This window comes from Hyphomonas sp. (genome assembly GCF_017792385.1).
Classification (GTDB): domain Bacteria; phylum Pseudomonadota; class Alphaproteobacteria; order Caulobacterales; family Hyphomonadaceae; genus Hyphomonas.
Genome location: NZ_CP051230.1, coordinates 1,012,588 through 1,923,062, shown reverse-complemented (window position 1 = coordinate 1,923,062; position 910,475 = coordinate 1,012,588). Strand labels below are relative to the sequence as shown.

Here is a 910,475-nt window from a genome sequence, read left to right as displayed (position 1 = left end):
GACCCGGTCCTTGAATACGGCCAGGACGGGGTCCATCGAGGCGGCGGCCCGGTCCATCTTCTCGACCAGAACGGCATAGCGGTCGCGGGTCGCTTCCAATTGCTCGGCCGAGGCGCGGCGCAGGCTCGGATCGGAATATTCCTCCAACTCCTTGCGCCATTCCACGAACAGGTCCCGCGAGACGTTCTTCATGTCCTTGATCCGGTCGCGCACGCGGTCTGCCTTTTCCTCGGATCGTTCATAGGCGCGGTTCAGCGAGTCATAGGAGGCTTCCAGTTCGCCGCCATCGAAATTCACCACCGAACGGAACGCTTCCAGGGCGGTTGTGAATTCCTGTTTCGCATCGGCCTGCGCATCGGCCGCATCATTGACCCGCGAAACCAGCAGGTCGCGCTTCTGATAGCCGAACTGTTCCATGGCGCCGTAATAGGCGGTCGAACAGGCCGTCAGGGACGTGGTGGCGAAAGCCGCGGCAAGCATCACCGCGCGAATGCGACTGGACATGATGGACAAAGACCCCTTCCCGTGAGTTCCAACCGCCCCTCTTTGCCGTGCGTCGCCCGATCCGTCCAGAGCAAGGCCGGAAAGCTGAAAATTTACCCGGTCAGCACGCCCAGCAGCGCGTCCACCTCCTCCGGCTGCGTGGCCCAGGAACAAACGAGCCGCTGGCTGCCGCCCATCCAAGGATAGAACACCGCGCCTGCCGCGCGCAGGGCCGTAACCTGATCGTCCGACAGCAGCGCGAACACTTCATTGCCCTGCGGCGCAAAGGCCAGCGATATGCCCCGCGCCTCCAGCCCGCCGGCCAACTTCTGCGCCATCGCATTCGCCTGCGCGGCCAGCTCCAGCCACAAATCCTCCGCCAGCATCGCCTCGGCCTGCGCCGCCAGATAACGCATCTTGGGCGGCATGTGGCCGGACCGTTTGGCCCGCGCCTCCAACTCGCGCCGCTTCTCCCGCGCCGGGCCGAACAGCAGGATGATCTCGCATCCCATCGCACCTGTCTTGGTCAGGCCGAAGGTCAGCACATCCACACCGGCCTGCCAGCTCATCTCCGCCGGGCTCGCCCCGGTCGCCACCAGCGCATTGCCCAGCCGCGCCCCGTCCAGATGCACCACCAAATCCGACGCATGGGCCTTTGCGGCATACTCCGTGATCTCGGCCACGCTGTAGGCTGTGCCGTTCTCGGTGAGATTTGTCAGGGAGAGGACATGTGCCGGTGTCTCGTGAACGAAATCATGATTGATCCGCGCCAGCGCCTCATCCAGCTGGGCCGGGCCGATCTTGCCGTCCGGTCCGCGCAGCAGGTGCAGCTTGCCGCCGCCGGAGAAGAATTCCGGCGCACCGCGCTCATCCACGGCGATGTGCGCCCCGGCATGGCACAGCACGGCACCCGTCGGCGGGCAGAAGCAGGACAATGCCAGCGCATTCGATGCGGTACCCGATGCCGTCATCCAGTAATCGAAATCGTCCGTGCCGAACGCCTCTGCCAGATGGCCACGCAGGCGCTGCGTGACGCTGTCATTGCCATAGCTCGCTTCGAGCCCCGCATTGGCCGCCAGGACGGCCTCCAGAACGCGCGGATGGGCGGGGGCAGACGTGTCGGACGAAAAATTCATCAGACCTGCGTATCCGGTGTCTGCCACATCAGATGCTGCCCGCCATCGCTGGCGATCATCTGCCCCGTCACGCTGCTGGCAGACACCAGGTATCGCAGCGCATTGACGATCTCGTCCGGGCTCGACCCCTCCCCCGTCAGCGTCGCCTCTGTCTCGGCGGCAAATTCGTCATCGCTCTGATGTTTCGATTTCAAGGTCGGCCCCGGCCCGATGGCATTAACCCGGACATGCGGGGCCAATGCCTGCGCCAGCGTCTTCGTGGCCTGCCACAGCGCGGCCTTGGACAGCGTATAGGTGAAGAAGTTCGGCGTCAGCTTCCAGACGCGCTGGTCGATCATGTTGACGACCAGCCCCTTCTCGCCCCGGGGCAAGGCCTCGGCAAAGGCCTGCGCCAGATGAATCGGCGCGCGCAGATTGGCATTCATGTGCAGGTCCCAGCTTTCCCGCGTATGGTCGAGGGCGCTGTCTTCCTCGAACACGGAGGCGGAATTCACCAGCAGCGTCACCGGCTGGCCGGCTTTCTCCGCTGCGTGCAGGATCAAGTCGCCGGTGGCCGCCTCGTCCGAAAGGTCCGCCTGCAGCGTGATCGCCTGTCCGCCGGCCGCACGGATGGCGCCAGCAGTTTGCTCTGCGCCTTCGGACGACGAATTGTAGTGGACGACCACCAGCCAGCCATCCTTGCCCAGCGCTTCGGCCATGGCCCGGCCCAGCCGCGCTCCGGCCCCGGTAACCAGCGCCGCGCCCGGCCTCATGCCGGGGCGCTCTGGAACAGGCCGAGAAAATTCAGCCCGCTCACGAGGCCATAGATATAGACAGCATAGATCAGCAGCATCAGCACTCCCATCAGGCGGCCCAGCCGGGCGCGCGTCAGGATGAATCCACCAATCAGCAGCGCCGCGAAAGCCATGACCCAATGATCATATTGCGTGAATGTGGGCGCAATCTCAATCGGCCCGAAGAGGGAGATGATGCCGCCGGCCCCCAGAATGTTGAACACATTGGAGCCGAGCACATTGCCGATGGCCACTTCACCATGCCGGCGCAGGGCAGCGGCAATGGCTGCGCCGATTTCCGGCAGGGAGGTCCCGAAGGCCAGCAGGGTCAGGCCGATCCATTCCTGCGGCACATGGTAGAATTCGGCGATGCCGACACCGCCCGCAATGATGAGGTGTGCGCCCAGCACCAGGCCGCCAATGCCCAGCACGATATAGGCGAGCGAACGGCCGAGGCTCAGCCCGTCGGGCATGTCATCAAGGTCCACGCCCGGATCCTCTCCGGTCGCGACGGCTTGCCGGGCCATGTAGAATGTGACGATGCAATAGGCCACGAGGATGGCCAGGAACAGGATACCGCCGAGCACGGTCAGCGGCCCCATGGCGGTGAGCAGGATCCAGACACTGGTGGCCACCAGCATGGCGGTCAGTGCCCGGCCCTGCCCATGGCCGCCAGCCACGAATGGCATGATCAGCGCAGGCACACCCAGCACCAGAAAGATGTTGGCGATGTTGGAGCCGACAATATTGCCGAGAGCCAGCCCGGCCCGATCCTCCAGCGCCGCGTTCAGCGAGACGACCATTTCGGGGGCAGATGTGCCGAAACCGACAATGAAAATGCCCGCAATCAGCTTGGACACGCCGAGCCGCCGGGCAATCGCGACGGCGCCGCTTACCAGGAAATCCCCCGCAAACGCCAATATGACAAGCCCCCCGATCAGGGCGGCAATCAGGGCCAAATCAGGCATGCGCCGGGGTCGCTCCTAGTCGAGGCGCTTGTATTCAATCAGGTTCAGAATGCCGAACACGACCACAATGGCGCCGATAGCAAGCAGTGAAGGATGGATCATGGTGCCGTCTCGCTGTTGTTTTCTTGAGCATTTCCATGCTTTCGCACCGCTCATAACGCGCGTTGCCCCGCTTGGCGAGCCCGAATTCTCAGGAAGTTTGCCCGCCCTTTGCAGAAAGTTTCACATTGTCCGGACGCCATGCCCCGCGCTAGGGAACGCCATGCCTTCACTGCGAACCCGGCTTTTCCATGTCTATGCGCGCCTGCGCCGGCCCATGACGCTGGGCGTGCGCGGACTGGTCGAGAATGCCGAGGGGCACATCCTTCTCGTGCGCCACACCTATATCGGCGGCTGGCACATGCCCGGCGGCGGCGTGGAGCGGGGCGAACCCTGTATCGAAGCACTGCGCCGGGAGATGGCGGAGGAAGCCGGCATTCTCCTGCAGGGGCGCCCGGCCCTGTCCGGCATCTTTTCCAACCACGCCACTTTTCCGAATGACCACGTCCTGCTCTATCATGTACCGGCTCCCATCTGGACGCAGGGAAAGGCGACAGCCGTGGCCGAGATTGCAGAAATCCGCTGGTGCCCCCCGTCCGACCTGCCCGACGGCACGACGGCCGGGACCCGGCTCAGACTGTCGGAATTCTACGGGGATGCGGCGCCGACACCCTTCTGGTCAGGTCGCGCGTGATGAGGTCAGGCCCCGGCCAGGGCCAGGAAGGCCGGAAGACACAGGAACATCATGGCCGCCAGGGCCACAATGACCAATCGGGTCGTGGGGGAGGTGCGCGATCTCATGGGCCTGTTGTCGACGCGGATTGAGTCGCAATGCAGGCCGATTGCCGAAATCTTCGTGGAAATGATGCCCCATTCGGGCCGCAAGTCTTAACGGAACTTTTGCCGGTCCGGGCGATTGTGTTTCCGTGGTGGGTGAGCGTGCTTCTGGATCCTGCTGCAAGACTGTCTGTTCCGGCCGACGGGTTTTCCCCTCTTCCCGCGGCAGGAGATGAAATGCGGAATGCCGGCTCTTTCCCCTTGGAGCCGGCATTCTTTTCAGCGGGACTCCGTTCCGGCCGCTTTCATGTATTGGCCGGCGGTCAGCCAGGACAGCGCTGCCGCCACCCACAACAGGCCCACCACCGCCACCGTTGCGACAATCGCCAGCACCGGGGAGCCGTCTGTGAGAGGTTCGCCCGCATCCATCCGCAATACGGCCAAAGGCAGGATCAGGCCGATGATGGCCGCCATTTCAAATCCGGTTTTCCATTTGGCCAGGCTGGAGGGCACAACGACGCTGCGCCCGCGCGGCGTGGCGCGAAACCAGGTCATGAACACGTCCCGGGCGATGATCATCGCCGCCGGTATGTAGATCAGCCAGGTCCGGAACTCGAGCGCCAGTCCAAGCAGGGCCGCCGCGATCAGAAGCTTGTCGGCAATCGGGTCCAGCCAGACCCCGAAGCGGCTGTGCGCGTCCAGCCGCCGTGCCAGCCAGCCATCCAGAAAGTCGGTCAGGGCTCCGGCCAGAAAGGCAAAGAACGCAAACTGGTACCAGAGCTGCTGCAGGGTTGCCCGGCGGGACAATTCCTCTGGCGACAGGCCGGTCAGGGTCAGGTCCAGCGACATTGCCTGCCAGAAGCCGACAAGGACGAAGCCCGCAAACAGGCAGCGGGCGATCGTCAATGCATTGGGAAGCCATTTGAAATTCATGGCTGCCACCTGTGCCAGTGCCCGCCCGATGGCGCAATCACGAAACTGTGGAGGTGCCTAGTTCACATCCCCGGTCACATCGGCCACGAGGATGTCGTAGTGACGATTGCAGAACTGGCAATCGATGCCCAGCGTGCCGTCTGCCTCAGCCATTTCGCGCAGAGATTCGTCCGGCATCTGCTTCAGCGTCTCGACCAGCCGCTCCTGATTGCAGGTGCATCGGTCATCCAGCGCCTGAGGCGTTTCCATCGTCACGCCCTGCTCGTGGAACAGGCGGTACAGAAGCTGCTCCATGGGCAGATCCGCATCAGCCAGTTCGCCATCGGTCAGTGTGGCAAACAGGGCTTCGGCTTCACGCCAGGGCTCCTCTGTCTCGCCGCGCGTCTCGTCGGCGGCGATCCGCTGCACCATCATCCCGCCGGACACCCAGACCGGATGACCATCCTTCCGGTCCAGCTCCGCGACCGACAGTTTCAGCCGCGTCGGCACTTGCTCCGACATAGCAAAATAGTCTTCCGCACATTCGCTCAAAGTGCCCTTCGAAAGCGGCACAATGCCCTGATAGGGCTGGATGGCCGGATTGTCCTGGATGATGATCAGGCCCAGCCGCCCGTTCGGGCCGAACAGTTGCGGCATGTGGGGCGCTGCGCCCTTGTTCACCTTGTCCAGTTGCGCCCACGCCTCGGCATCGAACCGGGCATAGCCGCGCACCCCGCCATCGGACCGGTATTCACCGACCAGCATCGAGACCGGCCCGTCACCTTCGGCCTGCACCAGAAGGCGGCCCTCGAATTTGAGGGAGGCACCGACCAGCGTGGCCAGTGTCACGGCCTCGCCGAGGATGCGGGCCAGATTCTTGGGATAGTCATGTCGCTGGAGAATGCCCGACAGGCTGCCCTCGCCCATACGAACGGCGCGCCCGCGAATGGGGCGGTCGACGATCTGGAAGTTCGTGACAAAATCGGTGACGGCATAGGCGGCGTCGGTCATGGGAGGTTACCTCGAATTGGTGCCCCCATGTGGCAGCGCCCTGCCCCCACCGCAAGAGGCGCGCCTGCCAGCCGCCTCTTCAGGCCGAGCAGCTGCCCCCGCCAAGCACGCAGAAGCTGGCGCACCAGGGATGATTCAGCTTCACGGGATCTGCCGTTGCTTCTTCAAGCGTGCCGCCAAGTTCGAAGGCCGGATCGTCGACCAGCAACGTGCAGGCGGTCACCGTTGCCTTGCCCGCGCCTTTGCGGCGGATCACCATGCGCTGATTGGCACACATGATGTCGTCAGGTGACTTGTTCAGAATTCCCCAGCACGCCGTCGTGATCTCGGGCGGATCATCACGGGCGACCATTTCGGGAAACAGGACGAGTTGTCTTGTGTCGGACGGGTCGAGGCCCAGCCCCAGGGATGCCACCAATGCGCCATACGCCGTGCGGGCGGTCGCATCATCCTCGGTCAGCGTCTGGCGTCCCGCGATTGCCACTTGTACGCCGCGTTCGCCCAGCCAGCGCAATCCCTTGCAGGCCTCTTCGAACGCGCCCGCACCCCGCTCTTCGTCATGGATGCGCCGGTCATGCGAATCCAGAGAGACACGCAGGACCATCCGGTCTCCATATGTCGCGGCCAGCCGCTCGATACCCTGCTGGATGCGCGGCCGCATCATCGGTCGCATGGCATTGGTGAGCAGCAACAGGCTGTGCCCGCGCGAGAGAACATCCTCCATGATGGCCAGGATGTCCGGGCACATGAAGGGCTCCCCGCCTGTGATGCCGACTTCTATGGGCCGGTCAATTTCTTCCAGAAACGGGCGAACGTCGTCCTGGCTGAGATAGACAAGCCGGTCATTGCGCGGCGAGCTTTCGATATAGCAATTGACACATTCGATATTGCACAGCGTGCCGGTGTTCAGCCACAGCGTCTTAAGCCCCGTCCAGCCGACGCTGGCGCGTGTCTCGCCCTTGGCGGTCACATCGGGATCGGAGAATTTGGCGGGAAGAAATTCACTGTCGGGCATATTCCCATGTGTAACGCGATCTGCGCGCCCTTCCAGCTGTTTTGTCGGAACACACTCAAACGTGAATATTGCCAGCCGGCAGGGCCGCGCTATTTTGCGCTTCATGGCTGAAAACACTCAGGAACTTGTCTTTGAAATGCTCACCTCTGGAGATGAGGGGCGCGTTTGCATGGATATCCCTGACAGTGCCTGCAAAGAAGAAGCGGGCAATTTTTTCACGCATGTCACCAGCCTGTCGACCAGCAAGGTCTCTGACGGGCTGATAGATCCCAAACTCGTGCTCAGCTGGCTGCTGACCACCATTGGCGCCCCCACCTGGCTGATTGGCCTGCTCGTGCCGGTGCGGGAGGCAGGCGCCTTGCTGCCGCAACTGTTCACCGCTGCCGCGCTTCGGGAACTGCCCCAGCGCAAATGGGCCTGGGCCGCAGGTTCCGCCATTCAGGGCCTGGCCGCCGCGAGCATGGGCCTCGCCGCCTTCTTTCTGGACGGCGCCGCTGCAGGCTATGCCGTTCTGATCGCGCTGGCCGTTCTCGCGCTCGCCCGCTCAGTCTGCTCGGTGACCTACAAGGATGTACTTGGAAAGACCGTCTCGAAATCGCGTCGGGGCACGGCCACGGGTACGGCAAGTACGGTCGGGGCCGCAGCCGTCCTGATCTACGGCGCCTTGCTGACCGTTGGATGGATCGACCGGATGAGCCTCGTCATTGGCGGTCTGCTGCTGGCCGGAGGTCTGTGGATGACCGGCGCTGTCCTGTTCACAACGCTGAAGGAGGAACCAGGCTCCACTGAGGGCGGCGGCAATCCGTTCAAATCCTTCCGGGACAATTTCGGGCTGCTTGCCGACGACAAGCAGCTGCGCCGGTTCATCCTGACGCGCGGCCTCCTGATTTCGACCGCCCTTGCCCCGCCCTTCATGGTGGCGCTCGGCACGAATACCGACGAGGCAAGCCAGATGTTCGGCGGGCTTGGCCTTCTGGTCATTGCCTCTGCCGGGGCCGGCCTGCTCAGCTCTTATGTCTGGGGACGGCTGGCCGACCGGTCGAGCCGGAAAGTACTGATCCTGACGGCAGCCGCAGCCACCCTCGCCCTGCTCGCGACACTCGGCCTGAACGCCGCAGGATTGCTGCAGGATGTCTGGGCACTGCCGCTCGTTCTGTTCGTCCTGATGATTGCCTATCAGGGCGTACGGCTGGGCCGTTCCACACATCTGGTCGACATGGCCAGCCAGGACAATCGCGCGGCCTATACGGCGCTTTCCAACACAATCATCGGCACATTGCTGATCCTCGGCGGCGGCTTCAGCCTGGTGGCCCACCTGGCGGGTGAGATGGTCGTGATCGGCCTGCTGGCGCTGATGAGCGCGCTGGCCGTCCCGGTCGCCTTCGGGCTCGAGGAAGTGCAGGCCAGCTAGGCCGGGCCTATTTTCCGAGGCACCAGCGCAGCACGGCCTTCTGGGCATGGAGTCGATTCTCGGCCTCATCGAAGACAAGGCTCTGCGGGCCATCAATGACCTCGGCGTCCACTTCCTCGCCGCGGTGCGCTGGCAGGCAGTGCAGGAATTTGGCGCCCGGACTGGCAAGGTCCATCAGATCTTCTGTCACGGCGTAGGGTTCGAGGATTTCCAGTCGGCGTTCAGCGTCTGCATCTCCCATCGATACAAACGTGTCCGCGATGACCACATCAGCCCCGGCGACGGCTTCTTCGGCCGTCTCGAACAGGTCAATCCGTCCCTGCAGGTCCCGGGCGATTTCAATATCCTCGTCATCCGGCGCAAAACGCGCAGGGGTGCCCACGGCCAGGGAAAAGCCGAACTTGGCTGCGGCATGAATGAAGCTGGCGCACACATTGTTACCATCGCCGACCCAGGCAAGCCGGGCGCCGTTCAGGGTCAGGCCGTGTTCTTCGAGCGTCTGCAGGTCCGCCATGATCTGGCAGGGATGAGAGCGGTCGGTCAGGCCGTTGATGACCGGCACGCTGGCATTCTCGGCAAAGGCCTCGACATCGGAATGGTCATTGGCGCGGATCATTACCGCGTCCACAAAGCGCGACAGGACGCGCGCAGTGTCTTCCACCGTTTCCCCTCGTCCCAGTTGCATGTCATTCGAGGTCGCCGTGATCGATGACCCGCCAAGTTGGCGCATGGCCATGTCAAACGAGAACCGGGTCCGGGTGGACGATTTCTCGAAGATCATTGCCAGTGTGTGCCCTTCGAGCGGCGCCCCGGTATCGACCCGCCCTTTCGGCCAGCCGGCACGTGCCTTCTTCATCGCATGGGCCATGTCGAGAATCTCGCGCAGGTCGGCGGATTCCAGATGCCAGAGGTCGATGAAATGGCGCGGGGCGGCTGAAGAGGTCATCCGGAGGCACTCCTGAGGCGAACACGAAAGCGGGGCAGATAGCCTGTTTTCGCCAATAATTCCAGTGAAGGCCATTGGAAACGAAGGCGGTGCCGGGCAGATGGACAAATTCTAATTGAGAATGACTTGCAAGTTGCCCTGGCCTATGAGACAAAGGCTTGAGAATGAGTCGCAAAACAGAGGGATTTGCCCATGTGTCTGCCGATTGATGATGCCGCCATGCTGTGCTGGCTGAAGAGCCAGAAAAGCGTTCTGGAAGCGTGGCGGAACGAGTTGACCTGTCGGCCGGATACGACCGACAGCCTGATCGACCGCGTGGAACAGCACTATAACTGGCTGAGCGACGAAATTCAGCGGCTCGACATGCCCCGGCGCGCCGCCTGATACAGTTTTGCCGCAGCGCAGGGCGAGGTTTTGCCCACCTCGTTTCCTCCCACACGCTCACCTGCGCTGCGGCAATTCCCTCTCCGGGCCTGCCCTCATATCCGCTCTGGCGAAGGCTGCATGATTGCCCTATGTGACGGGCAAGTCAGTGCCCATCCAGCCACGGAGCTTCATCACTCATGGACAATGTTCTCATCATCGGTGCCGGTGCCGCCGGATCCGTCGTCGCCCAGAAATGCGCGATGGACCGCGACACGTTCAAACATATCCATCTTGCCTCCCGTCGGCTGGAAAGCTGCGAGAAAGTGGCAAGGCTCTGCAAGACGCCGATCGAGATCAGCCAGGTCGATGCCGACAATGTTGAAGAGGTTGTCGCACTGATCAACAAGGTGAAGCCAGATCTGCTGATCAACATGGCCCTGCCCTATCAGGACCTGCCGATCATGGATGCCTGCCTCGAAGCAGGCTGCAACTATATGGACACGGCAAACTATGAACCGCGCGATGTCGCCAAATTCGAATACTCCTGGCAATGGGCCTATCAGGACCGGTTCAAGGAAGCCGGCCTGACCGCCATTCTCGGCTGCGGGTTCGATCCGGGCGTGACCAATATCTACTGCGCCTATGCCCAGCAGGAAGGCCTGTTCGACGAGATCGAATTCATCGACATCGTGGACTGCAATGCCGGCGACCACGGCAAGACCTTCGCCACGAACTTCAATCCGGAGATCAATCTCCGAGAAGTCACGCAGGACGGCAAATACTGGAAAGATGGCGAGTGGATCGAGATCCCGGCCCTGTCGATCAAGACGATGATCGACTATCCGGAAGTCGGCCCGAAGGCCTCCTACCTGATCTATCACGAGGAAGAGGAAAGCCTGGTCAAGCATATCAAGGGCCTGAAGCAGATCCGCTTCTGGATGACCTTTGGCGAGGCCTATATCAAGCACCTCGAAGTGTTCAAATCCATCGGCCTGATCGGTCTGGAGCCGATCAAGCACAAGGGGATGGACATCATTCCGATGGAGTTCCTCAAAGACCTGCTGCCGCCGCCCTCCTCGCTGGCCGAAAACTACACCGGCAAGACGTCGATCGGCGTCATCCTGCGCGGCACGAAGGATGGCCAGCCAGTCTCCAAGATGATCTACAACGTGTCCGACCACGCCAAGACGAATGAGGAAGTCTCGGCGCAGGCCGTATCCTACACGACGGGCGTGCCGCCGGTTTCCGGCGCAGCCATGTTCTTCCGCGGCGAATGGTCCGGACACGGCGTTTTCAATGTCGAGCAGTTCCCGGCCAAACCCTTCCTGGAAGATGTCGCCCAGCGTGGCCTGCCGTGGCACGTCATCGACGTCGATGGCGGCGATCAGGAAGACCTGTTCGCAGTGGAGACGTAAGTCCGATGCAGCTTCCCGAACACATTCCCACGCCTGTCTTCGTACTGGATGCAGCGCGCCTGCGCGCGAACCTTGAAACGGCGAAACGTGTTCGGGAGGAAGCCGGCTGCAAGATCCTGCTGGCAACCAAGGCATTTTCCCTGCCTGCCGCCTTTCCGATGATGACGGACTATCTGGACGGCACCACGGCCAGCGGCGAGCATGAGGCCATCATGGGACATGAGAGCTTTGGCAAGGAAGTGCATGTATACTCGCCCGCCTACACACAGGCCGAGGTGGAACGCCTGACCGAAGTGGCCGAGCACATCTATTTCAACTCCATCGAACAACTGGACCGGTTTGCGGACATTGCCCGCAATGCCGGCGCCAAGGTCGGCCTGCGGGTCAATCCTGGCTACTCCAATGCGACGCTGGGCGGAGACCTGTACAATCCGTGCGCGCCGGGCAGCCGGTTTGGCGAAGTGCCGTCGAAACTGGATCAGGTGAACTGGTCCGGCATCGACATCTTCCACGTCCACGCCCTGTGCGAGAGCCTGCACGAAGGGTCTGTCGGCCTGATCGAATTCGTAGCCGACAATTTCGGGCAATACATCGAACAGGTCAGTACCGTGAATTTCGGCGGCGGGCACTTCCTGAACAAGGAAGGTTACGATGTCGACGCGCTGATCGCGGCCATCAAGGCGTTCAAGGCGCGATTTGGCGTGAAGGTTGTTCTGGAGCCCGGCGCGGGCCTTGTTGTGAATACGGGCGAGCTTTACGCCACCGTCCTCGCCCTGCACTGGAATGAGGTGGATCTGGCGATCCTCGACGCCTCGGCCTCCACCCATATGCCCGACGTGCTGGAAGTGCCCTACCGGCCGGACGTGATCGGCGCCGGCCAGCCCGGCCAGAAGGCCCACACCTATCGCTTCGGCGGCAAGACCTGCATGACGGGTGACGTGATCGGCGACTACTCCTTTGACGCACCCCTCAAGCCCGGCGATACGATCATCTTCACAGACCAGATGCATTATTCCTTCGTCAAGACTAACACGTTCAATGGCACGCCGCTGGCAAATCTGGCGGTGCGCTGGGAGGATGGCATCATCGAAAGCCTGTCCGATTTCGGCTACGAGGAATTTCGGCGCCGCCTGGGGCGCTGATTGATCAGTTTTCGAACTTGATCATCTGATCATTCCCGAGCGAAGGAATGCGCCCTCGCGCCTTCGCCACGGCGTCCAGGTCAAGGTCGGCCAGGATCACACCGGGTGCATCGTCCGCCTTTTCCGCCAGCACATCTCCCCAGGGCGAGACGATCAGGGAATGGCCGAAGGTCTCCCGGCCATCTTCATGGCGCCCGCCCTGCGCGGGGGCAATGACGAAACTGCCGGTCTCGATGGCACGGGCCCGGACGAGGACATGCCAGTGTGCCTGACCCGTCACCCGCGTGAAGGCCGCCGGAATGGTCAGGATGTCGGCGCCCGCCTGCGCCAGTCTGCGATACAGGTGCGGGAAGCGGACATCATAGCAGATCGTCATCCCTAGCGTGCCGAACTCGGTCTCCGCCAGCACAGCGCGCTCCCCCGGCCGATAGGACCGGCTTTCGCGATAGCTTTGCCCGTCGCCTACTTCGACATCGAACATGTGGATCTTGTCATAGCGCGCGCGGATGGAGCCATCGGACGCGATCAGGAAGGAGCGGTTTGCGAGGCGGTCCTCGCCCTCCAGCGTCACCGCGAGGGAGCCGATGAGGAGCCAGATGCCAAGCTCCGCCGCCAGCGCACGCAGTGCGGCCAAGGTCTGATCGTCCGCCTCCGCAACAATCTTCGGCCGCGCCATGCCGGGGCGGATGTCCAGCAAATTGGTCATTTCCGGTGTTGCAACCAGCTGCGCCCCCTTCCCCGCCGCCTCACGGATGAGGGCAGATGTCGCCTCGATGTTCGGGGCCACTTCCACACCGGAGCGCAACTGGACACAGGCAATTCGAAGCTGGGTCATGGCGCAACCCTATCGCAGAACGCCCGGTCTGACAGCTGGATTCGCAAACTCCGCGAACCAGTCCAGCGCCGCTTGCAAGGCAAGGTCTGGCCCATCGCCATTGTCTGCCAGAACAATGTGAGGCGGCGACCAGACATGGCGCGGCGTGCCGTCCAGATGCGCCAGATCATAAGTGGGAATGCGGATGGGGTACCCTGTCCGGCTGAGCGTGAAGGTTTCGACGCCGCCAGCCAACCGTGCCATGTCGCTGCCGAAAACGTCTCCCCGCCCGGCGCCGTCGAACCCGACCGCAAGGCCTTCCCCCATGCTGCCGGTCCACCGCCCGACCAGCACGGCAACCGGCCCTTCGGCCGTCCAGGCACCATGGGGTTCGGCGACCTTGACCCATTCAGGACCATCCGTGGGCCGAATGCGCTGATAGGCGGCTGAATCTGACAGAAACCGGCCAAGAATGGGTTCAGCGATATCCGTGCTGCCCCCGCCGGGCGTATCCCGGAGATCCAGAATCCAGAACCGCGCTCCCCGCAGCGAGTCCATGGCCGCATCGAATGCAACAACCGTCGAGGTCTCGCCGAGGGAATCATTGAGGCGAATGTATCCGACTGCCCCGTCGATCATGCGAGCCGTGAGCGGCGATTCAGGTGGGACGACCGCACGACCTTCCAGGGTCAACTCATGGGACTGGCCATCACGCAGAATGGTTACGGATCTGGGCTCATCCCGATAGCCGGCCGCCGCAGCGTTGAGGGCCCAGTTCCGCTGCGCTTCGGAGGCGGCAGTGTCCGGGGGCTGAAGGCGGGATCGCAAGGCATCGCCCAGCGTGCGGCCGTTCACGGAGACAATCTGATCCCCCACCGCCAGCCCTGCCTGCGCGGCAGCGCTGCCTGCGCGCACAGCGATGACCCGATCCTCCTCCAGCCAGTAATCTGCCCCGGACGGCACAAGACGTGGTGAAATCGATGAATTGGTCCCGAACGTAATGTGCGGATCATGCAGCGCGTCGGTCAGGGTCTCCAGAACGCGCAATTGCTCCGGCCGGGTCGACACGTGACCCGCTTGATCCGGCAGGTGGCGGCAGGTTGCATCCCAGCCCGGTTGCCGCTTGTCCAGATAGACATAGTTCGCGCGGACCAGGTCACACAGTTCCTGTCCGTCCGCCAGTGTGTCCTGCTGAATGTCCGTCAAGGGCGCAACATGTGCGCACCCTGACAGAATTGCCGTCAGCAGGCAGAGCCCAAGCCTCATCCTTCCCAGTCGCTGAGCGCGGCGTCCAGGATCCCCGTCGCCTCACGGACATTCTCATCCGTGATCACCAGCGGGGGGGCCATGCGCAACACATTGGCGCCTGCGACCCCGACCAGAAGATTCTTCTCGCGGCAGACACCCTGAAGGCTTTTCGGATCGGACTTCATCTTGAGGCCGGTCAGCAGGCCCTTGCCGGTGACCGAGTCCACCTTGTCCGGATGGCTGTCGGCGAGGCTTTTCAGTCCCTGCGCCAGCGTGCCGGACACGCGGCGCACTTCGGCAAGAAATTCCTCGCTGGCGATGATATCCCAGACGACATTGCCGACGGCCATGGCCAGCGGATTGCCGCCATAGGTGGAGCCGTGGCTGCCGGGCTGCATGTGCTCACCGACTGCTTCAGTGGTCAGGCATGCGCCGAACGGGAAGCCGCCGCCGATCCCCTTTGCCGAGCAGAGAATGTCCGGCGCGGCCCCGTCCACCCATTCGTGGGCGAACAGTTTGCCGGTCCGGCCCATGCCGCACTGGACCTCGTCATAGATCAGCAGGATGCCGTGCTCGTCGCAAAGCTCGCGCAGTCCTTTCAGACAGGCATCGGGCATGGCACGCACACCGCCCTCTCCCTGCACGGGCTCGACAAAGACCGCCGCCGTCGTCGGCTGCGCCGCGGCCGCCTTCAGCGCGTCATGGTCACCCCATTCAAGATGCACGAAGCCCGGCAGTTTCGGGCCGAAGCCTTCCAGGTATTTCGGATTGCCGCCGGCATTGATGGCGCCGAGCGAGCGGCCATGGAACGCGCCGGTGAAGGTGATGATGTCGATGCGCTCTTCATTGCCATTGGCCCAATGATATTTCCGGGCCGACTTGATGGCGCATTCGACAGCCTCAGTGCCGGAATTTGTGAAGAAGACCCGGTCGGCAAACGTGTCGCGGCAGATCTTGTCGGACAATTCCTCGGCGCCCCGCACACGGAACATGTTGGATGTGTGCCAGAGCTTGCCGGCCTGGTCCTGAAGGGCTTCGACCATGGCCGGGTGGGCATGGCCGAGCGCGTTCACCGCGATGCCGGCAATGAAGTCGAGATATCGCGTGCCGTCCTCGGTGAAGAGGTAGACGCCCTCCCCCTTCTCGAAAACCTGTTCCGGCGGCCGGTAGACCGGCATGATGTGCTGGCGCGGATCGCTCATGATAACTCCCTTGCGTGCGCAATACCTTGTTTGGCTCCACGCTTGGCCGCGCCGCTGGGGGAAGTCAACTCACGGGCTGGCAGCCGCAGGGGGCGCGATGGCCCTTGAGCAAGGCTAATGAATTGCATGAAAAAAATTTAATCGAAAAACGATAATAATGATTGACGTTTTTCGATAAGGTCTTATTGATAATCAAGAAGCCAAGACGGGCCGGGGTGATGTCCAAAAACGCCCCCTACCTCACCTGAGCCGTTGCTCCGGAACGTCTTGGTGGACCCCAGCCCGCCCGCGCGATGAAAAAAGGCGCGGAGAGCTTCCACCAGCTTCCGCGCCTTCCACCGTTTGCAGCGTTTCCTCCCAGAAACTTGCCGTGTCATATGGCCGCGCTTTAACGCGTGTGTCAAGATTGTGAATTCAAATTTTTCAATCCGAGCAGTTCTTCAACTTTTGCTGCAGTGCGCAATAAAGACAGGGACTTGCGCGCCGCCGGATTCCAGTCGGCATGGGCAGAGGCGGCGAGCACCGCCTCGCTTTTCAGGATTATTCCATCTGAAACTATTTTGAGCCCGTTTGCCTTCAGCGTGGCCCCGGTAGACGTGATGTCCACGATCACGTCCGCGGCGCCTGTGGCGGGGGCCGCTTCGGTTGCCCCGGCGCTTTCCACGAGGCGGTATTCCCCCACGGACTTGGCCGCAAAGAAGCGCCGCGTCAGGCGCATATATTTGGTTGCCACCCTCAAACGCCGGTGATGCGCTTTCCGGAAGGCCGCGCCGGCCGCTTCAAGGTCTGCCATCGTGTCCACATCGAGCCAGGCCTGGGGCACTGCCACAATTACATCCGCGCCGCCGAAGCCGAGTCGCTCCAAAACGTGGAAATCCTCCGGCCCGGTCGGGGCAAGGTCATGCAGCAAGTCTTCACCGGTCACACCGGCATGTATGCTTCCATCGACCAGCCCCTGCGCAATCTCGCGGGCGGACAGGAGACGCATGTCCACCTCGCCCAGTCCGGTGATCTCGGCCTGATAGCCTCGCTCCCCGCCGATCTGGCGAACTTCGAACCCCTGCGCGCGCAGCCAGGCCTCGGACTTTTCCTTCAGCCGCCCCTTGGACGGAATTGCCAGCGACAGGATGCTCATGCCGTCTCTCCTTTTGCACGCAGGATCCGGTCGGGACGCACCACGCCGCCAATGCCGGACGCGGCGGCCCTGGACCGGGACAGGCCCTCGATCAGGCCGTCATACCGCCCGCCCGACGCGAAGGGCTGGCGGGAGCTGAGATTCTGGCCGAATGTCTCGAAGACGAAGCCGTCATAATAGGTGAACCGGCGGCCGAAGCCTGACCGGAACCGGGCTTCCGTTGTCAGTTCGGGGGCTGCGGCGAGCATGGCATCCATGCGCCGGGCGACACGCTCGATCGCATCATGCATCCGGTCAAGGCCATGCCGGCCAGCAATGGCGCCCAGAACATCTGCCGCCTCACCCGCCGGGCAGTTGACGCCTGCCAGGTCAGAAAGCGCTGCCCGCGCGGCCTCCGGGATGCCGCCAGCGGCGTGGACTGCCGCCTGGCCACGCAGGCCGGCGACGATTTCGGCCACGCTTCGCGTGCCGATCATGGGAATGCCGCGTGCGGCGATCACGGTCAGAAAGGCTGCCTCGGCCTCTTTCGCGCTTGCCGCGTCCAGCACGGGCTGCAGATCCTCTGCCGGGGCCTGCGGCGCTGCGGCCAACAAATCGCTGACCCCGCCTTCCTGCCGAAAGGCCCGCTTCAGCAGGTCTGTCGTGATCCGCGCCAGGCCGAGCGCATCGACAAAGGCCGGAAAGATCGAGAGATCGCCCATCTCGGTCGCGGCGGGAGTCACGTCACAGGCCGCGACGGCCTCCCGCACCAGCGCAAACGCCTCGGCATCACACGCGGCGCTGCTGTCCTTGCCGAACCATTCGAAGCCGACCTGAGTGAACTCCATCGGATCGCCCCCGGCAGCCGGCAGGCGGAAGGCCCGGGCCGCATAGGTGTAGGCCTTTGCGCCGTCGCCGCCTGCGGCCCGGCGGTCCGCTTCCAGTCCCGCCACCGGCAGAGTCAGGTCGGGCCGCATGACCATTTCACTTCCGCGATGATCGGAAAACACACAAAGGCGGGCGCGCACTGCCTCCCCCGACAATTCCAGCGGGATGTCGGACGGCAGGATGTAGGCCGGGTCGACCGGCTCGGCGCCTGTCGCCTCGAAAACGCCGCGGGCCGCCGCGACGAGGGCGTCATGTGTCATTTCTGGGCCTCGACGATCTTGCGGATGGCCTCGACCATGTCTGCACGCGGCACCTCGAACTGGCCGGGGCGCGCTTCGCGATACTCTTCATTGGACTTGATGGCCTTGGCCTTCAAAGCGCCCATCTCAAGATCCTTGATCGTGACCGTGCCCTTGGCGAGTTCATCTTCGCCCACCATGATGGCGGCGGGAGACGATCTGCGGTCGGCATATTTCATCTGCGGCCGCATGCCGGACGATCCCATATAGGCTTCGGCCCGAATGCCCGCGCGGCGCAGCTCGGTTGCGATCTGCAAAGCGATTGACGGGTCTTCCTTGTCGAAATTCAGGACAACGACCGGGCCATCCAGCTTCTCGGTCTCTCCCATGATGTGCATCGCAGCAGCAAGCCGCGAGATGCCGATGGAGAAGCCGGTCGCCGGCACGGTTTCTCCGGTGAAGCGGGCGACCAGGTCATCATAGCGACCGCCGCCGCCGATCGAGCCGATGCGATAGGTCTTGCCATCCTCACCGGTCACTTCGCGCAGCAGCTCGGCTTCATAAACAGGGCCGGTATAGTATTCGAGGCCGCGCACGACCGACGGGTCGATCACGACGTCCCCTTCAGGCGCACCAAGCGCTTCCAGCGCCTTTGCGATGGCTGCGAGTTCCGCAAGTCCGGTCTTGCCTTCTTCGGTGTCACCGGTGGCCTTGGCCAGATTCTCGAGCGTTTCGGCCCGTGTGTCCGCGCCCGCCTGCGCGAAGGCAAGCACGCGCTTGACTTCCGCCGCGCCGAGCCCTGCGCCTTTTGTATAGTCGCCGCTTTCATCCATGCGGCCATCGCCGAGCAGGTCCGCGACGCCGTCAACGCCCAACCGGTCCAGCTTGTCGAGGGCCCGCAGGATCGCGAGGCGCGTTTCGGCCTTCGCCGCACCCACGCCATCCAGCACCCCGTTCAACAGGCGGCGCGTGTTCACACGGATCACGAACTCGCCCGTCTCCATACCGACTGCGCGCAGCGCCTCGGCGCCCATCGCGATCATTTCTGCATCGGCGTGAAAGCCCGGCGCGCCAATCGTATCGGCATCGCATTGCCAGAACTCGCGGAAGCGGCCCGGTCCGGGCTTCTCGTTGCGCCAGACCGGCCCGGCAGCATACCGGCGGAACGGTTTGCCCAGCGACTGGCCCGCCTCCGCCACGAAGCGCGCGAGCGGCGCCGTCAGATCATAGCGCAGCGCCATCCATTGCTCGTCATCATCCTGAATGGCGAAGACGCCTGCATTCGGGCGATCATCATCCGGCAGGAATTTGCCGAGCGCATCGGCATATTCGAATGCGCCCGTCTCCAGCGCCTCGAACCCCCATTGGCGGTAGACGCCCGTGATGGTCTCGACCAGTCCGGCCTGCGCGTGAATTAGGCTTTCACGCTTGTCCGGGAAGCCTCGCGGCTTGCGGGCGAGGTCCTTGCCTGTGAGGGGCGGTGTGTCCTTGTCGCTCATGGTCGTCTCTGGTCCTGGTTGCCGACGCGCCCCGCATAGACGGAGACGCCCCGATTGGAAAGGCAACACGACGGCGCGGCACGGACCGGGGCGCAGCCTGCCTCATCTGATCTGGTTCCGGGAAATGAACACTTGCAGGAGACGCAGCCGAACCGGTTCGCGCCTCATCGGCGCGTCACGAATGGTGATGATGGTGGTGCAGTGCAATGTTCATTGCGTTGGCGGATACTGACGCCCTTGGCCGGAGTCAAGCTTGGTCGCGGGCCTCAAGCCTTGTCGCCCGGACGGACAAAGGGTTTCTGTGCACCATCGCGGCGCTCGATCACCTTGAAGATGCCGGTGCCGCGCATCAGCAGCTTGTCGCCGGTCCAGATGCGGCCTTCCACGGTGAAGACATCATCCTGACGGCCCACAACTTCGCCCTTGCCCTCGACAAAGCTGCCCATCGGCGCGCCGGACAGAAAGTCACACAGAAGGCGAACCGTGACCCACCAGGTGTCTTCATCCTTCTCCACCGCGGCGCCCCAGGCCATGTCCGCAAAGGTCATGACCATTCCACCATGCGCATTCATCATGCCGTTCGTGTGGTATTCTTCCACTCGGAAGGCGCGATAGACGCCGGTCTCGTCCCGCTTTTCGAACAGCGGCCCGATCTGTCGGCCGAAGCCGCGATGCCATGGCAGGATGGAATAGCCCTCGGGCGTTTCGAAAGTCTGGTTTCGGGTCAGGTCATCGCTCATGCGAAGCGGATTAGCGCCAAGTTTGCGCGAGGGCCAGAACTAACCATGCGTCAGTCGAGACCAACCGCCGCCTTGGCGCTCGCCTGGCGTTTGGCAACTGCCGCGACATCGAACCCTTCCAGGCTTTCATTGAACAGGCGATAGAAATTGAGCTCCGCCCCCAGGCGCAGGTACGCCGCGCCGAGTCCGATGGCGGCCCGGTCCATGAAGACGAACTCCCGCGGGATCTTCACCGGCCCCTTTTCCTTGAGCAGCCTGCGCACCTCAAAGGCTTCCTTGCGGCCATACTCGCCGGGACTGACGCCATCGGCGACGGACCGCACGCGATCATCCAGCAGAGGGCCATAGATGAAGCGCGCCCAGATATTGAGCACTTCCACCAGCTCCTTCGACAGGCCGCTGAACCCCCATTTTTCGTAGGCTGCATAGGCCGCGTCGAAATCATCCGCCAGGATGGCGCGGTAGAGGTCCACAACGCCGCTGACGAATTGCGGGGGGAAGATGCGGATGCAGCCGAAGTCCAGCAGGTTTAGGCCGGTGCCCTCCCCCGTCACCTGATAATTGCCGAGATGCGGGTCGCCATGAATGACGGCATGGGCGTTGAACGGCCCCCACCATGTCCAGAACAGCATTTCTGCGATCCGGTTGCGCACCTCCTGTGGTGCATCCTCGAACGCGTCGAGCCGCTGACCCGACACCCAGCTCATGGTCAGGAGCCGGTCCGTCGACAGGTCTTCCACCGGATCGGGAACCGTCACGAAATCCCGCTCCGAAAGCATATGGGCATAAAGCGCCATATGCTTTGCCTCGCGCGCATAGTCGAGTTCCTCGCGAAGCCGGTCAGTGATCTCGTCCACCATCTCGCTGGGGTCGATCGAGCCATCCATCCGCCGGAACAGGCCCAGCATGGTCTTCAACTGGCCGACATCGGATTCCACCGCGCTGGCCATGTCCGGATATTGCAGCTTGCAGGCGACCTGACGCCCGTCATGCAGCGTGGCGCGATGAACCTGCCCCAGGGAGGCGGCGTGCGCGGCCTCCTTTTCAAACCCTGCGAACTTCTCCTGCCAGCCTGGCCCCAGTTCGGCGCGCATGCGGCGCTTCACGAACGGCCAGCCCATGGCCGGCGCTTCGGCCTGCAGCTGGCTCAGTTCGGCGGCGTATTCCGGCGGCAGGAAATCCGGAATGGTCGAAACCATCTGGGCCACTTTCATCAGGGGCCCTTTCGACTTGCCAAGCGCCGCCGCCAGGGCACGTGCGATCTTCTCGTCGCCCTGATCGCCGCCAAACAGGCTCTGGGTGGCAAATGTCAGGCCCGCTCCGGACAGATTTGCACCAACCCGGGCCGTTCGGGCTATGCGTCCGGCAAGGCGATTGCGTTCCGGGTCTCGAAATGTTTGGCTGTCATCACTCATGGGCGGGATATAGGTCGCCGCCCGCCGAACAGCCACTGGGGAATGAATGGGGGCCATGCGGCATATGACTCACGCCAGATGACAAACCCGTCATGTTTGGAGTATAGGCCCGCCTTCGCGATTTCCCGCGACAAGAACACTGACCGCCCAGAGAGTCTCCGGCCCGGGCACCGGACGTTAGAGTGTCCCGAATTCAAACGGCAGCGGCATGCAGAGTGCCAGCGCCAAACCGCGACCAGCAGGATTATCCGAATGTCTTACAAAACGCCCCTCACCGAGATTGACGAAGAGGCCGGCTTTGCCGTCGTCACGCTCAATCGCGCCGAGAGCCTGAATGCCTTGTGCGAAGAGATGATGAACGAACTGACCCATGCGCTGGACCGGTTCGAGGCGGACGAGAATATCGGCTGCATCATCCTGACCGGCTCGAAGAAAGCCTTTTCCGGCGGGGCGGACATCAAGGAGATCCAGGAAAAGACCTATCCGGAATCCTATTATGAGGATTTCATCAGCCGCAACTGGGAACGGGCTGCGCGCGCCCGCAAACCGGTCATCGCTGCGGTGGCGGGCTATGCCATCGGGGGGGGCTGCGAACTGGCGCTGATGTGCGACATCATCCTGGCGGCCGACAATGCCCGGTTCGGGCAGCCTGAAGTGCGCCTCGGCGTGATGCCCGGGGCGGGCGGCACGCAGCGCCTTGCACGTGTCATCGGCAAGTCAAAGACAATGGAATTGTGCCTTACCGGCCGGATGATGGATGCCGACGAAGCCGAACGCTGCGGCCTGGTCAGCCGCGTGGTGCCTGCCGACGAATTGCTGGACGCCGCCCGGGACATGGCGCGCACCATCGCTTCCATGCCGCTGGCCGCGGCCATGATGACGAAGGAAGCGGTCAAGATCGCCTATGAAACGCCCCTTTCCCAGGGCATCCAGTTCGAACGCCGTCTCTTCCAGTCCCTCTTCTCGACCGATGACCAGAAAGAAGGCATGGCGGCCTATGTCGAAAAGCGTTCAGCGCACTTCAAAGACAAGTGATGTAGAAAGCCCCGTCACACCTGCTATTTCCTGCCATCAGGCCCAATTGCGCTGTTGACGCCTCCGCGCCGTTTATGTATTCCCCCGCCTTCAGCCCGAAGGGACCCCTTCGGGCCACAGGAGTTTGTTATGGCTAATACTCGTTCTGCCAAGAAAATGGTCCGCAAGATTGCGCGCCGCACTGAAGTGAACAAGGCCCGCCGCTCGCGCGTGCGCACCTTCGTTCGCAAGGTCGAGGAAGCAATCGAGGCTGGCGACAAGTCGGCAGCCCAGGAAGCCCTGCGCAATGCGCAGCCGGAACTGATGCGCGCCGTCACCAAGGGTGTGATGCACAAGAACACGTCATCCCGGAAAGTTTCCCGCCTGTCCGCCCGCGTCAAGGCAATGGGCTGAGCTGACCGTTTCACGGCTTTAAAGTTGAAACCCGCCTGATTGGTCAGGCGGGTTTTTTCGTGTCAAGATTGCCAATCCAGAAATCTGGACGTCTGCTCCGCCAGCCTCCTTGCTCATGGACATTTGATGGAAGGATTGCGAATTTGATCTTACTGGCAGGCTCCGCGATGCAGTAATGTGAGTGGTTTGCATTTTTGCATTTTCAACGGTGTCTTTTTTCTGGAAATCCACAGGCTTGTACGCTTGCCCCCTGTTGACAGAACAGTTGCGAACAAAAGTGCGAATCGACTCACTCACAAAAAAAGAGCAGGGCTCAACCTCCTGATTTATATGCGGTTTGAGGTACACGAAAAAGAGTCAACCAGCCAAAACCCGCTGTCAAAAAAAAGTAGCACTTGTCAGCAAAACACCGGTTGAGTAACTTCAATTTACCAACAGAAAAGTTCTCCCGACACGGAGTATTTGTGTGTCCGGATCCAGGTTCGGAACGGGAACTGTGTGCCAGTTGGTCAGGGTGAAATATAATTAGAAAATGGGGCTCGGCATGGACGGGAACAGACTCTTTGATTCAAAAACTGGCGTAGACTTCAACGACAACAAGAACAACAAGAACGCTCCGGGCAAAGAGATTTGGCTCTCCGTCAAGGCGCACCTCGCAACGATCCTGAACAAGGCGGACTATGACCGCTGGATCGACGGACTCCGGCTGGTGGCCGAGTTCAATGGCGAAATGGTGATTGCCGCGCGCGACCCGCTGGATTTCGACCGGGTGGACGGCACACACCGGCATGCGATCCAGCGCATCTGGCGCGAGCATGATCCGGCCCGGCGCGCCGTCAAGCTGGTTTGCTGGCGCAATGCTCCGGCCGACCTGGTGGAAAATGTCGAGGACCCCTGGGCCCGTGACGAGACACCTGTGGTCGAAACTACCGAAGCTGCCTCGACCGGCGTCGCCACCGGTGCCCCGGTGATGAGCTTCGACACGCTGGTCACCGGCGAGGCCAATGAACTGGCCGTGCAGATGGCCAGACGCATTGCGGGCGGATTGCCGGTCGGGACGCTGACAACCTTGTTCTACGGGCTTCAGGGCACCGGCAAGACGCATATTCTTCACGCGCTGAAAGCCGCCGCCGAGCGTCGCAGCGATGACTGCCATGTCGTCTACCTGACGGCAGAGGAATTCCTGTCATCCTATACCGACGGGGTGAAGGTGAAGGATACGAGCGCGCTGAAGAAGCGGCTGCGGGCCGCCACGATCCTGATGATCGATGACCTGCACCGCATCAGCGGCAAGCCGGGCACGGAAACCGAGCTGTTCCAGAACATCCGCGAAGTCACCGCAAATGGCGGGCATGTCGTGCTGGCCGGTGACAAGGCGCCCGGGGACGTGACCGGCTTCAGCCCCCGCATGATCAGTGAGCTGAAAGGGGCCACCACTGTCGAGGTCGGCGCTCCCGATGCCGGCATGCGCCAGCAGATCATGCGGAGCCTGGCCGACCATATCCAGGCTGGCCATCCGGACTTTGTGGTGAGCGACGAGATGATCGCCGAGTTCAATGCCGGCATTCGCGGACAGGCCCGCGAAATGACGGGCGCCATCTGGAACCTCTACACAGAGGCCGCCTTCGGCATCCGCACGCCCACGCTGGACATGGTCCGCAAGATCATCCGCCGGACCGAAGGCGATGTCCGCCAACCCTCGATCGAACTGGTCAAGAAGGCCGCCATGAAGGTCTTCGACGTGACCAAGGCCGACATGGAAAGCCCCAGCAAGGCGCGCGCCGTGGTGTATCCACGCCAGATCGCCATGTATCTGTGCCGCGAACTGACCGGGAAATCCTTCCCGCAGATCGGCTACAGCTTCGGCAAGCGCGATCACACGACAATCCTCTACGCCCACCGCAAGGTGACCAAGGCGCTGAAGTCGGACACGGAACTGGCGACCGACATCAAGGCCGTCAGCGAAACCATTCTGGAGCTCCAGGCTGCGGGCATGAATTAGGGCATCTGCTGCCATTCCCACAGAAATGGTGATCGGCGCTTGGCTTTTACACGCGTTTGAGTAAGTGTGCTCGGCCCGCTCTTCCTTGAGAGCGGGCCGATTCCGCACCGGACAGTCAGGTTCGGGCGAAACCGGCTGGATTGGCGAACACTTCCGGGCCGCGTCCTGACGGCCCTCGACGAACGGAACGGACGATGAAACTGACGATTGAACGCGGCGACCTGCTCAACGCGCTGTCCCATGTGCAGAATGTGGTCGAGCGCCGCAACACGATTCCGATCCTCTCCAACGTCCTGCTGCAGGCAGGCAATGGCGAGCTGAAGCTGACGGCAACCGATCTCGACATCGAGGCCGTCGACAGCGCCGACGCCACTGTTGCCCGAGACGGCGCGATCACTGCGCCGGCCGGAACGCTGTTCGACGTCGTCCGGAAACTGCCGGCCGGGTCCGAGGTGGAACTGGAAGTCCAGCCGGAAGGCCAGCGCCTCATGATCACGGCCGGGCGTTCGCACTTCGAGCTGCCCACCCTGCCCGCCTCCGACTTCCAGACCATGAGTTCGGACGACACGGCCACGAAATTCTCACTGGGCGGCAAGGAGTTCGCCCGCCTGATCGACAAGACCCGTTTCGCCATCTCCACCGAAGAGACCCGGTATTATCTCAATGGCGTGTACCTGCATGGCGCCAAGGCCGATGACGGCAATGCCGTGCTGCGCACCGTGGCCACGGATGGTCACCGCCTGGCCCTGGCGGAACTGCCCGCACCCGCCGGATCGGAAAACCTTGAAGGCATCATCGTGCCGCGCAAGGCGATTGCCGAAGCCCGCCGCCTGGTGGATGGCGTCGAGGACGATGTCGAGATCGAGGTGTCCGACACCAAGATCGTCGTGCGCGCCGGACGTGCCGTGCTGACCTCGAAACTGATCGATGGCTCGTTCCCGGACTATGGCCGCGTCATTCCGAAAGGCAATGACAAGCGCCTGACCATCGACAACAAGGCCTTCGAAGCTGCGGTCGACCGTGTGTCCACCGTGTCGGCAGAGCGCTCGCGGTCGGTGAAGATGTCCCTGTCGGATGGCAAACTGGTTCTGGCCGTGAACCATGCCGAAACCGGCGTCGGCAATGAAGAGCTGGAAGCCGAGTATGGGTCGGACGCAATGGAGATCGGCTTCAATGCGAAATACCTGCTCGACATTGCCGGCCAGATTGAAGCGGTCGAAGCGGAATTCATGTTCAGCGATCCGGCCTCGCCGGCCCTCGTGCTCGACCCGTCGGATGACAGCGCCCGCTATGTTCTGATGCCGCTGCGCGTCTAGCCTGCCAATGGCCGGGCCTGCCCGGCATGGGCTGCCCGGACGAATGGAATGACCGCGCTCACCCGCCTGACCTTGACCGATTTCCGCAATTATGCGTCGCTCAGCCTGCCCCTCGACGGGCGGCATGTCTGCCTCTACGGCGCGAACGGGGCGGGCAAGACCAATCTGCTCGAGGCCGTCAGCCAGTTGGGCCCGGGCCGGGGCCTGCGCTCTGCCACGCTGCAGGACATGACGCGCAAGGATGCGCCCGCCGGATGGGCCGTGTCTGCCCGCCTTGCATCCGACCAACGGATTGGCGTGGGTCTCGAGACCAGCCCGAGCACGAAACGGACGGTCCGCATAGATGGGGCACCGGCCACCGCGTCCGACCTCGCCGAACTTGTCCGCATTGTCTGGCTGACCCCCGCCATGGACGGCGTGTTCCGGGGCAGTACGTCTGACCGCCGGCGCTTCTTCGACCGGCAGGTGATGGCACACATGCCCACGCATGGTGCGGCGGCGGCGCGATACGAAAAGGCCATGCGCGAGCGCAATGCATTGCTGGAACGTGGCCATGTCGACCCGGCATGGGCTGACGCGATCGAGGCGCGCATGGCAGAGGCGGGCGCCGAGATGGCAATCAACCGTGCGCATGTGCTGGAAGCGCTGCAGGCAGCCATCAATGCACGGCCGGAAGGCTATTTTCCGAAAGCAGACCTCGCCCTGGAGGGCAGGTCCGAAGCGGCTGCAGGCGCAGGGGATGATTTCAAATCCATTTTCGAAGCGCTGGCAGACACGTTCCGCACGACCCGGCGCCGTGACATGGCCGCCGGCCGCACGATAGACGGGCCGCACCGCTCCGACCTGTCCGTGATTCACAGGCCAACCGGGGCCCCCGCAAAGGACGCCTCAACCGGCCAGCAGAAGGCGTTGCTGATCGGTCTGATCCTCGCATCTGCCGCCGCCTTGCGGGCAGAGGGAGACGGACCCTCTCCCCTGCTCCTGCTGGATGAGGCCGCAGCCCATCTGGATGCGGATCGCCGAGCAGCCCTGTTCGATGAACTGACCGCACTTGGCGGCCAGGCCTGGCTGACCGGAACGGAGGCCTTCCTGTTCGAAGCCTTTGGCGACCGGGCGCAGACCATCCGGATCGAGGATGGCCACGCCGCCAGCGATGCCTAGCTCTTGATGCGCAGGTCCGAAATCGACTTGGCGATCTCGCGATAGACTTCCTTCAGCTCTTCGCCATTGGAGGCGTCGAAGGCAAAGGCCGGGCTGGTCGCGCAATATTCCATGATGGTCCGGCCATCCGATGTCTTCTGGACATAGTCCGGCACCTGGAAACCTACCGTGTAGACCTGAACATTCGACGGCTCCGATTTCATCGCGTCACACAGATCCTTGGCCTGCTGGAACGAATTCTTGCTCGCGGTGGGATGGGTCACATTGAAATCGCCGTCCGTCATCAGGATGACGGCCTTCGTGACATTCACCTCATCATACTCCCAGGGCGTGGCGGTTTCCGGCCAGATGTCCTTCCAGTTCGGGGAAACGAGATACCAGCCCCAGGCCACGCCCAGATGGCCCGCCGTGCCGCCATTGGCCGTCATGCTGTTCACATGGGCGGTCAGGGCCGCCTTGTCCTCGGTCAGCGGAACAGGTCCGGTCTGGCGGCAGGTGGCATAGTAGAAATCAAGCGCTCCGGTGGACCCGTTCGCCCCGCCATTCTCGATTTCATTCTCGCCGCGATACTTGTCCCGGTCTCTGTCATAGAAATTCCAGCGCGGATTGCCGGCCCCGATCCAGGCGAAGCTTCCGGGTGCGGCATCGCTGTCTGCCTGAGATCCGGTCCGCTCATAGACGCATGTGTCGCGCGCCGACGAGTCTTCCCAGAACCAGCGCGCCACGTCCCAGTCATAGTCGCCATGCTGGTTGCAATCATCCGGATCGGATTCGGTACAGGTCCCGGTCTCGTAATACATGAATCGCTTGCCGGTGGCCTGATCATACATCCGGGCACCATTGTAGGAATTGTAGTTGCTGATGCCATTGCTGTTCGACGTGTCCGCCGGGATGGTGACGCCGCGCGTCACATCATCGAACCAGGCCCCGGCATTGACCGCATTGTTGTAGGTGACAATCCCCAGCCGGACGCTTCCATCGCGCACCTGATCGTCGGGCAACAATTCGTCAAAGGCCGTCACCGCCGCCGTCTTGAGGGATGACAGCCGGTTGTTGCTGTTCATCGACCCCGAAACATCGAACACGAAGGCCACATCGATCTTGCCGACCGAAAAGGTCGATGTGGACGACACGTTGAAGCTCATATCGTCATTTCCGAACAAGGTGGAAATGAAAGTCGGCTGGGTGCAGCGCATCTTGCCAAGAATGTCTTCGCTGTCCTCGGAGAAGGTGACGGAGACGGCCGTACAGTTCATGCCGCCGCCGGCTGAGTCGATCAGGGGCGACATGTAGGTACGGATGTCCGCGATCACTTCCTCGTCGGTTGCGCCCGCCTGGCGGGACAACGCCCCGGCCAGTACCGCCGAATCCATCGCATACTGGACCCGGGCCTGCTGGCGGAAGATGAATTCCAGATCAACGGCCAGCCCCACCAATGCGACGAGGGACGCCAGGATGAAGGCTGTCAGCATGGTGATATTGCCCCGGACGTCCCGGGCCAGCAGCTGCACGTTCCGAATGACGGCGCGAATGGACACGATGCGGACTCCCCTGTTTCCGGCTTTCCCGACAGCCGCCGGATTGTCCGACTTTCCGGTTTCGCGCCCCTTCACCCGATCCGGTAAAATCCCGGCCGGCGCGAAAGCACGCATTTACCAAGCGGATGCCCGGTCCGCCTTGGCCAAATGGACTGCGGGCGCTTGCCCTCGGGGCGGCATTCCGTGATATCGTGACCTCCGGATACCGATTCCCAGCCGAGGCAGACATGCAGCAATATCTCGATCTCCTGCAGGACATTCTGGACAATGGCCATGATCGCGCCGACCGCACCGGAACCGGCACGCGCGCCGTATTCGGACGCCAGATGCGCTTTGACCTGGCCGACGGCTTTCCGATGGTGACGACGAAGAAGCTGCATCTGCGGTCCATCATCATCGAACTGCTCTGGTTCCTGAAGGGCGACACCAACATCAGGTATCTGAAGGACAACAAGGTCTCGATCTGGGATGAATGGGCCGACGAGAATGGCGACCTTGGCCCGGTCTATGGCAAACAATGGCGCAGCTGGGCCGCGCCGGATGGCCGTGTGATCGACCAGATCCAGTGGGTATTGGACGAAATCCGCACCAATCCCAATTCCCGGCGCCTGATTGTGTCAGCCTGGAACCCGGCCGACGTGAATGACATGGCCCTGCCCCCCTGCCACTGCCTGTTCCAGTTCAACGTGATGGACGGCAAGCTGAACTGCCAGCTCTATCAGCGCTCAGCCGACGTCTTTCTGGGCGTACCGTTCAACATCGCGTCCTATGCGTTGCTGACAATGATGATGGCGCGGGCCACGGGGCTGGAGCCAGGCGAGTTTGTGCACACATTCGGCGACGCGCATCTATACCTGAACCATATGGAACAGGCACAGTTGCAGCTGACCCGTGCGCCGCGCGCATTGCCCCGGATGATCCTGAACCCGGACAAGACCGATTTGTTCGGATGGGAGTATGAGGATTTCACCGTCGAGGGCTACGAGCCCCACGCCCACATCAAGGCCCCGGTGGCCGTCTAGGCGTCTTTCAGCGCTTCCCATGCCGTCCAGGCGTCACCTGCATACATCAGGTTCGGGCCACCGCCCATATACACCGTCATGCCAAGCGTTTCGGCGACTTCCTCATCGGTTGCGCCAAGGCGCTTCAGGGCCTTGGTATGGAATCCGATGCAGCCATCGCATTGTTTCGCGACGCCGATGGCCAGAGCAATCAGTTCCTTGGTCTTGGTGTCCAATGCCCCTTCAGCCAGAGCCGCCTTGGCCATGGCGTTGAACTGATTGATCGTCTCCTTGGCGCCCGTGCCGCGCAGCCCGGAAATACCGGCACTGATCGCTCCGGTAATCGCGTCATAATCCTTTTTGCCGTCTGCCATGATCGACTCCTTATTTGCATATTTGCGCAAATATGCATGTTATTGGAGCATCAGCAATATGGAGAATTCCGGATTTCGCAGTCAGGCGGCCGCCGGATCGACCTTTCCCAAATCCTCCCGCCGCCGAATGATGGCCGACACGATCACCGCCCCCACCATCTTGCCGATCACGAAGACGATCCAGTTCCAGACATGCAGGGAATTGCCCGGGTCCATGCCGAGTTCCATCTGTTTGGCCAGATCCGCGCCATAGAGAAACACGGTTGTATCCACCGGGGCGGCGAGCGCGCTGGACAGGAGGATCCGCGTTGACAGGCGGTATTTGGTGAAAGTGAACAACAGCCAATCGACGCCCTCGGAGATCGCAAACGCCACGCCGCTTGCCAGCGCGATCACCGGCCAGGCGTAGTAGAACGACCAGGCAATCGCCAGGGCCATCACGATCAGCACCCGGTGCCCCATTTCCCGTTGCACGAAGTCACGGATCACGAACACCATGCCGGTCACCATGGTCATCGGGTGAAGGGACACGCCTTGCGCGGTCAGGCCGGTGCCTGTCGGAGCGACCACCTGAAACTCGGGAATGACGCCGAACGACCAGTTCAGGAAGGGAATCAGCGCCACATAGACAAGCGCCCAGCCACGTCCTCTCAACAGCCAGATCGCCAGGAACGACAACAGGAGGGCGGGCATGGCCCAGCCAATCTGGGCCGGGTTTCCATTCGTCAGGATGTCTACAAACGTTTTCATAACACCGAACTCCTGCCGAACTGCGTTTCCTGTTGTAAAAACTGAAGAAAGAAGGTTGCCTTCCCCCTGCGAAACCGTCTCTCCATGTATCACCACAGTCTCACGGGGTCACAAGGGCCTGCGGTGAATTCGATTAGTTTGTAGATTGGATCGGTCAGTATGCCGGCACATGTGAAACTCTGCCTCATCGCCGCCCGGGCCCGCAACAATGTGATTGGGGCGGCAGGTGATCTGCCCTGGCGCCTCAAGGGCGACCTGGCCTTCTTCAAGTCGGCCACGCTGGGCTGTCCCATCATCATGGGCCGCAAGACCTGGGAAAGCCTGCCGGTGCGCCCGCTGAAGGGCCGCGAGAACATCGTGATGACCCGCGACTGGGCCTATGATGCCGAAGGCGCGCGCGTCTATTCCAGTTTTCCCGCCGCGATCAACTCCGCGCGCGCCATCGCCGCCCGGACGGATGCCGACAAGGTGTTCGTGATTGGCGGGGAAACGCTCTACCGGATGGCCCTGCCCCTTGCCGACCGCCTCTATCTCACCGAAGTCGATGCCGAGCCCGAAGGGGATGCCTACTTCCCGGAGGTGGACACCAGCCTCTGGAAGGAAACCGGCGCCGAACGATATGAGGCCGACGAAGGCAATGATTTTGGCTTTACCATCCGCCAGTTGGACCGGGTCGGAGCGTTCACTTCTCCCTAGGATATCTGTTGTCGCGCTGAAGATCGCCGCCTAACCTCCTGTCAAAAACGGCAGGAGGAAACACGCCGATGGACTTCGAGATCATCACAACCGGATTGCGCTTTCCGGAAGGCCCGGTCGTCATGGCCGATGGCAGCATCATTGTTGTCGAGATCGAAAAGAAATGCATCACCCGGTGCTGGGGCGACGGCAAGACGGAAGTGATCGCCACACCGGGCGGCGGCCCGAACGGCCTCGCCATCGGACCTGATGGCGCGCTCTGGGTCTGCAATAATGGCGGATTCATCTACACCGAAATGGACGGGCTGCTGATCCCGGGGAACTGCCCGGACGACTATGATGGTGGTCGCATCGAGCGGATCGACCTGTCGACGGGCAAGGTCGAGCGCGTGCTCGACACGGTCGAGGGCCACAAGCTTAAAGGCCCGAACGATCTTGTCTTCGACAAGGCCGGAAACCTCTATTTCACCGATCACGGCAAGACCTATTCCCGCCATCGCGATTTCGGTGGCCTGTTCTTCCTGGCCAATGGCGCCAGCGAGGCCAGCGAACTCGACTTCCACTATACCAGCCCCAACGGCGTCGGCCTCTCGCCGGACGAACAGACCGTCTACATGGCCGATACGATGACCGGCCGGATGTGGGCCTTCGATCTGGAAAGCCCCGGTGTGATCAAGCCGGCCTCCCCGTTCAATGGCGGCCGCGTCGTCGCCACCATGCCCGGCCTGCAATATTTCGATAGCCTGGCCATGACAGCTGCCGGAAATGTCTGCGTCGCCACCATCCTGAATGGCGGCATCACGACCATCACCCCCGGCGGCGACTTCCACCATACGGCCTTCCCGGACCTGATCGTCACCAATATCGCCTTTGGCGGGGATGACATGCAGGATGCCTACATCACCCTGTCCAGCACGGGCCAGCTCGCCCGGTGCCGCTGGCCCGAACCCGGCCTGAAGCTGAACTTCAACGCCTGATACGGAACGGGTAAAATGGCGTGACTTGCAAACGGTCCAACGGTTCCGGCGAGATGGCTCGGAAACGACTGGACGGGTCGATAACCTCCAACCAGGTGCCTCTGTCATGAAGAACAAGATCATCGCAGCGCTGGCCGCGCTCCCGCTTCTGGCGACTGGCTGTGCAGCTGGCTCATCGCCTACAGCCCCGGTCGCTGCTTCAAAAGAATCCTCCGATTCTGGCGCGGACAATTTGACAACCCTGCTGGACGAGTTGGCGTTCTCAGGCACGCTCCTCGTCAGTAAGGGTGACGACATCCTGCTGCGCGAAGCGGTGAATGCGGCCCCGACCGAGGATGCTGCAGACGTCACCCTCGACACCCGCTTTCCCGTCGCCTCCATGACAAAGAGCTTCACGGCGGCATTGGTGCTGAAGCTGGTCGATGAGAAAAAGCTGGGACTGGACCAGACGCTGACCGAATTGTTGCCGGACTTTGATGCGCCCTATGCCGGCGAAGTCACGGTCCGCCACCTGCTGCAGAACCGGTCCGGCATTCCGCACTACATCGATATTCCCGGCTGGTTCAACAATGATGTGAAGCGCGCCTTCACGAACGAAACCTTCATCGAGGCGCTTGAGGGATTGGAACTGAAGTTCACCCCCGGCCGCGATTATCTGTACTCGAATGTCAATTACTTCCTGCTGGCGCTCATCATCGATCGCCATTCGGGAATGGATTACGAGACCCGTCTACAGACGCAGATCCTGGATCCGCTGGGCATGACCGAGACCCGTCAGCTCTACCAGGACAAGGGCGGCCTCGCCGTGAACTACCTGAAGAATGATGATGGCGTCTACGAAATCATCCCCGTCGTGAACCCGGTCCTGTTTCGCGGCACGGCCTCCATGGTGTCAACTGCGGACGATCTGAACATCTGGGGACATGCCGTCATGGATGGCGCTATCTATTCGGAGGCGGCCGCAGCAGAGGCCTTCCATACCGATACGCCCATGGCATGGAGCGTTTCGGAACTCCCTGTCTCGGACGACCGGAACGTCAGCGTCACCTACTATAATGGCCGCCTGATCGGCTATCTCAGCCTGATCATGCTGGTGCCGGAGGAGGATGGCGTGATCGTCATCCTCAACAACAATACGGTCGGCTATGACAACATGATCGGCCTTGCTGCGACGCTGGCCGCGGACCATTTCGGCGGCGAGGACTAATCCTCGAACACGATTTCCGGTGTCGGCCGCGAGGTCAGGCCGTCCAGTTCGATCGCCACGCGGTGGGCCAGTTCGTGAAACAGCTGTCCCGCGGCAGCGTCTGACAGAGCCGCAGGCTTGCCGGCATCGCCGCCTTCCCGGATGGCCTGCAACATCGGCAATTCGGCCAGCAGAGGCAGGCCCAGCGCAGCGGCAGTCGCGGCGCCGCCACCCTGCCCCATCAGGTAATGACGGGTGCCGGCCGGATCCTCGAACCAACTCATCGTCTCGACCACACCCAGCACAGGCACTTCAGTCTTGGCGAACATGGCCGCACCACGCCGCACATCCGCTAGCGCGACTTCCTGCGGCGTCGTCACGATCAGCGCCGCCGTCACCGGCACGCGCTGCGCAATCGTCAGCTGGGCATCACCGGTGCCCGGCGGCGTGTCGATGATCAGCACATCCAGCGGGGCGTCCTGTGTGCCCCAGTCAGCATCGTTCAGCATCTGCGTGATCGCGGACATCACGATCGGCCCGCGCCAGATCATCGGCGCATCCGGGTCGGACAGGTATCCGATGGACAGGGATTTCACCCCGCACGCCTCGACCGGTTGCAGCTTGCCGGTCTCCGGCGAGGTTTTCGGTTCGGCCGACACCGTCCCCAACATGGTCGGGATGGACGGCCCATAGATGTCGGCATCCATCAGGCCGACTTTCATGCCTGCCTTAGCCATGGCAATGGCCAGATTGACCGACACGGTGGACTTGCCGACCCCGCCCTTTGCGCTGGCGACCACGAGGATGCGCGAAATGCCCGGAAGGGATGATTTCGGCACGCTCGACGGTACGCGCCCCTGTTGCAACGCCTCGTCCGACAGCCGGGCGCCCTTCCCGACCCGCCGGGACGCAGGCGCAGGCGAGAGATTTACCTGTTTCTGCGGCGCTGCCGGCGCATGGGAGGAATGAGACGCATGCGCCGCGCGCTCGGCCGTGAGCACGCTGGTCACGGATTTCACGCCCGGGATCAGCTCCACCTTGCCCTCGGTCTCGATGCGGCGGGCCTCGGCGGCTTCCGGCGCTGCCGGATCGGCCTGGATGACCAGCACGGCGCGGCCATCCTCGCCAACCGAAACCGATTCGAGCCAGCCCGGCCGCCCGAGCACCTCGGCGATCTTTTCCTCGAGCTTTCGGCGTGATTTATCCTTCGATCCGAACAAACTGTGCGACTCCACTGCTCTTGATGCCTGCAAACAGGCATGCACTTATCATCAAAGCGCCTATATAGAACCCATGCACAGCAATACAGGGAGGGCTCATGCCCTGGGATGACAAGACGAAATCCAGCGGCCCATGGGGCGGCGAGGGTGGCAACAATGGAGGCGGCAAGGATGGCGGCTCTCCGTGGAACCGGCCCGGCGGCTCCGGGGGAAGCGGGGGCAATGACCTCGAAGACCAGATGCGGCGCATGCAGGAACGCTTCCGCCAGCGCGGAGGCGGCGGTGGCCGTCGCCGGGGTGGCGGCGGTGGCGGCGGGACCAATTTCGGCCCGCTCGGCTTCCTGGTCATCGCAGGTATCGCCCTGCTCGCCTGGCTCTCGACCAGCGTCGTGATGGTGGATCCGGGCCAGCAGGCCTCGGTGTTCCGGTTCGGCAAATGGCAGACCAATTTCGGCCCCGGCCTTCACTTCCACCTGCCTGCCCCCTTCGAGGAGCATGAACTGGTCGAGGTTGAAGCCCGCCGGACGACACAGATCGGCCAGACCATGGATGAAAGCCTCATGCTGACCGAAGACGAAAACATCGTCGACATCCAGTTTTCTGTGTTCTGGCGCGTGAAATCGGAAGCGCCGCAGGACTATATCCTGAACGTCAAACAGCCCGACATCGCCGTCGAGATGGTGGCGGAATCGGTGATGCGCGAAGTGGTCGGCAAGACCAAGCTGCAAAGCGTGATCACCACGGAACGGGACGTCGTGCAGACAGAAGTGGCCGAACAGGTCCAGACCCTGCTGAATGATTACCGCGCCGGCATCCGGATCCTGAGTGTCCAGATCGACAAGGCCGACCCGCCGCAACAGGTGATCGAGGCCTTCAACGATGTGAACGTGGCCGAACAGGACGCCGAGACCAACATCAACCGCGCCACGCAATATGCCAACCAGGTGGTCCCGCAGGCGCGTGGTACAGCCCAGCGCCTGCTGCAGGAAGCGGAAGGTTATCGTGACCAGATCGTCGCGGACGCACAGGGTGAAGCCTCGCGTTTCGAACAGATCTATGAGGAATACCGCAAGGCACCGCGTGTAACGCGGGAGCGCATGTATCTCGAAACGATGGAGCGCGTGCTCGAGCGGACTGACAAGACAATCCTGGACAACCGGGCCGGCGCAGTTCCCTACCTGCCGCTTGACCGCGTCCAGCCCGCAAACCGCGGAGGGCAGAACTGATGCGTAATCTGAGCTGGCTGGCACTGGCCGTCGGGGCGATCGTCCTCGTCGCCATTTTCAACTCCTTCTATGTCGTTCGCCAGGACGAGCAGGCCCTGATCCTGCAAGTTGGTGAACCCCGCGCCGTGATCAACGCGCCGGGCACGGACGAAGCAGGCCTGTATTTCAAGATTCCGGTCATCCAGACCGTCGAGAAACTGGACCGGAAGAATCTCGGGCTCGACATCGAGAACATCCAGGTCCTGGCGTCCGACCAGCGGCGCCTGGCGGTGGACGCCTTTGTACGGTGGCGCATCAGCGATCCGCTGAAATTCTATCAGAGCCTCCGCAACATCCGCGCGGCCGGCGACCAGCTGAACGATGTGACCAAGGCGTCCATCCGTGAAGTCATGGGTGACGTGCCGGTGCCGGAAATCATTTCCGGACAGCGCGCCATCCTGATGGACAGCATTCGCGAAAAGGTTGCCGCAGAACTGGCAGATGACGGCATTTCCATCATCGATGTGCGCATCCGCCAGGCCGACCTGCCGCGTGAAGTGGCGGACGGCGTCTACAGCCGGATGCAGACCGCCCGTAAGCAGGAAGCCGAACGGATCCGCGCTGAGGGTGAGGAACGCGCCCGCCTGATCCGGGCCCAGGCCGAACGGGAAAAGACCGTGATCGAGGCCCAGGCCCGTGAACAGTCAGAGATCATCCGCGGTGAAGGCGATGCCCGCTCCACGGAAATCTATGCCAATGCCTACAACAAGGATCCGGAATTCTTCCGCTTCCAGCGCGCGCTGATCGCCTGCGAGAATTCGATCAAGGATGACACGCGCATCATTGTCGGCCCGGATGCGCTTGGCCTTTGCGACGAGTTCATCGACCGGGCCCGCGCCAATGGCGGCTCGCGCTAGGGCGCGCCTGGCATGTCACTTCAACTGATCCTCATCGGGATCGGCATGTGGCTCTTGATTGAGGGGGTGGTCTATGCGGCCGCCCCCGATTTCATGCAGCGTCTGGCGGAGTATCTGTCGCGTATGCCGCCGCGCGAAATTGCCCTTGCCGGCATTGGGTCGGCGGCAATCGGCGCAATCTTCATCGTCATTGCAGTTCGGTTTCTCTGAACCGGTTGCAAGACGCCCGCAAAGCGCCATAGTTTACCCTGAATAGTGTACATTGTGCTTCGAAAGGAGGCTCAGCGGCCCATGCGCATTTCGGCCCTTGCTGCCTTGCTCCTCATCGGTTCGGCCTCCGCCGGACTGCCCGCCCACGCTCAGGAGAGCCTGTCGCAGCGTGTGGATGGCATCGACCAGAAGGTCCAGCCGCAAAGCTTCCGGGAATTGTCGAAGCGCCTGATGCCTGCCGTCGTCAACATCTCGACCTCGCAGACCATCGCCCCGGACGGCATGCCCACCTTTCCGGAGGGCTCGCCCATGGAACGGTTCAACGAGTTTTTCGGCCGGGACGAGGATGGCTTCCGCCGTGAAGGTTCGCTCGGGTCCGGGTTCGTGATTTCGGCAGACGGATACATCATCACCAACAATCACGTGATCGAGAATGCCGACGAGATCGACATCAATTTCTCGAATGGCCGCGTGCTGAAGGCCGACCTGATCGGCCGCGACCGCGACACGGATCTGGCTGTCCTGAAAGTCCGCTCCGACACGCCCCTGCCCTATGTGGACCTGGCCGACAGCGACCGGGCGGAAGTCGGCGACTGGGTGATCGCCATTGGCAACCCGTTCGGGTTTGGCGGCTCTGTCTCTGCCGGCATCATTTCCGCGCGCAACCGCGACCTGAATGCAGGCCGGTCGGACGATTTCATCCAGACTGACGCCGCCATCAATCGCGGCAATTCCGGCGGCCCGCTGTTCAATCTCGGCGGCGAGGTCGTTGGCGTGAACACGGCCATCATCTCGCCCACCGGCGGCTCGGTCGGCATCGGCTTTTCGGTACCCGCAAATCTGGTCAAGCGAATTTCGGACCAGCTCATCAAGGAAGGCCGGGTGCGCCGCGCCTGGCTGGGCGTCAATGTACAGGATGCGGACGAGGCGCTGGTCCGCGCCTACAAGGCCACCGGCAAGGGCGGCGTCATCATCACCCGCATCTCCGATGACGGCCCGGCCGCAAAATCCGACATGGAGGTGGGGGACCTCGTGCTGCGCTTTGATGGCGAGACCGTCACCAGCGTGCGTGAGCTGACCCGCATGATCAACGACACGCCGATTGGCCGCACCGTGCCTATCTCCCTGGTGCGCGACGGCAAGGCCCGCACCGTCAATGTCACGCTTGGCGAACTGGAAGACGAGGATGACACGCCGGCCGCCAATGCGGCGCTGGATGCTCCGGCGAGTTCCAACGATCTGGGCGCGGAACTGACCAGTCTCGATGATGATGTCCGCCGCCGCTACGGCATCCCGAAGGATGTCGATGGCGTGGTCGTCACCACCGTGTCGGCCCGTGGCCGCACCTTCGGAAAGCTCCAGCGGGGTGACGTGATCATCGAGGTGAACTTCGAACGCGTCTCGACGGTCACGGACACGATCAGCAATGTGGAGACCGCGATGACCACGCCGCGTCAGCCCCTATTGCTGCGCGTGAAGCGGCGTGGCGAAGCCGGCTGGTTCGATCAGTTCATTTCGGTCGACCTGACCAATTCCTGATCAGTCTGCGTCCACCAGTTTCAGGCTCACCCCTTCGACAAAGCCGGCATCATAGGCCGCGTCCCGGATCAGGGCGATGATTCCGACACGCGTCTTCGGCCGGACCTCCAGAACAATCATGGCGTCCGGCATTTCTGCCTTTACGCGTTCGATATTGGCGCCAACCGCCCCGATATCCGCATAGCGGCCATTGATCGAAATCAGCCCCTCTTCCGTGACCTGGATCAGCATCGCGCTGGACGGGTTTCCCCCGTCGGTCGGCGCAGGCGCCTCGATACCGATCGTCTCCTCGGCGGCAAATGTCGTGGTGACAATAAAGAAGATCAGCAGGATGAAGACGATGTCCAGCATCGGCGTCATCGCGACCTCTGCTGCACCATGCTGATGGCGACGAATGGATCTCATATTGGCCTCCCTCCGGTGTTGTCTGGGGGCAAGCCTAACACAAATGTAATTACATTACTAATTGTTCGCGAGCCCTTCGGGCCACTCCTGTCATGCGCCCGATCAGCCCGTGACGAAATCGTCCGCGCAGTAACCCTGGAAGAACAGGGCGGCATGCAGGTCGGTATGGTTGATCGCGGCATGCGCTTCTGCGGCGACAATCGGCTTGGCCTTGTAGGCAATGCCGAGACCGGCCGCCTGGATCATGGCAAGATCATTGGCCCCATCGCCCAGCGCCAGCGCGTCGTTGCGGCCCAGTCCTGCAGCGGCCGAGAACTCGTCCAGTGCCGACAATTTCGCCTCACGCCCGAGGATCGGCATCCCGACCTCTCCAGTCAGCGCAGCGCCATCATCGATCAGCGTGTTGCCGCGATGCGCGACGAAACCAGCCTCCTCGGCAACCCGCCCGGTGAAGAAGGTGAAGCCACCCGAGACCAGCACGGTCGTCGCGCCCTGCGCCTTCATCGTCTCCACAAGTGTCCGGGCGCCGGTGTTCAGGGAGATGCGGGCGTCATAGGCCTGCTGCAGCGCAGTCAGCGCCAGGCCTTTCAGCATGGCGACGCGCGTCGTCAACGCGCCCTCGAAATCCAGTTCGCCCCGCATGGCGCGTTCCGTGATCGCGGACACTTCCGCCTTCAGCCCGGCAAAATCGGCCAGTTCATCCAGGCATTCCTGTCCGATGATCGTGGAATCCATGTCGGAGATCAGCAGCCGCTTGCGCCGGTTTGCCACCGGCAGAAGGGCCGCGTCCATCTCCTCTGCATCCAGAGCCGACAGGATCTGTCCGGCCAGCGGCACGCCCGTTTCCGGCAGCGCAACCTCGACGGCGCCCACCTCCCCCGCCCGTCCGAGACGCCGTATCGGCGGCAGGCTTTCTGCCAGGCCCAGATCGCCCAGCAGCATGCCCAGACGCGAGGCAATATTGTTTTCCGGCGCGTTTGCGGCGGCCACGAGGATCATCGGGGTTTCTGCTTTCTCAACCATTCCCGCCTCATCACGGGTTTCCTCGCCGCTGACAAGCCCTTACCTCTATAAGCATGACACCTGCTATTCTCATTCACGGACCCACGGCCAGCGGAAAGACCGCCCTGGCCATAGAAGTGGCGCGCCGTCTGGGCGGGGAAGTGATCAATGCCGACTCCATGCAGGTCTATCGTGACCTGCGCGTGATTTCGGCCCGCCCCAGCGCCGCGGAAATGGACGGCGTCCCCCATCACCTGTTCGGTCATGTTGATGCGGCCCGGCGCTATTCCACCGGCGACTGGCTGGAAGATGTCCGCGCCACGATCCGCGCACTGGAACTGAAGGGCAAGCGCGCCATCGTTGTGGGCGGCACCGGCCTCTACCTGCTGGCGATGACAGAGGGCCTGTCCAACATTCCCCCCGTGCCGGATGACATCCGCGCCGATGTCCGCGCCATTGCCGATGCCGAAGGGGCCGAGGGCCTGCGCGCCCGGCTGGCCCCGGTCGATCCGGACACCGCCGACCGGCTCGGCACCGGCGACCGCCAGCGTCTCGCCCGCGCCTATGAGGTCTATCTCGCCACCGGCAAGCCGATCACCGATTTCCAGAAGGACCGGCAACCCCCTGTCCTGAAGCCCGGCGAATGGATCGGATTCGCCCTCACCCCGCCGCGTGCAAAACTCTATCAGAAGATCGACCGCCGATTCGAGGGCATGCTCATGCAGGGGGCCATGGAAGAGGCCCGCCAGCTGATCAGCCGCAATCTCGATCCCGAACTTCCTGCGATGAAAGCACATGGCATGCCCTGGCTGGCGGCCTTCGCACGCGGAGAGATCACGGCAGAATTTGCCGCAGAAAACGCGAAACGCGACACAAGACGCTACGCAAAGCGGCAATTCACGTGGATTGGTCGCCAGTTTCCGTTCTGGCCGCGCATTCCTTCACCTGATCCGGAGGACCGCTTGAGGGTTATTCTTGCCTTGTACAGGGAGATTGACACGGTGGTTGAGGCAGATTATTCCTGATCGCGACGTTGGAGGAAACGCACCGTGCGCAAATACGTAGTACTCGTTATTAAGCATCCGTAGCTGGCTTGTCTAAGCCGGTTGCGGATGCGCGCACATCAAGGGGCTCCGTTGGGGCCCTTTTTCTTTTTCGCTCCAGTCCAGACCCAGCCCGATCAGAGACCCTTCCATGACCACCGAGACAAAGACCAAGCCTGCCGCGGATGCAAAGACCATGACCGGCGCAGAAATCGTCATCAAGGCACTGAAGGAACAGGGTGTGGACACCATGTTCGGCTATCCCGGCGGTGCGGTCCTGCCGATCTATGACGCGCTCTACAATTCCGACGGCATCCGTCACATCCTGGTGCGCCACGAACAGGGCGCGGGCCACGCTGCCGAAGGCTATGCCCGCTCGACCGGCAAGCCGGGCGTCTGCCTCGTCACATCCGGACCGGGCGCCACCAACATGGTCACGCCGATCGCCGATGCGATGATGGATTCCATCCCGATGGTGGTCCTGACCGGCCAGGTCCCGACGCACCTGATCGGCACCGATGCCTTCCAGGAATGCGACACGACCGGCATCACGCGCACCTGCGCCAAGCACAATTATCTCGTCACCGATGTGAACCAGCTGGCCCGCACCATTCACGAGGCCTTTCTCATCGCCCGGTCCGGACGCCCCGGCCCGGTGGTCATCGACATTCCGAAGGACATCCAGTTCGCGACCGGCGCCTATATCGGCAAGGACGGGGTGCACAAGCCGACCTACCACCCGAACACGGCGGCCCATCCGGACGCCATCGCGGCCACGGTCGACTTGATGCTGCATGCCCGGCGCCCGGTCTTCTATACCGGCGGCGGCGTCATCAATTCCGGCCCGGAGGCCACACGCCTGCTGCGCGAGCTGCAGAAGGCGACCGGTTATCCGGTCACGTCCACCCTGATGGGGCTCGGCGCCTTCCCGGCCGGGCATCCGGACTGGCTGGGCATGGTCGGCATGCATGGCAGTTTCGAAGCCAATAATGCGATGCATGATTGCGACCTGATGATCTGTGTCGGCGCCCGGTTCGACGACCGCGTCACCGGCCGGATCGATGCCTTCTCCCCAAATTCCAAGAAGGTGCACATCGACATCGACCCCTCCTCCATCAACAAGATCGTGCGGGTCGACATTCCGGTCATCGCCGATTGCGCCGAAGCGCTGGGCGCCCTGTTGAAGGAATTCAAGAGCCGCAAGGGCAAGAAGCCGGACCTGAAACCCTGGAAACAGGAAATCGACATCTGGCGCGCGCGCAATTGCTTCGCCTATACGAACTCCGAATCCGTCATCAAGCCGCAATATGCGGTTCAGCGCCTCTACGAGCTGACGCGCGATCGCGACACCTACATCACGACCGAAGTCGGCCAGCACCAGATGTGGGCCGCGCAATTCTATCATTTCGACGAGCCGAACCGGTGGATGACGTCCGGCGGTCTCGGCACGATGGGATATGGCCTGCCGGCCGCCGTGGGCGTTCAGGCAGCCCATCCTGGCGCGCTGGTCATCGACATTGCCGGCGAAGCCTCGATCCAGATGATGATGCAGGAATTGTCGACCGCCGTGCAGCACAAGCTGCCCGTGAAAGTGTTCATCCTGAACAATGAATGGATGGGCATGGTGCGCCAGTGGCAGGAATTGCTGCATGGCGAGCGCTACTCCCACTCCTATTCCGACAGCCTGCCCGATTTCGTGAAACTTGCCGAGGCCTTGGGCGGCCATGGCATTCGCTGCGACAATCCAGTGGAACTGGACGACAAGATCCGCGAGATGATTGACCATCCGGGCCCCGTCCTGTTCGATTGCTGCGTTGAGAAGGCCGAGAACTGCCTGCCGATGATCCCGTCAGGTGCCGCGCACAATGAAATGATCCTGGGCGAGATCCGGGGAGATGAAATCGACGACGCGGGCAAGAAGCTGGTCTAGGGTGAGCGGGCCGGCCTGACAGGACAGGCCGGGGCGAAGGGGAAGTGTCGCGGAATGGAAAACGCGCTCGATCTTGAGGAAATGTTCCGTCGTCTCGGGCGGGCCGACTGGATCGCCATCGTCTCGGCGGTGGTCGCTGTCGCCTCCTTCCTGGCGAACTGGCGGATCGTGTCCCGCCAGTCCCGCATGCAGGCCGAAAATCTGCGCCTGGCCCATGATTCCGACGTCATCGCCTGGTTCCACGAAACGGTGAATGAGTTGTCGGACGCGCAGGAAACCCTGCGCGAAGCCGGCCGCAGCTTTCCCGCCGAGGACTTCGAGGCGCGCCGCTCGCGCGCCCGCACGCGCATCTCCGCCATGCTGGATCGCGGCCGCCTGTTCTTCCCGAATGTCGATCGCGGCGATGGCCATGGCGCGCAGCGCGAAGCCGGGTATCAGGGCTATCGACAGCCCTGCCTCGATCATCTCTATGCGTGTTACCGTCTCGTCTCCGACTGGCCCGCCCCGCTTCCCGTGGCAGCCATGAGCGATGCGCAGACACAGGAAAAATCGGAACGGATCAGCCAGCTGGTCACGGCCCGCCGGGCCTTTGTTTCAGAAGTGTTCAAGGCCATTGATCCGCGTCGCCGCGGACAAGTGCTGCAGGAGTTTTCATCATGAGCCCACAGGACCTCACAAAGGCGCAGGACCGCAGCGAGCCCGCATCCGCCTATGACATGTCCCATGCCGAGGAAACGGTCGAGCGGCGTACACTGGCCGTCATGGTCGACAATGAGCCCGGCGTGCTGGCCCGCGTCGTCGGCCTGTTCTCGGGCCGGGGCTACAATATCGACAGCCTCACCGTGGCCGAGGTCGATGCCAATGAACACCGGTCGCGCATCACGATCGTGACCCAGGGCACGCCTCATATCCTGGAACAGATCGAAGCCCAGCTTCTGCGCATCGTGCCGGTCGACAAGGTGATCGACATCACGAAGTCGAAGCGGGGCATCGAACGCGAACTCGCCCTGGTGAAAGTCGCGGGAAAAGGCGAGGCACGGGTCGAGGCACTGCGGATCTCTCAGATTTTCCGGGCAAATGTGATAGACACCACCAATGAGAGCTTCATTTTCGAACTGACGGGTGCGTCCGAAAAGATTACGCAATTTGTCGACCTGATGCGGCCTCTGGGCCTTGTCGAGGTCAGCCGTACGGGCGTCCTGTCGATCAAGAGGGGAAAGGAAAAGGGATGACACGCACCAGCCTTGCCGCACTTGGCGCCCTTTTTCTGGCCGCGAGCGCACACGCGCTCGAAGACCTGCCGGACAGCTGCGCAAGCGACCTGTCGAGCGCCGTCTACACGTCGCGCGACGAGGCCGACCAGGCCGAACTCCAGTGCGACATTGACCGCGCCGACCTGCTCGTGCGCCGCGCCGACACGATCTTTGTCACCGCCAAGACACCGCTGATGCGGATCGTGGATACGGCTGCGCCGAGCGGCGCTGCCTATGTCTATGACGTGGTCGATGCCTCGGGCACAATGATGCTGGACGCACGTACCGTGCCGGTTGGCGACGATGTGAAAGTGCCGATGTGCCGTCTGCAGACGCAGTTGCCGACAGCCGTGGCCAGCAAGGTCGCCCTGTCCCTGCTGACCGCCGGAGGCACCGATGTTCCGGCCTATGGCAACCGGCAGAAAATGGTCACCAATGCCGATGGCTCGCGCAGTTTCGAACTGCTCCTGTCGTCGCATGACGTGGTCACCCTGATCGAGACGACCAACGGACCAAGACATTTCTCGCGTCATGCCGAGGCAACCGACTCCATCGCCGAATTGAACCGCAGCGTCATCGGCGTGGCCAATTTTTCAGATGGCTGGGTGTGCAACACCAACTGATCTGAAGACCCTACCCCCAACAATCAAACCTCCAGCGGAGCAAGTAGAGGCCCATGAAAATCTATTACGAACAGGATGCGGATATCTCCCTCATCCAGAGCAAGAAAGTCGCCGTGATCGGCTATGGCAGCCAGGGGCATGCCCACATCCTCAACATGCGCGACAGCGGTGTGAAGAATGTGAAGGTCGGCCTGTATGAAGGCTCGCCCAGCCGCAAGAAGGCAGAGGCCGAGGGCCTTGAAGTGGTCACGCCCGCTGAAGCCGCCCAATGGGCTGACGTGATCATGATCCTGATCCCGGACGAGAAACAGGCCGTTCTCTACGCAAACGAGATCGAGCCGCACCTGCGCGCGGGCCAGCACCTGATGTTCGGCCATGGCTTCAACGTGCACTACAATCTGATCCGTCCGCGCCCGGATGTCGACGTGTCCCTGTCGGCCCCGAAAGGCCCCGGCCACACGCTGCGCGCCCAGTACCAGATGGGCTTCGGCCTGCCGGGCCTCGTGGCCATCCATCAGGACGCCACCGGCACGGCGAAAGACGTGGCCCTGTCCTATTCGAAAGCCATCGGCAATACGCGCGCCGGCGTCATCGAAACCTCCTTCCGCGAAGAGACCGAGACCGACCTGTTCGGCGAGCAGGCTGTGCTCTGCGGCGGCATCGTGGAACTGATCAAGGCTGGCTACGAAACGCTGGTTGAAGCCGGGTATGCGCCGGAAATGGCCTATTTCGAGTGCCTGCACGAGACCAAGCTGATCGTGGACCTGATCTATGAAGGCGGCATCGCCAACATGAACTACTCGATCTCCAACACGGCCGAGTATGGCGAATATGTTTCCGGCCCGCGCGTCGTGAACGCCGAAGCCAAGGCCAACATGAAGAAGGTTCTGGAAGACATCCAGAACGGCACGTTCGCGCGCAACTGGGTGCTGGAAAACCAGGCCGGCGCCCCCGGCTTCAACGCCATGCGCCAGCGCATGAACAGCCACGAGATCGAGGAAGTCGGCGAAAAACTGCGCGGCATGATGCACTGGGCGCAGAACGACCGCCTGGTCGACAAGGCCCGCAACTAGTCCTTATCCGGGTGGGCCGTCCGGCACGCGGTTCAGGTCCACCCGTCCCTCAATGCCCGGCACGCGGCCGGACATGGTGTATTGCCAGATGTCCGGCACGCGGCCGCTGCCCGTGCGTGGCAGGGTCTCGCCCAGACCGCGCAGCCAGAGCGGGTACGTATCGTACCGCTCTCCCAGCCAGTCGGCATGGAATTCCGGCGTTGTGTAGATCACGGGCCGCTGTCCGTACTCCGTCTCGAGCATGTCCAGAAATGTTTCGAGCTCCGCCAGCGTATCCGCCGGATTGCCGCGCGGTTTACAATTGTGGGCATATTCGAGATCCACAGCCGGCGGCAGCGTCCCTGCCCTGACTTCAACGGACTGGATGAAATTCTGCGCTTGTTCCGCTCCTGGCCGGCACAGGCGATAAAAATGATAGGCGCCGATCTTCCAGCCGCGGGCCTTGGCCTCGCGCCAATGGTCCAGGAAGCGCGGATCCTTCCAGCCGCTGCCTTCGGTGGCCTTGAAATAGATGAAGTCGACCGGCGCGGCCTCGAAGGCGTCCCAGTCGATGCGGCCATTATGGTGAGACAGGTCGAGACCGTTTGAACCGGGCTGCAACAAATTGAACGGATCTGAAACGGATTGGGACGATCTGGAACAGGCTGAAACAGGCAGGAATGACAGGAGAAGGAGCAGGCAGAGCAGGCGCATGCCGCAGTTCAACACGCGATCATGGCCACTTGGCGAGCAGAATTTGCCCGGATCTTGCAGGGGATTCTTCGCTCCGGCGCTGTGCGAAACCGGTTTTGCGCGCTATAAGGGCAATAAAATCAAATATCTGGCTCTGGATCAGAAGGATCTTGCCGCGTATCGGCAATCAGGGCGAGTGCATGGGAAAGTGTGGGCAATGGGTAAAAACGAGACGGATTTCGGGTCCAGCAAGGGCCAGTCCCGGTCCGGCCAGGGCAGTTTCATCGGCGCCGATTGCGCCCTGGAAGGCCAGTTCGACTTTTCCGGCCCCATCACCATTGCCGGCCATCTGAAGGGGCCGGTAAAATCCGACGGCATGGTGCTGATCGAGTCGTCAGGACATGTCGAAGGCTCGCTCGAGGCAGCCGTCATTGTCGTTCATGGCAGACTGACCGGAAATGTCACCGCGCATGAGAGCCTGGAAATCTGGAACGAGGCCCAGGTGACCGGAAAGGTCTTCGCCCGCAGCATTCGCGTCGATGCCGGCTCCCTGCTGACGGCGGATCTGAAAGTCTCCACCGACGGCCCTGTGCCGGCTCATGATGCGGCTGCGCCTGCTGATACGTCCACGCCGTCCAGTGGCCCCCAACCGGCCATTGATCCGAACCGGCCTGCCAGCCCGCTGCCGGGGTCAAACCTTGCGCGGAAACTGTCTGAAATGAACGACCGTCAGTAGCGCGACTTCGCGTCGTTCAGGCGGTCCCAGACGTCATTGTCCGACTGATAGGCACCCAGCCGGGTCAGGCGTTCGCACGCCCATTCATAGTCGCGGTCGCAGGCCTGCTGCAGCAGGCGCGTGCCCTCGCTGACATTCTTCGGTCCGCCCTGCCCGGTATAGACCATGTTGCCGTACGCCGCACAGCCGCTGACGTCGCCATAATCGCACGCCTTGTCATAAAGCTGCCGGGCCTGCACCAGATCGGCCTCCATGCCGCGTCCCTGCACGGTCAGATAGGCCAGTCCGGAACAGGCTTCCGCATGACGGCCATCGCAGGCCTTGCGATAGCTTTCTGCGGCCTTCTCATAGTCCTGGAGCCCGCCTATCCCGCGGCGGTACATGTCGCCCAGCTCGAAACAGGCCTCGTAATCCCGGACGCCACAGGCCCGGATGGCGTCGGCACGCGCGGCGCGGGTCTCCTTCAGGCTCGCGGCCGCTTCCTCAAGCGCGATTTCGGCCTGGGTACGTTCGACCTGGCCGTACTGGGCATGGGCCGGAAGCGCGGCCAGGGAGAGTGTGGCAAGGGACAGGATGGCGGCGAGGCTTCGCATGCGGTTTCTCCATTGGGATCATTCAGGATATAAGACCCCGAAAGGAAGGCGTCCATGTGACCGGCTGCTTACGAATCCGTAAGATCGGGCACGGGGTTCTTGCTGACCGCACACCAAAGTCCGCATAAGAGACATATCAGAAGGGGAAACACATGGCCGCACAAGATCAGGTACCGACCGGATCCGGATTTCACGCCAAATCCACCGCCAGCGAGGTCTTGGAGGGAATCGACCTTGCCGGTCGCAACGCCATCGTGACGGGCGGATATTCCGGCATCGGCCTCGAAACCGTCCGCGCCCTGGCCGCCGCAGGCGCCCGCGTGACTGTGCCGGCCCGCCGGGTCGATGCTGCCGAGGCCGCCCTGGCCAATGTGCCGGGCGAAATCGAGATTGCCGCCATGGATCTCGAAGACCTGCCCAGCGTGAAGAAGTTCGCTGCCGATTTCGACGAGACCGGACGCCCGCTCGACATCCTGATCAACAATGCCGGCATCATGGCTTGTCCGGAAACGCGCGTTGGCCCCGGCTGGGAGCGCCAGCTGGGCGTGAACCATCTGGCCCATATGGCGATGAGCCTCGCACTCGCGCCAGCTCTGGAGCGTGCTGACGGCGCGCGCCTGGTCGCACTGTCCTCGACCGCCCATGTCCGCTCCGACGTGATCTGGGACGATCCCAACTATGAGAGCCATCCTTATGACAAATGGGAGGCCTATGGACAGTCCAAGTCCGCCTGTGCGCTGTTTGCGCTCGGCGTGGACCGGCGCGGCCGCGATATTGGTGTGCGGGCCTTCTCAGTCCATCCCGGCGGGATTTTCACGCCGCTGCAGCGCCATCTGACCGATGAGGAGATGGCTGAACTTGGCTGGAAAAACCCGGACGGCACCATCCCGCCCATGGTACAGGCCATGTTCAAGACCCCGGAACAGGGCGCTTCGACCAGTGTCTGGGCCGCGACCTCCCCTGCACTGGACGGAAAGGGCGGCGTTTACTGCGAGGATTGCGATATCGCAAAACTTGCGACGGAAGACAGTCAGAGATGGGAACATGCCCGTCCCTGGATCTGCGACGACGAAAAGGCCGAACGCCTCTGGGACATCAGTGAGACCATGCTCAGCAAGGCCTGAGCCCCATCCAGGATAGATCCGTATGAGACCCATTTTCCTGCTTGCCCTCACCCTCGGCCTGACGGCCTGCAGTCCGCTTTCGACGCGGCAACAGGCCGTACCCGCAGGTTCCGCCCCCATTGCGGCGACCTTCGACTATGACACGGTCTTCGTGGAAGATGGCCGACCGGCGGATGATTTCGAGCAGTACCGGATCCGGAAATCCCGTGAAATCCTCGAATTCACCGGAGTCCTGCCCGGCATGACTGTCCTGGACATGGAAGCCGGGACCGGAATCTACACCGAACTTTTCTCGCTGGTCGTGGGAGAGGAAGGGAAGGTCTATCTGCAGAACCCGCCGGAATTCGAGACATTCCTCGGCGATGCGGTGGAAAAGCGCATGGATGGCCGTTTGAGAAACGTGACCCATATCCAGACCGCCTTCGATGATTTCGAGCCTATCGGGGACGCGGAAGTCGATCTCGTCACCTGGTTCCTCGGCCCGCACGAACTCTGGTACACGCCCGAAGGCTCCGCCCCCGGCGCGCTAGGCGATCCGGAAACATGTTTTGCGGAAATCGCCCGCGTCCTGAAGCGTGGCGGGCACTTCGTCGTGATCGACCATCGTGCTCCCGAGGGCGCGCCTCCGACAACGGGGGGCGACACCCATCGCCTCGCGCAGGACACGCTGATGGAGATGATGGCGGATGTCGGTCTCAGACTGGTCGCGGAAAGCGATTTGCTCGCCAATCCGGCAGATGATGGAACCGTCAACGTATTCGATCCGTCCATCCGGAGACAGACGGATCGCTACATTCTCAAATTCGAGAAGCCCTGACCATCCGGAGCGCTAGCTCGAGCCTTTGGGCTCCAGCTTGTCCTGCGTCCGGGTCTCGAAATCACTGGCATCATGCCGCTCACGCAATTGCGAGGCGGGGTCTCCGAATGTGCGGTTCACCATGCGGCCGCGCTGGACCGGCGTGCGGGCTGCCAATTGGTCCGTCCAGCGGATGACATTCGTGTATTCGTGGACCTGCAGGAATTCTCCGGCCTCATAGACAAGGCCCTTCACCAGCGCGCCATACCACGGCCAGATTGCCATATCGGCGATCGTGTATTCGTCACCGGCCATGAATTCGCGTTCGGCCAGATTGCGGTCCAGAACATCCAGCTGCCGCTTCACCTCCATGGCAAACCGGTTGATCGGATACTCGAATTTTTCCGGCGCATAAGCGTAGAAATGGCCAAAGCCCCCGCCCAGATAGGGCGCCGAGCCCATTTGCCAGAACAGCCAGTTCAGCGTTTCCGTCCGCTTGTTGTGGTCTGTCGGCAGGAACGCACCGAACTTCTCGGCAAGATAAAGAAGGATGGAACCGCTTTCGAACACGCGGGTCTTCGTGGTCGTATCGAACATGACCGGAATCTTGGAATTCGGGTTCAGGTCAACATAACCAGACCCGAACTGGTCCCCTTCCCCGATATTGATCAGCCAGGCATCATACTCGGCGTCGGAATGGCCGGCTGCGAGCAATTCCTCGAGCATGACCGTCACCTTCACCCCATTGGGTGTACCAAGTGAATAGAGCTGGAGAGGATGCTTGCCGACCGGCAATTCCTTGTCATGCGTCGGCCCGGCAATCGGACGGTTGATATTGGCAAACCGGCCCCCACTGGCCTTGTCCCAGGTCCAGACCTTTGGCGGTGTGTACGTCTTGTCAGCCATGTGGCGCGTCCTTCCTTCTGCGTGTCACGCAAACATGTAGGAGCCGATAGCCGATTGTCAGCAAACTTCTTTGTGAGAAATCCTAAACAGCGCTGAAGCCACACAAAGCATCACGCTCAGGCCGGCACGCTCTCCGTGAGCAGCAGATCCTGCGGCTGGGCCGATTTCGTGACCTTCACGGGAAGCCAGCACGTCACTTCCAGTCCGCCCCCCTCGACCGGCTTCATGCCGACCGTGCCGCCATGCAGGTCGATGAAGTGCTTGACCAGCGCCAGTCCGAGACCGGCCCCTCTCTGATCACCCGACACGAAACTGTCGAAACTGGTTGCGCGCTTGTCGGCGGCCAGCCCGCGGCCATTGTCGCGCACTGACAAGGTGACCATGTCGCCGACACGTTGCGAGGACACCACGATTTCGCCACCGGAATCGGTGAAGCGCAGGGAGTTTGAGATCAGATTGAACAGGACCTGCCGGATGCGGCGCTCGTCCGCACGGATCGTGCCCAGATCGCCCGTGATGTCGGCGCGCACGGCAATCTGCGTGTCCTCGGCTTTCGATACGACCATGTCGATGCTTTCCTCGATCACATGGCCAAGGTCGACATCCTTCACATCCAGATCCATTCGCCCGGCTTCAATCATGGCCAGGTCCAGAATGTTCTCGATCAGCTTGGACAGGTGATCGGACGCAGACAGGATCGCGCTGACATAGTCAGACTGGCGCTCGGTCAGATCGCCATTGCGCTGGGTTTCCAGCAATTCCGCATAGCCGAAGATGACGGTCAGTGGGGAGCGCAACTGATAGGACACGTTGCGGACAAACTCTGTCTTCAGCCGGTCCGCTGCCTCGAACGCTTCGGCCCGGTCCCGCAGGGCTGACTCCACACGGCGTGTCGCGGTCACGTCTGCAAAGGCAATCAGCGTGTTTCCATCCGGCAGGGGGTGGGTGAGATAAGTCAGGATGGAGCCATCGGACCGGCGCATCTCACCGGTGGTCGACTGGCGTGCCCGGGCGGACGGATCGGTGATGTGGCGCTTGATGGCATCCCACACATCGAGATCGTGAAACAGTGGCACGCAATCCTCGATGACCGCGCTGTAGTCCGGCTGGTCCTTCAGCTTGTCATGGTCCAGCGTCCACAGGCGCTCGAAGGCCTTGTTGAACAGCTTCAACCGGCCATCTCCCCCGAACACGGCCACAGCCTCGTGCAGATTGTCCAGCGTCGAGGCCTGCGTTTTCACAATGGCATTGAACTTGGTCTTCAGGTCCAGTTCGCCGGTAATGTCCTTGAACAGGAGCAGAAGCCCCCCCATCGGGTGGCGCTGACGCGTCACGGACAGGGTCCGGTCATCTGGAAGCGACCAGGTGTCTTCCTTGACGCCGTCAATATCGAGATAATAGGACAATTCTTCGGCGCGCCATTCGGCATAATTCGTCCGCGCCGGCAGCTTGCGACGTTCACGCAGGCGGTCCAGCAACTGGCCATGGTTCGGGCGATCCAGCAGGAAGCTCTCATCAAGGTCCCACATGTCGCGGAATGCCTTGTTGTAGAAGGTCAGCTTGCGGTCGGCCCCGAAAATCGCCACCGCATCGGCGACATGGTTCAGCGTCTCATCATGGGCCCGGACGTGGCGGTTCAATTCTTCGCGGGCATTTTCCTGCGCGGTGACGTCAAAGGCCATGGCCCCTGCCCCGCCGGACAGAGGGAAGGTCAGCACCCGCATCGCGCGGCGCTCCCCATTCACCACCATGTGGCGAGTCTCGTCGATGTCGGCGCCTTCGGAAATCGTCTTGCGTGCCTGATCCGCCGAGGCCTGATCCAGCATGAGCTGGCGGTCCAGGACGCGGTCCAGATTCACGCCGTCCACCGCATCGATATAGGACGGGTTCACCCATTGCAGCTTGCCCATGCCCGAGACGCGCCAGGCCGGGAATGGTGCCTTGCCCAGCATGTCCAGAAATGCCGTGGGGTCGCGTGCAATGACCTGCCGGGCCTCTTCCAGCTTGCCGCGGGCCGAGCTTTCCTCCAGCCCCTTGATGGTCGTATCGGTTACCCAGACCACGGCGCGGGCCCCGGCTGTGCGGCCGTCCGCCTCCAGGAATCGGCCGGATGGGCCGATAATGGTCAAAGAGAATGCCTGTCCGGTATCGCGCAGTTCGCGCAGACGAATGCGCAGTGTCGTGTCTTGTCCGGAACTGTCGCGGGCTTCGAGATCGGCCAGGCCTTCGATGATCCGTACCGCCGGATCCGGCGAGATGGCGTCATCCGTAAAGCTGAGCAGACCGGCAAGCGCGACGGGTGATCCATACAGTTCCGGCGGCGTCATCTCATCGCTGTCTGGCTCGAGCGCGTCGCCCTGCCAGACGAGAATCACGCCCGGATGGGCCCCGAGAATGGACCGGTGTTCAGCCAGAAGCGTTTCGAGATCGGACGACCTGTCCTTGTATTTCCGGGCCGCACCGCGTGCCCCGTCGGACACGCGCAAGGCCCAGAGCAAGGCGGCGAGACCCAGCGCCGTTGCGCCGGCAGACATGATGATAGGTACCTGGTCCGCCGTGATTGCCATAATCTCTTCAATCCAAATCGCACGAATCGGACGCCGGGCGGCGACCGCAACTGGTTAACGGATTGCTCCCTTTGCGTTAAGGCGGCGTTAACGAGACGCTAATGCCGGACGCCCGCGCGGGCAAGATAACTGAAACGTCATGTTGCAAAAACGCCACACACGCATACTCTCCCCAATCGAACCGTCCCGGAGTGTGTTCATGCGCCACCTTTTGATTGTCCTGTCCGCAGCTGCCCTTGTCGGCCTCGCTGCTCCCGCCGCTGCCGGCTCGGGGGATGAAGGCGACGAACTGGTGCGCCTGCCCGGACAATCCTATCCCGGACCGGGGCAGCGCAAGGCACCGAAGAACCGTCATGCTCCGGAAAAGCTGGTCGCCGGCGGCGGCCTGATTGTCAGTTTCGACACTGATCTCGACGGCAAGGTGACGCCTGAGGAATTGGCCACCGGAATCCAGACTGCGTTTTCAGAGGCGGATACCAATCAGGACGGCTATCTCAGCCCGCTGGAACAATTGGCGTGGGCCGAACGCCAGCCGGTGCGGGATGACACGCTCGGCAATCCAGCGCGGTTCGATCCCAATCTGGACCGCAGGGCGAGCTATGATGAGTTCCAGACGGTAATCTCCAGCCTCGCGGACGATTACGCATCTGAATCCGGTGTGATCCAGGTTTCGGACCTGAAGGCTCCGAGACGCGAGAAACGGGAACTGGCCGAGAATGATCGGCCCGTGCGGCCGATGCCGCGAAACTAGGTCAGGATGTCATACAGGTCCGTCCGGCGATCCCGGAAGAACCCCCACGCCGCGCGCTCACGGTCGATTTCATCCAGATCGAATTCCGCCACCAGCACGCCCTGCTCTGTCCGGCCGAAATCGATCACGATCTCGCCGGTCTGGTCTGCAATGAAGCTCGTACCGTAAAACACCTGGCCCTCTTCATCACCGACGCGATTGGCGGCCACGACCGGGATGGTGTTGGACACGGCATGCCCCTGCATCGCCCGGCGCCAGCGTCCGGCAGTGTCCAGTGTGGAGTCCTGGGGCTCGGCCCCGATAGCAGTGGGATACAGCAGGGCGTCAGCGCCCATCAGCGCCATCGCGCGCGCAGCTTCCGGGAACCACTGATCCCAGCAGATGCCCACGCCGATACGGCCCTTCATCGTGTCCCAGACCCGGAATCCGGTGTCGCCCGGCCGGAAATAGAATTTTTCCTGATAGCCCGGCCCGTCGGGAATATGGCTCTTGCGATAGACGCCCAGCGCTGTTCCGTCTGCGTCGATCATGACGAGGGAATTGTAATAGAGCGGCCCGTCCTTTTCGTAGATCGAGACCGGGATCACCACGCCCAGTTCAGCTGCCAGGCCCGATAGCTGTTCGACCGCCGGGTGTTCGCGCCAGGGATATGCCCGGGCAAAATGCTCTTCTTCCTGCGTCTTGCAGAAATAGAAGCCGGTAAAGAGTTCCGGCGGCAGGATGACATCGGCCCCCTTCTCCGCAGCTTCCCGGACATGGCCGGCCACGCGGTCGATATTGTCCTGAATATCATCCGAGGGTGTAAACTGGATCGCGGCGAGCGTCAGGGATCGGGTCATGGTCGGGCTCCTGCGGGATCAGGCTGGAATTTCGCGGGTCATGCAATGGAAACTGCCCCCGCCATTGAGAATGTGACGTGCTGGCAGGCCGATCACCTTGCGGCCCTCGAACAGGGCGCTCAGTTCGGCCAGCGCCACCAGGCTGTAGCGATCCTCGTACACAGGGACCAGCACAACCCCGTTCGTGATGGTGAAGTTCATATGGCTCGCCGGCACGGGGTTGCCATCCTCATCCTTCACAAGACCGGGGGACGGTATCGTTGTCACTTCAAGGCCCGCCCGGCGCAGCGTGGTTTCGATCTGCTGCAGGGTCTCGGCATTCGGATCATCCGAACCCGAAGGATGCTGGCAGATCGCATGGCCGGGGGCGATGAAACGGGCGACATTGTCGACATGGCCGTCGGTATGATCGTTCAGGAGGCCGTCGCCAAGCCAGACATATTCTGAGATACCGAGCGCCTCTGTAATGGCGGCTTCGATTCCGGCCTGGTCGAGTTCCGGGTTCCGGTTAGGGTTCAACAGGCATTGTCCGGTCGTCAGGAGCCGTCCGGTGCCGTCCGCATCAATGCCACCGCCTTCCAGAATGATGTCATTCCGTTTCACGGCGATGCCTTCATGTGCCGCAATGGCGCCGGCCGTTTCAGTATCGCCCGGCATGAGATACTTCCCGCCCCAGCCATTGAACCGGAACACTTGCGCCCGGCGACCCTCGCCCGACCCTGTGATGATCGGGCCGGTGTCGCGCAGCCAGATGTCCCCGGTCGGAATGCGACAGATTTCTGCGCAATCGCCGACCGCGGCGCGGGCCGACGCTTCCGCCTCGTCGGACCCGGCCGCGACACGCACCGGGACGAAGCCGGAAGCCGCCCGGATGAAGCCGGCAATATCGGCGCGCGGCCCCTCAAGACTGCCGCCCCATTCCTCGACAAGGCGGGGCCAGCCGACCCAGAGGGCAGCATGCGGGGCCCATTCGGGCAGGAGGTGAGGTTTCATGTCAGACATTGAGCGCGCCATGCCACAGCTTGTTCCAAAGGAAAAGGGCGGCCCTTCGCAGAGCCGCCCTTCCCGATTTCATATCACGAAGTTCCGGAGACTAGAACTCGTAACGCAGGCCGAAGCGGATCTCGTAGCGCGATGCATCGCCCTGACGGGATTCACAATTCTGCGTCGGCGTGCCGGATGCATCGACGGTGCAGACGGACGGGAAGCCCGGCTCACGCAGGATGCCCCACTCGTCGTTCAGCAGGTTGGTGAAGTTGTCGACCACGATGAAGCCCGACGCCTTGTGGTCCAGGAAGCCCGGGAACTCCTGCTCCAGCTTGATGTCAACCTTGCCCCACCAGGAGCCTTCTTCACCGTTGCGCTCTGCGCCAGCCGCCAGGAAGGGGCTGCCTTCGAGGTAAGGCGTGAAGCCGGTGATGCTGTTCGGGTCGACGTCAGCAACGAGGCTGTACGGACGGCCCGACACGGCCTGGCCGAAGGCCGAGAACGTGGTCAGGTTGTCGCCGAAGAAGGCACGCTCATAATTGGCGAGCGCCGTGAAGCGGTGCTTCGTGTTGTAGTCAGACGTTGCTGCGCTGACATCCTGCGGATCACCGAAGGCACGGTTCACATAGTTGGAGAAGGCCACCGAAGAGGTCATCGGGTGGACGTCTTCCGCATCCGTGTACGCGTAGCCCAGGGACCAGTCGAGACCGAAGTCATAGGACTTCGAGATCGAGCCGGACACGAGCAGCGACTTGGCATCAGCCTTGGAGTTGGTCAGCACGAAGGCCGGCTCGCGAACGCTGCTGTAGGTCGGGTAGACGCGGCCGTCGACCGTGGTCGTGCCGGTCTGCTCGAGGTCGCCGCGGATCCAGACAGCGCTGTCCTGGCCGACCGTGTAGAGCACGTCGCCGGAGAGGACGTACTCGCCGCCAAGCGCCGGAGCGTCAGCATAGTACGTACCGCCGAAGGCGAACTTCCATTCGGACGGGATTTCGAAGTTCGGGTCGAGATAGTTGATCTCGAAGTTCGAACCTTCGCCAGCCGCCACAGCGTCGATCATGGCCTGCGGGACACAGTAGCCCGGTCCGGTCGGAACGCCGTCTTCACACATGCCGTAGTCGATGTCGAAGATGGACGGGCCACCATTCTGCTCCAGGCCGAACGCGCCACCGTCAGCACCGAACTGCAGCACATTGTTGCCGGAGTAGGTGTTGGACAGCCACACATTCGGGTTGCCGCCGGAGTAGAGGCCAACACCACCGCGCAGGTCGAGATTGTCGGAGAAGTCCCACTCGAAGCCGAGGCGCGGCTGAAGCAGGCCTTCACCGTCCAGCGTCTGGTTGTTGGAGAAGCCGTAGTCGGCGAGGAAGTCCGGGTTGGTTTCCGGAGCATCATCGGTCGTGTACCAGTCGTAACGCAGACCACCGATCACAACAACGCCATTGCCGAAGTCGATTTCGTCCTGGGCGTAGAGCGTGTTGATCTCGTAACCCCAGTCAGCTGCCGCATTGTTCGGGTCGCCGGTCGGGGAGTTGTTGTAGTTGATGTTGTCGGCATAACCGAAGCGGAAGTTCTCGATCGCCGGATCGAAGACGCCCGGCAGCGTGCCAGCATTCGCTGCGCCGCTGAATGCGTCGAAGTCGATTTCGGTTTCGACGTGCTGGACGAACATGTTGAACACGTCGAGGGCTTCACGCTCATAGCCGAAGCTGAAATTGTGGTTGCCCGTCGAGTAGTAACCTTTCAGCGCGAGGCTGAGGGTCTCGTAGTACAGCTTGTTGGCCTGACGGGAGTCATCGCCACCCAGGTAGACGTCAACATCGTCGGTTTCGATCGTGATCTCGCCGAAGTCAGTGCCGCCGACAGAGATCTGACGGTTGTCCAGTTCGGAATAGGCAACGCGGATCTCGGTGGAGAAATTGTCGGTCCAGTCGGAGTAGAGCGAACCGGCATAGGAGGTCAGCTCGGCGCCACGCTCATAGAGGTGGTTGGAGAATTCGAGCTCGTCGGAGTCACCGTCGGACTGGGCGATGTTGAAGCCATCATTCCAGTTGTAGGTGAAGGACGCGCGGTGATCATTGCTGATGTTCCAGTCGAGCTTGACCAGGATCTTCTCGTCGGAATTGTCAGCGCTGGTCGGGATCGTGCCCGGATCATAGCCATAGAGTTCCATGGCGATGTTGCGGATTTCGTCGACTTCAGCCTGCGTGATGTTGACTTCGTTGACGGCGCCGGAACCGAGCGGTCCGCGGTCGAACAGGTTCACGCCTTCAAGCTTCTCATAGGCCGCGAAGAAGAACAGCTTGTCCTTGATGATCGGGCCGCCGACGCCGAAACCGTAGCGGTATTCGTCATACTCGCCGGTGGTGATGTCGTCGCCTTCGAGGCTGTCGGCGCGCAGGCCGTCATTGGTGTAGTCGCCGAAGAGGTAGCCGTGGAATTCGTTGGTACCGGACTTCGTGACAGCGTTGATGTTACAAGCGGAGAAACCGCCATACTGAACGTCAAACGGGGCCAGTTCGACAGCAACCTGCTCGATGGCGTCGTAGGAGAACGGGATACGCTCGGTCGGGTAGCCGTTCGAATTCAGGCCGAAATTGTCGTTCATGCGAACGCCGTCAACGGTCAGCGAGTTGAAGCGGGAGTTTTTGCCGCCACACTGAACTGCGTTGATGTCGCCGCGGGATTCGTCGACATAGATACGCGGGTCGAGGCGCAGCACGTCGGTGATGTTGCGGTTGATGGCCGGCGCTTTCTGCAGCGTTTCCAGGCCGAAGGAGGCCGACGGGCCAGTTGCGGTCGGTGCGAGATCAGCGGCCGATGCGGTCACGACGATCGTTTCCTGACGCGCTTCGGAATCCGTGGAGAGGGTGAAGTTCACCTGGGTGGCGTCGCCGAGGCTGAGGCCAACGTCTTCAAGGTACTGGCCCTGCAGGTCGTCGGACGTGACGGACACGACATAGTCGCTGGAGATCGGCAGGCTGCGGATCGTGTACTGGCCAACATTGTTGGTGGTGGCGGTACGGGTCAGTCCGGTCGTCGGATCCGTAACAGTCACCAAGGCGCCGGCAACAGCCTGACCTTCATCATTCGTGACCTGTCCGCGAATGGACGAGGTCGTGACCTGCGCCATCGCGACGCCGGCCATGCTGAGCGCAACAGCAGATACAGCTGCTCCGCGCCCAAAAGTGGTCCAATTTTTCATGACTTTTCCCCTAGTCGGTGATGCGCCAGCAACCGCCCCTTGCGGGTCGCCGGTACTGCGGGTCGGATAACGACTCCGGATGACAGATTAGTGACAAGATCTTGAAGGTTCAGCACTAAAGTCTGCGATCACAGCCAATCCGTTTGCTGCGATGCAAAAAAGACACGGTTTGAGGGCAATACTGCTCGGAATGCGTGCGCTGCCGGGTGTATTGTGCCTTATGAGCCCGGCATAGGTCTCAAGTTGAGAAGGAACCCATGCCGATGACGGCCCATTCGCACGAATCGCCCGGTCCCTGGCAAACCGCAACGCTCGCCAGTCTCGCCGCCTTGCTTGTACTGCGCGTCGGCTTCAATCTCGTCTCCCCGCTGGATCTCTATGCGGACGAAGCGCAATACTGGCGCTGGGGCGATACGCTCGACTGGGGATACTATTCAAAACCCCCGATGATTGCCTGGGTGATCCATGGGGTCACCTCCATATTCGGCACGGCCGAATGGGCGGTCCGGCTGCCCGCAGCTTTCCTGCACACGATCGGCGCGGTCTTCATCTTCCATCTCGGACGGGACATGTACGGTCCACGCACAGGCATGTTCGCCAGTATCGGCTACGCCCTCATGCCGGCTGTCATTCTGTCTTCAGTGGTAATCTCGACAGACGGCGTGCTGATGCCGTTCTGGTGCGCGGCGCTGTGGAGCTTGTGGCGCATGCGCGACGGCACCGGCGGATGGGCCAGCGCGCTGGGACTGGGCGCCGCAATCGGGCTGGGTTTCCTTTCGAAATACGCGATGCTCTACTTCCTCATCGGGATTGCCCTTCTCCTGCTCATCGATGTGCAGACCCGGCGCGCGCTGCTCGGCTGGAAAGGGCTTGCCGCCCTGTGCGTCGGCACCGCCATATTCGCCCCGCACCTGTTGTGGAACGCAGCCAACGACTTCAAAACGGTCAGCCACACGGTCGACAATGCCAATCTTGGCGGCGAGCTGATCCATCCCGGGAACGCCCTCACCTTTCTCGTTGACCAATTGGGCGTGTTTGGCCCGATCAGCTTTCTGGCATTGTTGTGCGGCCTGGTGGTGATGCGCAGCGAAGATCAGGGCATTCTCGGGCGCGACCGCTGGCTGCTCTGCTTTATCCTGCCGGTGCTGCTGATCATCCTCGGTCAGGCCATACTGTCACGCGCCAACGCGAACTGGGCTGCCACCGCCTATCCGGCGGCAAGCGTTCTGGTTGCGGCCTGGCTGGTCCGGGCCCGTCCGAACCGGATGCTGTGGTATGTGATTGCAGGCATCTGCCTGATCGCCTTTCTGCTGGCACCGGACATGGCCCTGTCGGTACGCCTCGGCATCGGCCTCGTTGTGGCCGGTGCCCTGCTCGGCTTCGGGCATCTCATACGCCATGCCCCCTCCGGCCTGTTGTGGACGAGTTTTGCCCTGCACACGGTCCTGATGCTGGCCTTCATGACGATCGCCTTGTTGCCGGCATCGACCTCGTCCGCACTAGGCTTCGACAATGCGCTGAAACGGACCCGCGGCTGGGATGCGGCCGCCGAGCAAGTGTTCGCCCACGCCGAGGCGCTGGGCGCGACATCTGTTCTGGTGGATGAGCGGGAGGCCTGGCACGGTCTCGACTATTATGCCCGCGACCGTGACCTGCCATTGATCTCATGGCGCAGATATGCCGGCCCGAAAAGCTTCTCCGAATCCGTGCCGCTCGAGGGAGACTTGGCAGATCGCGTGCTTGTGGCCTCCCTGCATCCGGGCATGCGCCCGAGACTGCGCAGTGATTTCACAGACTTCGAACATGTTGGCACCGTGTCCATCCCGCTCGGCCATCGCAGCAATGGCTGCCCGATCGTACGGGAGTTCCAGCTCTATGTCGGCACGGGCCATGACCGGCAGGATCGCACGGCGGCATGGGAAGCGCGGTTCGACGGGCAGAGCGAGTTCAAGCCAGCCCCCTGCCCTGCACCCAAGGACTAGTGATCGCCGGCATTGCCCCAGAGCGCCTTGACCCGACCATCGCGGCCACATGCCGTACGGTAGTAGCGATACTTGATCGGGTTCTTCTTGTAATAATTCTGATGGTAGCCTTCGGCAGGCCAGAACGTATCGGCATCGATGATCCGGGTCATGACCGGGTCCTTCAGCACGCCCGACTCCTCGATGTCGGCAATCTCGGCTTCGGCCACGGCGCGCTCTTGCGGGCTGCCGACGAAAATCGCGGTACGATAGCTGTCGCCCTTGTCGCAGAACTGCCCGTAGGGATCGGTGGGGTCGACGTGCCGGAAGAAATAGTCGACCAGCGTTTCATAGCTGACCACTTCCGGGTCATACGTAACCTTCACGGCTTCATAATGCCCGGTATTCTCACGCGAGACCTGTTCATAGGTCGGGTTGGCCAGATCGCCGCCCGTATACCCCGAGATCGTGTCCACCACGCCATCGACCTTGTCGAAGTCTGCCTCGACGCACCAGAAACATCCTCCGGCAAACACCGCCGAAGAGAGGCGTTTGCCCTGGGTCTCCAGTGTGGGCTGGTCTTCAGCGCCCGCATTCGAAAAGAAGGCAAGCGCCATGGCCGCAAGGCCGGCGGCAATGGTCAGTGTGGGGGCAGACGGTGTACGCATGACGGGTCCGGTTACTCTAATACAATACAGCGGCAGACACACGCCGCTTCAGCTCCCCTCATATGGCGGTCCACCGCCCGCCGTGAAGGTCGCGTGGACAGTGTTGACACAATTGTGTTGTCGGCGTGTTGCCGAACTGCGTCAGCAATGGGGCGAAAGCTCCCTCAGGATGGCCCTGTGAGCACACGGACCCGGACCTGGCAGGACCGCCCCTGCGGGTCCACCGCCGTGATTGTGTAGAAGCCGGCCTGGCCCGGTCGCCAAACCGGCGCGCCCGCCCCGTCGGTGTCACTCGGCTGACCGTCTATGTACCAGGCAAGCCGCCCCTCGCCCCGGCCCGCCAGCACGAAGGGCCGGGCCGGACTGCCATCGACGCTGCCGGCCCACAATTCGGCATTGGCGGGCGGGAACAGGATTTCAGGCGGTGCATCCGGCAGGAAAGCCTGAAGGGCCTGTTGCGGATCGCGCCGGCGCTGAGTGGTCAGGCGTGTCCGGCCCTCGCCCTCGTCGCGCAAATGATGGGCGGTTCGGTCCGCAATTTCGAACAGCAGGGGCAATGCGGTCACCCGGCCGGTCTTGCCCGGGCGCGGGGCGCCATCGGCACGGCCCACCCAGACCACGATCGCATGCTGGCCGGATACGCCCGCCGCCCAGCTGTCGCGAAAGCCATAGGACGTTCCGGTCTTGAACGCGATCTGCGGCGCGCCCCGGGTCAGGCGGCCCGGCATGCGCCCCTCGGGCGTGGGGGCATTCTGCAGGATACGAATGATATCGGCGGCGCTTTCCTCGCTGACCAGACGACGGCCCATCCGCTCATGGCTGGCAGGCTCCTCGCCGGCACGCCAGACCAGCGGCTTGGCCACACCGCCATCGCCGAGCGCGGCATACAGCACTGCCAGTTCCCGCGCTGTCAGGCCTGCACCGCCGAGGGCCAGGGCAAGCCCCGCCTCATGACTGGCACCGCCCTGGATGCGCGGCCGGGCGCCGGCGAGCGCGAGCTGGGCGGCGAACCGTTCAGGTCCCACCCTGTCCAGCATCAGGACCGCTGGCACGTTCAGGGAATGCTGCAGCGCGTCCGACACGCGCACATCGCCCCGGAACATGCGGTCAAAATTCTCGGGCTGGTAGGACGCAAACCGTTTGGGCAGATCGGAGATGCGCGTATGGGGCGCGGCCTGTCCGTCATCGAAGGCCATGGCATAGATGAACGGTTTGAGCGTGGAACCGGGAGAGCGGGCCTGCGCCGTGAGGTCGAGCCAGCCGCCTGCCCGGTCGCGCGACGCGGATCCGGCGAGCGCCCGCACGCCGCGCGTCGGGATGTGGACGATCAGGGCCGCAACCTGTACCTCCGCGCCCTCGGCTTCTGCGGCGCGCAAGGCGATGGCCTCAAGCTCTGCCTGAAGACCGGCATCGAGCGTCGAGCGGACATCCTCGCGCGGACCGCTGGCCAGCGCCTTGGCGGTGCCATGCCAGGCCCGCATGGGAAAGTCACGCCGCCGGTCCGGCACCGGCAGCGAGGCAACGTCCTCGACATCGGCCGCGCTGAACACGCCGTACCGGCCGAGCTTGGTGGCCACCCAGTCACGCGCTTTTCGGGCCTGACCGGGACGGCGATCCGGGCGGCGGACTTCCGGCGATTGGGGCAGCGCGATCAGGAGGGCGATCTCGTCATCGGACAGGCGGTCCGCCTCATGCCCGAAATAGCTCCAGCTGGCCGCGCGCACACCTTCGAGATTGCCGCCATAGGGCGTCAGCGTCAGGTACAGCGCCAGGATCTCGTCCTTGGACAGGCGCCGCTCGATCTGCCAGGCGCGCGCGATCTCGATCAGTTTCGAGCCGACCGTGCGATCACGCGGTTCCAGCATCCGCGCCGTCTGCATGGTGATCGTCGATCCGCCGGACACGACTCGGCCAGCGCGGACCGAGTCGATCAGGGCACGTCCGAGACCGGCCCAGTCGGTCCCGCGATGGGCACGGAACCGCTTGTCTTCGACACGGATCAGCGCCTCGATGAATTCCGGGTCGATCTTGTCCAGGTCGCCATGAAACCGCCAGCGGCCGTCCGACGTCGGAAAGGCCCGCAGGGGTTTGCCTTCGCGGTCGGTCACGAGCGCGGAAATCTCTCCGGCCCGGTCCAGCGGCGGGGGCAGCAACATGTCAGCCAGGACGACCGCGAAGATCAGCGCGGTCATCCCGATGACGATACGCCGAGGCGTCAGCATGGCTTACTGGCCACCGCCCATCGTACCGGGCTGTGCGGTGATCGTGACCCGGCCTGCGCGAGAGCGGGCGAACACGTCCGGCCGATACATGTCTTCGGCGACAACGCCCGGCATCGCGAACTCACCCGGCGTGACCGCGCGCACGACATAGGCCAGCGTCACCGGCTCGGCATAGACGTCCACGGCGGCGACGAACCGGTCATCCTGAGCCTGTGCCGTCTGCGCGCTGGCGATCTTGCCGAGATAGGCAAACGCGCCCGATCCGCCATACTCCCGGCGGCCATCTGCCGGGGTCAGCACGGACTCGATCTCGAAGCCGGCCGGCAGCAGGTCGGCCACAATCACCGGATTGAGCCGGCGCTCGTGCGGAGACACGGTCAGGCGCACCACCAACTGGTCGCCCTGCCGGACGCGGGACAGGTCCACACGTCCCCCCGTCAGGGTAAAGTAGGTCTTGTCCGCCCCCAGCTTCGAAGAGGCCGAGGATGGCGGCGTTTCCGGTGCGCCGCTGACCAGAACCGTCCGGAACATTGGCGCCTTGCCTTCGAGCGTAAAGGTCACGCCGTCTTCGGCCTGCGCCTCTGTCAGGGCGTATTGGCGGTCATTGTTATTGCCACGGCCCAGTCCCTCGACTTTCAGGCGGAAACCTTCCGCGCCCCTGTTCAGGGAATCCACGGCCAGGAGCGCGAACGCCTTTTCCTGCGTGGTCAGACCGCTCGGGTCCGGCGCATCTTCCCCGAGCCGGGTTGCCAGGCGTTCCACGACTTCCAAGAGCCCGGCCTCTGACGCCAGCGCCAGTATGGCCGCCTCGTCCCGCAAGGGTGTCTGGTAGTAGTCGCCGGTATTGTTGTAGCCGAGCGCTTTCTCAGCTGCCTCAAAGGCAGAGGCGGCCCGCGCGCGATCGCCGAGCATCGCCAGGCCCGCACCGATGTGTGCCCGGGCCAGCGGACTGTCGATCGCATTCAGCTCCCGATCATGCAGATAGCGCAGGCGCGAAATATCGGCCTTGCCTGCCTTGGCCAGCACGTAGAGCGCATAGGCGGAGGACCGCTGCATCAGCTTTTCAGCCGTATCGTTGGAATACCGGCTTTCATACACATCCGTGTCATAGCCATAGACACGCCAGGCATCTCCGGTGGAGACAGCCCGCAGGGCGCCATAGGCGCGATCGAGCGACTCATCCGGCACGGCATAGCCCGCCTGCTTCGCGCGATACATGAAATCCGTCACATAGGCCCCCAGCCAGGGAGACGCATAGCCATCCCCTTCCCGCCACAGGCCGAAGGCACCATCAGAGCCCTGACGGTTCAATAGCGTGTTGACCGCCGTCTGGATACGGGTCTTCGGATCATCCCGGCTCTCGGGCGCGCCCATCGCGATCAGCTGCTCGGAATAGAGCAAGGGAATCGCCCGGCTGGTCGTCTGTTCGGTGCACCCATAGGGATACCGATCCAGGGACGCGTAGAGCGTTGCGGGGTCCATCGGAAGTGTCGAATACCCCACGCTGATCGAGGCGGATCCCGGCACAAGCCCGTCCAGGAGGTCTGCCGTGACAGAGTACGTATCGCTGGGCTGCATCATCTGACGGCTGATCTTTGTGACCGGCAGATAGGGAGACCGCGTCTGGATCTGGTAGGAACGCTCGGTTTCGAAATCATTCGGACCGGCGACTTCCAGCTTGACGGTCGCAATGCCTTCGGACGTCGCGTCCACCCGGACGGGCACATCCGCCCGCGCACCGGTGGCCAGAGACCGGGTCAACCGGCCATCGGCCACGTCGACAGGTCCTTGCGCCGATATCTCCGCGGTGAACTCCCCCGGACCTGCCTCGACATTGTCGATGCTGGCCGTGATCTGGGCTTCATCTCCCGGAGCCAGGAAACGCGGCATGATGAGATCAGACGGCGCTTTCTCCCGTACGATCATGCTGGCTTCGGCAGAGCCGAGGCCTGATTTCGACCATGCGACCGCCATCAGGCGTAATTCCCCATTGAACTCCGGCAGGTCGAACCGGACCTTTGCCTTTCCGGACCGGCCGACATCAACAAGCCCAGAGAACAGGGCAACGGATTTCACGGGGACCACAGACAGACCTTCGCCGCCCAATTGGTCGCCGCCGGTGCGCACTTCCGCCGGCAAGCCCATATTGGGATCCAGGAGCCGACCATAATCATCGTACATTTCGACCCCGAGGGCCTTCTTGCCATAATAGTAGCTGACCGGATCCGGGCTCTGGAATTTCGTGAGACGCAGGATGCCTTCATCGACAGCGGCCAGCGTCAGGAACACCGGTTCACGTGGGCCATTGTCTATCTCGACCTCGATCACCTGCTCGCCGACCGGGCGGGCCACATCTGGCGCATTGAGCGACATGTCGAATGTCCGCGAGCCAAGATCGACAGGCACATGAATCACACCGACGGCACGGCGCGGCTTGGCTCGCAGGATCGGGTCCCGTTCGGTATAGACCGACACCATCACATAGGCGCCTTCACCCCAATCATCCGTGACCGGCAGGGTGACATTGGTGCCCTGTGCACTGACGGAAAGATTCTGGACAGACAGGACGCGGTCGGTGGCGACAACAATCTGTGCCTGCCCCTCATAGGGCGGCACGATGGTTATGTCGGCGCTCTGGCCGGCCGAAGGCGCCTTGTCCGGCCCGATGACACGCACCCGGTCCGGGGCCTCGGCCCCATCTTCGGACACACCGCCGCCCCAACCGACATAGAAATCATCGCTGGCGGCCGCAGACGCATTCGCATCCGTGCCTTCCACAACAAGTTCGTGGCTGCCCCAGTCCAGTCCGGACACACGGATTTCCGCGCTGCCGCCCTCAGGTGTCGTGACGATGCCTTCATTGACTTTTGTGACTGTGCGGGAACGCCGCCAGCGCCACTGATCTCCGTCGCGATACCAGTCATAGTGATAGTCGATGGCCAGAAGCTTCCAGTTCAGCCTCTGGGCAATTGCCTGGCCGGCCTCATTGATGGCCACCACTTCATAGGCGGCGTCCTGGCCTTCTTCGACCGAATACTCAAATCCGGGCTTCATTCCCAGATAGAGGCGTTCCGGACGATACGGGACACGCACGCTTTCGGTGACGGCGCGCCCACCTGGTTCCAGAACGCTGACCACGGCATTGATGCGCAAGGGACGCCCGGCATTGCTGCCCGCATTTCCGGGGGCCAGATTGACAGTGGCCACCCCTGCCCCGTCTGTCGTCACATCATCCATTTCCAGAATGCGTTCGCGGAAGCTTTCGTCATGACGACCGAAGTGAAATCCGTCAAACGCCGGGAACGGGTTCGGCGCGGCCTCGATGCGCGCTTCGGATTTGACCGTCAGGCCAGCGCCCGGCGCACCGTAGAGGAAACGGGACGCGACCTCGACCTGCCGGGTCTCACCCAACAGGACCGGCGTGTCGGAATCCGTGCTCAGATCGACCGCAATGCGCTGCGGCACGAAATCCTCGACCGCGAAGCTGACACTGCCCGCCGCTTCGGAAACGCCATCGATTTCGACCGTGGCACGCCATTGCCCGCGCGAGGCGCCTTGCGCCAGTTCATACGCCTCGATGACGGCAGAAGCGTCCGGATCGTCGAAACGAATGCGGTCCGCCACCAGCCCGTTCGGGCGATAGATCACGAGATTGCCTGCACGATCCTCAATCGCCCGGCCGGCACGGTCACGCAGCATCGCGGTCAGATGAACCGTCTCGCCGGGACGGTAAATGCCCCGCTCGGTGTACATGAAGGCGTCAATGTCACCTGAGGTGCGCCGTCCACCCACCGCATATTCCGACAGATCAACCGGTGCGCGGGTCAGGTCCAGCACGGCCAGTTCGCCCTTCGCGCTGTAGGCGAGGATGAGCTTGGGTTCCATATTGCCCTGGCCATTGGTGATCGGCGCATCGAACGCGATGCGGCCCACCTCATTGGTTCGCCCTTCCGCCAGCACATCATTGTTGCGCGCCACCAGTTGAACCGTCGTGTCCGGAACGGGGCGGCCATCCTGAAGGGACCGCAGGGTGACATCCAGGCCATTGCCGCCCTCATAGGCGGTGATGGCGAGATCCGTCATCATGATCCAGCGGCTGGAGGATGCCGGAGGCTGCTCCGCGCTGCTCAGATCGGCCGCATCCTTGACGGTGACGTAATATGCGCCCGGCTCCAGCGGTCCGACGACATCCTGAAGCGGAAAGACGGACACGATGGGCGCGTTCTGCTCATTTGCGATGGCCATGCGGCCGTTGAACAGCACTTCCTGGACATCGTCCGGATTGTCCTCGCCCCATGTATAGCCGTAGCGGCCCTGAGCATTGGTCTGTCCCTGGGAGATCGACTTGAAGGCCAGCGCCCGGTCGTTGACCCGAGACACGGTGACTTCAACTTCGTCGACATTGACCGTTTCGATCGGCAGGCCATCGGCGTTCTCGCGTGGCAGGATAACACCCGCTCCCTTGAACCCGACATAGGGCGGGCGGTCAGCGAAATCGATCGGGACGGTTTCGCTATTCTTCAGCGTGCGCCCGTCCGCAGATGGCAGACCGGACAAAAGGGTCGCGGACCGTTCCGATCCGAATGTCAGGCCGCCAACGCACAATTCCCTTCCCTCCACGCTGAGGGCCGGACGGAACGCAGGGCGGAATTCGACATAGGGCGAATAATCGGTTTCCGGGTCCAGCGGCGCGGAAAAGACGAAACAGGCAAGCGGCTGTTCCGTACCGGTGTCGATGCGATACCGGAAATAGGTGAAATCCTGTTCGGCTTCGGCCTGGGCGGCCTGCCGTCGGCGCTCCCGCTGACGGGCGGCCACATTGTCGGACGGGGAACGCGTCACGATGGTGCCTTCATCGCTGGGCGTGTCCGACGTCCGGGTTTCCTTGTCGCCTCCGCACGCCGCAAGCGCGGCGATCAAGACGGCTGCGACCAAGGTCCGGCCAATTCCCCGCCCGCCCGATACGAAGTACGACATGAATCCCTCTCCTTTGAGCTTTCCTGCAACTCTTACACATCTTCGCGGCGGCGCGAACAGGGCGCGAATGGGTCAAATCAAAGAAATTTCTACAAATTCCAGCCGCATTCGACGGAAGCTTCCCCTGCAGGGGTTGCCAGTTGCCCGCGAGCGGGGAATGGGTTTTCCATGTGGTTCTGGCGCATAATCGGCAGTGTGGCGTTCGTGCTCGGGGCAATCGGGCTGGCCCTTCCCGTATGGCCAACGACGATATTCTGGATTGTTGCCGCCCTCGCCTTCGCCCGCTCCAATCCGCACTGGGCCGACTGGATCTATCGACAGCCGGGCGTCGGGGAACCCATACGGCAATTTTTGGAAACCGGCGCCATGGCGCGCCAAGCAAAGGTCGCCGCCCTTGGCGGCATGACCCTCGCCGCCGGGATCATCATCGTTTTCTGGCACCGTCATTCCTGGGTCATCGGACCGGGTCTGGGCCTGATTGTAGTCGGTGCCATCTTTGTCATCACCCGAAAGCGGCTGCCAGACGGGTGATCTCCTGAACCCGCCAGTACCAGCGCGCCTCCCCGGCCGAACAAGAAAGTGATTATTTTCTCACTTGCCTCATTTTCGCCCCGTTTCGACAGCAAACGCTCACTTACTGACTTCAGCAAGACCGTTTTCGACAGCAAGAAGGAGCTGACCCATGCCGGTCACCATTGTCGTAACTGCCCTCAAATCCGCCGCCTCTATCTTGGGCGGCCTGTTCCTCGCCGATTTCATTTCCGGCCTCATACACTGGTTCGAGGACCGATACGGAAATCCCAAATGGCCTGTCCTGGGTCATACCATCCGGGCGAACCAGGAGCACCATTTCCGGCCGCGCGCCTTCCTTGGAGGCTCGTTCCTGTCGCGGAACAGGGAAGTGTTCGTGCTCGGCACCCTGTTCCTGGCTGGTTTCTGGGTCACCGGAACGCTCAACCTGTTCACCGGATCGGCCGTGTTGTTCGGCATGTTCGCCAATGAATTTCATCGCGCCGCCCACCGCAGCCCCAAGGAAAACGGCCGCCTGATCACGGCTCTCCAGAAGACCGGGCTTGCCCAATCCTTCCAGCATCATGCCGCCCATCACCGTCAGGGCAAGGACACGCACTATTGCGTCGTCACGAACTACGCCAACCCGATTCTGGAACGCATCGGCTTCTTTCCGGCACTGGAGCGCATCGTCAAGGCGACAACCGGACGGGTGCCCCGGCTTGATGAAAGCGTGAATGCGCGGTTCCGCAAGGTCGCCTGACCTTTGCCTGATCGATCTTTTTCTCCCCGCCCTTCCTCAAGGGCGGGGATTTTCTTTGCCCCGCGCGCAGCTAGTCTGCCTTGCAAAAGCAAACAGGGAGACACGCTCATGGATCTGGGTCTGAAGGGAAAAACCGTCTTTGTCGCCGGTGCGAGCCGGGGCATCGGACTTGGCATTGCGGAAGCCTGCCTGGCAGAGGGCGCAAAGGTCGCGCTGGCCGCGCGCGGCGAGGACAGGCTGGAACAGGAGCGGGCGCGTCTCGCGGGTGAATTCGGGGACGACAATGTCTGGGCCCGGGCCGGAGACCTGCGCGACTCGCGAACCGTCGACACGATGATCGACACGATCGAGAACGAACTCGGCGAATTGTGGGGCGCAGTCGCCAATGTCGGCCTGCACCCCTGCCCGCCCGGGTTCGAGGTGGATGACGAGACTTGGGATGGCGGGATTTCCCAGAATCTCGACTCGGCCTTTTACCTGGCACGCTCTGCCTTGCGCCGGATGCATCCGCGCGGCGAAGGCGCCATTCTGATGATCTCGTCGATTGCCGGTCTTGGCGCGCTCGGCACGCCGCTGACCTATGGCACGTCCAAGGCGGCGATGAACCATCTGGCGAAGGAGATGGCGCGCATTGCCGGGGCTTCCGGCGTGCGCGTCAACGCGATTGCGCCCGGGAACATCATTTTTCCGGGCGGAGACTGGCAGCAGCGCATGGACGGGCCGCGCAGCGAAGCCTGGGGACGCTGGATCCAGAGGGAAGTGCCGATGCAACGCTATGGCAAACCCGAGGAAATCGGGGCCGCTGCTGCCTTCCTGCTCAGCGAGAAGGCGAGTTTCGTGACCGGCGCGGTCCTGCCAGTCGATGGCGGACAGACCCGGTAGGCATCAGCCGCCGATCAGTGTGGTGCGTCGCGCCGGGGCCTCCATTTCTTCCCGGCCGGCCGCTTCCAGGCCCATCTGGCCCATCAGGGCGTCGTCTTCGTCGATTTCCGGATTGTCCGTAGTCAGGAGACGGTCGCCGACGAAGATGGAATTGGCCCCGGCCAGCAGGCAGAGCGCCTGACCTTCCTCGGTCATGCCCTCGCGGCCGGCCGACAGGCGCACCCAGCTCTGCGGGAACACGATGCGGCAGACCGCAATGGCGCGGGCCATCTCGATGACCGAAATCGCCGGGCTTTCGCCCAAGGGCGTGCCGGCGATCGGGACCAGCATGTTTACGGGGACACTTTCAGGATGCGGCGTCAGTCTTGAAAGCTCGTGAATGAGTCCGATCCGATCCTCGCGGCTTTCCCCCATGCCAAGAATGCCGCCGCAGCACAGTTTCAGGCCGGCCGTGCGCGCCCGACCCAGCGTTTCCAGCCGGTCATCATAGGTGCGCGTCGAAACGACCTGGCCGTAGTATTCCGGCGAGGTATCGAGGTTGTGATTGTAGTAGTCCAGACCTGCAGCCTTCAGCGTTTCGGCCTGCCCCGGTTCCAGCATGCCGAGCGTCACACAGGTTTCGAGCCCTTCGGCCTTCACAGCTTCGATCATCGCCGCGACCTTCGGGACGTCGCGATCCTTCAGGCTGCGCCAGGCCGCGCCCATGCAGAACCGGTCTGCGCCATTGTCCTTTGCGCGGCGCGCGGCGGTTACCACCTCGTCCAGCGGCATCAGTTTCGAAGCATCAAGACCGGTATCGAAATGGGCCGACTGACTGCAATAGCCGCAGTCTTCCGCGCAGCCGCCCGTCTTGATGGACAGCAATTGGGATTTCTGGACCTTGCCGTCCGGCCAGTTGGCCTGCTTCACCGTCAGGGCCTGCGCCATGAGTGTGTCGAGCGGGAGTGTGTAGAGGCTGGCAATTTCCTCCCGGGTCCAGTCATGGCGAGGGGACAGGTCTGTCATGGGCGAGGATCCTTCCGGCAGTTCTCAATCGGCGGACTTCGTATCCGGGGGGCCGGGATCGATCAAGCGTTGCTGAATTTCACTTTGCCGCAGGCACCGGATTGCCGTAAATCGCCGGGACCCCGAAAGGCCGCTTATGGACACCCAGCCCGCCCCGAAAAAGATCCTCGATGCGAATGCCCGGCGCGGCGCGATCATCGGCGGCATCGCCCTGGCGGTGATCCTGGTGCTGTTCCTCATCGGCAAGACGACCAATCTGACCGATCTGGAAGCGGTTCAGACTGTCATGCAGGACATTGCGTCCAGCCCGTGGGCGCTTCCGGCACTGATCCTGCTGTTCGTCATCGGTGCCTTCATCGGCATTCCGCAATTTGCGCTTCTGGCGATCTCGGTTGCAGCCTTCGGACCGTGGCTGGGCGCCCTATTCGGCTGGATCGCGAACATGGCATCGGGCGCTGCCACGTTCTATGCGGGCCGGCTTGCCGGCGAGAAGACATTCCGGCGCTATGCCGGCGAAACGGCCAACAAGCTGTCCGGCTTTGTCGGGCGCAATGCCATGATGACCAGTGCCATTGTTCGCAACGTTCCAGCCGGCCCTGCCCTTCTCGTGAACATGGCCTTCGGGGTGAGCCACGCGAAATTCCTGCACTACTGGGCCGGTATGGGAGTCGGGATCATTCCGAAGATCGCGCTCATTGCCTTTGCCGGGCAGAGCCTGTTCGCGGCCCTGAAGGGCAATCCTCTGGCAGCCATCGGCGCGGCGGCCGCCGCGATCGGCGTCTATATCGCGATTGCCGCCTATGCACGGGCCCGCATGCGGAAATCCGGGCAATCTGTTGCGCTGATCGGGCAAAACGAGGTTGACAGGGCCGCGACATCGGACGATGTAACTTCGCATGTGGAATAAATTGCCTCTCACGCTACTGCTTACCGGCCCCTGGCCGGAGACGACTGCTCAGGAATAGCCAGGGCAGGCGCGCGGTCAGGGGTCCCTCACAGCCTCATTTTTCAGTCCCAGACCCGGTAGTTCCAACATGTCCACATCTGCGAAACCGCATATCCGTATTTTCGACACCACCTTGCGCGACGGCGAGCAATCGCCCGGCGCGTCCATGACGCACAATGAAAAGCTCGAGCTTGCCGAACTGATGGAGACCATGGGTGTCGACGTCATCGAGGCGGGTTTCCCGGCCGCTTCCGAAGGAGACTTCGCCGCCGTCAGTGCAATTGCCGAACAATCGAAATCGGCCATCATCTGCGGCCTTGCCCGCTCGACCCCGAATGATATCGACCGCTGCGCCGAAGCCGTGAAAAAATCCGCCCGGCCGCGCATTCACACTTTCATTTCCACCAGCCCGGTGCACATGAAGCACAAGCTGAAAATGGGTCCCAATGCTGTGCTCGAGGCCGTGGGACGTTCGGTTGCGCAGGCCCGCAATCATACTGACGACGTCGAATGGTCCGCCGAGGACGCGACACGGACTGAGTTCGATTTCCTGTGCAAATGCATCGACACGGCCATTGCCAGCGGTGCCACAACCATCAACCTGCCCGACACGGTCGGCTATTCCCATCCGGACGAATATGGTGCGCTGTTCCGGCGCGTGATTGAGACGATCCCGAATTCCGACAAGGTCATCTGGTCGGCACACTGTCACAATGATCTCGGCCTGGCGGTCGCGAACTCGATCAATGCTGTGGCAAATGGCGCGCGCCAGGTAGAGTGCGCCATCAATGGGCTCGGCGAGCGTGCGGGGAATGCTGCGCTGGAAGAGATCGTCATGGCGATGCGGGTGCGCGGCGATACGCTGCCTTTCGAGACCAATATCAAGCCGGCCTATTTGTCCCGCGCTTCGGCCATGGTGAGTCGCATCACCGGCTTCCCGGTTCAATACAACAAGGCCATCGTCGGCAAGAACGCGTTCGCGCATGAAAGCGGCATCCATCAGGATGGCATGCTGAAGAATGCCGAGACATATGAAATCATGCGACCGGAAGATGTCGGCGTCGCCAAGACGTCCCTGGTCATGGGCAAGCATTCCGGCCGTCACGCGTTCCGCGACAAGCTGGAAGCGCTTGGATACACGCTGGAAGGCGATGCACTGAATGATGCCTTCAAGCGGTTCAAGGATCTGGCAGACCGCAAGAAGCACGTCTTCGACGATGACATCATCGCCCTGGTAGACGATCAACTGGCCGCCGAAGGCGAACGGATCGCGTTCAAGCGGCTGCGCGTTGTGGCCGGAACGGACGGGCCCCAGACGGCCGAAATCGATCTGGTCGTGGACGGCGAGGACAAGTTCGCAATCGCCCGCGGCAATGGCCCGGTAGACGCCGTGTTCAATGCCATTCGCGAGATCATTCCGCATGACGGCAAGCTGGAACTCTACCAGGTGCATGCCGTGACCGGCGGAACGGATGCGCAGGCGACCGTGTCGGTCCGTCTCAACTGGGATGGCATCATGTCCACCGGACGGTCTTCCGATCCGGACACGCTGGTGGCGAGCGCAAAAGCCTATCTGCACGCGGTCAACAAGCTGGAAGCCCGCAAGGCGAAACGGTCTCAGGCCGCCTAGACCCGAACAGATTTCCCGGAATTCCGGATAAATGCCTGACTGGGTCCTGGCGACACTGGCGGCTGCGTTCTGCCAGAATTTGCGGTCTGCGTTTCAAAAACAGCTGAAACGCAGACTCAGCACTTGGGGCGCGACCGCCACACGATTTGTTTATGCCGCCCCGCTGGCAGCGGGCCTGTTGCTCATGTTGATTTGGGGGCGCGGAACGCCCCTGCCCGACGGGCCACCGCATTTCTTCGTCTATGCGGGAATCGGCGCCGTGGCCCAGATGATTGCGACGGGCCTGCTGGTGCACCTGTTCTCGCGCGCGAATTTCGCAACGGCGACCGCCTTCACCAAGACCGAGCCGATCCAGGCAGCCCTCATCGGTGCCCTGCTGCTGGGAGATACTCTCACACTGCCCGTGATGCTGGCCATCATTACGGGTATTTTCGGGGTCATCCTCATGTCCTTGCCGAAAACACCAGGTCATCCGGGCTGGCGGCTGGATGGTGCTGTATGGACCGGCCTGCTGTCAGGCGCCTGCTTCGCCGTATCGTCGGTCTCCCTGAGGGGGGCGTCGCTCTCTCTTGAGGGCGCGGACCTGTTGCTGGGCACGGCCACCACACTCGCCTTCGTGACGCTGCTCCAGTCAGCCCTGTTGCTGGGGTGGCTGGCCTGGCGCGAGCCCGGTCAGATCCGGAAACTGTTTGCCGCCTGGCGGCAAGCCGGCTGGGTAGGCGTGATCGGATTTGCCGGCTCCATGGCCTGGATCGCCGCCTTTACCCTGCAAGATGCGGCCAGTGTGAAGGCGGTCGGTCAGATCGAGATCGTGTTTACGCTGATCGCGTCTCGCCTGGTGTTTCGGGAACGCCTGCGAGCGGCCGAACTGGTCGGCATAACGCTGTTGGCGTCAGGCGTGGTCGGCATTGTCCTGCTGAACCGCTAGCGCGTCAGATCGCGGCATCCAGCAAGAGATAGGCAGCGAGGCGGGCACTGGCGTTGCGTCCGGTCTTCTGCGTCTGCTCCAGTGCGTGAAGGGCATCTTCGGATTCCATGTCCAGAAAGTCCCGTGCCAGATCCATGAGGTCGCGATCATTGCGCAGGCGCTGGGTGACCCGTTCGACCTGACGGCCAGCCTGGGCGAGAATGGCGGATTTACGCTCCTTCTCGCCACGGCGGGCGGCCTCGGCAATCTTGCGTTTGGCTTTCGGACGGAAGGTCTCCGGCAGGACGATGCCGGACGTCTGCAGGCGGTCGATGAGTTCCTCGGCCACATCTTCGCGGTCGCGAACCGGTCGCTCTTCGCGGCTCATGTCGGAGATGATGTCGCGCCACCCCATCTCGACGCCGGTTGCAGCAGGCGACGGGCGGACGGGCACGAGTGGTGCAGCCTGTTCGGTCGTCTCCTCCTCCCGTGCCTCGGGGAGAGGCTGCGGGAAGTCCGTGGAGCGCCGGCGCGGCGTATCCGGAAGCGATGGCGCCTCAAGCGGCGGGTCATCATGACGGCGGCGCAGCATGAGCGGATCCGGCTCCTCCCGGGCGGGCTCGTCCGGCAGGATGATTTCCGGCTCGTCCTCGAATACGGGATCTTCCGGTGTGTCGGTCAGGGCAGCGCTTGCCAGCGCATCTGCTGCCGCATCGAACAGCTCGTCTTCCATGCTGGGACGTGCCTCACGGCGCGGTGGCGTCGGGGGTGCCGGTTCCGGACGGGGCGTATCGCCTCCGTTCAGGCCATGCGCGTGCACGCCATGGGCGTGACCGTTTCCATTGCCGTTCCGCAGCGGCGGGTGTGGGGGCGTTTCCTCATCCAGACGTTCAGGCTCATCAAACACATCAGGCGCGGTATCGAAGACAGGCTGCGCGGCGTTCGACTCAACAGGAGCCGGCGTTTCCCTGGCGGGAGTTTGGCGCGGTTCGGCGGCCGGGGCCGGAACCTCTTCCGGCGCGGTCCGCGTCGCGGCCTGACGGACCTTGTTCTCGAGCCGGACCGTGTCGGCCTTGGCGGCATATTCGGCCGAGCGGATTGCGGAAGCGGCCTCGTCCCCGGCTTCCCGCAGACGGGCCAGCGCGCGGGCGGCATTTTCCGCTGCTTCGCGGGTGGAGGTGTTGATCTCGTGATTGGCGCGGCGGGCACCGTCCAGCGCGGAGGAGACGGCATCCTTGAGCGCGTCGCCCGTGGTCATTGCGGCCGCAGCGGCAATCTCGCCGGCCCGCACGGCGGCATCCACCGTGCGTCGGGACTGGTCAAGCTTTTCCTCAACGCGGCTGACCGCGAAGGTCAGCGTTTCAGTACGTGTCGCTGCGTCCCGTGCGAGTGCATCCAGTTCCACCAGTTTTTCCGACAGGGACCTGCCGGCCAGTTGCATGGACTCCAGACGCTGTTCCAATACCTCGTCGGCGCGCGAGACTTCTTCACTGGCATCCCGGGCCGCCTTCACCATCATCTGGGCCTGCCGGGGGATGGCCTCGTTCAAAGACTGCATGTGCGTGCGCAAGTCCCGGGCGAGACCTTCCAGCGCCTGGCGTTCCTGCGACAGTCGCTCTGTCAGGTCGCGGGCATTGTCGGCGCTGGCATAGGCGACCGATTCCAGGCGCAGGCGTTCATCTCCGATCTCGCCGGCCATGGCCTTCATGGCAGACAGCGCGTGCGCCATGGCGCGGTCCACTTCTGCGGCAGCCTGCTTCATCTGTTCGGCAAAGGTGATGCCTTCGGTGCCCGCTTCGCGCGCCGGCGCCATCAGGCGGACGGCAGCTTCCATGACGAGGGCGTTCGATGCGGCAGAGCGGCGATTGGTGCGGCCCATATAGCCCGCCATGATCATCAGCAGCGCCGGAACGATGGTGGCCATGGCCCCGCCGGCCAGAATCAAGGGGGGCAATTGCTTGAGCCCCTCCACGCCCCACAGGCCAATGGCCATGGCGGCGGCGCCGAAAATCCAGAAAAACGCGACGAGAAAACCGGTGATCACCATCCAGCTGCCCCCATGACGGGCAAGCTCGAAGTTTTCAGACGCCTCTTGCCTGACAAGCAGATCGCGGCCAGACGGGCGAGCGGCGGGCGTTTCGGTCATGGCAGCAGTATACCGCGACAATTCGCCCGGCGCGAGACCAGAATGTGTGCATTTCTGGGCCGTAATATTAAGGTCTTAGCGGCCGAGAAGCGCCGTCACCACGGTGTCCTGACGGGCCGTTTCCTGCTGGTCATCCTGATCGGGCGCAAATTCCAGCCCGAGCCAAGCCAGAGCGGCTGCCAGCACAAGATTACGAACCAGAACGATGAAACCCAACATCGTGAATCCCCAGAGACATAGAAATCGCCACGCGAAACTGCGTGCCGATGAACAATAGTTCAAAATTGTCTTTTCGACAATCGATAAATTCATGAATCCTGAAAAGTGAATGTGGTCTAGGGCGGCGTTAATGATTGATCAGGCGTCTCATGCAAACCTGCGCGTATCGGAGCGTTTATCCATGACCCAGACCCTTGCCCTGCTTGACCGCAACCATCTCAAGGCAATGACCGGCGGCGACACTGCACTGGCCATGGAAGTCATCGATATCTTCCGGGAACAGGCCGAAGTCTGGTCCCGCATGCTGGACCCGCTCGCTGAACCATCTCAATGGGCCGATGCGGCGCACACGCTGAAAGGCGCCAGCCTGGGCATTGGCGCGATTCGGCTGGCGGCGAGCTGCGAAAAGGCCGAAAAGGCGGGCCGGGCCGATGCGCCGCCCAGCCGAACCGGGGCGGCCGTGCTGATCGGCGATATCAAGGATGTGCTGGGAGAGACCCTCGAAGAGGCCGCGCAAGTGCTTTACGAATTTACGTCTCCACCCCCGCGACGCGCATCATAGCTGCGGAATTCATAGGCGATGCAGCGGTCAATCAGGGTGCGCCAGACAGGTTCGGCAATAGCGGGGGACAGGCCCGCCCCTTCGCATGCGGCCTTCACCTTGGAGACGACGTCCTCGATCCGGTCGGCATCATGCACCTTTGACCGGTCTGCCTTGATCCGGGCAGCGGCATCCATGAAGGACTGGCGCTCGGCGAGGATTTCCACGAGAAGCCGATCGATCCGGTCGATCTCATAGCGCACATCGGCCATGGATTCGGCGGTTTCGAACGTGTGGCGGCGCGGATCGGACGTGTAAGTGGTCATGCGGATACTGCCCCATTGCGAAGTGGCTTCGCGCTTACATGGCCCTCGGCCCGGCGGCAACAAAGCAGCTGCGACGAAGCGCCCCCGATTGTCGCTGCCGAACTGAAAAGGGCCGCCTGCGAGGGCGGCCCTTTCGGATTGAAGCTCTGAAACTTCCTAGCGCGTGCTGCGCCAGGATTCGAGGATCCTGGCCGCCCAGTCGCGACCGCCCCATCCAAAGGCGATGGCGAAGGCACCGGCAGCTCCGATCACCATCCATTTTGCAACGTCCAGAATGAACACGCCGCCTGTCGGGTCGAGGCCCATGCGGGAGATGCCGAGGATCACGGACAGGATGATGATGATCCATTTCATCACGCGCGCGGCGACATCCGTCGCCCCTGCCCCGGCCGAGTCCATGGCAGAGCTGACCAATCGCGCGATAAACACACCGGCGAAGATGATCAGCGCGCCAAAGATGATCTGCACGCCCATGTCGAGCACCACATTCATCGCATAGGTCAGGGATTCGATGCCCAGCACGTTCAGCGCCGCAACAAGCCCCAGAAGCACGATCAGGAACATGCTGACGCGGGAGATCACCGCGCTGGCGGTCAGGCCGGAATCGGCGCCCTTGAGCAGGCCAAGCTCGGACACAGCCGAATCCACCCCTGTCCCCGGGAGCGTTTTCATCACCAGATTCGACACGAACCGGCCGATCAGGACGAAGATGGCGAGGATCACGCCCGCCGCCAGGACGTTCGGAATGATGCCGATGATATCGGTCAACAAGGCGTTGGCCGGCGATGAGATCGCCTCGATGGCCAGCACGTCGAAGGCCATGATGGCCCCAATGATGATCAGCACGGCGAACGCGACGGACGCGACAATGCCGGAGATGTTGACGGGGCCGGTGGCCAGGCCGAACCGTTCCGGCATGCCATCACAGAATACGAGAACAGCCTTCAGCGTCTCGCGCACGACATTGGCAATGATCAGGAAAATGCCGAACAGGAGCGCTGCGCCGATGACCTTCGGCAGATAGGCCAGGATGGGATCGATCACGCCGTGCAAGGCACTCGAGATCTGGGTCGCGCCCGCAATGGCAAGCGCCTGCATCAGGCCAATCAGGATGGTCACCCAGAAGGCAGCCTGCGCGAGGCTGGCGCCGAGCGACTTGCTGTCGCTGGTCGCGGTGGAGGCATTGGCCTTCTTGGCAAGGCCGGTGCGGTCGATGGCGGCGGCAATCAGCCAGCGCACGATATAGGCGCCGATGATGAAAGCGATCATCACGAGCGCCGCCTTGATCAGTTGCGGACCATAGGTCTGCGCCTGGTCGACGGTATTTCGCCAGAATTCTTCCATGAGTTGTAGTCCCCTTTCCAGTGTTGCGCCAATTACGGCTCAATCAGATACGCACCGGGGGAGTTCGGGTTGCGCGCAGTTGCGCGAATCTGGACAGAAGTCTCGGTTCATCACAGGCCCACCCCACCGTTTGTGTGCGCTCACACACGGACGAAGCTGAAACCAATTTCGCCCTTTGAGCGCATCAAAGCGTACTGCTTTTGGTACGCTGGATCAAATGAACCTGAAATAACAACGCATTGGGGAAACGTTCAATCGCCTGCCCCTATGACTGCAACCTGTGTTGTGTCGCGTAACATTTGCAACACATCGCGGGCGGTGGGGACCTGCCGCAAGGCGGCCCGCGACAAGGGGACGACGCGACAGGGCGGGTGCAGCGATGCGCCCGCCCTCTTTGTGTTTCCAGTTGCAAGCGCAGCAAGCCACCCATAGAGTTATATTATAACTTTTTGGAGCCTGTTTCCCAATGTCCACTGATTTTGACGCGCTCGCCACGTTCGGCCCGGAGAATGCTGCGACCTATGATGACCGGTTCAAGGCGCTGCATGGCATCAAGGACATGATGCACCTGGCATTGGAATCCGCATTCGCACAGCTGCCTTCAGACGCCCGCATCCTGATCGCAGGCGCCGGGACCGGCGCCGAAGTGCGCCATCTGGCCCCCCTCTTCCCCACTTGGCATTTCACACTGGTGGACCCCGCACCGGCCATGCTGGAAATCGCCAGACGCCATGCCCAGGCCGAGGGATTCGCGGACCGGTGCACGTTCCACCCAACCTATGTGTCGGACGTCGAGGCGGATGGATTCGATGCCGCGACCAGCCTGCTCGTATCGCACTTCGTGCAGGACGAGGAGGCGCGAACAGACTATTTCCGCTCCATCGCCGAACGGCTGAAACCGGGCGCGCCGCTGTTCAATGCAGATCTCTGCGCGGATCCGTCAGGACCGGATTTCCAGTCACTGATGAGCTTCTGGCAGGGCATGATGGCCAAGGCCGGAATGACGCCGGAAGGCCGGGAACAATATGCCAGGAGTTTCGGAACCCTGTTTGCCTGTCACGGCCCGGCTGAAGTGGAAGCCATGATAGAGGCCGCAGGGTTCATCCCGCCTGTACACTGCGTACAGGCGGGACTGATCAAGGGCTGGTTGACCGCGAAAGCCTAGACTTCGAGGAGCATGCGCTCCGGATCTTCAAGGGCTTCCTTGACGCGGACCAGGAAGGTCACGGCTTCCTTGCCGTCAACGATCCGGTGGTCATAGGACAGCGCCAGGTACATCATCGGGCGGATCTTCACTTCGCCATTGATGGCCACCGGACGCTGTTCGATCCGGTGCATGCCGAGCACGCCGGATTGCGGGGGGTTCAGGATCGGCGTCGACATCAGCGACCCATAAATGCCGCCATTGGAGATGGTGAACGTGCCGCCCTGCATGTCGCCAATGGTCAGCGAGCCATCGCGGGCGCGCTTGCCGAGATCCGCGATGGATTTCTCGATGCCGGCGAGAGAGAGATCGTCAGAGTCCCGAACAACCGGAACCACGAGCCCCTTGTCCGTACCGACGGCAACGCCAATGTCGTAATAGTTCTTGTAGATGATGTCCTGACCATCAATCTCGGCATTGACCGCCGGGACTTCGCGCAGCGCGTTCACGCAGGCCTTCACGAAGAAGCTCATGAAGCCCAGCTTGATGCCGTGCTTTGCGACGAAGGCTTCCTGATGCTTCTTGCGCAGCGCCATGATGGCCGTCATGTCCACATCATTGAAGGTCGTCAGCATGGCCGCTGTGTCCTGTGCCTCTTTCAGGCGACGGGCGATGGTCTGACGCAGACGGGTCATGCGCACGCGCTCCTCGCGCGGACCGATGTCGCGCGGGGCTTTGGCTTCTGCCGGAGCGGCAGCGGCCTTCGGCGCCGAATTCACATAGTCGAGCGCATCGGCCTTGGTGGCCCGGCCATCGCGGCCCGTGCCCGGAATGTCGGCCGGGTTCACACCGGCTTCCGCAGAGATACGACGAACCGACGGTGCCACAGGACGCTCACCCGTTGCAGCGGGGGCAGATGCCGAGGCGGCCGGAGCAGCGGCTGCAGGAGCAGCTGCCGGCGCAGATCCGCCTGCGCTGATACGTGCAATGACGGAACCCGGCGTGACGGAGTCGCCTTCACCCACCAGCAATTCGGCCACGACGCCATCGGCCGGGGACGGGACTTCCAGGGCGACCTTGTCGGTCTCGATCTCGGCGATGGTTTCATCCTTCTTCACCGCGTCACCCGGTGCCTTGAGGAAAGTCGACAGAGTCCCCTCAGAGACGCTCTCCCCCATGGTCGGCACCTGAACATCGGTCAGTTCGCCCTTGTCCGCCTTGCCCGGGACGCCGCCCGGATCCTTTGGTCCGCCATGTTCCGGCAGTGCAGCCGCAGCGGTTTCCGCCTTCGCGCCACCCGCCCCTGCAGAGAGCTTGCCCAACAAAGCGCCGATCTCGACGGTGTCGCCTTCCTTGGCAATGATCTCGGACAGGACGCCGTCTTCGGTAGCGGAAACTTCGACAGACACCTTGTCTGTTTCGAGTTCGACCAGAACGTCGTCCTTTTTCACGGCATCGCCTGTGGCTTTCAGCCACTGGCCGACGGTGGCTTCGGTGATGCTCTCGCCGAGCGTAGGCACTGTGATATCGGTCATGAAATCAGTCCGTTTGCAAAAATCAAAATCAGGTGGCGACGATGTTGTCGTCGACCGGGTCCTTTCCAAGGGCGGTCGTGATCAGGGCGTTCTGCTCATCCTTGTGCTTCGACAGGAGGCCGGTGGCCGTGGCAGCCGAAGGCGGACGCCCGGCATAGGCAGGACGCGTGTGCTCCAGCCCGGCCTGGTTGGCGCACCATTCCAGCTCGTCACGGATGAAGGTCCAGCCGCCCATATTGCGCGGCTCTTCCTGGCACCAGACGATCTCGGCCTGCGGGAAACGTTTCAGTTCGTGGATCAGCGACTTGCGCGGCACGGGGTAGAATTGCTCGACGCGCAGCAGGTAGACATCATCCTCATCGCTCTCTTCGCGCGCTTCGAACAGGTCGTAGTAAACCTTGCCTGAACACAGCACGACGCGCCGGATCTTGTTGTCCTTGACCAGCTTCACCTTGCCTTCACGGCCCGGCGTCTCGGCGTCGTCCCACAGGATGCGGTGGAAGGATGACTTCGTGCTCATGTCATCCAGGCTGGACGTGGCCAGCTTGTGACGCAGAAGCGACTTCGGCGTCATGATGATCAGCGGCTTGCGGAAATCCCGGTGGATCTGGCGGCGCAGGGCGTGGAAATAATTCGCTGGCGTCGTCAGGTTGCACACTTGCCAATTGTCTTCCGCGCACATCTGCAGGAAGCGCTCAAGGCGGGCGGAGGAGTGCTCCGGACCCTGACCTTCATAGCCGTGCGGCAGGAGCACGACCAGGCCCGACATGCGCAGCCACTTGCGTTCTGCCGACGAAATGAACTGGTCGAAGAAGACCTGCGCGCCGTTCGAGAAGTCACCGAACTGGGCTTCCCACATGGTCAGCGTGTTCGGATCCGCCAGCGAATATCCGTACTCGTATCCAAGCACGGCCTCCTCTGACAGAAGCGAATCGATCACTTCATAATGGGCCTGTGTATCGCTGACATGGTTCAGCGGCGTGTAGCGTTCGCCCGTGGTCTGGTCGATGATGTGGCTGTGGCGCTGCGAGAAAGTCCCGCGGCCGCAATCCTGGCCGGACAGGCGGACCGGGAAGCCCTCGTCAAGCAGGGTCGCAAAGGCGAGGTGTTCTGCGGTAGCCCAGTCCAGACCCTTCCCTTTCGAGATCGCCGTCGCCCGTGCATCAATCACGCGGGCCAGCGTCTTGTGAATGTCCACGCCTTCCGGGATCGTCGTGATGGACTGGCCGATGGCCTGCATGCGCTTCTTAGCGACGCCGGTCTTGCCGCGGCGCTCGTCATCATCCGGCAGGCCGAGGCCTTTCCATTCGCCGTCCAGCCAGTCAGCTTTCTTGGCTTCGAACGTCTTGCCGGCCTCAAATTCGCGGTCGAGATAGGCCTCGAAATCGGCGACCTGCTGCTCGACCTGCTCGGCAGAGAGGATGCCTTCCTTCACCAGACGATCGGCATAGATTTCGCGCGTGGAGGCGTGCCCCTTGATCTTGGTGTACATCACCGGCTGGGTGAACATGGGCTCGTCGCCCTCATTGTGCCCGAAGCGGCGATAGCAGAACATGTCGATCACGACGTCCTTGCCGAATTTCTGGCGGTATTCCGTGGCCACCTTGGCCGCATAAGTGACCGCTTCCGGATCATCGCCATTCACGTGGAAGATGGGCGTCTGCACCATCAGGGCCACATCGGTCGGATAGGGCGAGGAGCGTGAGTAGATCGGGCTGGTCGTGAAGCCGATCTGGTTGTTCACGATGAAATGGATGGTGCCGCCGGTCCGGTATCCCTGCAGGCCGGAGAGGGCAAAACATTCCGCCACAACCCCCTGCCCGGCAAAGGCAGCATCACCGTGCAGCAGAAGTGGCAGGACCGCCGACCGATCCAGCGTGCCGCTTTCCCGGTGCAGCATTTCCTGCTTCGAGCGGGACTTGCCGAGGACCACGGGATCGACCGCTTCGAGGTGGGACGGGTTGGCGTTCATGGACAGGTGTACTTCATTGCCGTCGAACTCGCGATCGGACGACGCACCGAGATGGTATTTCACATCGCCGGACCCGAACTCGCCGGCGCCTTGCGTGTTGCCGCCCTGGAATTCATGGAAGATCTGCTCGTACGGCTTGCCCATGACGGCCGCGAGCATGTTGAGGCGGCCCCGGTGCGGCATGCCGACGACGATCTCGCGCACACCCAGCGCGCCACCGCGCTTGATGATCTGCTCCAGCGCCGGAACTGCGGCTTCTCCGCCGTCGAGACCGAAGCGTTTGGTGCCTGGATAGCGCTTGTGCAGGAAGCGTTCGAAGGTTTCCGCCTCGATCAGCTTGGCGAGAATTGCCTTCTTGCCCTGCTCGGTAAAGGCCACGCCCTTGTCCGGGCCTTCGATGCGTTCCTGCAGCCAGGCTTTCTCTTCCGGATCGGAAATGTGCATGAACTCGATGCCGATGGTCGAGCAGTAGGTCCGCTTCAGGATGTCCAGCATCTCGCGAACGGTCGCATGATCCAGGCCAAGATAGCCATCGATGAAGATCTTGCGATCCATGTCTTCGGCGCCGAATCCGTAGCTGACAGGATCGAGTTCCGGCTGCGCTTCCGGCGTATCGAGCGACAGGGGATCGAGCTGGGCCGCCAGATGTCCGCGCATGCGATAGGCGCGGATCATCATGATGGCGCGGATCGAATCCTTGACGTTCTGGGCGATTTCCTCTGCCGAGGCGCCGGGCTTGGCCGATTTGAGCTTCTTTTCCAGCTTCGGCTCGACCAGCGCCCAGTTGCCGTCAAAGGCGGCAACCTGCTCGTCGCTGACCGGACGGGGCCAGTCGCCCCGCTTCCAACTGGCGCCGTCGGCATTTTTCGCCGCATCGCCCGAATCATCATTCAGCTCAGCAAAGAAGGCGCGCCAGCTCTCGGGAACTGACGCGGGATTGCGCGCATAGGCCGCCTGCATCTGTTCCAGCCACATGGCTGAACCCCCATACAGGAATGCTGTTTCCAGCATGGCGCTGTTGCCTGCGCTGCGTGAGCCGTCTACCGGGCTGCCGTCATCTGCCATTTTTCTCATCCGTCCTTTGGGACCTGTTCCCTGACATTAAGGAACAAAAATCTTGCCCGGTTCCTACCGGGACTGAGGTTCTCCAGGACGGCCTGTGCGGGGACAGATGCTGGCCTCGCCAGACTGGCCCGGACGGGCCGTCCTGGCTTTAATGTGTATTGAAGGATTAACCCTTCAACACTTCGACCATGGTCGTACCGAGACGCGCTGGCGACGGGGAGACCTTGATACCGGCCTCTTCCATTGCGGCGATCTTGCTCTCGGCATCACCCTGGCCACCTGAAACGATAGCACCGGCATGGCCCATCGTGCGCCCCTTCGGTGCAGTCCGGCCCGCAATAAAGCCGACCATCGGCTTTTTCCGGCCCTTCTTCGCCTCGTCGATCAGGAATTGCGCAGCTTCCTCTTCGGCGCTGCCGCCAATTTCGCCGATCATGATGATCGACTGGGTCTCGTCATCGGACAGGAACATGTCCAGCACGTCGATGAATTCAGTGCCTTTGACCGGGTCGCCGCCGATACCGACAGCCGATGTCTGGCCGAGACCGGCCTGAGAGGTCTGGTAGACAGCCTCATAGGTCAGCGTACCGGAGCGCGAAACAACGCCGACGGAGCCCTTCTGGAAGATCTTGCCCGGCATGATGCCGATCTTGCACTGTTCCGGCGTCAGCAGGCCGGGGCAGTTCGGACCGATCAGGCGGGAGCTGGATTTGTCCAGCTTGGCCTTCACGCGCACCATATCGAGGACCGGAACGCCCTCGGTGATGCAGACGATCAGCGGGATTTCAGCGTCAATGGCCTCTTCAATGGCGGCCGCAGCGCCGGCAGGCGGCACATAGATCACGGACGCATTGGCGCCGGTGGCTTCCTTGGCTTCACCGGCATTGGCGAAGATCGGCAGCTCGGTGCCATTGTCGGCGACCCATTTCTGGCCAGCCTTCTTGGGATGCGTGCCCGCCACCATCTGGGTGCCGAAATATTCCAGCGCCTGATTGGTGTGGAACGAGCCCGTATTGCCGGTCAGGCCCTGGACGATGACTTTGGTATTCTTGTCGATGAGAATGGACATGTTTCCTTAGGCCTCTTTAACAGCGGCAACAATTTTCTGGGCGGCGTCGTCGAGGTCATCGGCCGGGATGACGTTCAGGCCGGAATTCTTGATGATTTCCTTGCCCATTTCGACGTTTGTACCTTCGAGACGGACAACCAGCGGCACAGCGAGGTTGGTTTCCTTGACGGCCGCGATCACGCCTTCGGCGATGACGTCGCATTTCATGATGCCGCCGAAGATGTTCACGAGGATGCCCTTCACGTTCGGGTCCTTCATGATGATCTTGAAGGCCGCTGCCACTTTCTCGGCATTGGCACCGCCGCCAACGTCACAGAAGTTTGCCGGCTCTTCGCCATACAGCTTGATGATGTCCATCGTCGCCATGGCGAGGCCAGCGCCGTTGACCATGCAGCCAATCGTGCCGTCGAGGGCGATATAGGCGAGATCCCACTCGGAGGCCTCGATCTCTTTCTCGTCTTCCTCGGTCGTGTCGCGCAGTTCAACGATGTCCGGGTGGCGGAACAGGGCGTTGCCGTCGAAGCTGACCTTGGCGTCGAGCACGCGCAGATGGCCATTCTCCATGACGATCAGCGGGTTGATCTCCAGCATGGCCATGTCCTTCTCGGTGAAGGCCTTGTAGAGGATCGGGAACAGTTTCATGCCGTCTTCGCGGGCGGCGCCGTCAAGCTTGAGCGCGTCGCACAGCTGCGCCGCATCCGCGTCGGTCACGCCCGTGGTCGGGTCGATTGGAAGCGTCAGGATTTTCTCTGGCGTCTCGTGCGCGACTTCCTCGATGTCCATGCCGCCTTCGGTGGAGGCCACGAAGGCCGGGCGGCCCGTGGCGCGGTCAACGAGAAGCGAGAGGTAGAGTTCGCGGGCAATGTCGGCGCCGTCTTCGATGTAGAGACGGTTGACCTGCTTGCCTTCCGCGCTGGTTTGCGCCGTGACGAGGTGATTGCCGAGCATCGCCTTGGCATGTTCCAGAACTTCCTCTTTCGAGAAAGCGAGGCGAACACCGCCCTTTTCGCCGGCGGCGGCTTCGATGAACTTGCCCTTGCCGCGACCACCTGCGTGGATTTGGGATTTCACAACCCAGAGCGGACCCGGAAGCGTGTCGACGGCCTTTTGCACGTCATCGAGAGAAAGAACGGGGACGCCGTCTGCCACCGGTGCGCCGAAGGATTTCAGCACGGCCTTGGCCTGGTATTCGTGTATGTTCATGGAAACTCGCCTTGTCTGCCCTGGCTTGCGGAAAGAGCCGGCAGCGCCGACCCGGTAAAACGTCCGGGCTATATAACAGGCTTGTCAGCCCCCGCAACTGGCTGGGTACGCAATGCCGTACTCAGCTTTCGCTTTCGCGTTCCGGATTGCGGGGATCCAGTTCCACACTGGCCAGGGGCGTGGGCAGGATCGGGCTCCAGTCTTCCTGCTCGTGCTCTTCCGGCGCGGCCCGCGCGGACACGCGCCAGACCATGATGAATGCCAACAGGATCAACAGGATTCCGGCCAGGCCGAACAGGCCCATGGCCCCTGCCCCGCGCATGGCCAGGCCCGACAGGAGCGGGCCGACAATCGATCCCCCCGCCCAGATGAACAGCAGACCCGACATGACCTGCGGAATCTTTCCTTTCGGCGTCCGGTCGATGGCGTGCGCCACGCAGAGTCCATAGAATGTCAGCGCCCCGCCGCCCCAGAGTACCAGCACCCCGATCACGCCCATTTCCCCGAAGCTGCGGCCGAATATCGCGATCACGAGCGCAGCCAGACCCGACACAGCCGCCAGAATGGCGATGACCAGACGGCGTTCGATTCGGTCCGACAAGCGTCCGGCGGGCCACTGGATAACGAGGCCACCAAGCCAGGCCGCCGCCAGCGCAACGGCGGCCGCGGCGGTCCCTCCCCCCACAATGGCGAAGCTTTCGAAATAGATGGGCAACAGCGCCAGCGTGCCGGTGTTCACCACGCCGGCAATCGCGACACCGATCACGGCGGCGGGTGCAAGCCGGTACAGGCGTCCGATCGGCATGGCGGTGCGGTCAGGGGTTTCCGGCTGTTCCTGCTGGGTCAGGCAGATCGGCACCAGGGCGAGGCTGAGAAACAGCGCCGCCCAGCTATAGGCCCGGCTATCCAGCGGCGACAGGCCGGCCACGAAAAAAGGCCCGATCATCAGGGAGAGTTTGGCGCCGGTATGATAGATGCCCATGACGCTGCCGCGCGACTTGTCCGGCACGGCCTGTCCCAGCCAGCTTTCGACACTGGTGAACATGTAGGCGAAGCTGACGCCCTGCACGATCCGGACGAGCGCCCAATAGCCGGGCTGGTACCAGAGCGACAGGCTGATCGACCCGGCTGCCGTGACGGCGGCCGCTGCGGCGAAGAGCCGGATGTTCCCGAAGCTTGCCAGCGCCGCCGGAGCACTCCACGCGCCCAGCATGAAGCCGGTGGCATAGAGCGCCGCAATGCCGCCAATCGCCTGAGGAGATGTTCCGAGCGCTTCCAGTCCGAGCGGCGTAAGCATCCCGAGAAGCCCGCCGGCGATCTGGAGGATCATTACCGCCAGAATGATGGCAGAGACATTACGTGTATCGGTCATGGTCTATTTGGGCCTCGTGATGGCCCGCGTCTTTGCCTACCGGAATTGGGCCTTAGTTTGGCGAACCGTTTCACCTGCGGCATTTTTGATTTCGAGATCCACGCTTCCTGCCTCCCAGTCGATGCCGATGGCTCCATAGTTCTCCGGCGGAAACCCGTCCCCGATCTGGGCGGAATCCCTTTCATCCGTCGTTTCCGCGAATGACACATTGAAAGAGGATGCGGTCAGTTCATGGACCGGATAGGGCAAGGCCGTCTCGCTGCGATAGAGAAACGCCGTGTGGCGATCACCGGACACGAACACGACTCCCTCGGCATTCGTGTCCCGGATCAGGTCGTAGAGGCGCTGCTGTTCTGCGGGCAAGCGCGACCAGGCCTCCCAACCATGCGCATCTGTGGGCAGGACCTGAATCGACGACACGATCAGGCGCAGGTCGGCCGGCTTCTGCAGCTGGTTTTCCAGCCAGGTCCACTGGTCATTGCCCAGCATGTTCTGGTTCGGGTCATCAGACGGGATGTAGCGTTCCTTGCCCGTTTCGCCATAGGCGTCGGTCGGTGTCAGCGCCGAACGGAAGAAGCGCGTGTCGAGCATGATGATCTGTGTCCGCTGGCCTGCCGGACCGAAGCTGCGGGCATAATAGGTTCCCGGCCAGGCGCCGACATCCTTGTTCTCAAGCCCCCAGAACCGTTCATGAATGCGCTCTGCCAGCCTGCGGAACGGAAACTCACGACCGGCATCATTCGCGCCGTAATCATGATCGTCCCACGCCACCATCATCGGGTGCGCGGCCCGGACCGCCTGAAAATCGCTGCGAGCAGCAAGTTCGGCGAAACTCTCGCGCAATTCGGTCAGGTCGGCCTGGTTGTTGACATAGGCCATGCCGTCGCGGTCACCGTAGACATTATCGCCCAGCATCAGGAACAGGTCGGCCTCCTCTGCCGCGACACGCATCAGGGCGCCCGTATCGCCGGGTACTTCCTCATCATGGCAGGAGCCGACGAGCACGCGCGACAGCGGGGCATCCGAGGGCGGGAGCGGCAGACCGGCAGGTGCGCGTGGATAGAACTCATCCGGCAGGGACTGGTAATAGGGTTCGAGAGCTTCCTCGGCGCTTTGCGGCGCTCGCGTGATCCCTGGAATGGAAATCGGCCCCGGTGCCTGACACGCGGCCAGACCTGCAACCAGCACTCCACAGACAAGTCGTTTCATGAACACCCCTCCAAACTACCGCCACACCGGATATCTGTAGCGGGCTTTGGAGGGGGCGATAAGGGCAAATGCGGGTCAGGCCACGAAGAAAATCGACCACATCATCCGGCCCGGCAGGAAGCTGAACAGCCCGGCCACCAGCATGCCGCCTGTGAACATGTTGGTCATATCCTTGCGGTGCTTGGCGATATCCTTCCGGCGCGCCGCCGCGATGGCCATGGGCAGGCCGATCAGCGTCCACGCTGACAGGCCATGGATCCAGCTGAACTGGTTGCCGTTCAGGCCGGTCAGGAAGAACGAGCTGATGGCCGTGACCGCCATGGCCGCCACCCAGGCGTAGCCAAGGCGCTTGTGGAGCGCCCTGCCCTTCACGCCCGCCATCAGCGCCGTGCCGATGCCGAAGGCCGCCAGCGCGCCGCCCACATGCAGTTTCAGCACGATGGAGGCTTCAACGAACCGCGCCGGATCGAACCGGAACCGTATCGGCGGCGTGTCAGCGGATTTCAAAATCATCCAGCTGACGGCCAGATAGGCCGCAACGGCGATCAGCAGCACGGCGCGCGGTGACGGGCGACCGGGTATGACGTGGCGCATCCGGGCCGGCAGGGCTTGAACAAAGCGGGTCATGGCGGCTCTCCTTTCCGGTCCCGATCAGCGCAGCGTGATGGTTTGCGACGCGCCGGTCTCGGTCAGTTCGAATCCGGCATCGGAGAATCTCGGCGGGCCGAACCGCACAGGGGCGTCATTGGAAAAGCCGTAGGGTTCACTCGGGATACCAAAATTGCCGAGGGCAAGTTCACCGTCACCGTTCAGGTCCTGAAACAGCTTGACGCCATAGGTGCCGGGGGCAAGGCCGTCGAACTGCGCGCTCGGGGCGGCGTCGGTCACGTCAATGCGGGCTGTTCCGACAGCCGAGTTGGTAGACCAGCCCGCCTCGTCGAACAGGGCGACATAGATGGTTCCGGAGGCTTCCTCCAGGCCGGTGACCTGCACGGTCAGATCGGCGGCCGATGCAAAAGCAGGCGTCAGGGTGCAGGCGGCGGCAAGTGCGGCAAGGGTGCGGTTGAAGTTCATGGACTGTCTCCTTAGGGTCTGGGCTGTCGCCCGGTTGCGGGTGATGGAGACAGGGTGTGGCGGACGCCTGGACGGCGCCACGGCATTTGCGCGGACAGGCTGGAATCCTTCGCCAAATACCGGCACATCCATTCACGAAGCGCGAAATGCAACGGATCAGACGGGATGGGATCAGCTCTCAGGGACACCGCAAAGACGCTTGGCATCGTGACCGTCCTGGCGGCCGGCTTCACCTGGTTCGGAGTGTATGGAACGGGCGGCCCGGTCTGGCTGAGATTCACGATGTGGTTCGTCACCATGCTCGTCGGGGCGGTGGCGTCCTATTGGGTGGTGCCTTTCGTGTTCCACACGCATCTCAAGACCGCGCATCCCGCGGTGCGCATCCTGGCCGCATCGATCCTGCTGGCCATCCCGGTCACGATCACGCTGGAAGTCTTTTTCGCCCTGATCGACGCGAATGCGGCGCTGCCCTTCCTGCCGATCCAGTTCGCCTATGTCTGGGCGGTCTGTCTGGTGATGACCATTGGCGGTTTCATCGTCGACCGGGCAAGGCGCCTGGCTGAACTCGAGGATGCCGAACCGGAAGACCGGATCGCCGGATTCCTTCAGCGGCTGCCGGTGAAGTATCGCGGCGCTGACCTGCTGGCTGTCTCCTCGGAGGACCATTATCTGCGGGTCCACACCGACCGGGGCGAGGAACTGATCCTGATGCGCCTGGCCGATGCCATGCGGGAACTGGGCGAGGACAATGGCCTGCAGACGCACCGGTCCTGGTGGGTGGCGCATCAGGGCGTGGCCGACTCCCGCCGGGAGAATGGCAAGCTGCTGTTGGTGCTGAAGTCAGGACGGGAAGCCCCAGTTTCCCGGACCTATCAGTCCAGTGTGAAGGCGGCGGGGCTGGTCTAGGCCCGGCGGGTGCCGCGCCGCTTGTTGCACAGGGCGTGGGTCAGCCGGAGATTGTCCAGATCGTCGGATCCGTGATGCGCACGTGGAATGATATGATCGAAAGTCGGCCGCCATTTCTTCCAGAGCGTGGCATGGGCCAGGTCGGCGCGGGAGCGCGGCATGGACCTGCCGCACAAGGCGCACACGCCCTGTTGCTGCTGCCAGAGCTGCCGGAATTCCGGCGTGTCCGGCGGCGCAAAGGACTGGCTCACAGGCCTTCCGGAACGTCCCAGCCGCGACGGGCACAGGCGGCCAGAACCGTGTTGCGCAGCAGGCAGGCAATGGTCATCGGGCCTACGCCACCGGGCACGGGCGTGATGTGACCGGCAACTTCCGCGCTGCCGGCATAGTCGGCATCGCCGACAAGTTTCGTCTTGCCTTCGCCCTTTTCCGGAGCGTCCACACGGTTGATCCCGACGTCTATGATTGTTGCACCTGGTTTCACCCAGTCCCGTTTCACCATCTCCGGACGTCCCACAGCAGGCACCAGAATGTCAGCTTCGCGACAGACCGCCGGCAAATCCCGCGTGCGGCTGTGCGCGATGGTGACGGTGCAGTTCTCGGCCAGGAACAGAAGCGCGGCCGGCTTGCCGACCAGGATGGAGCGGCCGATGACCACGACATGCTTTCCGGACAAATCATCCCCCAGCGCTCGTTTGGCGAGGATGACACAGCCCGCAGGTGTGCAGGGGCGCAGTCCGGGCTTGCCCAGGACGAGCCGGCCGGCAGACGTTTCGGTCAAGCCGTCCACATCCTTGTCCGGGGCGATCTTCTCAATGGCCGCACCCGCATTCAGCCCCTTTGGCAGGGGAAGCTGCAGCAGGATTCCATCCACACGATCATCCGCATTCAGGCGGGCGATCAGGTCTTCGACATCCGTCTGGCTGGCCGTATCCGGCAAATGGTGGTGCATCGAGACCATGCCGGCCGCTTCTGTCTGGCGCACCTTGTTGCGGACATAGACCTGGCTGGCCGGGTCTTCGCCCACAAGCACCACCGCCAGCGCGGGCTGGCCGGGCAACTGGCCGACGGCCCTAGCCACATTCGCGCGGACATCCGCCGCCACCGCTTTTCCGTCAATTACCTGCGCGCTCATCGCCCTGATCCCCGGCCAGTTTCGCCGCCAGTTCCGGCGGCCCATCAATGTCGAGGCCTTTTAGCCGGTTCTTTGCGCCCGTCACCACCCTGACCGCAGACTTTGGCAGGCCGAGCCATTTCGCGACGAGCTTCTCCACCGCTGCATTGGCCCTCCCGCCTTCCGGCACGGCGCGCACGCGCACCTTGAGATACGTGCGCCCGGCTGCATCCGTTTCCCACTGCTCGATCCGGTCAGCCGAAGCGTTCGGCTGGACGCGGATGGTCAGGCGGTGCACCGGATCAGGTCAGCGCGACGGGATACAGATTGTGGATGATGATCCGCTGCAGGAAGTAGATGATGAGCAGGACGACCATGGGCGTCAGATCCAGTCCGCCCATGGGCGGAAGAATGTTCCGGATCGGCCGGTAGACCGGCTCCGTGATGTTCTGGAGGCCTGACCAGATGCTGCGCATGGTCGGGTTCTGCAGGCTCAGCACATTGAAGGCGATCAGCCAGGACAGAATGGCCTGGATGACGATCACATAGAATGCGATCTGCAAAACAGCCATGACGAGATCAAGAATGGCGGCCATGAGGCATCGCTCCGAATTTATTCACGTATTGCCTTCACTTAGGGTGATGCCCCTACCCTGTGCAAGACGTTCTCTCTAGCTTTGGTGTGCAGCACTGATTCTGCGCGGCGCGGCGAGTGACTACGAAACATAAGAATTATAAGGGGAGAACGCGCATTGACGAAACATCAGGACAAGCCCCTGTTGCCGCTGACCGGCATGCAGAAAGCCATGATCGGTATCGCCATGGTGGCAATGGGCGCCGGCATGAGCATCAATTTCGTCGTCGTGGCGCCACTCGCCCGCAAGGCCGGCCTGACGGAGATCCAGGTGGCTGGCATCCTGACCCTGTCCGCAGCCATCTACGCCCTGATGATTCCGGCCTGGGGCCGGTGGGCGGACCAATTCGGGCGCAAGCGCATCATGATCTTCTCGCTCACCGCCATGGGCCTGACCAATATGGCGTTCCTGTTCGCGCTCAGCGCGGCACTCGCCGGACTGATCACGGGGCTGGTGGCGTTCTTCACCTTGGTCTTTGTCAGGCTGTGGTTCGGCCTGCTCTCCCCCGGGCTTCAACCCGCAGCCATGGCCGCCATGACCGATGCCACAACGCCGCTCGACCGCGCCGGCGGGCTCGGCATGCTGGGCGCCTGCATGAGCATCGGGTCGATCATCGGACCGGCCGGCGCTTCGGTGCTCGCGCCGTTCGGGGCGCTGATGCCGATCTGGGGCACGATCATCTTCAATCTCTCCGTGGCGGTATTGCTGGCGGTCACCCTGCCGCCGACGCGCAAGCGGGCAAAAACCGCCTCGCGGCCAAAACCGCTGGCCGTGCGGGACCCGCGCGTCTTCCCTCACCTGTCTTTCCTGTTCTGCTACTTTGTCGGCATCGGCATCGTGCAGCAGACAATCAGCTGGTTCATCGAGGACCGTTACCAGTTTGAGGACACGGCTGTGCGGACCGCCGACGAAGCCATCGTCCTGTATTCCGGTATCGCCTTCGCCTGTATCGCCGCAGGAATGATCCTGGTTCAATTCGGATACGTCCAGCCCCGGCGGCCTGATCCGCGCAGGATCCTGCCCCTGGGCCTGTCGATCGTGGCGCTTGGCTATGTCGCAGCAGACGTGTTCCATCCGTTCTGGATGCTGGCGCTGGCCTTCTTCGCTGTGGGCTGTGGCGCGGCCCTGGCGGTTCCGGCCGCAAATGCGCTGGGCAGCCTGTCGGTCTCGCGCGAGGAACAGGGCGCCGCCGCCGCGCTTCTGGCCGCTGCGCCGCCTGCCGGCTTCATCTTCGGCCCGCTGATCGGGGCAATGCTGTACTCATTCATGCCGGAACTTCCGCTCTACGTGTCCGCCGCCCTGGTCGGGACGCTGGCCATCTATGCCATCCTGGTGACGTCCAAGCGTCCGCTTACGCCATCGTGAAGGCGTTCAGCTTGTTGCCGTCCGGGTCCCGGAAATAAGCGGCATAGAAACCGTCTTCCCCGCGCGGGCCGGGGGCGCCCTCATCGCTGCCACCATGAGCCAGCGCAATCTCGTACAATTTGTGCACCTGATTCCGGTCCTTTGCCTGCAGGGCCACCATTGTGCCATTGCCGACCGTAGCCGGGTGGCCGTCAAAGGGCAGTGTCGCAGCGATGCCGGCAGGCCCGTCAGGCGTGCCCCACGCAATGAATGTGTCGAATTCCATCATCCGGCCCGTGCCAAGTTCAGCCGCAATGGCATCATAGAATTTTGCCGCGCGCGGTAAATCCGCCGTGCCGAGCGTTACGTAGCCAATCATCCTGTCCCTCCCATGATATGGATGAAAAGAACATAACAAGAACATGCTTCAGGTGCAAGCGGGCAGAGACGCCCTATTTCGTGAACGCGCCATGACAGGCTTCCGCTGCCGAGCGGGGCGTGCCGAGGGACACACCGTCAAACACGAGTCGCCCGTCCGACACGGTCGCTATCCCCGACGGCATCACATCCTCCGGCAGCTGGTTGCCGGACTCGACCGTCAGGGAAATAGCGCCGGTTTGGGCATCGAACGTGTAGCTGCCCCAATAATCCTTGTAGACTTCGAACGGCGTCCAGGTGACGGAGAAATCCCCGCCGCCGGTGAACACCAGTTCCTGAACGGCGCTGCCGGAAACGCAATCCCGGCCTTCCTGACGCCAGGTGCCCACAAGCGGATTGTCCGCCGCGCGAAACACTTCAACCAACCCGGTCAGCCCATGCCCGTTATACGCTCCGTCCAGACGCAGGCGCGTGCCGGCTTGGACGTCCGGGCCGATGGTCGCGATGGCGAGACCATCCTCCTGTCGGCTGAAAGCGGCCGTGCCTTCGGGGTAGACGCCGAGATCGCCCAGACAGCCTGGCGGCAGGCGATTGTAGCCACCCGGCATGTCCGTCCAGTAGGGGAACAATGCGACCGCATCGCCCGGCTCGACCGAGCGCGGCTCCATCCAGAAGAAATACGCCTTCTGACCCATGTCCGGGCAAGCGTCGCCGGACAGCGTGGCCTTGAGCGGATCCGGCGTGCTGGCATTGCCCGATGCCGGCGCGCCGCTCTGGCAACCGGCAACGCCCAGCAGCACGGCCATGCTGATGAATGGATACTTCATGCGGTCGTCCCCCCTCTTCCAAGGGGGCAGCCTACATCGCGGAAATCCCGCCATCCACCTTCAATTCGATGCCGGTGACGAGTTTCGATTCATCCGAGGCCAGATAAAGCACGGCATAGGCGATATCGTCCGGCTCACCGACCTTGCCGAGCGGAATCTGGCGGCCAAGTTTGGACAGGGCCTCTTCCTCGCCGAACATTTCCTTCGTGCGGTCGAGGATTGGCGTGTTGATGAAGACCGGATGCACCGAGTTGCAGCGGATCTGCCCCCCGGTCTTGGCACAATGGAGCGCAATCGACTTCGAGATGTGCCGCACCGCCGCCTTGGCGGTGTTGTAGGACACATAATTGCCGCTGGCGATGATGCCGGCAATGGAGGAGATGTTGATGATGGAGCCGAGCCCGTGGTCCCGCATCAGCGGGATGGCATATTTGCAGCCGAGAAAGATGGAATCGACGTCGACCGTCTGGACCTTCTTGAAGGTTTCGTAATTCTCGTCTTCGACCGAGCCGAGCGAGCCAATCCCGGCATTGTTCACGAGCACGTTGAGGCCACCCATGGCATCATGGGCCAATTTCAGAACCTCCTGCCAGCGCGCTTCATCTGTCACATCATGCTGCCAGGCAAAGGCCGTTCCGGCGCCATGGGCTTCGTTGATGGAGGCGGCGACAGATTCGGCACCGGCCCCGTTCACATCGGTTACGGTCACCTTGGCCCCTTCGCGCGCCATCATGCGCGCCGTGGCTTCGCCCAGCCCCTGCGCGCCGCCCGTGATGAATGCTTTTTTTCCGTCTACCCGGCCCATGCCTTATTTCCTCCATTTGGTTCTGGTCTGCCTAGCGACATTGAATGCCCGCGCCAAGCGATGTGTTTATCCTGATCTCGAAGATTGCCGCCGGGGAACGGCAAGGCGGGATCATTTGCAAGAAGGGGAACATCATGAAGCACTCAAATGTCATGCTGGCCGGTTTGTCGGCCCTTCTTCTGGCCGCCTGCAGCGCAAACACGCCCGAGACCGCGCCGCCCGAACCGGTCGAGTCAGATGAACCGGCACCCCCGGCGGAGGAGACGCTGGCCGGTCCCTTCGCCGCCGCCTTTCCAGCCTGGTACGAGCCCGCCGAGCCGTTCCGGGTGATCGGCAATATCTACCATGTCGGCCCCAAGGGGCTCGGCATCTTTTTCATCCCGACCGAGGACGGGCATATCCTGATCGATGGCGGCCTGCCGGAAAATGCCGATGGTGTCCTGAACAACATCCGGGCGCTGGGCCATGATCCGCGCGATGTGAAGTATTTGCTGAATACGCATGCGCATTTCGACCATTCCGGCGGCCTGGCACGCCTGAAAGCAGCGACCGGTGCGGCGCTCATATCCAGCGAAGGCGACCGATCCGCCCTGGAAGGCGGTTTCTATCTCGGCTTCGAGGACCGGCCGGAATTCAATGCCCCGCCCGTGAAAGTGGATGCGACGCTCGGCGATCGCGGCACGGTGGGCGTGGGCGGTACGGTGCTGACCGCCCTGCTCACGCCTGGTCATACGAGGGGATGCACATCCTGGCGGTTGACGGTGGAGGAGGCCGGAACCCCGTATGAGGTGCTGATCTTCTGCTCGGCATCGGTCGCGGCCAACCGGCTGGCTCCCGACCCGCAATATGAGGGCATCATTGCCGATTATGAATCGACCTTCGAGCGGGCGCGCGGCTGGCAGCCGGACGTTTTCCTCGCCAACCATCCCGAATTCTCGGGCCTGTGGCAGAAGCGGGCGGCACAGCTGGATGGCGATGCGCTCGCCTTTGTCGATCGCGATGCCTTTCCGGCCTACATGTCGAGAATGGAACAGGGGTTCCGCGAGCAATTGGCGAAGCAGACCAGCGAAGAATGAGGGTCAGCCCAGACGGTCTGCCAGCGCATCCATGAACCGGGCAAGCTCGACATCCTTTTCGGAGACCCCGTCGACATCATGGGTTGTCAGCGTGACGTCGACCTTGTTGTAGACATTGAACCATTCGGGATGGTGGTCCATCTGTTCGGCCTTCAGCGCCACCGAGCTCATGAAGCCCCAGGCTGTCTTGAAGTCCGCGAACTTGTAGGTCTTCACGATCGTGTCGCGCTCGCCGGGCCCCTTCTCCCATCCGCCGAGTTTCGCAAGCGCTGCATCTGCGCCAATCCTGCCTGACATGGCTTACTCCTCTTCCTCGCCCATGACGAAATAGACCCAGCGTCCATTCCCGGCGATCGCCGTGCGCATGCCGGGATAGCCTTCGCCTTGCCTTATGCGTTCTATGCCTTCCTCTCCGATCAGTTCCATCAGGCGCCGGCGGTCCTGGAAGGACAGTTTCTCGGGGATCAGATCCTGTGGATCGCGGGCCGCCAGATCCGGCCAGACGAACCAGACCTCGCCATCGATCTCGCGCATGCCGGGCTGCAGGTCGAACAATTCGCGCAGGCGACGGTTCGGGTCGGCGCCGATGCGGCGCATCAGGTCCCAATATTGCCGATGCGGCGCACCGCCGAGATTGGAGACGAAGCCGTCATTCGCATTGGCCACGCGCGACAGCCGTGTCAGGCTGCCCGCACGCGCATGCGACAGGAGTTCATCGCGCGTCTCTTCGGCTTCCGGGGTCAGCACAACCGGCCGGGGCGCTTGAGGCGGCTGGGTCAGGGACTCGTCGGGAATCGGCGGACCGGCCGGTTCGGCCGCAGGCGAGCACGCCACCAGCAGGACGCCGGCCAGCGCTGCAGACAGCGCGCTAGGCCAGCGCATATCCCGTGACGGCCTGAAGATCTGACAGCAACTGGTCTTCACCGAGCACCTTGATCGTTGTCATGCCCATGTCGCGGGCGGGTTTCAGATTGTGCCCGATATCATCCAGATAGACACAGTCTGCCGGATCGACATCAAGCGCCTCGCACATGAGAGCATAGATGCGGGGATCCGGCTTGCGGATACCGAGCTTCGAGCTTTCGATCACATGGTCGAACATGGCAAAGACTTCAGCCACCTGCTGCGCCTTTGCCTCGTCATTGGTCATTGAGGCGCCCTTCCCGACCGGCGCATTGTTGGTGATGCAGCCGACCCGGCCATGCCCCTTGCAGACGGTCAGGGCATTGACGACGCGCGGACGCAGGGACCCCGACAGGAGCGTCAGCACTTCTGCGCCTGACACTTCATGCCCCAGGGCCCTGGATTCTTCCCGAAACAACCCGTCAAATTCGGCGGCGGTCACCTGGCTCTGTTCCAGCTTGGCCCAGGCATTGTCCAGCGGGTTGGTGGCGTTGACGGTGCGGATGAAATCCTTCGGCAGGCCGCGCTCGGCCTCGTAGCGGGTGAAGGCGTCGAAGGGCGAGGTCGTGAACACGCCCCCGAAGTCCCAGATCACGGCTTTGAATGTCTTTGTCATGGCAGCACGTCTACCCGTCCCGGCGACAATTTCAAACCTTGAACATTACGGGCCGGGTTCTAGGGTGGCGGCGAATGCAACATAAAGGGAGTTTCGTCTGATGGGCGTACTGGAAGGAAAAGTGGTCCTGGTGACCGGCGGCGGCAATGGAATCGGAAAAGAGACCGCCCTGCTGGCAGCGCGCGAAGGCGCCAAAGTCGTCGTCAACGACCTCGGCGGCAGCCTGACCGGCGCCGATGAAGGCAGCGCCGGCCCAGCCGAAACCGTCGCCCAGGAAATCCGCGCAGCCGGTGGTGAAGCCGTGTCGAATTCCGACAGCGTCACCGACATGAAGGCGGTCGAGGGCATGATCGAGCAGGCCAAGGACGAGTTCGGCGACCTGCACTCGATCATCAACCCGGCCGGCATCCTCCGGGACGGCATGTTCCACAAGATGAGCGAAGACGATTGGGACAGCGTCATCGATGTGCATTTGCGCGGCAGCTTCAACGTCACCCGCGCGGCGATCGAAATGTTCCGCGAGCGCGAGGACGGCAATTTCGTGCTGTTCACCTCCACCTCCGGCCTGATCGGCAATATCGGCCAGGCCAATTACGCCGCCGCCAAGATGGGCATTGTCGGCCTGTCGCGGATCATTGCCATGGAGGGCGCGCGCAAGAATGTCCGCTCAAATGTCATCGCCCCCTTCGCCTGGACACGCATGATCGCCTCCATTCCGGTCAAGGACGAGGCAGGTGCAGAGCGCGTCGAGCGGATGAAGAATGGCATGCGCGCAGACCAGGTTGCCCAGCTGGCGGTGGCCCTGTGCGCCGACAAGGCAAAGGACACGTCCGGCCAGATTTTCGCCGTGCGCGGCAATGAAGTCGTGCTGTTCGACCAGCCTCGTCCGGTCAAGTCGCTGGCCCGTCTGGAGGGCTGGACGCCGGAAAGCCTGCTCGACCAGGCCCTGCCGGCCATGAAGGCGAATTTCTTCGATATGGGCGCCTCGGCCAGCGTCTTCCCCTACGACCCGGTCTAGACGGGGACCTGTTTGGCGGAAGACAGCATCACCTATCAGAAATGCATCACCGGCAGTGACGGCGAGACCTATTGCCGGCCGGTTGATGCGGCGGAAGCCACGGGCCAGACCAGTCAGCCCTCTGATGAGATCATTCCGCCGGTGGAGGACATCGTCAATCCACTGCTCAAATGGCTGGAGCCAGCCCGCCCGTTCCTTGACGATCCGGCGGGCTGGCTTTCGGCCAAGGCGCAGCAGCCCGAATTTCTTTACCCGATCGCAATCCAGCTGGCCTGCATCATCGTGGCGCTGGCATTGGGCGCGCTGCTCACCCCGCCCTTCAAGCGCCTGATCACGGTTACGCTGAGACGGTTTGTCGAGCCGCCCCGGCGCGAGGGGCTGGACATTCTGCACAAGGCCGTCCGCCCAGCGCTCTGGTCCATCCTTCTGGCCATAGCCGTTTCCTCGCTCGGCGCGATCGATCAGCCGGTCATCCTTGTGCGGACAGCCCTGTCGCTCGCCATTGCGTGGCTTGTGATCCGGGTGAGCCTCAGCTTCCTGCCGGAAGAATTGCGGGGCCTCGCCTCCTTCCTCACCTGGACCTTTGCGATCTTCTTCGCCCTGGGGGTTCTGCCGGATGTGATGGCCTGGCTGTCCAGTCTCGGTCCATCCTTTGGCAACCGCCGGATCAGTCCGGTGTTCATCTTTCAGGCCATCCTGACCGCCGCCGTCCTCCTGTTCATTGCCAATCGCGCGGCGAAATCCATGAAGCGGCGGGTCAATCACCTGCCGAAAGTGGAACCGTCCATCCGGATCCTGATCGGCAATGCGATCCAGATCGTGTTCCTCGTCGCAGCGGCGCTGCTGACACTGGCCGGGCTGGGCATCCCGCTGGGCGCGCTGACAGTGATCTCCGGTGCCATCGGCCTCGGTTTCGCATTCGGCATGCAGAAGGTTGTCTCGAACTTCGTGTCCGGGATCGTGCTTCTGTCGGAACGCTCGATCAAGCCGCAGGACGTGATCGAAGTGGGGGAAACCTTTGGCGTCGTGGAGTCGCTCGGCCTGCGCTACACATCGATCACGACCCAGGAAGGCAAGGAATTCCTGATACCAAACGAGAAGCTCATGACCGACACGGTCATCAATTGGAGCTTTTCCAACAAGCGGGTGCGCGTCCACAAGGAGTTGCGCATCGACTATACATCCGATCTGGAAGAAGCGATTGCCATAGTGATCGAAGCTGCAAAAGCGACCGATCGGGTGATCAGCTGGCCTCAGCCCAATTGCCTCGTGAAGGAGTTCACGGACGAATGCATTGTTCTGGAAGTGAGGTTCTGGATCGTGGACCCTCAGAATGGCACGGCCAATGTCGCCTCGAACATTCTGCGCGAAGTCTGGAAACGCTTCACTGAAAACGGCATGTCCGTGCCGCTGCGCCGCAAGGAGCTGTTCATTGAACCGGATTCGGCGCTCAAGGTGGAAATTTCCCGGCCAAAGCGGATGCCGGAGCCGGTCGCCCCCGAGGGCGCCGGCGAGCCAGGCGATGGATCGTCAGAACCGCCCTCCCCCGGGAAACCGCAGGCCGATTAGTCTTCCGGAAGATCCTCGACCGGTGTCTCCTCAACCGGCTCCAGCGGCTGGGGCCTCAGATCGGTGGGTCCGCCCTCACGGGCTTCCGAACGGCTGGCAGCAGCCTCCGGTTCGAGCGGTTCAGGCTCCTCGTCAATTGCCGGGGACTGGCCTGCGGCTTCGCCAAACCGTTCCTGCGCGCCCTCGAGAAACGCATCGAACTCGTCATCCGCAGGCTTTTCCGGCGGGATTTCAGCCTCAATGGCTTCCGGCCCGATTTCGGGTTCGGCCGGAAGGTCCGGCAGGGGCTGAGGTTGGGGAGCAGGCTGGCCTTGGGACGGCTGAGGCCGTGGCGGAGGCGGCGTGCCACCCAGCACGCAGGCGGCCAGTCCCTGACTGTGCACCACGCGCATGCGGGCCTGCAAAGTGCCTGCGCGCTTGCTGACATAGGGCCCGGGCGGATCAACACGCCACTTGTTGGGACTCGGAAGAACTGCCGCGAGCAACGCGGCTTCGCGCTCTGTGAGGTCGGCGGCAGACTTGCCAAACCGTGCCTGTGATGCGGCCTCGGCGCCAAACAGGCCATCGCCCCATTCCGCGACATTCAGATACGCCTCCATGACCCGTTCCTTGCCCCAGAACTGGTCAATGAAAACACCCATCCACATATCTCCCAGCTTCCGGGGAACACCGCCGCCATTCCAGAGGAAAACATTCTTGGCGGTCTGCTGGGTGATGGTGGAGGCGCCGCGGGTTCCCTTGCCCTGGCGCCGTTCCTCCAGCGCCTTTTCGATGGCCTCACGGTCGATGCCCTCATGCTCGCAGAAACGGGTATCTTCGGCCGCGATCACGGCGCGGACGAGGTGAGGTGAGATGTCCGACAGTGGCACGGCGTCGCGACGGACGTCTTGTCCTTGCAAGGCGCGCTGCATCATCAGGACCGTGCCCGGAACGGGCAGCCAGATCAGCGCCAGCGCATACAGGTGAAAGGCCACGAACAGTCCCGCAAGAATGCGTACCGCCCATTTCAGTACCGCCCAGAAACCGTTCATTCGCCAGCCATCCATTCTGCCAGAACGCCCGGATCGGTCTCGGGCTCCATACGGACGGCCTTTTCTTCGGCAAATCGGGCATGATCAAGGCGGCCAAGCGCCCAGATGGCTGCACCACGCACAACAGGTGACGGATCATCCAGAAGCGGCAATAGGCTGGAGACCAGCGTCTCCTCCCCCGAATTTCCGATGGCGATGCACACATTGCGGACGAACCGGTTCCGTCCGATGCGCTTGATGGGAGACCCGGAGAACACTTCCCGAAAGCCGGCGTCCTCGAGTGCGGCCAGTTCGTCCAGACCGGGTGTCTTGAGTTCCGCGCGCGCATGGAACGCGCTTTCCTGCGCGGCCTCTGCAAACTTGTTCCAGGGACAGATCGCTAGGCAATCGTCACAGCCATAGATGCGGTTTCCCATCGCCGCGCGAAACTCTTCCGGGATCGGGCCGGCATGCTCGATGGTCAGATAGGAGATGCAGCGACGCGCATCGAGTTGGTACGGCGCGGGGAATGCATTGGTGGGGCAAATGTCCTGGCATGCCCGGCACGAGCCGCAATGATCGGTTTCCGGCGTGTCGGGGTCCAGCTCCGCAGCGGTCAGCATCACGCCAAGAAAAAACCAGGAACCGAGGTCCCGGCTGACCAGATTGGTGTGCTTGCCCTGCCAGCCGAGCCCGGCCTTGTGGGCCAGAGGCTTTTCCATCAGCGGCGCGGTGTCCACGAACACCTTAACCTCCGCGCCGGTCTCTGCGACGAAGGCACGAGCGAGTTGCTTCAGGCGCTTCTTCAACGTGTCGTGATAATCCCGTCCCCGGGCATAGACCGAGATGTTGCCAAGCGTCTTGTGCGCGAGAGTCTCGAGCGGGTCATGGTCCGGGCCGTAATTCATCGCCACGACTACCGCCGACCTTGCCTCCGGCCACATGGCGGTCGGCGCCTTGCGTCGCTCAAGCGTCGTCTCCATCCATTCCATGCTGCCATGATGGCCTGCCTCGACGAAGGCTTCGAGCCGGTCTCCGGCCGTCCAGGCCTCGTCCACCCGCGCGATTGTCACGCCATCAAAGCCAAGCGACCGGGCGAGGTGCTTGACGCGGAGGTGAAGGGCATCGGGCAAGGTCTAGAAATCCAAATCCGTATAATGCGCGACTGGCCGGACAGCTTCGAGCCGGTCCGCCAGCAGGGGCCGGAAACTCGGCCGCGACTTGATCCGCGCATACCAATCCTTCAGTTCGGGCACGGCATTCCACTCGACATCGCCGAAATAGTCATAGGCCGACAAGTGGGCGGCTGCAGCCAGATCTGCCAGGGACAGGTCCCGGCACGCAAGATATCCGTTTACTTCAAGCAGGCCGTTCAGGAAGGTCAGCCGGCCGCGCAGCGCATGGGCGCCCCGGCGCAGACGGGCCGAGTCCGGGTGACGGTCCCGACGCACCCATTGCATCACGCGTTCAGTCAGCAGCGTGTCCGTGACCTCTTCGCACGCCGCCTCGACCCAGGCCCAGAGCCGACGGGCCTCAGCCCGGGCACCCGAATCGGCAGGCAGGAGCGCCCTGCCCTGCGAGGTTTCTTCAAGATGTTCGCAAATGGCCCGTGTGCCGCAGGCGAACATGCGCGGCTCACTACCGATTTCCACCAGGGCGGGTGCAACGGCCCCGTGCGCCAGGCGTGACACATCCGGATGCGCGGACCATGGCGGCGACTCCAGCACCTCGAATCCCTCGCCCTTCTCGCCGAGGGCGAGGCGGACCAGCCGGCCGGCCGGATCAAGGGGCCAGTGATAAAGCCGTTTCATGCCTGCCACTTTTCATAGCATGCCTGAAAAGGTTGTTAAATTCCGCTGCGATAGGTCGCTTTTGCAGAGGAACCGGATGTGGTTCCTTTCCCACCAAACTGTCTAGTGAATTACAGGACCAGCCTATCATGACACGATCCAGATTGCGCCTTGCCCTTGCCGGCGCGGCATCCCTCATTGCCCTGTACGCCTGCGGAAATCCGGGTGCCGGGCCTGACGGGACAGCCCATTCGGATGTGGAGCCGGTGCAGATCCAGATCCCTCCGGCAGGCCAGTTGCCGGACGGTGTGACGCCCATCGCCTACGACCTGGATCTGACGACCGACCCGGACGCGGGCGGCTTTTCCGGTGAAGTGCGAATCCAGGTGGCACTGAGCGCGCCGCATGCCCGCATCTGGCTGCACTCGATCGACCAGGACATTCTGTCGGCGCGGGCCATCCTGCCGAACGGCACGGCGATTCCGGCGACATTTACCGGCGACCAGGCCCCCGGGGGTGTGTCTCGCCTTGATTTTGAAAGCCCGGTTCCGGCTGGCAATGCCACGCTCGAACTCAGCTATACGGCCCCCTATAATTTCGGCCTCGCCGGCCTCTACAAGGCCGTCCAGTCGGATACCGACTACCTGGCCACGCAGATGGAGCCGATCGATGCCCGCCGGATGATGCCGTCTTTTGACGAGCCCCGCTTCAAGACTCCCTGGAGCGTGACAGTGACGGCGCCCTCGGGCATGGCCGTCGTGGCGAATGGTGCGGAAACCGGCAGTGCGCCGGCGGAAGAAGGCTGGACCCGGCATACGTTCCAGACCACACGCCCGATCCAGTCCTATCTCGTCGCCCTCGCGGTTGGGCCCTACGACATGCGGGTGGCTGCCGATATCCCGGCGACGGCCTTGCGGGCCGATCCGGTTTCGTTGCGCGGGTTCGCGGCCCGGGGCAAGGGTGACCAGCTGGCGGAGGCGCTGGACATCACCGACGAGATGCTGATCTGGCAGGAAAGCTATTTCGACTATCCGTACCCCTACGGAAAACTCGATCTCGTTGCAGCACCCGAATTTGCCTATGGTGCAATGGAAAATGCCGGCGCGATCATCTATCGCGAAGCTGCCCTTCTGATGAATGAGCAGACCAGCCTGCCCCGGCGGCGCGCGATCCTGACCACGCATGCCCACGAACTCGGCCACCAATGGTTCGGCAATCTGGTGACGCCGGAATGGTGGAACGATATCTGGCTGAACGAGGCCTTTGCGACCTGGATCAGCTACAAGACGATGGATGGCGTCGATCCGGACGGCGAATGGAACCTCAGCCCCATTCTGGCGGGCCTGTCGGCGATGGGGTCCGACAGCCTCGTGGCGGCGCGCCAGATCCGCAATCCGATCAATGCGAATGGCGACATCCTGGACGCCTTCGACGCGATCACCTATCGCAAGGGCGGCAGCGTGCTGAACATGTTCGAGACCTATCTCGGCGAGGCAGCCTTCCGGGACGGTATCCGCCTGCACATGCGCCGCTTCGAGGATGGCGTGGCGGATGCGGACGATTTCATGCAGAGCCTGGCAGACGGGTCCGGCCAGCCGGACGTCGTGTCAGCCTTCACGAGCTATATCAGCCAGCCCGGCATCCCCGGCCTTGATGTGGCCGTTTCGTGCCCCGCGCCGGATGTCGGCCTGATCACCATCACCCAGAAACGTTATGCGCCGCTCGGTTCGGACATCGATCCGGATGCGCAGCTTTGGGAAATTCCCTTTGCCGCTCGGCTCAAGGGGCCCTCCGGTGACCGTGTTATCCGGCAGATGCTCAAGGACCGCGTGACCGAGATCCCACTCGATGGCGACTGTCCGGACTGGGTCATGCCGAATGCCGACGGCGCCGGATACTGGCGCTTCGACACCGGGGCTGAAAACCTGTCCGCCCTCGCCGCGAATTTCGACAGCCTGTCCGCAGGCGAACAGATCATGCTGGCAGATGCCCTGACGTCCGGCTTCAAGGCCGGACGGATCAGCACAGACACGCTGCTGACCGGTCTGAAGGCCACGACAAGCGGCCATCCGCGCGCGGTTTCCGAAGGCGCGACGATCATTCCGGCGCTCTACAGGATGCTTGATGCGTCTGAACAACCGCAGATGCGGGCCTGGGTGCAGCGCACCTACGGGCCGCTGGCAGAGTATCTCGAATCCCGTCCCGCCACCGCGCTGAGCCAGCAGGAATTGCTGCTGCGCGACAAGATCTACAGCCTGTTGCTGGAATATGGGAACCGGCCGGATGACCGGAAGGCCCTGCTCTCGCGAGCGCAGCGCTATGTCGGCGCATCAGGCGCCGCCGACGCAACCGCCTTGCCGCCGGAGGATCTCTCCACGGCGATGAAGATCGGCGTCGAGGATGGCGGGCAGGACTTCCATGAGGCGGCAATGGCCTATCTGGAGACGACAAACAACCAGAATGAACGCGGCACGATCCTGGGCGTTCTGGCCGGACGGGGTGATGAATCCATCGTGACCGACCTGCTGACGCGCGTCATGAATGGCGACTATTCGACCGATGAATCCTATCGCGTCGTGGCAAGCGCCCTCGGCAATCCGTCCACACAGGACAAGGCATGGGACATGATCTCAGCCGACTTCGAAACACTCCTGTCGCGCCTGCCGGAAATCCGCAAGCCGCAGCTTGCCGGCACAACCGGGTATTTCTGCAGCATCCGGAAGGCTGCCGACGCCGAAGCCTTTTTCCAGGAGAACGCCACCCTCATTCCGGGCTATGAGCGATCCCTGGCGCAAGGCGTTGAGCGGGCCAGCCTGTGCAGCGCCCTGCGTGCGCAGCGGGCGCTTGACGTAAAGAACGTGTTCAAGAAGTGATCGCCACATCCTGACATTCCACAGTCAGACGGCGCCTGCAGACATGCGGGCGCCGTTTTTTCATTGACGGGATCAGTGACGCATGAACTGACGCAGCGCATCGGCAGCCAGCACGAACCGGGCAAAGGCCCAGTTCCGGTCCTTGCCGAGCGTGTGCAGCTCTGACAGCAACGCCAGCCGGGCATCATTGCGCGCGGCCAGCCAGGCTTCCGCCCCATTCCCGGACAGGGCCTTTTCCGTTGCATCGGCCTGCATGCGCACCAATTCGTTCAGCAGGCGCCGGCCGGCCACACGGTCCCAATAATCCGCATTCAACAGATTGTCGCGGGCAGTTGCCCGCAAACGGTCAATCCGCAACTGGTCGCCGATCGTGTAGAAAGCCTTCCCGGCCTCATGCACACCGATCTCCAGCTTGCCCGCAAGATCAACGATCAGCAGGCCTTGGGCAAAATGGCCCATTGCCGCAGCCCAGCGAGCCAGTTCTTCCGGCGCACCCCGTTTCATCAGGCTGCGGGCCTCGCGCTCAATGCGCGCGGCCGGGAATGGCGAATGAATGCTGGCCAGGATCGCCTTGAACTCGTTCAGGGGCGTTTGTGTATGCTTGACGGCGTCGCCGACATGCAGGTCCGGATGGGTTTCAATGAACCAGAGTGCAGCATCCACCATGGCCGTCGCAGCCAGCAGGCGCAAATCCGTCTGGACTTCTGCGGAAACCTGATTGTCCAGCTGGTCCACTTCCCGCTGGAATTCATCAAACTTCAGCACTGCGCGGGCCGCCTCCAGACCTCGGGCGACCTGGGCATTGTCCCCTCCGGTCACTTCCCGCAGACGCAACAATGCCACCGGGCCGGACATGTCCAGCACACGATTGGCTATGATCGTGGCAATGATTTCCCGCTTCAGCCGGTGATTGGCCATCGCCGTTGAATACGTATTGATCGGGCTCGGGAAATAGTTCGTCAGGAGACCTTCGAAATAGGGATCATCCGGAATGTCGGATTTCACGATATCGTCAAACAGCGTGATCTTGGACCAGGCCAGCAGGACGGCCAGTTCGGGACGCGTCAGGGGTTGTCCGCGTTCGGCCCGTACTTTCATCTCGCCGGTTTCCGGCAGCGTTTCGAGCGCGCGATTGAGGACACCGCGATCTTCCAGATACTCCATCAGGCGCTCAAGTGCGTCGTGATCGTCCCGCGCGGTCGCTTCTGCGAGAGTCAGCGCAAAGGTCTGCGTGTAATTGTGGCGCAGCACCAGAGCCGCAACTTCGTCGGTCATGTCCGCGAGCAGCGCATTTCTCTGGCTGGAATCGAGTGCCCCTTCGCGGATCGCTTCGGCTGCCAGAATCTTGATGTTCACTTCATGGTCGGACGAGTCGACACCGGCTGAATTGTCGATGGCGTCGGTGTTGATCCGGCCACCCCGCAATGCGAATTCAATCCGTCCCGCCTGGGTTACGCCCAGATTGGCCCCTTCCCCGATCACCTTGACGCGGAGCTGGTCTGCGTCGACCCGGATCGTGTCATTGGCCCGGTCCCCGGCAGAGGCATGGGTCTCATGGGCCGCCTTCACATAGGTGCCGATGCCGCCGAACCAGAGCAGGTCCGCCTGCGCCTTCAGCAGGGCATGAATGAGCTCGTCTGGTGTCACCGCGTCCCGGGACAATCCGGTCAGGGCCTTGATCTCGTCGCTCAGCGTGATCGCTTTCGCAGACCGCTCGAATATGCCGCCCCCGGAAGAGAGGATGCCCTTGTTGTAGTCGGCCCAGCTGGATTGCGGCTTGTCGAACAGGCGCTGGCGTTCAGCGAGGTTCTTGCCGGCATCCTGGGGATCGGGATCCACGAAGATGTGCATGTGGTTGAAGGCTGCCACGAGCCGGATTTCCGGCGACAGAAGCATGCCATTGCCGAACACGTCGCCGCTCATGTCGCCGACACCGATCACGGTGAACGGCTCGGACTGGATGTCCTTGCCGATTTCGCGGAAGTGCCGCTTGACCGCTTCCCAGCCGCCACGGGCCGTGATGCCCATTTTCTTGTGATCATAGCCGGCCGATCCGCCCGAGGCGAAGGCATCGCCGAGCCAGTGCCCCATGTCTTCACTGATCGCGTTCGCCGTGTCCGAGAATGTGGCCGTACCCTTGTCGGCCGCCACGACCAGATAGGGGTCTTCCCCGTCCCAGACGATCGTGTTCGCCGGATGGGTCACCTCCCCTTCCACAAGATTGTCCGTCACGCCCAGCAGGGCCCGAATGAATTCCTTGTACGCATCGCGTCCGGCTTCGAACCAGGCGTTGCGGTCCGACCGGTCGGGCAATTGCTTGGGCAGGAAACCGCCTTTCGATCCGACCGGCACGATCACCGCATTCTTGACCTGCTGCGCCTTCACAAGACCCAGAACTTCGGTGCGGTAATCCGATGCCCGGTCAGACCAGCGCAGACCGCCACGGGCCACCGGGCCGAACCGAAGGTGCACCCCCTCAACCCGTGGACTCGACATGTAGATTTCACGAAACGGTTTCGGTTCGGGCAGGTCTTCGAGTTCGCGGCTGGCAATCTTCAGGCTGATAAAGGCCTGCGGCTGGCCGTCGGAGGCGATTTGATAGAAGTTGGTCCGCTGGACCGACATGACGAGATCTGCGAGGCGCCGCAGGACCTGGTCGTCTGCCAGGGCAGACACATCGCGCAACGCAGTTTCGATCTCGGCCCGGACGTCGCGCGCCGCCGCCGCACGGTCTTCAAGAGTCCCTTGCCGGGCCGGGTCGAACCGGATTGCGAACAATTGGAGCAGGAGGCGCGCAATCGCCGGATAGGCCGACAGCGCCGTTTCCTGAACATATTGAGGCTGGTCCATGCCGCTCTGCCGACGATACCCTGCAAGCGCGCGGATCAGGGCAGCTTCCCGCCATGTGGCGTTGGCACTGAGGACAAGGCGGTTGAAGCCGTCATTCTCCGCAAGGCCGCTCCACACGGCCACAAACGTGTCTTCCAATTGGGTCCGTACGCTGTCCAGGTCGATGGCGCTGCCATCCGTGGTGCACATTGCCACGTCGTGGATCCAGTAGGTTTCCGGTGCATCCTCCGCCGGAGGCTCGGACGGGCGGACCGGATACCCGGTTTCGAAATCCACGAACAGGCCCATGCGTTCAAAGATCGGCACACAGGCCGACAAAGGGATGGACCCGCTGCGGGAATAGATCTTCACCCGTATCTTGTCGTCGCCATCAGACTCCATTCGATAGGCGCGGGCAAGCACCTGTCTCGCCGAGGACAGATGCGCCATCGCCGCCACGTCGCGCATCGCTTCATCCGGCGAAAAGGATTCCCGGTAGGCCGCGTTGAAGGCTCCGATGAAGCAACGCGCATTCTCCTGATGCCCCTGCTCCAGGCCGGACTCCACCAGCGCTGCGCGGAAAGCCTGCTCCCAGGTCCGCGCGATCTCCATGATGCGCGCCTCCAGCGCAGCAAGGTCCGGCATCGGATGCCCCTGGTCCAGCCAGATCTCGAAATGGACGCGGACCAGGGTTTCTGAATCAAAATAGGGCCGGAACCGGGTCAGGCGGCCCTTGTAGGCGCTGGTCAGTTCCTGCGTGATCCGCTGACGCAGCGCCGTGTCATAGGCTTCGCGCGGGACATAGACGATGGCGGTGACAAACCGGTCGAACTGATCCTGACGGATGAACAGACGCGTACGCGGTCGCCCGATGAGGTGGAGCGCGCCCATGATGATCGGGCGAAGCACTCGGGACGGTGTCTGGAACAATTCGTCGCGCGGCCACGTCTCCAGCAGATTGGCCAGCGCCTTTTCGGTGTGACCGCCAGGCGTGGCATCCGCCGCATCCATGATCTTCCGGACCCGTCGCCGGATGAACGGAATCGAGCGTGCGGTCTCGTCATAGGCTTCAGCCGTCAACAGGCCGAGAAAACGGACTTCGCCATTCACGCGGCCATTGTCGTCATATTTTTTCACGCCGACATAATCGCAGGCCACGCGGCGATGGACCCGGCTGGTCAGTGTGGACTTGGCCACGATCAGCGGGAAAGGCTCCGACAGGAGCGCGCCGATTTCCGGTGTCAGGACAAGCGGCTCGGCCTCTCGCGACAGAACGTTGAGTTGCTCGTCTTTCAGCAAGCCCAGATTGGAGCCGCCAACCATGATCGGTTCTTCCGGCAGCACCTGACCATCGCCATCGGTCTCGAATTCATATTCCCGGCAGCCGAGGAAAACGAAATGTTCCTTCGAAAGCCATTTCAGGAAGGCCACGGCCTCGTCCCGGTCGGCGTTCTTTAGATGCGGACTGCGCTGCAGCCGCTCGATCTCCTGCTGCATGCGGCCGCGCATCGCTTCGAAGTCGGCAACCGCCATTGCGTTGTCGGACAGGGCCCGGCGTACGCCGGCCTCGACCCGTTTGGCTTCTTCATGCGTCAGGACGGGAAGATGAACCTGAATGATCGAAATCTTGCGGCCATCCTGCATGGCCACGACCGGGTGGAACAGCGTCGCCACCTCGAATCCCTGTCCGCCACATTCCCCCAGCACCGAATCCACCAGAAACGGCATGTCGGGACTGACCGTTTCGACAATCGTCCGTGAGAGCATCCCGCCATCCTCGCCCTCGGCATCCAGGAGGACGCGGACGTCCTGCGCGCCCGGCGCGGCATTCTCCGCCCAGTGCCAGTGTCTCTGGGCCAGGAACTTTAGATCGCGTTCCGTCAAACCCGTGAGGTCTTCGTGCCCGGATTCACGCTGAATCTGGTCAAAAACCTGCTCCAACGGCTCAGAAGAAGCAGAAATTACTGTCATGGGGGGAGTCTCGCGAAAGAACCTAACAATGACCCCATCTAGACTGCGCCGCAGCCGGGCACAACATGTGCGCCGGAAGGAATTTCCGTAACGTCAGGCCATAATGCGCATGACAACGACAGTCCCGGACAGGTCAATTTGGAAACCGGTACGCCAGATAAGGCGGACCCGCCGAACGGGGACGTGTCCGGCGGGTCCTACAGGCCGATTCCGCAGGCTGGGTGGGGGGACGCACGCGGAGGGCCTGATCTGGTTAAATTTGCAATCGCGATGCCAAATACAAGTCGTCGTCAGCAGCGGTTTACATTACGAATATGTGAGTATGGCGTCTCTGTGGAATTCGCAATTATTAACTTTGACACCGCATGCCACACTTTATCGATTTTCACCATAGGCTCAGCTCTGTCCGACTGTTTCAGGCGTGTCTTTTTTTGCAGTTTTTCCCTGCGGGTTGCCGTCCGCCGAAAGCAGGATCGCGATCCACCGCGTACTTTCCGACTGGGCGAAGAAAATCATCATGAGCACGGTCAGTGGCGCGGACAGGAACATGCCGGGAATGCCCCAGATCGCCCCCCAGATTGCCAGCGACAGCAAGACGATCAGCGCCGACAGGTTCAGCGATTCCCCCATCATTCGGGGCTGCACGAAATTTCCGATCGAGAACTGCCAGAAACTTACGGCCACAAACACGATGGCTGCATAGATATAGCTGTCCTCCGGCGGCGTACCGGGAACCCAGGCTGGCAGTTCCGGCTGCACGATGGCAAACAGGGGCGGCACCAGCGCAGCGACAATCGACCCCACGGTCGGGATATAGTTGAGCACAAAGATCAGCGCCGACAGGAACAAGGCGTTCTTCACGCCCAGTGCCAGCAGGGAAAAATAGGTCAGCGACGTGATCAGCGCGGAAATCACGGTCTGTGTCCACAGATAGGTCTCGATGCTGCGCCGCGCCTGGTCACCGATCTGTCGAACCTGCGCACGGCGTTCGAAACTGGGGAAGATGTTGTCCAGTTTGCGGGTCCAGCTGGACTGGGCCAGAAACAGGAAGGCGACATAGATCAGAATCAAAACGAGATCCCCGGACAAGTCCCCGGTCTCATTCGCGATGATCGCAAAGAAACGCTGCCCAGTCTCATTGAACAGCAATTGCTGCAGCGTCGGCGCGCCTGACATGCCGACAACGTCATAGGCGTCGCCGATCAGCGCATTGATACGAGTCTCGTAATCGCCGGCGTCGCGTCCAAACTCGGCGATCCCGTTGGCGAGCAGCGCCATGAATCCGAAGAATCCGCCGAGTACGATCAGGATGGCAATCACCCGTGCCGGTCCGATTTTCAGCGTGCGGGACCAATTGTCGATCATCGTGGCAAAGCCCTCGATGATGAGGAAGAGGAAGACCGCCAGCGCAAAGGGCGCGAGGATGCTGCGCCCATAATGCAGAAAGGTCAGGATGACGCCGGTGGCGATGATCCAGATACCTGTCTTGGTTGCGCGATCCATGGTCTCCCCCCGGGACAGTCCAGTGACACGGTGAGGAGCGCCACGGCCAGCGTCAAGGCCCTGCACCCCTGCCCTTGCCGAATCTGTCGAATTCTCTAGCGTCGCACAAGGTCTGGAACGAAGGGGACAGAGGCGATGGACTCCATTTTTATCGGTGGCGCGGACGCGGACGGCTCGGGTACGCCGGATGTGGCGCAATCCCTGCTGCTGAAAATTGCCAATCGGCATGGATTGATCGCTGGCGCGACCGGTACCGGCAAGACCGTCACGCTGCAGAACCTGGCGCAAGGCTTCTCCGATGCGGGGGTGCCGGTGTTCTGCGCCGATGTGAAAGGCGATCTGTCGGGAATCTGCATGCCCGGCAGCACCGATCACAAGCTGCACGAAAAATTCCTTTCCCGCGCCAGAAAGATCGGCATGGAGTCCCTCGAATACGATTCCGCCCCGACCATCTTCTGGGATGTTTTTGGCGAGAATGGACATCCAATCCGTACGACGATCTCCGAAATGGGGCCCCTGCTCCTGTCCCGGCTGATGGGCCTGACCGACGCTCAGGAAGGCGTGCTGAACATCGCGTTCGAATATGCCGACGACAACGGCCTGCTGCTCCTGGACCTGAAGGATCTGCGCAAGCTTCTGGTCCATATGAGCGACAAGGACGTGCGGGATGCGCTCAGCCAGGAGTACGGCAACATCGCATCGGCGTCGCTCGGCGCCGTTCAGCGCAATCTGCTGGTCATGGAACGCGAAGGCGCCGATCTGTTCTTTGGCGAACCGGCGCTGGAATTGTCCGACATGATGCGCACCGCCACCAATGGCCGCGGCATCGTGAATGTCCTGGATGCGACACGGCTGATCAACAGTCCGAAACTCTACTCCACTTTCCTCTTGTGGCTTCTGTCGGAACTGTTCGAACAGCTTCCGGAAGTCGGCGACCCCGACAAGCCGCGTCTCGTCTTCTTCTTCGACGAGGCCCATCTTCTGTTCGACGATGCGCCTTCTGCCCTGCTCCAGAAGATCGAGCAAGTGGTCCGCCTGATCCGCTCGAAGGGAGTCGGCGTCTATTTCGTCACGCAGAATCCGCGCGACCTGCCGGAAAGCGTTCTGGCCCAGCTCGGCAACCGGCTGCAGCATGCGCTGCGCGCCTATACGCCGGCGGAGCGCAAGGGAGTCCGCGCGGCTGCCCAATCCTTCCGCGAAAACGAGGCGTTCGACACCGAAGAGGTGATCACGCAGCTCGGCGTGGGTGAAGCGCTCGTCTCGACGCTTGATGCCAAGGGCGCCCCCGGCATCGTGCAATGGACAGTGATCCGTCCGCCGGCGTCACGCCTCGGCCCGGCAACCGAGGCCGAGCGCCGCAAGGTGCAGACCTCCAGCCCGGTGGCCGGGAAGTATGAAAAGGCCATCGACCGCGAGTCGGCCTATGAAGTTCTGGAAGCCCGCGAGGCGAAAGCCGCCAGGGACGCCGAGGAACTGGCCAAGCGGGAAGCCAAGGCAAAGGCGGAGCTCGAGAAAAAGAAGAAGAAATCGTCCACGCGGCGCAGCTCGCGGCGGATGAGTTCGCTGGAAAAGGCCGGCAACCAGGCCGCCCGGACGGCGAGCCGCGAGATTGTCCGCTATATCCTGCGCGGCATCATGGGCACGTTCAAACGCTAGCGCTGGTGGTCAGTTCGGCAGACGGTTCGCGTCGGAGTCCTCATCGGAGAATGCATCCTCCTCATCCGGCAGATCGTCATCCATGGCCTCGATCTCTGCCAGGGCCGCATCAACTTCTTCCGACGGCGTGGGTGAATCGCCATAGACCGCCTCCTCGAAGCCGCTGTCCATGTCGTCTTCCATGAAGTCGGCAGCCTCATCGGCGACCGCCACGGACATGACTTCCTCGGATTTCGGCTTGCGCTTCCAGAAGGGTGCCCGCGGATCGGCCTTCCGGTCATACTGCATGCTGTAATATTCATGGGCCGTATGGGTCAGCGGACGCGGCGTGAGGTGCAGGCCGTACTGACGCAGGCGCTCTACCACTTCATCCCGCAGATGCATGCCCGGAAAGGATGAGGCGGCAAACCCATGGGCCTTCATCCAGTCGCGCACATGCCAGCTGCGCACGGTGCCCGCCTCCGCAGGACGCACGCCGGCATGCTCTTCCCACATATAGAGCGTGGCGATGCCGTTGATCGTGGCGTCCATGGCATCGTCCAGAGAGGGCGTCAGGTCCCGTTTCTGGGCCAAGGCCGCCCGCAAGGCCATCTTGCGCGCCTCAAGCTCCTGATAGGTCGCGCCAATCACGGCGATGGCGTTGCGATTGGTCTTGATCAGCGAGGCATTGACCCCGTCCAGCTGAGGGTGCTGGACCGGCAGCAGCACATCCGGCCCGGCTTCCCGGGTCTCTACCAGTTGGGCGATCTCGTTGACGAAACGCTGCAGATTGATGCGCATTTCATGGCTGACCCCGTCCAGCGCCGAGATGGCGCCATCGCGTTCCTCGTCGCGGATTCTCCAGAGTTGCCAGGCGATCATCAGGGCCGCCGCAATCAGCAGTCCCAGTCCGCCCGTGAAGAATGTGTAGAATTGCGCTTCACTCATTCTGAGTTCCCCTCGACGCAGCCATTAACCCGGCCACCCCACATGGCTGTTGGTTAAGTGTGCGGAAACCTTAGCCGGTGAGGACGCGTCCTGCAATCACCTGAAGCTTGCGCAGGAATTCGGGGTCGCGCGCATCCGGCGCCGTGATCAGCGCATGGTCGAGGCAGGTATCGGTGCCATTCGGGTCCGGCGTCCGGTCTGTCCCGGACAGGCTCTCTGCCAGACGGACGACGGCCTTGCGCGCCAGGGCGCTGTTGTGGCCCATGACTTCCAGAACATTGGTGACCGACACCGCATCGGTTTCCTCGCGCCAGCAATCATAATCGGTCACCATGCACAGGATGGCATAGGGCAGCTCCGCTTCGCGGGCCAGCTTGGCCTCCGGCATCGCGGTCATGCCGATTACATCGCATCCCCATTGCCGGTACAGCCGGGACTCCGCGAGAGAGGAGAATTGCGGGCCTTCCATGGCGAGATAGGTGCCCCCGCGATGCATCTTTGCGCCGGCCGCTTCGGCGGCAGTCGCGGCCAGGCCGGACAGACGCGGACAAACCGGGTGGGCCATCGAGACATGGGCCACCATGCCCGTCCCGAAGAACGTCTTGTCCCGGGCGAATGTGCGATCGATGAACTGGTCGGCGGCCACGAACTGGCCGGGCGCATAGGCTTCCTGCAGGCTGCCGCAGGCGGAAATGGACAGGATGTCCGTCACGCCGGCGGCCTTCAGCGCCGCAATGTTGGCACGATACGGAACCTCGGTCGGTGTGATCCGGTGCCCCCTGCCATGACGTGGCAGGAAGACCAGGTCCACCTCCCCTATCCGGCCCCGCACCAGCGTGTCGGACGGCTTGCCCCAGCCTGTTTCCACCGCTTCCTCGCGGCGGTCTTCCAGACCATCAATCTCGTACAGGCCAGAGCCGCCGATAATGCCGAGGGTCCATTTGCTCATATGTTCGTCCTGAATTCCTTGCGCATGCCAATGGGCGGCGGAGAGCGCGGGTTGGGCGTGGTCAGTTCCACATCATCTGCCAGCACGTAGCCAAGCTCTGCATAGAAGTCGACAAGCCTCACCTGATCGTGACGTACCGCCAATTGGGCGCCCAACGCACCGGCTTCGCGTCCGGCCTCTTCCAGGGCGAACAGGATGCGCTCTCCAAAGCCACGCCCACGATAGGCTTTCAGCACACCAATCCGCTTCACTTCCATCCAGAGCCCCTGCCCGGAAGGGCCTGGAACCGGCACCCAGCGCCCTGACCCGATCGGCGCAGTTCCATCGAGCAGGATCGCGCCGCCGCCCTTTTCAAGCTGGGCGGCGACAGATTGAGGAGTTTCGCGGAAGACCGTCGATTCCTCTGAGACGCGCCCGGTCCAGATCTGGCGAGTCAGGCCCTCAACGAGAAAGCCATCCGCCGGGCTTGCCCTGCGGATGGCTATCAATTCAGTCAATGTACTGGTCCGCGCCTAGTGCTCTACGTTGCGCCAGATACGCTTGTAGGAGAACCAGAGCAGGATCGCGAGAATGCCGAGATAGACCATCACGGCGAGGCCCAGCGACCGGCGGTTGCCCTGCTTCGGCTCACCGGCCCAGGCCAGGAATTGCGCAACGTCGTAGGACATCTGTTCGATCGTGGCTTCGGTGCCGTCGCTATACTCGACGCGGCCCGGAACCAGCTGCGGTGGCATGGCCAGGAAGCCGCCCGGAGGCGCGTGGCGTGGGTCGCCTTCGAATTGTGGCACCGTGTCGCCCGGCATGTACGGGTTGTAGTACTGGCCGACATTCTGGATCAGGTAGCCTTCATAGTGATGATCATCGCCGTGGCCAATGTGCAGCTTGGACGTATCGATCACGGTCTGGACTTCAGCCGGGGCGTCGTCGGTCGCCTCGGTGACCACGCGCTCCTTGAAGACTTCGTCGTCCGGATATCCAGCCAGCAGGCTGTAGACATAGGACGCACCGCCATGACGGGCTTTCGTGATGACAGAAAGATCCGGCGGAACTGCGCCGCCATTGGCTGCACGGGCCGCATTGTCGTTCGGGTACGGGCTGCGGAACCGGTCAGCGGGGGTTGCCGGGCGGAAATCATAATCGCCGGCCTCATTCGGGGTCGGGCTGAGGATTTCGTTCTGCGCGGCGAGTGCCTTCACATACGGGTTGTCGTTCGGGTTCGGATAGTCCGGGTCGTAGAACGGGCCGCCGGGATCGCCGAGATTGCGATAGCTGAGCAGCTTCATCGAGTGACAGGACGAGCAGACTTCCTGATAGACCTGATACCCGCGCTGGAGAGACGCCTGGTCGAACTGACCGGTCACGCCTTCAAAGGGCCAGCCCTCTTCCGGAGCGTGCGGGTGAGCGGCACCACCGGCAGCGTGAGCTGATGCGGCGATCATGAGGCCGGCAAGACCGGCGGTGAGAATGCGGAACGCTTTCATGATTATCCCCAAAGCTCCCTATTCAGCCGGCACGGCCGACGCCGACGCTTTTTCGCGTTTCAGCACGGATTTATGGATGGATTCCGGCAGTTCCTTCGGCTTCTCGGTCAGGCCGAGGAAGAACAGAAGGAAGAAGAAGCCGAAATAGCAGAAGGTCAGGATCAGCGAGAAGTGGCGGAACAGGAAGGTCGGCGCCGGCACAGCGGCGAGCGACGGGCTCGCGCCTTCCGGCAGGCTTTCCATGAACCGTTTCGCGTCGACATAGGCTTCGCCGCCGCCCTTGTATTCGCTGGTCGCTTCCTGGCCATCTGCCGTGTAGCTCACCACCAGTTTCGGATCGCCCTGCAGCGCCGGGATCACCGGATCATCCGGGTTGGCCGCGCCACACCAGCCGAGCAGCAGGCAGACGGCGACAAAACCGAAGAAGAACTGCTTGGCCACCGGACGGTAGCGCATGGACTTCACTTTCGACGTGTCGAGCCAAGGCAGGATGAACAGGACCGCGATGGCCGCAAACATGAAGATCACGCCGAGCAGCTTGGCCGGGATCGGGCCGAGGTCGAAGGTGATGGCGCGCAGGATGGCGTAGAATGGCAGCAGGTACCATTCCGGCACGATGTGCGCAGGCGTCACCAGCGGGTTGGCTTCGATATAGTTGTCGGCATGGCCCAGAACGTTCGGGGCGTAGAAGACGAAGACAGCAAACATGATCAGGAAGATCACGATCGCGAAGGCGTCCTTCACCGTATAGTACGGGTGGAACGGCACGGTGTCTTTCGCAACATCCTGAACCTCGACACCGGTCGGGTTGTTGTTGCCCGGCACGTGCAGCGCCCAGACGTGCAGGATGACGGCGCCGGCAATCATGAAGGGCAGCAGATAGTGCAGCGAGAAGAAGCGCTGCAGCGTCTGGTTGCCGATGGACGGTCCGCCGAGAATCCAGGTCTGGAGGCTTTCACCCACCAGCGGGATGGCGCCGAACAGCGACGTGATCACGTTGGCGCCGTGATAGGACATCTGGCCCCAGGGCAGCATGTAGCCGAGGAAGGCCGTCGCCATCATCAGCAGATAGATGACGCAGCCCAGGATCCACAGGATCTCGCGCGGCGCCTTGTAGGAACCGTAATAGAGCCCGCGGAACATGTGCAGATAGACCGCCAGGAAGAACATCGAGGCGCCGTTCGCGTGGATGTAACGCAGCAGCCAGCCATAGGGCACGTCGCGCATGATGCGCTCGACCGAGGCAAAGGCGCCGTCGACGCTTGCCTCATAGTGCATGGCAAGAATGACACCGGTCAGGATCTGAACGACCAGGCAGACGGCCAGAATGCCGCCGAACGTGTACCAGTAGTTCAGATTTTTCGGGGTCGGGAAATTGATCGCCGTATCCTGCGCGAAGCGGACAATCGGCAGACGCGTATCAAGCCATTTCGTGAAGGCGTTGGTGGGCGTGTAGGTGGATTCGTGGCCACTCATCTACGGTATCCTTCCCTTAAAGCGAGATATTGATCACGGAATCGGACACGTATTTGTAATCCGGAACCGGGAGGTTTGTGGGAGCGGGGCCTTTGCGGATGCGGCCGGACGTGTCGTAGTGCGACCCGTGGCACGGGCAGTACCAGCCGCCAAAGTCACCGGTGTTACCCTGGGCCGGGCCAACCGGGACACAGCCAAGGTGCGTACAGGAGCCGGACGTCACCAGAATGGCCGGGTTCAGCGACCCGTCGCCCTTGGGACGCAGGCGCTCATCATCGGTCTGCGGGTCGCGCAGGGTTGCCACATTCACCGAGTCCGCTGCAGCAATCTCGGCGGCGGTGCGGTGGCGCACGAAGAACGGCTTGCCGCCGATCAGAACGCGAATCTCGCCGCCCAGCGGAATCTTGGACACGTCGACATCAAGTGCCGAAGCGGCCTTGGTGTCAGCGGCCGGGTTCCACTGGTCGACAGCGGCCCAGGCGAACATGGCCGCGCCGCCGAAAGCGGCCGCACCGGTGGCGATATGGATGAAATTGCGGCGATCCTCGTCGATCGTCTCGCCATGATCGTGTGCAGGTGTATCAGTCACGCTTGTCCCGTCCCTTGCGAAGGCAGAAATCTGGCCCCGTAATACAGGAGCCCGCCCCCCTGCACATTGCGGCAAGTGGGCGCGGGTGCCTCCCCGTAAACTACTATTCGCAGCGCGTTATCCTGACTTGGCGCCTGTGACAACAGGGCGCTTGCAAGTGTCGCACTCCTGGCGGCATGTGTCGCGCCATGAAGGATGCCGATCTGAAGATGCAGAAATCCCGTGCGCGGGAGTGGTTTCGCTCGCTGCAAGCGGATATTTGCGCCCGTTTCGAAGCCCTGGAAGACGCCGCAGACCGCCCACTCTACTCCGGCGCACCCGGCCGGTTCGAGCTGACCGAATGGAAGCGCGGCGATGGCAGCGAGGATCTCGGAGGCGGCCGGATGGGCCTCATGCGGGGCAAGGTATTTGAAAAGGTCGGTGTCCATTTCTCCGAAGTGTATGGCACCTTTTCCGAAGCCTTTGCGGCGCAGATCCCGGGGGCGGACCAATCGGATGGCCGGTTCTGGGCCTCCGGCATTTCCCTGATCGCTCATCCGCGCAATCCCAAGGTGCCGGCCGCGCACATGAACACGCGCATGCTGGTGACCAGCCAGTCCTGGTTCGGCGGCGGCGGAGACCTCAATCCCCTGCTCGATTACCAGCGCGATCAGGCCTTTGAAGACAGTGTCGACTTTCACGCCGCCATGAAAGCCGCGTGCGATACGCATCCGGGCGCCGACCATGCCCAGATGAAGGCGACCTGCGACACCTATTTCCATCTCCCTCATCGAGACGAACCCCGCGGGACGGGCGGCATATTCTATGACCGCTTCAACACGGGCGACTGGGAGGCTGATTTCGCCTTCACACAACAGGTCGGCTCACAATTCGCGGACATTTATCCGCAATTGGTCGCCCGCCGCATGAACGAAACCTGGAGCGAGGCCCAGCGAGAGGAACAGCTAGTCCAGCGCGGGCGGTATGTGGAGTTCAATCTGCTCTATGATCGCGGCACGACCTTCGGCCTCAAGACGGGCGGCAATGTGACGAGCATCCTCTCCTCCATGCCCCCTGTCGTGAAATGGCCCTAGCGCCTCAGCCGGTTTGGCAATAGCGCGCGTCGCCGTCCGGTAGCTCGATCGGAACAGACCGTTCCTTCACGAGGGTGAAATAATCGTCTTCCCGTGTCGGACGCAAATAGATGGCGATGCGCGGATCCTTGAACGGGTTTGCGCCCGGCTTCAGGCACGGTCTTGTCGTCACGCTGACGGAGAGGCTCTTCTGCCCCGGCGTATCCTTCAGGCTGAGCATATGGGCGCGGAACTCGTCCATGCGCGGGGCGTCTTTCGGATCGATCCGCAACCGGTGAAACGCAAACCCGGCCTTCGAACGCTTGGTGAGAAACGCCGTGAGACCCCCGGGAACCGGCTTGAGATGAAACAGCTCCTCTCGTGTGCGATCCCCCTCCTCCTGCCAAACGGTCAGGACAAGCGTGGCCCCGTCTTCCGGCAGGTCGTAATCGTCCGGCGCGCGTACGGCGACCTCAATCTGGCTGGCATCCATCGCAACCGGGTCCAGCGCGGCGAGCTTCGGCAAGCTCGCGACCGGCACACTGGTACAGGCGACCAGAGCGGCCAAGCCCAACGAGATGAGAAAACCTCTTGCGGTCGACACGATCATGAGAATACCTTTTGTTCGATAATAAATTCATGTAAAACATGAATTTTCTAATGACAAGAGTGAACATGACTCCTTCCATTCGCCTTCCGGGCCGCACCCGCCTGATCTGCCGCTCCATGAAATGGCTGGCCTTGGCAGCCACCGGCCTGATCATCATTTTCTATTTCACGACCGACGCCGTATCCGCGATCCTCGATGCGGTCTGGGCCGGCCTGCAACCGCAGGTGCGGGAAGATGTGGCCTATTCGGCGGGCAAGAAACTCCTGCTTCAGACGCTGGCAACCATCAGCTATTTCAGTCTTGTCCTGATCCTGCTGGGCGCGGCCCGAGTGTTCAGCGTGTTCCAGACCGGAAAGGTGTTTGGCCCCATTGCCGTGCGCGCCGTCCGGTTTCTTGGCCTGATGATTTTCCTGTTCGCCGCCATACAGCTGGTCATGCCGACCTTGATGGTGCTGGGTCTCACATTCGACAATGGCGAGGATCGCCGGGCGCTGACCATTGCGGTCAATTCCATGCAGGTCGTGCTTTTGCTGATCGGCGCCATCATCCTGATCATCGGACAGATCCTGACGCAGGCAACCGATATTGCCCTTGAGAACGAGCAGTTCGTCTGATGGCGATCATTGTCCGCCTCGATGTCATGCTTGCATTGCGCAAGATGAAGTCCAAGGAACTCGCCGCCGCGATCGGCATCTCGGAGCAGAACCTGTCGCAATTGCGACAGGGCCGGGTGAAAGGCGTGCGGTTCGAAACCCTGGACAAGATCTGCGCGGTGCTCGACTGCAAGCCCGGCGACATTCTCGACCGCGACGAGGACTGACACCGAACGTGCGTCCGGAAATTGGGCAGTCTCCCGAAAAAACGATGACGAACAGGGCAGTGAGCCCCGGATTAACGTTTCGGAAATGACGAAAACTTCATTCAGAGGTATAAGCATGGTCGATGGTCGCAAACGCGAAAGCCTTTCCCTGGGGGGCAGGGATACTGCTCCTGCTCGCGACGGTGACAGCCGCCGCAGCAGGAGCAGTGATATCCGGCGGCAGCGCCGATCCCTGGTATGCCGCACTCCACAAGCCCTTTCTGACGCCGCCAGACATCCTGTTTGCCCTGGTCTGGCCAATCCTGTTTGTCCTGATGGCGGCCGGCGCCATGCTGGTGCTGGAACGGGCGGGCTCCTTTGAACGGGCGATCAGCCCGCTGGGGCTCTACTATACGATGCTGGCTTTCAATGCCGGCTGGAGCCTTGCCTTTTTCGGCCTGCAGGACGTGTCGCTGGCCCTCGGCATCCTGGTCGCCCTGTGGCTGCTGATCATCGCGATGATGCAGGATTTCTGGCGCTATTCGCATCTCGCCGCATTGCTCCAGCTGCCCTATCTCGCCTGGATCAGTTTCGCCGGGTATCTGAACGCCTTCATTCTGTTCGCGAACTGAGCCGCGCCAGCAATTCACCGCGCCCGAGCGTGAAATCCGAGGCGATCCAGTCCTCTTCCAGTGCGCGCAATCGGTCTCCGATGCCCGGACCCTTGAGCCCCGCCGCCAGCGCATCCTCGCCGCCGATCGGAAATGATGGCCGCTGCCAGTCCTCCGCCGCGCGAAGGACGGCCTCGAACGCGTCCGCTCCGGGCCCCTGGGCCGCCTCGATCAGCGCGCGATCCAGAACAGCCTCTGCGCCGTGGCGGTAGAACAGACCGCGCAAGGCCTTTTCCGGCAGTCCGAGAACATGCGTCAGCGCAGGCGCAGCCCACTGGGCGAGCCGTCCGGCTTCGGCATTGGACAGCCGCAGATGCGCTGTCATGTACTGCACATCCCTTGGCCGGCGGGGCACCATGGCCATCAGCCGCCGCAGCGGGTCCGGTGCGAGACCGGCCCCCTGCTCTATGGCGACCAGAGATGGCAGTTCCGACGCGCTCGCCCCCGGCAGGACGGCCGTCATCACACCAGTGTCTTCCATCGCCATCAGGGCTTCGGACGGGTCTGGCGCTTCCATCAGGCGTTTCAATTCCTTCCAGATTCGTTCTGCTGCGATCTTCGCGAGCCCGTCCTTCTGGCGCTCGCAGGCTGCCAGACCTTCGCCATCCAAGCCTGCGCCATACCAGGCATTGAAACGGAAGAAGCGCAGAATGCGCAGATAATCCTCGCGCAGACGCTGATCGGCATCCCCGATGAAGATCACCCGGCCTTCAATGGCATCCTCGATCGAGCCGGGCACGATTTCATGCAACCGGCCATCCGGCGCGGCATAGATGGCGTTCAGGCGGAAATCCCGGCGCTGGGCGTCCTCGGCCCAATCCTCGGTGAAGGCGACCACGGCGCGGCGCCCGTCGGTCTCGACATCCCGGCGCAGACTGGTGATCTCGAACGGGCGGCTGTCGACAATGGCCGTGATCGTGCCGTGCTCGATCCCGGTGGGAATGGCGCGAATGCCCGCATCAGACAGGGCTGAAAGCGTTTCATCCGGTTTCAGTTGCGTCGCAATGTCGATGTCATCCGTTTCCACACCGCGCAGCGGGTTTCGCACGCATCCGCCGACGAAGCGCGCCCCGCCTGGCCGCGCCGCCTCCAGCGCGGCCATGACCGCACGCGTGCCGGGCCAGTCCAGCCAGGGCGCGGAAATGCGGTCAGTTCGAGTCATCGTCCGGCGCCGCAGTGTCTGGCGCATCAGGGTCCGGGTCCGCCTCCTCCGTGCGGCCGGCGCCGCTGGTGTCCGGCGCGGTTGCCCGGATCTCGCGGGAATCATGAATCTCGGTGCCCGGCCCGGTGGCCCCGCGGGCAGAGCGCACGCTGTCGCGCTCGCGCGGGACGCCGACATTGGTGACATCATGTTCGCAGGGATAGTCCCGCGCCGGGATCAGCTTGCCATTCTCCAGCCGGGCCGGTTCGTGGCAGATGTCGCGCTCCTTCGGCTCCATCAGGATCAGAATGAACCAGGCCAGAGTGGCCAGCGCGATGCCGCACAGGAACAGGATGTTGATCGGCCATTTGCGCCGACCTTCCTGCTCCGCGCTGGAGGTTGCCAGCAGGTAGAGACCGAACACGATGAACGGAATCGAGAAGATGAAAATCTCAAAGGCGATACGTCCGGCCAAAACGGCAATCCCTCCTGTTGCTACACCCTAGATAAGGCGCCGACCCGTCGAACAAAGCCCGAAAACCCGCCCGGATCAATCATCGTAGAGTGTGTGGTACAGTTTCCGGATGATGCCGGCGGTCACGCCCCAGATGCGAAAGCCGCCATGCGGCATCTCGTAGAATTTCCGCTCCCGTCCCTTGTAGACCGCACTGCCGACCTGGTGGTTGGCAATGTTCATCAGGAAATCGAGCGGGGTTTCGAACACATCGGCCACTTCGGTCGGGTCCGGCGACGGCTCGAAATCTGCCGGCAACAGGCCAACCACCGGTATGATCCGGAACATCGTGCCCGTGACATAGGGGGCGCCGCAGCCGAGCACATCAACCTCTGACGGGCACACGCCAACCTCCTCCTCGGCCTCCCGCAGGGCAGCGGCCACGGCGTCCACATCTTCCGGATCGACTTTCCCGCCCGGGAACGCGACCTGTCCGGCATGGGTTGCCATCGTATCCGGGCGCAGGGTGAGCAAGGCGGTCGGGCCTGACTTGCGGGGAATGACGCCGATCAGAACGGCCGCGGCGCGGATTGCCGCCATGTCCTGAGGCGTCAGGAAATCGAGATCGCCATATTCTTCCAGCCGCCCCGGCCCCTTGGGCGGGTCAAGCCGGTCGGTGACCCGCTGCACGAAATCTTCAAGCCCGTTCCAGCTCATGCCGTATCAGGCCGCCGGGCCGAGCGGAAAGAAACACCCCTGGCTCCATACGCCCAGCATGTCGGACCCGTCCGGCGCGGGTTCGGCAAGGTCAGCCAGTTCGTAGAAGACCGGCCGTGCAAGTTTGGCATCCAGCTGTCCGCGCACACGCACATAGGGGGCAGGCTCTCCGGTGTCAGGATCGGTTTCGACGCGCAGCGGCGCGTCCGGCCCTGCCAGGGTCACATCGCCCAGATTGGTCACGAAGGCCAGCGTCTGTTGCGGCCCGGGCTCCCCTGCCCGCTCGACCCGCACGGCAAGGAAGGGCGCATCCTCGACATGGACGATCACCTTCTCATAAGGCGTGACCAGCCAGGTCGAACCGTCCGGATCCTGTCTCAGGATGCGAGAGAACAGCTTGACCAGCTTTTCCCGGTTTATGCGCCCGCCTTCATGCCACCAGCTGCCATCGGCGCGGATTTCCATGTCGATATCGGCCGACCTGTCAGGATTCCACAAATGCACGGGCGGCAAGCTGCCCTCCACCTTGCCATCGGGAAGGATCGCTTTAAGCGTTTCCTCAAGACTGATTGTGGTTGGGGCACTGGAATTCACATTTTGCTCCGCCATGATCCGGCCTTAGACATAGGTTTGTTTATTCAGGACGAAAAGCCGGAGGCGCCCTTTTGATGGCCGATACTGACCAGGTAAGTGATGCAATCGTGGCCGAAGCCGAAGCCGCCGCCGAGACGCTGGCACAGGTAAAGACCGAGATCGCCAAGGCGGTGTTCGGCCAGGACCGTGTGGTGGAACTGTCCCTGGCGGCCGTTCTGGCCGGGGGACATGCGCTGCTGATCGGCGCGCCCGGCCTCGCCAAGACACGCCTGGTCGAAGCGATGGGCACGGCGCTGGGCCTGGCCAATCAACGCATCCAGTTCACACCGGATCTGATGCCGTCGGATATCATCGGGTCTGAAGTGCTGGACGAAAGCCCGAGCGGCCAACGCACCTTCCGCTTCCTGAAAGGGCCGATCTTCACCCAGCTGCTGATGGCCGACGAGATCAACCGTGCCAGCCCGCGCACCCAGTCTGCCCTGCTTCAGGCCATGCAGGAACGGCATGTGACCGTTGCCGGCGTGCGCCATGATCTGCCCGCCCCCTTCCATGTTCTGGCAACCCAGAACCCGATCGAGCAGGAAGGCACCTACCCTCTGCCGGAAGCGCAGCTGGACCGGTTCCTGCTGAAAGTGGACGTGAATTATCCTGATCTCGACACCGAGCGTCGCATCCTGATCGAGACCACGACCGGGGATGACAACACCGTTCGCCCCGCGCTGGATGCCGAGCGGCTGATCGCGCTGCAGGGGCTCGTGCGGCGGATGCCGGTGGGCGAGAAGATCGTCTCGGCGATCCTTGGCCTTGTGCGCGAGGCACGGCCGGAGCAGACGAGCGACGAGCGCGTGAAGCGGCTGGTGGATTGGGGCCCTTCCCCGCGCGCGGGCCAGGCCCTGATGCTGGCCGCGCGGAGCCGTGCGCTGTTGCGCGGTCGTCTTGCACCCAGCATCGAGGATGTCGAGGCACTGGCCGAACCGTGCCTCGGCCACCGTATGGCGATGCGCTATGACCCGACGGGCGAGGCGCCCGGCCTGACCGATCTGATCAATGACCTTGCCCGGAAGGTTGGCTAGCGTTCCCGGAATGACACTCGCCCGCGAACTTCAACACGTATCCAGCCTCGCCGTCACCGCCGCATGCCTTGTGGCCTGTTCGCAGCAAGCACCGTCGGCTGCATCTACGAATTTCGATTCTTGCCTGGTCACACACATGGCAGCAATCGCGATGCTGGAAGATGCTGACGATGAAGGCAGCACCGAACTGCGGAAAGCCGTGATAGCCAGTCACAATGAATTGCTGCGAGATGATACGATAGATGAAGACGAACTTGCCCAGCGTACATCCGCGCTCATGCGGGCCTATTCGGGCGCGGCCGACACCGCACTTGCTGAAGCCGATGCCAATGGCACACCAATGCGCACGCTCGCCATTGACGCAATTGCGTGCGGGAAAGCGGTATCTGCATGACACCTTCCTCTGATCTCCGCGCTGAGGCCGAGAGCCTTGCCCGGCAATTGCCCGGTCTGAACTCCAAGGCCGAGGCCAGCGAAGCTGCGCATATCGGTTCGGCCGGGCGCAGGCGTCCTGAAACCGGTACGATTTTCATGCAACGATCACACCTCACCGCATTGCTGCTCGCGGTCGCGGCATTCGCCATTTGCACGCCCCAGTCTGGTGCAGATGAAGTCGAGTTGAGATCTCAGAGCTGCAACGTTCTGCAACTCGCTGCGGCGTCGTCTCTCGCGAACAATATCCGTCCGCATAAAACCTTTCTGGAGACACCCGGTCTCGGCGACAACCTCGAAAGTGCATTACAGGAAGAGATTGCCTGGAAGGAGGGGCTCATTGCCAGGTTCGAGGATGCAAACTCACGTGCGACAACCGCAGAAAAACGCGCCGCAAAGAAGCTCATCAAGACCGAGGCAGACCTATTTGAAATCGTTGATGCCGCCGCCGAATGTTCACTGTCAGTGACGCAATTGCCAGGGATGTTTCAAGATCTCTCCTGCCGCCAGAAATTCCTGTATGCGAGTGAAATCTCGAAGAGATATATTTATCGGCGCGCGGATGGCCAGCCTATCTACCAAACCTCATCAAACTGCATCGCACCCGGATTGACGACAGCCGAATGTCAAGAAGTCATGTCGCTCCAAGTCGGCAGCAGCATGTTTTATGGTCTCTATGGGAAGCGTGAAGAGGAAGCCGATGAGGACGATCTATTCTCAATGGAGGCGTTCGACCGCGAACAGGAGGAGCTCCGGTTCATAAACGAGCTTGAATCCGCAGAACCCCTCCCCATTCCCTTTATCCGGTCAGCTCGGCAATGCTTGAGGGACGCGCTGGATGAATAGCTCCGCCGACCTTCGCGCTGAGGCGGAGAGCCTTGCCCGGCAATTGCCCGGCCTGAACTTCAAGGCCGAGGCCAGCGAAGCTGCGCATATCGGCTCTGCCGGGCGCAGGCGGCCCGGGACCGGCGAGCATTTCTGGCAGTATCGCCGCTATGCACAGGAAGATGCCGCAGACCGGGTCGACTGGCGCCGCTCTGCCAAGGGCAATGACTTGTTCGTACGCGAAACAGAACTGGAAACCGCGCGCACGGTGCTGTTCTGGTGCGATGATGCGGCGGGCTTCCGCTGGAAGGGCGAAGGCGATCTGCGGACCAAGGCCAAGGAAGCACAACTGCTGATGCTGGCGCTGGGCATTCTGATGTCAAAGGATGGCGAGCGGATCGGCATGCTGGGCGCGGGCCGGTCAGCCAGCTTTGGCAAGAAGGCCGTTGCGCGACTTGCGGAAGATCTTGAGCGCGGCACGAATGGGCATTTCCCCTCTCCGCCTCGCTCCGCCGCAACTCTGGTGCTCGCATCGGATTTCTATGCTCCGCTGGCGGAATGGCAGGCAAGGCTTGCGCCGTTGGCGGCCAAATGCCCTGAAGGGGTTCTGCTGGCCGTGGCCGCGCCGATTGAAGAAGACTTCCCCTTTGAGGGCCGCACGAAACTGAGCCGGCCGGGCACAGGCATCGACCGCATTCTGGGCCGCGCTGAAACCATGCGCGACGCCTATCTACGCCGCTTCGCCGAACAGCGCGACGGGCTGAGGAAACTGGCCACCCAGTTCGGCTGGCGGCTGGTGACACACACAGTCGGGCAATCCTCGCTGGAAGGCGCCGCGCGGCTGAAGGCCCAGATCGAAACCTTCGGGGCCAAGGCATGACGGCGCTGGGCCCCTTCCTGCTTGGCGCGCCGTGGGCGCTGGCCGCGCTGGCGGCGCTGCCGGTGATCTGGTGGATCCTGCGGGCGACGCCGCCCACCCCGCGCCATGCCGAACTGCCATCGCTGCAATTGCTGGACGGGATCGAACCGCAGGAGGAAACCCCGGCGCGCACGCCCTGGTGGGTCTGGCTGATCCGTACGCTGGCGATTGCCGCCGCGATCCTCGGCCTGTCGCAACCGGTCTACGCGCCGGGGGCGCAGACCGAAACAGTGGAAGGCACCGGCAGCCTGTTGATCGTGGTGGACAATGGCTGGCCGTCGGCGCCGCGCTGGCCGGACCTGATCAATGCCGCAACCGCGACGCTGGACACCGGCAATCGCGACGCGCCGGTGCATTTGCTGCTGACAGCGCCGCAGCAATTCAATCCGGACCCGGCTGAACGCCAGTCCCGCGCAGACATGGCCAAGCGCCTGACCTCCCTGCGTCCGCAGGCCTGGGCGCCGGATCGGGCCGATGCGCTGGCGCGGCTGAACGCGTCCGGCTTCACGCCCGACCGCATCTTCTGGGCCAGTGACGGGCTGGCCGGGACCGATGGCGAAGCCTTTGCGCGCGAATTGGCAAACCTTGCCCCGCTGACCGTCTATGCTGCTGCGCCGACCGGACCGGTGGTCATTTCCGGCATCCGCTCGCAGACCGATTCCGTGACCGTGACAGCTAGACGCGCCCAGAGGCGCGGCATTGCGACCGGCTATGTCTCGGCCATGACGATTGACGGATCGGCGCTGGCAACCGCCCCGCTGGACTTTGCCGATGGCGCACCCGAAGCGACCGCCGAGTTCACCATTCCCGCCGCCGCGCTTGCGCGGGTGGCCCGCTTCAGTGTCACCGGACAACAGGGCGCCGGAACGGTCTGGCTGTGGGATTCCGCCGACCGGTCGCGGCGTGTGGGCCTGGTCGATGCCGGCGCCGCTGCGCAGCCGCTCCTGTCGGACATGCATTATATCCGCAAGGCGCTGGAACCCTTCGCGACCATTTCCGAAGGCAGTATCGAGAATCTCGTCGCGGCTTCGCCCGATGCGATCATATTGAGCGATGTGGGACAGATCCTGCCGCAGGATGCAGACTTGCTGAACGCCTGGGTGGAGCAAGGCGGCGCGCTGATCCGGTTCGCCGGGCCGCGTCTTGCCGCGCAGGGGGATGATCTCTTGCCGGTGGCGCTGCGCCGATCCTCGCGCGCACTGGGCGGCGCGCTGGCCTGGGACGAGCCACAGGCCATGGCGCCCTTCCCCGACACCTCGCCCTTTGCCGGACTTTCCGTGCCGCAGGATGTGCGAATCCGCCAGCAGGTTCTGGCCCGGCCGGGACCGGATCTTGCCGCGCGGACCTGGGCCCGGCTGGCCGACGGCTCTCCGCTGGTGACGGCCGACATGCGCGGCGATGGTACGCTGATCCTGTTCCACACGACCGCCGGGCCGGACTGGGCTGACCTTGCCTATTCCGGCACCTTCTCGCAGATGCTGCGCCGGTCCATTGCCGCCGGGCGCGGCGAATCCGTGACGGATGGAGACGCCGCCTACATGCCGTATCTGACGCTGGACGGATATGGCCGCCTGTCGGCCGCCGAGGCCAATGCCGCGCCGCTCAAGGCGACGGACTTTGCCGGCACCGAGCCATCCGAAGCGCATCCGCCGGGCCTGTATCGCGGGCCGGCCGGCACCCGCGCGCTGAATGCCGGCGCCGGGAAGCGGCCGCAGCTGATCGACACCTGGCCGGTTTCGGCGCGATTGCTGGGCGATGCCGAAGCGCGATCCCTGCGGCTGGCCGGGCCATTGCTGGCGCTGGCCGCGCTGTTGCTGGCGCTGGACTTGTTCATTGCGCTGTTCGTGGCCGGACGGCTGCGCCGGTTCGGCAAGGGCGCAGCGAGCACGGCCTGCCTGCTGGCCGCGGGCATGCTGGCCGGGCTTCCTGCACCGGAGGCCAGCGCGCAGCCCTTCCAGTATGAATTGCTGCCGGACGGCACCTATCGCCGCATCGATTCCAATCCGGACGTCATCCGCCTGCCGGCCAGCGGCGACGCGACGCAGAAGGAGATTGACGCGGCGCTGGAGATGCGGCTGGCCTATATCGAAACGCCGGACCGGGCCCTGGACCAGCGCACGCGGGCGGGCCTGTTCGGCCTGTCCAATATCCTCCGCCTGCGCACATCGGTCGAGCCAGCCGACCCGCATGGCGTGAATCTGGAAACCGATGCGCTGGAGCTCTACCCGCTGCTCTATTTCAATGTGCCGGAGACGATGCGGCCCCTGTCGGAAACGGCGATTGCGCGGCTGAACGCCTATCTCCGATCCGGCGGCGCGCTGGTGATCGACACGCGCGCGGGCGGAACGATTGGCACACAGACCGATGTCTCCCGGCTGGAGGACCTGCTGGAAGGACTGGATGCGCCGCCGCTGCAGACTGTGGGCGAAAGCCATGTGCTGAGCCGCACCTTTTACCTGCTGGACGATTTTCCCGGCCGGTATGCCGAGCGCAATCTGTGGATCGAACAGGCCGGGGATGCGAGCGCGCCGCGCGGGGACGGCGTTTCGCGCTTGATCATCGGCGATGCCGACTGGGCCTCGGCCTGGGCAGTGGATGAACAGGGCCGCGACCTGTATTCCGTCGATGGCGGCGAGACCCAGCGCGAAATGGCGCGGCGGTTCGGGGTCAATCTCGTCATGTATGTGCTGACCGGCAACTACAAGGATGACCAGGTGCACTTGCCGGCCCTGCTGGAACGACTGGGCGATGGCGAGGCAGCGGAGGAAGCGCCTGTGCGCCTGCCCGGAAACATCCTGGATGGAGGGCCGCGATGATCGATGCGACGCGGATCGGGTTCGAGCCCTTTCTCGGCTGGCCGGCCCTGTGGGCGGTGGCCGTGCTGGCGGCGCTGGCCTGGCTGGCCTATGCGGCCTTGCGCGGGCGGGCCTGGCTGACGCGCGGCCTGGCGCTGACCCTGCTGGCGGCGGCGCTGTCCAATCCGTCGCTGGTGCGGGAAGAGCGCGAGCCCCTGCCCTCTGTCGCGGCCGTGATCCTGGACCGGTCCGAGAGCATGAAGTTCGGCGCGCGCGAAGCCGCCGCCTCCGCCGCCTATGCCGCGCTGACAGCCGAGCTGGAGGCCGATCCGAGCCTGGAAGTGCGCGTCATGGAAAGCGATCCGGGGGCAGACGGCACGAACCTTTATGGCGCGCTGGAAGGCCTGATGGCCGATGTTCCGCGCGAGCGCATTGCCGGGGCCGTGCTGATCACGGACGGCCAGGTGCATGACCTTCCGGACCCGGAAACCGATGAGCGCCATATCGGCCCGCTGCACGGCCTGATCGTGGGCGATCCGAACCGGGGCGACCGGCGCATTTCCATCATCGACGCGCCCGATTTCGGGATTGTCGGCGAGACGGCGGAACTGGTCATCCGGGTGGATGATCCGGGCCTGGCCGAAGGCCGCGCCGTGGAGATCGACCTGTCGGTGAATGGCGGCACGCCGCGCCGGATGGAGGTGATCCCGGGCGAGGACACGACGGTGCCGATCGAGATCGAGCGGCGCGGCGAGAATGTCATCGTGGTGGAAACCCCGCCGGGCCGGGAAGAACTGACCCTGGCCAACAATCGCACGGCGACGACGCTGTCCGGCGTGCGCGACCGGCTGCGGGTTCTGCTGGTGACGGGCAAGCCGAACCAGGCCGGGCGGGTCTGGCGAGACCTGCTGAAATCCGATCCGTCGGTGGACCTTGTTCACTTCACCATTCTCCGCCCGCCCTACAAGCTGGACTATACGCCGACAGAGGAACTGGCGCTGATCGCCTTCCCGACCGAGGAATTGTTCGAGGAGAAACTGGAAGAATTCGACCTGATCATCTTCGACCAGTATGAGCGGCGCGGCGTGATCACCCAATCCTATCTGGCCAACATGGCGCGCTATGTGACCGATGGCGGCGCGCTGCTGATTGCGGCGGGCGAGCCGTTTGCCGGGCCCGGAAGCCTGGCGCGCTCGCCGCTGGCCTCGGTGCTTCCGGCCTCCCCCACCGGAGACATCTATACCGGCGAATACACGCCGCAGCTGACCGAGCCGGGCAAGCGCCATGCCGTGACGATGCCGCTGACGGGCCGCGAATGGGGCGGCTGGATGCGCTATATCGATGCCGAGGCCCAGGCCGGAGACGTGCTGATGAACGGGCCGAATGGCAAGCCGGTGCTGATTGTCGACCGGGTTGGCGATGGCCGTGTCGGCATGCTGATGACGGACCAGATCTGGCTGTGGGCGCGCGGGCATGACGGCGGCGGGCCGTTTGCCGAACTGATCCGCCGCATTGTCCACTGGATGATGAAGGAGCCGGAACTGGAGGAGCGCAAGCTGAGCCTGGTGGCCGAAGGCGACACGGCGCGGGTGGAGCTGCGCACCCTGCTGGACACCGCGCCGCCGCTGAGCGTGGAGACGCCGGAAGGCAGCTATCTGGAGCCGCAATGGCGCGCCGACGGGCCGGGCCGTTTCGTGGCCGAGGCGCCGATTGACCAGTTGGGCCTTTACCGCGCCGAGGCCGGCGGGCTGGAAGCCGTGGCGCTGAACGGGCCGGCCAATCCGAAGGAATATGCCGACCTCCAATCCTCGACAGACATACTGGCCCCGATGGCGGAGGCGACCGATGGCGGCGTCTTCCGCCTGAATGACAGCGGCACAAATCTGCCGGACATTCGCCGCACCGGCGCGCGGGGCAATGCGGCCGGCAGTACCTGGCTGGGCCTGAGAGAACGCGGCGCCTATGCCGTGCGCTCGTCGAGCAGCCAGCCGCTGCTTCCGGGGCTGATCGCGGCGGCGTTCCTGATCGGCCTGTTGCTGCTGGCCTGGCGGCGCGAGGGACGGTAGGCACACGCCGGATCACACGGAAACAACAAGGGGAGCGCCAAGATGGCCGAGCTGACGCTGGAACAGAAGATCGAGGAATTATGGGCGCGCGAGGCGATCCGCGATTGCCTCTTCCGCTATGCGCGCGGCATTGACCGGGCCGACGAGACGATGCTCCGCTCTGCCTATTGGCCCGATGGCACGGACCATCATGGGCCATATCAGGGCAGCGCCTCCGGCTTTGTTGACTGGGCGATGAAGACCCTTCCCCATATCGAACGCGGCATTCACCAGATCCACAACATATTGATCGAATTCCGCGAGGGCGGCGCGGCGGTGGAGAGCTATTTCTCTGCCTTCCAGCGCCAGCCGGGCGCGGACCGGCAGATGCAGCAATGGGACATGAAGGGCCGCTATCTCGACTGGTTCGTGAAGCGCGACGGCGAATGGCGCATCCTGAACCGGCTGGTCGTGTTCGACTGGACCGAGGAAATGCCGCTGCCGCCGGGCAGCGAGGCCGAGCGCTTCGGCCCGCGCACGCCGATTGGCGCGAGCCATCCGGAAGATGCGGTCTATTCCTTCTTTGAGGGGAAGTAGGGTCTCTGATTTCCTGGCCGCTTCATCCTGAGCGAAGTCGAAGGAGAGCGGAGCCCGCCGCCAGCGCCAGCGGCCGGAGACGCGGATAGCGCCCCGGCAGTCAGATACAATTCAGGGACGGCTCAGGACGTGTCCGGCCAGTCGGCCAGGGCGCGGGTGATGAGGCCCGGCAGGGCGGTGGAGACGGTGCCCAGTTCCGCGCCGAGGCGGAAATCCCCGGCGCTGGGCGGGCAGATCGGGCGCGGCTGGCGGCTGGCCTTCAGCCCGGCCAGATGCCGCGCCAGCCGTCTGGCCGCAGGCTCGGGATCCTTCAGCACGCGGTGCAGCGCCACGATCTGCGCCAGCAGCGGCGCGGCCGACACCGGCCCGGTGGCGAGCGCCGAGGCGCTGCCTGACCCGGCAAGCATCTGGTGCCAGTCGGCCAGACCGCGCACCGGGCGCGCCGTGAGGCGCAGATGATAGGCCGGGCCCTGCAGGGCGGCGAAGCTCTGCGTCACGTCTTCGGCGCCGTCCGGCTGTGCGGTGGGGGCTGCGGCCCGGCCGGTTGCCCCTGCCCTGCCTGCGGGCACCGTTTCCAGCGCGGCGGCCATCAGGGTGATCAGTCGCCGGACAATGGTCTCGATGGCTTTCAGGCGGCTGCGCACACGGGCGCGCAGGCGTTTGGTGACGTGTTTCGGCGCCAGATGCAGCCCGGCCTCCGCCCGCACCCCCAGCAAGGCCCGCCCCGCCGCCGCCAATCCCTGTTCGATGAATGCATCCAGTCCAATCATGCGGGAGAGTTTACGGGCAGGAGCTATCAGACGGATTGGGGAGTAAAAATTGTCTAGGCAACACTCTCCAAGAGAGGAGCGCGAGCTCTCAACATAAGCTCAGTGCATTGAAACATAAGAGAATCGGCGCACACCTTTTGGAGATATGAAAGCTCCTTAAGGTTGCCGCGCTAGAGGAATTCTATGACGAGAACTGAACTGCTTAGCTCAAAAGACTTTCAAGGTGCCGAAATTCCTGGTGCTTCTTTCACACTTCCCTCTGCCTCTATAGCGATCGGAACAAAAACACTAGAAAAAGTAAGCTTGATCGGTCGATACGACTCCCACGGGCAGGTCTACTTAGAAGCAGATAACCCCAACGGTCTCCAAGGGTTTATCGAAGCTTCTCAACAAAATGCCCGTTGCAGTTCGCCATGTTTTCCAAAACCCGTCGAACTAATCCCAATCGAAGTAAACATGGAAAAATTTACATTTTTTCCAACTCGACAGCCCATGCAACTAAATTTTGGAAACTCGGCCACGAAAGTTGAAGCAGCTCTACTGAATGGTCCTGACTTGAGTCACGCTGGAGGGGAAATACTTATTGAACGCGGCTCAAAATCACTCCGCTTACATGACAATCCAGAAGTTCAATCGATGAGTAAAAATCGGTCTACTGATAAATCTCACCGCTATCAAAGACTTGTGACAAACTTTGTTACTATTGAGGGAGACAACATTTCCAGCGAAGAAGCACTGTTGTTTCTAACTCAATTGAGCAATGTCCTCACATTAGTTCGCGGCGGATACTCTGGATTTGGCAACATTTGTGGCTATGACCACAATGAAAATTTGACGTTCGCGCATTTGGGCTTCTTTTCGAGCGATCACTTCGCAATTCCCAACGGATGGTGTTCAGGAAAGATTGTTCGAGAACTACCCACCATCTTTAACCTTTATCATGGATTAGAGAATCTCGCCGACCGACAGGTTCTAAAACGAACTGTCGAATTCTACCGCGCGTCAAATGTCAGTAGAGAGCATAGTCTAGAGGTAGCCCTTGTTGCCTCATTTGCAGGTCTAGAAGCCATTGTTCCTCACCTATTACGAACACAAGGTGGGTGGTCAGAACAATTACTAAGATCGAAAATTCCATTTTCTGATTTGCTCAGAGCGGCAATCGCGCTGATAGGGTTGGATGGCAACCCAATGGAACACTTAAATGATTTCGAAAAGCGCGCAGCATCCGACGCAAACAAGGATGCCTGCACCATGCTATCGAAATTCCGAAACAACACTATTCACTACAAAAGCGGATTCGATAGGACTGGACGGGAAGTGCTCGAGGCGTGGGAGCTGGCTCAGTGGCTCTGTGAACTCATGATGATCTATTTAATCAATTATCGATCTGTTATGACGGATCGAAGAAAGTACAGCGGTTGGATAGGGGACAACGAAGTAGACGTACCAATCCGAAACTCCCCTATTGGCCACTAAAACCCCCGAAATACCGCTGCTTCGTCTACGGATTTTCTTTTTGAGACGACGGCATTGGCCGGGAAGGTGTCGTCGGGCCAGCCCATGGCGACACAGGTCTGGATGACCTGATCGTCCGGGATGCCGGCCTCTTCGCGCACGACGGGGCTCTGCATGATGCCCTGAGAATTGATCACACAGCCGAGCCCGCGCGACCAGGCCGTGTTGACGATGCAATTGACGACACCGCCGCAATCGAAGGGCGGGATGTCTCCGCCCGCCAGCGCCTTGTCATAGGTGATGACGATGGAGACCGGCGCATCGAACTGGCGGAAGCCGCGCAGCACCCAGTCCATCCGCTTTTCCTTGTCGCCGCGCTCAATGCCCATGGCCTGGAACAGCTGGACGGCGATCTCCACCTGACGGTCCCGGTGGACGCCCTGATAGGGCGGGCCCATGCGAAACTCGCGGCTGTCGGGCACGCCGGCGACATTGCGCTCCACATTGCCCTTGCGGATCCGGTCCAGCACTTCGCCGGCGACGACATAGAAATTCCAGGGCTGGGAATTCATCGAGGTGGGGGCGCGCATGGCGATTTCGAGGATTTCGCGGATCAGCTCCTTCGGCACCGGCTTGTCGAGATATCCGCGAATGCTGCGCCGTGTCTTGATGACCTCATCGAATTCCATGGCCAATGGCCCTCCCGTGATCTTGTGAATCTTGTCTGGCCGGACGCTAGCCCCCCTGCCCCGGCGTCAGAGAAGCGGCCCGCCCCGCCGGGGGACGATATTCCTGCTGAAATCCTCGTGAAAGGGGCTAACCTGTTCCGCAACAGAATGGGAGGGTTCCAAAATGACATCAATCGCGGCGGCTACGCTGTATGTGGGCCTGTTTGCCCTTTGGATGCTGTGCCTGAAGGCCAATGTCGGCCGGGTTCGGGTGCGGGAGAAGATCGCCTTTGGCGATGGCGGGAATGCGGCGCTGCAGCGGGCGATCCGCGTGCAGGGCAACGCCGTGGAGGATGTGCCGGTCGTGCTGGCGGGGCTGATCGCGCTGGGCGTGATGGGCGCGCCGGTCCTGTGGGTGCACGGCCTGGGGGCGGCCTTCCTTGTGGGGCGGGTGCTGCATGCGGTGGGCCTGAGCGGGTCGGCCGGGGGCAGCCCGGGGCGCAGCCTCGGCACGCTGCTCAGCGCGCTGGTGCAGCTGGGCATCGCGGGCGCCTGTGTCTGGATGGCGCTGTCGGCCTGAGCCGGTTCAGCCGGCCGTGACGAGGCCGGACAGCCGGCTGGCGTCTCCGGCGAGGTCTTTCACCATGACACGGGCCTGGTCCTGCGGGCCGGGGAAGAGAAGCTGGTTCTTCGGCGTGACGGTGAAGCCGATCTCGCCGAAATAGCTGGGCGCGCCGATCAGCACGGCGGCGGGCCAGCCGGCGGCCTTGCCGGCCTCCAGCGCCTCGCCCGTGACGGTCAGGCCCAGCCGGCTGCCCCGATGGGAGGGGCCGACGGCGACGGGGCCATAGAACAGGGCGCGATCCTTCGCGGGGCCGACTTTCAGGGGCCAGACGCGGCAGACGGCGATCACCTTGCCGTCCAGCACGGCGACGCGGTTGATCTCCGGCAGGGAGCGGGAATATTCCCGCAGCCGCTCGGCCGTCTTGGCGAAATGGCCCGAGCCGAAGGTGCGCGCGAAGAGGTCTTCGATCGCATCGGCATGGAGGTCTGGCGTTTCGGGCACAATCTGAAGCATGGCGAGCGCGTCTAGGGCGCATTGCCGCCGAGTTCAAGCGGCGTTTTCGGCTTGGGGTTGGGGATGACAAATTCAAGGTCCGCCTCCCCGGTGCAGGCCGGGGTCTCCTGCGGGGGCGATGCAGAGCCAGCCGAGGGGGCCCCGGCGTTCGCCGGGGATGCGGGGTTGGGGGGAGTAGTTTCGATTTGTCATCCCGGAATTTGCGCCAGCAAATGTCCGGGACCCAGTGGAGGGGGCCAATACGCTTCCGGGTCCCGGATAAATCCTGTCGGATTTTCCGGGATTACAGGAATTGGGCCATCAAGCTTCCGTCTCCCCGGCGTTCGCCGGGGTGAGCGGAAAAGAGGGGGAAGGCAAACGCAGTTCGTTTGCTGTGTCCCTCTTTGCCCTGCGCTTACGCTTGGGTCTGCCTCGGGGCAAACGCAGTGCGTTTGCTGTGTCCCTCGTCAGTACTTCACCGAGCAGCCATAGGGTTTGGAGCTGGCGACTTCGACGGGTTCGCCGGCGGCGACGCTGTCGAGCGCGGCGGAGACGTAATTGGTCGAGGTTTCGATGTCGGAGACGCGAGCCGAGGGGGTATCGTCGATCGCGCCCTGATAGGCGATCTCGCCTTCGGCGGTGATGACGAACATGTGCGGCGTGGTCTTGGCCTTGTAGAGGCGGCCAATGTCGCCGCTTTCATCGATAATGACATGGGCGGGGGTGGCGCCGCGCCCTTCATTCATGTCGAGCAGTTCCGCGCCGGTGCGGTGGCCCTGCTTGCCGGGGGCAGACGAGACGATGGACAGCCAGACCACGTCGCTTTCGGACGCATCGGTCTGCAGGCCCTGCATCTTGGCGGGGGGCACGGCATAATGTTTCTGCACGAACGGACAGCCATCATTGGTCCATTCCAGCACGACCGTCTGGCCGGCAAAATCTGACAGGGACACGGTGTCGCCCGTGGCGGTCACGCCGGTGAAGTCCGGCGCGCGCGTGTCGGTATCGTTCGGCGCGGCCTGGGCGGTCGAGGCGATCAGGGCGCCTGCGGTCAGGGCCACGGCAGCGGCCATGCCGGCGGCGAGAGAAAAATTGCGTCGGCTCATCATGATGGAAGTCCTCCGTTCGGGTGGGTCGGCGGGATCATGCTCATTCTGCCGTGACAAGTCCAATCACAAGCTTTTGAGACAGGATTTCGGGCAGGATTTCCGGCTCGGTCGCGCCGGCGGCATACCAGAGATACATCGGCACCCCGGCGCGCTGGCGGCGCTTCAGCTCCTCGGCAATGACCGGATCCTTGCGGGTGAAGTCCGCCACGAGGAAGGCGACGTCATGGTCGGCAAAGGCCTGTTGCACGGCAGCCGATTTCAGCGTGGTGGCCTTGTTGAGCTGGCAGGTGGCGCACCAGGTGGCGGTGAAGTCCACAAAGACGGGGCGGCCCTCTACGGTGAGTTCGGCAACGCGTTCGGGGCTCCAGGCTTCGGTTTCGTACTTTTCGGCATATTGGGCGGTGCCCTGCCCCGTGGCGGTGGAGGAGTTCGCGGTCAGCGCCGGATAGGCGAGGCCGGTGAGGATGGCGAGCGTGGCCAGGGCCTTGCCGATGGCGCCGCCGCCGCGCCGGGCGAGCCAGATGCCGAAGGCGATCAGCGTGCCGCCGGCCACGGTCCAGGCGACGGCGGCCGGGCCGGCCACTGCGCCCAGCGTCCACAGCAGCGCTGCGGCGGTCAGGAACATCGGGAAGGCGAAGAATTGTTTCAGCGTCTCCATCCAGCGGCCCGGCTTTGGCAGCAGGCGCGACAGGCCCGGCACGAAGCTGAGCACGAGATAGGGCAGCGCCAGGCCGAAACCCATGGCGAGGAAGACGACCATCACGGCCAGCGGGGGCCGGTCCAGCACGGCGCCCAGCGCGGCGCCGAGGAAGGGGCCGATACAGGGCGCGCCGACCACCGCCGCCAGCACGCCGGTGAAGAAGGCGCCCATCGCGCCGCTGCGCGCGGCCAGGCCGCTGCCGGTGTTCTGGATGGAGGTGCCCAGTTCGAACATGCCGAGCAGCCAGAGGCCGATGACGAACATGACCAGGGCAAGCACGGCGACGGTGGGCCCGTGCTGCAGCTGGAAGCCGAGATTGGCCGTGCCGGTGGCCTGGCGGATGGCGATGATCGCAGCGGCCAGCGCGGCAAAGGAGAGCAGCACGCCGCCCGTATACCAGAGGCCGTGGCTGCGCACGTCGCCTTCATGGCCGGAGGCAACGGCGTGCACCATGCCCATCGCCTTGATGGACAGGACCGGCAGGACGCAGGGCATGAGATTCAGGATCAGGCCGCCAATGATGGCCGCAATGGCGAGGGCGATCAGGCTCTTCCCGCCGCCACCGGCAGGAGATGCCGGACGGGCCGCGATGCCAGCTGTGTTCTCGAACACGTCCCCCTGCCCGGCCGAGACGGTGTAGCCGGTGCGTGTGCCATCCGGGGTCTCGACCACGACCACGCCGTCGAGCGGGCCGTCCAGCGCGCCACCGGCGGGCGTCAGGCTGAGCGTGGCCCCGGCGCTGCCGAAACTGGCAGGCTGGTCGGCGGGATGGCTGATCTCGTGATCAAAGGGATAGAAGCGCAGATCGCTGGCAGGATCGAACCCGGCCTCGGTCTTCAGGCTGAGCCGCCACGGGTCGGCAGAGGCATCGATGCGGGCCTCGCCGTCGAACGGGCGCGGGGCACGGGCCATCCACTCTCCGATCAGCGTGCCATTCACCGTGTCGGGCTGGCTCTCGCCCACGGGCACGGTCAGCTGGACCTCGGCGGTTTCGGGAATGCAGATTTCCTCGCAGATCAGATAATCGGCCAGAAGGCTGATCCGGACGGCGCCGACCGCATCATCCGGCAGGGTGACCCGGAATGGCAGGATCACGCGGTCATCATAGCCATAATCCATGATCTCGCCCGGAACGACCGGCAGCAGGTGCGGGATCGGCCAGACGAACGCGCCGATGGCGTCGTCGGTGACGTCGGAATCGTCCAGCGCCAGGACCTGCGGCGGCAGGCCGGCATCGCCCGCATTGCGCCAATAGACATGCCAGCCTTCATCCAGATCCATCTTCAGGGCGGCATAGAAGGTTTCGCCGGGCCGGGCGGAGTCGCGCTCGGAAATCAGTTCCACCACGGCGCGGCCGCCATCGACCGGCTGGGCCTGTGCCAGCGGAACGGCCATCCAGATGGCCAGACAGAACAGGTAAAACGCTCTCAACATTCAGGAATCCCGGACAAGACTTGCAGTACAAGGCGCCCATATGCCCGGGAATGCAGGCAGATAGAAGGGCCTCGCTCAAACGTGATCACATGGTGAGCCTCGCCTCTCCCGGGAAACAGCGCGCACGAAAAAGGCGGCCCCGGGATGGAGCCGCCTTGTTCAGACCCGAAACCGGGGGACTAGTTGACCGGTGCAGCGGCCGGCTGGGCGCCGGCCGGGTTCTGCGCGCGAACCGCACGCTGAATGACAGTCTGCCAGTTCATCAGCGAGATCAGGTGCGCATAAATCGCGCCAAGCGCGCCATTGTCGCGCAATTCCATGAATTTCTCGGCTGGCAGGGCGTTCAACTTCTCTTCGGAAACGGCCCAATAGTCGGCAATCTTCTGCTGCTCACCCGTGGAATTGCCCTGCATGTCGCGCGGCTGGAAGGAGACGGTCTTCTGCTCGAACAGGTCCATGTCGCGCAGGATCTTGCCGAATTCGGTCGTCGCCTGGCGCTGGCGCTCGAATTCCTTGCAGAATTCGATGGCGTCATTGGTGAACTTGCTCGGCTGGCCATTCTCGAAGAAGGGCACTTCCGGCTGGTTGGTGACCATCGGCGCAGACCGGTCCACGCACAGGACCAGACGATCGGACCCTTCATCGGCGGCGAACACGAAAGGATAGCGGCGCACAAAGGCCGGGACATAATGATCGTCGGCCACGAAACCGCGATCATCGACATACAGGTTCTGGCCCTGACGGATGCCCATGACGGCGACCGGGGTGCGGTCATCGCCAACGAAGATCAGCGGGTAGAAGCTGGCGGCGCGGCCGAATTCCGACACGGTCACCGGCACAGCGTGGGATTCCCGCAGGAACGCAAAGGGCTGCTCGATCTGTTTCACGCCGAGACCGGCATGCGCTTCTGCTGACAGCGGTTGCGGCTGCTTGTAGAACATCACATTGCCCGAAAGGGCCGGTTGTCCGCCCGCTGGCGGGGTTGCAGGTGTTGTGTTCACGTTGGAGACTCCCGAATTGTTGACGGATCGTTACCGGAAATAACCCTGGGTCACAACACCCGAATCAGGGCGAGATACAGTCAGGAAAAGGTCACATAGCTGTAATGATTCCGCGCCTCCCGGCCCCGCTGAGAACTGTTGCCCTCACGGCGATTTCCGGCATCGCCATCGTCTCGTTCCTGGCGGCATGCGCACCTGCGGTCGACGATGCCGGCACCCCGCGCCGGATTGCACGCGAGGTGGACGAGTTGCTGACCTCCATCGCGGTCAATGAACTGGCCGACGATCCGGAACTTGCCACGCGGCTGGGGCTGACCGAGGAATTGGCGGGATACCGGTTCAACACCTATCTGACCGACCGGTCGCAGGCAGCCTATGAACGCAGCCGGGTCAAGCGGCTCGAGACGCTGGAGGCGCTGCTGTCCGCCCCGCGACCGGCCGAAGGCGGCCGGCAGGCCGGGCATCTCGATACGGTGATCCGCGCCTATGAAACCGCCGAGTCGCTGTTCGTCACAGGTCATGGCCAGACCGGGCTGGGCCGCGCCTATCCCTATGTCGCAGACCATATGCGCGGGGCCTATATCGATGTGCCGGACCTTTTGACCGGCGCCCATCCGTTCAACACGGCCGCGGATGCACGGGACTATGTCGCGCGATTGTCCCAGTTTGCCGGGGCGCTGCAGGATGAGCGCCGCCGCCTGCAGGCAGATGCCCGCGCGGGCATTGTTCCGCCTGCAATGGTTCTGGAGCGGATGCAGGCGCTGGCCGGACAGATCGGCGCTCCGCCCGCCGAGACACATGTCCTGGTGACCACATTCGACAATCTCGTATCCGGTGCGGACGGTCTTGCGCCGGACGAGGAAGCCGAACTGAGAGGACGCGTGCTGGATCTGGTGCAGACAGACATCCTGCCGGCCTATGCAGAATTCTCGGCAGCCCTGGAAGGCCTGAAAGCGGACGCGCCGGAGGATCCGGGTGTGTGGCAATTGCCCGGTGGCAATGCCTATTATGACTCGGTGCTGGCGGCCTATACCGATGAGGGGCTGAGCGCCGAGACCCTGCATGCGCAGGGCCTGGCGGAAGTCGAGCAGCTGACGCATTCCCTGCTGGCGGCCCTGGAAGCTGAAGGGTTCACAGAGGGAACACTGGCCGAGCGCCTTGCGGCGCTGGCCGCTGTCGAAGGCCAATTGTACGAGGACACGCCAGAGGGCCGCGAGGCCCTGCTTGCCCGCATGCGCACGCACCTGGCCCGCGCGGAAGCCGCCCTGGCGGACATCATGCCCGCCATGCCGCGCACCGGCGTCACCATTCGCGCGGTTCCGGATTTCCTGCAGGCTTCTGCGCCATCGGCCTATTACAGTGCCGCCCCGGCCAATGGGTCCGCCCCGGCGCAATTCGAGATCAATCTGGCGCAGATGACCGATTGGCCCGATTTTGCCCTGGCGACGCTGGTGTTTCACGAGACGGTCCCCGGCCATCACCTCGAAAGCGCTCTGACGGCGGAGCGGTCCAACCTGCCCCTGATCCGGCAAATGGTCTGGAATGTTGCCTATGGCGAAGGATGGGCGGTCTATGGCGAAATCCTCGCCCATGATGCCGGCCTGTATGCGGACGATCCATTGGGCCGCATCGGATTCCTGCAATCGCTCCTGTTCCGCGCGGCGCGACTGGTCGCCGATACGGGAATCCATCGGGACCAGTGGACCCGGCAGGAAGCCATCGATTATCTGGTCGAGACGACCGGACAGTCTCCTGAATCGATGGCGCAGGAAGTTGACCGGTACGCGGTCTGGCCCGGCCAGGCGGCGGCTTATTGGGTGGGTGCAAGGAAGATCATGGATTTGCGTGAACGATCCCGGCGCGTGCTGGGACCGGATTTCGACCTCGCGGAATTCCATGATGTGATCCTGGAACGCGGCCCTCGCCCCCTCGCCCTTCTGGAGGAGGATGTGGAGCGCTGGTACATTTCGAAGCTCGATCCCGATAATTAGGAAATTGCCCCAATCAATCCGGGCTTCGCCTTATTGATGCCATGAGCGAATTACCATCCTGTCATTTCCGAGGACGAAATGAGGAGGGACGATCATGAATTTCAAGGGACTGGTTCTGACAGGGGTCGCGGCCGCCGCCATGCTGGCTGCCTGCCAATCGAACGACACGGCCACCGGGGGAGAGGCCAGTCAGGACACGATTGTTGTAACCGGCAACAAGACGGACGGGACCGCGCCACCACCGCCTCCGCCGCCGCCCCCCTCCCCCGTCATGGCCATGGAAGCCCCTGCGGGATATGCGAAAGCCTCGCCGCGGCACATGCAGGGCCCCGTCATGCAGCCGCCGGCCCCTGAATTCCGCGATCAGTATGAGGATGTTGACCAGAACCCGGTCAAACTGGTCAGCGAGGAGCCGGTCTCGACCTTTTCGATCGATGTGGACACGGCCTCCTACGCCAATGTCCGCCGCTTTCTCGAAGACGGTGTGCTGCCCCCGAAGGATGCGGTCCGTATCGAGGAATTGATCAATTATTTCGACTATACCTATCCGCAACCTGCAGAAGATGGGCCCCCCTTCTCCACGCAGGTGAATTTGATGCCGTCTCCCTTTGCCGACGGACGCGAGCTGATGCAGATCGGCATTCAGGGCCGCGATATTGATGAGACCGCCCGCCCGCCGATCAATCTGACCCTGCTCATGGATGTGTCCGGGTCCATGTTCTCTGACGACAAGCTGCCGCTGGCCAAACAGGCCATCAAGCTGATGCTGGAAGAGATGGAGCCAACCGACACAATTGCCATCGTTGTCTATGCGGGCGCAGCCGGGGAAATCCTGGCGCCGACCCCTGTGAGCGAGAAGCGCAAGATCGTGGCGGCGCTGGAAGAATTGCGCGCCGGCGGATCAACGGCAGGCGGGGAAGGCCTGCGCCTGGCCTACTCGCTGGCCGAACAGGGCCTCAAGGAAGACGCGGTCAACCGGGTGATGCTGTTGACGGATGGCGATTTCAATGTCGGCATTTCCGACCCGGAACAACTGGAAGATTTCGTCTCCCGCAAGCGTGAGACCGGCATTTATCTCTCCGTGCTCGGTTTCGGCCGTGGCAATTACAATGATGCCATGATGCAGAAGATTGCCCAGACCGGAAACGGCACGGCAGCCTATGTGGATACGCTGAGCGAAGCCCGAAAGGTTCTGGCCGATGATCTGGCCGGGAACATCTTTCCGATTGCGGATGATGTGAAGATCCAGGTGGAATTCAATCCGGCGCGCGTCGCGGAATACCGCCTGATCGGATACGAAACGCGGCTTCTGGACCGCGAGGATTTCAACAATGACAAGGTGGATGCCGGAGATATCGGTGCGGGCACCAGCGTGACGGCGATCTACGAAATCACACCGGTCGGATCGAACGCGACGCAGATCGACCCGCTGCGTTATGGCGACACGGATACCCGCAGGGATGATCCATCCGGCGAGTACGCCTATGTGAAGCTGCGCTACAAGGCACCGGGGGAAGACACATCGACCCTGCTGGAACGCGCCGTGACCCTGGCGGACCGTGTGGACAGTATGGACCAGGCCCCGCAATGGGCGCGCTTTGCCACCGCCGTGGCCGGCTATGGCGAAATGCTGAAAGGGGGTGAAGCCCTCGGCACCGGTTTCGGCTGGGAGGAAATCCGAAATCTGGCGAATGGCGCCAAGGGCCCTGATGAATTCGGCTATCGTGCCGAATTCGTGAACCTGACCCGGCTGGCCGAGACGGCCGAAGCGCAGGCTGCCCTGCGCCGGCAGGGACAGGAAGAATAGGTCAGGCCGCGATCGGCGCGTCTTCGGCCCGGCTGCGATCCGACATGCAGACCGGGCTGAAGCCGGCTTCGATATCATCCACCATCAAGCGGCGCGTGCGGGCATCAAACTCGGTGGCGAGGAACACGGCGCGCGCACCATAGCGTTCCGCGTCGGCCAGCGCCCAGATGGGCTGGATGTCGTTCGGCTTGCCGGACAATTCGATGGTGCGGATGATGCGCCAGCCATATGTGTCTGGCGCTGCGAACAATGCCACGCCGGCCGTGCGCGCCCAGGGCGCATCCAGAGGGACCCGCTTGAAATCCCAGGCCTTGCCTGACCGTCCCCGAAATCTTACGTCGATACCCATGTTCATGCTCCGTTCCAATGAGCATGTTCCTATAATGTTCCATATCGTTCCGCAAGAAGTTTTTGGTTAACAGCGAGTTAACTGATTTGATCGAATTTACTCGACCACGCGGAAGCGGCTGCGGTCGAACACGCGCAGGACCTGCGCCAGTTCCCGGCCCCGCCGCAGGACCTGACCCGCCTGCCCATAGACCACATACTGGCCCTGCATATTGGCGAGATGGGGCTGTTTCTCGATCCGCCAGGTCGGGTTTTCGGCGTGTCGTCGGAAAATGGCAAAGATCGCGACATCCTTGTGCATGCCGATGGCGTAATCCCTGGCCTCACCGGCCATGACCAGCCGACCATAGACATCGAGAATCGGCTGGAGCTCAGTCTTGTGGAATGCGATTCGCGGTTCCGGGGACGTTATCCGGTGCGTGTTTTCTGCCATTTTTCCCTTTCTGGTTTCTCCTGAGACGCGAAAAGGTGGCCCTTAAGCTCGCCTAAACGCAATTTAATGCAAAACCGGGTCAATTGGGGCGATTTTGCCATGTTTACGCCTTGCGCCCGCCCCCGACGACAATCATCTTCTAATTGTCGGGCGGAGGTGTTCAGCAGACACCCCGGACCCATCAGCCCCCCCAGCCCCCTGGGGCGTTTGTTCAGCCTCTGTCCGACATCTTCCCTCATGCGACACCCGAATTATGTTTTCGTGGCTCCATTGGGCCGCGTCACCGGCAGGGCGTCAAGCAATGGCTTGGCGAACCGGCCAATATTGCGCCCGATGCCCGAAGCCAGTTTCAGCCGGCGATCGATATAGGCGTCGAGGTCCTCCCCGTCGGGGGCGTCCAGCCAATACATCACAATCGGGGGAATCACCGCCGCCAGCAGGCCGCGCTTGGAATAGCGATTGTAATCGTCCGACGTGTCCCCGGCCGCATCCCAGACCATGTCGGCGACGCGCCAGGTGCGCTGTACAGCCGGGCCCGTGCCCCAGGGCAGCAGGCCCCGGATGGCCGCACGGCGCACCGCTTCCCGGTCCGGCTCCAGCACGGAGAGCCAGGCCAGTAGGCCGGCCTTGACCCGGCCGGGCGTGTTCAGGCCCGCGAGATCCTGTTGTGACAAATGCTCCAGCGCGGCCTGCCCGGCCCGGTCGAAGAAGGCGTCGATCAGGTCTGAAATGCCATTTGGTGCGGCCAGGGCCTGCTCGCCCGGCGTCAGGCCGGCCCGGTCTGCCGCCACCGCCGCCGCGGCCTCGGTCCAGCCATCGAACGGCACATCCGGCAGGAGGGCGTCCAGCCAGCGGAACCTCAGGGTTTCTGACGGCGTAGATGACATGACTGAACCTCATGGCTTTAAGGGCTTGGCCAACAGGCCGGACCCGTGATATAGGCGCCGCTTCCGAGGTCTCCAGGCCTCAACGCTATGCATCGGGGCGACGCCCCCAACGAATGGAGAAGAACAATCGTACAGATCGTCGTCCGCGATAACAATGTCGAGCAAGCCCTGCGCGCGCTGAAGAAGAAAATGCAGCGCGAAGGCCTGTTCCGGGAAATGAAGGCCCGTCAGTACTTCGAAAAGCCGTCCGAGAAGAAAGCCCGTCAGCGCGCTGAAGCGGTTCGCCGCGCTCGCAAGCTGGCGCGCAAGCGCGCCCAGCGCGAAGGTCTGGTCTAGACCCGCTTCCGGATAACCGGTTTCCAAAAAAGCCCTGCCAGTTCGCACTGGCAGGGCTTTTTTTCATTGGGGGAGGACTAAGCCGCCTTCCCTTTCAGGCCGATCATCCGCTTCAGCATGCCGCCCATGTCGCCGATGCCGGCGCCGTGGACCGCGCCGGCGCGGTAGACCTTGGTCGACAGCCAGAGGATCAGCAGCGCAAAGGCCGCCATCAGGCCCATCTGGGCAAGGACTTCCCAGAGCGGCGGGTCCTGCGGCATGCGCAGGATCAGCAGGAAGGGTGTGAAGAACGGGATCCAGGACGCGATGTCCACCAACGGTGAGCCCGGGTCCTGGAACGTGATGAAGATGGCGAACATGGGCAGCATCAGCAGGATCATCATCGGGCTGAGCAGGGTCTGCGCCTCCTGGATCGTGTCGCAGAGCGAGCCGAGCGCCATGAAGGTCATGCCGTACATGATATAGCCCAGCAGGAAACTGATCAGGCCCGGCACGATGATGGCCGGATTGGCAAGCGCCGCCATGAAGGGCGCGATCGCATTGCCGACGCCGGGAATCTGGGTCGACACGATTGTGCCGCCCGCAAAGGCAAACAGGCCCCAGGACAGCATCATGGTGGAGGTGACCGCGAACACGGCCAGCAGCTTGCCCGCCAGCAATTCCGGCAGTTTCACCGAAGTCAGAAGCGTATCGAAAATCTTGTTCGAACGTTCCTCGATCGTGCCCATCAACAAGTACTGAATGATCGAGAACACCATCAGCCAGAGGAAATAGGCCAGACCACCTGCCACAAACATCGGCGCCCGGTCTGCCATCGTGACTTCCGCGCCGGTGGTGTCCTGTTCCTCCACAGTGCGAATGCGGCGCGCGGGAACATCGAACGCGCCGGCGTCCACGGTCTTCAGGAAATCCTCGCCGAGACCGGCGTCTGCCAACGCCTCCCGGCGGGCCAGACGCAGCATGGCGGATTTGGCAACATAACGCAGCTGGTCGACATTGACGTCGTCGCTCCAGTATTCCAGCTCGCCGCCACCCTCGGACAGGATAAAGGCCGCGAACAATGGCTTGTCGCCGAGCGGCCCGGAGACGGTGCGCTCCCCCAGCAGGTAGGGTCGCAGCCCATCAATCGTTGTGGCCGGGGCCGGGACCTGGATGAATTTGCGGCTCGCCGGGTCAACTGGATCCGTGTCCGGGGCAGACTCTTCCGGCACGGGCAGGTCCAGTTGTTCGACAAGCTCGCTGGCGCGTTCGGCATCGGCCTGTTCGCGGCGCTGGAACTCTGCCTCGATGGCTTCGGCGTATATGCTGCCGGGTTCGACCACCGCAAAATAGCGCACCGGGGAAGACTGGGCCGCAAAGGTTGCGAGCGCCGCGCCGATGATCATGAAAAGCGGCACGGCGGCGAGGCTGAGCCAGAAGCCCCACGCCTTCACATAGCCCAGATAGTCACGGCGAAAGATCAAGAGAATATTGCGCATCAGGCAGCCTCGTCTTCGGCAAGGGACGCTTCGAGCGCGGCGGCGTCGGCCTCGCTGACCAGGGAAACGAACACGTCACGCAGGCGGGCCTCTTCGGGCGCAAACCCGGTGATCGGAGCCCCCGCCTCCAGCGCGGCGCGCAGGGCATCCTGAGCCTCCCGGCCCGGCGGAAGATCTATCCGCCAGGTATCGCCATGCCCGGAATCGGCCGTGCGCGTGGCATTGAAGCCCTTTGGCGTCAGGGCGGCGGCGAGATCGAAGCCGGCTTCCACAGAGATCCGCGCGCCCTGCCCCAGCGTGGCAAAGGCTTCCTTCAAGGTGCCGTCCAGCACCTTGCGGCCCCGGGCCATCATCACGATGCGGTCACACAGGCGTTCGGCATGTTCCATGACATGCGTTGAAAACAGGATCGTGGCCCCGCGCGCATGTTCGGCCCGGATCAGGTCTTCCAGCGCCTGCTGGTTGACCGGGTCCAGCCCCGAAAACGGCTCGTCGAGGATCAGGAAGTCCGGACGGTGCGCCAGCGTGGAAAGGATCTGGACCTTCTGCGCCATGCCCTTGGACAGTTTCGAAATGCGGGCCCGGCTGAACTCGCCAAGCCCGGTCGCCTCCAGCAATTCGTCGGCGCGGGCGCGGGCGTCCGGCGCGCTGAGCCCTTTCAGCCGGGCGAAATGCGTGATCGTGTCCCGGGCGGTCATCTTCTTGTAGAGGCCCCGCTCTTCCGGCAGGAACCCAACGCGCTGCAGCGCGCGGACATTCGGGCGATCGCCGAACAGGCGCACGTCCCCGGAATCCGGCTCCATGATGCCCAGCCCCATGCGCAGACTTGTCGACTTGCCCGCGCCATTCGGGCCGAGAAAGCCGATGATCTGGCCTTCCGGCACTTCGAGGGACAGGCGGTCCACCGCGGTGAACGCGCCGAAACGTTTCGTCACGGCCGACATGACCAGCGGGGGTGAAACCATGTTTTCGGCGTCCTTTCACGCGGAGGGCGTCGGTGCGTTAGCGATTCTCGATATGGATCACCCTCAATTGTCCGAAACGCCTTGCCAAGCCCTTAAAGGAGTCGCAGCATCCTCATGGATGAAGACGATGCCTCCCCTTTCAGGAACGGATCGCCTGATCGCAGATGCAGGCGCTGACGGCGTGCAGCGGCCTTCGATATCATTGGAAAAATATGCGCAGCAACTCGCCCGCATCGAGTCGGCGCTGGCCCGGATGGAGTCCGGACGCTACGGGTTTTGCACCGGGTGTGACAGCCGCATACCGCTGACCCGCCTGCGGGCGGATCCGGCGACAGAGACCTGCGCGGACTGCAAGGAGCCCGCGACTCTTACAGTCTGAGGAGTGTCAGAGTACCAGGCCGAACAGGGCAATGAAGAGCTGGACGACCAGAGCCAGGATCACCATCAGCACGACGGTTGCCATCCAGCGGCCGCCCAGATTCATGACCAGTCCGGCCACGACGCCGAAGATGGCCATCAGGCCGAGCGACACCATCCAGTTCATGCCGATGGCAATTGCCAGTGTGGCATAGCCAACCGTGAGGATGACCAAGAGGCTGCCCCAGATGCTTCCGATGATGAAGCCGTCCCAGGTCGCTTTCTGGTCGGTGATGTCCATTTCTCCGCGATGATATTCGCTGGCAGCCATTTAGGGCACTCCCCGTCAAAATCCTTGAACCCTGCGTATTATATGAGGGTATGGCAGGGTCAAGCGCGTCAAAGCGATCCAGTTCAGTTTACCTGCTTGTCGGTCTTGGGTGGACGCGGTGTCAGGGCACGCGGCAATGGCGCAGCCGGCACCCCCTCTTCCCGCAAGGCCTGCGATTCCTCCGGCGTGGTTTCACCCCAGATCGGACGAGTGTCCTGTTCGCCATAGAACATGGAACGGGCTTCGTCGGCGAAACTGTCCCCGACATAGTCGAAATTGCGCGCGACATGGTCCCGCGCCTTGCTGAGGAATTCCCGCGCAGCCGCCGCTTCGTCGGAATCGCCGCGCGGCGCACCCGAGGTCGAGACAGACGGCGCCATGATCTGCTTGGCGACATGTGTGCCGCCGCATTCCGCACAGCTGATCAGACCCTTGCCGGACAAATCGTCAAATGCCGCTGATGATGCAAACCAGGATTCGAAATCATGGTGGCAATCAGAACAGGTGAGCGCGTACCGGATCATGGGCGTATCGCATCAGGCCTCGAGCAGGGAGTCCAGCTTGCCGGAGCGCTCCAGGGCCATCATGTCATCGCAGCCGCCAATATGCGTCTCGCCGATGAAGATTTGCGGAAACGTCCGGCCGCCGCCCGACCGCTCGACCATCTCCGCCTTTTTTGCGGCGTCCATGCCGGCGTCGATTTCGTTGAACTTCACATTCTTGGATTTCAGCAGGGAAACGGCGCGCGTGCAGTAGGGACAGAACTGGCGCGTATAGATCGTGACGTCAGACATGAAATGGGGGCTCCTGAACAGGTTTCTTCCCGATCTATATGGTGAGATCGGTTTCGCGTACAACGCGCGCAAGCACCAGCACGTCCACTTGTCGCGCTCCTGCCTGTTTCAGGGCACGGGCGCACGCTGAGACGGTGGCCCCGGTGGTGAGGACATCATCAACAAGCAGGACGCGCCGATCCCGCACCAGGGCAGCGGCCCGTTTGGAGATGGCAAAGGCCCCGGCCACATTCCGCCGACGGGCCCGCGCGCTCAGCCCCCCTTGAGTGGGCGTACGCCGGCGGCGCTTGACGAGGTGCACATGGCACGCCACTCCGGCGCGACGCGCAATGCCCTGCGCCAGCCATGCCGACTGGTTGAACCCGCGCCGGACGAGCCGAGTGTAATGCAGGGGCACGGGCACAATGAGGTCGGCTTGCGCAATGAGGGGCGCGCCGGCCCGGTGCATCCATCCCGTCATGGTGGACAATCCATCCCGCCGTCCGGAGCGCTTGAGGTCAAGGATGATGCGGCGGCTGGCGGCGTCATAGATGATGGCGGCGCGGGCCCGGTCCCAACGCGGCGGGCGGGCAATGCAGGCGGCGCAATGGGTGTCCGGGCCGAGATCGATCTCCATCGGCCGGCCGCAGGCATCGCAAACGGGGTCTGACAGGAAGCCGATGGCCGCGAATTCCGCCGCCGACAGCGGCCCCTTGCCTGCCCCCCTCTGGCCGCTCACCAGGGATCGCTGGGGCCAGAGAAAATCAGCCGCACCGCGCAAAAGCCCCTTTGCCATACGTGCCGGCGGGTCCATATCGCTGCTCATGCCGTCCCAGCCCCCTCCAGATCCGACGCCCCCGCGCCTGTTCGATCGTGACCGCGTGGCCCGCAACCGAAACCGGGCCGCCGCGCAGTTCGAAAACTATGACTTCCTCAAGGCCCGCGTGTCGAGTGATATCGCCGACCGGCTGGCGGACACGTCCCATGTCTTCCCGCGCGCCCTGGATCTCGGCGCTCATGACGGCCAGCTGGCCGGGCTGATTCGGGCGGGCAAACAGGTCGAAACCGTGGAGGCCGGAGACCTGTCGGAACGGATGGTGGCCCTTGCGGAGGCCGGAGGCTTGCACGCACGTCTCATGGATGAAGAAAATCCGGGGCTCGCTGCAGGCAGCTATGACCTGATCGTTTCCGCGCTGTCATTGCACTGGGTGAATGATCTGCCCGGCACGCTGATACAGATCCGGAACGCCCTGAAACCGGATGGGCTGTTTCTGGGCGCCCTGTTCGGCGCTGGCACGCTGGCGGAATTGCGATCCTGCCTGATGGAAGCGGAGACCGAATTGCGCGGGGGAGTCGCCCCGAGGGTCTCTCCCCTGCCGGGCCTGCGGGACATGGCCAGCCTGATGCAACGTGCCGGATATGCCCTGCCCGTGGTCGACCGGGACACGGTCGTGGTGCGGTATGCCGACCCGATGACCCTGCTGGAGGACCTGAAGGGCATGGGCGAACGGGCCGCCTTTTCAGCCGGGACCATGCGGCCCCTGACCCGCTCGGTGCTGCATCGCGCCCTGAAGCTCTACCGGGAAGGGTTCAGCGATGCGGATGGAAAGGTCCGGGCAACGTTCGAAATCGTCCATCTGTCAGGCTGGCACCCGGCAGACAGCCAGCCCAAACCCCTGAAACCCGGAAGTGCGCGCGCCAGCCTGGCCGACGCCGTGAAAGGCCATCGCCAATCCTGACACCCGGCCTGATGCGGCACGTCGTGTCAGTTGATTTCCGTTCTGACCGTCGTGAGCGTGTTGTTCACCGATGATCCCATGGCGACAAGGCCGCCCATGATGGCAACGGCGATCAGCCCGACAAGCAGACCGTATTCGACAGCCGATGCGCCTGCCTGATCGCTCGTGAAGCGGCGAAAGATGGTCCGGGATGCAGTCATGAACACTCCGCGTTCGATGCCCGGCCTGCAAGAACGTCAAACAGGGGAATGTCTGCCGCCGGCGCCGGGTAGTTGTGCAGGTCCGAAGATTTGACCCATGCGAAGGTCTGACCCTCCCGTGGCACCACGTCTCCATCCCAACTTTTCGTTGCATAAAGTGGCATTAAAAGGTGAAAATCCTGATAACCATGGCTTGCAAATGTGACAGGTTCCAAAGAGGCCTCGTCCACCATGATGGAAAGCTCCTCGCGCAATTCCCGCACCAGCGCCTGCTCCGGGGTCTCGCCAGCCTCTACCTTGCCCCCCGGAAACTCCCACAGGCCGGCCATTGCCTTGCCTTCGGGCCGTTGCGCGAGAAGGATGCGCCCATCTGAATCATAGAGCGCCGCGGCCACCACAAGCACCATGCGGCGCGTCATGTGCGATAGGCCCCGTTGATGTCGACATAGGCATGGGTAAGGTCGCAGGTCCACACTGTGTGCGACTGGTCGCCCACGCCGGCATCGACGCAGATGGTGAATTCCGGCTGGGCAAACACGGCGCTGGCGGCCGCTTCGGAGTAGTTTTCGGCCCGGGAGCCGTTTTCCGCCACCAGGACATCATCAAACCAGATCGACAGCTGGTCCATGCGGATCGGCTCCAGCGACTTTCCGACCGCCATGACCACGCGTCCCCAATTGGCGTCGCCTGCCGCCATCGCCGTCTTGATGAGGGGGGAATTGGCGATCTCGCTGGCGATCACCTTGGCGGACTGGCTGGATACGGCCCCCTTCACGGTGATGGTGACAAACTTGCTGGCCCCTTCCCCATCCTTGACGATGAGGTGCGACAGATCCTGGCAGACCGCGTGCAGTGCGTCCGCTAATGCCTCGAACCGAGGATCTTCCGGCGTCCGGATCGGTGCCATGCCGCTGGCCCCTGTCGCGAACACCATCAACGTGTCGGACGTCGATGTATCGCCATCCACGGTGATGCTGTTGAAGGTCTGGTTGGTGATGTCGGCCAGCAGGGCCTGTAACAGGCCCGGCTCGATCGCGGCATCCGTGAAGACGTAGGAGAGCATGGTCGCCATGTTCGGCGCAATCATGCCGGACCCTTTCGCGATGCCCGCGAAGTGTACCGGCGTGCCGTCCAGGTCCAGCGTGCTGCCGGCGCCTTTCGGGAACGTATCGGTTGTCATGAAGGCGCGCGCCGCCGCTTCCCAATCCGGCGGGGCCAGTTTGCCAGCCAGTTCGGGAACCATCATGCCGACATAGTTGGGATCGGAAAGGGGCTCGCCAATGACCCCCGTGGCGGCGAGGAAACATGTCTCTTTCGGGACGCCCAGCGTTTCGGTCATGGCCTTGAGCGTCGCCTCGTTCTTGAGAACACCCTTTGGACCGGTGAAGGCATTGGAATTGCCCGCATTGACGACCAGCGCGCGAGCCGCCCCTGCCCCCTGTTCGAGCGCCTCGCGGCACCAGAGCACGTCCGCCGATGCCGTGTTGGACACCGTATAGACGCCGGCACAGGCCGTGCCCTCATCAAGAACGAACAGGAACATGTCGTCGCGTTCCATGCCGCGCCGGGCGTAGAATCCTCGCGACCCGGTGGCGGCGCGAACGCCGTTGACGACTGGCAGATCCGGAAAGCGGGCCGGGGCGAAGGGCGAAGGTGTCAGATTCAAAGCTCACGTCCTTGTGGTTCGGATGCGGGCTGCTCTTTGATGAGATCGCCTTCACTTTCAAGCGAAAGTGCAGAATCGGGCACGATATGGGTCGATTTCTCGCCCTTTTCGATCTTGGCCTCGGTCCGCAGGCGCCGAAGAATCTTGCTGACCTGGTTGAGCGTCAGGAAGGTGACGATCTCCGGACGCATCTCGTCGCGCGTCTTGGGCGGGCTGGTCCGGCGGTCCTTTACTTTCAGAATGTGCCAGCCATCGGCCGACAGGAAAGGTTCGGACACTTCGCCCACTTTCGTGTTGGCGATCACGACCGGGAAGGGATCTGCCATATTGTTCGGCGAGACATAGCCGAGGTCCCCATTTTCCATGCGCGTTGTGGAATCGAGAGAATTCGCGACGACAAGACTTTCGAATGTCGCCCCTTCCTCGATCTGCTGATAAAGCGCGCGGGCTTCCGCCTCGGTCTCCACAAGGATGTGTGCAATCGAAACCTCGTCATCTTCCTGCTGCAGGGCGACCTGTTCCTTGTACATGGCCTCGATGCTGTCCTCGTTCACTTCCGACGCCACGAGGCTCTCCACCAGGAGATTGCCGAGAATGCGCTCCCGCGCGACCTCGAGACGACGTTCGGCGGTCGGCCCCTTGTCGAGGCCCCGCGCAAGCGCCTCCTGCGCCATCAGTTTCTGGTCGATGAGCTGATCGAGCACGAGATCGTAATTCTCGTCGCCCGGACCGAATTCCTGTCCCGGGGAAATGAGCCCGCGGGCCACTGCCTCGAGTTCGACCTCGCTGACATGGATCGGGTCTCCATTGACCGAGACTGCCGTGGCCGCCTCCACCTGGATGACCGGTTCTTCCTCAACCGGGCGGCCACATGCGGTAGCGAGCAGCGCGAGCGCCACGGACATCGAGATCAGGATATTTCGCGAAAAGGGCTTCAGAAGCAGCACGGTAAAGTCTCCTCTAGGCTGAGGGCGCTGCATTGACACCCCAATGCGGCGTTCTTAAGTCTGACCCGCACGCTGGTCGAGGGGTTTCAGCCAGCGCGTGCGCGGTGGGAGAACCCACAAGAATTCTGCCGGTTCCGCTGTCAGGATTAGAGTTTTGTCGCCCCAGATCAATTGGTGCTGCCTGATATGCTTTCCGTTGCCCGCAAGATTTTCGGTTCCGTCAATGATCGCAAGCTGAAGCCGCTTCGCGCGCGCGTCAATCGGATCAACGCCCTGGAGCCGATGATGGAGGCGCTCTCGGATGAGGCGCTGAGAGGCAAGACGGAAGAGTTTCGCAAGCGCCTGGCAGATGGCGCGACCCTCGACAGCCTGCTGGAAGAAGCGTTTGCCGTGGTGCGCGAAGGCGCGCGCCGCTCACTCGGCATGCGGCATTTCGACGTCCAGTTGATGGGCGGCATGGTGCTGCATTCGGGCAATATTGCCGAGATGCGCACCGGTGAAGGCAAGACGCTGGTGGCTACCCTGCCCGTCTATCTGAATGCGCTGGAAGGCAAGGGCGTGCACGTCGTGACCGTGAACGACTATCTGGCCAAGCGCGATGCCGAATGGATGAGCCAGGTCTACAGCTTCCTGGGCATGACGACCGGCATCATCGTGCATGGCATCTCCGACGAGGAACGCCGCAAGGCCTACGCGTCCGACATCACCTATGGCACGAACAACGAATTCGGCTTCGACTATCTGCGCGACAACATGAAATACTCGCTGGACCAGATGGCCCAGCGCGGTCACCATTTCGCCATCGTCGACGAAGTCGACTCCATCCTGATCGATGAGGCGCGCACGCCACTGATCATTTCCGGCCCTACGGATGACCGGTCTGAACTCTACATGGCGCTCGATGCCCTGATGCCGCGCCTGGTGGAGGAAGACTACGAACTCGACGAGAAACAGCGCTCCGTCACCTATACCGAAACCGGTACCGAGAAGATCGAGCAATGGCTGACTGAATCGGGCACGCTGGAAGGCTCGATGTGGGAACCGGCCAACATCTCCATCGTCCATCATGCCAACCAGGCGCTGCGGGCCCACAAGCTCTACACCCGCGACAAGGACTATATCGTCAAGGATGATCAGGTGATGCTGATCGACGAGTTCACCGGCCGGATGATGGAAGGCCGCCGCCTGTCCGAAGGCCTGCACCAGGCCATCGAGGCGAAGGAACGGGTCGATATCAAGCCAGAGAACCAGACGCTGGCGTCGATCACCTTCCAGAACTATTTCCGCCTCTACAACAAGCTGGCCGGCATGACCGGTACGGCGCTGACCGAAGCCGACGAATTCGCTGACATCTACAGTCTTGGCGTCGTGGACCTGCCGACCAACAAGCCGATCCAGCGCATTGACGAAGACGACGTCGTCTACCGCACGGCCAAGGCGAAATATGCCGAGATCGTCAAGGATGTCCGCGAATGCCACGCCAAGGGCCAGCCGGTCCTGCTCGGCACGGCGTCCATCGAGAAGTCGGAAATTCTCTCCAACCTGCTGATGGCCGCGAACATTCCGCACAAGGTGCTGAATGCCCGCCACCACGAGCAGGAAGCCCAGATTGTCGCCAATGCCGGTGTGCCGGGTGCGATCACCGTGGCCACCAATATGGCTGGCCGCGGCACCGACATCCAGCTGGGCGGCAATTTCGAAATGCGGCTGGAACAGGAAAAGGCCGAACAGGAAGCCAAGCTGGGACGGCAGCTGACCGAGAGCGAACTGGCCCTGCTGACCAGCCAGATCAAGGCCGACATCGAGGTCAAGAAAAAGCGCGCCCTGGATGCTGGCGGCCTCTATGTGCTCGGCACTGAACGCCATGAAAGCCGCCGCATCGACAACCAGCTGCGCGGCCGGACGGGTCGTCAGGGGGATCCGGGCAAGTCCAAATTCTACATCTCCATCGAAGATGACCTGATGCGCATCTTCGCTGCCGAGCGCATGGACAATGTGATGCGGCGGCTGGGCATCAAGGAAGATGAGGGCATTACCCATCCCTGGATGAACAAGGCGATGGAGACGTCCCAGAAAAAGATCGAGCAGCGCAATTTCGAGATCCGCAAGAACGTCCTGAAATATGACGATGTGATCAATGACCAGCGCAAGGCAATCTTCGAGCAGCGCATGGAGTTCATGCGCGCCGAGAATGTCTCCGACACCATCCTCGACATGCGCGAAGATGTCGTCAACAACCTTGTCTCCCGCACCATGCCGGAAAAGGCGTATGCGGAGCAGTGGGACATTGAAGGCCTCGCCGAAGCGCTGCGTCAGGATTTTGCCATCGACATGCCGGTGAAGGAATGGGCCGCGGAGGAAGGCGTTGCCAACCAAGAGATCGCCGAGCGGATCATGACCGGCGTGAACAAGGTGTATGAGGCAATCAGCGAACAGGTCGGCCTTGAGCAGATGCAACGCATCGAGAAGCAGATCCTGCTTCAGGTCCTGGACATGCGCTGGCGCGAACACCTACAGATGATCGACCAGCTGCGCTCGGTCATTCACCTTCGCTCCTACGGCCAGCGCGACCCGCTGAACGAGTTCAAGGAAGAAGCCTTCAACCTGTTCTACAATCTGCTGAACGAGCTGCGTGCCACCGTGACCCGCTCGCTGATGCATATCCGCGTACAGCCCCCGGCCGATCAGCAACAGCGCCCGGCGCCGCAACCGGCCCCTGCCCCGCAGATGCGCGAGACGCATCTTGATCCGGATACGGGCGAAAACGAGATGTCGGACGACGATACGCCGCCGCCCGGACCGGCCCTGCAACAGGCAGAGGAAAGCTGGGCCAACACGCCGCGCAACGCCCCCTGCCCGTGCGGATCCGGCAAGAAGTTCAAACACTGCCATGGCGCGCTGATCGGCCAGAAGGTCTGATCCGGAACAAGCCGGCCCGGTCCGCGTTTGCCTGATGAACACCCACAAGGAGTTTCATCATGGGCCGGACCTTAACCGCCATTCTCGCCTTTCTGTGCGTCGCCTTCGTTTTGGCGCTCGGCTGGTTCTACCTGCAGGAAGGCTCGTTTGAAGGCGCAGGCGCACGCATGGATGCGACGCTTGAACGCTTGCCGGAAGAGACCTCTGAATTTGCAGATGAGGTATCCGATGCGGCCGACGAAATATCTGACGAGCTGGATCAGGACGGCTCCCCGAACCGGTAACCACGTCACATCATGACCGCAATGTAACCTTGGACTGGTCCCGGCCGCGCCCAGTCCCCGCCGCACATGGTTGGTCATAAGTCATGTCTCCAATCCTTTTTTGGGGACACCAAACATGACTGAGATACCTTCACCGAAATCACCCTTTGCGAGCCTGGTGCCGCAACGGTCCGTCGGCCTGAAACTGCTGCTTGTCTGCGCACTGGCCCTCTTGATGGCCATTCCAGCCCTCTTCATTCATTCTGTTGTGCAGGACCGCCGCATGGGCGCAGACCGAGCCCTGGCAGATGTCAGCGAGATGGTTGGCGGGCAACAATCCGTTCTCGGACCGGTAGTATCCGTACCCTACTCACGAACATTCGGTTCAAGGCATGAGGAAACGATCTATGGCTATGCCGTAGCCTATGCTGAAATGGGCACAGCTTCGGCGAATGTGAACGTGGACATGCGAACCAGAGGCATCCACACCATCCCCGTTTTCGATGCCTCGATCAAGATGGACGCCGTATTCGATCCGGACGTGCTGCGCGCGGCTCTGCCTGAAGATGCCACGCCCGTCTGGTCGGACGCGCGAATCTATCTCGGGGTCTCGGACACTCGCGGCATTCGCGATGCCATTACTGTCAAGGCAAATGGAAAAGATGTGTCCATCGAACCGACCCCCTACCTCTCGCGCAACAAAGGCGATTACAATCCCGTGCCTGCGTCGGGCGTTACGCTTGCGGGCGGCCATATCCCCGACCTTGAAACCGCAATCGACCCGATCGTACTGACAGCGAATATACGTCTCTCGGGGGCAGAACGCCTGTCGATCGCGCCATTTGCGAAGGACACGCGTGTGGACCTGATCAGCAATTGGGACTCGCCCAGTTTCCAGGGCGGTGTTCTGCCGGAAAGCCATACGGCCGGCGCGGGCCAGACCGAGGGCTTCGAAGCCCATTGGCGTGTACCATATCTCGCTCGCGGCATTGCCGGATCAGGGACAAACATGGATCTTGGCGAACTGACCGAATGGAACCGCCGCGACATGGCCGTGCGTTTCATGAAGGAAGGCAACCCCTACCAAAGCGTCGAACGCGCATTGAAATACGCCGTCATGTTTGTCGGCTTTGTCTTCCTCGCCTATTTCCTGTTCGAAGTGACCAGCGCGGCGCGTGCCCACCCTGCACAATATGTGCTGGTCGGACTGGCGCAGACGATTTTCTACATCCTGCTGCTCGCCCTGTCGGAACGGGTCGGATTTGATGCGGCCTTCATGATCGCCGCCTCCATGACGGTCATGCTGACAGCGGCCTATGCGGCGAGCGTGTTCAGATCCCGGCTGTATGGCCTGCGTGCACTGGCGATCCTGTCCGGCATCTACACGCTGATCTATGTGCTGATGCGGGCCGAGAGCCACGCCTTGCTGGCCGGCGCGTTGGCAAGCTTCACCGCGATTGCGCTGACCATGTACATGACCCGCAACATTGACTGGTATGGAGAGCGGACGTCCGCGCCAGCAACTTGACATGGAGGGGGAAGTGCCCGAACGCCTTGGCCTCATGATGACGACACTTCCCCCTGTTCGCGGCAAGCTGATCAAGGATGCCAATCTCGCGCCCTATACCTGGTTTCGTGTGGGCGGCCCGGCAGACTGGCTTTTCCTGCCTGAGGATGAGGCCGATCTTGCCGGCTTCCTGAAGACGCTCGATCCGGCAATCCCCGTGACAGTGCTCGGCGTGGGGTCCAACGTCATCGTGCGGGATGGCGGCATCGCTGGCGTCGTCGTGCGCCTGATGGGGAAATACTGGGGCAGCGTTGAGGCGGATGACGGCCTGACCCTCACAGCGCGGCCCGGCGCACTGGACCTGTCCGTGGCCAAATCGGCCGCCCGGGCCGGCATCACGGGACTGGAATTCCTGTCGGGTATTCCCGGCTCGCTCGGCGGCGCGACGCGCACCAATGCCGGTTGCTACGGACGGGAATTGCGCGATGTGCTGGTGGGACTCGAGGGCTATCTGCGGGATGGCACCCATGTCGCCTATCGCGGCCCGGGGCAGCCCGGCAATCTGCCGGAGGCGCATTTCGCCTATCGCCACACGGACCTGCCGGATGATCTGATCGTGACCAGACTGACGCTGCAGGGCACCGGCACCGGCGTTCCCGAGGACATTCTTGCCGAGATCGAGGCCCTTCAGGCCCGGCGGGCAGAGACTCAGCCGATCAAGGAGAAGACGTCCGGGTCGACGTTCGCCAATCCGGATCCTCCGGGCACGCCGGATCAGCGTTCGGCCTGGAAGCTGATCGATGCGGCCGGGTGCCGCGGCCTGAAAGTGGGCGGTGCGCAGGTCTCACCGAAACACTGCAACTTCCTGATCAATACAGGTGACGCCACGGCGGCGGACCTTGAGGCCCTTGGCGAACTTGTCAGGGCACAGGTGCGGGCCACACAGGGTGTCGAGCTGCGCTGGGAAGTTCGCCGGATCGGACGGATCAAACCGCCCCTGCCGGTGGCCGTATCCTGATACCTAGAACGTGCCTTCCAGCTGGACGGTGAGAATTGGGCCGAAATCCCGAGCGCGACGCTCTACACGGATGATGTTGCCCGTGCGGTTCGTGTCGTAGAATTGCCGTCGAAATTCATCGTTCTGGTTCGCGAAGTTTCCAAACGTGGCCTGGCCCGTCATTCCCCACATATTCTTGTGTTCGACATATGCGAAGCCAAACCCCGGCGATGCGGCTTCCTGACCGGTTTCGGACAAGCGATAATAAGGATTTCGTTCCCAGCGTTCGAACCCGACACCCCAAGCCCAGTCCGTAGCAGGAATATCGTGGCGCAGTTCCACCATCATCCAGTATTTCGAACTGTCATTGATCGGGCGGATTTCGCCGGTCAGGGGATCTGTCACTTCCGACTCGTAGTAATTCCCTTCATAGGACAGTTCGGCGCCAGCAAGACCGGCCTTGTCCATTTTCAGCGTCGCGTCCCATTCTGCCCCGACCTGCCAGGCTGAATCGAGATTGCCCGGTCCGTCTCCTGTACCGATCGGAATGCGGTCCACAATGTCCTCGATGTCGGAATAGAAGACTTCCATGGTCGCTGCGCCCCAGGCCTGAAAACTCTTCTCGGCCTGCATGCTGAGTTTCCAGCTCTGTTCCGGAACGATTTCCGGATTGCCGTTCTGACCATTTCCGGAATTGAGGTTCACGGATGAGACAAAATCATAGAAATCGAGCTGGCCCACATCCCGCTCCAGCCGCGTCACCAATTTGAGGGTCGGGTCAGCCTGCCAGGACAGGCTCGCAAATCCCTTCGGCCGGGTGAAAGTGCGCACATTCGAGGCATCGCCGGACTGTGACAGTTCCGACATTTCCGCACCGACGGAGACCTGACCAGTCAGATTCGGCGCAAGGCGCCGGCCATGGGTCAGCGATATTTCACCGCGCTGTTCCTCCACGCGTGAATTGGCATTCGGCAGGTCCTGGGGTTCCAGCGGCCCGCCATCGCGCGACAGGGTCAGGGTGGATTGCTGGTCCAGATAGTTGAAGGCCCCTTCGAGAGCGATCTGCCAGTCGCTGCCATCGGACATGCCCAATGCGTATTCGGACCGGAGAATGTATTCCCCTTCCTCGATGTCACGCGTGAATCGGTCTTCCGCCTGGCCCGTGCCGTCAAGGTTGCCGCGTATGACCCGGTCGACAATCGGGCTGTCCTCGCGCCGGACCAGACCTATGGTCTTGAGCCGCCCCGGCCCGAGACCGAATTCGTAATCCCCGCCGACCTCCACGAAGACTTCGTCCTCGGCGCCCTGGAACAGGCGGCGACCTTCCGGCCCGGAAACCGGGAACAGCTTCGCCGTTTCCTTGAAATCCGGCTGGAACGCCTGCGCCTTGGCATTGAGGTTCCCGATGACGCCGGATGGCGGAGTCCAGCCAATCGAGCCCGAAAGGGACACAATCTCGGCGGCGTAGGTGAAATCTTCTTCGCGCCGCTGGATCGGATTGCCTGCACCATCGGTCACGAATTCCGGACCGTTGGAGGCCCCGCGCTCGGGATCGCTTTCAGCCTCGAAAGACCAGGAGATGTCTCCACGCCCGCCGGACAGGGTCAAATTCAGACCATTGTAGAAGGGCGGGAGATTATCGCGGAAACGGGCCCGCCAGCGCCAGGTGCCGGAAATGCCCCCTTCCCCGTTTGTCACGACATTGACGACATGGCCCGTCAGGCCGGGGATCTCGAATGCTGCTCCATCAACCAGCTCGATCCGGATCACGCTGGAAGCCGCGATCCGGTCGAGGGAGTCGGTCGCGCCATTGGATTTGCCTGACACGCGCTGGCCATTGATCAGCACATTTCCTTCGGCCTGCCCGAATCCGCGCGCACCATCATCATCGCCCCGGATCGCGAAGCCCGGAATGCGGGAGACCATTTCCAGCGCCGTGCGCGGGGCATATTGGCGGAAATCGTCCAGCGTGAAGATCCGTGCCCCGGCGGTGGTTTCCGGTGCCATGTCGGCATGGACAGGCATTGTGGCCGTCAGGCAGAGACAAGAGCTGGCAATTAGTCGAGTCAAAGGGTTCACGCTGCGTATCCTCCCCCGCAGTTGTGTAATGTTTGCGACACAAACGCCTAATTTTTCCCTACGCCTCGAAACGTTGACTACGATTGTAGTCAAAATAAGGCAACCGACCAAACCTAATAATTTTGTCATGTCGTCGGCAAAACGCGGGATGTCTGCCACGCTAAGGCCGTTTTAACCGGGCAGACGCGAAGGATAAGTCCACTCATGCTGAACAGGAACATCCGATGAAGCGCGTTGCCGTAATCTATGGAGGCTGGTCGTCCGAACGCGAAGTCTCCCTCACCTCGGGCCGCAAGATGGCTGAAGCGGCCCGCGCCGGCGGCTATGACGTGGTCGAGATCGATGCCGGGCGAAACCTGGCGACGCAACTGGCCGAGGCGGAACCGGATGTGGTGCTGAACGGCCTGCACGGCCCGTGGGGCGAGGATGGCTGCGTGCAGGGCGTGATGGAAGTGATGGGGCTGCCCTATTCCCATTCCGGCGTCCTGTCGTCGGCCCTGGCCATGGACAAGCTGAAATCGAAAGCCGTGTTCCGGCAGGCCGGCTTGCCCGTGGCCGAAGACCGGAAGGTGACGCGGGCCGAAGCGGCCGCCGCCCATCCGCTGAAACCACCTTATGTGATCAAGCCGGTGGCCGAGGGGTCCAGCTTCGGTGTGCTGATCGTGCGTGAAGGTGCCAATGGACCGGCAAAGGAACTGACCGGGCCGAACTGGCGCTATGGCGACCATCTGATGGCCGAGGAATTCATCCCCGGCCGGGAACTCACCGTGGCCGTGCTGGGCGACCGGGCGCTGGCTGTCACCGAGATCACGACCTTAAGAGACTATTACGATTTTGATGCAAAATATGAAGCTGGTGGATCGCAGCATGTGATCCCGGCAGACCTGCCTGCCCATGTGACGGAAGCGGCAATGGAATTTGCGCTGAAAGCACACCAGGCGCTCGGATGCCGGGGCGCGACGCGATCCGACTTTCGCTATGACGACAAGAGAGACCGGCTCGTGATCCTGGAAACCAATACCCAGCCTGGCATGACGCCCACCTCGCTTGTCCCCGAACAGGCCGCCTTCGTGGGCATGTCCTTCGAAGACCTGGTCGCCTGGATGATCGAGGATGCTTCATGCCAAAGGTAAGCCGCAATCAGACTGTCCCCAAGAAACAGCGCAAGCCCGCCGTCATCGTGGATGAGGTGACGGGCGAGGAAGTGCGCGTTTCCTCAGTCGTTTTCGGCTTCGTGATGCTGGTCGCCATCGTGGTCGCCACGGCCGCCTGGATGGGCGGGTCGATGTCCCAGATGGAAAACCGGTTCGCCAGCTTCATGGACAATACGGCCCGTACGGTGGGCATTTCGGTCAATGACGTGTCCGTGATCGGCCTGGAACAGGACCCCGCCCTCGCCCGTGACATTCGCGCCGCGGCGATGATTGAACCGGGCGAAAACATGTTTCGGGCAGACCCGCATGTCATCCGTCGCCGCGTCGAAGGCACACACAAGGTGCTGAATGTCCGCGTTCATCGCCTGTGGCCGGACCAGGTCGTGATCATCGCCGATGCGGCCGAACCGGTGGCCCTCTGGCATGACGGCCAGGACTGGACCGTTGTGGACGGACTGGGACGGGTCATGCCGGATGCGCATCCCGAAGATCACCGGGAACTGGTTCGCCTGGCCGGGCGTGGCGCGGCGAAGGCGGCGCCGGCTCTGGTCGAGGCGCTGAAGGCCGAGCCTGACGTTGCCCCGCGTGTCGCAATCGCCACCCGCATCAATGACCGCCGCTGGGACATGCGACTCGTATCCGGGGCAACGGTGCGCATGCCGGAAGACCATGGCCTGGTGACTGCGCTCGACAGCCTGTCGACCCTGCAGGTGCGCACAGCCCTGATGCAGCGCCCGCTGGACACGATCGACCTGCGCAATCCGGGCCGGGTTTACCTGGCACCGCTGACCACACCTGATTTTGATGCACGCGAAGAGGCCGCCCGCAGCTGATGGCAAACGTACAGGCCCGCCGCAAACCACTTGGAACGTCCCGGGGATCCCATCCCGTGGCCGTGCTGGACATCGGGTGCTCGAAGATCACCTGCCTGATCGGCCGGAATGATGGCACAGGCCCGCGCAGCTTCCAGATCCTCGGCGCCGGACGCCAGCAGTCCCGCGGGTTTTCCGGTGGCACAATTACCGACATGGAAGGGCTGGAACGCTCGATCCGGCTTGCCGTGGAAGATGCCGAACGGGAAGCTGGCGAGCAGATCGACACGATCACGCTGGGCATCACCGGCGCGAAACTCAATTGCCAGCTCGTCACGACGGAAATCGACATCGGCGCCCGCGAAATCACCGCGCGGGATGTCCGGCGCGTCCAGGCCCAGGCCATGGCGAAGATCTCCACCAAGGGCGCTGACATTCTGGCGGCCTGGCCCGTGGCTTATCGCGTCGATGCCCAGGAAGGCGTGCGCGAGCCTGCCGGCATGTATGCCGATACGCTCGGCCTGTTGCTGTCCGTCGTCACCGCGCCAAAAGCCATGGTTCGGAACCTGGTCGAATGTGTTGGACGGGCCCATCTCAGCGTCGGCGCACTGATCCCCTCTTCCATCGCAAGCGGTGCCGGCACGCTGATCGATGACGAAATCGAAAACGGCGCGATCTGTATCGACATGGGCGCCGGCGTGACGGCTGTTTCCGTCTATCTCAACGGCTCTCCGGCCTGGCTGGGTCTGGTGCCGGCTGGCGGCGCACATGTCACGTCTGACATTGCTCAGGGCATCGGCACCACATTCGCTGCGGCAGAACGGCTGAAAAGCGTGTATGGAACGGCCAATCTCGACGGGCCCGGCCTCGCTGAACGGATTGAGGCGCCGCGGCTGGGCGATGATGGCCGTCTGCAGGCAACCCGTATGGAGCGGGGCAAGTTGGCAGAGATCATTGCGCCGCGCATCGAAGAGACATTCGAGTTCGTTCAGCAGGCCCTGCAGGCCAGTGGTGTACGCAGCGTACTGCCGCGCCGGGTTGTCCTGACAGGCGGCGCCAGCCAGTTGCCGGGCGTGAGGGACGTCGCCACGCGCATCCTGGGGGCACCGGTTCGGCTGGGCCGTCCGACAAATGCTGATTTCCTCGGCGAAACACTGGGAACACCAGCTTTTTCCACAGCATCAGGTCTGCTACTGTATCCGGAGTTGGGGTTCGCGGACGCCGTGCGGGCTGGCATTGCGTCGAAGGAATACGGAGCCGAAGCCCGAAGCGGAGCAGTGAACAAGGCGTTCCATTGGCTGAAAGAGAATTTCTGACGCCAATCGCGAATCACTTAACCGCTTCTTAGCTGCAACGCGTCATTTTGGCGCCTCGGCATGGCACAGGCGGTAAGGTGAGGACGACGAATGACACATGAGCTCAAGCCCAGGATCCTGGTCTTTGGAGTTGGCGGCGCCGGAGGCAATGCTGTCGACAACATGATCGAGGCGAACCTGCAGGGGGTCGAGTTCATCGTCGCCAACACGGACGCCCAGGCGCTGTCCCGCTCGAAAACGGAAAACCGCATCCAGCTGGGCCCTGAAACCACGTCCGGCCTCGGCGCCGGCGCGCGGCCCGATGTGGGCGCAAAGGCGGCAGAAGAATCCCTCGAAGACATTCGCGCCCGTCTCGACGGGGCCCATATGGTGTTCATTGCCGCCGGGATGGGCGGCGGTACGGGCACAGGCGCCGCGCCGGTGATCGCCCGCGCAGCCCAGGAAATGGGTGTGCTGACCGTGGCCGTTGTAACCAAGCCGTTCAGCTTTGAAGGCACGCGGCGGATGGCGTTTGCCGAGGAAGGTCTGGCCAGCATCCAGAACTATGTCGACACGATGATCGTCGTGCCGAACCAGAACCTGTTCCGCATTGCCAATGACCGCACCACATTCGCGGAAGCCTTCCGCATGGCCGATGATGTGCTCTATTCCGGCGTGCGCGGCATCACCGATCTGATGGTCATGCCCGGCCTGATCAATCTCGACTTCGCCGATGTCAGCTCGATCATGCGCGGCATGGGTGCCGCCATGATGGGCATGGGCGAGGCGGAAGGCGAGAACCGCGCCCTGGAGGCGGCCCGCCTGGCCATCGACAATCCGCTGCTGGACGATATCTCGATGAAGGGCGCCAAGGGCGTCCTGATCAACATCACCGGCGGCTATGACATGACGCTGTTCGAACTCGACGAGGCTGCCAATGAGGTGCGCCGCGAAGTCGACCCGGATGCGAACATCATTCTCGGATCCGCGTTCGACACCGAACTGGAAGGCAAGATCCGCGTTTCGGTCGTTGCGGCCGGTGTCGACGCCATCATGGCCGCCGTGAAACCGGCCCCGCCGGTTGCCGAGACCGTTCGCCAGCCGATTGCAGAGCCGATCGAGGACGAAGCTGTGGTCGAAACGGAGGCCGAGGCCGAAGAGGACGCCGTCGCGCCCGAAACCGTGGATGAGGACCGTCCGAAAGTGATCCTGCATCACTCCCCTGCCCTCCGGTCGGAGGAAACCGATCCACGCAGCGATTTCCCGGGACAATCCCTGCCTGCCGAACATTTCGAAGGCAGCGAAGGGGAAGACCAGGTGCAGGCCGATGCGATCTTCAGCAAGAAAACGGATGTACCCGCCGAAGATGAAGGCCGCCACGGCTCATCCGGCTTCTCCAACCTGTTCGGCTGGCGCCGCAACACCCAGGGCGAGAATGACGATCATCCCGCCCCGGAATCCGGCTCCAATATCGTGTCTTCTCCCGATGATCATCCCGAGCCGGCTCCCTTTGATGATGCCGATCTGGAGATTCCAGCCTTCCTGCGCCGGTCAGCCAATCACTGATGGCAACATTGTGCAGGTGCACAAAGAGGCCTTGTTACAGAAAAAATTCAATTAATTCAGGGCCGGAACACTGTTTCCGGCCCATTTTGTAACACGTGGAAACAAGCCGTGTTTTGAATGTCGCGCCCCGACCCCCCAAAATCCCTGTTGAAACTGGAGGTTGGTGTGTTGTCCGGTAGTGTAGAATTTCAGCAGACGATTGCTCGTCCCGCCGTCTGCGCGGGTGTTGGCGTGCACAGTGGAGAGAAGGCCCGGCTTGTCCTGAAGCCGGCCCCGGCTGGCACGGGCGTCGTGTTTCGCCGCACGGACCTGGCCGGGTCCGACACGTCCATTCCGGCCGACGCCGAACATGTTACCGACACACAGCTGGGCACGACGCTGACCAATGACGCCGGCGTGTCCGTCGCGGTTGTGGAACACCTGATGGCCGCGCTGGCAGGCGTCGGCATCGACAATCTGCTGGTGGAGATTGATGGTCCGGAAGTTCCGATCATGGACGGATCTTCGGCCGTGTATTGCGAATTGCTTCTGCAGGCCGGCCTGAAACAGCAATCAGCGCCCCGGCGCCGCATCCGCATCCTGGAGCGGATCGAGATCGAGGACGGCCCCAAACGCGCCAGCCTCTCCCCCGCCCCGGACACATTCCTGACGCTGAATGCGCGGATCGAATATGATGACTCCGTGATTGGCGTTCAGGAAATGACGCTGCAACTAGCACCGGGCATGTTTGCCCGCGATCTGGCGTTCGCGCGCACCTACGGATTTGCCCGCGACGTAGACATGCTGCGGTCGATGGGCCTGGCGCGTGGCGGGTCGCTCGAAAATGCCGTCGTGGTCGACAATGGTGAAATCATGAATCCCGAAGGCCTGCGGTCCGAGGATGAATTCGTGCGTCACAAGATGCTCGACGCGGTGGGCGACCTGATGCTGGCAGGCGCGCCGATTGCCGGTCGGTACGACGCGGTTCAACCGGGTCATTCGATCAACAATCTTCTGGTGCGCAAGCTGCTGGAGACGCCATCGGCCTGGTGCTGGGAGACGGATGTCGAAGCGTCCGCCGTGGTGGCGGCACGCCGGTCTGCGGCCGTTTGACAACTCTAGCGGACATGGCCTGAGAAACCTGCTTGGAAAACCCTGCAGGTTCGCGCTAAGCAGTTAGCCTGATCTTCACAGCAGAAAGCGCCTGCCCTGCCATGCGAGTCTTCCCGAAACTTCCGATTGTCCTGATTGCGACGTCCGCAATCGCCCTGACCGCGTGCCAGTCGCGCGACCAGCGCCGCCAGGAACTGGCCTATGTCGAGCGCCCGGTGGAGCAGCTCTACAATCAGGCGGCTTCGGAACTGGACAAGCGGGACTATGATCAGGCCGTGCTGCTGTTCAACGAGGTGGAGCGCCAGCACCCCTATTCGGAATGGGCGCGCCGCTCGATGGTCATGACGGCATTCGCGCATTACCAGTCCCGCAACTATGACGAAGCGATCTCTGGCGCGCAGCGCTATCTGGCGCTGCATCCGGGCGGCTCGGAGGCGGAGTATGCCTACTACCTGATCGCGGCGAGCCATTTTGACCAAATTACCGATGTGGGCCGCGACCAGGGCACGACCGAGCGCGCGCGCGACGCTCTGGTGGATGTCATCCGCCGCTTCCCGGACAGCCAGTATGCGCGGGACTCCCAGGTGAAACTGGACATGGTTCGCGACCAGCTGGCGGGCAAGGAAATGACCGTTGGCCGCTGGTATCTGCGCAACAACCAGACCCTGTCGGCAATCAACCGTTTCCGCACAGTGGTCAAAACCTATGACACGACCTCCCACGCGCCTGAGGCGCTGCACCGGCTGGTCGAAGCCTATCTGACGCTTGGCCTGCGTGATCAGGCGCTCGCGGTCGGTTCCACGCTGGGATACAATTATCCGGACAGCGACTGGTACCGGATGAGCTATCGCCTCCTGACCAATGAAGGGCTCGACCCGGAAGCGCTGGACGGTGAGACCCGCCGCACGCTGCTGCAGCGGATTATCCCGGGCGGCAAATAGGGCACCGCGCCGCGGCCTACTCCGCCCCGGCCTGGCCGCCGATCAGGTCAAACCACTCATCTTCCGTCAGCGTCTGGACGCCGAGGGTTTCGGCTTTCTTCAGCTTCGACCCGGCGCCGGGACCGGCGACGAGAATGTCCGTCTTGGCAGAGACCGAGCCGGAAACCTTTGCGCCAAGCGCGCTGGCCCGCGCCTTTGCTTCGTCCCGCGTCATGCGTTCCAGCGTGCCTGTGAACACGATGGTCTTGCCCGCGACGGGGCTGTCCGAGGCGACCGCCTCCTCGTCCTGTATGGTGACTTCCGACAGCAGGGCGGCGAGCATGTCGCGATTGTGCGGCTCGGCATCGAAGTCGACCAGCGCTCCGGCGGCCGCCTGCCCGATCCCGTCAATGCCCGTCAGCTCTGCGAAGGCCTCGGAGTCCGCGCCGCCTTCCGCCGCGCGCTCAACCGTCTGCCAGAAGGCCTGCCAGGTCAGGAAATGGCGCGCATAGAGCTGGGACGTGGTCTGGCCTACGTGACGGATGCCGAGGCCGTTGAGGAAGCGGGCGAAGGGCACGTTCCGGCGGGCGTCGATGGCGTCGAACAGCTTGCGTGCGGACGCCTTGCCGAACCCGTCCCATTCCTCGAGCGGAGGCAGGCCTTCCGCGGCAATCCGGTCCGCCAGGCGGAAGATGTCCTGCGGGGCTCTGACGACCCCTTTCTCATGGAAGAGCTGCACCTGTTTCGCGCCGAGCCCGTCAATGTCCAGGGCCTTGCGGGAGACAAAATGCTTCAATCTTTCAACGGCCTGTGCAGGACAGACGAGGCCGCCCGTGCAGCGCCGGCGGACATCGGCCTCCCCCTTGTCGTCGATCTCGCGCACGGCGGCAGACCCGCACACCGGACAGGTCTCCGGCATGTGCCAGGGCGCACCGCCGCCATCCTTCACCACACGCAGAACCTGGGGGATCACATCCCCTGCCCGCTGTATTTCAACCGTGTCACCCGGTTTCACACCGAGCCGTTCGATTTCATCTTCATTGTGCAGCGTTGCATTCGATACCACCACGCCGCCAACCGTGACCGGTGTCAGCCGCGCAACCGGCGTCAGCGACCCGGTGCGGCCGACCTGGATGTCGATGGCCTCCAGCCGGGTGGTGGCCTTCTCGGCCGGGAATTTGTGGGCAATGGCCCAGCGCGGGGCGCGGCTGACAAAGCCGAGGCGCTGCTGCCAGTCGAGCCGGTTCACCTTGTAGACGACGCCATCGATGTCATAGCCCAGCGTTGCACGCTGTTTCTCTATGTCCCGATAAGTTTCAATCAGTCTCGCGACACCGTCACTGCAAGCCATCAGCGGGTTGGTTTTGAAGCCCCAGTCTGACAGCGCGGCCACCGCCGCCATCTGGGTGTCGGCAAAGGACGCGCTTTCGGCCGCGAAGGCATAGGCGAAGAAATTGAGCGGACGGGATTTGGTGATCTCGGTGTCGAGCTGGCGCAGGCTGCCGGCGGCGGCATTGCGCGGATTGGCGAAGACCTTGCGGCCGGCGGCCTCCTCGCGCGCATTGAGCGCCGCAAAATCGGCATGGCTCATATAGACCTCGCCGCGGATCTCGATGAATTCCGGCCAGCCCTGCCCTGCAAGTTTGGCCGGAATGTCCTTCAGCGTCTTCGCGTTGGCGGTGACATCTTCGCCGACCTGGCCGTTTCCCCGTGTTGCAGCGCGTTTCAGCAGACCCTTCTCATAGGTCAGGCTGAGCGACAGGCCATCAATCTTGGGCTCGGCTGTGATGTCCAGTGTCTCGTCCGCGCCAAGGCCGAGAAACCGGCGGATACGTCCGGCGAATTCCTCGACATCCTCATCCGAGAACGCATTGTCGAGCGAGAGCATGGGCGCAGCATGTGCGGCCTTGGTGAAGCCGTCCTGCGCCGCGGCGCCGACGCGGTCGGACGGACTGTCTTCCCGCTTGAGATCCGGGAAGCGGGCCTCGATGGCGAGGTTGCGCTGGCGGGCTGCATCATATTCCGCATCGGTGAGGACCGGTGCATCTTCCTGGTAATAGGCCGCATCGGCTTCGGCGATCAGCGCGGCGAGGCGCGCAAGTTCAGCGGCCGCCTCTTCCGGGGTGAGGGTCTCGACCGGAATTGCCTCGCTCATGCATCCTCCAACAACCTCCCGGCTGCTGCGCGGGCCTCTGCGGTGACTTCGGCGCCGGACAACATTCGGGCAATTTCTTCCTGCCTGCTGCTGTCATCTAGCCCGCGTATGCGTGAGCCGCCAGCCCCCTTCTCCACGAGCCATTGGGTGGCTGCAGAGGCGGCGACCTGTGGGCTGTGCGTGATGGCGAAGACCTGGCGGGACTGGCCAAGCGAGACCAGGCGTTCGCCAATGGCCGCCGCCACGGCGCCGCCTACTCCCTGATCGGCCTCATCGAAGATCAGTGTCGGCGCGGTGCCAGCTTCGGCGAGGGCGCATTTCAGCGCCAGCGACACCCGTGCCAGTTCCCCGCCGGACGCGATCTTGCGAAGCGGTCCGAAGCCGGCCCCGGGATTGGTCTCGGCATCGAACTCGATCCGGTCGGTGCCGTGCGGCCCGCCCTCGCCGTCCGGCAGGGGCGCGATCGCCACGCGGATGACAGAGCGGCCAAGCTTCAGGGGCTTCAACTCCCGCGCAATGGCCTTTTCGAGTCGTGTGGCCGCCGCCTTGCGAGCCTCCGACAGCTTGCCGGCGGCCTGGTGCCAGTCAGCGCGCGCAGCCGCCTCGGCCTTTCGGGCGGCCTTAAGGGCATCTTCCCCCGCTTCGACCAGGTCAAGACGCTGGCTGAGCGAGTCCAGCATGTCCGGCAGGAGGTCGGGATCGCAGCCATGCTTTCGGGCGGCCGCACGCAAGGCAAACAGGCGAGCCTCAGCACTGTCCAGTTCAGCCGAGTCGTGATCGACCAGGCGTTCCAGCTGGCCAATCGCGCTGGCCGCTTCACGTGCCTCGATCAGGGCCCGTTCGACCGCCTCTGCAGCTGCGCGTGCCGCGACGGGCAGAGCCTCGTCAGACGCCTCGAAACCGGGCAGACGGCAGATGCGATCCGTCGCCCGCGCGGCCCGGGCCAGCGCATCCTCCACTCCGGAATCCTCAAGCACCGTTTCCGCTTCCCGGACCGCTTCGGTGACCCGCTCGGACTGCATCAGCAGGGTTCGGCGTTCGGTCAGCTGGGCAGCCTCCCCGGCCCGCGGCCCGAGCCCGGACAATTCGTCCACCGCCTCACTCAGCCAGTCGCGCTGCTCGATGGCCTTTGCATGCGCCGCCTCCAGGGCTTCCCGTTTCCCGACGGCCTCTGCCATCAGGGCATGGGCCTCCGCGCACGCCTTCAACAGGGACTCATTGCCGGCAAACTGGTCCAGCAAGCGTCTGTGCGATGACGGCTTCATCAGGGAAGAGGCCGCATGCTGACCATGAATCTCGACCAGAAGGTCCCCGATCTCCGACAGAAGCGCAGCGCTGACCGGCTGGTCATTCAGGAAGGCCCGGGCCGGACCCGCCCGGCGCAGCACGCGCTTCAGGGTCAGGGTCTCGTCCGGCGTGGCGTCAATTCCGCTTTCGGCAAGCGCCGCCCAGACAGGGTGATCGACAGGAGGAGAAAACTCCACCGCCACGGATGACTGGTCCTGCCCTGCCCGGATCATGGCGCGGTCGGACCCGTGCCCCATCGCCACGGACAAGGCATCTAGAATGATGGATTTGCCCGCCCCGGTTTCGCCCGTCAGCGCGGTGAAGCCGTTGCCGGGTTCGATGTCCAGGCGGTCAATCAGGACAAAATCACGTATCGAAAGTGAAAGGATCATGGCCAGTCTCCACAGAGTCTACTGGCCATGATCTACCACTGGAACAAAACAGGAACAAGCCTGTTTTTCGTTAACGCGCTAGAGCGGCAGGCAGGCCGCACGCAGCCAGTCCTTTACCGGGCCATCGAGCTTGTCGGCCAGCAATTCATAGACTTTCGCATGATAGGCATCGACCCAGTCGCGCTCGTCCCGGGTCAGGTGGGCCAGATCGATCAGGTCCCGCGCAAGCGGGGCGAATGTCAGGCATTCGAAGCCATACATGTCGATCTCGCCGCCCTCGATGGGCGCCGGTGCGGTGACAAATTGCAGATTTTCGATCCGGATGCCGTACTGGCCTTCCCTGTAATAGCCCGGCTCGTTCGAAACGATCATGCCGGTCTCCAGCGGCACCGGGCTCCAACCCTTGGCGATGCGCTGAGGGCCTTCATGCACCCCGAGATAGACGCCGACACCATGGCCGGTGCCGTGCTGGTAGTCGAGCCCGGCCTGCCACAGCGCGTGACGGGCCAGCACATCCAGATGGGTGCCTGTGGTACCTTTCGGAAAGCGGACCACGGCAAGGGCAATATGCCCCTTCAGGACCTGGGTATAGTGACGGCGCATGTCCGCACTCGGATCACCGATCGGGACGGTACGGGTCACATCCGTCGTGCCGTCCAGATACTGGCCGCCGCTGTCCACGAGATACAGGCTGCCGCGTTCGAGCTTGCGGTTCGACGCAGTGGACACGCGATAATGCGGCAACGCGCCATTCGGTCCGGCCCCGGAAATGGTCGGGAAGGACAGATCGTTCAGACCGCCCAGCTCGTCGCGGAATTCTTCCAGCTTGATGGCCGCCTCGATTTCGGTGATCTCGCCGCTCTGGGCGTCGGTGTCGAGCCAGTGCAGGAACCGGGTCAGGGCCACGCCATCCCGGATGTGCGCGGCGGCCGAACCGGCAAGTTCCGCTTCATTCTTGCGGGCCTTGGGCAGGGCCACTGGGTCGCGCTGGCGCACGGGCTTCGCACCCGCCTGCTCCAACTGGTCGAAGAACCAGGCCGAGGCGACATCCGGGTCGATGCTGACCGACTTGCCCTTCAGGTCTGCAAGGCCTTTTTCGAGATCCGCCAGCGGGCGCAGCGTGACGCTGTTGCCCAGATGTTGGCGCAGTTCATCCGAGACTTTCACCTCGTCCAGGAACAGATCTGCCGACCCGTCTGCAAACAGGATGGCACGTCCGAGCGGCAGCGGCGTGCAGCTGACATCCCCGCCACGGATATTGAAGGCCCAGGCGATGGAGGCCGGCGACGTGATCACCGCCGCGTCCAGCTTGTCTGCCTTCAGCGTCCGGCCGATTTCAGCGCGCTTGGTGTCATGCGCCTTGCCGGCAAATTTCACGTCATGTGGCACGACGGGCGCTGCAGGCTGGTCGGGGCGGTCTGCCCAGGCAAGATCGATCGGATTGTCGGCCACCGCCACGAGGTCCGCCCCTGCGGCCTTGGCCGCCGTTTCCATGGCGGCCACATCATTCGGGCTCATCAGTTTCGGATCATAGCCGATCCGCTTGCCCGCCATGTCCTGCGCCTTCAGCCATCCGAAGGGGCCAGGCTCCGGCACGGACTGAACCTGCCAGAGGTCCGGATCGGTCTGGTCAGCCACCTGAAGCGTGTAGCGACCGTCAGCGAAGATCACGGCGCGGTCGGTGAACACGAAGGCGGACCCGAACGAACCGGTAAAGCCGCTGACCCAGGCCAGACGCTCATTCGCGTCGGGCAGGTATTCGTTCTGGTATTCATCATCATGCGGAACATAAAGGCCATCGAGGCCCGCCTTGGAAAGCTGTTCGCGAACGAGGGGCAAATGGGCGCGTCCGTCCTGCGGGCCGCCCTTGATGTCGAAAGTCTGTCTCATGCCCCCTACTTAAGCGCAAAGCCCCCATTTGACCACCAAAACCCGCATCACAGTTATGCAAAAATACATGCATATTTCACGAATTCCATGCTTTTTTGTTTAGGCTTTTTCGCTACATGGGCCCCACGCAAAAGAAATTGTGCACCGCACAATACAGAAAAAGGGATTTCCCATGAAACGTCATACGACAATCGCTTCCGCAAACATGTCGGTCATGGCCGGCCAGGACCGTGCATTGATGGTCAATGAAGTGGCCGAGCCTGCCTTTGCCCAGTCGCTGAAATCAGCAGACAGCCAGCGCCCGCAAATCCTTGCGCGCCGTTCGGCTCGCTGGGCCCGCCGCGCAGCCTACTGATCAGCGCTTCCGGGCGTCGCGGCGGCACCGTTCGGAACAGTATTTCACATCGTCCCAGACCCGCGCCCATTTCTTCCGCCATGCAAATGGGCGATTGCAGACGGCACAAGGTTTCTGCGGCAGGTCAGCCTTGCTGACACGCTTCGGTCTGCTGGCGGGTCTGGACATGTCTCGAGCGCCTCCACAGCGCTCCACCTAGTGCGGATGCCGCGATTGGCAAACGCCTCAGCCCGGCTTGCGGAACACCAGCGTTGACCAGCCATCCTCCCGGATGCGGCCCTGGAAATCCAGCCCGCGCGAGGCGAACGCGTTGCGCACCGGCGGCGCCTGATGGTGCAGCAATCCGGACAGGATGATCGTCCCGCCCGGCGCGGTGAGCGCTGCGATATCCGGCGCCAGACCGATCAGCGGGCGCATCAATATGTTGGCGAATACCGTGTCGTATGGCCCGCCCTGGCGGATGCGGGGCGTGTTGGCGCCCGTCACATGCAGCGCGGTGAAGCCGTTGACCTGATTTTTCCGGGCATTCTCATTGGCCACAAGAACGCTATCGAGGTCTATGTCGGTTCCGATGGCCGAGGACGCGCCTGCCTTGAGGGCGGCAATCGCCAGCACGCCGGAGCCAGTTCCCAGATCCAGCACCTTGCCGACCTTGCGCCGTCGACGCACCGCGTCCAGCGCCTTCAGGCAGCCCAGAGTTGTGCCGTGATGGCCGGTGCCGAAAGCCGGGCCTGCCTCGATCAGCACGGAAATCTTGCCCGGCGACTGGCGCGCCAGCGCGTGGCTGCCGGCGACGATGAACGGACCAGCCACGACCGGCGGCAAACCTTCGAGGGACAGGGTGACCCAATCCTGCTCGATGACCTGTTCGATGCGGGCGGTCAGTTCCGGCGCGGCCTCTTCGATGATTGCGACGCAGGCTCGGGCCTCGTCCTCGGTTTCGGCAAAGGCATCGAGCCGCCAGCTTCCCCGGCCATCTTCCTTGGCATCGACTGCTCCGGCCGGAGAGGGATCCGCCCAGGCCAGCGCATCCCACGCCGTTTCGACTGGCGCCCGCGCGCCCTTTGCACTTATCTGATACATAAGCGGCGATTAGCAGGCGGACGTTTGATTGGGAAGGAGACAAAGATGGTGCGCAGATCCCTTATGGCAGTGATGGTCGGCGTCGGGGCACTGGCCGCATGCCAGACGACGCCTGTTCCGGACCCGGCACCGGCCGCCGTCCCGGCACACCCCCCTGCCCCGGAGGCGCCCTGGCGGGAGGTGGCGGCCGAGAATCTGGTCATCCTGCAGACCGTGACGGGCGCAATCGTCATCGAACTCGCCCCCGAGGCGGCGCCCGCCCATGTCGCGCAGTTCCGGAACGCCATCCGAGCCAATCTCTACAATGGTGAGTATTTCTATCGCGTGATCGATGGCCATGTCGCGCAGGCCGGGTTGGAATTCGAACACCGTCTCGATGCGTGGGATACAGTACCGCTGGAGGCCGACCGCACCGTCGAGGCCGCCGGGTTTGCCCCCCTGGGCAATGCCGACCTGTTTGCGCCCGAAGCTGGCCACCGGGATGGCTTCGCCGTGGGCCGGGATGGCAATACGGAGTGGCTGTTGCACTGCCCCGGCGCGCTGGGCATGGCGCGGGACACGCCACCGGATTCCGGAGCGACCGAGTTCTTCGTCCCCATCGGCCAGCGCCGCTATCTCGACCGGAACTACACGATCTTCGGCCGGGTGATTTCGGGCATGGAACATGTCAACCGGCTGGAACGCGTCGCGCCCGCCGGCGAAGCGGAGATCCCGGCCTTCACCGATCCGGCGACGGCAGAGGCGGCCTTTGCCGCCCGCGCGCAGGCACTGTCGGCCAACCGGATCCTTTCCATCGGCCTCGCCGCCGACATGCCCGAAGACCTGCGCCCGCGCTGGGAAGTGATGGCGACGCCGGGCGCGGAATGGGAGGCGCTGAAGACCTCCAAGCGCGATTACGGCATCTATGACGCCTTTGTCGTCACCCCGCCAAAGCGGCTCGACATCTGCACGCTGCCTGTCCCGGCGAGACCCGTGCACGCCGATTGACGATGCCCCGCACATCCCCCAAACAGGGGAAAATAACGGGGAGTGAAATGCTGAAACCTATACAATGCGCAACACGCGCAGGCCTGCTTGTGGCCGCAATCGGGGCACTGGCCCTGCCTGCACATGCCGACACCGGAGACACGGCCTGGATCCTGACCGCCACGGCGCTGGTCCTGTTCATGACGCTGCCGGGGCTTGCCCTGTTCTATGGTGGACTGGTGCAGGCGAAGAATCTTCTGTCGGTGCTGATGCATTGTTTCGCCATCGCCTGCCTGATGAGCCTGGTCTGGCTGGTCTGCGGATATTCCATCGCCTTCGGCCCGGAGAGTGGCGGCCTTTTTGGCGGGTTCGCAAAAAGCATGGCCGCCGGCATGACCGGCGCGCCACTGGACGGGCAGACCATTCCCGAGCCCCTGTTCTTCATGTTCCAGATGACGTTCGCGATCATCACGCCGGCGCTGATCGTCGGGGCGTTCGTTGAACGGGTGAATTTCGCTGCCGTGCTGATCTTTTGTGCGCTCTGGCTGGTGGCCTGCTATGCGCCCGTCGCTCATTGGGTCTGGGGCGGTGGCTGGCTGGCCGAACGCGGCGTGGTGGATTTTGCCGGCGGCATTGTCGTGCACACAACAGCGGGCATCTCGGCCCTCGTGTTCGCGCTGATGCTGGGCCGGCGCAGCCATTTTCCCAAGGACATGCGCCCTCCTCACAGCCCCGGCTTCGTGATGCTGGGCGCCGCCATGCTGTGGGTCGGCTGGTTCGGGTTCAATGCCGGATCCGCCCTCGGCGCAAACAGCGATGCAGCGCGGGCCATGCTGGTGACGCATGTCTCGGCAGCCACGGCCTCGCTGGTCTGGATGCTGATCGAGTGGATCAGTTTCCGCAAACCGACACTGGTCGGCATTGCCACCGGCATGGTGGCTGGCCTGGCCACGATCACGCCAGCGGCCGGATCGGTCGGGCCGATAGGCGCGATTCTCATCGGCGTGCTGGCGGCGATCATCTGTTACGCCGCAGTCGGCCTGATCCGCCAGCGCCTGAAGATTGATGACAGCCTCGACGTGTTCGCGGTGCATGGCGTCGGCGGCATGCTGGGCAGCCTGATGATCCCCTTCCTGGCATCTGCGGGCCCCCTCGCCCCGGGGATCGGCCTGCCGATCGGGGAACAGTTTGGCGTTCAGCTGCTGGGCGTCGTGACTGTCGCCATCTTCTCGGCGCTCGTGACGGCGGTCCTGCTGTTCGGGATCAAACTGTTTATCCCGCTGCGCGTTTCTGCCGAGGATGAGGAAACGGGGCTGGACTCCGCAACGCATGGCGAGTCGGCCTATCACATGTAGCCATGATCTGCGGCGCGCTTGACAGGGGCGCCGCAGCGACCCACGGCTAGGGGCATGAGCGACCTGCCCCCTTTCGTCACATCCGACACGCTGACCGGCCTGCCGGATGTGCGGCACGGCTTTTTCGGACGTCGGGGCGGTGTGTCGGGCGGCCTCTATGCCAGCCTCAATGTCGGGGAAGGCTCGGGCGATGCACCGGACGCGGTTGCCGCCAACCGCGAACGGGTGCGCGCTGCGCTGTCGGCACGTGCCCTGCTCTCCTGTTATCAGATCCACTCGGCCGATGTGGTGCATGTCACCATGCCCTGGATCGTGCGGCCGGAAGCCGATGCCATGGTAACGACCGAGCCGGGCCTGGCGCTCTGCATCCTGACGGCGGACTGCACGCCGATCCTGTTCGCGGATCCGGAGGCCGGCGTGATCGGCGCGGCGCACGCGGGATGGAAGGGCGCACTGGGAGGTGTGATGGACACGACCGTGGCTGCCATGCAGGAACTGGGCGCACAGACCGACCGCATCCGGGTGGCCATCGGGCCGACCATCCAGCAGGCCAGTTATGAAGTCGGCCCGGATTTCCGCGAGACCTTTCTGGCCGAGTCGCCGGACAGCGCGGCGCTGTTCATTCCCGGCCGGGACGACCGGTATCAGTTCGACCTGCCGGGCTATTGCCGCCAGCGCCTCGACCGACTGGGCGTGCATTCCATTCACGATACCGGGCTGGACACGTGCGCGCTGGAAGAGACGTATTTCTCCAACCGCCGGCGCAACCATCGCGGCGAGCCGGACTATGGCCGAAATGCCTCAGTCATCATGCTGAGTCTGTAATTTTCTGCAAAACTCGGCAGAGTCCGGTTGCGACTCACGGCCCTATGTTACAAAAGCGACACCAAATCGGGCATCACGGGCGCGCCATCATGAAACTGCTTTCCTGCAATGCGAACCGGCCATTGGCAGAAGCCATCGCCGATTATCTCGACACGCGCCTGACGCGCTCTGAGGTCAAGACCTTCTCGGATCAGGAAATATTTGTTCGCATCGACGAGAATGTCCGCGGCGAAGACGTCTTCGTGATCCAGTCCACCTCCTACCCCGCCAATGACAATCTCATGCAACTCTTGATCTGCATGGATGCGCTGAAGCGCGCCTCGGCCCGTCGCATCACGGCCGTCATTCCCTATTTCGGCTATGCCCGCCAGGACCGGAAGACCGACGGGCGCACACCGATCTCTGCCAAGCTGGTGGCGAACCTGATCTGCAGCGCCGGGGCGGACCGGGTCCTGACCGTCGACCTCCATGCCGGCCAGATCCAAGGCTTTTTCGACATCCCGACCGACAACCTCTTCGGCAGCCCGGTCATGGTGGACGATATCAAGGAACGCTATGGCAAAAAGGGCCTGATCGTTGTGTCCCCGGACGTTGGCGGCGTGGTGCGGGCGCGGTCTCTTGCCAAACGCCTGGAAGCCGACCTCGCCATCGTCGACAAGCGCCGCCCGGAAGCCGGGAAATCCGAAGTCATGAACATCATCGGCGATGTGTCCGGCAAGAGCTGTATCATGCTGGATGATATGTGTGATTCCGGCGGAACGCTGGCCAATGCCGCCGCCGCCCTCAAGGAGCATGGCGCCAAATCCGTCTCCGCCTATGTCACGCATGGCGTGCTGTCGAACAATGCCGTCCAGCGCATCGAGAAATCCGTCCTGGACGAATTGGTGATGACCGACACGATCCAGCCATCGGAAGATGCGATCAAGTCCAAATCCATCCGCATTCTGCCCATTTCGCCCCTGATCGGGGAAGCCATTCGCCGTATCGCGAATGAAGAGAGCGTCTCGAAACTGTTCGACCGCTAGGACGCCGCAACGTTCAGGCCGAACAAAAGCCCGCACCGGATGGATGCGGGCTTTTCCTGATAATCGCCGTGGAACTCAGCCGATGCAGAAATCGAGCGGATAGGTCACGCCTTTCACTTCCACAGGTTGACCTGCATCATTCGTCACGGGCTCGAATCTTGCCCCGTTCAGTTTGACGCCTGCGGCGCAGCAGCTGGCTGCGGCGCAGATTGAGCCTCGGGAACCTCGGGCGCAGCCGGCGGAGGGGGGATTTTTGCGCCGGAACCTGCAGCGATGAAGAGACTCTTCGCCAGCTCCAGACCTTCTTCCGCCATCGGATCAACTGCAACGCCATCCCGCCAGACTTCAAGGTGCAGGTGCGGCCCGGTAGCCTGTCCCGACTTGCCGAGTGTGCCCAGGATCGTGCCTGCCGAGACCGTATCGCCGACCCCCACATTGATGTCTTTAATCTGCCCGAACCGCAGGCTGGTGCGGCCGGCGGAAATCTCCACCAGATTGCCATAGCCCTTGACCATCTCCGCGCGGGTTACCGTTGCGGCGGCCGGTGCGTAGATCGGCTTGCCTTCCTCTTCGGCGAGATCAATGCCGCGATGAAATTTCTCCTCGCCCGTGAGGGGGTGCGTGCGCATGCCGAACGCGCTGGTCAGTTTGGCCTTGTCGAGAACCGGATGCGTGTAGACAGGCATCGCGGACGGCAACGCGGCGACACCGCGGATCAGGGAACCTTGCGCCAGTGCGAGCGGTGTCGCCAGCGCGAGCGCGGCGGCCATGGCGAGCCCGAGCCGACCGGGCCGGCGCGGCGTTTCTGTCAGGAGCTGGGTCAGACGCATTTTCAGGGTTCCTTCCTTCTTGAGCGTGAATGCTGCCACCGGCAGGATCATGGGCGGCCGGGCATGACGGGCGACCTGGGTCAGCGCGCGGGCATAGGCGATCCGGTCTCCGGTCAGGTCTGCTGTCTCCTCGTCCACAATGGCTTCGCGCCAATAGTCGAGCCGCTCGCGCATGGCCCAGGCGAAAGGAGAGAACCAGAAAACATCGGCCACAAACCGGTCAAACGGCCGGGTTATCAGGTCCCCGCGTTTCAGATGCACCATTTCGTGCACGATGATCTGGGGCGTGTGGGATTTCGAGACGAGTGCCGCCGGAACATAGATCACGGGACGGAGGATTCCTGCCAGGAAGGGTGCCCCGCGCGGGATGACGCGGACATCTGGCACACGGCGCAGGCCCACAGCGTCCGCCCAATGCCCCACTGGCCGGGTTACAAGGCGCGCACATTGCTTGAGGCGCTGGAGGCGATACTGCCCAATTCCCCAGCAGACACCCCGGATCATCCAGCCGAACACCAAGGTCCACAGAACAAGCTTGGAGACTTGCGGCATACGGAATGAAGACGCGGCGGCTTCCTGGAACTCTGCTCCCGGCTGGACGGTGAGGGCTTCCATTACCGGCAAATCCGGCAAGGCCTCGACAGCGGTTTGCGTAAAGCCCGGCATGAAGGCGGAGGCAAGGAAAGGCGCGAACATCAAGGCGGCGGCGCCGCGCCAGATTGCCTGCGCCGCCTTGGGCGAGGGGTGCAAGGATGACAGGGCTGTCGCCAGCCCCCACAAGGCCGCGCTCCAGATCAGGGCGAGACAGACCAGTCCGAACACGCTCATGCCTTCCCCTCCGAATCATTTTCGGCCGCATTTATGATCGCGTCGAGCTCATCGAGTTCCGCATCGGAGAGATGCGGGCTTTCCGCGAACAGCGCCGCCGGAAGCGGGCCGTCCATGTCCAGCACCTGACGGGCAAGATGGCGGACCAGTCCGCCCAGCGTGGCGGTCCGGTCGATGGCAGCTGTGAAGACGGTGATCCCGTGCACGTCCTGGCGGGTCACCCACCCCTTCTCTTCCATGCGCGCAATCACGGTGCGCGTGGTGGATGGTTTCCACCCCTGCCCCGGCCCGATGGCATCATGCACTTCGCGGGCGCTCTGGCGCCCATGCGCCCAGAGATGTTTCAATACGCTGAGTTCCGACGGATTTGGCTGGGTCACAACACACCTCGCTAGACAAGTCACAAGCACGCTACATTTGTAGCGAGTTCGTGTCAAGCGTATACAATCCCGCGACGCGGGCGCAATTCAGTCGGAATGATTGTTGAGGGAGCCGGGACCTATTCGACCGTCCAGCCGCGCGGCGTGCGCCGGGCTTCCAGCGTCAATGGCGCATCCGGTCCGGACGCCGACCGGGCATGCGCCCGGCGACGACCGGCAAACCGCATGACCAGGGCCGCAGCGCCCAACAGGACGCCGGCAAAAGCCGTCATCACGGCCAGCATCCCGGCAAACAGCACCAGGAGAAGACCGATGCAAAGCTGGGCCGTCAGGCTGATCGCACCTGCCAAGGCATCTGGAATCTGGAAACGGCCGGAACTGGAAGCGGTTTGGGTCATGAATATCTCGTTTGCACATCAAACATGGCGTCAGCCATGCCCGCCGTCAATGCGATGCAATGTTGATACCGTGCGAAATCCCTGAATTGCCTCAATCCGGGCGGATCAGCATGCCACGTTCGGTGCGGATCTGCGCATAGGCCGCGGTGATCGACGCCGCCTTGGCATGCGCCGCGTCCTCGAATTCCCGGGGGGCGCCCATCTGGACGACGCGGTCCGGGTGATTGTCGGCCATCAATTGGCGATAGGCAGCGCGGATGTCCGGGAAGGCGGCATCATGGGCAACGCCGAGAATGTGATAGGGGTCATCCGCGTCTGGCCCCAGATGGCTGGCCTTGATGCGCCGGAACGTAGCCTCATCAAAGCCGAAGGCGTCGGACACTGTGCGCAGATACGCCATTTCATCGGCCGTCACGACCCCATCTGCGCCCGCAATCTGGAACAGGCCGTCCATCACACCTTCCAGAAGGCAGGGACGATCATGATACCTGCGGCCGATCTTGCGGGCATAGCCTTCATATCCCCGCACCGTCTGGCGCGCGATGTTGAACACACGCCGTACGCTGTCGGCATCCTCCGGCGCAGAGCGGAAAACCCGTGAGAACACCATGACTTCCTGATCCGAAACCGTACCATCGGCCGCCGCCAGTTTGGCCCCGAGACCGACAACTGCGGCCGTGAAGCCGACATCATTGGGATCCGGCGCGCACGCAAAATCCTCCCCGCCGGCGGAATCGCCGTCGGAGTGATCCAGGTCGAACAAGCGCCGTCCACCCTCAAGAAGTCGCGTCCACAATGACATTCAAGGGAATCCTATACCTCATTTTGGCGATTTTGGGAGCGCGGCATGCTGACAGAACCGTGAAGTACTGCTCACAATTGCGTTCGTGAAATCTTGTTAAGAATCCAATCCTCTTTGCAGGAGCGTCGTAGAGAGGGGGCCGGTGGATATGGTTCCGTCGGCGAATTCCTGAACCGGGGTACCCCTCTCATGAAACGTCTAGTGACCCTTTCCGCCGCCATCGCCCTCTTCTCGGCACCGGCCCTTGCCGAGACCTGTCAGTATGCGAAGGCGAAAACCGCCAGCCATGTCGAAGCCGAACTTGTCAAAGGCGACTGGGCCGAGGCAGACATCGTGGACACCGCTGCAGACGCCGGCCAGTTCAATACATTGCTGGCCGCTGCCGAGGCCGCAGGCCTGGTCGAGGCCCTGAAGGGCGATGGTCCGCTGACCGTCTTTGCGCCAACCGATGAAGCCTTTGCAGCCCTGCCGGCCGGCACGGTGGAAACCCTGCTGCTGCCGGAAAACAAGGATACGCTGGCCGGAATCCTGAAGCTGCACGTCATCGCCGGCAGCAAGATCAAATCCGATCAACTGGCCGGCAAGACCCTCACTGCCGAGACGCTGAACGGCACCGTCGCCATCGATGGAACGGATGGCGTGACGGTGAATGGTGCAAGCGTTGTGGCGGCCGATGTGATGGCCTCCAATGGCGTGATCCATGTCATCGACGCCGTGCTGCTTCCGGAAGGCTGATCACGGCCCGTCGCATGCCTGTCAGGCTGGTCCGGCGCGTCCGGACCAGTCCTGTCAGGAGCGCGACTCCACGATGGCCCGAAGCGCGGCCACTTCCTTGCGCATTTCCTGAATGGCATTCAGCACCGCTGCCCGCTCCTTCTCGGCAGAGACCATCTCCCCTTCCAGTTCCTCTTCCAGTTCGTCCAGCCCCTCCTCGATGATGGCCTGCTGCTCGGCGGCAAGCGAGTCCACGATCAGAGCGATGAACAGGTTGAGAATGGCGAAGCTGGCGATGAAGATGAAGATCAGGAAAAACAGCCAGGCAAACGGGTTGCCGTCATCGATCACCTTCTGGACGACCTCGAACCGCCAACCATCCATCGTCATCACCTGAAAAAGGGAATAGGCCGACCGTGGCAGATCGCCGAACAGTTCGGTGACTTCCTCATTTTCCGTATTGCCATACATGTTGGTCGCCATCACGGCGGCGACATAGGTGATCAGGGCGAGCACGGCGAAGATCGCCCCCATGCCGGGCAGCGCCTTCATCAGCGCTTCGGTGATCCGCCGCATCATCGGCACAACGTGCAGCAGGCGCAGCACCCGCAGGACCCGCAAGGCCCGCAGCACGCCGAACGGAGTCGAGCCGGGCACGAGCGAGATGCCGATCACGATGAAATCGAACCAGTTCCAGCCAGACCTGAAGAACTGGAACCGGTAGACGAGCAGCTTCAGGAAGATCTCGACCACGAACAGATAGGTGATCGCCTGGTCCAGACTCTCCAGCGCGATGACCAGATTCAGCGGCAGGGTCTCGCGATAGGTCAGCACGCCAAGCACGATGGCGTTGATGATGATCAGCCAGATAATGAGACTTCGCACCCAAGGACGTTCAATGAACCGCTCCAGCGCGAAATTGTGCGTGTCCGTGTCCAGTGTTGCGCGTTTCATGATGAATCCGGCGTCCCCCGTCTGTCATTCGGCCAAGCGCGGTTTTGCCCGGATCGCCGCCGAAAGCCAAGGCTTCACACCATTGCCGACAGGCCTCAATCCGCTGACGTCGTGGTATCTGAAACGATCAGCCAGTCACCTTCGATCTTGCGCAGGACGAGTGTGTAGAGGCCGGACGGATTTTCCCCTGCCACATCCAGCATCCAGCGGCCATGAGCGATCGCGGCATCCTCCGACACGACATTGATTTCGTACTCCGATGTCACCAGCGTGCCCATCTTCTCCGGCGTGTCATAGCGCGTTTCATAGCGTTCCAGAGTCGCATCCCAGCCGCGGGCAATGGTGCCGCCGGAGGCGAAGCGCAATTCCGGCGAGCGCCAGTACCCCGCCATGAAGCCCGGAATGTCACCGCGATTCCAGGCCGCGTCCTGGGCTTCGAGCATGGCGGTGATGGCTGCCGCTTCCCCCGCTTCGTCGAGAGCGGCAGGCCCGCCAGCGGGCGTCGTGGTACATGCGGCCAACATGAATGCCGTCAATGCGGCCGGGATCAGGGCTTTCATAGGCGTTCCTCCTGCCGGGGCAGACTAAACGCGTTCCGTTGTCTTGGCCAAGTGGGCCTGACGCACCCATTCAATGGCGCTGAGCACGACGGCAATGCCGCCCAGCCAGAAAGTCATGATGAAGACATGATAGAATCCGCGCGTTTCCATCAGTTCTCCCAGCCAGGGCTTGCCAAGTGTGCCGATCAGCATGGTGAGCGATGCCAGGAGTGCGTATTGCACAGCAGCGAAGCGCGGATTCACGACGCTGGTCAGATAGGCCGTCACCGCCACGAGCGCGAGACCGCCGGCAATATTCTCGGCGAAGATGGTCACCATCAGGCGCGCCATGCGCTGGCCCTGATCCGGGGGAATGACAATGTCCTTCGGCTGGATTTCCGCCGCCCAGTTGGCGAAGGCCACGAGCGGCACATCCAGATGCGTGACGGCCAGGAAGGCGTCGACATGCGCGCCGCCGACGGCAAGGTCTGCATAGAGGAGATTGGTCACGGCGGCGAGAATGCCGCCGACAAAGAAGACCGGCATGCGCCCGACCACGGTGATGGCAATCACACCGACGAGGGACCCGAGAATGGTGGCAATGACCCCGAAGAATTTTGACGCAATGGCGACATCATCCGGGCTGTGGCCGAGGGCGCCGAAATTCTGGCCCATATAGAAGGCATAGGCAAAGCTGCCCCACACTGCGTCGGTAAACCTGTAGGTCAGGGCCAAAGCGAGCACGAGGATCACGCCCCAGCGCAGGCGGTAGATCAGGTCCATCAGCGGATCGAAAATCGCGCGGAACAGCGTGTTTGTCAGCGCGTCGCCCGGCTTGTGCGGCACCTCTGCGAGGTCGACCATGCGCGCCTCGGCCTTCTGCGAAAACAGGAGATAGGCCGCCACCAGCGCCGGAACCAGCACAGTCAACGCGACAATGACCGGCCCCTGATGGCTGACGAATGTGTGTCCTTTCACGCCTGTATCAAGGATCAGCGACCCGACGACGAAGTTTCCGATCATCAGGAAGGCGGCGAGCCAGCAGAGCGACACGAAGGCGATGGCGCCGCGCGCGAGGTTTCCTGGAATGGCCGGCTGGAAACTCGGCCGCTCGCGGCGGCCGGTCACCGATTCCTCGGTCTCCGGCTCCGGCGCCAGAAGGCTGCCGACGACGCTGAGCAGCATGAAGGCTGCGAGCATGATGTAGACGGCCACCCAGCCGATGCGCGCCGCCATCATGAGGGCCACGAAGCCGCTGATCAGACCGCCAAACTTGTATCCGAACTGGTAGAGGGCAGACATCAGGTCCTTGTCTTCTTCCGAACGGGCCACCTCGATCCGCCAGGCATCGAGCACAATGTCGTGTGTGGGCGAAAGAATGGTGATCGCAAAGGCGATGACCGCCACGACACCGATGTTCTGGGCCGGATTCGAGAAGGCGAGCACGGCGAGCAGGACCGCGATCAGGATCTGCAACAGGACCAGCCAGGACCGGCGCCCGCCGAGCCGGAACAAAGGAATGTCCCGCGCGCGCTGGAAGGCCGGGGCCCAGAGATATTTGAAGGCATAGCCGATCGTGGCAAGGGACAGGGCCCCGATGACCGCAGGACCGACATTCTCCTCGGTCAGCCAGGCGGTCAGGACTCCCAGCACGGCCCCGTAGGGCAGGCTGGCCGCGAATGACAAAAGCAGCATTGCCGCCATGCGGCGGTCCTTCAACGCCTTGAGGGCGCGAATGACCCGCGAGGGCTGGCGCCCGCCATCCGCTTCGGTCGTGACAGCCTCGGTCATGCAGCGCCTTCCTGCTGCGCCGGACGGCTCGTCCACTGGATTGCCAGCGTGCGCAGGGCCTCGGCATCAAGCGGTTTGGCTGCAACGCCGCTGGCGCCTGCAGACCGGGCCTGTCGCTCGATATTGGCATTCATCTCTGCGGAGATGGCGATCATCGGCACGTCAGAACCATGCTGGCGAATGCGGCGCATGGCCTCGAACCCGTCCATGACGGGCATGCGAAGGTCCATGAGGATCAGGGCGGGATTCATCTGGGTGGCGGTCTCCACGGCTTCGCTTCCTGTGGACGCCACAGTGACGGTAAAACCCGCCGATTCCAAGGCGCGCCGTGCGATCAAAGCGTTCACCGGGTTATCATCGGCGATCAGCACATGCCCTGCCCCGGTCTTTTGTTCAGGCTCGTCGACCGGCTGGGCCCCGGCACGCACCATGAAGACCCGCTCGGCAATCGAGGAGGCTCGCAGCGGGCGGACCAGCCAGCCATCGCATCCGAGGCCGCGGAAGCGCTCGATCGCGCCGCGATCCTCCGGCCGCAGCACCACCAGGGACGGGCGCTGCCCGGCAAAGACCCGCACGAGGCGTTCCCGCAAATCCGCGCCAATCAGCAAGACGTCAACATCAACCGGCACATATTCCGAGGCAGGATTGAGCATGATGGCACGAGCCTCAGCCCCGATCAGCGCATTGGCCGCCGCCAGTGTTGTCGCCGCCGGAAGGCCGACCAGGCCCACCGTCATGTCAAGCCGCGGCAGGTCGTGCGTAGACGGCATATCCGCCCGCTGCAGCGGAAGCCGGACGATAAAGGCCGTGCCCAGACCGGGCGCCCCGTCAATCTCGACCCGTCCGCCCAGCAATTCGGTCAGCCGTTTGACAATGGCGAGCCCCAGACCGACCCCGCCATCCTTGTAGGCGTCCTGAGTGGCGGTTTGGGTAAAGGCGCTGAACAGTTTGCGCCGGTCAGCTTCTGCAATGCCCGGCCCCGTATCGATGACCCGGAATTCCAGCCCGTCCCCGAGATCCGAGATATCCAGCAGAACCGAGCCCTGCCGCGTGAATTTCAGCGCATTGCCAACCAGGTTGAACAGAATCTGCCGGATCCGGCCGGCATCGCCGACATAGGTCGGCATGGGCAAAGGCCGGGCCCGGACGGCCAGGTCCAGACCGGCCGCATGGGCCCGGGGGCTGAGCAGTTCAATGACTTCCCGGCCGAGCCGGATCGGACAGAAATGCTCTGATTCAATGTCCACCGCGGACGCATCCAGGCGGGCATAGTCCAGCACATTGTTCAACAGGTCGAGCAGCCGCGAGCCGCTCATGCGAATGGCTTCGGCATATTCGCGCTGTGCCGGGGCCAGATCGGTTTCCAGCAACAGCGAGACCGTGCCGAGAATCCCGTTCAGCGGCGTGCGAATTTCATGGCTGGCGGTGGCCAGGAAAGTATCTTCCGGCTTGCCGGCCTGTGCGGGGGGCTTTGGCGTATCTGTCATCGGGCATCAGCCATACCCCAAAGCCTTTAGGATTGGTTTAACCGACCAAACCGCCCTGTGCCGCGCCAGCAACAGCACCGGCCCCGCCGGGAGGGCGGTGCCGGTAGGAAAGCGCTTCGGCCACATGCACCCGGCGTACGGCCTCTGCGCCTTCAAGATCCGCAATGGTTCGCGAGACCTTGAGCACCCGGCTATAGCCCCGCGCCGTCAATTGCAGACGGGTCGCCGCATCCGCCAGCAAGGCTGCCCCGGCCTCGTCCGGCGCGGCAGATGTCTCCAGTTCCGGCAGAGGCGTATCGGCATTCACGGGCCGGCAGGTATCACTGGCCAGGTGTGCCAGACGCTCTGTCTGGATATCCCGGGCGCGGGCCACGCGCTGACGCACCTCCTCCGATCCTTCTTGTGGCGGCGGCAAGGCCAGGTCGACCGCCGTCACTGGCGGCGTGTCGTAATAAAGATCGATCCGGTCGAGAAACGGGCCAGACAGGCGGGCCTGGTATTGCTGGGCACAGCGCGGACCGCGCTGGCACGCAGCCGCGCCCGGCCCCCCGCCGCAGCGACAGGGATTCATGGCGGCAATCAGCTGGAACCGGGCGGGATAGCGAACATGACGGTTGGCCCTTGAAACGACCGCCTCCCCCGCCTCGAGCGGCTGGCGGAGACTGTCCAGCACGGTCGCGGGGAATTCAGGCAACTCGTCAAGAAACAGGACGCCGTGATGGGCCAGAGACACTTCACCGGGCCGTGCCTTGATGCCGCCTCCGACCAGGGCTGCCATCGAGGCCGAATGGTGCGGCGCCCGGAACGGCCGGCGCCGAGACAGGCGGCCACGCTCCAGCAGTCCGGCGACGGACTGGATCTGCGAGACTTCCAGCAACTCCCGGGCAGACAGGGGCGGCAGAATGCCGGGCAGTCGCTGGGCCAGCATGGACTTGCCAGACCCCGGCGGCCCGCAGAACAGGAGGTTGTGACCGCCCGCCGCCGCAATCTCGAGTGCCCGCTTGGCCCCTTCCTGTCCTTTCACGTCGCGCAAATCCGGCCCGGCAGGCGGCGTGGCGAGTTCACCAGGCTGTGGCGGCGCGATCATGGCCCGCCCGGTAAAATGGTTGATCAGGGCGATCAGGCCGGATGCTCCGATGACGCTGCCCCCGGCCCAGGCTGCTTCTGACCCGCAAATCTGTGGACAGATGAGTTGAAGATCCATGGCTTCCGCCGCCATCGCCGCCGGCAGCACACCGATGGTTTCACCAAGAGAGCCGTCCAGGGAGAGTTCGCCAATCGCCGCATAGGATTCGAGCTGATCCGGTGGGATGACCCCGATCATGGCCAGTATGGCCAGCGCGATGGCGAGGTCATAATGGCTGCCTTCCTTGGGCAGGTCGGCCGGGGCCAGATTCACGATGACCCGCTTCGGTGGCAGGGCAAGCCCGAGCGACACGAAGGCCGCGCGAACCCGTTCGCGGCTTTCTGCAACCGCCTTGTCCGGCAGGCCGACCACATGAAAGGCCGGTTGACCGCCAGCCATCTGGACCTGCACATCGACCGGCTGCGCCTCTACCCCTTCAAACGCGAATGTTGTTACCCGGCAAACCATCAGCACCCCTCTTGCGCAGGAAGAAAGGGTTAACAGATGGTGCAGAACAAATAAAGAACCAATGCGCCAATAAGTGGAATTATTTTCATCTAGGCGGGATTCATCACGGCGCCGAGCGCCTCATCAAGCACATCCAGACCCGCGCCCTTGCGAACCGCTTTCTCCGAAAGGGTCCGCCGCCACTGCCGGGCGCCGGGCCGCCCATTGAACAGGCCCAGCATGTGGCGGGTCATGCCATGCAGGCCCACACCCTCCTTCAGGCGGTCCGCCATATATGGCCGGTAGGCTTCAATGGCTTCGAACGGCGAGACCGGTCCCCCTTCCCCGAACAGGCGCGCATCGACGTCGCCGAGCAGGGCCGGCGTCTGATAGGCGGCGCGCCCCAGCATCATTCCGTCAAACGTGGTCAGATGGGACTGGCAGGCGTCGAGCGTGGTGATGCCGCCATTGAGCACGATGGTAAGGTCTGGCCGGGCCACCTTCAGGCGCGCCACAAGATCATAATCCAGAGGCGGGATGTCCCGGTTCTCCTTCGGGCTGAGCCCCTTGAGCCAGGCCTTGCGCGCATGCACGGTAAACACATTGCACCCGGCGGCGCTGACCGTCTCGACAAAGTTGAACAGGGTTTCCTCTGCCGGCAGATCGTCAATGGCGATACGGCATTTCACCGTAACCGGGATCGACACCCTGGCCTGCATCGCGCTGACGCAATCGGCCACTTCCCGGGGCCGGGCCATGAGACATGCACCAAACGCCCCGGACTGGACCCGGTCGGACGGGCATCCGCAATTGATGTTCACTTCATCATAGCCGAACTGTTCGGCTATGGCGGCCGCCTCGGCAAGCTTGGCAGGCTCGTTGCCGCCCAGTTGCAGGACAATCGGATGCTCGGCGTCCGCATAGCCGATCAGGCGGTCACGATCGCCATGGATCACCGCATCCGCCGTCACCATTTCCGACCAGAGCAGCGCCCGCTTCGACAGGCAGCGATGAAACATGCGGCAGTGCCGGTCCGTCCAGTCCATCATAGGGGCAACCGAAAATCTATAGACTTGATTTTTCATGCTTTTTTCAGTAGTTTCTGAGGACTAAAACAAGAACGTGTGCACTTTTTTGGATGAATTTGCACACGATTGTACCGGTTTTGATCTGTCACTGCACACGGAGCGCACACGAAATGGCGTCGATCACGAAACTTCCCTCCGGCAGCTGGCGGGCTCAAGTCAGACGAAATGGACGCTATGTCTCTAAGACCTTCAAGCGGCGCCGCGATGCGGATGAATGGACGGTCGATATGGAGCGCCGCATTGATCGCGGCGAAAGCGTTTCCAAATCCCGTCCCAAGCATCTCAATACCCTCATCGACCTCGTCGATCTGCACATTGCAGACATGCATGAGTCCCGAAAGCCCCTGCGCCGCTCGAAGTCCTACTCGCTGAACAAGCTGAAGCAAGACATTGGCCACACGAGGATCAATCAGATTGACCGTGAAACTATCGTAGAATTCGGCCGCATGCGCGCGGCTGAAGGGGCCGGACCCGCGACGATCGCCATGGATATCTCCTACCTGAAGACGATTATGCTACACGCCAAAGCCGTGCATGGCGTCCACACGCCTGTCGAAGAAGTGAAGCTTGCCCGTATCGCTCTCAATCGGCTTGGCCTGATCGGCAAGAGCAAGGAGCGTGACCGGCGGCCAACCCAAGAAGAACTCGATCAGCTTTTCGCCTTCTTCGACGCCAATGACCGCTACTGGGCGCCCATGACAAGGATCATCCAGTTCGCAATCGCGACAGCCATGCGCCAATCAGAAATCTGCAAGATCGAATGGGACGATGTCGACATGCGCCGACGTATCGTGACCGTTAGGGATCGAAAGGATCCTCGGCAGAAGGATGGCAATCACCAGGAGGTCCCGCTTGTCGGCCTTACCGGGTATGATGCCTGGGCGCTGATAAACGACCAGCGCAGAGCCAGCAACTCGACGGGGCGCGTTTTCCCACACAATCCCCGAACCATCGGCACCGCGTTCCGCCGTGCCTGCATCGATCTCGGCATCGAAGACCTGCACTTCCATGACCTTCGCCACGAAGGCACGAGCCGCCTGTTCGAGGCAGGTCTCAAAATCCAGCAAGTGGCATTGGTCACGGGACACAAGGACTGGAAGATGCTCAAGCGCTACACACACCTGAACGCGGCTTCTATCGTCGCTTTAGCTTCTGGCGGATGAGTAAGTCCGTTTATCCCACATAATCCAAACCGGACGATTTGTGGGATAATCAAAATCAATTCAGCGATCTAGACGTCATCCTCCAAGGGAAGCCCAATCCTCGTGGTAACCGAACCCTCATTGGCCAGCTTCGACGCCACCTGCTCAATAAAATAATCAAACCGTCTCTGCCCAAGCGCCTGGGCCGCATCCCGCTCGCCCTCCGGCAAGGGATCAGTCCGGCACAGCCAGTAGAAAACGAAATGGGCGAGCGTCTCCATGGTGAGCGCCACATCCCGCTCGATCGCGCCCTGGCGCAGGTCGAACGCATCCAGCCGCGACAGCAAGCGGCTTTCCAGATCCTTGTCCTTATCAGGGAAAAGATACTGTTCCAGCGCAGCTTCCAAAATGGCCGTCTTGGTCACGCCGGGGCTTTCTGCCGCCCGGCAGAGTGCATCGTACAATTTCGTAGATAGGCGGAGATTGGCGCGAGGTTTCGACATGATCAGAAATCCGGCAATAAGTCCTGGTCGCCGCGATCCATTGCCGCCGCCCGGCGGGCGAGATCCATTGGTTTGCGCTCTTCGGGTACTGCTGCCTCATCCTCAACCTCACCCACCTCCAAGTCCGGCTTACATTCCGGCACCAGCGGCAGTTCAGGCTGAAGCGCTGGATCGCGCCCGTCCATGTCACCAGTCTCCGCCTGGTGCCGGTCACGGTCGCCGCCTTCTGACGACCCCGCCTCCTCGACGAGACCCTCAACACGCTCAAGAGCGGGCAGCACACGCCGGGTAAAGTTCCGGTCCGCATAGTAGCGAAGCTTCTGCGCTTTCAGTGGCGGGCGCCCCGATACAAGCACCAGCTCCTCCGACGGAGACAGCTGCATCACCTCGCCGGGCGTCAGGAGCGGTCGGCTCGTTTCCTGATGCGACATCATCATGTGCGAGAGCCAAGGCGCGAGCCTGTGGCCGGCATAATTCTTCTGGGCGCGCAGTTCCGTCGCTGTTCCGAGTGCCTCTGACACACGCTTGGCGGTGCGCTCATCATTCGTCGCGAACGCCACCCGGACATGACAATTGTCGAGGATAGAATTGTTCGGACCATAGGCCTTCTCAATCTGGTTGAGCGACTGGGCAATGAGAAAGGCCCTGATGCCATAGCCCGCCATGAAGGCGAGCGCCTGCTCGAAGAAATCCAGCCGCCCCAGCGCCGGAAATTCGTCCAGCATCAGCAGGAGTTTCCGCCTACCCTGCCCCGGCAGCTCTTCGGTGAGCCGCCGCGCAATCTGGTTCAGCACCAGCCGCATCAGCGGTTTGGTCCGCGACAGATCGGATGGCGGACAGGCGAGATACAAAGACACAGGCCGGTCACCAGCGACAAGATCCCCGATGACCCAGTCACTCCCACCGGTCACCCGAGCCACCACAGGATCGCGATAAAGCTCCAGGAAGCTCAATGCCGTCGAGAGCACACCGGAGCGCTCATTCTCTGACTTGTTCAGAAGAGAGCGCGCCGTCTCGGCCACCGTGGGATGCACTGTCTTCCCGAGGTGGCGCATATTCATCATCAGGGTGAGCGTCGCCTCGAACCGCCGGCGCGGGTCCGCCAGGAACCGCGCGCACCCTGCAAGCGTCTTGTCAGGTTCGGCATAGAGAACATGCAGGATGGTCCCGACCAGCAAAGCATGGCCCGTCTTTTCCCAGTGATTGCGCCGCTCGAGGCTACCTTCCGGATCGACCAGGATATCGGCAATGTTCTGGACATCGCGCACCTCGTTTGGCCCAAGCCGGACATCCGCCAATGGATTGTAACGCGGCGAGCCGGCATCGGTCGGATCGAACCGGATGCACCGACTGAATGAAGAGCGCCAGCCGGATGTCAGCTCCCAGTTCTCTCCCTTGATGTCATGAATGACGCAGCTGTCGGTCCAGGAGAGCAACGTCGGCACAACCAGCCCCACGCCCTTGCCAGACCGCGTCGGCGCAAAGGCCATGACATGGTCCGGACCATCGTGGCGTAGATATCGCCCCTTCCAGCGTCCGAGGAACACCCCGCGACGAGACAAAAGGCCAGCCACTTTCAAATCCCCAAGCCTCGCCCATCGCGCAGACCCATAGGTCGTGACATTCTGGTCATAGCGGCTTCGCCACACAGAGCCCGCCACCGCCACGGCAATTCCGAGCACCCCGCCGCTTACAGCAATCAGCCCTGCCCGGTTGAACACATCCGGCGCATAGGCCTCATAGGCATACCACCACTGGAAAATGCGCCACGGCAAATAGACCGGCCATCCCGACCAGACAAACCAGGGCTCGCCCAGAGCCGGCTGGTAGCCAAGTTCGCCCGCCGCCCACTGCGTGGCCACCCAGCACGCCCCAAGCACGCACGCAAACACTACAACAATCTGTCCAAAAAGTATCTTGGTGGGCGACAAAGCTGGCTCCCGAAGCTTCGAGAGATAACTTACTCGGGTTAGTTGGTGCGATCAGTCCAATCGTCGGCCAAATTCGACAAGCAGGAGCAAAGTCGGCGCGGCCGAACAACCTCGACAGCAGACGTTAGCGGCGCGGCAGGCCGACCTCCGTACCGAACATTGGACGAAAAGTTCGCCTCCCCCTGAAAGAGATGCCCGAAGCTTTCTTGCGTCGAATAGCACATACAATTCAAAGATTTATCGTCAAAAAAACCCTCAGCCGGCGGGAGCAGTATTTCGACTATTGCGAATATTTCGAATATCGACTATTTAGAGAGCTGTTATACCGAAGAGAGGAAGACCGCACAGAAGAAGGCGGGTTCACCGAACAAGGAGAAGCCCATGACCACCCCAGGTGCCTATGCGTTTGAGTTGGGAGACACCATTCCAACAGAGGATATGCGAACCTCAGCAGCACACCTGCGCGAGATTCTATTAACACACGAAGCAGAGCCGATTACCGTCGTTGATGATAAGCGAGAACGACAAACCCTTGTGCTTGCACCAGCTCTTTCAAAGTTGCTGCGCGATATCCTTGCTCATATCGAGCGCGGAGAAGGCGTCACCTTTGTGCCAAACTCGAAATTGCTCACAACACAACAGGCTGCGGATATCCTGAATGTTTCTCGGCCGTTTCTCATAAAGTTGCTCCAAGAGAAAAAGTTACCGTTCACGAAGACCGGGCGACACCGGCGCATTGAAGCGAGAGATGTGTTCGCATTTAAACGAGAACGCGATGCGCAGCGACAACGCCAGCTCGATGACATCATCGGTATGGATCAGGATCTCTACTAAGCATCATGTTTGCCAACCGCTACACCGCTCTCATTGATGCCAACGTGCTGGTAAGCGCGCCGAAGCGCGATCTGATCTTCACGTTGGCGCAGGCGGAAATGTATCGGTTTCGTTGGAGCGAGCGCATTTTGAAGGAAACCGAGGCCGCTCTGGCCTTGGTTTTCAACAAGCATGGAAAACCCAATGCCGAAGATCGCGCGAAAGCATCGTGCGGCGGGATGCGATCCTTGTTCCCGGAAGCCATGATCGACGCGGATTTTAGCGCAACGCCTGCCTACCCCGGGCTTCCCGATGCCAACGATCACCATGTCGTACACGCCGCTATTCTCTGCAAGGCATCCATGATCGTCACAGAAAACCTGGCTGATTTTCCGAGCGAGGCCCTCCAGCCCTTCGAACTGGAAGCGAAGTCAGCGGACAGTTTCATCGCGGATGCAATCGATCTAGACCAGATTCGCACCGCTGAAGCGGTAAAGCAGCTTCGGACCCGTCTGCGAAATCCCGCTTACAGCGCTGAAGAGCTTCTGGATACGTGGGAGCAACGCCATGGGCTGACCGAAACCGTCGCACTTTTGCGGCCCTATCAGGGGTTGATTTGACCATGGAAAAGCCCGCTGACGAATTCCGCACCAGTCCTGTCCCCGTGCTTCAAGCGGTCAACCAAACAGACGGCACGAGATACTATCGACCGGCTCCAATAGAAGCAGCTATCCAGGTGGCGAAAGAGCTTTCGCGGGAAACTGTGTTGGCCAGGGCTAAAATCCGAAACACCGATGCGCCCGGATACGTTCCCTCGGAAGTGTTGGTGCATCTACTTCGAGCAAGTACGGACGACAAGTCGGACACGTTTTTCGATGCGCTGTATCAACTGATCATTCAGCGCATCGAGGCCTTGTGCCCCGTGCCTAGTCGACGCACGCAGGATGGCGGCGACAGTGCAGCTTCAACTGCGTTATTCGTCCGAGAAACCGTGGTGGGCCAAGTCAACGAGTACATCGCAAGAGATCGAGAAGGCTATTGCGAAAAACTCGATTTTTTTGAAGTCCGGTTCAACCAAGCCATCGCCCGTCGCAGATCTACCGCGAAGCGTACAATTGCCCGGAGAGAGGCGCGTACAGATTCGATGGACGCGCCAAGCCTTTCGAGAGGGATGGACGAGAAGTTTGAGAGAGCGTTGGCGGCGGCTTATCAAGCGCGAAGTGCCAAAGCTGACACTGATTTTTTCCGGTTTAAGGTCGCACCGGCGATTGATCAACTCCCGGAGAAGGAACGTATCGTGATCAATCTCATGCTCCAAGGTATTCAATCAGAGACCAAAGACCTCACTAAGCCCTCGATCTCAAAGATGTTGGGATTAACGGACAGAGCGGTCCGTTATCGGCATTCCAGTGCGATCAAAAAGCTAAAAGCACTCATCGCCGATCAGGGTGCGTCATGAAGCGCGGCGTCGCCCTCGAAGACGTGTTGGATGCTTTTTCTATGGAAGAAGACGTATCGACCCAAACCCTAGAACGATACCTGCGCGTCTATCCGCAATATGTGGAAGCGCTGTCCGATCTGTTCCATGAGCTCAACCTCGTCAGGTTCGAGGCTGAAGCCACGAGTGACGCGGAGGTCAAGGCTGCATTCCAAGACTTTGAAACCGATGCGGTTGGAGATAGGGGCCAGGACGAAGAGTCACTTTTTTCCAAGGATAGTATAAAGCGAGCGGCGAAGAATCTGGGAGTCAGCAGAGCGTTCTTGGCAGGCTTCAGGGATCGCCTCGTTATTGCTGCGACCGTACCTCCACGCATTTTGAAGCAGCTCGCAAAGGCTCTTGGCCAATCCGAGAAGACACTTGAGACCTATCTGCGAGGAGAGGCATCGATCGGAACGGCAGTCGCTTTCAAGTCTGATGGACAACCGCGGCCCCCAGACCAGATATCTTTTGAGGCCTATCTGAAAAGCTTTCCAGACGAGGCGGATCAGCTGGCCAGACTGATGGATTCTGATGGACGCGATTGAGGCCACGCGACAGCGCGCCGCGTCTCTTTTTTGCGAAGCCGTGGCGGCTGGCGCGCCGGAAAATGATCTGTTCGAACGAGTAGTCTGGGAGGCTCGCCGCCGCGACCTGGAAGTCAAGAGTTTTCCTAAAGGTCACGACATGCTGCGAGGCGGTCGCGCGTTGTTTGACGCCGATGCGGATCTCATATTGCACGAGGAAACCGGATCGCGATTTGAGGACGCATTTCTCATCGCACACGAGATTGCCCATCATGTCTTTGGTGGCCTCGTCCGATCTGTCCCAACCGTTGAGGTCGACCCTATGCGGCAAGCTGGCGGGTCAACGCGCTCTGAGGGCCATGTCGTCGACTATCATCGACGAGATCGGCGCGAAGTCCAAATGGACATGTTTGCGCGTGAGTTTCTTCTCCCTCGGTTTGTCGTTCGCAAAATGCACTTGGAAGACGGCTTGAGCGCACCTGACATCGCGGCGAGGTTCGACGCGCCTGTGGAGATAGTTACCGTTCAGCTGTTCGATGGGCTTTTTCTGCCTGAGGTAACGCAACGAGATCAACCTGTGCAGGCGCCCAAGCCGCTCAATCCGGAACAAGCAAGTGCCGCAAGTCATACCGGTGCGGCTTTCTTGCTTGAGGCCGGACCAGGCACAGGGAAAACCCAAACCCTGGTCGGACGCGTCTTGGCCCTCAGGGATCGAGGCGTTGACCCAGAAAGCATCCTTGTCCTGACCTTTTCAAACAAGGCGGCTGGGGAAATGCTGGACAGGATCACGGGCCGCTGGCCCGAAGCCGCTGGAACGCTTTGGGCCGGGACATTTCATTCGTTTGGATATGATCTCATCAAGAGGTTTCACAAGAAGCTCGGATTGGGCGGTGAACCGCGCCTGATCGATCAGGCCGAAGCCGTTGCCTTGCTCGAAGACGAATTCCCTCGATTGGACCTCCATCATTTCAAGGATGTATGGGATCCGACACAAACGATCCGCGATCTGCTGAGCGCGATCTCACGAGCGAATGATGAAGTGATTAGCCCGGATGAGTTCATGCACCTGGCTGAAAAGATGTTGGCCGAAGCCCCGGGTACTGAAGCCTGTGAGCGAGCACAGAAAACCTTGGAGTGCGCCAAGGTATACGCAGCCTACACAGCGCTAAAAAAGGAGCGCGATGTCTTGGATTTCGGCGACCTCGTCCAACTCCCTGTCCGGTTGCTTGAGGCGCATGAGGATGTCAGGGCGTATCTTGCAGACCGATACGCGCACATACTTGTTGACGAGTATCAGGATGTGAACCGGGCAAGCGTCCGTCTGCTCAAGGGGTTGAAGCCGGCCGGAGAAGGTTTGTGGGTCGTTGGAGATCCAAAGCAGTCGATCTACAGATTCCGGGGCGCGTCGTCATTGAATGTGTCACGTTTCAGCGCCGATTTCCCGGGTGCCAAGATAGGTCAACTCTCTAGAAACTATCGCTCATCGACTGAAATCTGCGTGACCGTAAAGTCGTTCGCTACGGCGCAAATGGGCGCTGCCGGTGAGCGGTTTGAGTTTGTTGCTCAGCGAGACACATTTGGCACAAAACCTGTTTTCAGTCTCGCAGCCTCGAAAGACCATGAGATTGATCTAATCGCACAGCAGATTGCGGCTGACCTTGAAAAGGGCATCTCGCTGCGCGACCAAGCTGTGCTCTGCAAAGGTAACGATAGACTTGCAGAGATTGCCAAGGGTCTTGCCGCCCGAGGTGTCTCCATCCTGTATCTCGGGCCTCTTTTCGACCGTCCCGAAGTGAAAGACATGCTTTCGCTCCTGTCGCTGGTCGTCGACCCCCTTGCGATGGGGATTGTGAGAGCGGCCCAATTGCCGGAATTCCAGATGCCCCTTGGGGATGTTGATCGCATCCTAGACCATTTGAAGCAGGCCGACCAACCAGGCCCGCTTCACTGGTCCCGGATCCAACCGTCCGAGCTCGGGCTAAGTGATCATGGTCTAAGCGGTTTTACAGCGCTTCAAAAGGTGTTTGCCGAGTTTTGTCCCGATGCCAGTGCGTGGGATGTTCTCCGCGAGCTACTTTTCGAACACACGAGCTACGGTGCTCGCCTCGCCTTTGGTTTGCTCCAGGGGCAACCAAATCCAGCCATAGCGATCTGGCAGTTGCAGAATTTCATTCGCGCAGTGCGCCCCGGCGGCAAAGGTTTTCCGATCAAGCGGCTTCTGGACCACATATGCCGACTGGTGGCCCTGTCGGATGAAAGAGACCTTCGCGAGCTTCCCCCAGCTGCGAGCGAAATTGACGCGGTTCGCATGATGACCATACACGCGAGCAAGGGTTTGGAATTCGGATCTGTCCATTTGCCGAGCCTTGCAAACGGCGTGTTGCCCCGCGCATTTCAGACCAGCAAAGCGCCGCCTTTGCCTGACGGCATGATTGAGGCGTTCGATGGGACGATCACGCAGTACATGGCGGATGGACACAAAGAAGAGCAGGCGTGCATATTCTTTGTCGCGCTGTCTCGAGCGGAGAGCAGACTGTGGCTCTATTCGCCTGGATTCCAAGGCCCAAACCGTAGGCGATCACCCTCACCATACATCGACCAACTCGAAGGCATCGAACACGTCGATTTGAGCGGCAATGCATCGCGAACAGAAAGCAATGAGACGCCAAGCGCGTTGCCAGTGCGTTTTGACGATCACATTCAAATGAGCCTCAGTCAGTTGGGCTTGTTTGAACGTTGCCCCCGACGGTTTTTCTACACTCACGTGTTGCGCATTGGCGGTCGACGCCGGGAAACGCCGTTCATGCAAATGCATAACGCGGTCCAAGAAGTGGTAAGCGAGATCAACGCCATCACTGATGGTCCAATAGACTACGAAACCGCAATGACCATGCTTGATGCAGCTTGGAAAGACAGCGGCCCCATAGATCATGGGTATGCGGCGGACTACAAAAGAATTGCTATCGGCTTAGTGGAAACCCTGCTCAACCTTAGATCTGGTCACCAGGTACAGACCGGTGCACCTATTCACTATGATATGGGTGGGCTCACAGTCGTTGTAACGGCTGATGCGAGTGAGATCTCCCCAACTGGCCAGAAGCGCTTGCGGCGCGTGAGGACCGGCAAATCATCAAAGTCAGTGGGTGAGGGATTGGAAGCCGCGGTTTTCCAATCTGTCGCTGCTCGAGAAGGCGTCGATGCCGAGATTGTCTTTCTTGCGAATGCCGACGTGGTGCCCCTGGAGATGACGACACGCAAGCTCAGCAATAGGCTTGAGGCGCTCAAAGGCTTTGGCGAATCTATTGCCTCCGGACAATTTCCACCAAGGCCTGGGCGGACCTGTCCGCAGTGTCCGGCCTTTTTCATCTGCGGTGAGCTCCCGACGGGTGAGCTCAAGAGAAAAAATCTGAACTGACTTTTCCGGTTCTTCCGCGCTGCGGCGATTGACCCAGTGACAGGGCGCCAATCCCGGCGCTCTCGAAGAATAGGAATACCGAATATGACCCAACCACATCCAGAAAAAGGCGAGCCTGATGACCTCCGTGCTGCCATCGAACAGGGCCGTCCGTTGCGCACTGATCGTGGATACCGCGTGCTGATCGGTGACGAGAAGCTGGATTTCCAGCCACTCGTGCTGCACGATCCAAAGCCGCTTGCCCGCCAGCTTGCCGAAGCAAAAGGTGCCAGAATTGCAGAAGACTATGTCGTCGCTGCGATCCTCACCAACGGCGATATCGAAACTCTGCGACCCGACGAGCCCTATGATCTGCGCGCACGCGGTGCGGAGAAGTTCCTCGTGGTGCGTTCAGATCGCACATTTCGCTTTATGATCGACAATGCAGACCTGGAATGGCCTCTGCCGGTTATCAGTGGGCTCGTGGTGAAGTCTCTCGCCAAGCTACCCGATGGGTACGATTTGTATCAAGAAGTGCGCGGCGGGAAGGGCCACGACATCAAGATTGATGATTGCATTTTGATCAATCTCGATGATCCGGGCCTTGAGCGTTTCATCAGCATTGAGGCCGAGACGACCGAAGGCTTGGCGTCGTTGCCTGAGGCTGACGAAGCTTATTTGACCCAGCAAGGCATCGAGTTCGACGTTGTAGGCGATCGAGCGGGCGCGGGCGTGATCCTCAAAGGCTTCCCGCTTGCAGACGGTGTGTTTGACCAGTCTCATGTCGACTTGTTGATCATGTTACCGCTTGGCTATCCGGATGCTTGCCCAGACATGTTTTACGTTCTGCCATGGGTGCGGTCGTTGAAAACGGGTCAGTATCCGCACGCTGCCGATGTGTCTCATCAATTCGCCAATCAGACATGGCAGCGCTGGTCTCGCCATAGTCAGATCTGGCGTCCTGGTGTTGACGGGATCCATACGATGGTCGCCCGTGCCCGCAGCGCCTTCGAGAAGTGTGCGAAGTGATGACGGCCCTCGACCTGTCATTGCTTGGCGCACATGCGCAAGCCGCCCGGTCTCTCCTTACAGAAGGGACCGGGCACGAAGTCCCAGCGTACATGCTGTTCGGACAATCGAGCATCGCGTCCGACCCGTGGACACTAGAACCGAGGCGGCGCTTCGTGTCGCATCTGTTCAGACCAATACCGACTGAGGAATTGATCAGTGCTTCCGCTCGCCATGTCTCCTGGAAAACCGAAGGATTTATTAGACTTCTTACGGACGCGAGAAATTCCGGGACGGTTCCGGCGATTGTCCACACCCACCCTGGGGGCGTAGCGGCGTTCTCCGACCAAGACGACGAGAACGAGGCAAAGCTTGCCCGAACAGTTACCTTGAAAGGACTTCCTGGCCTTATCAGCCTAGTTGTAGGCGGGGACGGTCAGATCGCGGCCAGGTTCTGGTTCGATCAGAGCCGCTTCGAGCTGATAGACGAGGTTTCAGAGATTGGCGCTCGATTGCGGTTCAGACAGACTCCTGGTGCTTCTGCTGTTACCCAAGACGCCCTTGATCGCCAGGCGAGGCTCTTCGGCGACGATTTCAATCGCATCCTCAGTGGGCTGAGAATTGGCATCGTTGGCGCAGGTGCGACAGGCAGCGCCGTCAATTGTCTTTTGACCCGACTAGGTGTCGGGCACCTTCTAATGGTTGATCGTGATCGGCTCGAGGCGACGAACCTTAACCGCGTCCATGGCACCGGGCGGAGTGATGTTGGTACCCAGAAAGTCAAACTGGCAGAACGTGAAACAATCCGTGCAGGGCTGGGTGTTGAGTTTATCGGTTTGGAAGCCTGGTGCGGAGAGCCGGAAACGCGAGATGCATTGAAGAGCTGTGATGTCATATTCGGGTGCACGGATGATCATAGTGGTCGTCTGTTCCTGAACCGACTGGCCACCTACTATGGCATTCCCCTGATCGATGTGGGACTGCGCATGCGTAACAGGGGCGGCGAGCGTGTCGATGTCACTGGACGCGTATCGACACTTGTTACCGGACATCAGTGCCTCTTGTGTCAGGGTGTGGTCGACCCAAAAATCGCGGGCGAAGACGCTCTGAGGCAGCGAGACCCAGAAGCCTACGCACGGCTCAAAGACGAGGCTTACATCAAAGGCGGCGGTGATCCTGCCCCAGCGGTTGTCACGTTCACCACCGAAATGGCTTGTGTCGCGGTGAATTCACTCATCGATGCGCTGACGGGTTATCAGGGCGGTCAGGGCATGGTTGCCAGGCGGATCAGGCGTTTTCACCAAAATGACGACAGGGTCATTGAAGGGGCTACTCCAATGCATTGTCCGCTCTGCGGAACCGGCGAGAACCGAGGGCTGGCTGACCAAATACCCTTCCTAGGAATGGTGAGATAAAATGTTGTCACGACTGCTACGCATATTTGCTTCACTTGGCTTCATAAAGGCTGACTTCATCGCAAGCTGGAAAGACCGGTTTCCCAAGGGTCAGCCAGAAGCGAAGCGAGAACTGGTCATCGTTGGGGATCAAGAGATCCAGAAATGGGCATGTATGACCTGCCCAGGAGGGTGCGGGGAGCGAATAGCACTTTCGCTGAACCCTAATCGACGTCCCCGCTGGAAAGTCACCCTAGACAAAGTGCGCCGACCGACAATCACGCCTTCTGTTCATCAGACCAACAGTTGCGGGTGTCACTTTTGGGTAAAGAAGGGAAAAATCGAATGGTGCAAAGATGGGAAGCCGCGTAGGCGCGGTTAGGGATATTTAGCGATCATCCTTGATTTTGGTTTTGTTAGCCGCGGACATAACGTCGTCGCACCAGTCGACGCATAGCAAATGTTTGATCGCGTTCGGTGCCAGTATCCGACCCGTGAGGTGCCATGTGCGATGCTCGAAAACTAAATCTGGACGTCCGTCTCGAAAGCTCAAGTGTAACGTGATGAGCCTCCTGTGAACCATATATACATCGTTGGGGCATTCGAAGTTTCCAACAACTCCACGTTACTGCATTTTCGGAATAAAGAAATCTTCATAGCAAGCGGCGATTTTTTCCACCAGTTTATCGCAAGTTCTGATGTCCACTTTTACACCCAAAGCAGCCATAGTAATTCAAATCTCCAGCCCTCTGGCTCTGCCTGAAGCCAGCCGCCAAGATAGGCCGTCAGCGGCTCGCCGAACGACCAGGTCACGCTGCATATATCGCCCCATCTCATTTCTCCACGGTACAAGCGCAAACTGCTTTCCATTCTGCACAATTGCAAACCGCCCCGCCGCTAGGTCGGTGGTACCAATCAATTGGCCATGTAACGAGCTCGCCGCATCGAGCTTCCAAAACTGAGCTCCCAACTTTTTCCCAATACTAGCCGCAGCTTCCCTCATCTCGGCTGACTGGAGCGCCTTCTTCGATACCTCAGACAGGCGTTCGTTGTCGTCGCCTAACCAGCCGGCACGCATCAGAAACTCCCGCCGCTTTGTATGGAGCTCCCGCAGTCGCCGACTTTCTGCGACTTTCGGTTCTTCCGCCTCTTCGCTATCCAGCCAGCTATCAGCCTCCCGCTCAACTGCTGCCTCCAATCCAAGCCACGACTTCACGCCAACGCGTACTCCCCGTCCCTTTGCTGCCTCAAACTCGGCCGCCCGCTCAAGATAATTCGCCGGCACCTGCCAACTCCCATCATGAACCCGTTCAACAATCCCACCCCGCCGCAGCGCCTCAAGGCGCCGTTTATGCGCCAGCCTGTAAGCCTCCGATGACCCCGGATCTTCTAGCTTGTGAAGCGCGTCGGAATACACCCCACCCGACCGCTCAGCGACCTCGAAGATCGTCCTGTCCGCCGCCAGCGGTTTCACCTTCGCCCGAGTGACCTCCACTACTGCTCCGTCCGGCGGCATCGACCCCGGCTCGATCCCGCTTGCATCGACATGCCAGACTTCGCCTTCAAAGCTTCGCACCAGAAGGAACCGCCGGTCCCGCAATTCATCCTCCGGACCGCTCGACAGAACCTCCCCCAGAACAGGCTGGGCGTTGGAAGGCCTGCCCGAGAAGAAATGCACGTCAGGCACTCTGCCCTGCATATGCTCGGCAGACAGCGTCCGGATGATATCGCCCTTGCGCCCCATGGCCTGAAGCGTCTCACCCAGTCTGGGCGAAAGCTTCCAAGTCGATGCGTCCAGCTTTTCAGCCAGGCGCAACGCTTCCAGATGCTTCAATCTCGACAGCCTCAGCGAACGCTTGAACCGATCGCCAGACGTCCCTGCCGACCCGATCTCGATCAGACCCTCGACCGCATCCGCCTCGAGCCCTTTATCAATCAACGTATAACGGTCCTGCCCCACCTCCCGCTTCTGCAACTGGAGGATTTCGACATCCCGCCTCGGTCCAAGCGTCAGCGTGGCAAGGTCTTCTGCCTGCCGCCTCAGCCCCTTGGTCAGATATTCCCGCGCAATGACGAGATCCTTGCCGTTCTGGTCCTTTCCCCGGATGACGACATGCGTATGCGGATGACCGGTATTGTGGTGATCGACCGCGACCCAGTCGAGCCGCGTGCCGAGATCCTTTTCCATCTGCGCCATCAGGGCACGAGTGTTCTCTTTCAGGTCGCCCAACGCATCCCCGTCTTCCGGTGCCACAATAATCCGGAATTGGTGACGATCCTTTTCGCTACGCTCGACGAAGTCCCGGTCACCCACATTCTCGCGGTCTTTTGAATAGAGCTCGCCGCCCTTTCCATCGCGGTCCACGCCGTCCCGCTGGAGGTATTTGAGGTGCGCCCTGAACAGCCCCTTGCCGCCAACCTTTCCAGCCCGCGCAATGTGCACCTTCACGACCACGCGACGCATACGCATCCGGGCGAGGCTCTGACTATGCCAGGAGGCCATTCGACCGGCGGCTGTCCCACGTCCAATCCGCGCTCCTGTGAAGGCGGGTTTGCGAGCCGTGCGATTGAGCTTCGCGCCAGCCTTCAACAAGCGCTGGCGGAACCTTTTCCCGCCAGACCTGCCCTGATCGCCAAGCCGGCCAAGCCGCGGCCTGAAGCCATCTTCGCCGCTCATGCTGAATGCACCAGGCAATTGCCCGTACCAACTGGGCATTCCTCATTAGGTGTGCACCACAACTGCGTGCAAATGGCACCACAAAAAAGATGTGCAGACAGGGCGCTAGCTGCAGGCTGGTGCCACACCTTTAATCTTGCCCTAACCGCCATACGCTGTTCCACATCTTACTTCGTTGCATCCGCATCGATGCGCTGGCCCTTGTCTTTGCCCTGACTGCGCCAGACCAGATGAGCCCGGCCATCCAGGTCCTGCCTGTGCACCTGCCCGAAATACCGCCCGTCCAGGCTGTTCTCATGATCGCCAAGCAGGAAAACTTCTTCGTCTCCAAGCGCCCGGCAGCCCTGCCAAACGGGTAGATCGAGGCCAGCCGCCGTCATGCTTTTGGCGATTGCGACGGGCATTCCATCGATTGAAACTGTCTCTTGCTCGCGGCAGATTTTAGCATCTTTTAACGCTGCCACGCGCTTGATCACGGGCCAGTCCGGCCCGATAAAACCATGATCCGCGATCCAAAGAACGGGTTCGCTTTCCGGTGAAACCACGACCCAGTCTCCGACAGAAATGTCAGCATCCTTCACCCAATAAAGGCCTCGCGGCGCGCTGTCGGTCCGGTTCCAGATAAGGTTCGGTTTCAGTGAAAATCCGAGACTTCCAAGACAGAGGACCGACAGGCCAATGGTGAACGCGAAAGGTGCTTTCCTCACCGCGTCGACCGCAGTCTTTCAGAGGTCGAAGCATAGGCATTACGCTCTGACCAGGCGATGAGATTGGTCTTCGGATAAAAGACCCGAGCGCCATGTTTACGGTAGACTGGCCCTCTTCCCTGGCAACGATAATGATCAAGCGTCGAGCGCTTCAGCCGGAGGAAAGCGGCCGCCTCCTCGACTGTCATCAGGTCCGGCCATTCCTTGCGCTCAGCGGCAGTGTCATTCGCTATCGTCATCGTCTGTCTCCTTTTCTTTTCCTTGCAGACGAGATGAGATTGCCGGGACACTCTTCTGAAAACAGACGAAAAAAGCTCAATCCTTCTTTTCCAGACGCATGCTAACCAAACCAAGAAGACGACAAAAGCCGCACCGGGGCGAGACCCGGTGCGGCCAGTTTAAGGCCTGAATTGCCTGCCCTAGTCGCGGGCGTTCCAGAGGATGACGTGGCGGCCTTTCTTGCCCTTGACCGGGGCGAGGTTGGCGAAGATCCGCCGGGGACCGATCTGCGGGTCTGCCAGCGTCAGCGAAACATAATCGCGTCCCGATGCCTTCGACTTGCGCATCCAGCCGCCGCCGATTTCGGTCGAGGTCTCACCGGCATAGATGCGGTAGTCCGGATGGCCGTCTTCAGTCTTTTCCGCATTCTTCTCGATGCGGATTGCAGCTGAGAGGTTCATCATTGCGAGGGTGCCTTCGAAGCCGGACTTGGTTTCGCTGACATATCCGAGTGCGTTTGCCATGGGGGTCTCCTTTTCTTTCCTTGGCGTGTCTCCGGGGACCCCTTGTCCCCGTCGACGCCGGACCGCCCGGACGGGGACTGAGCGGCCAGAACCCGTATGGGGCGAAGCGCATGCGGAGCACCGACTGAGGCGATGAAATTTGCTGCGCGAGGAGCCGCGCAGCGGCGGGGAAATTTCTTCGCCTCAGTCGGTTTCATGGCCGCTTAGTCAGCGTCCAGGTCTTCAAGGCAAAGACGGAAACAAGGGGTCAGTGACACGCTTTTCGGGAAGAGATCAGTCCCCTCATCACACGCGTCTCGATTGTCAATCGAGCACTCAAGACGCGCGATTTTTTTGAAGGCATTTTCATGGGTCGCCCAGGTATCGGAGCCACAATCCCCAGCCCCAGAAAGCGGAAAGCCGCCCGGTGACAGGCACCGGACGGCTCCTTAAGCTGGCTGAACAGGAGACGATCATTCAGGCAGCGTCCTGTCGCGTCTCAGGTGTCTCATCGGGCGTGGCTTCTGCCTCCGCTTCGAACAGTCCCGCGATCCGTGTCCATGCATCGGCAGGCGGTGACCCGGCCCCCTCGACAAGGCGTGTCGGCGGCACCTGCATCCAGCCCGGTCGCCAGTCAGGATTGGCCTCGCAACCCTCCCCGCTGATCCGGTTCGCAAGCACCTGCTTCTGCGCCTTACCCGTCTCGGCGCGGCACGATTCTGCGAGCGACAGGGTCGCAATATCGCCAATCATCGCATTGATGGCGCGCTTGTCCTTGGTGAGATCGAAGAAGGCCTCGTCTGGTTTCCAAGCCGCCGAAAGATCGGTGCCGCAGACATGCAGCACTGCCTCAACAATGCCGTTCCCGGCATCGAGCGTCCGGGCCATGACACTCGCCACCACCGCCAAAACTTCCTCATCGGACATGGCGAGCAGCGCGGAGAAAAGCTCGCACAAGCGGTAGTCATCGCCGTTCCGGCGAAGCGCTGGACTGACGTTGAGCGCCTTGAACAGAGCGTCGGTCTGCGCCGTCGCTTGAGCGACCGCCGCCACAGATGCCCCACCTTCCACACTCGCCTGCGTCTCATCCTTGCGGGCGCGAAGCTCGTGAGGACGCACGTCCCAGAGCGCGCTCCCCGCCATGGCATGCGCCACCATCAAGCGGAGGGCAATCGCGGGCGAAGCGGCAAGGCTCGCCTGTGCGGCGGCATGTCGGTGCAGCAGGACATACTCCGCCAGAGGGCCGGACATTTCTGGCCGGATTGCTGCCGGAACGGCGTCGCTATCACCCTTCAAACCTTGTTGCTGCTTACGGGCCTCGGCGGAGGTCAGCTGTCCTTCATGGAACTGGACCGTGCCGTCCTGTCGGACTTCGATGAAGACCTTCCCGCCATCTTCCATGGCGCACTGGACATGGTCCCAGCGATGAAAGTACGCCCCGCGTTCAAGGCAGATGACATCGGCCCAGTCTTCTGCCTTGTAAGCCTCGATCCGCTCGGCAATTGCCGCCGATTGCGCGTCCCAGAACTGGTCCGCATCGGCGAATACGCCATGCTCCCCGAAGAGGTCAGCAGTGATTTAACCGTCATAGGTGTTGAGATCAAACAGCGCCTTGTCGGTCGTGATCGTCGTCCCGCCCGTGATCCAAGCTTTACAGGACCGTCCCATGGGGGCGCGTTCGGTCTCGCTCTCGAAGAGGCGAAGCCATTCGGCCTGCTGGTCGGGCGTGGCGAGCGTCAGCGCGCGGATCGTCTCGCGGTCCAGTCCGTCGGCGGCGTAGAGCCTGCGGATCGGCTCTGCCAGCGAAGCAAGCGCGAGGACGCGCCGGACCAGAAGCTCAGTCACCCCGAAGAAGGTCGCAATGTCTTCGACCACCTTGCCTTCATCATGCAGGCGTTTGAACGCCTCGTACTGCTCCATCTCTGTTGCGGGCAGGCGTCCGACATTCTCGATGACGGACGCGGCAATCGCAGACGCCGCATCCTTCTCGGCCATGATCGCGCATGGCACCAGCGGCGTCTCGCCTGCCTCTTTCGCAATCTCTTTCAGCGCGAAGAAGCGGCGGCGCCCGGCGATGACGCCATAATACTTGCCCTCGGGGCGAACCAGCAAAGTCTGGCGGAGGCCGCTCTCGCGGATCGACGGCAATATGTCCGACACGTCCGGCTTTTTGCGTCCATGCCGCATATTGAGTTTTGAAATCCGAAGCTCGTCGAGCGGGATGTGTTTGAGGTCGGGCTGTGCCATGGAGGTCTCCTTTTCTGGCGGGTAAAGCGAGAGACCCAGCGCCCATGCGGGGCCTCTCCAATTGATCTTGGTGAAGGGAAAGCCGTCGCCGTCTCGGCTCGGCTCAGGGTCGGTTTCGCCCCAGTCATAGTCGCGGATCGTGATCAGCGGCGCGCGGCCCTCGACCCAGATTTCGGCGACCTGGGCCTCGGCAATGACGAGCGTCATGCGCGGCCTTGGGCCAAGCAATTCAGTGACGGTGCGGGCAACGCTCATGTCGAAGCCCAGCCCGTCACGGTCGCAGCAAGCCGGGCCGCAGCGGCGCGGCCTGCGTCCAGCGCCTCGGATAACAGCTCGTTCGCAAGAGTGGTGAGGTAGCTATTGTCGGCACCGGGATAATTGCATTCGACGCCCCAGAGGCTCGCGGCGTGGCAGTCGAGGTCTATCCCGTCCCGCTCCACAGAGAGGACAATCCCGCAATAGAACCAGTCGCCCTTGCGCCATGCCTCCATGACGGCTTCGGCCTTGGCCTGCGCCTCAGCGAAGCGCTGGCGGAAACCATTGCCGGGTCCGATAAATCCCGGCGCGTCCTTGTAGAGCGAGGGCCAGAATCCGTCCTGCCGCTGGTCGGGCGCATCGGGGCTGTCATCGGCAACAATCCGGGCCGTGACCGTGAAGCCCTCGGCTTCGCAGCTGATCGTATCGCCTTCGCAGGCGTAGGTGTTGAAGTGCTGGGAGAAGGTCATGGCGTTCAACGCGTCCAGAAGACGTGAACGTCTTCGAACCCTGTCTCGAACACCATAATGTCGCCGTTCAGCTCCATGTCGCGGGCGAGCGCTGACCAGTCGATATAGTATTCGAGGGCTGCGGGGATTTCGGTCCCGGTGTCGCGGTGCAATTCCTCAGCGAAGTCTGCCCGGCTCGAATAGGTGCCCGCATAGTCGTCGAAGGCCGCTTCGGCCTGCTCAAGGTCATCGCCGAAATGGCGATGGACCAGCGCACCGAGCCGACCACGCTCTGCAATGAAATCAGCCAAATCACAGACTGTCTCGAAGCTCGCATATTCGGAAAGCTGCGCGCCTTCGAAGCCTTCATAGTCATGGATTGCCCGCTCTTCGGCGTCCGGCAGCGGCGACGCCGCCAACATAGCGCGAACCTCGGCCATCACCTCATCAGGCGTCGTCGCGTCGATCCAGCGCCCGTGCAGGCAGCCATCATTGTAGGCGGCAAGGCAGGCCACATAGATACGGGGCCGGTCTGGAGATGTGGGTGCAGCGTCTGCCGCAAGGGGGGCTGAAGGTTGCGGTGTGGTCATGGCGTCAGTCTCGTCTCCCCGCCCAAATGTCCCTCCCGCATCAGGCGGGGGTGGGCGGCGAGAAGGCCGGCAGGCCGGACCCGTTAGCCGATTGGGCAAGGCGGAAAGGTAGGACGCTGAGACCGCTTCAAGACGCCCTCAGTCCCGTCGCCTTGCGCAAGCGGCGGGTCCGGGCAGACCGGTCGTCCGCCCACCTCCGTCTGATTGGGGGACTGTCCTGGACGCCGGGAAGACGAACGCGGGCCAGGCCGCAATGCGCTGCAGCTTTGACCGTCAGACGCTCATCGAAAACGTCATAGGTCCGCTTTCAGAGGCCAGGCAGCCTGTGACCCCTCTGCCCTGCAGTGGGAAGCGCAGGCTGGCGCGATCACCGGCGAGACACCCGCATGCCGCTGGGCTGCCCGGCAAGGGCAGACCAGTGGTCCGGAGACGAGCCGGGCCGCTGGCGGCGGGCCGCCAGCGAAACAGCCCGCTCGCTACGCGAGCGGTGATCGCCGGATCAAGGCCTGATGCCGGGTATCGACTAGAACAATCTCCAGAGACCCGTCATAGCCAGAAAGCCCATCACCATTATCGCGAGGAAACTCAGGATGCCTGCCAGCCTGCCAGCCTGCCAGCAAATGCCCACCAACCACCTTCAGGGAATTCAGGCTTGTCCAACTTATCGACCCAGTCATCCTGATGTCCGCAAAGTGTGCAAAAAGAGACATTTGCACCCAAGCGCCTCATGGCCGCCATTGGCCCCATATGGACATGCAATTCTTAGGAGGCGAATGACGGGTTAACCCCAATTATCGAACGTCACCTGGCCCAGAAACATCAGTACAAAATTTTGGTAGAAGAGTATTGGCTGCATTGGAGTCCCGCAGTCGACTTCGAGCACCAAAATGGTCACTTACCGTACTATGTGTGGCTAGTGGTTGGCACGTGCTCTTCGTCGCCCGTTGAAAACGCTGTCATTTGTGAATCTTCACCGTCCTTACGGTTGAGCCGATTGAATGGCCATAAAGGCCGGCTCCTGAGCCGTGCCAAGATACTGTCGACATCGCTGAGCATCATGAAGAAGGCCGGAACAACGATCAATGTAAGGAGAGTTGATGACGTCAAACCTCCGATGAGCAGCGCGCCTAGAGCGTTGCGCCACTCCGCACCGTCTGATGTCGCAAATGCTACCGGCATCATTCCAAATATTGCTGAAAATGCTGTCATCAGAACCGGGCGCAAGCGTTCCGGGCAGGCCTGGAGGATCGCGGTACGGGGCGACATCCCATCTTCAGTCAGTTGGTTCGCCCGGTCGACCAGTAGGATGCCGTTTTTCATAACGATCCCCATCAAACCAATGAGGCCAATCTGCGCAAAGAGCGAAGACTCCAAGCCGAAATAGTATAGCCCGGCGAACGCGCCGGAAAAGCTGAGCGGTGCCGTTACCATGATCACGAGCGGCTGAACGAATGAGTTAAACTGGCTGGCCAACACCATGTAGAGCGCCAGCAAGGCGAGACCGAGCGCAAATCCGATTGCGCCAGCTGTCTCCTGCATTCGTTCAGCCATTCCGCCCATTGAGTATACGATACCCGGGGGCGGTGGATGGGCATCCAGAACTGCAAGCAGCTCATCAGTAGCCTCGCCCAGCGACACACCGGTCGCAGAACTGCCAAGCACAGATATTTTTCGCGCCCGGTCAGACCGATCAATCTGTGACGGCCCCGATGCGAACTGCACTTGTGAAACCGCGCCGATGTCCACGAGACGGCCATCAGCTCCGCGCACCTGTATACGGTCGAAGTCCCTTACGCTTTCTCTCTGGTCTTCTTCGAGGCGTAGACGGATGTCGTAGCGTTTTCCGTCCTCTTCAAATGTGCCCACATCAACCCCGCCGAGCGCGATCCGGGCAGTTGAGGCAAGCGACCTCGCTGATACGCCTTGGTCACCTGCGCGCCTTCGGTCAAACAATATCTGGGCCTCAGGCCGCCCGCTCTCAAAACTCGTCCTGACATCGGCGAAAGCAGAACGCGAGCGCATCTCCTGCACCAACCTGTCAGCATACTGCGAAAGAGAAACCAGATCACTTCCCTTTAGCAACAAATCGAGATCGGAGCTGCCGGATGTTGTGCCGCTGACCCAGGGCACTTCAAGAACTGATACTTTGACCGCATCGGGCGCTGCTCCGCGTATAGCTTCGCGCGCTTCATCCATGATCTCGAACTGGCCTTTCGAGCGTTCCTGCTTCGGTGTCAGAGAAGCATAGAGTTCTATAATGTGGACATCGGTTTGCGAGCCAGATCCAATGGACAGGAATACATCCTCAATGTGGTCAATCTTGCGGAGCCCTTGGTCGGCTTCTTGTGCCGTCCGCAGCGCTGCCGCAATCCCGGTACCCAGCGGTAGCTCGATTGAACCCTGAAACTCGCTCCGGTCTGCACGGGATGTGAACCCGGACGGAACTTGAGCGGCATACCATGCCCCACCAAATACGGACGAGACTGCGATAAGCATAACGATCAATCGAAATCGCACGGCGAGCGTCACGATTGACGCGTAAACACGTTCAACGCCGTCCCAGAACGCATCCAGCGGGCGAAAAACAAAGAAAACACGACCCGACCTGAGAAAGCGCGATGCGAGCATTGGGGTTAGCGTAAGCGCAACGAGCAATGAGACCGACACAGAAAAGACGATCGCCAATCCATATTGGTAAAAAAACCGCCCGACGATCCCATCCATAAAGGCGATGGGTACAAATACAGCGAGTGTCGCGGCAGTACCTGCAAACACTGCCAAGCCAACCTTGCGCGTCCCCTCGCGGGCTGCTTGGAGAGGGGGCTTGCCCTCCTCCAGCTCCTTCATGATCGCTTCGACGACGACTATGGCGTCATCGACAAGAAGACCGATCGCGACAGTCAATGCCAACAGAGTGAGGACATTGATCGTAAATCCCAGCAGGTAGAATCCAAAAAAGGTCGCCACCAAGGATGTTGGGATCGCGGCGGCAACAGTTAGCGTAGCTCTGACGTTCAGGAGGAAAGTGAATGTCACAGCGATCACGAGGCCAATTGCTATCGCCACATCGTGGGTAACATCCTCAATTGAGCTCTCGATGAATTTGGAAACATCGCGGGTCGCAATGACAGTTACACCGGCAGGGGCAATTTTCCGAAGACGCTCTGTCGCTTCCTTCACATTGCGTGCGACTTCCACAGTGTTACGGCCCGACTGTTTTCGAATATCGAGCGATATGCCCCGCCTGCCATTCAGCAAGGCAGCTGAGCGTTCATCCTCCAACCCATCTTCGACACGCGCGATATCGGAGATGCGGATGGTGACGCCATTCTCTCGATAGGCGACCGGCAGTTCGGCAAAGCCATCCGCACTGGCGACTTCAGCGACTGTCTTGACGCCGAACTCCTTTGTGCCGGCAGCATTTTCCAGCCGCCCGCCCGGAAGCTCCGCATGCTCACTCTGAATCGCTTGGCGGACATCATCTGCCGTGACGCCAAAGGCGCGCAGGCGTTCATTGTCGAGCCATATCCGGACGTCCCGTTCACGCCCTCCAACCATGCTGACCGAGCCAACTCCGTCAATTCGCTGAAGGCGCTCCTTGGCGACGTCATCGGCAAACGCTGTGAGGTCGGCAATTGGCAGGTCTCCAGCGATCATCACGGAGATTATCGGTGCAGCGTCCGGATCCACCTTATCAACAATGGGCGGGTCCATGTCTGGAGGTAGTTCCGCGCGGGCAAGCTGTACCTTGTCTCGAACATCCTGGACCTTCTCGCGGGCATCGGACCTCAAATCGAACTCGATAAGAATTTGAGACCGCCCTTCGCTGGAAAAGGATTGCAGTGTCTCAATGCCATCAATTGTATTGATGTATTCCTCCAGAATATCGGTGATTTCGGACTCGACTGTTTCTGGGGAAGCACCGTCCAGTGTGGCCGTGACATTCACGTACGGAAATTCGACATCGGGGAAGAGGTCGACGCCCAGTCGCCCCATCGACATGTAACCAAGCCCCACGAGTGACGCGATAATCATGACCGCAAAGACCGCTCGCCGTATCGATAGATCGACGAGCCACATCATGACGCTGCTGGCTCGACGACGGCTCCATCATAAAGCGGTTGGGATGAGCTCAGGATCACCTTTTCACCGATCGACAACCCGTCAAGAACCTCGGTCCGGCCTGCGTCCAGGTCTGAAATTTTGACGACGCGTCGCTGCACTTTTCCACCTGAGACGACATAGATGTAGCGGTCGTCACCTGTGCCACGCACAGCTATTCGCGGCACAACTATGGCGGGGCGTTGATCGACATTCACTTCGGCGCGAACCGATTGCCCAGCCTTTACACGGCAGTCCGGATTGGCAAACGCCATGCGAAATTCAACCATTCGTGAGACAGGGTCCACCCGGTCGTTCAAAATCAGAATCTCGGATTGAATCGCATCGCCGCGGCCATCGACATAAAGACGACCCGTCAAGCCGAGGCGCAGACGCGCAAGCTCAGACTCTGGCGCAAATAATATTCCCGCGGCAATTTCGCATTCCTGGATTTGAACGACCGCTGAATTGCCCATCCCGGAAAAGCTGTTTGACATGAACACACCTTCATCGATGTAACGTGCTGTGACAGAGCCGTTGAAGGGAGCGCGCACGATCGTATCGGTGAGCGCTTGCTCGGCGGTTTCTACTTCCGTCTCGCTGAGCCGCAAATTGGCACGAGCGACTTCCAGAGCAGTTTTGGCGTCATCAAAGACCACACCTGAGACCACACCATCAGGTGCCAGTGGCGTATAACGATCTACAAGGGTGTTCGCACGGGCCACCTCAGCCTGCGCGACGTCTCGCATTGCTTCAGCTTCGATAAGTCTACGCTGATAGTCGATCTGCCGGGTACGGAATAGCGGGTCGCCTTTTTGAACTCGGTCACCGACCCGGACGAAAATACGTTCGACGACGCCCTCTGCCAATGCACCAATATTGCTGGTTTGCTTTGCGGCGATAGTACCTGAAGCGATGAGAGGTTCGGCGAGTAGTGTCTCTTCAGCGGATATCGTCTCAACCCGTATGATGGACGCTTCAGACTCGGCAATGATGTCGGTTTGCGGTGCAACAGATTGATCTTCGCGTCCGCCCTCGGTGCATGCGCCGATCAGAGAGCACAAAAGGCAAAGTAATACTGTCAGGCGAATCATTGCGAATGCCTCGGCATCTGGTAGGCACCGCGTCCGCTCGAAAGCAGGTCGCCATCAGCGTTGGTAATTGATGCTTCGGCGACTGATAGTGTCGACCCCAGTCGGACGATTCTTCCCGTTATGGTAAGCCGACCGGGTGTGGCGGGCTTATGATAGTCGACGCGCAAGTCCGCGGTAGCGACCGGCACGCTGCCAGCGGCCAACAAGGCATAAAATCCTGTGAGATCAATCAAGGCAGCGAGAATTCCGCCATGCGCAGATTGGGTGTGCGGGTTGGAGACAATTTCATCCCGCCAGGGCATCTCAAGTCTGATCGCTTCTTCGCCTGCGCTGATTACCTCGAGCCCAAGCCATCGATGAAAGGGGGCAGCTTCAAGCGCAAGCTGCATGTCCCTGAGACCTGGAGTTGAGGCGCTCATACCGGGGCCTCCTCGCCCACCTGACGCAAAAAAGCGGCAACGGCATCCGTGAACACATCATTGCGGTCTCCCGCCACCATGTGGCGTGCCCCAGCGACATCGGTAAAATGCGCATTTGGGGCGAGCGCCCGGAAGGCGGTAACGGAGTCCTCTGAGACGAGCTCACTCATGCGCCCGCGAATGAGATGAAGCGGCACACAAATGTCCCTTACCGCCTGTTCGAGATCGCCAGTGCGTGTAACTGCCGATCGCTGCATTACGCCCGTAATGAAGGCCGGGTCCCAATGCCAGCGCCAGCGCCCATCCTCCCCTTGGCGCAAATTCTTCCGCAAACCTTCAAGGTCATCTGGGCGGGGGCGATGCGGAAGATATTTTGCGATGACATCGGCGGCCTGTTCCAGGGATTCGAAACCTTCCTCGATGTGAGCGCCCATAAAACCGACCACTTTGGCAACCCCGGCCGCATCCATATTCGGCGCAATGTCAACAAGAGTAACTGACATAAACGCGTCACGTGCCAGCATGCCAGCTGCGACGATTGCAGCAAGCCCGCCAAGAGAGGCCCCAACGAGGTGTGGCCGGGTGCCCGCGCCCGACAGTTGCCCTGCAACATCAATCAAGTCACTCGCAAAGGCTTCTAGTGAGTAGTCTCCGTCAGCTGCCCAATCGCTATCGCCATGTCCGCGAAGGTCCAGCACCGTCGAGAAATAGCCCTCATATGCGAGCGTTTTCGCAGCGGCCTTCCAGGCGTGCCGGGTTTGCCCGCCGCCATGCGCGAAAATTACCGGGGGCGCTGCAGGATCACCAAACGAGCTCATGGCTAATGAGAGCCCCTGTGCATTCATTCGTCCGACAGCCTTGTTCACAGAACGCCTCCGGGGTAGGATCTTGTAAGCATCCTATTTGTAAGTCTCCTTACAATGAGTGTAAATGGGGAAAATTATGGCGCTTTCGACGCGGTCACTTGGCTTTGATCTCAAGGGAGACCCCAGAATTGACTTCAGTTTTCTTCTCGGGGAAGTCACCCGTCTGTTGCGCATAGCATTTGACAGGGAAATGGAGGCCATTGGCCTTACGAGATCACAATGGCATGTGCTGGTTTATGTATTGAGACTGGATAGCCCCACGCAAACAGCGCTTGCAGAGGCGCTCGACATCGCCCGTCCTTCCGTCGGCGCGCTGATCGACCAGCTGGAAAACTCTGGCTATGTCTCACGCGAGAGGGACGCAGCCGACCGACGGGTCTGGCGCATTGTTCCAACGCGATTGGCCCGCCAGCGCGCCGAAGATTTTGCAAAATCTGCGGAGCGCGTTGCAGCGCGAGCATTTGCTTCGGTAGAGGCGGATGATCTGGCTGAGTCCGCGAGCGTACTTTCGGCCATACGTGATGCATTGAAGTCTCAAGAGACCGCCCCTTAGGAGTGACTTGAGATGTCCAGCCGTGTTCGTGAGGGATGATATTGGGATCAAAGGGTTTCTAAGTATCAAATTGCGCTGGTATATGACGTTCGCAACACACTTTGCTCTGCCCGCTTGTTACCCGTCTTGGCGACACGACTTTAATTTTCGTCCGTCTCATATTGCGCCGATTGCGGTCATCCAGACCATGTAGTCAAGTATCTGCCTTTGGCGATATTCTGTCTTTCAGGCCCCCGATCGCCCGATGGCTGCTTTCGGGAGTGGCTGTGTGAAAACGCCAAATCAGTTCAGACTGCGAGCATCCACGTAGGAGGCTGGGCATTGGACGGTTCGTCGAGGGTCATGATCGGGCGCAGGCAATGCTATTACCGGCAAGCCTGGAAGACTATCTCGACGAGGACAACCCGGTTCGCGTGATCGATGTCTATATTGATCAGCTGGATCTCATGGCACTTGGTTTTGCACGGGCACAGCCGAAGGCGACAGGCCGTCCGGCCTATCATCCGGCAACGCTATTGAAGCTGTATGTGTATGGTTATCTCAATCGCATCCAGTCGAGCCGCGGGCCTGAGCGGGAAGCGAACCGCAACATTGAGCTGATGTGGCTGACGGGACGGCTGGCACCCGACTTCAAGACCATTGATTGATCAGCTGGATCTCATGGCACTTGGTTTTGCACGGGCACAGCCGAAGGCGACAGGCCGTCCGGCCTATCATCCGGCAACGCTATTGAAGCTGTATGTGTATGGTTATCTCAATCGCATCCAGTCGAGCCGCGGGCCTGAGCGGGAAGCGAACCGCAACATTGAGCTGATGTGGCTGACGGGACGGCTGGCACCCGACTTCAAGACCATTGCCGACTTCAGGAAGGATAATGGGCCGGCGATCCAGGCTGTCTGTGCACAGTTCATAGTCCTTTGCCGGGAGATCGGCCTGTTTGCCAAGGCGGTGGCAGCTATCGATGGCGCGAAGTTCAAGGCAGTGAATGCCCGGGAGAAGAATTATACGTGCGGCAAGCTGAAGCGCCGGATCGGACAGGTCGAGCAGAGCATCGAGCGCTATCTTCAGTCGCTGGACATCGCCGATGCCCAGAACGGTGATGTCGCGGAGGAGAAGGCTGACAAACTGCGAGACAAGGTCTCCGCCATGAAAGCGAAGCTCAAAGAGCTTCAGGCTCTGGAGGCTGAAGTCACCGCATCACCCGATAACCAGGTTTCGCTCACCGATCCCGATGCCAGCGCCATGTCGACCAGTCTCAAGGCCTCCGGCGTCGTCGGCTACAATGTCCAGACGGCCGTCGATACCGAACATCATCTGATCATCGCCCATGATGTTACGAACGATGTGCACGACCGTAGTCATCTGGCGAGGCTGGCAAAGAAGACGAAGGTCGCGCTGGGTGCTGAGACGATGACCGTCTTTGCCGATCGCGGCTACTTTAGCGGCGAGCACGTGAAGGCCTGCGAAAACGACGGAATCACGTCTTATGTCCCGAAGCCCTACACGTCCGGGTCCCGGGCAGCTGGCAGATACGGCAAGAATGACTTCACCTTCAATTCGGACGAAAATGCTTATCGCTGTCCAGCCAGCGAAACGCAAACCTATCGCTTCACCAGTGTCGAAAAGGGTCAGACGCTTCATTCCTACTGGACCACGAAGTATGGAATGTGTGCCTTGAAACCGCGCTGTACGACCGGGCCGTTCCGGCGGATCAAGCGCTGGGAGCATGAGGACAACATTGATGCCATGCTGGCGCGACTCGACGCGATGCCTGAGGCGATGAGTATCCGAAGGCGCACGGTCGAACACCCATTCGGTACGCTCAAATCATGGATGGGACCGTGTCATCTCCTGACAAAAGGCCTCAAAAACGTGAAAACGGAGATGAGCCTGTCTGTGCTCGCCTATAATCTGAAGCGCATGATCGCAATTATCGGCGTGAAGCCGCTCATCGCCGCGATCCGGGCATAATGGAGACGCTCGACTAAAATCGTGTCGGCCCGCGGTCTCAACCAAATGGGTTTTTAGACAGCCACGGGATTAAGCCGCCACTCGATCCGGTCCCAATTGCGCGCCTAGCAGCTCCATCAAATACCCGCCATCCCGCAGGCCTTCAGCCTTGTTGATCAGATAGCGAAGGCTGTCCTTCATATTGGAGGCCCCTGTTGACCAGCCCTCCTCGACAGCCTCAGCACCATAAAGTACCCGCGCAATTTCCTTGCGGCTGAAGCCAAGCGCCTGGCAATCCAGGGCCACAAGCCCGTCACGCAGCATTTGCGTTCGTTTGCTCCAGAGCGGCTCCTGGGTATCCGGCGCCGGCCCGTAAATGGCGAGCGCTTCCTTGTACGCCTTGAGCTGGCGTTCATAGGCATCGACGTCCGACAGCTGGAGCTTCATCCGAACCGGCTCGAGGCTGAGTAGGGAAAGCCCGCTGCAACGAATCTGGACCACACACCCATTGCCACGAAGCAGGAGGAATTCCCGCCCCTGCCGATCAGTGAAAAGCGTCACCTTGCAGATCGGTACTGTGCGCTCGAAAATATCACACACTTCATCAGGTGCCCGCGGGCTGACATGGACTTCGAACTGATCGGGAAACACGTCGCGCTGCCAGATCACGTCAGCGTCGATTCCATTGGCCCGTGGATCCGGCATCATCGCGAGGCCCCAGCGATGAGCAAGGTTCTGTGGCACGCGCGACTTGATGATGCGCGTATTGTTGCAGGCGATACGATCAGAGACATGGTCGGGCGACCAGGTCTCGGCATCTTCGAGAAAATCATCATTCCGGCGCAGATATTCCCAGGCCCAGCGATCAGCCGACAGACGCCAGAGATAATCATAGTGCTTCAGCACACCATCGCTTTTCAGAGCATATGTCTTCATCATCAACTCCCCAGTCTGGGGAATTCGCGCAAGGCGTGTGCCAAGTTTCACAAAACCTCACGATAAAAAATTTCAATGAAAAACGGCACTTTGGCGCCCGACGACCTTCGCAGAACGACCTCTAAGGTAGAGAAATTTGCCTACTAGCATCTTTAGAATCCTCAATACCCATAAGCGATTTCGCCTGACACGCGACTCGCCGCTCAGCCGCGGGCCTAGCTTTGCAGCTCTCTGAATCTCCCTGAATCGCGATGGCCGGATTGGCCCCGCCTCGAACTCCCCGGCAGCGTCACTCGCAGGCAATCTTCGCCTTAGAGTTTGAGATCGGAGAGCGGGCAAGTGACCCAGACCGGAACACACCAAGAAACACGCGACCGCCAGGTCGCGATGCTCCGCACCGCCTTCAGTCCTGCCATTCGACGGGCGCTTGAAGCCCCCGATGTCATGGAAGTCCTCGTCAATCCGGACGGCCGCCTCTGGCTCGAACAGGCAGGCATCGGTCTCACTCTCACGGATACTGTGCTGTCGCCGGAAGACCGCGAACGCGTCATCCGGATCGTCGCCTCAAGCCTCGGAAATAAGGATGCCTACAACCACTCCATCGTGTCGGCGGAGCTTCCGGAGACGGGCGAACGGTTTGAGGGGCTCCTCCCCCCGATCGCAACCGCGCCCTGTTTTGCCATCCGGAAGCCCTCCGCCACGCCAATCACCCTGTCGGATTATGTTGCCGCCGGCACACTCCCGGCGGCCCTCGCCGCAGCGCTTCGCGCCGCCATTGAAACCCGCGCCAATATCCTCATCGCGGGCGGCACATCGTCCGGTAAAACCACCTTTGCCAACGCGCTGCTGGCTGAGCCAGGCTTTACCGATGACCGGATCATCCTGCTGGAAGACACACGAGAACTTCGGGTCACAGGCCCCGATCATGTCGCCCTGCGTACCGACAAGGCCGGCGCGGATCTGCGAACCCTGGTGCGCTCAACCCTTAGATTGAGGCCGGACCGTATCATTGTCGGCGAGGTGCGCGGGCCAGAAGCGCTCGATCTTCTCAAGGCCTGGAACACCGGCCATCCGGGCGGCCTCACCACCCTGCACGCAAACTCTGCCCATGGCGCGCTCACAAGGCTCGAACAGCTCATCGGCGAAGCCAGCCCGAGCATTCCACGCGCGCTGATAGCAGAAGCGATCGACATCGTCGTTTACCTGTCGCGTGCGAGCGGCACCCGCCGCGTCGAGGACGCCATCCGCATCACCGGTTTCGATGGCGAGACCTACACAACTGAACCTCTCGCCGCGCCCAGATTTTCCATTGTCCAGCAAGGAGCCATACAATGATACGCACAAGGACAAACATGTTCGGAAAGGTGCTGCCGCTTGCGGTCGGCCTGACCCTGACCGCCACGCTCTCTGCGCCAGCCTATGCCGCCGGCTCAGGTATGCCCTGGGAAGGCCCGCTCGACCAAATCCTCGCCTCAATCGAGGGACCGGTCGCCCGCATCGTCTCGGTGATCATCATCACGCTCACCGGCCTCGCCCTCGCTTTCGGGGAGACGTCCGGCGGCATGCGCAAGCTGATCCAGATCGTGTTCGGGCTGTCGATCGCCTTTGCGGCCACGAGCTTTTTCCTCACCTTCTTCTCCTTCGGCGGCGGAGCCAACTTCTGATGGCCGAGGGCTATGAAATCCCCCTGCACCGCTCGCTCACCGAGCCGATCCTGATGGCGGGAGCGCCGCGCGCGGCTGCCATCGCCATCGGCACGCTGGCGGCCGCCCTTGCCCTTGGCCTTCGCCTCTGGCTGCCAGGCCTGATCCTCTGGATTGTCGGCCATAGCGCCGCCGTAATGGTCGCGCGACAGGACCCGGATTTCATAGCTGTCGCTAGCCGCTCGGCCCGCCATGCGGAGCATCTCTCATGCTGAACCTTTCCGAATACCGCCCGCGCGCCAAGCATCTCGCAGATTACCTCCCCTGGGCCTGCCTCGTGAGTCCCGGCGTGGTGCTCAACAAGGATGGCAGCTTCCAGACCAGCTTTCGCTATCGCGGCCCCGACCTTGAAAGCTCGACCGAAGAGGAACTCGTCGCGGTGACCGCGCGCGTCAACAATGTGCTGCGCCGGTTCGGGGGCGGCTGGGCGCTTTTCTTTGAGGCCGTCCGGCGTCCACAATCAGACTATGCCATCTCGGAATTCCCGGATGCCGCCTCCTGGCTGGTCGACGAGGAACGCGCGCTGGCCGCGGAACAGTCAGGAATGCGGTTTGAGAGCCAGTTCTATCTCACCCTGCTCTGGCTCCCCCCTGCCGATGCGGTTGGTCGGGCCGAGAAGGCGCTGATTGAGCGGGCCGAAGCCGAAGGCATGACGGACTGGCGCGCCAGGCTCGCCGCCTTTGAACGGCAGGCTGAGCGAACCTTCGACCTCCTTGCAACCTGCCTCACCGAGATCGAACGCCTCGGCGATGAAGACACGCTCACCTATATTCACGCCACCATCTCGACAAAACACCACCCCGTCGCGGTCCCCGAACTCCCCGTCTTTCTTGATGCGGTGCTTGCCGACAGCCCGTTTAGCGGCGGCCTCGAACCCAAGCTCGGCGAGGCGCATCTCCGCACGCTCACCATTCTAGGCTTCCCCGCAACAACCCTGCCCGGCATTCTCGATGAACTGAACCGCCAGGGCTTTTCCTATCGCTGGACCACGCGCTTCATCGCGATGGACAAGACAGAGGCAGAAAAGCTGCTTGGCAAGAAGCGCCGCCACTGGTTTGCGAAGCGCAAATCCATTGGGGCAGTTCTGCGCGAGACCATGTTCAACGAACAGGCTGCGCTCGTTGACAATGATGCCGACAACAAGGCCGCCGATGCCGACGCCGCTCTGCAGGAACTCGGCAGCGATCTTGTCTCCTATGGCTATGTCACGACCAGCCTGACCGTGTGGGACGAGGACCCTGCAATTGTCGAACAAAAGCTCCGCCTCGCCGAACGCATCATTACAGGCCGCGGTTTTACGGTCATTCGCGAGACGCTGAACGCCGTCGATGCCTGGCTCGGCAGCCTGCCGGGCCATGCCTATGCCAATGTCCGCCAGCCCATCCTGCACACATTGAACCTCGCCCACATGGTGCCGATTTCAGCGGTCTGGGCCGGCGAGGCCGAGAATCGCCATCTCAAGGCGCCCGCGCTCATCGATGCGCAGACCGATGGCACCACGCCGTTCCGCCTGAACCTTCATCATGGTGATGTCGGCCACACGCTCATCGTCGGCCCGACAGGGGCCGGCAAATCTGTTCTCCTGTCCCTTATCGCCATGCAGTGGCGCCGCTATGACGGCGCCCAGGTCTTCATCTTCGACAAGGGGCGTTCGGCCCGCGCGGCCACGCTTGCCATGGGCGGCGCCCATATCGAGCTCGGCGGCGCGGCCCAGCCCAGCCTGCAACCCCTCCGGGACATAAGCCATGAACAAGACGCCCGCTTTGCCGCCGACTGGCTCGCCGGCCTTGCTGAAGCTGAGGGTCTGACCCTGACGCCCGATCTCAAGGCGCGCCTTTGGAAAGCCGTCCAGTCGCTCGCCAGCGCACCGGCCGAGGAGCGAACGCTGACCGGTCTCAGCCTCCTCCTCCAGGACGACGCCCTTCGCTCGGCCCTCCACCCCTTCACGCTGGAAGGCCCGCATGGGCGTTTGCTCGACGGCGATCATGACGCGCTGTCGCTATCGGATCTTGCCTGTTTCGAAATGGAAGACCTGATGGCAAGCCCGCAGGCCGCCCCGCCTGTTATTTCCTACATCTTCCATCGCCTGGAAGCCCGCTTCACCGGGGCTCCGACCCTTGTCATTCTCGATGAAGCCTGGCTCTTCCTCGATCATCCGCTGTTTGCAAAGCGCCTGCGCGAATGGCTGAAGACACTTCGCAAGAAGAATGTTGCGGTCATCTTCGCCACCCAAAGCCTTGCCGACATTGAGCGCTCCAGCATCGCACCAGCCCTGATCGAAAGCTGCCCGACCCGTATCTTCCTGCCAAATGAACGGGCCCGCGAACCGCTCCAGAAACAGGTCTATGAGCGGTTCGGCCTCAATCGCAGGCAGATCAATCTCATCGCCGAGGCCACGCCCAAGCGGGACTATTACTTCCAGTCGCCGGACGGTGCGCGTGTCTTCGATCTCGGTCTCGGTCCGATTGGCCTTGCCTTTTGTGGGTCGTCGGATCCCGAATCTCAAGCGCTGATCGACGAGCTGCGCAGCGAGACGCCGGCTCCCGATTTCGCAGAGGCCTTCCTCACCAGACGTGGTCAGGGCTGGGCTGCGGAGCTCCTCGCCCGGTGGCCGGGCCATGGGTTTCACGTCCCGCTTGCCGCCGAATGACCTCGCACAATAAACATGTCGCCCAGAGGTCGGTCGCTGCATTGCCTCACCCAGCAAAAGATAGCTCTTGAACATTTACCGGCATTTCTCTATTTTGCCGGTAAATGCCGATTTCAGAACTGCCTCTTATCATCCAGACCAGCTATGCGGAGCTGATCGATCAGCTGCGAGTCCAGGCTGCGTCCGATTTCCCGGAAGGCTCCACTTTCAGGAAGCGGACGATTTCAGGCAAGGTCTATTGGTACGTGCAGGAACCAACCGGCCCGACCGGAAGGCCGGCTGAACGCTATCTCGGTGTCGATACACCCGAACGCCGCAAGGCGATTGAAAATGGCCAAAGGGCCAAAGCCGATGCCGACAGTCGCAGAGCTATCGTAAGAGCCTTAAAAGGGGCCGGCCTGCCCGAACCGGACGGCCTGACAAGCGCTGTGATAGAAGCGCTCGCAGCGGCCGGCGTCTTTCGGCTGCGCGGCGTTCTTGTCGGCACTGTCGCATTTCAAACCTATGCCGGATTGCTCGGCATCAAGCTTCCCGGCGCTGCGATCCGCACGGGCGATGTCGATCTTGCCCAGGACTATGGCGTGTCGGTGGCGATCAACGAATCTATCGACGCGCCGCTGATCGAGGTCCTGAAGACTGTCGATCAGGACTTTCGGCCTGTCCCCTCGATCGCCGGACCGAATGTCGTCTCAGCCTATACGCGACCGGGTGGCTACCGGGTCGATGTCCTGACGACCAATCGGGGTGCTGATCGCGATGAGCCAGTCAACCTGCCAAGCCTGAAAACAGACGCCGTCGCCCTCCGCTTCCTCGACTTCCTTTTGCGCGATACGGTCGAAACAGCGGTACTCTCCCGCTTCGGCACGCTGGTCAATGTGCCGGCGCCGGAGCGGTATGCTGTCCACAAGCTCATCGTTTCGACCCTTCGCAAGGAAACCGGGGAGAGCGCCGCAAAAGCAGACAAGGATGTGGTCCAGGCCGGCCTCCTGATCGATGCGCTGTTCGCCAAGCGCCGCAATTCAGATCTGGAGGATGCGCTACGAGAAGCCGCCGGGCGCGGACCAGGCTGGCGCGAACGCCTCGAAGCGGCATCGGAAAGACTGGACAATGAACAAAAAGATCCATTTGCGGAACTGCTGAGCAAGAGCGCTCCGGGATAAAGCCAATCCATTGGACGGGACGCCTGATTGATCAGGCGCCGCGTGGTCTGACGGATCCATCGCTGGCTGTGCAGACGTCCCACTCAAACGGCAAGCGTGTTTCGCTTTTTCGCTCCTGTCTGCATCGGCCTGCCTCAATTGCGACAGCGTCGAACTTCTGCGGCAAGGCATATGACCTGAAACTGAGAAGCAGGCAGCGAAGGCGAGTTCGTCTCAACCTTCGCAACTCAGATCAATGGTCCGGCTCATGAAACCCCTTCTCGCATCAACCGCCCTTGCCCTTCTCGTCATCGCTCCGATCAGCACGCCCTTGGTCCAGACGGCAGAGGCCCAGTTCGGCGGGGTCGTTTATGACCCCGCCAATCACGCCCAGAATATCCTGCAGGCCGTGCGCGCCCTTCAGGAAATCCAGAACCAGGTCCAGCAGCTCACCCATGAAATCGAGATGCTGGAGAACATGGCCCGCAATCTCGAAACCCTGCCCATCAACGTTGCCGAAGCCCTGATCCGCGACAGGATCACACAGATCGAGGCGGTCATCGCAAACGCCGAAGGCGTCAGCCAGGAGGTCGGCGAGGTCGAGCGCGACTATAATGAGCTCTATCCGGAGACCTATGGAACCGCCCCGCCGCCAAATGCCGAACTCGTCGAGGAAGCCCGCGATCAGTGGCGCCAGTCGAGATCGGCCTACCGCCACACGCTGAGCGTCTCTGCCGCGGCCCTCCAGGACAATGAAACCAAGGCCGAGGCGATCACAAGGCTCGTTGCAGAAAGCCAGGGCGCGGCCGGAAGCCTGCAGGCGGCCCAGGCCGGCAACCAGCTGGACGCCCTTCAGGTCGAACAGCTCATCCAGATCGAATCCATGATGGCCGTCCATTACCGCGCCGAGGCGCTCGACCGGGCGCGCGAGCTCCAGGAAGAGGAACGCGCAAAGGCGCGCCTTTCCCGCTTCTTCGGACGGGTGGAATAGCGTCCGATGGAAGAGATGGACATCATCGACCGGTTCCTGGCGACCTTTATCGCCTATGTGGATTCAGGGTTCGGGCTGCTGGCAGGAGATGTCGGCTATCTCACCTCGACCCTGATCGTGATCGACATCACGCTGGCAGGACTGTTCTGGGCGCTCGCCCAGAACCATGACCTCATGGCGTCCCTGATCAAGAAAGTCCTCTATGTCGGGGCCTTCGCGTTCATCATCGGTAACTTCGCCCTCCTCTCCAATGTCGTCTTCGAGAGTTTTGCCGGTCTTGGCGTCAAGGCGACCGGCGGTGAGATCGAAGCGGGCGATCTGATGCGGCCGGGCTTTGTGGCGGGTATCGGGTTCGAGGCCGCCCAGCCGCTGCTCGAAGAGATCGGCGACCTGACAGGCCCGATCCGCTTCTTCCATAATTTCATCCTGATCGTCGTCCTGTTCCTCGGCTGGGTCGTGATCCTCGCGGCCTTCTTTATCCTCGCCATCCAGCTCTTCGTCACCATCATCGAGTTCAAGCTCACGACACTCGCCGGCTTTGTGCTGGTACCCTTTGCCCTCTGGAACAAGACAAGCTTCCTCGCCGAACGCGTGCTCGGACATGTCATCACCTCCGGCATCAAGCTGATGGTACTCGCCATCGTGATCGGAATTGGATCAACGCTTTTTTCGGCGATCACCGATGCCTTTGCGACACCGGACCGGATCACGCTCGCCGATGTGATGGGCACGATGCTTGGCGCGCTCGTCTTCCTCTGGATGGGCATCTTTGCCCCCGGCATGGCCTCCGGCCTCATCACAGGCGCGCCGCAGCTCGGCGCAGGCTCCGTCGTCGGAACCACAGCCGGCGTCGCAGCCGGCAGCTATGTGGCCGCCGCAGGCGCAGGGGCCGCCGCGCGCGGCGCGGTGTCGACGACGATGAGTGCCGTCCGGGCCGGCGCCTCGGTCACGGGCAGCGCGCGCACCTCCTATTCCATGGGCCGCGTCGCCTCAGGCCAGTCCGGCGTCCGGGGCGCAGCCGCTGGCATGGGCGGCGTTGCCATGGCGGCCGGCGGAGCCGTGAAACGGGCCGCGAGCGCCCCGTTCCGGTCTATTGGCGAGGCCCGTAGGCAAGGCGCAGACCGCGCCTGGCGCGCGAGCGGCGGCAGCCGGACTGCGCCCGCACCCGATACGCAATCACAATCCGATAACAGCCAGGCCTGGGCCCGCCGGTTCCAGACCGAGCAACGCTTCAGCCAGGCGGGCGGCATGGCCGCCCATGCGGTACGCGATGGCGACCGCGGCAGTGCGGGTGCCCAGCCAAGCCTCTCCAGCAATGACAGGGATGACTGATGTTCAAGAGATCGACACTCCATTATGGCCAGAGCCCCGAACCGGTGACGCCTTATCAGAAAGCCGGACAGGTCTGGGATGACCGGATCGGGTCAGCCCGCGCTCAGGCCCGCAACTGGCGGCTTATGGCGCTCGGAACACTGGCCGTCAGCGCGGCGGTCTCCGGCGCGCTTATCTGGCGGAGCCTTCAGGCAGACATCATCCCCTATGTGGTTGAGGTCGGCGAGTTCGGAGAGGTCCGCGCGATCGGTCCGGCAAGCGAGGCCTATGTGCCGAGTGATGCCCAGATTGCCCATCACCTTGCAGGATTCATCGGCAATATCCGGTCCCTTTCGGTCGATCCCGTCATCGTACGCGAGAACTGGCTCAAAGCCTATGATTTCGCGACCGCGCAGGCCGCCGTCACGCTCAGCCAGTATGCGCAGGAGAATGATCCTTTCGCCCATATCGGCAAGCGGTCACGCACGACCGATGTGGTGAGCGTGGTGCGCGTCTCACCGGAGAGCTTCCAGGCCCGGTGGTTGGAGAAGACCTATGACAATGGCGTCCTGACAGACACGCGACGCTTTACCGGGCTCTTTTCGATCCTGCTCGATCCCCCGCGCGACGCCGAAACGCTGCGCGCAAATCCCCTCGGCCTTTACATCAGCAGCCTCAACTGGGGCGAAGACCTCGTCACAGGAGACTAGACATGAAATCCATCCTTCTTGCCGGATCGGCGCTAACCCTGATCACAGCCTGCGCCAGCAGGCCGGACCCGGCTCCCACACCCGAACCGCAATTCTTTGAAGCCGCCTTTGTGGCAGAAACCTCCGAGCCCGTCATCGAGGTGGTCGAAACGGTCACGCCGCTTCCCTTGCCCGGCCAGATGAAACCGATCTCGGCGACCGCCCCACCCCGGACCATGCCACCAGGCGAAACCATACAGCGCGGCCGTGAAGCGGCCCGCATCGAACCCTCCGCCGACGGATTTGTGAATGCCATCCAGGTCTATCCGTACACCGAGGGCGCGCTCTACCGGCTTTATACAAGCCCGGGACAGGTCACAGACATCGCGCTTCAGCCCGGCGAGACGCTGGTCTCGGTGTCGGCGGGCGACACCGCCCGCTGGGTGGTTGGTGATACGCAGTCTGGGTCAGGTCCAAGCGCCCGCTCGCACGTCCTCGTCAAACCGGTCCAGCACGGCATCAAGACAAATCTCATGATCGCCACCGACCGGCGGACCTATTATCTCGAGCTCGACAGCGTCTATGACGGCTACATGGCAGCCCTCTCCTGGCGCTATCCTCGGGACGAGCTCACCCAGGCCAAATCTCGCGCAAATCAGCAACTATCGGATGCTGCCGCTTCTATCTCGCGGTCGCTCAATGTCGCCGATCTCAATTTCGACTACCGCATTGAAGGCGATCGGCCCAAATGGACCCCGCTTCGCGCCTTCGATGATGGCCGCCAGGTCTTCATCCAGATGCCGCCCGCCATGCAGACAAGCGACGCCCCGCCACTCTTCATCCTTGGCGAGACGGGCGATGCCGAACTCGTCAATTACCGGGTGCGCGGCGGCTACTACATCGTCGACCGTCTGTTCGAGACCGCCGAGCTTCGCCTCGGGGAGAAAGACCAGACCGTGGTGCGCATCCATCGTGGCCAGAAGCGGTCCGGCCTTGCCGCCCTGTTTGGAGGCGGGCGATGAGCGAGGCAAAGACCTTCAACGAGCACACGGCCGACCTCGAACTAAGATCCCGTCCGAAGCCGGTCACCCGGATCAACCGAAAGGTCCTGCTGGCGGGGGCGGGCCTCGGCGCTCTTGCGCTCTACACAGCCGCCAATCTCGCGCTGAAGCCCTCAGCTCCAGCAGAGGCTGAGCCTGCAAAGCCGGTCTACACCAAGCAGGCCAAGCGCACACCGGAAGGCCTGTCGCTGCTCCCATCGAGCTATGACGCGCCGGCCTATCGTCCCGCCGAGCCGGTCATCCCGCTCGGGGCCCCGCTGCCCGGCGACCTCGGCTCGACCATCCTCGCAAGCGAGCAGGCCGCGGGTATCCCGGTCATCCCGGCGACGGAATTCGAAACGAGCTTCAAACCGAACGAGGAAGACGAGGCCGCCCGTGCCCGGCGTCTGCGTGAGGCCAAACTCCAGGAAGAAGCAACGCGCGCGCCGCTCTTCTTCCAACTAACGGCCAGCCAGGCACCCGCCGCGCAAGCAAACTCGCAAAGCCCTATGGATAGCCTAAATTCCGAACTCCTCGCCCTGGCAGCGGGTGGTCTCGGATCACCACCCGGCCTTGCGCCACCCCGCGATCCAAATCTCCAGGACGCGAAGCTCGGCTTCTCGGAAAGCCGGTCGGGCGCAAGCACAACGAATCCCGATCCGCTCCAAGACGCGCCGTCTCCCTATGCCGTGATGGCCGGCACACTCATCCCGGCAAGCCTCGTCACAGGAATCAATTCTGATCTGCCCGGGACAGTGATCGCGCAGGTGACACAGCCGGTTTATGACACCGCCACCGGGACAGAGCTCCTAATTCCTCAAGGGTCGCGGCTGTTTGGCCGCTACCAGTCTCAGGTCTCCTTCGGACAGGACAGGGCGCTGGTCACTTGGGACCGGATCCTGTTCCCGGATGCGAGCTCCATCCTGATTTCAGCGCCTGGAACAGACAGGCTCGGCTATGCAGGACTGAAAGACCGCACCGACCACCACTGGGACCGGGTCTTCCTCGCGGCAGGCCTGGCAACCATTCTCGGCATTGGGGCGGAGGTCGGCCGCAGCGACGAGGATGAAATTGTCCGAGCCATACGAGATGGCACCTCCGACACGGTGAACGAAGCCGGCGAGCGCATCGTCGATCGCAATCTCGATATCCAGCCAACCATCAAAGTTCGCCCAGGCTGGCCAGTCCGCGTGATCGCCACACAGGATCTCCTCCTCAAACCCTACAGGGAGACCCTCAATGTCACTCCGCCTCCATAAGCTGCCAGATAGAACGCCGGTCCGCATGAGCGTTGCCGTCGAACCTGCACTTGCAGAAGCCCTCAACGACTATGCCGAAATCTATCGCCAGACCTACGGCGAAGAACAAAAGCCTGAAGCGCTTATCCCGGCGATGCTCGAGCAATTCCTGAACTCAGACACTGGGTTCAAGCGGGCTCGAAAACTGTTATAGCAATGTCTCCCACTTCACCAGTCGACGACGACATTCAGCCGCTCGCGTAGCGGACACAGGACACAATGGGCTCCTGCCTTTGATAGACTTGTTCCCTTTAAACATAGCTACTAATGAGGCGACTCAATTTAGCGCTCTGAGCTTTAAATTGCACTGCACTTAAAAATCTCGAACGGTGTCTGTCTTTAACGGGCGTCAGTTGCTCTTAAAATCGGATTGGTCGTGTCTCGTGGCGCGCTGAGGGATAAACTACAAATACTATTTCGAATTCGGTAGGCTTTTTAGGCTTGACCGAAGCTTTGGAAGCTTGTTCCTCGCATCTGTGCCACCTCAATGATGTTGACGGCTTCAAAGATCTTTCACGTCACTTGTCTTCATATGCGCCATGGCCGAACAGCAACGCATTTCGACAAGCTCGATCCGTAGTTTCGAGCTCAAGTGTCGAATGAGCAATACCAAAGCCATCCTCGAGCGCCTGTTTGATACGGCACCTGATAATTTCGAAATCTTCGATCCCGGCAGCGAGCACAATCACATGCGCATTCATTGCCGTCTGGTGCTCCTGCATCTGCCAGAGATGGATATGATGAACGTCCTCAACGCCCGGAAGTCTCCGGATATTCTCCACCAGACTCTCGCCGTCTATATCCGGAGGACTACCGAGCATTAGCGTCCGAATGGGCTGGCCGATTTCGCGGAACGACAGATAGAGAATGTATACTGCGATACCGATCGTCACGAGCGGATCGACCAGTCTCCAGTCATAAAGAAGGATGAGCGTACCGCCCGCCACAACGGCAATCGATGCAAGTGCATCAGACAGATTGTGCAGAAATAGTGCCCGGATATTCACGCTCCCTTTCTGCATAGAATAGGTCAGAAGCGCTGTCAGCGAATCAATGACCAGCGCTACACCCCCGAGAATAATCACAGTCCATCCGCCGACGGCCGGCGGATCAATGATCCGCATGACACCCTCATAGACCAGATAGAAGCCGATAATGATCAAGGAGGTATAATTGATCAGGGCTGCGACGATCTCGATGCGGCCGTACCCAAAGGTCATCCTCTCGTCAGCCGGTCGCCGCGCAATCTTGCGCGCAGCGAACGCGATGACGAGCGACGCCATGTCAGAGAAATTGTGCAGAGCATCGGCGATGAGCGCGAGGCTACCGGAGAAAACCCCTCCGACAACCTGCCCAATAGTGAGTAGTGCGTTTGCCCAGATAGCAATGGACACCCGACGATCACCGCTCTCGGGATCAAGACCGTCATGATCATGGACGTGGCTGATGATCGGCCTCCTCTTCCAGCACGTTGCGCTTGCACTCGAGATAGGCACGTCGCCGCGGGTCTACCGCGTTTTTGACACGGCTCTTGGACGGTATCAGGCCGCATTCTTCCCGCACCTTGGCCGCCTGCTCACTCGAAAGGAACGTCATTGCGTTGCCGAGACTCCCGCAGCCCGCGAGAGCTGTGAGAGAAACGGACATGACCGCAATGCGAAGGTCACGATGGATGAACATGTTCGGCCTCCAGCAAGGAATGGTGGGCATCTGGTTGTGGCGCGAACCAGCGGTGAAGGGCCGGCAGGACCAGAAGGGTCAACACGGTCGATGAGACGAGCCCGCCCATAACGACCGTTGCTAGCGGCCGCTGGACTTCCGCCCCGACACCGGTTGCGAAGAGTAACGGCGCCAGCCCGAGTGCTGTTGTCAGTGCCGTCATCATCACCGGACGTGCCCGTAAGCCTGCCGCCTCGACCGCGAGCGCATCGCGGTCCCGGCCTTCCCGGGCAAAATCGTCCATGAAACTGACAAGCACCATTCCATTGCCAAGCGCGATGCCGAACAGGGCAATGAAGCCGACCGTCGCGGGCACGGAGATGGGCAGACCGGCAATCCAGAGCGCCATCGCCCCGCCGGTCAATGCCAGCGGAATGTTGAGCAGGATCAGTATGGCCGACTTCATGCGCCCGAAGGTCAGAAGCAGGATCAGGAACACGATGCCGAGCGTGATCGGGATCACGACCGCAAAGCGCTCATTGGCCTCCTGCTGCAGCTCGAACTGCCCGCCCCATTCGACCCGGTAGCCGGCTGGAAGGTCGAGCTGGTCGGCGACGACCTCCTGCGCATCGGCGACATAACTGCCAATATCGCGCCCCCGCACATTGAGCTGCACGGTAATGAAGCGCTCACCATTTTCGCGGGTGATCTGCCGGGGACCAACGATTTCCCGGATATCGGCCACGCTTTCGAGCGGAATGCGCGCGCCGCTGGCCGATTCCAGAATGATCCGTCCAATGGCCTCGGGCGTATCCCGGTCCGCCTCGGCATAGCGCACGATGACCGGGAACTGGCGCACGCCTTCGAAAACGGCCCCCGCCTCGGCCCCGCCTACACCGGAACGCAATGCATCAAGGGCATCCTCCACACTTAGGCCGTATCGGCCAAGCGCCGGACGATTGAGCGAGACCACAAGCTGCGGTGCGCCGGTGATCTGGTCGGCCTGGACATCGGTTGCCCCCGGCACGTCCTGGAGGATCGCCTGCAGCGCCTGTGATCCCTCAAGCAGAACCTTCGTATCAGGCCCGAAAATCTTGACCGCCAGTTGCGCCTTCGTGCCGGTGAGAAGTTCATCGACCGACATCGCGATCGGCTGACCGACATTGACCCGGACACCGGGGAAGCTGCCGAGATTGTCGGATATGGAGGCGCGAAGGTCATCCGGAGTGATCCCTTCTCGCCAGTCACTTCGCGGTTTAAGTGCCACGAAGGCTTCGATGCTGTTGACGGGGTCGGCATGCGCACCGACTTCCCCGCGTCCGATACGGCTGACGACCGAGCTGATTTCCGGGAATGTCTCAAGCAGACGGTTCTCGATCCGGGTCGAGGTCTCCTTCGCTTCGGTGAGCGATATGGATGGCGCCATTGTCACCCTGAGCAGGACGTCACCTTCTTCCAGCGCCGGTGTAAACTCCGAGCCAAGCCGGGTTGCCGATAAGCCCCCAACGAGAAGCAGGACGCCCGCGAGCCCGATGGCCGCAACGCGCCGCGTGACAAAAAAGGCCGCCACCGGCTTGATGGTACGGGTCAGGCGGCTTTCGCCCCGTTTTACATCACGCTTGGGCGGACGCATCAGACCGAGCGCCATGGCTGGCGCAATGAGCGCTGCATAGATCAGTGAGCCTGTCATAGCGAGCGCTGCCGATGCGGCCAGCGGCCGGAACGTCTTGCCTTCAGTGCCCTGCAGAGAAAACAGCGGCAGGAAGACGATAATAACCACCGCAACAGCGGCAATCAGTGGTGCGATCACTTCAGCGCTCGCACGTGCGACAGTGGTACGGATATCTTCGCCGCTACGCCTTTCACGAAAAGCGCGATCGACATTTTCGGCGATCACGATCGCCCCGTCCACCATCATGCCGATCGCGATCGCAACCCCGCCAAGCGTCATCAGATTGGCACCGATACCTAGGGCATTCATCGCGACGAAGGCAAAGCCGACAGAAAACGGAATCGACATCACCACGACCAGGCTCGGCCGCCAGCCCCCGAGGAACAGGAAGACAATGACGGCGACCAGAAGTGCGCCTTGCCAGAGCGCGTTCGTCACGGTGGCCGCTGCCTTTTTCACCAGGGTGCCCTGGTCATAATACGGAACGGCTTTAACCCCGTCCGGAAGCGACCGGTTGATTTCGTCGAAACGCGCCTGTGCGTTTTCGATAACCTCTGAGGTATTGGTACCATAGAGTTTCAGTACCAGGCCGGCCACCGTCTCCCCGTTGCCATTGGCGGTCGCAAGGCCCTGCCGGACGCCCCCGCCGATCGCAACTTCACCGAGATCACCCACGCGAACCGGACGTCCGTCCACCGTCTTCACGGGCGTCTCGCGCAGATCATCAATGGTTCTGGCGAGACCAACACCGCGTACTGTGTACTGCTCTGCGCCGATCTCTATGAACTGAGCTCCGGCGGTCCTGTTTGCGCTCTCCAGCGCATCGATCACTTCGCTGACGCTCAGATCGTAAGAGATCAGCTGATCGGGATCCAGGCGAACCTGGTATTGTTTCTCGAAGCCACCGAGCGACAGAACCTCGGTCACGCCTTCGACAGACTGGAGCGGATACTTGATCATCCAGTCGGCAATCTCGCGCAATTCGACGAGAGACCGCTCAGCTGTCTCGTCCACGAGACGGTAATACATGATGATACCGAGACCGGTCGAAATCGGCCCCATCTTTGGCGTCCCGAACCCCTCGGGTATGGCTTCGCCCGCTTCGCCGAGGCGTTCGCCAACCACCTGCCGGGCAAAATAGACGTCAGTGCCATCCTCGAAATAGATGTTGATAACGGATAGGCCAAAATTCGAAGTGGAGCGGATTTCCTCGACCTTTGGCAGGCCGGACATCGCCGTTTCAATCGGATAGGTCACATAGCGTTCAACCTCTTCCGGCGAGAGGCCTTCGGTTTCGGTGAAGACCTGAACCAGCGAGGGGGATGGATCTGGAAAAGCGTCAACGGGCAGGCTGCGAAAGGCAAACAGGCCGCCGATGGAAAGGGCGAGTGCGGCGATGGCGGCCAGCAGCCGGCCACCCGCAAGGCGGTGCATCAGATTGATCATTTGCAGGTCTCCTAGTGTGCGTGGCCGTCGCCGAAAGCGTCTTTTTCAAGCTGTGCTTTCAGCGTGAAGGCACCCTCGATGACGAAGGCTTCGCCCGCCTCAAGCCCGGAGACGATCTCGGTATAGCCCCCAGCGCTGTCGCCTGTACGCACCTCGCGCGGTTGGAAACCGTCATCTGTTGGAACGAAGACCGAGATCCTATCCTCGACACTGACAAGCGCATCGGAGGGTACGCGCACCACAGACCGCGCCTCTCCCGTCTCGATCCGGGCGGTCACGAACTGACCGGGTTTCAATCTCTGTTCGGCATTGTCGACGATGACACGTGCCGTCGCGGTACGGGACGTCTCAGCGATAACCGGCAGGACGGTCGAAATCTTTCCTTCGGCCAGCCTTTGGCCGTCCTCCCGCTGAAGGACCACGGTCTGATCTTCCTCGACTCGTCCGAGATCTTCCTTGTAAACTGCGATATCGGCCCAGACGACGCTATCATCGATGATCACAAATATGGGCTTGCCACCGGCCGACACGGTTTCACCAAGCGAGATCCTCCGCTCTATGATCTCACCGGTTATCGGCGCGGTGACATAGGCCTGTGCCAGGGCGCCATCCGCAGCTTCATCCAAACTGTCCAGCACACCATGACCAATGCCTACGGCATGGAGCCTGCTTTCGGCCGCCTCCCGGGCGGCATTCGCCGCCGAAAACGACGCACGCGCCGACTGCACATCTGCTTCAGAGGTGATTTTCTGTTCCCAGAGGTTTTCCTCACGCGCAAGTTCCGCCTGCGCGAGGCGTTCGGCGCTCAGCGCATTCAGATAATCGGCCTTGAGCCCGGCAAGCTCACGGCTGGTCAGGCGGGCCAGCGTTGTTCCGGCTTTCACCGTATCGCCTTCGCCTGCATGGAGCTGAACGACAATGCCTTCCACCTGGGGCGAGACCCTGGCGACACGGTCTGCATCGAAACGAATCTCTGCAGGCAGTTCCAGCTGGCCCGAAACCGTTCCGGTTTCGGCGACCGCAGCCCGGATTCCGGCAGCTTCAGCCTCCTCAGCACTCAGCTCGACATGATCGCCATCTTCTTCATGACCTGCATGTTCGCCGCCGGCTTCTTCATGCTCATCATTGGTTTCGAGGGCCCGCTGGTTTGCGTCAGACGAAGCTGGCGCGCCATTGCCACAGGCCGCGAGATATAAAAACGCCGGCGAAAGCATTGCCGCGTAGAAAAGGTTCTTTTTCATTGGATTTCTCCTTCGAACGGTGCAGCGCCGATAAGGGCGCGCAACCGCAGGGTTTGTGTCTGGAGCGCCAGTCGGGCATCTATCACCTTTGCGCGGATTTCGATCAGGCTACGCCGTGCATCGAGCGTGGCGGTGAGGTCGAACTTGCCGACCCGATAGCCTTCGGCGGCTGAAGCGTAGGCATCTTCGGCCAGTGGAAGGGCTTCACCCTCAAGACGTTGTAAGCGGGATTTTGCGGCCCGCACCTGCGCGGCGAGGCTCGCCTGCTCGGCTCTCAGCCTGGCCTCGACCGCCCGTGCATTGAGTTGCGCCCCTTCGGTGCGAATCCGGGCGGCCCGGGTAGCGTCCTGGTTGCGATCGAAAACAGGCAGCGGCAGGCTCACGCCTGCCAGGAAAGCACTGTCTCCAGTGTCCTCGAAGCGCCGGACGCCGGCAGAGACGGTGACATCCGGCCAAGCGCCCGCCCGTGCACGGTCTGTCGCTGCCGCTCTGGCATCGGCACCGGCTTGCGCGGCCTGCAATCTGGGATGTGTGCCGGGGACGGAGTCTGGCTCCGCCGTATCTATCCCCAGTCCGGATGTCTCCGGCTCGGGCAGGACAAAATCCACCTCGGCACTACCCCAGACCGACGCGAGCGCGAGCGCACGCGCCTCGGCCTCGCCACGGGCAGCATCTGCGGCGGCCTTAAGACTTGCCGCTTCGGCCCTTGCCCGGGATAGCTCCGGCGGGGCGGCAGCGCCAGCATCGACGCGACGCTCTACGACACTGGCAAACTCCTCGGCCAGTTTGGCCGATGCGTCCGCCACGTCCGCCATTTGGATGGCTGCCTGCAAATCCAGAAAGAGTTCGCCCGCGAGCCTCTGGGCTTCCAGCCGCTGAAGGTCGCACTCTGCGCTTGCAAGCGCGGCCTCGGCTCTTGCGGCCCTCTCGGAAAGGCGACGCTTGCCGCCGAGCCGGAAGGTCTGCTCCAGCGCCAGCGTCGTCTCATAGGCTTCGAAGCCTTCGAGACCGCCGGTGCCTGCGAAATTCTCCGTCTCCACAGAGATCGACGGATTGAGCCACCGGCCCGCCTGATCGGCATCCGCCGAAGCGGCTCTGGCCTCCAGCGCGGCCGTCATGACTTCCGGTGCGGCATGGCCCGCACGGGCAACCGCACGTTCCAGCGTTAATGGCCGGGTCTGATCATATTCAATTGTTCCTACGGGTACAGGTGCGCACCCCTGGGCATGGGCCGCCCCGACCATGGCCGACAGGGCCATAGCGGCGACAGCACCGCATAGCAAATTCCTCATTTCGGATAAATTCCTCGTCTAGAGTCAACGACAGTGCAGCCGGAGCAGCACAGAGTTTTGGTGTCGTTGGTCTAGGCGCGGGGAGGACGGTAAAGACCGTCGGGACCGAGGCTCGCATGGGCTGCCTGTCCCGGATAGAGCCGCTTTGTCTGAATTTCAGGCTGAATGGCGGCGCCGAAATCGCCGCCGCCTATCATGTGGACATGACAGCTGCCGCAATGATGGGCCTTGTGTTCGTGTCCATCATGCGAGGGTTCCTCGCCGAATCCGTCCTGCGAAAGCTCGGCATCGGCGCATATCAATGTATCGTTGTCACCAGCATGCATCGAATCCGCCGCGGCACTCATGGGCGCAACAACGAAAGCGACCGTCATCACCATGACGATCAATGTACGCATGTGCCTTATGATCCTGGACAGATTCATATTATGAACTCAGCAGCTTTCCGTGATAAGCGAGTTAATTACTACAAGGTCAATCCCTATAACCTCTCTAGTCACTGTAGGGTCAAGCCCTATATTGACGGCGGTTTCGCAAGAACCTCTTGTCCGCCATGTTCGTCATGCAGGCATCCCTCATGATGGCCCAGCGCCGCGAGCACCGAGCAGGATGCGATTTTTCCGGCTTCGCATGAAGACAGCATACGTTTGAGTTCCGTCTCAAGGGACTTGAGTTGCGCGATGCGGCGCTGAACCTCTCCAAGCTGGTGCCGGGCGATCTCATCGACGCGCTCGCAGTCCTGCCCAGGGTCGATCTGAAGCGCGATCAGTTCGCGGATCGTCTCGACCGGGAAACCGAGATCGCGGGCGTGCCGTATGAAGGCGAGCCGTTCGACCGCGTCTTCGGTATACAGACGCTGTCCAGACTCGCTGCGATCCGGTTCGTCCAGCAGGCCGATAGACTCGTAGTAGCGAATTGTCGTGACCAGCACGTCCGTCGCCTTCGCCAGTTTTCCAATCGTGAAGCGCATAATACATCCTTGACCCTACAGTCGCTGTAGACTGTAGACTCTCACCTCAGAAATTGGAAGAGCAGGTTTTACCCATGTCCAACTGTTGCGAGAGCAAGACCTTTGACGGCACATCCCGCGCCTACAGACGCGCGCTCTTTGCCGTCATCGCCATTAACGCCATCATGTTCGTTGTCGAAATCTCAGCCGGTTATCTCGCGCGTTCGCAGGCGCTGAAGGCAGACGCCCTCGACTTTGGCGGAGACGCGGCGACTTATGCGATTAGCCTTGCAGTCATCGGAATGAGCGCGTCCGTGCGCGCAAAGGCGTCCTTGTTCAAGGCAGGTTCCCTGGCGCTGATCGCGCTGTTTATCCTCGGCTCGACACTCGCCCGCATCTTTGCAGATGGTGCGCCGGAGACCGTCACGATGAGCCTCATTGGCGCCATGGCGCTTGTCGCAAATCTGGTGAGTGTGCTGATCCTGCTGCGCTGGCGCGACGGGGACAGCAATGTCCGCTCGGTCTGGCTCTGCTCGCGCAATGACGCGATCGGCAATGTCGGCGTGATCGGGGCTGCTGGGCTTGTCGCGCTGACCGGTTCGCCCTGGCCCGACCTTGTCGTCGCCGGCGTCCTCGCCGGGCTGTTCCTGCGCTCCTCCTGGACGATTACGCTTCAGGCGCTGGGCGAGCTGAAATCAACCCCCGAGAGCGAAGGCCGCTCTCTGGAGCCCGGGCGTTGAACCTTCGCATCCCGCCGGTCCTGCAACTTGCGGCTTTCGGCCTGGCCGCGTGGGCTGCAGCAAAGCTGTTACCCGGTCTGTCTTTCCGGATCGGAATGGTAGGCACTGTTGCCGTTGTAATGCTTGCGACCATTGGCGCAGCGATCCTGCTTGCGTCCCTTGGCGCATTCCGCAAGGCAGCAACAACTGTGAACCCCATCCATCCAGAGGCCGCATCGACTTTGGTTACCGGCGGGCTCTACCGCTACACCCGCAATCCAATGTATCTCGGCTTTGCAATACTACTTACTGCGGCCGCGTTTTCCTTCCAGAACTATGCCGCGGCGTTGATGCCGGCGCTGTTCATCATCTCCATGACAATCCTGCAGATAAAGCCTGAAGAGCGGGCTCTCCATGCGCGGTTCGGTCCAGCGTACGAAGTCTATCGCGATCAGACCCCTCGGTGGCTGTAACGACGTCGGGCGCGAGCCGCAACGGATCGCCAGAGCAAGGCTGGGGCAAAGCCCGAACCAAATGGTATTCTTGATTATACCCCACTGGGGTATTATTTGTTGCTAACACTAGCCCTCCTACCTGGAGAGATTGCCATGTCATCCGACCATACATCCCCCCACGGCCATTCATGCCATCATGAGCATGCCGCGCCGGACAAGCCGGACGGCGCGTACGACAATATCCCGGAGGGCTATTCCGGAACGGTCTGGACCTGTCCGATGCATCCGCAGGTCCGCGAAACCTCCAATACCGGCTGCCCGATCTGCGGCATGGCGCTGGAACCGGAAACGGTCACAGCCGAACAGGATACGAGCGAACTCGATGACATGACGCGCCGCTTCTGGGTGGCGCTCGTCTTTTCGGCGCCGCTGCTCGTCTATGTGATGGGTGAGATGATTCCCGGCAGCCCGCTCATGTACTGGGTCGGCCCGAAAGTGAGCGTCTGGATGCAGTTTGCGCTCGCCACGCCAGTCGTGCTCTGGGCCGGCCTGCCCTTCTTCCAGCGCGGCTGGCAATCGGTGAAGCGCAAGAGCCTCAATATGTTTACGCTGATCGCGATGGGCGTAGGGGTCGCTTATGTCTACTCGCTCGTCGCGACCATCGCGCCGGGCATATTCCCGGATTCCTTCAGGGGGCATGGCGGCAATGTTGCGGTCTATTATGAGGCGGCTGCGGTGATCGTGACGCTGGTCCTGCTTGGCCAGGTGCTGGAGCTGCGCGCCCGGAACGCGACCTCGGGCGCCATCCGCGCGCTGCTAGAGCTTGCCCCGCCGACGGCCCGGCGCATTGCCGAGGATGGCAGTGAGGAAGAGATCGACCTGGCCCATGTGACGGCCGGCGACCGGCTGCGCGTGCGGCCCGGCGAGAAGGTGCCCGTAGATGGTGAGGTGATCGAGGGCCATGGCACTGTCGATGAATCCATGGTGACCGGCGAACCTGTCCCCGTGGAAAAATCAGCGGGCGACCGCGTCACAGGCGGGACCGTCAACGGCACCGGCTCGCTCGTCATGCAGGCGACGCATGTCGGCGAGGACACGCTGCTCTCGCAGATCGTGCAGATGGTCGCGGCCGCGCAGCGCTCGCGTGCGCCGATCCAGCGGCTTGCCGATGTCGTCTCGTCGATCTTCGTGCCGGCGGTGATCGGCGTCGCCATTGTAACCTTCATCGTCTGGGCCTTGTTCGGACCGGATCCGGCGATGGCCTTTGCGATCGTGAATGCCGTCGCCGTGCTGATCATTGCGTGTCCGTGTGCGCTCGGCCTGGCGACGCCGATGTCCATCATGGTCGGCACGGGCAAGGGCGCCTCGAACGGCATCCTGATCAAGAATGCAGAGGCGCTGGAGACCTTCGAGAAGGTCGACACGGTGGTGGTCGACAAGACCGGCACGCTGACGCTTGGCCGTCCGGAGCTGATCCATGTGGATCCGGCAGACGGTTTCGATCAGGCGAAGCTGCTCGGCCTGGTCGCCGCCGTCGAACGCTCGAGCGAACACCCGCTGGCAGAAGCCATTGTGCGCGGGGCCGAAGCGAAGGATGCGCCGCGTAAGGAGGCGAACGACTTTGAGTCGGTCACCGGCGAAGGCGCGCACGCCTCCGTCGATGGCAAGACTGTCGCGATCGGCAATCGGAAGATGATGGACCGTATCGGCGGCTGGTCCGACACGCTCGGCGCAAGCGCCGACCAGTACCGCGCCGAGGGTCAGACCGTCATGTTCGTCGCCGTCGACGGAAAGCCTGCGGGCCTCGTCTCCGTCGCCGACCCGATCAAGGACACGACGCCGGAAGCCATCCGCCGCCTTCACGCCGAGGGCCTCAAGATCGTCATGCTGACGGGCGACAATGAAACCACTGCCCGCGCGGTCGCGGACAAGGTCGGCATCGACGCGGTTCATGCCGACGTCTCGCCCGAGGACAAGCACCGCATTGTGTCGGAACTGCAGCAGGCCGGCGCGCGCGTCGCCATGTGCGGCGACGGCATCAATGACGCCCCCGCGCTTGCCCAGGCCGATGTGGGCATCGCCATGGGGACCGGGACCGACGTCGCCATGGAAAGCGCCGGCGTGACGCTGGTGAAGGGCGACCTGATTGGCGTTGCCAAAGCCCGCGAGCTCAGCCACGCGACGATGAGGAACATTCGCCAGAACCTGTTCTTCGCCTTTATCTACAATGCGCTTGGCGTGCCGGTGGCGGCGGGTGTCCTGTACCCCTTCTTCGGACTGTTGCTCAGTCCTATGATTGCAGCGGGCGCCATGAGCCTCAGCTCTGTTTCCGTAATCGGAAACGCGCTGCGCCTGAGAACACTGAAACTTTGACCTGACGGAGAAATGACATGTCCAGAATCCTTTTCGCAGGCGCCGGCGGCATGCTGGTCATGGCAGCCGCTATTGTCGGATGGATGCTCTTTTCAACGCCGGCCCCGGCGAGTGCGCAGACAGTGACCGTTCACAAGACGCCTTGGTGCGGCTGCTGCACGGCCTGGATCGATCATCTTCGTGACAATGGCTTCGATGTCGTGGTCAAGGAAGAGGAAGACCTGAGGCCGGTGCGAGCACGCCTGGGCGTTCCGGATCCGCTGATGAGCTGCCATACAGGTGAAGTCGATGGCTATGCGGTCGAAGGTCATGTCCCGGCCCGCGAAATCCGTCGCCTCCTGAGCGAACGGCCCGAGGCGGACGGCCTGTCCGTGCCCGGCATGCCGCAAGGCTCCCCGGGCATGGAAACACCCAATCCGCCGGACCGTTATGACGTGCTTCTATTCTCCGGGGACAGCACCCGGACCTACGCGACTTATGAAGGTCCTACGCGACTGGCTAGTCCGGACGGCCAATGAGGTCCGGTCAGTACCGCAAGGGGTCACTCACCCTCGCCGGGACAGTCGCGATGGGGACCGGCGTCATGATTGGCGCCGGTATCTTCGCGCTCACCGGTCAGGTGGCGGAGTTCGCGGGTGACCTGTTTCCGCTCGCTTTCCTGCTCGCTGCCATCATCAGCGGGTTCAGCGCCTATTCCTATATCAAGGTCTCGAACAAGTATCCGAACGCCGGCGGCATCGCGATGATCCTGGAGCGCGCCTATGGCCCATCGACGGTGACGGGCGGAGCGGCGCTGCTCATGGCGTTCTCGATGATCATCAATGAGAGCCTGGTGGCGCGCACTTTCGGCACCTACACGCTGCAGCTCTTCGGAATTGAGGGCGGCGTCCTCGTGCCGCTGCTTGCCATCGGGCTGATCGTCATCGCCTTCGGTATCAACATTGCAGACAATGAGTTTATCAGTAGCGTCTCCAAGGTCACCGCCGTCCTGAAGATCGGGGGCATCCTCGCCTTTGCGCTGGTTGCCTTGTGGGCAGGCGGGTTCGCCTTCCGACCGGTGACCGACGGTTTCGCCAATACGACATCGGGAGGCGGCTTTTTCGCCGGAGTGGCCATCGCCATCCTTGCCTATAAGGGCTTTACCACCATCACCAATAGCGGTGACGAGGTGAAGCAGCCGGAGAAGAATGTCGGCCGGGCGATCATGATCTCGCTGGCTATCTGTACGGTCATCTACCTGCTCGTCTGCTATGCCGTCGGCTCAACGCTGACCGTGCCTGAAATCGTTGCGGCCAAGGACTATTCGCTGGCCGAAGCCGCCCGCCCGGCGCTCGGGGACTATGGGCTCTGGTTCACCGTGGCGATTGCCATCATCGCAACCGCCTCGGGGCTGCTGGCCAGCCTGTTCGCCGTGTCGCGCATGCTCGCCATGCTGACCGACATGCACCTCATCCCCCACCGCCATTTCGGTATGCCGGGCACGATCCAGAAACATACGCTGGTCTACACCGTGGTGGCAGCCGGCCTGCTCGCCGCCTTCTTCGATCTCAGCCGGATCGCCTCACTCGGCGCAATTTTCTATCTCGTCATGGACATGATCATCCACTGGGGCGTCTTCCGCCAACTCAGGCAAGATGTCGGAGCCGCGCCAGCGATACTGCTTTGCGCCATTCTGCTTGATGCGCTGGCGCTTTCGGCTTTTCTCATCCTGAAATGGCAGGCGGACCCCTCCATCATCATCATCGCACTCACAGGCATGCTGGCCATTTTTGCCTTCGAACGTTTCTTCCTGCAGCGAATGCGGGAAACCGCAGGCGGGCACCATTCTGGCCGTGGGTAATTAGGCAACCCATGGCTAATTACCCGAAAGTAATGCGGAACCCCGCCCCCTAATTTTCCGTTGGCCTCAGATACCCCATACCAGTATCCGGAGGATCAAATGGACATGAAGACCAGCTACTGGCGCTTTGCCGCCATGATCGCGACATCGACGGCCGTAATGCTCGGCCTGATGTATCTCAACACCTATGCGTGGGAGCATGTTCGCTGGAGCGAGACCCGCTTCTACATGGCCTTCATCATGGGCGCAGCGATGGCCGTGGTGATGCTGAGCTTTATGCTGGGGATGTATAAGAACAGCCGCATCAATCTCGGCATCTATGCCGGCGCGGCGATCGTCTTCGTGCTGGCCCTCTGGCTGGTGCGCAGCCAGGCCACGGTGGAAGACCGGTCCTACATGAAAGCGATGATCCCGCACCACTCCATTGCCATCATGACAAGTGAACGCGCCGGCATCGACGATGTGCGGGTGCGCGAACTTGCTGATGAGATCATCACGGCCCAGCGCCGGGAGATCAAGGAAATGGAATGGCTGATCTCCGACATCGCGGCGAACGGCTTGGCAGCTACGGAAAGCGCTGCTGAGGCCCGCCCGGTTCCACCTTTCGAAGGTACCCTCAACCCTGATGAAGCTGCTGGCGCGTCGGTCGCTGAGGACTAGCGCGTCTTCCATCTACAGTCAGACCCAATCGATCCCATAAAGGAGCCAACAGGATGCGACTCGAAAAGATCAAGACAGAAGGTCTTGCCCACCTCTCCTACTTCCTGAGCGCCGATGGTGAAGCGGCCGTCATCGACCCCCGCCGTGACATCGACCTCTATCTGGACCTCGCCCGCGAGGAAGGCGCCGTCATCAGGCACGTCTTCGAAACCCACCGCAATGAGGATCTTCTCTCAGGCGCCCCTGTCCTGAAGGAGGAGACCGGCGCGCAGGTCTGGCATGGGCCGAACCCGGAGAAACCGGTCCAGTATGCAGCCGAGACAAGAGAAGGCGACACGTTCGAGATCGGCGGTGCCCTCCTGAAGGTGCTGGAAACGCCCGGCCATACCGACGACAGCCTGTCCTATGTTCTCTACGACAGGAGCTTCGAGGACGGGCCTGTGGGCGTATTCACGGGCGATGCCCTGTTCATCGGTGATGTCGGCCGGACCGACTTCTATCCCGATCGCAAACGCGAAGTCGCCGGCCTTCTCTATGACAGCCTGAAAAAGCTGACGGGACTTGGCGAGCAGTGCCTGGTCTATCCCGCACACGGGGCCGGGTCGGTCTGCGGCTCTGGCATGGCCGACCGGGAGTTCTCATCCATCGGGCACGAAAAGCGCAACAATCCGCGCCTGCAGATCGAAGACCGCGAGGCCTTCATCGACGCCAAGGTGGCCGAGAACCATTATATTCCGCCGTATTTCCGGCGCATGGAAGAAGGCAACATTGAAGGCACCGAAGCCGCTCCGCCTGCGCCCATGCCGGCTTCCCCCGCCCAGCTGCTCGACCCGGGCGATGCGGTCTGCCTTGATGTTCGCGGCATTTTCGATTTTGCCGGCGGTCACCGCACGGGCGCCCTCTGTATCCCGCACGACATGCTGGCCGCGTTTGCCGGCTGGCTGCTGCCCGCTGACAAGCCGGTGCTGCTGGTCACCCGCGATGAAGACCAGGCCATCGAGGCGGCCACGACGCTTCAGAGGATCGGCTTCGACAATGTGAGCGGATTTGTCGGCGGGGCCATGCCACTGGCGGTCAAGAACGGCCCGCTCGAGGTACTCGACTTCGTCGATACGGAAACGGTCGCCGCACGCGTGGACAATCCGCCGGCTGGCTGGACCCTGCTCGATGTCCGGTCCCTCGATGAGTATGAAAGCGGCCACATCAAGAACAGCATGCACGCCTATGCCGGCAAGCTGCCCGGCGCCGCCAATGACCTCGACCCGGACAAGCCGGTTACAGTCATGTGCGGCAGTGGCGCCCGCGCCACAATTGCTGCCTCGCAGCTCATGCGGAGCGGCTTTTCCCGAGTCGATGTCTATATCGGATCAATGAAAGCGTGGACTGAGGCTAATATGCACACCATCCACTGATGGAGACTCGCTTTTGCCGAAAATCGCACTAACTATAATACCCGGTATGGGGTATATTCGATGAAAACGGAGACGAAGGACGCCGCGATAAGAAGACTGGCCCGGATCGAGGGCCAAGTGCGCGGCATATCAAAGATGGTAGCCGAAGACCGGTACTGCATTGATGTGATCCGCCAAGTTCAGGCGGTCAAAGCCGCTCTGGTTGGCCTGGAAACGGTAGTTCTCAACGATCACATCAACACATGCGTCGATCAGGCCCTTACCTCAAGCAGCGTCGAGGATCGCCGCGAAAAAGTTGAAGAGCTGGTCGCTGTACTTGGAGGCCGCAAGAAATGACGTTTTCTACGGGCTGCTCGCAAGCAAATGTCAAGAGCTACAATCTAGGCTGCTTTTGATGACACTCTGGACACGCCTTGTGATGATCGCTGCTGCCGCCTTCCTGGCGGGGCAGCCAGTCATGGCATGTCCAATGATGTTGGGCGATGACGAGGTATGGTCCGTATCTGAAAGTCAGATCCATCCTTGCCCCGAAATGGCGCCTGCTCCTGCCATGGATCATGGGCCAGGGAAGCGTTCTTCCTCCTCAGACTGTCCTGCTGGTTTTGACTGTCCGCCTATGCTGATGCAGGCGCAAGCCGATGCTAACCCACCGGTTACGATCGGGCATCCCGACCAGGTGTTCGTGGCTGTCGCAAATGAGGCGCCCGTCACCTTCCCTCCCGAAAGATCGATTCTCAAAACTGGTCCTCCCGAGACTCCCGATCTCCCGCCCCTCACGCCTATAAGCTTGAAACAGCGTCTCCTGAATTGAGAGCGATGATCTGAGGCTGCCTGAGCCGCCCATGATCGTCGTGCTTTCACTGTCAGGAAAACCTGTTTTATCATGCCTACCACAATCAGAATTTTGCAAGCTGCAGCGCTTGTAGCCATCACGCTTCTGCCAGCGGCCCACGCCCAGAGCTTCGACGAGCTCGAAATCCGTCTCGCAGACCATCCAACTCTGTCAGCTCTTGGATATGACGCCGAAGCGAGCCGGGAACGCGCCCGCGCTGCAACGGCCCTGCCCGATCCTGTTGTCTCCATCGGGATCAACAATTTCCCCATCTATGATCCGTCCTTCACAAGCTATCTGCCGACCAACAAAGCGATTGGTGTCCGCCAGCAATTTCCTAGCCTCGCTGGTCGCGAAGCCCGCGCCGGCGAAGCGCGCGCCATATCCTTGCAGACAGATGCCGCCCGCGACGCCCGGTTCGCAATATTGCGGGCTGAACTCATCGCACTTCTGGCAGAGAAGCAGCGTATCGAGTCGCAACGCATTCTGGCCGACGCCCGCGACGCCAAATATGACGAGCTGACCGGGGTCGTCGAGGCTGAAATCGATGCAGGCCGCCCCGCGGTCTATCGTTTGGCCGAAATCGAAGGCGAGCGCGCCGAAGTTTCAAGAACGCTCGTCGATCTCGAACGGCAGGATGCAGAAATCGATGCCCAGCTTATGGATCTTGTTGGGCTTGTGCCAAATACGCCCATCCCGCCGCTTCAAATGAAGGAATGGTCAGGCGCGGCACTCGATTTCTATGCAGTGCGCGTCGCTGATGCTGCTGTCAGGGTGACTGAGTTCGGCATCGATGAAGCGAGGTCGGAATGGAAACCAGAATGGGGCGCGCAACTCACTTATCAGCAGCGCGATGCCGGCCAGACCTTTGCGGGCGATGACTGGGTGTCCGGCACAATTACTTTTACAGTCCCGCTCTGGGCAAAACAGAAGCAGGAGCCGCGCCTTCGCGCAGCCCGAGCCGAGAGGGCTGGTGCCGAACAACGCTACCAGGCCGCTGCTCGAAGTGCCTTCGCCCGCTACACATCCTTGGCAGCAGCGATCAAATCCTCCGAGACCAGTCTCGACATTCTTGAGAGAGAGATTGGTGCCGTCGAAGACGAGATCGATGCACAGCTCAATATCTATGAATCAGGCGTCGGCGGATATGCGCCCATCATTGATGGCGAGATCGCCGTTCTCAAACTCCGCGCTCAGATCGAAACCGAAAAAGCCCTCAAGGCTGCCTCGATCGCGCGCCTCAACGCGCTTCTGGTGACCTCATGAGACATGTTTATCTGTTCATCGCCATCACACTTGGCGGCCTTGCACTCGGCGGATGCGGTGCCCCCACCGCGCGCCAGACGGCCATCCCCGAAGCGGCAGTCGAGGAGCAGCAATACACTTGCCCGATGCATCCTCACTACATCTCTACAGATCCGAATGGCACTTGCCCGATCTGCGGGATGGACCTTGTACCAGCCGATAAACAGGAAAGTAGTGCCAGCGGCGAGCGCGAAACCCTCTACTACAAGCATCCGATGGGTAAGCCGGATACCTCGCCCGTTCCGAAGAAAGATTCCATGGGTATGGATTACATCCCCGTTTACGCCGGCGAGGCTGGAGCCGGCGTCACGGTGTCACCCGAAATGATCCAGACCATGGGCATCCGGACAGCGCCCGCACAGGTTCGCGATTTCAGCCGCGTGCTGAGAGCCTTTGGAACGGTCGAGGCCAATGAGCGACTGGAATACGCGACGGTCTCAAGACTAGAAGGCTGGATCGATAATCTGGCGGTCAATGCCGAAGGTGACTCGGTCAGGCCGGGTAGCCTGCTGTATCGGGTCTACAGCCCTGACCTCATTGCAGCGCAAAAGGACTATCTGAACTCAATCGACATCGGGAACGAGACGCGTATTTCAGCGGTCCGCCAACGCCTGCAGTCGCTTGGCATGCAGGAGGCTGCCATCAGGCAGCTGAAAGAGTCCGGAAAGGTAATTGAACGCGTGCCTGTCTATGCAGAGGCGGGCGGTACGGTGGCCGACCTTCAGGTGCGCGATGGCGACTACGTCAAACCGGGCACACCCATCCTCCGCCTGCAGTCCTATTCGGGCGTCTGGATCATTGCATCCATACCGGAAAGCGACCTTCCATTGGTGGACACTGGTGTTCCAGTCCGTCTTAGTTTTCCCAGTGCGCCGGAAGCGCCTGACGAGGGCCGGATAGATTATATTTATCCGACGATAGACCCGAAGACGCGAACAGCTGATGTCCGGATAGAAGTCGACAATGCCTCAGGCTATCTGCGCCCTGGCGCGTATGCCGATATTAGGCTCAATGTCGGAGGCCAGCCACGCCTGTCTGTCCCCAGCGAAGCCATACTCGTTGGAAGCGAAGGCGCCCGCGTCATCATTGCGGAGGGCGATGGCAGGTTCTCTGGACGCGCTGTAAAAGCCGGCGTTTCCTCCAATGGCCGCACAGAGATCCTCGAAGGTCTTCAGCGCGGCGAAATGGTGGTTGCAAGCGGACAGTTCCTGCTCGATAGCGAAGCCAATCTGAGGGAAGGCCTGTCCAAGCTTGAAGCTCCGGCGGACACACTGACAGACCCGGATGCGCCGCTTTCCGAAATTCCGGTCAATGCGCAAACCCTCGCCGAAATCGACCATTTCACGGACATGGCGCTCTACTTCCATGAAGCACTGACCGACGGCTATGAAATTGATCCCCTCTTCGTAGAGCCGGCGATCGGTCTCGCCGCGAAGTTGAGGCCGCAATATGCGAATACCAGGCTGGAGCCAATTATCGATAGCTCCGAGGATGCGCTACAGAGTGCCCAGGAGGCAGACGACACCGAAGAGCTTCGTATCGCACTCTCCCGCCTCATGCAGGCGCTACGTCCCTGGCTGCTGGAGGGGGCACCAAGCCATTACCGGGATGCCGGGCTGTCGCTCTACCGGGATGAAGCCAGCGGCCATTATTGGCTGGAGCAAGGCAACTCGCCCAGCAATCCTTACGGCGGTGAAACGGCGGAACTGATCAATTGGCCAGACCCGATGGCGGCCATGTCGATGAATTCTGAAAGCGACAATTCTGCCGACGCGCAGAAGCCGCAGGGCCGGGACCGCTGATATGACAGAGCTGGAAAGAGACGAACTCGCCGGGCGCGATCCTTCCAAGTCATGGGTCGCCAAGCTGATTTCCTGGTCTGTGTCCAATCAGCTCATCGTGCTGATGCTGGCCGCCACACTCGCTGTAACCGGATGGATGGCAGTGCAGCGTACGCCGTTAGATGCCGTACCAGATCTCACCGATACCCAGGTCATCATCCGCACTGACTTTCCCGGTCAGAGCCCTCAGATCGTTGAGGATCTCGTCACCTATCCCCTGTCGACCAACCTGCTCGGTCTGCCGCGAACGAAGGACGTGCGCGGCTCGTCCATGTTTGGCACCAGCTTCGTCTACGTCATTTTCGACGACGATGTAGATCTCTACTGGGCTCGGTCGCGGGTGCTCGAGGCCCTGTCCAGGCTTGGTTCAGAGCTTCCGGAAGGCGCCGTGCCTCAAATCGGGCCGGATGCGACGGGCGTGGGCTGGGTCTATCAATACGCCCTTGTCGACAAGACTGGAAACACTGACCTCGCCGAACTGCGGTCACTGCAGGACTGGTTTCTGAAACTCGAACTCGCAGGCGTTGAGGGGGTCGCAGAAGTCGCATCTGTCGGAGGCTTCGTGCGTGAGTACCAGATCCTCATCGACCCAAATCGCCTACGCAGCTACGACCTCTCAATCGCCCGCATCCGCGATGCCGTTCGCGCGGCATCGAGCGAGGTCGGCGGCCGGGTCCTCGAACAGGGTGAGACAGAGTTCGTGATCCGTTCATCGGGTTATGTCGATGAGAAACCCGACCTCGAACAGGTCGTCGTTAAGGCCGAGGATGGCACACCCGTTCAACTCAGTGATGTCGCCCGGATTGTGGAAGGCCCGGCCCTGCGCCGCGGTATCGTCGAGTTAAACGGCGAAGGCGAGACGGTGTCTGGCATTGTCGTGATGCGTGACGGCGAAAACGCCCTGACCGTCATCAAAGCGGTGAAAGAAAAGCTGGCAAGCCTGCAGCGCGGACTGCCCGAAGGGGTCGAAATTGTCACCGTCTATGATCGCGCTCCACTCATCGAAGGGTCTGTCGACTATCTCACCCACAAGCTCATCGAGGAAGGTATCGCGGTTGCGCTCGTCATCCTCATCTTCCTGCTCCATGTGCGCTCATCGCTTGTGGCGATCATTACGCTGCCGCTTGGTGTTCTGGGCGCGTTTCTCATCATGTCGTGGCAGGGCGTCACCGCAAACATCATGTCGCTTGGAGGCATCGCCATCGCGATTGGGGCGATGGTCGATGCCTCGATTGTTCTCGTCGAGAATGCAAGCCGGAAACTGGCTGATCTCGGGGGCAAACCCCACCCGAAAGCTCGCCGTCAGGCTCTGGAGGAGGCTGCCCGGGAAGTCGGCCCTGGCATCTTCTTCTCGCTCCTGATCATCACTGTTTCTTTCCTGCCAGTCTTTGCGCTCACAGGGCAAAGTTTCAGGCTGTTCAGCCCGCTCGCTTACACAAAAACCTACGCCATGGCTTTCGCGGCGATCCTGTCGGTGACCCTCGTTCCGGTCCTGATGCTCTATCTGATGCGGGGTCGGTTTCGCCGCGAGGAAGCCAATCCGGTCAATGCCTTCTTCGTCTGGGCTTACATGCCTGTTCTACACATCGCCTTGCGCTTCAAGTGGATAACCATTGCGATCGCCCTCGCGCTTACCGCAAGCGTTATTGTACCCATTCAACGCATTGGTTCCGAATTCATGCCGGCCCTCTACGAAGGCGAACTGCTGTATATGCCAACCACCCTGCCCGGCGTGTCGGCGACCAAGATGCGAGAGATTCTCGGACAGACAAATCGGGTTATTCAGACGGTCCCGGAAGTGGACCGGGTCTTCGGCAAGGCAGGCCGGGCCGATACCGCAACGGACCCGGCGCCGCTGACCATGATCGAGACCTGGATCAAACTGAAGCCAAAGGAAGAATGGCGGCCAGGGATTAACGTCGATGACATCACCGATGAACTCGATGCGAAACTGCAAATGCCAGGGCTCGTCAATTCTTGGGGCTATCCGATCAAGATCCGGATGGACATGGTTTCAACAGGGGTCAGAACCCCGATCGGCGTCAAAGTCACGGGCGACGACCTGACAGAGATCGAGGCCATCGCCCGCGAGATCGAGGCGGCGGTCTCAAACGTACCCGGAACCAGATCTGCATTCGCCGATCGCGTGATGGGCGGGAAATATCTCGAAATCACGCCCGACCGAAGTGAACTCGCGAGACGCAACATCGACATGGCTGCCTTTCAGTCGGTCGTCCAGACTGCACTCGGCGGCATGGCGCTCAGCCAGTCGGTTGAAGGCCGTGAGCGCTATGACATCATGCTGCGATACGACCGTCCCTTCCGCGACAGCGCCGATGATCTTGAAGAGATACTCGTCCCAACACCTTCAGGCGCGCACATACCGCTCAGTGAGCTCGCAGACATCTCCTACATGGAGGGCCCGCCAATGATCCGCTCGGAGAATGCCCGCCTGACCGGCTGGGTATTCATCGACATCGCGGACCGGGACATCGGAAGCTATGTAGCAGAAGCACAGCAGGTGATCGCCGAGACTATAGAGCTTCCAGCCGGATATGCCGTCGAGTTCTCCGGTCAGTTCGAGCAGATGCAGGAGGCGAATAAGCGCCTGCAGATCGCCATCCCCGCCGCAATCGCCCTGATATTCCTGCTCCTCATGCTGCACTTCGGCCGGCTGGATCGAACTCTGATCATCATGGCAAGCCTGCCTTTTGGTCTGATTGGAGGCATGTGGGCGGTCTGGCTTGCCGGTTACAACCTGTCGGTTGCCGTAGCCGTTGGCTTTATCGCGCTCGGTGGCATTGCCGTCGAAACAGCCGTGGTCATGCTTCTCTACATCGATAGCGAGGTTCGCAGGACACGCCCGCAAAACCGGGAAGAGCTGCTGGCTGCCGTCAGCAGGGGCGCCGCAATGCGTGTCCGCCCGAAGTTGATGACCGTCACAACTATATTTGCCGGTCTTGCGCCGATCTTTCTGACGGATGGTCTGGGATCCGATGTGATGCGCCGGATCGCTCTGCCGATGCTCGGCGGCATGGCATCAACCCTGCTCCTCACACTGGTCGTGATTCCGGCCATCTACTACATCCGCGTCGGGCTTCAGCTTGCAGCGCGAAACGAGCGCCGTGCTCATCCAACATACCTACAAAACGAAGGAGAAAAATCGTGAAGAGTTTCGTCCCCCTCTTAGCTTCAACAGTGTTAGCTGTGGCCACTGCTGCGTGTGAACCCGCCGATACACAAGGTTCGCAGCCAGAGACGCAGACTATGCCCATGGATATGGACGATGCAGCCCAGATGCCCGCTCATAGTCCAAGAGGAATGAACCAGGACATAGGCCGTGCAATGGGCAACATCGTATCGATCGATTCAGACGGCGGCTCCGTCACGATTGATCACGGACCGTTTGAAGGTATTGGCATGGGAGCCATGACCATGAATTTCGCCCTGATGGGCGAAGCGGACCTGGTAGGCTTTTCCGAAGGGGACCGGGTGTCCTTCGAAGTCAAACGTGGCCGCGATGGCTCCTATCGGATCATGAACATCTGTAATGCCGACGAGAGCGATACCGATTGCTTCGCTGACTAAGTCAAGAGCTCATTAGCCCAAGAGCTACTTCCAACCTCATCGTCGTCACAAAGTCCGTTTGAAACCTTCCTTACTGTGCGCCGATTTCACACTGGGTATTACAAAGTGCCGTCGGGTTTAGCGATTTTATCGGCCTCTAATTCGTTAAGTAAGCTCTTCTTGCACATCCGGTAGCTGATCTTGCGCGGTGACTCGGCTGCTTTGATGCGGGACGAGCCTGGAATTTGTCCGCACGTCTCCACTAGTGCTGATCTTTGGTCCTCCGAAAGCGGCGCAAATGGACCGCCGTTTGCGCAGGCACCAAGCAGCAGAATCGATGCGAGGCCGGTCATTAGCTTCTGCATTCTTAAGCCCCTTAGAGTCGCTTCTGCAACTGTCCCGATCATGGCACGACATTGATGGTGAATGGCACGCTGGCTTCTTCGCCGTTTGCCCTGGTCTGCAGGAACAGGCGATGGGGGCCGGGCGTCTCGAATGTGGTCTCGAATTGAAGATCAGGTCCGCTACGCGAGTTCGTCCCGTGCGGATGCGCGCCGGTTGGGTGCGCATGGATCATCTGCGTGGCACTCTGATTGAAACCGACGAGATGCCCGAAAGAGTCCATGAGCGGCTCGAGGGCCTCGAATGGCGCTCCATCAGCCTCTGACACGGATACGGTGAGTGTGACCGGCTGACCCGCCTGGATGTCGCCAGGAAGGTTCAATGCGTATTGCAGGTCGCCCTCAGTGGCGGTCAGGAGGGCGTCGGCCGCCAGATCGGGAGCATCCTCTTCGCCGATGATGAGCGCATCAGAAAGTACGACTTCGCCAGCCGCTGCGTCTTCCTCATCATCATGATGGTGATGGTCATCCTTGTGGTCGTGGCCGTGCGCGTCTTCGCCAGTTGCGAGGGCATAGCGGGTCCAGACGCGATAAGTACGTGCGTATTCCGGCGTGAAGGTAATATCGAAATTGCCATCCGCGCCAGGTGCCGGGTGGAGGCGGATAAAGTCTTCCAGTCCTTCATCAACGATAATGACGTGCAGCTTTTCCCCGTGCGTCGCCGTCATGTCGTCAGCCGTGACCGCTTGCCCATCGGGTCCATTGAGGATCAGAGAGACGGTGAGTGGCTCGCCTGCGGCTGGCATCTGCGTCAGTGAGAACCCCAAAGTCGGTTCGCCCGTGCTGGCAGCGTGCTGATGTTCGCCAGCACCGTCCCCGCGCTCGTGTCCATGATCATCGCCTTCATGAGCGTGATCATCTTTGCCATCACGTGCGTGATCGTCACCTTCATGCTCGTGGGCTTCACCATTCTCGTGCGCGTGACCATGATCGTCATCGTCCGCCTGTCCTTGTGAGCATCCAGCAGCGGCAAGAGCAAGAACACCGAGCGACGCGAGAAGCGCCTGGCGCGAGGAAGAAGCGAGTTTCATTGGTATCTCCAGACGTGTTCAGTAATCGGTTGCTTGTGTCTATTCAGCCGGTTGCGGGACAGCGGCATCCTCATCAACGGGTCCGTGCCGCGCATGGCGTTCGCCAAAGCGCGCATAGAGCGCGGGCAGGACGATCATGTTGAGTATGGTCGAGGTTGTCAGGCCGCACAGGATCACCATCGCCATGGGCGACTGGATTTCGCTTCCCGGCTCGCCTGCGCGAAGTGCTAACGGCACGAGCGCAAGTGCTGTAGCAAGCGCCGTCATGAGGATCGGCACCAGCCGCTCCATCGCCCCCTGGCGGACGGCAGACAGAAAGTCAGGCACTTTGCCGGAATCGACCAGATGCCGGATATGGGCAACGAGCATCACGCCGTTCCGCGTTGCGATCCCGAAAAGCGTAATAAAGCCAATGATCGAGGCGACCGACAGCACACCACCTGAGAGGTAGACTCCCGCGACGCCGCCAATGAGCGCGAGCGGCAGGTTCACCATGACGAGTGTCGCATCGCGCGCGGAGTTGAACGCCATATAAAGCAGGACGAACACCCCGATCACAACACCGATCGAGAGGATTGTCAGCCGGCTCGTCGCCGCATTGGCGCTTTCGAACTGGCCGCCATACTCGACATAATAGCCAGAGGGCAGATCGACCTGGTTCTCAATGTTTTCGCGAATATCGTTCACCGTGCTCAGCAGGTCGCGGCCTGCCACATTGGCCATGATGACAATCTTCCTTGCCCCATTTTCGCGGCTGATCGTGTTCGGCCCACGGTCCCGGCGAATGTCGGCGAGGGCTTTCAGGGGAACCTCGGCACCCGTGGGCGTAACGAAGCGGGTTTCGCGCACGGCATCAAGGTTCGCCTTGGCGTTGTGGTCATAGCGCACGACAAGATCGAAGGCGGCGCTTCCCTCCAGCACACGGCTCACTTCAGCGCCCGCAAAGGCCGCTTCAATCATCTCGGAGACTTCGCCCGTCGTCAGGCCGTACTGACCAATGACCTGGCGCTGAAAGTCGACCGTCAGTGTCGGCACGTCGGCTTGCTGTTCGACAGAGAGATCGACAACGCCCGGCACATCTTCCATTGAGGCGCGGATGGTTTCTGCCTGACGGCGAAGCTCGTACAGGTCCTCACCGAACAGCTTCACCGCAATATTGGCCCGCGTCCCCGACAACATATGGTCGATCCGGTGCGAGATCGGCTGTCCAATCGTGATGTTCATGCCTGGAACGCTGGTGAACGACGCTCTGAGGTCTTCAAGGAACCGTTCCTTCGAACGGTCGCCCATTCGGAGCGCCACTTCGATCTCCGACGCGCTCACCGCCTGGGCGTGCTCGTCCAGCTCGGCGCGGCCCGTACGGCGGACGGTCGAGACCACTTCCGGTTGCTCAAGAATGATCTGCTCGACCAGCTGGCCGAGTTCATCGGACTGCGACAGCGACGTGCCTGGCAGGGTGACGGCACTGACCGTCAGACTGCCTTCATTGAAGTCTGGCAGGAAGGAGCGACCGGCCATGCCGAGGAAAGCCGTGGCGGCAATCAATCCACCAATGGAGAACGCACTCAGGATCTTCCAGCGTTGCACCGTGCCAGCAAGCACCGGACCATAGGCTTCCTTCACCTTGCGAGACAACCATGGATCGTGGGCCGCTTTTACGCCGCCATCCTTCGGCATAAGGATCGCCGACAAAGCCGGCGTAACCGTTACGGCGACCAGCAGAGACGCTGCAAGAGCGATCACGTAAGCGAGGCCAAGCGGCTGCAACAGGCGGCCTTCGACGCCCGACAGGAAGAAGAGCGGCAGGAAGACGAGCATTATGATCAGCGTCGCGAATACAATTGACCCCTGAATCTCTCGCGTGGCTTCGGCGACCACAGGCAGGATCGCGCGGCGTTCTCCATTCGCCCGGTTCTCGCGAAGGCGTCTGGTGACGTTCTCGACAACAATGATCGCGTCATCGACAAGCGCACCGAGCGCGATGGCCATGCCGCCGAGCGTCATGGTGTTTATGCTCGCACCCATAGCCTGAAGGATCAGGATTGTGACCACCAGCGAAAGCGGAATAGCTAGCAGCGAGATCAGTGTTGCTCGCCAGCTCATCAGGAACGCAAACACAATCACGATAACCAGGATCGCTCCATCACGCAGGGCATGCGCCACATTTTCGACGGCGACCGAGATGAAGTTGGACTGACGGAATGTGTTGGTCTCGATCCGCATGCCTTCCGGAAGGCTCGCTTCTGTCTCAGCAAGAACGCGGTCGATTTCTTCGGTGAGACTAAGCGTGTTTGTATCTGGCTGCTTCTGGATGCCGAGCACGACGGCATCTTCCCCGTTGTGCGAGCCGGTGCCGCGTTTCAGAGCCGGACCAATTTCGACGGTGGCCACGTCTCTCACGAGCACAGACACACCGTTGCGAACAGCAACAGACGTCGCTGCAATATCGTCAACGCGTTCGGCGCGGCCGATGCCGGTGATGAGGTATTCCTGCCCGCCCTGATCAACGAAGCCGGCAGACGAATTCTGGTTCGTCGTGCTGACGGCTTCGGTTACTTCCTCAAGCGTGAGGCCGTAGGCAGACAGGCGCGCAGGATCGACAGTGACCTGATACTGCTTCGTATCCCCACCAATTGGAATGACCTGGGCTACACCCGGGACGGCGAGCAGCCGGCGGCGCAGCGTCCAGTCCGCAGCGGTCTTCAGCTCCATGGCATCATGCCGGTCCGACTTCAGCGCGATGAACATGATCTCGCCCATGATCGAGGACACAGGCGCGAGAACCGGCGGGGGCACGTCTGGTGGCAGGCTGTCCTGCACCAGTTGGAGCTTCTCGGAGACAATCTGGCGGGCGCGATAAATGTCGGTGCCCCACTCGAAATCGACCCAGACAATGGCACTACCGACTGAAGTGGATGACCGCACGCGGCGCACGCCTGATGAGCCATTGAGCGCCGTCTCCACAGGGAATGTGATCAGCGTTTCGACTTCTTCCGGCGCCATGCCGTGGGCTTCTGCGACGACAGCGACTGTCGGCGCTGTCAGGTCGGGGAACACATCGACGGGCATACGCATCGTCTGATAAGCGCCCCAGACCAGGAGGCCGGCGGCGGCAATCAGCACGAACAGCCGATGGGTGAGCGAAGCCTTGACGGTTTGGGTAATCATGGGCTCGTCCTAGTGCGCGTGGCCGTGACCGGCTTCGGCAGGCCCCGAAGCGGCGAGATGTACGAGATACGCGCCGCGCGATACCACGCGATCGCCGACCTCAAGACCAGACGAAATCCCAACCCGATCGCCATCACGAAGCGCGATGCGAACAACCCTGCGTTCCCAGTTTTCGCCATCCGCCATGACGTAAACCACATCCTGACCCGCATCATCGACGATGGCCGACGCTGGGATGACAGGGCCGAGGAAGACATCGCCCGTTCGCACACCTGCAGTGACGGACGCGCCGGCTCTCAATGTTTCGCCTGGATTGTCGAATTCGAAGGTGACAGGTGCTGTGCGAGTGACAGGGTCGATGCTGGCACGGGCTGAGACCAGACGCCCATTCAGCTCATCGAGATCACGGACCATGTCCGATCCGGCGATGCGAAACCAGGCGCCCTTCGGCGTCCCGATGGACGCCATGTCGGCCTCGGCGACCCGGGCAACAAGGCGGAGCGTCTCGTCATTGACGATATGGAACAGAGCTTCTCCTGACGTCGCATAGGCACCTGGCGTGACGTTCACTTCGACCACGCCTCCATCGATGGGCGCGCGGACTGAAACGCCGCCCGATCCACCTGCAGCATTTGCCCTGCTACGAGCTGCATTGAAGCGGGCTTCAGCTTGGCGCTCGGCCGCGCGGGCTTCATCGACACGCCGCTGAGGCACTGCTCCATCTTCAAGCAGACCTTCGACGCGCTGGGTTTCTGATTGCGCCGCTTCCAGCGCCGCCTCCGCGCTTTCCAGCTCGGCATAAAGCGATGCACGGTCGAGATCGCCGCCGAGGCGCGGCGTGATCCGCACGAGCACATCGCCCTCTTCCACGATTTGTCCAAGTTCTGGAAAGCCGCCCTGCGGCGCGCTCACCAGTCCGTCTGCTGGCGCAGCCACACGAGCCTCGGCGTTGGGTGAAACCGTAAGACTACCGGGCGCCGTCACGGAACGTGACAAGGACCGTTCGAGTACAGGCGCGGTCGCAAAATCGACCTTCCACTGCTGCTCTTTCAAGAAGGGAACGAGCGTCTCGCCCTCCTCCTCTTCTGGAAGAGATGCGTCGGCTTCACTGGCAGTTGTGTAGACCTGATATTCACCGAGGTCGTGAATGGATACGAGATCACCGCTCCGCAGCTCGACCGTGACGCGCCGCAGCGTCGCATGGCGCGGCACTGCGACGGGGCGGAATATGCCGGCTGTAGCGGATGGCTCAGCCCGGAAGACTTCCTCGGCGGCCCCGCCACCAGTGAGCCTGACGATGGCCTCACCTGTGCTCACAGGTTCGAAGGAGTCGAGACGGGTGAAATGCGCCGCAAAGGGCGACTCCCGGCCGACGGCGAAAGGCGGAAACTCGACAAACAGCTCTGCCGTGTCAGTGAAGTCCGTAACGACTACACCCCCTCCATGGCCGTGGCCATGATCGTCACCTTCGCCATGACCGCCATGATCATCATGCGCATGATCGCCGCCATCGGCGTGGTCGTGACCTTGATCCTGGCTCGCACCACAGGCGCAGAGGCCGAAAGTCAGCAGCGCTGCAGCAAGAATATTCAGACGGCTCATTGGTCAGTCTCCGGGAGAAGTTCGGCAAGGTCGAGAGCGGCCTTGCGGGCATTGTGTTTCAGGGCGATGGTTCGAAGTTCGGCCTCTCGAGCTGATTGCAGGGCATCGATGACTTCGAAAACGGCTATTTCACCGCCATTGAACGAAGCGAGCGCGATCTCGCGCAGCTCCGTCGCCGATGACAGAGCGCCCGCTTCATAGCGCGTTGCAGCTTCTGTCAGCGTTTCCAGCCGGTTGCGAAGGGATGCCACTTCTGAAGCGAGGCGCATCTCTGTCAGACGCAAGCGTGCTTCGGCTTCACTCACATCAGCGGTGCGGGCGCGGTAATCGCCCTGGTTCCGGTCAAACAGCGGAAGCGGCACGCTCAAGCTGAACAATATGCCTGTTGAATCCGAAAGCCCTTCAGTCTGGCGCACGCCAGCACCCACGGTTACGTCCGGGACGTACTTGGAGGCCGACTGCCTACGCCACCTGGCACTTTCGGCTTGGGCTTCCAGCGCGTCGATCACTGGCGAACGGACCGCGTCAAAGTTTGCCTGCGGCAGGTCTGCCGGCAGAAGGTCATCTGTGAGGATAACACTGCCTGAAAGTGGTTCGCTTCCGATCAGCGCGGCCAGATATTGCTCTGCCGAGTACGTATCAGTCTCGGCTTCTGTCAGCGCAATACCGGCAGCCAGCGCTTCCTGGCGGACACGCTCCACGTCATAACGGGCAGCGTCGCCAGCCTGCTCGCGGCGTGTCGTCTGGGCCAGAAGCTCATCAACTTCCTGCCCATACCGCTGGGCGACCGCCAGCTGCTCACGCGCGGCGAGCAAGTCGAAATAACGCCGCCTGGCCTCCACGCCCAGCATCGCGGTTTCTGCCAGCGAATTGAAGCGGGCTGCCCTGATATCGGCTTCAGCACCGCGCTGGTTGAGCGAACGACGGCCTGAGAAATCGAAGGTTTGCTCAAGCGTCAGAATTGTCTCGGCGCCGTCGCCACCAAAACCATCAGCCCCCTCGCGCGCTCGCCACCGGATTCGGAAGCGTGCGAGCCGTCTGCAAATTGCCCTCAGCCCGCTCAATTGGTGCCTCCAATAACTGTGCCGCCTCGGGCCGCTCTGTTGCAAGGCGCGCAGCCTCATCTGCCGAAAGCGTCTGTGCCGCAGCGGGCAATCCCAGAAGAAAGACTAAGGGAAATATAAAAAGCCGATTTAGGGTCGGTTTTTTGGTCGCAAGAAGAGATTTGAATTCGGTCATGGGCCGTCAGTGATTGTGAGAAAGAAACAGGGATTCGAGCTCGTGATGGATCGGCTCTGAAATGATGAAGAGCGAAAGCGCAGACACAACAACGGTCAGTGCGAAGCCGGTTGCGCTTAGCCTTGGCTTCAGAAAGTGCGGTGCGAGCAAGGCCCTCGCCCGCAATTCGATATCTGCAGCGCCGAACGCCCTGCACGCCTCCGGAGTCTCGCGCCCAAAAACCTGCTTCAGACGCTCGACGGCCAGCAGCGTTTCAGCTGTGCGGATCGCCCCATGCGTCTTTGCTGCAGTCGCATCGCAGGCTTGCTCCTGAGCCAGCTCCAGCTCACGCAGGAACAGGCTTTGCGGCCACGGCAGATGGCCGACGCTAAGAAGGTTTGCCAGCAGCCGCACCAGACCGTCGCGGCGCTCGGCATGAGCACTTTCGTGGGCCTTGACGACGGCAATCTGCTCAGCCTCCAACGCCCTCACAAGGCCATCGCTGACATAGGTTTCGGATCGCAGCAGGCCTGCCGAAACGGCGACCGGCTTACGAGTCTGAAGAACACGCGTACCATCGGAGGCCGGTTTCGAGGCAAGGCGCAAAAGGCGCTGGCTCTGACTTGAGCGACTGACGAGATCGAACAGCGACAGGCCGAGCCAAACGAGGATCGCGCCAAGACTGCCCCCGCCAAGGGCTGTGAGGAGCAAGGTTTCTTCGGCGCGTGCATGCGAGACGCAGGCCGCGCTATCGGTATGACAATGATGACTGACCAGATCGAACGGCAGAGCGTGCGTCGAGAAAGCGACCAGCACAGCAATAACAATCCCCGAGAAGATCGGCACTGCCAACAAGCCTAAAAGGACTGTTGCTCTCACGCCCGGCGAGAACCAGCGAAGCAGGCGCACCAGCAACGGTGCGGCCAAAGCCAGAAGCAGGCTGGCCGCCAGTGCGATAATGATCCCGCACAAGACGGCGATCCAGAAGTCGGCGAGCGCGATCATGCCGTCTTGTCCTTCGCCTGTCGCGCATCGCGGACAAGTTGCTCAAGGGCTTCCAGCGTTTCTGCGCTTGCGGTTGCCGTAATGCCCGCAAAAGCGGCGAGCAGGCCATCATTACTCTTGGCTCGAAAACGTCCAAGCGCCTCATCGACCAGCCGCGCCATCACAGCTTCGCGTGTCTCCGCAGGCGAATAGACGTAAGCATGGGAAACCTTGCCGCGCAAAAGAAGCCCCTTGCGATGTAGCCGCTCCAGTGTCGACTGCACCGTGGAAAGCGAAATACCGCGCGCCTCGCCAATCTGATGATGAAGCGCACGCGCATCGGTTTCGCCGCGAGACCAGATGGCCTCAAGCGTCGCGACTTCCAGATCCCCAAGCTTCAAAGGCGTCGGCACGCAAACTCTCCGGTTTCATCTGCAGACCTAGTGCTAGCCGATAAAAAACCGATTAACAATCGGTCTTTCATTTGCGATCAGTTGGAAACTCCGATCAGCCCTGCTCAATTCATGAGGACGCGCCATGCTCTACCTGCTCATCAAGGCCGTGATTTCAGCGGCCATCATCGTAGCGATCTCCGAGATCGGAAAGCGCAGCCCTGGCTTTGCCGCCCTGGTGGCATCTCTGCCGCTCGTTTCTGTCCTTGGCATGGTCTGGCTCTGGCGCGACACGAAAGATACCGCGCGCCTCTCTGAACACTCCGCCGCCACCTTCTGGTACGTCTTGCCAAGCCTGCCGATGTTCCTCGTCATCCCATGGCTGCTCGGAAAAGGCGTACCATTCTACGGCGCCTTGGCGCTCGGCTCCGGCCTCACGATCGCACTCTACTTCCTGATGGCATTCGTCGCGCCGAAGCTTGGTGTAAATCTCGGCAATTAGACAACTCGCCAGTCCTGCGACAAGCACGACATCCAACACGAAGTTCGGTCGTCCGGTCCTAATTTCCCGACGTAGAATATTGAACTTTCACTGCACACGGAGCGCACACGAAGGCCTGTAAGTCTTTGTATTCAATTATGTTTCAAACCGCTCCATCATGGGCGCCGTAGAAAATCGGCGATTTAATACACTGTTTTTATTCAATTTATTTTCTTTGGCTTTTCAGATTCATTGATGTCGTGTGCAAAATGAAAATTTACTAGCACACTGATTTAACTTCATATTTTTCAAGAGACCTTGAGCAGAATTGCACATGTGCAGCTGTAATCCTTTGTTTTATTGGCCGTTTGCGTCCAGTCAAATATCGACGCGACTGGAACGACTGTTCGCGGTCACAATGAGTCAGCGCACTTTCGGAACTGTGGCAAGTCTGCGCTCGACGTTAGCGATATCGGATATTTCCGGTCACCGATCTTCTGACAGACAGGATCGCGTCTTGGCGTGCCGGACGCCTGAGGTCCGGGTGTTCGCTTGTTACGAGCCAATATCAGTTTCCCCGTGCGGTGGACAGCCATTCGGTAGCCGATTAGCCTTCCCTTACTGCGCAGGAAGAACGCAAACCGCGAGCGACACCAGCTTTATTGCAATGGCGTGAGCGGGTCCCCAGCGCCAGGGCTTCATCTGGACCTTGTGGCTTTCCCTGGCCACGTAAATCTGCTTGGTAGGCGCAAATAGATTGATCAGAACCATGATGATCGTGGTCAGCCCTCGATTAAGATATCGTGGCAGGAAGAGAGCGCTGTCAGTACCAGGGCCAGTGCGGTGGTAGTTACCCCCATGACGGCAACGGTGTGACTGAAGGCGTCTGCGCTCAGCCCGATCAAATGCTCGGTAGAGAGATTTGTGAGGATGAGCGAGCCAGCAATACCCCATGCCGTCAGGCCCCCCCCCCCAGAAAGTAGTCGTCCAGACTGGATTGCGGGTCTTTGCGCACCATGGCGTAGACCACCACCGCAACGAGCACTGTGAAAAACAGGAACGAACCCAGCGTCCAGACCATTGTCGGTTGCCTCCCCGACATCCCCCTTTCAAAGGTTCGTGAAGCGAGCCACAGGCAGGACGCCGAGCGAGATCTGATATGAAGCGGCTGCGGAAGTATCGCCGACACGCATATTCAAGCGCCGGGGTCAAACGCTGGAGGCAATGAAGCTGTAGCCAGTCCGGGCAGCTTCGCATTTGCGCTGACACTTCTGCGTTATGCAAATTTCACCATCAGCGCCTGTGATGTCGGCTATCAATAGCTGTTACATAAAGAACCGATTGAGCGAAAGCCGAGACGAGTTTGCACTGGCCTGAAGGCGCCACTTTGGCCGATGTCGAGCCTAGCGGCGCAAGCGTCCAAACGCTGTTGTGCCTGCCAGGCGGGTAACTTCGCCAACCATGACCTCGTTTACATCGCCAGCAATCGAGTGCTTGAGGCAGTTGGCAGCCGCGCCGAAATTGACGGCGTCCTGCGGGGGCTGTCTCTCCAGCAGGGCATAGATCAGGCCAGCGCAGAAGGCGTCACCCGTGCCGACCCGGTCAACGACGTGCTTCATCGTATATAATTTCGAAAAGACCTGTGTTTCTCTCGTGTCCAGAAAGGCTTGCCAGTCATGTTCGTCTGCGGAAGCCGAAGCACGTATCGTCAGCGCGAAACGCTCAAGGTTAGGGTAGGCGGCGAGCACCTTCTGCGAGAGCGATGCGGCCCATTCGGGCGACCCGTTCTCGCCCTTCCCGTCCATATCAAGACAGGCAAGGCAGTCCCCCCGGCCCGCGATCAGGGTATCGGCCCTGGCAATGATGGCTGGCATGACATCACACGCCCCGATTCCGTAAGACCAGAGGCGTTCGCGGTGGTTAAGGTCGATGGAGATGCGGATGCCGCGCCTGCGCGCCTCATTGATGGCTGTTTCAGCCAGTATCCTGGTGCCATTACAGAGGGCGGGCGTGATGCCGCTCATGTGAAACCAGTCGGCATTCTCGAAGGCTTCATCCCAGTCGATGTCCTCCGCGGCCATGCCTGCAAACACGCTACCGGCGCGATCATAGATGACACAGCCGGACCGGTAGTCCGCCCCTTCCTCCATGAAGTACAGCCCGAGCCGGCCCGGCCGCCGCTGTATGCTGGCAGTATCGACCCCGTGAGTTCTCAGGAACCGCAAGGCCTGGGTGCCCAGCTCACCTTCGGGCAGCGTCGTAACGAAGCGCGAATGCACCCCCAAGTGCGCCAGCGAGACCGCAACATTTGCTTCCGCGCCGCCATGACAAATCTCGAAGCCCTGCGCCTGACGCAGCCGCAATTTACCGGGCGGCTTCAGGCGCATCATGAGTTCACCAAGCGTGACGACTGTTCTCGCCATCAGGGTCGACCTTTCGGGACAGCCAAGATTGCAGCCTACTTCTTCAGGTCGACGAAATAGTCGAAGATTTCAGGGACGTTGCCCTCGCCCATGCCGGCTTCCACGGCTGCCTGGAGGTTCTGCGAGGTGCCTTCCGCGATGACTGACCGCGAACCAAGATCAGAGACCATCTGGTTGAAGTATCGAAGGTCCTTGTATGCATTATTGATCGAGAAGCCGAGATCGCTGACGCCATCAACTGCGTAGTTCTTGCAGAATTTCATGAAGGGCGAGTTCGACGGGCCTGCGGACATGATGTCATAGAGCTGGCCGCGATCGAGCCCTGCAAGTTCTGCGGCGGCGAAAGCCTGTGACATGGTACAGACCGTGGTCATGCCCATGAAATTGTTGATCAGCTTGACTGTGTGACCGGCCCCGAGCTGGCCAAGATAGAAGACGTTTTCGCCCTGTTCCCTGAGCACGTGTTCGTACTTGTCAAAAACGGCCCTGTCGCCCCCAGCCATGATGTTGAGCAGCCCGTCTTTAGCATGCGCCGGGGTGCGCCCGAGGGGCGCGTCAATCATGCCCACGCCCTTGCGGGCGAGGTCTGCCCCGATCTTGCGGGTGGAGGCTGGAATCGACGTTCCGAAATCGATCAGGACGGAGCCTTCCCTGATGCCTTCGAGAATGCCGTTCTCGCCGTAGACAAGCTTTTCAACAACGTCCGATGTGGTGACGCAAAGTTCGACAATATCGCTTTTCGCAGCGAGTTCTTTCGGTGTGGCGGCTTCCGTGGCGTTTCCCCGTGCGAGGACCGTACGAACGGCATCCTTGTTGATGTCCATCACGACGACTTCGAACCCCCGCTTTTGCAGGTTCTCGACCATATTGCCGCCCATCAGTCCGAGACCGATAAAACCAATCACTGGTTTTGACATGTGCATGACTCCGTTTCGTAAGTTCCGTGTTCGTTACTTGGCTTGGGCGCTGCGGGGGCTGAGCGGTTCGATCCGTCCGCAAAGGACCCAGACCGAAAAGAGCGCAAGCAGGGCGAGACCGGCGCCGATAACAAAGACCGGGGCGTAATTGTCGCCCTGTGTGATCACCGGGACGAGAAAGGTGAGCCCCGCGGCGCCGAGTTTGGCCGCCATGCCGGCAAAGCCTGCGAGTGTTCCAACGGACTTCCCGCTATAGAAGTCGCTCGGCAGGGTCTGCACATTGCCGATTGCGGTCTGAAAGCCGAACAGGATGATGGCCATGACAATGACGGCAATTGTGGCCAGCGTCGTTGTTGCCGGGTCCGGCATGCCAAGAACGGTTGCGATCAGGGACGGGTCTGCCAGCAATAACAGGGCGGGCAACATGATGAGGCAGCCCAGCGAGATCACCATCTTGCGTGTGGCATTGACCGACCAGCCCGCCTTCATACGGTTCTGCGCCAGAAGTCCGCCAAACCAGGCCCCGAGCATCGCGCCGAAATATGGTACCCAGGCATAGAGAGCGAGCTCCTTGACCTCCATGTCGTAGACACGGTTCAGGTAAAGCGGAATCCAGACAATGAAGAGCCACCAGATCGGATCGATCGCTGCCGACGCGATGATGACGCCCCAGCTCTGCTTACGGCTCAGTATCTCTGTCGTGCCCGGCGCATAGCCGTCATCGGGTTCACCGTCGCGGTCGATATCCTGGTTGAGCTGACCGGAGAGGATGTAGGTCCGCTCGCTCTCACTCAGCCACTGGTGGGTTTTTGGTGGGGATTTTACCAGCACCCACCACGGCACCAGCCACAGAAAACCGAGCAGGCCGACAAGGATGAAGATCATGTGCCAGCTGAAGTGGATGGAAAGAAAGCCGATAATCGGGATCGAGACCAGTCCGCCGATAGCCGCACCAGAATTGAAGATACCCTGCGCGAAGGCACGCTCCCTGGTCGGGAACCACTCGGCATTGGCCTTGGCGGCGCCCGGCCAGTTACCGGCTTCGGCGATCCCAAGGATCGAACGGAACAGGCTGAAGGAAACAACACCGCGTGCAAAGGCATGCAGGATCGTGGCGACGGACCAGACGCCAATTGACAGCGCAAAGCCGATACGGGTGCCGATCCAGTCAAAAATCTTGCCGAAGATGGCTTGTCCGAAAGCATAGGAGAAGATGAAGACGACGGAGATGAAGCCGTAGATCTGGTCGACCTGCGCGGCCGACTTGTCCGGGTAGAGTTCAGCGGAAATGTCCGGCCACAGAACGCTTAGCGTCTGTCGGTCGATATAATTGATGACCGTTGCAAGCGCGACGAGGCTGACGACCCACCATCTGAGACCCTTGATCTGCATCTACCAGCCCTCATCCTGGCCGAGAAAATCCATCCGGGCGGGGGTGAAGATGTCGAGCAGGATGCCCTCTTCCAGACAAACAGCTCCATGCTCGGCACCGGACGGTACGAAGAAGCAGCCACCGGCTTCCAGCACCTCTGTCCTGCCATCGACATAGACTTCGAACTTGCCTTCGACGACATAGGCGGTCTGTGTGTGCGGATGGGCGTGAACTTCGCCGACAGCGCCCTTGTCGAACCAGACTTTCACCAGCATGAGATCACTGTCATAGCCAAGAAGCTTGCGGTGAATGCCCGGTGCGACTTTCTCAGCATCCTGGCGAGGGCTGTGCATGAACAGATCCGAGCGGACCAGCGTGTTCGACATCTCGTTTCTCCTCTTGACCCTTCCGGCTCAGTTTTCCGGACGCCAGACCAGGACAGGTCCGGTCCAACCGACAGTCTCGCCATCGAGCATGATTGAGTGATTGGCTTGCGGGGCCGGGTCGTCGGCCCAGATGATGAATGTCTGGCCGCCGGACATGTCGTTAATCGTGTAAACGGTCGTCCCACCCTCAACACGCTGCGTGATGTCGGTGATCGAGCCTCCGGAGAAGACCGTGATCTCCTCGTCATTGTCATAGCGCCCATGCCGCTCATAAACCGACACAAAGTCGGCATCGGCGGCATTGGCGCGCAGGATGAGGGCCTGCTCACGCCGGAGATTGTCGTTCGGGTCGTTCGCACCAAGTTGGGTGAGATAGGCTGTGACAGGTGCGTTCGCGGCGAAGGTCAGCGTATAGAACTGGTCCTCGATCAGCCATGACATGTTGGAAACTGCGTCCAGTGGCTGGGAGACGGCCCGCTGCCACAAATGCTGGTATCCATTCCCTGTACCGATCGGGATCAGCTTTTCCGTGGCATGGTCCAGGTCGAAACCTGTCTCGATCAGCTGTCCCTTGAAATGAACCGGGAGATCATAGCTGCGATGGGCATCGCTGCGTGCCCGCATCACATCGATCACATACTGGCCGCCCCTCGGACGCGGCACCATCGCCACAAGCCGCTGAAGCGACACGCCATCATAGGCGGTATCGAAACATGCGGCGGTGAACTGAACGTTCCCACCTGCTTCGAAGGCGAGCATGCGCGGCGCATGGTCCTGTGCGACCTTCCAGTCGCCGCCAAACTGGCTCTGCTGATCAACAACGAGAACATTGTGCGCGATGGACTGCTTCGCCCAACTCTCGTTCTCAGGAAGGTAGCGACCTCCATTCTTGGGTTCGACATTCAGGAAGCGCGCGGCACCATAATCGGCCACCACTTCATGCCCGTCATCATAATAGATAAGGCCGAGCCGGTCGAAATGGCCGTGGCCCAAACCCTGGGAGGTTGGTTTGAAAACCACGGCCGCTGCATCGCGCTCGTCTCCTGAGCGCAGGACAGCCAGAGCCCCCTGGGCTCCTGACGGGCCATCCCGAAGCAGAACAGATTTAAAATTGAACGGCGTCGCCATGCCGGCAGCCATATCGTGTGCGAGCACCCTGCCTTCCGGGGTCGGAACCACGCCATCCTGCATCGCCGCGACATCCAGCAGTGAGGTGTCACTGGTCAGGTCGTAGGCAATCGCAAGCGCGTATTTCAGTTCTACAGTGTTGAGCCCCTTTTCCCTGATGGCATCATTGATCGGGAAGAACCGGCCCGCATAGCTCTGCTGGACCGTTGCATAGACCGCTTTCAGCAAGACGCCGTCGCGATACTTGAAGATGCCGCGTTCGGGCTCATTCTTCTCAATCGCCTGCGCAAACAGGACGAAGGGCATCAGGGCATAGCGCTGATAGTATGGGCCTTCGGCGTAGTAACCGTCCGGTGAGAACAACTCGTCCAGCTGGCGCAGGAATCCGGCTTCTCCCGATTGGTCGAGCCCCAGAAGTGCCTGTTCCACCCAGTCTTGTTCGTTCAGGACATAGCCCGCCATACCGACAGCGGCGGTGGCCCATGTGCCGTGATTATGTATCTTGTTGAAGGTTTCAGGCTGGCCTTCGGACAGGAACTGCACCATCGGGCGGATCACACCTATCTCGATTTCAGCCTGCGTTGCGGCATCGATATCCGGTTTGATCGCGTCATAGCCCTGGATGGCATACACCAGCCAGACAGCCTCATTCAGGCTTTGCCAGAAAAGCCGTCCTGGCGACTGTTCCTTCTGTTGCGGATGAAGCCCGAGCCCGGGATACAAGCTGGCATAGTCCATCAGGATTGAAGCGGCGAAGTCCCGATACTGCGGATCACCGGTCAATTCATAGAGCATACCGGCTTCGTAGATGGTCTTGCCGTTCTGCTTGTGCTGTTCATGAGTGTACCCGCCGCCTGCATCGACGGGAGCAGGAACTGGAACGCCAGCTTTCATGCGGGCCCGCAACTGACGCTCAATGTCATTTACCGACTGCTCGAAGATGGGGGCATCAGACAGGCTGGTCTGCACCTGCGCACCGGGTGATGCAGACGAAGTACAGCCTGATAATGCAGGAACCGCCGCACATAGGATGAGGCTCGCGCAAGTCGCTCCCAGAGATAGATGTTTCATCATGAGCGTCTCTCAGATCTGCGGTCTTCACGGCTCACGGGGCTGGCTCCACTATGCCCTGGTCGCGAAGAAAATGCAGGGCATCGTCGAAGACCGACGCCTTCTCACTGTCATCAAATTTTCCATGTCCGCCGCCCGACACCACACTCAGCTTGTGACGTATTCCCGCCTTCTCCAGCTCAGTGGCCAGCCTGTGCGACTGGTCGATCGGCACGACCGGGTCAGACGTTCCGTGGACCATGAAGATCGGTGGGCTGTCGGCCGTAATGTGAAAGATGGGAGACACCAGCTTCTCGATCTGTTCGCCCTCCTCGCCGTCGCCCGTGAACGCCACAACCGTCGGGTGGCGCTGACCTGATCTGGACTTCAGAACGGTCAGGTCCGTCGGGCCATAAAAATCAAGAATTGCAGCCGCACGCGGCGGGTTTGCACACGCCGGTGCATCTATTGCGTTCTCATCGTCCAGGAGACCGGCCATAAGCGCGATATGCCCACCGGCAGAGGTTCCATAGAGGACGATCCGGGACGGGTCTACGCCAAGCCTTGCCGCGTTACCGCCGAGCCAGTGAAGGGCGCACCGGGCATCCTGCACTGCCGCAGGTGCACGGGCTTCACCGCTGAGCCTGTACTCGACCGTCGCAACCGAGAAGCCTGCATTCAGATAGCGCCTGAAACCGGTCCAGGTCTCAGGCGGTGCACCGCGTGCCCAGCCTCCCCCGTGAAAATAGACCAGTAAGGGGACGGGCTCTTCATGCGCTTTGGGATGAAGATAGATGTCGAGATGCAGGGCACGCTGCGGCGTACGCAGATACTCGACATCCTGGAAAATGTCAGACGGCTCGACCGACTGCGACACGGAGCGGGGTTGTTGCGGCTCGCTTGCGGCTTGTTGCGGGGGTACGGCCTCGCACGCCGTCAGGCTCGCCATAGAGATGCAAAGTCCTGCAAAGGCCAAACATTTCATCATGGGGCTGCCCCTTTCAATCATTCGGTGACAGGACACCGGATGAAACACCAGGCGCCCTGCTTATCACTTGCTAGAACCTGTGCTTCACACCTAGGAAATAGCTTTTCCCGTATCCTTCATAGGCTTGGATATTGCCGGATATGGGCATGTCCGCCAGGCGTGGCTCATCGGTCAGGTTGAGCGCCTCGAACGAGATACGGGTGCGCGGCGTGAGGATGTAGCTTGCTCGCAGGTCGACCACTTCAGCATCCCGTATCAGGCGGTTTTGCCGACCGCCCCCGACAAATTTCTGGAAGTACTCGGAACGAAACTTGTAGATGCCCTGCACTTCGAACGGCCCGAACTCGTAAAGCAGAGAGGCAGACAGGACGTGGTCGGACTGGCCATTCAGGCTGACAGGCTCGACGATTGCCGGCTCGACCTCGCCGGTCTGGGCGTTCAGGGCGGCACCGAGCCGGATGTCCTGGGTTTCAAAGTCAGTGGTCGTGTAGTTGTAGCTGACCTTGCCGCTGAGTCCGCCAAAGGATTCAGGTATGGCGGTGAACCGGTACTGAGCCGTGGCTTCGAGACCGTAAATCTCGCTCGTTTCATCCGTGCTTTGCGAAACTGTCACGGGGACGGTGAAGGAGACACCATCCACGGTGAACGTCTCGTTCTTAACGACGGGAATCGTGTTTCCTTCAAACACCTTGTAGTACAAGGCCAGAGCGAACAGCGAATCCCGGTTGGGATAGTATTCGAATGAAATATCGTAGTTCCACGCCATCAGCGGATCGAGCGTCGGGCTGCCATTGGCCGTCACTTCGGAAATGGCAGACTGAGCATCCGTAAAGTCACCGGCCTCCAGGAGAATATCCCGGCCAGCCCCAAGATCACTTGGGTCAGCGCGGACCATCGCCCTGTAAATCGCCGCCCGCAAGAAGAAATCATCGCTGAGCTCCAGCGTAGTATTTATGCTTGGAAGCACATACGTGTAATCATGCGCGAATGCCTGGGACTCGAAACCACCAGTTTCCTCAAGACGAATTGTCCCGTCACCATTGTCTACAACTGCGAAGGCGCTGCGCACGCCGACGGAGGTCACTTCCGTGTCGACGACGCGCACACCGAAGTTGCCGGTAAATGGCAAGTCAGCGAGCGATGTCTCGAATTCCCCCATCGCATAGAGCGCAATTGTGTCTTCGGTGACATCGACGTTTCCGGTGTCCTTGAAACTGCCGTCACGCAGACGCAGCGGATTTTCACCGAGATATTCGCGGATCTGGCATGCCGGGTCGAACGCCGCCCAGCTCTTGATCGTATTGGTGTCGGATGATGCGAGGAAATTATCCTGCGGGAACTCGATCCGGCAGGCCAGGTTGACCGCCTGATCGACGGCACGGTCGGTCTGTGTTGTCCTGAAATCATCATTCAGCTGCTCGTAGCTGAGCTCAGACACGCGCACGCCCGCTTTCAGGCCGCTGAGCCAGCCCATATCCAGATCATAATCGGCATCCAGCCGCGTGGCCGTGATCGTGTTCTTGTTGATCAGGTCGCCGCGGGCAATGATCAGGTCATCGCTGAACAGATCATGATTGTTCATGTCGAAGCGAGGGTCGAACGTCACAGTCGGAACTTCGCCACCGCTGGCATCATAGGTGTATGGAATACGCTGGTTCGCAACAGGCGTCACATTGCCGTAAATGTCGAGCGCATCGGTTCTCAGACGGGTCTGGAACTGCTCATCGACGCGTTCCGTATCGGAGTAGGAAAAGTCTGCGGCCAGTTCGAGCCTGTCTGTCGCCTGCCAGGCAACATTCAGACCGCCACCCCAATATGTCTCTTCGCGATCCCGCATTGCGGAGTAGGAATCAACGGAGGATATGCCGTTATAAGAGCGTAGAATTCCACGATCCGTTACATCCCTGTCGGTTACAAAGGCATGCGCTTCGGTAATACCGAAATCATGCCTGATTTCGCCAAAGCTGGCGAGCGACCATTGCCCGTCGACATTGAACTCCAGGCGATCATTGGGCTGCCATTGCGCGGCCGCGAAAACAGCGTCGCGGCTATCATCCGTTTCGGTCTGACGGAACAGACGCGACGTGGTGCTGAGATAGAACGGGGTTCCATTGGCGACGTCGGTGCGCGAGACTTGCTCACAGACTGTTACATCGACCGTATCGTCACAGGCCAACTGGGTGGTATTCGTTCCATAAGTATCAATCGGATTGTTGATCCGGTTGACCTGTGCACCCAGGGAAATACCCAACCTGCCAAAACCAGCGCCTTCGAACTGATCGACATAGCTCGCCGTACCGCGCCAGCCGGGATCGCTGCCCTCAATACCATCCTGTATCGAGTTGTAATTCCCCTTCAGCTCCACCTGGACAGCGCGTCTTGCAGCCTCCAGCGGACGCAGGGTTTCAAGCTCGACAACGCCCGATACACCGCCTTCGATCTGGTTGGCCTGCTGGGACTTGTAGACCCTCACCGTGTTGATCAGTTCGGATGGGAACTGGGAGAAATTCACCGAACGGTCGCCGCTGCCATTGGAGGCCTCACGTCCGTTGAAAGCCGTTGCACCAAAGAATGGCCCCAGTCCACGAAGCGCAAACTCGGTCGCGCCGACCCGGCTGCGGTTCGCGCCTGCGCCAGGAATCGTTTCCAGCACTTCACCGATCGACAGGGCCGGCAGGCTTCCGATCTCATCTGACGTTATGACGTCAGTAATTGATGTCGCTTCACGTTTGTCCTCAATCGAGTTCTGCAGGGTGCGGCGAATGCCGGTAACGACGACCGTGTCCTGAACCGCGTCGGCCTCCGCCTCGCCATCCGCGCCAGATTGAACGAGTTGCGTCTCTTCTTCAGCAGAGGACGAGGCTGCATCCTGGGCAATGGCTGGCAGAATCGTGAACATGCCTGCGAGGGCCGTCGTCAGCAGCAGGCGCTGATAAGTGCGCGCACCAGGCGAATTTCCATGCATGAGACAGGCGTTATCGAACTTCATGGCTGTTTTCCTCCCCGGAAGTCTTTGTATATGCCGCTCCTGTTGACCACTCGCACCAAATTGTCAACAAAAATCTCATACCAATTTTACATTTTTGGTTTTCCTTTGGATATGCGGACCAGCCGTTCTACACACAAAAATGAGATGCCTCTTTAAATCGATTTTCTGTTATCTCACTGTAATTTAAGTGTTTTCCCACCCCTCTAGTCGATAGACGCGACGTCGGAAGTGAACACGAAGGACCATATTGGTAAACCAATTTTGATCAGCATTGGTTTGAGCGTACTGCGCATAATCTCAGATCGCCCTTACGGCTTGTCTGAAAACAGTCAGGATTGGTAAAGGCGGGAAGACGTCCGGACGCGCCGTGTGATCCGGCTGCTGACGCAACACTTGCTCTAGGGGTTAACCTGCTCCAGACCGCGCAGGAAACGGTCGCGATTGGCGCGGGAGCGCTCCATGGCTTCCTCGATAGCGAGACGTTCGGACTGTTCGAGCAGGGCTTCCAGGAGCCTGGTAAAATGTTGCCTCATGGCAGCACGGGCACCTTCCGGGTCCCTGTTCCGGATTGCCTCCAGTATCAGTGAATGCTCATCCACACGAGCCGACGCGTCTTTCTCGCAGACACCCGAATATACTTTGCGGACTTCATCGACCTGGCTGCGAATCTGCCACATCTGCTCCACGAAGTATTCGATCGCGCTATTGCCGGTAGAGCGGGCGATGGAGAGGTGGAAGTCACGATCAGCCTCTTCGGCCGCCTGCTGATCGTCTGCGCACTCGACCATGCGCTCAACTGTCGCTTCCAGCCGCTTGAGATCCTGCTCACTAATGGCCGTGGCCGCAAGCGCCGCGCATTCAGGCTCAAACAAAAGGCGAAACTGGGTCAGTTCGAATGCGCTGACGGCCGGCGGGCTTGCTTCACGGGAGTTCTTCGGTTTCAGAACATAGGCACCTGACCCTACCCTGATCTCGATATATCCAAGCGCCTCCAGGGCGATTTCCGCCTCCCTGATGATAACCCGGCTGACCCCAAATTTTTCTGCCAGTTCACGCTCCCCCGGCAGCCTGTTGCCCGGCGGATATGCTCCTGACGAGATCATGCCTCTGATCTGGTCAGCGATATTCTGGTACATGCGGCGGTTTGGCATAGGGGATCCAGTAATTGCTTTTGCCTTATTGGTATACCACATCTCCCTTCCAATTCAATATATGCAAGGGATTATCAGATGACCTGCGCTAGAGGGTGTTGCGAGGGCGACTGGGCCTTAACTGGCGCGTCCTTTTAGTCCACGCTGCAGGCCGGGCTGACAACGCGATCGACCTTTCGCGGCAATAGAGAGCGAAATACCAGAAGCAACAACGCGTTCCTCTCGCCAACCACAACTGGCGTTGTGTCAGGGCTTGAACGAACAGACCGCGACCGGGGAATTTTCGTAAACCTCTCGGTTGAGTGTCAGTTCTGGCCGATTCCAAAATTCGAGTGTGGGTCCCGTAATTCTGATTCTGTTGAATTTCTTGCTGCACACGGAGCGCACACGAAGGCCCGTAAGTCTTTGTAATAATTTATCTTTCGACCCGGTCCATCATGGGCGCGACAGAGAAAGTGTAGTTCAGGGGCGAAGGCATGACAAAAAGGTTCCGGCGAGCATCAGGGGGTCAGCCGGTCTTCTAGCGGAAACGACCGGCCTGTGCATATTCTTCGCTGCAAATAGGCGGTTTCCCACCCGGATTCACCCTCCGGGACATGACGGCCCGAACTCGGCATACCCTCCAAAAGAAACAGCCCGGCCATGCAGCCGGGCTGTTCGGGTCATGTCATGATCTGTCAGTCGACGTTTTCGAACTGGTTCATCGTATTGTGGACGCCGCCCGCCTTCAGGGCGCGCTCGCCGGCAACCATTTCCTTGAACGTGTCGCCAAGGTCCGAGCCCACTTCGTGCTGGTGCTTCACGGCAGAGACGCCATTGCGGATCTCGCGACGCTGGATGGTCTGCACATAGGCGGCCATCTTGTTCTCGCCGAAATATCCTTTCGACAACTCGTCCATGGCGAAGGCCGTCATGTGGAAGGTCGGCAGCGTGATCAGATTATGGAACACGCCGGCGCGTTCGCTGATGTCATACTGGAAGCGTTGCAGGCGCGCGTCAGCTTCCTTGCCGAGGTCGGTATCATCAAACCGGGCCGACATGAGTTCGGCTTCCGGGTACTCGTCATCAGAAATCTTGCCTGCCGCGATCCAGTCGGCCCGCACCTGCTTGCGCAGATTGAGGGTCCAGTTGAAGCTCGGGCTGTTATTGTAGGTCAGCTTCGCATTCGGCACGACTTCCTTGATACGGTTCACCATGCCGGCAATGATGTCGACATTCGGCGTATCGGTTTCGATCCAGAGAAGATCAGCACCGCCCAGCGTGAGGTTCGCAATACAGTCCTCGATCACACGCTCCGTGCCCGTCCCTTCGCGGAAACGATAAAGACCGTTCGGCAGACGCACCGGCTTGACCAGCTTGCCGTCCTTCTGCAGGGCCAGTTCGCCATCCTGAAGCGGATTGGAGTCGGAGATCTCCTCGGTTTCCAGCCATTTGATGTATTCCGAAGCAAGGTCGCCTGCCCCTTGGGACACGGGAACCTTCTGGGTCAGGCCGGCGCCGAGGCTGTCTGTCCGCGCCACGATGACGCCATCGTCCACGCCGAGTTCTTCAAAGGCCAGACGGCAGGCGCGCAGCTTCTCGATGAAGTCTTCGCGGGGAACCGTCACCTTGCCGTCCTGGTGTCCACACTGTTTCGCATCGGAAACCTGGTTCTCAATCTGCAGGCAGCATGCACCCGCCTTGATCAGTTCCTTGGCCAGCAGATAGGTCGCGTGCTCATTGCCGAAGCCGGCATCAATGTCGGCGATGATCGGAACGACGTGCGTCTCGAATGTGTCGATGCGGTAGATGATCTCGTCCAGCACATCCTGGCTCGCGCCGGATTCGCGGGCCGCCGACAGCTCACGAAACAAATCATTCAGCGCCACTTCATCCGCCTGACGGAGCGAGACATAGATTTCCTCGATCAGATCAGCGACGGCTGTTTTCTCGTGCATCGACTGGTCCGGCAAATGGCCCCAGGTATTGCGCAGGCCGGCCACCATCCAGCCGGACAGGTAGACATAGGTACCCTTCGCCGTGCCGCGCATGCGCTTGACTGACTTGATCATCTGTTGCGCGTGAAAGCCGGACCAGCAGCCCAGAGACTGGGTGAACTTGGAATGGTCGGCGTCATAGGCCGCCATGTCGGCCCGCATCACACCGGCCATTTCACGGGCGATGTCGAGATGCGTGGAGTAAGTGTTCTGGATTTTCAGCTGGACGATGTCGTCTATGCTGATCCCGGCACGCGTCACGCCATCCGGATAACGCTTGAGCGCCTCGGCGCGAAGTTCAGAATAGGTTGGGCGATTGGACATGATCTTGTCTCCTTGAATGCAAGTAAATCCGTATGGGGATCAGGCGAGCTTGCGCAGCGCCTCATAGGCTGGGGTTGTCAGGAAGTCCGGCAGGTCTTCGCCGGTCGCCGTCTCGGTGAAGATATCTGCCGCAAGTCCATAGCGGCCTTGTTCATAGGCCTCCTCGCCAATGGCTTCGCGGATCTTGGCAAGCTCCTCGCCGAGGATTTCCGTGAACCATTCCCGGGAGAAGGACCGGGCCTCACCATTCTGCGCGACGACCTGCGCCGTGTGGTGGAGCCACTGCCAGATCTGGCTACGGGAAATTTCGGCCGTCGCCGCATCTTCCATCAGGTTGTGGATGGGCACCGCGCCGCGACCATTGAGCCAGGCGGCCGTATATTCGATCCCGACGGAGATATTGGTCCGGACCCCCGCTTCGGTGACCTGACCCGTGTGCGGACGCAGAAGGTCATCCCGGCGGATTGGCGGGAATGTCCGCTGGCTGCGCACCTGGTTGCAGGCGGGCATGTGCTCGTTGAAGACGTCCATCGCCACCGGCACCAGCGCGGGGTGCGCCACCCAGGTGCCATCATGGCCAGCCCTTACTTCGCGCAGCTTGTCAGCCCGCACCTTGTCGAAGGCAGCCGCGTTTGCGGCCTCGTCATTCTTGACCGGGATCTGCGCGGCCATGCCGCCCATCGCATGGGCCCGGCGATTGTGGCAGGTCTTGATCAGCAGCAGCGAATAGGCATTCAGGAAGGCCCGGTCCATGCCGACCTGCGCCCGGTCCGGCAGCACATAGGCCGGGTTCTTCCGAAGCGTCTTGATGTAGGAGAAAATGTAATCCCACCGGCCGCAGTTCAGGCCGGCAATGTGGCGGCGGAGCTCATACAGGATTTCATCCATTTCGAACGCAGCCGGAAGCGTTTCAATCAGGACGGTCGCCTTGATGGAGCCGACCGGAATGCCGAGCGTTTCCTGCGCGAATTCAAAGACGTCATCCCACAGGCGGGCTTCAAGGTGGCTCTCCATCTTCGGGAGATAGTAGAAGGGGCCGAGGCCGGCGGCGTGCAGTTTTGCCCCATTGTGGAAGATGTGGAGCCCGAAATCGAACAGGCTCGCCGACATGGGCTGGCCATCCACAAGAAGATGCGCTTCCTGCATGTGCCAGCCGCGCGGCCGGACGATCATGACGGCGGTCTCTTCGCCCAGCGCGTAGGATTTGCCGGACTTGGGGTCCGTATAGTCCAGGTTGCCACGGGCATAATCCTGCATGTTGACCTGACCGTCGATCATGTTCGCGAAGGTCGGCGAAGACGCGTCCTCGAAATCGGCCATGAACATCCTGGCACCGGAATTCAGCGCGTTGATCATCATCTTGCGGTCCACCGGGCCCGTGATTTCCGCGCGGCGATCCTGAAGCACAGCGGGAATCGGATCCACTTCCCAAACGCCGTCACGGATGGATTTCGTCTCCGGCAGGAAGTCCGGCAACTCGCCGGCGTCGAAGCGTACCTGACGCGCGCGGCGCGCGGCCAGAAGCTCCATGCGCCGCGTCCCGAAACGGCGCTCAAGGCGAACCAGGAAGTCGAGCGCCCCCTCGGTCAGTACCCGGTCAACGCCCTCTACCTGTTTCCCGATCTCGATATGATCAGCTTCCCGGGGGGCGCGCTCCAACGCTTCGACAAATGTCATGATGTGCCTCGTCAATCACTATTGAATTGACACAACACTATTTACAATATCGCGAGAATTCGAGTACGTATTTGTTTCTATTGGGTTTTCTTGTTTACGATGTAACGCGCCGGGCGTGCTTCTTGTAACTTTTGTAAATTTCGGATCGGTTCATGGGTCAGCGCAAAGAGAAACTTCTGATTGGAGCAAAGCTGCGACGCCTGCGCCGCACGCTGGGCCTGACCCAGGCCCAGATGGCTGACGATCTCGACGTCTCTGCAAGCTATATCAACCTGATCGAAAGCAATCAGCGACCGGTCAGTGCAAAACTGCTCGTTGCACTCGCCCAAGTATATGATTTCGACCTGAGCGATGTTGGCGGCGCCTCTGATGCGCGTCTCGCATCCGAATTGATGGAGGCGTTGCGGGATCCTGTCTTCGACGCGGGCCCTGTCGGAAAGAATGATGTGGAGGATGTGGTCAACGCCAACCCGGACATCGCCAAAGCATTTCTGCGACTCTATTCCCGCCATCGCGAAATGAGCATTCGGCTTTATTCCGACGCAAACCCGCTGGCTGACCGCGAAAAGGTCGAAGTCCTTGAACAGACTGACCGCAGCGTCGACTCGGTGCGGGAATATTTTCATGAGAACCGGAACTTCTTTCCTGAAATCGACGAGGCAGCCGAAGCGCTCTCTGCCGAGCTTTTTCTGACCACGGATGAACCCCACACAACACTGACGGATCGCCTCAAGACGCGGCACAATTATCAGGTCCGGATTGTCCCGGCCCATGTGATGCCGGATCAGCTTCGCTATTTCGACCGCCACCATCGCAGAATTGACCTGTCAGAGCTTCTGCATCAGTCCGGACGCAGATTTCAGCTGGCCGTTCAGATCGCCCTGCTCGAATATTCGGATCTCATTTCCGATCATGTTGACCGGGCCGGACTGCCCGATCGCAGCGCCCGCAACCTGGCCAGCGTCAGCCTCGCCAACTATTTTGCCGCCGCCCTTCTGATGCCCTATTCCCGTTTCCTGAAGGAGTGCGAAACCACGAAGTATGATATCGAATTGTTGAGCCACCGGTTCGGCGCCAGTTATGAACAGGTTGCGCATCGGCTGACCACGCTGCAAAAGCCGGATGCGCGCGGTATCCCGTTCTTCTTCGTTCGCATGGACAGTGCCGGCAATGTGTCGAAGCGATTCAGCGCAGGCCGATTTCACTTCTCCAAGTTTGGCGGCGCCTGCCCGCTCTGGAACATCCATGATTGCTTCGCCACACCAGACCAGGTTCGGACACAGATCATTCAGATGCCGGACAGCACAACCTATTTCTCCATTGCGCGCACAATGTCCCGGTCTGAAGGGGCGTTTGACCGCCCCCCGACGAAATATGCCATCGGCCTCGGGTGTGACATCGCCTATGCGCCACGCCTGATCTATGCGCAGACCCTCAATCTGGAGGCCATTCCCGTGACATCGATCGGCGTGAACTGCTATATGTGCGAGCGCGAGAATTGCCCCTCAAGGGCGCACGCGCCCCTGAACAAGCGTTTGGTATTCGACACCCGGTCGCGCGGCGTTTCTGTCTTCCGGTTTCAGGACGGCTAGAAAGACATCGGGAGACCACAGGCCCGCAAATGCGACTTGCCCCCCGTTTCGCGGGCACATAGACCGGGTATCCATGACGTGTCTTGAGCCCTTCACCTCGACGGACAGCGGCGGCCTTCCTGCCGGAATCATTGCCCGCATGGTGGAGCATGTCTCCGCGGATTTCGATGGCACGCCGCTCAGCCCGGAAGATGCCGTCCGGGTTTCACGCATCAAGGCACCGGACAGGCGGCAGGAACTCGACCGATCGCTGAGGGCAGTGCAGCAGGTCCTGCCCGACTGGCTCGACCGCCCAGCTGCCGATTGCATGATCACCCGGGATTCGAAAGGGGCGCCGACCCTGCCGTCGATGCCGGGCACACGGATCTCCCTCTCCCGTACGGAAGGCTGGACCGCGGTGGCACTCTCGCCTTCCGGTGCCATCGGTATTGATGTCGAACGCATCCGCCCCCTCGAATGGCAGCCCATGCTCAGCATGGTGTGCGCCCCGGAGGAGGCGCGCCTGCTGCTCGGCCTCGACCATGGCGTGCTGGACGCCTTCTATCGACTGTGGACCGCGAAGGAAGCGGTGATGAAGGCAGCCGGAGAAGGGTTCCGGATGGGCGCGCCCAAACTGCGACTGCCCGATGCATTCCTGACGGGGGACGCTTGCGCAGCCAGCCTGTCCAGCGCGCATGGAACGTACGACGTGCGTTGCGCGCAGCAGGGAGACCTCATGGTCAGCCTTGCCATGGCCGCAGACTAGCCCCGGTCGACAAGCGCCAGGCTGAACGGGTCAACTTCATAGACCCGGAGTCCATCACGCCACAGACTCCCCCGCGCGGTAATAAGATACCCGTCGCCCCGTTCCTCGATCGCGGTGATCTCCATGACCGTCACAACCTCGCGCTTGTCAGGCGTGACCTGACCACGATAGCTCCACTTCATCGGCGCACCGGTGGCAATGGTCTCGACATGCGGCTCTGCCATGCCCTTGTCCAGCCCCTTGAGAAGGATGGCCCGCGCAAGCAATTGGGCCAGCGCATCCAGCCCGAGCGATCCCGGCTGGACAGGGTCCTGATAGAAATGCGCCTTGAAGTACCAGGCATGCGGATCGACGGTCTGTCGCCCCCGGATCAGGCCGAGGCCCGCTTCGCCCCCTTCCGGATCGAAATAGTCGACAGCATCCAGCATGCGAAGGCGCCCGCCCGGCAGGCGCGTCTCGATCTTTCCTGTCTTCACCTTCTGTCCCGGCAGATCAAATGCCGCCGAAAAATGCGGCTTGTCGGAAAGGCCGGCCTGCCTTGCCAGTGCCGCGGCCGGGAAGAAGCCGAATTGCGTGGTCAGGTCCAGCACCGGCGCACCGTCCTTCAACGTCACTTTCACGGCGAAGGTGACAATCGTCATCGGACCCACGCGCGAAAAGGACGTCAGCTCACTGTCGATAGTCAGCGTCCCATCCTCCGGGCCGAGTTCGCGGTGCAGGACGCCGTCGCCCTCCAGATTGCGGAATTTGAGGTCCCCCGACAGGGCAAAGCCGCAATGGCTGGCAAGCCAGCCGCAAGGCTGCAGCGCGATCTCCGACAAGACCGCAAACGGCATGGCGCCGTTGCGATTGTCGTCGAAATACCAGGCATCCGGCGGGATATCATATTCCGCACGGACCCTGGCCCCCTGTTCCGGAATGCCGGGCCGGGTCGACACGTCCAGCACGCGCGTCATCATGTGATACGGTACCTGCGGCAGGCGGGGGACAATCCCTTCCCGGTCGAACCGGTCATACATCTCACCGAATGCCGCAGACGGGGCGCCATTTGCGCAGTCCAGCAGCGCGGCATGGTCTCCCCGGCTTTCCCCCTGAGGTCCGGTCCGGATCGGCTGTTGCGCAACGCGCGGAGCCGGCCAGTCCCGGCGCAACCGCAGTCCGAAGCGCGGGCAATGGAATACCTTCTTGCCGTCTGAACTGGCCAGAAGCGAGGCATAGATTTCCGGCGTCTCGCCATCGACAATCTCGTCGATGAATACCTCATAGGTCACATCGTGATCCGCATCCGGAATGACCTGCCCCCGACAGACGAACTGCGCCATATGGCCGGGCACAGGTTCGAAAACATACCCGTCGCGTTCCGTCAGCAGTCCAGCGGCCGCCGCATAGAATTCGAGCGTCTGGACCGCTGCTTCAGCCATCAGCGTGCCCGGCATGCAGGGATCATTGTGGAAGTGGCCGTCATAGAACCAGGACTCCACCGGCACATGCGCACGTGCCTTGAGGTATCCCCTGCCCCACGGCCCGCCTTCGGGATCGAAGGCTTCGACATCATCAAACAGGGCGAGGCGGTCCTGCGGCAGGCGGTGCGGACGGGACCGCGCGGCGGCCAGTTCGAACCCGTCGCCGAAACACGCCCATGCATCGCCGGCCCGATAGGCATCGACATCCTCTGCGGTGAAAGCCCGCTTCCGGCTGGCCCCTTCTGCCTCGAAGGGGGCGGGATGCGCGGTGGGCGGCGCATCCTTTGCGGCATCCCACATGACCCCCTTGCCCGAGGCGAGTTCCTCGTCACTGAAGAAGCCGGCCTGACCATTGCGAACCGAGAAGACACGGCGGTCACCCGCCATGCAATCATACTGGAAGAAGAACATGCGCACGCCGGCCAGTGTGGCATGACCCGTGATTTCGATCTGGAAGCGCAGCGTTTCGCCAGGCTCCGGCAAGCCGCCTTCATGGAACGTGATCTCGCATCCAAGCAGTCGGTAGACGCGGTCATCCTGATTGCGGAAATCCGCGCCCATCCAGCCGATCAGGGTCAAATCGGCCTGACCACTTTCAATCAGCGGCCCGGGCCGGATGCGGCCATCATGGATGAACCACTGATCTTCGGTCAGATCAGTCTCGGTCCAGATGACCCCCGTGCTCTCCACGCCGGCTTCCGCATCGATCCCCGTGATACGATCCACCAGTAGGAGCGGCGGTGCCGGCAGGCGCACCTGACGGGCATATTTATCCTGCTTTTTGAACGCCTTCCCAAAGAATGCGGACATCTTGCCACGGGCAGACTTCTCGATCTCTGGATAGTCCCAGTTCGGTCCCGTGGGTGCGCGCGGCAGGAGCGGTTCAGTGCCGGCAATAACCTTGCGGGGCGCTGGCAATGGACGATCCGGCGGGGGCGGCGCAAAGCGGGTCGCTCCTTCCGGAACAGCCGGCGCGCGCGACTTGGGATAGGCAATCGCGGACAGCACAGGCGCCACCGGCATGCGGCCAACCCTGGCAAGCGGCGGTACCACCGGAATGGCATATGGCACCGGGCGCGTGAGCGGCCAGGGCGAAGGGCGCGCCGACCGATTGCGGCGGGCCGCGTCCAGCGCTTCGGCAACCGGCTTCATCCGGATTGCGCGCCCATCGGCAAACAGGAAGGCCGCAAGTTCCGCGACCTGTGACAGGTCGGCCGCTTCAATCCGATCGGTCGCGGCGGCCCGATACGGTTTTTCTCTCAGAATATTGCCCAGCGCCGATGTCAGCGTATCGCGCGGGCCCAGCTCCACAAATGTGCGCACGCCATCCTTCCAGGCCTGCTCTACCGTAGGCGGAAAATCCACCGTGTCGACAGCCTGCCGGGTCAGCATGTCGGCCGCGCGTTCGCTTGTCGGCTCGTAGGCGGCATTGATGGCATTGGCATAGAGACGGACCTTTGCGCCCTCATGCATCTTGCGCGTGTGCAGACGACGCCACGTGTCCGCAAATGGCCGCATGGCCCTGGCATGCACGATGAGGTGCTGATGCATCTTGGCGCCGCTGCCGGGTCCAAGCGCTGCGCAGACCCGTCGGCACGCTTCAGCCGGGCCACCGATCATGCAATCGTTTCGCGAATAGATGATGGTGATCTCGACGCCGTCATGTTTCGCGATCTCGGCCTTCACCGCCTCGACCGGTGCCTGGATCCGCCAGTTCGTCCAGTCGGCCGGAACGTTTGGCCCCCAGGCCTCCTTCGCGGTTTCGAAGTCGCCGCCAATATGGCGCTCATACATGGCGGCGTCGGAAATCTCGTCCAGAAGCGCGCCGGGATCCCGCCAGAACCCGAACGCAAACAGCGCATTGCTTTCACCGAGGGAGAGCCCGAGCGCGGCATCCGGCTTCACGCCCAGAATGTCCTGCAGCAGGATGGCGTGTGCCTGACTCAGCAATGTGCCCGCACACAATTGCTCGAATTCGCTCAAACTAGCCCGGGCGAGCAAGGGAGCAATCTCTACCGCCTTGTCGAGTTTGGCCAGTCGCTGTCGCAATTCCGGGAAGGCCGACAATAGGCCGCGTCCCATACGCGGATAGACTGCGGCAGACCCGGTAAACATGAAGGCCAGTTCGCCCTCGGCTTTGCCTTCGCCAAACCGGATGCCCTCGCCTTCCGGCACCCTGCCCTGCGCCAGGTCTGCCTGCGCCAACTCCTTACGGATCTGGAACTCTTCCTCGGTTGCGGCCACAATGGCGACGCGGCACTTGCCGCGTCCCCCGGTCCTCCCGAAAGTGATGCGGGCGGCTAGCGCCGCCTTGTCCTTTGCCGATGCCCAGAACAGGAAGGGCGTCGGGCGCAAGGCGTCCGGCACCGGCACGGCCGATGCGGGTCGGAACATAACCGATCCGGCGCGGTTGGCAGAACTCGCGCCAACCGCGATCGCGTCGCGGCCCGTGTCTGTTCCCAGATCCGGCACAGCCCCGTCCGGGGTGAGAACCTGACCGCGCGCCGCCAATTGGGATCGCAGAGCCAATTCGAAGAGTGTCGACGCGCAGGGAGCGACCCCGAAGACCGTATCGAGAACGTGTGTCTCGTCCGACGGGGCCTTGGTCTTCGTCCAGTCTGTCTGGCCGACCGTCCCGAACCTCCGGTCCCCTGCTGCATCCGCATCCTCTGACCGTTTGAGCACGAGCGCGGCGGCCTGATCCCCGGGTCGGGCAGTCATGCCGAGGGCTGACAGGGCAGCCGCACGCACAGGCTCGGCCGCAAAGTCCGCCGCCGCAACAACCGCCATGTCGAGACGTCCAGCCTGCAGGGCTTCGCAGGCGAGGTCCAGCGCGGCCAGGCCGGAGGCCGCCTCTGCAGACACTGAAAAGCCCATACCCTGAAAATCACGCGCATAGGTCACGCGGTTGGCGGTCATGTTGGCCATTGCGCCGAGCACGGTGGCCGCCTGCAAGGGCGGTGCAATGGCCGACTGACTCGTGACGTACGCATCCGCACCGGGAGAAAGGGCGCTCAGCGCCGACAGGCGTTCCCGCAAAAGCCAGCGCGCCGAATCCGATGCACATCCCATGGCAGTAAAGATACCGACCCGACGGGGATCGACGGGCGCAGTGTCTCTCAGGGCTTCCTCGACCGTGTCGAGAATGGCCAATTGCTGCGGCTCGGCTTCCATCAGGTCCGTTGGCGGAGTCCGCGCCGATTTCGGATCTGCACCGATATTCGTGCAGGCAGGTGCAGGTTTCAGCGGATAATTCATGATCCGGCGCACGACGGCGTCGGCACCGCGATCTCCACCGGCCATGAGGCCGGTTCCGCAGACCACGATGTCGGGTATGGACGCTTCTTCCTCGGGAGCGCCCGTCGCTTCAGCCTCGGGCACGTACTGGTCCAGAATCAGGTGCGCATTGTTGCCGCCGAATCCGAAATTGCTGATCGCTGCGCGACGGACCCCATTGCGGGGCTCCCAGCTGGCGGCCTCCTGGATAACGCGAACTCCGTTGCCCTGCGCTGGCGCGATCAAATCACCGTCAATCGGCGTGGGCGGAAGGCTCTCCCGTTTGAAGGCTTCTGTCAGCTTCAGCAGGCTGGCCAGTCCGGCGCAAGTGATGAGATGGCCCGTATTCGCCTTCAGAGACCCGATGGCGAGGTCTTCGTTTCCGGCGAACATGTCGACGGAGGCCCGCACCTCGACCCCGTCACCAGTGGGCGTGCCGGTCGCATGGCATTCAAGGTAGGACACGCTGGCCGGCTCGAGGCCCGACATGTCATAGGCCCGCTGCATGGCTTCCGCCTGCCCCTCTGCCGAGGGAGCGAGCAGCCCCTTGCGTCGGCCATCATTCGACAGGCCGATCCCGCGAATGATGCCGTGCACGCGATCCTTCTTGCGGACATCGGAGAGGCGTTTGAGGACAACGGCCACGGCACCCTCGGATGGCACAAGTCCGTCCGCCCCCTGCACAAAGGGCCGGGACCGTCCGGTCGGGCTCAAGGCCTTCAAGGCGTCAAATCCGATATGCAGGATCAGATTGTCTGCAGCATTGACCCCTGCAACAAGCGCGCAATCGATCGCCCGCGACTGAAGACGACGACACGCAATCTCCAGGGCATAGAGCGAGGACGCACAGGCCGCGTCCAGAGAGAAGGCCGGACCGGACAGGCCCAGCACGCCTGCAATCAGGTGCGGCGGCAGGGACGCATTCAGCGTTTCGCGCGGATCACCGGCGGCCTGCCCCGCCCAATGGCTGGCCGCGTGCCGGGCGTGTGCTGCAGTCGGGTAGGACAGGTTTGCAACGAAAACACCCCCGCGGCCCTTGCGGATTTTCGGCGTGCGGGCGTCCGCCCATGCCTCCATGGCAGCATGAAGCGACCAGCTGCATACGGGGTCCAGCGCGGCTGCCGACTGCCATGCCTCTGGTATCCTGTCCGGATCGAACACAGCGTCGAACCCATTGACCGTCCCGGAAACATAGCCGCGTTCCCCGGCATCCATTGAGGACAAGCCCAGCCGCTCTGGCGCGACGGGTCCGTACACGACGCGTTTGTCAAAGACAATGTCCCCCAGTTCCGCCGGACTCATGGCGCCGGGAAGGACAGATCCCTGTCCGACAATCGCGATGGGCTCAAATCGGCTCGACTTGCTCATCCTGCCCACTCGTCCCCGATCAGCAGTTCCACCTCGGACCGGTCGCCCTGCAGGATCTGGTCTGCAAAAATCCGCGAGCCATCCTTGAGGCCGATCAGGGAGATGCCGCGAGCGGCGAAATGGCCGGCCAGCGAAGAATCGACCATGCCGCCCGCCCACGGGCCCCAACAAAAACTCTTCACAGTGGCGTCCGGAAGATCGGCCGCAAGTTTCCGGGCCACGGCCCCGAGCCAGGCGTTCGCCATTGCATAATCACTTTGCCCGGTATTACCGAACACGGCAGACGCTGACGAGAACAGGCCAATATGCCGCAAGCGGGAGGGATCGAGCACATCCAGCAGCATGGCGAGGCCTTCAACCTTTGGCCCGAATACATGCGCGACATCCTCACGGGTCTTTTTCAGCGCGAGGCCGTCTGCCAGAACCCCTGCTCCGTGCACCAGGCCGGTAATGGGACCGTATTGCTGTGTGATGGCATCCACGGCCGACACGATACTGTTGCGATCCGACATGTCCGCCTGAAGATAGACTGCCTGCGCCCCGGATGCCGTGATGGCGTCCAGGGTCGCGCGGATTTCCTGTCCAGCGAGCAGTATCCGGGCCTCCCGGTCGATGTCCGGCAGGGAGGGCTTTTGCCCGCTGGCCCGTGCGGCGGCGATCAAGGCGCCGCGCAATTGTTTCGTATCCGTAGTGACCTCGATCCCTGCCGGCCATGGCGCAATAGCTGACCGGCCCACGAGAACGAACACGCTGCCGGGCTGCCGTCGGGCGAGTTCCATCACGCATGCCGAAGTGACCCCCCGCGCGCCGCCGGGCGCAAACCAGACATTGCGGGTCGAAGGCACCGAAGGAGTAAGTCGCGGCGCGCCGGCAATCTGTTGGACCGAAGCGCCATCGACCGTCAGGTCGGCATCCTGCACGCCCGCAGCGAGCGCGCGCAGGATGAGCGCGGCTTTCTCATCTACTGGGGCAGCCGCAGGGAGCGACCAGGTGTCAATCTGTTGCCCCGGCCATTCCTGTCGCAGGGTGCGGGACAGTCCGCCAAGCCCGGACAGGCGGTCGAAATCGCCGGCCCCTGCAGGCTGCAGCAGCACGATCCGGCCGCCGCGCTGGTGAAGTGTGCGGCATTGATCCAGCACTTGCCAATGGCGTTCGGTGACCGGCAGGCCGGAAAGTCCTTCCGTCAGAATAACGGTACGCGCGCCGGACCCCATCGCATCCAGCAGGCCCGCACTGGCACCTGCCCCGTTCAGGACACCGACAAGTGCACGCGCCATGTCCGGGTCTGCTCCCGATATGGCAAAAGGCCCTTGCGATGCCAGATCCTCGCGCACGTCGAAGGGGTGCGGCGCTCCCATGGAAACCACGCGTACCGAGCTTTCATAGTCCGGGACCGGGCCGGCCTGAGGGCCGGGACGGGAGAGCGCTGCGGGCGCTCCGCCGTCCCCTATCCAAAAAAATCCGCGATGGCCCGGATCGTGCGCAGATCAGCCAGCACTTCCGGGTCGACTTCAGGCAGCTCCGGATGCTGGTCGCGCAAAGCTGACAGGATTTCCACCTGCTTGATCGAATCGACACCCAGTTCGCCTTCGAGGTCCATATCGTCCTCCAGCATGTCCTCCGGATATCCGGTCTTTTCTGCAATCAGGGCCCGGACCGTATCGGCGGAGATCGCCCCATCGGGCACAGCCGCCATGGGTGCTGGAGCAGGTGCTGCAGACGCGGCCGTCTGCGGTGTGCCCGCGTTCGAGGCATCGATCATTGCCGCGATGGCAGAGATGGTGCGCAACTCGACCAATTGTTCCGGGTCGATCTCAGGCAGGTCCGGCATGCGTTCGCGCAGTGTGGAGAGGATTTCCACCTGTTTGATCGAGTCGACGCCAAGTTCGCCTTCAAGGTCCATGTCAGGTTCGAGCATGTCTTCCGGATAACCGGTCTTCTCCGCGATGATGCTGCGCACGAGGCTGATGGCATTCCCGCTCCCCGGCGCCAGGGCTGCGGGGGCGGCCGGTTCGGCAACGGGCTGCGTCTGAACCGGTGCGGCAGCCGGCTTGGGTGCAGGTGGCGGCGCTGCAGCTGGCGGAGCCGCCTGCGTAGCGATATCGGGCTGCGCGGACATGGCAGGCGGCGGCGACGCCACCGGGGCCGGCAAGGCCACCGGAACTTCACTGCGAACCGGCTCACTCGGCACATGACCGGCCAGTTGGGCCGCGACGTTCAGGAAGGCTGAGTGCGCGGTAGACATGGCCGCCATATAGTCCGCATGGCGCTGTGAAACTTCCTGCATGATCCGTTCAGTCGTGGACGCCGGAGCGGCGACCCCTGAACTTCGTTGTGGGGCGGAGTGCGAACCGGCGGAAGATTTGTCTTGGGTCATGGGAGTGCCTGTCTGTTCTGGAAGGTCTTGAACACTCGGGCGTGGCATGGACTCTGCCTGAGCGGGAGGAGGGCTGAACGCTGCCGCTGCTGCGGCTGGTTCCTGGACGGATGGTTTTTCCGGATTGGGCGGTGCCCGTCCGGCCGCGCCATTGGCGGGCGGATAGGGCTTGTTGTAATTGCCCCCGGTGATCTTCACTGCATGCTTCGACGGCGCAGGCCGGGGCGGCTGCGCCGGCACGCCGTCGAACAGGGCGGCATAATCGAGATCGAGACCGGACACGCCCAGTGTCGCAACCGCCAGCAGGAACTGGTTCACGCCATTGCGGCGTTTGTGATCCAGCGACACGGCAAGGTGTGGCCGCTCGCCCAGAATATGCCCGACAAGGCCGGTCACGACCCCGCCTGGGCCGACTTCAACAAATACCCGCGCCCCGTCCGCATACATGGCCTCGACCTGGTCCCGGAAGCGGACCGGCTGGATCAGCTGGTCGGCGATGAAGGCCGGCAGATCTGCGACCTTGGCCTTGTATTTGCCCGCCGTGGCATTGGCATAGACATCCAGTTTCGGCGCGCGCAGCTTCTGTTTGCCCAGCACCTTCTCGAAGGGCGGAACGGCTTCGGCCACGATCTCGGAATGGAAGGCCGTGGCCACCGGCAGCAGGCGGGCCTTCAGGCCCCGCGCATCGCATTCGGCTTTCGCCGCCTCCACCGCGGCCTGCCCGCCGGACAGGACGACCTGATCCGGCCCATTGTCATTGGCCAGAACCAGCCCCTGCCCCACCGTCTTCAGCACTGACGCAATCGTCTCGGCGTCGGTCTGGACAGCGAGCATGGCCCCCTTCGTGTTGCCCGCAGCCTTTGCCATCAGCGCGCCGCGCTCTGCCGCCGCGGTGAGCGCGGTGTCGGCATCCATCACCCCGGCCAGGTGCAGGGCCATGATCTCGCCGAAACTGTGCCCGGCCGCCATGTCCGCCGCCAGGCCGAGCCGTGACAGCAGGCCGAGTTGCGACAGCGCAACCGCGGCAATGGCCGGCTGGGCATGCTGCATCTCGGTCAGGGTCTGGGTCTGCGCTCCGAAATCGACCTGATCAAAGGCCGCTGGCGGGAAGGACAGCCTGTCCAGCCGCAGCTTGCCGGTCCGCTTGTGGCTGGCCGCCCGGTCCCAAGCCTCGCGCGCTGCCGGGAAGGCCATGGCGAGGTCTGATCCCATGCCGACATACTGGCTGCCCTGCCCCGAGAACATGAAGGCGATCTTGCCCTCGACCGGCGCGTCAAGCGATGCGAAACAATCCACCTTGAACGGACGAACGCCGATCTCTCCCGCCCGCACCTGTGCGGACAAGTTCGCAGCCTTTGCCTCCAGGTCGGACACGGATTCCGCGATGATCGCCGCGCGCGCCACAGCCCCCGGATCAAATCCGGCATGGCTCTGCGAAGCGGCATGCGCGAGCGCGACATCCTCCAGGCCGTCAGCTACGCCCGCAATGGCCGATGCAAGCGCCTCGGCGGAATCGGCGCTGAACAGGAACAATTCTGCCGGAAGCACCCGGTAGGGCCGGACCGCCGTCTTGCCGGTATATTCCTCCAGCGTGACATGGAAATTGCTGCCCCCAAATCCGAAGGAACTGACCGAGGCACGGCGCGGACGTTTCTTCGGTGCGATCCACGGACGCGCCTCTGTGTTCAGATAGAAGGCGTTGCTGTCCTTGATGACATCGGCCGGCTCCTCGATCTTGATCGTGGGCGGAAGGATTTTCCGGCTGAGCGCATTCACGACCTTGACGAGACTCGCCGCACCTGCGGCCGCTTTCGTATGACCGATCTGGGACTTGATCGACCCCAGCGCACACCAGGGCGCGTCAGTCTCGACCTCGCCGAACACAAGATGCAGACCGTCCAGCTCAGCCTTGTCCCCGGCCTTGGTGCCTGTGCCATGCCCCTCCACCAGGTCCACGGCGTCCGGACCGTAACCTGCCTGCGCATAGGCCCGCTTCAGCGCGCGGGCCTGGCCTTCCGGGACCGGCGCATAGATTGCCGTACCCTTGCCGTCAGAGCCGCCACCGAGCCCCCGGATCACGGCATGGATCGTGTTGCCATCCCGCTCGGCATCCTCTAGGCGCCGCAAGGCCAGCATGCCGATCCCCTCTCCCAGCATGGTGCCGTCTGCCGCGTTCGAAAACGGCCGGCAATCCCCGGTCGGAGACAGGGCCGGTGTTTTCGAGAAGCACATATACATCAGAATGTCGTTCAGCGCGTCGACCCCGCCGGTGAGCACCGTATCGCTGTCGCCCGAGCGAAGCTCGTGCAGGGCAATGCTCAGCGCGGACAGGCTGGATGCACAGGCCGCATCCGTCACCATGTTGCTACCGCCAAGATCGAACCGGTTGGCAATTCGTCCGGCCACGACGTTTCCGAGCAGTCCGGGAAAGGTTGCTTCCTGCCATTCGACATAATGGCTTTCGATCCGCTCGGCGAGCGCCGCGACCTCGCTTTCCGGCAAGCCGGCCTCACGCATGGCGTTGACCCAGACAGGCCGCTGCAGCCGTCCGGCCATGTGGGCGGTGAGTTCGGTGGCAGACGCCACACCGAGAACGACACTGGTGCGGGATTTGTCGATGCGCCCTTCACTGTCTCGCTCGATGTCCTGCAGTGTTGCATAGGCTGCGACAAGGGCCAGCAATTGCGCCGTATCCGTTCCTTCCATCGCCTTTGGCGGAATGCCGAATGTCAGCGGGTCGAACGCGACGGGATCGATGAACCCTCCGCGGCGGCCATAGGTCTTGTCCTTCGCGCGCGGGTCTGCGTCGTAATAATCCTCGGTCAACCAGTGACTCGGCGGCACATCCGACAGCAGATCGCGTCCTTCGAACACGTCGCGCCAGAAGCCGGTGACATCTCCCCTGCCCGGGAAGATGGCACCCATGCCGACAATGGCGACCGGTTCAGCGGGGCCTTTGGTCATGATGGAAGGACCTTCTGTCTTGTCATCTCAGAGAAACTTTCTCGGCAGGTAGGAAAAGGCGCTGGGGGGCACGGCGATGCCGCTCGCCCGCATCTGGCCGGCCCGCGCCAGCCGAGCAGCGCCCTCCATCAGGTTCAGGGCAATCTGGCGCACGGTCCGGTTCTCGATCGGCTCAAGGAACGTCCCTGCAACCCATTCATTGAACGCTCCCTGCGCGGGGCCACACCAGATCTGGTAGTCAGACACGCGGTCAGGATTCCCGTCGCGCGCCCATTGCGCGCCCATGAACAGGTAACGCCGCGCCACCAGTGCCAGGCGCTTGTTGCCGTCCGCCTCGGCCCGCGCCGCTTCTTTCGGATTGGATTGCGTGATGAAGGCCCGCGTCTGCTCCCAGGCTGTCTCGAAGGGCTCACCAAGAACATCTTCCAGCCAGTCACGGTCCTTGCCGTCCAGGGTCTCGAACGACGCGCCGGACTTGTACAGCGCATGCAGCTTGCGCGCCCGCATGGCGAACAGGGTCCCCCGCTTCAATACCTGAACTTCGACGCCCTGTTCGAACATGTCCGCCGCCGGGGCCATGCCGACATCAGCCGGGCCGGCCCTGGCCAGCAATTGGCGGGCAGGCTCTGACAATCCGGACTCGACCGCGGACTGGTTGACCGAACCCGTCAGCACATAGGCGGCGCCCATCTGGAACGCTGCCGCAATCCCATGCGGTGTGGCCATGCCGCCCCCGAGCCCGATCCGGATCGCGTTGCCATCAATGCCGGTTTCTGCCGCCACCCGGTCCCGCGCCAGAGACAGGGAGGAGAACAGCGGCGCAGCAGACCGGTTGTCGGTGTGGCCGCCACTGTCGGCTTCAGCTGTAATATCCAGCGCCACCGGGACTTGCGCGGCAAGCTCCGCCTGGTCTTCCGTCAGGTGGCCCGCGGCGACGAGGTCTTTCAGAATCCGATCCGGCGCAGGCCGCATGAATTGCGTGGCCACTTCGGCCCGGGAGACTTTCGCGAAGACATGATTGGCGCGCCGGATCGCTCCGGTCGCATCTCGCGACAGGCCCACCGCCGTGTAGCGCACGATATCCGGTGACAGGCGCATATAGGCCGATGCCGAGACACGGCGCACGCCCATGGACAGGAACAGGTCAACGACCCGCGTCTCATAGCCCGGCTGCTGCGGGGAATGGATAAGGTTGGCCCCCCAGGCTGTCTGCCCCGGGGCGATACCCGCCTTGATCTCGCGGACCCCGGCCTCAATCGCCTCAGGCTTCAGGCCGGCGCTGCCATAGAAACCAACACATCCTGCGCGCACGGCCTCGATGACCATTTTGGGTGTGGCGATGCCGCGCGCCATTTCACCGACGACATAATTGAATCGCGCGCCGTGCGCCTGCGCAAAGGCCGCGTCTCCAAGCCATTCCGGATAGATCGCGCCCAGCCGGATTTGCCGGGCGTCCTCCGGGCCGGACTGCAGGGCGCCATGCCGCACGAACACGTCCACGTCTTCGCGAACATGTTCCAGCAGCTGATCCAGCAATCGACCCATAGCCATCCTGCTCACTCACCCCGCATTCTGCGGGGCCCCTGCGCGACTCAGCCGCGCGCACAATTGAGGGAAGCGCACCTCCGGAAAGGTGTCAAAAGCCCTCAGCAGCGTTACCGAGACAGCCGAAGCTCTCTCCCTCCGAAGATTACTCTATTGTCAGGAATTCAGAACGCAACTTGAAATAGATATTTTTTTTATTTCTATTCTTGGTTAATTTTCGACCGGTACTGGAACAGCCGCTGCGCACCACCTTATCGCGTTGCAAGGCCCGGGCCACAGACGATCCCCGCCATGACCACAGAATTGCCATGAAATCAGGTTTTTGACACGCAAACGAGCGAATGAGGGAACTATCAGGGCACCCTTGCGTCCCAATCTGGGACCACCTAGTGATCCATATCAAAGTTCGGGCATTCGCCATCTGCCAGGCGTCCATCGGCGCCAAGCTCAGGCTAGAGGAATATACCAGCGTGAAATATCTGAGACATGTCGTAGCCGCGGCGGCGATTCTCGCACTGCCTGCCGTCTCCGCCACCGCAGACAGCCGCGATCGGACCGACGACATTGCCGTCATGGGCTATGTCGAGGACGTCTTTGTCGGCAAGCTCGGACTGGAAATGAAGGGCAAGCTGGATACGGGGGCCGATTCCAGCTCTGTCTTCGCGCGCGATGTCCATATCTACAACAAGTCCGGCAAGGATGACTGGGTTCGCTTCCGGCTGGTCGGGAAGAATGGCCGCACCGTCCGGTACGACCAGAATGTCCGCCGCTTTGCACTGATCAAGCTGAAGACCGGCGGCACGATCCGCCGCCCGGTTATTCACCTCCCGCTATGCATCGGGGGAGTCAGTGGTCTGGCCGAAGTTAATCTGGCCGACCGGGAAGAATTCGAATACGACTTCCTTGTGGGGCGTGAATTCATGGCATCCAGAGTGCTGGTCGATTCCTCGTCGACATTCATCGCCGAAGGCAGCTGCGAAAACGACGACCGTGAATAGTTTTACACATACCAGACTTCTGGCGCTGATCCTCGCCGCCATCGGGCTTGGAATCTTTGCTACAAAAGTGTTCCAACTGGATTATCCGCTCGCCCCCGGCGCGCAGACAACGACTTGGGATTTCGAGATCTATCTGGATTTCGACACAAGCAACCAGCCTGTGCGGCTGGAGGCCTACATCCCGTCCAACAGCGAAAACCGCCGGGTCTCGCAGGAGCAATTCTACAATGGTGCCTTCGGCCTGCGCCTGAATTCGCGCGAGGAAGAAGGCCGGACGGCCATCTGGACCTACCGGTACCCGAATGACCGCAAGGTGTTGCGCTATCGCGCCCGCCTGCTGGGAGAGACAACGGCCAGCCCATTGCCGGAAAGCATGCGCCGCAAGCTGCGCCGCGCGGCGCCGGAAACCGAGAATGATCTTGAACGCCAGGCGTTCCTCGTCTGGTCCACCGATTTGCGCCGCCGCTCTGCCGACGATGAATCCCTGGCGGACCTTGTTCTGGAGGAAATCTTCGTGGATGGCGATGTGGACGAGGTGGAAGCCCTCCTGTCCCCCGCCCTGCCACGCCAGATCGCACGCCTTGCGCTGGCCCGCGACGTCCTCACCAGCCAGGGCATTCCTGCCCGCGTCGCCAATGGCGTTTACCTTGACCAGTCCCGCCGCCGCGCGGAAATCCGGCACTGGCTGGAATACCATGCCGATGGCAGCGACCGCCGATACTTCCCCGGACCGGACCCGAACGAGTTCTTCACCATCTGGCACGGCACCAAGGATTTCATTCGCGCCGAGGGCATCTCCGATCTGGAACTTCAGGTAAGCCTTCAACCCGTAAATGCCGCCGTGGCGGATGTCGTTCAGCGTGTGGCCAAGGATGAAGGCTCGGCCATGCAATGGTTCTCGTTCAACCGCCTGCCGATCACGACCCAACTGGTCTATCAGGTGCTCGTGACCATTCCGGTCGGCATCCTGATGCTGGTCTTCCTCAGACAATTCATCGGGCTGCAGACCCTTGGCACGTTCATGCCGGTGCTCATCGGCATCGCCTTCCGCGAAACCGCCCTGGTGAATGGCGTCATCCTGTTCACTGCCCTCATCGTTCTGGGGCTGGCCGTTCGCTTCTATCTGGAGAAGCTCAAACTGCTGCTTGTGCCGAGGCTGGCCACCGTCGTTGTCTTCATCGTCATCTGCATGGCAGTCATCGCACAGATCATGGCCAATAATGGTCAACGGATCGGCCTGTCGATCTCCCTGTTCCCGATGGTCATCCTGACCATGACCATTGAGCGCATGTCGATCGCCTGGGAGGAATACTCCCCGACCGAAGCCATCAAGCAGGGCATTGGCAGCCTTCTCGTGGCCGCCGCAGCCTATCTGGTGATGACCAACCGGCATGTTGAATATCTGATGTTCAACTTCCCCGAACTGCTCCTCGTCATCATGGCCATCTGCCTGATGATGGGCAAATACACCGGTCTGCGGCTCAGCGAGCTGATCCGTTTCCGGGAACTGGACACGCGGAAATGATCGGACGCTATCGGGCTTTGCGGCGCGCCGGACTGCTCGGCATCAACGAGCGGAACCTGCGGCTCGTCAACGAGCTCAATCCGCGCAAGCTGATCCGGCTGGTTGATGACAAGCGCGAAACCAAGCGGCTGGCCATCGCCGCCGGCATTCCCACGCCGGAACTGTATGGAGTGATCGCCAATCCGTTTCACATGCGCCACCTCGAATCCTATCTCGACAAGCCGGATGGTGTGGTGATCAAGCCGGCCAATGGCTCGCAGGGGAACGGAATCCAGGTTCTGATGGAGCCGATGCGGGGCGGTTGGCGCCGCTCCAATGGCCAGCGGGCACTGCTCGAGGACATCCGCTTCCACGTCAACAATATCCTGTCAGGCATGTACAGCCTCAGCGGCCAGCCGGACGTGGCCATGTTCGAGTATCGCGTGAAGTTCGACGAAATCTTCAACCCGATCTCGTTTGGCGGAGTGCCGGACATCCGCATCATCGTCGTGCGGGGCATCCCCGCCGTCGCCATGGTCCGCCTGCCGACGGCCGAGTCGGACGGCAAGGCCAATCTGCACAAGGGCGGCGTCGGCGTAGGCCTGGATCTTGTCAGCGGCAAGACACTAAGCGGCATGCAGAACGGCAAGACCACGGACATTCACCCGGACACGGCAAACCCGCTGCGGAATTTCTCGGTCCCCCATTGGGACACGATGCTGGAAATGGCCGCCAAGGCCTATGACGTGACCGGCCTCGGCTATCTCGGCGCAGACATCGTTCTGGACAAGACCAAGGGGCCGCTGCTGCTGGAACTCAATGCACGTCCGGGCCTGGCTATCCAGGTTGCCAACCGGATGGGCATCCGCCCCTTGCTGAAGGCCACGCTGGAAGCCGATACCGAAGGCATGGACGCACTTGCCCGGGTGGACCTCGCGCGCAAGCTTTATCGCAACCATGTTCCCGAACCCGTCTGAGCGGGCTCAGGCGGCGTCAGAACTCATAGTCCGGCAGGGAATCGAAGGCGAGCTTCAGCGCATCGCCCCAGCGTGAGGACACCGTCAGGAAATAGGGATCGTCCTCATTGATCCGGCGCGACTGGCCCACCTGGAACGATCCCTCCTCCAGCGTCTGCAGGTCCAGCGGCATGCCGACCGACAGGTTCGCCTTGAGGGTCGAGTCGAAGGACACATAGAGCAGCTTGACCGCTTCCTCGAACGTCATGTCCGGGCGGAAGGCCCGCAGCAGAATCGGTCGGCCATATTTTGTCTCGCCGATCTGGAAGAAGGGCGTCTCGTCGCTCGCCTCGATGAAATTGCCTTCCGGATAGACCATGAACAGCCGTGGCTCCATGCCGGCGATCTGGCCGCCCACGATCAGGGTCGCGCCGAATTTTGCTTCCGCATCCGGCCCGTCATTGCCCTGGGTGCGGATGACTTCCTTCAGCGTGTCGCCGACCAAGCGCGCCACCTGGAACATCGTATCGGCCGCCATGATGCTCGGATTGCGCTCTTCAGGGGCTTTCATCCGTTCTTCCAGCAGGCTGATCACCGCCTGCGTCGTGGCCAGATTGCCCGCCGTCAGGATGGTGATGACGCGCTCGCCCGGAACCTCCCAAGTGAACATCTTCCGGAACCGGGAGATATTGTCGATCCCGGCATTGGTCCGGGTGTCCGACATGAAGATGAGCCCCCGGTCCAGCCGCAGCGCCACGCAATATGTCACCTGAAATGTCTCCGTTCGCGCCTGACACCGACCCTATTGCTGAACCTGTATGGAGACGACGAGATTCTCGTCCCCCGCCCCATAGACCAGCCCCCGGATCGGCGCGGCATCATCATAGTCCAGCCCGGTTGCGATCTGAATATAGCGTGCGTCGGGACAGATGCCATTGGAGACATCAAACCCGGTCCAGCCGAGCCCGTCCACCCAGGCTTCCGCCCAGGCATGTCCGGCTTCCTGCTCGATGCGGTCCGTCATCATCAGATACCCGCTGACATAGCGCGCCGGATATCCCAGAAGCCGCGCCGCCGCGATGAAGACATGCGCATGATCCTGGCAGACCCCCTGCCCGGCCTCCAGTGCCTGTTCGGCCGTTGTGCGGGAATCGGTCTGGTCCTTCTCATAGCGGATGCGGGCGGCAATCTCGGCCATCAGCTCGTGCAGCACGCCGACATCGGCGGTCTCGCTCGCGCCAATGCCGGAGACCAGCGCGCGCAGATTCTTCGCCGGCGCCGTCAGCGGGGTCGGCCGCCGATACAGCCACAGCGGCACCAATTGCCGGTGCCCGCCCGTCACCCCGGATGTGTCATGCGTCTCGACCTCCCCGCGCACGCTCACGGACACGCTCGGCGTGTCGGACTCGACCAGGATCAAATCCACCAGGTTTCCGTGATGGTCGGTATAGCCCGTTTCCCGGCGCGCGCCCTCCAGCACGAGATCCCAGGACAGGATCGACTGTGACGCCAGATTGAGCGGCCGCTTGCGCACCTGTTGCAAGGCATAACCTACGCCGCTTTCGTAGGTATAGGTCGAAGTGTGATCGACAGTCAGACGCATGCCCTACTCCGTGAACCGGTAATCTTTTTCGATCTGTTGCGAGAGCGCTGCATTGCGCCGCAGGAAATCGGACAGGAATTCGTGCAGGCCCTCGTCGAACACATTCTGGATCGTCGTGGCGGTGAGGCTTGCCTCCAGCGAGGCGGCAAGATCGTGAGCCGGCAGGCGCTGGCCATATTGCCGGAAGAGGCATTCGAGCTGGAAGCTGATCGTGTCATAGCAATAGGCCAGCGAGCGCGGCATCCGCTTGTCGAAGATCAGGAAGTCCGCAATCGTCCGTGGCGTGATGTTTCCGCCGTTCAGCCAGTGGAATGACCGCTGTGCGGAGGCGGACCGCAGGATCATCTCCCATTGCACATTGTCGAGCGACGACCCGACCGAGGCGCTGGACGGCAGAAGGACATAATACTTGGTATCCAGGATCCGCGCCGTATTGTCTGCCCGCTCGCTCATGATGCCCAGCATCACGAAATTGTAGATGTCATTGCGCAGCATCGTGCCCGTGGTCGCACCGCGCACTTGCGCGCCCTGCTGCCGGATCATGGCCAGGATGTCCGGCAGGTCCGCCTCCGAGGGGGTCCGCTTCAAGGCGGCCTGAACGGCCAGCCAGAAATCATTGATCGCTTCCCACATTTCGCGGGTCAGCGCGGTACGGGTCATGCGGGCATTCTCGCGCGCAGCATGCAGCGCCGACATGACACTCGACGGATTGCTCCGGTCCCGGAGCACGAAATCGGCCACCTTGCCACCGGAGATGGATTCGTGCCGGGCCAGATAGGAATCGCAACAGCCTGCCGTGACGATCACCGATCGCCATTCCTCCTCGCCTGGCTGCGACCGTGTCAGGGCCATGCGAAACCCCGCCTCCACCAGTCGGCTGGCATTCTCCGCGCGCTCCAGAAGGCGGGCCATCCAGAACAGGCCCGATGCGGTCCGTCCCAGCATGCCTATCCCTCCTTCAGGACCCAGGTGTCCTTGGTGCCGCCGCCCTGGCTGGAATTCACCACGAGAGATCCCTTCTTCATCGCCACGCGCGTCAGCCCGCCCGGTGTGACGTCCACCCCGTCGGCCGAAACCAGCACAAACGGGCGCAGGTCCACATGGCGCGGCGACAGCCCGCCCCGTGTCAGGACGGGCACGGTCGACAGGGCCAGGGTCGGCTGCGCGATATAGTTTCCCGGCCGCGCTTCCAGCTTCTTGCGGAAAGCCGCGATCTCCTTCTTGCTGGCTGCGGGCCCCACCAGCATGCCATACCCGCCGGACCCGTGCACTTCCTTGACGACAAGATCCTCCAGATGGTCCAGCACATAGGCCAGCGCGTCCGGCTCCGCGCAGCGCCAGGTCGGCACATTCTTCAGAAGCGGCGCCTGGCCGGTATAGAATTCGACGATGTCCGGCATATAGGAATAGATCGCCTTGTCGTCTGCAATGCCGGTGCCCGGCGCATTCGCAATCGTGATGCCCCCGGCCCGGTACACATCAAAGATGCCCGCAACGCCCAGCATGGAATCCGGCCGGAAATTCAAGGGATCAAGAAAATCGTCATCCACTCGGCGATAAAGCACATCGATTGGCTCATACCCCTGCGTCGTGCGCATTGCCACGCGGCCGTCCACAACGCGCAGATCATGGCCTTCAACCAGTTCCACGCCCATCTGGTCTGCCAGGAAGGCATGTTCGAAATAGGCCGAATTGTGAATGCCGGGCGTCAGGATGGCCACGGTGGGACGGCTGCCGGCACTTTGCACCGGGGCTGACCGTTCCAGCGACCGGCGCAGCGCCATCGGATAGCCCGAAACCCGCTGCACCGGAATCTGGGCGAAGAGTTCCGGGAACATGTTCAGCATGGTTTCGCGGTTTTCCAGCATGTAGGAAACACCTGACGGGGTGCGGGCATTGTCTTCCAGAACAAAGAATTCGTTCGGACCGGTCCGCACCAGGTCGATGCCGACAATATGGGTATAGATGCCGCCGGGCGGGTCAAAGCCGATCATCTTCGGAAGGAAGGCATCATTGTCCCGGATCAGGTGTTCCGGAAGGCGGCCGGCCCGTACAATCTCCTGACGGTGATAGATGTCATACAGGAAGGCATTGATCGCGCGGACCCGTTGCTCGATCCCCCGCACCAGCAACGCCCATTCACTGGCGCCGATGATCCGTGGCACCAGATCGAACGGGATCAGCCGCTCATCCGCTTCCGTTTCGCCATAGACATTGAATGTGATGCCCGTGCGCCGGAACACGGCTTGCGCATCGCGTGACTTCTTCAGCAGGGCGGAGGGCGTGGTCCGGTCGAACCAGCCGCTATAGCCCGCATAAGGCGGCCTGACCTCGTCCCCGAAGCCATGCATTTCATCGAAGATACCATCGCTTCCAGCCATGCATCGAGCAACGCACAGGACCGCTCAGGCATCAACCGGGCGCTTCAGGCGGACCCGCGCCGGTATGGGAACGTCAATTTCCGTGCAGGCTCAGGTCACGGCTGCCCAAGGCTTGCTCAGAAGCGCCGCGGAATTGATGATTCCGACCATGCAATAGGTTTGCGGGAAATTACCCCAGAGCTCCCCGGTCTCCGGATCGACATCCTCGGACATGAGACCGAGATGATTGCGCGTGGCCAGAACCGCTTCGAACATCTCCCGCGCCTCGTCGATGCGGCCGACCCGGTAGAGCGCATCGATGAACCAGAACGTACAGGCCGTGAAGGCGGTCTTCGGTTTGCCGAAATCATCCTCGACCTTGTAGCGGTAGACATGGTTGCCTTCCCGCAGGTCGCGGTCGACGGCGTCGACTGTTCCCACATAGCGGGGATCGTCGGCCGGGATGAACCCGATTTCGGCCATCAGCAGAACCGAGGCGTCCAGATCGGTGCCGCCAAAGGCGGCGGTGAACGCTCCCACATCCGGATTCCATGCCTTGTCGAGAATGGTCGCACGGATGATGTCAGCCCGTTCCCGCCAATAGGTTGTCCGATTGTCCAGGCCCAGCCGGTCGGCAATCCGGGAGAGCCGGTCGCACGCCGCCCAGCACATGATGGCGGAAGACGTGTGGACATGTGCAATGGTACGGAATTCCCAGATGCCGGCATCCGGTGTGTCATAAACGGCAAAGGCGCGTTCGCCGACAGGCTCAAGCTGTTCGAATTCTGCAATGCCGGGTCGCGCCAGCAGGCGATGGTCGAAGAAGGATTGCGCCACCCCGAGCACGACTTGCCCATACACGTCATGCTGGACATGTTCGGCGGCCTGGTTGCCGCGTCGCACCGGTCCGCTGTCGCGGAAGCCCGGCAGGTGTTCGGCAATGTCCTCGGTCAGGTCTGCCTCCAGGCCAATGCCGTAGACAGGCTGGATATGCCCCCCCTTGGAGTGCGCCACAATGTTCCGTACCCACCGCATGTAATGTTCGAGTGTTCCCATGCCGGACAGCCGGTTCAGCGCCGTTACCGTGAAGTAGGCATCGCGGATCCAGCAGAAACGATAGTCCCAGTTGCGGGATGATCCTTCATGTTCCGGAACCGACGTCGTCAAGGCCGCGACAATGCCGCCGGTCTCCTCGAAGACACACAGTTTCAGCGTGATGGCTGCGCGGATCACCTCATCCTGCCACTCGAACGGTACCGCCAGGCTGCGCGCCCATTTGGCCCAGTATTGCCGGGTGCGTTCTTCCCAGTCTCGTCCGATGACGCCCGGTGAGTCTGTCAGGGACTCGTCCGCCCCCAGGATGAAGGTCACATCCTTGTCGAGAATAAAGCTGGTCTGGCCCAGAATGTAGGAAACCGGTGCATCCGTTGTCACGCGGAACGAAAATTCCTCATCGGCAAACCGGACATGGTTCACCCCCCGAATGGGTCTCAGCTTTCGTTCGCCCCAACCGGTTTCCGGTGTCAGCGAGATGGTCAGTTGCGGCGCACCAGCCAGCACTTCAAACCGGCGCACCAGGCTTGCGGGCCGGAAGGTCCGGCCCTTGTTCTGGAAGCGCGGCGCAAAATCGACGATCTCGAGAATGGAACCGTCCTCCGCCTCCATCCGTGTTCGCAGGATGGCCGTGTTGCGGTCATAGGTCTGGCTGCGCTTGGCAAGGCCCTCCATCCACACGCTGAACGTGCCACCGCCCCCCAGCAGCTTGTTGAAAACCGGTTCGCCGTCAAAGCGCGGCAGGCAGAACCATTCATAATCGCCGCGCGCATTGATCAGGCCTGCAATGGTTCCGTTTCCGACAACGCCAAGATCGAGACTCATGATGTTTCCAATGCCTGTTTGAGGAATGCCGCAACATCGCGATGCGATTCCAGCCGATATCCTGCCTGCGTCTCGCCCGGGCCCACTTTCACGGCCCAGCCTCCCAGCTGCCGGGCCATGCCGAACGCGTCCTCGTCTGTCCGGTCGTCACCGATCATGACCGGCGTGCGCCCGGCAAAGGGCTCCGTCTCCATCGCACGGCGCAGGCAGACGCCCTTGTTTGCGCCGCTCGGCTTTGCCTCCAGCACCATCTTGCCGGACTGCAGCGAATAATCTGTATACCTACTTATGACGTCGCCAAGCTTCTCTGTCAGCATCGCGCCGCGGTCCGGGGCCGCCCGGTAGTGCACGGCAAGCACAGGCCCTTTCTCTTCGAGTCGAACCCCATCATATGCCGTGACAATGGCCATCATGTCCGCCAGAAGGTCTGCCGGCGCAGGCGCTGCGACCTCCCCTGCCGGCGTGCCCGGCGACGCTGCACGAAGGCCATGATTGCCAAATCGCCAGAGCGATTGCGGCACCCGTTTCGACAAGTCTGAAAGATCCCGGCCCGACAGGATCGCCACAGCGCCGTCAAGAATGCTGGAGAGGCGCGCCAGAACAGTGTCCATGCCGGGCTCCAGGAAGACGGCGTCCGGATCATCCTGAAGCGGTGACAGGGTACCGTCGAAATCCAGGAACAGGGCGACTGAGCGATCAAGCTGCGGTGGGGTCGACAGCAGCTGGGTCATGCGGGCACCTCGTCAAAGGCCGTCAGGAAGCGTGTCCGCCACCAGTGGATGTCTTGCGACATGATGTTCTCATACAGGCTCTGCCAACGCATGCAGCGCTCTTCTCGGGACATTTCAATGGCCTGCTTGACCGCTTCCGCAATTGCCGAACTGTCATAGGGATTGATGATGATCGCCTCCTTCATCTGTTCCGCGGCACCGGCGAATTGCGACAGGATCAGAACACCCGGATCTTCCGGGTCCTGCGCCGCAACGAATTCCTTCGCAACAAGATTCATGCCGTCCTGCAATGGCGTGACGAGACAGGCCTTGGCGCGGCGGTAGAGACCGGCAATTTCCTCGCGATCATATCCCCGCGCCAGATACCGGATAGGCATCCAGTCCAGGTCACCATAATCGCCATTGATCCGTCCGGAGAGCGCGTCGAGCTGTTCGCGCAATTGGGCATACTCCTCCACCACGGACCGCGAAGGTGGCGCGATCTGCGTGAACGAGATGCGTCCGTGCAGGTCCGGATACCGGTCGAACAGTTTGGCCATGCCTTCGAACCGCTGCGGCAGGCCCTTGGAATAATCCATCCGGTCTACACCGATGACCAGGTCCCGATCCCCCAGGAAGCGCGACAGGCGCGCCGCGGCAAGCGTGGCTGGTTCCGCCGTGGCCGCCTCGGCAAAGCTCCGGCTGTCGATGCCGATGGGGCAGTGCAGCAGGTGCACGATCCGGTCTTCGACCCTGAACCGGCCGTCCGGCAATTCCTCGGCCCCGAATTCCTCTTCCAGGTATTGGGCAAGGTTTGCGAGATCCTTGCCGCATTGCAGGCCCACCACATCATAGGCGAACAGGCCACGCGCCAGCTTGCGGTGCTGCGGGATGGCACGGAACACTTCCGGCGCGGGAAACGGAATGTGCAGGAAGAAACCGCACTTCCCGGTCCAGCCATCTTCGCGCAGCATGTCGCCCAGCAACAGGAAATGATAGTCATGCACCCAGACGATGTCTGACGGCGTGGCCTGCTGCTGCACGATGTCGGCAAACTTCTCATTGATCTCGACATAGTAGCGATAGAAGGCGGAATCGAAGACGGCGAGATCGATCCGGTTGTGCATCACTGGCCACAGCACGCTGTTCGCATAGCCGAGATAGAAGCCGTCATACTGGTCACGGGAATAGTCGGTCAGCGCGAACTCGACCCCGTCTTCCTCGCTTCGTTTTGCGCGGCTGCTGGGAAAGTCCAGGATGCGGCCGCTCCAGCCGATCCACAGTCCCCGTGTGTCTGCCAGCGTGTCCCAGAGGGCCACGGCCAGTCCACCAGCCCGGCTTTCCTGCCCGGCAGCCGTCCGGTTCGACACGGCGATCAATCGCGATGCTTGTGACGATGTCTGGTCTGTCATTGCCCTTCCTGTCCGGCCCGGTCTAGCGCGGCGCCACTCCCTTCCCAATGCCGGGGCCCGGCTTGCCCCTGCAGAAACCATGGCCCTGCCTGCTTTGCAGGCACCTTGTCAAATACGGCGCCGCGCCAGGCGGTTCCGTCATTTTATCAGTCTTCGCCCCGGCCGCCTGCCCTGCACAGGTTCAGGACTGGCCCGCCGGCGCGAAGCTGTGGGCCTGCGCCAGGCGCCATTCATCGGCCAGCTGCGTCTCCTGCGGCGCGCGCAGCAATTGTTCATGCTGCACCAGCTGATAGGCCCGCTCGGCCGTGTAGGCGATGTCCTCGGTCACCCGGTGCATGACATGCCGGGGTGTCAGCTCTGCCGGATGGTCACAGCCCGCAGCGCCCACCACCTCCATCAGCGCCTTGACCGTGTTGTGGTGGAAATTCCTGACGCGGACCGCCTTGTCCGCCACGACCAGACCGCGCTGGCGTCCCCTGTCGGAGGTCGCGATGCCGGTCGGGCAGGTATTGTTGTGGCAATTCAGCGACTGGATGCATCCCAGCGCGAACATGAAGCCGCGCGCCGTGTTCACCCAGTCCGCCCCGAGCGCCATGGAGGAGGCGATTGCGAACGCGCTGATCTGCTTGCCCGAGCACGCCAGGCGCACATCCTGCTTCAGGCCGGTGCCCACCAGCGCGTTGCGGGTCAGCACCAGCGCCTGGCGCAGTGGCGCGCCGACATGATCCAGGAATTCCGACGGCGCTGCGCCGGTACCCCCTTCCCCGCCATCCACCACCATGAAGTCCACCCGCATGCCGGTCTCCAGCATCGCCTTGCAGACCGCCAGCGTCTCCCAGCGATTGCCGACGGCGAACTTGATGCCGACCGGTTTGCCGCCGGACAGGTCGCGCAGGGTGGACACGAATTCCAGCAATCCGACCGGTGTGGAGAAACTCGTATGCGCCGGCGGCGACACGCAGGTTTCTCCAATCGCAATGCCGCGCGCTTCGGCAATCTCGCGCGTGACCTTCTCCCCCGGCAGCACGCCGCCATGGCCAGGCTTCGCGCCCTGGCTCAGCTTCACCTCGATCATCTTGATCTGCGGGTCCCGGGCCGTCTCCGCAAACTTCGCCGCATCAAACGAGCCATCCGCCGCGCGGCAGCCGAAATAGCCCGACCCGATCTCCCAGACGAGATCCCCCCCGCCGGCGCGGTGATAGCGCGACACGCCGCCTTCGCCCGTATCGTGATAGAAACCGCCAAGGCGCGCGCCGGTCGACAGCGCCTCGATCGCATGCGCCCCGAGCGATCCGAAACTCATTGCAGAGATGTTGAACACACTCGCCGCATAGGGTTGCGCGGTGCCCGGAGCCCCCACCCTCACACGCGGATCGGTTTCCTCCGGATGCCGCGCCGCAATGGAATGCGCCAGCCATTCATAAGGCGGCTTGTCGACATCGAGATGGCTGCCGAACGGTTCCACCGAAGAAACATCCTTCGCCCGGCGATACACCATGGCGCGGTCTTCATGGTTGAAGGGCCGCCCTTCGGTCTCGCTCTCGACGATATAGGCGCGCAGGAACGGGCGCAGCTCTTCCGCAATCCACCGGATACGCGCCATCAGCGGATAGTTGCGCCACAGAGTGTGCCGACGCTGAAACACATCATACAGACCGGTCAGCGCAAACGGCGCCAGGATCATCGCAACATAGGCCAGCCAGCCATGCTGTTGCATCAGGGCAAGGCTCGCCCCCAGAAGCAGAACGGTCGCGAGCCATGGTAGATATCTGAGCATGCAGCCCTCTTTTCTCAGCCAGTCTTCTATCCAGATGTCTTCTACTTGCTGCAAGGCGTCAATCAAACAAGTCTGCTGCCTGCATTACGAACAAGGGCGCGCCGGCGACATCGGAATACCTGTATTCAGGATACGGATGACACGGGAATACTACGCAAAAGGGGTTGGCAGGCTGTGGAAAAACGGGTCAGTGTTCGAACTGCGTTTCAAACTGATTCGTGTTGTTAGCTGCGTAAAGTCAAAAACGCCCGTTCGGCGGGCCCATTGAGGAGACACTCCCATGGCAAAAGCAACCAAAGCCAAGAAAGCCGCGGCGCCCAAGAAAGCTGCTGCACCGAAAACGACCAAGCCTGCCAAGGCACCTTCTCCGAAGGAAGTGCTGATGGAGAAATACACCACGGACCTGAAGGAGAAGGTGGGTGAAACCCGCTCCGACATGGCTCTGCTGGAAGCCGCCGTGAAAGCGTGCGGACCAACCATCTACAAGGCAGACTCCGCAACGGTTGCGGCATCGGACAAGGAAGAACTCGGCCGCATCAAGAAAGGCTTCATTGCAAAGAAGCTGGGCGTGACCGACGAAGCCAAGGCCGACGCCGCCATTGCGGATGCCGTTGCCAAGTACGGAAAATCCGTGCGCGCAAAGCATCGCCCGGTCATGTACTACCTGATCGCCAAGGCGCTGAAGAAAGGCTCTGTCCTGAAGGGCTAGCCAGGCGACCTGCAAAATTGAAAAAGCCGGGAAGGTCAGACCTTCCCGGCTTTTCTCGTTTCAGGGCAGACCGGATCAGAAACCGGCAAGACGGGCATACCGGTCGCGATGCCAGCTGGCCGACCCGAACAGTGCTTCCTGCACACGCGCGCGCTTCATGTAGAGGCCCGGATCTGCATCATCGGTCATGCCGATCCCGCCATGCATCTGCACACATTCATTCGAGACAAGGTGAACCAGGTCGCTGGCACGCGCCTTGGCCAGGCTTGCCAGTTCCGGAACCGTGTCCTTGCCGGCATCGACGGCGGCCAGGGCTGCGGCCACGCAGGAGCGGGTCAGTTCCAGTTCCGTGAACATCTTCGCGGCGCGATGCTGCAGCGCCTGGAACGACCCGATGAGCTGGCCGAACTGCTTGCGGCTGTTCAGGTATTCCAGGGTCATGTCGAAGGCGGCCTGCGCACTGCCCAGCATTTCGGCGGCCTGGCCGATTGCCGCGCGGTCCAGCACCGGCTCCAGAATGTCGGCACCCTTGTCGACGGCCCCGATCACGGCGCTGTCCGGCACGATGACATCTTCCAGCGTGACATGCGCGGCGCCATGGGAATCAACCGAGTTCAGCGTCTGGATCGACACACCTTTCGCATCCCTCGGAACCAGGAACAGGGTCAGGCCGTGCCGGTCGCCGGCTTCACCGAAAGTGCGCGCCACCACGATCAGCATGTCGGCATGGTGCGCATCCGGCACGAACCGCTTCATGCCGTTCAGCGTATAGCCCTGCCCGTTGCGCTCGGCTTCCGTGGCCACGCCCAGCGGATTGAAATGCGCAGTCTCGTCCAGGGCGAGCGCGAAGCTCGTCTCGCCGCCGGCAATTTTCGGCAACCATTCGGATTGCTGTTCGGCGCTGCCTCCCAATTGCAGGGCGCTGGCAGCGATCAGGGCGGTCTGCAGCACGGGCGTCGCCGCCAGGGTGCGGCCCTGCGCTTCCAGGATCTGGCCCAGGCCGACCAGGCCGAAATGTTCGCCGCCCGGCTCATCCGGAATGATCACGCCGAAGAAGCCGAGTTCGGCCAGTTTCTGGCGCGTCTCGGGGTCGACGCCATTGGCGCCCGAATCCCGCAGGGACCGCAGCCGGGTCACCGGCAGTTCATCGCGGGCGAAAGCCATGGCGGTGTCCCGCAGCATTTCCTGGTCTTCCGTCAAAAGGAATGTCATCTGAATATCTCCGAAGCCTTGCGTTTGTCCCTGGTGTTTCTGGCAACGCGCCGCACATTTTCCGCCTCACGCCCCACGAGCAGGCCAGCCAGGCCGGATGTGCTCCACAGGGCGCTGGCCGCGAGCGCCAGCCTTATATTTGTCAATTCAAATCGCGCTGCTTCCATGCCGGCCCAGATATAGACAACAATCAGGGTCGACAGCAGCGCAAGCATCCACACAGCCGCCTGCACCGGCCAGCGTCCCCGAAAGAAGGGAGCCAGGACTCCCGCCAGAAAGGGCGTGCCGAGAAACAGGAGGATGACCTGTGTGGATGTCATGCCTATTGGTGGTCCTTCAGGCCAAGCACACGCTTGGAGATCACATTGAGGTTGATCTCACTGGTGCCGCCTTCAATGGAATTGCCCTTGGACCGCAGCCATTGCCGCGTGACCTTCTTCGCGGAAGGATCAAAGCCCTCCCCTTGCCATCCGAGGCCTTCCGTGCCGAGCGCTTCGACCAGCAATTCGTGCCGGTCCTGGTTCATCTTCGCTGCACCATATTTCAGGATGGATGCCGTATGGCCCACCTGCTGGCCCGCCTTGGCCTGTTCGGCCTGACGCTGAACCGTCAGATTGAACGCCTTGGCATACATCTTGTGGTCTGCAATCCGTCCACGGAGGTCCCCGTCAATCAGGCGGCCCTCGCCATCGGTGCCGATATGCATCTTGGCATATTCTTCCGGTCCCAGAATGCCGGAGCCTCCCGTGCCGCCAAATCCGCCGGCAGAGATGGAGGAGCGCTCGAACTGCAACAGGCGTTTGGCAATCTTCCAGCCGCCATTCACATCGCCGACCAATTGGTCCTTCGGCACTTTCACATCCGTGAAGAAGGTTTCGCAGAATGGGCTCTCGCCGGAGATCAGCAGGATGGGGCGGGCCTCGACGCCTTCGCTTTCCATGTCGAACAGGATGAAGCTGATGCCTTCATGCTTCACGCTCGTATCGGTGCGCACGAGGCAGAAGATCCAGTCGGCCTTGTCCGCATAGGAGGTCCAGACCTTCTGGCCATTGATCAGATAATGATCGCCCTTGTCCTCGCACCGCGTCTGAAGGTCTGCGAGGTCAGAGCCCGCACCCGGTTCGGAATAGCCCTGGCACCAGCGTGTCTTTCCTTTCACGATGTCCGGAATGAAGCGCAGCTTCTGTTCTTCATTGCCGAATTCCAGCAGGGCCGGACCAAACATCCAGAGCCCGAAGGAGAACAGGGCCGGGCGGGCCTTGATGCGGCGCAGTTCTTCCTGCAGCACGCGGTTCTGGGCCCGGCTCAGGCCGCCGCCGCCATACTTCGCGGGCCATTCCGGGGCGGTCCAGCCCTTCTCGCCCATCCGCTCCAGCCAAACCTTGGCCTCGGGGTTCTTGAAGGTCTCGCGCTTTCCGCCCCAGACAATCTCGTCATCCTTCATCGGCGTGCGCATGGACGGCGGACAATTCTCCTCCAGCCATTCGCGCGTTTCTGCGCGAAACTGTTCGAGATCAACAGATTCATCATACGCCATATCGGACTCCTGCGGGGCAACGGTAGATGGGCCGACCTTATGCCTATCAGCAGGCAGCGCCAAGCTCTGACCTTGCGTTAGAAGGCGCCCCCCTGCCCGGCCGGGCCCCGGCTTCGGTCAGGGAAAAGACGGGGCTTCATGCGGGGTCTTCACCCAGTAATGCGGCCGCCGCGCCAGGCTGTAGAGCGCGCGCAGCACCGCCACGGACTGGAGCGGCCAATAGAACGGAACGGACAGCAGATCCCGCAGCCGCGCCCCGAACGCGCTGCGCGGTACACTCAGCGCCGTGGCCATGCCCAGCGTCCAGGACAATCCCAGTGCGCTCCAGCTGAACAGGCTCACCTCCGCCTCGGGGCTCAGCAGGCAGACAAGGCACCAGACCAGCCAGGGCAGATGCACCAGCGCCGACAGGATGGTTCCCCCCAGCATCAATTGCATGGACAGGAAGCCTGACACGCCCATGGAGCTGATGGCCCCTTGAGGATCGCGCATCAGGACCAGCCAGGTCTGCAGGAAGCCCTTCAGCCAGCGCGACCTCTGCCCGATCCACACATCCAGCTTTCCGGGCGGCACTTCCACCGTCGCCGGCGCGATCACGCCGATCCTTCGGCCGAGCCGGGCAAGCCGCAGGCCGAGATCTGCGTCCTCGGTGACGTTCCAGGCATCCCATCCTCCGACCGCCATGAGGTCTGCCTTGCGGAAATGATTGCTCGTCCCGCCCAGCGCGATCGGCAGGCCGAGCCGCGCCAGCGCCGGCATCAACCGGTTGAACTGGATGGCATATTCAAGCGCCCAGTGCCGCGCCAGCCAGCCGGCGCCCCGGACATTGCCGACAAGGGGCGCCTGGATACAGGCAAGCTGTGGATTCCACGCAAAATGCCGCGCCGCGTCCAGCAACTGGCCCGGATTGGGCCTGTCCTCGGCATCATAGACGGTGACGAAAGCCCCGCGGGCGCGCAACAGGCCGTAATTGAGGGCGCGCGGCTTGGTCTGCGGACAGCCGGGCGGCAGCACCAGGACTTCCGTGCCTTCGGGCCAGATCTGGGAATGAATGGCGGCCTTGGTGTCCGCATCCCCGGTTTCGAGCAGCAGCTTCACATCCAGAAGGTGACGCGGATAGTCGAGCGACATCAGGGCACGCGACAATTGCGGCATGCAGGCCGCCTCGTCCTTCAGGGCGATCAGGATCGTGTAGCGCGGCAGCAGCAGGGATACCGACACCGGATCGGTCAGAAGATGGGTCCGGCTTCCCCCCAGCATCGTCAGACCGAAGCGGAATGCCATGACCAGCGCAAACAGGACGAACCCCGCCCAGGCCAGAGCCGTCACCGTCCAGCCGGTCGCCACCAGTCCGGCAATGCCCAGCACCGTGAGGGCCCGTCCGACAAGGCGGGCCTGACCACGCACCAGGCCGGTCTTGGCAGACAGGCCGACAAAGCGCGACGGGAAGCCTTCCGCGGCCCGGTTCGCCAGCGCCGGATCAGGCGGCGGCTCAGCCAGCGTATCGAACAAGTGTTGCGGGAAGCGATCCCGCGCCCAGACCCCATCTGCACCCATGGCCGCATAAAACGCGAACAGGATGCATGTGCCAGAAACCATAAGTTGAATCCGTTTCGAATTCGCAATGAATGTGAATGTGGTGGGAAGGGACTGGACATTTTCACCTAATGTTCTATCTTTGTTCCATGAGTGATCTTCATGTCGTCTGGTTCCGCAGAGATCTCCGCGTGCACGATCATGCCGCGCTCGCCGCTGCCTGTGCGTCGGCAGGGGATGTCGTGCCCCTGTATGTGATCGATCCGGAGGACTGGCACGCGCCGGAAGCATCTGTCCGGCAATTCGACTTCCTCATCGAGGCGCTGGCTGATCTGGATCATGCGCTACGTCGGCGCGGCAGCCAGCTATGCCTGCGCATCGGTCCCAGCTGTGAAATCCTGTCCGGTCTTCATGCCCGTCACGGCATCGCCGCCCTCTACATGAATGGCGCCCCCTCGCCGGCCGGCAGTGCTGGCCGTGATCGGGATATCCGCAATTGGGCGATGCGCGCGGGCGTCCCCTTGCGGGAGATGGGCGGCGGGCATCCTGTATCGCCGGAATTCACCCTGGAAGCCTGGCAGGATGACATGAAGCGCAGCCGGCTGGCAGCGCCGGACAGATTGCCGCCCATGTCCCTGCCCTCGGACCCCTGGCCCTGTGCCTCCGATTTCGGGCTTGAGGACACGCCCTGCGCTGACCGCCAGACCGGGGGACGTACCCGGGCGATCCTCAATCTGCGCCGGTTTCTGGGCGGCGCAGGCCGAGACGCTGCCAAGGCCGGCCTGTCGATAAGCGCCCGGCATGCCTCGGCATCCGCCCTGTCCCCCTATCTGGCGCTCGGCTGCCTGTCGGAGCGCGAAGCCTGGCAAGGTGCCATGAAGGCCCGTGCTGCACTGCTCGCAGATGGGGACACGACCTTTGCCGCCGCCCTGGATCGGTTCGCCGGGAACCTCGAGCGCCGGGCCCGCATGCGCGCCTCCGCGGCCGGCCTGCCGCTTCGCCGGCTGACCACCCGGCTGGAAGACGATCCGCATGACCGGCCTGCCGTGGCCGGGTCTGATCCCCGCCTTGCGGTCTGGGCCACCGGCATGACGGGCTTCCCGATCCTGGATGCCGGCATGCGGTGCCTGCGCGAGACCGGATCGCTGGATGCGGGACTGAGAGAACTGCTCCTGTCCTTTGCAACCTGTCATCTCTGGCTGCGGCCGGATGCACCATGCCGGACAATGGCCCGGCTGAGCCTTGATTATGATACTGCCCTGTTTGAGGTGAATGCCCGGCAGGTCATCGGCATTTCCGGCGGACGTCCAGCCTATATCCCGAATCCCGTCCGCCAGGGACTTGCCCGTGATCCTGACGGGGCCTTTATCCGGAAATGGGTGCCCGAACTCGCAGCCCTGCCGGACTCCTGGCTTCATGCGCCGTGGGAGGCGCCGAAATCCGTACTGGCCCGGCACGGAATCATATTCGGCCAGACCTATCCGATGCGCATGGTTGATCACATGGCGGCGGCGCGGGAAGCCCGTCACAGATTGTGTCCGGTCGAGGAACTGCCGGATCTGCCCTATCGGAACGTTGCGCCCCGGCCGGCCATGCGGTCCGCATCCGTCCGCCGGAAAACTGCGCGGGCGGCGCGTCCGGCGCTCGGGCCGGTCCAGCTCAGTTTCGATCTGCAGGGGCATGCCTGATCCCGGTGGCCAGCCGGATCGGGCGGCTGCCTGCCGGAACGGGCTGAACCGGTGTGATGAAGCGCGGGGACGCCGGGGGACATGGATGGAGACAGGCTGAAACGGTGTGACCCGGTTTGAGCACGCCTGAAACGGTCTGAAATGGCCTGACATGAATTCGGTGTAAGGCGATGTCATCGATCTTGACTTCGCTCCGGACCATAATTATCGATAATCAACAAATCTTAGCGCCTTGAAATTGCTCTGATTTATTATTTTTCGATAAAAACTTATTGATTTTCGATAATTCCTTCCCTAGATTGAGGATGTCGGCGGCGGGATGGTCCCGCCAAGGACACCCAAACCAAGCCAGAAGGAATTGAAAACATGACCCCCCGCGCCCGTCAGAGCGACATCGCCGCAACCGCCGAGCAAGGCATGATGGCCCTCTCCATCATGACCGGAGAGGCAACTCACCGGACCCGGCCGGCCAATGATGTCAAAGCGGAGGGTCGTCAGAATCTCCTGGTCCGCCGCCGCCGCCGCTTCGCCCGCCGCGAAGCTCGCTAGGCCTGCCCGGCCGGTGCCGCGATCCCCGGTTTCCCCTGACCGGATGCGGCGCCGGCCACCTGCCCCCCCTCAACCGCACGTCACTCACCCCTTGAAAGGACACCTGTCATGATCCGCTCTCTCTCCGCCATCGCCCTTGCCGCTTCCCTCGCTGTCGCACCGGCCTTTGCCGCCTCGGACGACTTCCAGATGGAAATCGACCTGAACCGCACCCAGCTGGAAACCGTGGAAGGCGCCCGTGCAGAATACAGCCGCGTCCGCGACGAAGTGCACACACGCTGCGTTGCCGAGCATGAAGACTTCCACTTCGCCAAGACCTATGTGGTCGGCCAGTGCGAGCGCCAGACGATGAAGAAAATCGTCGCTCATGTCGGCGATGCGAACTTCACCGAAGCGCACTTCACCTACAGCTGATCCCTCCGGACCGGCAGGTATCCCGCCTCTCCAGAACCGCCTGCCGCCCCGGATCTGCGCCCTGCCCCTCTGGCAGGGCGTTTTTTTACATAGAGCTTGCGTCAGCTTCCCGGAAGTCCTTTGCCCGCAGGATCTGGGACAGTCTGAAATGGACTGGCACGAACGCACCATCCTCGTCGCTCTCGAACAACGCACAGCAGCTTGTGGGAAACTTTTCGATCAGGCGGATCGACTGCTGGTGGTCCAGGCTGCCGGCCTCCCGCAGGATCTCCATGGAGAAATCGTGCAGGCCCGGATTGTGCCCGATCACCATCAGCGTGCCGGCCCCGTCATTCTGACAGACCGCCTCGGTCAGGCCGCGCACGCCGGACAGGTACAGCGATTCCATCGGCCGGACCTTTTCGCCTTCAACCACTTTGGCCACTTCCGAACAGGTCTCCCGGGCGCGGCGCGCGCTGGACACCAGGATGCGTTCCGGGCTCCAGCCCATGGCCACCAGTTCCTCCGCCATGCGCTGGGCATCCTCTTTGCCGCGCGGCGTCAGTGCCCGGCTGAAATCATCAACGCCTTCGGCCCAAGGTTCGGTCTTCGCATGCCGCATCAGGATCAGGCGTTTCATTCCAATTCCTTCTTCCCGCACGGGGTATTAGAAAAACTCATCGACGGCTTCAGGCACCACGCATTGGCCAGCTTCTTCTTAGGCACCATTTTCCAGTCACAAATCAAGAGACAGGAGTATGGTAATATGAGCCTTCTGATTGGCGATGTTGCACCGGATTTTGAAGCCGACACGACAGAAGGCCGCATTCGCTTCCACGAATGGGCCGGCGATGACTGGGTCGTGTTCTTTTCCCACCCGGCCGATTTCACCCCGGTCTGCACCACCGAGCTCGGCTATACAGCCAATCTGAAGGATGAGTTCGCCCGCCGGGGCGCGAAAGCCCTCGTCATTTCGGTCGACAGCCTGGACGATCACCGGAAATGGATCTCCGATATCGAGGAAACCCAGAATGCGACCGTCACCTTCCCGCTGATCGCCGATCCTGACCGGAGCGTGGCAACACTGTACAACATGATCCACCCGAATGCGGACGCGAAGGTCACCGTGCGGGCGGTTTACGTGATCGATCCCAACAAACGCATTCGCGCCTCGATCATCTACCCACCGAGCGCCGGGCGGAACTTCGACGAGATCCTTCGCCTGATCGACAGCCTCCAGCTGACGGACGGCCACAAGGTGGCAACCCCCGTGAACTGGACTGATGGCGAGGATGTGATCATTGTCCCGTCTCTGACAGACCCGGACGAGATCGCGCGCCTGTTCCCGAAGGGGTACAAGGCAGTAAAGCCGTATCTCAGATACACGCCGCAACCAGGCAAATAGCGATTTCAGGCGGCCCTGTCAGTCTGGCAGGGCCGCCGCGATCGACGCGATATCGAACGGCTTCTTGACGACCGGCACGTCCGGATACCGTTTGGCCAGATCGATTGAATCTCCATAACCTGTCGCAAAGGCGAACGGTATTCCCCGCGCATGCAAACGCTCGGCAATCGGCTCGCTCGTTTCCGATCCGAGATTCACGTCCAACAAGGCGAAATGCAGCGTCTCAGCTTCGATAAATGCCACCGCCTCGCTGACATTCGAGGCAACGAAGACCTCACTGGCCCCCAGGGAGCGGATCATGTCTTCTGCATCCAGAGCAATGATCAGATTGTCCTCGACCACCATGGCCTGGCCGTTGAGATGAGACTTCTTCGACTTTCCCGGCACGGGAGCAATCGCCTCAGCTTGCGCACCTTCAAAGGCCTCGACATGTGCTGAGGGAATCTCGAACCGGGCCGAAACACCGGTTACCTCGAACCGTAAATCTGCCCGGCCGTTGAGTTCATAGGGAATGGACCGCTCGATGATCGTAGACCCAAAGCCCCGCCGGCTCGGAGGGGCCTGAATCGGTGGCCCACCGGTTTCCAGCCAAGTCAGCTCCAGACCACCATCGGCCATGGGAACAAATCCGATGCGAACCTCGCCGCTCGGCTCGCTCAGCGCCCCGTACTTTGCAGAATTGGTCAGCAGTTCGTGCACAACCAGAGAGACCGACGTGAATGCCTTGGGTTGGAGGCGTACATCATGCCCGTCGATCCTCACTTTCTCTGCATTTGATCCGAGATAGGCCTCAGACTCGATCTGTATCAGTTCGCGCGCGGATGCCGGCGCCCATTGCTGCCGGGTGATCAGGTCGTGCGCCCGGCTGAGCGCATGAATCCGGCCGCCAACGACTTGCGTGAATTCGGCAATCGACCGGGCGTCCGATCCGCTCTGCTCCACCAGGCCTCCAATCAGGCCGAGTATGTTCCGGACCCGGTGGTTCAGTTCGGCAATCAGAAGCTCCTGATGCTCCTGCGCCTTCGTGCGTTCACGCAGCGCTGCGTCAGACATGCGCAGGATCACCTCCAGAAGGGTCAGGCGCAGCGCTTCGGCGGCACGGATCTCGGCCGGCTGCCACGGCGAAGACGTGTCGCGCACAATCTGCTGCCAAGCCTCGAAACTTTTTCTCGGAGTCAGCCTGGCACCGTGCTGGCCCACCGTAACCGGCTTGTCGGGATTGCCGGCCCAGGTCACCGATTTCGCGATCTCGCGCCGGAACAGGACAATGTAATCCCTTGGGGCACGCGACACCGGCAGGGCCAGCATGCCGGCTGCGCGACCTGCATATCCTTCCGCAGCCGGATAAACCTTCTTCAGGCTTTCAGTGTGATAGATACGACTTGCCGCTGTCGTGTTCAGAAAATTGACGAGTCCCAGAAATTCGTCACGAGACGGCGTTTGTCCGATGGACTGGTATTCACCATCCACCCAGCCAATGGCTCCGTCATAGGGAATAACTGTCGCAATCGCGTCGATGATCGCTTCGAAATTCTCCGAAATGGAGGCGTCTTCCGCCAATTGTGCCATCAATTGGTCGTGCAGCACCTGGGCGCGGTCAGATTCCTCACGGCCCTCATCCGTCTCTTTCTGATCGAGCACGAACGAGAACAATTGCCCAAACAATTCTGCGGCAGTCCTCAATTCGTAGGACAGGATCTTTGGCGACTCATGGTGGCATGCAAACAGGCCCCACAATTTCCCCCGTTTCAGAATGGAGATGGAAAGAGAGGCTCTGACACCCATGTTCTCCAGGTATTCGAGATGGATCGGAGAAACCGCCCGCACGCCGCTCATCGAAAGATCCAGCGGCGTGCCTTCCGGGCTTGTATGCGGAATGATCTCGGCCCCTTGGTCGGACACGTCCGCAATGATGCGCAACAGGTTGCGCGCGTACAGGGCGCGCGCCTGTTTGGGAATGTCCGAGGCCGGATAGCGCAACCCCTTGAAACTCTCCATGCCCGGCTTGAGGGCTTCGGCGATCACCTCACCGGTTCCGTCGTCCCCGAAACGGTAAACCATGATCCGGTCAAATCCGATCAGACTGCGCATCTGACGGGCGGCATCCTCGCACAATTGCCGGGATGATGTGGCCCGCGATATCCGCTCCACCATGGGCCGCACATAGTTCACGTAATTGGTGTCACGGCTCGTATCGTGCGCCTCGAACTCCAGAATGATCGACCGGCCGGACAGGTGGATCGACAGGTCGAAGAGCCGCCCGTCTCCGGTCAGGTCCAGACCAAACACACGCTCGACTGCGTCGGGAGACGTCAGCATCGGCAAGCGGGAGCGGATGATGGACAAGGCCGGTTCAGCCAGAGCGTCAGCCACGCGGCGGCCGATCAGGTCCTGTGCCGGCTTGCCCAGGAAGCGGTCCATATTGACGGACGCGTGGTTGATAATCCAGTCGGATGACATGGATATCAGCGCCCCGAAAGACTGCACGCGGCCTATGACGTGGATGGGCTCACGATCGCAATTCGTCAGATCGACTGCGGTGTCAGAACCAAGCGTGTCAGGGCCGATTTGCGCCATGGGCAGTCTCTTTCATCACATACCTGCACGCAGTCTCGTATAGTGAGAAACAGGCCTTTGCCGATTCAACTACATGATTGCGTTCCATTTGGCCAATATTCACGCTCGGCAGAAAACGGAGGAATTCGGACCAGCAGGCCCGGTCCGACAGGAAGGTGAGAAATCGCCCTGCGCCCTTCACCCGCTCGTCGTCACTGGCCCGCCATCTTTGGTGCAGGATGGTACCGCCCAGATGGCTGCCTGCGATAACATAGATTACTCCCAGAGGATGGATCCCCGACAGGCTGGGCCTCTGCAGCCAGTCCGGCCGCGGCCGACCGAGGCTGGACAGGTCGGCCAAAATGTCCTCCAGCGGCGGTGCCGGCGGAACCAAACCGTCATAGGGCTGAAGAACTTCGCCAAGGCAATCATAGGCAAGATAACTGACTGACAGAAACTCCCCCAGCCCGACCGGGCCGGTCAGGTCGAATTGACTGAACAATCCGTCCACGCGGGCATGGTCCGCCGCAGTCTCCAGCCGCAATCGCTGGCGAAGAGTGATTTCGTCCGTCATTTCCTGTTCCCGGACATGGCGCTGAGTGTCCTTGCCGTCAGGACGGAATCCGTTCGCTCAGCTTGCCGCCGACCCTTATGGGATCAATCCGGATTGCCAGGCCTGTCTGGTCGTCCGTTTCAACGAATGTGCCGCAGAGCGTCCCCTCCCCCAGCGCCGGCTGGTAACGTTCGCCGGGCAATTGCGTCTGAAACCGATAGAGCGAGATCTGCTTCTGCATGCCGATGATGCTGTCATAGTCTCCGCACATGCCGGCGTCGGTCTGATAGGCGGTGCCGGCCTCCAGGATCATCGTGTCCGCAGTGGGAACATGGGTGTGGCTGCCCACAACCAGGCTGGCACGTCCATCACAATGATGTCCCATGGCCATTTTCTCACTCGTGGCCTCGCAATGCATGTCCACAATGATGGCGTCGGCCACGGCGCCCATCGGCATGGAATCGAGAGCCGCATCAACCGCCGCAAACGGGCAAGGCAGGCTCTGACGCATGAACACATTGCCCTGAACCTGAACAACGCCCACCCGGCGGCCGTCCGGCAGACTGAACAGGTTTGCCCCCTTCCCCGGGGCCTGTGCCGCCGGAGGATAGTTCGCGGGGCGCAACAGACGTGGTTCCCGTTCGATATAGGTGAGGGCTTCGCGCTGGTCCCAGGCATGATCGCCAAGGGTCAGGCAATCGGCCCCGGCTGCAAAGAATTCTTCCGCTATGGTGCTGGTGAGACCGAAGCCGCCAGCAGAGTTTTCCGCGTTCACGACCACGAAATCGAGACGCAATTGAGCCTTCAGGCCCGGCAGGTGATCCAGCACCGCCTGCCGACCGGGTTTGCCGACCACGTCTCCGAAAAATGCGAGTTTCATGACCGACAGTCTATGCCTTGCCCATCGCGCAAAGAAAAGCGCGCGTACCCAGCGAGAGCACGCGCGCCTTCAGACGTAACGGGTTTACTCGTTTGTCGCCGAGAACCCGAGCGCCGATTTCGTCAGTGCCGACGGATCTTCCATCTCCGCAAGTTCGGACACTTTCAGCGGCGATGCCGGATTCAGGGAAATCGTCAGCGTCTTCGGATCCGTGATGAAGCTGGACAGGGCGGTCGAGGCCTCGGTGACCAGTTCCATATCGACACCCGATCCACCGAGCATCATCGGCGCCATGGCCATCATGCCGGCTGTCTGATTGCGAAGCTGCTGCGGGTCTTCCCCGCTCTGGGCGGCGTACGCATTGAACGCGCGATCCACAATGCCATTGTCATCCAGCTTGAGGTCGAGCGAGTGCAGGGTCAGCTTTCCCATGACCTCGTTCATCATGGCAGCCGGATCAGCCGGGTCGATATCCTGCTCGGCCTGTGCGGCAGCCATGGCGCTGGCGCCTTCATACTTGGCGCCGAAATCGAGCCGGAACCCGTCTTTCAGTTCCCAGTAGTTCTTGTTGGCTGCAAGCGTAACGATATCCAAATCGGGATCGTAGCTCTGTTCACCGGCCATGGTCAGTTCCAGCTTCTCATAGCCGAGAAGCGCAAGCTGGCCACTCAATTGCTCGCCGAGTTCACCCGTGCCGGTATTGAGGGTCATCTTGGTCGGCTCGGTGACGACCTTGACGGCACGCCCCTGCGAGTCATGGCTGACCTTAGACACGAGGGAAGGCATGTCGAAATTCACGCCGGAGACGTCGAAGCTCATATCCTTCATCGAGATCGAGTCATATCCAGGATTGGCCGGGTCTTTCGGGTTCAGGCCCGTCATGATGCCGGATTGCAGGCTGTCTTCCAGATCTTCACCTTCCTCGCCGAACACGGAGAAGTCGAAGCCGCGAATATCGATGTTGCCGAGATTGGCCTTGACGGTCATGTCGTCCTCGGGATCGAACATGTCCAGTTTCAGGTCCTTCAGGGCCATCTGGGCGGCCTTGCGGTCTTTCAGGCCCGAGACGGAGATGGCGTCGACCAGGAATGTGCCGGTGGTGCCATCTTCCTCGTCCAGTTTCATGTTCACATCGCTGACATTCCACAGATCGAAGGACAGTTCGGCTCCCTGCGGCAGGTCGCCGGGTTCATCGGACGAGAAGGCGCTTGCCACCCACGCCGCCAGCGCCGGCGATGGGTTCACGAGTTCGACCGACCCGATGGTTGCGCTGCCCTCTGCAGCCTCTTCCGGATCGTTCGGGACGAAGGAGACATCGGACATAACCATTTTCGAGAACGATGCCTGGCCATCGACCATGGCGAGACCGTCAAATTCCAGTTTCTTGGCCTTCAGGTCGGTGCCCGACAGGTGCATGCCGTCCTCATCATCCTCGTCGGCTTCCCCGCCAAACAGGGTGACATCGGTGAACACGGCCTTGTCACCATTGAGCTTGCTGTCGGCAAAACTGATGCGGTCTCCGGTGGACTGATCGAGCGCGAATGCGGCCAATGCCTGAGGCGCTGTAGCCGGGTCACCCTTGCGGGCCTTGATGTCCTTTGCGGCATCAACAGCATATTCAGAGGCGGCGGTGTCGGCCGACTTGTCTTTGTCCCCGCAAGCCGTCAGCATGGCGATGGCAGCAACGCCTGTGAGCAGATATTTCATGTTTGGTCCCTTTAATGATTGATGCCAGCGTTCCAATTGCGCCCGTCACCTAGAGCGAGATTATTAACATGGCATACAACAATGGCCAGACCGTGACACTGAATGGGCCGGACGGACACGAAATCCGCGTGCGACTGGAGGTCAACTCCAAGGCCCGCCGCCTGATTTTGAGGCTGGACGAGCGCAAGCGCGAAGCTGTGGCAATTGCGCCGTCGCGTCGGCAGATCAAGGATGCCGCCGCGTTCGCAGCCGAACGCATCGACTGGATTTCGACACGCCTGCAGCACCTGCCGGACGTGGTCAGCTTCGAGGAAGGCAGCGTGATTTCCTTCCGCGGCATGCCGTGCCGGCTCACCGCGCAAGGCGAGGGCCGCGTGGCGCGCATGGTCCTGGGACAGCCGAACACGCTGTGCGCGCCAGGCGATCCGGAAACCCTGCACCTGCGCACGACGCGCTATCTGAAGAAACAGGCCCGGGCAGACATCACCCGCGCAGTGAAACGTCATTCGGCCAGGCTGGGCGTGACCTACAAGGATATCTCGGTCAAGGATACGCGTTCGCGCTGGGGCTCGTGCACAGCGGACGGCAAGCTGTCCTTTTCATGGCGTCTGGTCATGGCACCACCAGCCGTGCTGGATTATGTCGCCGCGCACGAATGTGCTCATCTGCTGGAAATGAACCATTCGCCTCGCTTCTGGGCACATGTTGCAACCTGTTGCAGCGACTGGAAACACCAGCGCGCATGGCTGCGCGAGCATGGCGCCTCGCTGCAGGCCGCCGGTACCTGAAGGCAGGACCTAGTCGGTCACGATCTCTTCGGGCTCGCGGGCAACTTCCATCTCGCGGGCCGGCCCGAAGCTGATCAGTGTCACACCGTCGCCGCCCTTCGCTTCGCGGTTCGGCCCCAGGAAGATCAATGTGCCGTCCGCGCGGATTTCCGCGATCAGGTCCGCTTTCGGCCGGTCCTTCCGATAATCCTCCAGATCATATTCCTCGGTCAGCTTCGTCTTGCCAAACGACCAGCCGCGATAATGATCACGAATGAGGCTGTCATATCCCCTGCCCCGGCGGATCAGGGTGCGTCCGCGCGTTCCCATTCCAATGGCGCGCGGATCTTCCTCTTCGGTGTCCTGCGCTGACAATTGGTAAACCCGGTGTCGGCCGAGTTCCGGTGCGAAATGGCCTGAAACGAGCGCATTGTAGGGCTCATTGGCCGACAGGCCGACCACCTGATCGAATGCCGCGTGGTCGAGGCGCACTTCAGCCTCCTCGGAGAGGACTTCCCCGAAAAATGTATTCAGCCCCGCCTCCCGGGCGGGCCGCAACCGGCGCCAGTTATTGTCGGCAAGGATTGGCTCGATCCCGACATCCTTCAGCACCTTGGCAAGGTCGATGCTCCACGGGTTTACCCCGACCAGCAGCACGCCCGGACGCTCCTTGCGCGCGAGTCCCAGCCGCCGAGCGAGCGGGCCGATGGTGAAACCGTGCAGGACGACCGTCACGAACACCATCGCAAAGGCGAGCGGTGTGATCTGCTCAGCGCCGGAGAAATAGAAACGCGAATCCCCACGCCGACCCAGATCTTCCAGAAGGGTGGCAAACAGGCTGGACACGGCAACGGCGACGATACCGCGCGGGGCGATCCAGCCCAGCAGGATGGCTTCATTACGCTTCAACGTGCCGAAGGTGGCGATCCAGACTGAAAGCGGCCGCACGATGAACAGCATGGCAAACAGGAAGGCCAGCGTGTTCCAGGTCAGTGCGCGGCGAATGACGTCGGGCGTCAGATTCGCCGTCAGGATCACGAACACGCCGGACACGAGCAGAACAGCAATGTCTTCCTTGAATTTCCGCAACTCCGCGAGGCCTGCGAGGCGGGAATTGGCCAGCGTCATGCCATAGGCCGTCACGGCAACGAGGCCGATTTCCTTCTCGATCATCTCAGCCAGCGCATAGCATAGGATGATCGAGGCAAAGATGATGGGCGCTTTCAGGTATTCGGGGGTCCAGCCCTGGCGGAATGCGCGGACAATGGCCCAGCCGAACGCGAAGCCGAGTCCGACGCCCAGCGCGGCAGCGACGATGATCATGGCCCCCTTGCCGAGGACGGATTCGCCAGTCGCCGCCACGCGGATGATCTCGAACGCCGCAACCGCGAACAGTGCGCCGACAGGATCGTTCACGATGCCTTCCCATTTCAGGAACTGGCCCGTGCGCCCGCCCAGCTTGGACTGGCGCAGCAATGGCATGATCACGGTCGGTCCGGTAACCACCAGCACACCCGCAAACACGACAGAACTGCCCCAGTCGAGACCGGCTGCATAATGCGCGGCGAATGTGCCGAGCAGCCAGGCCAGCGGCCCGCCGACGAACACCATCCGGCGCACGGCAGCACCCGCGTCACGCAAATTCTCGAATTTCAGGACAAGGCCGCCTTCAAACAGGATGACAGCAACCGCCAGCGACACGATCGGACGCAGCAGCTCACTGCTGCCACTGTTGAAGACCTTTTCCGGATTGAGCAGCGGCTCCCCGAAAATCACCGTCCAGAGCGGACCGACCGCCAATCCGGCCAGCGCCATCAGCACGATGGCCGGCGCCTGGATGCGCCAGGCCACCCATTGGGCACCGATCCCGAGCGCGCCGATCAGGGCGCAGGCAAAGATCAGCTCGCTGGAACCGGCGGCTGCCAGTACAAAATCAAATTGGTCCATGAAAGCCCCGTCTTCTGGTGCAACCAGCCCTGTCAAACCCTAGGCCTGGACCGCGTTTATGTCATCTGCGAAGTCGAATCCGATCTCGCGGGACCCGTAATCGCCTTCCTTGTAGCGCTCGACATGATCCGAGAACCAAAGAAGGATATGCTGATAGAGATGTTCGTAGAAAGGCTCGGGATCAGCTTCCTTCAGCGGCAGGCTGAATTCGTATTCCGAACCGTCTTCGATCTGGATGATGAATTTCTCACCAATCTTGCGGCATTGCATGGCGAGGCGTAGCCAGTCCGTGTCACGGGTCACTCGGACGGCAAGTCCGAACGCAATCGGTCCCAGCAGTCGGAACCCGCGCGGCGGCACAGAGAACGCATTGTCTCCATAGGCTTTCGGCTTGAACTGTCCGGTCGGCGGCACAAGGTGAACGCACACCCCATCGCTGGCGCCGAGATAGTCGCAAAATCCGCTGCGAATCTCTTCAGCCAAGGCACGGATTCGATTGTAGTTTTCCGCCGCCAGCGCCTGATAGGCCTCTACGGTCTCTATCAGATTGTCAAAACGTGACACAGGCTTTCGCCCCCCATGATTGCCAAATCCAGAAACAAGTTAGGGTGCCGCAACGCGACCTTCAAACTTTAAAGTCGTTACCATCGGACAATGGTCGGATGCTTTGGGTTCGATCCAGCCGACACCCGGAAAGCGGATTCCATCATATCGTTCTGCCCGATACGGGGCCCCTGCCCGCACGATTTCGACCTCAGCCGAAGGATTCAGGGCGGCCAGGCGCGGTGACAGGAAAATATGGTCCAGAGCGCCATAGGTGTCATCTCCACTATAGTGATGGGTCCATCGGTCGTACGGGTCCGAGATTGCCCGGCTGGCGAGATCCACGGCAAACCCATCCGCGATCAGCGGCTCGAGTCCATGCGGACGGGTCGACCGTCCATCCACTTCCCAATAATCGTTGAAGTCACCCAGAATGACCCATTCAGCCTCCTGCGGCCGGTCGAATCGGCGCCGGATGATTTCCCGCACTGCCACCGCCTCCGCATGGCGAACGGCGGCGGTGCGCCGGCGTCCCCCGTGCATGGATTTGAAGTGGCAGATGAACAGGGTCAGCCGCCGCCCCTCTTTCTGCACGTCCACTTCAAGGCAATCCCTGCGGAACACATAGTCATTGACGGTTGCCCCCCGAACCGGAGCTATACCCAGACTGCCAAACGTCGCGCGGGCGTGGCTGCGCTGGAACACGACCGGCAGGGCGGACAGCAGCCCGACATCGATTCCCCGGCTGTCATTGCCCTCATGCAGCACACGCTCCCCGAATGGCCGACCGGCCCATCGGGAGACATACCGATTGTCAAATGCGGTAAGGGTAACCAGGTTTTCAACTTCCTGCAGGGCGCAGACTTCCGCGTGGGTCGCGGCCAAGGCTTGCGCGGTCAATGTGCGATCATCTTCCGACAGGACATCGAAAACCGCGTCGACCTGCTCGGCAACCGTCGCGCTGTCCACATCCGTCAGGCGGCTGCGCGCATTGGCGAGACCGGATCGGGCGAAATCGCACCGCATCATCAGGTTTTCGCAATTGAACGTGGCCAGTCGGATTTCAGGCATAACAGGGTGATGCGGTCTGTTTCAGACCGGGTCAACGCGCAATCACCGTCGGCGTCAGGCCACAGCGCGGTGCACAAAGCGGGCGCTGGTCTGCGCGCGTTCGACCGAATCCGCATCCGGCCGCTGGTCAGCCGGTATGGCCGTGCGTCCCAGTTCCACGGCGATTCCGGGCTGAACACCGCTTCCGAAGGCTGAGAGAACCGTGCGGATCACGTCGAGCGGCTGGGCCTCGTCCTCGACAATCTGTCCGAAGCGGGCCGCCACGGGCCCGACGACCCCATAGGCCAGAAACACGCCCAGAAACGTTCCGAGGAGCGCAGAGCCGATCATCATTCCAAGAATGGCTGGCGATTCATCAATCGAGCCCATCGTCTTGATGATCCCGAGCACAGCCGCGACAATGCCAAGGGCCGGCAGCGCATCGGCAACCGTGTTCAAGGCGTTGACCGCTTTCATGCGCTGGTCGACATGAGTCGCCACCGATTGCTCCATATGCGCCTCTGCGCGCGCCGGGTCGGACAGGTCCAGCGCCATGAGACGGAAGGAATCGCAGATCATGTCGCGAACGGCTACGTCTGCCATCACCGCCGGTGCCGCCGCGAAAGCAGCAGAGTTTTCCGGGTGTTCAATGTCGGTCTCGATGGCAACGAAGCCCCCTTGCCGCGCCTGCCGCATCAGTGTGGCCAGAAGCACCAGCAATTCACGATGCTGCGCTCTCTGCCAGCGGCTGCCGCGAAACGAGCGTACAAATCCGGAAAAGGCCTCGCGCGCCACTTTGGGGGAGTTCCCGAGAAGCAACGTGCCGATGGCCGCGCCGCCGATCAGCGCCATTTCGAACGGCAAGGCCTGCAACGCGCCCTTCCCACCGGTCAGGATCAGGCCGCCCATGACAAGCACGACGATCAGGACAAGTCCGATAAGTTGAGGCAAGGTCTGCAGGCTCCGGCAATCTTCCAGCCTGCACCATGGCACAACCGTCTTAAGCCAAGCTTACAGCGGCAACGGGCGGCTGATCGGATCAGTTGGCCAGCAGCCCCTCGCCACCCATGACCGGGTCATGCTCGGCCACCAGATGTCCCGGGCTGACCTCAACCAGTTTCGGCCGGTATTGTTCGGCGTCGGCATCATTGACCAGCTTCGATTTCAGGAAGCGGAGCGCGGCGCGGCTGTCGAGCGGGCTGGGCAGGTCTCCGGTCAGACGCAGGCGTTCACGGGACCGTTCGCCTGTCGGATCGGCGTTCGGCACCGCCGCAATCAGGGCTTTTGTGTAGGGATGGCGGGCATCGGTATAGATCGCATCACGCCCGGCCAGTTCCACCACCCTGCCGAGATAGAGCACCATGACACGGTGACTGATCTGGCGCACGACCGCGAGGTCGTGACTGATGAAGATCATGGCAAGGCCGAACTCCTTCTGCAGCTCGATCAGCAGATCCACGACCTGTGCCTGAACCGAGACATCAAGTGCCGATACGGCCTCATCGCAGATGACCAGTTTGGGCTGCAGGATCATGGCACGGGCAATGCCGACCCGCTGGTTCTGGCCGCCGGACAATTCGTGCGGGTAGCGGTTGATCAGATTCGGGTCGAGGCCAACGCGCGGCAGGATTTCACGAACTTTCGCTTCACGCTGGGCTCTGGACAGGCGCGGCTGGTGCACCTGCAGCGGCTCGGCGATCGACGCGCCAATTGTCATGCGGGGGTCGAGACTGGCGAGCGGATCCTGGAACACGATCTGCAGATCGTCCCGCAGGCCGTCCATCTCCTTGCGCCCTGCCTTGCTGATATCGCGCCCGAGCCACGCCACAGTTCCGTCCGTCGGCGGGATGAGGTTCAGCACGCCGCGCGCCAAAGTCGACTTGCCGCAACCGGACTCTCCGACGACGCCGAGGGTTTCACCCGGTTTCAAATCGAATGACACGCCATCCACAGCCCGCAAGGGCCGGGTCTTGCCGAACAGGCCACCCTTCACCTGGATCGGGAAGTGGATTTTCATGTCCTCCACAGACAGCACAGGCGCCGTCTCTGCTGCTGGCGGTTCCGACAGGATCGAGCGGCCCGGCCGGTCCGGCTCGTCAATGCGCGGCACGGCGTTCAGAAGCATCTTCGTGTAGTCGGCCTGTGGGCGGTAGAAGATGTCGTCGACACTCCCCTGCTCCACAATCTGTCCGTGACGCATGACAATGACACGATCGCACATGCGGGCCACGACGCCCATATTGTGGGTAATCAGCGCAATGCCCGTGCCGGTCTCCCGTTTCAACTCGTCCATCAATTCCAGGACTTGCGCCTGCACCGTCACGTCCAGCGCAGTCGTCGGCTCGTCAGCCAGCAGGAGTTCCGGATTGCACAGCATCGCAATGGCGATCATGACGCGCTGACGCATGCCACCGGACAGTTCATGCGGAAACTGGTTCATGCGCCGGGCCGCTTCCGGAATGCGTACGTTTTCCAGCCATTCGATGCACAGCCGATCGGCGGCTTCGCCCTTCAGGCCTTTGTGCAGGGCAAGCACTTCCCGCATCTGGGCCCCAACCGTCATGTGCGGCGTCAGGCTGGTCAGCGGGTCCTGGAAGATCATCGACATGCGTGCGCCGCGAATGGTGCGCAACGTCGCGTCGGGTGCATCCAGCATGTTGATGCCGTCAAACTCGATCCGCCCGGTGGCGGTACCATTTCCGGCCAGCAGGCCGAGGGCAGACAGCGCCGACTGGCTTTTGCCAGAGCCGCTTTCGCCGACAATTCCAAGGCATTCTCCCTTGGCGACATCGAAGCTGATGCCTTTGACCGCCTCGACGACACCGTCGGGCGTGTCGAAGGAAACGCGAAGATCTTTGACAGACAGAATAGACATGAGCGCAATCTGTATACGCGCGGCGGCGGTGCGCAACGACCGGGATGCAGAAAACGAAAAAAGGCCGCGCCTTTGGGCAGGACGCGGCCAAGGAGGAGAATGCGGGGGCGGGGTGCAATGGGAAACCCGCCCCCTCCAGCGGAACTCAGAACTTGTATCCGAGCCCCAGTCCCACCACGAGTGGATTGATGTCCACGTCAGCATCCACTGTTGCGCCAAGCGCCGTGGTGAAATCGACTGTCACGTCCGGATTGATCCAGATCTTCTTGACGTCTGCGTTGATGGCCCAGCCGCCGGGCTCGCCATCGAGATCGTAATCGACACCCGCCTGAAGGGCGAGGCCGACGCTGGTGTCATAATCGATGCCGTCAGCGACCGGTCCTTGATCCTCATCAAAGAAGAAGGTCGCGTTTATACCGGCCCCGACATAGGGCTTCCACTGGCTGTCATTCACGAAGTGATACTGAACCGTCAGTGTCGGCGGCAGCAAGGTGACATCGCCCAGATCAATCGTGGCATTATCAAGCGCGCCGGGCACGGTCACACCGGTTGCCTTCACATCATGCGGTGTGACGCCGAGAATGAGTTCGGCGGCGATGTTCTTCGTGAAGAAATAGGTGATGTCCAGTTCGGGCACATACTGGTCCGAAATGTCGACATCCCCCGCAAGCCGGGCGCCGGCCACGGAAAGGTCTCCGGACTCATCCGGCAGCACGCCGATCACACGGCCGCGCACCATCCAGGGATTCTCGTCTGCCGAGGCGGCAGGCGCCGTTCCAAGCCAGGTTGCCCCGGCAACCAATGAGGCGAGGAGAAGCTGTTTCATGTCTGGTCACTCCTGTTTCGGCGCACCAATCTGCGCCGGATGGAGATGACCTACGCCCATGTTTTCATGCAGGTAATTGCCCGTTTTGACGCGCGGGTGCGTGTCGCGCGGCATGGCATCGCGAATAGGTATTCTTCCCGATTGCGCGGCAGAAGCGCGCCTGAGATATCTGGGCGGTGCGCGCCGTCTCCACAGGCGTATCGGCACCTGTTTGCCGGCAGAATGGCGGTTCTCCCACGGTCAGGCTTGAACTTCGCACTGCCGCTGGGGCACATGGGCGGTGAGGAAACAAACCGAGCGAGGAACACGGCATGCCCGTCATCAATTATCTTACCACCTGCATCTTCGATTCCGGCGCGCTGAAGCAACTTGCCGGCACGGCGAAGAAGCTCGGCATGTCCCGGCCCTTCATCGTGACCGATCCCGGCATCAAGGCGGCGGGCATCCTTGCCAAGGTGGAAGATGCGCTGGGTGTCGCGCCGGCGGGCGTGTTTGCCGAAACCGTTCCGAACCCGACCGAGCAGCAGACCAAGCAGGCCGCTGAAGCCTACAAGGCGTGCGGCGCTGACGGGCTGATCGCTCTTGGCGGCGGCTCATCCATGGACCATGCCAAGGGCATCGGCCTCCTGGTCAGCCATGACGAGCCACTGGAAACCTATGCAGCCATCACGGGTGGCGCGAAGAAGATCGGCAAGATCCCGCCCCTGATCGCCATTCCCACCACGTCCGGCACCGGCTCTGAAGTGTCTGTTGGCATGGTCATCGTGCTGGAGAATGGCCGCAAGGAAACGATCGTCTCGCCGAACCTGATCCCGGCCACGGCTATCTGTGATCCGGACCTGACCCTCGGCCTGCCGGCCGGCCTGACCGCTGCGACGGGCATGGACGCCGTCACGCATTGTATCGAATCCGTGCTCTCCCCTTCCGTGAACCCGCCTGCCGAAGGCATCGCCTATGAGGGCGTGTTCCGCTCGGTCGGAAATGGATGGCTGAAGAAGGCCGTGCTTGACGGGTCTGATGCAGATGCCCGCTGGCACATGATGATGGCCAGCTATGAAGGCGCCCTGGCGTTTGTGAAGGGTCTGGGCGGCGTGCACGCGCTGTCACATGCCGCTGGCCGCCTGCATGAGAAGAAGCTGCACCACGGCACGCTGAACGCGATCTTCCTGCCGCACATCCTGCGCTTCCATGAGGGATCGGCCGACGAGAAATATGCTCGCCTGCGCCAGGCCATGGGGCTCAAGCCCGGCGCAGATCTCGGCGATGCCATTGCCGAACTGAATGCCGACATCGGCATCCCGGCCCGGCTGTCCGATATCGGCCTGACGGCGGAGGATGCGCCGGGCGTGGTGGAGTACGCGCTGAAGGACCTCGCCCATTACGGCAATCCGAAGCCAATGAGCGCAGACGATTACGCGGCAGTGTACGAAGCGGCGCTGTAGGCTGCGGGGAGCGTCGCCTCGCCGTCAGTCAATCCGGATGAAGTTGCCATGGAACCCCGGCGGCATGCGCTGCGGGATGTGCACACTGGCAACCGGCGGCTGTGTGAACCGCGCCGCATCCAGAATGACCAGTTCCGAGGTCGACGAGTTGGTGTCGGTCACATAGCCCATCATCCAGCCTTCGTCCTCTGCCGCCGTCGCGTGGGCGGGGATGAAGATGAATTCGCCGGGCACCCTGCCGGGACCGAAATCATGGCATTCCCGCGTGCCGGTGGCGAGATCATGCTTGAAGATGCGGGTCTCGGTCAGGAAACCAGCCTCCCCCTCTTCCGACACGGCGGTCGTGTAGGCATAGCGATAGGGTTTCCCGGTCAGGCGTTCATCATAGCGCGGGAACTCCTGTGACTGGGCATCCACCAGGGTCCGGGTCACCTTCCAGGCAGCGGGATCCATGGTGAGGGTCTCGAATTTCGGCACCGCATCGGGGCCGGTATTGTCCGGGGCGAACATGTGGTCATACACACAGGCCTGCATGACCACCTTGCCGTCCGCGGTCTCGTACGCATTGGCGGGATGGAAGATGTAGCAGGGATCGATGTCACACCAGATGATGTCGTCTGCCGTCCCCTGTCGCGGCAAAAGGCCGATCCGGGCTGGATGTGCGGGGTTCCAGCGGTAGGGAAAGCTGACGCCGCTGAGCACGGCGCTCATGGAAAAGGTCACCGGCAAATCCATCACGATCACATAGTGCGGTGTGATCATGCAGTCGTGCACCATCGGTCCATGGCGTACCGGAATCGGTTCATCCCGTTTCACCTTGCCGTCCGCACCGACCACTTTGTGCCACAGCGTGTCAGGATGCATCGCTTCGTAGCAGATGGCATGCATCTCGCCGGTCTCCGGATCAAGATGCGGGTGCGCCGAATAGGATTCTCCCAGCGTGCCGTCAAAATCCGAATGCGCTCGCGTCTCCAGTTCATCTGAAACCTCGACCGGATATCCACCCGCCTCGACAATGGCCCATATCTTTCCGGCATGGCCGACAATGTTGGTATTTGCGACATCGGTTCGCGGATTGCGGGGCCCCGGCACCGGCGGCTCGTCCAGCGCGGCGCTCACACTGTTCGAGCGCACCCAGCGATTGCGATACCATTTGGCGTCCCCGTCCTGCAGCCGCACCCCGTGCAGCATCGCGTCTCCGACGAACCAGTGATGGGCGGCCGGATTGACGGGACCGACCGGATTGGGCCCGTTGCGGACATAGAGCCCGTTCAGCGTTGCCGGGATCTGCCCGGTCACCCTGGGCTGCATCACGGTCATTTCCTCGGTCAGAGGGGCATGGATTCCCTCCAGGAACAGGTTGGGCTTTCTGGTCTTGCGGCGATCGCGATTGAACCCGGCAACCGCCAGGACCCCTTTCGTGACCACGCCGCGAATGGCGGTCTCGACTGGACTTGTCATGCTGGCTACTCCTCCCGGCTTGTGGTCTGCGCCACAATGTTTACAGTGATAACATGACCGCGAATGATAACACTGTCAACATTAAGCCGCGCTCGGCGCGCTACCATCATGGCGACCTGCGCGCAGCCTTGATCGAGGAAGGCCTGTCCCAGATCGCGCAACTGCCGGCCGAAAAGGTCAGCCTGCGGGAAATCGCCCGGCAGGCCGGCGTGTCTGCGACAGCGGTCTACCGGCACTTCCCGGACAAGGCCGCCCTGTTCGGGGCCTTGTGCGAAGCGGGCGATGAGAAACTGTCTGCCGCCTTCCGCACAGCGATGGACGAAACCGATGGCGGGGTCGAAGCATTCGAAGCCATGGGACGGGCTTATGTCCGCTTTGCCCTGACGAACCCCTCCCTCTTCCGCCTGATGATGACAAACGCCCCGCAGGCGCATGTCATGGATCCGGATGAAAGCATGGACGGCGGGGCCTTCGCCATGCTGGCCGAGACACTGCGCGACCTGATGCCGGAGGACACCCCCCAGGACTTGCGCCTGACCCGCCGCATCCAGGCCTGGTCGGTGGTGCATGGGCTGGCCATGCTGATGCTGGATGGTCAGGTGCCGGCAGACGACGCGCTGATCTCCCGAATTGTCTGCTCAAGCTTTCTCTAGGCCGGACCGCGAATCCGGCGCATAGTGCCGGGATGTTCGAAGGTCTTTCCGCCACCGCCACCAATCTTGGTCTCCTGTCCGGAGCCATGGCCATCGGAGCATCTTGGGTGGCCGCAATCGCGTCGCCGAATTGCAGTTTTGACAAGCTCGACGGATCACGCGCAGACCGGCATGTCCGGGAATTGCTGTTGCAGACCTCGACACCGATTGCCGGCATGATGCTGGCTTCGGCGGCCTTCTACCTGTTGGCCACCAGTTGGGCAGCGGCGATCACGGCGCTTCTGGCGGCGTTCGGGTTTTTCTCGAACCGCTGGATGCTGGCGCCCGGCAAAAAGCCAAAAGGCGTGCGCACCAGCCGCAAGGATCAGCGTGCCGTGTCGGTCAGCTTCTCGCTGATGTTCACGCTGGTGGCGATCGTGTCAGCCGTGCTGGGCATGATCCGCATCTGAGGCGGCGTCAGGCAAACACCAGCCAGAGACAGCCCATTTCATGCAGTTTGCGGAAATCGTCGGCAGACTTTCGGGCGGCGCGCAGGGCAATCTCGCCGGCCGCCTTGCGGTTCACCGCCAGCATCATCGCGCAGATCGCCACACCCGGCAGGAACATCCACCAGACATAGGCCAGAGACGCCAGCGCGCCTGCGAGGCAAATGAAGTAGGCCAGAGCATCCAGAATCCGGAATCGCGCATGCATGTAGCGACCGAACACGTTCAGCATTTCCGGCTGCTTGTGGAGGATTTCGGCATCGATGGCGAAACGCTGGCCGGGCGCCTGTTCATAGACGATCGCCCGCGTCATGCGGCCTCCGCGATGGGGATTCGGCTGGCATCTGAGGAACATGGTGATCACTCCCTTGCGAGGGGAATTTACGCGCGGCGCATTAATCATACTCTGCCTTGATCCTGAAATTTTCATGGAAATTTCACTTTGATTACAGGCATCGAATGGCGCCCGTCTGGCGAATCTGTTTGCCCTTTTCCAAGGGCGCCCGTATGTTGCAGTGCAGCATGAAAGGCATGACGACATGCTCTATTCACTTGTGGAAATAAACCGCGCCGCCATGGCACCCGTCCGCATTGCGGCACGGGCCAGCCGCGCCGCGCTGAGTTCGCCGCTCAATCCGCTGGGCCAGACAGAATATGGCAGGTCGCTGGCCGCGATGGCAGACGTGTTCGAGAGCGCCACGCGCTATTATGGCAAGCCCGAATGGCGGATCGACAGCGTGCGCGTGAACAGTGCGCCGATCAAGGTCACACCGACCGTGGCGTGGCGGACGCCGTGGTGCAGCCTGGTCCATTTCCGGAAGGACCCGGAAGCCCTGGCCGCTGCGCGCGACGGTGCGAAGTTGGGCCCCCAGCCGCGCCTGCTGATCGCAGCCCCCTTGTCCGGCCACTATGCAACACTGCTGCGCGGCACGGTGGAAGCCTTCCTGCCGACTCATGATGTCTATATCACGGACTGGCAGGATGCCCGGATGGCGCCGGTCTGGCTCGGCCGGTTCGATCTTGATGATTATATCGATCACATTCGCAACATGCTGACCTTTCTGGGCACGGGCGCGCACGTGCTGGGCGTCTGCCAGCCGGGGCCGCCCGTCCTGGCGGCAGTCGCCATGATGGCCGAGGATGACGATCCGGCCCGTCCTGCCTCGATGACATTCATGGGATCTCCCATCGACACGCGGCTCAGCCCGACCGTTCCAAATGTGCTGGCAGAGGAAAAGCCGCTGTCATGGTTCGAAGAGAACATGATCCACACCGTGCCGGGCCCCTACCCCGGCATGTTCCGGCGGGTCTATCCGGGCTTCGTCCAGCTGGCCTCCTTCATGAACATGAACTGGTCGCGCCATGTTGATGCGCACTGGAACTTCTTCAACCATCTCGTCGAAGGCGATGGCGACAATGTCGGCAAGCACCGCGAATTCTACGACGAGTATCTGTCAGTCCTCGATCTGACGGAGGAATTCTATCTCCAGACCATCGTCCGGGTTTTTCAGGAGCATCAATTGGCGCGCGGCGTGTACCGCTATCGCGGCACCCATGTCGTGAAGCCCGAAGCGATCCGCGATGTGGCACTGATGACGGTGGAGGGCGAGAAGGACGATATTTCCGGCATCGGCCAGACCCAGGCAGCCCATGCGATCTGCACCAGCCTGCCTGAAGACATGCAAACCGACTATATCCAGCCGGGCGTTGGCCATTATGGCGTGTTCAACGGCAAACGGTTCCGCACCGAGATCGCGCCGCGAGTGACCGAATTCACACGGCGCTTCACCATGCGCGATGCCGACGAGGAAGCCACAGAGCGCCTGTCCAGACTGGCCTGAGCGTGCCTACTGCCCCGGTGACGGCAGGACACGGGAGATCTGGCGGCAAATATCGCGAGGCTCCCCTGTCACGGTGATTGGCATCGGGTCTGGGGAATCCAGATAGTCGCTGAGTTGGTGGACTGCCTGATCTTCGGCCTGATCTTCCCGCAAGCCATCTTCCGACACATTCAGCGTGCGTCGCGACGTACAGGACTGCAATTCCAGAAGCGTCGCATCTGATGCGCCGTGATGCTTCGCGCGCAAAAGGACAGAGGATGGGAGGTCCGGCCCGTCCGGGACGGCCACCCAGAGAGCGTGGATATCCCCGCCATCGACCGGATTTCGCAGGCGCACCGAATAGATCAGTCCCTTGTCGAGATGGCGGACGGTGTATTCGGCGAGCCCGGCCTCGTGCAAGCCGCCCAGCCAACGGGCGATCAGGGCGTTTCGGGCCTGTTTGGCGGCGGCGCCGCGCCCCGCGGCCGCTTCGGAGTAAACCTGCCTGAGGGCAAGATTGCCGACCGGCGTCTCGTTCGCGGCAAGACCATCCACGCTGCGGACCAAACCCGCCGCGGTGTCCGGCAGGGACAGCGCGCTGGCCGATGCAGACCAGCACAGGCTGGCCGCCAATGCGAGCGTGCGAGCCCAGGGCGCGATGGGGTGCGAGGTCTTGTGCAGGGACATGTGCGTGCGTTCCGTTTCCTGACGGAGCGCACTGTCGAGGCTAAACGTTAAGGAAAGCCCGTTCGATGGCCCACCAGAGCCCGATTGCCCCGATGGCCAAGGATACCGGCCAAACCAGAACGGGCCGGTAAAGGTCTGGCCGGCCAGCCTGTTTCAGGGCGCCCCTGATCAGGACCGCCACTGCAAACGCCATGCCGATCACGACCAACTGGCCGATCTCGACGCCGACATTGAAACCGATCAGGGCAGGCCAGAAGATGTCTGCCGGCAGGTCGAGATCGCCAAAGGCGCCCGCAAACCCCATGCCGTGGATCAGGCCGAACCCGAACACGAGTGCCGGACGCCAGGCACTCGGCTCCTTGAACAGGATGTTTTCCAGGGCTGCCCAGGCAATTGTGAAGGCGATCAATGGTTCGACGATGCTGGCGGGCGGCGCAATCAGTCCAGCGGCGGTCAGGCCGAGCGTGGCCGTGTGCGCCAGCGTGAAGGCGGACACCTGCCAGATCAGGGGCTTGAGCCGGCGGCTGGAAAAGAACAGGGCGAGCACGAACAGGATGTGGTCCACGCCCATGGGGAGGATGTGTTCAAAGCCGATGCGAATATAGAAGATGGCCGTTTCGAATGGCGTGCGATCCAGCGACACATCCCGGACGTCCGGCAGGCCATCCCGGCTGGTCACGCTGCCCGCGCGGTCGAGTTCCTGCAATTCCCTGCACAAGGCAGGGTCCATGCCGCCGCCGGGCAGGCACAATTCATCCTCGGGATGGGCGGCTGCCGTGAGGGCCAGCGGCCCCAGGCCCGCCATCAGACAGGCAAGCAGGGCGGCGATCCAGACCCGCATCAGATCTCGTCCGGCAGCGGATGCGGCGCTTCCATCACCTCACCATGATGCCCGTGCTCGTCATCGTGGAGGTCATGCGCGCCGTGATCATGCACCGGCAGCAGCGAAATCAGCAGGGCAATCGCCACGCCGGCCGACAGGGCCAGAAGGCTGCGGTGGGGCGGTTCGTCCTTCAGAGGAGCCATCAGGGGGCCGGTCGCAACGTACAGCAGGAGGCCGGCAGATGCGGCAAACAGGGCGCCGATTGCCTCCGGTCCGAGGAAATACATGAAAGGCGAAGACATCATCACCCCCAGCGGGGTTGTGGCGGACGCCGCAAGAAAGGCCCAGAGAAAGGATTGCCGGTTGGAGAAATTGTGCCGGCGCAGAATGGCGAACGCGATCACGCCTTCCGGGAATTCGTGCAGGATCAGCGACAAGGCGGAATAGACGCCGGCCGAGAAGCTGGCCGCAAAGGTGACCGAGTAGATCACTCCGTCGATCAATGAATGGATGGCGATGGCCAGGATCGGCGTGACCGCCGCGACGCGTCCGCCATTCACGCTTTCCGGAAACAGAACGCCCAACGTGTAGTTCAGCAACAGACCACCCAGAAACCCGGCCAGCATGAAATGCGGCGCATGTGCGCTTTCCTCGAACGCCTCCGGGGCAATGTGCAACAGGCTGAGCGTGACCAGCATGCCGGCCGCTGCGAGCCCCATGACCGGCGAAAAGCGCGCGCTCCAGTCACCGCGCATGGCCACGGCGATCAGGCCGATGGTCGTGACAAAGGCAGCGATCAAGCCGAAAAAAAGTGGGGCTTGCATGGATTCGATCATGGAAAGCTGCCTGTTGGCCCGGTAACAGTTCGGTGCGGTTTTTAACCGCGTCCTGCGGCCTTGCGATTGAGTGTTATATGGTAGCACTATCCGGCTTGCGAGCGGAAATTGCCGGTTTTGCTGAAATCCCCGGACGGGGTGATGGGAGCGACATGATGGATCGACGGTTCGGGGGAACAGCCACACTGCTGTTTGCAGGCATGGCTCTGGCGCTGTGTGCAGCCTGTAGCGGGGAAGCCCCCTACGAGCCGGCACCGCAGTCCATCGAGGCAGCCCCGACGGACGCAGACGAGGCGGCCCCTGCCCCCGAAGCCGCCGATGAAGCGCCGCACCATGATGACGACCATCATGACGACGCGCACCAGGATCACGACGAGCATGACGCTCATGCCGCCGGCGGCGAGGCGCATGTGCACGGCGCGGCAGAGTTGGCCGTGACGCAGGAGAGCAATTTCGTGACCGTGACGGTCGATGCGCCACTGGCCAATTACGGCCTGTCCGAGAAAACGAAGAAAAAGGCGACAGACCTCGAAAAGTATGCCGACGGCCTGACGGAACTGATGGGCAATGCGCGGTGCGACCTGGTGGAGCGGTCTGCCGACCTGCGCCGGTCCGGCGACCATGCGGCCCTGACGCTGTCGATTGTCTGGGACTGCCGCCGGCCAAGCCAGCTGGACGGGCTGATGTTCACCGGATTTGATACCTATTCCGGCTTCGAGACGGTTGAGGCCGTTTTCCTCGGCGAAGCCGGAGAGACGGCGTCGGCAACGCTGACCGCTGACAGCCCTTTCCTGCCGTTCGGGTCCTGACATGACGGACGCTGTTGTTGCCATCAGCGACCTTCACTTTGCCTGGACGCCGGGTACGGATGTTCTCGACATCGCGGAATTCCGGCTTGAGGCAGGCGAACGCCTGTTCCTGCGTGGCGCATCCGGCTCCGGCAAATCGACCCTGCTCGGGATCATCGCGGGGGTCCTCGAGGCACGGTCCGGCACGGTCCGGGTTCTGGGGAAGGATCTCGCCAAATTGCGGCCCGCTGCCCGAGACCGCATGCGGGCAGATCATCTGGGCGTGATCTTCCAGATGTTCAATCTCGTCCCGTATCTTTCCGTGATCGGCAATGTCACCCTTCCCCTGCGCTTTTCAAAGACACGGCGCACTGCTGTACAAGGCGCCGAGGAAGATGAGGCCCGCCGCCTGCTGGCCCGGCTGGGGCTTGAGGATGACGGGCTGCTCTCGCGTCGCGTTTCAGACCTCTCCGTCGGCCAGCAGCAACGCGTTGCGGCAGCCCGGGCCCTGATCGGAGGCCCGGAAATCGTCATTGCAGACGAGCCCACATCGGCGCTGGATGCCAATGCACGCGACCGGTTCATCGAATTGCTGAGCGAAGAGGCTCGGCGCACCGGCGCCGCACTCCTGTTCGTCAGTCATGATGCCGGGCTGGCACCGCATTTTGATCGCGCGCTGGATCTCGGCGACATCAACCGTGCGGGGGTCACGGCATGAGCGCGATTGCGAGCCTTGCCTGGAAGAGCCTGCTGAACCGGAAGGGGTCGGTCCTGCTGACGCTGCTGGCCGTCGCCCTGTCCGTGGCGCTGTTTCTTGGCGTCGACAAGGCCCGCACGGGCGCGCGCGAAGGGTTCGGCAACACCATCTCCGGCACCGAACTCATTGTCGGCGCGCCAACGGGCAGCGTGAACCTTCTGCTCTACTCCGTATTCCGAATGGGCAGCGCGACGGCCGAAATTTCCTGGCCGACCTATCAGGAGATTGCCGACCGACCGGATGTCGACTGGGCCGTGCCGATCTCGCTTGGCGACAGTCATCGCGGGTTTCGCGTCATGGGCACGACGACGGAATATTTCGATCATTACAAGTATGGCCGGAACCAGCCTCTTGTCCTGGCCGAGGGCGCTCGGTTCGCGGATCTGTTCGACGCCGTCATCGGCGCGGATGTCGCGCGGGACCTCGACTACGAGATCGGCAGCCCGATGATCCTCACACACGGTCTCGGCCAGGCCGATTTCGGGTCGGGCCACGACAACCGCCCGTTCCGCGTCTCGCCGGGAGATCAATACCAATCGCGGCGAACCCCTGATGGCGATCATCCCGTCACAGGCGCTGGCCGAACTGTGGAGCGTGACGGCGATTGCCGAACGGGCGCTGCTCGCCGTGTCGATCTTCGTCATTGCGGTGGGCGTCGTGTCGATCCTCACCTCCATCCTGACCAGCCTGAACGAGCGCCGCCGGGAGATGTCCATCCTGCGCGCGGTCGGCGCACGGCCGGGTCACATCTTCACTCTTCTCGTTCTGGAGGCCGGTCTGGTCGGTTTCCTCGGCGCACTTGCTGGCATCATGCTGATCCATGCCATGCTGCTTGTCGCAGGGCCGATGGTGGCAGAACGCTTTGGCATTTCCCTGATCGGCACGGGACCTGGCCTGACTGACCTGTTCACATTGCTGGCCGTGACAAGCGCGGCCCTGCTGGCCGGGGCAATTCCTGCGTGGATGGCGTTTCGCCGGTCCTTGGCAGACGGCCTCTCCATTCGACTCTGAACCGCTCAACCCCTCTGGCGGGGCCCGCCCGCGTACCCTAGATTGGCACCATGAAACAGATTTCCAGTTTATTCGCCGCCGTCCTGATGACGGGATTCGTTTCCGCTTGCGGGCAAGATGTTGCGCCCACGCAGCCAGACCTTTCTGCAGAGGGCGAAGGCGTGCTCGATGCCCCCTCGGACAGTCCGCAGGTTGGCGACCGGATCGGTGACAATGAGGCCGAGCGCAAGGCCGCCCGTGAAAAGGCCATCGCAGAACGCGCCGCCGAACAGGCCCGCAAGCGCGCCGAAGCCGAAGCCCGCGGCGTCTCGGAAATCGGCTGGGAAGACCTGATGCCGGAGGGCGAGGAAGAACGCCTCGCGCAGATGTATCAGAGCCAGATGTCCATGCTGTATGGTAGCGGAGGCGGGATCGCCGAAGGCTCGGCCGCAGACGCCATGGTACAGATCGGCACATTCAACACAGTGCCGGAACTCAACAGCAAGAAGGTGCGGATCCCCGGTTACACCGTACCGTTCGAGTATGGTGCGAAGGCCGAAGTGACGGAGTTCCTGCTGGTGCCCTATTTTGGTGCCTGTATCCACGCCCCGCCTCCGCCGCCGAACCAGACCCTGTTCGTCAAGGCCGATGACCCGATCGCCCTGAAAGATTTGGCACAGGCGGTGTGGGTCGAAGGCGTGCTGACCACGCAAACGCAGGAAAGCGACCTGGCAGATGCGGCCTATACGCTGCAACTCACCCATATCGAGAAGTACGAATACTGATGCTGGCGCGACAGGCCCGCTAGGATGTTCTGGAACAAGCGCGTTGCAATCCTGACTTCGGCCCTGCTCGCGGCAGCCGCTGCCATAGCGCTTGCAACCTATCTCAACCGACCGCCGCTCGAGGCATTCGACGGGGCCGAAGGCCCTACCGAAATCAGCCAGGTGGAAGAGCCTGAGCCGGCGGACTGGACTGTCCATGCCAAAGGAACCGACTCGCGTCTCGCCATCCTGCTGACGGATGACGCCTCCTCCTGGATCGGTCTGGCTGAAGGCCTGAAAAGCATGGGCGTTCCATTCCGGATGACCCGCGATGTCGACTCGGCAGCCCGGCACGATGTCATCATCGTGTATCCTGTCATCTCCGGGAAAGTTCTGGAAGCAGACGAGCTCGCAAGCCTGGGGCAGCACGTCGAACAGGGCGGCACACTGATCGCGACACAGGTTCTGGGCGGCGGCCTGCAGGGCGTGTTTGGTTTTGAAGGCATTTCGGAGTCCCGCGCCCATTCCGAAATCCGCTTTGCCGGCAACGATCCGAGCCTGTCCTTCATCAACCGGGCAGAAGAGCGCACCGTCCGCATCGGAAACCCGGACCGGGATAGCCAGCGTATCGGCACGCAGGCCTTTGAAGGCGCACGAACCATTCTGGCAACCTATGAGGACGGATCGGCTGCCCTCGTCGCCAACCGCCACCCATCCGGAGGACAGGCCTTCGCCCTTGGCATGGATCTGGGTTTCTTCATTCTGAAGGCCACCAATGGACGCAGCGGCGGCGCATCCCGAAACTACGCCAACGCCTATGAGCCATCGGTCGACACCTGGCTTCGCTGGCTGAAATCGGTCTATACGCAGAACCAGGCTGGCGCGGTGACTCTCCACCCTGCCCCGGAGGGCCGCGACCTGGCCGTGATTGTCTCGTTCGATGTCGACTATTCGGATTCCATCACGAAGATGGAAGCATACAACAACCTGCTCGCGCGGATGGAAATCCCGGGCACTTTCTTTGTACAAACAAAGTATTTCGACGACTACAATGATGAAGCCTTCTTTCACGACCTGACCGTACCCGGCGTTCAACGACTGACCGAAGCCGGCATGGAAGTGGCCAGCCATTCGGTGGCACACTCCCCGACCTTCGGCGATATGCCGCTGGGCGATGGAACGGAACGGTACCCGCACTACCAGCCCCGCGTGCTGAACCGGAACCGGGCATGGGCCGCGTCAATTCTCGGCGAGTTGCGGGTCAGCAAATTCCTGCTCGAAAGCGTGACCGGCAAGGAAGTGGTTTCGTTCCGCCCGGGCTATCTGGCAACGCCACACCAATTGCCGGAAGCCCTCGAAGCCAGCGGTTACAAATACGCCTCCACGATGACGTCGGGCAATGTACTGACACATCTGCCGTTTCGCATGAATTTCAGTCAGGGATATGAGGCGCCGACGGACATTTTCCAGTTCCCCATCGCTATCGAGGATGAAATCCCGCCCCATATGAACCTGCGTGTGGACCCCGCCATCGATCTGGCCAATGAACTGGCCGAGTATGGGGGCTCGTTTGTCATGCTGATCCATCCGAACGTCACGGAAGGAAAGCTGGACTTCCTGGAAACCATCCTGCCGGCCCTGCAGCCGCGTGCATGGTTTGGCACGCTTGAGGCCTACGGAAACTGGTGGACCATGCGGGATGGTGTCGCCGTCGATACGCGTCGGACGCAAGACGGCTGGGAATTGTCCCTGACAAGCCGCCAGCCCATGCGCGGTTTGCGGCTGGACATTGATCCCGAATGGGTCCCTTCAGGTGACCTGCAAGACGGGCTGACCTTTTCGCCCGGTCAGCTTCATGTCGACACGGCTGGAACAGCGTTGACCATGACATTCAGTTCGGATGCTGAATAGAACACCGCACGGTCAGGCGGAACGCTCGGCGCGCGACCCTGCCTCCGGCCTGTCCCCACCTTTGGCGGAACGCTCGTCCCGAATGCGGTTCCGGATCCGCAACACCAGTTCATCGGGAATGAAGGGCTTGGTCAGATACTCACTCGCGCCACGCTCCAGCGCGTCCAGCACATCGTGCTCCCCCCGGCGCGCTGTCAGCATGACCACGGGAAGTCCAGCCGTCTTCGGATCGGCCTTCAGCCTGCGCAGAACTTCGAACCCGTCCATGATGGGCATCATCGCATCCAGCACGAGCAAGTCGTATTCCATGGTGCGGGCCAGTTCATAAGCGCTGCCGCCATCCTGCGCGAGATCGACCTCGAAGCCGGCCACAGCCAGTTTGTGCTCCAATAGTCCGCGCAGCAGACGGTCATCGTCTGCAACCAGAATTCTACCCTTCATGTCCCCGATTCCTTCAACAGGTATTGTTCCTACGCTGTCGAGTATGGCAAATTGTGCTCAATGCTGTGCAAACCAAGTAGATCAAATTTCACCGATCTCCGGATTGAAACAGCCCTTGATCGCAGTTTTTGCACATGCCCGGTCAGCTGGATGTGAATCCTGTCCGGGTCATCACACCCCAGGACTCGCTTTTCCTGAGATACTGGACCCAGCCGCGAATTCTCCAGAGGCTGTTCAGTTGACGATATCCGAGGTTCTCGACAACGCACATGACGGTCAGCAAGGCCAGGTCCGAGGCTTTCGGCACTCGGCGAAGCTGCGCTTCCTCGAGGGCGAGCGATCCAACGGAAATGGCCATTCCAAATCCGGACATCACAGCGATGTAGGCGAGGAAGAAATCGTATGAAATCGAACCCGTCAACGCCAGGACCGGAAACAGAACGAGCCCGATTGCGTCGACAATCGGGCCGATGACATCCGTGATCAGCACATTGCCAAATCCCAGAACCCCAACCAGACCATATCGAGGATTCAGCGCCATGACACTGTGACGGTCAAATGTCTCGAGTGTTCCCCGCTGCCATCTCGTTCTCTGGTTCCGCAGCACGCTGAGCGTTTCGGGCGCTTCCGTCCAGCACACCGGCTCAGGGATAAATCGGATCCGGTAATCCCGCTTGTTCTCGATCATGTTGCGATGGAGTTTCACCACCAGTTCCATATCTTCACCGACGGTCCCCAGCGAATATCCGCCGACATCCAGCACGGCATCCCGGCGGAACAATCCAAAGGCGCCGGAAATAATCAGAACGGTGTTCAGCCGGCTCCAGGCGATCCGGGTCATCAAAAACGCCCTGAGATACTCGACGGTCTGGAGAAGCGGCAGCAATTTGCGCGGTAGGCGGACCTCGAGCACCTGCCCTTTCCGGATGACGCTGCCATTGGCAATGCGCACCGTACCCCCTACCGCAATGGTCCGTTCGGGATCCTCCATGAAGGGCTTTACCGTGCGCAACAGGGCATCCGGCTCGAGAACGGAATCTGCATCGACGCAACAGAACAAAGGTGCCCGCGATACATTGATGCCGGCATTCAGCGCGTCCGCCTTCCCGCCATTCACCTTGTCGATCACGATCAGGCGTTTCTGGTGACGTGATCTGTAAATGGCCCGGATAGGCTGATGAGGTGCCTGCGGGGAATACAGACGCGATGTCTCCGCGAGATCGAACTCACGTTTGAGCACCTCAAGTGTCCCGTCCGAACTGCCGTCATTGATCAGGATGACCTCATGGTTCGGATACTGAATTGCCATCAGCGAGGAAAGACTTTCCACGATGGTCATTTCCTCATTATAGGCCGGAACGAGGACAGCAATCGGCGGCACCGTCTCGGAATATCTGCGCCATAGCGCTTCGGTCCGTGCGGCGCGCCCCGACCGCGCCATCTGCAGGCCGGCCAGAACGAGGTGCAGAAGATAGATCGAATACTGGAACACGCCGATGAAGATCACCATCAGGCCCGTATATTTTGCGGCGAGCAGCACAGTGTCCATCATTGCAGCACCTCCGCTGCACTCAGTTCGGCAAGCGCGAGCGATGCCGTCCGGCTGGCGGCTTCATTCCCGATGGCGCGGGCGGACACTTCAAGCAGGTTCCGGCCGGTCGCCCCCATATGCGAGAGCGCCTGTGCCGCCTCGAACTGGACCATCCATGCCGGATCGGACAGCAAAGCGGCAATATCATCGGCATATCCATCGAACGACATTTCGCGCAGGGCGCGCACGGCCCCTGCCCGGACCGACCAGTCATTGTCTTTCAGGCACCTTGCAATCGAGGGGGCAGCCTCTGGATGTTCCAGCCGGGCCAGGCCTTCCAGCGCTGCCGCCCGGATCATGGCCGAGCCATGCTCAAGCGCGTAGGTGAGCCGGTCCATCACGGCATAGTCGGCGCTGCTGCCCAGCGCCCGAAGCAGCGCAGCGCGCTCAATATCGGTGATGTCCGGACGGTCGAGATAAGCCAGCACATCCCGCAATCTGTGCAGCGCCAGTTTGGACAGGACGGCGTGGAGAGACCGCGAGCCGCCATTGAGCTTCGTGATCTCCGCCATCACGTCCGGCACCGCCGGATAGGATTTGATCTCGACAAGCGTGCGCATGCCTGCGACCCGCAACTCGGGAGACAGGGACCGTTCAATCAGGGAATCGACCGACTTGGCGGTCGGGAGACCGGGAAAATAGGCCAGAGCCTCAAGCGCCGCGAACCGCACGAACTTCCGGGGATGCCGGAGCAGCCGTCGCATGTCGTCATCGACACGGTTGCGCTCAAGGCGGCGGACCAGCCGGTCCCGCTCCTCTCCGCGCACCAGCGCCACGAAATCCAGGAACACTTCCGGCACCATCTGCGATTTCCAGAGAGACCGGTCTTCGATGACAGCCTGCCCGGTCTCGTCCCACAGAATCGCAGCCATCGCCTCCGTGATCTTCTGGCGAAGGTGTGAAAAGTACGCCTTTTTCTGGGTACGAACTATCCGGAGCAGGACAAGGGTGGCCATCCACACAAGGGACAGCACAATCAGCACGAAAGCCACCTGCCAGATGATCACCAGATAATTCAACGTCAGAACGTCCGGGCAAGCGCGAGTGACACGTCGGTCCGGTCATAGGCCGTGCGCAATTCCTTGCCACCCGTGAGACGGATGACGCTCGACTCGCCGAGGCGCATTTCGAGCCCGAGCGCGTAGGAGCGCACCTCGACAGTGGTGCCGTCCGAACTTTCGGGGGCGTCCGCATGATATCCATGCACCGCCCAGCGGCTGTCCGGCCGGTAGGTTGACCGGACCCGGTAGCCCGACCGATGCTGGTCGAACTCGTCCCAGACATTGATGTAACGCACTTCGAATTCGGCGCGTCCGCCTGGAAATGTGTATTGCGCACCCGGAAGCAGGGACGTGACCCGCCCGCTCTGATACTCGGACGTTCGCGCATCTGCGAGCAATTCAAGGCCATCGACGTTCGTGGCCACCCCTGTGCCAATCAGCACGGTATTCAATGGCAGGAATGTCGTGTCGCTCCCGCCGCCGACCTCCAGACGTACGTGTCCGAACCCGGTGCGCTTGGCTGCCCCCAGGGTCACGGTCGTGTTTGATGCGTCGAACCGCTCGGCATGGAGCAATGACGCGTGTACGGAAAGCGTGTCCGAAACGGATTTCGCCAGTGCAGGCGAAATACTCGTCCAGTCCGGCAGGTCTTTCGTGAGCGCGCTGCGGCTGAGGACAAGGCTGGCCGTCAGACGCCCCTCTTCCCGGGCCGGCACCGTTACCGCGTCATCATCCGTCATGTGCCGTGCGAGCGGCGCAGCTGCCTGCGCCGCCCGGATCCGTTCGATGCGTGCCAGCGCGACATAGGCGTCTGTATAGTCCGGGGCTGCCACGATGACACGGTCCAGTTCGCGCTCGGCCTCCGGCAGGCGGTCCAGCGCGATCAGGCAGAGCGCGGCGTTCAACCGGGCGTCCACATCGTCCGGCGCTTCTGCCAGACGCGCCTCGAAAAGAGCAAGCGCTTCGGAAAACGCCCCCGCATGGCGCGCCTCGACTCCCTGCTCATACAGGGAGCGGGCCTCCTGGGTCTGCGGACTCTCGATGGCTGGCGCCGCAAGCTGGAGGAGCGCGAGGTCAATCATGTTGAATGCTCCGCCAGGCGAGCGCTGCAGCAGCTGCGACAGCACACGGGCGCATTGGCAAGGCGCACGCCTTGTATCCTACCATCATCACTCGTCCCCGGATCTGGCTCAGTTATTGTTCTTGGTGATACAATTGTTTGCAAAAACTGATGATCGTCCGGTTAATCGGGGTGTTTTGATGGCTCAGGCCTCCCCGGACCGCCATGCGTGGCGCGCAAGTCTCATGTTTTGTGAAGGCGAGTCTTCCGGGCGGCATGAGCGGTTCGCGGAGATCGGGAAAGGCAATTCCTGCCGATCCGGGCCTGCTTTGTCGGAAGGCACGCGCCCGGCTCCCCCAATGGTACCTCTGGCCGGACTCGAACCGGCACTCTGTCACCAGAAACGGATTTTGAATCCGTCGCGTCTACCAATTCCGCCACAGAGGCCCTTTGCAGGGAGCGCTTCTCCTGCCGCATTGCCGGGGCCCGTGTCAATCTACTCGACGCCGGGATCAAAGACATCTAACAGCTAAAGCATGACCTCCACCGCAATTCCCACCGACAAAACGCTGCTGCAAACGATTGAGTCCCTCGCCGAGCGTGCGCCGGAAGACGGGTTTTCGCTGCGCGCCATCTTTGACCAACTGGATGAAAGCGCGTTCGGCGCGGGCCTGTTCCTGCTCGCCCTGCCCTGCTGCATTCCGTTTCTCTATGGCGTGCCGCAAGTGGTCTCGCTGCCCATGATGGCGCTGGCGGCGCAAATGGCGATGGGCCGGGAACAGCCCTGGATGCCGGACAAGCTGGGCAATCGGAAGATTGACCGCAAGGGCCTGACCCAGATGGCGGCTGGCGGACGCAAATGGCTCGGCTGGATCGAGCGGATTGTTCGCCCGCGCTTCACGGTGATCACGGGAAAGCGGTCCGAACGCGTGATCGGCCTGTTCCTGTGTGTGTTCTGCGCGTCCATTCTCGTGCCCCTGCCCATGACCAACACTGTGCCGGGCTTCGCTGTGGCCATCGCCTCTTTCGGTCTGATGCAGAAGGACGGCCTGATGGTGATCGCCGGCCTGGTCATCGGGACAGCCTGGGTCAGCGGCCTGATCGGCGCGGTCATGTTCGGTGCCGTCAGCCTGTTTGGATGAGCCATAACGCGAAAGTGACCTTGCGCCGCATTGTGGGAATGGCGCTGCACGGCTTTAGCTGACTCATGGATTTCGTGAAATCGCTCCTCAAGGACTGGAAATGGCCGGTGGTCGCTGTCGCGGTCTCTGCCTTCATGCTGGCGGCCGCGCATGCCTTCGAGCAGTTTGGCGGCCTCGCCCCCTGCCCGCTATGCCTGCGTCAGCGGGAGGTCTATTGGGCCCTGATCGCGATGACCCTGACCGGCCTTGTCCTGTGGCGCTGGCGGCCGAACCGCCGGTTCCTGGTCGCGCTGAACATGATGATCGGCCTGGTCTTCATCGTCGGCGTCATTGTCGCCTTCTATCATTCCGGCGTGGAATGGGGCCTGTTGCCGCCGCCGGAAGGGTGCGCAGGCGAAGGGCCGATCGACCCGCTGGCAATTCAGGATTTCAGCAAGCCGATGCATGTACCGTCCTGCACCGATGCGCCCTTCCGCATCCTCGGCCTGTCCATGGCGGGCTGGAACGGCGTTGCCGCGGCTGTCCTGGCCGTGCTCAGCTTCGTGGCCGCAGGCGCCACGTTCCGGGGTTCGGAGCCAGCTCCCGTCGCCGACTGATCGCCATCAAGGCTCCGGCGGCTGGGCGGCGGAACTCTTGGCCGCCGAATACAGCCGCTGCTCCCGCAAGGTGATATACAGCGTGGCCCCGACAATGATGATGGTCCCGACCCAGGTCCAGGTGCCCGGCAGCGCCTTGAACAGCCCCCAGTCGACGATGGCCGCCATGGGCAGCCGCATATAGTCGATGGGTGACAGGAAAGACGCGTCGCCGACGCTCATGCCGCGAATATAGAAATACTGCCCCGTCACGCCACAAACACCCATCAGCCCGATCCAGGCCCAATCCTGAAAACTGGGTGCCACGTCCGGCCATTTCATGATGGCCAATGGCAACAGCATGATGGATGAAAGCAAGTTCGCCCAGATCAGCAACGTGACCGGACGGTGCAGCCGTGTCAGGGATTTCACGAGCGTGATCGCCCCCGCCAGGCAGAATGCCGCGCCGAGGGCCAGCGCCATGCCCATGCTGATTCCGAGATGGGGCTGCATCATGATCATCACCCCGACCGCCCCGGCAAGCGTTGCCCCCCACCGGTGCGGCCCCACCCGCTCCTTGAGCAGCAGGGCCGCCAGCAATGTCACGAACAGGGCGCGCGAAAAGCTGATCGCGTTGAATTCCGACAGCGGCAGGCCGACCGCGTCAGACACGGCATAGAAGCCCAGCGCGAAACCAAATGTGCCGAACAGGCTGCGCAGGAAGATCAGGCCCGGCTGGTGGACCTTCATGATGCCGAGCCCCTGCTGGAATATGATCGGCAGCACGACGATCAGCGCCACACCGGACCGCCAGAACGCCAGAAACCCCGGATCGAAACTGGCCGATTGCAGCTTGGAAAGGGTCAGGAAGACCGTGAACGTGGCCCCGGAAGCCAGCATCCATAGCGCGCCCTCGATGTTGCGCGGCGCCGCAACGGGCTCTAGGTCTTGAGGACGCGTTTGACCGGGGCGAGATACCATGGGCTGTTTTACGCCTTCCGAACTAGAGGAAATCGACCGCCTGTGGCGAGACCTGCCCGTCGGCCACATGTGGACCGGCTGGGCCGCATCCGGACGCGAACCCGACCAGATATGGATCTTCAGGACGCGCGCCCATTGGCGCCGGTTCCCTCTCAGTAAGTCAAAAACCGGCTTTGTGATAGCGGACGAACGGGGACGTCCCGTCGCACGTGCCAAATCGCTGCGCGCCCTTCTGCAGAAGGTCGAATCCCTGCCTGGTCTCGAAACGCTCCGGGAAGATCGCTAGCGTTCAAACCGTTTCACTGGCTGTTCATTTGTGTGCGCATCTGTTCAGCCTGTTCCGGCGTGATGCCCAGCGCGTCCAGCAGAGGCCCGCCTGCGGTTTCGTCCCAGGAATGGCGCGGCCCGACAGTCATCCCGCCATCGACCAGGAATTCGCCCCCGGTGATGAACCCGGCCGCATCCGAGGCCAGGAACGCCGCCATCTCGGCAATGTCCTCGCCTTTCCCGACCCGGCCGGCCGGCTGCATGCTGCCACCGGCTTCGACCAGCATGGCCGCCATCTGGTCGGCCTGTTCGCGCGGCAAGCCCAGCGAAGCCCCGAAGATCGACGTTGCGATGAAACCCGGCAGGACCGCATTGACGCGAATGCCGTATTTGGACAGTTCCGCGGCGGCGAGTTTCGAGAAATGGGCAACGCCTTTCTTGGCCACGGAATAAGTGATCGGCGCATAGCCTGCGCAAATTGCGCTGATCGAGGATGTGTTGATGATCGACCCGCCGCGTTCCTTCATGTGGGGCACGGCAAATTTGGTCCCGGCAAACACCTGTTTCAGCAACAGCGACATGGTCTGGTCATAAGCGTCCAGATCAAGCTCTTCCACGCTGTCGGGCGTCCCGCCATGTCCGGCATTGTTCCAGAGAATGTCGAGCCGGCCGAAATGGTCGACCGTCTGGCTCATGATGCCTTCCAGCTGAGCCATGTCGGTCACGTCGCAATGGACAAACAGGACCTTGTCGTCCCCGAACCGGGTTTGCAGGGCCGCGCCCTTTTCATCCTGAATGTCGCCGGCGACCACTTTCGCCCCGGCCGCGACAAATGTCTCGACCCCTGCCAGACCGATGCCGCTGGCACCCCCCGTTATGATGGCAACCTTGCCGTCCAGATTGGCCATGTCCGTATTCCTCCCGTTTTTGTTTTCGGGAGAATGCGCGCGCTTTCCGCGCGGTCCGTCAATGCCTGCGGGAAAATTTACTTACCCGGCTTCTTCAGGCCGAACCGTTTCCAGAACACGCCGTCCAGCATCCGCTTTGGCAACAGGGTGGGAATGTACCAATTGGTCAGCTTGTTCGGGACCGGCGAATACCGTGCCCGCGGCGTGGCATCCTCCAGTGCGATCTCGACCACTTTGGCGATCTGCTCCGGCGGCAGGCCGTCCCGTCCGCCCTTCAGCATGACCTGTTCAAACTGCTCCAGCGCGTCCGACCAGGCACTGCCGGCATAGGGGCCATCCGAGTTTGCCTCTTCTGCCTTGTCCCAGATCGGCGTTTTGACGGACCCCGGCCCGATGGCGATCGCGTCAATCCCGAAGATGACGAGTTCGCGCCGCAGGGAATCCGTCATCGCTTCCACTGCATGCTTGGTGGCGGTGTAGGCGCCGAGAAACGGCGCGGAAATCCGCCCGCCCACACTGGTGATGTTCACGATCCGGCCAGGGGCCCCCTCACGGTCCCGGTCCATGCCCAATAGCGGCGCGAATGCCTGAGAGGCGCGCAGGAGGCCGAATACGTTGACATCGAAATGCGCCTTGAAGTCATCGAGCGGCTGGATCGCGAGCGGCCCCATATTCGCGATACCCGCATTGTTGACGAGGCCCGTCAGCGTCCTGCCTTCGAGCGCCCGGGCCACGATCTCGACGGCTGCGTCGACCTGGTCCTGCCGGGTCACATCCAGGATAAGCGGTCGGATGTCACCCTCCGAACGGGCCGACAGGCCTTCTGCATCAGCCTGTTTGCGCACGCCCGCATAGACGCACCAGCCATGCTTGGCGAGATAGAGAGCGGTCGCCGCGCCGATGCCGGTTGATGCGCCGGTGATTACGACAGTCTTCATGCGGGATGTCCTTCCTGTTCCGGGATACGCAATCCTATACGCACGAACGCCGCTTTCGGGTCTATTCGTCCTGTTTTCCCCCGTCGATGACCCGGAATGCCGGACGCGGGCGTTCGGTCGGGGCATTCTGCGTTTCAGATGCCGGCGTATCGGGCGTGGCCGGTTTCAGGTCGGACGCCCTGACCAATTTTGGCGCACTGCGCACCGGCGGCTCCGGCGGCTCCGGCGCGGTTTCCGGCATGTCTTCGGCAATGTCATCATCCAGCTGGCGCACGCGCGGGGCCGGCCGCTTGTTGAAGCCGCCCGGTTTCTTCCTGCCGGACCCAAACCCGGACCGGCCCTTGCCGCGGGCTTTCTTGTCGATTTCCTTCAGCTTGATCTGCTGCAGGCTGGACAGGGCCTCTCCGTCACTTCCCTTCAGGGGATCGGCAAAGGCGGACCCATAGGTCTCGATGCGTTCCTCGACCTCTTCGAGAAACTGCTTCTCCCAATCGGACAGGGGCGGACCGAGCCCCTGCTCGGCCAACGCCGCCGCCTTCCGCAATTTGCGAAGCGCGGCGCGTTTCTTCCGTTCGTCGACATCTCGGCCCATGGGCAGAGAATATGGCGATTAATGCCGTCGAGGCAAACCGGCTCAGGCTTCGCCCAGAGCCAGCAGGTAGGTGTCGAGCACCATTTCCTGCTCTTCGCGCTCGGCCTTATCGACCTTGCGCAGCTTGATCACCTGGCGCAGCGCCTTGGTGTCGAACCCGAACGCCTTGGCTTCGGCGTAGATTTCCTTGATCTGTTCGGCGACCTCTTTCTTCTCCTCTTCCAGACGCTCGATCTTGGCGACGGTCTGGCGGAGCTTTTCGCGGGTCGCTTCGGTGAGATGGGTGATCGAGGCGTCGTCGTCCATGAGAGGCTCCTTGGAAATGGGTTCGGAAAAGAAGGCGCGTCTTAGCGGGAGTTTCCGCCGCTGGCCAGACGGCGAATGGCGTCGGCAACAGCTTCGCCCTCGCCATGGTGTGGCATGTGCCCTTCATGCGGCAGGATAACGAGATCGACATCGACCTGCTGTTTCAGCTGGCCGACATGAAGCCGGGGCGAAATCACCGTATCGCCACTGCCGGAAAACACGATGATCGGTACATTCAGACGTCCATACCGCGCGGACTGTTCGGCAAGCTGGTCCTGCAATGCCTTCACATCGCGCGCATTCGCCCGGAAATTCCGCGGCCGGAACAACAGGCCAATTGCCGATTTCTCCGAATAGCCGGCGGGCACAGGTGCTGGGTCGAACACGTCATTGATGCCATTGCCCAACTGACCCGGCCCGACGAGCGGCACAAGCTGACTGAAGACCGGACCGACCAGGGGCGGCGCTGCAAAGGAATTGTACCAGGCATGACCGCCGCCGCCCCAGTCATGGGTGACGGGTGCCAGCAGGACGAGCCCGCTGACAAGGTCCGGACGGTCCAGCGCCATACGCAGCGCGACCGCCCCGCCGAAGGAATGGCCCACGATCACGGCCTTCTCCCCGGGCGCAAGCGCGTCCAGCACACCGGCCATTTGCGCGGCCTGGACCCCCAGATCCTGCGCATTGTCGGGACGCGCGGAATAGCCATGTCCCGGCCGGTCGGCCATCAGCACGCGGTGCGAGTCTGACAGTTGGGGCGCGAGGGTCCAGGTGAACTCGCGGGCATTGGCACTGGCCCCATGGATCATCAGGACCGGCGGGCCTGCCTCCCCTTTCCGGATCACATGAACCGCAGACTCCTCCACCGGCACCATCTGCCCGATCGGCGGGTGCGCCGTCTCGACCCGCGTCTTGTAGGCAGCGCTGGTCACGCAGGCGCCCGTTCCGAGCGCGCACAGTCCGAGAGCGGTTGCCGTCAGCATGCGCCTCAAAGGCCCTGGCCTTCCGACAGCTTCGACAGGCGTTTTTCGGCGGCCAGTGCCTGCTGCATGCGGGGATAGATGGTCAGCGCCTCGCGATACGCTTCCAGGGCGTGCTGGGGCGACCCCATGCTTTCGAACATCATGCCGAGGCCTGCCCAGGCGCCGAAATGGCGGGGTTCGAGTCGCAGGGTCTCGTTCAGATCGCGCAAGGCTTCAGGATAATTCTCGTCTCTCAGAAACAGGGATGCGCGCCGGTTCCACGCTTCGGGATAGTCCGGCTTGATCAGGATGGCCCGGTCGAAGAAGGCCCGCGCCGTTTCAAAGTCTCCGGCGGTCTGGGCATCGACACCGCGCTCCATGATGACATCCACCGTCGGAGAGCCGGATTCCATCCAGGATGCCCAGATATCCAGCGCCATGTCGTTGGCCTCACTGTCGCTCGGCGCATTGCGCAGCTTCTCGAACATCTCGTCCGAGGGCTCGGCATGCGCCGCGCCCGCAAGGAGCAGGCAAGCCAGGAGGAACGCTCTTATCATCTGTCAGATATTATGCGGCCCGTGCGGCGCGGCAAGCCCGGCTTGCCATCACAGCAGGCCTTCCTGCGTCAGCGCCTGTTCCAGCCCGGCGGCGCCGGTGAAATGATGGGTCCGGAAACCCAGCGCGCCTGCCGCCTCCACATTGCGCAGGCTGTCGTCAATGAACAGGACCTCATCCGGGTCGGGCCCGCCCATCCGGTCCAGCGCATGATGGAAGATTTCCGGGCTCGGCTTTACCATGCCGATACGGCCGGACACGACCACGTGCCGGAACCTGTTCAATTCGTCGAAAATGGTGAGCATTTCGTCCCAGGGTTCCGACGGCATGTTGGACAGGGCGTAAAGCGGGACGCGGCGCGCATCGAGTCGGGCCATCAGCTCCGGTGTGCCGTCGACATAGCCATCGAACATTTCGAGCCAACGCTCGCCCCAGGCGCGGATTTCAGCTTCATATTGCGGGTGCTGCCGGATCAGGTCGTCGGCATTTTCGGCAAAGCTGGCGCCGGCATCATGCCGTGTGTGCCACGTCATGTTGCAGATCTCCGTCAGGAACTTTTCGCGTTCCTGCGGGGCATCAATGATCTTCGCGTAGAGCCGGGCGGGTTCCCAGTCGAGAACCACGCGCCCGAGGTCGAACAAGGCAATCCTGGCAGCCATAGTCCCGCCTCATTGCCTGTTCATGTTCGCGTCAGCCCTGCTTTGCTTTGAAGCGGGGATCAGTTTTGTTGATGACGTAGACGCGGCCCTTACGGCGCACGATCTTGCAGTCGCGGTGGCGCGACTTGAGCGATTTGAGAGACGAGCGGACTTTCATGGGCCTAGCCTGTGGATCATAAGAAATTGGAAAGCGGAGCGGGTAATGAATCCGGTGAGAAGAGTCAAGATTGCACGCTGTCATGAGCGTGCGGTTTCAGGAGCAGGAAGAATGGCACGTTTTGCGCTGAAGCGCTCCCACATCATTGCCACCGCCGCGATGACCGCGCTGGTCGCCGCCTGTGCAACGAGTTCCGGCCAGGCCGCTCCTCCGGTGGCGGGGCCTGCGCCCGTGCCGGCACCGGAAACCGGCCCGATCAACTATGCATCATCCGGCCATGCCGGCATGGATACGTGGCGGGCCGCCTTTTCGGAAAAGGCGCTGGCAGCGGGGCATGACCGGGAAACGGTGGAATCGGTCCTTGCCGGCATTTCACCGCTGGAATTGTGGCTCGGATCCTCGTTCCAGCCCGCAAGGACGGGAATTGAGGACCAGGCCGAATTCGCCAAGCCGATCTGGGACTATCTGCGTGTGCCGATGAGCGACAGCCGGATCCGGTCTGGCGCTGCGCGGCTGCAGGACTCCCCTGGCCTGTTCGATGCGCTGGAAGCCGCCTATGGCGTAGACCGCGAAGCCATTGTGGCCATCTGGGGCATGGAGACGAGTTTTGGCGCCGTGAAGGGCGATTTCGACGCCCCCAACGTGTTGGCGAACATGGCGGTTGAAGGCCGCCGCACGAGCCTCGCCGAGCGCGAATTGCTGGCCTTGATGACCATTCTCGGCGAAGGCCATGCCGAGCGCCATCACCTGACCGCCGGCTGGGCCGGAGCGATGGGCCACACGCAATTCATGCCGTCCACCTATCTGGCCCATGCTCAGGATTTCGACGGGGACGGCAAGAAGGATGTCTGGAACAGCGAAGCCGACGCGCTGGCCTCCACCGCCGCCTATCTGGCCAGTTCGGGCTATGCCCACAACCAGCCCTGGGGCATCGAAGTGCTGGCGAAGACCGGGTTCGACTTCGGACTGGCCGACGGCCATGAGCGCCGCATCGAGACCTGGATGGCCGCTGGCCTGGTGCCCGCGCGCGGCGGCAGTTTCGATACCCATGGCGCGAACTATGCCGAATTGTGGCTGCCGGCCGGGGCGGAAGGCCCGAAATACCTGCTGTTCAACAATTTCAAGGCGTTCAAATCCTACAACAATGCCGATTCCTACGCCTTTGCGGTCGGCCTGTCCGGCGACGCAATGGGCGGCCAGCGCGGCCCGGTCGCCTCATGGCCGACCCATCTGACCCCGCTGACGGTCAGCCAGATCCGGACCTTGCAGGCAGCCCTGAATGCACAGGGCTTCGATGCCGGCACGGTGGACGGCATTCCGGGACGCAAGACCAAGGGTGCGCTGCAGGCCTTCCAGAAATCGAAAGGGCTGGTGGCGGATGGGTATCCGACCGAGCAGGCCCTGGCGCTGGTGCTGGAAGAAACCAGTGCCGGTGTGGCGGCCAGCACCAACTAGTCCGGCAGGAATTCATCCTCATCGGGCTCGCCCACGCCATCCTTCAGTCCGAACCGGGCATAGAGGATCATGAAGCTTAGCAGCGCTGCGCAGAAGATGAAGGGCAGTTGCGGGTTCACATATTCGTAGACGAACAGGCCGAAGAAGGGCGTGATGATGAAGCCCATGCCATTGGCTGAAATCACCAGGCCGGCCACATTGCCCTGCAATTGGGGCGAGACGGCCAGCGAGGCGCCACTGGAAAATCCCGGCCGGGCCAGCCCCTGCCCCAGTCCGATGCAGAACTGGGCCAGGATCAGATTGGCATAATCATTGGCAAACACCATCAGCACGGCCCCGGCCAGCAAGGGCAGGCAGCCACCCCACATCAGCGTCTTGTTCCGCAGCTTCAGTCGCGGGATCAGCACCAGTTGCGCCAGGAGCACGGCCAGCGCGCCGACGGTAAAGGCCGGCCCGGTAAACTGGGCCGCCTCCTTTCCGGACACGCCCAGCTTGTCCATGACCGAAAAGACGAAGACCTGGGTCAGCACGCCGGTCGTCAGGGACAGGCAGACCGCGAAGATCAGGAATGGCAGCACCGGGCCGGACCGCCACAGGCCGCGGGCGCCGGGTATCTCGTCGAGCTGGGTGGCATCCGTCACCGGATCGCGCTGCTCCGGCAGGCGGAACCAGATCATGGCTGACATGGTGAAGGCGATCACGGCCGTCAGCAGAAGCGGGCTGAGCAGGCCGAGCGTGGCGACCAGCGCCGCGGCAAAGGCCGGCCCGATCACGGTGCCGACACTAAAGCCGGATGTGATGAAGGCGATCTCGGCCTGCCGTTCTGTCTGGCTCGTCCGGTCGGCGACATAGGCCTGCGCCGCCGGATTGGTGCCGGATCCGATCAGGCCGAATATGGACCGCGACATGGCCAGGCAGGCAAACACGACAAATGTGCCCGTCAGCACGCCGGTCAGGCTGAGCAGGCCCGTCACGAACAGGAGCAGCATCGAGACCCCATACCCCGCCAGGCCCAGCGCGGCGACGGGACGCCTGCCCCAGCGGTTAGACCGTCCGCCCCAGAACGGGGAGAACAGCGACCAGCACAGGGCCGACAGGGCGAACACCGCCCCGGCCATCCAGTCCGGCAGGCCGATTTCACGGGTCAGGGGCGGCAGGACGGCGGCAATCAGCATCGTATTGCCCGCACCAATGGCCATCAGGGAGAAGAAAAGCAGGAAGAACGCACCGCGCCGGTCCGGTCTGGACATGTCTGGTGGAATCATCTGCCCCGTCGTCATCCCCTTCTCATCTGCCTGTCTGCTGCAAAAGTCCAGCAGCATGCAAAACCTGTCGTGGCGGCAGGCGAACGGGAACCAAAGCGCCGATTACGCGCAGTGAAGGAACGGGTTTGGATTGGACAAGGCCATGGCGTCGTCATAATCTTGCTAAAGGGTTAATCTAGGGAGCTGGGCATATCTTGGGAAACTCACGGGGATATCTCACATGCTGCGGAACCTGATTTCTAAGCCTGGCCGCCTGATGCTCGGCTCGGCCATGGCCGGCCTGCTCGCCCTGTCTGCCTGCGACCAGCAGGATTTGCGCCTTGAACGCGCGCGGGACCTGGCGGATGCGACGGTCGACCAGATCAGCGGCCGGACGATTGTCGAGCCGGATGCGCCGAATCCGATGGAAACGGCGGATGTCATGGACCGCGCCATTGCCGGCACGCTCCGCAATGAACTGAATTTCGAAACGGCCAGCGCAACACCCCTGTTCGCGGTCGGCTCGATCATTGCCAAGCCGAAGGACATTCCCCCCGCCGAGACCATGGCGATCGTCGAGGAAGACGAGGTGTTCCTGGAAGATCCGGAAATGATCGAGGAGTTTGCCGCCGAAGTGGAAGCCGAGAGCGCGCCGCTGGCCGAGACGGCCCCGGTTACCGAGCCCGCCCCTGCCCCATCGGCCCCGTCTTCGGCGCGCAGCCTGTCCATCGTGCAGCCCGCCCGGGTCATGCCGAAAGTGAAACTGGACCCGAAAGCCCGCGAGAAGACGCTGGCAGAGATCGACCAGGCCTCGCGGCAACTGGAACAGGCCCGCGCCAAGGAGCCACCTCCGGCAGCCCGGACCCGCTCACTCAATCCCCGGTCCCTGGAAACCGCACCGGTGCAGGAGAAAACCGCCGCCCGCAAGCTTGCGCGCCGGTCAGTGATCAGCCGCGACGCGATCCAGGCCCAGCGGGATGCCAATTCGGTCATGCTGGACACGCTGTCGAAATACGGCATGGGCGGGGAAGTCGCCCTGTCCCGTGAAGGCCAGATGGTCATACAGATCGGCGAGGATGGCGGCAGCCCGACCCGGTTCACCCCGGAACAGGTCCTGCCCAATCGCGCGCCGCGCAGCGTGCTGCAGAACTTTCTTGCCGCCGACGCGGAAATCGAGTGCCCGGACAATCCGGACATGGTGACCGTCCAGTCCAACCCGGTCCTGGCCACCGAATGCGTGGTGAAGGATTTGAGGGCCTCCGGACAGTTCGAATATGTCGAGAAGGACTACATTTTCGAGAACCAGTTCGCCCGCAAGCCGCGCCCCGATACGCCCGGCACCGGCCCGGACGTCACTCCGGACGTGATCACCGACACGACGATCACGCCGAATGATCCCCTTTGGTCGCTGCAATGGCACTTCCAGAACAATGGCACAGGAGACGGCGAATCCATCGGCGGATCGAGCTTCCAGGATTTCTGGACCCGTCAGGGCACAGAAGGGTCGGAAGATGTCGTGGTTGCCGTAGTGGACACCGGCCTTCAGCTGGACCATCCAGACATCAAGGATTCCCCGAACATCGCGCCGGGCTGGGACATGGTTTCCGATCCGCGCATGGGCAATGATGGCGACGGCCGTGACGGAGACCCGAATGACCCCGGCGATCTGTGCGACCCCTCCGTGCCCTATGCGGCGGACACGTTCCACGGCACGCATGTGGCCGGCACCATCGGTGCGGCTGCCACCAACAATGCCTCCGGCGTGGCCGGCGGTGCGTGGAATGTGAAGATCGTTCCCGTTCGGGCCCTCGGCAAGTGCGGCGGCCGCCTGTCGGACATCAATGACGCCATTCGCTGGGCCGGCGGCCTGATCCCCGCCGAAGACGCCGATGGCAACGAAATCTGGAATGATAATCCGGCCGACGTGATCAATCTGTCGATCGGCCTGTTCGAATACTGCCCGGCCTCCCTGCAGGACGCGATCGACTCCGTCACCGAGCGTGGTGTCCTGGTCGTCTCCGCCGCCGGCAATGCCCGCGTCGCGACCCAGTATTATGCCCCGGGTGGCTGCGCCAATGTGATCACTGTGGCTGCAGGTGACGGCCGCGGTCACATTGCCCCCTATTCCAATTTCGGTCCTGAAGTGGACCTGCTGGCCCCGGGCGGTGACCTGACCCGTGACGACAATGGCGACGGCAGGCCGGACGGCGTGCTGTCCACAAAAGCCGCCACCAATTGCTACGACCCGGTCACGGGAGAAGCCGTGGACGACTGCTACTATGCCTTCGAACAGGGCACTTCGATGGCGGCGCCGCATGTCTCTGCTGCCCTTGCGCTTCTGAAGGCGCGCGATCCGGACGCCTCGCCGGAGGAGCTCAAGGCCACACTGTTGTCTGCCGTTGCACCCCGGACGGCGGAACAATGCTCCGGGTCCTGCGCCCTCTATCCCGGAACCACGCCCATTGAAGGCAGCCCGGACATGTGCACCCGGCCCTGCGGCCAGGGCCTTCTGGACCTGGCAAAGGTTCCGGATCCCTCCAGCGGAGGCGGCGGAGACTGATGCCGAAACGCCGCCCGAATCCCGTTCATCTGGGCGGTCCGCTCGGCCTTGCAGGCGTCACCCTGCTGGCCAGCGCAGTCGGGTTGGTGTTTGTCGCGAATGACAGTTCGGACCAGACGCATCAGACGGCTGGTCCGGCGCCCGCCATTTCACCCGAACGCCCCCCCATCGGTGCTGTCGGCGTGGAGCAGGTGACGCCAGCCCAGGCGTCGGGTGGCGGCAGCAGCAGCGCCGCCGGCAAGGGCGCCGAAGTCACATTCATTGTCCGCCTCAAGGGCCGGCCCGAAATCGACACGATCTGCCGGAACTACAAACGGGACCGGCAAACGGCCGAAGCCGCCTATGCCGACCTGGCCAGCCAGCTGCCTGCCCTGCAGGACTTCCGGCTTGTCGGGGCGAGCTATTCCGGAGAGATCAATCTGGCCTATCAATTGCCGGCCGGTGCGGAAGCCACCCGCGGCCGGATCGAGGAAATCCGCAACATGATCCTGGCGATCGAGGGTGTCGCCTATGCCGATCCTGATTTTGTAGCCCATCCCGGAGAGGATAAACGCAAATGACCACCATCCGTACGTTCCTGATTGCGAGCGGCGCCTGCCTGAGCCTGGCGGCCTGTGACTTCCTGATCGCCCGCGACCGGGACGCGCCGCCCGCCATGGAGGCCGACACGCCCGCAGAAGTGCCGGAACCGGCTACGGACCCGTCAGAATCGGCACCGGAAACGGCCGATACGGACGGCCCGGTAGTTGTCGCCAGCACAGCAACGATTGACTGGGACGCAGCCCGCGCCGACATGGCCGCACGTTCCGGCGAGGATCGCGAGACCGGCTTCCAGGTGGCATCCGGCAACAGCGCGCCGCCCGTTCCCGTCCTGCTGCCGACCGGGATTGTCGTGGCGCAATCCGCCGAGAACGGCGTCCGGTTCCAGCCCATGTCCGACGGGTATTTCGCCTACTATCCGGGCATTGACTACGACATCGTGGTGAACGGAACGAATGAAGTGTTCGGCACGACGGGCGATGCCGAAGACGGAGACGCCCCCGACCTGATGTTCACGCCGACCATGACGGGGGCGCAGGTCACATTCTCGCGCTATGGCGCCGACTATCTGGTTGAATTCGAGTGCAAGGCCGCCCAGACTGCCGAAGGCGTGTGCATCACCGAGCAGGAGGCTCTGGAGATCACCGAGAAGCTGGTAATTGCGGGGACGCGTTGATGAAACCAACACGATTGCTGCTGCTGGCAAGCACTGCCCTGTTGCTTGCCGCGTGTGACTTTGTGAGATTTCCGGGCGATGGCGGCCCGACGCCGGAAACGCCGGATGCCGGGCCCGCTGTACCGCCGGGCGCCCCCGGCCCGCCGCCGCCCTCCGTTCCGGTCGACGACCCGTATGGCACGGGCGACGATACGGGATCGGATGATGAGCCGCTGGATGATGCCGGTGACGCCGGGACCGTACCGGACACCGGTCTCGACGGGGATCCTGAACCCGATACGCCCACGGATGATACGCCGGACACGGACACTGGCATGGAAGACCCGTCCGGCTCCGATATGCCGGATACCGGGAACGAGACGCCACCGCAAACCGGCGATGAGGATACCGGCACGCCGGATGACGATGCACCCGGCAGCGATGCCGGCAATGAGGACCCGGACACAGGCGTCACCGATCCGGACGGCAGCGATCCGGACCCGGCCCCAGACACACCGGCAGACGACTCGGATGATACGGCCAGCCTGCCGGATCCCGTTGATCCAACTTTCAGCTTTTACGAAGCCGGCGCCCTCCTGCCCGGCACCGGCCAGGGCGCGCCGGAACAGATCGCCTATGCACCGGACATCGTATTCCCGATTGCCGATGCGCCGGCCTATCTGCAGTCACAAGTGTTCAGCTTCGGCGGCGGCGTGGCTGGTGGTGACCAATGTGACACCCGCAACTATGCCTATCCGTGGCGGGACAATTTCTGCGAGGTCCGCACGTCCAATCGCAATTCCCCCTATTGTCCCCTGTCAAAGGTGCATCAGGGTCAGGATATCCGCGTCGGCACGGCGGCTGACTGCAACACGCTGCGGCGCACATCGGCGAGCGACCGCACCTTGCACAAGGTCGTCGCCGTCGAGGACGGCATCATCTCGCATGTCGGCACCTATAGCGTGAATTTGCGCGCCGGTGGCCGCATCTACAAATACATGCACATGAATATGGCCAAGCTTCAGGTGAAGGCCGGGGACCCGGTCGAGGCCGGCCAGCATATCGGTTATGTCTCGAACGATTTCGGTGGCACGCCCACAACCTTCCACCTGCATTTCGAGATCACCCAGAATGTCGGGGATGCGGGCTGGGTGCATGTACCGCCCTACCTGTCACTGGCCGAAGCCTATGAACGGCGCGAAGGCGGACCGGGCGAAGTCGTCGAGGCAGCCGAAGTTGGAGTGGCCACCACACCCTTCATCATCCCGGAAGGGATGGAAATCATCGAATGATCCCGGTCAGGCCGGCCTGAAGGTCAGCGCAACGCCATTGTTGCAATATCGCAGGCCGGTTGGCGCGGGGCCATCCTCGAAGACGTGTCCCTGATGCCCAAGGCAGCGGGCACAATGGTATTCCGTGCGCACATAGATCAGCTTGCGGTCCGGCTTCGTGCCCAGCGCGCCGGGCAGCACATCGTAAAAGCTGGGCCATCCGGTACCGGAATCGAATTTAGTGTCGGAGGAGAACAGGGCGAGATCACAGCCTGCGCAGTGATAGGTTCCCGTGCGCGCTTCCTTGTTCAGCGGCGATGTGAAGGCCCGCTCGGTCCGCTCCTCCCGCAACACGCCGAACGCAGCCTCGCTCAAACGCGCCCGCCAGTCCTCTTCCGACAATTGCCGCCACTCTGATCCTGCGAACTTGTCCGCATTGTCGGCATTGTCAGTCTTTGCGGCATCGGATGTGGAATTGATGGAACAGGCAGCAAGGCCAAGCGTGGCGGCTCCGGACAGGAGCAGCGATCGGCGGGAAATCATCTGGGTCATGCGGGTCATACGCCGGACATAGCCGCATGGTTCACTCAAGCGCCACACACAAGGGCGTGAAGCGAGGGTCAGGGCGCCTCTTCCACCCAGACTTCCCCGTCCAGGTCTTCCAGCTTTACCTGCAGATGGGCGCGCACATCCGCCACCGCCTGGTTGTAGACAGCCGGGCCCAGCGTCCTGAGCATGAGATCAATGATGTCATCGGCACGAAACGCGCTCAACTGCTCGTCAAACTCTGTCGCAAACAGGGTCTGGAGATGGCCGCGCAGCGTGTCGCGGCGTTCCTCGGTCAGCTCAAGCGCTTTCATCCTTGTCTCCCTTGGGCAGGTTCCGCCCGAAATTCACGGCGCCGCTGTCCTGTCCGGCATCGATGATGGCCTTGCGGATCGACCGGGCACGCGTGAATTCGTTGAACAGCGTCTCGCCATCCCCCCAGCGGATGGCGCGCTGGAGTGCGGCCAAGTCTTCCGAAAAGCGTCCGAGGCATTCCAGAACGGCGTCCTTGTTGTTGAGGAACACGTCCCGCCACATGACCGGGTCGGATGCTGCAATGCGGGTGAAGTCCCGAAAGCCACCCGCGGAGTATTTCACGACTTCCCCCTCCTCAACCGTCTCCATGTCGAACGCGGTGGCGACGATGTTGAAGGCGATCAGGTGCGGCAGGTGGGACGTAATGGCCAGAACGCGATCGTGCCGCGCAGCGTCCATGGTCTCGACCGTGGCGCCAAGCCGCGTCCAGAAAGCCTCCAGCCGGGACACCGCCTCGGCATAGCCCTCCCCCTGCTCCGCCAGCGGCGTGAGAATGTGCCAGGCATTGCGAAACAGCGTTGCGAAACCAGCCTCCGGGCCGGATTGTTCCGTGCCGGCGATGGGGTGCCCCGGAACGATGTGTACCCGGCCATCAGCGGCCGCCGCCAGGGCCGACGCCGCCTGCACCTTGACCGAGCCGACATCCGTCAGGATCGCGCCCGCCTTCATCTTCGGCACAGCCTCGGCCGCTACCGGCTCCAGCGCGCCCACCGGGACGCACAGCAGCACGCAATCTGCATCGGCAACGGCGGCGCCCAGATCGTCGGCCACGTCACCGAGTCCGATCGCCGCGGCGCGGGACCGCACCGTTTCGCTGGCATCATACAGGCTGACCGATCCGGCTGCGCCATATGCCACCGCGGCCCGCGCAATGGATGCGCCGATCAGTCCGGCGCCGACAATGGCGATCTGGTTGAAGACGGGATCAGTCATGGGGGTCCTGCTGGCTTATTTCGCCCGCTCTGGTGGGGAAAGCAGGCCGGAAGGTCAAGGCCTTCCTTGCCCTGCAACCATCTACCGCAGCTGACACGGGCCGGGTGATCCCTAGATAAGGTGCTCAGCGCAGACACGCCGTTTGTCCCGCGGACACGGCCAGAAAGGTGCCAGGACCATGAGCCATCCCTCCCCCATCATCTCCGGCATCCAGCAGCGCTGCGGCCAGTGCGGCCAGGGCAAGCTCTACAGCTCCTATCTCAAGCTGAACGAGTCCTGCCCGGTCTGCGGCCGTGACATGTCCTCGGCGGACACGGCCGACGGCCCGGCCTTCTTCGTGGGGTTCGGCGTCCTGCTGATCCTGGCCCCGTTCCTGTTCCTGCTGCCGATGAGCCCGCTGCCGCTGGTGCCCATGATCCTCGCCTTCCTTGTGCTCTGCGCGGCAGTGATCGGCCTGTCCCTCTGGCTTTTGCCGGTGGCGAAGGGCGTGCTGCTGAACCTGCAGCTGCATCATGATGCGGAAGAGGCGAGCTTTGCCGCGCGCGAGGACGACTAGCCGGAGACGGCCTGTTCGTCCCGTTCTCCGGTGCGGATCCGGATGATGCTGTCGAGATCGTAGATGAAGATCTTGCCGTCACCGATCGTGCCGGTGTTCGCCGCCTGCATGATGGCTTCGGCGTACCGGTCTGCCGAAGCGGCCGGACAGGCCACCTCCACCTTCACCTTGGGCAGCAGGCGGACTTCATATTCCGCGCCGCGATAGACTTCCGTCTTGCCCAGCTGGCGGCCATAGCCGCGCACTTCCGACACGGTCAGTCCGGTGGCGCCGGCTTCGGACAGGGCATCGATCACGGCATCCAGCCGGCTTGGCTTGAAGATAGCGGTGACGAGTTTCATGAGGCCCAGTCCTTTGAATTGAAATGTGTTCGATGCGGCAAACGTACTGACCTGCGCCGCTTTGCGTCAATGGGAATCACGTCCATTCGTTGTCGCAGGACGTGCAATGCGCACTTTTTCGGTCACAGGCGCCTGCGCACCGCCGCCGGGTGAGGCATAAAGACGCTTCACCGCCTCCACCAGCACGACCCCGCCGAGCCCCGGCGCCATCATCCGCCCCATCACCTCCCAGCCTTCGGCGGCCGATGTGACGAGCGGCGTTGCCAGGGGCGGCATGTAGAGCGCGCTGGACGAGGCCGTCACCTGGAACAGGCCGATCGAGAGCAGGTTCATCAATTGCGCCCGTGTCCAGGGGCGTCCCTGGCCGAACGGGGTTCGCGTTGCCCGCGCCCAGAGGCCGGACCTGTTGGCCGCAGCCAGCACAATCCGCCCTTCCGGCGCCGTCACACGCCAGATTTCCCTCAAATAGGCGCGCGGGTCGCCGGATTCTTCCAACCCGTGCAGGATGATCACCCGGTCAAACATGCCGTCCGGAAAAGGCAGGCGGACATCGCCTATGGCCACGGTGGCATTGCCGCGCCCGGCCGGGTCCCACCGGACCGGGCCGTGATCCAGCGGCACGCCGGCAACCCGGCGGCTGGGCGCCGGACCGAAGGCGTCGAGCACGGGCAGCGCATAGCCCAGCCCCAGCAGCGACAATCCGCGCGCATCGCCCCACAGATCCGTCAGCTTTCCCGACAGGATTCGTGTCACCGCTGTTCCAAGCGATGACGCATAGAAACGTTGCAAAGTGACGGCATCCTGACGCATGAACGGCCCTGTGCTAGTCTGGTCTGCAGGAGACACTGATGACGAATGTTACCCTCGACATACACAAATTTCCCTGCCTGAACGATAATTACGGCTATCTCGTACATGAAGCCTGGTCCGGACAGACCGCCGCCATCGATACGCCGGATGCAGAGAAATACCTCTCCGAAGCGGACCGGATGGGGTGGACGATTTCGCACATTCTGAACACGCATTGGCACCCGGACCATGCCGGAGGCAATCTGCGGATCAAGGAACATACCGGCTGCACCATCTATGGCCCGGCAGGCGAGGCCGGAAAGATTCCCGGAATCGATGTCGCGCTTTCCGAAGGCGACACGGTGGAGCTCGGACGCGCCACGGCGCAGATCCTCGACGTTCCCGGGCACACGATCGGGCATATCGCCTACCATTTACCGGAACAGGCAACGGCCTTTGTCGGGGATGCCGTCTTCGCGCTCGGATGTGGCCGCGTGTTCGAGGGCACGATGGACATGATGTGGAACAGCCTGTCGAAGCTGAAATCCCTGCCGCCGGAAACCCTGCTCTATTGCGCGCATGAGTACACGCAGGCCAATGCCCGTTTCGCGGTCACGGTCGACCCGGACAATGCGGCACTGACGGACTATGCCCGCTGGATTGATGAGCGCCGCGCCGAAGGCCTTCCCACCGTGCCGACCCGGCTCGACAAGGAACTGGCCACCAACCCCTTCCTGCGCGCAGATGACCCGGCCCTTCAGGCCGCCATGGGCCATGCAGGCGATGCCGTGGCTACCTTTGCCGAAATCCGGACCCGGAAGGACCGGTTCTGATGCGCGGCGTGTCCGGCGACCTCGGCGCACGGGAAATCATTCGCCTGCTGGACCTCGCCCCACATCCCGAAGGCGGCCATTTCCGGGAGACCTATCGCGCGCCATCTGCGGACGATGCCCGTCCCGCCTCGACCATGATCTATTACCTGCTCCAGGCGGACGAAGTGTCGGCCTGGCACCGAGTGGATGCAGATGAGTACTGGCTGTGGCATGCTGGCGGCCCGCTGTCGCTCACCCTGTCGCCGCCGGATGGCCAGGGCGCCCGGCCCGTGACTCTGGGGCCGGACCTGCGCGCCGGTCACGCGCCCCAATGCCTCATTCCGGCCGATCACTGGCAAACGGCGGAATCGCTAGGCGCCTGGACCCTCGTCAGCTGCATTGTCGCGCCGGGGTTCGACTTTGCCGGATTCGAAATGGCGCCTGACACCTGGCGTCCGACGATCTAGGCCCGCGCCTTCAGCAGCCGGACCATGAAGGGAGAGACCAGGCGGATCAGCAATCTTTCCGCCGGCCCGCCAGCAAACTTCGTGAAGTATCGGACCAGGCTTTTCGCCTTGTGGGCCATGACTTCATCGGATGGCACATCCGATGTCGAACCATAATGCAATGCGCCCGCCAGCGGCTGGTAGAGCACGACGCCCCCCGCCTGCTGGACCCGGCGACACAAATCGACATCCTCGACATGCAGGAAATAGGCTTCATCGAAGCCGCCGAGGCTGCGGAACGCCTTGCGCCGCATCATGAAGAACGCGCCGGACACCGCACCCACCTCGATGAAGTCTCTCGGGGCTGGATCATGTTCAAGCGTCCATTTTCCCAGCCCCAGCGCACGCGCCAGGGTGAGTGTGTTGCGCCGCCCGCCCCGCTCCTCGCGTCCGTGAATGTCGAATATCTTGCCGCCGACCAGAACCGGCTCCGTCGCATCTCCCATCGCGCGGACCATGTGGCCAAGAGATCCCCGACGCAGAACCGCATCCGGATTGATCACCAGAAGCAGCTCTCCCAGCGCACCGGCCGCTCCCTTGTTCACGGCCGTACCAAAGCCCGGATTGGTGCCGTCACGCACGATGTGCGCCTTGTCGCAGGCATCCGTGAATCGGTCGATCCAGGCCTGTTCCGCTGGCGGATTGCCATTGTCCACAATCACAATCTCGGAAATGTCCGGGTCCGATTTCAGCCCGTACAGGCATTCGTGGAGCCGGGGCCCCGTATGATAGGTCACCACAATGGCCGTGATGGTCGGCAGCGTCATGCCAGTGAGCTCCGTTCCCGGCGGGACAGGAGGACCAACCCCGCCACCGAAAGGGCCAGCGTGGCCCAGAACGCCTCGTTCCAGACACTGTAGGAGAAGCTGAACAGGCTGACCGCCGCGGCCAGCAGGCCGGCTATGGCCAGCCGCACATCCGGACGCAGACGGTCCCCCGCAGGCAGCCGCCATCCGATCAGCAGCACGGTCAGCGCGGCCAGCCCGGCCCCGATCAGACCGGTTTCAGCCCAGATCTGCAACGCCATATTGTGCGGATGTCCCGGCACGACCGGATAATAGGCCCAGAAATCCGGCAGCTGGGCCAGCCAGTCCGGATGCGCCGCATAGGTTTCCTGCCAGGATTTGGTGGCGTCGATGCCATGCCCCTTCACCGGGGCTTCGCGAATGCGCCCGATCACGACGTCCCATGACCAAGCTCGCGACTGGAAGGAGCCGGGCAGCGTCACGCCCATCCGCGTCAGCAGGTGAAGCAAACCGCCGATCAGGACCGGCGCAAGCGCGATATAGGCCGCAACACCGGTGAACAGCCAGCGCAGACCGGTTCGTGGCAGCGCCCACATGACGAGGAAGGCGACCAGCATCAATACGATTCCGATCATTGCTGCCGATGTGCCCAGAAGGGCAATGCTGACCAGGCTGGCTGCAACAAGGAACAGGCCGATCCCCTTCCACGCCAGGCCCGGCCGCACCAACAGATAGGCCGCAAGGATGGGCAGGACGAGGGCGAACGCATTTCCGGCCCGGTCGAGGTTCTGCCACCCTTCCGGATACTTGGCCGGATCATGATCGTAGAAATAGGGCAGCACGTCCCCTGCCAGATGCGGACTGGCAATCAGCAACAGGCCATGCAGGGCCACGGCGCCCAGCATGATCCGGGCGGACAGCTGCGCCCGGCCCGGTTCGATCCGGAGTGCGCCGCCGATCAACAACGTGCCAAAGACGAGGGTAAGCACCATGCGCAGCCCGGCCGAGCGGATGGCAAAATCCCCGCCTGCCAGGCTGCCGCTGACAATCCCGCGGGAGACCGGCGACCAGGTCTCGCTGGCAATCGCCCAGACCAGAAAGCCGAGCGCTGCCAGCAAGGCGGGCGCGGGACGCCAGGACGGGCGGGCCAGAAACAGGGCCGGCAGGGCAGCCAGCGCCATGAGAAGCGGATTGCCCTGTGTTCCGGCGAGACAGGTGACGGGCCAGACCACGAAGGCGGCGGCAAGGATCGATGCATAGCTCATGGCCGGCATCTTCCCGTGTTCGGGCTGGCCTGTCACCTGTCGATCCGGATCAGCTGCGTTTCAGGTCCGGCGCGAGCGCCTCCTGCGCCAGGTCCACACAGGCCTCGTCCAGAGAGATCATCTGCTGGCCATTGCTGCCCAGACGTCTCAGCGCGAGCGTGCGGTCCTCGGCCTCGCGGCCGCCGACCACGGCAATGATCGGCACTTTCTGGACCGAATGTTCCCGGACCTTGTAGTTGATCTTCTCGTTGCGGAGATCCGTCTCGACACGCAGGCCCGCCTTGCGCAGGGCTTCAGCCGCCTCCTCGGCATAGTCATTTGCCGCATCCGTAATGGCAGCCACGACGATTTGCACCGGAGACAGCCAGAGCGGAAACGCGCCGGAGAATTCCTCGATCAGGATACCGATGAAGCGTTCCATGGATCCGAGAATTGCCCGGTGCAGCATGACCGGTCGCTGCTTCGAGCCGTCCGGCGCCGTATATTCCGCGCCAAGACGCTCGGGCAGGACATAGTCGAGCTGCAGCGTTCCGCATTGCCAGACCCGGCCAATCGCATCCGTCAGCTGGAACTCCAGCTTCGGGCCATAGAAGGCCCCTTCTCCGGGCATGATCTCGCATGGCAGGCCGGCGGCATCGACGGCGTCCTGAAGGCCTTTTTCGGCCCGGTCCCACGTCTCGTCGCTCCCGGCGCGAACGTCCGGCCGCGTGGAGAGTTTCACGGCGATGTCCTCAAAGCCGAAATCCCGGTAGACGCTTTCCAGCAGGCGGCAGAACCGGATCGATTCCTCGACGATCTGGTCTTCGCGGCAGAAGATGTGCGCGTCATCCTGCGTGAACTGGCGCACGCGCATGATGCCATGCAGCGCGCCATGCGGCTCGTTGCGGTGACAGCATCCGAATTCCGCCAGCCGCAGCGGCAGGTCGCGATAGGATTTCTGTCCCTGCTTGAACACTTCGACATGGGCCGGGCAGTTCATCGGTTTCAGTGCCATCAGCTTGGCATCTTCGGGCACGGAAATCTCAACGCCCTCATCGCCTTCCGGAATGAAGTCCGGCACGATGAACATGTTTTCGCGATACTTGCCCCAGTGACCGGATTTCTCCCACTGGACCGAATCCATCAGCTGCGGCGTCTTGATCTCCTCATAGCCGGCCACATCCAGGCGGCGGCGCATATAGGATTCGATCTGGCGCCAGATCTGGTAGCCTTTCGGATGCCAGAAAATGGACCCGGCCGCCGCCAGACCATCCAGATGGAACAGGTCCAGCTGCGTGGCCAGCTTGCGGTGGTCACGCTTCTCGGCCTCTTCCAACCGCGTGAGATGGGCCTTCAGATCCTTCTCGTTCGCCCAGGCCGTGCCGTACATGCGCTGCAGCATCTCGTTCTTCGAGTCGCCACGCCAATAGGCGCCGGCCAGCTTCATCAGCTTGAAGGCTTTCGGCAACTTGCCCGTCGATGGCAGGTGCGGGCCGCGGCACAGATCAAACCAGTCACCCTGTTTGTAGACCGTGATCGGTTCGCCCGGCGGGATAATGTCATCGATGATCTGCGCCTTGTAGTCCTCACCGATCTTCTTGAACGTCTCGATGGCGTCTTCCTTGGCCCAGACCTCACGGATGATCGGATAGTCCGCATCGACGATCTCGCGCATCCGTTTCTCGATCTTCTCGAAATCCTCCGTCGAGAAAGGCTCCTCGCGGGCGAAATCGTAATAGAAGCCGTCATCGATGACGGGGCCGATCGTGACCTGTGCGTCGGGATACAGGTCCTGCACTGCCTGGGCGAGGACGTGGGCGGCATCGTGGCGGATCAGTTCAAGGCCGTCGGGATCATTCGCCGTGACGATCTCGATGCTGGCATCGCCCTCGAGCGGGCGCATCAGGTCGCGCAATTCGCCATCGACCCGGGCCGCAAGGGCCTTCTTGGCAAGGGAGTTGGAAATCGATTTGGCAACATCGAAGGGTGAGGCGCCCTCTTCATATTCTCGGACGGAGCCGTCTGGCAGGGAAACTTTGATCATGATTCAATCTTTTCGTGCTTTTCGGCGCTGGGGTCAGCGCGGCAATTTCGGTTCCGGTCAGGCCCTTTATCCGGCGTCTGCTTAACGCGACTTCACCGGATTTCCCACCCCATACGCATTTGCCATGCAGTCGGGGCGGACGGAGTCTGGGTCCGGGCAGGATTCGGGATTTTTACGGGTGCATGAAGCGGGCGCGCACACCGGCGCGACCAGGGAGCGCGTCAGGCACCCCGGCGAGTTCGTGTGGTCAGGCCCACCGGGCCGAGAAGGCAACGAAAACTATTCATCGCGGTGCATATGACATGAACACTCCCGGTTTTCAATTCCGGGCGTCATTCTGGCCATCGCCTTGCGGACGGACCATTCTCCATAGCGCCAGGGTTGCCATGCCGGCACGTCCGGCAGCGTCTCCGGAACGGGGTCCTTGCCGAGGCTGCCACCCGGACGGCACCGAACGAACCGCGCCAGCGCCATCCATATGCCCGGCCACCATCCAAACCGCGCAACGCATTCAGCGCCATATTCACTGCAGGTCGGTGTGTGCTGACAGCGTGCGCCAAAGGCGTAGAAGATCTGGCTCGGTCCATGCTTGTAGAGCCAGAGCAGGCCTTCGGCCGTTCGCCGCCGGACACCCGCCATGTCAGCCTGCTGCTTCGCAGGCAGCGTCGCGCGCGGCAAGCGCCTGTTCAATGGCGGTCACGGCCGCTTCGAAGGCCAGCAGGGTGGATGTGTGGCGGGGCGGATAGTCGGCCACCGGCTCCAGATGGCGCAATTCCCAGAATCGGCCTTCCGGCGGACGACCGCCCGCCTTCAGCATCTCCTTCAAGGCATCCCGCGCCGCAATCACCTCGTCGATTGTCGCCCCGACCGCATGTTCGGCCAGGATCGATGTCGCGGCCTGCCCCAGCGCGCACGCCTTCGGGTCCACCGCGATGGCGGCAATATGCGTTCCGGCCTCGTCCAGTGTCAGGTCCACCTGAACGGTGGAGCCGCAGACACGCGACACTTTCAGGACCGAGGCCTCGGCGTCCGGCAGGTGACCCGCATGCGGGATGTCCGCTGCCAGTTCGAGGACGCGATTGTGATAGAGTTCCGACATGACGCCTAGATCGGCCCAAACGGGCCCCGCATCAAGGCCTGGCGCGCAAACGCGGTCAGACCTTCCAGTGATCGAACGGCTTGCCGGTAAAATCACGCAAGCGCTGGGCATCGCGGGCAAGCGCATCTTTCACGGCGCGCGTGGCATCATCGGTAAAGTCGGGCGGCGAGCGGTCTTCCGTAGTTGCCTGAACCACGCCTTTCACGGTCCGGATCAGGGGGCGCGGGATCAACCGGTTCACGCCGCGCACGATGGCGGAATCATTCTTCTTGATCCGGTCGGACATGCGCGTCCACCAGCCGGGCACCGAGCCGAGATTGCGGCTGCTGTTCTTGCGCGCAATCGTGATCGCTGCCAGTTCCTCCTCGGTCACCGGCGCGCCGATGAATTCGCAGACCCGGCGCATGGTCGCATGCGGGTCCGCCACCATCTTCCGGAACTCCAGAACCATGATGTTGTCCGCACCGAACACTTTCGCATAGGGCTCGATCTGGAAGTAGTACCGCGACCCGTCGATGATGTGACGCCCCTCCGGCGTCTCCTTCAGGGCATCCGGATCCGGCAGGCCGTCGCCCTGCAGCCAGGCTTGAGAATAGTGCGACAGAAGGCGGTCAATCGGATCGCGCACGACATAGATGATCTTGGCGTCCGGTGAAACGCTGTGAATACGTTCTGCAACGCCGGGAAACCGGTCGACACTCGAATAGTTCGGCGAGACCTCGCCGCACACCTTGTCGGGGTCCGAGAACAGGCCGGCATACCAGTCCAGACCCTTCGACATCGACCCATCAGTCAGGAAGAAATCCGGCTCCTTGAATTCCGTCATGCAGATACTCGGAACCTGTGTCAGCAGGCTGTAGAGCGTCGTCGTGCCCGTACGCAGGCCCCCGACCACCACAAAATCCGGCAACGGCTTCATCTCGTGTGTCCTCATGCAATCCCGGGCCCTTGGCGGGCCGTGAAGCCCCGACAGGTGTCGGAACTCCGTCATCCGGCGTCAAAGCAAGCAATAATCAGACCAAACTCGAAACACGCTGGCGCATCCCGGATCAGCACCTGCCGGCCCGTTTGCCCAGTGTCCGATCAATACCCCATTCGACGCCCGTCAGAAACAGGATTGTGGACGCTGAAACGCTCAGATACGCCGCCAGGTCGAGCCGGACGAACCGTCCATGATCTCGATGCCTTCGGCCGCCAGCGCGTCCCGGATCCGGTCTGCCTCGGCCCAGTCCTTAGCAGCCCGGGCATCGATACGGGCCTGAACCAGGGCGTCGATGCGGGCATTGCCGTCATCATCCCCGCCCTGCTCCCATTGTTTCGGAGACAGGGTCAACAAGCCCAGCAGCTTGCCGGCGGCCACAAGATTGGCCCGCGCAGAGGCCATGGCCTCGGCGTCCTTGCGGTCTGCAGCCAGGTTTGCGTCGGAGGCAAGGCGTGACAATTCCGCCAGCGCCACCGGCGTGTTGAGGTCGTCTTCCAACGCCCGGCGCACGCCGCGATCGGCCGCCGTGCCGCCCTCCGCCTCCCAGACCCGGCGCAAGGCCCCGTAAATCCGGTCCAGCGTCGTCTTGGCCTGTTTCAGCAGGTCTTCCGTCCAGTCGAGCGGAGCCCGGTAATGGCCGCTCAGCATGGCAAAGCGCAGCACCTCGCCATGCCAGCGCTCGAGCAGGTCATGCACCAGGACGACATTGCCGAGTGATTTCGACATCTTCTCCCCGCCCATGTCCAGGAAACCATTGTGCATCCAGTAGCGCGCCATTTGCTGGCCATGGGCACATTCGGACTGGGCGATCTCGTTTTCATGATGCGGGAATTGCAGGTCGATCCCGCCGCCATGAATGTCGATCGTCTTGCCGAGATGCTTCGCGGCCATCGCCGAACACTCGATGTGCCAGCCGGGCCGCCCCCTGCCCCACGGGCTGTCCCAGATGGCGTCGTCGGGTTCACCCGCCTTGGCAAACTTCCAGAGGGCGAAATCCGCCGGATCGCGTTTGTCGGCATCGACCGTCACGCGGGCGCCGGCCTCATTGTCTTCCAGCTTGCGGCCCGACAGCTTGCCGTAATCGGCCATGGATTTGACCGAGAACCAGACCCCTTCCGAACCGACATAGGCATAGCCCTTGCGCACCAGCTTTCCGATCATCTCGATCATGTCGCCGACATGCGCGGTCGCCCATGGCTCGATGCTGGGAGCAAGTACGTTCAGCGCAGCCGTGTCGGCATTGTAGATGGCGGCAAATTTCTGAGTGATGGCCTCGATCGGCTCGCCGGACTCAAGGCTCGCCTGAATGATCTTGTCCTCGATATCGGTGATGTTGCGCGCATAGACGACGGCCTCCTCGCCATAGGTCGCCATCAACAGGCGGCGCAGCACATCAAACACGATGGGCGGCCGCGCATTGCCGATATGGGCATAATTGTAGACCGTCGGACCGCAGACATACATCGTGACCCGTGTCGGGTCCTGCGGCTCGAAAACGCGTTTCTCACGCGCGGCGGTGTCGTAGAGGCGGATTGTCATGGTGTGTCGGCTCGATTTCGATGGTCAGGCATGTTCCGCTGGCCGGTCTGTCGGCTGGCCAGTCCTAATGGCGTGTTGGCGCTTCAACAGCAACAACACACGGCAGGACACAGGAAAGATCGGGCGTGGTTCATGGGGCTTCCGGTATCACCAACCCGAAAAAAAGCCAAGAAACGTGTCATCCGGTCACGCGGCGTCACCGTAGAAAGCGCTGGAAACAGGGCTTTCGGGCTCTTATGTTCCTCATATCGCCCTGAGGGTATCAACTCCGGGCGGGCGTTAAGTCCGGGCAGGGGGGCCGATTTTCGCGCTTTCCCAGACCAAGCCTCGGCTCGACCCCCGTCCCTCAGTCGAAGGAAACTTCAATCATGGCCATGGACGCCATCACTCCCAACAAAGACAAGGCACGCGCCGAGCCCGTGAAGCGCCCCACCGTTCAGGAAGCCGAAGAGGCCGTCCGCACGCTCATCGCATGGGCCGGCGACGATCCACGCCGCGAAGGCCTGCTCGACACGCCGAAACGTGTGGTCAACGCCTACAAGGAATGGTTTTCCGGCTATGAGGAAGACCCGGTAAAATATCTCTCGCGCACCTTCGAGGATGTGCAGGGCTATGACGACATCGTTATGCTGCGCAACATCGATGTCGAAAGCCATTGTGAACACCATATGGCGCCGTTTCTGGGCAAGGCCTATGTCGCCTACATGCCGTCGGCTGCCGTGGTCGGCATCTCCAAACTGGCCCGGGTCGTCGAGATCTTCTCCAAACGCCTGCAGACCCAGGAAACCATGACGGCCCAGATCTGTGATGCCATCACCGAAAGCCTTGCGCCCATGGGCACGGCCGTCCTGATCGACGCCGTCCATGAATGCATGTCCACCCGCGGCGTCCACCACAAGGATGTCAGCACGATCACGACGCAGTTCACCGGCGTGTTCAAGTCGGATGCCGACCTGCGCAACCGCTTCCTGCGCATGGCCGGCAAGGGCTGAGCTGACCCGTTTCGGAAATTGATCAACCCCGGCGCAGGACGCCGGGGTTTTTTTATGGGCTCGCGCACCCCGTTGCCGGGTTCGGTGGGTTCAGGCCCCAGGCCGTGTCCGGTCCAGCCAGCTGAGAATGTCTGACACGACCTTGTCGGTTCCTGGCTCGTCGACGATCCAGTGTGCATTGTCCTGGTACTCGATGAAATCTCCTGACACGGGGCTGCGGGCATATTTCTCGCCCACTTTCCGGACGGCCCTGGCCGGCGTTGCCCGGTCTGCACCTGCTGCAATGGTCAGCGTGGGAACCGTGAACAGGGTCTCGTCGATCTCGATACCGTCGGCAATATCGCCATACACCTTGCCGGAATCGTAGAGGGCATTGGCATAGATCTCTGCATGGCGCCGGCGCGGCACCTTGTTCAGCACGCCAAAGCGAAACCCGGATTCCCAGACCTTGTAGGCCTTGCTCCGGTCGCGCCCGATCAGGATGTTCAGAAAGGTATAGGCGACAGACAGCGTCACCGAGCTGCAATCGCGCGGCTGGGCGGGCGTGAGGAATACGGCCTGGCTGACCAGCCCCTTCTCGACCAGACACTGCGCAATCAAGCCCCCCATGGAATGCCCGATCACGGCAGGCTTTTCGCCGGCTTCGCCTTCCAGGAGGCGCACCTCGTCGGCCATAGCCTCCACATAATCGTCCAGCCCCAGATCCGGCAGGCTGGCGGGCGGATTGTCCCGCACGCGCTGTTCCGGAAACAGGGTTGGCGATGTGCAGGTCCAGCCGGCTGCCTCAAAGCCCGGCTTCATCCGGTCCCAGACTTCCCCGCCACATCCGATACCGTGGATCATCAGCAAGTTGCGTGTCATGGGTCAGGCCCCTCCCCTGTCGTCTGCGTTCAGCCCTGGGCTTCCTTGTGGCCCGGTACCGGGTCGGTCCAGGTTCTGAACCGTTCGGCCACATCGGAATAGACCAGACGCTTGAAAGGCACCACGAGGGCGGGCACTTCCTCGAGCCGCGCCCAGCGCCAGGCATCGAATTCCGGCGTGTGCCGGTCCAGCCTCACATCGCTGTCGGATCCCTTGAACCGAAGGGCAAACCATTTCTGGCGTTGGCCGATATAGGGTCCGGGCAGGCGCTTCTTCAGGTCTGGCGGAAAATCATAGAACAACCAGTCAGAGGTTTCTTCGAGGACATCGACCAGTTTTTCGGCGATGCCCACTTCCTCTTCCAGTTCGCGCAAGGCACCGACCAGGGGCGTTTCTCCCTTGTCGATGCCGCCCTGCGGCATCTGCCACTGGAACGCACCGCGCCCATTGATGCGCCGGCCAATGAAGACATGCCCTGCCTTCGAGAACAGGGCCAGGCCGACATTCGGCCGATACAGTTCGGGATCAGGCGCGGGTATCGTCACCCTTCCGGATTTACCGGAGCCTGAAGCAGGCTTCCAGTCTGAACCGGCCGGGGAGCGGCATTTTGTGCAGGCGGCACCGAGGCAAGCGCCGAGACCGGCGCCAGCACCACGCCACGATTCTGCAGGTCCTTTGTCCAGTCCTTCGCAATCTCGATGGTCAGCGGGAAGGCATAACCCGCACCCATGGAGGCGCCTTGTTCCTTGGCGAGGGTTTCCAGGCCCAGCAATTCATTGCGAATGTCATCCGCGGTGAGCTTGGCATCAATGGTCGAGGCCGCGCGGGAGTATTTCAGCCCGGTCCGTGCTGCGGCAACGTCAAACGCGCCTGTCTGGAAACTACCATCCTCGATCAGCGTCACACCGCGGTCCCGCAACACTTCGAGCACGGGCCCGACAGCACCCGGATCCTCCGCGAACTTGGCGCCCTGATAATTGATCACGCCGAAATAGCCGCTGGCGCGGCTGAGAAGGCGTTCGAGACGGGGTACATTGCTGGCACCGGTATCGCCGGCGATCAGGGTCTGCGGATGCATCTTCATGCGACCATATTCGAAGGCCTCCATCGGGACTTCGATCAGCACTTCATGCCCCTTGGCGCGGGCCTTGTTGACCCAGTATTGGAGATTGCCCGCATCCGGCGCGAAGGACAGGGTCACTTCCGGCGGAAGCTCGTCGATCGCGGCCTTGGTATGGGTTGCATTGATGCCCAGGCCGCCAACCACAAGAGCCACAACGGGCTGATTGCCGGGATTGGCGAAGGGCCGGGCGTAGATGTCTGATGGGGCGCGTCCGTCTGCCGTGATGCGCGGAAGGGTCAGCCCGTTGATGCGTTCGGTCGTTCCGGCAATGGGAGCAGGATCCAGCGACACCACCCGGGTCAGCTCACCATAGGATTCTCCGGGGCGTACGAGTTTGCCATTGATCCGGATTCCTTCGGCCGGCGTGTCCTCGTCCCCCTGCCCGGTCGGCGCGCGCTCAGGCGACGGTGCAGGCGCTTCCGCATATTCCACACCAAGGCTCGGCTGGACCGCAATGGCGTCGTCATCGGCCAGCACGACTTTTGCCGTCACGCCGGACGGCGTGTCGGTCTTGAGGCGGGATTTGAGATTGGCGGATGATCCCTGGCTGGTTTCGAACAGGGCCAGGACCTGGTGCGGCCCTGCGCTGGCCGGATCGCCGGAGTAATGAACCGCTGCGCCGAGACCGGCGGCAAGGGTTCCAAACACAAGCAGGCTGAGGCCCGTATGGGTCAGTCCTGCGCGCAAAGGAGATGGGTCGGCGTCCCTGCGGCTAGCCATCAATAGACCTCGTCAACTCAGCTGGAAGAATTCTCATTAGAGAGAATTGCATCCAACTGGTTAACAGGTTGCAAAGATCTGGTTAACCCGCGCGGCGGATTGCACTGGCCGTGACCGTGCCTTCCTTGAGCATTTCGACCGCTCTCTTCAGCTGGTAGTCGTCGCCTTCCCAGTCTTCCGGCGGTTGCTCGTCAGGCATGGAGACATCCCGGCGCTGTTCGCCATCCTCATTTGCCAGGGCGTGCGGCAGGTCGGCTTCGGACCAGCGCTTGATCCGGGCCAGTTCCTCTTCACTGAGGCGGGACTGCGTGATCTCGATATCCGGATCGATGCCGAGTGCCTGAATCGAGCGGCCGGCAGGCGTGTAATAGCGCGCCGTGGTGAGGCGCACAGCGCCCCGGTCCGCGCCCAGGGGGATGACGGTCTGCACCGATCCCTTGCCGAAGCTTGTGGTGCCGATCACGATCGCCCGGCGGCGATCCTGAAGGGCGCCTGCAACGATTTCGGAGGCCGAGGCAGACCCGCCATTGATCAGCACGATCATCGGGATGTCCTTGAAGACCTCACCAGCATGCGCGTTGTACCGTTCCATGTCGGAAATCCGGCGGCCCTGAGTGGACACGACCTCGCCTCCGGACAGGAACATGTCCGAAACCGACACGGCCTGGTCCAGAAGGCCACCACCATTGTTGCGCAGATCGAGGATCAGGCCACGCGGCCGCGAACCGGTTTCCTGTGCCACCCCTTCGATCGCTTCTTCGAGCAACAGCGTCGTGCGTTCGTTGAAGGTGGAAATGCGGATATAGCCGATATCGCTTTCCTGCATCTTCCAGGTGACGGATTTCTGCTGGATGACTTCCCGCGTCAGTGTGACATCGAACGGATCTTCGCCTTCGCGCAGGATGGTGATGTCGATATCAGTGCCCTTTTCGCCGCGCATTTCCTTGACGGCATCATTCAGGGTCTGGCCAATGATCGGCTTGCCATTGATCGCCGTGATCAGGTCACCGGGCTGGATGCCGGCGCGGCTGGCGGGCGTATCGTCCATGGGGGAAATGACCTTCACGAAGCCGTCTTCCATCGTGACTTCAATGCCAAGGCCGCCATATTCGCCGCTGGTCTGCACCTGCATGGACCGGAAATCATCTGGATCGAGATAGCTTGAATGCGGGTCCAGCGAGGTCAGCATGCCGTTGATGGCGGCCTTCATCGCATCCTTTTCATCAATCTCGGTGACATAGTCCTGACGGGCGCGGGCAAGGATTTCCGCGAACAGGTCCAGTTGCTGATAGGTCACCATGCGCGGGTCTTCGACCCGGTCTTCCGGAGAGGCGAAGGCGGAGAAGCCGACGGCCGCGCCACCCAGAACAACACCCAGGGCAGCTCCCGTCAGTAGTGAACGCATATTCCATTCCTCCATCATTCTCACGACCTTAGCTCCGGCGTGGTAACCAGTCTGCCGGATTCATCACCTTGTCGCCAAGCCTTATTTCCATATTCAGCTCGGGCGCAGGGTCATTGCGGTCCGGCATGCGCCCGACCGGTTCCCCTGCTGACACGGCCTGACCTTCGGTGACATAGATCCGGCTCATACCTGTCAGAATAACATGGTAACCGTCACTCGTCCGCAAAATTAACATTGATCCATACGTCCGGAAGGGCCGGGCATATTCGACCGAGCCGCCGACAGGCGCGACGACTTGAGCATTGGGCCGGGTGGCGAAGGCCACCCATTCGGACTTGCCGCCGGTCGGCAACTTCTCACCAAAGCCCCGCGCCAGAGAACCGGCCACAGGCGGCTTCAGCGCGCCGAGCACGGCCTTGCCGAGCGGTCGGGACGATGGCGTGCGGGAAACAGCCGGCGATGCCGAGGGCTTGGCGGAGGGACGGCTGGAGGCCAGCCTTGGACGCAGGTCCGGCTTGGCCCCGGGCGCCGAGGGCGCGTCTGCTTCGAGCGTGGCCAGCAGCGACCGCAAATCGTCTTCCTGGGCGCCGAGGTCCGCGGCGCGGGCCTTCAACGCCGCAATGTCGCTGGACAGGTCTTCGAAGTTTCCGCGCTTGGCCGCAGCGAGGCGTTCGATCTCGACCTGTTTCAGCGCCAGGGTCGCCTCAGCGGCTTCCAGCCGGGCCTTCTCGCCGCGTATGCTGCGCTCCAGATCGTTCAGCTGGTTGATTTCCACGGAAAGGGCGTCTGACTGGCTGGCGAGGCGCGGCGTTGTCTCACTCATCAGGATGGCGCGCCGGACGGCCGTGTTTGCCTTGCCGGGAGAGACGATCAGCGCGGGCGGGCGCCGCCGGTTCGAGGCCGCCAGCGCCGCCAGCAGGTCTTCCAGCGCCTGCCGGTTCTCCAGCAGCCGCATCTGCGCCGCGACACGGCGGGCGCCAAGGTCGATGAGCGTCTTTTCCGCCTTCGAGGCCTGTTCCTCGCGGCGCTGCGATTCCATGGCGGCAGAGATCAGTTGCGCGTCGATATTCTTCAGATCGGTCAGCGTGGTTTCCCCGGCCGTCTGGAGCGCGTCGAGCTTTTGCTCCGCTGCCCGACGCTCTGCTTCCAGCGCCTTCAGTTCCTCGCGGGTGAACGTGTCCGGGGTCGCCGCGGTGAGGGCGAGGGCGAGGAATGCCAGAAGGAGGGGCCGGCAGGTCAGGCGCATGGCCCCCCTTATGGCAAGCGGTCATGACTTCAAGATTAACCAACCGGTCCCAGCTGCCGCTGCAAACGGGAAATTTCGTCCGATATGAGCGCAGCTGTCACCGCATGGCGGGCCGGATCGAAGGCGGGCGCAGCCACCAGGAGGTGGCGAACCAGGCCCAGCGCGCTGCGACAATCCCCGCCGATCCGGTCCGGCCGCTCCGCCGCGACGCCATGCACGACCTGGTTGCGATAGGCCGCCAGCCTGAGGCAGGCCTCCACCTCTGCCGCCGTGGCCTGCAGGCGTTCGGGGGCGACGAGATAGCGTTCGGACCGTGCCCGGCGCAGGAGAAGCGCCAGCGGCGCCACCCGTGTTGCATCCTTCAGATCGGCCGTATCCCCGGGCGAGGCGGTCTCGTATCCCGACAGAGCAGCAATCAGGGCACATTTCAGGGCCGTGACCAATCCGACAGCGACCCAACGCCACCGTTCCGGGTCCTCCCCGGCCCATGGCAACTCCCGATTGGCCAGTTTCAGCCCCTCGAGCGCCCCAAACAGGGCGGGTTCAACCTGTTTCATTTCGTCCGAAAAGCGTGTCAGGCCGTTTCATTCCGTCCCGGTATCCGCCGCCGCGGACTTCCGAAAATCCCATCCCGTTTCGGCAGCGACATAGGTGAACGCCGCGTACACAGCGACATTCTGACGAAAGGCACCCGGGTCGATCTTGTCGAATGTGTCATCCGGCGTGTGATGATAGTCGAAATAGTCCTGCCCATCCTGGCCCGGCGTGACCACGGGCACGCCTGCCCGGCGCAGTACGCCGATATCTGGACCCCCACCTGCCGAATTGTCACCCGGCGTCACGCCGAGCGGGGCCAGCATGCGTTTCATGGCATCGGCATAGCCCAGCGCGCCGTCGCCGAAATTGGTCTGGAACCGCCAGATGCGGCCGGCCCCGAAATCGCTCTCGGACGCCAGAACATGACGGTCGAGGTCTGCGGCATGCTGGCGGGCATAGGCGCTGGCCCCGAACAGGCCGACTTCTTCGGCCCCGTACAGGACAACACGGATCGTACGGCGCGGACGTTCCGGCAGATCCAGGATCAATTTGGCCGCCCCGACCACGATCCCGCAACCGGCCCCGTCATCCAGGGCGCCGGTGCCGAGATCCCAGCTGTCGAGGTGACAGCCGATCAGGACGATTTCATCCTTCAGGTCGGTGCCCTCGATCTCCGCGATGACATTTCCGGACGGCGCGGCGTCTGCATATTCGACGCCGATGTCCAGCGCCACGCGGGCCCCTCCCCGCGCCAGCAGGCGGGTCAGCTGGTCCGCGTCCGGACCGGACAGGGCGGCGGCCGGCAGATCGCCCAGAGCGCCGGTCCGCAGCATGCCGCCCGTATGCGGCATGCGGTGTGGCTGGGTTCCGACAGACCGAATGAGGCAGGCAAGCGCGCCCTTTTCCGCCGCAGCCTTCGCGCATTCGCCACGTTTGCGCACGGCGAGGCCATAGCCCGATCCGTCCTGCGTCTTGTACATCTTCTCGTCGATGAACACGATCTTGCCGTGAACGTCCCCGGGCGCGGAGGCCATCAGGTCCGCCAGCGACCCGAACCGGACGATGTCCCCTTCCAGCCCACCCTCCGGAGTTGGCTGGCTGCCGCCGAGGGCGGTGATGACGAGTTCCTGCGCATTGGCGCCCACCACGCGGGCCGATTCATGGGTGCGCCCCCAATAGGGAATGGTGAAATCTTCCACACGCACACTGTCGAAGCCGAGCGCCTGCAGCTCCTCGACGGCCCAGTCGCGGGCGCGGGCCTCATCAGGCGAGCCTGCCAGCCGCGCCCCGATTTCGGTGGTCAGGTCCTCGACGAATGCCAGGCCTGTCTCATCGGCGAGGCCCGCAGCGATCAGGCCTTCCGCCGTTTTGGCAACCGGCTCGGGCATCGCGCTGTCAGCCAGAGCCGGCGCGCCGCCCAGGGCAACCATACCGGCCAGCGTGATCGCCATGTGCCTGAACTGTCTCATTCGTCTGCCTCCCGCTGAATCAACAAGCAGCAGACTACAGGCCCGAGGGGCAGGATGAACAGGCCCGGAGACTAAAGTTGTTCAGCGATGTGCAGCACGATGTCCATGGCGGGGCGGTCCTTGTAGCCGTCCTCGCGCAGAACAGCGCGGATTGACCGGTCCGTATCCACGAAGAAGATCGCCGGATGGGGAATGCCGTAATACCGCGTGCCCTGTTTCATGTCCGTATTCAGCAGGTTGAAGGCGCGGATGGCTTCAGACCCCGGATCGGACAGCAATTCATAGCCGAGCCCGTGCTTGCCGGAAAACTCCGCCAGAATGGCAGGATCGTCATAGGAGACGGCCATCAGGGGCCAGCCCAGTCCGGCCAATTCATCCGAAATATCGTCGATCTCCTTCAACTGCTTCTTGCAGTAGGGGCACCAGTCCGCCGAGCGGACAAAGACCAGCGCGACGCCGTTTGCGCCCATCAGATCACTCAGCGAGGCGGCGTCCCCATTGCTGCGAATGAGAGACACATCCCCGACCGTCTGGCCCAGCGCCAGACCGACATCCGGCGTGGCCGGCTGGGCAACAGGTGCGGACTCTGTCGCGATTTCGGCCGGGGCAGCGGCGGGAACAAGGCTGAAGGCGGCGGCGATGGCAAGCGTGCGGATCATGGTCTGGGTCTCCCGGATTTGCTGCAAAGCCTTACGCGGGCCACAGTCCCTTGGCGAGGTGCATTCGGCCGGGTTCACGGAGGCTTGATCGGGCGTGATCAGCCCCGCCGGGCCCGCCAATCATCCGCCGTCTGTCCGTAGACGTCCCAGACCATGCCTTCAAAGGGGGGCGGCGTGTTCTCCTTCCGGAGGTAGCGGCTGCCGAGACGCTCTGCGACCCGGATCGATCCCGCGTTTTCCGGCAGGATGGTGTGGATGATCTCGTCCCAGCCCAGAATGTCGACGACATAGTCCATGGCGGCTGCGGCGCCTTCGGTTGCGTAACCCTTTCCCCAGGCCGAGCGGGCAAGGCCCCAGCCGATCTCTGTCCCCGGCCAGCCGGCGGGCCGCCACGGCCCCAGACGCCCGACCCACTCCCCGGTCGATTTCTCGATGACGGAGAACATTGAAAAGCCCTCGATCGTCCATGCGCCCGCCATGCCGCAGACCGACCGCCAGGTGAGTTCCGGCCCCTGAACCCCGCCCAGATGGCGCATCACGTCTGCATCGGCGTGAAAGGCAGTCCAGGCCGGCAGGTCTGCGGCCTGCGGCGGCCGCAGGATGAGGCGGTCGGTTTCAAGGACTGGTCCGATGGCCATTGCTGCCCTCCCCCGGCAAAGAAAAAGCCCCGCCAGCGAGGCGGGGCTTTCTGTAACTTGGAAGCGGGCCGGGCGCTAGTCGCGGCCGGACATGATCGCCAGCAGGAACTGGAACATGTTGATGAAGTCCAGATACAGGCTGAGCGCACCATAAGTCGTGGCCACCGCCATTGCGCGGGCATCGCCGGCGATCTGGAAGTACATGTTCTTCAGGCGCTGGGTGTCATAGGCCGTCAGGCCGGCAAACAGGAGCAGGCCGACCACCGAGATCACCATGTGGAACATGCTGGATTTGAAGATGAACATGTTCAGGATCGAGGCGACGATGACGCCGACCACACCCATGATCAGGAAAACGCCAAATCCCGACAGGTCGCGCTTGGTCGTGTAGCCATAGAGCGACAATCCGCCAAAGGCGACGGCGGTGGTCAGGAAGGCCTTCGAGACAATCAGCATGCCGTCCGGCTGGCGGGCATAGACATAGACGATGGCGCCCATGCCGACACCAATCAGCGACACGACCGACCAGTAGACAAGATTGGCCGCTGTCGGCGACGGATTCTTCATCACGAAACCGGACAGCAACAGGATGGCCAGAGGCGCAAACATGATGACAAGGCCGATCGGCCCGGTCAGGAGGGTGAGAGTCACGCTTTCCGGCACCATGGCGCCGAAGGCATAGGCCAGTCCTGCTGTCAGAAGCAGGCCAAGCGCCATCTTGTTGTAGACGCCCAGCATGAAGCTGCGCAGGCCCTCATTGACCGACATGTCCATCGTCTGGCCAGTCGGACCCGGCGAATAGGCACGGTTGAAGTCATTCATAGGCTGGAAACCCTTTCTGATTGTTCGGCAGGCCGGTCGGCCCGCCAAGCTTGCCCGAAATATGGTGAGGTTGAGGCCCGTTGGCAAGCATATCCGGCCTTGATGAGACGGACAGGCCAAACTGTTCATGCCCGTTCTGCGCCGGAATGCGCCGGATGGAGATTGGCAGAACCTGCCACGAATAATGCCTGCCCGTCGCCCTCTTGTTCAAAACGACTGTTATGGCGACCAATCCCGCCATTTCCTGCTGCAATCCGTGATCTGTTTTGCATTGACTTGGAATTACCCGAGGTTAATTCTCGTGTTCTGGCGTGGTTCCAACAGTGGGGACGCTAAAACACAAGGGGACAAACATGGCAGACGCATCCGAATATGCCGAAAATATCAAGAAATATGCGAAGGGCTACAATCAGGCCGCCGCGGAGAAAATCGTCGGGCGATTGGGGATCGCCCTCCGGAACCGGGACAGTTCCCTGGTTGCGTGCAGCGATTCCGGCGAACTTGATCGTATCCGGGAAAAATGGTGCCGCGGGAAGCTGGGTCTTCCGCACACGCAAAGCGAACTTGACGCCGCCATCAAGGCTGTTTGCGACAAGATGAGCGCGGAAGGCGGATCGAAATCCCGCGTGACCTTCTACTATCTGCTCGCCGAGCATTTCGACAAGCTGGACATGCTTGCAAGCTGATTTCCGGCCATACATCGACCTTTCGGAAAGCCCGGCCCTCGCGCCGGGTTTTCTTTTGCCTAAGAAAACGGTTCAACAGATGTCATGTACAGATTGTTCGCTGCCCTGCCCGTGCCGGAAGACCTGCATGACGGCCTGATCGACACGCAGACCGACCTGCCGGGTGCCAGCTGGCGGCCGGCCGAGAATTTCCACATCACGTTGCGCTTTTTCGGCGACGTCACCCATGCGCGCGCCCGTGACCTGGACGAATTGCTGGCCGGCATATCCTGCGCGCCGTTCGAGATTTCGCTGGAAGGCATGGGGTGGTTTGGCCGACGTGAGCCCAGCGCAGTCTGGGCCCGGGTGCGCGAGAATGACGCCCTGCGATCCCTGTCGGCCCAGTGCGAACGCGTGGCGCGGCAATTGGGACTGGATCCGGACCGGAGGCCTTTCACGCCGCATGTGACGCTGGCCTATCTACATGGCACGCCGCTGGCCGCCGCCCGGGCCTGGGTCGAACGCCATCATGCCTATCGCAGCGGTCCGTTCTGGGCAGAGGGGTTCCACCTCTATTCCAGCCATACGGGCAAGGGGCCCAGCCGCTACGTTGCCGAAGCCGACTATGTCCTGGCCTGAAACCGGCAGCCTCTAATAGGTCACGGAGACCTGGAAATACTGGCGCCAGTCCTTGTCATCCTCGTCATAGGGCGTGAGCGTCAGCGGCTTGGCGAATTCGAGCCCGGCCGACAAGCGGTCCAGCACGTTCAGCCGCAAGCCAATTGCGGCAGATTCCAGATCTGCCGTGCGCTGACCATAGGGCGTATCATTCCAGACCATGGCCGCATCATAGGACAGATAGGCCTGCGCGAAATTGATCAGGTCATGGTCCGGCGCGAAGCCGGCGCGCAACTCAACAAGGCCGGCAATTCCGTGATCGCCGGAAATCTCGCCATAGCCATACCCGCGCCCAACAAGCGGGCCGCCGACCGAGAATTCCTCGGACGACAGGAGCGGACCATCGGCCGCCTGACCGGCCACCCAGCCATAGAGGCCGAAATATTTGCCGATGTCGCGATAATGCGACGCCCGGGCATAGACTTTGGTGAATGTGGCGTCGGCATTGTAGCGGGACCGCGCCTCGACGGAGGGGCCGGATGCTCCGAGAATGTCGAGCCCGGAGGACACTTCGACGAAGACATAGGTCTTTACACCATCATCGGACTGAAGGCCGCGCAGGGCCACGCGCGCTACGCGCAATTCATCGCGGTATCCGCCGCCGGACGTCCATTCGTGTTCCTTGTGCTTTGCGTCAAACTCGGCGCTCGCATACAGGCGGCGCTTGCGGGACAGGACAAGCGGACGCTCATATTTCAGCCAGACCCCGAGGGACTCCCCGCCAATCTCCGAACTGGCCGGATTGTAGCCATCCCGGGCCTGCGAGGCAGATGCGCCCAGAAGCAGCGTGTCCCCTTCCAGAAATGTATAGCGGTAGATGGCGCTGACGCGCGTATACTCATCAAGGTCAGCCGGCGTCGTGAACAGGTTCAGCTTGATCTGGTCACGGTCGGTCAGGACCGAGTTGAACGCAATGCCGGCATAGGCCTGTAGCGGGCCGGACCGGTCCGATCCCCGATTGCTGAGACCGGCATAGCCTTCGATCGGATCAAAACGGGTGGTGAGGACCAGCTCGTGGCGCGCCGGATCTTCCGGGTCGGGGCGGATCCGCGACTTGACGGACAGGCCCCGAATGGCGCGGATGCGGGCCAGGCGCCGGTCGATGTCCGGCAGGTCGGCAATCGGCGCGTCCGCCACGCCCTGCATGATGGGTTCGGCAAGATCCGGCCGGTCCCCGATGACCTGAACGTCCGAGATCCGGCCTTCGAACACCCGGATGGTCGCGATGCCGGATTCGGTGACGTCTCCGAGCACAACCGCCTGCGACAGGAAATAGCCGCGGTCCCGATAGGCCTGTGTGATCCGTTCGGCAATCGCCACCAATTCCTGCATCCGGGCGGGCTTTGCCAATTGGTCGCTGTAGGAAAATGACAGTTCCTTGGGGGAAATTGTTACTGCCCCCAGAATTGTCACCCCAAGCAGCGTGAAGCATCCCTCCTCCTCAAGCTGGCAGGCGGGCGCGGTCAATTCCGGCGCGCTGAGGCGTCCACGCAGGGACCCGGCCGACGCGTAAGCCGGAACAATCACTACAGATGACACCGCTATCATTGATGCCGCTGCAATCAGGCTCTGGCGATGGGATTTTGTACGCACAGCCCGCAAGGTCGTGTTCCGCTGATGGTTGGATGTTCCCGTTCCTATTCGGAATTCGTGAAGGCTAGCTTAAATCCCGACGCATTGAATTAACGTCCGCTTTAGATCGCACATTGTATGTAAGTCCCTGATTTGTGTGGGGTTTATAGAAAATGTTCCGATCTCTGGTTGCAGCGTTCCTGAGCTTGTGTCTCGCCGGGCTTGCCCTGCCCGCTCTTGCCGATTCCGGCAGCTGGACCCTTGTGGAGAGTGATGGCGTCGTGCGGGTGATGGTGCCGGGTTCGGCCATCGCCAAGGCGCGGCCGGGCATGGACTTGCCCACGGGCACGCTGGTCACGACCGGCAAGGATGGGACAGCAACCCTCGAGCGCGACGCACAGCGCATAGGCATCGCGCCGGAGAGCCGGCTGACCCTGTCGGCGTCGAGCGGCGAGATGACCCTGATCCGGCAGGATGCCGGCGCGGCTGCCTATGAGGTTGACCGGCGGAAGGCGAAACACTTCCGGGTGGACACAGCGCTGATTGCCGCGGTTGTGAAAGGCACGGTGTTCACCGTGTCCGCCGGGCCGGATGCCGATTCCGTGCATGTGTCGAACGGTCTGGTGGAAGTGCGCTCGCAGGCAGATGGCCGGGCGGTGGACGTCAATCCGGGCGAGATCGCCTCGGTGGCGCGCAATGCGCCGGACCGGATCGATGTGAGCGGGCCGAAAGAAGCTTCGACGCCCCTGCAGACGCCGGATGTGCCGGCCATCGACTATGCGGAGGCATCCGACCAGCTGCTGAAGCCGTTCAGCGGCTCAGGACGGGACGAGGATGGCGGAGCGCGCCCGGCCAGCGCCGGACCGGAAGCCGATTTCGGGGATGATGGCGAAGGCGATGCGATCGTCACGGCAGCGACCGACGTGGCGCTGGCCATCCGCAATCCCAGCCTGGGCGGCCAGGGCGACGGCAATGGAAACGATCTTGGCGGGACCGATTCGGGCGATGCCGACGGGAATGGAAATGATCTCGGCGGGAACGACGAGGACGATGATGACGGGAACGGGAATGATCTCGGCGGAAACGACGAGGACGATGATGACGGGAACGGAAACGATCTCGGCGGAAACGACGAAGATGATGACGGGAACGGAAACGATCTCGGCGGGAACGACGAGGACGATGATGACGGGAACGGAAACGATCTCGGCGGAAACGACGAGGACGACGATGACGGGAACGGAAACGATCTCGGCGGAAACGACGAAGATGATGACGATGACGGAAACGGAAACGATCTCGGCGGAAACGACGAAGATGATGACGATGACGGAAACGGAAACGATCTCGGAAACGGAAACGGTGACGGCAATGGGAACGGCCTTGGCAACGGAAATGGTCAAGGTGACGACAATGGCAACGGGAACGGTGTCGGTGGCGGCGACGATGACGATGATGACGACGACAATGGGAACGGCTTCGGCATCGGTATCGGCCTGAACCTCGGCGGCGACGGGGACGATGATGACGACGATGATGACGATGACGATGATAATGACGGCGGCTTCGGCATTGGCATTGGCCTGAACCTCGGTGGCGATGGCGACGATGATGATGACGATGACGACGATGATGATGACTGATCGCTGCGTCCGGATCTGAACACGTGTCATCTGCCTACGACCTGCTCTGGAAACTGCGAGGATGCCTGCTCGGCTGCCTGGCCTTGCTGGCATTCTCCTTTTCCGGAACATCTCTTTCAGTGGACAACTACGTGTCGGCCCTGCGCATGCAGGCAGCGACGCGGGCGCCCAGTGACACGATCACGATCGTCACGATCGATGCCGAGAGCATCGCCCAGGCCGGCGAATGGCCGTGGCCCCGCGAACGTTTTGCAACGGTCCTCGACAATCTGAACGTGGCCGGCGCGGGCCTGATCGCCCTGGACGTGGATTTCAGCGCGCGCTCGAATGCTTCCGGCGATGCGGCCCTGCTGCAGGCAGTGGAGGACAATGCCGGCTGGATTGTTCTGCCCGCCTTCCTGCAACAGGATTTCCGGCAGACCAACACGCCCTTTGCCGAGCTGGCAGACGTTGCCGAAGTCGCCAGTGTCAATGTGGAACTGTCCCGGGACGGCCGCCTGCGCACCTATCGGCGCGGCTATTTCTACAAGGACACCTATTACCCGTCCTTGGGCGGGGTCCTGGCCGGTGTTGCAGTGGGGGATACGCGCAGCTTCACCCTGGACTACAGCATCGCGTCCGACCAGATCGACACGATCAGTTTCGAGGATGTCCTGAACAACCGGTTTGACGCGAGCCTCGTTGCAGGGCGCAGCATCCTGATTGGCGCTACGGCCCTCGAACTCGGCGACCTCGTCTCTACGCCGCACAGCCCGGCGACGCCCGGCGTGTTCGCCCATGCGCAGGGATATGAAAGCCTTATCCAGAACCGTGCGCTGACCTCCCCTCCGGCGTCCCTCATGATCCTGCTGGGCATGGCGGTTCTACTGGCGGGGAATGCCGCCGCCCGGTTTCTCAAACTGCGGACGCTGTTCGTGCTGCAGCTGTTGCTGACCTCGCTGACACTGGTCGTGCCCTTTATCGTGCAGGTATTCCTGCCACTGAGCATTCCGAGTTCCGGCCTGCTGTTTGCGATTGCCTGGGCCAGCGGCGCTGGCATCTGGAACGCCTTCGCCCGTCACCGGCGCGCCCTGATCGAACAGGAAGCCAGCTATCTGACCTATATGGCCGAGCATGATTCCGAAACGCGCATGCCGAACCGGCGCGCATTCCTGTCGACCCTGGATGCCGTGCAGTCACGCAATCCGTCCAGCACGCTTATGGTCATCACATTCGGTATCAAACGATTTGGTGAGCTTCGCGGCGCGGTAGGCTATGCCAATGCGAACTCACTGATCCAGACCCTCGCTGAGAGGTTGTACGAAACCGGTCTGGGCCCCGCCCATTTTCATCTGGGTGCATCGGTGCTTGGCACATTCCTGGAAATGGATTCCGGCAGCCGCCGCGAAGACGGCCTCGCCAAGGTCAGGTCCGCCCTGTCACAGACCATCGTGATTGCGGGGCAGCCGCTTCACATAGACCTGCGGGCCGGCATCTCCCTTCTGGACCCGGACACGAAAGATGGAGACGAGGCGCTCAAACGCGCCTCCCTGTCCCTCGATCATTCAAGGCAGACGCGTCAGGACATCGTGCAATGGGGCGATACCGAGTTCGAGGATCCGCAGCTGAGGCTGGCCCTGCTGACGGAGGTCACGGCCGGCCTTGACCGGGGTGAATTCCACCTTGTCTACCAACCAAAATTCTGCACCCGGACGGGTGTTGTGCTTGGCGTGGAAGCCCTGATGCGCTGGAACCATCCCGCTTTCGGCTTCATTTCACCCGACCGGTTCATCACGGTTGCCGAGGACACGGGCACGATCGACACGCTGACCCTGTGGGCCATTGAACAGGCCATCCGGGACCAAGCGAATCTACGCCGGATGGGTCATGGCATGCCGATCGCAGTGAACATGTCGGCCCGGTCCCTGCTGGATACCAGTCTCTGTCGCCAGGTGGCAGACATGATCACTCGGGCCAATGCCGAATTTGCCATCGAGATCACGGAAACGGCCGTCATGGAACAGCCGGAGCTGGCGATCCGTTCGTCGCACATCTTCCGCGATGCCGGCATCAAGCTGTCGATTGACGATTATGGCGCCGGGCAATCCTCAATAGCCTATCTCAAACGGTTCCCGGCCAATGAGTTGAAGCTCGACCGCACCATGATCGAGGATGTGCTCGACAGCGAGCGGGACCAGATGATCCTGCGCTCGACCTTCGACCTGGCCCATGCACTGGACATGCGGGTGGTGTGTGAAGGCATCGAGGATATCGAAACCTTCGACGTGTTGAAGGAATTGGGGTGCGATGTCATCCAGGGATACCTGGTCGGGCGCCCGATGACGCTGGCCGAACTGATCGAGCATTCGCGCGCCCGGTCACACCCCCCTGCCCCGCCGGCGGCCGCGCCTCTGCTGGCCCGCGCGGGCACCTGAAGCTCAGGTTTCGTTAACCATTTGTAGCCGCCGGGCCACACCCGGATTCCATCTTTGGTTGGCCAGAGATACTCCCCAATTCGAACACAATTCGGGACGAGCAATCGCGCCGCGCATCAGCGCAAACTAGGAGAACAAAATGAAAAAACTGGTTCCAGCATTGTTTGCATCCCTGATGGTTGCGGCCGCTCCGGCGGCTGTGGCTCAAGACTGGTATGTGGACGGCGGTTACTCCTTCATCGGAATCGATGCCGACACCGATGACGGGTCGGTCGATCTCGATCTGGGCGCAATCGGCGGCCATTTCGGCTACAATGCAACGCCCTATCTCGGCCTTGAAGGCGAGGTGCTTGTGGGCGTCCAGGACGAGGAAGCGACGGCGGCCGGCATCACGGCATCGGTTGGCCTGAACTATCTCATCGGTGCCTATGGCCGTCTCCAGGCCCCGCTGGGCGATCGCGCCAGCGTCTATGCCCGGGCCGGCATCGTGCAGGCCGAAGCAGAAGTCTCCGTGACGGGCTTCGGCACCGACAGCGACAGCGAAACCGGCGCAGGCTATGGCCTCGGCGGCATGGTCGACGTCACCGACCGCATGTTCATTCGCGGCGACTATACCCGCTATGACATCGAAGACCTCGAAGCCGACGCCTTCATGATCGGCATCGGCGCCAAATTCTAGGCCCCAATCGGCCTATTTCCCTCAAACCCCGGGCCCTCTGGTCCGGGGTTTTTTTCGTTCTGGAGCAACGTTCGCCATCCCGGCGCGACCAACTGACCCATGTTAGTGACGAATGAGTTGTTCCTGATATGTTCTGATGCAGGGAGCCGTCCATGTCGAAACGAACCATTCTCCAGAAACTCGAAATCCTGGCCGACGCAGCCAAATATGATGCGTCCTGCGCCTCCTCTGGATCGGCGCGGCGCAATGCGCTCGGCACACCGGGAATCGGCTCAACCGAAGGCATGGGCATCTGCCATTCCTATGCCCCGGATGGACGCTGCATTTCGCTGTTGAAGATCCTGCTGACGAATTTCTGCATCTTCGATTGCCGCTACTGCATCAACCGGTCATCATCCAATGTGCAGCGCGAGCGGTTTTCGGTTTCGGAGATCGTCTCGCTGACGCTCGATTTCTACAAGCGGAACTATATCGAGGGCCTGTTCCTGTCTTCGGGCATCATCCGATCCCCGAACTATACGATGGAGCAATTGCTGGAGGTCGCTCGAAGCCTGCGGGAGGATCACGGCTTTCGCGGCTATATCCATTTGAAGACGATTGCCGAGGCCGATCCGGAACTGATCCGGCTGGCCGGGCAGCATGCCGACCGGCTGTCTGTGAATGTGGAACTGCCCTCAGAACAGGGACTGACCCATTATGCCCCTGAAAAAAACGGCCAGACCATTCGCAAGGCCATGGCGGACATCCGCCACGAGATCGACAATGTGACGGACGCAAGATCCAGCCGGATCCTGAAGCGCGCCAAGCCCCCTGCCTTCGCGCCGGGGGGCCAGTCGACGCAGATGATCGTCGGAGCAGACACGTCCAGCGACGCGGATATCCTGCACTCTTCGGCCCGACTCTATGCCGGATACGGCCTGAAACGCGTGTACTATTCCGCCTACAGCCCGGTGCCCGAAGCCAGCGCGGATCTGCCTCCGATCCGTCCGCCACTGATTCGGGAACACCGGCTCTACCAGGCTGACTGGATGTTCCGGTTCTACGGCTTCTCCACAGACGAGATCACCTCGGTGGCGGAAAACGGCATGCTGGACCTCGATGTGGATCCGAAACTGTCCTGGGCCCTGCGGAATCGCGGTCTGTTCCCGATGGATATCAATCGCGCCAGCTATCGGGAATTGTTGCGCATTCCGGGCCTTGGCCCGACCGCTGCCAAACGCATCATCGCAGCCCGGCGCCATACGCGCCTGACGCTGGATGATCTGGCCCGGATTGTTCGCAGCCTGAAAAAGATCAGACCCTTTGTCACGGCGTCGGGCTGGTCACCCGGACACCTCACCGACGCCATCGATCTGAAACAGAGATTCCTGGCGCCGCCCCAACAGATGGACCTGTTCGCATGATCGCCGCCACACTGGACGCCGAGACGGATTTCGAGGGCTGGCGGCGGACCGCCCGGGCACTGCTGGCCGAAGAGATCACTCCGGACACGGTCGACTGGCGCCTGCGGGGAGCGCCCGGAGACCTGCTGGCCGCGGTGCCTTTCCAGCCATCCGCCCACGCCCGGCCCGCCCCTGCCGCGCGGGTGCCGAAACGGTTCATTGACCTTGCCCGCCGCGTCATCTGCCATACGGACCCGGAACGGTTCGCGCGGCTCTACCGCATCCTGTTCCGTTTGCAGGCCCGCACGCTTCATCTGGACCAAGTCACGGATGACGACATTGGCTGGCTGATGTCCTGCGACAAGGCGATCCGGCGCGATGTGCACAAGACGCATGCCTTCGTGCGATTCCGGGCGACGGGGACCGGCCCGGACGGCCGGGAAGCTTTTGCCGCCTGGTTCGAGCCAACGCATCGCACGCTTGGTCTCAGCGCGCCCTTTTTCCAGCGCCGTTTCCCGAACATGGACTGGATCATTGTGACCCCGCACCGGACGGCCCTGTGGGACGGAGAGACGCTGCGCTTCAGCGAAGGCGGCCAGCGCTCCGATGTGCCTGCCGAAGATGCGGTGGAGGACCAATGGCGCGCCTATTTCCGCTCCATCTTCAATCCGGCCCGTTTGAAAGTCTCTGCGATGACATCGGAAATGCCGCGCAAATACTGGAAGAATCTGCCGGAAGCCGAACTGATCCCGGAACTGATCGCGACCGCGCCGGCGCGCGCCCGGACCCTGCAGGCCCAGCCTCTGCAGGCGCCAAATCCACTGGCCACTCATCTGGCCCGGCAGCGCGCGGCCCGTACGGCCCCTGCCCCGGCGCTGGAGACGCTCTCCGATCTGCACACGGCCGTCTCGGCCTGCACGCGGTGTCCGCTCTATCAGGATGCGTCGCAGGCCGTGCCCGGCGAAGGGCCTGACACTGCGCGATGGATGATTGTCGGGGAGCAGCCCGGCGATCAGGAGGACATTGCGGGGCGGCCCTTCACGGGCCCCGCGGGGCAATTGCTCGACACGATGCTGGAACAGGCCGGACTGGACCGGAGTGCAGCCTATGTCACGAATGCGGTGAAGCATTTCAAGTTCACGCCGCGCGGCAAGCGGCGCATGCACCAGCGGCCGAATGCGGGCGAGATCGATGCCTGTCGCTGGTGGCTCGACCTGGAGCGCCAGCAGGTCCGGCCGGACCTGATCATCGCACTGGGAGCAAGCGCGGCGCGCGGCGTTCTGGGCCGTTCGGTGAAAATGTCGGAGGTGCGCGGCAGGATCCTGCCCCTTCCCGGCGCATCATCCGTGCTCGTCACCATCCATCCTGCCTATCTGCTCCGCCTGCCGGACGCCGCCCGCGCCCGGACCGAACGCCACCGTTTCGCACAGGACCTGTCGACCGCCCGCGACTTTCTGGACGGGACCGGAATTCGGACCACCGCCTGACAACGTCATACAAACCGGGAAGAAAATGGTGCCGCTAAGGTGACTTGAACACCTGACCCTCGCATTACGAATGCGATGCTCTACCAGCTGAGCTATAGCGGCTTATCCATTTATGAGCCCCGCCTCATACCGGCAGAGGCGGGGTTTCGCAAGCCGCTTTTGTAGCTGTCGGCGGCGTGCGGCGCAGTTGGCTGTCCTAGTCCTCGTCCGCCACATAGTCGAGCGGCGGGGTACGGCGCGCATCGGGGGCCTTTGGGGTGTCGAGGTCATCCTCCTCGCCCGGCGCCGGCAGGGCCACCACACGGCCGGCCTCCAGTTCGCGCCCGAAGGATTCATAGCGCGGATGCACCAGATCCCCGACATCACCGAAGGCATAGACAAGCCGGCTCCAGTCACGCTGCGAGAAATCGAACGCCATACCCTTAGGATCCAGATCCGACCAGTCCGGCTCGCGCGAGGCCGAAACGGCCATCCGGCCCCAGCGATCGGCTTCGGACGTGTCGCCATAGCCCTTCAGGGCGCGCTCCATGAGCAGGCAGAGCCGGGCGGTCGGGTTCTCCTCGACCAGCAGGGCCAGCGTCTTGATCGCGCCGGTCCAGTCGGCCGCGTCCATCGCCAGTTCAGCCTCAAGGATGCGGCTTTCCCGATGGGTCGGATTGGCCTGGATCAGCGCCCTGAGGCGTGCGGCGATGTTCTCCGGCGCATCCTGTGGCACCAGACGGCGCGACAGCTGGGCCAGCGCCGGATGCGGGCGCGCCTTCCAGCCAGTCTCCAGCACGGTCTGGGCGGATTTCGCCTTGCCGTCCGTCATCAGCTGGCGGGCGCCATGCCAGGCCGCCGGTGGAAAAGCCGGGGCGGCGCGCAGGGCTTCGGCGAGTTCCTTCTGCGCCTCCAGCCGCCGGTCATGCGGCAGGCCGGCGGCGCGGGCCGTGTGCAGCACGGCGCGGCGGCGGCGCAGGCTGTCGCCCGAAATCAGGCCGCGCTTTTCGCCAATGGACAGGGTTTCCAGCGCCTTCATCCATTCCCCGCGCGAAACCTGGAGGTCGAACAGCGAGTTGAACGGCCAATCGGCAGCAGATTTGACGCCCAGCGCCTCGCGGGCGCGCGCTTCGGCGGTCTGCTGGTCACCGCGTTCGGCGGCCGCAGTGGCCGAGCCGCGCAGGCCGGCCAGCTGGCCACCCGGCAGGCGGGTCAGCTGGCCCCAGGCCCGCTCGGCGCCGGCCCAGTCATCGGCCGCTTCGGCAGCCCGCGCCTCGAGCAGCAATTGCAGCCGCTCATCCTCGGCATGTTTGGCAGCCTTGCGGGCCAGTTTCAGCGCGGTGGAGGCGTCCCCGGCTTCAGCTGCCAGAAGGCCTTCGGTCAGGGCGGAATTGGCCTTGCGCGTGCGCGATACCTGGCGGGACTTTCCGATCTTGCCGGGCAGGATGAACAGGCCGCTGACGATCCACCAGCAGAAGGCGATCACGCCGCCAAGGACCAGCATCAGGAAGGCGGCAAGGCCGGACTGGATCGAAATTTCCTGTTCGCCCCAGGGGATCGTGACCGCGCCCGGCAGGGTCAGCGCCCACCAGGCAAAGGTCGCTGCCACGACGAACAGCAACAGGATGAGGACAAACAGGACAATCCGGTTCATGGGCGGTTACGGGTTCCCTTCCAGAAGGCGGCCATGCAGGGCTTCCAGCGCCGCCTCCAATGTGATGCGACGGTTTGCCAGTTCGGTCCAGCCGGACATGGCGTCCGCAGGCGCGCCGTCAAGCTGGCCGGTCAATTCCAGGGCCAGACCCAGATTGCCGGCATCCATGGCCTCTCCGGCCCGGTCCAGAAGGGCTGACGGATCATCATCCTGACCATCGGCCCGCCGCACGCTGACAGCGTCCCCGAAGGTGCGGTTCAGCCAGCCGAGCCCGTTGGCAGGCCGGGCATCGAGTACGGTCCGGGCCTCGGCCCGGGCCGTTGCAAAGGCGGCCTGAAGTTCGGCCATGCCCGGCGCGCCGGTTTCTGCGATGGGGCCGAGCTGGCGCACGGAAGGGTCATTCGGCATCAAGGTGCGCAGCGTGCGCAGTTCCGGCGCAAATCCGCCGCCACGGCGCGAAGCGGCCTCGATCGCGGACACGGCCCGGGCAAGGTCCGCCGTTTGCGACGCGGCCGCGGCAGCGCCGCGGGCATCGGCCTCATCCTGACGCATGCCCTCGATCAGTCCGGCCAGCTTTTCGGCGTCGCGGCTGCTGGACAGTTTTGCCTGGCTGAGATCATCGCGCAGTTCAGCCAGGCGGGTCTCGATCTCGATGACGCGTTCGACCGCGACGCCTTCCGGCGCCTCCTGCAAGGCCTCAACCGACCCTGCCAGGCGGTCCAGCCGCGATTCCAGGCTGGCGACCGCGCGGGAAAGGTCTTCCGGGCTCACTTCGCCGGAGGGGTCGATGGATTCCAGGGCGGCGATGCGGCGGCGCAGGTCCTCCACAACCGATGGGTCCGCACCGGAACCGGATGGCTCACGCGCCGACAGGGCCTCGACCTGCTCTGCAAGCGTATCCAGGCCGGCATCGAGCCCGCCCTGTTCGCGCAGGGCGCGGGCCAGCCGTATCGAGATGTCTTCCTGCTCTGCCTGCAGCGCATCGATCCGCGCGCCAACCGCGCCGGGGTTGGTGGACGTGTCGGCAATGAACCGCGTGCCAGCCATGCCGAGAATGCCGCCCAAACCTGCTGCAAACAGGGACAGGACAAGCGCGCCCAGCCAGCCGGGCCCGCCAGATGCGCGGCGTCCTGTACCGGAACTGTCTTCAGGGGCTGGCTCGAAATCCGCGTCAATCGGCTCAGTGGAGCCGATCACATCGTCTTCCGGCGCGGAATCGTCGGTCATCAATCGCACTTCCCTTCAGGAGCGAGTTTTGTCCACATTTGCATAGAGTCCAGCAGCGATCAAAGCCCTTTGCAGGCCTCACGCACAGCCGCCATCAGGGCGTCTTCATTCGGGCGTTCGGCAATGACGACACCGAGCGCGCCGCGTCCGTCCAGCGGAGCTGCGGCTGCGCCGGACATCGCAACAATGCCATACATGCCCGGCGACAAATCGCCTGTCAGCGCCGCGAACGCCTGCGCCGCCTTGGCCGAATGGATGAGGACCCACGCAGTCTGGTCGGATCGCAGCGCCGCCCGTGCGGCGTCCGGAAGCGCGGTCGCCGGTACGGTTTCATACAGCGCCAGAAAACGTGCATCGCGTCCGGCAGCCTGCAGTGTGCGCACCAGATTGCCGGCGGCGGCGGAATTGGCGACATGCAGGAACCCGCCAGCGGTTTCGGGCGCAGACAGGATCTGTGCGGCGAGATCATCTGCATTGCCGTCGCCCGCTACGATCCGCTGGAATCCCGCTTCGTGCGCCGCCTCGGTCGTGGCCGGCCCGACGCACCAGACTGTCAGGTCTGCCACCTGTTCGGTGATGCCGCCATTTGCCGCCACAAAGTGATGGACCCCGTTTGCACTGGTAAAGACCAGATTGTGGATGCCGGTCAGGTCCGGCGGCGGCACATCCAGTGCTTTCAGGTGCAGCATGGGCGCCGCGATGGCGGTCAGGCCCAGTTCCTTGAGTCGGGCCCTGGTGTCGGACGCGCCGGGCTCTGCGCGCGTCACGATGATCGGGGGCGCTACCATTCGCCGCCGAAGGCGGGGAGCTTGCCGCCGGCCGCTTCCCGGATCTCGTCGGCAAGCCCTGCCCCCAGCCCGGCAAGGGCGTCCTGCGGTGCCGACTTGGCGCAAGCGCCTTCGGCTGCCCAGACCTGCTGCCCGTCCAGGGCCAGCACTTCCCCGCGAACGAACCATTCGCCGTCCCGGTCGAATGTGTGGGCGGCAATCGGCGTGCGGCAACTGCCATCCAGCGCCGCCAGGAAGGCGCGTTCGATATGGGCAGCGGTCTCTGTGGGGGCATGATTCATCCGAACAAATGCCTGCATGGCGTCGTCCGGCAGATCGTCGCGCGCTACGACGCACACAATGCCCTGCCCGGCTGCAGGCAGCATGTCTTCCAGCGGAATGGGATGGGCCAGATGGGCCATGCCGAGCCGGGTCAGCCCTGCCATGGCGAGATATGTCGCGTCCGCCAGCCCCTCTTCCAGCTTGCGCATCCGGGTGGCGACATTGCCGCGGAAGGTGACGATTTCGAGATCCGGCCGCAGGGCAAGGGTCTGCGCTTCGCGGCGTAGCGAAGCTGTTCCCAGACGTGCACCCTGTTTCAATTCGTCCAGCCGGGTCGCATGCGGTGACAGAAACCCTTCACGCGGGTCCTCGCGCTCGGGGAAGGCAACGAAACGCTGACCGTCCGGCAGGACCGACGGCACATCCTTCAGGCTGTGCACGGTAACTTCCACTTCGCCCCGGCCAAGGGCGGCATCCAGTTCGCGCGTGAACAGGCCCTTCCCGCCGGCATCGATCAGCCGCTCGGTCGTCAACTGGTCCCCGGAGGTTGTGAAGGTGACGATCTCGCCACGCCAGGCGCCTCCGGAATGTATCTCGAGCGAAGCAGCCACCTGCCGAGCCTGGACCAGGGCCAGCGGAGAGCCACGCGTGCCAATGCGCAGGACGCGCTGGTCGCGGCGGGACGTATCGTCGGGAGAGATGCGCGGATCAGTCATTCCCCTCCCCTAACGCCCGCAGAGGCACTTGCCAATTGACACAGCGCCGCGGAAAGGCATACCACGTCTTATCGTTATTCGAGAAAATTCTTCCGGAGTTCCCCATGATCAAGCAAACCGCCACCGCGATTGCCCTCGCCCTCGCGCTGAGTGCGTGCGGCCCGTCCACCCCCGCGACCGATCCAGCCGCACCCGCCGTCACGGCCGAGGAAATGGCCGCCAATGGCGAACGCCTGAACGCCTGGTTCGACGAGAAGTATGAAGAAGAGCTGCAGTTCAGCCCGATCGGCCTGACCTTCCTGGGCCGCAAGGACAAGAACGACCAGATCGATTGTTTCACCATCGACTGCTACAAGGAACAGCTGGCCTGGCGCGTTGCAGCCACGGAAGAGATGGAGCGGGAATTCGACTATGACGCCCTCTCGCCCTCTGACCAGATTTCCTACGACATCTGGAAGTATCAGACCGAACAGGAAGTCGCTGGCGACGAATACCTCTACAATGGCTACATCTTTGACCAGATGAACGGCCCACAGGGCTTCATTCCGACTTTCCTGATCAATTTCCATTCCGTGGAATCGGTCGACGATCTGGACGCCCTGATCAACCGGATCAGCGAAAGCGGCCGGGCGATGAACGAAGCCATCATGATTGCCAGTGAATCCGCCTCACGCGGCGTACATGCTCCGAAATTTGCCTATGAAGGCGTGATCGACCAGGCGCAGAAAGTCATCACTGGCGCGCCGTTCACCGAAGGCGATGACAGCGCCCTGTTCGCGGATGTGAAGTCTGAAATCGCCAAGCTGACAGAGTCCGGCGACCTGACCGAGGAAGAAGCCGACGCGAAACTGGAGCAGGCCCGCATCGCGCTGGTCGACAATTTCCAGCCCGCTTATGAGGCGATCATCGCTTTTGCCGAAGAAGACATGGCGAACTCTCCGGACTCCGACAAGCCGGTCGGCGCCGACACGCAACCAAACGGCAAGGCCTATTACAATCACCTGCTGGCCACCCAGACGACAACGGACCTGACCGCCGACGAGATCCATGAGATCGGTCTGGCGGAAGTGGCGCGCATCCATGAGGAAATGGAAGCCATCAAACAGCAGGTGGGCTTCGAAGGCACGCTGCAGGAATTCTTCACGATGCTGCGCGATTCCAAGGATGATGAACGTTTCTACTATCCGAATACGGATGAGGGACGTCAGGCCTATATTGACGACGCAACCCGCGACATCGAAAACATCAAGGCAAACCTGCCGGAATTCTTCGGCATCCTGCCGAAAGCCGATCTGGTCGTGAAGCGCGTTGAGCCGTTCCGTGAGCAGGATGGCGCAGCCCAGCACTATTATCCGGGCACGCCGGACGGCTCGCGCCCCGGCACCTATTATGCCCACCTCTCCGACATGACGGCCATGCCGAAGCGGGAACTGGAAGTGATTGCCTATCATGAAGGCATTCCGGGCCACCACATGCAGATTTCGATCGCGCAGGAACTGGAAGGCGTGCCGCAATTCCGCACGCAGGCCGGTTTCACCGCTTATATCGAAGGCTGGGCCCTGTATTCCGAATGGCTGGCCACGGAATTCCCGGATACCTATTCTGATCCCTACTCCAATTTCGGCCGTCTTGGCTCCGAAATCTGGCGCGCCATCCGGCTTGTCGTGGACACCGGGCTTCACTCCAAGGGCTGGACCGAGGAAGAAGCGGTTCAGTACTTCCTGAACAATACCGCGATCACCGAGGCGCAGGCCCGTTCGGAGATCCAGCGCTACATCGTGATGCCGGGACAGGCGACCAGCTACAAGATCGGCATGATGAAGATCCAGCAGTTGCGCAAGAAGGCAGAAGACGAACTGGGCGACAAGTTTGACATCAGGGGCTTCCACGACACGGTTCTGGGTGGCGGTGCCATGCCACTGGAAATCCTCGAACGCCGCGTCGACCAGTGGATCGCGGATGTGAAGGCGTCTTGATCCAAGCGGCATGATCGACCGCCGCGATTTCGAGGACACAGGCCGGGCGTGGATCCGCAATGCGATCCCGCCGGGCGACCTCATAAAACTCGCGAATGGATTCCAGACCAAGGGCCGGGCGGGAGACCGTCCGGCCTTTGACTCCCCGGTCTCAGAATACTTCCTGGGGCCGAATCCCGTTTCAGGCATTGCCGGATCACTTGGTCTTGATCCGGTTCCGGTGCGGCTCGCCGTTTTCAACAAGACCGATGCGTTCAACTGGTCTGTGCCGTGGCACCAGGACCGCGTGATCGCCGTATCCGCACACCATGAACTGCCAGACCACAAGGCCTGGCTGCCGAAGGACGGCTATTGGCACGTCGAGCCGCCGGTCTCCATACTTGAGAGGATGATCTTTGTCCGGTTGCATATTGATGCCGCCGACGAGACCAATGGTTGTCTCCAGCTGGCGCTCGGATCATACAAGGCAGGCCGGGTGCCGGCAGGCGAAGCCGCTGCATTTGCGGAATCTTGCCCTATCGAATCCTGCCCAGCCCAGTCCGGAGACCTACTGGTGGTGAAGGCACTCACCCTACATCGGTCATCATCTTCAAGGTCGGCAATGCAAAGGCGTGCTGTACGGGTCGACTATGCAGACCGGAGCGCCCTCAACGCACCCCTGCGATGGGCGCTAGATGTGGCCTGACAGGCCCTTCCCCCGCCGTCACCACTTGTCTCCTTCTACCGGAGGGCTAGGCTCTCCATCATGAACCTCGATTTCAGCCCCGAAACGGAAGCCTTCCGCAGTAAAGTCCGCGCCTTTTTCGAGACGGACTTTCCAAAAGACATCCTCGCGAAGAACAAGGCGGGCGAGGCGCTGACTACGGCGGAAGTCCGCAAGTCGGAAATGGCGCTCGGCGCAAAGGGCTGGCTCGCCTCGGCCTGGCCGGAAGAGTATGGCGGCCCCGGCTGGTCGGTCGAGGAACAATACGTCTTTGACGAGGAACTGGAACGCGCCGGCGTGCCAACCGTCACGCCAATGGGCGTCGTCTATGTTGGCCCTGTTATCTACACGTTCGGATCGGACGCACAGAAGGAAAAATGGCTGCCCGGCATCCGCGACGGCTCGGTTGGCTGGGCGCAGGGGTATTCCGAGCCGGGTTCGGGCTCAGACCTTGCCTCACTCCAGTTCAGCGCCGTACTGGAGAATGGCGCCTACACGCTGAATGGCCACAAGATCTGGACGTCCGCCGCCCAGCATGCCGACTGGATTTTCCTGCTCACGCGCACCTCGGATGCCGGCAAGAAGCAGGAGGGTATCACCTTCATCTGCTGCCCGATTGATGCGCCGGGCGTGACCGTCAAGCCGATCATCACGATCGACGGCAAGCATGTGCTGAACGAGGTTTTCTTTGATGATGTCACTGTGCCGGAAGACCACCGCATCGGTGAAGAGGGCAAGGGCTGGACCTATTCGCAATACCTGCTCGGTTTCGAGCGCACCTCCTATGCCCGGATCGGCGGCAAGCGCGCCATGCTGCGCCATGTGCGCGATATCGCCCGCGCCCTGCCCGAAAGCGGCAATCACCGCCTGATCGATGATGCGGGATTTGCCCGCAAGCTGACCGAGGCCGAGATGGCGGTCGACGGGCTGGAGATGACCGTTTTCCGCATTCTCTCGGCGCTCTCCGCAGGCGGATCACCGGGCGATGCGGCCTCGACCGTCAAGATCCTGGCCACCACAACCCACCAGCAGATCACGGAATTGATGCTGGAGGCGGCCGGCCATTTCGGGCAGCCCTTCGGCAAGTCGGGGGAATTGCCAGACAGCCTGCCCGCCTATGCCGCGCCGGATGTGGCGACCTATTTCGGCGGGCGGGCACAATCGATCTATGGCGGTACGAACGAGATCCAGCGTAACATCATCGCCAAGAAGGTGCTTGGGCTTTAACGGTCCACACCGTCAAAAGTCGTAGGCGATGCCCTTGCGCTCCCAGTCGCCATACCGGGTCGGCTCGATCTTGCGGGGGCCACCCCGTTCGTCTTCGGGCAGGGCGGCCGCATCGGCGGCTTCTTTCGCCTTGCGGGCATCGGCCTCTTCCAGGGCCCGGCGCGCGGCTTCGGGCAGCGACTTGCGGCGCTCGATTTCAGCCGCATCAGGAAAGTCCGGTGTGTGCATTTGCACTCCCCAATTCGTTAACAATCCCCATATAGGTTGTGTGGGACTTTAAACATCCCCCAGACTGAAACCACCGGAGACGTGTCACCCATGGGTACCGCAAAAACCTTCATGTTGCTGGCTGCGCTGACCGCGCTGTTCATGGCGGTCGGGTATCTTGTCGGGGGCGTTCCGGGCATGGTGATTGCCTTCGCCGTGGCCGCCGTGATGAATGTGTTCTCCTGGTGGAATGCCGACAAGATCGTGCTGCGCATGCAAGGCGCCAAGGAGGTGACGCCGGAGACGTCTTCCCCCATGCTGCGGACCTTTGCCAATGATGTAGCGCGCATGGCCGAACGTGCCGGTCTGCCGGCCCCGCGTGTCTATGTGATCGAGACACCGCAGCCGAATGCATTTGCCACCGGCCGGAACCCCGAAAATGCCGCCGTCGCGGCCACGTCCGGCCTGCTGGGCTCCCTCACCCGCGAGGAAGTCGCCGGCGTCATGGCGCATGAACTGGCGCACGTCCAGAATCGCGACACGCTGACCATGACCGTCACGGCCACGATTGCCGGCGCCATTGGCATGCTGGCCAATTTCGCCATGTTCTTCGGCCGGGAACGGTCCGGCCTGCTGGGATCGCTGGCGATCATGATCTTCGCCCCCATGGCCGCCGCCCTCGTCCAGATGGCGATCAGCCGGTCACGCGAATACGAGGCCGACAAGCGCGGCGCCGAAATCTGCGGCAACCCGCTCTGGCTGGCGTCCGCGCTGCAGAAGATCGAACGGGGCGCCCGCGCCTCGGTCAACATGGCCGCCGAACGCAATCCGGCCATGGCACACATGTACATTGCCAACCCCCTGAACGGACGCGGCGCCGACAATCTGTTCTCCACCCATCCGGCCACTGCCAACCGGATCGAGGCCCTGCGCCGCATGGCTGCAGAAATGGGCGTTTCTTCCGAAGCCGCCGAAGCCCCGCGCCGGCAAGCCGGCCCGTGGGGCTGAGGGAAAGCCTGATCCGATGACTGGTGCCCTGCCCCGGCGCGCAGCCGCCGAACTGCTGATGCTGACCCTGGACAGCCGCCGCACGCTGGACGAGGCCATGGTGAAGTCCGAAAGCTTCAATGCGCTGGAAGGCCCGGACCGTGGCTTTGCCCGTGCAATTGCCAGCGCGGCCCTGCGCGAACTGGGCCGGATAGATGCCGCCCTCTCCCCCCTTCTGTCCCGGCCCCTGGAAGCGGCCAGCCCGGCCATTCGCGCCCTGTTGCGGGCAGGCGCGGTGCAGCTGTGGCGGCTGGAAACACCGCCCCATGCCGCCGTGTCGCAAACGGTGGAAGCCGCCAAGGACTGGCCGGAGGCGCGCTCCGGCGGGAGCTTTCTGAACGCCGTGCTGCGCCGGGTCGCCGAGACCGATCCCGGCCTCGATGCGATGCCGGCCACAGCCATATGGCCTGACTGGCTGGCGCGGCGTTTCGCCGAAGATCTCGGACCGGACGCGGCCGAGCAGCTGGCGCGGCACCAGCTGGCCGAACCGCCGATCTTTCTGTCGGCGCGCAGCGATGCTGCCGAGATTGCCCGCCACACTGGCGGGGAACTCATGGAAAGCGGATCCGTGCGCCTGACAGGCGCGGCCATCGAATCCCTGCCCGGCTTCGAGACCGGCGACTGGTGGGTGCAGGACGCCGCCGCAGCTTTGCCGGCGAAACTGCTGGCCGCCGGTCCCGGCGACCATGTGGTGGACCTGTGCGCGGCGCCCGGCGGAAAGACCCTGCAACTGGCCGCCACCGGCGCGCGGGTGACGGCGGTCGACCGGTCGAAACCCCGGCTGGAACGGCTGAAGGAAAACCTCGCCCGCACGGACCTGTCCGCAGAAGTGGTGGCCGCCGATGCAGACACCTGGCGTCCGCCTGCGCAGGTCGACAAATTGCTGCTGGATGCGCCCTGTTCGGCCCTCGGCACGCTGCGCCGTCACCCGGAAGGCGCCTGGATCAAGCGGGAAACCGAGATCGACCGCTTTCCCGCTGCACAGGCCCGCCTGCTGGACGCTGCTGCGGAGATGGTCGCGCCGGGCGGCATCGTGATCTATTGCGTCTGCACGCCGCTGAAGGCGGAAGGCCGCGACATTGTCGAGGCAGCGCTCGCCGGCGGACGCTTCAGGCGGCACCCGGTCCATGCGGACGAGGTGCCTGGCTTCGGGCATTGCGTGACGCCGGAGGGGGATGTGCTCACCCTGCCGCAGGAGGGCGCGGGCCATGATGCGTTTCATGTTTCGCGCCTCGTGCGGGTTTGACCGCGTTCAAACTGGCATGGTTGCCAATTTGTAAAATGACTTGCCACAAAAAGGTCTTGCAGAGTTCATCTGCCATTCAGGGCCGTTTGTGCAAAAATGGCTTATCCAATGTGCAGGGAGCACTTCTCATGATTACCACTTTTTCCCCTCGCAAGGCTGCCGTCGGCGCATTCGCTGCCCTGACCCTGACGCTTGCGGGCTGCGCGAGCAGCTATGGCGCGGGAACGGCCACGCCCGGCGCGGTCGGTCAGGCCTCGACGGTCTATCACGGCACCGTGACATCCGTGCGCCAAGTGACCATCCAGTCCGACCGCTCGCTGATCGGCACGGCCACCGGCGCTGTGCTGGGCGGCCTCGCCGGATCGGAACTCGGTGGCGGTGACAAGGCCCAGACGGCCGGTGCCATCGGTGGCGCCGTGCTGGGCGGCATTGCGGGCAATGAAGCCGGCAAGGCGCTCGGCAAGTCCCAGGGCTACGCCTATATCGTGCGGTTCTCGACCGGCGATGTGAAGGAGATCATTCAGGGCGCGGACGTCTACATCGCCCCCGGCACCCCGGTCGACATCATTGCCGGTGCCGATGGCTGGAAACTGGTTCCGGCTGCGCGCTACTAGTCTTCGCAGACACCCAATTCAGGCAGCCGGCCACCTTGTGTGGCCGGCTGTTCCAGCTTAGGGAGTCCCCATGCGTGACGTGCTGATTTCCCCCTCGATCCTTTCTGCGGACTTTTCCTGTCTCGGAGAGGAAATTGCCGCCATCGATCAGGCTGGCGCAGACATGATCCATATCGATGTGATGGATGGCCATTTCGTGCCGAACCTCACATTCGGACCACCGGTGATCGAAAAGCTGCGCAAATGCAGCGACAAGCCGTTCGACGTTCACCTGATGATCGCGCCGGTCGATCCGTTCATTGCCGCCTTCGCAAAGGCGGGCGCCAACATCCTGACGGTACACCCGGAAGCAGGACCGCACATTCACCGCACGCTGCAGGCCATTCGCGCCGCAGGCATGAAGCCGGGCATCGCCCTGAATCCGGGCACTCCGGCCAGCCTTGTCGAACCTGTCCTGGACGATATCGACCTGATCCTGGTCATGTCCGTCAATCCCGGATTTGGCGGCCAGGCCTTTATCGACAGCCAGCTGCGCAAGGTCGAACAGCTGCGCCACATGATCGACCAGACGGGACGCGACATCATTCTGGAGATCGATGGCGGCCTGAACGCCGAGACTGCCCCAAAAGCGGTCGCTGCCGGGGTAAATGCCATCGTGGCCGGATCAGCCGTTTTCAAGGGCGGCGCATCGGCCTATGCTGAGAATATCAGGTCTCTGAGACCGACTGCGAAAGTATAGTTCTGGACGGAATGGACGGTGGACGTGGGAGGCGGAGACAGCGAAATCCTGGCCGACCGCACGAGAACCGGCGCCGATGACGCCGCTCTCTGGCGGAGATTCCGGGGCGCCTATGGCGATGATGCCAAGGTCGCCGCGATGCAGAAATCGCAATTGCCCGGTCCTGTCCCGGAGCGGTTTTCCCACCATCTGACCCGGTTGGTGCCCGCCGATGACCGGCGCGGTGAAGCCCTGATGCAGGACATCTGGCGAATCGGCATGGAGCGATTGACCCTGTCGCCCGGCCAACCGCCCTGGTCCATCCCCCTGCCCTCAAAGCATTTTGCCGACCGGTTGCACCGATTCTCATGGTTGCCCGACCTGTTCGAGCAAGGCCCGGAAGGCGCCAGCCGCGCGATCCGCTTCGTGGATGACTGGATTGTGGCGCATGGCAGCTTCAACGGCTTTTCCTGGCGTCTCGCCCCGACAGCCGTGCGCTGCTGGAACTGGATGCTGTGCGGACCGGAACTGTTCGAAACCGGACCGGAGGAAGCCCGTCTGGCGCGGCTGGATTGCCTCGTGCGCCAGATCCGCTACCTGGCTGCGCAGGTCGATGCGGCGACAGATCCGAAGGCCCGCTGGTTCGGCTCCGTCGCAATCGTGGCCGCGGCATTGTGCGTCGACCGGGTGATGAGCCTGGACGCCGCCCTGGAGCGTCTGGACGCGGAATGCACTGCCCAGATACTGCCGGATGGCGGCCATGTCAGCCGCAGCCCGTCGCGCGGACTGAATGCCTTCGTGCATCTGCTGACGCTTCAGGACCTGTTCCACCAGGCCGGCCACCCGGTACCGGACTTCTTTGGAAAATGGATTCCGCGCATGGGGGCGATGGTTGCCTTCTTCCGGTGCGGCGACGGCGCCCTCAGCCCGTTCAATGATGGAGACGAGGCCCGGCCGGAAGTCGTCGAAGCGGCCCTGGCCCAATTGCCCAGCCCGCCGCGACGATTCACCTTCGCCCCCAAATCCGGTTACCAGAAACTCGAAAAGTCCGGCCTTCGGCTGATCCTGGACTGCGGGGAAGCGCCGGAGCGCCCGTTCGGGGATTTCGCCCATGCCGGCGCCCTGGGCTTCGACCTGTCGGATGGAGACCGGCGTCTCGTCACGTCATGCGGTTACAGCGCAGAAGTGAATGTGGACTGGCAGGCCGCCGTGCGGCGCACGGGCGCGCATTCCACGCTCATTCTGGCCGGTCGGGATTCCTCGACCTTTTCCATGAATGACGAATCCCGCCTGCTGTCTGCGCAAGGTCCGGTGGGCATTTCCGCAAAGCGGCTGGAAGAGGCCGACGAGATCTGGCTGGACGCCCAGCATGGTGGCTACAAGGCAGCGTGCGGCCTTCTGCACAGACGGCGAATCTTCATGTCAGGAGACGGCCAGAGACTGACAGGCGAGGATTCTCTTGTCAGACCCGTCTCACAACCCCCCTCAGATGACCGCAAGTTCATTGGTTTTGAAATCCGCTTTCATTTACACCCCACCGTCACGGCGATAATGGGTAGAGATGCGATTCGACTTGTGTGCGACGATGGCACCGTCTGGAAATTCAAGACCAGCCATGAAGGCGCCCGTCTTGAACGTACGGTTTATCTGGCACGCGGTGTGGTTGAAAGACCGGAACAAATCGTTATGGCTGGATTTGCGGATCCAAACGGGGACGGACAACAGCCTCCAAACTGTGTCCGCTGGGCGTTTCTGAAGGAAAGATCAGCATGACACCAAAGCAGGCCGCCCGACGCGCCATGGCGCTGACCCTCGGTTTTGACATCTGTGTTGCGATGTTCGCCATGGCCTTTTCGGGGCTGCTCGTCTGGTCTTCGGAATCCCCGCGGACCGACCTGCCCCTGAATTCGATCCTGATCAGCTCTGCCTTCTTTGGCGCCTCCGTGGCCCTGTCCTTCCTGATCCTGGGTATCCAGAAGCAGGTCTGGCGCCATATGGGCTGGCCCGATGCCGTCCGCATCTTCCAGGCCGTATGCCTGGCTGCGCTGATCTACCTGCCGGTCATGCTGATGCTGAACGGCCTGCTCGCGACGCCATTTGCGACATTGAGCGCAGCGCTCGTATTGTGGACCATCGGCCTGTTCGCGGGCCGCATGTTTGCCCTGTCGCGCACCACGCACGAGCCGTTCCAGATTTTCAGCCCGGTCGCCAAGAACGGCCAGCCGGTCCTGCTGGTCGGGGACTCACAAAGCTGCGTCCACGTCATCCGGCGTATCCAGTCCTCAGCCCAAAGCAGCAAGATCCGAATTCTGGGGCTGGTGGACATTGCGCCAACGGAACCCGGACGCGCCATTCGCGGTATTCCGATCCTCGGCTCTCTGGATGAGCTGGGCTCATTGATCGAAGTGTTGACCGTGCGCTACCGGCAAACTCCGTGGGTGGCGGTGACGGGCGCAGCGCGCAAACGGGAAACCACGATCCGCGTCCTTGAGATGGCGTCCGACCATGGCGCCGAAATCATGGCCCTCAGTCGCGACGAGACTGCTCAGGTGCTGGAGCCCGTGCGCCCGGCAGACCTGCTGTCCCGCCCGGAACGCCATTTGTGCATCGAGCCGGTGCGCAACCTGATGAGCAACGCCAATGTGCTGGTCACCGGCGGCGGCGGAACGATCGGGTCGGAACTGACCCGGCAGGTGGCCCAGCTGGGTCCCGCCGCGCTGACCGTGATGGATGCATCGGAATACAATCTCTATTCCATCGATCTCGACCTGGCCGGCATTCTGCCGCCTGGCCGCCATGTTGCCCGACTCGGCGATGTGCGCGACATCAATCGCGTGAAGGATATCTTCACCCGCGCCAAGCCTGACGTGGTGATCCATGCCGCAGCACTGAAACATGTGCCGCTGATGGAGCGGAACATTTGTGAAGCGGTGCTGACCAATGTGGCCGGGGCGGTCAACGCGGCAGAGGCCGCCGCTGCGGTCGGCGCGCGCAGCTTCGTGTTCATTTCCACCGACAAGGCCGTCGACCCGGACAATGTCATGGGCGCCACCAAGCGCCTTGCAGAGATTGCCATTTCCCGGATCGCCGCCAAGACCGGCATGGCAGCCTCGATCGTGCGCTTCGGAAATGTGCTCGGCTCGTCGGGCTCCGTCGTGCCGCTGTTCGAGCGGCAGATCGCTGCCGGCGGCCCCGTGACGCTGACCGATCCCGGCGTGACCCGCTATTTCATGACCGTCGAAGAAGCGTCGTCGCTGGTGCTGCAATCCGCAGCCCTTCAAAAGAACGGCTCCGAAACCGGGCTCTATGTCCTGGACATGGGTGAGCCGATGCCGATCCTGCAGCTGGCCGAGACGATGATCCGCATGAAGGGACTGGTGCCCGGGGTCGACATCAAGATCACGACGACCGGCCTGCGTGACGGCGAGAAGATGCACGAAGTGCTGACCTATGAGCATGAGGCCGTGGTGCAGACTGCAGTCGATGGCGTGTGGCAGGTGGAGAACCTGCACGAGCCGTCTGAACTGTTCGAGAAGCGGCTGGCGGAGCTGATCGAGGCAGCATCGCGGCGCGAACGGTCCGAAGCCTTGCGCCTGCTGGGTGTGCTCGTGCCGGAGTATACCAGCGATACCGCACAAAAGGCGCGACGCTGGAGCGCTTGACGCGCGCCCCCTTCGTGCTACGCCGCGCGCAAACCCAGCCTGCGCCAGAGGATTTCCTGACATGACCGACGCCGCCACCCGCGGAGCTCCCGTTCGCATTCGCCGTGCCCTTCTGTCCGTTTCCGACAAGACGGGACTGGTCGAACAGGCCCAGAAGCTCGCCGCGATGGGCGTCGAACTCGTCTCGACCGGCGGTACGTCGAAACTGCTGAAGGAGGCCGGGCTGGAGGTGAAGGATGTTGCGGACCTCACCGGCTTCCCGGAAATGATGGATGGCCGCGTGAAGACGCTGCACCCGGCCGTGCATGGCGGCCTGCTCTATCTGCGCGACAACCCTTCGCATGTGAAGGACGCCGAAACCCATGGCATCGGCGCGATCGACCTGATCTATGTGAACCTCTATCCGTTCGAGGCCACGGTCGCGTCAGGTGCGGATTTCGACACTTGTATCGAGAACATCGACATCGGCGGCCCGGCCATGCTGCGGGCAGCGGCGAAGAATGGTGCGTTCGTCGCCGTGTGTACGGATGGTGGAGACGTGGACGCCGTGCTGGGGGAAATGGAAGCTGCGCAGGGGGAGGTGAGTGTCGGCCTGTGCCGCAAGCTGGCGGCCAAGACCTATGCCCGCACGGCCGCCTATGACGCGGCCATCTCGGCCTGGTATGCCGAGCAGCTGGGCGAGACGGCGCCGGACTGGGCTGCCCTTGGCGGCAAGCTGCAGCAATCCCTGCGCTATGGCGAAAACCCGCACCAGAAGGCGGCCTTCTATGTCACGGGCGAGAAACGCCCCGGCGTCGCCACCGCCCGTCAGCTGCAGGGCAAGGAACTGTCCTACAACAACATCAACGACACCGACGCGGCCTACGAGCTGATTGGCGAACTCGGCAATGAAACGCCGGCGGTGGCCATCATCAAACACGCCAATCCGTGCGGGGTCGCCCAGGGCACCAGCATCATCGAGGCCTATCGCGCGGCCCTGGCCTGCGATTCCACCTCGGCCTTCGGCGGCATTGTCGCCCTCAATCGTCCGCTGGATGAAGACACCGCACGAGAGATTTCGCAAATCTTCACGGAAGTCGTGATCGCGCCTGGCGCAGATGCTGCGGCCGAAGCCGTATTCGCGAAGAAAAAGAACCTCCGCCTCCTGATTACTGAAGGGCTGCCGGATCCAGCGGCGCCGGGCCGGTTCGTGAAGACGGTTGCCGGCGGCTTCCTGATGCAGGACCGTGACTTCGGACGCATCACCCGGGACGATCTCAAGATCGTCACGAAGAAAGCCCCGTCGGAGCAGGAACTGGAAGACATGCTCTTCGCCTGGCGCGTGGCCAAGCATGTGAAGTCCAACACGATCATCTATGCGAAGGATGGCGCAACCGTCGGGATTGGCGCCGGTCAGATGAGCCGCATCGATTCCGCCCGGATTGCCGCCCGCAAGGCGGAGGACGCCGCCGAGGCGGCAGGCTGGGACGAACCGAAAACAAAGGGCTGCGTTGCCGCATCCGATGCCTTCTTCCCGTTCCCGGATGGTCTGCTCCAGGCCGCCTCTGCGGGCGCCACCGCCGTGATCCAACCCGGCGGCTCCATTCGTGATGATGACGTGATCGCTGCCGCAGACGAGGCTGGCCTTGCCATGGTGTTCACCGGCATGCGCCATTTCCGTCACTAGACATGCGGCGCGCGACCTTCCTTTTCCTGCTGGCGTTTCTGGGATCGGCCTGCTCCCAGCCGACCGTCGAGGAGTCGGAATTCTTCAGCCGTCTGACGGCGCTGTGTGGCCAGGCATTCGAGGGTCGCATTGTCAGTGAAGATGCCGCCGACGATGCCTGGCGGGCTGAACGAATCGTGATGCATGTCCGGGACTGTTCGCAGGACGAAATACGCGTACCGCTGCATGTCGGGGAGGATCGCTCCCGCACCTGGGTCATCCACCGGGAAGATGATCGCCTTGCCCTGCACCATGACCATCGCCATGAAGATGGCAGCCCGGATGCGGTGACCTGGTATGGCGGGACACGCGACGACCGGTTCAGCGGCAGCCGGCTTAACTTCCCGGCGGACGCGGCAACGAAAACCCTGTTCGATGCCGAGGGCATCCCTCAGTCGAAGGAAAATGTCTGGGCCATCGAAGTGCGACCGTCACATACATTGTTCGCCTATGAGATGGCGCGTCCGAACCGGTTCTTCCGCATTGAATTCGACACATCGGCGCCGGTCGATGCGCCACCCGCGCCGTGGGGTGCGGACTAGCGCACCTACAGGCGGAAGCTGCCCTTGATCACCGTGACAGAACTGCCGATCAGCTTGACCCGGTCACCTTGCAGGGTCGTATCGATCCGCGCGCCACGTCCGGGAAAGGCCTGATGGCACGATAGCTGATCCAGTCCGAACCGCTCGCTCATCACGCGGGCGAGCATGGTGTGCCAACTGCCCGTGGCCGGGTCCTCGTCAATGCCGCTGCCGGGCGCAAAGAACCGGCTGGTCACGTCGACACCGGTCCCGCCTGCTGCGAAACAGCCGAAATTGCCCCGGTCCCACCCGTCTCCCGGCACGCCGAGATCCTTCAGGGCTTTCAGGTCCGGTTTCAGCCCGGTCACGTCTTCCGGAGTTTCGAAGCGCGCCGCATAGAACATGCCACCCCAGGCCTGTACGGGACGCGCACCGAGCGCTGCGGCGACCTCATCCGTCACCGGAATTTCCGTGACTGGCGCGGAGGGAAAATCCATTTCCAACTGGCCGTCCGCCAGCCGGCGGACTGTCAGCCTTCCGGACTTTACCGTGTCGAAGGCAATCATATCACCGGCAAAGCCGAGTTCCTCGAACAGGACATGCGCCGTGCCGAGCGTGGCGTGCCCGCACAGGGGCACTTCGACGGCGGGCGTAAACCAGCGCAGCGTCCAGACTCCCTCCCCTGCGGGAACGATATAGGCCGTCTCGGCGACATTATTTTCCGCCGCGATGGCCTGAAGCGTCTCGTCCGGCAGAAACTTGTCCAGCGGCATGACACAGGCCTGATTCCCCTCGAACGGTTTCGATGCGAACGCGTCGACCTGATAGAATGGCAATTCGGGCATGGCGGGCTCTCCAGTCAAGGCAATCTCAATGCCATGCCGGCGCCATGGGGAAAAACGATGAATTCTGAAGGGTTGTTGAGCGGCCCTATTCGGCGTCCAGCACCCAGCCATGATGCACCGGCCCGTGACCGCCCCCAAAGCCCTTGGCTTCGCGGATGGCCTGCAACAGATAGTCCCGCGCCTGTTCAACCGAGTCCGGAACACTGACCCCCTGTGCGAGCAGGGCTGCAATGGCCGAGGCCAGCGTACACCCTGTTCCATGCGTCGAACGCGTCTCGATGCGAGGGCTTTCGAAAATCCATTCACCGGTCGTGGTTTGCAGAACGTCGGTGATGACGCTTCCGCCAATATGACCGCCCTTGACCAGTGCGCCATTGGCGCCGAGTTCAAGCAGGGCTTCCGCCGCCCGTCGCTGTCCGCTGACGGTTTCGACCGCCTTGCCGGTCAGGACTTCCGCCTCCGGCGCATTCGGCGTCACAAGGCGCGCGCCAGGCACAAGTTCCGACCGGATCGCTTCGACGGCCTTTGCATCCACCAACCGGTCACCGGACGTGGCCACCATCACCGGATCGATGACACGTGGCACCAGATGCGCATGCGCGGACAGGCATTCCGCCACCGCTTCGACCAGTGGGGCCGTACCGAGCATGCCGGTCTTGATGGCATCCCCACCAATGTCGGACAGGGTGACCTGCATCTGGCCGACCACCGCCTCGACCGGCACAGGCCAGACGCCCTGCACGCCGTGCGTGTTCTGTACGGTGATTGCCGTAATGGCGGTCATGGCATAGCCGCCAAGCATGCTGACGGCCTTGATATCGGCCTGTATGCCCGCACCGCCGCCGGAATCGGATCCGGCGATGATGAGAACCCGCCCTTGCGGACCGTCAGCCTGCGTCATGGCAATCAGACCTTGATGCCGGCCTTTTCAGCGTCCGCGAGGAAGGCCTCCAGACCCTTGTCAGTCAGCGGATGCTTGACCAGGCCCTTGATGACCGCGGGGGGCATCGTGGCGACGTCTGCGCCTGCCAGAGCCGACAGTTTCACATGATTGGCCGTGCGGATCGACGCGGCGAGGATTTCCGTGTCGAACAGGTAATTGTCATAGATCTGGCGAATGTCGCTGATCAGTTCCATGCCGTCGACATTGATGTCGTCGAGGCGGCCGATGAAGGGCGAGATGAAAGTGGCGCCGGCCTTGGCAGCCAGCAGGGCCTGATTGGCCGAGAAGCAGAGCGTCACATTCACCATGGTGCCGTCGTCCGACAGGGTGCGGCAGGCCTTGAGGCCGTCGAGGGTCAGCGGCAGCTTCACGGCAACGTTGTCAGCGATCTTCGCCAATTTGCGGCCTTCGCTGATCATCCCGTCATAATCGGTGGCGACCACTTCGGCGCTGACCGGTCCGGAAACAATGTCACAGATTTCCTTGATGACTTCGGCAAAGGGGCGACCGGACTTGGCAACCAGCGACGGGTTCGTGGTGACCCCGTCGATCAGGCCGGTGGCAGCCAGCTCGGCAATGTCACCCGTATCCGCGGTATCTACGAAGAATTTCATGTTTTAGCGTCCTGTTTTCCTGGCGTCTCAGATCGTCGGGCGGCCGATGGAGGTATACTGGAATCCGCGGCCCGCCATGTCCTCAGGTGAATAGATGTTCCGGAGGTCAACCACAATGTTTGAATTGAGGGCGTCCTTGATCCGGTCGAGGTCCAGCGCGCGGAACTGGTCCCACTCGGTCACGATCACCATGGCATCGGCATCCTGCACGGCGTCATAGGCGTTCTTGGCGAATTCAATGTCGCTGAGCAGGTGCGCCGCTTCCTCCATCGCTTCCGGATCGAAGGCACGGATGGTCGCGCCAGCCGCCTGAAGCGCCGGAATGATGTCCAGGCTCGGCGCATCGCGCATGTCGTCGGTGTTCTGCTTGAAGGCCAGGCCCAGCACACCGATCGTCTTGCCCTTCACGTCGCCGCCCATGGCCTGGATCACCTTGTCGGCCATCGCCTTCTTGCGGGCCGCATTGACCTCGACCACGGTGTCGACGATGCGGACGGGAGAATTGTAGTCGTTTGCCGTCTTGGTCAGCGCCAGCGTATCCTTCGGAAAGCACGAGCCGCCATAGCCGGGGCCTGCGTTCAGGAATTTCTTGCCGATCCGGCCGTCAAGGCCGATGCCGCGGGACACTTCCTGGACATTCGCGCCGACCTTCTCGCAGAGATCCGCCATCTCGTTGATGAAGGTGATCTTCACGGCGAGGAAGGCATTGGCCGCATATTTGATCAGTTCCGACGTCCGGCGCGCCGTGAACAGGATGGGCGTCTCGTTCAGGAAGAGCGGGCGATACAGTTCGCGCATCACTTCGCGCGCGCGCTCATCATCCGTGCCGACCACGACCCGGTCCGGAATCTTGAAATCCTTGATGGCGGCGCCTTCACGCAGGAATTCGGGATTGGACACAACGGCGAAATCGCCATCGGGCCGCTTCTTGCGAATGATCTCTTCCACTTCGTCCCCGGTGCCAACCGGAACGGTGGATTTGGTGACGATGACCGTAAAGCCATCCATCAATTCGGCGATCTCTTCCGCGGCAGCGTAGACATAAGAGAGGTCTGCATGGCCATCGCCCCGGCGGGACGGCGTGCCCACGGCGATGAACACCGCATCGGCATCGCGGATCGCGTCCTTCGCCTCGGTCGTGAAGAACAGGCGCTCTTCCTTGACGTTTTTCTCAACCAGGCTGTCGAGGCCCGGCTCGTAGATCGGCATGATGCCGGCCTCGAGCTTCTCGATCTTGGAGGCGTCCTTGTCGACACACGTCACGACGTGCCCGAAATCGGCAAAACAGGCCCCGCTCACAAGGCCGACATAGCCTGTCCCAATCATCGCAACGCGCATGAGTTTCCCTCACTACAATCTAACCATCCGGATTGGCCGCGAGGGGTGCGATTTTTGTGCCAATCGGTCAAGGGGGCGGGTGCTCTGGCACCTGACTGGCCGACAAAAAAAGTCCCGGAAATCCGGTTGACGGACGCAGAGGCCAGGCGCAAGATCAAAACGTGAACAACCAAGGGGGCGCATGGCGCACATGACCGATCTGACCTTCTACACGAATCCGATGTCTCGTGGCCGTATTGCCCGCTGGATGCTGGAGGAGACCGGCGCGGATTATGACACCGTGCTGCTGCGCTACGGGCCGGAGATGCAGTCGGATGACTACAAGGCCATCAATCCGATGATGAAAGTGCCCGCCATCGTCCATAAGGGAAAGACCGTGACAGAGTGCGGGGCGATCTGCACCTATCTCGCCGAGGCCTTTCCGGATGCACAACTGGCGCCCCTGCCGGAGGAACGCGCCGATTATTATCGCTGGATGTTCTTTGCCGCCGGGCCCTGGGAACAGGCCAGCACGAACAAGGCCATGGGCTTTGAAGTGACCTCGGAACATTCCGGCATGGCAGGATATGGCGATTTCGACCGCACGCTCGCCACGCTGGCCACGGTCGTCGATGACCGGCCCTATATCTGCGGTGAGCGGTTTACCGCAGCCGACATCTATGTCGGTTCGCAGATTGCGTGGGGCGTGCAGTTCGGCACCATCCCGGAAACCCCCGCCTTGAAAGACTATATCGCGCGCGGCATGGCCCGCCCCGCCTTCCAGCGTGCCGCCGAAAAGGACAACGCCGAAATGGACGGGTACGGACCGGAAACTCCGCCTGCCAATACCTGATCAGATTTCCTGATTGTAGGCGCCGACTTCCGGATGCTTGCCGAGGCGCGGTTTCACTTCCTTGTGGAAGAGATCGCGCATGTCGTCCTCACTGGTCATGGATTCGACCACGACCACGAGCTCCGGCTTGTTCGAAGAGGCACGCACCAGCACCCATGATCCGTCTTCCAGGGTCACGCGGGCGCCGTTGACCGTGTTCACATCAACGACCTTCCGTCCAAGGATTTCCGTGCCGTTCAGGCCCTTGTATTCCTCGACCATCTTGTCGACGATACCGTATTTGGTTTCGTCATCACAATGCGGCGACATGGTGAGCGAGGTGTAGGCAACGCCCAGTTCCCCCTTCAGGTCCGCCATGGTCTTTCCAGGATTACGATCCAGCATCTCCAGCACCGCCTTGGCGGCCACCAGGCCATCATCATAGCCCAGCCCGATCGGGTCCCGGAAGAAGAAGTGGCCGGACTTTTCAAAGCCCGCCAGTGCGCCGAGTTCCGTTGTACGACGTTTGATATAGGAGTGACCGGTCTTGTAATAGTCGACCGTTGCGCCGTTTTCCTGCAGGACCGGGTCTGTCTTGTAGAGACCGGTCGACTTCACATCGACTACAAATTTCGCATTTGGATAGATCTTCGACAGGTCCCGCGCCAGCATCAGGCCAATCTTGTCAGCGAAGATTTCCTCGCCCGTATTGTCGACCACGCCGCAGCGATCCCCGTCACCGTCAAAGCCGAGCGCCACGTCGGCACCAGTCTCGCGCAGCATGTCGGCCATCGCGTGCAGCATCTTGGAGTCTTCCGGATTCGGATTGTATTTCGGGAAGGTCATGTCGAGATTGCAATCCATCTCGATGACGTCTGCGCCCATCATGCGCAGGGCGTCCGGGGCAAAGGCGCCAGCCGTGCCGTTTCCGCAGGCCGCAATGACTTTCAGAGGGCGCGACAGTTTCGTGTCGCCCACCACGGCCTTGATGTATTTTTCCCGCAGGCCGTCCACGCGGTGATGTGCGCCCCCTGCCCGCGGCTGGAAGTCGCCGCCCATGACGATTTCCTTCAGGCGTCCCATTTCGTCCGGCCCGAAGGTCAGCGGCCGGTTGGCGCCCATTTTCACGCCCGTCCAGCCATTTTCATTGTGGCTGGCCGTGACCATGGCGCAGCATGGCACATCCAGTTCGAACTGGCTCCAATAGACCATGGGGGACAGCGCGAGGCCGACATCGAGAACTTCGCATCCGCCCTGCACGAGGCCGAGGATCAGCGCGTTCTTGATGGGTTGGCTGATCGAGCGGAAATCATGGCCGGTGACCACTTTGGGTTCGACGCCAAGCTCGTGGAACAGGGTTGCCATGCCGAGGCCCAGCGCCTGGACGCCGGTCAGGTTCAGTTCCGGAGCCTTTTCCTTGCCGATGCCATTGAACCACCAGCGGGCATCATATTCGCGAAAGCCGGTTGGCTTCACCAGCGGAAGGATTTCGAATTCCAGCGTGTTCGGCTGAATGTCAGCCAGCGGTTTGGGCATCATGAGTCTTGCATCTCCAGGCTTTGTGCGTCCCTACACAAAATGTGTGTCATTTCGAATAGGCCATGCATGCTACGCGCCATAGGCCGGAAAACATGACCCTTTGTTAATCATCCAATTCGTGGCCCCGTCCGTACCCCTGATGACAGCAACCATGTCACACAGGAAGGACCCCTCCATGAAATATGCATGCTTCACTCTCTCGGTTGCGGCCGTCGCCTTGTTTGCCACGCCGGCAATGGCGCAGGATTGGTATGCTGGCGGCTCCGTCAGCTATGTCGACCAGTCCGACAGCGACAATTCCGGCACGACCGGCGCCTTCACGACCGGCAACCTCGGAGACGGCACCACGCTCGATGTCGCGGCGGGAACGCCGTATGGCTGGAACACCGAATTCGACAATGGCACGGGCTTCAGCGCGGAAGTCGGCGCCAGATACGGCAATGGATTCCGCAGCGGCGTGGAAGTTTCCTTCACCAGCGTCGACGTGGAAACACATTCCGGCGTGACTCTGGGCGGCGGCAGCATCGACGCTCTGGACGCCGCGTCGATCGCCGGCAGCCCGACACCGCTTGGCGCCACCGTCGCAGACGTTGTGGCTGACGGACGGGGCGACCTGTCCAGCACGTCGCTGTTCGCCAATGTTTACTATGACTTTAACCGTGCCGGCACGGTTCAGCCCTATGCCGGGGCCGGCATCGGGTTCTCGGATGTGGACGTCAAATACAATCCGTCCGGCGTCGGCGTGATCGATGATGGCGAAACCAAGTTTGCCTATCAGGTGAAGGCCGGCCTGACCTGGCTGGTGACGGATACCTGGGAAGTCTACGGCGAATATGCCTATCGCGCGACCGAGGATATCGAGGTCAACAATGACCTGTTCCCCGGCACGCTGGACATCGAGAACCAGCAGAACCTGTTCTCGATCGGTGCCCGCTACCGTTTCGGCTAGCGCCGTGTTGAAATGAACCGGGCGATCCAGGCGCCGAGCCGCTGATTGTCGAGCGGCTCTTCCAGGCTCTGGATCGCCATGTCCACCGCCGTCTCCGACAGGGGACGCCCCTTCCGGATCGTGTACAGCGCGGCCGAATAGTCGGCGTTGAATTCCGGGTGGCACTGGAAGGAAATCGCCGGCGTCTTGCCATAATCCAGCGCCGCATAGGGCGCAAAGTCCGACCGCGCCAGCACATGCGCGCCGGGCGGCAGCGCCACGACCTGGTCCTGATGGCTGACCGGTACGGAAATCCTGTCCGGGCAATCCCCGTTCATCCAGTCCGGACAAGTGCGCACATCATAGGTGTGGCGCCCGATGCCCCAGCCCTTGTCGGATTTCTCCACCTTGCCGCCCAGAGCCTCGGCCATGACCTGATGGCCAAAACAGATGCCGACCATGGGGATTCCGGCAGCTGCCGCGTCCCGAATGAACTGCATCAGGGGCGCAATCCACGGTTCATCATCATACACCCCAGCCGGTGACCCGGTGATCAGGATGGCATCCAGGGATGCCGCTTCCGGCAAGGCGTCGCCCTTGATGACCGAGACGGTCTCGAATGCCAGATCCGGCGCTTCGGGAGAGATCAGCTGCCGGAACATGTCCGGATAGTCGGCGAAATCGGCGCGGATCGGCTCCGGAACGAGGCCGGTCTCGATAATGGTCAGGGTCATTCAGGATCAATCACTCAATACGGAAAACGGGGTCGGGCCGGTGTCCGCCTGGCTGATCCAGGCATCGATCCGGGCGTCCAGCACATCGAGTGGCACCGCACCGTTTTCAAGCACCGCATCATGGAAATCTCGAATGTCGAACCGGTCGCCCAGCGCCTGCTCGGCGCGTGCGCGCAGTTCGCGGATTTTCAACTCGCCCACCTTGTAGGCCACAGCCTGTCCCGGCCAGCCGATATAACGGGTCACTTCGGTCTGGATGTTCAGCGGCGCCAGGGCGGAATTCTCGACAAAACAGGCCTCGGCCCGGGCGCGGGTCCAGCCATACCAGTGCAGGCCTGTATCAGCGACCAACCGGCAGGCGCGCCACATCTCGTAGGACAATGCGCCGAACCGCTCATAAGGCGTCTCGTAGATGCCGGCCTCACCTGCGATGCGTTCGGCATAGAGCCCCCACCCTTCCCCGAAGGCGGTGGCATAGTAGTGCTTCCGGAAATCCGGCTGGTCGCTCATTTCCTGAGCGAGCGTGATCTGGAGGTGATGACCGGGCACGGCCTCATGTGCCGACAGGGCGGGCAGTTCGTAGAGCGGACGCTGGTCCAGCGCGTAAGTGTTCACCAGATAGATGCCGAGACGCCCTTCTTCCGGATCGCCTGACACATAGCGGCCAGTCGTATAACCCGGCGCAATGGCATCCGGCACCGGCTGAACCTCAAAATCGAGCTGCGGCAGCGTGCCGAAATAGTCGGGCAACATGGCGCGCAGCCGACCGGAAATCTCCTCTGCCGCCGCCATCAGCTCTTCGGCCGACGCGGCATAGAATTGCGGATCTGTGCGCAGATAGATTAGGAACTCCTCGAAACTGCCCTCGAAGCCGATCTCTGCAATCACGGCCTCCATCTCGGCGCGGATACGGGCCACTTCGGTCTGGCCCAGCATATGAATGTCTTCCGGCGTATAGCCTGCGCCAGCCGTGTAATGCTCCACCGCTGCGGCGTAGACATCCTGACCGCCTTCCAGCGCGGCGATGCCAGCGCCCTGCCGGAGATGCGGCCGATAGTCGATTTCCAGGAAGCGCCAGACATCGAGATAGGCCGCGATCGCCCGCACCGTCGCGGCGCGCCCTTCTGCCTGCAGCCGCGCAGCGGTCGCCGGGTCCATGTCTTCCGGAAGCGACAGGAAGGGCGCATACAGGCTGCTGTCTTCCGGATCGTCCACAACCTGCTCCCGGATCTGGTCGATCACGGTTTCAAGCGGGTCGCGATAGGCGGTCCAGCCGGTATCGATGCCACGGCGCATATTGTCGACATGGTCTGCGAAATAGCGGGGCACATCATTCAACCGTGCGATCCAGGCTTCAGCCGCCTCGACACTGTCCAGTTCGGTCTGCATGGCTGCAAAGATCGGCTCTGCATGAAAGCCCCAATCGCCCGTGAAGGGGATACGCGCCGAATCGGTCTCGACCCACATGATGTCGGATGTCAGGAGCCGAATCAGGATGGCCTGGTCGATGTCGCGGTCGGTTTCAGCTTTTTTCACGTCCGCCAGAAGCGCGCGCGCCGACTCTGCCTGAGCGGCGAGAACAGCCGGCCGGACATCCGGCCAACGGTCCGGTGAAACCTCTGCATCCTTTGCTGCAGCGTCAGGGCTCGCCTGCCGGACATGCGCCTCATAGGCCGGGACTAGCGTGTCCAGCGGGTCGGCCAGAGCGACCGGTGATACGACCCCTACGGCAAGTGCAAAAAGAAAAGGTTTCATATTGTCGCTCCCTAGCCCTGCAGCGTTGACAGGATCATAGAGACACCTAGAACCCAAGCAAAAGCGTTCATTGCAGGCAAGCAAGGTCATCCCTCATGACAAGCACTTCCCGGGCAGATACCCGCCCATTGTCGCCGCATCTTCAGATCTGGCGATTCCACATCACGATGGCGGCGTCCATCACCCACCGCTTCACAGGCATGGCCCTGTATTTCGGCACTTTTCTGATCACCGCATGGATTCTGGCGCTCGCCACCGGCGCGGGCTGGTACAGCCTGATCGAGACGGTGATTTCGGCCTGGTACGGCCAGGTCATCCTGTTCCTCTGGGCCGTGGCGGTCCTGTACCACTTCCTGAACGGCATCCGGCACCTGCTCTGGGATGGTCCGCATATCGGCTTTGACCCGAAAACAGCCAGCACTGTTTCGGTCCTGATCTATGCGGTTTCAGTTATCGGCGCTGCAGCAATCTTTGCTGCCACGACCTGGCTCTAGGAGGCGACTGACATGGCATCGAACAATTTCGTCACTCCTGCCAAGGCAGCCCGCGGCCTCGGTTCGGCTAAGTCCGGCACGGAGACCCATATCCGCCAGCGCGTCTCGGCGATTGCGCTGATCTTCCTGGTTCCGTGGTTCGTCTATTCGATCATCAATGCGATGAGCGGCGATCTCGCTTCAGCGCAGGCCTGGGCCGCACAGCCCTGGAACGCGATCCTGTTGATCCTGACCGCCGGCGCGGCGTTCTATCACATGCGGATCGGTATGCAGGTGGTGATCGAGGACTATATCGCAAAAACGGGAACCAAGTCGGCCCTGCTGATCCTGAACAGCTTTGCGTGCATCGCGCTGTTCGTGACTGTGGCCCTGTCGGTTCTCAAACTCTGGATTGGCGCAGGCGCCTAGAGCCTGCGGGAGAAGCAACACGATGAGCAATTACACCTGGACCGACCATACCTATGATGTCGTGGTCGTCGGCGCCGGCGGCTCCGGCCTCCGTGCAGCCCTGGGCGCGGCGCAGGCCGGCCTGAAAACGGCCTGTATCTCGAAAGTCTTCCCGACCCGGTCGCACACGGTTGCGGCGCAGGGCGGCATTGCCGCTTCGCTGGGCAATATGGGCGAAGATGACTGGCGCTGGCACATGTACGACACCGTGAAGGGGTCGGACTGGCTGGGCGACCAGGACGCAATCGAATATCTCTGCCGCGAGGCGCCGGCCGCTGTGTACGAGCTGGAACATTGGGGCATGCCCTTCTCGCGGACCGAGGAAGGCAAGATCTATCAGCGTGCCTTTGGCGGCATGACCCGCGAATTCGGCAAGGGCCCGGTGCAGCGCACCTGCGCCGCCGCCGACCGGACCGGCCACGCCATGCTGCACACATTGTACGGCCAGTGCGTCAAGGAAGAGACCGAGTTCTTCATCGAGTATTTCGCGCTTGACCTGATCATGGATGAGGAAGGCGCCTGCCGCGGTGTGACCGCCTGGAAACTGGATGACGGCACGCTGCACCGCTTCCGCGCGCAAAAGGTTGTTCTGGCGACCGGCGGCTATGGCCGCGCGTTCTTCTCCTGTACGTCTGCCCACACCTGCACAGGCGATGGCAATGCGATGGTGCTGCGCGCTGGCCTGCCGCTGCAGGACATGGAATTCGTGCAGTTCCACCCGACCGGCATCTATGGCTCCGGCTGCCTGATCACCGAGGGCTCGCGCGGCGAAGGCGGCTATCTGACCAATTCCGAAGGCGAACGCTTCATGGAGCGCTACGCCCCGTCCGCCAAGGACCTCGCCTCCCGCGACGTCGTCTCGCGCGCGATGACAATGGAAATCCGCGAAGGCCGCGGTGTCGGCCCGGAAAAGGATCACATCCACCTGCACCTTGAACACCTTGGCGCAGACGTGCTGGCGGCCCGCCTGCCCGGCATTTCGGAAACGGCAAAGATCTTTGCCGGTGTCGATGTCACGAAAGAGCCGATCCCGGTGCTGCCGACGGTCCACTACAATATGGGCGGCATTCCGACCAATTATCACGGCGAAGTGCTGACCAAGAAGAATGGTGACCCGGACTCGGTTGTTCCCGGCCTGATGGCCGTTGGCGAAGCGGCCTGTGTCTCGGTTCACGGCGCCAATCGTCTCGGCTCCAACTCGCTCATCGACCTTGTCGTGTTCGGCCGCGCAGCCGGCCAGCGCTGCGGCGCGACCACCGAAGCCGGCGCAACCCAGCCGGAACTGCCGAAAGGCGCGACCGACAAGCATCTCGAGCGTCTGGATCGCCTGCGCAATGCATCGGGTGACCAGCCGGTTGCGAAACTGCGCCTCGAAATGCAGAAGGCGATGCAGAACAATTGCGCCGTCTTCCGCACCGGCGACGTTCTCAAGGACGGCGTGGATGCCATCGAGGAAGTCTACAAGAAGGCGCCTGGCATTGATGTGAAGGATCGCGGCATGGTCTGGAACACCGACCTCGTCGAGGCGCTCGAATTCGACAATCTCATCGCCCAGGCGGCTGTGACGGTGAATTCGGCCTCCAACCGCCAGGAAAGCCGCGGCGCACATGCCCGCGAGGACTATTCAGAGCGCGATGACGAGACGTGGATGAAGCACACGCTGGCCTGGTGCGACGAGGCCGGCAAGGTCACGATCGACTATCGCGAAGTGCACAATTACACGCTCTCGAACGAAATCAGCTACATCGAGCCGAAGGCCCGGGTGTACTAAGGACAGCAAGGCACGCACGACATGGTACAGCTTACCCTCCCCAAAGGTTCCGCGCCGAAAAAAGGCAAGACCTGGCCCAAGCCGCAAGGCGCGACCAATCTTCGCCAGTTCAAGATCTATCGCTACAGCCCCGAAGAAGGCGGCAATCCGCGCTGGGATGTCTACTGGGTCGACATGGACAAGGCCGGCACGATGATCCTGGACGTGCTGTTCTACATCAAGAACACCATCGACCCGACTTTGGCCTTCCGCCGCTCCTGCCGTGAAGGCGTGTGTGGCTCCTGCGCGATGAACATTGCCGGCCAGAACACGATTGCCTGCACCAAGGGCTTTGACGAGCTGCCGGGCGGCGTGATTTCCATCGCGCCCCTGCCCCACCAGCCGGTGGTGAAGGACCTGATCCCGGACCTGACCAATTTCTACGCCCAGCACGCCTATGTTCAGCCCTATCTGAAGACGGTGACGCCGGAGCCGGAAAAGGAATGGAAGCAGTCCGAGGAAGACCGGGAAGAGCTGAATGGCCTCTATGAGTGCATTCTCTGCGCATCCTGCACGACCTCCTGCCCGTCCTATTGGTGGAATGGCGACAAGTATCTCGGCCCGGCCGCGCTGCTTCAGGCGTATCGCTGGCTGATCGACAGCCGCGATGAAGCCACCGGCGAGCGCCTCGACGATCTCGAGGATCCGTTCAAGCTGTATCGCTGCCATACGATCATGAACTGTGCACAGGTCTGCCCGAAAGGCCTGAACCCGGCCAAGGCGATCGCCAAGATCAAGCACATGATGGTGGAGCGGGTTTCCTAGGCCGCTTCGTCTGCATTGACGGCAAACACTTTTCGCAAACCCTCCGGACGGTCCATCGTTCGGAGGGTTTCGATCAATTGGGCGACATCGAATTCCCAGAGTGTGGTCGGCGGCATGGGGCGGATGACCTTGCCACCGAGCGCCTTGAACAGGTGATTTGCCTTGCGGTTTTCCGGCAGGGTTTCGGCTTCCAGCGTGGTGATCCCGCAGGCCCGGCACGACAGGGCCACCGACGCGATCAGCAGGCGGGACAGGCCGTGCGCCTGATACTGGTCCAGCACGCCCAGCGCCAGCTCGGCGCGGGAACTGCCTGGCTCGCTGCGGATGGCATGGGCAGCGGCCATCAGGGGCTGGCCCTCGGCATTCGAGTTCAGGATGCCCCAGGCGATGTGCCGGTCACCATCGGCATCCGCCAGCGTGTGCACGACCGCATCCGGGACTGGGTTGGCGCCGCTGAAGAAACGCAGATAGCGGGACTCCGGGGACATTTGCTCGAAAATCTTGCGGAAGCGCGGCTCGTCCTCCAGCCCGACCGGCCGCAGCAGCACGTCATGGCCAATGTCCAGCGACACCTGAAGAGGGGTATTGCACATATTTGCGCCAGCCTCCGTCCTGCGGTCCCCTGCCCCGAATCCGCACCGCACCGGCTGGCTTGATAGCGGCACCTCACGGGTGGGCCAAGTCTGCGATCTGACCGGTGAGGTTAGGGCCGGCGCGTGGAAAGGCAAGCCGCAGCGCACCAATGCGAAACGGCCTGACGCGTTCCCGGCGGACGGTTCACCCCGGTTCACGCCGTTTCAATTCGGTTCAGGGCGTTTCAATGCGTCTCAGCCTGTACACTCAGGAATGCAAAAGGGCGCTGCGATGATCACAGCGCCCTCCGGAACATGGGTACGATTCGGGATCAGGCCGGATTCGGCTCCGGATCCCCCAGGCCGCCATCGCCTTTCGGCTTGCGGCGCTTGCCGATCACCGGCACGGCCGAGCCGGGTGTGGTGTCATCATCGCCAAAATCGGGGCGCGTCGGCGGATTGCCCTTGAGCAGCTGGGAAATCTCTTCCCCGCTGAGCGTCTCGTATTCGAGCAGGCCGGTCGCGATGGCTTCCCAATCCTTGCGGTAGTCCGTCATGATCCGTCGGGCATCGTCCATGCCGGTCTGGATCAGCTTGCGCACCTCTTCCTCGATCTTGCGGGATGTCTCTTCGGAGACATGCGAGGATTGCACGAGTTGCTGGCCCAGGAACACATCGCCCTGGTCCTCACCATAATCGACCGGGCCGACCGCATCGGCGAAGCCCCAGCGCGTGACCATGGCCCGGGCCAGACGGGTGGCCTGCTGGATGTCGGACGCGGCCCCGGCGGTGACATTGTCATCGCCGAATTTCAGTTCCTCGGCCACACGACCGCCCATCATGATGGCCAGACGCGAGGTCATCTCGATCTTGGACATGGACAGCTTGTCGTCTTCCGGCAGCTGCATGACCATGCCGAGCGCACGACCGCGCGGAATGATGGTTGCCTTGTGCACCGGATCGGCGGCCGGCACTTTCAGCGCCACGATGGCGTGGCCGGCCTCGTGCCAGGCGGTCAGTTCCTTTTCCTTTTCGGACATCACCATGGACCGTTTTTCCGGGCCCATCAGCACCTTGTCCTTGGCGTCCTCGAATTCCTGCATGGCAACCACGCGCTTGCCCCGGCGGGCCGCAAGCAGCGCAGCTTCGTTCACGAGGTTTGCGAGGTCTGCACCCGAGAAACCGGGCGTGCCGCGTGCAATCGTCTTGGCGTCGACATCCTTGGCCAGCGGCACATTGCGCATATGCACGCGCAGGATCTTTTCGCGGCCCATGATGTCCGGATTGCCAACCGTGACCTGCCGGTCAAAACGGCCGGGACGCAGCAGGGCCGGGTCCAGAACGTCCGGACGGTTGGTGGCCGCGATCAGGATGATGCCTTCATTGGCTTCGAAGCCATCCATCTCGACCAGCAGCTGGTTCAGTGTCTGCTCGCGCTCGTCATTGCCGCCGCCGAGGCCGGCGCCGCGGGAGCGGCCGACCGCGTCGATCTCGTCGATGAAGATGATGCAGGGCGCCGAGCGTTTGGCCTGTTCGAACATGTCGCGCACACGGCTGGCGCCGACGCCGACAAACATTTCGACAAAGTCCGAGCCGGAAATCGTGAAGAAGGGCACGCCAGCTTCGCCGGCCACGGCGCGGGCCAGCAGCGTCTTGCCGGTACCGGGCGGGCCGACCAGCAGCGCGCCTTTCGGGATCTTGCCGCCGAGGCGCTGGAATTTCGACGGATCCTGGAGGAATTCGACGATCTCCTGCAGCTCTTCCTTGGCTTCATCCACACCGGCCACGTCGTCAAACGTCACACGGCCATGCTTTTCGGTCAGAAGGCGGGCGCGGCTCTTGCCGAAGCTCATCGCGCCCCGGCCGCCGCCGGACTGCATCTGGCGCATCATGAAGAAGACAAAGCCGACAATCAGCAGGATTGGCAGGATGGAGAAGATCAGCGATGCAAACGTGTTCTGGCCGCTGTCAGCATCCACGCTGAAGGGCACGCCATTGTCTTCCAGGAATTGCTGGGTGGTCATGTCGAGCGCCCGCAGCTCGCTGACCATGGTCCGGCCATCGGTCGTGGTCACGATCAGGCGCTGGTCGCCAAGCGTCGCATCAGAGACCTTGCCCTCTTCCACCAGCTCATAAATGGCGGATAGTTTGGCCTTTTCCGCGCGCGCGGCCTGGGGGTTGCCGCCCATTGCCACGGCCATGCCGATAACCAGCAGGGCGATGGCGCCCCAGATTGCCAAATTCCTGACGTTCATATCGCGTCGTGCTCCAGATTCCGGTGTTCACCGCGTAACATAGGAAGCTTATCGCACGAAAACGACTCAAATGCTCCTAAAATGGCTGTTTTGTCACGTCCGGCCCAGATAGAGGCGTTTCACGGCCTGGAACCGGGCCTCTGCCCGCTCCGGATCCGCCGCATCACCGGCCACATCGGGCTCTGGCCGCAAAACCAGATCACCCTGCCTGAGCTGGATCATGACGCCGCCCAGAGTGGCCCCGGAGAACCCGCTTTCGGCGAGAAGCCGCCGGACCAGCGGCTGGAGCGCATCGCGGCGGGGCGGCACGTCCCGCCCCCCGGCAATCTGGATCATCACGCCCAGCGCCCGTTCGGCGCGTTCCTGCGGCAGGCCCTCCGGCCGGACCCTGAACCCGCCCGCCTGGTCAGGCTCGACGCGCGACTCCATCCATCGGCCGATCAGGCGCTCTTCCAGCTGCCGCAGCAACTGGACCCGGCCCTGACAGGCCAGGATCCGGGCCTTCAGCGCTGTCTGCCCATCCAGAAGGCGGCGCACCCGGACGCGTTCATAGGCCGGATCCCGGTTCGAGGGATCCTCCACCCAGTCCAGGCCGCGCTGTTCGAGATCAGCCTGCAGGCCGGCCCGGCTGCGGTGCAGGAGCGGACGCGCCAGCAGAATGCCCTCCCCTTCCGGCCAGGCCGGGGACAGGGCGAGCGGCTGCATGCCGGACAGGCCGAACCAGGTGGAGCCCTGCCGGGCCCGCATCAGGAAGGTTTCGCACTGATCATCGGATGTATGCCCCAGCAGCAGCCTGTCGCCGCCCCTGTCCCGCAGGGCACGGGCCATCAGCCCATGGCGCGCGCGGCGGGCCAGCGCCTGTTTGGCAACAGGCCGGTCCCAGACAAGGGTCTGATGGTCCACTCCGATCCGGGCGCAGGTCTCGGCGACAAAGCGCGCCTCGTCCGCCGCCTCGGGCCGCAGCCGGTGATCGACGGTCAGCGCAATCAGTGGGCGCCCTGTCCGGTCGGACCACGCCTTTGCCAGGACAAGCAGGGCAAGAGAATCGCTGCCCCCGGACACGGCAATGCCCACCGGCCCCGGGCCAGTGCCGCAGAGCCGGTCGAACGCATCCGTCATGTCAGGCAGGTAAGATCAGTTATCGCAGCCGGACCGCGTCCGCTCCACCGCGGCCAGGTCGCGGGTGCGGACCGAGGCATCCGGGTAGCGGTTCGGCAGCGTGCCGAGGGCAAGGCAGGCCTTTTCCTTGTCCCCGATCAGGCGCATGGCGCGGGCCAGCTTGACCAGCGCATCCGCCGCACGCGGATCATCGGGATAGGAGCGGATCATCGTCGTATAGGCCGCGCCGCTGTCAGCATAGGCCTTTTGCTGATAGAGCGACTCGCCCAGCCAGTAATAGGCCTCGCCCGCCTGCGGATCGTCGCCGAATTCCTCGAGGAAGGCGCGGAAGGCCTCTTCGGCCCCGGCATAGTCGAACTGGATCAGGCGGGACTTCGCGAGCGCAAACAGCGGTCCGGCCTCGCCCGGCAAGGCGCTGGCAGAAATCGTGCCCAGTGAGCCTTCGGGCAGCGCCTGTGATCCGGTTGTGTCGCCTGCCGGCGTCAGTCGCGTCGGGCCGGACGGCTCGGCACCGGCGGACGGCATGGACAGGGCTGACGGCGTGTCGAGGCGGCGCGGACCGGTAGCGGAAGACCCGCCCATGTCAGGCTCGGCCAGCGTGCCGAACTCGCCGGGGGCCGGGCCGAGCTCCGGATCCGTTTCCGGAACGAGGCCTGCGGCCGCGAGGACGGATTTGAGCGACGCGATTTCGGAAGACTGCCCCTCGAGCTGGGCGCGCAATGTATCGACCTCGTCGATCAGGGCTTCATTGTCCCGCTGCAGGTTCTCGCTGGTCTCGCGGGCCTGCTGAAGCTGGAATTCAAGGGTCTCGACCCGTCCGGTCAGCTGCATCACGTCACCGGTCAGGCCATTCACCTCGACCTGGACCTGGGCGCTCTGCTGGCGCGCCTGCGCGACCTGCTGGGACAGGTCAGAGCTTGTCACACCTTGCGTGATCGGGGCCCCGCGCTGGGCGATGGCAGGGCTGGCAAACAGGCAGAAGCCGGCAAGGACAAGAGCGGGCGCTTTGAACATCAGGTGGAGCCTCCAGATTATCGCGGGCAAACATACAAAAACAGCCGGGGCCAAATTAAGGCACCCGGCTGCAATCTGTGAACCGATTTGCGGCAGAAACCTAGCTGGTCGTGCCGGAAACGATTTGCGTGAACCCGTTGCGGTTCAGGGCCCATGCCTGCTCGTCGGAGCCGGCAGCAATCGGGCGTTCCTTGCCGTAGGAGATCGTGTCGATGCGGGACGGGTCGACGCCGAGGCTGACCAGATAGTCCTTCACGATCGAGGCACGACGCTCGCCGAGGGCCAGGTTGTACTCACGCGTGCCGCGCTCGTCGCAGTTGCCTGCCACGATGATGCGAACGGCCGGATAGGACGACAGCCAGGCAGCCTGACGCTTCAGGATTTCCTGATCGTCGACGTCGAGGCGGTAGCCGTTGAGGTCGAAGTAGACGCGCTCGCCAACGTTCACGCGGAAGTCTTCCAGCGAACCGGCAACCGGGCCGGTCGGTGCTGCAGGCTCTTCAACGACCGGAGCCGGAGCCGGAGCAGGCTCGGCGACTTCAACCGGTGCCTGTTCCTCGACCTGTTCGACAGGTTCCGGCTGGGATGCACACGCGCTGATCGAGAGTACAACCGCCGCAGCGGCTGCAAGTTTAAAAGTGGTATTCATTGCTATTCAGACTCCCCTGGATGTCCTGAGTGCTAATTGACGCCTTACGGCTGGCGTTTGTCAACGTTGTGCCGGATGTAGCGGGTATCTGTCTCCATATTCTGACAGAATTCGGGCGACAATCGGGCGGAAGCAGAGCTTCCAGCCGGATTGCGAACTATTTTGATGATTTGTCTCCAAAAAGCAACGCCCCCGGACGAAAACCGGGGGCGAAACCCATGAAATTATTGCAACAATGGCGACCAGGCCGGGTCAGACGCGTCGGTCTGGGTGGTCAGGCGGCGCTCGTTCCGGCCCGACAGGTCGACCGACCAGAGCTGGGGTCCGGCGCCCGGACGGCTTTCGCGGAAATAAACGATCACCCGGCCGTTCGGCGACCAGTCCGGGCCTTCATCGAGATAGGATTCGGTCAAAAGGCGCTCGCCCTTGCCGTCGATTCCGATCACGCCGATGTAGAATCGGCCGCTGAGCTGCTTGGTGAAGGCCACCAGATCGCCGCGCGGGCTCCAGACCGGGGTGGAATACTGCCCTCTGCTGAAAGTGATCCGGCACGCCACGTCCCGTCCGCCCGACGGGCAGGTCCGCGGGCTGCCATCGGTGTTCATGATATAGAGCTGCGGGCTGCCACCGCGGTCGGAAGTGAACACGATGGCCCGGCCGTCCGGCGACATGGAGGGTGAGGTATCAATCGCCGGATGATCGGTCAGGCGACGCGACTGGCGCGTTTGCAGATTCATCAGATAGATGTCGGAATTACCGCCCTGCGCCTGGGTCAGCAGGACGCTTTCGCCATCCCGCGAGAACCGGGGCGCGAACGTCATGCCGGGGAAATTGCCGAGCAATTCCTGGCGGCCTGTCTCGATATTGAAGAGATAGACGCGCGGGCGACCGCCTTCATAGGACATGTAGGTGATTTCCTGCGCAGACGGGCTGAAGCGCGGCGTCAGCACCGTATTGGCGCCCTGGGTCAGATATTGCTGATTGGCGCCGTCGGCATCCATGATGGCCAGGCGCTTGACGCGCTCGGTCTTGGGGCCGGTCTCGGCAATGTAGACAATGCGCGTATCGAAATACGGATCTTCCCCGGTCAGGCGCGTATAGATCGAATCGGCAATCTTGTGCGCGATGCGGCGCCAATTGTCCGGGGTCGTCGTCAGGCGGCGGCCGGGCTGGCCATTGATGCGCATGACTTCCCCGCCATAAACATCCCACAGGCGGAAGGAGACCGCGATCTTGCCATCGGGCAGTTCCTCATAGGCGCCCACCACAAGACCTTCGGTCTGGATGATGCGCCAATCCGGGAAGCGGGGTTGCACGTCAATCGACAGATCCTTCTGGATGAAGGAGGCCGGGTTCTGGATGTCGAACAGGCCGGTCGATTCCAGGTCTGCCCGCACGACTTCGGCAATATCTTCTGCCAGTTCGGCATTGGCGCCACGGACTTCAAAGTCTGGAATGGCCAGCGGTGTGGGCTGGAAATTGCCCTCATCGACACGAACCTGCAGCTGCGCCGCCGCCGGCAGGGCAAGGCTCAGGGGCAGTAGCAAGGCCAGCATCATGGCTGTCAGGAAGCGGATCATCATTAACTCCTTCAGGAAACCAGGGACATCGAGACTGGTCCTATCGTAACCTCGACGTCATCCCAAATATCGTAGTGTTCTTTTGGAAGATTGTATGGCGCACATTTGGTCACCGCAGCGACAGCCTTCTGGACAGCCGGATGGCTGGTCGGGGCTTCAAGGCCGTTTCCAGCTTCCGGCGACAGGATATTGATCGCTCCGGCGATCCCGCCATCCCTGTCCAACGAAAAGCGGAGCAACACGTCTATCCTCTGGGCAGGCGGCAAATCTCCGGCGCCCTCCCAGCAATAGCCAATCTGGCGGCGCAGGCTGTTTGCAATTTCATCGCCGGTCGCACCATGACCGCTATCGGCAAACACCCATGCGCCACCAGCCAGCCCGGCAAGGATCAGGAAGACTATGGTCTGGCCAGCGCGCATCAAAATCCTCATTTGAGCGGTCCAATCGTGACCTCGATGTCTTTCCATTCGTCATAATCGTCAGCAGGCAACTGGTAATTGGCACACTGGCGCACGGCTGTCAGGGCCCGCTGGACCACAACGCCCCGGCGGCCGATCGGCATGGACCGCGGCGACACAAGGCGGGCGTTCCCGTCCAGCGATCCGTCCAGATTCAGCTGAACGCGGATAACCACGTTAAACTGATCTTCCTTGGGCAGATCATCGATGCCGTTCCAGCAATAACCGACCTGGCGGCGCATCGCGGCCTGAAGCGATGCGGTGTTGCCGCGCCGCTCCCCTGCCCCCTTTCGGGGCTGCTGAACGTCTTTCAGCACAGGCTTGTTGATCGGCGGCGGCGCCTGTTCCTGCGCGGCCTTGCGCTGGCTTTGGGCCTTGTCCTTCAGGATGTCCTCGAAATCGTTCAGGAAGTCGAGATCATCGGACTCCGATTTCGGCTTCTGCTTTTCGATCAGCTTCGGCTTTTCCTTCGGAGGCTCGTCCTTCTTGGGCTCAGGCTCCTTCGGGGTTTCTTCCGGTTCGGCCTGCGTGTCTTCCACGACAGGTTCTTCCTCGGCGGTCTCGGTCTCGCGGGTCTCGTTGACCTCTTCCTGTTCCTCGGGCGGATCCTCGACGATTTCCACATCGTCCTCGACCGGGTCGGGCTGTTCCTCGGGTTCGGTCTCCTCGACCTCTTCCTCAGGGGCCTCCTCGGCTTTCTGGATCGGGGCGACATCCGTCACCAGGCCGATATCGACAATGTCAATCGGCACATCGATCGTGCTGGCGCATTGCGGCAGGCGCAGCAGGATATCGACCTGCGACAGGCCGGGCTCCTCGCGCTCCAGCTTCTCGATCTGGCGGTCGCATTCACTCTTGCGCGTCGGCCACGTCATGACCGCCGCGGCGAGCACGGTGGCATGAAGAACGGTCGAGAGGGTGAAGCCGCGCAGCATGTGGGGCGGTACGCTCCTACTTCTTCTGTTCAGTCACAAAGGACACGCGCGTATAGCCGGCCGCCCGGATTTCGGCCGTCACTTCCATGATCCGGCCATAGGGCGTGTTCTCGTCGCCGCGCAGATAGATCGGCTGTTCGTATCCCTCGCCGATAATGGCCTGCAGCTGCGGGCCGAGCGAGGCAATGTCCTCCACCTTGGTCGTCTGTATGAAGACGTCCCCATTCTCGCGGATCGAAATGGCCAGCGGATCGTCATTGGGCTCGGTCTTGATCGGGCCCGAACTCGTCTTCGGCAGGTTCACCTCCTCGCCGCGCACCAGAAGCGGCGCGGTGATCATGAACACGATCAGCAGAACAAGCATGACGTCCACGAAGGGCGTGACATTGATTTCGGCGTTCAGGGCACGCCGGCCGCGCCGTCCACCCTTGCCGCCCGAGCCGAGGATCAGTCCCATCGCCTAGTCCCTCGCGGATTCGGACGCGCGGCGCGACAGGCGCACCAGAACATCCTGCGAGAAGGTGTCGAGTTGGTCGCCCAGCTTGGTCAGGTCACCGGTGAACTTGTTGTAGAAGATGACGGCCGGAATGGCGGCGACAAGGCCGAGCCCGGTCGCGAACAGGGCTTCGGCGATCGGCCCGGCCACGGTGCCGAGGCTGGTGTCCTGCTTCTCGGCAATGTTGAGGAAGGCGTTCATGATACCCCAGACCGTACCGAACAGGCCGATGAAGGGCGATGCCGACCCGATCGTGGCCAACACGCCGAGGCCATTGCCCGCGCGGCCGACTTCCCGGTCGACCGCCGCGCGCATGGACCGTTCGGCCCGGCTGACCATGGCTGCCGCCTCGGCCGGCGTGGCCGCGCCCCGGCGGGCATCGGACCATTCGCGGGCCGCTGCGGCGAAGACCCGGCTGGCCGCATCGTTCGAGGCCTGGCCCGGACGCATGTCGAAATCCTCGGTCCGGCCGCTCCAGAAGGCTTCCTCGAACTGGCGCGATTTCTTGCGCAGGCTGCCGAGGGAAAACAGTTTCTCGCCAATCACCATCCATGACCAGACAGAGGCCAGCAGAAGGAACAGGAGAACCAGTTTCACAACCGGGTCGGCGGCCATGATCAGGCTGAACAGCGAAAAGTCGCTATGGGTTGCGGCGGCGCCTATCGCGTCTGATTCCATGGGGCCAATGCTCCTGTCTGCGCATCAAGGGTAATCGGCCGCGTCCCGCCCGGGACCGGCACACCCCTATTTCCATACCAAATCCGGCAGAAACACGGCAGGATTGCCAGTTTCCGCAGCTATCTGGGGGCTAGACTGCAACGGTTAAGATTTTATGGCCGAATGTTAACTTTCCGGGGACGTCCAGCGAAAGGCTTCCAGATGCGCCACAAGCTCCCGGATGGGCCGGCGCGGACGCCCGTCCGCATGGATCATGACGGCCGTGATCTCGCCCTCGGCGATCACTTCCTCGCCCCGGAAACAGGTCTGGGAAAAGCGGATGCGGGGCCCTTCGGTGCCAAGATAGCGCGTGCGGATCAGCAGCAGGTCATCGACCCGCGCCGCCTTGCGATAGTCGACCTCGACCCGTGTCAGCGTGAAGGCGGCCGGGTCTTCGCGATCCAGCAGGGACTGGTGCGAAATGCCGGCATCGCGCAGATGGTCCGATCGCCCGCGCTCGAAGAAGCGGAGGTAGTTGGCATGATAGACCATGCCGGTGAAATCGGTGTCCTCATAATAGACCCGCACCCGGATCCAGTGCTGGCGGTCCGCATCGAAATTGCGATCATCAAGGTCTGGCAGGCTCATGAATCCCGCCTATCAGAGCCCGCCCGCAGCGTCACCCCTGTTCCGGTTGCAGTGTCATTTCCAGCGGCGCGGTGGCATAGCCGAGGTCAGTGGCGCGCTGTTTGAGGGCGGCAAGCACATCCGGCGCCAATTGCGGCGTGCGCGACAGGATCCAGAGATATTTCCCGTCCGGACTGCCGACCAGGGCGGCGGAATAGTCCGGCTGCAATGCCAGGACCCAGTAATCGCCGGAGGCGAAGGGCACCCAGTCAGGCGCGAATTTCACTTTCAGCTTGGTGTTGTTGCTGCCTTCGACAATGCGCGCCGTGCCTTCGGCGACGTCCTTTTCACCGTCCAGGGACCCCTTGAAACAGGTATTCGTCACGCTGACCGTACCATCGGCGTTCAGGCCATACTCTGCCGTCACGCCCGTACAGCCTGCCTCGAAGGAGTTGGGATAGCGTGCAATCTCGTACCAGAGCCCGGCATAGCGATCGAGATCCACGGCCGCGACGGTCGGCGGCGGCGCGGTGTCCGGGCGATGGTCAGGCTGCGTGCTGCAGGCGACGGCCAGAAACGGGGCAAGCAGGATCGGGGTCAGGCGCATGAAAGATCTCCTTTGACTTTCCTACGCATGACCCTCGGCATCGGTTTCGCAAATACGTATCAACCACCATCCGGCGCCGGCAGGGCCGGTGCATCTTCCGGCGACACCTCAACCGGATCGGCATGCAGGCCTGACAGGAAGCCAAGCAGGTCGCGGACCGACTGCGTGGCCACTTCTTCCTGCGGGATATGCCCGGTCTGCGGATAGATGATCAGCTCGGCGCCGGGAATCGCGTCCGCGAATTTGTGGGCATGCGCCACGGGGATCAGATTGTCGGTGTCGCCATGCATAATCAGGGTGGGCGTGGTAATGGCCGCCAGTTTCTCCTTCGATGCCAGCACGCGAAGCGTCGCGCCGCTCATCAGCTTCAACAGGGCATCGCGATGGCACGGGGCTCGCGACAGGGCCGAATAGCGCTCGACCATTTCATCCGTCACGAATTCCGGATCGGCGAAACTGTCCTCCAGGCCGGACCGGATCAGGGCCGACATGTCGAGGTCCCGGATCACGCTGCGGGCCAGGCCGTTGCGCAGCAGCTTGAAGATGAAGGGCTGGCCTTCACCCTCGCCCGGCTCGTCCAGCCAGCCGGCGGCGTCCACCAGTACCAGCCCGTCGAGCTTCTGCGGATGTTGCAGCGCATAGGCCCAGGCCGTGTGACCGCCCATGGAGTTCCCGACCAGGGTGAAGCGGTCCACATCGAGCGACCCGGCCAGCCGGTCGACGCTTGCCACGAATTGCTCGATCCCGATCTCGTCATTGTCCAGGCAGCGCGACAGGCCATGCCCCGGCAGGTCCAGCCGGATGACGCGGTAATCCTTGCGCAACTGCCGGGCCCAGTCGTCCCAGGTGTGCAGCGAGGCCGAATAGCCGTGCACAAGGATCACGGCCGGGGCGTCGCGCGGGCCGGAATCGGTGAAGTGCAGTTCGATCCGGTCGCCGGTTTTCAGGTAGCGGCTGTTCGATTTCGAATAGACCGATTCCAGCGTATTGTAGGAAATGTCGGCACGGCGCAGCATCCACCAGCCAGTGGTCAGGATGATCGCAAGTGTCAGCAATACGACGAGCAAACGCTTCATCACGTTCTGGTCTCCCTCCATTCCAGACTGATGTGACGCGCACTTAAGCGCCCCTCATGGGGCGAAGTCAAACTGCGCGCTCAGTGCCGCAGACAGGACAGGAAGCGTCGCGGCGCAGACCAACCTTGCGCGGTGTCCCGCCCAGCCCGTCCACCAGCACCAGATGTCCGATCAGGGGTGTGCCCGCCCCGGTGACCAGTTTGATCACTTCCAGCGCCATCAGTGTGGACACGATTCCGGTGATCGGTCCGACCACGCCCACCTCATCGCACGCTTCGGCCTCCGGCGGGGTCTGCGGCACCCAGCAGCGATAACAGGGGGCCCCCTCCCGGCAACCGGAGGCAAACACGCTGGCCTGCCCGCTCCAGCCGGCCGCCGCCCCGTGCACCATGGGCCGCGCGCTGCGATGCGCCGTCTCATTCAGCGCGTAACGGGTCGGAAAATTGTCGCTGGCATCGACGAGAATGCCGCCCGCCAGCGCATCGGAGGCCTCCCAGCGCTTGCGCCGCGATGTGACATGCGTGCCCGGATGATCGGCCGACAGGCGCGCAGCCAGTATCTCGGCTTTGAACTTGCCCAGATCGCCCTCCCCGAACTGGACCTGCCGCTGCAGGTTCGAGCGCTCGACCACATCATCGTCCCACAGCTCGATCCGGCCAATGCCGGCCGCTGCCAGATACATCGCGCAGGGACCGCCAAGGGCCCCTGCCCCGACAAGGGACACGCTGGCCGTGCGCAGCTTCTGCACGCCGGGCCCGCCAATCTCCTTCAGCATGATATGCCGTTTGTGGCGGGCGAGGTCTTCCGGGCTGAGGCTCATGTTCCGGCCTTCTGCTGGCGTAGGGCGGTGGACGAGATCGGATCAAGCGGTGCCTTGAGGAAGACCCAGGCCGGCGGCGCGCGATCCGCCAGGGTCGGGGCGGCCGCCTCTTCGATACGGTTCCGGCCAAAGCGGCGGGCAAACGGAGAGTTGCGCGCGCCGGGGCCCACGCCCGGCCGGGCCACAATCGCAATCGGCATCAGTTCGGCAATCTGCTGCCACTCGCCCCAGAGATGGAAGTTGACCATATTGTCGGCCCCCATAAGCCAGACGAATCTGGTGTCCGGCGCCAGGGTCGTCAGGGTCAGCAGCGTGCGGTGCGTATAGGTCAACGACAGGCGCTGCTCGATATCGGTGACCCGCATGCGTGGATGGTCTGCGATGGCCGCCGCCGACCAGAACCGCTCGCCGAAATCTCCGTGTCCGGTCTTCAGCGGATTGCCGCGCGCCACGATCCACCAGACCCAGTCCAGCTGCAATCGCCGCAGGGCCGTCGATGCAACATGGAAATGACCGGAATGGGCCGGATTGAAACTGCCGCCAAACAGGCCAATGCGCAATCCACGCGACGGCCCCGGTAGTAAAGGTCTGCTCAAGGACGAACCTGCCCGGTGCCCCGCACGACATATTTGTAGGTCGTCAGCTGATCGGCGCCCACGGGCCCGCGGGCGTGAATGCGCCCCGTGGCGATGCCGATTTCCGCGCCCATGCCGAACTCGCCGCCATCAGCGAACTGGGTCGATGCATTGTGCAGCAGGATGGCGCTGTCCACGCTGGCGAAGAAACGGTCGGCAGCGGCGGCATCCTCTGTGATGATGCATTCGGTATGGCCGGACGACCAGGTGCCGATATGGTCCAGCGCGGCGGTGAGATCGTCCACCACGGCCACGGCCAGGATGGGCGCGAGATATTCCGTCGACCAGTCGGCTTCCGTGGCGGTTGCCATGTCCGGCACGATTGCGCGCGCCCGGTCATCGCCGCGCAACTCGCATCCGGCTTCCATCAGGGCCGCAGCGATTTTCGGCAACAGGGTGGCGGCCACGGCGGCATCCACCAGCAACGTCTCGGCCGAGCCGCAGATACCGGTCCGGCGCATCTTGGCGTTCAGGACGATCGAGACGGCCTTGTCGGGATCGGCGGCCTTGTCGACGATGACATGGCACAGGCCTTCGAGATGGCCGATCACGGGCACGCGGGCATCCTTCTGCACGCGCTCCACCAGGCTGCGCCCGCCGCGCGGCACGATGACGTCGACATTGCCCTCCAGCCCGGCCAGCATGTGCCCGACGGCGGCCCGGTCTGTGGTCATCACCAGCTGAACGGCGTCTTCCGGCAGGCCTTCGGCCTTCAGGGCATCGCGCATGGCCGCGACGATGGCGCGCGAGGAATGCGTGCTTTCCGAGCCGCACCGCAGGATGGCGGCATTGCCAGATCGCAGGCACAGCGCACCGGCATCGGCGGTCACATTCGGGCGGCTTTCATAGATGATGCCGATCACGCCGAGCGGGACGGCCACGCGGGCAATGTCGAGTCCGTTGGGACGGGTCCAGCGTGCCAGTTCCCGGCCGATCGGATCGCCCAGCCCGGCCACGGCCTCGACACTGGCGGCAATGCCTTCCAGCCGCGTCGCATCAAGCGCCAGACGGTCCAGCATGGCCGCGTCCAGCCCCTTTTCGCGGGCCGCCGACATGTCCTGTTCGTTCGCCGACAGGATCTTTGGCGCCGCGGCGCGGATGGCCGCCGCCACCGCCATCAGGCCGCGCGTCCGGTCAGCCGGGGTCATGCGGCCAAGCGCGCGCGAGGCGGCGCGGGCGCGTCGACCCATCTCCAGCATGGTTTCGCCAAGGTCTTGTGCGGGGGCGGTCATCGTATCGGTCATGCAGAGGGATGTGCCGGAAAGCCGGACGGACCGCAAGCCATCGAAACCCCGCCCGGCCCGGCAGCCCCTGTTGCAACAACAGGCAGCGGCGGGCTGACTCACGCGGAATTTGCCCTAGTATGGGGCCTGAGGAAACGAAATTGTCATCGGAGGACCCTCATGATCGACGTACAGGCGATGCCCCATTTGGCCGACATTCCCCGCGTGCAGGCCGGCATCCGCCCGGATGCCGAAGCGTTCTGGTTTGAAGGCGAAACCACCAGCTTCGGTGAACTGGAAACCCGCTCGACCCAAGTGGCCAATGGCCTGATCGCCCTCGGCGTGCAGCCGGACGACCGGGTCGGCTATCTCGCCAAGAACATGGCCGTCTATTACGAAATGCTGTTCGGCGCAGCCAAGGCGCGCGCCACGATGACGGCGGTAAACACGCGCCTGGCCCCGCCGGAGGTGAAGTTCATCCTGTCCGACGCACGGGTGAAAATCCTGTTCGTGGGCAAGGATTTCTACGACATGATCGACCAGATCCGCAGCGAGCTGCCGGACCTGCAACAGGTCATTGCGATTGATGGCGGCCGCGATGACTGGCCCTTCTATCCCGCCTGGCGCGACGGCCAGGCCACTGACGCGCCCGGCCTGAAGACCCGGGAGGATGACGATGTCATCCAGCTCTACACATCCGGCACGACGGGCATGCCCAAGGGCGTGCAGCTGACCAATGGCAATTACCGCGCCGTCTTCGAACAGGCCGGCATGCTGGACTGGGCCAGTTACGAGGTCGGCGATGCCGTGATGAATGCCATGCCGCTGTTCCATGTGGCGGGTGTGAACATCGGTATCCTGACGGCTGCACAGGGCGCCAAGGCGGTTGTGCTGCGGGAGATCGAACCGGTCATGATCCTGAAGCTGATCCCCGAACACAGAATCGCCCACGCCTTCTGGGTGCCGGCAGTCATCCTGATGCTGACGCAGATGCCGAATGTAAGGGAGATCGACTGGTCCAGCCTGCAACAGGTATTCTATGGCGCCTCGCCGATTGCCGAGAGCCTGCTGCTGGAGGCGCGGGAAATCATGGGCGCGAAATTCACCCAGCTCTACGGCCTGACCGAGACCGGCGGCTGTGGCACCTATCTGCCGCCGGAAGCGCATGATCCGGCCTGGGGCAAGCTGCGCTCCTGCGGCGTGCCCTATCCGGCCACCATCGTGCGCTGCCTGGACGCGGACGGCAATGCCGTGCCGACGGGTGACGTCGGCGAGATCGCCATCAAGTCCGCCTTTGTCATGAAGGGCTACTGGAACCGTCCGGATGCCACACGGGAGGCGATCGACGAACACGGCTTCTTCCGCACAGGCGATGCCGGCTATTTCGACGAGGACGGCTTTCTCTACATCCACGACCGGGTGAAGGACATGATCGTCTCGGGGGGCGAAAACATCTATCCGGCGGAAGTGGAGAACGCCATCTTCGGTCATCCGGGCGTGGCGGATGTGGCCGTGATCGGCGTGCCGGACGAGAAATGGGGCGAGGCCGTCAAGGCCATCATCGTGGTCAAGCCGGGCGAGTCGCCCACGGCCGACAGCATCATCGCCTGGGCGCGCGAGCGCATTGCCGGCTACAAGTGTCCGAAATCGGTGGAGTTCATCGAGGCGCTGCCCCGCAATCCGTCCGGAAAGATCCTGCGCAAGGATCTGCGCGAGGTTTACTGGAAGGACCAGGAACGCCGCGTCAGCTGATCAGGAGGCGGACGGCGCACGTCCCCGCGCCGTCCGCATTCCCTGACCGGGCCTAGTTGGCCAGGTTCAGCCAGTCACGGGCAGCCGACAGCGCGACCTTCACTTCTTCCGTGCTCAGCATGTCCGCCATCTCCTGGCGCTGGACCCGGGCCTCTTCATGTCCCTTGGACACGGCGAGGTTGAACCATTTGTGCGCGGAGATCAGGTCCACGTCCGACCCAAGTCCTGCGGCACAGGCCAGGCCTGCCTGATAGAATTCGTCGGCATTGGCCTCGGCGCCGAGCAGGCATCCGGGTTGTAATTCGATCTCTGAAAAGGGCATCGTGTTTCTCCTGTCACCCTGCCCCTTCCGCCACCCTTTGCGGGCATGTCAGACGGGGCATCCATCCGCCACCGGAACATTCCGGCGACAGGGAAAGAGTGCCCGCTACGGTTTGCAGTATGGTTAACAGGACTCTGCCGAAACCCCGGCATTCTTAACAATCGCCCTCCGCCTGTTCACGAACGGGGCGGTCTGGCCATTCCAGGCATGAAAAACCCCCGCCCGGGAGGTGCCGGACGGGGGCCTTGCATGATCGGAAAGAAGTCGGGGCCTAGGCAGCCACTTTCTTCTTCGCGAGGGATTGAGCCAGTTTCTCCATGGCGTCGCCCTTGTCGATGTTCTCGACGGCGGCAAGTTCGCGGGCCATGCGGTCCAGCGCGCTTTCATACAGCTGGCGCTCGGAATAGGATTGTTCCGGCTGGTCGTCACCGCGGTGCAGGTCGCGCACGACTTCCGCGATGGAGATCAGGTCGCCGGAATTGATCTTGGCTTCGTATTCCTGGGCCCGGCGCGACCACATGGTGCGCTTGATGCGGGCCCGGCCGCCCAGCGTCTTCAGCGCATCGTCCACCAGTTTGGAGCCCGCCAGGGCCCGCATGCCGGAGGCTTCGGCACGATTGGTCGGAACGCGCAGGATCATCTTGTCCTGGTCGAAGGAGACCACATAGACCTCCAGATCCATGCCGGCCACAGTCTGCTTCTCGACGCTCGTGATCTTGCCCACCCCGTGTGCGGGGTAAACGACGCTTTGACCCACTTCAAACGCCAGTTCCGCAGATGCTTTTTTAGCCATGTTGGATATCGCCCTTTTTACGCATTAAGAGCCGACAAAGTTCCTCTCAGTCCGTCATGCTTGGCGGTCCGAGTTGAAGTTTCCGGCTCTTGTCAGTTATTACTCAAGTCTGAACACTAGCATAAATGTGCAGCTTTTTCAACAGACACGCCCAGATGCTAACCAAGGGTAAAGTTCCCAAGGCCGCTGATTTTGTTAACGTTTATTGAGAATCCCAGCAAAATCAGGGTCCGGATGGCCTGACTCAGGCGTCGCCCTCACCCGGCTTTGCACTGAAATACTTCTCCAGCTTGCCGGTCTCCTGAGCAAATTCCTCGCGGTCGGCCGGGGGCTCCTTCATCCGGGTGATGTTGGGCCAGGTCTTGGCATATTCGCTGTTCAGTTTAAGCCATTTCCCGTCCGGGTCGTCCTCGGTGTCCGGCTTGATCGCCTCGACCGGGCATTCCGGCTCGCACACGCCGCAATCGATGCACTCATCCGGATGGATGACCAGCATGTTCTCGCCCTCATAGAAACAGTCGACGGGGCAAACCTCGACGCAATCCATGTATTTGCAGCGGATGCAGGCATCGACAACGATATAGGTCATGGGCAGGCGGGCCTTCTGAGATAAGTGCCACGGCGAAATGGCGCGCGGGGGCGCTCATGTCAATGAGGTGATCTGACAGGAGTCTTCAGGAAGCGTCAGTGATGCGTTTTTCAGCCATCTGGCGGGCCTGGGCACGGGAAATGTCGTCAATGTGCAGCAGCGAGGCGACATGCCGGATATAGGCATCCTCGATATCGCTCTTCTCGCCATCGGCCAGCGCCACCCGGTACAGCCCCTCGATGATCGAGATGCGCTCGGCCACGGGCAGCTTCTTCACATGTTTCGTGAACTGGTGCGATCCGACCGCTTCCTCGGCCAGCGCCTCCCCTTCCGCCAGCACCGCGTCGGCGCGGTCAGCGTCGAACTTGAAGGCTTCGAGCAGGATTTCCGCGATCATGTCGCTTTCGATGTTCACATACACCCCGTCCGACAGCGCCGCCTCGACCAGCAAAGCGGCCGCCGCCACTTGCGGGTCCATCGGCTTTTCCGCCGGGGTTTTCTGGCGGAACAAATTCTTCAGCGCGCTCATCATCCATCCGTCTCCAGTGTTCTGTACAGCGTCGCTGCCTCGTCAGCCGGCCCCCGCCGCGTTCCGAGGCCCAGCACCTCGACCGCCCTGATATGCGCGCCCTGCGCCAGCGTGACAACATCTCCGGCGCAAATTGACGTGCCCGGCTTGTTGACCCGGCGTGTCAGCCCATTGCGCGTGATCCGGGCGCCCCGCTTGCGGATATGGGCGCCGGACAGGGCGCGCGTCTTGAAGAACCGTGCCCGCCACAGCCACACATCCAGGCGCAGCGACGGCGTATCGGTCATCGGAAGGGCGTATAGGCAAAGCCGCTGCCGGTGCCTGCAGAATCCTGCGGGGCCGCAGAGTCCGCGGCGGGCTTCGGTTTGCGCTTCTTTTTCTTCGGTTTCGGCTTCTCTTCCGGCAACAGGGCCGCCAGCGCCGCGAACGGGCTGTCCGGGTCTGGCTTGCGCGAGGCCGGCGCGTTGCGGGCCGGGCCACGTCCCCCGCCCCCCTGGGGCCGGTTGCCACGCGGACCTTTGCCGCCCTTGCCGCCGGCATTCTGGTGCCGGGCTCCGCCGCCTTCATGGCGCCCACGTTCGGGCCGTCCGTCCGGCCGCGCGCGCGCCGCATAGCGCCACAGAAGGACCGCGTCGGTGTCCTTGTCCTTTTCTGCCGGGGCGAGGCCGAAGCCTTTCAGCACGGCCGGCCAGTCATCGGCCGGGCACGACACGACCGAGGCCAGATCGATCTCGATCGGAAAGGCATTCTTGCCCGCTTCCTTGCGGCGCTTGGCGATTTCCCAGCCGAGGCGTTCGGCCAGATCGGCGCGCACGGCCCGCTTGCCGAAACGCAGATAGCCATTGGCGGCCAGCGCCTCTTCCGGCCAGGTGCCGTCCAGCGCGAACGAGCCCGCCCCTTCCGGGGCCAGCGGGAAGGGCTGGCCTTCGGCCACGGCCCGCAGAATGGCAATCATGCGCTGGCCGGCAGGTTTCTGCGCATCCGGCACATGGGCCGCCACACGGCCCGCCCGGATGCCGATCCCCTTCAGGGCCTCGCGCTGTTCCGCGCTCAGCCGCAGGCCGGGATCATCCTGGCGCAGGTCGACGGCCGCGCCGCTCTCCAGCACGCGGAAGGCAATGCCGCGCGCCAGGCCTTCCAGCGCATCGCCGGCCTTGTCGACGGCCAGCTTCGTATGGGTCGGCAGGATGCGGGCAATTTCCTTTGCGGCCCATTGGTCCAGCCTTCGCCTTGCTGCTTCGCGCTCGGCCGGGTCGACTTCCGCCGCGCCGATGATCTCCACGCGCGGCGCCATCCAGCCGGACCCCTTCACCAATTGGCCCACGGGCGAATTGATATGCTCCACCTGGCCTTCATCATTCAGCTTGAAGGCATCGTCCGGCGCCGCCACGATCAGGTTCAGGCGTTCGAGGATCAGCGGGCGGACAGCCGCCTGCGCCGCGCCGCGCACGGCCTTGCCTTCCAGGGTTCTGGCGTCCAGCACCGGCTCGAAGGTCAGGCCCTTCAACCGTCCGACAACATGGCCTTCCACACGGACATCACCTTCCGGGGTCAATTCGGTCACGAGGGCGTCTTCCTTCTTCAGGCTGGCAAGCAAAGCGGTTGTGCGCCGGTCGACAAACCGGGCCGTAAGGGCTTCGTGTAGCGCGTCTGACAGGGAGTCTTCAATCTCCCGCGTTCGATCCTGCCATTTTTCAGGGTTTTCCAGCCAGTCAGGCCGGTGGGCGGCATAAGTCCAGGTTCGGATATTGGCAAGGCGCTGCTGCAGCTTTGCAATGTCCCCCTGGGTCGAGGACAAATCCGCCAGCCGCCGCTCCAGCCCCGTATCCGACAGGCGCGCATCCGGGTCGGCCAGCGTTTCGGCCAGTCCCAGCACCAGCCGCGCATGACCTTCCGGCCCGGCCTTGCGGAAGTCCGGCAGGCGGGCCAGATCCCACAAGCGCTTCACCTGCCGCGTGCCGGCCACATTCGGCCCGATGGCGCCATCCTCGCTCATCCGGCGCAGCACCCATTCATCCAGCGCATGCGGATTGTGGATCAGGGCGGGATGCCCGCTCGGCTTTTCCAGGCTCAGGATCAGGCGCCGCAGGCTGGAGAAATCCAGCGCCGAATTGCGCCATTGCAGATGGTCCACCGGGTCGAACCGGTGGGCTTCGATGGCCTTCCAGGTCTCTTCGTCGAAATGCGGGCAGTTTGCCGTCTCGCCGAATTCCCCATCGGTGCGGAAGCGTCCGGCCCGCCCGGCAATCTGGGCGCATTCGGCAGGCGTCAGCAGGCGGTGGCGCCGCCCGTCAAATTTCGAGCGCGAGGCGAACACGACCCGGTCGACATCCAGATTCAGCCCCATGCCGATGGCATCGGTGGCAACGATATAGTCGACCTGGCCGGACTGGTAGAGCTCGACCTGCGCATTGCGGGTGCGCGGGCTGAGCGCGCCCATCACGATGGCCGCCCCGCCCTTCTGCCGACGGAGCAATTCGCCAATGGCGTAGACTTCGTCTGCGCTGAAGGCGACGATGGCCGTGCGCTTCGGTAGCTTGGTGATCTTGCAATGGCCCGCATAGCGCAATTCCGAAAACCGCTCGCGCGGCTCGGTCTCGGCGCCCAGATCCAGCGCCCGCAGCACGTTGCGCATCGTGTCGCTGCCCAGCAGCAGGGTTTCATGCGCGCCGCGCAAATTCAGGATGCGGTCGGTGAAGACATGGCCCCGGTCCTGGTCCTCGGCCAGCTGGATCTCGTCAATCGCGACGAAATCCACCTTCCGGTCCACCGGCATGGATTCCACGGTGCACACCCAATAGCGCGCCGTAGGCGGAACAATCCGCTCCTCCCCGGTGACCAGCGCCACATGCGCTGCGCCCTTGCGCTCGACCACCCGGTCATAGACTTCGCGCGCCAGCAGGCGCAGCGGCAGGCCGATCATGCCCGTGCCAAAGCCCGTCATCCGCTCGATGGCGTAATGCGTCTTGCCGGTATTGGTGGGGCCGAGAATGGCCTTCAGCGTGGAACTCATCAACGCGGCTTGGCGGGGAGTGAGAGGGAAGTCAAGCGTGCCGCGCCCATCCTCCCCCGTTGACGGGGGAGGTGCTGAGCGAAGCGAGGCGGAGGGGGCTCTTGTCGCACCCGAGTCCCCCCTCCGTCAGCCGGCTGCGCCGTCTGCCACCTCCCCCGCTGCGCAGGGGAGGAAAACCTCAAGCCACCGCCTGCACCCGCACCGGCGCAGCGGCTTGCGTCTCCGTCACCTCATGCGGCTGGAAGTGGAGCAACTCCCAGCGACCGTCATGGTGCTCGACCAGGGCGGTGCAGCTTTCCACCCAGTCGCCATCATTCATGTAGGTGATGCCGTCGATGTCGCGCATCTCGGCGACATGGATGTGGCCGCAGATCGCGCCGTCAAAGCCCTTGCGGCGGCAATAATCGGCCACATGACCCTCGAAATTGTGGATATGGTTCAGCGCCCGCTTGGTGCGCTTTTTCAGCGCCTGCGACAGCGACCAATAGGGCATGCCCAGGCGGCGGCGCACGGCGTTCAGCTTCGTGTTCGTCCAGAGCAGGAAATTATAGGCATGATCGCCCAGATGCATGATCCATTTGCGGTCGGCCCGCATCATGCCATCGAACATGTCGCCATGCACAACGAGGTAGCGTTTGCCATCCTCGCCCTCATGCACGGCGCGGTTCCGGACGGCGATCTCGCCGAAATTCAGCCGGAATTGCAGGAAGGCGCGCAGGAATTCGTCATGATTGCCGATGATATAGGTCACATCCGTGCCGCGCTTGGCGGCCGTCAGGATACGGCGGATGACATTGGTGTGCGATTGCGGCCAGAACCATTTCTTCCGCATGCGCCAGCCATCGATGATGTCACCCACCAGGTAGAGCTGTTCTGATGTGTGCGTCTTCATGAAGGCGCACAGCGCATCGGCCTGGCATCCGGCGCTGCCGAGATGCACATCGGAGATGAAGATCGAACGATAGTCCGGGCGTGTGTCAGGTCGGGTCATGATGTCCGCCCTTACTCCGGTTCGGTATGAGTTTTATGACACTCTATCCCCGAATTTTGTCACAAAACCGCAATGAAAACAGGGAGAAGAAATTGATTTATCCTCCCCCTCCGCAAACGGAGCTATACTGCCCGCATGGATCGCCTGTTCGCCCCACCCCGGGATCTGCCGCCGAATCTGGAATCGCACCGGTTCTGGATCTGGCTGCAATTGATCCTCGTGCGCCTTTATGTGCGCGCGGTGAAGGGCGCCGAGGCGAATTTTCTCTACGGACTGACGCGAACCGGACAGGTCTGGCTTTTGCAGATCGGCGACACACGGGCCGAACATGCGGCCGCGATGGCCCGGCAGGCACAGCAGGATGTGCTCCAATGGGAACTGCCCAGGGCTCTGACAGCAGCATTGGAAGGCACATCCCTCTTGACCGCTCACCCCGGCGAAGGCCGGGGCCCAGGCCGCCAGGTTCGTTTGGCGCGTGTCGGGACCGCCGCCTGCGCCTGTATCACGGGCCGCGCTCTGCCGCCCCCGGACACCTGACCGGTCTCCTCACAGAAGATATCTCAACTTCAGGAACATAGCGCCGTCACGGGCGTCGCCCGTGCTGGCCCCTACCCTTCCTTCACGCCGCCGCCGCGCCGGGCCAGCCAGACACCGCCCAGGATCAGAGCGAAGGCAATCAGGGCATGCCAGCTCTGGGTCTCGCGAAAGAACAGCCAGCCAAGCCCGGCACTGACCACCGGGATCGAATAGCCCGTCAGCGACAGGAAGGTGGCGCTGGTGCGCGCGATCAGCAACATGTACAGCGCCTGCGCAATCGCCGTGGGAATGATGCCCAGCCCGACCACGGCGGCCCAATGGGTCCAGTCTGCCGTCACCTCCGCCGGGTTGACCGTAAAGGCCAGCGGCCAGGACACAATCGCCGCCAGCGTCACGAAACCCGTTGCAAACGGGATGGCCTCCATCCGTGGCGCCCCGCGCGCCATCAGGCTGGCGGCAGCATAATTCATGGTCGCCAGGATCAGCAGGCCTTGCGCGATGACGCTGGCATTGCCCAGCCCGTTCATGGCGTCCGGCCCGAACAGGACGGCCACACCGGCAAAGCCGGACAGAACACCAATCGCCGTGCCCCGCGTCATGCGTTCGTCCGCAAACAGAAAACTTGCGCCGCACACGACGAAGATCGGCACCGCCGCGGTGTAGAGCGCGGCGAGGCTGGAATTGACCGTCTCCTGCGCCGTGGTGATCAGGAAGAAGGGGAACACCGATCCCGCAAGGCCCATGCCGAGAATGGCCAGCCAGCGCTTGCGGTCCTTCAGCGATGGCAGCCGCTGGCCGCGCGCCAGCATGAAGACCCACAAGACCGCTGCCCCGATGGTCAACCGGCCCGGCAACACCCAGGCCACCGGCAGGCCAACCTCCGGATTGCCCTTGTCCACCGCCACCCGGGTCAGGGCATAGGCTGCGGCCCACAGCAGGGTCAGCAGGGCGAACAGCGACCAGTCGGCGGCGCTGCGATGTCCGGGCTGGCTCTGGCTCATGGCATCGGCGCGCCGCGGGCGGCTTCCAGAATGCTGTACCATTGCTGGCGGCTGAGGGGGACGGCCAGGGCCTGTCTGGCTGCCGCCAGCCGCTCCGGCCGCTGCGTGCCCAGCAGCACAATGGGACGCGCCGGATGTTTCAGCAGGAAGGCCAGCGCCACATCGCTGCGCCGCACATCATACAGGGCCGCGATCCGGTCGAGAGTTTCCTGCACCGCACCCAGCATGGGCGGGTCCTCCGGCTGCGGCAGATAGGTCTCGCCCAGCCTGCCGCCTGCCAGCGGCGACCAGACCAGCGCCGCCGCGCCGGTTTCCTGGCACCAGTCCAGCGTGCCGTCTTCAAGAGGCTGCCGGTGAAGGGCGGAGAATTCCGGCTGCGTGCTGACGATCTTCGCGCCGAGATGCGCCTGCAATGCGCGGGTCTGCGCGACGGTGAAATTGGACACGCCGACAGAGGCGATCTTGCCCTCTGCCATCAGCGCATCCAGTGCTCCGGCCACCTCTTCCCATGGAGTCAGCAGGTCCGGCCGGTGAATCTGGTAGAGGTCGATCTGCTCCACGCCCAGCCGCGCCAGCGAGGCCTCGCATGCCGCGATCAGATAGGCCCGGCTTGAATTGTAGGGCACCGGCGGGATGATCCCGCCCTTGCTGGCCAGGAACATCCGCTCGCGCCGGGCGGGCGCGGCGCTCAGCACGCGGCCCAGCAGCGTTTCCGCTGCACCGAAGCCTTCGCCGCCAAACCCGTAAATGTCGGCCGTGTCGACCAGCGTCATGCCCAGATCCAGCGCCGTCTCGATCAGGGTTTCGGCCTCGGCCAGATCATGACCGGCAAAGCGCCAGCAGCCGAAGCCCAGAACGCCCACACGGCGCCCGTCCTGTCCGATCGTGACCTGCTGCATGTCCGGCCCTTTCCCTCACCCTCTGGCCATACGGGGCCGGCGCGGCCAAGTCCACGCCCGATCACCGTTACCGCAAACAGGCCGCAAGCGGCGCGAGGCCGCATCGGGCGCGGGTGGACGAAGGGCTTGTGGCGTCGTAAAGGGCCAGCAGAATTCTAGCCTGCCGCTCCAAAGGAGATTTTTCATGGCCGTTCGCGTTGCAATCAATGGTTTTGGCCGCATTGGCCGTCTCGTCCTGCGTTCCATCATCGAGCATGACCGCAAGGACATCGAAGTCGTTGCCATCAACGACCTTGGCCCCGTCGCCACCAATGCCCACCTTCTGCAGTATGACTCCATTCATGGCCGGTTGAACCAGACGGTTGAAGTCGATGGCGACACGATCATCGTCGGCGACCGCAAATTCCTCTGCACCGCCGTGCGTGACCCGGCCGACCTGCCGCATGCCGAACTGGACATCGATATCGCGATGGAATGTACCGGCATCTTCGCCGACAAGGAAAAGGCTTCCGCCCACCTGAAGGCTGGCGCCAAGCGCGTCCTGGTCTCCGCTCCGGCCACCAATGCCGACAAGACCATCGTCTATGGCGTGAACCATTCCACCCTGACCAAGGATGACCTCGTCGTCTCCAACGCGTCCTGCACCACGAACTGCCTGTCGCCGGTCGCAAAGGTCCTAAACGACACGGTCGGCATCAAGCGCGGCTACATGACGACGGTCCACTCCTATACCGGCGACCAGCCGACGCTGGACCGCATGCACAAGGACCTCTATCGCGGTCGCGCGGCTGCCATGTCCATGATCCCGACCTCGACCGGCGCGGCCAAGGCTGTCGGCCTCGTCCTGCCGGAACTCAAGGGCAAGCTCGATGGCTCCGCCGTGCGCGTCCCGACGCCGAACGTCTCGATGATCGACCTGGTCTTCGATGCCGGAAAGCCGACCACGGTCGAGGAAGTGAACACCGCCATCAAGGCGGCCGCGGACGGCCCGATGAAAGGTGTGCTCGGCTACACCGACAAGCCGCTCGTCTCCTCAGACTTCAACCACGATCCGCACTCGTCCACCTTCGCGCTCGACCAGACGCAGGTCATTGAGGGCACGATGGTCCGCGTCCTGTCCTGGTATGACAATGAATGGGGCTTCGCGACCCGGATGAGCGATACCGCGCTCGCCATGTCGAAGCTGATCTAGCCTCCCTACCCCGAGAGCGCTTCCTGTCCGGGAGGCGCTCTTTTTCCATACCTGCCGCATCGTGCCCGGCTGGCCGGGCCCATTGGAGAACTTTCCATGTCCAGCTTCAAACGCCTTGCCGATGCCGGTGACCTGACCGGCAAGACCGCCCTTGTCCGCGTCGACTTCAATGTGCCCATGGAAAACGGCCTCGTCACGGATGATACCCGTCTGCGCGCCGCCGTGGACACGGTGCAGACCCTGCGGACCCAAGGCGCGAAAGTGGCCCTTCTGGCGCATTTCGGCCGTCCGAAAGGCGAGCGCGTGGCAGAGATGAGCCTTGCCCCCGTGGCAGGCGCGTTCGGCAAAGTGCTCGGCTCCAATGTCAGCTTCATCGCCGACTGCAAGGGTGAGCACGTCAAGCAGGCCATTGCCGAGTTGGAACCGGCCGGCGTGATCCTGTTGGAGAACACCCGCTATTATGCCGGTGAGGAAAAAGGCGATCCGGCGCTCGCGAAAGAAATCGCGGAGCTGGGCGACCTCTACGTCAACGACGCCTTCTCGGCGGCTCACCGCAACCATGTCTCGACCGCCGTCCTGGCAACCCTCCTGCCCGCCTATGCCGGTGTGAACATGGAGGCCGAACTGGACGCGCTGGACAAGGCGCTCGGCACGCCGGAACGCCCCGTCCTCGCCGTGGTCGGCGGCGCAAAGGTCTCCTCCAAGATCGACCTGCTGAAGAACCTCGTGACGAAAGTGGACTCGCTCGCCATCGGCGGCGGCATGGCCAACACCTTCCTGGCCGCGCAGGGCATCAGCGTCGGCAAGTCCCTGTGCGAACATGATCTCGCCGACACCGCGCGCGAGATCATGCAGGTGGCCGAGCAGAACCAATGCGAGATCCTGCTGCCGGTCGATGTTGTCGTGGCGAAGGATTTCAAGGCCCATGCCGAGAACCGCACCTGCTCAGCCGATGATGTTGCCGAAGACGAAATGATCCTCGATGCCGGCGTGAAAACCGTCGCCAAGCTGGTCGCCGCAATGGGGGCTTCGAAGACGCTGGTCTGGAACGGCCCGCTCGGCGCCTTCGAGCTGACGCCCTTCGACAAGGCAACCGTGGCCGCCGCCCAGGCGGCCGGCATTCGCGCGAAGGACGGCAAGCTGGTCGCAGTCGCAGGGGGCGGAGATACTGTCGCCGCGCTCAATCATGCCGACGCCGCAAGCGACTTCACCTTCGTCTCGACCGCGGGTGGCGCGTTCCTCGAATGGATGGAAGGCAAGGCCCTTCCCGGCGTCGAGGCCCTGAAGGCCTGATCCCTTTTGAGACAGGCCTGCGGCATATCGCGCAGACCTCGCAGGATGACAACGTTCCCATCCGCGTGCTGCGTAGCGTCAGAAAATTTTGACGCGGCGACCGGAATCGGAATCCCGTCCAGATTCTCTTGCAGTTTGCGCCTGAAACGCCCGCAGCGCCTTCGATTCGGGCGCGTGGCGTCATCACAGTCCCGATCACTGCCGGGCGGTTGACCCACCAGACAGGCACGGTACTTGAATGCAAAGTTTGCAAACTCCACGCATGCAAGGGACTCCCCGGTAACATCATGACCAATCCACAAATGGCCCGGCAGATTGCCGAAAAGAATGGCTTCATCGCAGCGCTTGACCAGTCCGGCGGCTCCACGCCGAAAGCCCTGCGCCTGTATGGCGTGAATGAAGACGCCTATTCCAATGACGAGGAAATGTTTTCGCTGATCCATGAGATGCGCGCCCGCATCATCAAGGCACCGGCCTTCAATGGCGAGAAAGTCATCGGCGCCATCCTGTTCGAACGCACCATGGACGGTGAAGTCGATGGCACGCCCACGGCAGAATATCTCTGGAATGAACATCAGGTCGTTCCCTTCCTGAAGGTCGACAAGGGCCTCGCTGACGAAGCCAATGGCGTCCAGATGATGAAGCCGATGCCCGATCTCGACAGCCTGCTCGAGCGCGCCGTCGCCAAGGGCATTTTCGGCACCAAGATGCGCTCGGTGATCCATGCTGCAAATCCGGCAGGCATCGCCGCCATCGTTGCACAGCAATTCGATGTCGGCCGTCAGATTCTCGGCCACGGGCTGATGCCGATCATCGAACCGGAAGTGACGATCACCATCGCCGACAAGGCCGAAGCCGAAGACATCCTTCTGGCCGAAATCACAAAACAGCTCGACGCGCTCGGCGAAGACAAGCAGGTGATGCTGAAACTGTCCCTGCCGACCAAGGCGAACCAGTACAAATCGCTGGTGGAGCATCCGCGCGTGATGCGCGTTGTGGCCCTCTCCGGTGGCTATTCCCGCACGGATGCGTGTGACAAGCTTGCCCAGAACACCGGCATGATTGCCAGCTTCTCCCGCGCCCTGACCGAGGGCCTCTCGGCCCAGCAGAGCGACGCAGATTTCAACGCCACCCTCGCAGCCACGATCGACAGCATCTGCGAAGCCTCCAAGGCCGGCTGATCCTGCGATCCAGCGCTTTCAAAAGGCGGCCTTTATGGGCCGCCTTTTTTGTTGGGCTGCGACCGCAGAGTCTAAAGGCTTTCGACGAGCTGGCCGCTGCGCTATAGCGCCCGCCATGAGTACAGCTGAAGACTATACCCGCCTGCGTACACGCCTCTATCTGATCACCCCACCGCAGATCGACGATGTGGAAGGCTTTGCCGCGCTGCTGGAGACTGCGCTGACCGCCGGCGATGTCGCGTGCCTTCAGCTGCGCCTCAAGACGGCAGGCGGGGAAACGGACGAGGCGGCCACCCGGGCAGTCGGCGCGGCTGTCACCGAAATGGCTCAGGCCTATGGTGTGGCCGTGCTGGTCAATGACCGCCCGGACCTTGCGGTCGAACTCGGGGCCGATGGCGTTCATGTCGGCCTGGACGACGTGCCGGTGAAACAGGCCCGCACCATTGTCGGCAAGGACATGATTGTCGGCGCCACAGCAAAGAATTCCCGCCACGTCGCCATGCAGGCCAGCGAAGCCGGCGCGGACTATGTCGCCTTTGGCGCTTTCTATCCGACCGGCACGAAGGAAGACACGGTCGAAGCCTCACCGGATCTTCTGGAAATCTGGCAGGAAAGCATGGAAGTTCCCTGCGTCGCGATTGGCGGCATCACGGTCGGCAATGCCGAGCCGCTGGTGGTCGCGGGCGCAGATTTCCTGGCGGTGTCCTCGGGTGTGTGGAACCACCCGGCCGGCGCGCCGGCCGCAGTGGCGGAATTCAACGCGCTTCTGGACCGCCTCGACCCGTCTCGCAGCTAGACGTCCGGCGCAGCTGGTGCAGAGGCTGCCGGCGAAGGGGACCCGCCCTTCATCTCCTTGAGTTCGCGCACATCGTCACTGATGCGGAAGAACAGCATGTAGAGCTCGCACATGAAGCGCCAGAACAGCAAGCTGATGGCGCCGCCGAGAATGGCCGCGACAATCATGCTGATCCCGCCCAGGAAGCTCTGGCTGACCATGACGCCAAGCCCCGAGAGCAGCAGAACCACCGCGTAAAGCGCGATGCCGACCAGACCGATATAATACAGAACCTTGATCAGCGTCGTGCCCATCAGTTTGTCGAAACTCAGAAATCTTTGAAGCATTGCCTGTCCCCCATCTGTCAGTGGAACCGGCATTCTGCTCATGATTGCAGCCATATGTGAATACGGGCCGGGGCCTGCGGGCCCGGTTTTCAGGGGACCGCCCGCTTGACAGGCGGATTAACACACCCCCGCTTGACCGTTTCAGGCCTAGGGCTTACGCCCCCGCCAAACCCTCATGAGGACAAGCTCCAATGGTCAAGATCAATGGCAACGAAATCAAGCCCGGCAATGTCATCGAGCATGATGGCAGCGTCTGGCGCGCCCTGAAGACGGCTTCGGTCAAGCCCGGCAAGGGCGGCGCCTTCAACCAGGTCGAACTGCGCAACCTGCTGAATGGCTCGAAATCCAATGTCCGCTTCCGGTCTTCGGAGACCGTTGAAAAGGTCCGCCTCGAGCAGAAGGACCACCAGTTCCTGTTTGCAGACGATGACTCCTTCACCTTCATGGACCAGGAGAATTTCGAGCAGATCATGATCCCGCGCGACTTTATCGGCGACCAGGGCGCCTTCCTCCAGGATGGCATGGTTGTCGAGATCGAGTTCTACGGTGAAAAGCCGATTGGCGTGTCCCTGCCCGAACAGGTGACCCTCGAGATCGAGGAGACCGAACCGGTCGTGAAAGGCCAGACGGCGGCCAACAGCTTCAAGCCGGCCACCTGCACCGGCGGCGTACGCGTCATGGTCCCGCCCTTTGTTGGCACCGGCGAGAAAATTGTCGTCCAGACCGCCGATTCCACCTACCTCCGCCGCGCAGACTAAGGCCAGACATGTCCAAACCCTCCCCCGTCGGAACCGTGATGATTGCTGCCGCTCGCGCTGCCGGGCGGTCGCTTGCCCGTGATTTCGGCGAAGTCGAGAATCTGCAGGTCTCCAAGAAGGGCCCTGCCGACTTCGTGTCGAATGCGGACCATCGCGCCGAAGAGATCATCTACACCTCGCTCGCCAAGGCGCGGCCGGGCTATGGCTTCGTCATGGAGGAGCGCGGCATTGTCGAAGGCACGGACAAGTCGAACAGATTTATTGTCGACCCGCTCGACGGCACGCTGAACTTCCTGCACGGCCAGCCGCATTATGCCGTCTCCATCGCGCTGGAGCGCGAAGGCAAGCTGCTGACCGGCGTCGTCTATGATGTTGCCAAGAACGAGATCTTCTGGGCGGAGACCGGGCGCGGCGCCTGGCTGGAAAACCGCAAACTCCGCGTGGCGGCCCGCAACAAGCTGAGCGAGGCAGTTGTCGCCACCGGCACGCCCTGGCACGGCAAGGCCGAGGAAGCCCACCGCAATTTCGCCCGCGAAATGCTGGCCATGACACCGGCCTGTGCCGGTATCCGCCGCTACGGATCCGCCGCCCTGGACCTGGCCTATGTTGCCGCAGGCCGGTTTGACGGTTTCTGGGAACGCGGCCTGAAACCGTGGGATATCGCAGCCGGGATCGTCCTGGTCCGGGAAGCCGGCGGACTGGTCACGGAGATCGAAGGCGGTGACGTCATGCAGACCGGATCGGTGCTGGCCTCGAACGAGGATCTCCATCCCCTGATCGAAACGCAGCTTCGCCACGCCGCTGCGTTTGCCCGCAAGGCCGACTAGGCCCTTTCCGTAGGGTCGCCCCCCGCACGGGTCAGAAATACCGTGACACCTGCGTCATTTTTTGGCCTTATAGGCTGAAAAACGGGCAGGAAGCAGACATGACACATACCGATACGGATGTCCTGATCATCGGAGCCGGCCTTTCCGGCATCGGGGCGGCTGTGCATCTCCAGAAGAAATCGCCGGGGATCGGTTACCAGATCTTCGAGCAGCGCAGCGCCATCGGGGGAACCTGGGATTTGTTCCGGTATCCGGGCATCCGGTCCGACAGTGACATGCACACGCTGGGCTATAATTTCAAACCCTGGACCGAGGCAAAAGCCATTGCTGACGGCCCATCCATCCGCAATTACGTGCAGGAGACCGCGGACGAGTACGTGATCACACCGCACATCAGGTTCAACACCACGATCATTGCTGCGGACTGGTCGTCCGAGGACCAGTCTTGGCGGGTGACCCATGAAGACCAGTTCGGCAATCGCGAGGTGACGACCTGCCGCTTCCTGTTCATGTGCGGCGGCTATTACCGCTACGATCAGGGGTACCGGCCGGACTTTCCGGGCGAGGACGCGTTCAAGGGCGAGTTCATCCACCCGCAGCACTGGCCGGAAGATCTGGACTATTCCGGCAAGAAAGTCGTCATCATCGGGTCCGGCGCCACAGCAATGACGCTTGTGCCCGCCATGACGGACAAGGCTGCCCACGTCACCATGCTGCAGCGCTCACCCACCTATGTCGTCTCGCGCCCGGCCGTCGACAAGTTCGCGAATTTCCTGCGCAAGATACTGCCGGACAGCTGGGCCTATGGGTTCATCCGCTGGCGGAATGTCCTGTTGCAGCAATTCTTCTTCAAGCAAACCCGAGCCAATCCCGACAAGGCGCGCGAACGCCTGACCAGCATGGTGCGTGAGGAACTCGGTCCCGACTTCCCGATCGATACCCATTTCAACCCGGCCTACAATCCGTGGGAACAGAGGCTGTGCCTCGTCCCGGATTCAGATCTGTTCACCGCGCTGAAATCCGGCAAGGCCAGCATTGAGACCGACCATATCGACACATTCACCGAAACCGGCATCAAGCTGAAGTCCGGCAAGATTCTGGACGCCGATATTGTGGTCACCGCCACAGGACTGCAGCTGCAATTCTTCAACGGGGTTGAGGTTTCGGTCGATGGCGAACGCAAGGATCCCGGCCGCCTGCTGAACTACAAGGGCGTCATGGTGTCGAATGTGCCGAACCTTGCCTGCACGTTCGGCTACACCAACGCCTCCTGGACGCTGAAAGCAGATCTCACTTCCGAATATGTCTGCCGCCTGCTGAACTACATGGACCGGCATGGCTATGCCTCCGCCATGCCGAAACTGGATCACTATCCGAACCAGACCGAACCTTTCGTGGATTTCTCGTCCGGCTATTTCCAGCGGGTCATGGACCAGTTCCCACGCCAGCATACGGAAAAGCCCTGGAAGCTGAATCAGAACTACAGCGCCGATCTGATGAACCTCCGCTTCGGCAAGGTCGATGACGGTGTCCTGGCCTTTACGCGCGCGGAGGAAGCCGGGCAGGCCCCTGCCCTGCAGGCAGCCGAATAGGATCTCCCTGTCATTCCGACTTCCGGCATTCTATATCCGATGAGTAGGGGCATGAAGAAGGGACTGATACTATGTGGTTATGGCTGTTGTGGTGGTGCGTGGACGATCATCTCGCCGCGGCGCTGAATGAGCCGGGACTGGGCGAGTTGCCGATCTGGGTGCCCTTGATCCTGTCGCTCGCCTTCGCCTTCACGATTGACGGCAAGGTCAAGAAGCTTCGCAAGGGCTAGGCCTGGCCTTCTGAAAACTGCAATTCGGCGAGGCGGGCATAGAGACCTCCCTTGGCCACGAGCGACTCGTGCGTGCCTTCCTCGACGATGCGGCCGTGTTCCATCACGATGATCCGGTCCGCCCGGCGCACTGTGGACAGCCGGTGCGCGATCACGAGTGTGGTCCGGCCTTCCGCGGCGTTGGCGATGGCTCGCCGCACGGCTGCCTCGCTTTCGGAATCGAGGGCCGAAGTTGCTTCATCCAGAAGCAGGACCGGCGCATCCCGCACCAGCGCGCGAGCCAGGGCAATCCGCTGACGCTGGCCGCCCGACAGGCTGCGTCCCTTCTGGCCGAGATCCGTGGCCAGCCCATCCTTTGCCGACAGGAAGTCGAATGCCTCGGCCATGCGCGCTGCCTGTTCCAGAAGGGCCGTTTCGGGATCATCCGTCCCGAAACCGATATTGTCCGCTGCCGTGCCGGTGAACAGGGCCGATTCCTGGGGCGCATAGGCGAATTGCCGTCGCCAGTCACGCGGATCGGCCTTCATCGCCGATACCCCGTCCAGCCGGATCTGCCCGGACTGGACATCGAACAGACGCAGCGCCAGGCGGAACACGGTCGTCTTCCCAGCCCCGCTTGGTCCGACCAGAGCGACAAACTCCCCGGGCTTCACCGACAGGGAAAAATGGTCCAGCGCCGAAACCGCCTCATCGCCATAGCGGAAGGTGACATCGTCGAATTCGAGCGCGCCGGTCACGCTGCCCGGCAAGGCCACAGGCCGGGCGGGGGCCGTAATCTCGGGCTCGGCATTGAGCACTTCAGCCGCGCGATCCGCCGCGCCGGCTGCCCGCATGACTTCACCATAGACTTCCGCCAGCATGCCGAAACCGGATCCGGCATAAAGGGCGTAGAGCACCATGGACGCAAGGTCGCCAAAGCTCATCTCCCCCGTGGCAACGGCGCGCGCGCCCAACCACAGCACTCCGACAAAGCCGCCGAACAGAAGGATCGACACAAGCACAATCATGATCGATCGTGCCCCGATCCGCCGCATCGCCGCCGCAAAGGTCGCCTCGACGGCGTCCCCGAACGCTGCAAGCCGGCTCTGTTCGCGGTTATAGGCCTGCACCAGTTCGATCGCATCCAGCGCCTCGGCAGCTTCAGCGCCCGCATCGGCAAGGCGCGATTGCGCGCGATTGGACATGGTGCGGATGACCCGCCCGATGGCCATTACGGGCAGAACGGCGATTGGCAGCATGGCCAGCAGGGTCAGGCCCAGCTTCCAGTTCACCACCAGCATCATGGTCAGCGCGCCAAACGTCGTCAGCAGGGTCCGGGTGGCCAGAGAGGCCGAGGATCCGAGAAACGTCTCGATCAGGGTGATGTCCGCCGTCAGGCGCGAGACCGCCTCCCCCGACCGCATCTGTGCGTGATAGCGCGGCGACAGTTTGAGCAAGTGGGCGTAGAGGTCCTTGCGCAAGTCCGCCGCGATCCGCTCGCCAAACCGCGAAACGAAATAGAACCGCACGGCGCCCAGGACACCTGACAGGATCGCCGCTAGGGCAACCCACAGAAAGGCGCGGTCGACCAGAGCGAGCAGATCCTCGGCATTGCCCTGCGCCGCACTGCCGGCATCGGCCGCTGTGCCCAGCAGAAGCGGAATGGCCAGGCTGACGGCCGCTGCCGCAACCAGGAAGACCAGCGCGATCGTCACCGTCACCCAATGGCGCGCCACATAGGGCAGCAGCAGGGCCAGCGGTTTCAGGGATTTCGCCTTGGGCCGGTTGATGGCCTCTCCGCCTGCCGGTTCGGTTGCGCGGCGGTCATTTGCGAGAGAGGTGTCGGTGTCGGCCATGCGCGTCTATAAATCCTTTCAGATTCCCTGCCAGCAGCCTCTTGCAGAGACGTCGCGTTTCAGTTACACGCCCCACTTCGAAAACAGGCTGAGACAAGCCCGCGCACCCATAGACAGGCTGAGCGCGGTTGTCATTAGAGTTCAAGAGAGGCGAAGGCCATGAAAAAAGAAGGTCATCCCGACTATCACTTCATCACCGTGGTGATGACCGATGGCACCGAGTACCAGACGCGCTCCACCTATGGCAGCGAAGGCGATCGCCTGGTTCTGGACATCGACTCCAAGTCCCACCCGGCCTGGACCGGCGGCGACGGCAAGATGCTTGACCGCGGTGGCCGCGTGTCGCGCTTCAAGGACAAGTTCAAAGGCTTCATGTAAGCGTTCTTCGCTTTGCATGATGTGTACAGTGGAAAGCCCCGGCCTTTTGGCCGGGGTTTTTCCATTTGTCGTCCCGGCGAACCCTGCGCCGCACCCCGGCCCTTAACCTTCACTTAACCCGTCCTCGCCAGCGTGCGCTCCACATGAACGGAGGCACAAACCATGCTGCGCGGGGTCAATCTGAGATCAATTCTGTATTCGGTTGCAATTCTGGCCGGACTGGGCGGCGCTGCGGCCCTGGCCGCGCAAGCGACCATCGAACAGGATGGCCTGGTCTACTGGTCGGACGGCGATTCCGGCCGCCTGCCGGACGGCACCAAATTCCGGCTGCATGGTGTGGATGCGCCCGAGACCCGCAGCCTGAAACAGCTTGGCGGCGCGGACTGCGAAGCTGAGCGGGAACAGGGCTATCTGGCCAAGGAAAAAGTCGTCGAACTGACCCGGGACAAGGACATCACGGTGACGCGGGACTATGGCCTCGATCGCTACAAGCGTCTCGTGGTCGACCTCAGCATTGACGGGGAAGACCTGGCAACCCGGCTGGTCGCAGAGGGCACTCATCAGGTCTGGGACTATGATGGCGGAGCCCCGAAACCCGATTGGTGTGGTCCGCGCCGCGTGAACCAGGGCGCCGGACAGGTCAGCCCCTGAACCGGGTCGCATTGCCCGCCTGCGCCTGAGCCCCTAGGCTTCCTCTTGATTGCAGTTACGGAGGCACTTCGCATGTCCTACTTCCGGCAGGCCTTGATCCCGGTCTTTCTGCTCGGCCTTGCCGCATGTGACCAGCCGGCGCCGGCTACCGGGCCGGGGCCGCAGGCCGCCATTCCCGGCACCAACGGTCCGGTTGTGACCGATCGCCCGCTCGCCCGTGACGAAATCCGCACCTCGGCCGGGATCCGTGTTTTGCCTGCGGAGAAACGCCTTGCTGTGCTGGCGGGATCGGCTTCGGCCGGACTGGCACTGTACCAGGCGGGCGAGCCGGATGCTGCAGCACCGCACCTCGAGCGGCTGCTCGGCCCCGAAACCGCTACTGAGCGGGAGGGATTTGACCGGTTCGGCTTTGATCCCGCACCCCTCGACGCGGTACGTCAGGCCGTTCAGGGCGGCGTGCCGCCGGAAGACGCCATGGAGGCAATTGACGCAGCTCAGGCCGCCATCTTCTCCGGTCTGGAAGGGTCCGGCATGGACTCGCTCGATCTGGTCCTGTTCCTGCTTGAAGTGTGCGGGGAAGAATACGGCGCCGGCGTCATGGATGCCGCCATCCAGCGGCCGCTGGCCTATCAGGTCGCTTACGGCCATGCTGTCAATGCACGGCAGGTGGCCCGCGGCATGGAAGACGCCGGGGATCTGGTGCTGGAACTGGAAATCCTCGTGCGCATGTGGCCCGACAATGGCCCCGTGACGGCTGATGCCGTTGCACCGGTTGCGGCCATGGGCACGCAGATCGCCCGCGCCCGTCTGGCGGCGTCAGTTCTCTAGCAGCGCATCCACAAAATTGACCGCCTCCAGAGAGCTCCAGTCAGCGTCTCCGGCGAGGCGGGCGATCTCCTTTCCGCCCGCATCATAGAGGATCGTCGTCGGGAAGCCCTGCACGCCGCTGTCATAGACGATTTCGTACTGTTCCGGCGTGGCGCTATGAAACGTGATATTGCTGGCACCCAACTCTCCAAGCCTCTGGGCGGCATAGGCCTTGTCCGCTTCGGAATCGACACTGATGGCGATCACTTCGAACCGGTCGCCACCGCGTGCGGTCTGCAAGGCACCCAGGGATGGCATTTCGCGCTCGCACGGCGCGCACCAGGTGGCCCAGAAATTCACCAGCACCACCTTGCCGGCATAATCCTGCAGGATGACAGGCGTGCCATCCGCCCGATAGAAGGCTGCGGTTGCGGCCGAAGTGCCGGATCGGGAGAAGTCGAGCTTGGCGATCTCGCCCTCAGCGTACCGTTGCAGCCGGTTTTCCGGCGGATTTCCGCCGATTGCGCTGATCAGCGCATAGACAATTGCGATCAGGCCGACCAAGAAGAGGGCGAAATAGGCCAGACGGGTCATGGGTCTCGGTCTCCAACACGAACTCGAAGGGATATGGCAGTGACGACAGGCAAAGGCCAGACAATGTGGGGCGGACGCTTTGCCGCGACCCCGTCCGACATCATGGAAGAAATCAATGCCTCGCTCGACATCGATCGCCGCATGGCAACTGAGGACATTGCCGGCAGCCGCGCCCATGCGGACATGCTGGCGGAAATGGGCATCATATCGGCAGAGGACAATGACGCCATCCAGGCAGGCCTCGACACCGTCGCCGAAGAGATCGCGAACGGCTCCTTCCCCTTCCGACGCGACCTCGAAGACATCCATATGAATGTCGAGGCCCGGCTGAAGGAAGTGGTCGGCGCCCCTGCAGGCCGGCTGCACACCGCACGGTCGCGCAACGACCAGGTCGTCACGGATTTCCGCCTCTGGACCCGGGGTGCGCTCGACGAGGCGATGCAGCTTGTTGCGGGTCTGCAATCTGCTCTCGTGCGCCGCGCGGGCGAGCATACTGACACGATCATGCCGGGCTTTACCCATCTGCAAACCGCACAGCCTGTGACCCTCGGTCATCATTTGCTGGCCTATGTCGAAATGCTGGAAAGAGACCGGTCCCGCCTGTTCGGCTGTGCCGAGCGGCTGAACGAATGCCCGCTGGGCGCGGCTGCGCTTGCCGGCACCGGCTTTCCGATCGACCGCGACATGACCGCTGAAGCGCTTGGCTTTGCGCGGCCAATGGCCAATTCGCTCGATGCCGTCTCGGCCCGTGATTTTGCCCTCGAGGCCCTCGCGGCCCTGTCCATTGCCTCGACTCATTTGTCCCGCCTGGCGGAGGAAATCGTGCTGTGGACGAGCGCTCAGTTCGGCTTCGCCCAGCTGACCGATGCCTGGTCGACGGGGTCATCCATCATGCCGCAGAAGCGCAACCCGGACGCCGCCGAACTGATCCGGGCAAAGGCCAGCCTCATCACCGGCCTGTACACATCCCTGCAAGGTGCGGTGAAGGCCTTGCCGCTGGCCTATGCCAAGGACCTGCAGGACGACAAGCGCCTGACCTTCGAGGCCTTCGACACCTACAATCTCTGCGTCCGCGCCATGACAGGCATGATCGAGACCGTCCGCTTCAAGCCGGACAACATGCGCGCAGCTGCCGCGAAAGGCTTTTCCACCGCGACCGACCTGGCAGACTGGCTGGTGCGCGAGCTCGGCCTGCCCTTCCGGGATGCCCATCATGTCACGGGGGAACTGGTCGCCAGGGCCGAAGCCAAAGCCTGTGACCTCCCCGATCTGACACTGGACGACATGCAGGCGGTTCATGCTGATATCACCAGCGCTGTCTTCGATGTGCTGACGGTTGAGGCGTCTGCCTCATCTCGGACATCTTATGGCGCTACAAGCCCTGTTCGCGTCGCCGAACAAGTGGCACAGTGGAAACAGAGACTTCGACTGGAGTAGTCATTGATGAAACGCCCCCTTCTTCTTGCCGCCGCCCTGCTCGCGGCCGGAAATCTGGCCGCCTGCGGCCTGACCGGAGACCTGAAACGCCCGGATCCGCTTTGGGGCGATCCCAGCGGAGAGCTGGATCCGGCCGAACTGCCGCAGCAGAACCAGACCAATCTGCCGGACCTGCCTGACCGTGAAGAGGATGAAGCGGAACAGGATGCGGATGACGAATTGCTCGGCGGCGTGTAGGGAGACCCGCATGAAACGTTCACATCTCCTGCCGGCCGCGCGTCTTGCCGCCGGATTCGCCGCTTTGTGCCTGTTTGCCGCCTGCCAGAGCCCGGCGCCGCAGACACTTGTCGTCGAAGCGGTATCGCCCGCACAACCGGTCGAACCCGTGGCCGTTGCCACTCAGCTCGACACTGCCGAACCGGAAGGTCCGGTCGTGAACCAGTGGGGCGGGATCGTGCCGGATGCCAAGCCCACCACGCCCGTTGAAAACGGCGCCCTCGGCGAGATCGAATAATCCATGCATCACTTCACCTATCAGGACGGCACGCTTCATTGCGAAGGCGTGGACCTCAACCGGATCGCGGACGAGGTCGGCACGCCCTGTTATGTGTATTCGACCGCCACTTTGGTCCGCCATGCCCGGGTCATCTCCGCCGCGTTTGAGGGACAGGACTGCCTGATCGCCTATTCGGTGAAGTCGAACGGGAATATCGGCGTCCTGTCGACCCTTGCCCGGGAAGGCTGCGGCGCGGATGTCGTCAGCGGCGGTGAATTGCAGCGCGCCCTGCACGCCGGCATCCCCGCAGAGCGGATCGTGTTCTCAGGCGTCGGCAAGACGGCCAGCGAGATGCGTCTCGCCCTGAATGCCGGCATTCACCAGTTCAATGTGGAGAGCGCCGCAGAATTGCGCCGCCTGTCGGAAGTTGCCAGCCTGACCGGCGTGGACGCCCCGGTTGCCATCCGCGTGAATCCGGACGTCGCCGCAGGCGGACATCCGAACATCTCCACCGGCAAGAAGGGCGACAAGTTCGGCGTCCCGTGGAGCGATGCAGAAGATCTGTATGCCGAAGCCGCGACGCTGCCCGGTATCAAGGTGGTCGGCGTTGACGTGCATATCGGCAGCCAGATCGGCGATCTGGTCCCGATGCGGGCGGCATTCGAAAAAGTGGTCGGCCTTGCCCGCCGTCTGCGGCAGGCAGGGCATGACATCCGGAGAATCGATCTCGGCGGCGGGCTCGGCATTCCCTATCGGGACGGTGACGCCCCCGCCCCGCCCTCGGATTATGCCGCAATGATTGCTGACGTGACGCAGAATCTGGGTGTTCAGGTGATCCTCGAACCGGGCCGGGTGATCACGGGCAATGCCGGAGTTCTGCTGTCCACGGTGCTGTATGAGAAGCAGGCGCCGGATACCGAATTCCTGATCATCGATGCCGGAATGAACGATTTGATACGCCCGGCGCTGTATGATGCCCATCATGACATCCTGCCCCTGACCCAGGCAGGTGCTGGCGCGGAACGGAAAACCTATGATGTGGTCGGCCCGATCTGCGAGTCGACCGACAAATTCGCCAAGGCCCGTGAAATGACGGCCCTGCGGCCGGGCCAGCGGATCGCCTTCATGTCTGCAGGTGCCTATGGCGCCGTCCTGTCTTCAACCTACAATACCAGACCGCTTGTCCCGGAAGTGCTGGTGAACGGGACGTCATTTGACATCATCCGGCGCCGACCGGACTTTGAAGAGATGATCGCACTGGAGAAGGTACCCGATTGGCTGACACAGACGGCATGAAGGCGCTCAATGCCAAGGTTTCCGCCACCCGGCGGAAGCTGACCGTCTATGCCTTTTTCAAGGCATTCTGGCCGTTCCTGACCTTCCTGGCGATCTTTCTGGGCATTGCCCTGGCCGGCCTGATCGACCGAATGGGTGCAGCCTTCGCGGCCATTGCAACGCTCCTGTTCCTCGGCGGATCTCTGCTGTTCATCCTGCAGGGCGCACGCCGATACACACCGATCAGCCGCGCCGACGCGGCACAGGTCCTGGACCGCCAGTCGGACCTGCGGCCTGTCAGTTCGCTGTCTGACCGGCCTGCCAGTCCGCAACGCGAATCCCAGCGCCTCTGGCAGACACATCGGGCCCGTTTGCTTCAGGAAGCCCGACGGCTGAAACCCCCGTCGCTGTATCGCGACTGGCAGAAGCTTGATCCCTACTGGATGCGGGCGGTGTTGCCGGTCGCCCTCATCATTATGGGCGTGCTGGCCGGACCAGATGCCGGTGGACGGCTGCAACGCGCCCTGTTCCCGGACTATGGGGCGCTGGTCGGGGCTGACAACATGATCGTCGAGGCCTGGATCACACCGCCGGAACATACCGGTCGCGCGCCGATTTTCCTGGCCAGTGACCTGGCTAGTGTGCGCGTTCCGGAAGGGTCGCAGGTGACATTGCGCACCAAGGCCCACAGTGCCCCGAAACTGGTTCTCAAGGGTGAGCGCACGAGCCGACAGCGCTTCGAGCCGACTCCGGATGGCGCCTTCGAGGCCCGGGCGCGTATTCTGGAGGATACCCGTCTGACCGTGAATTGGTGGGGAGAACGGGCGGCCTGGACGGTTCTGACGTCTCCGGATGATGCGCCGGAAGCCCGCTTTGCCAAGGCACCGGAAATGGGGCGTCAGGATCGGACCGACATCGCGTGGGCGGTATCGGATGACTATGGCGTGTCTGCACTGGAGCTTCAGATCACGCTGCGAACCCCCAATCCGGCGGCACCCGACGAAGTGGATCTTGTGCCCATACCCCTGCCGGGCGTGGCGCCAACTGAAGCCGAGGAGGTGACGCAGCTGGACCTGACCCGCCACCGCTGGGCGGGCCTGCCGGTCATCCTGCGCCTCGTGGCGACCGATGGCGCAGGCCAGACCGGCACGAGCGAACCGGTCGATTTCAAATTGCCGGAAAAGCTGTTCCTGGATCCGATCGCCCGAGTGGCACAGGAAGTACGCGTGACGGTCCTGCGTGAACCTCGCGCCTATGCAGACCTGCCACTAAATGAAGACGCCCTGAGGCAGGACGCGCTGAACACCCACGCCGCCAACAGGCTGTCGGCGGCCCCTCCGGACATCCAGAAAGCCGCGCTGATGCTGGACGCGATGACCTATAAGGGGGAACGCTACATTCCGGATCAGGGCGTGTATCTGACATTCCGAACCGCGCAGGGTATTCTCACCGCCGCCTCGACCAAGCAGGAAGCCGAACAGGTTGATCCCCTGCTCTGGGCACTCGCCCTGCGGTCGGAATATGGCAGCGCCGCTGACGCGCTGAGACGGCTCGAGGCAGCTCGGCGCGCCCTGGAGCAAGCACTGCGCGACGGAGCCTCCGAAGATGAAATCCGCCAGCGGATGGAAGCCTTCCGGGATGCCGCAAACGAGTATCTCGCGGCAAAGATGGCCGAAGCGATTGCCAATGGCGGCGAGCAACCGCAGATGCAGATGGATCAGGAAGCCATGGCTGGAGGCCCCAATCTGGGTGGCCAGGATTTCGAGGACATGCTGAACGCGCTCCAGGATTTGACTGAAACCGGCGCCACGGACCAGGCGCGGCAATTGCTGTCCGATATCACCAACATGCTCCAGAATCTCGAATTCCAGCGGGGCGCTTCCGGGTCAGGTGACATGCCCGGCCTGCCGGGACAGCAAGCCGAGGGTGAACCCGAAGACCTGCCACCGGAAGAGCAGGAACTGACAGATGCCATGCGGCGTCTGTCGGAAATCCTTCGGGAGCAGCGCGAGCTGAACGATGACACACTGGCCCAGCAACGCGGCGAACGCCCCGGCCAGTCGGGCCAGGAACAGGGCGGCCAGCAGCCAGGACAGCAGTCTGGATCGCAGCAGGGTCAACAATCAGGCCAGCCAGGTGGTGGCGAAGCCGGTAGCGGGCAGACTGAAGCCCCCCAGGGCGGCGGCACCGAGAATGGGGAGCGGCCCGGAAGCGGTGGAGGCGAGTTCGCCGAAGGCAATGAGGGAGACGGCACCGGCCCCGGACAATCGGAATCCCTCGCGGAGCGGCAGGCCCGGCTCGGACGCCTGATCGAGGAGTTCGCACGGGAGCAGGGCCTGGGAGAAAGCGGTGAGGGTGAGGATGCGCTTGCCGGGCGCGTTGATCCTGACGCGCTCGAGGATATCCGCCGCGCCCAGCGCCAGGCCCAGGAAGCGCTGGAGCGGGGCAATGAGGCCCGCGCGGCCCGCAATCAGGAAATGGCGACCAATGCCATGTCGGAGATTGCCCGTAACCTGGCAGAACGTCTGGATGTCCTGGAGCGGGAGCGGACGGGACAGGACGCCCAGTCAAGCGATCCGTTTGGACGTCAAGCCGGCGGCCCGGGAAACAATGGCGAGGAAGTCAACATTCCGGACGCCGGCGAACGCCAGCGGGCGAAGGACATTCTCGAGGAGCTCCGCCAGCGCTACAATGACTCCGACGATCCGGAAGAGCGCGAATATCTCCGCCGCCTGCTCGATCGGTTCTGACCCTTGCCCTGCGGCCGGTTCCCTGACTTGATGGAGGCGGGAGGATATCAGTCATGGCGGAACGCTGGACCTATGCACGTGGATTGAAGGATCTGGGCCATGGCGTGTACGCCTGGTTGCAACCGGATGGCGGCTGGGGCTGGTCGAATGCAGGCCTGATCGTCGATGGTGACCAGTCGCTACTGGTCGACACCCTGTTCGACATGAGACTGACCCGGGACATGCTTAGCGCGATGGAGGATGCATCCGGAGTTGGTGCAGATCATATCGGCGTCATTGTGAACACCCATGCCAATGGAGATCACTGTCACGGAAATGGATGTTGTCCGCAGGCAGAGATCATTGCGTCCGAGGCCAGCGCCCGGGAGATGGTCGAAGTGCCGCCTGCAATGCTCGCCCAGTTCAAGAGAATGGGTGGTCAGCTGGGGCCTGCGGGCAGCTATTTTGCGGATATTTTCGCACCGTTCGATTTCGAGGGTGTGGAAGAACGTGCCCCGACCCGGACGTTCAGCGGTGTGTTGGACCTGAAGGTGGGCGACAAGGCACTCCAACTGATCGAGGTTGGCCCCGCCCATACCGAGGGCGACGTCCTGGTCCATGTACCCTCCGACAGGACGGTCTTCACGGGGGACATCCTGTTCATAGACGCCACGCCCCTGATGTGGGCCGGACCGGTTGCCAACTGGATCAGGGCCTGCGACCGGATTTGCAGCATGGATGTGGACAAGATCGTGCCCGGGCACGGTCCGATTACGGACAAGGCGGGTGTGCGCCGGGTTGCGGACTATCTGAGATATGTCGACACAGAAGCCCGCAAGCGGTTTGACGCGGGTCTGGATGTACGGGACGCTGCGCTGGATATTGCGCTTGGCGACTTTTCCAGCTGGGGCGATGCGGAACGGATCGCGGTCAATGTCGACACGCTCTACCGGGAATATCGCGGGGATAGCGTCGTGACCCCGGTAATTGAACTGTTCGGTCTGATGGCGGAAATTCGGGATGCGCAGCGGGCCTAGCGGTTGGCCCCCGGCACCCATTTGACGTCATCCACCCCATTATTGTTGGCCACGCGGCCGGCCACGAAGATCCAGTCGGACAGGCGGTTGATATAGGCGAGCGCTTCTGCGCTGACGATTTCGCCCTCGATGGCAGACAGTTCGGCAACTTCGCGTTCGGCCCGACGGCACAGGGTACGCGCCACATGAAGACGGGCCGCCAACGCGCTGCCACCGGGCAGGATGAAGCTGTCCAGGGGCGCCAGCGCCGTGTTCATTGCGTCTATTTCCGTTTCAAGCCGTTTCACCTGGCTGTCGATGATGCGCAGGGGCGTCCATTCCAGTGGCTTTCCGCGATCAGGTGTTGCCAGGTCTGCGCCAAGGTCAAACAGGTCATTCTGGATGCGCCGTATGGCCGCCAGCATGTCCCCCTCCGCATCCAGCGCCGCGACGCCGAGGGCGGCATTGGTCTCGTCGACCGTGCCATAGGCGACGACCCGCGGATCCCATTTGTCCACCGGCTCGCCTGTCGACAGCCGGGTCTTTCCCTTGTCACCGGAGCGCGTGTAGATCTTGTCGAGTTTGACCATCGTCGCCTCAGAAACCGATCTTGATGGCGCCGACCGTCACGCCCAGGGCGACGAGGAGCAGGATCACCACGGCCTGGATCATGACGCGCAGACGCATCAATTTGTTTGACCGGCTCGCCTGCTGGTCATCCGTGCGGGCGATGTTCGCGATGCCGAGGCCAAGCACGATCAACAGGGCCGCAAGCGCGATATAGAAGCCTATCATCAGGAAGCTTTGCATGGAGAGCCTTTCAACCAGCTGGAAGTCCAGAGCATAGGCCGCGCGCGCCGGTTTGCCACGCGCAAAGCGTCGCGGGGTGTCAGACCCCGCTTTCCATCCGCTCGGCCAGCGCGGTGATGCGGCTGGCTGCCTTGACCAGCGCTTCGGCAGCCTTTGCCTCGCTGGCAGAACTTCCGGGCGCCGAGCGGCGAGCCGTATCCAGCTCGTCCAGCAAGGCCAGGGCGGTGATCAGCAACAGGCGCTCCTCTCCAATATCGCCCACCGCGCCTTCAATCTGTTTCACCCGCGCATCCAGCTGGCGCGACAGGGTCTCGATGCGCCCCTCCTGCCCCGGGGCACAGGCGATCGAATAGGCGCGTCCGCGCAACTGGATATCTGCCTTAGCCATCCTGCGCCCCTTCGCGGCCAATCGCAGCGCGCACTTCCTCGATCGCAGAGCCAAGCGCGGCACTCGCCTCGTCCGCCAGAAGCTGCAATTCCTTCTCCCGGGCCAGCGATGCATCGAGCGCTTCGGCAAGACCCACGCGATCCTGCATCAGGGCCTTCAACTCCGCTTCCACCACGTCCGGATTGCCGGTCCGCGCCAACAGGCTGTCGAGCGCGCCTTCCAGACGTGTCAGGGCCTCATCAAGCTGGCGGATGGCAGGGTCGATTTCACTCATATACACAATGAAGTAACGGTATTATTCCAATCCGCCAAGCGGCTTGACGCAAGGGCCAATGTCTGGCCTACGACACCCGCAACGCAAAGGAGACCAGCAGAATGGCTGTCACGAACCGCGACATGGCCAATGCCATCCGCGCCCTTTCCATGGATGCCGTCGAGGCGGCCAAGTCCGGACATGTCGGCCTGCCGCTGGGCATGGCCGATGCTGCCACGGTCCTGTTCCGGAAATTCCTGAAGTTCGACGCCTCGCAGCCCGATTGGCCGGATCGCGACCGGTTCGTCCTGTCGGCCGGTCACGGCTCGATGCTGATCTATTCCCTGCTGCACCTGACGGGCTACAAATCCGTCAGCCGCGACGACATTCGCAATTTCCGCCAGCTGGGCTCCAACACGCCCGGACACCCGGAAAACTTCGTGACCAAGGGCGTCGAGACCACAACCGGTCCGCTGGGCCAGGGCATTGCGACGGCTGTCGGCATGGCGATGGCCGAACGGCACCTGAATGCCCGCTTCGGTGACGATCTCGTGGACCACAAGACCTATGTGATCGCGGGAGATGGCTGCCTCATGGAAGGCGTCAGCCAGGAAGCCATCACGCTTGCCGGCCATATGAAGCTGAACCGCCTGATCGTGCTGTGGGACGACAATTCCGTCACCATCGACGGCAATATCGATGTGGCAGACTCCACCGATCAGTGTGCCCGTTTCGAAGCCTCGGGATGGATCACCCGCAAGGTCGATGGCCATGACGAGAAGGACATCGAAGCGGCCCTGAAATGGGCGCAGAAGCAGAAGCAGCCTGTCTTCCTCGCCGTGAAGACGATCATCGGGTACGGCGCACCGAAGATTGCCGGCACCGGCAAGGCCCATGGTGGCCCCTATGGCGCCGAGGAGATTGCCGGAATTCGCGAGAACATTGGCTGGCCTCATGAGCCGTTCGATGTCCCGGCCGATATCGAAAAGGCCTGGAAGAAAGTCGGCGAGCGCGGCGTCGACGCCCGCAAGGCCTGGAAGGGACGCCTGACGGCCTCGCCGCACAAGGGCGAGTTCAATGCCGCCATGGCCGGACGCCTGCCGAAAAACCTGTCCAGGGCCGTGAACAAGCACAAGAAGGCCGTCGTCGAGGGCGGTGAGAAGAAGGCCACCCGCCAGTGGAGCGGTGCCGCGCTGGAAGTGTTCACCCATCTCGTACCGGAAATGGTTGGTGGGTCGGCCGATCTGACCGGATCCAACAATACGAAGACCGCCGAAACCTCACCGATGACACCGTCGGACTGGGCTGGCCGGTATGTACATTATGGCGTGCGCGAGCATGGCATGGCCGCCGCGATGAACGGCATGGCGCTGCATGGCGGCATCATCCCCTATTCCGGCACCTTCCTTGTCTTCGCAGACTATAGCCGCGCTGCGATCCGCCTTGGCGCCCTGATGGGCGCGCGCGTGATTCATGTGATGACGCACGATTCCATCGGGCTCGGCGAAGACGGCCCGACCCACCAGCCGGTCGAACAGGTCGCCAGCCTGCGTGCCATGCCGAACATGCGTGTGTTCCGCCCGGCTGATGGCGTCGAGACGGCGGAATGCTGGGAAGTTGCCGTCAGCAACGCGGAAGGCCCCTCCACCCTGGCCCTGACCCGTCAGGGACTGACCCCGGCCCGCAAGGAGCACACGGACGAAAATCTCAGCTCAATGGGCGCCTATGTCCTGTCGCCGTCCGGCGTGAAATCCCGCGAAGCAGCGGTCCTGATCGCCACGGGGTCGGAAGTCGAAATTGCGCTGCAGGCGCAGGCCGAACTGGCCAAGGAGAAGATCCACGTCCGGGTCGTGTCCATGCCGTGCATGGAACTGTTTGCCCAGCAGGACGAGAAATACCAGCGTGACACGCTGGGTGGAGACCTGCCGAAAGTTGCTGTCGAAGCCGGTGTGCGCTTTGGCTGGGATCGCTGGATCGGCCCGAAGGGCGGATTTGTCGGCATGGACGGATTTGGCGCCAGCGCCCCCTACCAGAAACTGTACGAGCATTTCGGCATCACGTCCGAGAAGATCGTGGAAACCGTGAAGGGGCTGATCTAGCCGTTTCTGAACAGGTCCAGCTGGCGCGGATCGATATAGCGCTTGCGGCGCGGCTTCGTGCGCCCGGACCGGAAATACAGATCATCGGTATGGTCTTCAGCCGGCGGCTTCTCAGTCGCCGGCTTTTTCTTGCCGGCCTTCGGAAGCGGCATGATCTCGACCTGGCTGACCAGTTTCCACCAGGTCACGGCCAGTACCGGATTGCCTTCATTGTCTTCGTATTTCTGCAGATGGCCGTGCGGGCCATCCTCATCTGTCTGCGAGGCCAGATAGGCGGCGGCTTGTTCCTCGGTGACGTTCATCCAGTCCGTTGCGAGGGAGTCGACCTTCTGGTCCGGCACGAGCGCTTCGGCCTCGGCGCGGGTGCGCGCGGCTTTCACGCCTGGTTTCAGGGCGTCTTCAAGGCGTGTCGCAATGGGAAAGGCATGGCTCATGCCGGTCAGGTAAGCAAGCCGGATGCCGCCGTCCAGCCGGAATCTGCCGTCTGCGTCAGGCGCTGGGCGGCAAGCCGCGCCATGCGCAGGGTAACAGCCTTGCGCCGCGCCGCCGGCAACCGGTCTTCGGGCGCGTCCCTCAGGATCGCCCCGCCAAACGCATCTGCCACGATCAGACCCGTCTCGTCCGGAATGAGTTCCTGCGGAAAATCATTTGCCACGGCAAAGTAAAGCTGATCGCAGAACGGCATGTATTCCGGCCATTTGGAATCGGCGCGGAAGTCGGCAATCGATGATTTCACTTCAATCATCCATATCTCCCCGGACGGCCCGAGCGCCGCGATATCGGCCCGCCGATGGTTCGCCAGGCTGAGTTCGGTGACGCCAAAGAATCCCAGCCCGCCCAGCAAGCGCCGTGTGCCACGCACAATTTCCGCAGCCCGGGACTCCGGCAGGCCGGGATCTGTCAGAAGTGCCATGATCGCCTCTTCCTGTTCCCATAATGTTCCAGTTCCGACCGTAGGATCTGCAGCTGGCTCAGGTCAAGCCCGGCAGCCGCTCTCCAGAAAGTGATCAAAATCGGGAACGAATCTGATCCGGCGGGCGCTTCGGCCCGTAAAGACTGTGTTAGTTTGGCAACACGCCTCGTCGCGGAAGGAGATGATACGTCATGGCAAATGCCTACAGCTCCAGCGGACCGGCTGACCGGTCCTATGTCAAGAAAGCCATGAAGGCCCCGATGCTCGAGGCCGAACACGAGCTGGAACTTGCCCGGCGCTGGCGAGAGGAAGAAGACGAATCCGCCCTGCACGAACTGACCCGCGCCTATCTTCGGCTGGTCATCGCGATGGCATCCAAATTCCGCCATTACGGCCTGCCCATGCCGGATCTGGTGTCGGAGGGAAATGTTGGGCTGATGATGGCCGCTGCCCGGTTCGAGCCTGACCGCAAGGTGAGGTTCTCCACCTATGCCAGCTGGTGGATCCGCTCCTCGATTCAGGATTTCGTGCTGCGCAACTGGTCGATCGTTCGCACAGGCACCACATCGTCCCAGAAATCCCTGTTCTTCAATCTGCGCCGCCTGCGCGCCCGGATCGATGATACGGGCGACGGGGTCATGACCCTGGAAAACCGCAAATGGATTGCCGAACATCTTGGCGTGCCGGAGCGCGACGTTGAAACAATGGCCTCGCGCCTGTCCGCATCCGACCGGTCGCTCAATGCGCCCATGGCCGTTGATGGCGATGGCGAATGGCAGGACCTGCTGCCGGACGAAACGGCGATGCCCGAACAGCAGGTGATGGAGGAACGGGATTCATCGCGCCGCAAGGAATGGATTGCCAATGCCCTGAAAGCGTTGAACCCGCGGGAAACCCATATCATCATGCAGCGGCGCCTGTGCGAGGATTCCGTGACGCTGGAAACCCTGGGACACGAACTCGGCATTTCGAAGGAACGCGTCCGCCAGATCGAGCACCAGGCGCTGGGCAAGCTGCGCCGGGCCCTGGAGCGGATCGTCGGTGACCCGGACGAGGCTGGCCTCCTGCCCGGCACCTAATCATCTGTCGACGGCAGGATTTCCAGATTCAGCGGATGGGTGATTTCCATCGCGGTCTCACGCACATATCCCCGGGCCAGAACATCTCGCCCCGGTGCCTGCTGGCATAGCGGCGCGGCCGCCGTCTGGACCTGAAGCCGCAACGGGGACTCTTCCAGAGACAGGTCGCAAACCGCCCCGAAACCATCAGACCCCTGCATTCCGGACACCTTGCCCTGCACAAGCTGGAAGCCGCCGAACGGTTCGGGCAGCCCCCGTGCAGACGGCACATAATAATGCGGTGTACGCCAGAGGCCTGTTCCCTGCTGGCGGGCCGTCTCCTCCAATGCCAGCAGGGGCGCGTTCGCCGCCGCCGTGTCCGGGTAGACCCGCACGCGCGCGCCGCCGCGGATGACCATTTCCGCATTCAGCCAATAATCCGGCCCCAGCGCATCAACCGTACGCGCATGCGCGAGCGCCCGGCCATACCGGTCTCGCGTGAGGCCGCCATAGTGCAGCTGGACATCCCGCCCCAGGGCCATGTCTTCGAGCATGCGCTTCGATTCGCGGAAATGGGGCTGGGCTTCCCGATCTCCATATGGACCGGACGGTGCCTCGATACCCACAAGACGCACACTCTGGCCGGTGTCGAGCACCAGCGTATCCCCATCGACCACGCGCACCACCCGGCCGCGTTCCCCGGCCTCGAGCCCGTCAAGCGGGCCGGCGTCGCTGCAGGCCGACAGGATGCCGAGACATGCCAGAACCATTCCGGCCCAGTTCTGCTTCGCAGGAAATCGACACCAAGACTGCATGCGGGCACGTTAGAACTGGCGAAAGAGGAGATAAAGCCGGTTTCAGCCCGTTTTCAGTCTCGCTTCGGAATCGAAGTGGCATCATGGTCGGATAGAGACACGTCGCGCGCCGGACGCGCCCGCCAGAACGACTGAACGATCCGGCCGCCCTCTGATCGTGGCGGCCCGCCGCAATCAGGAGCACCGCGGTCTCAAACCGCCCTAGTGTTCGTTCTGGGTCCCGACCAAATTGTCATAGTACCAATCGGAATCGCTTGCGATCGTGTCGTTGGTGATGTGAACCGTATAGTGCCGGCCGCAGGAACCGGGCGTTCCCCCAAAGCAATTCCAGGCACACCGGCGATAATGAGGCGTGTCATGCGTGTGATAGGAATACGGCACATTGACGTTCAGGCCTTCACCCTTGCCGATCCCCTTGAACTTGAAGTCGACAATCTGTCCTGTCGTGCCCCATTTGAAATCATAGGATTCGGACCCGCTGCGGGGTTCGAACGTATGTGTCTTGCAAACAAGGAGTTCCCCATCACCCTTCACCCCTGCGCATCCGCCAGCTTCCCAATGCGCCACGACCTTGTGATCGGAATCATTGTACACTTTGACCGTGACACATGCGTGCGCCACCGGCACCAGCTGCACGGCCGCGGCGACGAGGAGGCACTTCGGAAGCGACGGGAGAAATCTAGTGATGGCCATTGTGCGAACCATGTGTTCTCTCTTCCGTTGCTCTGGCTGCGGCCTCTTTCATTGCGTAGTCCAGAGACAGATCGATGAGTTTCTGGTTCGTGACATTGATTGAGTAGTGATGCCCACATGACGGGATGGTTGCCGCACCACATGCCCCGTCGGAAGATCCGCATTGCTGGTATTTGGGCGAGTGGTCCTTGTGGTAGGAATACGTCAACCGGACATGCTCTTCTTCGGCATGTTCGACCCCGTTGAATACAAAGGTTACAGCCTGAGCAGTCTTGCCCCAGGGAAATGTGTACGAATCCGGACCGCTGCGCGGTTCCATCCATCTCGAATGGCACACAAAGAACAACTCGTCATTTTTTTTCGGCACCCCTCCGCATCCGCCCGCTGTCCAGAATGCGTGGATCTTGTGATCGGAGTCGTTATAGACGCGGATGGTGGCACAGGCATGCGCGGCCGGACTGGCGGACAGGGCCAGCAGCGCAATTGCGGCAAGACGTGTCTTCATGGATCAACCCTCTGAAGCGGAAACACCATGTCCGCATCGTTGCGGCATCCCCTTGAATGTTCAAGCATACCGGGTGGCATCTACGTCTCGGAAATTTCGATGGGTTAAGACCGGTCAACCGAGCGGCTGTCGCCCACAATGTCACGGTCCCTGCTGATTGCACGCGACAGCCTGCCGGGCCTGCCCGCGGAACGTCAGGTCCGGTCCATGTTTCACCGTCTCAGACCGCACAGGGCGCCTTAACACTTCCATCGCTCAGGTGTTTGCCGCAGCCTGCAGCGGCCATGTCGGAAAGGGCGGGCCTGAAATCATTGGCGTCCCCGGCGCGATTCGAACGCGCGACCTACAGATTAGGAATCTGTTGCTCTATCCTGCTGAGCTACGGAGACGTGCGGTTTGAATAGCAGCGTCGGGATATGGTTGCAAAACAAGATCAAGCGGATGTTCGCAGGAACTGTTCCCTTTTCACTTAACCTTATCTGAAGATCGCCCCCCTATCCTCTCCCGAAGCGAAAAACGTTCAGGATATCAAGGGGACGGAATCCGGAATGAGCGACGACACACCGACCCTGTTCCGGTGCCCGCCGGACCAGAAAGCCTTTGCCAAGGTCTATGAATATGGCGACCAGGCCAGCCGCCTGATCATGCGCCATGGCACACCGCCTCTGCCCAACACATATGCGCTGATGTACGCCTATGTCGCCCGGTCCGACGAAAAGGTCGTCGTGGCGGTCGACGAAATGCTCGAACGCGGCGCGCTCTGCCAGTACGAGATCGACGAAGTCTACAATCTCCACCTCCGGCCCGCCGAAGAGGATCACAAGCGCGAGACAATCAATCGCGAAGTGGAGGAACACTTGTCGAGCCTGCTCGACCTGGTCGGATCCAGCGTTGAGAACAGCGACCAGTTCGAGAATGCGCTGCAACAGATCGCCCACGGATTGACGGAATCCGCCTCCTCCAGCCACCTGTCCAGCGCGCTGGCCCGGCTGCTGTCTGAAAACCGCCGGATGACCGATCAGAGCCGCCGCCTGCAAGAGGGGCTGCGGGAATCGAAGACACAGATCGAGCGCCTGCAGCAGGAACTGGAAATGGTGCGCAATGAAAGCCTGCGCGATCCACTGACGGCCACCTATAATCGGCGCGCATTCGATCTGAGACTGGATGCCGAGCTTGAAGCGGCCCAGAAAAACGGCACCCAGCTCTGTCTGGCCATCGCGGACCTCGATCATTTCAAACGGGTCAATGACAATTTCGGACACCGTGTGGGCGACGAGGTCCTGAAAGTGTTCGCGACCGTCATCTCCAACAATATCAAGGGTCAGGACCTGGCCGCCCGCTATGGCGGCGAGGAATTCGCGATCATCCTGCCCGCAACGGATTTGCCGGCTGCGACCCGCCTGATCGACCGGATACGCGAGCGTTTGCATGAGCGGCGGCTGGTGCTGAAGAATTCCAAGAAGCCGCTGGGCGCCATCTCCGCCTCTTTCGGCATTGCGCAATATGCGCCCGGCATGTCGGCCGCCGACCTGATCGAGCAGGCGGATCAGCGGCTCTATCTCGCCAAGGCGCAGGGCCGCAATCGCGTGAAGGCGGATGATACCGCGTCAGACGCAGCCTGATATCAGCGGCCGGACGCATCCCGGGCCAGTTGGTCTTCCGAGTTCAGGATCCGCTTCAAGGCTTCGCGTGCGAGATGCATCGGCCCGGCCAGGGCTGCGAGATCTGCCTGTACCCGGTCGATTTCCTGCAACAGGCGACGGGCATGCCCGTTCTGGCTGGCAAGCCGGAGCGCCTGGAAATCCGCTGTCGATGAATCCGCCTTGGCCAGTTCCTCCTGAAGGGCCTTGATTCGACTTTCGAACTGGCGCTGGCGCGCCTGCAGGACGGCCAGATCCTGCTCTGCCTTCTGGCGTTTGAGCGCAACAATGCGGGGAAGGACATCCTTTCGGCCGGCCATCAGCTGCCCCGTGTCTGTTTGCGAATACGGTCAACGAAGCTGATCGCGGCCGCGACCGCCGCAAAATGGTCTGGATGGATTTCCTCGTCAATGTCGACCAGGCGATAGATGGATCGCGTGGCGGGCGGATCGCGATAGATCGGCACATCGTTTTCCTGCGCCGTCTCGCGAATACGGGCGGCCAGATGATCGACACCCTTGGCCACGCAGACGGGCGCGCGTCCCCCCTCAGGATCCCATTTCAGCGCCACCGCATAATGTTCCGGGTTCACCATGACCACAGTTGCCGTCTTGACGTTCTGCATCATCTGGTTGCGGCTCATGCTGGCCGCCTTCTCTCGGCGCTTCTGCTTCAGCTGCGGGTCGCCCTCGCTCTGCTTCTGCTCCTTCTTCACTTCTTCCCGCGTCATCTTCAGCTTGTTGGCGTGCAATTGGCGCTGCAACGGCAGGTCGACCGCAGCCAGCGCGAACTGGAACGCGCCGAAGATCAGGAACAGTGTCAGCACTTGGGTAAAGGTGAAATTGAAGAACTGACCCAGTTCCACCGCGCTGCTGGCATAATAATGCTGCGCAAACCGGTAGAGGAACACCGCGGCCAGACCGCCGGCAAACAGCATCTTGGCCATGTCCTTGGCAAAATCGAGCAGACCCTTGGCGCCATACTTCTTCTTCAGATTCTCGACCGGGGATATCTTGTTGAACTCCGGCTTGATCTTCTTCATCGAGAAGGCGATCCCCTGCTGGATCACCAGCGTTGCCAGGACCATCACGACCAGAATCGCGAACAGTGGCAACAGGCTGACAAGCGTGCGCACCAGCGACGACCGCATGGCGCCGCCACCCTGGTCGAATATGTCTGTGGCATAGCTGTCGGCATGGTACATCATGGCCGAGAATTCGTTGAACATGGCCCCCGCCACCAAGGCACTGAACACGATGGCGGAAATGATCACGCCCGCGAACAGCGCAAATGTGTTGGCTTCCTTCGACTGGGGGATGTTGCCTTCGCGGCGCGCTTCACGGCGCCGCTGTTCGGTTGCCTCGAACTCCTTCTCGCCGCCACCAGACTGGTCTTCTGCCATGACCTACCTCACCACCATCCGACCGAGCCGGACACCCGATCCATCCAGACGATCAGCATGGTGGATACCGACAGGGCCAGCAAGACGAAACCTGCGCCGATCATGAAGGGCGCGCCGACAAAGGCCACCATCAGAGAGGGCAGCGCCTTGTTGATGAAGCCGAGCGAGATATTGTAAAGCAAATTGATCGCCACGAACGGCCAGGCGATCAGGACGGCGAACTTCACTGCATCGAAAATGCCATCGATCACGAAGGCCTGGTCAAACCGGGCCAGAGCTCCGACCGGTATGTCGCCATAGAGTTCTGCAAACCGGACAAATACGCTGACATGATAGTCGGCCGACAGCAGCAATACTGCTCCCGCCATGGCCAGAATGTTCGACACGACGGTCTGGGCCTCGGTTTCAAGCGCGATGCCCAGCATCTGGGACAGACCGATGGCCTGAGCGATATAGGCCCCCGCCGTGCTCAGTATCCAGATCGATGTCCGCAGCATCACGCCGAGCCCCAGCCCGATCATGGCCTCAGCGCCGGCAAGGCCGACAAATGTGCCGAGGGACAAGTCTCCCGGCGGCGGCACGACGCCAGAGGCGGCAAACAGGGTCGAGGCCACAAGCAGAAGCGCAAGACGCACCCGGACCGGCACGGTCTGGTCGCCAATCCCGGGCATCAGGAACACCACAAAGGTCAGGCGCGTGACCACCAGCATGAACAGCAGGATCCAGGCAGACAGCTGCGGCCCGAAAGGCAGCGCGTCCAGCATCACACCACGCCGACGATATACGGCTTGCTCTTGGAGCCGATCTCCTCATAGGCCAGCACCGCATTGCGCATGCCCTTGCTGGCCAGAACGGTCTGCAGGAAGCGGCGCCGACGGGAAGAGGTCGCGACGGATGCCACGACGCCCTTCTGGGCCATTTCATTCAGCTTGGCCTGAACGGCATTTGTCAGCTCCCCGAACATCTCCGGCGGCAACGCGATATCGGAACCACCGTCTTCGCGCGTGATTTCGTGTTCGTTGAATTTCTGTTCCCAATTGGTCGAGAGCTGAAGAAGTGGCAACCGGCCCTGTCCGTCCTGCAACCGGTCCACGATCTGGAATCCGAGCCTCTGGCGAACAAGCTCAACGATGCGCGACGGCGCACTCGCCTGGGCTTTCACTTCGGCAATCGTTTCAATGATCAGGAACAGGTTCCGGATGGAAACCCGTTCTTCCAGCAGCAGCCGCAACACCGACAGGAGCAATTCCGGGCTGACCTTGCCGGGAATGTATTCGTCGAGGAAACGCCGGTTTGCAGCGGCCCGGTCGCTGTCGCTGATATGGGTCAGCGCATCCAGCGTATCCAGCATGACAAGACGCGTGAAGACGAGGGTGAAATTGGCCTGAATGACTTCCAGCATGTGCGTGGCGAGCACTTCGGTCGGCTCCACTGCGGGAATGCCTGCGGCGGCCAGCTCCTGCTTCTTTGTGCTGGGCAGCCAGCGCGCGGCGGCCTTGTAGACCGGCTCCTTGACCTTTTCACCCTGGAGATGCGGCAGCTGGTTGTCCTCCATCAGGGCCAGCAGGGAACCGGGCCGGACAAGGCCGGTATCGACGCGAACTCCCTGGATGCGGATGCGGTATTCATTCTTGGTCAGGGTCGGATTGTCCGTCATGCGGATGGAAGGCAGGACAAAGCCATATTCCTCGGCAATGTAGCGCCGGATCTTGTCGATACGGCTTTCGAAGCCGCCTGCCCCCTGCAGCACCATGCCGACCAGATCGGGCGCCACTTCAAGATGGATTTCGTCGGAATGGATCGAGTCGCCAATGACCAGGCTGGTCTCGGGCGCTTCGAGCTCTTCCGTCTCGGCCTGCTCGGCCTTCTCCCGTTCGCGGCTGCGAATGTAGAAGGAGGCGGTTGCGAAGGCCGCCGCCGCCAGCATGAACGGGATGAAGGGCAAGCCCGGGAACAGGGCGAACGCGGCAAGAATGCCGGCAACGATCATCAGGGAGGTCGCATTGCCGCCGAGCTGCGCGCCAAGCGCCAGGTCGATCGCGCCGTCTTCCCGTCCCTTGGCCAGAAGCAGGGCGGCAGAGACGGACACGATGACGGCCGGGATCTGCGATACAAGGCCGTCTCCGACTGTCAGAATGGAATAATTGCTGAGCGCCTGACCAAAACTGAGGCCATGCGCCACGATGCCGAAGCCGATGCCCGCAACGAGGTTCAGGGCCGTGATCAGCAGGCCGGCAATGGCGTCGCCCTTGACGAATTTCGAGGCACCGTCCAGCGATCCGAGAAACGAGGCTTCTTCCTGTTCCTTCTGGCGGCGATTGCGGGCTTCCTCATGGCTGATGGCCCCGACGGCAAGATCGGAGTCGATGGCCATCTGCTTGCCGGGCATCGCATCCAGCGCAAACCGGGCGCCGACTTCGGCCATCCGGCCGGCACCCTTTGTGATGACCATGAAGTTCACGATGACCAGAACGGCAAAAACCACCAGGCCGACAAACAGGTTGCCGCCCATGATGAACATGGCGAACCCTTCGATCACCCCGCCAGCGGCATCCGTTCCGGTATGTCCCTCACTGATGATCAGCTTTGTTGAGGACACATTCAGCGCCAGCCGCAGGACAAGGCTCGCAAGAAGCACGCTCGGGAATGACGAGAAGTCGAGGGGTTTCTCGATGAAGATGCTGGTCGTGAAGATCAGGATCGCAAAGGCAAACGAGGCGGTCAGGCCGACATCCATGACCCAGGCCGGCACCGGCAGAACCATGACGAGGATGACCATCATGAGGCCGATCGCAATGACGGCGGTCGGCTTGGACAAGTCAAAGAATCGGGATGTCGGCATGTCGGCCCTAGCGCGCGATAAGTGGGAGAACGGTATTGTTGAAGAAGTCGAGACAGATCCGTGTCATGTAGCCAAGCGTCATGAAGAACACGACGACCACGGCCAGGATCTTGGGCACGAAGGTCAGGGTCATTTCCTGGATGGATGTCAGCGCCTGCAACAGACCAATGACGAAACCAAGCACCAGCGTGACCGCCAGAATGGGAAGCGCCATCATGGCCGCCGCCCAGAGTGCGCCGCGCAGGACTTCAAAGATGGCGAGTTCGGTCATGCTGGCACGTACCCGTCAGACCGGCATCCGCAACAATTCCTGATAGGCTTCCACAACCTTGTCGCGGACCGTGACGGCTGCGTCGAGCACCAGTTCTGCCTGCGCCAGCGCCTCCACCATCGCATGCGGATCCGCGCCGGATACGGCCGTCTGCATTGCGGCCTGCTCGGCTTCCTGCAATGCGGCCTTGAACGTAGAGAACCCCTCCGCAACCGGAGAGGCTTCCGTGGCGCCCTTGGCCGGTGTTTCCGGGGTCTGGGTCGGCTTTACCGCGCCGAGCGCCGCATACGCACTGAAATTCACGTTGGACATTCTGCCCCCCTGTTAGCGCCTGAGGATATCGAGAAGAGACTGGTACATGCTCCGCGCCTGGCGGAAGGAATTCAGATTGGCCTCATAACTGCGATTGGCTTCGCGCATGTCGGCCATTTCGGTCACGAGGGACACGTTCGACGAGGTGACATACCCCTCCCCGTCCGCCATCGGGCTGGCCGGGTCGTATCTGCGCTCGCCTTCGGTCTCGTCCAGTTCCACACGCGTAGCGATGAACGCATCGGCCGCTGTGGGCGCCTGTTCGACCATCAGCACCTTGCGCCGGTAGCCCGGCGTGTCCGCATTTGAAACGTTTTGAGACGTGATGTCGATGCGCCGGGACTGAAGCTGCATGCCCGACACCGCCTGCATCATTGTGGCCTTCAGAGGATCCATGCCTTACCCTTTCTTGCCAATGGCTGTGCGCAACAGGTCGAGTGACTTCGTATAGACCGACAGGGCCAGTTCGTGCTGGCTCTGGGCGTCCGCTGCCCGGTACATTTCCAGTTCCAGATTGACCGAATTGCCGTTCGGCGACGTGTCCGCCGGGATCTCGGTCGAGCGGAACGCTGCGGCGTCCGTGCCGACCGTTCCGGTGGCTACGGCCCGCTGGAGATAATCCTGAAACGCTTCGACCTGGGTCGCCTTGTACCCGGGATCGTTGGCATGCGCGATATTGGTGGCGGAAACCTTCTGAGTCTCGGCCGCGTGCCTGGCCATCGCGCTGTAGACACTGAGGACGTCCAGATTGAGAATCGACACGGAATCACTCCTAGTTAACGCTTTGGAAGAATTGCCGGTCTAATTTGAAGAAATGGTTAATGAATGAGCGGGATCTGTTTACTTGTTGCACGCAGCACCGAATTTTCCTGACCGGCTGTACCGCGTCTGGGGCACCGTCACGGACGTCGCGCCCGGCCTGATCCAAATTGCCGGCATCAGCGGGTTTTCCCGGCTGGGGAATGAGGTGCGCGTCCAGACCCGGCTGGGTGAGGTTCAGGGCGAAGTGCTGGCCGTGTCAGGCGAGCATGTGAAGGCCATGATGTATGGCGATTCCGGCGATATCCGCATCGGCGACCGCGTCCATCTCGAACAGGAAGCCGATGTCGAGCCGGGGGATCACTGGCTTGGCAGGATCGTCGACTATCGAGGCACGATCCAGGGAACGGCGAAGAATGCCGCCGCCCCGAACACCCGGAAACGGCCTTTGAAAGCAGCGCCGCCAGAGAATACGGCGCGGAAGGGCCTCGGGGACAGGCTGCCAACAGGCTGGATGATCACCGACACCATCCTGCCAATCTGCCGCGGCCAGCGACTGGGCCTGTTCGCGGGGTCCGGGGTTGGCAAGTCGACCTTTCTCGGATCCATGGCGGGGGGCGTACAGGCGGACCGGGTGGTCATCGCCCTGATCGGTGAGCGTAGCCGCGAGGTGAACGAGTTCGTCCACAAGACCCTGCCCAAGGATGTCCAGGCGCGCACCGTCATTGTGGCTGCCACGGCAAACGATCCGCCCGGCGCCAAGAAGCGCGCAGCCCTCTGCGCCATCGCAGCCGCAGAACACTTTCGCGACGAAGGACACCAGGTCCTGTTCCTGTTCGACTCGATTACGCGATTTGCCGAAGCGCACCGGGAAGTGGCACTGGCCGCTGGCGAAACCCCTGCCCTGCACGCCTTTCCACCCTCCACCGTGCGCGCGATTGCCGAAATTGCCGAACGGACCGGGCCGGGCACGGCGCAGCAAGGGGACATCACGGCGATCTTCTCCGTGCTGGTCGCCGGATCGGACATGGAAGAGCCCGTGGCCGACATGGTGCGCGGTGTGCTTGACGGCCACATCATCCTGTCCCGCGAGATATCAGAGCGCGGCCGATATCCAGCCATTGACGTGTTGCGCAGTGTTTCCCGCTGTCTGCCGGACGCAGCGGCGCCGGAGGAGAACGGCCTGATCCGGGAATACCGGCGGACGCTCGCCCTCTATGAAGAGATTGCCCCGATGCTGAGGGCAAACCTGTATGAACGGGGACATGACGCGGAAGGCGACCGGGCGATCGACCTGTTTCCTCATCTGGACGCGTTTGTGGCGGGACCAAATCCCGGCGGCATTCCGCAAGCTTTCGGACATCTGGATAGCCTGCTCCATCCCGACGTGACGCCGGTTCCGGTCAAATCCTAGCTGGACAGGATGCTGAGGAACAGGTTCTGGCTGGCCGTGGCCCCAAAGCCAGCGGCGTTGTTCAGCAGTGTCAGAGCCACCGAACCTGACGAAAGCGACGACTGACCACTCTCGATCATGTCCATCGTATGGAACCGCTGGATCGCCTTGTCCACGACCTCCGGCTTGGTGACGTCTGACACGCTACTGATCGAGAAGACGCTGAGCATCCGCTCCTTCAGAATCTTTGCCTGAAGGTCCAGATCGAGACTGTTGAAATCATCCGGCAGATTGAGCGCCGTTTCCAGAACCGTCCGGACAGGCACATCCCCGAGCAGACGGTACAGATTGGCCGTCTCGCTCGATTCCGCGCGAACGAGTTCGCCGATCTTGGCCTGAAAGTTCAGGCTCAGTTTCATATTGTTGTCGACATCACCGACAGCGCTGCGGAAGGACGCCAACTCGAATTGGTCACCGAGCGTGGCAATTGTATCTGCCGAGAGCGAGACCTTGCCATCCTGTAGGGCGAAGGCATTCGCGAAATTTGTGTAGGCTGTATTGTTCAGGCGCGTCAGGAAGGTGCTGTCAGGGTCCGCCCGTTCCTCCATGACGTGGCGGATGAAACCGCCTTTCCATTCTTCCCCGCCCAGATCGAATGCCGTCAGTGAAATGCGCAGAAGCCGCGTGTCGGACAGAAAGTCTTCCATCGTGATCGGGGAAGACATCTTCTGCTCGAAATAGTCACGGTCATTCTTGACGCTGGCCGAGTCCGCATAGTTCTCGATCTGCTTGTCCAGGGTGGATTCTAGGAACTTCCACCCATTGTAACCGGTCAAGGGAATGACGGGCTGATATGACATGTCAGGCCACCCGGGCCTCAGCAGTATAGGACGCCTTGGTGTGCGCGACTTTCAGAAGTTCGGCCTCAATGGCAATGATGCCGCGCAAGTGACAGAGCGCAGAATAGAAATTGCCACGCCCCAGCATGGATTTCAGGACATTCATCAGCTTGCGATCAATCGTTTCGAAGACATCTTCGAGACGCGTGCACTCTTCGAGGATCGCCGGCAGGACGTCGTCCTCCTTGAGGTCTCCGGTGATAATGAGCTGGATGGCATAGTAGACACGCTTGGCAGGAGAATCGACTTCATCCGGCTTCATCGCATCCCGGCAACGCAGGATTCGTGCATCATCGTCCACCACGCGGATCGTGGACGGCTTGTCGCCATTCTCGAGGAGGGCACCATTGACCACGAAACGTTCGCCCGCTGCCAGTTTGAGGACCAGACCCGACATTATTCAGCCGCCACGCTTGCAGGGGACGGAATATTGCCCGCCAGGCCCTGCATGATGATTTCGTTGATTTCGACCAGCTCGGCGATTTCGGCCTTGCGGGACAGTACATTGTAGCTGATACGACGAACGGATTCGGACAAAGCGACAAGGTTGCGCTTCAGGTTCGGATCCAGCTGATTGGCATCGCTCATCAGATCCGTTGCCAGGATTTGCCAGAGCTTGAGGTTGCGGTCGATGGCGTCGCCCCAGACCGCCGGTGAGGGCATCTCATCCTGATCTACGGATTTAAGAGCCTGTGTGATCTCATCGAAGAGGGCGTACTCAATCTGCCCATTATTTGCAGTCCGGCTCGTTACTTCACCATACGCCTTGTAAGCCAGTTGTTGCATGTACCCTCTCTAGCAGGTCAAGTAGGTGGACCCAGGCACCTGTCAGCGCCTGGGTCCGGTTAGGATTATCTGAACAGCGACAGAAGCGTCTGCGGGTTCGAGTTCGCAATCGACAGCGCCTGGACGCCGAGCTGCTGCTGAACCTGCAGGGCCTGAAGCTTGGCGGAAGCCGCCTCGATGTCTGCGTCGACCATGGCGCCGATACCGGACGTCATGGAGTCGATGAGTGTCTGAACGAACTCGCCCTGACCTTCGATCTGCGTCTGTGCGGAACCGAATGCGGTCGCGGCATTGATTGCCGTGTCGAGCAGGTCCTCAATCGTGTTCAGAGCGGTCGTTGCGTCTGCAGACGTTGCGACGCTGAGATCAGCGATTGCGCCAAGTCCGCCAGCAGCCACAGCTGCGTTCTGGGATGCGAGACCCGCAAGATTGACGTTCACGTCGCTACCATCAGCCTCGAGAGAGATCGTGGCCGCATCCGAGGTCGGATCAGCAGCGTCTGTCACGGTGACAACGAGGTCGGTCACACCGCCCGCATCGATCAGGGCTTTCAGGCCAGCCGCAACATCATTGTTGGTGTCGCCGTCGGCAGCCGTGTAGGTGTAGTCTGCGTCACCGACGTTGATCGTGAACGTATCGCCTTCAGAGATCGTTCCGCCGGCCAGCGTCACATCAACTGTGTCGCCATCGGAAATCACACTCTCGGTGGTTTCCGCAGCCAGGGCGGTTTCGTCAAAGGTCACGTTGCCACCACTGGCAGCCAGATTGATCGTTGCATCATCAGAGGACGGATCAGCACCCGGCGTCACGGTGACAGTCAGGTTGGCGATGGATCCTGCATCGATCAGAGTCTTCAGGCCAGCCGCCACATCATTGGACGTGTCGCCTTCCGAAGCCGTATAGGTGTAGGCGGAACCGCCGACATTGATCGTGAACTCGTCACCGGCATTCACCGTACCGGCGTCGACCGTGATGTCAGCATCGTTGCCATCGTTGATGGTGCCGCTCTGAGCGGTCGACAGGAAGCCCGCGTCACCGCTGGACAGGTCCACAGTGGAGTCCGTGGCAGAATCGGCCGTGGAAACATAACCGGCGTCCGAGGCAGCCTTGTCGGCTGCGTCAACTGCTGCGTTCGTCTGCAGGTCCTGACGGTTGACCGTGATCGACGTCGCCGTCACGGAGCCGTCGGACCCACGGTCCAGGGAAGCGAGGATGCTGATGCTCTCGGTACCCTGCAGCAGGTTCTGGCCGTTGAACTGGGCTGCATTGACGATGTTGCTGATCGCGGTGCGCTTGGCGTCGATATCCGTCTGGATCTTGGCGCGGTCATCGGCGTTCAGGTCTTCCTGAGCAGACACGATCAGGTTTTTCATATCCTGAAGCAGTTCGGTAACTTGCTCGGAAGCGGCACGCGCAACACCAACCGTCGAAGAACCCTTGTTCAGGGAGTCGGTGATCTGGTTGAAGCTGTCCACGTCGGTCGACATGACCGTCGAGATAGCCCAGATGGCTGCGTTGTCTTTTGCGGTGGCAACTTTCTTGCCGGTAGAAATCTCGGACTGGACCGTCTCGAGGTTGCTGTTGATTCCGCGCAGAGTCTGCAGCGCAACCATCGCACTATTGTTTGTCAGAATGCTGGACATTTGAATGTACCCCTAATTCGTCAGGCGCGCGCTGAACGCGGCCTAGGTTCGATCTTACGTCGTCCTGACGTCGGGAAATCCCGCAACCCATCTTGGTCGCTGTAAGGAAGTAAACAGTACCCGTGTAAAATCAGTTAACTGTCACACCTTCTTCTGATAATTGCCTGTGGCCTTAGTGAACGGGGTCTGGAGTCCATTGGCCTGATAGGCCCCGACATAAGCATCCTGTGTTGCTCCGCTTACACGTTCGGTCAGCTTCCGCAGGCCCTGCTGCACGGCTCCGAAATGCTGTGCGTTTTCCTGCGCTGCCCGGATAATCCGCTTCAGGCGCGGACCGATTTCCGGGCCGCTGGGCGTTGCAGGCCCCTCCCGCATTAACCGATCCAGTGCCTGCATGGCGTCGGCCTTCTCGGCAGTCAGTTCGGCGATCACGTGCACCTGGCCCATGGCGAGGCATTGGCGTTCTGCCGCCAGCACCTGTTCAAGACGATCCATGGTCTGATCGAATGCTTGTGGATTATTCATCGTCGCCTCCTTCCATGGAAACCTGGGCGGTCCTGTCGTTCAGGCCCGTCGCGTCGAGGCCCAGCGGGTGGGACCGCGCAAGGTCTTCCGCTATGGATTCAATGATCATTCGGGAGAAGGCCGAGGCTGCCTGGCCGCCGGATTTGGTGAACGCCTCTTCAAGGCCGGTGTGAGCCAGCATTTCCGCCCAGAGCAACTGTTCGAATCTCTGGTTGATGTCTGCCGCATCCGGCCCGGCAGAAAAAGACTTCGCGGTGTTTGCGGTCAACTGCTGCGCAGGTGACATGACCGGCCCTTGAACAATCGACATTCCCGTTCTCCAGCTTGCCGTGACACAGTCGAAGAAACCGCGTCTGCTTAAATCTTATTTTACCAGTGGTGGGGCTAGTAGGGTTAAAAGAAAGCTAAGCCGGGTTAACCAATGTCATCCTTTCTGATTACGGACTTTTTGCGCCCCACTGGTTCCGGAGACCAGAATTCGGGGGCGGCAATCCCGTCTGACGGTGACTCTGCAGAGGCATTCCTGAAACAATTCAACCTTCAGGCCCTGCTGGGCGATCCAGAATCGGCTTCCGGCAATGCGGATGGCCTCGCGCAGGAGACACAAGGCCAAACGGAAGACGTGCGGGCAGCCATCCTGGCACTCGCAAATGGCGACCTCGAACTCACCGAGGCAAACCTGGAAGCGGCACAAGGCCTCCTGAATGAGGGTGCGCCCCTGACCGACATAGTTCAGCGGCTGATGGACGATGCGGACACGCCCGGCGAAGCTGAGGCTTTTCCGGCCATCATGACAGGCGCGCCGGCTCAGGCTTCCAGTGTTCCTGAGGAAACTTCTCCCCTTCCGGAAGCGGACGTGGCCACCGTGGACACCGGTGAATTGCTTGCAAAGCAGACACCATCGGGCCCGGTTGAACAGACCCCCGAACAACAGGACCGTCAGACCGTTGCGGCCACCGAAACAGTCGGCGGCGCTGCGCGCGTTCAATCCGGCGAGGCCGAGCTTGAGACCCGTTCCATCGATCCGGCCGCTCCTGTCGATACTACAGACGCGGAATCCACCACGCCCAATCGCATTATGGAGTTCGCAGGCAACGCCCTTGCTCGTGACACGGACATGCCGGTTTCCCAGCCACCCCGAACGAACAAGGTGGACGCTACCCTGCGCACCGAAACTGAATTGCCCCGTACGGAGACATCGAGCGACCTGATCGGTAGAACGACAGATGCGAAGAACGTGACCGCCACAGGCTTCCAGACCGCATCCGTCAGTGCGGAGCTCGCATCTGGCGGCGATGCCGCGTCATCGCCCGTGCTTTTGACTGGCGCGGCGCCCGCTTCCGGCACGCCAGCCGCACAAAACGTATCGCCCCAACTGCCTGCTCCGGCCAATCCGCTTCTGACCCCGGCCAACTATGTGGCGGCCCCAAGCGACATTCCCACGATTGTCGCGCAATCCCTGTCTTCGGATGAGTTGCACAATCGCGTCCATGTCCAACTGGATTCGCCGGAACTCGGCCGGGTATCGCTTGAGTTCAAGTTCGACTCGCAAGGCTTGCAGCATGTCGTCGTAACGGCCGACTCTGCCGACGCGATACGGCGCATTCGCGCATTTCATCCCGAACTGGTGTCGGTTCTGGAACAGCATGGGCTCTCCGGAAACGAAATGACCTTCCGGGAACAGGCCTCCGGCCAGAATGCCGCCGACTGGCGCGCACAGGGCCTGCCTGAACCGGAAGAAGATGCCGAGATTGCAGCCTCTGCACCCACCTCCCCCGCAACATCTGCGGCCCGCACCGGCACCACCGGTCTGGATATCCGCATCTAGGAGCCCGCTTCATGAGCACTGTCACCTCCGCCACCGCAGCGCAAAGCACCACGCAAGCCGCATCATCGGCTGCTACTCAGCAATTCGGAGAAGAGTTCAACAATTTCATCCAGTTGCTGACCGCTCAGGTAAAGAATCAGGACCCGCTTGCGCCGATGGATTCCACTCAATTCGTGGAACAGCTCGCAACTTTCTCCTCGCTGGAGCAACAGGTGAATACGAATTCCAGCCTGGGCAGCATCGCCTCCCTGATCGGCGATCTGCACACCATGTTCGCCAGTGAGTGGCTGGGCGAGACGGTGACAGTTGAGTCGTCCTGGGTCCCCTATTCCGGATCCGAGGTGCAATACCTTACCAATACGCCCACAGATGCGGACCACGCCTATCTTACAGTGCGGGACCCTGAGGGAGAAATTGTCTGGACCGAAGAACTCGATCTCGAAAGCGCCGTCCATACCTGGAACGGCCAGACAAACTCCGGCGAAGCCGCCTCCACCGATACCGTCTTCGAGTTCAACATCGATTTCTATCGGGGGACAGAATATATCGGGCTGGGCGCACCGCAGATCATTACGACGATCACCGATGTGGCCAGCGAGGACGGCGTGCTGCGGTTTGGCACCTCGTCCCATCTCACGGCTGACCTCTACAGCGTCAGCAAGTATGACGCATCATAGGCTCAACATTTCTGGCAATTTTAGAACGTCAGGCGCCCTCTAGAGGTCCTGTCTGGCCATGTCGAGTATGAGGACGTTCCGGATACCTTCCGGCACCTCATTCTGCAGATTCGCAAGGATCATCGATCGCAGAGTCTCGTAGTTTTCGACATCGGTAATCGAATTCAGTGTGCGGCCGCCGCTGCTGAGTTTCACGAGCGTGGTCATGATATTGTCCCGCAGCACTGGCTCCTTCGAGAACAGTTCCGAGGAGATTGCCGTATCCACTTCCAGATTCAGGTTGAGAATAACCAGGCTCTGCACCCGGTCGTCCTCGATCATCGGAACGACGAACTCCCGCGAGAATTTGTAATAGGTCACGTCCTCGGCATCGCCGCTGCCATGCTTGTCGGTCTTCCCGTGCGCCTTTTCCTTCTTCTTTTTTTCCGGCTTCGCCTCGCCATGGGAATCAGATTTTTCCGCCGCCGCATGACTGGTCTCGCCAGATCCCGATTTCAGGAAATGAGCCGCCCCTCCTCCGAGAACGATGGCAAGTATGGCAACAAGAGACGGAATAATCTGTTTCATGACTGTTTCCTAGAAGGGGACGATCCAGTCGAGGGCCTTCTGACCAGCCCTGCGCTGCGGGACCGACGTCGCATCACCGCTGTTTAGGTAGGAAATCTGCGCATCCGCGATCTTCTCGTAGGTGACTGTGTTCGTACGGGTGATGTCCTGCGCACGGATTACGCCACTGATCGTCAAGAGCCGGACTTCATTGCTGACACGTGTCTGCTGGTAGCCCTGAATTACAAGATTCCCGTTTGGCTCCATGGCGACCACCCGCGCCGCTAAAGTGAACGCAATCGTCTCGGCCCGGTTCATCGCTCCGCTGCCATCAAGGGCGGATCCGCGGCTGTAGTCCACGCCCGGCGACAGGGTCGCTCCGCCCGGAAGCACGCCATTGGCCCATTCCGGCAGGCCGAACAGGGCATCCACATTGACCTCACCGCTGCTGTTGCGATTGCGGGACAGAGAGCTCTGAAGACTCGCGCGGTCATCCATCTCGACAACCACGGTCAGCAGGTCCCCCACGGCCTTTGCCCGGCGCATGCTGAGCAAGGCATTCGGCGCGGTCGTCCAGAGCGAGGCAGTTTCCGATGGGGCCGGCTCCACATGGGGTTCGAACTGGAACGGTTGAACCGGTGCCTGCTCGGCGAGATTGACCGGCGCATCAACCGGCATGGACGCACAGGCCGTGACGCCCAGCGCAGCAAATGAGATTGTCAGGAACGTCTTCATTGAACGAGCACCCATCCTTCTGACTGAACCTCGCCACTCACGATCTTCTTCGAGCTGAGGTTCAGGATTGAAATAGTTTCGCCAGCAGTCGCCTCTCCCATGGCTCGACCGGTCGTGGTGATCTCCAGCGCGCCGCTGACAAACTTCACCGTGACAAGCTGATTGCGCCGAACCAGTCGCGCAGGCCGCGTGTCGTCCAGTGTCAGTTCCTGACCGACATAGACGGTTCGCCGCACTTCGCGTCCGATGAGAGGGTTGTCGGCGTCGACCATATCCCCCGCCTCTGTGGAAATGTTCGCGGCCGTCACCGTATCTCCGGCACGGATCACCTCTTTTGCCACCAGCGAGGACGCGCCCATCAACTGGACGGTCAGGCCGAGACTGAACGCAATCAACGGGCCCATTCTGTTACCTCACGCGGGTTGTGGCAGCGAGCATTTCATCTGCCGCCGTGATGACTTTGGAGTTCAGCTCGTAGCCACGCTGAGCTTCGATGAGGTCGGAAATTTCCTGAACAACATCGACACCGGATTCTTCAAGGAACCCTTGCTGGATAAGGCCCATCCCTTCTGTGCCCGGGACAAGCTGGTTTGGCGGCCCGGACGCTTCCGTCTCGCGGAACAGGTTGTCGCCCATTGCCTCCAGACCCTTCTCGTTGATAAAGCGGACAAGCGAGATGTTACCGATCGGCTGTCCGTCAGTCTCGTCGTCGAAATAGGCAACGACCTCACCGTCCCGGCTGATTGCGATGCTGCGTGCATCTTCCGGGATGACCAGACCGTCCGCCAGGGGATAGCCTTCCATGGTCACGATCTCTCCCTCGGCGCTGCGGTTGAGCTTGCCGTCACGCGTGTAGGCTGACTCGCCGGATGGCAGTGTGATCTCAAAGAACCCGGTGCCGTCGATGGCGAGGTCCAGTTCCGCGCCCGTCTGGCGCAGGCCGCCTTGCGTGATCTCCATCGAGACGGAGGACGCCTTCACACCCGTACCGAGCTGGATGCCGGCAGGAACCACAGTTCCGACCTGGGACGTGATCGTTCCCGGCGTCAGGTGCTGTTGATACATGAGGTCCGAGAATTCTGCCGTACGCGGCCGGTAAGCGGCAGTACTCATGTTCGCGATATTGTTGGAGATAACCTCAACGCGTAGCTGCTGAGCGGCCATCCCTGTCGCAGCAATCTGCAATGACTTCATTTCATTCCCCTCAGATTAATCCGGCTCTACAGCTGGCGCATTGTCTTGATCATCTGGCTGATCCGCTCATCTTCCTTTTCGATGAGACTCTGGCCGGCCTCATAGGCCCGCTGCACTTCGATCAACCGCGAAACTTCCAGGATGGACGACACATTTGACTGCTCGAGTGTCCCCTGGATCACATTGGGTTCTTCCACCGGCTGGTAGCCTTGTGGGGCGGCAAACATGGTCCCGCCTTCCTGGCTCAACTGGCCATCAGCCGTAACAATGCCAATCTGACCAAAGATTTCTTCCCCCGACGAGACTGTACCGTCCGGCGCTATGGATACCTGGGTGACTTCCTGCGGGATCGCAATCGCTCCGCCGCCTGCCCCCTGCACCTGGTTTCCAAACGCATCCACAAGGTTGCCGTCAGCGGACAACTGGAACGCGCCAGCCCGGGTCAGACGCTCTCCTGCTGGCGTATCGAGAACAAAGAATCCATCGCCATGAATGGCCAGGTCAAACTGTCCGCCCGTATGTTTCATGCCGCCTTGGGACAAGTCGAAATTGTGGCCTGCAAGACTGCCCATCGAGACGCCGTCCGTCCCGTTGCCGGCTGCAGCAACGTGTTCGGCAAAGATGGCATGATTGGATTTGTACCCGGTCGTGCTGGCGTTTGCGACATTGTTCGCAATCACCTGCATTTCCCGCAGCAACCCGTCCTGACGGGTCAGTGTCGCATAAATGGCATTCGACATCAGGGCGCCTCCATGAGGGTTTCGTCCAGAAGAGCGCTGATCTTCTGCAAGCTTTCTGGAATGTCTTTCAGGGCAATGGTCCGGGGAGCCGGCGTGGAGCTGTGCTTGCGCAGGGTCAGAACACGATCGATCCGGGGACGAATGGCCTCGTCCGTCACCTTTGCGGCCGCAGCATAGACTTTTTCCGGCAGAACCCAGTTGCCATATGCTGCGTCGCATTCAATCAGGTCCGCGAGGGTCTGCGCGTCGAGCGCAACCTTGCCGGCAATCCGGTCGAGCCAGGCAGTGTCCTGTGTCATGATTGCGCTCATGGCGGCCAATCGCATGACTTGCTGGTTATCCTGCGCCACCCCGGACATGTCGCGCAACGCGGCAACATCGTACATCCGAAAGGCAAGCGCGGCCCGGTCTGCCAACAATTCTGCATCGCGGCGCACATCGGGGACAAGGATTTCGGCCACATTCGACAGGCCGAGCGTCACGGCAACGTCGGTGGCCGAATTCAGCACTGTGTCCCTGTCCGGGTCACTGCTCAACAAGTGGCGATTGAGCACTGCCGCGCTCATGGCAGCAACATTGGCCAATCGGTCTTCCGCCTCGAAATCCTTCTCAAGGCGCGCAACAAGCTGGGACGCGAGCAAGGTCTGCGTCTCCTGTTCCTGGAGAGCCGGCAAGGCCGACAGGCGCGCAATCGTTTCATAGTCGGCTAGACTACCGGGACCGTTCAACATGGCGTTCAGGCTGGCCCGGACATCTGCGCCGCGCGACAGGCTCTGGACGGTGTCCATCATGTCGACCACCATGTCTTCGCGGACCGTCGCATCAACGTCGAATCCATGGCGCACGAGCACGGCAGCCGCCTCACGCCCCAGTTCCGGGCTGTTCAGGAATTTGCGCAGCGCTTGGTCACGGTGGGCGCTGCCTCCGCGCATGTCGAGCACAGCCCGACTGAAGCCGAGTTGCGGAAACCGCTGAACATCTTCCGCGGTGAAGTCCGCCATGATCTTTTCCGCGATCAGAACGCGCTCCATCCGGTCGAGCGCCGGAACCGCGATAGCGGCCGAACGCACTTTCAACCGGAACGGCAGCCGACGGAAATCCATGAGATTGTCGTCCAACCGGTCGGCGCCCTCGGCATCCGCGGTGGACAGCCGGGCAAGCGCCGTCCAGACCTCTCCCCCGGCAACACAATCGGAACCATCTTCGAACGCCTGAATGTCCACAACGCGGCCATCCTCGAGAAAGCTGGACAGCTTGGTCAGGAAGCGACTGGTCTGATCCGTCTCCTCGGCCAGTTCGAGGCGCGCTTCCGCGTACAGACCGATTGAGATCAATGCGAGTGCGCGCTCGTCTGCGGGCAATGCCTCCCCGCCGGTACTACGGCTCGCGCGCCAGACCAGAAAGTCTTCATATGTCTCGAAATGTGCAAACTGCTGCAAGTCCAGCGCACTGTCGGCCCCGCACCCGTCAACCGACGGGATGTCCGTATCGATTGATGGAACCGGAATATCCGCTTCTTCCGCATCGAGCCTTCCGCGAATCTTCTGAACCGGCTGCTGCCGGGTGGGAGTCAGCAGGCCCTCGCCAATGGCATCATCAACGAAATCCCGGAAGTCCTCGGAAAGCCGATCCGCGTCTCTGGCCTCCACTCCCTCCTCCGACGGTACCTGCGCATATGCTGCGCCGCTGACGGCAAGCGCCAGCGCCATGAGAAAGGGGAGCCGAGCTTGCGTCACGCGACCTGTTTCAACCCCCGAATGGCTTCCTCGACCTCGTTGAATGAAGGCCGGACACGGGTTGGCGCATGGCGGCGCGCAACCTCAACACAGATATTGACCGGGTTCTTGTGGAGGTTCGACACCAGCACTTCGCCGATCATCGAATAGAAATTGTGTTCTTCGACCCGGATATGTTTCACGCGCGCAGCAAAGGGGCCAACAATCCCGTAGGCCAGAAACACACCAAGAAAGGTTCCGACCAGCGCGCCGCCAATCATGCCGCCCAGAATTTCCGGAGGCTTGTCGATGGAGGACATTGTCTTGATCACGCCCAGAACGGCCGCGACGATTCCGAGCGCAGGCAGGGCGTCCGCCATATTCTGCAGGGCGTGGGAACCGTGAAGCTTTTCCTCGAGCAGGCTGTCCAGCTGCTTCTCCAGAAGCTCTTCGACCTGATGCACATTATCAAAGTTCATGATCATCGAGCGGATCGTGTCGCAGATCATCTCGACGGCCCGCTTGTCCTTCTGGATCTTCGGGTAGCGCGCAAAGATTTCCGATTCTTCCGGGGCTTCGATGTGGGCTTCGATGTCGACTGGGTTCTTTTTCAGCACATTGAGCAATTCGTGCATCAGGCAGAGCAGGTCCTGATAGTCTGCCTTCTTCCATTTCGGCCCCTTGAAGGCCGCGACGATGTCTTCGAAAGCGTGCTTGATGGTCGTGATGTCATTGGCAGCGAGGAAGGCGCCTGTTGCCGCGCCTCCAATCATCATCATCTCGAATGGAAGCGCATGGGTAATGATATCCATGTGCCCTCCAGCGAGGATGTACCCGCCGAAGACCATGACGACTGTGACCACCAGACCTGCTATTGCGTTCACTTAAAAGGCTCCTTCCATGCCTCGGCCGATACCGGGGCTGATTCAGATTTCCGCAATTTCCCGAATGACATCTTCCGGAACGGGTGTGCGCAGTTTCAGCGCCCTGAACCCTTTCCAAGCTCCTAATTCCCCCTGGCTGATCGGCAGTGACCCGCTGACCGTGCCTGCGCTGAGGTGCAGCCTGTCCATTTTCGCGCCAGGCAGGGCAATGACCTGCCCGATCTCAAGTCTTGAACAAGCGCCGATGGTCATCGGCAGCGTGTCCAGCACGGCATCGAGGACAACGGCCGTATCGCGCACACGCTTTCTCAGCACATCATGACCGCCGGAATCGGACGTGACCGTCTTCTCTGCTTTGGTCTGCAGGGTTCGGACCGCGCTTTTCACGTCCTGCATCTTCACCAGAAGCTGTACTTCGGGGGCGTCTCCACCCCCTTCTATCAGCCAGCTGTCCTCGCCCCCGTCTCCGCCAAGCGTGTATGTCAGGCAAAGATAGCCAGTTTCATTCTCGAGTGCGTCAGCAGTCGCATTGAACTCGACGAGCTGGAGCGGCGCCGCCTGCGCGGCATCTTTGGAGAATGCCAGCGACACCCTTTTCCAGAGCGCGCGAGCGGCATGCTCCGACATCAGCCGAAGGAATAGTTCCGGTGCATTCTTCAGGCTGGCGACATCCTGGCGCAGGCGTGTCGCAGCATATTTCCGGGCGCCCGGCGCGTTGATGGAAACGGCCGCCATTGCGCCTGCAGACTGGCCTGGCAGAATAAAAGCGAATGAGTCTCCAAATGCGGTTTCGAGATCCTTGTCGGCCAGGACCTTCCGTGACTGGAGGTGCGGATCACTGGCGACACCATAGACTTCGTGCGCCCACTGGCCGACAGATGCGGCCAGCATCAGCCAGAAAGGCTCACACTGTCGCACGGTAGGAGGAAGCCCTCCCCCTGCCCCGATTTTCTTTCGCAGCACAGAAGACACGATACGCCCACATATAGAATCCAGTTCCGTCTGGTAGGAATTCAGTAATTTGGTTGCTGAATGGTTACTGACACCGCCGCAAAACGGGAACCGGGATTAGCCTTGAATTGAGTATGGTCTGTTAGGACACAGGCTCACGAACTCCGGGGCAGGCTTTCCATGGGCGACCAATCGTCGACACAACCGATCATCATCAAGCGCAAGAAGGTTGTGCAGGGGGACGGCCACCATGGCGGGGCCTGGAAAGTTGCCTATGCCGACTTTGTCACGGCCATGATGGCGTTCTTCCTGCTCATGTGGCTTCTGAACGCCACCACGGAAGAACAGCGCAAGGGCATCGCCGACTATTTCAATCCCACGATTCCCGTCAGCCGGATATCCGGGGGCGGATCGGATGGCCTGAACGGCTCGTCCATGTTCACCGAGGAAACCTATGCCAAAATGGGCACGGGCGGAACACGCAACGTGACGGTGGATACGCCCGGCAATGCCGAAAGCCGGGCTGCCGATGCCAGCACACAGGAAGTGGCCGAGAACCTCAACAATCTGCGCGATGAACTGAGCCAGGATGCCAAACACCTGTCCGAACACCTGATGATCAAGATGTCTCCCGAGGGCATGGTACTGGAAGTGGTCGACTCCGACAGCTCTCCCCTGTTCGCCGTCGGCAGCAGCAATCCGACCCCGCTCCTGATGGAGTTGCTCACCTCCATTTCCGGTTCGCTGGGCACGTTCCAGAATGACCTGAAAATTGTTGGCCACACGGACAGCCTGCAATACCGGCAGGACAATGGCTACGATAACTGGAACCTGTCGACAGACCGCGCCAACACCATTCGCCGGCTTCTGCTGAGCCAGGGCCTGATGCCATCCCGGCTTCGCGAAGTGTCCGGCCGCGCTGACACGGATCCGCTGGCACCCGACAACCCGTCGGCTTCACAGAACCGGCGTATCTCGATCGTCATCCTGACCGATGCGGGCAAAGATGAACTAAGGTTATCCGCTTATTAAGGAATGCACTCCACTGATAGAGTACATCTGTCGTAGGAGTCGACCATGAGTATTTCTTCGTCCCTGAATGCGGGCGTGATGGGGCTTAACTCGAATTCAAGCCGCCTTTCTGCCATTTCCGACAACATCGCCAACTCGTCCACATATGGCTACAAGCGCAGCCAGGTGGATTTCTCCAGCATGGTGCTGCAGCAGCAATCGTCTGCCTATGCGGCCGGCGGGGTCAGGGTCACGGCGTTCAAGGACATCTCCGCAACCGGATCGCTCATTTCCACCGGCAACGCGACCGATATTGCCGTATCCGGACGCGGACTCGTTCCGGTGACGGACAATACGGGTGTGAACTCCCTTTCCTCCGAGCGCAGCCTCTTCCTGCTGCCGACCGGCTCCTTCTATGCAGACGAGAGCGGCAACCTGCGGACGCAGAGCGGCATGTTCCTGCTCGGCTGGCCGGCAAACTCCGACGGTGAAATCGGCAATGTCAGCCGCAATAGCGGCAGCAATCTCGAGCCGGTCAACATTGCCGCCTCCCAGTACACGGCGTCGCCCACATCGCGGATCGAGCTTGGCATCAACCTGCCGGCCGATGCAACGACCGCTGGTGGATCCGGCGAAAGCTACACATTGCCGATCGAGTATTTCGACAATCTCGGCCGCGCACAGACCCTGTCCATCGAATTCTCGCCGACTGTTCCGGCGTCCGGCTCCAGCAATGCCTGGACCGTGCAGATCTTCGACAGCGCCGGCGATCCGGCGGTGTCTATCGGTGATCTGGACATTACATTCGCAGACAGCGCCGCAAATGGCGGACGTATCGATACGATCACCGCGTCCGGCGGTGCGGTTTACGATCCGGCCACAGGCAGCGTATCCCTGAACCTGCCGCATGGCCCGGTTGAAGTCTTCTTGGGCCGCCCGAGCGACAGCGCCGGCATCACCCAGCTTTCAGCCAATTTCTCGCCGACCTCCGTCAGCAAGGATGGCGCCCCGATTGGTGACCTGCAATCGGTGGAAATCGACGAAAATGGATACCTTCAGGCCATCTACAATACCGGCTTCCGCCGCACACTGTATCAGATCCCGGTTGGAGACGTACCGAACATGAACGGCCTCAAGGCCCTTGACGGTCAGGCCTATCGCGTCTCGGCAGAGAGCGGAAACCTTTATCTCTGGGATGCCGGTACCGGACCGGTGGGTAGCATCGAAGGGTACGCCCTGATGGAGTCCACCACGGACATCGCGGCCGAGCTGACAGACCTGATCGAAACGCAGCGCGCCTATTCATCCAGCGCCAAGATCGTTCAGACGGTCGACGAGATGCTCCAAGAAACAACCAACCTGAAGCGCTGATCCGCATTCCTGACAGGCGGGCTCTGATTTGAGTATCTCAAGCGCCATCAACACGGCACAGTCCGGTCTCAGGGTTTCGGGCCTGAGAGCGGACATTGTCGCCACCAACGTCGCCAACGCATCAACGCCGGGCTATGTCCGGCGTTCTGTCGTCCTGAGCGAAACCCTGCTGGGGGGCCGGACGGTTGGCGTTTCGTCGACCGGTGTGACACGGGCCGAAGATTCTGTTCTGACCACCCAGCGCCGCGCCCTGTCAGGAGACGTGGCCCAGGCCAGCCTCATGGCCAGCACCTGGCAGGTCCTGTCGTCCCGACTCGGCGACGACGCGGAAGGTACCGGCCTCTTCAGCAAGTTTTCCAGCTTTGAATCCGCGCTGGCGGCCTCCGTCGCATCTCCCGAATCCGGCACACAGCTTGCGGCCCTTCTGGACTCGGCCAATGCCGTCGTGAAGGAACTGAACAACCTCTCCACACTGGTCACCCAGCAACGCTCGGAAGCTGACCGGGAAATTGCCGACGGGGTGGATGTCGTCAATACCGCGCTCAAGAAGATCGAAGCCCTCAATACCCAGCTTACCAAGATGGACCGCACGACATCTGAAGCGGCCGCCCTCATGGACGAGCGCCAGCGCACACTGGACACGATCGCGGAATACCTGCCGATACAGGCAATCCCGCGCGAGAATGGCAAACTGGATGTGGTCACCGTGGAAGGTGTGTATCTGGTTGCCGGAACGGCGAAGCAGATTGAATTCACGCCGGGTACGTCGTTTGGCGCGGACCAGACCGTCGACAATGGCGCCCTGTCCGGCCTGACCGTCGATGGCCTTAACCTCACACCCGGCGCCTCGAGCTACGCAGCCGTCTCCGGCGGCATGTTCGGCGCCCTGTTCACGCTGCGCGACACCGACCTTCCTGCATTCAACGCGCAGATTGACATGGTCGCGGAAGATCTCGTCACCCGGCTTTCGGCGGACTCCATTGATCCCACCAAGACGCCGGGTGATTTCGGCCTCTTCGTGGATACAGGCACGGTCGGGGATCCCGGCCTTGCAGGACGGATTGCCATCAACGCCCAGATCGACCCGACACAGGGCGGCAATCTCTGGCGCCTGCGCGATGGCATCGGCGCGGCAGCAGAAGGTCCGCCCGGAAACAATTCCATCCTGTCGGCGATGTCTGACGCCTTTACGGCTGTGCAGTCGATGAATGCAAATGGCATTCAGGGCAGCTTCTCATCGACAGAATTGGTGGCGCATATCGCGTCGGTCACAGGCCAGAAGCGCATTTCTCATGAATCCGTCCTGTCCTCCGCGTCGACGCAGTATGAAATTGTGGCACAATCCGAATTGACCGAGACCGGCGTGGATATCGACAGCCAGATGCAGGACCTTCTCGTGATCGAACAGGCCTACGCCGCGAATGCGCGCGTCATCGAAATTGCCAACCAGATGCTGCAACAGCTGATGGAGATCTGATATGAGCAATCTTTCCATATCCGCCGGCCTGCTGACCGCCAGCCTTAGTCAGAACGTCTCGGAACTGCGATCACGGATCAGTACGACATCCACCGAAGCGACCACAGGCCGGTATGAGGACCTGACCCTCCACCTGTCCGGGCGGATCGGCAAGGCGATGCTCAGCCAGAAGGCCGTCGACGACATCGGCTCGGATCGTCAGATACTGACGCTGCGCAGTTCGCGCCTGTCCCTGATCCAGAACAGCCTGACCACCATTCAGGACAGCACCAGCGGGATCGCCGCGCGCATGCTCAGTGCCGCTGTGGGCGAACACAAGACCGAGACCGCGACGGCAGCCCGCGACGCAAAGGCCGCACTGACTTCCACCTTGTCGTCGCTCAATGCCCGCTATGGTGACCGTTTCCTGTTTGCCGGTGATGCGACGGCCAGCCAGCCCTTCCCCGATCCGGCCAGGCTTCTGTCCGACATCGAACAGATAGCCCAGACCGCGACCAGCGCGGCCGACTTCCAGGCGCAGGTCGATACCTATTTCACGTCTCCCACCGGAGGCTGGCTTCAGGACGTGTATCAGGGCAGCACCACAACATCAGACCCCGAGGGCGTGAACGCAAATCATGATGCGATCCGCTCCCTTGTCACTGACCTTGTCATCCTTGCCGTCGGGGGACCTGACGGGGGCCTGTCGCGCCTGGATGGTTATAGCCAATTGTTGCAGGATACCTCGCTCAGTCTGTCTTCGAGCGAAACGGACATCACCAATCTTCGCGCGGATCTGGGCGTGTTCGAGGAACGTATCGCAAATGAACTGACCAGTCTCGATACCCAGGAAACGATTCTGGTTGCCTCTTTCAACCAGTTGACGGCGCGGGACCAGTATGAAGCCGCGACCGAACTGCAGGCGCTCGAAGCAACCCTCGAAGCCTCCTACCTGCTCACCGCGCGTCTGTCGCAACTCTCTCTTCTGAACTATCTGGGATAATCAAGATGTTCCGCACCGCCCTGATCGCCCTTCTGTCCGGCCTGATTGCCTTCGGCGCGTCCAGCCCTGCCGACGCCCAGACGCGAATCCGGGATGTGGTGGATGTGGAAGGCGTGCGCCAGAACGATCTGATCGGGTACGGCATCGTGGTTGGCCTGAACGGAACCGGGGACTCCGTCCGGAACTCTCCCTTTACGGAAGACTCGCTCACCTACATGCTCGAGCGGCTAGGCGTGAATGTACAGGGCGAAGACATCAAGCCCAACAATGCAGCCGCCGTGCTGGTTACCGCCACCCTGCCTTCCTTCGCCCGCAGCGGTTCGACGATTGACGTGACAGTGTCATCCATCGGCGACGCCAAGAGCCTTGAAGGCGGCACATTGATCCTGACCCCGCTGAAGGGCGCTGACAATGAAATCTATGCCGTCGCCCAGGGCAGCATCATCGTGTCCGGGATCGACGTTCAGGCCCAGGCCGCAAGAGAAACACGGGGCACGCCGACCGCCGGCGCCGTTCCCAATGGCGCTCGCATTGAACGCGAGATCGGCTATGACTTCAACGAACGCAGCAGTCTGGTCCTGGCACTTCGCGACCCTGATTTCACGACAGCCGCCCGTATCGAGGATGTCATCAACACTGCCTATGGTGCACCGGTCGCCTATACGCGCGATCCCGGTACGGTTGATTTGGACCTGCGCGGAATCAGCGGGTCCCCGGCGCGCATCCTTGCCGAAATCGAGAATCTGCCGGTCAGCGTATCGGTCCCGGCCCGCGTCGTAATCGACGAGAAGTCCGGCACCATCGTCTTGGGCGAAGATGTTCGCATCTCGAAGGTTGCAATTGCACAGGGCAACATATCCATCAAGGTCGTCGAAAGCCCCGTTGTCTCGCAACCCAACCCCTTCGCAAGGGGCGAATCCATTGCCCTTCCCCGGTCTCGCATCACGATTGGCCAGACGGGCAGCAAGAACATCGCCATGCTGGATGCGAACGTCTCCCTGTCGGAACTGATCGCAGGATTGAATGCGCTTGGCGTGACGCCTCAGGAAACGGCAGATATTATCCGGACCATGAAGACCGCAGGCGCCTTGCACGCCGATCTGATCATCCGTTAATCCCAAGAGCTCGCTCAGGTCGGGGCGCTGGCGAACCTGACCGGAGGCTCAGTCCTCTTCCGGCTTGCCGATCTTGATCGTGCCGTCACGCTTCATGCTCATCAGCGACATCAGGAATTCCCGCTGGACCTTCTCGGCCTTTTCAACGGTCATTTCAGCCTCGTCTTCAAGTTGCAGGCGGTACTGATCCGCGAGGCGCGATGAGATGTTGCTGAGCAAATAGTCCGAGATTTCGGCATTGCGGCCCTGAAGACTGGCGAGCAGCTTGATCATGACGTCTTCGCCGAGCTCGCGGAACACGATCGGGACCATCTCCCGCGCCATGATCTCCGGCAGGCTGTCGATGGTGAACATCACCTTCTCGATGCTCTTCAGCTTGGACTCGTGCGATGTGTTCAGGAATGAGAGGATACGATCCCTCCGCTCGCTTGGCACAAGGCTCAGCATCTCACCAATCACTTCAAGATGACTGGTGTCTTCAGCGCCGGCAGGGCCGGCAGGCGTGTTCAGCAATTCCAGATCGATCATGTGGGCCAGCACAGTGTAGATTTCCGGATCCGGGGCCTCATCCTCGACAAGATGGCCCATGACGGGGTCCAGCAGGCTGTCATCAAGGAAGCGCACAATCTCCGATGCCACCGCGACGTCCAGCTTGCGCAGAATCAGCGCCATGATGTTCGGCGTCAGGGACTGGAAATAGTCGGCGACCAGTTGGGGATCGTACTTTTCCAGGCGGACCCAGGTGTCTGAAGTCTCGGCTGTTTGCTCGGCGCCATCTTCGGCTTCTGGCGCGCCATAGATCTGTTGATAGCGGTTCTGGTCGAGAATGTTCGCAATGATCTCCCGGGCCTTGTCCTGACCACCGGAAAAGGACCCGCTCGCGGCCCGCAACTCCCGCAGGAAATCCACGGCAATTTCCGCCAGCTGGTCGCGACCGAGTGTCGATATCGTCTCCAGCGCAGTGGCAACCTGCGACATGGTCCGGTCATCGAGACGTTCCACAATCGGACGCGCCTCCGCTTCGCCCAGCATCGCAATCACAACGGCTGCCTTCTGGGCGCGGGTCAGGTTCAAGGGGCGCGCAACACCGGTCTGCGGCACCCGGCTGACGGCCTGGCCCTGCCCTGTCGGCTGTGGTGCAACCTGTTTTGTTTCAACCACGGCATTCATCCGGCATATCCTCGCAGCAGCGCTTCAGTGATCTTCAGCCAGCCATCGGCCAGAACAATGAATCCCACCTTAAACGGCAACGAAACAACCGTTGGCGGCACCATCATCATGCCGACTGCCATGAGGACAGACGACACGACCAGATCAATCACCAGGAAAGGCAGGAATATCACGAACCCGATCTGGAAGGCGTGCTTGATTTCCGACAGCATGAAGGCGGTCGAAAGCAGAGCGAAGGATGGGTCCTCGCCCTCGACGACCGGCCTGTTCACGGCATCTGCAAGTACGGGGATGGTTTCCGGATCGACACGCGCTGTCATGAAGGCCCGAAAAGGCTCCGTCGTGGCGGTCCATGCTTCGGCCTCTCCAATCGTTCCGTCCATATAGGGCGAGATGCCCGCCGCCCAGGCCTCCATGAAGGTCGGCTCCATGACGAAGAAAGTAAGGAACATGGCAAGCGCCATGATCAACATGTTCGGGGGGGCCTGCTGGACACCGATGGCCTGGCGCAGGAACGAAAACACGATGATCATGAAAGGCAGGCAGGTGGCCATCATGGCAATGCCCGGCGCCAGGCTCAGCACCGTCACCAGGACAAGCAGCAGGATGACCGAGCCGCTCAGTCCGCCTTCCCCGCCATTGTTCAGGAAGCCGCTTGCGTCCGGCAGGGGCAGTTCGACCTGACCGGCCTCTTGTGCGTGGGCAGGGCCGACCAATGCGAGCAACAAGATCAGAAAGATCAACCCGCCGGCTAGCCGTGGCAGGAACTCAAGTCCCCGTGGCATCGGGGTCCTCCGCGATCTCCGTGATCTTCACGCCCAGTCCACCTTCTTCGGTCTCGATCAATTCTCCCCGGGCAATCAGCTTATTGTCGACGGTCAGCGACACCGGATCCTCGATCCGGGCAGACAGGGCGATCACCGAATCGGGACGCAGTTCCAGAATTTCGGAAACGGTCAGACGCTTCTGGCCGATCGAGACAATCACATTGACCGGCACATTGTAGATGGACCGATACACCTTGCCGCCCGGCAGGGCGTCATCCGTCTCGACCGCATTTTCATCCGAAGGCGTCATTTCAGGATAGGCCATTACACTGATTCCCGTGTGTGCGATTTAAGTTCGTTCAGGCGAGCGAGACACGCATCCAGCAAGCCGTCAAAGTCCAGCGTCAGACCGCCGGTCGTCCAGGATATTTCGACGGGCCGGCCAGACGGCCCAGCCGACACCGTGCAGACTGGCTTCAGTCGGGGCGAAGACTCGACCAGTTCGCTGATGTCCCGCGCCAGACTTTCCGGCGCGGCGATGTCTATATGTGCGGCTGCGCCCGGCATCAGTTCGGGCAGCTGTCGCGCTATTTCTTCTGCGAGAAAGGCCTTGGACAATTCCGGGAACAGTTTCTCGCTGATCGCCGACACCCAATTCACGGTCTGGGCCTGTGCGCGCGCATCGGCCTGCTCAATTTCCTCTGCGAGGCGATTGAGCAACAGGTCGATATTCGGATCGCGCGGCACCGGCGTGGGTGCCATTTCTTCCGGTTGAGGAGTAGCAGGCGCCGGCCGGGCCTCCGGCTCTGCGGCAGGCACCGGCGCATATGTCAGACCGGACGAACTGCCCTGATCCGGGTGATGGTCAAAGCGCGGCAGGTTGGAAAAGGGCGACTCACTCATTGACCAGCGCCTTCCGGTCTTCGTTCAGCCATTCCTGCAGCAGGTTGGCGGTTTCATCCTGACGCTCACGCGTATAGCTCTTCAGGTAGTCAAGCGGATCGACCGTGTCGGTCGTCAGCGTCTGCGACCCTCCGTCGACCGCGGTATCCATGCCTACGGCCAACTCGCCCTTGCGCCCCTGAGAGAGCAGTGGACGAACCACACCGAAGCCAAGCACAATCACAACAATCCCAAGCAGGACCGCCTGCAGACCGGACCAGAAGTAGCGCTCTGTCAGCGTTTCAACGAGCCCTGGAGCAGGCGTCAGTTCCTCGACTTCGATTTCCTGAAATGGCATCAACTCGACTGTCAGCGAATCGCCCCGCTCGGCGCTGAGACCGGCGCCCGAAAGAATAAGTTGCTCGAAATCACTGACAAGACTGCGCATCAAGGGCGCGGAATCCTCGGCATTCGCGTCAAACCCGAGCACCTGCTCATTCAGCAGGACCGCCACGGAAATGCGCTCGATTTCGCCGGGCAGGGTTTCGGTTTCGCGCCGCGTCTCATTGATGTCGTACACCACGCTTTCGGTGGAGTTCTTCAGCGTGCTGGAGCCGCCCCCCTGCCCGCCTCCACCTTGCGGCAGGTTGCTGGCAACCGTGACACCGGCGGCGCCGCCGCCACTCGCTTCGCTGACATCATTGCTGGTACGATTGCGGATTACCCGGGAATTCGGGTCGAACACGACTTCGGACACGCGCTGACGTTGCCGGTTCACATCGACCGATACGGATACGCGAGCATTGCCGGGGCCTACGCGAGCCTCGAGCAGACGCAGGATTTTCTGTTCCAGGCGGCTCGACTGATTCTCGGCCACAATGCCCGGCTCTTCGAGACGGTCGACATTCGGACCGGCCAGCAGCCCGCGCTTCGGGTCGATGATCGCCACGTCGGCCGGATCAAGCCCGGAAACGGCGAGCGCCACCATATACTGGATCGCCTCGGCCTGACTGGCACTGAGCTTGGTGCTGGACACCAGCGTGACGGATGCAGTCTGGGGTGGCCCTGATCGGGCGAAGCCGGAGCGCAGGCTGGCGCCGATATGAACACGGGCCGATGATACGCCGGGAATGGCCAGAATGGTCCGGGTCAGTTCGCCTTCCTTTGCCCGCCAATAGGCAGCATTGTACATTTCCGATGTCACGGAAAACCCGTTGACGTCGTCCAGCAATTCGTACCCGCGCACCGATTGTTGCGGCAGGCCATCCTTGGCCAGCGCGAAGCGCACGGAATCGCGCTGCGACTGGGGAATGAAGATCGCCTCGCCGCGGATCTCGTAATCCACGCCGCGTTTCTCCAACTCGCTGATCACTTCGCCGGTGTGCATCGGATCCAGACCGGAGTACAGCAGCGCCATCGGCGATTTGACCGCGCCTTGCACCATGAACGTCATGGCCAGGACAACGCCCGCAACCGCTCCTGCCAATGTCAGCTTCTGCACCATCGACAGGGCTTTCAGCGTCTCCAACAGTTTCATAGGCGCACCAATCCCGTTCCCAACGCACACTCTGCTATTGGTTAATATTTTTCGCGAAATCGTTAACGCTTCCTTTACCCGGCGGTTAATAAGGCTGCACCTGCGGTACTTTTTTTCCGGGGGTGATCGTGGCGACCGACAATGAAGCGGAACCTGCAGAAAAAGCGTCAGGCGGGCCAGGCCTGGCTGCGCTGGCGCCGCTGGCTGTCGTGTGCGCTGCCGGGGCCTTCGGCGCCGTCTATTTCCTGTCAGGCAATTCAGGCTCCGCCGAGGCTGCGGCCTGCGTGACGGCTGCCGATGGCAGCCATGTGGCTGCACCTTTGGCGATGGAAGAGTATGTCTATGTCGACATCCAGGAAATCCTCGTCACGATCGGTAATGAGCCAGCCACCCGCTATGTGAAGATCAAGACATCGGTCATATCCGACTCCCGCAACATGGCAGCGGTGAAGAAGGCCGAGCCCATGCTGGTCGACGCCTTTGTCGGATATCTGCGGGCCTTGACGCTGTCGGACTTCGAGTCGGCCGATTTCTATCCCAAGATGCGCGAACAATTGGCTGTGCGGGCGGATGTCGTTCTCGGCACAGACGTATCACACGGCGTGCTCGTCACCGAATTCCTGCTGAGGTGAGATGATGCCTTTCGAACCTTCAGATATCGCCCTGTTCCTGGTGTCCTTCGCCGCGTGTCTCTATTGCGCGCTGCTGAGCCGCCGTTTGAAGGCACTCCAGAATACGCGAAACGGACTCGGTGCCTCGATCCGCGCCATGTCCGAATCCGTTGCCGCCGTTTCGTCGGCACGGCATGAAACCCAGGCTCAGGCGGGTGAGCTGATGACGCGGCTGTCGGCGGTGATGAAGGAAGCCGAAGCCACCGGCAAGAAGCTTACCGAGCTGAAAGACGCGCTGGAAATCAAGGATCGGGAAACCTCACGCCGGATCCAGTCCACCGACGCGGAAATCAGGCGTACGATGCGCGAAGCCCTCGCGCAGTCGTCGGAACGAATCGACGAGATATCGCGACTGACACGGAAACTCGAGACGCTCGCCAGCCGGGCCAGCGCGCAATTCGACAGCACCGACTATCTGTTTGACGATGAAGACACCGTCACGACCAGGAAGGTTTACGAGCATCATGGGCATAAAAAGTAACGGCCGCACACATGTCCTGCTGACCATCGGCGTCCTGTTCACGATTGCCGGTGGAACACGGTGGCTGCCTCAGGCTTTTGCAACGACGAAACAGGATGCGAGCGAACGCCTGCCCGGCAGCTCGCTGTCCCAATCCCTGACGGTCGACGAATCCGACCGGGTTCAGAGCGTCTGCCTGACCGGAGAACTGGCGGCTGCCATGGAACAGGACCAGATATCCATCGAGCAGCGAATTTCTGCGCTGCGCGACGACGAGATCGAGTTGCGCAACCGCAAGCTTGAACTGACCCAGCAGGCGGAAGAGCTCAAACTGATCCAGCAGGAACTGGATGAACGCTGGCAGCAAATGTCCAGCACGGCCAATCAGGATATCCAGCATCTGGCCCAGATGTATTCAGCGATGAAACCCGATCAGGCCGCCGGCATCTTCAACCAGATGGACCCGTCTTTTGCCGCAGGCTTTCTGCGCCTCATCCCCAGCGACCAGGCAGGCCTCATTCTCGCAAACATGGAAGGCGAAAAGGCCTACATTGTGAGTGTGAAGATTGCTTCACAAAACCGCGATCTGCGGGATGCCTCCGTCGCTCCCTGACGTGATAACTGCACGGCCCTGCAGTACGTTCAGACTGCGTGCCGAGGCGCGAAAGCATGAAGCGCAGTGTTCACCGCATCGCGAACGCGCCAGATGTCGAATGGTTTTGACAGCAGGGCATCCCGCCCCTTCGTGTCGGCTTCGCCCACCCGGTCGGGATGCGCGGTGATGTAGACGGTCGGCACATCCTTGCCCAGAACAGTCCGGATGTTTCGTACTGTCGACTTGCCACACATGTCCTGGTTCAGTTCGATATCCGAAAGGATGAGTCCGAACGTCTTTTCACGCGCAAGTTCGACAGCCTGCTCACCTGTATGGGCGATTCCGGCAACCCAGTGGCCCGTCTGCTGAACCAGCAAGGACAGCAAATCCGCCATATGTGGCTCATCCTCAATGATCAGCACACCGACACGCGTGGCCGTTGAAATCGCCATCTGAACGCGCGCAAGAACGCCGCGCGTCTCAGCTTCACCGGTCCCGGTGATCCGGCCAATGTCGGCCGCATCGAATCCGCACACTACTGCCAGCAGAAGAACCCGCTTCTCCAGCATCGAAAGTCCATCCAGCAGCGGCGATACAGCGCCGTCCTCACCTCGCGCATCAAGCGTTTCGAGAAGCTTGATGTCCAATTGGTGGAAGAGCGTTACCCGGCACAGGCCACCGAGATCCGTCGTTTGGGCTGAGGAAATGATGTCGCTGAGCGTGGCGCAAACGGCCCGGTCGCCCAAGTCTGCATCGTCGATCAGCAACTGGGCATAGGTTCTCAGAGACCGCAATTCTGCAGATACGATATCTGAATACATTTCGCCCCACTCCACATCGCTTCCAGAAATGTCCCTTGGGAAGCGCCTAAGATGTTCCTGTCAACGCAGCCATACGGCCCTGCCAGAAACTTCAATTCTAAACCAAATTGAACAGCGGTTCCACTCGATTGTACAGCGTGGACGTTGGGGCTGCAAACTCGCACTGAGAGGACACCTTGAGTTCCTCGCCAACTGAACTGAAACTGGTGACCCGTCCGACTCACACGGAGATTCAAATTCTTAGGACAATCCTGTCTTGCTCAGCCAGGCGCCCCGTCCGGCGCCGCGCCGAAACACTGGAGGTCCACGCATGACCGCAAAAGGCCAGCCTCGCCGAATACTGACCGGCAATGACACCGAGCCCTTTGCCCGGCTCGTCCGGTGGGCCGGAAGTCTCGGCTTCGGGATACTGATCTTTCTGGTTGCGTCGCTCGTGATAGAATTCACCCGCGGCTCCGGTCGCGTCGCCGCCATATGGCCGGTGAACGCCATGCTGATCGTGATCCTGCTGAAAAGCCCTGCCAGGAACTGGCTATCCCAGTTGCTGGCCATGACAGGCGGCCTGCTGGCAGCCAATCTCTACGCGGGAGACGGTCTGGTTCGCGGCGCCATACTTGCCCTCGCCAATCTGGCCGAAGTTTGTTGCGTTGCCTTTGCTTTCCTGCGGTGGAAGAATGTTCGGTTCATCAGCCTGACCGGCATTTCAATCCTGATTTTCGCGAGCTTCGCTGGATGTTTCATATCCGCGTGCCTTGCGGCTTTGGGCCTGATGGTGACCGGCGATTCCCTGTACCTTTCCGATGCGACCCTCTGGTTTGCCGCAGACTTCCTCGGCATTGTTCTCTTCACACCGGTTTTCTGGTCGCTCACAGATCGCTCGCGCAAATTCGAAATTGCATCGCCGGACGTCCAGTTCATCCTGAAACTGGGATTGCTCTGCGTCACCACGTTTTTCGTGTTTGCGCAAAGCGAATACCCGTTTTTGTTCCTTGTACCGCCTGCGCTGGTTTATGTCGCCTTCAGCGGCGGCGTGAAGGCAGCTGCCATTGGCTTGTTGATGATCACGGCCATCTCATTGCCCTTTACTTTGGCCGGAACCGGCCCGATCAGCCTGATGTCGACAGAGATGACGGCCAAGATTCTGGCATTGCAGTTGTTTCTCGCAACCAATTCTGTTCTTGGGCTCGCGGTTGGTGCGGCCGCCTCCGACCGGCGACGGCTGGTCAATCAGATCAAGACCTCACGCGCTCGCCTGCGCATGAAATCCCAGCAACAGCTGGAAATGATCCGGAAAGCCAATCTGGCAGAACGGCTTGCGGGCGTTGGTCACTGGACCCTCAATCCGGAAACCCAGCAAGTGGACTGGTCGCCCGAGGTTTACGCGATCCATGGTGTGACGCCGGAAGAATTCGATCCGATGTATGGCGACGCCATCATGTTCTACGCAGAGGAAGACCGTGACCGCGTCCGGTCTCTCGTTCAACGCGGGATCAGCCAGGCCGAAGGCTGGGAGTTTCAGGCTACCCTTATCCGGCGCTCTGACGGAAAGCGACGGACGGTCCGGTCAATCGGCGAGGTCCACACCGACTCCAATGGAACCGTGGATCGCGTGTTCGGAGTGTTCCGGGACATCACCGACGAACAGAACATTCTCGAGGCCCTGGCATCGAGCGAATCGAAATACAGGACGCTCGCCGACTATTCGACAGACATCATCGTTCGGTTCGGGCCTGACGGCGTCATTCGCTACGCCTCACCTGCCTGCGAAATCCTGGGTGTGTCCCCGGAGGATGCTGTTGGTTTGTCCACTGTCGACTTCACGATCCCCGAAGATCGCGAACATGCTGAGCACCTGACGGATGATTTGTTTCACACATCGGCCGTCGACCCGGCCGCGCTGCGGGAATTCCGTGTTCGCAACAAGGATGGCGACATTATCTGGCTCGAAGGCAATCCGAACGTCATCCTGGATGAGCATGGCAATACGAAAGAAGTGATCTCTACCTTCCGTGATGTCACAGAACGCAAGGCCCGCGAGAAAGCGCTGGCCGAAGCACGATCCGCCGCAGAAGCTGCCGGAAAGGCAAAAGCGGAATTCCTGTCGAATATGAGCCATGAAATTCGCACGCCCCTGAACGGCATACTGGGATTTGCGCAATTGCTGGAACAGACTGACCTCAGCGACGAACAGCGCCTGTTCGTCGAACGCTCCTTGTCAGCAGGTCGGCATCTTCGGGAGATCGTGGACGACATTCTGGATTATTCCAAGATCGAGGCCGGTCGGATCGAACTGGAAGAACGTGCGGTCGATATCCCCAGGCTTGTTGGGGAGACGGTAGACCTGGTCAGGGCCGCCCGGCCTGACACCAAGGTCGAATTCCAAACGGATATCCAGCCCCTCCACACAATGGCAGACGAAGTTCGCATCAAGCAGATCCTGACAAACCTTGTCGGCAATGCTGCAAAATTCACCCTTGAGGGCTCCGTCGCCGTCAAATCCTCGGTTCAGGATGCGACCTTGACCATTGAAGTCGTGGACACGGGCCCCGGTATCGCTCCGGAAAAGCTGGAACATGTATTCGAGGGTTTCCGCCAGGCAGACAACAGCATCACGCGCAAATTCGGAGGAACCGGATTGGGACTTTCCATCAGCCACTCCCTGGCACGCCTGATGGGTGGCGATCTGGTCCTTGAGAGCCGCGTGGGCGAAGGCACAACTGCCCGCTTGGTCTTGCCGGCCCGGCCGGTGGCCCCACCGGAAACATCGCAATCGGACGCGGAGCCAGACGCCCATGCAGGCGCCCTGACAGTGATGGCGGTCGATGATGTGCCGATGAATCTCGAACTTGTTGCTTTCGGTCTCGGCAGACAGGGGCACACGGTCGCCACCTTCTCATCCGCCAGGGCAGCACTCGACGACCTGAGCGCAGGAAACCGGTATGATGTCATCCTGATGGACGTGCAGATGCCGGATATGGATGGACTGGCAGCAACGCGCGAGATCCGATCGATGTCCGGACCCGTTGCGCAGACGCCGATCATTGCGCTGACAGCCAACGTCCTGCCCGAACAGATCAAGGAATGCCTGCAGGCCGGCATGACGGCGCATGCACCGAAACCCATCAATATTGATGAACTTGAGAAAACCGTTCGGCGGCACGGCCGGTCAGGAAGCGTCGTTGCCGTGCCTGCGAATACCACAACATCGGTCGACGCGCTAACGGCCAAGTATGCCGACTATCTTGCCGGCGTTCCGGGAGAACTGTCCAAAATTCTTGAACAACCGGACCATGCCTCTGTGCTGGAAGACATCCGCCGGCTTTCTCATGCCATTGCGGGCAGCGCCGGCAGTTTCGGGTTCGGAGAGGTTTCCGACGCAGCCTTTGCCCTGGAAGCAGTTGCGGAGCGCATTCAGGAAACGGGTGAATCGCTCGAAGACCTCGCACCGAGCGTCAGCAGATTCATCGACAGCGCAGAAAAGGCCGTCGCCTGAGGCCTCCTTCTGGAACCCCGTGACACCCGATAGAACGCTGGCATTCTCCACTCAGGCTTGAACGCAGGTCGAAAATGCGGTAGACGAGTTCTGACACCGGTGTCATTCCGGTGATAAAAGTATATCGGGAGGAAATTAAGAATGCGGGTACCCACCAGAGTCCGAATCCTAGCCAGCGTATCGCTGGCCAGCATGATGCTGTCAGGATCCTTGTCATTTGCACAGGAAACCGTCGAAGACACCGCCGACGCAGAGGCCGATCAGGTTCTCGACAGCGTCGTGGTAACCGGTTTCCGTGAATCGCTTTCAGAAGCCTTGGACGTGAAACGGGAATCGACCGGCTTCGTCGACGCCATCCTGGCGGAAGACATCGCCGACTTCCCGGATCTGAACCTTGCAGAATCGCTCCAGCGGATTCCGGGCATCGCAATTGATCGTCAGGCCGGCGAAGGCCGCAGGATTACCGTGCGCGGCCTGTCCGGCGATTTCACGCGGGTCCGGATCAACGGCATGGATGCCTTGGCCACGGGGGGTGGCTCGGACGCATCCGGCGGCACCAACCGCAGCCGCTCGTTCGATTTCAACACATTCGCTTCCGAACTGTTCAGCCAGCTTGTCGTCCGCAAGTCACAATCGGCCTCCATCGAGGAAGGCTCCCTCGGGGCGGTCGTTGAACTGCAAACGGCTCGTCCGCTCGATTTCGACGAGGGCTGGACCTTCTCTGCCTCGGCGCAGGCCCTCTACAATGATCTGGTCGAGGAAACCTCGCCGCGCTTCGCTGGCCTGGCCTCCTGGCAAAATGATTCCGGAACCTTCGGCGCGCTCGTCTCGGCCGCTTTCCAGGATCGTACGATCCGCGAGGAAGGGTTCTCGTCTGTCCGGTTCGACGATCAGGGCACCTTCCGTTCCGTGAATGGCGAAACCTGCATCGGTGCGGACCCATTCCCGGCAGCATGTGATGAGGTACGCAATTCCTACTATGCGCGTATCCCGCGTTATGGCCGCCTCACCTATGATCAGGAACGGACCGGCCTGACCGGCGCCCTTCAGTTCCGCCCCAGCGATCGCACCACGATCACGGTGGAGGGCCTCTATTCCGAACTCGACGCCCAGCGCGACGAGGAATTCCTGCAGGTCTTTGTCCGGTCGAACACGGATAATATCGCGGTGACGGACTATAATGTGAACAGCGACGGCGTCCTGGACTATCTTCAGGGGGACGTGCTTGCTGACACAAGCAACGGCATCATCCCGATGCGCAGCGAGCATCGCCGCGACTATTACACCACCGAGTTCACACAGCTGACCTTTGAGGTGGAGCACGATTTCTCAGACACGCTCCGCGGTTCATTCTTCGCCGGTCAATCCTCGTCTTCTTTCGACAATCCAGTCCAGGCGACAGTCTTCTTCGATGCGGCCAACCCGGTCGAAGGTTACTCCTATGATTTCCGCAACAATCTTGAATTGCCCGCCATCAGCTATGGCAACACGGATGTCACCGACCCGTCGGAATTCCTGTTCACACAGTTCCGCAACCGTCCTCAGGGTTCGGACAATGATTTCGAAACCGTACGGGCTGACCTGGAATACGATTTCGCGTCAAACATGACGCTGTCCGGCGGACTCAGCTACAAGCAGTACGAGTTCTCGACCCGGGAGATCCGGATTGACGGCAATGTGGCCGATCTTGACGGTTTTGATGCTGCAGCTCCAGTGGACGGATCGCTCGTCGGTCTCGTGACCGGCTTTGGCAATGGCCTCGACTATGGGTCGAATGATACATCTTGGGTCAGCGCAAACTGGGATGCAGCCATCGATTTGAGCGGCATTCTGGACATTGCCGGCGATATCTCCTCGCGGCCGCAAAGCAACCGGTCGGTCAAGGAAGAGGATCTGGCCGGATATGCGCAGCTCGACTTTGAAACCGAACTGTCCGGCATGCTCCTGCGCGGCGATGTGGGGGCCCGCTATGTCGAAACCACCACCACGGCCTCCGGCTATGTGCCGGGCGATGGTGGCCTGTCCCTGCGGACGGTCGAGAATTCCTACACGGATTTCCTGCCATCCCTGAACCTCGTGCTGGAAGCGTCAGACCAGGTCCAGTTCCGTGCCGGTATCGCCAAGGTCATGGCACGGCCATCCCTTGGCAACCTGACCCCCGGCGGCAATCTGGATACGTTCAGCGGCGAGCCGTATGATTTCAGCATCGGCAATCCCGAGCTGGATCCCTATCGCGCCACGGCCTTTGACCTCAGCGCCGAATGGTACTTCGCAGAGGAAAGCCTGATTGCGGTCTCCCTGTTTTACAAGGATATCGAATCCTACTTCCTCACGCCGGCCAGCACCGAAGTGGCGTTCAGCACACTTGGACTGCCCGCCAGCGTTGCCTCGTCCACCAGCCCGCTCGGTGAAGACCTCGCCAATGGCCTGGACCCGCTTGTGGCGGTCAGCCAGGTCGAGAATGGCGGGGAGGCCTCCATTCAGGGTCTCGAAGTGGTCTATCAGCAGCCCTTCTTCTTCCTGCCGGGCCTGTTGAGCAATACCGGCTTCGTCGGCAACCTGACCTATGCGGACTCGGATGAAATCAACGATTTCTCCAAGATCTCGCACAATATGACCCTTTACTATGAGGATGATCGGTTTGCAGCCCGCATTTCCGGCTCCTACCGGGACGAGTACCAGACACGCTCCCCGAACGGATCCGGACGCACAGAAGGCCGGGAAGAGCGGGGCGTGGCATCGACCTACAACATCGATCTGTCCATGTCCTACCAGCTGACCGACCAGATCGACCTGACCTTCGAAGGGATCAATCTGACTGACGAGTTCGAACATCAGACGTTCGACCGCCTCAACCTGCCGACCCTTTACCATCACACGGGCCGGAATTTCCTGTTGGGCGCGCGCTACACGTTCTGATCCAGCCTCCCCGGACCGGGCCACCGCGCCCGGTCCGATTATGAAATTGCGTTCCTCCCAGTGCGCGATCCTCGAATGGCCCCGGCGACCCAAGGTCTCCGGGGCTTTTTTCGCGGTCCCGAATGGAAGAGGCGCTTTATCTTCAGTTCTCTACTCAATCCGGTCTCGGGACTCGCGCCTGAATGGACCTGGGTGTCTCATCTCCTCTGGTTTCTGCGCCATATGCCCGAAGGCCACCAGACTGATGCGACGGTCTCCCTCGCAGATTGCGACAAGGTCAATGTTGGGAGTCCATCCGCATTTCGCCCGTTTCACCGCAATATTATGCCAACGATCAGGATTGTTCACCGCTCGCTGAGCCAGTTTTCCACTGCGCCGCCTGGCACAGTTTCATCCGCCCACGGCGTTTGAAGCGGACCACGAAACGGGTCGTGTCTCCCACGTCTCAGGGGCTTTCGGAGCGTGCCGGTCTGCAATAGGACAGCGGCGGGGCTCGCATCAAAAGCGATTCAGACGGAAGGAATTCGTTGGCTTCGCTGTTGACTCCACGCCGGTTCCCCACGCCCGGCAGCGAGCCCCACCCAGCCAGGTGAATGGATGAGATGCTGGTGCAACCTTACCGGGCGAATGCGCCTACCCTTGGTAACACCCCATTAAGGTCGGGCCTCCAGCATGGCTCTGTCGATGTAGATCGAACAGAACTTGTGCGCCTGTACTGAGCAAGTCATGGCGCCACCGAACAGGAGCGTAAATTGAAGATTCTGGCGACCACAATCCTCGCAGCCATTGTCACCGCGCCCATTGCCGCCGCTGACGTGCATTTTCGCGTAAAGAACTGCAGCGAGTACCCGGTTCACTTCTGGACCTACAATGGCGATGACTGGCTGATGCTCTCACCCTACAAGCATGGTGACTTCAAGCGCATGGACGAAGACGCCAAGGATGCCAGCGTGAGGAAGACAGCCTGTCACTTCGGCGAAAAGTGCAAGATCAAACTGCGCCCGGACGAATTCGACAAACAGCTCGACAAGGTCGTGAGCGTCGAAGCGGAGCACTATCTCAGGCTGGCACGGATTGAGTCCCGCTTGATCGAGTACAATGACGATGACAACAAGAAAGTATACGAGTCTGCTCCGATCGTCACATATACCATCTCGCCACATGAGGAGAGCTGCAGCGATCCCATAGAGAATGCGAAGGTCCTGAACTATCCGTAAGCGATCTTCATACCTCTTCAGAAGTCTGCGCCGAGATGTTTTCACCGCCGGTCAACACGCTTCAAGTTCGGCGTCCACGGTCAGGCAGAGGCGAAGACCTGGAATACACCAAGCATCATTGCTTCTACAGGTACCGAACCCCCACTTTGACCACGATCCGGAGTCGGCTCGGTCGCGAAGCTATCCCACGCCCGCCCCTTACAGACACGCAGGAGACTCATCGTAATGCCGTGGAAACTTCTCTCAATCACCAGCGCAACCTTCGTCCTCGGTTCTGCCATGACTTGCCAGGCCGACGTACCCTTCAGGGTAAAGAATTGTTCTGATACGAAAATCGACTATGAGACCTACAATGGAAGCGACGGTCTCGAATCCATCCCTTATGAGGATGGGGCCCTGGGCGCAAAGAACTCCGTAAGTGACGACGCCAACTACAGAAAGCTGGTTTGCCATACAGGGCAGTTCTGCAAGCTGCGGATGGAGCCGAACGGCTTTGAGGATCAACCCAAGAAAGTGATCAAGGTCCAGGCTCACCACTACATGCGAATTGCAGAGGTCAAGGAAGGTGTGCGGCGTTTTGAAGATATCTGGGGCAATGTCTCCAATCTGAGCTCGCCCATCATCGTCTACACGATCTCGGACAAGGAAGAGCATTGCAAAGACCATCTGAACGACCCCAAGGAAGCGAAGCGATAGCCATTTTTAAAACCCGGTGACGTCGAGATGGAAAAGTCACTCGCTCTCCTGCCGCTGCCAGGCAGAAAGCGCCTCAAAGGGTTTGGCCGCCTGGTCGCTGCCACATTTGCCGGGATGGCGGCATTCCAACTGCCTGCGAACGCGAAAACCCATTTTCACGTCAAGAATTGCGGCGCATACGCAATCAGCTACTCGACCTTCAATGGCCATGACAAGTCCCTGTTGATCCCATACAAGACGGGTATTATCGGCCACAAGGATGCCAGTCGTCCGGACGCCCGCAATCATCTTACTTCCTGCGCGAAGGGCGAAACCTGCAAGCTCATCATCTTGCCGCAACATTTCGACAATCACCCAAAAAAGGTGATCACCATCAATGGCGGCCAGTACATCCGTATCGTGAAAATATCGAAAGAAGAGCTGAAGTACCAGTATCTACCTGGTATCTACAAATACAAATCGTCTCCGATCATGGTCTACACAATATCGGACCACGAGGAAGCCTGTACGGATTCTGCACGCAATCCCATGACCGTGAGACACTAAGCTGCCCCCCCCGGGGGCCAAGGCGACCTCAGACAGAGGAATTCGCCAGCTCTCCGGTCGGAACAAGTTTCAGCGGAATATCCCGTACCCCACGCGCGCGCACCGTAGAAAACTGGCTGACCGATGCGACATGAACACCGGTGACAGCACCGGTGGAAATCGCCATTCCCTTCTTCAGGGGCAGGCCTCTCTGCGCAGCATTCTCCAGCATGAACCGGAACGATTCGACAGGCCCGCCGGGAATTCCGGACGCATCGGCCGCCCCTACACATTCTCCGTCTATCAGCGTCTCGAACGGCCAGTTCGTGAAATCCAGCGTCGTCCATTCCGGCAGGATGTCACCGATGATCAGCCCGCAATTGTTTCCAAAGTCGGATATCGTCACCAGCGGACCATGGTCATTGATGCCGGAAAACGGACTGCTCGCAATCTCGACACCCGCATGGATGCTGGCGATCAGATCAATTGCTTCGCTGGTCGTGTAATTCGTTTTCTCTGGATCTGCATCCTGCGCGACCATCACCACACACTCGCCTTCAACCGCCGCGAACCCGTCTGCATAGACCGGACAGTTTGCGACGGAATCACCTTGTCGGCTGACTTGGGACGTGAAGATCGGTCCCGCGAGCCGGTCTGTACCAAACCGCTCGATATCGCTCCCATTGATTCGTCCGACCTTCCAGCCGGCAATTTCATCCGGCCACAGGGCAATCGCCGCATCCTGAATGGCATATGCCTCTGCAAGGGATTGCGGAAGCGGCCCCGGATATTCAGCCATGGGTTCGGCCGAACGCCGCGCCTGAACGAATTTTTTTGCTATGTTTTCAAGTACGCTCACGCTTTTTCCTCGGCCTGTATGTCTTGGGGTGGACACTATAGGAAACCGGTGTCATTTTCAAACCTCCATAATGATAAAAAGTCGTCCGGACCAGTCTCGTCAGGCTGAAGAGTCGGCAAACTCCGGAAGACATGCGAGGAAAACGTCATGACAAATCATGTTCACAGCAGCGTGCTGAAATCGCTGGCAGCTGCCGCTGTCCTAACACTGAGCGGATGCGCAACCGCGCAGCAACCGGGAATGACAACGCCCGGCCCGTCTGCGAGCACGGCACCTGCCGAGGCCCCCTGGATGGGACCGCTCGGCCCGGCCTCCATGACGCGCGGCGGCGCGGGCGGCCAGATTGTGAGGGTGACCAGCCTGGCATCCGGTGGCCCGGGCAGCCTGCGCGCAGCGCTGGATGTGCAAGGCCCGAAGATCATCGTGTTTGAAGTCGGCGGCGTGATTGACCTGAACGGAGAAAATCTTCGCCTTGCAACGTCCAATGTCACCATTGCCGGCCAAACGGCCCCCTCCCCCGGAATCACTCTGATCCGCGGTGGCATGGTGATTACAGGCCATGACATCATTGTTCAGCATCTGCGCGTCCGCCCCGGCGATCTCGGCGAGGCCTATCGCAGCGGACGTGATATCGACGCCATCACCACCATCTCTGCCCACAATGTCATTGTCGACCACTGTTCCCTGAGTTGGGCGACGGATGAAAACCTGTCGGCCTCCGGCCCGCGTTTTACGGGTGACACGCCGGACGCATGGCGCGCCGGAACGTCCCAGTCAATCGCCTACACAAACAACATCATTGCTGAAGGCCTGTCGCATTCGACACATGCCAAGGGCGAGCACTCCAAGGGATCCCTGATCCACGACAATGTGAGCGGCATCCTGATTTACGGCAATTTGTATGCCCATAATTTCGAACGAAGCCCCCTGTTCAAAGGCGGCGTGCGCGGCGCGATCGTGAACAATTTCATCTACAATCCCGGCCAGCGCGCCATTCACTACAATCTGCAAGGACTCGAATGGGGCGATGTTCCCGCACAGGCTGGGCACATGGATCTGGTGGGCAATGTCATGCGGGCGGGTCCGTCGACCAGTGACGGTCTGCCGCTGCTCATGATCGGCGGCGATGGAAGTCTCGACCTTCATGCCCGGGACAATCTCGCCATCGACAAATGGGGCAGCCCCCTGCCGGCACTCGGCCAATACACTACCGCTGCATCGGCCACCGTCGACACGACTGGCCCTTCAGATATCATTACAGGATTGCCGATTCTCGACGCCTCGGAGGTTGAACCCTACGTGCTGAAAAATGCCGGCGCGCGGCCATGGGATCGCGACGCGGTGGATGTTCGCATTCTGGCCGACACCGCGGAAGGCCGAGGAGAGATTATCGACAGCCAGGACCAGGTCGGCGGGTATCCCGCGGTCGAGCCGACGCACCGCGTGTTCGATCCGTCTCAATGGGATCTCGAAACGATGCAACCTGTTTCAGAAGAGGCCCTCGACTCCGGGCTGAAAGCGAAGGGGACTTGAAGCGCCTTCAAATCACGTCAAAAAGAAACGTGAGACAGTAAGGCGTTCATATGAGTGACGACGAACATGAGCCGAAGCCGGGACGAGACCGGGCGCAGGTGACCATAATCGACATTGCGCGCATGGCGGAGGTCTCCAAAAAGACCGTGTCGCGTGTGATCAATGAGTCGCCGCTCGTACGGGAGGAAACCCGGAAGAAGGTCAAGCAGATCATTGCCGAGACCGGCTTCACGCCCAACCCGCAGGCCCGCGCGCTCGCGTTCCGGCGATCCTTCCTGATCGGGCTGGTCTATGACAATCCGAGCCCGCAATATGTGGTGAACATGCAGCGTGGAATTCTCGACACGCTGGGCGACACATCCTTTCAACTGGTGCTGAGGCCTTGCGACCGGGGCGAGGACAATTATCGCGAACGGGTCCGCTCCTTCATCCTTCAGCACAAGCCGCACGGCATCATCCTCACGCCCTCGGTTTCCGAGGACGAAACCCTGGCAGAAATGCTGCGCGAGGAAGAATGCGACTATGTCCGCATCGCGTCGCTTGAACTGGACATACCGTCGCGCAGCATTCGCACCCATGATGCCCAGGGGGCCGAGATGGCTGCCGCGCACCTGGCCCAGCTGGGCCACAAGCGGATCGGGCACATACATGGTCCGAAAACCTTCCGTTCGGCGCATGAGCGCCTGTCCGGTTTCAAGCGCGGATTGGAAGGCTACGGGCTGGAACTTGCGCCTGAACTGACCGTGGAGGGTGCCTACACGTTCGACTCAGGCGTCACCAGCGCGACCCGCCTGCTCAACCGGCCGGACAGACCCACTGCCATTTTCGCGGGCAATGACGAAATGGCGGTTGGTGTGTATGTCGCAGCGCGCAAGGCCGGACTGCGGATCCCGGAAGACCTCTCGATTGTCGGTTTCGACGACACACCGATTTCAGCGCGCATCTGGCCGCCGCTGACTACGGTCCGCTCGCCCATCCGGGAGGTTGGGCGCGCCGCCGCAGATCTTCTGGTCAAGCGGGGGTCGGGGTCCGAATCCATCACGGAGATGCAGTCTTTCCAGCTGGAACTTGTAGTTCGGGAATCGACGAAATCCCTCTGAGTCCTGCCCGGCACAATGGTTGTCAGCCACGGACGCAAGTGTTATGACACCGGTTACCATATGCAGGCTGCTTCGCGCCCTCAGCCCCCCCAGGCAGGCCGGCCCGGCCAGAGTTGCAGCACACATCCGATGCCCACAACGGCACAGAATCCGAGGTCTTGAAAGGACGTCCCCATGAAGATCGCACTGATCATTGAAAACAGCCAGGCAGCCAAGAGCAGCATTGTCCATGATGCGCTGAAGACGGTCGTCGAGCCGCTTGGGCACTCCCTCTTCCATTATGGCATGTACGGCCCGGAGGATGATGCCCAGCTGACCTATGTCATGAACGGACTTCTGGCGGGCATCCTGCTGAATTCGAAAGCCGCCGACTTCGTCGTGACGGGATGTGGCACGGGCATGGGCTCCATGCTGGGCTGCAACGCCATGCCCGGCGTGATCTGCGGTCTCGTGATCGATCCGACCGACGCCTTCCTGTTCGGCCAGATCAATGACGGCAATGCCATTTCCATGCCCTACGCCAAGGGCTTCGGCTGGGCGGCTGAACTGAACCTGCAGGACTGCTACCGCAAGCTGTTCGAAGTCGAGCGCGGGGTCGGCTACCCGAAAGAGCGCGCCGCCATCATGGCTAAGAATCGCAACATCTTCAGTGAAATGAAGGCTGCCTCGCACCATGACATGCTGACCGTCCTTAAATCTGTCGATCAGGATCTGCTGAAGGCTGCCGTTTCCGGCGAACGCTTTCAGGAGTACTTCTTCGCGAATGCAGAAGACCAGACCATCGCCGACTATATCAAGGGCGTGCTCGCATCCTGAGGCAGATACCTCAGACCTGAAAGAACAATCGGCCCGGGGAGGACCGTATGAGCCAGAATCCATTCAGCCTAGAAGGCAAGTGCGCCCTCGTGACCGGGGCCAATACCGGCCTGGGTCAGGGCATGGCTGTTGCCCTTGCAGAAGCCGGGGCCGACCTGGCCCTGGTGGGCCGGTCCCAACCGGACGACACCGTCCGCAAGATCGAAGCCCTTGGCCGCAAGGCACATGTCATCACGGCAGACCTTGGAAGCGCAGACCATGTGACAGAGATTGTCGCCGATGCGAAGTCGGCCCTCGGCTCGGTCGACATTCTCGTGAACAATGCCGGCATCATCAAACGCAACGACTCCATAGACTTCACACCAGAGGAATGGGACAGCGTGATGAATGTGAATCTGCGCACGCTGTTCTTTCTCAGCCAGGCTGTGGCCCGGGACATGATTGCAGGCCAGCGCGGCGGCAAGATCATCAACATTGCCAGTATGCTGAGTTTTCAGGGTGGGATCCGCGTTCCGTCCTATACAGCCTCCAAGAGCGGCGTGGCCGGCCTGACCAAGATTCTCGCCAATGAATGGGCGAAACACGGGATCAATGTGAATGCCATCGCTCCCGGCTATTTCGCCACGAACAATACAGCGGCGCTGCAGGCAGACGAAACGCGTAATCGCGAAATACTTGGCCGTATCCCGTCCGGACGCTGGGGCGACCCCTCCGATCTCGGCGGCGCTGTGGTCTTCCTCTCTTCGCGCGCATCGGACTATGTTCAGGGTATAACGCTGCCCGTGGATGGCGGCTGGCTGGCCCGCTAGCGCGGGGGAAAGGTTGACCGCCCATGGCAGCCTCGATTGTCTGCTTCGGTGAATTGCTGCTTCGCATGAGCGCGCCGGGAAACCAGCGCCTGATGCAATTGCCCGAACTCAATGTACATGTCGGCGGCGCCGAGGCGAATGTGGCGGTGTCCCTCGCCCGGTTCGGCCACACGGCCCGCATGGTCAGCTGCCTGCCGGACAATCCCCTTGGCGAAGCCATCCTTCAGGATTTGCGCGGACAGGGTGTCGATACCACCCATATCCAGACCGGTGACGGGCGGGTCGGGCTCTACTTCCTGGAAACCGGCGCCGTGCAGCGCCCGTCCCGCATTGTCTACGACCGCGCTCACAGCGCATTCGTCTCCCGTCCCGCCGACGCCTATTACTGGCGGTCCATCCTTCAGGGGGCTGACTGGCTGCACATTTCCGGCATCACGCCCGCCACGGGGCCCAATGCGGCCGACGCGGCGCTGCAGGCGACGCGAACGGCCACGGAACTCGGCGTCCGGATCTCGTTCGACGGGAACTATCGTGAGCAGCTCTGGAAGGCCTGGTCCGGCAATGGGCCGGAAATCCTGGCGGAACTGCTGAGCCATGCCAGCCTTGCCTTCATCAATGAACTCGATGTCGGCCTGATCTTCGGCGAATCCCATTCAGACCGAGCCGACGCCGAAGCCGCCGTGTTTGCGCGCCTGCCCCGGCTCCAGCACATCGCCTCCACCATGCGCCATCAAGTCAGTGCAGACCATCACAGGCTTACCGGACGCCTGGCGACGCGCGATGGCGTTTGGGTTTCCCGGGAATTTGACATGCCCGGCATCGTGGACCGGATCGGCGGCGGTGATGCGTTTGCTGGTGGCTTGCTGCACATGCTGACAGGCACTGCACCGTTGCAGGACGTGGTAGAGTTTGCGACCGCCTCCGCAGTGATCAAGCACTCCGTAGCCGGAGATTACAATCGGACTCGCATCCAGGAGGTCGAGGACCTCCTGTCCAGAAACGGCCTGGATGTTCGCCGCTAGCGCGGGATCAAGGGAGGGAATTGCATGACGTTGACCCGCCGGACCTTTGCGCAAGGGGCCGCCATGCTGGCAGGGGCGAGCCCATTGATGGGGTTTTCCCGTCGTCCGCCCGGCGATCCCATCGCCGAGACCAATTGGGGCAGGGTACGCGGCCACCGCCAGGGTGGCGTTTGCGTCTTCAAGGGTATCCGATATGGCGCTGATACGGCGCAAACCCGGTTCAGCCAGCCCCGTCAGCCGACGCCGTGGAGGGATGTGATCGACGCCACAGAATATGGCGCGTCCGCACCTCAGAAACGACCAGACGGTCCGGTCAGTGAAGATTGCCTGTTCCTGAATGTCTGGACCCCGGCCATCGCGGATGACGCAAGGCGCCCGGTCATGGTCTATTTTCATGGCGGTGCCTATGCGAGCGGCTCCGGCTCTTCGCCGCTCTATGACGGCACAAAACTGGCAATCAAGGGCGATGTCGTCGTCGTCACCGTCAATCACCGTCTGAACGCCTTCGGCTATCTTTCCCTCCAGCAGCTCAATCCGGACTTTCCGGATTCCGGCAATGCCGGCATGTGGGATTTGGTCCAGGCGCTGCGCTGGATACAAGCCAACGCCGCCGCCTTTGGCGGCGATGCATCGCGTATCTTCGTGTTTGGCCAGTCCGGCGGCGGCGCGAAGATTGCCACACTCATGGCCGCGCCGTCCGCAAAGGGACTGTTTCACTCGGCCGCCACCATGAGTGGTCAGCAGGTCACAGCCTGCGGCCCGCTGAACGGCCGCAAACGTGCCGAGACCTTCCTGCGCGCAGCCGGAATTGACCCGGCAGACACACAGGCCCTCATGGCCGCGCCGATGGAACAACTTGTGGAAGCGCTTTCAGGGGCGGACCCGATCAATCCGGACCGAGGCCTGTATTTCGGGCCGGTACTGGATGGCCGGTTCCTCACGCGGCATCCCTTCTGGCCGGACGCTCCGGCGCAGTCAGCAGGCATCCCAATGATTCTCGGAAACACGAAGGACGAGACCCGGAACCTGATCGGCAGCAAACAGCCGAAGACCTTCGATCTCGATTGGGCGGACCTGCCCGCGCTGCTCGCGGTTCACATGCGCTGCGACATCGACCCGGCCGAAGTCATCGGAACCTATCGGACACTCTATCCGGACTGGTCTGCCAGCGATGTGTTTTTCGCGGCGGCGACCGCCGGCCGATCATGGCGCGGACAGGTCGAGGAGGCTGATGCCCGCGCAGTACAGGACGGCCCCACCTGGGTCTATCAATTCGATCTTGGATCGCCCGAGGATGGCGGCAAATGGGGCGCCCCCCATACAATCGACATTGCTTTTGCGTTCGACAATCTTGACCGGTCAGGTGTCCATGATGGCACGCGCGTCCCCACCGGCGGCGTGTATGCCCGCGTGGCGGATGAGCTGTCCCGCGCCTTCATCAGCATGGCACGCAATGGCCACCCCAATCATGCCGGTCTGCCACATTGGGACACCCACACCCTGCCCAACCGGCAAACCATGATCTTTGACGCCGCAACACGCGTCGAAAACGACCCGCGTCAAGGCGAGCGGGAACTCTTCGCCAAAGTGCCTTTCACCCAATGGGGGACCTGACCATGAAACCAGCCATACATGTTTTCGTTGCTGCCGGCCTGCTCGCTGCCTGTGGCGCTGATCCCGCGCCATCCGATCACGGCCAGAGCGACATTGTCACCGAACTGGCGCCGGAAGACCTGCCCGGCCCGGTTCAGGCTGCGGTGTCCGCAACCATGCCGGACATGACCGTGATGGAAGTGCTGCGCAAGGAGCGCGGGGATCGTGTTTATTTCGATGTCGAGGGCGAACGCGCGGACGGGTCGGAAATCGAACTCGACATCCTGTTTGCCGATGGCGTGGCCGAAGTCGTCGAAATCCAGCGTGACCTGGCCTGGGCCGATGTTCCCGGTGATGTCCGCGATGCCGCCTTCGAGGCCGGTGCGGCCGAGCCGGTGCGCATCATCGAGAGCGTCCAAACGGATGGCAGCATCATCTATGAACTCTTCGCAGACGGGATGCCAAGTGATCCGGCCATGGAAGTGAAATTCCATGAAGGACAAGTTGAAGTGCTGACCGAACGCTGGCCGCACTAATCTGCGCCAGACACCCTTGCAGAAAAAATGACACCGGTTACCATAGACAAATACCGTAGGAGCTGCCTCCTTGTGAGAGGCCATTGATAAGGCCGTACCGGGGAGGAGAGTCATGAGGCGGGACGTGTCCCAGTTCAACATCACGCGCAGGCAGTCCATGCTGGCGCTGGCCGCTACAGCGGGCGTCGCCGCCTGCGGGGCGAGGTCGGGCCGGGATCTGCTTGGCGCTGACTCCCACCCGGATGGCTATCCCACCGTGGAGGCGGTGCGGGAAATGGGCCGCCTGCTTGATGAACGCAGTGGCGGACGTCTGCGCATCAAGATGTATGCCGGAGGCCAGCTCGGCTCCGAGCGCGACACGCTGGAAATCACAACCTTTGGCGGCCTGGATCTCAATCGGGTAAATCTGGCCCCCCTGAATTCGATCGAACCCCTGACGACCATCCCGGCCCTGCCCTTTCTGTTCTCGTCCACCGCGCATATGCGCATGGCGCTGGACGGTCCGGTCGGAGACAGGATTCTTGCCTCTCTGGAACCGCACGATTTGATCGGCCTCTGCTTCTATGATTCCGGGGAACGCAGCTTCTACAATACACGCAAGCCGATCCTGACGCCGGACGACATGGCTGGTCTGAAGATTCGTGTGCCGAATTCTGATCTGTATGTCGCCATGATCCGGGCCCTCGGTGCCGACGCGACGCCCATGCCGCTCGGCGAAGTCTATCAGGCACTCGTTCAGGGCGTCATTGACGGCGCGGAGAACAATTGGCCCTCCTTCGAAAGCGGGCGCCATTTCGAGGCCGCCCCGTTCTACAGCCTGACCCGCCATATCATCGCCCCGGAAGTCCTGGTCATGTCGGCGAGCCGCTGGCGCAAACTCTCCGATGAAGACAAGACGCTCGTGCGCCAGGCAGCGCGGGACTCCGTGCCCTATATGCGGGGCCTGTGGGATGCCCGCGTCGCAGCGTCCCGGGAAAAGATCCTCGCATCGGGCGTCGCCGTAAACGAGGTGCAGGATCTTGGCGCCTTTCAGCAGCAGATGCGCCCTGTCTGGGACCGGTTCGTCAGGACAGACCTGCAAAAGGAACTGGTTGCGGAGATCGAAGCCATGAGGCCCGGAACATGATCGGCACACTGACACGGATAACGCATTTCGCGGCCGACTGGCTGGTCCGCATATCTGCCGTCGGACTGGTATTGATGACAGCCATCATTGGCTGGCAGGTGTTTGGTCGCTATGTGCTGAACTCTACCCCGTCCTGGTCGGAACAGGCCTCTTTGGCCCTCATGATCTGGTATGTGTCTCTCGCAGCGGCGGCAGGCGTGCGGGAAGGATTTCACATTCGTATTGTGGCGCTGGAGAACGCTGTGGGAGCCAAGACCCGGCTCTGGATGCGCATTGCCTCGAACATCATTGTCGGCGTGTGCGGCATCGCCATGCTGGTATGGGGCGGCCAATTGGTTGTGAAGACCTGGAGCCATGTCATTCCCTCGCTCGGCATTCCACGTGGCCTGGCCTATCTCGGCCTGCCGATTGCGGGTGCGCTGATGGCGCTGTTCTCGCTGGAACGCATCTTCGAGGAAGTTTCAGGCGAACAGGTTGAAGACGAGGAGGACCCGAGATGGAGCTGATCATTCTCGTCAGTGTGCTGGTGGTTCTGCTCGCGTTGGGTGTGCCCGTAGCCTATTCACTGCTCGGTTCGGCCATGGCCACCTTCCTCGCGCTCGACCTGCCCATGGTGGTCGTCTTCCAGCGCATGGCGGCAGGTGTCAGCGTGTTCACCCTGATGGCCATTCCCTTCTTCATCTTTGCCGGAGACCTGATGTACCGGTCCGGCATCGCCAAACGTCTTGTCGAAGTTGCCGAAGGGGCATTCGGCCGGACACGCGGCGGGCTGGGTCTCGTCAATGTAGGCGCGTCCACCATGTTCGGCGCAGTCTCCGGATCCGCCATCGCCAGCGCGTCCGCCATGGGATCAACCCTCATGCCGCTGATGCGCGAGCGGGGATATGAAGGCGACTATACAGTCAATGTCACCGTGACAGCCGCTATTGTTGGCCTGCTCATTCCGCCATCGCACAACATGATCATCTATTCCGCTGCCAGCGGGATCGGGGTCTCCATCGGAGACCTGTTCCTGGCAGGCATCGTGCCCGGCGTGATGACCGCCGCATTGCTGATGTTCGTTGCCTGGCGCGTGGCGGTCCGGCGGGGGTATGCCAGCGGCGCCTTTCCGGGCTGGCGCACCTTTCTGCGTGCGCTCCTGTTTGCCATACCCGGCCTGATGACGGCCATCATCATCATGGGGGGCATCCTGTCCGGCATCTTCACGGCAACCGAATCCTCCGCGATCGCCGTAATCTACACAATTGCCATCGGGGCATTTGTCTACCGGACGCTTGGCTGGAAGCGCTTCTCCGAAGCGGCCATGCAATCCGTCAAGATCACCTCCATGGTTCTGCTCATCATCGGCGCAGCCACCGCCTTCGGCTATGCGCTTGCAATCCTGGAAGCGCCGGCAAAACTCGCCGACATGATCACCTCGGCCACCAGCAATCCCATCCTGGTCCTGCTGATCGTGAATGTGATTCTGTTGGTCCTTGGCACATTCATGGACATGTCGCCCCTGATCATCATAACGACGCCGATCCTGCTGCCAGTGGTGATGGAAGTGGGCGTGGACCCGGTCCATTTTGGCATCGTCATGATGCTGAATTTGGGTATCGGTCTTGTCACACCCCCCGTCGGGTCGGTCCTGTTTGTCGGGTCCGCCGTCGGAAAGGTGCCTGTGGAAGAGGCCGTGAAGACGATCTGGCCCTTCTATGGGGCGCTGCTTCTGGCGCTGATGATCATCACCTTCGTGCCGGCCCTGTCGCTGACCCTGCCGAACCTGTTCTAGCCAATCGGCACCACGCTGGCCCGTTCGACCAGTTGGGTCGGCAGCATCTCGTGCTGCGCCTGCAGCGGCCGGCCTTTCAGGATGTCGCACATCAGCACCATCGCCTTCTCACCGATGCGCTCGGCCGGCTGCATCACCGTGGTGAGGGGCGGCGTGCAGTACTTCCCGAACTCGATATTGTCGAATCCGGAGATCGACAAATCGTCCGGCAGGGCCAGGCCGAGCTCGTGCGCCGTTCGGATCGCCCCGATGGCAATCTCGTCACTCATGCAGAACAGGGCCGTCAGGTCTCGGCAGCGCGACAGGAGACGCGCCGCTGCCGCCTCTCCCCCCGCCATGGAATAAGGCCCGTATTCGATAAGGCCCTCATCCAGCGACAAACCCAGTTCGGCGAGGGCGTCTCGAAACCCGGCGAGGCGCGCCTGCGTCACTAGCCGGTCCTCCAGTCCGGCCAGCACACCGATCTGCCTGTGCCCGCCCGCCAGCAGGTACCGCGCCATTGAGGCGGCAGCCTGCCGGTCATCAATCCCGACCGTGGGATGGGGGCCGTGCGGGTCCGCGCTGATGGCCTGCACAAAGGGGATCGCGCAGGCCAGTCCCGCCGGATGCAGCTCGCTCAAGGGGCGCTCACCCAGCTGAATGACGCCGTCGGCGCGATAGGTTTCCACCATTTCCACACCAATGCATTCGGTCGCTGCCGCATCGCCCGTATCCGACACGATCAGGTTGTAGCGGTTCTCGGCGGCCACCCGTTCAATGCCCGACACGACCCGGGCGAAGAAGACATTTGCCAGGTCCGGTACCATGACCAGCACGGTATTTGTCCGCTTTTCCCGGAACAGCTGCGCCAGGGAACTCGGCTTGTATTTCAGCTCCTCTGCCGCCGCCAGCACCCGTTCCAGCGTTTCGCCGGACAATTTCCCAGGGTCGGAGAAGGCACGGGAGACAGTCGCGGGTGACACGCCAGCCCGCTTCGCAACATCCCTGATTTGCGCCATTCCGGCCTCCCACGCGCCCTGCAGCAGCTCTCTTCCGGATCCGGGGCCGACAGGGTCGACACACCGGTTCCCTGCCCGCATCAAACACCATCATGCCTTGCAATGAAACCGGTTGTATTGAATGCTCTGTCAGGTCAGGCTCGCTCAGAACGATGCCGGCAATCGCCTGTAGGGGCAACAGAAGAGGGGCTGCCGGACCGGAACTGCTCCTCATCGGGAGGTGCGGTGTGCAAGCGGGGCGAGCGGGATGAGTCTCCACCCAGTCGATATGGCGATCATTGCGGCCTATATCGGCCTGACCCTGCTGATCGGGTTCTGGATATCCACGCGCGCCTCAAAAGGCCTTCGCAGCTATTTCCTGGGAGGCAACCGATTGCCCTGGTACGCGCTCGGCCTGTCCAATGCGTCCGGCATGTTCGATGTGGCCGGCACGATGTGGCTGGTCTCGATCCTCTTTGTCTATGGCCTGAAAAGCATCTGGATCCCGTGGCTGTGGCCGGTCTTCAACCAGATATTCCTGATGGTCTTCCTGTCGATCTGGCTGCGCCGGTCCGGGGCGATGACCGGGGCCGAATGGATCACTTTCCGGTTCGGCGACGGAATGGCCGCCCGCCTCAGTCATCTGATCATCGTGCTCTTCGCCCTGATCCTGGTGCTCGCCTACATGGCCTATGGCTTTCTCGGCATTGGCAAACTGGCCGCCCAGTTCATTCCGCTGGACCTCGCCACCCTGCTGCATCTGGACATGTTCCTGCCGGACGCCCTCAAAGTGGCCGATCCGGGCGCCGACATATTGGCGCGCCGGGAGGCCGCCATGGCGTCCCTGAACGAAAAGGCATTCGGGGTCAGCCTCGTCTTCCTGACCGCGCTCTATGTGATCAAGGGTGGCATGTACTCGGTTGTGTTCACCGAAGTCCTGCAATTCCTCGTGATGACCATCGCCAGCATCGGCGTCGCCGTCATCGCCATCATGCACGTCTCTCCAGAGGCACTCACGGCGGCGATTCCCGATGGCTGGCAGAATCCCTTTTTCGGATGGGAGCTCGGTCTCGACTGGTCCAGCCTCCTGCCCTCTGCCGAGACCAAGATCGCACAGGAAGGCTATTCCCTGTTTGCCATCTTCTTCATGCTCGTCCTCCTGAAGGGCATCTTCACCTCCCTGGCCGGCCCGGCGCCCAATTATGACATGCAGCGCATCCTGTCCGCCCGCTCGCCGGTCGAAGCCGCGAAGATGAGCGCGCTGGTCAGTCTCGTGCTCAATGTGCCGCGCTACCTCCTGGTCACCGGCCTGACCATTCTGGCGCTGGTCTATTTCAGCCCGTTCCTGCACGAGATGGGGCCCGATGCCGACTATGAGGCGATCCTGCCATTCGCCCTGAGGGAATTCATTCCGGTCGGCCTGCTGGGCCTGACCCTGGCGGGATTGCTGGCGGCCTTCATGTCCAGCCTTGCCGCCCCCCTGAACGCGGCGCCCGCCTATGTCGTCAACGACATTTATCGCAAATATGTCCGCCCCGATGCGCCGGAGAAAACCTATCTCCGAATGAGCTATATCGTCTCGACCGTGTTCGTCATTGTCGGCACATTGTTCGGCCTGTTCCTCAACAGCATCGACATGGTGATCAAATGGATCACGGCGGGGCTGTATGGTGGCTACACCGCTGCCAATGTCGTCAAATGGTATTGGTGGCGAATGAATGGCTATGGCTATTTCTGGGGCATGGTCACCGGCATCGTCTGCGCGCTCGCCATTGGCCTGCCGCAAGTCCGGATAGATCCGCTGCAGGCCTTCCCGGCCTTCTTCCTTGCCTGCCTCGCTGCCGTGATTGCCGGATCGCTCCTCACAAAGCCGACGGAGATGCCGACACTGGAAGCCTTCTATCTCAGGACCCGCCCGTGGGGGCTTTGGGGGCCGGTGGCAGATTCGCTGGCACAGCAGGGAAGGCCGGTCGCGCGGAACACCGACATGAGGCGCGACCTGGTCAATGTCTGTGTCGGCATCGTCTGGCAAACCGCCCTGATCTGCACCCCGGTCTTCCTGGTCATCCGCGACTGGCCGAAACTCGCCGTCTCCCTGGGTCTGGTACTTGTCACCAGCCTGTTCCTGAAACGCTTCTGGTATGATCACCTGCGCGATCATCCGGAAGACTCTCCCCTGGCGGGCAATGCGGACAAGGGCGCGCCGACCGCAAATGCCTGACCCCATCGCACCCCCGCTCACCCTGTCTGACTGGCCCGCTCCGGCACGGGCCCTGTCTCTCTGCCCCCGGACAGAATCACTGATCACCAGGCTCCTGAACTGGCTGACACCCGCGCAAAAGGTCGGCCAGATCATTCAGGCCGACATCGCGTCCGTTACGCCTGAGGATATCGCAACCTATCATCTTGGCGCAGTCCTGAATGGTGGCAACTCTGCCCCGAACGGCAAGCAAACAGCGCGCCTCTCAGACTGGCTGGACCTGGCCGATGCTTTCTGGACCGCTTCCATGCGGGCGGACGGGCCGCGCATCCCCGTATTGTGGGGCACGGACGCGGTTCACGGGCACAATAATCTTCTGGGCGCCACCATCTTCCCGCACAATATCAATCTGGGCGCCACACGGGACCCCTCTCTGGTCGAGCGTATCGGGGCAGCCACGGCGCGGGAAGTCCGTGCCACCGGGATGGACTGGACGTTTGCCCCCTCGGTCGCCGTGGCACGCGATCTGCGATGGGGTCGCACCTATGAATCCTATGCCGAAGATCCCGCCCTCGTGGCCGAGCTCGGCGCAGCCCTCGTGCGCGGCCTGCAAGGAAACCCTCTGTGCAACGGATTTCTCGGGCCGGACCGGATCATCGCAACTGCCAAACACTTCATCGGGGATGGGGGAACCCTGGACGGCCGAGATCAGGGAGACACGCCGGCGACCGAACGCCAACTAAGAGACATTCACGCCCCCGGCTATCAGGCCAGCCTCGCCGCAGGCGTCCAGACCGTGATGGCGTCATTCTCCAGCTGGCAGGGCCGCAAGATGCATGGGCACAAGGCCTTGCTGACCGATCTGCTCAAAACACACTGGCAATTTGACGGTGTGGTGGTTGGCGACTGGGACGGACACGGACAATTGCCGGACGCCTCCACAACCGATTGCCCGGATGCTCTGATGGCCGGCCTCGACATGTACATGGCGCCGGGCAGCTGGAAAGGCCTGCACGCCTCCTTGCTGGGCCATCTGCAATCCGGGCGCATCACCTTACACCGTCTGGACGATGCCGTTCGACGGGTTCTGCGCCTGAAATTCCGCGCCGGATTGTTCGACGCCCCGAAACCCAGTTCACGTATCAGCGGCAGCCCGCTCCGCTTGCTTGGATCGCAGGATCATGCGGACCTTGCCGCCGAAGCGGTCCGGAAATCGGCTGTCCTGTTGAAGAATTCAGACCGGCTTCTGCCCCTTAATCCGGCGGGAACAATCCTGGTGTCTGGATCGGGGGCGGACGATCTGGGCATGGCATGTGGCGGCTGGACCTTGTCCTGGCAGGGGGAGCGTCTTGACTCGCGTGACTATCCTTATGCCGAAACCGTGCTGACCGGCATTCATCGCATCGTGCGCACTGCCGGGGGCAAGGTGTTGCACCGTCCGGACGGACGGTTTCGACGGCGGCCGGATGTGGCCATTCACGTGTTCGGGGAACGCCCCTATGCCGAATTCCGGGGCGATCTCTCCACCTTGGACGACCGGTCAGGATATCGGCGGGACGCGGAAATCCTTCAACGCCTTCGCAGCGCGGGCATCCCGACGCTTGCGATCTTCCTGTCAGGGCGTCCGCTCTGGATCAATCCGGAACTGAACGCCGCGACAGCGTTTGTCGCCGCCTTTCTTCCCGGTACGCGCGCCGGCGCGCTGGCGGACCTGATCTTTGCGCCGGGAGGGACGGCGACCCACGACTTCACCGGCAGGCTGCCCTTCGCCTGGCCGGAATTTGCTGATCAGTATGGCCCCGAAACCGGTCCGGGTCGCCTCAACCCCCTTTTCCCGTTTGGATACGGATTGTCATTGGGCGATGGTGGATCGCTCAGGACGCTGCATGAAGACAGCGTTGTGACCCAGCCCGATCACGGCACCATGTTCGCACATGGCATGACCGCCGGCAGCTGGCAGGTCCGCGCCGGTGCAAGGGGCACGCCCTATCGCTGGGCCGGGAAGGCTCAGGGCCCCGTACCAGACGGGTTGACCCTGCGTGCGGCGGACCTTGGGCAACAGGAAAACGCCATCGAGATGGTATGGTCCGGCAGCGGTGACACGGATCTGGTGTTCACTCATGCCGCTCTGGACCTGACCCGCGAAGCCAATGCCGGCTTTTGTCTGGCCATGACCCTCGCGCGCGGCTGGGGTCGGCACGATGCGCCCAATATCGCCCTGGTCTGCGGGTCAGGTCGGCAGGAGCTCGGGAACGTCTTCGATCTCCCGATCGTCGAACGGTCGCGTTCTGCCCGGATCGTTGAAATTCCCCTGAAAGACCTGGTGAAGAATGGCATGGACCTGTCAGGCGTTGAAGGCGTGGCCCTCTGGTCAGACAAGCCGGCCCGTCTGGTCCTGTCCCATCTCGGCTTCGCCATGGGGCGCGGCTAGACGGCAGGTCAGCCCGAACGTCATGCTTCTTCGGCGGCGGACCTGTCTTTCTGGCGGAACACGAATTTCAGCAATCGCGAATCGGATCCCGACAGATCATCCCGGTCGCCCAGGAATTTGCCGAAGGATTCGAGGCCATTCACATTGTCCGACACGACCTTGGCCATCAGCAGGATCGGCGTCGAGAGCAGCATGCCCATGAACGACCAGACCCACGCCCACAAGGCAAAGGAGATGAACACGACCACCGCGTTCAGCTTGAGCCGCCGCCCGACCAGGACGGGGGTCAGGAACTGGCCCTCGATTGTGTTGATGATCCAGTACAACAGGGCCGGAAGGATGGCCTGTATTGTCGAATCGAATGTGACCAGCCCGGTCACCAGCGTGATGGAGATGCCGCCGATCGACCCGATATAGGGAATATAGTTGAGCAGGAAGGCTCCCAACCCGAACAAAAGCGGATTGGGCATGCCCGCCAACCACATGACCAGTCCGATAATCACGCCTAACGTCGCATTTATGGCGCTGATCGTGAACAGATAGGTCGACAACTGGTTCTCGATGGTTCTCGCAGCTGCAAGCGCGCGACGCTTGTCCTTCAGCTTGGGCATTACCTGCACCAGTTTCTCATAGAACATGTCACCCGATGCCATGAGGAAGAAGCTCAGCGTGAGCGTAACAACCAACTGGCTCACCACGGCCGGGGTTGCCTGGGTCATGACGCTGACAAAGCCCGGCTCTCGCAGGGCGACGGTCTGCTGCTTGTTCTGATTGGTCAACGCATCAATCTGGTCCCCGGCCTTGAGCACGGGTTCGATCGTCCCGAACAATCCGCTAAGCTCGCGGCGCACTTCCTCGGCAAAGGTCGGAGCGTCAATCAGATATTCCTGCAGCGCTTCCGAGATAAAGTAGAACAGGACACAAAATACGATCAGCAGGCTTATCATGATCATTCCGGCAGCAGCGCTGGACGGAATGCCGAACCCCTCCAGGACACGGCGAACCGGGCTGAAGGTCAGTGCCAGGACGAATGCCGAAATGATTGGCACGAAGACACCTTGCGCCAGGCTGAGGGCGCCCAGCACGAGAATCCAGAATATCCCGGTAATGGCCCAGTTGCGGACCACTTCCCGGCTATCGGGTCCATGCTCCTGGCTGGCCGACGGATCTGTCACTGTTTGATTTCCACCCTGTTCTGTCTGCCTGATCTACGCGCAGCATGGGTCCAGGTTCCGCCCATGAAAAAGGCGTTGCCTCGGGGCAACGCCTTTTCGAAGACGATCTCGCGTCATTGTCAGACGCTTCGACCACGAACTGCACGCGCGACAAACGACAGCACCAGCAGGACGAGGAATACGAAGAACAGGATCTTGGCGATACCTGCCGAAGCGCCAGCAATGCCACCAAAACCAAGAACGGCAGCGATCAGCGCCAGAACGAAAAATGCGATTGCCCAACCGAGCATGATGAAAACTCCTTCTCTGTAGAACAGACCGGCAAGCGCGCCGGCGTGATGCCCATACAACCCGGAGACTCACGGCTCGGTTCCCGAATATTTTTTGCTCCGGATGCGGAACCCGCCGCCGCGCAGACCGTTTGTCAGCAGCTACAAGCGGAAAGGAATAGTCATGAAGAATACGATCAAGATTGCCAGCCTCGGCGCCCTCGGTGCTCTCGCAACGCTGCTCGCAGCCTGCAACACCGTCGATGGCGTCGGCAAGGATGTCGAAGCCGGCGGTGAAGTTATCCAGGACACTGCCCGCGATGTCGAGGAAGACATCAACGACTAGTCGGATACCTGGTCCGAAACAAAAACACGCCCGATCCCGGGCGTGTTTTTTTTGTGCCCGGATGTCGACGGACACGTTCAAGTAAGGGGGACCGGAGAAATTCTGGTTCGGGAAAGACTACTTGCTGTAGCTGATCAGCAGCACTCGGGTGCGGCGCGAGCCTCTTATCAGGTCATGGTGCCGGCGCAGGCATGTCCAGACCTGTCCAAGCCCTATGATCAGAACAGAAATCATTGTGGCGAGACTGTTGGGCCCGTTGAACTTACCCAGCACACCGATCTGAGAGAGGAAACCGCGCGAGCGGCGCTGAATGTCGATGCGGGGGCGGGGCAGGGTCTTCATGCCCAATACTACGCATGGCCAGGGCGCGGGTTCCCGGCCCGGATTCGTCGCCGGCAGATGAGCCTTGCGGAACCGTATCGCCACCTTCGCGTTTGGTTTGCGAAGCTGAAAGGAGCCAGTCATGAGAAAGATCATTCTTGCCTCGGCATTGATGGGATTGGGCGCACTCGCCGCCTGCGACGCGAATGAGGAACCGGACGAGATCAACATCACGGTCGAAGAGCCGGACACGCTGTCGGAGAATTTCGAGGAAGCCGGTGAGGCCATCGAGGATGGCGCCCGGCATGCCGCAGAGGAAATCGAAGCCGCCGGTGACGAAGCCGAAGCCGCCGTGAATGATGCCGGCGAAGCGATGACCGAGCCGACCGACAATCCGCAATAGTTTCCCGCTCTCGTCTTGTCGAAAAGCCCGGCCTGCAAAGGCCGGGCTTTTTCGATGCCTCAAAGTTCCATGACCAGGCGGTGCGTCGTCCCCTGCCCCGCTCGTGCTTCGGTCGTGAAGTCGGCGGCCAGCTGGCGGGCAAAGGCAACCATGAGCTTTGACCCCAACCCCTCGGCGCCGGTGGCAGCGGCGTCATAGCCGAGCCCCGTATCGCGAATCTCGAGTGTCACGGTTTCTCCGGCCTTGGTCAGCGACACTGCAACCTCTCCCCCATCCTCTTCGAACGCGTATTTCATTGCATTGGTGACGGCTTCCACAATGAACAGCGCCATCGGAATTGCGTCATCGGCGTCACGCTGAATCTCGGCATAGGACTGAACCAGATTGATGCCTGCCTCTGTCATGCCGAGTGCGTCCGACAGATGGTTGAGCAGTCCGGTCAGGAAGGGCCGCATGTCCACGCTTTCAAGCCGCTCATTCTGGTAGAGTGTCTGGTGGACAATCGCCAGAGCATCAATCCGGTGGCGGGTCGCGGCAATGGCTTCCTTGGCCTGCGGATCTTTCAACTGGCGCCCCTGCAGATTGAGGAAACTGGTCACGATCTGGAGATTGTTCTTCACCCGATGGTGAATCTCCTTAACGGCCGCATCGCGTGTGGCAATCGCATCCTTCAATTCCTGGTCGCGCTCGTCGATGTCCTGGGCCATGACTTCCATGGCCCGGGCAAGGCTCCGGATTTCCGACGGGGCATCGACAAAGGAATTGCCTGCCTTGAACTGGTATCGTCCGGCGCCATAAATGCGGACGGTACGGGTAAGACGCGAAATCCACCGCAGGACCAGCCCGTCAATTGCCATCCACGCGGCCAGAAGCGTCACCGTGAAGGCCAGCAGCGGCAGGCCGAAAGAGGTGGCCGGCCGGACGAAGATATCGTTCCAGAGACCATAGGCCGGGCGCGTGATGACCGCGAAAATATTGGTGTTGCCCACCGGCCGCAGGACAACGTCGACGGACGTCCCGTCGGTTTGCTCGACCCGGTAGAGATGCGCCTCGCGCGTCGTCTTCACTTCCTCGATCCATTCCGCCGGGATGGGGCCCACCATGGGGTCGCCGAAGACGCGGCCGCTCTCATCGGCAATGGACATGGAAACGTTTTCCGGCAGATAGCCAGTGCGCACCAAATTGGCGAGTTCGCTCGCGCCGAGCGCAAATGTATGAATTCCGGAAAACGCTCCGGACTCGTCTTCCACCCGCTTGTTCAGGGCAAAGATCCACTGGTCGCTGGCGGATCCGTAGAACGCGTCGCTTCGCGCCAGCTCGTCCGCCCCGGCCCGCAGCCGGTCATGCAGCAACCGGTTCTCCGGGCTCAGCTTGGGCGTCCCGACCGCAGAACATTCCACCTCGCTGGTTTCGTCGAATGCGACAACATTGGTCAGGGATGGCAGATGAACCGACAGTTCGCTGAACACACCGCTGCATTCGCCGGCGTTCAGCCTCGGTTCGTAGAGGGAAAGCAGCAATTCGGCCTGCTGCAGGGACTGGTTCACACCATCGATGGCAGCGCCCGCCACGATCACCAGGTTTCTCGCCTGGCTCTCGCGGGCATCGCTCGCATCGATATAGGCCTTGAACGCAGACAGGAGCAGGACCGGCGTCAGCGCTGCCGCCAGCGTCAGGACCAGCCGGTTGCGCAACGGGGACGCGCTGGCGGCGATCCCTCCTTCGTTTATCTCGTCATCCTTATCCGACACCGGCAATATCATCCGCTTGCCGCATGATATCGTTGAACGCGTCCTCTGCCTTGATGCCGGAATCGTCGCTGTAGCCTGCGCCGTTCGATTCGAGAATCTCCATCACGGCCTTGCGGGCGCGTGACACACGGCTCTTGATCGTGCCCACGGCGACGCCGCAAATGTCGGCTGCCTCCTCATAGGGCAGGCCGCCTGCTCCCACGAGTATCAGCGCTTCCCGCTGATCGACCGGCAACATGGCCAGCGCATTGCGCATGGCGAGCAGGTCGAGGGAATCGGACGGATTGCTGTTGGACACGAGCGTGGCTTCGGCCACTTCCGGATCCAGCGGCGTGCGACGCCAGGACCGGCGCTTTTCGGAATAGAAGACATTTCTGAGGATGGTGAAGGCCCAGGCCTTCATGTTTGTACCGGCCTGGAAGGATTCGCGGGCATTCCACGCTTTCAGCATGGCATCCTGCGCCAGATCGTCGGCAAGAGTCGCGTCACCGCACAAACTGCGGGCAAAGGCGCGCAGGTGCGGGATCAGGTCGGCCAGTTCGCGTTTGAACTCGGCGTCGCTCAGCTTTTCCGTATTGTCTGTCATGGACCCCTCCTCAGGATTTTTCTGAGGTGGAAGATGGCCGCGCCTTGTCGGCTTCCTCGAGAAGCCGCAAGAATTCGTCGGGCACATCCTCTTGGGCGACTTCGTCATATACGCGGCGCAATTGTTCCCCAATGCGCTGCGTCCGCCTCTTGCTTCCGAGGTCGGGTTTGACGGAGTTCGAGCGTCCGTTCCTGTCCATTCCGTCTAGTCTGTCCTGATTCACGATATAACTACCTACTATATAAGTCTGACAATGAAACAACCGGACGCGATAAAGGTTCCAAGACGGCGCTGTTTTTTGCACTATCTTGGAACCAACACCGTTTTCATGAATTATTAATGCGGCTCCAGAAGAGAGGTTCCCCATGAGTTTGGTAAAATCCTTTGCGCCCCACTTGCCGTTTCTGCGACGGTATGCGCGTGCGCTGACCGGCAGCCAGGAAAGCGGTGACGCCTATATCCGGGCCTCGCTCCAGGCACTGGTCGAAAACCCCGAAGTCGTTGAAGATAAAGAAGATTCCCGTCTGTCCCTGTATCGCTTCTTTCATGTGATCTGGGGCACGACCGGCGCCCAGCTTGAAGGCCGGGACCAGGCCGCCAATGATCCGGCTGACAAGCGCCTGCAGGCGCTCGCGCCGATCCAGCGCCAGGCCTTCCTGCTGACCGCCCTTGAAGGCTTTACCGCCACCGAGGCCGCCTACATTCTCGGCATTTCCGAAGAAGAGCAGCGTGCATTGGAACAGGACGCCCAGAAGGAAATCGAGGGCGAACTCGCCACCAAGGTGCTCATCATCGAGGACGAGCCGATAATCGCCGCCGACCTGGAAAGCCTGGTCGAGGATCTGGGCCATACGGTCACCGGCATCGCCACCACCCATCGCGAGGCGCTTTCCCTCTTCGGCGCCAACCCGCCCGGGCTGGTCCTGTGCGACATCCAGCTGGCTGATGGGTCTTCCGGCATCGATGCCGCCCATGACATCCTGGCCGATCATGATGTGCCGATCATTTTCATCACGGCCTTCCCGGAGCGTCTGCTGACGGGGGAACGGCCCGAGCCGACCTATCTGATCCCGAAGCCGTTCCAGGAGAACACCGTCAAGGCCGCCATCGGCCAGGCCCTATTCTTCCATCCGGCCAACACAGCCACGGCGGCCGCCTGACAGGACGCTGCCTGATCGCAAGACACAAAACGAAACGCCCGGCCGGAAGGCCGGGCGTTTTGCCGTTTGGACAATGCCTGCACCGATCAGAACAGGCCAGTGATCAGATACACCGCCAACATGCCGCCAAGCGCGAGGGCAATGCCTGCCCCCATTACGGTCAGCAGCCCGGTCCGACGGCGGCCCTGACGGACTTCAGTTGGGGAAACATCCTGTGGGTGAGACGTGGAATTTTGCATGATTTACTCCTGTTGAATTGTATTCATTGAAATCTCAGTCTGCCGGTCGAGGCAGGGGCGCAGCCTGTTCGGCGCGCCGGCTGTCCGGCCCGGGCACACCATTCATGTGGCCGTTTCGCGCCGGGGCGACTCCGAGATCGAGCCGCCGTATATGAAGATAGTCCGTATCGAACTGGGACAAGTCGGACAGTCTGTCCCGATCGATGATCGTGATCTGCCCGCGCGACTCGTCAATTAGCCCGGCGCGGCGCAGCGCCGACATTGTGCGCGAGACATGCACCGGCGTAAGACCCAGCGCGTCGGCCAGATCCGTCCGGGTCAGGGGCATCGGCAAATGGTCTTCGGCGCCAGGCACTGCCGCACGCAGCCGGCGATTCAGCTCCAGCAGCAGGTGGGCGATCCGCTCCTTCGCAGAGCGGCGCCCGACGCGAACAATCTGTTCCCGCAGGATCGACTCCTCCTGAACAGCCGACCACCAGAAGGCCGCTGCGAAATCGGCGTCTGAGCGGAGTGCACGCAGGAACTGATCCGCATCCACTGTCGAAACCGTCGTCCGCGTGATGGCCGTCACCGTATGGTCTGCATTCACGCCAGCAATGACCTGCAGATCGAAGATGTCACCCGGCAGCATGAAGTTGACGATCTGCCGCCGCCCATCATCCAGCATGCGATACCGAATGGCCCAGCCATCCTCGATAAAGAACAGTTTCCGGGTTGGTTCGCCCACCCGGATGAGGTCGTCGCCGGACTGATAGGCCCGGGACTGCAGTTTCAGGCCGCCGGCCTTCTGCCACGTATCATCAGACAGGGTCGCATATTGGGACAGGCGGTTTCGCAGAACATTCATGGCTTGATAACGTGCACGGAGCAGCTTGGTTCCGCCAACGTCGCGCCCAGGCCCGCAAGGACCCGGCGGAACCAAAGCCGGTCATGCCCGTTGTACTGCTGCACGCGTAACATCAGGAGACCTGACGTGAACACCAAGACACCCAGTACACTCAAAGCCGAAACCGAAAACGATTATGCTGCGCTGAAGGACGATATTGCCATGCTCCGCAGCGACCTCAAGAATGTGATGGAAGACGTTCGCGGCCTCGCCAAGGTGAAGGCACAGGCCGGCGTCGAGAAAGGCAAGGAAATTGCCGACAAAGCCAGCGGTCAGTTCAAGGAAACCAAGTCCGAGGTCGAGGCGGAGATTCGCAAGAACCCCTTCGCAGCCGTCGGCATTGCATTCGGAGCGGGCCTGATCCTCGCCATGATGCGGGGCAAGTAATTCATGGATTCGACCAAGCTTCGGCTGTTCGCAGCTGTCGCCGGAATCATCAGTGGTTTCGGCGGCATGTTTGCTTTGTCCGTAGCCGGCGTATTGGCGCTGGCGTCGGTGATTGGGCTGACGGCTGCGTGCTTCGCAGTCGCCGCCATCCTGATCGCGATAGCGGCGACCATGCTCTACATTTTTCTGCTGCCATACCGGAAATCATCTGAGGAAATTGATGATCTGGAGGAAACGACCGCCAGCGCGCTGGCAGACCTGCCCTTCGATACGCTGAAATCTCTGGTCCAGAAATACCCGGTGTCCGTATCCGCAGGGGCGATGCTGCTGGGATACACGCTGGTCCGTGATCCAAGGACAGCAACGCGCCATGCACAGCGCCTGCTTCTGGGATTGCTCTAGGCCAGGATCAGGACAGGGCTGGAACATATCACCTCCCCTCCCTACCTATATGGGTGGAATGAGATCGTTTCTCCTCATCGCGTCCGCCGTCGGGGCCGGACTGGCATTTGGCCGTCGCTATCTTGAGCGCGGCGTATCTGATCGCAAGACCAAGGCGATCGAGGCTGCCGCCGTTGAAACGCGCAGGCAGATCAAACGCCATGCGGATGATTTCCTGAAAAGAAGCTTCAGGTCCTTCGCCATTGCAACCGGCATCAAGCTGGTCATTCTCGCCGCGCTCTGGACGCTGGCACATTTTGGCGTAATGGGCCGACCCTATTTCCTGTACGGCGTCATGGCCGTGCTCGCTGCATTCCTGCTTCGCGATTTCTGGGTGTCCTGGCCCTATGTCCGGCTCGGCATCGCGGAATTGTCCCGGTACGGCTGGCGTCCCCGGCGCGCGCTGGGGGAAGTGGTTGCAGGGCATGTGTTCCAACAGGTTCTTCAGGAGGCGCAATCGGTTCCGAAATCGCGCTCATCAACTGTCCTGCTGACTCTTGCCGGGCACAGCCGAGAAGGTCTGGAACATGACATCGCAACATCTGTTGCGGCGATAGCGCGGGATACGTCCTGGTCGGATCTCCGGCCATTCCTGATTTCGGCTGGTCTCAAGACCGGCGCGCTGATGGCGCTCTATTCTGTCTGTGTTTTCGCGCTGATGGCCTGATTTGCGCCTAGGCCGCCCGCGCCATGAGGGTTTCGGCCTGCACGATCAAGGCGTTCAGATTCGTTGCGTCCATCTGGCCGGATTGCGCCAGCGTGATCATTTGCGTGATGCCGTTCAATTCGTCGACCAGAACGCTGCGAGCGCGATTGACCCGGCTCTTCACCGTTCCCGGCGAACAATTCAACACAAGTCCGGCCTCTTCATAAGTCAGGCCCGCAGCCAGCACGAGAATCACCGCATCACGCTGTTTCACCGGTAGAGAATAGATCGCCTGCACCGCATGGGATGCCTCGCTCATCATCTCGGCCGAACTGTGGTCCACCAGCATTTCCTCGAGGAAACCGGATTCGACATCCACATTCCGCCAGGCGCGGCGGCAATGCTGCAGATACTCATTGCGCACGATGCGCAGGATCCAGGGCCGCATCTTGGCCGTGCGGTCAAATGAATCTGCCGCGCCCCAGGCGCTCAGACAGGCCGACTGAACGATGTCATCGGCAAGGACCGGATCATGGCAAAGACTGCGCGCAAACGCGCGCATTTGCGGAAGCAGCGCTTCCAGCTCATCGACAAAGGACCAGTCGCCGGTCTGGAATGAGGTCGCATCGGTCATCGGGCGAGAACCCCAGTCACGAGTTTGACCGTTCGGACCCCTTCATGGAGTCCAGCAATTCGCGAAATCTGGGTGGAACCGGCTCGTTCAATACGTCGGAATAGACCTCCCGGAGTCGTGATCCCAGCGCCCGTGACATTTCTGAGGGTCCGGACACGTGCTGGCCGGCAGGTCTGCTGTGCGACGGTTTCAGGTCCATGAGACCTGCTTATCCCGACAGTGCGATAACAAACCATGAATGTCCCCAACCCACGAAATGAGACGTCTATATTATTGAATAGACCAGTCGCGGGTTAACGAATCGGAAATTACCTGAAATAGAATATTAAATAAACTTGAGTAATATTTCAGGTTCATGATTCCGGCTTTAGGGTCGTTCCGACCTGCTAGCGCGTCGGCACCGGGTCGTCGCCGGAATAGTCATAGAAGCCCTTGCCGACCTTGCGGCCTACCCAGCCGGCCTCGACATATTTCACCAGCAGCGGGCAGGGGCGGTACTTGGTGTCGGCCAGCCCGTCATGCAGCACTTGCATGATCGACAGACACGTATCCAGTCCGATGAAATCGGCCAGGGTAAGCGGCCCCATCGGATGATTGGCACCCAGGCGCATGGCCGTGTCGATGCTTTCGACCGTTCCGACGCCTTCATAAAGGGCATAGACCGCTTCATTGATCATCGGCACCAGGATACGGTTCACGATAAAGGCCGGATAATCCTCGGCATTGGTCGTGGTCTTGTCGAGCTTGGCGGCAAAACCCATGGCCATTTCATAGGTTTCCTGATCGGTCGCGAGACCGCGGATCACCTCGACCAGCTTCATCAGCGGCACGGGATTCATGAAATGCAGGCCGATAAACCGTTCCGGGCGGTCCGTGACAGACGCCAGGCGGGTGATCGAGATGCTGGACGTGTTGGTGGCGAGATAGGTGTCCGCTGGAACGATCTCGCAAATCGACCGGAATATCTGTTCCTTGATTTCGCGGCGCTCGGTGGCTGCCTCGATCACGAGATTGGCGGCTTCATGATCCTTCAGGACGGTGGTCGGCTTGATCCGGCCAATCGCCGCATCCATCGCCGCCTGATCGACCAGTCCCCGGCTGACCTGACGCGCCATGTTGCGCTCGATGGCCTGCATGCCATGGGTCAGCGCATCCTCTGAAATGTCACTGAGCACGACATCATATCCGGCCAGCGCACTCACATGGGCAATGCCATTACCCATCTGCCCCGCGCCAATTACGCCAATCGTCTTCAGGTCTGCCATATGTCTCGTCCGGAACGTGGTAAAAGTCAGGACTCATATCCTGTTTGTGCAGTGCGTCAAACACAAGTCCGCGTCGCAGTCGATCAACACGTGTCTCATCCCCTCCACCACGCCGGGACAGGGATGGGTCCGGCCTGTCAGGTACCGGGGCCGGCGGCGCCCTGATCGCGGAAGATGAAGAACCGGTTTAGTACGAAATTCGTGGTGAAGGAACAGGCTACCCCCGCGATGAAGTAGACAGTCACCCAGATGCTCTCGGGCTCCCGCCAGGCTTCCAGCGCGAAAATGACGGCAACCCGGACGAATCCGGACGTCACCAGAACGGCCAGATTTCCCACCAGACGCCGACCTGAGACTCCCGACGATGCCCGCCGGAACGTCCAGAATTCGTGCACGAAATAGAAGGCCAGGCCGACGGCCAGAAACGCGATTCCGGCCGCAACCGACAGGCTGAGGCCCAGTAAGTGAAACAGCGCCAGCGTCACCACATAGTCGAGCGCCAGAGCGGCAAGGCTGGCGGCGAAATACCGGATGCCTGGGCGCTCAAGCAGGGCGAGAATGGTCTTGGCCGGGGTCTGGTCGGTCATGGCGCCCAATTCGTTGCGGCAGCGCCTGGCGCAGGCCGGTGTGGTGCCTAGGCGGTATAGATCATTTTGCGCGTCATGCCACCATCCACGGTGAGAACCTGTCCGGTCACGAAGCCCGCGCCCGCCAGATAGGCAACGGCCTGCACGATATCCTGCACCTCGCCCACCCGTCCGGCCGGGTGCTGCGCATGGGCCGCTTCGGACAGCGCGTCGCCGGCGGAATTGACCCAGCCCGGCGCAATCGCATTGGCCCGGATATCCGGCCCCAGTCCGACCGCCAGCGCATGCGTCAGGCCAACCAGCCCGCCCTTCGCGGCAGCATAACCATATGTGTCCGGCTCCGACTGGAAGGCCCGTGTCGACGCCATGTTGATGATGCATCCCCGCGCCGCCCGCAGCGCGGGCACGCATTCGCGCACCATCAGGAAGCTGCCGGTCAGGTGAGGCGCGATCCAGTGGTTCCAGTCCGCAAGGCTCATCTCCTCGATCGGGCCGGAACCCGGATCCGCCGGGCCGCCATTGTTGACGAGCAGGTCAAGACGGGCGACCCCCACACGGGCCACCGCGGCGCGAATGCTGTCCTCGTCGGACAGGTCACAGCCAATAGTCTGGACCCCATCCTCCTCAAGTCCGGCCAGATTTTCGGTATCGATGTCGAGCGCGGCAACGCGCCAGCCCTCTGCGGCAAATTGCCGGGCAATCGCCCGCCCAATTCCGGAGGCAGCACCTGTGACAATGAGGGACTTCATGGGATCTCCTGAACAATTCTGACGCTGAAATGAAACAACCCGCAACTCCGGCTGGGAGTTGCGGGTTGAATTGAAACGCCTTGAAACGCCCCTAGAGGGCTTCGGTCAGCTCCGGCACGGCAGCGAAGAGGTCTGCCACGAGGCCGTAATCGGCGACCTGGAAGATCGGGGCTTCCTCGTCCTTGTTGATCGCCACAATGACCTTGGAGTCCTTCATGCCGGCAAGGTGCTGGATGGCACCGGAAATGCCAACGGCCACATAGAGTTCCGGCGCAACGATCTTGCCGGTCTGGCCCACCTGATAATCGTTCGGCGCATAGCCGGCATCCACGGCCGCGCGCGACGCGCCGACTGCGGCTTCCAGCTTGTCGGCCAGCGGCACGATCAGGCGGTCGAACTCTTCCTTCGAGCCCAGGGCGCGGCCACCGGACACAACACGTTTGGCGCCAGCCAGTTCCGGACGGTCGGACTTGACCATCTGCTCGGACACGAATTCCGACTTGAACGGGCCTGCGGGGGCTTCAGCGGTCTCTACAGCGGCAGAGCCGTCTTCGCCGGCCGCATCGAACGCCGTTCCCCGCACGGTGACGACCTTCTTCGCGTCGGACGATTTCACCGTCAGGATCGCATTGCCTGCATAGATCGGACGCTCGAACGTGTCGGTGTCGATGACATCGGTGATGTCGGACAGCTGCATCACGTCCAGCTTGGCAGCGATGCGCGGCGCGATGTTCTTGCCCATCGTGGTGGCCGGAATGAACACGGCGTCGTAGCCGCCCATCATCGGCACGACGAGCGCTTCCATGGCTTCCGCCAGTTGCTTGGCAACCGAGGCCCCATCCGCATGAACGACCTTGCGGACACCGGAAATCTTGGCGGCCGCTGCGGCCACATCACCAGCGCCTTCGCCGGCCACGAGCACATCGACATCACCGCCGAACTTGGCGGCTGCGGTGACAACTTTGTGGGTCGCGTCGTTCAGGGACGCATTGTCGTGTTCAGCAATAACCAGAACAGCCATTAGATCGCTCCTGCAGCTTTGAGTTTCGACACCAGCGTCGCGACGTCCTCGACCTTTTCACCGGCTTCACGCACCGGCGGCTCGGTCACCTTGACCACTGACAGGCGCGGCGAGATGTCCACGCCGTAATCGCCCGGCGCCTTCTCGTCGATCGGCTTCTTCTTCGCCTTCATGATGTTCGGCAGGGAGGCATAGCGCGGCTCGTTGAGGCGCAAATCGACCGTGACGATGGCCGGCGTGGCCAGTTTGACGGTCTGCAGACCGCCATCAACTTCACGGGTCACGGTCAGGGCGTCGCCGTCCTTCTCGATCTTGTAGGCGAACGTGCCTTGCGGCCAGTCCAGCAGAGCGGCCAACATCTGGCCGGTCTGGTTGGAATCGTCATCAATCGCCTGCTTGCCGAGCAGCACCAGGTCCGGGCTCTCTTCGGCAACGACCTTGGCGAGGATTTTCGCCACAGCCAGCGGCTCGACCGTCTCATCGGTGTTGATCAGGATGCCGCGATCTCCGCCCATGGCGAGCGCCGTGCGGATGGTTTCCTGAGCCTGTTTCGGGCCGATGGACACGATCACGACCTCGGTTGCCGTACCGGCTTCCTTCATGCGAACCGCTTCTTCGACGGAGATTTCGTCGAACGGGTTCATCGACATTTTCACATTGGCGAGATCGACGCCCGTCTGGTCGGGCTTGACCCGAACCTTGACGTTATAATCGATCACGCGTTTGACCGGCACCAGGACCTTCATACAACCGCTCCAGACATTTGTTGGATGTTAAACTCGTGTGGGCTGTGCCTAGCGCCCGCGATTGAAAGACGCAAGGTTGACGTTGACGTAAGTGTCAATTTGGCGCGGAAAAATTTGCAAGGCCCGGCCAATCGCGCTGCAAATTCGCATTTCCATGCCCGAAAAGCCGCTGCAGAGAGGCATCTTGGCCGCTGGGCAATCCTGCGCTACACGCCTTCCTTCTCTTAAGCAGACCGGGATCGACGAGGGCGATATGGCAGGCCACAGCAAATGGGCAAACATCCAGCACCGCAAAGGCGCGCAGGACAAGAAGCGCGCCGCGCTGTTTTCCCGCCTGTCCAAGGAAATCACCATCGCATCCAAGATGGGCGGGCCGGACCCGGACGCCAATCCGCGCCTGCGCCTGGCCATCCAGAACGCCAAGGGCCAGTCCATGCCCAAGGACAATATCCAGCGGGCGGTCGACAAGGGCCAGGGCGGCGGCGGCGAAGACTATGTCGACATCCGCTATGAAGGCTTTGGCCCGGGCGGCGTCGGCATCATTGTCGAAGCCTCGACCGACAACAAGAACCGCGCCGCAACCGAAGTCCGTACGGCCTTTTCCAAGAATGGCGGCAATCTCGGCGAAACCGGATCGGTCTCGTTCGGCTTCGACCAGGTCGGCGAGATCCACTATCCCCCGGAAGCCGGTTCCGAGGACGAGATCATGGAAGCGGCCATCCTGGCCGGCGCTCAGGATGTCGAGACCGACGCGGAAGGCCACTGGATCTACACCGCCCGCGAAGACCTCCAGACCGTTGCGGACGCACTGGTCGAGCATTTCGGTGAGGAGGTTGAAGCCAAATCCACGAAGCTGATCTGGAAACCGCAGAACACGGTTCCGGTCGAAGGCCAGGCGGCCGACACATTGATGAAGCTGCTGGACGTGCTCGACGATCTCGACGACGTGGCGAATGTCTATGACAATTCCGAATTGTCCGACGCCGAAATGGCCCGCCTCGCCGAGAGCTGATCTCGCTCAAATTCAAAATCCGGGCGCTGGCCTCGGGCTGGCTTGACATTTCCGCTTATCAATATACTTTGCATTTCAAAGTTATTTGCGGAGAACCAGAATGAGCCCCCAATCCCTGACCGATGATCTGGCCTATGTGCGCGACCTTGCCGAAGCGGGGCAGAAAGCGCCGCTGCTCGGCGGCCGCTTTCTCGCCTGGTGGGGCGGCCTGACGACGCTGGCCTATCTTGGCCATTATGCCATTGCCAGTGGCCAGTTCGGCCTGCCGCCCGTTTCCTTTGCCATCCTCTGGGTCGGCTATGTGCTGCTCGGCATGGGCGGGATGTTCCTGATGCAAGCGCGCTTTTCCAGCCACAAGCCGGGCGCGGCATCGGTCGGCAATCAGGTCTCGCGCATTGTCTGGCAGGCTGCAGGCTGCCTGCTCGGCGCCTATTTCACAGGCGCCTTCTTCGCCGCCTTGATCGGCCAGGGCACGGAGGCCTTCATGTGGTCGGTGCCCATGGTCATCGGCCTGTACGGTCTGGCGCAGTATGTTTCGGGCGTCATGGCGCAAAACCGCGTTCTCTCGGTCAGCGGCAGCGCCGCCATGGCAGCGGTCGTGCCGGCCGTCCTACTCATGAGCACACCTTATATCGTACTGCTTGGCTCTGCTGTGGCCGCCATATGCGTGTTGTTGCCCGGTGTGCTCCTGATGCGGAACGAACCCTCGGAAACGGTGTAGGTCCGATGACTGAGGAGAACCCCTTTGATCACAATGACATCGACGATGTGATCCATGGCCGCCTCCGGCTTGGGATCATGGCGTACCTGTCTGGCGTCAGCCCCGCCATTTTTGGCGAGTTGCGCGACAAGGTGGGCGCCACGGACGGAAACCTCTCGACCCATCTGCGCAAACTGGAAGATGCGGGCTATGTCGAACTCGAGAAACGCTTTGTCGGTCGCCGGCCCCAGACCCGGATCCATTTGACCGAAACGGGCCGGACCGCCTGGCTGGCGTGGCTTGACCGGATGCAGGCCCTGATGCGGGCCGCGGAATAGGGTCAGGGACCGATGAGACGGATCTGCTCGCGATTGTCGTCGCCGGTCCTCGCCATGACCCGCCAGCCGAGCGCCTCATAGGCCTTGCGCGCGGCCAGGTTCTGGGCATCGACATCCAGCAGCAGCGGCTGGTCCATCTCCTCCCGGCCGACCTGCAACAGGCCGCGTCCCACGCCGCACAGGCGCCAGTCCCGGTCAACGAACAAATGGTCCACATAGCCGGATTGCGGCCGCATCGTCATGAATCCCACGACACCCGCCTGTGGCTCTTCCGCCACCCAGGCCCGCGCCGTCGGAAGTGAATTGAACAATTGCCGCAAATACGGAGCCGCCGGTCCGCGCCACGGGAATTCCTTCAGGCAGTCACGGAACAATTGGTAGCAGGGGCGATAGTCCCTGCGTTCAAATTCGCGAATGTGCCAGCCGGCTCCGGGATGTACGTACATGCAAAAAGAGTGGGCCCGATCCTGCTTCGGGTCCACACCAAAATCTCACCTGCCGGGTCGCAACCCGCAGGCTGCCTACATTTGCATCGTCCAGCCTTCGATGCCCATCGCAGCCTGGCGCACGGCTTCCGACAGGGTCGGGTGCGCATGACAGGTGCGGGCAATGTCTTCGGACGCCGCGCCGAATTCCATGGCGACGCAGACTTCAGCGATCAGCTCGCCAACCCCCACACCCACCATGTGAACGCCGAGGATCTTGTCGGTCTTCTTGTCAGCCAGCATCTTCACGAATCCCTCGGTCTCGTGATTGGTGCGGGCACGGGAATTGGCCATGAAGGGGAACTTGCTCTTCACATAGTCGACGCCAGCTTCTTTCAGCTGTTCCTCGGTCTTGCCGACCCAGGCCATTTCCGGCTTCGTGTAGACCACGCTCGGTACAAGATCATAATCCACATGCCCCGCCTTGCCGGCAATCAGCTCGGCAACGGCAACACCGTCATCCTCGGCCTTGTGGGCCAGCATCGGTCCGTGAATGCAGTCGCCAACGGCCCAGACGCCCTCTGCCACCTTGAAATGGCCATCCATGGTCTGAACCACGCCGCGCTTGTCAGTGGTCCCACCCACCGATTCCAGGCCGAGGCCTTCGGTATAAGGGCGCCGGCCAATGGCCACGATCACGACATCCGCGTCCAGCGTCTCGCTGTCGCCGCCGGCGGCAGGCTCCATGCTCAGCTTCAGCTTGGATTTCAGTTTCTCGACGCCCGTCACTTTCATGCCGAGGCGGAAATTCAGGCCCTGCTTCTTGAAGATCTTCTGGGCTTCTTTCGCCACGTCCGCATCCGCCCCCGGCATGATCCGGTCGAGATACTCGACCACGGTCACTTCGGAGCCGAGACGCGCCCAGACCGACCCCATTTCGAGGCCGATCACCCCGGCGCCAATCAGGACAAGGCGTTTCGGAATGGAGGTCAGCGACAGCGCGCCCGTATTGGTGACAACGCGCTCCTCGTCGATCTCGATGCCCGGCAGCGGGGTTGGCTCGGAGCCGGTCGCAATCACGATATTCTTCGTGTCGAGCGTCTGGGTCTTGCCGTCCAGGCCTTTGACTTCGACCTTGCCCTTGCCGAGAATCTTGCCGCGGCCCTTGATGTAATCCACCTTGTTCTTCTTGAAGAGGAACTCGATGCCCTTGGTCAAGCCGTCGACCGCTTCCGTCTTCTGCGCCATCATCGTATCGAGATCGATCTCGAGCTTGCCGGTCTTGATACCCATTGCCTCGAAATCATTCTGCGCCGTGGCATAGAGTTCAGACGCGTGCAGCAGGGCTTTCGAGGGGATGCAGCCGACATTGAGACAGGTGCCGCCCAGAACGCCGCGATCCTCGATGCAGGCCGTCTTCAGGCCGAGTTGTCCGGCGCGGATTGCGCAATTGTAGCCGCCGGGGCCGCCACCGATAATGACGACGTCGTATGTCTCAGCCATGGGGAAATCTGCCTTGCTTAGAGGGCCCAGTAGGAATGAGCCGCCAAACTATGCATTTTGCCCCTGAAATCAATGCGGCAGGGTCTGCAAGAATGGATTAGCTGCGTTTCGTTACGGCAAGGCCCGCAAAAAGCGCCCAGAGCACGCCGCTGATCACCGCCTCATCAGTCCAGAGGATCGGATCTGCGCCCGAAAGCACCATCAGTCCGGCCAGCAGCGTGAAGACGAGAATGCCGCCCAGCGTCACCCAGCGGCCAACGCCCTTCCCCGCAAGGATCGCCAGCCCACCCAGCAGGATCAGGCCGGCCGCCACCAGCCGCACCATGCTGGTCGGGGGCTGCATCAGGGCGTCCGACAGACTGCTGCCGCGGTTAACCAGCAAATTGACCGTGGCGGCCCCGCCCCAGAACAGCCAGCCGCCCAGCATGGCAAACAATAGTCCGATGATCCGTCTGGCGCTCATCCCGTTTCCTCCTCATCCCTTTGGACAGGAGGGTAGGCCCACGGGCCGCCACCATCAAATGCAAACTGCGGCAGGCCGTATCAGCCGGCGCGGCGGCGCTTCGCCTGGATCTTCCGGCCATGCAGGGCAAAGCTGGCCCGCTGGCGCGCAATGGCGGCCGGCACCATGGCCGGGCGGGCCGGCTTTGCGGGAACCGGGCGGGCCGGTGCCCGGGCAAGCGGCTCGCTGACCAGAACCGGCTGCGACAGGACCAGTGGCCCGTCCTCGGCCGCCGCATTGGCAGGGCGGGCCGGACGCAGGCGCAGTTCCCACACGGCCAGCGCCAGAAGCAGCGCCCCTGCGCAAGCGCCGGCAATCGCACCCTCCGCTGCGCTCGGATCATGCCACCAGCCCGGCTCGAACGTGACAAGGTACAGGCAGGGAATTCCGGCAACGACCCCCATCAGGTACCAAACCACCCCGCCCGGTCGCCGGGCGGCAATCATCGCGGCCGAACAATAGAAACACAGCGCTGCCAGAAGGTAGGGCCCGCCATGGGCAATGCCCAGCTGGCGCCAGTCGACGCGCTCCAGCCCGGCGGCAACATCATCCTGAACCACCCAGCTCAACGCCATCATGATGGATGGCCAGCGCACGGCCGTCAGGGCGCCGAACGCAAAGGCGATCGCGTAGATGGTCAGAAGTATGGCGATCAGGCGGCGCAGCATGGCGCATGGTTACCACGCGCACGGTAACCGCCCGCTGAACGGGATGTTGCAAATTTGACCGATTGCCTCGCTGGCCGGCCGGGTCAGTTGGCTGGGCCTGACTCCGCGCCGCAGATACGGGAATCGATACAATAATCCAGCACCCCCATGGCCATTTTCGGCTCGGGCGCCGGGTCTGGCGTGATCGGATCGAGGTCGGCGTCTGATCCCGCACCGGCCTCTGCAGCTGCCTCAGGGGCGGATTCCGGGGCCGGTTCACCCTCTGTGGCCGCAATCCGGAAAAGGCCCTTCACGGGCTGTTGCTGGCGCAATGCCGTCCGGACAAGACGGGTGATGTACTCCACCGGGGCGGCCACTTCCTGAAATCCCTGCTGCGGCGACACCGGCAGGCGCGCATCTTCCGGCACCACCATCGCGATCATCGATTGAGGCCCGAGCGGCGGACCGGCCTTCAGGCCCGGCTCGCCGAATACGTCTCTCGCCAGCAGGACGGTTTCACCGGCTTCGCGCACCGGCCAGTCCCCCGCCGCCTCGATCGGGTTCGGGTAGAGCTGCGTCAGCACCTGATCGGCATTGTAGTCGAACAGCACCAGTTTGCCCCGCACCGGCAAGGTCACTTCAAGGTCCACCATCTGTCCGTTCTCGATGATTGACACTTCCGTCCCGGCCGCCGTCAGCAACCGTATCGGCATGTCTGCGACGATCTCGTCGAAATCTTCCTGAACGGCGGTCACCAAGTTCGGCACGCCCCGTGTGGGTGGCGGCACATCGGCATACTGGATGAAATTCGCGTCCGGCTCGTATTGCCGTATCCACTCGGCATAGGCCGACACGCGCGTGTACGCGCCGGGGCTTTCCTGCCGGCCACAGCCGACGCCCCAGCTGACCACACCGATCTGATAGGGGCATCCATTCTTGTCGTACTTGACCAGCGGGCCGCCACTGTCGCCCTGACAGGCATCCTGCCCGCCCTGTTCCAGCCCGGCGCAGACCAGCGTGTCATCCACAACCAGCGACTGATAGTCCGCCGGATACCCTTCCATCATGGACGCCCGGCGCAGGCGTGACTGGCACGTCTGTGCCGCGACAGTGGGCGCTGATGTTTCCTGCAGGATCAGGCTGGGTGCGGCGAGCGCGAAATTCCTGGCATTCTGCCATTTGGTGCGCTGGCCGGGCGCCAGCTCTTCCAGGTTCCCGAATCCGGCCACCCAGGCCTCCTCACCCGCCTTGGACAGGCGGTCTGTCGTTGAATCAGCCGACAGGGTGGCCAGCGGGCCCTCCCAGGGCGAATCCAGCTTCAGCAGCGCGATGTCTGCGCCCTTGTAGATGTCTTCCGCGCCGGCATAGGCCGGATGCGTGATCACCTCGGTGACGAAGGCCGCATGGGATCCGTCCGGAATCCGGCCCAGATCACCCGTGCCCAGCTGAACCCGGATGGCTGCGATCTTTCGCTCGGGGCCGCCATTGCTCGCCGCCTCGAATGCGAACACCCGGCCGCTTTCTTCCGAAACACGAAAGCCTTCGACACAATGTGCGGCCGTCAGGACCCAATCCTTCGAGATGGCCGCCCCGCCGCAGACATGGAACGTGCCATTGCGCATGCGCAGCTGGATCGAAGCGATCCCCGGCCAGTTGGCCAGATGCGCCGTCACCCCGCCGACAACTTTGGCGCCGGTCGGCGTGTCTTCCACACGGCAGGTTCGGTCCTGCGCTGAGGCAGACGGCGCCGACACGAGGGCCATGGATACGAAACCGGCAACGAGACCGGCGGTGACAGCTGAAACGCGACGCGACATGATACGTCCTCCCACGCGGGAAGATTAACCATGCCGACGCGCCAGCGCCAAGACGTACGCGCCCGGCAATCTAGCCGGCGAAGGCCTTCTCGATGACGAATTCAGCCGGGGCCGCGTTCGACCCTTCGGTCAGGCCGGCCTTCAGCATCAATGCCTTCACGTCCTGGATCATCTCCATGGATCCACAGATCATCACCCGGTCGGTTTCCGGATTCAGCGGCGGCACACCCAGATCCTCGAACAGTTTCCCGCTCTCGATCAGGTCGGTGATCCGGCCCTTGTATTCATAGTCTTCGCGCGTGCAGCTGCCATAGCGGCGCAGCTTGCCCCGGGCCAGTTCGCCCAGAAATTCATGGTTCAGCGTCTCTTCGACAATCTCTTTCGAATAGTCGAGTTCCGCGGCCTGGCGGCAGGTATGCGTGACGATGACCTCGTCGAACTTCTCATAGGTTTCCGGATCACGGATGACGCTGGCAAACGGTGCAAACCCGGTTCCGGTGGAGAAACAATAGAGCCGCTTTCCCGGCACCAGCGCATCATGCACCAGCGTCCCGGTCGGTTTCTTGCCGAGCAGCACCTTGTCGCCCGGCTGGATCGCCTGCAGGCGGGAGGTCAACGGGCCGTCCGGTACCTTGATCGAATAGAATTCCAGCTCTTCGTCCCAGCTCGGGCTGGCAACGGAATAGGCCCGCAACAGCGGCCGGCCATCATCCTTGTACAGGCCGATCATGACAAATTCGCCGGACCGGAACCGGAAGGTCGACGGACGGGTCAGCCGGAAGCGGAACAACCGGTCTGTATAGTGTTTTACCTCGAGGACGGTTTCCTCGGTCGGCGCGTTCGGGTTGACCTTCTTGGCGGCAACGGGCGTCGCATCTGCAGTCATGTCAGGGCATCTCGCTCTTGCAATGTCTCGCGGCGTCACATGACGTGTGGTTGCGCGGATTGCAATGCGTCAGATGGACAGTTGAGTTTTACTGAAGAGTCCTAGGGCTGGAATGCCTGCCGGGACGGCACCTCTCCCACCCAGTTGATGTCCGGATCTGCCAGCGAATAGGCGCCGTTCAGTTCCTGTATGTTCTCATAGCCATAGCCATAGAGATTGATGAAGGTCGGAACATTCAGGGCCAGTTCAATCCGTTTCACCGGCACGGGCGCGACATTGTCGGTGAAATTGTTGTTGCAGTAGATCAGGATGCGCGTGGCCTTCGACGGGATCACCCTGGCCAGTTTCTCATCGGTGAAGTCGGAGAAGTTCAGGTGCACCGCCCCGGCAATGTGTCCCATCTGGAACGCCTCGGCGCTGCGCGTGTCGAGCACGATCGTGCCCGGCTCCGCTTTCATCCGGTTAAACGTGTCGAGATCGACAAGCCGCGACTCCCGATAGTCCGCGATCTCTGCCGACAATCCGAGAAACCCGTCATAGTCGACCTGGCTCTCCTGTGCATTGGCCATCAGACCGCAGCCAATGAAGGCTGCCAGCGTGATCAGGCCCAGTACCGCGTTCCTTCTGACACCCATGGCGCCAATCCTTTCTGCAGACCTCCCCAGGCTACCGGACGAGCATTACCGGCAATTAAGGCAGGATTGGGCAATTTGAAAGGGTTTCTCAAGACGGGTCAGGCGCGCGGATGGGCGGCTGCATGCACATCCCGCAGGCGTTCGGCATCCACGCCGGTATAGACCTGCGTTGTCGACAGGGAGGCGTGACCCAGCAAGGTCTGGATCGCCCGCAGGTCTGCGCCGCCGGCCAGAAGATGGGTCGCGAAGGCATGCCGCAAGGCATGGGGGGTCGCCGTGTCCGGCAGGCCGAGCACCGCGCGCAGCTTCTGGACAAGGCCCTGAATCAGGCGGGGATTGAGCGCCCCGCCCTTTGCGCCCCGGAAGAGGGCGTCTCCCCGGCCCAGCGCATAGGGGCAAAGTTCGGCATAGGTATTCACCGCGTCCCGCACTGCCGGGATCAGCGGCACGATCCGCACCTTGCCGCCCTTTCCGGTAATGCGCAGCCGCTCCGGTGCCGGCAGGTCCGCACCGGTCAGGCCGAGCGCTTCGGAAATGCGCAGACCCGCCCCGTAGAGCAGGGACAGGACCGCCGCATCGCGTGCATTGATCCAGGCTTCGGAGTCCGGATCCGTCCCCGCTTCCTCGATCAGGTCCTTTGCCGCATCCACCGATACAGGCCGCGGCAGGCGCTGCGGTCTGCGCGGCCCCTGAAGATAGGCGATTTCGGCATTCTCGATCCCGTGCGTCCGGCCCAGCCAGCGATACAGCGCCTTGATGGAAGACAGCAGCCGCGCAATCGAGGCATCCGCCAGCCCGTCCCGCCGGCGTTGCGCCAGAAACGACCGTACATCCCGGGCGCGCAATTTGCCCAGCCGCTGAGGCGTCGGCGCATCGCCCAGATGAATCGCCAGAAAGCCCAGAAAGCCCGCCAAATCACTGCGATATGCCTCGACCGTCTTGTCCGCCATGCGGCGTTCATCGGTCAGATAGGCAGTGAAATCGGCTAGCATGTCCATCGGCCCAGTTTGTCAGCCCGGTCTTAACTTTGCCTTGCCTGACGCTGGCCTAGGGCGCGATGCGCTTGCCCGCCCAGTCGAGCACATGGCCGCTGTCTGCAGGTGTGAGGCGGTCGACCACATCCAGCAAATAGCCGGCCGACCGGGCGGGAGAGAACAATTGCCTGTCGGGCACATTCGCCTGGTATGGTGCCGACAGCCCCGTGTCCACCGTGCCCGGATGAAGGCCCACACAGATCGCCGCGTCATTCGTCCGGCCGCATTCGATCGCATAATTCCGCACCAGCATGTTCAGCGCGGCTTTCGAGGCGCGATAGGCGTGCCAGCCGCCGAGGCGATTGTCGCTGATCGAGCCCACCCGCGCCGACAATGGCGCGAACACCCACCGCCCCTGTCGCGGCATCTGCCCCAGCATGTGTCTGGCAATCAGGGCCGGCGCGATTGTGTTTGCCGCGAATATCGCCTCGAAGCCTTCCCGGCTCTGATGGCGATAGGATTTTTCAGGCTGTAACGCGCCATCATCGTGAAGCTGGCCAATCGCGGTCAGGCACAGCCTTAGGTCCCCGGCGCTGCCAACCGTTTCCGCAACAGCTTCGAGATCTGCATCGTTCAGCGCGTCTGCCTTCAGCGGTATCGCCCCGTCGGGGGCTGTGCCCTGCCGGGAAACCGCAAACACGGACGTGTACTGGTCGCGGGAGACCAGCGCCTCGACGAGGGCGCGGCCGATCCCGCCCGATGCTCCAAACACAATGGCATTCATGAGGGGCCAGCTAGGGCGCGACGGGTTGCAGGCAAAAAAGAAGGGCGGCCAAATAGGCCGCCCCTCACTACTCTACCTGTACTCTACGATCCATGAAGGTAAACACACGATGCTTAACCCTTCATGAATTCCGGTCGCAGCCCTCAGCTTTGCTTGGCCAGCAGGTTGCGAATTTCTTCCAGAAGAACTTCCTGGCGCGGCGGTGCCGCCGGAGCCGTTTCTTCTTCCTTTTTCTTCATGTTGTTCATGCCCTTGATAATCATGAACATGACAAAAGCAACGATCAGGAAGGAAATGATGGCGGAGATGAAGTTGCCGAGTTCGACAACGGCCGCTTCCTTGACCACTTCTCCGGCTTCGTTCAGCTCGGCCGGCGAGACCGTGTAGGTCAGGGCCGACAGGTCGAGACCGCCCATGATCGGCGCCAGAAGTGGCAGGAACACGCCCTGGATGAAGGCCGTGACAACCGTGGCGAATGCGCCCCCCATGACAAAGCCAACGGCCATGTCCACCAGATTGCCCTTCATGGCAAACTCTTTGAATTCCTTGAGCATGGTAAGCCCCCTTTTCGTGCAAGGAAATTTAAGCGATGGCTGAAATACGCCGGGCATTTGATCGGCGCGTCAAGACGTCACACTCAGTTCCAGGTGCAAGTGGGGTCAGCGGGCTTCCGGGTCCACGCCGCCATTCACGCGGGCGCGCAATTCCTTGCCGGCCTTGAAGAACGGCACTGATTTCGCCGGCACATCCACGGATTCGCCGGTACGGGGATTGCGCCCCTTGCGCGCATCGCGCTGCCGGACGGAGAATGCTCCGAATCCGCGCAATTCAACACGGTCGCCCCGCGCTAACGCAGAGCCGATCTCGTCCAGAATGACATTGACCACCCGTTCCAGGTCTTCCTGGCGCAGGTGGCTGTATTCCACAGCGAGTTTTGCGATCAATTCCGACTTCAGCATGTCTTTGATATTAAACGCATTTGCGGCGGGAGCGCTAGGCCCCCGCCGCAAACATTTCATCAATTTTAGAATACTGATCCGAAGCCCGGATCAGCGGCCTCAGGCGTCGGCGAGTTCGCCGGCCTGTGCCTTCCATTCCGCGCCTTTGCCAGACGTGCCGACTTCCTCTTCGAGGGTCGCGATCTGGGCATCGGTCAGCGCAGCAATCTGCCAGAAATGGTAGATGCCGGCTTCGTTCAGCTTCTTCTCGAAGGCCGGACCAACACCCTTGATCTGCTTCAGATCGTCAGCGTCGCCCTGCGGACCGGACAGGCGGCCCTTCTCGTCCAGCGCGGAAGCATCAGCGGTTGCCTTGCCATCCGTGCTCGGCGGGGTCGGGGTGACCTTTTCCGAGGTTTCCTTGCCAGCGCCCGAGGAAGCGAGCGCAGCGCCGAGGATGTCGCCCAGAGACGCACCGGCATCAGCCGATCCGTACTGTGCCACGGCCTCTGCCTCTTCCGCGATCTCGAGGGCCTTGATGGACAGCGAGACACGACGCGAGGAGCGGTCAACCGACACGACTTTCGCATCGACCTTGTCGCCGACTGCGAAGCGTTCCGGACGCTGGTCCGCGCGGTCGCGGGACAGGTCGGAGCGGCGGATGAAGGCTTTCATCGCCGGAGAGCCGAACTCGACCTCGATGCCGCCAGACGTGACTTCCGTGACCGTACAGGTGACGGTCGAGCCACGCTTCACGCCGGCACCGCCATCGGCCGGAGCCTCGATCGGATCGCCGGACAGTTGCTTGATACCGAGCGAGATCCGCTCCTTGTCGACGTCGACGTCCAGCACCTTCGCCTTGACCATGTCGCCCTTGTTGTAGGTCTCGATGGCCTGCTCGCCGGATTTGTCCCAAGCGATGTCGTTGATGTGAACCATGCCGTCCAGGTCCGGGCCGAGGCCGATGAACAGGCCGAATTCCGTGATGCCACGAACTTCGCCTTCGATCTCGGTACCCACCGGATGCTCTGCCAGGAAAGCGGTCCACGGATTGTCCATGGTCTGCTTCAGGCCAAGCGAGATGCGGCGCTTCTCGGAGTCCACGTCCAGGACTTCCACATCGACTTCCTGGGAGGTCGACAGGATCTTGCCCGGATGGACGTTCTTCTTGGTCCAGCTCATTTCGGACACGTGGATCAGGCCCTCGACACCATCTTCCAGCTCCACGAAGGCGCCGTAATCGGTGATGTTGGTGACCTGGCCCTTGAGGCGGGCGCCGACCGGATAGCGGACGTCGATGCCGTCCCACGGATCGGAGCCGAGCTGCTTCATGCCGAGCGAGATACGCTGGGTTTCCGGATTGATCTTGATGATCTGGATTTCGACTTCCTGGCCGACTTCCACAACCTGGGACGGATGGTTGATCCGCTTCCAGCTCATGTCGGTGACGTGCAGCAGGCCGTCAATTCCGCCAAGGTCAACGAACGCACCGTAATCGGTGATGTTCTTGACGATACCCTTGCGGACATCACCTTCAGCCATGTCGGACACGATCTCGGCGCGCTGTTCGGCGCGGCTCTCTTCGAGGATCGCGCGGCGCGACACGACGATGTTGCCACGGGCACGGTCCAGCTTGAGGATCTGGAAGGGCTGGACTTCGCCCATCAGCGGGCCAACGTCGCGGACCGGGCGGATGTCCACCTGGCTGCCCGGCAGGAAGGCATTCACGCCGCCCAGGTCGACGGTGAAGCCGCCCTTGACGCGGCCGGAAATGGCGCCCTTGACGGGCTCTTCGTCGTTGAAGCTCTTTTCCAGCTTGATCCAGCGCTCTTCGCGGCGGGCCTTGTCGCGGGACAGGACGGCATCGCCCAGCGCGTTTTCGATGCGATCAAGATAGACATCGACGATATCGCCGGGGGCCGGCTCCTTGTCTTCCATCGAGAATTCTTTGACCGGGATGCGGCCTTCGGTCTTCAGACCGATGTCGACCAGCACGGCATCATTGTCGATGCGGATGACAGTGGCCGGAATGACCTGGCCTTCCTGCATCGCGCTGGCAGCCGTGGACGATTCGAACATTGCCGCGAAATCGTCGGTCGTGGGATTGAAATTGTCAGACATTGGGGTTCCTTCGGACGGGTCGAACGGCTCAAGGCAGGCGTGCACCATTGCAGCCTGCTCAGAACGACCCGTGAGCGTGGTCTCTGTAAATTTGAAGTGGTGCAGCCTGTTTGGATTTGAGGCCCTCCGATCAGGAGGAGAGGCCCCTTCAGGTGCGGTTTCCACGGGCGATCGCTGCCTCGACAGCGGCAATCGCCTTTTCCACTGCGGCCTCTATAGTCAGGTCGCTCGTATCGATCAAGACAGCATCTGCGGCCATTTCGGCGGGCGCATCCTTGCGCGACTGGTCCCGCTGGTCCCTGACGCGCAATTGTTCGATCACCTCGTCCAGCGACAGGTCGCTGCCCTGCCCCTGCAATTCCTTCCAGCGACGCTCCCCGCGCACCTCGACCCGGGCATCCACCCAGAGCTTGGCGTCCGCTTCCGGCGCGATCACCGTGCCGATGTCCCGGCCGTCCAGCAACGCACCAATCGGCTGGGTTGCGAAGGCCCTCTGCAATTCGAACAGGGCCTGCCGCACTTCGGGGATGGCCGCCACGACACTCGCGGCCTTGCCTGCCTCGGCCGTACGCAAATCCGCTTCGTCGAATTCGGCCAGGTCCAGCTGGCGCGCGATCGTCGCCACCGCGGCCGCATCTGACAGAGTGGCCCCAGCACGGAGCGCCGCAACACCCGTGGCGCGATACAGCCGGCCCGTATCCATGTGCGGCAGGCCGTAATGGGCCGACAGCCGTTTCGCGATCGTGCCCTTGCCCGACGCGGTGGTTCCATCAATCGCAATAATCATGGGGGCGGGAAGTGAGCGATCCCGCACCCCAAGTCAAGCCGGGGCGTCAGGCCGCCTCCACGAAGCCTTTCCAGCCGCTCATATAGTCGATGAACGCTTCGCCGAGGCCTTCCTGCGCCAGGTGCGCCCGCGACACCGGCAGCGCTGCCGGTTCGAAATCCGGATCCGCCGCCACCTTGTTCGGGAAATCATGATGCAGAATGGCGCCGCGCCCGATCACCACGAAATCGAGGCCCGCACGCATCGCTTCATGACATTTTGCACCGGTCAGCAGCTTGCCGGCAGCCCCCAGCTTCACGTCCCCGCGCGGCAGGTCGGTGAACCAGTCAACCAGGCGCCGGTCCTGATAGGCTTCGTCCACCGGCGTCTTGAAGACGTCCCACAGGGACATGTCGAGATAATCGATGCGGCCTTCCGCCATGACGCGGCGGGCAACCTCGCGCACCTCACCCAGATCCATGCCGAAGCGTTCCGGCGACAGGCGCAGGCCAAGCGAGAAATCCGGCCCGCAAGCCGCACGGATTCCGTCAACGATCTCGAAGGTCAGGCGGGCACGGTTCTCGAGACTTCCACCATAGCGGTCGTCGCGGGTGTTTATCTCTGCGCTGAGAAACTGGCACAGCAGATAGCCATGCGCGCCATGCACTTCCACACCGTGGAACCCGGCGGCTTCGCACCGCACCGCTGCGGCGATGAAATCGTCCCGCACCTGTTCGACCTCCGCCAGCGTCATGGCGCGTGCGCCGAATTCCTCATTGTCGGACGGGCAGACCGGCTTGCCCTCGATGAGATCGTGCGGTGTGCGCATGCCGGCATGATGCAGCTGCACGACCGAATGGCTGCCCTCGGCATTGATCTTCGCCGCCAGTTCGAGCAGGCCCGGCAGCTGGGCGTCATCAAAACATCCCAGCTGGCCCGGAAACCCGATTCCGTGCGGATCAATCTGGGCGGCCGCCGTCATGGTCAGGCCGAAGCCGCCTTCTGCGCGTTTGGACAGCCAATGGATCTCATCCTCGCTGAGCCGCCCGTCGGCATGGCTCTGCTGATTGGTCAGGGGGGCCAGCACGAACCGGTTCTTCAGGGCCGGGCCGTGCGCGAAAGTCAGGGGGGAGGTCAAATCTGTCATGCCGCCAATGTGCGCCTCCGCGCCCTTGCGTCAATTTTGACCCAGCGGCAATCAGCCCTCGACAATGTCCGCGCCCAGTTCCGCCATATGGGTCAGAAAGTCCGGATAGCTCGTCGCGATCATGGAGATATCGTCAACGCTGACCGGGTTCTGCGCCGCCGTGCCCATGACCAGGGCGCTCATCGCGATGCGGTGGTCATGGCGCGTTTCCACCAGACCGCCGCCGGGCGGCGGCCCGCCACAGCCCTGTACCGCAAATCCGTCCGGGCGTTCTTCGGCCTCGACGCCATTGGCACGCAGCATGGCAACGACCGCGCCGATCCGGTCGGATTCCTTCACGCGCAATTCCTCGGCCCCCGTCACCACCGTCTCGCCCTCTGCAAAGGCAGCCATCACGCCCAGGATCGGGAACTCGTCGATCATGGAAGGCACAAGGCGCTCCGGCACGGCCTTGCCGCTGAGCGGCGCAGCGCCGGCATGGATGTTGATCAGTCTTTCGCCCGCGGCGTCTCCCATTTCTTCCGCGCCCAGATGGGCCCCCATCAGGTTCGCCACATCGTAGAAGCCGGACCGGGTCGGATTCGACATCACACCTTCGACCATCACATCGCCGGCGGGCGACAGGATGCCGGCCGCAATGAGAAACGCCGCCGAAGACGGATCTCCGGGAATGGCAGCGTCGATCGCGGTCAGGCCCTGTCCGCCCTCAAGCGACACGCGCACGCCTTCAGCGCCGATCCGCTCCGTGCCGACCGTGACCCCGAAGCCGCGCAGCATCCGCTCGGTATGGTCGCGGGTCTGACGGGCCTCCTCGACAATGGTCGTGCCCGCCGCGTTCAGGCCTGCCAGCAGAACCGCAGATTTCACCTGAGCCGAGGCAATGGGCGGTGTGTACGTGATCCCCTTCAGGCTCTCGGTGCCCACAATCGCGAAGGGCAGCGTGCCATCCGGCCCCGCCGTGTCCAGCCCGCCCATCAGGCGCAGCGGCTTCAGGATGCGGTTCATCGGCCGCCCCCGCAGGCTGGCATCGCCGGTCATCTCGACATTGATTGCATAGCCGGACACCAGGCCCACCAACAGCCGAGACCCCGTGCCGGAGTTTCCGAAATCCAGCACGTTTTCAGGCTGGCCAAGTCCCTTCCGGCCAACGCCGGTCACGTCCCAGGCCCCTGGTCCGGTCTGCGTCACCGTCGCGCCGAGCGCTTCCATCGCCCAGCCTGTGCGCAGGACATCCTCACCTTCCAGAAGGCCGGTAAAGCGGCTTCTGCCCTCGGCGAGGCCGCCAAAGATCAGGGCGCGGTGTGAACAGGATTTGTCCCCCGGGGCACGAATGACACCTTTGAGGGCGGTTACGGGTCGGCTGGTCCAGACCATTTCAGGTACATTCCCTGCTTGATTGATCACGTGAAATGGGGCTTTGACAGCGTGCGGCGTTCATGGCAAGCGCCCGCCCATACCAAAATTAGAGAAGACCCTAAGGAGGCTGTCTCCCGTGTCGAAAGACAAACTTGGAACCAAACAGGTCTGCCCATCCTGCGAGGCACGCTTCTACGACCTGAACAAGCGCCCCTGCGTCTGCCCGAAATGCGGCGAGGAGTTTGATCCCGAAGACGAAGTCATCCGTACGACCATCACCAAGGTGAAGGCCAAGGCCGCGAAGGCCGCCGTCAAGACCGAGGATGAGGACGAGGATGACGACGAAGAGGACAAGGCGGCCCGCGACACGGACGACATCGATGACGATGAGGACGAGTCCGACGAGGAGGAAGCCAAGGAACTCGGCGGCGACGAAGAGGAAGTGATCCTCGAAGGCGGCGGAGACGACGAGGATGATGATGACGGCGCGACCAAGGTCCCGTCCGGCTTCAACGAGGATGGCGTCGACGATGATGACGACGATGACATCCTGCTCGACGATGATGATGATACCGACTTCGAAATCGATGCAGACGCCGACGATGACGACGACGATCTGACTCTCGATGACGAGGAAGATGAAAAATAGACTTGAAACCCGGAAGCGGCGGATGTAACTGCGTCGCTTCCCGGTCAGGGGCCATAGCTCAGTTGGGAGAGCGCTTGCATGGCATGCAAGAGGTCGTCGGTTCGATTCCGTCTGGCTCCACCATTTTTCCGCACCTTTGGCGCGCCAGCGCTGTCCGGATTCCCTTCCTGAACCCAGTCTGAACAAACCCGCCGGGTCGCGCACATCATCGTGATGGCGTGCCTTCAAGATGCCCCAATCCGGTCCTTGAACGGGAACCTTTGTCTCCCACCTTTATTGTGAACACTGGAACAGATCGTTCCGACGTTCGGCATGTCTGTCTCTTGTGACGGAAAGGATTGGAGCGATGACAACAGACCTGAAAACGAACCCGTTTGAAAGCGATGCCTTCGTGTATATCCGCCATCTTGATGCCGGAGAACTTTCGGGAATTCTTCCCGCGAATGCGATCGACCAGATCGACGAGCCCGACGATTTGTTCGTCGTGGCGTCGGCCGACGGCGTGCGACTGGCCGTGGTGCAGGGTCGCGAAGCTGCCTTCGCCGCTGCCCGCCAGCACGATCTCAAACCGCTCAGCGTCCACTAGGACCCATTTGGCCCCCTGGCCCCCGGCCCTCTGCCATCCGCGCCCCTCCCTGCGGATCGGCGGGGGGCTTTTTCATGCCTGATGCATGCGCCGCTCCGGCGGAGGTCCGGCCTTGCCCTTGCAGGGCCGCAGGCATAGGGTGCGCGCGTTTTGCACCCAGAAGATTGCCCCCCATGCCGGATACCCAGACCCCAGACCTGCCCGTAACCCTTGCCGACGTCCAGGCCGCCGCCGGCGTGCTGGAAGGACAGATTGTCCAGACCCCGATGAACATGTCGCGGACGCTGTCGTCGATTACGGGCGCGGAAGTGTGGGTGAAGTTCGAAAATCACCAGTTTACCGCTGCCTTCAAGGAGCGCGGCGCCCTCAACAAGCTGTCCAAGCTGACCGAGGATGAGCAGCGGCGGGGAGTCATCGCCGCCTCTGCCGGCAATCATTCGCAAGGCGTGGCCTATCATGCCCGCCGTCTCGGCATTCCGGCCACCATCGTCATGGCCAAGACCACCCCCTTCAGCAAGGTGGAACACACCCGCAATCATGGCGCGCGCGTCCTGCTCGAAGGCCTCATCTTCGACGAGGCCAAGCACCATGCGCTGGAGGTTTGCGAACGCGACAACCTCACTTTCATCCACCCTTTCGATGACCCGGACATCATCGCCGGACAGGGAACGATTGCGCTGGAAATGCTGGCGGCAAATCCGGATCTCGACACGCTGGTCGTGCCGATTGGCGGCGGCGGGCTGATCAGCGGTATCGCCATCGCTGCCAAGGCGCTGAAACCCGGCATCAAGATCATCGGCGTCGAAGCGGCCATGTATCCCTGCATGCATGCCGCGCTGCGCGGCGAGACTCCCAAGACCGGCGGAGCCACGATTGCCGAAGGCATCGCCGTCAAGGAAGCGGGCGAGCTGACCCGCCAGGTCTGCGCCGAACTGGTCGACGACATCGTGCTTGTCGAGGAAGAGCATCTCGAGCGCGCGATCACCCTGTTTGCGGAAGTCGAGAAGACCATTGCCGAAGGCGCCGGGGCTGCCGGGCTTGCCGCGCTTCTGGCCCACCCCACCCGCTTTCAGGGACGCAAGGTCGGCCTTGTCCTGTGCGGCGGGAACATCGACACGCGCCTCCTGTCCTCGGTGCTGACCCGGGCGCTGGTGCGCGAGCATCGGCTGACTTCCATCCGCATCATCGGGGACGACCGGCCAGGCCTGCTCGCGCTCGTGTCCAAGATCATCGGCGACCAGGGCGCCAACATCATGGAAGTCGCGCACAACCGGATCGCACTTGACGTCCCGGCCAAGGGCGCGGAATTCGACATCCTGATCGAGACCCGCGATGCGCAGCACACGCAGGAAGTGATCGACGCGCTCGCCCAGGCCGGATATCCGCCCCGCCCGCTCTGACAGCGGCGAGATGACTCCGCCCCTGTTCCCGCCTAGACCCTAGTGAACCCTGTCCCATTGGAGAGTCCCATGTTCCGCCGCACCCTTGCCGCCCTTGCCACCATCGGCTTCGTCGCTGCCTGCAGCAATGGTTCCGACACGTCCGACCTGGACGCGACGTTCAGCAATTACCTTCCCTGGGAATCCAGCCGGGATGGCGTGGAAACCGGCATGGCCGGCCTCGAATACATCGTCCTGAAGGAAGGGCCGGAAGACGGCGCCAGCCCGGTGCCGACCGACATGGTCCGCGTTCATTATGAAGGCCGCACCGCCGCCGGCGACAAGTTCGATTCCTCCTATGATCGCGGATCCCCTTCGATGTTCAGATTGAACCAGGTCATCCCGGGCTGGACGCAGGGCCTGCAGCTGATGAGCGAGGGCGACACCTACCTCTTCTACATCCCGAACGCGCTGGCCTACGGGAATGCCAATCGGGGCGATGTCATCAAGGCCGGAGACGATCTCGTCTTCCAGGTCGAACTGGTGGAGGTGATGGAGCCCAAATCCGCAGATGCCGAATCCTGGGCCAAATACACACCCTGGAACCCCGATCTTCCGGAAGTCGTGAAGACCGAATCCGGCCTGCAATATATCGTGCTCGACAGCGGCGATCCGGCAGGCGAAAGCCCGGTCAACGGCCAGATGGTCGCTGTCTATTACGAGGGCCGCCTTGCCGAGACGGGCGAATTGTTCGACAGCGCCTTCCAGCGCGGCCAACCGGAACTGTTCCCGTCGGACCGGCTGATCCCCGGTTGGGTCGAGGCCTTGGCGATGATGAAGCCGGGCGACCGCTGGCTGATGTATATCCCGTCAGACATTGCCTATGGCGCCCAGGGCACGCCCGGTGGCCCCATTCCGCCGAATGCGGATCTCATGTTCGAGGTCGAATTGCTGGATGTGATGAAATAGGCCCGGCGCGTTACTCGACGCCCGGAGTCTGCCAGGGAATGCTTTCCCGGAAATAGATTGGCAGGGGCAGCGACGACTGGAACCAGGGCGTCTGCTGCCCGCCCGTTTGCGCATTCACATCGGCAGACACGCGCCGCATGACGGTTTCAATGTCGACCCGGTCTGGCGACTGGACGCGGGCGGCGAAGGCCGCAGCAAAGAGCGATGCATCCCGCGCATTGGCATGGGTCGATTCCGGCGCATCGGCATAGGCAATCACGACATTGTTCTGGCCAAACTCCCGGTCAAAGCCCGGTTCGGCCCCCTTGTTCCCCATTAGCTCGAACGGCCGGCCGCAATCCACCAGAACCACCACCGCCTGCGCGCCGGCGGATTCCAGGCCGGACACGATCTCGCCCAGCGGCACCCCGCGCGCCGTGACGCCGGACTCGTCTTCCGGCAGTGGTCCGTCCGGCAGAAGATAATTCTCCCCCGCAATCGCGGTGCCATAGCCTGCAAAATAGACCACACCGACCGCCGCAGGCCCTGCCGCCCGCAGCCGGTATCGGAATGCGTCCAGCGCGTCCCTGAAGGCCGCCTGATCCGCATCCAGCGTCAGGCTGGCATCATAGCCGCTGGCCTGCAGGGCCGCGCGCACCTTCTCGCCATCGGCGGCAACCTCGGGAAGGTCCTGCCCGGCCGCGCCCGCATGATTGTTCGCGATGACCAATGCGTGCCGCAGATTGGGGCGCGGCGTCCAGATTCGGTCGGGATCATACACGACGTCCTCATCGCCGATGCTGATATCGATGGACCGGCGCTGCAACCGGCTGAGATTCATCGGTTCCTGGCGCTGCAGCGTGCGTTCCAGCACATCGACCCGCACCTGCTCGAACAGGTCCCGCACCGTCACGGCGGGCGCAGCCAGGCGCGTCGCGAGCGATTTCGCATAGGGGCCCCCTCCATCCTCGGCGCGGCCATCGCTGGCCGTCTCGCCTTCCCAGGTGGCAAAGGACAGGAACATGTTCCGCTCCCCTGCCCCGCCAGTGGAGCGTCGCAGCCCCCGGAACGCCTCGCCGCCCCCCAGGGCACGCTGGGCTTCCGGCAAGCGCAGCACATTTCGGCAGGCATCGATTGCAACGACGCTCGGCGCTTCCAGTGCCACAAGCTTGTCCATCAGGAATTCGAGCGAGACGGAATCGTCCCACAAGGCCTCGTCGAGCAGATCCACATCCTCGACGGGGATCAGATAGTTTCCCCGATTTTCACGCGCGGCCCCGTGGCCGGAATAATAGAAAAACCCAATGGCGTCCGGACCGGCAGCCTCCATCAGGCGCACATATTCGCGGATTGCGCGCAACATGGTCGACCGGTCGGCATCCACAACGACATCGCCGGTCACCAGGTTGAACCCGCAGGTCTCGATGGCTCCCCGGATCAGGCGGGCATCATTCACCGGATTGGCCAATGGCCCGATACCGACCGGATAGGCCGCATTGCCCATGATCAGCGCGATCCTCGGGGCCTCAGGCGCATCCTGGGCCTGTCCCGGCCAGGGCAAGGCAGCCGCGCCTCCCAGCAGCAGCATGTGACGACGCGATATCATCTTCACCCTCTCTGTCAGCGCATGGGCAAATGTTGCCCATGCCCGCCTGCCACGTCAACGCCGTGCAGGAATTGGGTTGCCTCTGCCCCGCGCGGCTGACAGGAAGGGCGCGCATTCAGTCAGGGGGACCACACACAGTGACGATTTCAGCAGACCAGCTTGCCCGAATTGCGCTCGATGCCGGCAAACTCATCATGGACATCTATGAGAGCGATTTCGATGTCGATCGCAAGGGAGATGCGTCCCCGGTCACCGAAGCCGACCAGCGCGCCGAGACCCTGATTCTGCAAGGGCTGGCCGAGGCAGAACCCGATCTGGCCGTCGTCGCCGAGGAATCCTTCAGCGACGGCAAGGTGCCCGAACACGGTCATCGCTTCGCCCTGGTCGATCCGCTCGATGGCACGAAGGAATTCATCAACAAGAATGGCGAGTTCACGGTCAACATCGCGATCATCGAGCATGGCCGCCCGGTCATGGGGGTCGTCTATGCGCCGGCCCGCGACCGCCTGTTTGTCGCTGAAAGCCACAATTCCGCCTGGCAGGCCGAGGCCGCTCCGGGTGGGGACCTGCCGTCCAGCCGCCGGCCGCTGAAGATCCGTCCGGCCCCGACTGCCGGACTGACCGCCGTGGCATCTAAATCCCACCGGTCCCCGGAAACCGATGACTGGCTCGGCAAGTTCAATGTCGCCGAAACCGTCGGCGCAGGCTCGTCCCTGAAATTCTGCCTGATCGCCGCCGGAGAGGCAGACCTCTATCCCCGCATGGGCCGGACGATGGAATGGGATACCGCTGCGGGCCACGCCGTTGTCGAAGCTGCCGGTGGACGCGTGCTGACGGAAGACGGAACACCCCTGCTCTATGGCAAGACCGAACGCGGCTATGACAATCCGCATTTCATCGTCTATGGCGACGTGACACCCGCCTGACGATCCGTCTCGATTTTCGGCGGCATTCCTGCCAGACTCGCCTGTGGAGGATTCGCCCATGGCACGTCAATATTTTGGCACGGACGGAATTCGCGGCCGCGTGAATACGCCGCCCATGACGGCGGAATCCGCCCTGCGGCTGGCCATTTCCGCCGCGCGTACCTTTGCGCCGGAAGGCGGCCGGGAAGTCGTGATCGGCCGCGACACCCGCCGGTCAGGCGAAATGATCGAGGCCGCATTGATCGCCGGTCTGACCAGTATGGGGCTGCAGCCTGTCCTGCTCGGCATCGTGCCGACGCCCAACGTTGCCCTGATGACACGCGCCACCGGCGCGGCCCTCGGCCTGATGATCTCGGCGTCCCACAACAAGGCCGATGACAATGGCCTGAAACTGTTCAGTCCCGAAGGCATCAAGCTGACCGACGAAACCGAGGAGGCGCTCGAGGCCGCCATGGCAACGGCGTTCGAAGGCGCCTATGCGGCGCCGGCCGCCATCACGACGCCGCAGCGGCTCGGCAATGCGACCGCGCTCTATCTCGACCGGTGCCTGGACACGGTTGGTGCCGACATGGATCTGTCCGGTCTGAAGATTGTGCTCGATTGCGCCCATGGCGCGGCCTTCGAAGTCGGCCCGGCAGCCCTGCGCCAGCTCGGCGCAGATCTTTTCCTGATCGGCGACACGCCGGATGGCATGAACATCAATGCCGGGGTCGGATCAACATCTACCGGCCAGCTGAAATCAGCCGTGCTCGAACGGAAAGCGGATATCGGCATCGCTTTCGACGGCGATGCCGACCGCCTGGTCATCGTCGATGAACAGGGCGAGGAAGTGGATGGCGACCAGGTCATGGCGCTGATCGCGGGCGAGTTGCACCGCGCCGGACGCCTGAAGGGCAGCGGCATGGTGGCCACCGTCATGTCGAATATGGGGCTCGCGGAATATCTCAAGGATATGGGCCTGACCCTCGCGCGGACACAGGTCGGTGACCGCTATGTCGGCGAGCATATGCGCCAGCACGGGTTCAATCTAGGCGGGGAACAGTCCGGCCACATCATCCTGTCGGATGTCTCCACCACCGGAGACGGGCTGCTGGCAGCGCTGCAGGTGCTCAAGACCGTGTCAGCCAACGACCGGCCGACCTCGGAATTGCTGCGTGTCTTCACGCCCGCGCCGCAGAAGCTGGTCAATATCCGGTTCAGCGGCGCAAACCCGCTGGACAGCGATACCGTGAAGGATGCCCTTGCGCAGGCAGATCACATGCTGGGCGAGCGCGGCCGGATGGTGGTGCGTAAATCCGGTACGGAACCCCTCATCCGGGTCATGGCAGAGGCGCTCGAAGCCCCCTTGATGCTGGAAGCCCTGTCGCATGTGGTGAACGCCGTCGAGGCGGAGGCCTGAGCCTGAACCGCTCCAAGCACCTGATTATATTGAGTTTTAATTCCTGATAAGTCTTTGTCAGGATTTTGCACCTATGCTCCCTGTTCTATTGGGGGACAGCGGCATGACCTTTGATGCACGGGGCGAGTCGAAATCGTCAGGCGGGAACACGCTGGTGTTCGGGGCCATCACGCTGACCGTCGTCGCCGGCGCGTTCTTTGCCGTGCTCAGCCTGCCCAAACCGGATCCCGCACCGCAGCCGGTCGCCGCGGCAACCCTGACGCCGTCTCACCAGGCCCCCGCACAGGACTCCGCCGTCCATGCGGCCTTCGAAGGCAAGTCTGCCCGCAACTTTCTCGCCGCCATGGCAGAGGTGGACCCGGCCGCCCGCAACCGGCTCGATCGCCGGCTCGCCACGGCGCAACCCTATGACCATACGCGCATTGCCATGGAGGAAGCCACGACCGTGCTTGCCCGTCACAGCGATCAGCTGGCCCAGGCCGACATGCGCCATGTGGATGCCTGGCTGGACATGACCCGCAAGGGATTGCGCAAGGCATCCCGGTCGCGTCATCGCTGGTGCGCCGGCAGCCGGTATCAGGATTTCAACGCCGTCTCCGGTCTTTCCGGCCAGATGGCGGCCGCATCGGATCTTGCCGAGCTCGGATCGGAACTGTCCGACTATACATTCGATTCCTTCGCCCATGCCTTCCGCGCCATAGGCGATGCCCGCAGCCACCCTGTCCAGCACGGCCCGGTCACCTCGCGGGACGAAGCGGCTCTGCAAAGCCTCGCCATGTCCCTGATTTCCGATCCCCAGATCATGCCCTTGCTGATGGCATCGGGCCGCGATGGGCCATCGGACTCCGCCCTCGCCGCGCTTGACGTCTGTGATCTGGGCGTCACGGCCCTGACTGCCTTCAAGACGCTGCCCCAGGGCACGAAGGGAAGGGTCTTCGCCGACATGGTGAAATCTGCGGACTTCGAGAATGTCGGCATCGACAATCTGCGCGGCCTGCCGAACCTCTAATCCACGCGCCGCGCGATGCCGGACTGGGCAAGCCGCCACTCCAGCACGTCCAGCCGGTCCTGTCCGAAATAGGCTTCTCCGTCGAACACCATCAGCGGTACGCCCCAGTGATGCGGGTCCTGCGCCGCCTGGTTCTCCGCGATCACCGCTTCCAGCCGCTCCGTTTCCGACGCCTGCCTGGCATCGAGGTCGGCGAGGTCAAATCCCGCCCGGGCGGCGGCCTCAGCCAGGGCATCGCCTTCCGTCCACGCCCCGCCGGACCAGATCAGCGTCGAGACTTCATCCATGAACGCCCAGCCCGCCTCGTCTCCGGCCTCACAGGCCAGGATGCCCAGCCGCGTCAGCCGCCCGATATGCGGCTGGTCCGGGGAAATCTCCCGCGTCATCATGTTCATCACCACGGGGTCCGGGTTCAGCGGGCCCAGCGGCAGGCCGAGATATTGCGACAGGCGGACGATGTCGCGCATCAGATAGGGCACCCATTGCGGGCGGACTTCCGAAAAGAATTCCGGCGTGCGGATCGCAATTGGATAGACCGGCCGCGGGCGCACCCGCACCTCCCATTTCTGCGGCAGGGCGCGCAGGCGCTTTGTGGCCAGATAGGAATAGGGCGATCGGAACGACCAGAAGACGTCGACAGTTTTCATGCCATCACCTTGGCGACGGAATGACGTCTTCACAAGGCCTCAATTAAACGCCATTTAGCCCGCATGGGCCTTGATGACACCTTCCGCCAGTTCATGGACAAACTCCAGATGCCGGACTTTTCCGCCATGGACTGGAAAGGCTCGGTCGACCGTCTGCGTCAGCAATTCTATGTCGCCAGCCGCGCCATTGAACGCGACGCGCCGGAAATGGCCAATATCTCGCTGATCACCCTGCCCGGCCCGGCCGGCCCGATGAAGGCGCGCATCTACACGCCTCTTGGCGCTGGTATCCCGCCTGGCCCCGGAATCATCTTCTTTCATGGCGGCGGCTTTGTGCTGGGTGACCTCGACAGCCATGACATGATCTGCCGGCGCCTGGCCGAAGGGGCCCGCGCCCGGGTCATCGCCGTCGACTACCGCCTGGCCCCGGAACACAAATTTCCTGCCGCCCACGAAGATGCGCTGGCAGCCTGGAACTGGATCACGACCCATGCCGACATCTGCGGAGTGGACCCGGATCGGCTGGCCGTCTGTGGCGACAGTGCCGGCGGGAACCTGTCAGCCTTCCTTGCGCAGGAACTGGTGCGCACCGGAAAGCGGGGCCCCGCTTTCCAGCTTTTGCTCTATCCGCTCGTCCAGTTTGTCGACATCCGCACAAAGAAGATGACCTTCCAGGAAGGCGGATTCTTCATTTCGGCCAATCTGTTCGAATATTTCCGCGACGCCTATATCGGCGACCATGCCCAGCGCATGGATCCGCGCGTCTCGCCGCTGTTCGCCGAACCTGCCGCCTTCAAGGGATTGCCGCCTGCACATTTCGTACTGTGCGGCTGGGATCCGCTCAAGGATGAAGGCCTCGCCTATGCCGACAAGATGGCCAGTTTCGGCGTCAAGGTCAGCGTCCGCGAACATCCCGGCATGGTGCATGGGTTCATGAACATGACCGCCCTGTCGGATGCTGTCCGCATTGCCATCCGGGACGCAGGCGTCGAAGCCGGCCGGGCGCTCGGCGCCATCTGATCCCATAAAAAAAGGAGGCGACCCGAGGGCCGCCTCCAGTGCTGCATTCGATGGCAATCAGTTGCTGCCGCCGAAACGCTTTGTCACGCTGACCTTGAACGTACGTCCGAACGGATTGTGGGTGTACGGATCATAGTTCAGGTCGAACGTGGTCTGGCTGTCGATCTCCGTCGTGTTGTTTCCGGTCAGGTCGCCGCGCTCATCTTCATAGGAGTCGATGTAGCGCATGACACCACGGAAATTGTGGTCTCCGGTCGCCAGGTTGGCGAAGACATTCGCCTTCCATTGCGGCAGGGAGCGGGAGAAGTTGGACCGGTTGAACTGGTCCACACGGTCTCCGCCCGGAATGATCACCCCTTCGATCTCGAAATCGTCCACATCATATTCGAGGATGTAGGACGCTTCGGCACCCATGGAGAAGTCACCCCCGGCAAAGGCATTGTCCCAGACATTCTCGACGCGGATATCGAAGCCGGACGTCTTGATGTCCGGACCATTGACGATATTCGTCTCGACACGGGCAATCTCGTTCGCCTGGTTCACACCGTCACTGTTATTGTCCGTGAAGGTGATCCGCTCCAGGATCGCTGCTTCGTCATCCCCGGCCGCAAGCGCCGCAAGTGCAGCGTTCACAATCGAAGCCTGATCTTCAACGATGATCGGATCAGAGAAGTCGAAATTGTAGTAGTCGATCGAGGCGTTGAAGCCGCCATTCTGGTAGATGGCACCCAGATTGAAGCTGAAGGCACTTTCCGGCGACAGGGCGGGGTTACCGAACTGGTCCACCGCCTTGAACGCCGACGTCGGTGCAACGAATTGCAGCGTCGTGACATTGCCGGCCAGCTGGTTCAGCGTCGGGCCCTTGAACGAGGTCTGGGCCGACCCGCGCAGGGACAGCGCGTCATTCACCTGCCATTTGGCAGCGACTTTCGGGTCAAAGGTCGAACCGACCTCGCCACCATAGTCTTCATACCGCATGGCCACCTGCACATCGAGATCCTCGAACAGCGGAATCTGCAATTCGCCGAAACCAGCATAGATCGTCTGCTCCCGGTCTGCCGGGGTGAAGCCCGCCAGGAAGGAGAACGGTCCCGTGCCGCCCGGCCCGGGCGTGATGTTGAGATTGTTCAGGCTGTTCGGCGTCAGCGTGTAGGTTTCCCGGCGAACCTGGAAACCAGCTGCCCAGCCGACGGATCCGCCCGCCGCCTGCACATTCGACTGCCCATTCGTCACGGCGTCGAAGACGAGCAGGCTGGTTTCAGCCGCCGTGAACTGACCGTCGGTCAACCAGTCGGCCAGCGTCTCGGAGTTTTCCAGTCCCGGAACATAGGACGGATTGGCTTCACCCGTGATTGCGTTGGCAGGAATCGCGTTCGAGAACGGATTGTAGTATTCACACGCGCCCGTGCCAGCGACGAGTGATCCGGTATAGCCGGCCGCAAATGGTTGCGTTCCTGTTGCCGGGTCATTCCCGGTAATGGGGTCGGTACAGACACCATAGCCATTCAACGCGGCCGTGAAGCCGAGAATATACGTGTCATTCGTGTTCCGGTCGGCAGACGCTTCACTGTAGCCGAGGCTGGTCGACCAGTTGATGCCGTTCTCGAAAGTACCGTCCAACTCACCGGCAATCCGCAGCGTTTCATGCTCGCGGAAGCCTTCCTGTGCGCCACCCGTACCCGGGAAGCCACCCCAGCCGAACGACCGTCCGATATAGAGAGCAGCCAGCGTGCCGGCCGGGAAGTCACCCGGATTGTCCGCGATATATTGCTGGAAGCCTGGATTGCTCACCGGCACCACTTGCGTCGCGAGTTCCTGCGGCGGATAGGACGGAGACGTCTTCCAGCTTGGAACGTCGGTCATGCCGTACAGGGCTTCAAGATGAAGACCGATGCCATTCGAGAATTCGCGATTGTATTCGGTGAAGACCTGGTAGCGCTCTTCCTCTTCCACCAAATTGTCGAACTGGGTGAACTGGAAGTAGCATTGATCATTGGCCGGATTGACGATGCCGCCGACATCGGTACAGCCGGCTTCGCGGTTCACGGCGCCAATGACGCCAAGGCCGGTACCGGTCAGGCCAAGCGCCACATAGCGGCCAGGATTGGAAAGGGACGAGAAGCCACCCACCGGGTTTTCCGTGATGTCGGAAATTGCCCAGTCCTTTTCGAGCAGCGCCACTTCATTCTTGTACTGGTAGCCTGCGGAGATGATGAAGTTCCAGTCACCCCCCTGCTTGCCCCAGGCGGCCGAGACATCATACTCGCCATCAGATCCGTCGAACTGCTGGAAGCTGCCACCAACTTCAAAGCCCTCGAGGTCTGTCCGCGTGATGAAGTTCACGACACCCGCAATGGCATCCGAGCCGTACAGGGCGGCTGCGCCGTCCTTCAGCACTTCGATGCGGCCGATTGCGGCCGACGGAATCATGTTCGTGTCAACAAACAGCTGCGCCTGCTCACCCACGCCATAGGGCGAGAAGGTCTGGCGCTTGCCGTTCAGCAGGACCAGCGTCCGGCCGGGCCCGAGACCGCGCAGGTTTACGTTGGAGGTGCCTTCCAGTCCGTTCGAGGCGAACTGGTTGGTCTGTCCGTCGACCCCGGACGATACGCCGAGGTTCCGGATCAGTTCGGTGACACTGGGCGATCCTTCCAGCTTCAGTTCACCGGCCGTCAGAACGTCGACCGGCAGGGCCGCGTCTTCCGGCGTACCGGCAATAAAGGACCCGGTGACCACCACCGTCTCCTGGCGCGCCTCGGCGTCTTCCTGCGCGACGGCTGGCATGCCGACCGCAAGCGCAACGCAAGACGCACTAAGCCACATTTTCATTTCACGATTCATCTACTTCCTCCCGTGTTGTGAGCGGCCGGTCTCTGGTGCCCGGCTCTGGCCTCACCCACAGACAGAATATGCCCGGTTCGCCAGTCGAACAGGGGCATATTGTTGTGCGGCGCAGCAATTCTGCCCCCCAAATGGGGGATAAATTTTGTGACAACGTTGTTGTGTTCATCTTCTTTCGAAAGCCGCCGTCACAATCTGCACGAAATCGGTCAGAATCGCCCGGATTGTGGCGCAAATGTTACAGTGTTGGACAAACCTGAAACCTAACCAGATTTTGAGGCTGTATCCGGCAATAGAACGATTATTTTTGACGAACACCCGCCGCCAAGAGCGGGCTCGAACCCCCTCCCGGAACTCGAAATACACAATCAGGAAACTGCTATGCATCTCAAACAGTCATTGTTTGTGACGGCTTCTGCCGTCCTCTTTCTTGCGGCCAATGCTCAGGCCCAGGACGCCACTCCGGCGCCCGAATCCGAGCGCGAATCCGCCATCGACCGCGTGCTCGGCACGGTTACGGTCACCGCGACCAAAAAGAAGGACGTCGAGAACGTCCAGGACGTGCCGGTCGCCGTCTCCGCGTTCAACTCCGACACGCTTGACGCCCTGAACGTCACGACCCTGGAAAGCCTGTCCTACTCGTCCCCAAACGTGTCGCTGGATGATGTCGGCACCTCGCGCGGCACGGCGAACTTCGCCATCCGCGGCCTCGGCGTGAACTCGTCCATCCCCTCCATCGACCCGGCCGTCGGCGTGTTCGTCGATGGCGTCTATATCGGCGTGAACACCGGTGTCGTCGTTGACCTGTTCGATGTCGAAAGCATCGAGATCCTGCGCGGTCCGCAAGGCCTGCTGTTCGGCCGCAACACGACCGGAGGTGCCGTGGTCGTGAACTCCGGCAATCCGAGCGACGAATTCACCTACAAGATCGGCGCAAAGGTCGACGGTCCTGTGGATGAAGACCGTGGCGGTGCCAGCGGCACCATTCAGGGCTATGTCTCCGGTCCGCTGATCGAAGGCCTGCTGAACGGCAAGATCGGCGCCTCCTACACGTCGGACGCCGGCTATTTCGAAAACCAGTACAATGGCGACAATCATGGCGAACTTCAGATCGCCACCTATCGCGGCGCGCTCGAATTCACGCCGACCGAGCGCCTGACCGTGCTCGGCAAGGTCGAATACACCGACAGCCGCGGCGACGGCCCGTCCGGTCAGAACCGCTCCTATTTCGATCGCAAGACGTTCGACTTCTCGATCAACGAGCCGGGTCTTGCCGAAGCCGAAACCATCTTTGGCTCCATCCGCACCGATTATGATGTTGATTTCGGCAATGGCCGCATCACCAACATCTTCGGCTATCGCGATCTGGAATCGGCCACGGTCGGCGACATCGACGCCACGCCGTTCACGCTGTTCCACTCCGGATCGGAGTTCAATCAGGAACAATTCTCCAACGAGCTGCGCTATGCCGGTACCTTCGGCAAGGCGGACGTGACGACCGGCCTGTACTATTTCGAACAGGAAATCGCCTACACCGAGACCCGCAACCTGCCGACGACCCGTCCGGCGACGCTGCCGGCCTCCATTCCGTGGGGCTTCTATGGTGGCGGCCGTCAGGATCACACGGTCTGGGGCGCCTTCGCCAATGTCGATTATTCCGTGACCGACAAACTGGTTGCCACGGTCGGCCTGCGCTATTCCTCCGAGGAGAAGGATGCCGACGTCATCTATATCCGTCCGCGGAACGAGTGTTCCGTTGTCAGCGGCACCTGCTCGCCGGACGGCACCAATGCCCTGATCTCCCTGATCACCGGCGGCCTGGTGGCAGAGCCGAACGGCTTCAGCGATGGCAATGACTGGTCCAACTGGACGCCGAAAGTCGGCCTGCAATACTTCTGGACCGACGATTTCCAGACCTATGCCCACTACACCAAGGGCTTCCGGTCCGGTGGCTACAATTTCCGCATCACCGATATCCCGATCTTCCAGTCCTTCGTGACCCAGACCGGCGATCTCGGCTTCGATGAGGAAGAAGTCGATGCCTTCGAAGTCGGCTTCAAGACCAGCAGCGAAGACGGCCGCGTCCAGGTCAATGGCGCCCTGTTCCACACCAAGATCCAGGACATGCAGCGGGAAGTGAACACCGCCGGATCGTCCGGCGTGGTGCAGAACATCATCAACACGGCAGATGCCTCCATCACCGGTATCGAAGTGGATGGCCGCGTCGCAATCGCCGATTCCTGGCTCGCCACCTTCAATGTCGGCATGATCGATGCCTCCTATGACGAGGTCTTCTTCGATCTCGACGCAGACGGTGTTGTCGGCTCCAGCGACCTCTCCCTCGACCTGCCCCGCGTGCCGCAGGCAACTTGGGGTGTCGGCCTGATCAAGGATGTCGACCTTGGCGACAATGGCGCACTGGTCGGTCAGGTGAACTACCAGTTCCGCGACCGCATCGCGTACACGGACAGCAATTTCGGCTGGATCCAGTCCGCCAACATGCTGGACGCAAACCTGACCTGGGAAACGCCGATCGACGGTCTTGCGGCCTCCATCTACGGCAAGAATTTGCTCGACGAAGTCCAGGCCGGCAACGACACGCAATTGCCCTTCCCGGGCCCGCTCTCGACCGGCCAGAACTATCCGTATATGGGCCTGCCGGCCGGCGGTACGTTCTCCCCGCTCAAGAAGGGCCGCCTTGTCGGCCTCGAGCTGACCTACGAATACTAGGCTCAGCTTGCACAGCGTATTTTCAGGAAAGGGCGGCCCGGCGGGTCGCCCTTTCTTCATTCACCCCCTATGTGTCTGGCCATGACCCAGTCCCCACCGATTCTCGACATTGCCGATTTCATCGCAGACCCGGTGGACCCCGCCGGCTTTCCCTCCCACACGCTGCGCTTCTGGAACGCCCGCTGGGCAGAGGCTGTCGGCCTCGGGCATTTGGGACCGGAGGCACAGATCGCCCATTTCGGCCGGTTCGATCCGCTGGACGCAAATCTCCCGCAGCCGCTGGCCCTGCGCTATCACGGCCACCAGTTCGGCACCTACAACCCCCAGCTTGGCGATGGCCGCGGATTCCTGTTCGCCCAGCTGCGCGATGGCGCATTGCGCTGGCTCGATCTCGGCACGAAGGGGTCCGGCCAGACGCCCTGGAGCCGGCAGGGAGATGGCCGCCTGACCCTCAAGGGCGGCGTGCGGGAAATTCTCGCCGCCAGCTATCTCGAAGCGCTCGGCGTCAACACATCCAAGGCGTTTGCCCTCGTCGAGACCGGGGAACAGCTCGCCCGCAATGACGAGCCTTCGCCCACGCGCTCAGCCGTGCTGACACGGCTTTCCCACAGCCATATCCGCTTCGGCAGCTTCCAGCGTCTCGCCTATCTCGAGGAAACAGACGCTCTCGCCCGTCTGGTCGACTATGCCGTCCGCCATTTCCATCCCGGTGCAGACGATCCGGACAGGGCCCGCAGGACGGTCAACCTTCTCGCTGCCATCTCGGCCGCCACCGGCCGCATGATCGGCCAGTGGATGGCCGCAGGGTTCGTCCATGGTGTGATGAACACGGATAATTTCAACATCACTGGCGAAACATTCGATTTCGGGCCATGGCGCTTCCTGCCTGTCTCCGATCCGAACTTCACCGCCGCCTATTTCGACCAGCAGGGACTTTACCGGTTTGGACGCCAGCCCGTTCAGGGCGGCTGGGCCCTCCAGCAGCTGGCCTCTGCCCTGCTGCCGCTCGCCGATGCCGACGCACTGGCAACCGGATTGGCCCCCTATCAGACGGCCTATCAGGACAGCTTCATCACCCACACGCATGCCCTGCTCGATATTGCACCACTGGGCGAGTTGCAGGCCGACACGGAATTCCTGCAGGCCTTCTATGCCTGGATGACCGAAACCGGCGCCAGCTGGCCCCAAGTCTTCTTCGACTGGTTTGGCGGCGTGGCCAGCGCGGACCGAGCATCGGCCTCTCCGCTGGCCGCGCTCTATGTCGATGATCCTTTCGCACCGGTCCGGGACGGCTTCGAGGCCCGCCAGCCGGTCCGCCCGGACCGGTTGCACCATGCCTATTTCCAGGCGCCCGCTCCGGTCAGCCTGCTGATAGACGAAGTCGAGGCCGTCTGGGCTCCGGTTGCAGAATCCGATGACTGGTCGGCGGTCGAGGCGAAACTCGCCCATATCGAACAGGCCCGCCAGGCCTATCTCGGGTCCTGACCCGCACGGTCAGCCGTCCAGTTCGACATCCCAGTAGAGATAATCCATCCAGGTCTCGTGCAGATGGTTCGGCGGGAATTTCCGGCCGATTTCCTGCAGCTGGTAATTGTTCGGGCGTGCCGGCGGCTTCGACAGGTGCATGTCGGTATGCTTCAGCAGTTTTCCGCCCTTGCGCAGATTGCACGGGCTGCATGCCGCGACGATGTTCTCCCATGTCGTGCGGCCGCCCTTCGAGCGCGGGATCACATGGTCGAAGGTCAAATTCTCGGACGTGCCGCAATACGCGCAGGCGAACCCGTCGCGCAGGAAGACATTGAATCGCGTGAACGCCGGCGGGCGGTCCTGGCGTACGAAATCCCGCAATGCGATGACGCTCGGCAGACGGAACTCCGTGCTCGGGCTGCGCACGACATAGTCATATTCTGCAATGATATCAACACGGTCGAGGAAAACGGCCTTCACCACTTCCTGCCAGGGCCACAATGACAGCGGATAATAGGACAGGGGCCTGAAATCGGCATTCAATACCAGAGCGGGCCGGCCGCTCGGAGGGACCGAAAGGATCTCAGCCATGGAAGACCTCCATGGTGCAGAGAACATATGCTTGCTCGAACCGACTGAAGGCGCAGCTCCTTTTCGTCTCGCCCCTGCTCTAGGTGATTCACATCATCAGATTATGACAGAAACGGCGTTTTGCAACGTTTTCCCTGATCAGGCCTGCGGGCCCGCCCGCCCGGCCTTGTCGCGCAGATCATTGATCCAGCCCCACAACATGTGCGCAGCGACACCCCGATACGGCCGCCAGATTTCCGCATGGGCCGTGAATTCCTTGATTTCCATACGGGTTTCGACCTCCGAGAGCAGCTTGTGCGCCTCCATCAGGCCGACATCTCCCACCGGAAAGGCGTCCATCGCCCCGACCGAATAGAGCAGGAACAGTTCCGCCGTCCACGGGCCGATCCCCTTGACCGAAACCAGTTCGCGGCGCGCCGACTCAAGATCGGTCGCACATACGCGCTGCAGGTCCAGATCGCCTCGTGTGATCGCTTCGGCAATCGACCGCATGTGCCGCACCTTGGGCCGCGACATGCCGCACGCACGGATGTCCTCTGGATCGGCGGCCAGCACGGCCTGCGGCGTCACCTCGCCGAACAGGGTTTCGGTCCGCCCCCAGATGGTTCCGGCTGCCTTGGTCGACAATTGCTGGTAGGCGATCAATCGGCACAGCGCCGCATAACAGGGATCGCCGACCCTCCAGTGCGGCACGCCCAGCTCGTCATAGGCCCGTCCCAGCGCAGGATCTGCGGCCGCCAGCGTTTCACAGGCCGCTTTCAGCTTGCGCCGCGACGGCGCCGTCAATAGCCCGGACCCGGCAATGTCCCAACCGGGACAAGCCCCATCCGGACCTCGTCATCCTGGATCGTGAAGCTGAGAAATCCGCCGTCCGCCGACGAGGTTTCCAGCATGGTAAGCATCGCATTTTCCTGCTGGCCCAGCTGGCCGGATTCCTCCAGCACCGCCCTCAATTCGGTCGTATCTTCTATCCGTATGCCGAAGGACCCGTTGGCCCGTCCATTGGTGTAGGCAATGTCCCCCTTCATGCCGAGGTCCAGCGGGCCCCAGTCAAGAAGGGCCTGCGCAATCTCCACGCCGCCCTCCTGCTGGACCAGCGCCCGGTGGAACCGCTCCGGATCTCCGCCGGCACGAATCCAGGCCGGGAAAAATCCGCGTACCTCGCCAATCAGACGCGAGGGGCCCAGCGTATCGCCCAGGAATTCTGCGCCCTGCGGGGCGGCATTGATGGTCAGCCGGTCCCATTGCAGCGCAATCATCAGGTCATCCTCTGCCCCCGACCGCGGGGCAAGGTTCAGGGAGAACCCTGCCGTCTCATAGGATTCACCATTGATCAGCGCGGTGGCGCTGCCCATCTGCACGCCGATCCGTCGAATGCCGTCGCGGGTCCAGGACACGCTGGTCGCCGACGATGTGTCCAGCGTCACGGTCTGGCGCAGGCCGCCCGGTTCGGTCACCAGATTGCGGCCCGGCGAATAGGCGATCACATGCTGCCAGTTCCAGGGCTGCATCACCAGGCGCAATTTCTCGCCCTCCCAGCGTCCCTGCCCGGCAGCCTGATACACCGGATCGTCCACAACCAGTTCGAACCTGTAGGGAAATCCGCCGAGGGATTTCGAGGAATATTCGATTACCGTGCCATTGGCGCGCTGTTCGGAAATCCACTGATCGATCCCCTTGTCCAGCTGGCCCTTGGCGACGAACCAGTAAGCGGTCCACGCGCCGATCCCCAGCAGCAACAGGGTGAAGGGCAGATACAGCCAGAATCGGCTCTTCTTCCGGGATGTCGAAGGCTCGGCCATGAACGGGTCCTATTGGCTGGTGGCGGCGAGGCGACCCTGCACGCTGCGTCCCTCTGCGACAAGGGCGTCCGATGCGGTCTCGAGGTCCGATTGCAGCCGTGTCATCAGCTCCCTGCGCGGCAGGCCTGCCGGGATCGGCGGCAGGATGTCATAGATGATTTTCCCCCGGGTCCGCTTCAGGCCCCGGCCCGGCCAGCACAGGCCGGCATTTGTTGCCACCGGCACGATGGGGGCCTCGATGGCCTTCGCCAGTCCGGAAATGCCGGCGGCATGATAGGCAGGCGGGGCGCTCGGCTCCGTCCGGGTGCCTTCCGGAAAGATCACGATCTGGCGTCCATCCTCGGCGCGGGTCTTCGCCTCGGCGACCATCTTCTTCAGCGTTTTCGTGTTCCCGGCCCGGTCGATCGGAATCATCGCCGTCTTCAGCGCGTACCAGCCGAGGAACGGATACCAGAGCAATTCCTGCTTCAGGATGATCGCCGGCGCCGGCATCACCAGGAACGGAATGAACACATCCAGCATGCAATTGTGCTTGCCGGCATACAGCACCGTCCCGCGCGGCATGTTCTGGCGTCCGCGAATTTCCACCTCGATGCCGCAGATCACGCGCAGGCCCCAGATCAAGCCCCGTGCATACAGGCTGATCGCCCAGAAGGTCACGGATTTGGGCAGCAACAGGGCCGGCAGGCAAACGATCCCCATGACGGCCATCAGGCCGTACATCCAGATCACGAACAGGATGGAACGCAACATCATCATCCCGCTTCAGATAGCGCGTCACGCAAAGGTCGTCACCCGCCACTTCGCCCATTCCAGCAGCACACCGCGGAACGAATCCGGATCGGCCCAGATCCGGGCTGGATCATTCACCGTCCGCACTGGCCAGGGTTTCAGCGCGATGTCCGGCATTGCCTTCTCCAGAACGATCAGGCTGCGCGGCATGTGATAGTCCGACGTGACGATGATCAGGCTCTCATAGCCGCGCTCATAGGCCCAGGCCGCGGTTTCGTCGGCATTGCCCAGCGTGGTTTCGGCCACATAACCGACATCGACGCAGCAGGCCCAGACGTCCGCCGATCCGCCGGCCAGCGCGATCAGGTCCTCCACCGTCACATCCGGATGCACCCCGGAGATCAACAGGCGCGCGCCCCGGCCTTCGGAGACCAGATCCACGCCGGCGGCAATCCTCAGGCCGGACCCGCCCGTCAGGGCCACGATCGCATCGGCGGTGATCTCCGGCGCGTGATCGGCCCTGGCGGCGCGCTGCGCAAACAGGATGAAGTCCACCACCGCCAGCAGCAGGCAGGCCAGCAGCAGGGCAGGCACCAGTCCGATCCGTTTCTGTCGCAATCGCCGTTCGCCGCTCACATCACACTCTTCAGGGAACGAATAACGGTCACGCGCGCCGCAAGGCGGGCGGCAAGGCCCGCGATCAGCGGCGTCGCCACAAGGATCATCACGTCCAGCAGGTCCAGGCTCAACACCGGCAGCAAGCCCGAGCGCGCGCCGCTCGAATGGGCCGCAAAGATCATCGCCGCCGCCGCGCCCAGCGCCAACAGCGCCCCGACCGCCCCGGCCCGAAGGCCCAGCAGCCAGAAACGGCGCTCGAACAGGCCGGCAATATAGCGGTCACGTGCCCCAGCCAGATGCAGCACATCAACAATGTCCCGGCGCGCCAGCAGGGCCGCATGCGTGGCGAAAGCAATAACCGCGACGGCGGTCGAGGCCAGAAGGGCCACCGCCGTCAGCGCCACAAGCCGCGCGATCGCCAGCATCCGCCGCACATCGCCTGCCCAGTCAGCATGTTCATCCACGGCATTGGCAAACCCGGCCTCGGTCAGGCGGCGCTCGAGGGTTGGCCCCATGAAGTCGACCTCAGGATCGGCGCGCACCGCAACCAATTGCGGCAGGGGCAGGCTGTCCGGCAGGCCCCGGCTCCCGAAATTCGGTTCCAGCAGCGCGTCGATCTCCGCCTTCGACAGCAGGCGCGCCTCGCGCACACCCTCCGTGGCCTCGATGATCTGCCGCGCTTCCTCGGCCCCGCGCCGGTCGGCATCGGGCAGAGACACGGTCAACTCGCCCTCCACTTCGGCGGTCCAGCTGCGCGCAGCTCCATAGGTCGACTTGGCCGACAGGGTTGCCAGCGCGGCGAGAAAACACAGCGCGCCCACGACAAAGAACAGCGCCATTTCGCGCGCATCCTCAACGGGCAGCAGCGGGGTCTCTCTGGCCATGCCTATTCCGCCGCCTTCACGATATCTGTGCGACGGCGCGCCGCCGGGCCGTATTCCACATCCTGTACCAGCAGGCCGTGCTGCAGGCGGAAGACCGGTGCCTCGACCTGCCGCACCAGGCCCAGATCATGCGTCGCGATGATCACCGTCGTGCCCCGGCGCTTGTTCAGTTCCAGGAACAGGCGCATCAGGCGTGACCCCATTTCAGGGTCGACATTGCCCGTCGGCTCGTCCGCGATCAAGATGTCCGGCTGGGTCACGACGGCCCGTGCGATGGCCACACGCTGCTGCTCGCCGCCCGACAGCGTCGGGGGCCGCGCATGCATCCGCTCGCCCAGCCCCACCCAGGCCAGCAATTCCTCGACATCGTGGCGATAGCTCGCTTCCTTGCGGCCGAGCACCCGCAGCGGCAACGCCACATTCTCATACGCGGTCAGATGGTCCAGCAGGCGGAATTCCTGGAACACAACGCCCACCCGGCGACGCAGCGCCGAGAGCTGGTCGCGCGTCAGCCGGCTGGTCGGACGGCCGAACAGCGAGACTTCCCCCCGCGTCGGCTTCAGCGCCAGATAGAGCAGTTTCAGCAGGCTGGTCTTGCCAGCACCGGAAGCCCCCGTCAGAAAGCTGAACGATCCGGGTTTCAGGACCAGGTCAATCCCGCTAAGAATGTCCTCCGACGTGTCGTACCGCAGCGAGACGCTGTCCAGGCGCACGGCAACATCGTCAAACAGGTCATGGCGGGAAAGAGTCATCAGCTCCTGTCCTGTGCTCGTTCGAGTGGATTATTGGGGCGAATTGCGGGAAACACCAAGTCATGATCCTCACTTGTCCCCATTGTGAAACCCAGTATTTCGCCGATGACTCAACAATCGGTGAAAGCGGGCGCACCGTGAAGTGCGCCGCCTGTGGCGGATCCTGGTTTGTCGAACCGAAACATCTCGGCGACACGGTCAAGCGCACCCCCGCCGCGGCACATGAAATCTACCGCGAGAAAGTCCGCGAACAACGCCGCCGCAAGAGCCGCACGGCCGCCCTTCTGTCCTGGCTTGTGACCGCTGCAGTCTTCTTCTCGCTCGGCGTCGCCGCCATCATGTACCGCAATGAAGTGGCAAAAATCTGGCCCGAGGCCGGGACCGCCTACAGCCAGCTCGGATTCAAGGTGAACCGGTTTGGCCTCGATTTCGAGGACATTGAACGCAGCCGCACCTTCAATGACACGATTCCGGTCGTCACCGTCGCCGGCAAAGCGCTCAACATCTCGCGGTCCACAGTCGACACACCCGCCGTTCAGGTGGACCTGAAGGATGAGCGCGGCGTCATCGTGGCCACCACCTATGGCCGCATCCGCCCGGATGCCCTGGCACCCGGCGAGGCCGGCATGTTCCGGATCGTGGTTGAACAGGCCCCGATGGAAAGCTTCGAGATCGAACTGAAATTCGTGGACCTCGCGGACGTCCCTGCCGGTGATACAGACGAAACGCCTGAACCGGACGCGGAACCGGACCCCCAGACCCCAACTGAAACGGACCTGCCTGCGGAATGACCGACATGCCCAAGATCGAAGTCATCGTGCCGGAAGACGAACTTCTGGCACAGATCGACCAGCTGGCCGAAACGCTGGCCCCGCGCCTGACCGGGGACTGGACCATCGTGTCGATCCTGATTGGGGCCACGCCGTTCACCGCAGACCTGATGAAGGCCCTCGCCCGGCGCGACATTCACCCGACGCTCGATGTCATCTGGCTCGAATCCTATCGCGATGCGCGGGAAAGCTCCGGCCGGGTGGTGGTGCGCGCGGATCTGGCCCGTTCTGTGAAGGATCGCGGCGTGATCATTCTGGATGATGTGTTCGATACCGGCCGCACGCTGGCCTTTGCCAAGGCCCACATGCAGGCAAAGGGCGCGCGCGAAGTCATCACCTGTGCGCTGACCCAGAAACCCTGGGCCCCGCGCGGCGAGCAGGGCGTCGACTATTGCGCGATTGATGCGCCCGGCCGCTACCTGGTCGGCTATGGCATGGACGATGCCGGCAAGTATCGCGGCCTGCCCTATATCGGCGCCCTGGACTAGGCCCGCCCTATCAATTTACCGGCAAGTGCGTCTCCAGAAAGGAGAGGATTTCGGTGTAGTAGGTCAGCTCGTCTTCTTCCGACATGTAGGAATGGTCGGAATCTTCCAGCGTCACGAGCCGGAAGAACTTACCTGCTTTGCGTAGGGCCTTGTCCATACGTTCGGCTTGTTCGTAGTTTACCACACCATCATCCTTGCCGTGCAGGATCAGAAGAGGTCGTGACAGATTGCCCGCATGCTCAACCGGCGAAACTGCTTTAATGGTCTCTTTGTCGCGCCCCGGGTGGCCAATATGTGCGACCCAATACTGGTAGGCTTCGGAATTGCTGCCCTCTTCACGTCGTTCACGACGCAAGAATGCAAGTAAGTCACTGATCCCTGCTGCAGCAATCACACATTGATATTTTTCGGGGGTCAGCGTGGCGGCCGCCATCGCGGCATACCCGCCATAGGAATAACCGAAAATGCACGCGCGGTCTGCCTCCGCCAGGCCGTTGGCCACAAGATGGTCAAATCCATCTTCCACATCGGTCTGCATGGCCCGCCCCCATTGCCGCCGTCCCTTGTCAGCGAACGCCTTCCCGAATCCGGAAGAGCCACGGAAATTGGGTTGGAACACTTGGTATCCGCGCGCCACAAGGATTTGCACGTCCTGATCGAAGGTGACCATGTCCCGCATTTCCGGACCACCATGCGGCATGACAACAAGTGGAGGCGGAGGCGCACCTTCAGCCATCGGAGGGCGGGTGAGGTATCCATGCAGTTCCAGCCCGTCCCGCGCCGTATACGTCACGACATCGGTGGCGCCGAACGTCTTGCCGACCAGACGCTGGTGCTGATTGCCGAGTTTCGTGGCCGCCGCGGTATCCAGATCATAGATATGATACGAACCCGGTTCGCGTGGCCCGACGGCCTTGAGCAGCCATCGTTTGCCATCTTCGCTGGCATCAAGCGGGATCACATTGGCCTCATTCCCGAAATACGTGTTCAACGCATCCAGATGACTCTGGATCAGGGGATCGTCCATCTCGATGACGAGGCGGTCATCATAATAGAACACCCCCACCAATTCTCGAGTTTCAGTGTTGAAGAATCCATCTTCAATATCGACCTCTTCATGCTTACGGACAGTTTCGACAATTTCATCCCGCTCGAAATCGTAAAGATAGATGCCAGCCTTGTCTTCATCATCCGGCCGGGCAGACACATAGTAGGTCGACTCTGTAGGGCCGGGATAAAGTACCTGGAAGTCTAGCGCCGCCTCGTCATTCTGACGCGATTTGAGGCGTACCGTACGGATCTTTCGCCATTTGATCGAACCGTTTTTCCGATCTTCGCGCGCATAAATATAAATGACGGTGCCCCGCGCATTTACATTCAGGCGAAAGGCCGGCTCCCCATTCCGGTCTGTGTACCACGCATAGGTGTTTCTCGTTCCTGTCGCGATACGCTCGACTGTACCATCTGTGACATTTACCTTGAACAGGTCGAGGTCTCCGGCCAGGCGCGCGGGCATCAGGATATGGTCCGGATCATTCGGCAACATGTCCGTTACCGAGGTCAGATAGAAGTTCCGGTGCAGGCTTTTCTCTTCCTGGAACATGGCCACCGTCTTCCCGGTTTCACGCTCCACGGAGAGCAATCGGGAAAAGGGTTTGGGAATAGTCCGACTGTCCTCATCCCAGTCCCGCAATTCCTCGCGAGACATGGTGCGACCAGACCGGATGTCGACATATCCTGTCAGCGCGACTAGCAATCGGTCATCGCTGATCCAGTCGACCCAGCGGATGTAGAAATCCTCCAGATTGGTCGCATCGAGTGTCGGCGCCGGATTATCCAGATCGAGCATGACCAGAAAGTCTTCGCCGTCGACGCGGCGCACGCCTGACATGTACCGGCCAGATGGCGACAATTCCGGACTCCAGAAATCCAGATCGCTCAGGAATTCTTCAAGGGTAGGAGGAGCGGGTTCCTGCGCAATCGCATGACCGCAAACAAAAATGGCGGCCACGACCGCCAGAATACGCAACACCAGATCAGCCCTCCCTGAACCGGTCCAGATTGGAAAACCAGTCAGGAAACGTCAACCTGAAATAGAGACAGAATTTACAGAATTGCGGGAATCACGCGGTCTGGCGGGCGGTGGCCGTCGGCGAAGGTCTTGATGTTGATGATGACCTTCTCGCCCATTTCGGTCCGGCCCTCGATCGTGGCCGAGCCCATATGCGGCAGCAGCACGACATTCGGCAGGCCGAACAATTCCTCGTTCACCGTCGGCTCGCGCTCGAACACGTCGAGGCCCGCCCCGGCAATCTTGCCGGCCTTCAGCGCGCGGGCCAGCGCCGCCTCGTCGATCACCTCGCCGCGCGCGGTGTTCACGATATAGGCGTCCGGCTTCATCAACTCGATCCGCCGCGCATTCATCAGGTGGAAGGTCGCCGGCGTGTGCGGGCAGTTCACCGAGACGATGTCCATGCGCGACAGCATCTGGTCGAGGCTGTCCCAATAGGTCGCTTCCAGCAATTCCTCGATGCGCGGGCTGACCGGCTTGCGGTTGTGATAATGGATCTGCAGGCCAAACGCCTTGGCGCGGCGCGCAACGGCCTGGCCAATCCGCCCCATGCCGATGATGCCCAGCCGCTTGCCGGCCAGGCGCCGACCCATCATCCAGGTCGGGGTCCAGCCATCAAAGCCGCGCTGGTTCATCACCTCGGCGCCCTCGAACAGGCGGCGAGGCACGGACAGGATCAGCGCCATGGCGACATCGGCCGTGTCATCGGTCAGCACGCCCGGCGTGTTGGTCACCGTGATGCCGCGCTGCACGGCGCTCTGCACGTCGATATTGTCCACGCCTGCGCCGAACTGCGCGATCAGGCGCAATTGCTCGCCGGCCCGCGCCAGGATGCGCCCGTCCAGCCGGTCGGTCACCGTCGGCACCAGCACATCGGCGGTCTGCATGGCCTCGGCCAGTTCTTCCTGTGTGAAGGGGTGGTCATCGTCATTCAGGCGGGCATCGAACAACTCCTTAAGGCGCAGCTCGACCGGAGCCGGGAGTTTTCTTGTGACAACGACTTTCAACTTCTTCGCAGGCATGGGGACTCTTTTTGCAAATATTCTCATTCGGGCCTTAGCAGAGGGATCAGGCCGCGCCAACGCTTCATGTTTTACACAAGATTCATTCGACCATGGAATTCTAGCCCCTCGCAGACATGGGAAAAGACTGCACATGAAGTGGGCAGCCCTCTTTTTGACAGGACTCCTCCTGGCCGGCTCGGTCGCCGTCGCCGAGGGCCCGACCTATGTCCGGGTCAGCAAATTTTCCGGCAAGGAAGTGCCGCGCTTCGAGTCTCTGAAATACAATGCCGTCAATGGCCGCGCCGGGCCCAGCCGCGACCATCCCATTCTCTGGCGATACGAACGCAAGGGCCTGCCGCTCCTGATCATCAAGGAAAGCCAGAACTGGCGCCGGGTGCGCGATCCGGAAGGCGCCGAAGTCTGGGTGCATGCCCGCATGCTGGAGCCAGGCAACCGCGCCATGGTCCAGGCTGACACGGTGATGCACCGGGAACCGGACGCAATGAGTCCCGAGATTGCCCGCATCGAAGCCACTGTCCTGGTTGAACTCGGGAGTTGTGAGCGAGGCTGGTGCCGTGTCTCGGCCGGGCAATATCGCGGCCACGTTCCCGCCCGCGCCCTTTGGGGCATCGAGACCAGCGCCGCCGCGCTCTGATCCCCACTCCCGCAAAGCCGCAGCGCATGGTTGACAAGCCGGGCCGCACAGGCTCGAACGGCCTCTTGCGCTTGAATGAACAAGGGAACCGCCATGTCCGGACCGCACGATTACCACACGCCCCAATCCTCCTATTCGAAGGAAGACCTGCTGAAATCCGGCGCAGGCGGCTATTTCGGGCCCGGCAATGCCCAGCTGCCGATCCCGCCCATGCTGATGATGGACCGGATCACGGAAATCACCATGGATGGCGGCCAGTTCGGCAAGGGCAGCGTGATCGGCGAACTCGACATCACGCCGGACCTCTGGTTCTTCCAGTGCCATTTCCCCGGCGATCCGGTCATGCCCGGCTGTCTCGGGCTGGACGCGATGTGGCAGGCCGTCGGCTACTGGCTCGGCTGGTCCGGCAGCCCCGGCAAGGGCCGCGCCCTCGGGGTCGGTGAGGTCAAGTTCACCGGCGAGATCACGCCCGACAAGAAACTCGTCCGCTACGAGATCGACATCAAGCGCGTGCGCCGTGGCAAGCTCAATCTCGGCATCGCCGACGGCCGCGTCTATGTGGATGGCGAACACGTCTATACCGCCCTCGACATGAAGGTCGGCCTGAAGAACGTGCTCTAGCATACGGGCTTTCATGCGCGTCGCATGTCGGCGCGCAAACCGGCCCGACCCATGACAGATTGACAGACCTGCGGTACTTTCCCCTCTCGGGAGAAAAGGGGACACCGTATGGCCTACTGGAAAACAGGCACACTTCTCACAGCCGCCCTGCTCGCGCTCGGCGGCGTGGACATTGCAGAGCGGCCCCGGCAGGCGCCCTTCCCGGATCCCGTCCTTCTGTCGGGTGAATCCTGTCTCGGCAGCGAAAGCAGCGCCCGGCGGCTCAGCCTGTTTCTCGGCGCCGCCCGGGCCTATGCCGAGTCCGGAAAGGTCGGCAACACATTCGCCGCCGGCCTGACGGCGCCAATCATCACCTATCCGGTCACCACCGAATCCCCTGACGCACAGGATTTGTTCGATCTCGGCCTGTCCCTCGTCATCAGCTTCAATCATGATGCCGCCATCGATGTGTTCCGCCAGGCGCAGGCCGCCGATCCCGGCTGCGCGATGTGCCATTGGGGCGAGGCGTTTGCGCGCGGCAGCAATCTCAATTTGGCCGTCGGCGAGGACGCGCTTCAACAGGCGCATGATGCGGCGCAGGCCGCAAAGCTGCGCGCCTCCGGCACGCCCGTTCTGGAACAGATGCTGATCGATGCCATGGTGGCGCGGTATCCGCGCACGGAAGATGGCAATGTGTCCGAAAATCCGGTGGCCTTCGCAGACGCCCTGGCTCTGGCCGCCGTACAATTTCCCAATAATGACCTTGTCCTCTCCCTCGCCGCCGAAGCGGCCATGAACACCCAGCCCTGGGATTACTGGCAGGCCGACGGTCACACGCCGAAAGGCCGCACGGCCGAGGTGATCAACCTGCTTGAGACGGTGCTGGACCGCAATCCGGACTTCGTCCACGCCATCCATCTCTACATCCATGCAACCGAAGCATCCGACGATCCCTTCCGCGCCATCGCGACGGCCGAACAGCTGCCGGGCCTTGCCCCGCAATCGGGCCATCTCGTGCACATGCCCTCGCACCTCTGGTACCTGACCGGCCAGTGGAAACGGTCGATGGAGTCCAATCTGGCCGCAGCCCGTGCGGACGAGCTCTACATTGCCAGCGGCAATGCGCCGCCGCTCTACGAGTACGGATACTATCCGCACAATCTCCATTTCATCCTGACCTCGGCCATGATGGCGGGCGACGGAAAGACTGCGCTGTCCACAGCCTCCCGGCTGGATGCGGCACTGCCACAGGACATGTCCTCCCTCGCCCCCTGGATCGCCCTGATCCGTCCGTCTGCCTATTATGCCCATGCGCAATTCTCGTCGCCGGACACGGTGCTCGGCCTGCCCGATCCGGGCACGGAATCCGTGATGGACAGCGTCGCCTGGCATTATGCGCGCGGACTGGCCTTCGCGGCCGAGGGCGACGCCGTCAGCGCACAGGCCGAAGCAGACCGGATCGATGCCCTGATCACCAGCGATGGCGTGGCCGAACTGGAAGCGCAGTACCTGCCGGCGGGCGACATCGCCCGGATCTCGTCCCTGATCGTGTCCGCGCGGATTGCCGCCGGGAATGGCGATTTCGACAGTGCCATTTCGCAAATGGAGCGCGCTGCAGACCTGCAGGATGCGCTTCCCTACAGCGAACCGCCGATCTGGTACTATCCCGCCCGCCAGACGCTCGCGGCGCTGCTGCTGCAGGATGGCCAGATTGACCGCGCCGAAGTGATGTTTCACCGCGCCCTGCTCAAATCCCCGAACAATGCGCATGCCCTTTATGGCTTGTGGCAGACCTACAAGGCCAAGGGGGACCGGCGCTCGGCCCGCTACGCGAAACATCTGTTCAAGAAGGCATGGATGGGCAAACGCGGCGCCACGCCGGAGCTGGCCCGGCTCTAGCGGCGCAGAGGCGCATGCAGGGCTGACATGAAGCGGCTGTCGCCAACCGTCACAGCTTGAACACCCGTTTCGCATTGCCGGACAGGAACGCGTCCCGTGCAGCCGCGTCCAGGCCCAGCCCGTCCAGGCCATCAAGGCAGCGCCGGGGCGACAGCATCGGCCAGTTCGTTCCGAACATCACCCGCGACGCCCCGACCCCCTTCATCCAGTCGACAAAGGCCGGAGGCAGGCGGTGCAGCGCATAGGCCGACGTGTCGACATGGAAGTTCGGGAACTTGATCGTCATCGTGTGCAGCTCGTCCAGCCATGGGAAGCCGACATGGCCGCCCACCACGACCAGTTCCGGAAAGTCCAGCATCACATCTTCCAGATAGGGCAGCATGCGGCCGGTCTCGGACCGTTTCAGCGGCCCGGTATGCCCGATCTGCGTACAGAACGGCACGCCCGCTTCGATACAGGCGGCATAGACCGGATAATAGCGCCGGTCATTCGGCGGCAGGTCCCACAGCCACGGCACCAATCGCACGCCGACGATCCGCTGGCCGTCCACGACCCGCCGGATCTCCCGCACCGCCCCCATTGGATCGGTCAGGTCCACAGTGGCCAGCCCTCTCAACCGGTCGGGTGCCTGATCGATCTGTTCCTGCAGCTCGGAATTGGAAATCAGATCGCCCGTCGGCGACGACCAGGCCGACAGGAACGTGATGTCCACGCCCGCCGCATCCATTGCGGCAAGGGTCTCGGCGACGGTCGTGCCGCGCGTGTCCCCCTCCCGGCCGGTCCATTTCAGCAGGGTTTGCAGCCAGGGGGCCGCCGCAAAGCGCGGCGTCGTCGCCTGGGCCCAGACATCGATGATCATGAGACTCTCCATATACTTCACTATTGAAGTATATGGCTTCCGCTCTCCCCCACAAGAGGCTACGTAGCGGCATGACTGCACATTCCAGCCGATTCTATCACGCGCTCCAGATCGCCGCCCACCGCCTGCAGAAACAGGCCGACCAGGCCGTGTCTGGCGCCGCCGGCATTTCCACCGCCCAGTCTGCCGTTCTGGCCGTCATCGCGCGCTCGCCCGGCATGCGCCAGAACGAGGTGGCCCGCACGCTCGGCCTGAACGAATCCGCCATCACGGTCATGGTCACGCGGCTGAAAAAGCTCGGCCTGGTTGCCCGCACCCGCAGCCAGGAGGATTCCCGCGCCTGGGAATTGTCGCTGACAGATGCCGGCACGGCCACGCTCGCCGCCATCGAGGCGCCGTTCGGCGAGATCAACGACCTGATTGACGGGGCGCTGGGCGAGCGGGTCGACGAAATGGCCGCCCTTCTGCATGCCCTGTCCGACCGGCTCGCCCGGGCCTGAGCCGGCATCCGAAACACCGCCGCAAACTTGACGCGCCCAGCGGGGATGCCTAGCGGTTTCCCAACGAGACATTCACCAAAGAGAGGCTTTCCCATGGCTGATGACTGGACCCCGCCGGCAGGCGACCTGATGAAAGGCAAGCGCGGCATCGTGATGGGCGTTGCCAACCAGAACTCGATCGCCTGGGGCATCGCCCGCCAGCTCGCCGCGCAGGGCGCCGAGATCGCCTTCACCTATCAGGGCGAAAACCTCGAGCGCCGCGTCCGCCCGCTGGTCGAGAGCATCGGCATGGATTTCATGATCCCGGCTGACGTCACCGATGACGCGTCCATGGATGCCGCCTTCAAGGCCGTGCAGGACAAATGGGGCAAGATCGATTTCCTCGTCCATTCCATCGCCTTTGCCGGCAAGGACGAGCTGCAGGGCTCCATGGTCGCCAACACGACGCGCGAAGGCTTCCGCCGCGCGATGGACATTTCCGTCTACAGCTTCATCGACTGTGCCCGCCGCGCCAGCGAGATCATGCCCGATGGCGGCGCGATGATCTGCATGACCTATCTCGGCGCCGAGCGCACCGTGCCCTCCTACAATGTCATGGGCGTCGCCAAGGCCGCGCTGGAAGCGGCGACCCGCTATGCGGCGCGCGATCTCGGGCCCCAGGGCATTCGCGTCAACGCCATCTCGGCCGGCGCCATGCGCACCCTCTCCCTCGCCGGCATTCGCGGCGGCAAGAGCCTGATGGGCACCGGCCGCGACTGGTCCCTGCTGAAGGAAGACACGCGCATGGAAGGCGTCGCCGGCGCGGCGCTCTACCTTCTGTCAGACCTCGGCCACTCCGTCGCCGGCGAAGTCCACCATGTCGACGCCGGCTTCCACGTCGTCGGCGTCCCGGATTTGCCGGAGGAGTAGCGATCACGCTTCTGTAATCGCCCGGAACTCCTGCCTGTCTCTCCTGTTGGTCTGGCGAACCCATTCTGACAGGAGACTTCCATGTCCAATATCTTCCTTATCGGCGCCACCGGCGGCGTCGGCAGCCGCCTTGGCCCGAAACTCGTGGGCGCCGGCCACAGCGTCAAAGGCCTGCACCGCAAGCCCGAACAGGCCGGCGATCTGCGCGACCAAGGTGTCGAGCCGGTCTTCGGCAATCTCATCGAGATGACGGCCGACGATATGGCCAGCGCCCTGCAGGGCTGTGACACGGCCATCTTCTCTGCCGGAGCCGCCGGATCAGGCCGCGACAAGACAACAGCAATTGATGGCGAAGGCCCGGAAAAGCTGATCGAGGCCGCGCGCGCCACCGGCGTCAACCGCATCTACATGGTCTCGGTCATCATGGATGCCGGGCGCGACCGCGACACGAGCGATGATTTCGAACACTATATGGCGATGAAGCGCCGCGCCGACGCCGCCCTCGCCACCAGCGGCATCGACTATGTCATCCTGCGCCCCGGAACGTTGAAAGACGATGATGGTGACGGCCAGGTCAGCGCCGGACGCGCGATCACCTATGGAGACGTGGCCCGCGGCAATGTCGCCGCCACGCTGGCCGAACTGATCAACACGCCGGAGATCACGAACGAGATCATCGAGCTGACCAATGGCGACACGCCGGTCACAGAAGCAGTCGCCCGCCTGAAACGGGGCTGACACGCCCGCGCCGCCATTCCATGATGCCCCTCCACACATCGGAGGGGCCTCATGAAAACCAGCACCGAAACCCATGTGCCACTGACCGGCTTTCCGCATTATCCCGAGGACGAGATGCGCGTCCGCGCCCGGGCCTTCCATGCCGCCATGACCTCGCGCCGCTCGGTGCGGGAATTTTCAGACGCCCCCGTCCCGCGCGAGATCATCGAGGCCTGCATCGCGACCGCGGGCTCGGCCCCGTCCGGCGCCAACCACCAGCCCTGGTTCTTCGCCTGCGTGAACAGCGCCGGGAAAAAGCGCGAGATCCGCGAAGCCGCCGAGGCCGAGGAGCGTGAATTCTATGCCGGCCGCGCGGGCGAGGACTGGCTCGACGCCCTCGCCCCGATCGGCACCGATGCCGACAAGCCCTATATGGAGACCGCGCCCTGGCTGATCTGCATCTTCGCCCAGCGCCGCGGCGGCGCGCATGAGGGCGAGACCCGGAAGAATTACTACATTCATGAAAGCGTCGGCATTGCCACCGGCCTGCTGATGGCGGCCTGTCATCAGGCCGGTTTGGCCACGCTCGTCCATACGCCCAATCCGATGAAATTCCTGAACCGCATCTGCGACCGTCCGGAAACGGAAAAACCCTTCCTCATCCTCGTCGCAGGCTATCCGGCAGACGGTGCCATGGTGCCAAAACACGCGCTCGTCAAAAAACCGCTGGACCAGATCATGCACGTGCTCTGACGCACACCCTCCAAGCCCGCTTATCCCTCCACGGTCACGGCCGGGCCGGGCAGGCGGATCGTGTAGAAACTCAACGGGTCCTCGCCCGGCTTGCGGCCTTCGGCGGCGATATGGATGTCGCCATCGAGACCGGCCGGGATCCCCTCGCCAAGGGACAGCACATTCCCGTCAGCCGATTCCGCGGAGAACCGCCGGAACGTCCAGCCATTCAGCACGGGCATCTGACGCAGCCGGTCCCCGGCGCGCATCCGCACCGGAACATCGCGCGCAAGGCTGCCGGACAGGGTGAGGAAGTTCTGCGTCACCCACACGCCCTGATCGGTGCGCACCACGCCCATGGCCACATGTGTGGCCTCTTCGCTCAGTATGTTGGCGCGATGGCCCGGACTGTCCATGAGATTTTCGTGCAGGCGACGCACGGCTTCCCGTTGCAGATTCCACCGCCCCCGGACAATCTCGACCATGGCGACATTCTCGGCCGAGAATTGCACCAGCGCCCGCCGGTCAAAGGCCGCCACCCGGTCCTGCGGCGCGCGCCCGTCCGGGCCGACATGACCGAAAAAATCATTATAGGCCATGTCCAGGCTGTGAAACCGCGCCGTATTGCGCAGATGCGCGCGAAACACCAGAGGCGGCAATCCCGCCTCGGCGCGCGCCGCATTGGTCAGCTTCAGGAATTCCTGCTCCATGCCCGTGTCAAACGCATAGCCGGCCGGCAGTTTGGTGAAACAGGGCTCTACCTGCTCGAAATAGTCGGCAACTGTGTCGCTGCGGCCGGTCACAGCCAGGTCGCATCCGAACGCTGGCAGGGCCGTCATCAGGGCCAGCATGGCCGGGATGAATGCACGCACAATCATGTCTGCGCGCAGATTACCGCGTCAGACCTGAACAGAACAGTTACAAAAACAGGCCGGATCAGGGCCAGGGCTGCAGCGCATCGCGCTTCAGGGCGCGCTTTTCATCCTCGGTCAGGCTGTAATCATGCCCGAACGGCGCGCTTTCCCAGCTGCCATAGCCCGGATTGGGCAGGGCGATCCATTCCCGGCCCCATTTGCCGGCATTTGCCTCATACACAGCCTGGCGCTCGGCCGGGCTGCCTTTGTAGTCATCCGTGAAATCCCCCAGATTGTCGCCCAGCATCAACAGGATACGGTAATCCTCGGCCACCACCGCCCAGCGGGTAGATTTGGCAGAGCCCCAATCCGGCTGTTCCCTTTTCGTCAGCAACGTGTCGACATTGCCGCCCATCGGAAAGCCCAGCGCGGCCAGATTGCGCGCCGTGCCGTCTTCCGTCACGGCGTCCCGATTGGTGACATAGAACACTTTCACGCCCCTGGCCGCCGCTGCGCGGGTGAAGTCCACGGCGCCCGGCACCGCCTTGGCCACCCCGGCGCCCGCCCAGGCATTCCAGCGGGCCTCGTCAAACCCGGTTCCCTCCAGCACATCCGCCGCCGCATAGGGCGTGTTGTCCAGAACGGTCTCGTCCGCATCCAGAATGATGGCCGGGGGCAGGTCCTGGTATCCCTCACCCTGCAGGTCCGGCGCCGCGGTCCAGTCCGGATCGGCCAGCGCCTCCTCCAGCCGCAGTGCCGCCAGCGCATAGATGCCATCGGTCGTGGCTTTGTACTCCACGGCCTGCTGCGCCCACAGGGTCGCGTTCATCCGGTCATCCTGCGCCGGGCCGGTTTCCACGATGACCTCGCGCTCCACCACAACTTCGCGGACGGGCGCATCGGCCTCATCCACAATGATACAGGCCGACAGGCAGGCCGGCCCCACAAGGCCCAGCAGAAGAAGTGAAAGTCTGGAAGTCATGGCCGTCTCCTGTGCATCTGGCCGCTGTCATAGCAGACGGCCCGCCAGGCGAGAACCGGTCAGATCGCCCCGCTATTCTGCAGGCGGGCCAGAACCGGTGCAATCATGCGTTCGATCGCCTCGTCGGTCGGACGTACATTGCCATAGGCCGGCAGGCCTTCATCGGCAATCACGAGATCGGCTTCGAATTTCGCGGGATAGGTCCACTGGTAATGCGCCGCGCGCACCGTTCCCAGATATTGCTGCAGCACGCTCTCCAGGCTGCGTCCGCGCTCGGTCACGTCCCGGCGGATCCGGCGGGCCAGACGTAAATCGTCCGGCGTGTCGACATAAACCGACAAATCGATCAGCGAGCGGATTTTCGGGAAGGACAAGGCGTGGATGCCTTCCAGGATCAGGATCGGCGCCGACTTGATCTCGCGCGTCCGGTCGCTGCGGTCATGGCGCTCATAATCATAGATCGGCTGCTGGATCGTCTCGCCGGCCTTCAGCGCGCGGATATCCTTGACCAGGCGGTCGGCCTCCTTGGATCGCGGGGCATCGTAATTGATGCCCGCCACAAGGGTTTCCCATTCTTCCCGGTTCGCCGGCTCACCATAATGGCTCATCGGATAGTAATAGGCGTCCTCGCCAAACAGGACGGCCTGACCGGGCTCCAGATGGTCCAGAAGGGCTTCGGCCAGCGTGGACTTGCCGGACCCCGAACCGCCCGACATTGCGACTAGGAAGGGTTTTTTCTTTGCCATGATGGCCCGTGGTCTACCGGCAAACCCCTTGGCCTTTCAACGGATTATTGCGGCGGGCCGTGCCCGGAACGCAGTCAGCCCGCCACGGCATCAGGCCGCGCCCGCACGGCCCGGGCATCCTGCGCGGGCGGACGGCCGAACAGGCGTCCATATTCCCGCGTGAATTGCGGCACGCTTTCATAACCGACGGCATGGGCGGCCTGGCTTGCAGTGCGTCCATCCACCTGCATCAGGCGGCGCGCCTCGATCAGGCGCAATTGCTTCTGGAATTGGTGGGGCGACAAGGATGTGACAGCCCGGAAATGCTGGTGAAAGGACGACACGCTCATTCCGGCAATCGCGGCCAGATCCGCTACCGGCAGGGCCTGCGCATAGTCCCTGCGCAGGATGGCAACGGCCCGCCCGATCCGCTCCACATGGCCATCCGGCCAGCCCAGCCGCCGGATCGCGTCTCCATGACGCCCGGCCATCAGCCAGTAATGCATCTCCCGCACCAGCTGGTCCTGCAGGACTGGCAAGGTGTCCGGCCGGTCCAGCAGGCCGACCAGCCGCCTTGCCGCATCGGCCACTTCCCGGTCCGTCGGGTCCACTCGTACCGGCGCTCCGGAAGAAGTGCGCGCCGGCGGCATGTCCCCGGCCAGATCGGCGATCACGGACGGGTTGAGATCCAGCGCCAGGGAGAGATAGGGCCTCTCCCGGCTCGCCTGCGTGATCTGGCTCAGGGTCGGCACATCGGTCGTGATCAACAGGGAATCACCTGCCGAAAAGTCGAACACATCCGGGCCCGTCATCACCCGCTTGCTGCCCTGCAGGACAAGGCAGACCACAGGCTGCAGGATCAGGCGCTGCAACGCGGTCGGCCGGGTTGCCGTCATGATGACAAGGCCCGGGATCGGGGTTTCGGCGGTGCCATCAGCATCGGCATGGTCAGCCGCATAGTGCCGGGCGGCAGAAATCAGGGGATCGGTCATGGCCGTATCCTACCCCATCCAGCGTGTCATCGCATCCGAATTTGGAGGATCAGGCAAGAATTGGCGAGGTTCCGGCAACCGCGCGGCGGGCTTCGCTCCCACCTTCAGGCCATCACCCCCTACAGGAGACCGACATGCCCCCTCTCACCCTCGTCACTGGCGGCAGCCGCGGCCTTGGTCGCAACACCGCTCTCAGCATCGCACGCAAGGGCGGCGATGTGCTGATCACCTATCGCAGCCGCGCCGATGCCGCAGATGCCGTCATCACTGAAATCGAGGCGCTTGGCCGGAAGGCCCGCGCGCTCCAGCTCGACACGAGCGAGCTGACCCGTTTCCCCGCCTTTGCAGACAGCGTGAAGGCCGCGCTGCAGGAGACTTGGAACCGGTCCAGTTTCGATCATCTCGTCAACAATGCCGGCGAAGGCATCAATGCGCCGCTGGCAGAGATCCGTGAGGCACAGTTCGACACGCTCTTCTCCGTACATGTGAAAGGCGTGCTGTTCCTGACCCAGGCCCTGCTGCCCCTGATCGCGGATGGCGGGCGGATCGTGAACATCTCGTCCGGGCTGACGCGGTTCACATATCCCGGCTATGGCGCCTATGCCGCCGCCAAGGGCGCGGTCGAAGTGCTCACCCGCTACATGGCCAAGGAACTCGGCCCGCGCGGTATTTCCGTGAACACGGTCGCCCCGGGCGCGGTGGAAACAGACTTTGGCGGCGGCGTGGTGCGCGACACGCCCGGCCTGAACCAGCAGATTGCTGCCATGACCGCGCTGGGCCGGGTCGGCCTGCCGGAGGATATCGGCCCGGCCATCGCCAACCTTCTGGCCCCGGACAATCACTGGATCACCGCACAGCGCATCGAAGTGTCCGGCGGACAGGGCCTGTAATCTCCAACAAAAAAGGCCGCCCGGTAGGGCGGCCTTCTGCAATTAGTGGGTGGGGAGAGGGCTATTCCTCTTCGCCGCCTTCGTCCTTGGAGATTTCCTTGCCGGTCTCCTGATCGACAACTTTCATGGACAGGCGCACCTTGCCGCGATCGTCAAAGCCCATCAGCTTGACCCAGACCGTGTCGCCTTCCTTCACCATGTCCTTCGGATGGTTCACGCGCTCATTCGCCATTTGCGACACATGCACGAGGCCGTCCTTCGGACCGAAGAAGTTCACGAAGATGCCGAAATCCTTCAGGCCAACAACTTTGCCTTCATAGATCTCGCCAACTTCCGGCTCTGCGACGATCTCCTTGATCATCTTCAGCGCCTTGTTGATCGACTCCTTGTCGAGCGCGGACACCTGAACGGTGCCATCATCATCAATGTTCACCTTGGCACCGGACTCTTCCACGATACCGCGGATGACCTTGCCGCCGGAACCGATCACGTCACGGATCTTGTCGGTTGGCACCTTGATGATTTCCATCTGCGGGGCGTTGTCAGACAGGCTGTCGCGGGACGTATCCAAGGCTTTCGCCATTTCACCGAGGATGTGCATGCGGCCACCGCTTGCCTGGGCAAGGGCTTTTTCCATGATGTCCTTGGTGATGCCGGCCACCTTGATGTCCATCTGAAGGCTGGTCACACCAGCTTCCGTTCCGGCTACCTTGAAGTCCATGTCGCCGAGATGATCCTCGTCACCGAGAATGTCGGACAGCACAGCAAAGTCCTCGCCTTCCAGGATCAGACCCATGGCGATGCCCGAAACCGGGCGCTTCACGGGCACACCGGCATCCATCATGGCGAGGGAGCAGCCACACACGGTCGCCATGGAAGACGACCCGTTGGACTCGGTGATCTCCGACACGAGACGGATCGTGTACGGAAATTCCGAATGCTCCGGCAGGACCGCCTGAAGCGCGCGCCAGGCCAGCTTGCCGTGGCCGATCTCGCGGCGGCCAGCGCCGCCCATGCGGCCGGTTTCGCCGACAGAGTATGGCGGGAAGTTGTAGTGCAGCAGGAAGCGTTCCTTGCGGGTGCCGTCCAGGCTGTCGATGAATTGTTCGTCATCGGACGTGCCCAGCGTGGCCACACAGATCGCCTGCGTCTCGCCGCGCGTGAACAGGGCGGAGCCATGCGTGCGCGGCAGGAAGCCGGCCTCGGCCACGATCGGGCGGACCTGATCCAGGTTCCGGCCGTCGATGCGCTTGCCCGTCTTGATGATGTCGCCACGGACAACGGCGGCTTCGGCTTCCTTGAAGGCGGCCTTGAAGGTTTCGCCGGTCATTTCGCCCGGGGCGTCCTCGGTGCCGACCAGAGCCTCTTTCGCCTTGTCACGCGCTTCGCCGACAGCGGCCTGGCGCTGCAGCTTCTCGGTGATCTTGTAGGCGGCGGAGAGATCGTCGCCGACCAGTTTCTGGATCGCGGCAACCGCGTCGGAATGGTCGACCGGTGCGAAGTCGAACGGTTCCTTGGCGGCCTGCTCGGCCAGCTCGATGATCGCATCGATCACCGGCTGCATGGCCTCATGGCCAGCGACCACGGCGCCCAGCATCACCTCTTCGGACAGTTCCTTGGCTTCCGATTCCACCATCATCACGGCGTCGGCGGTGCCGGCCACGACGAGGTCCAGTTCGGACTCTTCCAGATCCATCACGGACGGGTTGATCAGGTATTCGCCATCCTTGTAGCCGACGCGGGCAGCGCCGATCGGGCCCATGAACGGGGCACCGGACAGGACGAGCGCGGCAGAGGCGCCGATCATGCCCAGAATGTCCGGATCATTCTCGAGGTCATACGAGATCGCCGTCAGCACGACCTGGACTTCATGCTTGAAGCCCTTGACGAACAGCGGACGGATCGGACGGTCGATGAGGCGCGAGGTCAGCGTCTCTTTCTCGGTCGGGCGGCCTTCACGCTTGAAATAGCCGCCGGGGATCCGGCCCGACGCGTAGTATTTTTCCATGTAGTTGACGGTCAGGGGGAAGAAGTCCTGACCCGGTTTTGCTTCCTTGGCATAGACGGCCGTGGCGAGGACGCTCGTGTCCCCATAGGTCACCATGACGGCGCCATCGGCCTGGCGGGCCACCTGGCCCGTTTCGATCGTCAGCGTGCGGCCGGCCCATTCCAGCGACACGGATTTCTTGTCAAACATCAAACAGTCTTTCTTTCACATACGAAAAGCCCGCCGCGGCCCTATGCCCGGCGGGCTTGTTTTGTCGGCCTAGCGGCGGATGCCCAGGGCCTCGATGAGGGTCTTGTAACGCGCCTCATCCTTCTTCTTGGTGTAGTCAAGCAGCTTCCGGCGGGTGGCAACCATGGCCAGGAGCCCGCGGCGGGAGTGATTGTCTTTCTTGTTCGTCTTGAAGTGTTCGGTGAGGTTGTTGATCCGTTCGGTCAGGATCGCGACCTGCACTTCGGGAGAGCCGGTGTCGCCAGGCTTGGTGGCGAACTTTTCGATCAGCTCTTTTTTCTTCTCAGCGGTAATCGACATCGAATATCTTTCATGTGATCGCCTTGCGGCGGGTTTCGTCTAAACGCCTGAATTGGCGGGGTTTTCGGGTGAGTATCTGCAGCTCCAGGCCACGGCCGGGATGTCGTCCAGCCGGGTCAGAACCCGATATCCCACCACAAGGGGCGGCTTATGGCTCATTTTCCCCCGAAATGAAAGGCCTTCAGGTGAGGTTTGGCGCAAAAGCCCGGATCTCTGGAATGAGGCTTCGAATTGGGTGCACCCTCCTCTCCGCTCACCCCTGCGAAGGCAGGGCCCCATCTCCAACTGCACCGCCAAGCGCTTCAGGAGATGACGGGAGATGGATACCTGCCTTCGCAGGCATCTTCGGTATGGGAGCGCGCCCCTATCCCCCCTAAAACTTCACCTCAAGCCCGAACAGGATCTCCTGCGGCTTGCCCGGGCGCAGGCCGGCGGGGTCGATCGAGGCGACATAGGTTTCGTCGAACAGGTTCTCGGCCTTCACGCGCAGGCGCAGCGTGTCGGTGAGGTCCATCCAGGCCGCCGCATCGACCAGCCAGCGCGCATCGATCCGCTCGCCCGCCGGAATGGCGCCCTGCCCGGCCCGCGCGCGGGCTTCGGAAACATGATTGGCCGAGAGATCCACACCCCAGCGGCTTGCCTCGATGCCCGCCATCAGCGTGATCTGCTGGTCGGAGACATAGGGCAGCTCATCGCCCGCCTCGACATCGCCCCAGGGCTCATAGCTGCTCTCGAAGGCCGACTGGAACTCCGCATCGGTCCAGGTGTAGACCACGCCGACCGGCAGGGAGAGCGAGGTGTCGAACAGTTTCGCCGCATCCCAGCTCGCCGTCAGCTCCAGGCCCATCACGTCCACCTCGCCACCATCGAACTGATCGCCGATGGTGCAATTGCCGCCGGATGAGGCCGTGCAGGTGCCGAGCAGATTGGAATAGTCGTTGAAGAAGGCAATCGCCTCCACATCCAGCCCGTTCCGGGAAAAGCGCCCACCGGCCTCCCAGTTCACGCTTTCCTCGGCGTCGGCGTCAGTCGCGCCGGGGCTGGCAATCGCAAAGCCGCGATGCACGCCGGCCAGCAGGGTCAGATCATCATTCAGTTCGTAAAGCGCACTCAGGCCCGGCACGACCACCTGGTCGTCCAGCGTGCGCACACGGGTCGGCCCGTCGGCGCGGGTTGGGTCTGCGGTGGAATAATCCTCCCGCGTCAGCTCATAGTCCTCAAAGCGCATGCCGCCCGTCACGGTCAGCCTGTCCAGTGTCACCCGGTCCTGAATGAACACGGCCACCGCCTCGCCGCTGGAAACGCGGTTGGCATTGCTGCCGGCGGCCCCGGCCGTGGTCAGCGCCAGCGCGCCGCCTGCCAGACGATAGGCATCTTCCTTCTGGAACCGGTCTTCCTCATCCTGGTGCAGGCGCACGCCGAAGGTCACATCATGATCCAGCCCGCCCAGATCGGTCTGCCAGTTCAGCGTCGACTGGATGCCTTCGCTGGAATAGGCGCGCTGATTGGCGCGATAGACGATGGAATTGTCGAGGCTCACCGCCCCCGTGATCAGGGCATATTCGGCCGCATAGGTGACCGGATCGCCCAGGATGGACGAAATGCCGACATCGCCGCTCGATCCCGTACCGGCCGCATTGATGCCCTGCAACTTGTACCAGTTGCGGGCAAATTCGTGCGAATAGGCAATCGTGGTCAGGCTCAGCGTCGGCGAGACCTCGATCTTGTGGGTCAGCTGGAACAGCTCATTCTCGCCCCGGAACACATCATCGGCGCTGGCATCATAGCGCCGGTCGGGATTGGCGCGGAAATCTTCCAGAGTCAGGCCCAGATAGGTCTCGTTGGAGGTCTCTTCGCGCGTCTGGTATTTCAGCTCCACGCTTTGCGGCATCGGACCATCGCTCTTGTAGGCGCCGATCTTCAGCATCAGATCATCGGCGTCGAACCCGGTCGGGCCGCCATTGTCCAGCTCCTTGAAGCCATCGGTCTCGTCGGTGAACACCTCGATCAGGCCGCCCAGCTGCCAGCCTGCGCCCACATCTGCGCGCCCGCCGGTCCAGGCATGCACACGCTGGCGGTCATTCGTGCCGAAGAAGGCCTGCGCAAAGCCGCTCATCTCGGTCGGCACCGGCGTGGAGAACAGGTTCAGCGCGCCCCCCGTCGTGCGCGGGCCATACAGGATCGCGGCCGGGCCCTTGGTCACTTCCACCGCGCTCATCCGCGCCGTGGTCGGGAAGTAATAGGCCGACGGGGAGGCGTAGGGCGCCGGCGAGATCGGCACGCCATCTTCCATCAGCACGATGCGGGACGACCGATCCGAGCCGGACCCGCGCAGGCCGATATTCGGGCGCAGGCCATAGCCATCCTCTTCCTGGATGTTCACACCCGGCACCACGCGCAGCACGCGCTGGATGTCGCTCTGCGCCTGTGCCGACAGGTCGGCATCGGTCAGGAAGGACACAGACCCCGCCACCTCGTCCACCGCATCAGACGATCCGGTCACGACAATGGTCGACAACAGCGTATAGGGGTTCTGCTCGCCCGGCTCGGTCGCGGAATCCGCATGGGAGGCGAGCGAAACCAGCGCAGTGGAGGCCAGAAGCACAGACAGACGGGAAAACGGCATGAGGGATACCTGTTTTGAAATTGAGAATGAATTGCGCGCTGTCTAGCGGCACATTCTGCTCCGGATCAATGTGCATGTGACATTCACTCGCAGAAACTTGCCGCTGATGTGACATCCCTGCCACGCTTCGAGGGATCAGCGAATGCACTGCATTCGCCCCGAGAAGGCCCAAGCGCAAGCGCAGGGCACCGGGGCCCCGTGCGGCCGGCTCCGCATCGTTTCAGCAAGAGCCCCCGGCCTCAGCCGGGGACACGGTGTTGGAGGATGGAGATCAGTCTCTCCCCCTGGCGTCACCCCCGACGCGCAGCGTCTGGGGGCCCATCACGGAACGACGCCACGGAGCACGCCACACGCAATCGCGGGGATCATGCCCAATCGTCCCCTTTCTCCGCATCTCCGGCGTACGCCGGAGCCTCCCTCGGCTGGCTCCGCGCCCTTACCGCACGAGACCCCGGCCTCCGCCGGGGACACGGTGTTGGGGGATGGAGATCATGCTCTCCCCCCGCAGGCCCCTGCGAAGGCAGGGGCCCATCTCCTGCTTCCTCCTCAAGCGCTTCAGGCGATGGCGGGAGATGGATACCTGCCTGCGCAGGTATCTCCGGACCAGCTGAATCCGGCGCACAGCCCCTCATGCGATGATGGTCATCTGCCCTTCCGGGAGCCGGATCAGGTACCGTTCTGGTCGGGAGGGCAGGGACAGGAGGGTGCGGGCCGGAGCAGCGGTCCGGTCCGCACCTAGGCAGGTCAGGCCAGGGTGAGCCGGGGAAGCCCGGTAGGGAACCCGCCTCGTCCGGCAGCCCGGGAGACATCCCCGGATGGACTTCCCGTGTGAAAAGCACGGAAGACCCGTTTGCGCGGCGCCGGTAACGAAGACCCGGGACCATGGGCCCCCATGAGGGTGTCCCGCTGAAGACCCTGTCCGGCGCGGCGGGCGGTAACGCTCCATTCCGTAGCCTTGTTCAGTTCCAGGCGGAGCGCCACGGCGCCCGCCGCGCCATGGCTCTGTTGGGGCCGGTTGTTGGATCCCCGGATGGCGAAAGCCAGTCCGGCCAAACGTGCAGGAGGAACCGAAAATGAACACCGCACCTCTTCTCCTCCCCCGCTTGCGGGGGAGGTGGCAGGCGGCGCAGCCGGCTGACGGAGGGGGAAATCCCGACCAGCCCGACTCACACAACAAAAAGGACATTCCCATGCCAAGACGCAAAGCCCGCCATCGCAATTCCTTCGGAGTCTCGCGACTTCCGGTCCTGCACCTGCAATCCCATCGCACCATTGTCAGACATCTGCGTCGACTGGTCGCCGGAAAGCCCTGGCTGGATCCGATCGTGGACGCCTTCGAGACCGATCCCACGCACAATCTTCATGTGCCCAACCAGCTCATCTGGGAATCCGGACCGGAGGCGGAAGCGGAAGCAGAAGCGGAAACGATGCGGCGCCTGGAAGAATTGTCGGCCAGCCTGCGCAAATCCCTCAGCGGCGCAGGAACAGATAAAACGCCCCTGCCCCCCCATGACGCGCATGCGCCTCGGAATAGCCTGACACAAACTGACTTGCCTCCGGCCCCTGAACCCAGTCCAGGAAATTCCGGCGAAGCACCCCCTCGCCCCCGCGCCCTTTACCTGTGATCACCAGCACGCAGCGCGCGCCATCGGCGCGGCTGCGAGCCAGGAAGTTGCGCAGGAGGGCATCGGCCGAAGCCTGGGTATGGCCATGCAGATCGATCCGGCCGGCCAGTTCCAGCCGGCCTCGCTTGACCCGTTTTTCGCCCTTGCGGTCCGCCGCGCGGGCTGTGCGCCGGACAGGTTTTTCCACCTGGCCCGAAGCGGCCAGAAGGCTGCTGGCCGAAGAAGACCGCGGCCGCGTCGGGGACACCGGTTCGCCTGCTTCCAGCGCGCGTTCAAAATCTTCCAGACCGTCCCGGGCCGGGCCGATCGGCTTGATCGTGCGGGCCACACGTGCCCAGGCACGCGATTCTTCCGGGGTCAGGCGGCGGTCGGTCATGGCCGAAATCTAGGGCGCGCCGGCATGGAACCCAAGCGAGGCGACATCCGCGCCCTGCAGCCGGTCGGCCACGGCCCGCGGCAGGAACACCCACAGCCGGCCCGGTGCATTCATTGTTCCGGCCCGTTCGCCCGCCTCCGGCCCGGTGCCGAAATAGAGATCGCCGCGCACGGCGCCCTTGATCGCCCCGCCGGTATCCTGCGCAATCAGCATTCCGGCCCAGTCCCCCCCCAGGCCGGGCGCGGTCGTCTGCACATACATCGGCACGCCGAGGGGGTGGATATCGGTATCCACTGCCATGGAGGACAGCGGTGTCAGCGGCACGCCCTGCGCGCCTTCAGGGCCCAGATTCGGGTCCCCTTCCGGCAAGGCACGGAAGAATACGAAGCGCGGATTCTGGTTCATCGCCAGCCGTGTCTCGATCGGTCCGGCCCGGTCCATCCAGGCCCGGATGCCCTGCATGCTCGCCTCTCCGGCCGTGATGCGCCCGGTCTCCATCAACCAGTTGGCGGTGGATTTGAACGGATGCCCATTATGCGCCGCATAGGCCGCGCGCACGGTCCGCCCATCCGGGAATTTCAGCCGGCCGGAACCCTGGATCTGCAGGAAGAACACATCGGCTGGATGTGCATAGGCGATGGCCGAGACGCCATTCGTCGTGATCTCCGCCCGGGACGGATAGGGCCGCGTACGGCCATCGCGCAGGCGCTGTTTCGGGCTCGCCCCGTTCGGCACAAGGTCGGCCGGCAGCGCCGGGACGGGCTCGGTGAAGGGCGGCGTCGGCGTGTAGCGCGCTTCATAAAGCGGCTCGAAATAGCCGGTGAACCGGCTCTTGCCGGCCGGATCGATGATCTCGACCGGTGTGAACAGGGCTTCGAGGATCTGCCGCGCGGTGGCATCGTCCACCGCCTCATTCACCGCGTCACAGGCCGGGAGCCATTCCGCCACATGACCGGCCCAGGGCGCGACATTGGCCAGATAGTCCCCGGCGGACCGGTCCTGCAGCTTCACGCAGGACCGCTTGAATGCGCTCAATGGCAGTTCGATGGGCGCGGTGTCCCAGCCTGGCAGGTCAAGGAAGCTGGCAGGCCGTTCAATCGCTGCCGGCGGCAATGGCGTGGTGTCCACCGGGCGGGTCGGAGCGGGCACCGGAACCGGGGCGGGCGGTGGCGGCGCAGACTGGCACGCGGCCAGAACACAGGCGCTGGCAAGCAGGAGGAGACGGCGAAGCATGCCGCCGCTTATGGAATGGAAACCGGTTGGCTGTCACGCCCCAAAGGGGCGCTTTCTTGTGGGCCGGGCCTATTTGGCCTCTTCGACGTCATCAAGGATCCAGTTGGGATCATTTGCGGTCACATTGCGCATGAAGGCCCACAATTCCCTGGCCGTCCGCGTCGTTTCGCCGTCACCCAGTTCGGCTTCGTACCGCACCCAGATGCGGGCCGTGTCACCGTCCATTTCCGCGCTCTCGATCTCGGCCCGTCTGATGCGCAGCAATTCGAATGCCTTGCCATTGGTGGCTTCGCGTTCACCAATCGCATGGTCCCAGGCCTCGTAGACGTCATCGTCCAGCAAGGGACGCAGCGCCGCGCGGTCCCCTTCGGCAAAGGCCGTGACGATCATCGTATAGGCCGCTTTCGCGCCCCGCATGAAGCCCGGCTCGGTGAAGCTGTTGTCGGCAGTGTAGATGTCTTCGAGACCGCCCGCTGCAGGACCCGTAAAGATCGGCCGTTCGGCCTCCGCGCCCGCCAGCGGCACATCGGCAGGGCCGGTGTCGACCGGACGGGGCTTGGCCGTCGGCTCCGTGCGCTGCATGGGAGAATTGTCCTCGCCGCGTCCCAGAACCGTATAGAGACGGAACAGGACAAACAGCGCGATGGCGGCAAGAATGACAACCTCAATCACGGGATCAAACATGAACGCGTATATTCCTCCGGCGCTTTGCGTAATAGCATAGATAGGGCCAACGCCCGCGCGATGCCAGTCATCCGTTGCGCGTTACCGGGTCACATGCTACCCGCGCGGCTTCAGTTTCAGGGAGTACCAGCATGACAGATGCCAGCGCACCGCAAAACCCCCAACCGCAGGGAACGCCCCCGCAAGGCCCGGCCATGCGGGTGCTCGGCCAGTACATCAAGGACCTCTCCTTCGAGAATCCCGGCGTCGGTCCGGTCCAGTCCCAGCCGAACATCGATCTTGGCATTGATGTCGGCGCCACGCCGCATGCCGATGGCAATGGCCTGTATGAAGTGTCGCTGAAACTCTCCGCCAAGGCGACGGCAGAACAGTCTGTCCTGTTTATCTGCGAGCTCGACTATGCCGGCCTGTTCCAGATCCAGAATGCCCAGCAGGGCCAGATGGAACCAATGCTGCTGATCGAATGCCCGCGGCTGCTGTTCCCGTTCGCGCGCCGCATCATCGCCGAGATCACGCGGGAAGGCGGATTCCCGCCGCTGCTGATCGATCCGGTCGACTTCGTCCAGCTCTACCAGTCGCAGTATCAGCGCGCGGCGGCCGCTGGCGGCAATCCCCCGGCCGCGCCGGCTGGCGAAACCGGCCAGGCCTGATCAGCCGACCTTTTTCCAGATCGCGTCCTCGCCCAGACTGTCCACAAAGGCGGAATGGGCGGCGCGCTCTGGATCCGTGAGCAAGGCCGCCATCGGCTCCGGACGCTGCCTGGCATTCCGTTTGCGCTCGCCCCGGCTGCGGTCATTTTCGGTCTCGAACGAGAAGGCATGGGCACGGCCGCCCAGCAATTCCAGATACACCGCCGCCAGCAACTGGCTGTCCAGCAGCGCGCCGTGAAACGTCCGGCTTTCCAGCGAGATGTCGAACCGGCGGCACAGCGCATCGAGATTGGCCGGGGCGCCCGGGAATTTCTTCCGCGCGATCATGGCCGTATCAACCCAGCGGATTTCCGGGATCGGTGCCCGGCCGCATTTCTCCAGCTCCATGTTCAGGAAGTTCCGGTCAAACCCGGCATTGTGCGCGACAAGAATGGCATCGCCGATGAACTCCAGAAACGCGTCCACAACTGAAGGGTGTTCGAAGAAGGGAGCGTCCTTCAGGTCGTCATCGGTGATCCCGGTAATCCGGACCGTGTCCTCGGAAACCGACCGCTTGGGGTTGATCAGGGTCCGGAATGTACGCCCGGTGGGAATATGGTTGATCATCTCCACCGCGCCCAGTTCGATGATCCGGTCTCCTTCCAGATGGTGCAGGCCGGTCGTCTCGGTATCGAACGCAATCTCGCGGATGTCGTCGCTCATGAATTTGCCTCCTCGACCTTGCGGTTCATCAGCGCCACGATGGCGCGCACACAGTCTGCAGCATACGCGAAACCGTGGGCCGTCGAGATGATAAAATCAGCCCGTGCCCGTTTTTCCGCATCCGGCATCTGCCGTCCAAGAATGTTCTGGAACGTCTCTTCGTCCATCCCGGGTCGTGACAATACGCGTTCCCGCTGCACGTCGGCGGGGGCCGTGACGACGGTGACATAGTCGCAATAGGCATATCCTCCGGCTTCATAGAGCAGCGGAATGTCCAAGACGACCATCGCGGCCCCTGCTTCCCGGGCCGCATCGCGGAACCGCTTTTGCGCATCGCCGGCCAGGGGGTGCACGATCGCCTCCAGTCGCTTCATCGCATCCGCATCGTCCAACACGCGGTCCCGCAATTTCATCCGGTCGATCGCCCCGTCCACCGACACGCCCGGAAAGGCCGCCTCGACCGGTGCCACCGCCGCGCCGCCCTCGGCGTAGAGCGCATGCACGGCCGCGTCGGCATCATAAACCGGCACGCCTTCATCCCGGAACAAACCCGCCGTGGCAGACTTGCCCATGCCGATCGAACCCGTCAGGCCAAGAATGATCATGACGTCGCCTCCACCAGTTTCCGGCACCGTGCCAGCGCGCCCTGCATGTCCGGAAGAATGCCGAACCACATTTCGAAACTGAATGCTGCCTGCGCCACCAGCATGCTCAGCCCGTCCAGCGGCTTCCACCCGGCGGCTTCGGCCCGTCCCAGCATGGCCTGCGCCGGCTTGCCATAGGAGATATCGTAGAAGGTCCGCAGTTTGCCTTCGGGCAAATCCAGCGCCTGTCCTGTCTGTCCGATGCTCAATGTATTGATGACGAGATCCGCTTTGCCCATTTCTGCCGGCGCATGCTCCAGGCTGCGAATATCCGCCTTGATGTTCAGATGCCTGACCAGTTCCTCTGCACGCGACTCCGTGCGATTGCAGATCGTAAGGGTTGCGCGCATGTCCGACAAGGCGAGCGCCACGGCGCGGGCAGCCCCCCCTGCCCCGAGGAGGCAGACATTCTGGTCGGCAATGTCGATGTTCGCTTGCGCCAGGGCTTCGGTGAATCCCGGCGCGTCCGTGTTCTCGGCCAGCCAGCCGCCGGTCTTCAGGCGTACGAGCGTGTTGGCTGCACCGATGCGGCGGGCCGCATCGCTTGTTCCTTCGGCCAGCTCAATGGCGGCCTCCTTGTGCGGCGACGTCACATTCAGGCCAAGCGCCTTCCGCGCCTCCAGCGTTGCAAGGCCGTCCGCAAATTGACCTTTCGGAATGTGCAGGGCCTCATAGGTCGCATCCAGATCGTGCTCGCGGATCCAGGCATTGTGGATGACGGGCGACAGGGAATGACTGATCGGATCTCCGACGACACCGTAGAGTTTCGTCATGACATCAACACTCCCCGCGTCCGCAAATAATCCAGAAGCGGCAGCAATGGCAGGCCGAGAATGGAGAAATAATCTCCCTCGATGCGCGTGAACAATTGGGCACCGAGCCCTTCGAGCTGGTAGGCTCCCACTGTGGACAGAAGCGGATCGCCCACTGTGTCGACATAGGTTTCGATGAATGGCCCGCTCAGGGGACGGACCGTCAGCCTTGGCCGCGCAAGATGGCGCCAGACCGGCTTGCCATCCTCGCAGATCACGATGGCGGTTTCCAGCGTGTGGACCTTCCCGGACAGCTTTCGAAGATGATTCCTGGCATCTTCCAGATTGACGGGCTTGTCGAACGCTTCCCCGTCCAGCGACAGCATCTGGTCACATCCAATGACCAGTCCCTGCTCGCGCATCGACACCTTGACGGATTTCAGTTCGGCAAGCTGCATCGCCTGGTCACGAACAGACATGCCGTCCGCCCGGAAGGCAGCCTTGGCCGCGTCCTCGTCAACATTCGGCTTGACCGTATCCGCTTCAACCCCGGCCGACGCCAGTACCGCGCGGCGGCTCTGACTGCCCGAGGCCAGGACAATGCGCTGGCTCATAGATGCTGGTTCCGTTCGTTCAGCAGATTGAGGATCGCCGCAGCCGTTTCCTCCACGGACCGGCGGGACACATCAATCGTCTTCCACTTGTTGCGCTGGAACAGGCGATTGGCCTGCGTGACCTCTTCGCGCACTGCCGCCTCGTCGGCATAGATTGTGTGCTCATCCTCCTGAAGAGAGATCAGCCGCTGACGCCGGATCTGCACGAGCCGCTCGGCGCTGATCTTGAGGCCGACGATCAACGGACCTTTCGGTCCCAGTTCCTCGACGAACCCCGGCAATGGAACACCCGGCACAAGCGGAATGTTGCCCGCCTTCACCTTGCGGTTCGCCAGATAGACACTGGTCGGCGTCTTCGAGGTCCGGCTCACGCCGAGAAGGATGACATCGGCATTGCGCAAACCGTCTACGTTCTGACCATCATCATGGGCGAGTGTGAAATTGATCGCTTCCATGCGTTCGAAATAGTCATCATCAAGTGCATGCTGACCGGCGACGATCCGATTGGCAGACACGCCAAGATGACGGCCGAGCATGGCAACGGAGGCATCCAGCACCGGCAGGGTGGATACGCCGCGTTCGCGGCAGAATGCTTCCAGTTTCGAACGCAGGGTCTCGTCGGAGATAGTGTACCAGACCACCCCCGGCGCCGCCTCGATCTCGCGCATCACGCGTTCCAGCTGACGTTCGGACCGAACGAGATAGTAATTGTGCTCCAGGGGTTGCACATTCTGGAACTGCGCACAGGCAGCCCGCTGAATGGCATTCAGGGTTTCTCCTGTGCTGTCGGAAACAAGGTGCACATTGAAATAGATGCTGAGTCGGGTGGGCGGCTTGTTCATGGCTCCTGTCTTGCCGAGGTTGGCGCAACACACAAGACCTGTGACTCCTCTGTGGATAACCAATCTTCCCCAAAAGGATTCACAATCGAGTCACAAGCCACGAATCCGACTCCGGCAGAATCCCCTTTCGTTCGCCCCTGTGACTCCCGCTGGGGCATTAACCCATCGTTAACCCCGATGGAATCGACAGTTAACGAAACCTTACCGGCGTGCGACACCCTGTGACTCGCCTGTGGATTTAGCTGGACAATTCCTGTGAGTGGCCTTTCTCCACGAATTACACGGTCTAATAGTCATAAGCGCCCTGACGGGCTTTGTTTTTGTTTTGGGATGGAAGGGGGCCAGGGGCATGAGCGCCAAGCCTAAGCTGATTCAGGTACTTGAGGGACAACCGGTCTCACCGCCTCCGGTATGGATGATGCGGCAGGCCGGTCGCCACCTGCCCGAATATCTCGAGCTGAGAGCACGGGCGAAGGACTTCCTTGATTTCTGCTACACACCATCGATGGCGGCCGAGGCAACGCTCCAGCCGATACGACGTTACGGGATGGACGGGGCCATTCTGTTCGCCGATATCCTGCTGATACTCGATGCCATGGGTCTGGGCGTGAAGTTCGAGAAAGGCGTTGGGCCGATTGTCCAGCAGATCGAGACGGCATCAGATCTGGCAAGTGTCCCGCCCCAGCAGGCAGCCGATCGGTTGTCTCCTGTCTACGAAACCGTCTCGCGCGTGAAAGCGGCCTTGCCGGCAGAGGCAGCGCTCATTGGATTTGCCGGGTCCCCGTGGACAGTCGGGCTCTATGCCATTGAGGGGCGCGGCAAGACCGACAAATCCATGGCCTGGCGCTGGGCGCATGGAAAGCCGGACGAACTTGCTGGCGTGCTCGATCGGATCAGCGATGCGACGGCCTATTACATGGCGGCGCAGGTCGAGGCCGGGGCAGACGCCCTGATGCTGTTCGACAGCTGGGCCGAGGGGTTGCCGGACAATATCTTTCGCGAAGTCATCATCAAGCCAACGCAGAAACTGGTTGCCCGCTTGCGCAAGATGGGGATCGACGTGCCCATCATCGGCTTTCCGCGCGGTGCGGCTGCCATGTTGCCGGAATATGTGGAAACGACCGGCGTGACCGCTGTGGGTCTCGACACAGCCGCAGTGCCGTCATTCGTCAATGCGGCGCTGCCCGCCGGATTTCCGGTACAGGGACATCTTGACCCACTGCTGCTGATTGAGGGGGGTGAGAGACTCGACGCTCGCGTGCGGGAACTTATCTCTGCCTATGAAGGTCGTCCCCATATCTTCAATCTGGGGCATGGGATCCGGCCGGAGACTCCCATCGCGCATGTTGAGCGTGTGCTGGACATCATTCGAAAGGGCTAGGGCATCATGGGCCGGAAGATCGCTGTTGTACTGTTCAATCTGGGCGGACCGGATTCCGACAAGACGGTGCGGCCATTCCTGAAGAATCTGTTTCGCGATCCGGCCATCATCGGTGCACCTCTGCCCGTTCGCTGGTTCCTTGCGCGTCTGATTTCGACGACCCGCGCTCCTTCGGTGAAGAAGAATTATGCCATGATGGATGCGGGTGGCGGATCGCCCTTGTTGCCGGAAACGGAAAAGCAGGCCGCCGCGCTGACCGCGGCGCTGGCTGCCAAGCTTCCTGATGACGAGGTCAGATGTTTCATCGGCATGCGCTACTGGCATCCCTTCACCGAGGAAGCTGCGGCAGATGTGAAAGCCTGGGGCGCCGACGAGGTGATCCTGTTGCCGCTCTATCCGCAGTTTTCCACAACGACGACCGGGTCTTCCCTGACGGCGTGGAACAGGGCCTACAAGGGGCCGGCCAAGACGATCTGTTGCTATCCTTTTGCCGAAGGGCTGATCACGGCGCATGTCGACCGTATCATGGAGGCCCATCGTGCAGCGGGCGAACCCGGCAATGTCCGTTTGCTCCTGTCGGCACATGGCCTGCCGGAAAAGATCGTGAAGGATGGTGATCCCTATCAGTGGCAGTGCGAGACGATGGGCGACATGCTAGCCGCCCGCGTCCCGGCGGATTGGGAAGTCGTTCCCTGCTACCAGTCTCGTGTCGGTCCGCTCAAATGGATCGGCCCGCCGACGGAAGAGGAAATCGAGAAAGCCGCGAAGGAGGGAAAGAACATCCTCATCGCGCCAATTGCGTTCGTGTCCGAGCATATCGAGACCCTGGTCGAACTGGGCGAGGAATACCGGCTCGTGGCGGAGGAGCATGGCGCTGCCAGCTATACACGCGTCGAAGCACTGGGCGTGCATGAGGAATTCATCGACATGCTGCGCGATGAAGTGCTCAGCGCGCTTCGGGAAGACCTGCCGATCCGGTCCTGTGCCGGGTCCCGCCTCTGTCCGGGAGACTGGAAGAATTGTCCGAATCGGCTGCCGCATCCGAAAGCGGGTGAACGGGTCAATCCGGTCAGCAAGGAAACTGCCTGATGCTGTATCTCTGGGTCAAAGCGCTTCACATCATCTTTGTGATCGCACTGATGGGCGGCTTGCTCGTCTATCCCCGCTACAAGATACATCAATTGTCCAGCCAACCCGGCGAGCCCCTGTTCGAAACGATGAAGACAGCGTCGGACCGGCTGCGCAAGATCATTCTCAATCCCAGCCTGGTCCTGGTCTGGGTGTTCGGCATCACCATGCTGGTCATGAACCAGTCCCTGCTCGGCGAAGCCTGGATGCATGTAAAGCTGAGCCTTGCCCTCATCCTGTCGGGTCTGCACGGATATTTCATCGGCATTGGAAAGAAGATTGATCGCGGCGTGGACACGGTTACGGCCCGGCGCCTTCGCATGATGAACGAAGTGCCATTCCTGTTGATGATCGGCATTGTCATCATGGTGATCGTGCGCCCGTTCTAGGACACTGCCGCATCCCGGCGCTTGACGTTTCAGGCCATCTGCCCCCATATGCCGGAAAACCGCCGCGCTGTCCTTGCGCAGGCGAAGAACTCCCAAACGACAAAATCCGGCTTCCGACACACCATACGGCAGCCCCTTATCCGGATATCCCCCATGGCATCTTCCATGCTTGACGACATCACCAGTGTGAAACTCAGCGATTTGAAGGCGAAGTCGCCGGAAGAGTTGCTGGCCTATGCCGAAGAGCTGGAAATCGAGAATGCCTCCTCGATGCGGACGCAGGACATGCTGTTTGCCATCCTGAAGGAGCTTGCCGACAGTGAAGTGGAAATCACCGGCCAGGGCGTGCTGGAAGTGCTCACCGACGGGTTCGGGTTCCTGCGCTCGCCGGAATCGAACTACCTGCCCGGGCCGGACGATATCTATGTCAGCCCGGAAGTGCTCAAGAAGGGCAATATCCGCACCGGTGATACGGTGGAGGGCCCGATTGTCGCGCCGCAGGACAATGAGCGCTACTTTGCCCTGACGGACGTGTCCCGGATCAATTTCGAGGAACCGGACAAAGCCAACAAGAAGGTCCATTTCGACAACCTCACCCCGCTCTATCCCGAAGAGCGCCTGCGGATGGAAAGCCAGGATCCGACCCGCAAGGACCGGTCCGGCCGCGTGATCGATATTGTCGCCCCGATCGGCAAGGGCCAGCGTGCCCTGATCGTTGCCCCGCCGCGGACCGGTAAGACCGTTCTGCTGCAGAACATTGCCTCGGCGATCGAGGAAAACCATCCGGAATGTTACCTGATCGTCCTTCTGATTGACGAACGTCCAGAAGAAGTCACCGACATGCGCCGCACGGTGAAGGGCGAAGTTGTGGCCTCGACCTTTGACGAACCGGCAACCCGCCACGTTCAGGTGGCTGAGATGGTGATCGAGAAAGCCAAGCGCCTCGTTGAACACAAGCGTGACGTGGTCATCCTGCTCGACTCGATCACGCGTCTCGGCCGCGCCTACAACACGACCGTGCCGAGTTCCGGCAAGGTGCTGACCGGCGGTGTGGACGCCAATGCCCTGCAGCGTCCGAAGCGCTTCTTCGGTGCGGCCCGGAATGTCGAGAATGGCGGCTCGCTGACCATCGTGGCGACCGCGTTGATCGATACCGGCAGCCGGATGGACGAAGTCATCTTCGAGGAGTTCAAGGGCACCGGTAACTCCGAAGTCGTGCTGGATCGCAAGATTGCAGACAAGCGGACCTTCCCGGCCATCGACATCATGAAATCGGGCACGCGGAAGGAAGAGCTGATCACGCCAGCCGACCAGCTGTCGAAGATCTATATCCTGCGCCGCATCCTCGGACCGATGGGCACGAATGATGCGATCGACTTCCTGCTCGACAAGTTGCGCCAGACGAAGAACAATGACGAGTTCTTCGAAGCGATGAAGAACTAGCGGAGAGAGCGTGGCCATGAGCGAGCGCGACACGATCTGCGCCCTCGCCTCGGGCCAACCCCCTGCCGCCATCTGCATCATCCGGCTCTCCGGAGACCGGATCTGGAAACTGGCGGGCGCCCTGCTTGACTGCGGACTGCCCGAGCCCCGCCGCGCCACCCTGACCCGGTTCCGCGATGAAGACGGTCATCTCATCGATGAAGGGATCGTCGTCTTCATGCCGGGCCCCCACTCCTATACGGGTGAGGATACGCTGGAGCTCTACCTGCATGGTGGCCCGGCCGTAATCAACCATGCAATCAGTACACTGACAAGAGAGCCTGGTGTCCGGTTGGCTGAGCCGGGCGAGTTCACACGCCGCGCCTTCGAGGCGGGCAAGATCGACCTGACCGAGGCAGAAGGTGTCGCTGACATCATCGAAGCCGAGACAAACGCGCAGAAAGCCCAGGCGCTGCGTCAGCTGTCCGGCGGTCTGACCCAGCAGTATGACCAGTGGCGTGCGGAATTGACGGGCATTCTCGCCCTGATCGAGGTGGCAGTCGATTTCCCGGACGAGGACGACGCGCCGGAAGAAACCACCGCGCCGGTCCTGCGCAAGCTGGGCGCGCTGATCTCAGACATGGAAGCTGCTCTGGGCGATCGCGGAATTGGCGAGAAGATCCGCGATGGATTCCGTATCGCCATTATCGGCGCACCGAACGCCGGCAAGTCCACCCTGCTCAACAGGCTGGCAGGGCGTGAAGCGGCCATTGTGACATCCCTGCCAGGCACCACGCGGGACGTGATCGAGATCCGGCGGGTGATGGGTGGCCAGATTGTCTGGATCTCGGACACGGCCGGTCTGCGCGAGACGGAAGACGAGATCGAAGCCGAGGGGGTCCGCCGGGCTCAGAAAGTCGCGGCGGAAGCGGACCTGCGGGTTTTCATGGTTGATGGCAGCGCCCCCGACCCGGGTGTGCTCACCTCCCCATACCGCCTGCCGACAGATATGGTGGTGGTAAACAAGGCGGATGCCGATCTCGCGGAAAACCTGCCTGCGCATGATTTCCGGATCTCTGCCAAAACCGGCGATGGCGTCGAGACGCTCGAGCGCGCCCTGTCGGAATTCATATCCGCCAGAGCGGCATCCGTGGAAGCACCGGTGATCACCCGGGCGCGCCACCGGGCCCGTCTGGTCGAAGGCCTGGCCTGTCTCGTGGCAGCGCGCGACGCGCTGGAACTCGGCACCGGCGCCGAGCTTGCGGCAGAGGATGTGCGCATGGCCATCCGTCATTTGGGCTCCGTCATTGGCGTGGTCGGTGTGGAAGATGTGCTCGGCGCGGTGTTCTCGGAATTCTGCATCGGCAAATGACCCCTAGGGTTTGGGACGCCGAGCCGCTATATAGCGCCTTTCTGAAACTCCGGACCTGAAGCAGCGCCATGAGCGAGACAAACCAATTTGATGTGATCGTCGTCGGCGGCGGTCATGCCGGCTGCGAAGCTGCGGCAGCTTCCGCGCGCACGGGTGCACGCACGGCGCTTGTCACGCACAAGCGCGCAACGATTGGCGAAATGAGCTGCAATCCCGCGATTGGCGGGCTCGGCAAGGGCCATCTCGTGCGCGAGATTGATGCGCTCGATGGCCTGATGGGCCGCCTGGCAGACAAGGCCGGCATCCAGTTCCGCATGCTGAACCGCTCCAAGGGTCCGGCCGTCTGGGGCCCCCGGTCCCAGATCGATCGAAAACTCTATCGCGAGGCGATGCAGGCCGAACTGGCGGACTATCCCAACCTCGTCGTCATCGAGGATGGCGCCGAGGACCTCGTCATCGAGAACAATCACGTCGCCGGTGTCATCGGGCTGACGGGTGAAACCTATCGCGCACCGTCTGTCGTCATCACGACCGGGACGTTTCTGAAGGGCATGATCCATATTGGAGACAAGCGCATTCCCGCTGGCCGGGTTGGCGAAGCGCCGGCCATTGGCCTGTCGGACCGCCTGTATGGCCTCGGCTTGCCGATGGGCCGCCTGAAAACCGGCACACCGGCGCGCCTCGACGGTCGTACCATTGCCTGGGACCGGCTGGAAATGCAGCCTGCCGACGAGTCGCCCATTCCGTTTTCCTATCTTACAGACGAGATCACGGTACCGCAGGTCCAGTGTGGCATCACCTGGACCACGCCGGAAACCCACGCCATCATTGGCGGTAACATCGCCCAGTCGGCCGTCTATTCCGGAGCGATTGCCGGGCGCGGTCCGCGCTATTGTCCGTCCATCGAGGACAAGGTTCATCGCTTTGCGGACAAGGACCGGCACCAGATATTCCTTGAGCCGGAAGGCCTGGACGACCACACCGTCTATCCGAATGGCATTTCGACATCTCTTCCCGAGGATATTCAGGAAGCATTCCTGCGGACCATCCCCGGTCTGGAGACGGCGAATATCCTGCAATACGCCTATGCCATCGAATATGACTATGTCGATCCGCGCGCCCTGTCCTCGGCGCTCGAGGTCCAGGCCCTTCCCGGTCTGTATCTGGCGGGCCAGATCAATGGAACGACCGGATATGAGGAAGCCGGCGCGCAGGGCCTGGTCGCGGGCCTGAATGCGGCCCGTGCGTCCGCCGGACGGGATCCGGTGATTTTTGATCGGGCCGAGGCCTATATCGGGGTCCTGATCGATGATCTGGTGACGCGGGGTGTGACCGAGCCCTACCGGATGTTTACATCGCGCGCCGAGTATCGCCTCGCGCTTCGGGCCGATAACGCCGATCAGAGACTCACCGAGAGGGGTATCGCCGCCGGATGTGTCGGGTCATACCGGGCAGAAGTGTTTCACGTGAAACACGCGGCGCTCGAGACTGCCCGGTCACGCCTCCAATCGCTGACCCTATCTCCGGCCAAGGCGGCCCAGGCCGGATGGTCCGTCAATCAGGATGGACGCGTCCGGTCGGCATGGGAGTATCTGTCCTACAAGGACATCGATCTCGCCGCGTTGACCCGGATTTGGCCCGATCTGTCCGACATTCCGGAGGAGATTGCCACCCAGATCGAGATCGAGGCGCTCTACGCGTCTTATCTGGCCCGTCAGGCGGAAGATGTCGCGGCGCTGCGCCGTGATGAGGATCTCGTCATTCCGGCCGATCTAGATTATTCCGGCATCGGGGGGCTCTCCAATGAAGTCCGGCAAAAGCTCGAAGCCGTCCGGCCAACCACGCTGGGCCAGGCCGGACGGATCGAAGGGGTTACGCCCGGCGCGCTCACGGCGCTTCTCGGATATGTTAAGCGCCGCAAGAAAGCCGGTTAACGCTCATGATGAATTCTGACGACCGCGCGGCCTTTCTGGCCGAATTCGATGTTTCACGTGAAACATCGGAAAGATTGGACACCGTCATCTTAACCCTTGATGCGTGGCGAAAGCGGTCAAATCTGATCGGACCGCGTGAATGGCCTCAGATCTGGTCGCGCCATGTGGCCGATTCCTATCAGATCCTTCCGCATATCCCGGAAACCGCGAACTGCGTGGATCTCGGCTCCGGCGCCGGTTTCCCGGGACTTGTCATCTCGGCGGCGCGTCCGAAGGGTCATGTCACCATGATGGAAAGTGTCGGGAAGAAATGCGCCTTCCTTCGCGCCGCGATTGATGCCGCCGGTCTGAATGCATCTGTCTATCAGGGGCGAATCGAGGCCGCGCCGCCGTCAGACGCGGACATCGTCACCGCCCGGGCGTTTGCGCCGCTGCCCAAACTTCTGGAATACGCGTGGCCATGGATGAAAAACGGGGCAATGGGGGTATTCCTGAAGGGCGAACGCTGGAATGAGGAATTGACGGACGCCCGGCAAAGTTGGAACTTCGCGTATGAGGCGATTCCAAGTCGCACTGGTGGGTCAGGCGTGATCTTGATCGTGAGGGAGCTCAAACGTGGCAGACGGTAAACCCAGAATCTTTGCAGTCGTGAACCAGAAAGGCGGCGTCGGAAAGACGACCACGTCGATCAATCTCGGTACGGCCCTGGCCGCCGTCGGGCGCCGGGTCCTGATCGTCGATTTCGATGCCCAGGGCAACGCCTCGACCGGACTTGGCATCGAGCGTCAGGATCGCCACCAGACGTCCTACGATATTGTCGTCGACCAGATTCCGCTGGAAGAGGCCGTGCTCTCCACGATCGTGCCCCGACTGGACATCGTTCCAGGCGACGAGAATTTGTCCGGCGTGGAAACCGAACTGGCCAGCGACGCCCGCCGGTCCTACAAGCTTCGCGACGCGCTGCATGCCTATACCGAACGGTCGATGCATGGCGATGTCGTGAAGTATGACTACATTCTCATTGATTGCCCGCCATCGCTGTCATCGCTCACGCTGAATGCCATGACGGCGGCCGATGCGCTTCTGGTTCCGCTTCAGTGTGAGTTCCTGGCGCTTGAAGGACTCAGCCAGTTGCTGAGGACGGTGGATGTCGTCCGGTCCGGCCTGAACCCCAATCTGGAAATCCAGGGCGTGGTTCTCACCATGTATGACCGCCGGAACAATCTGTCCGACCAGGTCGCCGACGAGGTCCGCGCCTTTTTCGGCGCCAAGGTCTACAATACGGTCATCCCGCGCAATGTCCGCTTGTCCGAGGCACCATCCTTCGGAAAGCCGGCGCTGCTCTATGATTATCGCTGCCCGGGCAGCGAAGCCTATATCCGCCTCGCATCCGAAGTCCTGCAGAGAGAGAAGGCCCGCGCGGCCTGACCGATATGAGCGACGAAGGCAAGACCAAACCCTCCCGCCTCGGACGCGGCTTGTCGGCCCTCATTGGAGAGGTCGAAGCCGTGACGCCGGCGGCTGCAAAGCCATCCGAAACGGGATCCGGCGGACCGACCGAGATCGAGATCGACAAGATCCGGCGCAATCCGAAACAGCCGCGCCGCACCTTTGACGAGGCCGCGCTTCAGGAACTCGCCGACTCGCTGAAGGCGAAGGGTGTCCTGCAGCCAATCCTTGTGCGGCCGGACCCGAAGGAAAAGAACGAGTATCAGATCATTGCAGGGGAGCGGCGCTGGCGCGCGGCACGACTTGCCGGTCTGACCCGTATTCCCGCGGTCATACGCGAGACTGACGAACTCGAACTGCTCGAAATCGGCATCATCGAGAATGTGCAGCGCGCAGATCTCAATCCGATCGAGGAAGCGGAGGCCTATGAGGCTCTGATGAAGCGGTTCGGCCGCACGCAGGACAGCCTGGCCACCAGCGTCGGGAAGAGCCGGGTTCACATCACCAACACGCTGCGCCTCCTGCAATTGCCGGAAGGGGCCCGCGAGCAGGTGCGCGCCGGAAAGATCACGGCGGGCCATGCACGGGCTGCGCTGGGAGCACCGGATCCGGAAGCCCTGATTGACCTGGCTGTCGAAAAGGGCCTGACCGTTCGAGAGGTCGAAGCTCACGCCAAGGCTGCGCGGGAAGATGCGCCGCTCGAGACCAAGTCGGCCCGCCCGAAAGTGGAAGAGAAGGATGTGGACACCGAAGCGCTGGAGGCTGACCTGTCCCGTTCCATCGGGCTCGACGTCGACATCCGTCATGGCAAGAATGGTGGAGAGCTCCGGATCAAGTATCGCGACCTGGAACAGCTGGACGATGTTTGTCGGCGCCTTACCGCCAAGCGCAAGCTCTAGGCCTATTTGGCCAGTTCTGCCGCCCGGGCGATCTCATTCATCAGCACACGGATAACTGGATCCGCGCTTCCGGACCCTGACTTGGCCTGTTGCTCGGCTTCGTAGATCCGCTCCATTACCCGCATCAATCGCTTGGTCGGCCATTTCCGCAAACGCGCACTGAACAGGCCCCATTCACTCTGCCAGACAGGCGGACGTAGTTTCATGCCGGGATTGGACTGGCCCGCTGCGATCCGGGACTGGGCATCCAGCATGCGCAGCGTCTCGAACTGGAGAGACCGCAGAATGGATATTCCGCTTGTGCCCGCAACGGCCAACCGGTCCAGCGCGTTGTGAACCAGGGCTGGATTGCCGTCCAGGGCCGCGCGAATGGCGGCTGACAGATTGTGGTCGACATCCGTGGCAGACAGCGCGCGAATGTCATCCACCTCAACCGGGCGCTCGAGCCCCCGGGCATAGAGACTGAGTTTCTCGATTTCCGAATTTGCCAAGGTGCGATGTCCGGGCAGGTCCCCGACAAACACGGCCAGCGCGTCGTCTGTGATCTGGACGCCTTCCGCCTTGAGGGCCGCCTGAACCCGCTGTTCGATGTCGCCCGCATCATCGGCGAACAATTGCAGGCACGCCGTGTTCTGTGCGCTCTCCGCTGCGGCCCGCAGCTTGGACCGCTTCTGAAGGCTTCCGGCCTCGATCACCAGGCGGGCGGCGTAATATCCGTCTCGGGAGTCGCCCTTCTGGATGGCCTCGGTCAACAGGGCGGCAATCTTGTCTCCACTGGTCCGCACGCGAATGACGCGGGGATCGCCCAGCAGGGACACCGCTTCAAGCCCGTCAAACAGAAGTGAAGGATCCTTTCGGATGGAATCATCGTCCAGCGTGGTCACATCCATGCTGGTGCCTTTCGGCGTCCAGGCCTGGATCAAGGCGCGCGCTGCATCGGAGGCCAGGCCGGGATCTTCGCCAAAGGCGAGCACCGCCCAGACAGACGGCTTCGGCTTGCGGGCAAAGTCAGTGGCTTGTTTGCCCTTCAGCAGCATCAGCCTGCCGACAATTGAAGGCGCAAATCATCGACGATCTTCTTGGCCAGAAGGCGCGCCACCCGATTGCTGGCACCGGTCTGGTTGGCAACATCGCCATACGGATTGTCCGGGACAGCGAAACTGAGTTCGGCATCCTGTCGGCCGGAGATGCTCTGGTCGCCATAGATCAGCACGTACCGACCCGTCGCGGACACGCTTGACCGCCGGGCCGTGCCATCGGTTTCGAAGGTGAGCCGCGACAGTTTTTCCTTCAGCGTCACTTCCAGCGTTGCCGGGCCGGTCACATTGGGCAGGCCGATGGCCAGTTCTTCCAGAAGCGCCCGCCGCATCTCATAGCCCGCACGGCCATCAATCTTTGCAACAGTGATGTTGCCGGCAGACGCCGCAGTGGCGCCGGAGGAATAGACCGGCTGGAAGCCGCAGGCAGCCATCAGGGTCAGGGCGGCGATCGCAAGGATGTGTCTCATGCGACAACGATATTCACGATACGGCCCGGCACGACAATGATTTTCTTCACGGCCTTGCCCTCGATGAAGCCGGCCACATCCGCATGGCTGGTGGCAACCGATTCCACCGCATCCTTGTCCATCGATTTCGGCACGGTGATCTCCGCCCGCCGCTTTCCATTGACCTGAACCGCCATGGTGACCTCATCGTCAACCAGCAGTGCAGCCTCCGGCTCCGGCCAGGCCGCGGCAGACACAAAGCCTTCACCGCCAATGCGCTCCCAGCAGGATTCAGCCAGGTGCGGCATGAACGGGGTTACGCAGCGGGCCAGCATGGACGCGCCCTCCAGCCGGGCGCCCAGAATGGCGTCGCCTGCAGATTCGGCCTTCTTCAACTGGCTGACCCATTCGTGAATGCTGGCCACGGCGGAATTGAACCGGAATTCCTCGATGGCCTTGTCGATGGCGGCAACAGCCTTGTGGCTTGCCTTGCGCAGCGCCAGGGAGTCCGCGTCTTCCGCCGGTACCGCATCGGCGCCTTCCGGAATCGCGTCGAACACGCTCCACAGGCGCTGGGCGAAACGCGACGCGCCTTCCACACCGGCCTGGGTCCATTCCACATCCCGTTCCGGCGGCGAGTCCGACAGCACGAACCAGCGAGCCACATCGGCGCCGAACTGCGCGATGATCGCGTCGGGATCGACCGTGTTCTTCTTGGACTTCGACATCTTCTCGATCGGTCCGGCCGTCGCAATGGCGCCGGTGGCGGTCTCGATCCAGGTGTCTCCATCCCGGGTCACTTCGGAAGGCTGAAGCCATTTGCCCGCAGCAGACTTGTAGGTCTCGTGTGTGACCATGCCTTGGGTGAACAGGCCGGCAAAGGGTTCGCCATTCGGCAGGTCCAGCAGGCCGACATCGCGCATGGCGCGGGCAATGAACCGGGCATAGAGCAGGTGCAGCACCGCATGTTCCACGCCGCCAACATACTGGTCGACCGGCAGCCAGTAGGCACGCTCTTCCAGATCGTCCGAACTTGCGAACCGCGCATAATACCAGGAGCTGTCGACAAACGTGTCCAGCGTATCGGTCTCGCGCCGGGCCGCCTTGCCACAGGCCGGGCAATCAACATGTTTCCAGGTCGGATGCCGCTCCAGCGGGTTGCCGGGCTGGTCGAAGCTTACCTCGTCCGGCAGCTTCACCGGCAGGTCCGCTTCCGGCACCGGGACGATGCCGCAGCTGTCGCAATGGATCACCGGGATCGGACAGCCCCAATAGCGCTGGCGGGACACGCCCCAGTCACGCAGGCGATAATTCACCTTGCCCTGGCCGAGGCCCATGGATTCGATTTTCTCGATGGCGGCGCGCTTTGCGGGCGCGATCTCGAGACCGTTCAGGAAGTCCGAGTTGAAGATCGTGCCGGGGCCGGTATAGGCCTCGTCCGCGACGTCGAAACCGGTCGGGTCAGCCTCTGGCGGCAGCACGACGGGGGTCACGTCCAGATCATATTTGCGGGCAAAATCGATGTCGCGCTGGTCATGCGCCGGACAGCCGAATATCGCGCCCGTGCCATATCCCATCAGCACGAAATTCGCGACCCAGACGGGCAGGGTGCGGGAGGCATCAAAGGGATGCTTCACCGTCAGGCCGGTATCAAAGCCCAGCTTGTCGGCCTTTTCGATGGCCTCCTCGCTGGTTCCGATCTGGGCGCATTGCGCGCGGAACGCTTTCAGCGCGTCGGATTGTTCGGCCAGTTGCAGCGTCAGCGGATGGTCCGGTGACAGGGCAATGAAGCTCGCTCCGAACAGCGTGTCCGGCCGGGTGGTGAAAATCTCGATACCGTCCCCGAAGCCTTCCGGCGCGGCGCTGTCGAATTCGAACCGCATCTGCAGGCCTTCCGACCGGCCGATCCAGTTCGCCTGCATGGTGCGCACCTTCTCCGGCCAGCGCTCCAGCTTCTGGACTTCCTGCAGCAGATCCTCGGCATAGTCCGTGATGCGGAAGAACCATTGGGTCAGCTCACGTTGTTCAACCAACGCGCCTGAACGCCAGCCGCGCCCGTCGATGACCTGTTCATTGGCCAGAACGGTATTGTCGACCGGATCCCAGTTCACCTTGGACGCCTTGCGGTAGACGAGGCCCTTTTCCAGGAATTTCAGGAACAGGCCCTGCTGCGCGCCGTAATAATCCGGATCGCAGGTCGCGAACTCCCGGCTCCAGTCCAGGGACAGCCCCAGCTTGGCGAACTGCGCCTTCATCGCGGCGATGTTCTGATAGGTCCACTCGCCCGGATGCACATTGCGCTCCATGGCGGCGTTCTCGGCCGGCATCCCGAACGCGTCCCAGCCCATCGGGTGCAGGACATTGTATCCCTTGGCGCGCTTGTGCCGGGCCACGACGTCGCCCATCGCATAATTGCGCACATGGCCCATATGCAGGCGGCCGGACGGGTACGGGAACATCTCCAGCACGAAGGCTTTTGGCGCGTCCCCGGCTTCGGCAGGCGATTTTGCCTCGTACAGGGCCGCCTTGTCCCAGGCTGCACGCCATTTCTGTTCCGCTGTCTGCGGATCGTAACGGGTCACCATGCCCCTGACCTTTCCGGATCGTTTGTCGAGCCGGGCCCTAGCCCAGCTGGGAGTTCTTCAACAGGCGGGCCCGGTCCAGAATCTTGTTCTCCAGCTGCAGCGCTGTTTCCGGATCCACTTCGGCGTCAACCCAGTCGCCGGCCTCGTTCTTCTGCTGCCGGAACACGGACACTTTCACCCCGTCCGCGCGCAGGCGCGTGTCGAGAATGTAGACGGTCGCCTTGATGCGCTCATTCGGGGCCGACTCGAAGGATTTCCAGTCATAATTGATCAGGCCGCCGATCGGATCGGCATTGGCCACCGGAAGATTCTCGAACGTATCGAGCGAGGCGCGCCACAAATACGGATTCACGCTGCCGATATTCTGCTGCATCACGCGGGAGTCCGCTGACCCCCCGGACCCGGACTGGCAGCCCGAAACCATCAGCATGCCGGCGATCGCCGCAGAGAAAACATATTTGACCATGAAGAAAGTTCCTGAGTGCAAGACCTTGTTGACGGCGGTTTGTATAACAAGGGGTGTACAGGCTCGCCAGTGCTGATCTGCGCGTGGGCTTACTTGGAGAACCGGCATGAAATTCCTGCAGATCACACTTGTCTGCACCGCCCTGTCCGCGCCCCTCTGCCACGCCCAGTGGGAAGAGGACTGGAACCCGTGGGAGACCGACACCGAACTCGGGGCCAGCCTCGTCCTCGCGCCGGAGGCCGATGAGAAAGCGCTGGGCCGCATCTGGTTCGGCCTGTCGACCAACCGCATTCTGGACAATGGAGTCAGGATTGGCGTGGCCGGGCGGGTCGAGGCCCAGAAGGACCATCCCGGCCGGGCCGGCTTCAGCGGCGTGATCGAGGGGGCCGACCGCATGGGACCCGGCCTGCAGGGCGCCTTTACCGGTCTTGCCATGGGCGTTCCGGCCGAAGAGTCGGGTGTGCGGGGAGAGATTGAAGCTGCCTATCTCTATGTCGGAGGCGGCTATGGAGACGTCCGGATCGGCCGGGACCTCGGCATTGCCGCACGCTTTTCCGAAGGCGCGCCGTCCGTCTTTCAGTCGCTCGCGACCGGGCGCCAGACACTCGACCCCACGGGCTTGGACATGGTTACCACCCGGCATGACCTGACCGGGCCATCGGCAAAGCTTTCCTATGCCACACCGCGCCTGATCGGCATCCAGGCCGGTATCAGCTTCACCCCGGCAGCGGATGTGCGCGGGCTCGACCGGGATGCGGACCGCACGCTGCCGGGCACCACGCCCGTCAATCTCGAAAACGCGGTGGAGGGCGCCGTGAACGTCTCTCGCCTGCTGCGGGAGTCCGGTGTCCGGCTGCGCGGATCGCTTGCTGCCAGCACCGCGGACATATCCACGCCGCCCTATGCATCGGGCTGGTATGACCGCGTCACGACCTGGTCAGCAGGCGCGTCGGCGGAATTCGAAACCATTTCGGTGGGTCTGTCCTGGCTCAGCTCCGACAATGGCCTGACCGGGGCCGGGGCATATGAATCCTGGACGGCGGGAGTCACGAAATCCCTTGGCGAGGTGATTCTGGGCGCGGAATTCGGCCGGGCGGAAGACGAATTGCTGGGACGGGAGTCGGAAACCTGGCGCATCGGCCTCAGTCACGAATTCACAGAATACGCAAGAATCTCTCTTGGATATGGCGAAAACAGCCTGGATTCTGTAGATTCAGTCCCGATTCCCCGGTTGGGCGATGAAAACTCGCCTGATGGGGTTGTGATAGAAATCACACTATCACGATAGAATCTCTGCCCTGTCAGAATGTTAATCTTCTCTTTACCCGCCCCGCTGACTATTTTCCTCATCAGAGGTGCGAAAGCCATGAAGCTGGGTATTGCAACATTCGGGATCGCGTTGTGCGCTGCGCTGGCCATGCCGGCTGCGGCGCAGGATTCCGTGCCGGCAAACTCGCTCGAAATGTCGGCGCCCAGCATCTCGGAAACGTCCGTGGCCAAGTCCGAATGGTACCGCCAGTTTGCGCAGACCAAGCCGGCGAGTGCCGAGCCGGTCTGGCAGTCCCGCCCGGAACAGGAATTCTCCATGCAGTTCGGCGGCAGTAAGCGCTGGCAGCTGAATCTGGACAAGGTGTCCCGCACCGACCTTTCCCCTCTCCCGCGTGAGGAAATGCAGGCTGGCGCCACGTTCCGCATCACGCCGCGCCTCTCGGTGGGCGGCGAGGTCAGCGTGGGCGCAGACGAGCTGAATGACACCTCGACCTGGGAATCCCGCGAAGTCGAAACCGGCATTCGCCTGAAATCCGCATTCAAGTTCTAGGACCGGAACAGGTCCCGTATGCCTTCAATGGCAGCCAGGCCTCCGGCATCACAGATGCTGGCCGCATTGCGCGCTGTCACGCCGCCCAGCGCATGAACTGGTACGGTGTTGCGCTGCGCCAGCTGCCGGAATGCGGCCGCGCCGATGGGCGCCCCGGCGGACGGGCTCCGGGAAGGAAAGACAGCTGACACCAGCGCCGCATCGAACAGGCCGTCCGCATCTGCCTGCCGCGCTTCTCCGCCGCCATGTGCAGACACGGTCATCAGGTCAAACCGGCTGCGCCATATCCGGGCAGCATGCCTTTGCGCAAAAGGCCAGTGCACACCCGCGGCCCCTGCCCGGATAGCTAGGTCCGGGTCGGCTGCAATCAACAGGGCCAGGCCGCGGCGATTGGCAATCTCGGCCAGCTGCCGGGCCTGCCAGTCCCGGTGCGCCGCGCCAAAATGCCGATAGATGACGCCCCAGCCTGCCGGCAGGTGTTCGGCCACGCTCACCGGGTCCGGTGTGCGCTGGGGATCGGTCAGGAAAAAGGCCGGCGGCACGCCGGGGGGCAAATGGCGCCGCGCGCGTCTTGCCGCAGAGATCAGCTTGCGTCGGTCGGAGTCTTGGGGTTTCTGCGCCATCAAGATGACTGATACGGACTTCCCTGAGATTGCCAAGCGCCGCGACGAGATCCTCGCCGATCTTGCGGCCAGTGCCAAAACACCGCCCAGCCTCGTTGCGGTCACCAAGACGCAGCCGGATGAGAAGCTGGAGGCGATCCTCGCAGCAGGCCATCGCGTCTTCGGCGAAAACCGCGTGCAGGAAGCCATCCAGCACTGGCAGGCCCGCCGGGCCACATACCCGGATCTCGAACTGCATCTGATCGGGCCGCTTCAGTCGAACAAGGCTGAGGATGCGGTGCGCCTGTTCGATGTGATCCAGACGGTCGACCGCCCGAAACTCAGCCGTGAACTGGCGAAGGCCGAGCAGAAAACCGGCCTGCGCCGCCAATACATGATCCAGGTGAATACCGGTGAAGAACCGCAAAAGGCCGGCGTCGCACCTGCAGACGCTGATGCCTTGTTGCAGGATGCCCGCGAGCAAGGGCTCGAAATCATCGGTCTGATGTGCATTCCGCCGGTCGAGGAGCCGGCCGGTCCGCACTTTGCCCTTCTGGCACGTTTGGCGCAGCGCCTCGGCCTGCCTGCCTTGTCCATGGGCATGAGCGCCGATTACGAGACCGGGGCCCGGTTCGGGGCAACTCATGTGCGGGTCGGGTCGGCCCTGTTTGGCGCCCGGGACTATTCCGCCTAGAAGGAAATCTCGATTTCGCTGTCGGGCTCCATCAGCTCCAGCACGGCCAGCAGGTCTGACAGGTCCAGCGCGATACAGCCTTCGGTCGGCTCATAATTCGGTCGCGCCACATGCAGGAAGATCGCGCTGCCACGGCCGGCCTCCACCGGATCGTCATTGTAGCCGAGCTCGACAACCACATCATAGACATGGTCATCGCGCCACATCTTCTCGTGGCTTGCGGCAAAGGGCAGGGAGACAGGCCGGTTGTACAGGCGATGCGCAGGGTCGTCGCACCAGCCATCATAGGGTTTCAGCGGCACCAAGGGCAGGCTCGTGACAGGCGGGTCAATCCGGTCGGCCCGGAAGAAGACATTGCGCACCGGCCAGATGCCCGCCGGCGAGGCGCCATCGCCTTCCCGTTTCTGTGAAGCAGCGACCACGCCGCCCTTGCCCAGCACGCACCGGGCCGTGAAGCCGGGGCCGGAAAACTTGCCGGACGGCGTCGCTGTGAATTTCGGGCTCACGGGCACCTCCCGGACTTGTGATTGCACGTCATGCAAAGTCATATGGCATCTGGCGGCGGTCGCAATACACAGCGACGACCGAAATCCAAGGAGACGCCCGTGACAGGCAAGAAGACAATCCTGCTGGTCGATGATGATGCGGACCTGCGCGAAGCCCTCGCCGAACAGTTCGACCTGCATGACGGGTTCGACACGCTGCAGGCCGCCAATGCCAATGAAGGCATCGCCCAGGCGCTTGCCGAGCGGATCGACCTGATCCTGCTGGACGTCGACATGCCGGACATGGATGGCCGCGAGGCCTGCAAGCAGATGCGGCAGAAGGGCGTGCGCGCACCGATCATCATGCTGACGGGTCAGGATGGCGATGCCGACACGATTCTCGGCCTCGAATCCGGCGCCAATGATTATGTGACCAAGCCCTTCAAGTTCTCGGTCCTGCTGGCACGCGTCCGGGCCCATTTGCGCAGCTTCGAACAATCCGAAGACGCCACCTTCCAGGTCGGGCCCTATGAATTCCGTCCGTCCATGAAGCTGCTTGTCACCGAGGACGGCCGCAAGGTGCGCCTGACGGAGAAGGAAACCAATATCCTGAAATACCTCTACCGCGCCCAGGGCAAACCGGTCGCGCGGGACGAGCTCTTGTCAGAAGTCTGGGGCTACAATGCCACCGTCACGACGCACACGCTGGAGACCCACATCTACCGCCTGCGCCAGAAGGTCGAGCCGGACCCGGCGAATGCCCGCCTGCTGCTCACCGATGCCGGCGGGTATCGACTCCAGCCCTAGATTTTCATCTCGACGCTGATCGGCGCGTGGTCTGACGGTTTCCAGCCGCCGCGCCAGCCGAGATGGATCTTGTAGCTGTCGATCTTCGTGTCCGGCAGCGCCGCCGGGTTCACCCAGATATGGTCCAGCCTGCGGCCGCGATTGCTCTTGGCCCAGTCCTTCGCGCGATAGCTCCACCAGGTGTACAGCTTCTGATGGTCGTCCACGGCGAGGCGGGCAATGTCGGCGAATTGTGCCTGCTTGCGGGAGTCTTCCAGCCGCTCTGTCTCGCCCGGCGTGTGGGAGACAATCTTCAGCAGCTGCTTGTGGGACCAGACATCGTTTTCGTGCGGCGCGACATTGAGGTCGCCAACCAGCACGCGCGGCGTTGTCGACTGCTTCTTGTAGGACGGGCCCAGCCGTTCGAGGAAATCCAGCTTGTGCGCGAATTTGTCATTCACCGCCGGGTCCGGTTCATCGCCGCCGGCCGGCAGATAGATATTGTTGATTTCGACACCGGCCACCCTGGCCGCAATGACGCGGGAATGGCCGTGACGGCACAGATCCGGCGCGTCGATGCGCTCGATCGGCAGGCGAGAGGCAATTGCCACGCCGTGATGGCCGCCTTTCTGGCCATTCAGCACAAGGTGCGGCAGGCCCATCTCGCGGAAGGCCTTTTCCGGGAATTCGCCATCCTGGCATTTGGTTTCCTGCAGGCAGACCACGTCCGGCTGCTCGGCGGCCACAAAGGCCGCGACATTCGGCGCGCGCAGGCGAACCGAGTTGATGTTCCAGCTGACGATTTTCAGAGATTTGGACATTCAGGCTGCGTAGCAGTGTTTGCTGAAACGTCAACGCGCCCGAACGCGGGGAAGTTCGGGCGCGCCAGACGCTTGCTTTGCACGTCTCGTCGGGAGGGGAAGGCTCCGACGGTGATGACTGAGGGGTCGCAGCGGGGGGTCAATTGCTGCGCGCGTTTTGCTCCGTCATCCACAGTTGCAAAGATGTCACTCCTGAGAAAAAATTCAAGTGAATAATGTGTTATGTGCTTGGCTGTGTCGTGGATGTTCCAGTTTTCTGTCGCATACAGTCAAGAATCCCGCATTATTCCGCGTCGAAATCCGTCATCACGAAGAGACGCGGGTTCAAACGCGAACCATATGTGACGTCCGACAGCATCACCGATGTGATGTTTCCACCGGAATCCACGGTCCGCCAGCCGGTCAGGCTCATATCGCTTTCCTGCAGGATCAGGGTCAGCGTGCCGTCCATTTCGCCGGACCGGTCCCGCAGGGTGATGCCGACCCGTCCATTGCGGCGGGTCACTTCCAGCACGTCCGCTTCGGTTTCGAAATCGATCTCGTCGTCCAGCAACAGGGCCAGCGGTGTGGTGCCCAGTGGCACGCGATCGGTAGTTTCCAGTTCAGAGTCCTGCAGCGCAACGGTCGTGCCGTCGCTGACCAGAAGCAGCGGGCTGGGCGCATCATATTCGAAGCGCACCTTGCCGGGCCGCGACAGGGCAAACCGTCCGGTCGACTCGGAGAAGTCCGGAGCCACCTGTTCGAATGTGCCGCGGGCGGTCTTCACATCGGCCAGGGCAGCGGCGGCGCGTGACAGGATGTCCGACCGTTCGGCATCTGTCAGGCCGGCCGGTTGGGCGGCTTGCGGGGCGGGGGCTTCGGACTCGGCGACCTGAAGGCTCATGACGAGCGGAGAAGTCGCAATCGCGGTGAGGGCACCGAGGCTGGCCAGGAAGTTCAACATTGTGCGGTCTCCTTGTGCGTTGACCAATGGCCCTACACTTAAGCGCGGGCCGATTGCATAAACAGGGCACGAAAAAGGTATTTTCGTCGCTTTTCGTTGCATCCGGTTCAGCTGCCGGGTGTGACAGGCCGGGTTTGACTGCCAGATGAACGCTGTCTTCAGTCCCGGTCATTCCGGTGCCTTGCGAAACCGGAGGGTGCGGCCCATCTTCCCTGCAGATATTCAAGGAACACCGCTCATGACCGATACGGCTTCGCTTCATACCAAGGACACAACCGATCAGGATTTCATGGCCGACGTCGTCGAGGCGTCGGAAACGCAGCCGGTCATCGTGGATTTCTGGGCCCCCTGGTGCGGCCCGTGCCGCACACTCGGCCCGATCATCGAGAAGGCGGTGGAATCCCGCAAGGGGCAGGTGAAGCTGGTCAAGATCAATATTGACGAGAACCCGGCCTATGCCGGCCAGCTTGGCGTGCGCTCCATCCCGGCGGTCTATGCCTTTGACAAGGGCCGCCCGGTCGATGCCTTCATGGGCGCCCTGCCGGAGGGCCAGATCAATGCCTTCATCGACAAGCTGCTCAATGGCACTGACACGGGCAAGATGATTGCGGAGGCACTGGAACAGGCCGAAGCTGCCAGCCAGTCCGGCGACATCGGCACGGCGGCCCAGATCTATGCCGCCGTGATCCAGCAGGATCCCGAAAACGTTGCCGCGCTGGCCGGACTGGCCCGCTGCTATCTCGCCAATGGCGACAAGGAGCGCGCCGAGGCCACGCTGGACATGATTCCGGAAGCCAAGCGCAATGATGCCGCCGTGAAGGGCGTGCGGATGGCCATCGACATGATGGGCGAGGCCGGAGAGCCGGACGAGTTCGAGGAGGCCCTGTCCGCCGTCCTGGCCAGTCCGGAAGATCATGACCGGCGCTTTGACCTGGCCGAGAAATATGCCGCCGCGGGCCGGTTCGGCGATGCCATCGATCATCTTCTGGTCATCCTTGAACAGGGGCTCGACTGGAAAGAGGGCAAGGCGAAGGAAAAACTGCTCCAGATGTTCGAAGCCGCCGGCCCGACCGATGCCGCAACGATCAGTGGCCGGCGCCGGCTCGCCTCCCTGATGTTTGCCTGATGGCGTGATCGCGCCACATCCCTCTTTCAGGCACCGCTAGAAAGAGACCCAGTCCCCATGTCCCAGCCCGGTTTCACACGTCTGTCCGACCTGCCCGCCGAGCTGGCCATCTTTCCCCTGCCCGGCGCGTTGCTGTTTCCGCGCTGGCAATTGCCGCTGAACATCTTCGAGCCGCGTTACCTCAACATGGTCGATGATGTGATCCAGGCGGACCGGATGATCGGCATGATCCAGACCACGGGCGGCGCGCGGGCCAAGCCGGAGATTGCCGGAACGGGCTGCGCCGGCCGCATCACCGCCTGGTCTGAAACCGGTGACGGTCGCTATCTCATCACGCTGACCGGCGTGGCCCGCTTTCAGGTGGGCGAGGAATTGTCGGTCATGACGCCCTATAGACAGGTCCGTCCGGACTGGACTGCGTTCCGGGAAGACCTGTTCGATGTGCCGCCCGCCGCCTTGCCGGACAGGGCCCGGCTGGTCCGCGCCCTGCGGGACTATTCCGAAACTCATTCCATGACCACCGACTGGACGGCCGTAGAGGAGGCGCCGATGGAAACCCTCGTCAATGCGCTGTGTTCGGGCTGTCCCTTCTCGGTGATGGAAAAACAGGCGCTGGTTGAGGCCCCCACCTTGAAAGATCGCGCCGAAACGCTCATCACCCTGCTGGAAATGGATGTGTCCGGCAGCGATGACGGCACGCTGCAATAGAGGTCCCCATGTCAGACGACACTGCCGCCCCGCGCACGGGCCCGTCCGGGGTCGATCCCCGCCTGCTGGAAATCCTGATCTGCCCGGTCAGTCGCCAACCCCTGACCTATGACCGCGCCAATGATGAATTGGTGTCACCAAAGGCCCGTCTGGCCTATCCCATCCGCAATGGCATTCCGATCATGCTGGCAGACGAGGCGCGTGACCTGGATGATGACAGCGCGGCGGACGCATCCCGCGCATGAGCGATCCGTCCTGGCCGGTCCGGCTCTCCTTTCGCAAGTCCGCAGGTGAACTTCACGTCGAATTCGAGGACGGGGTCTCCGGCGTGATTGCGTACCGGCGCCTGCGGGAAGAGAGCCCGTCGGCGGAAGTACGCGGCCATGGCAGCGGCCCGAAACCGGATCAGCCGCCCGTGCCGGAAGATATCTCCGTCATCGGCGCAGAACCGGTCGGTCGCTATGCCGTCCGCATCCGGTTTTCTGACGGGCATGATTCCGGACTCTACACGTGGAAATTCCTGAGGGAGCTGATCAGCGGCGCCTAGCGCATCAGTCTGGGCAAATGGGCCTGATCGGCGCTCGCCTGCCGCGCCATGGCCCGGCGCAGAGGCGTCACCTTGCGGGCCAGTGTCAGCGCCAGGCCGCGCAGGGGTTTCAGGGCCAGGCTGTCATTGCTGAACGCTCGGTCGATGCCGTCCATGAACATCGCTGCAGCGGTGGCATCGAAGCGGCGCCACTTTTCATACTGCTCCAGGCTGACATCCGATCCCGGATCAAGTCCCACCTCGCGGGCCTCGCACATCACATCGATCAGCGCACCAACATCCTTAAACCCGAGATTCAGGCCCTGCCCGGCCAGCGGATTGATCCGGTGCGCCGCATCGCCCAGCAGCGCCGTGCGCGGGCCCACCATGCGGGTCGCCAGCTGCATGACCAGCGGATAGGCCGTGTGCGGTCCGTCAATTTCCATCGGGCCGGCAAATTCCGAAAAGCGGGCATTCAGCTCGGCATTGATGTCCTCGACCGGCAGGGCAGCAATCGCTTCGGCGGCGCCGCGCTTCATGTACCAGGCCAGATTGGCCCTGTTGCCCGGCATGGGCAGCGTCGCAAACGGTCCCTCCGGCGTGAACAATTGCCGGGCAATGCCGTCATGCGGCCGCGCCAGTTTCACATTCGCGGCGAACACGGACTGGTCATAGTCGCGGCCCTCGGTGGGTATGCCCGCCGCCTGCCGCACGGAGGATTTCATCCCGTCACAGGCGGCAACAAGACCGGCGCGCAGGATGCGCCCATCCGACAGGGTCAGCCGCGCGTCGCCCGGCAGGGTCTCCATCTGTGCGAACAGCTGGCCCCGGATCCATTCCAGACCGTCTGTTCTTGCGCAGGCCGAATCCAGCGCGGCCTGCAGCGCGCCGGCCGGTACCATCTGGCCAAGCGGCTGGTCTGCATCATCTTCCGGCAGGTCGTCTGTGCCGAACAACACCCCCGGCGGGCCAAACCAGTGGCGGCCGCCATCCACGGCTTCCAGCCCGTTCAGCGGTTCGGTCAGACCGGACAGGTCTGCGGTAATGCCCACCGCGTCCAGAAGGCGCCAGCTGCCGCGCACAATGGCGAAGGTCCGTGTGTCCTCGCGCGCGGGGGCGTCCGGATCGCGGGCGTCAACAAGGACAACAGAAAAGCCGCGCTGAGCGGCCAGGATCGCCAGCGACGTGCCCACCGGGCCCGCGCCCACAACGGCCAGGTCATACACCGGGTCAGACTTCTGTGCGGTATCGGTCATGGTTCCTAGCTAGGGGGCGGCCGCGCAATCGTCCAGCGATGATGGAGATTTAGGCGATTCGCCGCATCCCTGCCCACGCATTGACCATGCCCCGTCAGAAAATCCGGTCAGCCCCGTTGCCGGTGCGACTTTCCCGCAAGCGCGCAATCATATCGGTTCTGGGAGAGCGCGGGGGGGCCCGAGCTCTGCAGTCTCGTGACGAAGGAGGGGCCAGATGGGCCAGACATTAAAAAACATGATACGCGGAGCAGCCCTGCTGCCAGCCGCACTTTTGGCAGGGGCAGCCGCCCATGCTCAGGACGCAGACATGGAAGCCCGGCTTGCGGCGCTCGAAGAGAGCGTGGCGGGGAGTGCCAGCGCCTATGTCGACAACAGCTACCTGTTCCTCATCGGCGGCATCATCGTGATGTTCATGGCCGCAGGTTTCTGCATGCTGGAGGCCGGCCTCGTGCGCTCCAAGAACGCGGCCATGCAGTCCACGAAGAACGTCGCCCTGTTCTCTGTGGCCGGCATCATGTTCTGGCTCATCGGCTACAACATGGCCTATCCGTCCGCCACTGTGGCAGCCGGCCTGTTCGGCATTCCGGATTTCATCTGGTCCAGCCCGTCGCTTGACGAATCGCATGGTGACTACGCTGCCGCATCCGACTGGTTCTTCCAGATGGTGTTCGTGGCAACGGCGGCCTCGATCGTGTCCGGCACGATTGCCGAGCGCGTCAAGATCTGGCCGTTCCTGATCTTCACCGCCTTCCTGACCGCCTTCATCTATCCGATCGTGGCGTCCTGGGAATGGGGTGGCGGCTACCTCGACTCCGAATGGGACTTCTCCGACTTTGCCGGTTCCACGCTGGTGCACTCCACCGGTGGCTGGGCAGCCCTGGCAGGTGCCATCATCATCGGGCCCCGCATCGGCAAGTATTTCGGCAAGCAGGTCAATCCGATGCCGGGCAACAACATCCCGCTGGCCGCCCTCGGTACCTTCATCCTGTGGTTCGGCTGGTTCGGCTTCAACGGCGCGTCCCAGCTGGCCGCCGGTTCCATCGCCGACATCAACTCGGTCAGCCAGATCTTCGCAAACACCAATCTCGCAGCCGCAGGCGGCGTGATTGCGGCCATGATCACCACGGCGATCTTCTACAAGGGCAAGATCGACGCAACCATGGTGTTCAACGGTGCGATCGGCGGTCTGGTGTCCATCACGGCCGAGCCGCTGGCGCCAAGCATGCTTGCCTCCATCATCATCGGTGGTATCGGCGGGGTCCTGGTTGTGGTGACCGTTCCGCTGCTGGACAAATTCAAGATCGACGACGTCGTTGGTGCCATCCCGGCCCACCTTGTGTGCGGCATCTGGGGCACCATGATCGTGCCGTTCTCCTACACGAACGCCATCTCGCCGAACGAGGCCGGTGATCCGAACTATATCGGCCAGCTGGTCGGCGTAGTCCTGACCGGTGTGTTCGTCATGATCGTGTCCGCCGTGATCTGGTACATCCTCAAGCTCACCATCGGCGTCCGCCCGACGGCCGAGGAAGAGGAACTGGGTCTCGACAAGTCCGAGATCGGCCTCGAGGCCTACCCGGAATTCGCGAACTAACAGGTTTGCATCCTCCCAAAGAGAAGACCCCGGCAGAGCGATCTGCCGGGGTCTTTGCTGTTTGAGGCCTGTCAGGTCCGGATCACGACTCGGTGTCGATGTCCTTGTCTGCCGGCACGATCACGGTGTCGACCGCATGGATCACACCATTCGAGGCGTCGATGTCGGCTTCCACAACGGTGGCATTTCCAACCGTCACGCTGTCACCCATCTTGCTCACGGCAAGGTCGATCTCGGCCAGGGTCGCAATTTGCGTTTCCCCGTCGGTCAGCGCTGTGCTCAGGGTTTCCCCTTCGACGACATGCGCCTTCAGGATCGATTTCAGTTCGTCATTGGCGTTGCCGGATTTCAGGCGCGTCACCAGTTCCGGATCCAGCTTCTCGAAGGCGGCATTGGTTGGGGCAAACACCGTATATTCGGCGTCGCCATCCAGTTCCGCGGTCAGGCCGGCCTGCTCGACCAGGGCGACAAGCGTTGTGAAGCGCGGGTCTTCAGAGGCGAGGTCGGCAATCGTGCCCTGCATGGCGTCATTCGCCATCGCATCGGCTTCGGAAGCATAGTCCGGCCCGCCCATGCCCATCTCGGCGTCGGTCTCGATGTCGGCTTCGATGTCGGCCTCATCGGTCGTCATCTCCGTCTCAGCGGAAATGCCCGTATCGGTCTCGGCCATGATGATCTGGGAGTCGCTTGTTTCAGCCTCTGCGTCCGTTTCGGACTGAACTGAGAAGATCATGTCCTCGGTGGCTTCGGTCGCATTCGGAGCCTCCAGGACTTTCAGTTGCAGGGCGTTCAGCTCCTCGATGGACAGCTCGTCCAGATTTTCGGTTTCGCCGGTCATTTCAACACTGGCAGAGGCGTTAACATCGGTGGCCGCCTCATTAGGTTCCTGTGCGGTTGCGGCCATACCCGTTAACAGGGCAATCGTGGCTGGGATAATCAGTGTGCGTTTCATATCGAGCGCTCCTTTCTGGTTGGTCTCACCCGATCAATGGCCTGCACCCTCCGACAGTTCCTGAGATTACAGAGAATACACGCGCCGGCGCACCCGCGATCAACCTTGATGATCCAGATCAAATCCACCGCCTCACAGGGCCGCACTGGCCGTCGCCCGGTCTCTGAAAAGTTAACGCAGCCACTGCGAATGTTTTACGGCCGTTTGCCGGGCGTTAAGCGTGTTGGGGCAGAGTGGGGGCTCCCCCGGCACCAGTGGAGAAGCCCCACCTCATGACAGATTACGTTTATACCGAAGACGAAATCCCAAGCGTCAGCGATCCGGTTTGGCGGATACTGACAGGGGCAGCCGCCTTCGGTCTCGGCGTATTCATCTGCGGCAGCGTCGGGTCCTACCTGCCCAGCGATCCCAGCTGGAACGCTGCCACCGATGCTGAAGTCCAGAACCTGTTTGGCGGACCCGGCGCCATCTTCGCGGATCTGTCCCGCCAGATGCTTGGCTGGTCGGCCTGGGTGGCCGGGCTTGCCATGATGATCGGCGGGGCCATGCGCACCGTCCTGATCGGCATGCCGCGCGTGCGCCGGTGGATGATGGGGCTTGCCGCCGTGCCGCTGTCGGCCGCGTTCTTTGCCGCCTGGCCGGTTCCGGAATCCTGGCCCCTCTCCGCCGGACTGGGCGGCGTGGTCGGCGACGCGCTCTTCTATTATGCTTCCATGCCCTTCCGGGCCCTCTTGCTGCCCTCCCCGAACACCTGGGCCGGCGTCGTGCTTGGCATGGCCACCGCCTGGGCAGCCCTTTCGGCCATGGGCTTCCGCCGTCATGATGCCCACCTGCTCCAGCAGGCAGCGTCCCGCTCTGGCCGCCACGCCGCACGTCAGGCGACCGGCGTCGGGGGCTTCCTGGTCTCCATCCTGTCGCGGCTGAAGCCGGAACCGCGCCATGCGGATGAGGAAGGGCTTGAAGAAGAAGACACCCGCCCGCGCGCCCGCGTGATCAAGGGCGAAGACGAATATGTCGATGCCGACACGTATGAAGTCGACTATGAAGACGATGACGACGTCTATGACGAGGAAGACGAAGTCGATCTTGAAGACGATGAACTGTATGAGGAAGAAGACGATCTGGACGCGCCGGTCCGCTCCGGTCCGCGCTTCTCCGTTCCCGTTGCCCGTCCGGCTGCGCCCAGCCAGCCACGGGTGACCAAGTCCGAACGCCGCCGCAAGTCCACGCGCCTGCCGTCGATCGACCTGCTTCAGATGCCGGAAGAACGTGGCGACACGGTCGATGAGGATGCGTTGCTGGAAAAGGCCGCCCGCCTAACCGACGTGCTGAAGGAATTCGGCGTGCGGGGCCGGATCAAGGAAGTCCGCCCCGGCCCGGTCATCACCCTGTTCGAGATGGAACCGGCCCCCGGCGTCAAATCATCCCGCGTGATTTCCCTGGCTGATGACATTGCCCGTTCGATGAGCGCGATCTCGGCGCGTGTGGCGGTCGTGCCGGGCAAGAATGCCATCGGCATCGAACTGCCGAACGAGGATCGCGACACCGTCTATCTGCGCACGCTGCTCCAGTCCGAAGCCTATGTCGGCACCCGGGCCAGCCTGCCCATGGCGCTGGGCGAGGATATCGGCGGCGTCCCGACCGTGGTCGACCTGTCAAAGATGCCGCACCTGCTCATCGCCGGTACGACCGGATCGGGTAAGTCGGTCGGCGTCAACGCCATGATCCTGTCACTGCTCTATCGCCACTCCCCGGAACAGTGCCGCTTCATCATGATCGACCCCAAAATGCTCGAACTGTCGATCTATGAAGGCATCCCGCACCTGCTGGCGCCGGTGGTCACGGATCCGAAGAAGGCCGTGAACGCGCTGCAATGGACCGTTCGCGAGATGGAAAGCCGCTATGAACTGATGTCCAAGGCCGGTGTGCGGAACCTGGCCGGCTTCAATGACAAGGCGGCCAAGTATCGCGCCAATGGCGATGATCTCGTGCGCAAGGTCCAGACGGGCTTTGACGAGCGCGGCAAGCCGGTCTACGAGACAGAAGTTCTGCCGACGGATCATATCCCGAACATTGTCGTCGTAATCGACGAAATGGCGGACCTGATGATGGTGGCCGGCAAGGAAATCGAGGGCTGCGTCCAGCGCCTCGCCCAGATGGCGCGGGCCGCCGGCATCCACCTGATCACGGCAACCCAGCGTCCGTCCGTGGACGTGATTACTGGTACGATCAAGGCAAACTTCCCGACACGGATTTCCTACATGGTCACGACCAAGATCGACTCTCGCACGATCCTGGGCGAACAGGGCGCCGAACAGCTGCTCGGCATGGGGGACCTGCTCTATCAGGCCCCCGGCAAGAAATCCCAGCGCCTGCATGGCCCGTTCGTCTCCGACGATGAAGTCGGCACCGTCGTCGACTGGCTCAAGGAGCAGGGCGAGCCCGACTATGTCATGGATGTGCTCGAAGCCCCCGAAGACGGCTCCACCGGCTCGGCCGTCATGGATGCCATGCTCGGCACCAGCTCCGGTGACGAGGAAGATGACCTCTACGCCCAGGCCCTCGCCATTGTCGTGCGCGACCAGCGCGCCTCGACCTCCTATCTGCAGCGCCGCCTGAAGATCGGCTACAACAAGGCTGCGGGTCTGATCGACCGGCTGGAAGAGGAGGGCGCGATCTCCGCGCCCAACCATGCCGGCAAGCGCGAAGTGCTCGCCAGCGCGCGGCCAAGCCCGGAATAGGGCACTACCGGCTTTGGTGGGTATACAAAGGAAGAGCCTCCATCCGACGCAGAAGCGGGTGGGGGCTCGACCTTTTCCGGACCCTAGCCCATCGGATACATGACATCCCGCGCAACCGCGTCGCAGGCGTCCATCACCTCGCGTGACAGCTCCAGTCCGGCCGCGGCCAGAATGTCGTCCAGCTGATCGAAGGCCGACACGCCGACAATGGTCGAGGCCACGAAATCATGCTGCTTGGACCAGGCCGTGGCCAGGGTGACCGGCGCCATGCCGGCCTCTTTCGCAATGTCCATATAGCGCCGGGTCGCCTCGAGCGATTTCTCGTTCACGAACCGTCCGGCCATCACGGTCTGGCGTCCGCCATGCTTCAGATAGCTGGAGAACCGGGCACCCTCCGGCAGCGCGCCATCCTGGTACTTGCCGGAGAGAACACCCCCCGCCAGCGGCGAATACGGAATCAGGCTCACACCTTCGCGGCGGCACACCTTGGCCAGCGCGTCCTCGAACCGGCGATTGTTCAGGCTGAAATTGTTCTGGATCGTCTGGTAGCGCACCGTGCCCAGCCGGCTGGATGTCTCGAGACTCTTCATCAGGCCCCAGGCGTCTTCATTGCTGCAGCCGACGACGCGCACTTTCCCTTCGCGCACCAGATCGTCCAGCGTTTCCATCGTCTCGTCGAACTCCGTGCCGTGATCCGGCCAGTGCGTCTGGTAGAGATCGACATAATCGGTTTGCAGGCGCGTCAGGCTGCCTTCGATGGCGCGGCGGATATTGTGCCGGTCCAGCGCCGTCATCTCGCCGCGCTGCGCACCCTTGATCCAGCCATGCGACGGGCCGCACACCTTGGTGGCAACGATGATCCGGTCGCGCTCGCGGGTCTTCATCCAGCGGCCGAAAATCTCCTCCGTCCGTCCGCCCCATTCGATCTTTGGCGGCACGGGATAATTCTCGGCCGTGTCGAAGAAATTGATCCCGGCTTCCAGGCACGCATCCAGGATCCGGTGGGCTTCGGCCTCGTCGGTCTGGGTCCCGAAGGTCATGGTCCCCATGCAGATGTCGGACACATAGATGGCGCTCTTGCCGAGGCGGCGATGTTTCATGGCGTGTGACTCCCTCTTGTGGAGCCAAGTCTAGTGACTTGCGCCGGAATGGCCAGCGCGGTCCGTCTCAGGCCGGACTGCGCTCTGCCGGATCAAGACAGCCGGCCGCCCCCAGCAGGTCCAGCGCCGGGCCCAGCTCCGCCTCATAGCGTTTCCACCGTGCCAGGGCCCGCGTATAGAGCGGCTCGCGCACCTGCGCCGAGCTTGCCGTCGCCACCGGCGCGGCATTGGTGTGGAAATCGAGGCATTGAGGCTCGAAATCGAGCCCGCAAAAGGCCAGCAGGCGTCGCGCTTCGCCGTCAATGTCGCCGACGACCTGTTCATAATGCACTTCTGTGAACCGGCTGGCGGGCAGGGTCTCCGCGAAATGCCGGACCATCCGGTCAAAGCCGACATAATAGGCCGCCGTCGCCTCCAGGTTCAGCGCATAGTCGTAATAGGGATACCGGGTCGAGAACAATTGCCGGTAATTGCTGAGCACCGTATCGGCCGGATGGCGGCGCAGGCAGATCACCCGCGCATTCGGCAGGGCCGACAGGATCACCGGCGCATAGATGATATTCAGCGGCAGCTTGTCGATGAACCGGCCGGTCAGGCCCAGCGTGGCCTCCACCCGCTGCATGTACATCCGCCCCAGCGCGTCGGGGTCCACCTGTCCGGCTGCCTGCAGCGTTTCGGCGTCGAGCACATAATTCGACCGCGTGCCGGACAGCTGTTTCAGGCTGAGGCCGAAATCCGCCAGCTCTCCGGCAGATGTCACCGCGCTGTGACCGGACAGGATCCGGTCCACCAGCGTCGTGCCGGTCCGGGGCATGCCGACAATGAAGATCGGCTCGGCTGCGTCCAGTCCGTGCCCCTGCACCAGCCCTGCCTGCGCCATGGCGGCGGCAAACACCTCCTCATCAAAGCCGGCATCATGGTGGACCTGCATCCATTTCGCCGTCTTGGCCCGCGCCAGCCACGCCATCGCTTCCTTTGGCTGGTTCAGGTCTTCATGCGCCTTGGCCAGCGCGTGCCCCACCCGCAGCGCATCGTCCGGGTCCCCGGAAACGGTGGGGAATATGGCTTCCAGCTCGGCAATGGCGCTGTCATCCGCGGTCTGCCGCGTGATCTGCACCAGCGCCGTCAGCGCCCGCGTGTCTGCCGGGTCCAGCGCCCGGCAGGCCTGATAGGCCGTGCGGGCCGCCTCCATCTGACCGGCAAATTGAAGCGCCGCGCCATGATTGTAGTGATAGGCCGCCACATCGGGTGCCGCGCGCGTGGCCCGTGCATAGAAATCCAGCGATCGCGCATGCAGGCCCGCCCGGCTGTAGACAACGCCCAGCGTGTCCAGCGTGAACGCGTCTTCCGGTGCCAGGCCTGCGGCGGCGTCTGCGCTGCGCACGGCATCCTCCCGGCGCAACAGGGCAATCTCGCTGCGGGCCTTCTGCGCCAGGACGTCCGCCCTCGGTCCGCCCAGCGCCAGGGCCCGCGCGAACAGGTCAATGGCTTTGGCGTGATTGTCGTGATCGGCCGTCAGGATGCCCAGAAGGTAGAAGGCGCGCGGCGTCGCCGGGTCCTGTTGCAGGGCTTGCATGCACAGGCCGTGCGCGTCCCGATAGGCCTTGCGGGCCAGATGCGCGGCCGCCGCGTCCAGCAGCCCGCTCTGTGGCGAAGGTGCCCAATTTTTATGCAGGGTGATGCTCCCTTATTCCGGATGTGCAGCGAACAGGCGCATATCTGTGCCAAAAATACTACGCCGGGGAAACAATCTTGCTGCCATGTGAGTCGGCCGCTTGATGGGGCAACCCTCCTGCCGCCTACTGATCACGGGTGAGGCAGGAGCTATGGGAGAAAATGATATGTCCAAATCCAGACTATTGCGGCAGACGAGTCTCGCCGTCCTTGCCACAGGCCTGACATTCGGCGCCGCTGCCCAGGACGATACAACCGGCGAAAGCGAGCTTCGTGCCCAGACCATCACCGTGACGGCAACGCGCCGTGCCGAGAGCGTTCAGGACATTCCCCTGAACATCGCGGCCGTTGGCGGTGACCAGATCGAGGAACAGGGCTTTGATGAACTGTCCGACATGCTGTCCTTCGTGCCAGGCATCAATGTCGTGGACCGCGGCGGCCGTCAGGGCAACCCGCTGATCGTCCGTGGCCTGAATGCAGATGGGCTTGGGTCCGGCGACGGTAACAATGATGGCGGCGGCACAGTGGCCACCTATATCGGCGAAATTCCGCTGTTCGTGGACCTGAAACTGAACGACATGCAGCGCGTCGAGGTCCTGCTTGGGCCCCAGGGCACGCTCTATGGTGCCGGCACGCTGGGCGGTGCCATCCGCTACATTCCGAACAAGCCGGATTTCGGAGGCGATCTTCTGGAAGTGCGCTCCGAGGTTTCGAAATATTCCGAAGCCAGCTCGCTCAGCTACGAGACCGGCCTGACCTTCAACAAGGCGCTGGCCCCGAATTTCGCCATTCGCGGATCAATCGATTTCGAGGATGATTCCGGCTTCATCGACTATCCCTATATCGTGCAGGAAATCGGCGTCTCTGATCCGGATCCGGACTTTTCCGATCCGACAGATGTCGCGGCCAACCTCCGCGGCGTGTCCGATGCCAATGGCGAGCGCACCGTTTCCGGCCGTCTCGCCGCGCGCTGGGAACCCACCGAATGGCTGGATGGCACGGCGACCTATTACTATCAGAAGTCGGACATTGATGGCCGCCAGGGCTCCAGCTGGCGCAACACGCTCAACACCGGAAAGTACGAGCTGGCCAAGCGTGTGGAAGAGCCGAATGAGATTACGAACCAGCTGCTCGCGCTTGAGCTGACAGCCGATCTCGGCTTTGCCGAACTGACCTCCGCCACCGGTTATTCCCGCTTTGATGATGACGGACAACGCGACCAGACTGACCTGCTGATTTCGCTTGAGTACAGCTACGAGCTGTTCCCGACCTTCACGTCCTTCACGCATGAGAAGGGACGCGAGAACACGCTGAACCAGGAACTCCGTCTCGTCTCGACCACGGACAGCCGGTTCAACTGGATCATCGGTGCCTTCTACAACAATTCCGATGTGACCTCCTATTCCCAGGAGTATACGCCGGGCTATGCGGATTATGTCGGCTTCGACCGTCCGGATGATCTGGAATACTATTCCCAGTTCTACTCAGAGCTTGAGGAAATGGCCCTGTTCGGTGAGATCGGGTTCGAGATCACAGACAAATGGACCGTCACGGTCGGCGGCCGTTACTATGAGTATGATCTGGAATCCTTCAGCGATGTGGATTTCCCGCTCTTCGACAGCGGCCCGAACTATCTCCAGCCGGTCGGCATCAGCGACATGGAAGCCAGCCTGAAGTCGGATTTTGCCGCAGGCAGCCCGAACGGGACGGAGCGCACCAGCCAGTCTGATGACGGCACACTGTTCAAGTTCAACACGTCCTATGAGTTCACGGATTCCGTGCTCGGCTATTTCACGGTCAGTGAGGGCTACCGGATCGGCAACTCGAACGGTATCGGTGTCTGTCCGGCCTATGACCCGACCGACAATCAGCAGGGCGCGTGCGCCCTGTTGCCGGGACAGCAATTCGGACCGGGCGCAGGCGATGTGTCGACCCGCGACGAGACGCAATACGGTCCGGACACGACCACCAATTACGAGCTGGGTGTGAAATCCACGCTCATGGATGGCCGGGTCACGCTGAATGGTGCGATCTACTATATCGAATGGACTGATCCGCAGCTCAGCTCTGCCACGATCAACGCATCCATTCCGATCACGGTGAACGCCGAAGGTGCAGAATCCAAGGGCTTTGAAGTCAGCGGCGCCTGGGCGGTGAATGACAATCTCTACCTGCGCGGCAGCTACAGCCATACCGAAGCACAGCTGACAGCAGATGCGCCGGGTCTGGTCGGCACCATCTCGCCTCCGGGCTTCGGCTCGGTCCTCCTGGATGGCCGCGATGGCGACCGCCTGCCCGGTTCGCCGGAAGACCAGTTCTCCATCTTCGGTACCTATTCGATGCCGTTTGCCGATGGCGAGATGTCCTTCAATGGCGGCTTCACCTGGCAGGGCGAAGTGCTCAGCCGGACGGGTGGGTTTGGCAATGGCCTGCAGCTGGATTCCTTCGGCCTGGCCAATGTTTCCGCTGTCTATGACACCGGAGACTGGCAGGCGACCTTCTTCGTGAACAATCTGTTCAACGAGTTCTATGAGACCGGTGTTGTCGGCACGAACCTTTACAATCAGGTGCTCACGGATGATCTCGGCGGGCCGGTCTATCAGCGTACATACTATACCCATGTTGGCGCGCCGCGCTCCATGGGTGTACGCCTGAAGTACACGTTCGAATAGTCAGTCGAAAGACGTCTTGAAGACTGAAATCAAGGGGTCGCCCATCAAGGGCGGCCCCTTTCTTTCTCGGGCGGGCGAATTCAGGCCTCGTCCAGCAATTGGGTGAAGTCCACCACTTCGAATCCGTGCCCTGTCGCGCGGGCAAACCCTTCCAGATCGTCCCGCGCGATGGCGGTCGTGCCGGTATTGGTCAGTGGGTGAAAGTTCACCGGATCGTGTGCCATCAGCGCGGCATCGACCAGAAAGCGCACGCGTCCTTCGTGGTCATTCATCAGGGCAAAGGCCGTCACCGATCCGGGCGTCACGCCCAGAACCTCTTCCATCAGGTCCGGCGCGCCAAAGGAAAGCCGCCGCGTACCGATCAGCCGGTGCAGCCGATTCAGTTTTAACTGAGAGTGCGCCTCCGCCGCAATCAGGATGATGGCGCCATCCTTGTCGGTCAGGAACAGGTTCTTCGTATGCCCGCCCGGCATGGACGCTTTCAGGTCCCGGCCTTCCTCCACTGTGAAGACGGGCGGGTGCCAGTGCGTGGTGTGGGCAATGCCCAGCTCATCCAGATAGGCGAACAGATCATCGGGGGTTGCGGTCATGCCGCCCTTTGGGCCAAGACTTGGGGCCTCGTCAAGCATCGCCACCGGATACCGTTTCCATGCATCTCGACTGCTACAAGATCTATGATGTCGCGCCAGACCTCGTGCCCGCCCGGTCCAATCGCGACTGGATGGATGCCTTCACAGACCGCCATCCCTATCGCTGCCTGCCGCTGACCATGGCGAACTCCACCGGTTGGGAATTGCTCTGCCCGATGGACATCAAGATCAAGTGGAATGGCGGAAACCGGAATGAGGACATCCAGCTGCTGACGCGCGGCGACCCGAACGCGATTGCCAGCTTTGCCGATGCCCATTTCATGCGCGGCATCGTCACCTTCCATACCGGCCATTTGTTCCGCACGCCGCCCGGCTGGGGCGTCTGGGTCACCGGCCCGCCGAACTGGCCGAAGGATGGCATCTATCCGCTGACGGGCCTGGTCGAGACCGATTGGCTGCCCTTCCCGTTCACGATGAACTGGCAGATGACCCGCCCCGGCGAAGTGATCTTCGAGAAGGGCGAGCCCTTCGCCTTCATCACGCTGATGGAGCACAAGAAGCTGGAAGAGATCGAACCGGAACGGAAACTGCTGCAGTCGAACGCAGACCTCGTGGCGGAATACAATGCCTGGCGCGACAGCCGGGCCGATTTCAACACGCGCCTGAAGGGCGGTGAGGAAAACGCCATGAAAGAGCGCTGGCAGCGCCACTATATGCGCGGCGAGAAACCCACCGGCGACAAGGCCGACACCCACCAGACCAAACGCCGCCTGAAACCGCCGAAAGAGGTGTCCTAGGGCGTGGTTGCCAGACATCCTTCGACTTCGCTCAGGATGAGTTCGGCAAGCACCGCGGTATAGAAGCGCTCATGCTGAGCGGGGCCTGCCCCGGTGAAAGCCGGGGTCGAAGCATAAGCGCGGGCTATGTCTAACCCGTCCGCCCAGCCTTCTCATCGATCCCGCTCGTGCCCTGCCGTTTCTCCAGCGCCGCGGCGACGTCATCTAGGCTCACGCCCCGCGAGCGCAGCGCAACGAAAGCGTGATACAGCACATCGGCCGCCTCGCTCGCCACATGCGCATCGCTTTCGCGGCGCACCGCTTCGGCCAGTTCCATGCCTTCCTCATGCACCTTTTCCGCGCACGCCTCCGGCCCCTTGGCCAGCAGCTTTGCCGTCCAGGACTTTGCCGCATCGCCGTCTGCTGCGCGGGCATCGATGGTGGCGCCAAGATGCGCAAGCGCTGCAGCCAGGCGGTCAGGAGAGCCGAGATCCGTCATGTCCCCGCCATAGCGCACTTACGCGACGTGAGGAAGCGCGGGCGCTTGACGCGAGGCCCCGCTGGCGCACTTTAACTACAGGAAACGCCACCATATCAGGAACAGAGTCATGAAAGACCGGGTCTCAATCACCATGCTGGATGACGGCATCGCCGATGTCCGCTTCATCCGTACCGACAAGATGAACGCCCTCGACCCCGCCATGTTTGACGGCATCAATGAGGCGATTGCCCAGCTGAAAGAGACCAAAGGCCTGCGCGTCGTGGTCGTCTCGGGCGAGGGGCGTGCCTTCTGCGCCGGGCTCGACCTGTCCAGCCTCGGAAGCGATTCCGGCAGCGACAAGTCCAAGAGCGTCACTGGCAGCGCCAGCACGCTGGCCGAGCGCACGCATGGCATTGCCAATCGCGCGCAACATGTTGCGTGGGGCTGGCGCGAGATTCCGGCTCCCGTCATCGCGGCGGCGCATGGTGTGGCCTTTGGTGGCGGCTTCCAGATCCTGTCCGGCGCCGATATTCGCTTCGTCCACCCGGACACGCGCTGCGCCATCATGGAACTGAAATGGGGCCTTGTGCCCGACATGGCCGGCTTCCCGCTCTGGCGCGGCAATGTCCGCGACGACGTGCTGCGCGAGCTGACCTATACGAACCGCATCTTCAATGGCGCCGAGGCCAGGGATATGGGCTTTGCCACCCATGTCTCCGACACCCCGCTGGAGGATGCGATGGCGCTCGCCCAGCAGATCGCCAACAAGAATCCCGACGCGATCAAGGCCTCCAAGCGCATCTTCAACATGATGCAGGATGCCACGGACGCCGAATTGCTGCAGGCCGAATCCGACGAACAGGACAAGATCATCCGTACACCGAACCAGATGGAAGCGGTGTTCGCCGAGATGCAGAAACGCAAGCCCGCCTTTACCGACTAGTCGCTTTCGCCATTGGCGGCCTGGAAAGCGGCGAAAACCTCCGCGCCGGTCAGTTTCGGCGTGTCGTTCGACAGGTCATAATAGTCCGGCTTTTCATCGATGAAGATCTGCTGGCTCAGGGAAACCTCCGGGCTCTGCTGGAACAGTCCGGCAGACAGGGCATAATGGTCATGCCCCTTCAGATGGTAATAGAGATGGCTGCCACAGGTCTTGCAGAAGGCCCGCTCGGCCCAGTCGGATGAGGCATAGGCCGTGATATGGTCCTGGCCGCGAATTTCCAGCTGGCCATCATGGTCCAGCGTGAACAGCGGCCCACCGCCCCAGCGCTGGCATGTGCCACAATGGCAGACCGCCGCCTCCTCGATGTCCGGTACGGTGATCTCCACCGCGCCGCAGATGCATTGTCCTTTCATGCGTGTCCCCTTTTCGCGTTGCGTGAACGGAAAGATGGCGCCAAATCGCGCCGCGCTCAACTGAATCCGTGGGCAGGTCCCGCCGCTCAGCCGGCCAGAGGCCGCACCGGTGCTCCGGCATCGGCCAGCGCCTTGCGCGCCTCGGCAATCGTCGCTTCACCGAAATGGAAGATCGAGGCGGCCAGCACGGCCGTCGCCCCGCCCTCGATCACCGCAGGGGCCAGGTCTTCCACCTTGCCCGCCCCGCCGCTGGCAATGACGGGAATGTTCACCGCGCCGGTGATCGCCTTCAGCAGCGGCAGGTCATAACCGGATTTCGTGCCGTCCCGGTCCATGCTGGTCAGCAGGATCTCGCCCGCCCCGCGCGCTTCGGCTTCCCTGGCAAATTCCACCGCATCGATGCCGGTTTCCTTGCGGCCGCCATGGGTGAAGATTTCCCAATGGTCGCCCACGGCCCGCGCATCTATCGCCACGACGACGGCCTGCGATCCGGCTTTCGCGGCGCAGCGGGAGATCACCGACGGGTCCGCCACGGCGGCGGAATTGATCGCCACCTTGTCGGCGCCCGCGCGGAGAAGGGCGACCATGTTCTCCGCGCTGCGCACGCCGCCGCCCACGGTCAGCGGCATGAAGCATTGCTCCGCCGTCGCCGAGACAATGTCCATCAGCGTGCCGCGGCCTTCATGCGTGGCGGAAATGTCGAGAAAGCACAGCTCGTCCGCCCCCTGCGCATCATAGGCCTTTGCCAGCGCCACCGGGTCGCCCGCGTCTTTCAGGTCAACGAAATTGACGCCCTTGACGGTGCGCCCGTCCTTCACGTCGAGACAGGGAATGATGCGGGTCTTCAGGCTCATGGCACCGGCTTTAGCCTCCGTGCGCCCTGAAGCCAAGCACCTTGCCGCTATGTCATGGAACGCCGTGCCGGGCCCGTCCATTGGTAGTGTGTATGCGATGGCAATCCTGCCCCGCATGAAACCGAAGCGAACCGAAGGAGACTGACATGAAACGCCGCAATCAAATGATGATCGCCGCCGGTGTCCTGGGCGCTGCGGGCGCTGCCCTGGCTGGCCGCAAATACGGTCCGGGCCTGTTGCGCCGCCTGCGCCAAAACCAGGATGAGACCGCCGCCAATGGCGCGGACCGGTCGACCGGCTTCCGCCCGCATTCTGGTGTGTCCAGCCCGCATGGCGACCCGGTCACCGCGCACTGACGCCTGCGCGAACCGCACGAAACAGGGGCCGCAGCCGATGCGGCCCTTTTTCTCGTGCGCGTCACCTGTCCGCCTGTTCACTCAACCTGCCGTCCGCCCTGTGCTATACTTGGCGCATGGCGGGCTTTCCGCCCGCCCTCGCACCACAAGCAAGGGAGACAACAGATGAATCTCTGGAAGACGATGCGCCGCGCCGCCGACAAGGCTGCCACACGGCCGGAGGAATCCTATCTCAGACAGGGCCTGCGTCATGCCCGCCTCGACCCGGACCTGCCGGATCGCGCCCCCGATGCGCCCACCTTGTCGGATATGGCCCATGCGCTGAAAACCCGCCGGATGATGCCTCCGGTGACGGGGCGGCGCTGATCCATTCGGAACCGGCGGGTGAGGGCGCGCATTGATTGGATGAACACCGCACACAGGAGCCTGCCATGAAACTCTGGAAACAGATCGCCCTCGCCGCCGGAACTGCCGCCCTGACAGCGGGCGCCGCCCATGCGGCCCGCCGCGCCACGCTGCACTTTCTCGGGCGCACCCGTCCGGCCAGCCCCCGCCTGATCCCGGCCGTGGCCAGCCATGTCACCAGCGTGGCCAATCGTCCGCGCCAGCGCGCGCGCTGAGCGCCCGACGCCTCTATGGCTAATGCCGGCTTAAGCGCCGCGCGAAAATCCGGCTTTTCCCTTTCCCGTCACGTTAAGGCGTGTCTGCGCATATGCCCGCCGAACGGGAGACAGGACGTCTTATGAGTGGGGACATCAGGAACGCCGTCCGTATGGGCGTGCTTATCACGGTGGGGTCCATCCTCGCCTCGGGCCTTTTTGTATCGGCCTGGCTGCAGCTGGCGCCGCGCGTTGGCGCCGCCGACATCATCTTCATGGCTTTCCTCCTGCCGGCCCTGATCGCGCCCGTGGTCAGCTTCTTCGTTTTGCGCGACCGGTTGCGCGCCGAACGCTTCGCCCGCGCCAATTACCGCCTCGCCCATATGGACGAGCTGACCGGCCTGCCCAATCGCCGCGCCTTCTTTGACGCCGCCGCGCAATTGCAGGCCCGCGCCGGTTTTCTCGGCAAATGCTTCTTTGTCGGCATCGCCGATGTCGACAATTTCAAGCGCGTGAATGACCAATGGGGCCATGAAGTGGGTGACCAAGTGCTGCGCGAAATGGCGGCCCTGCTCAATGCCCGCGCCCCGGAAGACTGTATCGTTGCCCGGCTCGGCGGCGAGGAATTCGCCCTGGCGGGCATCTTCCCGTCCGATGCGGCAGCCACGCTGGCCTTCTGCCACCTCGTCGCCCTGGTCGAATCCCATCCCGTGCCGACCGTCGACGGCGCGCTCGCCGTCACGATCAGCCTCGGCTATTGCGAAGGCGCCCGCACTTCGGACCTGTCGGCCCTTCTCTCGCGCGCCGACAAGGCGCTCTACGCCGCCAAGCGCAGCGGCAAGAACCGCGCCGTCAGCTATCACCGCCCCCAGACCCCCCAATCCACCGCCGCCTGACACGGACCCGGTAGAGGGGCGCGCGCCCGTCCCTTCACCGCTCACCCCGGCGCTGCGGAGGGACAAAGCGAATGCACTGCATTCGCCCCGCAGCAGGCCCAAGCGCAAGCGCAGGGCGCCGGAGCCTCCCTCGGTTGGCTACACGGAGAAACCGCACGAGACCCCGGCATCCGCCGGGGACACGGTGGGGGGTGAGGCAGGGCGGGCCCGGCGCAGCGATACTCACCAACCCGGTCCCGTCTTCAACCCTGTCATCCCGGAAAATCCGTCAGGATTTATCCGGGACCCAGACACTGGGTGCGGGAGGACAAATGGGTCCCGGATATTTGCTCACGCAAATTCCGGGATGACAGGAACGGGACGATACGATGTGCCCTTCTCCTCCCCCGCCTGCGGGGGAGGTGGCAGGCGGCGCAGCCGACTGACGGAGGGGGAACTCCGGACCCGCGGCAACAGCCCCCTCCGCCTCGCGGGGCTCGGCACCTCCCCCGCATGCGGGGGAGGAGTGCCCCTCATCCGCATCTCCGGCGCACGCCGGAGCCTCTTGCGGCTGGCTCCGCAGACCAACCGCACGAGACCCCGGCATCCGCAGGGGACGCGGGGGATAGGCGTAGGGTGGGTTGAGCAAAGCGATACCCACCAATCCGGTCTCGCCTTCTGACATGGCGGAGACCGACATCATGCGCCGACTTAAACGACCGAAAGCACCTCACTCGCCACAATATCCCCATCATAGAGCGCCCGGCCCAGAATGCTCCCCGCAATCGGGGCATCCGCTGCGATCAGCGCACGGATATCATCGACGCCCGCCACACCGCCCGAGGCGATGACCGGGATGGAGACCGTGTTGGCAAGCTCTGCCGTGAACGGAACATTTACGCCGGTCTTCAATCCATCGCGGCCGATGTCGGTGGCGACGATGGCGGCGACGCCGCAGCCCTCGAACGCTTTCGCCAGTTCGGTCGCCTTCATGTCGCTGGTCTCGGCCCAGCCTTCGACCGCGACCATGCCATCCTTCGCATCGATGCCGACCACGATCTTGCCGGGCAGGGCGCGGGCGGCCTCCTTGACGAGGTCCGGATCGCGCAGGGCCGCCGTGCCGAGGATGACTCGCGAAATGCCGGCCTCCAGCCAGGCATCGATCTGCGCGCGGGTGCGGATGCCGCCGCCCAGCTGCACCGGCGCATCGGTCGCTTTCAGGATCGCCTCGACCGCCGCGCGGTTCACCGCCTTGCCCTCGAAGGCGCCGTTCAGATCCACGACGTGAAGATGGGTGAAGCCCGCCTCGCGAAAGGCTTTCGCCTGGTCGGCCGGGCTGTCGGAGAAGACGGTGGCCTGGTCCATCTCGCCGCGCAGCAGGCGCACGCACTGGCCATCCTTCAAGTCGATCGCGGGAAAGAGGGTGAATGTCATGATGGGTCCCAGGTCAGGAAGTTGGACAGGATGCGCAGGCCGGTGGCTTGCGATTTTTCGGGGTGGAATTGCGTGCCGAACAGATTGCCGCGCGCCACGGCGGCGGTGATCGCCTCGGCGCCATAGCCGGCGGTGGCGGCGACATCCTCCGGCGCACTTGCGGCAAAGGCATAGGAATGGGTGAAATAGACATGCGGATCCTCCCCCAGCCCCGACAGGACAGGATGCGGCGCGGCCGGCAGGGCCAGCCCGTTCCAGCCCATGTGCGGGATGCGGTATCCGGGGCCCGGCGCGATGCGGGTGACCTCGCCCTTCAGCCAGCCAAGGCCCGGCGTGGCGCCATCCTCGCGGCCGGTCTCCGCCATCAGCTGCATGCCGACACAGATGCCCAGAAAGGGCTTGCCGCCCGTCAGGCAGGCCGCTTCCAGCGCCTCGACCACGCCAGCTTGTGCGCGCAGGCCGGCGGCGCAATCGGCAAAATGGCCGACGCCCGGCAGCACGACACGCTCTGCGGCCAGAATGTCCTCGGGCCGGTGCGTGATGCGGATTTCATGGCCGGTCCCGCCCAGCCGCGCCGCCTCGCGCAGGGCACGTCCGGCCGAATGCAGGTTTCCGGATCCGTAGTCGATAAGGGCAACAAGGCGCATGGCCGCGCTCTTAGCCTTGCCCGACCCGTGAGGGAAGGGGGCAGGCACCCTTGCGCCCCCGGGCAAGGTGCCGCAAGTTTGCCCCCATACACGAGATTATGGAGCCTGTTCATGCGATCCATCCTGCCCGCCCTGTCTGCCTGCCTGCTTGCGGCCTGTGCCGCGACACCCGCCTGGCCGGATGCTGCCGAGTCTGCCGCGCTGGACGAGGCACGCCAGCAGGCGGCGCTGACGGCCACGCTGTCGGAGAAACTCTGGGACTGGGCCGAGCTTGGCTATCAGGAAGAGCAATCTTCCGCCCTGTTACAGCAGACCCTGTCTGATGCCGGATTCACCGTCACCCCGGGCGTGGCGGACATCCCCACCGCCTTCGTGGCGGAATATGGCACGGGCGGGCCGGTGATTGCGCTCCTGGCCGAGATGGACGCGCTGCCCGGCATCAACCAGGCCGCCCTGCCGACGCGGGCGGAAGTCGACGGCAAGGGCGCGGGCCATGCCTGCGGCCACAATCTGTTCGGCGCGGGTTCTGTCTCGGCGGCGATCGCCATCCGCAACTGGCTGGAGGAAACCGGCACGCCGGGCCGTATTCGCGTCTATGGCACGCCGGCGGAAGAGGGCGGCTCCGGCAAGGTCTACATGGTTCGCGCGGGCCTGTTCGAGGATGTCGATATCGCCATTCACTGGCATCCGGGGGATCGCAATTCCGCTGCGGCCAACACGACGCTGGCCAATCGCTCGGCCAAGTTCCGCTTCTCGGGCCTGTCGGCCCATGCCGCCGGCGCGCCGGAACAGGGCCGCTCCGCGCTGGACGGGGTCGAGGCGATGAACATGATGGCCAACATGATGCATGAGCACATCCCCCAGGATGCCCGCATGCACTACGTCATCACCTCCGGCGGGTCGGCCCCCAATGTCGTGCCGGACTTTGCCGAAGTCTTCTACTATGTCCGCCACCCCTCACCAGACGGCGTCGAAGCGATCTGGACCCGTCTGGAAGATGCCGCCCGCGGCGCCGCCCTCGGCACGGGGACGGATGTCGAATGGGAAATCATCCATGGCAACAATCCGCTGCTCGTCAACGAGACGCTGGCCCGGATGATGGACGAGAAACTGCGCAAGGTCGGCGGTGTGGACTATAGCGAGGCCGAAATGGAATTTGCCGAAACCCTTGCCGCCACGCTGGGGGACCGGTCGAAACCGCTGGAATCGGCTGCCGAGATCCAGCCCTTCGAGGTCTCGCTCGGCTATGGTTCGACCGATGTCGGCGATGTCTCCTACGCCGTGCCGACGGTTGGCCTGCGCACGGCCACCTGGGTGCCGGGCACGCCGGCCCATTCCTGGCAGGCGGTCGCTGCCAGCGGCACGTCCATCGGCCACAAGGGCACACAGGTCGCCGCTGAAACGATCACGCTGGCGGCGGTGGAATTGTTCACCAATGAAAAGCTGCGCCAGACCGCCCGCGCCGAATTCGATGAGGCCCGCGGCCCGGACTATGAGTACAAATCCCTGCTCGGCGACCGCGATCCGCCGCTCGACTACCGGAAATAGGGGAGGGGAAGACTACAGGCTGCCCTTGGTGCTCGCCGGCTTGCCGCCCAGTTTCGGGTCAACCGCAATCGCCGCGCGCAGTGCCCGGGCCGTCGCCTTGAAACAGCTCTCGGCGATGTGGTGGCAGTTCTCGCCATAGAGATTTTCGATGTGCAGGCACATGCCGCCATTGCCCGCCAGGGCGTGGAAGAACTCCTTGAAGAGTTCGGTGTCCATCTCGCCGATCTTGTCGCGGCTGAAATGGACTTTCCAGATCAGGTAGGGCCGCTTGCACAAATCCAGCGCGGCCCGCGACAGCGTCTCGTCCATCGGCACATAGGCATGGCCGAAGCGGGTGATGCCGGCAAAATCGTCCAGCGCCTTTAGGATGGCCTGGCCGATCACGATGCCGGTGTCCTCGACGCTGTGGTGCATGTCGATATGCAGGTCGCCCTTGCACCGCACCGTCAGGTCAATGGCCGAATGCTTGGCGAAACTCTCCAGCATGTGGTCGAAGAAGCCGATCCCGGTCTCGATGTCGGATTTGCCGGTGCCATCCAGGTCGAGGGTGACCGAAATGTCGGTCTCCTTGGTGGTCCGGGTCACGGTGGCGGTGCGATTGGTGCTCATGCGGGTCCATATAGTGCAGCAGGAGAGCCACAGCTAGCGCGTTTTGTTCACTGATTCCTAAACATATTCCCGAAACATGGTTACCGGCACGCAATTGTGGTGACGTGGTGAGGTTAGTCTGAGCGTGGACAAGCAGAGTTTCATCTCCCGGCTTCTCGGGCGCATGACCATTCCGGGCTTTGCGGCCTGGTCTGCTGCGGCTGCAACCATCATCATCTTTATCGGCGTGTGGACCATCGAACAGGCCTATGGCGCCCTGGTCGAGGGCAAGGCCTGGACCGACATGTCCCTGCCGATCTGGGCAATCCTGCTGCTCATGACCGCATCCTCGGCCGTTGCCGCCGCCGCCGCCTGGGTGTTTGCCCGCGAATTCCAGAACGTGCTCGTCAATTTCACGCGCTATCTCGAAGTGGCCCAGTCGGATTCCTCGGCCCGCCTGTCGACCGTGTCCTTCGTCGAATTGCGGCGGCTGCGGTCCGTTGTGATCCGATCCGTCGGCAAGCTGCGCCGGGACAATGAGGCCCTGCGGCGCACGGCTTATGAGGATCCGCGCACCGGCATGCCGAACCTCATCGCGCTCGAGGAACATATCACCCAGACCCTGCCGCGGGCCCGGTATGAGGCGCCTGCCGCCCTCATCGTTCTGGACTTGGACAATTTCACCCGGGCCTCCGAACGCCTTGGCGCCCTGTCCAGCGAAGCCCTGCTGAAGGCCTGTGGCCAGCGCATGTCGGCAGCGCTGAATTCGCTTGAAGGCCCGGTGCGCAACGGGCTCAAGGAATCCATGCTGGCCGCGATGCAGGCGGACAGTTTTGCCCTCTACCTGCCCATCGCCGTCAGCCGCGACTATGTCTCGAATGTTGCCCGGGCCATCCGGCTCGCCTTTGCCGATCCGTTCATCGTTGCGGGCCAGTCGGTCACGCTCGGGATTTCCGGCGGTATCGTGATCGCGCCGGAAGACGCCGACACGATGCAGAAACTCTTTCGGCATGCAGAACTGGCGCTGCGCCAGGTCCGCACCGATACGGGGTCGGGCTTTCGGTATTTTTCCCCGCGTCTCAACCGCGTCGCCCGCGGCAAGTACATGCTGGAAGCAGAATTGCGAGACGCCGTCGCCAATCGCGAATTCAAGACCCATTTCCAGCCGAAAATCGATTTCAACACGGGCGAAGTTGTTGGCGCCGAAGCCCTCGCCCGCTGGATTCGCCCGAATGGAAAGATCATATCTCCAAACACGTTCATTCCACTTGCAGAGGAAACCGGCCTAGTCACCCAGATCGGCGAGCAGGTCCTGGAAGCGGCATGCGAATCGGCCCGCATCTGGATGCAGGAAGGCTTCAACGCCACCGTCGCCGTCAATGTCTCCCCGCGTCAGTTCCAGGCCACCGATTTGACAGAAACCGTGCTGGCCATTCTCAAGCGCACCGGCCTCCCGCCGAACCGGCTCGAGCTGGAAATCACGGAAAGCATGGCGGTGTCCGAACCGGAAAAGGTGGCGCGGGTGATGCGTCCGCTGCGCAGCCTCGGCACGAAACTGGCCATCGATGATTTCGGGACAGGCCACTCGAACCTGTCCATTCTCACCCAGCTGCCGTTCGATGTCTTCAAGATCGACCGGCAATTCGTGTCTGCCCTGGAATCCGACGAGCAGGCGCCGGCCATCATCGAGATGATCCTGGCCATGGCCGAGACTCTGAACCTCAAGACTGTGGCCGAGGGCGTCGAAACCGAGCGTCAGGCCGACTTCCTCCGGCGTCGCGGATGCTCGATGGCTCAGGGCTTCCTGTACAGTTCCGGCCTTCCCCACGATGCATTCATGGATTTCATCCGTGGCTGGAGCAGCAAGACGCAATCCGTCCGTCTCAAGACGGGTTAGGCGTCGGCCCGCCGGCGAAATACATTCACGGCGGCGTCGCGATAGGATGATTCCTGCCAGAATGCGTATCCGCATTTCTCCGCCACCTTGCGGGATCCCAGATTGCCGGGGTCGATGATGCAGACACTCGGACCGGGCCGAACTTCATCCAGCCAGTCATGCATGGCACTGACAGCTTCGCTGGCATAACCCTGCCCCCAGGCGGATTCCACGAAGACCCATCCGGCTTCGGGCCATTGCGACAGGTCAGGCGTCATGCCGCGCTGAAAGTCCGCAAAGCCACCCTCGCCGAGAAACGCACCTGTTTTGCGGTCCTCGATCGTCCAGGATCCATAGCCCAGCAAATCCCACATGCCGCGATTGCGGCACAGGGTGAACCAGACGTCCTGGCGGGCCCGGGGCTGGCCGCCTATGTGCCGGGTCACTTCGGGCGATCCCCACATCGCGGCGGAAGACTCGAAATGGCGGACTTCCGGTGCGCACAATGCCAACCGGTCGGTGAGAATGACGGGGATGGACATGGTATCCGGCCGTCAGGCGCCCTGTTTCATCTTCTCGAGCATTGCGCCCATGGCGGCGTGCACGGCCTGCATGCCCTTCAGGGGACGGACCATGACCTTGAAGTCCTCGATCTTGCCGTCCGCGTTCCAGGCGATCATGTCCACGCCATTGACCAGAATGCCATCCATCACGCACTCGAACTCGAGCACCGCCTGGTCGCCGCAGTCAAACACGCGGGTATAGCGGAACGTGTCTCCGCCCAGCGTCGCGCCCGCCGCCGTCAGATACGCCAGGGTGATGGCCTTGCCTTCCTGCGGCGTGTGCACCACCGGGCTCTTGAACACGACATCATCGGACAGCTGCCGCGCCAGGCCGTCGGGCGCATGGTCACCATTCATCCAGTCGATCCAGCGCTGCAGGTTCGGGCTGTGTCCCGTCATTGGTATCAGATGTTCCGCCATCCTATTGTTCCTGTTCTGTCATTGCCGTGACCGGTTTGCCGATCAGATAGTCGCTGGGATCGTTGAAGCAGTTGCCTCGAAGGGCAACCCAGCCGCCGGGAAAGTCCGGCTCGGTGAACACGATATCGACCCGGCCCCAATTGTAGTGGGACTCTCCCGTTGCCGGATTTGTAACCGCCACGTCGCACAACTCTATCCCGGGGCTCTCGGGTTCGACCCAGATGCCGGCATAGGCACCCCGGCCTTCATAAACGCCGGCCAGATCCTTCAGATACACCGTGCCGCGCGCATCGAGCCCGGGATAGGACCAGACGGCCCAGCCATCATCGGTTTCGTCTTCATAGACCACATCGCCGATCGGCGTGGTCCAGACCTCGTCCGCCAGCGCGGGCAGGGCCGCCAGGCTCAGGCACAGCAGCGCCGTAACGGGTGTTCGCATGTCATTCACTCCCTCTTCCGGGGAGACCCTAACACGCGAAACCCGCAGGTGAAGCGGAATTACGCCTCGTAGGCTGCGGCCAGGTCCGGATCCTTGCTGGCCACGAGATCCGCCAGATCGGAGATCACCTTGGCCTGTTTCCAGGTCGCATCATCCTGCATCTTGCCGTCAATCATGGCGACGCCGGACCCGTCGGGCATGGCGGCGAGGATCTTGCGGGCGAATTTGACTTCGCCGGGATCCGGGCTGAACACCTTCTTCGCGATGGCAATCTGGTTCGGATGCAGGCTCCATGTCCCGGAGCAGCCCAGCAGGAAGGCATTGCGGAATTGCTGCTCACAGGCTTCGAGATCGGCGATGTCGCCGAACGGGCCATAAAATGCGTTGATGCCTGCCATCCGACATGCGTCGACCATGCGTGCGATCGTATAGTGCCAAGGATCCTGTTGCGCAGAGGCGCGCGCGCTGCCGTCTTCGTTTGGATCGTCGATCACCCGGTAGAAGGGGTGTCCCCCGCCCACACGCGTGGTCTTCATCTTGCGGTCGGCAGCCAGGTCGGCCGGTCCGAGGCTGATGCCCTGCATGCGCGGGCTGGCCAGCGCGATCTCTTCAACCCGCGCCATGCCCTGCGCCGTCTCGAGGATGGCGTGGAACAGGATCGGGCGGGTCAGGCCGGCTTTCGCTTCCAGCTGAGCAACATACTGGTCAGCGAAATGGATGTCCCACGGTCCCTCGACCTTGGGCAGCATGATGACGTCCAGCTGGTGGCCGGCCTTCAGGACCAGCTCGCTGACATCTTCCTGAAACCAGGGGGAGTTCAGCGGATTCACGCGGCTCCAGAAGCCGGTTCCCTGACCCTGCCAGTCATACATGGACGCCATCTCGATGGCGCCGGCACGGGCAGCATCCTTGGCATCAGCCGGAATGGCGTCTTCCAGATTGGCCAGCATGACGTCCACGCCTCCGGCCATTTGCGGCACCTTGGCGCGCACCTTGTCCAGATGCGGCGGGACGAAATGGATCATCCGCTCCAGCCGCACCGGCAGGTCGCGCATCGGGGCGGGGGCGCCGATGGCCAGCGGCTTGAAGAAGTCTCTCGGGGTCTTGGTGCTCATGCGTTCCTCCTTGTTGCGGCGCAACATAGAGGGCGGGCCCAGCGCGTCAATCAGTCAGAAAGGCTCATGCCTCCGATTCCACGACTGACAGGTTCATGCTGAATGATCGGCGTTCCCCCGGCGTTTTGAACGGATACACGCTGTGAAACATGTAGGAGGGGAAGATGTAGAAATCACCGACGCGCGGCCGGATCATGAAGTTCGAGACCGAATAGTGGGAATCCGTGCCATGGGCGAACTGAAGGTGTCCATGGGTCGGATGATGGTCCTTGTCGTCTTCCGCCCATTCATCATCAATGCCTTCGGGCAGGCGCAGATACCCGACACAGGACAGGGCGCAACCGGTATGGATGTGCAGCGGGTTGTACTCATTTTCGAACTGTCGCACGAACCAGCCCGCCATGATGTTCAGCTCATAACGTTTGGCCGTATGGTCATAGTCGCCAAATGTGCCGCGATGACTGGCCCGGATATGATATTCGATCAGCGCATTGCCGAGCGCACCGGCAGCCGCATCGACCAGCGGTTTCGGAAACAGCAATTCCTGGCGGACCTTCCCCACAAGGCTCGCGGAATGATCCTCCAGCTGTTCGCTCATGGATGCGTTCAGGTATTCGACGAGATTCGGCGGCATGCGGACATAGCCCAGCATCGGCCCGAACGGCGTGAAGAATTCCTTGTCTGCGGAAGGGGTGAATATGGCTGACACGATGAACTCCGCATACACGGCCGCCCACCTCACCCGATGCGGTCTGTACTACACTTGATTGAAACGCCCTGATCGCTGGTCTAGGCGGTGCCCGCCCGCAGCGTCAACCGGCGCGGCAAAATTCTTCCGGCAATGAGACTCCGGTGCAGCATGGAACCGCGGCGCAGGCTGCGCATTCAATCAGTACCATATCGCAATCAAGGAATGCCGACATGTCCCTGCTGATGATCCTGCTGACCATTTTCCTGCCGCCAGTGGCCGTTGCCCTGAAAGAAGGGATCGGTCTGCAATTCCTGCTGAACGTGCTGCTCACCCTGATCGGCTGGCTGCCCGGCGTGATTCACGCTTTCTGGGTCGCTTCGCGCGGCTCGGCGACCGCTGCCTGATCAATCGTCGGCTGGGACGGCCTCGATGTCGATGCGCATGGCCCGCCGGAAAATGATGACTGCCAGAACCGCCACGCCCAGCATGGTCACGATCTCCCCGCCGATCAGCATGCCGGTGCTGGCATGAAGGGCGGACAGCAACACCCAAGTTGCTGCCATCAGCGTGATGGCGATGATCTCGGAGATCAGGATGGTGGGAATAAGAGCACTCAGAACGCGTTTCATACCGGACACTTTCACGCCTCGATAGGGGGTTGAAGGGGAGCTGCATATAAGAAGAGATTCAGCGCGCGCCGGAAACTTTTCCCGGATCGCCTGCGACCTTTGCGCACATTCTATCAATCCCTTGAAGCCGCGCCTAGCGAACTTTCGTGCGGCCCGGTCAGCTCTGCGCCAGCGGATGTGCGGTTTCCAGGAGTTCGGCAAGTTCGTCTGTCAGGACATGCGTGTAGATCTGCGTCGTGGCGATGTCGGCATGCCCGAGCAGGGTTTGCACGCTGCGCAAATCGGCCCCGCCCATCAGCAGGTGCGTGGCATAGGCATGGCGCAGCGCGTGCGGGTGAACCCGGTCTGACCGCAGCCCGGCCGCCACTGCCAGCGCTTCCAGCATCTGTCCCAGCCGCCGGCGGGTCAGGTGTCCGGCCTTTCCCCGCGACGGGAACAGGAAGGGCTCTGCCCGTCCGCGCGCCAGCGATCCTTCCGGCAGGTAATCCTCGCGCACGGCCAGCCAGTCGGACAGGGCGGCCAAGGCCGGGCGGCCAAGTGGACACAGGCGGTCCTTTCCGCCCTTGCCGCGCACAATGATATCCCGCGTCGTCCAGCGCTGGCCCTTGCGGCGGGGCAGCTGGCCGAGTTTCAGGGAGACCAGTTCGGTGGCGCGCAGCCCGGCACCGTACAGCAATTCGAGCAGGCACCGCATGCGCGGATCGTCGGCGCAGGCGTCCAGCAGCCGGGCCACGTCTTCGCGGGACAGGACATCCGGCACGTCGCGGGCCGGAGCGGGGCCGTCAATCTGGGCCGTTGGATCATCCTTCCGGTCGCCTTCCTCGAACAGGAACCGGAAAAAACGGCGCACCGCGGACAGCTTCCGCGCCTGCGTCGAGGCCGCCATGCCGCGTCTCGCTAGATCCTGCAGCCAGCCTGATATCTCGGCGCCTGTCGCATCGCACAGCCCGCCGGAACAATGTTCCGATGCATCCAGCAGGTCACGGCCATAGGCATCGAGCGTATTGGCCGAAGCTCCGCGCTCGGCGGACATCATTTCAAGAAAGGCTTCAATACGGGCGCGGTCGGTCATGTCCCGACCCTGACACGCAGGCATTGAAACAGGATGAACGGATCAGGACGCCTTCCAGTAGCCGGAGGCTTCCAGCGCCAGCTGCCGGGCGCCATCCTCTGCGCCGATGCGCTGAAGCGCCTTCAGCAGGATCAGCAGGCTGCCATCATCCAGCTCGCTCGGATCGCCATGCGTCAGCCCGACCGTAGACAGGATCACCTCTCCCGCGGCATTTGCCTCTGCGGCTGCCAGAATTGCCAGCAGGGCAGGCTGGAATGCCTGGTCACCCGGTTCGGCAGTGCCTTCGGACATCAGGCGTCTGGCTTCTGCCGGTGCGGCAATGCCCAATGCTGTCCAGAGGGAAAACAGGCGTTTCGCCTCCGCCAGCTGCGCGTCCGATTCTGCCTGTTCTGCCAGCCGGGTGCCGATATAGCTGACCGCGCTGGCAGATGTTTCCTGTCCGGCCAGCACGACAAGGGCAGCCATGCGGGCCGCATCGAATCCGCCATCGGCCAGCGCGCCCTCCATCGTGTTTGCGGACGACCAGTCCTTAGCGGCCCGGAAATGTCCCGTCGCCAGGGCCGCCCGGGCAAAGACCGGGGCGCCGGGCGCTGTCGCGGCCGTCACCGGCAGGCGGGCAATCTCCTCCCAAAGGAGCGCCGAAACGACCCGGAACTCTGCCGGGGTCCGCATCGACTCCTCCAGCGCAGAGGCCAGGGCAAAGGCGCGATCCTCATCGCTGACCAGCGGGTCACGCGCCGCATAGACCGCACTTTCCAGGGCGGTCTCCGGCACAAAGTCCGGACTGTTGACGAGGGTCAGGAAGAGGGACCGGTAAGTCCGGTCCGGAAGCAGTCCGGCGGCGGCTGCCTGCGCCGCAGCTTCCACGCGCAGCCTGTCCGGCAAATTGGGGTGCTCGGCCATTGCGGCCGCCAGGTCAGGCCGGCTGTCAGGGATCGGGGAGTCCGGCGGGACCAGCCCGGCTTCTGCGGAAATGGCCAGGTTGAGGCCGGAGGAGAAATCGGCCTCCGGCGGCTCCGGCAACTCTCCGGACGCCGCAAAGACCGCTGACAAGAGCCAGGAATCGACCGCGTCCTGCTGCAACGCCATCTCGATGGCCAGTTCTGCCCCGGCCGTGTTGCCGCGCAGCGCCGCACAGACAGCGCGCAGTTTGGCCCAGTATCCGGTCATCCGGTCCGGATCATCCAGCATGTTGCAGGCCGTGGCTTCATTGCCCAGGGCCAGGTTCAGATCCGCGACAATCTCGTCGGCATCCAGCCCCGGAGGCGGCGTCTCGAGACGGGCCATCAGGCTGGCGGCCGCCTCGGCCTCGCCGAGCTCATACATGATGCGGGCACGCTCTGCCCGCAGGGCCGGCTCCTGCGCGCCGGGGGGCGGCGCGGCCGGGGACAGGGCCATGCGGCGCATCAATGTGCGCTCTGCCGGGGTCAGGCCATGTGTCCGCACGTCCCGCATCAGCGGCAGAAGGTCATCGGCATCGGACGCGCTCCACATGTCTGTGGACAGCGACGGTTCACCGGCTTCCAGAAAGCTCATGCCCCACGGATTCACCAGGTCCAGGCCGGAATCCTCGATCTGCGCCTCGGCCGTCAGGGCGACCGACCCGATCAGCGCGGCGGCGGCCAGTCCCCTAAAGGACATTGTCCACCTCGATGCGGACTTCACCGGGTTCCGGCTTGCCCTTTGCGGCCTGTCCGCCCAGCCACCAGGCAGCGCCCAGGACCAGGATAATCAGCAGGCCCAGAAGAATGAGAAACTTGCGCATGGAATAAGACCCTTGGATACAGATTTCCGGCGCTGGATTGCGAAGGCGCCGCAGCAACTATAGGACAAGTACCCAACAGAGCCTGAAAGTCCAGAATGCCATCTGACAGTGACAGTTCGACAAATCCCGACAGCGAGACATTGCCCTACATGTCCCGGACGGTTGCGCTTGTCGGTTTGATGGGCGCGGGCAAGTCGACTGTGGGACGCCGTCTCGCCGAGAAGCTGGGCCGGAAATTCTATGACAGTGATACGGAAATCGAAAAGGCGGCTGGCCTGTCCATCACCGACATTTTCGCGCTGCACGGGGAAGAGGATTTCCGCCGCGGCGAGCATCAGGTCCTGAAACGCCTGCTTGCGGAGCCTCCGCATGTGCTTGCCACGGGCGGCGGGGCCTATCTGAATGCGGAAACGCGGGCGCTGATGCGCGAAAATGCGGTCACCATCTGGCTGAATGCAGATCTTGAAACCCTCTGGCGCCGTGTGCAGAAGCGCGACACCCGTCCGCTGCTGCGCCGGCCCGATGCCAAGGATGTGCTGACCAATCTGCTGGCAGAACGCGAACCGATCTATTCGCAGGCTGATCTCGTCGTGCCGTCAAAGGACGGCCCCCATGTAAACACCGTCAACGCCATCTACAGGGCCTTGCAGACTTGGACACCGAAGTGAACCTCACCGCCCCGCCGATTGAAACCGTGATCGTCGATCTCGGAGACCGCAGCTATGACATTCTGGTCGGCCATGGCGCGCTGGACCAGTTGGGCAGCCGCCTGTCCGGCATGCTCAAACAGCCCCGCGTGTTTGTCCTGACCGATGAGACGGTCGAGCGCCTGCACCGGCATCGGCTGGACGAGGCGCTCGGGCCAAGCGGCGTGGCCACGCACTGGCTGGCCCTGCCGCCGGGCGAGAAAACAAAATCCTTCTCCAATCTGGAGCATATTCTCGACTGGCTGCTGGAAGCGTCGGCAGACCGCGGGGATGTCGTGATTGCGCTCGGCGGCGGCGTCATCGGGGACATTACCGGGCTCGCGGCCAGCCTGATGAAACGCGGCATGAAATTCGTCCAGGTCCCGACAACGCTGCTTGCGCAGGTCGATTCCTCGGTCGGTGGAAAGACGGCCGTGAACACGCCGCGCGGCAAGAATCTCATCGGGGCCTTCTATCAGCCGCAACTCGTCATCGCGGACACCGCGCTGCTTGAAACCCTGCCGCCCCGCGAATTGCGCGCCGGCTATGCAGAGATCGTCAAATACGGCCTGATCAATGATGCCGGCTTCTTCGAGTGGCTGGAGCGTCATGGCAGCGACGTGCTGGCGCTGGACCCGAAGGCGATCGCCCATGCAGTGGCCACCAGCTGCCGCGCCAAGGCCGCCATTGTGGCCGAGGATGAACGCGAGACCGGCGTGCGCGCCCTGCTCAATCTCGGACATACGTTCGGCCATGCGCTGGAAGCGGCAAATGGCTACGGGCCGGACCTGCTGCACGGGGAAGGGGTGGCGATCGGCATGGCGCTGGCGTTTCGCTATGGCGCCAGCCAGGGCCTGACCCCGGCCGAAGACGCCGCGCGGGTGAAGGCGCATCTGGAGGCGTCCGGCCTCCCCGCCGCCATTCCCGGCCGGCAGGGTGGGCCCTATACGGCCAGCCGTCTCGTCTCGCTGATGCAGCAGGACAAGAAAGCGAGCGGCGGCCATGTGCCCCTCATCCTCGCGCGCGGCATCGGCCAGTCCTATATTCACAGGGATGCAGACCTTGCATCGGTCGAAACCTTCCTGCGGGGCGAGTTGCTGGAAGGCTGATCCTACACAATGAAAGTCGTTCCATGATTATCGGCTATGCTGTTTCCATTTTGCTGCTGCTTGGCATGTCAGCCTTCTTCTCGGGGTCTGAAACCGCCCTGACGGCGGCCTCGCGCGCGCGCATGCACCAGCTTGAAAAGGACGGCGACAAGCGCGCGGAAACCGTGAACCGCCTGATCACCAATCGGGAAAACCTGATCGGCGCCATCCTGCTGGGCAACAACCTCGTCAACATTCTGGCCTCGGTTCTGGCCACATCGCTGTTCACGGCCCTGTTCGGTCAGGGCGGGCTGGCGCTGGCCATGGCGACCGCTGTGATGACGCTCCTGGTCCTCGTCTTTGCCGAAGTGCTGCCGAAGACCTATGCCATCACGCGGCCGGATTCGATGGCGATGAGCGTGGCCCGCCCGATCAGCGCCCTTGTCCTGGCGGTGTCCTGGTTCGTCGTGCTGATCCAGATGGTGGTGACCGTCACCCTGAAGATCCTGGGGCTCGGCGCCCCGGCGGAATCGGTGTCGGCGGAACAGGAAATTCGCGGCGCGATCGACCTGCACGCCTCGGAGGGCGGCGTGGCGGCGGAAGACCGGCTGCGCCTTGTCGGCGCGCTCGACCTGAAGGAGCTGACGGTCGAGGATGTCATGATCCACCGCAAGAACATCAAGATGCTGAACGCGGATCTCGAACCGCGTCAGCTGATTATGAAGGCGATGGCCAGCCCGCATACGCGCCTGCCGCTGTATCGCGGCGAGAAAGAGGAAATTGTCGGCATCCTGCACGCCAAGGATCTGCTGCGCGCGGCCCTGCCGTTGGGCGGTGACCTTTCTTCGCTCGATCTCGAAGGCCTGTTGCGCAAGCCCTGGTTCGTGCCGGAAACGACGCCGGTCCAGGACCAGCTGGACGCCTTCCTTCAGAAGCGCAGCCACTTCGCGCTGGTGGTGGATGAATATGGAGAGCTGCAGGGCCTGATCACTCTGGAAGACATTCTGGAAGAGATTGTCGGCCACATTCACGATGAGCACGATGTGGCGGTGCAGGGCGTGCGGCCCCAGCCGAACGGGTCTGTCAATGTCGATGGATGGGTGCCGATCCGGGATCTCAACCGCGCGACCGGCTGGAACCTGCCCGACGATGAGGCCGTGACGGTGGCGGGGCTGGTTATCCACGAGGCGCAGACCATTCCGGAACCGGGCCAGAGTTTCGTGTTTCACGGATACCGGTTCAACATCCTGCGCCGCCAGCGCAATCAGGTCACCGGTCTGAACGTATCAGAGGCCGAGACCAGCTGATCCCGTCTCGCGCCCGGCCATCTGAAGGCCGCGTGGCATGTCCTCGTCGCAGCCATTGGCTTTCAGCCAGGTCTTTTCCGACAGGGTGACAATATGGGCGGAATCCGGGTCCGGATCGTCCATGCCGATCACGGCCCATTCACCCTTCAGGGTCGGCACATCATGCGACACCGGCACGAAGACAATCTCTCGGCCCGGCTGGCAGACCGTGTCCCGAATCCAGTGAAGCATGCCATAATTCAGCTGCTCGGATGTCGGGTCTGCCAGGGCTGGACCCGAAATAGCGGCGCTGGCCGCAGCGGCCAGCAGGATCATTCTTACCATCACCCGTTCTCCTCGACGGCTGTGGAATTAATGTTCCAGTCATATTTCGGTTCCGGCCGGGTTCGCTTTTTTTTGCGACTCAGGCCGCCTTCGCGTTGAGCGCCAGCGCGTGCAGCCCGGAATCGAACTCCGACTGCAGCACCATCATGATTGTGCGCTGCGTCTGCACGCGGGAAAGGCCTTCAAAGGCGGCGGAGGTGATTCGGACACTATAATGGGTCTCACCGCCCGGGGCGGCCCCGGCATGTCCGGCATGCTTGTGGCTGTCATCGGTGATTTCCAGTTCAACCGGGTCGAACGCCTCGGTCAGAAGGTCACGAATTCGCGATAACCTGTCACTTGGCTGTGGCATCTTTAACCTGCACTCCTTATTATGCCGGGTCATGTCTGACGGTGACCCATTTTCCTATCGCGTGAAGTTCAAGGATATACGCGTCAAGCCTCCGAAGGACGAGGCCTCCCGCGCCCGTGCGCAGAAAACGCGTGTGTGCGACCATAAGGGGTGTGATCTGGAAGGCACCCATCCCGCGCCCAAGCGCAAGGGGAATGGCCGCCATTATTTCTGCCAGGCGCACGCTGCAGAATACAATCGCAACTTCAATTTCTTCGAAGGCATGTCCGAAGCGGAAGCGGCGTCCTTCGCCCGTCAGGAACGGTTCGGGCACAAGCGCACCTGGAAATTCGGCACCGGCCCGCTCGGCGGTGACAAGAGCGCCCAGAAGCTGGACCCGCGCCGCTGGGCCGGGAGCCGCTTCTTCAATATGGATGATGTGGCCAGCGGCGAATCATCAGCGTCCAGCCAGCGCAACACATTGCAGCGCCGCGCCCTGAAGGAGCTTGATCTCGACACCGATGCGAAGCCGGCCGAGATCCGGGCGCGCTATGCCGAATATGTCCGGCGGTTCCACCCGGATTCGAACAAGGGTGACCGCTCCTCGGAACACAAGCTGCAGCGCGTGCTGCGCGCCGGCAAGCTGCTCAAGGCGGCCGGCCTGATGAAAGGCTGAGATGCACGACCTCCTCGTCATCGGAGGCGGGATCAATGGCACCGGCATCGCGCGTGACGCGGCCGGCCGGGGTCTGGACGTTGTCCTGTGCGAGAAGGATGACCTTGCCCAGCACACATCCTCATCCAGCACCAAGCTGATCCATGGCGGCCTGCGCTATCTCGAACAATATGATTTCAGCCTCGTCAGGAAAGCGCTGATCGAGCGGGAAATCCTGCTTCGGGCGGCGCCGCACATCATCTGGCCGATGCGGTTTGTGCTGCCCCATCACAAGGAATTGCGGCCAGCCTGGCTGATCCGCCTGGGCCTGTTCATTTACGACCATCTGGGCGGCCGGAAGCTGTTGCCGCCCACCTCCACGCTGCGCCGTCGCTCGACCGACCGGCTCGACCCGCTGAAGCCGGACTACCGGCTTGCCTTCGAATATTCCGATTGCTGGGTCGAGGATTCCCGGCTGGTCGTTCTGAATGCCGTCGATGCGCGCGCCCGCGGTGCAGACATCCTGACCCGCACAAGATGCACGGATCTGGTCCGGCATGCCGATCATTGGGAAGCCGTTCTGGAGCGCGACGGGAAAAGCGAGACGCGCACATTCAAGGCGGTGGTCAATGCCGCCGGCGCCTGGGTGGACGATGTCCTGGGGCTGGATTCCGGACAGCCGGACGAAACCCACCTGCGCCTTGTGAAGGGCAGCCACATCATCGTGCCCCGATGGCATGACGGCGATCATGCCTATTTCTTCCAGAATGGCGATGGCCGCATCATGTTTGCCATCCCCTATGAGCGCGGGGCATTCACGCTGATCGGCACCACCGATGTGCCCTATGATGCAGATCGCGACCGGGTCGAAATCACTGCGGACGAGATCGACTATCTCTGCGCCGGCGCCAGCGAATACTACAATCGCGCCATCACGCCCGACGATGTGGTGGCAACCTATTCCGGTGTGCGCCCGCTCTATGATGACCATGCGGCCAATGCGTCAAAGGTCACGCGCGACTATGTGCTGAAACGCGATGACACGGAGGGTGCGCCCATCCTCTCGGTGTTCGGCGGCAAGATCACGACCTATCGCGAACTTGCCGAAGATGCGCTGCACACGCTGAAGGACGTGTATCCCGGAATGGGCCGGGACTGGACGGAACAGGCCAGCCTGCCGGGCGGCGACATTCCCGGCGCCGATTTCGATGCCTTTCTGGCCGGCCTGACACAGGCCTATCCCAAGATGGACCCCGATCTCCTGTCGCGGCTCGCCCGCGCCTATGGCACACGGGTCCGGGCCGTGCTCCAGGACGCGCAGACCGAGGCGCAGCTGGGTGTTCAGTTCGGCGGCGGGCTGACCGAGGCGGAAGTGCGCTACCTCCAGGCAGAGGAATTTGTCGAAACCGCCGAAGATGTGCTCTGGCGCCGCTCCAGGCTGGGCCTGCACATGGATGCGGCGCAGCAGCAGGCGCTGTCGGACTGGTTCACGGTGCAGGCCCCTGAGGGGCCATGACTGAAAGCCCGGCAGACTGCGCAAGCAGGCAGCAGGGCAGGACATTCTGCAGGCCGCGCTGATTCGCCCGTGCCGGCTTGGTAGACAGGCGAACGGGTCTATGGTCAAAGGCGCGCATCGGATTGTCGCGGCCGGGGCCGCCATGTGAGATACTGAAGATGACCAAAGGCTTGGTAACTGTTTTCGGCGGATCGGGGTTCATCGGTCGCTATGCTGCCCGTCAGCTGGTGAAGAAGGGCTGGCGCGTGCGCGTGGCTTGCCGGCATGTGAACACGGCCGGTGACGTGCGTCTGGCGGGCCCGCCCGGATGGGTCGACATCATGCAGGCCAACATCCGCAACCGGGCCTCCATCGAGCGCGCGCTTGAAGGCGCCGATGCCGTGGTGAACCTGGTCGGGATCATGTTCGAAAAGGGTGCGCAGACCTTTGACGGGTCGCAGGCCGAAGGGGCTGCCCTGCTGGCAGACGTCGCTGCCGGAAAGGGCATCACCCGGTTCGTCCAGGTGTCGGCCATTGGCGCGGACGCGGAATCGGCTTCCGATTATGCGCGCACCAAGGCGGAAGCCGAAGCGGCGGTGCGTGACTCGGTGCCGACGGCTACCATCCTGCGCCCGTCCATCGTGTTTGCGTCGGAAGATGAATTCTTCAATCGGTTTGCCGCCCTGGCAAGTTCCCCGGCAATGAGTGTTTTCCCGGTCCTGCCCGCCATTGGCGGCGGCAAGACACGGTTCCAGCCGGTCTATGCCGGTGATGTGGCCGAGGCGATTGCAATTGCCGTCGATGATGCTGGCACGGCGGGCAAGACCTACGAGCTGGGCGGCCCGCGCACCTACACGTTCAACGAACTCTATGACGTGATCCTGGAGACGATTGACCGCAAGCGGTTCAAGGCGCCCCTGCCATTCTTCGTCGCCAAACCGATGGGGTATCTGACGGCGGCCGTTTGGCGCTACATTCCGCCCTTCTCCTGGGGCTTTCTGGGCGATCCGCCGCTGACAGGCGATCAGGTCGAGCTGCTCAAGTCAGACAATGTCGTTGCCGAAGATGCCCTGACCCTCGAGGATCTGGGCGTGACGGAACTGGAATCCGTTGAAGCGATTGTGCCGACCTATCTCTGGCGCTTCCGCGACTATGGCGAGTTCCACAAGGCGTCCGAAGCCTAGGGCCTCAGAACAGGCCGACCAGCGGCGATCCCAGCACCAGCACGGCGCCCAGCCCGAACCGGTACAGGACGAAGGGCAGGAAGCTCATCCGGCTGAGCAGCGACATCAGGAACCAGATGGACGCCAGGCCGGTGATGAAGGCGATGGCGGCAACCACCAGGCCATCCTGGATCGTCAGCGCGGTCGTGCCCGCATCCGCCGAAACCAGGCCCATGGCGCCGTAGAGGCCCGCCGCGGCCAGAATTGGGGCTCCGATCAGCATAGAGAACCGGGCCGCTTCGGTGCGGTCATACCCGAATGCGCGGGCAGCGGTCATCGTGATGCCCGACCGGCTGGTGCCGGGCAGGATCGCGGCGATGGCCTGTGTCGCCCCGATCAGGAAGGCATGCCAGAGGGTCATGTCCTCTTCCCGGCGGTCGCGCCCCCCGGCCACATCTGCCCACCAGAGCAGGGCCCCGAACAGGATGGTTGTGGCGGCCACGACATACACGCTGCGCATCGATTCCAGCAGCGTCTCGGGCAGGAGCTTCTCATAGGCAAAGGCGGCCAACAGCGCGACGGGCGTTGCGACGATGACAGCCAGGGCCAGCCGGGCGCCTTTTGACAGGGGATTTCGGGATATGGGCGCCGCGCAGAGTTCAAATCCGCCCGCCACGGCGCTCGCCACATCTTTCCGGAAATAGATCAGCATCGCGGCCAGCGTGCCGAGATTTGAAACCGCATTGATCAGCAGTTCATCTGTCGGGCTCGCCTCGAAGAAATCGGCGGCCAGCAACACATGCCCGGAAGATGAAATGGGCAGCCATTCCGTCGTGCCCTGAAGCAGGGCGATAATGGCAAGCTGTAACAGGGTCATCAGATTGGCCCGATCAGTTGAGACGACTTCCTGACTAACCGAATTTGGCCAAACTGCCACCCAGGTCAAGTAGATCAAAATGATATGTTGTGTTGAGAACTCTTATCAATAGCCTGGATATTCGTCCTTTTGCCCACATTAAACAGATCAAAATGATACTTAGAAGGTGGAATGCGCTTGCAGAGGCTGTGAGAAAGACCTAATCCCGTCTCTCCAGAGCAGGGAGCGCCGGAAATGGCTGAGAAGATGCTGAAATTCACCAAGGTCGAGCGGAGCATGCCGTCAAAACGGTCTGCGACCGACCGCAAGGATGACTTCCACGAAATCTATGCCGAGTTCAGCACCGACAAGGCCCGCGAGCAGGCAACGCGGTGCTCTCAATGCGGCGTGCCGTTCTGCCAGCAGGGCTGCCCGCTTTCCAACAATATCCCGGACTGGCTGAAACTGGCAGCCGAGAACCGTCTGGAAGAAGCCTACCAGGTCTCGTCCGCAACCAACAACATGCCGGAAATCTGCGGTCGCATCTGTCCGCAGGACCGACTGTGCGAAGGCATCTGCACGATCGAACAATCCGGGCATGGCACCGTCACGATCGGCTCCATCGAGAAATACATCACCGACAATGCCTGGGAGCAGGGCTGGGTCACGCCCATCCAGCCGCCGCGCGAGCGCGCACAGTCGGCAGGCATCATCGGGGCGGGCCCCGCAGGATTGGCCGCAGCGGAACAGCTGCGCCGCAAGGGCTATCAGGTCACGATCTATGATGCCTATGACCGGGGCGGCGGACTGCTCGTTTATGGAATTCCGGGATTCAAGCTGGAGAAGGATGTCGTCGAGCGCCGCATCAAGCGCCTGGAAGACTCCGGAATCCAGTTCAAGTTCAACACGCGCGTGGGCGAAACGGTTTCACTTGCCACGCTGCGGGCAGAGCATGACACGGTGCTGATCGCGACGGGCGTCTATGCGGCCAAGGATCTCAAATGCCCGGGCAGTGGCGCTTCGGGCGTCTATCCGGCGCTGGAATACCTGACCGCTTCCAACCGCAAGAATTTTGGCGACGCCGTCCCCGCCTATGATGAGGGCGCCCTGAATGCCGATGGCAAGCGGGTCGTGGTGATCGGCGGCGGCGACACGGCAATGGATTGCGTGCGGACGGCCATTCGACAGGGCGCGAAATCCGTCACCTGCCTGTATCGCCGCGACCGCGCCAACATGCCGGGCAGCCAGCGCGAAGTGGCCAATGCGGAAGAAGAGGGCGTCAAGTTCGAATGGCTCGCCTCACCCGAGGCTATTCTCGACACGAAGGCCGGCAAGGTGAAAGCCGTCAAGGCCAGCCGCATGAAGCTGGGAGAGCCGGACGCCTCGGGGCGCCAGTCGCCCGTCAAGACCGGAGAGACGTTCGATCTCAAGGCCGACATGGTGATCAAGGCGCTGGGCTTCGACCCGGAAGACCTGCCGGAACTGTTTGGCGAAGAGACGTTGACCGTCAATCGCTGGGGCGCCGTGCGTGTCGACTATGCGACCATGGAAACCAGCCTGCCCGGAGTCTATGCGGCCGGCGACATTGTTCGCGGCGCATCGCTCGTGGTGTGGGCAATCAAGGATGGCCGGGATGCGGCCGAAGCAATGCACAAGGCCATGAGGGCCGCAGAGCGCGCCGGTAAAGTGGCGGCGGAGTGATCAGATGTCAGATTATGTAAAGCAGTATGAAGCCAATCGCCAGCGCCTGATCGACGGCCATGCCTATGATCCGGAGTTCGAACATGATGCCTGCGGCGTCGGCCTCGTCGCGGCGCTGGACGGCAAGCCTCGCCGGGAAATCGTCGAGATGGGCATCGAGGCCCTGAAGAATGTCTGGCATCGCGGCGCGGTGGACGCCGACGGCAAGACCGGAGACGGTGCCGGCATCCGCGTTGAAGTGCCCCAGGATTTCTTCCGCGAGCATGTGACCCGCACCGGGCACAATCCGACCGATGATCCGATCTGCGTAGGCCAGATCTTCCTGCCGCGCACGGACTTTGCCGCCCAGGAGGCGGCCCGGACGCTGGTGGAAACCGAAGTGCTGCATTTCGGCTTCTACATCTATGGCTGGCGCCAGCCGCCAGTCGATGTCACGGTGATCGGCCAGAAAGCCAAGGACACACGGCCGGCCATCGAACAGATCATGTTCCGCGATGCCATGGGCCGCAGCCCGGAAGACCTCGAGCGCGCCCTCTATATCTGCCGCCGGCGGATCGAGCGCCGCGCGCGCGAAGCGGCCATTCCGTCATTCTATGTCTGCTCGCTCAGCCATGCCTCGCTGATCTACAAGGGCATGTTCCTGGCGCAGGACATCGACAATTTCTATCTCGACCTGAAGGATGAGCGTTTCGTCTCGGCCTTCGCCATCTACCACCAGCGCTATTCGACCAACACTTTCCCGCAATGGTCGCTCGCCCAGCCCTTCCGCATGATCGCGCACAATGGCGAAATCAATACGGTGCGCGGCAACAAGAACTGGATGAAGAGCCACGAGATCCGCATGGTCTCCGAAGCCTTCGGGGAACATGTCGATGATGTGAAGCCGGTCATTCCGGATGGCACGTCCGATTCCGGCGCGCTGGATTCCGTGTTCGAAATCCTGTGCAAGTCGGGCCGGTCGGCCCCGATGGCCAAGGCGATGCTGATCCCGGAAGCCTGGTCGAAGCGCGACTCGGTGATGCCGACATCGCACCAGGCCCTGTATGACTACTGCAACTCCGTCATGGAGCCGTGGGACGGCCCGGCCGGGATCGCCGCCTATGATGGCCGCTGGGCGATTGCCGGACTGGACCGGAACGGCCTGCGTCCGCTGCGGTATGCCCTGACAGCCGACGGCATTCTTGCGGTCGGTTCCGAAGCCGGCATGTGCCCGCTGGGCGATCATGAAGTGACCAAGCGCGGCCTGATTCAGGCCGGCGGCATGATTGCGGCAGACCTCAAGACAGGCAAGTTCTACGAACATCGTGAACTGATCGACCTTCTCGCCGGCAAGGCGCCCTATGAGGAATGGCTGAAGGCGGTGACCGAACTGGAGCCGGAAATCGGTCCGGGGCCGGAACCCCTGATGTTCAACAAGGAAGACCTGCTGCGCCGCCAGACGGCTGCGGGCTATACACTTGAAACGCTCGAACTGATCCTCGCCCCGATGGCCGAAGGCGGCAAGGAAGCCATCGGGTCGATGGGCGATGACACGGCAACGGCCGTGTTGTCCTATTCCTACCGCCCGATGAGCCATTTCTTCCGGCAGAATTTCAGCCAGGTGACCAACCCGCCGGTTGACCCGCTGCGGGAAGAGCGTGTCATGAGCCTGAAGACCCGGTTCAAGAATCTCGGAAACGTGCTGGATACGGACAAGTCGCAACAGGAAGTCTTCGTCCTCGAAAGCCCCGTGCTGACGAACGGCATGTATGACCGCCTGATTGACCGGCTCGGCGTCGGTACGGCAGAGATCGACTGTACGTTCGAGGAAAGTGCTGCGTCCGGTGACGGAACGGCGCTGAAGGATGCTCTCAGCCGGATCCGCCGGGAAGCCGAGGATGCGGTCCGCGAAGGACGCGAACACATCATCCTGACCGATCAGTACCAATCGGCCGACAAGATTGCCATTCCTATGATCCTGGCAACCGGCGCCGTGCACTCGCACCTCGTCGCCCAGGGCCTGCGGACCTTCTGCTCGATCACCGTCCGGTCTGCCGAATGTCTTGATACGCATTATTTCGCCGTTCTCGTCGGCGTGGGTGCCACTTGCGTCAATGCCTATCTGGCGCAGGACATCATCGCCGACCGGCAAGCCCGCGGCCTGTTCGGCGACATGTCGCTCAATGACTGCGTCCTGAACTTCAAGAAGGCCATCGAGGCCGGTCTGCTCAAGATCATGTCCAAGATGGGCATCTCGGTGATCTCGTCCTATCGCGGCGGGTACAATTTCGAGGCGCTCGGCCTGTCGCGCGCGCTCGTGGCGGATTATTTCCCCGGCATGAACAGCCGGATTTCCGGCCTCGGCCTGGCCGGTCTGGAAGAGAATGCGCTGGTCCGTCATGAAGCCGCCTTCGACGAGGATGTCGTCTCCCTGCCAGTCGGTGGCTTCTATCGCCTGCGTGCGTCCGAAGAACCACACGCTCTTGACGGCAATTTGATCCATACGCTTCAGGCAGCCTGTGACCGGGGCGACTATTCGATCTATCGCAAATATGTCGAAGCCGTACACGGACGGGACCCGATCCAGCTGCGCGATCTTCTGGACTTCAAGCCCGCCGGCGCGCCGGTGCCGGTCTCCAGCGTCCAGTCGATCAACGAAATTCGCAAGCGTTTCGTCACGCCCGGCATGTCGCTCGGTGCGCTCAGCCCTGAAGCGCATGGCACGCTGAACGTCGCCATGAACCGGATTGGCGCCAAGTCGGTTTCCGGGGAAGGCGGCGAAGACCGCGCCCGGTTCCGGCCGCTGCCCAATGGCGACAACATGAACTCCGCCGTCAAGCAGGTCGCGTCCGGCCGCTTCGGTGTGACGGCGGAATATCTCAATCAGTGCCGCGAGATCGAGATCAAGATCGCCCAGGGTGCCAAGCCCGGGGAAGGGGGCCAGCTGCCCGGCTTCAAGGTGACGGAGCTGATCGCGAAACTGCGCCACGCCACGCCCGGTGTGACGCTGATCTCGCCGCCGCCCCACCATGACATCTATTCCATCGAGGATCTGGCCCAGCTGATCTATGATCTGAAACAGATCAATCCCGATGCGCGGGTCTGCGTGAAACTGGTCGCCCAGTCCGGCGTCGGCACGGTGGCGGCCGGTGTGGCCAAGGCAAAGGCCGACGTCATCCTGATCGCCGGCGGTGTGGGCGGCACAGGCGCCAGCCCGCAGACCTCGATCAAATATGCCGGCCTGCCCTGGGAACTCGGCCTGGCCGAAGGGCACCAGATCCTGTCGCTCAACAATCTGCGCAACAAGGTCACGCTGCGCACCGATGGCGGCCTGCGCACGGGCCGGGACATCGTCATCGCGGCCATGCTGGGTGCGGAAGAATACGGCATCGGCACGGCCGCGCTCGTGGCCATGGGGTGCATCATGGTGCGCCAGTGCCACTCGAACACCTGCCCGGTCGGCGTGTGCGTTCAGGATGAAGCCCTGCGGGCCCGGTTCACCGGCTCTCCCGAGAAGGTCGTCAATCTGATGAGTTTCATTGCCGAAGACGTGCGCGAAATCCTCGCCTCGCTCGGCCTGAAATCGCTGGACGAGGCCATCGGCCGCACGGATCTGCTGACCCAGGTCAGCCGCGGTTCCACCCATCTGGACGATCTCGATCTCAATCCGCTCCTCGTTCAGGTCGACACCGAAACACCGGTCGTCTACCAGCCGAACCGCCGGGAAGAGGTGCCGGACACGCTTGATGCACAGATCCTGCGCGACGCCGAGCCCTTCTTCGAGCGCGGTGAGAAGATGCAGCTCGAATATGGGGTGCAGAACACGATGCGGGCCATCGGAGCACGGTCGAGTTCTGCCATCACGCGGAAGTTCGGCATGCAGGCCCTGCCGGAAGGACGCCTGCATATCCGCCTCGAAGGGTCTGCTGGTCAGTCGCTGGGCGCCTTTTCGGTCCAGGGCCTCCTGCTGGAAGTGATCGGCGATGCCAATGACTATGTCGGCAAGGGCCTGTCAGGTGCCTCCATCGTGGTGTCGCCCCGCCCGAAAGAGCGCCACCGCGCCGGAGATGCCATCATCGGCAATACCTGCCTGTATGGCGCGACTGCGGGCAAGCTGTTTGCGGCCGGTACCGCTGGTGTCCGTTTTGCGGTTCGCAATTCCGGTGCAGTCACCGTCATCGAAGGCTGCGGGGCCAATGGCTGCGAATACATGACCGGCGGCAAGGCCGTGATCCTCGGACCGGTCGGCGACAATTTCGGCGCCGGCATGACGGGCGGCACGGCCTATATCTGGGACCCGGACAAGCAATTCGATCGCGTGGCCAATCCGGACGCGATCGACTGGTATCCCCTGTCGGACATGAAGGCAGAATATGTCGCCGAGGCCCGCACCCTGATCGAGGAACATTTCAAGCGCACCAAATCGCCGCGCGCGAAGGACATCCTCGAGGATTGGGACACATCGGTCCAGGACATCCTGATGATCGTCCCGAAAGAGATCGCACATCTCCTGCTGGGCGATGCGAAGCCCAAGGCGGGCAAGAAAGCGGCGGCCAAGGCCTGATCAGAAAAGCCCCCGGATCGCTCCGGGGGCTTTTTTCACATCATTCCGGTTTCTTGCGGCGTATCCGCGGCCAGATCAGTTTCAGCCAGATCCAGAGGAAGACGCCAATCAGGATCAGCCAGGGCAGGCCGCCCGCGAAGGCCGTGATGACGGCGGCCAGCGCACGTGACAGATTATAGAAGAAATCTCCGAACGCATTTGCAACCGGCGACAAGGCGCCCTGCGAGACGGGATTTCGTTTCGTCTCGTAACTGATGCTCAGCTGACTCATGTCGACGCGGATCATCAGGGCCTTGAGCGACGATTTCAGGGAATCTATTTCGCCATTGACCCGGGCCAGTTCACGTTCCGTGGCCAGAAGGTCTCCCAGCTCCCCTTCCCGATTGGCCAGCAACTCCTCCAGACGTTTCTGCAGGGTTTGCTGGGCGTTCAGGCGGGCATCCGTGTCGATGATGGAAACGGTAAGGTCTTCGGCCGTGGTCTGCCGGTTGGTGACCTCGCCATTGGCCCGCTCGGCTTCCTCGTCGATCCCGTTGAGGAAGGTTTCAATCCAGTCCGGCGTGGCCCGCAATTGCAGGGATGCCGAGGCCTCGTCTTCCGAATAGGTGTTGAACCAGGAATTTGTCACGATGCAGACAGAGGGCCCAGCGGCATTGCACGCGGCCACATGCCCCTGCATGACCGGTTCGATCTGTTTCACCGGCAGGCGCAGGCCGAGGGAATGCGAATAGGCAATATATTGCCGCGCCGCTTCTTCGGCGGGCGCACCGCCCCCGGATTTCGAATAGGCTTCGCCCATCGCCATATCCTGTTCCATCATGGGCGATGGCGCGGTCATGACAGAGCGCTCCACGGATTCGCTTCCGGGTCCGCCGCAGGCTGCCAGCAACAGCACGGCGGCGGCGATAGTTGGTAGTTTGAGTTTCATCGGGTCCCTCCACGTCCGGGCAGACTTCCACATGAAACCGGCAAAATGGCAAGATCACGATGGAAATCGGGCAGGGATCAGGGGCGGAACCCCGTGCGCCGCTCGCCCGGCTCCAGCGTGCGCCAGGCATGCCGGATGAAATCAACCAGCAGCGGGCGGGTGTCGCGCGGGTCGATGATTTCCTCCGCGTAGAAAGACTCTGCCGTGCGGAAGGGTGACCGGATCGCGTCGAATTTCTTGTAGAGCTGGGCTTTCAGGGCTTCGGGGTCTTCGGCTTCGGCCAGTTCCTTGCGGAAGGCAGCCTCGATGCCGCCCGCCATGGGCAGGCTGCCCCAGTCGCCGCTCGGCCAGCAATAGCGCCATTTTGTCCGGCTCTGATTCATCATGGCAGACCCGGCCAGGCCATAGGCTTTCCGGATCACGACAGAACAGACCGGCACATCGGCCTGATAGATCGCCGTCATGGCGCGTACGCCCGCGCGGGTCACGCCGGCCGTCTCGGCTTTCACGCCGACGGCAAAGCCCGGGCAATCGACAAAGTGCACGACGGGCAGATGGAATTGCGAACAGAGATCCATGTGCCGGGTGACCTTGTCACAGACATCGGCCGTCCAGGCCCCGTCCAGGAAGAACGGGTCGCCGGCCAGGATGCCGACCGGATACCCGTCCAGCCGGGCAAAACCACAGACAATGCCGCGGCCCCAATCATGGCCGATCTCGAAAAAGCTGCCCCGGTCGACCGCCGCGTCGACGATCTTGCGGGGCTTGTAGGGGGTCTTGCCATCGGTCGGCACAATGGACAGCAGGCTTTCCTCGCGCCGGTCCGGAGAATCGGCCGCCGGCGTGCGGGCAGGCAGTTCGTGTACGGAGGCAGGCAGGTAGGACAGGAAGCGGCGGGCCGTCTCGAAAGCGTCGGCTTCCGTGTCGACCACATTGTCGACCGTGCCGTTCTGCCCCTGGATCTTCCAGCCACCCAATTCTTCCTTGGTCACATCCTCGCCCAGTGCAATGGCAACCGGTGGGCCTGCCACAAACACCTGACTGAGGTCCTTGACCATGACGGAGAAATGGCTGGCCGCGACCCGGCCCGCGCCCATCCCGGCGCAGGGGCCAAGCGCCAGGGAAACGAAGGGCACTTGTGTCAGGCCATGCGTGATCTCGTTCCAGCCGGGCGTCTCGGGAATATAGGTGCGCGGGTCTTTCTCCAGCATCTTGACCGACCCGCCGCCGCCTGTGCCATCAATCATCTGGACCAGGGGCAGGCGGTATTCCGCCGCCATCTTGATGGCCTGAACCATCTTCTGCCAGATCGAGGCATCGGCCGCGCCGCCCCGCACGGTGAAATCATCGGCCAGTATGACGGTGGAACGCCCGTCCAGCGTCGCCCGTCCCATAACTGAGTTCGACGGCATGAAACTGTCGAGGTCGTCATCCGGCCCGTAGGTTGCCTTGCCGGCGATCTTTCCGATCTCGTGGAAACTTCCCGGATCAGCCAGGAAGGCGACCCGCTCGCGCACAGTCAGCTTGCCGCGTCCGCGCTGCCGTGAAACCGGCTCCTCGCCGCCCATTTTCTCTGCCAGCCGCTCCCGGCGACGCAATTCTTCGATCGATTTTTGCCAACTCATGCCGGTCAAATTCCATGCTTCCGCTACGCTAGGTCAAGCTGATTTGAAAATCCGAGCAATCTCCGGAAGCCGGCCTGCAACTGAATTGAATCAAGGGAATCTGCGGTTCACAGGCTTGCAATATGGCGGAAGGCCCGGCTTTATCCCTTCAAGTCCATTCAAGGAGGAATTCAATGGATCTCGCAGAACTCACGTCCAAGGCCGACTCCGCAGTCGAGGCCGGCGGCGACTTCACGAAAAAGGTGAAATTCGATTTCGGTGACGCCGGCAAGCTGTTCATCGACGGTGTTGCAGGCAAGGCCGACAATTCGGACTCCGACGCCGACGCAACCATCAAGGTCAACTGGGACGACTTCGTGAAGATTTCCGAAGGCGCCATGGACCCGACAATGGCCTTCATGCAGGGCAAGCTGAAAGTTGAAGGCGACATGTCCGTTGCCATGCAGCTGCAGAACCTGATGAAGAAATTCAGCTAGTCCGCTGGAACAAACTTGATCTCTGAAGCCGTCCGGGGAACCCTTGGGCGGCTTCTTTACATTTGCAGGCCCGGCATGACCGACACTTCAGACCTTCCGGACGAATCCTTCGTCCTCATCCCCGGCAACCCGCCGCCACAGGGCGCGGAAATTGTCTGGTTCAAGGGCAGCGCCGGACGGAACCTCCGGGCCTGTGTGGCCCCGGCCCTGTCAAAATCCGATCCCCGCGGCACCGTGATTGTCTGTCCCGGGCGGACCGAATTCATCGAGAAATATTTCGAGGTCGGGCGCGAGCTTCAGGCCATGGGATTTGCCGTCGTCATTCTTGACTGGCCGGGGCAGGGACTGTCCGAACGCCTGCTGGATGATACGAAGAAGGGGCATATCGACCGGTTCGAGACCTTCATGGGCGCGCTGGCCCGGGGGCTGGAGCAGCTGGAGGATCGTCTGCCGCGGCCCCATGTGTCACTGGCCCATTCGATGGGCGGGGCCATCGCGCTCGCCACGATCTCGCAGGGCCTGGTCAAGGTGGATGCCGCCGCCTTTTGCGCCCCGATGTGGGGCCTGAAGTCGCGCTTCCTGGGCATGCGCTACCTGGTCTGGGCGATGCGGGCGACCGGGCGCGCAGGCGATTACGCGATCCAGCCCGGCCCGCCGGAAACGTTCGAGACCAATATCGTCACTCACGACAAGAAACACTGGCAGATGCAACGCGACCTGATCGAGGCCCGGCCCGATCTGGAACTGGGGCCGGTCACCTGGGGCTGGCTCGGTGCCTCGCTGAACATTCTCGACACCTTCACCAAGCCGAAGACGCTCGCCCAGGTGACGATCCCGGTCTTTGTGGCCTCGGCCGAAGAGGAACAATTGGTCGACAATGCCGCGCACGAGAAGATCTGTGCCCGGCTGCCGGATTGTGAACATGTGGTCGTCGAAGGCGCGATGCATGAAATCCTCATGGAGACCGAAGACCGCCGGAAAGAGTTCTGGGAGGGATTTCAGCGCCTGCTGCAGCGTGCAAGGATATAGAAAAAGAAACCCGAATGAGGAAACCCCATGCCCGTCCTGTCCACGTCCCGCATCCTGGCCCACTGGGCCGGCCAGCAGCCTGACCGTATTGCCATTGACCATGAAGGCGAGGCGGTCACTTGGGCACAGCTCGACGCGCACACCAACCGGCTCGCCCGGGCCTATCAGGCGCTGGGCGTCCGGCAGGATGATTTCGTCACCATTGCCCTGCCCAATGGCATCGAATTCTTCGCGGCCTGCTTTGCCGTGTGGAAGCTCGGCGCGACGCCCCAGCCGATTTCCGCGAAGCTCCCGAAACATGAGCGCGACCAGATCATCGAGCTTGGCAAACCATCCCTGATCGTCGGGGTTGCGCCCGGCACCTATGCGCAGGCCGCCTCCGTCGCGGAAGGCTTTGCGCCAGAGCCCGCCCTGCCGGACACGCCCCTGCCGGAGCGTACGGCCGCCTCGCTGAAGGCGATGACCAGTGGCGGCTCCACCGGGCGTCCGAAACTCATCGTGTCCGCCGCCCCGGCCGCGTGGGACACGGAGCTTCCCTATCTCGAAATCCAGCAGCAGGGCGCCATGCTCGTGCCCGGCCCGCTTTACCATAACGGGCCCTTTGTCTGGGCCATGATCGCCCTGTTCCGGGGCTGCACGGTCGCCATCACCACCCGGTTCGATGCCGAGAAGACGCTGGCCACGATCGAGCGCCTGCAGATCGACATCGTCTACATGGTGCCGACCATGATGCGCCGCATCTGGGCCCTGCCGGAAGAGGTCCGTACACGATATGACCTGTCCTGCCTGAAGACGCTCTGGCACCTCGCCGCGCCCTGTCCGGCCTGGCTGAAGGAATGCTTCATCGACTGGCTCGGGGCGGAGGTGATCTGGGAATTGTATGCCGGAACCGAAGGGCAGGGCACCACCATGATCCGCGGCGATGAATGGCTGGACCACAAGGGCTCGGTCGGCCGTCCGGTCGAGGCGTGCGAGATCAGGATTGTCGGCGAGTCGGGCGAAACGCTGCCGCCCGGCGCAGTCGGGGAAGTCTTCCTGCGGCCGCTGACCGGTCAGGGATCGACCTATCGCTATATCGGCGCCGAAGCGAAATCCATCGAGGGCGGCTGGGAAAGCCTCGGCGATCTCGGCTGGATGGATGGTGACGGCTATCTCTATCTCACCGACCGGCTGTCGGACATGATCCTGTCCGGCGGGGCCAATATCTATCCGGCCGAGGTCGAGGCCGCCATCGACGCCTTTCCCGGCGTGCGCTCCTCGGCCGTGATCGGCCTGCCGGACGAGGATATGGGCGCGCGCCTGCATGCCATCATCGACCGGCCGGACGGGCCCGTGCCGGACGACGCGCTGACGGCCCACCTGGCAGAGCATCTCGTGCGCTACAAGATCCCGAAAAGCTTCGAATTCGTGCCAGACCCGGTTCGCGATGATGCCGGCAAGGTGCGGCGCAAGGCCCTGCGCGCGGCGCGGCTGGAAACCGCGTCCTGACCCCGCCGGCCCGCTTGACTTCCCCAACGGAGGCATAGGTCCCTTCAGGAAAACACTGGAGGAAACCACAATGAAAGTCGCCGCCGTCAAGAAGCCCGGAGGACCGGGAAATCTCGTCATCGAGGAACGCCCGGACCCGAAACCCGGTCCGGGAGAAATTCTCGTCCGGGTCCGGGCCAGCAGCCTGAACTATCATGATTTCGTGGTCGTCATGGGGGGCATCCCCACCGATGACGGACGCATTCCGATGTCGGACGGTGCCTGCGAGGTGCTGGAGGTCGGCGACGGCGTGACCCGGTTCGGCAAGGGCGACCGCGTGCTGTCCCTCTTCTTCCCCAACTGGCAGTCGGGCGAGATCGAGGCAGCCGGCTTCGACAAGGTGCCGGGCGATGGCGCTGACGGGTTCGGGGCGAAACTGGTCGTCGCGCCCGAAACGGCCTTCACCCGCATGCCGGACAGCTATTCCTACCGCGAGGCGGCAACCCTGCCCTGTGCCGCGCTGACCGCGTGGCGGGCCTTGATGGTCGAAGCGAAGGTCAAGCCGGGCGACTGGGTGCTGACCCAGGGCACGGGCGGCGTCTCGATCTTTGCGCTGCAATTTGCCAAGGCCGCGGGATGCCGCGTGATCTCGACATCCTCCTCCGATGCCAAGCTCGAACGCCTCAAGGCCCTGGGCGCGGATCATGTGATCAATTACAAGGACACGCCCGACTGGGGCAAGGCGGCGAAGAAGCTGACCGGCGGGCGCGGTGTGGACGAAGTCGTCGAGATCGGCGGGCCGGGCACGCTGGCCCAGTCCATCGCGGCCTGCCGTCCGGCCGGGCATATTTCGCTGATCGGTGTGCTGACTGGTGTTGCCGGGGAAGTCCCGACAGCGGCCCTGTTCTCGATGAACATCACGGTGTCGGGAATCACGGTCGGGTCACGGCGTCACCAGGAAGACATGATTGCCGCCATCGAGGCCAATGGCATCAAGCCCGTCCTGGACAAGGATTTCCCGCTTGATGACATCGCGGCCGCCTTTGCCCATCAGGCCAGCCAGCAGCATTTCGGCAAGATCACGCTGAGTGTCTAGCTTGCGATATATTGCGCGCCGTTCACTGTCATCGTGGCGCCGGTGATGAAGGCGGCGTCATCGCTGGACAGATAGGCGCACATCGACGCGATCTCCTCGGCCTTTCCAAGACGGCCGACGGGGATCGTGGCGATGATGCCTTCCAGCACCTTTTCCGGAACCGCCTGCACCATTTCCGTATCTATATAGCCCGGGCAGACCGTATTGACCGTGATGCCCTTCTTGGCGCCTTCCTGGGCGAGCGCCTTGGTGAAGCCGATCAGGCCGGCCTTCGCGGCGGAATAGTTTGCCTGGCCGAACTGGCCCTTCTGGCCATTGATCGACGAGATGTTGATGATCCGTCCCCAGCCGCGCTCGCGCATGCCTTCCCAGACCTGCCGGGTCACATTGAAGGCGGAGGTCAGATCGATGTCGATGACCTGTTGCCATTGTTCGCGTGTCATCTTGTGGAAGGGCGCGTCCCGCGTCACGCCGGCATTGTTCACGACGATGTCGATGGGGCCCAAATCCTGCTCGATCTGCGCCAGGCCATCCGTGACCGCATCATAATCGGCCACATCGAACTTGTAGCATTTGATGCCCAGTTCCTGCGCGCATTCATCCGCAGCCTGCTGGTTGCCGGCGAAATTCGCCGCAACGGTATATCCTTTGTTTTTCAGCGTTTCGCTGATGGCACGACCAATCCCGCGCGTGCCTCCCGTAACCAGTGCTACTCTCGCCATGACGATAATCCTCCCGTGTCGCTTGACGCCTGTCAGCTAGCCATCGTGGACCGGCGATAGCAATAGCACATTGGTCGCAAGGAAAATTTGTGCCAGACTTGCTGCATAGCACAAAAATTGCTTCGCCAATAACTGAAGCAGAGGGCAGGACATGGCCAAGGGAAATGGATCAGACGATCTGATCATCATCAAGAAATACGCGAACCGGCGTCTGTATGACACGTCGACCTCCTCCTATGTAACGCTGGACCATCTGTCGGACCTCGTCCGGGAAGGCCGGGAATTCGAGGTTCGGGACGCAAAATCGGGAGAAGACCTGACCCGTCAGGTGCTGACCCAGATCATCTTCGAGAACGAGACCAAGGGCGAAGGGGCGTTGCCGCTCAACTTCCTGCGCCAGCTGATCGGCTTCTATGGGGGCGGGGCGCAGGCCTTCCTGCCATCCTATCTGGAAATGTCGATGAACAGCTTTTCCGAGGCTCAGAAGGAATGGCGCAAGGCGGCCAATCCGATGAGCATGTTCGAACAACAGGCCAAGCGGAACATGGCGATGTTCGAGGAGGCGATGAAACTGTTCATGCCGACGCTGAAAGGCGCGCAGACTCGGACGGACTCGGCCGCGGCCAATCCGATGATGGAATACCAGGCCGAGGCGCTGGCCAGCATGCAGGCGCAAATGGCGGCCATCCAGAAACAGCTGGCCGACCTTTACGGCAAGGACTGACCGGTCCCGGTCTCACCAACGAAAAAGGCCCGCCGGAAGGCGGGCCTTTTTGTGTGCCAATCCGGAACAGCCGATCAGATGTCGCCGACACCGAAATCGCGCCGGGCCGACACGATCGTGACCACCACACCGGCCAGCACATCCAGAAGCGTCATCGCCATCAGGATGAAGAAGGTGGACGTGGCGAAATTCGGCAGCAGCAGGAACTGGATCAGGCAGACGATGAACAGGATCATCGAAACGGCGTGATTGATGATGGTCGCCGTGCCGGTCGACGTGGATTTCAGGATTTCCAGAAACAGGAAGATGACCGCCAGCAGGACGATCGCATCGCCCTTGGTCAGGACCCATTCGACCCCGGAAATCATCGGCAGGCCCATGAAACGGTCGCCCAGCAGCGACAGGATCGGGGCGGCATCGGCGCGCACGATCTCGCCGAACTCGTTGGCGGTTTCCACCGAGCCGCCGAACCCGACGGCCAGAAGATTGTAGAGCGCTACCGGGATGACCAATAGCGGGAAAATACCGAAGATTGCGCGCATGAAAGACCCCTTCCTGGTTCTGCCGCCAGCCACGCCACCTTCTTGGCGTTTCTGATCCCGTCGAGCAATGGCCGCGCCCGAAAGAGCGAATTTGGTGTTGCGGTCCATCGCGGACTTACCCGTCCTTTGTCAGCATTAAAAACACGTTTACCGTACTGGTCCGCATGTGGCGAGGGACTAATACGCCTGGGTCAGGAAAACGCGGAATGTGGCATCCGGCGACCCGGCGGTCAGGCCGAACAGGGCGCTGGTGCGCAGGCTCAGCGAATCGGTCAGGGGCAGGGCGGCAAACGGGCCGGCCAGATGGCTCTGCTCGGACACGGGCAAGAGGTCGCTTGCCGTGCCATAGGAATTGTAGAATTCGCCGCCAAGATCGATCCCACCGTCAATTCGTCGGCTGACCTCGCCACGGGTCTGCAGGAAGGTTCCGGTCTCGCGTCCGGCGCCCGTCTGCTGACTGGCAATCACGGCAAATCGCGTGCGCAATGTGTCCGACAAGCGAATCTGGTTCAGCCAGTGCAAAGAGACCTGTCCGGGCCGGCCACTGTCACGCAGGCGCGCATCAAGGCGCAGGCCGGAGGCCCATTTCGCATTGTCCGGCGTAACCTGCCAGCGCAGCTCGCCCTGGACGAAATCGAAATCCATCGGCCGGTCGTCCGTGCGGCGCACCTGGACGACGCCGCGCAGCATGAGCGCGCCTGTCAGCGCCTGGTCGACATGGACCCGCTGGGCAAAGCCGTCGGCGTCCGGGTCATAGGCGGCCCGATAGCCGATCGCCCGGGCCCCCTCGGTCACGTCCGGCCCGGAAATGCCACTGGTCAGCTGGGCCAGTGCCCCCGGCGCGAGGCCGAACGAAACAAGGAATATCAATAGAAACGGAAGATGACGCATCCCCATTCTATGGCTGTATTGAATCTGTCTTTAAAGGTCCAAAAATGTGTATTCGGTGCGTCAGGTTGACCGCACTCCCGCTCCGCTCACCCCGGCGCTGCGGAGGGATAACGCGAATGCACTGCATTCGCCCCGCAGCAGGCCCAAACGCAAGCGCAGGGCGCCGGGGCCCCGTGCGGCTGGCTCCGCACTCTAACGGCGGGAGCCCCCGGCCTGCGCCGGGGACACGGTGTTGGGGGATGGAGAACATGCTCTCCCCCCGCAGGCCCCTGCGAAGGCAGGGGCCCATCTCTGGCTGTATCCTCAGGCGCTCCAGGCGATGGCGGGAGATGGATACCTGCCTGCGCAGGTATCTTCGGAACAGCTGAATCCGACGCACAGCCCCTCATGCGATGATGGTCACCTGCCCTTCCGGGAGCCGGATCAGGTACCGTTCTGGTCGGGAGGGCAGGGACAGGATGGGCCTTGCGGGAGACAGACGGTCCCGCCGGGCCCTAGGCAGGTCAGGCCAGGGTGAGCCGGGGAAGCCCGGTAGGGAACCCGCCTCGTCCGGCAGCCCGGGAGACATCCCCGGATGGACTTCCCGTGTGAAAAGCACGGAAGACCCGTTTGCGGCGTCGGTAACGAAGACCCGGGACCATGGGCCCCCATGAGGGTGTCCCGCCGAAGCCCCTGTCCGGCGCGGCGGGCGGTAACGCTCCATTCCGTAGCCTTGTTCATTTCCAGGCGGAGCGCCACGGCGCCCGCCGCGCCTCGGTTCCGTAAGGGGCCGGTTGTTGGATCCCCGGATGGCGAAAGCCAGTCCGGCCAAACGTGCAGGAGCAGTCATCAATGGTTCAGGACAAACCACAAATCCTTCCAGTCTGGATTGGTCTCCTCAATCAGGCGGATCTTCCATGCACGCTTCCGTTTCTTGATCTGGTACTCGCGCCTCTTTGCCCCTTCACGCGTGTCATGAGCTTCCATCCAGACAAGACGTGTTATGTCATATTTGCGTGTATAAGCCGCGCCCAAACCCTCCCTGTGTTGCCAGACGCGACGCGCAATATCATCCGTATGGCCAGCATACAGCGCTCCATTCTTCCTGTTCGCCAAGATATAGGTGAAGAATGCCATGATGCGCTCCAGACTTCGACCTCAACAATCTTATGCGTCTCGACCAAATGGAAAAAGTCTGGCCGCCTCAACCCCACATCCGAGGATACCTGCAAGGGCAGGTATCCATCACCGGTCGTTGTCTCATGCGCCGTATGGAAAGGGTCCGAGTTGGCCCCCTGCTTCCGCAGGGGGCTGCGGCGAGTGGGGGCGATGTGAAGAAGGCAAGGCGTTGCAGAATCTCTCACCCCAAACACATCCCACCTCAAACAAGAAACCCTTCACCTCCGAAGATACCTGCGCAGGCAGGTATCCATCACCGGTCGTTGCCTCATGCACCGTATGGAAAGGGTCCGAGATGGCCCCCTGCCTCCGCAGGGGGCTGCGGCAAGTGGGGACACGGGGCGGAGTAAGGCAGGGTGGGCCCGGCAAAGCGAAACCAGACGAGACCCCATCGCCTGCCAGCAAGACACACAAAAAAGGCCGGCAGTCCTGCCGGCCTTCTGATCTCGGATGTGCCAGGCGCGGCCTAGCTGAAATTCTTGAAGATGTCGTCGGCGGACACGTCGCCGTCTCCGGACTCTGCCGGGGCGTCGTCTGCATCATAGGCGCTGGCATCATCCTGGGCCGGGGCAAGGCCCGGGCCCTCGAATTTCTCGGCCTTTTCGGCTTCCAGCTTGCGGCGCTTGTCGGCCGATTTCGCGATCACCTCGTCCAGTTCGATCTGGGTGCACAGGCCGAGCGTCACCGGGTCGACCGGGCGGATATTGGCCGAGTTCCAATGGCTCTTGTCGCGCACATTGTTAATCGTCGACTTGGTCGTGCCGATCAGTTTGGAGATCTGCGCGTCGGAGACTTCCGGGTGGTTGCGGATGAACCAGGCCACGGCATCCGGCTTGTCCTGGCGGCGGATGACCGGCGTGTAGCGGCTGCCCTTGCGCTTGGGCTGCGGAATGTGGGCGATCTTGGACTCGGCCTTTTTCAGCTTGTAGTCCGCGTTCTCCTCACCGCGGCGGATTTCCTCGCGGGACAGCATGCCGCCGGCAATCGGGTCGACGCCGCGCATGTTCTCGGCAACATCACCATCGGCGATGCCTTTGACTTCCAGATAGTGCAGGCCGCAGAACTCCGCGATCTGGTTGAAGGTGAGGCTGGTATTGTCGAGCAGCCAGACGGCGGTCGCCTTCGGCATCAGAATATCGGACATGGGGGAACTCCCTGAATGAACTGGCCGCCAGAAATGCAGCCGCCCGACACATCGTGCCGGGCGGTCGGGTTCGGACGTGCCTTAAACCTTGTCCCCCTTATAGGGTCATGTCCGGCAAATTGAAAGCCGCGCGGTTCACCAGACCAGCACAATCTTGCCGGAATGGCCGCCCTTGGCCATCAGGGCCTGCGCGGCTTCGGCCTCGGCGACCGGAAAGGCCTGTTCCAGAACGGGGCGGATCTTGCCGGAGACGACTTGGGGCCAGAAATCCCGCTCGACCGCGTCGCGGATGCGGCGTTTCTCCGCCACGGGCCGGGCCCGCAGCGTGGTGGCGGCCAGCGTCAGGCGCTTCATCAGGACGGGGGCGAAATTCACCTCGGCCGTGAAGCCGTTCATGTAGGCAATGTTGACAATCCGGCCGTCGGGCCGGGAAACGGAGATGTTCTTCTGGATATAGTCACCCCCCACCATGTCCAGCGTCACATCGACCCCGCCAGCCTCCTTGACGAGGGTCTCGAAATCCTCGCTCTTGTAGTTGATCGCCTGGTCCGCGCCCAGCTCCCGCGCCAGGGCGCATTTTTCCTCGGATCCGGCCGTGGCATGGATCTTCGACGCGCCGGCCAGTTTCACCATCTGCAGCGCCATCACGCCGATGCCGCTCGTGCCGCCATGACAAAGAAAGGCCTCGCCGGATTTGAAGCCGACCCGATCGAAGACATTGGCCCAGACCGTCATCAGGGCTTCGGGGAAACAGGCTGCCTTCACCATGTCCATGCCGTCCGGCACAGGGAACAGCGAGCCTTCATCCACCGCGGCATATTCGGCATAGCCGCCGCCCGCGAGCAGGGCCGCGACGCGGTCTCCGGTCTTGAACCGGCTGACGCCCTCGCCGGTCTCGACGACCGTGCCGGAGATTTCCAGGCCCATGATGGGGGAGGCGCCCGGCGGGGGCGGATAGGCCCCGCGCCGCTGCACGAGATCGGCCCGGTTAAGGCCGGACGCGGCCACTTTCACCAGCACTTCGCCGGGTTTCAGCCCCGGCCGGGCGACCTCGCCAACTTTGAGCGGCTGGCCGTCTTCGGCGATCACCGCCTGCATCATGTCATTCGCCATGGGTCGTGTGTTTCCTTCCTGAATCGAGAGTCGCATCGCATTCGCGTTTCTGCTTTGATAGGGCCTGTAGCACGAATTGGAGGGCGTGCCCCATGGCCGCATTCGATGAAGAGCCGATCCTCGTCAACACACCGCAAACGCTGGAGCAGATGTCGGTGCAGGAATTGCATGACCGGATCGAGACGCTCAAGGCCGGGATCGCGGCCTGCGAAGCAGAGATCGAAAAGAAGAAGGCGCAGAAATCTGCAGCCGATGCCCTGTTCGGGGGCGACAATTAAGTGGCCGGAAAGGCTGGGTTGATAAAGTCCGAATTCCCGGCCAGCGCACAGAGGTAGGTTTCATGGCGGCAGACACGTCCCCAGGCGATCAGGGCGACTCCCAGGAGGGGTTCACCGGCGGCAAGCTGTTCGACACGGTTTTTGCGCGCGGCATGGCCCTTGTCGAGGAGACGGCCTCCTATCTGGATGGTCCGGGCCGCGAGGCTGCCAAGACGCTGCCGCGCGAAGCGGGTCTGACCTATTCGGCCTGGAGCATGGAACTGACCACGCGCCTGATGCAGGCGGCCAGCTGGCTGGTGATGCAGAAGGCGGTGCGCGATGGCGAAATGCGTCGCGAGGATGCGGCCGCCCGCAAATACCGGATCCACCGCGAAGAACCGCCTCTGGATGCCGCTGCCCAGCAGGGGCTCGGTCTGCCCCAGCGTTTCCTCGACCTGGTGACGCGCGCCGAAGCGCTGTTTGAGCAGATTTGCCGACTGGACGATGCGCTGTATGGCGACACGCACATGACGGCCGCCTCAAATCCGGTGATCGAGCAGATCAGCCAGTTGCAGCGCGCTGCCGAAACCGGCGCCTTTGATCCGCTGATGGTATGGACCCGCGCCAAGTAAGCGCGTGATCAGGCCTCTTCGGCCCGGTCATAGGATGCACCGATCAACTGGCCACCCGAGCCCGGCGCCACGCCTTTCAGACGAAACACTTTCGGACGGCGGTACAGCAGTTTCAGCGGTGTCAGGCGCACCAGCCGGGACAGGCCGATTGGCAGGATCAGGCCCAGCAATGCCAGGGCGAGCGCCGTCAGGCCCGGCTCCGGCGACAGGCCGGACAGGCCCAGAAGCGTCTGGCCGAGCAGCAAGGCAGGCAGATAGGCAAGATAGATGGCCAAATGGTCCCGTCCCGCCTGCTGGAACAGTTGACCACGCCCGGAGCGGGACAGAAGCACGCCCAGGGCGATCATCGCGAACGCGCCGGAGAATCCCATGACAAGGCTGATGACGGGCAGGGCGGCGGTGCCCTGCGCCACCAGCACAGTGTTGATCGCGGCCCAGATGACGAGTGCGGCCGGGACGTCCGCGAACCCCCTGGACAGGCGCTCGGCGTACTGGCGCAGGGTGGCGGCGCCGCTGCATCCTGCGAAGAAGAAGATGAAATACTGTGCGGTCGCATCCAGCGGTATCCAGCCAGTCTGGATCAGGCCTGCGGAATGCAGGATTTGCGCGCCGGCGGCCACGGCCAGCACCTTTCCGGGGGCGACCAGCCGGACCAGCCACGTGATCAGGGCAAACAGCGCCAATTGTGGCAGCACCCACAGCCCGGCGGAGGGCTGGACGAGACCTGAAGCGAGTCGGTCCACAAGGCCGGCCGTGCCCGAATCCTGAGTGAATGCCATGGCGGCCAGCGCATGCAAGCCCATCCAGGCCAGATAGAAATAGATGAATCTGAGCACTTTCCTGTCAAAAAATGCTGATTTCGATCCATACAGCGTGCGCGGCAGGAACAGGCCGGCAATCAGGAACAGGGTCGGCAGGGCGAACGGCGTGACCCATTGCGCTGTGAAGCTCATCCAGCTCTCGATCCCCATGGCACGGCTGTGCAGCCCGACAGCTTCTGAAATGACGAACAGGACAAGGCACAGCCCCGTCGTGAGATTGACCCAGTTGTTTTGTGTGCCCGTCATGCGGCGTTCCCCGGCTTTTGGGGAAATTCCGCTGCAATTACCGCGCCAAAAGGCGATCAGCTGGCGCTGTAGACTTTCAGGAAATGGGCCGCCTGGGCGCTGCAGAAGCCTTCCCGGACAGGCGCGCGCATCACCAGAATGCGATGCCACAATGGGCCGAGCATTTCCTCGATGGCCTCATCGAGGTCGAAATCGCGTCGAATCACGCGTTTTCCAGCCAATTCCGCGAGCAACATGCGCATCGGCATGCGGATGTCGCGATTCATCCAGGCTCGCCACAGCTCGCCGGCATCCTTGTCATCGGCGGCGGCTGCCAGCGCGACGCGCAATACGGCGTGACCGGCGCCGGTGCGGGCTGCGGCCTCCAGCGGTACGATCAGCGTGGTGATACGCTCCTGCGGATCACGGCCGCCATCCGGACTGTCAGGGATCAGCGCAAGCGCTGCATCGACACACATGGCGCCAATTGACGGCCACCATTTGTAGATGGTCTGCTTGGAGGCGCTGGCCCGTTTGGCCACGGCATCAACGCTGAAGCCGCGCCAGCCGCTTTCCGCCATTTCAACCCGTGTTGCTTCCAGAATGGCCGCCTTGGAGGCTTCGCTCCGGGTCGGTCCCTTCCGGGAAGACTTCCGGGTCTCCGAGGGCGTGGGCATGGACGTCTCCAGGTCAGTGTGGCCGAAGGCAATCCCTACAGGGTTTGCAGGGCGAACATAAGGGCGAAGTGGTAAACAAACTCCCGTTTCCGGCTTGCCGCCCGCACATTTTGCACTAGTCAGTCCTGCAGAGAAACAGGAGAGACCGAGATGAGATCAGTCGAGGAATTGCTGGAAGGCTATCGTCGGTTCCGGCGCGGGACCTATGCCGAGCAGGCCGCGCTGTATCGCGAACTGGGCGAGGGGCAGAGCCCGAGCTTCATGATGATTGCCTGCGCCGACAGCCGGGCCGACCCATCGGACATCTTCAACGCCGCACCGGGCCAGCTGTTCGTGGTGCGCAACGTGGCCAATCTCGTACCGCCCTACCAGCCGGATGGCGGCCTGCACGGCGTCAGCGCGGCGCTGGAATATGCGGTGAATGTGCTGAAGGTCGAGCACGTGGTCGTCATGGGCCATGGAGGCTGTGGTGGTGTGGCCGCTTCACTTGCGGGCGAAGGGACTCCGGAAATCGGCGAATTCGTCACGCCCTGGGTCCGGCTCCTGAAGGATGCGCGGGACCGCGTGGTCGACAGTGGTTCGGTCAATCCGCAGTTCGCGCTGGAGCTGGAAGGGATCGAATCCTCGCTGCAGAATCTGATGTCCTTCCCGTTCGTGAAGCGGGCCGTCGAGGCAGGCGAGCTTGAATTGCACGGCGCCTGGTTCGCCATCAAGCATGGTGAATTGCACTGGCGAAATGCGAAAACGGGCCGATTCGAGGTCATTCAGCCCTGATTCGCTGATTTTAGCGGCTGGTCGTCATGATGGCCGCAAACACGGCAGAGATCAGCATGGCCGCCGCGGCGAGTCGGTTGAACCAGCGGGTGAAGACGGGACTCTGGAAGCGGCGGTTCATGGCATCGGCCAGCCAGGCGTAGAAGCTGAGCCCCAGCATTTCGGTGAACGTCACGGTGGCCATGATGTACAGGGCCTGCTGGACGAGGGGTCGGACCGGGTCAAAATAGCCGGGCAGCAAGAGGCCGAAAAAGACCAGCGCATTCGGGTTGAGCAATTGCAGGCCGATGCCGCGTCCGAACAGGTTTGCCCGGGCCGGGGCCTGGTCGGGGCGGGCCCGGGGTCGGTGCGGATCCGCCGTTGCCATCGTCCAGGCCAGCCAGCCGATGAAACAGATGCCGGCAATCTTCAGCCCCAGCAGCACAAGCGGGGCCTGCGCTGCGAATGCGGCGATGCCGGTTGCGGCCAGTGTGATCCAGACGAGGTTGGCGGCCGACACACCCAGGGCAGGGATCAGCGCGGTTGGGGCACCGTAGCGCAGCGATGCGCTCATCACCATCATCACTGCCGGGCCGGGGGTCAGGCCACCGGCAAGAAACAGGGCCATCAAGGCCAGCCAGACCGACAGATCCATTCAGCGCAGCTCCAGCGCCGACAGGGGAATGCGCGTCAATTCCACGTCTTCCTTGTTGGCGGTGTAGGCGATGTAGAGATGGCCGTTTGCCACAACACTCTTGGGATAGTGATAGCCGGGACGCTTGTAGAGCCCGGCCTGACGAAGCGGCTGAAGATCCGCCTCGCCGCGCAGCAGATGGCTGCGATCAAACACCATGCCATCCCGTGACAGGGACAGGGCAAGCGGAATGCGTGTCTTTCCCGCATTCGGGCTATGCACGAGATAGGCGGTCCCGTCCGGCAGATTGCCGGCACTTTGCTTGGTACGCGCATCCGGCATGGTCGTCAGTTCTGGCCGGGACCAGGATTCCCCCCGATCGCAGCTCTCCGAGGCGAGTTGACGAAAGCTCGAGGCCTGATCCCGAAACACCATGACAAGGCATTCGCCGCGCGCGAACAGGCTCGGCTCCAGTTCTCGGCTCATGGGCGGATCGGCTGGCAGGTTCTCGAACGCTCCCGGAAGCCATCCGGTGAGGCCCAGCTTGTCGTCGGTATAATGCGGGTGCACGCGAATGCCCGGCCGAAGGTGAAAGGCCGTGTGCAGGCGCCCGTCATGGAAGTGGGGGTCCTGCTCGATCACACCGTTCACCGGTGTTCCATCCGCAGAGCGCACGGGCTGCGGGTCGGTCCAGGTCTCACCATCACGGCTCAGTCTGTATTCCGTATAACCGCCCGTCCGAGTGCGAAACCCCTCCGGCCAGACATTGATGTAGGCCACCAGCGTTTCGCCATCAGTCCACCATCCGCCGCTTGAGCGCATCTCCGCATCGCCGGACGGCCGGGTGAGGGCGCGGGGCCTGGTCCAGCTGTCGCCATTGTCCGCGCTGACGGCATACGCCACCCAGGTGTCGGGGGCATCCTCATCGCGCGCCGAACTCTGCCACTGGACAAACAGGCGTCCCTTGAAGGCGATGGGCACGGCGCCATTGCTGAATTGGTCCGTTCCGGGAGCAGGCTGGAATACGGTTACGGTCCGGGCGGCCTCAAGCCTTGGCAGGCCAAGATCAGGCGCGGCCGGGTCAAACAGATCGGCCGCCGGTGCTGGAAGCGCCGACGGCCGGTCAGGGTTTTGCGAACAGGCGAAGAGCGACAGGGTCAGGCAGAGTGCGAATAGCCGTTGCAGCACATGCATTCCGCCCGGTCGATCAGGCGCCTTCTTCCTGGCCGCGCTTTACCGCGGCTTCAATCAGTTCGCGGGCCTTTTCGATGCCATACCAGCCCTCGATCCGCGTCCACTTGCCTTTTTCGAGGTCCTTGTAGTGCTCGAAAAAGTGCGCGGTCTTGTCGATCAGCGTCTGCGGAAGGTCGTGATAGGTCGCGATCTTGTCATAGTACGCCGTCAGCTTGTTGTGCGGCACGGCAAGGATCTTCTCGTCCGGCCCCTTGTCGTCGGTCATCATCAACACGCCAACCGGGCGGGCGCGGACCACCGATCCGGGAACCAGTGGGCGGTTGCCGACGACCATCACGTCAATCGGGTCGCCATCAAGGCTGAGCGTGTGGGGCACGAAGCCGTAATTACAGGGATAGCGCATCTCGGTGTAGAGATAGCGGTCCACGAACATTGCGCCGGAATCCTTGTCGATCTCATACTTGATCGGATCACCGCCGAGCGGGACTTCGATCAGGACATTGATGTCGTCTGGCGGGTTGTTGCCGGTTTTAATTTTGGAAAGGTCCATAAGACGGCTCGCATCTGGCTGGGAGGTTTAAACACGGTGTCGGCTGGCGATGACGCCTCAAACCGATTGCGTCAAGTGCGGCAGTGACGCGAGACGGTTAATGCAGCTTTCATGCCCGGCCGCTTCCCGCCCGTGCGAATGACGCTACACTGCGCGGCAGGAGGATACAGAATGCACGCAACGCTCATCATTTGTAGTGCGGCCTTGGTCGTATTGACCCTGCTGCTCGGCTTCTGGACATCGGTCACACGCGGCCGCACCAAAATCATTGCCTATGGCGCAGCGAAGGATCCTGCCGGCCCGATGCTGAAGGCCGAACGGGCACACGGAAATGCTGCCGAGTATGCGGCGCTTCTGGTCGGTCTGTTCGTGCTGACGGGATTTGCCTATGCAGGCCGGGATCTGGGCCTCACGGTCACGGTTCTTGTCGTCGCCATTACAGCGTCGCGCTTTCTGCATGCGCTTGGATTTCTGACATGCAAGACGCTGGAGACGCCGCATCCCCTGAAGATGCTGGGCGCGCTCATCACCTATTTTGGCGGCATCGCGCTGGCGGTGATGGTCATGGTGAAAGTGCTCTGAGGACGCTCAGACCCGCTTCAAGGCGTAATTGAAACTGATCGAAACGCGGGGCTCCTCGCCCATATTGGCCGGCACTTCGTGGCGCAGCCAGCTTTCCCACATGATGGCCTGACCGGCCTGGGGCGCCAGATAGACGAAGCGCTGCCGGTCTTCCGGCACATCATCGCGCAATTGCGGCGCTGCCATCATGCGAGAGAGACGGGGATCTTCCAGCTTGAGCCGAGCGGCGCCGTCCGGAATCGAGACATAGAAGGTGCCGGAAATCACGCTGCCGGGATGGATATGGTTCGAATGTCCGAAACCGGGTTCGAGAATGTTCACCCAGATTGCATCCAGTTGCAGGGTCAGGTCCTGCATGTCCCAGAGCAGGTCTGCGGCAAACGCTTCGGCCATCGGGTCCAGAAGGGCCTTCAGTTCGGTGAATTCGGGAAACCGCTCCGGCAGGTCATCCAGCGAGGCATAGGACGTGTAGCCGCCATAACCCTCACCCGCACACCAGGCATTGCCGGCGTCATCGTCTTCCGCCAGCACCCAGCAGACATGTTCGAGCCGTTCAGCCAGGTCGACAGGGCCGAGGAACTCGCTGCGAATGAGGGTTGGAAACAGGGATCGTGTGGTCATGTCGCGCACCTTTAGGCGCCGCAGGGGCCAAAAGAAAGAGCCCGCCACCCCGGAAAGGACAGCGGGCTCTGTCTCGATTGTACCTCGCCTATTCGGCAGGCTTAACGAATTTCAGCGTCATCCGGTCGCTTTCGCCGATGGCCGCATAGGCTTCGGCGTCAAACCCGTCGGGCGTGTTGCCTTCCCGGTCGGATGTGGCACTGACCGGCGGCAAGGTCCACACGCCGAACGGGTGATCGGCCGTGTCGGCGGGATTGGCGTTGATCTCGCTTGCCTCGACGAATTCGAACCCGGCGGCTTCGGCGAGGGATTTGACATAGTCCTCGTGGACATAGCCGGAGGCCCCGGTCGGATCCTGCGTGTCGGTCGAGGGCAGGCGGTGTTCGACAACGCCCAGCACACCGCCCGGCTTCAGGGCGGCATAGGCGTCGGAGAAGAATTTCTCGGTGTAGCCGCCGCTCATCCAGTTGTGCAGGTTGCGGAAGGTCAGCACGACATCCGCCGTGCCGGCCTCTGTCAGCGGGCCACTTTCGGCGGAGAAGGCGCTGTACTCGATCGTGCCGAACTTCGGATCATCATAGGTCGCCTGGAATTCGGCAAGGCGCTCGGCGATACGGGCGCGGCGGTCTTCATCGCCCACATTCGGGTCGAAATAGGCTGCGACCAGGGTGCCGTTTCCGCTGGCGAGGTATGGCGCGAGAATATTCGTGTACCAGCCGCCGCCCGGCCACAATTCCACGACCTTGTCGTCAGCCTCGACGCCGAAGAATTCCAGCGTTTCCTTCGGGTGCCGCCACGCGTCGCGGGCCTTCTCGGCGTCGCTGCGATGCGCGCCGGCAATGGCTGCGTCCAGGGGTGCCGTCTCTGTGGATGCCGTCTCGACCGGCGGGTCGGCCGCGGCTGGCGCGTCCGTGGCAGGGGCATCGGGCTGGCCGCACGCGGCAAGCACCAGCGCGGACAGGGCAAATATCGGGGTCAGGCGCTTCATCGGGGTCTCCTTGGCTGGCCTCTTGAACCTCTCTCTACGCTACCCACATACACCGTGTCACGGTGCCGACAATCGGGCCGTGACCGGTTTCCGTGCCAACGCCGAATTCGGGTTGGACCGTCACAGGAGCCGAACATCCATCCGGGCGCTCCCCGAAAGGGTGGCCCGCAGTTGCTTGACCTAGAGGACTGAACCCATGAGCAATATCGACCTTACCCCCCTTTACCGCACAGTTGTCGGCTTTGACCGGCTTGCCAGCATGATCGATCAGGCATCCCGCCTCGACGGCTCGCAGGGCTATCCGCCCTACAATATCGAACGCGTTGACGACAATGCCTTTGCCATCGAGATCGCGGTCGCCGGGTTTACCGAAGATGATCTCGACATCGAGACCAAGGAAGGCCTGCTGACCGTGGCGGGCAAACGTGGCGAGAGCGAAGACGGCGAAGGCCGCAACTATCTCCATCGCGGCATTGCCCAGCGCAGCTTCATCCGGCGCTACCAGCTGGCTGACCATGTCATCGTGACCGGTGCGAACCTGCAGCACGGTGTGCTCCGGATCGATCTGGTCCGTGAACTGCCGGAGGAAAAGAAGCCCCGCAAGATCGAGATCGGGGCTCCGGCACAGACCGAACCGAAACTGATCGGCAAGAAATCCGCGACCAACGCCGCCTAAAACCGGCAAGGTCCGAAAACAGGAACGGCGCGTCCCGCAGGGCGCGCCGTTTTCTGTTCAGGGAAACGGGCCGTGCCCTATCCGAAGAACTTGTTGCAGCCGGCATCCTTCAGGAAGGATTTCAGCGCCTCGTCCTCCAGCGCCCCGCCGACGGCCTTGCGAACGGAATCATAGGCGCGGGCGGCATAGGTCTGGGTGCTCTGCTCGAACGTGCCGCCTTCAACGACCGCCGAAACTTCACGGTCACCGCGCTCGGCTGCCTTCGAATTGGCCTTGGCCCAGACCAGATAGGTCCTGGACAGCTCTTCGGCGAAGAGCGGAATGAGCGTGGGGGCAAGGTCTGCCAGCGACGCGAACGGCGCGCCGGGTTTGGGATCCTGCATGTTCTCGACCCAGGCGACGACGAAAGGCGCGTGTTCGGCCAGCCAGGCTGCGGGGCTCTTGTCCATCAGCAATTGCTGATACTGGGCGGCCATCGCGAAATCTGCCGCGGACGGACATCCGCCGAACATGTAGAGATGTTCCTTGAGGTGGGCATCGAGAAGTTTGGAGACCCGCTCGAAGGAAGCCTTCAGGATGTCCGCATTGCCGGCTTGGGCACCAACCAGTTTCAGTCGGTCGGCCATGCGGTCCGCAATCTGGTCGCGGGCCTTCTTGTAGGCGCGGGGACGCTTGCCGCCATAGAGCTGCGTCAGCACGCGCAGTGCAGCGTCCTCGCGATCCGGTTTCTGGCCCCAGCGCTCGAGAAACATGATCTTGTTCAGCCACTCGTCGGCATAGTCTTCGAGGATAAGGGCCAGCATGGATGTGGCGACATCATCCGGCACGGCGGAGGGCTCTGGATGATCCGCCTCGAGACCGGCAAGGATGGCAGTGGAATCCTGGCTGGCGGGGCGTTCCGGAGAGATCAGCAGCGGGACCGTCGCAACTTGCGCCAGGGCCTGGAATTCCTCCTCGTTCTCGCGTGTGCGGGAAATCCAGTCGAAGTCGACATTCTTGTAGCGCAGGAACGATCGCACTTTCTGGGAGTAGGGGGACGTATCGGCGCCAAAGAGGCGATAATCGGACATGGGCATGCGGCCTTTATGGTGTTTCGTCCCGTCTGTAGGCATTTCAGCCCGCACTGCCAAGGAGCGTTTGCCGCAGCGGGTGATAATGGGTATGCGCTCGGGCAGGACGTTTGACAGCGAAAGGAACGGCAGATGCGGATCATGCATGTGATGGCGGGCGCACAGGAAGGCGGCGCGGAGAACATCATGCTGGAGTCCGTTCTGGCGCTGGCGGAGGCCGGTTTGACCCAACATGTGGTCACCCGGCCGGACAATCAGTTTCGCGTGCAGAAATTCCGGGAGGCCGGTATCGGCGTCGATCTGGCTGCCTTCAACAATACCTGGCCCTTTCCCACCCGTCGCGTGATCGGCGACGCCATCAAGGTGTTCAAGCCGGATGTCATCGAATACTGGATGGGCCGGGCCGGGCAATATGCTCCGAAAGAGTACCGCAACCGGTCGATTGGCTGGTATGGCGGCTACTACAAGCTGACGCGCTTCTCGAACTGCGAATGGCATGTCGGCCTGACCATCGACTTGCTGCGCCATATTCGTGAACAGGGCGTGCCCGAAGACCGTTCCGCCATCATTCACACCTATGCCGATTTTGAAGGCGCTGATCCGGCGAGCCGAGCCGCGCTCGATACGCCGGAAGATGCGCCGGTGGCGCTCGCGCTGGCCCGCCTGCATGAGAAGAAGGGCCTCGATACGTTGCTCGACGCGACGGCCAGGGTGCCAGGCCTGTATGTCTGGATTGCTGGCGATGGCCCGATCGAGGCGGAACTCAAGGCGCAATGCACGAAGCTCGGTCTGGATGACCGGGTTCGCTTCCTCGGCTGGCGGAATGATCGGGGCGCGCTTCTCGCCGCCTGCGATGTGGTGGCGTTCCCGTCCCGCTATGAGCCGTTCGGCACGGTGACGGTGGATGCGTGGGCTGCATCGCGCCCGCTGGTGGCAGCCGATGCCGTGGGGCCTGCCGCCTATGTGAAGAATGAAGTGAACGGGCTGCTGATCCCGAAGAACGATGTCGACGCCTTGGCAACGGCGCTCGGCCGGGTGATTTCAGACAAGGCGCTGGCAGCGAAACTCGTCGCCGGCGGACGCGAATCCTATGAGCAGCAATTCACCAAGGCTGCGTTCCAACGCGATTCCCTGGCGTTTTACGAGAAGATCATCGCCCACGCCGGGCCGTTTGGCGGCTAGGTCACGGACCGGAAGAATTTGCGGTAGAGGCGCTGGGCGTCACGCCGGCCGAGGCCGAGTTGGACGTGAATGCCCGCATCGCGCAGCGCGCGAATGCCGCCATTGGCCACGGGGTGCGGATCCTCGATCGCGCACACGACCCGGGAAACACCAGCCTCGCGCAGTTTGAGCGAGCAAGACTTGCCCCCCTTCGAGCGTTCCCGGCAGGGTTCCAGCGTGACATAGGCGGTGCCGCCGCGCGCCCTGTCGCCGGCTTCATCCAGGGCAATCTCCTCGGCATGGGGGCGCCCGCCAAGGCCGGTCACCCCGGCCCCGACAACATGGCCGTCCCGGTCGATCAGGATGCAGCCGACGGATGGATTGGCGCCGGTCAGGCCGTGATTGAGTCTTGCGAGCGCAAGGGCCCGCCCCATCATGCGCCGGTCGCGCCGCCGGGACGGGCGCAGGCTCATGGCAGTTCGGGCAATGGCTTGCCGCGCTCTGCATCCAGATAGCGCACCGAAATGGGCTTCAGGCTGTCGTCCAGTTCAATCAGAAGCGGGTTTCCGGTCGGGATCTCGATCCCGGTAATGGATTCATCCGGCACCTGGAACAGGTGTTTCACCAGGGCCCGCAGGGAATTGCCATGGGCTGCAATGACGGTGTCCGTGCCGGATTTCAGCACTGGGGCAATCGTCTCTTCCCAATAGGGCAGCACACGCTTCAGCGTCAGCTTCAGGCTTTCGGTGTTCGGAATGTCTATGCCCTTGTAGCGGGGGTCGCTGGCCAGATCGAATTCGCTGCCGGCTTCCAGCGGCGGCGGCGGGATGTCATAGGAACGACGCCAGATATGCACTTGTTCGTCGCCATGCTTGGCGGCGGTCTCGGCCTTGTCGAGCCCGGTCAGGCCGCCATAGTGACGCTCATTCAGGCGCCAGTGCTTGGTAACCGGCAGCCAGACCCGTCCCATTTCCGTCAGGGCCAGCCAGAGGGTACGAATGGCGCGCGTCTGGACACTGGTGAAGGCGGCGCGGAAGTCGGCGTCGGTGGCTTTCAGCAACTCGCCCGATTTCTTTGCCTCGGCTTCGCCCTTTTCGGTCAGGTCGGCATCCCACCAACCCGTGAAGCGGTTCTGCAGATTCCATTCGGACTGGCCGTGCCGGACAAGCGCTAGTGTGGGCATGAATACTTCCTTCTCAACAATTCCGGGCCCTTTTCAGGGCAAACCCGTTCCGTTTCAAGCATCCATCACGCGGATAAGCTCGGAAAAGGCCAATGCGACGTGATAGCCCGTCGAGGCGGGCATGGTGGCCGAAACAATATGGCCATCGCCATCATATTGCTCGATCCATCCGCCCTCCGGCGTCAGGTGTTCGTCCATTAGCACATCGAAGCTGCGGCAGGCGGCGGCTGCAATCGCCTCGTCTCCGGTCATTTCCAGCATGACCAGGTGCGCCTTCAGAGCTTCGGACTGGGACCAGCTGCGCCGTCCTGCATCATGGGGCAGGCCGTCCCGCGTGGTTTCCAGCAGCGCGCGACCATCCGCATCCAGCGTGCCGGACGCATAGGTGTAGAGCCGCCCCGCAATGGGGGCGACGGCTTCACCGGCTGCGCGGGCATAGGCATCCAGAAGCCAGACCCATTCAAATTGGTGGCCGGGCTCGACAATGCGCGCCGCATCCCCCGCGCCTTCACTCCAGTCTGGAGCGAAGAATTCGCCGAGCAGGCCGCCGGGGCCAGCCGTGAACCGTTCGTGGAACAGGGCGACCAGCTCGCCCGCGCGCGCGAGATGCCCGCCTTCCGGGTCAACCCTGTGCAGGGCCAGGCATGCTTCCAGAAGATGCATGTGCGGGTTCTGGCTGCGCCGGTCCGGCACGGGCAGGACTTCCGCATATCCTCCATTTGTGAGGTCTTTCATGCGCCGGTCGAGGGCATCCAGCAGGGCGCGTGCCGACGCGATCGGGCCGCTGCCATCCTCCATCGCCTCGCTGGACACTGCGAGAGCGTAGAGGGTGAAGGCCAGGTCGTAGAGATCCGGCGTGTCATCGGCGAGGCCGCTGCCATCAGTGTGCAGGGTGCGGCCGGTCAGGCCATCCGCGCGCCGCGCTGCGCCGCTCAGGGTGCGCACGCCCTGTTCCACAAGATCGCCGGCGAGCTCCGGCCTCCAGCCCAGCAATAGGGCCTGCGCGAAGACAAAGGTCTGGCGCGCCTGAACGCGCACCCGGGTCGTGTCCTCGCCGAGCGGCGCGTGGTCCAGTGACAGGGCTTCACGAAACAGGCCAGCCTCGCCGACTCCGCGTTCGCTCCAGAGAGGGAAACAAGCTTCAAACAGCCAGTGCCGAGCCTCCTTGGCTCGCCGCCGCAATGCCGATGTCGACATGGAACTCGCCCCCGTTAATTTCATGCAAGACGGCGTCTGCGGCTCGCCAAACCGCTCGGCTTCCTGCTAACAGGAGTGCCAGTCCTTGGCTAGCGGCTGCCGACGCCGAACTGTGAAAGAGTTCCCCCACCGATGAGAGACCGGATTTTCTTCCCTCTGGCCATTTTGCTTGCCGTGGGAATGGTGCTGCTTGCCGTCTGGCCGGCTTTCGGTCGGTTGCCGGATGGCGCGGTCACCGGCGACGGCGCCAATTACGACCGGATTGTCGTGGAAGGGGCCTTCCTCAACAAGATCCTGGCCGGAGGTGACGTCACCACAGAACTCGTCCGCGACGGCGAGGGCGATTTCCTGCTCTATATCGAGGCACAGGAAGGCCTGCTCGGGCCGGATCCGGAAGAAGGTCCGCATTTCCGCCTGGCCAGCGATCTGGAAGTCCAGTTCTCGGCGCGTCGCATCCGGTGCACGATCCGCATGCGGCCCGCAGACCAGCGCGGGGCCATGCAGGCAAATGCGATTTATTCCGTCGGCCGGGAAGGCGATTCCGGCTGGCAGACCTTCGACCTGTCCCCCGAATTCCAGGATTTCTCGTTCGAATATGACGTGCCCCGGCATATCGGGGACCAGGCCTTCGACTATTTCGCAGTGCGCCCTGTCGTGCCGGAAAAATCGCGCGCCCTGCTGATCGAGCGCATCACCTTCGAGCGGATTGGCTAGCCTATCGCGGAGGGTACAGTTCGGCGCGGCAAATCATGCCGGGCTGATTGCAAGGGCTGGAAATCTGTTTCAATAGTTACAGTTCCTGTCCTGTTGATCGACCGCCCCTGGAGACGATATGCGCAAATTTCTGGCCCCGCTCGGCTTTCTGGCCCTGGCCGCCTGTGGAACCCAAACCCCCGTGGAGACCCCCTTGGCAGACACGATTCCCTCATCGCAAGCATCTGATGCCGCCGCTCAGGATCCGTATCTCTGGCTCGAGGATGTGGAAGGTGAGGCCGCGCTGACCTGGGTCCGCGCCCAGAATGAGCGGTCGCTGGCCGAATTGCAGGCCGACCCGAACTATGCTGCGTTTGAAGCGGCGGCCACCGAAGCGCTGACCTCGTCCGAGCGCATTCCCTATGGTTCGATCCGGGACGGCATGGTCTACAATTTCTGGCAGGATGACACGCATGTGCGCGGCCTGTGGCGTCGCACGCCGCTGGAAAGCTATGCCAGCGATGCGCCGGAATGGGAGACCATTCTCGACTTCGACAAGCTCGCCGAGGAAGAAGACCGGAACTGGGTCTTCAAGGGTGCAGATTGTTTCCGCCCGAAAGGCTCCGACCTGCCCTACAAATGCATGCTGTCCCTGTCGAATGGCGGCAAGGATGCCGTGATCCGGCGCGAATTCGACCTGTCGACGAAACAGTTTGTGGAAGACGGCTTTGTCACGCTGGAGGCAAAACAGGGCGGCGCCTGGGCCGGGCCGGACACTTTGTTGATCGCCACCGATTGGGGCGAAGGCACACTGACAAACTCGGGATACCCCTTCATCGTCAAACGCTGGCAGCGCGGCACGCCGCTGGAGAGGGCCGAAGAACTGATCCGCGGCGATGTGGATGATGTCGGCGTGTGGCCCATGTCGCTGGAGCTGGAGGATGGCCGCGTCCTGCAGGGCGCGGTGCAGGCCGATACGTTCTTCACGTCCCGTTATTGGTGGTTCCCGGAAGAGGGCGGCGACCCAGTACAGATTCCGGTTCCGGCAAAGGCCTCGCTGAATGGTGTCTACAAGGGCCAGCTGCTGGTGTCGCTGCAGGAGGATTGGGCGCCCGAAGGGCAGGACGGCGCTTTCAAGTCCGGTGATCTCGTCTCGTTTGAGCTTGATGAATTCCTTCAGACCAAGGCGCTGCCGCCGGTCTCGCTGGTCTTCCACCCTTCCGAGACCCAGGCCCTGGAAGGGGTTTCCGTCGCCAAGGGCGCGGTCATGCTGGGCGTCAGCGACACGGCGGTCGGCAAGGTGATGCGCGCCGAGCTGTCCGAAGCCGGCTGGACACGCGCCATGGTCGACATGCCGGGCACAGGTCAGGCGAACATTGCTTTTGCCAGCGAAGAGGAAGACACGGTGTTCCTGAATTATGAGGATTTCCTGACGCCGGATTCCCTCCTCTCCTATTCCGTCACCTCCGGCGAGGTGACGACGCTGAAGAGCCTACCGCCGAAATTCGATGCTACTGGCCTGAGAGTGACGCAGCATTTTGCGGTGTCGAAAGACGGAACCCGGGTGCCGTACTTCCTGGTCAGCAAGGAAGACGTGCCGATGGACGGCACAACGCCGACCTTGCTGTATGGCTATGGCGGCTTTCAGGTGTCCATGAACCCGTCCTACAGCCCGGTTGCCGGTCGGCTCTGGCTCGAGAAGGGCGGCGCATATGTTCTGGCCAATATCAGGGGCGGCGGTGAATTCGGCCCTGGCTGGCACCAGGCTGGTCTGAAACTGAACCGTCAGCGCGTCTATGACGATTTCATTTCCGTCGGAGAAGATCTTGTTGCGCGCGGTGTCACCTCGCCGGAACATCTCGGCATCATGGGCGGCTCGAATGGTGGCCTGTTGATGGGCGTCATGCTGAACCAGCGCCCGGACCTCTGGAATGCCGTTGTCGTGCAGGTGCCGCTGCTGGACATGATGCGCTATCACCTGCTTCTGGCGGGTGCATCCTGGGTTGACGAGTACGGCTCCCCGGAAGTGCCGGAAGAGCGCGCCTTCCTTGAAACGATTTCGCCTTATCAGAATTTCGATGCTTCAAAGCCGTATCCGGTTCCGTTCTTCGTCACATCGACAAAGGATGACCGGGTGCATCCCGGGCATGCCCGCAAGATGGCGGCGAAGTTCGAGGCGGCCGGCCTTCCTTTCTATTATTATGAGAACATTGATGGTGGCCATTCGGCCGCAGCGAACCAGACCGAGCGCGCCAAACGTTCGGCCCTGGAGTTCACCTATCTGACCCGTCGGCTGATGGCTGACGATCAGGAATAAGGGTCTGAAACTGGAACTCATTTCAAGTTCCGAAAAGAAACTTTTGGGGCCGGGCGTGGTTTTGCTTGCCACGCCCGGCCTCTGACCTGATGATCCATGTTATGAACCTCGCCGATCCGGCTCCTGAAAATGATGTGGTTCGCCTGGACACGCTGACGGCCGCGCACAAGCCGATCGTGCTGGCGGACTCCCTGGCGGAATCCATGTGGAAATGGATGCCCGTGATGCCGACCGGGACCAGCCTGGAAGCCTATATGGATTACAGTCTGGAGATGCAGGAGACCGGCACGTTCTATCCATTCTTCGTGGTAGACAAGGCAACGGGGGAATTCGCCGGCCTGGCAGCGTTCGAACGGGTTTCGCGCACGCACCGGCGCCTGGAAATCGGATTTGTCTGGCATCCGGAGAAGTATCGCGGCACGGCCATCGTGCCGGCCACCCAGCTGGCGCTGCTGACGCGGGCACAGGAGGCGCGGTTCCGCCGGATTTCCTATTTTGTGCCGGAGCAGAATGAACGTGCCGTCCGCGCCTTTACGCGAATGGGCGCCCAGCGTGAGGGTCTGATCCGCAATTACATGCGCACGGCAGGCGGCAGCTGGGCCAATATGGTCGTGCTCAGCCTGGTCGGCGACGAGATCAAGGCCGCCATCGCCCTGTTGCGGGATCGTGTGCGCGCGCTGCAGCACGCTTGACGCCACGCCCGCTGCGTGCTTTAGCCCCGCGAACATCTGCGCAAATCCAGAAAGCGCGCTTTGACTGATCCCGCGAGGTCAGCGAGGCCCCCCGCCCGGCGAAGTGTCGCTCAGCGGGGCACTTCTGCTTTGTGCAATGGGATTTGAGCGCCTATGTCAGGACCTTCTGGCAGACGGCAAAGGAGCGACACAGATGTTCGACACGCTGAGCGAACGCCTTGGTGGGATATTCGACGGCCTGACCGGCCGCGGCGCACTGTCCGAAAAGGACGTGAATGCCGCGCTGCGCGAAATCCGCGTTGCGCTGCTTGAAGCCGACGTCGCCCTGCCGGTCGTGAAGGATTTCATTGATGGGGTGCGGGCCCGCGCCGTCGGCGAGGAAGTCATCCGCTCGGTGAAGCCGGGCCAGCAGGTCATCAAGATCGTCTATGATGCGCTGGTCGACATGCTCGGCGGAGAAGAGGCCGACACCACCCTGCGCATCGACAGCCCGCCGGCCGTCATCATGATGGCGGGCCTTCAGGGCTCCGGCAAGACGACCACGACGGGCAAGCTGGCCAAACGCCTGTCGGAGAAAGAGCGCAAGAAGGTTCTGCTCGCCTCGCTCGACACACGCCGCCCGGCCGCCATGGAACAGCTGGCCATTCTGGCAGACCAGTGCAACGAGAATGTCAGCGCGCTGCCGATCATTGAAGGCCAGTTGCCGGCGGATATTGCCCGCCGCGCCCTGAACGCCGCGAAGATTTCCGGCTATGACGTCCTCATCCTCGATACGGCCGGCCGCACGACGATCGACGAGCAGATGATGAATGAGGTGGCGGAGATCGCGGACATCGCGACCCCGTCCGAGACATTGCTGGTGGCCGATGCCCTGACCGGTCAGGATGCGGTCGAAACCGCCAGCCGGTTCCATGCGCGCCTGCCTCTGACAGGACTTGTCCTGACGCGGATGGATGGTGATGGCCGTGGCGGCGCCGCGCTTTCGATGCGCGCGGTCACTGGCCTGCCGATCAAGTTCATGGGCGTCGGCGAAAAGCTGGACGGGCTCGATGCGTTTGATGCCAAGCGTGTTGCAGGTCGCATTCTGGGGCAGGGGGACATTGTCTCCCTGGTCGAGAAGGCCGCCGAGCAGATGGACGCCCAGAAGGCCGAACGCATGGCGGAGAAACTCCGCAAGGGTCAGTTCGACCTCGAAGACATGGCCGAACAGTTCCGCCAGATGCAGCGCATGGGCGGCCTTGGCGGCCTGATGGGCATGCTGCCGGGCGCTCGGAAGGCGAAGGCCGCGATGGACGCCGCCAATCTCGACGACAATGTGCTGAAGCGCCAGGAAGCGATCATCCTGTCCATGACCCGCGCAGAACGCCGCAAGCCGGCCCTGCTGAACGCCTCGCGCCGCAAGCGGATTGCTGCCGGTGCCGGCGTCACCGTGCAGGAAGTCAACAAGGTGCTGAAGATGCACCAACAGATGGCCGGCATGATGAAGAAGATGCGCCAGAAGGGCGGCATGAAGAACATGATGAACATGGCGCAGGCTGCCGGCATCTCGCCGGGCGACCTCGCCAAGATGGGCGGCGGCGGCGCAGGCGGCCTGCCCGGCCTCGGCGGGCCTTCTCTTCCGCCCGGCATGGATGGTCTCCTTGGAGGCAAGAAGAAATGACTCTGTGGAGCAACACGTTTTCGTGCCCGAACTGCACAGGAAAAACGTCTATCCATGGCGGCATCTGTGACGGCTGCGGTGAGCGGCTTGGCCGCAGCCTGCAGGGCTATGCAATCATCAGCCTGTGGATCGCCGCGCTTTTCGGCAGCTTGTATGCGGTGTTGCCGAACAGCATGGAGATGGGATTTGCGCGCATTGCCGCAGCATTTGCGTTGGTCGTTGCCGGGGTCACCGGGCTGAACCTGATTTGCCGTCTGAGCTGGACTTGGAGGATTGTGAAATGAACGTGACCACTGAATCCAGCGATACGCTCGCCCAGTTCCAGCTGACCAAGCTGCGCTCCAGCATCGACAATCTCGATGCCATCATCATCCACACCCTGGCTGAGCGCTTCAAGGCGACCCAGGAAGTCGGCAAGCTGAAGGCCGTTCACAATATGCCGCCTGCGGACAAGGACCGCGAGGCAAGACAGATCGACCGCCTGCGCCGGCTGGCACAGGAAAGCGGGCTTGATCCGGCCTTTGCCGAAAAGCTCTTGAACTTCATCGTGGCGGAAGTGATCCGCCACCATGAGCAGATTCGCGCCCATGAGGGCGACGACTAGACCATCACCCCGAGACGCCAGACTTACAGGAGATACACCCATGGCCCTCAAGATCCGACTCGCCCGTGGCGGGTCCAAGAAACGCCCCTTCTATTCCGTGGTCATCGCAGATGCCCGCGCGCCGCGTGACGGCCGCTTCATCGAGAAGATCGGCTCCTATGATCCGCGCCTGCCGAAGGATTCCGAAGCCCGCGTCCAGATCGATGCCGAGAAGGCTTCCGAATGGCTGCGCAAGGGCGCCCAGCCGACCGACCGCGTCGCCCGCTTCCTGTCGAAGATCGAAGTCGACGGCAAGCCGCTGGTGAGCTGGGAGCATGGCAACAACCCGCAAAAGGGTGAGCCGGGCAAGAAAGCCAAGGAACGTGCCGAAGAGAAAGCCCAGAAAGCGGCTGATGCTGCTGAAGCTGCTGCGGCTGCCGAAGAAGCTCCGGCTGCTGAAGAAGCGCCGGCTGAGGAAGCCGCTTCGGAATAAGACTGGCCTGCCAGTCTCGGGATATGGCCGGTGCCCCTTGCGGGCGCCGGCCTTTTTCGTGCGCGTCAGGCGGGATGGCTGAATGGCGGGCAACACGGAACCAGACCGGTGTTCAGGTCGCTTCGTCTAGACAGGAACAGACGAAACGGAGACCCGACATGGCAAAGACCCGACTGTCCAGAACCCTGCCGCTGGCCGCGCTTGGCCTGGTGGCCCTTGCCCTTCCTGCCAGCGCGGACCGGGGCCGCTACCACGATGCCTCCTGGCGCGGCGGTGGGCAGGGCGTGATCCTTCATGCCGATGCCGGCTTCCATGGCGACGGCCTCCGCATTCGCGGCGCCGAGCCTGACCTGGCCCGCCTGCGCTTCAATGACCGCGCCTCATCCATTTCCATCGGATACGGTGTCTGGGAATTGTGTACGGATGCGCATTTCCGGGGGCGGTGCGAGATCGTTGACGCCTCCACGCCGCGCCTCAATGCCTACCGTCTGAACGACAATGTCTCGTCCCTGCGTCCTGTGGCACATCGCGACCGGCCCGGCCGCGGCGGGTGGGGCCGTCGCGGCGGGGATCTGGTCCTGTTCCAGGATTCGGCCCAACGCGGGCATGCCATCGAGATCAGCCATGATGTGGCCGACCTCAGCCAGTACCGCTTCAATGACCGCGCCAGTTCTTTCCTTGTGACGGGCGGCACCTGGCTGGTTTGCGAGCACGCGAACTATCGCGGCCGCTGTGAAGTGCTGCAGGGCGGGGCAGGCGACCTGAAGCCGATCCGCATGAATGACAACATCTCCTCCATCCGCGCCTATGATGGCTGGCGCTGAGACAGCTGATGCCTGCTTGAACTCCTCATCCCGCCCGCTACAGAGGCGGGATGAGCAAGACTTCCAATCCTGACCGGCTGATCGTTGTGGGCGTCATCAAGGGCGCGCATGGCGTGCGCGGTGATGTGCGCGTGAAGAGTTTCACCGCAGACCCGGACGCCGTGTTCACCTATGGCGCCCTGCTGGACGAGGCCGGAAAGCCCGTGCTGACGCCCCGTTCGGCGCGGCCCGGCAAGGATCATTTCATTGTCCGCCCGGCAGAGCAGAAACAGAAGGAAGACTGGGACGGTCTGCGCGGCACGCTGCTGCATGTGCCGCGCGCGCAGCTGCCTGCGCCCGAGAAAGATGAATTCTACATTGAAGATCTTGTCGGTCTCAGCGTCTTTTCCGGCGGCAATGTGCCGGCCGGGACGGTGAAGGCCGTGCAGAATTTTGGTGCCGACGACTTGCTGGAAGTGCGTCTTGCGGCCGGTGGTGAAACGGTGCTGGTGCCCTTCACCCTGGCCGATGTGCCGACTGTGGATCTCGCAGCCGGCCGGATTGTGATCCCCACGCTGGAGGACTGGGCCGCCCCGGCAGAAGACGGGGACCGGCCGGATTGACCCATGTTGCCGCGTGTTCAGGCGCGGCCTGCCATAAAGGTTACCGAAACACTGAGGTAACTGCCCATGCTTGCCAGATTGATCCGCTTCGGCGCTGCCCTTGCCCTTCCGCTGACTGTAGTGGGGACAGCAGCGGCGCAATATGAGACCAGCGACCAGCCCGCCGGTCTGATGCTGTTCAGCGGTGAGGATTTCCGGGGCGAGGTGCGAGAAGTCTTCGAGCCGGTCTATTCGCTGAATGAATTCTATTTCAATGACCGCGCTCAATCGGTGGCTGTGCTCTCAGGGGCCTGGGAGCTGTGTGAGCACAGCGATTTCACGGGTCGCTGCGTGTTCATTCGCGGCGATGTGCAGGATCTTGGCTGGTACGGCCTGGACCGGGAACTGACATCGGTGCGCCCGATCTATGAATATACCGAAGCCGAACACGGTCTGATGTTCACGCGGGACCAGTCTGGCTATATCCGTTATGCCGACAATGCGCGCTACGGGTATGATGACTATGCCTACGGGTATGGCGCCAGCACGCGGATCAGCGTCTACCATTACGGCTACTCACCGCACTATCGCAGCTATGGATACTATAATCCGGGCCTTGGTCACGGCCCCTACGGGTTTGGCTGGACGCGCTATGGCGCCAATCCGAATTATGGCCGCCATCATCGCCACTATTCGACCCGGCATCGGCCGCTCAAGGGCCATTACGGCGCCCGCAATGGAGCGGTGACCCTGTACACGGATTCCTATGAACGGGGCGCATCGCTCGGCCTCAACCGGGGGATTTCCGATCTCAGCCGATACCGTTTCAACGACAATATCTCCTCCATCCGAATCCGGACCGGAAAATGGGAAGTGTGCGAGCACGCCAATTATCGTGGCCGGTGCCAGATCATCGATGCCTCGACGGATCGGCTGAACGGTTTCCGCCTGAACGACAATATCTCCTCGATCCGGCCCGTGGGCGATGTGCCTCGGGGTGACCGGGGAGACCGTCCCCGTGATGGACGTCATGACGGAGACCGCGGCCGGGGAGAAGGCCGTGACGGACGCCATGACGGGGATCGGGGGGACCGCCGCGGTCGGCACGTCGATACGGTCACGCGAACTGCGCCAGGCGCACTGGCTGGCGGCCCGGTTGCGCGGGACCCTGTCCAGCAACGCCGTCCGCATGCCGCGCCGGGACGCCCTCAGCGGGTCGATCTGAATCGCCCGGACCGCGCTCAGTCGAATGTGCGGACGGTGACCCCAAACCGGACACAGGCCCCGCGCCCGCAAGTGCGCGAAGTGAAACCGGTTGAAACGCCGAGAACACTTCCGCATCAGCAACGGCGTCCGATGAGCCGTCCCCGGACACCCGAACGCGTCGATATGGGAAGCCGCCCCAAGGCGCTGAACACGTCGCGGCCGCAGACCCGCCAGCCGGTACGGGCACGCCCGCAGGAAACCCGTCCGCAGCGTGATACGCGACCACAGAGACAGGCTCGCCCGGCCCAGCCCGTGCGCCAGAAGGCGGTGCCCACGCCGCAGCCGCGTCCACGGGCACGGCCCCAGGTCCAGCGCCAGCCACAGCGCGCCGCACCTCAGCCGCGTCCGCAACCGCGTGCACAGCCTCAGCCACGTCCGCAGCAGCGGTCAAACAACATGCCGAAAGCCTTGCGCAATCGCGGCGGTGGCGAGGTTCACAAGAACTAGGCCTGGCGTTCTCGGTTGCCGGATCAGTCTGCCCGCGGGTCTCGCCACTCGCGGGCGATGCCGTATCCACCGCGGCGGACCAGCCAGAACATGCCGATCAGGTCAAAGATGCCGGCACCGAGCCGCCCGAGGAATCCATATTTCGATTCCCCGGCCAGACGCTTCCGGTCATTCACCAATTCTTCCTGTACATCCCATCCGGCCCGCTTGATCAGGGCTGGCAGGAACCGGTGCATGGACGCAAAATAGGGCAGGTCGCGAAAGGCTGTCGTCCGGATCAGCTTCCAGCCACAGCCCGTATCGGTCGCATCATCCTGCAGCACAAATCGGCGCACGCCATTTGCGATCCGCGATTGCAGCCATTTGAAGCCGGAATCGTTCCGGCTGTTGCGCTTGCCTGCAATGATGCCGAGCCGGGGCGAGGCACCGGGCACGATAATCTCTTTCCAGAGCCGGGCCGTGTCCGCCGGGTCATTCTGGCCGTCTCCATCGAGCAGCTGGACCCATTGGCCGCGCACGGATTTGAGGCCCGTAAACAGCGCTGCCGATTTTCCTCTGCGTTCGACATGGTTGAGCACGACCACCGTGTCCGGGTGCTTCGCCGCAGCTTCAGCCAGTTCCTGTTCCGTCGCATCGGCCGAACAATCGTTCACGCAGACAATTTCAAAACTGATGCCGGCCAGCTGCTCATGCACCTCATCGATCACGGGATGAACATTGCCCGCTTCATTGAAGAAGGGGATCAGGACGGAGAGGGCGGGACTGTCTGGCATAGGATTGCACTAGAGGGTGGGGCCGGAGCGGTCCAGCCTCATTTGCCGGTTGCCTCTGCCCGTTGGCGCAGGGCGGTTTCTGCCTGGACGTCTCCGGCCAGCGCGCGGTCCTTCAATTCGGCTGCGCTCATGGTTTTGTAAGCCTCCGGGACAGCCCGCTTTGGGGCGGATCGGGATTTCTGGCCCAGAAAGGCGGCCACCGAAGCGATGATGCCCATGTCACAAATCTCCCGGCGACGTCGTCATGTGGCGAGTATGCCAATTGCCAGCCGGTTGCGATAGGTGCATCTGGCGGCGGAAAGGGGAGTGCGGGCATGGATGTCTATCATATCTGGTTCGATTTGAAGCCAGACACCGATGAACAGGCCTTCGCCAAGGTCTTGCCGGCCTTTCTTGACCATATGAAGCAGGAAGGCCGGATAGAGACCTGGCGCATGATGCGGTGCAAGCTGGGCCTCAGGCCGGACGATGTACGCGAATTTCACATCATGATCGAGACGCGCGACCTTGCCCAACTCGATACGGCGTTTCGTGCGGCGGCCGCGCGGTCTGGTGAGACTGATACGCTGCACTTCAGCGCCAATGCGATGGTCACCAACATCAAGTTCGGCCTGTTCCGCGATTGGCCTGACTGGTCAGATTGAGCCCGTGCGTGCCGGTCAATCGGCGGCCCAAACCTCATCCAGACGCAGCAGGTTCCGGATCCAGTCCGGCTGCGGCTGCTGCACTGCATGGAGGATGGTTGCGACGCCGGTCGCAAGTTCCATGTAACGTGGATCCCCGTACGTGGTGCTGCGGATCGCCCATTTCCCAGCGCGTTGCGCGGAGAAATGGACAAAACTCGACTTCGCATAGGTCAGGTTGATCAGGCACGCGACATTGTTTGAAGGTTTGACCTTGCTGGTGTCTTCCAGCACCGTTTCGTCATAACGGCCGGGCCGGGTTACGATCTCGAGGCTTTGCGCGCAGCTATCAGTCGCTTCCTGATTTAGTTCGGTGAACCCGTCACAAGCAAACATGTGATCAGGTCCTTCGATCATCCTGCCTGCTGTCTTGGGTAATCCGGAAGCGGGGCGATAGAACTGAAACCACAGACGCATGCCGGCACTCTTCGAGACGTAGACGCATTCATACACGGTCGGGCCATCATCCAGCCTCACGCCATCGAATATGTCAGCCGTTCCTGTCTGCTCCAGATCGAAAGCAATCACTTTTGCAGGACAGAAAGGGGCATCTTTCCGGTCGACTTGATCGAGAAAGGCATTTCCGCTCGAATCCCTTACCCAGTCTGCGGGGGCTGCTGATGCTGGCGCCGGCGCAAAGAAAGCGACGAACGCGGTGAGGGCGGCAAGCAGGTGAGAAGATTGCATTCCAGATTCCTATAAGTGGTCTGTGAGGTGCGCGTTGGCTTCAGCGTATAGCGGTGTTTTCCGGACTGTCGTTGATGCAAGGCGTCAGAAGTCTTTGATGGAACTGCAATTGGACATGGGTTAGGCAGGCGGCATGTTCAAAGCGAGTTTCATCACCTTGTTTCCCGAAGCCTTTCCGGGTCCGCTCGGCGTCTCCATTCTGGAGCGCGCGCGCCGCGAGGGCATCTGGGACTATGAAACGATCCAGCTGCGCGATTTTGGCCTCGGAAAGCACAAGAATGTCGATGCTCCGCCGGCGGGTGGGGGGGCAGGCATGGTGCTCCGCCCGGATGTAACCGCGGCAGCGCTGGACAGCATCGACACGACCGGCAAGCCGCTGATCTATCTGTCTCCGCGCGGAGAGCCATTCTCGCAGAAGCTTGCGCGGGAAATGGCGGCCGGGCCTGGCATGGTGATGATGTGCGGACGGTTCGAAGGCCTGGACGAACGGGTGATCCGCGCGCGGGGTCTGCGCGAGGTCTCGATCGGGGATTTCGTACTTGCCGGCGGAGAGGTGGCGGCCATGGCGATGACGGAAGCCGTGGTGCGCCTGTTGCCCGGCGTTGCAGGGAATGAAGCCTCCCTGGATGAGGAATCTTTCGAGACCGGATTGCTCGAACATGACCAGTATACGCTGCCGCGAGAGTGGGAAGGCCGCCCGACTCCGGAGGTTCTGCTGTCCGGCGACCATAAACGCATACAAGAATGGCGATTCAACAGCGCAAAGTCGTTGACAATTGAGCGCCGCCCCGATTTATACGCCGCTTACTCCAAGACCAACGATTTACAACCGCCGGAGACAGGCGATGAACATGATTGAACAGCTCGAAGCGGAAGAGTTTGCCCGCGTTGTCGGCGACAAGAACATCCCGGAATTTTCCCCGGGTGACACGCTGTCCGTGAACGTCCGCATCAAGGAAGGCGACCGTGAGCGCGTCCAGCGCTTCGAAGGCGTCTGCATTGCCCGCGCAGGCGGTGGCATCAATGAGAGCTTCACGGTTCGCAAGATCTCTTTCGGTGAAGGCGTCGAGCGTGTGTTCCCGCTGGCCTCTCCGATGATCGAGAGCATTGAAGTGAAGCGCAAGGGCCGCGTGCGCCGTGCGAAACTCTACTATCTGCGTGACCGTCGCGGTAAATCTGCCCGTATCGCAGAGCGGACCACGGGCCATGGCATCGAAACGGTCGAGATCGCCGTTTCCAAGACCGAACGCCGCCGCCAGAAGGACGCTGAGAAGGCTGCCCGCAAGGAAGCCGCTGCCAAGGCTCGCGAAGAGGCTGCCAAGGCGAAGGCCGCTGAAGAGGCCGCTGCTGCTGCCGCCGCTGAGGCAGAAGCTGCTGCGGCTGCCTCTGAAGAAGGCGCCACCGAGGAATAGGTTTCTCGGCTCTTGGCTGACTGATAGTAAAGCGCCCCCGCCAACTGGCAGGGGCGTTTTCTTTTGGGGCGCTCCGGCTGGCCGCTGAGACGTGGCTGCAGGTGGGGCAACAGCCTGACAGGTTGGCAGCTGCAGTATTTGTGGCAGGATGGCGGAATGAGGTCCCTGTTATCCACGCTGGCGGCGCTGATCATGCTGGTGGCCTGCAAGCCCGCTGAAGAGACGTTGCAGATCCGTGTCCCGGCCTGTCGGCCGCCGGATGTGATGCAGGGCATTCTCTCGATTGGCGACACGCGGTTCAAACCCTATCGGCTGGAAGCGTCTGCGGTCACGGATGCGGCCGGAAGGCCGGCCCTGTCGATCCGTCTGGATGATGTGGGCGCCGCGCAGCTGGCCGACATAACGCGAGAGCATATGGGAGATGTGGTCCCCTTGCGGGTGGATGATGAAACCCTCATGTCTCCCAGAGTGCTGGAACGGATCACGGATGGCGAGATCCTCGTCTCCGGCGATTTCGAGATGTCCGAGCTGGAAGCCTTGGCGCTGCGCCTGTCTCCCGCCTGTGATCAAGAGTCGCCTGCCGCCAATTGACCCCTTTCCAGCCGGGCGGGCGCCGTTATGGTGCGCCGCGACATCACAGGAAGAGGCCCCATGGCTGGCAAGACACTTTACGACAAGATCTGGGACGCGCATGTCGTTCATACCGACGAGAGCGGCGAGAGCCTGCTCTACATCGATCTGCACCTGATCCATGAAGTGACGACGCCCCAGGCCTTTGCCGGGCTGAAGGCGGCCGGGCGGGGTGTACGCCGTCGGGATCTGACGCTCGCCGTGGCAGATCATAATACACCGACCGAAAACCAGGCGGCGGGCCTGGCAGGGGTAACGGACCCGGATGCGCGCAATCAACTGGAAACGCTGACCCGGAACGTGGCCCAGCACGAGATCGAGTTTTTCCCCATGGGCGATATCCGCAACGGGATCGTTCATGTTGTTGGCCCGGAGCAGGGGCGGACCCAGCCCGGCATGACAATTGTGTGCGGCGACAGCCACACCTCAACACATGGTGCCTTCGGCGCGCTGGCGCATGGCATTGGCACCTCGGAGGTCGAGCATGTGCTAGCCACGCAGACGCTGCGGGCGAAGAAATCGAAGAACATGGCGATTGACGTGTCCGGAACGTTGCAACACGGCGTGACCGCGAAGGACCTTGCCCTGCACATCATCTCCGTCATCGGCACGGCCGGCGGCACGGGCTATGTCATGGAGTATCGCGGCGAAGCGATCCGCAATCTCTCCATGGAAGGACGCATGACACTGTGCAATCTTTCCATCGAAGGCGGGGCGCGGGCCGGACTGGTCGCGCCGGACGAGACGACGTTCGACTATATGAAAGGCCGTCCGGCTGCCCCGAAGGGCGGGGCGTGGGATGTCGCGAAATCCTACTGGACGACGCTTTTCTCCGACGAGGATGCCGTGTTCGACACGGTGGTGCACATAAAGGCCGAGGGGGTGGAGCCGACCCTGACCTGGGGCACCAGCCCGGAACAGGCCATTCCGCTCTCGGGCATCATTCCGAAGCCGGAGGATTTCAGTGACCCGGTCAAGGCCGCAGCCTGCGAACGCGCGCTGGCCTATATGGGGCTGGAAGGGGGCACGCCGATAAAGGGCACGCCCGTGCAACGCGTTTTCATCGGCTCGTGCACGAACAGCCGGATTGAAGACCTGCGGGCGGCGGCCGAAGTGGCCAGGGGAAACAAGGTGGCCGATGGCGTGCGTGCCATGGTCGTGCCGGGGTCAGGCCTCGTCCGCGCGCAGGCGGAATCTGAAGGACTGGACCAGATTTTCATCGAAGCCGGATTTGAATGGCGCGAGCCGGGCTGTTCCATGTGCCTTGGCATGAACCCGGACACGCTGGCGCCGGGCGAGCGCTGCGCCTCGACGTCCAACCGGAACTTCGAAGGCCGCCAGGGCCGCGATGGCCGCACCCATCTGATGAGCCCGACACTGGCAGCGCGCGCGGCGATCCAGGGTGTGATTGGCTAAACCGATCCTTCAGTTGCGTCTGTCGAGGCAAGCACGGATAGTCCGCCACACACTCAAACGCCGAGGGAGAAAATCCATGAGCAAGACCGTCACATTGCCCGGAAACGTCAAACTGGATGGCCCGCGCGGGCGGACCTATGCCTCGATCCTGGAAACCGTTGGCTCGACGCCGCTGGTGGCTGCGCCGAAATTCGCCGAGGCTGAAGGCATCAAGGCAAACCTGCTGTTCAAGTGTGAATTCTTCAATCCGCTGGCGAGCGTGAAGGACCGGATCGCCCTGAACATGGTGCTGCAGTTGGAAGCCAGCGGCAAGCTGGCGCCGGGCGGTGTTCTGGTCGAGCCGACGTCCGGAAATACCGGCATCGGCCTCGCCTTCGCGGCGGCCAGCCGGGGGTATCGCCTGATCCTGACCATGCCGGAATCCATGTCGATCGAGCGCCGCAAGATGCTGGCCTATCTGGGCGCCGAACTCGTGCTGACACCCAAGGAAAAGGGGATGGGGGGTGCCATTTCCAAAGCGCAGGAAATTCTGTCCGAAACACCCGGCGCTGTGATGCCCAGCCAGTTCGACAATCCGGCCAATCCGGAAATCCACGAGAAAACCACGGCAGAGGAAATCTGGGCGGACACGGATGGCGCGGTGGATGCCGTTCTGTCCGGCATCGGCACCGGCGGCACATTCACCGGCTGTGGCCGCGTGCTGAAGGCTCGCAAGCCGGGCCTGAAGATGATGGCGATCGAGCCGGAAGGCAGCCCGGTCCTGTCTGGCGGCGAGCCTGGACCGCACATGATCCAGGGCATCGGTGCCGGCTTCGTCCCGGCAAATGCCGACACAAGCCTGATCGATGAAGTGGTGAAAGTCTCGAATGAGGAATCCTTCGAGACGGCGCGCAAGCTTGCGCGGCTCGAAGGTATTCCGGGCGGCATTTCTTCCGGAGCGGCGGCTGCGGCGGCGGTGAAGGTCGGGACACGGGATGAGATGGCCGGAAAAACGCTCGTCGTGATCCTGCCAAGCTTTGCCGAGCGCTATGTCTCGACGGCCCTGTTCGAGGGTCTTTAGTCGCATATGATCACCGGTCTCGACCATTTCGTGTTGATCTGTCCCGACATCGCGACGGGCACAGCCATTTACGAGCGCCTGCTTGGACGTCCGGCAGACTGGCGCGCATCCTCCGGAGGGGCCGCAACATCGCTGTTTCGCCTGCACAATACGTCTCTGGAATTGATGGCGCCGGATGGCGAAGGGGCCGTCGCCGACCGCCTCCGCGAGATCATCACGGATGAGGGGCCGGGCCTGAAGAGCCTTGCCTTCGGCACTGACGATATTGCCACGGCCCATCACAAGCTGACGCGCCGTGGCCTGATGCCGGAGGAGGTGGTGGAAGGCGCGAGCACGAGCGAAATCGACGGAAAAACACGGAAATGGTCGCGATTTCGGTGTTCGGATGTTCAGACGGCTGGCGTGAAGACATTCATTGTCAGTCCGGAGGCATCATTGCCTTTGGCTGATGCGCCAGCAGCCAGCGCCAAATCTCTCGACCATATTGTCATCAACACGCCAAACCCGGACAGGGCGCTCGGCCTTTATGGCGCGCGGTTGGGATTGGACCTTGCGCTCGACCGGACCCGTGAGGAATGGAAAACGCGTTTCCTGTTCTTCCGGACCGGCGGCCTGACCTTCGAAGTAATCCACCGGCTTGACGAAACCCATGATCCCTCTGCCCACGATACGATCTGGGGCCTGACCTGGGAGGTCGATGATCTTGCAGCCGCCCATGCGCGCCTGACCGAAGCGGGCTTCGATGTTTCCGAACAGCGCACGGGCCGCAAGCCAGGCTCTACCGTCTTTACCGTGCGCGATGGCACGCTGGGCGTGCCGACCCTGTTCATCGCGCATTCTTCACGCTAGGACACGCTTCATGAAAGCCTTCACGCAACTCACCGGAACCGCTGCGCCCCTTCTGGAGAAGGGCAAGCCGATGTCGAATGTCGACACCGACATGATCATTCCGAAGCAATTCCTGAAGACCACCGAACGGACCGGACTTTCAAAAGGTTTGTTCCACGAGCTGAAAACGCGCTCCGATGGCTCTCCAAACCCTGATTTCGTGCTGAACCGGCCGGAATATGCCAAGGCGAGCATTCTGATTGCCGGCGAGAATTTCGGGTGCGGATCCTCGCGCGAGCATGCGCCCTGGGCGCTTCTGGACCAGGGCATTACCTGCGTGATCGCGCCCAGCTTTGCCGACATCTTCCACAACAATTGCTACAAGAACGGCATTCTTCCCGTAAGACTTCCGGTCGATGCCTGCCAGAAACTGGCCGAGCAGGCCGGTGGCAGCAATCATGTGTTCATGGTGGATCTGGCTTCGCAGACCGTGACTGCGCCGGATGGCGAGGTTTTCGAGTTCGACGTGGATGCCGGCCGCAAGGCAAACCTGATGGCGGGACTGGACGAGATCGGCACTTCCATGATGGCCGAAGGAGACATCGATGCGTTCGAAGCCCGGCGCCGGGTTTCGATGCCATGGCTGGAAACATCCGCATGAGACGGCATGCCGTCCTTGTTGTGGTGATGGCGACACTCGGCAGCCTGCCTGCCTGCCACACCGACCCGTTCGGCCTCGAGCCGGAAGTCGACATAACCCTGCCGGAAGACGAATCTGACCAATCGGCACCTGATCCGGCCGCAGACGCCACACGTGGTGTGGCCTCCAGCTTGCCGGGCGATTGATTTCCCTCAAAAGTTGGGACGTGATATCCTGATATTGCGAATATCGCAGGAGACAGAGTGATGCGTTTGTCCGTGATCGCCTCCGGCATTGCATTGGTTGCCATATGCGCGGCCTGTGCAAGTTCTCATCCTGGACAGGAAATGACCCTTGAAGAGGGGGCCAGGATCGAATGCAGGAATGTTCAGCAATCCGGGACAATCCTTCCGAAGCGTGTGTGCAATAACAAGGCAACTTGGGCCGCAATTGAAGCCCGCAACAAGGAGCAGGCAGAAAATTTTGATCGTGCTGTGAATGACCGGTACTTGCCCATTCCACCCAAGGAGGTCTCGATCCCCACGCGTCCCCGACAATGAAAATCTTGTGCTTCAGACACTCTGAGCCGATCTGACGCAAGGGCCAGGCCATCTAACCCGTTGCGCCCGGCTGTTAGCCAGCGTACCTGTTTTCCAGCACCTTTCCCCCTGCCTTGGAGTTTCTCATGAAGCTGGCTATGCCTGCCATTATCGCCGGAATGCTGTTTTCGGTTTCAGCCTGTACAAGTACGCCCGCCAGTACGGAAATGTCGCTGGAAGAGGGTGCGAAGAAGGAGTGCCGCTCCATCAAGGAATTTGGGTCGATGCTGCCGAAGCGCATTTGCAACAACAAGGCTACGTGGGCAGAAATTGACGAGCGCAACAAGGAACAGGCAAAAGAGTTCAAGGAAAAGATCGACAGCCGCTACACACCTTCGGGCCGTGATCCCCGAATGTAGCCTGCTTGCGGCATTTAGGCCGTTTCGGTACTAGACGTCGCAATACCAGATACCACCAGAATTAAGTGGAGTGCCCCCTGTGAAACAGACCCTCTTGCTGTTGCCCGGAGATGGCATCGGACCGGAAGTCATTGCAGAAGTCCGGCGTCTCGTGGACGTCCTTGTACCGGACCTGCACCTCGAGACCGGTCTTGTCGGGGGCGCCTCGTTTGACGCGCACGGCACTCCGCTGACCGACGACACGCTGGAGCAGGCGCGCAAATCCGATGCTGTCCTGCTGGGCGCAGTTGGCGGCCCGAAATGGACGGACGCGGCGCGGGACAAGCGGCCGGAAGCAGGTCTGCTGGCATTGCGCAAGGGGCTGGATGTCTTCGCCAATCTCCGTCCCGCCTTCTGCTTCCCGGCGCTGGTCAGCGCGTCCAGCCTGAAGCCGGAGTTCGTCGAAGGTCTGGACATCATGATTGTCCGGGAGCTGACAGGTGGCGTCTATTTTGGAACACCGCGGGGCATTGATGAGAAGGGTGGTTTGCGCCGGGGGTACGACACGGCGATCTATACCCATCCCGAGATCGAGCGCGTTACCCGCGTTGCGTTCGATATTGCCCGGGGCCGGTCCGGACGGGTCTGTTCGGTCGAGAAGTCCAATGTCATGGAATCCGGCCTGTTCTGGCGACAGGAAGTCACCTTGGCACATGCTGAACTGGGCGCCGGTGTTGATCTCAGCCATATGTACGCAGATGCGTGCGCGATGGAACTGGTGCGCGCGCCGAAACAGTTCGACGTGATCCTGGCTGACAATCTTTTTGGAGACATCCTGTCCGACGCAGCGGCCATGCTGACAGGTTCGATTGGGATGCTGCCATCGGCGTCTCTGGGCGCGGAAGGCACGCCTGGCCTGTATGAACCGGTGCACGGTTCGGCGCCGGACATTGCCGGGCAGGGTGTAGCCAATCCGTGTGCAGCCATTCTGTCGCTGGAAATGGCCCTGCGCTGGTCTCTGGGCCGTGAGAAAGTGGCTGACGCGTTGTTCGCTGCCGTCGGCAAGGCGCTCGAGAAGGGGGCCCGCACCCGGGATCTTGGTGGCGGTCTTTCCACCAGCCAGATGACGGACGCGATCGTCGCGGAACTCTAGAAGCGCTCGCGGATACGGCGCGTGCCCGGTGCCGGAGGCGGTTGCGGCGGGCCGGCGAAACATTGGGCCTGCTCCATCCAGGACGTGGCATTCGCGCCCAGAACGGTGAGCCGGGTGTCCGCTACATTCCGAACCTGTGTGACCACCTGGCAGAATTCCTCGGCGGCCCCTTCGATTCGATTGTCGGCCTGGTCTTCCCCATAGGTCCAGATTTCACCCGAGGGCGATGTCAGTACCAGGTAAGGCATTGGTTCCGGCACCGGCTGTTTCCGGTTCGAAAACGTCCAGCCATAGGTGTTCACGCCCAGCACGACGATGTTCCGGATCCGGTCCTTGTTCAAGCGAACAGAGCCGAGCTGGTCGTAGACCTCCTGACCGTGCGCCCAGGTTTCCATCAGGCGGGCCGTGATGGATGAGCGCGCACTCATGCTCGGGCCAACCCATTTCAGCCTGCGGGACGGATCAATACCCGCAAAAACGTCTGCTGTCTCGCCAGCCTTGATCAGCCAGGCGTCGCGCAGCGCCCGGCCGGACAGGCCATCCAGATAGGCTTTCTCGTGATCGGGCAGGGAACCGGCACGCAATGCATCCGTCAGGCCCATGACGAGCGTGTCGAACGCAAATTCATCCGTGACGGAAAGGAGCGCCGCCATGTTCCAGAAATGCAAATGGCGCAGCACCATGTCGATGGTCCAGGCCTTGAACGCCGTTTTCTGAAGGTAGTCTTCATCTGAGAGCGGCGCGATCACGTCCGCCAGTGCGCGCGTTTCTTCCAGAAAGTCGTTCGCCTGCTGCATTCGCCTAGCTGTAATCCGCGATCCGGCACAGCAGATCGTCCCGGAACTCGAAAAAGCTTGCGCCGCGCACCTTGACGGTTTCGCCAGATTTTACGCCATTGGGCAGATCGACGGCTGCCTTGCCCTCGAATTCGATTTCCGCAGCGGCCTTGCCGCCGCCGCTGACAATATTGACCAGCCTTTGCCGGCGATACGAGAAGGCGTTTCCGGACAGTTCGGCCACCTGACGCATCATGTCCTTGCCGTCCAGCCGCATGGATTGGCCGGTATTGGAGATGTTTTCAAATACGACATCCTGGGTCACACAATCGAGCATGCCGTCAATGTCGCGCGCATTGTAGCAGGCCAAGTATCGATTGATGACATCCTCAAGCACGATGCGCGGCTCCCTGTCTGGTCCATGATTCGGTCTGCCTTAGCAGCGACAGATTGGCAACAGGCTTTAACAAGGCGCCAAGATGCGCCATAAGCCCGGTTCATTTTGCAGGAGCTTGAATATCATGGCCACTCGGATCGCAGTTGTTGGTGCAACCGGAAATGTCGGGCGCGAACTTCTGAACATTCTGGAGGAACGCATGTTCCCAGCCGATGAGGTGTTTGCGGTGGCGTCCCGCCGGTCCATTGGCAAGGAAGTGTCTTATGGCGACCGTACCCTGAAATGCCATGATATTGAGAGCTTCGACTTCACGCGGGTTGACCTGGTTCTGATGTCGGCCGGGGGCTCCACCGCAAAGGAGTGGGCGCCGAAGATCGCCAAGGCCGGCGCGATCACGATCGACAATTCCTCCGCCTGGCGCATGGACCCGGACGTCCCGCTGGTCGTGCCGGAGTGCAATGGCGAAGCGGTGATGGACTACAAGAAGAAGATGATCATCGCCAATCCGAACTGCTCCACGGCGCAGCTGGTGGTGGCGCTGAAGCCCCTGCACGATGCCGTGGGCATTACGCGCGTTGTCTGCTCCACCTATCAGTCCGTTTCCGGTGCCGGCAAGGACGCCATGGACGAGTTGTGGAACCAGACGCGCGGTGTGTTCGTGAATGACGAACCGACTCCGGAAGTCTTCCAGAAGGAAATCGCGTTCAACGTGATCCCGCAGATTGATGTCTTCATGGATGACGGCTTCACCAAGGAAGAGTGGAAAATGCGCGTCGAGACCAAGAAGATTCTCGACCCGTCCATCGAGCTGACGGCGACATGTGTGCGGGTTCCGGTGTTTGTCGGCCACTCTGAAGCGGTGAATGTTGAACTGGCCGGTCCGATGAGCGCCAAGCAGGCCAAGGAGCTTCTGCGCGAGAGCCCGGGCATCATGCTGGTCGATGATCCGGAAGAAGAACTCTACATCACGCCGAAGGAATGTGTGGGCGAGTGGGCGACCTATATCTCGCGCGTGCGGGTAGACCCCACGGTCGAGCACGGCCTGGCGTTCTGGTGCGTGTCCGACAATCTCCGCAAGGGCGCCGCTCTCAATGCGGTCCAGATCGCCGAAGAGCTTCTGAACCGCGGTGTCCTGAAACCGGAAAAGCAACCCGTCGTTTCAGGCTGACACGGCCTGCAGCAATATTTGGGTGGCAATGTCTCATGGCTCGGTGCTAGGCGCTGAGCCATGAACGCTGAAACACGTCTCGGCTTTTTCGCGGGCCTCGCAGCCTATTGCATCTGGGGGAGCCTGCCGCTCTACATCCGGTTGATGCAGCACATTGATGCGGTGGACCTGCTGGCGCACCGTGTGGTGTGGTCGGTTCCGACCGCGCTGATCTTCATCGGCCTCGCGGCGAACTGGCGGGACGTGCGCGCCGCGCTGAACTGGGACAAGCTGAAATGGCTGATCGTGTCCGGCCTGCTGATCGGCGCGAACTGGGGCTGTTACATCTGGGCGGTGAATGCCGGCCGTACGATGGAGGCGTCGCTCGGCTATTACATCAACCCGTTGGTCAATGTGATCTTCGGGATGATCTTCTTCTCGGAACGTCTGCGGCCTGCCCAGTGGGGCGCGGTGGCCATCGCTGCCATCGGCGTTGCCATCATGACCATTGCGTTCGGGCGTGTGCCCTGGGTGGCGCTGTTCCTGTGCATGACCTTTGCCTGCTATTCGCTGATCCGGAAACAGGTAGCCATTGACAGCCGCGCAGGCTTTCTGATGGAGGTGCTTCTGTTGGCCCCGCTGGCTCTGGGTTGGCTGGTCTGGGCCGCAGGGCAGCCCGGCACGAATCTCTTCGGCGATGGCGGCTGGGACATTGCGTTGCTGATGGCCGCCGGACCGATCACCTCTGTGCCCCTGATCCTTTTCGCGCTGTCTGCCCGCCGCCTGAAGCTCTCCACCATCGGCATGATGCAATATGTCGGGCCGACCCTCCAGTTCCTGATCGCCATTCTGGTCTTCCGGGAAGTGTTCGGCTGGACCCATGCGGCGGCCTTTGCCTGTATCTGGACAGCGCTTGCCGTGTTCACTGTGGACAGTGTGATGGGGGAAGCCAAGGCACGGAGACTGGCGCGCGCGGCGCGGCTTGGCTGAAAAGAAAGGCTCCGGCGCCAAGGGGCAGGCAGCCGGAGCAAGGATTATTTGCATGAATGGAGTTGCCTCCGTCCGGGGCTACGCAAGGCGCATGCCAGTCAGGTCGTGGGTCGCCCTGTGGACACTGCGATCCAGATGGCGATGCCGAGCATCATGAGGGCGAAGCTTGCCCGCATGGCCGGCGCTGTCCGATAGGCTTCAAGCGTGCTGCCCAACCGCGCGCCGAGCAGCACAATAAAGGTGTGGATCACGGTGGCCAGGGCGACATGAAGGATGCCCAGCGCAACAATCTGCTGCCAGAGCGGACCCGCCATGGGCGACGCAAACTGTCCGACCACGACCAGATAAAAGACCAGGGCTTTCGGATTCAGCAGATTCGCCACCAGCCCGCGCCAGAACCCCTCGGCATTGTTGCGATTGAGCGGGGAAGGCGTACCGGTATCGTGCCAGGCCTCGTAGGCAAGAAACACCATGAAGGCGACGCCGGCCCAGCGCAGGGTTTCGTACAGGATGGGCAGTTCGGACAGAAGGGCAGAGAGACCCGTGGCGGCCGCAATCAATTGGGCGAAGAGACCAAGCGCGATGCCGCAAACGGCCAGCATACCGGCGCGGCGCCCCCGTTGCGCCGACAGCGCGGCGAGCCACCCCATGTTCGGGCCCGGTGTGAGTTCTACGGCAGCCATGGCGATCAGGAATGCTGCCCAGTCGACATGATCCAGCATGTGTCAGAGGCAATCATACACGGCTTCAACCAGCCGCACGGCGCGTGGATCGCCCACCAGGATGTTTGACTGCCGGTTCATGACATAAGCGCAGGTCAGCTGGTTGTGCTGATCGGCAATCGCCATGGAGCCACCCCACCCGCAATGGCCAAGCGTTGCTGGTTCGGGTCCGAACAGGCCATGTGTGTTGTGCATGATCCCGGCACCGAAAGCGGTGACCATGGGGAGCACCAGGTCCGGTCCGTGGGTAAGGTCGGCGCTCAGCGTCTCGAAGGCCTGGGATGAGACAATTTCCCCGCCGCCGCGTGTGTAGGTTTCATAGAGTTGCGCCACCGACAGCGCGGTGCCATGCCCGTTGGCGGACGGAATTTCGATTTCGCGCCAGATAGCGCCGCCGCGATTGGGGGCAGACCATTTGCTGACAAAGGCGGCCCGCCTCGGCGGGGTGATCTCGCCCAGGTCAGCCAGGGCGCGGGGCCGCTGGATATCTGCGCAGCGATCATGTTCGCTGGCTGGGGTGCCGATCATGAAATCAATGTCGGGGAACAGGGCGCGCAGGCTGGTGCCCAGCGTTTCGCCACTGATGCGGCGGGCGATCTCACCGACCAGATAGCCCCAGCTCAGAGGATGGTACCCATGTGCACTTCCAGGCGTCCACATGGGCGCAAGCTCGGCCAGAGCGGCGGCGCAGGCAGGCGGGTCCAGCCACAATTCCGGGTCGATCTCGTCGGCAAATCCCGGCAGGCCCGCCTGATGGCTCGCGACCTCTGCAATGGTGATCGCGCCTTTGCCATGGGCCGCAAATTCGGGCCAGATATCCGATACCGGTGTTTCATATCCTGCCGGAAGCCGCTCCACCAGATGCGCCAGAACAAGGGCGGCGATGCCTTTGGTGGTGGAATAGACGGGCACCAGTGTCGTGTCGGTCCAGGGGCGTTCCTTCTTCCGGTCGGCCCAGCCGCCGGTGAGGCTCACGACGGTCTGGCCATCCTTGATGACGGCGAAGCCGGCCCCCAGCTCCTGGCCACTTTGGAAATTCTCTTCGAAGACTTTGCGGACAGGGTCGAATTCCGGGGCGGCATGCCCGGCCAGTGGCCAGCTTTCGTCATGTGTGTCGGTCATGCCTGCTCGGTGGCACATCCCCGGTGGGCCGACAAGGGTCAGGGTTGAACCAGCGTCCGCATGTCCGCGGCAATCCGGCTGTCGATATCGGCGTCAACGGACTCATTGAATTCTTCAAGGGCCTGCTGCCATTCGAAAATCTGACGGAGACCGAAATCATCATCTCCCCGGAAGGATACGTGCAGCCGCACGCAGATGGCCGGATTATGACCCTCCTTCGCATAGGAGGTCCCGGTGTCGAAACCGGCATTCATGCGATTGGCAAGGTCCAGCACTTCCAGCCGGGAATATTGCGACAGTTCGCGACACGCTGTGAACCGGGCAGCCTGGCAGGTGCCGTCAATGTCGGAACATTCTCGCATCACGGCCTCGAACCCCTGATCTCCGATAGCGGCCATCATTGTGGGATGGGTTTCGATATAGGCGATCCGGATGGAGCGGAATTCGCGGCTTGCGAACTCGTCGCGGAATTCAACTAGGCTGATGGGTTTCGCAAAGGCAGGCTCGCAAAGCAGCAGGATTTGGGCCAGTAAGAGCAGTCGAAACATCATGGGGCCATTCCAGTGGGTTGAAGGGCGTTCCTTATCGTCCCAATCCATTCCATTTGGTCCCGCCAGGTCAAGGAGTTGTTCCACATGTCTCACACCCATCGTCCCCGTCGTTCCTGCCTCTACATGCCAGGTGCCAATGAACGGGCGCTCGAGAAGGCAAAGTCGCTGCCGGCCGATACGGTGCTCATGGATCTCGAGGATGCCGTAGCGCCGGATGCGAAGGACACGGCGCGCGAAACCATCCGGGCCGCGGTGACCGGCGGGGGGTACGGTCCGCGCGAGATTGTGGTGCGGATGAACGGGCTCGACACCGAATGGGGGCAGGCTGACCTGAAAATGGCCGTGGAGGCGGGCGCTGATGCCCTGCTGGCGCCAAAGGTGATCGATGGCAGCGACATTGACCGGCTGAATGATGCGATGAGCCGGGCAGGGGCTCCGGCCGAAATGGGCCTGTGGGTCATGATCGAGATGCCCAAGGCCATTTTGAACATTCAGGACATTGCCGAAGCGGTGGGTCGCACGCGTCTGACCACTTTCGTGATGGGCACAAATGACCTGGCGAAGGAATATCGTGCGCGCATGACACCCGACCGGCTGGCTTTCCAGACGGCCCTGCAGATGACCATCATTGCCGCACGGGCCTATGGCATCACGGCGATCGATGGCGTGTTCAACGACATCAAGGACGAGCAGGGCCTGATCGATGAATGTGAACAGGGGCGCGATCTCGGCTTTGACGGCAAGACACTGATCCACCCGTCCCAGCTGGAAACAGCGAACCGGGTCTTCGCACCCAGCCCGCATGATGTGGAACATGCGCAGGCCGTAATCGCCGCCTTTGCAGACCCGGAAAACGCCGGCAAGGGCGTGCTGAAGGTGAATGGCAAGATGACCGAACTGCTTCACCTTGATGAAGCCCGCCGCACGGTCTCCATGGATGAGGCAATCCGGGCCTTCGAGGCCTGATCCGGCCCGGCGACGGGCATTGTCAGGGTAAACGATCAGATTTCAGGATGTATCATGAGCTATATTCTACTCCACCATTCCGGGTGCAGCACTTCCCGCAAGGGGCTGGCCCTGCTGCAGGAAAACGGCATCGAGCCGCAGGTGCGCAAATACATGAATGCCTCCGAGCAGCTCAGCCTGGACGAGGTGAAGGAGATTGCCCGCAAGCTGGGCGCCGCCTCGCCGCGGGCCTTCCTGCGCGACAAGAACGCCGCGGATGTCGGCATTGATGCCAATTCGACCGATGACGAGATCTTCGTGGCGATGGCAGCCAATCCGAAAATCATCCAGCGCCCGATCCTGATCAAGGGCCGGAAGGCGGTTCTCGGGCGCCCGATCGAGGCCATGCTGGACCTGACCTGACCAGGGATAGCGGTCTGCGTGGGAAATCGATCAAATTTGATCGATCTCCCACGCGAAGCCTCAACATCTGTATGGCAAGGCTGGGGGCATGATACTGTTCCTGGCTCTCGCGGCGCTGATGATCGCCTTTTCCGCCTTCTGTACGTTCGGCGTGCCGTACATGCTGGCCGGTCCGCGCATGCTCGACGAGTTTTCCGAAAACCGGGAGCAGCAATTGATGGCAGGGGTCCTTGCGACCGCTATCATTGCCCTGTTCCTGCTGCCCTTCGTCTCACCGGCCTTGATTTCCGGTGCCAGTGACGCTCAGGTGCTGGCTGATCTGTATCCGGGGCGGCTTCAAGCCTGATGGCGGGGAAATCTGCCCCTTTTTGACCTGAGGGGCATATGACCAGCATATCGAAATCCAATCCCGGCCACTTCTTCGAAGATTTTTTCGTTGGCATGCCGCTGGTGCATGCAACGCCCCAAACCCTGACAGAGGGCGACATCGCCCTTTACCGCGCCCTGACCGGGGGACGGTTCGTCCAGTATTCCTCTGCCGAATTCGCCAGGGCGGCCGGATATCCGGGACTGCCGGTCGATCCGCTGCACGCCTTTCATGTCGTGTTCGGCAAGTCGGTGCCGGATGTGTCGCTGAATGCCGTGGCCAATCTGGGTTATGCGGATGGCCGATTCTCGCAGGCCGTCCTGCCGGGCGACACGCTGAACACCGTCTCGGAGGTGATCGGGGTAAAGGAGAACTCCAACGGCAAGACCGGCGTCGTGTGGGTGCGCACGCGTGGTACCAATCAGCGCGGCGAGGACGTCATGTCCTTTGTGCGCTGGGTGATGGTCAACAAGCGCGATGCCGGTGCGCCGGCCCCCGATGCCGTCATTCCGGACCTGCCGAAAAGCGTGCCGGGCGACGAACTCGCAGGCTTCACGCCGATGGCATCATGGGACACGGCCCTGTCCGGCAGCGCGTACATGTTCGAGGACTATGCCGTTGGTGAGAAGATCAACCACGTCGACGGCATGACGGTCGAAGAGGCGGAACACCAGATTGCGACGCGCCTCTATCAGAATACCGCCAAAGTGCACTTTGACGCGCACGGACAAAAATCCAGCCGGTTCGGAAAGCGGCTCATCTATGGTGGAGTCGTCATCTCCATCGCGCGCTCGCTGGCCTTCAATGGCCTGGCCAATGCGGGGCATATGCTGGCCATCAATGCCGGCACCCATGCGAGCCCGCTGTTTGCGGGCGACACGATCTATGCCTGGAGCGAGGTGCTGGAAACGGCTGAGCTGTCGGACACGGTCGGCGCATTGCGCCTGCGGCTGGTGGCGGTGAAGGATCAGGATCCGGGGGCCTTCGCCTACAAGGGCGAGGATGGAAAATACGCCGAGGGCGTATTGCTGGACTTCGATTACTGGGCCGCCATTCCGCGCAAGCGCTAGAGCGCTTCCGTTTTGCCGGCGCTTCCCTATATGACACCGCATGAGCGGGTATGGGCCTTTCGATGATTTCACGCTGTTCGCTATCGCGCTTGCGGTGGTGCTGTCAGCGATTGTCAGCCTGATCGGCACCTCGGCCCGCAAGCGCAATGTGGCGCTGGGTGCGGCCACGGTGGCGGATTTGTCCGAAATGACCGGGATCCGGGATCCGAAACGGCTGCAGGAAACCTTCGGACCGCCTGATATGGGCCGGGTCTGGCGCAGCGTGACCCTGTTCGACGTGCGCCGTGCGCGTCAGCCGGCCGGCTGGCTGATGTCGAGTGATCTGGTGGATTATGCCTGCCTGGCTGTGGTGGCTCTGGCCGTCTTCGTCTCTCACCCGCTCGTCGGGGGCGCCCTGATCACGGCGCTGGTCATTCAGGTGTCGGGCTGGATCGTGTCATTCGGGCTTCCCAAATGATCGGCCAAGTTCTGCTTTTCCGAACCCGGGAAACATTCTAAGGGCAGCCTATGAAAGTCTGGAAGATGAATGGGGCCGGCAACGCGTTTGCCATTTTCGACGCCCGGTCGACGCCGTTTGCGCCGAGCGCTGACCAGGTGCGCCAGATTGCAGACGATTTGAAAGCCGATCAGGTGATCGCACTGGAGCGCGATGTGGCGCGCGACGTGTTCATGCGCATCTGGAATGCGGACGGCAGCGAAGTATCTGCCTGTGGCAATGCCTCGCGCTGTGTCGGCAAGCTGTTGCTCGCCGAAACCGGCAAGGACCGTGTGACCATCCAGACCGAGGCGGACGTGCTGAAGGCGTTTTCCGCAGAAGATGGCCTGATCACCGTAGATATGGGCTCGCCCCTGATGGGGTGGGAGGACATTCCCCTGTCTGAAAAAATGGATGTGCGCGGCGTTGATGTGAAGATCGGTCCGATCGACAATCCATGGCTGGCCCGGCCGGCCGTGGTCTCGATGGGCAATCCGCACGCCGTGTTCTTCGTCAGGAATATCGATGATTATGACATTCCGGCGCTGGGCCCGTTGGTGGAATGGCACCCGACCTTTCCCGAGGGCGTGAATGTTGGCTTTGCGCAGGTCATCGACCGGCAGACCATTCGCCTGCGCGTCTGGGAACGCGGCGCCGGCCTGACAAAAGCCTGCGGCACGGGCGCCTGCGCGGCACTGGTTTGCGCCGCCCGGGCAAAACTGACCGAGCGCAAGGCCCGTCTCATCCTCGATGGGGGCGAGTTGATCATCGATTGGCGCGAAAGCGACGACCGTGTCTACATGACCGGACCGGTCGAACTCGAATTCGAAACCGAAATCTGAGACACGCCCCCGGAAAACTGGTATCCCGACGGTTCACAACCAGTCTGGATTCGGGGGACCGCGCCATGAAACATCTGACCATCGGACTCTTGTCCCTGACTCTGGCGGGCGTCGCGTCGGCGCAGGACATGCCAACGGTCAACAAGGGCCAATGGGAAACCGCCATGTCCATGGTAACGGAGCTGCAGGTCGGAGGCGAGCGCCAGGACATCGACCCGGAATATGATTTCAGCGAGGAATGCTGGGCCACGGATGAGGACACGAAGCTGGACGTGAACACGCTCGGCATCGACAATTGTGATGTGACCGACTCGGTCAGCACCGGCGACTTCCTGAGCCTGGAAATGGCCTGCGACATGGAGGGGATTCCCCTGACGGGCGAGGCCGTGATCGTGGTGACCCCGGACCGCGACCAGCTTCAGGGCACATTGATCATCGAGGGCGACTTGCCGGGCATGTCGATCAAGGTGACCGGCCTGTTCAGCGGACACAAAACGGGCGCCTGCGCAGGCTAGGGCGCACAGCAGGCCTTGAACTGCCGTCAATTCGGCGCGATGTGGCGGATTGATCATGTCAGACCCGACCCACCCTCCTGCGGCCCCACAGGTCATCACGCTCGGATGCCGTCTCAACAGCTACGAATCCGAAGTGATGCGCGGACATGCGGCTGAAGCGGGGCTGACCGATGCCGTGATCATCAATACCTGCGCGGTGACGGCGGAAGCCATGCGCAGCGCGCGCCAGACGATCCGCCGGGCCGCGAGGGACAATCCGGAAGCGCCGATCCTCGTAACCGGCTGCGCTGCGCAGATCGATCCGGACATGTTCGCGAAAATGCCGGAAGTCACCCGCGTGATCGGCAATCATGAAAAGATGCAGGCCGACACCTGGCGTCCGGCTGACCTGCTGGGCGGGCATGAGAAAGTGCGGGTCAATGACATCATGTCGGTGCAGGAGACCGCCGCGCACCTGATCGACGGCATGGAAGGCCGGGCCCGGGCCTATGTTCAGGTCCAGAATGGCTGCGATCATCGGTGCACGTTCTGCATCATCCCCTATGGGCGGGGAAATTCCCGGTCCGTCCCTGCGGGCGAAGTGGTCAGCCAGGTCCGCCGCCTTGTTGAAACCGGGCATTATGAGGTGGTCCTGACCGGTGTGGATCTGACCAGCTGGGGCGCCGATCTGCCGGGCACGCCCCAATTGGGCAATCTGGTCCAGCGCATCCTGAAGCTCGTGCCGGATCTGAAGCAGCTGCGTATCTCGTCGATTGACGCGATCGAGATCGATGATGCCCTCATGGAAACAATGGCCGATCCGCGCCTTGCACCCTTCATGCACCTGTCCCTTCAGCATGGGGATAATTTGATCCTGAAACGCATGAAGCGCCGTCATTCGAGGGCCGAGGCCATCGCGCTGACGGACCGGTTGCGCGCCGTGCGTCCCGACATGGCGTTCGGGGCGGATATCATTGCCGGGTTCCCGACTGAAACAGAGGCGCATTTCGAGAATTCCGTCCGGCTGGTGGAGGAATGCGGCCTGTCCTTCCTGCATGTGTTTCCGTATTCACCGCGTCCCGGAACGCCAGCGGCACGAATGCCCCAACTGGACAAGGCGGTGGTCAGGGCGCGTGCGGCGCGCCTGCGCGAAGTGGGCGAGGCGGCCCTCGCGCGCCACCTGACAAATTATGAAGGCCGGATCGTGGAAGCGCTGGTGGAGCGTGGCCGGTCCGCGCGCCTGCCGGACTTCACGCCTGTCCGGTTCGAGCGTGACCCCGGTGACGCTGGACGCCCGGTGCGTGCCCGTATAGTCCGGCAAGACGGAAAACAGCTGATCGGAGCCCTGACCGCATGATCCTTTGGTTCGGAAAAAAGAAAAAAGAACAGGAACTGAAAGAGGCCGGCGCTGCGATGCAGGCGCCGGAACTGTCGGCGGAGGAACTGGCTGCGCAGGAGGCGGAAGCCGCCCGCAAGGCAGCAGAACAGGCGGAGATCGAACGCAAGGTCGCTGAAGCCAACAAGGCCTGGGAAGAGCGCCAGGCGCGTGAGGCGGCCGCTGCGGCAGAAGAGGCAGCACGCCTCGAAGACGAAGCGCGCAAGGCCGAGGAAGCGCGCGCCGCTGCGCAGGCCCGTGCGGACGAGGCCGAAGCCCGGCGGCTGGCCGAACAGGCCGAGCGTGCCCGCAAGGCGAAGGAGGAGCGCGAGGCGGCGCAGGCCAGGGCCGCTGCCGAACTCAAATTGCTGGAAGAGCGCCGGGAAGCCGAGCGCCTGCGGGCGGAACGCGAAGCGGCGGCGCGCGCCGCCATGGAGGCCGAAGCGAATGATCCCGGCTTCATGGCGAAGCTGGGATCGGGTCTGTCCCGGTCGTCCTCCCGGCTGACTTCGGGATTGTCTGTGTTCGGGCGCCGGAAGCTGGACGATGAGACGCTGGAGGAACTGGAAGATCTTCTGATTTCCTCCGATCTCGGTGCAAAAGTGGCGATGCGGGTGACCGGCAACCTTGCGCGGGAGCGTTTTGACAAGGAGATCACGGAAGACGAGATCCGCGCGGCATTGGCGGACGAGATCACGGACGTCCTGAAGCCGCGCGAACAGATTGTGGATTTCTCCGAAGGCCCACGGCCGCGCATCGTGCTGTTTGTCGGCGTGAACGGGTCCGGGAAGACGACGACCATCGGCAAGATCGCCTCGAAGCTGACCGAGCAGGGGGCCAGGGCGCTGCTGGTGGCGGGCGATACGTTCCGCGCGGCCGCCATCGAACAGTTGACGGTCTGGGGCGAACGGGCCGGCATTCCGGTGATGTCGAAACCGACCGGCGCCGATGCGGCCGGCCTCGTCTATGAAGCCATCGAACAGGCGAAGGCGGATGATCTGGACCTGGTTCTGGTGGACACGGCCGGACGGCTGCAGAACAAGGCAGAGCTGATGGCCGAGCTGGAAAAGGTCGTTCGGGTCGTGCGGAAGCTCGACCCGAGCGCGCCCCATGACGTCATCCTCGTGCTCGACGCCACGGTCGGCCAGAACGCGCTGTCACAGGTCGAGGCGTTCAAGAATACTGCCGGCGTAACCGGCATCGTGATGACCAAGCTGGACGGCACCGCGAAGGGCGGTGTGCTGGTGGCCATCGCCGAGGCGCATGATTTGCCGATCCATTTCATCGGCATCGGCGAGAAGGCAGAAGACCTTCGCCCATTCAGCGCAGAAGCCTTCTCGAAGGCATTGGTGGGTCTTCAGGACTGATCACTCGGCCGCCATGGCGGACAGGCCGGGGTGTTGCGGAGCCCGGACCAGACGACCAGGCCGGGCGCCGGTCGGGTCGCCATCGCGATGGGTGATCTGTCCCTTAAGGATCGTTGCCGTGTAGCCGGATGCCTTCTGCATCAGGCGGCGGCCTCCCGCAGGAAGGTCATAGGCCACTTCCGGCAGGTGCAATGTCAGGTTTGCCAGATCGATCACATTGAGGTCCGCCCGATAGCCCGGCGCAATCAGGCCGCGATCGTGCAGGCCGATCCATTCTGCGGTCGCGCGCGCCTGGCGCTGCACGATATGTTCAACCGGAATGCGCGGGCCGCGCGTGCGGTCACGTACCCAATGGGTCAGCATGGTGGTGGTGAAGGACCCGTCACAGATCATGCCGACATGTGCGCCGCCATCCGACAGGCCGGGCAGTGTTGCCGGGCTGAGCATCATGTCATGTGACGGATCGAGCGACCCACTCGCATAGTTCAGGAAGGGCAGGTAGAGCATGCCCCGTCCGTCGCGTTCGAGCATCAGGTCCAGTGCGGCCTCTTCGGGCGACACGCCACGCCGGGCAGCGATGGCCTCCAGCGTACAGTCTGCTGTGGGCTCATAATTCACGGGCGCGTCGAGCTGGAAGATCTTTCCGAAACTGCGCAGCATGACCTTGAGAAACGGATTGTCCGTGTCGGGCGCGTCGGCGAGCAGGCGCTTGCGGAAATCTTCCGTGCGCAGGCGGGCGATGCGGTCTTCGAAAGGCAGGTGTGAGATGTCCCGATAGACCGGGTGGGCGCTGAAGGGATTGAGGGTAAGCTCGAAACCGAGCAGCACCCCGACAGGGCGCGGTGCGACCTGCGCCCGCATCGGCAAGCCTTCATCTGCCGCAGCTTCAATGGCGCCAAGCAGGCGCCGCCAGCCATCCGGCGCGACATCCGCCTGCGCAAGTGACACCGACAGCGGACGTCCGCTCGCCTCGACGATCCGGCGCAGCATCGCCGCTTCCTTTTCGGGATCGTCAAAATCCGACACGAATTGCAGGACGCCGCGTCCGGCGTCTGCCACGCCCAGCGCTATCCCGGTCAGTTCATCCTCGCCTGCGGTCAGGGTCGGTGTGGGTTGGCCGTCACTCGTGCGATGGTTCAGTGTGCGGGACGTGGAAAAGCCGATGGCGCCCGCGCGGATGGCTTCGGTGGCCAGGGCCCGCATGCGCTGGATATCGTCCGGCGTGGCAGGGTCCCGATTGGCACCGCGTTCGCCCATCACGAAGACACGCAGCGCGGCGTGGGGCAATTGTGCGCAAATGTCAGCATCGAACTCGGACGCAGACAGGCTGTCCAGATAGTCCGGGAAGCTCTCCCAGTTCCAGGGCAGGCCTTCCGCGAGAACGGGGAAGGGGATGTCCTCGACACCTTCCATGAGCCGAATGAGGCGGTCATGGTCTTCGGGCCGGCAAGGCGCGAACCCCACGCCGCAATTGCCCATGACAACGCTGGTGACCCCATGCAGCGTGGACGGGCTGATCGCGCCGGTCCAGGTCGCCTGGCCGTCATAATGCGTATGGATATCGACAAAGCCGGGCGTGACAATCTGTCCGCGGGCGTCGATTTCCTCGATGCCGCGGCCGGGGATCCGGCCGACCTCCATGATCATGCCATTGGAAACGGCGATATCGCCTTCAAATCCGGGGTTTCCCGAGCCATCGATGATCGTGCCGCCCCGGATCACAAGGTCATGGGTCATTGTCGGTTTCCTCCGGTTTTCTTGTTTTGCGCGAGTCAGACCCGCGACGGATCAAGAGTCAAATCCTTCCCACGCGTCAGCAATGCGGGCATAGGTCCGCGCCATGTCCGACACTCTCCTCCCGGTCGTGCTGTGCCTGATCTCCGCCGTGACCGTTGCAGCCACCAACATGTTCGTGAAGCGCGGCGGCGATGTGCTGACCGCCCGAATGGCTGTGGCAATTGTCATGGGCCTGAGTGTGCTGCCCTTCGCGCCCTTCGTGCCCTTGCCGCCGGTAGAGACCTGGTCACTGATCCTAGTTTCGGTCGTGGTGCACTGGTTCTACCAGTTCTGTCTCGTACGGGCGCTGCATCGCGGCGACCTGTCACTCGTCTTTCCGGTAATGCGTGGCCTGGCGCCTCTCGTGACCGCCGCAGCGGCTGTGTTCGTGCTCGGCGAATATCTGACTTGGGTGCAGTCGGCCGGACTGCTTCTGGCCAGCCTGGCAATTATTGTCTTCGCGCTGCCGACCGGTCAGACAGCCTCGGCGCGGCGACTGGACCGCAGCGCGCTGATCTGGGCCTTGCTGACGGCGCTCGGGGTCGGATTGTACGCTGTGGCCGACACGCGGGCCGCGCGGGCCATGCCGGATCCGATGACGTTCGTCGTATGGTTGTTCCTGCTCGACTGGATCGGTGTGACAGTGGTGACGCTCTCCCAGCGCCGTGGCCGGATCCGTTCCGCCCTGGCCCGCCAGTGGAAGGGCGGCGTGGCAGGCGGCGTGCTTGGCACTGTCTCATACGGGCTTGCCATCTATGCCTACACGCTGACGGATGCCGCCATTGTGACGGCGCTCCGTGAGACGTCCGTTGTCTTCGCGGCGGCACTGGGCGCGATCTTCCTGAAAGAAGGATTCGGATACAGACGGATTGTCGCCGCTACCGCTCTGGCAAGCGGACTCTTGCTCATGCAGGCTGGTGCCTGATGCAAAACCGCAGATCAAATACGAACTGTTGGTGATTTGTTAGGCCCGCTATTGTCAGAGAGGCCCTGCAGGCCGATATCGATCCGGCGCGACGGCCCAAACGTAGAGAGCACATGACAGAGACGCAGACCACGGAAAACCAGGCAGAGCTCAGCGATGCGACGGCAAAAGCCGGCAGCATCTGGACAGAGCTGGGCCCGACACTGGCCTTCATCGGTATCTACAACGTGATGCTGCGCTTTCCCGAAGGCGACGGTCTGTTTACCAGGGATACGGCGCTTTACTGGGCCACAGGCGTTCTGATTGTCGCCACCCTGTTCGTGGTTGCGCAGAAGCTGTTCCGCCGCGAGCGGATTCCGCCCTTCCTGATCGTATCGTCAGTTCTCATCGGTGCGTTTGGCACCGCTGGCATCGTCTTTCAGTCGAAACTATTCCTGTTCATCAAGCCGACCATCATCAATCTGCTGTATGCCGGCGTCATCTTTGGTGGTCTGGCTGTCGGACGCAACATCTGGAAGATGTTGTTTCACACCGTGTTCAATCTGCCGGACCATGCCTGGAGAACACTGGCCATTCGTTGGGGACTGTATTTTGTTGCCATGGCGGTCTGGAACGAATTCCTGTGGCGGAACTTCTCCGAAGCGACCTGGGCGAACTGGAAGCTCGGCAATATCGTGATCGGGGTTCTGTTCGCACTCGCCAACACGCCGTATACGCTGAAACATATGCGCCAGCCCGAACAGGGCGACACCGCCTAGCGCGTCAGGGCCTCCGTGCCCGGGGGATTGGTGAAGGGGGCAAAGGCGTCCTGTTCGCGCGTCTGGGCAAAATGGGTCAGCCCCCACACCACGGTCGGAAAGGCAAGATTCGACCACGGTATGTCTTTCCACTCGAACAGGCCGACCTCGAGGCTTTCCGGGCCCGGGGAAATATCCGAAACGAGCTCGGCCCGGAACATGATCTGGACCTGCGATATACGCGGAACGGAGTATACGGCCAGCATGCGGTCGATGCGAATATCGGCGTTTGCTTCTTCCCGGGCTTCCCTCATGGCGGCTTCTTCGACGGTTTCACCTTCCTCCATGAAGCCTGCCGGAAGGGTCCAGAATCCCTTACGCGGAGCAATCGCACGCTTGCAGAGCAGTATTTTGGGCCCTTTTGTCGCAACCGCAGCTGCAATTATTCGCGGATTTATGTAGTCCACGAACTGGCAATGTGAGCAAACACGGCGTATTCGGTCGTCTCCATCGGGTATTTTCAGTTTGAAATCTTGCGAAAAGAAACCATTTGATAATTGATCCGTCATCGAAGCTTAAGTCTCTGCAGTATATTGGGGTAGATGTTGATCCGCACACGGGTCGGATACTTAACAGACCAGTAACCGGATTTTCCATTGCGCCCAACGCCTAAATGAACACAGAAAGGTAGACCCTACCATGGCATATAATCTGAACACTTCGCCCAGCCACCTGCTGCACCGTGCCCAGCAGATCGCTGCCAACGAATCCGCCGCTGCGCTGACCGCCGCCGGCATCACCCTGCGCCAGTTCTCCGTCCTGGCAGCCCTGTCGGGCAATGATGGCGTTAGCCAGTCCGACCTGGTCAACGCCACCGGCATCGACCGTTCGACGCTGGCCGACATGGTTGCCCGCATGGAGCGCGCCGGCCTGATCAAGCGCGTCGCCTCGAAAACCGACAAGCGCGCCAAGGTCGTCTCCCTGATGGCCAAGGGCAAGAAAGCCTATGAGAAAGCCCTGCCGGCTGTCGAAAAGGCTGACGCAGCGATCTTCGACGCCCTGCCGAAAACCAAGCAGTCCGCCCTCGTCGCCGGTCTGAAGGACATGGTTGCCGAAGCTGACAAGGCTGAAGCCGCTCCGGCACCGAAAGCCGCTGCCCCAGCCCCGGCTGCCAAGGCTGCTCCGAAGCCGGCCGCCAAGAAAGCTCCGGCCCGCAAGCCGGCTGCGAAAAAGGCTCCGGCCAAGAAAGCGCCAGCCAAGAAGGCTCCGGCAGCCAAGGCTGCTGCAAAGCCGGCTGCCAAGAAGGCACCTGCCAAGAAAGCCGCACCGAAGGCAAAGGCCAAGGCCGCTGCCAAGGCCAAGCCGGCCACGGCCACCAAGCCTGCGAAAAAGGCCCCGGCCCGCAAGGCGAAAAAGAAGTAAGTCTCCGATCGCGGAGCTTAAGTGGGCGGGGCGCTTTCAAGCGCCTCGCCTATTTTTTTGACTGACTCTGCATCCAGCGGACCCTGGACATGCTGGATGATGTCGCCATCAGCTGAAATCACAAAGGTCTCCGGCACGCCGGTCAGGCCGAAGTCGAGTCCGCCCTGTCCGTCCGGATCCAGGGCGATCCGCGTATAGGGATTGCCCAGCCGGTCCAGAAACTCCTGCCCCTTATCGGGCGTGTCCTTGTAGAGCACGCCGAATACCTGGCCTGGATGGGCGCTGGAGAGCTGCGAGATGTATTTATGCTCTGCCTCGCACGGCGCGCACCAGCTCGCGAACAGGTTCACGACAATGGGGTCACCGGTCGGGGAAGGGGCAAAGGCCAAGGCGTCGCCGTCCAGGCTGGGGAACACGGTGTCCGGCGCACTGCGCAGCGAACGCTCGAAATCCCCCTTGGCCGGATCATTCAATTGTATGGCCGCAATGACGCCGAAGGCGAGCAGACCGCCAGCCGGAATCGCCGCGAGCCAGGCTTTCATCCGCGTTTCTGGTCGCGCGTGCGGGCTTCAATGCGCACAAGCTGGGTTTTGGCGGCACGCGCCTTGACCATCACGCCAAGCATGGCGGAGCCGATCAGGAGAAGGCCGACTGCATAGCTCGCCCAGATGAAGGCAGCGTTGGAATCGAAGTCTGGCAGCATGGATCAGTCTCCTGTCATCAGGCGGGCCCGGATCTGGGCCGCGCGTCTGGTCCATATTTCAGCACGCATGAGCGTCATGACAAGGGCGGCAAACAGTAGCGAATGCCCGAGCGAGCTGATCAGCAGTGGCCAGAGATAGACAGCGGCCATTTTCGGGCCTTCCGGCGTGATGACGCTGGCGTCCTGATGCAGCGAGGTGAACAGGTCGACCGAGAACTTGATCAGCGGCACGTTCAGCGCTCCGACCATGGCGAGGATGGCGCCCGCGCGGGCCGCTTTCTGGCGCGTGTCCATGGCCGCGCGCAGGGCCATGTAGCCCAGGAACAGGAAGAACATGAACAGGACGGACATCATCCGGGCATCATCCCATTGCCACCAGGTGCCCCAAGTGGGCTTGCCCCAGATGGCGCCGGTGGCAAGGCAGAGGGCTGTCCAGGTTGCGCCGAGGGGGGCTATCGCCTTCGCGGCGATGTCCGCCACTTCGTGGCGCCAGATGAACCAGACAAAACTCATCACCGCCATGCCGAGATAGCTCGCCATGGCCAGCCAGGCGGCGGGCACATGGATGAACATCACGCGCATGATGTCGCCGCCCTGATATTCGTCCTTAGGAACGATCCAGAGGCCCTGCCACAGGCCCCATCCGATCAGCAGGACGGCGATCCCATAGAATACGGGCGCCAGCCAGTTGGACAGGGTCAGGAAACGGTGGGGATTGGCAAACCAGGAAAACATCGCGTTCGGAATACCCTTCCCTCAGTCTGCCGCCAAGCGCAGGGCTGCACCCATCGCGAAGGGGGCGACAGCCAGCGCAAACAGGGTGGAGGCGGCCAGGAACAGCGGCGCGGCGGCGCTGCTGGGTCCATCGCCCATGGCGAGGGCGCCAAAGATGGCGGTCGGCACATAGAGCGGCAGGGCGATCAGGCTGATCAGCAGGCCGCCGCGGCGGACCGTGGCGGCCAGCGCAGCGCCGACCCCGCCCCAGAAATAGAAGGCGAGCCCGCCAATCGCATAGAAGGCCAGGTTTTCCAGCAGTGCGCCGCTGGCCGGGGCCTGGAACATCAAGAGCAGAAGGGGGGACAACAGGGCGAGCGGCAGGCCTGCGGTCAGCCAGTGGGCCAGTGTCTTTGCTGCAGCGATGGCTGCCGCCGGGGCGCCGGCCTGCAGCCACAGATCCAGAGAGCCATCCTCTGCGTCTGCCTGAAACACGCGCTCCAGTGTCACAAGGCTCGACAGGGCAAGCGAAACCCACAGGATGCCGGGGCCGATGGCCCGCAGGATCTGGGCGTCGGTGCCTACGCCAAGCGGCACCAGAACGGCCGCCCCTGCGAAGAACCCGACCGGCAGCAGGGCACCAGCCCCACCGGCCCATGCCTCGCCGAGCGCCTGCCGAAAGGCAGAGAAGATGGGCGCCGGGGTCAAATCTCCACCTGCATATCGAAATTGAACCCAGTTTCGCCGTGTATGGCGGCCACGATGCCGCCCCCCGCAGCGCAGTGTGCGGTCATCATGTCGGTCAGAAGGGCTGTGCCGTCCTTGTCGAGCGCCGTGAACGGCTCATCCAGCAGCCAGAGCGGGCGAACCTGAAGATGCAACCGCGCCAGCGCGGTGCGTCGGCGTTGGCCGGCCGAGAGATGCCGGGCCGGGACGTCTGCCGGGCGGGCCAGTCCCATCCGGTCCAGGATCGTCTCGATCCCGTCCACGGGGCAGCCCCAGGCCCGGGCCCAGAGGGTCAGGTGGGTGCGCGGGGTCTCATGGGGTTTCAATCCGTCCCTATGGGCGATCCAGTGAAACGGGGCAGGGCGGTCGACCGTGCCGGTTTCGGCCCGCGTGAGGCCAGCCAGGATTCGCAGCAAGGTGGTCTTGCCGGATCCGTTCGCCCCACGCAGCACGATGGCCTGGCCCGGCGCAAGCGAGAGCGAAACGTTCCGGAAAAGAACCCGTTCACCGCGGATCATGCCCGTGTCCGCTGCGGAAAGGAGTGTGCCAGCCTTCATAAGACCCGTTTAGACCCTTTGTCCCAATTGCCTCAATCCATTAGGGCCTATATGAGACAGGCCAGCGCGGCGGCTCATCGCCGCAGATCGACAATCCCAGACGCGAGGTTCCCTCTCCATGCCGTCCCTCGACAGCTTCAATTCCAAACGCACGCTCACCGTTGGCAGCAAGACCTACACTTATTACTCGCTGGCCGCGGCCGCCGAAAACGGTCTGGGCGACGTATCCCGCCTGCCGGCTTCCCTCAAGGTCCTGCTCGAAAACATGTTGCGGTTCGAGGACGGCAAGACGGTGACCAAGGATGACATCCTGGCGTTCAAGACCTGGCTCGACAACAAGGGCGACATCAGCCACGAGATCGCCTACCGCCCGGCGCGCGTGCTGATGCAGGATTTCACCGGCGTGCCGGCCGTGGTCGACCTCGCCGCGATGCGCGATGCAGCGCAGAAGCTCGGCGCCTCGGCAGAAGCCATCAACCCGCAGGTCCCGGTCGACCTGGTCATCGACCACTCGGTCATGGTCGACAGCTTTGCCGGTCCGGACAGCTTCACGAAGAATGTCGAGATCGAATACAAGCGCAACCAGGAGCGCTACGAGTTCCTGCGCTGGGGCTCCACGGCGTTCAAGAATTTCCGCGTTGTGCCGCCGGGCACCGGCATTTGCCACCAGGTGAACCTGGAATATCTCGGCCAGACCGTGTGGACCAAGGAAGAGAATGGCGAAACCGTCGCCTATCCGGACACCTGCGTTGGCACCGACTCCCACACGACCATGATCAACGGCCTTGCGGTACTGGGCTGGGGTGTTGGCGGCATCGAGGCCGAGGCAGCCATGCTGGGCCAGCCTGTTTCCATGCTGATCCCGGAAGTCATCGGCTTCCGTCTCGACGGCAAGATGGCTGAGGGCGCCACTGCAACCGATTTGGTGCTGACCGTTGTCCAGATGCTGCGCCAGAAGGGCGTGGTCGGCAAATTCGTTGAATTCTACGGCCCGGGCCTTGCAAACCTGACGCTGGAAGACCAGGCCACCATTTCGAACATGGCCCCGGAATATGGCGCGACCTGCGGCTTCTTCCCGGTTGACCATGACACGATCAAATACCTCACCAATACCGGCCGCGACGCCGAGCGTGTGGCGCTGGTCGAGGCCTATGCCAAGGCGCAGGGCTATTGGCGTCCGGAACAGGCCGAGCCGGTCTTCACCGATACGCTGGAACTGGATCTCGGCGCGGTCGTGCCGTCGATCTCGGGTCCGAAACGCCCGCAGGATCGCGTGCTGCTGTCCGAAGGCGACACGGCCTTCGCGGATGCGATGGCCAAGGAATTCGGCAAGGCCGCCGATGCTGCCGAGCCCATCGCCGTGGAAGGCGAGGACTACACCGTCACGCATGGCGACGTCTTCATCGCGGCGATCACCTCCTGTACCAACACGTCCAACCCGTCCGTGCTGATTGCGGCCGGCCTCGTGGCCAAGAAGGCCCGCGAACTGGGCCTCGACCGCAAGCCCTGGGTGAAGACCTCGCTGGCACCGGGCTCTCAGGTCGTGACGGACTATCTGGAAAAGGCCGGTCTGCAGGACGATCTCGACGCCATGGGCTTCAACCTGGTCGGCTATGGCTGCACGACCTGTATCGGCAATTCCGGCCCGCTGCAGCCGCAGCTGGCCAAGGCGATTGCCGATGGTGACCTGGTTTCCTGCTCGGTCCTGTCCGGAAACCGGAACTTCGAAGGCCGGATCGGTCCGGACATCAAGGCGAACTATCTCGCCTCGCCGCCGCTGGTCGTGGCCTATGCCATCGCCGGATCGCTGCGCGTGAACCTGACGAAGGATCCGCTGGGCAAGGACAAGAATGGCAATGATGTCTTCCTGAAGGACATCTGGCCGACCTCGCACGAGATTGCCGAAATCATGGCTCGGGCCGTGACGCCGCAAATGTTTGCCGAGCGCTATTCCGATGTCTTCAAGGGGGATGAGCACTGGCAGGGCATCGAGGTCTCCGGCGGTCAGACCTATAGCTGGCCACCGGCCTCCACCTATGTTCAGAACCCGCCCTATTTCGAAGGCATGGGCCTGGACATTGATGCGCCGACCGACGTCAAGGATGCCCGCGTCCTGGCCGTGTTCGGCGATTCCATCACGACCGACCACATTTCTCCGGCCGGATCGATCAAGGCGTCCAGCCCGGCAGGCATCTACCTGCAGGAACACCAGGTGTCGCCGCTGGACTTCAACTCCTACGGCTCGCGCCGCGGCAACCACGAAGTCATGATGCGGGGCACCTTTGCCAATATCCGCATCAAGAACCAGATGGTTCCGGGTGTCGAAGGCGGTGTGACAGTCCACTATCCGGACGGCGAACAGATGCCGATCTATGATGCGGCCATGAAATACGCCGCCGAGAACACGCCGCTGGTCGTGTTTGCCGGGGACCTCTACGGCAACGGCTCGTCCCGTGACTGGGCGGCCAAGGGCACGATCCTGCTGGGCGTGCGCGCGGTCATCGCCGGCAGCTTCGAGCGGATCCACCGCTCCAACCTGATCGGCATGGGCGTGCTTCCGCTGGAATTCGCGGAAGGCGAGAGCGCGGCAGCGCTGGGCCTCACCGGCAAGGAGCAGGTAACGATTGAAGGCATTGCCGACATCTCCCCGCGCCAGGCTCTGGAAGTGAAGATCACCCGCGAGGACGGCACGACGTTCACCGCCAACACGGTGGTCCGCATCGATACCGAGAACGAGCTGGACTATTACCGCAATGGCGGCATCCTGCACTATGTGCTGCGCAACCTCGCGCGCGACGCTGCCTGATCCTGATCGGATCGCATGAAACAGAGCCCCCGCACGTCGCTGCGGGGGCTTTTTTATCAGCCCTCACATCCCTGTGACTGTCGCGCGACCGGATAAGTCCGTATAAGCGGGTCTGAAATGACCCGACTTCTTCTTTCCCTGTCCCTGTTGCTGAGCCTGATGGTGCCCGCTGCGCACGCAGAGGGGCCCGTTCTGGTTGAGCTGTTTTCATCGCAGAACTGCCGGGCCTGCCCGAAGGCGCATCGCACGCTGAAGGCCGTGGACGCGGAACGGGACGACCTTCTGGTTCTGACCTGGTCGGTCGACTATTGGGACTATCTTGGTGACAAGGACCCGATGGCGATGGTGGAGTCCAAGGACCGCCAGAGAGGCTATACGGACCGGTTCGGACTGCGCGGCCCATATACGCCCCAGACGGTCTACAATGGTGTCGAGCAATGCGCCGGCAGCAAACGGACCTATGTCGAACGCGCTCTGGAACGGCTGAAGGAGACGCCGGAGCCGGATGTGCGCCTTTTGCGCGAGGGTGACCGGATCCGCCTGTCCGGACGCGTGCCGAACCTGGCCGATATCTGGCTCGTCGACTATCTGACAGGCGAGGCGAACACGACGGACATGGTGCACCCGGTGACCCGCGTGACCGCGCTCGGACCGTGGCTTGGCAATGATGTCGAGCTGGCCGTGCCGCACTGTGAATCCGGTTGTGCAATCATTGTCCAGGAGGCCGGGTTCGGCCCCGTGCTGGACACGATGGTGATCACGCCCTGACGGAAGTTCAGGGCTGGGCGGGTTGATCCGTCTCCAGCACCATCACCGGTGCCCGTACAATCGAAGCCACGCGCGGCGTAAACTCCCGCCAGTCATATTCAGCCAGTTCGAAGGCCCAGCCCTCGGCCTTGTCATTGATCGTGCTGCCGCGATGCGCGCCTTCGCCGGCCTCCACGGCCCGCAGCGTGATGAAATAGCCGTCCGGTTCCCGATAGGCCGACACATCGACTTCCAGTCCATCATGGGTCTCGGTAATGTGGCGCGCCACGGGACGGGTCGACAGATCATTGGCAGGTTTTACGCCCATCGGAGAGAAACGTGTCAGGGCGAGGGCAGGGGTGGAGGCGGCAAGACGGCTGACCAGACGGAAATCCTGATATGGCGGACCGGGCACGAAGCTGCGGTCGCTGGAGCCTACCGAACGCTGCAGATAGAGGCTTTCCCCGAGTGAATCAAAGATCCGGACGGCCGAGATGGCATCGGAATTGATTTCGAGAATGTCGAAGTCGAGCCAGGCCTGATGATTGTAGAAGGGCGGCAACTCGCCCTGCACCTGAAAGGCCTGCACCTGTCCGGGCAGGCGGCCATAGAGCCTCCTGTCCTTGCGGCCCGTGATCAGGGCGGCGGAAACGTTGCCGCTCTCGTCAAGAATCTCGATCAGCGCGCCCGTGCCGCCCTCGCGCGGATCTCCGAGGCCAATCCGGTTCAGCTTGTCAGGATCGCGCGTGCGGCCTTCGCCCCAGCTGAGCGCTTCCAGGCCCGTCGCCAGTTCGGCGAGCCGGTCCGGCCGGATGGGATAGCCTCGCTCATGCCCCATCTTCCAGCCATCCTGCGTGTTGACGAGAGAATAGGAGTCATCTGACAGCGTGACGCGGATTTCCCCCGCTTCGGCGCGGATTGCGGCGAATTCCGGGATCACGGGCTGGCCCTTGCGCTCCGACACGGGCGCTTTCGGGCCGCCGGTTGCATAGGCGATCAGCGTCAGGACGGTCAGGCCTGCGGCAATGCCGCCCATGATCTGGAGCCGGCGCTTGCGCTGGCGGGTTCGCACTTCGGTCATGCCGCGCCCTTCCGTTTCTGGCGATACCAGACGAACAGGCCGATCAGGCAGACAAGCAAGGGCCCGCTCCAGATATTGATCGCCTTCAGCGTGCCTTCGAGCCGGTCGATGTCACGCCGGTAATTCCGCTCTATTTCCCGCAATTGGGCCCGGAGCGTGACGATGCGCTGCCGCAATTCCAGCAATTCGGTCCGTTCGGCCTCTGTCAGGTCGGCTTCCAGATCCCCCGAGAAAAATCCGTCTGCGGCTCCGATGGCCTGCAATTCCTCGAGCCGTCCCTGGGCGGCTTCGAGATTGTCCTGCAATTCGGCCTGCTGGCGGAAATAGATCGCTTCGGCATTCTCCCGCATTCGGTCGATGCGTTCCATGCGGCGCAGGCTGGGCGCCCGCGAACGCAGGCGAGACAATTCCCCCCCGCCAGCCAGCGCATCAAGGGCGTTGAGCACCAAGGCGCCATTGTCAGCCACGACGATCTGCTCATTCGGAATGACATAGAAATCATCCGCGATGAAATCAGCATCGGCGACCAGAATGACCTGCACGTCAGTCTCGCTGGCGGAGATGTGCGGCAATGCGCTTGCCGCTTCGGTCCGGGCAATGTCTGCCAGCATCGGATCCGCCGGCTCCTCAAAGGGCGGGGGCCCCTCCGGGAAGGCTGTGCGCAGCGGGCCGGACAGCCGCCCTGCCAGGACGAGCGGGCCGGCTTCTGTCTGGTACTGGCGCAGCACCTGTTGCGGGGACATGTCCGTAATGGCGTCTTCGGCTTCGATGAAGGACGGGCTCGGCCCGGTTGTCATCAGCGGCGTGAACTCCACGCCATCGCCCAGCGTGCCGGTGATCAGGGCGCCGGGCGCGCCGAAATTGATAACGCGGCCCAGATCTGCGGTGATGAGGTCTTCCTGGTTCATGTCCCCGGCGGGGATGCCGAGGAACAGGGGGTGGGCAAGCTCCTCGATCCGCCCGCCACCGGTGTCGACCGGAACCGGCAGGGCGCTGGCCGCATCTGCGACGGCCCGTTCGGACACGGTGACGCCCCATGCCTCGCCAAGCCGCGGCAGCGATGCCGAAGCCGCCGCATCGTCCAGGGCAAAGGGGCCGCCGGCACCGGCCGTCTTGGCCGCCGGATCCAGCAGGAAGACGGCCCGGCCCGTGCGCAACACGAATTGGTCGATCAACCATTCCTGTCTCGGGCTCAGCTCGGGCGGCTGGGCCACAAGCAGCACGTCCAGGTCTTCCGGCAGGGACTGGAAGGTTTCCGCAATCGGTTCGACATCGAAGGATTTGTGAATGTCGCGCAGCAGCGCATAGCCGCCTTCACCGCCGGGCGCGGTCATGCCGGGCAGAGAGGACAGGATCCCGATGCGCGGCGGATCGGGATCGTCCAGCCGGTCGATCATGCGGGTCAAATCATATTCGAGCGTGACTTCGCGTTCCGGGGCGAGGAAGGGCATGACGCGCTGGTCGTCGATCGAATTGCGGCCGATCAGGCCGAAATAGAGCGGATCATTTCCGTTCGTGTCGATGGCTGTGATGCCGGCGGCCAGCGCTTCGTCTTCCGCGGGCGAGAAGGGGACCGGGTCGATCTCGGTGATGCGCACCTTTCCGCCGGACTGGCTCTCATAGACCTGCAGCAATTCCCGGACTCGGGCGGCATAGGCGCGGATGGCGGGAAATTCCTGCCCCGTGGCGCGCGTGTAGACGAAGGTGATCTCGACCGGTTCGGCGACGGATTTCAGTGTCGACCTTGTGGCGTCGGACAATGTGTAGAGATTGTTCTCGGTGAAATCGATGCGGGCACCGCTGAACACTTTCTGTACCAGCAGGTTTGCCGAAACGAAGATGATTCCGGTCAGCACCGTGGCGGCAATGAGATAGTGTTTCGCGCGCATCTCAGCCAAGCCTCTGGCGAGAGGCCCACAGGCCGTTGAGAATGGTCCACAGCATCATGAAGCCGAGGAAGAACAGCACCGCCCGCAATTCCAGGACGCCGCGCTGGGCGGCCTCGAAATGGGACAGGAAGGAGAATTGCGCGACAAGATCGGCCAGGCCCGCGCCGAACACCGCCTTGACGCTGGACAGGACCAGCGGCCAGCCGGCGGCGGTGAACACGAAGGCGACAACGACACTGATGACGAAGGCCGTGACCTGACTGCGTGTCAGGGCCGAGATGGCCGCACCGATGGAGAGATAGGATCCTGCCATCAGGAGGCTGACGAAATAGGTCAGGGCGATGGCGGCATTGTCCGGCGTGCCGAGAAAGTTCACCGTCACCCACATCGGCACGGTCAGGACGAGCCCGACGGCGGCCACCATCCAGGCGGCGCACAGCTTGCCCAGTACCATGCCCGGCATGCCAAGGGGCAGGGACAGCAGCAATTCATCCGTGCCGGCGCTGGTCTCGTCGGCCCAGAGGCGCATGGCCAGGGCCGGCAGGAAGATCATGTAAATCCAGGGATGCCAGACGAAGAAGGGCGACAGGTCAGCGGTTCCGGTGTCGAAGAAACGCGCGGCTTCCCAGGTGAACATGCCGAGCGACAGAAGAAAGACTGCCAGGAAGACATAGGCCATGGGCGTTGCAAAATAGGCGCCCAGTTCCCGCCGGAAGACGGGCAGGAAACTGTCGAATTGCCGATGCAGCCGGTTCATGCGGATTCAGCCTCCGCCTGGTCTGTCAGCCGCGTGAAGGCGCCTTCCAGCGTGCCGTCCGCGGACAGGTTGCGCAGGCCTTCGGGTGTGTCATCCGCCACGATGCGTCCGCGGTCGATCACGATGGCGCGTGTGCACATGGCGGGTACTTCGGTCAGCGTATGGGTAGAGATGACAATCGCCTTGCGCGGCGCCATGCGGGCAATCAGGGCGCGCACCGCCTGCTTCTGGTTGGGGTCGAGCCCGTCGGTCGGCTCATCCAGCAACAGGACGGGCGGGTCATGCAGGATGGCGCCGGCCAGGCCGACCCGCCGGCGGTATCCTTTCGACAGGGAGCCGATTTTCTGTCCGCAGACGGTGGAGATACGGGAATCGGCGATGGCGCGCTCGATGGCGGCCTTGCGCTCGGACCGGGGCAGGGACCGGGCCGCGGCCATGAAGGCGAGGAATTCCGGCGGGGTCATGTCGTCATAGAGGGGGGCGCCCTCCGGCAGGTAGCCGAGTGCGGCCTGCGCTTCGCGGCGGGCCGACACGATGGATTTGCCGTCAATCATGGCATCGCCGGTATCGGGCTCCAGCACGCCTGCGATCATGCGCATCGTGGTGGACTTGCCCGCGCCGTTCGGCCCGAGAAATCCCAGGACGGTTCCCTTCTCGACGGTGAAGGACAGGCCTTGTACGGCGCGCTTGTCGCCAAAGGATTTTTCCAGCTTCTGAATGTCCAGCATTCTTCGCAACAGGTCCTTTTCCGGGAGCCTCGTGATAGCGTTCCTGACCAGGTCTGGCCAGTGGGTTCGATGCCGCCTCGATCAGGCGGAGAAGCGGCGCACCTCGTCCAGCACGGCTTTCGCGGCGGCTTCGACAATCTTGCCGCCATCCTCCACACTGGACTGGGTCGGGTCCGACCCGATCCGGCCGTCCGGAAAGTCGCGGCGATACTGGACCGCATCGCCAATGGTGCCGGTCGGGGCGATCTTCGGGGACATTTCGACATCGGTGCGGGCATGGTCCGGATAGCCGTAATAGGTCACGGAAACCTCCGACGCGGTGGCGTGACTGCCATGGCCAACGGGGTAGAGCTGGTTGCACAGCGTCATGACGGATTTGAAATCCCACCAGTCGCGGCGTTTCAGGGTCAGGCCGGGCAGATTGGTCTCCCCGCGCGGGTCAAAGCTGCGCCGGGCATGGATCTCGGAGAAGGCCGCCTCGATCGTGGCGATGTTTCCGCCATGCCCGTTCAGCCAGTAGATCCGTTCGAATCCGTGCCGCATCAGGCTTTCGGTCCAGTCCGCCATCGCCGCGATCATGGTGGAAGGGCGCAGCGTGATCGTGCCGGGAAAGCCGAGATGATGCTGGGCGCAGCCCACGCTGAAGGTCGGGCCGACCAGCATGTCGTCCGGTGCCAGCTTCTCCGCCTCCCGGGCGATGATTTCCGGGCACAGCGCGTCCGTGCCGATGAAGCCGTTCGGCCCGTGCTGTTCCATTGAGCCGATTGGGATGACAATGGTCCTGGACGTCTTCAGCCATGTTTCGATATCGGTCCAGGTCGAAACGGGAAGCAGCATTCAGTTCAGTCCTTTCGGGGCGCGATCCGGCGTGTGATGTGTCCCATCTTGCGGCCGGGCCGGGCATCTCTCTTGCCATACAGGGTGAGAGTCTCATCGGGCTTCAGGCTGGCGGGGTCAACAAGGCCGTCATCGCCGATCAGATTCCGCATCTCGGCATCATGCAGCCGGCGCGTGTCGCCCAGAGGCCATCCGCAGATCGCCCTTACATGCTGTTCGAACTGTCCGGTCTGGCAGGCTTCGGGGGTCCAGTGCCCGGAATTGTGGACCCGCGGCGCAAACTCGTTCGCCAGCAGGGTTCCGTCTGAAAGCACAAAGAATTCAAGGGCAAGGACGCCGACATAGTCCAGCGCCCGCACCAGTTTCATGGCCTTTTCGCGGGCCTCGGATTCGACAGATTTGTCGAGGCCCGACGGGACGATGGACCGGGACAGGATTCCCGCTTCATGCACATTGCGCGGGGGTGCCCAGCTGAGGGTTTCGCCCGTGCTGGAGCGGGCAACAATGACTGAAATTTCACACTCGAAACCGATTGCGGCTTCCAGAACGGCCGGCGCCTCTCCGATGGCTGACCACGCCGCTTCGGCTTCGTCGGGGCTGCGCACCCAGGCCTGCCCCTTGCCGTCATAGCCGTCGCGCCGGGTTTTCAGCACGCCTGTGCCGCCGACCCGTTCCAGCGCGGCGGGAATGTCCGCGGCGGCATGAATCACTTCATGGGGCGCCGTGGCGATGCCGATCCCGTTCAGAAAGGCCTTTTCCTCCGCGCGATCCTGCGAAACGGCCAGCGCCGTCGGGCCAGGATGCAGGGGCACGCCGCACGCCTGGATCGTCTCGGTGGCAAGCACCGGAATGTTCTCGAACTCCAGCGTGACGACATCGCAGGATGCGGCGAATTCCGTCAGGGCGGCGGTGTCCAGATAGTCCGCCTGCCATGTCTTTCGCGCGGCGCGCGACGCCGGGGAATCCGCTTCCGGGCAGAAGATGTGCACATCGAACCCGAGCTGATTGGCCGCGCCGGCCAGCATGCGGCCGAGCTGGCCACCGCCCAGAATGCCAATCGTCCGGCCCGGCGCGATCATCGTCATGCTTCCGGAGACTCGCCGATCTTGTCTGTCTGGGCCTGCCGGAAGGCATCGAGCTTGCCGGCGACGGACGGATCCTCAAGCGCCACGATGGACGCCGCCAGCAGGCCGGCATTCATCGCTCCGGCCTCGCCGATGGCCAGGGTTCCCACGGGAACGCCCTTCGGCATCTGAACAATCGACAGAAGGCTGTCCATGCCGGACAGGGCGCGCGACTGGACCGGTACGCCCAGGACGGGCAGGGGCGTCATCGAGGCGGTCATGCCCGGCAGGTGGGCTGCGCCGCCCGCTCCGGCGATGATCACTTTCAGGCCCCGTCCCCGGGCAGACTTGGCGTATTCGACAAGCCGGTCGGGCGTCCGATGGGCCGACACGATGCGCGTTTCATGGGAGACGCCGAGTTCCTCGAGAATTTCAGCTGCCAGCCGCATGACCGGCCAGTCCGACTGGCTGCCCATGATGATGCCGACCTTTGGGGATTCTGTGTCCGTCATGGAGCGCCTCGCCGCTGGAAAGCGCGCAACATAAGTGCGCCCGGTGCCGCGTCAACTGCCCGCCTGTCGGCCCGCACCGCAAGAATGGCTGTATCTTGTCGGGCGAAACGCGTAACCTGCAGTCATGGCGGACGATCTTCACGCTCCGGCCGCGACCGAGCGGCTTGCCCTGTTGAACGTGCTGGGGGTGGATCTGGGCGCGCTCGACCTGCGCACGCGTGCCGCCATCGAAGCGCTGTGCGACGAGGTGCTGGCCTTGCGCGGCGACATCGACGCGTTGCAGGATGCGCTGGCCGAGGCGGCCTCCCTGGCAGACAATGATTCCCTGTGCCCGGTTTTCAACCGGCGCGCTTTCGAGCGCGAAATCCGCCGCGAAATTGCCTTGGCGGCCCGGTTCCGGACGCCCCTGTCGGTGATCTATATCGACCTTGACCATTTCAAGCAGGTCAATGACGTGTTCGGCCATGCGGCGGGCGATGAAGTCCTGGTGCGCATTGCGGAACTCCTGCTGCGCAATACGCGGGAAACCGATATTGTCGGACGGCTTGGCGGGGACGAATTCGGCATTGTCCTGGCGCAGGCCACGGCCGAGGACAGCCTGATGAAGGCCCGCGAACTGGCCCATGCCGTGGACCAGCTGGTGGTACGGCAGAAAGGGGCGGGATCACAGCCACCCCTGCGCATCGGCGCGTCCTGCGGCGTGGCGGAATGGCAGGTCGGACAGACCGCCGAAGACCTTCTGGCCATCGCTGACCAATCCATGTTCGCCCAGAAAGCGCGCAGGAAAACCAGCCATCAGGCAGATAAACAATAATTCATGCCCTGCGGCCGAAAATCGGGCCCGACTCCCCGTGACGACCCGCGTCTCATATGATTAAGTGTTGCCGTTAAGACACAGCCACTTAACAGCAGAAGGAGACTGCCATGTCGCTTACCGGCCGGATCAATGAACTCGCCAACAAGCACCGCAAACTCGATGAAAAGATAGTTGAGGAACAAAAGCGACCGTCGGCGGACACGATACGATTGAAACGGCTGAAGCAGGAGAAGCTGCACATCAAGGAACAGCTTCAATCGCTGGATGCCCGGTAGGCGGCGCAACGGAGCCTTCATCTTTGTGGCCTAGCCTGATTTCCAGCAGGCATAAGGATAAGGCATGCGTGAAATATTCGATCAGGACCGCGCGATGACGTTGGGTGCCGTGAAACAGGCAACCGGTGTCCTCGGCCTCTTGTTTCTTGTTTTTGCTGTGTTCGCGATACTGTCCGGGCTGGGCCATGTGTTCACCGGGCACGTCTTTTCCGGACTCGCACGCATTGTGGGAAGCCTGGCCCTGCTGGGCTTCCTGTACATGGTCATCCGCCTGCTGGCGGAAATTCTGGCCGCCCTGCACCGCCTGAACGACCGGCTGTCCATCGTCGGCGAGGATGTGCGCAGCCGCCGCGAGACGGGCGCCCCCAAACCCGGCGCCGACGCCGAGGCTTGAGTCGATGGCGCAACCCGTAACCGTGATACTTGGCCTCGGCCGCGAGGTCGGCGATGCGGTCGCCCGGCGTTTCAGCAAGTTCGGTCATCACGTCGTTGCCGCCGATCCGTTCGACGAGCGGATTGCAACGGCCCGAAATGCCGTCCCGGACGATGTCCTGCTGCATCATGGCGAGTTGCACACGCGCCTTGGCCTGCGCAATGCGCTGACAGTGGCCGTGGAGGCGTTTGGCCGTGTCGACAATCTGGTCGTGATTCCGGAGATCGAAGCGCCCGACACGCTGGCGGAGTTCGCGCAGGAAAAATTCGACAAGGCCGTCACCAAGGCCACGCGCGGCAGCACCCTGGCCCTGAAAGTCTTTGCTGAACGGATCGCGGAGCAGGATGACCTGCCCGAAGCTGGCGTCGAGCGCATTCGCCAGAAAGGGTCGGTCACCTTTGTGCTGTCCTATTCCGCGATTGCGACCATGCCCGGCCGCTATACCGAAACCGTAACCCAGTCCGCCGTGCTCGGCGTCATCAAGGCCGGCTCTGTCGAACTGGCCGAGCAGCAGATCCGGGTGAACGGTATCGTGGCGATCCGTCCGCGTGAGGAGCGTATCGAGAACTGGACGACCCGTCGTACACCGCTGGGCCGCGCGGCGATTGCCGACGAGATCGCCGATGCGGCGCGGTATTTGTCATCGCCCGAAGCGGCCTTCGTGACCGGCGAAGTGCTGAGGCTGGACGGGGGCCGGTCCAGCCTCGCAGGTATTCTCGACTAGGACAGGCTGGCCAGATCGGTCAGCTTTCCGTCCTGTTGCCGTGTTTCGTAGACCGCAACGGTTTCCACCGTATAGTCGTGGCTGAGAATGTTCGACACGGTGCGATACTCGGCGCGGGCAGCCTCCGGCGTCAGTGTCACGATCGTGTAGCCGCGACTGAAGGGATCATGCCAGACGACGTCCTCATTGGCTGCCATGACCTGCTCGCCAAGATCCGGGATGTCCTTGATATAGGCGCCGCTGCCCGGCGAGGTGATCGAGGTGCAGCCGAATTCCACCCCGCGCTGTTCCCCATTCGCATCCTGCAAAGTGTTGACCCAGGCCGTGTGCGTGTCGCCAGCCAGCGTGACCAGTTTGGCATTCGCGGCGGCCGCGCCGGCATAGAGGCGTTCCCGGGCAGCCGGAAAGCCGTCCCAGGCGTCCAGATTGAATGGCAGGCCGAGCGTCGAGAAGCCCAGTAGCGTCTTGACGAAGCCATTGTCCTGAGCGGCAAGCTGTTCCGGCGTGAGCGTTTTCTGAAAGTTCGGCAGCGTGGTGCTGGCCATCACGACCTGGTTGGCGAGCACTTGCCAGGATTTTCCTTTCTCCACGGAGGATTTCAGCTCTCCGGCCAACCAGGCTTCCTGTTCTGCGCCCAGCATGGTGCGGGACGGGTCGCGGATCGTCCGGAGCGTTTCGGCAACGCGTTGCTGCATCACTTCCTGATCGGTGACGCCGGCCAGCGCGTCGAACCAGCTGACATCCGGGGATCGGCCCGTCAGGCGGCTTTCGAGGGCGTGGATGGTTGCCACATCGCCGAAGGTGAAGCTGCGCCACACGGCCGAGGTGATGTTTCCGGCGGCGGGTTCGCGCAGCGGCTGCCATTCGAAATAGGCCTGGATGGCGGCCTGCTTGCGATCGGTCCAGTCGCCTTCGCCGTCTTCCGGATTGTGGTTCTGAGCCCCGGTCCGGTAGGAATTGTTCGTGCTTTCATGGTCATCCCAAGTGCAGATCCAGGGTGCTTTGGCGTGTGCGGCCTGCAGGTTGGGATCGGTCTTGTACTGGGCGTGTCGCATCCGGTAATCCGCCAGTGTGACGACTTCCGTAACCGGATCATGTTCGCGGCCGATCGATGTGGCGACGTCTCCGCCATAGCCATCCACGCCATATTCGTAGAAATAGTCACCGAGATGGATGATGACATCCAGGTCCTCTTCGCGGGAGAGGGCTTCATAGGCATTGAAGAAACCGAATTGCCAGTTCGAGCAGGAGACAACGCCCATGCGCACCGGCGCGCTACCGGTGGCAGAGGTGGTCTTCGTGCGGCCTTCCCGAGAGACGATTTCGCCCGCCTCCGTCGCGACCTTGAACTTGTAGAGATAGGCCGTGCCCGGCTTCAGGCCGGTCACATCCACCTTCACGCAGAAGTCGCGGGACTCGCTGGCGGTCGCCGTGCCCGTCAGGATAGGGGCTGCGGGGTCGGCCGGATCCATGACCTCATAGGTGACCGGAATGGGCCCGGTGCCGGATTTCGGCGTGACGCGGGTCCACAGGATCACCCGATCAGGCAGCGGGTCGCCCGAAGCGACGCCGTGCAGGAATTCGACCTCTCCGGCATAGGGCGCGGTTTTCGGTGCCGCAGGGGCCGGTGTGGCGCAGGCGGCGACGCTGAGGGTCCCGGTGGCGGCAGCGCCCAGAAGGCCGCGGCGAGTGATCTTGGTCATGGCTGTCTCCCGTGTTCCGGATCTCCCCTAGTCCGGTCTGTTGACAATAGCATGACGGTGGCGGGCAAGTTCGTCTATAAGCTCCGCGATGGATAAGTTGACGATTACCGCCGCCGCCGGGGATGCCGGCACGCGCCTGGACACGTTTCTGGCTTCTCAGGCTGATCAATTGTCCCGGTCGCGGGTCAAGGCCCTGATCCTGGAAGGCGCGGTCGCGCAGGATGGCGAAGCCGTGCTGGACCCGCGGCGCAGCGTGGCGGCCGGCGCCACTTATCTGATAAGGCTGCCGGACCCCGTGCCTGCCACGCCCGAGCCGGAAGACATCCCGCTGGATATCTTGTTCGAGGATGAACACCTGATCCTGGTGAACAAGCCGTCCGGCATGGCGGTCCATCCGGCCCCGGGCAGCTGGTCAGGTACGCTGGTTAACGCCTTGCTGCATCATTGCCGGGGGCAATTGTCCGGTATCGGCGGGGTCGAGCGCCCTGGCATCGTGCACCGGATCGACAAGCTGACCACGGGCGTGCTCGTGGCCGCCAAGACAGAACCGGCGCATCTCGGCCTGTCGGAACTGTTCCAGGCCCATGACATCGAGCGGAAATACCTTGCCGTGACACGCGGCGCACCACGCCCGCTTGCCGGAACCGTCGACCTGCCAATCGCCCGCTCGACCGGGGACCGGAAAAAGATGGCCGTGGTCCGCAATCCGGATGCCGGGGTCGGGCGGCATGCCGTGACGCACTACCGGGCCGTCGAAACCTTCGGCCTGCGCGACAAGGGGTCCAGCCTGCCGGCGGCGGCATTGATGGAATGCCGGCTGGAGACCGGGCGGACACATCAGATCCGCGTGCACATGGCCCATATCGGCGCGCCGCTGGTTGGCGATCCCGTCTATGGCCGCCACAAGGGCATCAGCTCCTATGGGCATGGCGAGGGGCATATTGCCGGCACGAAGGCGGCGCGGGCGTTTCCGCGTCAGGCGCTGCACGCTGCCGAACTCGGCTTTGTCCACCCCGTAACGAAAGAGGCGCTCCATTTCGAAGCGCCCCTTCCGGAAGACATGACGGACCTGATCGCGGCGCTCAGGCGCCTGCCCGTGGACAGCTGACCGGTCAGCCCTCGTCGGAGGGCAGGGCGGCTTCCGACGTGACAACAGGCTCGAAGCGCAGCTTGCTTGCCTGCAGGGTGACCTTGCCGATCTTGTCAGTGTCGGCCTGGATCTTGACGGGCACCGTCGCGCCATTCGGCAGGGGGGCCAGCCACATGCGCAGCGGGCCATCAATGCCTGACAGATTGTCCTTGTCGGACTTGTCCTTCTTGTAGCCGGCAACCTTTTCCATCGTGATGTGGCACTCGATGGCTTCGCCGGACCAGGCTTTCACATCGATCTGTTTCGTACCGGCATTCTTCAGGTGCAGATAGGTCAGCTGGCGTCCGTCAAAGATGCGCAGCGGGCCGCCGCAGGGGTCTGCGCCCGGTGCGCGCGGCTCCAGCGCGAAGGTGATCAGGGCCGTGATCGGGTCATTGGTCTTCAGGACCTGCTCGGTCGTGGCCGGGGGCTCACCCAGATTGCCGAAGACCGGATTGGCGGTCATCGAGAAATCCTTGTCGGTGATGGTCAGATTGACCCGGCGGTTCTTTTTCCCGTCCCGGTTCTGGGACACATAATTATAGGTCTTCAGTTCCGTGCCGCGTGTATAGCCCGACGCCTGTAGATGCATGTCGTAATTTACGAACCAGTCGGCAATGCCGGTCACCTTGACCCGGGATTTGATGTTGTAGGTGTCCGGGCGCATCTCGACATCGAAATGGGCGCGGCCGGTTGCGGGAATGAACAGGACATAGGCTTTCGCCTCCAGTTCATAGATCATGCGCGTGGTTTCACCGGCCTTGATGTTGGCCAGGATAGCGGGTGTGGCCTTGCTGGGGGCCGTATCGGCAGCAGACAGGCCCGCCAGGGCAAGGCCGGTTGCCGAAGCAAGCAGGAGGGCGCGTTTCATTTGGACCAGAATCCTTTCCGGGCACGAGGTTTCAGCATTCCCCATACCCTGTCTTCACCAACACCACCTGAACGATCATGCCTCTATCATGCCTCATTCCGCGGGAGATTGCATTCAACAAGTATGACACGGGATGACACGTGCAACCGGAAAACTGCCGAAATGCCTGATGCCCGGAGTTGACACGGGGCCCTCGGGGACTGTAACGACGCGCCTTCGAGACAACAGACATCTATTCGGAGCGAGGCCATGTCCCGCGAATGTGAACTTACCGGCACCAAGCCGATGACTGGCCACAATGTGAGCCACTCGCAAATCAAGACCAAGCGTATTTTCCGCCCCAACCTGGTTCAGGTCACGCTGCATTCCGATGCACTGGACCAGAATTTTCGCATGCGCATTGCAGCAAAGGCCCTGCGCACCGTGGACAAGCTGGGCGGCCTGGATGCCTTCCTGGCGAAGGCCAAGGAAGACAAGCTGTCTGCCAAGGCCCTGAAGATCAAGCGCGACATCGAGAAGAAGGCTGTCGCCTAGGGATCTGCCGGTTCGGCACTGAATTCGGAAAGCGCGCGTGGCACAGGCTGCGCGCGCTTTTTTCTGTCCTGCGCTGGAAACGCCGGACAGTGCGTGCCACACCTCTTCCCAGTGACAGGGGAGAGACGTCATGATGCGCGCAACACTACTGGCAATGACGCTCGGCCTGCTGGTGGGATGCCAGCCCGCCGAGGCCCCTGTGCCCGAAGCCGCCGAGGGCGGCCTCACCGTCTTCACGGGCGGTACCATTCATACAGGCAATCCTGACGCGCCCATCGTGGAGGCTGTCATCGTCGATTCAGATGGCCGCATCGTCGCGCTTGTTCCGCCGGCTTCGTCGGACTGGAGTGAGGACGAGGTCACCCGGGTCGACCTGAAAGGGGCGGTCATGTTCCCCGGCTTCACCGATTCCCATGCCCATCTGCTGGGAATTGGTCAGCGGGAGCTGACCCTTAACCTGGAAGGTACGGCCTCCATCGACGAACTCGTGACCCGTACCGAGGCGGAACTGCAGGAAAAGGCGCCCGGCGACATCCTGTTCGGACGCGGCTGGATTGAGACAGGCTGGCCGGATGCGCGCATGCCGTCTGCTGCCGATCTTGATCAGGTCAGTCCCGACAATCCCGTGGTCTATGTTCGTGCGGACGGCCATGCGCTGGTCGCCAATACGGCCGCCCTGAAGGCGGCGGATATCTACGATCTCACCGGGGATCCGCCGGGAGGTCATGTCGAGCGCGGCACGGATGGCAAGGCGACCGGGATCGTGATCGACAATGCGATGGCGCCCGTCTTCCAGCTTCTGTCCGCGCCAACCGAAGACGATATCGCAATCGCGCTGGAAACCGGCGCGCGCACTTATTCCAGCCGGGGCTGGACCGGCGTGCACAATATGAGTGTCGGACGGGTCGAAGCCCCGATCATGGCGCGCCTCGACGCGGAAGGACGCCTGCCCCTGCGGATCTATAATGCCTTTGACGAGCGCGGCTTCGATCTCGCCGAGCGGCGCGCGCATGAGACGGATACGATCACCAATCGAGCCGTCAAGCTCTATATGGACGGGGCGCTCGGCAGCCGGGGGGCCTTGCTGATTGCGCCCTATTCGGACCGTCCGGAGACGAGTGGCCTTGAATTGCTGGACACCGATTCCCTGCACAATCTGATGATGAAGGCGAATGAGGCAGATGTGCAGCTCGCCATTCACGCCATCGGGGATCTGGCGAACCGCCATATACTGGAAACCTTCGAGGCGCTCGGATATGGCGCGGATGCGCGCTGGCGGATCGAGCATGCACAGATCCTGGCGCCGGAAGATGTCGCGCGGGTCGGGGCGCTCGGCCTGATCGCGTCCATGCAGCCTTCCCACGCCATCGGAGACCTGAAATTCGCGCCGGACAGGCTTGGCATGGACCGCCTGTCCGGCGCCTATGCCTGGCGGGACATGCTGGCTGGCGGCGCCGTGGTGGCCGGCGGGTCCGATGCGCCGGTCGAGGTCGGGTCGCCGCTGATCGAATTCTATGCCGCCGTGGCACGCAAGGATCTGAACGGTCAGGCAGGGGAGGGCTGGCATCCCGAACAGGCCCTGTCGCGTGAGGAAGCACTGGCCCTTTTCACCTCCGCGCCTGCCTTTGCGTCGTTCCAGGAAGACCGGCTGGGCACGATCGAGATCGGCAAGATTGCGGATTTCACCGTATTCGACCGGGATTTGATGACCGTGCCGGAGGCAGACATTCTGGACGCGAAGCCGGTGATGACGGTGATTGGGGGCGAAATCGTCTGGCGCGCTGCTGAATGATTTGCCGACCTCTGCGCCAAACCCACATTTGACCCTATGTCACGCTTGGCGGAAGCGTCAGGTGTGATAGGTCCATCAGTGCAATAGAAACGAGACGCCTGCCATGACTGTGATGAGTGATACCGACGTGCTGGACGGCCTGGAGCCGACGGAAGAGATCAATGTCCGCGAGGTATTTGGCCTCGATACCGACATGGTTGTGCACGGGTTCAAGACTCGCACGGAATATGTCCCGGAAATCGATGATGCCTACCGGTTTGACCCGCAGACCACGATGGCGATCCTGGCCGGGTTCGAGCACAATCGCCGCGTCATGGTGCAGGGCTATCACGGCACCGGCAAATCGACCCATATCGAACAGGTGGCCGCGCGCCTCAACTGGCCGATGGTGCGGGTGAATTTGGACAGCCATGTCAGCCGGATCGACATGGTCGGCAAGGACGCGATCGTCCTGAAGGATGGCAAGCAGATCACCGAATTCCGCGAAGGCATCCTGCCCTGGGCCCTGCAGCGCCCGGTGGCCATCACCTTCGACGAATATGATGCCGGCCGACCGGACGTTATGTTCGTGATCCAGCGCGTTCTGGAAGCCTCCGGCAAGCTGACCCTGCTGGACCAGAACCGCGTCATCGCGCCGAACCCGTTCTTCCGCCTGTTCGCCACGACGAATACGGTGGGCCTGGGTGACACGACCGGCCTCTATCACGGCACGCAGCAGCTGAACCAGGGCCAGATGGACCGGTGGAGCATCGTGACCACGCTGAACTATCTGGAACATGACGCCGAGGTCGAGATCGTGAAGTCCAAGGCGACGGGCGTCGACGAGGACACGCTGGCCAAGATGGTGACGCTGGCAGACCTGACCCGGAACGCCTTCATGGCCGGTGACCTCTCGACGGTGATGAGCCCGCGGACCGTGATCACATGGGCCGAGAACTTCGCCATATTCGGGGATCTGGGTCACGCCTTCCGAATGACCTTCCTGAACAAGTGCGACGAGCTCGAGCGGCCGCTGGTCGCGGAAATGTATCAGCGTTGCTTTGCGGAGGAACTGCCGGAAAGCGCGCTCATGGTGAGGGTCGCCTGATCCGGTCAGGCGCACCAGGTCTTTCTCATGTCCAAAGACACCTCTCCCCAGGAATTGTTCAAGCAGGCGCTGGCCACCACGACCAAGGCAATGAGCGCGGACCGGGACGTGGAGGTTGGCTTCGGCAATGATGTGGGCGGGGACGGCGAGACCATCACCCTGCGTCCGCCGCCGGTGCAGCTGGAACGCCAGGTAGCGGCGCGCATCCGGGGCGAGGCCGATGCCATTGCCCTGCGCCGGGCCCATCACAATCCGGCCGCCCATTCCGTGCACCGCCCGAACGGCGATCTGCCCCGGCGCGTCTATGATGCCGCCGAACAGGCGCGGATCGAAAGCCTCGGGGCCAATGCAATGCGCGGCACGGCGGAAAACCTGGACGCGGTTCTGGACCATCGCTGCCAGTCCGGCGAATTTGCCATGGGCAGCGAGGATGCCGACGCTGTCCTGGCGCCGGCGCTGGAATTCCTGCTGCGCGAAAAGCTGACTGGCCGGCCGCTGCCCGACAGCGCAAAACGCGTGGCCGATGTCTGGCGGGAACGTGTGGAAACCGAGACCGGCGGCGCCATCGAACGCCTGATCGAGCAATTGCACGACCAGCCCGGCTTTGCCCGTACGGTGCGTGACATGATCCGCGACCTGACGGCCTCCGACGCGCCGGGCGAAGACGCCGAAACCCAGCAACAGGAAGAGACCGAGGAAACCGACGAGACCGAGCAGCCCTCCGAGGGCGATCAGGAAATGGAATCCGAGGAGCAGATGGGCGCCTCTGCCGAGCAGATGGATGCGGGCGACACGGAGGAAATCGAAGGCGAGGAATCGAATGTCAGCGTCGACATGGATGTGGATGCTGAAGCCGATGATACACCCGACGACGAGGAAGAAGGCACCAAGCCGCTCCGCCCGAACTTCAAGGACGGCGATGACCGGGACCGGTTCAACTACCAGGTCTTCACGCGGGAGCATGACGAGGTCGCCAATGCGCCGGATCTGTGCGACGCCGAGGAACTGACCCGGCTGCGCGCCTATCTGGATCACCAGCTGCAGGGCCTGCAGGGTGCAGTCTCCAAACTCGCCAACAAGCTGCAGCGCCGCCTGATGGCTCAGCAGAACCGGTCCTGGAGCTTTGACCTGGAAGAGGGGGTGCTGGACACCGCCCGCCTGACGCGCGTGATCACCGACCCGACCGCGCCGCTGTCCTTCAAGCAGGAAGACGATTCCGAATTCCGCGACACGGTCGTGACATTGCTGCTGGACAATTCCGGCTCCATGCGTGGGCGGCCGATCATGGTGGCGGCGCTGTGTGCGGACATTCTGGCGCGGACGCTGGAGCGGTGTGGTGTGAAGACCGAAATCCTCGGCTTTACCACCAAGGCCTGGAAAGGCGGGATCGCGCGTGAGGACTGGGTCAAGGCCGGCAAGCCCGCCGGGCCGGGGCGCCTGAACGACATCCGCCACATCGTCTACAAACAGGCCGATGCGCCTTGGCGCCGGGCGCGGCGCAATCTGGGCCTGATGATGCGCGAAGGCCTTCTGAAGGAGAATATCGACGGCGAGGCGCTGCTCTGGGCGCATGACCGGATGCTGGCCCGGCCGGAACAGCGCAAGATCCTGATGGTGATTTCAGACGGGGCGCCGGTGGATGATTCCACACTGAACGTGAATGTCGGCAATTATCTGGAACGCCATTTGCGGCAGGTGATCGAGGAGATCGAAACCCGCAGCCCGATCGAGCTGATCGCCATCGGCATCGGGCATGATGTGACCCGCTATTACAAACGCGCCGTCACCATCGTGGACGCCGAACAGCTGGGCGGAGCGATGACGGAGCAATTGGCCAGCCTGTTCGACGAGAACGCGCCGGAGCCAAAGGCGATGGCCATTCCTCCGCTGACGGACCGCACTGTGCGCGGCGGCAGCGCCGTCTCCGGCGCCACCAGCGGCGCGCCAAGCTATGGCAAGAAGGTCGACCTCGGCCGCGCGGTGAAGAAGACCAGCCTTCAGGAAGTGAAGGGCGCGAAGAAGTAGGGCTTAGCCCGGAAACCCGCCCGCCTTGCTGAGGGACGAGGCGACCGGATGGCCGAGCACCGTCTCCAGCCATTTCGCCGTGTCGATCAGTTTGCCGAGGTCGAGACCCGTCTCGTAGCCGCCGCGCTCCAGCATGTAGACGACGTCTTCCGTGGCCACATTGCCCGTCGCGGCCGGGGCGAAGGGGCAGCCGCCAATGCCGCCGCAGCTGGCATCGATCACATCCACGCCCGCATCAACGGCGGCCGCCACATTGGCTAGCGCCGCGCCGCGCGTGTCATGGAAGTGCATGCGCAGGAACACGTCCGGCGCCTCCATGCGCACCCGGTCGATCCGCTTGCGGACATCCCACGGGTCTGCCACGCCGATCGTATCCCCCAGGGCGACTTCGCCGACGCCGGCCCGCTGGGCCTGCGCGGCGAGATTGCCAATTGTCCGGATATCGACTTCGCCATCATACGGGTCGCCAAAAGCCACCGAGATGGTGGCCGACAGGGGAATGCCTGCCTCCAGCACCAGCGGCGCGCATTGGGCCAGCATGTCGGCGCTTTCCTGCGGGGTCATGCCCTGATTGCGCTTGCCGAAGGTCTCGCTGGCGACGAGCACGAAATTGATCTCGTCGGCCCGGGCATCGATGGCGCGGCGCACGCCCTTTTCATTCAGGGCCAGCGCGATGTGGCGGGTCGGTTTCGAGCGGTCCAGTCCTGCAAATACCGCGGCAGAGTCCGCCATTTTCGGCACGGCCTTCGGGCTGACAAAGCTGCCGGATTCCATCCGTTTCACACCGGCTGCTTCCAGGCGGGCAATGAATTCCAGTTTCTGGTCGACCGTCAGATTGCCGGGATCGTTCTGCAGCCCGTCGCGCGGGCCGACTTCCACAATATCGATACGTCTTGTCATGAGGCCTATGTAATGTGCATTGAAGGGAAATGACAGATACCAAACACCCTCTGGATGGCCTGCGCGTCATCGAGCTTGGCCAGCTGATTGCCGGCCCCTTCTGCGGACAGTTGCTGGGGGATTTCGGCGCGGACGTGATCAAGGTGGAGGCGCCCGGCCTGCCGGATCCGGCCCGCGGCTGGGGCGCGGTGAAGCAGGATGGCATCGGCCTGTTCTGGCCGATCATTGCCCGCAACAAGAAATCCCTGACGCTGAACCTGCGCGTGGAGGCGGGGCAGGCGCTCTTGAAGGATCTCGTGAAAACCGCCGATGTCCTTGTGGAGAATTTCCGGCCCGGCACGCTCGAACGCTGGGGCCTTGGCCCGGATGTATTGCATGCGCTCAATCCCCGCCTCGTGATCACCCGTGTCTCCGGCTATGGCCAGACCGGTCCGGAAAGCCACAAGGCCGGCTATGCCAGTGTCGGCGAAGCCAAGGGCGGGCTGCGCTATTTGATCGGCGAGCCCGACCGGCTGCCGGCCCGCGCCGGGGTCTCGCTGGGTGATACGATGACCGGCACCTTCGCGGCGCTGGGCACGATGATGGCCCTGTTTGCCCGCGAAAGGTCAGGGAAGGGGCAGGTCGTCGATGCGGCCATCTATGAAACGGTCATGGCCTTCATGGAAAGCCTGATACCCGAATATGCCCTGGCCGGACATACGCGCGAGCGCAGCGGCCCGATCCTGCCGCGCATTGCGCCATCGGGCGTCTATCCCTGCAGCGACGGCATGGTGATCATCGGCGCGAACCAGGACACGCTGTTCCGGCGCCTGTCGGCGATGTGCGGCACGGGCTGGGCAGACGATGCGCGTTACGCCACACATGATGCGCGCGGCGAGAATCAGGCCGAACTGGACGGGCTGATCTCGGACTGGACCCGGCAGCGCACCATGGCGGACGTGCTGGCCGCATGTGAAGACCATGGCATTCCCTGCGGCCCCGTGAACAGGGCAAAGGAGATGCTGGAGGACGCCCATATTGCGGCGCGGGACGCGATCATCCGTGTTTCCCACCCGGTGCTGGGGCAGGTGCCGATGCAGGGCGTGTTTCCGAAACTGTCCGGGACGCCGGGCAGGGTGACCGGGGCGTCTCCGGAGCTTGGCCAGCATACCGGACAGGTGCTGGCGGAGCTCGGCATATCGCCGGACCGCCAGGAACAATTGCGGGCTGATGGCGTGATCTGAGCCGATTCCGCTCTGGCCCCTCGCGTCCATTTCGACTAAGCCGCCTCGCATGACAGATTTTCCCGCCCCCCTGACCGGACGCGAACAGGACGAGACGCAGGAACTGCGCCCGAAATTCAATGCCGATGGCCTGATCGCCGCAATCGCGCAGGATGCGACGACCGGCGAGGTGCTGATGTTGGCATGGATGAATGCGGAGGCCCTGAAAGCAACCGTCGAGACCCGCCGGGCGACCTATTGGTCGCGCTCGCGTCAGGCGCTGTGGGTGAAGGGCGAGACCTCCGGCCATGTCCAGCAAGTTGAGGATGTTCTGGTCGATTGCGATCAGGATGCCATTCTCCTCAAGGTCCACCAGACAGGCGGGGCGTGCCATACAGGCCGTCAAAGCTGTTTCTATCGCACGATCGGCGCGGATGGAGTCAGCCTGTCTGTTGCCAAAGACTGACACTTGCGATTGAATTTCCCGGGACCACAGAAGGGGTGTTGGGTATGCGTTTATACTGTTTGGCCGGAACGGCCTTTGTCTTGGCATTTGCAGCTGCCTGCGGATCGGAGGCACCGGCCACGGTGGAGTCTCCGGCCGGGCCGGAAGATGTCGCGCCGCAGGAGGCGGCCGCGCTGGAAGTGGATGTGCTCGACTGCGGCACGATCGAAGTGTCGGATCTCGACGCCTTTTCCTCGGCCGGGGATTTCGCCGGACAGACCGACACATTCACGGATACCTGCTTCCTGGTACGCCATCCGGAAGGCACGCTGCTCTGGGACCTCGGCCTGCCCGGCATCCTGACGGTGGCGGGCCCGCAGACACAGCAGATCTTTACCGTGTCGCTTGAGAAAACGATCACGGATCATCTGGCAGATCGTGGCATGACCCCGGCGGATGTAGACTATGTCGCCATCTCCCACAGCCATTTCGATCACATCGGCCAGGCCGATCAGGTGGCTGGCGCGACCTGGCTGGTGAATGAAGCGGAACTCGGCGCCATGTTCCCGGAAGAGGGGAGCGCGGCGGAGATCGCGCCGGAACAGCAGGCCCTGTTCGCCCTGTTCGAACCCATGGAAAAACAGGTGTTCTCCGGAGAGCTGGACGTGTTCGGCGATGGCAGCGTGGTGATCTTCGAAACACCGGGGCATACGCCGGGCCATGCATCCTTGCAGTTGATGATGCCGGAAACCGGTCCCGTCCTCCTGACGGGCGACCTGTATCACCGGGCCGAAAGCCGTGAACTGAAACGCGTGCCGCGCTTCAATTCCGATGAAGGCGAAACGCTGGCTTCGATGGAATCTTTCGAGGACCGCGCCGAACGGCTCGGCGCGATGGTGATCATCCAGCATGAACCACAGGATATCGACCCGCTTCAGGGAATCATCCGATGAGGCGCGCAATCCGGCTTGGCGGTGCCCTGGCATTCCTGGCCATGGGCGCAGCCTGTTCCAGTGGAAGTTCGTCCCATTCCGTGCTGCACCAGCCGAATTCAGGCTGGTCGCTCGTCTTTCGTGATGAGTTCAATGGCCATGGCCGTCCGGATCCGGACAAGTGGATGTCCAAGGAGTACAACCGCAAGAACAATCCCGAAGGGCCGGATGGCTGGTGGCTGAAGGACAATGTCAGCCTGACCGGCTGGGGCCAGATGGAAATCACCGCGACCCGCATTCCGAACCGCAATCCGGAAGAGGACAGTGACCCGTTTGACTATGCGTCCGGCATGGTCACCACCGAAGGCCGGTTCAAGCACCGGTTCGGGCGCTATGAGGCACGCATGAAGATGCCGCAGGATCCGGGCTGGTGGATTGCCTTCTGGCTGTTTGCGGACGAGGTCCACAAGGTCGACGGGTCCGGTGAGGACGGCACGGAGATCGACATCGTCGAAGGGTTCGGCTGGACCGACAAGATCAGCTACGCTCTTCACTGGGATGGCTACAAGAAGCACCACAAATCCGTCAGCCAGAGGGATTTCCGGCCCGGCATCCGCAGCGGCTGGCACGTCTATGCGTTCGAATGGACGGAAACCGAATACATCTGGTTCGTGGACGGAGAAGAAGTCTGGCGCAGCAATGCCGGCGGCGTCTCCAAGGTGCCGAAATGGGTGAAGTTCTCGGGAGAGATCAGCACCCAGCCGGAAGTGGCCCACAAATGGTGGTCAAACAAGCCGGACCCCAAGCGTATGCCGGATCGGTTCCTGATCGACTGGGTGCGCGTCTACGAAAAGGACGCGCCGTAGGACGCAGACGCGCCCTACGGCAGGATCCCTAGTTTCCGCCTTCGATCAGGCGGCGGGCGATGACCATGGCCTGGACCTCGCCGGCACCTTCGAAAATGTTCAGGATACGGGCATCCTGGAGGATGCGACTGATCGGGTATTCGAGCGCAAAGCCATTGCCGCCATGGATCTGGACGGCATTGTCGGCGGCGGCCCAGGCGATGCGCGCAGCTAGCAGCTTTGCCATGCCTGCCTCCAGGTCACAGCGTTTTCCGCCATCCTTCTGGCGCGCCGAGAAATAGGTCAGCTGCCGGACACCGACAAGTTCTGCAGCCATCATGACCAGCTTGTTCGACACGCGCGGGAATTCGAAGATCGGCTTGCCGAACTGGTTCCGGTCCAGGGCATATTGCAGGCCGGTCTCGAAGGCGTTCTGCGCCACGCCAATGGCGCGTGCCGCTGTCTGGATGCGGGCGCTTTCAAAGGTCGCCATCAAGTGGCGGAAGCCTTGCCCCTCGACGCCGCCGAGCAGGTTCTCGGCCTTCACCTTGAAATCGTCAAAGCCGATCTCGTATTCCTTCATGCCGCGATAGCCGAGCACTTCGATCTCGCCGCCAGTCATGCCGTCCGCGGGGAAGGGGGTCTCATCGGTCCCGCGCGGCTTCTCGGCCAGCAACATGGACAGGCCCGAGAAATTGTTCGTCGCCGGATCGGTTCGGGCGAGCAGGGTCATCAGGTCGGCGCGGACCGGATGGGTGATCCAGGTCTTGTTGCCGGTCACGCTGTACTCGGACCCGTCCTCGGATTTGACCGCGCGCGTGCGCAGGGAACCGAGGTCCGACCCGGTATTCGGCTCGGTGAAGACGGCGGTCGGCAGGATTTCCCCGCTGGCAATCTTCGGCAGCCATGTCTGCTTCTGGTCGTCCGTGCCGCCGATCAGGATCAGTTCGGCCGCGATCTCGGACCGTGTGCCCAGCGAGCCGGTGCCGATATAACCGCGCGACAATTCCTCGGAGACGACGCACATGGCCGTCTTGCCCATGCCGAAGCCGCCAAACTCTTCCGGAATGGTCAGGCCGAACACGCCGAGTTCAGCCATCTCGTCCACCACATCCATCGGGATATAGGCATTCTGCAGGTGCCACTCATGCGCGTAGGGCTTGATCTTGTCGGAGGCGTATTTGGCAAACTGGTCGCGGACCATGCTCATCGTCTCGTCGAGGCCGGTTTCCTCGACCGTGTTGCGGCTGAGTGCATCCGGCAGGCAGTCGGCGGCGGCCGCCATCACAGCCGGTGTCTTGCCTTCCATGATCAGATGCTTGACGGCCTGGGTCTCGAACAGGGCGTCGGCCTCGGCAAGCGTGCCCAGTTCGTGCGGGCGGATCACTTCGCCCTGGTTCATCGGCACGCCGCCAACCAGCTGGGCGCAATAATCGCTGAACAGGATCTGGGTGAGCAGGGCCTCGGTCTGGCCGAACTTGCCCTCCTGCGACAGGCGGGCTGCCCATTCCGCAGTCTGGCGGAGCGTTTCGGCATAGGTGACGATCCAGGACAGGCCATGCGCCATGTGCTGCTGACGCTCGAGCGCCGCGCGATCCGGCCGGCCATCCCGGGTCAGGGCGTCGCGGCATTTGCTGCGCGCCGCCTCTGCATACGTGTCGATGGCTGCGCTGGCATCCTTGATCACCGTCACAAGGTTGGGAATTACTGCGCGTTCCAATGTCGCGCCCTCAACAGCACCGTCCATACATCTTTCCTCCACTGGTCTGTGTTTTTCATAATTATAGGGCGCAGCCGGGGACAAGTCATGGGTAATTTGTGCGCTGCAACAAAACGTCTCGGTTTGCGAAATCCGGAAGGACGCTACACAGGCGCCCATGTCCCAACGTTAACCGAAATTTCGGTTCCGGCCCCCAGACTGGCCGTTTCCGAAGCCAATTCCTAACGGAGCCGCTCCAGACATGAACCCTTATGAACGTTTCCGTCCGGTCGCCAGCCTGCTTGCCTCGAGCGCCGTACTGGCAGGGATTGTCGCGTTCGGCCCGCTTGTGCGCCAGACCCTTCTCCAGGTCGCGGGTCCGGGCACTTTCGCCCAATGGGCCTGCCTGGCAGGTGCGGGACTGGTGCTGCTCGTGGTCTGGTCGGTGCTTGGCGGCGTGATCTTTCCCGGTGTGCTGAAACTGGGCCTGGTGCGCCGGTGGGTGCTTGGTCGGGCCTATGTCGAAGGCAGCTGGATCCAGGCGGAACGCGGCGGTCCTGCCGGTCCACGCCTGGCCATCGTGTCGCTGAAACCGTCCCGCAAGGGCGTGTCCCTGACAGCGACGACGCTGACCCGCTCAGGCGAGATCGAAAGCGGACTGCAGGCGGAGTACCACCAGTTCGACTGGCCCCGTCTGGACTTCAAGTTCCGGGAAACCCTGCCATCGGAATCGGGCCGGCAGGCGGAAGGCTTTGGCGAGATACAGTTCGACCTGACTGGTGGCGCCCCCGGCCGTTATGCGGGCTGCCTGCAGGTGTCGGGCGCCGACAAGCGGATCAAGACCGAAGCGGTCAAGCTGACAAGCTGGAAGGAGCGCCGCCAGCTGCGCTCGCTCGACGGGCGCCGCGACGTGCTGTCGAAATACTGGTCGGCCTTTTTCGAGGGGCCGATCGTCCCTGCCGCGCGCGAGGATGGCGATTCCAGCGCGAAAGGCGCGCGCAAGTCCGGGAAGATAGAAGTCCTGCGCCAGCGTGGCGCAAAGGATCTGCGCAAGTCCGACACGACCCCCACTGCGGATCGCATCCGTCAGGAGTTCTCAGCGTCGGCTGACTAGTCCTGCCGACGGATGGTCCGGCTCTGCCGGCGCATGATGGCGCGGCCGACCGGCTCCGGCATCAGCCGGGTCAGTGTGGCCAGCCCCTTGTTGACCAGTCCGGGCACCACCACGGGCTGCCCCCTGTTAACCGCGTCGATGCCCGCTTTCACAACAGGTGCCGCGTCCATCCACATGCGCTTGCTCATGCTTTTCATCTGCTCGCGCGTGCCGTTGACGTCATGGAATTCGCTATAAGTGAAGCCCGGGCACAGCGCGGTGCAGTGGATATCGGCTCCCTCGAATGCGTCGCATTCGGCGTTCAGGCTTTCGGAGAATTTGATCAGGCCGGCCTTCACGCTGGCGTAGAGCGTGTGGCCATTGCTGCCGGGGGCGTAGCCGGCAAGGGACGCGACATTGATGATGCGCCCATAGCCGCGATCCGCCATGCCGGGCAGCACCTTGTGTGCCAGCTCGATCGGCGCCGTATACAGGACGCGCAGGAATTCCGCCTGGGATTTCCAGCTGGTGTTGAAGAAGGTTCCCGGCAGGCCGTATCCCGCATTGTTGACCAGCGCATCCACATGCCGCCCCTGTTCCGAGAGGGCCGTGATGATCTTGTCGGCGGAATTGGCCCGCGCCAGATCCTGGACGATGCAGATGGCGTGCACGCCATGGGTTTCCCTTATGTCGTCAGCCAGGCTGGTCAGCCGGTCTTCCCGCCGCGCCGTCAGGGCGACATCCCAGCCGAGCGCGGCGTATTGCCGGGCGAATTCCGCTCCGATTCCCGCTGAAGCGCCCGTGATGAGGCAAAGTCGCCGGTCCATGGCACCCTCCGTTCCGTATGGCTGTGCCCTTTGAGACTAGCGGGGCCGGGCCGCCTTGCAAGGCAGGCTAGACACGGCGCACGAGGAAGCCGGCCCGCGGAAAGTGCACGTGCACGGTTTCCGCTTCCGGCGAGGTGCGCTGCAGGATGACCCGCTGCGAATCCGCGTGCACGAGTTCGCCCTCCACCCAGACCTGACCATAATCGTCTGGTGCAACGGCGACGTTTTCGCCGGGCGCGAATTCCTGCGGTTCGTTGCGCGTGGTGGCCGCCACGAGCCGCGGGGCGGCGTGCAGGCCGATCTCCAGCGCTTCCGCGGACGTGATCGTTTCCGGCGTCTGGCCCTCGAATTCCTGCAGACGTTCGAACCAGGCCTTGGTCAGGTCTGCCGTCTTGAAGCAGGTCTCGACGAAGTCCGGCAGGTTCTGGTGCATGAACCAGACATTCATGTAGGCATGGATGTCGACCAGGCCGGGTTTCATGCCGACAAGATAGATGCCGGACCCCGCGCCCTTGCCGCCCTGCAGGCGTTCTTCAAGCAACATCAGCCGGGCCCGCCACTGGTCGCGCATCATCGGGGCGACGGCGTTCATGGCCTGAACATCGAAAGGGCGTCCCGACAGGGCCTCGCGGTCCTTCCGGAAGGCTTCCGGCACCTTGTCGCCCATTTCGCCGAAAATCACCGCCACCGAACACTGGAACCAGCGGCCATCGGTCCAGCCGGCCACCATTTGCGCCAGGCCTTCATGACCGGGCAGCTTCAGCGCCGGCATGGGATAGCGCGCTTCCAGTTCGCGCAGGATGATCGCGGTGTCACAGAAAATGTCCGCGCCGATCTGCAGCACCGGCGTGCGGCGATAGCCTCCCGTCAGCGGCATCAGGTCCGGCCGGGGCATGATGACCGGAATCTCGACCCGGCTATAGGCAAGGTTCTTCAGGCGCAGGGCAAGGCGGATTTTCTCGGCATAGGGAGAGGTCGGGTACTCATGCAGGATGATACTGCGCGCATCGGCCATTCTTTTTCTCCCAGCCTGTTTTTATTGGTCTCTACTCTTGCCGGGCTTTTGGCAGGCTGGAAAGCCTCAATCAGGACTTTGAGGCGCAAGAAACGGGTGGCCCGTGCGCCGACGGCGCGGCATTAAAGGGCATGCCTGCAACCTTGTCTCCGCTCGATGAACGTGCTGCCGCCTATGACCGGATGGCCGATGCCCTGTCCTATCTGGGGGACACTTGGCAGGAATGGCCGGACCTCGCGACTGTGGCGCGGGCCATGGGCCTGTCGCCCAGCCATTTCCAGCGGGAATTCACGCGCTGGGCGGGGATCAGCCCGAAACAATACCAGGCCGCGCTGGCCCATGCGGCGGCCGGAGACCTGCTGCGCGACGGCGCCAGCGTGCTCGATGCGGCGCTGGAAACCGGTCTGTCGGGGCCCGGTCGCCTGCATGATCTGTTCATCGCCCATGAAGGCCTGTCGCCCGGCGAAGCCAAGGCAGGCGGCAAGGGCGCTGACCTTGTTCTGGGCCGGGCGCCGACCCCGTTCGGGGAAGGGGCCTGGCTGATTTCGCCGCGCGGCCTGGTGGCGCTCGGTTTCATTGACGACAATCCCCCAACGCGTACCGGATTTGAGCATCAGGGCCGCCGGGAGGCCGACGCATTTGCAGATCTGGCCAGCCGCTATCCCGATGCCAGCATCCGGCGGGACGACCGGGAAGCCGAACAGATGGCCCGCCGCGTCTTCGAAGCCGGAGAGCCCTTGCCGGTGGCGCTTTACGGCACGCCGTTCCGGCGCCAGATCTGGCGGGCGCTGCTCGACATCCCGGTCGGAACCGTGTCCACCTATGGCGCGCTGGCCCGGGCGAGCGGCAACCCGAAGGCGGCCCGCGCTGTGGGCGCTGCAGTCGGCGCCAACCCGATCAGCTGGTTCATTCCCTGCCACCGCGCCCTTGCAGCGGACGGCCGGCTTCATAATTATCATTGGGGCGTGGCGCGCAAGCGTGCCATGCTGACCCTTGAACGCGCCTGCGCGGCCTGACCCGGTCGGCAGGCAGACGGCCAGACGCCGCAGATGCCGGACCGATATCGCCCATGCTTGCATTCCTGATCATTCTCGCCGCGCTGCTTGCGTGGGGCGGTCATCTCGCCTGGCGCTGGAAACAGGCCCGGGACTTCGCGCCCGAGGTTCTGGAAGTCCGAAAGGCCGCGGGGGAAATTCCAGACGATGTCACTGACGTGGAATTCACCGATCTCTATTTGCGCAGCGAAGGCCCGCGGGCGGCGACGTATTTCTTTGTGTGCGCCGTCATCGTGTTCGGCCTGCTCGGGCCGTTTGTGGCCGGGTTCAACCAGCTGTGGCGGCTGTTCTGGCGGCTGAGCGGCCAGTCCCCGGTTTTCGAGACGGGCACACTGATCCACACATTTTCGGTTTTCCTGGCCTTCATGCTGGTCACCATCGCCTTGCTGGCAATCGCGATGCGGCGCTATTACGCGCTGATGCCGCCCACATTCAAACAAGTCATTCGGGACCTGAACGGAGGCCAGACATGAGCATTCAGTATCTGCACACAATGGTGCGCGTCACCGACATCGACGCATCTCTCAAATTCTTCTGCGACGGCCTCGGCCTGAAGGAAGTCAGCCGCATGGACAGTGAAGCCGGACGGTTCACGCTGGTCTTCCTGGCCACGCCGGAAGATGTGGACCGCATGGGCGGCATGCCGGACGGCGTGAATCCGACCCAGACCGACATTCCGATGGTCGAGCTGACCTATAATTGGGACCCGGAAGACTATGCCGGCGGACGGAATTTCGGCCATCTCGCCTATCTGGTCGATGACATCTATGGCGCGGTCGAACGTCTTCAGGATCTTGGCGTGACGATCAACCGCCCGCCGCGGGACGGCCGCATGGCGTTCATCCGGTCACCGGACGGGATTTCCGTGGAACTGCTTCAGAAGGGCGATCCTCTGGCCCCGAAAGAGCCTTGGGCGAGCGCCGAAAACATCGGCGTCTGGTAGACCGTTCCGGCTTCAGGGAAAAAGCCCCGCCTGGTATCAACCGGGCGGGGCTTTTCATTTAGGAGGGGGCAGCGCCTAGTCCTGATCAGGATGGCGCGACTCTTCCCGATAGTCATGCACCGGATGGCCCTTGTCCGGGTCGCCATTCGATTTGTGCATGGCGGCCACGACACCTGACAGGGCCAGAATGGCGATCAGGTTCGGGAACGCCATCGAGGCATTCGCGATATCACCCAGCAACCACAGCCAGTCTGCTGCGGCCACGGTGCCGAGGAACACGACCACGACCCAGATATAGCGGAAGGGGTGTGTGGCCCATTCGCCGATCAGATAAGTCACGGCCTGTTCGCCATAATAGGACCAGCCGATGATGGTGGTGAAGGCGAAGAAGAACAGCGCGACTGGCACGATCCAGGGGCCGATCACCGGAATGGCGGCGGCATAGGCGCGTGTGGTGACGGCGGCCGAATTCGCGTCCGTCTCCCAGGCGTGGGCCACATCCATCAGGATTTCGGGATTGCCGGATGCGTCGAGGGCTTCCTGCGAGACCTCGACTTGTCCGGATGCCTGGCAAGCCAGAAGATAGGATTGGGCTGCCGGGCCCACTGCGGCGATCTTCGCCTCGCGGCCATCTTCATAGGCGGACGGGAACAGGTCCGACACGCCATACTTGGCGCCGTCCGCTGCGTCCGGGTTCACCGGCATCTCGATGCCCGCATCGAAACAGGCATTTGCCGCCATCAGCGCGGGGCTTTTCTTGAAGTCGCCCTGAACCGTCAGGATGACCAGCGCCGTCATGGTGCAGATGATGATCGTGTCGATGAACACGCCGATCATGGCGATCTCGCCCTGCATGACCGGATTCTTGGTCTGGGCAGCGGCGTGCGCGATCGGGGCAGAGCCCTGACCAGCCTCGTTCGAGAACAGGCCGCGGGCAATACCGTAGCGAACCGCCTGCATGACGCCATAGCCAGCGGCGCCACCAGCCGCTTCCTTCCAGCCAAAGGCCGATCCGATGATCTGCATGAAGGCGCCCGGCACCTTGTCGGCGTTCACGACGAGAACGATGAAGGCGATGAGCACATACAGGCCGGCCATGACTGGCACGACCTTCCCTGCAAACGAGCCGATCGACTTGATGCCGCCGATGATCACGGCAAACACCAGGGCTGCCAGCACAATGCCGACACCCCAGTTCGGAATGCTGACACCCAGCTGGGAGCCTGTTTCCAGCGCGGCCTCGGTGATCGAGTTCGCCTGGATCATCGAGCCGGTCGCCATGGCGGAGAACAGCGTGCCCAGACAGAAGATGATGGCAAGCCAGCCCCAGCCTTTGCCGAGTCCGTTCTTGATATAGTACATCGGCCCGCCATTGATGCGGCCATATTCGTCTGTTTCACGATACTTGATGGCCAGCGAGCTTTCCGAGAAGGCGAGCGCCATGCCGAACAGGGCAACCACCCACATCCAGAAGATGGCGCCGGGGCCGCCCAGCGTGATGGCGGTGGCCACGCCGGCCAGGTTGCCGGTGCCGACCTGGCCCGACAGGGCCGTCGAGAGGGCCTGCCACGGTGTGATCGCGCCGTCTTCGCCCTGGGCCTTGCGGCCCTGCCAGACTTCGACCAGCGCGGGCACGAACCGGCGCACCGGGCGGGCGCCCAGTCGAACCATCATGAACAGGCCGGTGCCTAGCAGGACGACGGCGAGCGGGCCGATCTGGCCCGGAATGATGACGGTATCCCCCCAGGTGCCGCCCCAGATGAATCCAGAGACGTTCTCGATGAGCTTGATGATATCCATGGGCCTCCCCGGCTCCTTTGATTGCTTGGCGGCACACTATCCAGCTTTCAGGCCGTGTGAAGCTTTTGTCGCAGGGCCGGAGCGGGTTTTCCGTCGCTGCAGGCAAGGCGCACAAGGTTCTGGCAGCAGCAGTCATTTTCAGGCATAAGCCCGCGCATGACCACTCCACAGGCGAAACAGAACACCAAGGGTCTCTATATCAAGACCTATGGGTGCCAGATGAATGTCTATGATTCCGAGCGCATGCGGGACGTGTTGCGCCCGCTCGGCTATGCGCCGGTGGACACGCCCGAAGCGGCCGATCTGGTCGTGCTGAACACCTGCCACATCCGGGAAAAGGCGACGGAGAAAGTCTATTCCGAACTCGGCCAGCTCAAGCGCATGAAGCAGGAAACCGGCAGCAAGATGACGATTGCCGTGGCGGGCTGCGTGGCGCAGGCCGAGGGCGAGGAAATCATGCGCCGCCAGCCGCTGGTGGATCTGGTGCTCGGCCCGCAGGCCTATCACAAGCTGCCGGAAATGATCGCCCGGGCCAGCCGCGCCATGGGAGACCGCCTGGAGACGGAATTCGAGACGCTCGAAAAATTCGACGCCCTGCCGAAAATCCGCGAGGCGGACGGCCCGACCGCTTTCCTGTCTGTTCAGGAAGGATGCGACAAGTTTTGCACCTTCTGCGTCGTGCCGTATACGCGCGGGGCCGAACTGTCCCGCCCGGTGGATGACATCGTCATGGAAGCGCGCAATCTGGCTGCACAGGGCGTGCGCGAGATTTCGCTTCTGGGCCAGAACGTCAACGCCTTTCACGGCGCCGCCCCCGCCGTCGAGGGCGGTGCGGACTGGACGCTGGGCCAGCTCTGCCGCCACATCGCGAAGATTGGCGGCATCGAGCGCATTCGCTACACGACCAGCCACCCGCGCGACATGGATGATGATCTGATTGCGGCCCATGGCGACACGCCGCAGATGCAACCCTTCCTGCACCTGCCCGTGCAGTCCGGATCGGACCGGATCCTGAAGGCGATGAATCGCGGCCACACCGCCGATGAGTATCGCGAGATCATCCGCAAGGTGCGCGAGGCCCAGCCGGACATCGCGCTGGCGTCGGATTTCATCGTCGGCTTCCCGGGCGAAAGCGACGAAGATTTCGAGGCGACCCTGCAACTCGTGCGGGATGTCGATTATGCGATCGCCTATTCGTTCAAATATTCCCAGCGTCCCGGCACGCCGGCGGCCGAAATGTTCGGGCAGGTGCCGGAAGAGGTGAAGGATGCACGCCTGCAGGCCTTGCAGAAACTGCTCCGGGAACAGCAGACAGCGTTCAACAAATCGAAGATCGGCCAGACCGTGCCCGTGCTCGTGACCGGCCGGGGCCGCCTGGAAGGGCAGGCGCACGGGCGCTCGCCCTGGATGCAGGCGGTTCATTTCGATGGTCCGGCAGAGCTGACAGGGCACATCGTGGATGTGAAAGTCACCGGCGCAACGATGAGTTCGCTGTCCGGGGAACTGGTCCGGGCGAGAGAGGTCGCCCTTTGAGCGTGAAACGTCGTCCATCTGCCTCGCCGGAGGCACCGGTCAGCCGTATCTATGAGGTGAGCAATGCGGAAAGCCTGCGCGATCTCTGCGGGCCGCATCATCGTCATCTCCAATTGCTGGAAACGCGGCTCGCCGAATATGGCGTGAAGGCCGAAAGCCAGGGCGGCGGCATTCTGCTGGTCGGCAAGGCGGAAGGCGTGTCCATTGCCGAGGCGGTTCTGGCAGAGCTGGAGCGGCGCCTGCGCAAGGGTGCCGACATCACCGACATGGATGTCGACGGCGCACTGGAAGCGGCGAAGACGCCCCAGCAGACCTTTGGCACCTTCCGGTCCCTGAAAAAGCCGATCACGCCGCAAACGCGGGGCCAGTCCCGCTATATCGACCTGCTGGCCAATGCCGACAATGCGATGATTTTCGGGGTCGGCCCGGCGGGCACCGGCAAGACATTCCTCGCCGTGGCGGCAGGCGTGTCCGAACTCCTCTCCGGCACGCGCCAGCGCCTGATCGTGACGCGGCCCGCCGTCGAGGCCGGCGAAAAGCTGGGCTTTCTTCCGGGTACGCTGGAAGAGAAGGTCGATCCCTACATGCTGCCGATCTGGGATTCCCTGCGCGAATTGATGGGCCAGGAACAGATGGAGCGCCGCATGGCGCGCGGCGAGATCGAGGTCGCCCCGCTGGCCTTCATGCGCGGACGCACACTGAAGAATGCGTTTGTCATCGTGGATGAGGCCCAGAACACGACCATTCCGCAGATGAAGATGGTGCTGACCCGCCTTGGCCGGGACAGCCGGATGGTGATCACCGGCGATCCGGGGCAGGTGGACCTGCCGGGCAGCCAGCCTTCCGGCATGCGCCACGCGCTTGAGATCCTGTCAGATGTCGAGGGCGTGAATGTGCACCGCCTGACAGCGGCAGATGTCGTGCGGCACGGGCTCGTCAGCCGCATCATTGATGCGTATGCTGCGCATGGCGAAGGGTGATTGCGCCGCGCATGATCGATCTGGATCTGATTGTCGAGGAGGCGGCCTGGTCAGGGATTCCGGACCTGGAAACCCTCTGCCGCACGGCCTTTGACGCGGCCGCGAAAGTCGCGCCCGCAGAGGGCGTCGTGTCGCTGCTGCTGGCCGACAATGACGCGCTGCAGGACCTCAACCGCCAGTTCCGCCACAAGGACAAGCCCACCGACGTGCTGTCCTTTCCGGCCGACCCGATGGACCGGCCCCTGCTGGGAGACATCGCCGTCGCCATCGGTGTGGCGCGGGACGATGCCGCCGCGCAGGGCAAGTCCCTCGCCGACCATCTCACCCATTTGCTGGTCCATGGCTATCTCCACCTTCTGGGGCATGATCATGAGACCGGGCCCGAAGCCGACATGATGGAAGGCCTTGAAATAAAGGCGCTTGCATCGCTGGGCATTGATAATCCATATTTGACCGAGTGATTCCTCTGAGGCCATGAGCGACCCTGACCCTTCTGAAGCGCCGCCGCGCGGCCGATTGCGCAGCTTTTTCGGTTTTCGCCGGAAAACCGAGCCCGTTGAACCGGCGCCCGCGGAGCCCAATGGCGAGATACCCCCTCACAATCCGAACGAGATGCGCCTGCGGCTTGCCGAATTCCAGGATTTGCGGGTCGAGGACGTCATGGTGCCGCGGGCCGAGATCAAGGCCGTCGAAGTCGGCACGGATTTTCCGGACCTGTTGAAATATTTCGCGGAAGTCACCCATTCCCGGCTGCCGGTGTTCCGGGAATCGCTCGATGATCCGATCGGCTTTGTTCACATGAAGGATGTGGTCAGCGAACTGGCCAAGGGCGAGGAGCCGGCCAAGCGGCCGCTGGAAAAGCTGCACCGCGAAGCCCTGTATGTGCCGCCTTCCATGAAATTGACGGATTTGCTTGTGAAAATGCAGTCCACCCGTATTCACCTGGCGCTGGTCGTCGACGAATATGGCGGCACGGACGGTCTGGTCAGCCTGGAAGACCTGGTTGAGGAAATCGTCGGTGACATCGAAGACGAACACGACGATGAAGAGGCCATGTTCGTGCGCCGCAGCCAGAGAATCTGGGAAGCGGATGCCCGCACGGAGATCGACGATTTTGCGGAGGAAACGGGCATTGACCTCGCGCTTGAGGACAACGACACGGATTTCGACACGCTTGGCGGCGTGGCCTTCGCGCTGGCCGGAAAGGTTCCTGTGCGCGGGGAAGTGCTGGAGCATCCGACCGGGGTCGAGATCGAGATCATGGATGCCGACGCCCGGCGCATCCGCCGCGTGCGGCTGCGCACTCCGGAAAAACCCGCCCCTGTCATTCAGGAGTAATCCATGAGTCATGGCGTGCGCAGCCACGGGTTCACGGCGCTTGGACCCCTGCACGAAGCCTTTGCCCGCCTGTCGGGCTGGCCTGCCGTCTTCACCAGCCTGCTGCTCGGTGCGTTTTCCGCAGTGGCCTTCGCCCCGTTCCATTTCAGCGCCGTGCTGGTGATTTCCTTCACCGGCCTGATCTGGATGCTGGATGGTGCGCGCGGCCACAAGAACTGGGGCAAGGCCGTCTTCCTGCGAACCTGGGCCTTCGGTGCCGGCTTCTTCCTGATCAGCATGCACTGGACCGCCGCGCCGTTTCTGGTGGAACCGGAAAAGCATGCGATTTTCCTGTGGATGCCCCTGATCCTGCTGCCCGGCGGCATGGCGATCATCTGGGGCGTGTTCGGGGCCATGGCAGGGGCGTTCTGGTCCTCGTCTCCGTCCCGCATCTTCATATTCGCGCTGTTCTTCGCCCTCGGCGAATATGTGCGCGGACACCTGTTTGGCGGCTTTCCCTGGAACCTGCCGGGCACAACCTGGGTGCCCGGTGGCGCGCTGTCGCAGACCGCCTCGATTGGCGGCGTGTACTGGCTGACCCTGCTGACCGTGTTCATCATGTCGGCGCCGGCCGCCCTGGTGGACACGCGGGAATCCCGCCAGCTGGCCGTGCGCATGGCGCCAGCCTTCGGCGCGGCCATCCTGCTGGCGCTCGGTTGGGCCTGGGGTGCCCAGCGCATCGCCCAGCCCTCCCTCCTGTCGGATCAGTCCGTCGTGCTGATGGATTCCGGCGTGCCGCAGGACGAGAAATGGAATATCGGGCCCGACCCGATCCTGATCGAATATCTGCGGATGCTGTCGACTCAGGAAGGCGAGGCCGGGGACATCATCCTGTGGCCGGAGGGCGCGCTGCCGACGACCCTGTTGCAGGATGCCAACGCCCTGGACGCCGTGGGCGCCTATCTGGGGCCGCGCAAGCTGATTGCCGGCACCACGCGATATGAAATCACCGGCAAGGACGCCCGCGACTATTACAACAGTCTCACCGTGATGGACGAGAATGCGATCCGGTCCGGGCCGATGGCCCTGTATGACAAGCACCGTCTTGTGCCGTTCGGCGAGCTGCCGGCCACCCGCATCATTCCGTTTGGCGAGGCCATGTCCGGCATTCTGCCCGGCGCCATACAGCGCATGGCAAGTGACGGATTCCGGCCGGGACCGGGACCGGCGGTGATCTATGCCGACGATATTCCGCCCTTTGTGGCCATGATCTGTTATGAGGGGCTGTACCCGTCCATCCCGCGCAGCGCCAATGTCGGCGCCCGTGCAGACTGGCTGGTGCTGATCTCGAATGACGCCTGGTTCGGGGGCGGCATGGGGCCAGCGCAACATTATGCCCAGAACCGGTACAGGGCGATCGAAACCGGCCTGCCCATGGCGCGTGTGGCCAGCCGTGGGGCCTCCGGAATGGTGGATGGGCGCGGACGCGAAGTGTTCCGCGCCGCGCCGGTGGCAGAAGCGCCTCCGGGGTGGAATACCGGGTTCGGCCGCGGCAAGCTGCCCCTGCCGGAACCGGTCACCCTGTTCCAGACGCGTATCGGCGTGATGCTCTTCTGGCTCAGCCTGTTCCTCTTCGCGGGACTGGCCTTCCTGACCTGGCGGAGATAGAAAAAAGACACGCTATATACAAAACAAGGGGGGGACATGGCCGACAGCAAGCTACCAAGCGGTATCGACCGGGTTGTTGGCCAGCGCATCCGGTGGCGGCGCAAGGAGTTGAAACTGACCCAGGAAAAACTGGGCGAACAGCTCGGCCTGACCTTCCAGCAAGTGCAGAAATACGAAAAGGGCGTGAACCGGATTTCGGCCGGGCGCCTGTTCGAACTGTCCACGGTCATGGGGGTGCCCGTGACCTATTTTTTCGACGGGGCGGAATCCTTTCTGGACGGCGGCGCGACCGCCGTGGCGGAAGGCGATGGAGAGGATGTTCAGGCGCCCGTCATCACATCGGAAGTGCTCGATCTGATTGCCGCATTCCAGAAGATCGAAGACCAGTCCCTGCGCAAATCCCTGCTGGCGACCGTGCAGGCGGCGGCCTCGGCCTTTGACGGAAAGGCGCAGGCCGAGGATTGATCCGCTCCGGTGGCTGGGGCATCAGACGCCGCGATGACCGAAGACGCCCATCCCTACAAGTCCCGCCCCCTGCGATCGTTCGGCCGCACGGGCGGCCGTGCGCTGTCTGCCCGGCAGCAGGCGCTGATCGACACGCGCCTGCCGCAGCTGGCCGTGCCGGCTGCAGAGCCTGGCACCCTGCAGCCTGCCAGCCTGTTCGGGGATGATCGCCCGGTCTGGCTGGAAATCGGCTTTGGCGGCGGCGAGCATTTCGTGGGACAGGCCACCCGGCATCCGGACGTCGGCTTCATCGGCTGCGAGCCTTTCGTGGAGGGCATGGCCAAGGCGCTGACCGGTATCGAGGCGGCATCCCTGCAGAATGTCCGCCTGGTGATGGATGATGCCCGCCCGGTTCTGGAATCGCTGGCGGATGCCAGCATTTCACGTGTCTTCATCCTGTTTCCGGATCCGTGGCCGAAGAAGCGACAGCAGAAGCGCCGCCTGATCCAGCCGGAATTCCTGGACAGCCTGTACCGCATCTGCAGGCCGGATGCGGGCATCCGGTTTGCCACTGACGTGAAATCCTATGCCGACGAAGCGTTGGGTCGGTTCCTGCAGCATGGCGGTTTCAATTGGAGCGCGACACGCGCCGATGACTGGCGCCTGCCACCGGCGGACCATCTGACCACGCGCTATGAGAGCAAGAAACTGGGCGATTGCGCGCCGGTCTGGTTCGACTTCACACGCAGCTGACACAAGACATTCACTTGACGGAATGTCGCACCCATGCGCTAATATGGGCATCGAATTCGGTCGGTCTGAAATATCAAGACCCCGTCAGACCGGCGGCCATGACTTTCCTTCCCTCCCGTTTCGATAAGTGGACCTGGCTCAAATCCGGACCGGGACGCTTCTATCTAACGTAAAGGACTACAAGTAATGGCAACTGGCAAAGTGAAATGGTTCAATGACCAGAAGGGCTTTGGCTTCATCAAACCGGATGAGGGCGGCTCAGACGTTTTTGTGCACATTTCGGCCGTTGAACGCTCCGGCCTGCGCACGCTGGCTGAAGACCAGGCAGTATCTTACGAACTCTACAAGGACGAACGCCGCGGCAAGACCTCGGCTGTGGACCTGAAGGTTCTGTAAACCACCCGATTCCTTCGGGAAATCGAGACGGCGGTTCCGGCAACGGAGCCGCCGTTTTCGTACCACCGCATTCCGGGCCTCGACACGTGCCCCGGCAGGGCGTATACAGGGCGCCAAGTCGAAACATATCGGCGGCGGTTCCGGAAACGGGGCCGCCGCTTTTCTTTACCGGACCCTTCCGAATTCCATGATTGCGCTGACCCAACAGGAACGCCAGATTCTCGCCCTCGTCACCCCGGTGGCGGAGTCGCTGGGCATGGAGATCGTGCGCCTGCGCATCCAGGGGGGGCGCAGGCCGCACCTGCAGATCATGGCGGAGCGGGAAGGGGGCGCCCCGACCAATGTCGAGGATTGCGCCAGCCTGTCGCGCGCCATTGCGCCCATGCTGGATGAGGCCGACCCGATCAAGGAAGCCTACACACTGGAAGTGTCCACGCCCGGGATTGACCGGCCGCTGACCCGCGAAGGCGATTTCGGCCGGTGGGTTGGCCATGCCGCAAAAGTGGAACTGGCCCGCCCGATCGACGGCCGCCGCCGGTTTACCGGCATGATTACCGGCGAGGATGCCGATGGCGCCCATATCGAACTGGATGACGAGACCGAACTGGTCGCGCATGTCCACGAGATGAGCAAGGCCAGCCTGATCCTGACCGATGAACTGATTGAAGCGGCGCGCGCGGCCGGCACCCTGCCGCCCCAGCCGGACGAGGATGATCTCGGCGATCTGGAGATCGACGAGAGCGACGAAGACACCGAGACAAACGAAGAGACGGGAGACGTCAAATGAGCACCATCGGCGTTTCAGCCAACAGGCTGGAAATCCTGCAGATCGCCAAGGCGGTCGCCGAGGAGAAGGCAATCGACCAGTCGATCGTCATCGAGGCGATGCAGGAAGCGATCGAAAAGGCCGCAAAAGCCAAATACGGCCAGGAGCACGACATCCGTGCGAAAATCGACGCAACCACCGGCGAACAGACCCTGTGGCGCGTCCAGACAGTCGTGGCCGACGAGGAATTCGAGGACGAATCCAAGCAGCTGCGCCTGACCGAAGCGAAGAAGCTGGACGCAACCCTGGAAGCCGGCGACGAGCTGAAGGAAGAGCTGCCGCCCTTCGATTTCGGCCGTGTGGCCGCCCAGACCGCGAAACAGGTCATCATGCAGAAGGTGCGTGATGCCGAGCGCGAGCGTCAGTACAATGAATACAAGGACCGTGTCGGCGAGATCATCTCCGGCGTGGTCAAGCGCGTCGAGTACGGTCATGTGATCGTGGATCTCGGCCGTGCAGAAGGCATCATCCGCCGCAATGACGGCATCCCGCGCGAGAACTTCCAGACCAATGACCGCGTGCGCGCCTATCTCTACAAGGTGAGCCGCGAGACCAAGGGTCCGCAGATCTTCCTGTCGCGGGCCGCGCCGGACTTCATGGTGCGCCTGTTCGCGCAGGAAGTGCCGGAAGTCTATGAAGGCGTGATCGAGATCAAGGCCTGTGCCCGCGACCCGGGCAGCCGCGCCAAGATCGGTGTGATCTCCAACGATTCCTCGATCGATCCGGTCGGGGCCTGTGTCGGTATGCGCGGGGCGCGCGTACAGGCGGTCGTCGGGGAGCTTTCCGGCGAGAAGATCGACATCATTCCGTGGAATTATGACGATGCCACCTTCATCGTGAACGCGCTGCAGCCGGCCGAAGTGTCGAAAGTGGTGCTGGACGAGGATGAGCGCCGCGTCGAAGTCGTCGTTGCCGACGATCAGTTCCCGCTCGCCATTGGCCGCCGTGGCCAGAATGTCCGTCTGGCGTCCCAGCTGACGGGCTGGCAGATCGATCTCGTGACCGAGAGCGCCGATTCCGAGCGCTACCAGCGCGAGTTCCAGGAACGGACCGAACTCTTCATGAAGGCGCTCGATGCCGATGAAACGCTGGCCCAGCTGCTGGCTTCGGAAGGCTTCGAGACGGTCGAGGAGATCGCCTATGTCGCGCCGGAAGACTTCATCACGATTGAAGGCTTCGACGAGGACGTGGCCGAGGAGCTGCAGGAGCGGGCCCGGGAATTCCTGGATCGCCTGGCCGCAGAGAATGACGCCAAGCGCAAGGAGCTGGGCGTTGAGGATGCGGTGATGGAGCTGGAAAGCATGACACCCTCCTTCGCCGTCCGCCTCGGTGAGGAAGGCGTGCAGACGCTGGACGATGTGGCAGGCCTCGTGCCGGACGACATCACGGGCTGGCGCGAGCCGGGCCCGGATGGCAAGCCGGTCTGGGTTGAAGGCATCCTGAAGAAGGGCGAGATGCGCAAGGATGACGCGCAGATGTTCATCATGCGCGCCCGTGTGGCCGCCGGCTGGATCGAGCCGGATGCCATTGAGCAGATGCTGGCCCAGAAGGCCGAGGAAGAAGCGCCTGAACTGACCGAGGAAGAGCGTGCCCTGCTGGCACTTGGCGAGCTTGGCAGCAACGCCTCTGACGAGGCGGTCGACGAGGCCCTGGAAGAGCTCGAGTTCGATCTCGACGCCCTGGCAGCGGAGGGCGGCGATGACGAAGCCGCACCGAAAGACTGATGCGCGGGTAACCGGTACTGAAGAACGCGTTGCGGACGGGGAGGGCCCCGTCCGTCAATGCGTCGTGACGCGGGATCGTCTCCCGCAGGCGGCGATGGTGCGTTTTGCGCTGTCGCCCGATCTCGTTGTGACGCCGGATGTGGCGGGCAAACTGCCCGGCCGGGGTGTCTGGGCCCGGTCCGACCGTGAAACAGTGGACTCGGCCGCCCGCAAGGGCGCGTTTGCACGGGGCTTCAAGCAGCAGGTGACGGTGCCGGACGGCCTGGCCGACACGGTCGAGCGCCTGTTGCTGCAGCGCCTCCTGGCCCAGCTGGGCATGGCGAAGAAGGCCGGGCAGGTCGTGCTCGGCTTCGATCAGGTGCGTGACGCGTTGCAGAAGAAACGGCCCGGCCTGTTGCTGGAAGCCGCTGATGGTGCAGAAGATGGCCGTTCAAAGGTGTATTTCCTCGCCAAAGCATTATATAGCAACGTGAAAATGGCCGGTGCGCTCAGTTCCACGGAATTGGGCGTGGCTTTTGGACGTGAGCGTGTGATACACGGTCTCGTCCGCAAGGGTCCAATGGCGAAAACGATAGAGCTGGCTTATCAGCGTCTGGCCGGTTTTCGCGCAAGGCCCGAACTGGACTGGTTCCCGGATCAGGATCGGTAGCGGAAAACAAAGCCGAGGCGCATGGGCGCGCATCGGCAAGAAACGTGGTATGAAGAACGTATGAGCGATACGAAAGACACTGGTGGCAATACGGGCGGACGCAAGCCGCTCACCGTTTCCCGGAAATCCTCCGGCACGGTGAAGCAGAGCTTCAGTCATGGCCGTTCAAAGCAGGTGGTGGTGGAGACCAAGAAGCGCCGGTCCGTCGGACCGAGCGGCGGGTCGTCTGCGCCAGCCTCGGAGACCGCCAAGCCGTCTTCGGATTCCCTCGAGGCCCGCCTGGTCGCGACCGCCAAGAAGCTTGGCATCACCGTGAACGAGCTCAAGGCACGCCAGAAGGCGCTGCTGGAACGCAAGCAGGAAGAGGCTGCGCGCGCCAAGGAAGAGCAGCGCGAGAAGGAAGCCCAGGACCGGCTGCGGTCCGAACAGGAAAAGAAGCTCCAGGAAGCCAAGGAGCGCGAAGAGGCCGAAGCCCGCCGCAAGGCCGAGGAAGAAGCCCGCAAGGCCGAAGAGGCCGCCGCGAAGGAACGCGCCGAACGCGCGCCGAAAGGCCGGGCCAAGGCCGATGCCGCTCCGGCTGCGGCCCCGCCCGTCGATGACGGGGCAGGGCGCGGCAAGCGCGGCAAGTCCGGCCGCGATGATCGCGACCGGCAAAACCGCGATTCCCAGGGACGCGGGTCCCGTGGGGGCGGCGGCGAGCGTCGCCGCGGCAAGCTGACCATTTCCTCTGCCCTCGGGGATGATGCGGACCGCCAGCGGTCCCTGGCCTCCCTGCGCCGGGCCCGCGAGCGGGAACGCGAGCGCCGCACGGGCGGCAATGACCAGCGCGAGAAAGTGTCGGTCGAGGTGACCCTGCCGGAAACCATCACCCTGCAGGACCTGGCCCAGCGGATGAATGAGCGCGTCGGTGACGTCGTGAAATTCATGATCCAGCAGGGCGAGATGCTGCGCGGCAATGACATCATTGATGCGGATACGGCCGAACTGATCGCCGAGGAATTCGGCCACACCGTCAAACGGGTTGCCGAATCCGATGTCGAGATCGGTCTGGAAGGCGCCGAGGATGATCCGAAGGATCTCAAGCCGCGCCCGCCGATCGTGACCATCATGGGCCATGTCGACCACGGCAAGACATCGCTGCTCGACGCGCTGCGCAAGACCGATGTCGTGTCCGGTGAGGCTGGCGGCATCACGCAGCATATCGGCGCCTATCAGGTGAAGCTGAAATCCGGCGACCGGATCACCTTCCTCGACACGCCGGGCCACGCCGCCTTCACGGCCATGCGGGCCCGCGGGGCGACATCGACAGACATCGCCATTCTGGTTGTGGCTGCCGACGATTCGGTGATGCCGCAGACCATTGAATCCATCAATCACGCCAAGGCGGCCGGCGTGCCGATCATCGTGGCGGTGAACAAGAGCGACCTGCCGACGGCCAATCCGGACAAGGTGCTGACCGACCTGCTGCAGCATGATGTGCAGGTGGAAAGCATGGGCGGCGAGACACAGGCAGTGAAAGTGTCTGCGCTGACCGGCGACGGTCTGGATGCGCTGACAGATGCCATCACGCTGCAGGCCGAACTGCTCGAACTGAAAGCCAATCCGGACCGCAATGCCGACGGCCTCGTGATCGAGAGCCAGCTGGACAAGGGCCGCGGCCCTGTGGCAACCGTTCTGGTCAAGCGCGGAACGCTGACACGCGGCGACATCGTCGTGGCCGGGTCCCAATGGGGCAAGGTCCGGGCGCTGGTCGACGAACGCGGCCAGCAGCTCAAGGGCGCCGGTCCGTCCCAGCCGGTCGAGGTACTCGGCCTGGATGGTGCACCCGAGCCGGGTGATCCTTTCGTGGTGGTCGACAGCGAAGCGCGGGCACGCGAAGTGACCGAGTATCGTGTCCGCCAGAAGCGTCAGGTGTCCGGCAAGGCCGGCGCTGCAGCGCGGGCATCGCTCGACCAGCTGCTCAGCAAGCTGAAGGAAGGCTCTGTCGAGACATCGGAGCTTCCGGTCGTCGTGAAGGGCGATGTGCAGGGCTCCGTGGAGGCGATCACGCAATCGCTCGACAAGCTGTCCAATGACGAAGTCCGGGCGCGGGTCATTCATGGTGCCGTTGGCGGTATTTCGGAAAGCGACGTGTTGCTGGCCCAGTCGTCCCAGGCACCGATCTTCGCGTTCAATGTGCGGGCCAACAAGCAGGCCCGTGACCTGGCCGAGAAGGAAGGCGTCGAGATCCGGTACTATTCGGTGATCTACGACCTGATCGACGATGTGAAAGCCACGCTGTCGGGCATGCTGGCCCCGGAAAAACGCGAAACCTTCATCGGGTACGCCGAAATTCTGGAAGTGTTCAACATCACCAAGGTCGGCAAGGTTGCCGGGTGCCGGATCAGCGAAGGCAAGGTTCTTCGCGGATGCGGGGTCCGCCTGCTGCGCGACGATGTTGTCATCCACGAAGGCAAGCTGAAAACGCTGAAGCGCTTCAAGGATGAAGTGAACGAAGTCAATGCCGGCATGGAATGCGGCATGGCGTTCGAGCGCTATGACGACATGCGCGTCGGCGACAAGATCGAGTGCTTCCAGGTCGAGGAAATTGCCCGGACGCTTGAATAGGCAGGAGGCAGAAAGGCGTGCCTGACCGTATTTCCGGCGTGCTGGATGCGAAGGACCGGAAACGCCTGGTCCGCGTGTCGCGGCACGGAACGGTTGGCCCGACGGCGATCTATTATGCCGGGGTCACCGCGCCGATCATCTCCGCCAGCATGTCGGTCATGATGCGCAATGCCATGGAGATGGCAGGGCTCGGGCCGTACTGGCAATGGTTCCTGTCGGCGCTTGTGGCGGCGCTGGCCGGCATTTCCTGGTATCTGATCTTCATCCGCTGGTCCTACCGTGTCCCCGGCAGCGACACCGACGCACCGGAGCCGGAAACCGAGGTGACCCTGACCGATGACCAGGTCCGGGTGCGGCGCAACGGAACGGAAATCCGGATCGACTGGTCCGGCATCGAAGCCGTGAAATCGCATCGCGGCTTCATCTCGGTCAAGGCCAGCAGCGGGGACGCCTTCATCATCCCCGACAGCTGGTTCAACAATGACAGGCAGGCGCGCAAGCAATTCGTCGCCCGCCTGAAACAGAAAGCAGGTGTGTGATGGCCAGAAAGCCAGCCCCTTCAGGAATGCCGACCCAGCGCCAGCTGCGCGCCGGAGAGCTGATCCGCCATGCCGTGTCGGACATTCTGGCACGCGAGGATCTGCGGGATCCGGATCTCGTCGGCGTGATCGTCACCGTGGGTGAAGTGCGCTGCTCGCCGGATTTGCGTCATGCCAATGTCTTCGTCTCGCCGCTGGGCGACGATTCAGAGGCAGGGCGCGCCAAGCTCGCCGCAGCCCTTAACCGCGCGGCCGGTTTCCTGCGCGGGCGGCTCGGGCGCGAGATCGACATGAAATTCACGCCCCAGCTGCATTTCATCGCCGACAAATCCTATGATGAAGCAACGGCGATTGACCGTTTGCTGGCCGATCCGCGCGTGAAGCGCGATATCGGCAAGGACTGATCCTTTCCGGCCTCTCTGGACAGCTTGTAAGTTGACTCGGTCAGTCCCGGCTGCAACCGTTTGCGGACGGTAGACAGGGGCCGAACGGATGGATCGCCAGACGCTCGACATGGAAGGTTCGCGTCGGGGAGAGATTTCCTCGGCCTCGTTGCAGCTGGGCGACGACACGATCGCCATCCAGTGCATCGCAACCATGTCCGTGGAGTCGATGGAGTTCGCGCCATGGGACACGCCCGCAAACCGCCGGGCGAAAAGCGTTCATGCTTCCCTTTTCGTGATCAATCTGTTCTTCGGCCTGCTGGCGCTTGCCTGGGGCGGCCTGTTTCCCGGCAGCAATGGCAGCATGGTGGCACTTGGTATCGGTGCGCTGCTCGGCCTGATCGCGCTGGTTCTGGGAATACGCGCCGTGATGATCGCGCGCCGCATGAAGATGCGCCAACCCTATTACCGGCTCGTGATCGGGGCGTCCGATGGTCGCCGGATTCCGCTGGTCGACAACAATCATGACGTGCTGCGGCAGATACGGGATGTTGTGCGCCACAAGATGGATACCGGGGATCGCGAGATTCAGGGCGATTTCGATCTCGATCTGGACATCGTCAATCTCCGCACGCCGGCCGCGCCTTCCAGCCGGCCTGCCGCGCTTGCCGCGAAGACTGCAGATCACGCGCCCCTGACGGCAGACGCCGGGGACGCCGACCGGCCGAACGAGCCGGATGTCCTGTTTGACCAGGATCCCGAAGACGTCCGCAACGCCTCCTGATTTGTCGCATGCCCGGCTGATCCCGCCGCCTTGACGCACCGGGGCTGGCTGCGTAAGGCCGCGCCTTGTCCTGTTCCACCGTCGGCCGCGTTCGAACCGTGTGCTGACGCAACCCGCGAGACCTGAAACTTGGCCCGTCAAAGAAAACGCAAGGGTGACCCGATCAACGGGTGGCTCAACCTGTTCAAGCCTGTCGACATCACCTCCACCCAGGCGGTGGCGATCCTGAAGCGAAAGTACAATGCCCAGAAAGTCGGACATGGCGGCACGCTGGATCCGCTGGCCGATGGCATCCTGCCGATTGCGTTCGGAGAGGCCACGAAAACGGTGCAATGGGCGATGGATGCCCGCAAGGAATACGTTTTCACCATCCGCTGGGGAGTCTCCACCGAAAGCCAGGACGCAGAAGGGGAGGTGACAGCCACCTCCGATGCCCGACCGACGCGCGAGCAGGTCGAGGCGCTGCTGGCCGATTATGTCGGCACGATTGAACAGGTGCCCCCCAAATTCTCGGCCATCAAGGTGGATGGACAACGCGCCTATGATCTGGCGCGGGAAGGGGAGAGCTTCGAACTGACCTCCCGCCAGGTGGATGTCTTCGAGGCCAGTGTCATTGGCATGCCGGATGAAGACCACACCGTCATTCACGTCACGTCGGGCAAGGGATTCTATGTGCGGGCCATGGCGCGCGACCTTGCGTTCGACCTCGGCTGTGAAGGCCATATCAGCCAGTTGCGCCGCACCCGGGTCGGCAAGTTCGGCGCGCCCGCCGCGATCCCGCTGTCCAGAATCGAGGAGACGGAAGACACCGAAACCCTGCTGTCCTTCCTGCAACCTGTGCATGCGATGCTGGAGAATGTTCCCGAAATCGAGATCACGCGCGAAGAGGCGGCCAGCCTCCGGCATGGACGCTCGATTGTCCTGTTGCCCTACATCATCGAGCAATGGAAAGCCGAGGCGTCTGGCGATCCTGACGACCGGGCGGCCATCGCAGTGTGCGGTGGAGACGCTGTTGCACTTGGGGACATCCGGGCGGGACAGTTTGAACCGAGTCGGGTCTTTGTGAGATAGGCTGACACCGCCTGTGATCAGGCAATTTGTTTCTCCATACAGCGCATTTCCCCCATACGGGGGAAGAATTTACCGCCATTTCACGGGTTTATGCCCTTTGGGGCACCCATTGGCGAGCCGTGCCCGATAATTTCGTGGGTCGGGGGAATTCATCTGTAAAGTTGCATGGAATGTGCAAGATGATGGGTCCCGCCGCTGTTGGCGGGAACTAAGGGAGTACTCTTATGAACCTTAAGAAAGAAATGCTCCTCGGCTTCAGCAACGATCGTGACGCGAAAAACGACACGATGGTCGGCTGCAAGGGAGGCGGCAGACGGCGCAAGAAAGGCGGCCGGAAGTTCTTCTTCCGGTGGAATTAATCTTTCTTGCCTAGCGAACGTGCATCGCCTCGGATGAGGCGGTGCACATCTTTCCCAACAGGCACAGAGTTTCCGGAACCCATTTGCACATGCTCGACTTCCAGTTTCTTCCAGACACAATGGCCGCGCGGCGCACCAATGCGCGCATGCATGACGGCCTGTTCGAAAGTCTCGCATATCTCTCGGACGTCCTGTCGGAACGTCAGCCCGGCCTGCCAGAGGCCTGTGCCGCCTGGCGCCAGTCGATCGGGACCGACCAGCGCGTCCCGTCCTCCGTATTCGGAGCCTATTATGACGCGGTCGAAGCGATCCAGGCTGACCAGCCGGATGCGGCGGTCGCTGGTCTGCAACGCATCTTCCTGACCCCGCCGGAAGCCCTTCAGACCCGTGTAAACATGCTCGGGCGGGACTATTCGGCCGAAGCCGGGGCCAGGATCATGAAATTCATGGGCGCCCCCGAAACCGGCGTGGCAGGCGTCACCGAGCCGGATCCCGTGAAGGCGGCCCGTTTCGCCGATCGTCTGGACACGGCGCTGGACTGGATTGCCCGCAACCTGCCGGAACTGCACGGCGAGATGAACGCCCTGCTCGGCGAACTGGTGCTGGTCGGCCCGGTGGAAGGGTCCCTGGAATTCGAGGGCGGCACCTGTTTCCGCCTTTGGGGGGCCGTTGCCCTGAACGCCGAACGCAAGGCGTCCGTGGCCGACCTCATTGTCACGCTGGCGCATGAAGAAGGCCATGCCGCCCTGTTTGGTGCGTGCCGGAACGAGATGCTGGTCGAGAATCCCGACTCCGAACTCTACTGGTCGCCCATTCGCCAGACCGAACGACCGCTGGAGGGTATCTTTCACGCCGCATTTGTCTCGGCACGCATGATGTGGGCCCTCCGCCGAATGCTGGACAGCGGCGATTTCGGATGGCTGGAGCGCCGCAGGCTGTCGGCCATGCTCAAACAGGTCGAATCGGTTCAGCGCGAATCTGCGGATATCGTCCGCGAGGAAGGCCGGCTGACCGGCACCGGCGCTGCCGTGCTGCGCGCCATGACAGAATTCATCAACGGAACCGGCCGGCAGTTCGAGCCCGCCTGAGATGACGGCGGGCAATGTCATCCGCCGGGCGGTCCGCAATCTCGCCTGGATGTTTGCCCACACGTGGGTATCGGCTGTTTTCGGCCTGGTCAGCTTCACCATCATGGCCCGTATCTTGGGGCCGGAACCCTATGGGATCATGGCGCTGGCCGGTCTGGTCTTCGGCATTGTCGGCATATTTGTCGGCGCGCCGCTGGTGGAATCCCTTCAGCAGCGTGATGAAATTTCCCGGGCGCATCTCGATACGACCTTCTGGCTGAATACCGGCCTCACCATCGTCTTTGCCGGGATCATTGCCCTGACGGCAGGGCCGGTCGCGGCCCTGGCCGGCGCGCCGGCGGTGGCGGACGTCCTGCCGGCCCTGTGCCTGATCATGGTGTTCGGAAGCCTGGAATCCGTGCCGGGCGCGCTGCTGCAGCGGCGGCTGGAGAATGAGAAGATCGTCTGGATCGAATCCGTTGAATCCCTTGTCGGCACGGTCGTGGCGCTTGTCCTGGCCGTGCTGGGCTTCGGGGTCTGGGCGCTTGTGGCCAGCATGGCGGCTGCAACGCTGATCAGCGTGACCGGCACCGTCTATGCCGCCAGATGGCGGCCCGGTCTTTCCTTCTGCCCGCAAGCCTTCCGGGAATTGTTCGCCTTCAACCGCGATACGGTTGCGACCTATTTTCTCGGCTATGCCGATGATGCCCTTCCGCGCTTCCTGCTCAGCCTTGTCGGCGGCGAACGCGCAGTTGGTCTCCTGTCCATGGCCGGATCGGTGTCGGGCATGCTGACCGAACTGCTCATGGGGCCGTTCAACGAGATCGCGATGAATGTGGTGGCCCGGCTGCAATCGAGCCGGAAGACCGTGCACGATCTGCTCGACCGCGTCTTCACCCTCACCACGGCGGCAATCTATCCGGCCACGCTGGGCTTTGCCGTCATAGCGCCGCTGCTGATTCCGCTGCTTGTCGGCGAGGAATGGCGCGCCGCCATCCTGCCGCTGCAGATCCTGCTCATCCTGGGCATCCGCGATGCGACCGGCACGTTCAACATTGCCATCCTTCGCGGGGTGGGCAACAGCCGCGCCCCACTGCTCATTCTCAGCATCGGCATCCTGCTGCTCGTGGCGCTTGCCCCGGTGCTGTTGCCCTATGGCATCTCCGGCATCGCGGCGATGATTGCCGTGCGCACCTTCCTGACCTGGCCCCTGTCGGCCTTTCTGGTGGAGCGGACGGCCGGGTATCCCGCCCTGCGCCAGCTGACGATTGGCTGGCGCGCCCTGCTCAGCGCGCTGGGCATGGTCGGCGCTGTCCTGCTGGTGCAGGCAGTCCTGCCGTCGGATTTCCCGGTCGTGGCGGAGATCGCCTGCATGGTCGGTGTGGGCGTCATGGCCTATGCGGCATGGATGTGGCTGATTGGCGCGCGGCAGGTACGCGATATTCGTGACGCTTTCAGCTGGTTTCGAAACCAGGATGAAACGGTCGCAGACCTAGTATAGGTCAATCTGTTGCTGCTGGGGGCGAAGACGTGATCTGTTTCATAACATCCGGAGCGCACAAATATGCGGTGCGGGAGCTGCGCGATGTGCCCGGCATGCCGAAGATCGGTCTGCTCTCCTACAATCAGCTGTTGCGCAAGTCGGCGCTGCCCCGCGCGACCTATGTCTTCACTGATTTTGACCGGATCGACTTCTGGCAAAGGGAGCTGGCAGCCAAGGCGTATCGCTGCCTGAAGGCCGCCGGCCTGACGGTGCTGAACGATCCGGCCGGCGTGCGCACCCGGCTGCCAATGCTGAAACGGCTGAAGGCGGACGGGCTGAACAGTTTTTCGGTGTGGGATCCGGAAGTGGACCCGATGCCGGACGCCTATCCCGTCTTCCTGCGCACCCGGGCGGCCCATCGCGGCGCCCTGACAGATTTGCTGGCCACGCCTGAGGCGGCGCAGGATGCGCTCGACGGGCTGATTGCGGCGGGCCATTGCCGGTCCGACCTGATGTTTGTCGAATACCGGTCCGAGCCGGTCGAGGACGGATTGTTCCGGAAACTCGCCGCCTATTGCGTCGGAGACCGGATCGTGACCGGCATGTCCGTACACGACACAGATTGGCACGCCAAATATGGCACCGAAGGCGCCGCCAGCGAGGCGCTGTACCGGGAGGAACGCGACGCGGTGCAGGAAAACCGCTATGCCGCGCCGCTGGCGCGCTATTTCCAGGCCGCCGGCATCGCGTTCGGGCGGGCCGATTTCACGCTGGTCAACGGCAATATCGAAGTCTACGAGATCAACACCAATCCCAACAATTCCCGCATCCTGGACCATCCCTTTGCGATGCGGGTGGACACGGACGCCCTGTTCCACCAGCGCCTCGCAGAGGCCCTGCAGGCCGTGGACACGCCCGCAGGCGGGCCGCCGGTCGCCCTCGATCATCCCGACCTTGCCGCCCAGCGCAAGCGGGACTGGCTGCTGCCCCGGCCACGCTGGACTCCCTGATCAGGCGGTGGCCGCCGCGTGGGCGCTGGCCCAGGCCCATTGGAAATTGTAGCCGCCCAGCCAGCCCGTCACATCGACACATTCGCCGATGAAGAACAGGCCGGGCACATGCCGGCTTTCCATCGTCTTCTGGTCCAGCCCGTCCGTGGACACACCACCCACGGTCACTTCTGCCGTGCGATACCCTTCCGTGCCCATCGGCGTGACCTGCCAGGATTTCAGGAAGGCGGTGAATTCATCCAGTGCCGCATGGGAGAGATCGGCCAGGCGGGCCTCCGGCGCAATCGGGCCCAGCTCTGCCAGCAGGCCGGCCAGCCGGGCCGGGAAATGCGCCTCCAGCGCCTTGGCGAACCCCTGCCGGGGAGAGGCCTGCTTGGCCGCGCGCAGGGCCGGGCCGAGCGCGTCCCCGGTCTGCAGGCAGAGCGTCAGCGGCGCGCCTTCGCGCCAATAGGACGAGGTCTGCAGCGCCGCCGGACCGGACAGGCCGCGATGGGTGAACAGCAGATCCTCCTCGAAGCGTGCGCCCGGCACGCTGGCGGTCACCGGTGTGGCAACGCCGGAAATGGCAGCAAACCGCTCGCCCAGCTCTCCGGAGAAGGTGAACGGGACAAGGCCCGGCCGGGTGGGGACGACATCATGTCCGAACTGGCGGGCCAACTCGTAGGCGAGGCCGGTTGCCCCCATTTTCGGAATCGACATCCCGCCCGTGGCGACGACCAGCCGCGCTGCGGAAACGCGCCTGGCCGCGGTCTCGACCGTGAACATCCCGTCGGCATGCGAGACCTGGTCCACCCCGGTGGACAGGCGCAGCTCCACGCCGCCCTTGTCGGCCTCGTCCAGCAGCATCTGGATGATCGCGCCGGATTTCTGGTCGCAGAACAGCTGGCCCTTGTGCTTTTCCGAATAGGTCAGGCCGTGTGCGGCCATCAGGCCGATGAAATCCCAGGGCGTGTAGCGGGCGAGGGCGGATTTCGCAAAATGGGGATTCTCGCCCAGGAACCGGTCGGCGCGCGTTTCCAGATTGGTGAAATTGCACCGGCCACCGCCGGAAATGCGCACCTTGTCGGCAGGCCGCCTCGCATGGTCCAGCACCAGCACACGCTGCCCGCGCTGGCCGGCCAGTCCGGCATGGAACAGGCCCGCCGCGCCGGCGCCCAGCACGATCGTATCCGGTGGGGGGCCTCGCTCACTCATGCGCGGGCCTTAGCCGGTTTGCCGGGCAGGGGCCAGAGCCCCGCTTCAGGCCGACCGGACCAGCCCAAAAAACCGGGGATGGCGTGATGATCGTCACGGCGGCCCCCCGGCCCGAGGCGTAATCTCGCTGTGTGGCGGGCACACCTGACCAACACACCCCCGCCACAAACGGTGAATGGAAGGAAAAAAGTCATGAATACGACTTGTCCTGCGGTGGGGACCGTAACTGCACGCCTGAACGCGGCGGCGACCGGCCCGCGCGTCGGCAGGGCGGGGGGACACTTGCCCGGCCGGCCCGCGTGCCAACCTTCCATGAACGTGTCATGTGCAACCGGACCCGACCCCTCCTGACGGGCCCGGTTGCCGGACCGGCTGCCAGGATGGCCGGCATCTCGCCACGATGCCGCCCGTCCGCACCAGCCTTGGGGCGCGGGATGCAGCGATCAAGAATGGGGCCCCTTACTCTACCCCAGCTCCGCAGGGGACGGCGGAGCGCAAGGTTCGCACCCCGCTTCCCGTGCCATTCCGGACTTCGCGCCACAGAAGTCCGGGATGGCACCACCCCGCCTGTTTCAGGCGCCCGCCAACCGTCCCGATACATGCCAGTGACCGGTCCCCGACCGGCGGGACTTTCCCCAGTTTCACCCGCCCAGTTTCAAGGAGATGACCCGTGTCGAGAACCGTCAAGGAAGTGAGCATGTTTCCGCCCGGTACGCCGGAAAGCGCCATCTTTGCCATTCAGGGCCTGCGCGGCAGTGCCGACAGTGTTGAAAGTTGCACCAGTTCCGGCAGCGAAGAGCGCGGCTGGATCATGACAACGGTCTGGACGCTGCCGACCGCGCGGGCCGTCTGCAATTCCCGGCTTCATGCAGGCTCCCCTGGCTTGCCATGAAGGCCCGGCCGGTCCGAAACAGATCCGCGTGACCATGTTTCTCTCTCTCCAGCGCGCCCCGTAACGGACCGGCCGGGATTTTTTCAAAGCGTATCCCCTCAGACAGGGCGCGCATAGTAGGCGACGGCGTAGTCCGGCGTATAGCGCTTTTCGCCGATGCGGACGAAGCCGAGCCGCGCATGGAATCTGTGCGATCCCGGATTGTCCGGGTCGGTATTCACTTCCGCGCCCAGCCAGTCCCGCCCCCGGGCGATCTCGAACGCCGCTTCATAGAGGCGCCGTCCCAGGCGCTGCCCGCGCGCCGCTTCCGACAGGGCGATCCGGTCAACATAGAGCAGGTCGCAGCCCTCCGCCGCCTGCCAGGCCTCGAACCAGCGCAGATTGGCGCTGTCATAGGCCTGCGTGCCCGGCTCGATCAGCGTGATGAACCCCAGCGGCCGGTCCTGCGCATCCGCCGCCACCAGACAGGTCGACAGATCAATCCACCGCTTCAGCCCTTCGGCTGAGTCCTCATGTCCCACGCCGGGGGTCGAGGCCTGATTGATGGCATAGAGGGCAGGCAGGTCTGCCGGGGTATAGGGACGAATGGACATGCCCGGCCTTCTGCAACCGGCGCCCCCGATTGACAAGTGGGACATCCTCCCGCTCTCCGCCCACCCCGGCACCGCAAAGTGAGGCAACACACCCCTCTCCCCCGGGGAGAGGGGGCGCTATTCTCCGTTGCCGAAAGTCCTCTTTCACCGCTCACCCCGGCGCTGCGGAGGGATAAAGCGAATGCACTTCATTCGCCCCGCAGCAGGCCCAAGCACAAGCGCAGGGCGCCGGGGCCCCGCGCGGCTGGCTCCGCATCGTTTCGGCAAGAGACCCCGGCATCCGCCGGGGACACGGTGTTGGAGGATGGAGGACCACCCTCTCCCCCCGCAGGCCCCTGCGAAGGCAGGGGCCCATCTCCCGCTGTATCCTCAGGCGCTCCAGGCGATGGCGGGAGATGGATACCTGCCTGCGCAGGTATCTCCGGACCAGCTGAATCCGGCGCACAGCCCCTCATGCGATGATGGTGACCTGCCCTTCCGGGAGCCGGATCAGGTACCGTTCTGGTCGGGAGGGCAGGGACAGGATGGGCCTTGCGGGAGACAGACGGTCCCGCCGGGCCCTAGGCAGGTCAGGCCAGGGTGAGCCTGCGAAAGCAGGTAGGGAACCCGCCTCGTCCGGCAGCCCGGGAGCAAGGCCTCCCCGGATGGACTTCCCGTGTGAAAAGCACGGAAGCCCCGTTTGCGCGGCGCCGGTAACGAAGACCCGGGACCATGGGCCCCCATGAGGGTGTCCCGCCGAAGACCCTGTCCGGCGCGGCGGGCGGTAACGCTCCATTCCGTAGCCTTTTCATTTCCAGGCGGAGCGCCACGGCGCCCGCCGCGCCGTGGCTCCTTGAGCCGCACCGAGATCCCCGGATGGCGCGCGCCAGTCCGGCCAAATGTGCAGGAGGAATCGAAAATGAACACCGCACCTCTTCTCCTCCCCCGCTTGCGGGGGAGGTGGCAGGCGGCGCAGCCGGCTGACGGAGGGGGAACTCCGGACCCGTGGCACCAGCCCCCTCCGCCTCGCGAGGCTCGGCACCTCCCCCGCATGCGGGGGAGGAGTGCCCTCATCTGCCTCCGGCATCCGCCGGGGACGCGGGGGTGGGTAGGGTGGGTTGAGCAAAGCGATACCCACCAATCCCGTCCGTCGTCGCACATTCAAAGTTTGGACAAGGACCAGACCCATCCCGAGCGAAGTCAAAGGAGGACCAGAAGGAGGACCGAAAATTCCGCAAGCCCGCGCCCGTGCTTCGACTTCGCTCAGCATGAGCGCGACTGGCAGCGCGGTTCGCGACGCGGGTTCGGCTTTTGGACATCGTTTCACTCAAACCGGCGTACCCGATTCATCGCGGGATGGCGGCAACCTGCCAGTCATCCTCGTAGACGATCTGGCCAGGGTTTCGCGTTGTTCGCAGGTCGATCCAGTAACCGTAGTCTTTCAGGATCGGCACCATGGTCCAGATCCTGTTGGTGGGTTCATGGGCGGTCTCCTTGAACCAGCAGATGGCGCGGCGATTCTGTGGATTTTCCAGCGCGTCGGGCACGTGCAGGTGATCCCGAAACCATTGGATAAGCCGATTGATCTCGTTGCTATCGTGAATGCGCGTCGCATGCGCGTCACGCACGCGGTAGGCAATATGGAAGATGCCAAGACGGCTCGCATTGTCTTCGCAGCGTTCCTGGCTTTCGAAACGTAGGTATTGCATGTCGAATCTCGAGAGACACGCCACAAGTGCCCTGATGGGCCGCTGAGGAATCGAACCTCTCACCGTCGCCACTCCCCCTGTTGATAAGCGGGACCGCATTTGCGGTACGGGGTGGAGCAAGCGGCCCGGATCAGGCGCGTGAAAATTGTGGCGTGCAATTGGACAATAGGGCTCTGGGCGCGCGGTCAGGCCTGACGCGCGGCGCGGATGCTAGGTGCAATAATAGAGCGGCTTATTGAACATGCGTGTGCTGATATATTTTTGGGAGAGGGGAGTCAATGGATGTGTGGGGCGGGTCGCGACGAGGCAGGTGGACAGATCGATCCAGCGCTTCAGGCCGTCTGCTGAGTCTTCATGCCCCACACCGGGCGTCGAGGCCTTGGTTGATGGCATAGAGGGCAGGGAGGTCTGATGGGGTGTAGGGGCGGATGGGCATGTGCGGGCTCGACTTTTAGTAGTAAGCGGACTGGCTAGCGCATATGCTGCTTGTGTCGATTCTTTAATACGACAGAATTGGGAGGCTAGTATTGAAGCGCGCGAAATCTACGAAAGCCCGGACAATCGGACCCGAAGCGAGCGAAACGTGTTTTTTCATTTCTCCAATCGGCGATGAGAATTCTAACCAGCGCAAAAGATCCGACAATCTAATTGAGCATGTGATCGAAGTTGCATTGCAAGATTTTGATTTAACGTGTGTGCGCGCAGACCACATTGCTGCAGTTGGAATGATATCTCAACAAATACTGGAAAAAATTATCACTTCTGCGCTCGTAATTGCTGACCTCACCGATTTTAACGCCAACGTTTATTATGAGTTGGCAGTACGCCACGCACTAAACCTTCCTTGCGTCTTATTGATAGAAGAAGGACAACTTCCTCCGTTCGACATCAAAGATATGAGAGTGATCTCCTATAATCTTCAAGACATTTCCAAATTAAAGCCTGTCCAAAACGCGGTCAGGACTACAATAGACCATTCACTTAATGCCGAGATATCAGATAATCCTATTTCACTAGCTTTCAGACTAAATGAAATTTCTCATCGTCGATCAGCTGATGACAAGGGAAATCAGTTGCAAACTATAGCTAGCCATCTGCGTCAGATGAACGCTGTACTATCCCACGTTCGGGATGTTGTGGACTTTCAAAGTGAGTCAATGTTCGGCGAAATGAATATCGATGAGCTCCTGAGACAGAGTAACATGTCTCCTATTGAAGTCGCCTCGCAACTAGATTTAATTGATTCAGAGGTGATCAGAATACGTTCTATAGCACGCGTCCACCTTCCGAAAGAGCTGCAAGACACTTTTGACCGAAGATATCATTCCATTGTCCGCAGCTTGAAACTATTGAAAGAAGAGTTTCGCATAAATGATTAGATTCGACTAGTTCTTCCCGAACTTCCGGTCCCGTCCCGCCAACAACCGCAGGCGCAGCGCGTTCAGCTTGATGAAGCCTTCGGCATCTTTCTGGTCATAGGCGCCATGGTCGTCTTCGAAGGTAACGATGTCTTCCCGGTACAGAGAATAGGGGCTGGAGCGGCCGGTGAGATAGGCCTGGCCCTTGTAGAGTTTCAGCGTCACATCGCCGGTCACCCAGCGCTGGGAATGGTCGATGGCGGCCTGCAGCATTTCGCGCTCCGGGCTCCACCAGAAGCCGTTATAGATCAGCTCCGCATAGCGCGGCATCAACTCGTCCTTGAGGTGGGCGGCGCCCTTGTCGAGCGTGGCCTGTTCGATGCCGCGATGGGCTGTCAGCAGGATCGTGCCGCCCGGCGTCTCATAGATGCCGCGCGACTTCATGCCGACGAACCGGTTCTCGAGCAGGTCGAGGCGGCCAATGCCATGCTTCTTGCCATAGGCGTTCAGCGCGGTGAGCAGCGTGGCGGGCGACATGGCCTCGCCATTGATGGCAACGGCGTCGCCGCGTTCGAAACTGATCGTGATGGTCTCGGGCGTGTCCGGCGCCTCTTCGGGGCTGATCGTCCGCATGTGGACGAATTCCGGAGCGGGCTCTGCCGGGTCTTCCAGCACCTTGCCCTCGGAGGAGGAGTGAAGCAGGTTCGCATCGACGGAGAAGGGGGCCTCGCCGCGCTTGTCCTTGGTGATCTCGATGCCGTGCTGTTCGGCAAAGGCGAGCAGGTCGGTCCGGGACTTGAAATCCCAGTCGCGCCACGGGGCGATGACCTTGATGTCCGGGTTGAGGCCGTAATAGCCGAGCTCGAAACGGACCTGGTCATTGCCCTTGCCGGTGGCGCCATGGCAAACGGCATCGGCGCCGACCATGTCGGCAATCTCGATCTGGCGCTTGGAGATCAGCGGACGGGCAATCGACGTGCCGAGCAGGTAGACACCTTCATAGACGGCATTGGCGCGGAACATGGGGAAGACGAAATCGCGGACGAATTCCTCGCGGACATCCTCGATGAAGATGTTCTCGGGCTTCACGCCGGCGGCCAGCGCCTTGGCGCGGGCAGGCTCCAGTTCCTCGCCCTGTCCGAGGTCTGCGGTGAAGGTGACGACTTCCGCGCCGAATTCCGTCTGCAGCCATTTCAGGATGATCGATGTGTCCAGACCGCCGGAATAGGCGAGAACGACTTTTTTCGGAGCGGTTTTGGACATGAAACTGTACCTTCCTTGAGCACCTGCGGACTGGGCGCATGCCTTAAGGAGGAAAAACCGCGCTGACAAGCGAGACTCTTCGCGTCAGGGGATGGTTTGATCAGGGTTAACGCGATAAGCTGACGGCGTTAAGGTTAAAGTAGGTAGCCAGGGGTTAGACAGGGGTATGCTTGATACGCACCTGACAGATGGGCACGAGCCCGTTTCCGTCCTTCCAGACTCCCTTCGCCGTGCCGTGATCGACAGCGTGCATGGCCGCGAAACGCCGCCATTGGCGCGGCAGGCGCGCCTGCCCGAGGCCTCGTTCCGCGAGCGCCTCGAAGCGCGCCGGGCCGTGCGGCCGCAATCCACGCTGGCCATCGCGTCCGGTGTTCAGCATCCGCGTCTGGCGCGGGATGCCGCGCGCCGGGCCGCGCCGGTGCGTCCGGCCCGTCCGAAACGCCCGGTGGGCGCCGGGGATGAGCCACTGGCCGACCGGACGCCGCTGATGATGCGGGCCATGTCCTCGATGAGCGGCGCGCTGCCGGCGATCACCCTGTCCAACGGGTTGAGCCTTGGCGGCGACGGCCATGACGGGGATGATGGCAATGGCATGGGCGCGCGGATGGCGAAACTGTCCCAGCTGGCCTTTGCCGGACTGGCCGTGCTCGGCTTTGCCGGCCTGTCCGTCATGGCAGCCGACAATGCGCTGTCCGGCAGCGAGCCGGCTGATGGCGACGAGGATGCCGCCGCGGCCGAAACGCGCGCCGCGCTCGAGGCGGCCACCCGCCAGCGGATCACTGCCAGCCAGGCGTCTGCCTTGGCCATGGCCGATGCGTCCGCCCCTGTCGGCACCGGGACCCGGCCCTGGTTCGACTACAAGGCCATGGCCTTCGACATCGCCGCGCGCAAGGAAGCGCAGGATGCGGCCCAGCGCGCAGCCGATGCCGCCGCTTCGGCCGAGGCCGAGCGCCACGCCGTCGCCGCGATTGCGGAGGCGGAAGCCGGCAAGCTGGCCGAACAGCAGCGCCTGGACCGGTTGGCCGAGGCAACGCGGCTGGCAGATCTGGCCATCGAGAAGCGTCGCCTGGCCGAGGAAGAGGCCCGCCGCGTGGCCGAACAGGAAGCAATCCGTCTGGCCAATCTGCAGGCCGAACGCGAAGCGGCGGCTCGCGCCGAAGCGCTGCGGCTGGCGAACCTGGAAGCCCGGCGCATTGCACAGGCCGAAACGGAAGCCCGCAGGCTGGCCAATCTCGAAGCCGAACGCCGCGCCGAGGCGCGCCGCATTGCCGCTGCAGAAGTCCGCGCCCTGCGCACCGATGTGCGCCTGGCCTCTGCGGCAGACACGATCACCCTGCCCATGGCGCCGACACCGACGGTGAAGCCGCTCGTCAAGCAGCCGGTCATTGCCGCCGCGGTCAGCACGGTGGCCGCCCATGATGGTCCGGTGCCGGGCCCGGCCTCGTTGAAGCCGTCCCGGCCGCTGGTCCTTGTGGCCCAGGCCCCGGTACAGCGGGCAAGCCCGCCCTCGCTGAAGCCGAACGCGGCCCATGTCCGCAATTTTGACCGGCCACAGCCGGTGCAGCCTGCCTCCCAGCGGGTAGAGGATTTCGTGGCGGGGCGTGTGCAGAGCGCATCGGCCACGCCGGTGGATGCTGCAGCGCTCGAGGCGGTGCGGGCGGAGTTTCTGAGCGTGGTGAACACGGCGCTGGACGGCACCGTGTCCCTGATCGCCCTGCCGGACGGTACGCAGATGCAGGTGGCTGTCGAGCAGACCACGACCCGGACGGCGTATCGCCCGGTCGTGCGTCAGGTCAGCTATACGGTCAGCGAATACAGCGCTGTCCAGCGGTCTGTGGTGGCCGAGGGCGCCCGCAGTGTGGACCTGACCTGCCGGGACATGTCGTATGAAATTGCCGGGCGGGAGCGCGGCCGGTTTGCCGCCTGCGAATCCGGCAAGGGCGAATGGCTGATCTCGCGGGCCAGCGAGACCGGCGGTTCCACCATCTAGGCTCCGGCCCTGGCCATCCGCTTGTGATGGCGCCGGGCGCGTTTGACGAGATGTTTTTCAACGACGCGGAAATTCTTGCGGTGGGACCGGAAGAAGAAGTCGAACACATCCCCCGCCAGCGGAACGGAGCCGAGCAGCACATCGACCACCAGGTTCCAGATGATGTGGATATGCGCGGTGATCGGCAGTCTGTGGCGCGCTGCCGTGCCGAGCGCATACAGGCCCGCAACGCCGGTAATGGCATCTCCTGCGACCGGTACGAGGCCCAGGAGCGAGTCCAGCCCGAACGGGACCCCGGCAATCCGGAACCGCGTGTCCATCAAGTCTGAAAAGCGGTCGAACCCGGCAATTGCCTCGGCCACGGTCTGGCCATCAGGCAGGTTCAGGGTTTCGGCTTCTTCCCGGGTAATGTGCGTCGGCATGATATCTGTCCCCAATTCCTTTCCAACAGTGGCCCGATATTGCGCCCGGCGTCAAAGCCTGCTGAATGGCGCGCATGGATGACGTTTATGTCTACAAGCTCCTGACCGACGACCAGTGGCGTGCCGCCGAGGCCTCCGGGGTGACTGATGTGCCGCTCGACCGCGAGGATGGCTATGTCCATCTGTCCACGGCCGGGCAGGCGGGCGAGACGGCGGAAAAGTATTTTTCCGGGCTTGAGGGTGTGCGGCTCGTCCGCTTTCCCGTGGACCGGTTGCCGCCACTCAAATGGGAAACGAGCCGGGGCGGGCAATTGTTCCCGCACCTGTATGGCCGCCTCCAGATTGCCAAGGCGGATGCAGTCTGGCGTCTGGCACATGATGCCGCGGGCGTGCCGGTGATGCCGGAGGAGTTTGATGATGAGCCTGACTGATCTTGGCGTTGCTGCCGTGAAGATGCTGCCGCCGGAGGCAGCGCACACGACAACAATCCGGCTGCTGAAGGCCCGGCTCGGGGTGCCTCTGAACCCGCCGACGAGCCATCCCGTGCTGGCAGTGAAGCTGCCGAAATCCGGCCTTGCCCTGTCCGGTCCGGTGGGACTGGCGGCCGGGTTCGACAAGAATTGCGATGTGCCGACGGCGATGTCGAAATACGGGTTCGGCTTCATCGAGTGCGGCACCGTCACCCCGCGTCCCCAGTGCGGCAATCCCAAACCGCGCCTGTTCCGCCTCAGCGAGGACCGGGCCGTGATCAATCGGATGGGCTTCAACAATGCGGGGCTCGACAATTTCGTTTCGAACCTGAAGGCGTATGCCGGCTCGGTGCCTCTCGGCGCCAATGTCGGCGCGAACAAGGACAGTGATAACCGCATCGCCGACTATGTGACGGGCATGGAGGCGGTCGCATCCCATGCAGACTATATCACGATCAATATCTCGTCCCCCAACACGCCGGGCCTTCGCGGCCTGCAGGACAAGGCGTCGCTGGAAGCGCTGCTGACGGCATGTGGCGCCGCCTCACGAGATGACAAGCCGGTCTTCCTGAAAGTGGCGCCAGACCTCGACGCCGAAGCGATCCGGGATATCTGTCAGGTCGTGCGCGGGCCCGGCGCATGGCTGTCCGGGTTGATCGTCTCCAACACCACGCTGGCCCGTCCCGATACGCTGAAAAGTGCCGACCGGGATCAGGCGGGTGGGCTGTCCGGTGCCCCCTTGATGGGTCCGTCCACGGAAGTGCTGGCCGCGTTCGCCCGCGAGCTGAAAGGTGAGTTCGACCTGATCGGTGCCGGCGGGATTTCGAATGGCGCCGATGCCTATCGAAAGATCCGCGCCGGGGCGCATGCTGTGCAATTCTATTCCGCCATGGTCTATGAGGGGCCGGGTCTGGCTGAGCGGATCAATGCCGAGTTGGTGCGCCTGTTGCAGGCGGATGGGTTTATGTCGCTGGCAGAGGCGGTCGGGAAAGACCTTTGAACAGGCCCGGCACATAGGCGCCAAGGGCAGCGGCCCGGAACACATACATCATCAGGAAAGCGGCCCACACGCCCGTGTTTCCATAGGCCGGACGCAGGAGCAGGTCAGCGCCAACATAGAGCGCAGCGGAGATGAGGCCGGCATTGCGCAGGGCGCGGCCTTGAGTGGTACCGAGGAACAGGCCGTCCAGTTGCCAGGCCGCAATGCCAAGGAATGGCACTGCCGCACACCAGGGCAGATAGGCCAGTGCTGCGGCGCGCGCCTCCGGATCCCTGATGAAACTGTCGATGACCCAACCACCCCCGAGCAAGTAGGCGAGTGAGATCACGGCTCCCGATACAAGGGCGAACTCCGTGGTCAGGCGCATGGCGCGCCGCAATCGCTGACCATCCTGCGCGCCATAGGCTTCGCCGGCCTCCTTCTCCGCCACGAAGGCAAAGCCGTCGAGCACGAAGGCGGCTACCGTGATGAACTGGAGGAGGACTTCATTGCCCGCGGTCGCCGCGGTCGAGATCAAGGTGCCTGACCGGACGAACCAGGCAAAGCAGAAGACCAGGGCGAGCGTCCGTATCATGATGTCGCGATTGGCAGCGAACAGGGCGGCCAGTTTCCCGGGGTCGAGCAGGCGGGCATGACCCCGGAAGGCCGGCGCGACGAGGATCACGCCGAAAGCGAGCGCAAGCCATTCGGCGATCGCAGTGCCCGCGCCGATGCCGGCGGGGCCCCAGCCGAGGCGGGCGACAAACCACGCGTCCAGTCCCGCATTCGTGCCGTTCAGGACAATCTGGAAGGCGAGCATCTGACCGGTCTTGCCCGTGCCCAGCATCCAGCCGGTAACCGCCAGACCCATCAGATAGGCGGGCGCGCCCCAGATGCGGGCGTCGAAATAGCCCTTGGCGAGCGATTCGACGGACCGGGTGCCTTCGAAGGCGGCAAACGTGCCGAGTTTGAGCAGGGGAGACAGCGCGACAAGCGCGACGCCAATGGCCCCGCCGAGCAGCAAGGCCCTGAGCAGGATAGCGCGGGATTCGGCGGTATCGCCCTGGCCGCTCGCCTGAGCCGTCAGACCGGTCGTGGACATCCGGAGGAAACCGAAGCCCCAATAGATGAAGCTGTAGGCAACGGCGGCAATGGCGACAGCTGCGAGGTCTGTCTTGTCCCCGAACCGTCCCATGATCGCTGTATCCACGACGCCGGTCGTGGCTGTGGCAGCTTGCGCCAGAATGATCGGCACAGCGAGAGAGAAGACTTTGCCGCGGGTCAGCATTCTCGCCGATTAGCGTGTTTGCCGGACCGGGGCGAGCCTAATCGCTGTGCAGGGCTGTGTAGAGCGCCTGCGCTTCCGGAAGGGTGAGCAGGAGATAAAGCGGAAAGGCTCCGGTGATCAGGACCAGCACGACAGGGATGAAGCGCGCGGCGTCGGGCAGGCGCATTGTGTCCTGGATGGCCGAGATGATCACCAGGCCGAGCCCTGCCAGAGCCAGCCCGGCGAATGTGTCGCTGGGCCAGTGGGCTCCGAGATAGACGCGGGACACGGCAACCATGACAGCGAGCAGGGCGAATGCGGCGGCGATCATACGGCCCGGCAGCTTTCGGAATACCGAGAGGGCAAGCAGCGCCAGCGCGCCATAGATCAGCGCTGCGTTGGTGGCATGTCCGCTCGGAAAGCTGAAGGATTCGACGCCGCCATACAGATCCACAGTCGGGCGGGGGCGGGCGATGGTGAGCTTCAGAAGTTTCACGATCAGAGGCATCGTTGCGAAGGCGACGCCGAACAGGATGGCTTCCCGCCAGGCCCGGGCCGCCAGAAGGGCGAAGACGGTCACACTGGCGACGAAGATCAGAAAGCGGGAATCTCCCAGTGCGGTGACGGCCAGCATCAGCAGGTTGAGAGATTCCGATCGCAGTCCGGGCACGGCATCGGTGATGGCGCGGTCGAATGCGTCCAGAGGCCAGAGGCCGGCCTCACCTGAGGCAAGTCCGGCAAAGACGAGCAGGCAGACGCCTGCAAGGCTCCAGTATTTCGGGGGAAAATGCATGAGGTTTCAATGCCCCATGCGTCTTCCGGTTCCAAGTATCAGCGGCGGTTCATCACCATCTGGAAGATGTCGTCCATCGCATTGCCGTCTCCATCGGCATCGAGCAGGCCACCCAGCATGCCCATGGCGCCGGATTGTGGCTGTGACTTGGAGCCGCCGCCCAACAGGCCGCCGATCAGTCCGCCAAGGCCGGCCTGGGCCGGTTGCGGCTGCTGACCGCTGAGCATGCCGGCGAGGGCGCCAGCCATGTCGGGCTTCCTGGTCTGTTTCGACAGGGACGCCATGGCCATGGAGGCCACCATCGGCAGCACCGACTTCAGAACCTGTTCGCTGAGGCCTGTTTTCTGCGCGGCCTGCGCGGCAACGGCGCGACTTGTGTCCTTCGAGCCAAGCAGATGACCGAGAATGGCATTCCCGTCGGCGATGGATTCCGGTTTGCCGAGCGTTTCCGGCTGGTCCAGATACTGTTCGTGATGTCCATTCTGCAGGGCACCCAACAGGGATTGCAGCCCGCCCGGCTGTTGCACATTGCGCTGCAATCCGCCCGCAATCGCTGGTAGCAGCGCCTTGATGGCCGCTTGCGCCATGTCCGGCTGCAAGCCCGTTTGCTGCCCCACTTGTTGAACGGCAGCTCCATTATTGGTCTGCGTCAGCATGTCGAAAAGATTGATACCAGCCATTCCCACCTCCGTTCGGCTTAACATGGATCAGGGGGTAACAATCGTTTGTTGAACCGAACATGACTGAGCTGCGGGAAATGTCAGTTCCGCAGCGGTGACAGGATCAGACCGGATCGCGGGCGCGGAAGATTTCCTCATCCAGTTCGCCTTCCCACTTCGCCACGGCCGTCGCGACGGTGAGGTCTCCGGTGACGTTGGTGACCGTGCGCATCATGTCGAGGATCCGGTCGAAGGGGAACAAGACCGCGATGATGATGACGATCTGTTCCGGCGTTGCACCGATCACGCTGAGTGTGGTGGCGGCCAGGAACAGGCTGACGGACGGGATGCCCGCCGTGCCGATCGAAACCAGCGTCGCCATCAGGATGATGGTGAGATACATGCCCGGTGTCATGGCCGTGCCCATGGCCTGGGCCGCGAACAGGGCGATCACGCCCTGATAAAGCGCTGTGCCATCCATGTTGATGGTGGCGCCAAGAGGCAGGACCGACGAGGCCACCGGCTTGCCGATGCCGAGATTTTCCCTGGCGCACGAAATGGTCATGGGCAGGGTGGCGTTGGAAGACGAGGTGGAGAAGGCCACTGCCTGCGCATCCACCGCGCCACGGAAGAATTGCAGCAGCGGCAGGCGCAGCACGCCCCGGACGATGAGGCCATACGTGATCAGGATATGGAGAATGCAGGCAAGATAGTGCGTCAGGGTCAGCTTGCCGAGGAAGACGAGAATGTCGAGCCCGCGCTCGCCCAGCACCCAGGCCATCAGGGCAAACACGCCGAACGGAGCCGTTTCCATGACGATCAGGGTCAGCTTCATAACGGCTTCGGCCGCGCTGTTGATGACATTGGCCAGCGGCTTGCCGGCTTCGCCTGTCATCAGGATGCCAATGCCGAGCATGATCGAGAAGAAGATGATCTGCAGCACGTCGCCATTTGTCAGTGCCGCGACGGGATTGGTCGGGATGATCGAGAGCAGCGTATTCATCAATTGCTCGCCGACACTGCCGGGTTGCGGGTTGGCGTCGAGCCGGGCCTTGGCTTCGGCGATGTCCGCGGCCGACGCGATGGACAGGTCAAAGCCGGCCCCGGGCTGGATCAGCGTGCCCATCAGCAGGCCGAAGCTGACCGCGATGACCGTTGTGCCCATGTACATCATGAGGGCCCGGCCGCCGAGACTGCCGAGTTTCTTCGGGTCGCCCATCGCCAGCACACCGGACAGGAGCGTGGTGAAGATGAGCGGAACGACCAGCATCTTGATGAGGTTGATGAAGGCATCGCCAATGGGCTTGGCCCAGGCTGTCACATTGGCGGTTGCCGCTTCGGCGCCGAGTCCGTACCGCAGACCGAGGCCAACCAGAGCGCCAAGGACAAGCCCTGCAATCACCCGTTGCCAGAGATCGATGCCAAACCACCATTTCATGAGCTGCCTCCTGCCCCGTTGAGCCGCAGACGGTAGGCCGCGCCGCGTACGAAAGCAATTGTACGGCGTGTATTCCTGCAGCTTGCCAGCGCGCAGGGGAAGCGCCTATCAGGCAAGGGTGAATTCCGCGCTTGCCTCCCTGCCCATCGATGATGTGCTGGCCGATGTCCGGTCCGGTCTGCGGATCGGCAACCGGCTGATTCTGGCGGCGCCACCCGGCGCAGGCAAGACCACCCGAATTCCTCTCGCCCTTTCCGGGCTTCTGGGCGAGACGCCGGTGATACAGGGCAGGATTTTGATGCTGGAACCGAGGCGGATCGCCGCCCGCATGGCCGCGCAGCAGATGGCTCGCTCCCTGGGTGAGCCGCTGGGCCGGACAATCGGTCTGACGACCCGGGTGGATCGCAAGGTGTCCGATGCGACGCGGGTGGAAGTGATCACCGACGGCCTGTTCACGCGGCGCATCCTGTCGGATCCGGAACTGAATGGGATCGGTGCAGTGATCTTCGACGAATTCCACGAGCGTGGTCTGAATTCGGACCTGGGACTCACTTTGGCGATGGAGACGCAGGACGTTCTCCGGGACGATCTCCGCATTCTGATCATGTCGGCGACGCTCGATACGGAGAAGGTGTCGAATGTCCTCGGCGCGCCGGTGATTGAAAGCCAGGGGCGGCAATATCCGGTCGAGACCCGGTATCTGGGGCGGTCACGGGACCGGATCGAAGACCGGATGGCGGCGGCGGTGCGCAAGGCACTGCGCGAGGAGGAGGGCTCCATTCTGGCCTTCCTGCCAGGCGCGCGGGAAATCAGGCGGGCGGCCGAACTTCTGGAGGGTCTTCCTCCGGAGGTTCACATTGCGCCACTATTCGGGGCGATGGCCCCCGCTGAACAGGATGCGGCGGTTGCGCCATCGCCGGAAGGGCTGCGCAAGATCGTTCTGGCGACGGATATCGCGGAAAGCGCGCTGACCATTGAGGGCGTACGGATTGTCATCGACTCCGGCCTGTCACGCGTAGCGGAAGACGCTGCAGGCGGGCTCGGCACGCGCTTGTCCACGGTGACAGCGTCGCGGGCCTCGGTCGATCAGCGCAGGGGCCGGGCCGGACGCTTGGCACCGGGCGTCTGCTATCGGTTATGGGACGAAGCGGCGACGCGCGGCCTGATGCCTGCGCCGGTGCCGGAAATCCTGAAAAGCGATCTGTCCGGCCTCGTGCTGTCGCTGGCCGAATGGGGCGAGCGCGATGCGTTGCGACTGACCTGGATGGATGCGCCGCCGATCGGACGGTTGAAGGCGGCGCAGGCGCTCTTGCGGACGCTTGGCGCGCTGGACGCGGAGGGCGTCCTCACTCCGCTTGGCTCGGAAATGGCGCGGCTGCCCTTGCCCCCACGGCTTGGTGCGCTTGTCGCCGGAGCGCCCACCCCGGCAGAGCGCGCCCTTGCGGCAGAGGTTGCTGCGCTGGCCGGGGAGCGCGGCATGGGGGGAAATTCGCCGGACTTGCGTGATCGGCTGGCGGGATTTCGCAAGGATGGTTCGCCACGGGCGCGCAGCCTGAAAGCCCAGGCGAAAAGCTGGGGGCAGGGGGCTGCGCCGGGCGGAGACCTCGCAGGATTGCTGGCACGTGCCTGGCCGGACCAGATCGCCCGAAAACGCCCCGGCAGTGCGGGCAGTTATCTGATGGCGTCGGGCCGGGCCGCCATGGTCCCGGAGACCGAAGCGTTGGCAAAGGCCGATTGGCTTGTAATCGCTGATCTCGGCGGAGCTGCACGTGAAGCGCGTATCTCATTGGCGGTGCCGATAGCGGAGAAGGAGGCTCTCGACGCGGGCGGTGTCGTGTCTGAAGACCGGGCGAGTTTCGATCCGAAGACGGGGAAGTTCGCCGCGCGCCGCGTCAAGGCGCTGGGGGCGATCATTCTATCGGAAAGCCCCTTGCCGAAACCCGGCCCGGCCGTGGCGGCGCGGGCGATGCTGGAGGCGATCAGGGAAAGCGGGTTTGCAGCGATCAGCGCCGAGCATGTGGTGCGGGAGACGCTGGCACGGATTGCCATGCTGGAGCAGGCAGGCTGCATCGAGGCGGCGGGTCGGGATGAAGCCAGCTTGGTCGCCACGGCAGAGGACTGGCTGTTGCCGTTGCTGAAAAGGAAGGGCGCGCGAGTGCCGGCCAGCCACGAAGTGCGCGAAGCGTTGATCACGTCGCTGGACTGGACGGTTCAGGAGGCGCTTCGTAACGACGCTCCGCTCAGCCTGTCCCTGCCATCGGGCCAGTCGGCTCAGGTGGATTATCTGGATGACCGTGCACCGCTGGTTTCAGCGCGGGCGCAGGCCTTTTATGGCCTGAGCGACCATCCGAAACTGGCCGCCGGCCGGGTGCCGGTAACTGTGGAAATGCTCTCGCCCGGCATGAAGCCGGTGGCGACAACACAGGATCTTGGCCGGTTCTGGGGGGCCGGATACCAGGACATGGCCAAAGACATGCGGGGGCGCTACCCCAAGCATGACTGGCCGGCTGATCCGGCCGCGGCCAGGGCACATGAGGGGCGGACGAAGAAAAGATTGTGAGGAACCGGGCGCGGCAGGCGGCGTTTCTGTGGGCATAGTCACTTACGGAGACCAAGATGAAATTCGCCAGCCTGACCCTGATATCCGCCTCGACGGCGGCCCTGGCAGCGCAGGCCGACCTGCCGCCTCCGCCGCAGGCTCCGGTGGTTCATGATCCCGTGCCGGCCCAGTGCGTTACCGAAGAATTCACCATCTATTTCGAGCGTGACGTCACACAAATCGGCGATCAGGCCGAAGCCATGCTGGATGCCGTGGCGGAGGATGCTGCGCAGTGCGACTATTTCCGCATCGAGGTCGCCGGCCATGCAGATGCGACCGGGCCGGAAGCCTTGAACCGGAAAGTGTCGCAGGATCGCGCGGAATCCGTGATCCTCGCGCTCAAGGCCCGGGATTTTTCGGCCGAACAGATCAGTGTAATGCCGAAAGGTGAGGCACGCGCCTATGCCGCAAATGGCGTGGTTGAGCCCCTGAACCGCAAGGCGACCGTGCGGCTTGTGCCGGTCTCCGCGTCGCGGGACTCCTGATCCTGAACTAGTGCGGGCGGCTCGATGGCGGGTCGCCCCATTCCATGCCCATATTCTTCTTCATCCAGTCTGCGAACGTCGCGGGCTTTTCCATGGTGCGGGGATCAAGTGAGCCGAAGGCGACCAGCGGTCCATCCCGGCTTTCAAGGCGTACACCCTTCACGCGCTGGGTGCCCTCGGTCCAGTCGGCATGGGTCGACGGGTCCAGGAGCAGCATGACCTGCTCGCCGCCGCTGCCGTCGGGCGCGCGTCCGAACACGAGGCCGTAGACCTTTTCCCGACCGAACAGGCCGTGGCTGGAGGCTTGGCGTTTGCCGTCGAGAAGGACTTCGTCCCAGAGCAGGTTTCGGCGCCATTGCAGGACATGCATGCGATCATCCTTGACGATCTTGATGTCGACATGGTGCAGCGACAGGCGAACAATCTCAGCGTGCATCGGCAATCTCCATATATCGAAAAACGATAATGCCAAAGGGGCGCTCCGTCAAGGCGTCTGGAACGGGCAGGGGGACTGAAACACCATGCGGTCACCGGTGTAGGGGTGGGTGAAGGTCAGCGAGGCCGCATGCAGGTGCAGTCGGCGAACGTGGCGGCGGGCTGCTAGGGGTGCATACAAATCATCGCCGAGGATCGCGTGGCCACATTCTGCCATATGAACCCGCAGCTGATGCGACCGCCCGGTAAGTGGAACCAGCCTGACGCGACTTGTGGCGGCGTGGCGCGCCAGTACGTCATAGCGGGTCTGGCTGGGTTTGCCGGACTCGTGATCCACTTTCTGGCGGGGCCTGTTCGGCCAGTCCGTGATCAATGGCAGGTCGATGAGACCGGCCTCTCTGTCCGGACTGCCCCAGATGTCGGCCAGATAGGTTTTCTCCACCGCGCCCTGCTCGAACAGGCGGGACAGGGCCCGCTGGACGTCCTTCGAACGGGCAAACAGCAACAGGCCGCTGGTCGCCATGTCCAGCCGGTGGACTGTGAGGGCATCAGGCCAGATCTCCTGGACTCGCGACCGCGCGCAATCTGCCTTGTCTGGCCCCCGACCCGGCACAGACAGGAGGCCGGTCGGCTTGTCCACGACGATCAGCCAGTCATCCGCATATATGTGCGCAGGACCATCTGGCGGAGGGTTGTATGGGGGCGAGGACACGTAGAATCTGCTCCATCGGAACCAGTCCCGCGGCTGCACGTTTGGAACGGGACGCCTTCAATCTGGGGGCTGACTGATAAAGGAGATACGGAAATGAAAAAGCCTCTTATTGCAATTCTGTTCGGATTGGGTGCGTTTGGTCTGGCTGCCTGCGACACGAATGAAGGTCCGGCCGAGGAGCTGGGTGAAGAGATCGATGATGCCGCGGACGAAATCGAAGACGAGACCAACTAGACCCGGTCTGAAAGATGCTCAAAAGCCAGCCCGTCGGGCTGGCTTTTTTTGTGGGCGGTATTGAAGCACTTGCTCAACTTGATCGGGCGGGACCGGACATGTCGGCTTTCTGGCGGTCGAGATCACGCGCGTCGGCAAAGGATTGGGCGTCAAGATCAATGACATCGACAATCTCGCGTGTTCCAGGATTGAACAGCGCGATCCTGTGACCGAATCGCACCGTCTGAAGGCTTTCTGTCTTCAGAGGGGATTCCAGGATGATCGGGAATTCAGCGCTGGTTGCCGGGATTTCAACCGGCAGGATCATGCCCGGCACGATGGCATCCTCCAGGGGAGATCTGCTGAGGCAGATGCCTCGCTTCTCGATCCCGATCTCACAGGTTCGGCCCTGGAGGGTGAAGTCCCGATCATAGATCTCATAGTCTGCCGCCTGAAAGTGATCGACCGGTGTGACGTCCGGGCGCGGCAGGCTGGGCTGCAGTATAACGGCCAGTCCTGCGGCGGCGGCTGCGCCAGTGGAAACAAATGCAGAAACAAGGGTCTCGGGGGTCATGGGGTCCATCCGTTTGTCTGATGAACCAATGCTTTGGGCGGGGCTTGGTTCCCCCGATCGTGTCAGCCTTGTGGCGGAAGTGTGAGGCGGAAACTGGACCCGTCTGGACCGGTTTCGAATAGGACGAGGTCTCCACCCATGGATTGGGCAAGCTCTCGTGCAATCACCAGTCCGAGACCTGTGCCCGATTGCCGCGATGAGCCGGCAAAGGGCGTGAACAGGTTCTGTGCCGCTTTCTCCGGCAGGCCAGGGCCGGTATCATTGAAGTGCACCTCATTCATCTCCAGGCTGACGAATATGCGGGAAGGGTCCGAACCGGCGGCCGACATGGCCTCGGCCGCATTGCGGATCAGGTTCGCCGCGATCCGGTGGAGGTGATCAGGGTCTGCCATGACGTGATCCATCATGTGGACATTGTTGACGAATTCGACGGAAGGCCAGGCGGCAAGGGCTTCATCCGCCGCTTCATCCAGCGCCTGCCGCAGATCGACCCGTTCAAGTTCGGCGGGTTGGGGCATCGCCTTGCCATAGTCCAGTGTCTCGGTCGCCAGCGTGATGGCGCGTGTCAGGGCGCGCTCCAGTCTTGGAGCAGCCTTCTGTACACGTGCATCATCCGAACGTGCCAGCGTGTCGGAGACAAGTTGAGCGGACGCAAGCGAGTTGCGCAGGTCGTGGTTGATCTTGGCAACTGCGGTGCCGAGTTCGGCGAGATGGGCGCGTTGACGAAAACTCTCTGCGACGGCGCTTTCCATATCGGCCAGCGCATTCTGGGCCCGTCCGATTTCATCCCGCCTGCCGGTATGGGGCAGGCGCCTCGTCCAGGAGCCTGGATCCATGCGAAACTGCTCGACGCTCAGGGTGACCCGCTGCATCGGCCGCACCACCAGAAGATGGAGCAGGACATAGATGATGCTCGCCGCCGCCAGGGCGATCAGCACGGACAGGCCCGCAATCCGCCGGGCATAGGCCAGCAGGTCTGCCTTCATCGGGGCCTGTGGCAACAGGACTTCGATGACCCGGCCGGGTTCGGTGCCTTCAGCGGTGACGACCAGAATTCGGTCATCCGGCGCGAAGAACGCCGCGAACGTATTGGCCACGCGGCTGGCCACGCTGGTCTCTCTCAGATCAAGCGCATGCATGCCACCATTGAGCGGCATTTGCGGTGGCAGGAGTTGGAACCGCATCTCGTCTGCCATCTCCAATTCGGCGACGCCCCAGACTTCCGCATTGTCCAGGAGCCGGGCTGACAATTCCTCGGAAACCGACCGGCCAGGCGAGGCTTCCAGGGCCAGGGAGGCAATACGGGCGGCCTCGACGCGCTCTGTGAGCCATGCGGTACGCCGGCCAGACGCGCTGGGCACGAAGATGAAGGCCTCGACCACGAGAATGGACAGGATGGTGAGGCCGAACAGGCGGAATGACAGGCTGTCGAACCAGCGCGCCCCGGCGCGGGTTGTATCAGGGGCCGGCAGGGACGGGTCAGCGGTGTCGTTCACACCGCCTGACCTACCCTAGGGAATGCGCTGGAGCAAGCTGACCAGCAGCCTGGCGCTCTTGCCGAATACGACGTCCGTGAATTGGGCGTTCGCTGCCCGTTTCACCCCTTCGGCCCGGGTCGGGTAGGGTGAGATGAAATTGGTAAGGTCCTTGACGCCCAGCCCGTTCGACATGGCCACGGAGACAAGCTGGATCAGGTCACCGGCATCCTTGCCGACGATGGATGCTCCGAGCAGCTTGCCCTTGCGCACGATCAGCTTCACTTCGCCCTCTGTGTCGGCTTCTGCAATCGCGCGATCGCTCTCCTCGAACCGGAAGCTGGGCGTGGAAATATCATCGCCATGTCTCTCGCGGGCCTCGGCCTCGGTAAGTCCCAGCTGGGCGACTTCCGGCGACGTGTAGGTGACTGCCGGAACTGGCAGGCTGTCAGCCTTTGTGCCCTGCTTGAAGAAGGCGCGGCGGGTGAAGACCGAGGCGTGCCAACCCGCGATATGGGTGAATTGTTCGCGTCCAGCGGCGTCGCCCAGTGCCCAGACCTTGGGATTGGATTTCGAGCGGAGCGTGTCACCGACAATGATGCCCTTGCGGTCATGGTCGACATTACCGGCCTCGAGGTCCATGCCGTCGAATACGGTCTCACGACCGACCGCGACAAGAAGGTGCGAGCCTTCGACGGTCCAGGCTTCGCCGTCCTTCGGTTCTGTATGAACGCGGAGTGTCTGGCCGTCCTGTTCCACTTTCGTGGCTTTGTAGCCTTCCAGCAGCGTAACCCCTTCGGCCCGCAGGGCCTCGATGGCGATTTCGGCATGGGCACGGTCGGCCCGGCCAAGGGCCTTGCCCATTTCGATCACGGTGACCTTGGCGCCGAGGCGGACAAAGGCCTGCGCCATTTCCATTCCGATCGGGCCGCCGCCGAGGATGACGAGATGGTCCGGGAAATCCGGCAGGTCGAATATGGTTTCATTCGTCAGATAGGGAACAGTTGCGAGTCCCTCGATGGGAGGAATGAAGGCGCGCGACCCCGTGGCTATGATGATGCGGCGGGCTTTCACCCGCGTGGTCGGAGACACGATCATGTCGGGCCCTGCGAATTTCGCATGTTCACGAATGACCGTGCAGCCAAGCCCTTCGAACCGTTCCTGGCTGTCGACCGGGGCGATTGTTGCGATGGAGGTGCGCACATGCAGTTTCACCTTTTCCCAGTCCACACGCGGCGGAGCGGTTTCCACGCCAAATTTCGCAGCCTCGCGGATATGGGCGGCCGCCTTGGCGGCGCTGAGCAGGGCCTTGGACGGGACGCAGCCTGTATTCAGGCAGTCGCCACCCATTTCGCCCTTCTCGTAAAGAACTACGGACAGGCCGAGCTGTGCCGCGCCGGCAGCGGCCGAAAGACCGGCCGAGCCTGCACCGATCACAACAAGGTCAGCCTTCATTTCCCGCATTGGCGCAGTGCCAGCTGCATGCGGTGCCGGGGAGGTGGCGATCCGGTCCGGATCAGAAGAGCCGGCGAGCGGGGCGCGGGCATTGGGGTTGGCAAGGTCGGACATCAGGCGGCCTCTTCAATCTGGTTGGCTTTTTTCGGGAAGAATTTCTTCCATGCAACGGGCAACAGGGACACAACGCCCAGGGCGATGGCAGCGGGCAACAGGTTCTGGAACACCGATGCAAGGTCCGGGTCCTCACCCCGGGCAAAGGTCGCTCCCAGGCCTGCTCCCACCCAAGTATACGCGATAACGCCGGGAATGATCCCGAGCGCGGTTGTAACCGCATAGTCGCGATACTTGGCTCCGAGAATGGCTGGCAGGATATTGGCGACCGGAAAGGGCAGGGCGGGAATGAACCGCATGGCGAACATGTAGGCCATCGGACTGTCCTGGAATTCGGACCGCACCTTGTCTGCATAGCCGCTGGCCACCTTGCGGACAAAGCCGCCCAGCGAGGTCCTTGCCGCCAGGAAGAGGAGGCTCGCGCCGAGTGTCGCGCCGATCACGGTCGCAATGGTGCCGCCGGCGAGACCGAACAGGAAGCCGCCAGTGATGGTGATCCACAGCGCGCCGGGAATCATGAAGACGGTGGTTGCGGTGTAGACCCCTATATAGGCGGCAATGGCGAGGATCAGATTATCCTCGACAAAGGCTCGCAGGCTGGCCTGCTGCTGGCGAAGCGTCTCCAGCGAGAGATAGTCGAACAGGCCCAGCGCCCAAGCCGCGATGAGGCCGCCGGCAATCAGGTAGAGCGGCCAGAGCCGGAGCCAGAGCGGGCGCGAAGGGGAAGGTGCAGGATCAGTCATTGGGCAGGGTCCGTCCGGGTGTCGTTGAGCGACCAGTCGTAGTCATAGCCGCGGATTCTCGGTGTGGCGCGAATTTTCTCGGCAAGGTCGGGTTCTGCATGGTCAAGCAAATGGGCGACGACGCCCTGCCTTGATCCCCCGAAGTCAGCCTGGAACCATTTGTAGATGGAGGAAACCGTCAGTCCCCTGGAGGTGGCCCGCACGCCCCGGGGATGGTTGATGTAGGCGCGGGCAGCCGCGTCCAGGTCGGCATCCAGTGTGTCGGCGGCCCAGGCGCGGCGCATCAGGTTCGGGCAGCCATGAGAGGCACAATTGACGGCATAATGGACGCGCGGATCCCGGAAGCGGGGGCGCAGGATATCATGCTCGATCGCATCCAGACTGACTTCCTGCCCGCCGGCCATGACCGTGACCTGTTTCCAGGGTCCGCCAAAGAGATAGCCGTCCCGGATGGAATCGATGGGGTAGCGTGACAGGATATGGCGTATCGTGACCGCATTGTAGAGATTGGCCCAGGCCGCGAACTCGACGTCGCCGCTGCCTGAAAGGTCTCGCGCGGCGAAGCTGTTGATATAGGCGTCAAGCGCGGCGCGATCCTGCGCGCTGGCCGCCAGCCCGGCATAATCAACGCGGTTCACACCGTCTGCGCTCTCATGGACATGCGTGGCGAGCAGACGGGACCATACAGCGTCGGTTTCGGCCGTGCCGGGCAGGGCAATCAGGAAGCTGGCGGCGAGCGCGGCCAACAGGCATCTGGTGGCAAGGAGGCGGGGCATGGCGGGTCGGTCCTGTGGGCAGGGTAGTCTGGAACACCCACATAGTCCGGTCATGCCCGGAAATCCCGTCACGTCTGCGTGCGCGTCGCTGACAGGCGCGTGATCCGGGCGTCAGCGACTGCCCGCGCTGGCCTGTCCATCCAGTTCCATCCAGTCCCGGAACGGCAGATTGTAGGCCATGTCCATGACCTCGAATCCGATGCCGTTCGGGCGGCGGGAACTCGAATTCCAGAGAATGACCACGCCTGTGTCGCGCTCCGGATCGAACAGGATGTAGGACCGATACCCCTCCACGGCGCCGCGATGGCCGACCACGCGATAGCCGGGTTCGCCATATTTGTAGACACGCCAGCCAAGTGCATAGCGGGCGTCCCGCACGGTGCCGCGATAGCGCCGGGACATGCCAGCCTGTTCCCGGCGCGTATAGACGCGGGGGGCCTGAAGCATTTCGAGCGCGGTATCGCTCAGCACGTCCGGCACAAGACCCATATGGGCGCGGGCATAGAGGGCGAGGTCCCGGATCGAGCCGTTTACGCCGCCGGCGGCGGGCACGCGATAATAGTCGTCATTGACGATCTTCTTGCGGGGCGGGCCGGCGTCCCGGCTCCGTTTGGTGTGCGGTCGCGCCCAGGATGACGCGTTTTCGAGCCCCGCCCGGCCGATGCTGGCTGTTACCATGCCGATCGGCTTGAACACGGAATGCTCCACCGCGTCCGCGTAGCGCGATTGGGTCACCTCCTCGATCACTTCGGCGATGCTGTCATAGGCAACATTCTGATAGGTGTGGCAGTCGCCCACCGGACAGATGGCCTTCAGTGAGCGCAGGCTGGTGCGGATTTTGGCAGGATCCCAGCCGTCTTCCAGTCGTGTATCATAGGCATTCGGCAGAATGCCCAGCCGGTGCGACAGGACATCCTCGAGTGTCGCATGCGCTTCACCGCCGTTCGGCAGGCGCAACGTGGTCGCATATTTCGAGACCGGGTCGGACAGGTTCAGCCGGGCTTCAGTGGCCAGGATCGCGACTTCGGTGGCCGCGACGCCTTTTGACAGGGAGGCCCAGCGGAAGACGGTCTCGTCGGTGACGGGCTCTCCTCCCAGTTCCGTCACGCCATATCCCCTGGCGAAGGCGATCTCGCCGCGGTCGATCACGGCCACCGACAGGCCGACAATGTCCTCATCTGCGGCCAGCCGGTTGAGCCGGGCATCGAGGCGCGCATAATCAATGGTCTGGGAAAAGGCCGGGAGCAGCAGTCCGGACAGGACGAGAAGGCAGGGAAGAAGGAAGCGTGGAAGCCGCATGACACCTCTCTGGTATGGTCTGTTCCCCGCCGCCCGGCGCAGGGTTCACAAAGCCGGGCGGGATTGTAAAGAGTGCAGCGCCGAATGAGTCACATATATTCGGTTTCGGCTGCCCCTCCGGCTTGACTTCGGGGCGGTGCTGCCTGTATTGGCCCCTCTTTCCGAGATTCTTAGCTTTCAGAGCAGACACATGAAACGCACATTCCAGCCCAGCAATCTTCGCCGCAAGCGTACGCACGGTTTTCGCGAGCGCATGTCGACCAAGAATGGCCGCAAGGTGCTGGCACGTCGCCGCGCCAAGGGCCGCAAGACGCTGTCCGCCTAAGGCGGCAGGCCAGGGGCTGTCTCTGTCGGAGGCGGCAAGGGCCATGACGCGCGAGACATCCAGGTCCGAAATTGAGGTCGTACGCCTGCGCGTACGGCCTCAATTCGTTTTTGTCCGCCATGGCAGGACCGAGAAGCGCAAGGCATTGCTGGTGCAGGCCCGCCGGCGCAAGGGTGACGCCCCGGGCGCGCATGTCGGTGCCGGCTTCACGGCGACCAAAAAGATTGGCAATGCGGTGACGCGTAATCGGGCCAAGCGGCGCCTGCGGGAGGCAGCGCGTGTTCTCTTGCCGCAGCTGGGCAAACCGGGCTGGGATTATGTGTTCATAGCCCGTATGGAAACCGCTGACATTGCGTGGCCGCGTTTGCTTGACGATATGGAAAGCGCGCTGATAAGCCTCGCCGCTGATTAACCCCACCTGCCGCCGAGACCGGCGCGCTGACTAGATTGCCGGGATCCCGACAGATGGAAAAAGAAGACCAGCGCAATTTTCTGATCGCCATGGTCGCCATGATTGCCTTCGTATTCGCCTATCAGGCCTTCATCATGAAGCCAGCGCAGGAAGAGTTTGAAGCCAATCAGGCCGTTCGCGAGGCCGAACAGCAGACGGGACCGACGGTGACATCCGATGCGCCCGCGATCGCCGAAATCAAGCCGGTGCAGGAAGCGCTTCAGGTTGATGCGCGCGTTCCCTTCGATGCGGCGTCCGTCGATGGTTCGATCCGTCTGGCGGGTTCGCGGATCGACGATCTCAGCCTGAAGAAGCATTACCTGACCGTCGACAAGAAACAGGAAGTGCGCCTGTTCCGTCCTGAGAATTCCGAGTTCGGCTATTTTGCAACCTGGTACTGGGCCGATGGCTCGAAACTCGTCGCCGGCCGCAATTCGAACTGGACGCAGGTCGGGGAAGGGCAACTGACGCCCGGCAACCCGCTCATTCTGCGCCTCGAGTCCGAAGGCCTGGTCATCGACCGCGAAATCTCCGTTGATGAGGATTACCTGTTCACCTTCACCGATACGGTGACGAACAATTCCGGAGAGTCTCGCGAAGTGCGCGCCATCGGTTCGATCGAGCGTCATGGCGACTATAAGGAATTCCTTGAAACGACGGACCCCGGTTCGTCGTCCAAAGGCAGCCTCGCGCATATGGGCCTGATGGGGGTCGTTGATGGCGAGTTGCGCCTGAAGAAATACAAGCCGCTGTTCCAGTTGAAGGATATCAAGGGCGAGACCAGTGAGGGCACGTTCCCGTCAAATCAGGGCGGCTGGTGGGGCCTGTCCGACATGTACTGGCTGGGCGCGCTGGTGCCACAGCAGGACGCGTTCTTTGCCGGCCTTGTCGACAAGCGCAAATTGTCGCGCGGCGGGCCTCTGGAAGTGCGCACCGAGTCCGCTCCGGTCACGCTTGCGCCGGGTGAAAGCCAGACGGTTTCCAACAGCCTCTATGCTGGCGCAAAACGGTTTGAAGTGCTGCAACACTATCAAAATGATCTCGGCGTTCCGCGTATGGTGGATGCGATCGACTGGGGCTGGGCCTTCTTCCTGACCAAGCCCTTCTTCTATGCGCTGGAATGGCTGTCCGGTATTGTGGGGTCGTTCGGCTGGGCGATCCTGGCGTTCACGGTCCTCGTCAAGCTGCCGCTCGTGCCGCTCTACAATCAGAGCTACAAATCGATGGCAAAGATGAAGAAGCTGCAGGAGCCGATGCAGGAGATCCGCGAGCGCTTCAAGGCCGATCCGCAACGCCAGCAGCAGGAGATCATGAAACTCTACAAGCAGGAGGGCGCCAACCCCGTCGGCGGCTGCCTGCCGATCCTGTTCACGATTCCGATTTTCTATGCGCTCTACAAGACGCTCTACGTGACCATCGAGATGCGTCACGCCTCCTTCGGCTTCCTGAAGGACCTTTCGGCGCCCGACCCAACCGCAATTGGCAACCTGTTCGGCCTTATCCCGTTCTGGTCGGCGGCGGACATCAAATCCATCCCGATCCTCGGCATTATTATTGGTATCGGCATTCTGCCGATCCTGTATGGCGTGACCATGGCAGCGATCCAGACGCTGAGCCCGCCGCCGCCGGACCCGACCCAGCGCCGCATCATCCAGGCCATGCCGCTGGTTTTCATGTTTGTCTTCGGCGGATTTGCGGCCGGCCTCGTGATGTACTGGGTGTGGTCGAACATCCTGTCCTTCGCGCAGCAATACTTCATCATGCGCCGGAATGGCGTCGAGACCGAGATCGGCAAGTTCGTGAAACGGCTGTTCGGCGGCAAGGCGAAAGCGACGGATTAGCGGGATGGATATGGATGGCGGCTTCAGTGAAGAGGCGCTCGAAGCTGGCCGCATCCTGTTTGCCGGCCCGGTCGAGTTCGTCAAAGGCGTGGTGGACCTGAAGGGCCTGCCGCCGTCCGACCGGTCGGAAGTCTGCTTTGCCGGGCGGTCGAATGTCGGCAAGTCCTCGCTGATCAACGCACTGACCAACCGGGCTAAACTGGCACGGTCGTCCGCAGAGCCCGGACGTACGCGAGAACTGAACTATTTCGATCTTGGCGAAGGCCGCATGTACCTCGTGGACCTGCCGGGTTTTGGCTATGCTAAGGTCAGCCGGACACAGGCCGAAGGCTGGATGCGGCTGACCCGGTCCTATCTGCGTGGGCGTCCCTCGCTGCGTCGTGTGTTCCTGCTGGTCGATGCACGGCGCGGACTGATGGACACCGACGAGGAAGTCATGACCATGCTCGACAAGGCTGCGGTCACCTATCAGGTCGTGCTCACCAAGGTCGACAAGATGAAGAAGGCTGAGGTCGACATACTGGCCGGAAAGATCGCCGACAGGCTGAAGAAGCGCGGCGCGGCGCATCCGGTCGTGCGCCAGACATCGTCTGAAAAGGGGTGGGGCATCGCTGAATTGCGGGCCGAGATTGCCAGTCTGGAATAGTTAATCGAATTGGGATTACATGCGCGCCGGATGAATTTTTTGGAGCGCATGACCCTATGCCGATCGAGATCAAGGTGGATGATGTTTCCAGCCCGGACATGCTGGCCCTGTTACAGGTTCATGCGGATCTGATGCTGTCCCTGTCACCGCCCGGAAGCTGCCACTTCCTGCCGGCGGAAGGCTTGCGGTCTCCGGACGTGACCGTGTGGTCGATGTGGGATGACCGGAGCCTGGTTGGCTGTGGGGCCTTGAAGGATCTGTCGGATGGCACCGGCGAAGTGAAATCCATGCATACGAAGTCGGACCTTCGCGGACAGGGGTATGGCCGCCGGATGCTGGAGCACATCATGATGGAAGCCGGGCGGCGGAACTACTCGGCCCTGTATCTGGAAACCGGGTCCATGGTCGGCTTCTTGCCGGCGCGCCGGATCTATGAATCCTATGGCTTCCGGTATTGCGGGCCGTTCGGCGATTATGCGCTCGACCCGAACAGCGTCTTCATGCATCGCCCGCTATAGGATTCGCAGTTTGTCCTGACGTCAAACCGCGCTAAGGGGGCGCGCATGACAGACCAGATCTCCGACGCGCAATTCACCGCGCGCACTCTCTCCGAGGCGCTGCCTTACATCCAGCGCTACGCCGGCAAGACGATTGTCGTGAAATATGGCGGCCATGCCATGGTGGATGAGCGCCTGGCGGCAATCTTTGCGCGCGATGTCGTCTTGCTGAAGACTCTCGGGATCAATGTTGTGATCGTGCACGGCGGCGGGCCACAGATCGGCAAGCTGCTGGATCGGCTGGGCATCGTGTCGGAATTCAAGGGCGGCTTGCGCGTCACCGATGAAGCCACAATGGAAGTTGTGGAAATGGTGCTGTCTGGTCCGATCAACAAATCCATCGTGCGCGCCATCAACCAGGCTGGCGGCAAGGCCGTGGGCCTGTCCGGATCGGACGGCAACCTCATCCAGGCCGAAAAGGCCAAGAAGACGGAACGCGATCCGGACAGCCATATCGAACAGGTTCTGGATCTCGGCTTTGTCGGCGAGCCGAGCGCGGTGGACACGAGCGTGCTGGACGCCTTGCTGAAGGCCGATTCCCAACTGATCCCGGTCGTTGCGCCGGTGGGGGTCGGAGCCGACGGGCACCGCTACAATGTCAATGCCGACACATCTGCTGGCGCCCTGGCGGCAGCGCTGGGCGCCAGCCGTCTGTTCCTTCTGACGGATGTTGCCGGTGTGCTGGACAAGCAGAAAACCCTGATCCGGGAGATCAAGGTCGACGATATTCCGGGCCTGATTGCGGACGGGACAGCTGCAGGTGGCATGATACCGAAGCTTGAAACCGCAGCCCAATCCGTAAAACATGGCGTCGGGGCGGCAGTGATCCTCGATGGGCGTGCACCGCACGCCCTGCTCATGGAGCTATTTACAGAACATGGCGCAGGTACGCTTATTTCTTAAAGGCCTTCTGACCCTCGCAGCGATGGCCGCAATTCCGTCTCTTGCGCAGGCTCAGGGCGCATCCGGCGATGGCTGGAAACTGTGCAACGAGACCAGCTACATAATCGAGTCCGCCATCGGACGCCCGGTCGGCGGTTCGGTCACTGTGGATGGCTGGATCAAGCTGCAGCCCGGCGCCTGTCAGGTCGCCGTGCGTGCGCCGCTCGACCCCAAATACCACTACATCTATGGCCGTACATCCACGGCGCATCGTGGCGGGTTGCGCGAATGGGGCGGGGCCCGTGAATTGTGTGTGGACCCGACGGGCGGATTCTCGCTCGAAAGCCCTCCGAACTGCACGGCCATGGGTTTGGAGGCGCGCGGCTTCCGTCCCGTCGAGATCAAGAGCCGCTCGCGCTGGACGACGACCTTTACCGAGATCGAGAATTATGACCGCGCCACGGCGCAGGCTGCCGGCATCCAGCGCCTGCTGGAGGAAGCGGGTGTTGTGTCCGGCGCGATTGACGGCCGGATCGGCTACAAGACCCGGGCCGCCATCGGCAAGTTTCTGGAAGACAACAATCTTCCGGATTCCACGTCTGACGCCGATCTGATCGACTTTCTGGAACAAGTGGCCAAGGAGACGGGCCGGACTGTCGGGTTCACCCTGTGCAACCGCACCGACAAGCGGATCTGGAGCGCGATCGGCCGGCGGGGGACGGAAGGCTGGGAGAGCCGGGGCTGGTGGATGCTGGAAGCCGGTGGCTGCGCGCGCGTGATCGACAAGGCGCTGCGCGGCACCGAGCACTATGTCTATGGCGAAATGGAGGACGGCACGCGGATCCGTACCCTGTCCAAGGCGTCCGACCCGTTCTGCGTTGGCCGCGCCAAATTCGCCATTGTGGGCCGGGACGATTGCGAGGCCTCTGCCTATCGCACAGCGCTGTTCGCGGCCGCACCGGAACCGGTGGACCAGCGGCTCGTGTTTGAGTTCTTTGAGCGGGATTTCGCCAAGGCGGGCGGCCAATGACCGACAACAGGGCGGGAATCCATCTCGCGCCATTCGGAAAGTTCGGTCATCTGACCGATTGGGTGTTCGATCTCGACAACACGCTTTACCCGGCCGAATGCGACCTGTTTGCCCAGATCGATGTGCGGATGACCGAGTTCGTGTCCCGCGTTCTGGACCTGCATCCTGTCGAAGCACGCAAGGTTCAGAAGGATTATTATGCCACCTATGGAACGACACTGTCCGGCCTGATGCAGGTTCATCAGATCGATCCGGCAGACTTCCTGCATCATGTACACGACATCGACCTGTCCCCGCTGCCAGACCTGCCTGTCCTGCGCGAGGCGATCCGTGCCCTGCCGGGCCGGAAATTCGTCTACACGAACGGGTCGCGCCGCCACGCGGAACGAGTGGTCGAGAAAATGCAGCTGGAAGACCTGTTCCATGGCAGTTTCGGCATCGAGGATGCCGACTACACGCCAAAGCCGCACAAGGTCTCCTATGACCGCTTCTGCGACCTGCATGCGGTCCGTCCTGGCCAGGCCATTTTCTTCGAAGATCTTGCGCGCAACCTTCTGCCGGCCAAGGAGATGGGGTTCACCACGGTGCTGGTCCATTCCGAGAAGGATTGGAGCCATGAACCGGTCGAGGCCCGCCCCGCAAACCTGCAGGACCTGTTGGGGGATGACGGGCCGGACCACATCGACTATGTGACGGGCGACCTTGCGGCCTTTCTGGAGGCCGCGCTTGAAACCCTGCCGAAACCTGCCCCCGGAGACACCGATGACTGAAGCCCTTGCCAATGCGATTGAACAGGCGTGGGAGACGCGCGATACGCTGACCACCGAAACGCGGGGCGAAGTGCGCGAAGCGGTCGAGGCCGCCATTGACCTGCTCGATTCCGGGGAAGCGCGCGTGGCCAGCCCGAATGGCGACGGGACCTGGGAAGTGCACCAATGGTTGAAGAAAGCCGTGCTGCTCTCTTTCCGCCTGAACGCCAACGGCATGATTTCCGGCGTGCCGGGCGGCGGGAACTGGTGGGACAAGGTGCCTTCCAAGTTTCAAGGGTGGGGCAGTTCGGATTTTGAAGCAGCCGGGTTCCGGGCCGTGCCGCCTGCCGCTGTCCGTCGGGGCGCATACATTGCCAGAAACGCTGTCCTGATGCCGTCCTATGTCAATATCGGTGCCTATGTCGGTGAAGGCACGATGATCGACACCTGGGCTTCGGTCGGCTCCTGCGCCCAAGTTGGCGCGAACTGTCACATCTCGGCCGGCACGGGCATTGGCGGTGTGCTCGAACCCTTGCAGGCCAATCCGACGATCATTGAGGACAATTGCTTCATCGGCGCCCGTTCCGAAGTGGTCGAGGGCGTTGTGGTCGGCGAAGGCTCGGTGATTGCGATGGGTGTTTTCATTACCCAGTCGACCAAGATCGTGAACCGCCAGACCGGCGAGGTCACCTATGGCAAGGTGCCGCCTTACTCTGTGGTCGTACCGGGCACACTGCCCGACAAGAATGGGGGCCCAAGCCTCGCCTGCGCTGTGATCGTCAAGACGGTCGACGCCCAGACCCGGTCCAAGACCGGTGTCAATGAATTGCTGCGCGACTAGGCGTGCCGTTTGTTGAGCTGTGCCGTGGCGGCACGGTTTGACACAGGCGCTTCATCCCTCTCATCCTGTCTCAAACACAAATGAAGACAGGGGAGGGCCCGATGGCCAAGGCAGTCAAGCAACACAAGGCGGTGGGAGAGGACTATCTCTCGACCGTCAAGCCGAAGCTCCGCGCATCGCATGCGTTTCCGTTTCCGGCCAGTGCCGTCTGGGCGGCGCTGCTGGACGCCGATGCGTGGACGGAGTGGCTGCCCATCACGAAGGTAATCTGGACCAGCCCGGAGCCGTTCGGCGTCGGCACGACGCGCACTGTCGAGATCGGAGACCAGCGCGTGGAGGAAGTTTTCTTCGCATGGGAAGACGGCAAGCGGATGGCCTTCTATTTCGACAAGTCCACACTGCCGGTTTCAGCGGCGATCGAGGACTATCGCGTCATCGAGACGGATGGCGGCTGTGAACTCCACTGGGCCGGCAAGGCCAGCGCGCCGCTGGTCCTCGGCGGGATTGTGTCGAACCAGTTGGCGAAGGGAATCCGGGAGGGCATGCCGAAACTCGAAGCCCTGATCCGGGACAATCCGGCCCGATTTGGGGTCTAGCCGGACTCCTTTTTCAGGATCAGCCAGCGATAGATGCCGATACAATTGATCACGGTCAGGACGAGATTCTGGTAGAGCAGGGGCGGCTCGTTCTCGGCGACTCCAATGGCCACCCAGGCTGTTGACGATATGGCGAAGATCACAAAGGCCGTGCCCGTGATCTTCCGGCCGAGATCCGCCGAGATCATGATGGCGGCACATATTCCTGTGCCCATGGCGATCCATTCGAGCGATTCGAGCATTGTCGTGCCTCCAGCCGGGGTGGAATGAGTCTGTCCGGCTGGAGAGGAAATGTCGAAAACGTGCAGTGGTTCCGACGCGTAGGGCGCAGCTAGTCGAACACGACGACCTGTCGGGCGACCGACCCCTTGTTGTCCTTCAGGTTTTGCAGGGCGCCCGTAATGCCATCCAAACCGATCCGGTCAGAGACAAGATCGTCAAGGTGCAGCTTGCCCTGCTTGTAGAGGTCGATCAGGCGCGGGAAGTCCACCCGGAACCGGTTGGAGCCCATGACCGCACCTTGCAGGCGTTTCTCCGTGACCAGCAATTCGATACCGGGCACTTCGATGTTCACTCCCGGCGTGATCATGCCGATCACCGTGGCGACGCCGCGCGGGCGCAACATGTGATAGGCCTGTTCCGCTGTCTGTTTCAGACCGACGCATTCAAACGAATAATGGACGCCGCCATGTGTCAGCTCCTTGACGGCTTCAATGGCGTCCACCTTGCCGGGATTGACCGTATCTGTTGCTCCGAAACGGACCGCCATCTGGAGTTTCTCGTCAGACAGGTCCACCGCGATGATGCGGCTGGCTCCGGCGATTGCTGCGCCATTGATCGCAGCAAGGCCCACGCCTCCGCAGCCTAGCACCGCTACGGTCGATCCGGGCTCCACCTTGGCCGAATGGAAAACCGAACCGACGCCGGTGATCACGCCGCAGCCGATCAGGCAGGCCTTGTCCATTGGCATGTCCTTGTCGACCGCGCAGAGCGCATTCTCGTGCACCAGAATCTGTTCGGCGAAAGAGGACAGGTTCAGGAATTGGCCAACCTTCTCGCCCTTGATTGAAAGGCGAGGGGCCTCGGTCGGCTGGCGCTGGAACTGGTCCCGGTTCACCGTATGGCAAACAGACATGTGGCCCGTCAGGCAATACTCGCACGTACCGCAAAAGGGCGACAGGATGGAGATGACGTGATCGCCCGGCTTCACCGCAGAGACCATGGAACCGACTTCCTCGACCACGCCTGCGCTCTCATGGCCGAGTATGACCGGCAGTTCGGCCGGGAAATTCCCGTCCCAGAAATGCACGTCCGAATGACAGACGCCAACGGCTTTCAACCTGACCAGCACTTCGCGCGGGCCGGGTTTGGAAATGGTGACGTCCTCGATGGATAGCGGCGCATTTGGTGCGCGCATGACAGCAGCCTTCATGGGTTCCTCCTCTGGCCGGCCTCCACGCTCTTTGTGGCGCAAATGACCGGTGAACCGGAAGTGTTCCCCAGAAAGCCCCTTCTGAACAGGCCCGACGCGACGGCAGCCTACTCGGCCGGGGCCGCGACGAGGCCGGACGCCCGGCCCATGACGTGGAAGATCTCGTTCTGCTCCATCACGCCGGACACCAGTTCCGAACCGGGGCCTGTGGCGAAGATGGCCACATCGTCTCCACCATGCGTCTCCGACCACATGAAGACGAGTGAGGGTTGCTGGAAATCCTTGTCGGTCGTGTCGACCTCGGACAGGTCTTCACGCACACAATCCTGCTGGCCGTCTGCAAGGCGGCAGGCGGTCATGCCGCTGGCATAGGACAGCGTGGTATAGGGTTTTCCATCCTGCGCGTTCATTGGCGCGTTCTCCAGCCCGCTGACGACCTTGCCGAGGATCGGATTGCCGCGTTTCGGATAGCCGGAAATCGTCATCGTATGGGAATGGTCGGCAGTGACGATGATCAGGGTTTCATCGGCATTCGTCATTTCCAGCGCGGCGGCGACAGCCTGGTCGAACTCGTCGGTCTCATCCAGGGCCCGGATGGCGCTGACGCCATGATGGCCATGATCGATGCGGCCACCTTCAACCATCAGCACAAAGCCGTCTTCATTGCGCGACAGGCGTGTGATGGCCGCCCGGGTCAGATCGATCAGCGAGGGTTCGCCTGCGGCGTCTTCGGCGCGGTCGATGGCAAATTTCATGTGGGACGGTTCAAACAGGCCAAGCACCCGAATGTCGGTGTTGAAGTCCACGGCGTCGAAGCCGGCCTTGTCGGAGAGATAGACATGCTGATCGGACATGTCCGACCATTCCGCGGTCAGGTCGCGGCCGTCTTCGCGGTTGCCGGTGCGGTTCCCGTCTTCGACATCGGTCTGGCTCGTGGGAGTAAAGCTTGCACGACCACCGCCCATGGCGATTTCGAAGCCGTCACCTTCAGGCCATTCGATGAACTGGCGGGCAATATCCTTGCAGGCCCCGGCGTCGCCATCCTTGAGATTGGCATCGTCTTCCCAGTCGCGGCTTGGGGACTTTGCGAAAGTGGATGCGGGCGTGGCATGGGTAAGACGCGCGGTCGAGACGATACCGGTGGCGAGACCGGCCCGTTCAGCCAGTTCGAACAGCGTGTCGGCCGTGTTGCCGTCAATGCTGGCGCAATTGTTGAAGCGGGCGCCCTGCAACACACCCAGCATGCGGGAATTGGTTTTCGATCCGGTCACCATGGCCGTGGCGGTGGAGGCGGAATCGGCCACCTGAAAATCATGGCTGTAGGTCTTGGACAGGGCCATGGACGGCAGGGTTTCCATCGTAAGCCGATAGGATTCGCCATCAAGGCCGCGCTTCTGGCCGGCATAGATGCGGGCGGCCGTGATGGTTGGAATGCTCATGCCGTCACCCACGAACAGGATGACATTTTTTGCGGGGGTCACGCCGCGCTGGCGGACCCGGGTGTCCACCGCACTTGCGGCCGATCTGTAATAGGTATCCTCGGACTGGATCGGCGTCACGGCCGTGCGGGCCGGAGCATCGTCCTGCGCATCCGCCATGTCGGATGGCGCAGAACAAGCTGTGGCAGCAAGCATCACCAGCGAAACGAACGATATGGCAGGAACACGCATGGAAAATCTCCGGAAGTTCTGGTCTCGGGGCGGCATAGACTGTGTTCGTGACACTGGTGCTTCAGTCAGTCGATCGGCTCCACCTTGTGGCCCCGCTGGGCCAGCCAGACCGCCACAAGGATCAGCATGCCGCCCGCAGCCTGCAGGGTGGTCAGCGGTTCATTGAACAATTGCCACGAAATCGCAGCGGCCATGACCGGCTGGATCAGGATGATCACGCCCGCAATCGAAGTGGGCGTGCTGCCAAGGCCGGTAATGATCAGGCCCTGGCCGACAACATGGATCACGATGCCAAGGAAGAGCGGCACGGCAAATCCGGACAGATCCTCCGGCAGGAAGGATTCCCCGAAGGCCATAACCATGCCCGCGCCGACAATGACTTCCACAAGCGTCAGCCAGAACAGGGTCTCAAGACCGTTCAGCGTGCGCCGCGCCAGTTTCGAACAGAGGAAATAGCCTGACACGCTGATGGCGGCCACGATGGCGATCTGGTCTCCGGCGAAGCTGGCGCCACCCTCCGCGGTGCCACCCAGTGACAGGGCAGAGGCGCCGCCGATGGCGAGAAGAACGGCAAAGAACCAGATGGGCGCAGGGCGTTCCTTCAGGAACAGCCAAGCCAGGAATCCGACACAGACATTGCCGAGATTCACGATAAACGTGGCATTCGATACGCTGGTCAGGGTCAGAGCCCAGTGCCAGAAGCCGATGTCCACGGCAAAGCAGATGCCTGCCAGAATGACATAGATGTTGGGCTTGCGGGGTGCCCGGCGCTCGACCAGCAGGACCAGCGCGGTCAGTACCGGCAATGCAAATGTGTAGCGCCAGAAGGCGATCGCCTGCGGACCCAGATCGTCGAGGCCGAGACGCAGGCCGATCGGAGCAAAACCGATGGCGACCGCGCCGCCGGCCAGCATCAGCACGCCGAGCCATTCCCGGCGGGCCGGCAGTGAAATATCGGATGATGTCATGGAAGAAAGCCTGTCATGGCGCGAATGTCTTCCGGCGTCTTGCCGTCTTCGCGCCAGACGCGCAATCCCCGATCCCCGGCCCGTTTGGACAATTTCTTGCCATCTGCCCCCAAAACGAGCGGATGAAAGGCATAAAGGGGCTGAGGCCAATCCATCAATGCCTGCAGCAGAACATGGATGGCCGTCATGTCCCTGATGTCTTCGCCGCGAATGACATGCGTCACGCCCTGCAACGCGTCATCATGGCAGCAGGCCAGATGATAGCTGGTCGGCGTGTCCTTGCGGGCCAGCACCACATCTCCGAACGGCGCAGGGTCAGCCAGGGTGAAGCGTTCGCCATCCCGACCGAACACAGCATAGCCGAGCCGGTCATAGCGTGCGCCAAGTTGCGACCGGGCCTCGGCAAGCGACAAGCGCCAGGCAAAGGCCTGCCCCCGGTCCAGCAATTCCTGTTCACGGGAGGGGGGCAGGGGGCGGCTGGTGAAGCCAGCCGTATCCGGACTGGCTCCTGCGGGCAGGGCGGCCGCGATCTCGCGCCGGGTCTTGAAACAGCGATACACCAGTCCGCGCGCACGCAGGGAGTCGAGTGCCGCCTCATACTCCGCGAAATGCTCAGATTGCCGGCGAAGGGGGGGGCGCCAGTCGAGACCCAACCAGGCAAGGTCCTCCACAATGGAAGTCTCGTATTCCGGGCGGCACCGCTTCTGGTCAATGTCCTCGATGCGCAGCAGCACCGTACCCTCATGCGTGCGCGCCGTGTCCCAGACGTGAAAGGCGGAACAGGCATGGCCCAGATGCAGGTGTCCCGTCGGTGACGGCGCGAACCGTGTGACAAACTTCCCGGCGCCCATCCGGCCTCCCTGATCCCTTCGCCTGTTGCGTGATCTAACCATTCACGCAGGGCTCTGAACAGCGTTTAGCTGTTGCAAGCAAAAGGCAGGGACCGTATCGCAAGGGCGGACTGGAGGTCTGCCTGAATGCCCGTGGAAGCCTGGATCGCAACGGCCGAACGCTGGATCGAATCGAACGTCGCGGGGGCGCCGGACCTCGCCACGTTCGGCTTTGTCATGCTGATTGTTCTGCTGCTGGTGCTGGCGGCAGTGTTGTTGAGCCTGATCGGATCATTTGTGAAGACTGTGCGGAATGCCTCCGGGGCCCGCGCCGCGCGCAACGACAAGTCGCCCGGCTATCGCGTGCTGGTGGCCAGACCAGCGGGGCGGGGCGGCGGCTGGGCCTGGAAGTGGCTGCTGTCGGCGCTCGAGGCCCATCTCTCCGAGTTCAATTTCGGCGCCCCGCTGAAACTGTTTCGCACAGGTACGATCCGTGGTGGCATGGAGACCCGCGCCCTCCAGCGGGCACGCAAGCGGCTCGAAGTGTCAAATGCCGACATGATCCTGTGGGCCGACCGCACGGGTCGACCGGACGGTTTCGTGATCCATGGTCTCAGCCGGGGAGGTGGCCTGACTGCCGCGGAAGCTCGTGCCTTCAGCCTGCGCCTGCCATCCAGAAAAGCCGAGCTTGGGGGACGGATGCCCGGTGTCGCTGCCTATCTTCTAGCCCGGGAGTTGCAGCCAGCCCTGGCAAATCCGCAATCCTTCCGACCGGAGAAGATGAAGCTTCTCTCCCTGGCGCTCGCTGAATTGCTGGAAGATGTTCCGGCCCTTTCACTGGAATTGCGCAGCCGCCTCGAATCCGATTTCTGTGCATCCTCGGTCCATGTGGCTGAACAGTCCGGCGATCTGGAAGTGCTGGAACAGGTGGTCGCGCTGCGTCGCCTGCACCTTCAGGACATTCGTCCGGACGGTGACCCGGCCCGCGCCGTCCAGGCGCATATGGACCTTGGCCGGGCACTGCTCGCACGCGCCACGAAACAATTCGACCGCAAGACCGTGGAAGAGGCCGTGTCGCACCTGTCAAAGGTGATCGAGGCGCTTCAGGCCGATCCGACGATCAAGCGGGCACAAGCGGCGTCCGACGCCATGTACAAGGCGCAGAACCTGTTGGAGACGCGCAAGCGTTTCGCAGTCAATTTCGGCAGCTAGGCAGGCTCGCCCGCCGTCAGGATGTCACGCCCAGTCCGATGGGGCAGGACACGCCCGTCCCCCCAATGCCGCAATAGCCATTCGGATTCTTGGCCAGGTATTGCTGGTGATAGTCCTCGGCCAGATAGACCGTATCCAATGGTGCAATTTCTGTCGTGATCTGGCTCGCATGTCCATTCTGCGCAAGCGCGGTCTCATAGGCCGCAACCATTTCACGGGCCGTGGCGGCCTGGGCATCTGAGCGGGTATAGATGGCAGAGCGGTATTGCGTGCCGATGTCATTTCCCTGCCGCATGCCCTGGGTCGGATCATGGCTCTCCAGAAACAGTTTCACGAGATCGGCAAAACTGATCACGGCCGGGTCGAAAACAACTTCCACGATCTCGGTATGGCCGGTCCCGCCGGAACACACCTCCTCATAGGTCGGGTTCGGCGTGATCCCGCCCGCATAGCCGACACGGGTCAGCCAGACACCGTCCTGCTGCCAGAAGATGCGTTCGGCTCCCCAGAAGCAACCGAGCCCGAACACGGCTGTCTCGAATCCCTGCGGCACGGGCCCTTGCAGGTCACGTCCGAACACATAATGGGTCTGTGCGGTCGGGATGGAGGCAGACCGGCCGGGCAGGGCGCTGTCGGCATCGGGCAGGGCGAGTGGCTTCTTCGAGAACAGCATGGTGGAACTCCTGTATTGCTGCCCATATGGGATCGGCTGTCAGGAACGGCAATCACAGTCTTGCGATCTTGCAGGGGTTCGGTTATTGGCTCCCCTCTGCTGAGCACGGTGAGGTGGCCGAGTGGTCGAAGGCGCACGCCTGGAAAGTGTGTAGGCTAGCAATAGTCTCCAGGGTTCGAATCCCTGTCTCACCGCCAGCTCAGTTCTTTCCGAAGACAGTCGTGACTCTCGTCAAATCGAAGGGCGCCGCGTGCACAGACATGCACGCTGACGCGCCGGTAGGTTTGCGGCATGATAAGGATTGGATTTTCGTCCCGTTTTGGCTGTACGGTATGGTGTGCCGGTCAGGCGATGTTTCTCGCACTGACAGCATGCGGAGGCGCCGAACCTGGCCTGCAGAATCCGGGCGGGATTGAGGTTCAGGGTGCGAGCGAACCTGATGCCCCGTCTAATCCCGAACGAAATGCCTATTTCGGGGATCTCCATGTCCATACGGGCCTGTCCTTCGATGCCTATCTCGGCAATGTGCGGACCCTGCCGGAGGATGCCTACCGGTTCGCGCGCGGGGAGACGATCACCCATGCCAATGGCATGTCCGTGCGGCTTGCGGGTCCGCCGCTCGACTTTGTGGCCGTGACCGATCATGCCGAGTATCTCGGGGCCATGCGCGAGGCCAATGATCCGGCCCGTCGGCTTTCGAAGGATCCTCTGGCGGCTGGCCTCTTCAGTCAGGATCCGGCAGAAGCCAATGCGGCATTCTTTCGGGTTCTGGCCCGCTATCGCGCCAAGGACATGCCGGACGGGTTCATGGCCCCCGACGTGGTAGACCGGGCCTGGACACTCGTGCAGGAGGCGGCCGAGCGCTATAATCAGCCGGGAGAATTCACGACCTTTGTCGGCTATGAGTTCACGTCCGAGCCCGGCGGGCTGAACCTGCACAGGAACGTCCTGTTCCGGTCCGCCATCGTGCCGGAGTTTCCATTTGCAGCGCTCGATTCCGAAGACCCGGAAGACCTCTGGCGCAAGATGGAGGCTTGGCGAGATGCCGGTGCGGACGCGCTGGCCATTCCGCACAATTCGAATGGTTCGGACGGCATCATGTTCGAACTGAAACGGCGCAATGATGAGCCGATGACGGCCGAGTATGCCGCCCTGCGCATGCGCAATGAGCCCCTGGTCGAGATCACCCAGGTGAAGGGAACGTCCGACACCCACCCCATCCTGTCGCCGAATGATGAATGGGCCGATTTCGAACTGATGGAAAAGCGGGTGGGGTCGAACGGCGATGTCACGAATTTCCACGGCAGCTATGTGCGCGAGGCCCTGAAAGACGGGCTGGTCCTGCAGGAAACGGAGGGGTTCAATCCTTTCCGGTTCGGCTTTGTTGGCTCTTCGGACACGCACAACAGCGCGCCGGGTTCGGTGGAAGAAGCCAATTACTTCTCCAAGGCGGGTGTCGTCGACGGCACGGCGGAATTGCGCAGCTCGGTGCCGCCGGATCATGCGAACACCTGGCCGGACGGCACGCCGAATTCACGCGAAGCGGTCAAACCCTACCAATCCTGGAGTTCAGCCGGCCTTGTGGGTGTATGGGCGGAGTCCAACACGCGCGACGCGATCTTCCGTGCCCTGCGGCGCAAGGAAACTTTCGCGACGACGGGTCCCCGGATCCAGGTACGCTTTTTCGCCGGATATGACCTGGCAGACGAAACCGGCGCGGTGCCGGACAGGATTGACCTCCTGGATGCGCGCGGCGTTCCCATGGGCGGGGATCTGGTCCACATGCCGGGCAAGGTCCCCGCATTCTTCGTCTGGAGCCTGCGGGACCCGTCCTCGGCCTTCCTTCAGCGGGCTCAGATCGTCAAGGGATGGGTCGAGGACGGACACTCGCGCGAACAGGTCTTTGACGTCGCCTGCTCGGATGGAGGTATGGTCGATCCCGAGACCTTCCGCTGTCCCGACAATGCGGCAACTGTAGATTTGGCCACGTGTCAGCCCACGCCGTTCAAGGGGGATGTAGCGTTACGCACGCTCTGGCAAGATCCGACCTTCAAGCCGGATCAGCGCGCCTTCTATTATGTGCGTATATTGGAGAACCCTACCTGTCGCTGGTCGACTTGGGACGCGATCCGGAACGGCACGCCGCCCAATCCGACCTTGCATAGGACGATCCAGGAACGGGCCTGGAGTTCCCCAATCTGGTACGAACCCGTTCGCCCTTGAAGCTTGTCTAACGCGCCGGAGACGGGTCCTTTCTTTCTCCATGCGGATCGGGCTGCTTGGAAGCCTTTGGCGACGGCGTACTGGGCGCCGGTTGATTTTTCCGGTCGGGTTTGGCGACCGTCTTGTGCGAGGCTTTCACAGCTGGTGGGCGCGTGTCCTGGAGGAGCGGAGCATAGATCCATTTCTCGGGCTGTCCGGGCGGTGAAATGCGGGCCCAGTCACCCCGGGAGACATAGACCGAAACCTCCGAACCGAGTTGAAGCACGGTGACCACACCATTGCTGATCCCCGGTCCGCCGCGGACATTGACCGCCTCGGCCTTCACATAGCGCGGGACTGGCTGGGGCGATTGCGCGGCTGCGACCGGGCCGGACAGGACCGAACCGGCAATGAGGCCGATGGCAAGAATGGATCGGAACCGGAATTGAGTCATGGGAAGTCTCCTGTGCGTGGCATTTTCAGCGTCCGGCGGTGTTGACCGGGCGCGGACAGCTCCTGTCTGCCTGACAGGTTTGCCGAGCCTGTGTCATCGGGCCGGAAACTGGTGTCGGCTTGCAACATGACGGGCAGGAATGTGGCCGAAGGCTAAACTTTTGTGGCCGGCTGCAGCAGGCGCAACAGGACCGGAGTTGTCATGGCGGTAAACAGCCGATCATCGTTTGGGACCTTCGGAATTCCAGGCGATTTTTCCTCAAAAATATGGTTAATTACGCATGGACGCAAAAACGGGCCACCTTTTTGATAGGCTCGGAAAGGACGGGACACAGGTCCCGGGGGTGAGGATGGCAATGAAGGTGATTCCCTGGCGACGCGCGCAGTCCGGGCTTGCGCCATGCCTTGCGGCTGTATTCGCACTCGTATCGGCATGCGCCTCGGCACCTGACACATCCGGACCGGCTCCCGCCCTTCAGGCCTGGACCGGTTTGCCCGATTGTTTCGACCGGACGGTGGCTGTTCCGAAAACCGGAGCTACCCGGATGGCTGATCTCTGCGGCGGCGACAGCGCGGCCGGCAACCCCGCGCGCAGCGGCATTGACCGGGCGAATGCCGCTTTCAACGCGGCGGCCGCCCTCAACGCAATCGCCGAAACGGCCGAAGGGTCTGCGATCTGCGCAACGGCGTCCGCCTGCTACCAGTCGGCCCTCGACCAATTGGACAGTTCTGTGGCCAATCAGCGTGATACCCAGATCGATCTGAAATCGGCGCACAATCGGGCATTTGTCATCCGCCGACAGTTGGAGCGTGCCACGGCGCTGCGGGGCCTCGCCTCGATTCCGTCCAGTGCCGCTGGCTGTGGAGGCGCGACGGCCTGCCTGACCGAAGCCTCCCGGATCCTGCAGCCAATAGAGGCGCCGGCTCTGGTCACAGCCAGTGATCCGGTCTCGAAGGAGCTTGGTTGCCGCGTTCTGGATACGCGCTGGCGGGTGAATGTCGCGCTCGGGAGGGACCGGGAACATCAATATGTTGAAGACCTGACCCGAGTGGCGAAACTTTGCCCGGCGCAGGCCTTGGAGGCTGAGGACAAGCTCGCCGATATCGCCTTCGATCGTGCGGAACGGATCCGAACGGCAATGTCTGCCAGTGCTGCGCCGTCGGTCGATATGGGATTTGGCGCCATATCGAGCTACAAGGCTGCGGCCAACTCGGCACGGTATCAAGTGCCGGCGCTGCGGGGCATGGGTGAAGTCTATGAGCGGCTGGCGGCCGCGCAGCCCGGCGGGCGGGCGAGTTATCTGGAACAGGCCATTGCCGCCTATCAGCGGGTGATTGAACTGGACGGGGCGGCAGGCTCTGTTCAGAGAGCGGAGGATCATGATCGTCTCGGCATGAGCCGGTCGGCGCTGGCCGTTGAACTTGGATCCCCGGGATCCGAGGCGCGGCTTGCCATGCATGCGAGCGCCGCAGATGCGTTCCGCCAGGCGGTCACCCTCGTGCCGACGCCGGGCCGGTATGTGAAACTGGCAGAAGCGGCCGGCTCAGCCCGCCAGTACGAGCAATCGGTCGAGGCCTATCAGGCGGCACTGCCCAATCTTTCCGGGGCACGGAAGACCGAGGTCAGCCTGGCGCTGGTTGGTATACTGGACCGTATGGGGAACGAGACGGCGGCCCTGGCCCTGCTGAAGGAAGTCTCGCAGGACCCCGACGCTGCCCCGCAGGTCGCCTTCGAAATCGGCCTGAGAGAGTTTCGGGATGGCAAGCCGGAGGCGGCATATGCGCGGCTGGTGCCGGTGGTTGGCAAGCTGTCGGCCACCGAGGCAGCCGAGGCGCACTACATGATCAGCGTTGCGGAATTTGTGATGCGCAAATCCGGATGGCAGGCGCGTGCTGTGTCCCATGCTGACCGTGCCATCGCCCTGAACGCCGGCAGATGGAGCTATGTTCGGCAGGACTGCCTCGCGCACATCGTGGTGGGGGGGCGGCCGGTCAAGTCCGGCGAGAGCCTGATGCGCTGCCCCGATGAAGGCACCGCGGAAGCCGGATTGCTGCGCGGCATGTATTTGTTGAAACAGGCACAGCTGCAGGATGTCAGCGCCTACAGCCTGGAATCCCAGTCCCGCTGGCGGGAAACCCTGCGTGCCGCCGAAGCGGCGTTTGACCGGGGGCTGGCCCGGCTGGCCACAGGCAATGGCCAGGGACGGACGGTTCCATTCGATGACCTTTCGGTGCCCGTCGATCTGGAGCATCGGCTCGGGCAGGGGAAGATCCTGATCGACCGCTGCACCCGGCAGATCGAACTGGGTCCGCAGGATCCGGTCTGGAAGGACATGGAAGCCTTTTTTGGCGTCTACGGAGTATTGAAATGCTCATGATCGGTGAGTGCATCAGGCAGTATCCTGTCCGGCTTGCGGCGATTGTTCCCGGTCAGGCGAACAGAAAGGGAAATTGGCAATGAGTGTCCCAACGGTCCAGACAGACAATGGCAATCAGCAGGTGTTCCGGCCCGTGCCGACACATGATGACATGCGGGAATTGTCGGAACAGGTTCGAGCAGCGAAAGGCGGTCAGGCCAGATTGCTCGTCATGGCCATCTTCCTTGCCGGCATCATCGCAGCCGGATCTGTGGCCCTGATCATGATGTATGGCAATGCAAATCAGGCGGTGGCCGCAGCCGAGGCGGATCTTGCCGCCGAAATGAAAAAGGTTACCGCGCTGGAAGCCGTCATCACGAAGAAGGACGAAACGATTGCTGCCCAGGCCGAGACGCTCGACAGCTATGCAGACTTCCAAAGCATCATTGCGCTGCAGGCAAGGTCAGATGCTCTGGAGGCAGACATCGATGCGCTTCTGGCACAGCCCAGCCGGGCCAATGCGCCGGCCAGTCTGAAGCAGATGCCGGATGAGGTCGAATGGCTGGACGATGTGGTCAGTGCGCTCTCGGCACGTCGCGACAAATTGGCAGCGCAGAAGGCGGCGGTGGAAGCCTGGCCACCCGCGCCGGCGCGCGTCCGACCGGACTGACCGGTCATGGGCAGGAACAGGATGTACAAGCAGGAGTGAACGCCAATGGGCGAAGAAGTTCAGAATTCGAGAGCCTTGTTCGATGCGATACGGGCGGAACGCAAGCCCGATTTCAATCTTCGGGAACTGGTCTCGGAGTTTCCGGACCACCAGAATGACTGGTCCATCCCTGAGGCGTTTCTCTGCCTGATCCTGTCGGCCGCCTATGCGGACGGAACTGTCGCAGCGCAGGAGCAGGAAGAGATTCGGGCACTGGCCCACCGGTCGCGCACGCTGAAACATCTGGACGAGAATGAGTTGGCCCAGATGAACCAGATCGTGCTCAAGCGCCGGGCTGATCGGCCAGACTGGCTGGGGGAAGTGTGCGAGGCCCTGCCACGCGACATGCATCTGGCCGTGTTCGCGCACTGCCTGGATATCTCGCTTGCCGATGGTGTGCTGGTGGCGGCGGAAGCAGACTTTCTGGAAAAGCTGATCCTGACACTGAATCTCGACCGGGACGAGGCGCGGACAGTGACATGGGTGATGTCGCAGAAGAACCGCTTCTGACCTGCCGACGGTATTCATGTCTTGGCAATATCTGATGTAATTGGCTGCAAATCCTTTATGGATTTTGAGCAAACATTAACTAATTGGGTCAATTCTTGGCGGCACATATTCACCGTCTCTGCCAAGGATCATTGCCATGCTGTCGCGCCCAGCTGTCTTTCTTGCCGGAACGCTCCTGTTCGGAGTCCCGGCCATCGCCCAGGACCTCGTCGTCGAACAACAGGTCGAACGCGTTATCGTCATCGAGGATGAAGAGGGCGGCGTGGAAATGGAACTGCTGCCTGCGGACGAAGTGAAGCCGGGCGAGCAATTGTTCTATTCGGTAACCTATTCCAATCCGGGCGAAGCCCCGGCCAAGGATGTTGTTCTGACCCTTCCGGTCCCGGAAGATGTCAGCCTGCTCGAACAATCTGCCGTGGCGGAGTATGATCAGGCCTCCGTCGACTTCTCGCTCGACGGCGGAGAGACATACATTCCGCGCGACAAGCTGATCTCCGAGACCGGGCTCGATGAAATTGATCCGGTGCGTGTAACGATGCCGGATGCCATCACGCACATGCGCTGGACCTTCAATCGCGAGATCGGTCCGAAGGATTCCGGAAAGATCTTCTTCGCGGGTGTCCTGAAAGAAGGCGGACCGACCATCCGTCCGTGAATTGACCTGGCGGGGTGCTCTGGCGTAACGCCTGCGCCATGACCCAAGTCAAGATATGCGGCCTCACCGATCCCGACCTTGTGCGCCACGCGGCGCAGGCCGGAGCCGACTGGATCGGATTTGTCTTTGCGCAGGCCAGTCCCCGCCATGTGACCGAAGCTGCAGCTGCCAGCCTGCTGATGCAGGTGGGCCATGCCGTGCCGGTGGCCCTGCTGGTCGACCCGCATGATGCGCAGATCGACCGGATTGCCGCGCTCGGTTTTCCCGTCCTGCAATTGCATGGCAGCGAATCGCCCGACCGGGTTACCGAGATCAAACGGCGCACGGGTCTCGAAATCTGGAAGGCGGTCGGCATTGCGGAGACGGAAGACCTGGTCCGCGCCGGGAGCTATGAAGCCGCGGACCGGTTGCTGGTGGACGCAAAGCCACCGCCCGGCGCTGTGCGGACCGGAGGGCACGGCCTGGCCTTTGACTGGGGTCTGCTGAAGAACTGGACGTCGCCGCGGCCCTGGTTGCTGGCGGGAGGGCTGACGCCGGACAATGTTGCCGAAGCGATCCGGTTGACCGGTGCACCGGCCGTCGATGTGTCTTCGGGTGTCGAGCGCCTGCGGGGCTTGAAAGACCGGACCCTGGTTGAGGCCTTTCTGACCGCCGCAAAAGCGTCATAAGTTAGATATTGTTCCGTTTTTGTTCTATGATAAGATGCCGTCAGGAATGGAGGGATCTGAACATGTTTGCACAACACTTGATGGAAACGGCCAGACGCTTGGCCGAATGCTGCAATTCCGGCCGCGAGGCGGAAGCGCTCGACACGCTTTATGATGAGGCGTGCGTGTCGGTCGAAGCCCTGCCGATGGGCGAGGCAGGCCGCGAGACGCAGGGGCTGGCCGGCATTCGCGGCAAGCATGAGTGGTGGTATGGCGCGCATGAGGTTCATGCGGTCAGCGCCGAAGGCCCCTTCCTGTTCGGAGAGGACCGGTTTTCCCTGGTCTTTGACATGGATGTCACGAACCGGGAGTCCGGCGAACGCTCGCAAATGCGGGAAGTTGGCGTTTACACCGTTCAGGATGGCAAGATCGTTCGCGAGGAATTCTTCTATCCGGCAACCGGCTGAGTGAGGCGTGGCCGGGCACATCGCCGCGCTTTCCTTCGCCCTGCCTTCGGTCTAAATACGGGCCGAACGTGCAAGGAAAGCTGGATACGATGGATTTGCGGAACACTTGGGACCAATGGCCGGACGCAAATGGCCGGTTTGGCGAGTTTGGCGGACGGTATGTTGCCGAAACGCTGATGCCGCTGATCCTCGATCTGGAGGCCGAATATCGCAAGGCGAAGCAGGATCCGGCATTCAAGGCCGAGATGGATGACCTGTGGGCCCATTATGTGGGCCGGCCATCCCCGCTCTATTTTGCGGAACGCCTGACCGAGCATTTCGACGGCGCGAAGATCTATTTCAAGCGTGACGAGCTCAACCATACCGGTGCACACAAGATCAACAATTGCCTCGGCCAGGTCCTGCTGGCCCGGCGGATGGGCAAGACGCGCATCATTGCCGAAACCGGTGCAGGCCAGCATGGTGTTGCCACCGCCACGATCTGCGCGCGCTTCGGGCTGGATTGTGTGGTCTTCATGGGCGAGACCGATGTCGAGCGTCAGAAACCGAACGTCTTCCGGATGAAGTTGCTCGGCGCCGAGATCGTGCCGGTGTCCTCCGGCACGGGCACGCTGAAGGATGCCATGAACGAGGCCTTGCGTGACTGGGTCACCAATGTCGACAATACGTTCTACTGCATCGGCACAGCAGCCGGACCACATCCGTATCCGGAACTGGTGCGGGATTTCCAGAGCGTGATTGGCCGGGAGGCACGGGCCCAGATCCTGGAGCGCGAAGGCCGCCTTCCGGACGCCGTTATGGCCTGTATCGGCGGGGGATCGAACGCCATCGGCCTGTTCCATCCCTTCCTCGAGGATGAGGGCGTGCGGCTGATTGGCATTGAAGCGGCCGGACATGGCATCGAGACTGGTGAGCATGCCGCAGCGCTCAATGGCGGACAGCCCGGTATCCTGCACGGCAACAAGACCTATCTGCTGCAGACTGGTGACGGCCAAATCATCGACGCGCATTCCATTTCCGCCGGATTGGACTATCCCGGTATCGGGCCGGAACATGCCTTCCTGCGCGATACCGGCCGGGCCGAATATCTGTCGTGCACGGATGACGAGGCATTGAAGGCCTTCCAGCTGTGTACGCGGCTCGAAGGCATCATCCCGGCGCTGGAGCCCTCCCATGCGCTTGCCCGCGTCGGAGAGGTCGCGGCAGAACTTGGCAAGGACGGCCTGCTGATCCTCAACATGTGTGGGCGGGGCGACAAGGATGTCTTTTCGGTTGCGAAGGCGCTCGGAGTGGAAATGTGAGACTTGTTCTCGCCCTTGGCGTGTTGATGCTGGCCTCGGCCTGCGTTCCGACCACGAAGTACAATTATGTTCCGCTCTCGCGGGAGAATTTCGAGGCGGCGCAGAATGGCGACCGGATTCCTTTGGTTGCGCACAGTACAGCGCTCTGCTTCGCCGATGCGCGCACGGCCTTTGTGCGGGATGCCGAATGGACCGATACCGGCATATGCGGCCGGACACATGCCCCGGTTGGCGATGATGATGGCCAAGACTGTATTGGCTGGGAAGACCTTGCGGGTATCGGGATCCCCTATGAAGGCAGGTCCCTGTCGGCTGTGCCGATGGCGGCAGTGCAGATCGGACAATGCGATCCGCTGGCACTTGCCGCACAGGCCGCGGAAGACACCCAATGATCTCCCATGTCACACTTGGCACGAACGATCTGGCGCGCGCTGCGGAATTCTACGAGCCGGTCATGACGGTGCTCGGCTATCCGCGCGTTCCGTTCGAACGATCCGATCCCTTCATCATGTGGCGCCGGCCCGGCGATGACCGGCCCCTCGTGGCGCTGGCCCGGCCGTTCAACGGTGCGCCGCATGCGCCGGGCAATGGCCAGATGCTGGCCCTGCTGGCGCCTGACCGCCAGAGCGTCGACATCGCTCATGCGTGTGCCCTGTCCGCAGGCGGCATCGATGAAGGCGCGCCCAGCCTTCGGCCGCACTATCACGCCCATTACTATGGCGCCTATTTCCGCGACCTGGATGGCAACAAGATTTGCATTGTCTGCCATGAACCGGATGGACGCACCGGCTAGAAGATGCTCCCTTGCGGGCAATCCGACACTCTATCGACGAGGCCATTGTGACAGACCTTCTCCTCATTCGCATTACCTGCCCGTCCCGCCGCGTGGCCGAGGAGATCGGCGATGCGGCCATCGAGCACAGGCTGGCGGCCTGCGCCAATCTGGAAGGCCCGGTCTCTTCCACCTATCGCTGGAAGAATGTGGTGGAGCAGGCGTTCGAGTTTGTGCTCTGGTTGAAAGCCCCGCAGGCCAACTGGGACCGGATTGAGGCGCTGGTCCTGACCCACCACCCCTATGATGTGCCCGCCATGGTTGCGCTGCCTTGCATTCAGGCAAATGCGCCTTATGAGGCATGGGTTCACGAAAATACGGACACCTGATGCCAGTTTCCCGCATTACAGACACTTTCGCCAAGGCGCGCGGCGAGTCCCGCGCTGTTCTCGTTTCCTATCTGATGGCCGGTGATCCGGACCTGGACACCAGCTATGCCGCCATGTGCGCCCTACGCGACAATGGCGCTGACATCATCGAACTGGGCGCGCCCTTCACGGACCCGATGGCCGATGGGGCCTCCATCCAGAAGGCGGGGCTCAGGGCGCTGGCCAACAAGACGACCCTGACCGACACGCTGGCGCTGGCGGCACGGTTCCGCGCAGATGACCAGACCACTCCGGTCATCATCATGGGTTATGCCAATCCGGTGTTTCGCATGGGCTATGGTGCATTTGCGCGGGCCGCCCATGAGGCGGGCGTGGACGGGACGATCATCGTCGATCTGCCACCGGAAGAAGATGGCGAGTTGCGCGAAGCCTATGCGCCCTATGACCTGTCCGTCATCCGGCTGGCCACGCCGACGACCCATGAGACACGGATGCAAAAAGTGGCAGAAGGGGCCAGCGGCTTCCTGTATTTCGTCGCGGTGACGGGCGTTACAGGGGCCGGAAGCGCTGATCCCCAGGCGATTGCCGGGAACATTGAAATGGCCAAACGCGTTTCAGGGCTGCCGGTCTGTGTTGGTTTTGGCGTCAAAACTGGCGTTCAAGCTGCAGAAATGGCTAAAATTGCCGACGGGGTTGTCGTAGGCTCCGCTTTCGTGGACCATGCGGAAAAGGCCCACGAATCGGGGGATTTTGCCGGGGCACCGCGGGGAATGGGTGATCTGGCGAAGGAGTTGAGCGCGGCGATCAGAACGATCGCCAAGCCGTAAGTGTTGATTGCCGCCGAGGAGGTTCTGGCATGAACTGGATTACCAAGGTCACCCCGCCGGGCCTGAAGACCATGCTCGCGAAAAAGGACACGCCCGACGATTTGTGGGTAAAATGTCCGCTGTCCGGCGAACTCGTCTACAAGACTGATCTCGAAGAGAACTGGCATGTCACGCCGGCGGGTGCGCATCTTCGCATCAGCCCGCGCACGCGTCTGCGCCTGATTTTCGACGATGAGCGCTGGGAGCCGCTGGAGCTGCCATCGGTGCCGCATGACCCGCTGAAATTCAAGGACGACAAGCCGTATCCGTCGCGCCTGAAGGCCGCGAAAGCCAAGATCGCAGCCCGCGACAAGAAGGAATCCGAACAGGGCGGCGCCCCCATCATTCAGGAAGACTGCATGGTCGCGGCCTATGGCAAGATTGGCGGCGTGCCGACGGTTGTGCTTGTCCAGGATTTTGCCTTCATGGGCGGGTCGCTCGGCATGGCGGCCGGTGAGGGATTCGTCGCTGCCGCGCACATGGCACTGGCACGCAAGGCCGGATTTGTCGTCTTCACGGCCTCCGGCGGGGCCCGGATGCAGGAAGGGACGCTGAGCCTGATGCAGATGCCGCGCACGACGCTCGCGATCAACGAACTGGCCGAGGCCAAGCTGCCCTATGTCGTGGTTCTGACGGATCCGACGTCGGGCGGCGTGTCTGCCTCCTACGCAATGCTGGGCGATGTGCACATCGCGGAACCCGGGGCGATGATCGCTTTCTCCGGTCCGCGGGTGATCGAGCAGACGATCCGTGAAAGCCTGCCAAAGGGATTCCAGCGCGCTGAATTCCTGCGCGAAAAGGGACAGGTTGATATTGTCTGCGACCGGCGGAAACTGAAGGACACGATTTCGAACATTCTGTCCATGCTGATGCCGAATGCGCGCCGCGTGGAAGACCGGCTGCCAGCCTCGCTGACACCGCCGAAAACCCACGCCGCCAAGAGCGGGAAGAGCAAGGGCAGTCCTGCTTGATCGGTAACAGTCCGGCCCTGGCCGAGGCGCTGGGGCGGTTCGAGGGGCTATATCCAGAGACAATAGAATTGTCGCTCGGGCGCGTTCTGAATGCGCTCGACCTGCTGGGCCGTCCGCAGGACAGGCTCCCGCCGGTCATCCACGTGGCGGGCACGAACGGCAAAGGGTCTACCTGCGCCTTCTTGCGCGCCATGATGGAGGCCGCCGGGCTGAAGGTGCATGTTTTCACCAGTCCGCATCTTGTCCGGTTCAATGAACGTATCCGGCTTGCCGGAGAGATCGTGGACGATGCCCGTCTGATCGATTGGCTGGAACGCGCCTACAGGGCCATTCAGGGCCATGAGATCACGCAGTTCGAGGCCACGACCGCAACGGCACTGCTCGCCTTTTCGGAAGTGCCGGCGGATGTGTTGATCCTGGAAGTGGGTCTTGGTGGCAGCTATGACGCAACGAATGTCATCGACCAGCCGGCACTCAGCGTCATCACGCCGGTGGATTTTGATCACAAGGCGTTTCTCGGATCAGACCTGCGCAAGATTGCCGGCGAGAAGGCTGGCATCATCAAGCCGGGCTGTCCCGCGCTTACCGCGATCCAGCGCAAAGTGTGTGACGAAGTCATCGCCAAACGCGCCGAAGCGGTCGGTGCGCCGCTCTACCGGCTGAAGGCGCACTTCATTGACGCCATGCCCGAAGACCTCGGCCTGGTGGGGGAACACCAGAGGGCGAATGCTGCGCTGGCGGCCATGGCGGTTCAATTGTTCGGAAATTCCACCCGTATTGATCAGGCCGCCATTTTCGAGGGCGCCCGAAAGGCCAGCTGGCCAGCCCGGATGCAGAAGCTCGGCCCGGGACCTCTGACCGCTCTGGTGCCGGATCAGCAGGTCTGGCTGGACGGCGGACACAATCCTCATGCGGCCCGTGCGATCGCGCGACAGCTGCAAGCCCTTCCGGGGCGGACGGCCCTGGTCTCGGCCATGCTGGCGTCCAAGGATTCGACCGGCTTCTTCATGCCGTTCCGGCAAATTCGTCCGGATGTTTTCACGCTGCCGAATGCGCCGAGTCATCAAGGAGCCGAGCCACAGGCGCTGGCCGAGGCCGCAACGACGGCCGGCCTGAAGGCAACGGCATGTGACAGTCTGGAGGCTGCCCTTCAAGCCGCCGCTGCAACCGGCGTCGATCGGATCCTGATCTGCGGGTCACTCTATCTGGCCGGAGAGGTGCTGGCCCGGAATGAAGAACTGCCGGTGTGAGCCTTACTCGGCTGCGAGTTTCAGTCCGTCCCCTTCATCCCCCAGAGCCTCGGCAACTTTCAGCGCCAGCCGACGCGCCACTTCATCCTTGCCCATGCGGGGCCAGCGCTCGGCGCCGTCGCGCGTGATCAGCGCGATCTCGTTTTCAGCGCCGCCCATCACGTCGCCAGATACATCATTGGCGACGATCCAGTCGCAATTCTTGCGCTTCAGCTTGGCCTGGGCATGGTCTTCGACATCATGGGTCTCGGCTGCAAAGCCGATCACGAGGCCAGGGCGGTTCTTGCGCTTGTTGGCCAGCGTCTTCAGGATGTCCGGATTCTCGGTAAGCTCCATGGATGGATGCTCGCTGCCGGCGCCCTTGATCTTCAGTTTCTTGGTTGCGGCGCGGGCCGGGCGCCAGTCGGCCACGGCTGCGACCGATACGAACACATCCGCGGGCAACGCCTCTTCGCAGGCCTTCAGCATCTGGCGGGCGGTTTCCACTGGCACCAAATTCACGCCGCGGGGGACGGGCAGGGCGACCGGGCCGGACACGAGCGTCACCTGCGCGCCAAGGCGTGCCAGCGCATCGGCAATCGCATAGCCTTGCTTTCCGGAAGAGTGATTGGACAGGAAGCGGACGGGATCCAGCGGTTCGCGCGTCGGGCCGGCTGTGACAAGGGCATGGGTGCCAGCCAGCGCTCCGGCGTCGTCGCCGTCCAGCATCCGCTCGACCTCTGCCACGATGACCGGGATTTCCGGCAGCCGTCCCGGGCCGAACTCGCCGCAGGCCATTGCACCTTCGTCCGGGTCCATGACGGTCACGCCATCGGTACGCAGCGTCTCGACATTGCGTTGTGTCGCCGGGTGCTGCCACATGCGGACATTCATGGCGGGCACCATTAGGACGGGCTTGTCGGTTGCCAGCAATGTGGTTGAGGCGAGGTCATTGGCCAGACCGCCTGCAGCCTTGGCCATCAGGTCTGCCGTTGCCGGGCAGACCACAACTAGGTCGGCAGAACGCGACAATTCGATATGCCCCATTTCAGCTTCGTCGCTGAGATTGAACAGGTCGGCATAGACCTTGTCGCCCGACAGGGCCGACACCGACAGCGGCGTCACGAATTCCTGCCCGCCCCGGGTCACGATACAGCGGCAGGCAATCTCGCGGCGGCGCAGTTCCCGGATCAGTTCCAGGCTTTTATAGGCGGCAATGCCGCCGGATATGATCAGGAGGATGCGTTTCTGCGCCATCTGTTTCAGCCTTCGGTCTTGAGCTGTTTCTTATCGCAAATTCCTTGCCGTTGCCCCATGAAATCCCCGTGAACCTGCCGTGTCGGTTAAGGATTTCGCGGCTTTTCGCAGGAATCTTGCATGACTTGCCTATTTTGCAGCCCAGACGGCCAGCGCCACCAGCGCGGTCACGAAGCCGAACCAGCCCCACCAGGGCGCGAAGCGCCGCGGCGGCGGAGGAGGGGGGGCTGGCGGTTCCAGCGAGGCTTCGAACCGGTCCATCACATCCGGAAGGCGTTTCAGCCGATTGGTGATTTCCTTTACATTGCCCGCCACAAGCTTGGCGGCGCCTTCCGGTCCGAAGCTGCGACGGATCCAGCCACCGACGACAGGCTCGGACGCGACCCAGATATTATGTGAAGGGTCGATGGCACGGGCCACACCCTCGACCTGAACCATGGTCTTCTGCAACAGGACCAGTTCCGGACGCAGAGACATGCCGAATGTGTGCGTATAGTCGAACAATTGCAGCAGGACCCGGCCCATGGAGACCTCTTCCGCCGGCTTGCCGTGGACTGGCTCGCCAATGGACCGGAGCGCCTGCGCGAACTCTCCGACAGATTGGGATGCGGGCACATAACCCGCCTCGAAATGAACTTCCGCCACGCGCTGATAATCCCGTTTCAGGAAGCCCCAGAGAATCTCGGCCAGGAAGCGTCGCTCGGTCATGCCAATCCGGCCGATGATACCGAAATCGACCAGAGCCACCTTGTTCTCGGGCGTAATGATCAGATTGCCCTCATGCATGTCCGCATGAAACACGCCGTATTCGATCGCATGGGTCAGAAAGCCCTGCGTGATGTCGTTGGCCAGTTTCCTGCGATCAATGCCGGGTCGGTCCAGCGCCTTCGGATCGGTCAGCGGGATGCCGTCGATCCAGTCAATGGTCAGCACCCGTCGGCCGGTTCGATCCCAGTCAACCCCCGGCACGGTGAAGTGGCCGGATTTCTGGCTGATCTCGTGCATTTCATCCGCCCCGCCAGCTTCCAGACGCAGATCGGTTTCGCGCATCATGGCAGCAGCGATGGTTTCGGTGAATGCGACCGGTTTCAAGCGCTGGCTTTCGGCGGAAATGCCTTCAATCGTCCGGGCGGCGCGTTTCATGGCGGACAGTTCCACCATCAGCTGCCGCTCGATCCCGGGACGCAGGATCTTCACGGCACGTTCGCCATCGGGCAGATTCATGCGGTGAACCTGCGCGATGGATGCGGCGGCGACCGGCTCTGACAGTTCACCGAACAGGCGGGCCGCATCAGCGTCCCCGAACTCTTCGGCCAGGGCAGCACGCGCGGCCTTCATGGAGAAGGGGGGCAGTTTGTCCTTCAACCGGCCGAGATCCTCGGTGACTTCAGCGCCGAATACGTCCGGACGGGTGGCCAGGAACTGACCAAGCTTTATGTAGGCCGGGCCGAGCTTCTCCAGTGCCCGCGCCAGCCGTTGGCCGGGCCGTCCTTTGGCCCCGCCGCTGACAAGACGCAGCACACGGCCGGCGATGCGCGCGGGCAGGGGAAGACGGGTCTGATAGGCTCCCGGCAGGATGACATCATGGCGCGCGAGCGCGATGCCGGCGCGCATCAGACGGCGATAATCTCCAATCACACCCATGTCAGGCCTCCGCGGCGTTCGGGAACCGGTACGCCCGGACGGCGTTTCTTCAGGGACGAGATATGTAGCGAGGAGGCTGTCATGGCCACTAAAAAAGCACGGAAAAACAAAGGAACTCTATATTTTGTGATGAGTGGCCTTTTGGTGGCGGCGATGGTGGCTGCCGCCGTCTACTATGCCGAACCCAGCCAGACGCCGAAAGAACTGCTTCTCGATCCCACCCAACGCTCCAGCCTGGCCCCGGACACCAATCCGGGCTGATGGGCATCAGACTGCCCAGCCAAAATGAAGGGCGGCGATACCTCCGGAATAATTGGTCACACTGACCCGCGAGAAGCCAGCGCCTTCCATTTCCGCCTTGAACGCGTCCTGCGACGGGAACTGGCGGATTGATTCAACAAGATACTGGTAGCTGTCGGCGTCCCCAGCCACGAGGCTGCCCAGTTTCGGGATCACGTTGAAGCTGTACGTATCGTACGCCGCCTGCAGGGCGGGAGCGGTCATGTGACTGAATTCCAGCACCGCCAGACGACCGCCCGGTTTCAGGACACGTCGAAACTCGCGCAGGCCGGCTTGCCGGTCGGCGAAATTGCGAATCCCGAAAGAGACGGTGACGGCGTCAAAGGACCGGTCCGGATAGGGCAGATTCTGCCCGTCTGCGCAGACCCAGTCGAGCCGACCGGTCCATTTCTCATTGTCGGCGCGGCCCTTTCCGGCCTCGAGCATGGCATCATTGATATCACAGACGATGGCGGTCGCCTCGCGGTCCACACCGCGCCGCTTTGCGGCCCGGTCGGCCAGGGTCAGGAAGGCGCGGGCCAGTTCTCCCGTGCCGCCGGCCACATCAAGGTGGCGCTCGCCAGGCTGGGGGTTCACGCGGTTCATGGCGTCATGCTTCCACAGCCGGTGCACGCCAGCCGACATCAGATCATTCATCAGGTCATAGCGGGAGGCGACCGAGCGGAAGACGCCCTTCACCCGGGCGACTTTCTCCGTCTCCGTGACTTCCTCGAAGCCGAACGAGACCTTGCGTTCCGTTTCACTGCCTGCAGCCATGCGCGCCACCATACTTGCCTCGTTCACCCTAGGCTATATGCCATTGCCATGCCTGAATTGCCCGAAGTCGAGACAGTTCGCCGCGGACTGGCCCCTGTCATGGAGGGCCAGCGCATCGACCGGCTTGTCCAGAACAGGACAAATCTGAGATTTCCGTTTCCGGACCGGTTCGCCGAGCGCCTCACAGGCGCTCATGTCCGCCACCTTGGCCGCAAGGCAAAATTCCTGACGCTCGAGCTTTCGACCGACGAGGTCCTTGTCATGCATCTCGGCATGACGGGGCGGTTTACGGTCTCCGGCGGGCAGGTGGGCGAATTCCATCACGAAACCGGCACCGATCCGCGCCACGACCATGTCGTGTTCACCCTCTCGAACGGGGCCAGCGTCACCTATAACGATCCGCGCCGTTTCGGGTTCATGGAATTGTGGCCGGCCCGGCAATTCGGGGCCTATCCAAGGTTAATCGCCATGGGGCCGGAACCGCTCTCGAACGGGTTTTCGGAAACCTATCTGAATGCGGCCCTGACAGGGCGCAAGACACCAATCAAGTCAGCCTTGCTGGACCAGTCGGTGATCGCCGGGCTCGGCAACATCTATGTCTGCGAAGCGCTGTGGCGCGCCGGCATTTCGCCCCGGCGCAGCGCAACAACGGTGCCCGGCAAGCGGGCGGCGCGGCTTGTTCCAGCCATCAATGAAGTGATCGCCGAGGCGATTGCAGCGGGCGGCTCGTCGATATCCGACTTTGCCAGTGCCAGCGGCGAGCTCGGCTACTTCCAGCACACATTTGCGGTCTACGACCGCGAAGGACAGGCCTGTCCATCCTGTGCTGCGCCGATCCAGCGGATCGTCCAGTCCGGGCGTTCGAGCTTTTTCTGCAGCCATTGCCAGCGTTAGCTGCGGCGCATGCCCAGCGCGGTCAGGACATGGATGGCGGCGGTCAGGTCTTCCGGATCAGACAGCCGATCAATCAGTCGACGCGCATCGTGCCGGAGAAGCTGGACCCGCTGGCGCCGCTCGCCAGAGTCCGGCTGGGGCAGGGACAGGGGTTCGAAGAAAAACGTCACGGGCTTGGCGAGGGCAATCGCCACATCGCGCAGACGTCCGGCAGACAGGCGGCTTCGACCGGATTCGTATTTCTGGACCTGCTGGAAGGTCAGCCCGAGTGCCTCCGCAAGCGCATCCTGGGACATGCCGCGTTCGCGCCGGGCCTGTCTCACTTTCCGGCCCGTGAAACGGTCCGCCTCGGTCGGCTTTCGGACAGAATGACGGGAAGCGGCCTTGCGCATGTCCGGTCTCCGGCAGCGTGCCATGGCGCGGGAATGCGCAGCACGAGATCAACAGATCCGCATACTACCTGTAATTGTAATTTTGACAACCCGTTGCCCAAACTCAACTGGCGCGGGCATCTCGGCCTATTTGGGGTCGAGCCGGATGATGTCGTCCTCGGACGGCTGAGCGGCAGCCGCCTCTTCGCCCGGCAGGGAAAGGCCCAGCGAGGGAGCATCCTCAAACTGGCCGCCGCCGAAGCCGCCGGAGCCGATGAGCAAACCGTCCTCGTCGCCGGACTGGCCGATGCGGAGGTTCAGGGAGCCGGACTCGCTGCTCTCGGGCAGTGAGGAGGACGGCAGGCTCAGATTCAGCGATCCGGAATAATCATCCTCGACCTGCGCGGTTTCCGTGGCCACGACAGCGGTGGTGTCTTCAGCCTGCGTGCTTTCCGAACAGGCTGTTCCGGCAACACACAGGGACAGGACGGCGAAAGTCGATATCAGCTTCATGTTCATGCCCCCATTCTTGCCCCGCGCCTCAACGGCCCGCAAGCTTGTCTTGCACAGAGTCCCAGAAAACGGCCGCGATATCAATGCCGCTCAGTTTCTTGACCGCCTGCACACCGGTCGGGGAGGTGACATTCACTTCCGTCAGGCGCCCGCCAATCACGTCAATTCCGGTCAGTACGAGGCCACGCCGTTTCAACTCCGGGCCGATGGCCTCGCAGATTTTCCTGTCAGCATCGCTCAGTTCCGTGGCTTCCGCCGTGCCGCCCACGACGAGATTGGAGCGTACCTGTCCAGCTTTCGGGCGTCGGTTCAGGGCTCCGGCAGCCTCGCCGTCAATCAGGATGATTCGCTTGTCGCCTTCGCTGACGGACGGAAGAAAGGCCTGGACCATGACCGGTTCGCGCGACCGGGTGAAAAACAGTTCGGTCAGCGAGTCGAAATTGGAATCGTCTTCCTTCAGGCGGAACACGCCGGCGCCGCCGTGGCCGTATAGCGGCTTGATGATGATGTCCTTGTGCCGGTCGCGGAAATCCTGAATCGCGTCGAGGTCGCGAGAGACCAGCGTCGGCGGCATGAGATCCGGGAACATGAGCGGGAAAATCTTTTCCGGGCTGGACCGTACGCCGGCCGGATCGTTTACGACGAGCGTCCTGGACGACACTTCTTCCAGCATGTGACAGGCGGTGATGTAGCTCATGTCGAAGGGGGGATCCTGCCGGATCAGGATGACATCGACATCCGAAGCCAGGTCGATCCGGACGGATTCACCGAATTGGCCGGGCGTGTCCTTGACCCGTTGAACTTTTGCCGGGCGGACCTGCGCCGTCACCCGGCCGCCCTCGATGCTCATGGCCTCGGGGCCGTAGACGAACAATTCCATGCCACGGGCCTGCGCGACCTCGGCAAGGGCAAAAGTGGTGTCCCCGTCAATATTGACGGATTCCAGCGGATCCATCTGGATCGCAACGCGAAGGCTCATTGGCGGCTCCGTTCAAGGGGCCGCCGCCCGATAGGGCCGGCCCGGCTAGTAACTTGCGCCGATCAGTTCCCCGTCGGCCCCGGAGTCATATGAGGCATCAGGTGCGGTTTGATAAGGGGGCGTCCCCTGCAAGGTGGGCGCGGCCTGCTGTGTGCGTCCGTCACGAATGCGGACATAGGACACGACCTGCCGGACGCCGCCCACCACGCTCGCCTCCTCGGCCGCGCGTTTCAGCTCATCAGCCGTCCGGGCGATGCCCATCAGGTACACGACGCCATCATAGGTCTCGATATTGTAGTTGAGGCTCTTCACGGTGCTGGAGCCGACGAGGCGGGCGCGAACGCGGGCCGTGATCAGTTCGTCGGATACATTGGCCAGGAAACCGCCGGGTGGCTGGATCTTGATTTCGTTCGCCACGTCGCGTGTCAGCGGCGAGGTCCAGGCGATGCCTTCTGCCAGCACGCGCTCCTCGGGCGTGTTGACCCGCCCGGACAGCAGGACAAGGCCGCCAGTGACTTCCACATCGACCTCGCCGAAACGGTTGGCGCTCTCCGACAGGAGCTTGCTCTTGATCTCGTTCGAGGCGGTCGCGTCATCGACAGCCTCGCCGAGGGATTTTTCTTGGGCGGCCGCGACCCCGACCGCACCGGCCGTACCGATGGCGGCCACAGCGCATCCTCCAAGAGGGGCGGCAAACAAGAGGGCGGCAGCAGCAAGTGGCAGGCGCATGAAACTCTACTCCATCAGCGGTAAACTTGGCGTCGTCCTATGGCATGAGGATACGGCGAAATTCTGGCAAGCACTGTACAGGTGAAACTTTCGAAAGAATTCGGCCTGGTGCCCGGTGAACACCGACTCATTTGGCTGGTTGTTCGGCGGGCCGGATGCTATTATCTTGTCGGTACGTAAAAGAAGGAACCGGACCCCTGACCCCCAGCGCCCCACGGCTGCAGCCTGCCCAGCCGGCCACGCTTGATGAAATTCGCACTGTGGCTGAATCCCTCGCCAAGTCCCTAGAGGACGACAAGGCCGAGGACATTCTCTTCATCGACCTCGACGGCAAATCCTCTCTCGCAGATTTCATGATCATCGCATCGGGACGGTCCGGCCGTCACGTCGCTGCGCTTGCCGATCATGTGGTGCAGGACGTCAAGAAGCTGACAGGCCGCCCTGCCAGCGTGGAAGGCATGCCAAATGCCGATTGGGTGCTGATCGACACAGGGGATGTGATCATCCATCTGTTCCGGCCGGAAGTCCGCGAATTCTACAATCTTGAAAAGATCTGGGCGTCCAGCGATGCCCATCGCACGCCGGTCAACTAGCATCCCGGCATGCGAATCCTGTTGCTCGTTGTTGGTCGGATGAAATCCGGGCCCGAACGTGACCTTGTTGATGAATATCTGAAGCGCGCCGGGCCGATTGCACGTTCGCTGGGATTTCGCGGGATCGAGGAAGTCGAAGTCGCCAGCGGCGGGGGACTGGATGCCGAGGCAGAGCGGATTCTCGCCAAGCTGCCGGCGGGTGCCAAATGCATCAGGCTGGATGAATTCGGCCGGGCGCAGCGATCACGTGACTTTGCCGGAAACCTGTCGAAATGGCGCGATCAGGGCGTTCCGGACCTGGTTTTCCTGATTGGCGGGGCAGAAGGCTATGGAGACAGTGTCCGTTCTGCCGTGCCGGATACCATGGCATTCGGCCCGCAGACCTGGCCGCACCGCTTTGTCCGGGTGATGCTGGCCGAACAGGTGTACCGTGCTGTCTCGATCCTTGCCGGTACGCCATATCACAAGGATTAGGCCCTATCCTGCATACAGGGACGGTTGCGGCATCAGGACCATGGCGAAGGCGATCACCGCCAGAAGGCCCATCACGCCGATGGACAGAAGTCTCGTCAGGGATATGGGGTGGCTCACTTTCCGGTCCTTTCCTCTTGTCCCATGCAGATGGGGACGCACTGCCTTCATGAACACTCTTCTAACGGAATAGGTTCCATGCGCGGCACGCATGGGGCGATTTGAAGGCAGGGCGTTACGTTTTGTTGATCCTTGCAAGATCCCGGCCTACAGCTGGGGTCTGCACAGGCAGAACGCGGTGGGAGGCGGAATTCATGTCGGCATTGAGAGACTTCCTGAAAGTCTATTGGCCCCTCGTGGCCGTTGCGTTTGCAGGCGTCCTGCTGGCGCTCATGCTGATGGATCCGGCGCCGCCAAAAACCATCCGGTTTGCCGCCGGCAGTCCGGGCGGCGCGTATCATGCCTTTGCCGAACGCTATCAGCGCCTGTTGGCGGAAGAGGGCGTCGAGGTCGAACTGGTGGAAACCCAGGGCTCGATCGACAATTTGCGTCTGCTCGATGATTCCGAAGTGGATGTCGGCCTCGTCCAGGGCGGCCTGTCCACTCCGCGGGATGAGGAAAAGCTGCGGTCGCTGGGGGGCCTGTTCCCTGAACCTTTCTGGGTGTTCGCGCGCCAGGACGTCGAGGCCGAAACCCTGGGCGATCTGAGAAATCTCCGCATGGCGGTCGGCGGGCAGGGGTCCGGCACGCGCATGCTCGCGCTCGAACTGGAAACCGATTATGGCGGGGAATGGGTCGATGCGTCTCGCCTCTCCCTGTCGGGGAATGCAGCCGCGACGGCCCTGCTCGCCGGGGAGATCGACGCGGCGGCCTTCGCGGCATCGATCGAGGCATCCTATGTCGACCGGTTGCTGCGCAGCGATGAGGTTCGCCTGATGCGATTCGACCGGGCGCCGGCACTGGCCCGGCGCCATGAGGCGCTCTCCGACATCGTTCTGCTGCGCGGCGTTGTCGATATCGGCCTCAATGTGCCGGCGGAAGATGTGCCTCTGGTTGCGCCGGTCGCCCAATTGGTCGTGCGCAAGGATCTGCACCCGGCCATCGAATCCCTGCTGATGGATGCCGCCATGGCCATTCACTCCGAGGGCACCCTGCTGGCCGCCGGTGGGCAGTATCCAGATCCGGATGTGACAGACCTGCCAATCACGGACCAGGCGCGTCGCTACTATCAGGACGGTCCGTCCTTTCTACGCCGCTACTTCTCCTTCGATGTCGCAAACTTTCTCGAGCGGGCCTGGATACTTGCCATTCCGCTGCTGACCCTCCTGTTCCCGCTGGTGCGGGTGGCCCCGCCGATCTATCGCTGGCGTGTGCGGCGGAAGATCTATGTCTGGTATGCCGACCTGCGCGAACTGGAAGATCGCGGACGCGCCGCCGAGTCACAGGAGACCTGCAACAGGGTTCTGGACGATCTGGAAAACCTGCAGGCGGAAATCGGGGCCGTCGAAGTGCCCCTGTCCTATACGGATGACCTGTATCGCCTGCGCAGCCATGTCGAGTTCGTCAAGCAGCTGGTGCGCGGGCGCAATCCCGTGGCCGTCGCCGGCTGAGGTGGCTACCTCGCTGAACATTGCCGTCGCCGGCGCCGGCATTGGCGGCCTCGCGGCTGCCGCCTTGCTGGCGCGGCAGGGCCATCAGGTCACAGTGTTCGACCAGTTCGACGCGCCCCAGCCTGTCGGTTCGGGACTGATCCTGCAGGAAACCGGTCTGGCTATTCTGGGTGAACTGGGCCTTCGGAGCGATGCGCAGCGGCTTGGTGCCCCGCTTCGCAGGTTGCATGGCGAGTCGGTCGGGTCAGGCCGAACCGTTCTGGACGTGCGCTATGACGCGTTGCGGCCCGGCCTATGCGGAGTCTCGGTCCAGCGGCCCGCCCTTTTCAATCTCGTGCATGACGCGGCCAGAACTGCCGGTGCGGACATTGCAGTTTCTACGCGGATCATTTCGGCGCATGCTGCCACGGGCTATGTGACAACCGGGGCAGGGTACACGCTCGGCCCGTTCGACCTGGTCGTGGATGCTCTTGGCGTGCGCTCGCCGCTCTCGTCTCGCCCCCGCACATCGCTGGCCTATGGTGCGTTGTGGGCCACGCTCCCTTGGCGGAATGGTCTGGGGTTTGAAAAGGATGCGCTGGCGCAGAAATACCGGCAGGCAAGGCAGATGGCCGGCGTGATGCCTTCCGGACGCCTGACGGAATCCGATCCCGAAACGCTGACCTATTTCTGGTCGATCCGGGCAGACCAGCATGTCACATGGAAACAGTCACCCCTCGAAGCCTGGAAACGCGAGGCCATCGAGCTCTGGCCGGAAACGGCCCCCCTGCTGGACGGGGTCGAATCTCATGACCAGTTGACCTTTGCCCGCTATGACCATCGCACCCACACGCCGGTGGTGAATCAGAGGCTGGTCCATGTCGGTGACAGCTGGCATGCGGCCAGTCCGCAATTGGGGCAGGGGGCAAACATGGCCCTTCTGGATGCTTATGCGCTGGCGCGTGCGCTGGGCCAGCCTGGTGCGCTTGATCGTCAGCTCAGGCACTACAAGGCGATGCGGGCGGGTCATGTTCGCCTGTTCCAGATGATGAGCTGGCTGTTCACGCCCGTCTATCAGTCTGATTCCGCGGTGCTGGCCTGGTTGCGGGACTGGTTGGCCGCGCCGCTCAGCCGCGTGCCGCCTGCGCCGCAAATACTGGCCGCCATGGTGTCAGGCGGACTCGGCAGCCCACTGAAACGGCTCGGCCTGTCGCCCGGCGATCAGCCGCCCAGCGATTTCAATCGGTAGAGCAGGTCCAGTGCTTCGCGCGGCGTCAGGGAATCCGGATCAATCTGCTCCAGCAGAAGGTCGGCTTCGGACGGGCCGGTGTCCAGAACGTCATCATCTTCCGTGTCCGGCCCAAGCGAGGCCGCAGCGAACAGGGGCAGGCTTTCCGGCGCGCTCGGTTCGGCTTCCAGCTGTTTCAGAATCTGTCCGGCGCGTTTCACGGCCTTCTTTGGCAGGCCGGCCAGCTTGGCCACCTGCACGCCATAGGATTTGTCGGCCGGGCCCGGCTGGACTTCATGCAGGAAGACGAGATCGTCCTTCCATTCCTTTGCCCTGAGGGACGCATTTGCTGCTCCGGGCAGGTCCTCCACCAGCTTTGTCAGCTCGTGATAATGTGTGGCAAAAAGGGCGCGCGACCGGTTGACCGAATGCAGGTGCTCGACTGCGGCCCAGGCAATCGCCAGACCGTCCCAGGTTGATGTACCGCGCCCCACTTCATCCATGATGACAAAGCTTCGCTCGGTTGCCTGATTGAGGATCGCCGCGGTTTCCACCATCTCCACCATGAAGGTCGAGCGGCCCCGGGCCAGGTCATCCGATGCGCCGACCCGGCTGAAAATGCGGTCGCACAGGCCGAGCGTCAGCGCGCGGGCGGGTACGAACAGCCCTGCCTGTGCCAGGATCACCGCGAGGGCGGCCTGTCTCAGATAGGTCGACTTGCCGGCCATGTTCGGGCCGGTTACCAGCAGGAGCCGGGTGCCGGGCTCGTTGCCGCTCAGGTCAAGATGGTTGGCCGTGAAGCCCTGGCCATCCTTCTTGAGCGCGGCCTCGACAACGGGATGGCGCAGACCGGTTGCCGCGAAGCTGGTATCGTCCGTCAGGACGGGCCTGACCGCATCCGCCTCAAAGGCCCATTCGGCCGAAGCCGCTGCAACATCCAGTTCGGCAATTGCCGCTGCCGTACGCGAAAGCGATGCGGTCAACTGGTCGATCCGTTTACAGAGCGAATCGAAGATGGCCAGTTCCCGGGCCTTTGCCTCGTCCTCGGCGCGGGAAATCTTGCCGGCAAGTTCCGAAAGCTCCTGCGTCGAGAAGCGGACATTGCTGGCCAGCGTCTGGCGATGGATGAAGGTTTCCGACAGAGGCGGCTTCATCAACGGGTCGCCATGACGGGCCGGCACGTCCACAAAATAGCCAAGCACATTGTTGAACTTGATCTTCAGTGCGGTGATGCCGGTTTCCTCGGCATAGCGCGCCTGCAGGGCTGCGATGATCTGGCGGCTGTCATCGCGCAGGCCCCGCGCCTCATCCAGGGCGGCATCCCAGCCGGGCGCAACAAAGCCGCCATCCCGAGCCAGCGTCGGCGGGTTTTCAGACAAGGCTGCGTCAAGGTCGCGGGCGAGCGCCGCCAACGCGTCACTGTTGCGCAGATCGAGCGCCGCGATCGCCTCGGCGATCTTCGGTGGCAGGCCGGACGCGGTCTCTGCCAGCCGGACGGCAGCGTCATGGGCGGCGGTCAGGGCGCGACCGATACCGACCAGGTCCCGCGGACCGCCCCGGCCCAGCCTGAGCCGCGTGCGGGCGCGTTCAAGGTCCGGTGCTGCTTTCAGGCTGGCGCGGACGGATTCGACCGTGTCGCGATCATCAGCGAACCAGGATACCGCGTCGAACCGTGCCTCGATCTCTGGCCGGTCGACAGATGGGCGGGCCAGCCGCGCGCCCAGCAGGCGCGCGCCCGGCGCGGTCACCGTGCGGTCGATCGTGCCCAGAAGGGATCCGGCCCGCTCGCCCCGCATGGACCGATCGATCTCCAAACTCGTCCGGGTCGCCGGATCAATCGCCAAATGCCCTTCGGCGCGCGCGCGGACGGGCGGGTCGAGGCGGATGTCGCTTCCTGCCTGGGTCAGCTTCACATAGTCCAGCAACAGGCCGATGGCGGCGAGTTCCGCACGGCTGAAATCCCCGAACGCATCCAGCGCCGCAATGCCATAGGTTTCCTTCAGCAGCGCTTCGCCATTCTTGTGGGTGGCGCTGCGGGCCGGCCGGAAGGTGACCGGCGCACTCGATAACGCGGTGGCATTGGCAATCGCGGCCTGGTCCAGATCACCTTCGGACACCAGCAATTCCGACAGGGGGTAGGCCATCAGGCTGTCGGCCAGTGTTTCAGCAGGCAGGGCCGTCACGCCGAACCGGCCGGTAGAGACGTCGCACACTGCAATTGCGGCTTCGGTGCCACCACTGCCCAGGGCAATGGCAGCCAGCGCCTGGTCCTGCCGGGCCGGCAGAAGGGCGTCCTCGGTCAGGGTGCCGGGCGTGACGATGCGAACGATGTCCCGATTCACAATCGCCTTCGACCCGCGCTTCTTGGCTTCAGCCGGTGTCTCGGTCTGCTCGCACACCGCCACCCGGCATCCGGCCTTGATCAGTCGGGCCAGATATCCTTCGGCAGCATGATACGGCACGCCCGCCATCGGAATCGGCTTGCCCTCATATTCACCGCGGGAGGTTAGCGTGATGTCCAGCACACGGGCGGCTTCGACGGCGTCCTCGAAGAACAATTCGTAGAAATCGCCCATCCGGAAAAACAGCAACGCATCATCGTGCCGGGCCTTGATGGACAGGTATTGCGCCATGAACGGGCTTGGCGCGGGAGAGGGTTTTGCAGGGGCAGCGGTATCAGCCATGGGCGGGGACGCTACCGCCAGCGCGGGAGATTCGCAAAGCCTCGCACCAGCTTGCCCGTGACAAAGTGATCATATCGCAGGAATCGGCTTGTTTTACGGTTGGCATGCCTCTCGCACCGGCCTAGTTTGCCGCCTCAATTGAAACTTTTTGCAACAACGGAATTGCCGCGCAATGACCACCAAACGGCCGAGCTTCACCGATCAGGAAGCCCTCGATTTCCACTCGCAGCCACATGCCGGCAAAATCTCCATGGTGCCGACCAAGCCAATGGGCACACAGCGGGACCTGTCGCTGGCCTACAGCCCCGGCGTTGCAGTGCCCGTTCTGGCCATCGCTGAAGATGAAGACAAGGCGTACGATTACACCGCCAAGGGCAACATGGTCGCCGTGATCTCCAATGGTACGGCCATTCTGGGGCTCGGAAATCTGGGGCCAATGGCGTCAAAGCCGGTGATGGAAGGCAAGTCGGTCCTGTTCAAGCGGTTTGCCGACATTGACAGCTTCGATGTCGAGGTCAGCACGACCGATGTCGAGGAGTTCATCACCACGGTGCGCAATATCGGCGCGACCTGGGGTGGCATCAATCTGGAAGACATTTCCTCGCCGGACTGTTTCATCATCGAGAGCCGCCTGCGCGAAGATCTCGACATTCCGGTATTCCATGACGACCAGCACGGCACGGCCATCATCGCCGCAGCTGGCCTGATCAATGCCTGCCACATTACCGGCCGCAAGATGGAGGACCTGAAGGTTGCCGTCTCCGGGGCAGGGGCGGCCGGCCTGTCCTGCGCCGGGCTGATCCGTCATCTGGGCGTTAAGGCCGAGAACATCCTGATGTGTGACTCTTCGGGTGTGGTCTATGAAGGCCGCACGGAGAAGATGGACCAGTTCAAGTCCGCTTTCGCGGTCAAGACAACGAAGCGCACGCTGGCCGAGGCCGTTGACGGTGCGGACGTATTGCTGGGCCTTTCGGTCAAGGGCGCCGTGACCAAGGACATGGTGAAGTCCATGGCCAAGAATCCGATCATCTTCGCCATGGCCAATCCGGATCCGGAAATCACGCCGGAAGACATCAAGTCCGTTCGTGACGACGCCATCATCGCCACCGGCCGGTCGGACTATCCCAACCAGGTGAACAACGTCCTCGGTTTCCCCTATATCTTCCGCGGTGCACTTGATGTGCGCGCCCGCGGCATCAATGAGGAAATGAAGGTCGCCGCTGCCCAGGCGCTTGCGGAACTTGCCCGCGAGGATGTCCCGGACGAGGTTGCCGCCGCTTATCATGGTGCCCGGCCCAGCTTCGGCCGCGACTATATCATCCCGACACCGTTCGATCCGCGCCTGATCAGCTTCATCCCGCCCTTCGTGGCGCAGGCGGCAATGGACACAGGCGTAGCCCGCAAGCCGATCGACGACATGGAAGCCTATCGCCACTCGCTGGCGCGCCGGGCAGACCCATCGGCCTCCTTCATCCAGGGCGTACAGGCACGCTGCAAGGAGCTTCAGCGCCGAATCGTCTTTGCGGAAGGCGAGGAACCGGCCGTGGTCCGCGCTGCGTTCAGCTTCAAGAATCAGGGCCTCGGCCATCCGATCCTGATCGGCCGCGAAGCCCAGGTCGAGCGGGCCATGGAACAGATGGGCATCCAGCCCGGTACGCTCGAAATCCTCAATGCGCGCCTGTCGGACAACAATCCGGTCTATACGGACATGCTGTATGCCCGCCTCCAGCGCGACGGCTATCTCAAGCGGGATGCCCAGCGGCTCGTCAATCAGGATCGCAACGTGTTCGGGTGCTGCATGCTGAAGAATGGCGACGCAGACGGCATGGTGACGGGTGTGACCCGGAACTATGATGTGGCGCTGAACGATTCCCTGCTCGTGCTCGACCCGCTGCCCGGCCAGGCCGTCATTGGCATGTCCATGGTGATCAATCGTGGCCGGACGGTCTTCATCGCCGATACCAGCGTTACCGAGCTTCCGCAGGGCGAGGACCTTGCCAGCATCGCCATCGAGGCGGCGCGCTCGGTTCGCTCGCTTGGCTTCTCGCCGCGCGTGGCCTTCCTGTCCTATTCGACCTTCGGAAACCCGATGGGCGAGCGGGGGGAAAAGGTGCGTGATGCCGTGGCGATCCTGGACAGCATGAAGAATATCGATTTCGAATATGAGGGCGACATGAGCGCCGATGTCGCGCTGAACCCCAGCCACAAGCTGCTCTATCCGTTCTCCCGCCTGACCGGTCCGGCCAACGTGCTCGTGATGCCGGCCATTCATGCAGCCTCCATTTCCACCAAGCTTCTGGAATCAATGAGCCGCGCCACGGTGATCGGGCCCATGCTTCTGGGCCTGGAAAAGCCGGTCCAGATCGCGTCGCTTGGCGCTACGGTTGGTGATATCGTGAACTTGGCAACCATCGCCGCCTTTGACGTCGATCACGTTCACGGCGCCTGACACCGGCTGGCGAAATTACCCTGCGTCAGGACTCGCCCGTCGCGAGTCCGGCACCTATAGTCATGACCAGCATATGGATCATTGGGAGGCCCGAAGAGCATGAAAGAATACAAGCAATTCTACATTGATGGCGCATGGGTGGACCCCGTGGAGCCGCGCACGATGGAAGTCGAGAATCCGGCGACCGAGGAAAGCTTTGCGGTCATCTCCATCGGGTCGAAGGCGGATGTCGACAAGGCCGTGGCCGCGGCCAAGGCCGCATTCCCGTCCTTCTCCCAGACCAGCGTCGAATATCGCGCGGAGCTGCTGGAGAAGATTGCCGCTGGAATCAAGGCGCGCATGCCGGAAATGGCCGAGGCGATCTCCAGCGAAATGGGTGCCCCGATGTGGCTGGCCAATGCCGCCCAGGTGCCGGCTGGTATGGGCCACTTCGCGACGATGGCGGCCATCTTGCGCGAGTATCAATTCGAGGAACTGAAAGGCACCACGCTGCTTCGCAAGGAGCCGATCGGTGTCTGTGGCTTCATCACGCCCTGGAACTGGCCGCTCAACCAGATCGCCTGCAAGGTGGCCCCGGCCATCGCGGCTGGCTGTACCATGGTGCTGAAACCGTCCGAAATCGCCCCGCTCGATGCGATGATCCTGACGGAGATCATGCATGAGGCCGGTGTGCCGAAAGGCGTGTTTAACCTCGTCAATGGCGACGGTCCGGGCGTTGGCGCTTCACTTTCCGCGCACCCGGATGTCGACATGATGAGCTTCACAGGCTCCACCCGCGCCGGCGTGCTGGTGGCCCAGGCGGCCGCGCCGACCGTCAAGCGCGTCGCTCAGGAACTGGGCGGCAAGAGCCCGAACATCATCCTGCCTTCGGCTGACCTCGAAAAGGCCGTGGGCGGCGGCGTCATGCAGATGATGACCAATTCGGGCCAGTCCTGTAACGCCCCGTCCCGCATGTTCGTGCAGAAAGACCAGCAGGAACAGGCCATGGCCATCGCCAAGGCCGCTGCGGAATCGGTCAAGGTGATGATGCCGGGTGAGGCAACGCCGGGTGCCATCGGTCCGATTTCGAATGGCAACCAGTATCAGAAGGTGCAGGATCTCATCCAGAAGGGGATCGAGGAAGGCGCGACCCTGGTCGCAGGGGGTCCCGGTCGCCCGGAAGGCTTCAACAAGGGCTATTTCGCCCGTCCGACCGTGTTCGCGAACGTCACCAATGACATGACCATCGCCCGCGAGGAAATCTTCGGGCCCGTGCTCGTGATGATCCCGTACGAGGATGTCGACCATGCGGTCGAGATGGCCAATGACACGGTCTATGGCCTCGCTGGCTACGTCCAGGGACCGGAAGACGAGGCCCGCAAGGTCGCCAATCGCATCCGCGCCGGCCAGATCCAGGTCAATGGCGCCCGCCCTGACTTCACGGCGCCCTTTGGTGGGTATGGCCAGTCCGGCAATGGCCGCGAATGGGGTGAGTATGGCTTCGAGGAATTCCTCGAAATCAAGGCCGTCATGGGCTACAAGGCTGCCTGATCGGAGCCTGTTTCTCTTGCGAAGGGGCGGCTGGAAGGCCGCCCTTTTTCATGCCCCCGTCAACTGCCCTCGGGAACGATCTGCTCGCTGAAACGTGATGCCGGTTCAACTGGCGTTCAGCAGGTTTCCCCCATAAGCTGCTGTGACGATTGCTTTTGGAGGGTTGTTGCCATGACCAGATTCCTGCCCATCAGCGCGCTTGCCGGGCTTGTCCTGTTGGGGGCCTGTGCCACCGCGACGCCGTACCAGGCTGCCACGCCGGACAGCAATCGGGGCTATTCCGAGCAACAGATCGAATCCAACCGGTTCCAGGTCCAGTTCTCGGGCAATTCGCTGACGGACCGGAAAACGGTGGAAACCTATCTGCTCTATCGCGCCGCCGAGCTTACCCGCCTCAATGGCTATGACCATTTCCGGGTCGTGCGCCGGGAGACCGATTCCGAAAGTCGGCTCGTTCCGGTCGGCAGCAGTGCCTATTCGCCCTTCTACGACCATTTTCATCTCCATTACGCCTATTACGGCCCGCACGCCGCGTATTACCGCAACCCGTTCCACCGCCCCCGCGTTGGCGCGCTTGGCTATTATGACCCCTATTGGGGCGGACCTTCGGAGTATCGCGAGCGCACCCGCTATGTCGCGTCTGCCGAAATCCTGATGGGCAAGGGCGAGAAGCCGGCCGATGCCGCCTATTTCGACGCCGAGCAGGTGGTCTTCAATCTCAGCGGAAACATCGTCCGCCCGCAGGAACGCTAGGCCGCAACCCTGCATATCCGCATTCCAGCCCCGCCCCACCGGCGGGGTTTTTTCTGGCCCGGGCACTGGTGTTTTCGAACCGAAGGACCCAGATTGGCCGACTCGACCGTTCAGGGGAAACCGCCCACCGATGCCCGACAGCGAAATGCCATCCTCCCAGCCCCGCATTGTGACGGGTGCCCATGGCCGTTCCGTTCCGGGGCGGACGGAGATGGTGATCATGGTCGCCGCCCTGATGGCGCTTAACGCGCTGGCCATCGACATCATGCTGCCGGCGCTGGGGGAGATCGCGGCCTCGCTCGGCCTGTCCGACAGTGCGCCCGGCGACGCCAACCGGCAACAGATGATCGTTTTTGCCTACATTCTCGGCTTCGGGGCGCCCCAGCTTTTCTGGGGACCGGTGTCGGACCGGTTCGGTCGCCGGCTCCCGCTGTTCATCAGCCTGTCCGGATACATCCTGACTGCCCTGCTCTGTGTCCTGATGAAGGATTTCACGGCCCTTCTGGTTGCGCGCTTCCTGCAGGGAGTGTTTGCGTCCGGCGCACGTCTCGTGGCGGTGTCCGTCGTTCGAGACCTGTATGCCGGCCGCCAGATGGCCGGCTTCATGTCCCTGGTCATGACCATATTCATGATCGTGCCCATGATCGCGCCGGCGATTGGCCAGGTCATCCTGTTCGTGGCGCCCTGGCAGTGGATTTTCGGCGTGCTGGCCCTGTTTGGCGGGGCACTGCTTGTCTGGACGTGGATGCGCCTTCCAGAGACACTGGGAGAGGATTCGCGCACGCCGCTCAACCTTGGGTCCGCATTCCGTAGCTATCTGGCTGTCGGCCGCAGCCGCGTGACCTTTGGCTATATGTGCGCGTCCGGCATCATATTCGGGGCATTGTTCTCCTTCATCGGATCCTCCGAACAGGTTTTCCGCGATGTGTTCGGACAAGAGGAATCCTTTGCGTTCTGGTTTGCGGGCATTGCGGCCGCGCTGGCCGCAGCCAATTTCCTGAATTCGCGCGTCGTGGAACGGATCGGCATGCGCCGCATGAGCCATGGGGCCATGGTCTTCTTCCTGATCATGTCGTCTGCACTGGTCGTCATCACGCTTCTGTTCGGCGAAAGCCTCTACTGGTTCTTCCCGATGTTTGCGCTGACCTTTGCCTGTTTCGGCCTGATGGGCGCAAACTTCTCGGCGCTGGCAATGGAGCCGCTCGGCAAGATTGCGGGCACGGCGTCTGCCGCCTATGGGTTCGCCACCACAACCGTGTCCAGCCTGCTCGGCATGGCCATCGGCAGCTTTTACAATGGCTCGACACTGCCCCTGATGATCGGCTTTGTCTGTCTTGGTCTCGGATCCCTGATGGTCGTGCTGTTGACGGAGAAGGGACAGCTGTTCAGCTCCCGCTAGGGGGCCCGCTTCCGCCGGGTCGCGGGTTCGCGCACCCGCGAAAGAGGCCGGACCTGGCTTTCCAGATGTTCGATGATCAGGCCGGCAATGTCCTTGCCGGTCGAGGATTCAATGCCTTCGAGGCCGGGGGAGGAATTCACCTCCAGGACTTTCGGTCCGTTATCTGTCTGCAGAAGGTCAACGCCCGCCACACGCAAGCCCATCACCTTGGCGGCCTCCCGGGCGGTATCGCGTTCCTGCCGCGTCAGCTTGATGGTCGAGGCCGTGCCGCCACGATGCAGGTTGGAGCGGAACTCCCCCTTCTGCGCCTGGCGTTTCATTGCGCCGACAACCTTGTTGCCGATCACGAAGGCGCGCACATCCGTGCCTGCGGCTTCCTCGACGAATTCCTGCACCAGAAAGTTCGCGTCCAGGCCCCGGAAGGCATCGATCAGGCTTTCGGCGGCCTTGCGGGTCTCGGCCAGCACCACGCCCTTGCCCTGCGTGGACGAAAGCAGCTTCACGACAACCGGCGCGCCGCCGGCCAGCGAGATCAGATCCTTGGTGTCCTTCGGGCTGTGGGCAAAGGCGGTCACCGGCATGTCGATCTTGGCGCGGGCCAGCAATTGGTGCGCCATCAGCTTGTCGCGCGAATGGCCGATCGAACTGGCCCCGTTGAGGCAGAAGGCGCCCGTGTTCGAGAATTGCCGCAGCACAGCCAGGCCGTAATCCGTGATGCCGGCCCCGATCCGCGGAATGACGGCGTCATAGCGCGGCAGCGCCTTGCCATCATAATGCACTTCCGGATGCGTCGTGCCGATCTGCATGTAGCAGCGGGCCGTGTCGATCGCTTCGATGACATGCCCCCTGGCCTGTGCGGCCTCGATCAGGCGCTGGCTGGAATAGTTCTTCGGTTCCCGGGTCAGCAGCGCGATCCGAAGGGGCCGTTTGACCGGCTTCTTCTTGGGCAGGCCGGAATAGGCGGCAAAGTCCAGCTTCGGCTGGCGGAAGGAGGCATTGGCATCCACAATCATGTCCGGCTGGATCGCGCCGCGCCCGAACAGCATACGATAGGACATGCTCTCCCGATTGGTCAGGGTCAGTTGGATCGGCCAGCGCCGGCCACCCATGTCCACATCGGTCTGGATCACATAGCGCAGCTCGGTTTCGCCGTTTGAACTGGTCACGTCACGCCGATCGACGACAGGCGCCGAACAGGTCACCTCCAGCGCCGGATTGTTCGGGTCCGGCTGGATCAGGAAGCGCACCTGCGGCGCATCCGACGGGCCGAAGGGCTCGATGATGCTGGCATGCAGCGCAGATGTCCGCGCGCCGGTATCCACCTTCGCCTTGATGGCTGGCAGGCCGAGATCGGGCAGCGCGAGCCACTCTTCCCAGCCGAGTTCAAAAGGTTTGGAATGGGGCATCGCGAAAGCCTCCCTGCTTGTTCGGGCCCGATAAAGGCGAACCGTCAGGTATTCAATCTACAATGCGCAGAATGTAGGGCTCAGCCCTCAACCAGCCAGGCCTTCTCGACGATGCCCACCACGTCGCCCATGATCTCGGTGATCTTGAAATCCTTCGGCGTATAGACGCGGGCGATGCCCATCTGGCGAAGGGCGCGGGAATCTTCCGGTGGGATGATGCCGCCCACAACGACCGGGACATTGTCGAGGCCGACCTTGCGAAGCTCGGCAATCGTTTCGCGCACTAGGTCCAGATGGCTGCCGGACAGGATCGACAGGCCGACGACATGGGCATTGTTTTCCTTTGCCTGCGCGGCGATCTCGGACGGCGTGAAGCGGATGCCCTCATAGACGACATTCATGCCCACTTCCCGGCCGCGCGCGGCAATCTGCTCGGCGCCGTTGGAGTGGCCATCAAGGCCGGGCTTGCCAAGCACATAGGTCAGCTGACGGCCGAGCGCTTCGGACACGCGGTCGACTTCCTTGCGAACCTCGGCCGTCGTCTCTTCGCCTTCGGTCTTGATAACCATGGCGACGCCCGTGGGGGCACGGAATTCGCCGAACACTTCCCGCATCGCGGTGCCCCATTCGCCGGTCGTGACACCGGCCTTTGCGCAGGCGATGGATGGCTCCATGATGTTCGTGCCGTCCAGGGCGGCCTGCTTCAGATTGGCGAGCGCTTCATCTGCCGCAGCTTGGTCGCGCTGGCTGCGCCATTCCTTCAGGTCGCGGACCTGCGCGGATTCCTCGGCAGGGTCGACCGTCTGGATTGCGCCATCGCCTGCGCCCAGCGGGCTGGCTTCGCTTTCGGTATAGCGATTGACGCCCACCACGGTCAGCTCGCCGCTCTCGATGGCCTTGATGCGCTCGATATGCGCGCCGACCAGGCTTTCCTTCATGAAGTCGATCGACTGGGTCGCCCCGCCGCGCGCATCAATATCGGCCAGCGTGTCGCGGGCCAGCGCTTTCAGCTCTTCGGTCTTGGACTCGATGACGTGGCTGCCATCGAAGATGTCTTCAAACTCCAGCAAATCCGTTTCATAGGCCAGGATCTGCTGAAGGCGCAGAGACCATTGCTGGTCCCAGGGGCGCGGAAGGCCGAGCGCCTCGTTCCAGGCGGGCAATTGCAGGGCGCGGCACCGGGCCTTCTTCGACAGTGTCACCGCCATCGCCTCGATCAGGATGCGATAGACATTGTTTTCAGGCTGGGGTTCGGTCAGGCCCAGCGAATTGACCTGCACCCCATAGCGGAACAGCAGGGCTTTGGGGCTTGTCACACCATAGCGTTCGCGGCCGATCTCTTCCCAAAGTTCCACAAAGGCACGCATTTTACAAAGTTCTGTAACGAAACGCACTCCGGCATTCACAAAGAAGGAAATCCGTCCGAACACGGTCTCGAAGTCTGATTCTGGAACTTGTCCGCCCGCCTTCACCGTATCCAGCACGGAAATGGCGGTCGCCAGCGCATAGGCCAGCTCCTGTTCCGGCGTCGCGCCCGCTTCCTGCAAATGGTAGGAGCAGACATTCATCGGATTCCATTTCGGGACTTCGGTATAGCACCAGCTGACCATGTCAGAGATCAGGCGCAGGCTGGGTTCCGGCGGGAACACGTAGGTCCCGCGGGACAGGTATTCCTTCACGATGTCGTTCTGTGTGGTGCCGCGCAGCTTCTTGCGGTCATCGCCGCGCTCATCTGCCAGTGCCACATACAGCGCCAGCATCCAGGCCGCCGGCGCGTTGATCGTCATGGACGTGTTCATTTCCTCCAGCGGCAACTGGTCGAACAGCTTGCGCATGTCTCCGAGGTGCTTCACGGGCACCCCCACCTTGCCGACTTCGCCCTTCGACAGGATGTGATCGGCGTCATAAGCGGTCTGGGTGGGCAGATCGAACGCGATGGAGAGGCCGGTCTGGCCCTTTGCAAGATTGCCGCGATAGAGTTCGTTGGACTTTGCCGCCGTCGAATGACCGGCATAGGTCCGGAATATCCACGGGCGGTCCGGCGCGTGCTGGTATGTCTTGTCCATGTCTGCCACGGATATCTCCCCTTGTTTTGTTGCGGCGCAGCATGCCGTGTGCCACGTCACAAGGCAAGCGTCCGTGCTTGCGTCAGGATGTCTGAGCAACCAGATGAAAGCGAGAGGAGTCCGAACGTGTCCCAGCCTTCCAGCCCGATCCAGACCGCCCTTCTGCTGAGGGTGCTCGCCCTGATTACATTCCCATTGGGTGTGGTCGTTGCTGCCCTGATGGAGCGCAGTGTCCTGACCGTCGCGGCACTGGCCGCCGGCATGCTGGTCACCAGCTGGGTTGAGCGGTTCCGGCTGCATCGCGTGGCAGGTCATGAAGGCTATCCGCAGGTCACGGGCCTTCTGCCGGGTTTCGCCATACGCGCGGGCCTGCTCGCGGGCCTGTTCATTGTCTGCCTCGGCATATTGGCGCTGTTCCGGGAGACGGCGCTCGCGCGGGGCGTTGGACTCGTGGATGCCGGTCTGGTTTGTGCTGTGACCGGTCTCGCCCTTCTGGCCAATGGCATCAGCGCGCGGATTGCCGGATCACAGGTTTCGGCCGTGATGAGCCAGTTCCGGGCCGGGTTTCCCGCTGAAGGATCCGCCCCCGCCGGGGAGGGGCCGGGAGACATCATTGAGGGAGAAGTGCTGGACCGGGATTAGGCCAGCCATTCCGTTAGCGTAAACATTTCAGGCGCGCAGGGCGGTATCGCAGGCGCGGCAATTGAAGTATAGCGGCCGCGCGCCCACGGAGTTTCCCTGATGCCAGACCTGATCGGCCTGTTCGCTGCCACGCTCACCACCCTGTCTTTCCTGCCACAGGCGCTACTCGTCATCCGCACCGGCCGGACGGAAGGCATTTCCATGGTGATGTATGTCATGTTCACCACCGGCGTCGCAGGCTGGCTGGTCTATGGCTTCCTGCTGGGCTCACTGCCGATGATCATCGCCAATATCATCACCCTTCTGCTGGCTGCGGTGATCCTGTTCCTGAAGATCCGCAACAGTTTTCAGGCAAGGACCCAGGGCGAGACGGCCTCCACATCCACGCCGATGGCTTCATAGTACAGACGCTGGACACGGCGCGTGACGGGTCCGGGCGCGCCGGTGCCGACAGGCTGGTCTTCCAGCTGGATCACCGGTGCGATGAGGGCGCCGGCGGATGTGGTGAAGATTTCCTTCGCCTCATAGGCTTCGTCCGGCGTGAAGGCGCGCTCCTCCACATCCATGCCCAGATCGCGCAACCGCGCGATGACATGGGCGCGGGTGATGCCCGGCAGGATGTCGCTGGAAAGGTTCCGGGTCAGGATGCGATCATCCTGCGTCACCATCCAGGTATTGGCGGAGGCGGCTTCCGTCACGAATCCATCCTCCACCATGAACGCCGTCTGTGCTCCGGCGTCCCGGGCCGTGCGATAGGCCAGCGCCTGTGACAGGAGCTGCGTGGTCTTGATGTCCCGCCGCCGCCAGCGGATATCGTTGAGGAAGATCGCCTTGATCCCGGTGCGCGCAGCCTCTCCGACCAGGGGGCGCTGGTCGGCAAACAGGTGGATTGTCGGCTCGAACAAATCGGGTCCGGCGAAATCCCTTGTCTCATAGGCCCCGGCGGACACCTGAAGATAGATCAGGCCCTCGTCCAGCGCATTCTCCGCAATCAGTCGGCGGTGAATGGTCTCCCATTCGGCGGCGTCATGCGGATTCGGAATGCAGATTGCGTCCAGGGTGTTGCCGAGGCGCGACACATGACCCTGGAAGTCGATCAGTTTGCCGCCATAAACCGCCGTCACTTCATAAGCGGCATGGGCAAACAGGAAGCCCCGGTCCAGCGGGGAAATCCGGGCTTCCTTCCGCGGGGTGAACGCGCCGTTCAGGTAAACCGTTTCGCCGATTGGCATGAATGCAACGCCTCGATCCAATGTTTTGTGCAGTGCAACAAATTCCTTGCAAGCCGTGCACTCTCCGGCCAAGGTGGCCGTAACCGGATGGTTTGTGAAGTCACAGAATAAACGTGCGACGATCCCTTCCGGAAGTGAAATCAAGGAGGAGGGCCCCCCTGCCATGGCAAGGGAGACAAAAGACATTTATGAACTCGGCGAGATTCCGCCGGAGTTCCACGTTCCGAAAATGATGCATGCCTGGGCGATCCGGCGCGAGCGCCACGGCCGCCCGTCGACCGCTATGCAGCTGGAACAGGTGCCCGTGCCGGAAATCGATTCCGATGAGGTGCTGGTGCTCGTGATGGCGGCTGGCGTCAATTACAATGGCATCTGGGCCGGTCTCGGCGAACCGGTGTCCCCGTTCGACATCCACAAGCAGGATTACCATATCGCCGGCTCTGACGCCGCCGGTATCGTCTGGGCTGTCGGCCGCAAGGTGACGCGCGTGAAGCCGGGCGATGAAGTCGTCATTCACTGCAATCAGGATGATGGCGACGATGAGGAGTGCAATGGTGGCGATCCGATGTTCTCGCCCAGCCAGCGCATTTGGGGCTATGAGACCCCGGACGGCTCCTTTGCCCAGTTCTGCCGGGTCCAGGCGCGTCAGTGCATGCCACGGCCGAAACATCTGACATGGGAAGAGAGTGCCTGCTACACGCTGACACTGGCAACGGCCTACCGGATGCTGTTCGGACATCGCCCGCACATTCTGAGACCGGGTGAACACGCGCTGATCTGGGGCGCGTCCGGCGGTCTCGGCAGTTTCGGCGTCCAGCTCTGCGCGGTCACGGGCGCACACGCCATCGGTGTCGTGTCTTCGGATGACAAGTTCGACCACGTCATGTCGCTTGGCGCAAAAGGCGTGCTGAACCGGAAGGATTTCAATTGCTGGGGCCAACTGCCCACGGTCAATGGTCCGGAATTCGGCGACTACATGAAAGAGACGCGGAAATTCGGGAAGGCGATCTGGGAGATCACCGGCAAGCAGGATGTCGACATCGTGTTCGAACATCCCGGCGAGTCCACGTTCCCGGTCTCGGTCTTTGTCGTCAAGCGCGGCGGCATGGTGGTCATCTGCGCCGGCACGACCGGCTTCAATTTGACCATGGATGCCCGCTTCCTCTGGATGCGCCAGAAACGGGTTCAGGGCAGCCACTTCGCCAACCTCAAACAGGCGTCGGCGGCCAACAAGCTGGTCATTGACCGGCGGATCGATCCGGGCATGTCGGAAGTCTTCCCCTGGGCGGACATTCCGGCAGCGCACGAAAAGATGCTCGATAACAAGCACCTGCCGGGCAATATGGCCGTTCTGGTCACCTCGCCCAAGCCGGGCCTGCGCACGGTTGAAGACGTTCTGGCGGTCAGCGGCCAGGCCTGACCGGGCCATTTTCCGCTTTCATGCAAAAGCCCCCGCCGGCAGTGCGCAGGCGGGGGCTTATTCGTTCCGGATTAAGAGGGTCCGGCTACAGCTCGTCCATGCCGCCCGGATTGCGCCGGCGGCGGATCAGCCACATGACACCGCGCAAATCCGACAGGGCATCAGCCAGACGGCCGAAATTGGTATAGTTGGACTTGCCCGATCCGCGCTCGCGATGGTTCACGTCGCGATACTCGACATCGAAGCCTTCCGCCCGCATCAGGGCAGGCATGTAGCGGTGCATGTGATCGAAATAGGGCAGGTGCAGATAGGCGTCCCGCCGCAGGGCCTTCACGCCGCAACCGGCATCATCACAATCATCCTTCAGCATCCGCTTGCGGATATTGTTCGCAAACCGGCTGCCAAACCGTTTCCAGGCCGTGTCCTTGCGCTTGGTGCGCCGGCCCATCACCATTTGCAGCGTGTGCGGCGCGTCCGCACGGGTCAGCTGGCGGTAAAGGTCCGGCAGGTCCGCCGGATCATTCTGCCCGTCTCCATCCAGCGTGCCGATCACCGGGGCGCGCGCCGCCAGAATGCCGGACCGGATGGCGCGGCTCTGCCCGGCATTGCTGCGATGGCCCACAACGCGCAGCATCGGGAATCGCGCCTTCAGTTCCACCAGACGCGCCCGCGTATCGTCGGAGGACGCATCGTCCACGAAGATCATTTCAAAGGCGCGGCCATCCAGCGCGCGGTGAATTTCGCTGATCAGCGATTCAACGTTTCCGGACTCATTGTGAACCGGCACGACGACGGAAAACTCAGGCGATTGGGCCACGGCTGGCACCTTTCAGACATCAGGCCCCGTTCACATGACGGGGCGGTTTCGCACGCTCATACAAAGCGTTTTCGTCCAAGGCGAGCCCCGGGGCGCATTTGTCACGCTATGAATCTCACCGCAAATGGCTGAAGACGGGCGGGGAGGAACAAGGTAAACGGCAATCATGACTTTGCTTGACCGACTTTCAACCGGCTGGAAGCCCTGGTTCGTCCTGTTCATCCTCACATTCGGCGCGGCCGCGCCCGGCGTCTTCAGCCTGCCAGCGCTGGATCGGGACGAAAGCCGCTTCGCGCAGGCATCCAAGGAGATGCTGGAAGAGCAGGATTATATCCGGATCCAGTACCAGGACGAGCTGCGCAACAAGAAGCCCGCCGGCATCCACTGGCTGCAGGCGGCCTCGACCGCCGTGTTCACGGGTCCGGAGGCCAAACAGATCTGGACCTATCGCGTGCCCAGCTGGCTCGGCGCAGCTTTCGGCACGCTGGCCTGTTTCTGGACCGGCCTCGTGCTGGTCGGCAGGCGGGCCAGTTTTGTCGGCGCTGCCCTGTTCGGCGCCACCCTTTTGCTGACCTCAGAGGCGCACATATCCAAGACGGACGGCATGCTGGTTTTCCTGACCACGCTCAGCATCGGCGCGCTGGCGCGGCTCTATATGCGCCGGGATCAGTCCAAGGCGATGGCGCTCCTGTTCTGGGCCTGCATGGGCACCAGTTTTCTCATCAAGGGCCCGGTCACCCCCATGGTGGCCGCCTATGCCGGGATCGGCGCCTGGGTCTGGACCAAGGCGACGGACGGGAAGGGCGGAGACTGGTGGCGGGTCCTGCTCTGGTGGCCCGGGCCGGCCATCTTCGTGGCCATGGTGCTGCCCTGGTTCCTCTGGATCCAGGCCGCCACCGACGGCCAGTATATCAAGGGCGCGGTCGGCAAGGACCTCAAGGACAAGTTCACCGGCGCCTCCGAAGGGCATGGCGGCTGGGCATTTTACCATCTCACCCACATCCCGGCCTGGTTCTTCCCGGCCACGCTGTTTTTCGTGCCGGGCCTCGTGGCGGCGTGGAAGACCATCGGTCCGGCCAGGGCGCGCGGCGTCGCATGGCTGAAACATGTGGTCCTGATCGCGGCAGCCCTGTTTGCCGGGCTTCTGGTCCTGAACTATCTGCTGCCCTTCCTGCCGCGCCCTGACAGCGGCCTGGCCGGGCAGGCATTGAACACGATTGCCACGCTGAAGCCCCTGCCGGCCTGGCCGGCCCTTCTGCTGGTCTTCTTCTGGTGGGCCTCCGGACGGGATCAATGGATGACCCGCTGGCCCGTGGGCGAGGAGGTCATTTCGGAGGAAACCCGCGCCATCCGCCTGCTGGCGGCCTGGGCCGTCCTGACCTATGCCTTCTTCGAGCTGATGCCCACCCTGCTCAGCCATTACATCCTTCCGGCCTATCCGGCCTTCGGCCTGTTGGCGGGATACGCGGCCACGAAGATGATGGAAGGGGAGTACTGGCCTGTGACGCGTTGGGTGTCGATCGCCCTGTTCGCACTGGGCGCCATCCTGCTTCTGGCGGTCTCCTTCCCCGGTGTGACGACCTATTTCATGGCCGAGACGGCCGGGGATTTCTCGACGGCCTTCCCGCAGGACGTGCTGGCCAACTGGACAGAGTATCGCGAATTCCCGCTCTGGTTCTGGTGGGTCGGCTTTGCGCTGTGCGGCATCGCGATCATCGAATTTGCGCGCCGCCATGAGTGTAATGCCGCCATGTTCGCCATCTACGCCGCGGTGGCGATTGGCTGGCATGTGCGTATCTTCATGTTGCCGAGCCAGGTCTGGGTGCAGCCGACCGAGACAGCCCGTCTGGCGCTGGAGGATGTCTGCGGCGTTCCGGGCGAGGCTTGCGACTGGCCTGCACCGGACCGCATCCTGGCGCTCGGCTATGCTGAGCCCTCCTATATCCTCACCCTCGGCACGCAGAACCTGCATCCGCCGGAAACCCCGCTGGACCTGCCGCAAGACCTGTCAGCCTATCCGGTTGTCTATCTGGTCAATCTCGAGGACCGGAAGGCCGAGCCGCCGATTCAGGATGAACTCGTCCATTTGCGTGCGCAGGCCGACCGGATGGGGCTCTGCGTAACGGAAACGGAATCCTATTACGCGCTGAACTATTCGAATGGGGACCCGGTAAACTTCCGGGCCCTCCGCTTCGATCATGGCGGCTGCCCCGGCTGAGGCTAGAATTCGTAGCCGATCCGAATGCCATATGTGCGCGGATCGGACCGGAACGTGTCATAGCCGATAAAGCCGTAGCCGGAGACCGCATAATCCTCATCGGTCAGGTTCCGCCCCCAGAGTGTCACGACCAGTCCCGTCTCGGTGAAGGCGAACCCGGCTTCGGCCTGCAGTGTGGTGAATGAGTCCTGCATCCGGCTGTCCAGCCCTTCCGGGTCCAGATAATAGTCCCCGCGATACTTTGCATGGGCGGCGAGGCTCGCATCGATCGTGTCGGTCAGGGCAAATGCGTAACGCGCTCCCAGCGTCGCAGAAACATCCGGCGCAAAGGGCAGGGGGTTGCCGTCGAACTTGCCGGCATTGCCGCCAATGTCGGATGTCTGATCGATCTCCGTCTCCAGCAGGGTGACCGCACCATCCAGGGAGAGCCGGTCCGTGGTCTGCCAGGAAAAATCCGCTTCCAGGCCATAGGATATGGCTTCGTCCAGATTGGACAGTGAATTGGACGTGATGCTCGACCCATCAGGCAATGGAAAGGTCACGAAGATCCGGGCCTGGGGATCGCGGTAATCCTGCACGAACGCCGCCAGATTATAGGCCAGCTTGCCTGTGCGGCCCTTGTAGCCGGCTTCGTAAGCGGTGACAGTTTCGGCATCGAACAGTCCGGCATCGTCGAAATGCGTCGAATTGTTCTGAACCTCGCCATTGAATCCGCCGGATTTGTAGCTGTTGGAGACGGACACATAGGCATTACCGTGTCCGATGGCATAGGACAGGGCGGCATTTCCGGACAGGCGTGTATCCTCGATCGCGTTTGATCCGGCCGCCAGGCCGAGGCCGCTGACATTGTTGTACCCGATCGTGCCATCCTCAAAGATGTGGCGTCCGCTGCCCTGACCCTCGATCCGTTCATGCGTGATCCGTGCACCAAGCGTGGCGGTCAGGCGATCCGACAGGTCGACTTCATTGTAGGTAAACAATGCCAGTGCCGAACGATCCTGTCTTGTGTCGGTGACCAGCGTCATGGCGCGCGTATCGGAAACCGGCGCGGGGCCGGCCCGGCTGGCAGCGCCGACATAGGGGCAGGTGCCCAGCAATGTGGCAGGGTCCAGCTCTCCGCACCAGATTGTGTAGGTCTGGCTGAAATCCTCCAGCGCGCCGGACGCGCCAAACAGGGTGCTGCCACCTGTCCAGTCCCTCTGCAGACGGAATTCCTGGGAATACTGCCGGAAGTCGCGGATATAGGCGAGATTGGCGTCGAAGCCGGGATTGCCGAACAGGGCCACTGCACCGTCAAAGTCGAATCCGTAGTCCTGATTGTAGCCCTCGAACGCGGTCAGGGAGGTCAGGGACCAGTCGCCCAGCGCGCGCGAATACTCTGCCGAGACGCCATGGAATTCATTGTCAGTGTCCTGAATCCCGTCGCTGCCGACGGCGATCTGGTGATCGCCCAGGTCCAGCGTGTCATTGCGCGGCGCGGCATTGACGCCATTGTCCTCTTCATAATGGATGCGCACCAGAAGCGAGCCGCCCAGCGACTCTTCCCAGTTCAGGCCGAGCCGCAGGCCGAATTCGTCCCGCACACCGCCGGCATCCTTCGGTCCGGCGACATTGTCGAGCGCTGCGTCCCGGGACAGGTATCGCCCGGCCAGCCGGTAGCTGAACCCATTGTCGAAGGCTTCGCCATAGGCCCCGTCCAGATCGAAACGGTCCAGATTTCCATATCCCGCGCGGACAAAGCGGCGCTGGTCCTCGCCCGGGCGGGCCGTCACGAAATTGATCGCGCCACCGGACGCGTTGCGGCCGTACAGTGTTCCCTGTGGCCCTTTCAGAACCTCGACCCGGGCCAGATCATACAGCATCAGACCGGTCTGGACATTGGTCGCCAGGTACACGCCATCGGAATAGACCGCGGCGGCGGTCGGGGTCAGGGCCTGGTGATCCACTGCGCCAATGCCGCGGATCTGGAAGGCGACCTGAGTGCCATTGGCCACAGCGGCCTCGACGCCGGTCATCAAGTCGGTCAGGTCTTCGGCGCTCACATAGGCGTCTGCCAGAGACAGGTCTTCAGCGGCGAGGACGCCCACAGACATGGGGATGTCTGCAAGAGGCGCGGCGGACGGCGTCGCGGTTGTCACGACAGGGTTGAGACGGCTGGGTGCATCGCCGGTCTGCGCGTGGGAGGGCAGGGCAAATGAAGCGAGAACGAGCGGGGCTGCGGAGCAGAGAAGGCTTTTCATGAGCGGCGCTTACCAGCCGCCCGGAATGAGACGCAACTGCATTAGTCGGACAGGGCAGCAGTGCAGCGCGCAGCGACGCTTTCCGGCAACACTGCTGCAGGAACCGGGTTTAGCGCGGGGCGCGTTTCGCCAGGATGCGTTGCAGCGTCCGGCGGTGCATGTTCAGGCGGCGCGCGGTTTCCGAGACGTTGTGATTGCACAATTCGTAGACCCGCTGGATGTGCTCCCAGCGAACCCGGTCGGCGGACATCGGGTTTTCCGGCGGTGCAGGTTTCTCGTCCGGGGAGGCCGTAAGGGCCCGGATGATGTCTTCCACGTCTGCCGGCTTCGACAGATAGTCGACGGCGCCAGCCTTCACGGCCGCGACGGCGGTCGCAATGGCCCCGTATCCGGTCAGGATGACCGCGCGGGCGTCTGGCCGGTGCTTCTGCAGCACTTCCACCACGTCCAGGCCGCTTCCGTCTTCCAGACGCAGGTCCAGAACGGCAAAGGCCGGTGGGTTCAGGCGGGCAATGTCCTTGCCTTCGGAGACCGAGGACACCGCCGAAACGACGAACCCGCGTTGGGCCAGGGCCCGGGCCATGCGTTGCACAAATGGTCCGTCATCATCCATGACAAGACATGAGCGGTCCTCAACATTCTTGAGGCTCTCGTGCAAATTCACATTTACAGGCCGGTCCATTGGCTTTTCCTCGATGACATATCCGTCATATAGGTCTGAACCGCCAATTAATCCAAGTCAGATGCCTGCAAATTGCGCAGTGGCCACAGGGTCTGAACCACGGCGCCTTTCTTGGGCGGTGTGCGGTTGCGCGTGGCGATCCGTCCGCCAGTCCGCTCGATCAGGGTCTTGGCGATGAAAAAGCCGAGTCCCATGTCGCCGCCGCCCAAATGGGCCTCGCCGCGTTGGGACACATAGGGTTCGCCCAGTTTGGGCAGCACTTCCGGCGCAAATCCGGGGCCGTCATCGCTGATGGAAATCACGATCTGGTCGGCGGTCCAGGTGGCGACGACATTGACCCGCGTGTCAGCAAAACTGACCGCATTCTCGATGAAGGCCCCCAGAGCGTGCAGCACTTCCGGGCTTCGCTTCAGCACGGGCGCGCGAGGGGCGCCGCCTTCGCCTGCTTCTGCGCGCACACGCACGTCCACGCCCAGCCCCTTGAACGGTGCGGCGGCCTCGGCCACCAGGGCGTCCAGCGGGATCTGCGCGTGCACGATGTCAGTCGCCTCGCGCGCTTCCCGGATCGTCGCCAGGATGCTGCGGCACCGGTCAGCCTGTTCGGCAATCAGTGTGATATCCTCGGCGCGCGGATCGTCCGGATCGAGATCCGCCTGCAATTCCTTTGCGACCAGGTGAATGGTGGCCAGTGGAGTGCCCAATTCATGCGTCGTCATGGCGGACATGGCGCCAAGTGCCGACAGGCGCTGCTCTCGTGCCATCACCACGCCGGCGGCGTCCAGTGCGCGGACGAGGCGGGCTTCATCCTGGCTGACGCGCGCAGCCGAAAGGGCGAAGAATACCACACCGACCGCCAGGGCCATTAACTGGCCGAGCTGGAACAGGGGCGGCAGGGCAATGCTCGTATCCGCCACCCCCCAAGGCAGGGGCAGGTGAATCAGGGGCATGAGGCCCGCAAGTATGAGTGCGAGCAGTGCAATCAAAGTCGCCCGGAACGGGCTGAGACTGAGGGCGGCCACGGTTACCGGCGCCACCAGCAGCAGCAGGAAGGGATTCGACAATCCACCCGTTGCCGCAATCAACGCGGCCAGTTGCACCGTATCGAAGGCCAGTTGCAGCGTCGCCTCCCATCCGCGCGTCAGGCGCTGGCTCTGAAAGGCGAAGGACAGGAACACGTTCAGCCAGGCCGATGCGGCAATGATCGCCAGGCACAGCGCCAGCGGCATGTCGAAGCCGAGGCCGAAGGCCACAAACAGCACGGCAGCGGTCTGTCCGGCCACGGCCAACCAGCGCAGCGTGATGAAGGTGCGCAGGCGGGTCCGCCCCAGGGCAGATTGCGCCGAACCCAGCCCCTCGGGAGGCAGGGTGAAGATCGCATCATCCAGATCGAAGTGCCCATCGCGCGCTGAATCGTCCATTTGCGCCTTATGCGGCAGCGTGACGCTTGCGCCAAGCACCGCTTGCGCGCCATATCGCCCTCATGATGATCCGACATTGCCTTTCCCTGTCCGCTTGCGCGGCGGCCGCCCTGCTGGCGGCCTGTTCTCCGTCCAACGAATCCGTTCCAGCCGAGACGGCCCGCTCAGGCGGTGCTCAGGCCAGTTGCCTCAGCCGGGCCTATCCGGAAATCGGTGGCCCGATCTCGCTGATCAATCAGGCCGGTGACCGCGTGACAGAAGCGGATTTCAAGGGGCGGCCCACCCTGGTCTATTTCGGGTTCACCTATTGCCCGGACGTGTGTCCGATGACGCTAGTCACGGTCGAGCGCGCCTATGAGCAGCTGCCGGAAGGCATGGAACCGCCGCAGACTGTCCTGATCTCGGTGGATCCGGAACGTGACACGCCGGATGTGCTCGCCAGCTATGTAAAGGCACCACGCTTTCCCGAAAACCTGGTCGGCCTGACCGGCACGGACGAAGAGGTTCGGGCGGCTGCGGACGAATTCCTGTCCGACTATTCCCGGGTCGAACAGTCCGACAGCCAGTCGGAATACACGATGGATCACACTTCGCTGCTCTACCTGATGGACGAGGACTGGCAGCTGAAGACCTTCTTCACGCATGAAGACACGGCTGACAGCATTGCGGCCTGTCTCGGCGAATTGCTCGCCGAATAGGCACGGGGCCCGCCGCTTGGACAGGCCCCGGCCGGATCAGGCGAGCAGGCTGGCCGCGAAAAAGGCAAAGAATGCGCCGATGGCAAACGCGGCGACACTGATCCACCACACGACCCAACTGATCTGACGTGCGCGTGTGCAGGCCCGCGCCTTTGCCGGGTCAACCGGGCAGGGCAGTGAGCGCGCATGCCATTGCCATGCCCCCGCCACCGCAATCATCGCGGCGGCGATGGAGAAGACCAGCACCTTGTTCCTGCCCAGCCAGGTGATCTGTGGCACCGCCTCGATCAGGCCGGCCATCACCGCGCCCGCTCCAATGCTGACCAGCAGTGCCGGCAGGGCGCAGCAAATCAGGGTTCCGGTCGAGGTGAACAGGGACAGGAAAGCCGGCAGCGTGCTGGGGGCCTTTACCTCGCTGCTCATGCGCCGTCTCCCCGGTCGATGCTGACAAGGGAATAGCCCGATTTGCGGATCAGCTTGCCGATGGTCTCGTCATCCATGTCGGCGCCGGCCTTCAGGCCCAGGACAATCTCGCCATTGTCCAGATCCACTTTTACGCTTTCGACCGCTTCCTGCTTCTTGAACACTTTCCGCACCGCCTGGGCGCAGAAATCGCAGACCAGGCCATTCACCTTGGCTGTAACGGTTTGAGCCGACATGGCCGGATCTGCTCCGGTGTCAGCGGGCATCTCCATTCCGGCATGGGCGGAATGGTCCATTTTGGAATGATCCATCGTCTCTTCGGCCGGGGCCGGCATGGCGAGCAGGGACAGGGCGAGGGCGCTGAGCGCGGTTTTTGTGAGTTTCATGTGTGTTTTCCTTTGGGGTCAGAACCGGATGATCCAGTTCGCAAGCAATTCGTCCGACTCCAGCGTGTAGCCGATCTCGACCATCTGGACGCCCTTGAAGAACCGGACGAGGGGGGTTGTCGTGGTGGGCTCGTCGGCTTCCGGATGATTGTCCACCTGCAGCATGAGCCAGGTGTGGAGATCCCCGAAATCGCCGATATAGGGCGCGACACCCAGCCGGGCGCTGTGGCGCAGGCTCTGATTGCCTGCATAGTCGGTGGCTCTTGCCTCATAGGAGGTGAACCAGCGCCTTGTCTCCCAATCGGCGGCGAAACCGGCAAAGCCGGACAGCTCTCCGGAGTCCGGCCCGAACGGATCTGCCTCGCCAACACCCAGTTTGAGATAGGTGTTCGCCTGGCTTTTGGGGCCGTTCCAGCGTTTCAATAGCCGGTTGTACTGGAGCCCGGTAAACTGGACGTCTTCCGCCCAGTTCCGCTCGGCATAGAAGCCGATCGAATCCGAGGCCGTGGGTGAATAGTGCACATGAACGGACGAGCCATCGCCATTGTTCATCTGCATGACCGTCCAGCCGCCGGGATAGGAGACGGGACGGGCCTCTGCCAGGGGGGCATGTGCCACCCAGGCAAAGCATGCCGCAAGAGGTGCGGCGCGGGACAGGAAGGACAAGGCCTTCTCCTTTGTTCCGGGTTGAAGGGATGTTTCGCGGGAAACATCAGGCCCGGGGAGGCGGCGGCTCCGGCACAAAGGCGACAGACACCGGGTCGGCGTCCAGAGGCATGTCGAACAGGGGCGGATAGGCGTCCGTGCTGTCCGCCGGCACGGGTGCAGGCGGCAGGGCCGCCACGATGGCCGGACAGCAGCAGGCGGTTTCGTCCATCGGCATGTCGGGCGCTTCAGGGCCGGCGGGGGTCACTTTGCCCATGTCCACGCCCCCCATGTCCATATGGCAATCGCTCGCCATGGCATGGCTCATCTGGCTGGCCTTGGCCGCCGGACATCCAGATTGCACGGCGCTGGCCGTGCCGGACGTCATCAGCAACAGGCTGAGGCAGAGAAGGGCGATCCTGTGCAACATCACACGCCGTATATCACGTTTCGCCACCGATCGGTCAAATGACGGTTCAGGGAGCTATTGCGCCACCCAGCCACCATCGATCGACAGGTCTGCGCCATTGATCTGGTCCGCGTCCGGCGAACACAGGAAGGCAACGAAGCCGCCGATCTGCTCTGCCGTCACGAACTGCTTGGTCGGCTGGGCCGCCAGCAGCACGTTCTTGACGACCTCATCGCGGCTCATGTTCCGTGCCTTGGCCGTATCGTCGATCTGGCCATCGACCAGAGGCGTGTGCACATAGCCGGGACAGACCAGATTGCACCGAACGCCATGTTCCGCCCCCTCCAGCGCCGTCACCTTGGTCAGGCCCGACAGGCCATGCTTGGCCGCGACATAGGCGGACTTGAACGGAGAGGCCACCTTGGCATGGGCGCTCCCGGTATTGATGATGCGGCCCCAGCCTTTCGCTTTCATTGGGCCGATGGCCAGCCGGGTCGTGTGAAAGGCCGCCGACAGGTTCAGCGCCATGATCAGGTCCCATTTGGCCACTGGAAACTCTTCCAGCGGCGAGACGAATTGCGTTCCGGCATTGTTGACCAGGATATCCGTGCCGCCGAACTCGCTGTCCACATGGGCCATCATCTCCTCGATGGCCTCGGGGTTCGTCAGGTCTGCCCCGGAATATCCGACACGTACGCCATGTTCCGCTTCCATTTCAGCCTGCAGAGACTGGATCTCGTCTGCATCGCCAAACCCGTTCAGCACCACATTCGCGCCTGCCTGGGCAAGCCGCTCGGCAATCGCCTTGCCGATGCCGCTGGTAGAGCCGGTAACGAGGGCGGTTTTCCCCTTGATCATGAATATGTCTCCTTGAGGCTGTCGCGTGCTATGGTTAGGGATAAGACTGGCTCAGTTCGGGTCAATCGATTTTAGAGGAATTTGCGAGCGTTTATGGGCGGTGAAACTCTTGCCTTTGTCGAGGCGTTCCCACGCTTCCTCCTGTGGACGGCTGCCGCAGGTGGCATGTTGGCCGTCGCCAGCACGATTTACGTGCTGCTGACGCCCTGGAAGGAACTGGCCCTCGTGAAGGCGGGCAATTCGGCAGCGGGCTTCGCGCTGGCGGGGGCGATTGTCGGCCTCGCCATTCCGATCGCCTCTTGTCTA

General features: G+C 62.3%; 897 protein-coding genes, 5 tRNA genes and 4 pseudogenes (2 of these 906 only partly in view). 424 read left to right on the top strand and 482 right to left on the bottom strand.

The window, feature by feature from the left end; translation table 11 throughout:
- From HF955_RS09560 to HF955_RS09540, 5 genes are all read right to left on the bottom strand, one after another.
- On the bottom strand, positions 1-504 hold the 5' portion of the coding sequence (locus HF955_RS09560) for a DUF2959 domain-containing protein (protein ID WP_291074858.1). 159 nt of this gene lie to the left of the window's left edge; the window shows 504 of its 663 coding nt (coding positions 1-504); the start codon lies at positions 502-504; its stop codon lies beyond the left edge, outside the window.
- Between the two features lie 92 nt (positions 505-596).
- Positions 597-1,619: a low specificity L-threonine aldolase gene (locus HF955_RS09555; RefSeq protein ID WP_291074857.1), complete on the bottom strand. Its 1,023-nt coding sequence runs from the start codon at positions 1,617-1,619 to the stop codon at positions 597-599.
- Positions 1,619-2,371: an SDR family oxidoreductase gene (locus tag HF955_RS09550; RefSeq protein WP_291074856.1), complete on the bottom strand. Its 753-nt coding sequence runs from the start codon at positions 2,369-2,371 to the stop codon at positions 1,619-1,621. The genes HF955_RS09555 and HF955_RS09550 overlap by 1 nt, the downstream gene beginning before the upstream one ends.
- Positions 2,368-3,360, bottom strand: a complete 993-nt coding sequence (locus HF955_RS09545; protein WP_291074855.1) for a calcium/sodium antiporter — start codon at positions 3,358-3,360, stop codon at positions 2,368-2,370. The genes HF955_RS09550 and HF955_RS09545 overlap by 4 nt, the downstream gene beginning before the upstream one ends.
- A gap of 15 nt (positions 3,361-3,375) precedes the next feature.
- Positions 3,376-3,516, bottom strand: a complete 141-nt coding sequence (locus HF955_RS09540) for a hypothetical protein (RefSeq protein ID WP_291074854.1) — start codon at positions 3,514-3,516, stop codon at positions 3,376-3,378.
- Between the two features lie 106 nt (positions 3,517-3,622).
- Between HF955_RS09540 and HF955_RS09535 the strand changes: the two genes are divergently transcribed.
- Positions 3,623-4,093, top strand: coding sequence for an NUDIX domain-containing protein (locus tag HF955_RS09535; RefSeq protein ID WP_291074852.1), 471 nt, complete (start codon positions 3,623-3,625; stop codon positions 4,091-4,093).
- A gap of 362 nt (positions 4,094-4,455) precedes the next feature.
- On the opposite strand, the gene HF955_RS09530 is transcribed toward HF955_RS09535, so the two are convergent.
- From HF955_RS09530 to HF955_RS09520, 3 genes are all read right to left on the bottom strand, one after another.
- A complete protein-coding gene (locus HF955_RS09530) occupies positions 4,456-5,109 on the bottom strand; it encodes a CDP-alcohol phosphatidyltransferase family protein (protein ID WP_291074850.1) in 654 nt (217 codons plus the stop codon).
- A gap of 57 nt (positions 5,110-5,166) precedes the next feature.
- Positions 5,167-6,099 carry an Hsp33 family molecular chaperone HslO gene (locus HF955_RS09525; protein ID WP_291074848.1) on the bottom strand — a complete coding sequence of 311 codons (933 nt, stop codon included), beginning with the start codon at positions 6,097-6,099 and terminating at the stop codon, positions 5,167-5,169.
- Positions 6,100-6,178: 79 nt separating this feature from the next.
- Complete coding sequence (locus HF955_RS09520; RefSeq protein WP_291074847.1) at positions 6,179-7,114, bottom strand: radical SAM protein; 936 nt, start codon at positions 7,112-7,114, stop codon at positions 6,179-6,181.
- Between the two features lie 169 nt (positions 7,115-7,283).
- Between HF955_RS09520 and HF955_RS09515 the strand changes: the two genes are divergently transcribed.
- A complete protein-coding gene (locus HF955_RS09515; protein WP_291079298.1) occupies positions 7,284-8,525 on the top strand; it encodes an MFS transporter in 1,242 nt (413 codons plus the stop codon).
- Between the two features lie 7 nt (positions 8,526-8,532).
- Here HF955_RS09515 and argF read toward each other — a convergent pair whose 3' ends face one another.
- On the bottom strand, positions 8,533-9,471 hold the full coding sequence (gene argF, locus HF955_RS09510) for an ornithine carbamoyltransferase (RefSeq protein WP_291079297.1): 939 nt from the start codon (positions 9,469-9,471) through the stop codon (positions 8,533-8,535).
- Between the two features lie 192 nt (positions 9,472-9,663).
- Between argF and HF955_RS09505 the strand changes: the two genes are divergently transcribed.
- The 3 genes from HF955_RS09505 to nspC all read left to right on the top strand — a co-directional run bounded on the left by HF955_RS09505 (position 9,664) and on the right by nspC (position 12,394).
- Positions 9,664-9,855, top strand: coding sequence for a hypothetical protein (locus tag HF955_RS09505; RefSeq protein ID WP_291079296.1), 192 nt, complete (start codon positions 9,664-9,666; stop codon positions 9,853-9,855).
- Positions 9,856-10,034: 179 nt separating this feature from the next.
- Positions 10,035-11,252 carry a saccharopine dehydrogenase family protein gene (locus tag HF955_RS09500; RefSeq protein ID WP_291079295.1) on the top strand — a complete coding sequence of 406 codons (1,218 nt, stop codon included), beginning with the start codon at positions 10,035-10,037 and terminating at the stop codon, positions 11,250-11,252.
- Between the two features lie 5 nt (positions 11,253-11,257).
- Positions 11,258-12,394 carry a carboxynorspermidine decarboxylase gene (gene nspC / locus HF955_RS09495; protein WP_291079294.1) on the top strand — a complete coding sequence of 379 codons (1,137 nt, stop codon included), beginning with the start codon at positions 11,258-11,260 and terminating at the stop codon, positions 12,392-12,394.
- 4 nt (positions 12,395-12,398) lie between these two features.
- Here nspC and HF955_RS09490 read toward each other — a convergent pair whose 3' ends face one another.
- The 8 genes from HF955_RS09490 to HF955_RS09455 all read right to left on the bottom strand — a co-directional run bounded on the left by HF955_RS09490 (position 12,399) and on the right by HF955_RS09455 (position 21,553).
- Complete coding sequence (locus tag HF955_RS09490) at positions 12,399-13,229, bottom strand: carbon-nitrogen hydrolase family protein (RefSeq protein WP_291079293.1); 831 nt, start codon at positions 13,227-13,229, stop codon at positions 12,399-12,401.
- A gap of 9 nt (positions 13,230-13,238) precedes the next feature.
- A complete protein-coding gene (locus tag HF955_RS09485; RefSeq protein ID WP_291079292.1) occupies positions 13,239-14,414 on the bottom strand; it encodes a S41 family peptidase in 1,176 nt (391 codons plus the stop codon).
- 56 nt (positions 14,415-14,470) lie between these two features.
- Positions 14,471-15,658 carry an aspartate aminotransferase family protein gene (locus HF955_RS09480; RefSeq protein WP_291079291.1) on the bottom strand — a complete coding sequence of 396 codons (1,188 nt, stop codon included), beginning with the start codon at positions 15,656-15,658 and terminating at the stop codon, positions 14,471-14,473.
- A gap of 400 nt (positions 15,659-16,058) precedes the next feature.
- Entirely contained in the window at positions 16,059-16,793 is a 735-nt protein-coding gene (gene hisG / locus HF955_RS09475; RefSeq protein WP_291079290.1) for an ATP phosphoribosyltransferase, read from the bottom strand.
- Entirely contained in the window at positions 16,790-17,920 is a 1,131-nt protein-coding gene (locus tag HF955_RS09470) for an ATP phosphoribosyltransferase regulatory subunit (RefSeq protein WP_291079289.1), read from the bottom strand. Before HF955_RS09470 ends, hisG begins: the two co-directional genes overlap by 4 nt.
- Complete coding sequence (hisS, locus tag HF955_RS09465; protein ID WP_291079288.1) at positions 17,917-19,398, bottom strand: histidine--tRNA ligase; 1,482 nt, start codon at positions 19,396-19,398, stop codon at positions 17,917-17,919. Before hisS ends, HF955_RS09470 begins: the two co-directional genes overlap by 4 nt.
- Positions 19,399-19,664: 266 nt before the next feature.
- Positions 19,665-20,138 (bottom strand): PaaI family thioesterase, encoded by a 474-nt coding sequence (locus HF955_RS09460; protein ID WP_291079287.1) that lies wholly within the window; start codon positions 20,136-20,138, stop codon positions 19,665-19,667.
- Positions 20,139-20,188: 50 nt separating this feature from the next.
- Entirely contained in the window at positions 20,189-21,553 is a 1,365-nt protein-coding gene (locus tag HF955_RS09455; RefSeq protein ID WP_291079286.1) for an AarF/ABC1/UbiB kinase family protein, read from the bottom strand.
- A gap of 252 nt (positions 21,554-21,805) precedes the next feature.
- On the opposite strand from HF955_RS09455, the gene HF955_RS09450 reads away from it, so the two are divergent.
- The 5 genes from HF955_RS09450 to recF all read left to right on the top strand — a co-directional run bounded on the left by HF955_RS09450 (position 21,806) and on the right by recF (position 27,460).
- Positions 21,806-22,588, top strand: a complete 783-nt coding sequence (locus HF955_RS09450; RefSeq protein WP_291079285.1) for an enoyl-CoA hydratase — start codon at positions 21,806-21,808, stop codon at positions 22,586-22,588.
- Between the two features lie 129 nt (positions 22,589-22,717).
- Positions 22,718-22,981, top strand: coding sequence for a 30S ribosomal protein S20 (gene rpsT / locus HF955_RS09445; protein ID WP_027837026.1), 264 nt, complete (start codon positions 22,718-22,720; stop codon positions 22,979-22,981).
- A 544-nt stretch (positions 22,982-23,525) separates the two neighbouring features.
- Positions 23,526-24,983, top strand: coding sequence for a DnaA/Hda family protein (locus HF955_RS09440; protein WP_291079284.1), 1,458 nt, complete (start codon positions 23,526-23,528; stop codon positions 24,981-24,983).
- A 194-nt stretch (positions 24,984-25,177) separates the two neighbouring features.
- The gene (dnaN, locus tag HF955_RS09435) at positions 25,178-26,299 is read left to right on the top strand and encodes a DNA polymerase III subunit beta (RefSeq protein WP_291079283.1); all 1,122 of its coding nucleotides are present in this window, start codon (positions 25,178-25,180) and stop codon (positions 26,297-26,299) included.
- A 48-nt stretch (positions 26,300-26,347) separates the two neighbouring features.
- Positions 26,348-27,460, top strand: coding sequence for a DNA replication/repair protein RecF (recF, locus tag HF955_RS09430; protein ID WP_291079282.1), 1,113 nt, complete (start codon positions 26,348-26,350; stop codon positions 27,458-27,460).
- Here the strand turns inward: recF and HF955_RS09425 are convergent.
- Positions 27,457-28,998 carry a pilus assembly protein gene (locus tag HF955_RS09425; protein WP_291079281.1) on the bottom strand — a complete coding sequence of 514 codons (1,542 nt, stop codon included), beginning with the start codon at positions 28,996-28,998 and terminating at the stop codon, positions 27,457-27,459. The two genes, recF and HF955_RS09425, sit on opposite strands and share 4 nt — an antisense overlap.
- A gap of 227 nt (positions 28,999-29,225) precedes the next feature.
- Here HF955_RS09425 and HF955_RS09420 point away from each other — a divergent pair, with 227 nt between their 5' ends.
- Positions 29,226-30,020 carry a thymidylate synthase gene (locus HF955_RS09420; protein WP_291079280.1) on the top strand — a complete coding sequence of 265 codons (795 nt, stop codon included), beginning with the start codon at positions 29,226-29,228 and terminating at the stop codon, positions 30,018-30,020.
- Here HF955_RS09420 and HF955_RS09415 read toward each other — a convergent pair.
- Complete coding sequence (locus HF955_RS09415) at positions 30,017-30,373, bottom strand: carboxymuconolactone decarboxylase family protein (RefSeq protein ID WP_291079279.1); 357 nt, start codon at positions 30,371-30,373, stop codon at positions 30,017-30,019. The two genes, HF955_RS09420 and HF955_RS09415, sit on opposite strands and share 4 nt — an antisense overlap.
- 81 nt (positions 30,374-30,454) lie before the next feature.
- Positions 30,455-31,123 carry a hypothetical protein gene (locus tag HF955_RS09410; protein WP_291079278.1) on the bottom strand — a complete coding sequence of 223 codons (669 nt, stop codon included), beginning with the start codon at positions 31,121-31,123 and terminating at the stop codon, positions 30,455-30,457.
- Between the two features lie 159 nt (positions 31,124-31,282).
- On the opposite strand from HF955_RS09410, the gene HF955_RS09405 reads away from it, so the two are divergent.
- The 3 genes from HF955_RS09405 to HF955_RS09395 all read left to right on the top strand — a co-directional run bounded on the left by HF955_RS09405 (position 31,283) and on the right by HF955_RS09395 (position 34,003).
- Positions 31,283-31,819: a dihydrofolate reductase gene (locus tag HF955_RS09405; protein ID WP_291079277.1), complete on the top strand. Its 537-nt coding sequence runs from the start codon at positions 31,283-31,285 to the stop codon at positions 31,817-31,819.
- A gap of 68 nt (positions 31,820-31,887) precedes the next feature.
- A complete protein-coding gene (locus HF955_RS09400) occupies positions 31,888-32,796 on the top strand; it encodes an SMP-30/gluconolactonase/LRE family protein (RefSeq protein WP_027837017.1) in 909 nt (302 codons plus the stop codon).
- Between the two features lie 106 nt (positions 32,797-32,902).
- The gene (locus HF955_RS09395) at positions 32,903-34,003 is read left to right on the top strand and encodes a serine hydrolase (protein ID WP_291079276.1); all 1,101 of its coding nucleotides are present in this window, start codon (positions 32,903-32,905) and stop codon (positions 34,001-34,003) included.
- Here HF955_RS09395 and HF955_RS09390 read toward each other — a convergent pair.
- The gene (locus tag HF955_RS09390) at positions 34,000-35,202 is read right to left on the bottom strand and encodes an Mrp/NBP35 family ATP-binding protein (RefSeq protein WP_291079275.1); all 1,203 of its coding nucleotides are present in this window, start codon (positions 35,200-35,202) and stop codon (positions 34,000-34,002) included. The genes HF955_RS09395 and HF955_RS09390 overlap by 4 nt on opposite strands.
- Positions 35,203-35,300: 98 nt before the next feature.
- On the opposite strand from HF955_RS09390, the gene hflK reads away from it, so the two are divergent.
- From hflK to HF955_RS09370, 4 genes are all read left to right on the top strand, one after another.
- Positions 35,301-36,428 carry an FtsH protease activity modulator HflK gene (hflK, locus tag HF955_RS09385; RefSeq protein ID WP_027837014.1) on the top strand — a complete coding sequence of 376 codons (1,128 nt, stop codon included), beginning with the start codon at positions 35,301-35,303 and terminating at the stop codon, positions 36,426-36,428.
- A complete protein-coding gene (gene hflC, locus HF955_RS09380) occupies positions 36,428-37,324 on the top strand; it encodes a protease modulator HflC (RefSeq protein ID WP_027837013.1) in 897 nt (298 codons plus the stop codon). Before hflK ends, hflC begins: the two co-directional genes overlap by 1 nt.
- 12 nt (positions 37,325-37,336) lie before the next feature.
- Complete coding sequence (locus HF955_RS09375; RefSeq protein WP_291079274.1) at positions 37,337-37,534, top strand: DUF2065 domain-containing protein; 198 nt, start codon at positions 37,337-37,339, stop codon at positions 37,532-37,534.
- An 81-nt stretch (positions 37,535-37,615) separates the two neighbouring features.
- Complete coding sequence (locus tag HF955_RS09370) at positions 37,616-39,073, top strand: Do family serine endopeptidase (protein WP_291079273.1); 1,458 nt, start codon at positions 37,616-37,618, stop codon at positions 39,071-39,073.
- On the opposite strand, the gene HF955_RS09365 is transcribed toward HF955_RS09370, so the two are convergent.
- Positions 39,074-39,478, bottom strand: a complete 405-nt coding sequence (locus HF955_RS09365; RefSeq protein WP_291079272.1) for a biopolymer transporter ExbD — start codon at positions 39,476-39,478, stop codon at positions 39,074-39,076.
- A gap of 102 nt (positions 39,479-39,580) precedes the next feature.
- Positions 39,581-40,501, bottom strand: coding sequence for a phosphoserine phosphatase SerB (gene serB / locus HF955_RS09360; protein ID WP_291079271.1), 921 nt, complete (start codon positions 40,499-40,501; stop codon positions 39,581-39,583).
- A 53-nt stretch (positions 40,502-40,554) separates the two neighbouring features.
- Here serB and miaA point away from each other — a divergent pair, with 53 nt between their 5' ends.
- From miaA to ilvC, 6 genes are all read left to right on the top strand, one after another.
- Entirely contained in the window at positions 40,555-41,505 is a 951-nt protein-coding gene (gene miaA / locus HF955_RS09355; protein WP_291079270.1) for a tRNA (adenosine(37)-N6)-dimethylallyltransferase MiaA, read from the top strand.
- A 169-nt stretch (positions 41,506-41,674) separates the two neighbouring features.
- The gene (locus HF955_RS09350; RefSeq protein ID WP_291079269.1) at positions 41,675-43,453 is read left to right on the top strand and encodes an acetolactate synthase 3 large subunit; all 1,779 of its coding nucleotides are present in this window, start codon (positions 41,675-41,677) and stop codon (positions 43,451-43,453) included.
- 54 nt (positions 43,454-43,507) lie between these two features.
- Complete coding sequence (locus HF955_RS09345; protein WP_291079268.1) at positions 43,508-44,113, top strand: hypothetical protein; 606 nt, start codon at positions 43,508-43,510, stop codon at positions 44,111-44,113.
- Entirely contained in the window at positions 44,110-44,685 is a 576-nt protein-coding gene (gene ilvN / locus HF955_RS09340; protein ID WP_027837005.1) for an acetolactate synthase small subunit, read from the top strand. The genes HF955_RS09345 and ilvN overlap by 4 nt, the downstream gene beginning before the upstream one ends.
- On the top strand, positions 44,682-45,329 hold the full coding sequence (locus HF955_RS09335; protein WP_291079267.1) for a hypothetical protein: 648 nt from the start codon (positions 44,682-44,684) through the stop codon (positions 45,327-45,329). Before ilvN ends, HF955_RS09335 begins: the two co-directional genes overlap by 4 nt.
- Before the next feature lie 53 nt (positions 45,330-45,382).
- Entirely contained in the window at positions 45,383-46,402 is a 1,020-nt protein-coding gene (ilvC, locus tag HF955_RS09330) for a ketol-acid reductoisomerase (RefSeq protein WP_027837003.1), read from the top strand.
- 3 nt (positions 46,403-46,405) lie between these two features.
- Here the strand turns inward: ilvC and HF955_RS09325 are convergent, their stop codons facing one another.
- Positions 46,406-47,095 (bottom strand): GH25 family lysozyme, encoded by a 690-nt coding sequence (locus tag HF955_RS09325; RefSeq protein ID WP_291079266.1) that lies wholly within the window; start codon positions 47,093-47,095, stop codon positions 46,406-46,408.
- Between the two features lie 196 nt (positions 47,096-47,291).
- Here HF955_RS09325 and HF955_RS09320 point away from each other — a divergent pair, with 196 nt between their 5' ends.
- Complete coding sequence (locus tag HF955_RS09320) at positions 47,292-47,810, top strand: polymer-forming cytoskeletal protein (RefSeq protein WP_291079265.1); 519 nt, start codon at positions 47,292-47,294, stop codon at positions 47,808-47,810.
- Here the strand turns inward: HF955_RS09320 and HF955_RS09315 are convergent.
- Positions 47,804-48,403: a tetratricopeptide repeat protein gene (locus HF955_RS09315; protein WP_291079264.1), complete on the bottom strand. Its 600-nt coding sequence runs from the start codon at positions 48,401-48,403 to the stop codon at positions 47,804-47,806. The genes HF955_RS09320 and HF955_RS09315 overlap by 7 nt on opposite strands.
- A gap of 152 nt (positions 48,404-48,555) precedes the next feature.
- Here HF955_RS09315 and HF955_RS09310 point away from each other — a divergent pair, with 152 nt between their 5' ends.
- Together HF955_RS09310 and HF955_RS09305 are read left to right on the top strand one after the other, a co-directional pair.
- Positions 48,556-49,527, top strand: coding sequence for an oxidoreductase (locus HF955_RS09310; protein WP_291079263.1), 972 nt, complete (start codon positions 48,556-48,558; stop codon positions 49,525-49,527).
- Positions 49,528-49,549: 22 nt separating this feature from the next.
- A complete protein-coding gene (locus HF955_RS09305; RefSeq protein WP_291079262.1) occupies positions 49,550-50,344 on the top strand; it encodes a class I SAM-dependent methyltransferase in 795 nt (264 codons plus the stop codon).
- A 12-nt stretch (positions 50,345-50,356) separates the two neighbouring features.
- Here the strand turns inward: HF955_RS09305 and yghU are convergent, their stop codons facing one another.
- The gene (gene yghU, locus HF955_RS09300) at positions 50,357-51,229 is read right to left on the bottom strand and encodes a glutathione-dependent disulfide-bond oxidoreductase (protein ID WP_291079261.1); all 873 of its coding nucleotides are present in this window, start codon (positions 51,227-51,229) and stop codon (positions 50,357-50,359) included.
- Between the two features lie 116 nt (positions 51,230-51,345).
- A complete protein-coding gene (locus HF955_RS09295; RefSeq protein ID WP_291079260.1) occupies positions 51,346-53,796 on the bottom strand; it encodes a PAS domain-containing sensor histidine kinase in 2,451 nt (816 codons plus the stop codon).
- 199 nt (positions 53,797-53,995) lie between these two features.
- Between HF955_RS09295 and HF955_RS09290 the strand changes: the two genes are divergently transcribed.
- On the top strand, positions 53,996-54,547 hold the full coding sequence (locus tag HF955_RS09290) for an EF-hand domain-containing protein (protein ID WP_291079259.1): 552 nt from the start codon (positions 53,996-53,998) through the stop codon (positions 54,545-54,547).
- Here HF955_RS09290 and aguB read toward each other — a convergent pair.
- The 3 genes from aguB to HF955_RS09275 all read right to left on the bottom strand — a co-directional run bounded on the left by aguB (position 54,544) and on the right by HF955_RS09275 (position 59,578).
- Complete coding sequence (gene aguB / locus HF955_RS09285; protein WP_291079258.1) at positions 54,544-55,386, bottom strand: N-carbamoylputrescine amidase; 843 nt, start codon at positions 55,384-55,386, stop codon at positions 54,544-54,546. The two genes, HF955_RS09290 and aguB, sit on opposite strands and share 4 nt — an antisense overlap.
- 18 nt (positions 55,387-55,404) lie before the next feature.
- On the bottom strand, positions 55,405-56,379 hold the full coding sequence (locus HF955_RS09280) for an agmatine deiminase family protein (RefSeq protein ID WP_291079257.1): 975 nt from the start codon (positions 56,377-56,379) through the stop codon (positions 55,405-55,407).
- 100 nt (positions 56,380-56,479) lie between these two features.
- Positions 56,480-59,578: a TonB-dependent receptor gene (locus tag HF955_RS09275; protein WP_291079256.1), complete on the bottom strand. Its 3,099-nt coding sequence runs from the start codon at positions 59,576-59,578 to the stop codon at positions 56,480-56,482.
- Between the two features lie 257 nt (positions 59,579-59,835).
- Between HF955_RS09275 and HF955_RS09270 the strand changes: the two genes are divergently transcribed.
- Positions 59,836-61,560 carry a glycosyltransferase family 39 protein gene (locus HF955_RS09270; RefSeq protein ID WP_291079255.1) on the top strand — a complete coding sequence of 575 codons (1,725 nt, stop codon included), beginning with the start codon at positions 59,836-59,838 and terminating at the stop codon, positions 61,558-61,560.
- Here the strand turns inward: HF955_RS09270 and msrA (HF955_RS09265) are convergent.
- The 3 genes from msrA (HF955_RS09265) to HF955_RS09255 form a co-directional block, all read right to left on the bottom strand.
- The gene (gene msrA / locus HF955_RS09265) at positions 61,557-62,207 is read right to left on the bottom strand and encodes a peptide-methionine (S)-S-oxide reductase MsrA (protein WP_291079254.1); all 651 of its coding nucleotides are present in this window, start codon (positions 62,205-62,207) and stop codon (positions 61,557-61,559) included. The genes HF955_RS09270 and msrA (HF955_RS09265) overlap by 4 nt on opposite strands.
- Positions 62,208-62,371: 164 nt before the next feature.
- On the bottom strand, positions 62,372-64,429 hold the full coding sequence (pbpC, locus tag HF955_RS09260) for a penicillin-binding protein 1C (RefSeq protein WP_291079253.1): 2,058 nt from the start codon (positions 64,427-64,429) through the stop codon (positions 62,372-62,374).
- A gap of 3 nt (positions 64,430-64,432) precedes the next feature.
- Positions 64,433-69,406, bottom strand: coding sequence for an alpha-2-macroglobulin (locus HF955_RS09255; RefSeq protein WP_291079252.1), 4,974 nt, complete (start codon positions 69,404-69,406; stop codon positions 64,433-64,435).
- 168 nt (positions 69,407-69,574) lie between these two features.
- Here HF955_RS09255 and HF955_RS09250 point away from each other — a divergent pair, with 168 nt between their 5' ends.
- From HF955_RS09250 to HF955_RS09240, 3 genes are all read left to right on the top strand, one after another.
- Positions 69,575-69,937 carry a YbaN family protein gene (locus HF955_RS09250; RefSeq protein WP_291079251.1) on the top strand — a complete coding sequence of 121 codons (363 nt, stop codon included), beginning with the start codon at positions 69,575-69,577 and terminating at the stop codon, positions 69,935-69,937.
- 151 nt (positions 69,938-70,088) lie between these two features.
- The gene (locus HF955_RS09245) at positions 70,089-70,679 is read left to right on the top strand and encodes a fatty acid desaturase CarF family protein (protein WP_291079250.1); all 591 of its coding nucleotides are present in this window, start codon (positions 70,089-70,091) and stop codon (positions 70,677-70,679) included.
- A gap of 108 nt (positions 70,680-70,787) precedes the next feature.
- On the top strand, positions 70,788-71,561 hold the full coding sequence (locus HF955_RS09240) for an SDR family NAD(P)-dependent oxidoreductase (protein ID WP_291079249.1): 774 nt from the start codon (positions 70,788-70,790) through the stop codon (positions 71,559-71,561).
- Between the two features lie 3 nt (positions 71,562-71,564).
- On the opposite strand, the gene bioB is transcribed toward HF955_RS09240, so the two are convergent.
- Positions 71,565-72,566, bottom strand: a complete 1,002-nt coding sequence (bioB, locus tag HF955_RS09235; RefSeq protein WP_291079248.1) for a biotin synthase BioB — start codon at positions 72,564-72,566, stop codon at positions 71,565-71,567.
- A 136-nt stretch (positions 72,567-72,702) separates the two neighbouring features.
- On the opposite strand from bioB, the gene HF955_RS09230 reads away from it, so the two are divergent.
- The 3 genes from HF955_RS09230 (at position 72,703) to HF955_RS09220 (ending at position 76,070) form a co-directional block, all read left to right on the top strand.
- Positions 72,703-73,473, top strand: coding sequence for a VTT domain-containing protein (locus HF955_RS09230; protein WP_291079247.1), 771 nt, complete (start codon positions 72,703-72,705; stop codon positions 73,471-73,473).
- Positions 73,474-73,600: 127 nt separating this feature from the next.
- The gene (locus tag HF955_RS09225; RefSeq protein ID WP_291079246.1) at positions 73,601-75,142 is read left to right on the top strand and encodes a 2-isopropylmalate synthase; all 1,542 of its coding nucleotides are present in this window, start codon (positions 73,601-73,603) and stop codon (positions 75,140-75,142) included.
- 31 nt (positions 75,143-75,173) lie between these two features.
- Positions 75,174-76,070, top strand: coding sequence for a DMT family transporter (locus tag HF955_RS09220; protein ID WP_253065361.1), 897 nt, complete (start codon positions 75,174-75,176; stop codon positions 76,068-76,070).
- A gap of 4 nt (positions 76,071-76,074) precedes the next feature.
- Here HF955_RS09220 and HF955_RS09215 read toward each other — a convergent pair whose 3' ends face one another.
- Both HF955_RS09215 and HF955_RS09210 read right to left on the bottom strand, forming a co-directional pair.
- A complete protein-coding gene (locus HF955_RS09215) occupies positions 76,075-78,195 on the bottom strand; it encodes a hypothetical protein (RefSeq protein WP_291079245.1) in 2,121 nt (706 codons plus the stop codon).
- Between the two features lie 75 nt (positions 78,196-78,270).
- The gene (locus HF955_RS09210) at positions 78,271-78,414 is read right to left on the bottom strand and encodes a hypothetical protein (RefSeq protein WP_291079244.1); all 144 of its coding nucleotides are present in this window, start codon (positions 78,412-78,414) and stop codon (positions 78,271-78,273) included.
- Positions 78,415-78,595: 181 nt separating this feature from the next.
- On the opposite strand from HF955_RS09210, the gene HF955_RS09205 reads away from it, so the two are divergent.
- On the top strand, positions 78,596-78,976 hold the full coding sequence (locus HF955_RS09205; protein WP_291079243.1) for an Hpt domain-containing protein: 381 nt from the start codon (positions 78,596-78,598) through the stop codon (positions 78,974-78,976).
- Here HF955_RS09205 and HF955_RS09200 read toward each other — a convergent pair.
- On the bottom strand, positions 78,937-79,281 hold the full coding sequence (locus HF955_RS09200) for a chorismate mutase (RefSeq protein WP_036260569.1): 345 nt from the start codon (positions 79,279-79,281) through the stop codon (positions 78,937-78,939). The genes HF955_RS09205 and HF955_RS09200 overlap by 40 nt on opposite strands.
- Positions 79,282-79,437: 156 nt before the next feature.
- On the bottom strand, positions 79,438-80,625 hold the full coding sequence (locus HF955_RS09195; RefSeq protein ID WP_291079242.1) for a mechanosensitive ion channel: 1,188 nt from the start codon (positions 80,623-80,625) through the stop codon (positions 79,438-79,440).
- Between the two features lie 466 nt (positions 80,626-81,091).
- On the opposite strand from HF955_RS09195, the gene HF955_RS09190 reads away from it, so the two are divergent.
- Positions 81,092-81,790: a class I SAM-dependent methyltransferase gene (locus HF955_RS09190; protein WP_291079241.1), complete on the top strand. Its 699-nt coding sequence runs from the start codon at positions 81,092-81,094 to the stop codon at positions 81,788-81,790.
- Here HF955_RS09190 and odhB read toward each other — a convergent pair.
- The 8 genes from odhB to HF955_RS09150 form a co-directional block, all read right to left on the bottom strand.
- On the bottom strand, positions 81,787-83,304 hold the full coding sequence (odhB, locus tag HF955_RS09185; RefSeq protein WP_291079240.1) for a 2-oxoglutarate dehydrogenase complex dihydrolipoyllysine-residue succinyltransferase: 1,518 nt from the start codon (positions 83,302-83,304) through the stop codon (positions 81,787-81,789). The genes HF955_RS09190 and odhB overlap by 4 nt on opposite strands.
- 28 nt (positions 83,305-83,332) lie before the next feature.
- Complete coding sequence (locus tag HF955_RS09180; RefSeq protein WP_291079239.1) at positions 83,333-86,341, bottom strand: 2-oxoglutarate dehydrogenase E1 component; 3,009 nt, start codon at positions 86,339-86,341, stop codon at positions 83,333-83,335.
- A 166-nt stretch (positions 86,342-86,507) separates the two neighbouring features.
- Positions 86,508-87,410, bottom strand: coding sequence for a succinate--CoA ligase subunit alpha (gene sucD / locus HF955_RS09175; protein ID WP_291079238.1), 903 nt, complete (start codon positions 87,408-87,410; stop codon positions 86,508-86,510).
- 6 nt (positions 87,411-87,416) lie between these two features.
- Entirely contained in the window at positions 87,417-88,613 is a 1,197-nt protein-coding gene (sucC, locus tag HF955_RS09170) for an ADP-forming succinate--CoA ligase subunit beta (RefSeq protein WP_291079237.1), read from the bottom strand.
- Positions 88,614-88,734: 121 nt separating this feature from the next.
- Positions 88,735-89,985, bottom strand: a complete 1,251-nt coding sequence (locus HF955_RS09165) for an MFS transporter (protein ID WP_291079236.1) — start codon at positions 89,983-89,985, stop codon at positions 88,735-88,737.
- A 36-nt stretch (positions 89,986-90,021) separates the two neighbouring features.
- Positions 90,022-91,194: an alkaline phosphatase D family protein gene (locus HF955_RS09160; RefSeq protein ID WP_291079235.1), complete on the bottom strand. Its 1,173-nt coding sequence runs from the start codon at positions 91,192-91,194 to the stop codon at positions 90,022-90,024.
- Between the two features lie 75 nt (positions 91,195-91,269).
- A complete protein-coding gene (locus HF955_RS09155; protein ID WP_253065442.1) occupies positions 91,270-91,821 on the bottom strand; it encodes a DUF2306 domain-containing protein in 552 nt (183 codons plus the stop codon).
- 24 nt (positions 91,822-91,845) lie between these two features.
- Positions 91,846-92,268 (bottom strand): DUF2141 domain-containing protein, encoded by a 423-nt coding sequence (locus HF955_RS09150; RefSeq protein WP_253065444.1) that lies wholly within the window; start codon positions 92,266-92,268, stop codon positions 91,846-91,848.
- A 165-nt stretch (positions 92,269-92,433) separates the two neighbouring features.
- Between HF955_RS09150 and HF955_RS09145 the strand changes: the two genes are divergently transcribed.
- Positions 92,434-93,174 carry a LytTR family DNA-binding domain-containing protein gene (locus tag HF955_RS09145; RefSeq protein ID WP_291079234.1) on the top strand — a complete coding sequence of 247 codons (741 nt, stop codon included), beginning with the start codon at positions 92,434-92,436 and terminating at the stop codon, positions 93,172-93,174.
- Here the strand turns inward: HF955_RS09145 and HF955_RS09140 are convergent.
- The 4 genes from HF955_RS09140 to HF955_RS09125 are packed head-to-tail and all read right to left on the bottom strand — an operon-like array spanning position 93,171 to position 94,884.
- Positions 93,171-93,425, bottom strand: coding sequence for an HNH endonuclease (locus HF955_RS09140; protein WP_291079233.1), 255 nt, complete (start codon positions 93,423-93,425; stop codon positions 93,171-93,173). The genes HF955_RS09145 and HF955_RS09140 overlap by 4 nt on opposite strands.
- Positions 93,422-94,309 carry a bifunctional methylenetetrahydrofolate dehydrogenase/methenyltetrahydrofolate cyclohydrolase FolD gene (gene folD, locus HF955_RS09135; RefSeq protein WP_291079232.1) on the bottom strand — a complete coding sequence of 296 codons (888 nt, stop codon included), beginning with the start codon at positions 94,307-94,309 and terminating at the stop codon, positions 93,422-93,424. The genes HF955_RS09140 and folD overlap by 4 nt, the downstream gene beginning before the upstream one ends.
- Entirely contained in the window at positions 94,290-94,586 is a 297-nt protein-coding gene (locus HF955_RS09130) for a DUF167 family protein (RefSeq protein ID WP_291079231.1), read from the bottom strand. Before HF955_RS09130 ends, folD begins: the two co-directional genes overlap by 20 nt.
- Before the next feature lie 4 nt (positions 94,587-94,590).
- Positions 94,591-94,884: a YggT family protein gene (locus HF955_RS09125; protein WP_027836972.1), complete on the bottom strand. Its 294-nt coding sequence runs from the start codon at positions 94,882-94,884 to the stop codon at positions 94,591-94,593.
- Positions 94,885-95,040: 156 nt separating this feature from the next.
- Here HF955_RS09125 and HF955_RS09120 point away from each other — a divergent pair, with 156 nt between their 5' ends.
- Positions 95,041-96,288 (top strand): MFS transporter, encoded by a 1,248-nt coding sequence (locus HF955_RS09120; protein ID WP_291079230.1) that lies wholly within the window; start codon positions 95,041-95,043, stop codon positions 96,286-96,288.
- On the opposite strand, the gene HF955_RS09115 is transcribed toward HF955_RS09120, so the two are convergent.
- The 3 genes from HF955_RS09115 to HF955_RS09105 form a co-directional block, all read right to left on the bottom strand.
- Positions 96,275-96,646, bottom strand: a complete 372-nt coding sequence (locus HF955_RS09115; RefSeq protein ID WP_291079229.1) for a VOC family protein — start codon at positions 96,644-96,646, stop codon at positions 96,275-96,277. The genes HF955_RS09120 and HF955_RS09115 overlap by 14 nt on opposite strands.
- Before the next feature lie 73 nt (positions 96,647-96,719).
- Complete coding sequence (locus HF955_RS09110) at positions 96,720-97,472, bottom strand: hypothetical protein (protein ID WP_291079228.1); 753 nt, start codon at positions 97,470-97,472, stop codon at positions 96,720-96,722.
- A gap of 31 nt (positions 97,473-97,503) precedes the next feature.
- Complete coding sequence (locus HF955_RS09105) at positions 97,504-98,277, bottom strand: SDR family oxidoreductase (protein WP_291079227.1); 774 nt, start codon at positions 98,275-98,277, stop codon at positions 97,504-97,506.
- Positions 98,278-98,411: 134 nt separating this feature from the next.
- On the opposite strand from HF955_RS09105, the gene bla reads away from it, so the two are divergent.
- A complete protein-coding gene (gene bla / locus HF955_RS09100; RefSeq protein WP_291079226.1) occupies positions 98,412-99,353 on the top strand; it encodes a subclass B3 metallo-beta-lactamase in 942 nt (313 codons plus the stop codon).
- Between the two features lie 3 nt (positions 99,354-99,356).
- Here bla and HF955_RS09095 read toward each other — a convergent pair whose 3' ends face one another.
- Genes HF955_RS09095 through HF955_RS09085 form a run of 3 tightly spaced genes read right to left on the bottom strand, consistent with a single transcriptional unit; the run spans position 99,357 to position 100,872 of the window.
- Positions 99,357-99,650: a 4a-hydroxytetrahydrobiopterin dehydratase gene (locus HF955_RS09095; RefSeq protein ID WP_291079225.1), complete on the bottom strand. Its 294-nt coding sequence runs from the start codon at positions 99,648-99,650 to the stop codon at positions 99,357-99,359.
- 3 nt (positions 99,651-99,653) lie between these two features.
- Positions 99,654-100,235, bottom strand: a complete 582-nt coding sequence (locus HF955_RS09090) for a hypothetical protein (RefSeq protein WP_027836965.1) — start codon at positions 100,233-100,235, stop codon at positions 99,654-99,656.
- Positions 100,222-100,872 carry an HAD-IA family hydrolase gene (locus tag HF955_RS09085; protein ID WP_291079224.1) on the bottom strand — a complete coding sequence of 217 codons (651 nt, stop codon included), beginning with the start codon at positions 100,870-100,872 and terminating at the stop codon, positions 100,222-100,224. The genes HF955_RS09090 and HF955_RS09085 overlap by 14 nt, the downstream gene beginning before the upstream one ends.
- A 100-nt stretch (positions 100,873-100,972) precedes the next feature.
- On the opposite strand from HF955_RS09085, the gene HF955_RS09080 reads away from it, so the two are divergent.
- Positions 100,973-101,890, top strand: coding sequence for an SDR family NAD(P)-dependent oxidoreductase (locus HF955_RS09080; RefSeq protein ID WP_291079223.1), 918 nt, complete (start codon positions 100,973-100,975; stop codon positions 101,888-101,890).
- Between the two features lie 12 nt (positions 101,891-101,902).
- Positions 101,903-103,459 (top strand): mechanosensitive ion channel domain-containing protein, encoded by a 1,557-nt coding sequence (locus HF955_RS09075; RefSeq protein ID WP_291079222.1) that lies wholly within the window; start codon positions 101,903-101,905, stop codon positions 103,457-103,459.
- On the opposite strand, the gene mtgA is transcribed toward HF955_RS09075, so the two are convergent.
- The 3 genes from mtgA to HF955_RS09060 are packed head-to-tail and all read right to left on the bottom strand — an operon-like array spanning position 103,456 to position 106,280.
- Positions 103,456-104,490: a monofunctional biosynthetic peptidoglycan transglycosylase gene (gene mtgA / locus HF955_RS09070; RefSeq protein ID WP_291079221.1), complete on the bottom strand. Its 1,035-nt coding sequence runs from the start codon at positions 104,488-104,490 to the stop codon at positions 103,456-103,458. The genes HF955_RS09075 and mtgA overlap by 4 nt on opposite strands.
- Positions 104,487-105,602, bottom strand: a complete 1,116-nt coding sequence (gene queG, locus HF955_RS09065) for a tRNA epoxyqueuosine(34) reductase QueG (RefSeq protein ID WP_291079220.1) — start codon at positions 105,600-105,602, stop codon at positions 104,487-104,489. The genes mtgA and queG overlap by 4 nt, the downstream gene beginning before the upstream one ends.
- 3 nt (positions 105,603-105,605) lie before the next feature.
- Positions 105,606-106,280 (bottom strand): glutathione S-transferase family protein, encoded by a 675-nt coding sequence (locus HF955_RS09060; RefSeq protein WP_291079219.1) that lies wholly within the window; start codon positions 106,278-106,280, stop codon positions 105,606-105,608.
- A gap of 128 nt (positions 106,281-106,408) precedes the next feature.
- On the opposite strand from HF955_RS09060, the gene HF955_RS09055 reads away from it, so the two are divergent.
- The gene (locus HF955_RS09055; protein WP_291079218.1) at positions 106,409-109,132 is read left to right on the top strand and encodes a M1 family metallopeptidase; all 2,724 of its coding nucleotides are present in this window, start codon (positions 106,409-106,411) and stop codon (positions 109,130-109,132) included.
- Positions 109,133-109,204: 72 nt separating this feature from the next.
- On the opposite strand, the gene HF955_RS09050 is transcribed toward HF955_RS09055, so the two are convergent.
- Together HF955_RS09050 and HF955_RS09045 are read right to left on the bottom strand one after the other, a co-directional pair.
- Positions 109,205-113,932, bottom strand: coding sequence for an NAD-glutamate dehydrogenase (locus HF955_RS09050; protein ID WP_291079217.1), 4,728 nt, complete (start codon positions 113,930-113,932; stop codon positions 109,205-109,207).
- 396 nt (positions 113,933-114,328) lie between these two features.
- Positions 114,329-115,435: an AI-2E family transporter gene (locus tag HF955_RS09045; protein ID WP_291079216.1), complete on the bottom strand. Its 1,107-nt coding sequence runs from the start codon at positions 115,433-115,435 to the stop codon at positions 114,329-114,331.
- A gap of 135 nt (positions 115,436-115,570) precedes the next feature.
- On the opposite strand from HF955_RS09045, the gene HF955_RS09040 reads away from it, so the two are divergent.
- Positions 115,571-117,091 carry a helicase HerA-like domain-containing protein gene (locus HF955_RS09040; protein ID WP_291079215.1) on the top strand — a complete coding sequence of 507 codons (1,521 nt, stop codon included), beginning with the start codon at positions 115,571-115,573 and terminating at the stop codon, positions 117,089-117,091.
- 9 nt (positions 117,092-117,100) lie between these two features.
- On the opposite strand, the gene HF955_RS09035 is transcribed toward HF955_RS09040, so the two are convergent.
- The 6 genes from HF955_RS09035 to petA all read right to left on the bottom strand — a co-directional run bounded on the left by HF955_RS09035 (position 117,101) and on the right by petA (position 122,513).
- Positions 117,101-118,018 (bottom strand): hypothetical protein, encoded by a 918-nt coding sequence (locus HF955_RS09035; protein ID WP_291079214.1) that lies wholly within the window; start codon positions 118,016-118,018, stop codon positions 117,101-117,103.
- Between the two features lie 70 nt (positions 118,019-118,088).
- Complete coding sequence (locus HF955_RS09030; RefSeq protein ID WP_291079213.1) at positions 118,089-118,967, bottom strand: S-methyl-5'-thioadenosine phosphorylase; 879 nt, start codon at positions 118,965-118,967, stop codon at positions 118,089-118,091.
- Positions 118,964-119,464: a GNAT family N-acetyltransferase gene (locus HF955_RS09025; protein WP_291079212.1), complete on the bottom strand. Its 501-nt coding sequence runs from the start codon at positions 119,462-119,464 to the stop codon at positions 118,964-118,966. The genes HF955_RS09030 and HF955_RS09025 overlap by 4 nt, the downstream gene beginning before the upstream one ends.
- A gap of 15 nt (positions 119,465-119,479) precedes the next feature.
- Complete coding sequence (locus HF955_RS09020; protein WP_291079211.1) at positions 119,480-120,448, bottom strand: cytochrome c1; 969 nt, start codon at positions 120,446-120,448, stop codon at positions 119,480-119,482.
- An 18-nt stretch (positions 120,449-120,466) separates the two neighbouring features.
- Entirely contained in the window at positions 120,467-121,924 is a 1,458-nt protein-coding gene (locus HF955_RS09015; RefSeq protein ID WP_291079210.1) for a cytochrome b N-terminal domain-containing protein, read from the bottom strand.
- 16 nt (positions 121,925-121,940) lie between these two features.
- A complete protein-coding gene (gene petA / locus HF955_RS09010; RefSeq protein WP_291079209.1) occupies positions 121,941-122,513 on the bottom strand; it encodes a ubiquinol-cytochrome c reductase iron-sulfur subunit in 573 nt (190 codons plus the stop codon).
- A gap of 188 nt (positions 122,514-122,701) precedes the next feature.
- On the opposite strand from petA, the gene hemF reads away from it, so the two are divergent.
- Positions 122,702-123,586 (top strand): oxygen-dependent coproporphyrinogen oxidase, encoded by an 885-nt coding sequence (hemF, locus tag HF955_RS09005; RefSeq protein WP_291079208.1) that lies wholly within the window; start codon positions 122,702-122,704, stop codon positions 123,584-123,586.
- A gap of 4 nt (positions 123,587-123,590) precedes the next feature.
- Here the strand turns inward: hemF and HF955_RS09000 are convergent, their stop codons facing one another.
- Positions 123,591-124,175, bottom strand: a complete 585-nt coding sequence (locus HF955_RS09000) for a hypothetical protein (RefSeq protein ID WP_291079207.1) — start codon at positions 124,173-124,175, stop codon at positions 123,591-123,593.
- Positions 124,176-124,240: 65 nt separating this feature from the next.
- On the opposite strand from HF955_RS09000, the gene HF955_RS08995 reads away from it, so the two are divergent.
- From HF955_RS08995 to HF955_RS08985, 3 genes are all read left to right on the top strand, one after another.
- Positions 124,241-124,789, top strand: a complete 549-nt coding sequence (locus tag HF955_RS08995) for a DUF2975 domain-containing protein (RefSeq protein WP_291079206.1) — start codon at positions 124,241-124,243, stop codon at positions 124,787-124,789.
- Entirely contained in the window at positions 124,789-124,995 is a 207-nt protein-coding gene (locus HF955_RS08990) for a helix-turn-helix transcriptional regulator (protein ID WP_291079205.1), read from the top strand. The genes HF955_RS08995 and HF955_RS08990 overlap by 1 nt, the downstream gene beginning before the upstream one ends.
- Before the next feature lie 122 nt (positions 124,996-125,117).
- On the top strand, positions 125,118-125,606 hold the full coding sequence (locus HF955_RS08985; RefSeq protein WP_291079204.1) for a TspO/MBR family protein: 489 nt from the start codon (positions 125,118-125,120) through the stop codon (positions 125,604-125,606).
- Here the strand turns inward: HF955_RS08985 and HF955_RS08980 are convergent.
- The 4 genes from HF955_RS08980 to HF955_RS08965 all read right to left on the bottom strand — a co-directional run bounded on the left by HF955_RS08980 (position 125,587) and on the right by HF955_RS08965 (position 128,566).
- Positions 125,587-126,807 (bottom strand): CCA tRNA nucleotidyltransferase, encoded by a 1,221-nt coding sequence (locus HF955_RS08980; protein ID WP_291079203.1) that lies wholly within the window; start codon positions 126,805-126,807, stop codon positions 125,587-125,589. The genes HF955_RS08985 and HF955_RS08980 overlap by 20 nt on opposite strands.
- Positions 126,794-127,261 carry a DUF6111 family protein gene (locus tag HF955_RS08975; protein ID WP_291079202.1) on the bottom strand — a complete coding sequence of 156 codons (468 nt, stop codon included), beginning with the start codon at positions 127,259-127,261 and terminating at the stop codon, positions 126,794-126,796. Before HF955_RS08975 ends, HF955_RS08980 begins: the two co-directional genes overlap by 14 nt.
- A gap of 75 nt (positions 127,262-127,336) precedes the next feature.
- Positions 127,337-127,957, bottom strand: a complete 621-nt coding sequence (locus tag HF955_RS08970; protein WP_291079201.1) for a CoA pyrophosphatase — start codon at positions 127,955-127,957, stop codon at positions 127,337-127,339.
- A gap of 6 nt (positions 127,958-127,963) precedes the next feature.
- On the bottom strand, positions 127,964-128,566 hold the full coding sequence (locus tag HF955_RS08965; RefSeq protein ID WP_036260550.1) for a DUF1285 domain-containing protein: 603 nt from the start codon (positions 128,564-128,566) through the stop codon (positions 127,964-127,966).
- A gap of 59 nt (positions 128,567-128,625) precedes the next feature.
- Between HF955_RS08965 and HF955_RS08960 the strand changes: the two genes are divergently transcribed.
- The 7 genes from HF955_RS08960 (at position 128,626) to HF955_RS08930 (ending at position 137,237) form a co-directional block, all read left to right on the top strand.
- Positions 128,626-129,624 (top strand): MoxR family ATPase, encoded by a 999-nt coding sequence (locus tag HF955_RS08960; RefSeq protein WP_291079200.1) that lies wholly within the window; start codon positions 128,626-128,628, stop codon positions 129,622-129,624.
- A gap of 136 nt (positions 129,625-129,760) precedes the next feature.
- Positions 129,761-130,018 carry a hypothetical protein gene (locus tag HF955_RS08955; RefSeq protein WP_291079199.1) on the top strand — a complete coding sequence of 86 codons (258 nt, stop codon included), beginning with the start codon at positions 129,761-129,763 and terminating at the stop codon, positions 130,016-130,018.
- Positions 130,015-130,902: a hypothetical protein gene (locus tag HF955_RS08950; protein WP_291079198.1), complete on the top strand. Its 888-nt coding sequence runs from the start codon at positions 130,015-130,017 to the stop codon at positions 130,900-130,902. Before HF955_RS08955 ends, HF955_RS08950 begins: the two co-directional genes overlap by 4 nt.
- Positions 130,895-131,761, top strand: a complete 867-nt coding sequence (locus HF955_RS08945) for a DUF58 domain-containing protein (protein WP_291079197.1) — start codon at positions 130,895-130,897, stop codon at positions 131,759-131,761. Before HF955_RS08950 ends, HF955_RS08945 begins: the two co-directional genes overlap by 8 nt.
- The gene (locus HF955_RS08940) at positions 131,758-134,616 is read left to right on the top strand and encodes a DUF4159 domain-containing protein (protein WP_291079196.1); all 2,859 of its coding nucleotides are present in this window, start codon (positions 131,758-131,760) and stop codon (positions 134,614-134,616) included. Before HF955_RS08945 ends, HF955_RS08940 begins: the two co-directional genes overlap by 4 nt.
- Entirely contained in the window at positions 134,613-136,661 is a 2,049-nt protein-coding gene (locus HF955_RS08935) for a hypothetical protein (protein ID WP_291079195.1), read from the top strand. The genes HF955_RS08940 and HF955_RS08935 overlap by 4 nt, the downstream gene beginning before the upstream one ends.
- Before the next feature lie 42 nt (positions 136,662-136,703).
- On the top strand, positions 136,704-137,237 hold the full coding sequence (locus HF955_RS08930; RefSeq protein ID WP_291079194.1) for a nuclear transport factor 2 family protein: 534 nt from the start codon (positions 136,704-136,706) through the stop codon (positions 137,235-137,237).
- A gap of 122 nt (positions 137,238-137,359) precedes the next feature.
- Here the strand turns inward: HF955_RS08930 and HF955_RS08925 are convergent, their stop codons facing one another.
- The gene (locus HF955_RS08925; RefSeq protein WP_291079193.1) at positions 137,360-138,007 is read right to left on the bottom strand and encodes a hypothetical protein; all 648 of its coding nucleotides are present in this window, start codon (positions 138,005-138,007) and stop codon (positions 137,360-137,362) included.
- Positions 138,008-138,190: 183 nt separating this feature from the next.
- On the opposite strand from HF955_RS08925, the gene HF955_RS08920 reads away from it, so the two are divergent.
- On the top strand, positions 138,191-139,483 hold the full coding sequence (locus HF955_RS08920) for a hypothetical protein (protein WP_291079192.1): 1,293 nt from the start codon (positions 138,191-138,193) through the stop codon (positions 139,481-139,483).
- Here HF955_RS08920 and HF955_RS08915 read toward each other — a convergent pair.
- Positions 139,480-140,151 (bottom strand): nitroreductase, encoded by a 672-nt coding sequence (locus HF955_RS08915; RefSeq protein WP_291079191.1) that lies wholly within the window; start codon positions 140,149-140,151, stop codon positions 139,480-139,482. The two genes, HF955_RS08920 and HF955_RS08915, sit on opposite strands and share 4 nt — an antisense overlap.
- A 163-nt stretch (positions 140,152-140,314) precedes the next feature.
- Between HF955_RS08915 and HF955_RS08910 the strand changes: the two genes are divergently transcribed.
- Positions 140,315-140,710 carry an MAPEG family protein gene (locus HF955_RS08910; protein WP_291079190.1) on the top strand — a complete coding sequence of 132 codons (396 nt, stop codon included), beginning with the start codon at positions 140,315-140,317 and terminating at the stop codon, positions 140,708-140,710.
- Positions 140,711-140,716: 6 nt separating this feature from the next.
- Here HF955_RS08910 and HF955_RS08905 read toward each other — a convergent pair whose 3' ends face one another.
- The 4 genes from HF955_RS08905 to HF955_RS08890 form a co-directional block, all read right to left on the bottom strand.
- On the bottom strand, positions 140,717-141,208 hold the full coding sequence (locus HF955_RS08905) for a GNAT family N-acetyltransferase (RefSeq protein ID WP_291079189.1): 492 nt from the start codon (positions 141,206-141,208) through the stop codon (positions 140,717-140,719).
- A gap of 446 nt (positions 141,209-141,654) precedes the next feature.
- Positions 141,655-142,296, bottom strand: coding sequence for a redoxin family protein (locus tag HF955_RS08900; RefSeq protein ID WP_291079188.1), 642 nt, complete (start codon positions 142,294-142,296; stop codon positions 141,655-141,657).
- Positions 142,297-142,336: 40 nt separating this feature from the next.
- Entirely contained in the window at positions 142,337-144,430 is a 2,094-nt protein-coding gene (locus HF955_RS08895; RefSeq protein ID WP_291079187.1) for a thioredoxin family protein, read from the bottom strand.
- Between the two features lie 179 nt (positions 144,431-144,609).
- Entirely contained in the window at positions 144,610-145,431 is an 822-nt protein-coding gene (locus tag HF955_RS08890; RefSeq protein ID WP_291079186.1) for a SapC family protein, read from the bottom strand.
- Positions 145,432-145,535: 104 nt separating this feature from the next.
- Between HF955_RS08890 and HF955_RS08885 the strand changes: the two genes are divergently transcribed.
- Together HF955_RS08885 and HF955_RS08880 are read left to right on the top strand one after the other, a co-directional pair.
- A complete protein-coding gene (locus HF955_RS08885) occupies positions 145,536-147,422 on the top strand; it encodes a DUF885 family protein (protein ID WP_291079185.1) in 1,887 nt (628 codons plus the stop codon).
- 94 nt (positions 147,423-147,516) lie between these two features.
- Positions 147,517-149,229, top strand: a complete 1,713-nt coding sequence (locus HF955_RS08880) for a VWA domain-containing protein (RefSeq protein ID WP_291079184.1) — start codon at positions 147,517-147,519, stop codon at positions 149,227-149,229.
- Between the two features lies 1 nt (position 149,230).
- Here HF955_RS08880 and HF955_RS08875 read toward each other — a convergent pair whose 3' ends face one another.
- The 3 genes from HF955_RS08875 to HF955_RS08865 all read right to left on the bottom strand — a co-directional run bounded on the left by HF955_RS08875 (position 149,231) and on the right by HF955_RS08865 (position 150,897).
- The gene (locus HF955_RS08875; RefSeq protein ID WP_291079183.1) at positions 149,231-149,578 is read right to left on the bottom strand and encodes a hypothetical protein; all 348 of its coding nucleotides are present in this window, start codon (positions 149,576-149,578) and stop codon (positions 149,231-149,233) included.
- 96 nt (positions 149,579-149,674) lie between these two features.
- Positions 149,675-150,010 carry a DUF2794 domain-containing protein gene (locus HF955_RS08870; protein ID WP_291079182.1) on the bottom strand — a complete coding sequence of 112 codons (336 nt, stop codon included), beginning with the start codon at positions 150,008-150,010 and terminating at the stop codon, positions 149,675-149,677.
- Between the two features lie 251 nt (positions 150,011-150,261).
- Positions 150,262-150,897, bottom strand: a complete 636-nt coding sequence (locus tag HF955_RS08865; RefSeq protein WP_291079181.1) for a COQ9 family protein — start codon at positions 150,895-150,897, stop codon at positions 150,262-150,264.
- 87 nt (positions 150,898-150,984) lie between these two features.
- On the opposite strand from HF955_RS08865, the gene rpsU reads away from it, so the two are divergent.
- Entirely contained in the window at positions 150,985-151,233 is a 249-nt protein-coding gene (gene rpsU / locus HF955_RS08860) for a 30S ribosomal protein S21 (protein WP_291079180.1), read from the top strand.
- A 77-nt stretch (positions 151,234-151,310) separates the two neighbouring features.
- Here the strand turns inward: rpsU and HF955_RS08855 are convergent, their stop codons facing one another.
- Both HF955_RS08855 and HF955_RS08850 read right to left on the bottom strand, forming a co-directional pair.
- Positions 151,311-152,711: an ABC transporter permease gene (locus tag HF955_RS08855; RefSeq protein ID WP_291079179.1), complete on the bottom strand. Its 1,401-nt coding sequence runs from the start codon at positions 152,709-152,711 to the stop codon at positions 151,311-151,313.
- Positions 152,711-153,676, bottom strand: a complete 966-nt coding sequence (locus HF955_RS08850; RefSeq protein WP_291079178.1) for an ABC transporter ATP-binding protein — start codon at positions 153,674-153,676, stop codon at positions 152,711-152,713. The genes HF955_RS08855 and HF955_RS08850 overlap by 1 nt, the downstream gene beginning before the upstream one ends.
- Before the next feature lie 127 nt (positions 153,677-153,803).
- On the opposite strand from HF955_RS08850, the gene HF955_RS08845 reads away from it, so the two are divergent.
- Positions 153,804-154,055, top strand: coding sequence for a TraR/DksA C4-type zinc finger protein (locus HF955_RS08845; protein ID WP_291079177.1), 252 nt, complete (start codon positions 153,804-153,806; stop codon positions 154,053-154,055).
- Between the two features lie 6 nt (positions 154,056-154,061).
- Here HF955_RS08845 and HF955_RS08840 read toward each other — a convergent pair whose 3' ends face one another.
- From HF955_RS08840 to HF955_RS08825, 4 genes are all read right to left on the bottom strand, one after another.
- Complete coding sequence (locus tag HF955_RS08840; RefSeq protein ID WP_027836923.1) at positions 154,062-154,364, bottom strand: aa3-type cytochrome c oxidase subunit IV; 303 nt, start codon at positions 154,362-154,364, stop codon at positions 154,062-154,064.
- A gap of 83 nt (positions 154,365-154,447) precedes the next feature.
- The gene (locus HF955_RS08835) at positions 154,448-154,888 is read right to left on the bottom strand and encodes a DUF1178 family protein (protein WP_291079176.1); all 441 of its coding nucleotides are present in this window, start codon (positions 154,886-154,888) and stop codon (positions 154,448-154,450) included.
- 12 nt (positions 154,889-154,900) lie between these two features.
- Positions 154,901-155,158 (bottom strand): glutaredoxin 3, encoded by a 258-nt coding sequence (gene grxC / locus HF955_RS08830; protein ID WP_291079175.1) that lies wholly within the window; start codon positions 155,156-155,158, stop codon positions 154,901-154,903.
- Positions 155,159-155,192: 34 nt separating this feature from the next.
- Positions 155,193-155,963 carry a ComF family protein gene (locus tag HF955_RS08825; RefSeq protein ID WP_291079174.1) on the bottom strand — a complete coding sequence of 257 codons (771 nt, stop codon included), beginning with the start codon at positions 155,961-155,963 and terminating at the stop codon, positions 155,193-155,195.
- Between HF955_RS08825 and HF955_RS08820 the strand changes: the two genes are divergently transcribed.
- Positions 155,962-156,876 carry a methyltransferase domain-containing protein gene (locus tag HF955_RS08820; RefSeq protein ID WP_291079173.1) on the top strand — a complete coding sequence of 305 codons (915 nt, stop codon included), beginning with the start codon at positions 155,962-155,964 and terminating at the stop codon, positions 156,874-156,876. The two genes, HF955_RS08825 and HF955_RS08820, sit on opposite strands and share 2 nt — an antisense overlap.
- A gap of 26 nt (positions 156,877-156,902) precedes the next feature.
- Here the strand turns inward: HF955_RS08820 and HF955_RS08815 are convergent, their stop codons facing one another.
- The 4 genes from HF955_RS08815 to HF955_RS08800 are packed head-to-tail and all read right to left on the bottom strand — an operon-like array spanning position 156,903 to position 159,689.
- Positions 156,903-157,076: a Flp family type IVb pilin gene (locus HF955_RS08815; protein ID WP_291079172.1), complete on the bottom strand. Its 174-nt coding sequence runs from the start codon at positions 157,074-157,076 to the stop codon at positions 156,903-156,905.
- Complete coding sequence (locus HF955_RS08810) at positions 157,073-157,495, bottom strand: (deoxy)nucleoside triphosphate pyrophosphohydrolase (protein WP_291079171.1); 423 nt, start codon at positions 157,493-157,495, stop codon at positions 157,073-157,075. Before HF955_RS08810 ends, HF955_RS08815 begins: the two co-directional genes overlap by 4 nt.
- Positions 157,492-158,742 carry a bifunctional glutamate N-acetyltransferase/amino-acid acetyltransferase ArgJ gene (gene argJ / locus HF955_RS08805; RefSeq protein WP_291079170.1) on the bottom strand — a complete coding sequence of 417 codons (1,251 nt, stop codon included), beginning with the start codon at positions 158,740-158,742 and terminating at the stop codon, positions 157,492-157,494. Before argJ ends, HF955_RS08810 begins: the two co-directional genes overlap by 4 nt.
- The gene (locus tag HF955_RS08800; RefSeq protein WP_291079169.1) at positions 158,739-159,689 is read right to left on the bottom strand and encodes a peptidylprolyl isomerase; all 951 of its coding nucleotides are present in this window, start codon (positions 159,687-159,689) and stop codon (positions 158,739-158,741) included. Before HF955_RS08800 ends, argJ begins: the two co-directional genes overlap by 4 nt.
- 186 nt (positions 159,690-159,875) lie before the next feature.
- Between HF955_RS08800 and secA the strand changes: the two genes are divergently transcribed.
- From secA to murB, 4 genes are all read left to right on the top strand, one after another.
- Positions 159,876-162,608, top strand: coding sequence for a preprotein translocase subunit SecA (gene secA, locus HF955_RS08795; protein ID WP_367279785.1), 2,733 nt, complete (start codon positions 159,876-159,878; stop codon positions 162,606-162,608).
- Between the two features lie 59 nt (positions 162,609-162,667).
- Complete coding sequence (locus tag HF955_RS08790; protein ID WP_291079167.1) at positions 162,668-162,892, top strand: hypothetical protein; 225 nt, start codon at positions 162,668-162,670, stop codon at positions 162,890-162,892.
- A 115-nt stretch (positions 162,893-163,007) separates the two neighbouring features.
- On the top strand, positions 163,008-164,399 hold the full coding sequence (gene creD / locus HF955_RS08785; RefSeq protein ID WP_291079166.1) for a cell envelope integrity protein CreD: 1,392 nt from the start codon (positions 163,008-163,010) through the stop codon (positions 164,397-164,399).
- Positions 164,400-164,433: 34 nt separating this feature from the next.
- Positions 164,434-165,396 carry a UDP-N-acetylmuramate dehydrogenase gene (murB, locus tag HF955_RS08780; RefSeq protein WP_291079165.1) on the top strand — a complete coding sequence of 321 codons (963 nt, stop codon included), beginning with the start codon at positions 164,434-164,436 and terminating at the stop codon, positions 165,394-165,396.
- A 3-nt stretch (positions 165,397-165,399) separates the two neighbouring features.
- Here the strand turns inward: murB and HF955_RS08775 are convergent, their stop codons facing one another.
- Positions 165,400-167,400: a TonB-dependent siderophore receptor gene (locus HF955_RS08775; protein ID WP_291079164.1), complete on the bottom strand. Its 2,001-nt coding sequence runs from the start codon at positions 167,398-167,400 to the stop codon at positions 165,400-165,402.
- 278 nt (positions 167,401-167,678) lie between these two features.
- On the opposite strand from HF955_RS08775, the gene HF955_RS08770 reads away from it, so the two are divergent.
- The 6 genes from HF955_RS08770 (at position 167,679) to HF955_RS08745 (ending at position 174,314) form a co-directional block, all read left to right on the top strand.
- Positions 167,679-168,587, top strand: a complete 909-nt coding sequence (locus HF955_RS08770; RefSeq protein WP_291079163.1) for a D-alanine--D-alanine ligase — start codon at positions 167,679-167,681, stop codon at positions 168,585-168,587.
- On the top strand, positions 168,575-169,441 hold the full coding sequence (locus HF955_RS08765) for a cell division protein FtsQ/DivIB (protein WP_027836910.1): 867 nt from the start codon (positions 168,575-168,577) through the stop codon (positions 169,439-169,441). The genes HF955_RS08770 and HF955_RS08765 overlap by 13 nt, the downstream gene beginning before the upstream one ends.
- Positions 169,441-170,736 (top strand): cell division protein FtsA, encoded by a 1,296-nt coding sequence (ftsA, locus tag HF955_RS08760; protein WP_291079162.1) that lies wholly within the window; start codon positions 169,441-169,443, stop codon positions 170,734-170,736. Before HF955_RS08765 ends, ftsA begins: the two co-directional genes overlap by 1 nt.
- A 90-nt stretch (positions 170,737-170,826) precedes the next feature.
- A complete protein-coding gene (ftsZ, locus tag HF955_RS08755) occupies positions 170,827-172,281 on the top strand; it encodes a cell division protein FtsZ (protein WP_291079161.1) in 1,455 nt (484 codons plus the stop codon).
- 117 nt (positions 172,282-172,398) lie between these two features.
- The gene (lpxC, locus tag HF955_RS08750) at positions 172,399-173,373 is read left to right on the top strand and encodes a UDP-3-O-acyl-N-acetylglucosamine deacetylase (RefSeq protein WP_291079160.1); all 975 of its coding nucleotides are present in this window, start codon (positions 172,399-172,401) and stop codon (positions 173,371-173,373) included.
- A 101-nt stretch (positions 173,374-173,474) separates the two neighbouring features.
- Complete coding sequence (locus HF955_RS08745) at positions 173,475-174,314, top strand: outer membrane protein assembly factor BamD (RefSeq protein ID WP_291079159.1); 840 nt, start codon at positions 173,475-173,477, stop codon at positions 174,312-174,314.
- A 16-nt stretch (positions 174,315-174,330) separates the two neighbouring features.
- On the opposite strand, the gene ligA is transcribed toward HF955_RS08745, so the two are convergent.
- The 3 genes from ligA to HF955_RS08730 form a co-directional block, all read right to left on the bottom strand.
- Entirely contained in the window at positions 174,331-176,448 is a 2,118-nt protein-coding gene (gene ligA / locus HF955_RS08740; protein WP_291079158.1) for an NAD-dependent DNA ligase LigA, read from the bottom strand.
- Positions 176,445-178,127, bottom strand: coding sequence for a DNA repair protein RecN (locus HF955_RS08735; RefSeq protein WP_291079157.1), 1,683 nt, complete (start codon positions 178,125-178,127; stop codon positions 176,445-176,447). The genes ligA and HF955_RS08735 overlap by 4 nt, the downstream gene beginning before the upstream one ends.
- Positions 178,128-178,205: 78 nt before the next feature.
- Positions 178,206-180,017, bottom strand: coding sequence for an aminopeptidase P family protein (locus HF955_RS08730; RefSeq protein WP_291079156.1), 1,812 nt, complete (start codon positions 180,015-180,017; stop codon positions 178,206-178,208).
- A gap of 172 nt (positions 180,018-180,189) precedes the next feature.
- Between HF955_RS08730 and HF955_RS08725 the strand changes: the two genes are divergently transcribed.
- A complete protein-coding gene (locus HF955_RS08725) occupies positions 180,190-180,372 on the top strand; it encodes a hypothetical protein (RefSeq protein ID WP_291079155.1) in 183 nt (60 codons plus the stop codon).
- On the opposite strand, the gene HF955_RS08720 is transcribed toward HF955_RS08725, so the two are convergent.
- Positions 180,373-180,540, bottom strand: a complete 168-nt coding sequence (locus tag HF955_RS08720; RefSeq protein ID WP_291079154.1) for a DUF2256 domain-containing protein — start codon at positions 180,538-180,540, stop codon at positions 180,373-180,375.
- 57 nt (positions 180,541-180,597) lie between these two features.
- Positions 180,598-181,455, bottom strand: a complete 858-nt coding sequence (locus HF955_RS08715) for a 50S ribosomal protein L11 methyltransferase (protein WP_027836902.1) — start codon at positions 181,453-181,455, stop codon at positions 180,598-180,600.
- A 45-nt stretch (positions 181,456-181,500) separates the two neighbouring features.
- On the opposite strand from HF955_RS08715, the gene HF955_RS08710 reads away from it, so the two are divergent.
- The 4 genes from HF955_RS08710 to HF955_RS08695 all read left to right on the top strand — a co-directional run bounded on the left by HF955_RS08710 (position 181,501) and on the right by HF955_RS08695 (position 185,626).
- Complete coding sequence (locus tag HF955_RS08710) at positions 181,501-182,442, top strand: peptidylprolyl isomerase (RefSeq protein WP_291079153.1); 942 nt, start codon at positions 181,501-181,503, stop codon at positions 182,440-182,442.
- 47 nt (positions 182,443-182,489) lie between these two features.
- A complete protein-coding gene (locus tag HF955_RS08705) occupies positions 182,490-183,776 on the top strand; it encodes an ammonium transporter (protein ID WP_291079152.1) in 1,287 nt (428 codons plus the stop codon).
- A 54-nt stretch (positions 183,777-183,830) separates the two neighbouring features.
- Entirely contained in the window at positions 183,831-184,601 is a 771-nt protein-coding gene (gene pgeF, locus HF955_RS08700; RefSeq protein WP_291079151.1) for a peptidoglycan editing factor PgeF, read from the top strand.
- Between the two features lie 89 nt (positions 184,602-184,690).
- Complete coding sequence (locus HF955_RS08695; RefSeq protein WP_027836898.1) at positions 184,691-185,626, top strand: ribose-phosphate pyrophosphokinase; 936 nt, start codon at positions 184,691-184,693, stop codon at positions 185,624-185,626.
- Positions 185,627-185,793: 167 nt separating this feature from the next.
- Here HF955_RS08695 and HF955_RS08690 read toward each other — a convergent pair whose 3' ends face one another.
- The 4 genes from HF955_RS08690 to HF955_RS08675 form a co-directional block, all read right to left on the bottom strand.
- Positions 185,794-187,284 carry a M23/M56 family metallopeptidase gene (locus HF955_RS08690; RefSeq protein ID WP_291079150.1) on the bottom strand — a complete coding sequence of 497 codons (1,491 nt, stop codon included), beginning with the start codon at positions 187,282-187,284 and terminating at the stop codon, positions 185,794-185,796.
- Positions 187,281-187,664 (bottom strand): BlaI/MecI/CopY family transcriptional regulator, encoded by a 384-nt coding sequence (locus tag HF955_RS08685; protein WP_027836897.1) that lies wholly within the window; start codon positions 187,662-187,664, stop codon positions 187,281-187,283. The genes HF955_RS08690 and HF955_RS08685 overlap by 4 nt, the downstream gene beginning before the upstream one ends.
- A 119-nt stretch (positions 187,665-187,783) precedes the next feature.
- Positions 187,784-188,062: a hypothetical protein gene (locus HF955_RS08680; RefSeq protein WP_027836896.1), complete on the bottom strand. Its 279-nt coding sequence runs from the start codon at positions 188,060-188,062 to the stop codon at positions 187,784-187,786.
- 91 nt (positions 188,063-188,153) lie between these two features.
- Positions 188,154-188,864: a molecular chaperone DjiA gene (locus tag HF955_RS08675; RefSeq protein ID WP_291079149.1), complete on the bottom strand. Its 711-nt coding sequence runs from the start codon at positions 188,862-188,864 to the stop codon at positions 188,154-188,156.
- 189 nt (positions 188,865-189,053) lie between these two features.
- On the opposite strand from HF955_RS08675, the gene HF955_RS08670 reads away from it, so the two are divergent.
- A complete protein-coding gene (locus tag HF955_RS08670; protein ID WP_291079148.1) occupies positions 189,054-189,599 on the top strand; it encodes a fasciclin domain-containing protein in 546 nt (181 codons plus the stop codon).
- Between the two features lie 54 nt (positions 189,600-189,653).
- Here HF955_RS08670 and HF955_RS08665 read toward each other — a convergent pair whose 3' ends face one another.
- The 6 genes from HF955_RS08665 to dusA all read right to left on the bottom strand — a co-directional run bounded on the left by HF955_RS08665 (position 189,654) and on the right by dusA (position 197,007).
- On the bottom strand, positions 189,654-190,532 hold the full coding sequence (locus HF955_RS08665) for an ion transporter (RefSeq protein WP_291079147.1): 879 nt from the start codon (positions 190,530-190,532) through the stop codon (positions 189,654-189,656).
- A gap of 95 nt (positions 190,533-190,627) precedes the next feature.
- Positions 190,628-191,092: a nuclear transport factor 2 family protein gene (locus tag HF955_RS08660; RefSeq protein WP_291079146.1), complete on the bottom strand. Its 465-nt coding sequence runs from the start codon at positions 191,090-191,092 to the stop codon at positions 190,628-190,630.
- A 24-nt stretch (positions 191,093-191,116) separates the two neighbouring features.
- Positions 191,117-192,862, bottom strand: coding sequence for an MFS transporter (locus HF955_RS08655; RefSeq protein WP_291079145.1), 1,746 nt, complete (start codon positions 192,860-192,862; stop codon positions 191,117-191,119).
- Positions 192,859-194,349: an ATP-binding protein gene (locus HF955_RS08650; RefSeq protein WP_291079144.1), complete on the bottom strand. Its 1,491-nt coding sequence runs from the start codon at positions 194,347-194,349 to the stop codon at positions 192,859-192,861. Before HF955_RS08650 ends, HF955_RS08655 begins: the two co-directional genes overlap by 4 nt.
- Positions 194,350-194,386: 37 nt before the next feature.
- Positions 194,387-195,943 carry a YifB family Mg chelatase-like AAA ATPase gene (locus HF955_RS08645; protein WP_291079143.1) on the bottom strand — a complete coding sequence of 519 codons (1,557 nt, stop codon included), beginning with the start codon at positions 195,941-195,943 and terminating at the stop codon, positions 194,387-194,389.
- An 89-nt stretch (positions 195,944-196,032) separates the two neighbouring features.
- Positions 196,033-197,007 (bottom strand): tRNA dihydrouridine(20/20a) synthase DusA, encoded by a 975-nt coding sequence (gene dusA, locus HF955_RS08640; protein WP_291079142.1) that lies wholly within the window; start codon positions 197,005-197,007, stop codon positions 196,033-196,035.
- Positions 197,008-197,120: 113 nt separating this feature from the next.
- On the opposite strand from dusA, the gene HF955_RS08635 reads away from it, so the two are divergent.
- A complete protein-coding gene (locus HF955_RS08635) occupies positions 197,121-198,173 on the top strand; it encodes a site-specific integrase (protein ID WP_291079141.1) in 1,053 nt (350 codons plus the stop codon).
- Between the two features lie 68 nt (positions 198,174-198,241).
- Here the strand turns inward: HF955_RS08635 and HF955_RS08630 are convergent, their stop codons facing one another.
- The gene (locus tag HF955_RS08630) at positions 198,242-198,577 is read right to left on the bottom strand and encodes a hypothetical protein (RefSeq protein ID WP_291079140.1); all 336 of its coding nucleotides are present in this window, start codon (positions 198,575-198,577) and stop codon (positions 198,242-198,244) included.
- Positions 198,578-198,657: 80 nt separating this feature from the next.
- Positions 198,658-200,586, bottom strand: a complete 1,929-nt coding sequence (locus HF955_RS08625; protein WP_291079139.1) for a conjugal transfer protein TraG — start codon at positions 200,584-200,586, stop codon at positions 198,658-198,660.
- 381 nt (positions 200,587-200,967) lie between these two features.
- Here HF955_RS08625 and HF955_RS08620 point away from each other — a divergent pair, with 381 nt between their 5' ends.
- The 8 genes from HF955_RS08620 (at position 200,968) to HF955_RS08585 (ending at position 209,581) form a co-directional block, all read left to right on the top strand.
- On the top strand, positions 200,968-201,420 hold the full coding sequence (locus HF955_RS08620; RefSeq protein ID WP_291079138.1) for a helix-turn-helix domain-containing protein: 453 nt from the start codon (positions 200,968-200,970) through the stop codon (positions 201,418-201,420).
- 5 nt (positions 201,421-201,425) lie between these two features.
- The gene (locus tag HF955_RS08615) at positions 201,426-202,019 is read left to right on the top strand and encodes a PIN domain-containing protein (protein ID WP_291079137.1); all 594 of its coding nucleotides are present in this window, start codon (positions 201,426-201,428) and stop codon (positions 202,017-202,019) included.
- Between the two features lie 2 nt (positions 202,020-202,021).
- Complete coding sequence (locus HF955_RS08610; RefSeq protein ID WP_291079136.1) at positions 202,022-202,858, top strand: sigma factor-like helix-turn-helix DNA-binding protein; 837 nt, start codon at positions 202,022-202,024, stop codon at positions 202,856-202,858.
- Positions 202,855-203,424 carry a hypothetical protein gene (locus HF955_RS08605; RefSeq protein ID WP_291079135.1) on the top strand — a complete coding sequence of 190 codons (570 nt, stop codon included), beginning with the start codon at positions 202,855-202,857 and terminating at the stop codon, positions 203,422-203,424. Before HF955_RS08610 ends, HF955_RS08605 begins: the two co-directional genes overlap by 4 nt.
- The gene (locus HF955_RS08600; RefSeq protein WP_291079134.1) at positions 203,411-206,818 is read left to right on the top strand and encodes an ATP-dependent helicase; all 3,408 of its coding nucleotides are present in this window, start codon (positions 203,411-203,413) and stop codon (positions 206,816-206,818) included. Before HF955_RS08605 ends, HF955_RS08600 begins: the two co-directional genes overlap by 14 nt.
- Before the next feature lie 84 nt (positions 206,819-206,902).
- The gene (locus HF955_RS08595; protein WP_291079133.1) at positions 206,903-207,826 is read left to right on the top strand and encodes a multiubiquitin domain-containing protein; all 924 of its coding nucleotides are present in this window, start codon (positions 206,903-206,905) and stop codon (positions 207,824-207,826) included.
- 155 nt (positions 207,827-207,981) lie between these two features.
- Complete coding sequence (locus tag HF955_RS08590) at positions 207,982-209,220, top strand: ThiF family adenylyltransferase (protein ID WP_367279764.1); 1,239 nt, start codon at positions 207,982-207,984, stop codon at positions 209,218-209,220.
- A 1-nt stretch (position 209,221) separates the two neighbouring features.
- On the top strand, positions 209,222-209,581 hold the full coding sequence (locus HF955_RS08585; protein WP_291079131.1) for a DUF6527 family protein: 360 nt from the start codon (positions 209,222-209,224) through the stop codon (positions 209,579-209,581).
- Positions 209,582-209,932: 351 nt separating this feature from the next.
- On the opposite strand, the gene HF955_RS08580 is transcribed toward HF955_RS08585, so the two are convergent.
- From HF955_RS08580 to HF955_RS08525, 12 genes are all read right to left on the bottom strand, one after another.
- Positions 209,933-211,702 carry a DUF3363 domain-containing protein gene (locus HF955_RS08580; RefSeq protein WP_291079130.1) on the bottom strand — a complete coding sequence of 590 codons (1,770 nt, stop codon included), beginning with the start codon at positions 211,700-211,702 and terminating at the stop codon, positions 209,933-209,935.
- Between the two features lie 341 nt (positions 211,703-212,043).
- Complete coding sequence (locus HF955_RS08575; RefSeq protein WP_291079129.1) at positions 212,044-212,583, bottom strand: S26 family signal peptidase; 540 nt, start codon at positions 212,581-212,583, stop codon at positions 212,044-212,046.
- The gene (locus HF955_RS08570; protein ID WP_291079128.1) at positions 212,580-212,822 is read right to left on the bottom strand and encodes a helix-turn-helix domain-containing protein; all 243 of its coding nucleotides are present in this window, start codon (positions 212,820-212,822) and stop codon (positions 212,580-212,582) included. Before HF955_RS08570 ends, HF955_RS08575 begins: the two co-directional genes overlap by 4 nt.
- A 180-nt stretch (positions 212,823-213,002) precedes the next feature.
- Positions 213,003-213,326 (bottom strand): DUF736 domain-containing protein, encoded by a 324-nt coding sequence (locus HF955_RS08565; RefSeq protein ID WP_034798601.1) that lies wholly within the window; start codon positions 213,324-213,326, stop codon positions 213,003-213,005.
- A gap of 456 nt (positions 213,327-213,782) precedes the next feature.
- Complete coding sequence (locus HF955_RS08560) at positions 213,783-214,706, bottom strand: hypothetical protein (RefSeq protein ID WP_291079127.1); 924 nt, start codon at positions 214,704-214,706, stop codon at positions 213,783-213,785.
- A 177-nt stretch (positions 214,707-214,883) separates the two neighbouring features.
- The gene (locus HF955_RS08555; RefSeq protein WP_291079126.1) at positions 214,884-215,807 is read right to left on the bottom strand and encodes a ParB/RepB/Spo0J family partition protein; all 924 of its coding nucleotides are present in this window, start codon (positions 215,805-215,807) and stop codon (positions 214,884-214,886) included.
- Positions 215,804-216,277 carry a hypothetical protein gene (locus HF955_RS08550; protein WP_291079125.1) on the bottom strand — a complete coding sequence of 158 codons (474 nt, stop codon included), beginning with the start codon at positions 216,275-216,277 and terminating at the stop codon, positions 215,804-215,806. The genes HF955_RS08555 and HF955_RS08550 overlap by 4 nt, the downstream gene beginning before the upstream one ends.
- Before the next feature lie 5 nt (positions 216,278-216,282).
- Positions 216,283-216,846, bottom strand: coding sequence for an antirestriction protein ArdA (locus tag HF955_RS08545; RefSeq protein ID WP_291079124.1), 564 nt, complete (start codon positions 216,844-216,846; stop codon positions 216,283-216,285).
- 903 nt (positions 216,847-217,749) lie between these two features.
- The gene (locus HF955_RS08540) at positions 217,750-220,929 is read right to left on the bottom strand and encodes an efflux RND transporter permease subunit (protein WP_291079123.1); all 3,180 of its coding nucleotides are present in this window, start codon (positions 220,927-220,929) and stop codon (positions 217,750-217,752) included.
- A complete protein-coding gene (locus tag HF955_RS08535) occupies positions 220,926-222,041 on the bottom strand; it encodes an efflux RND transporter periplasmic adaptor subunit (protein ID WP_291079122.1) in 1,116 nt (371 codons plus the stop codon). The genes HF955_RS08540 and HF955_RS08535 overlap by 4 nt, the downstream gene beginning before the upstream one ends.
- On the bottom strand, positions 222,038-222,460 hold the full coding sequence (locus HF955_RS08530; protein ID WP_291079121.1) for a PaaI family thioesterase: 423 nt from the start codon (positions 222,458-222,460) through the stop codon (positions 222,038-222,040). Before HF955_RS08530 ends, HF955_RS08535 begins: the two co-directional genes overlap by 4 nt.
- Entirely contained in the window at positions 222,457-223,326 is an 870-nt protein-coding gene (locus HF955_RS08525) for an alpha/beta hydrolase (RefSeq protein ID WP_291079120.1), read from the bottom strand. The genes HF955_RS08530 and HF955_RS08525 overlap by 4 nt, the downstream gene beginning before the upstream one ends.
- Positions 223,327-223,402: 76 nt before the next feature.
- Between HF955_RS08525 and HF955_RS08520 the strand changes: the two genes are divergently transcribed.
- The 3 genes and pseudogenes from HF955_RS08520 to HF955_RS08510 all read left to right on the top strand — a co-directional run.
- Complete coding sequence (locus HF955_RS08520; protein WP_291079119.1) at positions 223,403-223,879, top strand: MarR family winged helix-turn-helix transcriptional regulator; 477 nt, start codon at positions 223,403-223,405, stop codon at positions 223,877-223,879.
- Positions 223,880-224,199: 320 nt separating this feature from the next.
- Positions 224,200-224,520, top strand: a pseudogene (locus HF955_RS08515) (transposase); the annotation flags it as partial.
- A 1-nt stretch (position 224,521) separates the two neighbouring features.
- A pseudogene (locus HF955_RS08510) lies at positions 224,522-225,850 on the top strand (IS1182 family transposase); the annotation flags it as partial.
- Positions 225,851-225,919: 69 nt separating this feature from the next.
- Here HF955_RS08510 and HF955_RS08505 read toward each other — a convergent pair.
- Positions 225,920-226,765 carry a DUF2285 domain-containing protein gene (locus HF955_RS08505; RefSeq protein ID WP_291079118.1) on the bottom strand — a complete coding sequence of 282 codons (846 nt, stop codon included), beginning with the start codon at positions 226,763-226,765 and terminating at the stop codon, positions 225,920-225,922.
- 387 nt (positions 226,766-227,152) lie between these two features.
- On the opposite strand from HF955_RS08505, the gene trbB reads away from it, so the two are divergent.
- The 11 genes from trbB (at position 227,153) to HF955_RS08450 (ending at position 237,740) form a co-directional block, all read left to right on the top strand.
- Entirely contained in the window at positions 227,153-228,100 is a 948-nt protein-coding gene (gene trbB / locus HF955_RS08500; protein ID WP_367279784.1) for a P-type conjugative transfer ATPase TrbB, read from the top strand.
- 17 nt (positions 228,101-228,117) lie between these two features.
- A complete protein-coding gene (locus HF955_RS08495; protein WP_291079304.1) occupies positions 228,118-228,429 on the top strand; it encodes a TrbC/VirB2 family protein in 312 nt (103 codons plus the stop codon).
- Positions 228,429-228,683: a VirB3 family type IV secretion system protein gene (locus tag HF955_RS08490; protein WP_291079116.1), complete on the top strand. Its 255-nt coding sequence runs from the start codon at positions 228,429-228,431 to the stop codon at positions 228,681-228,683. The genes HF955_RS08495 and HF955_RS08490 overlap by 1 nt, the downstream gene beginning before the upstream one ends.
- Positions 228,677-231,118: a conjugal transfer protein TrbE gene (trbE, locus tag HF955_RS08485; protein WP_291079115.1), complete on the top strand. Its 2,442-nt coding sequence runs from the start codon at positions 228,677-228,679 to the stop codon at positions 231,116-231,118. Before HF955_RS08490 ends, trbE begins: the two co-directional genes overlap by 7 nt.
- A 104-nt stretch (positions 231,119-231,222) precedes the next feature.
- Complete coding sequence (locus tag HF955_RS08480; protein ID WP_291079114.1) at positions 231,223-232,278, top strand: GSU2403 family nucleotidyltransferase fold protein; 1,056 nt, start codon at positions 231,223-231,225, stop codon at positions 232,276-232,278.
- Positions 232,279-232,525: 247 nt separating this feature from the next.
- Positions 232,526-233,248, top strand: coding sequence for a P-type conjugative transfer protein TrbJ (trbJ, locus tag HF955_RS08475; RefSeq protein WP_291079113.1), 723 nt, complete (start codon positions 232,526-232,528; stop codon positions 233,246-233,248).
- 6 nt (positions 233,249-233,254) lie between these two features.
- On the top strand, positions 233,255-234,580 hold the full coding sequence (gene trbL, locus HF955_RS08470; protein ID WP_291079112.1) for a P-type conjugative transfer protein TrbL: 1,326 nt from the start codon (positions 233,255-233,257) through the stop codon (positions 234,578-234,580).
- On the top strand, positions 234,580-235,269 hold the full coding sequence (trbF, locus tag HF955_RS08465) for a conjugal transfer protein TrbF (protein ID WP_367279762.1): 690 nt from the start codon (positions 234,580-234,582) through the stop codon (positions 235,267-235,269). Before trbL ends, trbF begins: the two co-directional genes overlap by 1 nt.
- 2 nt (positions 235,270-235,271) lie before the next feature.
- A complete protein-coding gene (gene trbG, locus HF955_RS08460) occupies positions 235,272-236,270 on the top strand; it encodes a P-type conjugative transfer protein TrbG (protein WP_253065347.1) in 999 nt (332 codons plus the stop codon).
- Positions 236,267-237,547, top strand: coding sequence for a TrbI/VirB10 family protein (locus HF955_RS08455; protein WP_291079111.1), 1,281 nt, complete (start codon positions 236,267-236,269; stop codon positions 237,545-237,547). The genes trbG and HF955_RS08455 overlap by 4 nt, the downstream gene beginning before the upstream one ends.
- 25 nt (positions 237,548-237,572) lie before the next feature.
- Positions 237,573-237,740, top strand: coding sequence for a DUF2274 domain-containing protein (locus tag HF955_RS08450; RefSeq protein ID WP_291079110.1), 168 nt, complete (start codon positions 237,573-237,575; stop codon positions 237,738-237,740).
- A gap of 364 nt (positions 237,741-238,104) precedes the next feature.
- Here the strand turns inward: HF955_RS08450 and HF955_RS08445 are convergent, their stop codons facing one another.
- The 7 genes from HF955_RS08445 to HF955_RS08415 all read right to left on the bottom strand — a co-directional run bounded on the left by HF955_RS08445 (position 238,105) and on the right by HF955_RS08415 (position 245,866).
- Positions 238,105-239,034 (bottom strand): cation diffusion facilitator family transporter, encoded by a 930-nt coding sequence (locus tag HF955_RS08445; RefSeq protein ID WP_367279783.1) that lies wholly within the window; start codon positions 239,032-239,034, stop codon positions 238,105-238,107.
- On the bottom strand, positions 239,018-239,266 hold the full coding sequence (locus HF955_RS08440; RefSeq protein ID WP_291079108.1) for a hypothetical protein: 249 nt from the start codon (positions 239,264-239,266) through the stop codon (positions 239,018-239,020). Before HF955_RS08440 ends, HF955_RS08445 begins: the two co-directional genes overlap by 17 nt.
- Entirely contained in the window at positions 239,250-242,363 is a 3,114-nt protein-coding gene (locus tag HF955_RS08435; protein ID WP_291079107.1) for a CusA/CzcA family heavy metal efflux RND transporter, read from the bottom strand. Before HF955_RS08435 ends, HF955_RS08440 begins: the two co-directional genes overlap by 17 nt.
- Positions 242,364-242,374: 11 nt before the next feature.
- On the bottom strand, positions 242,375-243,604 hold the full coding sequence (locus HF955_RS08430; protein WP_291079106.1) for an efflux RND transporter periplasmic adaptor subunit: 1,230 nt from the start codon (positions 243,602-243,604) through the stop codon (positions 242,375-242,377).
- Positions 243,601-244,896, bottom strand: coding sequence for a TolC family protein (locus HF955_RS08425; RefSeq protein ID WP_291079105.1), 1,296 nt, complete (start codon positions 244,894-244,896; stop codon positions 243,601-243,603). Before HF955_RS08425 ends, HF955_RS08430 begins: the two co-directional genes overlap by 4 nt.
- A 71-nt stretch (positions 244,897-244,967) precedes the next feature.
- Positions 244,968-245,294, bottom strand: a complete 327-nt coding sequence (locus tag HF955_RS08420; protein ID WP_291079104.1) for a DUF2946 family protein — start codon at positions 245,292-245,294, stop codon at positions 244,968-244,970.
- A gap of 116 nt (positions 245,295-245,410) precedes the next feature.
- Positions 245,411-245,866, bottom strand: coding sequence for a helix-turn-helix domain-containing protein (locus HF955_RS08415; protein ID WP_291079103.1), 456 nt, complete (start codon positions 245,864-245,866; stop codon positions 245,411-245,413).
- Between the two features lie 74 nt (positions 245,867-245,940).
- Here HF955_RS08415 and HF955_RS08410 point away from each other — a divergent pair, with 74 nt between their 5' ends.
- The 12 genes from HF955_RS08410 to HF955_RS08355 all read left to right on the top strand — a co-directional run bounded on the left by HF955_RS08410 (position 245,941) and on the right by HF955_RS08355 (position 260,870).
- On the top strand, positions 245,941-246,585 hold the full coding sequence (locus HF955_RS08410) for a cation transporter (protein ID WP_291079102.1): 645 nt from the start codon (positions 245,941-245,943) through the stop codon (positions 246,583-246,585).
- On the top strand, positions 246,582-247,037 hold the full coding sequence (locus HF955_RS08405; RefSeq protein WP_291079101.1) for an isoprenylcysteine carboxylmethyltransferase family protein: 456 nt from the start codon (positions 246,582-246,584) through the stop codon (positions 247,035-247,037). Before HF955_RS08410 ends, HF955_RS08405 begins: the two co-directional genes overlap by 4 nt.
- Positions 247,038-247,172: 135 nt before the next feature.
- Entirely contained in the window at positions 247,173-249,392 is a 2,220-nt protein-coding gene (locus HF955_RS08400) for a copper-translocating P-type ATPase (RefSeq protein WP_291079100.1), read from the top strand.
- A gap of 17 nt (positions 249,393-249,409) precedes the next feature.
- On the top strand, positions 249,410-249,910 hold the full coding sequence (locus tag HF955_RS08395; protein WP_291079099.1) for a DUF411 domain-containing protein: 501 nt from the start codon (positions 249,410-249,412) through the stop codon (positions 249,908-249,910).
- Entirely contained in the window at positions 249,907-251,232 is a 1,326-nt protein-coding gene (locus tag HF955_RS08390) for an APC family permease (protein WP_291079098.1), read from the top strand. Before HF955_RS08395 ends, HF955_RS08390 begins: the two co-directional genes overlap by 4 nt.
- Before the next feature lie 99 nt (positions 251,233-251,331).
- A complete protein-coding gene (locus HF955_RS08385; RefSeq protein ID WP_291079097.1) occupies positions 251,332-251,892 on the top strand; it encodes a DUF305 domain-containing protein in 561 nt (186 codons plus the stop codon).
- A gap of 53 nt (positions 251,893-251,945) precedes the next feature.
- A complete protein-coding gene (locus HF955_RS08380; RefSeq protein ID WP_291079096.1) occupies positions 251,946-253,304 on the top strand; it encodes a rhodanese-like domain-containing protein in 1,359 nt (452 codons plus the stop codon).
- Positions 253,305-253,364: 60 nt separating this feature from the next.
- Positions 253,365-253,640 carry a metal-sensitive transcriptional regulator gene (locus HF955_RS08375; RefSeq protein WP_291079095.1) on the top strand — a complete coding sequence of 92 codons (276 nt, stop codon included), beginning with the start codon at positions 253,365-253,367 and terminating at the stop codon, positions 253,638-253,640.
- 547 nt (positions 253,641-254,187) lie between these two features.
- Positions 254,188-255,402: a TolC family protein gene (locus tag HF955_RS08370; RefSeq protein ID WP_291079094.1), complete on the top strand. Its 1,215-nt coding sequence runs from the start codon at positions 254,188-254,190 to the stop codon at positions 255,400-255,402.
- On the top strand, positions 255,399-257,243 hold the full coding sequence (locus tag HF955_RS08365) for an efflux RND transporter periplasmic adaptor subunit (RefSeq protein ID WP_291079093.1): 1,845 nt from the start codon (positions 255,399-255,401) through the stop codon (positions 257,241-257,243). The genes HF955_RS08370 and HF955_RS08365 overlap by 4 nt, the downstream gene beginning before the upstream one ends.
- 1 nt (position 257,244) lies before the next feature.
- Positions 257,245-260,451, top strand: coding sequence for a CusA/CzcA family heavy metal efflux RND transporter (locus tag HF955_RS08360; RefSeq protein WP_291079092.1), 3,207 nt, complete (start codon positions 257,245-257,247; stop codon positions 260,449-260,451).
- A gap of 152 nt (positions 260,452-260,603) precedes the next feature.
- Positions 260,604-260,870 carry a copper-binding protein gene (locus HF955_RS08355; RefSeq protein ID WP_291079091.1) on the top strand — a complete coding sequence of 89 codons (267 nt, stop codon included), beginning with the start codon at positions 260,604-260,606 and terminating at the stop codon, positions 260,868-260,870.
- Between the two features lie 98 nt (positions 260,871-260,968).
- Here the strand turns inward: HF955_RS08355 and HF955_RS08350 are convergent, their stop codons facing one another.
- Positions 260,969-261,214, bottom strand: a complete 246-nt coding sequence (locus HF955_RS08350) for a hypothetical protein (RefSeq protein WP_291079090.1) — start codon at positions 261,212-261,214, stop codon at positions 260,969-260,971.
- A gap of 38 nt (positions 261,215-261,252) precedes the next feature.
- Positions 261,253-262,017 (bottom strand): hypothetical protein, encoded by a 765-nt coding sequence (locus HF955_RS08345; RefSeq protein ID WP_291079089.1) that lies wholly within the window; start codon positions 262,015-262,017, stop codon positions 261,253-261,255.
- Positions 262,018-262,047: 30 nt separating this feature from the next.
- Between HF955_RS08345 and HF955_RS08340 the strand changes: the two genes are divergently transcribed.
- A complete protein-coding gene (locus tag HF955_RS08340; RefSeq protein ID WP_291079088.1) occupies positions 262,048-262,206 on the top strand; it encodes a hypothetical protein in 159 nt (52 codons plus the stop codon).
- Between the two features lie 114 nt (positions 262,207-262,320).
- Here the strand turns inward: HF955_RS08340 and HF955_RS08335 are convergent, their stop codons facing one another.
- The 5 genes from HF955_RS08335 to HF955_RS08315 all read right to left on the bottom strand — a co-directional run bounded on the left by HF955_RS08335 (position 262,321) and on the right by HF955_RS08315 (position 269,666).
- Entirely contained in the window at positions 262,321-265,449 is a 3,129-nt protein-coding gene (locus HF955_RS08335) for an efflux RND transporter permease subunit (RefSeq protein ID WP_291079087.1), read from the bottom strand.
- A 9-nt stretch (positions 265,450-265,458) separates the two neighbouring features.
- Complete coding sequence (locus HF955_RS08330; protein ID WP_291079086.1) at positions 265,459-267,051, bottom strand: efflux RND transporter periplasmic adaptor subunit; 1,593 nt, start codon at positions 267,049-267,051, stop codon at positions 265,459-265,461.
- The gene (locus HF955_RS08325) at positions 267,048-268,115 is read right to left on the bottom strand and encodes a TolC family protein (RefSeq protein WP_291079085.1); all 1,068 of its coding nucleotides are present in this window, start codon (positions 268,113-268,115) and stop codon (positions 267,048-267,050) included. The genes HF955_RS08330 and HF955_RS08325 overlap by 4 nt, the downstream gene beginning before the upstream one ends.
- Positions 268,116-268,296: 181 nt before the next feature.
- Positions 268,297-269,274 (bottom strand): M56 family metallopeptidase, encoded by a 978-nt coding sequence (locus tag HF955_RS08320; protein ID WP_291079084.1) that lies wholly within the window; start codon positions 269,272-269,274, stop codon positions 268,297-268,299.
- Complete coding sequence (locus tag HF955_RS08315; protein ID WP_291079083.1) at positions 269,271-269,666, bottom strand: BlaI/MecI/CopY family transcriptional regulator; 396 nt, start codon at positions 269,664-269,666, stop codon at positions 269,271-269,273. The genes HF955_RS08320 and HF955_RS08315 overlap by 4 nt, the downstream gene beginning before the upstream one ends.
- A 124-nt stretch (positions 269,667-269,790) precedes the next feature.
- Between HF955_RS08315 and HF955_RS08310 the strand changes: the two genes are divergently transcribed.
- A complete protein-coding gene (locus HF955_RS08310) occupies positions 269,791-270,147 on the top strand; it encodes a DUF3147 family protein (protein WP_291079082.1) in 357 nt (118 codons plus the stop codon).
- Between the two features lie 937 nt (positions 270,148-271,084).
- Here HF955_RS08310 and HF955_RS08305 read toward each other — a convergent pair.
- From HF955_RS08305 to aceB, 11 genes are all read right to left on the bottom strand, one after another.
- Positions 271,085-271,207: a hypothetical protein gene (locus HF955_RS08305; RefSeq protein WP_291079081.1), complete on the bottom strand. Its 123-nt coding sequence runs from the start codon at positions 271,205-271,207 to the stop codon at positions 271,085-271,087.
- 322 nt (positions 271,208-271,529) lie between these two features.
- Entirely contained in the window at positions 271,530-272,549 is a 1,020-nt protein-coding gene (locus tag HF955_RS08300; protein WP_291079080.1) for a sugar kinase, read from the bottom strand.
- A gap of 35 nt (positions 272,550-272,584) precedes the next feature.
- Positions 272,585-273,466: an NAD(P)-dependent oxidoreductase gene (locus tag HF955_RS08295; RefSeq protein ID WP_291079079.1), complete on the bottom strand. Its 882-nt coding sequence runs from the start codon at positions 273,464-273,466 to the stop codon at positions 272,585-272,587.
- Between the two features lie 33 nt (positions 273,467-273,499).
- Positions 273,500-274,858 (bottom strand): MFS transporter, encoded by a 1,359-nt coding sequence (locus HF955_RS08290; protein WP_291079078.1) that lies wholly within the window; start codon positions 274,856-274,858, stop codon positions 273,500-273,502.
- A complete protein-coding gene (locus HF955_RS08285) occupies positions 274,859-275,224 on the bottom strand; it encodes a cupin domain-containing protein (RefSeq protein ID WP_291079077.1) in 366 nt (121 codons plus the stop codon).
- Between the two features lie 27 nt (positions 275,225-275,251).
- Entirely contained in the window at positions 275,252-277,321 is a 2,070-nt protein-coding gene (locus HF955_RS08280) for an alginate lyase family protein (RefSeq protein ID WP_291079076.1), read from the bottom strand.
- Positions 277,322-277,457: 136 nt separating this feature from the next.
- Entirely contained in the window at positions 277,458-278,390 is a 933-nt protein-coding gene (locus HF955_RS08275) for an alpha/beta hydrolase (RefSeq protein WP_291079075.1), read from the bottom strand.
- A gap of 70 nt (positions 278,391-278,460) precedes the next feature.
- On the bottom strand, positions 278,461-281,379 hold the full coding sequence (locus HF955_RS08270) for a TonB-dependent receptor (protein WP_291079074.1): 2,919 nt from the start codon (positions 281,377-281,379) through the stop codon (positions 278,461-278,463).
- A gap of 398 nt (positions 281,380-281,777) precedes the next feature.
- Positions 281,778-282,515, bottom strand: a complete 738-nt coding sequence (locus tag HF955_RS08265) for a FadR/GntR family transcriptional regulator (RefSeq protein WP_291079073.1) — start codon at positions 282,513-282,515, stop codon at positions 281,778-281,780.
- Positions 282,516-283,207: 692 nt separating this feature from the next.
- Positions 283,208-284,830, bottom strand: coding sequence for an isocitrate lyase (locus tag HF955_RS08260; protein WP_291079072.1), 1,623 nt, complete (start codon positions 284,828-284,830; stop codon positions 283,208-283,210).
- A gap of 39 nt (positions 284,831-284,869) precedes the next feature.
- Entirely contained in the window at positions 284,870-286,507 is a 1,638-nt protein-coding gene (aceB, locus tag HF955_RS08255) for a malate synthase A (RefSeq protein ID WP_291079071.1), read from the bottom strand.
- A gap of 152 nt (positions 286,508-286,659) precedes the next feature.
- On the opposite strand from aceB, the gene HF955_RS08250 reads away from it, so the two are divergent.
- Both HF955_RS08250 and HF955_RS08245 read left to right on the top strand, forming a co-directional pair.
- A complete protein-coding gene (locus HF955_RS08250; protein ID WP_291079070.1) occupies positions 286,660-288,099 on the top strand; it encodes a short-chain fatty acyl-CoA regulator family protein in 1,440 nt (479 codons plus the stop codon).
- A 73-nt stretch (positions 288,100-288,172) separates the two neighbouring features.
- Positions 288,173-288,844, top strand: a complete 672-nt coding sequence (locus HF955_RS08245) for a 4'-phosphopantetheinyl transferase superfamily protein (RefSeq protein ID WP_291079069.1) — start codon at positions 288,173-288,175, stop codon at positions 288,842-288,844.
- On the opposite strand, the gene HF955_RS08240 is transcribed toward HF955_RS08245, so the two are convergent.
- The 4 genes from HF955_RS08240 to HF955_RS08225 all read right to left on the bottom strand — a co-directional run bounded on the left by HF955_RS08240 (position 288,841) and on the right by HF955_RS08225 (position 301,843).
- Positions 288,841-294,951: a beta-ketoacyl synthase N-terminal-like domain-containing protein gene (locus HF955_RS08240; protein WP_291079068.1), complete on the bottom strand. Its 6,111-nt coding sequence runs from the start codon at positions 294,949-294,951 to the stop codon at positions 288,841-288,843. The two genes, HF955_RS08245 and HF955_RS08240, sit on opposite strands and share 4 nt — an antisense overlap.
- A complete protein-coding gene (locus HF955_RS08235) occupies positions 294,948-296,228 on the bottom strand; it encodes an SDR family oxidoreductase (protein WP_291079067.1) in 1,281 nt (426 codons plus the stop codon). The genes HF955_RS08240 and HF955_RS08235 overlap by 4 nt, the downstream gene beginning before the upstream one ends.
- 170 nt (positions 296,229-296,398) lie before the next feature.
- A complete protein-coding gene (locus HF955_RS08230; protein WP_291079066.1) occupies positions 296,399-300,292 on the bottom strand; it encodes a beta-ketoacyl synthase N-terminal-like domain-containing protein in 3,894 nt (1,297 codons plus the stop codon).
- Positions 300,293-300,319: 27 nt separating this feature from the next.
- Complete coding sequence (locus tag HF955_RS08225; RefSeq protein WP_291079065.1) at positions 300,320-301,843, bottom strand: PfaD family polyunsaturated fatty acid/polyketide biosynthesis protein; 1,524 nt, start codon at positions 301,841-301,843, stop codon at positions 300,320-300,322.
- A 383-nt stretch (positions 301,844-302,226) separates the two neighbouring features.
- Here HF955_RS08225 and HF955_RS08220 point away from each other — a divergent pair, with 383 nt between their 5' ends.
- The 3 genes from HF955_RS08220 to HF955_RS08210 are packed head-to-tail and all read left to right on the top strand — an operon-like array spanning position 302,227 to position 305,316.
- The gene (locus HF955_RS08220) at positions 302,227-302,835 is read left to right on the top strand and encodes a RimK/LysX family protein (protein ID WP_291079064.1); all 609 of its coding nucleotides are present in this window, start codon (positions 302,227-302,229) and stop codon (positions 302,833-302,835) included.
- Positions 302,828-304,360, top strand: a complete 1,533-nt coding sequence (locus tag HF955_RS08215) for a UUP1 family membrane protein (protein WP_291079063.1) — start codon at positions 302,828-302,830, stop codon at positions 304,358-304,360. The genes HF955_RS08220 and HF955_RS08215 overlap by 8 nt, the downstream gene beginning before the upstream one ends.
- Entirely contained in the window at positions 304,357-305,316 is a 960-nt protein-coding gene (locus HF955_RS08210) for an alpha-L-glutamate ligase-like protein (protein WP_027836868.1), read from the top strand. Before HF955_RS08215 ends, HF955_RS08210 begins: the two co-directional genes overlap by 4 nt.
- Before the next feature lie 16 nt (positions 305,317-305,332).
- Here the strand turns inward: HF955_RS08210 and HF955_RS08205 are convergent, their stop codons facing one another.
- The 8 genes from HF955_RS08205 to HF955_RS08170 form a co-directional block, all read right to left on the bottom strand.
- Positions 305,333-306,064 (bottom strand): proteasome-type protease, encoded by a 732-nt coding sequence (locus tag HF955_RS08205; protein WP_291079062.1) that lies wholly within the window; start codon positions 306,062-306,064, stop codon positions 305,333-305,335.
- A 33-nt stretch (positions 306,065-306,097) separates the two neighbouring features.
- The gene (locus HF955_RS08200; protein WP_291079061.1) at positions 306,098-306,898 is read right to left on the bottom strand and encodes a transglutaminase family protein; all 801 of its coding nucleotides are present in this window, start codon (positions 306,896-306,898) and stop codon (positions 306,098-306,100) included.
- 3 nt (positions 306,899-306,901) lie between these two features.
- A complete protein-coding gene (locus HF955_RS08195; RefSeq protein WP_291079060.1) occupies positions 306,902-307,843 on the bottom strand; it encodes an alpha-E domain-containing protein in 942 nt (313 codons plus the stop codon).
- A 2-nt stretch (positions 307,844-307,845) separates the two neighbouring features.
- Positions 307,846-309,279, bottom strand: coding sequence for a circularly permuted type 2 ATP-grasp protein (locus HF955_RS08190; protein ID WP_291079059.1), 1,434 nt, complete (start codon positions 309,277-309,279; stop codon positions 307,846-307,848).
- A gap of 90 nt (positions 309,280-309,369) precedes the next feature.
- On the bottom strand, positions 309,370-311,136 hold the full coding sequence (locus tag HF955_RS08185) for a glycoside hydrolase family 15 protein (protein ID WP_291079058.1): 1,767 nt from the start codon (positions 311,134-311,136) through the stop codon (positions 309,370-309,372).
- Positions 311,133-311,867 (bottom strand): trehalose-phosphatase, encoded by a 735-nt coding sequence (gene otsB / locus HF955_RS08180; protein WP_291079057.1) that lies wholly within the window; start codon positions 311,865-311,867, stop codon positions 311,133-311,135. The genes HF955_RS08185 and otsB overlap by 4 nt, the downstream gene beginning before the upstream one ends.
- Positions 311,864-313,258, bottom strand: coding sequence for a trehalose-6-phosphate synthase (locus tag HF955_RS08175; protein WP_291079056.1), 1,395 nt, complete (start codon positions 313,256-313,258; stop codon positions 311,864-311,866). Before HF955_RS08175 ends, otsB begins: the two co-directional genes overlap by 4 nt.
- Positions 313,259-313,439: 181 nt before the next feature.
- Complete coding sequence (locus tag HF955_RS08170) at positions 313,440-315,035, bottom strand: FMN-binding glutamate synthase family protein (protein ID WP_291079055.1); 1,596 nt, start codon at positions 315,033-315,035, stop codon at positions 313,440-313,442.
- 280 nt (positions 315,036-315,315) lie between these two features.
- On the opposite strand from HF955_RS08170, the gene HF955_RS08165 reads away from it, so the two are divergent.
- Positions 315,316-315,744 carry a DUF2853 family protein gene (locus HF955_RS08165; RefSeq protein WP_291079054.1) on the top strand — a complete coding sequence of 143 codons (429 nt, stop codon included), beginning with the start codon at positions 315,316-315,318 and terminating at the stop codon, positions 315,742-315,744.
- 75 nt (positions 315,745-315,819) lie between these two features.
- Here the strand turns inward: HF955_RS08165 and HF955_RS08160 are convergent, their stop codons facing one another.
- The 4 genes from HF955_RS08160 to HF955_RS08145 all read right to left on the bottom strand — a co-directional run bounded on the left by HF955_RS08160 (position 315,820) and on the right by HF955_RS08145 (position 320,092).
- Positions 315,820-316,956 (bottom strand): acyl-CoA dehydrogenase family protein, encoded by a 1,137-nt coding sequence (locus HF955_RS08160; RefSeq protein WP_291079053.1) that lies wholly within the window; start codon positions 316,954-316,956, stop codon positions 315,820-315,822.
- Positions 316,953-317,276 carry a hypothetical protein gene (locus HF955_RS08155; protein ID WP_027836858.1) on the bottom strand — a complete coding sequence of 108 codons (324 nt, stop codon included), beginning with the start codon at positions 317,274-317,276 and terminating at the stop codon, positions 316,953-316,955. The genes HF955_RS08160 and HF955_RS08155 overlap by 4 nt, the downstream gene beginning before the upstream one ends.
- A 2-nt stretch (positions 317,277-317,278) precedes the next feature.
- On the bottom strand, positions 317,279-318,493 hold the full coding sequence (locus HF955_RS08150; protein ID WP_027836857.1) for an acyl-CoA dehydrogenase family protein: 1,215 nt from the start codon (positions 318,491-318,493) through the stop codon (positions 317,279-317,281).
- 117 nt (positions 318,494-318,610) lie between these two features.
- Positions 318,611-320,092 (bottom strand): glycosyltransferase family 2 protein, encoded by a 1,482-nt coding sequence (locus HF955_RS08145; protein WP_291079052.1) that lies wholly within the window; start codon positions 320,090-320,092, stop codon positions 318,611-318,613.
- An 86-nt stretch (positions 320,093-320,178) separates the two neighbouring features.
- Between HF955_RS08145 and HF955_RS08140 the strand changes: the two genes are divergently transcribed.
- The 3 genes from HF955_RS08140 to HF955_RS08130 all read left to right on the top strand — a co-directional run bounded on the left by HF955_RS08140 (position 320,179) and on the right by HF955_RS08130 (position 322,680).
- Entirely contained in the window at positions 320,179-321,717 is a 1,539-nt protein-coding gene (locus HF955_RS08140; protein ID WP_291079051.1) for an FAD-binding domain-containing protein, read from the top strand.
- Positions 321,718-322,083: 366 nt separating this feature from the next.
- Positions 322,084-322,266, top strand: coding sequence for a hypothetical protein (locus HF955_RS08135; protein WP_027836855.1), 183 nt, complete (start codon positions 322,084-322,086; stop codon positions 322,264-322,266).
- Positions 322,267-322,374: 108 nt separating this feature from the next.
- Entirely contained in the window at positions 322,375-322,680 is a 306-nt protein-coding gene (locus tag HF955_RS08130; RefSeq protein WP_291079050.1) for a UrcA family protein, read from the top strand.
- Between the two features lie 85 nt (positions 322,681-322,765).
- On the opposite strand, the gene HF955_RS08125 is transcribed toward HF955_RS08130, so the two are convergent.
- Positions 322,766-323,299 (bottom strand): histidine phosphatase family protein, encoded by a 534-nt coding sequence (locus HF955_RS08125; RefSeq protein WP_291079049.1) that lies wholly within the window; start codon positions 323,297-323,299, stop codon positions 322,766-322,768.
- 126 nt (positions 323,300-323,425) lie between these two features.
- Here HF955_RS08125 and HF955_RS08120 point away from each other — a divergent pair, with 126 nt between their 5' ends.
- Positions 323,426-324,064, top strand: a complete 639-nt coding sequence (locus HF955_RS08120; protein WP_291079048.1) for a peroxiredoxin — start codon at positions 323,426-323,428, stop codon at positions 324,062-324,064.
- An 18-nt stretch (positions 324,065-324,082) separates the two neighbouring features.
- On the opposite strand, the gene HF955_RS08115 is transcribed toward HF955_RS08120, so the two are convergent.
- The 4 genes from HF955_RS08115 to HF955_RS08100 all read right to left on the bottom strand — a co-directional run bounded on the left by HF955_RS08115 (position 324,083) and on the right by HF955_RS08100 (position 329,760).
- Entirely contained in the window at positions 324,083-326,641 is a 2,559-nt protein-coding gene (locus tag HF955_RS08115; RefSeq protein WP_291079047.1) for an HWE histidine kinase domain-containing protein, read from the bottom strand.
- Complete coding sequence (locus HF955_RS08110) at positions 326,622-327,194, bottom strand: biliverdin-producing heme oxygenase (protein WP_291079046.1); 573 nt, start codon at positions 327,192-327,194, stop codon at positions 326,622-326,624. The genes HF955_RS08115 and HF955_RS08110 overlap by 20 nt, the downstream gene beginning before the upstream one ends.
- A 37-nt stretch (positions 327,195-327,231) precedes the next feature.
- Complete coding sequence (locus tag HF955_RS08105) at positions 327,232-328,053, bottom strand: TIGR00282 family metallophosphoesterase (protein ID WP_291079045.1); 822 nt, start codon at positions 328,051-328,053, stop codon at positions 327,232-327,234.
- A gap of 84 nt (positions 328,054-328,137) precedes the next feature.
- Positions 328,138-329,760: a hypothetical protein gene (locus HF955_RS08100; protein ID WP_291079044.1), complete on the bottom strand. Its 1,623-nt coding sequence runs from the start codon at positions 329,758-329,760 to the stop codon at positions 328,138-328,140.
- Positions 329,761-329,828: 68 nt separating this feature from the next.
- Between HF955_RS08100 and HF955_RS08095 the strand changes: the two genes are divergently transcribed.
- Complete coding sequence (locus tag HF955_RS08095; protein WP_291079043.1) at positions 329,829-330,548, top strand: M48 family metallopeptidase; 720 nt, start codon at positions 329,829-329,831, stop codon at positions 330,546-330,548.
- Between the two features lie 9 nt (positions 330,549-330,557).
- Here HF955_RS08095 and HF955_RS08090 read toward each other — a convergent pair whose 3' ends face one another.
- The 6 genes from HF955_RS08090 to HF955_RS08065 all read right to left on the bottom strand — a co-directional run bounded on the left by HF955_RS08090 (position 330,558) and on the right by HF955_RS08065 (position 337,768).
- Entirely contained in the window at positions 330,558-332,474 is a 1,917-nt protein-coding gene (locus tag HF955_RS08090; RefSeq protein ID WP_291079042.1) for a sodium:proton antiporter, read from the bottom strand.
- A gap of 39 nt (positions 332,475-332,513) precedes the next feature.
- Entirely contained in the window at positions 332,514-333,038 is a 525-nt protein-coding gene (locus tag HF955_RS08085; RefSeq protein WP_291079040.1) for a hypothetical protein, read from the bottom strand.
- 39 nt (positions 333,039-333,077) lie between these two features.
- Complete coding sequence (locus HF955_RS08080) at positions 333,078-334,088, bottom strand: endonuclease/exonuclease/phosphatase family protein (RefSeq protein WP_291079039.1); 1,011 nt, start codon at positions 334,086-334,088, stop codon at positions 333,078-333,080.
- Between the two features lie 54 nt (positions 334,089-334,142).
- Positions 334,143-335,018 (bottom strand): flagellar motor stator protein MotA, encoded by an 876-nt coding sequence (gene motA / locus HF955_RS08075; RefSeq protein ID WP_291079038.1) that lies wholly within the window; start codon positions 335,016-335,018, stop codon positions 334,143-334,145.
- Between the two features lie 88 nt (positions 335,019-335,106).
- A complete protein-coding gene (locus HF955_RS08070; RefSeq protein ID WP_291079037.1) occupies positions 335,107-336,942 on the bottom strand; it encodes a dipeptide ABC transporter ATP-binding protein in 1,836 nt (611 codons plus the stop codon).
- 145 nt (positions 336,943-337,087) lie between these two features.
- Positions 337,088-337,768 carry an OmpW family outer membrane protein gene (locus tag HF955_RS08065; RefSeq protein ID WP_291079036.1) on the bottom strand — a complete coding sequence of 227 codons (681 nt, stop codon included), beginning with the start codon at positions 337,766-337,768 and terminating at the stop codon, positions 337,088-337,090.
- Between the two features lie 311 nt (positions 337,769-338,079).
- Between HF955_RS08065 and HF955_RS08060 the strand changes: the two genes are divergently transcribed.
- Positions 338,080-339,210: an iron-containing alcohol dehydrogenase gene (locus tag HF955_RS08060; RefSeq protein WP_291079035.1), complete on the top strand. Its 1,131-nt coding sequence runs from the start codon at positions 338,080-338,082 to the stop codon at positions 339,208-339,210.
- A 24-nt stretch (positions 339,211-339,234) separates the two neighbouring features.
- On the opposite strand, the gene HF955_RS08055 is transcribed toward HF955_RS08060, so the two are convergent.
- Positions 339,235-340,671: a carotenoid oxygenase family protein gene (locus HF955_RS08055; protein WP_291079034.1), complete on the bottom strand. Its 1,437-nt coding sequence runs from the start codon at positions 340,669-340,671 to the stop codon at positions 339,235-339,237.
- A gap of 53 nt (positions 340,672-340,724) precedes the next feature.
- Here HF955_RS08055 and HF955_RS08050 point away from each other — a divergent pair, with 53 nt between their 5' ends.
- Both HF955_RS08050 and HF955_RS08045 read left to right on the top strand, forming a co-directional pair.
- Positions 340,725-341,324 (top strand): TetR/AcrR family transcriptional regulator, encoded by a 600-nt coding sequence (locus HF955_RS08050; protein WP_291079033.1) that lies wholly within the window; start codon positions 340,725-340,727, stop codon positions 341,322-341,324.
- Positions 341,325-341,356: 32 nt separating this feature from the next.
- A complete protein-coding gene (locus HF955_RS08045) occupies positions 341,357-341,773 on the top strand; it encodes a hypothetical protein (protein ID WP_291079032.1) in 417 nt (138 codons plus the stop codon).
- A 7-nt stretch (positions 341,774-341,780) separates the two neighbouring features.
- Here the strand turns inward: HF955_RS08045 and HF955_RS08040 are convergent, their stop codons facing one another.
- The gene (locus HF955_RS08040; RefSeq protein ID WP_291079031.1) at positions 341,781-342,122 is read right to left on the bottom strand and encodes a hypothetical protein; all 342 of its coding nucleotides are present in this window, start codon (positions 342,120-342,122) and stop codon (positions 341,781-341,783) included.
- Positions 342,123-342,348: 226 nt separating this feature from the next.
- Between HF955_RS08040 and HF955_RS08035 the strand changes: the two genes are divergently transcribed.
- The gene (locus HF955_RS08035) at positions 342,349-343,650 is read left to right on the top strand and encodes a polyhydroxyalkanoate depolymerase (RefSeq protein WP_291079029.1); all 1,302 of its coding nucleotides are present in this window, start codon (positions 342,349-342,351) and stop codon (positions 343,648-343,650) included.
- Between the two features lie 6 nt (positions 343,651-343,656).
- On the opposite strand, the gene HF955_RS08030 is transcribed toward HF955_RS08035, so the two are convergent.
- From HF955_RS08030 to HF955_RS08020, 3 genes are read right to left on the bottom strand one after another with little or no spacing between them, the layout of a single operon-like run.
- Positions 343,657-344,316, bottom strand: a complete 660-nt coding sequence (locus tag HF955_RS08030) for a hypothetical protein (RefSeq protein ID WP_291079027.1) — start codon at positions 344,314-344,316, stop codon at positions 343,657-343,659.
- A 40-nt stretch (positions 344,317-344,356) separates the two neighbouring features.
- Positions 344,357-345,157 carry a HupE/UreJ family protein gene (locus HF955_RS08025; protein WP_291079026.1) on the bottom strand — a complete coding sequence of 267 codons (801 nt, stop codon included), beginning with the start codon at positions 345,155-345,157 and terminating at the stop codon, positions 344,357-344,359.
- The gene (locus HF955_RS08020; RefSeq protein WP_291079025.1) at positions 345,157-345,963 is read right to left on the bottom strand and encodes a ZIP family metal transporter; all 807 of its coding nucleotides are present in this window, start codon (positions 345,961-345,963) and stop codon (positions 345,157-345,159) included. The genes HF955_RS08025 and HF955_RS08020 overlap by 1 nt, the downstream gene beginning before the upstream one ends.
- Positions 345,964-346,127: 164 nt before the next feature.
- Here HF955_RS08020 and HF955_RS08015 point away from each other — a divergent pair, with 164 nt between their 5' ends.
- From HF955_RS08015 to HF955_RS07990, 5 genes and pseudogenes are all read left to right on the top strand, one after another.
- Positions 346,128-346,784, top strand: a complete 657-nt coding sequence (locus HF955_RS08015; RefSeq protein ID WP_291079024.1) for a hypothetical protein — start codon at positions 346,128-346,130, stop codon at positions 346,782-346,784.
- Between the two features lies 1 nt (position 346,785).
- Positions 346,786-347,481, top strand: a complete 696-nt coding sequence (locus tag HF955_RS08010) for an ABC transporter ATP-binding protein (protein ID WP_291079022.1) — start codon at positions 346,786-346,788, stop codon at positions 347,479-347,481.
- Positions 347,478-348,531, top strand: a pseudogene (locus HF955_RS18450) (ABC transporter permease). Before HF955_RS08010 ends, HF955_RS18450 begins: the two are co-directional and overlap by 4 nt.
- A gap of 50 nt (positions 348,532-348,581) precedes the next feature.
- A complete protein-coding gene (locus HF955_RS07995; protein ID WP_291079019.1) occupies positions 348,582-349,295 on the top strand; it encodes a DUF3299 domain-containing protein in 714 nt (237 codons plus the stop codon).
- A gap of 24 nt (positions 349,296-349,319) precedes the next feature.
- Positions 349,320-351,185 carry a polysaccharide deacetylase family protein gene (locus HF955_RS07990; protein WP_291079018.1) on the top strand — a complete coding sequence of 622 codons (1,866 nt, stop codon included), beginning with the start codon at positions 349,320-349,322 and terminating at the stop codon, positions 351,183-351,185.
- A gap of 12 nt (positions 351,186-351,197) precedes the next feature.
- Here HF955_RS07990 and HF955_RS07985 read toward each other — a convergent pair whose 3' ends face one another.
- The 5 genes from HF955_RS07985 to HF955_RS07965 all read right to left on the bottom strand — a co-directional run bounded on the left by HF955_RS07985 (position 351,198) and on the right by HF955_RS07965 (position 355,725).
- Positions 351,198-351,626, bottom strand: a complete 429-nt coding sequence (locus HF955_RS07985) for a response regulator transcription factor (protein WP_291079017.1) — start codon at positions 351,624-351,626, stop codon at positions 351,198-351,200.
- 142 nt (positions 351,627-351,768) lie between these two features.
- Positions 351,769-353,178: a glycosyltransferase family 2 protein gene (locus tag HF955_RS07980; RefSeq protein WP_291079015.1), complete on the bottom strand. Its 1,410-nt coding sequence runs from the start codon at positions 353,176-353,178 to the stop codon at positions 351,769-351,771.
- Positions 353,175-354,236 carry a HEAT repeat domain-containing protein gene (locus HF955_RS07975; protein WP_291079014.1) on the bottom strand — a complete coding sequence of 354 codons (1,062 nt, stop codon included), beginning with the start codon at positions 354,234-354,236 and terminating at the stop codon, positions 353,175-353,177. The genes HF955_RS07980 and HF955_RS07975 overlap by 4 nt, the downstream gene beginning before the upstream one ends.
- 2 nt (positions 354,237-354,238) lie before the next feature.
- Entirely contained in the window at positions 354,239-355,300 is a 1,062-nt protein-coding gene (locus tag HF955_RS07970) for a YaiO family outer membrane beta-barrel protein (RefSeq protein ID WP_291079013.1), read from the bottom strand.
- 338 nt (positions 355,301-355,638) lie between these two features.
- A tRNA-Leu gene (locus HF955_RS07965) sits at positions 355,639-355,725 on the bottom strand.
- An 89-nt stretch (positions 355,726-355,814) separates the two neighbouring features.
- On the opposite strand from HF955_RS07965, the gene HF955_RS07960 reads away from it, so the two are divergent.
- Together HF955_RS07960 and HF955_RS07955 are read left to right on the top strand one after the other, a co-directional pair.
- The gene (locus tag HF955_RS07960; RefSeq protein WP_291079012.1) at positions 355,815-356,420 is read left to right on the top strand and encodes an exopolysaccharide biosynthesis protein; all 606 of its coding nucleotides are present in this window, start codon (positions 355,815-355,817) and stop codon (positions 356,418-356,420) included.
- A 65-nt stretch (positions 356,421-356,485) separates the two neighbouring features.
- Positions 356,486-357,016 carry a disulfide bond formation protein B gene (locus HF955_RS07955; protein ID WP_291079011.1) on the top strand — a complete coding sequence of 177 codons (531 nt, stop codon included), beginning with the start codon at positions 356,486-356,488 and terminating at the stop codon, positions 357,014-357,016.
- Positions 357,017-357,022: 6 nt separating this feature from the next.
- Here the strand turns inward: HF955_RS07955 and HF955_RS07950 are convergent, their stop codons facing one another.
- Complete coding sequence (locus HF955_RS07950) at positions 357,023-357,976, bottom strand: DMT family transporter (protein WP_291079010.1); 954 nt, start codon at positions 357,974-357,976, stop codon at positions 357,023-357,025.
- On the opposite strand from HF955_RS07950, the gene HF955_RS07945 reads away from it, so the two are divergent.
- On the top strand, positions 357,975-358,262 hold the full coding sequence (locus HF955_RS07945) for a hypothetical protein (RefSeq protein WP_291079009.1): 288 nt from the start codon (positions 357,975-357,977) through the stop codon (positions 358,260-358,262). The two genes, HF955_RS07950 and HF955_RS07945, sit on opposite strands and share 2 nt — an antisense overlap.
- Positions 358,263-358,275: 13 nt before the next feature.
- Here the strand turns inward: HF955_RS07945 and HF955_RS07940 are convergent, their stop codons facing one another.
- The 8 genes from HF955_RS07940 to ykgO form a co-directional block, all read right to left on the bottom strand.
- Complete coding sequence (locus HF955_RS07940; RefSeq protein WP_291079007.1) at positions 358,276-359,151, bottom strand: SDR family oxidoreductase; 876 nt, start codon at positions 359,149-359,151, stop codon at positions 358,276-358,278.
- Between the two features lie 77 nt (positions 359,152-359,228).
- On the bottom strand, positions 359,229-360,089 hold the full coding sequence (locus tag HF955_RS07935) for an SDR family oxidoreductase (protein ID WP_291079006.1): 861 nt from the start codon (positions 360,087-360,089) through the stop codon (positions 359,229-359,231).
- A 61-nt stretch (positions 360,090-360,150) separates the two neighbouring features.
- Positions 360,151-360,681: a hypothetical protein gene (locus HF955_RS07930; protein ID WP_291079005.1), complete on the bottom strand. Its 531-nt coding sequence runs from the start codon at positions 360,679-360,681 to the stop codon at positions 360,151-360,153.
- Positions 360,682-360,723: 42 nt separating this feature from the next.
- Positions 360,724-360,987, bottom strand: coding sequence for a DUF2312 domain-containing protein (locus tag HF955_RS07925; RefSeq protein ID WP_027836821.1), 264 nt, complete (start codon positions 360,985-360,987; stop codon positions 360,724-360,726).
- Between the two features lie 41 nt (positions 360,988-361,028).
- Entirely contained in the window at positions 361,029-361,970 is a 942-nt protein-coding gene (locus HF955_RS07920; protein WP_291079004.1) for an alpha/beta hydrolase, read from the bottom strand.
- Between the two features lie 5 nt (positions 361,971-361,975).
- Complete coding sequence (locus HF955_RS07915; RefSeq protein ID WP_027836819.1) at positions 361,976-362,506, bottom strand: tetratricopeptide repeat protein; 531 nt, start codon at positions 362,504-362,506, stop codon at positions 361,976-361,978.
- A 48-nt stretch (positions 362,507-362,554) separates the two neighbouring features.
- Positions 362,555-363,163 carry an HAD family phosphatase gene (locus HF955_RS07910; protein ID WP_291079002.1) on the bottom strand — a complete coding sequence of 203 codons (609 nt, stop codon included), beginning with the start codon at positions 363,161-363,163 and terminating at the stop codon, positions 362,555-362,557.
- A 31-nt stretch (positions 363,164-363,194) separates the two neighbouring features.
- Positions 363,195-363,320: a type B 50S ribosomal protein L36 gene (gene ykgO / locus HF955_RS07905; protein ID WP_011648318.1), complete on the bottom strand. Its 126-nt coding sequence runs from the start codon at positions 363,318-363,320 to the stop codon at positions 363,195-363,197.
- A 111-nt stretch (positions 363,321-363,431) separates the two neighbouring features.
- Between ykgO and HF955_RS07900 the strand changes: the two genes are divergently transcribed.
- The gene (locus HF955_RS07900) at positions 363,432-364,775 is read left to right on the top strand and encodes a lytic murein transglycosylase (RefSeq protein WP_291079000.1); all 1,344 of its coding nucleotides are present in this window, start codon (positions 363,432-363,434) and stop codon (positions 364,773-364,775) included.
- Here the strand turns inward: HF955_RS07900 and HF955_RS07895 are convergent.
- Positions 364,772-366,025, bottom strand: a complete 1,254-nt coding sequence (locus HF955_RS07895; protein WP_291078998.1) for an MFS transporter — start codon at positions 366,023-366,025, stop codon at positions 364,772-364,774. The genes HF955_RS07900 and HF955_RS07895 overlap by 4 nt on opposite strands.
- A 235-nt stretch (positions 366,026-366,260) precedes the next feature.
- Between HF955_RS07895 and HF955_RS07890 the strand changes: the two genes are divergently transcribed.
- The 4 genes from HF955_RS07890 to HF955_RS07875 are packed head-to-tail and all read left to right on the top strand — an operon-like array spanning position 366,261 to position 371,066.
- Positions 366,261-368,579: a S8 family serine peptidase gene (locus HF955_RS07890; protein ID WP_291078996.1), complete on the top strand. Its 2,319-nt coding sequence runs from the start codon at positions 366,261-366,263 to the stop codon at positions 368,577-368,579.
- Positions 368,579-369,139: a hypothetical protein gene (locus HF955_RS07885; protein ID WP_291078995.1), complete on the top strand. Its 561-nt coding sequence runs from the start codon at positions 368,579-368,581 to the stop codon at positions 369,137-369,139. The genes HF955_RS07890 and HF955_RS07885 overlap by 1 nt, the downstream gene beginning before the upstream one ends.
- Positions 369,136-369,795 carry a hypothetical protein gene (locus HF955_RS07880; protein ID WP_291078993.1) on the top strand — a complete coding sequence of 220 codons (660 nt, stop codon included), beginning with the start codon at positions 369,136-369,138 and terminating at the stop codon, positions 369,793-369,795. Before HF955_RS07885 ends, HF955_RS07880 begins: the two co-directional genes overlap by 4 nt.
- Positions 369,795-371,066, top strand: a complete 1,272-nt coding sequence (locus HF955_RS07875; protein WP_291078992.1) for a peptidoglycan DD-metalloendopeptidase family protein — start codon at positions 369,795-369,797, stop codon at positions 371,064-371,066. The genes HF955_RS07880 and HF955_RS07875 overlap by 1 nt, the downstream gene beginning before the upstream one ends.
- Before the next feature lie 6 nt (positions 371,067-371,072).
- Here HF955_RS07875 and msrB read toward each other — a convergent pair whose 3' ends face one another.
- From msrB to HF955_RS07860, 3 genes are read right to left on the bottom strand one after another with little or no spacing between them, the layout of a single operon-like run.
- The gene (msrB, locus tag HF955_RS07870) at positions 371,073-371,606 is read right to left on the bottom strand and encodes a peptide-methionine (R)-S-oxide reductase MsrB (protein ID WP_367279758.1); all 534 of its coding nucleotides are present in this window, start codon (positions 371,604-371,606) and stop codon (positions 371,073-371,075) included.
- Between the two features lie 59 nt (positions 371,607-371,665).
- The gene (locus HF955_RS07865; RefSeq protein WP_027836814.1) at positions 371,666-371,905 is read right to left on the bottom strand and encodes a DUF2164 domain-containing protein; all 240 of its coding nucleotides are present in this window, start codon (positions 371,903-371,905) and stop codon (positions 371,666-371,668) included.
- Positions 371,892-372,839 carry a prephenate/arogenate dehydrogenase family protein gene (locus HF955_RS07860; protein WP_291078989.1) on the bottom strand — a complete coding sequence of 316 codons (948 nt, stop codon included), beginning with the start codon at positions 372,837-372,839 and terminating at the stop codon, positions 371,892-371,894. Before HF955_RS07860 ends, HF955_RS07865 begins: the two co-directional genes overlap by 14 nt.
- Before the next feature lie 178 nt (positions 372,840-373,017).
- Between HF955_RS07860 and HF955_RS07855 the strand changes: the two genes are divergently transcribed.
- Entirely contained in the window at positions 373,018-373,395 is a 378-nt protein-coding gene (locus HF955_RS07855) for a DUF983 domain-containing protein (RefSeq protein WP_291078987.1), read from the top strand.
- Here the strand turns inward: HF955_RS07855 and HF955_RS07850 are convergent.
- Together HF955_RS07850 and HF955_RS07845 are read right to left on the bottom strand one after the other, a co-directional pair.
- Positions 373,392-373,736 carry a P-II family nitrogen regulator gene (locus HF955_RS07850; protein WP_027836811.1) on the bottom strand — a complete coding sequence of 115 codons (345 nt, stop codon included), beginning with the start codon at positions 373,734-373,736 and terminating at the stop codon, positions 373,392-373,394. The two genes, HF955_RS07855 and HF955_RS07850, sit on opposite strands and share 4 nt — an antisense overlap.
- A 66-nt stretch (positions 373,737-373,802) precedes the next feature.
- A complete protein-coding gene (locus tag HF955_RS07845) occupies positions 373,803-374,525 on the bottom strand; it encodes a class I SAM-dependent methyltransferase (protein WP_291078984.1) in 723 nt (240 codons plus the stop codon).
- Positions 374,526-374,584: 59 nt separating this feature from the next.
- Between HF955_RS07845 and gloB the strand changes: the two genes are divergently transcribed.
- Together gloB and HF955_RS07835 are read left to right on the top strand one after the other, a co-directional pair.
- Positions 374,585-375,358 carry a hydroxyacylglutathione hydrolase gene (gene gloB, locus HF955_RS07840; protein WP_291078983.1) on the top strand — a complete coding sequence of 258 codons (774 nt, stop codon included), beginning with the start codon at positions 374,585-374,587 and terminating at the stop codon, positions 375,356-375,358.
- On the top strand, positions 375,358-375,804 hold the full coding sequence (locus HF955_RS07835) for a cupin domain-containing protein (protein WP_291078981.1): 447 nt from the start codon (positions 375,358-375,360) through the stop codon (positions 375,802-375,804). Before gloB ends, HF955_RS07835 begins: the two co-directional genes overlap by 1 nt.
- On the opposite strand, the gene HF955_RS07830 is transcribed toward HF955_RS07835, so the two are convergent.
- From HF955_RS07830 to cysS, 7 genes are all read right to left on the bottom strand, one after another.
- Positions 375,801-376,610, bottom strand: a complete 810-nt coding sequence (locus tag HF955_RS07830; protein ID WP_291078980.1) for a glycosyltransferase family 2 protein — start codon at positions 376,608-376,610, stop codon at positions 375,801-375,803. The two genes, HF955_RS07835 and HF955_RS07830, sit on opposite strands and share 4 nt — an antisense overlap.
- The gene (locus tag HF955_RS07825; RefSeq protein WP_291078978.1) at positions 376,607-377,854 is read right to left on the bottom strand and encodes an O-antigen ligase; all 1,248 of its coding nucleotides are present in this window, start codon (positions 377,852-377,854) and stop codon (positions 376,607-376,609) included. The genes HF955_RS07830 and HF955_RS07825 overlap by 4 nt, the downstream gene beginning before the upstream one ends.
- A gap of 49 nt (positions 377,855-377,903) precedes the next feature.
- Entirely contained in the window at positions 377,904-379,877 is a 1,974-nt protein-coding gene (thrS, locus tag HF955_RS07820) for a threonine--tRNA ligase (protein WP_291078977.1), read from the bottom strand.
- A gap of 279 nt (positions 379,878-380,156) precedes the next feature.
- Positions 380,157-380,516 carry a membrane protein insertion efficiency factor YidD gene (gene yidD / locus HF955_RS07815; protein WP_291078976.1) on the bottom strand — a complete coding sequence of 120 codons (360 nt, stop codon included), beginning with the start codon at positions 380,514-380,516 and terminating at the stop codon, positions 380,157-380,159.
- Between the two features lies 1 nt (position 380,517).
- Entirely contained in the window at positions 380,518-380,976 is a 459-nt protein-coding gene (locus HF955_RS07810; protein ID WP_291078975.1) for an iron-sulfur cluster assembly scaffold protein, read from the bottom strand.
- 55 nt (positions 380,977-381,031) lie between these two features.
- Positions 381,032-381,895: a sulfotransferase gene (locus HF955_RS07805; RefSeq protein WP_291078974.1), complete on the bottom strand. Its 864-nt coding sequence runs from the start codon at positions 381,893-381,895 to the stop codon at positions 381,032-381,034.
- A gap of 216 nt (positions 381,896-382,111) precedes the next feature.
- Positions 382,112-383,497: a cysteine--tRNA ligase gene (cysS, locus tag HF955_RS07800; protein WP_291078972.1), complete on the bottom strand. Its 1,386-nt coding sequence runs from the start codon at positions 383,495-383,497 to the stop codon at positions 382,112-382,114.
- 374 nt (positions 383,498-383,871) lie between these two features.
- Between cysS and folE the strand changes: the two genes are divergently transcribed.
- Positions 383,872-384,489 carry a GTP cyclohydrolase I FolE gene (gene folE, locus HF955_RS07795; RefSeq protein WP_027836802.1) on the top strand — a complete coding sequence of 206 codons (618 nt, stop codon included), beginning with the start codon at positions 383,872-383,874 and terminating at the stop codon, positions 384,487-384,489.
- 90 nt (positions 384,490-384,579) lie between these two features.
- Here folE and HF955_RS07790 read toward each other — a convergent pair whose 3' ends face one another.
- The 11 genes from HF955_RS07790 to HF955_RS07740 all read right to left on the bottom strand — a co-directional run bounded on the left by HF955_RS07790 (position 384,580) and on the right by HF955_RS07740 (position 394,222).
- A complete protein-coding gene (locus HF955_RS07790; RefSeq protein WP_291078968.1) occupies positions 384,580-385,350 on the bottom strand; it encodes an alpha/beta hydrolase in 771 nt (256 codons plus the stop codon).
- Between the two features lie 29 nt (positions 385,351-385,379).
- Positions 385,380-385,895 (bottom strand): RNA pyrophosphohydrolase, encoded by a 516-nt coding sequence (locus HF955_RS07785; protein WP_291078967.1) that lies wholly within the window; start codon positions 385,893-385,895, stop codon positions 385,380-385,382.
- Positions 385,892-387,193 carry a divergent polysaccharide deacetylase family protein gene (locus HF955_RS07780; protein ID WP_291078965.1) on the bottom strand — a complete coding sequence of 434 codons (1,302 nt, stop codon included), beginning with the start codon at positions 387,191-387,193 and terminating at the stop codon, positions 385,892-385,894. The genes HF955_RS07785 and HF955_RS07780 overlap by 4 nt, the downstream gene beginning before the upstream one ends.
- An 82-nt stretch (positions 387,194-387,275) precedes the next feature.
- A complete protein-coding gene (locus HF955_RS07775; RefSeq protein ID WP_291078964.1) occupies positions 387,276-388,598 on the bottom strand; it encodes a S41 family peptidase in 1,323 nt (440 codons plus the stop codon).
- Between the two features lie 28 nt (positions 388,599-388,626).
- Complete coding sequence (locus tag HF955_RS07770) at positions 388,627-389,844, bottom strand: peptidoglycan DD-metalloendopeptidase family protein (protein ID WP_291078962.1); 1,218 nt, start codon at positions 389,842-389,844, stop codon at positions 388,627-388,629.
- Positions 389,845-389,879: 35 nt separating this feature from the next.
- The gene (locus HF955_RS07765) at positions 389,880-390,401 is read right to left on the bottom strand and encodes a hypothetical protein (protein WP_291078961.1); all 522 of its coding nucleotides are present in this window, start codon (positions 390,399-390,401) and stop codon (positions 389,880-389,882) included.
- 27 nt (positions 390,402-390,428) lie between these two features.
- Positions 390,429-391,850, bottom strand: a complete 1,422-nt coding sequence (locus tag HF955_RS07760) for a M28 family peptidase (protein ID WP_291078960.1) — start codon at positions 391,848-391,850, stop codon at positions 390,429-390,431.
- Positions 391,851-391,921: 71 nt separating this feature from the next.
- Entirely contained in the window at positions 391,922-392,509 is a 588-nt protein-coding gene (locus HF955_RS07755) for a peroxiredoxin (protein ID WP_291078959.1), read from the bottom strand.
- Positions 392,510-392,607: 98 nt separating this feature from the next.
- On the bottom strand, positions 392,608-393,147 hold the full coding sequence (locus HF955_RS07750) for a GNAT family N-acetyltransferase (RefSeq protein ID WP_291078957.1): 540 nt from the start codon (positions 393,145-393,147) through the stop codon (positions 392,608-392,610).
- 75 nt (positions 393,148-393,222) lie between these two features.
- Positions 393,223-393,969, bottom strand: coding sequence for a Bax inhibitor-1/YccA family protein (locus HF955_RS07745; RefSeq protein WP_291078956.1), 747 nt, complete (start codon positions 393,967-393,969; stop codon positions 393,223-393,225).
- Positions 393,962-394,222, bottom strand: a complete 261-nt coding sequence (locus HF955_RS07740) for a hypothetical protein (protein ID WP_291078955.1) — start codon at positions 394,220-394,222, stop codon at positions 393,962-393,964. Before HF955_RS07740 ends, HF955_RS07745 begins: the two co-directional genes overlap by 8 nt.
- Positions 394,223-394,322: 100 nt before the next feature.
- Between HF955_RS07740 and HF955_RS07735 the strand changes: the two genes are divergently transcribed.
- Positions 394,323-394,655 carry a DUF2853 family protein gene (locus tag HF955_RS07735; protein WP_027836793.1) on the top strand — a complete coding sequence of 111 codons (333 nt, stop codon included), beginning with the start codon at positions 394,323-394,325 and terminating at the stop codon, positions 394,653-394,655.
- A gap of 84 nt (positions 394,656-394,739) precedes the next feature.
- Positions 394,740-395,273 (top strand): RNA 2',3'-cyclic phosphodiesterase, encoded by a 534-nt coding sequence (gene thpR / locus HF955_RS07730; RefSeq protein WP_291078954.1) that lies wholly within the window; start codon positions 394,740-394,742, stop codon positions 395,271-395,273.
- A gap of 12 nt (positions 395,274-395,285) precedes the next feature.
- On the opposite strand, the gene HF955_RS07725 is transcribed toward thpR, so the two are convergent.
- Positions 395,286-396,851 carry a ShlB/FhaC/HecB family hemolysin secretion/activation protein gene (locus tag HF955_RS07725; RefSeq protein ID WP_291078952.1) on the bottom strand — a complete coding sequence of 522 codons (1,566 nt, stop codon included), beginning with the start codon at positions 396,849-396,851 and terminating at the stop codon, positions 395,286-395,288.
- A 206-nt stretch (positions 396,852-397,057) separates the two neighbouring features.
- Here HF955_RS07725 and HF955_RS07720 point away from each other — a divergent pair, with 206 nt between their 5' ends.
- From HF955_RS07720 to HF955_RS07700, 5 genes are all read left to right on the top strand, one after another.
- Complete coding sequence (locus HF955_RS07720) at positions 397,058-398,527, top strand: FecR family protein (protein WP_291078950.1); 1,470 nt, start codon at positions 397,058-397,060, stop codon at positions 398,525-398,527.
- A 23-nt stretch (positions 398,528-398,550) separates the two neighbouring features.
- A complete protein-coding gene (locus HF955_RS07715; protein WP_291078948.1) occupies positions 398,551-400,941 on the top strand; it encodes an EAL domain-containing protein in 2,391 nt (796 codons plus the stop codon).
- A 139-nt stretch (positions 400,942-401,080) separates the two neighbouring features.
- Entirely contained in the window at positions 401,081-401,620 is a 540-nt protein-coding gene (locus HF955_RS07710; RefSeq protein ID WP_291078946.1) for a porin family protein, read from the top strand.
- Positions 401,621-401,772: 152 nt separating this feature from the next.
- Entirely contained in the window at positions 401,773-403,023 is a 1,251-nt protein-coding gene (locus tag HF955_RS07705; RefSeq protein ID WP_291078945.1) for a putative DNA modification/repair radical SAM protein, read from the top strand.
- Positions 403,020-404,489 carry a UdgX family uracil-DNA binding protein gene (locus tag HF955_RS07700; protein ID WP_291078944.1) on the top strand — a complete coding sequence of 490 codons (1,470 nt, stop codon included), beginning with the start codon at positions 403,020-403,022 and terminating at the stop codon, positions 404,487-404,489. The genes HF955_RS07705 and HF955_RS07700 overlap by 4 nt, the downstream gene beginning before the upstream one ends.
- Positions 404,490-404,515: 26 nt before the next feature.
- Here the strand turns inward: HF955_RS07700 and HF955_RS07695 are convergent.
- The 5 genes from HF955_RS07695 to hemC all read right to left on the bottom strand — a co-directional run bounded on the left by HF955_RS07695 (position 404,516) and on the right by hemC (position 409,114).
- Positions 404,516-404,591: transfer RNA gene (locus HF955_RS07695), tRNA-Thr, on the bottom strand.
- Positions 404,592-404,685: 94 nt separating this feature from the next.
- Positions 404,686-406,122 carry a heme biosynthesis HemY N-terminal domain-containing protein gene (locus HF955_RS07690; protein ID WP_291078943.1) on the bottom strand — a complete coding sequence of 479 codons (1,437 nt, stop codon included), beginning with the start codon at positions 406,120-406,122 and terminating at the stop codon, positions 404,686-404,688.
- Positions 406,123-406,128: 6 nt separating this feature from the next.
- Positions 406,129-407,349: a hypothetical protein gene (locus tag HF955_RS07685; protein ID WP_291078941.1), complete on the bottom strand. Its 1,221-nt coding sequence runs from the start codon at positions 407,347-407,349 to the stop codon at positions 406,129-406,131.
- A 59-nt stretch (positions 407,350-407,408) separates the two neighbouring features.
- Positions 407,409-408,137 carry a uroporphyrinogen-III synthase gene (locus HF955_RS07680; protein ID WP_291078940.1) on the bottom strand — a complete coding sequence of 243 codons (729 nt, stop codon included), beginning with the start codon at positions 408,135-408,137 and terminating at the stop codon, positions 407,409-407,411.
- The gene (gene hemC / locus HF955_RS07675) at positions 408,131-409,114 is read right to left on the bottom strand and encodes a hydroxymethylbilane synthase (RefSeq protein ID WP_291078939.1); all 984 of its coding nucleotides are present in this window, start codon (positions 409,112-409,114) and stop codon (positions 408,131-408,133) included. The genes HF955_RS07680 and hemC overlap by 7 nt, the downstream gene beginning before the upstream one ends.
- Before the next feature lie 104 nt (positions 409,115-409,218).
- On the opposite strand from hemC, the gene HF955_RS07670 reads away from it, so the two are divergent.
- Genes HF955_RS07670 through HF955_RS07660 form a run of 3 tightly spaced genes read left to right on the top strand, consistent with a single transcriptional unit; the run spans position 409,219 to position 413,020 of the window.
- The gene (locus tag HF955_RS07670; RefSeq protein WP_291078938.1) at positions 409,219-411,090 is read left to right on the top strand and encodes a DUF885 family protein; all 1,872 of its coding nucleotides are present in this window, start codon (positions 409,219-409,221) and stop codon (positions 411,088-411,090) included.
- A 10-nt stretch (positions 411,091-411,100) separates the two neighbouring features.
- Positions 411,101-411,775 carry a phytanoyl-CoA dioxygenase family protein gene (locus tag HF955_RS07665; RefSeq protein ID WP_291078937.1) on the top strand — a complete coding sequence of 225 codons (675 nt, stop codon included), beginning with the start codon at positions 411,101-411,103 and terminating at the stop codon, positions 411,773-411,775.
- 60 nt (positions 411,776-411,835) lie between these two features.
- A complete protein-coding gene (locus HF955_RS07660; RefSeq protein ID WP_291078936.1) occupies positions 411,836-413,020 on the top strand; it encodes an acyl-CoA dehydrogenase family protein in 1,185 nt (394 codons plus the stop codon).
- Positions 413,021-413,032: 12 nt separating this feature from the next.
- On the opposite strand, the gene HF955_RS07655 is transcribed toward HF955_RS07660, so the two are convergent.
- On the bottom strand, positions 413,033-413,248 hold the full coding sequence (locus HF955_RS07655; protein ID WP_291078935.1) for a DUF1674 domain-containing protein: 216 nt from the start codon (positions 413,246-413,248) through the stop codon (positions 413,033-413,035).
- Between the two features lie 90 nt (positions 413,249-413,338).
- Here HF955_RS07655 and htpX point away from each other — a divergent pair, with 90 nt between their 5' ends.
- The 8 genes from htpX (at position 413,339) to HF955_RS07615 (ending at position 422,761) form a co-directional block, all read left to right on the top strand.
- Positions 413,339-414,235 (top strand): zinc metalloprotease HtpX, encoded by an 897-nt coding sequence (gene htpX, locus HF955_RS07650; RefSeq protein WP_027838075.1) that lies wholly within the window; start codon positions 413,339-413,341, stop codon positions 414,233-414,235.
- Between the two features lie 16 nt (positions 414,236-414,251).
- Positions 414,252-415,520 carry a transcription antitermination factor NusB gene (locus HF955_RS07645; protein WP_291078934.1) on the top strand — a complete coding sequence of 423 codons (1,269 nt, stop codon included), beginning with the start codon at positions 414,252-414,254 and terminating at the stop codon, positions 415,518-415,520.
- A 128-nt stretch (positions 415,521-415,648) separates the two neighbouring features.
- Positions 415,649-416,134, top strand: a complete 486-nt coding sequence (locus HF955_RS07640; protein WP_027838077.1) for a glycine zipper 2TM domain-containing protein — start codon at positions 415,649-415,651, stop codon at positions 416,132-416,134.
- Between the two features lie 70 nt (positions 416,135-416,204).
- On the top strand, positions 416,205-416,873 hold the full coding sequence (gene rpe, locus HF955_RS07635) for a ribulose-phosphate 3-epimerase (RefSeq protein WP_027838078.1): 669 nt from the start codon (positions 416,205-416,207) through the stop codon (positions 416,871-416,873).
- A gap of 18 nt (positions 416,874-416,891) precedes the next feature.
- Positions 416,892-418,625 (top strand): heparinase II/III family protein, encoded by a 1,734-nt coding sequence (locus HF955_RS07630; RefSeq protein WP_291078933.1) that lies wholly within the window; start codon positions 416,892-416,894, stop codon positions 418,623-418,625.
- Positions 418,622-420,514, top strand: a complete 1,893-nt coding sequence (locus HF955_RS07625; protein WP_291078932.1) for a polysaccharide biosynthesis protein — start codon at positions 418,622-418,624, stop codon at positions 420,512-420,514. The genes HF955_RS07630 and HF955_RS07625 overlap by 4 nt, the downstream gene beginning before the upstream one ends.
- Before the next feature lie 61 nt (positions 420,515-420,575).
- Positions 420,576-422,180, top strand: a complete 1,605-nt coding sequence (gene purH, locus HF955_RS07620; protein WP_291078931.1) for a bifunctional phosphoribosylaminoimidazolecarboxamide formyltransferase/IMP cyclohydrolase — start codon at positions 420,576-420,578, stop codon at positions 422,178-422,180.
- Positions 422,181-422,182: 2 nt separating this feature from the next.
- Positions 422,183-422,761: a hypothetical protein gene (locus tag HF955_RS07615; RefSeq protein WP_291078930.1), complete on the top strand. Its 579-nt coding sequence runs from the start codon at positions 422,183-422,185 to the stop codon at positions 422,759-422,761.
- A gap of 5 nt (positions 422,762-422,766) precedes the next feature.
- Here the strand turns inward: HF955_RS07615 and HF955_RS07610 are convergent, their stop codons facing one another.
- The 4 genes from HF955_RS07610 to HF955_RS07595 all read right to left on the bottom strand — a co-directional run bounded on the left by HF955_RS07610 (position 422,767) and on the right by HF955_RS07595 (position 426,480).
- Positions 422,767-423,585 (bottom strand): PhzF family phenazine biosynthesis protein, encoded by an 819-nt coding sequence (locus HF955_RS07610; RefSeq protein ID WP_291078929.1) that lies wholly within the window; start codon positions 423,583-423,585, stop codon positions 422,767-422,769.
- Positions 423,586-423,670: 85 nt separating this feature from the next.
- A complete protein-coding gene (gene thiD, locus HF955_RS07605; protein ID WP_291078928.1) occupies positions 423,671-424,486 on the bottom strand; it encodes a bifunctional hydroxymethylpyrimidine kinase/phosphomethylpyrimidine kinase in 816 nt (271 codons plus the stop codon).
- Positions 424,487-424,491: 5 nt separating this feature from the next.
- Entirely contained in the window at positions 424,492-425,142 is a 651-nt protein-coding gene (fsa, locus tag HF955_RS07600; RefSeq protein WP_027838084.1) for a fructose-6-phosphate aldolase, read from the bottom strand.
- A 27-nt stretch (positions 425,143-425,169) separates the two neighbouring features.
- Positions 425,170-426,480 carry a UDP-glucose/GDP-mannose dehydrogenase family protein gene (locus HF955_RS07595; RefSeq protein WP_027838085.1) on the bottom strand — a complete coding sequence of 437 codons (1,311 nt, stop codon included), beginning with the start codon at positions 426,478-426,480 and terminating at the stop codon, positions 425,170-425,172.
- Between the two features lie 190 nt (positions 426,481-426,670).
- Between HF955_RS07595 and HF955_RS07590 the strand changes: the two genes are divergently transcribed.
- Complete coding sequence (locus HF955_RS07590) at positions 426,671-427,312, top strand: glutathione S-transferase family protein (RefSeq protein WP_291078927.1); 642 nt, start codon at positions 426,671-426,673, stop codon at positions 427,310-427,312.
- Here the strand turns inward: HF955_RS07590 and HF955_RS07585 are convergent, their stop codons facing one another.
- On the bottom strand, positions 427,313-428,827 hold the full coding sequence (locus HF955_RS07585) for a phosphomannomutase/phosphoglucomutase (RefSeq protein WP_367279781.1): 1,515 nt from the start codon (positions 428,825-428,827) through the stop codon (positions 427,313-427,315).
- Between the two features lie 178 nt (positions 428,828-429,005).
- Between HF955_RS07585 and HF955_RS07580 the strand changes: the two genes are divergently transcribed.
- Positions 429,006-429,779 carry a porin family protein gene (locus tag HF955_RS07580; protein ID WP_291078925.1) on the top strand — a complete coding sequence of 258 codons (774 nt, stop codon included), beginning with the start codon at positions 429,006-429,008 and terminating at the stop codon, positions 429,777-429,779.
- Here the strand turns inward: HF955_RS07580 and HF955_RS07575 are convergent.
- Together HF955_RS07575 and HF955_RS07570 are read right to left on the bottom strand one after the other, a co-directional pair.
- Positions 429,776-430,492 carry a type 1 glutamine amidotransferase gene (locus HF955_RS07575; protein ID WP_291078924.1) on the bottom strand — a complete coding sequence of 239 codons (717 nt, stop codon included), beginning with the start codon at positions 430,490-430,492 and terminating at the stop codon, positions 429,776-429,778. The two genes, HF955_RS07580 and HF955_RS07575, sit on opposite strands and share 4 nt — an antisense overlap.
- Positions 430,493-430,498: 6 nt before the next feature.
- On the bottom strand, positions 430,499-432,247 hold the full coding sequence (locus HF955_RS07570; RefSeq protein ID WP_291078923.1) for a DUF885 family protein: 1,749 nt from the start codon (positions 432,245-432,247) through the stop codon (positions 430,499-430,501).
- 95 nt (positions 432,248-432,342) lie between these two features.
- Here HF955_RS07570 and sdhC point away from each other — a divergent pair, with 95 nt between their 5' ends.
- The 4 genes from sdhC to HF955_RS07550 are packed head-to-tail and all read left to right on the top strand — an operon-like array spanning position 432,343 to position 435,763.
- On the top strand, positions 432,343-432,741 hold the full coding sequence (gene sdhC, locus HF955_RS07565) for a succinate dehydrogenase, cytochrome b556 subunit (protein WP_291078922.1): 399 nt from the start codon (positions 432,343-432,345) through the stop codon (positions 432,739-432,741).
- A 12-nt stretch (positions 432,742-432,753) separates the two neighbouring features.
- Complete coding sequence (sdhD, locus tag HF955_RS07560) at positions 432,754-433,149, top strand: succinate dehydrogenase, hydrophobic membrane anchor protein (protein WP_027838090.1); 396 nt, start codon at positions 432,754-432,756, stop codon at positions 433,147-433,149.
- 22 nt (positions 433,150-433,171) lie between these two features.
- Complete coding sequence (sdhA, locus tag HF955_RS07555) at positions 433,172-434,959, top strand: succinate dehydrogenase flavoprotein subunit (RefSeq protein ID WP_027838091.1); 1,788 nt, start codon at positions 433,172-433,174, stop codon at positions 434,957-434,959.
- Between the two features lie 21 nt (positions 434,960-434,980).
- Entirely contained in the window at positions 434,981-435,763 is a 783-nt protein-coding gene (locus tag HF955_RS07550) for a succinate dehydrogenase iron-sulfur subunit (RefSeq protein WP_027838092.1), read from the top strand.
- Here the strand turns inward: HF955_RS07550 and HF955_RS07545 are convergent.
- The 16 genes from HF955_RS07545 to HF955_RS07470 form a co-directional block, all read right to left on the bottom strand.
- Positions 435,760-436,356, bottom strand: coding sequence for a GNAT family N-acetyltransferase (locus HF955_RS07545; protein ID WP_291078921.1), 597 nt, complete (start codon positions 436,354-436,356; stop codon positions 435,760-435,762). The genes HF955_RS07550 and HF955_RS07545 overlap by 4 nt on opposite strands.
- Before the next feature lie 311 nt (positions 436,357-436,667).
- Positions 436,668-438,590, bottom strand: coding sequence for an ATP-dependent zinc metalloprotease FtsH (gene ftsH, locus HF955_RS07540; protein ID WP_027838094.1), 1,923 nt, complete (start codon positions 438,588-438,590; stop codon positions 436,668-436,670).
- Positions 438,591-438,683: 93 nt separating this feature from the next.
- The gene (tilS, locus tag HF955_RS07535; protein ID WP_291078920.1) at positions 438,684-439,709 is read right to left on the bottom strand and encodes a tRNA lysidine(34) synthetase TilS; all 1,026 of its coding nucleotides are present in this window, start codon (positions 439,707-439,709) and stop codon (positions 438,684-438,686) included.
- Between the two features lie 15 nt (positions 439,710-439,724).
- A complete protein-coding gene (gene ybgF, locus HF955_RS07530) occupies positions 439,725-440,723 on the bottom strand; it encodes a tol-pal system protein YbgF (protein WP_291078919.1) in 999 nt (332 codons plus the stop codon).
- Positions 440,724-440,823: 100 nt separating this feature from the next.
- On the bottom strand, positions 440,824-441,372 hold the full coding sequence (gene pal, locus HF955_RS07525) for a peptidoglycan-associated lipoprotein Pal (protein ID WP_291078918.1): 549 nt from the start codon (positions 441,370-441,372) through the stop codon (positions 440,824-440,826).
- 224 nt (positions 441,373-441,596) lie between these two features.
- Entirely contained in the window at positions 441,597-442,952 is a 1,356-nt protein-coding gene (gene tolB, locus HF955_RS07520) for a Tol-Pal system beta propeller repeat protein TolB (RefSeq protein WP_291078917.1), read from the bottom strand.
- Between the two features lie 11 nt (positions 442,953-442,963).
- On the bottom strand, positions 442,964-443,371 hold the full coding sequence (locus HF955_RS07515; protein ID WP_027838097.1) for a hypothetical protein: 408 nt from the start codon (positions 443,369-443,371) through the stop codon (positions 442,964-442,966).
- An 8-nt stretch (positions 443,372-443,379) separates the two neighbouring features.
- A complete protein-coding gene (locus HF955_RS07510) occupies positions 443,380-444,345 on the bottom strand; it encodes a hypothetical protein (RefSeq protein WP_291078916.1) in 966 nt (321 codons plus the stop codon).
- Positions 444,346-444,361: 16 nt separating this feature from the next.
- A complete protein-coding gene (locus tag HF955_RS07505) occupies positions 444,362-444,802 on the bottom strand; it encodes an ExbD/TolR family protein (protein ID WP_027838099.1) in 441 nt (146 codons plus the stop codon).
- Positions 444,803-444,805: 3 nt separating this feature from the next.
- Complete coding sequence (gene tolQ, locus HF955_RS07500; protein WP_291078915.1) at positions 444,806-445,519, bottom strand: protein TolQ; 714 nt, start codon at positions 445,517-445,519, stop codon at positions 444,806-444,808.
- 165 nt (positions 445,520-445,684) lie between these two features.
- On the bottom strand, positions 445,685-446,146 hold the full coding sequence (locus HF955_RS07495; RefSeq protein WP_291078914.1) for a YbgC/FadM family acyl-CoA thioesterase: 462 nt from the start codon (positions 446,144-446,146) through the stop codon (positions 445,685-445,687).
- A gap of 31 nt (positions 446,147-446,177) precedes the next feature.
- Positions 446,178-446,732 carry a lipocalin family protein gene (locus HF955_RS07490; RefSeq protein WP_291078913.1) on the bottom strand — a complete coding sequence of 185 codons (555 nt, stop codon included), beginning with the start codon at positions 446,730-446,732 and terminating at the stop codon, positions 446,178-446,180.
- Between the two features lie 59 nt (positions 446,733-446,791).
- On the bottom strand, positions 446,792-447,808 hold the full coding sequence (locus HF955_RS07485) for an alpha/beta hydrolase (RefSeq protein ID WP_291078912.1): 1,017 nt from the start codon (positions 447,806-447,808) through the stop codon (positions 446,792-446,794).
- A 67-nt stretch (positions 447,809-447,875) separates the two neighbouring features.
- Positions 447,876-448,628 carry a HesA/MoeB/ThiF family protein gene (locus HF955_RS07480; protein WP_291078911.1) on the bottom strand — a complete coding sequence of 251 codons (753 nt, stop codon included), beginning with the start codon at positions 448,626-448,628 and terminating at the stop codon, positions 447,876-447,878.
- Positions 448,625-449,188 carry a nicotinate-nucleotide adenylyltransferase gene (locus HF955_RS07475; RefSeq protein WP_291078910.1) on the bottom strand — a complete coding sequence of 188 codons (564 nt, stop codon included), beginning with the start codon at positions 449,186-449,188 and terminating at the stop codon, positions 448,625-448,627. Before HF955_RS07475 ends, HF955_RS07480 begins: the two co-directional genes overlap by 4 nt.
- A 32-nt stretch (positions 449,189-449,220) precedes the next feature.
- On the bottom strand, positions 449,221-450,507 hold the full coding sequence (locus tag HF955_RS07470; protein ID WP_291078909.1) for a glutamate-5-semialdehyde dehydrogenase: 1,287 nt from the start codon (positions 450,505-450,507) through the stop codon (positions 449,221-449,223).
- Between the two features lie 159 nt (positions 450,508-450,666).
- Between HF955_RS07470 and HF955_RS07465 the strand changes: the two genes are divergently transcribed.
- Complete coding sequence (locus HF955_RS07465; RefSeq protein WP_291078908.1) at positions 450,667-452,238, top strand: long-chain-fatty-acid--CoA ligase; 1,572 nt, start codon at positions 450,667-450,669, stop codon at positions 452,236-452,238.
- A 52-nt stretch (positions 452,239-452,290) separates the two neighbouring features.
- On the opposite strand, the gene HF955_RS07460 is transcribed toward HF955_RS07465, so the two are convergent.
- The 7 genes from HF955_RS07460 to HF955_RS07430 all read right to left on the bottom strand — a co-directional run bounded on the left by HF955_RS07460 (position 452,291) and on the right by HF955_RS07430 (position 458,475).
- Positions 452,291-452,560, bottom strand: a complete 270-nt coding sequence (locus tag HF955_RS07460) for a hypothetical protein (protein ID WP_291078907.1) — start codon at positions 452,558-452,560, stop codon at positions 452,291-452,293.
- A 271-nt stretch (positions 452,561-452,831) separates the two neighbouring features.
- A complete protein-coding gene (locus tag HF955_RS07455; RefSeq protein WP_027838109.1) occupies positions 452,832-453,353 on the bottom strand; it encodes a CarD family transcriptional regulator in 522 nt (173 codons plus the stop codon).
- Between the two features lie 244 nt (positions 453,354-453,597).
- The gene (fdxA, locus tag HF955_RS07450; RefSeq protein ID WP_027838110.1) at positions 453,598-453,942 is read right to left on the bottom strand and encodes a ferredoxin FdxA; all 345 of its coding nucleotides are present in this window, start codon (positions 453,940-453,942) and stop codon (positions 453,598-453,600) included.
- Between the two features lie 85 nt (positions 453,943-454,027).
- On the bottom strand, positions 454,028-454,474 hold the full coding sequence (locus tag HF955_RS07445; protein WP_291078906.1) for a TerB family tellurite resistance protein: 447 nt from the start codon (positions 454,472-454,474) through the stop codon (positions 454,028-454,030).
- Positions 454,471-454,758, bottom strand: coding sequence for an RNA-binding S4 domain-containing protein (locus HF955_RS07440; protein WP_291078905.1), 288 nt, complete (start codon positions 454,756-454,758; stop codon positions 454,471-454,473). The genes HF955_RS07445 and HF955_RS07440 overlap by 4 nt, the downstream gene beginning before the upstream one ends.
- Positions 454,755-457,484 (bottom strand): helicase-related protein, encoded by a 2,730-nt coding sequence (locus HF955_RS07435; protein WP_291078904.1) that lies wholly within the window; start codon positions 457,482-457,484, stop codon positions 454,755-454,757. Before HF955_RS07435 ends, HF955_RS07440 begins: the two co-directional genes overlap by 4 nt.
- 178 nt (positions 457,485-457,662) lie before the next feature.
- Entirely contained in the window at positions 457,663-458,475 is an 813-nt protein-coding gene (locus HF955_RS07430; protein ID WP_291078903.1) for a UDP-2,3-diacylglucosamine diphosphatase, read from the bottom strand.
- A gap of 135 nt (positions 458,476-458,610) precedes the next feature.
- Here HF955_RS07430 and HF955_RS07425 point away from each other — a divergent pair, with 135 nt between their 5' ends.
- Entirely contained in the window at positions 458,611-459,012 is a 402-nt protein-coding gene (locus tag HF955_RS07425) for a hypothetical protein (RefSeq protein WP_291078902.1), read from the top strand.
- 71 nt (positions 459,013-459,083) lie between these two features.
- Here the strand turns inward: HF955_RS07425 and HF955_RS07420 are convergent, their stop codons facing one another.
- Together HF955_RS07420 and HF955_RS07415 are read right to left on the bottom strand one after the other, a co-directional pair.
- Positions 459,084-460,013: a DMT family transporter gene (locus HF955_RS07420; RefSeq protein WP_291078901.1), complete on the bottom strand. Its 930-nt coding sequence runs from the start codon at positions 460,011-460,013 to the stop codon at positions 459,084-459,086.
- Positions 460,010-460,912: an aldo/keto reductase gene (locus tag HF955_RS07415; protein ID WP_291078900.1), complete on the bottom strand. Its 903-nt coding sequence runs from the start codon at positions 460,910-460,912 to the stop codon at positions 460,010-460,012. The genes HF955_RS07420 and HF955_RS07415 overlap by 4 nt, the downstream gene beginning before the upstream one ends.
- A gap of 184 nt (positions 460,913-461,096) precedes the next feature.
- Here HF955_RS07415 and gap point away from each other — a divergent pair, with 184 nt between their 5' ends.
- From gap to thiE, 4 genes are all read left to right on the top strand, one after another.
- Positions 461,097-462,104, top strand: a complete 1,008-nt coding sequence (gap, locus tag HF955_RS07410) for a type I glyceraldehyde-3-phosphate dehydrogenase (protein WP_291078899.1) — start codon at positions 461,097-461,099, stop codon at positions 462,102-462,104.
- 96 nt (positions 462,105-462,200) lie between these two features.
- Positions 462,201-463,397, top strand: a complete 1,197-nt coding sequence (gene pgk, locus HF955_RS07405) for a phosphoglycerate kinase (protein WP_291078898.1) — start codon at positions 462,201-462,203, stop codon at positions 463,395-463,397.
- 287 nt (positions 463,398-463,684) lie between these two features.
- On the top strand, positions 463,685-464,578 hold the full coding sequence (locus HF955_RS07400) for a fructose bisphosphate aldolase (protein ID WP_291078897.1): 894 nt from the start codon (positions 463,685-463,687) through the stop codon (positions 464,576-464,578).
- A gap of 115 nt (positions 464,579-464,693) precedes the next feature.
- Entirely contained in the window at positions 464,694-465,374 is a 681-nt protein-coding gene (gene thiE / locus HF955_RS07395; RefSeq protein ID WP_291078896.1) for a thiamine phosphate synthase, read from the top strand.
- On the opposite strand, the gene HF955_RS07390 is transcribed toward thiE, so the two are convergent.
- Entirely contained in the window at positions 465,371-465,700 is a 330-nt protein-coding gene (locus HF955_RS07390) for a DUF4282 domain-containing protein (protein ID WP_291078895.1), read from the bottom strand. The genes thiE and HF955_RS07390 overlap by 4 nt on opposite strands.
- 191 nt (positions 465,701-465,891) lie before the next feature.
- Between HF955_RS07390 and efp the strand changes: the two genes are divergently transcribed.
- The 4 genes from efp to HF955_RS07370 all read left to right on the top strand — a co-directional run bounded on the left by efp (position 465,892) and on the right by HF955_RS07370 (position 469,107).
- Entirely contained in the window at positions 465,892-466,458 is a 567-nt protein-coding gene (gene efp, locus HF955_RS07385; RefSeq protein ID WP_027838122.1) for an elongation factor P, read from the top strand.
- Between the two features lie 8 nt (positions 466,459-466,466).
- Entirely contained in the window at positions 466,467-467,285 is an 819-nt protein-coding gene (locus HF955_RS07380; RefSeq protein ID WP_027838123.1) for an inositol monophosphatase family protein, read from the top strand.
- Positions 467,286-467,383: 98 nt separating this feature from the next.
- Entirely contained in the window at positions 467,384-468,877 is a 1,494-nt protein-coding gene (locus HF955_RS07375) for an NAD(P)/FAD-dependent oxidoreductase (RefSeq protein WP_291078894.1), read from the top strand.
- 71 nt (positions 468,878-468,948) lie between these two features.
- Positions 468,949-469,107, top strand: a complete 159-nt coding sequence (locus HF955_RS07370) for a hypothetical protein (protein ID WP_291078893.1) — start codon at positions 468,949-468,951, stop codon at positions 469,105-469,107.
- On the opposite strand, the gene HF955_RS07365 is transcribed toward HF955_RS07370, so the two are convergent.
- Positions 469,104-470,942, bottom strand: coding sequence for an ABC transporter transmembrane domain-containing protein (locus HF955_RS07365; RefSeq protein ID WP_291078892.1), 1,839 nt, complete (start codon positions 470,940-470,942; stop codon positions 469,104-469,106). The two genes, HF955_RS07370 and HF955_RS07365, sit on opposite strands and share 4 nt — an antisense overlap.
- A 159-nt stretch (positions 470,943-471,101) precedes the next feature.
- Between HF955_RS07365 and rpmE the strand changes: the two genes are divergently transcribed.
- The 3 genes from rpmE (at position 471,102) to HF955_RS07350 (ending at position 472,799) form a co-directional block, all read left to right on the top strand.
- Positions 471,102-471,320 (top strand): 50S ribosomal protein L31, encoded by a 219-nt coding sequence (gene rpmE / locus HF955_RS07360; protein ID WP_027838126.1) that lies wholly within the window; start codon positions 471,102-471,104, stop codon positions 471,318-471,320.
- Between the two features lie 162 nt (positions 471,321-471,482).
- Positions 471,483-471,971: a thermonuclease family protein gene (locus tag HF955_RS07355; RefSeq protein WP_291078891.1), complete on the top strand. Its 489-nt coding sequence runs from the start codon at positions 471,483-471,485 to the stop codon at positions 471,969-471,971.
- A gap of 72 nt (positions 471,972-472,043) precedes the next feature.
- Entirely contained in the window at positions 472,044-472,799 is a 756-nt protein-coding gene (locus HF955_RS07350) for a hypothetical protein (RefSeq protein ID WP_291078890.1), read from the top strand.
- On the opposite strand, the gene HF955_RS07345 is transcribed toward HF955_RS07350, so the two are convergent.
- Positions 472,788-473,372, bottom strand: a complete 585-nt coding sequence (locus tag HF955_RS07345) for a TlpA disulfide reductase family protein (RefSeq protein ID WP_291078889.1) — start codon at positions 473,370-473,372, stop codon at positions 472,788-472,790. The genes HF955_RS07350 and HF955_RS07345 overlap by 12 nt on opposite strands.
- Positions 473,373-473,435: 63 nt before the next feature.
- Here HF955_RS07345 and argH point away from each other — a divergent pair, with 63 nt between their 5' ends.
- Genes argH through HF955_RS07315 form a run of 6 tightly spaced genes read left to right on the top strand, consistent with a single transcriptional unit; the run spans position 473,436 to position 480,346 of the window.
- On the top strand, positions 473,436-474,809 hold the full coding sequence (gene argH / locus HF955_RS07340) for an argininosuccinate lyase (protein WP_367279780.1): 1,374 nt from the start codon (positions 473,436-473,438) through the stop codon (positions 474,807-474,809).
- A 6-nt stretch (positions 474,810-474,815) separates the two neighbouring features.
- Positions 474,816-475,046 (top strand): lipoprotein, encoded by a 231-nt coding sequence (locus tag HF955_RS07335; protein ID WP_036261648.1) that lies wholly within the window; start codon positions 474,816-474,818, stop codon positions 475,044-475,046.
- Between the two features lie 10 nt (positions 475,047-475,056).
- Entirely contained in the window at positions 475,057-475,323 is a 267-nt protein-coding gene (locus HF955_RS07330; RefSeq protein WP_291078887.1) for a hypothetical protein, read from the top strand.
- A 3-nt stretch (positions 475,324-475,326) separates the two neighbouring features.
- Positions 475,327-476,601, top strand: coding sequence for a diaminopimelate decarboxylase (lysA, locus tag HF955_RS07325; RefSeq protein ID WP_291078886.1), 1,275 nt, complete (start codon positions 475,327-475,329; stop codon positions 476,599-476,601).
- Positions 476,580-479,330: a DUF4175 family protein gene (locus HF955_RS07320; RefSeq protein WP_291078885.1), complete on the top strand. Its 2,751-nt coding sequence runs from the start codon at positions 476,580-476,582 to the stop codon at positions 479,328-479,330. The genes lysA and HF955_RS07320 overlap by 22 nt, the downstream gene beginning before the upstream one ends.
- 53 nt (positions 479,331-479,383) lie before the next feature.
- Positions 479,384-480,346 carry an MBL fold metallo-hydrolase gene (locus HF955_RS07315; RefSeq protein WP_291078884.1) on the top strand — a complete coding sequence of 321 codons (963 nt, stop codon included), beginning with the start codon at positions 479,384-479,386 and terminating at the stop codon, positions 480,344-480,346.
- Here the strand turns inward: HF955_RS07315 and HF955_RS07310 are convergent.
- From HF955_RS07310 to HF955_RS07295, 4 genes are all read right to left on the bottom strand, one after another.
- Complete coding sequence (locus HF955_RS07310) at positions 480,343-480,915, bottom strand: cob(I)yrinic acid a,c-diamide adenosyltransferase (protein ID WP_291078883.1); 573 nt, start codon at positions 480,913-480,915, stop codon at positions 480,343-480,345. The genes HF955_RS07315 and HF955_RS07310 overlap by 4 nt on opposite strands.
- A 7-nt stretch (positions 480,916-480,922) precedes the next feature.
- Positions 480,923-481,135 carry a twin transmembrane helix small protein gene (locus HF955_RS07305; protein ID WP_027838136.1) on the bottom strand — a complete coding sequence of 71 codons (213 nt, stop codon included), beginning with the start codon at positions 481,133-481,135 and terminating at the stop codon, positions 480,923-480,925.
- 79 nt (positions 481,136-481,214) lie between these two features.
- Positions 481,215-481,523 carry a cell division protein ZapA gene (locus HF955_RS07300; RefSeq protein ID WP_027838137.1) on the bottom strand — a complete coding sequence of 103 codons (309 nt, stop codon included), beginning with the start codon at positions 481,521-481,523 and terminating at the stop codon, positions 481,215-481,217.
- Entirely contained in the window at positions 481,516-481,797 is a 282-nt protein-coding gene (locus tag HF955_RS07295) for a DUF4164 family protein (protein WP_291078882.1), read from the bottom strand. The genes HF955_RS07300 and HF955_RS07295 overlap by 8 nt, the downstream gene beginning before the upstream one ends.
- 101 nt (positions 481,798-481,898) lie before the next feature.
- Here HF955_RS07295 and tkt point away from each other — a divergent pair, with 101 nt between their 5' ends.
- Positions 481,899-483,875 carry a transketolase gene (gene tkt, locus HF955_RS07290; RefSeq protein ID WP_291078881.1) on the top strand — a complete coding sequence of 659 codons (1,977 nt, stop codon included), beginning with the start codon at positions 481,899-481,901 and terminating at the stop codon, positions 483,873-483,875.
- Here tkt and HF955_RS07285 read toward each other — a convergent pair.
- Both HF955_RS07285 and HF955_RS07280 read right to left on the bottom strand, forming a co-directional pair.
- Positions 483,872-484,309: a hypothetical protein gene (locus HF955_RS07285; protein ID WP_291078880.1), complete on the bottom strand. Its 438-nt coding sequence runs from the start codon at positions 484,307-484,309 to the stop codon at positions 483,872-483,874. The two genes, tkt and HF955_RS07285, sit on opposite strands and share 4 nt — an antisense overlap.
- Before the next feature lie 5 nt (positions 484,310-484,314).
- A complete protein-coding gene (locus tag HF955_RS07280; RefSeq protein WP_291078879.1) occupies positions 484,315-484,788 on the bottom strand; it encodes an MmcB family DNA repair protein in 474 nt (157 codons plus the stop codon).
- A gap of 191 nt (positions 484,789-484,979) precedes the next feature.
- Here HF955_RS07280 and HF955_RS07275 point away from each other — a divergent pair, with 191 nt between their 5' ends.
- Positions 484,980-485,867 carry an RNA polymerase factor sigma-32 gene (locus HF955_RS07275; RefSeq protein WP_027838142.1) on the top strand — a complete coding sequence of 296 codons (888 nt, stop codon included), beginning with the start codon at positions 484,980-484,982 and terminating at the stop codon, positions 485,865-485,867.
- On the opposite strand, the gene HF955_RS07270 is transcribed toward HF955_RS07275, so the two are convergent.
- The 4 genes from HF955_RS07270 to HF955_RS07255 all read right to left on the bottom strand — a co-directional run bounded on the left by HF955_RS07270 (position 485,864) and on the right by HF955_RS07255 (position 488,248).
- Complete coding sequence (locus HF955_RS07270) at positions 485,864-486,616, bottom strand: thermonuclease family protein (RefSeq protein ID WP_291078878.1); 753 nt, start codon at positions 486,614-486,616, stop codon at positions 485,864-485,866. The two genes, HF955_RS07275 and HF955_RS07270, sit on opposite strands and share 4 nt — an antisense overlap.
- Before the next feature lie 246 nt (positions 486,617-486,862).
- Positions 486,863-487,366, bottom strand: a complete 504-nt coding sequence (locus tag HF955_RS07265) for a hypothetical protein (RefSeq protein WP_291078877.1) — start codon at positions 487,364-487,366, stop codon at positions 486,863-486,865.
- A complete protein-coding gene (locus HF955_RS07260; RefSeq protein WP_291078876.1) occupies positions 487,341-487,859 on the bottom strand; it encodes a hypothetical protein in 519 nt (172 codons plus the stop codon). The genes HF955_RS07265 and HF955_RS07260 overlap by 26 nt, the downstream gene beginning before the upstream one ends.
- Before the next feature lie 312 nt (positions 487,860-488,171).
- Positions 488,172-488,248: transfer RNA gene (locus tag HF955_RS07255), tRNA-Arg, on the bottom strand.
- A 159-nt stretch (positions 488,249-488,407) separates the two neighbouring features.
- Between HF955_RS07255 and HF955_RS07250 the strand changes: the two genes are divergently transcribed.
- Positions 488,408-489,481, top strand: a complete 1,074-nt coding sequence (locus HF955_RS07250) for a GGDEF domain-containing protein (protein ID WP_291078875.1) — start codon at positions 488,408-488,410, stop codon at positions 489,479-489,481.
- A 2-nt stretch (positions 489,482-489,483) separates the two neighbouring features.
- Here the strand turns inward: HF955_RS07250 and HF955_RS07245 are convergent, their stop codons facing one another.
- The 8 genes from HF955_RS07245 to HF955_RS07210 all read right to left on the bottom strand — a co-directional run bounded on the left by HF955_RS07245 (position 489,484) and on the right by HF955_RS07210 (position 495,088).
- Entirely contained in the window at positions 489,484-489,819 is a 336-nt protein-coding gene (locus HF955_RS07245; RefSeq protein ID WP_291078874.1) for a hypothetical protein, read from the bottom strand.
- Positions 489,819-490,901 (bottom strand): flagellar biosynthesis protein FlhB, encoded by a 1,083-nt coding sequence (locus tag HF955_RS07240; protein ID WP_291078873.1) that lies wholly within the window; start codon positions 490,899-490,901, stop codon positions 489,819-489,821. Before HF955_RS07240 ends, HF955_RS07245 begins: the two co-directional genes overlap by 1 nt.
- 8 nt (positions 490,902-490,909) lie before the next feature.
- The gene (locus tag HF955_RS07235; RefSeq protein WP_027838149.1) at positions 490,910-491,665 is read right to left on the bottom strand and encodes a flagellar biosynthetic protein FliR; all 756 of its coding nucleotides are present in this window, start codon (positions 491,663-491,665) and stop codon (positions 490,910-490,912) included.
- Entirely contained in the window at positions 491,665-493,683 is a 2,019-nt protein-coding gene (locus HF955_RS07230) for a flagellar biosynthesis protein FlhA (protein WP_367279779.1), read from the bottom strand. The genes HF955_RS07235 and HF955_RS07230 overlap by 1 nt, the downstream gene beginning before the upstream one ends.
- A 67-nt stretch (positions 493,684-493,750) precedes the next feature.
- Entirely contained in the window at positions 493,751-494,014 is a 264-nt protein-coding gene (locus HF955_RS07225; protein ID WP_027838151.1) for a flagellar biosynthetic protein FliQ, read from the bottom strand.
- Between the two features lie 15 nt (positions 494,015-494,029).
- The gene (locus HF955_RS07220) at positions 494,030-494,326 is read right to left on the bottom strand and encodes a flagellar hook-basal body complex protein FliE (protein ID WP_253065555.1); all 297 of its coding nucleotides are present in this window, start codon (positions 494,324-494,326) and stop codon (positions 494,030-494,032) included.
- Between the two features lie 12 nt (positions 494,327-494,338).
- On the bottom strand, positions 494,339-494,722 hold the full coding sequence (locus HF955_RS07215) for a flagellar basal body rod C-terminal domain-containing protein (RefSeq protein WP_027838153.1): 384 nt from the start codon (positions 494,720-494,722) through the stop codon (positions 494,339-494,341).
- A gap of 3 nt (positions 494,723-494,725) precedes the next feature.
- Positions 494,726-495,088, bottom strand: a complete 363-nt coding sequence (locus tag HF955_RS07210; RefSeq protein WP_291078871.1) for a flagellar biosynthesis protein FlgB — start codon at positions 495,086-495,088, stop codon at positions 494,726-494,728.
- 82 nt (positions 495,089-495,170) lie between these two features.
- On the opposite strand from HF955_RS07210, the gene HF955_RS07205 reads away from it, so the two are divergent.
- Positions 495,171-496,499 carry a FliI/YscN family ATPase gene (locus HF955_RS07205; RefSeq protein WP_291078870.1) on the top strand — a complete coding sequence of 443 codons (1,329 nt, stop codon included), beginning with the start codon at positions 495,171-495,173 and terminating at the stop codon, positions 496,497-496,499.
- On the opposite strand, the gene HF955_RS07200 is transcribed toward HF955_RS07205, so the two are convergent.
- From HF955_RS07200 to HF955_RS07175, 6 genes are all read right to left on the bottom strand, one after another.
- A complete protein-coding gene (locus HF955_RS07200) occupies positions 496,496-497,338 on the bottom strand; it encodes a DUF1217 domain-containing protein (RefSeq protein WP_253065513.1) in 843 nt (280 codons plus the stop codon). The genes HF955_RS07205 and HF955_RS07200 overlap by 4 nt on opposite strands.
- A 1-nt stretch (position 497,339) precedes the next feature.
- Entirely contained in the window at positions 497,340-497,774 is a 435-nt protein-coding gene (locus HF955_RS07195; protein ID WP_291078869.1) for a flagellar biosynthesis repressor FlbT, read from the bottom strand.
- Complete coding sequence (locus HF955_RS07190; protein ID WP_291078868.1) at positions 497,774-498,163, bottom strand: flagellar biosynthesis regulator FlaF; 390 nt, start codon at positions 498,161-498,163, stop codon at positions 497,774-497,776. Before HF955_RS07190 ends, HF955_RS07195 begins: the two co-directional genes overlap by 1 nt.
- Positions 498,164-498,228: 65 nt before the next feature.
- The gene (locus HF955_RS07185) at positions 498,229-499,806 is read right to left on the bottom strand and encodes a flagellin (RefSeq protein WP_291078867.1); all 1,578 of its coding nucleotides are present in this window, start codon (positions 499,804-499,806) and stop codon (positions 498,229-498,231) included.
- A gap of 141 nt (positions 499,807-499,947) precedes the next feature.
- Positions 499,948-500,331: a hypothetical protein gene (locus HF955_RS07180; protein WP_291078866.1), complete on the bottom strand. Its 384-nt coding sequence runs from the start codon at positions 500,329-500,331 to the stop codon at positions 499,948-499,950.
- On the bottom strand, positions 500,324-500,641 hold the full coding sequence (locus tag HF955_RS07175; protein ID WP_291078865.1) for a hypothetical protein: 318 nt from the start codon (positions 500,639-500,641) through the stop codon (positions 500,324-500,326). The genes HF955_RS07180 and HF955_RS07175 overlap by 8 nt, the downstream gene beginning before the upstream one ends.
- 111 nt (positions 500,642-500,752) lie before the next feature.
- Between HF955_RS07175 and HF955_RS07170 the strand changes: the two genes are divergently transcribed.
- Together HF955_RS07170 and HF955_RS07165 are read left to right on the top strand one after the other, a co-directional pair.
- On the top strand, positions 500,753-502,159 hold the full coding sequence (locus HF955_RS07170) for a flagellar hook-length control protein FliK (RefSeq protein WP_291078864.1): 1,407 nt from the start codon (positions 500,753-500,755) through the stop codon (positions 502,157-502,159).
- An 11-nt stretch (positions 502,160-502,170) separates the two neighbouring features.
- Positions 502,171-502,836 (top strand): flagellar hook capping FlgD N-terminal domain-containing protein, encoded by a 666-nt coding sequence (locus HF955_RS07165; RefSeq protein ID WP_291078863.1) that lies wholly within the window; start codon positions 502,171-502,173, stop codon positions 502,834-502,836.
- 39 nt (positions 502,837-502,875) lie between these two features.
- Here HF955_RS07165 and HF955_RS07160 read toward each other — a convergent pair whose 3' ends face one another.
- From HF955_RS07160 to HF955_RS07125, 8 genes are read right to left on the bottom strand one after another with little or no spacing between them, the layout of a single operon-like run.
- Positions 502,876-503,403 (bottom strand): flagellar basal body-associated FliL family protein, encoded by a 528-nt coding sequence (locus tag HF955_RS07160; RefSeq protein ID WP_291078862.1) that lies wholly within the window; start codon positions 503,401-503,403, stop codon positions 502,876-502,878.
- A gap of 9 nt (positions 503,404-503,412) precedes the next feature.
- Positions 503,413-504,117, bottom strand: coding sequence for a flagellar basal body L-ring protein FlgH (locus HF955_RS07155; RefSeq protein WP_291078861.1), 705 nt, complete (start codon positions 504,115-504,117; stop codon positions 503,413-503,415).
- The gene (gene flgA, locus HF955_RS07150) at positions 504,114-504,521 is read right to left on the bottom strand and encodes a flagellar basal body P-ring formation chaperone FlgA (protein WP_291078860.1); all 408 of its coding nucleotides are present in this window, start codon (positions 504,519-504,521) and stop codon (positions 504,114-504,116) included. Before flgA ends, HF955_RS07155 begins: the two co-directional genes overlap by 4 nt.
- Positions 504,522-504,525: 4 nt before the next feature.
- Positions 504,526-505,311 carry a flagellar basal-body rod protein FlgG gene (gene flgG / locus HF955_RS07145; protein ID WP_027838165.1) on the bottom strand — a complete coding sequence of 262 codons (786 nt, stop codon included), beginning with the start codon at positions 505,309-505,311 and terminating at the stop codon, positions 504,526-504,528.
- Between the two features lie 26 nt (positions 505,312-505,337).
- Positions 505,338-506,051, bottom strand: coding sequence for a flagellar hook-basal body complex protein (locus tag HF955_RS07140; RefSeq protein ID WP_291078859.1), 714 nt, complete (start codon positions 506,049-506,051; stop codon positions 505,338-505,340).
- Complete coding sequence (locus HF955_RS07135; RefSeq protein ID WP_291078858.1) at positions 506,051-507,787, bottom strand: hypothetical protein; 1,737 nt, start codon at positions 507,785-507,787, stop codon at positions 506,051-506,053. The genes HF955_RS07140 and HF955_RS07135 overlap by 1 nt, the downstream gene beginning before the upstream one ends.
- Positions 507,784-508,650, bottom strand: coding sequence for a flagellar motor stator protein MotA (gene motA / locus HF955_RS07130; protein ID WP_027838168.1), 867 nt, complete (start codon positions 508,648-508,650; stop codon positions 507,784-507,786). Before motA (HF955_RS07130) ends, HF955_RS07135 begins: the two co-directional genes overlap by 4 nt.
- Before the next feature lie 42 nt (positions 508,651-508,692).
- Positions 508,693-509,568 (bottom strand): FliM/FliN family flagellar motor switch protein, encoded by an 876-nt coding sequence (locus HF955_RS07125; RefSeq protein WP_291078857.1) that lies wholly within the window; start codon positions 509,566-509,568, stop codon positions 508,693-508,695.
- A gap of 213 nt (positions 509,569-509,781) precedes the next feature.
- Here HF955_RS07125 and HF955_RS07120 point away from each other — a divergent pair, with 213 nt between their 5' ends.
- From HF955_RS07120 to HF955_RS07100, 5 genes are read left to right on the top strand one after another with little or no spacing between them, the layout of a single operon-like run.
- Positions 509,782-510,633: a flagellar motor protein MotB gene (locus HF955_RS07120; RefSeq protein WP_291078856.1), complete on the top strand. Its 852-nt coding sequence runs from the start codon at positions 509,782-509,784 to the stop codon at positions 510,631-510,633.
- Between the two features lie 45 nt (positions 510,634-510,678).
- Complete coding sequence (locus HF955_RS07115; protein ID WP_027838170.1) at positions 510,679-511,983, top strand: flagellar hook protein FlgE; 1,305 nt, start codon at positions 510,679-510,681, stop codon at positions 511,981-511,983.
- A gap of 28 nt (positions 511,984-512,011) precedes the next feature.
- Complete coding sequence (flgK, locus tag HF955_RS07110) at positions 512,012-513,460, top strand: flagellar hook-associated protein FlgK (RefSeq protein ID WP_291078855.1); 1,449 nt, start codon at positions 512,012-512,014, stop codon at positions 513,458-513,460.
- A gap of 1 nt (position 513,461) precedes the next feature.
- On the top strand, positions 513,462-514,442 hold the full coding sequence (locus HF955_RS07105) for a flagellin (RefSeq protein ID WP_291078854.1): 981 nt from the start codon (positions 513,462-513,464) through the stop codon (positions 514,440-514,442).
- Between the two features lie 5 nt (positions 514,443-514,447).
- On the top strand, positions 514,448-515,557 hold the full coding sequence (locus HF955_RS07100; protein ID WP_291078853.1) for a flagellar basal body P-ring protein FlgI: 1,110 nt from the start codon (positions 514,448-514,450) through the stop codon (positions 515,555-515,557).
- A 48-nt stretch (positions 515,558-515,605) separates the two neighbouring features.
- Here the strand turns inward: HF955_RS07100 and HF955_RS07095 are convergent, their stop codons facing one another.
- The 5 genes from HF955_RS07095 to fliF are packed head-to-tail and all read right to left on the bottom strand — an operon-like array spanning position 515,606 to position 519,913.
- Positions 515,606-516,718 carry a FliG C-terminal domain-containing protein gene (locus HF955_RS07095; RefSeq protein ID WP_291078852.1) on the bottom strand — a complete coding sequence of 371 codons (1,113 nt, stop codon included), beginning with the start codon at positions 516,716-516,718 and terminating at the stop codon, positions 515,606-515,608.
- A gap of 5 nt (positions 516,719-516,723) precedes the next feature.
- On the bottom strand, positions 516,724-517,512 hold the full coding sequence (gene fliP / locus HF955_RS07090; protein WP_291078851.1) for a flagellar type III secretion system pore protein FliP: 789 nt from the start codon (positions 517,510-517,512) through the stop codon (positions 516,724-516,726).
- Positions 517,496-517,819: a FliM/FliN family flagellar motor switch protein gene (locus tag HF955_RS07085; RefSeq protein WP_291078850.1), complete on the bottom strand. Its 324-nt coding sequence runs from the start codon at positions 517,817-517,819 to the stop codon at positions 517,496-517,498. The genes fliP and HF955_RS07085 overlap by 17 nt, the downstream gene beginning before the upstream one ends.
- Positions 517,819-518,397 (bottom strand): hypothetical protein, encoded by a 579-nt coding sequence (locus HF955_RS07080; RefSeq protein WP_291078849.1) that lies wholly within the window; start codon positions 518,395-518,397, stop codon positions 517,819-517,821. Before HF955_RS07080 ends, HF955_RS07085 begins: the two co-directional genes overlap by 1 nt.
- Positions 518,390-519,913 (bottom strand): flagellar basal-body MS-ring/collar protein FliF, encoded by a 1,524-nt coding sequence (gene fliF / locus HF955_RS07075; protein ID WP_291078848.1) that lies wholly within the window; start codon positions 519,911-519,913, stop codon positions 518,390-518,392. The genes HF955_RS07080 and fliF overlap by 8 nt, the downstream gene beginning before the upstream one ends.
- A 128-nt stretch (positions 519,914-520,041) precedes the next feature.
- Between fliF and fliL the strand changes: the two genes are divergently transcribed.
- Genes fliL through HF955_RS07060 form a run of 3 tightly spaced genes read left to right on the top strand, consistent with a single transcriptional unit; the run spans position 520,042 to position 521,657 of the window.
- Positions 520,042-520,545, top strand: a complete 504-nt coding sequence (fliL, locus tag HF955_RS07070) for a flagellar basal body-associated FliL family protein (RefSeq protein WP_291078847.1) — start codon at positions 520,042-520,044, stop codon at positions 520,543-520,545.
- Between the two features lies 1 nt (position 520,546).
- A complete protein-coding gene (locus HF955_RS07065) occupies positions 520,547-521,065 on the top strand; it encodes a hypothetical protein (protein ID WP_291078846.1) in 519 nt (172 codons plus the stop codon).
- Positions 521,049-521,657 (top strand): hypothetical protein, encoded by a 609-nt coding sequence (locus tag HF955_RS07060; RefSeq protein ID WP_291078845.1) that lies wholly within the window; start codon positions 521,049-521,051, stop codon positions 521,655-521,657. The genes HF955_RS07065 and HF955_RS07060 overlap by 17 nt, the downstream gene beginning before the upstream one ends.
- 29 nt (positions 521,658-521,686) lie before the next feature.
- Here HF955_RS07060 and HF955_RS07055 read toward each other — a convergent pair whose 3' ends face one another.
- Positions 521,687-522,460, bottom strand: coding sequence for a response regulator (locus tag HF955_RS07055; protein WP_291078844.1), 774 nt, complete (start codon positions 522,458-522,460; stop codon positions 521,687-521,689).
- 310 nt (positions 522,461-522,770) lie between these two features.
- On the opposite strand from HF955_RS07055, the gene HF955_RS07050 reads away from it, so the two are divergent.
- The 5 genes from HF955_RS07050 (at position 522,771) to HF955_RS07030 (ending at position 531,331) form a co-directional block, all read left to right on the top strand.
- The gene (locus HF955_RS07050) at positions 522,771-525,953 is read left to right on the top strand and encodes a PAS domain S-box protein (protein WP_291078843.1); all 3,183 of its coding nucleotides are present in this window, start codon (positions 522,771-522,773) and stop codon (positions 525,951-525,953) included.
- A gap of 141 nt (positions 525,954-526,094) precedes the next feature.
- Positions 526,095-528,872 carry a TonB-dependent receptor gene (locus tag HF955_RS07045; protein WP_291078842.1) on the top strand — a complete coding sequence of 926 codons (2,778 nt, stop codon included), beginning with the start codon at positions 526,095-526,097 and terminating at the stop codon, positions 528,870-528,872.
- Positions 528,873-529,624: 752 nt separating this feature from the next.
- Entirely contained in the window at positions 529,625-530,089 is a 465-nt protein-coding gene (locus HF955_RS07040; RefSeq protein ID WP_291078841.1) for a hypothetical protein, read from the top strand.
- A gap of 225 nt (positions 530,090-530,314) precedes the next feature.
- Positions 530,315-530,785, top strand: a complete 471-nt coding sequence (locus HF955_RS07035; RefSeq protein ID WP_291078840.1) for a hypothetical protein — start codon at positions 530,315-530,317, stop codon at positions 530,783-530,785.
- 27 nt (positions 530,786-530,812) lie between these two features.
- Positions 530,813-531,331 (top strand): hypothetical protein, encoded by a 519-nt coding sequence (locus HF955_RS07030; protein ID WP_291078839.1) that lies wholly within the window; start codon positions 530,813-530,815, stop codon positions 531,329-531,331.
- Positions 531,332-531,359: 28 nt separating this feature from the next.
- On the opposite strand, the gene HF955_RS07025 is transcribed toward HF955_RS07030, so the two are convergent.
- Positions 531,360-532,109 (bottom strand): hypothetical protein, encoded by a 750-nt coding sequence (locus HF955_RS07025; RefSeq protein ID WP_291078838.1) that lies wholly within the window; start codon positions 532,107-532,109, stop codon positions 531,360-531,362.
- 207 nt (positions 532,110-532,316) lie between these two features.
- Between HF955_RS07025 and HF955_RS07020 the strand changes: the two genes are divergently transcribed.
- The 10 genes from HF955_RS07020 (at position 532,317) to HF955_RS06975 (ending at position 542,478) form a co-directional block, all read left to right on the top strand.
- On the top strand, positions 532,317-533,702 hold the full coding sequence (locus HF955_RS07020; RefSeq protein WP_291078837.1) for a pectate lyase: 1,386 nt from the start codon (positions 532,317-532,319) through the stop codon (positions 533,700-533,702).
- Positions 533,703-533,752: 50 nt separating this feature from the next.
- Positions 533,753-534,802, top strand: a complete 1,050-nt coding sequence (locus HF955_RS07015) for a LacI family DNA-binding transcriptional regulator (protein ID WP_036261666.1) — start codon at positions 533,753-533,755, stop codon at positions 534,800-534,802.
- 174 nt (positions 534,803-534,976) lie between these two features.
- On the top strand, positions 534,977-535,618 hold the full coding sequence (locus HF955_RS07010) for an RpiB/LacA/LacB family sugar-phosphate isomerase (RefSeq protein ID WP_291078836.1): 642 nt from the start codon (positions 534,977-534,979) through the stop codon (positions 535,616-535,618).
- A gap of 47 nt (positions 535,619-535,665) precedes the next feature.
- Positions 535,666-536,427, top strand: a complete 762-nt coding sequence (gene kduD / locus HF955_RS07005) for a 2-dehydro-3-deoxy-D-gluconate 5-dehydrogenase KduD (RefSeq protein WP_291078835.1) — start codon at positions 535,666-535,668, stop codon at positions 536,425-536,427.
- A 23-nt stretch (positions 536,428-536,450) separates the two neighbouring features.
- Positions 536,451-537,449: a sugar kinase gene (locus HF955_RS07000; RefSeq protein ID WP_291078834.1), complete on the top strand. Its 999-nt coding sequence runs from the start codon at positions 536,451-536,453 to the stop codon at positions 537,447-537,449.
- A gap of 24 nt (positions 537,450-537,473) precedes the next feature.
- Positions 537,474-539,063, top strand: a complete 1,590-nt coding sequence (locus tag HF955_RS06995; RefSeq protein WP_291078833.1) for a carboxylesterase/lipase family protein — start codon at positions 537,474-537,476, stop codon at positions 539,061-539,063.
- A 2-nt stretch (positions 539,064-539,065) separates the two neighbouring features.
- Positions 539,066-539,578 (top strand): hypothetical protein, encoded by a 513-nt coding sequence (locus tag HF955_RS06990; protein ID WP_291078832.1) that lies wholly within the window; start codon positions 539,066-539,068, stop codon positions 539,576-539,578.
- Between the two features lie 112 nt (positions 539,579-539,690).
- A complete protein-coding gene (locus HF955_RS06985; protein ID WP_291078831.1) occupies positions 539,691-540,704 on the top strand; it encodes a TRAP transporter substrate-binding protein in 1,014 nt (337 codons plus the stop codon).
- Positions 540,701-541,210, top strand: coding sequence for a TRAP transporter small permease (locus HF955_RS06980; RefSeq protein ID WP_291078830.1), 510 nt, complete (start codon positions 540,701-540,703; stop codon positions 541,208-541,210). Before HF955_RS06985 ends, HF955_RS06980 begins: the two co-directional genes overlap by 4 nt.
- Positions 541,201-542,478, top strand: a complete 1,278-nt coding sequence (locus HF955_RS06975; RefSeq protein ID WP_291078829.1) for a TRAP transporter large permease — start codon at positions 541,201-541,203, stop codon at positions 542,476-542,478. The genes HF955_RS06980 and HF955_RS06975 overlap by 10 nt, the downstream gene beginning before the upstream one ends.
- Here HF955_RS06975 and HF955_RS06970 read toward each other — a convergent pair.
- A complete protein-coding gene (locus HF955_RS06970) occupies positions 542,475-543,476 on the bottom strand; it encodes a LacI family DNA-binding transcriptional regulator (RefSeq protein ID WP_291078828.1) in 1,002 nt (333 codons plus the stop codon). The genes HF955_RS06975 and HF955_RS06970 overlap by 4 nt on opposite strands.
- 247 nt (positions 543,477-543,723) lie before the next feature.
- On the opposite strand from HF955_RS06970, the gene HF955_RS06965 reads away from it, so the two are divergent.
- Together HF955_RS06965 and HF955_RS06960 are read left to right on the top strand one after the other, a co-directional pair.
- Positions 543,724-545,676, top strand: coding sequence for a sodium:solute symporter family protein (locus tag HF955_RS06965; RefSeq protein ID WP_291078827.1), 1,953 nt, complete (start codon positions 543,724-543,726; stop codon positions 545,674-545,676).
- Positions 545,669-548,086: a glycoside hydrolase family 3 protein gene (locus HF955_RS06960; RefSeq protein ID WP_291078826.1), complete on the top strand. Its 2,418-nt coding sequence runs from the start codon at positions 545,669-545,671 to the stop codon at positions 548,084-548,086. The genes HF955_RS06965 and HF955_RS06960 overlap by 8 nt, the downstream gene beginning before the upstream one ends.
- A 20-nt stretch (positions 548,087-548,106) precedes the next feature.
- Here HF955_RS06960 and HF955_RS06955 read toward each other — a convergent pair whose 3' ends face one another.
- Both HF955_RS06955 and HF955_RS06950 read right to left on the bottom strand, forming a co-directional pair.
- Entirely contained in the window at positions 548,107-549,261 is a 1,155-nt protein-coding gene (locus HF955_RS06955; RefSeq protein WP_291078825.1) for an AI-2E family transporter, read from the bottom strand.
- Between the two features lie 119 nt (positions 549,262-549,380).
- Positions 549,381-549,551, bottom strand: a complete 171-nt coding sequence (locus HF955_RS06950; protein WP_027838199.1) for a DUF1328 domain-containing protein — start codon at positions 549,549-549,551, stop codon at positions 549,381-549,383.
- A gap of 163 nt (positions 549,552-549,714) precedes the next feature.
- Here HF955_RS06950 and HF955_RS06945 point away from each other — a divergent pair, with 163 nt between their 5' ends.
- Complete coding sequence (locus HF955_RS06945) at positions 549,715-549,876, top strand: entericidin A/B family lipoprotein (RefSeq protein WP_291078824.1); 162 nt, start codon at positions 549,715-549,717, stop codon at positions 549,874-549,876.
- A gap of 117 nt (positions 549,877-549,993) precedes the next feature.
- Here the strand turns inward: HF955_RS06945 and HF955_RS06940 are convergent, their stop codons facing one another.
- Positions 549,994-550,341: a hypothetical protein gene (locus tag HF955_RS06940; protein ID WP_291078823.1), complete on the bottom strand. Its 348-nt coding sequence runs from the start codon at positions 550,339-550,341 to the stop codon at positions 549,994-549,996.
- On the opposite strand from HF955_RS06940, the gene HF955_RS06935 reads away from it, so the two are divergent.
- Positions 550,340-550,600, top strand: coding sequence for a hypothetical protein (locus HF955_RS06935; RefSeq protein WP_291078822.1), 261 nt, complete (start codon positions 550,340-550,342; stop codon positions 550,598-550,600). The genes HF955_RS06940 and HF955_RS06935 overlap by 2 nt on opposite strands.
- 59 nt (positions 550,601-550,659) lie before the next feature.
- On the opposite strand, the gene HF955_RS06930 is transcribed toward HF955_RS06935, so the two are convergent.
- Genes HF955_RS06930 through HF955_RS18445 form a run of 3 tightly spaced genes read right to left on the bottom strand, consistent with a single transcriptional unit; the run spans position 550,660 to position 553,136 of the window.
- Positions 550,660-552,351 (bottom strand): histidine kinase dimerization/phosphoacceptor domain -containing protein, encoded by a 1,692-nt coding sequence (locus tag HF955_RS06930; RefSeq protein ID WP_291078821.1) that lies wholly within the window; start codon positions 552,349-552,351, stop codon positions 550,660-550,662.
- Positions 552,341-552,937, bottom strand: a complete 597-nt coding sequence (locus HF955_RS06925) for a sigma-70 family RNA polymerase sigma factor (protein ID WP_027838202.1) — start codon at positions 552,935-552,937, stop codon at positions 552,341-552,343. The genes HF955_RS06930 and HF955_RS06925 overlap by 11 nt, the downstream gene beginning before the upstream one ends.
- A 10-nt stretch (positions 552,938-552,947) precedes the next feature.
- Complete coding sequence (locus HF955_RS18445; RefSeq protein ID WP_036261672.1) at positions 552,948-553,136, bottom strand: NepR family anti-sigma factor; 189 nt, start codon at positions 553,134-553,136, stop codon at positions 552,948-552,950.
- Positions 553,137-553,302: 166 nt separating this feature from the next.
- On the opposite strand from HF955_RS18445, the gene HF955_RS06920 reads away from it, so the two are divergent.
- Positions 553,303-554,097: a response regulator gene (locus tag HF955_RS06920; protein WP_291078820.1), complete on the top strand. Its 795-nt coding sequence runs from the start codon at positions 553,303-553,305 to the stop codon at positions 554,095-554,097.
- Positions 554,098-554,183: 86 nt separating this feature from the next.
- On the opposite strand, the gene HF955_RS06915 is transcribed toward HF955_RS06920, so the two are convergent.
- Entirely contained in the window at positions 554,184-554,336 is a 153-nt protein-coding gene (locus HF955_RS06915) for a hypothetical protein (protein ID WP_291078819.1), read from the bottom strand.
- 34 nt (positions 554,337-554,370) lie between these two features.
- Entirely contained in the window at positions 554,371-555,183 is an 813-nt protein-coding gene (locus HF955_RS06910; RefSeq protein ID WP_291078818.1) for a Crp/Fnr family transcriptional regulator, read from the bottom strand.
- A gap of 126 nt (positions 555,184-555,309) precedes the next feature.
- On the opposite strand from HF955_RS06910, the gene HF955_RS06905 reads away from it, so the two are divergent.
- Genes HF955_RS06905 through HF955_RS06895 form a run of 3 tightly spaced genes read left to right on the top strand, consistent with a single transcriptional unit; the run spans position 555,310 to position 556,717 of the window.
- A complete protein-coding gene (locus HF955_RS06905; RefSeq protein WP_291078817.1) occupies positions 555,310-555,609 on the top strand; it encodes a hypothetical protein in 300 nt (99 codons plus the stop codon).
- 3 nt (positions 555,610-555,612) lie between these two features.
- The gene (locus tag HF955_RS06900; protein ID WP_291078816.1) at positions 555,613-556,011 is read left to right on the top strand and encodes a hypothetical protein; all 399 of its coding nucleotides are present in this window, start codon (positions 555,613-555,615) and stop codon (positions 556,009-556,011) included.
- A gap of 58 nt (positions 556,012-556,069) precedes the next feature.
- Entirely contained in the window at positions 556,070-556,717 is a 648-nt protein-coding gene (locus HF955_RS06895; RefSeq protein ID WP_291078815.1) for a hypothetical protein, read from the top strand.
- A gap of 7 nt (positions 556,718-556,724) precedes the next feature.
- On the opposite strand, the gene HF955_RS06890 is transcribed toward HF955_RS06895, so the two are convergent.
- The 7 genes from HF955_RS06890 to HF955_RS06865 form a co-directional block, all read right to left on the bottom strand.
- Positions 556,725-557,330: a sigma-70 family RNA polymerase sigma factor gene (locus HF955_RS06890; protein ID WP_291078814.1), complete on the bottom strand. Its 606-nt coding sequence runs from the start codon at positions 557,328-557,330 to the stop codon at positions 556,725-556,727.
- A 16-nt stretch (positions 557,331-557,346) separates the two neighbouring features.
- Entirely contained in the window at positions 557,347-557,469 is a 123-nt protein-coding gene (locus HF955_RS18440; RefSeq protein ID WP_367279756.1) for a NepR family anti-sigma factor, read from the bottom strand.
- A 247-nt stretch (positions 557,470-557,716) separates the two neighbouring features.
- Positions 557,717-558,595: a 3-hydroxybutyryl-CoA dehydrogenase gene (locus tag HF955_RS06885; protein ID WP_291078813.1), complete on the bottom strand. Its 879-nt coding sequence runs from the start codon at positions 558,593-558,595 to the stop codon at positions 557,717-557,719.
- 137 nt (positions 558,596-558,732) lie between these two features.
- Entirely contained in the window at positions 558,733-559,182 is a 450-nt protein-coding gene (locus tag HF955_RS06880) for a GtrA family protein (protein WP_291078812.1), read from the bottom strand.
- 47 nt (positions 559,183-559,229) lie between these two features.
- Entirely contained in the window at positions 559,230-559,931 is a 702-nt protein-coding gene (locus tag HF955_RS06875; RefSeq protein ID WP_291078811.1) for an SDR family oxidoreductase, read from the bottom strand.
- A 91-nt stretch (positions 559,932-560,022) separates the two neighbouring features.
- Positions 560,023-560,952, bottom strand: coding sequence for an electron transfer flavoprotein subunit alpha/FixB family protein (locus tag HF955_RS06870; protein ID WP_027838210.1), 930 nt, complete (start codon positions 560,950-560,952; stop codon positions 560,023-560,025).
- Positions 560,952-561,698 carry an electron transfer flavoprotein subunit beta/FixA family protein gene (locus HF955_RS06865; RefSeq protein ID WP_027838211.1) on the bottom strand — a complete coding sequence of 249 codons (747 nt, stop codon included), beginning with the start codon at positions 561,696-561,698 and terminating at the stop codon, positions 560,952-560,954. Before HF955_RS06865 ends, HF955_RS06870 begins: the two co-directional genes overlap by 1 nt.
- 253 nt (positions 561,699-561,951) lie before the next feature.
- On the opposite strand from HF955_RS06865, the gene HF955_RS06860 reads away from it, so the two are divergent.
- The 3 genes from HF955_RS06860 to HF955_RS06850 all read left to right on the top strand — a co-directional run bounded on the left by HF955_RS06860 (position 561,952) and on the right by HF955_RS06850 (position 563,748).
- Complete coding sequence (locus HF955_RS06860; protein ID WP_027838212.1) at positions 561,952-562,710, top strand: YebC/PmpR family DNA-binding transcriptional regulator; 759 nt, start codon at positions 561,952-561,954, stop codon at positions 562,708-562,710.
- Between the two features lie 100 nt (positions 562,711-562,810).
- A complete protein-coding gene (locus tag HF955_RS06855) occupies positions 562,811-563,431 on the top strand; it encodes a hypothetical protein (RefSeq protein ID WP_291078810.1) in 621 nt (206 codons plus the stop codon).
- 5 nt (positions 563,432-563,436) lie between these two features.
- Complete coding sequence (locus tag HF955_RS06850) at positions 563,437-563,748, top strand: transcriptional regulator (protein WP_291078809.1); 312 nt, start codon at positions 563,437-563,439, stop codon at positions 563,746-563,748.
- Positions 563,749-563,750: 2 nt separating this feature from the next.
- On the opposite strand, the gene HF955_RS06845 is transcribed toward HF955_RS06850, so the two are convergent.
- From HF955_RS06845 to aroA, 15 genes and pseudogenes are all read right to left on the bottom strand, one after another.
- On the bottom strand, positions 563,751-564,194 hold the full coding sequence (locus HF955_RS06845) for a GNAT family N-acetyltransferase (protein ID WP_291078808.1): 444 nt from the start codon (positions 564,192-564,194) through the stop codon (positions 563,751-563,753).
- A gap of 75 nt (positions 564,195-564,269) precedes the next feature.
- Positions 564,270-565,676 carry a dihydrolipoyl dehydrogenase gene (gene lpdA / locus HF955_RS06840; RefSeq protein ID WP_291078807.1) on the bottom strand — a complete coding sequence of 469 codons (1,407 nt, stop codon included), beginning with the start codon at positions 565,674-565,676 and terminating at the stop codon, positions 564,270-564,272.
- A gap of 97 nt (positions 565,677-565,773) precedes the next feature.
- A complete protein-coding gene (locus HF955_RS06835) occupies positions 565,774-566,139 on the bottom strand; it encodes a hypothetical protein (protein WP_291078806.1) in 366 nt (121 codons plus the stop codon).
- 80 nt (positions 566,140-566,219) lie between these two features.
- Positions 566,220-566,846, bottom strand: coding sequence for a hypothetical protein (locus HF955_RS06830; protein ID WP_291078805.1), 627 nt, complete (start codon positions 566,844-566,846; stop codon positions 566,220-566,222).
- An 83-nt stretch (positions 566,847-566,929) separates the two neighbouring features.
- On the bottom strand, positions 566,930-568,642 hold the full coding sequence (locus tag HF955_RS06825) for a trypsin-like serine protease (RefSeq protein ID WP_291078804.1): 1,713 nt from the start codon (positions 568,640-568,642) through the stop codon (positions 566,930-566,932).
- Between the two features lie 70 nt (positions 568,643-568,712).
- Positions 568,713-569,528, bottom strand: coding sequence for a ferredoxin--NADP reductase (locus HF955_RS06820; protein WP_291078803.1), 816 nt, complete (start codon positions 569,526-569,528; stop codon positions 568,713-568,715).
- A gap of 101 nt (positions 569,529-569,629) precedes the next feature.
- On the bottom strand, positions 569,630-570,163 hold the full coding sequence (locus tag HF955_RS06815; protein WP_291078802.1) for a rhodanese-like domain-containing protein: 534 nt from the start codon (positions 570,161-570,163) through the stop codon (positions 569,630-569,632).
- A gap of 98 nt (positions 570,164-570,261) precedes the next feature.
- Positions 570,262-571,161: a tyrosine recombinase XerC gene (locus tag HF955_RS06810; protein WP_291078801.1), complete on the bottom strand. Its 900-nt coding sequence runs from the start codon at positions 571,159-571,161 to the stop codon at positions 570,262-570,264.
- Positions 571,162-571,210: 49 nt separating this feature from the next.
- Complete coding sequence (locus tag HF955_RS06805; RefSeq protein ID WP_291078800.1) at positions 571,211-571,921, bottom strand: SDR family NAD(P)-dependent oxidoreductase; 711 nt, start codon at positions 571,919-571,921, stop codon at positions 571,211-571,213.
- Between the two features lie 143 nt (positions 571,922-572,064).
- Positions 572,065-572,475, bottom strand: a complete 411-nt coding sequence (gene mscL, locus HF955_RS06800; RefSeq protein ID WP_291078799.1) for a large conductance mechanosensitive channel protein MscL — start codon at positions 572,473-572,475, stop codon at positions 572,065-572,067.
- 105 nt (positions 572,476-572,580) lie between these two features.
- Positions 572,581-572,880: an integration host factor subunit beta gene (locus HF955_RS06795; protein ID WP_027838223.1), complete on the bottom strand. Its 300-nt coding sequence runs from the start codon at positions 572,878-572,880 to the stop codon at positions 572,581-572,583.
- A 414-nt stretch (positions 572,881-573,294) separates the two neighbouring features.
- Positions 573,295-574,980 (bottom strand): annotated as a pseudogene (gene rpsA, locus HF955_RS06790) (30S ribosomal protein S1); the annotation flags it as partial.
- A 148-nt stretch (positions 574,981-575,128) separates the two neighbouring features.
- Positions 575,129-575,767: a (d)CMP kinase gene (gene cmk / locus HF955_RS06785; protein ID WP_291078798.1), complete on the bottom strand. Its 639-nt coding sequence runs from the start codon at positions 575,765-575,767 to the stop codon at positions 575,129-575,131.
- 46 nt (positions 575,768-575,813) lie between these two features.
- Positions 575,814-576,893, bottom strand: a complete 1,080-nt coding sequence (locus tag HF955_RS06780) for an NADH:flavin oxidoreductase (RefSeq protein WP_291078797.1) — start codon at positions 576,891-576,893, stop codon at positions 575,814-575,816.
- Between the two features lie 51 nt (positions 576,894-576,944).
- A complete protein-coding gene (gene aroA / locus HF955_RS06775) occupies positions 576,945-578,267 on the bottom strand; it encodes a 3-phosphoshikimate 1-carboxyvinyltransferase (protein WP_367279778.1) in 1,323 nt (440 codons plus the stop codon).
- Between the two features lie 118 nt (positions 578,268-578,385).
- On the opposite strand from aroA, the gene HF955_RS06770 reads away from it, so the two are divergent.
- The 5 genes from HF955_RS06770 (at position 578,386) to HF955_RS06750 (ending at position 581,832) form a co-directional block, all read left to right on the top strand.
- Entirely contained in the window at positions 578,386-578,898 is a 513-nt protein-coding gene (locus tag HF955_RS06770) for a TIGR02300 family protein (RefSeq protein WP_291078795.1), read from the top strand.
- A 47-nt stretch (positions 578,899-578,945) separates the two neighbouring features.
- Positions 578,946-579,021, top strand: a tRNA-Ala gene (locus HF955_RS06765).
- 223 nt (positions 579,022-579,244) lie between these two features.
- Complete coding sequence (locus HF955_RS06760; RefSeq protein ID WP_027838229.1) at positions 579,245-579,484, top strand: DUF1150 family protein; 240 nt, start codon at positions 579,245-579,247, stop codon at positions 579,482-579,484.
- Between the two features lie 173 nt (positions 579,485-579,657).
- On the top strand, positions 579,658-580,884 hold the full coding sequence (locus tag HF955_RS06755) for a threonine ammonia-lyase (protein ID WP_291078794.1): 1,227 nt from the start codon (positions 579,658-579,660) through the stop codon (positions 580,882-580,884).
- A 69-nt stretch (positions 580,885-580,953) separates the two neighbouring features.
- A complete protein-coding gene (locus tag HF955_RS06750; RefSeq protein WP_291078793.1) occupies positions 580,954-581,832 on the top strand; it encodes an FKBP-type peptidyl-prolyl cis-trans isomerase in 879 nt (292 codons plus the stop codon).
- A gap of 10 nt (positions 581,833-581,842) precedes the next feature.
- Here the strand turns inward: HF955_RS06750 and HF955_RS06745 are convergent, their stop codons facing one another.
- Positions 581,843-583,417 (bottom strand): caspase family protein, encoded by a 1,575-nt coding sequence (locus HF955_RS06745; protein ID WP_291078792.1) that lies wholly within the window; start codon positions 583,415-583,417, stop codon positions 581,843-581,845.
- 137 nt (positions 583,418-583,554) lie between these two features.
- On the opposite strand from HF955_RS06745, the gene cysQ reads away from it, so the two are divergent.
- The 3 genes from cysQ (at position 583,555) to HF955_RS06730 (ending at position 586,751) form a co-directional block, all read left to right on the top strand.
- A complete protein-coding gene (gene cysQ, locus HF955_RS06740) occupies positions 583,555-584,343 on the top strand; it encodes a 3'(2'),5'-bisphosphate nucleotidase CysQ (RefSeq protein ID WP_291078791.1) in 789 nt (262 codons plus the stop codon).
- 58 nt (positions 584,344-584,401) lie between these two features.
- Positions 584,402-585,742 (top strand): phosphoglucosamine mutase, encoded by a 1,341-nt coding sequence (gene glmM / locus HF955_RS06735; RefSeq protein ID WP_291078790.1) that lies wholly within the window; start codon positions 584,402-584,404, stop codon positions 585,740-585,742.
- A 103-nt stretch (positions 585,743-585,845) separates the two neighbouring features.
- Positions 585,846-586,751: a hypothetical protein gene (locus HF955_RS06730; RefSeq protein WP_291078789.1), complete on the top strand. Its 906-nt coding sequence runs from the start codon at positions 585,846-585,848 to the stop codon at positions 586,749-586,751.
- Here HF955_RS06730 and HF955_RS06725 read toward each other — a convergent pair.
- Positions 586,748-587,398: a 2-hydroxychromene-2-carboxylate isomerase gene (locus HF955_RS06725; RefSeq protein ID WP_291078788.1), complete on the bottom strand. Its 651-nt coding sequence runs from the start codon at positions 587,396-587,398 to the stop codon at positions 586,748-586,750. The genes HF955_RS06730 and HF955_RS06725 overlap by 4 nt on opposite strands.
- Before the next feature lie 63 nt (positions 587,399-587,461).
- Here HF955_RS06725 and HF955_RS06720 point away from each other — a divergent pair, with 63 nt between their 5' ends.
- Positions 587,462-588,418: an alpha/beta hydrolase gene (locus HF955_RS06720; RefSeq protein WP_027838238.1), complete on the top strand. Its 957-nt coding sequence runs from the start codon at positions 587,462-587,464 to the stop codon at positions 588,416-588,418.
- Positions 588,419-588,475: 57 nt separating this feature from the next.
- On the opposite strand, the gene HF955_RS06715 is transcribed toward HF955_RS06720, so the two are convergent.
- A complete protein-coding gene (locus HF955_RS06715) occupies positions 588,476-591,259 on the bottom strand; it encodes a TonB-dependent siderophore receptor (RefSeq protein WP_291078787.1) in 2,784 nt (927 codons plus the stop codon).
- Between the two features lie 381 nt (positions 591,260-591,640).
- On the opposite strand from HF955_RS06715, the gene HF955_RS06710 reads away from it, so the two are divergent.
- On the top strand, positions 591,641-593,989 hold the full coding sequence (locus tag HF955_RS06710) for a TonB-dependent receptor (protein WP_291078786.1): 2,349 nt from the start codon (positions 591,641-591,643) through the stop codon (positions 593,987-593,989).
- Positions 593,990-594,070: 81 nt separating this feature from the next.
- Positions 594,071-595,474, top strand: coding sequence for a protein adenylyltransferase SelO family protein (locus tag HF955_RS06705; RefSeq protein WP_291078785.1), 1,404 nt, complete (start codon positions 594,071-594,073; stop codon positions 595,472-595,474).
- Positions 595,475-595,483: 9 nt separating this feature from the next.
- Here HF955_RS06705 and HF955_RS06700 read toward each other — a convergent pair whose 3' ends face one another.
- The 7 genes from HF955_RS06700 to ftsE all read right to left on the bottom strand — a co-directional run bounded on the left by HF955_RS06700 (position 595,484) and on the right by ftsE (position 600,835).
- Positions 595,484-596,047 carry an HNH endonuclease gene (locus tag HF955_RS06700; RefSeq protein ID WP_291078784.1) on the bottom strand — a complete coding sequence of 188 codons (564 nt, stop codon included), beginning with the start codon at positions 596,045-596,047 and terminating at the stop codon, positions 595,484-595,486.
- A 138-nt stretch (positions 596,048-596,185) separates the two neighbouring features.
- The gene (locus HF955_RS06695; protein ID WP_027838242.1) at positions 596,186-596,833 is read right to left on the bottom strand and encodes a DNA-3-methyladenine glycosylase; all 648 of its coding nucleotides are present in this window, start codon (positions 596,831-596,833) and stop codon (positions 596,186-596,188) included.
- Positions 596,830-597,849, bottom strand: a complete 1,020-nt coding sequence (locus tag HF955_RS06690; protein ID WP_291078783.1) for a DUF2125 domain-containing protein — start codon at positions 597,847-597,849, stop codon at positions 596,830-596,832. Before HF955_RS06690 ends, HF955_RS06695 begins: the two co-directional genes overlap by 4 nt.
- A gap of 9 nt (positions 597,850-597,858) precedes the next feature.
- Positions 597,859-598,608, bottom strand: a complete 750-nt coding sequence (locus HF955_RS06685; protein ID WP_291078782.1) for a 1-acyl-sn-glycerol-3-phosphate acyltransferase — start codon at positions 598,606-598,608, stop codon at positions 597,859-597,861.
- Positions 598,609-598,626: 18 nt separating this feature from the next.
- Positions 598,627-599,217: a YdcF family protein gene (locus HF955_RS06680; protein WP_291078781.1), complete on the bottom strand. Its 591-nt coding sequence runs from the start codon at positions 599,215-599,217 to the stop codon at positions 598,627-598,629.
- Positions 599,214-600,083: an ABC transporter permease gene (locus HF955_RS06675; protein ID WP_027838245.1), complete on the bottom strand. Its 870-nt coding sequence runs from the start codon at positions 600,081-600,083 to the stop codon at positions 599,214-599,216. Before HF955_RS06675 ends, HF955_RS06680 begins: the two co-directional genes overlap by 4 nt.
- Positions 600,084-600,085: 2 nt before the next feature.
- Positions 600,086-600,835, bottom strand: coding sequence for a cell division ATP-binding protein FtsE (ftsE, locus tag HF955_RS06670; RefSeq protein WP_291078780.1), 750 nt, complete (start codon positions 600,833-600,835; stop codon positions 600,086-600,088).
- Between the two features lie 62 nt (positions 600,836-600,897).
- On the opposite strand from ftsE, the gene HF955_RS06665 reads away from it, so the two are divergent.
- Complete coding sequence (locus tag HF955_RS06665; protein WP_291078779.1) at positions 600,898-601,626, top strand: MJ0042-type zinc finger domain-containing protein; 729 nt, start codon at positions 600,898-600,900, stop codon at positions 601,624-601,626.
- A gap of 5 nt (positions 601,627-601,631) precedes the next feature.
- A complete protein-coding gene (locus HF955_RS06660) occupies positions 601,632-602,153 on the top strand; it encodes a phosphoribosyltransferase (protein ID WP_291078778.1) in 522 nt (173 codons plus the stop codon).
- Positions 602,154-602,163: 10 nt separating this feature from the next.
- Here HF955_RS06660 and HF955_RS06655 read toward each other — a convergent pair whose 3' ends face one another.
- Together HF955_RS06655 and HF955_RS06650 are read right to left on the bottom strand one after the other, a co-directional pair.
- Positions 602,164-604,185 carry an alpha/beta fold hydrolase gene (locus tag HF955_RS06655; protein ID WP_291078777.1) on the bottom strand — a complete coding sequence of 674 codons (2,022 nt, stop codon included), beginning with the start codon at positions 604,183-604,185 and terminating at the stop codon, positions 602,164-602,166.
- Positions 604,186-604,259: 74 nt separating this feature from the next.
- Complete coding sequence (locus HF955_RS06650) at positions 604,260-605,246, bottom strand: D-glycerate dehydrogenase (protein WP_291078776.1); 987 nt, start codon at positions 605,244-605,246, stop codon at positions 604,260-604,262.
- A 154-nt stretch (positions 605,247-605,400) separates the two neighbouring features.
- Here HF955_RS06650 and HF955_RS06645 point away from each other — a divergent pair, with 154 nt between their 5' ends.
- The 3 genes from HF955_RS06645 to HF955_RS06635 all read left to right on the top strand — a co-directional run bounded on the left by HF955_RS06645 (position 605,401) and on the right by HF955_RS06635 (position 608,382).
- Positions 605,401-605,883, top strand: a complete 483-nt coding sequence (locus HF955_RS06645; protein ID WP_291078775.1) for an SH3 domain-containing protein — start codon at positions 605,401-605,403, stop codon at positions 605,881-605,883.
- Between the two features lie 93 nt (positions 605,884-605,976).
- A complete protein-coding gene (gene fabA, locus HF955_RS06640) occupies positions 605,977-606,504 on the top strand; it encodes a bifunctional 3-hydroxydecanoyl-ACP dehydratase/trans-2-decenoyl-ACP isomerase (RefSeq protein ID WP_027838251.1) in 528 nt (175 codons plus the stop codon).
- Positions 606,505-606,612: 108 nt separating this feature from the next.
- On the top strand, positions 606,613-608,382 hold the full coding sequence (locus HF955_RS06635; protein ID WP_291078774.1) for a tetratricopeptide repeat protein: 1,770 nt from the start codon (positions 606,613-606,615) through the stop codon (positions 608,380-608,382).
- Positions 608,383-608,431: 49 nt separating this feature from the next.
- Here the strand turns inward: HF955_RS06635 and HF955_RS06630 are convergent, their stop codons facing one another.
- A complete protein-coding gene (locus HF955_RS06630; protein WP_291078773.1) occupies positions 608,432-609,241 on the bottom strand; it encodes an amidohydrolase family protein in 810 nt (269 codons plus the stop codon).
- Between the two features lie 71 nt (positions 609,242-609,312).
- Between HF955_RS06630 and HF955_RS06625 the strand changes: the two genes are divergently transcribed.
- The 4 genes from HF955_RS06625 (at position 609,313) to HF955_RS06610 (ending at position 612,120) form a co-directional block, all read left to right on the top strand.
- Positions 609,313-609,741 (top strand): MarR family winged helix-turn-helix transcriptional regulator, encoded by a 429-nt coding sequence (locus HF955_RS06625; RefSeq protein ID WP_291078772.1) that lies wholly within the window; start codon positions 609,313-609,315, stop codon positions 609,739-609,741.
- A gap of 93 nt (positions 609,742-609,834) precedes the next feature.
- Positions 609,835-610,650: an enoyl-ACP reductase gene (locus HF955_RS06620; RefSeq protein WP_291078771.1), complete on the top strand. Its 816-nt coding sequence runs from the start codon at positions 609,835-609,837 to the stop codon at positions 610,648-610,650.
- Positions 610,651-610,731: 81 nt separating this feature from the next.
- Entirely contained in the window at positions 610,732-611,388 is a 657-nt protein-coding gene (locus HF955_RS06615) for an SDR family oxidoreductase (protein ID WP_291078770.1), read from the top strand.
- A gap of 51 nt (positions 611,389-611,439) precedes the next feature.
- Positions 611,440-612,120 (top strand): nitroreductase family protein, encoded by a 681-nt coding sequence (locus HF955_RS06610; protein ID WP_253065341.1) that lies wholly within the window; start codon positions 611,440-611,442, stop codon positions 612,118-612,120.
- 20 nt (positions 612,121-612,140) lie between these two features.
- Here HF955_RS06610 and HF955_RS06605 read toward each other — a convergent pair whose 3' ends face one another.
- The 4 genes from HF955_RS06605 to HF955_RS06590 all read right to left on the bottom strand — a co-directional run bounded on the left by HF955_RS06605 (position 612,141) and on the right by HF955_RS06590 (position 615,652).
- Positions 612,141-612,977, bottom strand: coding sequence for a CAP domain-containing protein (locus HF955_RS06605; RefSeq protein ID WP_027838260.1), 837 nt, complete (start codon positions 612,975-612,977; stop codon positions 612,141-612,143).
- 58 nt (positions 612,978-613,035) lie between these two features.
- Positions 613,036-613,935, bottom strand: coding sequence for a 5'-nucleotidase, lipoprotein e(P4) family (locus HF955_RS06600; RefSeq protein WP_291078769.1), 900 nt, complete (start codon positions 613,933-613,935; stop codon positions 613,036-613,038).
- 59 nt (positions 613,936-613,994) lie between these two features.
- Entirely contained in the window at positions 613,995-614,681 is a 687-nt protein-coding gene (udk, locus tag HF955_RS06595) for a uridine kinase (RefSeq protein ID WP_291078768.1), read from the bottom strand.
- Between the two features lie 74 nt (positions 614,682-614,755).
- On the bottom strand, positions 614,756-615,652 hold the full coding sequence (locus HF955_RS06590) for an AraC family transcriptional regulator (protein ID WP_291078767.1): 897 nt from the start codon (positions 615,650-615,652) through the stop codon (positions 614,756-614,758).
- A gap of 134 nt (positions 615,653-615,786) precedes the next feature.
- Here HF955_RS06590 and HF955_RS06585 point away from each other — a divergent pair, with 134 nt between their 5' ends.
- The gene (locus HF955_RS06585; RefSeq protein ID WP_291078766.1) at positions 615,787-616,542 is read left to right on the top strand and encodes an SDR family oxidoreductase; all 756 of its coding nucleotides are present in this window, start codon (positions 615,787-615,789) and stop codon (positions 616,540-616,542) included.
- A 61-nt stretch (positions 616,543-616,603) separates the two neighbouring features.
- Here HF955_RS06585 and pnp read toward each other — a convergent pair whose 3' ends face one another.
- From pnp to HF955_RS06550, 7 genes are all read right to left on the bottom strand, one after another.
- Positions 616,604-618,739, bottom strand: a complete 2,136-nt coding sequence (pnp, locus tag HF955_RS06580; RefSeq protein ID WP_291078765.1) for a polyribonucleotide nucleotidyltransferase — start codon at positions 618,737-618,739, stop codon at positions 616,604-616,606.
- A gap of 69 nt (positions 618,740-618,808) precedes the next feature.
- Positions 618,809-619,078, bottom strand: a complete 270-nt coding sequence (rpsO, locus tag HF955_RS06575; protein ID WP_027838265.1) for a 30S ribosomal protein S15 — start codon at positions 619,076-619,078, stop codon at positions 618,809-618,811.
- Between the two features lie 373 nt (positions 619,079-619,451).
- Positions 619,452-621,704: a TonB-dependent receptor gene (locus HF955_RS06570; RefSeq protein ID WP_291078764.1), complete on the bottom strand. Its 2,253-nt coding sequence runs from the start codon at positions 621,702-621,704 to the stop codon at positions 619,452-619,454.
- Between the two features lie 1,166 nt (positions 621,705-622,870).
- The gene (locus HF955_RS06565) at positions 622,871-623,068 is read right to left on the bottom strand and encodes a hypothetical protein (RefSeq protein WP_291078763.1); all 198 of its coding nucleotides are present in this window, start codon (positions 623,066-623,068) and stop codon (positions 622,871-622,873) included.
- A gap of 106 nt (positions 623,069-623,174) precedes the next feature.
- The gene (locus tag HF955_RS06560; RefSeq protein WP_291078762.1) at positions 623,175-623,705 is read right to left on the bottom strand and encodes a Smr/MutS family protein; all 531 of its coding nucleotides are present in this window, start codon (positions 623,703-623,705) and stop codon (positions 623,175-623,177) included.
- Between the two features lie 9 nt (positions 623,706-623,714).
- On the bottom strand, positions 623,715-624,938 hold the full coding sequence (locus HF955_RS06555; protein WP_291078761.1) for an MltA domain-containing protein: 1,224 nt from the start codon (positions 624,936-624,938) through the stop codon (positions 623,715-623,717).
- Between the two features lie 69 nt (positions 624,939-625,007).
- On the bottom strand, positions 625,008-625,622 hold the full coding sequence (locus tag HF955_RS06550) for a Tim44/TimA family putative adaptor protein (RefSeq protein ID WP_291078760.1): 615 nt from the start codon (positions 625,620-625,622) through the stop codon (positions 625,008-625,010).
- A 131-nt stretch (positions 625,623-625,753) separates the two neighbouring features.
- Here HF955_RS06550 and secB point away from each other — a divergent pair, with 131 nt between their 5' ends.
- The gene (gene secB / locus HF955_RS06545; protein ID WP_291078759.1) at positions 625,754-626,272 is read left to right on the top strand and encodes a protein-export chaperone SecB; all 519 of its coding nucleotides are present in this window, start codon (positions 625,754-625,756) and stop codon (positions 626,270-626,272) included.
- Here secB and dnaQ read toward each other — a convergent pair whose 3' ends face one another.
- From dnaQ to HF955_RS06520, 5 genes are read right to left on the bottom strand one after another with little or no spacing between them, the layout of a single operon-like run.
- The gene (dnaQ, locus tag HF955_RS06540) at positions 626,273-626,974 is read right to left on the bottom strand and encodes a DNA polymerase III subunit epsilon (protein ID WP_291078758.1); all 702 of its coding nucleotides are present in this window, start codon (positions 626,972-626,974) and stop codon (positions 626,273-626,275) included. It lies immediately after the preceding gene.
- A complete protein-coding gene (gene coaE, locus HF955_RS06535) occupies positions 626,971-627,579 on the bottom strand; it encodes a dephospho-CoA kinase (protein ID WP_027841149.1) in 609 nt (202 codons plus the stop codon). The genes dnaQ and coaE overlap by 4 nt, the downstream gene beginning before the upstream one ends.
- Positions 627,576-628,391, bottom strand: coding sequence for a shikimate dehydrogenase (gene aroE / locus HF955_RS06530; protein WP_291078757.1), 816 nt, complete (start codon positions 628,389-628,391; stop codon positions 627,576-627,578). Before aroE ends, coaE begins: the two co-directional genes overlap by 4 nt.
- Positions 628,388-628,984: a Maf family protein gene (locus tag HF955_RS06525; protein WP_291078756.1), complete on the bottom strand. Its 597-nt coding sequence runs from the start codon at positions 628,982-628,984 to the stop codon at positions 628,388-628,390. The genes aroE and HF955_RS06525 overlap by 4 nt, the downstream gene beginning before the upstream one ends.
- Positions 628,981-629,826, bottom strand: coding sequence for a pyruvate, water dikinase regulatory protein (locus tag HF955_RS06520; protein ID WP_027841152.1), 846 nt, complete (start codon positions 629,824-629,826; stop codon positions 628,981-628,983). The genes HF955_RS06525 and HF955_RS06520 overlap by 4 nt, the downstream gene beginning before the upstream one ends.
- A 349-nt stretch (positions 629,827-630,175) precedes the next feature.
- On the opposite strand from HF955_RS06520, the gene hemE reads away from it, so the two are divergent.
- The 9 genes from hemE to HF955_RS06475 all read left to right on the top strand — a co-directional run bounded on the left by hemE (position 630,176) and on the right by HF955_RS06475 (position 639,800).
- The gene (gene hemE / locus HF955_RS06515; RefSeq protein WP_291078755.1) at positions 630,176-631,207 is read left to right on the top strand and encodes a uroporphyrinogen decarboxylase; all 1,032 of its coding nucleotides are present in this window, start codon (positions 630,176-630,178) and stop codon (positions 631,205-631,207) included.
- A gap of 6 nt (positions 631,208-631,213) precedes the next feature.
- Complete coding sequence (gene hemH, locus HF955_RS06510; RefSeq protein ID WP_291078754.1) at positions 631,214-632,296, top strand: ferrochelatase; 1,083 nt, start codon at positions 631,214-631,216, stop codon at positions 632,294-632,296.
- Entirely contained in the window at positions 632,296-632,724 is a 429-nt protein-coding gene (locus tag HF955_RS06505; RefSeq protein WP_291078753.1) for a CopD family protein, read from the top strand. The genes hemH and HF955_RS06505 overlap by 1 nt, the downstream gene beginning before the upstream one ends.
- Before the next feature lie 153 nt (positions 632,725-632,877).
- Complete coding sequence (rho, locus tag HF955_RS06500; RefSeq protein ID WP_367279755.1) at positions 632,878-634,167, top strand: transcription termination factor Rho; 1,290 nt, start codon at positions 632,878-632,880, stop codon at positions 634,165-634,167.
- A 16-nt stretch (positions 634,168-634,183) separates the two neighbouring features.
- Positions 634,184-635,518, top strand: a complete 1,335-nt coding sequence (gene mnmE / locus HF955_RS06495) for a tRNA uridine-5-carboxymethylaminomethyl(34) synthesis GTPase MnmE (RefSeq protein WP_291078752.1) — start codon at positions 634,184-634,186, stop codon at positions 635,516-635,518.
- Positions 635,519-635,586: 68 nt separating this feature from the next.
- The gene (gene mnmG / locus HF955_RS06490; RefSeq protein WP_291078751.1) at positions 635,587-637,452 is read left to right on the top strand and encodes a tRNA uridine-5-carboxymethylaminomethyl(34) synthesis enzyme MnmG; all 1,866 of its coding nucleotides are present in this window, start codon (positions 635,587-635,589) and stop codon (positions 637,450-637,452) included.
- Between the two features lie 5 nt (positions 637,453-637,457).
- Positions 637,458-638,081, top strand: coding sequence for a 16S rRNA (guanine(527)-N(7))-methyltransferase RsmG (rsmG, locus tag HF955_RS06485; protein WP_291078750.1), 624 nt, complete (start codon positions 637,458-637,460; stop codon positions 638,079-638,081).
- Positions 638,068-638,880, top strand: coding sequence for a ParA family protein (locus HF955_RS06480; protein ID WP_291078749.1), 813 nt, complete (start codon positions 638,068-638,070; stop codon positions 638,878-638,880). The genes rsmG and HF955_RS06480 overlap by 14 nt, the downstream gene beginning before the upstream one ends.
- Before the next feature lie 5 nt (positions 638,881-638,885).
- Positions 638,886-639,800 (top strand): ParB/RepB/Spo0J family partition protein, encoded by a 915-nt coding sequence (locus tag HF955_RS06475; RefSeq protein WP_291078748.1) that lies wholly within the window; start codon positions 638,886-638,888, stop codon positions 639,798-639,800.
- Positions 639,801-639,802: 2 nt separating this feature from the next.
- Here HF955_RS06475 and holA read toward each other — a convergent pair whose 3' ends face one another.
- Genes holA through HF955_RS06455 form a run of 4 tightly spaced genes read right to left on the bottom strand, consistent with a single transcriptional unit; the run spans position 639,803 to position 644,337 of the window.
- Complete coding sequence (holA, locus tag HF955_RS06470; protein ID WP_291078747.1) at positions 639,803-640,837, bottom strand: DNA polymerase III subunit delta; 1,035 nt, start codon at positions 640,835-640,837, stop codon at positions 639,803-639,805.
- Complete coding sequence (lptE, locus tag HF955_RS06465; protein ID WP_291078746.1) at positions 640,837-641,307, bottom strand: LPS assembly lipoprotein LptE; 471 nt, start codon at positions 641,305-641,307, stop codon at positions 640,837-640,839. Before lptE ends, holA begins: the two co-directional genes overlap by 1 nt.
- Positions 641,304-643,868 carry a leucine--tRNA ligase gene (gene leuS / locus HF955_RS06460; RefSeq protein WP_367279777.1) on the bottom strand — a complete coding sequence of 855 codons (2,565 nt, stop codon included), beginning with the start codon at positions 643,866-643,868 and terminating at the stop codon, positions 641,304-641,306. The genes lptE and leuS overlap by 4 nt, the downstream gene beginning before the upstream one ends.
- 40 nt (positions 643,869-643,908) lie before the next feature.
- On the bottom strand, positions 643,909-644,337 hold the full coding sequence (locus tag HF955_RS06455; protein ID WP_291078744.1) for a DUF3576 domain-containing protein: 429 nt from the start codon (positions 644,335-644,337) through the stop codon (positions 643,909-643,911).
- A 106-nt stretch (positions 644,338-644,443) separates the two neighbouring features.
- On the opposite strand from HF955_RS06455, the gene HF955_RS06450 reads away from it, so the two are divergent.
- Together HF955_RS06450 and HF955_RS06445 are read left to right on the top strand one after the other, a co-directional pair.
- Positions 644,444-645,625: a porin gene (locus HF955_RS06450; RefSeq protein ID WP_291078743.1), complete on the top strand. Its 1,182-nt coding sequence runs from the start codon at positions 644,444-644,446 to the stop codon at positions 645,623-645,625.
- Between the two features lie 78 nt (positions 645,626-645,703).
- Entirely contained in the window at positions 645,704-646,156 is a 453-nt protein-coding gene (locus HF955_RS06445; RefSeq protein ID WP_291078742.1) for an NtrZ family periplasmic regulatory protein, read from the top strand.
- Here the strand turns inward: HF955_RS06445 and HF955_RS06440 are convergent.
- The gene (locus HF955_RS06440) at positions 646,153-646,779 is read right to left on the bottom strand and encodes a thiamine phosphate synthase (RefSeq protein WP_291078741.1); all 627 of its coding nucleotides are present in this window, start codon (positions 646,777-646,779) and stop codon (positions 646,153-646,155) included. The genes HF955_RS06445 and HF955_RS06440 overlap by 4 nt on opposite strands.
- Positions 646,780-646,783: 4 nt before the next feature.
- Here HF955_RS06440 and HF955_RS06435 point away from each other — a divergent pair, with 4 nt between their 5' ends.
- The gene (locus HF955_RS06435) at positions 646,784-647,452 is read left to right on the top strand and encodes a YggS family pyridoxal phosphate-dependent enzyme (protein WP_291078740.1); all 669 of its coding nucleotides are present in this window, start codon (positions 646,784-646,786) and stop codon (positions 647,450-647,452) included.
- On the opposite strand, the gene HF955_RS06430 is transcribed toward HF955_RS06435, so the two are convergent.
- Positions 647,449-647,958: a L,D-transpeptidase family protein gene (locus HF955_RS06430; protein ID WP_291078739.1), complete on the bottom strand. Its 510-nt coding sequence runs from the start codon at positions 647,956-647,958 to the stop codon at positions 647,449-647,451. The genes HF955_RS06435 and HF955_RS06430 overlap by 4 nt on opposite strands.
- A 99-nt stretch (positions 647,959-648,057) precedes the next feature.
- On the opposite strand from HF955_RS06430, the gene HF955_RS06425 reads away from it, so the two are divergent.
- Positions 648,058-648,744 (top strand): response regulator transcription factor, encoded by a 687-nt coding sequence (locus HF955_RS06425; protein ID WP_027841169.1) that lies wholly within the window; start codon positions 648,058-648,060, stop codon positions 648,742-648,744.
- Here HF955_RS06425 and HF955_RS06420 read toward each other — a convergent pair.
- Both HF955_RS06420 and HF955_RS06415 read right to left on the bottom strand, forming a co-directional pair.
- Positions 648,741-649,544 carry an exodeoxyribonuclease III gene (locus HF955_RS06420; RefSeq protein ID WP_291078738.1) on the bottom strand — a complete coding sequence of 268 codons (804 nt, stop codon included), beginning with the start codon at positions 649,542-649,544 and terminating at the stop codon, positions 648,741-648,743. The genes HF955_RS06425 and HF955_RS06420 overlap by 4 nt on opposite strands.
- A 283-nt stretch (positions 649,545-649,827) precedes the next feature.
- On the bottom strand, positions 649,828-650,487 hold the full coding sequence (locus HF955_RS06415; RefSeq protein WP_036264664.1) for an outer membrane lipoprotein carrier protein LolA: 660 nt from the start codon (positions 650,485-650,487) through the stop codon (positions 649,828-649,830).
- A gap of 238 nt (positions 650,488-650,725) precedes the next feature.
- Between HF955_RS06415 and trxA the strand changes: the two genes are divergently transcribed.
- From trxA to HF955_RS06395, 4 genes are read left to right on the top strand one after another with little or no spacing between them, the layout of a single operon-like run.
- Entirely contained in the window at positions 650,726-651,613 is an 888-nt protein-coding gene (gene trxA / locus HF955_RS06410) for a thioredoxin (RefSeq protein ID WP_027841171.1), read from the top strand.
- Between the two features lie 57 nt (positions 651,614-651,670).
- On the top strand, positions 651,671-652,321 hold the full coding sequence (locus tag HF955_RS06405; protein WP_291078737.1) for an LON peptidase substrate-binding domain-containing protein: 651 nt from the start codon (positions 651,671-651,673) through the stop codon (positions 652,319-652,321).
- 8 nt (positions 652,322-652,329) lie between these two features.
- On the top strand, positions 652,330-652,566 hold the full coding sequence (locus HF955_RS06400) for a Trm112 family protein (RefSeq protein WP_027841173.1): 237 nt from the start codon (positions 652,330-652,332) through the stop codon (positions 652,564-652,566).
- Positions 652,563-652,868 carry a DUF971 domain-containing protein gene (locus HF955_RS06395; RefSeq protein WP_291078736.1) on the top strand — a complete coding sequence of 102 codons (306 nt, stop codon included), beginning with the start codon at positions 652,563-652,565 and terminating at the stop codon, positions 652,866-652,868. The genes HF955_RS06400 and HF955_RS06395 overlap by 4 nt, the downstream gene beginning before the upstream one ends.
- Here HF955_RS06395 and HF955_RS06390 read toward each other — a convergent pair.
- On the bottom strand, positions 652,865-654,103 hold the full coding sequence (locus tag HF955_RS06390; protein WP_291078735.1) for an FAD-dependent monooxygenase: 1,239 nt from the start codon (positions 654,101-654,103) through the stop codon (positions 652,865-652,867). The two genes, HF955_RS06395 and HF955_RS06390, sit on opposite strands and share 4 nt — an antisense overlap.
- Before the next feature lie 214 nt (positions 654,104-654,317).
- Here HF955_RS06390 and amt point away from each other — a divergent pair, with 214 nt between their 5' ends.
- A complete protein-coding gene (gene amt / locus HF955_RS06385; RefSeq protein ID WP_027841176.1) occupies positions 654,318-655,697 on the top strand; it encodes an ammonium transporter in 1,380 nt (459 codons plus the stop codon).
- Positions 655,698-655,779: 82 nt separating this feature from the next.
- Here amt and HF955_RS06380 read toward each other — a convergent pair whose 3' ends face one another.
- Positions 655,780-656,649, bottom strand: a complete 870-nt coding sequence (locus tag HF955_RS06380; RefSeq protein ID WP_291078734.1) for a fasciclin domain-containing protein — start codon at positions 656,647-656,649, stop codon at positions 655,780-655,782.
- A gap of 272 nt (positions 656,650-656,921) precedes the next feature.
- On the opposite strand from HF955_RS06380, the gene HF955_RS06375 reads away from it, so the two are divergent.
- On the top strand, positions 656,922-659,390 hold the full coding sequence (locus HF955_RS06375; protein WP_291078733.1) for a DNA translocase FtsK: 2,469 nt from the start codon (positions 656,922-656,924) through the stop codon (positions 659,388-659,390).
- Positions 659,391-659,473: 83 nt separating this feature from the next.
- Here HF955_RS06375 and HF955_RS06370 read toward each other — a convergent pair whose 3' ends face one another.
- Entirely contained in the window at positions 659,474-660,490 is a 1,017-nt protein-coding gene (locus HF955_RS06370; RefSeq protein WP_291078732.1) for an aldo/keto reductase, read from the bottom strand.
- A gap of 67 nt (positions 660,491-660,557) precedes the next feature.
- Positions 660,558-662,066: a tetratricopeptide repeat-containing sulfotransferase family protein gene (locus HF955_RS06365; protein WP_291078731.1), complete on the bottom strand. Its 1,509-nt coding sequence runs from the start codon at positions 662,064-662,066 to the stop codon at positions 660,558-660,560.
- A gap of 265 nt (positions 662,067-662,331) precedes the next feature.
- On the opposite strand from HF955_RS06365, the gene HF955_RS06360 reads away from it, so the two are divergent.
- Complete coding sequence (locus HF955_RS06360; protein ID WP_291078730.1) at positions 662,332-664,836, top strand: TonB-dependent receptor; 2,505 nt, start codon at positions 662,332-662,334, stop codon at positions 664,834-664,836.
- Positions 664,837-664,916: 80 nt separating this feature from the next.
- Here the strand turns inward: HF955_RS06360 and HF955_RS06355 are convergent, their stop codons facing one another.
- Positions 664,917-665,426 (bottom strand): prolyl-tRNA synthetase associated domain-containing protein, encoded by a 510-nt coding sequence (locus HF955_RS06355; protein WP_291078729.1) that lies wholly within the window; start codon positions 665,424-665,426, stop codon positions 664,917-664,919.
- A gap of 59 nt (positions 665,427-665,485) precedes the next feature.
- Here HF955_RS06355 and HF955_RS06350 point away from each other — a divergent pair, with 59 nt between their 5' ends.
- On the top strand, positions 665,486-666,223 hold the full coding sequence (locus HF955_RS06350) for a DUF6065 family protein (RefSeq protein ID WP_027841181.1): 738 nt from the start codon (positions 665,486-665,488) through the stop codon (positions 666,221-666,223).
- Between the two features lie 130 nt (positions 666,224-666,353).
- Here HF955_RS06350 and hisE read toward each other — a convergent pair whose 3' ends face one another.
- Positions 666,354-666,701, bottom strand: a complete 348-nt coding sequence (gene hisE, locus HF955_RS06345; protein WP_291078728.1) for a phosphoribosyl-ATP diphosphatase — start codon at positions 666,699-666,701, stop codon at positions 666,354-666,356.
- A 109-nt stretch (positions 666,702-666,810) separates the two neighbouring features.
- Here hisE and HF955_RS06340 point away from each other — a divergent pair, with 109 nt between their 5' ends.
- The gene (locus HF955_RS06340) at positions 666,811-667,626 is read left to right on the top strand and encodes a crotonase/enoyl-CoA hydratase family protein (RefSeq protein ID WP_291078727.1); all 816 of its coding nucleotides are present in this window, start codon (positions 666,811-666,813) and stop codon (positions 667,624-667,626) included.
- On the opposite strand, the gene HF955_RS06335 is transcribed toward HF955_RS06340, so the two are convergent.
- Together HF955_RS06335 and hisF are read right to left on the bottom strand one after the other, a co-directional pair.
- Positions 667,623-668,039, bottom strand: coding sequence for a GFA family protein (locus tag HF955_RS06335; protein ID WP_291078726.1), 417 nt, complete (start codon positions 668,037-668,039; stop codon positions 667,623-667,625). The two genes, HF955_RS06340 and HF955_RS06335, sit on opposite strands and share 4 nt — an antisense overlap.
- 86 nt (positions 668,040-668,125) lie before the next feature.
- On the bottom strand, positions 668,126-668,893 hold the full coding sequence (hisF, locus tag HF955_RS06330) for an imidazole glycerol phosphate synthase subunit HisF (protein ID WP_291078725.1): 768 nt from the start codon (positions 668,891-668,893) through the stop codon (positions 668,126-668,128).
- A 146-nt stretch (positions 668,894-669,039) separates the two neighbouring features.
- Here hisF and HF955_RS06325 point away from each other — a divergent pair, with 146 nt between their 5' ends.
- The 4 genes from HF955_RS06325 to HF955_RS06310 all read left to right on the top strand — a co-directional run bounded on the left by HF955_RS06325 (position 669,040) and on the right by HF955_RS06310 (position 670,744).
- Positions 669,040-669,249 (top strand): hypothetical protein, encoded by a 210-nt coding sequence (locus tag HF955_RS06325; protein WP_291078724.1) that lies wholly within the window; start codon positions 669,040-669,042, stop codon positions 669,247-669,249.
- A 165-nt stretch (positions 669,250-669,414) separates the two neighbouring features.
- Positions 669,415-669,615, top strand: coding sequence for a hypothetical protein (locus tag HF955_RS06320; RefSeq protein ID WP_291078723.1), 201 nt, complete (start codon positions 669,415-669,417; stop codon positions 669,613-669,615).
- A gap of 65 nt (positions 669,616-669,680) precedes the next feature.
- The gene (locus tag HF955_RS06315) at positions 669,681-669,869 is read left to right on the top strand and encodes a hypothetical protein (protein WP_036264673.1); all 189 of its coding nucleotides are present in this window, start codon (positions 669,681-669,683) and stop codon (positions 669,867-669,869) included.
- Between the two features lie 122 nt (positions 669,870-669,991).
- Positions 669,992-670,744: a GGDEF domain-containing protein gene (locus HF955_RS06310; RefSeq protein ID WP_291078722.1), complete on the top strand. Its 753-nt coding sequence runs from the start codon at positions 669,992-669,994 to the stop codon at positions 670,742-670,744.
- A 690-nt stretch (positions 670,745-671,434) separates the two neighbouring features.
- On the opposite strand, the gene hisA is transcribed toward HF955_RS06310, so the two are convergent.
- Together hisA and hisH are read right to left on the bottom strand one after the other, a co-directional pair.
- Complete coding sequence (hisA, locus tag HF955_RS06305) at positions 671,435-672,157, bottom strand: 1-(5-phosphoribosyl)-5-[(5-phosphoribosylamino)methylideneamino]imidazole-4-carboxamide isomerase (RefSeq protein WP_291078721.1); 723 nt, start codon at positions 672,155-672,157, stop codon at positions 671,435-671,437.
- The gene (hisH, locus tag HF955_RS06300) at positions 672,154-672,804 is read right to left on the bottom strand and encodes an imidazole glycerol phosphate synthase subunit HisH (RefSeq protein WP_291078720.1); all 651 of its coding nucleotides are present in this window, start codon (positions 672,802-672,804) and stop codon (positions 672,154-672,156) included. Before hisH ends, hisA begins: the two co-directional genes overlap by 4 nt.
- Positions 672,805-672,915: 111 nt before the next feature.
- Between hisH and HF955_RS06295 the strand changes: the two genes are divergently transcribed.
- The gene (locus HF955_RS06295; RefSeq protein WP_291078719.1) at positions 672,916-674,352 is read left to right on the top strand and encodes an amidohydrolase; all 1,437 of its coding nucleotides are present in this window, start codon (positions 672,916-672,918) and stop codon (positions 674,350-674,352) included.
- A gap of 12 nt (positions 674,353-674,364) precedes the next feature.
- On the opposite strand, the gene hisB is transcribed toward HF955_RS06295, so the two are convergent.
- Positions 674,365-674,961, bottom strand: coding sequence for an imidazoleglycerol-phosphate dehydratase HisB (gene hisB, locus HF955_RS06290; protein WP_027842035.1), 597 nt, complete (start codon positions 674,959-674,961; stop codon positions 674,365-674,367).
- A 124-nt stretch (positions 674,962-675,085) separates the two neighbouring features.
- Between hisB and HF955_RS06285 the strand changes: the two genes are divergently transcribed.
- Entirely contained in the window at positions 675,086-676,837 is a 1,752-nt protein-coding gene (locus tag HF955_RS06285; RefSeq protein WP_291078718.1) for a bifunctional diguanylate cyclase/phosphodiesterase, read from the top strand.
- On the opposite strand, the gene HF955_RS06280 is transcribed toward HF955_RS06285, so the two are convergent.
- From HF955_RS06280 to HF955_RS06260, 5 genes are all read right to left on the bottom strand, one after another.
- Positions 676,834-677,358 (bottom strand): GNAT family N-acetyltransferase, encoded by a 525-nt coding sequence (locus tag HF955_RS06280; protein ID WP_291078717.1) that lies wholly within the window; start codon positions 677,356-677,358, stop codon positions 676,834-676,836. The two genes, HF955_RS06285 and HF955_RS06280, sit on opposite strands and share 4 nt — an antisense overlap.
- A 12-nt stretch (positions 677,359-677,370) precedes the next feature.
- Positions 677,371-677,799, bottom strand: a complete 429-nt coding sequence (locus HF955_RS06275; RefSeq protein WP_291078716.1) for a nuclear transport factor 2 family protein — start codon at positions 677,797-677,799, stop codon at positions 677,371-677,373.
- A 1-nt stretch (position 677,800) separates the two neighbouring features.
- Entirely contained in the window at positions 677,801-678,238 is a 438-nt protein-coding gene (locus tag HF955_RS06270) for a hypothetical protein (RefSeq protein ID WP_027842038.1), read from the bottom strand.
- 59 nt (positions 678,239-678,297) lie between these two features.
- Positions 678,298-679,353, bottom strand: a complete 1,056-nt coding sequence (locus HF955_RS06265) for a CoA ester lyase (protein ID WP_291078715.1) — start codon at positions 679,351-679,353, stop codon at positions 678,298-678,300.
- Positions 679,354-679,417: 64 nt separating this feature from the next.
- On the bottom strand, positions 679,418-680,062 hold the full coding sequence (locus tag HF955_RS06260; protein WP_291078714.1) for a putative 2OG-Fe(II) oxygenase: 645 nt from the start codon (positions 680,060-680,062) through the stop codon (positions 679,418-679,420).
- 212 nt (positions 680,063-680,274) lie between these two features.
- On the opposite strand from HF955_RS06260, the gene HF955_RS06255 reads away from it, so the two are divergent.
- A complete protein-coding gene (locus tag HF955_RS06255; protein WP_291078713.1) occupies positions 680,275-680,448 on the top strand; it encodes a YqaE/Pmp3 family membrane protein in 174 nt (57 codons plus the stop codon).
- Here HF955_RS06255 and HF955_RS06250 read toward each other — a convergent pair whose 3' ends face one another.
- From HF955_RS06250 to HF955_RS06235, 4 genes are all read right to left on the bottom strand, one after another.
- Positions 680,449-680,673 (bottom strand): hypothetical protein, encoded by a 225-nt coding sequence (locus HF955_RS06250; RefSeq protein WP_291078712.1) that lies wholly within the window; start codon positions 680,671-680,673, stop codon positions 680,449-680,451.
- Positions 680,674-680,830: 157 nt separating this feature from the next.
- Positions 680,831-681,745, bottom strand: a complete 915-nt coding sequence (locus HF955_RS06245) for a tyrosine recombinase (protein WP_291078711.1) — start codon at positions 681,743-681,745, stop codon at positions 680,831-680,833.
- Between the two features lie 42 nt (positions 681,746-681,787).
- Entirely contained in the window at positions 681,788-683,386 is a 1,599-nt protein-coding gene (locus HF955_RS06240) for a hypothetical protein (protein ID WP_291078710.1), read from the bottom strand.
- Positions 683,376-683,510 carry a hypothetical protein gene (locus tag HF955_RS06235; protein ID WP_291078709.1) on the bottom strand — a complete coding sequence of 45 codons (135 nt, stop codon included), beginning with the start codon at positions 683,508-683,510 and terminating at the stop codon, positions 683,376-683,378. The genes HF955_RS06240 and HF955_RS06235 overlap by 11 nt, the downstream gene beginning before the upstream one ends.
- Positions 683,511-683,605: 95 nt before the next feature.
- On the opposite strand from HF955_RS06235, the gene HF955_RS06230 reads away from it, so the two are divergent.
- The 3 genes from HF955_RS06230 to HF955_RS06220 are packed head-to-tail and all read left to right on the top strand — an operon-like array spanning position 683,606 to position 686,591.
- On the top strand, positions 683,606-684,178 hold the full coding sequence (locus HF955_RS06230; RefSeq protein ID WP_291078708.1) for a shikimate kinase: 573 nt from the start codon (positions 683,606-683,608) through the stop codon (positions 684,176-684,178).
- Complete coding sequence (gene aroB / locus HF955_RS06225; RefSeq protein WP_291078707.1) at positions 684,175-685,305, top strand: 3-dehydroquinate synthase; 1,131 nt, start codon at positions 684,175-684,177, stop codon at positions 685,303-685,305. The genes HF955_RS06230 and aroB overlap by 4 nt, the downstream gene beginning before the upstream one ends.
- A gap of 23 nt (positions 685,306-685,328) precedes the next feature.
- A complete protein-coding gene (locus HF955_RS06220) occupies positions 685,329-686,591 on the top strand; it encodes an HlyC/CorC family transporter (protein ID WP_291078706.1) in 1,263 nt (420 codons plus the stop codon).
- Here the strand turns inward: HF955_RS06220 and HF955_RS06215 are convergent.
- Entirely contained in the window at positions 686,571-686,915 is a 345-nt protein-coding gene (locus HF955_RS06215; RefSeq protein WP_291078705.1) for a hypothetical protein, read from the bottom strand. The genes HF955_RS06220 and HF955_RS06215 overlap by 21 nt on opposite strands.
- Before the next feature lie 79 nt (positions 686,916-686,994).
- Positions 686,995-687,267 (bottom strand): BolA family transcriptional regulator, encoded by a 273-nt coding sequence (locus HF955_RS06210; protein WP_036264946.1) that lies wholly within the window; start codon positions 687,265-687,267, stop codon positions 686,995-686,997.
- Between the two features lie 31 nt (positions 687,268-687,298).
- On the opposite strand from HF955_RS06210, the gene HF955_RS06205 reads away from it, so the two are divergent.
- From HF955_RS06205 to HF955_RS06195, 3 genes are all read left to right on the top strand, one after another.
- Positions 687,299-687,922, top strand: coding sequence for a DnaJ domain-containing protein (locus HF955_RS06205; protein ID WP_291078704.1), 624 nt, complete (start codon positions 687,299-687,301; stop codon positions 687,920-687,922).
- Between the two features lies 1 nt (position 687,923).
- Positions 687,924-689,417 carry a glycerol-3-phosphate dehydrogenase gene (locus HF955_RS06200; protein ID WP_291078703.1) on the top strand — a complete coding sequence of 498 codons (1,494 nt, stop codon included), beginning with the start codon at positions 687,924-687,926 and terminating at the stop codon, positions 689,415-689,417.
- 158 nt (positions 689,418-689,575) lie between these two features.
- Positions 689,576-690,580 (top strand): complex I NDUFA9 subunit family protein, encoded by a 1,005-nt coding sequence (locus HF955_RS06195; RefSeq protein ID WP_291078702.1) that lies wholly within the window; start codon positions 689,576-689,578, stop codon positions 690,578-690,580.
- A 4-nt stretch (positions 690,581-690,584) separates the two neighbouring features.
- Here HF955_RS06195 and HF955_RS06190 read toward each other — a convergent pair whose 3' ends face one another.
- Positions 690,585-691,436, bottom strand: a complete 852-nt coding sequence (locus HF955_RS06190; protein ID WP_027842052.1) for an undecaprenyl-diphosphate phosphatase — start codon at positions 691,434-691,436, stop codon at positions 690,585-690,587.
- 234 nt (positions 691,437-691,670) lie between these two features.
- On the opposite strand from HF955_RS06190, the gene HF955_RS06185 reads away from it, so the two are divergent.
- Together HF955_RS06185 and gltB are read left to right on the top strand one after the other, a co-directional pair.
- Complete coding sequence (locus tag HF955_RS06185) at positions 691,671-693,116, top strand: NAD(P)-dependent oxidoreductase (protein WP_027842053.1); 1,446 nt, start codon at positions 691,671-691,673, stop codon at positions 693,114-693,116.
- 4 nt (positions 693,117-693,120) lie between these two features.
- Positions 693,121-697,659 (top strand): glutamate synthase large subunit, encoded by a 4,539-nt coding sequence (gene gltB / locus HF955_RS06180; RefSeq protein WP_291078701.1) that lies wholly within the window; start codon positions 693,121-693,123, stop codon positions 697,657-697,659.
- Between the two features lie 40 nt (positions 697,660-697,699).
- On the opposite strand, the gene HF955_RS06175 is transcribed toward gltB, so the two are convergent.
- Positions 697,700-698,587, bottom strand: a complete 888-nt coding sequence (locus HF955_RS06175; protein ID WP_291078700.1) for a DUF4349 domain-containing protein — start codon at positions 698,585-698,587, stop codon at positions 697,700-697,702.
- A gap of 77 nt (positions 698,588-698,664) precedes the next feature.
- Positions 698,665-700,212, bottom strand: coding sequence for an acyl-CoA carboxylase subunit beta (locus tag HF955_RS06170; protein WP_291078699.1), 1,548 nt, complete (start codon positions 700,210-700,212; stop codon positions 698,665-698,667).
- A 173-nt stretch (positions 700,213-700,385) separates the two neighbouring features.
- Here HF955_RS06170 and HF955_RS06165 point away from each other — a divergent pair, with 173 nt between their 5' ends.
- From HF955_RS06165 to HF955_RS06150, 4 genes are all read left to right on the top strand, one after another.
- Positions 700,386-700,688: an SCP2 sterol-binding domain-containing protein gene (locus HF955_RS06165; RefSeq protein ID WP_027842057.1), complete on the top strand. Its 303-nt coding sequence runs from the start codon at positions 700,386-700,388 to the stop codon at positions 700,686-700,688.
- A gap of 75 nt (positions 700,689-700,763) precedes the next feature.
- Positions 700,764-701,717, top strand: a complete 954-nt coding sequence (locus HF955_RS06160) for an alpha/beta fold hydrolase (protein WP_291078698.1) — start codon at positions 700,764-700,766, stop codon at positions 701,715-701,717.
- A 27-nt stretch (positions 701,718-701,744) separates the two neighbouring features.
- On the top strand, positions 701,745-703,205 hold the full coding sequence (locus HF955_RS06155; RefSeq protein WP_291078697.1) for an AMP-binding protein: 1,461 nt from the start codon (positions 701,745-701,747) through the stop codon (positions 703,203-703,205).
- A gap of 70 nt (positions 703,206-703,275) precedes the next feature.
- Complete coding sequence (locus tag HF955_RS06150; protein WP_291078696.1) at positions 703,276-704,280, top strand: NAD(P)-dependent alcohol dehydrogenase; 1,005 nt, start codon at positions 703,276-703,278, stop codon at positions 704,278-704,280.
- Here the strand turns inward: HF955_RS06150 and phbB are convergent.
- Positions 704,277-705,002 carry an acetoacetyl-CoA reductase gene (gene phbB, locus HF955_RS06145; protein ID WP_291078695.1) on the bottom strand — a complete coding sequence of 242 codons (726 nt, stop codon included), beginning with the start codon at positions 705,000-705,002 and terminating at the stop codon, positions 704,277-704,279. The genes HF955_RS06150 and phbB overlap by 4 nt on opposite strands.
- Before the next feature lie 151 nt (positions 705,003-705,153).
- On the opposite strand from phbB, the gene phaR reads away from it, so the two are divergent.
- Positions 705,154-705,726: a polyhydroxyalkanoate synthesis repressor PhaR gene (gene phaR, locus HF955_RS06140; RefSeq protein ID WP_027842062.1), complete on the top strand. Its 573-nt coding sequence runs from the start codon at positions 705,154-705,156 to the stop codon at positions 705,724-705,726.
- A gap of 74 nt (positions 705,727-705,800) precedes the next feature.
- On the opposite strand, the gene HF955_RS06135 is transcribed toward phaR, so the two are convergent.
- From HF955_RS06135 to HF955_RS06115, 5 genes are all read right to left on the bottom strand, one after another.
- Complete coding sequence (locus HF955_RS06135; protein WP_027842063.1) at positions 705,801-706,268, bottom strand: hypothetical protein; 468 nt, start codon at positions 706,266-706,268, stop codon at positions 705,801-705,803.
- Between the two features lie 177 nt (positions 706,269-706,445).
- Positions 706,446-707,159, bottom strand: coding sequence for a hypothetical protein (locus HF955_RS06130; protein ID WP_291078694.1), 714 nt, complete (start codon positions 707,157-707,159; stop codon positions 706,446-706,448).
- 828 nt (positions 707,160-707,987) lie between these two features.
- Positions 707,988-708,275 carry a GIY-YIG nuclease family protein gene (locus tag HF955_RS06125; protein ID WP_291078693.1) on the bottom strand — a complete coding sequence of 96 codons (288 nt, stop codon included), beginning with the start codon at positions 708,273-708,275 and terminating at the stop codon, positions 707,988-707,990.
- A gap of 508 nt (positions 708,276-708,783) precedes the next feature.
- Positions 708,784-709,461: a DUF1013 domain-containing protein gene (locus HF955_RS06120; protein ID WP_291078692.1), complete on the bottom strand. Its 678-nt coding sequence runs from the start codon at positions 709,459-709,461 to the stop codon at positions 708,784-708,786.
- A gap of 135 nt (positions 709,462-709,596) precedes the next feature.
- Entirely contained in the window at positions 709,597-710,574 is a 978-nt protein-coding gene (locus tag HF955_RS06115; RefSeq protein ID WP_291078691.1) for an NAD(P)H-quinone oxidoreductase, read from the bottom strand.
- A gap of 92 nt (positions 710,575-710,666) precedes the next feature.
- Between HF955_RS06115 and HF955_RS06110 the strand changes: the two genes are divergently transcribed.
- Together HF955_RS06110 and HF955_RS06105 are read left to right on the top strand one after the other, a co-directional pair.
- The gene (locus tag HF955_RS06110) at positions 710,667-710,852 is read left to right on the top strand and encodes a DUF1192 domain-containing protein (protein WP_027839380.1); all 186 of its coding nucleotides are present in this window, start codon (positions 710,667-710,669) and stop codon (positions 710,850-710,852) included.
- A gap of 62 nt (positions 710,853-710,914) precedes the next feature.
- Positions 710,915-711,463 (top strand): DUF1465 family protein, encoded by a 549-nt coding sequence (locus HF955_RS06105; protein ID WP_027839379.1) that lies wholly within the window; start codon positions 710,915-710,917, stop codon positions 711,461-711,463.
- 8 nt (positions 711,464-711,471) lie between these two features.
- Here HF955_RS06105 and HF955_RS06100 read toward each other — a convergent pair whose 3' ends face one another.
- Together HF955_RS06100 and HF955_RS06095 are read right to left on the bottom strand one after the other, a co-directional pair.
- Positions 711,472-712,530, bottom strand: coding sequence for an acyltransferase family protein (locus HF955_RS06100; protein ID WP_291078690.1), 1,059 nt, complete (start codon positions 712,528-712,530; stop codon positions 711,472-711,474).
- Positions 712,531-712,586: 56 nt separating this feature from the next.
- Positions 712,587-713,186 carry a TetR/AcrR family transcriptional regulator gene (locus tag HF955_RS06095; protein ID WP_291078689.1) on the bottom strand — a complete coding sequence of 200 codons (600 nt, stop codon included), beginning with the start codon at positions 713,184-713,186 and terminating at the stop codon, positions 712,587-712,589.
- A gap of 150 nt (positions 713,187-713,336) precedes the next feature.
- On the opposite strand from HF955_RS06095, the gene HF955_RS06090 reads away from it, so the two are divergent.
- Positions 713,337-713,960 carry a carbonic anhydrase gene (locus HF955_RS06090; protein ID WP_027839376.1) on the top strand — a complete coding sequence of 208 codons (624 nt, stop codon included), beginning with the start codon at positions 713,337-713,339 and terminating at the stop codon, positions 713,958-713,960.
- 10 nt (positions 713,961-713,970) lie between these two features.
- Here HF955_RS06090 and HF955_RS06085 read toward each other — a convergent pair whose 3' ends face one another.
- From HF955_RS06085 to ppa, 3 genes are read right to left on the bottom strand one after another with little or no spacing between them, the layout of a single operon-like run.
- Complete coding sequence (locus HF955_RS06085) at positions 713,971-714,594, bottom strand: LysE family translocator (RefSeq protein WP_291078688.1); 624 nt, start codon at positions 714,592-714,594, stop codon at positions 713,971-713,973.
- Complete coding sequence (locus tag HF955_RS06080; protein WP_291078687.1) at positions 714,595-715,767, bottom strand: sialidase family protein; 1,173 nt, start codon at positions 715,765-715,767, stop codon at positions 714,595-714,597.
- 13 nt (positions 715,768-715,780) lie between these two features.
- Positions 715,781-716,317: an inorganic diphosphatase gene (ppa, locus tag HF955_RS06075; protein ID WP_291078686.1), complete on the bottom strand. Its 537-nt coding sequence runs from the start codon at positions 716,315-716,317 to the stop codon at positions 715,781-715,783.
- Positions 716,318-716,488: 171 nt separating this feature from the next.
- Here ppa and HF955_RS06070 point away from each other — a divergent pair, with 171 nt between their 5' ends.
- A complete protein-coding gene (locus HF955_RS06070) occupies positions 716,489-716,899 on the top strand; it encodes an MAPEG family protein (protein ID WP_291078685.1) in 411 nt (136 codons plus the stop codon).
- A 6-nt stretch (positions 716,900-716,905) separates the two neighbouring features.
- Here HF955_RS06070 and HF955_RS06065 read toward each other — a convergent pair whose 3' ends face one another.
- Together HF955_RS06065 and HF955_RS06060 are read right to left on the bottom strand one after the other, a co-directional pair.
- Entirely contained in the window at positions 716,906-717,520 is a 615-nt protein-coding gene (locus HF955_RS06065; RefSeq protein WP_291078684.1) for a TIGR02466 family protein, read from the bottom strand.
- A gap of 88 nt (positions 717,521-717,608) precedes the next feature.
- On the bottom strand, positions 717,609-718,508 hold the full coding sequence (locus HF955_RS06060) for a hypothetical protein (RefSeq protein WP_291078683.1): 900 nt from the start codon (positions 718,506-718,508) through the stop codon (positions 717,609-717,611).
- A 196-nt stretch (positions 718,509-718,704) separates the two neighbouring features.
- Between HF955_RS06060 and HF955_RS06055 the strand changes: the two genes are divergently transcribed.
- Complete coding sequence (locus tag HF955_RS06055) at positions 718,705-719,184, top strand: Hsp20 family protein (RefSeq protein ID WP_291078682.1); 480 nt, start codon at positions 718,705-718,707, stop codon at positions 719,182-719,184.
- 77 nt (positions 719,185-719,261) lie between these two features.
- Here the strand turns inward: HF955_RS06055 and HF955_RS06050 are convergent, their stop codons facing one another.
- Entirely contained in the window at positions 719,262-720,260 is a 999-nt protein-coding gene (locus tag HF955_RS06050) for a glutathione S-transferase family protein (protein ID WP_291078681.1), read from the bottom strand.
- A 126-nt stretch (positions 720,261-720,386) separates the two neighbouring features.
- Here HF955_RS06050 and HF955_RS06045 point away from each other — a divergent pair, with 126 nt between their 5' ends.
- Complete coding sequence (locus HF955_RS06045) at positions 720,387-721,436, top strand: glycosyltransferase (protein WP_291078680.1); 1,050 nt, start codon at positions 720,387-720,389, stop codon at positions 721,434-721,436.
- Here HF955_RS06045 and HF955_RS06040 read toward each other — a convergent pair.
- From HF955_RS06040 to HF955_RS06030, 3 genes are read right to left on the bottom strand one after another with little or no spacing between them, the layout of a single operon-like run.
- The gene (locus HF955_RS06040; protein ID WP_291078679.1) at positions 721,433-721,888 is read right to left on the bottom strand and encodes a bifunctional diaminohydroxyphosphoribosylaminopyrimidine deaminase/5-amino-6-(5-phosphoribosylamino)uracil reductase RibD; all 456 of its coding nucleotides are present in this window, start codon (positions 721,886-721,888) and stop codon (positions 721,433-721,435) included. The genes HF955_RS06045 and HF955_RS06040 overlap by 4 nt on opposite strands.
- Complete coding sequence (gene gpmA, locus HF955_RS06035; protein WP_291078678.1) at positions 721,885-722,598, bottom strand: 2,3-diphosphoglycerate-dependent phosphoglycerate mutase; 714 nt, start codon at positions 722,596-722,598, stop codon at positions 721,885-721,887. Before gpmA ends, HF955_RS06040 begins: the two co-directional genes overlap by 4 nt.
- Positions 722,599-722,652: 54 nt before the next feature.
- A complete protein-coding gene (locus HF955_RS06030; RefSeq protein WP_291078677.1) occupies positions 722,653-723,795 on the bottom strand; it encodes an AGE family epimerase/isomerase in 1,143 nt (380 codons plus the stop codon).
- A gap of 132 nt (positions 723,796-723,927) precedes the next feature.
- Between HF955_RS06030 and HF955_RS06025 the strand changes: the two genes are divergently transcribed.
- The 10 genes from HF955_RS06025 (at position 723,928) to HF955_RS05980 (ending at position 733,351) form a co-directional block, all read left to right on the top strand.
- The gene (locus tag HF955_RS06025) at positions 723,928-724,509 is read left to right on the top strand and encodes a hypothetical protein (RefSeq protein WP_027839364.1); all 582 of its coding nucleotides are present in this window, start codon (positions 723,928-723,930) and stop codon (positions 724,507-724,509) included.
- Positions 724,510-724,627: 118 nt separating this feature from the next.
- Entirely contained in the window at positions 724,628-726,805 is a 2,178-nt protein-coding gene (locus HF955_RS06020) for a prolyl oligopeptidase family serine peptidase (RefSeq protein WP_291078676.1), read from the top strand.
- Positions 726,806-726,894: 89 nt separating this feature from the next.
- Positions 726,895-727,497, top strand: a complete 603-nt coding sequence (locus HF955_RS06015) for a GNAT family protein (RefSeq protein ID WP_291078675.1) — start codon at positions 726,895-726,897, stop codon at positions 727,495-727,497.
- 193 nt (positions 727,498-727,690) lie between these two features.
- Entirely contained in the window at positions 727,691-729,157 is a 1,467-nt protein-coding gene (ffh, locus tag HF955_RS06010) for a signal recognition particle protein (protein WP_291078674.1), read from the top strand.
- Positions 729,154-729,441, top strand: coding sequence for a hypothetical protein (locus HF955_RS06005; protein WP_291078673.1), 288 nt, complete (start codon positions 729,154-729,156; stop codon positions 729,439-729,441). Before ffh ends, HF955_RS06005 begins: the two co-directional genes overlap by 4 nt.
- Complete coding sequence (locus tag HF955_RS06000; protein ID WP_291078672.1) at positions 729,438-729,761, top strand: chorismate mutase; 324 nt, start codon at positions 729,438-729,440, stop codon at positions 729,759-729,761. The genes HF955_RS06005 and HF955_RS06000 overlap by 4 nt, the downstream gene beginning before the upstream one ends.
- Positions 729,762-729,801: 40 nt before the next feature.
- Complete coding sequence (gene rpsP, locus HF955_RS05995; protein ID WP_291078671.1) at positions 729,802-730,233, top strand: 30S ribosomal protein S16; 432 nt, start codon at positions 729,802-729,804, stop codon at positions 730,231-730,233.
- A 158-nt stretch (positions 730,234-730,391) separates the two neighbouring features.
- Complete coding sequence (locus tag HF955_RS05990; protein ID WP_291078670.1) at positions 730,392-731,057, top strand: beta/gamma crystallin-related protein; 666 nt, start codon at positions 730,392-730,394, stop codon at positions 731,055-731,057.
- A gap of 50 nt (positions 731,058-731,107) precedes the next feature.
- Positions 731,108-731,659 carry a ribosome maturation factor RimM gene (rimM, locus tag HF955_RS05985; protein ID WP_291078669.1) on the top strand — a complete coding sequence of 184 codons (552 nt, stop codon included), beginning with the start codon at positions 731,108-731,110 and terminating at the stop codon, positions 731,657-731,659.
- A gap of 66 nt (positions 731,660-731,725) precedes the next feature.
- Complete coding sequence (locus tag HF955_RS05980) at positions 731,726-733,351, top strand: beta/gamma crystallin-related protein (protein ID WP_291078668.1); 1,626 nt, start codon at positions 731,726-731,728, stop codon at positions 733,349-733,351.
- 23 nt (positions 733,352-733,374) lie between these two features.
- On the opposite strand, the gene HF955_RS05975 is transcribed toward HF955_RS05980, so the two are convergent.
- Positions 733,375-734,124: a glycosyltransferase family 2 protein gene (locus HF955_RS05975; RefSeq protein ID WP_291078667.1), complete on the bottom strand. Its 750-nt coding sequence runs from the start codon at positions 734,122-734,124 to the stop codon at positions 733,375-733,377.
- 38 nt (positions 734,125-734,162) lie between these two features.
- Positions 734,163-734,342: a hypothetical protein gene (locus tag HF955_RS05970; RefSeq protein ID WP_291078666.1), complete on the bottom strand. Its 180-nt coding sequence runs from the start codon at positions 734,340-734,342 to the stop codon at positions 734,163-734,165.
- A 96-nt stretch (positions 734,343-734,438) separates the two neighbouring features.
- On the opposite strand from HF955_RS05970, the gene HF955_RS05965 reads away from it, so the two are divergent.
- Positions 734,439-734,768 carry a DUF6614 family protein gene (locus HF955_RS05965; RefSeq protein ID WP_291078665.1) on the top strand — a complete coding sequence of 110 codons (330 nt, stop codon included), beginning with the start codon at positions 734,439-734,441 and terminating at the stop codon, positions 734,766-734,768.
- 15 nt (positions 734,769-734,783) lie between these two features.
- On the opposite strand, the gene HF955_RS05960 is transcribed toward HF955_RS05965, so the two are convergent.
- Positions 734,784-735,494, bottom strand: coding sequence for a hypothetical protein (locus HF955_RS05960; protein WP_291078664.1), 711 nt, complete (start codon positions 735,492-735,494; stop codon positions 734,784-734,786).
- Positions 735,495-735,627: 133 nt separating this feature from the next.
- On the opposite strand from HF955_RS05960, the gene trmD reads away from it, so the two are divergent.
- From trmD to leuB, 11 genes are all read left to right on the top strand, one after another.
- Positions 735,628-736,353: a tRNA (guanosine(37)-N1)-methyltransferase TrmD gene (trmD, locus tag HF955_RS05955; RefSeq protein WP_291078663.1), complete on the top strand. Its 726-nt coding sequence runs from the start codon at positions 735,628-735,630 to the stop codon at positions 736,351-736,353.
- Positions 736,340-736,906, top strand: coding sequence for a 50S ribosomal protein L19 (gene rplS, locus HF955_RS18435; protein ID WP_027839352.1), 567 nt, complete (start codon positions 736,340-736,342; stop codon positions 736,904-736,906). Before trmD ends, rplS begins: the two co-directional genes overlap by 14 nt.
- Before the next feature lie 156 nt (positions 736,907-737,062).
- A complete protein-coding gene (locus tag HF955_RS05945; protein WP_291078662.1) occupies positions 737,063-737,497 on the top strand; it encodes a hypothetical protein in 435 nt (144 codons plus the stop codon).
- Between the two features lie 60 nt (positions 737,498-737,557).
- Positions 737,558-738,952 carry a 3-isopropylmalate dehydratase large subunit gene (leuC, locus tag HF955_RS05940; RefSeq protein WP_291078661.1) on the top strand — a complete coding sequence of 465 codons (1,395 nt, stop codon included), beginning with the start codon at positions 737,558-737,560 and terminating at the stop codon, positions 738,950-738,952.
- A 76-nt stretch (positions 738,953-739,028) separates the two neighbouring features.
- Positions 739,029-740,012, top strand: coding sequence for a cysteine synthase A (gene cysK / locus HF955_RS05935; RefSeq protein ID WP_291078660.1), 984 nt, complete (start codon positions 739,029-739,031; stop codon positions 740,010-740,012).
- A gap of 6 nt (positions 740,013-740,018) precedes the next feature.
- Positions 740,019-740,861, top strand: coding sequence for a VOC family protein (locus HF955_RS05930; protein ID WP_291078659.1), 843 nt, complete (start codon positions 740,019-740,021; stop codon positions 740,859-740,861).
- A 10-nt stretch (positions 740,862-740,871) separates the two neighbouring features.
- Complete coding sequence (leuD, locus tag HF955_RS05925) at positions 740,872-741,501, top strand: 3-isopropylmalate dehydratase small subunit (protein ID WP_291078658.1); 630 nt, start codon at positions 740,872-740,874, stop codon at positions 741,499-741,501.
- Positions 741,498-741,686 (top strand): hypothetical protein, encoded by a 189-nt coding sequence (locus HF955_RS05920; protein WP_291078657.1) that lies wholly within the window; start codon positions 741,498-741,500, stop codon positions 741,684-741,686. Before leuD ends, HF955_RS05920 begins: the two co-directional genes overlap by 4 nt.
- A 60-nt stretch (positions 741,687-741,746) precedes the next feature.
- Positions 741,747-742,040, top strand: a complete 294-nt coding sequence (locus HF955_RS05915) for a hypothetical protein (RefSeq protein ID WP_291078656.1) — start codon at positions 741,747-741,749, stop codon at positions 742,038-742,040.
- Positions 742,041-742,165: 125 nt separating this feature from the next.
- Positions 742,166-742,438 carry a hypothetical protein gene (locus HF955_RS05910; RefSeq protein ID WP_291078655.1) on the top strand — a complete coding sequence of 91 codons (273 nt, stop codon included), beginning with the start codon at positions 742,166-742,168 and terminating at the stop codon, positions 742,436-742,438.
- 79 nt (positions 742,439-742,517) lie between these two features.
- On the top strand, positions 742,518-743,570 hold the full coding sequence (leuB, locus tag HF955_RS05905; protein ID WP_291078654.1) for a 3-isopropylmalate dehydrogenase: 1,053 nt from the start codon (positions 742,518-742,520) through the stop codon (positions 743,568-743,570).
- Here leuB and HF955_RS05900 read toward each other — a convergent pair.
- Together HF955_RS05900 and HF955_RS05895 are read right to left on the bottom strand one after the other, a co-directional pair.
- Positions 743,567-744,367 (bottom strand): TIGR03084 family metal-binding protein, encoded by an 801-nt coding sequence (locus HF955_RS05900; RefSeq protein WP_291078653.1) that lies wholly within the window; start codon positions 744,365-744,367, stop codon positions 743,567-743,569. The two genes, leuB and HF955_RS05900, sit on opposite strands and share 4 nt — an antisense overlap.
- 4 nt (positions 744,368-744,371) lie before the next feature.
- Positions 744,372-744,743, bottom strand: a complete 372-nt coding sequence (locus HF955_RS05895) for a nuclear transport factor 2 family protein (RefSeq protein ID WP_027839342.1) — start codon at positions 744,741-744,743, stop codon at positions 744,372-744,374.
- Positions 744,744-744,867: 124 nt separating this feature from the next.
- Here HF955_RS05895 and HF955_RS05890 point away from each other — a divergent pair, with 124 nt between their 5' ends.
- Positions 744,868-745,911 (top strand): aspartate-semialdehyde dehydrogenase, encoded by a 1,044-nt coding sequence (locus HF955_RS05890; protein WP_291078652.1) that lies wholly within the window; start codon positions 744,868-744,870, stop codon positions 745,909-745,911.
- 60 nt (positions 745,912-745,971) lie between these two features.
- Complete coding sequence (gene rarD, locus HF955_RS05885) at positions 745,972-746,880, top strand: EamA family transporter RarD (RefSeq protein WP_291078651.1); 909 nt, start codon at positions 745,972-745,974, stop codon at positions 746,878-746,880.
- Positions 746,881-746,978: 98 nt separating this feature from the next.
- Here rarD and HF955_RS05880 read toward each other — a convergent pair whose 3' ends face one another.
- The 3 genes from HF955_RS05880 to HF955_RS05870 are packed head-to-tail and all read right to left on the bottom strand — an operon-like array spanning position 746,979 to position 749,275.
- Positions 746,979-747,602 (bottom strand): LysE family translocator, encoded by a 624-nt coding sequence (locus tag HF955_RS05880; protein ID WP_291078650.1) that lies wholly within the window; start codon positions 747,600-747,602, stop codon positions 746,979-746,981.
- Between the two features lie 3 nt (positions 747,603-747,605).
- The gene (locus HF955_RS05875; protein WP_291078649.1) at positions 747,606-748,724 is read right to left on the bottom strand and encodes a serine hydrolase domain-containing protein; all 1,119 of its coding nucleotides are present in this window, start codon (positions 748,722-748,724) and stop codon (positions 747,606-747,608) included.
- A gap of 38 nt (positions 748,725-748,762) precedes the next feature.
- On the bottom strand, positions 748,763-749,275 hold the full coding sequence (locus tag HF955_RS05870; protein WP_291078648.1) for a hypothetical protein: 513 nt from the start codon (positions 749,273-749,275) through the stop codon (positions 748,763-748,765).
- An 84-nt stretch (positions 749,276-749,359) separates the two neighbouring features.
- Here HF955_RS05870 and HF955_RS05865 point away from each other — a divergent pair, with 84 nt between their 5' ends.
- The 9 genes from HF955_RS05865 to ftsY all read left to right on the top strand — a co-directional run bounded on the left by HF955_RS05865 (position 749,360) and on the right by ftsY (position 756,633).
- Complete coding sequence (locus tag HF955_RS05865) at positions 749,360-750,241, top strand: CoA ester lyase (RefSeq protein WP_027839335.1); 882 nt, start codon at positions 749,360-749,362, stop codon at positions 750,239-750,241.
- A gap of 54 nt (positions 750,242-750,295) precedes the next feature.
- Entirely contained in the window at positions 750,296-750,643 is a 348-nt protein-coding gene (locus tag HF955_RS05860) for an ArsC/Spx/MgsR family protein (RefSeq protein ID WP_291078647.1), read from the top strand.
- Positions 750,644-750,731: 88 nt separating this feature from the next.
- Positions 750,732-750,989, top strand: coding sequence for a hypothetical protein (locus HF955_RS05855; protein ID WP_291078646.1), 258 nt, complete (start codon positions 750,732-750,734; stop codon positions 750,987-750,989).
- Between the two features lie 47 nt (positions 750,990-751,036).
- Complete coding sequence (locus HF955_RS05850; protein WP_367279776.1) at positions 751,037-752,080, top strand: MaoC family dehydratase; 1,044 nt, start codon at positions 751,037-751,039, stop codon at positions 752,078-752,080.
- A gap of 40 nt (positions 752,081-752,120) precedes the next feature.
- A complete protein-coding gene (locus tag HF955_RS05845; RefSeq protein WP_027839331.1) occupies positions 752,121-752,537 on the top strand; it encodes a hypothetical protein in 417 nt (138 codons plus the stop codon).
- 50 nt (positions 752,538-752,587) lie between these two features.
- Positions 752,588-753,397 carry a diaminopimelate epimerase gene (gene dapF / locus HF955_RS05840; protein WP_291078644.1) on the top strand — a complete coding sequence of 270 codons (810 nt, stop codon included), beginning with the start codon at positions 752,588-752,590 and terminating at the stop codon, positions 753,395-753,397.
- A 65-nt stretch (positions 753,398-753,462) separates the two neighbouring features.
- Entirely contained in the window at positions 753,463-753,912 is a 450-nt protein-coding gene (locus HF955_RS05835) for a DUF3617 family protein (RefSeq protein ID WP_291078643.1), read from the top strand.
- Between the two features lie 55 nt (positions 753,913-753,967).
- Entirely contained in the window at positions 753,968-755,248 is a 1,281-nt protein-coding gene (gene mtaB / locus HF955_RS05830; RefSeq protein ID WP_291078642.1) for a tRNA (N(6)-L-threonylcarbamoyladenosine(37)-C(2))-methylthiotransferase MtaB, read from the top strand.
- Positions 755,245-756,633: a signal recognition particle-docking protein FtsY gene (ftsY, locus tag HF955_RS05825; RefSeq protein WP_291078641.1), complete on the top strand. Its 1,389-nt coding sequence runs from the start codon at positions 755,245-755,247 to the stop codon at positions 756,631-756,633. The genes mtaB and ftsY overlap by 4 nt, the downstream gene beginning before the upstream one ends.
- On the opposite strand, the gene HF955_RS05820 is transcribed toward ftsY, so the two are convergent.
- Positions 756,634-758,370 (bottom strand): amidohydrolase family protein, encoded by a 1,737-nt coding sequence (locus HF955_RS05820; protein ID WP_291078640.1) that lies wholly within the window; start codon positions 758,368-758,370, stop codon positions 756,634-756,636.
- A 103-nt stretch (positions 758,371-758,473) separates the two neighbouring features.
- Here HF955_RS05820 and HF955_RS05815 point away from each other — a divergent pair, with 103 nt between their 5' ends.
- The gene (locus HF955_RS05815; RefSeq protein WP_291078639.1) at positions 758,474-759,334 is read left to right on the top strand and encodes a DMT family transporter; all 861 of its coding nucleotides are present in this window, start codon (positions 758,474-758,476) and stop codon (positions 759,332-759,334) included.
- A 113-nt stretch (positions 759,335-759,447) separates the two neighbouring features.
- Positions 759,448-760,092: a septation protein IspZ gene (locus HF955_RS05810; RefSeq protein WP_291078638.1), complete on the top strand. Its 645-nt coding sequence runs from the start codon at positions 759,448-759,450 to the stop codon at positions 760,090-760,092.
- Here the strand turns inward: HF955_RS05810 and HF955_RS05805 are convergent.
- A complete protein-coding gene (locus HF955_RS05805; RefSeq protein ID WP_291078637.1) occupies positions 760,089-760,640 on the bottom strand; it encodes an NUDIX hydrolase in 552 nt (183 codons plus the stop codon). The two genes, HF955_RS05810 and HF955_RS05805, sit on opposite strands and share 4 nt — an antisense overlap.
- Before the next feature lie 130 nt (positions 760,641-760,770).
- Between HF955_RS05805 and HF955_RS05800 the strand changes: the two genes are divergently transcribed.
- The gene (locus HF955_RS05800; protein ID WP_291078636.1) at positions 760,771-761,493 is read left to right on the top strand and encodes a MarR family winged helix-turn-helix transcriptional regulator; all 723 of its coding nucleotides are present in this window, start codon (positions 760,771-760,773) and stop codon (positions 761,491-761,493) included.
- A 17-nt stretch (positions 761,494-761,510) separates the two neighbouring features.
- Here HF955_RS05800 and HF955_RS05795 read toward each other — a convergent pair whose 3' ends face one another.
- From HF955_RS05795 to ccmA, 5 genes are read right to left on the bottom strand one after another with little or no spacing between them, the layout of a single operon-like run.
- A complete protein-coding gene (locus tag HF955_RS05795; protein ID WP_291078635.1) occupies positions 761,511-762,035 on the bottom strand; it encodes a redoxin family protein in 525 nt (174 codons plus the stop codon).
- Positions 762,032-762,196, bottom strand: coding sequence for a heme exporter protein CcmD (locus tag HF955_RS05790; protein ID WP_291078634.1), 165 nt, complete (start codon positions 762,194-762,196; stop codon positions 762,032-762,034). Before HF955_RS05790 ends, HF955_RS05795 begins: the two co-directional genes overlap by 4 nt.
- Positions 762,197-762,199: 3 nt before the next feature.
- Positions 762,200-762,931 carry a heme ABC transporter permease CcmC gene (ccmC, locus tag HF955_RS05785; protein WP_291078633.1) on the bottom strand — a complete coding sequence of 244 codons (732 nt, stop codon included), beginning with the start codon at positions 762,929-762,931 and terminating at the stop codon, positions 762,200-762,202.
- A gap of 21 nt (positions 762,932-762,952) precedes the next feature.
- On the bottom strand, positions 762,953-763,618 hold the full coding sequence (ccmB, locus tag HF955_RS05780; protein WP_291078632.1) for a heme exporter protein CcmB: 666 nt from the start codon (positions 763,616-763,618) through the stop codon (positions 762,953-762,955).
- Positions 763,615-764,193 carry a heme ABC exporter ATP-binding protein CcmA gene (gene ccmA, locus HF955_RS05775; RefSeq protein ID WP_291078631.1) on the bottom strand — a complete coding sequence of 193 codons (579 nt, stop codon included), beginning with the start codon at positions 764,191-764,193 and terminating at the stop codon, positions 763,615-763,617. Before ccmA ends, ccmB begins: the two co-directional genes overlap by 4 nt.
- Positions 764,194-764,311: 118 nt before the next feature.
- Between ccmA and acnA the strand changes: the two genes are divergently transcribed.
- Both acnA and HF955_RS05765 read left to right on the top strand, forming a co-directional pair.
- Positions 764,312-766,999: an aconitate hydratase AcnA gene (gene acnA, locus HF955_RS05770; RefSeq protein WP_291078630.1), complete on the top strand. Its 2,688-nt coding sequence runs from the start codon at positions 764,312-764,314 to the stop codon at positions 766,997-766,999.
- A 117-nt stretch (positions 767,000-767,116) separates the two neighbouring features.
- Positions 767,117-767,767 carry a DUF1223 domain-containing protein gene (locus HF955_RS05765; RefSeq protein ID WP_253065488.1) on the top strand — a complete coding sequence of 217 codons (651 nt, stop codon included), beginning with the start codon at positions 767,117-767,119 and terminating at the stop codon, positions 767,765-767,767.
- A 7-nt stretch (positions 767,768-767,774) separates the two neighbouring features.
- Here the strand turns inward: HF955_RS05765 and HF955_RS05760 are convergent, their stop codons facing one another.
- The 7 genes from HF955_RS05760 to purE form a co-directional block, all read right to left on the bottom strand.
- Complete coding sequence (locus tag HF955_RS05760) at positions 767,775-768,827, bottom strand: DUF4340 domain-containing protein (protein ID WP_291078629.1); 1,053 nt, start codon at positions 768,825-768,827, stop codon at positions 767,775-767,777.
- The gene (locus HF955_RS05755; RefSeq protein ID WP_291079302.1) at positions 768,824-770,716 is read right to left on the bottom strand and encodes a Gldg family protein; all 1,893 of its coding nucleotides are present in this window, start codon (positions 770,714-770,716) and stop codon (positions 768,824-768,826) included. The genes HF955_RS05760 and HF955_RS05755 overlap by 4 nt, the downstream gene beginning before the upstream one ends.
- Before the next feature lies 1 nt (position 770,717).
- On the bottom strand, positions 770,718-771,473 hold the full coding sequence (locus tag HF955_RS05750; RefSeq protein WP_036262820.1) for an ABC transporter permease subunit: 756 nt from the start codon (positions 771,471-771,473) through the stop codon (positions 770,718-770,720).
- Positions 771,470-772,201 carry an ABC transporter ATP-binding protein gene (locus HF955_RS05745; protein ID WP_291078628.1) on the bottom strand — a complete coding sequence of 244 codons (732 nt, stop codon included), beginning with the start codon at positions 772,199-772,201 and terminating at the stop codon, positions 771,470-771,472. The genes HF955_RS05750 and HF955_RS05745 overlap by 4 nt, the downstream gene beginning before the upstream one ends.
- 81 nt (positions 772,202-772,282) lie before the next feature.
- Positions 772,283-773,038, bottom strand: coding sequence for a creatininase family protein (locus HF955_RS05740; RefSeq protein WP_291078627.1), 756 nt, complete (start codon positions 773,036-773,038; stop codon positions 772,283-772,285).
- A 5-nt stretch (positions 773,039-773,043) separates the two neighbouring features.
- A complete protein-coding gene (locus HF955_RS05735) occupies positions 773,044-774,123 on the bottom strand; it encodes a 5-(carboxyamino)imidazole ribonucleotide synthase (protein WP_291078626.1) in 1,080 nt (359 codons plus the stop codon).
- Positions 774,120-774,614, bottom strand: a complete 495-nt coding sequence (purE, locus tag HF955_RS05730) for a 5-(carboxyamino)imidazole ribonucleotide mutase (protein WP_027839312.1) — start codon at positions 774,612-774,614, stop codon at positions 774,120-774,122. Before purE ends, HF955_RS05735 begins: the two co-directional genes overlap by 4 nt.
- A 124-nt stretch (positions 774,615-774,738) precedes the next feature.
- Between purE and HF955_RS05725 the strand changes: the two genes are divergently transcribed.
- The 4 genes from HF955_RS05725 (at position 774,739) to HF955_RS05710 (ending at position 776,863) form a co-directional block, all read left to right on the top strand.
- Complete coding sequence (locus tag HF955_RS05725) at positions 774,739-775,428, top strand: GGDEF domain-containing protein (protein ID WP_291078625.1); 690 nt, start codon at positions 774,739-774,741, stop codon at positions 775,426-775,428.
- Positions 775,429-775,538: 110 nt separating this feature from the next.
- Positions 775,539-775,706, top strand: coding sequence for a YdcH family protein (locus HF955_RS05720; RefSeq protein ID WP_036262817.1), 168 nt, complete (start codon positions 775,539-775,541; stop codon positions 775,704-775,706).
- A 64-nt stretch (positions 775,707-775,770) separates the two neighbouring features.
- On the top strand, positions 775,771-776,100 hold the full coding sequence (locus HF955_RS05715; protein ID WP_027839311.1) for a hypothetical protein: 330 nt from the start codon (positions 775,771-775,773) through the stop codon (positions 776,098-776,100).
- A gap of 4 nt (positions 776,101-776,104) precedes the next feature.
- Positions 776,105-776,863: an SDR family oxidoreductase gene (locus HF955_RS05710; RefSeq protein ID WP_291078624.1), complete on the top strand. Its 759-nt coding sequence runs from the start codon at positions 776,105-776,107 to the stop codon at positions 776,861-776,863.
- Here HF955_RS05710 and HF955_RS05705 read toward each other — a convergent pair.
- Complete coding sequence (locus HF955_RS05705) at positions 776,860-778,566, bottom strand: alkaline phosphatase D family protein (RefSeq protein WP_291078623.1); 1,707 nt, start codon at positions 778,564-778,566, stop codon at positions 776,860-776,862. The two genes, HF955_RS05710 and HF955_RS05705, sit on opposite strands and share 4 nt — an antisense overlap.
- A gap of 88 nt (positions 778,567-778,654) precedes the next feature.
- Here HF955_RS05705 and HF955_RS05700 point away from each other — a divergent pair, with 88 nt between their 5' ends.
- Positions 778,655-779,674, top strand: a complete 1,020-nt coding sequence (locus HF955_RS05700; protein ID WP_291078622.1) for an RluA family pseudouridine synthase — start codon at positions 778,655-778,657, stop codon at positions 779,672-779,674.
- A gap of 4 nt (positions 779,675-779,678) precedes the next feature.
- On the opposite strand, the gene HF955_RS05695 is transcribed toward HF955_RS05700, so the two are convergent.
- Positions 779,679-780,566, bottom strand: a complete 888-nt coding sequence (locus HF955_RS05695) for a DUF3108 domain-containing protein (RefSeq protein WP_291078621.1) — start codon at positions 780,564-780,566, stop codon at positions 779,679-779,681.
- Positions 780,567-780,815: 249 nt separating this feature from the next.
- Between HF955_RS05695 and rpmB the strand changes: the two genes are divergently transcribed.
- The 4 genes from rpmB to cobT all read left to right on the top strand — a co-directional run bounded on the left by rpmB (position 780,816) and on the right by cobT (position 786,004).
- Positions 780,816-781,100, top strand: coding sequence for a 50S ribosomal protein L28 (gene rpmB, locus HF955_RS05690; RefSeq protein WP_027839306.1), 285 nt, complete (start codon positions 780,816-780,818; stop codon positions 781,098-781,100).
- Between the two features lie 130 nt (positions 781,101-781,230).
- The gene (locus tag HF955_RS05685) at positions 781,231-782,892 is read left to right on the top strand and encodes an amidohydrolase (protein ID WP_291078620.1); all 1,662 of its coding nucleotides are present in this window, start codon (positions 781,231-781,233) and stop codon (positions 782,890-782,892) included.
- A gap of 103 nt (positions 782,893-782,995) precedes the next feature.
- The gene (gene cobS, locus HF955_RS05680; protein ID WP_291078619.1) at positions 782,996-783,979 is read left to right on the top strand and encodes a cobaltochelatase subunit CobS; all 984 of its coding nucleotides are present in this window, start codon (positions 782,996-782,998) and stop codon (positions 783,977-783,979) included.
- Between the two features lie 27 nt (positions 783,980-784,006).
- A complete protein-coding gene (gene cobT, locus HF955_RS05675) occupies positions 784,007-786,004 on the top strand; it encodes a cobaltochelatase subunit CobT (RefSeq protein ID WP_291078618.1) in 1,998 nt (665 codons plus the stop codon).
- 3 nt (positions 786,005-786,007) lie between these two features.
- Here the strand turns inward: cobT and HF955_RS05670 are convergent, their stop codons facing one another.
- Positions 786,008-786,904, bottom strand: a complete 897-nt coding sequence (locus tag HF955_RS05670) for a hydroxymethylglutaryl-CoA lyase (RefSeq protein ID WP_291078617.1) — start codon at positions 786,902-786,904, stop codon at positions 786,008-786,010.
- Between the two features lie 29 nt (positions 786,905-786,933).
- On the opposite strand from HF955_RS05670, the gene HF955_RS05665 reads away from it, so the two are divergent.
- The 4 genes from HF955_RS05665 (at position 786,934) to HF955_RS05650 (ending at position 790,349) form a co-directional block, all read left to right on the top strand.
- On the top strand, positions 786,934-788,127 hold the full coding sequence (locus HF955_RS05665; RefSeq protein ID WP_291078616.1) for a CaiB/BaiF CoA-transferase family protein: 1,194 nt from the start codon (positions 786,934-786,936) through the stop codon (positions 788,125-788,127).
- 49 nt (positions 788,128-788,176) lie between these two features.
- Complete coding sequence (gene hisI / locus HF955_RS05660; protein ID WP_291078615.1) at positions 788,177-788,572, top strand: phosphoribosyl-AMP cyclohydrolase; 396 nt, start codon at positions 788,177-788,179, stop codon at positions 788,570-788,572.
- Between the two features lie 80 nt (positions 788,573-788,652).
- A complete protein-coding gene (locus HF955_RS05655) occupies positions 788,653-789,504 on the top strand; it encodes an N-acyl homoserine lactonase family protein (protein WP_291078614.1) in 852 nt (283 codons plus the stop codon).
- Complete coding sequence (locus HF955_RS05650; protein ID WP_253065454.1) at positions 789,501-790,349, top strand: glycoside hydrolase family 16 protein; 849 nt, start codon at positions 789,501-789,503, stop codon at positions 790,347-790,349. The genes HF955_RS05655 and HF955_RS05650 overlap by 4 nt, the downstream gene beginning before the upstream one ends.
- A 28-nt stretch (positions 790,350-790,377) precedes the next feature.
- Here HF955_RS05650 and HF955_RS05645 read toward each other — a convergent pair whose 3' ends face one another.
- On the bottom strand, positions 790,378-792,075 hold the full coding sequence (locus tag HF955_RS05645; protein ID WP_291078613.1) for an acyl-CoA dehydrogenase family protein: 1,698 nt from the start codon (positions 792,073-792,075) through the stop codon (positions 790,378-790,380).
- A 214-nt stretch (positions 792,076-792,289) separates the two neighbouring features.
- Between HF955_RS05645 and HF955_RS05640 the strand changes: the two genes are divergently transcribed.
- Positions 792,290-793,141 (top strand): hypothetical protein, encoded by an 852-nt coding sequence (locus HF955_RS05640; RefSeq protein WP_291078612.1) that lies wholly within the window; start codon positions 792,290-792,292, stop codon positions 793,139-793,141.
- Here the strand turns inward: HF955_RS05640 and HF955_RS05635 are convergent.
- Both HF955_RS05635 and HF955_RS05630 read right to left on the bottom strand, forming a co-directional pair.
- Entirely contained in the window at positions 793,138-793,947 is an 810-nt protein-coding gene (locus tag HF955_RS05635) for an SDR family oxidoreductase (protein WP_291078611.1), read from the bottom strand. The two genes, HF955_RS05640 and HF955_RS05635, sit on opposite strands and share 4 nt — an antisense overlap.
- 67 nt (positions 793,948-794,014) lie before the next feature.
- A complete protein-coding gene (locus HF955_RS05630; protein ID WP_291078610.1) occupies positions 794,015-794,962 on the bottom strand; it encodes a glutathione S-transferase family protein in 948 nt (315 codons plus the stop codon).
- A gap of 131 nt (positions 794,963-795,093) precedes the next feature.
- Between HF955_RS05630 and HF955_RS05625 the strand changes: the two genes are divergently transcribed.
- Genes HF955_RS05625 through HF955_RS05615 form a run of 3 tightly spaced genes read left to right on the top strand, consistent with a single transcriptional unit; the run spans position 795,094 to position 796,960 of the window.
- Complete coding sequence (locus HF955_RS05625) at positions 795,094-795,978, top strand: bifunctional helix-turn-helix domain-containing protein/methylated-DNA--[protein]-cysteine S-methyltransferase (RefSeq protein ID WP_027839292.1); 885 nt, start codon at positions 795,094-795,096, stop codon at positions 795,976-795,978.
- Between the two features lie 53 nt (positions 795,979-796,031).
- Positions 796,032-796,490 carry a hypothetical protein gene (locus HF955_RS05620; RefSeq protein ID WP_291078608.1) on the top strand — a complete coding sequence of 153 codons (459 nt, stop codon included), beginning with the start codon at positions 796,032-796,034 and terminating at the stop codon, positions 796,488-796,490.
- Positions 796,487-796,960 (top strand): VOC family protein, encoded by a 474-nt coding sequence (locus tag HF955_RS05615; protein ID WP_291078606.1) that lies wholly within the window; start codon positions 796,487-796,489, stop codon positions 796,958-796,960. Before HF955_RS05620 ends, HF955_RS05615 begins: the two co-directional genes overlap by 4 nt.
- Before the next feature lie 75 nt (positions 796,961-797,035).
- Here HF955_RS05615 and HF955_RS05610 read toward each other — a convergent pair whose 3' ends face one another.
- Entirely contained in the window at positions 797,036-798,760 is a 1,725-nt protein-coding gene (locus HF955_RS05610; RefSeq protein ID WP_291078604.1) for a sodium:alanine symporter family protein, read from the bottom strand.
- Between the two features lie 156 nt (positions 798,761-798,916).
- Between HF955_RS05610 and miaB the strand changes: the two genes are divergently transcribed.
- From miaB to HF955_RS05515, 19 genes are all read left to right on the top strand, one after another.
- Complete coding sequence (gene miaB / locus HF955_RS05605; RefSeq protein ID WP_291078601.1) at positions 798,917-800,293, top strand: tRNA (N6-isopentenyl adenosine(37)-C2)-methylthiotransferase MiaB; 1,377 nt, start codon at positions 798,917-798,919, stop codon at positions 800,291-800,293.
- Positions 800,294-800,295: 2 nt separating this feature from the next.
- Positions 800,296-801,273, top strand: coding sequence for a PhoH family protein (locus HF955_RS05600; RefSeq protein ID WP_291078599.1), 978 nt, complete (start codon positions 800,296-800,298; stop codon positions 801,271-801,273).
- A gap of 11 nt (positions 801,274-801,284) precedes the next feature.
- Positions 801,285-801,734, top strand: coding sequence for an rRNA maturation RNase YbeY (ybeY, locus tag HF955_RS05595; protein WP_291078597.1), 450 nt, complete (start codon positions 801,285-801,287; stop codon positions 801,732-801,734).
- Positions 801,735-801,747: 13 nt separating this feature from the next.
- On the top strand, positions 801,748-802,611 hold the full coding sequence (locus HF955_RS05590) for a transporter associated domain-containing protein (protein ID WP_291078595.1): 864 nt from the start codon (positions 801,748-801,750) through the stop codon (positions 802,609-802,611).
- 3 nt (positions 802,612-802,614) lie between these two features.
- Positions 802,615-804,258 carry an apolipoprotein N-acyltransferase gene (gene lnt, locus HF955_RS05585; RefSeq protein ID WP_291078594.1) on the top strand — a complete coding sequence of 548 codons (1,644 nt, stop codon included), beginning with the start codon at positions 802,615-802,617 and terminating at the stop codon, positions 804,256-804,258.
- A 36-nt stretch (positions 804,259-804,294) separates the two neighbouring features.
- Positions 804,295-804,723, top strand: coding sequence for a helix-turn-helix transcriptional regulator (locus HF955_RS05580; protein WP_291078592.1), 429 nt, complete (start codon positions 804,295-804,297; stop codon positions 804,721-804,723).
- A 9-nt stretch (positions 804,724-804,732) separates the two neighbouring features.
- Complete coding sequence (gene trmB / locus HF955_RS05575) at positions 804,733-805,455, top strand: tRNA (guanosine(46)-N7)-methyltransferase TrmB (protein ID WP_291078590.1); 723 nt, start codon at positions 804,733-804,735, stop codon at positions 805,453-805,455.
- Between the two features lie 186 nt (positions 805,456-805,641).
- Positions 805,642-805,851 carry a cold-shock protein gene (locus HF955_RS05570; protein WP_027839282.1) on the top strand — a complete coding sequence of 70 codons (210 nt, stop codon included), beginning with the start codon at positions 805,642-805,644 and terminating at the stop codon, positions 805,849-805,851.
- Between the two features lie 187 nt (positions 805,852-806,038).
- Positions 806,039-806,638, top strand: a complete 600-nt coding sequence (rimP, locus tag HF955_RS05565; RefSeq protein WP_291078588.1) for a ribosome maturation factor RimP — start codon at positions 806,039-806,041, stop codon at positions 806,636-806,638.
- A complete protein-coding gene (gene nusA / locus HF955_RS05560; RefSeq protein WP_291078586.1) occupies positions 806,635-808,401 on the top strand; it encodes a transcription termination factor NusA in 1,767 nt (588 codons plus the stop codon). The genes rimP and nusA overlap by 4 nt, the downstream gene beginning before the upstream one ends.
- The gene (locus tag HF955_RS05555) at positions 808,376-809,050 is read left to right on the top strand and encodes an RNA-binding protein (RefSeq protein ID WP_291078584.1); all 675 of its coding nucleotides are present in this window, start codon (positions 808,376-808,378) and stop codon (positions 809,048-809,050) included. Before nusA ends, HF955_RS05555 begins: the two co-directional genes overlap by 26 nt.
- A gap of 60 nt (positions 809,051-809,110) precedes the next feature.
- The gene (infB, locus tag HF955_RS05550) at positions 809,111-811,657 is read left to right on the top strand and encodes a translation initiation factor IF-2 (RefSeq protein WP_291078582.1); all 2,547 of its coding nucleotides are present in this window, start codon (positions 809,111-809,113) and stop codon (positions 811,655-811,657) included.
- 17 nt (positions 811,658-811,674) lie between these two features.
- Positions 811,675-812,196, top strand: coding sequence for a YcxB family protein (locus HF955_RS05545; RefSeq protein WP_291078581.1), 522 nt, complete (start codon positions 811,675-811,677; stop codon positions 812,194-812,196).
- Positions 812,196-812,600: a 30S ribosome-binding factor RbfA gene (gene rbfA / locus HF955_RS05540; protein ID WP_291078579.1), complete on the top strand. Its 405-nt coding sequence runs from the start codon at positions 812,196-812,198 to the stop codon at positions 812,598-812,600. The genes HF955_RS05545 and rbfA overlap by 1 nt, the downstream gene beginning before the upstream one ends.
- An 88-nt stretch (positions 812,601-812,688) precedes the next feature.
- Positions 812,689-813,363, top strand: coding sequence for a DUF6232 family protein (locus HF955_RS05535; protein ID WP_291078578.1), 675 nt, complete (start codon positions 812,689-812,691; stop codon positions 813,361-813,363).
- 129 nt (positions 813,364-813,492) lie between these two features.
- Positions 813,493-814,434: a tRNA pseudouridine(55) synthase TruB gene (gene truB, locus HF955_RS05530; protein ID WP_291078576.1), complete on the top strand. Its 942-nt coding sequence runs from the start codon at positions 813,493-813,495 to the stop codon at positions 814,432-814,434.
- Positions 814,435-814,882: 448 nt separating this feature from the next.
- On the top strand, positions 814,883-815,881 hold the full coding sequence (locus HF955_RS05525) for an HEXXH motif-containing putative peptide modification protein (RefSeq protein WP_291078574.1): 999 nt from the start codon (positions 814,883-814,885) through the stop codon (positions 815,879-815,881).
- A gap of 1 nt (position 815,882) precedes the next feature.
- Positions 815,883-817,361 (top strand): oligosaccharide flippase family protein, encoded by a 1,479-nt coding sequence (locus tag HF955_RS05520; RefSeq protein WP_291078572.1) that lies wholly within the window; start codon positions 815,883-815,885, stop codon positions 817,359-817,361.
- A gap of 29 nt (positions 817,362-817,390) precedes the next feature.
- Complete coding sequence (locus tag HF955_RS05515; RefSeq protein WP_291078570.1) at positions 817,391-818,353, top strand: hypothetical protein; 963 nt, start codon at positions 817,391-817,393, stop codon at positions 818,351-818,353.
- Here HF955_RS05515 and HF955_RS05510 read toward each other — a convergent pair whose 3' ends face one another.
- Positions 818,354-819,547, bottom strand: coding sequence for an NAD(P)/FAD-dependent oxidoreductase (locus HF955_RS05510; RefSeq protein ID WP_291078568.1), 1,194 nt, complete (start codon positions 819,545-819,547; stop codon positions 818,354-818,356).
- 670 nt (positions 819,548-820,217) lie between these two features.
- Between HF955_RS05510 and HF955_RS05505 the strand changes: the two genes are divergently transcribed.
- On the top strand, positions 820,218-820,439 hold the full coding sequence (locus tag HF955_RS05505; RefSeq protein WP_291078566.1) for a hypothetical protein: 222 nt from the start codon (positions 820,218-820,220) through the stop codon (positions 820,437-820,439).
- Between the two features lie 98 nt (positions 820,440-820,537).
- Here the strand turns inward: HF955_RS05505 and HF955_RS05500 are convergent, their stop codons facing one another.
- The 3 genes from HF955_RS05500 to HF955_RS05490 all read right to left on the bottom strand — a co-directional run bounded on the left by HF955_RS05500 (position 820,538) and on the right by HF955_RS05490 (position 823,113).
- Positions 820,538-821,032 (bottom strand): GNAT family N-acetyltransferase, encoded by a 495-nt coding sequence (locus tag HF955_RS05500; RefSeq protein WP_291078564.1) that lies wholly within the window; start codon positions 821,030-821,032, stop codon positions 820,538-820,540.
- A 1,325-nt stretch (positions 821,033-822,357) separates the two neighbouring features.
- A complete protein-coding gene (locus tag HF955_RS05495) occupies positions 822,358-822,720 on the bottom strand; it encodes a hypothetical protein (protein ID WP_291078561.1) in 363 nt (120 codons plus the stop codon).
- Positions 822,721-822,930: 210 nt separating this feature from the next.
- Positions 822,931-823,113 (bottom strand): hypothetical protein, encoded by a 183-nt coding sequence (locus HF955_RS05490; protein WP_291078558.1) that lies wholly within the window; start codon positions 823,111-823,113, stop codon positions 822,931-822,933.
- A gap of 134 nt (positions 823,114-823,247) precedes the next feature.
- On the opposite strand from HF955_RS05490, the gene HF955_RS05485 reads away from it, so the two are divergent.
- Positions 823,248-824,099: a hypothetical protein gene (locus tag HF955_RS05485; protein ID WP_291078555.1), complete on the top strand. Its 852-nt coding sequence runs from the start codon at positions 823,248-823,250 to the stop codon at positions 824,097-824,099.
- 6 nt (positions 824,100-824,105) lie between these two features.
- Here the strand turns inward: HF955_RS05485 and HF955_RS05480 are convergent, their stop codons facing one another.
- Positions 824,106-825,341, bottom strand: a complete 1,236-nt coding sequence (locus HF955_RS05480) for an argininosuccinate synthase (RefSeq protein ID WP_291078553.1) — start codon at positions 825,339-825,341, stop codon at positions 824,106-824,108.
- A 166-nt stretch (positions 825,342-825,507) separates the two neighbouring features.
- Between HF955_RS05480 and HF955_RS05475 the strand changes: the two genes are divergently transcribed.
- On the top strand, positions 825,508-827,331 hold the full coding sequence (locus tag HF955_RS05475) for a hypothetical protein (RefSeq protein WP_291078551.1): 1,824 nt from the start codon (positions 825,508-825,510) through the stop codon (positions 827,329-827,331).
- On the opposite strand, the gene HF955_RS05470 is transcribed toward HF955_RS05475, so the two are convergent.
- Positions 827,328-827,753 carry a DUF4112 domain-containing protein gene (locus HF955_RS05470; protein ID WP_291078550.1) on the bottom strand — a complete coding sequence of 142 codons (426 nt, stop codon included), beginning with the start codon at positions 827,751-827,753 and terminating at the stop codon, positions 827,328-827,330. The two genes, HF955_RS05475 and HF955_RS05470, sit on opposite strands and share 4 nt — an antisense overlap.
- 74 nt (positions 827,754-827,827) lie before the next feature.
- Here HF955_RS05470 and HF955_RS05465 point away from each other — a divergent pair, with 74 nt between their 5' ends.
- Together HF955_RS05465 and HF955_RS05460 are read left to right on the top strand one after the other, a co-directional pair.
- Positions 827,828-828,184, top strand: a complete 357-nt coding sequence (locus tag HF955_RS05465; RefSeq protein WP_291078549.1) for a DUF952 domain-containing protein — start codon at positions 827,828-827,830, stop codon at positions 828,182-828,184.
- Entirely contained in the window at positions 828,171-829,223 is a 1,053-nt protein-coding gene (locus tag HF955_RS05460) for a quinone-dependent dihydroorotate dehydrogenase (RefSeq protein ID WP_291078548.1), read from the top strand. The genes HF955_RS05465 and HF955_RS05460 overlap by 14 nt, the downstream gene beginning before the upstream one ends.
- On the opposite strand, the gene HF955_RS05455 is transcribed toward HF955_RS05460, so the two are convergent.
- The 4 genes from HF955_RS05455 to HF955_RS05440 all read right to left on the bottom strand — a co-directional run bounded on the left by HF955_RS05455 (position 829,186) and on the right by HF955_RS05440 (position 833,359).
- Positions 829,186-830,490, bottom strand: coding sequence for an MATE family efflux transporter (locus tag HF955_RS05455; RefSeq protein WP_291078547.1), 1,305 nt, complete (start codon positions 830,488-830,490; stop codon positions 829,186-829,188). The two genes, HF955_RS05460 and HF955_RS05455, sit on opposite strands and share 38 nt — an antisense overlap.
- Positions 830,491-830,527: 37 nt before the next feature.
- Positions 830,528-831,262 (bottom strand): phosphatase PAP2 family protein, encoded by a 735-nt coding sequence (locus HF955_RS05450; RefSeq protein ID WP_291078546.1) that lies wholly within the window; start codon positions 831,260-831,262, stop codon positions 830,528-830,530.
- Positions 831,263-831,300: 38 nt separating this feature from the next.
- Positions 831,301-831,942, bottom strand: coding sequence for a DUF937 domain-containing protein (locus HF955_RS05445; protein ID WP_291078545.1), 642 nt, complete (start codon positions 831,940-831,942; stop codon positions 831,301-831,303).
- 103 nt (positions 831,943-832,045) lie between these two features.
- Entirely contained in the window at positions 832,046-833,359 is a 1,314-nt protein-coding gene (locus HF955_RS05440) for a dicarboxylate/amino acid:cation symporter (RefSeq protein ID WP_027839753.1), read from the bottom strand.
- Positions 833,360-833,477: 118 nt separating this feature from the next.
- Here HF955_RS05440 and hrpB point away from each other — a divergent pair, with 118 nt between their 5' ends.
- Both hrpB and HF955_RS05430 read left to right on the top strand, forming a co-directional pair.
- Positions 833,478-835,919 carry an ATP-dependent helicase HrpB gene (gene hrpB, locus HF955_RS05435; RefSeq protein ID WP_291078544.1) on the top strand — a complete coding sequence of 814 codons (2,442 nt, stop codon included), beginning with the start codon at positions 833,478-833,480 and terminating at the stop codon, positions 835,917-835,919.
- Positions 835,920-835,975: 56 nt separating this feature from the next.
- On the top strand, positions 835,976-836,443 hold the full coding sequence (locus HF955_RS05430) for an OmpA family protein (protein ID WP_291078543.1): 468 nt from the start codon (positions 835,976-835,978) through the stop codon (positions 836,441-836,443).
- A 7-nt stretch (positions 836,444-836,450) separates the two neighbouring features.
- Here the strand turns inward: HF955_RS05430 and HF955_RS05425 are convergent, their stop codons facing one another.
- Positions 836,451-836,879, bottom strand: a complete 429-nt coding sequence (locus tag HF955_RS05425; RefSeq protein WP_027839756.1) for a hypothetical protein — start codon at positions 836,877-836,879, stop codon at positions 836,451-836,453.
- A gap of 48 nt (positions 836,880-836,927) precedes the next feature.
- On the bottom strand, positions 836,928-837,590 hold the full coding sequence (locus tag HF955_RS05420) for a pseudouridine synthase (protein ID WP_291078542.1): 663 nt from the start codon (positions 837,588-837,590) through the stop codon (positions 836,928-836,930).
- Between the two features lie 93 nt (positions 837,591-837,683).
- On the opposite strand from HF955_RS05420, the gene HF955_RS05415 reads away from it, so the two are divergent.
- Positions 837,684-837,824 carry a hypothetical protein gene (locus HF955_RS05415; RefSeq protein ID WP_291078541.1) on the top strand — a complete coding sequence of 47 codons (141 nt, stop codon included), beginning with the start codon at positions 837,684-837,686 and terminating at the stop codon, positions 837,822-837,824.
- 73 nt (positions 837,825-837,897) lie between these two features.
- Here the strand turns inward: HF955_RS05415 and HF955_RS05410 are convergent, their stop codons facing one another.
- The 6 genes from HF955_RS05410 to HF955_RS05385 form a co-directional block, all read right to left on the bottom strand.
- Positions 837,898-838,377, bottom strand: coding sequence for a hypothetical protein (locus HF955_RS05410; RefSeq protein ID WP_291078540.1), 480 nt, complete (start codon positions 838,375-838,377; stop codon positions 837,898-837,900).
- A gap of 62 nt (positions 838,378-838,439) precedes the next feature.
- Entirely contained in the window at positions 838,440-839,873 is a 1,434-nt protein-coding gene (locus tag HF955_RS05405) for a HAMP domain-containing sensor histidine kinase (RefSeq protein WP_291078538.1), read from the bottom strand.
- A 15-nt stretch (positions 839,874-839,888) separates the two neighbouring features.
- The gene (locus HF955_RS05400; protein WP_291078536.1) at positions 839,889-841,421 is read right to left on the bottom strand and encodes an FAD-dependent oxidoreductase; all 1,533 of its coding nucleotides are present in this window, start codon (positions 841,419-841,421) and stop codon (positions 839,889-839,891) included.
- Complete coding sequence (locus HF955_RS05395) at positions 841,421-842,164, bottom strand: VTT domain-containing protein (RefSeq protein WP_291078534.1); 744 nt, start codon at positions 842,162-842,164, stop codon at positions 841,421-841,423. The genes HF955_RS05400 and HF955_RS05395 overlap by 1 nt, the downstream gene beginning before the upstream one ends.
- Positions 842,161-842,940: a DUF547 domain-containing protein gene (locus tag HF955_RS05390; RefSeq protein WP_291078533.1), complete on the bottom strand. Its 780-nt coding sequence runs from the start codon at positions 842,938-842,940 to the stop codon at positions 842,161-842,163. Before HF955_RS05390 ends, HF955_RS05395 begins: the two co-directional genes overlap by 4 nt.
- A gap of 111 nt (positions 842,941-843,051) precedes the next feature.
- The gene (locus HF955_RS05385; RefSeq protein ID WP_291078531.1) at positions 843,052-844,239 is read right to left on the bottom strand and encodes a serine hydrolase; all 1,188 of its coding nucleotides are present in this window, start codon (positions 844,237-844,239) and stop codon (positions 843,052-843,054) included.
- A gap of 190 nt (positions 844,240-844,429) precedes the next feature.
- On the opposite strand from HF955_RS05385, the gene rpmH reads away from it, so the two are divergent.
- The 10 genes from rpmH to HF955_RS05335 all read left to right on the top strand — a co-directional run bounded on the left by rpmH (position 844,430) and on the right by HF955_RS05335 (position 852,157).
- Positions 844,430-844,564 carry a 50S ribosomal protein L34 gene (gene rpmH, locus HF955_RS05380; RefSeq protein ID WP_027839762.1) on the top strand — a complete coding sequence of 45 codons (135 nt, stop codon included), beginning with the start codon at positions 844,430-844,432 and terminating at the stop codon, positions 844,562-844,564.
- A gap of 43 nt (positions 844,565-844,607) precedes the next feature.
- Positions 844,608-844,976, top strand: coding sequence for a ribonuclease P protein component (gene rnpA / locus HF955_RS05375; RefSeq protein ID WP_291078528.1), 369 nt, complete (start codon positions 844,608-844,610; stop codon positions 844,974-844,976).
- Between the two features lie 53 nt (positions 844,977-845,029).
- Positions 845,030-846,856 (top strand): membrane protein insertase YidC, encoded by a 1,827-nt coding sequence (gene yidC, locus HF955_RS05370; protein WP_291078527.1) that lies wholly within the window; start codon positions 845,030-845,032, stop codon positions 846,854-846,856.
- Between the two features lie 4 nt (positions 846,857-846,860).
- Positions 846,861-847,502 carry a ribosome biogenesis GTP-binding protein YihA/YsxC gene (yihA, locus tag HF955_RS05365; RefSeq protein WP_291078525.1) on the top strand — a complete coding sequence of 214 codons (642 nt, stop codon included), beginning with the start codon at positions 846,861-846,863 and terminating at the stop codon, positions 847,500-847,502.
- A gap of 56 nt (positions 847,503-847,558) precedes the next feature.
- Positions 847,559-848,020: a GNAT family N-acetyltransferase gene (locus tag HF955_RS05360; RefSeq protein WP_291078523.1), complete on the top strand. Its 462-nt coding sequence runs from the start codon at positions 847,559-847,561 to the stop codon at positions 848,018-848,020.
- Positions 848,021-848,065: 45 nt separating this feature from the next.
- On the top strand, positions 848,066-848,962 hold the full coding sequence (argB, locus tag HF955_RS05355) for an acetylglutamate kinase (RefSeq protein WP_027839767.1): 897 nt from the start codon (positions 848,066-848,068) through the stop codon (positions 848,960-848,962).
- Complete coding sequence (locus HF955_RS05350; protein WP_291078520.1) at positions 848,937-849,971, top strand: DUF1036 domain-containing protein; 1,035 nt, start codon at positions 848,937-848,939, stop codon at positions 849,969-849,971. Before argB ends, HF955_RS05350 begins: the two co-directional genes overlap by 26 nt.
- The gene (locus HF955_RS05345) at positions 849,968-850,741 is read left to right on the top strand and encodes a pyrimidine 5'-nucleotidase (protein WP_291078518.1); all 774 of its coding nucleotides are present in this window, start codon (positions 849,968-849,970) and stop codon (positions 850,739-850,741) included. Before HF955_RS05350 ends, HF955_RS05345 begins: the two co-directional genes overlap by 4 nt.
- Complete coding sequence (gene dapD, locus HF955_RS05340) at positions 850,734-851,561, top strand: 2,3,4,5-tetrahydropyridine-2,6-dicarboxylate N-succinyltransferase (protein ID WP_291078516.1); 828 nt, start codon at positions 850,734-850,736, stop codon at positions 851,559-851,561. Before HF955_RS05345 ends, dapD begins: the two co-directional genes overlap by 8 nt.
- Before the next feature lie 101 nt (positions 851,562-851,662).
- Complete coding sequence (locus HF955_RS05335; protein ID WP_027839771.1) at positions 851,663-852,157, top strand: SRPBCC family protein; 495 nt, start codon at positions 851,663-851,665, stop codon at positions 852,155-852,157.
- Here the strand turns inward: HF955_RS05335 and HF955_RS05330 are convergent.
- From HF955_RS05330 to gluQRS, 5 genes are all read right to left on the bottom strand, one after another.
- The gene (locus HF955_RS05330) at positions 852,154-852,399 is read right to left on the bottom strand and encodes a hypothetical protein (protein ID WP_291078514.1); all 246 of its coding nucleotides are present in this window, start codon (positions 852,397-852,399) and stop codon (positions 852,154-852,156) included. The genes HF955_RS05335 and HF955_RS05330 overlap by 4 nt on opposite strands.
- 89 nt (positions 852,400-852,488) lie before the next feature.
- The gene (locus HF955_RS05325; RefSeq protein WP_027839773.1) at positions 852,489-853,589 is read right to left on the bottom strand and encodes a Zn-dependent alcohol dehydrogenase; all 1,101 of its coding nucleotides are present in this window, start codon (positions 853,587-853,589) and stop codon (positions 852,489-852,491) included.
- 107 nt (positions 853,590-853,696) lie between these two features.
- Positions 853,697-855,259 (bottom strand): alkaline phosphatase, encoded by a 1,563-nt coding sequence (locus tag HF955_RS05320; RefSeq protein ID WP_291078511.1) that lies wholly within the window; start codon positions 855,257-855,259, stop codon positions 853,697-853,699.
- A gap of 65 nt (positions 855,260-855,324) precedes the next feature.
- Positions 855,325-856,227 carry a DMT family transporter gene (locus HF955_RS05315; RefSeq protein WP_291078509.1) on the bottom strand — a complete coding sequence of 301 codons (903 nt, stop codon included), beginning with the start codon at positions 856,225-856,227 and terminating at the stop codon, positions 855,325-855,327.
- A complete protein-coding gene (gluQRS, locus tag HF955_RS05310) occupies positions 856,224-857,078 on the bottom strand; it encodes a tRNA glutamyl-Q(34) synthetase GluQRS (protein ID WP_291078508.1) in 855 nt (284 codons plus the stop codon). Before gluQRS ends, HF955_RS05315 begins: the two co-directional genes overlap by 4 nt.
- A gap of 126 nt (positions 857,079-857,204) precedes the next feature.
- Here gluQRS and HF955_RS05305 point away from each other — a divergent pair, with 126 nt between their 5' ends.
- Positions 857,205-858,269, top strand: a complete 1,065-nt coding sequence (locus tag HF955_RS05305) for a hypothetical protein (RefSeq protein ID WP_291078506.1) — start codon at positions 857,205-857,207, stop codon at positions 858,267-858,269.
- Between the two features lie 16 nt (positions 858,270-858,285).
- Here HF955_RS05305 and msrA (HF955_RS05300) read toward each other — a convergent pair whose 3' ends face one another.
- On the bottom strand, positions 858,286-858,942 hold the full coding sequence (gene msrA / locus HF955_RS05300; protein ID WP_291078504.1) for a peptide-methionine (S)-S-oxide reductase MsrA: 657 nt from the start codon (positions 858,940-858,942) through the stop codon (positions 858,286-858,288).
- A gap of 107 nt (positions 858,943-859,049) precedes the next feature.
- On the opposite strand from msrA (HF955_RS05300), the gene HF955_RS05295 reads away from it, so the two are divergent.
- Positions 859,050-859,139, top strand: a tRNA-Ser gene (locus HF955_RS05295).
- Between the two features lie 154 nt (positions 859,140-859,293).
- Entirely contained in the window at positions 859,294-861,165 is a 1,872-nt protein-coding gene (locus HF955_RS05290) for a DUF3604 domain-containing protein (protein WP_291078502.1), read from the top strand.
- A gap of 7 nt (positions 861,166-861,172) precedes the next feature.
- Here HF955_RS05290 and HF955_RS05285 read toward each other — a convergent pair whose 3' ends face one another.
- On the bottom strand, positions 861,173-861,598 hold the full coding sequence (locus HF955_RS05285) for an SH3 domain-containing protein (protein WP_291078500.1): 426 nt from the start codon (positions 861,596-861,598) through the stop codon (positions 861,173-861,175).
- Positions 861,599-862,142: 544 nt separating this feature from the next.
- On the opposite strand from HF955_RS05285, the gene HF955_RS05280 reads away from it, so the two are divergent.
- The 13 genes from HF955_RS05280 (at position 862,143) to HF955_RS05220 (ending at position 872,491) form a co-directional block, all read left to right on the top strand.
- Complete coding sequence (locus HF955_RS05280; protein WP_291078498.1) at positions 862,143-863,975, top strand: hypothetical protein; 1,833 nt, start codon at positions 862,143-862,145, stop codon at positions 863,973-863,975.
- 79 nt (positions 863,976-864,054) lie between these two features.
- Positions 864,055-864,624 carry a hypothetical protein gene (locus tag HF955_RS05275; RefSeq protein ID WP_291078496.1) on the top strand — a complete coding sequence of 190 codons (570 nt, stop codon included), beginning with the start codon at positions 864,055-864,057 and terminating at the stop codon, positions 864,622-864,624.
- A 45-nt stretch (positions 864,625-864,669) separates the two neighbouring features.
- Positions 864,670-865,173 (top strand): TerB family tellurite resistance protein, encoded by a 504-nt coding sequence (locus HF955_RS05270; RefSeq protein ID WP_027839784.1) that lies wholly within the window; start codon positions 864,670-864,672, stop codon positions 865,171-865,173.
- Between the two features lie 136 nt (positions 865,174-865,309).
- Complete coding sequence (locus tag HF955_RS05265; RefSeq protein WP_027839785.1) at positions 865,310-865,828, top strand: DUF11 domain-containing protein; 519 nt, start codon at positions 865,310-865,312, stop codon at positions 865,826-865,828.
- Between the two features lie 38 nt (positions 865,829-865,866).
- Positions 865,867-866,496, top strand: a complete 630-nt coding sequence (locus tag HF955_RS05260; RefSeq protein ID WP_291078492.1) for a phosphoribosylanthranilate isomerase — start codon at positions 865,867-865,869, stop codon at positions 866,494-866,496.
- A 62-nt stretch (positions 866,497-866,558) separates the two neighbouring features.
- Positions 866,559-866,942 carry a nuclear transport factor 2 family protein gene (locus tag HF955_RS05255; RefSeq protein WP_253065519.1) on the top strand — a complete coding sequence of 128 codons (384 nt, stop codon included), beginning with the start codon at positions 866,559-866,561 and terminating at the stop codon, positions 866,940-866,942.
- A gap of 89 nt (positions 866,943-867,031) precedes the next feature.
- Positions 867,032-868,243: a tryptophan synthase subunit beta gene (trpB, locus tag HF955_RS05250; RefSeq protein ID WP_291079301.1), complete on the top strand. Its 1,212-nt coding sequence runs from the start codon at positions 867,032-867,034 to the stop codon at positions 868,241-868,243.
- A complete protein-coding gene (locus HF955_RS05245; RefSeq protein WP_291078490.1) occupies positions 868,240-868,635 on the top strand; it encodes a hypothetical protein in 396 nt (131 codons plus the stop codon). The genes trpB and HF955_RS05245 overlap by 4 nt, the downstream gene beginning before the upstream one ends.
- A complete protein-coding gene (locus HF955_RS05240) occupies positions 868,632-869,036 on the top strand; it encodes a VOC family protein (RefSeq protein WP_291078488.1) in 405 nt (134 codons plus the stop codon). The genes HF955_RS05245 and HF955_RS05240 overlap by 4 nt, the downstream gene beginning before the upstream one ends.
- A 47-nt stretch (positions 869,037-869,083) precedes the next feature.
- Positions 869,084-869,404, top strand: a complete 321-nt coding sequence (gene cutA, locus HF955_RS05235) for a divalent-cation tolerance protein CutA (protein ID WP_291078487.1) — start codon at positions 869,084-869,086, stop codon at positions 869,402-869,404.
- The gene (gene trpA / locus HF955_RS05230) at positions 869,404-870,231 is read left to right on the top strand and encodes a tryptophan synthase subunit alpha (RefSeq protein WP_291078485.1); all 828 of its coding nucleotides are present in this window, start codon (positions 869,404-869,406) and stop codon (positions 870,229-870,231) included. Before cutA ends, trpA begins: the two co-directional genes overlap by 1 nt.
- Before the next feature lie 29 nt (positions 870,232-870,260).
- On the top strand, positions 870,261-871,241 hold the full coding sequence (locus tag HF955_RS05225) for an acetyl-CoA carboxylase carboxyltransferase subunit beta (RefSeq protein WP_291078483.1): 981 nt from the start codon (positions 870,261-870,263) through the stop codon (positions 871,239-871,241).
- Entirely contained in the window at positions 871,238-872,491 is a 1,254-nt protein-coding gene (locus HF955_RS05220; protein ID WP_291078481.1) for a folylpolyglutamate synthase/dihydrofolate synthase family protein, read from the top strand. Before HF955_RS05225 ends, HF955_RS05220 begins: the two co-directional genes overlap by 4 nt.
- Positions 872,492-872,494: 3 nt before the next feature.
- On the opposite strand, the gene coaBC is transcribed toward HF955_RS05220, so the two are convergent.
- Both coaBC and ubiB read right to left on the bottom strand, forming a co-directional pair.
- A complete protein-coding gene (gene coaBC / locus HF955_RS05215) occupies positions 872,495-873,727 on the bottom strand; it encodes a bifunctional phosphopantothenoylcysteine decarboxylase/phosphopantothenate--cysteine ligase CoaBC (protein ID WP_291078479.1) in 1,233 nt (410 codons plus the stop codon).
- A 129-nt stretch (positions 873,728-873,856) separates the two neighbouring features.
- Entirely contained in the window at positions 873,857-875,371 is a 1,515-nt protein-coding gene (gene ubiB, locus HF955_RS05210; RefSeq protein WP_291078477.1) for a 2-polyprenylphenol 6-hydroxylase, read from the bottom strand.
- 81 nt (positions 875,372-875,452) lie between these two features.
- On the opposite strand from ubiB, the gene HF955_RS05205 reads away from it, so the two are divergent.
- Positions 875,453-875,632: a hypothetical protein gene (locus HF955_RS05205; RefSeq protein WP_291078475.1), complete on the top strand. Its 180-nt coding sequence runs from the start codon at positions 875,453-875,455 to the stop codon at positions 875,630-875,632.
- 6 nt (positions 875,633-875,638) lie between these two features.
- Here HF955_RS05205 and HF955_RS05200 read toward each other — a convergent pair whose 3' ends face one another.
- On the bottom strand, positions 875,639-876,427 hold the full coding sequence (locus HF955_RS05200; RefSeq protein ID WP_367279775.1) for a class I SAM-dependent methyltransferase: 789 nt from the start codon (positions 876,425-876,427) through the stop codon (positions 875,639-875,641).
- A 48-nt stretch (positions 876,428-876,475) separates the two neighbouring features.
- Here HF955_RS05200 and mutM point away from each other — a divergent pair, with 48 nt between their 5' ends.
- Positions 876,476-877,321, top strand: coding sequence for a bifunctional DNA-formamidopyrimidine glycosylase/DNA-(apurinic or apyrimidinic site) lyase (gene mutM / locus HF955_RS05195; RefSeq protein WP_291078471.1), 846 nt, complete (start codon positions 876,476-876,478; stop codon positions 877,319-877,321).
- On the opposite strand, the gene HF955_RS05190 is transcribed toward mutM, so the two are convergent.
- From HF955_RS05190 to HF955_RS05175, 4 genes are all read right to left on the bottom strand, one after another.
- Complete coding sequence (locus tag HF955_RS05190; RefSeq protein WP_291078469.1) at positions 877,318-877,713, bottom strand: helix-turn-helix transcriptional regulator; 396 nt, start codon at positions 877,711-877,713, stop codon at positions 877,318-877,320. The two genes, mutM and HF955_RS05190, sit on opposite strands and share 4 nt — an antisense overlap.
- 126 nt (positions 877,714-877,839) lie before the next feature.
- A complete protein-coding gene (locus HF955_RS05185; protein ID WP_291078467.1) occupies positions 877,840-878,211 on the bottom strand; it encodes a hypothetical protein in 372 nt (123 codons plus the stop codon).
- A 22-nt stretch (positions 878,212-878,233) separates the two neighbouring features.
- Positions 878,234-879,184, bottom strand: coding sequence for a glutathione synthase (gene gshB / locus HF955_RS05180; RefSeq protein ID WP_291078465.1), 951 nt, complete (start codon positions 879,182-879,184; stop codon positions 878,234-878,236).
- A gap of 45 nt (positions 879,185-879,229) precedes the next feature.
- A complete protein-coding gene (locus HF955_RS05175; RefSeq protein ID WP_027839801.1) occupies positions 879,230-879,913 on the bottom strand; it encodes a BON domain-containing protein in 684 nt (227 codons plus the stop codon).
- A gap of 197 nt (positions 879,914-880,110) precedes the next feature.
- Here HF955_RS05175 and rsfS point away from each other — a divergent pair, with 197 nt between their 5' ends.
- From rsfS to HF955_RS05155, 4 genes are all read left to right on the top strand, one after another.
- Positions 880,111-880,506 (top strand): ribosome silencing factor, encoded by a 396-nt coding sequence (rsfS, locus tag HF955_RS05170; RefSeq protein ID WP_367279774.1) that lies wholly within the window; start codon positions 880,111-880,113, stop codon positions 880,504-880,506.
- Between the two features lie 9 nt (positions 880,507-880,515).
- Positions 880,516-880,980 (top strand): 23S rRNA (pseudouridine(1915)-N(3))-methyltransferase RlmH, encoded by a 465-nt coding sequence (locus tag HF955_RS05165; RefSeq protein ID WP_291078461.1) that lies wholly within the window; start codon positions 880,516-880,518, stop codon positions 880,978-880,980.
- A 311-nt stretch (positions 880,981-881,291) separates the two neighbouring features.
- Positions 881,292-882,587 carry a TAXI family TRAP transporter solute-binding subunit gene (locus HF955_RS05160; RefSeq protein ID WP_291078459.1) on the top strand — a complete coding sequence of 432 codons (1,296 nt, stop codon included), beginning with the start codon at positions 881,292-881,294 and terminating at the stop codon, positions 882,585-882,587.
- Between the two features lies 1 nt (position 882,588).
- Complete coding sequence (locus HF955_RS05155) at positions 882,589-883,815, top strand: NAD(P)/FAD-dependent oxidoreductase (RefSeq protein ID WP_291078457.1); 1,227 nt, start codon at positions 882,589-882,591, stop codon at positions 883,813-883,815.
- Here the strand turns inward: HF955_RS05155 and mutS are convergent.
- Entirely contained in the window at positions 883,788-886,478 is a 2,691-nt protein-coding gene (gene mutS, locus HF955_RS05150; RefSeq protein ID WP_291078455.1) for a DNA mismatch repair protein MutS, read from the bottom strand. The genes HF955_RS05155 and mutS overlap by 28 nt on opposite strands.
- A gap of 172 nt (positions 886,479-886,650) precedes the next feature.
- On the opposite strand from mutS, the gene HF955_RS05145 reads away from it, so the two are divergent.
- From HF955_RS05145 to HF955_RS05130, 4 genes are all read left to right on the top strand, one after another.
- Positions 886,651-888,927, top strand: coding sequence for an NADP-dependent malic enzyme (locus tag HF955_RS05145; RefSeq protein ID WP_291078453.1), 2,277 nt, complete (start codon positions 886,651-886,653; stop codon positions 888,925-888,927).
- 99 nt (positions 888,928-889,026) lie between these two features.
- Positions 889,027-890,457 (top strand): aldehyde dehydrogenase family protein, encoded by a 1,431-nt coding sequence (locus tag HF955_RS05140; protein WP_027839807.1) that lies wholly within the window; start codon positions 889,027-889,029, stop codon positions 890,455-890,457.
- A 171-nt stretch (positions 890,458-890,628) separates the two neighbouring features.
- Positions 890,629-891,210: a hypothetical protein gene (locus tag HF955_RS05135; RefSeq protein WP_027839808.1), complete on the top strand. Its 582-nt coding sequence runs from the start codon at positions 890,629-890,631 to the stop codon at positions 891,208-891,210.
- 130 nt (positions 891,211-891,340) lie between these two features.
- Entirely contained in the window at positions 891,341-892,609 is a 1,269-nt protein-coding gene (locus tag HF955_RS05130; protein ID WP_291078449.1) for a multidrug effflux MFS transporter, read from the top strand.
- Here the strand turns inward: HF955_RS05130 and rimK are convergent.
- A complete protein-coding gene (gene rimK / locus HF955_RS05125; RefSeq protein ID WP_291078447.1) occupies positions 892,606-894,015 on the bottom strand; it encodes a 30S ribosomal protein S6--L-glutamate ligase in 1,410 nt (469 codons plus the stop codon). The two genes, HF955_RS05130 and rimK, sit on opposite strands and share 4 nt — an antisense overlap.
- Before the next feature lie 80 nt (positions 894,016-894,095).
- The gene (locus tag HF955_RS05120) at positions 894,096-896,081 is read right to left on the bottom strand and encodes a protein meaA (protein WP_291079300.1); all 1,986 of its coding nucleotides are present in this window, start codon (positions 896,079-896,081) and stop codon (positions 894,096-894,098) included.
- Positions 896,082-896,207: 126 nt separating this feature from the next.
- Between HF955_RS05120 and HF955_RS05115 the strand changes: the two genes are divergently transcribed.
- Positions 896,208-896,723, top strand: a complete 516-nt coding sequence (locus HF955_RS05115; protein ID WP_291078445.1) for a hypothetical protein — start codon at positions 896,208-896,210, stop codon at positions 896,721-896,723.
- Between the two features lie 99 nt (positions 896,724-896,822).
- Complete coding sequence (locus HF955_RS05110; RefSeq protein ID WP_291078443.1) at positions 896,823-897,125, top strand: SemiSWEET transporter; 303 nt, start codon at positions 896,823-896,825, stop codon at positions 897,123-897,125.
- On the opposite strand, the gene HF955_RS05105 is transcribed toward HF955_RS05110, so the two are convergent.
- Positions 897,071-897,955, bottom strand: coding sequence for an aminotransferase class IV (locus HF955_RS05105; RefSeq protein WP_291078441.1), 885 nt, complete (start codon positions 897,953-897,955; stop codon positions 897,071-897,073). The genes HF955_RS05110 and HF955_RS05105 overlap by 55 nt on opposite strands.
- Positions 897,956-898,118: 163 nt before the next feature.
- On the opposite strand from HF955_RS05105, the gene ccrA reads away from it, so the two are divergent.
- Complete coding sequence (ccrA, locus tag HF955_RS05100; RefSeq protein ID WP_027839814.1) at positions 898,119-899,375, top strand: crotonyl-CoA carboxylase/reductase; 1,257 nt, start codon at positions 898,119-898,121, stop codon at positions 899,373-899,375.
- An 85-nt stretch (positions 899,376-899,460) separates the two neighbouring features.
- Here the strand turns inward: ccrA and HF955_RS05095 are convergent, their stop codons facing one another.
- Positions 899,461-900,192, bottom strand: a complete 732-nt coding sequence (locus HF955_RS05095; RefSeq protein WP_291078439.1) for a glycosyltransferase family 2 protein — start codon at positions 900,190-900,192, stop codon at positions 899,461-899,463.
- 166 nt (positions 900,193-900,358) lie between these two features.
- Here HF955_RS05095 and HF955_RS05090 point away from each other — a divergent pair, with 166 nt between their 5' ends.
- Entirely contained in the window at positions 900,359-902,410 is a 2,052-nt protein-coding gene (locus tag HF955_RS05090; protein ID WP_291078438.1) for a glycosyltransferase family 39 protein, read from the top strand.
- Positions 902,411-902,412: 2 nt separating this feature from the next.
- On the opposite strand, the gene HF955_RS05085 is transcribed toward HF955_RS05090, so the two are convergent.
- The 3 genes from HF955_RS05085 to HF955_RS05075 form a co-directional block, all read right to left on the bottom strand.
- A complete protein-coding gene (locus tag HF955_RS05085; protein ID WP_291078436.1) occupies positions 902,413-904,650 on the bottom strand; it encodes a TonB-dependent receptor in 2,238 nt (745 codons plus the stop codon).
- Between the two features lie 109 nt (positions 904,651-904,759).
- Entirely contained in the window at positions 904,760-905,332 is a 573-nt protein-coding gene (locus tag HF955_RS05080; RefSeq protein ID WP_036263301.1) for an ActR/PrrA/RegA family redox response regulator transcription factor, read from the bottom strand.
- Positions 905,333-905,379: 47 nt separating this feature from the next.
- Positions 905,380-906,750 carry an ActS/PrrB/RegB family redox-sensitive histidine kinase gene (locus HF955_RS05075; RefSeq protein ID WP_027839818.1) on the bottom strand — a complete coding sequence of 457 codons (1,371 nt, stop codon included), beginning with the start codon at positions 906,748-906,750 and terminating at the stop codon, positions 905,380-905,382.
- Positions 906,751-906,812: 62 nt separating this feature from the next.
- Here HF955_RS05075 and HF955_RS05070 point away from each other — a divergent pair, with 62 nt between their 5' ends.
- Entirely contained in the window at positions 906,813-907,448 is a 636-nt protein-coding gene (locus HF955_RS05070) for an SCO family protein (RefSeq protein ID WP_291078432.1), read from the top strand.
- A gap of 36 nt (positions 907,449-907,484) precedes the next feature.
- Here HF955_RS05070 and HF955_RS05065 read toward each other — a convergent pair whose 3' ends face one another.
- From HF955_RS05065 to HF955_RS05045, 5 genes are read right to left on the bottom strand one after another with little or no spacing between them, the layout of a single operon-like run.
- The gene (locus HF955_RS05065; RefSeq protein ID WP_291078430.1) at positions 907,485-907,871 is read right to left on the bottom strand and encodes a hypothetical protein; all 387 of its coding nucleotides are present in this window, start codon (positions 907,869-907,871) and stop codon (positions 907,485-907,487) included.
- Entirely contained in the window at positions 907,868-908,257 is a 390-nt protein-coding gene (locus tag HF955_RS05060; RefSeq protein ID WP_291078428.1) for a heavy-metal-associated domain-containing protein, read from the bottom strand. The genes HF955_RS05065 and HF955_RS05060 overlap by 4 nt, the downstream gene beginning before the upstream one ends.
- An 18-nt stretch (positions 908,258-908,275) precedes the next feature.
- Positions 908,276-908,923 carry a hypothetical protein gene (locus HF955_RS05055; protein ID WP_291078426.1) on the bottom strand — a complete coding sequence of 216 codons (648 nt, stop codon included), beginning with the start codon at positions 908,921-908,923 and terminating at the stop codon, positions 908,276-908,278.
- A 46-nt stretch (positions 908,924-908,969) separates the two neighbouring features.
- Positions 908,970-909,332: a hypothetical protein gene (locus HF955_RS05050; RefSeq protein ID WP_291078424.1), complete on the bottom strand. Its 363-nt coding sequence runs from the start codon at positions 909,330-909,332 to the stop codon at positions 908,970-908,972.
- A 54-nt stretch (positions 909,333-909,386) separates the two neighbouring features.
- Complete coding sequence (locus tag HF955_RS05045) at positions 909,387-910,169, bottom strand: 3-hydroxybutyrate dehydrogenase (RefSeq protein WP_291078422.1); 783 nt, start codon at positions 910,167-910,169, stop codon at positions 909,387-909,389.
- Between the two features lie 93 nt (positions 910,170-910,262).
- Here HF955_RS05045 and HF955_RS05040 point away from each other — a divergent pair, with 93 nt between their 5' ends.
- Positions 910,263-910,475, top strand: the 5' portion of a protein-coding gene (locus tag HF955_RS05040; RefSeq protein ID WP_291078420.1) for a DUF350 domain-containing protein. 219 nt of this gene lie beyond the right edge of the window; the window shows 213 of its 432 coding nt (coding positions 1-213); it begins with the start codon at positions 910,263-910,265; its stop codon lies beyond the right edge, outside the window.

Coding starts and splice junctions, on each gene's coding strand:
- HF955_RS09555 (WP_291074857.1), bottom strand. CDS start 1,619: ATGAATTTTTCGTCCGACACGTCTGCCCCCGCCCATCCGCGCGTTCTG.
- HF955_RS09550 (WP_291074856.1), bottom strand. CDS start 2,371: ATGAGGCCGGGCGCGGCGCTGGTTACCGGGGCCGGAGCGCGGCTGGGC.
- HF955_RS09545 (WP_291074855.1), bottom strand. CDS start 3,360: ATGCCTGATTTGGCCCTGATTGCCGCCCTGATCGGGGGGCTTGTCATA.
- HF955_RS09540 (WP_291074854.1), bottom strand. CDS start 3,516: ATGAGCGGTGCGAAAGCATGGAAATGCTCAAGAAAACAACAGCGAGAC.
- HF955_RS09535 (WP_291074852.1), top strand. CDS start 3,623: ATGCCTTCACTGCGAACCCGGCTTTTCCATGTCTATGCGCGCCTGCGC.
- HF955_RS09530 (WP_291074850.1), bottom strand. CDS start 5,109: ATGAATTTCAAATGGCTTCCCAATGCATTGACGATCGCCCGCTGCCTG.
- HF955_RS09525 (WP_291074848.1), bottom strand. CDS start 6,099: ATGACCGACGCCGCCTATGCCGTCACCGATTTTGTCACGAACTTCCAG.
- HF955_RS09520 (WP_291074847.1), bottom strand. CDS start 7,114: ATGCCCGACAGTGAATTTCTTCCCGCCAAATTCTCCGATCCCGATGTG.
- HF955_RS09515 (WP_291079298.1), top strand. CDS start 7,284: ATGGATATCCCTGACAGTGCCTGCAAAGAAGAAGCGGGCAATTTTTTC.
- argF (WP_291079297.1), bottom strand. CDS start 9,471: ATGACCTCTTCAGCCGCCCCGCGCCATTTCATCGACCTCTGGCATCTG.
- HF955_RS09505 (WP_291079296.1), top strand. CDS start 9,664: ATGTGTCTGCCGATTGATGATGCCGCCATGCTGTGCTGGCTGAAGAGC.
- HF955_RS09500 (WP_291079295.1), top strand. CDS start 10,035: ATGGACAATGTTCTCATCATCGGTGCCGGTGCCGCCGGATCCGTCGTC.
- nspC (WP_291079294.1), top strand. CDS start 11,258: ATGCAGCTTCCCGAACACATTCCCACGCCTGTCTTCGTACTGGATGCA.
- HF955_RS09490 (WP_291079293.1), bottom strand. CDS start 13,229: ATGACCCAGCTTCGAATTGCCTGTGTCCAGTTGCGCTCCGGTGTGGAA.
- HF955_RS09480 (WP_291079291.1), bottom strand. CDS start 15,658: ATGAGCGATCCGCGCCAGCACATCATGCCGGTCTACCGGCCGCCGGAA.
- hisG (WP_291079290.1), bottom strand. CDS start 16,793: ATGAGCATCCTGTCGCTGGCAATTCCGTCCAAGGGGCGGCTGAAGGAA.
- HF955_RS09470 (WP_291079289.1), bottom strand. CDS start 17,920: ATGACACATGACGCCCTCGTCGCGGCGGCCCGCGGCGTTTTCGAGGCG.
- hisS (WP_291079288.1), bottom strand. CDS start 19,398: ATGAGCGACAAGGACACACCGCCCCTCACAGGCAAGGACCTCGCCCGC.
- HF955_RS09460 (WP_291079287.1), bottom strand. CDS start 20,138: ATGAGCGATGACCTGACCCGAAACCAGACTTTCGAAACGCCCGAGGGC.
- HF955_RS09455 (WP_291079286.1), bottom strand. CDS start 21,553: ATGAGTGATGACAGCCAAACATTTCGAGACCCGGAACGCAATCGCCTT.
- HF955_RS09450 (WP_291079285.1), top strand. CDS start 21,806: ATGTCTTACAAAACGCCCCTCACCGAGATTGACGAAGAGGCCGGCTTT.
- rpsT (WP_027837026.1), top strand. CDS start 22,718: ATGGCTAATACTCGTTCTGCCAAGAAAATGGTCCGCAAGATTGCGCGC.
- HF955_RS09440 (WP_291079284.1), top strand. CDS start 23,526: ATGGACGGGAACAGACTCTTTGATTCAAAAACTGGCGTAGACTTCAAC.
- dnaN (WP_291079283.1), top strand. CDS start 25,178: ATGAAACTGACGATTGAACGCGGCGACCTGCTCAACGCGCTGTCCCAT.
- recF (WP_291079282.1), top strand. CDS start 26,348: ATGACCGCGCTCACCCGCCTGACCTTGACCGATTTCCGCAATTATGCG.
- HF955_RS09420 (WP_291079280.1), top strand. CDS start 29,226: ATGCAGCAATATCTCGATCTCCTGCAGGACATTCTGGACAATGGCCAT.
- HF955_RS09415 (WP_291079279.1), bottom strand. CDS start 30,373: ATGGCAGACGGCAAAAAGGATTATGACGCGATTACCGGAGCGATCAGT.
- HF955_RS09410 (WP_291079278.1), bottom strand. CDS start 31,123: ATGAAAACGTTTGTAGACATCCTGACGAATGGAAACCCGGCCCAGATT.
- HF955_RS09405 (WP_291079277.1), top strand. CDS start 31,283: ATGCCGGCACATGTGAAACTCTGCCTCATCGCCGCCCGGGCCCGCAAC.
- HF955_RS09400 (WP_027837017.1), top strand. CDS start 31,888: ATGGACTTCGAGATCATCACAACCGGATTGCGCTTTCCGGAAGGCCCG.
- HF955_RS09395 (WP_291079276.1), top strand. CDS start 32,903: ATGAAGAACAAGATCATCGCAGCGCTGGCCGCGCTCCCGCTTCTGGCG.
- hflK (WP_027837014.1), top strand. CDS start 35,301: ATGCCCTGGGATGACAAGACGAAATCCAGCGGCCCATGGGGCGGCGAG.
- hflC (WP_027837013.1), top strand. CDS start 36,428: ATGCGTAATCTGAGCTGGCTGGCACTGGCCGTCGGGGCGATCGTCCTC.
- HF955_RS09375 (WP_291079274.1), top strand. CDS start 37,337: ATGTCACTTCAACTGATCCTCATCGGGATCGGCATGTGGCTCTTGATT.
- HF955_RS09370 (WP_291079273.1), top strand. CDS start 37,616: ATGCGCATTTCGGCCCTTGCTGCCTTGCTCCTCATCGGTTCGGCCTCC.
- HF955_RS09365 (WP_291079272.1), bottom strand. CDS start 39,478: ATGAGATCCATTCGTCGCCATCAGCATGGTGCAGCAGAGGTCGCGATG.
- serB (WP_291079271.1), bottom strand. CDS start 40,501: ATGGTTGAGAAAGCAGAAACCCCGATGATCCTCGTGGCCGCCGCAAAC.
- miaA (WP_291079270.1), top strand. CDS start 40,555: ATGACACCTGCTATTCTCATTCACGGACCCACGGCCAGCGGAAAGACC.
- HF955_RS09350 (WP_291079269.1), top strand. CDS start 41,675: ATGACCACCGAGACAAAGACCAAGCCTGCCGCGGATGCAAAGACCATG.
- HF955_RS09345 (WP_291079268.1), top strand. CDS start 43,508: ATGGAAAACGCGCTCGATCTTGAGGAAATGTTCCGTCGTCTCGGGCGG.
- ilvN (WP_027837005.1), top strand. CDS start 44,110: ATGAGCCCACAGGACCTCACAAAGGCGCAGGACCGCAGCGAGCCCGCA.
- HF955_RS09335 (WP_291079267.1), top strand. CDS start 44,682: ATGACACGCACCAGCCTTGCCGCACTTGGCGCCCTTTTTCTGGCCGCG.
- ilvC (WP_027837003.1), top strand. CDS start 45,383: ATGAAAATCTATTACGAACAGGATGCGGATATCTCCCTCATCCAGAGC.
- HF955_RS09325 (WP_291079266.1), bottom strand. CDS start 47,095: ATGCGCCTGCTCTGCCTGCTCCTTCTCCTGTCATTCCTGCCTGTTTCA.
- HF955_RS09320 (WP_291079265.1), top strand. CDS start 47,292: ATGGGTAAAAACGAGACGGATTTCGGGTCCAGCAAGGGCCAGTCCCGG.
- HF955_RS09315 (WP_291079264.1), bottom strand. CDS start 48,403: ATGCGAAGCCTCGCCGCCATCCTGTCCCTTGCCACACTCTCCCTGGCC.
- HF955_RS09310 (WP_291079263.1), top strand. CDS start 48,556: ATGGCCGCACAAGATCAGGTACCGACCGGATCCGGATTTCACGCCAAA.
- HF955_RS09305 (WP_291079262.1), top strand. CDS start 49,550: ATGAGACCCATTTTCCTGCTTGCCCTCACCCTCGGCCTGACGGCCTGC.
- yghU (WP_291079261.1), bottom strand. CDS start 51,229: ATGGCTGACAAGACGTACACACCGCCAAAGGTCTGGACCTGGGACAAG.
- HF955_RS09295 (WP_291079260.1), bottom strand. CDS start 53,796: ATGGCAATCACGGCGGACCAGGTACCTATCATCATGTCTGCCGGCGCA.
- HF955_RS09290 (WP_291079259.1), top strand. CDS start 53,996: ATGCGCCACCTTTTGATTGTCCTGTCCGCAGCTGCCCTTGTCGGCCTC.
- aguB (WP_291079258.1), bottom strand. CDS start 55,386: ATGACCCGATCCCTGACGCTCGCCGCGATCCAGTTTACACCCTCGGAT.
- HF955_RS09280 (WP_291079257.1), bottom strand. CDS start 56,379: ATGAAACCTCACCTCCTGCCCGAATGGGCCCCGCATGCTGCCCTCTGG.
- HF955_RS09275 (WP_291079256.1), bottom strand. CDS start 59,578: ATGAAAAATTGGACCACTTTTGGGCGCGGAGCAGCTGTATCTGCTGTT.
- HF955_RS09270 (WP_291079255.1), top strand. CDS start 59,836: ATGCCGATGACGGCCCATTCGCACGAATCGCCCGGTCCCTGGCAAACC.
- msrA (WP_291079254.1), bottom strand. CDS start 62,207: ATGCGTACACCGTCTGCCCCCACACTGACCATTGCCGCCGGCCTTGCG.
- pbpC (WP_291079253.1), bottom strand. CDS start 64,429: ATGCTGACGCCTCGGCGTATCGTCATCGGGATGACCGCGCTGATCTTC.
- HF955_RS09255 (WP_291079252.1), bottom strand. CDS start 69,406: ATGTCGTACTTCGTATCGGGCGGGCGGGGAATTGGCCGGACCTTGGTC.
- HF955_RS09250 (WP_291079251.1), top strand. CDS start 69,575: ATGTGGTTCTGGCGCATAATCGGCAGTGTGGCGTTCGTGCTCGGGGCA.
- HF955_RS09245 (WP_291079250.1), top strand. CDS start 70,089: ATGCCGGTCACCATTGTCGTAACTGCCCTCAAATCCGCCGCCTCTATC.
- HF955_RS09240 (WP_291079249.1), top strand. CDS start 70,788: ATGGATCTGGGTCTGAAGGGAAAAACCGTCTTTGTCGCCGGTGCGAGC.
- bioB (WP_291079248.1), bottom strand. CDS start 72,566: ATGACAGACCTGTCCCCTCGCCATGACTGGACCCGGGAGGAAATTGCC.
- HF955_RS09230 (WP_291079247.1), top strand. CDS start 72,703: ATGGACACCCAGCCCGCCCCGAAAAAGATCCTCGATGCGAATGCCCGG.
- HF955_RS09225 (WP_291079246.1), top strand. CDS start 73,601: ATGTCCACATCTGCGAAACCGCATATCCGTATTTTCGACACCACCTTG.
- HF955_RS09220 (WP_253065361.1), top strand. CDS start 75,174: ATGCCTGACTGGGTCCTGGCGACACTGGCGGCTGCGTTCTGCCAGAAT.
- HF955_RS09215 (WP_291079245.1), bottom strand. CDS start 78,195: ATGACCGAAACGCCCGCCGCTCGCCCGTCTGGCCGCGATCTGCTTGTC.
- HF955_RS09210 (WP_291079244.1), bottom strand. CDS start 78,414: ATGTTGGGTTTCATCGTTCTGGTTCGTAATCTTGTGCTGGCAGCCGCT.
- HF955_RS09205 (WP_291079243.1), top strand. CDS start 78,596: ATGACCCAGACCCTTGCCCTGCTTGACCGCAACCATCTCAAGGCAATG.
- HF955_RS09200 (WP_036260569.1), bottom strand. CDS start 79,281: ATGACCACTTACACGTCCGATCCGCGCCGCCACACGTTCGAAACCGCC.
- HF955_RS09195 (WP_291079242.1), bottom strand. CDS start 80,625: ATGGAAGAATTCTGGCGAAATACCGTCGACCAGGCGCAGACCTATGGT.
- HF955_RS09190 (WP_291079241.1), top strand. CDS start 81,092: ATGTCCACTGATTTTGACGCGCTCGCCACGTTCGGCCCGGAGAATGCT.
- odhB (WP_291079240.1), bottom strand. CDS start 83,304: ATGACCGATATCACAGTGCCTACGCTCGGCGAGAGCATCACCGAAGCC.
- HF955_RS09180 (WP_291079239.1), bottom strand. CDS start 86,341: ATGGCAGATGACGGCAGCCCGGTAGACGGCTCACGCAGCGCAGGCAAC.
- sucD (WP_291079238.1), bottom strand. CDS start 87,410: ATGTCCATTCTCATCGACAAGAATACCAAAGTCATCGTCCAGGGCCTG.
- sucC (WP_291079237.1), bottom strand. CDS start 88,613: ATGAACATACACGAATACCAGGCCAAGGCCGTGCTGAAATCCTTCGGC.
- HF955_RS09165 (WP_291079236.1), bottom strand. CDS start 89,985: ATGACCGATACACGTAATGTCTCTGCCATCATTCTGGCGGTAATGATC.
- HF955_RS09160 (WP_291079235.1), bottom strand. CDS start 91,194: ATGAAACGACTTGTCTGTGGAGTGCTGGTTGCAGGTCTGGCCGCGTGT.
- HF955_RS09155 (WP_253065442.1), bottom strand. CDS start 91,821: ATGACCCGCTTTGTTCAAGCCCTGCCGGCCCGGATGCGCCACGTCATA.
- HF955_RS09150 (WP_253065444.1), bottom strand. CDS start 92,268: ATGAACTTCAACCGCACCCTTGCCGCACTTGCCGCCGCCTGCACCCTG.
- HF955_RS09145 (WP_291079234.1), top strand. CDS start 92,434: ATGGGATCAGCTCTCAGGGACACCGCAAAGACGCTTGGCATCGTGACC.
- folD (WP_291079232.1), bottom strand. CDS start 94,309: ATGAGCGCGCAGGTAATTGACGGAAAAGCGGTGGCGGCGGATGTCCGC.
- HF955_RS09125 (WP_027836972.1), bottom strand. CDS start 94,884: ATGGCCGCCATTCTTGATCTCGTCATGGCTGTTTTGCAGATCGCATTC.
- HF955_RS09115 (WP_291079229.1), bottom strand. CDS start 96,646: ATGATTGGCTACGTAACGCTCGGCACGGCGGATTTACCGCGCGCGGCA.
- HF955_RS09110 (WP_291079228.1), bottom strand. CDS start 97,472: ATGAAGTATCCATTCATCAGCATGGCCGTGCTGCTGGGCGTTGCCGGT.
- HF955_RS09105 (WP_291079227.1), bottom strand. CDS start 98,277: ATGGGCCGGGTAGACGGAAAAAAAGCATTCATCACGGGCGGCGCGCAG.
- bla (WP_291079226.1), top strand. CDS start 98,412: ATGAAGCACTCAAATGTCATGCTGGCCGGTTTGTCGGCCCTTCTTCTG.
- HF955_RS09095 (WP_291079225.1), bottom strand. CDS start 99,650: ATGTCAGGCAGGATTGGCGCAGATGCAGCGCTTGCGAAACTCGGCGGA.
- HF955_RS09090 (WP_027836965.1), bottom strand. CDS start 100,235: ATGCGCTGGCCTAGCGCGCTGTCTGCAGCGCTGGCCGGCGTCCTGCTG.
- HF955_RS09085 (WP_291079224.1), bottom strand. CDS start 100,872: ATGACAAAGACATTCAAAGCCGTGATCTGGGACTTCGGGGGCGTGTTC.
- HF955_RS09080 (WP_291079223.1), top strand. CDS start 100,973: ATGGGCGTACTGGAAGGAAAAGTGGTCCTGGTGACCGGCGGCGGCAAT.
- mtgA (WP_291079221.1), bottom strand. CDS start 104,490: ATGAACGGTTTCTGGGCGGTACTGAAATGGGCGGTACGCATTCTTGCG.
- HF955_RS09060 (WP_291079219.1), bottom strand. CDS start 106,280: ATGAAACGGCTTTATCACTGGCCCCTTGATCCGGCCGGCCGGCTGGTC.
- HF955_RS09055 (WP_291079218.1), top strand. CDS start 106,409: ATGACACGATCCAGATTGCGCCTTGCCCTTGCCGGCGCGGCATCCCTC.
- HF955_RS09050 (WP_291079217.1), bottom strand. CDS start 113,932: ATGACAGTAATTTCTGCTTCTTCTGAGCCGTTGGAGCAGGTTTTTGAC.
- HF955_RS09045 (WP_291079216.1), bottom strand. CDS start 115,435: ATGGATCGCGCAACCAAGACAGGTATCTGGATCATCGCCACCGGCGTC.
- HF955_RS09040 (WP_291079215.1), top strand. CDS start 115,571: ATGGACTCCATTTTTATCGGTGGCGCGGACGCGGACGGCTCGGGTACG.
- HF955_RS09035 (WP_291079214.1), bottom strand. CDS start 118,018: ATGAGTGAAGCGCAATTCTACACATTCTTCACGGGCGGACTGGGACTG.
- HF955_RS09030 (WP_291079213.1), bottom strand. CDS start 118,967: ATGAGCAAATGGACCCTCGGCATTATCGGCGGCTCTGGCCTGTACGAG.
- HF955_RS09020 (WP_291079211.1), bottom strand. CDS start 120,448: ATGAAAGCGTTCCGCATTCTCACCGCCGGTCTTGCCGGCCTCATGATC.
- HF955_RS09015 (WP_291079210.1), bottom strand. CDS start 121,924: ATGAGTGGCCACGAATCCACCTACACGCCCACCAACGCCTTCACGAAA.
- hemF (WP_291079208.1), top strand. CDS start 122,702: ATGAAGGATGCCGATCTGAAGATGCAGAAATCCCGTGCGCGGGAGTGG.
- HF955_RS09000 (WP_291079207.1), bottom strand. CDS start 124,175: ATGATCGTGTCGACCGCAAGAGGTTTTCTCATCTCGTTGGGCTTGGCC.
- HF955_RS08995 (WP_291079206.1), top strand. CDS start 124,241: ATGACTCCTTCCATTCGCCTTCCGGGCCGCACCCGCCTGATCTGCCGC.
- HF955_RS08990 (WP_291079205.1), top strand. CDS start 124,789: ATGGCGATCATTGTCCGCCTCGATGTCATGCTTGCATTGCGCAAGATG.
- HF955_RS08985 (WP_291079204.1), top strand. CDS start 125,118: ATGGTCGCAAACGCGAAAGCCTTTCCCTGGGGGGCAGGGATACTGCTC.
- HF955_RS08980 (WP_291079203.1), bottom strand. CDS start 126,807: ATGACTCGAACTGACCGCATTTCCGCGCCCTGGCTGGACTGGCCCGGC.
- HF955_RS08970 (WP_291079201.1), bottom strand. CDS start 127,957: ATGAGCTGGAACGGGCTTGAAGATTTCGTGCAGCGGGTCACCGACCGG.
- HF955_RS08965 (WP_036260550.1), bottom strand. CDS start 128,566: ATGGCGGAGCAAAATGTGAATTCCAGTGCCCCAACCACAATCAGTCTT.
- HF955_RS08960 (WP_291079200.1), top strand. CDS start 128,626: ATGGCCGATACTGACCAGGTAAGTGATGCAATCGTGGCCGAAGCCGAA.
- HF955_RS08955 (WP_291079199.1), top strand. CDS start 129,761: ATGGCAGCAATCGCGATGCTGGAAGATGCTGACGATGAAGGCAGCACC.
- HF955_RS08950 (WP_291079198.1), top strand. CDS start 130,015: ATGACACCTTCCTCTGATCTCCGCGCTGAGGCCGAGAGCCTTGCCCGG.
- HF955_RS08945 (WP_291079197.1), top strand. CDS start 130,895: ATGAATAGCTCCGCCGACCTTCGCGCTGAGGCGGAGAGCCTTGCCCGG.
- HF955_RS08940 (WP_291079196.1), top strand. CDS start 131,758: ATGACGGCGCTGGGCCCCTTCCTGCTTGGCGCGCCGTGGGCGCTGGCC.
- HF955_RS08935 (WP_291079195.1), top strand. CDS start 134,613: ATGATCGATGCGACGCGGATCGGGTTCGAGCCCTTTCTCGGCTGGCCG.
- HF955_RS08930 (WP_291079194.1), top strand. CDS start 136,704: ATGGCCGAGCTGACGCTGGAACAGAAGATCGAGGAATTATGGGCGCGC.
- HF955_RS08925 (WP_291079193.1), bottom strand. CDS start 138,007: ATGATTGGACTGGATGCATTCATCGAACAGGGATTGGCGGCGGCGGGG.
- HF955_RS08920 (WP_291079192.1), top strand. CDS start 138,191: ATGACGAGAACTGAACTGCTTAGCTCAAAAGACTTTCAAGGTGCCGAA.
- HF955_RS08915 (WP_291079191.1), bottom strand. CDS start 140,151: ATGGAATTCGATGAGGTCATCAAGACACGGCGCAGCATTCGCGGATAT.
- HF955_RS08910 (WP_291079190.1), top strand. CDS start 140,315: ATGACATCAATCGCGGCGGCTACGCTGTATGTGGGCCTGTTTGCCCTT.
- HF955_RS08905 (WP_291079189.1), bottom strand. CDS start 141,208: ATGCTTCAGATTGTGCCCGAAACGCCAGACCTCCATGCCGATGCGATC.
- HF955_RS08900 (WP_291079188.1), bottom strand. CDS start 142,296: ATGATGAGCCGACGCAATTTTTCTCTCGCCGCCGGCATGGCCGCTGCC.
- HF955_RS08895 (WP_291079187.1), bottom strand. CDS start 144,430: ATGTTGAGAGCGTTTTACCTGTTCTGTCTGGCCATCTGGATGGCCGTT.
- HF955_RS08885 (WP_291079185.1), top strand. CDS start 145,536: ATGATTCCGCGCCTCCCGGCCCCGCTGAGAACTGTTGCCCTCACGGCG.
- HF955_RS08880 (WP_291079184.1), top strand. CDS start 147,517: ATGAATTTCAAGGGACTGGTTCTGACAGGGGTCGCGGCCGCCGCCATG.
- HF955_RS08875 (WP_291079183.1), bottom strand. CDS start 149,578: ATGGGTATCGACGTAAGATTTCGGGGACGGTCAGGCAAGGCCTGGGAT.
- HF955_RS08870 (WP_291079182.1), bottom strand. CDS start 150,010: ATGGCAGAAAACACGCACCGGATAACGTCCCCGGAACCGCGAATCGCA.
- HF955_RS08865 (WP_291079181.1), bottom strand. CDS start 150,897: ATGTCATCTACGCCGTCAGAAACCCTGAGGTTCCGCTGGCTGGACGCC.
- rpsU (WP_291079180.1), top strand. CDS start 150,985: ATGCATCGGGGCGACGCCCCCAACGAATGGAGAAGAACAATCGTACAG.
- HF955_RS08855 (WP_291079179.1), bottom strand. CDS start 152,711: ATGCGCAATATTCTCTTGATCTTTCGCCGTGACTATCTGGGCTATGTG.
- HF955_RS08850 (WP_291079178.1), bottom strand. CDS start 153,676: ATGGTTTCACCCCCGCTGGTCATGTCGGCCGTGACGAAACGTTTCGGC.
- HF955_RS08845 (WP_291079177.1), top strand. CDS start 153,804: ATGCCTCCCCTTTCAGGAACGGATCGCCTGATCGCAGATGCAGGCGCT.
- HF955_RS08840 (WP_027836923.1), bottom strand. CDS start 154,364: ATGGCTGCCAGCGAATATCATCGCGGAGAAATGGACATCACCGACCAG.
- HF955_RS08835 (WP_291079176.1), bottom strand. CDS start 154,888: ATGATCCGGTACGCGCTCACCTGTTCTGATTGCCACCATGATTTCGAA.
- grxC (WP_291079175.1), bottom strand. CDS start 155,158: ATGTCTGACGTCACGATCTATACGCGCCAGTTCTGTCCCTACTGCACG.
- HF955_RS08820 (WP_291079173.1), top strand. CDS start 155,962: ATGCCGTCCCAGCCCCCTCCAGATCCGACGCCCCCGCGCCTGTTCGAT.
- HF955_RS08825 (WP_291079174.1), bottom strand. CDS start 155,963: ATGAGCAGCGATATGGACCCGCCGGCACGTATGGCAAAGGGGCTTTTG.
- HF955_RS08815 (WP_291079172.1), bottom strand. CDS start 157,076: ATGACTGCATCCCGGACCATCTTTCGCCGCTTCACGAGCGATCAGGCA.
- HF955_RS08810 (WP_291079171.1), bottom strand. CDS start 157,495: ATGACGCGCCGCATGGTGCTTGTGGTGGCCGCGGCGCTCTATGATTCA.
- secA (WP_367279785.1), top strand. CDS start 159,876: ATGCTTTCCGTTGCCCGCAAGATTTTCGGTTCCGTCAATGATCGCAAG.
- HF955_RS08790 (WP_291079167.1), top strand. CDS start 162,668: ATGGGCCGGACCTTAACCGCCATTCTCGCCTTTCTGTGCGTCGCCTTC.
- creD (WP_291079166.1), top strand. CDS start 163,008: ATGACTGAGATACCTTCACCGAAATCACCCTTTGCGAGCCTGGTGCCG.
- murB (WP_291079165.1), top strand. CDS start 164,434: ATGATGACGACACTTCCCCCTGTTCGCGGCAAGCTGATCAAGGATGCC.
- HF955_RS08775 (WP_291079164.1), bottom strand. CDS start 167,400: ATGCCTGTCCATGCCGACATGGCACCGGAAACCACCGCCGGGGCACGG.
- HF955_RS08770 (WP_291079163.1), top strand. CDS start 167,679: ATGAAGCGCGTTGCCGTAATCTATGGAGGCTGGTCGTCCGAACGCGAA.
- HF955_RS08765 (WP_027836910.1), top strand. CDS start 168,575: ATGCCAAAGGTAAGCCGCAATCAGACTGTCCCCAAGAAACAGCGCAAG.
- ftsA (WP_291079162.1), top strand. CDS start 169,441: ATGGCAAACGTACAGGCCCGCCGCAAACCACTTGGAACGTCCCGGGGA.
- ftsZ (WP_291079161.1), top strand. CDS start 170,827: ATGACACATGAGCTCAAGCCCAGGATCCTGGTCTTTGGAGTTGGCGGC.
- lpxC (WP_291079160.1), top strand. CDS start 172,399: ATGTCGCGCCCCGACCCCCCAAAATCCCTGTTGAAACTGGAGGTTGGT.
- HF955_RS08745 (WP_291079159.1), top strand. CDS start 173,475: ATGCGAGTCTTCCCGAAACTTCCGATTGTCCTGATTGCGACGTCCGCA.
- ligA (WP_291079158.1), bottom strand. CDS start 176,448: ATGAGCGAGGCAATTCCGGTCGAGACCCTCACCCCGGAAGAGGCGGCC.
- HF955_RS08735 (WP_291079157.1), bottom strand. CDS start 178,127: ATGATCCTTTCACTTTCGATACGTGATTTTGTCCTGATTGACCGCCTG.
- HF955_RS08730 (WP_291079156.1), bottom strand. CDS start 180,017: ATGAGACAGACTTTCGACATCAAGGGCGGCCCGCAGGACGGACGCGCC.
- HF955_RS08725 (WP_291079155.1), top strand. CDS start 180,190: ATGAAACGTCATACGACAATCGCTTCCGCAAACATGTCGGTCATGGCC.
- HF955_RS08720 (WP_291079154.1), bottom strand. CDS start 180,540: ATGTCCAGACCCGCCAGCAGACCGAAGCGTGTCAGCAAGGCTGACCTG.
- HF955_RS08715 (WP_027836902.1), bottom strand. CDS start 181,455: ATGTATCAGATAAGTGCAAAGGGCGCGCGGGCGCCAGTCGAAACGGCG.
- HF955_RS08710 (WP_291079153.1), top strand. CDS start 181,501: ATGGTGCGCAGATCCCTTATGGCAGTGATGGTCGGCGTCGGGGCACTG.
- HF955_RS08705 (WP_291079152.1), top strand. CDS start 182,490: ATGCTGAAACCTATACAATGCGCAACACGCGCAGGCCTGCTTGTGGCC.
- pgeF (WP_291079151.1), top strand. CDS start 183,831: ATGAGCGACCTGCCCCCTTTCGTCACATCCGACACGCTGACCGGCCTG.
- HF955_RS08695 (WP_027836898.1), top strand. CDS start 184,691: ATGAAACTGCTTTCCTGCAATGCGAACCGGCCATTGGCAGAAGCCATC.
- HF955_RS08690 (WP_291079150.1), bottom strand. CDS start 187,284: ATGAGCGTGTTCGGACTGGTCTGTCTCGCCCTGATCTGGAGCGCGGCC.
- HF955_RS08680 (WP_027836896.1), bottom strand. CDS start 188,062: ATGACCCAAACCGCTTCCAGTTCCGGCCGTTTCCAGATTCCAGATGCC.
- HF955_RS08675 (WP_291079149.1), bottom strand. CDS start 188,864: ATGTCATTGTGGACGCGACTTCTTGAGGGTGGACGGCGCTTGTTCGAC.
- HF955_RS08670 (WP_291079148.1), top strand. CDS start 189,054: ATGAAACGTCTAGTGACCCTTTCCGCCGCCATCGCCCTCTTCTCGGCA.
- HF955_RS08665 (WP_291079147.1), bottom strand. CDS start 190,532: ATGAAACGCGCAACACTGGACACGGACACGCACAATTTCGCGCTGGAG.
- HF955_RS08660 (WP_291079146.1), bottom strand. CDS start 191,092: ATGAAAGCCCTGATCCCGGCCGCATTGACGGCATTCATGTTGGCCGCA.
- HF955_RS08655 (WP_291079145.1), bottom strand. CDS start 192,862: ATGACCGAGGCTGTCACGACCGAAGCGGATGGCGGGCGCCAGCCCTCG.
- HF955_RS08650 (WP_291079144.1), bottom strand. CDS start 194,349: ATGACAGATACGCCAAAGCCCCCCGCACAGGCCGGCAAGCCGGAAGAT.
- HF955_RS08645 (WP_291079143.1), bottom strand. CDS start 195,943: ATGGTTTGCCGGGTAACAACATTCGCGTTTGAAGGGGTAGAGGCGCAG.
- dusA (WP_291079142.1), bottom strand. CDS start 197,007: ATGAAAAATCAAGTCTATAGATTTTCGGTTGCCCCTATGATGGACTGG.
- HF955_RS08635 (WP_291079141.1), top strand. CDS start 197,121: ATGGCGTCGATCACGAAACTTCCCTCCGGCAGCTGGCGGGCTCAAGTC.
- HF955_RS08620 (WP_291079138.1), top strand. CDS start 200,968: ATGACCACCCCAGGTGCCTATGCGTTTGAGTTGGGAGACACCATTCCA.
- HF955_RS08615 (WP_291079137.1), top strand. CDS start 201,426: ATGTTTGCCAACCGCTACACCGCTCTCATTGATGCCAACGTGCTGGTA.
- HF955_RS08610 (WP_291079136.1), top strand. CDS start 202,022: ATGGAAAAGCCCGCTGACGAATTCCGCACCAGTCCTGTCCCCGTGCTT.
- HF955_RS08605 (WP_291079135.1), top strand. CDS start 202,855: ATGAAGCGCGGCGTCGCCCTCGAAGACGTGTTGGATGCTTTTTCTATG.
- HF955_RS08600 (WP_291079134.1), top strand. CDS start 203,411: ATGGACGCGATTGAGGCCACGCGACAGCGCGCCGCGTCTCTTTTTTGC.
- HF955_RS08595 (WP_291079133.1), top strand. CDS start 206,903: ATGACCCAACCACATCCAGAAAAAGGCGAGCCTGATGACCTCCGTGCT.
- HF955_RS08585 (WP_291079131.1), top strand. CDS start 209,222: ATGTTGTCACGACTGCTACGCATATTTGCTTCACTTGGCTTCATAAAG.
- HF955_RS08580 (WP_291079130.1), bottom strand. CDS start 211,702: ATGGCCTCCTGGCATAGTCAGAGCCTCGCCCGGATGCGTATGCGTCGC.
- HF955_RS08570 (WP_291079128.1), bottom strand. CDS start 212,822: ATGACGATAGCGAATGACACTGCCGCTGAGCGCAAGGAATGGCCGGAC.
- HF955_RS08565 (WP_034798601.1), bottom strand. CDS start 213,326: ATGGCAAACGCACTCGGATATGTCAGCGAAACCAAGTCCGGCTTCGAA.
- HF955_RS08560 (WP_291079127.1), bottom strand. CDS start 214,706: ATGGAAGATGGCGGGAAGGTCTTCATCGAAGTCCGACAGGACGGCACG.
- HF955_RS08555 (WP_291079126.1), bottom strand. CDS start 215,807: ATGAGCGTTGCCCGCACCGTCACTGAATTGCTTGGCCCAAGGCCGCGC.
- HF955_RS08550 (WP_291079125.1), bottom strand. CDS start 216,277: ATGACCTTCTCCCAGCACTTCAACACCTACGCCTGCGAAGGCGATACG.
- HF955_RS08545 (WP_291079124.1), bottom strand. CDS start 216,846: ATGACCACACCGCAACCTTCAGCCCCCCTTGCGGCAGACGCTGCACCC.
- HF955_RS08540 (WP_291079123.1), bottom strand. CDS start 220,929: ATGATGTGGCTCGTCGATCTATCGATACGGCGAGCGGTCTTTGCGGTC.
- HF955_RS08535 (WP_291079122.1), bottom strand. CDS start 222,041: ATGATTCGCCTGACAGTATTACTTTGCCTTTTGTGCTCTCTGATCGGC.
- HF955_RS08530 (WP_291079121.1), bottom strand. CDS start 222,460: ATGAGCGCCTCAACTCCAGGTCTCAGGGACATGCAGCTTGCGCTTGAA.
- HF955_RS08520 (WP_291079119.1), top strand. CDS start 223,403: ATGGCGCTTTCGACGCGGTCACTTGGCTTTGATCTCAAGGGAGACCCC.
- HF955_RS08505 (WP_291079118.1), bottom strand. CDS start 226,765: ATGAAGACATATGCTCTGAAAAGCGATGGTGTGCTGAAGCACTATGAT.
- trbB (WP_367279784.1), top strand. CDS start 227,153: ATGCTCCGCACCGCCTTCAGTCCTGCCATTCGACGGGCGCTTGAAGCC.
- HF955_RS08495 (WP_291079304.1), top strand. CDS start 228,118: ATGTTCGGAAAGGTGCTGCCGCTTGCGGTCGGCCTGACCCTGACCGCC.
- HF955_RS08490 (WP_291079116.1), top strand. CDS start 228,429: ATGGCCGAGGGCTATGAAATCCCCCTGCACCGCTCGCTCACCGAGCCG.
- trbE (WP_291079115.1), top strand. CDS start 228,677: ATGCTGAACCTTTCCGAATACCGCCCGCGCGCCAAGCATCTCGCAGAT.
- HF955_RS08480 (WP_291079114.1), top strand. CDS start 231,223: ATGCCGATTTCAGAACTGCCTCTTATCATCCAGACCAGCTATGCGGAG.
- trbJ (WP_291079113.1), top strand. CDS start 232,526: ATGAAACCCCTTCTCGCATCAACCGCCCTTGCCCTTCTCGTCATCGCT.
- trbL (WP_291079112.1), top strand. CDS start 233,255: ATGGAAGAGATGGACATCATCGACCGGTTCCTGGCGACCTTTATCGCC.
- trbF (WP_367279762.1), top strand. CDS start 234,580: ATGTTCAAGAGATCGACACTCCATTATGGCCAGAGCCCCGAACCGGTG.
- trbG (WP_253065347.1), top strand. CDS start 235,272: ATGAAATCCATCCTTCTTGCCGGATCGGCGCTAACCCTGATCACAGCC.
- HF955_RS08455 (WP_291079111.1), top strand. CDS start 236,267: ATGAGCGAGGCAAAGACCTTCAACGAGCACACGGCCGACCTCGAACTA.
- HF955_RS08450 (WP_291079110.1), top strand. CDS start 237,573: ATGAGCGTTGCCGTCGAACCTGCACTTGCAGAAGCCCTCAACGACTAT.
- HF955_RS08440 (WP_291079108.1), bottom strand. CDS start 239,266: ATGTTCATCCATCGTGACCTTCGCATTGCGGTCATGTCCGTTTCTCTC.
- HF955_RS08435 (WP_291079107.1), bottom strand. CDS start 242,363: ATGATCAATCTGATGCACCGCCTTGCGGGTGGCCGGCTGCTGGCCGCC.
- HF955_RS08430 (WP_291079106.1), bottom strand. CDS start 243,604: ATGAAAAAGAACCTTTTCTACGCGGCAATGCTTTCGCCGGCGTTTTTA.
- HF955_RS08425 (WP_291079105.1), bottom strand. CDS start 244,896: ATGAGGAATTTGCTATGCGGTGCTGTCGCCGCTATGGCCCTGTCGGCC.
- HF955_RS08420 (WP_291079104.1), bottom strand. CDS start 245,294: ATGCGTACATTGATCGTCATGGTGATGACGGTCGCTTTCGTTGTTGCG.
- HF955_RS08415 (WP_291079103.1), bottom strand. CDS start 245,866: ATGCGCTTCACGATTGGAAAACTGGCGAAGGCGACGGACGTGCTGGTC.
- HF955_RS08410 (WP_291079102.1), top strand. CDS start 245,941: ATGTCCAACTGTTGCGAGAGCAAGACCTTTGACGGCACATCCCGCGCC.
- HF955_RS08400 (WP_291079100.1), top strand. CDS start 247,173: ATGTCATCCGACCATACATCCCCCCACGGCCATTCATGCCATCATGAG.
- HF955_RS08395 (WP_291079099.1), top strand. CDS start 249,410: ATGTCCAGAATCCTTTTCGCAGGCGCCGGCGGCATGCTGGTCATGGCA.
- HF955_RS08390 (WP_291079098.1), top strand. CDS start 249,907: ATGAGGTCCGGTCAGTACCGCAAGGGGTCACTCACCCTCGCCGGGACA.
- HF955_RS08385 (WP_291079097.1), top strand. CDS start 251,332: ATGGACATGAAGACCAGCTACTGGCGCTTTGCCGCCATGATCGCGACA.
- HF955_RS08380 (WP_291079096.1), top strand. CDS start 251,946: ATGCGACTCGAAAAGATCAAGACAGAAGGTCTTGCCCACCTCTCCTAC.
- HF955_RS08375 (WP_291079095.1), top strand. CDS start 253,365: ATGAAAACGGAGACGAAGGACGCCGCGATAAGAAGACTGGCCCGGATC.
- HF955_RS08370 (WP_291079094.1), top strand. CDS start 254,188: ATGCCTACCACAATCAGAATTTTGCAAGCTGCAGCGCTTGTAGCCATC.
- HF955_RS08365 (WP_291079093.1), top strand. CDS start 255,399: ATGAGACATGTTTATCTGTTCATCGCCATCACACTTGGCGGCCTTGCA.
- HF955_RS08360 (WP_291079092.1), top strand. CDS start 257,245: ATGACAGAGCTGGAAAGAGACGAACTCGCCGGGCGCGATCCTTCCAAG.
- HF955_RS08355 (WP_291079091.1), top strand. CDS start 260,604: ATGAACCAGGACATAGGCCGTGCAATGGGCAACATCGTATCGATCGAT.
- HF955_RS08350 (WP_291079090.1), bottom strand. CDS start 261,214: ATGCAGAAGCTAATGACCGGCCTCGCATCGATTCTGCTGCTTGGTGCC.
- HF955_RS08340 (WP_291079088.1), top strand. CDS start 262,048: ATGTTCGCCAGCACCGTCCCCGCGCTCGTGTCCATGATCATCGCCTTC.
- HF955_RS08335 (WP_291079087.1), bottom strand. CDS start 265,449: ATGATTACCCAAACCGTCAAGGCTTCGCTCACCCATCGGCTGTTCGTG.
- HF955_RS08330 (WP_291079086.1), bottom strand. CDS start 267,051: ATGAGCCGTCTGAATATTCTTGCTGCAGCGCTGCTGACTTTCGGCCTC.
- HF955_RS08320 (WP_291079084.1), bottom strand. CDS start 269,274: ATGATCGCGCTCGCCGACTTCTGGATCGCCGTCTTGTGCGGGATCATT.
- HF955_RS08310 (WP_291079082.1), top strand. CDS start 269,791: ATGCTCTACCTGCTCATCAAGGCCGTGATTTCAGCGGCCATCATCGTA.
- HF955_RS08305 (WP_291079081.1), bottom strand. CDS start 271,207: ATGGTCTGGACGCTGGGTTCGTTCCTGTTTTTCACAGTGCTCGTTGCG.
- HF955_RS08300 (WP_291079080.1), bottom strand. CDS start 272,549: ATGGCGAGAACAGTCGTCACGCTTGGTGAACTCATGATGCGCCTGAAG.
- HF955_RS08295 (WP_291079079.1), bottom strand. CDS start 273,466: ATGTCAAAACCAGTGATTGGTTTTATCGGTCTCGGACTGATGGGCGGC.
- HF955_RS08290 (WP_291079078.1), bottom strand. CDS start 274,858: ATGCAGATCAAGGGTCTCAGATGGTGGGTCGTCAGCCTCGTCGCGCTT.
- HF955_RS08285 (WP_291079077.1), bottom strand. CDS start 275,224: ATGTCGAACACGCTGGTCCGCTCGGATCTGTTCATGCACAGCCCTCGC.
- HF955_RS08275 (WP_291079075.1), bottom strand. CDS start 278,390: ATGATGAAATGTTTGGCCTTTGCAGGACTTTGCATCTCTATGGCGAGC.
- HF955_RS08270 (WP_291079074.1), bottom strand. CDS start 281,379: ATGAAGTTCGATAACGCCTGTCTCATGCATGGAAATTCGCCTGGTGCG.
- HF955_RS08265 (WP_291079073.1), bottom strand. CDS start 282,515: ATGTACCAGAATATCGCTGACCAGATCAGAGGCATGATCTCGTCAGGA.
- HF955_RS08260 (WP_291079072.1), bottom strand. CDS start 284,830: ATGTCCAATCGCCCAACCTATTCTGAACTTCGCGCCGAGGCGCTCAAG.
- aceB (WP_291079071.1), bottom strand. CDS start 286,507: ATGACATTTGTCGAAGCGTTGGAGCGCGCCCCCCGGGAAGCTGATCAT.
- HF955_RS08250 (WP_291079070.1), top strand. CDS start 286,660: ATGGGTCAGCGCAAAGAGAAACTTCTGATTGGAGCAAAGCTGCGACGC.
- HF955_RS08245 (WP_291079069.1), top strand. CDS start 288,173: ATGACGTGTCTTGAGCCCTTCACCTCGACGGACAGCGGCGGCCTTCCT.
- HF955_RS08240 (WP_291079068.1), bottom strand. CDS start 294,951: ATGAGCAAGTCGAGCCGATTTGAGCCCATCGCGATTGTCGGACAGGGA.
- HF955_RS08235 (WP_291079067.1), bottom strand. CDS start 296,228: ATGGCGCGTGCACTTGTCGGTGTCCTGAACGGGGCAGGTGCCAGTGCG.
- HF955_RS08230 (WP_291079066.1), bottom strand. CDS start 300,292: ATGACCAAAGGCCCCGCTGAACCGGTCGCCATTGTCGGCATGGGTGCC.
- HF955_RS08225 (WP_291079065.1), bottom strand. CDS start 301,843: ATGGCTATGGGTCGATTGCTGGATCAGCTGCTGGAACATGTTCGCGAA.
- HF955_RS08210 (WP_027836868.1), top strand. CDS start 304,357: ATGATCGGACGCTATCGGGCTTTGCGGCGCGCCGGACTGCTCGGCATC.
- HF955_RS08200 (WP_291079061.1), bottom strand. CDS start 306,898: ATGCGTCTGACTGTCGATCACACTTCGACCTATACCTACGAAAGCGGC.
- HF955_RS08195 (WP_291079060.1), bottom strand. CDS start 307,843: ATGCTGGGACGGACCGCATCGGGCCTGTTCTGGATGGCCCGCCTTCTG.
- HF955_RS08190 (WP_291079059.1), bottom strand. CDS start 309,279: ATGGCTGGAAGCGATGGTATCTTCGATGAAATGCATGGCTTCGGGGAC.
- HF955_RS08185 (WP_291079058.1), bottom strand. CDS start 311,136: ATGAGTCTCGATCTTGGCGTTGTCGGAAACGGAACCATTGCAGGCCTG.
- otsB (WP_291079057.1), bottom strand. CDS start 311,867: ATGACCCAGCTGCTGTCGACCCCACCGCAGCTTGATCGCTCAGTCGCC.
- HF955_RS08175 (WP_291079056.1), bottom strand. CDS start 313,258: ATGACAGACCAGACATCGTCACAAGCATCGCGATTGATCGCCGTGTCG.
- HF955_RS08170 (WP_291079055.1), bottom strand. CDS start 315,035: ATGCTCAGATATCTACCATGGCTCGCGACCGTTCTGCTTCTGGGGGCG.
- HF955_RS08165 (WP_291079054.1), top strand. CDS start 315,316: ATGGCAAAAGCAACCAAAGCCAAGAAAGCCGCGGCGCCCAAGAAAGCT.
- HF955_RS08160 (WP_291079053.1), bottom strand. CDS start 316,956: ATGACATTCCTTTTGACGGAAGACCAGGAAATGCTGCGGGACACCGCC.
- HF955_RS08155 (WP_027836858.1), bottom strand. CDS start 317,276: ATGACATCCACACAGGTCATCCTCCTGTTTCTCGGCACGCCCTTTCTG.
- HF955_RS08150 (WP_027836857.1), bottom strand. CDS start 318,493: ATGGCGTATGATGAATCTGTTGATCTCGAACAGTTTCGCGCAGAAACG.
- HF955_RS08145 (WP_291079052.1), bottom strand. CDS start 320,092: ATGGTTTCTGGCACATGCATCCTGTTCGCGTTTTATGCGGCCATGGGT.
- HF955_RS08140 (WP_291079051.1), top strand. CDS start 320,179: ATGAGTGATCTTCATGTCGTCTGGTTCCGCAGAGATCTCCGCGTGCAC.
- HF955_RS08135 (WP_027836855.1), top strand. CDS start 322,084: ATGACCCCCCGCGCCCGTCAGAGCGACATCGCCGCAACCGCCGAGCAA.
- HF955_RS08130 (WP_291079050.1), top strand. CDS start 322,375: ATGATCCGCTCTCTCTCCGCCATCGCCCTTGCCGCTTCCCTCGCTGTC.
- HF955_RS08125 (WP_291079049.1), bottom strand. CDS start 323,299: ATGAAACGCCTGATCCTGATGCGGCATGCGAAGACCGAACCTTGGGCC.
- HF955_RS08120 (WP_291079048.1), top strand. CDS start 323,426: ATGAGCCTTCTGATTGGCGATGTTGCACCGGATTTTGAAGCCGACACG.
- HF955_RS08115 (WP_291079047.1), bottom strand. CDS start 326,641: ATGGCGCAAATCGGCCCTGACACGCTTGGTTCTGACACCGCAGTCGAT.
- HF955_RS08110 (WP_291079046.1), bottom strand. CDS start 327,194: ATGACGGACGAAATCACTCTTCGCCAGCGATTGCGGCTGGAGACTGCG.
- HF955_RS08105 (WP_291079045.1), bottom strand. CDS start 328,053: ATGAAACTCGCATTTTTCGGAGACGTGGTCGGCAAACCCGGTCGGCAG.
- HF955_RS08100 (WP_291079044.1), bottom strand. CDS start 329,760: ATGAAATATCTGCTCACAGGCGTTGCTGCCATCGCCATGCTGACGGCT.
- HF955_RS08095 (WP_291079043.1), top strand. CDS start 329,829: ATGGCATACAACAATGGCCAGACCGTGACACTGAATGGGCCGGACGGA.
- HF955_RS08090 (WP_291079042.1), bottom strand. CDS start 332,474: ATGGACCAATTTGATTTTGTACTGGCAGCCGCCGGTTCCAGCGAGCTG.
- HF955_RS08080 (WP_291079039.1), bottom strand. CDS start 334,088: ATGCCTGAAATCCGACTGGCCACGTTCAATTGCGAAAACCTGATGATG.
- HF955_RS08070 (WP_291079037.1), bottom strand. CDS start 336,942: ATGTCTATTCTGTCTGTCAAAGATCTTCGCGTTTCCTTCGACACGCCC.
- HF955_RS08065 (WP_291079036.1), bottom strand. CDS start 337,768: ATGAAACAGCTTCTCCTCGCCTCATTGGTTGCCGGGGCAACCTGGCTT.
- HF955_RS08060 (WP_291079035.1), top strand. CDS start 338,080: ATGCCCGTCATCAATTATCTTACCACCTGCATCTTCGATTCCGGCGCG.
- HF955_RS08055 (WP_291079034.1), bottom strand. CDS start 340,671: ATGACAAGTCCAGTCGAGACCGCCATTCGCGGCGTGGTCACGAAAGGG.
- HF955_RS08050 (WP_291079033.1), top strand. CDS start 340,725: ATGACCGCGAATGATAACACTGTCAACATTAAGCCGCGCTCGGCGCGC.
- HF955_RS08045 (WP_291079032.1), top strand. CDS start 341,357: ATGTTCGAAGGTCTTTCCGCCACCGCCACCAATCTTGGTCTCCTGTCC.
- HF955_RS08040 (WP_291079031.1), bottom strand. CDS start 342,122: ATGACGCGGGCGATCGTCTATGAACAGGCGCCCGGCCAGCGTTTCGCC.
- HF955_RS08035 (WP_291079029.1), top strand. CDS start 342,349: ATGCTCTATTCACTTGTGGAAATAAACCGCGCCGCCATGGCACCCGTC.
- HF955_RS08030 (WP_291079027.1), bottom strand. CDS start 344,316: ATGTCCCTGCACAAGACCTCGCACCCCATCGCGCCCTGGGCTCGCACG.
- HF955_RS08025 (WP_291079026.1), bottom strand. CDS start 345,157: ATGCGGGTCTGGATCGCCGCCCTGCTTGCCTGTCTGATGGCGGGCCTG.
- HF955_RS08020 (WP_291079025.1), bottom strand. CDS start 345,963: ATGCAAGCCCCACTTTTTTTCGGCTTGATCGCTGCCTTTGTCACGACC.
- HF955_RS08015 (WP_291079024.1), top strand. CDS start 346,128: ATGATGGATCGACGGTTCGGGGGAACAGCCACACTGCTGTTTGCAGGC.
- HF955_RS08010 (WP_291079022.1), top strand. CDS start 346,786: ATGACGGACGCTGTTGTTGCCATCAGCGACCTTCACTTTGCCTGGACG.
- HF955_RS07995 (WP_291079019.1), top strand. CDS start 348,582: ATGAAACAGATTTCCAGTTTATTCGCCGCCGTCCTGATGACGGGATTC.
- HF955_RS07990 (WP_291079018.1), top strand. CDS start 349,320: ATGTTCTGGAACAAGCGCGTTGCAATCCTGACTTCGGCCCTGCTCGCG.
- HF955_RS07985 (WP_291079017.1), bottom strand. CDS start 351,626: ATGAAGGGTAGAATTCTGGTTGCAGACGATGACCGTCTGCTGCGCGGA.
- HF955_RS07980 (WP_291079015.1), bottom strand. CDS start 353,178: ATGATGGACACTGTGCTGCTCGCCGCAAAATATACGGGCCTGATGGTG.
- HF955_RS07970 (WP_291079013.1), bottom strand. CDS start 355,300: ATGATTGACCTCGCGCTCCTCCAGCTTGCGGCGCCAGCCATCGAGAGT.
- HF955_RS07960 (WP_291079012.1), top strand. CDS start 355,815: ATGACCTCCACCGCAATTCCCACCGACAAAACGCTGCTGCAAACGATT.
- HF955_RS07955 (WP_291079011.1), top strand. CDS start 356,486: ATGGATTTCGTGAAATCGCTCCTCAAGGACTGGAAATGGCCGGTGGTC.
- HF955_RS07945 (WP_291079009.1), top strand. CDS start 357,975: ATGGGCTGTTTTACGCCTTCCGAACTAGAGGAAATCGACCGCCTGTGG.
- HF955_RS07950 (WP_291079010.1), bottom strand. CDS start 357,976: ATGGTATCTCGCCCCGGTCAAACGCGTCCTCAAGACCTAGAGCCCGTT.
- HF955_RS07940 (WP_291079007.1), bottom strand. CDS start 359,151: ATGGCCAATCTGGACGGCAAGGTTGCCATCATAACGGGGGGTGCCAGC.
- HF955_RS07935 (WP_291079006.1), bottom strand. CDS start 360,089: ATGAAGACTGTCGTAATCACCGGCGCATCAACCGGCATCGGCGCGGCG.
- HF955_RS07930 (WP_291079005.1), bottom strand. CDS start 360,681: ATGGGCCGAGATGTCGACGAACGGAAGAAACGCGCCGCGCTTCGCAAA.
- HF955_RS07925 (WP_027836821.1), bottom strand. CDS start 360,987: ATGGACGACGACGCCTCGATCACCCATCTCACCGAAGCGACCCGCGAA.
- HF955_RS07920 (WP_291079004.1), bottom strand. CDS start 361,970: ATGCTGACGGCAACCGCTCTCGGACTGTGCGCGCTCGGAACGGGCGCC.
- HF955_RS07915 (WP_027836819.1), bottom strand. CDS start 362,506: ATGATAAGAGCGTTCCTCCTGGCTTGCCTGCTCCTTGCGGGCGCGGCG.
- HF955_RS07910 (WP_291079002.1), bottom strand. CDS start 363,163: ATGGCTGCCAGGATTGCCTTGTTCGACCTCGGGCGCGTGGTTCTCGAC.
- ykgO (WP_011648318.1), bottom strand. CDS start 363,320: ATGAAAGTCCGCTCGTCTCTCAAATCGCTCAAGTCGCGCCACCGCGAC.
- HF955_RS07900 (WP_291079000.1), top strand. CDS start 363,432: ATGGCACGTTTTGCGCTGAAGCGCTCCCACATCATTGCCACCGCCGCG.
- HF955_RS07895 (WP_291078998.1), bottom strand. CDS start 366,025: ATGTCCAGACCGGACCGGCGCGGTGCGTTCTTCCTGCTTTTCTTCTCC.
- HF955_RS07890 (WP_291078996.1), top strand. CDS start 366,261: ATGCTGCGGAACCTGATTTCTAAGCCTGGCCGCCTGATGCTCGGCTCG.
- HF955_RS07885 (WP_291078995.1), top strand. CDS start 368,579: ATGCCGAAACGCCGCCCGAATCCCGTTCATCTGGGCGGTCCGCTCGGC.
- HF955_RS07880 (WP_291078993.1), top strand. CDS start 369,136: ATGACCACCATCCGTACGTTCCTGATTGCGAGCGGCGCCTGCCTGAGC.
- HF955_RS07875 (WP_291078992.1), top strand. CDS start 369,795: ATGAAACCAACACGATTGCTGCTGCTGGCAAGCACTGCCCTGTTGCTT.
- msrB (WP_367279758.1), bottom strand. CDS start 371,606: ATGACCCGCATGACCCAGATGATTTCCCGCCGATCGCTGCTCCTGTCC.
- HF955_RS07865 (WP_027836814.1), bottom strand. CDS start 371,905: ATGAAAGCGCTTGAGCTGACCGAGGAACGCCGCGACACGCTGCGCGGC.
- HF955_RS07860 (WP_291078989.1), bottom strand. CDS start 372,839: ATGACTGATCCCGTCTTCAACCAGATCGCCATTGTCGGCGCCGGACTG.
- HF955_RS07855 (WP_291078987.1), top strand. CDS start 373,018: ATGAGCCATCCCTCCCCCATCATCTCCGGCATCCAGCAGCGCTGCGGC.
- HF955_RS07850 (WP_027836811.1), bottom strand. CDS start 373,736: ATGAAACTCGTCACCGCTATCTTCAAGCCAAGCCGGCTGGATGCCGTG.
- gloB (WP_291078983.1), top strand. CDS start 374,585: ATGACGAATGTTACCCTCGACATACACAAATTTCCCTGCCTGAACGAT.
- HF955_RS07835 (WP_291078981.1), top strand. CDS start 375,358: ATGCGCGGCGTGTCCGGCGACCTCGGCGCACGGGAAATCATTCGCCTG.
- HF955_RS07830 (WP_291078980.1), bottom strand. CDS start 376,610: ATGACGCTGCCGACCATCACGGCCATTGTGGTGACCTATCATACGGGG.
- HF955_RS07825 (WP_291078978.1), bottom strand. CDS start 377,854: ATGAGCTATGCATCGATCCTTGCCGCCGCCTTCGTGGTCTGGCCCGTC.
- thrS (WP_291078977.1), bottom strand. CDS start 379,877: ATGATCAAAGTTTCCCTGCCAGACGGCTCCGTCCGAGAATATGAAGAG.
- yidD (WP_291078976.1), bottom strand. CDS start 380,516: ATGGCGGGTGTCCGGCGGCGAACGGCCGAAGGCCTGCTCTGGCTCTAC.
- HF955_RS07810 (WP_291078975.1), bottom strand. CDS start 380,976: ATGTCGGAACTCTATCACAATCGCGTCCTCGAACTGGCAGCGGACATC.
- HF955_RS07805 (WP_291078974.1), bottom strand. CDS start 381,895: ATGAAGCCGTTGCCGGATTTTGTGGTGGTCGGGGGCCTGCGTACGGGC.
- cysS (WP_291078972.1), bottom strand. CDS start 383,497: ATGACAATCCGCCTCTACGACACCGCCGCGCGTGAGAAACGCGTTTTC.
- folE (WP_027836802.1), top strand. CDS start 383,872: ATGGACGCCATCACTCCCAACAAAGACAAGGCACGCGCCGAGCCCGTG.
- HF955_RS07790 (WP_291078968.1), bottom strand. CDS start 385,350: ATGACACGCAACTTGCTGATGATCCACGGTATCGGATGTGGCGGGGAA.
- HF955_RS07780 (WP_291078965.1), bottom strand. CDS start 387,193: ATGGCTAGCCGCAGGGACGCCGACCCATCTCCTTTGCGCGCAGGACTG.
- HF955_RS07775 (WP_291078964.1), bottom strand. CDS start 388,598: ATGCGTTCACTACTGACGGGAGCTGCCCTGGGTGTTGTTCTGGGTGGC.
- HF955_RS07770 (WP_291078962.1), bottom strand. CDS start 389,844: ATGCGCCTGACCTGCCGGCCCCTCCTTCTGGCATTCCTCGCCCTCGCC.
- HF955_RS07765 (WP_291078961.1), bottom strand. CDS start 390,401: ATGAAACAGGTTGAACCCGCCCTGTTTGGGGCGCTCGAGGGGCTGAAA.
- HF955_RS07760 (WP_291078960.1), bottom strand. CDS start 391,850: ATGAGACAGTTCAGGCACATGGCGATCACGCTGGCCGGTATGGTTGCC.
- HF955_RS07755 (WP_291078959.1), bottom strand. CDS start 392,509: ATGATCCGCACGCTTGCCATCGCCGCCGCCTTCAGCCTTGTTCCCGCC.
- HF955_RS07750 (WP_291078957.1), bottom strand. CDS start 393,147: ATGGCCATCGGACCAGTCCTTGAAACCGACCGCCTCATCCTGCGGCCG.
- HF955_RS07745 (WP_291078956.1), bottom strand. CDS start 393,969: ATGAATGACTTCAACCGTGCCTATTCGCCGGGTCCGACTGGCCAGACG.
- HF955_RS07735 (WP_027836793.1), top strand. CDS start 394,323: ATGGCAGACGCATCCGAATATGCCGAAAATATCAAGAAATATGCGAAG.
- thpR (WP_291078954.1), top strand. CDS start 394,740: ATGTACAGATTGTTCGCTGCCCTGCCCGTGCCGGAAGACCTGCATGAC.
- HF955_RS07720 (WP_291078950.1), top strand. CDS start 397,058: ATGTTCCGATCTCTGGTTGCAGCGTTCCTGAGCTTGTGTCTCGCCGGG.
- HF955_RS07710 (WP_291078946.1), top strand. CDS start 401,081: ATGAAAAAACTGGTTCCAGCATTGTTTGCATCCCTGATGGTTGCGGCC.
- HF955_RS07705 (WP_291078945.1), top strand. CDS start 401,773: ATGTCGAAACGAACCATTCTCCAGAAACTCGAAATCCTGGCCGACGCA.
- HF955_RS07700 (WP_291078944.1), top strand. CDS start 403,020: ATGATCGCCGCCACACTGGACGCCGAGACGGATTTCGAGGGCTGGCGG.
- HF955_RS07690 (WP_291078943.1), bottom strand. CDS start 406,122: ATGAACCGGATTGTCCTGTTTGTCCTCATCCTGTTGCTGTTCGTCGTG.
- HF955_RS07685 (WP_291078941.1), bottom strand. CDS start 407,349: ATGACCGACGATTCCGCGCCGGAAGACGATGTGATCGGCTCCACTGAG.
- HF955_RS07680 (WP_291078940.1), bottom strand. CDS start 408,137: ATGGTAGCGCCCCCGATCATCGTGACGCGCGCAGAGCCCGGCGCGTCC.
- hemC (WP_291078939.1), bottom strand. CDS start 409,114: ATGACTGATCCGCGCATCTCTCCCGACGATACGTCCCGCCGCGACCAG.
- HF955_RS07670 (WP_291078938.1), top strand. CDS start 409,219: ATGATCAAGCAAACCGCCACCGCGATTGCCCTCGCCCTCGCGCTGAGT.
- HF955_RS07665 (WP_291078937.1), top strand. CDS start 411,101: ATGATCGACCGCCGCGATTTCGAGGACACAGGCCGGGCGTGGATCCGC.
- HF955_RS07660 (WP_291078936.1), top strand. CDS start 411,836: ATGAACCTCGATTTCAGCCCCGAAACGGAAGCCTTCCGCAGTAAAGTC.
- HF955_RS07655 (WP_291078935.1), bottom strand. CDS start 413,248: ATGCACACACCGGACTTTCCTGATGCGGCTGAAATCGAGCGCCGCAAG.
- htpX (WP_027838075.1), top strand. CDS start 413,339: ATGGGTACCGCAAAAACCTTCATGTTGCTGGCTGCGCTGACCGCGCTG.
- HF955_RS07645 (WP_291078934.1), top strand. CDS start 414,252: ATGACTGGTGCCCTGCCCCGGCGCGCAGCCGCCGAACTGCTGATGCTG.
- HF955_RS07640 (WP_027838077.1), top strand. CDS start 415,649: ATGATTACCACTTTTTCCCCTCGCAAGGCTGCCGTCGGCGCATTCGCT.
- rpe (WP_027838078.1), top strand. CDS start 416,205: ATGCGTGACGTGCTGATTTCCCCCTCGATCCTTTCTGCGGACTTTTCC.
- HF955_RS07625 (WP_291078932.1), top strand. CDS start 418,622: ATGACACCAAAGCAGGCCGCCCGACGCGCCATGGCGCTGACCCTCGGT.
- purH (WP_291078931.1), top strand. CDS start 420,576: ATGACCGACGCCGCCACCCGCGGAGCTCCCGTTCGCATTCGCCGTGCC.
- HF955_RS07615 (WP_291078930.1), top strand. CDS start 422,183: ATGCGGCGCGCGACCTTCCTTTTCCTGCTGGCGTTTCTGGGATCGGCC.
- HF955_RS07610 (WP_291078929.1), bottom strand. CDS start 423,585: ATGCCCGAATTGCCATTCTATCAGGTCGACGCGTTCGCATCGAAACCG.
- thiD (WP_291078928.1), bottom strand. CDS start 424,486: ATGACGCAGGCTGACGGTCCGCAAGGGCGGGTTCTCATCATCGCCGGA.
- fsa (WP_027838084.1), bottom strand. CDS start 425,142: ATGAAATTCTTCGTAGATACCGCGGATACGGGTGACATTGCCGAGCTG.
- HF955_RS07595 (WP_027838085.1), bottom strand. CDS start 426,480: ATGCGCGTTGCGATGATTGGGACAGGCTATGTCGGCCTTGTGAGCGGG.
- HF955_RS07590 (WP_291078927.1), top strand. CDS start 426,671: ATGACCGATCTGACCTTCTACACGAATCCGATGTCTCGTGGCCGTATT.
- HF955_RS07585 (WP_367279781.1), bottom strand. CDS start 428,827: ATGCCCAAACCGCTGGCTGACATTCAGCCGAACACGCTGGAATTCGAA.
- HF955_RS07580 (WP_291078925.1), top strand. CDS start 429,006: ATGAAATATGCATGCTTCACTCTCTCGGTTGCGGCCGTCGCCTTGTTT.
- HF955_RS07575 (WP_291078924.1), bottom strand. CDS start 430,492: ATGACCCTGACCATTATCGAGACCGGCCTCGTTCCGGAGCCGATCCGC.
- HF955_RS07570 (WP_291078923.1), bottom strand. CDS start 432,247: ATGAAACCTTTTCTTTTTGCACTTGCCGTAGGGGTCGTATCACCGGTC.
- sdhC (WP_291078922.1), top strand. CDS start 432,343: ATGACAAGCACTTCCCGGGCAGATACCCGCCCATTGTCGCCGCATCTT.
- sdhD (WP_027838090.1), top strand. CDS start 432,754: ATGGCATCGAACAATTTCGTCACTCCTGCCAAGGCAGCCCGCGGCCTC.
- sdhA (WP_027838091.1), top strand. CDS start 433,172: ATGAGCAATTACACCTGGACCGACCATACCTATGATGTCGTGGTCGTC.
- HF955_RS07550 (WP_027838092.1), top strand. CDS start 434,981: ATGGTACAGCTTACCCTCCCCAAAGGTTCCGCGCCGAAAAAAGGCAAG.
- HF955_RS07545 (WP_291078921.1), bottom strand. CDS start 436,356: ATGTGCAATACCCCTCTTCAGGTGTCGCTGGACATTGGCCATGACGTG.
- ftsH (WP_027838094.1), bottom strand. CDS start 438,590: ATGAACGTCAGGAATTTGGCAATCTGGGGCGCCATCGCCCTGCTGGTT.
- tilS (WP_291078920.1), bottom strand. CDS start 439,709: ATGACGGATGCGTTCGACCGGCTCTGCGGCACTGGCCCGGGGCCGGTG.
- ybgF (WP_291078919.1), bottom strand. CDS start 440,723: ATGTTCAAAGCGCCCGCTCTTGTCCTTGCCGGCTTCTGCCTGTTTGCC.
- pal (WP_291078918.1), bottom strand. CDS start 441,372: ATGAATACCACTTTTAAACTTGCAGCCGCTGCGGCGGTTGTACTCTCG.
- tolB (WP_291078917.1), bottom strand. CDS start 442,952: ATGATCCGCTTCCTGACAGCCATGATGCTGGCCTTGCTACTGCCCCTG.
- HF955_RS07515 (WP_027838097.1), bottom strand. CDS start 443,371: ATGCGCGCTGGCCAGACCATAGTCTTCCTGATCCTTGCCGGGCTGGCT.
- HF955_RS07510 (WP_291078916.1), bottom strand. CDS start 444,345: ATGCTGCGCGGCTTCACCCTCTCGACCGTTCTTCATGCCACCGTGCTC.
- HF955_RS07505 (WP_027838099.1), bottom strand. CDS start 444,802: ATGGGACTGATCCTCGGCTCGGGCGGCAAGGGTGGACGGCGCGGCCGG.
- tolQ (WP_291078915.1), bottom strand. CDS start 445,519: ATGGAATCAGACGCGATAGGCGCCGCCGCAACCCATAGCGACTTTTCG.
- HF955_RS07495 (WP_291078914.1), bottom strand. CDS start 446,146: ATGAGCCTGCCAGACCTTGATGATCGCAATTTCGATGCGGACCGCCAG.
- HF955_RS07490 (WP_291078913.1), bottom strand. CDS start 446,732: ATGCGCCTGACCCCGATCCTGCTTGCCCCGTTTCTGGCCGTCGCCTGC.
- HF955_RS07485 (WP_291078912.1), bottom strand. CDS start 447,808: ATGAAGCGTTTGCTCGTCGTATTGCTGACACTTGCGATCATCCTGACC.
- HF955_RS07480 (WP_291078911.1), bottom strand. CDS start 448,628: ATGAGCCTCAGCCCGGAAGACCTCGCCCGCCACAAACGGCATATCATG.
- HF955_RS07470 (WP_291078909.1), bottom strand. CDS start 450,507: ATGACCGATACGATGACCGCCCCCGCACAAGACCTTGGCGAAACCATG.
- HF955_RS07465 (WP_291078908.1), top strand. CDS start 450,667: ATGATCGACGTACAGGCGATGCCCCATTTGGCCGACATTCCCCGCGTG.
- HF955_RS07460 (WP_291078907.1), bottom strand. CDS start 452,560: ATGCCCTTTTCAGAGATCGAATTACAACCCGGATGCCTGCTCGGCGCC.
- HF955_RS07455 (WP_027838109.1), bottom strand. CDS start 453,353: ATGGCTAAAAAAGCATCTGCGGAACTGGCGTTTGAAGTGGGTCAAAGC.
- fdxA (WP_027838110.1), bottom strand. CDS start 453,942: ATGACCTATATCGTTGTCGATGCCTGCATCCGCTGCAAATACATGGAT.
- HF955_RS07445 (WP_291078906.1), bottom strand. CDS start 454,474: ATGATGAGCGCGCTGAAGAATTTGTTCCGCCAGAAAACCCCGGCGGAA.
- HF955_RS07440 (WP_291078905.1), bottom strand. CDS start 454,758: ATGACCGATACGCCGTCGCTGCGCCTGGATGTGTGGCTGTGGCGGGCA.
- HF955_RS07435 (WP_291078904.1), bottom strand. CDS start 457,484: ATGAGTTCCACGCTGAAGGCCATTCTCGGCCCCACCAATACCGGCAAG.
- HF955_RS07430 (WP_291078903.1), bottom strand. CDS start 458,475: ATGACCCGACCTGACACACGCCCGGACTATCGTTCGATCTTCATCTCC.
- HF955_RS07425 (WP_291078902.1), top strand. CDS start 458,611: ATGGATCGCCTGTTCGCCCCACCCCGGGATCTGCCGCCGAATCTGGAA.
- HF955_RS07420 (WP_291078901.1), bottom strand. CDS start 460,013: ATGAGCCAGAGCCAGCCCGGACATCGCAGCGCCGCCGACTGGTCGCTG.
- HF955_RS07415 (WP_291078900.1), bottom strand. CDS start 460,912: ATGCAGCAGGTCACGATCGGACAGGACGGGCGCCGTGTGGGCGTTCTG.
- gap (WP_291078899.1), top strand. CDS start 461,097: ATGGCCGTTCGCGTTGCAATCAATGGTTTTGGCCGCATTGGCCGTCTC.
- pgk (WP_291078898.1), top strand. CDS start 462,201: ATGTCCAGCTTCAAACGCCTTGCCGATGCCGGTGACCTGACCGGCAAG.
- HF955_RS07400 (WP_291078897.1), top strand. CDS start 463,685: ATGACCAATCCACAAATGGCCCGGCAGATTGCCGAAAAGAATGGCTTC.
- thiE (WP_291078896.1), top strand. CDS start 464,694: ATGAGTACAGCTGAAGACTATACCCGCCTGCGTACACGCCTCTATCTG.
- HF955_RS07390 (WP_291078895.1), bottom strand. CDS start 465,700: ATGCTTCAAAGATTTCTGAGTTTCGACAAACTGATGGGCACGACGCTG.
- efp (WP_027838122.1), top strand. CDS start 465,892: ATGGTCAAGATCAATGGCAACGAAATCAAGCCCGGCAATGTCATCGAG.
- HF955_RS07380 (WP_027838123.1), top strand. CDS start 466,467: ATGTCCAAACCCTCCCCCGTCGGAACCGTGATGATTGCTGCCGCTCGC.
- HF955_RS07375 (WP_291078894.1), top strand. CDS start 467,384: ATGACACATACCGATACGGATGTCCTGATCATCGGAGCCGGCCTTTCC.
- HF955_RS07370 (WP_291078893.1), top strand. CDS start 468,949: ATGTGGTTATGGCTGTTGTGGTGGTGCGTGGACGATCATCTCGCCGCG.
- HF955_RS07365 (WP_291078892.1), bottom strand. CDS start 470,942: ATGGCCGACACCGACACCTCTCTCGCAAATGACCGCCGCGCAACCGAA.
- rpmE (WP_027838126.1), top strand. CDS start 471,102: ATGAAAAAAGAAGGTCATCCCGACTATCACTTCATCACCGTGGTGATG.
- HF955_RS07355 (WP_291078891.1), top strand. CDS start 471,483: ATGCTGCGCGGGGTCAATCTGAGATCAATTCTGTATTCGGTTGCAATT.
- HF955_RS07350 (WP_291078890.1), top strand. CDS start 472,044: ATGTCCTACTTCCGGCAGGCCTTGATCCCGGTCTTTCTGCTCGGCCTT.
- HF955_RS07345 (WP_291078889.1), bottom strand. CDS start 473,372: ATGACCCGTCTGGCCTATTTCGCCCTCTTCTTGGTCGGCCTGATCGCA.
- argH (WP_367279780.1), top strand. CDS start 473,436: ATGTGGGGCGGACGCTTTGCCGCGACCCCGTCCGACATCATGGAAGAA.
- HF955_RS07335 (WP_036261648.1), top strand. CDS start 474,816: ATGAAACGCCCCCTTCTTCTTGCCGCCGCCCTGCTCGCGGCCGGAAAT.
- HF955_RS07330 (WP_291078887.1), top strand. CDS start 475,057: ATGAAACGTTCACATCTCCTGCCGGCCGCGCGTCTTGCCGCCGGATTC.
- lysA (WP_291078886.1), top strand. CDS start 475,327: ATGCATCACTTCACCTATCAGGACGGCACGCTTCATTGCGAAGGCGTG.
- HF955_RS07315 (WP_291078884.1), top strand. CDS start 479,384: ATGGCGGAACGCTGGACCTATGCACGTGGATTGAAGGATCTGGGCCAT.
- HF955_RS07310 (WP_291078883.1), bottom strand. CDS start 480,915: ATGGTCAAACTCGACAAGATCTACACGCGCTCCGGTGACAAGGGAAAG.
- HF955_RS07305 (WP_027838136.1), bottom strand. CDS start 481,135: ATGCAAAGCTTCCTGATGATAGGCTTCTATATCGCGCTTGCGGCCCTG.
- HF955_RS07300 (WP_027838137.1), bottom strand. CDS start 481,523: ATGGCTAAGGCAGATATCCAGTTGCGCGGACGCGCCTATTCGATCGCC.
- HF955_RS07295 (WP_291078882.1), bottom strand. CDS start 481,797: ATGAGTGAAATCGACCCTGCCATCCGCCAGCTTGATGAGGCCCTGACA.
- tkt (WP_291078881.1), top strand. CDS start 481,899: ATGGCTGTCACGAACCGCGACATGGCCAATGCCATCCGCGCCCTTTCC.
- HF955_RS07285 (WP_291078880.1), bottom strand. CDS start 484,309: ATGAGCCATGCCTTTCCCATTGCGACACGCCTTGAAGACGCCCTGAAA.
- HF955_RS07280 (WP_291078879.1), bottom strand. CDS start 484,788: ATGGCACTTCTGACAGATCCCGGCCTGCCGGAGTCCCGGGCTGCGGAA.
- HF955_RS07275 (WP_027838142.1), top strand. CDS start 484,980: ATGGCAAATGCCTACAGCTCCAGCGGACCGGCTGACCGGTCCTATGTC.
- HF955_RS07270 (WP_291078878.1), bottom strand. CDS start 486,616: ATGGTTCTGGCATGTCTCGGCATCCTGTCGGCCTGCAGCGACGCCGGC.
- HF955_RS07265 (WP_291078877.1), bottom strand. CDS start 487,366: ATGGTTCGCACAATGGCCATCACTAGATTTCTCCCGTCGCTTCCGAAG.
- HF955_RS07260 (WP_291078876.1), bottom strand. CDS start 487,859: ATGAAGACACGTCTTGCCGCAATTGCGCTGCTGGCCCTGTCCGCCAGT.
- HF955_RS07250 (WP_291078875.1), top strand. CDS start 488,408: ATGAGCGACGACACACCGACCCTGTTCCGGTGCCCGCCGGACCAGAAA.
- HF955_RS07245 (WP_291078874.1), bottom strand. CDS start 489,819: ATGGCCGGCCGAAAGGATGTCCTTCCCCGCATTGTTGCGCTCAAACGC.
- HF955_RS07240 (WP_291078873.1), bottom strand. CDS start 490,901: ATGGCAGAAGACCAGTCTGGTGGCGGCGAGAAGGAGTTCGAGGCAACC.
- HF955_RS07235 (WP_027838149.1), bottom strand. CDS start 491,665: ATGCTGGACGCGCTGCCTTTCGGGCCGCAGCTGTCTGCCTGGATCCTG.
- HF955_RS07230 (WP_367279779.1), bottom strand. CDS start 493,683: ATGATGGTCATCCTCGTCATGGTTCTGCCGGTGCCGGCCTGGGTCATG.
- HF955_RS07225 (WP_027838151.1), bottom strand. CDS start 494,014: ATGACCGAACTCGCCATCTTTGAAGTCCTGCGCGGCGCACTCTGGGCG.
- HF955_RS07220 (WP_253065555.1), bottom strand. CDS start 494,326: ATGTCCAACGTGAATTTCAGTGCGTATGCGGCGCTCGGCGCGGTAAAG.
- HF955_RS07215 (WP_027838153.1), bottom strand. CDS start 494,722: ATGGATCCTCTGAAGGCCACAATGATGCAGGCGGTGTCGGGCATGCAG.
- HF955_RS07200 (WP_253065513.1), bottom strand. CDS start 497,338: ATGTCATATCAGCCCGTCATTCCCTTGACCGGTTACAATGGGTGGAAG.
- HF955_RS07195 (WP_291078869.1), bottom strand. CDS start 497,774: ATGTCGGGTCTGGTCCTCAAACTGGCAGCGGGCGAACGTTTCGTGGTC.
- HF955_RS07190 (WP_291078868.1), bottom strand. CDS start 498,163: ATGCAACAACTGGCTTACAAGGCGTATGGTGAAGTAACGAGCCGGACT.
- HF955_RS07185 (WP_291078867.1), bottom strand. CDS start 499,806: ATGTCCAGCATTCTGACAAACAATAGTGCGATGGTTGCGCTGCAGACT.
- HF955_RS07180 (WP_291078866.1), bottom strand. CDS start 500,331: ATGAATAATCCACAAGCATTCGATCAGACCATGGATCGTCTTGAACAG.
- HF955_RS07175 (WP_291078865.1), bottom strand. CDS start 500,641: ATGTCGATTGTTCAAGGGCCGGTCATGTCACCTGCGCAGCAGTTGACC.
- HF955_RS07170 (WP_291078864.1), top strand. CDS start 500,753: ATGTCATCCTTTCTGATTACGGACTTTTTGCGCCCCACTGGTTCCGGA.
- HF955_RS07165 (WP_291078863.1), top strand. CDS start 502,171: ATGAGCACTGTCACCTCCGCCACCGCAGCGCAAAGCACCACGCAAGCC.
- HF955_RS07160 (WP_291078862.1), bottom strand. CDS start 503,403: ATGAAACAGATTATTCCGTCTCTTGTTGCCATACTTGCCATCGTTCTC.
- HF955_RS07155 (WP_291078861.1), bottom strand. CDS start 504,117: ATGAAGACGTTCCTGACAATCTCATTTGCTGCGCTGGGCGTCACGGCC.
- flgA (WP_291078860.1), bottom strand. CDS start 504,521: ATGGGCCCGTTGATTGCGTTCAGTCTCGGCCTGACCGTCCAGTTGATG.
- flgG (WP_027838165.1), bottom strand. CDS start 505,311: ATGAAGTCATTGCAGATTGCTGCGACAGGGATGGCCGCTCAGCAGCTA.
- HF955_RS07140 (WP_291078859.1), bottom strand. CDS start 506,051: ATGTCGAATGCCATTTATGCGACACTGACCCGTCAGGACGGGTTGCTG.
- HF955_RS07120 (WP_291078856.1), top strand. CDS start 509,782: ATGGGCGACCAATCGTCGACACAACCGATCATCATCAAGCGCAAGAAG.
- HF955_RS07115 (WP_027838170.1), top strand. CDS start 510,679: ATGAGTATTTCTTCGTCCCTGAATGCGGGCGTGATGGGGCTTAACTCG.
- HF955_RS07105 (WP_291078854.1), top strand. CDS start 513,462: ATGAGCAATCTTTCCATATCCGCCGGCCTGCTGACCGCCAGCCTTAGT.
- HF955_RS07100 (WP_291078853.1), top strand. CDS start 514,448: ATGTTCCGCACCGCCCTGATCGCCCTTCTGTCCGGCCTGATTGCCTTC.
- fliP (WP_291078851.1), bottom strand. CDS start 517,512: ATGCCACGGGGACTTGAGTTCCTGCCACGGCTAGCCGGCGGGTTGATC.
- HF955_RS07085 (WP_291078850.1), bottom strand. CDS start 517,819: ATGGCCTATCCTGAAATGACGCCTTCGGATGAAAATGCGGTCGAGACG.
- HF955_RS07080 (WP_291078849.1), bottom strand. CDS start 518,397: ATGAGTGAGTCGCCCTTTTCCAACCTGCCGCGCTTTGACCATCACCCG.
- fliF (WP_291078848.1), bottom strand. CDS start 519,913: ATGAAACTGTTGGAGACGCTGAAAGCCCTGTCGATGGTGCAGAAGCTG.
- HF955_RS07065 (WP_291078846.1), top strand. CDS start 520,547: ATGATGCCTTTCGAACCTTCAGATATCGCCCTGTTCCTGGTGTCCTTC.
- HF955_RS07060 (WP_291078845.1), top strand. CDS start 521,049: ATGGGCATAAAAAGTAACGGCCGCACACATGTCCTGCTGACCATCGGC.
- HF955_RS07055 (WP_291078844.1), bottom strand. CDS start 522,460: ATGTATTCAGATATCGTATCTGCAGAATTGCGGTCTCTGAGAACCTAT.
- HF955_RS07050 (WP_291078843.1), top strand. CDS start 522,771: ATGACCGCAAAAGGCCAGCCTCGCCGAATACTGACCGGCAATGACACC.
- HF955_RS07045 (WP_291078842.1), top strand. CDS start 526,095: ATGCGGGTACCCACCAGAGTCCGAATCCTAGCCAGCGTATCGCTGGCC.
- HF955_RS07035 (WP_291078840.1), top strand. CDS start 530,315: ATGCCGTGGAAACTTCTCTCAATCACCAGCGCAACCTTCGTCCTCGGT.
- HF955_RS07030 (WP_291078839.1), top strand. CDS start 530,813: ATGGAAAAGTCACTCGCTCTCCTGCCGCTGCCAGGCAGAAAGCGCCTC.
- HF955_RS07025 (WP_291078838.1), bottom strand. CDS start 532,109: ATGGCTGAATATCCGGGGCCGCTTCCGCAATCCCTTGCAGAGGCATAT.
- HF955_RS07020 (WP_291078837.1), top strand. CDS start 532,317: ATGACAAATCATGTTCACAGCAGCGTGCTGAAATCGCTGGCAGCTGCC.
- HF955_RS07015 (WP_036261666.1), top strand. CDS start 533,753: ATGAGTGACGACGAACATGAGCCGAAGCCGGGACGAGACCGGGCGCAG.
- HF955_RS07010 (WP_291078836.1), top strand. CDS start 534,977: ATGAAGATCGCACTGATCATTGAAAACAGCCAGGCAGCCAAGAGCAGC.
- kduD (WP_291078835.1), top strand. CDS start 535,666: ATGAGCCAGAATCCATTCAGCCTAGAAGGCAAGTGCGCCCTCGTGACC.
- HF955_RS07000 (WP_291078834.1), top strand. CDS start 536,451: ATGGCAGCCTCGATTGTCTGCTTCGGTGAATTGCTGCTTCGCATGAGC.
- HF955_RS06995 (WP_291078833.1), top strand. CDS start 537,474: ATGACGTTGACCCGCCGGACCTTTGCGCAAGGGGCCGCCATGCTGGCA.
- HF955_RS06990 (WP_291078832.1), top strand. CDS start 539,066: ATGAAACCAGCCATACATGTTTTCGTTGCTGCCGGCCTGCTCGCTGCC.
- HF955_RS06985 (WP_291078831.1), top strand. CDS start 539,691: ATGAGGCGGGACGTGTCCCAGTTCAACATCACGCGCAGGCAGTCCATG.
- HF955_RS06980 (WP_291078830.1), top strand. CDS start 540,701: ATGATCGGCACACTGACACGGATAACGCATTTCGCGGCCGACTGGCTG.
- HF955_RS06975 (WP_291078829.1), top strand. CDS start 541,201: ATGGAGCTGATCATTCTCGTCAGTGTGCTGGTGGTTCTGCTCGCGTTG.
- HF955_RS06970 (WP_291078828.1), bottom strand. CDS start 543,476: ATGGCGCAAATCAGGGATGTTGCGAAGCGGGCTGGCGTGTCACCCGCG.
- HF955_RS06965 (WP_291078827.1), top strand. CDS start 543,724: ATGAGTCTCCACCCAGTCGATATGGCGATCATTGCGGCCTATATCGGC.
- HF955_RS06960 (WP_291078826.1), top strand. CDS start 545,669: ATGCCTGACCCCATCGCACCCCCGCTCACCCTGTCTGACTGGCCCGCT.
- HF955_RS06950 (WP_027838199.1), bottom strand. CDS start 549,551: ATGCTCGGTTGGGCAATCGCATTTTTCGTTCTGGCGCTGATCGCTGCC.
- HF955_RS06945 (WP_291078824.1), top strand. CDS start 549,715: ATGAAGAATACGATCAAGATTGCCAGCCTCGGCGCCCTCGGTGCTCTC.
- HF955_RS06935 (WP_291078822.1), top strand. CDS start 550,340: ATGAGAAAGATCATTCTTGCCTCGGCATTGATGGGATTGGGCGCACTC.
- HF955_RS06940 (WP_291078823.1), bottom strand. CDS start 550,341: ATGACTGGCTCCTTTCAGCTTCGCAAACCAAACGCGAAGGTGGCGATA.
- HF955_RS06925 (WP_027838202.1), bottom strand. CDS start 552,937: ATGACAGACAATACGGAAAAGCTGAGCGACGCCGAGTTCAAACGCGAA.
- HF955_RS18445 (WP_036261672.1), bottom strand. CDS start 553,136: ATGGACAGGAACGGACGCTCGAACTCCGTCAAACCCGACCTCGGAAGC.
- HF955_RS06920 (WP_291078820.1), top strand. CDS start 553,303: ATGAGTTTGGTAAAATCCTTTGCGCCCCACTTGCCGTTTCTGCGACGG.
- HF955_RS06915 (WP_291078819.1), bottom strand. CDS start 554,336: ATGCAAAATTCCACGTCTCACCCACAGGATGTTTCCCCAACTGAAGTC.
- HF955_RS06910 (WP_291078818.1), bottom strand. CDS start 555,183: ATGAATGTTCTGCGAAACCGCCTGTCCCAATATGCGACCCTGTCTGAT.
- HF955_RS06900 (WP_291078816.1), top strand. CDS start 555,613: ATGGATTCGACCAAGCTTCGGCTGTTCGCAGCTGTCGCCGGAATCATC.
- HF955_RS06895 (WP_291078815.1), top strand. CDS start 556,070: ATGAGATCGTTTCTCCTCATCGCGTCCGCCGTCGGGGCCGGACTGGCA.
- HF955_RS06890 (WP_291078814.1), bottom strand. CDS start 557,330: ATGACCGATGCGACCTCATTCCAGACCGGCGACTGGTCCTTTGTCGAT.
- HF955_RS18440 (WP_367279756.1), bottom strand. CDS start 557,469: ATGTCACGGGCGCTGGGATCACGACTCCGGGAGGTCTATTCCGACGTA.
- HF955_RS06885 (WP_291078813.1), bottom strand. CDS start 558,595: ATGGCAGACCTGAAGACGATTGGCGTAATTGGCGCGGGGCAGATGGGT.
- HF955_RS06880 (WP_291078812.1), bottom strand. CDS start 559,182: ATGACCGACCAGACCCCGGCCAAGACCATTCTCGCCCTGCTTGAGCGC.
- HF955_RS06875 (WP_291078811.1), bottom strand. CDS start 559,931: ATGAAGTCCCTCATTGTCACAGGTGCTGCCTCCGGAATTGGGCGGGCG.
- HF955_RS06870 (WP_027838210.1), bottom strand. CDS start 560,952: ATGGCTGTTCTGGTTATTGCTGAACACGACAATGCGTCCCTGAACGAC.
- HF955_RS06865 (WP_027838211.1), bottom strand. CDS start 561,698: ATGAAGGTCCTGGTGCCGGTCAAACGCGTGATCGATTATAACGTCAAG.
- HF955_RS06860 (WP_027838212.1), top strand. CDS start 561,952: ATGGCAGGCCACAGCAAATGGGCAAACATCCAGCACCGCAAAGGCGCG.
- HF955_RS06855 (WP_291078810.1), top strand. CDS start 562,811: ATGAGCCCCCAATCCCTGACCGATGATCTGGCCTATGTGCGCGACCTT.
- HF955_RS06850 (WP_291078809.1), top strand. CDS start 563,437: ATGACTGAGGAGAACCCCTTTGATCACAATGACATCGACGATGTGATC.
- HF955_RS06845 (WP_291078808.1), bottom strand. CDS start 564,194: ATGTACGTACATCCCGGAGCCGGCTGGCACATTCGCGAATTTGAACGC.
- lpdA (WP_291078807.1), bottom strand. CDS start 565,676: ATGGCTGAGACATACGACGTCGTCATTATCGGTGGCGGCCCCGGCGGC.
- HF955_RS06835 (WP_291078806.1), bottom strand. CDS start 566,139: ATGAGCGCCAGACGGATCATCGGACTATTGTTTGCCATGCTGGGCGGC.
- HF955_RS06830 (WP_291078805.1), bottom strand. CDS start 566,846: ATGCTGCGCCGCCTGATCGCCATACTTCTGACCATCTACGCGATCGCC.
- HF955_RS06825 (WP_291078804.1), bottom strand. CDS start 568,642: ATGTCGCGTCGCGTTTCAGCTGTCACCGCCGGTCTCGTTGCCGGTTTC.
- HF955_RS06820 (WP_291078803.1), bottom strand. CDS start 569,528: ATGACTGCAGATGCGACGCCCGTTGCCGCCAAGAAGGTCAACCCGAAC.
- HF955_RS06815 (WP_291078802.1), bottom strand. CDS start 570,163: ATGGGTGTCAGAAGGAACGCGGTACTGGGCCTGATCACGCTGGCAGCC.
- HF955_RS06810 (WP_291078801.1), bottom strand. CDS start 571,161: ATGGACATGCTAGCCGATTTCACTGCCTATCTGACCGATGAACGCCGC.
- HF955_RS06805 (WP_291078800.1), bottom strand. CDS start 571,921: ATGAATGCCATTGTGTTTGGAGCATCGGGCGGGATCGGCCGCGCCCTC.
- mscL (WP_291078799.1), bottom strand. CDS start 572,475: ATGCTCAAGGAATTCAAAGAGTTTGCCATGAAGGGCAATCTGGTGGAC.
- HF955_RS06795 (WP_027838223.1), bottom strand. CDS start 572,880: ATGCTGAAGTCGGAATTGATCGCAAAACTCGCTGTGGAATACAGCCAC.
- cmk (WP_291078798.1), bottom strand. CDS start 575,767: ATGATTATTGCGATTGATGGAACCACCGCGTCGGGCAAGGGCACGATC.
- HF955_RS06780 (WP_291078797.1), bottom strand. CDS start 576,893: ATGACAGATTTGACCTCCCCCCTGACTTTCGCGCACGGCCCGGCCCTG.
- aroA (WP_367279778.1), bottom strand. CDS start 578,267: ATGGTCTGGACCAGCCGACCCGTAACCGCCCTCAAAGGTGTCATTCGT.
- HF955_RS06760 (WP_027838229.1), top strand. CDS start 579,245: ATGACAACAGACCTGAAAACGAACCCGTTTGAAAGCGATGCCTTCGTG.
- HF955_RS06755 (WP_291078794.1), top strand. CDS start 579,658: ATGCCGGATACCCAGACCCCAGACCTGCCCGTAACCCTTGCCGACGTC.
- HF955_RS06750 (WP_291078793.1), top strand. CDS start 580,954: ATGTTCCGCCGCACCCTTGCCGCCCTTGCCACCATCGGCTTCGTCGCT.
- HF955_RS06745 (WP_291078792.1), bottom strand. CDS start 583,417: ATGATATCGCGTCGTCACATGCTGCTGCTGGGAGGCGCGGCTGCCTTG.
- glmM (WP_291078790.1), top strand. CDS start 584,402: ATGGCACGTCAATATTTTGGCACGGACGGAATTCGCGGCCGCGTGAAT.
- HF955_RS06730 (WP_291078789.1), top strand. CDS start 585,846: ATGACCTTTGATGCACGGGGCGAGTCGAAATCGTCAGGCGGGAACACG.
- HF955_RS06725 (WP_291078788.1), bottom strand. CDS start 587,398: ATGAAAACTGTCGACGTCTTCTGGTCGTTCCGATCGCCCTATTCCTAT.
- HF955_RS06720 (WP_027838238.1), top strand. CDS start 587,462: ATGGGCCTTGATGACACCTTCCGCCAGTTCATGGACAAACTCCAGATG.
- HF955_RS06715 (WP_291078787.1), bottom strand. CDS start 591,259: ATGAATCGTGAAATGAAAATGTGGCTTAGTGCGTCTTGCGTTGCGCTT.
- HF955_RS06710 (WP_291078786.1), top strand. CDS start 591,641: ATGCATCTCAAACAGTCATTGTTTGTGACGGCTTCTGCCGTCCTCTTT.
- HF955_RS06705 (WP_291078785.1), top strand. CDS start 594,071: ATGACCCAGTCCCCACCGATTCTCGACATTGCCGATTTCATCGCAGAC.
- HF955_RS06700 (WP_291078784.1), bottom strand. CDS start 596,047: ATGGCTGAGATCCTTTCGGTCCCTCCGAGCGGCCGGCCCGCTCTGGTA.
- HF955_RS06690 (WP_291078783.1), bottom strand. CDS start 597,849: ATGGCCGAGCCTTCGACATCCCGGAAGAAGAGCCGATTCTGGCTGTAT.
- HF955_RS06685 (WP_291078782.1), bottom strand. CDS start 598,608: ATGATGATGTTGCGTTCCATCCTGTTCGTGATCTGGATGTACGGCCTG.
- HF955_RS06675 (WP_027838245.1), bottom strand. CDS start 600,083: ATGGCCAGAGAGACCCCGCTGCTGCCCGTTGAGGATGCGCGCGAAATG.
- ftsE (WP_291078780.1), bottom strand. CDS start 600,835: ATGACTCTTTCCCGCCATGACCTGTTTGACGATGTTGCCGTGCGCCTG.
- HF955_RS06665 (WP_291078779.1), top strand. CDS start 600,898: ATGATCCTCACTTGTCCCCATTGTGAAACCCAGTATTTCGCCGATGAC.
- HF955_RS06660 (WP_291078778.1), top strand. CDS start 601,632: ATGCCCAAGATCGAAGTCATCGTGCCGGAAGACGAACTTCTGGCACAG.
- HF955_RS06650 (WP_291078776.1), bottom strand. CDS start 605,246: ATGCCTGCGAAGAAGTTGAAAGTCGTTGTCACAAGAAAACTCCCGGCT.
- fabA (WP_027838251.1), top strand. CDS start 605,977: ATGTCCGGACCGCACGATTACCACACGCCCCAATCCTCCTATTCGAAG.
- HF955_RS06635 (WP_291078774.1), top strand. CDS start 606,613: ATGGCCTACTGGAAAACAGGCACACTTCTCACAGCCGCCCTGCTCGCG.
- HF955_RS06630 (WP_291078773.1), bottom strand. CDS start 609,241: ATGATCATCGATGTCTGGGCCCAGGCGACGACGCCGCGCTTTGCGGCG.
- HF955_RS06625 (WP_291078772.1), top strand. CDS start 609,313: ATGACTGCACATTCCAGCCGATTCTATCACGCGCTCCAGATCGCCGCC.
- HF955_RS06620 (WP_291078771.1), top strand. CDS start 609,835: ATGGCTGATGACTGGACCCCGCCGGCAGGCGACCTGATGAAAGGCAAG.
- HF955_RS06615 (WP_291078770.1), top strand. CDS start 610,732: ATGTCCAATATCTTCCTTATCGGCGCCACCGGCGGCGTCGGCAGCCGC.
- HF955_RS06610 (WP_253065341.1), top strand. CDS start 611,440: ATGAAAACCAGCACCGAAACCCATGTGCCACTGACCGGCTTTCCGCAT.
- HF955_RS06605 (WP_027838260.1), bottom strand. CDS start 612,977: ATGATTGTGCGTGCATTCATCCCGGCCATGCTGGCCCTGATGACGGCC.
- HF955_RS06600 (WP_291078769.1), bottom strand. CDS start 613,935: ATGACTTCCAGACTTTCACTTCTTCTGCTGGGCCTTGTGGGGCCGGCC.
- udk (WP_291078768.1), bottom strand. CDS start 614,681: ATGGCAAAGAAAAAACCCTTCCTAGTCGCAATGTCGGGCGGTTCGGGG.
- HF955_RS06590 (WP_291078767.1), bottom strand. CDS start 615,652: ATGACCGATCCCCTGATTTCTGCCGCCCGGCACTATGCGGCTGACCAT.
- HF955_RS06585 (WP_291078766.1), top strand. CDS start 615,787: ATGCCCCCTCTCACCCTCGTCACTGGCGGCAGCCGCGGCCTTGGTCGC.
- pnp (WP_291078765.1), bottom strand. CDS start 618,739: ATGTTTGACAAGAAATCCGTGTCGCTGGAATGGGCCGGCCGCACGCTG.
- rpsO (WP_027838265.1), bottom strand. CDS start 619,078: ATGTCGATTACCGCTGAGAAGAAAAAAGAGCTGATCGAAAAGTTCGCC.
- HF955_RS06570 (WP_291078764.1), bottom strand. CDS start 621,704: ATGCCGTTTTCCCGTCTGTCTGTGCTTCTGGCCTCCACTGCGCTGGTT.
- HF955_RS06565 (WP_291078763.1), bottom strand. CDS start 623,068: ATGAAGATTGTGCGTGGGATCGGTCTCGAAGGCGTCCACGATCGGATC.
- HF955_RS06560 (WP_291078762.1), bottom strand. CDS start 623,705: ATGACCGACCGCCGCCTGACCCCGGAAGAATCGCGTGCCTGGGCACGT.
- HF955_RS06555 (WP_291078761.1), bottom strand. CDS start 624,938: ATGCTTCGCCGTCTCCTCCTGCTTGCCAGCGCCTGTGTTCTGGCCGCG.
- HF955_RS06550 (WP_291078760.1), bottom strand. CDS start 625,622: ATGTTTGATCCCGTGATTGAGGTTGTCATTCTTGCCGCCATCGCGCTG.
- secB (WP_291078759.1), top strand. CDS start 625,754: ATGACAGATGCCAGCGCACCGCAAAACCCCCAACCGCAGGGAACGCCC.
- dnaQ (WP_291078758.1), bottom strand. CDS start 626,974: ATGAGCGACGACATCCGCGAGATTGCGTTCGATACCGAGACGACCGGC.
- coaE (WP_027841149.1), bottom strand. CDS start 627,579: ATGATCATTCTTGGCCTGACGGGTTCGATCGGCATGGGCAAGTCTGCC.
- aroE (WP_291078757.1), bottom strand. CDS start 628,391: ATGACGAAACTCTACGGTGTCGTCGGAGATCCGATCAGTCATTCCCTG.
- HF955_RS06525 (WP_291078756.1), bottom strand. CDS start 628,984: ATGAGCCAGCGCATTGTCCTGGCCTCGGGCAGTCAGAGCCGCCGCGCG.
- HF955_RS06520 (WP_027841152.1), bottom strand. CDS start 629,826: ATGAACAAGCCGCCCACCCGACTCAGCATCTATTTCAATGTGCACCTT.
- hemE (WP_291078755.1), top strand. CDS start 630,176: ATGAGCGCCAAGCCTAAGCTGATTCAGGTACTTGAGGGACAACCGGTC.
- hemH (WP_291078754.1), top strand. CDS start 631,214: ATGGGCCGGAAGATCGCTGTTGTACTGTTCAATCTGGGCGGACCGGAT.
- HF955_RS06505 (WP_291078753.1), top strand. CDS start 632,296: ATGCTGTATCTCTGGGTCAAAGCGCTTCACATCATCTTTGTGATCGCA.
- rho (WP_367279755.1), top strand. CDS start 632,878: ATGGCATCTTCCATGCTTGACGACATCACCAGTGTGAAACTCAGCGAT.
- mnmE (WP_291078752.1), top strand. CDS start 634,184: ATGAGCGAGCGCGACACGATCTGCGCCCTCGCCTCGGGCCAACCCCCT.
- mnmG (WP_291078751.1), top strand. CDS start 635,587: ATGAGCGAGACAAACCAATTTGATGTGATCGTCGTCGGCGGCGGTCAT.
- rsmG (WP_291078750.1), top strand. CDS start 637,458: ATGATGAATTCTGACGACCGCGCGGCCTTTCTGGCCGAATTCGATGTT.
- HF955_RS06475 (WP_291078748.1), top strand. CDS start 638,886: ATGAGCGACGAAGGCAAGACCAAACCCTCCCGCCTCGGACGCGGCTTG.
- holA (WP_291078747.1), bottom strand. CDS start 640,837: ATGCTGCTGAAGGGCAAACAAGCCACTGACTTTGCCCGCAAGCCGAAG.
- lptE (WP_291078746.1), bottom strand. CDS start 641,307: ATGAGACACATCCTTGCGATCGCCGCCCTGACCCTGATGGCTGCCTGC.
- HF955_RS06455 (WP_291078744.1), bottom strand. CDS start 644,337: ATGGTCAAATATGTTTTCTCTGCGGCGATCGCCGGCATGCTGATGGTT.
- HF955_RS06450 (WP_291078743.1), top strand. CDS start 644,444: ATGAAATTCCTGCAGATCACACTTGTCTGCACCGCCCTGTCCGCGCCC.
- HF955_RS06445 (WP_291078742.1), top strand. CDS start 645,704: ATGAAGCTGGGTATTGCAACATTCGGGATCGCGTTGTGCGCTGCGCTG.
- HF955_RS06440 (WP_291078741.1), bottom strand. CDS start 646,779: ATGGCGCAGAAACCCCAAGACTCCGACCGACGCAAGCTGATCTCTGCG.
- HF955_RS06435 (WP_291078740.1), top strand. CDS start 646,784: ATGACTGATACGGACTTCCCTGAGATTGCCAAGCGCCGCGACGAGATC.
- HF955_RS06420 (WP_291078738.1), bottom strand. CDS start 649,544: ATGTCCAAATCTCTGAAAATCGTCAGCTGGAACATCAACTCGGTTCGC.
- HF955_RS06415 (WP_036264664.1), bottom strand. CDS start 650,487: ATGTTGAACTTCCTGGCCAGCCTCGGTGCCCTCACCGCGATTGCGACT.
- trxA (WP_027841171.1), top strand. CDS start 650,726: ATGACCGATACGGCTTCGCTTCATACCAAGGACACAACCGATCAGGAT.
- HF955_RS06405 (WP_291078737.1), top strand. CDS start 651,671: ATGTCCCAGCCCGGTTTCACACGTCTGTCCGACCTGCCCGCCGAGCTG.
- HF955_RS06400 (WP_027841173.1), top strand. CDS start 652,330: ATGTCAGACGACACTGCCGCCCCGCGCACGGGCCCGTCCGGGGTCGAT.
- HF955_RS06395 (WP_291078736.1), top strand. CDS start 652,563: ATGAGCGATCCGTCCTGGCCGGTCCGGCTCTCCTTTCGCAAGTCCGCA.
- HF955_RS06390 (WP_291078735.1), bottom strand. CDS start 654,103: ATGACCGATACCGCACAGAAGTCTGACCCGGTGTATGACCTGGCCGTT.
- amt (WP_027841176.1), top strand. CDS start 654,318: ATGGGCCAGACATTAAAAAACATGATACGCGGAGCAGCCCTGCTGCCA.
- HF955_RS06380 (WP_291078734.1), bottom strand. CDS start 656,649: ATGAAACGCACACTGATTATCCCAGCCACGATTGCCCTGTTAACGGGT.
- HF955_RS06375 (WP_291078733.1), top strand. CDS start 656,922: ATGACAGATTACGTTTATACCGAAGACGAAATCCCAAGCGTCAGCGAT.
- HF955_RS06370 (WP_291078732.1), bottom strand. CDS start 660,490: ATGAAACATCGCCGCCTCGGCAAGAGCGCCATCTATGTGTCCGACATC.
- HF955_RS06365 (WP_291078731.1), bottom strand. CDS start 662,066: ATGCAAGCCCTGCAACAGGACCCGGCGACGCCGCGCGCCTTCTACCTT.
- HF955_RS06360 (WP_291078730.1), top strand. CDS start 662,332: ATGTCCAAATCCAGACTATTGCGGCAGACGAGTCTCGCCGTCCTTGCC.
- HF955_RS06355 (WP_291078729.1), bottom strand. CDS start 665,426: ATGACCGCAACCCCCGATGATCTGTTCGCCTATCTGGATGAGCTGGGC.
- HF955_RS06350 (WP_027841181.1), top strand. CDS start 665,486: ATGCATCTCGACTGCTACAAGATCTATGATGTCGCGCCAGACCTCGTG.
- hisE (WP_291078728.1), bottom strand. CDS start 666,701: ATGACGGATCTCGGCTCTCCTGACCGCCTGGCTGCAGCGCTTGCGCAT.
- HF955_RS06340 (WP_291078727.1), top strand. CDS start 666,811: ATGAAAGACCGGGTCTCAATCACCATGCTGGATGACGGCATCGCCGAT.
- HF955_RS06335 (WP_291078726.1), bottom strand. CDS start 668,039: ATGAAAGGACAATGCATCTGCGGCGCGGTGGAGATCACCGTACCGGAC.
- hisF (WP_291078725.1), bottom strand. CDS start 668,893: ATGAGCCTGAAGACCCGCATCATTCCCTGTCTCGACGTGAAGGACGGG.
- HF955_RS06325 (WP_291078724.1), top strand. CDS start 669,040: ATGAAACGCCGCAATCAAATGATGATCGCCGCCGGTGTCCTGGGCGCT.
- HF955_RS06320 (WP_291078723.1), top strand. CDS start 669,415: ATGAATCTCTGGAAGACGATGCGCCGCGCCGCCGACAAGGCTGCCACA.
- HF955_RS06315 (WP_036264673.1), top strand. CDS start 669,681: ATGAAACTCTGGAAACAGATCGCCCTCGCCGCCGGAACTGCCGCCCTG.
- HF955_RS06310 (WP_291078722.1), top strand. CDS start 669,992: ATGAGTGGGGACATCAGGAACGCCGTCCGTATGGGCGTGCTTATCACG.
- hisA (WP_291078721.1), bottom strand. CDS start 672,157: ATGACATTCACCCTCTTTCCCGCGATCGACTTGAAGGATGGCCAGTGC.
- hisH (WP_291078720.1), bottom strand. CDS start 672,804: ATGCGCCTTGTTGCCCTTATCGACTACGGATCCGGAAACCTGCATTCG.
- HF955_RS06295 (WP_291078719.1), top strand. CDS start 672,916: ATGCGATCCATCCTGCCCGCCCTGTCTGCCTGCCTGCTTGCGGCCTGT.
- hisB (WP_027842035.1), bottom strand. CDS start 674,961: ATGAGCACCAATCGCACCGCCACCGTGACCCGGACCACCAAGGAGACC.
- HF955_RS06280 (WP_291078717.1), bottom strand. CDS start 677,358: ATGTCCATCCCCGTCATTCTCACCGACCGGTTGGCATTGTGCGCACCG.
- HF955_RS06275 (WP_291078716.1), bottom strand. CDS start 677,799: ATGGCGGAACATCTGATACCAATGACGGGACACAGCCCGAACCTGCAG.
- HF955_RS06270 (WP_027842038.1), bottom strand. CDS start 678,238: ATGCGAACACCCGTTACGGCGCTGCTGTGCCTGAGCCTGGCGGCCCTG.
- HF955_RS06265 (WP_291078715.1), bottom strand. CDS start 679,353: ATGAGCACCAAGACCCCGAGAGACTTCTTCAAGCCGCTGGCCATCGGC.
- HF955_RS06255 (WP_291078713.1), top strand. CDS start 680,275: ATGTCCCTGCTGATGATCCTGCTGACCATTTTCCTGCCGCCAGTGGCC.
- HF955_RS06250 (WP_291078712.1), bottom strand. CDS start 680,673: ATGAAACGCGTTCTGAGTGCTCTTATTCCCACCATCCTGATCTCCGAG.
- HF955_RS06245 (WP_291078711.1), bottom strand. CDS start 681,745: ATGACCGACCGCGCCCGTATTGAAGCCTTTCTTGAAATGATGTCCGCC.
- HF955_RS06240 (WP_291078710.1), bottom strand. CDS start 683,386: ATGTCCTTTAGGGGACTGGCCGCCGCCGCGCTGATCGGGTCGGTCGCC.
- HF955_RS06235 (WP_291078709.1), bottom strand. CDS start 683,510: ATGCGCAAGTTTCTCATTCTTCTGGGCCTGCTGATTATCCTGGTCCTG.
- HF955_RS06230 (WP_291078708.1), top strand. CDS start 683,606: ATGCCATCTGACAGTGACAGTTCGACAAATCCCGACAGCGAGACATTG.
- HF955_RS06220 (WP_291078706.1), top strand. CDS start 685,329: ATGATTATCGGCTATGCTGTTTCCATTTTGCTGCTGCTTGGCATGTCA.
- HF955_RS06215 (WP_291078705.1), bottom strand. CDS start 686,915: ATGGTAAGAATGATCCTGCTGGCCGCTGCGGCCAGCGCCGCTATTTCG.
- HF955_RS06210 (WP_036264946.1), bottom strand. CDS start 687,267: ATGCCACAGCCAAGTGACAGGTTATCGCGAATTCGTGACCTTCTGACC.
- HF955_RS06205 (WP_291078704.1), top strand. CDS start 687,299: ATGTCTGACGGTGACCCATTTTCCTATCGCGTGAAGTTCAAGGATATA.
- HF955_RS06200 (WP_291078703.1), top strand. CDS start 687,924: ATGCACGACCTCCTCGTCATCGGAGGCGGGATCAATGGCACCGGCATC.
- HF955_RS06195 (WP_291078702.1), top strand. CDS start 689,576: ATGACCAAAGGCTTGGTAACTGTTTTCGGCGGATCGGGGTTCATCGGT.
- HF955_RS06190 (WP_027842052.1), bottom strand. CDS start 691,436: ATGACCCTGTTACAGCTTGCCATTATCGCCCTGCTTCAGGGCACGACG.
- HF955_RS06185 (WP_027842053.1), top strand. CDS start 691,671: ATGGCTGAGAAGATGCTGAAATTCACCAAGGTCGAGCGGAGCATGCCG.
- gltB (WP_291078701.1), top strand. CDS start 693,121: ATGTCAGATTATGTAAAGCAGTATGAAGCCAATCGCCAGCGCCTGATC.
- HF955_RS06175 (WP_291078700.1), bottom strand. CDS start 698,587: ATGAAACTCAAACTACCAACTATCGCCGCCGCCGTGCTGTTGCTGGCA.
- HF955_RS06170 (WP_291078699.1), bottom strand. CDS start 700,212: ATGAGTTGGCAAAAATCGATCGAAGAATTGCGTCGCCGGGAGCGGCTG.
- HF955_RS06165 (WP_027842057.1), top strand. CDS start 700,386: ATGGATCTCGCAGAACTCACGTCCAAGGCCGACTCCGCAGTCGAGGCC.
- HF955_RS06160 (WP_291078698.1), top strand. CDS start 700,764: ATGACCGACACTTCAGACCTTCCGGACGAATCCTTCGTCCTCATCCCC.
- HF955_RS06155 (WP_291078697.1), top strand. CDS start 701,745: ATGCCCGTCCTGTCCACGTCCCGCATCCTGGCCCACTGGGCCGGCCAG.
- HF955_RS06150 (WP_291078696.1), top strand. CDS start 703,276: ATGAAAGTCGCCGCCGTCAAGAAGCCCGGAGGACCGGGAAATCTCGTC.
- phbB (WP_291078695.1), bottom strand. CDS start 705,002: ATGGCGAGAGTAGCACTGGTTACGGGAGGCACGCGCGGGATTGGTCGT.
- phaR (WP_027842062.1), top strand. CDS start 705,154: ATGGCCAAGGGAAATGGATCAGACGATCTGATCATCATCAAGAAATAC.
- HF955_RS06135 (WP_027842063.1), bottom strand. CDS start 706,268: ATGCGCGCAATCTTCGGTATTTTCCCGCTATTGGTCATCCCGGTAGCG.
- HF955_RS06130 (WP_291078694.1), bottom strand. CDS start 707,159: ATGCGTCATCTTCCGTTTCTATTGATATTCCTTGTTTCGTTCGGCCTC.
- HF955_RS06125 (WP_291078693.1), bottom strand. CDS start 708,275: ATGGCATTCTTCACCTATATCTTGGCGAACAGGAAGAATGGAGCGCTG.
- HF955_RS06120 (WP_291078692.1), bottom strand. CDS start 709,461: ATGTCCGATATTCTGATGCCGAAGGCGACCGCCGTCTGGCTGCTCGAC.
- HF955_RS06115 (WP_291078691.1), bottom strand. CDS start 710,574: ATGGCGAATGACATGATGCAGGCGGTGATCGCCGAAGACGGCCAGCCG.
- HF955_RS06110 (WP_027839380.1), top strand. CDS start 710,667: ATGGCCGCATTCGATGAAGAGCCGATCCTCGTCAACACACCGCAAACG.
- HF955_RS06105 (WP_027839379.1), top strand. CDS start 710,915: ATGGCGGCAGACACGTCCCCAGGCGATCAGGGCGACTCCCAGGAGGGG.
- HF955_RS06100 (WP_291078690.1), bottom strand. CDS start 712,530: ATGACGGGCACACAAAACAACTGGGTCAATCTCACGACGGGGCTGTGC.
- HF955_RS06095 (WP_291078689.1), bottom strand. CDS start 713,186: ATGCCCACGCCCTCGGAGACCCGGAAGTCTTCCCGGAAGGGACCGACC.
- HF955_RS06090 (WP_027839376.1), top strand. CDS start 713,337: ATGAGATCAGTCGAGGAATTGCTGGAAGGCTATCGTCGGTTCCGGCGC.
- HF955_RS06085 (WP_291078688.1), bottom strand. CDS start 714,594: ATGGATCTGTCGGTCTGGCTGGCCTTGATGGCCCTGTTTCTTGCCGGT.
- HF955_RS06080 (WP_291078687.1), bottom strand. CDS start 715,767: ATGCATGTGCTGCAACGGCTATTCGCACTCTGCCTGACCCTGTCGCTC.
- ppa (WP_291078686.1), bottom strand. CDS start 716,317: ATGGACCTTTCCAAAATTAAAACCGGCAACAACCCGCCAGACGACATC.
- HF955_RS06070 (WP_291078685.1), top strand. CDS start 716,489: ATGCACGCAACGCTCATCATTTGTAGTGCGGCCTTGGTCGTATTGACC.
- HF955_RS06065 (WP_291078684.1), bottom strand. CDS start 717,520: ATGACCACACGATCCCTGTTTCCAACCCTCATTCGCAGCGAGTTCCTC.
- HF955_RS06060 (WP_291078683.1), bottom strand. CDS start 718,508: ATGAAGCGCCTGACCCCGATATTTGCCCTGTCCGCGCTGGTGCTTGCC.
- HF955_RS06055 (WP_291078682.1), top strand. CDS start 718,705: ATGAGCAATATCGACCTTACCCCCCTTTACCGCACAGTTGTCGGCTTT.
- HF955_RS06050 (WP_291078681.1), bottom strand. CDS start 720,260: ATGCCCATGTCCGATTATCGCCTCTTTGGCGCCGATACGTCCCCCTAC.
- HF955_RS06045 (WP_291078680.1), top strand. CDS start 720,387: ATGCGGATCATGCATGTGATGGCGGGCGCACAGGAAGGCGGCGCGGAG.
- HF955_RS06040 (WP_291078679.1), bottom strand. CDS start 721,888: ATGAGCCTGCGCCCGTCCCGGCGGCGCGACCGGCGCATGATGGGGCGG.
- gpmA (WP_291078678.1), bottom strand. CDS start 722,598: ATGCCCACACTAGCGCTTGTCCGGCACGGCCAGTCCGAATGGAATCTG.
- HF955_RS06030 (WP_291078677.1), bottom strand. CDS start 723,795: ATGTCGACATCGGCATTGCGGCGGCGAGCCAAGGAGGCTCGGCACTGG.
- HF955_RS06025 (WP_027839364.1), top strand. CDS start 723,928: ATGAGAGACCGGATTTTCTTCCCTCTGGCCATTTTGCTTGCCGTGGGA.
- HF955_RS06020 (WP_291078676.1), top strand. CDS start 724,628: ATGCGCAAATTTCTGGCCCCGCTCGGCTTTCTGGCCCTGGCCGCCTGT.
- HF955_RS06015 (WP_291078675.1), top strand. CDS start 726,895: ATGATCCATGTTATGAACCTCGCCGATCCGGCTCCTGAAAATGATGTG.
- ffh (WP_291078674.1), top strand. CDS start 727,691: ATGTTCGACACGCTGAGCGAACGCCTTGGTGGGATATTCGACGGCCTG.
- HF955_RS06005 (WP_291078673.1), top strand. CDS start 729,154: ATGACTCTGTGGAGCAACACGTTTTCGTGCCCGAACTGCACAGGAAAA.
- HF955_RS06000 (WP_291078672.1), top strand. CDS start 729,438: ATGAACGTGACCACTGAATCCAGCGATACGCTCGCCCAGTTCCAGCTG.
- rpsP (WP_291078671.1), top strand. CDS start 729,802: ATGGCCCTCAAGATCCGACTCGCCCGTGGCGGGTCCAAGAAACGCCCC.
- HF955_RS05990 (WP_291078670.1), top strand. CDS start 730,392: ATGGCAAAGACCCGACTGTCCAGAACCCTGCCGCTGGCCGCGCTTGGC.
- rimM (WP_291078669.1), top strand. CDS start 731,108: ATGAGCAAGACTTCCAATCCTGACCGGCTGATCGTTGTGGGCGTCATC.
- HF955_RS05980 (WP_291078668.1), top strand. CDS start 731,726: ATGCTTGCCAGATTGATCCGCTTCGGCGCTGCCCTTGCCCTTCCGCTG.
- HF955_RS05975 (WP_291078667.1), bottom strand. CDS start 734,124: ATGCCAGACAGTCCCGCCCTCTCCGTCCTGATCCCCTTCTTCAATGAA.
- HF955_RS05970 (WP_291078666.1), bottom strand. CDS start 734,342: ATGGGCATCATCGCTTCGGTGGCCGCCTTTCTGGGCCAGAAATCCCGA.
- HF955_RS05965 (WP_291078665.1), top strand. CDS start 734,439: ATGGATGTCTATCATATCTGGTTCGATTTGAAGCCAGACACCGATGAA.
- HF955_RS05960 (WP_291078664.1), bottom strand. CDS start 735,494: ATGCAATCTTCTCACCTGCTTGCCGCCCTCACCGCGTTCGTCGCTTTC.
- trmD (WP_291078663.1), top strand. CDS start 735,628: ATGTTCAAAGCGAGTTTCATCACCTTGTTTCCCGAAGCCTTTCCGGGT.
- rplS (WP_027839352.1), top strand. CDS start 736,340: ATGAACATGATTGAACAGCTCGAAGCGGAAGAGTTTGCCCGCGTTGTC.
- HF955_RS05945 (WP_291078662.1), top strand. CDS start 737,063: ATGAGGTCCCTGTTATCCACGCTGGCGGCGCTGATCATGCTGGTGGCC.
- leuC (WP_291078661.1), top strand. CDS start 737,558: ATGGCTGGCAAGACACTTTACGACAAGATCTGGGACGCGCATGTCGTT.
- cysK (WP_291078660.1), top strand. CDS start 739,029: ATGAGCAAGACCGTCACATTGCCCGGAAACGTCAAACTGGATGGCCCG.
- HF955_RS05930 (WP_291078659.1), top strand. CDS start 740,019: ATGATCACCGGTCTCGACCATTTCGTGTTGATCTGTCCCGACATCGCG.
- leuD (WP_291078658.1), top strand. CDS start 740,872: ATGAAAGCCTTCACGCAACTCACCGGAACCGCTGCGCCCCTTCTGGAG.
- HF955_RS05920 (WP_291078657.1), top strand. CDS start 741,498: ATGAGACGGCATGCCGTCCTTGTTGTGGTGATGGCGACACTCGGCAGC.
- HF955_RS05915 (WP_291078656.1), top strand. CDS start 741,747: ATGCGTTTGTCCGTGATCGCCTCCGGCATTGCATTGGTTGCCATATGC.
- HF955_RS05910 (WP_291078655.1), top strand. CDS start 742,166: ATGAAGCTGGCTATGCCTGCCATTATCGCCGGAATGCTGTTTTCGGTT.
- HF955_RS05900 (WP_291078653.1), bottom strand. CDS start 744,367: ATGCAGCAGGCGAACGACTTTCTGGAAGAAACGCGCGCACTGGCGGAC.
- HF955_RS05890 (WP_291078652.1), top strand. CDS start 744,868: ATGGCCACTCGGATCGCAGTTGTTGGTGCAACCGGAAATGTCGGGCGC.
- rarD (WP_291078651.1), top strand. CDS start 745,972: ATGAACGCTGAAACACGTCTCGGCTTTTTCGCGGGCCTCGCAGCCTAT.
- HF955_RS05880 (WP_291078650.1), bottom strand. CDS start 747,602: ATGCTGGATCATGTCGACTGGGCAGCATTCCTGATCGCCATGGCTGCC.
- HF955_RS05875 (WP_291078649.1), bottom strand. CDS start 748,724: ATGACCGACACACATGACGAAAGCTGGCCACTGGCCGGGCATGCCGCC.
- HF955_RS05870 (WP_291078648.1), bottom strand. CDS start 749,275: ATGATGTTTCGACTGCTCTTACTGGCCCAAATCCTGCTGCTTTGCGAG.
- HF955_RS05865 (WP_027839335.1), top strand. CDS start 749,360: ATGTCTCACACCCATCGTCCCCGTCGTTCCTGCCTCTACATGCCAGGT.
- HF955_RS05860 (WP_291078647.1), top strand. CDS start 750,296: ATGAGCTATATTCTACTCCACCATTCCGGGTGCAGCACTTCCCGCAAG.
- HF955_RS05855 (WP_291078646.1), top strand. CDS start 750,732: ATGATACTGTTCCTGGCTCTCGCGGCGCTGATGATCGCCTTTTCCGCC.
- HF955_RS05845 (WP_027839331.1), top strand. CDS start 752,121: ATGAGCGGGTATGGGCCTTTCGATGATTTCACGCTGTTCGCTATCGCG.
- dapF (WP_291078644.1), top strand. CDS start 752,588: ATGAAAGTCTGGAAGATGAATGGGGCCGGCAACGCGTTTGCCATTTTC.
- HF955_RS05835 (WP_291078643.1), top strand. CDS start 753,463: ATGAAACATCTGACCATCGGACTCTTGTCCCTGACTCTGGCGGGCGTC.
- mtaB (WP_291078642.1), top strand. CDS start 753,968: ATGTCAGACCCGACCCACCCTCCTGCGGCCCCACAGGTCATCACGCTC.
- ftsY (WP_291078641.1), top strand. CDS start 755,245: ATGATCCTTTGGTTCGGAAAAAAGAAAAAAGAACAGGAACTGAAAGAG.
- HF955_RS05820 (WP_291078640.1), bottom strand. CDS start 758,370: ATGACCCATGACCTTGTGATCCGGGGCGGCACGATCATCGATGGCTCG.
- HF955_RS05815 (WP_291078639.1), top strand. CDS start 758,474: ATGTCCGACACTCTCCTCCCGGTCGTGCTGTGCCTGATCTCCGCCGTG.
- HF955_RS05810 (WP_291078638.1), top strand. CDS start 759,448: ATGACAGAGACGCAGACCACGGAAAACCAGGCAGAGCTCAGCGATGCG.
- HF955_RS05805 (WP_291078637.1), bottom strand. CDS start 760,640: ATGACGGATCAATTATCAAATGGTTTCTTTTCGCAAGATTTCAAACTG.
- HF955_RS05800 (WP_291078636.1), top strand. CDS start 760,771: ATGGCATATAATCTGAACACTTCGCCCAGCCACCTGCTGCACCGTGCC.
- HF955_RS05795 (WP_291078635.1), bottom strand. CDS start 762,035: ATGAAAGCCTGGCTCGCGGCGATTCCGGCTGGCGGTCTGCTCGCCTTC.
- HF955_RS05790 (WP_291078634.1), bottom strand. CDS start 762,196: ATGCTGCCAGACTTCGATTCCAACGCTGCCTTCATCTGGGCGAGCTAT.
- ccmC (WP_291078633.1), bottom strand. CDS start 762,931: ATGTTTTCCTGGTTTGCCAATCCCCACCGTTTCCTGACCCTGTCCAAC.
- ccmA (WP_291078631.1), bottom strand. CDS start 764,193: ATGAAGGCTGGCACACTCCTTTCCGCAGCGGACACGGGCATGATCCGC.
- acnA (WP_291078630.1), top strand. CDS start 764,312: ATGCCGTCCCTCGACAGCTTCAATTCCAAACGCACGCTCACCGTTGGC.
- HF955_RS05765 (WP_253065488.1), top strand. CDS start 767,117: ATGACCCGACTTCTTCTTTCCCTGTCCCTGTTGCTGAGCCTGATGGTG.
- HF955_RS05760 (WP_291078629.1), bottom strand. CDS start 768,827: ATGACCGAAGTGCGAACCCGCCAGCGCAAGCGCCGGCTCCAGATCATG.
- HF955_RS05755 (WP_291079302.1), bottom strand. CDS start 770,716: ATGCGCGCGAAACACTATCTCATTGCCGCCACGGTGCTGACCGGAATC.
- HF955_RS05750 (WP_036262820.1), bottom strand. CDS start 771,473: ATGAACCGGCTGCATCGGCAATTCGACAGTTTCCTGCCCGTCTTCCGG.
- HF955_RS05745 (WP_291078628.1), bottom strand. CDS start 772,201: ATGCTGGACATTCAGAAGCTGGAAAAATCCTTTGGCGACAAGCGCGCC.
- HF955_RS05740 (WP_291078627.1), bottom strand. CDS start 773,038: ATGCTGCTTCCCGTTTCGACCTGGACCGATATCGAAACATGGCTGAAG.
- HF955_RS05735 (WP_291078626.1), bottom strand. CDS start 774,123: ATGACGATGATCGCGCCGGGCCGGACGATTGGCATTCTGGGCGGTGGC.
- purE (WP_027839312.1), bottom strand. CDS start 774,614: ATGACGGACACAGAATCCCCAAAGGTCGGCATCATCATGGGCAGCCAG.
- HF955_RS05725 (WP_291078625.1), top strand. CDS start 774,739: ATGGCGGACGATCTTCACGCTCCGGCCGCGACCGAGCGGCTTGCCCTG.
- HF955_RS05720 (WP_036262817.1), top strand. CDS start 775,539: ATGTCGCTTACCGGCCGGATCAATGAACTCGCCAACAAGCACCGCAAA.
- HF955_RS05715 (WP_027839311.1), top strand. CDS start 775,771: ATGCGTGAAATATTCGATCAGGACCGCGCGATGACGTTGGGTGCCGTG.
- HF955_RS05710 (WP_291078624.1), top strand. CDS start 776,105: ATGGCGCAACCCGTAACCGTGATACTTGGCCTCGGCCGCGAGGTCGGC.
- HF955_RS05705 (WP_291078623.1), bottom strand. CDS start 778,566: ATGACCAAGATCACTCGCCGCGGCCTTCTGGGCGCTGCCGCCACCGGG.
- HF955_RS05700 (WP_291078622.1), top strand. CDS start 778,655: ATGGATAAGTTGACGATTACCGCCGCCGCCGGGGATGCCGGCACGCGC.
- HF955_RS05695 (WP_291078621.1), bottom strand. CDS start 780,566: ATGAAACGCGCCCTCCTGCTTGCTTCGGCAACCGGCCTTGCCCTGGCG.
- rpmB (WP_027839306.1), top strand. CDS start 780,816: ATGTCCCGCGAATGTGAACTTACCGGCACCAAGCCGATGACTGGCCAC.
- HF955_RS05685 (WP_291078620.1), top strand. CDS start 781,231: ATGATGCGCGCAACACTACTGGCAATGACGCTCGGCCTGCTGGTGGGA.
- cobS (WP_291078619.1), top strand. CDS start 782,996: ATGACTGTGATGAGTGATACCGACGTGCTGGACGGCCTGGAGCCGACG.
- cobT (WP_291078618.1), top strand. CDS start 784,007: ATGTCCAAAGACACCTCTCCCCAGGAATTGTTCAAGCAGGCGCTGGCC.
- HF955_RS05670 (WP_291078617.1), bottom strand. CDS start 786,904: ATGACAAGACGTATCGATATTGTGGAAGTCGGCCCGCGCGACGGGCTG.
- HF955_RS05665 (WP_291078616.1), top strand. CDS start 786,934: ATGACAGATACCAAACACCCTCTGGATGGCCTGCGCGTCATCGAGCTT.
- hisI (WP_291078615.1), top strand. CDS start 788,177: ATGACAGATTTTCCCGCCCCCCTGACCGGACGCGAACAGGACGAGACG.
- HF955_RS05650 (WP_253065454.1), top strand. CDS start 789,501: ATGAGGCGCGCAATCCGGCTTGGCGGTGCCCTGGCATTCCTGGCCATG.
- HF955_RS05645 (WP_291078613.1), bottom strand. CDS start 792,075: ATGGACGGTGCTGTTGAGGGCGCGACATTGGAACGCGCAGTAATTCCC.
- HF955_RS05640 (WP_291078612.1), top strand. CDS start 792,290: ATGAACCCTTATGAACGTTTCCGTCCGGTCGCCAGCCTGCTTGCCTCG.
- HF955_RS05635 (WP_291078611.1), bottom strand. CDS start 793,947: ATGGACCGGCGACTTTGCCTCATCACGGGCGCTTCAGCGGGAATCGGA.
- HF955_RS05630 (WP_291078610.1), bottom strand. CDS start 794,962: ATGGCCGATGCGCGCAGTATCATCCTGCATGAGTACCCGACCTCTCCC.
- HF955_RS05625 (WP_027839292.1), top strand. CDS start 795,094: ATGCCTGCAACCTTGTCTCCGCTCGATGAACGTGCTGCCGCCTATGAC.
- HF955_RS05620 (WP_291078608.1), top strand. CDS start 796,032: ATGCTTGCATTCCTGATCATTCTCGCCGCGCTGCTTGCGTGGGGCGGT.
- HF955_RS05615 (WP_291078606.1), top strand. CDS start 796,487: ATGAGCATTCAGTATCTGCACACAATGGTGCGCGTCACCGACATCGAC.
- HF955_RS05610 (WP_291078604.1), bottom strand. CDS start 798,760: ATGGATATCATCAAGCTCATCGAGAACGTCTCTGGATTCATCTGGGGC.
- miaB (WP_291078601.1), top strand. CDS start 798,917: ATGACCACTCCACAGGCGAAACAGAACACCAAGGGTCTCTATATCAAG.
- ybeY (WP_291078597.1), top strand. CDS start 801,285: ATGATCGATCTGGATCTGATTGTCGAGGAGGCGGCCTGGTCAGGGATT.
- HF955_RS05590 (WP_291078595.1), top strand. CDS start 801,748: ATGAGCGACCCTGACCCTTCTGAAGCGCCGCCGCGCGGCCGATTGCGC.
- lnt (WP_291078594.1), top strand. CDS start 802,615: ATGAGTCATGGCGTGCGCAGCCACGGGTTCACGGCGCTTGGACCCCTG.
- HF955_RS05580 (WP_291078592.1), top strand. CDS start 804,295: ATGGCCGACAGCAAGCTACCAAGCGGTATCGACCGGGTTGTTGGCCAG.
- HF955_RS05570 (WP_027839282.1), top strand. CDS start 805,642: ATGGCAACTGGCAAAGTGAAATGGTTCAATGACCAGAAGGGCTTTGGC.
- rimP (WP_291078588.1), top strand. CDS start 806,039: ATGATTGCGCTGACCCAACAGGAACGCCAGATTCTCGCCCTCGTCACC.
- nusA (WP_291078586.1), top strand. CDS start 806,635: ATGAGCACCATCGGCGTTTCAGCCAACAGGCTGGAAATCCTGCAGATC.
- HF955_RS05555 (WP_291078584.1), top strand. CDS start 808,376: ATGACGAAGCCGCACCGAAAGACTGATGCGCGGGTAACCGGTACTGAA.
- infB (WP_291078582.1), top strand. CDS start 809,111: ATGAGCGATACGAAAGACACTGGTGGCAATACGGGCGGACGCAAGCCG.
- rbfA (WP_291078579.1), top strand. CDS start 812,196: ATGGCCAGAAAGCCAGCCCCTTCAGGAATGCCGACCCAGCGCCAGCTG.
- HF955_RS05535 (WP_291078578.1), top strand. CDS start 812,689: ATGGATCGCCAGACGCTCGACATGGAAGGTTCGCGTCGGGGAGAGATT.
- HF955_RS05525 (WP_291078574.1), top strand. CDS start 814,883: ATGCTCGACTTCCAGTTTCTTCCAGACACAATGGCCGCGCGGCGCACC.
- HF955_RS05520 (WP_291078572.1), top strand. CDS start 815,883: ATGACGGCGGGCAATGTCATCCGCCGGGCGGTCCGCAATCTCGCCTGG.
- HF955_RS05510 (WP_291078568.1), bottom strand. CDS start 819,547: ATGAGTGAGCGAGGCCCCCCACCGGATACGATCGTGCTGGGCGCCGGC.
- HF955_RS05500 (WP_291078564.1), bottom strand. CDS start 821,032: ATGTCCATTCGTCCCTATACCCCGGCAGACCTGCCTGCCCTCTATGCC.
- HF955_RS05495 (WP_291078561.1), bottom strand. CDS start 822,720: ATGCAATACCTACGTTTCGAAAGCCAGGAACGCTGCGAAGACAATGCG.
- HF955_RS05490 (WP_291078558.1), bottom strand. CDS start 823,113: ATGCCATCAACCAAGGCCTCGACGCCCGGTGTGGGGCATGAAGACTCA.
- HF955_RS05480 (WP_291078553.1), bottom strand. CDS start 825,341: ATGTCCAAAACCGCTCCGAAAAAAGTCGTTCTCGCCTATTCCGGCGGT.
- HF955_RS05475 (WP_291078551.1), top strand. CDS start 825,508: ATGCTTGATACGCACCTGACAGATGGGCACGAGCCCGTTTCCGTCCTT.
- HF955_RS05470 (WP_291078550.1), bottom strand. CDS start 827,753: ATGCCGACGCACATTACCCGGGAAGAAGCCGAAACCCTGAACCTGCCT.
- HF955_RS05465 (WP_291078549.1), top strand. CDS start 827,828: ATGGATGACGTTTATGTCTACAAGCTCCTGACCGACGACCAGTGGCGT.
- HF955_RS05460 (WP_291078548.1), top strand. CDS start 828,171: ATGAGCCTGACTGATCTTGGCGTTGCTGCCGTGAAGATGCTGCCGCCG.
- HF955_RS05455 (WP_291078547.1), bottom strand. CDS start 830,490: ATGCTGACCCGCGGCAAAGTCTTCTCTCTCGCTGTGCCGATCATTCTG.
- HF955_RS05450 (WP_291078546.1), bottom strand. CDS start 831,262: ATGCATTTTCCCCCGAAATACTGGAGCCTTGCAGGCGTCTGCCTGCTC.
- HF955_RS05445 (WP_291078545.1), bottom strand. CDS start 831,942: ATGGCTGGTATCAATCTTTTCGACATGCTGACGCAGACCAATAATGGA.
- HF955_RS05440 (WP_027839753.1), bottom strand. CDS start 833,359: ATGAAATGGTGGTTTGGCATCGATCTCTGGCAACGGGTGATTGCAGGG.
- HF955_RS05430 (WP_291078543.1), top strand. CDS start 835,976: ATGAAATTCGCCAGCCTGACCCTGATATCCGCCTCGACGGCGGCCCTG.
- HF955_RS05425 (WP_027839756.1), bottom strand. CDS start 836,879: ATGCACGCTGAGATTGTTCGCCTGTCGCTGCACCATGTCGACATCAAG.
- HF955_RS05415 (WP_291078541.1), top strand. CDS start 837,684: ATGAAAAAGCCTCTTATTGCAATTCTGTTCGGATTGGGTGCGTTTGGT.
- HF955_RS05410 (WP_291078540.1), bottom strand. CDS start 838,377: ATGACCCCCGAGACCCTTGTTTCTGCATTTGTTTCCACTGGCGCAGCC.
- HF955_RS05400 (WP_291078536.1), bottom strand. CDS start 841,421: ATGTCCGACCTTGCCAACCCCAATGCCCGCGCCCCGCTCGCCGGCTCT.
- HF955_RS05395 (WP_291078534.1), bottom strand. CDS start 842,164: ATGACTGATCCTGCACCTTCCCCTTCGCGCCCGCTCTGGCTCCGGCTC.
- HF955_RS05390 (WP_291078533.1), bottom strand. CDS start 842,940: ATGCCCCGCCTCCTTGCCACCAGATGCCTGTTGGCCGCGCTCGCCGCC.
- HF955_RS05385 (WP_291078531.1), bottom strand. CDS start 844,239: ATGCGGCTTCCACGCTTCCTTCTTCCCTGCCTTCTCGTCCTGTCCGGA.
- rpmH (WP_027839762.1), top strand. CDS start 844,430: ATGAAACGCACATTCCAGCCCAGCAATCTTCGCCGCAAGCGTACGCAC.
- rnpA (WP_291078528.1), top strand. CDS start 844,608: ATGACGCGCGAGACATCCAGGTCCGAAATTGAGGTCGTACGCCTGCGC.
- yidC (WP_291078527.1), top strand. CDS start 845,030: ATGGAAAAAGAAGACCAGCGCAATTTTCTGATCGCCATGGTCGCCATG.
- yihA (WP_291078525.1), top strand. CDS start 846,861: ATGGATATGGATGGCGGCTTCAGTGAAGAGGCGCTCGAAGCTGGCCGC.
- HF955_RS05360 (WP_291078523.1), top strand. CDS start 847,559: ATGCCGATCGAGATCAAGGTGGATGATGTTTCCAGCCCGGACATGCTG.
- argB (WP_027839767.1), top strand. CDS start 848,066: ATGACAGACCAGATCTCCGACGCGCAATTCACCGCGCGCACTCTCTCC.
- HF955_RS05350 (WP_291078520.1), top strand. CDS start 848,937: ATGGCGCAGGTACGCTTATTTCTTAAAGGCCTTCTGACCCTCGCAGCG.
- HF955_RS05345 (WP_291078518.1), top strand. CDS start 849,968: ATGACCGACAACAGGGCGGGAATCCATCTCGCGCCATTCGGAAAGTTC.
- dapD (WP_291078516.1), top strand. CDS start 850,734: ATGACTGAAGCCCTTGCCAATGCGATTGAACAGGCGTGGGAGACGCGC.
- HF955_RS05335 (WP_027839771.1), top strand. CDS start 851,663: ATGGCCAAGGCAGTCAAGCAACACAAGGCGGTGGGAGAGGACTATCTC.
- HF955_RS05330 (WP_291078514.1), bottom strand. CDS start 852,399: ATGCTCGAATCGCTCGAATGGATCGCCATGGGCACAGGAATATGTGCC.
- HF955_RS05325 (WP_027839773.1), bottom strand. CDS start 853,589: ATGAAGGCTGCTGTCATGCGCGCACCAAATGCGCCGCTATCCATCGAG.
- HF955_RS05320 (WP_291078511.1), bottom strand. CDS start 855,259: ATGCGTGTTCCTGCCATATCGTTCGTTTCGCTGGTGATGCTTGCTGCC.
- HF955_RS05315 (WP_291078509.1), bottom strand. CDS start 856,227: ATGACATCATCCGATATTTCACTGCCGGCCCGCCGGGAATGGCTCGGC.
- gluQRS (WP_291078508.1), bottom strand. CDS start 857,078: ATGGGCGCCGGGAAGTTTGTCACACGGTTCGCGCCGTCACCGACGGGA.
- HF955_RS05305 (WP_291078506.1), top strand. CDS start 857,205: ATGCCCGTGGAAGCCTGGATCGCAACGGCCGAACGCTGGATCGAATCG.
- msrA (WP_291078504.1), bottom strand. CDS start 858,942: ATGCTGTTCTCGAAGAAGCCACTCGCCCTGCCCGATGCCGACAGCGCC.
- HF955_RS05290 (WP_291078502.1), top strand. CDS start 859,294: ATGTTTCTCGCACTGACAGCATGCGGAGGCGCCGAACCTGGCCTGCAG.
- HF955_RS05285 (WP_291078500.1), bottom strand. CDS start 861,598: ATGACTCAATTCCGGTTCCGATCCATTCTTGCCATCGGCCTCATTGCC.
- HF955_RS05280 (WP_291078498.1), top strand. CDS start 862,143: ATGGCTGATCTCTGCGGCGGCGACAGCGCGGCCGGCAACCCCGCGCGC.
- HF955_RS05275 (WP_291078496.1), top strand. CDS start 864,055: ATGAGTGTCCCAACGGTCCAGACAGACAATGGCAATCAGCAGGTGTTC.
- HF955_RS05270 (WP_027839784.1), top strand. CDS start 864,670: ATGGGCGAAGAAGTTCAGAATTCGAGAGCCTTGTTCGATGCGATACGG.
- HF955_RS05265 (WP_027839785.1), top strand. CDS start 865,310: ATGCTGTCGCGCCCAGCTGTCTTTCTTGCCGGAACGCTCCTGTTCGGA.
- HF955_RS05260 (WP_291078492.1), top strand. CDS start 865,867: ATGACCCAAGTCAAGATATGCGGCCTCACCGATCCCGACCTTGTGCGC.
- HF955_RS05255 (WP_253065519.1), top strand. CDS start 866,559: ATGTTTGCACAACACTTGATGGAAACGGCCAGACGCTTGGCCGAATGC.
- trpB (WP_291079301.1), top strand. CDS start 867,032: ATGGATTTGCGGAACACTTGGGACCAATGGCCGGACGCAAATGGCCGG.
- HF955_RS05240 (WP_291078488.1), top strand. CDS start 868,632: ATGATCTCCCATGTCACACTTGGCACGAACGATCTGGCGCGCGCTGCG.
- trpA (WP_291078485.1), top strand. CDS start 869,404: ATGCCAGTTTCCCGCATTACAGACACTTTCGCCAAGGCGCGCGGCGAG.
- HF955_RS05225 (WP_291078483.1), top strand. CDS start 870,261: ATGAACTGGATTACCAAGGTCACCCCGCCGGGCCTGAAGACCATGCTC.
- coaBC (WP_291078479.1), bottom strand. CDS start 873,727: ATGGCGCAGAAACGCATCCTCCTGATCATATCCGGCGGCATTGCCGCC.
- ubiB (WP_291078477.1), bottom strand. CDS start 875,371: ATGGGTGTGATTGGAGATTATCGCCGTCTGATGCGCGCCGGCATCGCG.
- HF955_RS05205 (WP_291078475.1), top strand. CDS start 875,453: ATGGCCACTAAAAAAGCACGGAAAAACAAAGGAACTCTATATTTTGTG.
- HF955_RS05200 (WP_367279775.1), bottom strand. CDS start 876,427: ATGGCTGCAGGCAGTGAAACGGAACGCAAGGTCTCGTTCGGCTTCGAG.
- mutM (WP_291078471.1), top strand. CDS start 876,476: ATGCCTGAATTGCCCGAAGTCGAGACAGTTCGCCGCGGACTGGCCCCT.
- HF955_RS05190 (WP_291078469.1), bottom strand. CDS start 877,713: ATGCGCAAGGCCGCTTCCCGTCATTCTGTCCGAAAGCCGACCGAGGCG.
- HF955_RS05185 (WP_291078467.1), bottom strand. CDS start 878,211: ATGAACATGAAGCTGATATCGACTTTCGCCGTCCTGTCCCTGTGTGTT.
- gshB (WP_291078465.1), bottom strand. CDS start 879,184: ATGAGCCTTCGCGTTGCGATCCAGATGGATCCGCTGGAATCCGTCAAT.
- HF955_RS05175 (WP_027839801.1), bottom strand. CDS start 879,913: ATGCGCCTGCCACTTGCTGCTGCCGCCCTCTTGTTTGCCGCCCCTCTT.
- HF955_RS05165 (WP_291078461.1), top strand. CDS start 880,516: ATGCGAATCCTGTTGCTCGTTGTTGGTCGGATGAAATCCGGGCCCGAA.
- HF955_RS05160 (WP_291078459.1), top strand. CDS start 881,292: ATGTCGGCATTGAGAGACTTCCTGAAAGTCTATTGGCCCCTCGTGGCC.
- mutS (WP_291078455.1), bottom strand. CDS start 886,478: ATGGCTGATACCGCTGCCCCTGCAAAACCCTCTCCCGCGCCAAGCCCG.
- HF955_RS05145 (WP_291078453.1), top strand. CDS start 886,651: ATGACCACCAAACGGCCGAGCTTCACCGATCAGGAAGCCCTCGATTTC.
- HF955_RS05140 (WP_027839807.1), top strand. CDS start 889,027: ATGAAAGAATACAAGCAATTCTACATTGATGGCGCATGGGTGGACCCC.
- HF955_RS05135 (WP_027839808.1), top strand. CDS start 890,629: ATGACCAGATTCCTGCCCATCAGCGCGCTTGCCGGGCTTGTCCTGTTG.
- HF955_RS05130 (WP_291078449.1), top strand. CDS start 891,341: ATGCCCGACAGCGAAATGCCATCCTCCCAGCCCCGCATTGTGACGGGT.
- rimK (WP_291078447.1), bottom strand. CDS start 894,015: ATGCCCCATTCCAAACCTTTTGAACTCGGCTGGGAAGAGTGGCTCGCG.
- HF955_RS05120 (WP_291079300.1), bottom strand. CDS start 896,081: ATGGACAAGACATACCAGCACGCGCCGGACCGCCCGTGGATATTCCGG.
- HF955_RS05110 (WP_291078443.1), top strand. CDS start 896,823: ATGCCAGACCTGATCGGCCTGTTCGCTGCCACGCTCACCACCCTGTCT.
- HF955_RS05105 (WP_291078441.1), bottom strand. CDS start 897,955: ATGCCAATCGGCGAAACGGTTTACCTGAACGGCGCGTTCACCCCGCGG.
- ccrA (WP_027839814.1), top strand. CDS start 898,119: ATGGCAAGGGAGACAAAAGACATTTATGAACTCGGCGAGATTCCGCCG.
- HF955_RS05090 (WP_291078438.1), top strand. CDS start 900,359: ATGACTTTGCTTGACCGACTTTCAACCGGCTGGAAGCCCTGGTTCGTC.
- HF955_RS05085 (WP_291078436.1), bottom strand. CDS start 904,650: ATGAAAAGCCTTCTCTGCTCCGCAGCCCCGCTCGTTCTCGCTTCATTT.
- HF955_RS05080 (WP_036263301.1), bottom strand. CDS start 905,332: ATGGACCGGCCTGTAAATGTGAATTTGCACGAGAGCCTCAAGAATGTT.
- HF955_RS05075 (WP_027839818.1), bottom strand. CDS start 906,750: ATGGACGATTCAGCGCGCGATGGGCACTTCGATCTGGATGATGCGATC.
- HF955_RS05070 (WP_291078432.1), top strand. CDS start 906,813: ATGATGATCCGACATTGCCTTTCCCTGTCCGCTTGCGCGGCGGCCGCC.
- HF955_RS05065 (WP_291078430.1), bottom strand. CDS start 907,871: ATGAGCAGCGAGGTAAAGGCCCCCAGCACGCTGCCGGCTTTCCTGTCC.
- HF955_RS05060 (WP_291078428.1), bottom strand. CDS start 908,257: ATGAAACTCACAAAAACCGCGCTCAGCGCCCTCGCCCTGTCCCTGCTC.
- HF955_RS05050 (WP_291078424.1), bottom strand. CDS start 909,332: ATGTTGCACAGGATCGCCCTTCTCTGCCTCAGCCTGTTGCTGATGACG.
- HF955_RS05045 (WP_291078422.1), bottom strand. CDS start 910,169: ATGATCAAGGGGAAAACCGCCCTCGTTACCGGCTCTACCAGCGGCATC.